752 protein-coding genes, 6 tRNA genes, 1 other RNA gene, 19 pseudogenes and 1 riboswitch (2 of these 779 running past the window's edge) are annotated in these 922,746 nt (G+C 66.4%); of the genes and pseudogenes, 450 read left to right on the forward strand and 328 right to left on the reverse strand.

Annotated elements, in window-relative coordinates:
- The 3 genes in view from CCUG20998_RS03610 to CCUG20998_RS03620 are tightly spaced (at most 58 nt apart) and all read right to left on the reverse strand, a layout consistent with a single transcriptional unit that may run on beyond the window.
- A protein-coding gene (locus tag CCUG20998_RS03610) for an NAD(P)/FAD-dependent oxidoreductase (RefSeq protein ID WP_020731732.1) crosses the window boundary here: on the reverse strand, positions 1–1,089 show its 5' portion. Its footprint begins 228 nt before the window's first position; the window shows 1,089 of its 1,317 coding nt (coding positions 1–1,089); the start codon lies at positions 1,087–1,089; the stop codon falls past the left edge of the window.
- Positions 1,090–1,147: 58 nt separating this feature from the next.
- Positions 1,148–4,045 carry an MMPL/RND family transporter gene (locus CCUG20998_RS03615; RefSeq protein ID WP_020731733.1) on the reverse strand — a complete coding sequence of 966 codons (2,898 nt, stop codon included), beginning with the start codon at positions 4,043–4,045 and terminating at the stop codon, positions 1,148–1,150.
- Positions 4,042–4,461, reverse strand: a complete 420-nt coding sequence (locus CCUG20998_RS03620; RefSeq protein WP_012392718.1) for an MmpS family transport accessory protein — start codon at positions 4,459–4,461, stop codon at positions 4,042–4,044. Before CCUG20998_RS03620 ends, CCUG20998_RS03615 begins: the two co-directional genes overlap by 4 nt.
- Positions 4,462–4,827: 366 nt before the next feature.
- Here CCUG20998_RS03620 and CCUG20998_RS03625 point away from each other — a divergent pair, with 366 nt between their 5' ends.
- The 3 genes from CCUG20998_RS03625 (at position 4,828) to CCUG20998_RS03635 (ending at position 9,218) form a co-directional block, all read left to right on the forward strand.
- Positions 4,828–5,514, forward strand: a complete 687-nt coding sequence (locus tag CCUG20998_RS03625) for a TetR/AcrR family transcriptional regulator (protein ID WP_020731734.1) — start codon at positions 4,828–4,830, stop codon at positions 5,512–5,514.
- A 258-nt stretch (positions 5,515–5,772) separates the two neighbouring features.
- The gene (locus CCUG20998_RS03630; protein ID WP_012392720.1) at positions 5,773–6,219 is read left to right on the forward strand and encodes an MmpS family transport accessory protein; all 447 of its coding nucleotides are present in this window, start codon (positions 5,773–5,775) and stop codon (positions 6,217–6,219) included.
- Between the two features lie 95 nt (positions 6,220–6,314).
- Positions 6,315–9,218, forward strand: a complete 2,904-nt coding sequence (locus CCUG20998_RS03635) for an MMPL/RND family transporter (protein WP_103654013.1) — start codon at positions 6,315–6,317, stop codon at positions 9,216–9,218.
- A gap of 31 nt (positions 9,219–9,249) precedes the next feature.
- On the opposite strand, the gene CCUG20998_RS03640 is transcribed toward CCUG20998_RS03635, so the two are convergent.
- The 4 genes from CCUG20998_RS03640 to CCUG20998_RS03655 form a co-directional block, all read right to left on the reverse strand.
- A complete protein-coding gene (locus CCUG20998_RS03640; protein WP_020731736.1) occupies positions 9,250–9,597 on the reverse strand; it encodes a hypothetical protein in 348 nt (115 codons plus the stop codon).
- A gap of 275 nt (positions 9,598–9,872) precedes the next feature.
- Positions 9,873–10,322 carry a DUF5078 domain-containing protein gene (locus CCUG20998_RS03645; RefSeq protein WP_036457021.1) on the reverse strand — a complete coding sequence of 150 codons (450 nt, stop codon included), beginning with the start codon at positions 10,320–10,322 and terminating at the stop codon, positions 9,873–9,875.
- A 66-nt stretch (positions 10,323–10,388) separates the two neighbouring features.
- Positions 10,389–11,303, reverse strand: a complete 915-nt coding sequence (locus tag CCUG20998_RS03650; RefSeq protein WP_020731738.1) for a crotonase/enoyl-CoA hydratase family protein — start codon at positions 11,301–11,303, stop codon at positions 10,389–10,391.
- A gap of 91 nt (positions 11,304–11,394) precedes the next feature.
- Entirely contained in the window at positions 11,395–13,491 is a 2,097-nt protein-coding gene (locus CCUG20998_RS03655; RefSeq protein ID WP_036457023.1) for a prolyl oligopeptidase family serine peptidase, read from the reverse strand.
- Between the two features lie 65 nt (positions 13,492–13,556).
- On the opposite strand from CCUG20998_RS03655, the gene exaC reads away from it, so the two are divergent.
- Genes exaC through CCUG20998_RS03675 form a run of 4 tightly spaced genes read left to right on the forward strand, consistent with a single transcriptional unit; the run spans position 13,557 to position 16,483 of the window.
- Entirely contained in the window at positions 13,557–15,080 is a 1,524-nt protein-coding gene (gene exaC, locus CCUG20998_RS03660; RefSeq protein ID WP_012392725.1) for an acetaldehyde dehydrogenase ExaC, read from the forward strand.
- Positions 15,080–15,580 (forward strand): DUF779 domain-containing protein, encoded by a 501-nt coding sequence (locus tag CCUG20998_RS03665; protein ID WP_020731740.1) that lies wholly within the window; start codon positions 15,080–15,082, stop codon positions 15,578–15,580. The genes exaC and CCUG20998_RS03665 overlap by 1 nt, the downstream gene beginning before the upstream one ends.
- A 20-nt stretch (positions 15,581–15,600) precedes the next feature.
- Positions 15,601–15,879, forward strand: coding sequence for a putative holin (locus CCUG20998_RS03670; RefSeq protein WP_172607093.1), 279 nt, complete (start codon positions 15,601–15,603; stop codon positions 15,877–15,879).
- Complete coding sequence (locus CCUG20998_RS03675; RefSeq protein WP_103654011.1) at positions 15,872–16,483, forward strand: hypothetical protein; 612 nt, start codon at positions 15,872–15,874, stop codon at positions 16,481–16,483. Before CCUG20998_RS03670 ends, CCUG20998_RS03675 begins: the two co-directional genes overlap by 8 nt.
- A 57-nt stretch (positions 16,484–16,540) precedes the next feature.
- Here the strand turns inward: CCUG20998_RS03675 and CCUG20998_RS03680 are convergent, their stop codons facing one another.
- A complete protein-coding gene (locus tag CCUG20998_RS03680; protein ID WP_240642841.1) occupies positions 16,541–17,725 on the reverse strand; it encodes an aminotransferase class I/II-fold pyridoxal phosphate-dependent enzyme in 1,185 nt (394 codons plus the stop codon).
- Between the two features lie 447 nt (positions 17,726–18,172).
- Here CCUG20998_RS03680 and lpdA point away from each other — a divergent pair, with 447 nt between their 5' ends.
- Positions 18,173–19,567, forward strand: coding sequence for a dihydrolipoyl dehydrogenase (gene lpdA, locus CCUG20998_RS03685; protein ID WP_015354438.1), 1,395 nt, complete (start codon positions 18,173–18,175; stop codon positions 19,565–19,567).
- A gap of 2 nt (positions 19,568–19,569) precedes the next feature.
- Entirely contained in the window at positions 19,570–19,845 is a 276-nt protein-coding gene (locus CCUG20998_RS03690) for a hypothetical protein (RefSeq protein ID WP_020731745.1), read from the forward strand.
- 273 nt (positions 19,846–20,118) lie between these two features.
- Here CCUG20998_RS03690 and CCUG20998_RS03700 read toward each other — a convergent pair whose 3' ends face one another.
- From CCUG20998_RS03700 to ramB, 3 genes are all read right to left on the reverse strand, one after another.
- Positions 20,119–21,357, reverse strand: coding sequence for a PPE family protein (locus tag CCUG20998_RS03700; RefSeq protein WP_038578801.1), 1,239 nt, complete (start codon positions 21,355–21,357; stop codon positions 20,119–20,121).
- A 229-nt stretch (positions 21,358–21,586) separates the two neighbouring features.
- Positions 21,587–22,153 carry a carboxymuconolactone decarboxylase family protein gene (locus tag CCUG20998_RS03705; protein ID WP_012392733.1) on the reverse strand — a complete coding sequence of 189 codons (567 nt, stop codon included), beginning with the start codon at positions 22,151–22,153 and terminating at the stop codon, positions 21,587–21,589.
- Positions 22,150–23,574, reverse strand: a complete 1,425-nt coding sequence (ramB, locus tag CCUG20998_RS03710) for an acetate metabolism transcriptional regulator RamB (RefSeq protein ID WP_012392734.1) — start codon at positions 23,572–23,574, stop codon at positions 22,150–22,152. Before ramB ends, CCUG20998_RS03705 begins: the two co-directional genes overlap by 4 nt.
- Positions 23,575–23,748: 174 nt before the next feature.
- Between ramB and CCUG20998_RS03715 the strand changes: the two genes are divergently transcribed.
- The 4 genes from CCUG20998_RS03715 to CCUG20998_RS03730 all read left to right on the forward strand — a co-directional run bounded on the left by CCUG20998_RS03715 (position 23,749) and on the right by CCUG20998_RS03730 (position 28,163).
- Complete coding sequence (locus CCUG20998_RS03715; RefSeq protein WP_015354445.1) at positions 23,749–24,543, forward strand: acyl-[acyl-carrier-protein] thioesterase; 795 nt, start codon at positions 23,749–23,751, stop codon at positions 24,541–24,543.
- Positions 24,544–24,850: 307 nt separating this feature from the next.
- On the forward strand, positions 24,851–26,137 hold the full coding sequence (aceA, locus tag CCUG20998_RS03720; protein ID WP_012392736.1) for an isocitrate lyase: 1,287 nt from the start codon (positions 24,851–24,853) through the stop codon (positions 26,135–26,137).
- Between the two features lie 163 nt (positions 26,138–26,300).
- Positions 26,301–27,167 carry a 3-hydroxybutyryl-CoA dehydrogenase gene (locus tag CCUG20998_RS03725; protein ID WP_020731747.1) on the forward strand — a complete coding sequence of 289 codons (867 nt, stop codon included), beginning with the start codon at positions 26,301–26,303 and terminating at the stop codon, positions 27,165–27,167.
- Between the two features lie 135 nt (positions 27,168–27,302).
- Complete coding sequence (locus tag CCUG20998_RS03730) at positions 27,303–28,163, forward strand: cyclopropane mycolic acid synthase family methyltransferase (RefSeq protein ID WP_012392738.1); 861 nt, start codon at positions 27,303–27,305, stop codon at positions 28,161–28,163.
- A gap of 231 nt (positions 28,164–28,394) precedes the next feature.
- Here CCUG20998_RS03730 and pcaA read toward each other — a convergent pair whose 3' ends face one another.
- On the reverse strand, positions 28,395–29,258 hold the full coding sequence (gene pcaA, locus CCUG20998_RS03735) for a cyclopropane mycolic acid synthase PcaA (RefSeq protein ID WP_020731748.1): 864 nt from the start codon (positions 29,256–29,258) through the stop codon (positions 28,395–28,397).
- Between the two features lie 156 nt (positions 29,259–29,414).
- Positions 29,415–30,119 (reverse strand): TetR/AcrR family transcriptional regulator, encoded by a 705-nt coding sequence (locus CCUG20998_RS03740; protein WP_012392740.1) that lies wholly within the window; start codon positions 30,117–30,119, stop codon positions 29,415–29,417.
- Between the two features lie 137 nt (positions 30,120–30,256).
- Here CCUG20998_RS03740 and CCUG20998_RS03745 point away from each other — a divergent pair, with 137 nt between their 5' ends.
- The 6 genes from CCUG20998_RS03745 (at position 30,257) to deoC (ending at position 34,664) form a co-directional block, all read left to right on the forward strand.
- A complete protein-coding gene (locus tag CCUG20998_RS03745; RefSeq protein WP_020731749.1) occupies positions 30,257–31,594 on the forward strand; it encodes a DUF445 domain-containing protein in 1,338 nt (445 codons plus the stop codon).
- An 85-nt stretch (positions 31,595–31,679) separates the two neighbouring features.
- On the forward strand, positions 31,680–32,096 hold the full coding sequence (gene hbhR, locus CCUG20998_RS03750; protein WP_012392742.1) for a transcriptional regulator HbhR: 417 nt from the start codon (positions 31,680–31,682) through the stop codon (positions 32,094–32,096).
- Positions 32,097–32,451: 355 nt separating this feature from the next.
- Positions 32,452–33,057 carry a heparin-binding hemagglutinin HbhA gene (gene hbhA, locus CCUG20998_RS03755; protein WP_012392743.1) on the forward strand — a complete coding sequence of 202 codons (606 nt, stop codon included), beginning with the start codon at positions 32,452–32,454 and terminating at the stop codon, positions 33,055–33,057.
- 152 nt (positions 33,058–33,209) lie between these two features.
- The gene (locus tag CCUG20998_RS03760; RefSeq protein WP_012392744.1) at positions 33,210–33,497 is read left to right on the forward strand and encodes a DUF2516 family protein; all 288 of its coding nucleotides are present in this window, start codon (positions 33,210–33,212) and stop codon (positions 33,495–33,497) included.
- Positions 33,498–33,501: 4 nt separating this feature from the next.
- Positions 33,502–33,984, forward strand: coding sequence for a DUF2599 domain-containing protein (locus tag CCUG20998_RS03765; RefSeq protein WP_038578806.1), 483 nt, complete (start codon positions 33,502–33,504; stop codon positions 33,982–33,984).
- A complete protein-coding gene (gene deoC / locus CCUG20998_RS03770) occupies positions 33,984–34,664 on the forward strand; it encodes a deoxyribose-phosphate aldolase (RefSeq protein ID WP_103654009.1) in 681 nt (226 codons plus the stop codon). Before CCUG20998_RS03765 ends, deoC begins: the two co-directional genes overlap by 1 nt.
- An 18-nt stretch (positions 34,665–34,682) precedes the next feature.
- Here deoC and CCUG20998_RS03775 read toward each other — a convergent pair whose 3' ends face one another.
- From CCUG20998_RS03775 to CCUG20998_RS03790, 4 genes are all read right to left on the reverse strand, one after another.
- Complete coding sequence (locus tag CCUG20998_RS03775; protein ID WP_012392746.1) at positions 34,683–35,729, reverse strand: LmeA family phospholipid-binding protein; 1,047 nt, start codon at positions 35,727–35,729, stop codon at positions 34,683–34,685.
- Entirely contained in the window at positions 35,726–36,568 is an 843-nt protein-coding gene (locus CCUG20998_RS03780; RefSeq protein WP_020731754.1) for a carbon-nitrogen hydrolase family protein, read from the reverse strand. The genes CCUG20998_RS03775 and CCUG20998_RS03780 overlap by 4 nt, the downstream gene beginning before the upstream one ends.
- 30 nt (positions 36,569–36,598) lie before the next feature.
- Positions 36,599–42,742 (reverse strand): PE family protein, encoded by a 6,144-nt coding sequence (locus CCUG20998_RS03785; RefSeq protein WP_116269159.1) that lies wholly within the window; start codon positions 42,740–42,742, stop codon positions 36,599–36,601.
- Positions 42,743–43,157: 415 nt separating this feature from the next.
- A complete protein-coding gene (locus CCUG20998_RS03790; RefSeq protein ID WP_020731759.1) occupies positions 43,158–43,682 on the reverse strand; it encodes a DUF2505 domain-containing protein in 525 nt (174 codons plus the stop codon).
- A gap of 26 nt (positions 43,683–43,708) precedes the next feature.
- Here CCUG20998_RS03790 and CCUG20998_RS03795 point away from each other — a divergent pair, with 26 nt between their 5' ends.
- The gene (locus tag CCUG20998_RS03795; protein WP_012392749.1) at positions 43,709–44,809 is read left to right on the forward strand and encodes a UDP-N-acetylmuramate dehydrogenase; all 1,101 of its coding nucleotides are present in this window, start codon (positions 43,709–43,711) and stop codon (positions 44,807–44,809) included.
- 152 nt (positions 44,810–44,961) lie between these two features.
- The gene (locus CCUG20998_RS03800; RefSeq protein ID WP_231389843.1) at positions 44,962–46,233 is read left to right on the forward strand and encodes a L,D-transpeptidase; all 1,272 of its coding nucleotides are present in this window, start codon (positions 44,962–44,964) and stop codon (positions 46,231–46,233) included.
- Here CCUG20998_RS03800 and CCUG20998_RS03805 read toward each other — a convergent pair.
- Positions 46,217–46,969, reverse strand: coding sequence for an SDR family NAD(P)-dependent oxidoreductase (locus CCUG20998_RS03805; RefSeq protein ID WP_012392751.1), 753 nt, complete (start codon positions 46,967–46,969; stop codon positions 46,217–46,219). The genes CCUG20998_RS03800 and CCUG20998_RS03805 overlap by 17 nt on opposite strands.
- A 176-nt stretch (positions 46,970–47,145) precedes the next feature.
- Between CCUG20998_RS03805 and CCUG20998_RS03810 the strand changes: the two genes are divergently transcribed.
- The 6 genes from CCUG20998_RS03810 to regX all read left to right on the forward strand — a co-directional run bounded on the left by CCUG20998_RS03810 (position 47,146) and on the right by regX (position 53,377).
- Positions 47,146–48,447, forward strand: a complete 1,302-nt coding sequence (locus CCUG20998_RS03810) for an ROK family transcriptional regulator (RefSeq protein WP_015354462.1) — start codon at positions 47,146–47,148, stop codon at positions 48,445–48,447.
- A gap of 20 nt (positions 48,448–48,467) precedes the next feature.
- Entirely contained in the window at positions 48,468–49,859 is a 1,392-nt protein-coding gene (gene mshA, locus CCUG20998_RS03815; protein WP_373145915.1) for a D-inositol-3-phosphate glycosyltransferase, read from the forward strand.
- Positions 49,856–50,407, forward strand: a complete 552-nt coding sequence (locus CCUG20998_RS03820) for a type III secretion system chaperone family protein (protein ID WP_012392754.1) — start codon at positions 49,856–49,858, stop codon at positions 50,405–50,407. Before mshA ends, CCUG20998_RS03820 begins: the two co-directional genes overlap by 4 nt.
- A gap of 13 nt (positions 50,408–50,420) precedes the next feature.
- Positions 50,421–51,176, forward strand: a complete 756-nt coding sequence (locus CCUG20998_RS03825; protein WP_103654077.1) for a phosphoglyceromutase — start codon at positions 50,421–50,423, stop codon at positions 51,174–51,176.
- Between the two features lie 135 nt (positions 51,177–51,311).
- A complete protein-coding gene (locus CCUG20998_RS03830; RefSeq protein WP_012392756.1) occupies positions 51,312–52,538 on the forward strand; it encodes a sensor histidine kinase in 1,227 nt (408 codons plus the stop codon).
- 155 nt (positions 52,539–52,693) lie between these two features.
- Complete coding sequence (regX, locus tag CCUG20998_RS03835) at positions 52,694–53,377, forward strand: two-component sensory transduction protein RegX (RefSeq protein WP_011742113.1); 684 nt, start codon at positions 52,694–52,696, stop codon at positions 53,375–53,377.
- Here regX and CCUG20998_RS03840 read toward each other — a convergent pair.
- The 3 genes from CCUG20998_RS03840 to CCUG20998_RS03850 are packed head-to-tail and all read right to left on the reverse strand — an operon-like array spanning position 53,340 to position 56,607.
- Positions 53,340–55,253, reverse strand: coding sequence for a GMC family oxidoreductase N-terminal domain-containing protein (locus CCUG20998_RS03840; protein ID WP_103654078.1), 1,914 nt, complete (start codon positions 55,251–55,253; stop codon positions 53,340–53,342). The genes regX and CCUG20998_RS03840 overlap by 38 nt on opposite strands.
- Positions 55,250–55,591, reverse strand: a complete 342-nt coding sequence (locus CCUG20998_RS03845; RefSeq protein WP_011742115.1) for a hypothetical protein — start codon at positions 55,589–55,591, stop codon at positions 55,250–55,252. Before CCUG20998_RS03845 ends, CCUG20998_RS03840 begins: the two co-directional genes overlap by 4 nt.
- A 32-nt stretch (positions 55,592–55,623) precedes the next feature.
- Complete coding sequence (locus CCUG20998_RS03850; RefSeq protein WP_020731767.1) at positions 55,624–56,607, reverse strand: hypothetical protein; 984 nt, start codon at positions 56,605–56,607, stop codon at positions 55,624–55,626.
- A gap of 87 nt (positions 56,608–56,694) precedes the next feature.
- On the opposite strand from CCUG20998_RS03850, the gene CCUG20998_RS03855 reads away from it, so the two are divergent.
- Positions 56,695–57,432: a FadR/GntR family transcriptional regulator gene (locus CCUG20998_RS03855; RefSeq protein WP_020731768.1), complete on the forward strand. Its 738-nt coding sequence runs from the start codon at positions 56,695–56,697 to the stop codon at positions 57,430–57,432.
- Between the two features lie 12 nt (positions 57,433–57,444).
- On the opposite strand, the gene CCUG20998_RS03860 is transcribed toward CCUG20998_RS03855, so the two are convergent.
- Entirely contained in the window at positions 57,445–58,239 is a 795-nt protein-coding gene (locus CCUG20998_RS03860; protein ID WP_036457027.1) for a DUF3109 family protein, read from the reverse strand.
- A 139-nt stretch (positions 58,240–58,378) separates the two neighbouring features.
- On the opposite strand from CCUG20998_RS03860, the gene CCUG20998_RS03865 reads away from it, so the two are divergent.
- The 9 genes from CCUG20998_RS03865 (at position 58,379) to CCUG20998_RS03905 (ending at position 66,016) form a co-directional block, all read left to right on the forward strand.
- A complete protein-coding gene (locus CCUG20998_RS03865; protein ID WP_020731770.1) occupies positions 58,379–59,413 on the forward strand; it encodes a Ppx/GppA family phosphatase in 1,035 nt (344 codons plus the stop codon).
- Positions 59,410–60,480: a hypothetical protein gene (locus CCUG20998_RS03870; protein ID WP_020731771.1), complete on the forward strand. Its 1,071-nt coding sequence runs from the start codon at positions 59,410–59,412 to the stop codon at positions 60,478–60,480. The genes CCUG20998_RS03865 and CCUG20998_RS03870 overlap by 4 nt, the downstream gene beginning before the upstream one ends.
- Positions 60,481–60,496: 16 nt before the next feature.
- Positions 60,497–61,339 carry a sugar phosphate isomerase/epimerase family protein gene (locus tag CCUG20998_RS03875; RefSeq protein ID WP_020731772.1) on the forward strand — a complete coding sequence of 281 codons (843 nt, stop codon included), beginning with the start codon at positions 60,497–60,499 and terminating at the stop codon, positions 61,337–61,339.
- Position 61,340: 1 nt separating this feature from the next.
- Positions 61,341–62,186, forward strand: a complete 846-nt coding sequence (locus CCUG20998_RS03880) for a thioesterase family protein (protein ID WP_020731773.1) — start codon at positions 61,341–61,343, stop codon at positions 62,184–62,186.
- 36 nt (positions 62,187–62,222) lie between these two features.
- Positions 62,223–63,095, forward strand: coding sequence for a pyrroline-5-carboxylate reductase (gene proC / locus CCUG20998_RS03885; RefSeq protein WP_172607095.1), 873 nt, complete (start codon positions 62,223–62,225; stop codon positions 63,093–63,095).
- Positions 63,096–63,236: 141 nt separating this feature from the next.
- Positions 63,237–63,491, forward strand: coding sequence for a helix-turn-helix domain-containing protein (locus CCUG20998_RS03890; protein ID WP_036457029.1), 255 nt, complete (start codon positions 63,237–63,239; stop codon positions 63,489–63,491).
- Between the two features lie 138 nt (positions 63,492–63,629).
- Positions 63,630–63,731: a 30S ribosomal protein bS22 gene (locus tag CCUG20998_RS03895; protein ID WP_003402602.1), complete on the forward strand. Its 102-nt coding sequence runs from the start codon at positions 63,630–63,632 to the stop codon at positions 63,729–63,731.
- Positions 63,732–63,809: 78 nt separating this feature from the next.
- Positions 63,810–64,943, forward strand: a complete 1,134-nt coding sequence (locus tag CCUG20998_RS03900) for an SDR family oxidoreductase (RefSeq protein ID WP_020731775.1) — start codon at positions 63,810–63,812, stop codon at positions 64,941–64,943.
- Entirely contained in the window at positions 64,925–66,016 is a 1,092-nt protein-coding gene (locus CCUG20998_RS03905; RefSeq protein WP_085979790.1) for a lysophospholipid acyltransferase family protein, read from the forward strand. The genes CCUG20998_RS03900 and CCUG20998_RS03905 overlap by 19 nt, the downstream gene beginning before the upstream one ends.
- Before the next feature lie 53 nt (positions 66,017–66,069).
- On the opposite strand, the gene cmaA2 is transcribed toward CCUG20998_RS03905, so the two are convergent.
- From cmaA2 to CCUG20998_RS03920, 3 genes are read right to left on the reverse strand one after another with little or no spacing between them, the layout of a single operon-like run.
- On the reverse strand, positions 66,070–66,981 hold the full coding sequence (gene cmaA2 / locus CCUG20998_RS03910; RefSeq protein ID WP_038578812.1) for a cyclopropane mycolic acid synthase CmaA2: 912 nt from the start codon (positions 66,979–66,981) through the stop codon (positions 66,070–66,072).
- 22 nt (positions 66,982–67,003) lie between these two features.
- Positions 67,004–67,504 carry an FAS1-like dehydratase domain-containing protein gene (locus tag CCUG20998_RS03915; RefSeq protein ID WP_020731777.1) on the reverse strand — a complete coding sequence of 167 codons (501 nt, stop codon included), beginning with the start codon at positions 67,502–67,504 and terminating at the stop codon, positions 67,004–67,006.
- Between the two features lie 44 nt (positions 67,505–67,548).
- On the reverse strand, positions 67,549–68,460 hold the full coding sequence (locus CCUG20998_RS03920; RefSeq protein ID WP_038578814.1) for an HAD family hydrolase: 912 nt from the start codon (positions 68,458–68,460) through the stop codon (positions 67,549–67,551).
- 188 nt (positions 68,461–68,648) lie between these two features.
- On the opposite strand from CCUG20998_RS03920, the gene CCUG20998_RS03925 reads away from it, so the two are divergent.
- Genes CCUG20998_RS03925 through CCUG20998_RS03935 form a run of 3 tightly spaced genes read left to right on the forward strand, consistent with a single transcriptional unit; the run spans position 68,649 to position 72,406 of the window.
- The gene (locus CCUG20998_RS03925; protein WP_011742129.1) at positions 68,649–69,251 is read left to right on the forward strand and encodes a (2Fe-2S)-binding protein; all 603 of its coding nucleotides are present in this window, start codon (positions 68,649–68,651) and stop codon (positions 69,249–69,251) included.
- Positions 69,252–69,254: 3 nt separating this feature from the next.
- Complete coding sequence (locus CCUG20998_RS03930) at positions 69,255–70,232, forward strand: FAD binding domain-containing protein (RefSeq protein WP_020731780.1); 978 nt, start codon at positions 69,255–69,257, stop codon at positions 70,230–70,232.
- On the forward strand, positions 70,229–72,406 hold the full coding sequence (locus CCUG20998_RS03935) for a xanthine dehydrogenase family protein molybdopterin-binding subunit (RefSeq protein WP_020731781.1): 2,178 nt from the start codon (positions 70,229–70,231) through the stop codon (positions 72,404–72,406). Before CCUG20998_RS03930 ends, CCUG20998_RS03935 begins: the two co-directional genes overlap by 4 nt.
- A 39-nt stretch (positions 72,407–72,445) precedes the next feature.
- Here CCUG20998_RS03935 and CCUG20998_RS03940 read toward each other — a convergent pair whose 3' ends face one another.
- Both CCUG20998_RS03940 and CCUG20998_RS03945 read right to left on the reverse strand, forming a co-directional pair.
- Positions 72,446–74,191, reverse strand: a complete 1,746-nt coding sequence (locus CCUG20998_RS03940; RefSeq protein ID WP_116269091.1) for a PE family protein — start codon at positions 74,189–74,191, stop codon at positions 72,446–72,448.
- Positions 74,192–74,692: 501 nt separating this feature from the next.
- On the reverse strand, positions 74,693–75,487 hold the full coding sequence (locus CCUG20998_RS03945) for a hypothetical protein (RefSeq protein WP_036457033.1): 795 nt from the start codon (positions 75,485–75,487) through the stop codon (positions 74,693–74,695).
- 661 nt (positions 75,488–76,148) lie between these two features.
- Between CCUG20998_RS03945 and CCUG20998_RS03950 the strand changes: the two genes are divergently transcribed.
- From CCUG20998_RS03950 to CCUG20998_RS03990, 9 genes are all read left to right on the forward strand, one after another.
- Entirely contained in the window at positions 76,149–76,592 is a 444-nt protein-coding gene (locus CCUG20998_RS03950; protein ID WP_231389823.1) for an MmpS family transport accessory protein, read from the forward strand.
- A complete protein-coding gene (locus CCUG20998_RS03955; RefSeq protein ID WP_020731785.1) occupies positions 76,589–79,582 on the forward strand; it encodes an MMPL/RND family transporter in 2,994 nt (997 codons plus the stop codon). Before CCUG20998_RS03950 ends, CCUG20998_RS03955 begins: the two co-directional genes overlap by 4 nt.
- Positions 79,583–79,587: 5 nt before the next feature.
- Positions 79,588–79,857, forward strand: a complete 270-nt coding sequence (locus tag CCUG20998_RS03960; RefSeq protein ID WP_011742143.1) for a glutaredoxin family protein — start codon at positions 79,588–79,590, stop codon at positions 79,855–79,857.
- A gap of 110 nt (positions 79,858–79,967) precedes the next feature.
- The gene (locus tag CCUG20998_RS03965; protein WP_103654161.1) at positions 79,968–81,389 is read left to right on the forward strand and encodes a glutamyl-tRNA reductase; all 1,422 of its coding nucleotides are present in this window, start codon (positions 79,968–79,970) and stop codon (positions 81,387–81,389) included.
- Positions 81,390–81,402: 13 nt separating this feature from the next.
- On the forward strand, positions 81,403–82,347 hold the full coding sequence (gene hemC, locus CCUG20998_RS03970) for a hydroxymethylbilane synthase (RefSeq protein ID WP_020731786.1): 945 nt from the start codon (positions 81,403–81,405) through the stop codon (positions 82,345–82,347).
- A gap of 24 nt (positions 82,348–82,371) precedes the next feature.
- Positions 82,372–84,045 (forward strand): bifunctional uroporphyrinogen-III C-methyltransferase/uroporphyrinogen-III synthase, encoded by a 1,674-nt coding sequence (locus CCUG20998_RS03975; protein ID WP_099052688.1) that lies wholly within the window; start codon positions 82,372–82,374, stop codon positions 84,043–84,045.
- Positions 84,046–84,084: 39 nt separating this feature from the next.
- Entirely contained in the window at positions 84,085–85,068 is a 984-nt protein-coding gene (hemB, locus tag CCUG20998_RS03980) for a porphobilinogen synthase (RefSeq protein WP_020731788.1), read from the forward strand.
- Between the two features lie 11 nt (positions 85,069–85,079).
- Positions 85,080–85,616 (forward strand): hypothetical protein, encoded by a 537-nt coding sequence (locus CCUG20998_RS03985; protein ID WP_011742148.1) that lies wholly within the window; start codon positions 85,080–85,082, stop codon positions 85,614–85,616.
- Positions 85,613–85,897, forward strand: a complete 285-nt coding sequence (locus tag CCUG20998_RS03990) for a hypothetical protein (RefSeq protein ID WP_011742149.1) — start codon at positions 85,613–85,615, stop codon at positions 85,895–85,897. Before CCUG20998_RS03985 ends, CCUG20998_RS03990 begins: the two co-directional genes overlap by 4 nt.
- A gap of 155 nt (positions 85,898–86,052) precedes the next feature.
- On the opposite strand, the pseudogene CCUG20998_RS28290 reads toward CCUG20998_RS03990, so the two are convergent.
- Together CCUG20998_RS28290 and CCUG20998_RS04005 are read right to left on the reverse strand one after the other, a co-directional pair.
- Positions 86,053–86,326 (reverse strand): annotated as a pseudogene (locus tag CCUG20998_RS28290) (IS1634 family transposase); the annotation flags it as partial.
- 3 nt (positions 86,327–86,329) lie between these two features.
- Entirely contained in the window at positions 86,330–106,120 is a 19,791-nt protein-coding gene (locus CCUG20998_RS04005; protein WP_116269092.1) for a non-ribosomal peptide synthase/polyketide synthase, read from the reverse strand.
- Positions 106,121–106,991: 871 nt separating this feature from the next.
- Between CCUG20998_RS04005 and CCUG20998_RS28075 the strand changes: the two genes are divergently transcribed.
- On the forward strand, positions 106,992–107,204 hold the full coding sequence (locus CCUG20998_RS28075; RefSeq protein WP_231389847.1) for an MmpS family transport accessory protein: 213 nt from the start codon (positions 106,992–106,994) through the stop codon (positions 107,202–107,204).
- Positions 107,205–107,373: 169 nt separating this feature from the next.
- On the opposite strand, the gene CCUG20998_RS04015 is transcribed toward CCUG20998_RS28075, so the two are convergent.
- Positions 107,374–108,786 carry a cytochrome P450 gene (locus tag CCUG20998_RS04015; RefSeq protein WP_081651145.1) on the reverse strand — a complete coding sequence of 471 codons (1,413 nt, stop codon included), beginning with the start codon at positions 108,784–108,786 and terminating at the stop codon, positions 107,374–107,376.
- Positions 108,787–109,830: 1,044 nt separating this feature from the next.
- Positions 109,831–110,280 (reverse strand): STAS domain-containing protein, encoded by a 450-nt coding sequence (locus tag CCUG20998_RS04030; protein ID WP_020731792.1) that lies wholly within the window; start codon positions 110,278–110,280, stop codon positions 109,831–109,833.
- A 321-nt stretch (positions 110,281–110,601) separates the two neighbouring features.
- On the opposite strand from CCUG20998_RS04030, the gene CCUG20998_RS04035 reads away from it, so the two are divergent.
- Positions 110,602–111,822 (forward strand): acyltransferase family protein, encoded by a 1,221-nt coding sequence (locus CCUG20998_RS04035; RefSeq protein WP_172607100.1) that lies wholly within the window; start codon positions 110,602–110,604, stop codon positions 111,820–111,822.
- A 132-nt stretch (positions 111,823–111,954) separates the two neighbouring features.
- Positions 111,955–112,659 carry an Rv0518 family GDSL lipase gene (locus CCUG20998_RS04040; protein ID WP_369797338.1) on the forward strand — a complete coding sequence of 235 codons (705 nt, stop codon included), beginning with the start codon at positions 111,955–111,957 and terminating at the stop codon, positions 112,657–112,659.
- A gap of 297 nt (positions 112,660–112,956) precedes the next feature.
- On the opposite strand, the gene CCUG20998_RS04045 is transcribed toward CCUG20998_RS04040, so the two are convergent.
- Both CCUG20998_RS04045 and CCUG20998_RS04050 read right to left on the reverse strand, forming a co-directional pair.
- Positions 112,957–115,119 (reverse strand): acyltransferase family protein, encoded by a 2,163-nt coding sequence (locus CCUG20998_RS04045; RefSeq protein ID WP_038578825.1) that lies wholly within the window; start codon positions 115,117–115,119, stop codon positions 112,957–112,959.
- A gap of 51 nt (positions 115,120–115,170) precedes the next feature.
- Positions 115,171–116,043: an alpha/beta hydrolase gene (locus tag CCUG20998_RS04050; RefSeq protein ID WP_020727513.1), complete on the reverse strand. Its 873-nt coding sequence runs from the start codon at positions 116,041–116,043 to the stop codon at positions 115,171–115,173.
- 224 nt (positions 116,044–116,267) lie between these two features.
- Between CCUG20998_RS04050 and CCUG20998_RS04055 the strand changes: the two genes are divergently transcribed.
- From CCUG20998_RS04055 to CCUG20998_RS04070, 4 genes are all read left to right on the forward strand, one after another.
- Positions 116,268–117,131, forward strand: coding sequence for a universal stress protein (locus CCUG20998_RS04055; RefSeq protein ID WP_020731796.1), 864 nt, complete (start codon positions 116,268–116,270; stop codon positions 117,129–117,131).
- Between the two features lie 121 nt (positions 117,132–117,252).
- Positions 117,253–119,970, forward strand: coding sequence for a cation-transporting P-type ATPase (locus CCUG20998_RS04060; protein WP_036457248.1), 2,718 nt, complete (start codon positions 117,253–117,255; stop codon positions 119,968–119,970).
- Between the two features lie 271 nt (positions 119,971–120,241).
- Positions 120,242–121,930, forward strand: coding sequence for a glycine/sarcosine N-methyltransferase (locus CCUG20998_RS29415; protein ID WP_036457250.1), 1,689 nt, complete (start codon positions 120,242–120,244; stop codon positions 121,928–121,930).
- 170 nt (positions 121,931–122,100) lie between these two features.
- A complete protein-coding gene (locus CCUG20998_RS04070) occupies positions 122,101–123,426 on the forward strand; it encodes an amino acid permease (RefSeq protein ID WP_020731800.1) in 1,326 nt (441 codons plus the stop codon).
- A 6-nt stretch (positions 123,427–123,432) separates the two neighbouring features.
- Here the strand turns inward: CCUG20998_RS04070 and CCUG20998_RS04075 are convergent, their stop codons facing one another.
- Positions 123,433–124,365, reverse strand: coding sequence for a ketopantoate reductase family protein (locus tag CCUG20998_RS04075; protein ID WP_020731801.1), 933 nt, complete (start codon positions 124,363–124,365; stop codon positions 123,433–123,435).
- Between the two features lie 15 nt (positions 124,366–124,380).
- Positions 124,381–125,538, reverse strand: coding sequence for an enolase C-terminal domain-like protein (locus tag CCUG20998_RS04080; RefSeq protein WP_036457252.1), 1,158 nt, complete (start codon positions 125,536–125,538; stop codon positions 124,381–124,383).
- 212 nt (positions 125,539–125,750) lie between these two features.
- On the opposite strand from CCUG20998_RS04080, the gene CCUG20998_RS04085 reads away from it, so the two are divergent.
- Entirely contained in the window at positions 125,751–126,098 is a 348-nt protein-coding gene (locus tag CCUG20998_RS04085; protein WP_012392796.1) for a DUF427 domain-containing protein, read from the forward strand.
- On the opposite strand, the gene CCUG20998_RS04090 is transcribed toward CCUG20998_RS04085, so the two are convergent.
- Both CCUG20998_RS04090 and CCUG20998_RS04095 read right to left on the reverse strand, forming a co-directional pair.
- Positions 126,095–126,394 carry a glutaredoxin family protein gene (locus CCUG20998_RS04090; protein ID WP_011738913.1) on the reverse strand — a complete coding sequence of 100 codons (300 nt, stop codon included), beginning with the start codon at positions 126,392–126,394 and terminating at the stop codon, positions 126,095–126,097. The genes CCUG20998_RS04085 and CCUG20998_RS04090 overlap by 4 nt on opposite strands.
- A gap of 102 nt (positions 126,395–126,496) precedes the next feature.
- The gene (locus CCUG20998_RS04095) at positions 126,497–127,840 is read right to left on the reverse strand and encodes an HNH endonuclease signature motif containing protein (protein ID WP_020731804.1); all 1,344 of its coding nucleotides are present in this window, start codon (positions 127,838–127,840) and stop codon (positions 126,497–126,499) included.
- A gap of 171 nt (positions 127,841–128,011) precedes the next feature.
- Here CCUG20998_RS04095 and CCUG20998_RS04100 point away from each other — a divergent pair, with 171 nt between their 5' ends.
- The 8 genes from CCUG20998_RS04100 to CCUG20998_RS04135 all read left to right on the forward strand — a co-directional run bounded on the left by CCUG20998_RS04100 (position 128,012) and on the right by CCUG20998_RS04135 (position 136,781).
- Positions 128,012–129,349, forward strand: a complete 1,338-nt coding sequence (locus CCUG20998_RS04100; protein WP_036457255.1) for an APC family permease — start codon at positions 128,012–128,014, stop codon at positions 129,347–129,349.
- Positions 129,350–129,422: 73 nt separating this feature from the next.
- Positions 129,423–130,754 (forward strand): glutamate-1-semialdehyde 2,1-aminomutase, encoded by a 1,332-nt coding sequence (hemL, locus tag CCUG20998_RS04105; protein ID WP_020731806.1) that lies wholly within the window; start codon positions 129,423–129,425, stop codon positions 130,752–130,754.
- Complete coding sequence (locus CCUG20998_RS04110) at positions 130,754–131,362, forward strand: histidine phosphatase family protein (protein WP_020731807.1); 609 nt, start codon at positions 130,754–130,756, stop codon at positions 131,360–131,362. The genes hemL and CCUG20998_RS04110 overlap by 1 nt, the downstream gene beginning before the upstream one ends.
- Before the next feature lie 2 nt (positions 131,363–131,364).
- Positions 131,365–131,976: a TlpA disulfide reductase family protein gene (locus CCUG20998_RS04115; RefSeq protein ID WP_012392801.1), complete on the forward strand. Its 612-nt coding sequence runs from the start codon at positions 131,365–131,367 to the stop codon at positions 131,974–131,976.
- Positions 131,973–132,764 (forward strand): cytochrome c biogenesis CcdA family protein, encoded by a 792-nt coding sequence (locus tag CCUG20998_RS04120; protein ID WP_020731808.1) that lies wholly within the window; start codon positions 131,973–131,975, stop codon positions 132,762–132,764. Before CCUG20998_RS04115 ends, CCUG20998_RS04120 begins: the two co-directional genes overlap by 4 nt.
- A 101-nt stretch (positions 132,765–132,865) precedes the next feature.
- The gene (locus CCUG20998_RS04125; protein WP_036457449.1) at positions 132,866–134,440 is read left to right on the forward strand and encodes a cytochrome c biogenesis protein ResB; all 1,575 of its coding nucleotides are present in this window, start codon (positions 132,866–132,868) and stop codon (positions 134,438–134,440) included.
- Positions 134,437–135,423 carry a c-type cytochrome biogenesis protein CcsB gene (gene ccsB, locus CCUG20998_RS04130; protein ID WP_020731810.1) on the forward strand — a complete coding sequence of 329 codons (987 nt, stop codon included), beginning with the start codon at positions 134,437–134,439 and terminating at the stop codon, positions 135,421–135,423. The genes CCUG20998_RS04125 and ccsB overlap by 4 nt, the downstream gene beginning before the upstream one ends.
- A gap of 41 nt (positions 135,424–135,464) precedes the next feature.
- On the forward strand, positions 135,465–136,781 hold the full coding sequence (locus CCUG20998_RS04135; protein ID WP_038578835.1) for a MinD/ParA family ATP-binding protein: 1,317 nt from the start codon (positions 135,465–135,467) through the stop codon (positions 136,779–136,781).
- A gap of 5 nt (positions 136,782–136,786) precedes the next feature.
- On the opposite strand, the gene CCUG20998_RS04140 is transcribed toward CCUG20998_RS04135, so the two are convergent.
- Complete coding sequence (locus tag CCUG20998_RS04140; RefSeq protein WP_011738920.1) at positions 136,787–136,939, reverse strand: hypothetical protein; 153 nt, start codon at positions 136,937–136,939, stop codon at positions 136,787–136,789.
- A 46-nt stretch (positions 136,940–136,985) separates the two neighbouring features.
- Here CCUG20998_RS04140 and CCUG20998_RS04145 point away from each other — a divergent pair, with 46 nt between their 5' ends.
- Positions 136,986–137,354 carry a DUF4229 domain-containing protein gene (locus CCUG20998_RS04145; protein WP_020731812.1) on the forward strand — a complete coding sequence of 123 codons (369 nt, stop codon included), beginning with the start codon at positions 136,986–136,988 and terminating at the stop codon, positions 137,352–137,354.
- Between the two features lie 7 nt (positions 137,355–137,361).
- Here the strand turns inward: CCUG20998_RS04145 and CCUG20998_RS04150 are convergent, their stop codons facing one another.
- Together CCUG20998_RS04150 and CCUG20998_RS04155 are read right to left on the reverse strand one after the other, a co-directional pair.
- Positions 137,362–138,369, reverse strand: a complete 1,008-nt coding sequence (locus CCUG20998_RS04150; protein ID WP_012392807.1) for a beta-ketoacyl-ACP synthase III — start codon at positions 138,367–138,369, stop codon at positions 137,362–137,364.
- Positions 138,370–138,467: 98 nt separating this feature from the next.
- Positions 138,468–139,340, reverse strand: a complete 873-nt coding sequence (locus CCUG20998_RS04155; protein ID WP_020731813.1) for a 1,4-dihydroxy-2-naphthoate polyprenyltransferase — start codon at positions 139,338–139,340, stop codon at positions 138,468–138,470.
- Between the two features lie 61 nt (positions 139,341–139,401).
- Here CCUG20998_RS04155 and CCUG20998_RS04160 point away from each other — a divergent pair, with 61 nt between their 5' ends.
- Both CCUG20998_RS04160 and CCUG20998_RS04165 read left to right on the forward strand, forming a co-directional pair.
- On the forward strand, positions 139,402–140,178 hold the full coding sequence (locus CCUG20998_RS04160) for an S-methyl-5'-thioadenosine phosphorylase (protein WP_231389848.1): 777 nt from the start codon (positions 139,402–139,404) through the stop codon (positions 140,176–140,178).
- The gene (locus CCUG20998_RS04165; protein ID WP_012392810.1) at positions 140,175–141,215 is read left to right on the forward strand and encodes an NAD-dependent epimerase/dehydratase family protein; all 1,041 of its coding nucleotides are present in this window, start codon (positions 140,175–140,177) and stop codon (positions 141,213–141,215) included. Before CCUG20998_RS04160 ends, CCUG20998_RS04165 begins: the two co-directional genes overlap by 4 nt.
- A 7-nt stretch (positions 141,216–141,222) precedes the next feature.
- Here CCUG20998_RS04165 and CCUG20998_RS04170 read toward each other — a convergent pair whose 3' ends face one another.
- On the reverse strand, positions 141,223–142,890 hold the full coding sequence (locus CCUG20998_RS04170; RefSeq protein ID WP_020731815.1) for a DUF7937 domain-containing protein: 1,668 nt from the start codon (positions 142,888–142,890) through the stop codon (positions 141,223–141,225).
- Positions 142,891–143,201: 311 nt separating this feature from the next.
- On the opposite strand from CCUG20998_RS04170, the gene CCUG20998_RS04175 reads away from it, so the two are divergent.
- From CCUG20998_RS04175 to CCUG20998_RS04185, 3 genes are read left to right on the forward strand one after another with little or no spacing between them, the layout of a single operon-like run.
- Entirely contained in the window at positions 143,202–145,124 is a 1,923-nt protein-coding gene (locus CCUG20998_RS04175) for a DUF7159 family protein (protein WP_116269093.1), read from the forward strand.
- A 29-nt stretch (positions 145,125–145,153) separates the two neighbouring features.
- Positions 145,154–145,810, forward strand: a complete 657-nt coding sequence (locus CCUG20998_RS04180) for a glycosyltransferase family 2 protein (RefSeq protein ID WP_036457257.1) — start codon at positions 145,154–145,156, stop codon at positions 145,808–145,810.
- Positions 145,807–146,469, forward strand: coding sequence for a TIGR04282 family arsenosugar biosynthesis glycosyltransferase (locus CCUG20998_RS04185; RefSeq protein WP_020731818.1), 663 nt, complete (start codon positions 145,807–145,809; stop codon positions 146,467–146,469). Before CCUG20998_RS04180 ends, CCUG20998_RS04185 begins: the two co-directional genes overlap by 4 nt.
- Before the next feature lie 31 nt (positions 146,470–146,500).
- Here CCUG20998_RS04185 and CCUG20998_RS04190 read toward each other — a convergent pair whose 3' ends face one another.
- The 11 genes from CCUG20998_RS04190 to fadD8 all read right to left on the reverse strand — a co-directional run bounded on the left by CCUG20998_RS04190 (position 146,501) and on the right by fadD8 (position 156,341).
- Positions 146,501–147,853 carry an integral membrane protein gene (locus CCUG20998_RS04190; protein WP_020731819.1) on the reverse strand — a complete coding sequence of 451 codons (1,353 nt, stop codon included), beginning with the start codon at positions 147,851–147,853 and terminating at the stop codon, positions 146,501–146,503.
- 11 nt (positions 147,854–147,864) lie between these two features.
- Positions 147,865–148,950 (reverse strand): o-succinylbenzoate--CoA ligase, encoded by a 1,086-nt coding sequence (gene menE / locus CCUG20998_RS04195; RefSeq protein ID WP_231389866.1) that lies wholly within the window; start codon positions 148,948–148,950, stop codon positions 147,865–147,867.
- A gap of 68 nt (positions 148,951–149,018) precedes the next feature.
- Positions 149,019–149,315: a DUF3349 domain-containing protein gene (locus tag CCUG20998_RS04200; RefSeq protein ID WP_011738932.1), complete on the reverse strand. Its 297-nt coding sequence runs from the start codon at positions 149,313–149,315 to the stop codon at positions 149,019–149,021.
- Between the two features lie 61 nt (positions 149,316–149,376).
- Positions 149,377–149,661 carry a hypothetical protein gene (locus CCUG20998_RS04205; protein ID WP_020731821.1) on the reverse strand — a complete coding sequence of 95 codons (285 nt, stop codon included), beginning with the start codon at positions 149,659–149,661 and terminating at the stop codon, positions 149,377–149,379.
- On the reverse strand, positions 149,658–150,932 hold the full coding sequence (locus CCUG20998_RS04210; protein WP_020731822.1) for an inorganic phosphate transporter: 1,275 nt from the start codon (positions 150,930–150,932) through the stop codon (positions 149,658–149,660). Before CCUG20998_RS04210 ends, CCUG20998_RS04205 begins: the two co-directional genes overlap by 4 nt.
- Positions 150,933–151,029: 97 nt before the next feature.
- Positions 151,030–151,437, reverse strand: a complete 408-nt coding sequence (locus CCUG20998_RS04215; RefSeq protein WP_020731823.1) for a VOC family protein — start codon at positions 151,435–151,437, stop codon at positions 151,030–151,032.
- A gap of 13 nt (positions 151,438–151,450) precedes the next feature.
- Positions 151,451–152,080 carry a maleylpyruvate isomerase family mycothiol-dependent enzyme gene (locus tag CCUG20998_RS04220; protein ID WP_020731824.1) on the reverse strand — a complete coding sequence of 210 codons (630 nt, stop codon included), beginning with the start codon at positions 152,078–152,080 and terminating at the stop codon, positions 151,451–151,453.
- Positions 152,081–152,098: 18 nt separating this feature from the next.
- Entirely contained in the window at positions 152,099–152,986 is an 888-nt protein-coding gene (locus CCUG20998_RS04225; protein ID WP_020731825.1) for an SDR family oxidoreductase, read from the reverse strand.
- Positions 152,987–153,029: 43 nt separating this feature from the next.
- Positions 153,030–153,932: a 1,4-dihydroxy-2-naphthoyl-CoA synthase gene (locus tag CCUG20998_RS04230; protein WP_036457260.1), complete on the reverse strand. Its 903-nt coding sequence runs from the start codon at positions 153,930–153,932 to the stop codon at positions 153,030–153,032.
- Positions 153,929–154,630, reverse strand: coding sequence for a hypothetical protein (locus CCUG20998_RS04235; RefSeq protein ID WP_012392820.1), 702 nt, complete (start codon positions 154,628–154,630; stop codon positions 153,929–153,931). Before CCUG20998_RS04235 ends, CCUG20998_RS04230 begins: the two co-directional genes overlap by 4 nt.
- Positions 154,631–154,739: 109 nt before the next feature.
- On the reverse strand, positions 154,740–156,341 hold the full coding sequence (gene fadD8, locus CCUG20998_RS04240; RefSeq protein ID WP_020731827.1) for a fatty-acid--CoA ligase FadD8: 1,602 nt from the start codon (positions 156,339–156,341) through the stop codon (positions 154,740–154,742).
- A gap of 88 nt (positions 156,342–156,429) precedes the next feature.
- Here fadD8 and CCUG20998_RS04245 point away from each other — a divergent pair, with 88 nt between their 5' ends.
- The 6 genes from CCUG20998_RS04245 to CCUG20998_RS04270 all read left to right on the forward strand — a co-directional run bounded on the left by CCUG20998_RS04245 (position 156,430) and on the right by CCUG20998_RS04270 (position 163,253).
- Positions 156,430–158,034 carry an amidohydrolase gene (locus tag CCUG20998_RS04245; protein ID WP_020731828.1) on the forward strand — a complete coding sequence of 535 codons (1,605 nt, stop codon included), beginning with the start codon at positions 156,430–156,432 and terminating at the stop codon, positions 158,032–158,034.
- On the forward strand, positions 158,031–159,014 hold the full coding sequence (locus tag CCUG20998_RS04250) for an o-succinylbenzoate synthase (RefSeq protein ID WP_020731829.1): 984 nt from the start codon (positions 158,031–158,033) through the stop codon (positions 159,012–159,014). Before CCUG20998_RS04245 ends, CCUG20998_RS04250 begins: the two co-directional genes overlap by 4 nt.
- A complete protein-coding gene (locus tag CCUG20998_RS04255; protein ID WP_020731830.1) occupies positions 159,007–159,795 on the forward strand; it encodes an alpha/beta fold hydrolase in 789 nt (262 codons plus the stop codon). The genes CCUG20998_RS04250 and CCUG20998_RS04255 overlap by 8 nt, the downstream gene beginning before the upstream one ends.
- A gap of 63 nt (positions 159,796–159,858) precedes the next feature.
- A complete protein-coding gene (gene menD / locus CCUG20998_RS04260) occupies positions 159,859–161,505 on the forward strand; it encodes a 2-succinyl-5-enolpyruvyl-6-hydroxy-3-cyclohexene-1-carboxylic-acid synthase (RefSeq protein ID WP_020731831.1) in 1,647 nt (548 codons plus the stop codon).
- A complete protein-coding gene (locus CCUG20998_RS04265) occupies positions 161,502–162,026 on the forward strand; it encodes a DUF3592 domain-containing protein (protein WP_012392826.1) in 525 nt (174 codons plus the stop codon). The genes menD and CCUG20998_RS04265 overlap by 4 nt, the downstream gene beginning before the upstream one ends.
- 75 nt (positions 162,027–162,101) lie before the next feature.
- Positions 162,102–163,253, forward strand: coding sequence for a glycosyltransferase family 4 protein (locus tag CCUG20998_RS04270; RefSeq protein WP_020731832.1), 1,152 nt, complete (start codon positions 162,102–162,104; stop codon positions 163,251–163,253).
- Here the strand turns inward: CCUG20998_RS04270 and CCUG20998_RS04275 are convergent.
- Positions 163,250–163,729: a MarR family winged helix-turn-helix transcriptional regulator gene (locus CCUG20998_RS04275; protein ID WP_020731833.1), complete on the reverse strand. Its 480-nt coding sequence runs from the start codon at positions 163,727–163,729 to the stop codon at positions 163,250–163,252. The two genes, CCUG20998_RS04270 and CCUG20998_RS04275, sit on opposite strands and share 4 nt — an antisense overlap.
- A gap of 142 nt (positions 163,730–163,871) precedes the next feature.
- Between CCUG20998_RS04275 and CCUG20998_RS04280 the strand changes: the two genes are divergently transcribed.
- From CCUG20998_RS04280 to CCUG20998_RS04290, 3 genes are read left to right on the forward strand one after another with little or no spacing between them, the layout of a single operon-like run.
- Positions 163,872–165,047 (forward strand): sulfotransferase, encoded by a 1,176-nt coding sequence (locus CCUG20998_RS04280; protein ID WP_036457451.1) that lies wholly within the window; start codon positions 163,872–163,874, stop codon positions 165,045–165,047.
- A complete protein-coding gene (locus CCUG20998_RS04285; RefSeq protein ID WP_020731835.1) occupies positions 165,037–166,344 on the forward strand; it encodes a hypothetical protein in 1,308 nt (435 codons plus the stop codon). Before CCUG20998_RS04280 ends, CCUG20998_RS04285 begins: the two co-directional genes overlap by 11 nt.
- Before the next feature lie 28 nt (positions 166,345–166,372).
- Positions 166,373–167,068 (forward strand): demethylmenaquinone methyltransferase, encoded by a 696-nt coding sequence (locus CCUG20998_RS04290; protein WP_012392831.1) that lies wholly within the window; start codon positions 166,373–166,375, stop codon positions 167,066–167,068.
- A gap of 18 nt (positions 167,069–167,086) precedes the next feature.
- Here the strand turns inward: CCUG20998_RS04290 and CCUG20998_RS04295 are convergent, their stop codons facing one another.
- Genes CCUG20998_RS04295 through menJ form a run of 3 tightly spaced genes read right to left on the reverse strand, consistent with a single transcriptional unit; the run spans position 167,087 to position 169,436 of the window.
- Complete coding sequence (locus CCUG20998_RS04295; protein WP_020731836.1) at positions 167,087–167,422, reverse strand: DUF732 domain-containing protein; 336 nt, start codon at positions 167,420–167,422, stop codon at positions 167,087–167,089.
- A gap of 32 nt (positions 167,423–167,454) precedes the next feature.
- Complete coding sequence (locus tag CCUG20998_RS04300) at positions 167,455–168,144, reverse strand: class I SAM-dependent methyltransferase (RefSeq protein ID WP_020731837.1); 690 nt, start codon at positions 168,142–168,144, stop codon at positions 167,455–167,457.
- Between the two features lie 53 nt (positions 168,145–168,197).
- Positions 168,198–169,436, reverse strand: coding sequence for a menaquinone reductase (gene menJ / locus CCUG20998_RS04305; protein WP_020731838.1), 1,239 nt, complete (start codon positions 169,434–169,436; stop codon positions 168,198–168,200).
- A gap of 21 nt (positions 169,437–169,457) precedes the next feature.
- Between menJ and grcC1 the strand changes: the two genes are divergently transcribed.
- Entirely contained in the window at positions 169,458–170,465 is a 1,008-nt protein-coding gene (grcC1, locus tag CCUG20998_RS04310; RefSeq protein ID WP_011738953.1) for a nonaprenyl/(2E,6E)-farnesyl/geranylgeranyl diphosphat synthase, read from the forward strand.
- A gap of 90 nt (positions 170,466–170,555) precedes the next feature.
- A complete protein-coding gene (htpX, locus tag CCUG20998_RS04315) occupies positions 170,556–171,416 on the forward strand; it encodes a zinc metalloprotease HtpX (protein WP_012392834.1) in 861 nt (286 codons plus the stop codon).
- A 21-nt stretch (positions 171,417–171,437) separates the two neighbouring features.
- On the opposite strand, the gene CCUG20998_RS04320 is transcribed toward htpX, so the two are convergent.
- Positions 171,438–173,039 (reverse strand): SulP family inorganic anion transporter, encoded by a 1,602-nt coding sequence (locus CCUG20998_RS04320; RefSeq protein ID WP_099052617.1) that lies wholly within the window; start codon positions 173,037–173,039, stop codon positions 171,438–171,440.
- 391 nt (positions 173,040–173,430) lie between these two features.
- On the opposite strand from CCUG20998_RS04320, the gene CCUG20998_RS04325 reads away from it, so the two are divergent.
- A complete protein-coding gene (locus tag CCUG20998_RS04325; protein WP_258036758.1) occupies positions 173,431–174,603 on the forward strand; it encodes a trypsin-like peptidase domain-containing protein in 1,173 nt (390 codons plus the stop codon).
- A 28-nt stretch (positions 174,604–174,631) separates the two neighbouring features.
- Here the strand turns inward: CCUG20998_RS04325 and CCUG20998_RS04330 are convergent, their stop codons facing one another.
- Entirely contained in the window at positions 174,632–176,140 is a 1,509-nt protein-coding gene (locus CCUG20998_RS04330) for a flavin-containing monooxygenase (RefSeq protein WP_103653935.1), read from the reverse strand.
- A gap of 205 nt (positions 176,141–176,345) precedes the next feature.
- Here CCUG20998_RS04330 and CCUG20998_RS27770 point away from each other — a divergent pair, with 205 nt between their 5' ends.
- Positions 176,346–176,507 (forward strand): hypothetical protein, encoded by a 162-nt coding sequence (locus tag CCUG20998_RS27770; protein ID WP_020731843.1) that lies wholly within the window; start codon positions 176,346–176,348, stop codon positions 176,505–176,507.
- Positions 176,508–176,590: 83 nt separating this feature from the next.
- On the opposite strand, the gene CCUG20998_RS04335 is transcribed toward CCUG20998_RS27770, so the two are convergent.
- From CCUG20998_RS04335 to CCUG20998_RS04345, 3 genes are all read right to left on the reverse strand, one after another.
- On the reverse strand, positions 176,591–179,875 hold the full coding sequence (locus CCUG20998_RS04335; protein WP_103653933.1) for a type 2 lanthipeptide synthetase LanM family protein: 3,285 nt from the start codon (positions 179,873–179,875) through the stop codon (positions 176,591–176,593).
- A gap of 148 nt (positions 179,876–180,023) precedes the next feature.
- Positions 180,024–180,560, reverse strand: coding sequence for a GNAT family N-acetyltransferase (locus CCUG20998_RS04340; protein WP_015354533.1), 537 nt, complete (start codon positions 180,558–180,560; stop codon positions 180,024–180,026).
- A 100-nt stretch (positions 180,561–180,660) separates the two neighbouring features.
- Positions 180,661–181,152, reverse strand: coding sequence for a YajQ family cyclic di-GMP-binding protein (locus tag CCUG20998_RS04345; RefSeq protein WP_020731845.1), 492 nt, complete (start codon positions 181,150–181,152; stop codon positions 180,661–180,663).
- A gap of 66 nt (positions 181,153–181,218) precedes the next feature.
- Here CCUG20998_RS04345 and CCUG20998_RS04350 point away from each other — a divergent pair.
- A tRNA-Tyr gene (locus CCUG20998_RS04350) sits at positions 181,219–181,304 on the forward strand.
- Positions 181,305–181,344: 40 nt separating this feature from the next.
- Here the strand turns inward: CCUG20998_RS04350 and CCUG20998_RS04355 are convergent.
- The 6 genes from CCUG20998_RS04355 to CCUG20998_RS04380 all read right to left on the reverse strand — a co-directional run bounded on the left by CCUG20998_RS04355 (position 181,345) and on the right by CCUG20998_RS04380 (position 189,698).
- Positions 181,345–183,732 carry an ABC transporter permease gene (locus tag CCUG20998_RS04355; protein WP_036457264.1) on the reverse strand — a complete coding sequence of 796 codons (2,388 nt, stop codon included), beginning with the start codon at positions 183,730–183,732 and terminating at the stop codon, positions 181,345–181,347.
- Positions 183,726–184,460, reverse strand: coding sequence for an ABC transporter ATP-binding protein (locus tag CCUG20998_RS04360; protein ID WP_020731847.1), 735 nt, complete (start codon positions 184,458–184,460; stop codon positions 183,726–183,728). Before CCUG20998_RS04360 ends, CCUG20998_RS04355 begins: the two co-directional genes overlap by 7 nt.
- On the reverse strand, positions 184,457–185,062 hold the full coding sequence (locus tag CCUG20998_RS04365) for a TetR/AcrR family transcriptional regulator (protein ID WP_020731848.1): 606 nt from the start codon (positions 185,060–185,062) through the stop codon (positions 184,457–184,459). The genes CCUG20998_RS04360 and CCUG20998_RS04365 overlap by 4 nt, the downstream gene beginning before the upstream one ends.
- A gap of 122 nt (positions 185,063–185,184) precedes the next feature.
- The gene (locus CCUG20998_RS04370) at positions 185,185–185,997 is read right to left on the reverse strand and encodes a mycofactocin-coupled SDR family oxidoreductase (protein ID WP_020731850.1); all 813 of its coding nucleotides are present in this window, start codon (positions 185,995–185,997) and stop codon (positions 185,185–185,187) included.
- Between the two features lie 121 nt (positions 185,998–186,118).
- On the reverse strand, positions 186,119–187,339 hold the full coding sequence (locus tag CCUG20998_RS04375; RefSeq protein WP_020731851.1) for a cation:proton antiporter: 1,221 nt from the start codon (positions 187,337–187,339) through the stop codon (positions 186,119–186,121).
- Positions 187,340–187,496: 157 nt separating this feature from the next.
- Complete coding sequence (locus tag CCUG20998_RS04380; RefSeq protein ID WP_103653932.1) at positions 187,497–189,698, reverse strand: PPE family protein; 2,202 nt, start codon at positions 189,696–189,698, stop codon at positions 187,497–187,499.
- Positions 189,699–190,066: 368 nt separating this feature from the next.
- On the opposite strand from CCUG20998_RS04380, the gene CCUG20998_RS04385 reads away from it, so the two are divergent.
- The gene (locus CCUG20998_RS04385) at positions 190,067–190,264 is read left to right on the forward strand and encodes a hypothetical protein (RefSeq protein ID WP_038578849.1); all 198 of its coding nucleotides are present in this window, start codon (positions 190,067–190,069) and stop codon (positions 190,262–190,264) included.
- 16 nt (positions 190,265–190,280) lie between these two features.
- Here CCUG20998_RS04385 and CCUG20998_RS04390 read toward each other — a convergent pair.
- Positions 190,281–190,742 (reverse strand): annotated as a pseudogene (locus CCUG20998_RS04390) (cytochrome P450); the annotation flags it as partial.
- On the opposite strand from CCUG20998_RS04390, the pseudogene CCUG20998_RS04395 reads away from it, so the two are divergent.
- Positions 190,683–191,250, forward strand: a pseudogene (locus CCUG20998_RS04395) (TetR/AcrR family transcriptional regulator). The pseudogenes CCUG20998_RS04390 and CCUG20998_RS04395 sit on opposite strands and share 60 nt — an antisense overlap.
- Positions 191,251–191,320: 70 nt before the next feature.
- On the opposite strand, the gene CCUG20998_RS04400 reads toward CCUG20998_RS04395, so the two are convergent.
- Positions 191,321–192,301 (reverse strand): AfsR/SARP family transcriptional regulator, encoded by a 981-nt coding sequence (locus CCUG20998_RS04400; protein WP_406682450.1) that lies wholly within the window; start codon positions 192,299–192,301, stop codon positions 191,321–191,323.
- A gap of 1,171 nt (positions 192,302–193,472) precedes the next feature.
- Between CCUG20998_RS04400 and CCUG20998_RS04405 the strand changes: the two genes are divergently transcribed.
- The 7 genes from CCUG20998_RS04405 (at position 193,473) to CCUG20998_RS04435 (ending at position 205,158) form a co-directional block, all read left to right on the forward strand.
- Positions 193,473–197,138 (forward strand): PPE family protein, encoded by a 3,666-nt coding sequence (locus CCUG20998_RS04405; protein ID WP_068873849.1) that lies wholly within the window; start codon positions 193,473–193,475, stop codon positions 197,136–197,138.
- 213 nt (positions 197,139–197,351) lie between these two features.
- Positions 197,352–197,531: a hypothetical protein gene (locus CCUG20998_RS04410; protein ID WP_020731860.1), complete on the forward strand. Its 180-nt coding sequence runs from the start codon at positions 197,352–197,354 to the stop codon at positions 197,529–197,531.
- Between the two features lie 103 nt (positions 197,532–197,634).
- Positions 197,635–198,657 carry a methyltransferase gene (locus CCUG20998_RS04415; RefSeq protein WP_020731861.1) on the forward strand — a complete coding sequence of 341 codons (1,023 nt, stop codon included), beginning with the start codon at positions 197,635–197,637 and terminating at the stop codon, positions 198,655–198,657.
- 47 nt (positions 198,658–198,704) lie between these two features.
- Positions 198,705–199,529 (forward strand): adenylate/guanylate cyclase domain-containing protein, encoded by an 825-nt coding sequence (locus CCUG20998_RS04420; RefSeq protein WP_020731862.1) that lies wholly within the window; start codon positions 198,705–198,707, stop codon positions 199,527–199,529.
- A 124-nt stretch (positions 199,530–199,653) separates the two neighbouring features.
- Positions 199,654–201,996 (forward strand): arylsulfatase, encoded by a 2,343-nt coding sequence (locus CCUG20998_RS04425; protein ID WP_036457269.1) that lies wholly within the window; start codon positions 199,654–199,656, stop codon positions 201,994–201,996.
- A complete protein-coding gene (locus tag CCUG20998_RS04430) occupies positions 201,959–203,566 on the forward strand; it encodes an amidase (protein WP_258035678.1) in 1,608 nt (535 codons plus the stop codon). Before CCUG20998_RS04425 ends, CCUG20998_RS04430 begins: the two co-directional genes overlap by 38 nt.
- Positions 203,567–203,766: 200 nt before the next feature.
- Entirely contained in the window at positions 203,767–205,158 is a 1,392-nt protein-coding gene (locus tag CCUG20998_RS04435) for a cytochrome P450 (protein WP_036457272.1), read from the forward strand.
- Here the strand turns inward: CCUG20998_RS04435 and CCUG20998_RS04440 are convergent.
- Complete coding sequence (locus CCUG20998_RS04440; RefSeq protein WP_103653929.1) at positions 205,143–206,312, reverse strand: FAD-binding domain; 1,170 nt, start codon at positions 206,310–206,312, stop codon at positions 205,143–205,145. The two genes, CCUG20998_RS04435 and CCUG20998_RS04440, sit on opposite strands and share 16 nt — an antisense overlap.
- Positions 206,313–206,382: 70 nt before the next feature.
- On the opposite strand from CCUG20998_RS04440, the gene galT reads away from it, so the two are divergent.
- Genes galT through CCUG20998_RS04455 form a run of 3 tightly spaced genes read left to right on the forward strand, consistent with a single transcriptional unit; the run spans position 206,383 to position 209,701 of the window.
- Positions 206,383–207,501, forward strand: a complete 1,119-nt coding sequence (gene galT, locus CCUG20998_RS04445; RefSeq protein WP_036457274.1) for a galactose-1-phosphate uridylyltransferase — start codon at positions 206,383–206,385, stop codon at positions 207,499–207,501.
- On the forward strand, positions 207,498–208,598 hold the full coding sequence (locus tag CCUG20998_RS04450) for a galactokinase (RefSeq protein ID WP_020731868.1): 1,101 nt from the start codon (positions 207,498–207,500) through the stop codon (positions 208,596–208,598). Before galT ends, CCUG20998_RS04450 begins: the two co-directional genes overlap by 4 nt.
- A complete protein-coding gene (locus CCUG20998_RS04455) occupies positions 208,595–209,701 on the forward strand; it encodes a TIGR03086 family metal-binding protein (RefSeq protein ID WP_231389851.1) in 1,107 nt (368 codons plus the stop codon). The genes CCUG20998_RS04450 and CCUG20998_RS04455 overlap by 4 nt, the downstream gene beginning before the upstream one ends.
- On the opposite strand, the gene CCUG20998_RS04460 is transcribed toward CCUG20998_RS04455, so the two are convergent.
- Positions 209,698–213,975, reverse strand: a complete 4,278-nt coding sequence (locus CCUG20998_RS04460) for a PE family protein (RefSeq protein WP_038578853.1) — start codon at positions 213,973–213,975, stop codon at positions 209,698–209,700. The two genes, CCUG20998_RS04455 and CCUG20998_RS04460, sit on opposite strands and share 4 nt — an antisense overlap.
- A 299-nt stretch (positions 213,976–214,274) precedes the next feature.
- Between CCUG20998_RS04460 and CCUG20998_RS04465 the strand changes: the two genes are divergently transcribed.
- A complete protein-coding gene (locus tag CCUG20998_RS04465; protein WP_012392864.1) occupies positions 214,275–215,078 on the forward strand; it encodes a sigma 54 modulation/S30EA ribosomal C-terminal domain-containing protein in 804 nt (267 codons plus the stop codon).
- A gap of 43 nt (positions 215,079–215,121) precedes the next feature.
- Here CCUG20998_RS04465 and CCUG20998_RS04470 read toward each other — a convergent pair whose 3' ends face one another.
- Complete coding sequence (locus CCUG20998_RS04470) at positions 215,122–217,338, reverse strand: FUSC family protein (protein ID WP_050674480.1); 2,217 nt, start codon at positions 217,336–217,338, stop codon at positions 215,122–215,124.
- A gap of 168 nt (positions 217,339–217,506) precedes the next feature.
- Between CCUG20998_RS04470 and CCUG20998_RS04475 the strand changes: the two genes are divergently transcribed.
- The gene (locus tag CCUG20998_RS04475; protein ID WP_038581353.1) at positions 217,507–218,277 is read left to right on the forward strand and encodes a Mut7-C RNAse domain-containing protein; all 771 of its coding nucleotides are present in this window, start codon (positions 217,507–217,509) and stop codon (positions 218,275–218,277) included.
- Here CCUG20998_RS04475 and CCUG20998_RS04480 read toward each other — a convergent pair.
- The 4 genes from CCUG20998_RS04480 to lpqN form a co-directional block, all read right to left on the reverse strand.
- A complete protein-coding gene (locus CCUG20998_RS04480) occupies positions 218,252–219,772 on the reverse strand; it encodes an alpha/beta fold hydrolase (RefSeq protein ID WP_020731873.1) in 1,521 nt (506 codons plus the stop codon). The two genes, CCUG20998_RS04475 and CCUG20998_RS04480, sit on opposite strands and share 26 nt — an antisense overlap.
- 61 nt (positions 219,773–219,833) lie before the next feature.
- Positions 219,834–220,319 carry a hypothetical protein gene (locus tag CCUG20998_RS04485; RefSeq protein ID WP_020731874.1) on the reverse strand — a complete coding sequence of 162 codons (486 nt, stop codon included), beginning with the start codon at positions 220,317–220,319 and terminating at the stop codon, positions 219,834–219,836.
- A 113-nt stretch (positions 220,320–220,432) separates the two neighbouring features.
- Positions 220,433–221,728, reverse strand: coding sequence for a haloacid dehalogenase-like hydrolase (locus tag CCUG20998_RS04490; protein ID WP_103654018.1), 1,296 nt, complete (start codon positions 221,726–221,728; stop codon positions 220,433–220,435).
- Between the two features lie 203 nt (positions 221,729–221,931).
- Positions 221,932–222,612, reverse strand: a complete 681-nt coding sequence (gene lpqN, locus CCUG20998_RS04495) for an envelope biogenesis lipoprotein LpqN (protein WP_020731876.1) — start codon at positions 222,610–222,612, stop codon at positions 221,932–221,934.
- Between the two features lie 250 nt (positions 222,613–222,862).
- Between lpqN and CCUG20998_RS04500 the strand changes: the two genes are divergently transcribed.
- Positions 222,863–225,502 carry a GH92 family glycosyl hydrolase gene (locus CCUG20998_RS04500; RefSeq protein WP_038578866.1) on the forward strand — a complete coding sequence of 880 codons (2,640 nt, stop codon included), beginning with the start codon at positions 222,863–222,865 and terminating at the stop codon, positions 225,500–225,502.
- 22 nt (positions 225,503–225,524) lie between these two features.
- On the opposite strand, the gene CCUG20998_RS04505 is transcribed toward CCUG20998_RS04500, so the two are convergent.
- Together CCUG20998_RS04505 and CCUG20998_RS04510 are read right to left on the reverse strand one after the other, a co-directional pair.
- Entirely contained in the window at positions 225,525–227,900 is a 2,376-nt protein-coding gene (locus CCUG20998_RS04505; protein ID WP_020731879.1) for a lysylphosphatidylglycerol synthase transmembrane domain-containing protein, read from the reverse strand.
- Positions 227,901–228,397: 497 nt separating this feature from the next.
- Positions 228,398–229,660, reverse strand: a complete 1,263-nt coding sequence (locus tag CCUG20998_RS04510; RefSeq protein ID WP_020731881.1) for a metal-dependent hydrolase family protein — start codon at positions 229,658–229,660, stop codon at positions 228,398–228,400.
- Between the two features lie 131 nt (positions 229,661–229,791).
- On the opposite strand from CCUG20998_RS04510, the gene CCUG20998_RS04515 reads away from it, so the two are divergent.
- Positions 229,792–230,733 carry a class I SAM-dependent methyltransferase gene (locus tag CCUG20998_RS04515; protein ID WP_020731882.1) on the forward strand — a complete coding sequence of 314 codons (942 nt, stop codon included), beginning with the start codon at positions 229,792–229,794 and terminating at the stop codon, positions 230,731–230,733.
- Between the two features lie 20 nt (positions 230,734–230,753).
- On the opposite strand, the gene recD is transcribed toward CCUG20998_RS04515, so the two are convergent.
- The 3 genes from recD to recC are packed head-to-tail and all read right to left on the reverse strand — an operon-like array spanning position 230,754 to position 239,145.
- Entirely contained in the window at positions 230,754–232,517 is a 1,764-nt protein-coding gene (gene recD, locus CCUG20998_RS04520; protein WP_020731883.1) for an exodeoxyribonuclease V subunit alpha, read from the reverse strand.
- Positions 232,514–235,846 (reverse strand): exodeoxyribonuclease V subunit beta, encoded by a 3,333-nt coding sequence (gene recB, locus CCUG20998_RS04525; RefSeq protein WP_103654017.1) that lies wholly within the window; start codon positions 235,844–235,846, stop codon positions 232,514–232,516. The genes recD and recB overlap by 4 nt, the downstream gene beginning before the upstream one ends.
- Positions 235,846–239,145, reverse strand: coding sequence for an exodeoxyribonuclease V subunit gamma (gene recC, locus CCUG20998_RS04530; RefSeq protein ID WP_103654016.1), 3,300 nt, complete (start codon positions 239,143–239,145; stop codon positions 235,846–235,848). Before recC ends, recB begins: the two co-directional genes overlap by 1 nt.
- Before the next feature lie 50 nt (positions 239,146–239,195).
- On the opposite strand from recC, the gene CCUG20998_RS04535 reads away from it, so the two are divergent.
- From CCUG20998_RS04535 to CCUG20998_RS04545, 3 genes are all read left to right on the forward strand, one after another.
- The gene (locus CCUG20998_RS04535) at positions 239,196–239,711 is read left to right on the forward strand and encodes a nitroreductase family protein (protein ID WP_036457277.1); all 516 of its coding nucleotides are present in this window, start codon (positions 239,196–239,198) and stop codon (positions 239,709–239,711) included.
- 84 nt (positions 239,712–239,795) lie between these two features.
- Positions 239,796–240,260 (forward strand): cyanase, encoded by a 465-nt coding sequence (gene cynS / locus CCUG20998_RS04540; protein ID WP_020727456.1) that lies wholly within the window; start codon positions 239,796–239,798, stop codon positions 240,258–240,260.
- Between the two features lie 22 nt (positions 240,261–240,282).
- Entirely contained in the window at positions 240,283–241,287 is a 1,005-nt protein-coding gene (locus CCUG20998_RS04545) for a patatin-like phospholipase family protein (protein WP_020731887.1), read from the forward strand.
- 28 nt (positions 241,288–241,315) lie between these two features.
- Here the strand turns inward: CCUG20998_RS04545 and CCUG20998_RS04550 are convergent, their stop codons facing one another.
- The 3 genes from CCUG20998_RS04550 to CCUG20998_RS04560 all read right to left on the reverse strand — a co-directional run bounded on the left by CCUG20998_RS04550 (position 241,316) and on the right by CCUG20998_RS04560 (position 243,824).
- The gene (locus tag CCUG20998_RS04550; protein ID WP_020731888.1) at positions 241,316–242,011 is read right to left on the reverse strand and encodes a crotonase/enoyl-CoA hydratase family protein; all 696 of its coding nucleotides are present in this window, start codon (positions 242,009–242,011) and stop codon (positions 241,316–241,318) included.
- Between the two features lie 81 nt (positions 242,012–242,092).
- A complete protein-coding gene (locus CCUG20998_RS04555) occupies positions 242,093–242,947 on the reverse strand; it encodes a hypothetical protein (protein ID WP_036457280.1) in 855 nt (284 codons plus the stop codon).
- Between the two features lie 160 nt (positions 242,948–243,107).
- Positions 243,108–243,824 carry an MBL fold metallo-hydrolase gene (locus tag CCUG20998_RS04560; protein WP_038578876.1) on the reverse strand — a complete coding sequence of 239 codons (717 nt, stop codon included), beginning with the start codon at positions 243,822–243,824 and terminating at the stop codon, positions 243,108–243,110.
- A gap of 110 nt (positions 243,825–243,934) precedes the next feature.
- Here CCUG20998_RS04560 and CCUG20998_RS04565 point away from each other — a divergent pair, with 110 nt between their 5' ends.
- The 12 genes from CCUG20998_RS04565 (at position 243,935) to rplA (ending at position 249,030) form a co-directional block, all read left to right on the forward strand.
- Entirely contained in the window at positions 243,935–244,144 is a 210-nt protein-coding gene (locus CCUG20998_RS04565; RefSeq protein WP_012392884.1) for a type II toxin-antitoxin system VapB family antitoxin, read from the forward strand.
- A 141-nt stretch (positions 244,145–244,285) separates the two neighbouring features.
- Positions 244,286–244,358: transfer RNA gene (locus CCUG20998_RS04570), tRNA-Thr, on the forward strand.
- Positions 244,359–244,410: 52 nt separating this feature from the next.
- Positions 244,411–244,484: transfer RNA gene (locus CCUG20998_RS04575), tRNA-Met, on the forward strand.
- Positions 244,485–244,531: 47 nt separating this feature from the next.
- On the forward strand, positions 244,532–244,699 hold the full coding sequence (rpmG, locus tag CCUG20998_RS04580) for a 50S ribosomal protein L33 (RefSeq protein WP_011738995.1): 168 nt from the start codon (positions 244,532–244,534) through the stop codon (positions 244,697–244,699).
- A 50-nt stretch (positions 244,700–244,749) separates the two neighbouring features.
- A complete protein-coding gene (gene hadA / locus CCUG20998_RS04585; protein ID WP_038578879.1) occupies positions 244,750–245,229 on the forward strand; it encodes a (3R)-hydroxyacyl-ACP dehydratase subunit HadA in 480 nt (159 codons plus the stop codon).
- Positions 245,216–245,644, forward strand: coding sequence for a (3R)-hydroxyacyl-ACP dehydratase subunit HadB (hadB, locus tag CCUG20998_RS04590; RefSeq protein ID WP_020731892.1), 429 nt, complete (start codon positions 245,216–245,218; stop codon positions 245,642–245,644). Before hadA ends, hadB begins: the two co-directional genes overlap by 14 nt.
- An 11-nt stretch (positions 245,645–245,655) precedes the next feature.
- On the forward strand, positions 245,656–246,156 hold the full coding sequence (gene hadC / locus CCUG20998_RS04595) for a (3R)-hydroxyacyl-ACP dehydratase subunit HadC (RefSeq protein ID WP_020731893.1): 501 nt from the start codon (positions 245,656–245,658) through the stop codon (positions 246,154–246,156).
- A 147-nt stretch (positions 246,157–246,303) separates the two neighbouring features.
- Positions 246,304–246,376: transfer RNA gene (locus CCUG20998_RS04600), tRNA-Trp, on the forward strand.
- Positions 246,377–246,526: 150 nt separating this feature from the next.
- Positions 246,527–247,015: a preprotein translocase subunit SecE gene (gene secE / locus CCUG20998_RS04605; protein WP_020731894.1), complete on the forward strand. Its 489-nt coding sequence runs from the start codon at positions 246,527–246,529 to the stop codon at positions 247,013–247,015.
- Positions 247,016–247,046: 31 nt separating this feature from the next.
- Complete coding sequence (gene nusG / locus CCUG20998_RS04610) at positions 247,047–247,760, forward strand: transcription termination/antitermination protein NusG (RefSeq protein WP_012392887.1); 714 nt, start codon at positions 247,047–247,049, stop codon at positions 247,758–247,760.
- A gap of 46 nt (positions 247,761–247,806) precedes the next feature.
- Positions 247,807–248,235, forward strand: coding sequence for a 50S ribosomal protein L11 (gene rplK, locus CCUG20998_RS04615; protein WP_020731895.1), 429 nt, complete (start codon positions 247,807–247,809; stop codon positions 248,233–248,235).
- Positions 248,236–248,322: 87 nt separating this feature from the next.
- Complete coding sequence (gene rplA / locus CCUG20998_RS04620; RefSeq protein ID WP_020731896.1) at positions 248,323–249,030, forward strand: 50S ribosomal protein L1; 708 nt, start codon at positions 248,323–248,325, stop codon at positions 249,028–249,030.
- A gap of 85 nt (positions 249,031–249,115) precedes the next feature.
- Here the strand turns inward: rplA and CCUG20998_RS04625 are convergent, their stop codons facing one another.
- From CCUG20998_RS04625 to CCUG20998_RS04670, 10 genes are all read right to left on the reverse strand, one after another.
- Entirely contained in the window at positions 249,116–250,342 is a 1,227-nt protein-coding gene (locus tag CCUG20998_RS04625; protein ID WP_020731897.1) for an RNA polymerase sigma factor, read from the reverse strand.
- A gap of 15 nt (positions 250,343–250,357) precedes the next feature.
- Complete coding sequence (locus CCUG20998_RS04630) at positions 250,358–251,056, reverse strand: YciI family protein (RefSeq protein ID WP_020731898.1); 699 nt, start codon at positions 251,054–251,056, stop codon at positions 250,358–250,360.
- A gap of 104 nt (positions 251,057–251,160) precedes the next feature.
- Positions 251,161–252,060: a hydroxymycolate synthase MmaA4 gene (gene mmaA4 / locus CCUG20998_RS04635; protein ID WP_020731899.1), complete on the reverse strand. Its 900-nt coding sequence runs from the start codon at positions 252,058–252,060 to the stop codon at positions 251,161–251,163.
- A gap of 143 nt (positions 252,061–252,203) precedes the next feature.
- Entirely contained in the window at positions 252,204–253,085 is an 882-nt protein-coding gene (gene mmaA3, locus CCUG20998_RS04640; protein ID WP_038578887.1) for a methoxy mycolic acid synthase MmaA3, read from the reverse strand.
- 132 nt (positions 253,086–253,217) lie between these two features.
- Complete coding sequence (mmaA2, locus tag CCUG20998_RS04645; protein WP_020731901.1) at positions 253,218–254,084, reverse strand: cyclopropane mycolic acid synthase MmaA2; 867 nt, start codon at positions 254,082–254,084, stop codon at positions 253,218–253,220.
- Positions 254,085–254,233: 149 nt separating this feature from the next.
- A complete protein-coding gene (gene mmaA1, locus CCUG20998_RS04650; RefSeq protein ID WP_020731902.1) occupies positions 254,234–255,094 on the reverse strand; it encodes a mycolic acid methyltransferase MmaA1 in 861 nt (286 codons plus the stop codon).
- A 96-nt stretch (positions 255,095–255,190) separates the two neighbouring features.
- Positions 255,191–256,039 (reverse strand): alpha/beta fold hydrolase, encoded by an 849-nt coding sequence (locus CCUG20998_RS04655; protein WP_099052690.1) that lies wholly within the window; start codon positions 256,037–256,039, stop codon positions 255,191–255,193.
- A gap of 105 nt (positions 256,040–256,144) precedes the next feature.
- Positions 256,145–257,530: an ABC1 kinase family protein gene (locus CCUG20998_RS04660; RefSeq protein ID WP_020731904.1), complete on the reverse strand. Its 1,386-nt coding sequence runs from the start codon at positions 257,528–257,530 to the stop codon at positions 256,145–256,147.
- A 119-nt stretch (positions 257,531–257,649) separates the two neighbouring features.
- Positions 257,650–258,579, reverse strand: coding sequence for an alpha/beta fold hydrolase (locus CCUG20998_RS04665; RefSeq protein ID WP_038578889.1), 930 nt, complete (start codon positions 258,577–258,579; stop codon positions 257,650–257,652).
- 50 nt (positions 258,580–258,629) lie between these two features.
- Positions 258,630–260,039 carry an amidase gene (locus tag CCUG20998_RS04670; protein WP_020731906.1) on the reverse strand — a complete coding sequence of 470 codons (1,410 nt, stop codon included), beginning with the start codon at positions 260,037–260,039 and terminating at the stop codon, positions 258,630–258,632.
- Positions 260,040–260,167: 128 nt separating this feature from the next.
- Here CCUG20998_RS04670 and CCUG20998_RS04675 point away from each other — a divergent pair, with 128 nt between their 5' ends.
- From CCUG20998_RS04675 to CCUG20998_RS04685, 3 genes are read left to right on the forward strand one after another with little or no spacing between them, the layout of a single operon-like run.
- On the forward strand, positions 260,168–264,361 hold the full coding sequence (locus CCUG20998_RS04675; RefSeq protein ID WP_103654015.1) for a glycoside hydrolase family 38 N-terminal domain-containing protein: 4,194 nt from the start codon (positions 260,168–260,170) through the stop codon (positions 264,359–264,361).
- Entirely contained in the window at positions 264,358–264,975 is a 618-nt protein-coding gene (locus CCUG20998_RS04680) for a DUF7158 domain-containing protein (protein ID WP_020731908.1), read from the forward strand. The genes CCUG20998_RS04675 and CCUG20998_RS04680 overlap by 4 nt, the downstream gene beginning before the upstream one ends.
- A 6-nt stretch (positions 264,976–264,981) precedes the next feature.
- On the forward strand, positions 264,982–265,890 hold the full coding sequence (locus tag CCUG20998_RS04685) for an ROK family protein (protein ID WP_020731909.1): 909 nt from the start codon (positions 264,982–264,984) through the stop codon (positions 265,888–265,890).
- A gap of 24 nt (positions 265,891–265,914) precedes the next feature.
- Here CCUG20998_RS04685 and CCUG20998_RS04690 read toward each other — a convergent pair whose 3' ends face one another.
- A complete protein-coding gene (locus CCUG20998_RS04690) occupies positions 265,915–266,886 on the reverse strand; it encodes an IS481 family transposase (RefSeq protein ID WP_116269094.1) in 972 nt (323 codons plus the stop codon).
- A 522-nt stretch (positions 266,887–267,408) separates the two neighbouring features.
- Here CCUG20998_RS04690 and CCUG20998_RS04695 point away from each other — a divergent pair.
- From CCUG20998_RS04695 to rplL, 3 genes are all read left to right on the forward strand, one after another.
- The gene (locus CCUG20998_RS04695) at positions 267,409–270,552 is read left to right on the forward strand and encodes a PE family protein (RefSeq protein ID WP_036457285.1); all 3,144 of its coding nucleotides are present in this window, start codon (positions 267,409–267,411) and stop codon (positions 270,550–270,552) included.
- Positions 270,553–270,926: 374 nt separating this feature from the next.
- Complete coding sequence (gene rplJ / locus CCUG20998_RS04700) at positions 270,927–271,547, forward strand: 50S ribosomal protein L10 (RefSeq protein WP_011739013.1); 621 nt, start codon at positions 270,927–270,929, stop codon at positions 271,545–271,547.
- A gap of 77 nt (positions 271,548–271,624) precedes the next feature.
- Positions 271,625–272,017 carry a 50S ribosomal protein L7/L12 gene (gene rplL / locus CCUG20998_RS04705; protein ID WP_020731915.1) on the forward strand — a complete coding sequence of 131 codons (393 nt, stop codon included), beginning with the start codon at positions 271,625–271,627 and terminating at the stop codon, positions 272,015–272,017.
- Positions 272,018–272,080: 63 nt separating this feature from the next.
- Here the strand turns inward: rplL and CCUG20998_RS04710 are convergent, their stop codons facing one another.
- Positions 272,081–272,821, reverse strand: a complete 741-nt coding sequence (locus CCUG20998_RS04710) for a TetR/AcrR family transcriptional regulator (RefSeq protein ID WP_020731916.1) — start codon at positions 272,819–272,821, stop codon at positions 272,081–272,083.
- Between the two features lie 77 nt (positions 272,822–272,898).
- Between CCUG20998_RS04710 and CCUG20998_RS04715 the strand changes: the two genes are divergently transcribed.
- The 5 genes and pseudogenes from CCUG20998_RS04715 to CCUG20998_RS29225 all read left to right on the forward strand — a co-directional run.
- Positions 272,899–274,392, forward strand: coding sequence for a carotenoid oxygenase family protein (locus CCUG20998_RS04715; protein ID WP_373145024.1), 1,494 nt, complete (start codon positions 272,899–272,901; stop codon positions 274,390–274,392).
- 178 nt (positions 274,393–274,570) lie between these two features.
- Positions 274,571–275,557, forward strand: coding sequence for an ABC transporter ATP-binding protein (locus CCUG20998_RS04720; protein ID WP_012392905.1), 987 nt, complete (start codon positions 274,571–274,573; stop codon positions 275,555–275,557).
- A 610-nt stretch (positions 275,558–276,167) separates the two neighbouring features.
- Positions 276,168–279,680 carry a DNA-directed RNA polymerase subunit beta gene (gene rpoB / locus CCUG20998_RS04725; protein ID WP_373144993.1) on the forward strand — a complete coding sequence of 1,171 codons (3,513 nt, stop codon included), beginning with the start codon at positions 276,168–276,170 and terminating at the stop codon, positions 279,678–279,680.
- 52 nt (positions 279,681–279,732) lie between these two features.
- Positions 279,733–283,683, forward strand: coding sequence for a DNA-directed RNA polymerase subunit beta' (locus CCUG20998_RS04730; protein ID WP_012392907.1), 3,951 nt, complete (start codon positions 279,733–279,735; stop codon positions 283,681–283,683).
- 747 nt (positions 283,684–284,430) lie between these two features.
- Positions 284,431–284,515, forward strand: a pseudogene (locus CCUG20998_RS29225) (PE family protein); the annotation flags it as partial.
- Between the two features lie 50 nt (positions 284,516–284,565).
- On the opposite strand, the gene CCUG20998_RS04740 reads toward CCUG20998_RS29225, so the two are convergent.
- Positions 284,566–286,479 carry a neutral ceramidase gene (locus CCUG20998_RS04740; RefSeq protein ID WP_036457460.1) on the reverse strand — a complete coding sequence of 638 codons (1,914 nt, stop codon included), beginning with the start codon at positions 286,477–286,479 and terminating at the stop codon, positions 284,566–284,568.
- Between the two features lie 198 nt (positions 286,480–286,677).
- On the opposite strand from CCUG20998_RS04740, the gene CCUG20998_RS04745 reads away from it, so the two are divergent.
- The 7 genes from CCUG20998_RS04745 (at position 286,678) to CCUG20998_RS04775 (ending at position 293,448) form a co-directional block, all read left to right on the forward strand.
- Positions 286,678–287,544, forward strand: coding sequence for an alpha/beta fold hydrolase (locus CCUG20998_RS04745; protein WP_020731921.1), 867 nt, complete (start codon positions 286,678–286,680; stop codon positions 287,542–287,544).
- An 80-nt stretch (positions 287,545–287,624) separates the two neighbouring features.
- On the forward strand, positions 287,625–288,383 hold the full coding sequence (locus tag CCUG20998_RS04750; RefSeq protein ID WP_020731922.1) for a deoxyribonuclease IV: 759 nt from the start codon (positions 287,625–287,627) through the stop codon (positions 288,381–288,383).
- A gap of 64 nt (positions 288,384–288,447) precedes the next feature.
- On the forward strand, positions 288,448–289,296 hold the full coding sequence (locus CCUG20998_RS04755; RefSeq protein WP_038578898.1) for an extracellular catalytic domain type 1 short-chain-length polyhydroxyalkanoate depolymerase: 849 nt from the start codon (positions 288,448–288,450) through the stop codon (positions 289,294–289,296).
- Between the two features lie 61 nt (positions 289,297–289,357).
- Positions 289,358–290,986, forward strand: coding sequence for an acyl-CoA dehydrogenase family protein (locus CCUG20998_RS04760; protein WP_020731924.1), 1,629 nt, complete (start codon positions 289,358–289,360; stop codon positions 290,984–290,986).
- Positions 290,987–290,994: 8 nt separating this feature from the next.
- Positions 290,995–291,933, forward strand: coding sequence for a crotonase/enoyl-CoA hydratase family protein (locus CCUG20998_RS04765; RefSeq protein WP_012392914.1), 939 nt, complete (start codon positions 290,995–290,997; stop codon positions 291,931–291,933).
- A gap of 13 nt (positions 291,934–291,946) precedes the next feature.
- The gene (locus CCUG20998_RS04770) at positions 291,947–292,678 is read left to right on the forward strand and encodes a PaaX family transcriptional regulator C-terminal domain-containing protein (protein WP_020731926.1); all 732 of its coding nucleotides are present in this window, start codon (positions 291,947–291,949) and stop codon (positions 292,676–292,678) included.
- Positions 292,675–293,448 (forward strand): crotonase/enoyl-CoA hydratase family protein, encoded by a 774-nt coding sequence (locus CCUG20998_RS04775; RefSeq protein WP_020731927.1) that lies wholly within the window; start codon positions 292,675–292,677, stop codon positions 293,446–293,448. Before CCUG20998_RS04770 ends, CCUG20998_RS04775 begins: the two co-directional genes overlap by 4 nt.
- A gap of 55 nt (positions 293,449–293,503) precedes the next feature.
- On the opposite strand, the gene CCUG20998_RS04780 is transcribed toward CCUG20998_RS04775, so the two are convergent.
- Together CCUG20998_RS04780 and CCUG20998_RS04785 are read right to left on the reverse strand one after the other, a co-directional pair.
- Positions 293,504–296,398, reverse strand: a complete 2,895-nt coding sequence (locus CCUG20998_RS04780; RefSeq protein WP_103653753.1) for an MMPL/RND family transporter — start codon at positions 296,396–296,398, stop codon at positions 293,504–293,506.
- On the reverse strand, positions 296,395–296,823 hold the full coding sequence (locus CCUG20998_RS04785) for an MmpS family transport accessory protein (protein ID WP_011739028.1): 429 nt from the start codon (positions 296,821–296,823) through the stop codon (positions 296,395–296,397). The genes CCUG20998_RS04780 and CCUG20998_RS04785 overlap by 4 nt, the downstream gene beginning before the upstream one ends.
- Positions 296,824–297,006: 183 nt before the next feature.
- On the opposite strand from CCUG20998_RS04785, the gene CCUG20998_RS04790 reads away from it, so the two are divergent.
- Positions 297,007–297,507 (forward strand): GbsR/MarR family transcriptional regulator, encoded by a 501-nt coding sequence (locus CCUG20998_RS04790; RefSeq protein ID WP_020731928.1) that lies wholly within the window; start codon positions 297,007–297,009, stop codon positions 297,505–297,507.
- Positions 297,508–297,556: 49 nt separating this feature from the next.
- Here CCUG20998_RS04790 and CCUG20998_RS04795 read toward each other — a convergent pair whose 3' ends face one another.
- Positions 297,557–298,033, reverse strand: coding sequence for a DUF3060 domain-containing protein (locus tag CCUG20998_RS04795; RefSeq protein WP_012392919.1), 477 nt, complete (start codon positions 298,031–298,033; stop codon positions 297,557–297,559).
- A 49-nt stretch (positions 298,034–298,082) separates the two neighbouring features.
- Positions 298,083–298,460 carry a DUF3060 domain-containing protein gene (locus tag CCUG20998_RS04800; RefSeq protein ID WP_020731929.1) on the reverse strand — a complete coding sequence of 126 codons (378 nt, stop codon included), beginning with the start codon at positions 298,458–298,460 and terminating at the stop codon, positions 298,083–298,085.
- A 262-nt stretch (positions 298,461–298,722) separates the two neighbouring features.
- Here CCUG20998_RS04800 and CCUG20998_RS04805 point away from each other — a divergent pair, with 262 nt between their 5' ends.
- The 8 genes from CCUG20998_RS04805 to CCUG20998_RS04840 all read left to right on the forward strand — a co-directional run bounded on the left by CCUG20998_RS04805 (position 298,723) and on the right by CCUG20998_RS04840 (position 307,342).
- Positions 298,723–299,370 (forward strand): TetR/AcrR family transcriptional regulator, encoded by a 648-nt coding sequence (locus tag CCUG20998_RS04805; RefSeq protein WP_011739032.1) that lies wholly within the window; start codon positions 298,723–298,725, stop codon positions 299,368–299,370.
- A gap of 375 nt (positions 299,371–299,745) precedes the next feature.
- On the forward strand, positions 299,746–300,120 hold the full coding sequence (gene rpsL, locus CCUG20998_RS04810) for a 30S ribosomal protein S12 (protein WP_003879423.1): 375 nt from the start codon (positions 299,746–299,748) through the stop codon (positions 300,118–300,120).
- On the forward strand, positions 300,120–300,590 hold the full coding sequence (gene rpsG / locus CCUG20998_RS04815; protein WP_012392921.1) for a 30S ribosomal protein S7: 471 nt from the start codon (positions 300,120–300,122) through the stop codon (positions 300,588–300,590). The genes rpsL and rpsG overlap by 1 nt, the downstream gene beginning before the upstream one ends.
- Before the next feature lie 80 nt (positions 300,591–300,670).
- Positions 300,671–302,776, forward strand: coding sequence for an elongation factor G (gene fusA, locus CCUG20998_RS04820; protein ID WP_012392922.1), 2,106 nt, complete (start codon positions 300,671–300,673; stop codon positions 302,774–302,776).
- 186 nt (positions 302,777–302,962) lie between these two features.
- Positions 302,963–304,153: an elongation factor Tu gene (gene tuf / locus CCUG20998_RS04825; RefSeq protein WP_011739036.1), complete on the forward strand. Its 1,191-nt coding sequence runs from the start codon at positions 302,963–302,965 to the stop codon at positions 304,151–304,153.
- Positions 304,154–304,323: 170 nt separating this feature from the next.
- A complete protein-coding gene (locus CCUG20998_RS04830; protein WP_020731930.1) occupies positions 304,324–305,133 on the forward strand; it encodes an SHOCT domain-containing protein in 810 nt (269 codons plus the stop codon).
- Between the two features lie 133 nt (positions 305,134–305,266).
- Positions 305,267–306,094 carry a mycofactocin-coupled SDR family oxidoreductase gene (locus tag CCUG20998_RS04835; RefSeq protein WP_036457462.1) on the forward strand — a complete coding sequence of 276 codons (828 nt, stop codon included), beginning with the start codon at positions 305,267–305,269 and terminating at the stop codon, positions 306,092–306,094.
- A 9-nt stretch (positions 306,095–306,103) separates the two neighbouring features.
- The gene (locus tag CCUG20998_RS04840) at positions 306,104–307,342 is read left to right on the forward strand and encodes an NAD(P)/FAD-dependent oxidoreductase (RefSeq protein WP_373144997.1); all 1,239 of its coding nucleotides are present in this window, start codon (positions 306,104–306,106) and stop codon (positions 307,340–307,342) included.
- A gap of 98 nt (positions 307,343–307,440) precedes the next feature.
- Here the strand turns inward: CCUG20998_RS04840 and CCUG20998_RS04845 are convergent, their stop codons facing one another.
- A complete protein-coding gene (locus CCUG20998_RS04845) occupies positions 307,441–308,502 on the reverse strand; it encodes a DUF2332 domain-containing protein (RefSeq protein WP_020731933.1) in 1,062 nt (353 codons plus the stop codon).
- On the reverse strand, positions 308,502–309,095 hold the full coding sequence (gene mftR, locus CCUG20998_RS04850) for a mycofactocin system transcriptional regulator (RefSeq protein WP_020731934.1): 594 nt from the start codon (positions 309,093–309,095) through the stop codon (positions 308,502–308,504). Before mftR ends, CCUG20998_RS04845 begins: the two co-directional genes overlap by 1 nt.
- Before the next feature lie 121 nt (positions 309,096–309,216).
- On the opposite strand from mftR, the gene mftA reads away from it, so the two are divergent.
- The 7 genes from mftA (at position 309,217) to mftG (ending at position 315,731) form a co-directional block, all read left to right on the forward strand.
- Positions 309,217–309,309, forward strand: a complete 93-nt coding sequence (gene mftA / locus CCUG20998_RS04855; RefSeq protein WP_068873850.1) for a mycofactocin precursor MftA — start codon at positions 309,217–309,219, stop codon at positions 309,307–309,309.
- Complete coding sequence (gene mftB, locus CCUG20998_RS04860) at positions 309,294–309,623, forward strand: mycofactocin biosynthesis chaperone MftB (RefSeq protein WP_197565176.1); 330 nt, start codon at positions 309,294–309,296, stop codon at positions 309,621–309,623. Before mftA ends, mftB begins: the two co-directional genes overlap by 16 nt.
- Positions 309,620–310,795: a mycofactocin radical SAM maturase gene (gene mftC / locus CCUG20998_RS04865; protein ID WP_038578905.1), complete on the forward strand. Its 1,176-nt coding sequence runs from the start codon at positions 309,620–309,622 to the stop codon at positions 310,793–310,795. The genes mftB and mftC overlap by 4 nt, the downstream gene beginning before the upstream one ends.
- A 2-nt stretch (positions 310,796–310,797) precedes the next feature.
- A complete protein-coding gene (mftD, locus tag CCUG20998_RS04870) occupies positions 310,798–311,970 on the forward strand; it encodes a pre-mycofactocin synthase MftD (protein WP_012392929.1) in 1,173 nt (390 codons plus the stop codon).
- 154 nt (positions 311,971–312,124) lie between these two features.
- Positions 312,125–312,877, forward strand: coding sequence for a mycofactocin biosynthesis peptidyl-dipeptidase MftE (gene mftE / locus CCUG20998_RS04875; protein ID WP_020731936.1), 753 nt, complete (start codon positions 312,125–312,127; stop codon positions 312,875–312,877).
- Positions 312,874–314,286 (forward strand): mycofactocin biosynthesis glycosyltransferase MftF, encoded by a 1,413-nt coding sequence (gene mftF / locus CCUG20998_RS04880; RefSeq protein ID WP_036457292.1) that lies wholly within the window; start codon positions 312,874–312,876, stop codon positions 314,284–314,286. Before mftE ends, mftF begins: the two co-directional genes overlap by 4 nt.
- An 8-nt stretch (positions 314,287–314,294) precedes the next feature.
- Positions 314,295–315,731: a mycofactocin dehydrogenase MftG gene (gene mftG / locus CCUG20998_RS04885; RefSeq protein WP_020731938.1), complete on the forward strand. Its 1,437-nt coding sequence runs from the start codon at positions 314,295–314,297 to the stop codon at positions 315,729–315,731.
- Here mftG and CCUG20998_RS04890 read toward each other — a convergent pair.
- On the reverse strand, positions 315,721–316,356 hold the full coding sequence (locus tag CCUG20998_RS04890; protein WP_020731939.1) for a TetR/AcrR family transcriptional regulator: 636 nt from the start codon (positions 316,354–316,356) through the stop codon (positions 315,721–315,723). The genes mftG and CCUG20998_RS04890 overlap by 11 nt on opposite strands.
- A gap of 134 nt (positions 316,357–316,490) precedes the next feature.
- Positions 316,491–318,470: a PPE family protein gene (locus CCUG20998_RS04895; protein ID WP_038581367.1), complete on the reverse strand. Its 1,980-nt coding sequence runs from the start codon at positions 318,468–318,470 to the stop codon at positions 316,491–316,493.
- 743 nt (positions 318,471–319,213) lie between these two features.
- On the opposite strand from CCUG20998_RS04895, the gene CCUG20998_RS04900 reads away from it, so the two are divergent.
- The 14 genes from CCUG20998_RS04900 to rpsQ all read left to right on the forward strand — a co-directional run bounded on the left by CCUG20998_RS04900 (position 319,214) and on the right by rpsQ (position 331,060).
- Positions 319,214–323,104 carry a PPE family protein gene (locus CCUG20998_RS04900; RefSeq protein ID WP_116269095.1) on the forward strand — a complete coding sequence of 1,297 codons (3,891 nt, stop codon included), beginning with the start codon at positions 319,214–319,216 and terminating at the stop codon, positions 323,102–323,104.
- A 608-nt stretch (positions 323,105–323,712) separates the two neighbouring features.
- On the forward strand, positions 323,713–324,990 hold the full coding sequence (locus tag CCUG20998_RS04905; RefSeq protein WP_068873864.1) for a lipase family protein: 1,278 nt from the start codon (positions 323,713–323,715) through the stop codon (positions 324,988–324,990).
- A complete protein-coding gene (locus CCUG20998_RS04910) occupies positions 324,977–325,243 on the forward strand; it encodes a hypothetical protein (RefSeq protein ID WP_020731943.1) in 267 nt (88 codons plus the stop codon). Before CCUG20998_RS04905 ends, CCUG20998_RS04910 begins: the two co-directional genes overlap by 14 nt.
- A gap of 290 nt (positions 325,244–325,533) precedes the next feature.
- Positions 325,534–325,839: a 30S ribosomal protein S10 gene (gene rpsJ, locus CCUG20998_RS04915; RefSeq protein WP_003403578.1), complete on the forward strand. Its 306-nt coding sequence runs from the start codon at positions 325,534–325,536 to the stop codon at positions 325,837–325,839.
- A 14-nt stretch (positions 325,840–325,853) separates the two neighbouring features.
- A complete protein-coding gene (gene rplC, locus CCUG20998_RS04920; protein ID WP_012392938.1) occupies positions 325,854–326,507 on the forward strand; it encodes a 50S ribosomal protein L3 in 654 nt (217 codons plus the stop codon).
- Positions 326,507–327,181 (forward strand): 50S ribosomal protein L4, encoded by a 675-nt coding sequence (gene rplD, locus CCUG20998_RS04925; protein WP_012392939.1) that lies wholly within the window; start codon positions 326,507–326,509, stop codon positions 327,179–327,181. The genes rplC and rplD overlap by 1 nt, the downstream gene beginning before the upstream one ends.
- Positions 327,181–327,483 (forward strand): 50S ribosomal protein L23, encoded by a 303-nt coding sequence (rplW, locus tag CCUG20998_RS04930; protein ID WP_012392940.1) that lies wholly within the window; start codon positions 327,181–327,183, stop codon positions 327,481–327,483. The genes rplD and rplW overlap by 1 nt, the downstream gene beginning before the upstream one ends.
- Before the next feature lie 29 nt (positions 327,484–327,512).
- Positions 327,513–328,355 (forward strand): 50S ribosomal protein L2, encoded by an 843-nt coding sequence (gene rplB / locus CCUG20998_RS04935; RefSeq protein ID WP_103653751.1) that lies wholly within the window; start codon positions 327,513–327,515, stop codon positions 328,353–328,355.
- A gap of 21 nt (positions 328,356–328,376) precedes the next feature.
- Complete coding sequence (gene rpsS, locus CCUG20998_RS04940; protein ID WP_011739061.1) at positions 328,377–328,658, forward strand: 30S ribosomal protein S19; 282 nt, start codon at positions 328,377–328,379, stop codon at positions 328,656–328,658.
- Positions 328,655–329,212 carry a 50S ribosomal protein L22 gene (gene rplV / locus CCUG20998_RS04945; RefSeq protein ID WP_020731945.1) on the forward strand — a complete coding sequence of 186 codons (558 nt, stop codon included), beginning with the start codon at positions 328,655–328,657 and terminating at the stop codon, positions 329,210–329,212. Before rpsS ends, rplV begins: the two co-directional genes overlap by 4 nt.
- On the forward strand, positions 329,212–330,039 hold the full coding sequence (rpsC, locus tag CCUG20998_RS04950; protein ID WP_011739063.1) for a 30S ribosomal protein S3: 828 nt from the start codon (positions 329,212–329,214) through the stop codon (positions 330,037–330,039). The genes rplV and rpsC overlap by 1 nt, the downstream gene beginning before the upstream one ends.
- Before the next feature lie 3 nt (positions 330,040–330,042).
- Positions 330,043–330,459 carry a 50S ribosomal protein L16 gene (gene rplP, locus CCUG20998_RS04955; protein WP_011739064.1) on the forward strand — a complete coding sequence of 139 codons (417 nt, stop codon included), beginning with the start codon at positions 330,043–330,045 and terminating at the stop codon, positions 330,457–330,459.
- A complete protein-coding gene (rpmC, locus tag CCUG20998_RS04960) occupies positions 330,459–330,701 on the forward strand; it encodes a 50S ribosomal protein L29 (protein WP_011739065.1) in 243 nt (80 codons plus the stop codon). Before rplP ends, rpmC begins: the two co-directional genes overlap by 1 nt.
- Complete coding sequence (rpsQ, locus tag CCUG20998_RS04965; protein WP_373145001.1) at positions 330,698–331,060, forward strand: 30S ribosomal protein S17; 363 nt, start codon at positions 330,698–330,700, stop codon at positions 331,058–331,060. Before rpmC ends, rpsQ begins: the two co-directional genes overlap by 4 nt.
- A 70-nt stretch (positions 331,061–331,130) precedes the next feature.
- Here rpsQ and CCUG20998_RS04970 read toward each other — a convergent pair whose 3' ends face one another.
- The gene (locus tag CCUG20998_RS04970) at positions 331,131–331,709 is read right to left on the reverse strand and encodes a TetR/AcrR family transcriptional regulator (protein ID WP_036457300.1); all 579 of its coding nucleotides are present in this window, start codon (positions 331,707–331,709) and stop codon (positions 331,131–331,133) included.
- Between the two features lie 102 nt (positions 331,710–331,811).
- On the opposite strand from CCUG20998_RS04970, the gene CCUG20998_RS04975 reads away from it, so the two are divergent.
- The 15 genes from CCUG20998_RS04975 to rplO all read left to right on the forward strand — a co-directional run bounded on the left by CCUG20998_RS04975 (position 331,812) and on the right by rplO (position 342,717).
- Positions 331,812–333,143 (forward strand): oxygenase MpaB family protein, encoded by a 1,332-nt coding sequence (locus tag CCUG20998_RS04975; RefSeq protein WP_020731948.1) that lies wholly within the window; start codon positions 331,812–331,814, stop codon positions 333,141–333,143.
- A gap of 103 nt (positions 333,144–333,246) precedes the next feature.
- Positions 333,247–335,604 carry an arylsulfatase gene (locus CCUG20998_RS04980; protein WP_020731949.1) on the forward strand — a complete coding sequence of 786 codons (2,358 nt, stop codon included), beginning with the start codon at positions 333,247–333,249 and terminating at the stop codon, positions 335,602–335,604.
- Positions 335,585–336,262, forward strand: a complete 678-nt coding sequence (locus CCUG20998_RS28310; protein ID WP_231389852.1) for a hypothetical protein — start codon at positions 335,585–335,587, stop codon at positions 336,260–336,262. Before CCUG20998_RS04980 ends, CCUG20998_RS28310 begins: the two co-directional genes overlap by 20 nt.
- A gap of 4 nt (positions 336,263–336,266) precedes the next feature.
- Positions 336,267–337,148 carry a formylglycine-generating enzyme family protein gene (locus CCUG20998_RS04990; protein ID WP_020731952.1) on the forward strand — a complete coding sequence of 294 codons (882 nt, stop codon included), beginning with the start codon at positions 336,267–336,269 and terminating at the stop codon, positions 337,146–337,148.
- A gap of 129 nt (positions 337,149–337,277) precedes the next feature.
- Positions 337,278–338,216: a DUF4436 domain-containing protein gene (locus CCUG20998_RS04995; RefSeq protein ID WP_020731953.1), complete on the forward strand. Its 939-nt coding sequence runs from the start codon at positions 337,278–337,280 to the stop codon at positions 338,214–338,216.
- A 250-nt stretch (positions 338,217–338,466) separates the two neighbouring features.
- The gene (gene rplN / locus CCUG20998_RS05000; protein WP_012392948.1) at positions 338,467–338,835 is read left to right on the forward strand and encodes a 50S ribosomal protein L14; all 369 of its coding nucleotides are present in this window, start codon (positions 338,467–338,469) and stop codon (positions 338,833–338,835) included.
- Positions 338,836–339,159 (forward strand): 50S ribosomal protein L24, encoded by a 324-nt coding sequence (rplX, locus tag CCUG20998_RS05005; RefSeq protein WP_011739070.1) that lies wholly within the window; start codon positions 338,836–338,838, stop codon positions 339,157–339,159.
- A complete protein-coding gene (gene rplE / locus CCUG20998_RS05010) occupies positions 339,156–339,728 on the forward strand; it encodes a 50S ribosomal protein L5 (RefSeq protein WP_012392949.1) in 573 nt (190 codons plus the stop codon). The genes rplX and rplE overlap by 4 nt, the downstream gene beginning before the upstream one ends.
- Before the next feature lie 4 nt (positions 339,729–339,732).
- Positions 339,733–339,918 (forward strand): type Z 30S ribosomal protein S14, encoded by a 186-nt coding sequence (locus CCUG20998_RS05015; RefSeq protein ID WP_011739072.1) that lies wholly within the window; start codon positions 339,733–339,735, stop codon positions 339,916–339,918.
- A gap of 76 nt (positions 339,919–339,994) precedes the next feature.
- Positions 339,995–340,393 (forward strand): 30S ribosomal protein S8, encoded by a 399-nt coding sequence (rpsH, locus tag CCUG20998_RS05020; RefSeq protein ID WP_011739073.1) that lies wholly within the window; start codon positions 339,995–339,997, stop codon positions 340,391–340,393.
- 10 nt (positions 340,394–340,403) lie between these two features.
- The gene (gene rplF, locus CCUG20998_RS05025) at positions 340,404–340,943 is read left to right on the forward strand and encodes a 50S ribosomal protein L6 (protein ID WP_011739074.1); all 540 of its coding nucleotides are present in this window, start codon (positions 340,404–340,406) and stop codon (positions 340,941–340,943) included.
- A 41-nt stretch (positions 340,944–340,984) separates the two neighbouring features.
- The gene (gene rplR / locus CCUG20998_RS05030) at positions 340,985–341,353 is read left to right on the forward strand and encodes a 50S ribosomal protein L18 (protein WP_020788552.1); all 369 of its coding nucleotides are present in this window, start codon (positions 340,985–340,987) and stop codon (positions 341,351–341,353) included.
- 37 nt (positions 341,354–341,390) lie between these two features.
- Entirely contained in the window at positions 341,391–342,065 is a 675-nt protein-coding gene (gene rpsE, locus CCUG20998_RS05035) for a 30S ribosomal protein S5 (protein WP_012392951.1), read from the forward strand.
- Complete coding sequence (gene rpmD / locus CCUG20998_RS05040; RefSeq protein WP_011739077.1) at positions 342,062–342,280, forward strand: 50S ribosomal protein L30; 219 nt, start codon at positions 342,062–342,064, stop codon at positions 342,278–342,280. Before rpsE ends, rpmD begins: the two co-directional genes overlap by 4 nt.
- Positions 342,277–342,717 carry a 50S ribosomal protein L15 gene (gene rplO / locus CCUG20998_RS05045; RefSeq protein WP_020727412.1) on the forward strand — a complete coding sequence of 147 codons (441 nt, stop codon included), beginning with the start codon at positions 342,277–342,279 and terminating at the stop codon, positions 342,715–342,717. The genes rpmD and rplO overlap by 4 nt, the downstream gene beginning before the upstream one ends.
- Positions 342,718–342,784: 67 nt before the next feature.
- Here rplO and CCUG20998_RS05050 read toward each other — a convergent pair whose 3' ends face one another.
- Positions 342,785–343,711 carry an LLM class flavin-dependent oxidoreductase gene (locus CCUG20998_RS05050; protein ID WP_103653750.1) on the reverse strand — a complete coding sequence of 309 codons (927 nt, stop codon included), beginning with the start codon at positions 343,709–343,711 and terminating at the stop codon, positions 342,785–342,787.
- 87 nt (positions 343,712–343,798) lie between these two features.
- On the opposite strand from CCUG20998_RS05050, the gene sppA reads away from it, so the two are divergent.
- Entirely contained in the window at positions 343,799–345,601 is a 1,803-nt protein-coding gene (sppA, locus tag CCUG20998_RS05055) for a signal peptide peptidase SppA (RefSeq protein WP_020731954.1), read from the forward strand.
- Here sppA and CCUG20998_RS05060 read toward each other — a convergent pair.
- The 3 genes from CCUG20998_RS05060 to CCUG20998_RS05070 are packed head-to-tail and all read right to left on the reverse strand — an operon-like array spanning position 345,598 to position 348,405.
- A complete protein-coding gene (locus CCUG20998_RS05060; protein ID WP_020731955.1) occupies positions 345,598–346,512 on the reverse strand; it encodes a class I SAM-dependent methyltransferase in 915 nt (304 codons plus the stop codon). The two genes, sppA and CCUG20998_RS05060, sit on opposite strands and share 4 nt — an antisense overlap.
- Before the next feature lie 19 nt (positions 346,513–346,531).
- Positions 346,532–347,434, reverse strand: a complete 903-nt coding sequence (locus tag CCUG20998_RS05065) for a class I SAM-dependent methyltransferase (RefSeq protein WP_036457301.1) — start codon at positions 347,432–347,434, stop codon at positions 346,532–346,534.
- Positions 347,431–348,405, reverse strand: coding sequence for a class I SAM-dependent methyltransferase (locus CCUG20998_RS05070; RefSeq protein WP_020731957.1), 975 nt, complete (start codon positions 348,403–348,405; stop codon positions 347,431–347,433). The genes CCUG20998_RS05065 and CCUG20998_RS05070 overlap by 4 nt, the downstream gene beginning before the upstream one ends.
- Before the next feature lie 228 nt (positions 348,406–348,633).
- Between CCUG20998_RS05070 and CCUG20998_RS05075 the strand changes: the two genes are divergently transcribed.
- Positions 348,634–349,407, forward strand: coding sequence for an SDR family NAD(P)-dependent oxidoreductase (locus CCUG20998_RS05075; RefSeq protein ID WP_020727406.1), 774 nt, complete (start codon positions 348,634–348,636; stop codon positions 349,405–349,407).
- Positions 349,404–350,636: a zinc-dependent alcohol dehydrogenase gene (locus tag CCUG20998_RS05080; protein WP_036457303.1), complete on the forward strand. Its 1,233-nt coding sequence runs from the start codon at positions 349,404–349,406 to the stop codon at positions 350,634–350,636. The genes CCUG20998_RS05075 and CCUG20998_RS05080 overlap by 4 nt, the downstream gene beginning before the upstream one ends.
- Before the next feature lie 8 nt (positions 350,637–350,644).
- Here CCUG20998_RS05080 and CCUG20998_RS05085 read toward each other — a convergent pair whose 3' ends face one another.
- The gene (locus CCUG20998_RS05085) at positions 350,645–351,325 is read right to left on the reverse strand and encodes a class I SAM-dependent methyltransferase (RefSeq protein ID WP_020731959.1); all 681 of its coding nucleotides are present in this window, start codon (positions 351,323–351,325) and stop codon (positions 350,645–350,647) included.
- Between the two features lie 73 nt (positions 351,326–351,398).
- Here CCUG20998_RS05085 and CCUG20998_RS05090 point away from each other — a divergent pair, with 73 nt between their 5' ends.
- The gene (locus tag CCUG20998_RS05090; RefSeq protein ID WP_020731960.1) at positions 351,399–352,259 is read left to right on the forward strand and encodes an AraC family transcriptional regulator; all 861 of its coding nucleotides are present in this window, start codon (positions 351,399–351,401) and stop codon (positions 352,257–352,259) included.
- Between the two features lie 23 nt (positions 352,260–352,282).
- On the opposite strand, the gene CCUG20998_RS05095 is transcribed toward CCUG20998_RS05090, so the two are convergent.
- A complete protein-coding gene (locus CCUG20998_RS05095; protein ID WP_011739087.1) occupies positions 352,283–352,939 on the reverse strand; it encodes an L-fuculose-phosphate aldolase in 657 nt (218 codons plus the stop codon).
- Positions 352,936–353,925, reverse strand: a complete 990-nt coding sequence (locus CCUG20998_RS05100) for an NAD(P)-dependent oxidoreductase (protein WP_036457305.1) — start codon at positions 353,923–353,925, stop codon at positions 352,936–352,938. The genes CCUG20998_RS05095 and CCUG20998_RS05100 overlap by 4 nt, the downstream gene beginning before the upstream one ends.
- A 30-nt stretch (positions 353,926–353,955) precedes the next feature.
- Here CCUG20998_RS05100 and CCUG20998_RS05105 point away from each other — a divergent pair, with 30 nt between their 5' ends.
- Both CCUG20998_RS05105 and CCUG20998_RS05110 read left to right on the forward strand, forming a co-directional pair.
- Complete coding sequence (locus CCUG20998_RS05105; protein WP_020731962.1) at positions 353,956–355,314, forward strand: xylulokinase; 1,359 nt, start codon at positions 353,956–353,958, stop codon at positions 355,312–355,314.
- 147 nt (positions 355,315–355,461) lie between these two features.
- Positions 355,462–356,127 carry a GNAT family N-acetyltransferase gene (locus CCUG20998_RS05110; protein WP_012392962.1) on the forward strand — a complete coding sequence of 222 codons (666 nt, stop codon included), beginning with the start codon at positions 355,462–355,464 and terminating at the stop codon, positions 356,125–356,127.
- A gap of 55 nt (positions 356,128–356,182) precedes the next feature.
- Here the strand turns inward: CCUG20998_RS05110 and CCUG20998_RS05115 are convergent, their stop codons facing one another.
- On the reverse strand, positions 356,183–357,091 hold the full coding sequence (locus CCUG20998_RS05115; RefSeq protein ID WP_103653749.1) for a class I SAM-dependent methyltransferase: 909 nt from the start codon (positions 357,089–357,091) through the stop codon (positions 356,183–356,185).
- Positions 357,092–357,107: 16 nt separating this feature from the next.
- On the reverse strand, positions 357,108–358,058 hold the full coding sequence (locus CCUG20998_RS05120) for an SAM-dependent methyltransferase (protein ID WP_020731965.1): 951 nt from the start codon (positions 358,056–358,058) through the stop codon (positions 357,108–357,110).
- A 266-nt stretch (positions 358,059–358,324) separates the two neighbouring features.
- Here CCUG20998_RS05120 and secY point away from each other — a divergent pair, with 266 nt between their 5' ends.
- From secY to CCUG20998_RS05155, 7 genes are all read left to right on the forward strand, one after another.
- Positions 358,325–359,650: a preprotein translocase subunit SecY gene (gene secY, locus CCUG20998_RS05125; protein WP_011739091.1), complete on the forward strand. Its 1,326-nt coding sequence runs from the start codon at positions 358,325–358,327 to the stop codon at positions 359,648–359,650.
- The gene (locus tag CCUG20998_RS05130; RefSeq protein ID WP_011739092.1) at positions 359,647–360,192 is read left to right on the forward strand and encodes an adenylate kinase; all 546 of its coding nucleotides are present in this window, start codon (positions 359,647–359,649) and stop codon (positions 360,190–360,192) included. Before secY ends, CCUG20998_RS05130 begins: the two co-directional genes overlap by 4 nt.
- A 2-nt stretch (positions 360,193–360,194) precedes the next feature.
- On the forward strand, positions 360,195–360,995 hold the full coding sequence (gene map / locus CCUG20998_RS05135; protein ID WP_020731966.1) for a type I methionyl aminopeptidase: 801 nt from the start codon (positions 360,195–360,197) through the stop codon (positions 360,993–360,995).
- A 52-nt stretch (positions 360,996–361,047) separates the two neighbouring features.
- Positions 361,048–361,581, forward strand: a complete 534-nt coding sequence (locus CCUG20998_RS05140) for a sigma-70 family RNA polymerase sigma factor (protein ID WP_012392967.1) — start codon at positions 361,048–361,050, stop codon at positions 361,579–361,581.
- 78 nt (positions 361,582–361,659) lie between these two features.
- Positions 361,660–362,406 carry an anti-sigma factor family protein gene (locus tag CCUG20998_RS05145; protein WP_012392968.1) on the forward strand — a complete coding sequence of 249 codons (747 nt, stop codon included), beginning with the start codon at positions 361,660–361,662 and terminating at the stop codon, positions 362,404–362,406.
- 86 nt (positions 362,407–362,492) lie between these two features.
- Positions 362,493–362,993 (forward strand): MarR family transcriptional regulator, encoded by a 501-nt coding sequence (locus CCUG20998_RS05150; protein ID WP_020731968.1) that lies wholly within the window; start codon positions 362,493–362,495, stop codon positions 362,991–362,993.
- Between the two features lie 23 nt (positions 362,994–363,016).
- Complete coding sequence (locus tag CCUG20998_RS05155) at positions 363,017–363,565, forward strand: TIGR03086 family metal-binding protein (protein WP_103653748.1); 549 nt, start codon at positions 363,017–363,019, stop codon at positions 363,563–363,565.
- Between the two features lie 12 nt (positions 363,566–363,577).
- Here the strand turns inward: CCUG20998_RS05155 and mmsB are convergent, their stop codons facing one another.
- From mmsB to CCUG20998_RS05195, 8 genes are all read right to left on the reverse strand, one after another.
- Positions 363,578–364,462, reverse strand: a complete 885-nt coding sequence (gene mmsB / locus CCUG20998_RS05160; protein ID WP_020731970.1) for a 3-hydroxyisobutyrate dehydrogenase — start codon at positions 364,460–364,462, stop codon at positions 363,578–363,580.
- 12 nt (positions 364,463–364,474) lie between these two features.
- Positions 364,475–365,647 (reverse strand): acyl-CoA dehydrogenase family protein, encoded by a 1,173-nt coding sequence (locus CCUG20998_RS05165; protein WP_020731971.1) that lies wholly within the window; start codon positions 365,645–365,647, stop codon positions 364,475–364,477.
- 5 nt (positions 365,648–365,652) lie between these two features.
- Positions 365,653–367,173, reverse strand: coding sequence for a CoA-acylating methylmalonate-semialdehyde dehydrogenase (locus CCUG20998_RS05170; protein ID WP_012392972.1), 1,521 nt, complete (start codon positions 367,171–367,173; stop codon positions 365,653–365,655).
- A 179-nt stretch (positions 367,174–367,352) separates the two neighbouring features.
- On the reverse strand, positions 367,353–368,915 hold the full coding sequence (locus CCUG20998_RS05175; RefSeq protein ID WP_020731973.1) for an MFS transporter: 1,563 nt from the start codon (positions 368,913–368,915) through the stop codon (positions 367,353–367,355).
- Positions 368,916–369,089: 174 nt separating this feature from the next.
- Complete coding sequence (gene rfbC / locus CCUG20998_RS05180; RefSeq protein ID WP_012392974.1) at positions 369,090–369,695, reverse strand: dTDP-4-dehydrorhamnose 3,5-epimerase; 606 nt, start codon at positions 369,693–369,695, stop codon at positions 369,090–369,092.
- Between the two features lies 1 nt (position 369,696).
- Entirely contained in the window at positions 369,697–370,692 is a 996-nt protein-coding gene (rfbB, locus tag CCUG20998_RS05185) for a dTDP-glucose 4,6-dehydratase (RefSeq protein WP_020731974.1), read from the reverse strand.
- Positions 370,693–370,701: 9 nt separating this feature from the next.
- Entirely contained in the window at positions 370,702–371,562 is an 861-nt protein-coding gene (locus CCUG20998_RS05190) for an LLM class F420-dependent oxidoreductase (RefSeq protein WP_012392975.1), read from the reverse strand.
- Between the two features lie 26 nt (positions 371,563–371,588).
- Positions 371,589–372,485, reverse strand: a complete 897-nt coding sequence (locus CCUG20998_RS05195) for an LLM class F420-dependent oxidoreductase (RefSeq protein ID WP_020731975.1) — start codon at positions 372,483–372,485, stop codon at positions 371,589–371,591.
- A gap of 247 nt (positions 372,486–372,732) precedes the next feature.
- Between CCUG20998_RS05195 and infA the strand changes: the two genes are divergently transcribed.
- The 8 genes from infA to truA all read left to right on the forward strand — a co-directional run bounded on the left by infA (position 372,733) and on the right by truA (position 377,313).
- Positions 372,733–372,954, forward strand: coding sequence for a translation initiation factor IF-1 (infA, locus tag CCUG20998_RS05200; RefSeq protein WP_003418601.1), 222 nt, complete (start codon positions 372,733–372,735; stop codon positions 372,952–372,954).
- 33 nt (positions 372,955–372,987) lie between these two features.
- On the forward strand, positions 372,988–373,101 hold the full coding sequence (gene rpmJ, locus CCUG20998_RS05205; protein ID WP_003879483.1) for a 50S ribosomal protein L36: 114 nt from the start codon (positions 372,988–372,990) through the stop codon (positions 373,099–373,101).
- Positions 373,102–373,291: 190 nt separating this feature from the next.
- Entirely contained in the window at positions 373,292–373,666 is a 375-nt protein-coding gene (gene rpsM, locus CCUG20998_RS05210; RefSeq protein WP_011739106.1) for a 30S ribosomal protein S13, read from the forward strand.
- Positions 373,667–373,669: 3 nt separating this feature from the next.
- Positions 373,670–374,086: a 30S ribosomal protein S11 gene (gene rpsK / locus CCUG20998_RS05215; RefSeq protein ID WP_011739107.1), complete on the forward strand. Its 417-nt coding sequence runs from the start codon at positions 373,670–373,672 to the stop codon at positions 374,084–374,086.
- Positions 374,087–374,104: 18 nt separating this feature from the next.
- Complete coding sequence (gene rpsD / locus CCUG20998_RS05220; RefSeq protein ID WP_012392977.1) at positions 374,105–374,710, forward strand: 30S ribosomal protein S4; 606 nt, start codon at positions 374,105–374,107, stop codon at positions 374,708–374,710.
- An 85-nt stretch (positions 374,711–374,795) separates the two neighbouring features.
- A complete protein-coding gene (locus tag CCUG20998_RS05225) occupies positions 374,796–375,839 on the forward strand; it encodes a DNA-directed RNA polymerase subunit alpha (protein ID WP_011739109.1) in 1,044 nt (347 codons plus the stop codon).
- 60 nt (positions 375,840–375,899) lie between these two features.
- Positions 375,900–376,469, forward strand: a complete 570-nt coding sequence (rplQ, locus tag CCUG20998_RS05230; RefSeq protein ID WP_020731976.1) for a 50S ribosomal protein L17 — start codon at positions 375,900–375,902, stop codon at positions 376,467–376,469.
- Entirely contained in the window at positions 376,396–377,313 is a 918-nt protein-coding gene (gene truA / locus CCUG20998_RS05235; protein ID WP_373145025.1) for a tRNA pseudouridine(38-40) synthase TruA, read from the forward strand. The genes rplQ and truA overlap by 74 nt, the downstream gene beginning before the upstream one ends.
- 15 nt (positions 377,314–377,328) lie before the next feature.
- Here the strand turns inward: truA and CCUG20998_RS05240 are convergent, their stop codons facing one another.
- The 6 genes from CCUG20998_RS05240 to CCUG20998_RS28880 form a co-directional block, all read right to left on the reverse strand.
- Positions 377,329–378,804: an amino acid permease gene (locus tag CCUG20998_RS05240; protein WP_036457313.1), complete on the reverse strand. Its 1,476-nt coding sequence runs from the start codon at positions 378,802–378,804 to the stop codon at positions 377,329–377,331.
- A 270-nt stretch (positions 378,805–379,074) separates the two neighbouring features.
- Positions 379,075–380,217, reverse strand: coding sequence for a PPE family protein (locus CCUG20998_RS05245; RefSeq protein WP_020731979.1), 1,143 nt, complete (start codon positions 380,215–380,217; stop codon positions 379,075–379,077).
- 65 nt (positions 380,218–380,282) lie between these two features.
- Complete coding sequence (locus tag CCUG20998_RS05250; RefSeq protein WP_181005682.1) at positions 380,283–381,380, reverse strand: PPE family protein; 1,098 nt, start codon at positions 381,378–381,380, stop codon at positions 380,283–380,285.
- A 221-nt stretch (positions 381,381–381,601) separates the two neighbouring features.
- Entirely contained in the window at positions 381,602–383,260 is a 1,659-nt protein-coding gene (locus tag CCUG20998_RS05255) for a purine-cytosine permease family protein (RefSeq protein WP_103653747.1), read from the reverse strand.
- Between the two features lie 212 nt (positions 383,261–383,472).
- Positions 383,473–383,628 carry a hypothetical protein gene (locus tag CCUG20998_RS27615; protein WP_153234274.1) on the reverse strand — a complete coding sequence of 52 codons (156 nt, stop codon included), beginning with the start codon at positions 383,626–383,628 and terminating at the stop codon, positions 383,473–383,475.
- A gap of 316 nt (positions 383,629–383,944) precedes the next feature.
- Positions 383,945–384,067, reverse strand: coding sequence for a hypothetical protein (locus CCUG20998_RS28880; protein ID WP_258035676.1), 123 nt, complete (start codon positions 384,065–384,067; stop codon positions 383,945–383,947).
- Between CCUG20998_RS28880 and CCUG20998_RS29230 the strand changes: the two are divergent.
- Positions 384,062–384,202 (forward strand): annotated as a pseudogene (locus tag CCUG20998_RS29230) (3-deoxy-7-phosphoheptulonate synthase); the annotation flags it as partial. The gene CCUG20998_RS28880 and the pseudogene CCUG20998_RS29230 sit on opposite strands and share 6 nt — an antisense overlap.
- A 36-nt stretch (positions 384,203–384,238) precedes the next feature.
- Here CCUG20998_RS29230 and CCUG20998_RS05270 read toward each other — a convergent pair.
- The gene (locus CCUG20998_RS05270; protein ID WP_038578922.1) at positions 384,239–384,934 is read right to left on the reverse strand and encodes a cutinase family protein; all 696 of its coding nucleotides are present in this window, start codon (positions 384,932–384,934) and stop codon (positions 384,239–384,241) included.
- A 31-nt stretch (positions 384,935–384,965) separates the two neighbouring features.
- Entirely contained in the window at positions 384,966–385,769 is an 804-nt protein-coding gene (locus tag CCUG20998_RS05275; RefSeq protein WP_012392985.1) for a cutinase family protein, read from the reverse strand.
- 113 nt (positions 385,770–385,882) lie between these two features.
- On the opposite strand from CCUG20998_RS05275, the gene eccB reads away from it, so the two are divergent.
- A complete protein-coding gene (gene eccB / locus CCUG20998_RS05280; protein ID WP_038578924.1) occupies positions 385,883–387,391 on the forward strand; it encodes a type VII secretion protein EccB in 1,509 nt (502 codons plus the stop codon).
- Here the strand turns inward: eccB and mycP4 are convergent.
- Positions 387,281–388,654, reverse strand: a complete 1,374-nt coding sequence (gene mycP4, locus CCUG20998_RS05285) for a type VII secretion system ESX-4 serine protease mycosin MycP4 (protein WP_081651136.1) — start codon at positions 388,652–388,654, stop codon at positions 387,281–387,283. The two genes, eccB and mycP4, sit on opposite strands and share 111 nt — an antisense overlap.
- Positions 388,651–390,033 (reverse strand): type VII secretion integral membrane protein EccD, encoded by a 1,383-nt coding sequence (gene eccD / locus CCUG20998_RS05290; RefSeq protein ID WP_050674484.1) that lies wholly within the window; start codon positions 390,031–390,033, stop codon positions 388,651–388,653. The genes mycP4 and eccD overlap by 4 nt, the downstream gene beginning before the upstream one ends.
- A gap of 114 nt (positions 390,034–390,147) precedes the next feature.
- Between eccD and CCUG20998_RS05295 the strand changes: the two genes are divergently transcribed.
- The 9 genes from CCUG20998_RS05295 (at position 390,148) to CCUG20998_RS05335 (ending at position 400,238) form a co-directional block, all read left to right on the forward strand.
- Complete coding sequence (locus CCUG20998_RS05295; protein ID WP_038578926.1) at positions 390,148–393,828, forward strand: type VII secretion protein EccC; 3,681 nt, start codon at positions 390,148–390,150, stop codon at positions 393,826–393,828.
- Positions 393,825–395,069, forward strand: a complete 1,245-nt coding sequence (locus CCUG20998_RS05300; RefSeq protein WP_020731987.1) for a type VII secretion-associated protein — start codon at positions 393,825–393,827, stop codon at positions 395,067–395,069. Before CCUG20998_RS05295 ends, CCUG20998_RS05300 begins: the two co-directional genes overlap by 4 nt.
- Positions 395,070–395,131: 62 nt before the next feature.
- Positions 395,132–395,485, forward strand: a complete 354-nt coding sequence (locus CCUG20998_RS05305; protein WP_050674485.1) for a WXG100 family type VII secretion target — start codon at positions 395,132–395,134, stop codon at positions 395,483–395,485.
- Positions 395,486–395,500: 15 nt separating this feature from the next.
- Positions 395,501–395,797, forward strand: coding sequence for a WXG100 family type VII secretion target (locus CCUG20998_RS05310; protein WP_020731989.1), 297 nt, complete (start codon positions 395,501–395,503; stop codon positions 395,795–395,797).
- A 238-nt stretch (positions 395,798–396,035) separates the two neighbouring features.
- Positions 396,036–396,479, forward strand: a complete 444-nt coding sequence (gene rplM / locus CCUG20998_RS05315; protein ID WP_020731990.1) for a 50S ribosomal protein L13 — start codon at positions 396,036–396,038, stop codon at positions 396,477–396,479.
- On the forward strand, positions 396,476–396,934 hold the full coding sequence (gene rpsI / locus CCUG20998_RS05320) for a 30S ribosomal protein S9 (RefSeq protein ID WP_020731991.1): 459 nt from the start codon (positions 396,476–396,478) through the stop codon (positions 396,932–396,934). The genes rplM and rpsI overlap by 4 nt, the downstream gene beginning before the upstream one ends.
- Before the next feature lie 150 nt (positions 396,935–397,084).
- Positions 397,085–398,422 (forward strand): phosphoglucosamine mutase, encoded by a 1,338-nt coding sequence (glmM, locus tag CCUG20998_RS05325; protein WP_012392995.1) that lies wholly within the window; start codon positions 397,085–397,087, stop codon positions 398,420–398,422.
- A gap of 104 nt (positions 398,423–398,526) precedes the next feature.
- On the forward strand, positions 398,527–398,838 hold the full coding sequence (locus CCUG20998_RS05330; protein ID WP_011739126.1) for a type VII secretion target: 312 nt from the start codon (positions 398,527–398,529) through the stop codon (positions 398,836–398,838).
- 2 nt (positions 398,839–398,840) lie between these two features.
- Positions 398,841–400,238, forward strand: coding sequence for a hypothetical protein (locus CCUG20998_RS05335; RefSeq protein ID WP_020731992.1), 1,398 nt, complete (start codon positions 398,841–398,843; stop codon positions 400,236–400,238).
- Between the two features lie 26 nt (positions 400,239–400,264).
- Here the strand turns inward: CCUG20998_RS05335 and CCUG20998_RS05340 are convergent, their stop codons facing one another.
- Genes CCUG20998_RS05340 through CCUG20998_RS05350 form a run of 3 tightly spaced genes read right to left on the reverse strand, consistent with a single transcriptional unit; the run spans position 400,265 to position 402,643 of the window.
- Positions 400,265–401,308 (reverse strand): LLM class F420-dependent oxidoreductase, encoded by a 1,044-nt coding sequence (locus CCUG20998_RS05340; RefSeq protein ID WP_036457468.1) that lies wholly within the window; start codon positions 401,306–401,308, stop codon positions 400,265–400,267.
- Positions 401,309–401,323: 15 nt separating this feature from the next.
- Positions 401,324–402,163, reverse strand: a complete 840-nt coding sequence (locus tag CCUG20998_RS05345) for a dienelactone hydrolase family protein (RefSeq protein WP_020731994.1) — start codon at positions 402,161–402,163, stop codon at positions 401,324–401,326.
- A 9-nt stretch (positions 402,164–402,172) separates the two neighbouring features.
- Complete coding sequence (locus CCUG20998_RS05350; protein WP_038578929.1) at positions 402,173–402,643, reverse strand: DUF2510 domain-containing protein; 471 nt, start codon at positions 402,641–402,643, stop codon at positions 402,173–402,175.
- A gap of 112 nt (positions 402,644–402,755) precedes the next feature.
- On the opposite strand from CCUG20998_RS05350, the gene glmS reads away from it, so the two are divergent.
- From glmS to CCUG20998_RS05420, 14 genes are all read left to right on the forward strand, one after another.
- On the forward strand, positions 402,756–404,633 hold the full coding sequence (glmS, locus tag CCUG20998_RS05355) for a glutamine--fructose-6-phosphate transaminase (isomerizing) (protein ID WP_103653746.1): 1,878 nt from the start codon (positions 402,756–402,758) through the stop codon (positions 404,631–404,633).
- A 64-nt stretch (positions 404,634–404,697) separates the two neighbouring features.
- Positions 404,698–405,540: a DUF4436 domain-containing protein gene (locus tag CCUG20998_RS05360; RefSeq protein WP_020731997.1), complete on the forward strand. Its 843-nt coding sequence runs from the start codon at positions 404,698–404,700 to the stop codon at positions 405,538–405,540.
- A gap of 51 nt (positions 405,541–405,591) precedes the next feature.
- On the forward strand, positions 405,592–406,305 hold the full coding sequence (locus CCUG20998_RS05365) for a rhomboid-like protein (protein ID WP_012393003.1): 714 nt from the start codon (positions 405,592–405,594) through the stop codon (positions 406,303–406,305).
- Between the two features lie 30 nt (positions 406,306–406,335).
- Positions 406,336–407,757, forward strand: a complete 1,422-nt coding sequence (locus CCUG20998_RS05370) for a bifunctional ADP-dependent NAD(P)H-hydrate dehydratase/NAD(P)H-hydrate epimerase (protein WP_036457469.1) — start codon at positions 406,336–406,338, stop codon at positions 407,755–407,757.
- A 36-nt stretch (positions 407,758–407,793) separates the two neighbouring features.
- Positions 407,794–409,179, forward strand: coding sequence for a glutamate decarboxylase (gad, locus tag CCUG20998_RS05375; protein ID WP_020732000.1), 1,386 nt, complete (start codon positions 407,794–407,796; stop codon positions 409,177–409,179).
- 85 nt (positions 409,180–409,264) lie between these two features.
- On the forward strand, positions 409,265–410,431 hold the full coding sequence (gene alr / locus CCUG20998_RS05380; RefSeq protein WP_020732001.1) for an alanine racemase: 1,167 nt from the start codon (positions 409,265–409,267) through the stop codon (positions 410,429–410,431).
- Positions 410,421–411,542, forward strand: coding sequence for an alpha/beta fold hydrolase (locus CCUG20998_RS05385; RefSeq protein ID WP_012393007.1), 1,122 nt, complete (start codon positions 410,421–410,423; stop codon positions 411,540–411,542). Before alr ends, CCUG20998_RS05385 begins: the two co-directional genes overlap by 11 nt.
- Positions 411,535–412,005 carry a tRNA (adenosine(37)-N6)-threonylcarbamoyltransferase complex ATPase subunit type 1 TsaE gene (tsaE, locus tag CCUG20998_RS05390; protein ID WP_020732002.1) on the forward strand — a complete coding sequence of 157 codons (471 nt, stop codon included), beginning with the start codon at positions 411,535–411,537 and terminating at the stop codon, positions 412,003–412,005. Before CCUG20998_RS05385 ends, tsaE begins: the two co-directional genes overlap by 8 nt.
- Positions 412,002–412,628 (forward strand): tRNA (adenosine(37)-N6)-threonylcarbamoyltransferase complex dimerization subunit type 1 TsaB, encoded by a 627-nt coding sequence (gene tsaB, locus CCUG20998_RS05395; RefSeq protein WP_036457470.1) that lies wholly within the window; start codon positions 412,002–412,004, stop codon positions 412,626–412,628. Before tsaE ends, tsaB begins: the two co-directional genes overlap by 4 nt.
- Entirely contained in the window at positions 412,625–413,101 is a 477-nt protein-coding gene (gene rimI / locus CCUG20998_RS05400) for a ribosomal protein S18-alanine N-acetyltransferase (RefSeq protein WP_011739138.1), read from the forward strand. The genes tsaB and rimI overlap by 4 nt, the downstream gene beginning before the upstream one ends.
- Positions 413,102–414,133, forward strand: coding sequence for a tRNA (adenosine(37)-N6)-threonylcarbamoyltransferase complex transferase subunit TsaD (tsaD, locus tag CCUG20998_RS05405; RefSeq protein WP_103653745.1), 1,032 nt, complete (start codon positions 413,102–413,104; stop codon positions 414,131–414,133).
- A 313-nt stretch (positions 414,134–414,446) separates the two neighbouring features.
- Complete coding sequence (gene groES, locus CCUG20998_RS05410; protein ID WP_011739140.1) at positions 414,447–414,749, forward strand: co-chaperone GroES; 303 nt, start codon at positions 414,447–414,449, stop codon at positions 414,747–414,749.
- 92 nt (positions 414,750–414,841) lie between these two features.
- Entirely contained in the window at positions 414,842–416,461 is a 1,620-nt protein-coding gene (gene groL / locus CCUG20998_RS05415) for a chaperonin GroEL (RefSeq protein ID WP_012393010.1), read from the forward strand.
- Between the two features lie 250 nt (positions 416,462–416,711).
- Positions 416,712–417,932, forward strand: a complete 1,221-nt coding sequence (locus CCUG20998_RS05420; protein ID WP_036457325.1) for an Rv1453 family transcriptional regulator — start codon at positions 416,712–416,714, stop codon at positions 417,930–417,932.
- Between the two features lie 36 nt (positions 417,933–417,968).
- On the opposite strand, the gene CCUG20998_RS05425 is transcribed toward CCUG20998_RS05420, so the two are convergent.
- Both CCUG20998_RS05425 and CCUG20998_RS05430 read right to left on the reverse strand, forming a co-directional pair.
- A complete protein-coding gene (locus tag CCUG20998_RS05425) occupies positions 417,969–418,406 on the reverse strand; it encodes a hypothetical protein (RefSeq protein ID WP_050674670.1) in 438 nt (145 codons plus the stop codon).
- A gap of 275 nt (positions 418,407–418,681) precedes the next feature.
- Complete coding sequence (locus CCUG20998_RS05430) at positions 418,682–420,397, reverse strand: PPE family protein (RefSeq protein WP_020727367.1); 1,716 nt, start codon at positions 420,395–420,397, stop codon at positions 418,682–418,684.
- A 391-nt stretch (positions 420,398–420,788) separates the two neighbouring features.
- Between CCUG20998_RS05430 and CCUG20998_RS27775 the strand changes: the two genes are divergently transcribed.
- A complete protein-coding gene (locus CCUG20998_RS27775; protein ID WP_020732009.1) occupies positions 420,789–420,965 on the forward strand; it encodes a hypothetical protein in 177 nt (58 codons plus the stop codon).
- Here the strand turns inward: CCUG20998_RS27775 and CCUG20998_RS05435 are convergent.
- The gene (locus tag CCUG20998_RS05435) at positions 420,946–422,640 is read right to left on the reverse strand and encodes a PPE family protein (protein ID WP_020732010.1); all 1,695 of its coding nucleotides are present in this window, start codon (positions 422,638–422,640) and stop codon (positions 420,946–420,948) included. The genes CCUG20998_RS27775 and CCUG20998_RS05435 overlap by 20 nt on opposite strands.
- Positions 422,641–422,972: 332 nt before the next feature.
- On the opposite strand from CCUG20998_RS05435, the gene CCUG20998_RS05440 reads away from it, so the two are divergent.
- Positions 422,973–424,628 (forward strand): amidohydrolase, encoded by a 1,656-nt coding sequence (locus CCUG20998_RS05440; protein ID WP_020732011.1) that lies wholly within the window; start codon positions 422,973–422,975, stop codon positions 424,626–424,628.
- A gap of 45 nt (positions 424,629–424,673) precedes the next feature.
- On the opposite strand, the gene whiB3 is transcribed toward CCUG20998_RS05440, so the two are convergent.
- Positions 424,674–424,982 carry a redox-responsive transcriptional regulator WhiB3 gene (gene whiB3 / locus CCUG20998_RS05445; protein ID WP_012393017.1) on the reverse strand — a complete coding sequence of 103 codons (309 nt, stop codon included), beginning with the start codon at positions 424,980–424,982 and terminating at the stop codon, positions 424,674–424,676.
- Positions 424,983–425,532: 550 nt separating this feature from the next.
- Here whiB3 and CCUG20998_RS05450 point away from each other — a divergent pair.
- The 3 genes from CCUG20998_RS05450 (at position 425,533) to CCUG20998_RS05460 (ending at position 428,101) form a co-directional block, all read left to right on the forward strand.
- Complete coding sequence (locus CCUG20998_RS05450) at positions 425,533–426,393, forward strand: hypothetical protein (protein WP_020732012.1); 861 nt, start codon at positions 425,533–425,535, stop codon at positions 426,391–426,393.
- A 93-nt stretch (positions 426,394–426,486) separates the two neighbouring features.
- Positions 426,487–427,062, forward strand: coding sequence for an ECF RNA polymerase sigma factor SigD (sigD, locus tag CCUG20998_RS05455; RefSeq protein ID WP_015354741.1), 576 nt, complete (start codon positions 426,487–426,489; stop codon positions 427,060–427,062).
- Positions 427,055–428,101 carry an anti-sigma-D factor RsdA gene (locus tag CCUG20998_RS05460; protein ID WP_172607107.1) on the forward strand — a complete coding sequence of 349 codons (1,047 nt, stop codon included), beginning with the start codon at positions 427,055–427,057 and terminating at the stop codon, positions 428,099–428,101. The genes sigD and CCUG20998_RS05460 overlap by 8 nt, the downstream gene beginning before the upstream one ends.
- Before the next feature lie 60 nt (positions 428,102–428,161).
- On the opposite strand, the gene CCUG20998_RS05465 is transcribed toward CCUG20998_RS05460, so the two are convergent.
- Positions 428,162–428,575 carry a DUF5319 domain-containing protein gene (locus CCUG20998_RS05465; protein ID WP_012393020.1) on the reverse strand — a complete coding sequence of 138 codons (414 nt, stop codon included), beginning with the start codon at positions 428,573–428,575 and terminating at the stop codon, positions 428,162–428,164.
- Between the two features lie 163 nt (positions 428,576–428,738).
- Here CCUG20998_RS05465 and guaB point away from each other — a divergent pair, with 163 nt between their 5' ends.
- The 4 genes from guaB (at position 428,739) to CCUG20998_RS05485 (ending at position 435,350) form a co-directional block, all read left to right on the forward strand.
- On the forward strand, positions 428,739–430,337 hold the full coding sequence (guaB, locus tag CCUG20998_RS05470) for an IMP dehydrogenase (RefSeq protein WP_036457474.1): 1,599 nt from the start codon (positions 428,739–428,741) through the stop codon (positions 430,335–430,337).
- A 9-nt stretch (positions 430,338–430,346) separates the two neighbouring features.
- Complete coding sequence (locus tag CCUG20998_RS05475) at positions 430,347–431,474, forward strand: GuaB3 family IMP dehydrogenase-related protein (RefSeq protein WP_012393022.1); 1,128 nt, start codon at positions 430,347–430,349, stop codon at positions 431,472–431,474.
- A 215-nt stretch (positions 431,475–431,689) separates the two neighbouring features.
- The gene (locus CCUG20998_RS05480; protein WP_020732015.1) at positions 431,690–433,516 is read left to right on the forward strand and encodes a PPE family protein; all 1,827 of its coding nucleotides are present in this window, start codon (positions 431,690–431,692) and stop codon (positions 433,514–433,516) included.
- 88 nt (positions 433,517–433,604) lie between these two features.
- Positions 433,605–435,350 carry a GMC oxidoreductase gene (locus tag CCUG20998_RS05485; RefSeq protein WP_011739155.1) on the forward strand — a complete coding sequence of 582 codons (1,746 nt, stop codon included), beginning with the start codon at positions 433,605–433,607 and terminating at the stop codon, positions 435,348–435,350.
- Positions 435,351–435,371: 21 nt separating this feature from the next.
- On the opposite strand, the gene CCUG20998_RS05490 is transcribed toward CCUG20998_RS05485, so the two are convergent.
- Positions 435,372–436,268 carry a TauD/TfdA dioxygenase family protein gene (locus CCUG20998_RS05490; protein ID WP_020732016.1) on the reverse strand — a complete coding sequence of 299 codons (897 nt, stop codon included), beginning with the start codon at positions 436,266–436,268 and terminating at the stop codon, positions 435,372–435,374.
- Between the two features lie 60 nt (positions 436,269–436,328).
- On the opposite strand from CCUG20998_RS05490, the gene CCUG20998_RS05495 reads away from it, so the two are divergent.
- Entirely contained in the window at positions 436,329–436,904 is a 576-nt protein-coding gene (locus CCUG20998_RS05495) for a TetR/AcrR family transcriptional regulator (RefSeq protein WP_181005674.1), read from the forward strand.
- Here the strand turns inward: CCUG20998_RS05495 and CCUG20998_RS05500 are convergent.
- The 3 genes from CCUG20998_RS05500 to CCUG20998_RS05510 form a co-directional block, all read right to left on the reverse strand.
- Positions 436,890–439,274, reverse strand: coding sequence for a glycoside hydrolase family 65 protein (locus CCUG20998_RS05500; protein WP_020732018.1), 2,385 nt, complete (start codon positions 439,272–439,274; stop codon positions 436,890–436,892). The two genes, CCUG20998_RS05495 and CCUG20998_RS05500, sit on opposite strands and share 15 nt — an antisense overlap.
- Entirely contained in the window at positions 439,271–440,011 is a 741-nt protein-coding gene (locus tag CCUG20998_RS05505; RefSeq protein WP_020732019.1) for a beta-phosphoglucomutase family hydrolase, read from the reverse strand. Before CCUG20998_RS05505 ends, CCUG20998_RS05500 begins: the two co-directional genes overlap by 4 nt.
- A gap of 192 nt (positions 440,012–440,203) precedes the next feature.
- Positions 440,204–440,599, reverse strand: a complete 396-nt coding sequence (locus tag CCUG20998_RS05510) for a nuclear transport factor 2 family protein (RefSeq protein WP_103653744.1) — start codon at positions 440,597–440,599, stop codon at positions 440,204–440,206.
- Between the two features lie 50 nt (positions 440,600–440,649).
- On the opposite strand from CCUG20998_RS05510, the gene CCUG20998_RS05515 reads away from it, so the two are divergent.
- Positions 440,650–441,267 carry a TetR/AcrR family transcriptional regulator gene (locus tag CCUG20998_RS05515; RefSeq protein ID WP_020732021.1) on the forward strand — a complete coding sequence of 206 codons (618 nt, stop codon included), beginning with the start codon at positions 440,650–440,652 and terminating at the stop codon, positions 441,265–441,267.
- On the opposite strand, the gene CCUG20998_RS05520 is transcribed toward CCUG20998_RS05515, so the two are convergent.
- Positions 441,264–442,820 (reverse strand): DHA2 family efflux MFS transporter permease subunit, encoded by a 1,557-nt coding sequence (locus CCUG20998_RS05520; RefSeq protein WP_103653743.1) that lies wholly within the window; start codon positions 442,818–442,820, stop codon positions 441,264–441,266. The genes CCUG20998_RS05515 and CCUG20998_RS05520 overlap by 4 nt on opposite strands.
- Positions 442,821–442,898: 78 nt before the next feature.
- Between CCUG20998_RS05520 and CCUG20998_RS05525 the strand changes: the two genes are divergently transcribed.
- Positions 442,899–443,582, forward strand: coding sequence for a winged helix-turn-helix transcriptional regulator (locus tag CCUG20998_RS05525; protein WP_038578949.1), 684 nt, complete (start codon positions 442,899–442,901; stop codon positions 443,580–443,582).
- Positions 443,583–443,660: 78 nt separating this feature from the next.
- Positions 443,661–445,238, forward strand: coding sequence for a glutamine-hydrolyzing GMP synthase (guaA, locus tag CCUG20998_RS05530; RefSeq protein WP_020727355.1), 1,578 nt, complete (start codon positions 443,661–443,663; stop codon positions 445,236–445,238).
- A 55-nt stretch (positions 445,239–445,293) separates the two neighbouring features.
- Here the strand turns inward: guaA and CCUG20998_RS05535 are convergent, their stop codons facing one another.
- Complete coding sequence (locus CCUG20998_RS05535) at positions 445,294–445,899, reverse strand: hypothetical protein (protein ID WP_020727354.1); 606 nt, start codon at positions 445,897–445,899, stop codon at positions 445,294–445,296.
- A gap of 191 nt (positions 445,900–446,090) precedes the next feature.
- Between CCUG20998_RS05535 and CCUG20998_RS05540 the strand changes: the two genes are divergently transcribed.
- Complete coding sequence (locus tag CCUG20998_RS05540; RefSeq protein WP_020732025.1) at positions 446,091–446,750, forward strand: hypothetical protein; 660 nt, start codon at positions 446,091–446,093, stop codon at positions 446,748–446,750.
- A 48-nt stretch (positions 446,751–446,798) separates the two neighbouring features.
- Positions 446,799–448,328: a DNA polymerase Y family protein gene (locus CCUG20998_RS05545; RefSeq protein WP_020732026.1), complete on the forward strand. Its 1,530-nt coding sequence runs from the start codon at positions 446,799–446,801 to the stop codon at positions 448,326–448,328.
- Between the two features lie 35 nt (positions 448,329–448,363).
- Here the strand turns inward: CCUG20998_RS05545 and CCUG20998_RS05550 are convergent, their stop codons facing one another.
- The 3 genes from CCUG20998_RS05550 to CCUG20998_RS05560 are packed head-to-tail and all read right to left on the reverse strand — an operon-like array spanning position 448,364 to position 452,124.
- Entirely contained in the window at positions 448,364–449,314 is a 951-nt protein-coding gene (locus CCUG20998_RS05550; RefSeq protein ID WP_038578952.1) for a nucleoside hydrolase, read from the reverse strand.
- A 44-nt stretch (positions 449,315–449,358) separates the two neighbouring features.
- A complete protein-coding gene (locus tag CCUG20998_RS05555) occupies positions 449,359–451,371 on the reverse strand; it encodes an SDR family oxidoreductase (protein ID WP_020732028.1) in 2,013 nt (670 codons plus the stop codon).
- Positions 451,372–451,410: 39 nt separating this feature from the next.
- Positions 451,411–452,124 (reverse strand): histidine phosphatase family protein, encoded by a 714-nt coding sequence (locus CCUG20998_RS05560; protein ID WP_015354756.1) that lies wholly within the window; start codon positions 452,122–452,124, stop codon positions 451,411–451,413.
- A 94-nt stretch (positions 452,125–452,218) separates the two neighbouring features.
- Between CCUG20998_RS05560 and CCUG20998_RS05565 the strand changes: the two genes are divergently transcribed.
- Positions 452,219–453,091, forward strand: a complete 873-nt coding sequence (locus CCUG20998_RS05565) for a MaoC/PaaZ C-terminal domain-containing protein (RefSeq protein ID WP_036457478.1) — start codon at positions 452,219–452,221, stop codon at positions 453,089–453,091.
- 13 nt (positions 453,092–453,104) lie between these two features.
- On the opposite strand, the gene otsB is transcribed toward CCUG20998_RS05565, so the two are convergent.
- Both otsB and CCUG20998_RS05575 read right to left on the reverse strand, forming a co-directional pair.
- Positions 453,105–454,277, reverse strand: a complete 1,173-nt coding sequence (otsB, locus tag CCUG20998_RS05570; protein ID WP_038578955.1) for a trehalose-phosphatase — start codon at positions 454,275–454,277, stop codon at positions 453,105–453,107.
- 51 nt (positions 454,278–454,328) lie between these two features.
- Positions 454,329–455,660 (reverse strand): wax ester/triacylglycerol synthase domain-containing protein, encoded by a 1,332-nt coding sequence (locus tag CCUG20998_RS05575; protein ID WP_172607262.1) that lies wholly within the window; start codon positions 455,658–455,660, stop codon positions 454,329–454,331.
- Between the two features lie 200 nt (positions 455,661–455,860).
- Between CCUG20998_RS05575 and CCUG20998_RS05580 the strand changes: the two genes are divergently transcribed.
- The gene (locus CCUG20998_RS05580; RefSeq protein ID WP_036457479.1) at positions 455,861–459,163 is read left to right on the forward strand and encodes an error-prone DNA polymerase; all 3,303 of its coding nucleotides are present in this window, start codon (positions 455,861–455,863) and stop codon (positions 459,161–459,163) included.
- Positions 459,164–459,238: 75 nt separating this feature from the next.
- On the opposite strand, the gene CCUG20998_RS05585 is transcribed toward CCUG20998_RS05580, so the two are convergent.
- Complete coding sequence (locus CCUG20998_RS05585; protein WP_020732034.1) at positions 459,239–459,649, reverse strand: TIGR03667 family PPOX class F420-dependent oxidoreductase; 411 nt, start codon at positions 459,647–459,649, stop codon at positions 459,239–459,241.
- A 32-nt stretch (positions 459,650–459,681) separates the two neighbouring features.
- On the opposite strand from CCUG20998_RS05585, the gene CCUG20998_RS05590 reads away from it, so the two are divergent.
- Positions 459,682–460,326 carry a nitroreductase family protein gene (locus CCUG20998_RS05590; protein ID WP_020732035.1) on the forward strand — a complete coding sequence of 215 codons (645 nt, stop codon included), beginning with the start codon at positions 459,682–459,684 and terminating at the stop codon, positions 460,324–460,326.
- Positions 460,327–460,337: 11 nt separating this feature from the next.
- Here CCUG20998_RS05590 and CCUG20998_RS05595 read toward each other — a convergent pair whose 3' ends face one another.
- Together CCUG20998_RS05595 and CCUG20998_RS05600 are read right to left on the reverse strand one after the other, a co-directional pair.
- Positions 460,338–462,155 carry a PE family protein gene (locus tag CCUG20998_RS05595; protein ID WP_103653741.1) on the reverse strand — a complete coding sequence of 606 codons (1,818 nt, stop codon included), beginning with the start codon at positions 462,153–462,155 and terminating at the stop codon, positions 460,338–460,340.
- A gap of 180 nt (positions 462,156–462,335) precedes the next feature.
- Positions 462,336–462,800 carry a tRNA (cytidine(34)-2'-O)-methyltransferase gene (locus CCUG20998_RS05600; protein WP_012393046.1) on the reverse strand — a complete coding sequence of 155 codons (465 nt, stop codon included), beginning with the start codon at positions 462,798–462,800 and terminating at the stop codon, positions 462,336–462,338.
- A gap of 67 nt (positions 462,801–462,867) precedes the next feature.
- On the opposite strand from CCUG20998_RS05600, the gene CCUG20998_RS05605 reads away from it, so the two are divergent.
- From CCUG20998_RS05605 to CCUG20998_RS05645, 9 genes are all read left to right on the forward strand, one after another.
- On the forward strand, positions 462,868–463,473 hold the full coding sequence (locus CCUG20998_RS05605; protein ID WP_038578960.1) for a class I SAM-dependent methyltransferase: 606 nt from the start codon (positions 462,868–462,870) through the stop codon (positions 463,471–463,473).
- A 216-nt stretch (positions 463,474–463,689) separates the two neighbouring features.
- A complete protein-coding gene (locus tag CCUG20998_RS05610) occupies positions 463,690–466,425 on the forward strand; it encodes an ATP-binding protein (protein WP_172607108.1) in 2,736 nt (911 codons plus the stop codon).
- Positions 466,422–466,853 (forward strand): serine protease inhibitor, encoded by a 432-nt coding sequence (locus CCUG20998_RS05615; RefSeq protein WP_011740748.1) that lies wholly within the window; start codon positions 466,422–466,424, stop codon positions 466,851–466,853. The genes CCUG20998_RS05610 and CCUG20998_RS05615 overlap by 4 nt, the downstream gene beginning before the upstream one ends.
- Positions 466,829–467,215: a DUF742 domain-containing protein gene (locus CCUG20998_RS05620; protein ID WP_015354764.1), complete on the forward strand. Its 387-nt coding sequence runs from the start codon at positions 466,829–466,831 to the stop codon at positions 467,213–467,215. Before CCUG20998_RS05615 ends, CCUG20998_RS05620 begins: the two co-directional genes overlap by 25 nt.
- Positions 467,196–467,798 (forward strand): GTP-binding protein, encoded by a 603-nt coding sequence (locus CCUG20998_RS05625; protein WP_020732040.1) that lies wholly within the window; start codon positions 467,196–467,198, stop codon positions 467,796–467,798. The genes CCUG20998_RS05620 and CCUG20998_RS05625 overlap by 20 nt, the downstream gene beginning before the upstream one ends.
- Before the next feature lie 8 nt (positions 467,799–467,806).
- Positions 467,807–468,355, forward strand: coding sequence for a pentapeptide repeat-containing protein (locus tag CCUG20998_RS05630; protein ID WP_020727342.1), 549 nt, complete (start codon positions 467,807–467,809; stop codon positions 468,353–468,355).
- 688 nt (positions 468,356–469,043) lie between these two features.
- Positions 469,044–470,990 (forward strand): AMP-binding protein, encoded by a 1,947-nt coding sequence (locus tag CCUG20998_RS05635; protein WP_240642852.1) that lies wholly within the window; start codon positions 469,044–469,046, stop codon positions 470,988–470,990.
- A gap of 37 nt (positions 470,991–471,027) precedes the next feature.
- Positions 471,028–473,475 carry a bifunctional aminotransferase class I/II-fold pyridoxal phosphate-dependent enzyme/GNAT family N-acetyltransferase gene (locus CCUG20998_RS05640; protein WP_036457343.1) on the forward strand — a complete coding sequence of 816 codons (2,448 nt, stop codon included), beginning with the start codon at positions 471,028–471,030 and terminating at the stop codon, positions 473,473–473,475.
- 40 nt (positions 473,476–473,515) lie between these two features.
- Positions 473,516–474,781: a phytoene desaturase family protein gene (locus tag CCUG20998_RS05645; protein WP_103653739.1), complete on the forward strand. Its 1,266-nt coding sequence runs from the start codon at positions 473,516–473,518 to the stop codon at positions 474,779–474,781.
- 43 nt (positions 474,782–474,824) lie between these two features.
- On the opposite strand, the gene CCUG20998_RS05650 is transcribed toward CCUG20998_RS05645, so the two are convergent.
- The 4 genes from CCUG20998_RS05650 to CCUG20998_RS05665 form a co-directional block, all read right to left on the reverse strand.
- Positions 474,825–477,350: an ATP-binding cassette domain-containing protein gene (locus CCUG20998_RS05650; protein ID WP_103653738.1), complete on the reverse strand. Its 2,526-nt coding sequence runs from the start codon at positions 477,348–477,350 to the stop codon at positions 474,825–474,827.
- A gap of 24 nt (positions 477,351–477,374) precedes the next feature.
- Positions 477,375–479,996 carry an FHA domain-containing protein gene (locus CCUG20998_RS05655; protein WP_020732046.1) on the reverse strand — a complete coding sequence of 874 codons (2,622 nt, stop codon included), beginning with the start codon at positions 479,994–479,996 and terminating at the stop codon, positions 477,375–477,377.
- Positions 479,997–480,130: 134 nt separating this feature from the next.
- Positions 480,131–480,349, reverse strand: a complete 219-nt coding sequence (locus tag CCUG20998_RS05660) for a hypothetical protein (RefSeq protein ID WP_231389855.1) — start codon at positions 480,347–480,349, stop codon at positions 480,131–480,133.
- Between the two features lie 23 nt (positions 480,350–480,372).
- Positions 480,373–481,566 carry an NADH:flavin oxidoreductase gene (locus tag CCUG20998_RS05665; RefSeq protein ID WP_012393056.1) on the reverse strand — a complete coding sequence of 398 codons (1,194 nt, stop codon included), beginning with the start codon at positions 481,564–481,566 and terminating at the stop codon, positions 480,373–480,375.
- A 107-nt stretch (positions 481,567–481,673) separates the two neighbouring features.
- Here CCUG20998_RS05665 and CCUG20998_RS05670 point away from each other — a divergent pair, with 107 nt between their 5' ends.
- Both CCUG20998_RS05670 and CCUG20998_RS05675 read left to right on the forward strand, forming a co-directional pair.
- Positions 481,674–482,519 carry a bifunctional methylenetetrahydrofolate dehydrogenase/methenyltetrahydrofolate cyclohydrolase gene (locus tag CCUG20998_RS05670; RefSeq protein ID WP_012393057.1) on the forward strand — a complete coding sequence of 282 codons (846 nt, stop codon included), beginning with the start codon at positions 481,674–481,676 and terminating at the stop codon, positions 482,517–482,519.
- A complete protein-coding gene (locus tag CCUG20998_RS05675) occupies positions 482,516–482,809 on the forward strand; it encodes a DUF3017 domain-containing protein (RefSeq protein WP_011739583.1) in 294 nt (97 codons plus the stop codon). Before CCUG20998_RS05670 ends, CCUG20998_RS05675 begins: the two co-directional genes overlap by 4 nt.
- Before the next feature lie 3 nt (positions 482,810–482,812).
- Here CCUG20998_RS05675 and CCUG20998_RS05680 read toward each other — a convergent pair whose 3' ends face one another.
- Positions 482,813–483,229, reverse strand: a complete 417-nt coding sequence (locus tag CCUG20998_RS05680) for a DUF732 domain-containing protein (RefSeq protein WP_011739584.1) — start codon at positions 483,227–483,229, stop codon at positions 482,813–482,815.
- Positions 483,230–483,473: 244 nt separating this feature from the next.
- Between CCUG20998_RS05680 and CCUG20998_RS05685 the strand changes: the two genes are divergently transcribed.
- Both CCUG20998_RS05685 and CCUG20998_RS05690 read left to right on the forward strand, forming a co-directional pair.
- The gene (locus CCUG20998_RS05685) at positions 483,474–484,925 is read left to right on the forward strand and encodes an FAD-dependent oxidoreductase (RefSeq protein WP_103654073.1); all 1,452 of its coding nucleotides are present in this window, start codon (positions 483,474–483,476) and stop codon (positions 484,923–484,925) included.
- Between the two features lie 248 nt (positions 484,926–485,173).
- Positions 485,174–494,953, forward strand: coding sequence for a type I polyketide synthase (locus CCUG20998_RS05690; protein ID WP_038578971.1), 9,780 nt, complete (start codon positions 485,174–485,176; stop codon positions 494,951–494,953).
- 39 nt (positions 494,954–494,992) lie between these two features.
- Here the strand turns inward: CCUG20998_RS05690 and CCUG20998_RS05695 are convergent, their stop codons facing one another.
- From CCUG20998_RS05695 to CCUG20998_RS05715, 5 genes are all read right to left on the reverse strand, one after another.
- Positions 494,993–495,289: a hypothetical protein gene (locus CCUG20998_RS05695; protein WP_020732051.1), complete on the reverse strand. Its 297-nt coding sequence runs from the start codon at positions 495,287–495,289 to the stop codon at positions 494,993–494,995.
- A gap of 61 nt (positions 495,290–495,350) precedes the next feature.
- On the reverse strand, positions 495,351–495,698 hold the full coding sequence (locus tag CCUG20998_RS05700) for a heme-binding protein (RefSeq protein ID WP_036451467.1): 348 nt from the start codon (positions 495,696–495,698) through the stop codon (positions 495,351–495,353).
- Positions 495,699–495,837: 139 nt separating this feature from the next.
- Complete coding sequence (locus tag CCUG20998_RS05705) at positions 495,838–496,575, reverse strand: class I SAM-dependent methyltransferase (RefSeq protein ID WP_011739589.1); 738 nt, start codon at positions 496,573–496,575, stop codon at positions 495,838–495,840.
- Complete coding sequence (gene metX, locus CCUG20998_RS05710) at positions 496,569–497,708, reverse strand: homoserine O-acetyltransferase MetX (RefSeq protein ID WP_012393064.1); 1,140 nt, start codon at positions 497,706–497,708, stop codon at positions 496,569–496,571. The genes CCUG20998_RS05705 and metX overlap by 7 nt, the downstream gene beginning before the upstream one ends.
- Positions 497,709–497,719: 11 nt before the next feature.
- Positions 497,720–499,069, reverse strand: a complete 1,350-nt coding sequence (locus CCUG20998_RS05715; RefSeq protein WP_012393065.1) for a bifunctional o-acetylhomoserine/o-acetylserine sulfhydrylase — start codon at positions 499,067–499,069, stop codon at positions 497,720–497,722.
- Between the two features lie 40 nt (positions 499,070–499,109).
- A riboswitch (SAM riboswitch) is annotated at positions 499,110–499,229 on the reverse strand.
- Between the two features lie 154 nt (positions 499,230–499,383).
- Here CCUG20998_RS05715 and CCUG20998_RS05720 point away from each other — a divergent pair.
- The gene (locus tag CCUG20998_RS05720; protein WP_020732053.1) at positions 499,384–500,610 is read left to right on the forward strand and encodes an NADP-dependent isocitrate dehydrogenase; all 1,227 of its coding nucleotides are present in this window, start codon (positions 499,384–499,386) and stop codon (positions 500,608–500,610) included.
- Between the two features lie 10 nt (positions 500,611–500,620).
- On the opposite strand, the gene CCUG20998_RS05725 is transcribed toward CCUG20998_RS05720, so the two are convergent.
- Positions 500,621–501,418: an alpha/beta fold hydrolase gene (locus CCUG20998_RS05725; RefSeq protein WP_036451463.1), complete on the reverse strand. Its 798-nt coding sequence runs from the start codon at positions 501,416–501,418 to the stop codon at positions 500,621–500,623.
- Positions 501,419–501,578: 160 nt separating this feature from the next.
- Here CCUG20998_RS05725 and trpS point away from each other — a divergent pair, with 160 nt between their 5' ends.
- Both trpS and yhjD read left to right on the forward strand, forming a co-directional pair.
- A complete protein-coding gene (gene trpS, locus CCUG20998_RS05730) occupies positions 501,579–502,598 on the forward strand; it encodes a tryptophan--tRNA ligase (RefSeq protein ID WP_011739593.1) in 1,020 nt (339 codons plus the stop codon).
- Between the two features lie 4 nt (positions 502,599–502,602).
- Positions 502,603–503,631, forward strand: a complete 1,029-nt coding sequence (gene yhjD, locus CCUG20998_RS05735; RefSeq protein ID WP_036457347.1) for an inner membrane protein YhjD — start codon at positions 502,603–502,605, stop codon at positions 503,629–503,631.
- Here the strand turns inward: yhjD and nagA are convergent.
- From nagA to dacB1, 3 genes are all read right to left on the reverse strand, one after another.
- A complete protein-coding gene (gene nagA, locus CCUG20998_RS05740; protein WP_103654074.1) occupies positions 503,628–504,794 on the reverse strand; it encodes an N-acetylglucosamine-6-phosphate deacetylase in 1,167 nt (388 codons plus the stop codon). The two genes, yhjD and nagA, sit on opposite strands and share 4 nt — an antisense overlap.
- Entirely contained in the window at positions 504,791–506,140 is a 1,350-nt protein-coding gene (locus CCUG20998_RS05745) for a sugar porter family MFS transporter (protein ID WP_020732056.1), read from the reverse strand. The genes nagA and CCUG20998_RS05745 overlap by 4 nt, the downstream gene beginning before the upstream one ends.
- Before the next feature lie 201 nt (positions 506,141–506,341).
- Positions 506,342–507,589, reverse strand: coding sequence for a D-alanyl-D-alanine carboxypeptidase DacB1 (dacB1, locus tag CCUG20998_RS05750; RefSeq protein WP_012393072.1), 1,248 nt, complete (start codon positions 507,587–507,589; stop codon positions 506,342–506,344).
- A 121-nt stretch (positions 507,590–507,710) separates the two neighbouring features.
- Between dacB1 and CCUG20998_RS05755 the strand changes: the two genes are divergently transcribed.
- On the forward strand, positions 507,711–508,349 hold the full coding sequence (locus CCUG20998_RS05755) for a helix-turn-helix domain-containing protein (protein ID WP_172607109.1): 639 nt from the start codon (positions 507,711–507,713) through the stop codon (positions 508,347–508,349).
- On the forward strand, positions 508,339–510,657 hold the full coding sequence (locus CCUG20998_RS05760) for a VIT domain-containing protein (RefSeq protein WP_103654075.1): 2,319 nt from the start codon (positions 508,339–508,341) through the stop codon (positions 510,655–510,657). Before CCUG20998_RS05755 ends, CCUG20998_RS05760 begins: the two co-directional genes overlap by 11 nt.
- 20 nt (positions 510,658–510,677) lie before the next feature.
- Here the strand turns inward: CCUG20998_RS05760 and CCUG20998_RS05765 are convergent, their stop codons facing one another.
- Positions 510,678–513,323 carry a PE family protein gene (locus CCUG20998_RS05765; protein ID WP_116269160.1) on the reverse strand — a complete coding sequence of 882 codons (2,646 nt, stop codon included), beginning with the start codon at positions 513,321–513,323 and terminating at the stop codon, positions 510,678–510,680.
- A gap of 347 nt (positions 513,324–513,670) precedes the next feature.
- Here CCUG20998_RS05765 and CCUG20998_RS05770 point away from each other — a divergent pair, with 347 nt between their 5' ends.
- Positions 513,671–514,600: a sigma-70 family RNA polymerase sigma factor gene (locus tag CCUG20998_RS05770; RefSeq protein ID WP_036457487.1), complete on the forward strand. Its 930-nt coding sequence runs from the start codon at positions 513,671–513,673 to the stop codon at positions 514,598–514,600.
- 52 nt (positions 514,601–514,652) lie between these two features.
- Here CCUG20998_RS05770 and CCUG20998_RS05775 read toward each other — a convergent pair.
- A pseudogene (locus CCUG20998_RS05775) lies at positions 514,653–515,285 on the reverse strand (carboxymuconolactone decarboxylase family protein); the annotation flags it as partial.
- A 69-nt stretch (positions 515,286–515,354) separates the two neighbouring features.
- On the opposite strand from CCUG20998_RS05775, the gene CCUG20998_RS05780 reads away from it, so the two are divergent.
- Both CCUG20998_RS05780 and CCUG20998_RS05785 read left to right on the forward strand, forming a co-directional pair.
- A complete protein-coding gene (locus CCUG20998_RS05780) occupies positions 515,355–515,798 on the forward strand; it encodes a condensation domain-containing protein (RefSeq protein WP_015354785.1) in 444 nt (147 codons plus the stop codon).
- A gap of 213 nt (positions 515,799–516,011) precedes the next feature.
- Positions 516,012–520,844, forward strand: coding sequence for a PE family protein (locus CCUG20998_RS05785; protein WP_116269096.1), 4,833 nt, complete (start codon positions 516,012–516,014; stop codon positions 520,842–520,844).
- A gap of 11 nt (positions 520,845–520,855) precedes the next feature.
- Here the strand turns inward: CCUG20998_RS05785 and CCUG20998_RS05790 are convergent, their stop codons facing one another.
- Genes CCUG20998_RS05790 through sdhC form a run of 4 tightly spaced genes read right to left on the reverse strand, consistent with a single transcriptional unit; the run spans position 520,856 to position 524,337 of the window.
- Positions 520,856–521,668 (reverse strand): succinate dehydrogenase iron-sulfur subunit, encoded by an 813-nt coding sequence (locus CCUG20998_RS05790; protein ID WP_012393080.1) that lies wholly within the window; start codon positions 521,666–521,668, stop codon positions 520,856–520,858.
- The gene (gene sdhA, locus CCUG20998_RS05795) at positions 521,668–523,422 is read right to left on the reverse strand and encodes a succinate dehydrogenase flavoprotein subunit (RefSeq protein WP_020732066.1); all 1,755 of its coding nucleotides are present in this window, start codon (positions 523,420–523,422) and stop codon (positions 521,668–521,670) included. Before sdhA ends, CCUG20998_RS05790 begins: the two co-directional genes overlap by 1 nt.
- A gap of 28 nt (positions 523,423–523,450) precedes the next feature.
- Positions 523,451–523,918, reverse strand: a complete 468-nt coding sequence (locus tag CCUG20998_RS05800) for a succinate dehydrogenase hydrophobic membrane anchor subunit (RefSeq protein ID WP_012393082.1) — start codon at positions 523,916–523,918, stop codon at positions 523,451–523,453.
- The gene (gene sdhC, locus CCUG20998_RS05805) at positions 523,915–524,337 is read right to left on the reverse strand and encodes a succinate dehydrogenase, cytochrome b556 subunit (protein WP_084472624.1); all 423 of its coding nucleotides are present in this window, start codon (positions 524,335–524,337) and stop codon (positions 523,915–523,917) included. Before sdhC ends, CCUG20998_RS05800 begins: the two co-directional genes overlap by 4 nt.
- A 219-nt stretch (positions 524,338–524,556) precedes the next feature.
- Between sdhC and CCUG20998_RS05810 the strand changes: the two genes are divergently transcribed.
- The 3 genes from CCUG20998_RS05810 to CCUG20998_RS05820 are packed head-to-tail and all read left to right on the forward strand — an operon-like array spanning position 524,557 to position 527,338.
- Entirely contained in the window at positions 524,557–524,955 is a 399-nt protein-coding gene (locus CCUG20998_RS05810; RefSeq protein WP_012393084.1) for a cytidine deaminase, read from the forward strand.
- Positions 524,952–526,253, forward strand: coding sequence for a thymidine phosphorylase (locus tag CCUG20998_RS05815; protein ID WP_020732068.1), 1,302 nt, complete (start codon positions 524,952–524,954; stop codon positions 526,251–526,253). Before CCUG20998_RS05810 ends, CCUG20998_RS05815 begins: the two co-directional genes overlap by 4 nt.
- A complete protein-coding gene (locus CCUG20998_RS05820) occupies positions 526,250–527,338 on the forward strand; it encodes an adenosine deaminase (RefSeq protein ID WP_012393086.1) in 1,089 nt (362 codons plus the stop codon). Before CCUG20998_RS05815 ends, CCUG20998_RS05820 begins: the two co-directional genes overlap by 4 nt.
- Before the next feature lie 1,058 nt (positions 527,339–528,396).
- Here the strand turns inward: CCUG20998_RS05820 and CCUG20998_RS29420 are convergent.
- The 4 pseudogenes from CCUG20998_RS29420 to CCUG20998_RS29435 all read right to left on the reverse strand — a co-directional run.
- Positions 528,397–528,597: pseudogene (locus tag CCUG20998_RS29420) on the reverse strand (PGRS repeat-containing protein); the annotation flags it as partial.
- A gap of 1,089 nt (positions 528,598–529,686) precedes the next feature.
- Positions 529,687–530,187 (reverse strand): annotated as a pseudogene (locus CCUG20998_RS29425) (PE family protein); the annotation flags it as partial.
- 1,289 nt (positions 530,188–531,476) lie between these two features.
- Positions 531,477–531,746, reverse strand: a pseudogene (locus tag CCUG20998_RS29430) (PGRS repeat-containing protein); the annotation flags it as partial.
- A gap of 1,001 nt (positions 531,747–532,747) precedes the next feature.
- Positions 532,748–533,347, reverse strand: a pseudogene (locus tag CCUG20998_RS29435) (PE family protein); the annotation flags it as partial.
- A gap of 149 nt (positions 533,348–533,496) precedes the next feature.
- On the opposite strand from CCUG20998_RS29435, the gene CCUG20998_RS05835 reads away from it, so the two are divergent.
- Genes CCUG20998_RS05835 through puuE form a run of 3 tightly spaced genes read left to right on the forward strand, consistent with a single transcriptional unit; the run spans position 533,497 to position 536,647 of the window.
- Positions 533,497–534,780 (forward strand): DUF6986 family protein, encoded by a 1,284-nt coding sequence (locus tag CCUG20998_RS05835; RefSeq protein ID WP_020732071.1) that lies wholly within the window; start codon positions 533,497–533,499, stop codon positions 534,778–534,780.
- Positions 534,777–535,736, forward strand: a complete 960-nt coding sequence (gene alc / locus CCUG20998_RS05840; protein ID WP_011740617.1) for an allantoicase — start codon at positions 534,777–534,779, stop codon at positions 535,734–535,736. The genes CCUG20998_RS05835 and alc overlap by 4 nt, the downstream gene beginning before the upstream one ends.
- Positions 535,737–535,753: 17 nt before the next feature.
- Positions 535,754–536,647, forward strand: a complete 894-nt coding sequence (gene puuE / locus CCUG20998_RS05845; protein WP_020732072.1) for an allantoinase PuuE — start codon at positions 535,754–535,756, stop codon at positions 536,645–536,647.
- On the opposite strand, the gene CCUG20998_RS05850 is transcribed toward puuE, so the two are convergent.
- Together CCUG20998_RS05850 and CCUG20998_RS05855 are read right to left on the reverse strand one after the other, a co-directional pair.
- Positions 536,623–538,149: an NCS1 family nucleobase:cation symporter-1 gene (locus CCUG20998_RS05850; RefSeq protein ID WP_036457354.1), complete on the reverse strand. Its 1,527-nt coding sequence runs from the start codon at positions 538,147–538,149 to the stop codon at positions 536,623–536,625. The genes puuE and CCUG20998_RS05850 overlap by 25 nt on opposite strands.
- A gap of 108 nt (positions 538,150–538,257) precedes the next feature.
- Positions 538,258–539,712 carry an HNH endonuclease signature motif containing protein gene (locus CCUG20998_RS05855; RefSeq protein WP_103653922.1) on the reverse strand — a complete coding sequence of 485 codons (1,455 nt, stop codon included), beginning with the start codon at positions 539,710–539,712 and terminating at the stop codon, positions 538,258–538,260.
- Positions 539,713–539,826: 114 nt separating this feature from the next.
- Here CCUG20998_RS05855 and CCUG20998_RS05860 point away from each other — a divergent pair, with 114 nt between their 5' ends.
- Positions 539,827–540,723 (forward strand): alpha/beta fold hydrolase, encoded by an 897-nt coding sequence (locus tag CCUG20998_RS05860; protein WP_012393093.1) that lies wholly within the window; start codon positions 539,827–539,829, stop codon positions 540,721–540,723.
- A gap of 18 nt (positions 540,724–540,741) precedes the next feature.
- Here CCUG20998_RS05860 and satS read toward each other — a convergent pair whose 3' ends face one another.
- Both satS and CCUG20998_RS05870 read right to left on the reverse strand, forming a co-directional pair.
- On the reverse strand, positions 540,742–542,067 hold the full coding sequence (gene satS, locus CCUG20998_RS05865; RefSeq protein WP_103653923.1) for a protein export chaperone SatS: 1,326 nt from the start codon (positions 542,065–542,067) through the stop codon (positions 540,742–540,744).
- A 48-nt stretch (positions 542,068–542,115) separates the two neighbouring features.
- Positions 542,116–543,003 (reverse strand): alkaline phosphatase family protein, encoded by an 888-nt coding sequence (locus CCUG20998_RS05870; RefSeq protein WP_103653924.1) that lies wholly within the window; start codon positions 543,001–543,003, stop codon positions 542,116–542,118.
- Positions 543,004–543,116: 113 nt separating this feature from the next.
- Between CCUG20998_RS05870 and upp the strand changes: the two genes are divergently transcribed.
- Positions 543,117–543,740, forward strand: coding sequence for a uracil phosphoribosyltransferase (gene upp, locus CCUG20998_RS05875; protein WP_012393096.1), 624 nt, complete (start codon positions 543,117–543,119; stop codon positions 543,738–543,740).
- Between the two features lies 1 nt (position 543,741).
- Here the strand turns inward: upp and CCUG20998_RS05880 are convergent, their stop codons facing one another.
- Both CCUG20998_RS05880 and CCUG20998_RS05885 read right to left on the reverse strand, forming a co-directional pair.
- Positions 543,742–545,322: a phospho-sugar mutase gene (locus CCUG20998_RS05880; protein WP_103653925.1), complete on the reverse strand. Its 1,581-nt coding sequence runs from the start codon at positions 545,320–545,322 to the stop codon at positions 543,742–543,744.
- Positions 545,312–546,133, reverse strand: a complete 822-nt coding sequence (locus CCUG20998_RS05885; protein WP_015354802.1) for a purine-nucleoside phosphorylase — start codon at positions 546,131–546,133, stop codon at positions 545,312–545,314. Before CCUG20998_RS05885 ends, CCUG20998_RS05880 begins: the two co-directional genes overlap by 11 nt.
- A gap of 82 nt (positions 546,134–546,215) precedes the next feature.
- Between CCUG20998_RS05885 and CCUG20998_RS05890 the strand changes: the two genes are divergently transcribed.
- The 3 genes from CCUG20998_RS05890 (at position 546,216) to CCUG20998_RS05900 (ending at position 549,562) form a co-directional block, all read left to right on the forward strand.
- On the forward strand, positions 546,216–547,397 hold the full coding sequence (locus CCUG20998_RS05890) for a M20 family metallopeptidase (protein WP_012393099.1): 1,182 nt from the start codon (positions 546,216–546,218) through the stop codon (positions 547,395–547,397).
- Complete coding sequence (locus tag CCUG20998_RS05895; protein ID WP_038578994.1) at positions 547,394–548,563, forward strand: amidohydrolase; 1,170 nt, start codon at positions 547,394–547,396, stop codon at positions 548,561–548,563. Before CCUG20998_RS05890 ends, CCUG20998_RS05895 begins: the two co-directional genes overlap by 4 nt.
- 111 nt (positions 548,564–548,674) lie before the next feature.
- Positions 548,675–549,562: a hypothetical protein gene (locus tag CCUG20998_RS05900; protein WP_036457491.1), complete on the forward strand. Its 888-nt coding sequence runs from the start codon at positions 548,675–548,677 to the stop codon at positions 549,560–549,562.
- 91 nt (positions 549,563–549,653) lie between these two features.
- Here the strand turns inward: CCUG20998_RS05900 and CCUG20998_RS05905 are convergent, their stop codons facing one another.
- Positions 549,654–550,133 (reverse strand): gamma-glutamylcyclotransferase family protein, encoded by a 480-nt coding sequence (locus CCUG20998_RS05905; protein WP_011740604.1) that lies wholly within the window; start codon positions 550,131–550,133, stop codon positions 549,654–549,656.
- 141 nt (positions 550,134–550,274) lie between these two features.
- On the opposite strand from CCUG20998_RS05905, the gene CCUG20998_RS05910 reads away from it, so the two are divergent.
- Entirely contained in the window at positions 550,275–551,687 is a 1,413-nt protein-coding gene (locus CCUG20998_RS05910; RefSeq protein WP_020732082.1) for an NAD(P)H-quinone dehydrogenase, read from the forward strand.
- Positions 551,688–551,771: 84 nt separating this feature from the next.
- Positions 551,772–553,529, forward strand: a complete 1,758-nt coding sequence (locus CCUG20998_RS05915; protein ID WP_012393103.1) for a glycerol-3-phosphate dehydrogenase/oxidase — start codon at positions 551,772–551,774, stop codon at positions 553,527–553,529.
- A 13-nt stretch (positions 553,530–553,542) separates the two neighbouring features.
- Here CCUG20998_RS05915 and CCUG20998_RS05920 read toward each other — a convergent pair whose 3' ends face one another.
- Positions 553,543–553,725: a hypothetical protein gene (locus CCUG20998_RS05920; RefSeq protein WP_020732083.1), complete on the reverse strand. Its 183-nt coding sequence runs from the start codon at positions 553,723–553,725 to the stop codon at positions 553,543–553,545.
- Positions 553,726–553,936: 211 nt separating this feature from the next.
- Between CCUG20998_RS05920 and CCUG20998_RS05925 the strand changes: the two genes are divergently transcribed.
- Complete coding sequence (locus CCUG20998_RS05925; protein WP_038578997.1) at positions 553,937–555,481, forward strand: FMN-binding glutamate synthase family protein; 1,545 nt, start codon at positions 553,937–553,939, stop codon at positions 555,479–555,481.
- 7 nt (positions 555,482–555,488) lie between these two features.
- On the opposite strand, the gene CCUG20998_RS05930 is transcribed toward CCUG20998_RS05925, so the two are convergent.
- A complete protein-coding gene (locus CCUG20998_RS05930) occupies positions 555,489–556,127 on the reverse strand; it encodes a DUF5994 family protein (protein WP_020732085.1) in 639 nt (212 codons plus the stop codon).
- 132 nt (positions 556,128–556,259) lie between these two features.
- Positions 556,260–560,723 (reverse strand): cation-translocating P-type ATPase, encoded by a 4,464-nt coding sequence (locus CCUG20998_RS05935; protein ID WP_038578999.1) that lies wholly within the window; start codon positions 560,721–560,723, stop codon positions 556,260–556,262.
- A gap of 319 nt (positions 560,724–561,042) precedes the next feature.
- On the opposite strand from CCUG20998_RS05935, the gene phoU reads away from it, so the two are divergent.
- From phoU to CCUG20998_RS05955, 4 genes are all read left to right on the forward strand, one after another.
- Positions 561,043–561,708, forward strand: coding sequence for a phosphate signaling complex protein PhoU (gene phoU, locus CCUG20998_RS05940; protein WP_012393107.1), 666 nt, complete (start codon positions 561,043–561,045; stop codon positions 561,706–561,708).
- A 41-nt stretch (positions 561,709–561,749) separates the two neighbouring features.
- A complete protein-coding gene (locus tag CCUG20998_RS05945; protein ID WP_020732087.1) occupies positions 561,750–562,748 on the forward strand; it encodes a magnesium transporter CorA family protein in 999 nt (332 codons plus the stop codon).
- Between the two features lie 203 nt (positions 562,749–562,951).
- Positions 562,952–563,818 carry a pseudouridine synthase gene (locus tag CCUG20998_RS05950; RefSeq protein WP_015354812.1) on the forward strand — a complete coding sequence of 289 codons (867 nt, stop codon included), beginning with the start codon at positions 562,952–562,954 and terminating at the stop codon, positions 563,816–563,818.
- 21 nt (positions 563,819–563,839) lie between these two features.
- Positions 563,840–566,743 carry an arylsulfatase gene (locus CCUG20998_RS05955; protein ID WP_038579001.1) on the forward strand — a complete coding sequence of 968 codons (2,904 nt, stop codon included), beginning with the start codon at positions 563,840–563,842 and terminating at the stop codon, positions 566,741–566,743.
- A 21-nt stretch (positions 566,744–566,764) separates the two neighbouring features.
- On the opposite strand, the gene CCUG20998_RS05960 is transcribed toward CCUG20998_RS05955, so the two are convergent.
- On the reverse strand, positions 566,765–567,085 hold the full coding sequence (locus tag CCUG20998_RS05960) for a DUF732 domain-containing protein (RefSeq protein WP_012393111.1): 321 nt from the start codon (positions 567,083–567,085) through the stop codon (positions 566,765–566,767).
- 260 nt (positions 567,086–567,345) lie between these two features.
- On the opposite strand from CCUG20998_RS05960, the gene pstS reads away from it, so the two are divergent.
- The 3 genes from pstS (at position 567,346) to CCUG20998_RS05975 (ending at position 570,644) form a co-directional block, all read left to right on the forward strand.
- Entirely contained in the window at positions 567,346–568,464 is a 1,119-nt protein-coding gene (gene pstS / locus CCUG20998_RS05965; protein ID WP_038581400.1) for a phosphate ABC transporter substrate-binding protein PstS, read from the forward strand.
- 79 nt (positions 568,465–568,543) lie between these two features.
- A complete protein-coding gene (locus CCUG20998_RS05970) occupies positions 568,544–569,674 on the forward strand; it encodes a PPE family protein (RefSeq protein WP_020732091.1) in 1,131 nt (376 codons plus the stop codon).
- Positions 569,675–569,726: 52 nt separating this feature from the next.
- Positions 569,727–570,644 carry a CE1 family esterase gene (locus CCUG20998_RS05975; RefSeq protein WP_020732092.1) on the forward strand — a complete coding sequence of 306 codons (918 nt, stop codon included), beginning with the start codon at positions 569,727–569,729 and terminating at the stop codon, positions 570,642–570,644.
- A gap of 14 nt (positions 570,645–570,658) precedes the next feature.
- Here CCUG20998_RS05975 and nei2 read toward each other — a convergent pair whose 3' ends face one another.
- The 5 genes from nei2 to hglS form a co-directional block, all read right to left on the reverse strand.
- A complete protein-coding gene (gene nei2, locus CCUG20998_RS05980; RefSeq protein ID WP_020732093.1) occupies positions 570,659–571,423 on the reverse strand; it encodes an endonuclease VIII Nei2 in 765 nt (254 codons plus the stop codon).
- Positions 571,424–571,426: 3 nt separating this feature from the next.
- Positions 571,427–576,046 carry an ATP-dependent helicase gene (locus CCUG20998_RS05985; protein WP_020732094.1) on the reverse strand — a complete coding sequence of 1,540 codons (4,620 nt, stop codon included), beginning with the start codon at positions 576,044–576,046 and terminating at the stop codon, positions 571,427–571,429.
- A gap of 32 nt (positions 576,047–576,078) precedes the next feature.
- Entirely contained in the window at positions 576,079–576,753 is a 675-nt protein-coding gene (locus tag CCUG20998_RS05990) for a TetR/AcrR family transcriptional regulator (RefSeq protein ID WP_036457364.1), read from the reverse strand.
- Between the two features lie 48 nt (positions 576,754–576,801).
- Positions 576,802–578,316: an L-piperidine-6-carboxylate dehydrogenase gene (gene amaB / locus CCUG20998_RS05995; RefSeq protein WP_020732096.1), complete on the reverse strand. Its 1,515-nt coding sequence runs from the start codon at positions 578,314–578,316 to the stop codon at positions 576,802–576,804.
- Positions 578,317–578,393: 77 nt separating this feature from the next.
- Positions 578,394–579,665 carry a 2-oxoadipate dioxygenase/decarboxylase gene (gene hglS, locus CCUG20998_RS06000; RefSeq protein ID WP_020732097.1) on the reverse strand — a complete coding sequence of 424 codons (1,272 nt, stop codon included), beginning with the start codon at positions 579,663–579,665 and terminating at the stop codon, positions 578,394–578,396.
- Between the two features lie 33 nt (positions 579,666–579,698).
- On the opposite strand from hglS, the gene CCUG20998_RS06005 reads away from it, so the two are divergent.
- From CCUG20998_RS06005 to CCUG20998_RS06035, 6 genes are all read left to right on the forward strand, one after another.
- The gene (locus tag CCUG20998_RS06005; RefSeq protein ID WP_020732098.1) at positions 579,699–580,151 is read left to right on the forward strand and encodes an Lrp/AsnC family transcriptional regulator; all 453 of its coding nucleotides are present in this window, start codon (positions 579,699–579,701) and stop codon (positions 580,149–580,151) included.
- 53 nt (positions 580,152–580,204) lie between these two features.
- The gene (gene lat, locus CCUG20998_RS06010; RefSeq protein WP_036457366.1) at positions 580,205–581,545 is read left to right on the forward strand and encodes an L-lysine 6-transaminase; all 1,341 of its coding nucleotides are present in this window, start codon (positions 580,205–580,207) and stop codon (positions 581,543–581,545) included.
- Between the two features lie 79 nt (positions 581,546–581,624).
- Positions 581,625–582,011: a hypothetical protein gene (locus CCUG20998_RS06015; protein WP_036457367.1), complete on the forward strand. Its 387-nt coding sequence runs from the start codon at positions 581,625–581,627 to the stop codon at positions 582,009–582,011.
- 111 nt (positions 582,012–582,122) lie between these two features.
- Entirely contained in the window at positions 582,123–582,434 is a 312-nt protein-coding gene (gene usfY, locus CCUG20998_RS06020; protein ID WP_012393121.1) for a protein UsfY, read from the forward strand.
- Between the two features lie 493 nt (positions 582,435–582,927).
- Complete coding sequence (locus CCUG20998_RS06030) at positions 582,928–583,365, forward strand: anti-sigma factor RsbW (protein WP_015354822.1); 438 nt, start codon at positions 582,928–582,930, stop codon at positions 583,363–583,365.
- Positions 583,362–584,150, forward strand: a complete 789-nt coding sequence (locus CCUG20998_RS06035; protein ID WP_020732104.1) for an RNA polymerase sigma factor SigF — start codon at positions 583,362–583,364, stop codon at positions 584,148–584,150. Before CCUG20998_RS06030 ends, CCUG20998_RS06035 begins: the two co-directional genes overlap by 4 nt.
- Before the next feature lie 61 nt (positions 584,151–584,211).
- Here CCUG20998_RS06035 and CCUG20998_RS06040 read toward each other — a convergent pair whose 3' ends face one another.
- The gene (locus tag CCUG20998_RS06040; RefSeq protein WP_012393123.1) at positions 584,212–584,781 is read right to left on the reverse strand and encodes a TetR/AcrR family transcriptional regulator; all 570 of its coding nucleotides are present in this window, start codon (positions 584,779–584,781) and stop codon (positions 584,212–584,214) included.
- Between the two features lie 625 nt (positions 584,782–585,406).
- On the opposite strand from CCUG20998_RS06040, the gene CCUG20998_RS06045 reads away from it, so the two are divergent.
- Positions 585,407–594,880, forward strand: a complete 9,474-nt coding sequence (locus CCUG20998_RS06045) for a non-ribosomal peptide synthetase (protein WP_020732105.1) — start codon at positions 585,407–585,409, stop codon at positions 594,878–594,880.
- A gap of 21 nt (positions 594,881–594,901) precedes the next feature.
- Here CCUG20998_RS06045 and CCUG20998_RS06050 read toward each other — a convergent pair whose 3' ends face one another.
- The 6 genes from CCUG20998_RS06050 to CCUG20998_RS06075 form a co-directional block, all read right to left on the reverse strand.
- Complete coding sequence (locus CCUG20998_RS06050) at positions 594,902–596,695, reverse strand: acetyl/propionyl/methylcrotonyl-CoA carboxylase subunit alpha (protein WP_020727295.1); 1,794 nt, start codon at positions 596,693–596,695, stop codon at positions 594,902–594,904.
- Between the two features lie 110 nt (positions 596,696–596,805).
- Positions 596,806–597,225 carry a SufE family protein gene (locus CCUG20998_RS06055; RefSeq protein ID WP_020727294.1) on the reverse strand — a complete coding sequence of 140 codons (420 nt, stop codon included), beginning with the start codon at positions 597,223–597,225 and terminating at the stop codon, positions 596,806–596,808.
- A complete protein-coding gene (locus tag CCUG20998_RS06060; RefSeq protein WP_020732108.1) occupies positions 597,222–598,127 on the reverse strand; it encodes a sulfurtransferase in 906 nt (301 codons plus the stop codon). The genes CCUG20998_RS06055 and CCUG20998_RS06060 overlap by 4 nt, the downstream gene beginning before the upstream one ends.
- A 39-nt stretch (positions 598,128–598,166) precedes the next feature.
- Positions 598,167–598,817, reverse strand: coding sequence for a Maf family protein (locus tag CCUG20998_RS06065; protein ID WP_020732109.1), 651 nt, complete (start codon positions 598,815–598,817; stop codon positions 598,167–598,169).
- Positions 598,814–599,125, reverse strand: coding sequence for an acyl-CoA carboxylase subunit epsilon (locus tag CCUG20998_RS06070; RefSeq protein ID WP_020732110.1), 312 nt, complete (start codon positions 599,123–599,125; stop codon positions 598,814–598,816). The genes CCUG20998_RS06065 and CCUG20998_RS06070 overlap by 4 nt, the downstream gene beginning before the upstream one ends.
- The gene (locus tag CCUG20998_RS06075; protein ID WP_012393130.1) at positions 599,122–600,762 is read right to left on the reverse strand and encodes an acyl-CoA carboxylase subunit beta; all 1,641 of its coding nucleotides are present in this window, start codon (positions 600,760–600,762) and stop codon (positions 599,122–599,124) included. Before CCUG20998_RS06075 ends, CCUG20998_RS06070 begins: the two co-directional genes overlap by 4 nt.
- Before the next feature lie 150 nt (positions 600,763–600,912).
- On the opposite strand from CCUG20998_RS06075, the gene CCUG20998_RS06080 reads away from it, so the two are divergent.
- Both CCUG20998_RS06080 and CCUG20998_RS06085 read left to right on the forward strand, forming a co-directional pair.
- On the forward strand, positions 600,913–601,743 hold the full coding sequence (locus CCUG20998_RS06080) for a biotin--[acetyl-CoA-carboxylase] ligase (RefSeq protein ID WP_020732111.1): 831 nt from the start codon (positions 600,913–600,915) through the stop codon (positions 601,741–601,743).
- Between the two features lie 62 nt (positions 601,744–601,805).
- The gene (locus CCUG20998_RS06085; protein WP_012393132.1) at positions 601,806–602,324 is read left to right on the forward strand and encodes a PH domain-containing protein; all 519 of its coding nucleotides are present in this window, start codon (positions 601,806–601,808) and stop codon (positions 602,322–602,324) included.
- On the opposite strand, the gene CCUG20998_RS06090 is transcribed toward CCUG20998_RS06085, so the two are convergent.
- Entirely contained in the window at positions 602,279–602,962 is a 684-nt protein-coding gene (locus CCUG20998_RS06090; protein WP_020732112.1) for a GtrA family protein, read from the reverse strand. The genes CCUG20998_RS06085 and CCUG20998_RS06090 overlap by 46 nt on opposite strands.
- A gap of 99 nt (positions 602,963–603,061) precedes the next feature.
- On the opposite strand from CCUG20998_RS06090, the gene CCUG20998_RS06095 reads away from it, so the two are divergent.
- From CCUG20998_RS06095 to CCUG20998_RS06115, 5 genes and pseudogenes are all read left to right on the forward strand, one after another.
- Complete coding sequence (locus CCUG20998_RS06095; protein WP_050674673.1) at positions 603,062–604,276, forward strand: 5-(carboxyamino)imidazole ribonucleotide synthase; 1,215 nt, start codon at positions 603,062–603,064, stop codon at positions 604,274–604,276.
- Positions 604,269–604,784, forward strand: coding sequence for a 5-(carboxyamino)imidazole ribonucleotide mutase (gene purE, locus CCUG20998_RS06100; protein WP_020732114.1), 516 nt, complete (start codon positions 604,269–604,271; stop codon positions 604,782–604,784). The genes CCUG20998_RS06095 and purE overlap by 8 nt, the downstream gene beginning before the upstream one ends.
- A 24-nt stretch (positions 604,785–604,808) precedes the next feature.
- On the forward strand, positions 604,809–605,978 hold the full coding sequence (locus CCUG20998_RS06105; RefSeq protein ID WP_020732115.1) for an acyl-CoA dehydrogenase: 1,170 nt from the start codon (positions 604,809–604,811) through the stop codon (positions 605,976–605,978).
- Positions 605,979–606,062: 84 nt separating this feature from the next.
- Positions 606,063–606,215: pseudogene (locus tag CCUG20998_RS06110) on the forward strand (histidine kinase dimerization/phospho-acceptor domain-containing protein); the annotation flags it as partial.
- A gap of 5 nt (positions 606,216–606,220) precedes the next feature.
- Positions 606,221–606,603, forward strand: a pseudogene (locus tag CCUG20998_RS06115) (response regulator).
- Positions 606,604–606,616: 13 nt separating this feature from the next.
- Here the strand turns inward: CCUG20998_RS06115 and CCUG20998_RS06120 are convergent.
- The 3 genes from CCUG20998_RS06120 to CCUG20998_RS06130 form a co-directional block, all read right to left on the reverse strand.
- Positions 606,617–608,863: a SulP family inorganic anion transporter gene (locus CCUG20998_RS06120; protein ID WP_020732118.1), complete on the reverse strand. Its 2,247-nt coding sequence runs from the start codon at positions 608,861–608,863 to the stop codon at positions 606,617–606,619.
- A 277-nt stretch (positions 608,864–609,140) separates the two neighbouring features.
- Positions 609,141–610,328 carry a CoA transferase gene (locus CCUG20998_RS06125; protein WP_020732119.1) on the reverse strand — a complete coding sequence of 396 codons (1,188 nt, stop codon included), beginning with the start codon at positions 610,326–610,328 and terminating at the stop codon, positions 609,141–609,143.
- A 176-nt stretch (positions 610,329–610,504) separates the two neighbouring features.
- Positions 610,505–611,149, reverse strand: a complete 645-nt coding sequence (locus CCUG20998_RS06130; protein ID WP_020732120.1) for a TetR/AcrR family transcriptional regulator — start codon at positions 611,147–611,149, stop codon at positions 610,505–610,507.
- Positions 611,150–611,233: 84 nt separating this feature from the next.
- Between CCUG20998_RS06130 and CCUG20998_RS06135 the strand changes: the two genes are divergently transcribed.
- Positions 611,234–612,940: a CocE/NonD family hydrolase gene (locus CCUG20998_RS06135; RefSeq protein WP_036457373.1), complete on the forward strand. Its 1,707-nt coding sequence runs from the start codon at positions 611,234–611,236 to the stop codon at positions 612,938–612,940.
- A gap of 78 nt (positions 612,941–613,018) precedes the next feature.
- On the forward strand, positions 613,019–613,720 hold the full coding sequence (locus tag CCUG20998_RS06140) for a cation diffusion facilitator family transporter (RefSeq protein WP_020732122.1): 702 nt from the start codon (positions 613,019–613,021) through the stop codon (positions 613,718–613,720).
- Positions 613,721–613,763: 43 nt separating this feature from the next.
- Here the strand turns inward: CCUG20998_RS06140 and ctpC are convergent, their stop codons facing one another.
- The 4 genes from ctpC to CCUG20998_RS06160 all read right to left on the reverse strand — a co-directional run bounded on the left by ctpC (position 613,764) and on the right by CCUG20998_RS06160 (position 618,533).
- A complete protein-coding gene (gene ctpC, locus CCUG20998_RS06145; RefSeq protein WP_020732123.1) occupies positions 613,764–615,962 on the reverse strand; it encodes a manganese-exporting P-type ATPase CtpC in 2,199 nt (732 codons plus the stop codon).
- A 9-nt stretch (positions 615,963–615,971) separates the two neighbouring features.
- Complete coding sequence (locus CCUG20998_RS06150) at positions 615,972–616,250, reverse strand: DUF1490 family protein (protein WP_011740561.1); 279 nt, start codon at positions 616,248–616,250, stop codon at positions 615,972–615,974.
- Positions 616,251–616,365: 115 nt separating this feature from the next.
- The gene (locus CCUG20998_RS06155) at positions 616,366–617,088 is read right to left on the reverse strand and encodes a TIGR03089 family protein (RefSeq protein WP_020732125.1); all 723 of its coding nucleotides are present in this window, start codon (positions 617,086–617,088) and stop codon (positions 616,366–616,368) included.
- On the reverse strand, positions 617,076–618,533 hold the full coding sequence (locus CCUG20998_RS06160; RefSeq protein ID WP_012393146.1) for an LCP family protein: 1,458 nt from the start codon (positions 618,531–618,533) through the stop codon (positions 617,076–617,078). The genes CCUG20998_RS06155 and CCUG20998_RS06160 overlap by 13 nt, the downstream gene beginning before the upstream one ends.
- Positions 618,534–618,600: 67 nt before the next feature.
- On the opposite strand from CCUG20998_RS06160, the gene rfbD reads away from it, so the two are divergent.
- Genes rfbD through manB form a run of 3 tightly spaced genes read left to right on the forward strand, consistent with a single transcriptional unit; the run spans position 618,601 to position 621,482 of the window.
- A complete protein-coding gene (rfbD, locus tag CCUG20998_RS06165) occupies positions 618,601–619,527 on the forward strand; it encodes a dTDP-4-dehydrorhamnose reductase (RefSeq protein ID WP_036457376.1) in 927 nt (308 codons plus the stop codon).
- Positions 619,520–620,404, forward strand: coding sequence for a glycosyltransferase family 2 protein (locus CCUG20998_RS06170; RefSeq protein ID WP_012393148.1), 885 nt, complete (start codon positions 619,520–619,522; stop codon positions 620,402–620,404). The genes rfbD and CCUG20998_RS06170 overlap by 8 nt, the downstream gene beginning before the upstream one ends.
- Before the next feature lies 1 nt (position 620,405).
- A complete protein-coding gene (manB, locus tag CCUG20998_RS06175; protein ID WP_011740556.1) occupies positions 620,406–621,482 on the forward strand; it encodes a mannose-1-phosphate guanylyltransferase in 1,077 nt (358 codons plus the stop codon).
- 28 nt (positions 621,483–621,510) lie between these two features.
- Here manB and CCUG20998_RS06180 read toward each other — a convergent pair whose 3' ends face one another.
- From CCUG20998_RS06180 to cofD, 4 genes are read right to left on the reverse strand one after another with little or no spacing between them, the layout of a single operon-like run.
- Entirely contained in the window at positions 621,511–622,059 is a 549-nt protein-coding gene (locus CCUG20998_RS06180; RefSeq protein WP_020732128.1) for an NUDIX hydrolase, read from the reverse strand.
- On the reverse strand, positions 622,056–623,642 hold the full coding sequence (locus CCUG20998_RS06185; protein WP_020732129.1) for an Eco57I restriction-modification methylase domain-containing protein: 1,587 nt from the start codon (positions 623,640–623,642) through the stop codon (positions 622,056–622,058). Before CCUG20998_RS06185 ends, CCUG20998_RS06180 begins: the two co-directional genes overlap by 4 nt.
- Before the next feature lie 28 nt (positions 623,643–623,670).
- Positions 623,671–625,035 (reverse strand): coenzyme F420-0:L-glutamate ligase, encoded by a 1,365-nt coding sequence (locus CCUG20998_RS06190; RefSeq protein WP_020732130.1) that lies wholly within the window; start codon positions 625,033–625,035, stop codon positions 623,671–623,673.
- Positions 625,032–626,021, reverse strand: a complete 990-nt coding sequence (cofD, locus tag CCUG20998_RS06195) for a 2-phospho-L-lactate transferase (protein ID WP_020732131.1) — start codon at positions 626,019–626,021, stop codon at positions 625,032–625,034. Before cofD ends, CCUG20998_RS06190 begins: the two co-directional genes overlap by 4 nt.
- A 419-nt stretch (positions 626,022–626,440) precedes the next feature.
- Between cofD and CCUG20998_RS06205 the strand changes: the two genes are divergently transcribed.
- Positions 626,441–626,797, forward strand: coding sequence for a WhiB family transcriptional regulator (locus CCUG20998_RS06205; RefSeq protein ID WP_020732132.1), 357 nt, complete (start codon positions 626,441–626,443; stop codon positions 626,795–626,797).
- A gap of 65 nt (positions 626,798–626,862) precedes the next feature.
- Here the strand turns inward: CCUG20998_RS06205 and CCUG20998_RS06210 are convergent, their stop codons facing one another.
- The gene (locus CCUG20998_RS06210; protein ID WP_020727278.1) at positions 626,863–627,285 is read right to left on the reverse strand and encodes a metallopeptidase family protein; all 423 of its coding nucleotides are present in this window, start codon (positions 627,283–627,285) and stop codon (positions 626,863–626,865) included.
- Positions 627,286–627,458: 173 nt separating this feature from the next.
- Between CCUG20998_RS06210 and CCUG20998_RS06215 the strand changes: the two genes are divergently transcribed.
- The 4 genes from CCUG20998_RS06215 to manA all read left to right on the forward strand — a co-directional run bounded on the left by CCUG20998_RS06215 (position 627,459) and on the right by manA (position 631,792).
- Positions 627,459–627,905: a DUF3499 domain-containing protein gene (locus CCUG20998_RS06215; RefSeq protein ID WP_181005660.1), complete on the forward strand. Its 447-nt coding sequence runs from the start codon at positions 627,459–627,461 to the stop codon at positions 627,903–627,905.
- A 146-nt stretch (positions 627,906–628,051) separates the two neighbouring features.
- Complete coding sequence (locus CCUG20998_RS06220) at positions 628,052–629,452, forward strand: phosphomannomutase/phosphoglucomutase (protein WP_020732135.1); 1,401 nt, start codon at positions 628,052–628,054, stop codon at positions 629,450–629,452.
- Positions 629,449–630,558, forward strand: a complete 1,110-nt coding sequence (locus tag CCUG20998_RS06225) for a hypothetical protein (RefSeq protein WP_020732136.1) — start codon at positions 629,449–629,451, stop codon at positions 630,556–630,558. The genes CCUG20998_RS06220 and CCUG20998_RS06225 overlap by 4 nt, the downstream gene beginning before the upstream one ends.
- 7 nt (positions 630,559–630,565) lie before the next feature.
- Positions 630,566–631,792: a mannose-6-phosphate isomerase, class I gene (gene manA / locus CCUG20998_RS06230; protein ID WP_012393157.1), complete on the forward strand. Its 1,227-nt coding sequence runs from the start codon at positions 630,566–630,568 to the stop codon at positions 631,790–631,792.
- Here manA and CCUG20998_RS06235 read toward each other — a convergent pair.
- Both CCUG20998_RS06235 and CCUG20998_RS06240 read right to left on the reverse strand, forming a co-directional pair.
- Positions 631,770–633,152, reverse strand: coding sequence for an FAD-dependent oxidoreductase (locus CCUG20998_RS06235; protein WP_099052692.1), 1,383 nt, complete (start codon positions 633,150–633,152; stop codon positions 631,770–631,772). The two genes, manA and CCUG20998_RS06235, sit on opposite strands and share 23 nt — an antisense overlap.
- A 66-nt stretch (positions 633,153–633,218) precedes the next feature.
- A complete protein-coding gene (locus CCUG20998_RS06240) occupies positions 633,219–634,613 on the reverse strand; it encodes an FAD-dependent oxidoreductase (protein ID WP_036457381.1) in 1,395 nt (464 codons plus the stop codon).
- A gap of 56 nt (positions 634,614–634,669) precedes the next feature.
- Here CCUG20998_RS06240 and CCUG20998_RS06245 point away from each other — a divergent pair, with 56 nt between their 5' ends.
- The 20 genes from CCUG20998_RS06245 to CCUG20998_RS06340 all read left to right on the forward strand — a co-directional run bounded on the left by CCUG20998_RS06245 (position 634,670) and on the right by CCUG20998_RS06340 (position 661,211).
- Positions 634,670–636,154 (forward strand): APC family permease, encoded by a 1,485-nt coding sequence (locus CCUG20998_RS06245; RefSeq protein ID WP_036457382.1) that lies wholly within the window; start codon positions 634,670–634,672, stop codon positions 636,152–636,154.
- A 110-nt stretch (positions 636,155–636,264) separates the two neighbouring features.
- Complete coding sequence (locus CCUG20998_RS06250; protein ID WP_012393161.1) at positions 636,265–637,515, forward strand: alkane 1-monooxygenase; 1,251 nt, start codon at positions 636,265–636,267, stop codon at positions 637,513–637,515.
- A complete protein-coding gene (locus CCUG20998_RS06255) occupies positions 637,515–637,685 on the forward strand; it encodes a rubredoxin (RefSeq protein ID WP_011740542.1) in 171 nt (56 codons plus the stop codon). Before CCUG20998_RS06250 ends, CCUG20998_RS06255 begins: the two co-directional genes overlap by 1 nt.
- Entirely contained in the window at positions 637,686–637,868 is a 183-nt protein-coding gene (locus CCUG20998_RS06260; RefSeq protein ID WP_011740541.1) for a rubredoxin, read from the forward strand.
- A gap of 41 nt (positions 637,869–637,909) precedes the next feature.
- The gene (gene alkX, locus CCUG20998_RS06265) at positions 637,910–638,515 is read left to right on the forward strand and encodes a TetR family transcriptional regulator AlkX (protein ID WP_020732140.1); all 606 of its coding nucleotides are present in this window, start codon (positions 637,910–637,912) and stop codon (positions 638,513–638,515) included.
- A 104-nt stretch (positions 638,516–638,619) separates the two neighbouring features.
- Positions 638,620–640,098, forward strand: a complete 1,479-nt coding sequence (gene ahcY / locus CCUG20998_RS06270) for an adenosylhomocysteinase (protein WP_012393163.1) — start codon at positions 638,620–638,622, stop codon at positions 640,096–640,098.
- A 540-nt stretch (positions 640,099–640,638) separates the two neighbouring features.
- On the forward strand, positions 640,639–642,327 hold the full coding sequence (locus CCUG20998_RS06275; protein WP_036457497.1) for a PecA family PE domain-processing aspartic protease: 1,689 nt from the start codon (positions 640,639–640,641) through the stop codon (positions 642,325–642,327).
- Between the two features lie 400 nt (positions 642,328–642,727).
- On the forward strand, positions 642,728–644,812 hold the full coding sequence (locus CCUG20998_RS06280; protein ID WP_020732144.1) for a PPE family protein: 2,085 nt from the start codon (positions 642,728–642,730) through the stop codon (positions 644,810–644,812).
- 63 nt (positions 644,813–644,875) lie between these two features.
- Positions 644,876–645,529: a dTMP kinase gene (locus CCUG20998_RS06285; RefSeq protein WP_012393166.1), complete on the forward strand. Its 654-nt coding sequence runs from the start codon at positions 644,876–644,878 to the stop codon at positions 645,527–645,529.
- A 70-nt stretch (positions 645,530–645,599) separates the two neighbouring features.
- The gene (gene mtrA / locus CCUG20998_RS06290; RefSeq protein WP_015354856.1) at positions 645,600–646,286 is read left to right on the forward strand and encodes a two-component system response regulator MtrA; all 687 of its coding nucleotides are present in this window, start codon (positions 645,600–645,602) and stop codon (positions 646,284–646,286) included.
- 49 nt (positions 646,287–646,335) lie between these two features.
- Positions 646,336–648,015, forward strand: coding sequence for an MtrAB system histidine kinase MtrB (gene mtrB / locus CCUG20998_RS06295; protein ID WP_012393168.1), 1,680 nt, complete (start codon positions 646,336–646,338; stop codon positions 648,013–648,015).
- A 17-nt stretch (positions 648,016–648,032) separates the two neighbouring features.
- A complete protein-coding gene (gene lpqB / locus CCUG20998_RS06300) occupies positions 648,033–649,793 on the forward strand; it encodes an MtrAB system accessory lipoprotein LpqB (RefSeq protein WP_036451453.1) in 1,761 nt (586 codons plus the stop codon).
- 60 nt (positions 649,794–649,853) lie between these two features.
- On the forward strand, positions 649,854–650,684 hold the full coding sequence (locus tag CCUG20998_RS06305; protein WP_012393170.1) for a hypothetical protein: 831 nt from the start codon (positions 649,854–649,856) through the stop codon (positions 650,682–650,684).
- A 42-nt stretch (positions 650,685–650,726) separates the two neighbouring features.
- A complete protein-coding gene (locus CCUG20998_RS06310) occupies positions 650,727–651,362 on the forward strand; it encodes a ComF family protein (RefSeq protein ID WP_020732147.1) in 636 nt (211 codons plus the stop codon).
- Between the two features lie 341 nt (positions 651,363–651,703).
- Positions 651,704–652,393 carry a ribosome hibernation-promoting factor, HPF/YfiA family gene (hpf, locus tag CCUG20998_RS06315; RefSeq protein WP_011740530.1) on the forward strand — a complete coding sequence of 230 codons (690 nt, stop codon included), beginning with the start codon at positions 651,704–651,706 and terminating at the stop codon, positions 652,391–652,393.
- 96 nt (positions 652,394–652,489) lie between these two features.
- Entirely contained in the window at positions 652,490–655,342 is a 2,853-nt protein-coding gene (gene secA / locus CCUG20998_RS06320; RefSeq protein WP_020732148.1) for a preprotein translocase subunit SecA, read from the forward strand.
- A gap of 84 nt (positions 655,343–655,426) precedes the next feature.
- Positions 655,427–658,657 carry an MFS transporter gene (locus tag CCUG20998_RS06325; protein ID WP_050674491.1) on the forward strand — a complete coding sequence of 1,077 codons (3,231 nt, stop codon included), beginning with the start codon at positions 655,427–655,429 and terminating at the stop codon, positions 658,655–658,657.
- Positions 658,658–658,713: 56 nt separating this feature from the next.
- Positions 658,714–659,469: a methanethiol S-methyltransferase gene (mddA, locus tag CCUG20998_RS06330; RefSeq protein ID WP_020732150.1), complete on the forward strand. Its 756-nt coding sequence runs from the start codon at positions 658,714–658,716 to the stop codon at positions 659,467–659,469.
- Between the two features lie 109 nt (positions 659,470–659,578).
- A complete protein-coding gene (locus tag CCUG20998_RS06335; RefSeq protein WP_012393175.1) occupies positions 659,579–660,061 on the forward strand; it encodes a cation:proton antiporter regulatory subunit in 483 nt (160 codons plus the stop codon).
- A gap of 4 nt (positions 660,062–660,065) precedes the next feature.
- Positions 660,066–661,211, forward strand: a complete 1,146-nt coding sequence (locus tag CCUG20998_RS06340; protein ID WP_012393176.1) for a cation:proton antiporter — start codon at positions 660,066–660,068, stop codon at positions 661,209–661,211.
- Between the two features lie 17 nt (positions 661,212–661,228).
- Here CCUG20998_RS06340 and CCUG20998_RS06345 read toward each other — a convergent pair whose 3' ends face one another.
- A complete protein-coding gene (locus CCUG20998_RS06345; protein ID WP_020732151.1) occupies positions 661,229–661,768 on the reverse strand; it encodes an Rv3235 family protein in 540 nt (179 codons plus the stop codon).
- A 206-nt stretch (positions 661,769–661,974) separates the two neighbouring features.
- Here CCUG20998_RS06345 and CCUG20998_RS28080 point away from each other — a divergent pair, with 206 nt between their 5' ends.
- From CCUG20998_RS28080 to CCUG20998_RS06375, 6 genes are all read left to right on the forward strand, one after another.
- Positions 661,975–663,393: a WS/DGAT/MGAT family O-acyltransferase gene (locus CCUG20998_RS28080; protein WP_012393178.1), complete on the forward strand. Its 1,419-nt coding sequence runs from the start codon at positions 661,975–661,977 to the stop codon at positions 663,391–663,393.
- Between the two features lie 42 nt (positions 663,394–663,435).
- Positions 663,436–664,308 (forward strand): polyphosphate kinase 2, encoded by an 873-nt coding sequence (gene ppk2, locus CCUG20998_RS06355; RefSeq protein ID WP_011740525.1) that lies wholly within the window; start codon positions 663,436–663,438, stop codon positions 664,306–664,308.
- A 65-nt stretch (positions 664,309–664,373) separates the two neighbouring features.
- Entirely contained in the window at positions 664,374–664,874 is a 501-nt protein-coding gene (locus CCUG20998_RS06360; RefSeq protein WP_012393180.1) for a DUF6912 family protein, read from the forward strand.
- A gap of 141 nt (positions 664,875–665,015) precedes the next feature.
- Entirely contained in the window at positions 665,016–666,170 is a 1,155-nt protein-coding gene (locus tag CCUG20998_RS06365; RefSeq protein ID WP_020732152.1) for a ferredoxin reductase, read from the forward strand.
- An 88-nt stretch (positions 666,171–666,258) separates the two neighbouring features.
- Positions 666,259–667,545, forward strand: a complete 1,287-nt coding sequence (locus CCUG20998_RS06370; RefSeq protein WP_020732153.1) for a fatty acid desaturase family protein — start codon at positions 666,259–666,261, stop codon at positions 667,543–667,545.
- Between the two features lie 229 nt (positions 667,546–667,774).
- On the forward strand, positions 667,775–669,061 hold the full coding sequence (locus tag CCUG20998_RS06375; protein ID WP_020732154.1) for a fatty acid desaturase family protein: 1,287 nt from the start codon (positions 667,775–667,777) through the stop codon (positions 669,059–669,061).
- A 37-nt stretch (positions 669,062–669,098) separates the two neighbouring features.
- Here the strand turns inward: CCUG20998_RS06375 and CCUG20998_RS06380 are convergent, their stop codons facing one another.
- Positions 669,099–670,280: a thiolase family protein gene (locus CCUG20998_RS06380; RefSeq protein ID WP_020732155.1), complete on the reverse strand. Its 1,182-nt coding sequence runs from the start codon at positions 670,278–670,280 to the stop codon at positions 669,099–669,101.
- 88 nt (positions 670,281–670,368) lie between these two features.
- On the opposite strand from CCUG20998_RS06380, the gene CCUG20998_RS06385 reads away from it, so the two are divergent.
- Entirely contained in the window at positions 670,369–670,842 is a 474-nt protein-coding gene (locus CCUG20998_RS06385) for a winged helix-turn-helix transcriptional regulator (RefSeq protein WP_020732156.1), read from the forward strand.
- On the opposite strand, the gene rsgA is transcribed toward CCUG20998_RS06385, so the two are convergent.
- Positions 670,829–671,821, reverse strand: a complete 993-nt coding sequence (rsgA, locus tag CCUG20998_RS06390; protein WP_012393186.1) for a ribosome small subunit-dependent GTPase A — start codon at positions 671,819–671,821, stop codon at positions 670,829–670,831. The two genes, CCUG20998_RS06385 and rsgA, sit on opposite strands and share 14 nt — an antisense overlap.
- Positions 671,818–673,104 (reverse strand): 3-phosphoshikimate 1-carboxyvinyltransferase, encoded by a 1,287-nt coding sequence (gene aroA / locus CCUG20998_RS06395; RefSeq protein ID WP_103653982.1) that lies wholly within the window; start codon positions 673,102–673,104, stop codon positions 671,818–671,820. The genes rsgA and aroA overlap by 4 nt, the downstream gene beginning before the upstream one ends.
- A gap of 63 nt (positions 673,105–673,167) precedes the next feature.
- Here aroA and CCUG20998_RS06400 point away from each other — a divergent pair, with 63 nt between their 5' ends.
- The 3 genes from CCUG20998_RS06400 (at position 673,168) to CCUG20998_RS06410 (ending at position 676,268) form a co-directional block, all read left to right on the forward strand.
- Complete coding sequence (locus CCUG20998_RS06400; protein WP_036457384.1) at positions 673,168–673,941, forward strand: SOS response-associated peptidase; 774 nt, start codon at positions 673,168–673,170, stop codon at positions 673,939–673,941.
- Positions 673,942–674,038: 97 nt separating this feature from the next.
- A complete protein-coding gene (locus tag CCUG20998_RS06405; protein ID WP_020732159.1) occupies positions 674,039–674,923 on the forward strand; it encodes a 3-hydroxyacyl-CoA dehydrogenase family protein in 885 nt (294 codons plus the stop codon).
- A 64-nt stretch (positions 674,924–674,987) separates the two neighbouring features.
- Complete coding sequence (locus CCUG20998_RS06410) at positions 674,988–676,268, forward strand: PucR family transcriptional regulator (protein WP_020732160.1); 1,281 nt, start codon at positions 674,988–674,990, stop codon at positions 676,266–676,268.
- 20 nt (positions 676,269–676,288) lie between these two features.
- On the opposite strand, the gene CCUG20998_RS27790 is transcribed toward CCUG20998_RS06410, so the two are convergent.
- The gene (locus CCUG20998_RS27790) at positions 676,289–676,465 is read right to left on the reverse strand and encodes a hypothetical protein (RefSeq protein ID WP_015354875.1); all 177 of its coding nucleotides are present in this window, start codon (positions 676,463–676,465) and stop codon (positions 676,289–676,291) included.
- Between the two features lie 614 nt (positions 676,466–677,079).
- Here CCUG20998_RS27790 and CCUG20998_RS06415 point away from each other — a divergent pair.
- The 8 genes from CCUG20998_RS06415 to CCUG20998_RS06450 all read left to right on the forward strand — a co-directional run bounded on the left by CCUG20998_RS06415 (position 677,080) and on the right by CCUG20998_RS06450 (position 688,047).
- On the forward strand, positions 677,080–679,809 hold the full coding sequence (locus tag CCUG20998_RS06415) for a helix-turn-helix transcriptional regulator (RefSeq protein WP_036457386.1): 2,730 nt from the start codon (positions 677,080–677,082) through the stop codon (positions 679,807–679,809).
- A 997-nt stretch (positions 679,810–680,806) separates the two neighbouring features.
- Entirely contained in the window at positions 680,807–681,895 is a 1,089-nt protein-coding gene (locus CCUG20998_RS06420; RefSeq protein WP_231389858.1) for an EspA/EspE family type VII secretion system effector, read from the forward strand.
- A gap of 75 nt (positions 681,896–681,970) precedes the next feature.
- Positions 681,971–682,285, forward strand: coding sequence for an ESX-1 secretion-associated protein (locus CCUG20998_RS06425; RefSeq protein ID WP_012393193.1), 315 nt, complete (start codon positions 681,971–681,973; stop codon positions 682,283–682,285).
- 81 nt (positions 682,286–682,366) lie between these two features.
- The gene (locus tag CCUG20998_RS06430) at positions 682,367–682,981 is read left to right on the forward strand and encodes a hypothetical protein (protein WP_020732163.1); all 615 of its coding nucleotides are present in this window, start codon (positions 682,367–682,369) and stop codon (positions 682,979–682,981) included.
- A 222-nt stretch (positions 682,982–683,203) separates the two neighbouring features.
- On the forward strand, positions 683,204–683,800 hold the full coding sequence (locus tag CCUG20998_RS06435; RefSeq protein WP_020732164.1) for a hypothetical protein: 597 nt from the start codon (positions 683,204–683,206) through the stop codon (positions 683,798–683,800).
- 78 nt (positions 683,801–683,878) lie between these two features.
- Positions 683,879–685,399 carry an EspB family ESX-1 secretion system-associated protein gene (gene espB, locus CCUG20998_RS06440; RefSeq protein WP_103653980.1) on the forward strand — a complete coding sequence of 507 codons (1,521 nt, stop codon included), beginning with the start codon at positions 683,879–683,881 and terminating at the stop codon, positions 685,397–685,399.
- Positions 685,396–685,743, forward strand: coding sequence for a YbaB/EbfC family nucleoid-associated protein (locus CCUG20998_RS06445; RefSeq protein WP_011740506.1), 348 nt, complete (start codon positions 685,396–685,398; stop codon positions 685,741–685,743). The genes espB and CCUG20998_RS06445 overlap by 4 nt, the downstream gene beginning before the upstream one ends.
- Before the next feature lie 171 nt (positions 685,744–685,914).
- Complete coding sequence (locus CCUG20998_RS06450; protein ID WP_103653981.1) at positions 685,915–688,047, forward strand: hypothetical protein; 2,133 nt, start codon at positions 685,915–685,917, stop codon at positions 688,045–688,047.
- A 25-nt stretch (positions 688,048–688,072) separates the two neighbouring features.
- On the opposite strand, the gene CCUG20998_RS06455 is transcribed toward CCUG20998_RS06450, so the two are convergent.
- Together CCUG20998_RS06455 and CCUG20998_RS06460 are read right to left on the reverse strand one after the other, a co-directional pair.
- On the reverse strand, positions 688,073–688,528 hold the full coding sequence (locus CCUG20998_RS06455; protein ID WP_020732168.1) for a YbaK/EbsC family protein: 456 nt from the start codon (positions 688,526–688,528) through the stop codon (positions 688,073–688,075).
- A gap of 11 nt (positions 688,529–688,539) precedes the next feature.
- A complete protein-coding gene (locus CCUG20998_RS06460) occupies positions 688,540–689,388 on the reverse strand; it encodes an SDR family oxidoreductase (RefSeq protein WP_020732169.1) in 849 nt (282 codons plus the stop codon).
- 316 nt (positions 689,389–689,704) lie between these two features.
- On the opposite strand from CCUG20998_RS06460, the gene CCUG20998_RS06465 reads away from it, so the two are divergent.
- Both CCUG20998_RS06465 and rsrA read left to right on the forward strand, forming a co-directional pair.
- The gene (locus CCUG20998_RS06465) at positions 689,705–690,355 is read left to right on the forward strand and encodes a sigma-70 family RNA polymerase sigma factor (protein WP_161965336.1); all 651 of its coding nucleotides are present in this window, start codon (positions 689,705–689,707) and stop codon (positions 690,353–690,355) included.
- Positions 690,352–690,657: a mycothiol system anti-sigma-R factor gene (gene rsrA / locus CCUG20998_RS06470; RefSeq protein ID WP_020732171.1), complete on the forward strand. Its 306-nt coding sequence runs from the start codon at positions 690,352–690,354 to the stop codon at positions 690,655–690,657. The genes CCUG20998_RS06465 and rsrA overlap by 4 nt, the downstream gene beginning before the upstream one ends.
- A gap of 96 nt (positions 690,658–690,753) precedes the next feature.
- Here the strand turns inward: rsrA and CCUG20998_RS29240 are convergent, their stop codons facing one another.
- Positions 690,754–690,828, reverse strand: coding sequence for a 50S ribosomal protein bL37 (locus CCUG20998_RS29240; protein WP_011728008.1), 75 nt, complete (start codon positions 690,826–690,828; stop codon positions 690,754–690,756).
- A gap of 190 nt (positions 690,829–691,018) precedes the next feature.
- Between CCUG20998_RS29240 and CCUG20998_RS06480 the strand changes: the two genes are divergently transcribed.
- Together CCUG20998_RS06480 and CCUG20998_RS06485 are read left to right on the forward strand one after the other, a co-directional pair.
- On the forward strand, positions 691,019–691,234 hold the full coding sequence (locus CCUG20998_RS06480) for a biotin/lipoyl-binding carrier protein (protein WP_012393203.1): 216 nt from the start codon (positions 691,019–691,021) through the stop codon (positions 691,232–691,234).
- A gap of 49 nt (positions 691,235–691,283) precedes the next feature.
- Positions 691,284–692,783, forward strand: coding sequence for a sensor histidine kinase (locus CCUG20998_RS06485; RefSeq protein ID WP_020732172.1), 1,500 nt, complete (start codon positions 691,284–691,286; stop codon positions 692,781–692,783).
- A 62-nt stretch (positions 692,784–692,845) separates the two neighbouring features.
- On the opposite strand, the gene whiB1 is transcribed toward CCUG20998_RS06485, so the two are convergent.
- Positions 692,846–693,100 carry a transcriptional regulator WhiB1 gene (gene whiB1, locus CCUG20998_RS06490; protein WP_012393205.1) on the reverse strand — a complete coding sequence of 85 codons (255 nt, stop codon included), beginning with the start codon at positions 693,098–693,100 and terminating at the stop codon, positions 692,846–692,848.
- 283 nt (positions 693,101–693,383) lie between these two features.
- Positions 693,384–694,349, reverse strand: coding sequence for a diacylglycerol/lipid kinase family protein (locus CCUG20998_RS06495; protein WP_020727247.1), 966 nt, complete (start codon positions 694,347–694,349; stop codon positions 693,384–693,386).
- Positions 694,350–694,473: 124 nt separating this feature from the next.
- Between CCUG20998_RS06495 and CCUG20998_RS06500 the strand changes: the two genes are divergently transcribed.
- A complete protein-coding gene (locus CCUG20998_RS06500; protein WP_012393207.1) occupies positions 694,474–694,905 on the forward strand; it encodes a hypothetical protein in 432 nt (143 codons plus the stop codon).
- On the opposite strand, the gene CCUG20998_RS06505 is transcribed toward CCUG20998_RS06500, so the two are convergent.
- From CCUG20998_RS06505 to CCUG20998_RS06515, 3 genes are read right to left on the reverse strand one after another with little or no spacing between them, the layout of a single operon-like run.
- A complete protein-coding gene (locus tag CCUG20998_RS06505) occupies positions 694,857–695,339 on the reverse strand; it encodes a GNAT family N-acetyltransferase (RefSeq protein WP_012393208.1) in 483 nt (160 codons plus the stop codon). The two genes, CCUG20998_RS06500 and CCUG20998_RS06505, sit on opposite strands and share 49 nt — an antisense overlap.
- A complete protein-coding gene (locus tag CCUG20998_RS06510) occupies positions 695,336–696,436 on the reverse strand; it encodes an isochorismate synthase (RefSeq protein WP_099052622.1) in 1,101 nt (366 codons plus the stop codon). Before CCUG20998_RS06510 ends, CCUG20998_RS06505 begins: the two co-directional genes overlap by 4 nt.
- Positions 696,433–697,032 (reverse strand): acid phosphatase, encoded by a 600-nt coding sequence (locus tag CCUG20998_RS06515; RefSeq protein ID WP_020732174.1) that lies wholly within the window; start codon positions 697,030–697,032, stop codon positions 696,433–696,435. Before CCUG20998_RS06515 ends, CCUG20998_RS06510 begins: the two co-directional genes overlap by 4 nt.
- A 76-nt stretch (positions 697,033–697,108) precedes the next feature.
- Between CCUG20998_RS06515 and CCUG20998_RS06520 the strand changes: the two genes are divergently transcribed.
- Complete coding sequence (locus CCUG20998_RS06520; RefSeq protein WP_020732175.1) at positions 697,109–697,909, forward strand: ParA family protein; 801 nt, start codon at positions 697,109–697,111, stop codon at positions 697,907–697,909.
- Positions 697,910–697,931: 22 nt separating this feature from the next.
- Here the strand turns inward: CCUG20998_RS06520 and CCUG20998_RS06525 are convergent, their stop codons facing one another.
- On the reverse strand, positions 697,932–699,146 hold the full coding sequence (locus tag CCUG20998_RS06525) for an Rv3212 family protein (RefSeq protein ID WP_020732176.1): 1,215 nt from the start codon (positions 699,144–699,146) through the stop codon (positions 697,932–697,934).
- Between the two features lie 14 nt (positions 699,147–699,160).
- Positions 699,161–700,714: a DEAD/DEAH box helicase gene (locus CCUG20998_RS06530; protein WP_020732177.1), complete on the reverse strand. Its 1,554-nt coding sequence runs from the start codon at positions 700,712–700,714 to the stop codon at positions 699,161–699,163.
- Between the two features lie 262 nt (positions 700,715–700,976).
- On the opposite strand from CCUG20998_RS06530, the gene CCUG20998_RS06535 reads away from it, so the two are divergent.
- Positions 700,977–701,672: a ferritin-like fold-containing protein gene (locus CCUG20998_RS06535; RefSeq protein WP_020732178.1), complete on the forward strand. Its 696-nt coding sequence runs from the start codon at positions 700,977–700,979 to the stop codon at positions 701,670–701,672.
- 12 nt (positions 701,673–701,684) lie between these two features.
- Here the strand turns inward: CCUG20998_RS06535 and CCUG20998_RS06540 are convergent, their stop codons facing one another.
- Positions 701,685–702,671: an MmpS family transport accessory protein gene (locus CCUG20998_RS06540; protein ID WP_036457392.1), complete on the reverse strand. Its 987-nt coding sequence runs from the start codon at positions 702,669–702,671 to the stop codon at positions 701,685–701,687.
- Positions 702,672–702,685: 14 nt separating this feature from the next.
- Here CCUG20998_RS06540 and CCUG20998_RS06545 point away from each other — a divergent pair, with 14 nt between their 5' ends.
- The gene (locus tag CCUG20998_RS06545) at positions 702,686–702,931 is read left to right on the forward strand and encodes a DUF3107 domain-containing protein (protein ID WP_020732180.1); all 246 of its coding nucleotides are present in this window, start codon (positions 702,686–702,688) and stop codon (positions 702,929–702,931) included.
- Here CCUG20998_RS06545 and CCUG20998_RS06550 read toward each other — a convergent pair.
- A complete protein-coding gene (locus CCUG20998_RS06550) occupies positions 702,928–703,611 on the reverse strand; it encodes an HTH-type transcriptional activator FasR (RefSeq protein ID WP_020732181.1) in 684 nt (227 codons plus the stop codon). The two genes, CCUG20998_RS06545 and CCUG20998_RS06550, sit on opposite strands and share 4 nt — an antisense overlap.
- A 185-nt stretch (positions 703,612–703,796) precedes the next feature.
- Between CCUG20998_RS06550 and CCUG20998_RS06555 the strand changes: the two genes are divergently transcribed.
- The 3 genes from CCUG20998_RS06555 (at position 703,797) to CCUG20998_RS06565 (ending at position 707,096) form a co-directional block, all read left to right on the forward strand.
- Positions 703,797–704,822, forward strand: coding sequence for a DUF3152 domain-containing protein (locus CCUG20998_RS06555; RefSeq protein WP_020732182.1), 1,026 nt, complete (start codon positions 703,797–703,799; stop codon positions 704,820–704,822).
- A 172-nt stretch (positions 704,823–704,994) separates the two neighbouring features.
- Entirely contained in the window at positions 704,995–706,176 is a 1,182-nt protein-coding gene (moeZ, locus tag CCUG20998_RS06560; RefSeq protein WP_036457396.1) for an adenylyltransferase/sulfurtransferase MoeZ, read from the forward strand.
- A gap of 65 nt (positions 706,177–706,241) precedes the next feature.
- Complete coding sequence (locus tag CCUG20998_RS06565; RefSeq protein WP_012393219.1) at positions 706,242–707,096, forward strand: TIGR02569 family protein; 855 nt, start codon at positions 706,242–706,244, stop codon at positions 707,094–707,096.
- On the opposite strand, the gene CCUG20998_RS06570 is transcribed toward CCUG20998_RS06565, so the two are convergent.
- From CCUG20998_RS06570 to CCUG20998_RS06580, 3 genes are all read right to left on the reverse strand, one after another.
- Positions 707,093–707,401 (reverse strand): MGMT family protein, encoded by a 309-nt coding sequence (locus CCUG20998_RS06570; protein WP_020727239.1) that lies wholly within the window; start codon positions 707,399–707,401, stop codon positions 707,093–707,095. The two genes, CCUG20998_RS06565 and CCUG20998_RS06570, sit on opposite strands and share 4 nt — an antisense overlap.
- A gap of 2 nt (positions 707,402–707,403) precedes the next feature.
- A complete protein-coding gene (locus CCUG20998_RS06575) occupies positions 707,404–708,189 on the reverse strand; it encodes an alpha/beta fold hydrolase (protein ID WP_020732185.1) in 786 nt (261 codons plus the stop codon).
- 64 nt (positions 708,190–708,253) lie between these two features.
- The gene (locus CCUG20998_RS06580; protein ID WP_020732186.1) at positions 708,254–708,487 is read right to left on the reverse strand and encodes a hypothetical protein; all 234 of its coding nucleotides are present in this window, start codon (positions 708,485–708,487) and stop codon (positions 708,254–708,256) included.
- Between the two features lie 169 nt (positions 708,488–708,656).
- On the opposite strand from CCUG20998_RS06580, the gene CCUG20998_RS06585 reads away from it, so the two are divergent.
- The 5 genes from CCUG20998_RS06585 (at position 708,657) to nudC (ending at position 718,515) form a co-directional block, all read left to right on the forward strand.
- Positions 708,657–709,499, forward strand: coding sequence for a DUF6159 family protein (locus tag CCUG20998_RS06585; protein ID WP_020732187.1), 843 nt, complete (start codon positions 708,657–708,659; stop codon positions 709,497–709,499).
- Positions 709,500–709,644: 145 nt separating this feature from the next.
- Complete coding sequence (locus tag CCUG20998_RS06590; RefSeq protein WP_020732188.1) at positions 709,645–712,806, forward strand: PD-(D/E)XK nuclease family protein; 3,162 nt, start codon at positions 709,645–709,647, stop codon at positions 712,804–712,806.
- Positions 712,803–716,111 (forward strand): ATP-dependent helicase, encoded by a 3,309-nt coding sequence (locus tag CCUG20998_RS06595; protein WP_036457498.1) that lies wholly within the window; start codon positions 712,803–712,805, stop codon positions 716,109–716,111. The genes CCUG20998_RS06590 and CCUG20998_RS06595 overlap by 4 nt, the downstream gene beginning before the upstream one ends.
- 61 nt (positions 716,112–716,172) lie before the next feature.
- Positions 716,173–717,243 (forward strand): potassium channel family protein, encoded by a 1,071-nt coding sequence (locus tag CCUG20998_RS06600; RefSeq protein WP_036457398.1) that lies wholly within the window; start codon positions 716,173–716,175, stop codon positions 717,241–717,243.
- A 333-nt stretch (positions 717,244–717,576) separates the two neighbouring features.
- A complete protein-coding gene (nudC, locus tag CCUG20998_RS06610) occupies positions 717,577–718,515 on the forward strand; it encodes an NAD(+) diphosphatase (protein WP_172607115.1) in 939 nt (312 codons plus the stop codon).
- A gap of 3 nt (positions 718,516–718,518) precedes the next feature.
- On the opposite strand, the gene CCUG20998_RS06615 is transcribed toward nudC, so the two are convergent.
- Both CCUG20998_RS06615 and mrx1 read right to left on the reverse strand, forming a co-directional pair.
- The gene (locus CCUG20998_RS06615) at positions 718,519–719,211 is read right to left on the reverse strand and encodes a sensor domain-containing protein (protein ID WP_036457401.1); all 693 of its coding nucleotides are present in this window, start codon (positions 719,209–719,211) and stop codon (positions 718,519–718,521) included.
- Positions 719,212–719,428: 217 nt separating this feature from the next.
- Positions 719,429–719,683 (reverse strand): mycoredoxin Mrx1, encoded by a 255-nt coding sequence (gene mrx1, locus CCUG20998_RS06620; RefSeq protein ID WP_012393229.1) that lies wholly within the window; start codon positions 719,681–719,683, stop codon positions 719,429–719,431.
- Between the two features lie 155 nt (positions 719,684–719,838).
- Here mrx1 and CCUG20998_RS06625 point away from each other — a divergent pair, with 155 nt between their 5' ends.
- Together CCUG20998_RS06625 and CCUG20998_RS06630 are read left to right on the forward strand one after the other, a co-directional pair.
- Positions 719,839–721,938: an ATP-dependent DNA helicase UvrD2 gene (locus CCUG20998_RS06625; protein ID WP_172607116.1), complete on the forward strand. Its 2,100-nt coding sequence runs from the start codon at positions 719,839–719,841 to the stop codon at positions 721,936–721,938.
- A gap of 431 nt (positions 721,939–722,369) precedes the next feature.
- Entirely contained in the window at positions 722,370–722,633 is a 264-nt protein-coding gene (locus CCUG20998_RS06630; RefSeq protein ID WP_036451446.1) for a WhiB family transcriptional regulator, read from the forward strand.
- Positions 722,634–722,735: 102 nt separating this feature from the next.
- Here CCUG20998_RS06630 and CCUG20998_RS06635 read toward each other — a convergent pair whose 3' ends face one another.
- Complete coding sequence (locus CCUG20998_RS06635; protein WP_012393232.1) at positions 722,736–724,079, reverse strand: macrolide-binding ATPase MABP-1; 1,344 nt, start codon at positions 724,077–724,079, stop codon at positions 722,736–722,738.
- Between the two features lie 191 nt (positions 724,080–724,270).
- Here CCUG20998_RS06635 and CCUG20998_RS06640 point away from each other — a divergent pair, with 191 nt between their 5' ends.
- On the forward strand, positions 724,271–724,444 hold the full coding sequence (locus CCUG20998_RS06640; protein WP_012393233.1) for a hypothetical protein: 174 nt from the start codon (positions 724,271–724,273) through the stop codon (positions 724,442–724,444).
- A gap of 19 nt (positions 724,445–724,463) precedes the next feature.
- Here CCUG20998_RS06640 and CCUG20998_RS06645 read toward each other — a convergent pair whose 3' ends face one another.
- Positions 724,464–725,303: a TOMM precursor leader peptide-binding protein gene (locus CCUG20998_RS06645; protein WP_020732195.1), complete on the reverse strand. Its 840-nt coding sequence runs from the start codon at positions 725,301–725,303 to the stop codon at positions 724,464–724,466.
- 38 nt (positions 725,304–725,341) lie between these two features.
- Positions 725,342–726,742: a zinc-dependent metalloprotease gene (locus CCUG20998_RS06650; RefSeq protein ID WP_020732196.1), complete on the reverse strand. Its 1,401-nt coding sequence runs from the start codon at positions 726,740–726,742 to the stop codon at positions 725,342–725,344.
- Between the two features lie 96 nt (positions 726,743–726,838).
- On the opposite strand from CCUG20998_RS06650, the gene CCUG20998_RS06655 reads away from it, so the two are divergent.
- Positions 726,839–727,861, forward strand: a complete 1,023-nt coding sequence (locus CCUG20998_RS06655; protein WP_036457405.1) for a YlbL family protein — start codon at positions 726,839–726,841, stop codon at positions 727,859–727,861.
- A gap of 121 nt (positions 727,862–727,982) precedes the next feature.
- Positions 727,983–730,970, forward strand: a complete 2,988-nt coding sequence (locus CCUG20998_RS06660; protein ID WP_020732198.1) for a UPF0182 family protein — start codon at positions 727,983–727,985, stop codon at positions 730,968–730,970.
- A gap of 117 nt (positions 730,971–731,087) precedes the next feature.
- Here CCUG20998_RS06660 and CCUG20998_RS06665 read toward each other — a convergent pair whose 3' ends face one another.
- Positions 731,088–732,101, reverse strand: coding sequence for a TIGR03617 family F420-dependent LLM class oxidoreductase (locus CCUG20998_RS06665; RefSeq protein ID WP_020732199.1), 1,014 nt, complete (start codon positions 732,099–732,101; stop codon positions 731,088–731,090).
- Positions 732,102–732,329: 228 nt separating this feature from the next.
- Here CCUG20998_RS06665 and CCUG20998_RS06670 point away from each other — a divergent pair.
- The 5 genes from CCUG20998_RS06670 to CCUG20998_RS06690 all read left to right on the forward strand — a co-directional run bounded on the left by CCUG20998_RS06670 (position 732,330) and on the right by CCUG20998_RS06690 (position 737,170).
- A tRNA-Met gene (locus tag CCUG20998_RS06670) sits at positions 732,330–732,406 on the forward strand.
- Positions 732,407–732,698: 292 nt separating this feature from the next.
- Positions 732,699–733,073 (forward strand): FKBP-type peptidyl-prolyl cis-trans isomerase, encoded by a 375-nt coding sequence (locus CCUG20998_RS06675; RefSeq protein WP_012393240.1) that lies wholly within the window; start codon positions 732,699–732,701, stop codon positions 733,071–733,073.
- A gap of 296 nt (positions 733,074–733,369) precedes the next feature.
- Positions 733,370–735,673, forward strand: coding sequence for an arylsulfatase (locus tag CCUG20998_RS06680; RefSeq protein ID WP_020732201.1), 2,304 nt, complete (start codon positions 733,370–733,372; stop codon positions 735,671–735,673).
- Between the two features lie 112 nt (positions 735,674–735,785).
- Positions 735,786–736,241, forward strand: a complete 456-nt coding sequence (locus CCUG20998_RS06685; RefSeq protein ID WP_020732202.1) for a nuclear transport factor 2 family protein — start codon at positions 735,786–735,788, stop codon at positions 736,239–736,241.
- Complete coding sequence (locus CCUG20998_RS06690) at positions 736,238–737,170, forward strand: TIGR03619 family F420-dependent LLM class oxidoreductase (protein WP_020732203.1); 933 nt, start codon at positions 736,238–736,240, stop codon at positions 737,168–737,170. The genes CCUG20998_RS06685 and CCUG20998_RS06690 overlap by 4 nt, the downstream gene beginning before the upstream one ends.
- Positions 737,171–737,220: 50 nt before the next feature.
- On the opposite strand, the gene CCUG20998_RS06695 is transcribed toward CCUG20998_RS06690, so the two are convergent.
- Positions 737,221–738,651, reverse strand: a complete 1,431-nt coding sequence (locus tag CCUG20998_RS06695) for a short-chain fatty acyl-CoA regulator family protein (RefSeq protein WP_099052623.1) — start codon at positions 738,649–738,651, stop codon at positions 737,221–737,223.
- Positions 738,652–738,761: 110 nt separating this feature from the next.
- On the opposite strand from CCUG20998_RS06695, the gene prpD reads away from it, so the two are divergent.
- The 8 genes from prpD (at position 738,762) to CCUG20998_RS06740 (ending at position 745,267) form a co-directional block, all read left to right on the forward strand.
- The gene (gene prpD / locus CCUG20998_RS06700) at positions 738,762–740,267 is read left to right on the forward strand and encodes a 2-methylcitrate dehydratase PrpD (protein ID WP_036457411.1); all 1,506 of its coding nucleotides are present in this window, start codon (positions 738,762–738,764) and stop codon (positions 740,265–740,267) included.
- A complete protein-coding gene (prpB, locus tag CCUG20998_RS06705; protein WP_020732206.1) occupies positions 740,267–741,184 on the forward strand; it encodes a methylisocitrate lyase in 918 nt (305 codons plus the stop codon). Before prpD ends, prpB begins: the two co-directional genes overlap by 1 nt.
- Complete coding sequence (locus CCUG20998_RS06710; RefSeq protein WP_020732207.1) at positions 741,181–742,326, forward strand: bifunctional 2-methylcitrate synthase/citrate synthase; 1,146 nt, start codon at positions 741,181–741,183, stop codon at positions 742,324–742,326. The genes prpB and CCUG20998_RS06710 overlap by 4 nt, the downstream gene beginning before the upstream one ends.
- A 406-nt stretch (positions 742,327–742,732) precedes the next feature.
- On the forward strand, positions 742,733–743,200 hold the full coding sequence (locus CCUG20998_RS06715) for a DUF5994 family protein (RefSeq protein WP_240642843.1): 468 nt from the start codon (positions 742,733–742,735) through the stop codon (positions 743,198–743,200).
- A gap of 129 nt (positions 743,201–743,329) precedes the next feature.
- A complete protein-coding gene (locus tag CCUG20998_RS06720) occupies positions 743,330–743,563 on the forward strand; it encodes a hypothetical protein (RefSeq protein ID WP_020732209.1) in 234 nt (77 codons plus the stop codon).
- 70 nt (positions 743,564–743,633) lie between these two features.
- Positions 743,634–744,368, forward strand: coding sequence for a DUF2652 domain-containing protein (locus CCUG20998_RS06725; protein WP_020732210.1), 735 nt, complete (start codon positions 743,634–743,636; stop codon positions 744,366–744,368).
- 48 nt (positions 744,369–744,416) lie between these two features.
- Positions 744,417–744,794 (forward strand): nuclear transport factor 2 family protein, encoded by a 378-nt coding sequence (locus CCUG20998_RS06730; protein ID WP_012393251.1) that lies wholly within the window; start codon positions 744,417–744,419, stop codon positions 744,792–744,794.
- A 68-nt stretch (positions 744,795–744,862) separates the two neighbouring features.
- On the forward strand, positions 744,863–745,267 hold the full coding sequence (locus CCUG20998_RS06740) for a nuclear transport factor 2 family protein (protein ID WP_020732211.1): 405 nt from the start codon (positions 744,863–744,865) through the stop codon (positions 745,265–745,267).
- Between the two features lie 10 nt (positions 745,268–745,277).
- On the opposite strand, the gene CCUG20998_RS06745 is transcribed toward CCUG20998_RS06740, so the two are convergent.
- Positions 745,278–746,669: a flavin monoamine oxidase family protein gene (locus CCUG20998_RS06745; RefSeq protein ID WP_020732212.1), complete on the reverse strand. Its 1,392-nt coding sequence runs from the start codon at positions 746,667–746,669 to the stop codon at positions 745,278–745,280.
- A 160-nt stretch (positions 746,670–746,829) separates the two neighbouring features.
- On the opposite strand from CCUG20998_RS06745, the gene CCUG20998_RS06750 reads away from it, so the two are divergent.
- Complete coding sequence (locus CCUG20998_RS06750) at positions 746,830–747,810, forward strand: alpha/beta fold hydrolase (protein ID WP_020732213.1); 981 nt, start codon at positions 746,830–746,832, stop codon at positions 747,808–747,810.
- Here the strand turns inward: CCUG20998_RS06750 and CCUG20998_RS06755 are convergent.
- The gene (locus CCUG20998_RS06755) at positions 747,805–749,151 is read right to left on the reverse strand and encodes a flavin monoamine oxidase family protein (protein WP_020732214.1); all 1,347 of its coding nucleotides are present in this window, start codon (positions 749,149–749,151) and stop codon (positions 747,805–747,807) included. The genes CCUG20998_RS06750 and CCUG20998_RS06755 overlap by 6 nt on opposite strands.
- Before the next feature lie 103 nt (positions 749,152–749,254).
- On the opposite strand from CCUG20998_RS06755, the gene CCUG20998_RS06760 reads away from it, so the two are divergent.
- A complete protein-coding gene (locus CCUG20998_RS06760; protein ID WP_020732215.1) occupies positions 749,255–750,253 on the forward strand; it encodes a TIGR03617 family F420-dependent LLM class oxidoreductase in 999 nt (332 codons plus the stop codon).
- A 62-nt stretch (positions 750,254–750,315) separates the two neighbouring features.
- Here CCUG20998_RS06760 and CCUG20998_RS06765 read toward each other — a convergent pair whose 3' ends face one another.
- The 3 genes from CCUG20998_RS06765 to CCUG20998_RS06775 form a co-directional block, all read right to left on the reverse strand.
- Entirely contained in the window at positions 750,316–752,910 is a 2,595-nt protein-coding gene (locus CCUG20998_RS06765) for a PE family protein (protein WP_038579065.1), read from the reverse strand.
- Positions 752,911–753,063: 153 nt separating this feature from the next.
- Entirely contained in the window at positions 753,064–754,188 is a 1,125-nt protein-coding gene (locus CCUG20998_RS06770) for an Rv3169 family protein (protein WP_020732217.1), read from the reverse strand.
- On the reverse strand, positions 754,188–755,267 hold the full coding sequence (locus CCUG20998_RS06775; RefSeq protein ID WP_373145738.1) for a phosphotransferase family protein: 1,080 nt from the start codon (positions 755,265–755,267) through the stop codon (positions 754,188–754,190). The genes CCUG20998_RS06770 and CCUG20998_RS06775 overlap by 1 nt, the downstream gene beginning before the upstream one ends.
- A 101-nt stretch (positions 755,268–755,368) precedes the next feature.
- On the opposite strand from CCUG20998_RS06775, the gene CCUG20998_RS06780 reads away from it, so the two are divergent.
- The 9 genes from CCUG20998_RS06780 (at position 755,369) to CCUG20998_RS06820 (ending at position 766,041) form a co-directional block, all read left to right on the forward strand.
- Positions 755,369–755,971, forward strand: a complete 603-nt coding sequence (locus CCUG20998_RS06780) for a TetR/AcrR family transcriptional regulator (protein ID WP_012393258.1) — start codon at positions 755,369–755,371, stop codon at positions 755,969–755,971.
- Positions 755,968–756,834: an SDR family NAD(P)-dependent oxidoreductase gene (locus tag CCUG20998_RS06785; protein WP_020727197.1), complete on the forward strand. Its 867-nt coding sequence runs from the start codon at positions 755,968–755,970 to the stop codon at positions 756,832–756,834. The genes CCUG20998_RS06780 and CCUG20998_RS06785 overlap by 4 nt, the downstream gene beginning before the upstream one ends.
- Positions 756,835–756,950: 116 nt before the next feature.
- The gene (locus CCUG20998_RS06790) at positions 756,951–757,931 is read left to right on the forward strand and encodes a DUF4129 domain-containing protein (RefSeq protein ID WP_020732219.1); all 981 of its coding nucleotides are present in this window, start codon (positions 756,951–756,953) and stop codon (positions 757,929–757,931) included.
- Positions 757,928–758,410 (forward strand): hypothetical protein, encoded by a 483-nt coding sequence (locus CCUG20998_RS06795; RefSeq protein WP_036457415.1) that lies wholly within the window; start codon positions 757,928–757,930, stop codon positions 758,408–758,410. Before CCUG20998_RS06790 ends, CCUG20998_RS06795 begins: the two co-directional genes overlap by 4 nt.
- Before the next feature lie 48 nt (positions 758,411–758,458).
- On the forward strand, positions 758,459–759,427 hold the full coding sequence (locus CCUG20998_RS06800) for an AAA family ATPase (RefSeq protein ID WP_020732221.1): 969 nt from the start codon (positions 758,459–758,461) through the stop codon (positions 759,425–759,427).
- Positions 759,428–759,440: 13 nt separating this feature from the next.
- Positions 759,441–760,718, forward strand: a complete 1,278-nt coding sequence (locus tag CCUG20998_RS06805) for a DUF58 domain-containing protein (protein WP_020732222.1) — start codon at positions 759,441–759,443, stop codon at positions 760,716–760,718.
- A 1-nt stretch (position 760,719) separates the two neighbouring features.
- On the forward strand, positions 760,720–761,169 hold the full coding sequence (locus tag CCUG20998_RS06810) for a hypothetical protein (RefSeq protein ID WP_020732223.1): 450 nt from the start codon (positions 760,720–760,722) through the stop codon (positions 761,167–761,169).
- A gap of 220 nt (positions 761,170–761,389) precedes the next feature.
- Positions 761,390–763,288, forward strand: a complete 1,899-nt coding sequence (locus CCUG20998_RS06815) for a PPE family protein (RefSeq protein ID WP_038579071.1) — start codon at positions 761,390–761,392, stop codon at positions 763,286–763,288.
- A gap of 872 nt (positions 763,289–764,160) precedes the next feature.
- Positions 764,161–766,041 (forward strand): PPE family protein, encoded by a 1,881-nt coding sequence (locus CCUG20998_RS06820; RefSeq protein ID WP_036457418.1) that lies wholly within the window; start codon positions 764,161–764,163, stop codon positions 766,039–766,041.
- 58 nt (positions 766,042–766,099) lie between these two features.
- On the opposite strand, the gene nuoN is transcribed toward CCUG20998_RS06820, so the two are convergent.
- The 14 genes and pseudogenes from nuoN to CCUG20998_RS06890 form a co-directional block, all read right to left on the reverse strand.
- The gene (gene nuoN / locus CCUG20998_RS06825; RefSeq protein ID WP_020732226.1) at positions 766,100–767,686 is read right to left on the reverse strand and encodes an NADH-quinone oxidoreductase subunit NuoN; all 1,587 of its coding nucleotides are present in this window, start codon (positions 767,684–767,686) and stop codon (positions 766,100–766,102) included.
- Positions 767,683–769,269 (reverse strand): NADH-quinone oxidoreductase subunit M, encoded by a 1,587-nt coding sequence (locus tag CCUG20998_RS06830; protein ID WP_020732227.1) that lies wholly within the window; start codon positions 769,267–769,269, stop codon positions 767,683–767,685. The genes nuoN and CCUG20998_RS06830 overlap by 4 nt, the downstream gene beginning before the upstream one ends.
- Positions 769,266–771,168, reverse strand: a pseudogene (gene nuoL, locus CCUG20998_RS06835) (NADH-quinone oxidoreductase subunit L). Before nuoL ends, CCUG20998_RS06830 begins: the two are co-directional and overlap by 4 nt.
- 10 nt (positions 771,169–771,178) lie before the next feature.
- On the reverse strand, positions 771,179–771,478 hold the full coding sequence (gene nuoK / locus CCUG20998_RS06840; RefSeq protein ID WP_020732228.1) for an NADH-quinone oxidoreductase subunit NuoK: 300 nt from the start codon (positions 771,476–771,478) through the stop codon (positions 771,179–771,181).
- On the reverse strand, positions 771,475–772,251 hold the full coding sequence (locus CCUG20998_RS06845) for an NADH-quinone oxidoreductase subunit J (RefSeq protein ID WP_099052696.1): 777 nt from the start codon (positions 772,249–772,251) through the stop codon (positions 771,475–771,477). Before CCUG20998_RS06845 ends, nuoK begins: the two co-directional genes overlap by 4 nt.
- 8 nt (positions 772,252–772,259) lie before the next feature.
- A pseudogene (gene nuoI / locus CCUG20998_RS06850) lies at positions 772,260–772,823 on the reverse strand (NADH-quinone oxidoreductase subunit NuoI); the annotation flags it as partial.
- Complete coding sequence (gene nuoH, locus CCUG20998_RS06855) at positions 772,798–774,072, reverse strand: NADH-quinone oxidoreductase subunit NuoH (RefSeq protein ID WP_036457420.1); 1,275 nt, start codon at positions 774,070–774,072, stop codon at positions 772,798–772,800. The gene nuoH and the pseudogene nuoI, both read right to left, overlap by 26 nt.
- 49 nt (positions 774,073–774,121) lie before the next feature.
- The gene (locus tag CCUG20998_RS06860; RefSeq protein ID WP_020727189.1) at positions 774,122–776,539 is read right to left on the reverse strand and encodes an NADH-quinone oxidoreductase subunit G; all 2,418 of its coding nucleotides are present in this window, start codon (positions 776,537–776,539) and stop codon (positions 774,122–774,124) included.
- The gene (gene nuoF / locus CCUG20998_RS06865) at positions 776,536–777,882 is read right to left on the reverse strand and encodes an NADH-quinone oxidoreductase subunit NuoF (RefSeq protein WP_020732231.1); all 1,347 of its coding nucleotides are present in this window, start codon (positions 777,880–777,882) and stop codon (positions 776,536–776,538) included. The genes CCUG20998_RS06860 and nuoF overlap by 4 nt, the downstream gene beginning before the upstream one ends.
- Positions 777,882–778,568 carry an NADH-quinone oxidoreductase subunit NuoE gene (gene nuoE, locus CCUG20998_RS06870; RefSeq protein ID WP_231389869.1) on the reverse strand — a complete coding sequence of 229 codons (687 nt, stop codon included), beginning with the start codon at positions 778,566–778,568 and terminating at the stop codon, positions 777,882–777,884. Before nuoE ends, nuoF begins: the two co-directional genes overlap by 1 nt.
- Before the next feature lie 65 nt (positions 778,569–778,633).
- The gene (gene nuoD, locus CCUG20998_RS06875; protein WP_012393324.1) at positions 778,634–779,932 is read right to left on the reverse strand and encodes an NADH dehydrogenase (quinone) subunit D; all 1,299 of its coding nucleotides are present in this window, start codon (positions 779,930–779,932) and stop codon (positions 778,634–778,636) included.
- Between the two features lie 19 nt (positions 779,933–779,951).
- Positions 779,952–780,668 (reverse strand): NADH-quinone oxidoreductase subunit C, encoded by a 717-nt coding sequence (locus CCUG20998_RS06880; RefSeq protein WP_012393325.1) that lies wholly within the window; start codon positions 780,666–780,668, stop codon positions 779,952–779,954.
- Complete coding sequence (locus tag CCUG20998_RS06885; RefSeq protein ID WP_011740423.1) at positions 780,665–781,219, reverse strand: NuoB/complex I 20 kDa subunit family protein; 555 nt, start codon at positions 781,217–781,219, stop codon at positions 780,665–780,667. The genes CCUG20998_RS06880 and CCUG20998_RS06885 overlap by 4 nt, the downstream gene beginning before the upstream one ends.
- Before the next feature lie 8 nt (positions 781,220–781,227).
- On the reverse strand, positions 781,228–781,611 hold the full coding sequence (locus tag CCUG20998_RS06890) for an NADH-quinone oxidoreductase subunit A (protein WP_011740422.1): 384 nt from the start codon (positions 781,609–781,611) through the stop codon (positions 781,228–781,230).
- Between the two features lie 419 nt (positions 781,612–782,030).
- Between CCUG20998_RS06890 and CCUG20998_RS06895 the strand changes: the two genes are divergently transcribed.
- Both CCUG20998_RS06895 and CCUG20998_RS06900 read left to right on the forward strand, forming a co-directional pair.
- A complete protein-coding gene (locus tag CCUG20998_RS06895) occupies positions 782,031–783,383 on the forward strand; it encodes a PPE family protein (protein ID WP_020732234.1) in 1,353 nt (450 codons plus the stop codon).
- A 199-nt stretch (positions 783,384–783,582) separates the two neighbouring features.
- Positions 783,583–785,152 (forward strand): annotated as a pseudogene (locus CCUG20998_RS06900) (phospholipase C).
- 36 nt (positions 785,153–785,188) lie between these two features.
- Here the strand turns inward: CCUG20998_RS06900 and CCUG20998_RS06905 are convergent.
- From CCUG20998_RS06905 to CCUG20998_RS06955, 11 genes are all read right to left on the reverse strand, one after another.
- Positions 785,189–785,590, reverse strand: a complete 402-nt coding sequence (locus CCUG20998_RS06905; protein WP_011740418.1) for an Rv3143 family two-component system response regulator — start codon at positions 785,588–785,590, stop codon at positions 785,189–785,191.
- A 74-nt stretch (positions 785,591–785,664) separates the two neighbouring features.
- On the reverse strand, positions 785,665–786,204 hold the full coding sequence (locus tag CCUG20998_RS06910) for a YceI family protein (RefSeq protein WP_012393330.1): 540 nt from the start codon (positions 786,202–786,204) through the stop codon (positions 785,665–785,667).
- Positions 786,205–786,239: 35 nt separating this feature from the next.
- Positions 786,240–786,650 (reverse strand): nuclear transport factor 2 family protein, encoded by a 411-nt coding sequence (locus CCUG20998_RS06915; RefSeq protein WP_012393331.1) that lies wholly within the window; start codon positions 786,648–786,650, stop codon positions 786,240–786,242.
- Between the two features lie 11 nt (positions 786,651–786,661).
- Entirely contained in the window at positions 786,662–787,003 is a 342-nt protein-coding gene (locus CCUG20998_RS06920; protein ID WP_020732237.1) for a DUF6285 domain-containing protein, read from the reverse strand.
- Positions 787,003–787,965, reverse strand: a complete 963-nt coding sequence (locus tag CCUG20998_RS06925) for a phosphotransferase family protein (RefSeq protein ID WP_020732238.1) — start codon at positions 787,963–787,965, stop codon at positions 787,003–787,005. The genes CCUG20998_RS06920 and CCUG20998_RS06925 overlap by 1 nt, the downstream gene beginning before the upstream one ends.
- On the reverse strand, positions 787,962–789,200 hold the full coding sequence (locus CCUG20998_RS06930) for an acyl-CoA dehydrogenase family protein (RefSeq protein ID WP_020732239.1): 1,239 nt from the start codon (positions 789,198–789,200) through the stop codon (positions 787,962–787,964). Before CCUG20998_RS06930 ends, CCUG20998_RS06925 begins: the two co-directional genes overlap by 4 nt.
- A gap of 24 nt (positions 789,201–789,224) precedes the next feature.
- Positions 789,225–789,866, reverse strand: coding sequence for a TetR/AcrR family transcriptional regulator (locus CCUG20998_RS06935; protein WP_012393335.1), 642 nt, complete (start codon positions 789,864–789,866; stop codon positions 789,225–789,227).
- Entirely contained in the window at positions 789,866–790,762 is an 897-nt protein-coding gene (locus CCUG20998_RS06940) for a hydroxymethylglutaryl-CoA lyase (protein ID WP_020732240.1), read from the reverse strand. Before CCUG20998_RS06940 ends, CCUG20998_RS06935 begins: the two co-directional genes overlap by 1 nt.
- The gene (locus CCUG20998_RS06945; RefSeq protein ID WP_020732241.1) at positions 790,759–791,964 is read right to left on the reverse strand and encodes a CaiB/BaiF CoA transferase family protein; all 1,206 of its coding nucleotides are present in this window, start codon (positions 791,962–791,964) and stop codon (positions 790,759–790,761) included. The genes CCUG20998_RS06940 and CCUG20998_RS06945 overlap by 4 nt, the downstream gene beginning before the upstream one ends.
- Complete coding sequence (locus CCUG20998_RS06950) at positions 791,961–793,151, reverse strand: alpha/beta hydrolase (protein WP_012393338.1); 1,191 nt, start codon at positions 793,149–793,151, stop codon at positions 791,961–791,963. Before CCUG20998_RS06950 ends, CCUG20998_RS06945 begins: the two co-directional genes overlap by 4 nt.
- A gap of 2 nt (positions 793,152–793,153) precedes the next feature.
- Positions 793,154–794,257, reverse strand: coding sequence for a homogentisate 1,2-dioxygenase (locus CCUG20998_RS06955; protein WP_020732242.1), 1,104 nt, complete (start codon positions 794,255–794,257; stop codon positions 793,154–793,156).
- A gap of 315 nt (positions 794,258–794,572) precedes the next feature.
- On the opposite strand from CCUG20998_RS06955, the gene CCUG20998_RS06960 reads away from it, so the two are divergent.
- The gene (locus tag CCUG20998_RS06960; protein ID WP_020732244.1) at positions 794,573–796,555 is read left to right on the forward strand and encodes a PPE family protein; all 1,983 of its coding nucleotides are present in this window, start codon (positions 794,573–794,575) and stop codon (positions 796,553–796,555) included.
- A 17-nt stretch (positions 796,556–796,572) separates the two neighbouring features.
- On the opposite strand, the gene CCUG20998_RS06965 is transcribed toward CCUG20998_RS06960, so the two are convergent.
- The 6 genes and pseudogenes from CCUG20998_RS06965 to CCUG20998_RS06990 all read right to left on the reverse strand — a co-directional run bounded on the left by CCUG20998_RS06965 (position 796,573) and on the right by CCUG20998_RS06990 (position 803,169).
- Positions 796,573–797,544 carry an NADPH:quinone oxidoreductase family protein gene (locus tag CCUG20998_RS06965; RefSeq protein WP_020732245.1) on the reverse strand — a complete coding sequence of 324 codons (972 nt, stop codon included), beginning with the start codon at positions 797,542–797,544 and terminating at the stop codon, positions 796,573–796,575.
- Positions 797,545–797,586: 42 nt separating this feature from the next.
- Positions 797,587–798,585 carry an acrylyl-CoA reductase family protein gene (locus CCUG20998_RS06970; protein WP_020732246.1) on the reverse strand — a complete coding sequence of 333 codons (999 nt, stop codon included), beginning with the start codon at positions 798,583–798,585 and terminating at the stop codon, positions 797,587–797,589.
- Between the two features lie 68 nt (positions 798,586–798,653).
- Positions 798,654–799,689, reverse strand: a pseudogene (locus CCUG20998_RS06975) (amidohydrolase family protein).
- Positions 799,659–800,699: a VOC family protein gene (locus CCUG20998_RS06980; RefSeq protein ID WP_020732248.1), complete on the reverse strand. Its 1,041-nt coding sequence runs from the start codon at positions 800,697–800,699 to the stop codon at positions 799,659–799,661. Before CCUG20998_RS06980 ends, CCUG20998_RS06975 begins: the two are co-directional and overlap by 31 nt.
- Complete coding sequence (locus tag CCUG20998_RS06985; RefSeq protein WP_020732249.1) at positions 800,696–801,559, reverse strand: alpha/beta fold hydrolase; 864 nt, start codon at positions 801,557–801,559, stop codon at positions 800,696–800,698. Before CCUG20998_RS06985 ends, CCUG20998_RS06980 begins: the two co-directional genes overlap by 4 nt.
- On the reverse strand, positions 801,556–803,169 hold the full coding sequence (locus CCUG20998_RS06990) for a bifunctional 3-(3-hydroxy-phenyl)propionate/3-hydroxycinnamic acid hydroxylase (RefSeq protein ID WP_020732250.1): 1,614 nt from the start codon (positions 803,167–803,169) through the stop codon (positions 801,556–801,558). Before CCUG20998_RS06990 ends, CCUG20998_RS06985 begins: the two co-directional genes overlap by 4 nt.
- A 107-nt stretch (positions 803,170–803,276) precedes the next feature.
- On the opposite strand from CCUG20998_RS06990, the gene CCUG20998_RS06995 reads away from it, so the two are divergent.
- The 5 genes from CCUG20998_RS06995 to CCUG20998_RS07015 are packed head-to-tail and all read left to right on the forward strand — an operon-like array spanning position 803,277 to position 807,014.
- Positions 803,277–803,945 (forward strand): TetR/AcrR family transcriptional regulator, encoded by a 669-nt coding sequence (locus CCUG20998_RS06995; RefSeq protein ID WP_036457503.1) that lies wholly within the window; start codon positions 803,277–803,279, stop codon positions 803,943–803,945.
- Positions 803,942–804,952 (forward strand): acetaldehyde dehydrogenase (acetylating), encoded by a 1,011-nt coding sequence (locus CCUG20998_RS07000; RefSeq protein WP_020732252.1) that lies wholly within the window; start codon positions 803,942–803,944, stop codon positions 804,950–804,952. Before CCUG20998_RS06995 ends, CCUG20998_RS07000 begins: the two co-directional genes overlap by 4 nt.
- A complete protein-coding gene (dmpG, locus tag CCUG20998_RS07005) occupies positions 804,949–805,983 on the forward strand; it encodes a 4-hydroxy-2-oxovalerate aldolase (protein ID WP_020732253.1) in 1,035 nt (344 codons plus the stop codon). Before CCUG20998_RS07000 ends, dmpG begins: the two co-directional genes overlap by 4 nt.
- Positions 805,984–806,031: 48 nt before the next feature.
- On the forward strand, positions 806,032–806,808 hold the full coding sequence (gene budA, locus CCUG20998_RS07010) for an acetolactate decarboxylase (protein WP_020732254.1): 777 nt from the start codon (positions 806,032–806,034) through the stop codon (positions 806,806–806,808).
- Positions 806,809–806,810: 2 nt separating this feature from the next.
- Complete coding sequence (locus CCUG20998_RS07015) at positions 806,811–807,014, forward strand: thiamine pyrophosphate-binding protein (protein WP_020732255.1); 204 nt, start codon at positions 806,811–806,813, stop codon at positions 807,012–807,014.
- Between the two features lie 1,692 nt (positions 807,015–808,706).
- Here the strand turns inward: CCUG20998_RS07015 and CCUG20998_RS27630 are convergent.
- Entirely contained in the window at positions 808,707–808,883 is a 177-nt protein-coding gene (locus CCUG20998_RS27630; protein WP_020732257.1) for a hypothetical protein, read from the reverse strand.
- Between the two features lie 461 nt (positions 808,884–809,344).
- Between CCUG20998_RS27630 and CCUG20998_RS07025 the strand changes: the two genes are divergently transcribed.
- From CCUG20998_RS07025 to CCUG20998_RS28895, 9 genes and pseudogenes are all read left to right on the forward strand, one after another.
- The gene (locus CCUG20998_RS07025; RefSeq protein ID WP_020732258.1) at positions 809,345–809,653 is read left to right on the forward strand and encodes a PE family protein; all 309 of its coding nucleotides are present in this window, start codon (positions 809,345–809,347) and stop codon (positions 809,651–809,653) included.
- Positions 809,650–809,799, forward strand: a pseudogene (locus tag CCUG20998_RS07030) (PPE domain-containing protein); the annotation flags it as partial. The gene CCUG20998_RS07025 and the pseudogene CCUG20998_RS07030, both read left to right, overlap by 4 nt.
- 516 nt (positions 809,800–810,315) lie before the next feature.
- Positions 810,316–811,491: a PPE family protein gene (locus CCUG20998_RS07040; RefSeq protein WP_081651142.1), complete on the forward strand. Its 1,176-nt coding sequence runs from the start codon at positions 810,316–810,318 to the stop codon at positions 811,489–811,491.
- A gap of 1,649 nt (positions 811,492–813,140) precedes the next feature.
- Complete coding sequence (locus CCUG20998_RS07055) at positions 813,141–813,428, forward strand: FeoA family protein (RefSeq protein ID WP_231389860.1); 288 nt, start codon at positions 813,141–813,143, stop codon at positions 813,426–813,428.
- Positions 813,429–813,481: 53 nt separating this feature from the next.
- Positions 813,482–815,368 carry a ferrous iron transporter B gene (gene feoB / locus CCUG20998_RS07060; RefSeq protein WP_103653760.1) on the forward strand — a complete coding sequence of 629 codons (1,887 nt, stop codon included), beginning with the start codon at positions 813,482–813,484 and terminating at the stop codon, positions 815,366–815,368.
- Positions 815,369–815,374: 6 nt separating this feature from the next.
- Positions 815,375–815,920: a NifU family protein gene (locus tag CCUG20998_RS07065; RefSeq protein ID WP_020732264.1), complete on the forward strand. Its 546-nt coding sequence runs from the start codon at positions 815,375–815,377 to the stop codon at positions 815,918–815,920.
- A 755-nt stretch (positions 815,921–816,675) separates the two neighbouring features.
- On the forward strand, positions 816,676–818,268 hold the full coding sequence (locus CCUG20998_RS07070) for a condensation domain-containing protein (RefSeq protein ID WP_020732265.1): 1,593 nt from the start codon (positions 816,676–816,678) through the stop codon (positions 818,266–818,268).
- Positions 818,269–819,249: 981 nt separating this feature from the next.
- Positions 819,250–819,333, forward strand: a pseudogene (locus CCUG20998_RS28335) (hypothetical protein); the annotation flags it as partial.
- A 76-nt stretch (positions 819,334–819,409) separates the two neighbouring features.
- A complete protein-coding gene (locus CCUG20998_RS28895) occupies positions 819,410–819,538 on the forward strand; it encodes an Acetolactate synthase, catabolic (RefSeq protein ID WP_020732266.1) in 129 nt (42 codons plus the stop codon).
- A gap of 9 nt (positions 819,539–819,547) precedes the next feature.
- Here CCUG20998_RS28895 and CCUG20998_RS07080 read toward each other — a convergent pair whose 3' ends face one another.
- The 3 genes from CCUG20998_RS07080 to hisN form a co-directional block, all read right to left on the reverse strand.
- Positions 819,548–820,753, reverse strand: a complete 1,206-nt coding sequence (locus CCUG20998_RS07080) for an acyl-CoA dehydrogenase family protein (RefSeq protein ID WP_012393352.1) — start codon at positions 820,751–820,753, stop codon at positions 819,548–819,550.
- A gap of 54 nt (positions 820,754–820,807) precedes the next feature.
- On the reverse strand, positions 820,808–822,205 hold the full coding sequence (locus CCUG20998_RS07085) for an acyl-CoA dehydrogenase family protein (RefSeq protein ID WP_020732267.1): 1,398 nt from the start codon (positions 822,203–822,205) through the stop codon (positions 820,808–820,810).
- Between the two features lie 81 nt (positions 822,206–822,286).
- The gene (hisN, locus tag CCUG20998_RS07090; RefSeq protein WP_020732268.1) at positions 822,287–823,075 is read right to left on the reverse strand and encodes a histidinol-phosphatase; all 789 of its coding nucleotides are present in this window, start codon (positions 823,073–823,075) and stop codon (positions 822,287–822,289) included.
- 23 nt (positions 823,076–823,098) lie between these two features.
- Between hisN and CCUG20998_RS07095 the strand changes: the two genes are divergently transcribed.
- Positions 823,099–823,434, forward strand: a complete 336-nt coding sequence (locus CCUG20998_RS07095) for a hypothetical protein (protein WP_036457430.1) — start codon at positions 823,099–823,101, stop codon at positions 823,432–823,434.
- Positions 823,435–823,452: 18 nt separating this feature from the next.
- Here the strand turns inward: CCUG20998_RS07095 and CCUG20998_RS07100 are convergent, their stop codons facing one another.
- Together CCUG20998_RS07100 and CCUG20998_RS07105 are read right to left on the reverse strand one after the other, a co-directional pair.
- A complete protein-coding gene (locus tag CCUG20998_RS07100; RefSeq protein ID WP_012393355.1) occupies positions 823,453–824,601 on the reverse strand; it encodes a PPE family protein in 1,149 nt (382 codons plus the stop codon).
- Between the two features lie 540 nt (positions 824,602–825,141).
- The gene (locus CCUG20998_RS07105) at positions 825,142–826,287 is read right to left on the reverse strand and encodes a PPE family protein (RefSeq protein ID WP_020732270.1); all 1,146 of its coding nucleotides are present in this window, start codon (positions 826,285–826,287) and stop codon (positions 825,142–825,144) included.
- Between the two features lie 937 nt (positions 826,288–827,224).
- Here CCUG20998_RS07105 and CCUG20998_RS07110 point away from each other — a divergent pair.
- Genes CCUG20998_RS07110 through CCUG20998_RS07120 form a run of 3 tightly spaced genes read left to right on the forward strand, consistent with a single transcriptional unit; the run spans position 827,225 to position 830,462 of the window.
- Positions 827,225–828,019, forward strand: a complete 795-nt coding sequence (locus tag CCUG20998_RS07110) for a universal stress protein (RefSeq protein ID WP_020732271.1) — start codon at positions 827,225–827,227, stop codon at positions 828,017–828,019.
- Positions 828,020–828,042: 23 nt separating this feature from the next.
- Positions 828,043–828,693 carry a hypoxia response regulator transcription factor DosR/DevR gene (gene dosR / locus CCUG20998_RS07115; protein WP_011740390.1) on the forward strand — a complete coding sequence of 217 codons (651 nt, stop codon included), beginning with the start codon at positions 828,043–828,045 and terminating at the stop codon, positions 828,691–828,693.
- A gap of 11 nt (positions 828,694–828,704) precedes the next feature.
- Positions 828,705–830,462 (forward strand): GAF domain-containing sensor histidine kinase, encoded by a 1,758-nt coding sequence (locus tag CCUG20998_RS07120; protein ID WP_020732272.1) that lies wholly within the window; start codon positions 828,705–828,707, stop codon positions 830,460–830,462.
- Here CCUG20998_RS07120 and CCUG20998_RS07125 read toward each other — a convergent pair.
- Complete coding sequence (locus CCUG20998_RS07125; protein WP_020732273.1) at positions 830,442–831,440, reverse strand: Acg family FMN-binding oxidoreductase; 999 nt, start codon at positions 831,438–831,440, stop codon at positions 830,442–830,444. The two genes, CCUG20998_RS07120 and CCUG20998_RS07125, sit on opposite strands and share 21 nt — an antisense overlap.
- Positions 831,441–831,631: 191 nt before the next feature.
- On the opposite strand from CCUG20998_RS07125, the gene CCUG20998_RS07130 reads away from it, so the two are divergent.
- Both CCUG20998_RS07130 and CCUG20998_RS07135 read left to right on the forward strand, forming a co-directional pair.
- Positions 831,632–833,020 carry a WS/DGAT/MGAT family O-acyltransferase gene (locus CCUG20998_RS07130; protein ID WP_020732274.1) on the forward strand — a complete coding sequence of 463 codons (1,389 nt, stop codon included), beginning with the start codon at positions 831,632–831,634 and terminating at the stop codon, positions 833,018–833,020.
- A 2-nt stretch (positions 833,021–833,022) separates the two neighbouring features.
- Positions 833,023–833,439: a group III truncated hemoglobin gene (locus CCUG20998_RS07135; RefSeq protein ID WP_015354972.1), complete on the forward strand. Its 417-nt coding sequence runs from the start codon at positions 833,023–833,025 to the stop codon at positions 833,437–833,439.
- Between the two features lie 79 nt (positions 833,440–833,518).
- Here CCUG20998_RS07135 and CCUG20998_RS07140 read toward each other — a convergent pair whose 3' ends face one another.
- Together CCUG20998_RS07140 and CCUG20998_RS07145 are read right to left on the reverse strand one after the other, a co-directional pair.
- Complete coding sequence (locus tag CCUG20998_RS07140) at positions 833,519–833,947, reverse strand: pyridoxamine 5'-phosphate oxidase family protein (RefSeq protein WP_020732275.1); 429 nt, start codon at positions 833,945–833,947, stop codon at positions 833,519–833,521.
- A gap of 4 nt (positions 833,948–833,951) precedes the next feature.
- A complete protein-coding gene (locus tag CCUG20998_RS07145; protein ID WP_020732276.1) occupies positions 833,952–834,947 on the reverse strand; it encodes an Acg family FMN-binding oxidoreductase in 996 nt (331 codons plus the stop codon).
- A gap of 151 nt (positions 834,948–835,098) precedes the next feature.
- Here CCUG20998_RS07145 and CCUG20998_RS07150 point away from each other — a divergent pair.
- The 3 genes and pseudogenes from CCUG20998_RS07150 (at position 835,099) to CCUG20998_RS07155 (ending at position 838,306) form a co-directional block, all read left to right on the forward strand.
- Positions 835,099–836,471, forward strand: a pseudogene (locus CCUG20998_RS07150) (HNH endonuclease signature motif containing protein).
- Positions 836,472–836,499: 28 nt separating this feature from the next.
- Positions 836,500–836,703, forward strand: coding sequence for a hypothetical protein (locus tag CCUG20998_RS28085; RefSeq protein WP_012393364.1), 204 nt, complete (start codon positions 836,500–836,502; stop codon positions 836,701–836,703).
- Positions 836,704–836,713: 10 nt separating this feature from the next.
- The gene (locus CCUG20998_RS07155) at positions 836,714–838,306 is read left to right on the forward strand and encodes an FAD-binding oxidoreductase (RefSeq protein WP_020732279.1); all 1,593 of its coding nucleotides are present in this window, start codon (positions 836,714–836,716) and stop codon (positions 838,304–838,306) included.
- On the opposite strand, the gene CCUG20998_RS07160 is transcribed toward CCUG20998_RS07155, so the two are convergent.
- Entirely contained in the window at positions 838,307–839,677 is a 1,371-nt protein-coding gene (locus tag CCUG20998_RS07160) for an FAD-dependent oxidoreductase (RefSeq protein WP_020732280.1), read from the reverse strand.
- 133 nt (positions 839,678–839,810) lie between these two features.
- Between CCUG20998_RS07160 and prfB the strand changes: the two genes are divergently transcribed.
- The 6 genes from prfB to smpB are packed head-to-tail and all read left to right on the forward strand — an operon-like array spanning position 839,811 to position 844,542.
- A complete protein-coding gene (gene prfB / locus CCUG20998_RS07165) occupies positions 839,811–840,926 on the forward strand; it encodes a peptide chain release factor 2 (RefSeq protein WP_020732281.1) in 1,116 nt (371 codons plus the stop codon).
- On the forward strand, positions 840,916–841,902 hold the full coding sequence (locus CCUG20998_RS07170) for a mechanosensitive ion channel family protein (RefSeq protein ID WP_012393368.1): 987 nt from the start codon (positions 840,916–840,918) through the stop codon (positions 841,900–841,902). Before prfB ends, CCUG20998_RS07170 begins: the two co-directional genes overlap by 11 nt.
- A 2-nt stretch (positions 841,903–841,904) precedes the next feature.
- Positions 841,905–842,405, forward strand: a complete 501-nt coding sequence (locus CCUG20998_RS07175) for an Rv3103c family proline-rich protein (RefSeq protein WP_081651143.1) — start codon at positions 841,905–841,907, stop codon at positions 842,403–842,405.
- 44 nt (positions 842,406–842,449) lie between these two features.
- Positions 842,450–843,139 (forward strand): cell division ATP-binding protein FtsE, encoded by a 690-nt coding sequence (ftsE, locus tag CCUG20998_RS07180; protein ID WP_011740377.1) that lies wholly within the window; start codon positions 842,450–842,452, stop codon positions 843,137–843,139.
- A complete protein-coding gene (gene ftsX, locus CCUG20998_RS07185) occupies positions 843,140–844,033 on the forward strand; it encodes a permease-like cell division protein FtsX (protein WP_012393370.1) in 894 nt (297 codons plus the stop codon). It abuts the gene before it with no gap.
- A 2-nt stretch (positions 844,034–844,035) separates the two neighbouring features.
- A complete protein-coding gene (gene smpB / locus CCUG20998_RS07190; protein ID WP_012393371.1) occupies positions 844,036–844,542 on the forward strand; it encodes an SsrA-binding protein SmpB in 507 nt (168 codons plus the stop codon).
- A gap of 33 nt (positions 844,543–844,575) precedes the next feature.
- Here the strand turns inward: smpB and CCUG20998_RS07195 are convergent, their stop codons facing one another.
- Together CCUG20998_RS07195 and CCUG20998_RS07200 are read right to left on the reverse strand one after the other, a co-directional pair.
- Positions 844,576–845,445 (reverse strand): hypothetical protein, encoded by an 870-nt coding sequence (locus CCUG20998_RS07195; protein WP_036457506.1) that lies wholly within the window; start codon positions 845,443–845,445, stop codon positions 844,576–844,578.
- Positions 845,442–847,781: a putative alpha/beta hydrolase gene (locus CCUG20998_RS07200; protein WP_036457507.1), complete on the reverse strand. Its 2,340-nt coding sequence runs from the start codon at positions 847,779–847,781 to the stop codon at positions 845,442–845,444. Before CCUG20998_RS07200 ends, CCUG20998_RS07195 begins: the two co-directional genes overlap by 4 nt.
- Before the next feature lie 344 nt (positions 847,782–848,125).
- Between CCUG20998_RS07200 and CCUG20998_RS07205 the strand changes: the two genes are divergently transcribed.
- The 4 genes from CCUG20998_RS07205 to ssrA all read left to right on the forward strand — a co-directional run bounded on the left by CCUG20998_RS07205 (position 848,126) and on the right by ssrA (position 851,705).
- On the forward strand, positions 848,126–849,361 hold the full coding sequence (locus CCUG20998_RS07205) for an ATP-binding protein (protein ID WP_036457434.1): 1,236 nt from the start codon (positions 848,126–848,128) through the stop codon (positions 849,359–849,361).
- Positions 849,361–850,389, forward strand: coding sequence for a tetratricopeptide repeat protein (locus tag CCUG20998_RS07210; RefSeq protein ID WP_038579099.1), 1,029 nt, complete (start codon positions 849,361–849,363; stop codon positions 850,387–850,389). Before CCUG20998_RS07205 ends, CCUG20998_RS07210 begins: the two co-directional genes overlap by 1 nt.
- Before the next feature lie 24 nt (positions 850,390–850,413).
- Positions 850,414–851,259 (forward strand): maleylpyruvate isomerase family mycothiol-dependent enzyme, encoded by an 846-nt coding sequence (locus tag CCUG20998_RS07215; protein ID WP_020732288.1) that lies wholly within the window; start codon positions 850,414–850,416, stop codon positions 851,257–851,259.
- Between the two features lie 78 nt (positions 851,260–851,337).
- Positions 851,338–851,705: a transfer-messenger RNA gene (gene ssrA, locus CCUG20998_RS07220) on the forward strand.
- A gap of 154 nt (positions 851,706–851,859) precedes the next feature.
- Here the strand turns inward: ssrA and CCUG20998_RS07230 are convergent.
- Both CCUG20998_RS07230 and CCUG20998_RS27800 read right to left on the reverse strand, forming a co-directional pair.
- On the reverse strand, positions 851,860–853,335 hold the full coding sequence (locus tag CCUG20998_RS07230; protein ID WP_036457509.1) for a PecA family PE domain-processing aspartic protease: 1,476 nt from the start codon (positions 853,333–853,335) through the stop codon (positions 851,860–851,862).
- A gap of 289 nt (positions 853,336–853,624) precedes the next feature.
- A complete protein-coding gene (locus tag CCUG20998_RS27800) occupies positions 853,625–853,777 on the reverse strand; it encodes a hypothetical protein (RefSeq protein WP_020732290.1) in 153 nt (50 codons plus the stop codon).
- Between the two features lie 261 nt (positions 853,778–854,038).
- On the opposite strand from CCUG20998_RS27800, the gene CCUG20998_RS07235 reads away from it, so the two are divergent.
- Complete coding sequence (locus CCUG20998_RS07235) at positions 854,039–854,305, forward strand: hypothetical protein (protein WP_166436237.1); 267 nt, start codon at positions 854,039–854,041, stop codon at positions 854,303–854,305.
- 39 nt (positions 854,306–854,344) lie between these two features.
- On the opposite strand, the gene CCUG20998_RS07240 is transcribed toward CCUG20998_RS07235, so the two are convergent.
- Positions 854,345–854,581 (reverse strand): hypothetical protein, encoded by a 237-nt coding sequence (locus CCUG20998_RS07240; protein ID WP_020732292.1) that lies wholly within the window; start codon positions 854,579–854,581, stop codon positions 854,345–854,347.
- 277 nt (positions 854,582–854,858) lie between these two features.
- Between CCUG20998_RS07240 and CCUG20998_RS07245 the strand changes: the two genes are divergently transcribed.
- Positions 854,859–855,557, forward strand: coding sequence for an MspA family porin (locus CCUG20998_RS07245; protein ID WP_172607267.1), 699 nt, complete (start codon positions 854,859–854,861; stop codon positions 855,555–855,557).
- Between the two features lie 23 nt (positions 855,558–855,580).
- Here the strand turns inward: CCUG20998_RS07245 and CCUG20998_RS07250 are convergent, their stop codons facing one another.
- From CCUG20998_RS07250 to CCUG20998_RS07260, 3 genes are all read right to left on the reverse strand, one after another.
- Entirely contained in the window at positions 855,581–856,447 is an 867-nt protein-coding gene (locus CCUG20998_RS07250; RefSeq protein WP_020732294.1) for a VOC family protein, read from the reverse strand.
- Positions 856,448–856,513: 66 nt separating this feature from the next.
- Entirely contained in the window at positions 856,514–857,200 is a 687-nt protein-coding gene (locus tag CCUG20998_RS07255) for a hypothetical protein (RefSeq protein WP_020732295.1), read from the reverse strand.
- Positions 857,201–857,242: 42 nt separating this feature from the next.
- Entirely contained in the window at positions 857,243–857,860 is a 618-nt protein-coding gene (locus tag CCUG20998_RS07260) for a PadR family transcriptional regulator (RefSeq protein WP_036457441.1), read from the reverse strand.
- 74 nt (positions 857,861–857,934) lie between these two features.
- On the opposite strand from CCUG20998_RS07260, the gene CCUG20998_RS07265 reads away from it, so the two are divergent.
- A complete protein-coding gene (locus tag CCUG20998_RS07265) occupies positions 857,935–858,756 on the forward strand; it encodes a maleylpyruvate isomerase N-terminal domain-containing protein (RefSeq protein WP_020732297.1) in 822 nt (273 codons plus the stop codon).
- Between the two features lie 46 nt (positions 858,757–858,802).
- On the opposite strand, the gene CCUG20998_RS28340 is transcribed toward CCUG20998_RS07265, so the two are convergent.
- Positions 858,803–859,042 (reverse strand): hypothetical protein, encoded by a 240-nt coding sequence (locus CCUG20998_RS28340; RefSeq protein WP_231389861.1) that lies wholly within the window; start codon positions 859,040–859,042, stop codon positions 858,803–858,805.
- 447 nt (positions 859,043–859,489) lie between these two features.
- On the opposite strand from CCUG20998_RS28340, the gene lipY reads away from it, so the two are divergent.
- The 3 genes from lipY (at position 859,490) to CCUG20998_RS07285 (ending at position 862,661) form a co-directional block, all read left to right on the forward strand.
- Positions 859,490–861,115, forward strand: a complete 1,626-nt coding sequence (lipY, locus tag CCUG20998_RS07275; protein WP_020732298.1) for a triacylglycerol lipase LipY — start codon at positions 859,490–859,492, stop codon at positions 861,113–861,115.
- Positions 861,116–861,182: 67 nt separating this feature from the next.
- Positions 861,183–862,145 (forward strand): glutaminase A, encoded by a 963-nt coding sequence (gene glsA, locus CCUG20998_RS07280; RefSeq protein ID WP_011741248.1) that lies wholly within the window; start codon positions 861,183–861,185, stop codon positions 862,143–862,145.
- Between the two features lie 93 nt (positions 862,146–862,238).
- Positions 862,239–862,661, forward strand: a complete 423-nt coding sequence (locus tag CCUG20998_RS07285) for a pyridoxamine 5'-phosphate oxidase family protein (RefSeq protein WP_036457511.1) — start codon at positions 862,239–862,241, stop codon at positions 862,659–862,661.
- Positions 862,662–862,665: 4 nt separating this feature from the next.
- On the opposite strand, the gene CCUG20998_RS07290 is transcribed toward CCUG20998_RS07285, so the two are convergent.
- Positions 862,666–864,705 carry a PPE family protein gene (locus tag CCUG20998_RS07290; protein WP_020732301.1) on the reverse strand — a complete coding sequence of 680 codons (2,040 nt, stop codon included), beginning with the start codon at positions 864,703–864,705 and terminating at the stop codon, positions 862,666–862,668.
- A 328-nt stretch (positions 864,706–865,033) separates the two neighbouring features.
- A complete protein-coding gene (locus tag CCUG20998_RS07295; RefSeq protein WP_036457443.1) occupies positions 865,034–865,897 on the reverse strand; it encodes a phytanoyl-CoA dioxygenase family protein in 864 nt (287 codons plus the stop codon).
- Between the two features lie 140 nt (positions 865,898–866,037).
- Between CCUG20998_RS07295 and CCUG20998_RS07300 the strand changes: the two genes are divergently transcribed.
- Both CCUG20998_RS07300 and CCUG20998_RS07305 read left to right on the forward strand, forming a co-directional pair.
- Entirely contained in the window at positions 866,038–866,352 is a 315-nt protein-coding gene (locus tag CCUG20998_RS07300) for a hypothetical protein (RefSeq protein WP_012393388.1), read from the forward strand.
- Positions 866,353–866,558: 206 nt separating this feature from the next.
- Positions 866,559–867,047, forward strand: coding sequence for an LppP/LprE family lipoprotein (locus CCUG20998_RS07305; protein WP_015354998.1), 489 nt, complete (start codon positions 866,559–866,561; stop codon positions 867,045–867,047).
- Positions 867,048–867,060: 13 nt separating this feature from the next.
- Here CCUG20998_RS07305 and CCUG20998_RS07310 read toward each other — a convergent pair whose 3' ends face one another.
- Complete coding sequence (locus CCUG20998_RS07310) at positions 867,061–868,197, reverse strand: cellulase family glycosylhydrolase (protein ID WP_020727121.1); 1,137 nt, start codon at positions 868,195–868,197, stop codon at positions 867,061–867,063.
- A gap of 260 nt (positions 868,198–868,457) precedes the next feature.
- Complete coding sequence (locus CCUG20998_RS07315; protein ID WP_012393391.1) at positions 868,458–868,934, reverse strand: winged helix-turn-helix transcriptional regulator; 477 nt, start codon at positions 868,932–868,934, stop codon at positions 868,458–868,460.
- Between the two features lie 79 nt (positions 868,935–869,013).
- On the opposite strand from CCUG20998_RS07315, the gene CCUG20998_RS07320 reads away from it, so the two are divergent.
- From CCUG20998_RS07320 to CCUG20998_RS07330, 3 genes are read left to right on the forward strand one after another with little or no spacing between them, the layout of a single operon-like run.
- A complete protein-coding gene (locus tag CCUG20998_RS07320) occupies positions 869,014–870,174 on the forward strand; it encodes an acyl-CoA dehydrogenase family protein (protein ID WP_020732303.1) in 1,161 nt (386 codons plus the stop codon).
- Entirely contained in the window at positions 870,171–871,145 is a 975-nt protein-coding gene (locus CCUG20998_RS07325; RefSeq protein WP_020732304.1) for an LLM class F420-dependent oxidoreductase, read from the forward strand. The genes CCUG20998_RS07320 and CCUG20998_RS07325 overlap by 4 nt, the downstream gene beginning before the upstream one ends.
- Positions 871,142–872,149: an NADP-dependent oxidoreductase gene (locus tag CCUG20998_RS07330; protein ID WP_020732305.1), complete on the forward strand. Its 1,008-nt coding sequence runs from the start codon at positions 871,142–871,144 to the stop codon at positions 872,147–872,149. Before CCUG20998_RS07325 ends, CCUG20998_RS07330 begins: the two co-directional genes overlap by 4 nt.
- Positions 872,150–872,170: 21 nt before the next feature.
- Here the strand turns inward: CCUG20998_RS07330 and CCUG20998_RS07335 are convergent, their stop codons facing one another.
- The 8 genes from CCUG20998_RS07335 to miaB all read right to left on the reverse strand — a co-directional run bounded on the left by CCUG20998_RS07335 (position 872,171) and on the right by miaB (position 880,969).
- Positions 872,171–873,646 carry a glutamate-cysteine ligase family protein gene (locus CCUG20998_RS07335; RefSeq protein WP_020732306.1) on the reverse strand — a complete coding sequence of 492 codons (1,476 nt, stop codon included), beginning with the start codon at positions 873,644–873,646 and terminating at the stop codon, positions 872,171–872,173.
- Between the two features lie 65 nt (positions 873,647–873,711).
- On the reverse strand, positions 873,712–874,692 hold the full coding sequence (locus tag CCUG20998_RS07340; protein WP_020732307.1) for a nucleoside triphosphate pyrophosphohydrolase: 981 nt from the start codon (positions 874,690–874,692) through the stop codon (positions 873,712–873,714).
- Positions 874,693–874,778: 86 nt separating this feature from the next.
- Positions 874,779–875,723, reverse strand: a complete 945-nt coding sequence (miaA, locus tag CCUG20998_RS07345; protein WP_020732308.1) for a tRNA (adenosine(37)-N6)-dimethylallyltransferase MiaA — start codon at positions 875,721–875,723, stop codon at positions 874,779–874,781.
- A gap of 168 nt (positions 875,724–875,891) precedes the next feature.
- Positions 875,892–876,659: an LOG family protein gene (locus tag CCUG20998_RS07350; RefSeq protein ID WP_020732309.1), complete on the reverse strand. Its 768-nt coding sequence runs from the start codon at positions 876,657–876,659 to the stop codon at positions 875,892–875,894.
- Positions 876,656–877,117, reverse strand: a complete 462-nt coding sequence (locus tag CCUG20998_RS07355) for a nuclear transport factor 2 family protein (protein ID WP_012393399.1) — start codon at positions 877,115–877,117, stop codon at positions 876,656–876,658. The genes CCUG20998_RS07350 and CCUG20998_RS07355 overlap by 4 nt, the downstream gene beginning before the upstream one ends.
- Positions 877,114–878,349: a cytochrome P450 gene (locus tag CCUG20998_RS07360; RefSeq protein WP_231389863.1), complete on the reverse strand. Its 1,236-nt coding sequence runs from the start codon at positions 878,347–878,349 to the stop codon at positions 877,114–877,116. The genes CCUG20998_RS07355 and CCUG20998_RS07360 overlap by 4 nt, the downstream gene beginning before the upstream one ends.
- A 70-nt stretch (positions 878,350–878,419) precedes the next feature.
- The gene (locus CCUG20998_RS07365) at positions 878,420–879,268 is read right to left on the reverse strand and encodes a methyltransferase domain-containing protein (protein WP_231389864.1); all 849 of its coding nucleotides are present in this window, start codon (positions 879,266–879,268) and stop codon (positions 878,420–878,422) included.
- A gap of 216 nt (positions 879,269–879,484) precedes the next feature.
- A complete protein-coding gene (gene miaB / locus CCUG20998_RS07370; RefSeq protein ID WP_020732312.1) occupies positions 879,485–880,969 on the reverse strand; it encodes a tRNA (N6-isopentenyl adenosine(37)-C2)-methylthiotransferase MiaB in 1,485 nt (494 codons plus the stop codon).
- 909 nt (positions 880,970–881,878) lie between these two features.
- On the opposite strand from miaB, the gene CCUG20998_RS07375 reads away from it, so the two are divergent.
- Positions 881,879–882,796, forward strand: a complete 918-nt coding sequence (locus CCUG20998_RS07375; RefSeq protein ID WP_020732313.1) for a DUF808 domain-containing protein — start codon at positions 881,879–881,881, stop codon at positions 882,794–882,796.
- Between the two features lie 16 nt (positions 882,797–882,812).
- Here CCUG20998_RS07375 and CCUG20998_RS07380 read toward each other — a convergent pair whose 3' ends face one another.
- From CCUG20998_RS07380 to CCUG20998_RS07405, 6 genes are all read right to left on the reverse strand, one after another.
- Positions 882,813–883,616, reverse strand: coding sequence for an SDR family NAD(P)-dependent oxidoreductase (locus CCUG20998_RS07380; protein WP_020727108.1), 804 nt, complete (start codon positions 883,614–883,616; stop codon positions 882,813–882,815).
- A 32-nt stretch (positions 883,617–883,648) separates the two neighbouring features.
- Complete coding sequence (locus tag CCUG20998_RS07385) at positions 883,649–884,416, reverse strand: TetR/AcrR family transcriptional regulator (RefSeq protein WP_036457445.1); 768 nt, start codon at positions 884,414–884,416, stop codon at positions 883,649–883,651.
- Positions 884,417–884,469: 53 nt separating this feature from the next.
- Entirely contained in the window at positions 884,470–885,105 is a 636-nt protein-coding gene (locus CCUG20998_RS07390) for a DUF732 domain-containing protein (RefSeq protein WP_020732315.1), read from the reverse strand.
- Between the two features lie 59 nt (positions 885,106–885,164).
- Complete coding sequence (locus CCUG20998_RS07395; RefSeq protein WP_020732316.1) at positions 885,165–886,856, reverse strand: patatin-like phospholipase family protein; 1,692 nt, start codon at positions 886,854–886,856, stop codon at positions 885,165–885,167.
- 36 nt (positions 886,857–886,892) lie between these two features.
- Complete coding sequence (locus CCUG20998_RS07400) at positions 886,893–887,783, reverse strand: Rv3090 family protease (protein ID WP_020732317.1); 891 nt, start codon at positions 887,781–887,783, stop codon at positions 886,893–886,895.
- 160 nt (positions 887,784–887,943) lie between these two features.
- The gene (locus tag CCUG20998_RS07405) at positions 887,944–889,407 is read right to left on the reverse strand and encodes a protein adenylyltransferase SelO (protein WP_020732318.1); all 1,464 of its coding nucleotides are present in this window, start codon (positions 889,405–889,407) and stop codon (positions 887,944–887,946) included.
- A gap of 79 nt (positions 889,408–889,486) precedes the next feature.
- On the opposite strand from CCUG20998_RS07405, the gene CCUG20998_RS07410 reads away from it, so the two are divergent.
- The 3 genes from CCUG20998_RS07410 (at position 889,487) to CCUG20998_RS07420 (ending at position 891,318) form a co-directional block, all read left to right on the forward strand.
- On the forward strand, positions 889,487–889,885 hold the full coding sequence (locus CCUG20998_RS07410; protein WP_020732319.1) for a DUF4267 domain-containing protein: 399 nt from the start codon (positions 889,487–889,489) through the stop codon (positions 889,883–889,885).
- Positions 889,886–889,893: 8 nt separating this feature from the next.
- The gene (locus tag CCUG20998_RS07415) at positions 889,894–890,721 is read left to right on the forward strand and encodes an LLM class F420-dependent oxidoreductase (protein ID WP_012393411.1); all 828 of its coding nucleotides are present in this window, start codon (positions 889,894–889,896) and stop codon (positions 890,719–890,721) included.
- 210 nt (positions 890,722–890,931) lie between these two features.
- Positions 890,932–891,318 carry a DUF2750 domain-containing protein gene (locus tag CCUG20998_RS07420; RefSeq protein ID WP_036457446.1) on the forward strand — a complete coding sequence of 129 codons (387 nt, stop codon included), beginning with the start codon at positions 890,932–890,934 and terminating at the stop codon, positions 891,316–891,318.
- 21 nt (positions 891,319–891,339) lie between these two features.
- Here CCUG20998_RS07420 and CCUG20998_RS07425 read toward each other — a convergent pair whose 3' ends face one another.
- The 5 genes from CCUG20998_RS07425 to CCUG20998_RS07445 form a co-directional block, all read right to left on the reverse strand.
- The gene (locus tag CCUG20998_RS07425; protein ID WP_020732321.1) at positions 891,340–893,151 is read right to left on the reverse strand and encodes a sulfatase-like hydrolase/transferase; all 1,812 of its coding nucleotides are present in this window, start codon (positions 893,149–893,151) and stop codon (positions 891,340–891,342) included.
- Positions 893,144–893,593, reverse strand: a complete 450-nt coding sequence (locus CCUG20998_RS07430) for an SRPBCC family protein (protein WP_020727104.1) — start codon at positions 893,591–893,593, stop codon at positions 893,144–893,146. Before CCUG20998_RS07430 ends, CCUG20998_RS07425 begins: the two co-directional genes overlap by 8 nt.
- 113 nt (positions 893,594–893,706) lie before the next feature.
- Positions 893,707–895,380: an amidohydrolase gene (locus tag CCUG20998_RS07435; RefSeq protein WP_020732322.1), complete on the reverse strand. Its 1,674-nt coding sequence runs from the start codon at positions 895,378–895,380 to the stop codon at positions 893,707–893,709.
- 63 nt (positions 895,381–895,443) lie between these two features.
- Complete coding sequence (locus CCUG20998_RS07440; protein WP_020732323.1) at positions 895,444–896,868, reverse strand: phytoene desaturase family protein; 1,425 nt, start codon at positions 896,866–896,868, stop codon at positions 895,444–895,446.
- Positions 896,865–898,682, reverse strand: a complete 1,818-nt coding sequence (locus CCUG20998_RS07445) for a DUF3556 domain-containing protein (RefSeq protein WP_036457512.1) — start codon at positions 898,680–898,682, stop codon at positions 896,865–896,867. Before CCUG20998_RS07445 ends, CCUG20998_RS07440 begins: the two co-directional genes overlap by 4 nt.
- 191 nt (positions 898,683–898,873) lie before the next feature.
- Between CCUG20998_RS07445 and CCUG20998_RS07450 the strand changes: the two genes are divergently transcribed.
- Together CCUG20998_RS07450 and CCUG20998_RS07455 are read left to right on the forward strand one after the other, a co-directional pair.
- Positions 898,874–900,151 (forward strand): PucR family transcriptional regulator, encoded by a 1,278-nt coding sequence (locus CCUG20998_RS07450; RefSeq protein WP_020732325.1) that lies wholly within the window; start codon positions 898,874–898,876, stop codon positions 900,149–900,151.
- A gap of 108 nt (positions 900,152–900,259) precedes the next feature.
- On the forward strand, positions 900,260–901,177 hold the full coding sequence (locus tag CCUG20998_RS07455) for an HpcH/HpaI aldolase/citrate lyase family protein (protein ID WP_020732326.1): 918 nt from the start codon (positions 900,260–900,262) through the stop codon (positions 901,175–901,177).
- A gap of 21 nt (positions 901,178–901,198) precedes the next feature.
- Here the strand turns inward: CCUG20998_RS07455 and CCUG20998_RS07460 are convergent, their stop codons facing one another.
- Complete coding sequence (locus tag CCUG20998_RS07460) at positions 901,199–902,473, reverse strand: HNH endonuclease (protein ID WP_020732327.1); 1,275 nt, start codon at positions 902,471–902,473, stop codon at positions 901,199–901,201.
- 57 nt (positions 902,474–902,530) lie between these two features.
- Between CCUG20998_RS07460 and CCUG20998_RS07465 the strand changes: the two genes are divergently transcribed.
- From CCUG20998_RS07465 to CCUG20998_RS07475, 3 genes are read left to right on the forward strand one after another with little or no spacing between them, the layout of a single operon-like run.
- Positions 902,531–902,887 (forward strand): DUF488 domain-containing protein, encoded by a 357-nt coding sequence (locus tag CCUG20998_RS07465; protein ID WP_020732328.1) that lies wholly within the window; start codon positions 902,531–902,533, stop codon positions 902,885–902,887.
- 41 nt (positions 902,888–902,928) lie between these two features.
- On the forward strand, positions 902,929–903,807 hold the full coding sequence (locus CCUG20998_RS07470; protein ID WP_020732329.1) for an LLM class F420-dependent oxidoreductase: 879 nt from the start codon (positions 902,929–902,931) through the stop codon (positions 903,805–903,807).
- Positions 903,808–903,820: 13 nt separating this feature from the next.
- Positions 903,821–904,444, forward strand: a complete 624-nt coding sequence (locus tag CCUG20998_RS07475) for a GNAT family N-acetyltransferase (RefSeq protein ID WP_012393422.1) — start codon at positions 903,821–903,823, stop codon at positions 904,442–904,444.
- A 10-nt stretch (positions 904,445–904,454) separates the two neighbouring features.
- Here CCUG20998_RS07475 and CCUG20998_RS07480 read toward each other — a convergent pair whose 3' ends face one another.
- Genes CCUG20998_RS07480 through crcB (CCUG20998_RS07490) form a run of 3 tightly spaced genes read right to left on the reverse strand, consistent with a single transcriptional unit; the run spans position 904,455 to position 906,327 of the window.
- On the reverse strand, positions 904,455–905,561 hold the full coding sequence (locus CCUG20998_RS07480; protein ID WP_020732330.1) for a DUF190 domain-containing protein: 1,107 nt from the start codon (positions 905,559–905,561) through the stop codon (positions 904,455–904,457).
- The gene (crcB, locus tag CCUG20998_RS07485; protein ID WP_012393424.1) at positions 905,558–905,932 is read right to left on the reverse strand and encodes a fluoride efflux transporter CrcB; all 375 of its coding nucleotides are present in this window, start codon (positions 905,930–905,932) and stop codon (positions 905,558–905,560) included. Before crcB (CCUG20998_RS07485) ends, CCUG20998_RS07480 begins: the two co-directional genes overlap by 4 nt.
- On the reverse strand, positions 905,932–906,327 hold the full coding sequence (gene crcB, locus CCUG20998_RS07490; protein WP_012393425.1) for a fluoride efflux transporter CrcB: 396 nt from the start codon (positions 906,325–906,327) through the stop codon (positions 905,932–905,934). The genes crcB (CCUG20998_RS07485) and crcB (CCUG20998_RS07490) overlap by 1 nt, the downstream gene beginning before the upstream one ends.
- 127 nt (positions 906,328–906,454) lie before the next feature.
- Between crcB (CCUG20998_RS07490) and pgm the strand changes: the two genes are divergently transcribed.
- Both pgm and CCUG20998_RS07500 read left to right on the forward strand, forming a co-directional pair.
- Entirely contained in the window at positions 906,455–908,086 is a 1,632-nt protein-coding gene (gene pgm, locus CCUG20998_RS07495) for a phosphoglucomutase (alpha-D-glucose-1,6-bisphosphate-dependent) (RefSeq protein WP_020732332.1), read from the forward strand.
- A 65-nt stretch (positions 908,087–908,151) separates the two neighbouring features.
- A tRNA-Ala gene (locus CCUG20998_RS07500) sits at positions 908,152–908,224 on the forward strand.
- A gap of 356 nt (positions 908,225–908,580) precedes the next feature.
- On the opposite strand, the gene CCUG20998_RS28345 is transcribed toward CCUG20998_RS07500, so the two are convergent.
- Both CCUG20998_RS28345 and CCUG20998_RS07510 read right to left on the reverse strand, forming a co-directional pair.
- Positions 908,581–908,733, reverse strand: coding sequence for a hypothetical protein (locus tag CCUG20998_RS28345; RefSeq protein ID WP_020732333.1), 153 nt, complete (start codon positions 908,731–908,733; stop codon positions 908,581–908,583).
- Positions 908,734–908,842: 109 nt separating this feature from the next.
- Positions 908,843–922,746, reverse strand: partial view of a PE family protein gene (locus tag CCUG20998_RS07510; RefSeq protein ID WP_153068542.1) — the 3' portion only. 217 nt of this gene lie beyond the right edge of the window; only the last 13,904 of its 14,121 coding nucleotides appear in the window; its start codon lies beyond the right edge, outside the window; the stop codon is at positions 908,843–908,845.

Here is a 922,746-nt window from a genome sequence, read left to right on the forward strand (position 1 = left end):
GGGATCCACCCGGTCGTGGCCACCGAGGGTGACCACGAAACGGCGGTTGCCGCCGATGCGCATCAACCTGCTGACGTCGTAGCTGACCACCACATGGTCCTGTCCGGGGGCCACCAGGTAGTTCCACGATGCCCGGGCTCGGTGGTGCCGTGGCAGCACCGATTCGTCGGTGTGCAGCAGGGCGCGATTGGTCGAGTAGGGGATTGCCCCCAAGACGTTGCGCTCCCAGGTCGTCGGATCATCGAGCAACAGCAGGGCTTGATCGGGGTGGACGGCGACGACAGCGGCATCGAAACAGCGGGGCGCGTCGCCACCGGCCCGTATCACGACCCCGTCGGCCGTCCGGCGCAGCGAATGCACCGCGGCGCCGGTGCGAACCTCGTCCAGACTCGAGGCGATGGCGCGCACATAGTTGACGCTGCCACCGGTGACAGTGCGCCACGTCGGTGATCCGAAAACCGACAGCATGCCGTGATGCTCGAGAAAGACGAACAGATACCGGGCCGGGTAGCGCAGCGCATCGCCGGCGGCGCACGACCACACGGCGGCCACCAACGGCGTGATGAAGTAGTCGACGAAGAACGACGAGAAGCGGTGCCGTTTGAGAAACGCCTCCAGCGTCTCCGGATTGTCCCCAGCGCTGCCGGCTGTGTCCTCGCGCAGCAATCTGGAGGCGGCCCGGTGGAAGCGCAGGATCTCGGCCAGCATCACCAGGTAGCGCGGCCGCAGTGCTGCCGAGCAGGCAAACAGGCCGCGTGGTCCCAGCGCTCCGGCATATTCGAGCCCGATGTCGTCGGCGCGCACCGACATCGACATCTCTGACTCTTGGGTGGCTACGTCGAGCTCGGCGAACAATCGGCACAGCGTCGGGTAGGTCCGGTCGTTATGGACCAGAAACGCCGAATCGACGCCCACGAACGTGCCGTCGCCGGCGTCTAGGCAGTGCGTATGGGCGTGTCCTCCGAGTCGGGTGTCCGCCTCGTAGAGGGTGACCCGGTCACGTCCGGACAGCAGGTAGGCGGCGGTCAGTCCGGCGACGCCGCTGCCGATGACGGCTATCGAACGCTGGGTGAGAGTTTTCTGCTGCACATGAGGTATTCGGAGCCGCCGGCCGCTTGGTTGGCCGCTCCGGAAATGCGCAACATCGTTAGCGTTCGCCGCTCATGGCCAAGGCCCGGTCGGGCTCGGGGTCTGCCGTCGGCGACGACGGGGTTCGAGCGGGTCGGGTGCGCACCCTCATCGGCCACCAGAACCAGCGGCCCAGCAATGCCGCGATGGACGGGGTCATGAAGGCCCGAACGATCAAGGTGTCGAACAGCAGGCCCAGGCCGATGGTGGTGCCGACCTGGCCGATCACCCGCAGATCGCTGACGGCCATGGACGCCATGGTGAACGCAAACACCAGGCCCGCGTTCGTCACGACCTTGCCGGTACCGCCCATCGCGCGAATGATGCCCGTCTTCAACCCGGCCGGTATCTCCTCTTTGAACCGGGACACCAGCAGCAGGTTGTAGTCGGACCCCACCGCCAACAACACGATGACCGACATCGCGAGCACCATGTAATGCAAATCGATGTTGAGGATGTGCTGCCACAACAGCACCGACATGCCGAATGAGGCGCCCAGTGAAAGCGCCACGGTACCGACGATGACCGCGGCCGCGACGAAGGCACGGGTGAGGATCAACATGATGATGAAGATCAGGCACAGCGACGATATCCCCGCGATCAACAGGTCCCAGTCGGCGCCTTCGGAGATGTCCTTGAAGACCGATGCCGTGCCGGCCACATAGATCTTGGCGTCCTCCAAGGGGGTCCCCTTGAGTGATTCCTCGGCCGCGGTTCGAATTTGGTCGATGCTCGCGATTCCCTGGGCTGATTGGGGATCTCCGCGGTGCAAGATGATGAAGCGGGCGGCATGCCCGTCGGGGGACAGGAACGATTTCATCGCGCGCTTGAAGTCTTCGTTCTTGAAGACCTCGGGCGGAAGGTAGAACGAATCGTCGTTCTTGGCGGCGTCGAAAGCCTTGCCCATGGCGTTGGCGTTTTCGCTCATCTCGCTCATCTGGTCATAGAGACCAGACATGGTGCTGTGCATGGTGAGCATCATCAGGCGCATGCTCTCCATGGTTTCGATCATCGGCGGGAACGTCTCGATCATCTGGGGCATCAGCCGATCGAGCTCTTTGATGTCGACGACCAGGTTGTCCAGCTTTTCGTCGATCTGATCGATTCCGTCGAGCGCGTCGAATATCGACCGGAACGACGAACAGATGGGAATGTCGTAGCAGTGCTTTTCCCAGTAGAAGTAGCTGCGGATCGGACGGAAAAAGTCATCGAAATTAGCGATATGGTCGCGCAAATCTTTGGTTATCTGCTGCATCTCGATCGTGTCGCCGACCATCTTGTGGGTGTTGTTGGCCAGCTGTGTCATGAGGCCGTACATGCGTCGCATCAACGCGATGGTCTTGGCCATTTCCTCGGCCTGCGTGAGCATGTCGTTCATGCGGTCGCGCTGGTACTTCAGCGTCTGGATCTGCCCGGCATTTTGCATGCTGATCTGAAACGGTATCGACGTGTGGTCCATTGCCGTTCCGTCGGGCCGGGTTATCGCTTGCACCCGGGATATTCCTGGGACGTGGAAAATTCCCTTGGCGAGTCTGTCGAGGACGAGAAAGTCCGCGGGATTCCGCATGTCATGATCTGACTGGATCATGAGGATGTCGGGCTTCATCCGGGCCTGGGAGAAATGCCGTTCCGCGGCCGTGAACCCTTGATTGGCCGGGATGAAGTTGGGCAGATAGTCACGGTCGTTGTAGTTGGTGCGGTAGCCGGGCAACGCGAGCAGACCCACCAGGGCGACGGCCAGCGTTGCGGCCAGAACCGGCAGCGGCCAGCGCACCACCACGGTGCCGACGCGTCGCCAGCCCCGAACCTTGATCAGGCGCTTGGGGTCGAACAGTCCGAAGCGGCTGCCCACGGTCAGCACGGCCGGACCCAGGGTCAACGCCACCATCACCGCGACGAGCATCCCCACCGCGCAGGGGATGCCCAAGGTTTCGAAGTAGGGCATCCGGGCGAATTTGAGGCAGAAGGTCGCGCCGGCGATCGTCAGTCCAGAACCCAGGATGACGTGGGCGGTGCCTCGATACATCGTGTAGAAGGCCGTCTCTTTGTCTTCGCCGGCCTGACGCGCTTCCTGGTAGCGCCCGAAGATGAAGATTCCGTAGTCCGTGCCGGCCGCAATCGCCAGCGAGGTGAGCAGGCTTACCGCGAAGGTGGATAGCCCGATGGCCCCGCTGTGCCCGAGCAGCGCGACCACCCCACGCGCGGCGGTTAATTCGACTCCCACCGTGAGCAGCAGCACGACAACGGTGATCACCGATCGGTAGACCAGCAGCAACATGATGAAGATCACCGCCACCGTCGTCACGGTGATCTTGATCATGGACCTGTCGCCGCTGCTATGCATGTCCGAAACCAGCGCTGCCGCACCGGTGACATAAGTCGTGACCCCGGGGGGTGCGGGGGTTTCCTTGACGATCTTGCGCACCGCTTCGACGGACTCATTGGCCAGCGGCTCGCCCTGATTGCCGGCGAGATTGAGCTGTACGTAGGCGGCCTTGCCGTCGTTACTCTGCGCTCCTGCCGCCGTGAGGGGATCGCCCCAGAAGTCCTGGACGCTCTGCACGTGTCGGGGATCGGCCCTCAGTTTGCGGATCAGAACGTCGTAGTACTTGTGCGCGTCATCGCCGAGAGCGTCCTTGCCCTCCAGGACGATCATCGCCTGACTGTCGGAGTTGCCTTCGTTGAAGGCGGCGCCGATGCGCTTCATCGCTTCGTAGGAGGGCGCGTCTTTTGGGCTCAGTGACACCGAACGCTCTTGGCCGACTACTTCCAGCGATGGGATGAATACGCTGAGCGCAACGCAGACCGCGACCCAGGCGAGAATGATGGGCACCGCGAACGCGTGAATCATTCGCGCCAGAAACGGCTTTTCGGTGTGAGTGCGGGTGTCCGGGTCGTTCGCGTATTTGACGGTCACGCTGATTTCACCAGGCAATAGGTGTAAGCATTGACCTCGTTGGACACCCGCTCGGCCTTGACCTTGCCGTCTACCGTGATTCGGCAGCCAATGCTGTTGGTATTTCCTTGTGCGACAAGGTTACCCATCACGGCCGCCAAATTCGTGGTGAAATGCAACGTCCAGGGCAACACCGCACCCTCTACCTGCTGCGGGTCGGAATTGACATCAAAATAGCTGATATCGGCGACCGTGCCCGGAGGGCCAAAGACTTCGTAGGTGATCTCTTTGGGGTTGAAAGGCTTGTTGTCGAGATTGCTGTCGGAATACGATTCGCGTTTTTCCGAGGCAAAGAAGCCGCGGATTCGGTGCACGGAAAATCCCCCGACGATGATCACCGCCACGATCACCAGCACGATCCACGTTCGCGACAGCACCTTGAAAATCTCAAGTCCCCTTTACCGGTTGGCGAAGCTACGGGGCGCACGATACCCGTATGTTCAACGCCGTTCGACCATGTTCAATCTTTGGATCGCGGTGAGGGGTGGGAGTGCCCGCAGGTAGATCCAGTAGATATGGTGGCTGTCGCAACCTCGGCGGATCTATCGGCCGATTTACGGGTTGTCACCCCGTCTCACCTCGGGCTGGCTGCATCGCGCTGAGACGCGCAACCAAGCCTAGCCTAAGTAAACCATGGCGATGGGCGGAATTGTCGACCCCTTCCGTCATCTTGGGGATGTAACGCATATCACGTGCGTAAAGGTACGGTACCCGGTCGGCATTACCCTCGCAAATCACGCAGTGTGCGTTATCCTCTGGCGGTGGCGCAACTAACCTTCCGGCGCGCGCGCACCGAGGAGAACAAGCGCCAGCGTGCGGCCGCTTTGGTGGAGGCCGCGCGCTCGTTGGCATCCGAGACCGGTGTTGCGTCGGTCACGCTGACTGCGGTTGCCAGCCGCGCCGGAATCCACTACTCGGCGGTGCGTCGCTATTTCACTTCGCATAAAGAGGTATTGCTGCACCTTGCTGCCGAGGGGTGGCAGCGGTGGTCGAACACGGTCTGTGGGGAGCTGAGCCAGCCCGGTCCCATGACCGAATCGCGGGTGGCCGCGGCGTTGGCTGACGGCCTGGTCGCGGACCCGTTGTTCTGTGACCTGCTGGCCAACCTTCACCTGCACCTCGAGCACGAAGTGGAGGTGGACAGGGTTGTGGAGGTCAAGCGCACCAGCACCGCCGCCGTGATTGCGCTTGCTGATGCGATCGAGAACGCACTGCCCGCGCTTGGGCGTGCGGGGGCGTTCGACGTTCTGCTGGCGGCCTACTCGCTGGGGGCCACGCTTTGGCAGATCGCGAATCCGCCGCAGCGGCTCACCGACGTCTATGCCGAGGAGCCCGACGTGCTTCCGCCGGAGTGGAATCTTGACTTCGCGGCCGCTCTCACTCGTTTGCTGACCGCCACCTGTTGCGGCTTGACCGCCAAATCGTCGTAAGTCACCGGAGAATGGGCCATTTGAGCGGGCATCGGTTCCGGCGCCATCCGTGGAGCGGAAATTCTGCGGCCTACCCCATGGTGTGTTTAAGATGCTTAGCGCAACAAACAAATGGATGGGATGGCTAAGTAAGTCAGCTTTTGTTCCAACACCGTTGGAGTTGCGGCGTGGACACCGTTGTCCAACCTGACGCCTGCGCGCCACGGCTGCAGTACTTGATTGGAACGGACCTGCCCCCTGCTAGCGGAAGGTGATTGGGTGCCCAATATCTCGGTTCTCAACGCGCTGAAGCGAACGTGGATCGCGCTGGTCATCCTGGCCGTAGTCGTGATCGCGGCGTTCAGCGTCAATCGGCTTCGCAGCTACTTCGGTGTCCATGACGACCGTCCCCTCACCAGCGGCGTCTCCGATGACATCAAGCCGTTCAACCCCAAGCACGTGGTCTATGAAGTCTTTGGTCCGCCGGGGACCGTCGCCAACATCAACTATCTGGACATTGAAGCCCAGCCTCAGCGGGTCAGCGGCGTGACGTTGCCCTGGACGCTGGCGGTGACGACCACGCTCCCGTCGGTCAGCGTCAATGTCGTCGCTCAGGGCGACACCGACCAGATCGGGTGCCGGATCATCGTGAACGGCGAAGTCAAGGACGAAAGGTCCGAGAACGAAGTGAACGCCCAGACCTTCTGCCTGGTGAAATCGGCATGAGCGACGACCAGGCGGTAAGCGAACGTGCGGCCTCGAACGGGGCCTCGAACGGGGCCGGAGCCGAGAACGGGAACGGGAACCGGAGCCGCCCCTCGATGGCCCGGCTGATCCACCGGATGGCGGTGCCCATCGTTGTGTTCTGGGTGGGACTGGTCGCCGTCCTCGTGATGTTCGTTCCATCGCTCGAGGAAGTCGGCAAGCAACACACAGTTTCGCTGAGCCCAAGTGACGCAGAGTCGATGATCGCGATGAAGCGTGTCGGCAAGGTGTTCAACGAATTCGACACCGACAGCGCGATCATGATTGTGCTGGAGGGCGATCACCCACTGGGTGATGAGGCACACCATTACTACGACGAGCTGGTCCGCAAACTCAAGGCGGACAAAGACCATGTGCAGCACGTCCAGGACTTCTGGGGTGACCCGCTGACGGCGGCGGGATCACAGAGCCCGGACGGCAAGGCGGCTTACGTCCAGGCATACCTCGTTGGCAATCAAGGGGAAGCCAAGGCCAATGAGTCCGTCGACGCGGTACGCGAGCTGGTCAACGACACCCCGGCCCCGCCGGGGGTCAAGGCGTATGTCACCGGCCCGGCCGCGCTCATCGCCGATCAATCCACGGCGGGCGATGCGAGTATCCAGCGGGTCACCTTCATCACCATTGGGGTGATCTTTGTGATGCTGCTTTCTGTCTACCGATCATTGATCACCGTGATCTCGGTTCTCGTGATGGTCGGGATCGAGCTGATGGCGGCACGCGGAGTGGTCGCCTTCCTAGCGGATAACAACGTCATCGGTCTGTCGACCTTCGCGGTTAATCTCCTGGTGCTGATGGCCATCGCCGCCGGAACCGACTACGCGATCTTCGTCCTGGGCCGATATCAAGAGGCGCGCGGCGAGGGGGAGAGTCGAGAGAAGGCTTTCTACACGATGTTTCACGGGACGGCGCACGTTGTCCTGGGCTCGGGCCTCACTATCGCGGGTGCAATGTATTGCCTGAGCTTCACCCGCCTTCCCTACTTCCAGACGCTGGGCGCTCCTTGTGCGGTCGGAATGTTGGTTGCGGTGCTGGCCGCGCTCACCCTGGGGCCAGCGGTCTTGGTAGTCGGGAGTTTCTTCAAACTCTTCGACCCGAAACGCAAGATGCGAACCCGGGGATGGCGGCGGGTGGGAACGGCAATCGTCCGCTGGCCCGGGCCGATTCTGGCGGTTTCCATCGCGATCGCCCTGATCGGGTTGCTGGCCCTGCCCGGATACCGGACCAACTACGACAGCAAGAAGTATCTACCGGCCTCGACCCCGACGAACGTCGGCTATACGGCAGCCGACCGACATTTCTCGCAGGCCAGAATGAACCCCGAATTGTTGATGGTCGAGACCGACCATGACATGCGGAATCCGGCCGACATGCTGGTAATCGACCGCATTGCCAAAGGGGTGTTCCATCTGCCCGGAGTCGCCCGGGTACAGGCGGTAACCAGGCCCCTCGGGAAGCCCATCGAGCATTCGTCGATTCCGTTTCAGATCAGCATGCAAAACACCGTCCAGGTGGAAAACATGCAGTACATGAAACAGCGGATGGCAGACATGTTGATCCAGGCCGCCGCCATGCAGGATTCCATCGACACCCTGGACCGCATGTACGACATCATGGGCAAGATGGTCGAAACCACCCACGATATGGATGGTCTGACCCATGACATGGTCGAGATCACCGACGAGTTACGGGACCACATCGCCGATTTCGATGACTTTTGGCGTCCCATTCGCAGCTACTTCTACTGGGAGAAGCACTGCTACGACGTTCCCATCTGCTGGTCGCTGCGGTCCATATTCGATGCCCTTGACGGCGTTGACAAGATCACCGAGAAACTGGCCGCGCTCTCCCGTGACATGGATCGGCTCGATATCTTGATGCCGCAGATGCGGGCTCAGATCCCCTTCCAGATCGCGTCGATGAAAACCATGAAGACGATGATGCTGACCATGCACAGCTCGATGTCCTCGCTGTATGACCAGATGGACGAGATGTCCAAGAATTCCACCGCGATGGGGAAGGCTTTCGACGCCGCCAGGAATGACGATTCGTTCTACATTCCGCCGGAGGTGTTCGACAATGCCGATTTCAAGCGTGGTCTGAAAATGTTCCTGTCACCCGACGGGCACGCGGTCCGCTTCATCATCTCGCACGAAGGTGACCCCGCCAGTACCGAGGGCATCTCGCACGTCAAGCCGATCATGGACGAGGCCAAACAGGCCATCAAGGGCACCCCACTCGAGGGCGCCAAGATCTATCTGGCGGGTACCGCCTCGGTCTACAAGGACATGCGGGACGGGTCGCGGTGGGACCTGCTGATCGCGGGAGTTGCTGCGGTCAGTCTGATCCTGATCATCATGCTGATCATTACCCGAAGCCTGGTCGCCGCGGTGGTCATTGTGGGCACCGTATTGCTGTCGCTGGGTGCCTCGTTCGGGCTTTCCGTCCTGGTATGGCAGGACATCTTCGGCGTCGAACTGCACTGGATGGTGTTGGCGATGTCGGTGATTCTGTTGTTGGCGGTGGGTTCGGACTACAACTTGTTGCTGGTTTCGCGCTTGAAGGAGGAAATCGGTGCCGGATTGAAGACCGGCATCATCCGCGCGATAGCCGGCACCGGTGGGGTGGTGACCACTGCCGGTCTGGTGTTTGCCGCCACCATGGCTTCGTTCATTTTCAGCGATTTGCGGGTAATCGGGCAGGTGGGTACCACCATCGGGCTGGGGCTGTTGTTCGACACGCTGATTGTGCGTTCGTTCATGACCCCATCCATCGCGGCGCTGATGGGCCGCTGGTTCTGGTGGCCGCAACAAGTCCGCACTCGACCCGCCAGTCAGTTGCTCCGTCCATACGGACCGCGCCCGTTGGTGCGGGCGTTGCTGCTTCCCCGCAACGGTGATTCCGCCGACGGACCTGAAGACACCAATACCGAGCGGTTGGCGGTGAGTTCGCCGCATTACTGACGCGGTCGGTGACAACCGCCGTCGGCCCGGGCTAGACCCCGGGCTGGTCGTTGACCCCGCACCGGCGCACGTCGCGGATGATGTCGCCGGGGTCGGACAGCGGGGCCCCGCAGGTCAGGCAGTATGCGCCCGACGAGCGGCCCAGACGGTTCACTCGCACCAGCGCTGCGGCCCGGGCGCGCCCGAGGCAGTCGCCGCACAGGATGTCTATGACGTTCCCGAACGGATCAAGATTGGGCCGGTTGCAGTGGTCCAATGCGTGGGTGTGGACGACATGCGTCGCGCGATTTGTGCAACCCGCGTCGGACTGGCAGGTCAGCGTCTGCCAGTCGAGCGCGACCAGAACGCCGGGGACCTCATTGCCGGTTGCCTGACTCATGCGAATACCTCCGACTTTCCGGACTGCATTCGCTACTTGACAAGGTCAGGGAACAATCGGCTGGCCGGAGTACCGCGCGGCCATGTCGGCAATGATCTGCATCCCGGGGGGCTCGGCTCGGTAGAGATACCGTCCGAATTTGGCTACGGATGCCAGTATGGCCACCGCGTGAGCGCACTAGCTGTCCGCCGAACGGCCAATGCAAGGCTGAATCACCCATCCCCCAAACAGCGGACGAAAACCCCGGCGAACCGACCCGGACGGGAGGGTGTTGGTTATGCCCAGTTCCACACCGACATGTCGCCCGCGGGGTACTGGTTGCAGACCTCGGTCGACTTGGCGACAACACCCTTGTTGTTGAAGAAGATCTTCATGTGGTTGCGCCAGCCCCACCACAGCGGATCGATGGAGTCATAGAAGTGCTCGGAATAGTCCCGGCGATCCGCGGGGCTCAGCGAGAAGAACCAGTGCGCCTTGTCTTGGGTTGCCTGCTGAAACTCCGGGTGGTTGTTGTAGTCGATCATGTACCGCTGGTAGTACACCGGGCTGGTGTCCCTGGTGGCCGCGAGCACCTGCTCGGCGTCGCAGCTGGTCGCGATTATCCGGCGAGGTATCGGGAAGTCGTCTGTTGAGTCGGCTGCGGCGGTCTTCGGAAACACCGCCGCAGCGATCCCGATAGCGAGGAAAACGGCGCCTGCTCGCAGGCTAGTACTCAGCCGAGACATAGTTGCAACGTTAGCACTTCCAGTGCTGGGGCGTAGGGGCCAAGGTCACATTCGTAGTCCATCTCACTATCGGTCGCGATCAGGGACTATCACGTGATTGGGGTTGGGCCGCAGCTCCGGTGGGGCCTGGCTGTAATCACCGAACGGTCCATCTCGACGCTCGACCGCGGCCCGCACTCCCTGGCTTTCGGCGGTTTTGATGAAGTCCAACGCGTCCGGCGTATTGCGCATCAGGCCGTCGAGAATGCCGCCCAGGGTCTGGGTGGATGCCAGCCCCATATTTTCGTAGGCCTGATTGACGATCAGTTTCTGCGCCTGTAGCTGGGACAACGGAATCTGCGCCAGCTCGGCGGCGACCTCGGCGACCCGGGCTTCGAGCCGTTCGAACGGCACCGCCTCGTTGATCAGCTCGATCTGCGCGGCCTGGACGCCGGACAGCGGCCGACCGGTCAAGGAATGCCATTTGGCCTTGGCAAAGCTCAACCGGTAGAGCCACATCCCGGACAGGTACGCGCCCCACATTCGGCTGTACGGGGTTCCGATCACGGCGTCATCGCTGGCAATGACGATGTCGGCGCACAACGCGTAGTCGCTGGCTCCCCCGACACACCAGCCGTGGATCTGCGCGATCACCGGTTTCGACGCCCGCCAGATGGCCATGAATTTCTGTGTCGGGGCGGTCTCGCGGGCGGTGACCATGGCGAAGTCTTTGCCCGGATCCCATTGCCCGTCGGTCATCATGGTTTCGCCCCAATGCTGGAAACCCCCGCCAAAGTCGTAACCCCCCGAGAAGGCGCGGCCGGCACCTCGTAACACGATGACTTTGATGCCCTGGTCCCGTTCGGCCAGCCCCACGGCTGCCTCGATCTCATCGGGCATGGGCGGAACGATCGTGTTGAGGTGCTCCGGGCGATTGAGCGTGATGGTCGCCACCGGGCCCGCTGTCGAGTACAGCAGCGTCTGGAACTCAGGAGTTGGCATAGCCGAAGCGAAGCCGCTGCAGGGCGCCAGTGTCAAGCATCGACATGCCGTGTCAACTGGCGCCGTGCCGGCGCAGTGGCCAAGTGGGAAACTATTTCCGGCTGCCCAGCATTCGCCACAGGAACGAGTAGCTCAGCGCCGATTTGAACGCGAGTTGCTCGTTGTCGGCCGCACCCCCGTGCCCGCCCTCGATGTTCTCGTAGTACCAGACCCGGTGCCCGCTGGCCTGCAGCGCGGCGGTCATTTTGCGGGCGTGGCCGGGATGCACCCGGTCGTCTCGGGTGGATGTGGTGATCAAGATCGGGGGATAGGTCCGGTCCGCTGAGATGTTTTGGTAGGGGGAGTATTCGGAGATGAACGCCCAGTCGTCGGGGTTGTCGGGGTCGCCGTATTCGGCGACCCACGAGGCGCCCGCCAACAGCAAGTGGTAGCGCTTCATGTCCAGTAGCGGCACGTTGCAGACCAGCGCGCCAAACTTGTCCGGGTACTTGGTCACCATGATGCCCATCAGCAGTCCGCCGTTGCTGCCGCCCTGCGCGCCGAGCTGGTCGACCGTGGTGATGCCGCGCCGCACGAGGTCGTCGGCTACGGCCACGAAGTCTTCGGCGACCTTGTGCCGGCCCTCACGCATCGCCTGGGTGTGCCAGCCGGGCCCGTATTCACCGCCGCCGCGGATATTGGCCAGGACGTAGGTGCCGCCGCGGGCCAGCCATAGCCGGCCCATCACGCCGCTGTAGCCCGGGGTATTGGATGTCTCGAAGCCCCCGTAGCCGTAGAGCAAAGTCGGGCCGGGTCCATCGGAGCCGGTGGGGCGCACCAGGAAGTACGGGATCGACGTTCCGTCTTCGGATGTCGCGAAATGCTGCGATACCGCGATGTTTTGAGCATCGAAGAATGTGGGTGCGGACTTGATCTGCTCCAACTGCGTCGTCGCGGAACCGGCGGTGCCGCGCAGCAACCGCGACGGTGCATCGAATCCGCTGGAGTCCAGGAAGAACTCGTCGCCGGTGTCGTCGGCGGCGACGATCACGGTGTTGGTCGATGCGGGGATGCCGGCGATGGGTTCGCGGCGCCAACTTCCCGGCGTGACGATTTCGACCTGGCTGGCCACATCGGCGAGTGAAACCATCAACAGTCGGTCCCGAACCCAGGCGTAGTGGTACAGGCAGGTGTGTTCGTCGGGCTCGAACACGACGTGCAAATCCCTTGTACCGCCGAGGAAATCATCGTAGTTCGCGGCAAGCAGCGAGCCGGCGTGGTAGGTCTTGGCGGCGTCGTCCGCGCCGGCTTTGGGGGACCAGTCGGTGCGTAGCTCGATCAGCAGCCACTCGCGGTGAACCGACATGCTGCTGGCATCGGTCGGCATGTCGAGGGGGATCAGTTTTGTCCCCCGCAATTCGTAGCGTTGTCTGTTCCAGAAGTCCAGGGACCGCGATACGAAAGTGCGTTCAAAACCGGGTGTGCGATCGGTGGAACCGCCCGCGCTGACATCGGTGCGTGCGCCCTGGAAAATCATTTCCGCGTCGCTCAGTGGTGTGCCTCGCCGCCACCGCTTCACGATGCGTGGGTATCCGGATTCGGTCATCGAGTCGGGGCCGAAGTCGGTACCCACCAGGATGGTGTCCGGATCGTCCCAGCCGACTTGCGACTTGGCCTCGGGCAGCTCGAATCCGTCGGCGACGAATTCGCGCGTCACCATGTCGAATTCGCGCACGACGACGGCATCCGAACCACCGGGGGACAGGCTGATCAGTGCGCGGGTGAACTCGGGTTCGATCACGTCGGCGCCGGCCCACACCCATTTCTTGTTGTCCGTGCGCCCTAGTTCGTCCACGTCGATGAGCACGTCCCACTCCGGTGCGTCGGTGCGGTAGCTCTCCAGCGTGGTTCGCCGCCACAGCCCGCGGGGGTTGTTCGCGTCGCGCCAGAAGTCGTAGAGGTAGTCCCCGCGCCGACGCACGTATGGGATCCGGGCGTCGGTGTCGAGCACCTCGAGTGCCTCGGTGCGCATCCGCTCGAATTCGTCCTCGGACTCACCGCCGCAGAACTGCGCCTTGGTCGGTTCGTTGCGTGCGCGAACCCAATCCAGTGCCTCTTCGCCGGTGACGTCTTCGAGCCACAGATACGGATCGGTGGTGGTGTCTGCCGCGTCGGGAGCTTGGGGAGCCTCAGGAGCCTTGGGAGCCATGGAAGCCATTGTGGCCCCGGCGGTAGTGTGAGCTGTATTACATGAACTAACGAGGAGCCGATCAGATGACCGTGTTTGCACGTCCGGGTTCGGCCGGGGCGCTGATGTCGTTTGAGTCCCGGTACGGAAATTTCATCGGGGGTGAGTGGGTCGCCCCGGCGCGGGGCCGTTACTTCGAAGACCTGACCCCGGTGACCGGCCAGCCATTTTGCGAGATACCTCGCTCTGATGAGGCCGATGTCGAGATGGCGCTCGACGCCGCACATGCGGCGGCCCCGGCCTGGGGCAAGATGGCCCCGGCCGAGCGAGCCGCGATCCTGAACAAGATCGCCGACCGGATCGATGAAAACAGGGCCGCGCTGGCGGTGGCCGAAGTCTGGGACAACGGCAAACCGGTCCGAGAGGCAATAGCCGCTGACATCCCGCTGGCGGCGGATCACTTCCGCTACTTCGCAGCGGCGATCCGGGCCCAGGAAGGTTCGCTGTCGCAGATCGATCAGGACACGGTCGCCTACCACTTTCACGAGCCGCTCGGGGTGGTGGGGCAGATCATTCCGTGGAACTTCCCGATCCTGATGGGTGCTTGGAAGCTGGCGCCGGCGCTGGCGGCCGGTAACGCGGTGGTGCTCAAGCCCGCGGAGCAGACGCCCGCGTCGGTGTTGTACCTGATGTCGCTGATCGGTGACCTGTTGCCGCCCGGGGTGGTCAACGTCGTCAATGGTTTCGGCGCCGAAGCGGGCAAGCCGCTGGCGTCCAGCAACCGAATTGCCAAGGTCGCGTTCACCGGAGAGACCACCACCGGGCGCCTGATCATGCAGTACGCCTCACAAAACCTGATCCCGGTAACTCTGGAACTCGGCGGCAAGAGCCCCAACATCTTCTTTTCTGATGTGATGGCCAAGCCCGACGACTTCCAGGACAAGGCGCTGGAGGGTTTCACGATGTTCGCCCTCAACCAGGGCGAGGTGTGTACCTGTCCGTCGCGCAGCCTGATCCAGGCCGACATCTATGACGAGTTCCTGGAACTGGCGGCGATCCGGACCAAGGCGGTTCGGCAGGGCGATCCCTTGAACATCGAGACGATGCTGGGGTCACAGGCCTCCAACGACCAGCTGGAAAAGGTGTTGTCCTACATCGAAATCGGCAAGGAAGAGGGTGCCAAGGTCATTACCGGCGGCGAGCGCGCCGAACTCGGCGGTGACCTGTCCGGCGGCTTTTACATGCAGCCGACGATCTTCAGCGGCACCAACAAGATGCGGATCTTCCAGGAGGAGATATTCGGTCCGGTGGTGGCGGTCACGCCGTTCACCGATTACGACGACGCGATGGGTATCGCCAACGACACCCTCTACGGTTTGGGTGCGGGGGTGTGGAGCCGCGACGGCAACACGGCCTACCGGGCCGGCCGGGACATCCAGGCGGGCCGGGTGTGGGTCAACTGCTATCACGTCTACCCGGCGCACTCGGCGTTCGGTGGCTACAAGCAGTCCGGCATTGGCCGGGAAGGCCATCAGATGATGCTGGGCCACTATCAGCAGACCAAGAACCTGTTGGTGTCCTACTCGGATAAGGCTTTGGGGTTGTTCTGATGCCGGAGCCGTCGGCGCCGTCGGGGGTGGTGATCACCGCGGGCGCCGCTGAATTGCTCACCCGATTGCAGGACCGGCACGGTCCGGTGATGTTCCATCAGTCGGGCGGCTGCTGCGACGGGTCCTCGCCGATGTGTTACCCGAGCGGCGACTTCCTCGTCGGTGATCGCGACGTATTGCTCGGGACGCTTGATATCGGCAAGCAGACCGGGGCAGAAGGCGTCGCGGTGTGGATCTCCGGTCCGCAATATCAGGCGTGGAAGCACACTCAACTGGTCATCGATGTGGTGCCGGGCCGTGGTGGCGGGTTCAGCCTGGAAGCGCCGGAGGGTATGCGGTTCCTCAGCCGCGGCCGAGTCTTCACCGACGAGGAGCAGGCGCTGCTGGAAGAGACGCCGGTGATAACCGGTGCCGCCTATGAGCGTGGTGAGCGTCCGGCGGTGCCAGGTGAGGTGGTGGCCGACAACGCGCCGGGAGCGTGCCCGGCCAGTCGGCCCTAGCCGCAGTAAGGTCGTAAGGCGTGATACCCCTTCCACGTGCGTGGCTGCTGACAAGCGCCATGCTGGTCGGTGGCGCGGTCGGGCAATTGGCCGGGGTGGGATCCAGCATTCTGGTTCACACCCGGGTCCGGCCGGACCTCGTTATTGCGCTGGTGGTTGGGATTCCCAGTCTGATTGGCATGTTGGTGATCTTGTTCTCGGGGCGCCGCTGGGTGACGGTGTTGGGCGCGTTCATCCTCGCGTTGGCTCCGGGTTGGTTGGGTGTGCTCGTTGCGATTCAGGTGGCCTCTCATGGCTAAAGACGATCTCGATTCGAACCCGGGAACCGAGCCGTTCGTGCCGGAGTTCGATACCGGTGAACGCTCGGTGCCGTTCGTGCCGGATTTCGATACGGACTCCAAGCCGTTTGCCGGTTTGGCCGCCGCGGTGGTGACGGAGCCGAAGAAGTCGTCGGTCGAGCTGGTGGACCTGTCCGAGGCGTCGGCGCCGCTGACAACTCTGGATAGGCACTCTCTGGATGGGGATTCGCAGGCCGATGGCACCGCTACCCCGGCGCCATCGGTTACCGTGCCGAGTCGGTACGTCTACCTGAAGTGGTGGAAGTTCGTGCTGGTCGTGCTGGGCGTGTGGTTCGGCGCGGCCCAGGTCGGGCTCAGCCTGTTCTACTGGTGGTTTCACACCATTGACAAGACGCTGCCAGTCTTCGTGGTGCTGGTCTACCTGGTGCTGTGCGCGGTGGCCAGCTTGCTGCTGTCAATGGTTCAGGGCAGGCCGCTGATCACGGCGTTGTCGCTCGCGTTGATGTCGGCACCGTTTGCCTCGGTCGCGGCCGCGGCGCCGCTGTATGGCTCCTACTTCTGCGAGCATGCGAGTCGCTGCCTGGTCGGCGTCATTCCCTATTAGGCCACGGGCTGCTGAAGCGCCGCGCCTGCGCCTTCCGGAATATCGGGGGCTTGTCGGTCATGGTCTGTTTATCGTTTCCCGGACCAGCCCGGCGGTCGCAACCAAATCGGACACCGAATGGTTCACATTGATGAAGAACCGAAGGCGGGTCGCATCCTTGGATACCGCGGGATACGTGATCGGAAATACTCGTATGCCATTGCGCATAAGTTCGTCATAAAATGCATAGACGCGGTTGAAATCGGCGATCACGGGAACAATGGGGGTGGTCTGGTTGGGCGTGTCCTGTCCTAAGGCGCGCCGAAAAGACTCGCTTTTCATCTGTAGTTCCGAAACTAGTTCCGGTCGATCTCTGAGTAGCTCTACCGCGCGCAGTGCGGCCGCGGCGAGCGGGCCGGGTAGTCCGGTGCTGAACACGAATCCAGGGCAATTGTATTTAAGGTACATAATTAAGTCGGCCGACCCGGCGATGTATCCTCCGCAGCTGCCGAAAGTCTTGCTCAGCGTGCCCATCTGAATATCGACTACTTGGGGTGGCAGCCCGAAGGTTTCGGTGATGCCGCGGCCGGTCTTTCCGACCGTGCCGATGGCGTGTGCCTCGTCAACGAACAGCAGAAACCCGTACTTCTCTTTCAGCTCCGCGATCTCGGCGAGCGGTGGCAGGTCGCCGTCCATGCTGTAAAGGCCCTCGATGCATACCGCCACTCGTCCGGGATGGTCCTTGTGCTGCTCGAGTAGGGATGCGAGGGCGCCGACATCGTTGTGCGGGAAGTGCAGCGACCTGGCCCGTGCCAGCTTCACGCCGACGGCGATGCTGTTGTGGACCCAGTGGTCGCAGATGATCACATCTTCCTCGGAGAGCAGGAAGCCGAGGGTGGAGACGTTCGTGTTGTATCCGCTGACGAAGGCGAGCGCTTTCTCCTGTCCCAGCAATTCGGCCAGGGCATTTTCCAGGGCGCTGTGAATGTCGAACTCGCCGGCGACAAGTCGGGAAGCGCCCGCGGAGCAGCCATATCTTTGCACCGCCGCGGTAGCGCCCTCTTTAACGCGGGGATCCGCGCACAGTCCTAAATAGTCATAGCAGGCAAAATTGAGGACCGGTCCGTTGCTTCCCTCATATTTTGCGATGTTGCCGTGTGACAGGCTTTGAAAATACGGGTATTCGTCGGTAATGTCGTCGATGCGCTCCGGCAACTCCCTGAGCTCGTAGTAGTTTCGCGATTTCCATGTTGACACTGGCATTGTGATTCCTTGGGTCGCTCGGCTTGGGGCGGGGGTTGCGGAATATTTCTGGATCGAGGCGCAGTTCATCGGCGGCGGTTGCCGAATTCTGGAAACCAGCAGGCGGGCCGACGCGTGTATGTTAGCGAGACTAAAATTTTCGGTGCGGGTAATGGCGTGGTTGAGCTTAAGTGGAATTGTCCACATCGATATACGTTTCCGCAAGATCCGACCTTGTGAATGTGCAAATTAGAATTAGTTTCGATTATTAGAAATCATTCGCGTCGCGGGATCTGACTTCACTCCGGACGCGCGCAATGGCGGGCAGCTGATTGGGTGATGGGGCCGGTGTCACCGGCCCGCGCCCGGCCTCACCCGATGCCGCTGCGGTACGGGCGGGCCGACCGGGCCGCGGTGTTGACCCGGTAGGTCGGTCCAACGCCGTACCCGGCCGTTAGGGTGGGTGCCGTGACCCACTATGACGTCGTCGTCCTCGGAGCCGGTCCAGGCGGATACGTGGCGGCCATCCGTGCCGCACAACTTGGCCTGAACACCGCAATCGTCGAACCGAAGTACTGGGGCGGAGTCTGCCTCAACGTTGGCTGCATCCCGTCCAAGGCGCTGCTGCGCAACGCCGAACTTGCGCACATCTTCACCAAGGACGCCAAGGCTTTTGGCATCAGCGGCGAGGCCACCTTCGATTATGGTGTGGCGTTCGACCGCAGCCGGAAAGTGGCCGAGGGCCGCGTAGCCGGTGTGCACTTCCTGATGAAGAAGAACAAGATCACCGAGATCCACGGCTACGGGAAATTCACCGACGCCAACACGCTCTCGGTGGATCTCAATGACGGCGGTACCGAGAAGGTGACGTTCGACAACGCCATCATCGCCACCGGCAGTAGTACCCGGCTGGTGCCCGGCACCTCGCTGTCGACCAACGTGGTGACCTACGAAGAACAGATCCTGACCCGCGAATTGCCCAAGTCGATCATCATCGCCGGAGCCGGTGCCATTGGCATGGAGTTCGGTTACGTGCTGAAGAACTACGGCGTTGACGTCACCATCGTGGAGTTCCTGCCGCGCGCACTGCCCAACGAGGACGCCGAGGTGTCCAAGGAGATCGAGAGACAATTCAAGAAGCTGGGCGTCAAGATCCGGACCGGAACCAAGGTCGAGTCCATCTCCGACGATGGCTCTGCGGTCACGGTGGTCGTCAGCAAGGACGGCAAGTCCGAGGAACTCAAGGCCGACAAGGTATTGCAGGCCATTGGGTTCGCCCCGAATGTCGAGGGCTACGGGCTGGACAAGGCCGGCGTCGCGTTGACCGACCGCAAGGCCATCGGTATCGGCGAGTACATGCAGACCAGCGTCGGGCACATCTATGCGATCGGTGATGTCACCGGGCAGCTGATGCTGGCGCACGTGGCTGAGGCCATGGGGGTCGTGGCGGCCGAGACCATCGCCGGCGCTGAGACCCTGTCCCTGGGCGACTACCGCATGCTGCCGCGCGCCACGTTCTGCCAGCCGCAGGTAGCCAGCTTCGGGCTCACCGAACAGCAGGCGCGTGATGAGGGCTACGACGTCAAGGTTGCCAAGTTCCCATTCACGGCCAACGGAAAAGCCCATGGTCTGGGCGACCCCAGTGGCTTCGTCAAACTGGTGGCCGACGGCAAGCACGGCGAGCTGTTGGGCGGGCACCTGGTCGGACACGACGTGTCGGAGCTGTTGCCGGAGCTGACCTTGGCGCAGAAGTGGGACCTCACGGCAACAGAGTTGGCGCGCAACGTGCACACTCACCCGACGATGTCCGAGGCGCTGCAGGAGTGCTTCCACGGCTTGGCCGGGCACATGATCAACTTCTGAGCATGATTCGCACCGAAGCGGTGTTGGGCGGGGCCGGCGGTGTGACCGCCGGCTACCTGCTGTGGCTGGTGGCCATATCGATCGGTGATGATCTCACGACGGTAGGTCAGTGGAGCCTGGTCATATTGCTGCTGTCGGGTCTGCTCGCGGTTGGTGCGGCGCTGGTGGGTTTGCTGATGCGCTGGCGTAGCAGGTACGGCTGGTCGGCGTTCGTGTTCGGCCTGCCCGTGCTGCCGGTGGTGCTGACCCTGGCCGTGCTGGCCGACATCTACTTCTGAGGCTTTCAGCTGTTGGTGCTGGTCAAGAGTGGGTTGTCGAGCCCATTTGGCGATCCACGTGGACAGGACCCGCGCGGCGGGTTGGGGTGTGCGCGTATTGAGCCATGCCACCGCCGCGCCGCTGCGGCCTTCGTGCCGCCCCAGCGGCCGCTGATCACCGTCCAGGTAGACCAGCCCGGAGTCCGGCGGGCCGATCCGCACCCACTGGACCGGTAGCTATCCTCGCCGCGATGGGGTTGAACTACCGGTCCGGGGCGTCGGAATCCAGATTATTTATGTGGGTAATGCCCTACCGCTGGTCGCTTCGGTCAAGCCGTGTTCCCAGGCGGCCGGCAACATCGGCATTCGTGAACCATGGCCGGACTCGCCATTGCCCAGAATCGTCAGCCCCGCGGGCGATTGAACGGGTCGGTTGACAGCGGTACCGGCAAAGCCCATTGCATTTTGCTCGGAAGCCACTTCCGGAACCTTGCCGATGGTCGGGCCAGGCGTTGTAGTTGACGCCAGCCCGGCGTCGGGCATGCCACCTGGCTGCCAATTATCTTCCGCTTCCGCAAGCTCGGTACCTGCGGTTTCTTGGCGTTGGTCGACGGACTCCGTCTCCAAACGTGTCTGGTCAGCAAGGTACTGGCCGATGCCGACCGGCAAGGCGATCGGCAACGTCGTCGCAAGCGCAATCGGTATTCCGATCAGCGAGGTGACGAGCGCAACTGGCAACAGGGCCGCCAAAAGCGGAGGCGTCACGATAATTATCGCGATAGCGATGTAAAACGCGAAGACGACCACAGAAAACGCGAGGGCAATAAGAATCGGGATGAGTAAAATTGCAAAAATTATTGTGTACGCGATGATTGCGAAAACCAAGAAGAATGTTATCGCAATGAGGTTGATCAATATCGCAAGAATGATTTCGATAATATCCAACGGTTGTGCCAGTAGGGGGGCCGCGACGTTGGTGGCTGTGCCGATCTGGGTGTTGAGTATGGGCGGGGCTGGTGTGGTGTGGGGCATCGAGGCCAGCGTCGTGCCCGAGACGACTTGATAGGCGCTCATGGTGGTGGCCGCTTGGACCCACATCCGCGCGTAGTCGACTTCGTTGAGCGTGATGGGGATGGTGTTGAGCCCAAAGAAATTGGTCGCGACCAGCGCCGTGTGGGTGGTGTGGTTGGCGGCCAGCTCCGCCAGTGTCGGCATCGCAGCCAGCGCGCTGGTGTAGGCCCCGGCCGCCACCTCGTGCTCGGCCGCAGTCGCCGCGTAGTCGGCGCTGGTGGTGGTCAACCACGCCAAGTACGGCGCGTGCGCGTCGACATAGCTCTGCGCGCTGGTCCCCTGCCATGCTGCGGCCTGTACCCCGCCCAGCAAGGTGGTGAGTTCTTCTGCCGCCGAGGTGTGTTCGGCGCAAAGTGCCGTCCATGCCGTCGCGGCCTCGTGCAGGGGCCCGGGGCCCGGTCCCGCGCTGAGCAACGCCGAATGTACCTCCGGCGGCGAAGCCATCCAGACGGATGCTGTCACAGTATTCCTCCCGAAATTTGATCCGCCACTGAACATCTCCACGACCAACGCAAGATCAAGCGACGCCTACAGGCAACGGCGTAGTGCGAGAACGGGTCTCCCTCGCGCCGCAGCGTCAGCACTGTCGTGGGGTGCTGAAATTTACCAGGGCGTAGATGAGACCGGTAACCGAGTCCCGTGGGCACGCAGGTCCCATCTCGTGGCGCCTGCTGCCGCTGTGCGCGACGGCCTAGCGGGGGTTGTCCAGCGGTACGCCAAGCGCGGTGATTGTCGCCGCCAACGCATCGTATTGGGTTGCCAGCAGGCAGAACTCGATCAACCGGCGGCGGTTGAGGTGAATCTCGAGCTGCTCCCAGGTGGCGGGTGTGACCGATCGGTTTTTGATCAGTTCATCGGTGGCAGTGAGCAGCGCCTGTTGCCGGGAGCTGAGGACCCTTCGGGGGCCGTCTCCCTGTGGAGCGTCAGGCCACGCGAAGATCGTGGCCTGCGCCTGGGCGTCCAGCCCGGCGGCGCGCGCCATCCGGCGGTGATGCTGCAGCTCGTACTCGCAGGACCGCAGGTGCGCTACCCGCAGGATCACCAACTCGGTATCGATCCTCGGTAGCCGTCCGTGCAGCAGACGCCCCGAGTAGATCGCCCAGGTCCAGAACAGGTACTGCCGGTAGCCCAGCGCGGTGAACAAGTGCATTTCCGGCGCCCGGACCGAACGGGCGGCCAGCTTGGCCAGCGCCCAGTTGACGGGCCCGAGCTGGCGGATGCCGCCCGACGGGATGCGTGCCACCTGGTCCCCAGTCATGGCTGCTTCACCAGGTAGGGGGACACGGTGCTGCGATGCTCGTCGAGATCGAGTGCGCGCCCGAGGGCGGGGAATGCCCGTTGGGGACAGTTGTCGCGTTCGCAGACTCTGCAACCGGCGCCGATCGGCGTGGCCGCGATATTCGGATCGCCGGACAAATCGAGTCCTTCCGAGTAGACGAGCCGGTGCGCGTGGCGAAGTTCGCAACCCAACCCGATCGCGAACGTTTTACCCGGCTGACCATACCGGGCTGCACGACGCTCGACGGTCCGGGCCACCCACATGTAGTTACGGCCATCGGGCATCTGCGCGATCTGCACCAGGATCTTGCCCGGGTTGGCGAAGGTCTCATAGACGTTCCACAGCGGGCAGGTTCCGCCGCTGGAAGAGAAGTGAAAACCCGTGGCGGACTGCCGTTTTGACATGTTGCCGGCACGGTCGACCCGGATGAACGAAAACGGGACGCCGCGCATCGACGGTCGCTGCAGCGTCGAGAGCCGGTGCGCGATGGTTTCATAGCTCACCGAGTAGAACGCCGACAGCCGCTCGACGTCGTAGCGGAAATTCTCGGCGACGTCATGAAACTGGCGGTAGGGCAGTACCGCGGCCGCGGCGAAGTAGTTGGCCAGTCCGAGGCGCGCCAGCGTGCGTGACTCATCACTGGTGAACTTGCCGTCGGTCACCATGGCATCGATCAGATCGCCGAACTCGAGATAGGCGAGCTCGGCGGCCATCTTGAACACCTGCTGGCCCGAGGCGAGGTGATTGCTGATTTCCAGCGTCTTGGTCGCGGGGTCGAAGCGATGCAGCACCGTGTCACCCAGATCGATCCGTCTGGTGATTCGCACGCCGTGCACCTCGGTGAGGCGGCGCGTCAGCTCGCTGCGCAGATCGCCATGGTGCAACCGCATCTGGATTGTCAGGTCCTCGGCCGCGGCGTCGAGCTCGTGCAGATAGTTCTGGCGTTGGTAGAAGTAGTCGCGCACCTCTTCGTGGGGCATGGTGATCGACCCGGTACCGCTGCCGTCGGAGTAGCGCTCCTCGGTAGCGGCGGCCAGCTGTGCGGTGGTGATTCGGTAGCGGCGGTGCAGGTTGACCATTGCGCGGGCCAGGCTGGGATGCGCGCTGACCATTTCGGCGACTTCGGTCGGGTCGACGCTGATGTCCAGATCCCGGTCCATCGTCACCTCGCGTAGCTCGGCGACCAGCCGAGTGTCGTCTTGCGAGGAGAAGAAGGTGGCGTCGACTCCGAATACCTCAGTAATGCGCAGCAGCACCGCCACCGTCAGTGGGCGAACGTCGTGCTCGATCTGGTTGAGGTAGCTCGGCGAGATTTCCAGTAGCTGGGCGAGCGCGGCCTGGCTGAAGCCCCGCTCGTTACGGAGCTGGCGGACCCGCGAGCCGACGAACGTCTTGGACACGCAAGCGAGCCTAGTGAGACAGGTCGGGTCATGTGAAGGCCTGGTTAGCAGAGTTGGCACGCCGACGGGGATAGGTAGTCGATTGGTGTTTCCGGTGCGTCGTTGGCATGATTCGCAACGAGACTCCCAGGGATTAGCTGGGGTTCACGCTAGGAGGAAACGGGGAGTTAAGCCGTGAGCCTGGACAAAGAAATGATGCCGGTGCCGGACGGTCACCCCTCGGTGTTCGATCGTGAGTGGCCGCTGCGCGTCGGCGATATCAACCGCACCGGAAGGTTGCGGTTGGACGCGGCATGCCGGCACATCCAGGACATCGGTCAAGACCAGCTGCGGGAGATGGGTTTCGAGGAAACCCATCCACTCTGGATCGTTCGGCGCACCATGGTCGACCTGATCCGCCCCATCGAATTCCAGGACATGCTGCGGTGTCGGCGTTGGTGTTCGGGAACCTCCAACCGGTGGTGTGAGATGCGCGTTCGCATCGATGGTCGCAAAGGCGGGCTGATCGAGTCGGAGGCGTTCTGGATCCACGTTAATAAGGAAACCGAGATGCCGGCGCGCATCGCCGACGACTTCCTGGCGAGTCTGCACAAGACCACCGCCGTGGAGCGGCTTCGCTGGAAGGGCTACCTCAAGCCCGGTAGCCGCGACGATGCAACCGAGATACACGAGTTCCCGGTCCGGGTCACCGACATCGACCTGTTCGACCACATGAACAACTCCGTGTACTGGAGCGTGATCGAGGACTACCTGGCCTGCCACAGCGAGTTGCTGCAGGCGCCGCTGCGCGTCACCATCGAGCACGAGGCGCCGGTCGCGCTGGGCGACAAGCTCGAGATCATTTCGCACGTTCACCCGGCCGGCTCCACCGATAAGTTCGGCCCGGGTCTGACCGACCGCACTGTTACAACTCTCACATATGCGGTTGGCGACGAGACGAAAGCCGTCGCCGGACTCTTCTCGCTTTAACCGGACAAGCGTACGGGTAAATCCCCCTTGACCTGCGAATTTTAGTTACCGGCGGGTAGCTTCTGTAACGGTTCAGTAATCTCCCGGCTTCGCAAGCTTTGCAAAATGGCTGGAAGTCGTAGCCGAAATTTGCAAGTGAAATGGGTGGACCAGGGGGAATGGGCTATGTCATGGTCGTGTTAGCACACGAGTGAAGTTGAGTCCACGGAGAACTTTCTAGACGTCTTCTAGAAGCTCTCTAGGCCGCCGCCCGGCGGTGGTGGTCTCAGAAATTCAGCAATGTAGTGACCGTAAAAGGAGCCGTCCAATGTCTGTCGTTGGCACCCCGAAGAGCGCTGAGCAGATCCAGCACGACTGGGACCACAACCCCCGGTGGAAGGGCATCACCCGCACCTACACCCCGCAAGACGTCGTCGCCCTGCAGGGCCACGTCGTCGAGGAGCACACCCTGGCCCGTCGCGGCTCCGAGGTGCTCTGGGAGCAGCTGCATGACATGGACTTCGTCAACGCGCTGGGCGCGCTGACCGGCAACATGGCCGTCCAGCAGGTGCGTGCCGGCCTGAAGGCCATCTACCTGTCGGGCTGGCAGGTCGCCGGTGACGCCAACCTTTCCGGCCACACCTACCCGGACCAGAGCCTGTACCCCGCCAACTCGGTGCCGCAGGTCGTCCGTCGTATCAACAACGCGCTGCTGCGCGCTGACGAGATCGCCAAGGTCGAGAACGACCGCTCGGTCGACAACTGGCTGGTGCCGATCGTCGCCGACGGTGAGGCCGGTTTCGGTGGTGCGCTCAACGTCTACGAGCTGCAGAAGGCCATGATCGCCGCCGGTGTCGCCGGTTCGCACTGGGAGGACCAGCTGGCCTCGGAGAAGAAGTGTGGCCACCTGGGCGGCAAGGTGCTGATCCCCACCCAGCAGCACATCCGGACCCTGACCTCGGCCCGTTTGGCTGCCGACGTTGCCGATGTCCCGACCGTGGTCATCGCCCGGACCGACGCCGAAGCGGCCACCCTGATCACCTCCGACGTTGACGAGCGGGACCGCCCGTTCATCACCGGCGAGCGCACCAAGGAAGGCTTCTACCGGATCAAGAACGGTCTGGAGCCCTGCATCGCCCGCGCCAAGGCCTACGCGCCCTTCTCCGACCTGATCTGGATGGAGACCGGCACCCCGGACCTGAAGCTGGCCAAGCAGTTCGCCGAGGGCGTCAAGGCGGAGTTCCCCGACCAGATGCTCGCCTACAACTGCTCGCCGTCCTTCAACTGGAAGAAGCACCTCGACGACGAGACCATCGCCAAGTTCCAGAAGGAGCTGGGTGCGATGGGCTTCAAGTTCCAGTTCATCACCCTGGCCGGCTTCCACGCCCTGAACTACTCGATGTTCGATCTGGCCTACGGCTACGCCCGCAACCAGATGTCGGCCTACGTCGAGCTGCAGGAGCGGGAGTTCGCCGCCGAGGAGCGCGGCTACACCGCAACCAAGCACCAGCGTGAGGTGGGTGCCGGTTACTTCGACCGCATCGCCACCACGGTGGACCCGACCTCGTCGACCACCGCGCTTGCCGGTTCGACCGAAGAGGGCCAGTTCCACTGAGCTGACTGATTGCCGAGCAGACGCAGACTCGCACTTCTGCAGCGCAGTTGATGTGAGTTTGTGTCTGCTCGCCAGGGAAGTTGACAGCGTAGGCCCCGCCCAGCCAACCTGGGCGGGGCCTATTGCAATGCGTCACAAAATCGATTCGCGGGAGAGAAAATAGATGGGCAGCGATGCAGCAATCCAGCGAGTAGGGGTTGTCGGTGCCGGACAGATGGGATCCGGCATTGCGGAGGTCTCGGTGCGTGCCGGCGTCGAAGTCACGGTGTTCGAGACCACCGAGGCGTTGATCACCGCGGGCCGCAACCGCATCGTCAAGTCGCTGGAGCGTGGCGTCAGCTCAGGCAAGGTCACCGAGCGTGAGCGTGACCGCGCCCTGAGCCGGCTGACGTTCACCACCGACCTGAATGACCTGGCCGACCGGCAGCTGGTGATCGAGGCCATCATCGAGGACGAGGCCGTCAAGACGAAGGTCTTTGCCGACCTCGACCGCGTGGTCACCGATCCTGACGCGGTGCTGGCGTCGAACACGTCGAGCATCCCGATCATGAAGGTTGCCGCGGCCACCAAGAATCCGCGGCGAGTGCTGGGGCTGCACTTCTTTAATCCGGTACCGGTGCTTCCGCTGGTCGAGTTGGTCAGCACGCTGGTCACCGACGACGCCGCCGTGGCTCGCACCGAGGAGTTTGCTAGCGCGGTGCTCGGGAAACAGGTGGTGCGCTGTTCGGATCGCTCCGGCTTTGTGGTGAACGCACTCCTGGTGCCGTATCTGTTGTCGGCGATCCGCATGGTGGAGGCCGGATTCGCTACCGTCGAAGACGTCGACAAAGCGGTTGTTGCCGGGCTGTCTCATCCAATGGGCCCGCTGCGGCTTTCCGATCTTGTCGGCTTGGATACCCTGAAGTTGATTGCCGACAAGATGTTTGAAGAATTCAAGGAACCGCATTATGGTCCGCCGCCACTGTTGTTACGCATGGTAGAGGCGGGTCAGTTGGGTAAGAAGTCGGGCCAAGGCTTTTATACCTACTGAAATTTTCAGCTGCCTCACATGCGGCTCACGTGAAGGTCACAGCCCTGAGGTGGCGTCGTTGCAGTCGTGTGACAGGCGTTTTGAACATCGGGTAGTATTTGCCCTGGATCGACAGATGAGAGGTAGTTTTCCGGAATGACCGAGCTGAGGCCGTTTTACGAAGAATCGCAATCAATCTACGACGTTTCGGATGAGTTCTTCGCGCTATTTCTAGACCCGACGATGGCGTACACCTGTGCGTACTTCGAGCGGGACGACATGACGCTGGAGGAGGCGTCCAACGCAAAGTTTGACTTGGCGCTGGGCAAGCTGAACCTCGAGCCCGGGATGACTTTGCTCGACATCGGCTGCGGCTGGGGCGGCGCGCTGCAGCGGGCGGTAGAGAAGTATGACGTCAACGTCATCGGTATCACGCTGAGTCGCAATCAATTCGAGTACAGCAAGGCCAAGATGGCCAAGATCCCCACCGAGCGCACCGTCGAGGTGCGGCTGCAGGGATGGGAAGAATTTGAGGACAAGGTCGACCGCATCGTCACCATCGGCGCTTTCGAAGCGTTCAAGATGGAGCGCTACGCGGCCTTCTTCGAGCGCTCGTACGACATTCTCCCCGACGACGGCCGGATGCTGCTGCACACGATTCTCACCTATACGCAGAAACAGTTTCATGAGATGGGCGTCAAGGTGACGATGAGCGACGTCCGATTCATGCGATTCATCGGCCAAGAGATATTTCCCGGCGGACAGTTGCCGGCGCAGGAAGATATTTTCAATTTTGCGCAGGCGGCCGGATTTTCCGTTGAAAGAGCGCAATTGCTGCAGCAGCATTACGCGCGGACGCTAAACATCTGGGCGGCGAATCTGGAGGCCAGGAAGGAAGAGGCCATCGCCATGCAGTCCCAGGAGATCTACGACAAGTACATGCACTACCTGACGGGGTGCGAGAACTTCTTCCGCAAGGGCATCAGCAACGTGGGGCAGTTCACCTTGGTCAAGTAGGTCACCCAGACCTGGAAGTACGCGGTACGCCCGGCGGATGATTCCGTCGGGCGTTTCTGCGTCAATTGGGGGGTGTCAGACGGGTCAAGCTGGGGCGGCGGGGCCGCGGCGCGATACACCAAGACACTCGCAAGCGCTCATGTGGCCGGCGCACGGCCCGTTCCCGAAAACGCCAACACCAAGCCGCCGATCGCGTCCCGCGGAACGCGACCGGGCGGCTAGCCGGTGTGGCTACTTCTCCAAAGTGAACTGATCGATGTCCGTGTAGCCCTGGCGGAACAGCTTCGCGCAACCCGTGAGGTACTTCATGTAGCGGTCGTAGACCTTCTGCGACTGGATGGCGATGGCCTCTTCCTTCTTGGCTTCCAGCGCGGCGGCCCAGATTTCCAGCGTCCGTGCGTAGTGCAGTTGCAGCGACTGCACCCGAGTCACCTTGAAGCCCGCCGCGGTCGCGTGCTCTTCGACCGTCGGGATTGTTGGCAGCCAGCCGCCGGGGAAGATCTCGGCGAGGATGAATTGTGAGAAGTGCACGATTTCGTGGGTCAGCGTCAGCCCCTTCGCCCGGGCCTCCTTGAAGGTGGGGCGGGCGATGGTGTGCAGCAACATGATTCCGTCGGCCGGCAGCGCTTGGTAGGCCATCTTGAAAAAGTGCGCGTAGCGCAGGCGGCCGAAGTGTTCGAAGGCGCCGATCGAGACGATGCGGTCGACGGGCTCGTCGAACTTCTCCCACCCTTCCAGCAGCACCCGACGGCTGCGGGAGGTGTCGATCTGGTCGAACATCTGCTGAACGTGGGCGGCCTGGTTCTCCGACAACGTCAGGCCGACAACATTGACGTCGTACTTCTCAATGGCACGCCGCATCGTGGCGCCCCAGCCGCAGCCGATGTCCAGCAAAGTCATCCCGGGCTCGAGGTTCAGTTTGCCCAGCGCCAGATCGATCTTGGCGACCTGCGCCTGCTCGAGGGTCATGTCGTCACGCTCGAAATATGCGCAGCTATAGGTCTGGCTCGGGTCGAGAAATAGCCGGAAGAAGTCGTCAGACAAATCGTAATGGGCTTGCACATTGCCAAAATGCGGCGTGAGCTGGACGGACATAGTGATGGAGCCTTTCTGTTCCACAGGGCTTAGCTCAGCGCACCCTGGCGTGCCCCCCGGTTGCCCCCATGAATGGTAGCTGCTTTACAGCGGTGCAGAACCCACGCCGGTATCCGGCGGATATCGCGGGTGCCTGGTAGGAGGCTAGGCAGTTGCCTAGTCGTCCACCCGTGGGGGCACGATCGGCGACGGGTGCGGCTGGTCACGGAACTTCTCCAGAGAGCCGCCGGCCTCCACGATGCCGCACAGTGCGCTCCAGCTCAGCATTGTCAGGTAGTCGATGAGTTCGTCGCTGGTCATCCGCGGGTCCGACATCCAGGAGTGGGTAGCCAGCTGCACACCGCCGACGATCAGGTATGCCCACGGTTCCACGCCGCCGGTGTCCATCCCGGCCTCGGCCATGCGCCGGCGCAGCATCACCGCGAGCATGCGGGCGATGATGCGCTCCGAGTCGGCGATGACTTTGCTCTTGCTGGCCGAGCTGTTGGCCATCACGAACCGATACGGTTCCGGTTCGGCGGCGACGGTTTCGACATAGACCCGGATGATCTCGCGGGCCAGGTCGAAGCCGTCCAGGTTGGAGGACAGCGCTGCCGCCATGTTGGGGATCAAGGTGGTTTGCGCAAAGCGCATCATCACCGCGGTCGTCAGATCGTTCTTGTCGACGAAGTAGCGGTAGAGGACCGTCTTGGAGACCCCGATCTCGGCCGCGATCTCATCCATGCTCAGGAAGCGGCCGTGTCGGCGGATCGCGACGATCGTGCCGTCGACAAGCTCGTTGCGCCGCTCCACCTTGTGTTGGTGCCAGCGCCGCTTGCGACCATCTGTTTTCCCCGTCATAGCCGGGATACGCTCTACCACTTTCTGCTGGTTTCCACTTACTAGACGCCCTTGATACTACGGCTTGTGCAGTTACATATGGCGCATCGGCGGTGCGTGCGCGAGGCCCCACAACAGTGCAGTCACACTAACCCGTGGCAGTTATAGCGGATGATGGTGTGGTGGCACACAGAGCCGAGCCTTCGAGTTCGCCGCCGGCATCGATACACCGGATGTCTTTTGCTGAGTCGTTCGCCGGCGCCGATCCGCAGGCAGATGCGGTCCGGCGGGTGGGCCTGCGGCGGATGAAACTGGTGGCGCTGGGGTTCCTCGTCGGCGCCAGCATCGTGTTCCTGGCATGTCGGTGGGTGCAGGCTCAAGGTGGGGCGCCGCTGTGGGTCGGGTACCTCGGTGCCGCCGCGGAGGCTGGCATGGTCGGTGCGCTGGCCGACTGGTTCGCCGTGACCGCGCTCTTCAAGCATCCACTGGGGATCCCGATCCCGCACACTGCGATCATCAAACGCAAGAAAGACCAGCTGGGCGAGGGGCTGGGCACGTTTGTCCGGGAGAACTTCCTGTCGGCCCCGGTGGTGGAAACCAAGTTGCGCGATGCGCAGGTCCCCAGCCGGCTGGGGAAATGGCTCGCGGATTCCGGGCATGCCCAACGGGTGGCGGCCGAGGCCGCCACGGTGCTGCGGGTGCTGGTGGAGCTACTGCGCGACGATGATGTCCAGCACGTGATCGACCGGATGATCGTGCGTCGTATCGCCGAGCCGCAGTGGGGTCCGCCGGTGGGGCGGGTGCTGCAGACCGTCCTGGCCGAGAACCGGCAGGAAGCCCTGATCCAGCTGCTGGCCGACCGTGCCTTTCAGTGGTCACTGAACGCGGGGGTGATCATTCAGCGGGTGGTCGAGCGCGACTCGCCAACTTGGTCGCCGCGATTCGTTGACCACATGGTTGGCGACCGCATCCACCGCGAGTTGATGGATTTCACCGACAAAGTTCGGCGCAACCCCGATCACGAACTGCGCCGTTCGGCGACCCGCTTCCTGTTCGAGTTCGCTGACGATCTCCAGCACGATCCGAGCACCATTGCGCGCGCCGACACCATCAAAGACCAGTTGATGGCCCGCGACGAGGTCGCCAATGCCGCGGCGACCGCATGGAAAACCATCAAGCGGCTGGTGCTCGAGGGCGTTGACGACCCGTCCAGCGTCTTGCGCAGCCGGATCGCCGAAACGGTGGTCCGAATCGGCGAATCACTGCGCGACGACGGCGAGCTGCGCGACAAGGTGGACGACTGGATGGTGCGGGCGGCGCAGCACTTGGTCTCGCAGTATGGGGTCGAGATCACGGCAATCATCACCGAGACGATCGAGCGTTGGGACGCCGAGGAAGCCAGTCGGCGCATCGAACTACATGTCGGCCGTGACCTGCAGTTTATTCGGATCAACGGCACGGTTGTGGGGGCGCTGGCCGGTTTGGTGATCTTCGCTATCGCGCACTTGCTGTTCTGAGGGTGCTAACAAGCGCTTGCAAAAGCAAGCACCTCTCCGTACCCTTGGGTGCGTAAACGACTACCACTAGCGAAGGAGTGCACCGATGCCGGGGGAGGAAAAGCTGGGCGCCAAGGTGTCTGCGGTGTCCTCTAAGGCCTCCGATATTGGCAGCTTCATCAGGACGCAACGCGAGAATGCGCACGTCTCGATGCGGCAGCTTGCGGAGCGCTCCGGTGTCAGCAATCCTTACCTGAGCCAAGTCGAGCGTGGGCTGCGCAAGCCGTCCGCTGATGTCTTGGCCCAGATTGCGAAGGCGCTGCGGGTATCCGCCGAGGTCCTTTATGTGCGTGCCGGGATTCTCGAACCGAGCGAGACCAGCCAGGTGCGTGACGTCATCATCACCGACACGGCCATCACCGAGCGTCAAAAGCAAATTCTGTTGGATATCTATGCGTCGTTTACCCAGCAGAACGAAGCCGTCCGTGAGGAGTGTTCGAGCCCATCTGAAATTGACGATTGATTAAAGTGGTCGGCCGCCAGATGTGAGATTGGCGACGTCTAGAGCGCCGGCCGTCGGGTAACTCAATAGGGATAGACGTTGCGAATGCGCCGTTGAGTACGCGTCTGCGGGTTTGTGTGACCGGCAATCGCGAACCGCGGGAACGGGTTCTGACCAGCGAAAAATCAGGCCTGTATTGGCAACTGGAAACTGGACCGTCCACCGATCCGACGACTCAGGAGGTTCCCCGCAATCCGCGCGTTACGGCAATCCGTGGGTCTTGACTATTCCCCCTGAGGAGCCGACGCTTGCCCCAACTTCCATTTCAAGTCTCGATAGCGCCAATAACGACAAACAATCCATGAAAGGAAACAACATGGCTGAAAACACGAACATCGAGGACCTGCGGGCGCCGCTGCTTGCCGCGCTCGGTGCCGCCGACCTGGCTCTGGCCACCGTCAACGACCTGATCGCCAACCTGCGTGACCGCGCCGAAGAGACCCGCACCGACACCCGTAGCCGGGTCGAGGAGAGCCGCGCTCGCCTGACCAAGCTGCAGGAGGACCTGCCGGAGCAGTTCACCGAACTGCGTGAGCGTTTCACCTCCGACGAGCTCCGCAAGGCCGCCGAGGGTTACCTGGAGGCCGCCACCGGCCGGTACAACGACTTGGTTCAGCGCGGCGAGGCCGCCCTGGAGCGGTTGCGTAGCCAGCCGGCCTTCGAGGACGCGTCGGCTCGCGCCGAGGGGTACGTGGACCAGGCTGTGGAGCTGACCCAGGAGGCGCTGGGCACCGTCGCGACGCAGACCCGCGCCGTCGGTGAGCGCGCCGCCAAGCTGGTCGGCATCGAGCTGCCGAAGAAGGAAGAACTCGAGGCTCCCGCCAAGAAGGCTCCCGCCAAGAAGGCTCCGGCCGCCAAGAAGGCTCCGGCCAAGAAGGCTCCGGCCAAGAAGGCTCCGGCCAAGAAGGTCACCCAGAAGTGATTCGGCCCGAGCTCAGCTCGGACCGATAACATTCACGATTCGACTCCGAGTCGCCCAGTCGGGCGGCTCGGAGTCGGCGTTTTTGGACCGCGAGTCGCCGGTAAGGCGGCTCGGAGTCGACGTTTTGGCCAATGCCCGCATAGTCTTTAGGGGTGAGCCAACTCGTAGGTACCGTCCTGTTGGTCCTGCAGATCGCCGTCCTGGTAACGGCCGTGTACGCGTTTGTGCATGCAGCGCTGCAGCGGCCTGACGCCTATACCGCCGCTGACAAGCTGACCAAGCCGGTGTGGTTGGTGATTCTCGGCGCGGCTGTGGCACTGACTTCCATCCTGGGCTTCGTCTTCGGCGTGCTCGGGATGGCGATAGCCGCGTGTGCGGCCGGGGTCTATCTGGTCGACGTGCGGCCCAAGCTGCTCGAGATTCAGGGCAAATCCCGCTAGCCGGATGAAAGTCCTGTTGGCCGCGCCAGTCGCGGTGCTTATCGCCTTGCTGAGCGCGCCTGATGCTGCGGCCGACGCTGGTGCCGGAGATGTCGGCGCCGCGCGACCAGTTCCTTCGCCGCCGTTCGTGGATCACGCCGAATGGGCGCAGTGGGGGTCATTGCGCGGCCTGCGCGTGTTCCCGACGTCCGCCGGGCGCGCGGCCGCCAGCCAGTTCGGCATGACCGCCGCGGCCGCGGCGGAGGCGTGGGCGGAGGTACTGGCGTTGGCTCCGGAGGCCGACACCCCCGGCATGCTTGCACAGTTCGTCTGTCACTGGGATTTCGCCGAGGTCGCAGCACCCGGCAAGAGCAGCTGGAATCTCGAGCCGTGGCGCCCGGTGGTCGACGACGCCGAGATGATTGCCTCAGGCTGCAATCCGGGCGGCCCTGAAGAGGCCGAACTTTCACGGGCGGTTGTGTCGTCTGCAGACGGGGGTCAGTCTTGATGCCGGGCCAACCAACCCGAGACCAGGTGGCGGCGTTGGTGGATCACACCCTGCTCAAGCCCGAGGCTACTGCCGCCGATGTGGTGGCCCTGGTGGCAGAAGCCGCCGACCTCGGCGTTTACGCGGTATGCGTTTCGCCGTCGATGGTGCCCACCGCGGTGTCGGCCGGCGGCGTGCGGGTAGCCACGGTGGCGGGTTTCCCGTCGGGCAAGCATGCCTCGGCGATCAAGGCGCATGAGGCGGCGCTTGCCGTTGCCTGCGGTGCCGTTGAGGTCGACATGGTCATTGATGTCGGTGCCGCGCTGGCCGGGCACCTCGACGCGGTGCGGTCCGACATCGAGGCGGTGCGTTGCGCGACCTCCGGGGCGGTGCTGAAGGTGATCGTTGAGTCGGCGGCGCTATTGGGTCTTTCCGACGAGTCCACGCTGGTCGGCGTGTGCCGGGCCGCCGAGGACGCCGGAGCGGACTTCGTCAAGACGTCTTCCGGCTTTCATCCCGCAGGCGGCGCCTCGACGCGAGCCGTCGAAGTGATGGCCAGCGTCGTCGGCGGACGACTCGGGGTCAAGGCCAGCGGCGGCATCCGGACCGCCGCCGACGCGGTCGCGATGCTCAGTGCCGGCGCAACCAGGCTGGGCCTGTCCGGCACCCGGGCGGTCCTCGAGGGGCTCGGCCAGAACTGATCTGCGGTTACACCGCGCTCAGAGGTTGGCGAAACAGGGATTCTGGCTGCCGGTCGGGATGGTGGCGTTGCGAGTGGAGAAGTGGCTGACCACACCGGTCGTGGTGACTTGAACGCTGTCCGCGTGGATCCCCAGCGGATAGTTCCTGGTCAAGTCTGCGGTGAAGTCGTTCAGTGTCGACTGCACCGCTTCCTTCGGCAGTGAGAAGCCCAGCGTATTGAAGCTCACGATCTGCAGCTCCAACCCCTTGCCGGACACCACCGGCCTGGCGATGATGTCGTTGAGCATGCCCTTGAGTTCGATGGTGCCGTCGGCGGGGTGGGTCACCACGCTGTTGGTGACGAACTCGCCGAGTATCGGGATCGCGTTCTGCACCGATTCCTTGATGCCATCCGATGTCCAGGAAATGGTGGCATCCAGTGCTCCGAGCGTCCCCGCGGAGTTCGGCGTGCTCTTGAGATGGACATCTTGAATGCTGATTCGCAGTTTCATGCCCTTGGCGTCACGCACCTGGTTGCCCGCGGTTTCGACCGTGATGTTGGTGAAGTGGCGAGTTGCCAACTGCCACAACAACAAGGGTGCCACGCCGAACGACGCGGTGGCCTTGTCTTTGACCTCGCATGCCACCGCGGCGGCAACCTTGCCGTTGGCGACATGGCGAGCGTAGAGCTCGCTGGCGATCACGCCGGCGAGGACCAGCGAGAACACGATGATCAGGATCAAAAAGATGGATAGTGGGTCCCGACGTGAGCGTCGTTTGCGCGTTCCCGCCAGCGGCTCTTCCTCTGGCGTGGCAACCGAAGTCGTCTTACTTGCGCTCGAGGCGGGTGGAGAAGTGGATTCCGGCCGCCGTGAATCGGCGTTGCTGGCGGCGATGGGCTCCGTCTGCTGCGGGCCGATGCCGGCCATCGTCGGCGGCTCTTGCTGGGGGTTAGCGGGCTCGCCCGAACGGAATGGCCCGCCAGACGGGTCAACCGGGGACGGGGGCCGGCCAAGGGGGCCTTGATTGCTGGGACGCGACCAAGTCGACGGGCCCTCGTTGGGTGGGCCTTGCGGGTTCGTCACCTACGCGATTGTGCCTTATCAGTCTGAGTGAAGCGCGATTGGTTGCGCAGCACTCCTATGTTGTCGCGTGCCGCACCTACCTTGGCGAGGTCGATGTCGGCGACAACGAGTTGCGGGTCCGACCCCGCTGACGCCACCACTTCACCCAGCGGGGAGACGACCAGGCTGCCGCCCACTCCTCGCGGTGCACCGGAGCCTCCGCCCGGATCCGACGAGGTGTCTCCCGGGTCGGCCTGACCCGCCGCGGCCACATAACTGGCCGAATCCAGGGCCCTGGCGCGGGCCAGTAGCGTCCACTGGTCGAGTTTGCCAGGGCCTGAGCCCCAGGAGGCGCTGACCACGATCAGTTCGGCGCCGCGCCGAGCCAGCTCGGTGTAGAGGGCCGGAAAGCGGATGTCGTAGCAAACTGTCAAACCGACCTGGACGTCGTCGACCGTGATCACTACCGGCTCGTGTCCGGGCGCGACGGTACGCGACTCGGCAAAGCCGAAGGCGTCGTAGAGGTGGATCTTGTGGTAGTGGTCATCTGGCTGATTCGGCGTGCCCGGACCCGCTGCGAGCAGTGTGTTTGATACCCGTCCGGCATCGGCGGGGGCAAACATCCCCGCCACCACCGTTATTCCGGTCTGGGCGGCGATCCGGCGCACCCCGTTGGCCCAGGGGCCGTCCAGGGGCTGTGCGACGGGTCCCAACGGGACGCCGAACCGGCACATGGTCGCTTCGGGGAACACCACCAGCCTGGCGCCGGCATCCGCCGCCCGCTCGGCATAGTCACGCACCAGCTCAAGGTTTGCTGTTGGGTCAGTGCCACTGAGAATCTGTGCCAGCGCGATTCGCATAGCAGCCAGCTTAGGGCCCCCGGAAGCGGGTCAGAGGCCGCCAGGGTGGCCGCCCGTGCCGCCGGAGCTGCCTCTATTGCCTACTGGCGCCTTACTGGAGCCGCCGCTGCCGCCCGCAACCTGTTGGCCGTTCAAGGTGCTGGCGCCGCCTTTGCCGCCGGTGCCGCCGCTGCGGCCGACGCCGCCGCCGGTGTCACCGCCGTCGCCGCCCTTGCCGCCGTCGCCGCCGTATCCGCCGTATCCGGCGTTACCAAGGCCGCCGGTGCCGCCGTTGCCCCCCATACCGCCAACACCGCTGTAGCCGGTGCTGGAACCGCCGTCGCCGCCGCGACCAGCATTGCCTCCCGTGGCGCCGTTACCGCCGTTGCCGCCGTTGCCCCCCCTACCGGCAACGCTTTCGAATTCGGTGGTGCCACCGCCTTTGCCGCCGTTGCCCCCCACGCCACCAGTGGAGGTGCCGTTACCGCCGCCGCCGCCGGTGCCGCCGTCGCCGCCAGTGGCTCGGAAACCGTCAGCTGCGCCGCCGGCGCCGCCGCGGCCCCCGGTGCCTCCGGTGGTGCCAGAGCCGCCAGCGCCGCCGCCGCCGCCGCTGCCGCCGGTGGCTTGGAAACCGCCACCTGAGCCGCCGGTGCCGCCGGCACCCCCAGCGCCGGCGATCACCCCGTTGCCGCCCTTGCCGCCATTGCCGCCGTCGCCGCCGTGGATGGCGCCGTTCGCGCCGCCGTTGCCGCCGCGCCCGCCTGCGCCACCGGTGTTGCCGTTGCCGCCGTTGCCGCCGTTGCCGCCGTTGCCGCCGTTGCCGCCGTTGGGGTTGACAGTGTTAAAGGTCCCGATGCCGTTGCCGCCGTTGCCGCCGTCGCCACCATCACCTCTGATCGCGCCGTCGCCGCCGTTGCCGCCGTTGCCGCCGTTGCCGCCGTCGCGATTCGTGAAGAAGCCGTTAACGCCGTTGCCGCCGTTGCCGGCGTTGCCGCCGCTGCCGCCGTTGCCTCTGACTATGCCGTTGCCGCCGTTGCCGCCGTTGCCGCCGTTGCCGCCGTCGCCGCCGTTGTTGAAACCGTTACCACCGGCGCCGCCGCGCCCGCCGGCGCCACCGGTGGCACCGGTACCACCGTCGCCGCCGCTGCCGCCGCTGCCGCCAGCGATATTTGACCCGTTGCCGTGCCCGCCATCGCCGCCGTTGCCGCCGTTGCCCCCCAAGCCGGTGGCCAAGGTGCCGTTGCCGGCGTTGCCGCCCTTGCCGCCGTTGCCACCGCTGCCGCCGTTGACGCCGTTGTCGCCGTTGCCGCCGTTGCCGCCGTTGCCGCCGGTGAGACCTTCTCCGCCCTTACCGCCGGCACCACCGTTCATGCCAGCACCTATGCCGTTGCCGCCGTTGCCGCCGTCGCCGCCGTCGCCTCGGATGGTGCCGCCGCCGCCGAAGCCGCCGTTGCCGCCGTTACCGCCGGTGCCACCACTGCCGCCGTTGCCGCCCTTACCCCCGGTGCCGCCGGTAGCGCCGTAGCCGCCCAAGCCGCCACCGCCGCCGTTGCCGCTGTTACCGCCGGTGGAGCTGTTGCCGGGGCCGCCGTTGCCGCCGTTGCCGCCGTTGCCGCCGTTGCCGGTGACAATGTTGCTGGCGGCGGTGACGCCGCCGTTGCCGCCGGCGCCGCCGGCGCCTCCCAAGCCACCGTTGCGGCCGTTTCCGCCGTTTCCGCCGGCCCCGCCAGCGCCGCCGGTGACGTCGCCGGTGCCGCCGGATCCACCATCCCCGCCGCGCGCGCCAGCGGGGACGACCTGGGCGCCGTGGCCGCCGTTCCCGCCTCGGCCACCGTTCCCGCCGATGGTGCCCTTGCCGCCGTCCCCGCCGTGGCCGCCAGCGGTGGATCCGATGGCGGCGCCGCCGTCGGCGCCCCTGCCGCCGTTGCCGCCGTTGCCGCCGTTGCCTCTGGCTCCGTCCAGACCTCCGACAGCTTTGGTGGTGGCGTCGCCGCCGGTGCCGCCGGTGCCGCCGGTACCGCCGGTGCCGCCTGAGCCGCCGTTGCCGCCGTCACCACCATCGCCTGGCGAGACCCTGGGACGTCCAATGGCGGCTGCTTGGCCGTCGGCGCCGTTGCCGCCGTTGCCGGCTTTGCCTCCTTGGCCGCCGTCGCCTCCTTGGCCGCCGGTGCCGTTGTGGTATCCGGTTGCGTGCGCTTTTCCGCCGTTGCCGCCATCGCCCCCGGCGCCCCCGGCGCCGCCGTCGCCGCCGCGGCCGCCCCCTAAGCCGGTTGCGGCGGCCTGTGATGTGCCGGTAGCCCCCGCACCGCCGGTGCCGCCGGCCCCGCCGCTTCCGCCGTTTCCGGCGTTTCCGTTGAGGTAGCCACCGTCGCCGCCGTTGCCGCCGGCGCCGCCGTGGCCGCCAACGGCGCCGGGGGAGCCCGCGGTGGTTGCTGCGGTTCCGTTGCCGCCGGTCCCGCCGTTGCCGCCGTCGCCGCCGTTGCCGAAGGCACCGCCGTCGCCGCCGTGCCCGCCGGCACCGCCGTCAAAGCCGGCCGGGTGGGCGGTGGTGCCGGCGCTGCCGCTGCCGCCGTCGCCGCCGTCGCCGCCGTTGCCGCTGATGGGGCTGTAGCCGCCGAGGCCGCTGAGTCCGATGGTCTCGCCGATTCCGCCTTTACCGCCGGCCCCGCCGACCCCGGGGTCACCGCCGTTGCTGCCATCGCCGCCGTTGCCGCCGATGGTGGCGGCGCCGTTGCCGCCGCGGCCGCCATCGCCGGCTAGCCCGCCGGCCCCACCGTTGCCGCCGACCCCTCCGGCGCCGTGGGTGCCGTCGGTGTAGCCGGCCGCTTGCGCTTTGCCGGCCACTCCGCCGTGCCCGCCGTCGCCGCCGTCGCCGCCGTGTCCGCCGTGTCCGCCGTCGCCGCCTCGGCCGCCGTTGGGGCTGGTGGTGGTGCCGTTGTCGCCGGCGCCGCCGTTGGCGCCGGACCCACCGTCACCCCCGCTGCCGCCGTTACCGCCGTCACCACCGTCGCCGCCGTCGCCGGCCAGGGCCCCACCGTTGCCGCCGTACCCGCCGGCGCCGCCGGCGTTGCCGGCGCTGCCGTCGGTGCCCGAGCCCCCTGGGGTGATCGCGGTCAGCCCGCGTGTTCCGTTGACACCGTCACCGCCGTCGCCGCCGTCGCCGCCGTTGCCGTAGGCCCCGCCGTTACCTCCGGTCCCGCCGGCCCCGCCGGCGATATCGACCGCACCCCGCCCGCCGTTTCCGCCGCTTCCGCCGTCCCCGCCGCTGGTGGGGCTGTGCCCGCCAAGGCCGGTGAGTCCGGTAATCGAACCGCTACCGCCGGTGCCGCCGACCCCACCGGCACCGGTGTTACCGCCGGCCCCGCCGTCGCCGCCGGCCCCACCGAACCCGACCGCACCGTCTCCACCGCGGCCTCCGTCACCGGCGAACCCACCAGCCCCACCGACCCCGCCGTTGCCGCCGGCGCCGCGGGTTCCGTCGGCGTAGCCGGCCGCTTGTGCCTGTCCACCGGCCCCGCCGTTACCGCCGTCGCCGCCGGCCCCACCGGCCGCGCCGGATCCGCCGTCCCCGCCACGGCCACCGTTGGGGTTCGCGGCGGTGCCATGATCCCCGGCCCCACCGTTCGCGCCGGACCCACCGAAACCACCGGTACCGCCGGCCCCGCCGTCCCCGCCGTCCCCACCGGCGCCGGCTTGGGTGCCCCCGGCCCCGCCGGCGCCGCCCGCGCCACCGCCGCCGCCGGCGAATCCCTGCGTGCCGGAAGCGCCCGCGGTGGTGGCGTCGACCCCATTGCGTCCGTCGCCGCCGGCTCCGCCGGCCCCGCCGTCCCCGCCGTCGCCGTAGGTCCCGCCGGCCCCGCCATCCCCGCCGGCCCCGCCACGGCCACCCTCAAAACCCACACCGCTGGTGCCCGAACCGCCCGCGCCGCCGGCCCCGCCGTCCCCGCCGTCGCCGTAGAACCCGCCCTTGCCGCCGTTACCGCCGGCCCCGCCGGCCGCGTCGCCCCGCGCGATCCCGTCACCACCGGCCCCACCGGCGCCGCCATTGCCATACTTGCCGCCGTTACCGCCGGCCCCGCCACGCCCGCCGGTAGCGGGACTGTCACCGCCGTCGCCACCGGCGCCGCCGTCACCGCCGCTGGTCGGGCTATGCCCGGACAAGCCGGTAAGGCCGGTGCTCGAGCCGGCGCCGCCGGACCCGCCGGCCCCACCGGTCCCGGTGTCACCGCCATGGCCGCCGTCCCCGCCGGCCCCGCCGCCGGTCGTGTATGCGTCACCACCCGCGCCGCCAGCCCCGGCCAGCCCGCCGGCCCCGCCGGCGCCGCCAGATCCGCCGGCGCCGCGAACGCCGTCGCTGTAGCCGGCCGCCAATGCCTGACCACCGGTCCCACCGCTACCACCACTACCGCCGGCCCCACCGCCGGCACCGGACCCACCGTCACCCCCGCGGCCACCATCAAGGTGGGCGATGGTGCCCCGGTCTCCGGCCGCGCCGGCCGCACCCGAGCCGCCGGCCCCACCGTCGCCGCCGGTGCCACCGGCTCCGCCGTCGCCCCCGTGGCCGGCCAGGGCACCGCCCAGGCCGCCGGTCCCGCCATCACCACCGGCGCCACCGTCGTGGCCGGCGGTGCCCGAGTCGCCCGCAGTGATCGCGGTCAAGCCCCGCGATCCGGCGATCCCGTTGCCGCCAGCCCCGCCCGCACCACCATTGCCGTAGAGACCGCCGTTGCCGCCAGCCCCGCCGGTTCCGCCCAGCACCGCGCTGTCCGCCCCGCGGCCTCCGCTACCGCCATTACCGCTCAGTGGGCGGGCACCTTCGCTGCCATGAGCGCCCGCGATCGAGCCGGCCCCGCCGGCGCCGCCAGCACCACCCACACCGGTGGTGCCGCCATCACCGCCGGCACCACCGGTACCGCTGCCACCACCGGCAAACGTGCCCGTGGCCCCGGCACCACCATCACCGGCCAGCCCACCGGCCCCACCGGCACCGCCGGCCCCGCCGGCACCCTGGCCGCCGAACAAACTGATCAACCCGCCCGCACCCCCGGCGCCGCCGGTCCCCCCGGCCCCGCCGGTACCGCCATCACCGCCATCTCCGCCGTCACTGCCCAACACCAGCCCGTCCGCGCCGCCACCACCGGCACCGCCGACACCCCCGACACCGCCAGCACCCCCGTCGCCGCCGGCACCGGCCAGCCAGCCGCCCCGCCCCCCAACGCCCCCATCACCGGCACGGCCGCCATCACCACCGGTCTGGCCCGCACCCCCGGTGCTACCGCCATCACCGGCACCACCGCCACCCCCGGCCCCACCGTGGCCGATCAGCCCCGCCGCACCACCAGCCCCGCCGGTACCGCCGACACCACCACCGCCGACCTCACCACCCACCCCACCGGCACCACCAGCCCCGCCGCCGCCATAAACCAACCCGCCCTGCCCACCACCACCACCAGCACCGCCATCTAGACCCATGCCCTGCCCACCAGCACCGCCGGCCCCGCCCGCACCCCACAACCACGCCCGACCCGCCCCACCACCAACACCACCACTAACCGCACCCACCCCACCGGCACCACCATCCCCGCCGGCACCCCACAACCAGCCACCATTGCCGCCCACCCCACCCGCACCGCCAGCCCCCGAGCCGCCGCTGAGCCCGCCCGCACCACCGGCCCCGCCTCGCCCGATCAACCCCGCCGAACCACCCGCCCCACCGTTTTGACCCACCCCGCCCGAACCCCCATTACCCCCGTTGCCCCACAACAAGCCCCCCGCCCCACCGGCTTGACCGGTCCCGGCCGCCCCATCAGCGCCATCACCGATCAACGGCCGCCCCCACAACGCCACCGCCGGCCCGTTCACCGCCCCCCACACGCCCTGCTCAATCACCCCTAGCGGCGACAACGTCCCCACCGCGGCCGCCTCAGCCCCCGCATACGCCCCCGCCCCGGCCCCCAACGCCCGCGCGAACCGTTGCTCAAACTCCGCCCACTGCCCACACACCGCCTGATACTCGCGACCAAACCCCCCAAACAACGCCGCAATCGCCACCGACACCTCATCACCGGCAGCCGCCGTCACCGACGTCGTCGCCCCCGCCGCCGCCGCATTAGCCGCACCCACCACCGACCCAATCCCGGCCACATCGGTTGCCGCGGCCGCCACCCACTCCGGAACCACACTCACAAACGACACAACACCCACCGCCCATCCGCCCAAAGGCAAAGACCCGACCCGCACCCAACCGGTCCAAACACGCTATAACCGCAGGTCAGCGATGCATCCGTAGAAAAATCAGATCGTCGAAAGTTGAGTAGCACCGCTCCCGCACGCCGCCCACCAGCGTCTTAGCCACCCCAACCCGAACTGCACAAACAACCACCGGCAACCACCAAACCCGTCTCAACACCGAGATGGACGGACACGCCCTGCAGTTGGGACTACCCGGAGCTCAGGGACGGTGGCGCTCGCATCATCGCCGGCTGAGGTGACCAATTCCGGTCGATGTATGTTGCGGCGAAGGCGTTGAGAGCCGGCTTGCGGGCGCACCTCCCGGCGATCGGAACCGGGATCGGTGGCGGCACGTGTTAGCGCGCCTAGTTGGGGCTACTTAGGCGTTGTCCGCGATCCACTCGGTAGTGAACTTCTGTTCTACGGTCACCAGCTGGCTCAGCTCGGTGCCGATCATCCGTTCCAGCTTGCCGCCGACCAAAGGGATGCGTACCTGGACGGTGAGTTGCAGCGACAGTCGGGAGCCGCCCGACTTGGGGTTGGGCGTAAGGACTCCGGTGCCCCACAGATTCACCGGTGCATCCACGATCGACCCTGCGATGGACGCCGTTGCGGTTCCATCGTTGACCGGCCCCCAGGTTTCCTCACGCCGGATGCACAGATCTCCGCGGTGCAACTGGGTGACCAGGCCCGGCAAGTTGTGGCTGAAGACGGTCTGCAAGGTGACTACTTCGATGGTCCCGTCGTGTCCGGGCTTGCCGTCCACCCGCATCGACTCCAGGGTTGCGACGTCCACTGGAGTTTCTGCCAGCCGGGCCCGCCAGTATTGCTCCTCGTAGAAAGCCTGGAGGACTTCGGTGACGCTGCCTTCGTAGTTGGCTGACACGTCGAATGAACGCGGCATAGCTGGCCAGGCTACCGTTACGGGCCATGAAACGGCGCGATGTCGGTTCGCTATTCGCCGGTGCGCGCGTCGCCGAGTCGGTGCCGCTGGCGCCATTGACCACGTTGCGGGTGGGGCCGGTCGCGCGGACGCTGGTCACCTGCGACACCACCGATCAGGTGGTTGGCGTGCTCCGGGAGCTCGATGACCGTGCCCGAAACGGAGACTGCGGGCCGGTGTTGGTGTTCGCGGGCGGCTCCAATGTGGTGATCGGCGACGCCCTTGCCGACCTGACCGTGGTGCGGGTGGCCAACGACCGGGTCACCATCGACGGAAACCTGGTGCGCGCGGAGGCCGGCGCGGTGTGGGACGAAGTGGTGGTCGCGGCGATCGAACGCGGTCTGGGCGGTCTGGAATGCCTGTCGGGCATTCCCGGATCGGCCGGGGCGACGCCGGTACAAAACGTTGGCGCCTACGGCGTGGAGGTGTCCGACGTCATCACCCGGGTCCGGCTATTGGACCGCAGCACCGGCGAGGTGAGCTGGGTGCCCGCCGCCGACCTGTCTTTCGGCTACCGAACCAGCGTGCTCAAGCAAGCCGACGGGCTGGCGCTGCCGGCGGTGGTCCTAGAGGTGGAGTTCGCGCTGGATGCCTCGGGCCGCAGCGCCCCTCTGCGCTACGGCGAGCTGACGGCTGCGCTGGGCATGAATAGCGGCGAGCGTGGCGAGCCGCGGGCGGTCCGCGATGCGGTGCTGGCGCTGCGGGCGAGAAAGGGCATGGTGCTCGACGCCGCGGACCATGACACCTGGAGCGTGGGGTCGTTTTTCACCAATCCCGTGGTCGCGCCCGAGATCTACGAACGGCTGGCGGCCCAGACCGGGGAGTCGGTCCCGCACTACCCGGCGCCGGACGGCGTCAAGCTGGCTGCCGGCTGGCTGCTGGAGCGGGCCGGGTTCGGCAAGGGTTATCCCGGCGACCCGCACGCCCGATGCCGACTGTCCAGCAAGCACGCACTGGCTTTGACCAATCGCGGTGGCGCGACGGCAGCGGACGTTATGGTATTGGCCAGGACAGTGCGTGACGGAGTTCGTGATGTGTTTGGTATCACACTGAAACCGGAGCCCGTTCTGGTTGGTTGCGCGTTGTAGCTGCTACTTTTGGCCCGGAGCCCGTCTGGAGCATCGTGTTGCGACGGGTACGGGGCCGCTTGAGGACCGTTTGCGCGCTATTGCGCCCGGTATCTTGGAATCCCGTGAACACATCCAGCGCACCCAAGAGTCAGGCGCCGATCAATAGGCGCATGGCTTTGATGGCCCTTGGGGCCGGTGTGTTGGCGCCAAATGTTTTGGCCGCCTGTTCGGGCAAGGTCGCCAAGCAGGCCGAGCAGAAGGCGCCCGAGGCGCCGCGGCTGATCTTTCGGCCGACCGATGCCGCTGGCGACGTGCTGCCGATCGATCCGGTCAGTGTCGAGGTCGGCAACGGCTGGTTCCAGCGGGTCGTGCTGAAGAATCCGTCCGGCAAGGTCATCGCCGGTGCCTACAACCAGGAACGCACCGTCTACACGGTCACCGAACCACTGGGCTACGACACCACCTACACCTGGAGTGGTGCGGCTGTCGGCCACGACGGCAAGGCGATTCCGGTGGGGGGCAAGTTCACCACCGTGACGCCGGACAAGCAGATCGACGGGGGCTTCCAGTTAGCCGACGGGCAAACTGTCGGGATCGCGGCGCCGGTCATCATTCAATTCGATGCACCGATCACCGATAAGGCGACCGTGGAACGCGCGCTCCACGTCACCGCCAACCCGCCGGTGGAGGGGAGTTGGGCCTGGTTGCCCGATGAGGCCAAGGGCGCCCGGGTGCACTGGCGCCCGCGCGAGTACTACCCCGCGGGCACCACGGTCAGCGTCGACGCCAAGCTCTATGGGCTGCCGTTCGGCGACGGCGCCTACGGTGCCCAAGACATGACGTTGAACTTTCAGATCGGGCGCCGCCAGATCGTGAAGGCCGAGGTCCCCTCCCACCGCATTCAGGTCGTCACCGATGAGGGAGTCATCATGGACTTCCCGTGCAGCTACGGCGAGGCCGACCTGGCGCGCAACGTCACCCGAAACGGTGTCCATGTGGTGACCGAGAAGTACTCGGACTTCTACATGTCCAACCCGGCCGCCGGATACAGCAACGTGCACGAGCGCTGGGCGGTGCGGATCTCCAACAACGGTGAGTTCATCCACGCCAACCCGCAAAGCGCGGGCGCGCAAGGCAACAGCAACGTCACCAACGGTTGCATCAATCTGTCGACGTCCAACGCTGAGGAGTACTTCCACTCGGCGATATACGGCGACCCGGTTGAGGTCACCGGCAGCACGATCGAGCTGTCCTACTCAGACGGCGACATCTGGGACTGGGCGGTGGACTGGGACACCTGGTTGTCGATGTCCGCGCTGCCGGCTCCGTCGGCGCGTACGCCTGGTACGCAGATCCCGATCACGGCGCCGGCCACCCCGTCGACTGCCCCCAGCCTGTCGGGTACACCGACCACACCGAGCACTACTACACCTGGTGGTTAGCCCGTCGGGTCGCTGAGGCCTGGTCACGCGGCCGGATGATGATCTGATCCAGGTTGACGTGCGGGGGGCGTGAGGCCACGAACCCGATCACTTCGGCGATGTCGGCGGCCACCAGCGGAGTCATCCCGGAGTAGACCGCGTCCGCGCGTTGCTCGTCGCCGTCGAACCGGACCAACGAGAACTCCGTTTCGACCGCGCCGGGTGCAATCTCGGTGAGTCGCACCGGCAGGCCCAGGAGTTCGCCCCGCAGGGTGCGGTGTAGCGCGCCCTGGGCGTGTTTGGCGGCGGTGTATCCGGCGCCGCCGTCGTAGATCTCCAGCGCCGCAATGGAGGTGACGGTCACGATCAGCCCGTCGCCGGAGGCGATCAGCTTGGGTAGCAGCGCGCGGGTTACCCGCAACGTGCCCAGCACATTCGTCTCCCACATCCAGCGCCAATGCTCGAGATCGGCGTCGGCCACCGGTTCCAGCCCTTTGGCGCCACCGGCGTTGTTGACCAGGACGTCAACGCGGCTCAGTCCGTCCGCCAAGGCCGCCACTGCCGCACCGTCAGTGACATCCGCCACAATTGGGGTGCCCCCGATCTGATCGGTCAGCGCAGTTATCCGGTCCGCGCGACGAGCCACCGCGACCACGTGAAACCCTTGCGCGGCAAGAGTTCTGGCGGTTGCTTCGCCGATCCCGGAACTGGCGCCGGTGACCACTGCGACTCGGTTTCCAGCGTCAGTAGTTGTCATCGGGCACACTCTAGTAAACGTGCTAAATTCGCGGTGTGTACCACAGTGCCATGTTCAGCAGCACCGCCCCGCGTCGCTTCGCGGGCGCCTGTTGTTGCCGCTGACTTTGCCGCGCCTGACTCAGCTCAGCATGTGCGGCCAGGGACCCGGCCAGTTGACTCAGAACAAGGACGCCTGTGCACTCGACTACCCTCACCGCCCATCATTCTGGTCATAACGGCCAGCCACGTTCCTACCGTCAGGTGGTGGCCCCGTCATTGCACCTCGCGGATTCCGCGGCGGCCTCCGTGTTTCGGGCCGTGCGATTGCGCGGACCGGTTGGCCGCGACGTCATCGCCACCACCACCTCGCTGAGCATCGCGACGGTGAACCGCCAGGTCATCGCGCTACTCGATGCGGGCCTGCTGCGGGAGCGCGCCGACTTGGCGGTTTCGGGGGCCATCGGGCGTCCGCGAGTGCCGGTCGAGGTGAACCACGAGCCGTTCGTGACGCTGGGTCTGCACATCGGTGCGCGTACCACCAGCATCGTGGCCACCGACCTGTTGGGGCGCACCCTCGACACCGTCGAAACCGCGACACCGCGCAGTTCGGCCAGCAGTGCGCTGGCGTCCCTGGCCGACAGTGCGGGCCGGTATCTGCGGCGCTGGCATCGTCGTCGTGCCCTGTGGGTGGGGGTCGCGATCGGTGGCACGGTGGATGACGCCAGCGGCCACGTCGACCACCAACGACTCGGCTGGCGGCAGGCACCGGTGGGGCCCGCGCTGGCAGACGCCTTGGGGCTTCCGGTCTCGGTGGCATCCCACGTCGACGCGATGGCCGGAGCCGAACTTCTGCTCGGTACCCGGCGCCTCGCGGGGGGGTCATCGACCAGCCTGTATGTCTACGCTCGCGAAACCGTGGGTTATGCGCTGGTGATCGACGGGCGGGTGCACTGTCCGGCCAGCGGCCCGGGCACGATCGCGGGTTTGCCGGCCCACTCCGAACTGCTCGGCGGTACCGGCCAGCTCGAGTCGACGGTGAGCGACGAGGCGGTGCTGGCCGCTGCCCGCCGTCTGCGCATCATCGCGGCCACCCCGCAGGCCCGTACGAACGGCTCGGTCACCGCGATGACCGACTTGCTGCGCGTGGCGCGGGCGGGAAATCAACAGGCCAGGGAGCTGCTCGCGGAGCGGGCTCGAGTGCTCGGCGAGACGGTTGCGTTGCTGCGCGACGTGCTCAACCCCGATGAACTCGTGGTGGGTGGCCAGGCATTCACCGAGTACCCGGAGGGGATGCGCCAGGTGGAAGAGGCGTTCACCGCTCGATCGGTGCTGGCCCCGCGCGACATCCGCGTCACGTCATTCGGAAACCGGGTGCAGGAAGCGGGAGCGGGCATTGTGTCCCTAGGCGGGCTGTATGCCGATCCGCGCGGGGCGATGCGTCGTTCTGGGGCACTGAACACCCGGCTGCGGCAGGCCGAACCCGAAGCCTCGGCGTAGGAGGGCCTGACGTGCGCCCCATGCGTGCGGGGGCCGGTTCCGCGGGCGAGTCCTGTAAAGATGATGGTGTGCGGCCCGATGATGTCTCCCGGCTAACCGCCGACGCCGTCGTGCGCAGGATTGCCCTGCTGGCTGTGCACACCTCGCCGCTGGCGCAGCCGGGCACCGGTGACGCCGGGGGCATGAACGTCTACGTGCTGCAAAGCGCGCTACACCTGGCCAAGCGGGGGATCGAGGTCGAGATTTTCACCCGGGCCACCGCTTCGGCGGACCCGCCGGTCGTGCGGGTGGCGCCCGGTGTGCTGGTGCGCAATGTGGTGGCGGGACCATTCGAGGGTCTGGACAAATACGACCTGCCCACCCAGTTGTGTGCGTTCGCGGCCGGGGTGCTGCGCGCGGAAGCCGCCCACGAACCCGGGCACTACGACATCGTGCACTCGCACTATTGGCTGTCCGGCCAGGTCGGCTGGCTGGCCCGCGACCGCTGGGCGGTCCCTTTGGTGCATACCGCCCATACGCTGGCGGCGGTGAAGAACGCGGCGCTGGCCAACGGTGATGCACCGGAGCCGCCGCTGCGCACCGTTGGCGAGCAGCAGGTGGTCGACGAGGCTGATCGGCTCATCGTCAACACCGACGATGAGGCCAAGCAATTGATCTCGATTCACCGTGCGGATCCGGCCCGGATCGACGTCGTGCATCCCGGTGTCGACCTGGAGGTGTTCCGCCCCGGCGACCGTCAGCAGGCGCGAACCGCGCTGGGGCTACGGCCCGAGGAGAAGGTGGTGGCCTTCGTCGGGCGGATCCAGCCGCTGAAGGCGCCCGACATCGTGCTGCGTGCTGTGGCCAAACTGCCCGGGGTGCGGATCATCGTTGCCGGGGGCCCCTCGGGCAGTGGACTGGCATCCCCGGACGGTTTGGCTCAACTCGCCGACGAACTCGGCATCGCCGAGCGGGTGACATTCCTGCCGCCGCAGTCCCGCACGGATTTGGCTCGCGTGTTCCACGCGGTTGATCTGGTCGCGATACCGAGCTATTCCGAGTCGTTTGGCCTGGTCGCTGTGGAGGCCCAGGCGTGCGGAACGCCGGTGGTGGCGGCCGCGGTCGGCGGGTTGCCGGTGGCGGTTCGTGACGGGGTCAGCGGGACTCTGGTCTCCGGACATGACGTCGACCAATGGGCGGCGGCGATCGACGGGCTGCTGCGAAGCAATGCCGGCGCGCAGGGCGCGCTGATGAGTCGGGCTGCGGCCGAGCATGCGGCCACGTTCTCTTGGGAGAACACCACAGACGCGCTGCTGGCCAGTTACCGCCGCGCGATCGGCGACTTCACCGCCGGGCGCCGCCGCAAGGTTCGCGACCCGGTGGCGGCTCGCAAACCGCGTCGCTGGACGGCTCGGCGCGGAGTCGGCGCGTGACCCCCACCACGCCGCAGAGCCAGTCCGTGCAAGCGGTGATCGAGGACACGCTTAAGGTCAACGAGCTGAGCTACACCCGACATCAGGGCGCCCACGGCGGGCTGGCCGGCCTGATCGTCGAACTGCCGGGGGAACGCAAGCTCAAGACCAACACCATCCTGAGCATCGGTGAGCACTCGGTACGCGTGGAGGCTTTCGTCTGTCGAAAGCCGGACGAAAACCATGAAGGTGTCTACCGGTTCTTACTCAAACGCAACCGCCGCCTTTACGGGGTGGCATACACGCTGGACAACGTCGGCGATATCTACCTGGTTGGGCGCATGTCCTTGGCCTCCGTCGACGCCGACGAGATCGACCGAGTGCTCGGGCAGGTGCTCGAGGCGGTGGACTCGGATTTCAACACGTTGCTGGAGTTGGGTTTTCGGTCTTCGATTCAAAAAGAATGGGAATGGCGGATTTCCCGGGGCGAGTCGTTGAAGAACCTGGAGGCGTTCGCGCATCTGATCGACGACGAGGATGACCGAGAGGACCGGGCTCCGGCGACGTGAGAGACTTGCCGGCATGGGAGACACCGGGACGTTGGTGCTGCTTCGCCATGGCGAAAGCGACTGGAACGCTCGCAACCTGTTTACCGGCTGGGTCGACGTCGGCCTGACCGAGAAGGGCCGGGCCGAGGCGGTACGAAGCGGCGAATTGCTGGCCGAACAGGATCTGCTGCCCGATGTGCTCTACACCTCGCTGTTGCGGCGCGCGATCACCACTGCGCATCTGGCGCTGGACAGCGCCGACCGGGTGTGGATTCCGGTGCGCCGCAGCTGGCGGCTCAACGAACGTCACTACGGGGCGCTACAGGGGCTGGACAAGGCAGAGACCAAGGCCCGCTACGGCGAAGAGCAGTTCATGGCCTGGCGGCGCAGCTATGACACTCCACCGCCACTAATCGAGAAGGGCAGTGAGTTCAGCCAGGACGCTGACCCCCGCTACGCCAACATCGACGGCGGGCCGCTGACCGAATGCCTGGCTGACGTGGTGGCCCGGTTTCTGCCCTACTTCACCGACGTCATCGTCGGTGACCTGCGGGCCGGCAAGACGGTGTTGATCGTCGCGCACGGCAACTCGCTGCGCGCGTTGGTCAAGCATCTGGACCATATGTCCGATGAGGACATCGTCGGACTCAACATCCCGACGGGCATTCCGCTGCGCTACGACCTGGACGAATGGCTGCAACCGTTGGTGCCCGGGGGTACCTATCTGGACCCGGAGGCGGCCGCCGCGGGGGCTGCCGCGGTGGCGAGTCAAGGCGCGGCAAAAGCCTGATTTCTGGCGCCGATAGGGCCAGTCGCTAAACAATGCGTGAACGGCAGCAGAACACATGCGGCCGAGGATGTGACTTGTCCTGATTTGGCCGCGCAGCGCTAGGGCTGCGTTCACCAGATTTGTAGGATTTTGTTTGTGACTGTGTTCTCGGCACTGTTGCTGGCCGGGGTCTTGTCCGCGCTGGCGCTGGCCGCAGGTGTCGCGGTCGGGGCCCGGCTGTCACAGCGGCTGGTGCGGCGCCGCCAACAAGCGTCCACCGAGTGGACTGGCATCACCGTCGCGCAGATGCTGCAACGCATCGTCGCGCTGATGCCGATGGGTGTCGCGGTGGTCGATAGCCATCGGGACGTCGTCTACCTCAACGACCGGGCCAAAGAGCTGGGCCTGGTGCGGGACCGGCAGCTCGACGACCAGGCGTGGGAGGCCGCACAGCAGGCGTTGCGGGGCAGCGACGTCGAGTTCGATCTGTCACCTGGAAAGCGTCCGGGCGGCCGGTCCGGACTATCGGTGCACGGGCAAGCCCGGTTGCTCAGCGAGGAAGACCGGCGCTTCACCGTGGTCTTCGCTTACGACCAGTCTGACTATGCCCGCATGGAGGCAACCAGACGTGATTTCGTGGCCAACGTCAGCCACGAACTCAAGACCCCGGTCGGTGCGATGGCCCTGCTCGCCGAGGCCCTGCTGGCATCTGCCGATGACTCCGACACGGTTCGGCGGTTCGCCGAGAAGGTGCTGATCGAAGCCAATCGGCTGGGCGACATGGTCGCGGAATTGATCGAACTATCGCGCCTGCAGGGGGCCGAGCGGTTACACAACGTCACCGACGTTGACGTCGACACCATTGTCTCGGAGGCGATTTCTCGCCACAAGGTGGCCGCCGACAACGCCGAGATCGAGGTGCGCACCGATTCGTCTTCCGGGCTGCATGTACTGGGGGACCAGACCCTGCTGGTGACCGCGTTGGCCAATCTGGTCTCCAACGCAATCGCCTACTCGTCACCGGGCTCACCGGTGTCGATCAGCCGCCGTAAGCGCGGCGACAACGTCGAGATCGCCGTCACCGACCGGGGTATCGGGATCGCGCTGGAAGACCAGGAGCGAGTCTTCGAGCGGTTCTTCCGGGGCGACAAGGCTCGTTCGCGGGCTACTGGTGGGAGCGGACTGGGGCTAGCCATCGTCAAGCACGTCGCCGCCAACCACAACGGCAGCATCGGCGTGTGGAGCAAGCCGGGAACGGGGTCCACGTTCACCCTGTCCATCCCTGCCAGTTCGGCGCCCGACGACAGCGATCAACCTGACCAGCCGCGGGCCCGCGACGCGCGGCCCAATCGGTCACAACGAGAGGAAGAGCTAAGTCGATGACCCGCGCTAATGACCATGCAGAGCGAAGCGATGAAGAGGAGTGGCGCCGATGACCCGCGCTTACGACGATGCAGAGCGAAGCGATGAAGAGGAGTGGCGCCGATGACCCGCGCTTACGACGATGCAGAGCGAAGCGATGAAGAGGAGTGGCGCCGATGACTAGCGTGCTGATCGTTGAGGACGAGGAGTCATTGGCCGATCCGCTTGCGTTTCTGCTGCGCAAGGAGGGCTTTGAAGCCACCGTGGTCACCGATGGCCCGGCCGCGCTGGCGGAGTTCGATCGCTCGGGTGCTGACATCGTGCTGCTCGACTTGATGCTGCCGGGCATGTCGGGCACCGACGTGTGCAAGCAGTTGCGTGCCCGCTCCAGCGTGCCGGTCATCATGGTGACCGCCCGCGACAGCGAGATCGACAAGGTGGTTGGGCTCGAGTTGGGCGCCGACGACTATGTGACCAAGCCGTATTCGGCGCGCGAACTGATCGCCCGAATCCGGGCGGTGCTGCGCCGGGGCGGCGACGACGATTCCGAAGTCAGCGACGGCGTACTGGAGTCCGGACCGGTGCGCATGGACGTCGAGCGCCATGTGGTGTCGGTGAACGGTGACGCGATCACATTGCCGCTCAAGGAATTTGATCTCCTGGAATACCTGATGCGCAATAGTGGGCGGGTGCTGACCCGCGGCCAGCTGATCGACCGGGTCTGGGGCGCGGACTACGTTGGCGACACCAAGACGCTCGATGTCCACGTCAAGCGCTTGCGCTCCAAGATCGAAGCGGACCCGGCCAATCCGGTGCATCTGGTCACGGTGCGGGGCCTGGGCTACAAGCTGGAGGGCTGATATAGATCGAGCCCGAGCGGTCGGCGACCACCTCGTCGGCGACCGCCAGCGCCAGCGCCATGATCGATATCTGCGGGTTCACCTCCGGGCAGCTGGGCAGGATCGACGCGTCGGCGACCCATACTCCGTGGACCCCGCGCAGCCGGCCGGTTGCGTCGACGGGGCAGATTTGCGCGTCGGCGCCGGCGGCGGCGGTTCCGGTCGGGTGGAAGGCGGCCAGGTGCAGATTTCTCGGGTCGCTGCGCTGCAGCGCATCCTGAAGTGCTGCCGGTGATGTCACCGTGGGGGCACCGGGCAGTCCGGTGAGCACCTCGACCGCACCCGCGGCAAAGAGCAGCCGGCCGATGGCTTGTACCGCCACCCGTAGTTTGGCGATGTCGTCCGGGGCCACTTGATAGTGCACAACGGTTTCGCCGCGTACCGACCGCACCGAACCGGCACCACGATCGGCGACCATCGCACCGAAAGTCGCGACCTGAGGCGCCCGATCCAGCCAGTCGAGCAGCTCGGTGCCGTAGCCGGGAAAAACCATCGAACCCATCCCCGGTGGTGTGGCGGTCGCTTCGATCAGGACGCCGTCTGACTCGTGGAACTCGTGGACCGCCGCGCTCTGCAGGACGCCGCGCCAAGCGTAGACATCGTCGTCGAAGCGGCCGGCCAGCATGGTGGCCGGATGCAGCGCGAGGTTGCGGCCGAGTCGAGGGTGGCTGCCAAGGCCGCTGCGTCGCAACAGCGTCGGTGTTTCGGTGGCCCCGGCGGCGATGATGACGATGTCGGCGAGCACGTCGATCGCGGTGCCGTCCGGGCGGCGGGCGCGCACGCCGCGGGCCCGTCCCCCCTGATGCAGCACCCGCTGTACCCGCGCGTCGGAGATGATCCGGGCGCCGGCCGCGCAGGCCTGGGGAAGTGCGTTGAGATGCACGCCGAACTTGGCGTTGCTGGGGCAACCGATCGCGCATTGGCAACAGCCGGCGCATCCCGGAGCATTGCGGGGGATAGGTGCGGCCTGCCAGCCCAGCGATGCGGCGGCATCCAGTAGCAGGTTTCCGTTGCGGCCCATGATGTCGCGCGGCGCGGGTGCGACCTGCAAGGCGTGTTCCACGTCGTCGAGGCGGCCGGCCAGTCGGTCCGGATCGGCCAGATCGAGCCCGAACTCATCGCGCCAGCGTTGTTGCACGGCCAACGGCGGCCGGAAACAGGTGCCCGAGTTGACTACGGTGGTGCCACCGACCGCTCGGCCCATCGGCAGTATTACGGCCGGACGTCCCAGCGCGATGGTGGCCCCGCCGCCGCGATACAGGCCGGCGTAGCGGTCTATCGGGTGGGTGGTGCGGAACTCCCGCACCGTCCAGCGGCGGCCCTCCTCCAGCACGACGGTGCGCAAGCCGGCACGGGCCAGGGTGCGGGCCGTCATGGCGCCACCGGCGCCGGACCCGACGATCACCACGTCGGCGGTGACCACCGAAGGGCTATCCGGGGAAGCGGTGATGTCCAGCGCCGCATCGGAACGCGCGGCGTCGTGTGCCTGGGCGCGGGCAAGCAAGTCCGGTGCGTAGGTGTCGGCACCGTTGGCCAGCAGCGCGACCGCTTTGAGCCCTTCCAGCGCGGCGCTGGTGTCGGGATTGATCGCCGCGACTCGGCGCAACACCTGTTCGCGTTGGGCGGGTTCAAGCCGGGCCAGGGATCGGCCGGTGGTCAGGTAGCTCGCGGCCGCCAGCGACACCAGCCCGGCGCGCACGGCCAGCCGTGAGGTGGTCGGCAGCTGCGACAGGTACCGGTCGACGCGCTCGGCGAATTCGGCCGACGTCGGGCCACCGCGTTCCTCGGGCAACAACGCGGCGCCGAACGAGGCCAGTGCGGCCTGGGTGCGGCTCATATCCGGGTTGCCAGCCGGCTACCGAGCCGTCGGCCGAGCTTGATGAAGAACGGATACGTCGCGAAGATGCCTCCGGCCGCCGCGTGCAGCGGCCACTGTGCCTGGTCGGTATCCACGTTGAACACCCCGCTGTTCCACATGAAGTCGCGGCCGTTGCGGGCGCGGAACGGCCGCCACAGCAAGCCCAGCCCGGGCACGTTGTTGTACAGACCGAACGAACCCGCGAAGAAGACCCCGAGGGCGGCGGCTTCGGCGAGGTCGCGGCGGTCTTCGTCGAGGTGGCGCTCGATGAGCACTCCGCAGGCGAACAACAGCGGTGGGTCCAGCAGAAAACTCATCGGTACGTCCTTTCATTCATGTTCATCGGCGTTCATCGACGTTCATTGACGGCCGGCGCCTTGGCATCGCGGGTATCGCGCAGGCCGACTTCGGCGTGCCCGGTTCCCAACACCGACCAGCTGCGTTCGATGACCCGGTTGCCGCCCCGGGTGCGGCTGATTTCGACGTGGACGTCGGCCCGTTCGGTGTTGGTGCACACCGCTTTTCCCCCATCGGGATCGGTGTATTGCAGGCTCACGCACCTCTCGGCCGGTTGGTCGACCCGGATCAGCACGTCACGGCCATCGATGCGGCCCTCCAGCTGCCAATGTGCAATGCCGAGGGTGGTGCGCATCCGCAGGGACGGCAACGGGCTTGCGGGCCAATCTTTTCCATCGATGCGGAAGCGGACGAACGCCAACGGTGCGAGCCGGCGCAGTCCGGGTTTGTGCGACACCGCGGTGACGACCTCCAGCACGTCACCGTGACCGAGGTCGGCGTGGATCCATCCCCAGCGTTTGGCGTTGCCGTGCCCGTAGATGTGGGCGACCCCGCCGCGCCAGCCGCCGATCGGGTGGCTGGTATCGCCCACCGTCAGCGAGCCGCTGAATTCAGCGGTGGGGGCGAGCACCACCTGGGCGCCCGGCAACAACTCGCGCTCCCATGCGACCCGCGGGAACGTCCACAGCGGCGCGGCGGCGTCCTTCCATGACAAGTCCCAACTCAGTGAACCCGCTCGGCCGGTGAGCGATTCGTGAGCCGCCCGCGCGCCTGCCGCCTCGAACCAGGCGGCTCCCGTCGCCGGCCCGACCGGCGCGGGGCCGAAACGTCCGGTGCGGGGCGGGCCGTCCGGCGGGAACCACGTTGCCCATCCGTGCGCGTAGGGCGCGTCACCGGTGGTGGGTGCCACGGTTTCGTAGTGGACCCATAGTCCGGCCTGGGTTGAGGGATCCGACAGGGTCGCATACCAGACTTCCAGGCGCCCTGGTTTGCCCTGCCAGCGCGGGGCTACCGCCGATCGCATTTCCTCGTCCACCCGCTTCACCTCCGGTGTTGCCATGCGGCGCGACACGCTCTTGGTTGTGGTTGTGCCGTCGGTCCATCCACTATATTGGTTGAGCCAATGAACCAGTCAAGTATTTTGCAGCCGCCGGATCGTCAACGGGTCGACGAGCAGATCGCCACCTCGATCGCCGACGCGATCCTCGACGGCGTTTTTCCGCCTGGCTCCGCGCTGCCGCCCGAGCGGGAGCTGGCCGAGCGGCTCGGCGTCAACCGGACGTCGCTGCGCCAGGGTTTGGCCAGGTTGCAGCAGATGGGCCTGATCGAAACCCGGCAGGGGAGTGGCAACGTAGTGCGCGACCCGCAGAGCCTTACCCATCCCGCGGTGGTCGAGGCGCTGGTGCGCAAGCTCGGTCCCGACTTCCTGGTCGAAGTGCTTGAAATTCGGGCGGCTCTGGGGCCGCTGATCGGCCGCCTGGCTGCCGAACGGAACAGCTCTGCGGACGCTGAGGCGCTACGCGCTGCGCTGGCGGCGGTGGCCGACGCCGACACTGCGCCGGCGCGCCAGGCCGCCGATCTCGCCTATTTTCGGGTACTCATCCACGGCACCCGCAACCGCGCTTTGGGATTGCTGTATCGCTGGGTCGAGCAGGCCTTCGGTGGCCGCGAGCACGAGCTGACCGGCGCCTATGAGGATGCGGACCCGGTGATCGCCGATCTGGCGGCCATCAATGACGCTGTGCTGGCGGGTGACCCTGAGACGGCCGCCGCGGCGGTTGAGGGATACCTGAACGCGAGCGCATTGCGCATGATCATGTGCTACCGCGGCGCCTATGCCGGCGAGGAGCCCGGGCGGTAGCGTCGCGCGCCGTTACTCGGCCGCCCGCGTCGCCGGATGTACGGCGACCAGACCCAGCTGGCTTCGGCGTTTGCACACGGCGGCCAGTTCGGCGTACGCCTTGGCGCCGAGCAATTCGGTGAGCTCATCGGCCAGGCTCTCCCACACCTGCTTGCTTCCGACATGGGCGGCCGGATCGCCGGTGCAATACCAGTGCAGGTCGGCGCCGCCGGAGCCCCAGCCGCGTCGGTCGTATTCGGTGAGTGTGGTTTTGAGGATTTCGGAGCCGTCTGGCCGGGTCACCCATTCCTGGCTGCGCCGGATCGGCAATTGCCAGCAGACATCGGGTTTCATGGTCAGCGGAGCAACACCGAGTTTGAGGGCTTTGCTGTGCAGCGCACAGCCGGTGCCGCCGGCAAATCCGGGACGGTTCAAGAAGATGCAGGCGTCCTTGTGCTTGCGGGTGCGGTACTGAGGCTGGTCATCGTGCTCATCGAGCTCCAGGTAGCCCTTGCGGCCCAGGCCTTTGTCCCGATATTGCCAATCGTCGTCGGTCAGCTTCTTGACCGCGTCATCCAACCGGGCGCGGTCGTCATCGTCGGACAGGAATGCGCCGTGTGAACAACATCCGTCGTGCGGCCGGCCGGCCACGGTGCCCTGGCAGGCCGGGGTGCCGAAGACACAGCTCCAGTGCGACAGCAACCAGGTCAGGTCGGCCGCGATCAGATGCTCGGGATTGTCGGGGTCGTAGAATTCCACCCACTCGCGGGGGAAATCGAGTTTGACCTCTTGTCCCGGCTGCACCGTCTTCAGGCACGAGTTTGCCACGGTTACAACGTTAGTCCACAGTCATGCTTCGCGGCGCTGCTGCGGTTGCGCGCGCGTCGGCGAGCTTGCCGGCCGGTATTGCCGGGCAACTCAGCGGGTCGCACGGCGGGCCGCATTGCCGCACGACTAGGTTGATTTCGTGCGATTGGGCGTGCTCGACGTGGGCAGCAACACGGTCCACCTACTGGTGGTTGATGCTCACCGTGGTGGCCATCCGACCCCGATGAGTTCGACGAAGGCGACTTTGCGGCTGGCCGAGGCCACCGATAGCTCGGGCAACATCACCAAGCGTGGCGCCGACAAGCTGGTGTCCACGATCGACGAGTTCGCCAAGATCGCCGCCAGCTCGGGCTGCGCGGAGCTGATGGCCTTCGCGACATCGGCGGTCCGAGAGGCGGAGAACTCCGATGACGTGTTGTCGCGGGTGCGCAACGAAACCGATGTCGAATTGCAGGTTCTCAGCGGTGTCGACGAGTCGCGACTGACCTTCCTGGCGGTGCGCCGCTGGTTCGGCTGGAGCGCGGGGCGCATCATCAACCTCGACATCGGCGGCGGCTCGCTGGAGTTGTCCAGCGGCGTGGACGAAGAGCCCGAGGTGGCGCTGTCGCTCCCGCTAGGCGCGGGACGGTTGACGCGGGAATGGCTGCCCGACGATCCGCCCGGCCGGCGCCGGGTGGCGATGCTTCGGGATTGGCTGGATGCTGAGTTATCGGATGCCGGCGTGACGATGCTGGACGCGGGCATCCCGGACCTCGCGGTGGCTACGTCCAAGACATTTCGCTCGCTGGCGCGACTCACCGGCGCAGCGCCGTCGGCCGCCGGACCACGGGTGAAGAGGACCCTGACGGCCAATGGCCTCAGACAACTCATATCTTTCATCTCTAGGATGACCACCGCTGACCGTGCAGAACTGGAAGGAGTCAGCGCCGAGCGGGCGCCGCAAATCGTGGCGGGGGCTCTGGTGGCGGAGGCAAGCATGCGAGCGCTCTCGATAGAAGCGTTGGATATCTGCCCGTGGGCGCTACGAGAAGGTGTTATTTTGCGCCGACTCGACAGTGAAGCCGATGGGACCGCCTTCATGGAAACTTCGCCGGTGTTGACTTCGGTGCGCGATGCTAGAGGTCAGGTAGTAGATCGGAACGCTGCAGGCCGATCGAGAGGCAACAAACCATGACTGGACCACACTCCGAGACGGAGGACACCAAGCAGATCTCGGTGGCCGAACTGCTGGCCCGCAATGGCAACGTCGGTGCCCCGGCGGTCACCCGGCGCCGCCGCCGCCGCCGCGGTGACACCGACTCGATCACGGTCGCCGAGCTCACTGGTGAAATTCCGATCATCCGGGACGATCATCACGATGAGCGAAGCGCGCCCAGTGCGCCCGCCGAAACCACCGAGACTGTCGCACCGACAAGCCAAGCCACGCCCGGCAACGGCCGAGTCGAGGTCGACGAGCCTGCACCCGCATCGCGCGTGCAGCCCGAATCGGTCGTAGCACCGGCCGAAGCCGCCGAGCCCCCGCCGGCCGCCGAGGAATCGGCGGCCGGCCAGGCCGGCAGGGGGGCGTATTGGTCGGAGCCCGAGCCGCGCTGGCCGAAATCGGAGCCGATCACCCGGACCACGGCGGGTCCTGAGCGCAGTGAGTACCCCAGACCCCTGCGCCACACCGGGGATGGCGATGCCGCGGGGCAAGGGCCCGGGGCTGAGGACATGAGCCCCGACCCGGTGGGCCATTACGGCGATACATCGGTGGATGTCTCCGACTCCGAAGCGGAAGCCGAGGTCGAGGATTCCGCCTACGTGCGTTCTTTTCTGCAGGCGTCGGAGGGGATCTCCGATCAGGCTCTCTATGGCGGGCAGTCCCTGGCCGATGAGGTGGCGCGGCGGCGCGGGGAGTCGTTCCCGTCGACGTTCGACGAGGAAGAGGAAGAGGCCGAAGCCGACGAGGAACAGGGCGCGCGCCCGTTGTCGGGCAAGCTCGCGGCTCTGTGGCGCGGCACGCTGGTAGTGCTGCAGTCGATCTTGGCCGTGGTGTTCGGTGCGGGTCTGTTCATCGCGTTTGACCAGCTGTGGCGCTGGAACAGCATCGTCGCGCTGGTGCTCTCGGTACTGGTCATCCTCGGCCTGGTGGTCGGGGTTCGGGTGGTTCGCAAGACGGAGGACATCGGAAGCACATTGATAGCGGTTGCCGTGGGTGCGTTGATCACCCTGGGTCCGTTGGCCTTGTTGCAATCGGGCTAGGCGGCCCCCACTCACAGTGCGCCCAGCAATCAAAGTCGGTCTGTCGACGGCCTCGGTGTACCCCTTGCGGGCCGAGGCCGCGTTCGAGTATGCCGCCAGGCTCGGTTACGACGGCGTGGAGCTGATGGTCTGGAGCGAGTCGATCAGCCAGGACATCGATGCCGTCCGAAAGCTGTCCCGGCGCTACCGCGTTCCGGTGCTGTCCGTGCATGCCCCGTGTCTGCTGATTTCGCAGCGGGTGTGGGGGGCCAACCCGATCGTGAAGCTGGACCGCAGCGTTCGGGCTGCCGAAGAGCTGGGCGCGCAGACCGTCGTCGTGCATCCGCCCTTCCGCTGGCAACGGCGCTACGCCGAGGGATTCAGCGACCAGGTTGCGGCCTTGGAAGCGTCCAGCGACGTGGTGGTGGCCGTCGAGAACATGTTTCCGTTCCGGGCGGACCGGTTCTTCGGGGCCGGCCAGTCACGAGAACGGATGCGCAAGCGCGGTGGTGGCCCGGGTGCGGCGATTTCGGCGTTCGCGCCGTCCTATGACCCGCTGGACGGCGATCACGCGCATTACACGCTGGACCTCTCGCACACCTCGACAGCCGGAACCGACGCGCTGAGCATGGCCCGGCGGATGGGCCCGGGTCTGATGCATCTGCACCTGTGCGACGGCAGCGGGCTGCCCGCCGACGAGCACCTGGTTCCCGGCCGCGGAACGGAGCCCACCGCCGAGGTATGCCAGATGCTGGCCGGTGGGGGCTTCGCCGGGCAGGTGGTCTTGGAGGTATCCACCTCCTCAGCCCGTTCGGCGGCGGAGCGCGAAGCGATGCTGTCGGAGTCCTTGCAGTTTGCCCGTACCCACCTGATGCGGTGATATGAACGCGTTATTCACGACGGCGATGGCGCTGCGCGAGGTCGAAGCACCCGCGGGCGGCCAATGCCGGATATTCGACGGTGAGCTCGACGAGCACTGGACCATCGGCCCCAAGGTGCATGGCGGCGTGATGCTGGCCTTGTGCGCCAAGGCGGCGCGCGCCGCCCATGGCGGTGACGCACTGCAACCGGTCGCGGTGTCGACCAACTTCCTGTGGGCCCCCGATCCGGGGCCGATGCGACTGGTGACATCGATCCGCAAGCGTGGCCGCCGGATCAGCGTGGTCGACGTGGAGCTCATGCAGGGCGAGCGCACCGCGGTGCACGCCGTCGTCACGCTGGGTGAACCCGAGCATTACGAGTCCGGCCCGGCCACACCGCTGCTATCGGCCAACCCGGTGCTGGAAATGATGGCCCCCGAACCGCCAGACGATGCCACACCGATCGGCCCCGGTCATGCGCTGGCCGGTCTGGCCCACCTGGGTGCCGGCTGCGATGTGCGGCCCCTGGCGTCGACGCTGCAGACCCCGGCGAGCGGGTGGGGCGGACGGGCGCCGACCTTTCAGATGTGGGCCCGGCCACGTGGCGTCGCCCCGGACGCACTGTTCGCCCTCATGTGCGGCGATCTGTCGGTCCCGGTCACCTTTGCCGTCGGACGCACCGGTTGGGCGCCCACCGTCCAGCTGACCGCCATCCTGCGCGCCCTGCCCACCGATGGGTGGCTGCGGATCGTCGCCACCTGCGTTGAGATCGGGCAGGGCTGGTTCGACGAGGACCACATCGTCGTCGATCAGGCGGGCCGCATCGTGGTGCAGACGCGCCAGCTGGCGATGGTGCCTGCCCGGTAGCGGCGCCACTGCGGACCGTCTGCGATGCTGTCGGGCATGCCAAGAATCGCGATCATCGGCGGCGGCAGCATCGGTGAAGCATTGTTGTCCGGACTGTTGCGGGCCGGGCGGCAAGTCAAAGATCTGGTGGTGGCTGAGCGGGTACCAGAGCGCGCCAAATACCTGGCCAGTACCTATTCGGTATTGGTGACCTCGGCCAAGGATGCGGCGGAGAGCGCGTCGCTGGTCGTCGTCGCGGTCAAGCCCGGCGACGTCGACTCGGTGATGGGCGACCTGAGCGCGGTGGTGGCCGCGGCCGAAAGCTACAGCGGCGAGCAGGTGTTCGTCACCGTCGCGGCAGGGGTCACCACCTCATATTTCGAATCCAAGTTGCCCGCGGGCACCCCGGTGGTTCGAGCGATGCCAAACGCGGCCGCACTGGTGAGTGCGGGGGTTACCGCGCTGGCCAAAGGCCGCTTCGTCACGCCCGAACAGCTCGAGGAAGTCTCAGCCCTGTTCGATTCGGTCGGCGTCGTGCTCACCGTTCCCGAGCAGCAACTCGACGCTGTGACCGCGTTGTCGGGGTCCGGGCCGGCATATTTCCTGCTGATGGTCGAGGCCTTGGTGGACGCGGGTGTGGCGGCGGGCTTGAGTCGGCAGGTGGCAACCGACCTGACGGCCCAGACGATGGCCGGTTCGGCGGCGATGCTGCTGGAGCGGATGGATCAAGACCGACGCGGCGCTGCCGAGCCGTTGGGTTTGCGGGTGGACACCTCGCCGGCGCAGCTGCGGGCGTCGGTCACCTCACCCGGCGGGACGACCGCCGCTGCGCTGCGCGAACTCGAGCGCGAAGGGTTCCGGGGGGCCGTCGATGCCGCCGTGCAGGCCGCCAAAAGCCGCTCTGAGCAGCTAAGAATTACATCGGAATAATTCAAAAAATTTGAACTGATTGTCCCCCACCAGTACCAGTAACCCCACTAGTCCCGCTATTCTCCTCTTTGTATGCACGCGTGGGTGCCAGCGGAGGGGAAGCCGCTGGGATTGCGTGTGCCTGACACGATTGGGTTAGCGATGACGTCTACGAACGGGCCATCGGCGCGCGATTCTGCTGGTAAATCGGTACGTGATAGTTCAGGCGAAGGCCAGCAGGCCGGCAGCCAGTTCCTCACGGTGGCCGAGGTGGCTTCGCTCATGCGGGTGTCCAAAATGACCGTCTACCGGCTTGTGCACAACGGAGAGTTGCCAGCGGTTCGGGTCGGGCGGTCATTTCGGGTGCACGCCAAGGCCGTCCACGACATGCTGCAGACCTCGTATTTCGCCGGTTAGCCGAATACCGGCCGCACGCCACCAGGCTTGGCTTCGGTTGGTCAGGTGGCGCCGGTTTGGTGTTGGGTACGGCGGGCTGGGTAAAGTGACCGGGTCATTTGTTGAAGCAAGCCGGTCACAGGTCAGATAGCGGAGTTCATGGGTTCAGTAATCAAGAAGCGGCGCAAGCGCATGTCCAAGAAGAAGCACCGCAAGCTGCTGCGCCGCACCCGGGTGCAGCGCAGAAAACTTGGCAAGTAGGCCCCGACTGGTTCGGGTTGGCGGCTGCTGTCACCAGGCTGTAACGCCCATGCCTCCAGCCGCGGCTAGGCTGTCGGGGTGAATTCGTCGAACGGTCAAGGGGGCGGCGCCGGAGGAATCGGTGGCGGCGGTGACAGCGTCCACCATCCCAAGGTGGTGCTGGTTACCGGCGCCTGCCGATTTCTCGGCGGCTACTTGACCGCGCGACTCGCGCAAAACCCGTTGATCAGTTCGGTCATCGCGGTGGATGCGATCGCGCCGAGCAAGGACATGCTGCGGCGCATGGGCCGAGCGGAGTTTGTGCGTGCCGACATCCGTAATCCCTTCATCGCGAAGGTGATTCGCAACGGCGATGTCGACACGGTGGTGCACGCTGCGGCGGCGTCCTACGCTCCGCGCTCCGGTGGTAGCGCGGCGTTGAAGGAACTCAACGTGATGGGCGCCATGCAGCTGTTCGCGGCGTGTCAGAAGGCACCGTCGGTGCGTCGGGTTGTGCTCAAGTCGACTTCCGAGGTGTACGGGTCCAGCCCGCACGATCCGGTGGTATTCACCGAGGACAGCAGTAGCCGTCGTCCATTTCGCGAGGGCTTTGCCAAGGACAGCCTCGACATCGAGGGTTATGCGCGCGGCCTGGGCCGGCGTCGCCCCGACATCGGAGTGACGATCCTGCGGTTGGCCAACATGATCGGCCCGGCGATGGACACCACGCTGTCGCGGTATCTGGCCGGGCCAGGGGTGCCCACCATGTTTGGCCGCGACGCGAGGTTGCAGCTGCTGCATGAGCAGGACGCCTTGGGCGCGTTGGAACGCGCGGCTCTGGCGGGCAAGGGCGGGACCTACAACATCGGTGCCGACGGCATCATCATGCTGTCCCAGGCTATCCGTCGGGCCGGCCGAATCCCGCTGCCGGTTCCGGGCTTTGGGGTGTGGGCTCTCGATTCGCTGCGACGAGCTAATCGTTACACCGAAATCAACCGCGAGCAGTTCGCGTACTTGAGTTATGGCCGCGTGATGGACACCACCAGGATGCGTTCCGAACTCGGCTACCAGCCCAAGTGGTCGACGGCGGAGGCCTTTGACGACTACGTTCGCGGCCGCGGCTTGACTCCCATAATCGACCCGCATCGGGTACGCTCCTGGGAGGGTCGCGCCATAGCGGTAGCGCAGCGCTGGGGTAGCCGAAATCCAATTCCATGGGGTGGGGTCAGGTAGATATCGTGGCGGGTAATACCAGAGCGAATGTCATTCCCCTGCACGCCAATCGGGGTCGTGTGGCGGCGCGTCGTCGCGCCGATCAACGGGCAGACGCGTCTCGTCAACATCCCTCATTGCTGTCCGATCCGGGCGGCCGCGCATCGGCCGAGCAGATCGCCGCTGTCGTCCGCGAAATCGACGAACACCGGCGTGTCGCGGGTGGGAGTTCGACTGCCGAACCGCCGCTGAACGAGCTTGCGCAGCGCGTCGCCGCGGTCGCGGGTTTTCTCCGTCAGCGCCTGATCGGTGACTACAGCGTTGATGAATTCGGTTTCGACCCACACTTCAACGACGCGATCGTTCGGCCTTTGCTGAGGTTCTTTTTCAAGTCTTGGTTCCGGGTTGAAGTCAGCGGTGTGGAGAACATCCCCAGCGAAGGCGCCGCACTGTTGGTGGCCAACCACGCAGGGGTGCTGCCGTTCGACGGGTTGATGCTGTCGGTGGCGGTGCACGATGAGCATCCGGCGCAGCGGGATCTGCGGTTGCTGGCCGCCGACATGGTGTTCGATCTGCCAGTGGTCGGTGAAGCCGCCCGTAAAGCGGGGCACACGATGGCCTGCACGACCGACGCGCACCGCCTGCTGGCCTCCGGCGAACTGACTGCCGTTTTTCCCGAGGGTTACAAGGGACTGGGCAAGCATTTCTCTGATCGCTACCGGTTGCAGAGGTTCGGCCGCGGCGGCTTCGTATCGGCAGCGTTGCGAACCAAGGCGCCGATTGTTCCGTGTTCGATCATCGGCTCCGAAGAGATCTACCCGATGCTCACCGACGTCAAGTTGCTGGCGCGGCTGTTCGGCTTGCCGTACTTCCCGGTCACCCCGTTGTTCCCGTTGGCGGGTCCGGCCGGGCTGGTGCCGCTGCCGTCGAAGTGGCGCATCGCATTCGGCGAACCGATCTACACCGCCGACTACGGGTCCGGTGACGCCGAGGATCCGATGGTCACCTTCGAGTTGACCGACCAGGTCCGTGAGACGATCCAGCAAACGTTGTACCGGTTGCTGGCCGGGCGGCGCAACGTCTTCTTCGGCTGACCTCGCGCGGCCACGTCACCGATGCTGCACCGCTACCTTGGTGGGCGGGCCAGCTACTTGACCATCGTGAACTGGCAAACGTCGGTGTAGTGGTCGCGGAACAGGTCCGAGCAGCCCGTCAGGTAGCGCATATAGATGTCGTAGATCTCTTGGCCCTGCAGTTCAATGGCCTTTTCCTGGTTGGCCTGCAGCGCCTGGGCCCAAGAGTTCAGTGTCGGAACGTAATTCGACCCAATCCGGTGATACCGCTCAACCTTGAAACCCGCCCTCGACGAATACTCATCGATCTGCGGAATCTGGGGTAGCCGCCCGCCGGGGAAGATCTCGGTCAGGATGAACTTGATGAAGCGCATCAGGCTCATCGGCGCCGTCAAACCAAGTTCCTTGGCTTCCTTGGCGTCGGGCACGATGATCGTGTGCAGCAGCATCCTGCCGTCATCGGGCAGCACGTTGTAGCACATCTTGAAGAAGCGGTCATACCGCTCCCAGCTAGCGTCACCGGCGCCGTCGGCAAAGTGTTCGAAGGCACCCAGCGACACGATGCGGTCGACCGGTTCGTCGAATTGTTCCCAGCCCTGCAGCCGCACCTCTTTGCGCCGAGGGCTGTCCATGTCAGCGAACTTGCGCTCGTCGTGGGCAAGTTGATTCTCACTGAGCGTCAAGCCGATGACGTTGACGTCGTACTCCTCGATCGCGTGGCGCATGGTCGAGCCCCAGCCGCAGCCGATGTCGAGCAGCGTCATGCCGGGCTCGAGGTTGAGCTTGTCCAGTGAAAGTTTGCGCTTGGCGTACTGAGCCTGTTCCAGCGTCATGTCGGGACGCTCGAAGTAGGCACAGCTGTAGGTCATCGATGAATCGAGGAAAAGCTTGAAGAACTCGTTTGAGCGGTCGTAGTGCGATTGGACCGCCTCGACGGGTGGCGAGAGCTGGTCCGGAAGAGAAGGTTGGTCGCCCCTTTTCCCCATCAACCGGACCCTACTGGCCCTCCTAGATGGATGCAATCGCCGCCACAGCGGCATCCGCTTCGGCCTCGTGATGGGCCGCTTCGCCCAACATCGTGACCACACTCGTCACCACCGGCTTGCCCTCGTCGTCGGTGACCTCGCTGCGGATTTCGGCTATCACCGTCCCGTGAGACTCCAGGACAGAGTCGAGATAGGTGTGGAAGTACAGCTTGTCGCCGGTCACGATGGGCCGGTAGAAGCGGAACTTCTGGTCCCGATGGAAGACCCGGGCGATGTTGATCGGAATATCGAATTTATTGAAGATCTCCAGCTGCACCCGACGCCCTGCAATTGCCAGGAAGGTCAACGGGGCGACCAGCTCGGGGTAACCCAACTCGGCTGCGGCTGCCTCATCGGAGTGCGATGGGTGCTCGTCTTGGATCGCGGTTGCGAATTCCCGGATCTTCTCGCGGCCGACCACGAAGTAGTCCGGTGCCTGGTAGTGCTTGCCGATGAGTCCTGCGGCTTCTGGGGGGACTGTCATGCCCTTTGCTCTCTGCTCGAATATATGCTCAGCGGCGCAGCCTATCAGCGTGATTGCCGTCGAGACGCCAGAGCTGCCAACGCGCCGCCCGCCGCGCCCAGCGCAAGGGCCGAAGGCACCCCAATCCGGGCGGCTTTACGAGCGGTGCGGAAGTCCCGGATTTCCCATCCTCGTTCGCGGGCCAAGCTACGTAACCGGGCGTCGGGGTTGATGGCGACTGCGGTGCCCACCAGCGACAGCATTGGCACGTCGTTGTAGCTATCCGAATATGCGGTGCAGCGTTTGAGGTTCAGACCCTCCCGGATCGCCAGCGAGCGCACCGCATGAGCCTTGCCGGTGCCGTGCAGGATCTCACCGACCAGCCGTCCGGTGAACACCCCGTCGACGGACTCCGCAACGGTGCCCAGTGCGCCGGTCAGCCCCAGCCGGCGGGCGATGGTCGCGGCGAGCTCGTAGGGCGTGGCCGTGATCAGCCACACCTGCTGGCCGGCATCAAGATGCATCTGCGCAAGCTCACGGGTGCCAGGCCAGATCTTGTCCGCGATGATCTCGTCATAGATCTCCTCGCCGAGGTTCAGCAGTTCCTCGACCGAGCGGCCTTCGATGAAGGCGAGTGCTTTGCGGCGGCCGGCGGCGACGTCTTCGCTGTTTTCGGTGCCGAGCAGCTGGAACTTGGCCTGGGCATAGACGAAGCCCAGCACGTCGCGGTAGGTGAAGTAGTGTCGGGCGGCCAGGCCCCGGCCGAAGTGCACCGCAGACGAGCCCTGCACCAGGGTGTTGTCCACGTCGAAGAATGCGGCGGCGGTCAGATCGACCGGCGGCTGCGGGTCAGCGGCCGAGCCTTCGGTGGGGATCGGCATATCCGCTAGCGCTCGGGTGGCGCTGGCATTCTCGGCCAGCGACTCCAGGTCAAAATGACTGCCGCCGCTCGAGCTGCCCAGGTCAGAGGAAGCCATCAGAAACCTCCCGGAATCGCGGTACCGGCCGATGACTTGCTGCGGCCGATCTCAACCCTATCCGGCAACGGTTGGCAACCGTCCGAGCTACCTGGGGGACAGCTAACGCTGGCCGGTAAACAGTGCGGCGGATAGCCGAGATTTCGATCTGGCGATGCGCACCGATCTACCCGTTCTAGAGTAAATCCGTGGATGACGGACTCGGGTTACGAGTCAACCGCCGGACGTTCGTGGGTACCTCCGTTGCGGTGGGGGGCGCCGTCGCGGCTGTCACGGCCATCCCCGGATCCGAACGCGTCCACCAGGGCGATGGCCACACCGCTGTGGTGCGCCTTCAGATCAATGGTGAGCATCGGGAGATCGCCGTCGATAACCGCACCAGCTTGCTGGACATGCTGCGGGAGCGAGCGGGGCTGCCGGGAACGAAGAAGGGCTGCGATCAGGGCGCATGCGGGTCGTGCACGGTGCTGGTTGACGGTCGCCGCATCAACTCCTGCCTGGCTCTGGCGGTCATGCACGACGGCGCACAGATCACCACGATCGAGGGGCTAACCGGTTCGGCCGGCCCGGACGGCCGGCTGCATCCGCTGCAGCAAGCCTTCATCGATGAGGACGCGTTGCAGTGCGGGTACTGCACCCCCGGGCAGATCATGTCCGGCGTCGCGTGTATCGCCGAAGGTCACGCGGGTTCACCCGCGGAAATACGCGAGTGGATGAGTGGCAATCTCTGTCGGTGCGGTGCCTACCCGAACATCGTCAAAGCCGTCGCATCGGTGGCTCGAGACGACTAATCCGTGTTTCCGTTTCGCTACAGCAAGGCCTCCGACGAGCAGTCCGCGTTGCGGGCAGCCGCGGCCGGTGGCCGCTACATAGCCGGCGGTACCACTCTGGTCGACCTGATGCGTGAGACGGTCGAACGTCCCGATTCGTTGGTGGATATCAATGCGCTGCCCTACCAGTCGATCGACGTGGCGCCCGGAGTGATCCGTGTTGGATCCCTGGTGCGAATGTCGGATCTGGCGGCTCATCCCGTTGTCCGGCAACAAGTTCCGATGGTCAGCCAAGCCTTGGAGCTCAGCGCTTCGGCGCAGTTGCGCAATATGGCATCGATCGGCGGCAATCTGTTGCAGCGCCCGAGGTGCCTGTATTTCCGCGACGTCTCGGCCGCATGTAACCGACGTGGTCCCGATGCCGGCTGTGCGGCCATCGAGGGCCGCAACCGAACGCACGCAATCTTCGGCACCAACCAACACTGTTGCGCAACCCATCCCTCCGACCTCGCGGTGGCATTGGTGGCACTAGACGCCGTTGTGCTGACTCGCCAGATCGCTGGACATCGGAGGTTTGGGCTCGCGGAGTTATATCGCCAACCGGGTGACTCTCCGCACCGGGAACACAACCTGCACCCGGGTGAGCTGCTGGTCGCCATCGAGATTCCGGTCGGGCCCCAGCTGCACCGGTCCGGATATCTCAAGGTACGCGACCGTGAGTCGTACCAGTTCGCACTGGTGTCTGCAGCCGTGGCACTCGACATCGCCGCCGGCACCATACGCACCGCGAGGGTAGCCGCCGGCGGGGTGGGCACCGTGCCGTGGCGCCTGCCGGCGGTCGAAGCCGCGCTTCGGGGCCGCCCACCGGATGCGGATCTGTTCCGCCGCGCCGCCGCGCTCTCGGCCATTGGGGCAAAACCCTTGAGCGAGAACCGCTTCAAGGTAGAGCTGCTCAAGCGTGTCGTCGAAAAGCAGCTGGCGGTCGTGGCGGAAATGCCATGACCCACGCCTTCTCCGCCGCCGGAGGCATCAGTGGCCAGCCGATCAACCGGGTGGACGGCCCGCTGAAGGTGACCGGAAAAGCCCGCTACGCGGCCGACCACCCGATTCCCGGGTTGGTGTATGCGGCGTTGGTCTGCAGCACGGTGGCGCGCGGTGCCGTCGACCACATCGCCACCGGAGCTGCCCTGCGCCAGCCTGGCGTGCTTGCGGTGCTCACCGATTTCACCGGGGTGCGTCTGCCCTTCAACACCGGCCAGGTCTTCTTCTTTGGACAGCCGATCGCCGTGGTGGTCGCCACCACCCATGAGGCTGCGGCGCACGCGGTATCGCTGGTCGACGTCAGCTACTCAACGTGGCCGCAGCTAACCGACATCGATGCGCCGCAGGCAGTCAGCTATCCAGGCCGACTCATCGCCGACTACGTTCGCGGCACCCCCGATCAGGTGATGGTCCGCGCTGCGGTGATCAGCGACCTCAATTTCAGCATCGCCCGCAACAACCACAACGCGGTGGAATTGCCCGCCACCATCGCCAAATGGGATGGCGACCGGCTCACACTCTGGGACAAGGTCCAACACATCAACGGAGCGCGGCGGTCCTATGCCCTGGCATTCGGGATGTCCGAAGAGCGGGTGCGGCTGATCTCGCCATTTGTTGGTGGCGCGTTCGGTAGCGCCGGCCGCATGTGGCCGCATCAACTGCTGACCGCGTTCGCCGCGCGCCGAATGCAGCTGCCGGTCAAGCTGGTGCTGACGCGAAAACAGATGTACAGCTCGGTCGGTTTCCGGCCCACCAGCCGCCAACGCATGGCGATCGGCGCAGACCACTCCGGGCGCCTGATGGCGATGATCCACGAAGGGCGCACGGAAACCGCGCAGTACGGCATCTATGAAGACGGAATCGTACGCAGCCCGCAGCTGATGTACCAGGTCCCCAACATGAGTTCGACATACCGCGTGGTGCCACTCGATATCAACCTGCCGTGGTTCATGCGGGGACCCGGTGCGGTCACCGGAACGTATGCGCTCGAGTCCACCATGGACGATCTCGCGCACCGCCTGGGCATCGACCCCATCGAGTTGCGCTTGCGCAACGAACCTCGAATCGACCAGATCAACGGCTTGCCCTTTTCCACCAGGCGGCTGGTCGATTGCATCAAGCAGGGCTCCACCGACTTCGGCTGGCACCGCCGAAACAGCACCCCCGGAGCCAACCGCGACGGCGATTCCTTTGTCGGTATCGGGATGGCGACCGCGGCGTATTTCACCTATCGCAGTAAGTGCGCGGCAATCGCAAGGATCTCGGCGGACGGCACTGCCGAGGTGTGCAGCGCCGCCAGCGACATGGGACCGGGGACCTACACCTCGATGACCCAGATTGCCGCGGATGCGCTGGGCCTGCCGTTGCAGCGGGTGCGATTCTCGCTTGGCGACAGCCGCTTCCCGCCGGCGCCGGCGCACTCGGCCTCGCGGACTACGGCAAGCGTGGGCTCGGCTGTGTTCACTGTCGCAAATATGCTGCGCGACAAGTTCATTCGTGCGGCCGTGACTGACCCGCAATCGCCGCTGGCAGGCCTGCGCCCGGAAGACGTGCTGGTAACCAACGGCCACATGTTTTCCACGGTCGCCACGGACGGGCCGGCGCGGGGCGAGTCGTATCAGGATCTGCTGCGCAGGCGTGGCTGGCCAGCCCTGGAATCCGAACAGACGTGGACACCCGATGATGCCGACAAGCGATACTCCACCTACGCCTACGGAGCCGTATTCGCCGAAGTCGCCATCGATGCGTTGCTGCCCACGGTGCGGATCCGCCGCATCTACGCCTGCTACGACGCGGGCCGGGTGATCAATCCCAAACTCGCGCACAGCCAGGCAATCGGAGGCATGATCGGCGGAATAGGCATGGCTCTGTTGGAAGGGACCGAGTTGGATTACCGAGACGGTCGCGTCGTTAACGCGAACATCTCGGATTACCTGGTCCCGGTCAACGCCGACGTTGCGGCGCTGGACGCAAGTTTTCTGCCCGCACAGGACAGCATCGCCGACCCGATCGGGGTGAAGGGACTCGGCGAGTTGGTGATCATCGCGGTGCCCGCGGCGATCGCCAATGCGGTATTCAATGCCACCGGAAAACGGGTCACCGACTTGCCGATCAGGGTCGAGCAGCTGCTCTGATCCGGGCGGGCGAGCCCGCGCGCGATTGGTTACCGAGCGCTACCCGTGCGCGCCGGGCGCACCGAACAGCAGCCCGCCGGAGCCGCCGGCGCCGCCGGTGCCACCGGACCCGCCGGTCCCGCCGTCGCCAATCACCTGGGCATCACCACCGTCGCCGCCACCGCCGCTGGCGCCGGAGTGCCTGCCACTACCACCGGTGCCACCGGTGCCGCCGTGCCCGCCGTTGCCGTATAGCCACCCGCCGGTCCCGCCGCTGCCGCCATCGCCGCCGGCCCCACCGCTGCCTATGGGGCGACCGTGACCATTCCCGCCGGTCCCGCCGCCGCCGCCAGCGCCGCCGTGGCCGATCAGCAGGCCGCCGTTCGCGCCGGCGCCGCCGGCCCCGCCTGCCCCGCCGTCCCCGCCAGCGCTGGCGGCCCCACCGGAGCTGTCGCCACCTTCACCGCCTGCGCCGCCGTCGCCGCCTGCGCCGCCGTTGCCCAACAGCCACCCGCTGGCCCCGCCAACGGCGCCCTGGCCGCCTCGTCCGCCGGCACCGGCGAATCCGTCTGCTGCGCCGCCGTCACCGCCGTCGCCGCCGTCGCCGCCCGCCCCGCCGTCACCCAACAGCCACCCGCCGGTCCCGCCGACAGCGCCCGCGCCGCCGTCGCCGCCCCCGCTCCCGAACGCGCCGCCGAGGTGGCCGCCGCCACCTTGCCCGCCGTCGCCGCCGGTCCCGCTGTCGCCCACGAGCCACCCTCCGGACCCGCCGACGGCGCCGGTGCCCCCGGCGCCACCAGCACCGAGGGAGCCGTCAAACCCGCGGTCACCGTCGCCGCCCTGTCCGCCGGCTCCTCCGGCCCCGCCGTTGCCGAGCAGCCCGGTAGCACCGCCGCTGCCGCCGCTACCGCCGACTCCGCCGTCCACGCCGCCCTCGGAGCTACCAACGACCCCGCCGGCCCCGCCGATACCGCCGGCTCCACCGTTGCCGTAGAGCCAGCCACCGTGCCCGCCGGCGCCGGCGGGCCCTCCTGCCCCAGCGGTCGAGGCGAAGTTTTCCCCTCCGCCCTGCCCGCCGTTGCCGCCGGCGCCGCCTTGGCCAAATAGCCCAGTGCCACCGCCGAGACCACCGGTACCCCCGTGACCGCTGGGAGCGCCGATGGTGCCGCTGCCACCGACGCCGCCGATTCCGCCGGAGCCGCCGGAGCCGTATAGCCAGCCTCCGGTTCCGCCGGCCCCGCCATCGCCTCCGACCGCGCCGGAACCGGTGGTCGGGCTGTAGCCGGTTCCGCCGGCGCCGCCGTTGCCGATGAGTCCGGCCGCCCCGCCGTTGCCACCGTCGGGGTTCGCCGCGGTGCCGGTTCCGGCGGCGCCGCCGTTGCCCAAGAGCAGTCCACCGTCGCCGCCGTCCTGTCCAGGGGCACCGGCGGCGCCGTCACCGATCAGGGGGCGGCCCAACAGGGCTTGGGTGGGGGAGTTGAGCACGCCGAGCAGTTGTTCTTCGATGCCCTGTAGCGGGTTGGTGTTGGCAGCCTCGGCGGCCGCATAGGAGCTCCCACTGGCGGTCAACGCCTGCACGAACCGTTGGTGCGCCCCGGCCATCTGGGCGCTCAGGGCTTGATAGTCCAGGGCGTGGCCGGAAAACACCGCCGCCAGTGCGGCTGAGACGTCGTCCGCGCCGGCGGCCGGCACGCCGGTGATCGTGGCGGCGGCGGCCCGGTTGGCGATCTGCAGCGTCGAGCCGAGATCCGCCAAGTCCGTAGCTGCGCCCGCCAGCAATTCCGGGGCCGCGATCAGATATGACATCGTTTCCTTCGGGCCCGTCAATATCGGATGGGCACTGTATCGCTGATTAATAGTGGTAGATGGCAATAACCTATCGGTGCTGGTCGCGAATTTTCGGCGTTCGGCCGATTCCACTAGCCGCGTGACCGTAGGTGGCGGGTCGGCCGGTCTGGACACCGGGGAGTGTCCTGGCGCCCGTCGGCGTCGTCACCGATATGGCTGTGCCGGTAGAGGCTCACGCAAAATGCGCGATGCGAAGATCGCTTTCCCTGATATGTCTCGATTCCGTATGTCCGAGACGATCATGCCAAGACGCGAAAGCGTGATTCCAGAACTTCGGTGCCGAAAAAACTTCGGGACCTGCCATTCAGTGGAAGAGGTCGGCCGACGGGAAACTGCTTTTTGGTCCGGCATATTTTTGCGGCACCGATATGAGTCCGATGGGCTCCGTCGCTCGCTCGCTCGCTGGCGGGTGGCCGTTCTATCATGCACTTTCGTATCGCCGATAGAAATAGATCGGCATCAATTTTCTGATGACTGAGGCGAATAAAAAGACCCGATGAGATCGAGCGCATCGATTTCGGTCAACAGCAGGCTCAGGATTGCGGATCGGGCATGGTCGATGTCGCGATTCTGCCCCCACGTGGCGCGTGTCTCCACCGCCATCATGAATGCTTCGCGAGCGATGTCAGGGATGTCTCGCGGCAGCCGGGTGAGGTCCGCGGCATGGGTGAAGCAACTCCCGGGGTAGGGGCTGACGCATTGCTTGAGCATCTTCAGAAGCGTCTTCACGGCGAGCTTGTTGGTTTCGGGCTCGTCGTCCGCAAAGCATGCCCGCCGCCAGTTATGCATCTCCGCGAGCAGCAGTACAGCGCGTTCCTGTCGAAGTTGTTCGACGACGGTTTGCATCGGCGCGGCGGCAGCAAACGGTGCCGGGTTGATATGGAACTCTCCGCATTGAGCGACTTCGTACGTCATCGCCAGTGGTCGACCGCCGATTTTTGATGACCGGTCGAATTCTGTGCGCCACACGAGGTCAAACCCAATTCCGATGGCGGTGCGCTCGGTGAGGTCTTTGACGATGCGGTTGAGTTCCCCCAGCGTCTCCCCGCGTGGCGCATCGTCTCGGGCGATGCACACGATATTCAGGTCGCTCCATCCGGGTATTACATCGTCTTTAGCCAGTGAGCCACAGATGGCAATGGAGTCCAGAAAACCGAGGCTAATTGCCGCCGCCAAGAAATCGTCGGCCGCCGCGCGGTAGCATGACTTTGGCGCCCACCTGGTGATTACTCGATGGTCGGTCGATACACGCATCGATGTTGTGCCTTTCGCCCAATTGAGTTGCGACCGATGACCGCGGATTTTTTAGGGTTGGCCGAGCGGCCTGTCGCAGACGCTGAACAGTGTGCTCTACAAGCGTTGAATCGTCAACCTTGCCCCCGAATCATTGCGCTCCCTAATTCATCCGGCGGTGACATCCGATGGCTAATTCACGGACCGCTGAAATACGCGTGGAACGCGTTGTGGGGCAGTGCGGGCCATCGATAGCGGCTGGGGCTGCTGCGAATCCGATGCCGCTTCCGGCGCAGTGCTTGGAGCGACGGTTGATGGCCCCGTCGAGGCATTTTGGGGCCTAGCGCGAAGCGCCGATGGCTGGGGAAGTGCCGCCTGGACGTGACGGCCGCCGCAAGCCGGGCCGGCAGACAGCGGTTGCCATCGGGCAAGCCGTTGGGTTGCACCTAAATCCCGCGCGCGAGGTGCCGCGTGCGGAAATCCGAAATGCTTCAGCAGGTCGCCATTAGCGTCTACGCTAGTTAGCGCAACGAGATATCTGATAGCGACGCATATGGAGAATATTGGGCGGTACAGGCCCGCGTGATGGGCGGTCTCAGCCGAGCCCCTTTTTAAGGGTCCAGCCGCGGCCGGTGTTTTTGGTCGCGCGGGCGATTTTGTGACCCGGTGGCGGAACACGAGGGTGAGGATGATTCCGGTTACCAGCGTTGTGAGACGAATGTGGCTGCTGCTTGCTGTCATGGGCGTGGCCCTTGTCGCCGGGCTTGGTATTTACCGGCTCCATCGCGTTTTCGGTGTTCATGAGCAACCCGTTGTCCAGGCGGCAGCGGATACCGATGTTCCGCAGTTCAATCCGAAGTACGTCACCTACGAGGTCTACGGCCCCGCCCCGAGCGCACGGATCGCTTACCTGGACCCCGACGCCCACGTGCGCCAACTGTCAGACGTGCCCCTGCCGTGGTCGCAAACCGTCTCGACCTCGCTGCCCGCGGTCAGCGTGAACCTCTTGGCGCAGAGCAATGCCGAAGAACTCAGCTGCCGAATTCTGGTCAACGGAGCCGTCAAGGACCAGCGATCGGTGAGCAGACCCAAAGCCCTCACCTTCTGCCAGGTGACATCCGCATGAGCGACGGGCACACCGCACCGGCGTCAAAGCCTCCGTTTGTGCCACGGACAATCCGCCGGTTTGCGGTGCTGGTGCTGTTGTTGTGGCTGGCCTACACCGCCATCGTCAACCTCGCCGTTCCGCAGTTGGAGGTGGTGGGGAAGGCGCATTCGGTATCGATGAGTCCCAGCGACGCCGAGTCCATTCAGGCGATCAGACATGTCGGTCAGGTGTTTGGTGAGTTTGACTCCGACAATGCGGTCACGATCGTGCTGGAAAGCGACCAGAAACTCGGCGACGAGGCGCACCATTTTTATAGCGAGCTGATGAAGAGGCTCAAGGCCGATCCCCGCCACGTCGCGCACATCCAAGATTTTTGGGGCGACCCGTTGACGGCGGCCGGATCGCAAAGCGCGGACGACAAAGCGGCCTATGTCGTGGTGTACATCGTCGGCAAGAACGAGACGGAGGCCTACGCCTCGGTCCATGCGGTGCGCCATATCGTGGACAACACTCCGGCGCCACCGGGCCTCAAGGCCTATGTGACCGGGCCGTCGGCCCTCAATGCAGATCAGGCCGAGGCTGGGGACAAAAGTATCGCCAAAGTGACCGCGATCACCAGCGTGGTGATCGCGGTGATGCTGCTTTTTATCTACCGTTCCGTGGTCACCGCATTTCTCGTGCTGATCATGGTGGGAATTGACCTCGGTGCAATTCGCGGAACCATCGCTTTTCTCGCCAACCACAACATTTTCAATCTCTCCACCTTTGCGACCAATCTGCTGGTGCTCCTGGCCATCGCGGCCAGCACCGACTACGCGATATTCATGCTCGGGCGCTATCACGAAGCGCGCTATGCCGGCGAGGACCGAGAAACCGCCTTCTACACGATGTTCCACGGGACCGCGCACGTGATCCTGGGCTCCGGTTTGACCATTGCCGGCGCGATGTACTGCCTCAGCTTCGCCCGGCTCCCATATTTTCAAACGCTCGCCGCGCCATGCGCTATCGGCATGCTCGTCGCCGTCTTTGCGGCGCTCACGCTGGGACCCGCCGTGCTGGCGGTCGGTAGCGCCTTCAAGCTTTTCGACCCCAAACGCCGCGTCAACACGCGGCGCTGGCGCCGGGTCGGAACCGCGATTGTGCGCTGGCCTGGACCGGTTCTGGCGGCAACCTGCCTGGTCGCCTCTATCGGCCTGCTTGCCCTGCCCAGTTACAAGACAACGTATGACCTGCGCAAATTCATGCCATCAAGCATGCCGTCCAATGTCGGGGATGCGGCCGCCGGCCGGCACTTTTCACGGGCTCGGCTGAACCCCGAGGTGCTGATGGTCGAAACCAATCACGACATGCGTAATCCGGTCGACATGCTGGTGTTGGACAAAGTTGCCAAGAACATCTACCACAGTCCAGGAATCGAACAAGTCAAATCGATCACCCGGCCATTGGGTACGACCATCAAGCACACTTCGATACCGTTCATCATCAGCATGCAGGGCGTTTCCAGCACCGAGAACATGCAGTTCATGAAAGCGCGAATGGATGACATGTTGATCCAGGTGCAGGCGATGAACGTCACCATCGACACCATGCACACCATGTATCAGCTCATGGGCGAGGTTATCGACAACACCGTCGACATGGATCATCTCACGCATGACATGTCGAATATCACCGACGGTTTACGGGATCGCCTAGCGAATTTCGAAGATTTCTTCCGTCCTATTCGCAGCTACTTCTACTGGGAAAAGCATTGCTTCGATGTCCCGTTGTGCTGGTCGATAAGGCAGATATTCGACATGTTCGACAGCGTCGATCAGCTGAGTGAAAAGCTGGAATATCTGGTCAAAGACATGGACATGCTGATCACGCTGCTACCCAAGATGCGTGCGCAGATTCCGCCGATGATCAACACCATGACGATCATGCGCGACATGCTGCTCGTCTGGCACGGCACACTGCAGTCGTTCTACGAGCAACAGGACTCGGGCAGCAAGGATCCCGGCGCAATGGGGCGGGTGTTCGACGCGGCCCAAATCGATGATTCGTTCTATCTGCCGGAGTCGGCTTTCAAGAATCCGGATTTCCAACGTGGTCTGAAGATGTTCCTGTCCAAGGACGGCAAGGCGGCGCGGTTCATCATCGCGCTCGACGGCGACCCCGCGACGTCAGCGGGCATCTCGCGCGTCGCGTCGATCAAGCAGGAGGCGCGCGAGGCGATCAAGGGCACCCCGTTGCAGGGTGCGGCGATCTATTTGGGCGGCACCGCGGCGACGTTCAAGGACATCAGCGAGGGCGCGACCTTCGATTTGCTGATTGCCGGCGTGGCCGCGATCAGCTTGATCGTGATCATCATGATGCTGATCACCCGAAGCGTGGTGGCCGCCGCGGTGATCGTCGGGACCGTGCTGCTTTCCATGGGGTCTTCGTTCGGCCTATCCGTGCTGGTCTGGGAGGACATCCTCGGCATTGAGCTGTACTGGATGGTGCTGGCGATGTCGGTGATCCTGCTCCTGGCGGTGGGATCGGACTACAACCTGCTGCTGATCTCCCGGCTCAAAGAGGAGATCGGCGCCGGCCTCAATACCGGGATCATTCGTGCCATGGCCGGTACCGGAGGCGTGGTGACAGCCGCCGGAATGGTGTTTGCTGTGACGATGTCGCTGTTCGTGTTCAGTGACTTGCGGATCATCGGGCAGATCGGCACCACCATCGGATTGGGCCTGCTGTTCGACACGCTGATCGTGCGCTCGTTCATGACGCCGTCCATCGCGGCGTTGCTGGGCCGTTGGTTCTGGTGGCCGCAACGAGTTCGCCCGCGCCCGGCCAGCCAAATGCTGCGGCCGTCGGGACCCCGCAGTCTGGTTCGTGCGCTCTTGCTGTCGCCGGAGAACAAGTCGCCAGAGGGCCATCGCCTTCCCGAACCTGGTGCCCCGGGCACGCCGAACAGCAGCGATGTCACCGTCGCCGGACGTGCGCCAATTCAGCCGTCAGGTGAGCTGCCACACTGATGCCCATGACACAGCCAACACATCGCCGGCAGGTGGAGCTATTGACCCGCGATGGTTGCGCGATCTGCTTGCGAGTGCACGCGCAGTTGGCCGAGTTGGCCGGTGAGCTCGACTTTGACCTGGTCAGCACCGATGTCGACGTCGCCGCGTCGGCCGGCAACGCACAATTGCGGGCCGAGTTCGGCGACCGGCTGCCGGTGATTCTGCTGGATGGGCGCGAGCACAGCTACTGGGAAGTCGACGAACCCCGGCTGCGGGCTGACCTGGCCAGCTGAGGAGCCCATACCCGTCTAGTCGATTATTTGGTAGCCCAACTACCAAGCGTCTACCGTAGAGAGCAGTTCACTTTCTCGAGACGCAAGGGAGCGGGCCAGGTGATGCTGCCGTGAGCATCTTGCTCTTCGGGGTTTCGCACCGTAGTGCGCCGGTCTCCGTCCTGGAACAACTCAGCATCGACGAGTCCGAGCAAGTCAAAATCGTCGACCGGGTGCTGCAGTCGCCGCTGGTCACCGAGGCCATGGTGCTGTCGACGTGCAACCGCGTCGAGGTATACGCCGTTGTCGAGGCGTTCCACGGCGGTTTGTCGGCGATTGGACAGGTGCTCTCCGATCACTCCGGTATGTCGATGGGGGAGCTGACCAAACACGCTTACGTGCGCTATAGCGAGGCGGCCGTCGAGCACCTGTTCGCGGTGGCCAGCGGACTGGATTCGGCGGTGGTCGGCGAGCAGCAGGTGCTCGGCCAGGTGCGCCGTTCGTACTCCGCCGCCGAGGCCAACCGCACCGTCGGCCGGGTGCTGCACGAGCTGGCCCAGCGCGCGCTGTCGGTGGGCAAACGGGTGCACTCGGAGACCTCGATCGACGCCGCGGGTGCCTCGGTGGTGTCGGTCGCGCTGGGCATCGCCGAACGCAAGCTGGGCGGTTTGGGCGCCAAGACCGCCGTGGTCATCGGAGCGGGGTCGATGGGGGCGCTCTCCAGCGCACATCTGACCCGGGCCGGCATCGGCAAAGTCCACGTGCTGAACCGTTCGCTGGCCCGTGCACAGCGGCTGGCCGGCAAGATCAGGCAGTCGGGCGTGCTCGCCGAAGCCCGGACACTGGACCGGCTGGCCGAAGTGCTGACCGACGCAGATGTGGTGGTCAGTTGCACCGGGGCGGTGGCTCCGGTGGTTTCCCTGGCCGACGTGCACCACGCGCTGGCCACCGCACGCCGCGACGAGACGACCCGGCCCCTGGTCATCTGTGATCTGGGGATGCCCCGCGATGTCGACCCGGCCGTGGCCGGGCTGCCCGGTGTCTGGCTGATCGACGTGGAGCGGGTGCAACGCGAACCGTCGGCCCATGCCGCTTCCGCCGACGTTGCTGCGGCCCGCCACATTGTCGCGGCCGAAGTCGCCGGCTATCTGGCGGGGCAGCGGATGGCCGAAGTCACTCCGACCGTTACGGCGCTGCGCCAGCGTGCCGCGGACGTGGTCGAGGCGGAATTGTTGCGCCTGGACAACCGGCTGCCGGGGCTGGACAGCGCCGAACGCGACGAGGTGGCCCGCACGGTGCGACGGGTGGTCGACAAGCTGCTGCACGCGCCGACGGTGCGGATCAAACAACTGGCCAGTGCCCCTGGTGGCGACAGCTATGCCGAGGCATTGCGCGAGCTGTTCCAACTGGACCAGACCGCCGTCGACGCCGTAGCGACCGCCGGCGAATTGCCCTTCTTTTCAAGCGGATTGGATGCCGGAGCCGGCCCGCAGGGCGCTGATGGCCCGTCGGCCGGCCCGACCCCGTCTGCCCCCAACCCTTCCGCCGAGTAGCTGATTGGCGCACGTGATCCGGATAGGCACCCGGGGCAGCCTGCTGGCCACCACCCAGGCTGCGACCGTTAGAGACGCTCTCATCGCCAATGGCCATGCCGCCGAGCTGGTCACCATAAGCACGCTCGGCGATCGATCCTCGGCGCCGATCGAAACTCTCGGTGTGGGGGTTTTCACCACCGCGCTGCGCGAGGCTATCGAGGACGGCCGCGTCGACGCCGCTGTGCACTCGCACAAAGATTTGCCAACCGCCCAGGACCCCAGGTTCACCATTGCGGCCATTCCGCCACGACAGGACCCCCGCGACGCAGTTGTCGCCCGCGACGGGCTGGTGCTCGGGGAATTGCCGGTCGGTTCGCTGGTGGGAACCTCGTCGCCGCGGCGGGCCGCGCAGCTTAGAGCATTGGGTCTCGGTTTGGAAATCCGCCCCCTAAGAGGCAACCTAGATACCAGGTTGAACAGGGTAAGTAATGGTGATCTTGACGCCATCGTGGTGGCTCGGGCCGGGCTGGCCCGGCTGGGCCGTCTCGACGACGTCACCGAGACGCTGGAGCCGGTACAGATGTTGCCAGCGCCTGCTCAAGGTGCGCTCGCGATCGAATGTCGAGCCGGCGATAGTCGGCTGACAACAGTGTTGGCGGAGTTGGACGACGCCGACACGCGGGCAGCGGTCACCGCCGAGCGAGCCCTGCTCGCCGAACTGGAGGCTGGTTGCTCCGCGCCGGTGGGTGCGATCGCTGAGGTGGTCGAGTCCATCGACGAGGAGGGACGGGTTTTCGAAGAGCTGTCGCTACGCGGCTGCGTGGCGGCACTGGACGGATCCGACGTGATCCGCGCGTCCGGAATCGGCACTTCCGGTCGGGCACGGGAGCTTGGGCTCGCCGTTGCCGCGGAGCTGTTCGAGCTGGGCGCTCGAGAGCTGATGTGGGGAGAGGGCAATTCCCCGCAAGGAAGTTGAGTGAGTGACTTGGGAGCGACAATGATGACGCGAGGGCGCAAGCCGAGGCCGGGCCGCATTACTTATGTGGGCTCTGGCCCAGGTGACCCGGGTCTGTTGACCACACGGGCCGCCGCGGTACTGGCGAACGCCGCCCTGGTGTTCACGGACCCCGATGTGCCTGAATCGGTGCTGGCACTGATCGGTAACGATCTGCCGCCCGTCTCCGGGCCGGCGCCCGCGACTGCAGTGGCCGACAATGCTGACGCTGCGACCGGCGGCCCCGCGGAGGGTGAGTCCGACCAGGCGGTCTCGGCGGTGGTCTCTAGTGGTCCGGACATCCGCCCGGCGCTGGGTGATCCCACCGAAGTTGCCAAAACGCTGACCGCCGAAGCCCGTTCGGGCGCCGACGTGGTGCGTTTGGTGGCCGGTGACCCGATGTCGGTGGACGCGGTGATCGCCGAGGTCAACGCCATTACCCGCAGCCACCTGCAGATCGAGATCCTGCCCGGTCTGGCGGCAACCAGCGCGGTCCCGACCTATGCGGGACTGCCCCTGGGCTCCGCGCACACGGTTGCCGACGTGCGTGGCGACGTGGACTGGGAGGCGCTGGCCGCCGCACCGGGTCCGCTGATCCTGCAGGCCACCGCGTCACATCTGGCTGACGCGGCCCGCACGCTGGTTGAGCACGAGCTGGCGGACACAACGCCGTGCGTGGTGACCGCGCACGGAACCACCTGCCAACAGCGCTCGGTGGAAACCACCCTGCAGGGGCTGACCGATCCGGCCATCCTGGGCGGAACCGACCCTGCCGGCCCGCTGACCGGGCCGCTGGTGGTGACCATCGGCAAGACCGTGAGCAATCGCGCCAAGCTGAACTGGTGGGAGAGCCGGGCACTGTACGGCTGGACCGTGTTGGTACCCCGAACCAAAGACCAGGCCGGCGAAATGAGCGAGCGGCTGACGTCCTACGGTGCCCTGCCGGTCGAGGTGCCGACGATCGCCGTCGAACCGCCGCGCAGCCCGGCGCAGATGGAACGCGCGGTTAAAGGCCTCGTCGACGGCCGGTTCCAATGGGTCGTGTTCACCTCCACCAACGCCGTGCGCGCGGTGTGGGAGAAGTTCGGCGAGTTCGGCCTGGACGCCCGGGCGTTCTCCGGAGTGAAGATCGCCTGTGTGGGCGAGTCGACTGCCGATCGGGTTCGCGCTTTCGGGATCAGCCCGGAGCTGGTCCCGGCCGGGGAACAGTCCTCGCTGGGCCTGCTGGACGAATTCCCGCCCTACGACAGCATTTTCGATCCGGTCAACCGGGTGTTGCTGCCGCGCGCTGACATCGCCACCGAGACGCTGGCCGAGGGGCTGCGCGAGCGTGGCTGGGAGATCGAGGACGTGACGGCCTACCGCACGGTGCGGGCCGCTCCGCCGCCGGCGGCCACCCGCGAGATGATCAAGACGGGCGGTTTCGACGCGGTCTGCTTCACCTCGAGTTCTACGGTGCGCAATCTGGTCGGTATCGCCGGTAAGCCGCACGCGCGGACCATCATCGCCTGCATCGGACCCAAGACCGCCGAAACGGCCGCCGAGTTCGGGCTCCGGGTGGATGTCCAACCCGAGACCGCCGCGGTGGGCCCGCTGGTGGACGCGCTGGCCGAGCACGCCGCCCGGCTGCGCGCCGAAGGAGCCCTGCCCCCGCCTCGCAAGAAGAGTCGCCGGCGCTAGTGGTGCACGCGGAGGGATGCTAGTGGCGGGCCGCCACTGATGGGCGCCTACCCGCGGCAGCGGCCGCGCCGGCTCCGCTCGACCGCGGCGATGCGCCGCTTGGTAGCGCAAACCTCCTTGGAGCCAAGGCATTTGGTGCTGCCGATGTTCGTCGCCGACGGTATCGAAGAACCGCGCCCGATCGCGTCGATGCCGGGGGTGATGCAACACACCCGCGATTCGCTGCGCAGCGCCGCCGCGGACGCCGTTTCCGCCGGAGTGGGCGGCCTGATGTTGTTCGGGGTGCCCCGTGACACGTCGAAGGACCCAGTCGGCTCGGCCGGTACCGATCCTGACGGCATTCTCAACGCGGCCCTGCGCGACTTGGCCAAGGATCTCGGGGACGCGACGGTGCTGATGGCCGACACCTGCCTGGACGAGTTCACCGACCACGGGCACTGCGGGGTGCTCGATGACCGGGGCCGTGTCGACAACGACGCGACCGTGGCCCGCTACGTCGAATTGGCGGTCGCGCAGGCGCAGGCCGGCGCCCATGTGGTGGGACCGAGCGGGATGATGGACGGCCAGGTGGGTGCGATCCGCGACGGGCTGGACGAGGCCGGCTACGCCGACGTGGTGATTTTGGCCTACGCGGCCAAGTTCGCCTCGGCGTTCTATGGCCCCTTCCGAGAAGCGGTGAGCTGCAGCCTGTCCGGGGATCGGCGCACCTACCAGCAGGAACCGGGCAACATGCGGGAGGCGCTGCGCGAGGTCGAGCTGGATCTGGACGAAGGTGCCGACATCGTGATGATCAAACCCGCTTTGGGGTATCTGGACGTCGTCGCCGCGGCCGCAGACATTTCCCCGGTGCCGGTGGCCGCCTATCAGGTCTCGGGGGAGTACGCGATGATTTGTGCGGCGGCGGCCAACAGCTGGATCGACCAGCGGGCCGCGGCCCTGGAGTCGCTGACCAGCATCCGGCGTGCCGGGGCCGATATCGTGCTCACCTATTGGGCCGCCGATGCAGCGAGTTGGCTGTCGTGACGGAGGCTCACATGACATCAGCGGGGGAACCCAAGACGTTGTTCTACGAATCCGGCGCCTCTTGGTATTGGCTGCTGGCCGGCCCGTTCTCGGCGCTGTCGTTGATCTTGATCGAGAAGTCCACCGGCGCCGGCATCCAGTTGATCACCCCAGTGATCTTCCTGGTCCTGGTGTCGGTATTCGTCGGCATTCAGGTGAAGGCGGCGCGAATCCACACCTCGGTGGAGCTGACCGAAGAATCCCTACGTCAGGGCACCGAGACCATCCTGGTGTCCGAAATCGTGAGGGTGTTCCCCGAACCCGAGAACTCCGTCGCATCTGGAAAGTCGCTGGCCAAGTGGCAGTCGGCGCGGGCGCTTGGTGAGTTGGTCGGGGTACCACGCGGCCGGGTCGGCATCGGCATCAAGCTCACCGGCGGACGCACCGCGCAGGCCTGGGCGCGTCGGCATCGCCATCTGCGTGCGGCGCTGACTCCATTGGTGCAGGAACGAGTCGGGCCTACCCAGGTCGACCGCGACGCTGGCGACGACGCCGAGACGGCACTGTGAACCCCCGCAACCGGGCCGTGATTGAGCTGGCTCTGGCCCTCGTCGCGGTGTGGGCCACCGCGGCGAGCTGGCTACAGACCACCTCAACGGTGGCGGTCGCTCCCGTTACCGCAGGTCAACCCGTCACGACGTCGGTGATCTATCACCCGCAGCAATTGGTGCTGACCCTGGCCCTGGCGACCCTGGCGGGGGTGCTCGCGGTCGTGGGAGTCTGCCGGTTGCGGCGGGCGCGACAATCGCCCAGTGCGCCTGCCGACAACAGCTCGGATCTCGCGCGCTAAGCGGTTTTTCGGACCAGCGACAACATCAGCTGACGGTGAATGCTGTTGGCCTGAGCCAGGTCGCGCAGCGCCTCGTGCACCGAGCTCCGAGTTGGCTCAATTGGAGGACGGGTCGGCAGCAGTGAGGGTGTGGTCGCCGGCCTTGATCTTGACCGTGCAGGTCCCCACCCGCCACGACGGACGCTGGCCGTAGTCAAGGTTTGCCGCCACCGGCGTTGGGCCTAGATCGGCATCCGCCGCTTGACGGTGGCATAGGAGATCGGCCGGACCCCGATCTCGGTGAGCACTCGTTCGGTGTCGATCATGGTGCTGGGCCCAATGATCCGCGCCATCACGAAACACGTTGTCGCTATAGATGGTTGAGCCGAACCCTAGGATCCGGTAAGACGCGCACAGGCCGTTTCGCAGATGTCTTCTTGGGTCACTTGTGTGTCACTGGAGGAAGTTTTTGAGGTGGTTGGTGTAGGTGGGGGTGTGGTTGGGGTGGAGGAGTTGGTGGTGTGTGCTGTTGGTTGAGTGGGTTGTGGTGGGGCCGGTGAGGTGTGGTTGCCAGGCGTGGAGGAGGTATGCGGCTTTGGTGTGGGTGCTTTCGTAGGTGGGGTGGTTGGGGGGTGGGGTGTGTTCGGCGGCGATGAGCAGGGTGGGGCCGCTGTAGGTGTGGGGTTGGTGGTGTTGGTAGAGGGTGATGTTGTTGTTGTGGTTGGTGGTGAGGTGGTGTAGCTGGTCGTCGGGGATGGTGGTGGCGTGGTGGCCGAGCAGTGTTTGCAGGGTTTGGCGGTCGTTTCGGGGGGTGATTGTTGGGTCGGTGTTGGTGTCGAGGGTGGGTAGTGAGTCGAGCAGGATGAGTCGGGTGTCGGTGTGGCCGCGGTGGTGTAGTTCGATGGCGATTTGGTGGGCGAGGACGCCGCCGAAGGACCAGCCGAGGAGGTAGTAGGGGCCGGTGGGGTGGGTGTTTTGGATGCGGGTGGCGTAGTTGCGGGCCATGGCTTGGAGGGTGTGGGGTGGGGTTTCGTCGGCGTTGAGGGTTTGGTTGATGCCGATGAGGGGGTTGGTGAGGTGGTTGGCGAGGGTTTGGTAGGGCCAGCTGATGCCGCTGGTGGCGTGGATGCAGAACAGGGGTGTGCCGGTGCCGGTGCGCAGGGTTTGGATGGGGGGGATGGTGGCGGGTTGGGCTTGGGTGTCGATTCGGTGGGCGAGGGTGGTGATGGTGGGGGTGTCGAAGATGTCGGCGACGCGGAGGTCGGTGTGCAGGGTGGTGTTGGCGGCGGCGATCAAACGCATCGCCGACAGGGAATCTCCGCCGAGTTCAAAAAAGGAGTCGGCGGCGCTGATGCGGTCGATGCCGAGGATTTGGGTGTAGAGGCTGGCCAGGACTTCTTCGACCGGGCCTTGCGGGGCGAGATAAGTCTGCGCGGTGGTGGTGTAGTCGGGGGTGGGCAGGGCGCGGCGGTCGAGTTTGCCGTTGACCGTTAGTGGTAGTTCGTCGATCAGCATGAAGGCGGCCGGAACCATATAGGGCGGCAACACCTGGCTCAAGGAGGCGCGGATGTCGGTGGTGTCGAGCCTGGTCCCGCTGGTGGTGGTGTAGTAGGCGACCAGGCGGGGTTGGCCGGGGGTGTCTTCGCGGGCGATGACGACCGCCTGCTCCACCCCGTCGAGTGTGGTGAGGGCGGTGGTGACTTCGCCGCATTCGATGCGGTATCCGCGGATTTTGACTTGTTCGTCGGCGCGGCCCAGGTACTGCAGTTGCCCATCAGGTGCCCAACAGACGAGGTCGCCGGTGCGATACATCCGCGACCCGGCCGCCCCGAACGGGCATGCCACAAACCGGGTCGCACTCAACGCGCCGCGGCGCCAGTAGCCGACACCGACGCCGGCGCCGGCGACATACAACTCACCCACGGTCCCGGGGGGGACTGGGCGCAGCCAGCTGTCGAGGACGAACACCCCGGCCCCGGGCACGGGTGCGCCGATGGGCACCACTGTGTTCGCGGGGTGTAGGGGGTTGCTGATCGTGGTGCACATGGTGGTTTCGGTGGGGCCGTAGGCGTTGAGCAGGGTGTGCTCGGTGGCCCAGTGGTGGGCGAGGTCGATCGGGCAGGACTCTCCCACGGTGATGACGGTGGTTGCCTCTAGCCCGTGATCGGGGAGTTGGGCTAATGCTGAGGGGGTGTGGGTGAGCACACTGACGTGTTCGTCGATGAGCAGGGCGTGGAAGTCCTCGGGTGAGGTGACGATGTGTTCGGGTACGACCACGACCCGTCCGCCGCTGAGGAGGGCGCCGAGGATTTCCCAGACGGAGACGTCGAAGGCGTAGGAGTGCCATTGCGACCAGACCGCGTCGGTGGGGATGTCGAGATCGAGTTGGGTGGTCAGGGTGGTGGCGTTGTGGTGGGTGATGGCTACGCCTTTGGGGGTTCCGGTGGTGCCGGAGGTGTAGATCAGGTACGCCAGGTTGTGGGGGTTGGGTGGGGGTAGTGGGGTGGTGGGGTGGTCGTCGAGGGTGAGGGTGTCGAGGGTGATCACCGGAACACCACTGCTGGTGCCGGTGGTGGTGGGGAGGTGGGTGGTCAGTTCGGTGGTGGTCAGTACTGCGGTGGGGGTGGTGTCGGTGAGCATGAACGCGATACGCGTTGGGGGGTGGTGGGGGTCGATGGGTAGGTAGGCGGCGCCGGTTTTGAGGATGGCCAGGATGGTGAGGATGGCGTGGTCGCTGCGCGGTAGCAGCAGCGCGATGACCGCACCCGGCCCGGCGCTGTAGTTCAGGAGGTGGTGGGCGAGTTGGGTGCTGGCGGTATCGAGGTCGTGGTAGGTCCAGGTGTGGTCCTCGAAGGTGAGGGCCGGGGCGTGGGGGTGGGTGGCGACCACGCTGGCGAAGGCGGCGGGAATCGAGATCGCCGTGGTGGCCGGTGGGTTGGTGAGGGTGGGGTGGTTGCCCCAGGTGCGTAGTTGGGTGTGTTCGGTGTCGGTGAGCAGGTCGAGGTGGTGCAGGGGTTGGTCGGGGTGGGTGGTGAAGGCGTGCAGGGTGTGGTGCAGGCGGGTGGCCAGGGTGTTGATGGTGGTGGGGTCATAGACGTCGGTGCGGTATTCGATGGTGCCGGTCAGGGTCGGTGCTGTGTCGGGGGTGGTGGGGTGTTCGGTCAGGGAGATGACCAGGTCCATGCGGGCGGTGTGGGTGCTGACGGGGTAGGGGCTGATCCGGGCCTCACCCAGGGCCAGAGGGGTGTCGTGTTGGGTCCAGGGGTGGTTTTGGAAGGCGAGCATGACCTGGATGAGGGGGTGGTGGGTGCGGGAGCGGGTGGGCTGGAGGTGTTCGACCAATAGTTCGAAGGGCACGTGTTGGTGTTCGAACGCGGTCAGGCTGTCCTCGCGGATGTGGGCGAGTAGGTCGGTGGGGGTGTCTGCGGGGTGGGTGTGGGTGCGTAGCACCAGGGTGTTGACGAAGAACCCGATCAGCTCATCGAGGTGGGGGTGGGTGCGTGCGGCGATCGGGACGCCGATGGCGATGTCGTTGGTGTCGGCGAGGGTGGCTAGGACCACGGTCAGGGCGGCGTGGATGACCATGAAGACCGAGACGTGGTGGGTGTGGGCCAGGGTGTGGATTGCGGTGGTTAGTTCGGGGGGCCAGCTGAATTGGTGGCTGGCGCCGCGGTAGTCGGCGATCGGGGGGTAGGGGCGGTCGGTGGGCAGGGGCAGGTGTTCGGGGAGTCCGGCCAGGGTGTGGCGCCAGTAGGCCAGGTCGGTGGCCAGCAGGCTGGTGGGGTCGTGGGGGTCGCCGAGGAGTTGGTGGTGCCACAGGGTGTAGTCGGCGTAGTGCACCGGCAACGGCACCCAGGCCGGTGGGTGTCCGGCGGTGCGGGCGGTGTAGGCGGTGTTCAGGTCGCGGGCGAGCGGGCCCAGCGACCAGCCGTCGGCGGCGATGTGGTGGATCAGCAGTACCAGCACGTGCTGGTGGTCGGCGGTGTGCAAGACGGTGGCGCGGATCGGGATCTCGGCGGCTAGATCGAAGTGGTAGTTGGTGGCTTCGTCGATGGCGGTGTGCAGGTGTTGGGGTGTCCACCCGCGGGCATCCACGACTTGCCAGCTCATGTCGGCTTGGTTGGGGGTGAGGATGTCTTGGTAGCCGGTGCCGTCGATGCTGGGAAAGCGGGTGCGCAGGGTTTCGTGGCGGGTGATCAGATCGGTGAGTGCGGCTCGGAGTGCTTCGGTGTCCAGGGGGCCGTGCAGGTGCAGGACGACCGGGATGTTGTAGACCGCCGAGGGGCCTTGAAGCTGCTCAAGAAACCACAATCGGGACTGGGCAAACGACAACGGCACCAACGCCGGGCGGGGGCCGGCGATCAATGGCAGCTGAGTGACGGTGTCGGCCCCGACACGGTGTGCTAGCCCGGTGATGGTGGGGGCCTCGAACACATCAACAACGCGCAGACCGGTGTGCAGGGTGGTGTTGGCGGCGGCGATCAAACGCATCGCCGACAACGAATCCCCACCGAGCTCGAAGAACGAGTCGGCGGCGCTGACCCGGTCACCACCGCCGAGGATTTGGGCGTAGAGGCTGGCCAGGGTTTCTTCCACCGGCCCCTGCGGCGCAACATAAGCCTGCGCGCTGGTGGTGTAGTCGGGGGCGGGCAAAGCGCGGCGGTCGAGTTTGCCGTTGACCGTCAACGGCAACGCGTCCATCATCACGAACGCGGCCGGAACCATATACGCCGGCAGGACTTCACTTAACCGGTCACGCAGCCACGCCGTATCGATCCCACCGTTACCGGCGCTGGTGTAGTAGGCGACCAGGCGGGTTTGGCCGGTGTCGGTGTGGGCGATCACCACCGCCTGCTCCACCCCATCGAGTGCGGCCAAGGCGGCGGTGACTTCGCCGCATTCGATGCGGTAGCCACGGATTTTGACTTGCTCATCAGCGCGGCCCAGATACTGCAGTTGCCCATCAGGGCCCCAACACACCAGATCACCGGTGCGATACATCCGCGACCCCGCCGCCCCGAACGGGCATGCCACAAACCGGGCCGCACTCAACCCGCCCCGGCGCCAATAGCCGACACCCACCCCGGCACCGGCGACATACAACTCACCCACGGTCCCCGGCGGCACCGGACGCAACCACCCATCGAGCACAAACACCCCCGCACCACCCACCGGCGCCCCGATCGGCACCACCGGGTCACCGGCCTGAAGGGGGCTGCTGATGGTGGCGGTGATGGTGGTTTCGGTGGGTCCGTAGGAGTTGAGCATGACGCGGCCCGGCGCCCAGCGTTGGGCCAGGTCGATTGGGCAGGGTTCGGCACCGACTAGCAGTGTGTGCACACCTGTTAACCCGTGCGGCGGCAACATCGTCAGTAAGGGAGCCGTGAGATACACGATATTGACCCCGGCATCGTCGAGCCACTGGCCGAGTTCGTGGAGGGACTCCATCACGTGTTCAGGGATGACGACCAGGCGGCCGCCGCCGAGTAGGGCGGCGAAGATTTCCCAGACGGAGACGTCGAAGGCGTAGGAGTGGCATTGCGACCAGCTCTGCTGGGACGGTATCGACCTGTAAATGCCCTGTTGGTGCAAAGAAGCGAGGAAAGCGGTGGCGTTGTGGTGGGTGATGGCCACGCCTTTGGGGGTTCCGGTGGTGCCGGAGGTGTAGATCAGATACGCCAGGTCGTGGGGGCTGGGTGGGAGCAGTGGGGCGGTGGGGTAGTCATCGAGGTTGGTGAGGGTGTCGAGGGTGATCACCGGAACACCACTGCTGGTGGGGAGGTGGGTGGTCAGTTCGGTGGTGGTCAACACGGCGGCGGGGGTGGTGTCGGTGAGCATGAACGCGATACGGGCGTGGGGGTGGTGGGGGTCGATGGGGAGGTAGGCGGCGCCGGTTTTGAGGATGGCCAGGATGGTGAGGATGGCGTGGTCGCTGCGCGGTAGCAGCAGCGCGATGACTGCACCCGCTCGAGCCCCGTGGGTGGTGGTGAGGTGGTGGGCGAGTTGGGTGCTGGCGGTATCGAGTTGTTGGTAGGTCCAGGTGTGGTCTTCGAAGGTGAGGGCCGGGGCGTGGGGGTGGGTGGCGACCACGCTGGCGAAGGCGGCGGGAATCGAGATCGCCGTGGTGGTGGGAGCGGTGAGGGTGGGGTGGTTGCCCCAGGTGCGTAGTTGGGTGTGTTCGGTGGGGGTGAGGAGGTCGAGGTGGTGCAGGGGTTGGTCGGGGTGGGTGGTGAAGGCGTGCAGGGTGTGGTGCAGGCGGGTGGCCAGGGTGTTGATGGTGGTGGGGTCATAGACGTCGGTGCGGTATTCGATGGTGCCGGTCAGGGTCGGTGCTGTGTCGGGGGTGGTGGGGTGTTCGGTCAGGGAGATGACCAGGTCCATGCGGGCGGTGTGGGTGCTGACGGGGTAGGGGCTGATCCGGGCTTCACCCAGGGCCAGAGGGGTGTCGTGTTGGGTCCAGGGGTGGTTTTGGAAGGCGAGCATGACCTGGATGAGGGGGTGGTGGGTGCGGGAGCGGGTGGGGTGGAGGTGTTCGACCAGCAGTTCGAAGGGCACGTGTTGGTGTTGGTAGGCGGTCAGGCTGTCCTCGCGGATGTGGGCGAGTAGGTCGGTGGGGGTGTCTGCGGGGTGGGTGTGGGTGCGTAGCACCAGGGTGTTGACGAAGAACCCGATCAGCTCATCGAGGTGGGGGTGGGTGCGTGCGGCGATCGGGACGCCGATGGCGATGTCGTTGGTGTCGGCGAGGGTGGCTAGGACCACGGTCAGGGCGGCGTGGATGACCATGAAGACCGAGACGTGGTGGGTGTGGGCCAGGGTGTGGATTGCGGTGGTTAGTTCGGGGGGCCAGCTGAATTGGTGGCTGGCGCCGCGGTAGTCGGCGATCGGGGGGTAGGGGCGGTCGGTGGGCAGGGGCAGGTGTTCGGGGAGTCCGGCCAGGGTGTGGCGCCAGTAGGCCAGGTCGGTGGCCAGCAGGCTGGTGGGGTCGTGGGGGTCGCCGAGGAGTTGGTGGTGCCACAGGGTGTAGTCGGCGTAGTGCACCGGCAACGGCACCCAGGCCGGTGGGTGTCCGGCGGTGCGGGCGGTGTAGGCGGTGTTCAGGTCGCGGGCGAGCGGGCCCAGCGACCAGCCGTCGGCGGCGATGTGGTGGATCAGCAGTACCAGCACGTGCTGGTGGTCGGCGGTGTGCAAGACGGTGGCGCGGATCGGGATCTCGGCGGCTAGATCGAAGTGGTAGTTGGTGGCTTCGTCGATGGCGGTGTGCAGGTGTTGGGGTGTCCACCCGCGGGCATCCACGACTTGCCAGCTCATGTCGGCTTGGTTGGGGGTGAGGATGTCTTGGTAGCCGATCCCCTCGCTCGTGGTGCTGAAGCGGGTGCGCAGGGTTTCGTGGCGGGTGATCAGATCGGTGAGTGCGGCTCGGAGTGCTTCGGTGTCCAGGGGGCCGTGCAGGTGCAGGACGACCGGGATGTTGTAGACCGCCGAGGGGCCTTGAAGCTGCTCAAGAAACCACAATCGGGACTGGGCAAACGACAACGGCACCAACGCCGGGCGGGGGCCGGCGATCAATGGCAGCTGAGCGACCGGGTCCGCCCCGACACGTTGTGCTAGCCCGGTGATGGTGGGGGCCTCGAACACATCAACAACGCGCAGACCGGTGTGCAGGGTGGTGTTGGCGGCGGCGATCAAACGCATCGCCGACAGGGAATCTCCGCCGAGGTCGAAGAAGGAGTCGGCGGCGCTGACCCGGTCACTACCGAGGATTTGGGCGTAGAGGCTGGCCAGGGTTTCTTCCACCGGGCCTTGCGGGGCGAGATAAGCCTGCGCGCTGGTGGTGTAGTCGGGGGTGGGCAGGGCGCGGCGGTCGAGTTTGCCGTTGACCGTTAGTGGTAGTTCGTCGATCACCATGAAGGCGGCCGGAACCATATACGCCGGCAGGACTTCACTTAACCGGTCACGCAGCCACGCCGTATCGATCCCACCGTTACCGGCGCTGGTGTAGTAGGCGACCAGGCGGGTTTGGCCGGTGTCGGTGTGGGCGATCACCACCGCCTGCTGCACCCCATCGAGTGCGGCCAGGGCGGCGGTGACTTCGCCGCATTCGATGCGGTAGCCACGGATTTTGACTTGCTCATCAGCGCGGCCCAGATACTGCAGTTGCCCATCAGGGCCCCAACACACCAGGTCACCGGTGCGATACATCCGCGACCCGGCCGCCCCGAACGGGCATGCCACAAACCGGGCCGCACTCAACCCGCCCCGGCGCCAATAGCCGACACCCACCCCGGCACCGGCGACATACAACTCACCCACGGTCCCCGGCGGCACCGGACGCAACCAGCCATCGAGCACAAACACCCCGGCCCCGGGCACGGGTGCGCCGATGGGCACCACAGTGGCGCCGGCGTGCAGCGGGGGTGCGGCGGTGAGGTAGATGGTGGCTTCGGTGGGGCCGTAGGCGTTGATCAGGGTTCGCCCCGGGGCCCACTGATCGACCAGCTCTGCTGGGCAGGCCTCACCGATCAAGATGACAGCGCTGACTTCGTCGAGGCCTTGGGGGCTCAGCGCCCCCAACCCCGAAGGGGTGTGGTTGAGCACACTGACGTGTTCGTCGGTGAGTAGTTGGTGCAGGTCTGGGGGGCTATGCACGACCTGTTCGGGCACCACGACCAGCCGCCCACCATGGAGCAGGGCCCCGAAGACTTCCAGGACTGCGACATCGAAGCTGTAGGAGTGCCATTGCGACCAGACACCGTCTACAGCGATGTCCAGCTGCAGGTCGGTGAGCAGGGTGGTGACGTTGTGGTGGGTGATGGCCACACCTTTGGGGGTTCCGGTGGTGCCGGAGGTGTAGATCAGATACGCCAGGTCGTGGGGGTTGGGTGCGGGTAGTGGGGTGGTGGGGTAGTTATCGAGGTTGGTGAGGGTGTCGAGGGTGATCACCGGAACACCACTGCTGGTGGGGAGGTGGGTGGTCAGTTCGGTGGTGGTCAACACGGCGGCGGGGGTGGTGTCGGTGAGCATGAACGCGATACGGGCGTGGGGGTGGTGGGGGTCGATGGGGAGGTAGGCGGCGCCGGTTTTGAGGATGGCCAGGATGGTGAGGATGGCGTGGTCGCTGCGCGGTAGCAGCAGCGCGATGACTGCACCCGCTCGAGCCCCGTGGGTGGTGGTGAGGTGGTGGGCGAGTTGGGTGCTGGCGGTATCGAGTTGTTGGTAGGTCCAGGTGTGGTCTTCGAAGGTGAGGGCCGGGGCGTGGGGGTGGGTGGCGACCACGCTGGCGAAGGCGGCGGGAATCGAGATCGCCGTGGTGGTGGGAGCGGTGAGGGTGGGGTGGTTGCCCCAGGTGCGTAGTTGGGTGTGTTCGGTGGGGGTGAGGAGGTCGAGGTGGTGCAGGGGTTGGTCGGGGTGGGTGGTGAAGGCGTGCAGGGTGTGGTGCAGGCGGGTGGCCAGGGTGTTGATGGTGGTGGGGTCATAGACGTCGGTGCGGTATTCGATGGTGCCGGTCAGGGTCGGTGCTGTGTCGGGGGTGGTGGGGTGTTCGGTCAGGGAGATGACCAGGTCCATGCGGGCGGTGTGGGTGCTGACGGGGTAGGGGCTGATCCGGGCTTCACCCAGGGCCAGAGGGGTGTCGTGTTGGGTCCAGGGGTGGTTTTGGAAGGCGAGCATGACCTGGATGAGGGGGTGGTGGGTGCGGGAGCGGGTGGGGTGGAGGTGTTCGACCAGCAGTTCGAAGGGCACGTGTTGGTGTTGGTAGGCGGTCAGGCTGTCCTCGCGGATGTGGGCGAGTAGGTCGGTGGGGGTGTCTGCGGGGTGGGTGTGGGTGCGTAGCACCAGGGTGTTGACGAAGAACCCGATCAGCTCATCGAGGTGGGGGTGGGTGCGTGCGGCGATCGGGACGCCGATGGCGATGTCGTTGGTGTCGGCGAGGGTGGCTAGGACCACGGTCAGGGCGGCGTGGATGACCATGAAGACCGAGACGTGGTGGGTGTGGGCCAGGGTGTGGATTGCGGTGGTTAGTTCGGGGGGCCAGCTGAATTGGTGGCTGGCGCCGCGGTAGTCGGCGATCGGGGGGTAGGGGCGGTCGGTGGGCAGGGGCAGGTGTTCGGGGAGTCCGGCCAGGGTGTGGCGCCAGTAGGCCAGGTCGGTGGCCAGCAGGCTGGTGGGGTCGTGGGGGTCGCCGAGGAGTTGGTGGTGCCACAGGGTGTAGTCGGCGTAGTGCACCGGCAACGGCACCCAGGCCGGTGGGTGTCCGGCGGTGCGGGCGGTGTAGGCGGTGTTCAGGTCGCGGGCGAGCGGGCCCAGCGACCAGCCGTCGGCGGCGATGTGGTGGATCAGCAGTACCAGCACGTGCTGGTGGTCGGCGGTGTGCAAGACGGTGGCGCGGATCGGGATCTCGGCGGCTAGATCGAAGTGGTAGTTGGTGGCTTCGTCGATGGCGGTGTGCAGGTGTTGGGGTGTCCACCCGCGGGCATCCACGACTTGCCAGCTCATGTCGGCTTGGTTGGGGGTGAGGATGTCTTGGTAGCCGATCCCCTCGCTCGTGGTGCTGAAGCGGGTGCGCAGGGTTTCGTGGCGGGTGATCAGATCGGTGAGTGCGGCTCGGAGTGCTTCGGTGTCCAGGGGGCCGTGCAGGTGCAGGACGACCGGGATGTTGTAGACCGCCGAGGGGCCTTGAAGCTGCTCAAGAAACCACAATCGGGACTGGGCAAACGACAACGGCACCAACGCCGGGCGGGGGCCGGCGATCAATGGCAGCTGAGCGACCGGGTCCGCCCCGACACGTTGTGCTAGCCCGGTGATGGTGGGGGCCTCGAACACATCAACAACGCGCAGACCGGTGTGCAGGGTGGTGTTGGCGGCGGCGATCAAACGCATCGCTGAGAGCGAATCCCCACCGAGTTCGAAGAACGAGTCGGCGGCGCTGACCCGGTCACTACCGCCGAGGATCTGGGCATAGAGGCTGGCCAGCACTTCTTCCACCGGCCCCTGCGGGGCGACATAAGCCTGCGCGCTGGTGGTGGTGTAGTCGGGGGTGGGCAGGGCGCGGCGGTCGAGTTTGCCGTTGACCGTTAGTGGTAGTTCGTCGATCACCATGAACGCGGCCGGAACCATATACGGCGGCAGGACTTCACTTAACCGGTCACGCAGCCACGCCGTATCGATCCCACCGCCACCGGTGGTGGTGGTGTAGTAGCCGACTAGGCGGGTTTGGCCGGGGGTGTCGTCGCGGGCGATGACGACTGCCTGCTCCACCTCGTCGAGTGTGGTGAGGGCGGTGGTGACTTCGCCGCATTCGATGCGGTATCCGCGGATTTTGACTTGTTCGTCGGCGCGGCCCAGGTACTGCAGTTGCCCATCAGGTGCCCAACAGACGAGGTCGCCGGTGCGATACATCCGCGACCCGGCTGCCCCGTACGGGCATGCGACAAACCGGGTGGCGCTCAACGCGCCGCGGCGCCAGTAGCCGACACCGACGCCGGCGCCGGCGACATACAACTCACCCACGGTCCCGGGGGGGACTGGGCGCAGCCAGCTGTCGAGGACGAACACCCCGGCCCCGGGCACGGGTGCGCCGATGGGCACCACTGTGTTCGCGGGGTGTAGGGGGTTGCTGATCGTGGTGCACATGGTGGTTTCGGTGGGGCCGTAGGCGTTGAGCAGGGTGTGCCCGGTGGCCCAGTGGTGGGCGAGGTCGATCGGGCAGGACTCTCCCACGGTGATGACGGTGGTTGCCTCTAACCCGTGATCGGGGAGTTGGGCTAATGCTGAGGGGGTGTGGGTGAGCACACTGACGTGTTCGTCGATGAGCAGGGCGTGGAAGTCCTCGGGTGAGGTGACGATGTGTTCGGGTACGACCACGACCCGTCCGCCGCTGAGGAGGGCGCCGAGGATTTCCCAGACGGAGACGTCGAAGGCGTAGGAGTGCCATTGCGACCAGACCGCGTCGGTGGGGATGTCGAGATCGAGTTGGGTGGTCAGGGTGGTGGCGTTGTGGTGGGTGATGGCTACGCCTTTGGGGGTTCCGGTGGTGCCGGAGGTGTAGATCAGGTACGCCAGGTTGTGGGGGTTGGGTGGGGGTAGTGGGGTGGTGGGGTGGTCGTCGAGGGTGAGGGTGTCGAGGGTGAGGGTGGTGATGGCTGGGGTGTGGGGGAGGTGTTGGGCGAGTTCGGTGGTGGTCAGTACTGCGGTGGGGGTGGTGTCGGTGAGCATGAACGCGATACGGGCGTGGGGGTGGTGGGGGTCGATGGGGAGGTAGGCGGCGCCGGTTTTGAGGATGGCCAGGATGGTGAGGATGGCGTGGTCGCTGCGTGGTAGCAGCAGCGCGACGACCGCACCCGGCCCGGCCCCGTAGTCGAGTAGGTGGTGGGCGAGTTGGGTGCTGGCGGTATCGAGTTGTTGGTAGGTCCAGGTGTGGTCCTCGAAGGTGAGGGCCGGGGCGTGGGGGTGGGTGGCGACCACGCTGGTGAAGGCGGCGGGAATCGAGATCGCCGTGGTGGTGGGAGCGGTGAGGGTGGGGTGGTTGCCCCAGGTGTGTAGTTGGGTGTGTTCGGTGGGGGTGAGGAGGTCGAGGTGGTGCAGGGGTTGGTCGGGGTGGGTGGTGAAGGCGTGCAGGGTGTGGTGCAGGCGGGTGGCCAGGGTGTTGATGGTGGTGGGGTCATAGACGTCGGTGCGGTATTCGATGGTGCCGGTCAGGGTCGGTGCTGTGTCGGGGGTGGTGGGGTGTTCGGTCAGGGAGATGACCAGGTCCATGCGGGCGGTGTGGGTGCTGACGGGGTAGGGGCTGATCCGGGCCTCACCCAGGGCCAGAGGGGTGTCGTGTTGGGTCCAGGGGTGGTTTTGGAAGGCGAGCATGACCTGGATGAGGGGGTGGTGGGTGCGGGAGCGGGTGGGCTGGAGGTGTTCGACCAATAGTTCGAAGGGCACGTGTTGGTGTTGGTAGGCGGTCAGGCTGTCCTCGCGGATGTGGGCGAGTAGGTCGGTGGGGGTGTCTGCGGGGTGGGTGTGGGTGCGTAGCACCAGGGTGTTGACGAAGAACCCGATCAGCTCATCGAGGTGGGGGTGGGTGCGTGCGGCGATCGGGACGCCGATGGCGATGTCGTTGGTGTCGGCGAGGGTGGCTAGGACCACGGTCAGGGCGGCGTGGATGACCATGAAGACCGAGACGTGGTGGGTGTGGGCCAGGGTGTGGATTGCGGTGGTTAGTTCGGGGGGCCAGCTGAATTGGTGGCTGGCGCCGCGGTAGTCGGCGATCGGGGGGTAGGGGCGGTCGGTGGGCAGGGGCAGGTGTTCGGGGAGTCCGGCCAGGGTGTGGCGCCAGTAGGCCAGGTCGGTGGCCAGCAGGCTGGTGGGGTCGTGGGGGTCGCCGAGGAGTTGGTGGTGCCACAGGGTGTAGTCGGCGTAGTGCACCGGCAGCGGCACCCAGGTCGGCGGGTGCCCACACAGGCGGGCGGTGTAGGCGGTGTCGAGGTCGCGGGCGAGCGGGCCCAGCGACCAGCCGTCGGCGGCGATGTGGTGGATCAGCAGTACCAGCACGTGCTGGTCGGGCCCGGTGTGCAAGACGGTGGCGCGGATCGGGATCTCGGCGGCTAGATCGAAGTGGTAGTTGGTGGCTTCGTCGATGGCGGTGTGCAGGTGTTGGGGTGTCCACCCGCGGGCATCCACGACCTGCCAGAAGATTTCGGCTTGGTCGGGGGTGAGGATGTCTTGGTAGCCGGTGCCGTCGATGCTGGGAAAGCGGGTGCGCAGGGTTTCGTGGCGGGTGATCAGATCGTCGAGTGCGGCTCGGAGTGCCTCGGTGTCCAGGGGGCCGTGCAGGTGCAGGACGACCGGGATGTTGTAGACCGCCGAGGGGCCTTGAAGCTGCTCAAGAAACCACAATCGGGACTGGGCAAACGACAACGGCACCAACGCCGGGCGGGGGCCGGCGATCAATGGCAGCTGAGCGACGGTGTCGGCCCCGACACGGCGTGCTAGCCCGGTGATGGTGGGGGCCTCGAACACATCAGCAACGCGCAGACCGGTGTGCAGGGTGGTGTTGGCGGCGGCGATCAAACGCATCGCCGACAACGAATCCCCGCCGAGGTCGAAGAAGGAGTCGGCGGCGCTGACCCGGTCACCACCGCCGAGGATTTGGGCGTAGAGGCTGGCCAGGGTTTCTTCCACCGGCCCCTGCGGCGCAACATAAGCCTGCGCGCTGGTGGTGTAGTCGGGGGCGGGCAGGGCACGGCGGTCGAGTTTGCCGTTGACTGTTAGTGGTAGTTCGTCGATCTCGATGAACGCGGCCGGAACCATATACGCCGGCAACACCTGGCTCAAGGAGGCGCGGATGTCGGTGGTGTCGAGCCTGGTCCCGCTGGTGGTGGTGTAGTAGGCCACCAGGCGGGTTTGGCCGGGGGTGTCTTCGCGGGCGATGACGACTGCCTGCTGCACCCCATCGAGGGCGGTGAGGGCGGCGGTGACTTCGCCGCATTCGATGCGGTAGCCACGGATTTTGACTTGTTCATCAGCGCGGCCCAGGTACTGCAGTTGCCCATCAGGGCCCCAACACACCAGGTCACCGGTGCGATACATCCGCGACCCCGCCGCCCCGAACGGGCATGCCACAAACCGGGCCGCACTCAACCCACCCCGGCGCCAATACCCCACACCCACCCCGGCACCGGCGACATACAACTCACCCACGGTCCCGGGCGGGACCGGGCGCAGCGAACTGTCGAGGACGAATACCCCGGCCCCGGGCACGGGGGCGCCGATCGGCACCACCGGGGTCCCCGCCACCAGCGGGGCGGTGATGGTGGCTGCCACGGTGGTTTCGGTGGGGCCGTAGGCGTTGAGCATGATCCGCCCTGGTGCCCAGCGATCTAGTAGGTCAGCAGGACAGGGCTCACCTCCGGTGAGGAGGGTGGTGTTTTCCAGTCCTTCTGGTGGCAGGTTCTGGAGTGCGGCGGGGGTTTGACTGAGAACACTGACCTGCTCGGTGACGAGCAGGGCGTGGAAGTCCTCGGGTGAGGTGACGATGTGTTCGGGTACGACCACGACCCGCCCGCCGCCGAGCAGGGCGCCGAAGATTTCCCAGACGGAGTAGTCGAAGGCGTAGGAGTGGCATTGCGACCAGCTGTGCTGGGGGGCCCCCGACCCGTAGATGCCCCGCTGATGCAGGGAGCTGATCCAACTGGCGATGTTGTGGTGGGTGATGGCCACGCCTTTGGGGGTTCCGGTGGTGCCGGAGGTGTAGATCAGATACGCCAGGTCGTGGGGGTCGGGTGGGGGCAGCGCTGTGGTGGGGTGGTCATCGACGGTGAGGGTGTCGAGGGTGATCACCGGAACACGACTGCTGGTGGGGAGGTGTTGGGTGAGTTCGGTGGTGGTGATGATCGCGGTGGGGGTGGTGTCGGTGAGCATGAACGCGATGCGGGCGTGGGGGTGGTGGGGGTCGATGGGTAGGTAGGCGGCGCCGGTTTTGAGGATGGCCAGGATGGTGAGGATGGCGTGGTCGCTGCGCGGTAGCAACAGGGCGATGATGGTGCCGGGGCCGGCGCTGTAGTTCAGGAGGTGGTGGGCGAGTTGGGTGCTGGCCGTATCGAGTTGTTGGTAGGTCCAGGTGTGGTCTTCGAAGGTGAGGGCCGGGGCGTGGGGGTGGGTGGCGACCACGTTGGCGAAGGCGGCGGGAATCGAGATCGCCGCCGTGGTGGTGGGAGCGGTGAGGGTGGGGTGGTTGCCCCAGGTGTGTAGGTGGGTGTGTTCGGTGTCGGTGAGGAGGTCGAGGTGGTGCAGGGGTTGGTCGGGGTGGGTGGTGAAGGCGTGCAGGGTGTGGTGCAGGCGGGTGGCCAGGGTGTTGATGGTGGTGGGGTTATAGACGTCGGTGCGGTATTCGATGGTGCCGGTCAGGGTCGGTGCTGTGTTGGGGGTGGTGGGGTGTTCGGTCAGGGAGATGACCAGGTCCATGCGGGCGGTGTGGGTGCTGACGGGGTAGGGGCTGATCCGGGCTTCACCCAGGGCCAGAGGGGTGTCGTGTTGGGTCCAGGGGTGGTTTTGGAAGGCGAGCATGACCTGGATGAGGGGGTGGTGGGTGCGGGAGCGGGTGGGCTGGAGGTGTTCGACCAGGAGTTCGAAGGGGACGTGTTGGTGTTGGTAGGCGGTCAGGCTGTCCTCGCGGATGTGGGCGAGTAGGTCGGTGGGGGTGTCTGCGGGGTGGGTGTGGGTGCGCAGGACCAGGGTGTTGACGAAGAACCCGATCAGTTCGTCGAGGTGGGGGTGGGTGCGTGCGGCGATCGGGATGCCGATGGCGATGTCGTTGGTGTCGGCGAGGGTGGCTAGGACCACGGTCAGGGCGGCGTGGATGACCATGAAGACCGAGACGTGGTGGGTGTGGGCCAGGGTGTGGATTGCGGTGGTTAGTTCGGGGGGCCAGCTGAATTGGTGGCTGGCGCCGCGGTAGTCGGCGATCGGGGGGTAGGGGCGGTCGGTGGGCAGGGGCAGGTGTTCGGGGAGTCCGGCCAGGGTGTGGCGCCAGTAGGCCAGGTCGGTGGCCAGCAGGCTGGTGGGGTCGTGGGGGTCGCCGAGGAGTTGGTGGTGCCACAGGGTGTAGTCGGCGTAGTGCACCGGCAATGGCACCCAGGTCGGTGGGTGTCCGGCGGTGCGGGCGGTGTAGGCGGTGTCGAGGTCGCGGGCGAGCGGGCCCAGCGACCAGCCGTCGGCGGCGATGTGGTGGATCAGCAGTACCAGCACGTGCTGGTGGTCGGCGGTGTGCAAGACGGTGGCGCGGATCGGGATCTCGGCGGCTAGGTCGAAGTGGTAGTTGGTGGCTTCGTCGATGGCGGTGTGCAGGTGTTGGGGTGTCCACCCGCGGGCATCGACCACTTGCCAGCTCATGTCGGCTTGGTTGGGGGTGAGGATGTCTTGGTAGCCGGTGCCGTCGATGCTGGGAAAGCGGGTGCGCAGGGTTTCGTGGCGGGTGATCAGATCGGTGAGTGCGGCTCGGAGTGCTTCGGTGTCCAGGGGGCCGTGCAGGTGCAGGACGACCGGGATGTTGTAGACCGCCGAGGGGCCTTGAAGCTGTTCAAGAAACCACAGCCGGGACTGGGCAAACGACAACGGCACCCGAGGCGGGCGGGGGCCGGCGATCAATGGCAGCTGAGCGACCGGGTCGGCCCCGACACGGCGTGCTAGCCCGGTGATGGTGGGGGCCTCGAACACATCAGCAACCCGCAGACCGGCGTGCAGGGTGGTGTTGGCGGCGGCGATCAAACGCATCGCCGACAGGGAATCTCCGCCGAGGTCGAAGAAGGAGTCGGCGGCGCTGACCCGGTCACCACCGCCGAGGATTTGGGCGTAGAGGCTGGCCAGGGTTTCTTCCACCGGGCCTTGCGGGGCGAGATAAGCCTGCGCGCTGGTGGTGTAGTCGGGGGTGGGCAGGGCGCGGCGGTCGAGTTTGCCGTTGACCGTTAGTGGTAGTTCGTCGATCACCATGAAGGCGGCCGGAACCATATACGCCGGCAGGACTTCACTTAACCGGTCACGCAGCCACGCCGTATCGATCCCAGCGTTACCGGCGCTGGTGTAGTAGGCGACCAGGCGGGTTTGGCCGGTGTCGGTGTGGGCGATCACGACCGCCTGCTGCACCCCATCGAGTGCGGCCAGGGCGGCGGTGACTTCGCCGCATTCGATGCGGTAGCCACGGATTTTGACTTGTTCATCGGCGCGGCCCAGATACTGCAGTTGCCCATCAGGGGCCCAACACACCAGGTCACCGGTGCGATACATCCGCGACCCGGCCGCCCCGAACGGGCACGCGACAAACCGGGTCGCACTCAACCCGCCCCGGCGCCAATAGCCGACGCCGACCCCGGCACCGGCGACATACAACTCACCCACGGTCCCCGGCGGCACCGGACGCAACCAGCCATCGAGCACAAACACCCCGGCCCCGGGCACGGGTGCGCCGATGGGCACCACAGTGGCGCCGGCGTGCAGCGGGGGTGCGGCGGTGAGGTAGATGGTGGCTTCGGTGGGGCCGTAGGCGTTGATCAGAGTTCGCCCCGGGGCCCACTGATCGACCAGCTCTGCTGGGCAGGCCTCACCGATCAAGATGACAGCGCTGACTTCGTCGAGGCCTTGGGGGCTCAGCGCCCCCAACCCCGAAGGGGTGTGGTTGAGCACACTGACGTGTTCGTCGATGAGTAGTTGGTGCAGGTCTGGGGGGCTATGCACGACCTGTTCGGGCACCACGACCAGCCGCCCACCATGGAGCAGGGCCCCGAAGACTTCCAGGACTGCGACATCGAAGCTGTAGGAGTGCCATTGCGACCAGACACCGTCTACAGCGATGTCCAGCTGCAGGTCGGTGAGCAGGGTGGTGACGTTGTGGTGGGTGATGGCCACACCTTTGGGGGTTCCGGTGGTGCCGGAGGTGTAGATCAGGTACGCCAGGTTGTGGGGGTTGGGTGCGGGTAGTGGGGTGGTGGGGTAGTTATCGAGGTTGGTGAGGGTGTCGAGGGTGATCACCGGAACACCACTGCTGGTGGGGAGGTGGGTGGTCAGTTCGGTGGTGGTCAACACGGCGGCGGGGGTGGTGTCGGTGAGCATGAACGCGATACGGGCGTGGGGGTGGTGGGGGTCGATGGGGAGGTAGGCGGCCCCGGTTTTGAGGACGGCCAGGATGGCGAGGATGGCGTGGTCGCTGCGCGGTAGCAGCAGCGCGATGACTGCACCCGCTCGAGCCCCGTGGGTGGTGGTGAGGTGGTGGGCGAGTTGGGTGCTGGCGGTATCGAGTTGTTGGTAGGTCCAGGTGTGGTCTTCGAAGGTGAGGGCCGGGGCGTGGGGGTGGGTGGCGACCACGCTGGTGAAGGCGGCCGGAATCGACACCGCGGGTGCGGTCACGGGAGCGGTGAGGGTGGGGTGGTTGCCCCAGGTGCGCAGTTGGGTGTGTTCGGTGTCGGTGAGTAGATCGATTGCGGAGACCGACCGGTCGGTATCGTCGATCATCGCCGTCAAGATTTGTTCTAGGCGTTGTGCCAAGACTTCGGTAGTCGCAAAGTCTGACGCGGGGTCACCGGTTCCTTGGGTACTCACCAGTAGTTCGTGACCGTTGTTTTGGAAGTAGATTCCGAAACCGGCGACACCGCCGAAGGCAATACAGATGGCTGTTGCCGGGGCTTGCCCGAACGGGTGGGTCGCGGTGCTGGGGATGAAATTGACTGCCAGGCCGGCGTTGGCTTGCGCGCGCATGCGCCTGTGGTCTTGGTTTTGCAGGGTTTCTACGGGGAATCGCTGATGTTGCACCGCTTTTTCGATCCGGGCATGGGTGTGTCTGCAGAACTGGGCGATGCTGGATCCCGGTGTGGAGGTCAACGTTAACGGGACAGTGCCCACCATCAACCCGGTGAAGGTCATTGACTCAGGTTCGACACGGCGGCTCACCGGGAAATCGATGACAACCTCAGAGTGGTGATCGCACCACTTTCCGACCAGCAGCGCGCACGCCGCGGTTAATATCGCCGATCGGCGCACTCCTAGCGCCCGGCAAAGTTTCTGCACCCCGGTGACGATCGCGGGATTCAGCTGCACCGGCGCGGAAACGCCGTCGCTTTCGGTGTTGTCATCTAGGGGGTTGATGAAGCGGTAATCAACATCTTTTGCGGGCAAATGATCCGCCCAATAGTTGTGATCGCTGTCGTAGTCGGGCGAGCTCTCGTAGGTGGTCTCGAGGGCGATGAGGTCCTGCAAGGAACCGACAAAGCTCGGAGGAACCGGAGCATCAGCGACCAGGGCTGAGTAGATCATAGCGATCCGGTTGCAGTGAACCATCAAGCCGAATCCGTCACTGACGAGATGATGGAAACAGGAATAGAAATAGAATTGGTCGGTACTGACCTGGTATAGAGCGTATCTGTGCAAGCGTTCGTCGAGTGCCATGGGCTGATTTCGGCTCAGTAATGCACGCCGGTAGGCCTCTTGGACAGGGTCGTCATATGAGCGGAGATCATAAAACGGCATTTCAACGTCATCGCCGGGGTCAATGTGCTGAAGAACTTCGCCGTCTTTTTCGAAGAAAACAGCTCTGAGTGAATCGCTTTCCTGCAACGCTTGCTGTATGGCCGTTTCGAGAATGTGCGGAATTATCGGGCCATCGATCACGACAAAATTTGCGATGTTCCATCGCGGCCCAGTGCCGTTGATCTGCAGGTCAAGCCAGATGCCCAGCTGGCCGCGGGTTAAAGGCAATCCGCCCTGCCGTGGCCCCACTGATGAACCTCCGATATTACCTATAGCAAGCGGGAAATGACACCCATGCAAGCTGGAAAGCTATGCGTCCAGACTTTCCGCAACCAGCCTCACCGGCAATAGCAGGCAAAGATCTCATCGACCTTTGCCTGGGCGGCCGGGGCCGCCCTGGCTTTCGAGCATCTGCGGAAAACGTCTGTGGACGACCCAGAGCATATGTCGCGATTCTGTAGGGGTCGACTCGAATTCAAAATGTGAACAAAAATTGTCGCGGCCGGGGTTGAAACTGTTTAATATAAGACATGAATGTCTCATTGATGGGCGCGCATGGCCGCCCATCGGGCGGGGAAGCCAGTCTCGGGGTTAGGCGGGTTGTCTATACCCGGTGGTTGCGTTGCTCCGTCTGCCGGCTCCGGTGTGATGTCAAAGGGCGCCCTGAACAGCAAATTTATGCTGAAATTCCGTGCCTGGGTGCACCCGTCGCACGGTTTGGGTTGCGTCACCACTGGTTGTGGTCACGCGGAGAGGTGCCCACCGGGGATGGGTTGAATGGGCTTTCCAAACTCGGGGATTTTCCGCTGCTCTGTGGTCCACAGAGCCTCCGGTCCGTGCCCCGAAGATGTGCCTCTGATAGTTCGGCGGGCAGCGCAACTACGGGCGGAACTGAGATTGGTTTTGAAAAAATACTAGGTTGCATACAATTTGTTGCCAGGGCGCATAGGTGTAGTTAGCCTCTGGCATGCTTCGTATGATCGAGGCAATCTGATCAATGACAGTCTGCTTATCCCTAGGCATAATATAGTTTCGGTGTTGGGGCGGCGGTAGATCCCCATTATCGCTGTCTTGGTGATTGTCAGTTCGGCACTGGTGGTAGCGCGGATGCAACCCGAAAATGGTGACCTATGAGGTGTTTGATTCTGGAACCTATGCGGATATTGACCACCTCGACCCGGAAGTCATACCGCGTGACCTCAACAAAATGGAATTGCCGTGGCCTATCACTGTCAGGTTGACAGCAGCATCGGTCGCCCCGATATTGGTAGCCCAGGGTGATGGTTCGACGATACGTGGTCGTATTAGCGTTGATGGCGAGGTTAAGGGGTGAACGTACTTCGAACGGTGTGAATGCGCAGACCTTTTGTCCGGTGGAGGGGCTAGGCCAAAATCGCAGGAGAAGCCGGGTAGGCCAGCAGATGCACGCTGCCTACGACGCGAAGCGCGGCAAAAATCAGTCCCCAGACACCGCAGCGAGTCGATCCACGATCCTGGCAAAATCACGATGCTGAAGAATCAGACAACGTCGTCGTACACACCTCTTGGCTTGGCCTGCGTTGGTTTACCCGGGCACGGATAGGTCCGGCAGGGACGATGGGTAGTGGAATGGCAACGGGGAAATCCTCATCGAGTGAGTGGATTTCAGCCTCGCGGATGATCGTGGCTAGCGCTAGGCTCGCTTCGAGCATGGCGAAATGATCCCCGAGGCAGGAACGCCCGCCGCCTCCGAATGGCAGATACTGCCAGCGGTCGCGGCCTTTGGATTTCTTCGGAGCGAACCGATCGGGATCGAACGCTAGCGGATCGTCCCAGAGTGCGGGGTCGCGGTGCATGGCGTACACACCGACAAGACAGTAGGTGCCAGCTTGCACGCGATACCCATCGACCTCGATATCTTGCATGGCTCTTCGCGCCACCGTGGGGCCCGGCGGGCACAGCCGCATAGCTTCTTGCAGCACTTGGATCGTGTATCCGAGGCGAGGGACATCGGCAGGCGTTAACGGACGATCGCCCAGCTCAGCGGCCTCAGCGGCGACTCGATCCTGTAGCTGGGAATGTCGCCCTAGCGCCCACAGTGCGTAGGTCAGCACCGTCGAGGTGGTGTCTTCGCCGAGGATCATGAAATAGACCATCTCGTCACAGATCTGCTGGTCAGACAAGGACTCTCCGGTGTTGGGGTCAGTCGCATCAATCAGGGCCCTAATCAGCGGCGCTTCTCGACTCGGATCAGCCCGGCACGCCGCCAGCATGTCGGCCGCGATCTTGTACATAGCGTCGTAGGCGCCCCGAGCCCTTCGTCGCGCTGGGGTCGGTAGCCAGTGCGGCGCGCGCACAGGTCGTGCGGAACGATCAGCCGCCCATTTCGCCGCCAATGTCACGCCAGTGGTTATCACGTCAGCCTTGTCCTGTAGGTCCAGCCCAAAAACCGAGTGCCCCACCACGCGAAGAACCAGCGCGTGAGAAGCCGCGTTCAGATCGACCTCCGCGCCGTCAGGCCATCCCAGGAGTATGTGATTGGCTGCCTCGGACATGTGTCCAGCAAATCCGGCGACGCGCTGCTTGGTGAATATCGGCTGCAGTGTGCGCCTTCGTGGAAGCCAGGTGTCGTGCGGGAGGTTCAGCATGCTCTCGCCGATGGCGCGACGCAGATCCTTCAGGAGTGGCAGCGTTCCTCGGTCCGACAACGCACCTGAGCGCCCCAAGACGTCGCGAGCCCCTTGGGGTGAAGTGACCATGACCATTGGTGGTACGAGCCGTTTGGGGCCCAACCAGATACGAGTCACCGACCCACCCGCGTCACGCAGGGCCTCACTGCCAACATGAAGCGTCTTGAGCGCCTTCAGCTGTTGCCAGTAAGGCAGTGGGTTTCTCGGCGCCAAGGGCAAAGAACGGACATCGGGCGAAACAGCCACCAAGACAACCCTTTCAACCAAATATCTCGTCGGACGTTGAGTTCGATCAAAGGCACTGAACTCCATTTGGCCAGCCCGAAGCCTTTCGGTCGCTGTACTGCCGACAGGGCGAGAGGCTGCTGAGATTTCGACACCAATCAAAGAGCTTTGGCCTCAATGGATTCTCAATGAATCTGGATGACCCAGCATGGTCGCGTTGGTTTCTTCCCCGACCGTCCCTGCCGGGCCGCGATATCGACGATCTGCTCACGTCAGGCTGCGCCGTACATGCGTTCGTGTTCGGAGATCGCTGTTGATCGGAACGGGCGGGAGGTTTCGTCGGGAGGCTGTGGTGGTTGCCGTTGGTGGGTAGCGTGAGGTTGCGCGGTCTGCGATAGTGCGTATAGCTCAGCGGGATTCGCGTTGCCCGTGCTGCACGGTGCTGGTCGGTGGGGCGATGTTGCTGATGGCCGGGAGTGTCGGGTCTTGCGAATAGTTCTGCTAGACAACCTGATCCGTAACTTAGCATCGCAATTTGCTGTTGTGACAGGTCCCTAGCGGCGTCGCGAGGGCCAGATGCAACGATGCGGTGTAGCTGTTGCCCCGAGTTGGCTCACTTTAGTGCGCCTCGTCAGCGCGGATTTTGGTCTTGACCGTGCGGGTTCCAACCCGGCACGACGGACACCGGGCTCGTCGCAGACAGGCCGTTCCACGGATGCGTCATCTGCGAGGACGTGATCGGCAGCGGCTCGGAATCCGCCGGCGAGGCGCCGTATTAGTGCGCAAGCCTCGGCTAAACCATTCCCAAAGTTCAAGGCGCCACAGCTAGCGCGAACCGCCAATCGTGAGCCAAATCAAGGACAGGCCACCTCAACGGTGGCCGGCGCGCCCGTTACCGCAGGTCAATCCGTCACGGCGTCGGTGATCTATCACCCACAGCAAATGGGTGCTGACCCTGACCCTGGCGACCTTTACGGGGGTGCTCGCGGTCGTGGGAGTCTGCCGGTTGCGGCGGGCGCGACAATCGCCCAGCGCGCCTGCCGACAACAGCTCGGATCTCGCGCGCTAAGCGGTTTTGCGGACCAGCGACAACATCAGCTGACGGCGACTGCTGTTGGCCTCAGCCAGGTTGCGCAGCGCCTCGTGCACCGAATGTGCGACCGGAAACATCGTTGCCATGTCCTCACCCAGTAGCTCAACCACGGCCGGGCCTGCGACCAAGGTCCATTCCGTTCCCGCGGCGTGGCACTCCTCATCGATGGCGGCCAGCAGCGAGATCCCGGCCGGAGAAAAGTGACTGACGTCGCCGACATCGAGTACCACCGGGTTCGTCCCGTGGATGAAGTGCTGGATGCGCTTGGTGACCTGATCGACATTGACGGCATCGATCTCGCCCCGGATGGTCACGATGGTGGCCAGGTGGCGGCAGTGCGCGCGGACCACCGCGCCGCTGCACTCGAAGGTGCCATCTTTCTGTCGATCGGCGAAGCTCGACGCGGTGATCGCGATACCCATCAGCGGCCCCCATTCCCGTTGGCGTTGCGTAGCTCGGACCCGACCAAATTCTGTCTCCCAACGCTGCACGTCAAAACTAAGGAGACCAACAGTTGCGTCTAACTCTTTGCTAAAGATGTGAGGCCGGCGACCCGCCGCGCGCTTCCCAACCGGTGCACAGGCTTCGTGCGGCATTTCGGGCGAGCGGAGCTGCTAGGCTGCCGATTGCCCGTCGGGGGGCTCGTGAGGTGGCTGGATCCCCGGGTCAGCCGCACTAGCAGGCGAACCAGACAGCGGATTTCTAGATGGAAAGAGCGCGGAAAGACCATCGTGCGCAGCCCAATGCTTCAGGGTGAGATCAAAGCCCTGACGGGACTCCGCATCGTCGCCGCGGTGTGGGTGGTGCTGTTTCACTTCCGCCCCATGCTGGCCGATGCATCGCCGGATTTTCGGGAGAACCTCGCTCCGGTGCTCAACTGCGGCGCACAGGGCGTCGACCTGTTCTTCATCCTCAGTGGGTTCGTGCTGACCTGGAACTATCTCGATCGCATGGGCCATTCGTGGTCGACGCGGGCGACCCTGCACTTTCTGTGGCTGCGGCTGGCCAGGGTGTGGCCGGTGTACCTGGTCACCATGCACCTTGCCGCGCTGATGGTGATCATGACCCTGCACGTGGGGCATGTGCCGCTGCCCGAGGTCGGTCAGCTCACCGCGGTCAGCTACATACGCCAGGTGCTGATGGTGCAATTGTGGTTTCAGCCCTTCTTCGACGACTCCAGCTGGGATGGGCCGGCCTGGTCGATCAGCGCGGAATGGCTGGCCTACCTGCTGTTCGGCGCACTAGTTCTGGTCATCTTCCGGATGACGCATGCCACCCGGGCGCGCAACCTGATGTGGTTGGCGTTCGCGGCGTCGTTGCCCCCGGTGATCCTGTTGCTGGCCAGCGGCCAGTTCTACACGCCCTGGAGCTGGTTGCCCCGAATTGTCACCCAATTCGTTGCGGGTGCGCTGGCCGCCGCCGCCGTGCGCCGATTGCGGCTGACCGACCGGGCCCGGCGGGCCTCCGGCTACCTGTCGGTCCTGCTGATCGCTGCCATCGTGGGCATCCTCTACCTGGTTGACGCGCACCCGATAAGCGGAGTCGTGGACAGCGGCGGGGTGGTCGACGTGCTGTTTGTGCCGTTGATAGTCACCCTCGCGGTCGGCGTGGGTAGTCTGCCGAGGTTGCTGTCGACTCGGGTCATGGTTTACGGCGGTGAGATCTCGTTCTGCTTGTACATGGTTCACGAGCTGGTGCACACGGCATGGGGTTGGGCGGTGCTGCAATTCGAGCTCACGCCGCAGGACAATCCGTGGAAATGGAATGTCATCGGCCTGCTCGTGATCGCCGTGGCGGCCTCGGTACTGCTGTACCACTTCATCGAAGAGCCGGCCCGGCGCTGGATGCGTAGGATGGTCGATGTCAGAGCCGTGACGGCCAGAATCGAGCCCAGCGAGCCGGTGAACGGTAAGCGCAATCAGGCCGATGGTGCGCTGGAAGGGTTTTCGGCTCGCGCGGTTTGAACAGTGGCGCGCTTGGCCGTGATTCATCGGGCGTGACACGTGGGATGCGTCATTTGCGAGGTAGCGACGGGTTCCCCGTATGATTTGATTTGCGTGCGGCACACAATGATTCGGTCTGTGGTGGAGGTGGTGGTGAGTCGTCTGGTCATGGTCGTGATCGGTCTCACCCTGCTCGTCGGTGTGGTCGTTGGATTTCCGCTGCGCCCGCTGCACCCGGCGCGGGCGCGGGCATACGACGCCCTGACCGTGGACTATCGGCTCAGCCATATCGCGGTGATCGGTGATTCCTACACCACCGGCACCGATGAGGGCGGCCGGGGACCGAATGCGTGGACTTCTCTTGCCTGGCGGGAGCTGGCCCAGCGAGGCATGCGGATCAACGCCGACGTCGCCGCGGAGGGCAGGGCCGGTTACGGCATGCCCGGCGACCACGGCAGTGTGTTCGAGGATCTGACCGCCGGTGCGGTCAAACCCGACGATGCACTGGTCGTGTTCTTCGGCTCGCGCAACGACCAAGGGGTGGACCTAGGGCTGCTCGGCGACCGGGCGCGCAATGCATTCGACCTGGCGCACCGCGTCGCGCCCTCGGCGCGGCTACTGGTGATCGGACCGCCATGGCCGACCCCTGACGTACCCATTCCGGTGTTGCAGATTCGCGACGTCGTCCGCGCGGCCGCCGGGTTCGCACAAGCCGAGTTCGTCGATCCGATCGCCGAAGGCTGGTTCTTTGACCGCCCCGACCTGATCGGCGCGGACGGTGTGCACCCCAACGACGCCGGACATGCATATTTGGCGGATAAGATTGCGCCGCTGATCGGCGCGCGGCTGGCCGGTTAATTCCAGGTAACTTGATTAGCTCCAAACGCGAAGTTGCGCTGGGTGTTTAGCGAGCATGCGGCTGACTTCTCAGTCTTCGGCGTGCCGTTCGTAGTCCCAACGCTCAAGGCGCGCTTGCAATTGCATGAGGCCGAGTCCCGCGAGCGGCGTGACGACCGTGGCGAATACCAACAGCATCGGACTCATATCTGAACCTCCAAAGCTCTTTTATTCCTAGCACGTTCGGCGCCCCCGCGTGGTTCATTCGCCAGAAAACTCGCCGAGGAATTTGGCCGTGATGACCGGCAATCGCCCGGGTCAGCCCGCGGCTAGGGCACGATCGGCGAGCGCGCCGATGACGGGTGCCAGCAACTGCGCGTATTCGGTCGTCAGGTGATTGTCGTCGCGGAACACCAGGGTGTTTCCGATGATCGTGGGGCAGCGATCCAGGGTGCAGAACAGGTCGGTCAGGTCCGCGTAGTGGCCCCCGCCGGCTTCGGTGGCAGTCTGTTCGGCGGCGACGCCGCCGGCGTTGGTAGCAGCGGAGCGCGACGGTGCGCATGCGCCGGCGTCGTCGAGATGGGCGGAAAGGCAGGTGGGCACCGACGACTGCGGATCCGCGACGGGCCCCAGGACCAGGACGCTCGAACCATTGCGACGCAGCTGCGCCACGGTCCGGTTCAAGGTGTCGATCCATGCGGGGTCATACGAGGCGAAGCTGAAGTCCGGTTGATAGCGCCGGCTCATGCTCAGCACCACCAACCGTGGCCGTTCGCTCTGTAGCCGCCCCATGATCTCGCCGCGCCACTGTTCACACTCGGTGTACTCGCGGCCCAGATACGGGCTGAGGATTGGTAGATCCTGCATCGGGCAGGTCACTTTGGCCAGCGTTTCAAGGCGCCAGTGGCGCTGTTCGGCAACCAATTGCAGCGCCGGGTCCCACATCGCGGCGTGCGAGTCGCCGACCAGGGTCACCGTTGTCGGCGAGCCGGTGTCGGCCGTTGCGCACTCGCTTTGACCGAGGTCGCGCCAGGAGCGCAGGCACCCGTTGACGAACACCGCCGCCTTGTCGCCGGGCGCGGCGGCCAGCGGTGGATTCAGATTGGACGGGACCGCGCCCAGGCCGGCGGAGGCCGCGACCGCCGCGCGCACCGCGGCGAACGCCTGCTGGACCGCCGCCTCCTGTGGGCTGAGTGCTTGCGGGGGTAGCGCGGCCGGGGGCAGCGCAATGATCTTGGCTTCCGGGGCCGCGGTTCCATGGCCGACCGGTACCGGTATGGCGGTGAGCAGCAGCGCGCACGCGCACGCCGCGGCCGCGGTGGCCGCCGCCGCCAGTGTCAGGCTGGCTCGGACCGATCGCAATGCCGCGGTGAACCGGCCTGGATTCTCGACCAGATACATCGTGATCACCGCCAGGCCGGCGGAGACGGTCGTAGCGGCCAGCCGGGCCGGCAGGCCCGCGGGGTCGCCGAGCAGCGGCGGCAGGAGCAGCAGCACCGGCCAGTGCCAGAGGTACCACGAGTAGGACACCCGGCCGATGGCGCGCATGACGGGCCGGCACAGCACCCGGCCGACCCCCATGGCACCGGTGACGCAGCCACTGCCGATCACCAGTGCGGTGCCCAGTACCGGCAGCAGCGCCGCCGTGCCGGGATACGGGGTGTTCGGGCCCAGTTGGGTGCAGGTGAGTAGCAGCAGCGCCAAACCGCCCCATCCGACGATGGTCGCCGGGACCAACGGAAGCCGGCGCCACTGCTGCATTGTGAGGGCAACCAGGCCACCGACGGCCAGCTCCCAGGCCCGGGTCGGCAGCGAGAAGAACGCCCATGGCGGCGAGGTGCGGGTCCAGATTGCCGCGGCTGCCAGCGATGCCGCCGTCACCAGCACCAGGACCACCGCGTACGGGGTGGCGCCGCGGTTGTTCTTCCCGATACGTCGTAGCAACCACGCGGTTGCGATGATCAGCGCCGGCCAGACCAGATAGAACTGTTCCTCCACCCCGAGCGACCAGTAGTGCTGGAACGGCGACGGCGGCAGATCGGAGGCCATGTAGTCGGTGCCTTGCACGGCGAACCGGTAGTTGCCGACGTAGAGGGCGCTGGCGATGCCGTCCACGAAGACCCGCCGTGCTTGTAGCGGCGGCAGCACAATGGCTGAGACGATCGCCGTGGCGACGCCCACGGTTGCCGCGGCCGGCAGCAGCCGGCGAGCGCGCGCACCATAGAAGCGGCCCAGCGCGACCGTATTCGTGGTGGTCACTTCGCGCCAAAGCAGCCCGGTGATCAGGAAACCGGAGATGACGAAGAACACGTCCACGCCGATATAGCCGCCGGAGATCCCCGGAATACCCGCGTGGTACAGGACAACCGCCACCACCGCGATCGCGCGCAGGCCCTCGATGTCGGGGCGAAACGCGATTCGCGGACCGGGCCGCTGCGCTGCGCGGAGCTGGCTGGCGGACCGATCCTGCCGGATTGTCATCAACGTCGTCTTGTCATCAATTTGGTCGGTTCGTGGGGGCCGCACGCATGGCTAGGACGCCATCCAGGCGAGTTCACCGGGAAGGTGCTCGCGCCAGTACTCCGCGTCATGCCCGCCGGGGGAGAAACTGCCCGCCGGTGGATTCTTCAGCTGGTTCACGAATTGGCGGGTGGCGAAGTAAAAGCGGTCGCTGGTGCCGCAATCCACGCGCAGTGGAATCTGGTTGAGCGCCGGCAGACCCACCACGCGGTGCGCCATCCAATCGTCGTAGCTGTCGAAGGCTCCCGGTGCGCTGCCGGTGAAGGAGCTGAACAGGGCCGGGCTTATCGCACAGATCCCCGCGGTCCGTGCCGGGCCCAGCCGGGCCCCCAGCAGCAGCGCCCCGTATCCGCCCATCGACCAGCCCAGAAAACCTACCCGGGAGGTGTCCATCCCCATCGCGGCCAACATCGGCAACAGCTCCTCGAGCACCATCGCGCCGGAGTCCCCGCCGGAGGCCCTGCGGTGCCAGTAGGAGGTCTTGCCGCCGTCCACGCCCACCACGGCGAAGGGCGGCTTGCCGGACTTCACCAGCTGTGCGAGGCCTTCTTCGACACCGAGGTCGAGCATCATGCCTGCGTTGCCGTCCTTGCCGTGCAGGGCAATAACCGGACGCAGCAAGCCGGTCTGGCCGGGCGGAAGGGCGATCACCCAATTCGTCTTGATGCCGCCGCGAGCAGCCGAGATGAACGAGCCGGACAACCTGGTCGGCAGGCTGCTCCCGGCCGCCGGGGGCTCAAACGGAGCGGGTGCCTGCGGTGGGGCCGCCTTGGGTTCGAGGGGATTCAGCCATGCGCTCAGCGCCCACATCCCGGCGGCTCCTGCGCTGGTGCCGGCTCCCATGCGCAGCACCGCGCGGCGGGTCAGGTCAGCCACGAGCGCCATGATGCCGTGCCGACACCGGGTTTCCGGCCGAGGCACGCCGGACAACCGGGCAACGTAATTGTCGCGTGACATCCCGGCGTGCCCGGTGAGCGCGGCTAACCCACAGCGAGCCGTTGTGTAGCGATGTTGCCGAAAAGTGCGGCGCGTAGATTCCGTTGTGGAGCAATGCGATGTGACCAGAGATGGCGGGCCTTGTTGCCCGGGACCTATCCAGGAGGTGCACCGTGCCGGTGAACGCGGTTGTGGGATACGACGGCTCGCCGGGGGCGAGCACGGCGATAGAAGCCGGTGCGTTGTTGTTCCCAGGAGCGCGCGGATGGATCACCTATCTCTGGGTTCCGCCGTTCGCCAGCGAAAAGGTGCGCCGGCGTCTGCGGCCCATGGCCAGCAACACCAACGAGTTGGTCGAGATGGTGGAGCGCGAGGGGGAGCTCGAGGCCCGGCGAGTGGTCGCGATGGGCGCGACCCTGGCCCGTGCCGCCGGATGGGATGCCGAGCCGGTGCTCAAGCGCACTTGGGGGCCCGAAGGACTGCGCATGGCCGAGGAGGCCGACGAAGTTCAGGCTGACCTGGTACTCGTCGGCACCCGGGGGCTCGGCGGGACGCAAGCGGTACTGGGCAGCGTGGCTGACATGGTGCTGCACCGCTGCCCGCGACCGGTGGTCGTGGTGCCGAATCCGATGCTGGCTGCCGAATACGACGCCCTGCCGAAGGGGCCGATGGTGGTGGGATGGGACGGCTCGGCCGGCTCGGAAACGGCGTTGGCGGCGGCCAGACGCCTGTGCCCGGACCGGGAGGTGGTGTTGGTGTTCGTCGGCGACGGTAGTGCGCCTCTGCCCGCGGCGGGCGTGGGAGAGCTTCGGCAGCTGAGTGTCGAACGTGGTCGGGGTTTCCACGCTCGAGCCGTCTCCGAAGCGCTCGTAGCGGCCGGCCAGGACAACGGCGCGGCCCTGCTGGTGGTCGGCTCGCGGGGACATTCCGGCGCGCGCGAGACGTTGCTCGGCAGCGTCGCAATGGGCACCGTGCACCACTCCCATCGGCCGGTCCTGGTGGTGCCGAGCGGGTGGCAGGTTCCCGCGGACTCCTGAGCGCGGCCGGGGCGCTTGGACCTAGGTCCGCGCGGTGGGTGACTTCCGGCTCTGACCCGCACGGGTTTGATCAGGCAGGGTGGGAGCCATGACGTGTCGGTTTCCTGGCGAGGTGAGGTGATTGTCGGTATCGGTGACCGCCACCGCGGCCCATCACGGTCTGCCGGCCCACGAAGTGGTGCTGTTGCTGGAGACCGATCCGCACCTCGGATTGTCCGATGACGAGGCGGCCGAGCGACTGCAGCGATTCGGGCCCAACGCCCTGCCGCTGGCCAAACGTGGTGGCTTGCTGCTGCGCATTCTGCGGCAGTTTCACCACCCGCTGATCTATGTGCTGCTGGTTGCCGGGGCGATCACCGCGGGCTTGCAGGAGTACATCGACTCCTCCGTGATCTTCGGGGTGGTCGTCCTCAACGCAATCGTGGGTTTCATTCAGGAGTCCAGGGCCGAGTCGGCGCTGGAGGGGCTGCGGTCCATGGTGCGCACCCAGGCCACGGTGATTCGGGACGGCCACGAGCACACCGTGGCTTCCGAAGATCTCGTTCCCGGAGATTTGGTGCTGCTCGAGAGCGGCGACAAGGTGCCGGCCGATCTGCGACTGGTGCGAGCAACGGAACTGCACCTCAACGAGTCGGCGCTGACCGGGGAGTCGGCGGCGGTCCATAAATCCGTGGCCGTACTGCCGGAGGCAACTCCGGTAGCGGACCGACTCAACATGGTCTATTCGGGCACCTTGGTTACCGCGGGCCGGGGCGCGGGCATTGCGGTCGCGACCGGCGCCGAGACGGAACTGGGCGAAATTCATCGCCTCGTCGGGGCCGCGGAAACGCTCATGACGCCGCTGACCGCCAAACTCGCCTGGTTCAGCAAGGTCCTGACCATCGCCATCCTGGGTCTGGCGGCGGTCACCTTCGCCGTTGGGCTGCTTCGGCAGCAGGACGCCGTCGAGACCTTTACCGCCGCGATCGCGCTGGCGGTCGGTGCGATTCCCGAAGGTCTGCCGGCCGCGGTGACGATCACCTTGGCGATTGGGGTGGCCCGCATGGCCAGGCGCCGCGCCGTCGTCCGGCGCCTGCCGACGGTGGAGACGCTGGGCAGCACCACGGTGATCTGTACCGACAAGACCGGAACGCTGACCGAAAACCAGATGACCGTTCAGGTGATCTGGACCCCCGACGACGTCGTTGAGGTGACCGGTACCGGCTACGCACCCGACGGCATTCTGCAGGACTGCGATGGCGCACCGATGTCGATGGACGCGAACGCGGCGTTGCGCTGGTCCCTGATCGCCGGGGCGAGCTGCAACGATGCCGCGCTCACCCATGACGACGCGCGCTGGGACATCGTCGGCGATCCCACTGAGGGGGCGATGCTCGTCGTTGCGTCAAAGGCCGGGCTCGACCTCGGGCGGCTCGCGTCCGGAATGCCACGAGAGGCGGCCATCCCGTTCAGCTCCGAGCGCCAGTACATGGCCACGTTGCATCGCGACGGTGCCGATCGTGTGGTGCTGGCCAAGGGCGCGGTGGAGCGAGTGCTCGAGCTGTGCAGCTCGCAGATGGGTGCCGACGGCGCATTGCGCCCGCTGGAGCCTGGCGCGGTCGTGGACGCTGCCGAAATGCTCACCGCCCGAGGTTTGCGGGTCCTGGCCACCGCGGTGCGAGTTGGCGGCAGTCCCCTGGAGCTCAACGAAGACACGCTGCCGGGCGACCTGGCGTTCACCGGGTTGCACGCGATGCTCGATCCGCCCCGGGGGGCCGCGCGGCGTGCGGTGGCGGCCTGTCACACCGCCGGCATCGACGTGAAGATGATCACCGGTGATCACGCCGGCACCGCCACGGCGATCGCGGCGCAGGTGGGGTTGCTCGACGATGGCGGACCCGGCCCGGGTGCCGTTCTTACCGGCCCTGACCTCGCCGCGCTGGACGCCGAAGACTATTCCGACGCCGTGGACCAGGCCATCCTGTTCGCCCGGGTCTCGCCCGAGCAGAAGCTGAGACTGGTCCAGGCCCTACAGGCCAGAGGGCACGTGGTCGCGATGACCGGCGACGGCGTCAACGATGCGCCGGCGCTGCGGCAGGCCAGCGTTGGTGTCGCGATGGGCCGAAGCGGCACCGAGGTCGCCAAGGACGCGGCTGACATGGTGCTGACGGATGACGACTTCGCCACCATCGAAGCTGCGGTCGAAGAGGGACGCGGGGTATTCGACAATCTGACGAAGTTCATCACCTGGACACTGCCCACCAACATCGGTGAAGGGTTGGTGATCCTGGCCGCCATCGCATTCGGCACCGCCCTGCCGATCTTGCCGACTCAGATCTTGTGGATCAATATGACCACCGCGATCGCGCTCGGACTGATGCTGGCATTCGAGCCCAAAGAGGCGGCCATCATGTCCCGTCCGCCGCGCGACCCGGACCAGCCGTTGTTGACGCGCACGCTGGTGGGGCGCATTCTGCTGGTCTCCACGCTGCTCGTGGCCTCAGCCTGGTGGCTGTTCGAATGGGAGGTCGGCAAGGGCGCCAGTGTCGAAGCGGCCCGAACCGCGGCGCTGAACCTCTTTGTTGTCGTTGAGGCGTTCTACCTCTTCAGTTGTCGGTCGCTGACCCGCTCGGCCTGGCGGATCGGCTTCTGGTCCAACCGCTGGATCATTTTTGGGGTCGCTGCTCAAGCGATCGCCCAACTTGCCATCACCTACCTTCCCGCGATGAACGCGGTCTTTGCGACGGCGCCGATCGGCGCCCCGGTATGGCTGCGCATCTTCGGCGTCGCCACCGTGGTCAGCTTGGTTGTGGCCGCCGACAAGTTGGTGCGCAGGATAGCCCCAGCACGTCGCAGGTAATTCTGACCTACGTGCACTGTTGCTCACGGATATCACTAGACTCAACGGTGCGGTGCGGGAGCGATGGGCTGGTGCGGTTTTTGGTCCGCTTCCCAGAAGTGGCACATAGGTGCTGTCGGGATGGCGTCGTTTTCGCTCGGCGGAATGCATCGCAGGATTGAACTCGCCCCCGGGCCCGTGGGTGGGTATCGAGGCATTCCATGGCCACAAGTACACCGCGCGCGATCGGGTCGCGGTATTTGCGTGCGGGCTAGCGGAGAAGAAAGGCTAGATGACTAGTTTATCTATCCATCAAGAAAACGCTGAACTGCAATTGAACGATCAAATCTACGGCGACGATCCGTTGTCCGACCGTGAAACGGGACTTTATCGCGCTGAATACGTGATGAGTTTTGTGGAGAAATGGGACGAGCTGATCGACTGGGATGCTCGCTCCGAGTCCGAGGGGCGGTTCTTTGTCGACGTGCTGCGCGCCCGTGACAAGCAGAACATTCTCGACGTCGCGACGGGCACCGGGTTTCACTCGGTGCGTCTCACCGAGGCGGGATTCAATGTGACCAGTGCCGACGGTTCGGCGGCGATGCTGGCCAAGGCATTTGAGAATGGTCGCAAGCGGGGCCTCATCCTGCGAACCGTGCAAGCCGATTGGCGGGAGCTGAACCGCGACATCCAGGGCAAGTACGACGCCATCATTTGTCTTGGCAACTCGTTCACTCACCTGCACGACGAGCACGATCGTCGTCGGGCCCTGGCCGAATTTTATGCGGCATTACGCCATGATGGAATTCTCATCCTCGACCAGCGAAATTATGATGAGATACTCGATCACGGGTTCAAGTCAAAGCACAAATATTACTACTGTGGTGATCAGGTGACGGCGGAGCCGGAATATGTCGATGAGGGCCTCGCTCGTTTCAAGTACGATTTCCCGGACGGCTCGGAATACACGCTGAACATGTTTCCGCTGCGGAAGTCCTATGTTCGTCGCCTGATGCGCGAAGCGGGCTTTACGACGGTGCGCACCTACGGGGATTTCCAGGAATCCTACGAGGAGACCGAACCCGATTTCTTCATCCATGTCGCGGAGAAGTCGTTGGCCAGTGAGGCGCTGGCCGAGCCCGATATCGATGCGGCGTTGACCGGCACCCGGGCCGAACCCGAGGCCTACTACGACAGCGATGACGCCAACGCCTTCTACTCGATGATCTGGGGCGGCGAGGACATTCACGTCGGCTGCTACGAGGACACCCGCGATATCGGGGCGGCCGCGAGAGAGACCGTGGACCGCATGGTGCGCCAGTTGACCCGGTTCGACGGCGATACCCGGGTCTTGGACCTGGGTGCCGGCTACGGCGGCTGCGCCCGGCACCTCGCCAGCGACTACGGCAGTTCGGTGACCTGTCTGAACATCTCCGAAGCGCAGAACGAGACGAACCGTGAGCGCAACCGCAATGCGGGCCTGGACGCCAAGATCCGGGTGGTGCACGGCAGCTTTGAAGCGATTCCCGAGCCCGACGGCAGCTACGACGTCGTCTGGTCGCAGGACGCCATCTTGCATGCCGCCGACCGCCGAAAGGTGATCGAGGAGGCGTTCCGGGTGCTCAAAGCCGGTGGCGAGTTGATCTTCACCGATCCGATGCAGGCCGACGAGGTGCCCGACGGTGTGCTGACGCCGGTGTATGACCGGCTGAACCTGGCCGACCTCGGCTCGATGCGTTTTTATCGCGAAACCGCGCTGGCGGTGGGTTTCGAAGTGGTTGATCAGATCGACCTGGTGCACAACCTGGGGGTCCACTACCAGCGGGTGCTCGAGGAACTCGAGACCCGCCGTCGTGAACTCGATGAGCATTCGTCCACCGAGTACCTGGACAAGATGCGGGTCGGCCTGCGGAACTGGGTGGACTCCGCGCGTGAGGGGCACCTGGCCTGGGGCATCCAGCACTTCCGCAAGCCCGACTGACGTACCCGAGCCACCCCGGCAACTCGGTCGCACACCGATTTGCCGGGGTGGCCCGTTTCGTGAGTCAATCGGTCGATGCGCGGGCTGGACCGCCCCGACCTCCTGGAAGGCAGCCGTCAATAGATAACCGATTAGGACTGCGGCAAGGGTTAACGCAGCGTCAGCTCAACATGATTGCGATCGGCGGTGTCATCGGGGCCGGCCTTTTCGTCGGGTCCGGTGTGGTCATCCGCGCTACCGGTCCCGCCGCCTTCCTGACCTACGCGCTGTGCGGTCTGCTGATCCTTCTGGTGATGCGGATGCTCGCCGAGATGGCCGCCGCCAATCCGTCCACCGGGTCGTTCGCCGACTTTGCTGCCGACGCCCTCGGCGGCTGGGCCGGGTTCTCGGTCGGCTGGCTGTACTGGTACTTCTGGGTGATCGTGGTCGGCTTCGAGGCCGTCGCCGGAGCAAAAGTCCTGATGTACTGGATTCATGCGCCGTTGTGGCTGCTCTCGTTGTGTCTGATGATCATGATGACGGCGACGAACCTGTTCTCGGTGTCGTCCTTCGGTGAGTTCGAGTTCTGGTTTGCGGGCATCAAGGTGGCGGTCATCGTGGTGTTCCTGGCCCTCGGCGCCGCGTTCGCCTTTGGTTTGCTGCCGGGTCATCATATGGATTTCGGCAACCTCACCTCACACGGCGGACTTTTCCCCAAGGGCGTGGAGCCGGTCTTCGCCACCGTTGTGATCGCGATCTTCTCCATGACCGGAACCGAAATCATCACCATCGCGGCCGCCGAAACGCCTGACCCGGAATATGCGGTGCAGCGAGCGATGAGCACGGTGATGGCCCGCATTGCGGTGTTTTTCGTCGGGTCGGTCTTTCTGCTCGTCGTGATTCTGCCGTGGGACACGATCGACCCCGGCGCCTCGCCCTATGTTGCGGCCTTCCAGCGCATGGGGATTCCCGGCGCGGACCAGATCATGAACGCGGTGGTGGTCACCGCGGTGCTGTCCTGTCTGAACTCGGGCCTCTACACCGCGTCGCGAATGATGTTCGTGCTTGCCGGGCGACGGGAGGCGCCCGCCTCGCTGGTGAAAGTCAGCCGTCGGGGGGTGCCCTACGTGGCCATCCTGGCCTCGTCGGCGGTGGGCTTTTTGTGCGTGATCATGGCCTGGGTCGCGCCCACCACGGTATTCATCTTCCTGCTCAATTCGTCTGGTGCGGTTCTGCTTTTCGTCTACCTGCTGATCGCTTTCTCCCAGATCGTCTTGCGCGGCCGAACCCCACCGGAGAAGCTGCGGGTGCGGATGTGGTTTTTCCCCTGGCTGCCGATTCTCACGGTGGTCGGCATCGTCGTTGTGCTCGTCCGCATGGCTTTCGACGACGCCGCGCACAGCCAGTTCTGGCTCAGCATGTTGTCCTGGGTTGCCGTGCTCGGGATCTACGGGGTAACCAGGCTGATCAACCGCAACAGCCGGATGCGGCCCCGGGGCCAAACCAGCGAAGTGTGACAACCCCTAATCCGAATTCACTGCGCTCCATTGCCGTTCGATCGACTTGACCAACGCGGTCAGTGTCGTGTTCACCGGTGTCGGCACCCCGACCCGGGCGCCGTGGCGACCGACCGCGCCGTTGATCACGTCTATCTCGCTGGCCCGGCGCGCCTCGTGGTCGAGCAGCGCCGACGGTTTTGCGTTGGGCATTGCGGCGCCGAAGGCGCGCGCGTGTGCGACGGGGTCGGTGACGGCAACCGCGATCCCTGATGCCCGCGCCACTGCCCACGCTTCCCTTGCCGCCGCACGGCTGACCGGGCCCATCTCCGCGTCATCGAGCACCTGGCCCACGGTCATCCCGGTCAATGCGCATGGCGCGCTGTAGGCGGCATTGCAGATCAGCTTTTCCCACTGCATCGCGGCGATATCGGTGACGGCCGCGGCGTCGAAGCCCGCCTCGGTCCAGGCGTGGGCAATGCGCTCGACGGTCTCGTGCGGCAGCGACGAATAGGCGCCGAAGCGCATCGCTTTCATCGCGTTATGGTGCACGTGCCCGGGCGCGAGCCGGGCCGCGCCGAATCCGCTTGCGATCCCAACCGCGACCCGCCGCTCGCCGACGATGTCGGCGACCGTCTCGGCCGAACCGAGACCGTTTTGAATGGTCAACACTGGTGTGTCGGCGCCAAGCATGCACAGCGCTTGCCGTGCGCCCGTCGCCACGTCCGCGGCCTTGACGGCAAGCACCACCAGGTCCATCACCTCGGTGGGCGCAGTAGTGGCTGCTCGCAGCGACACCAGCTGGTCAGTGCCGGGGCCGCTGACTCGCAGACCGGTTCGGGTGATCTGGTCGACGTTGGGTTGGTGACGGTCGATCACCGCGACGTCGTTGCCCGCTCCGGCGAGTCTGGCGGCGTAGATGGAACCCATTGCACCGCAGCCGATTATCGCAATCTTCAACGCACTCTCCCGGGGCTACCTCGTCAGTTCGCTGATCAGCTCGCCAAGGCCGGGTTTGCGTTCGAGCCCGAACCCCGGCGCATCCGTGGGCACGATCTGCCCGTCGCGCAACACGCAGCCATCGCAATAGCCGCCGAAGGGCTGGAACACCCCCGGATAGGACTCGCATCCGCCCAATCCGAGGCCCGCGGCGATGTGCAGGTTAATCATGTGTCCGCCGTGCGGGTATGCGCAGCGGCGGTCGAACCCGTGCGCCTCGATCAACTCGAGCATCCGCACGTACTCGCCCAACCCGTAGCTCAGGCCGGCGTCCATCTGAAAGATGTCACGGCCCGCGCGCATGCCGCCATAGCGGACCAGATTGGTTACGTCGGGTACCGAGAACAGGTTTTCGCCGGTGGCAACGGTGCCCGCGTAGCAGCCGATCACCGCACGGTTCAGCTCGAAATCCAATGGGTCACCGGGCTCTTCGTACCAGCGCAGTCCGTAAGGGGCCAACGTCGCGGCCCAGCGCGTCGCGGCGGCCCGGTCGAACCTGCCGTTCGCGTCCACCGCCACCCGATCTGCGCCCACGACGTCGATGACCGCCTCGATGCGCGCCAGGTCGTCGCGCTGCGCCACGCCGCCAATCTTCATCTTGACCGCGTCATAGCCCAGATCCAGATAGCGGCGCATCTCATCGCGCAGGGCGTCCAGGCCGCCGCCCGGGTAGTAGTAGCCGCCGGCGGCATACACCGAGACCAGCGGGGCCGGATCCCGTCCGAAGTGGCGCGCGATGGTCGCGTATGCGGGCTCGTCATTGAGCTTGGCGGCCAGATCCCAGCACGCCAGTTCCACGGCGGCGGCCGCGCCGGCCCGGTCCCCATGTCCGCCGGGCTTCTCGTCGCAAAGCGCATGCCGCAGCACAGCGGCCGGGTCGAGGTGTCCGCGCTGGTCCAGCAGTGCATCTTCGGGCGCCGCGAGCACGCGGGGGATCATTCGGTCGCGCAGGATCCCGCTTTGGGCGAATCGCCCAATCGAGTTGAAAGCCACCCCCGTCAACGGTTTTCCGTGCCGGATCACGTCGCTGACCACGGCGACGAGCGAGACCGTGTGCTGGCTGAAGTTGACGACCGCGTTGGCGGGTCCACCGAGTAACCGGACCGGCCGCTCCAGGATCGCGACGATCCTCATCACCCGGGTCTCAAGGAGTCCGGGTCAGTAGCACGGCGCTCTCATTTGCCCTGGGTCGAATCGCGCGAGGCGTTCGGGGAATTGCATGTCACCATCCAACTCGTTGCGCAGGGCTGATCTCAAGGTCATGGGCATTACTCGCGGCAATTCGCCCACTGCGCACGCGAACGGGTGGACTATCGATCAGACAGAAGTGTCGAGGAGGTGGGCCAATGATCCGCGCCGTGTGGAACGGAACCGTGCTGGCAGAAACGCCCCGGACGGCAAGGGTGGAGGGCAATCACTATTTCCCGCCCGAATCGGTGCATCGGGAGTACTTGCGGGAAAGCTCGACCACTTCGCTGTGCCCCTGGAAGGGCGTGGCCCACTACTACACCGTCGTGGTCGACGGCCGTACGAATCCCGACGCCGCCTGGTTCTATCCGCGTCCCAGCCCGCTGGCTCGTCGCATCAAGAATCATGTCGCGTTCTGGAACGGCGTGGATGTCGAAGGTGAACCCGAGGGTGAGGCGACCGGCCTGGTGTCTCGGGTGGCCGGCTGGCTTGGCGGCAAGCGTTAGCGTCGGGAAAACCAGCCCCTGCTGGTGTTGCGTTGTTCCAGGAGTTCCGGTGCCTGGGTGCGCACCGCGTCGATGACTTGGCCGGCCGTCGGGTTGACCATCGCCACGTCGCCGACCACCACGGTCGGCACCGTCTCGTTGCCGTCTGCGACTGAGCGAACCGCCGCGGCCGCATCTGGATCCGTCCAGATGTTGATCTCTCGGGTCGGTAGCCCGCGCCGGCGGAGCCCGCGGCGCAGGCGCCAACAGAACGGACAGCCAGGCCGCCAATAAACCACCACTTCGTGCTCGCTCATAACCTCACGTCCTCGCCCAATGGACCACTGATGGCCAGCGTGATACCCATACTGCACGCAGGCAACGGCCGCGCCGGCCAATCCCAGAAGTGATCGCGGCCGTCAATCCGGTGCCGCCCGGTCGTCCAAGAGGCGTTCGGGATGGTGGTAGTCGTTGGTGCGGGCGCCGCGACGAAGTTGGGGTGGCGGGAGCCATGCGGTGCGGCTGTTGGGGAGCTTTGTTGTCTGCCAGCTCTTTCCGGCAAGCCTGTGGTGCGGCGTGCAGGCGAAGGTGAGGTTGTCGACGTCGGTCGGGCCCCCGGCGGCCCAGTCGGTGAGGTGGTGGACTTCGCACCAGTAGCCCGGTGCGTCGCAGCCGGGGTGGGTGCAGCCGCGCTCGGCGGCGTAGAGGACCACGCGCTGGTCGGGCGAGGCGACGCGCCGGGTGCGCCCCAGATAGAGGGGCCGGTTGGAGTGCTCGTCGAAAACGGCCAGATAGTGGTAGGCGTGCCGGGCCATGCGGATGACATCGCGCATGGGTAGCAGGGTCCCTCCGCCGGTGACGGCGCGGCCGGTGGCCGCGGTGAGTTCTTGCAGGGTGGTGGAGACGATGACGGTCACCGGCAGCCCGTTGTGAGTGCCCAGGGCCGGGTCACCGAGTTGGCCGCGCACCAGCGCGTTGAGGGCGTCGTGTTGGCGTTGGGCGGGGCGGCGGGCGTCGGTGGTGGTGGCGTCTTCGGTGGGTTCGCCAGTGATACAGGGGTTTTGGTTGTCGGGGTTGCACATGCCGGGAGCGGCGAAGCGCGCCAGCCAGGCGTCGAGGTTGGCGCGCAGTTCCGGGGTGGCGATCAGTTTCCCGATGCTCATGCCGTCGCGGCGTTGGGCGCACCAGGTGAAGCCACGCTGACGTGCCCGGTCGGCATCGGAGAACCTGCCGTCCGGGTTGATCAGCAGGGCGCAGCGGTGTGCCGCCTTTTCCAGTTGGTCGGGACGCAGTTGCAGGGCCTGGTGGGCCAGCAGCTTCTCGGCGCCCGCAACGATTTGCGGCGCGGTGTCCTGCGGTAGATCGCGCACGAAGGTCGCAATGACGTGCAGGTGCTGGCCATCGAGCTGACCGTCGCGCCAGGCCCGCGCGGTGGCGGGCAGTTTCGGGGGCAGCACCTGCCCGGTCAGGGTGGTCCGGGCAGACAGTTGTTGAGCATCACGCAGCCGGCCACGGGCGTCAGCGGGGGTGATGCGTAGCCAGTCGGCGACGACCTTGGTCACCGGCCCACCGATGGCGGCGGGATCCTCGGTGTACAGGCCGGCGATCACGTCGTGGCTGATCACCGCCTGCAGCCGTCGAGCGGTTTCCAGCCGCGCCAGCATGCGCAGCCGCTCGACAGGCTGCAGACCCTCGAGGTTGGCTTCGCCGATCGCCGCCACGGCGGCATCGAGGGCGTCCAGAAGTCCGGCAATCGAACACATATTCGAATGCTAGATCGTCCGCACTGGTAGCCACCACGCCAAAGCGGCCGGTTGTGGATGAACGTCCGGGTGTGGATAGATTCAGTCGCCCGGATGAGATCGCGATTAGCCTGGCTTGGTGCAGGTGGGCCGTGTGAGTCGGATCGACGAGGCGCACACGGCGGCGTGGGGATGGCGGTGACCACCGGGGCTCGCTCCGAGCTGCAGAAGGCGCTGGGGCAGCGGTCGGCCGTGCTGTTCGGTCTCGCGTATATGACGCCGATCATCGTGCTGGGCATCTTCGGGGTGATCGCCGAACGATCGAAGGGCGCCAGCGCCGGGTCCTACCTGCTGGCCACCGTCGCGATGCTGTTCACCGCGCAGAGCTACGGGGTGATGGCACGGCACTTTCCGGTCGCCGGCTCGGCCTACACCTACGTGCGCAAGGTGCTGGACGCCCGGGTGGGCTTCATGGTCGGCTGGGCGGTCCTGTTGGACTACCTGTTTTTGCCGTTGGTGATCTGGCTGATCGGCGGCTCCTATTTGCAAGACCGGTTTCCCGCCGTGCCGTTTTGGACATGGATCGTGGGCTTTGCCGCCCTGACCACCGTGCTTAACCTCATCGGGCTCAAAGTCGCCGACCGGGCGAACTTCATCCTGATGACGTTTCAACTGCTGATCCTGGCCTTCTTCGTGGCGCTGACGATTGGGTATCTGGTTGGTGACTCGCGGTCACTGCTTTCACTGACCCCGTTCACCGGCAACGGAGGGTTTACGGCGATCACCGCGGGAGCGGCGGTGGCCGCCTACTCATTTCTGGGTTTCGACGCTGTCAGCACGCTGACCGAGGAGACCCACGATGCCGAGCGCACCATCCCGCGGGCCATTGTGCTGATCGCGCTGATCGGCGGGGCCATCTTCGTCACCGTCGCCTACGTTGTCAGCCTGGTGGCCCCGGGCAGTTCGTTTCCCGATGCCGATTCGCTTTCCGAGGGTGTCGCCAGGACCATCGGCGGCAATCTGTTCGCGGCGGTCTTCCTGGCCGCCTTGATCATCGGCCAATTCACCTCCGGGCTTGCCGCGCAGGCGGCGGTCTCGCGCCTGCTCTATGCGATGGGTCGCGACGGCGTCCTGCCCAGGCGGGTGTTCGGCGTGGTCTCCGCGAAGTTTCACACCCCGATGTTCAACATCGTGCTGACTGGCGCGGTGGGCATGGCCGCGATCCTGCTCAGCGTCGCAACGTCGACGTCATTCATCAACTTTGGTGCGTTCACGGCCTTCACGCTGGTCAACGTGTCGGTGGTGGTGTACTTCGTGCGGGAGCGCGGGGCCGGGTTGCCCCGATGGCGCTATCTGGTGCTCCCGGTGATCGGCGCCGCCGTCGATATCTACCTGCTTGCCCACCTGGCATCCGACGCGTTGATCGTCGGATTGTCCTGGGCCGCCATCGGCTTTCTCTATCTGCTGTGGCTCACCCGCGGCTTGACCAGGCAGCCACCGGACCTGGCGGGCGCGGCCGAGCGCGGGTAGCGAGCTTACGAGGCAGCGGCAAGTCTTACACCCTGTAGTTGAACCGGTCGGCGAGGCTGGGACACTGGTTGCCATGGGCAGCACTGACCAGGCGGTCACCAGCGTGCGCAGGTCGGCGCAGCTGTTTACCGACGCGTGCGCGGTTATCCCGGGTGGGGTGAACTCCCCGGTGCGGGCGTTTACCGCCGTCGGCGGCACCCCGCGGTTCATCACCGAAGCGCACGGCTGTTGGCTTACCGACGCGGATGGGAATCGCTACGCAGACCTGGTGTGCTCGTGGGGCCCGATGATTCTCGGTCATGCGCACCCCGCCGTGGTCGAGGCGGTTTCCCGGGCCGCCACCAACGGATTGTCGTTCGGGGCGCCGACGCCCACTGAGACCGAGCTGGCCGCCGAAATGATCGGGCGGGTGGCACCGGTCGAGCGGCTGCGCCTGGTCAACTCCGGTACCGAGGCCACCATGAGCGCCGTGCGGCTGGCGCGTGGGTTCACCGGCAGGTCCAAGATCATCAAGTTCTCCGGCTGCTACCACGGGCACGTGGACGCGCTGCTGGCCGACGCGGGTTCGGGCGTGGCCACCCTGGGCCTGCCGTCGTCGCCGGGGGTCACCGGCGCCGCGGCGGCCGACACCATCGTGTTGCCCTACAACGACATCGAGGCCGTGCGGCAGACGTTCGCACAGCACGGGGAACAGATCGCCGCGGTGATCACCGAGGCCAGCCCGGGCAACATGGGGGTGGTCCCACCCGGGCGCGGCTATAACGCGGCGTTGCGTGCGGTCACCGCCGAACACGGTGCGCTGCTGATCGTCGACGAGGTGATGACCGGATTCCGGGTCAGCCGCAGCGGTTGGTATGGAATCGATTCGGTCGACGCCGACCTGTTCACCTTCGGCAAGGTGATGAGCGGCGGGCTGCCCGCGGCCGCATTCGGCGGACGGGCCGAGGTCATGGAGCGCTTGGCGCCATTGGGGCCCGTTTACCAAGCCGGCACCTTGTCGGGCAATCCGGTGGCGATGGCGGCCGGACTGGCGACCCTGCGCGCGGCCGATGACGGTGTCTATGCCGCACTGGATACCAACGCCGATCGGCTGGCCCGGCTGCTGGCCGGGGCGTTGACAGATGCCGGTGTGGCGCATCAGATTCCGCGCGCGGGCAACATGCTCAGCGTGTTCTTCAGCGAGACGCCGGTCACCGATTTCGCCTCCGCGCGCAATAGTCAGACGTGGCGTTTCGCTCCGTTCTTTCATGCCCTGCTGGATGCGGGCGTCTACCCGCCGTGCAGTGCATTCGAGGCGTGGTTCGTCTCGGCCGCCCTTGATGACACCGCGTTCGAGCGGATCGCTGACGCGTTGCCCGCCGCAGCGCGGGCGGCCGCCAACGCCACCCCGGAGAGCAGACCCTGATGGCTGAACAGACTCGAGTCCACGTCGTGCGCCATGGTGAGGTGCACAACCCCACCGGGGTTCTCTACGGTCGGCTGCCTGGGTACCGCCTGTCCGAGACCGGCGCGGCGCAGGCGGCCGCGGTGGCCGAATACCTGGCTGAACGCGATGTTGTCGCCGTTGTCGCATCTCCACTGCAGCGTGCGCAGGAGACCGCCGCGCCGATAGCCGCCGCGCACGAACTGGCGATCGACACCGATCCCGACCTGATCGAATCGGCGAACTTTTTCGAGGGCCGCCGTGTCGGCCCCGGGGACGGCGCCTGGCGTGACCCACGGGTGTGGTGGCAGCTGCGCAACCCGTTCACCCCGTCCTGGGGCGAGCCCTACCTCGAGATCGCGCAGCGGATGGCGACCGCGGTGGACAAGGTGCGCGCTCGTGCCGCCGGGCACGAGGCGGTCTGCGTCAGCCACCAGCTGCCGGTCTGGACGCTGCGGTTGCATCTGACCGGTAGGCGGCTGTGGCATGACCCGAGGCGCCGAGACTGTTCGCTGGCATCGGTGACCTCCCTGGTTTATGACGGTGACCGGCTGGTCGACGTGGTGTACTCCGAGCCGGCAGGCGCTTGACGATGCGCCGGCTGGTGATTGCCGCGGCGGTGCTGGCGGCACTGCTGACCGGTTGTTCCGGCCGGGACGCGGTGGTGCAGGGCGGCACATTCGAATTCGTTTCCCCCGGCGGCAAGACCGACATCTTCTACGACCCGCCGGCCAGTCGAGGCCACCCCGGGCCGCTGTCGGGGCCGGACCTGATCGACCCGGATCGCACGCTCTCCCTCGACGATTTCGCCGGTCGGGTCGTGGTGGTCAACGTGTGGGGCCAATGGTGTGGGCCGTGCCGGGCCGAGATCACCCAGCTGCAGCAGGTCTATGACGCCACCCGGGCCGCCGGGGTGTCATTCCTGGGCATCGACGTGCGCGACAACAGCCGGGCCGCGGCCCAAGACTTCGTCCGCGACCGTCATGTGACGTTCCCGTCGATCTACGATCCGGCCATGCGCACGCTTATCGCCTTCGGCGGCAAGTACCCCACCACCGTCATCCCGTCCACCTTGGTGCTGGACCGCCAGCACCGGGTCGCGGCGGTCTTCCTGCGTGAACTGCTGGCCGAGGATCTGCAGCCGGTGGTGCAACGGTTGGCCCAAGAACCGGCGGCGGGTTCGACGCCGCCCGGACCGCAATGACCGGGTTCGCTGAGGTTGCCGCCGCGGGCCCGCTGCTGGTGGCCCTCGGGTTGTGTGTGCTGGCCGGACTGGTTTCGTTCGCTTCCCCGTGCGTGGTGCCGCTGGTGCCGGGCTACCTGTCGTATCTGGCCGCGGTGGTCGGTGTGGATGGGTCCGGCGATGGTCGGGCCGCCGGCGTCGGGGTCAAGGCGCCCGCCGGGGTCCGGTGGCGGGTGGCCGGCTCGGCCTTGCTGTTCGTGGCCGGGTTCACCACCGTTTTCGTGCTGGGCACCGTTGCGGTGTTGGGCATGACCACCACCCTGATCAGCAACCAGCTGGTGCTGCAGCGGACCGGTGGCGTGCTGACCATCATCATGGGACTGGTGTTCGTGGGACTGATCCCCGCGCTGCAGCGCCAGGCGCGGTTCAGTCCGCGTCAGGTGACGACGGTGGCGGGAGCGCCGCTGCTCGGCGCGGTGTTCGCGCTGGGGTGGACGCCTTGTCTGGGGCCGACGCTGACCGGGGTGATCACGGTTGCTTCCGCGACCGACGGCGCCAGCGTGGCCCGCGGAATCGTGCTGGTGATCGCCTACTGCCTGGGGTTGGGCATTCCGTTTGTGCTGCTGGCGTGGGGTTCGGCGGGGGCGGTTGCGGGCCTGGGCTGGCTGCGCCGCCACACCAGGGCCATCCAGATCTTCGGCGGCGTGTTGTTGATCGCCGTCGGCCTGGCGCTGGTCACCGGGGTGTGGAACGACGTGGTCTCCTGGCTGCGCGACGCCTTCGTGTCCGACGTGAGGTTGCCGATTTGAGCGCGCGAGCAGACGCAGAATCACCCAAAACGGCACGTTTTGGTGCGATTCTGCGTCTGCTCGGCCAGAAGGCACGCAACACCTGGCGGTCCCTGACCTCGATGGGCACCGCGCTGGTGCTGTTGTTCCTGCTCGCATTGGGCGCGATACCCGGGGCGCTGGTGCCGCAGCGCAGCCTCAACGCCGGCAAGGTCGACGACTACCTCAAAGCCCATCCGCTGATCGGCCCGTGGTTGAACAAGCTGCAGGCCTTCGACGTGTTCTCCAGCTTCTGGTTCACCGCCATCTACGTGTTGCTGTTCGTCTCCCTGGTCGGCTGTCTGACCCCGCGGATGATTGAGCACGCGCGTAGCCTGCGAGCCACCCCGGTGGCCGCACCGCGCAACCTGGCGCGGCTGCCCAAACACGCCGGCTCCCAGGTCGCGGGGGAGCCCGAGCCGCTGGCCGCCACCATCGTCGGCCGGTTACGGGGCTGGCGCACCGCCATCCGCCGCTCCGGCACCACCGTCGAGGTGTCCGCCGAAAAGGGTTACCTGCGCGAATTCGGCAACCTGGTCTTCCACTTCTCCCTGCTGGGTCTGCTGGTCGCCGTCGCCGTCGGCAAGCTGTTCGGCTACGAGGGCAACGTGATCGTGATCGCCGACGGCGGACCGGGCTTCTGCTCGGCATCCCCGGCCGCCTTCGACTCGTTCCGCGCCGGCAATACCGTCGACGGCACGTCGCTGCACCCGATCTGCATCAGGGTCAACGATTTCGCGGCCCACTACCTGGCTTCCGGGCAAGCCACCTCGTTCGCCGCGGACATCGCCTATCAAACCGGCAATGACCTGAGCGCAAACACCTGGCGGCCCTACCGGCTGGCGGTCAACCACCCGCTGCGGGCCGGCGGTGACCGGGTGTACCTGCAGGGCCACGGCTACGCCCCCACCTTCACGGTGACGTTCCCGGACGGACAGACCCGCACGTCGACCGTGCAATGGCGGCCCGACAACCCGCAGACGCTGCTCTCCTCGGGGGTGGCGCGCATCGACCCACCGGCGGGCAGCTATCCCACCGCCGCCGAGCGTCGGCAGCACGAAATCGCCATCCAGGGTCTGCTTGCCCCGACCGAACAGCTCGATGGGACGTTGTTGTCGTCACGATTCCCGGCGCTGAATGCCCCCGCGGTGGCCATCGACGTCTACCGCGGCGACACCGGGCTGGACACCGGACGGCCACAGTCGCTGTTCAGCCTCGATCCCCGGCTCATCGAGCAGGGCAGGCTGGTGAAGGAAAAACGAGTCAACCTGCGCGTCGGCCAGCAGGTCCGCATCGATGCGGGTCCGGCCGCGGGCACCATCGTCCGCTTCGACGGCGCGGTGCCGTTCGTCAACCTGCAGGTATCCCATGACCCCGGTCAAACCTGGGTGCTGGTTTTCGCCATCACGATGATGGCCGGCCTGGTGGTGTCGCTGCTGGTTCGCCGCCGCCGGGTGTGGGCTCGACTTACGCCGGAAAACGACGCGCCAGGTACGGTGAACGTCGAGCTGGGCGGCCTGGCGCGCACCGATAACTCCGGATGGGGTGACGAGTTCGAGCGGCTGACCGAGAGATTGTTGGCCGGGCTCGGCGAGCCCGGCACGCCCGATTCGGCCGCAGCGGCCGCCATAAGGAGCTCCCAGGTGGACGTCACATGAACACCGCGAACATCAACATCGACCTGGCCAGGTATTCGGACTGGGCATTCACCTCAGCGGTGGTCGCGCTGGTGGTCGCGCTGCTGCTGCTCGCCTTCGAACTGGCCTACGTCCGCGGCCGCAAAGTCGACGAACGAGAACTGGTGCTGGCCGGATCGGTTGCCAGCGACGCCACGACGCCCGGAATCGTGCTGGACGGCCCACGGCGGCCGTTGGACGAGCGCGTCGGGCGGGCCGGACTGGCCGTGGTCTACCTGGGCATCGGGCTGTTGCTGGCCTGCATCGTGTTGCGCGGCCTGGCCACCATGCGGGTGCCCTGGGGCAACATGTACGAGTTCATCAACTTGACCTGCATGTCCGGGCTGATCGCCGGCGCGGTCGTGTTGCGCCGTCCGCAATACCGATCACTGTGGGTCTTTCTGCTGCTGCCGGTGCTCATCCTGCTCACGGTGTCCGGGCGCTGGCTCTATACGAATGCCGCCCCGGTGATGCCCGCGCTGCAGTCCTACTGGCTGCCGATCCACGTGTCGGTGGTCAGCCTGGGCTCCGGGGTTTTCCTGGTCGCCGGGATCTCCAGCATCCTGTTTTTGCTGCGCACCTCGCGACTCGGCGCACCGGACAGTCAACCCGCCGAGAGCGCGTTGGCCCGCCTGGTGCAACGACTCCCCGACGCCCAGACCCTGGACCGGATCGCCTACCGAACCACGATCTTCGCTTTCCCAGTGTTCGGGTTCGGGGTGATCTTCGGTGCCATCTGGGCCGAACAAGCCTGGGGCCGGTACTGGGGCTGGGACCCCAAGGAGACGGTGTCGTTCGTCGCCTGGGTGGTGTACGCGGCCTACCTGCACGCCAGGTCGACGGCCGGCTGGCGGGATCGCAAAGCGGCCTGGATCAATGTCGCCGGATTTGTCGCGATGGTCTTCAACCTGTTCTTCGTTAACCTGGTGACGGTCGGCCTGCATTCCTACGCGGGCGTGGGCTAGACGTTCGAGCCCAACCGACCCGCGACGGCAAGCAAGGGGGAGTGGACGTGTCAGACCATCCGAGCGCGGGCGTGGGGGCGTCCAATGCCTACCAGGGCGAAGGCGGCAAGGACCATCCGACCATTCAGCTGCCGCCGGTGCCGCACCAGCCGCCTCAGCTGGGTGAACCGCCGGTTGCGGGCGGCAGCGACGCCCCGACCAGAGCCTTCGCCGGATTTCGCACTGAGCGCCGGTCGGTCGCACGCGCGGAGGGCGCAGAGGCCCCCGACGTCGCGCAGTGGGAATCCGGACCGGATACCGGACCGGTCGCCGGTCTCCCGCGGGTGGACCCGACCGCGTACGGCGCCTACTACAACGGTCCGCCCGAGCCCCCCGCCGAGCCCCAATACCGTCCCGAATCGGTGCCGCAAACCCCGTATCCGGAGTTGTCCACCAGCATGCTGCTGCGGCCGGTCAAGTCTCCGCCGACCGAAGGCTGGCGCCGGCTGGTCTATGTGCTCTCTGGTCAGTTGATCAACCTGGGGGAGAGCCCGCGGGCCACCCGCTACAACAACCTGGTTGCCCAGATCAACCGGCCCATGCGCGGCTGCTACCGAATTGCGCTGGTTTCGCTCAAGGGTGGTGTCGGCAAGACCACCATCACCGCGACGTTGGGTTCCACCTTCGCCTCGGTTCGCGGTGACCGTGTGGTGGCGGTGGACGCCAACCCCGACCGCGGCACGCTGAGCCAGAAAGTACCGCTGGAGACCCCGGCCACGGTGCGCCATCTGATCCGGGACGCCGAAGGCATCGAGCGCTATAGCGACGTGCGTGGCTACACATCGCAGGCCAAGAACGGGTTCGAGGTCCTCGCGTCGGACACCGATCCGGCCGCATCCGAAGCGTTCAGCGCCGACGACTACACCCGCACCCTGGACATTTTGGAACGGTTCTACGGCTTGGTGCTCACCGACTGCGGCACGGGACTGCTGCACTCGGCGATGTCGGCGATATTGGCCAAGTCCGACATCTTGATCGTGGTGAGCTCGGGTTCCATCGATGGGGCTCGGAGCGCCTCGGCGACGTTGGACTGGCTCGAGGCGCACGGCTACGAGGAGTTGGTGCGCAACTCGATTGCGGTGATCAACGCCGTTCGGCCCCGTTCGAGCAAGGTCGACATGCAAAAGGTGATCGATCATTTCGCGCGGCGTTGCCGTGCGGTGCGGCTGGTGCCGTTCGACCCGCATCTCGAGGAGGGCGCCGAAATCGTCCTGGACCGGATGAAGCGGGAGACCCGTGAGGCCCTCGCCGAACTGGCGGCGGTGGTTGCCGAGGGATTCGGTCCGGAACAGCGACGATCCAGCCCGAGCTTCGGCTGACCGGGCTACTGCCCCCCTTGCCCCAGCTTTCGCAGGAACTCCGGATCGTCGTCGGGCCCGATGACGCGCGTCTTCGGTCGGCTCGCCTGCGACCGTGCCGCACGCCAGCCGATGTAGATCAACGTCCCCAATACCAGGACGACGAGCAGGTAAAGCACTCGACACCTCCTTTGAGCGAATATACCCGCGCCGTAGGCTCGGGCTGTGTCAGAAGCACCCGATGGCGGCAATAGCACTGGCCGTCCGCAGACCTTGACCACCCGCGGTGTCGTCGACGTAGCGGTCTACGCCGTCGCGCGGTTGCTGCTGGCGGTGGTGGTCAGCGCGACCATCTATGGGGTGGCCCGACTGGCCGGGGTGGGCCAATTTCCGCTCGTGGTGGCGGCATTATTCGGTCTGATCATCGCGATGCCGTTGGGCATCTGGGTGTTCGCTCCGCTGCGCCGGCGCGCCACCGCCGCGCTCGCGACGGCCGGTGCCCGCCGGCGCGCCGAGCGAGAGAAGTTGCGTGCCCGACTGCGTGGTGAGGCGGCGCCGGACGAGGGCGCGGGCTCCGAAACCGGCGCAGGCTAAGTCGCCCCTAGCTGTTGGGCATGCGCACCACTTGCGCCGCATAGCTCAACCCGGCGCCGTAGCCGATCAGCAGCGCCAGATCGCCCGGCTTGGCCGCACCGGTGGCCAGTAACTCGGCCATTGCCAACGGTATGGAAGCCGCCGAGGTATTTCCGGTGTGCTCGATGTCATTGGCGATAACCGCATCCGGGCGCAGCTGCAGGTTCTTGGTCAGCAGCTCGTTGATGCGGCTGTTGGCCTGGTGCGGGATGAACACGTCGATCTCGTCGGGCTTGACCCCGGCCGCGTCCATCGCCTGTTGTCCGACCTTGCCCATCTCGAACGCTGCCCAGCGAAAAACGGCGGTGCCCTCCATGCGCAGGAACGGGCGCGGACCGGCCGGGTTCTCGGCGTGGCTGATCCAGTCGATGTCCTGCCGGATGGCCGCGGCCTGTTCGCCGTCACTACCCCACACCGTGGGACCAATCCCCTGAATCGGGCTGTGGCCCACCAGCACTGAGGCGGCGCCGTCGGCGAAGATGAAGCAGTTGCTCCGGTCGGTCATGTCCACCGTGGGGGACAGTTTCTCGGTGCCGATCACCAGTATTGTGGCGGCGCTGCCGCCCCGGATCATGTCGGCCGCAATGCCGAGCGCATGCCCGAAGCCCGAACAGCCCGCCGAGATGTCGAATGCGGGAACGTTCTGGCAGCCCAACGCTGCCGCGACGATCGGGGCGCAGGCGGGTGTCTGCAGAAAGTGCGTGCTGGTAGCGACGATCACACCGTCGATGTCAGACCCGGTGAGCGCGGCTTTGGCAATCGCCTCCCGGCTCGCCTCAATGGCCATCGAAGCCGCCGACTCCTCGGGAGCGGCGAACCGGCGCGTTTTGATTCCGGTACGGGAGTAGATCCATTCGTCGGAAGAGTCGATGTTCTCGCAAATTTCGTCGTTGGTGACCACACGCGTGGGCCGGTAGGCCCCCACACTGAGCAATCCGACGCTGCTAATCCCACTGGTGGTGGCGATCTCCGTCATACCCGTCCTCGGTTGGTGTTATGCACAGTGTGCTCCCATGGCGGCGACTCGCCCAAAACGCCCGTCGTCGGCGCGCAGTCGAAGCCGCTGCAGCACGGTCACGCGGCCAACGCTAGCGCCGCCGACATCGCGATCGCCCACACCATCATCGCCAGCCCGGTATCGCGAAGCACCGGGATCAGCGCGGCGCCGCCGCGGCCCGCTCGCACCGGGGCCGCGGCACGCAGGGCCAGCGGTGTCGCCAGCAGGCCCACGGCGCACCACGGTGTCGCCAACATCAGCGCCAGGGTCAGCACCGCGGCGGTGACCAGCAGCGCCTGATACAGCACGCGGGTACGCGCGTCGCCCAGCCGCACGGCCAGGGTGATCTTGTGCGACTGCGCATCGGTGGGAATGTCGCGCAGGTTGTTGGCGACCAGTACCGCTGACGACAGCGCGCCCGTGGCCACCGCCAGCGCCAACCCCACCCAATTAACCCGCAGCGCTTGCGTGTACTGGGTGCCCAGCACGGCTACCAGGCCGAAAAACACGAACACCGCGACCTCGCCGAGGCCCGAATAGCCGTAGGGCCTGGAGCCGCCGGTGTACAGCCAGGCTCCGGCGATACAGCCGGCGCCGACCGCAATCAGCCACGGTGCGCTGGCCACCGCCAGGGCCAGCCCGGCGGCCGCGCCGATCATCAGGCTCACAATGGCCGCGATCAGCACCGAGCGCGGGGTCGCCAGTCGCGAGCCGACCAACCGCATCGGCCCGGTCCGGTCGTCGTCGGTGCCGCGAATGCCGTCGGAGTAGTCGTTGGCGTAGTTGACGCCAACGGTCAATGCGACCGCGACAACCAGTGCCAACAGGGCTTTCCACCACACGGCGGCGTGCAGCCAGGCTGCGGCGCCGGTGCCGGCGACCACCGGAGCCACGGCGTTGGGCAGGGTACGGGGACGCGCACCGGAGATCCACTGCGCAATATTGGCCACCATGGCATCCTGCCGCGGCCCGCGCTGACGATCGCATGGGGGCATGCACAACAATGAGCCGATGCTCGCAGTGATCGGCGGTAGCGGCTTCTATAGCTTCTTTGAGTCCGATATACGAACCGTCAATCCAGACACCCCGTACGGCCGGCCCAGCGCCCCGATCACGATCGGCGCGGTGGGGGAGCACGAAGTCGCGTTTCTGCCCCGCCACGGAGCAAGCCACCAGTACTCGGCGCACACCGTGCCGTACCGGGCCAACATGTGGGCGCTGCGAGCGCTCGGTGCGCGGCGAGTGTTCGCCCCATGCGCCGTCGGCAGCCTGAACCCTCGGCTCGGGCCGGGCACGGTCGTCGTGCCTGACCAGCTGGTCGATCGAACCCGCGGGCGGGCCGACACGTACTTCGACTCCGGCGGTGTGCATGCCGCCTTCGCCGATCCCTACTGCCCGACGCTGCGCAGCGCGGTCACCGACCTGCCCGACGTGGTCGACGGCGCCACCATGGTGGTGATCCAGGGCCCCCGGTTTTCCACCCGCGCGGAAAGCCGATGGTTTGCCGGCGCCGGGTTCAGCCTGGTCAATATGACCGGCTACCCGGAGGCGGTGCTCGCCCGTGAACTTGAACTGTGCTACGCGGCAGTCGCTTTGGTGACTGACGTGGATGCTGGCGTTGCGGTCGGTGAGGGTGTCAAGGCCGCCGACGTTTTCGCCGAATTCGGGGAGAACATCGAGATGCTCAAAAAGCTGGTCCGTGCCGGGATCGGGCGGGTGGCCGCCGAACGCGCGTGCACGCACTGTCTGATGCACGCCGGTGTCACGCTGCCGTTCGAGTTGCCATGAAGGTGCTGCTGACCGGCGCGGCCGGTTTCATCGGATCCCGGGTCGGCGCCGCACTCAGTGCCGCGGGCCACGAGGTTGTCGGCGTCGACGTATTGTTGCCCGCCGCCCACGGACCGAATCCGGTGCTACCGCCCGGGTGCCATCGGGTCGATGTCCGGGATGCCGATGCGATGGCGCCCCTGCTGGCCGGTGTGGACCTGGTGTGTCATCAGGCGGCGATGGTGGGCGCGGGGGTCGATGCGGCCGACGCGCCCGCATACGGTGGCCACAACGACCTGGCCACCACGGTATTGCTGGCACAGATGTTCGCCGCCGGCGTACGTCGTCTTGTCCTCGCATCCTCGATGGTGGTGTACGGACAGGGACGTTACGACTGTCCCGAGCACGGCCGGATCGACCCGTTGCCACGGCGGCACAGCGATCTTGATGCCGGCGTGTTTGAGCACCGCTGCCCACTGTGTGCGGAGCCGGTCAGGTGGCGGCTGGTGGGTGAGGAGGCCGAGCTGCGGCCGCGCAGCCTCTATGCGGCCAGCAAGACGGCACAAGAGCACTACGCGCTGGCGTGGTCGGAGTCGACCGGGGGTTCGGTGGTGGCGCTGCGCTATCACAACGTCTACGGCCCCGGGATGCCGCGCGACACCCCCTATTCGGGGGTGGCGGCGATATTTCGTTCGTCACTGGAAAAGGGCGAACCGCCGAAGGTCTTCGAGGACGGCGGTCAGATGCGTGACTTCGTGCACGTCGACGATATCGCCGCCGCGAACCTGGCCGCGGCGCAGCTGGGTGAGGTGGATCGACACGGCTTTGTGGCGGCGAACGTCTGTTCCGGGCGCCCCATCTCGATCCTGCAGGTGGCCAGCGCGCTGTGCCAGGCGCGCGGCGACGCACTGTCGCCGGTCATCACCGGGCAGTACCGCAGCGGCGACGTGCGACACATCGTGGCCGATCCGTCGCGAGCCGCCGAGGTGCTGGGTTTCCGTGCCGCCGTGGAGCCACTCGAGGGTTTGCGCGGCTTCGCTTTCGCGCCGCTTCGTTAGCGGCGGTCTAGGACGGGTCGTCGGGTCGCCGGTAGATCTTTGGCGGCAAGGGGCCGGTGGATTCCCCGGAGCGGAAGATCCGCGGCGCCCGACCCGGCCCGGACAAAACGGTGGTGGGCGCGTCGTCGTGGGCATCGAGCTCGGCCGGGCTGCGAAATTGGGTTGTCTGGGCCTCCGATGGGACGGCGGCCCCGCCGAGGGCCGGCCCGGGTTGGCCGGTACCGCGCTGGCGCCGCCGCGGGCGCCCCGGTTGTTTGGTCTGCGTTGCTGAGCGTCGCCCGCTGATGATGACCGCGACGACGATGCCCAGCGCCAGGCCGCACAGGGTCACGTCGAAGGTGCTGGTGATCTGCTGGGCGAGATTGTTTCCGTAGACCGGGTTGGGCCGCGCGTCCGGTGACGCCGCGAACCGGGGGGCGAGCACTACGCCCACGATGACGCGAGAAACGGTCAGGGTGAGCAGAAATCCGCATAGCGACGAGATCAGCCGGGCCGGTAGCGCCTGATTGACCAGGTTGATCCGAAGCCAGAACGCCAGCACCGCGGTAACCAGATCGAACGCGGCCAACGTCATGGTGTCGTATCGCGAGTAGGGGAAGTTCAACATCACCGCGGTGCTCAGATCGGTGAGCCTCATCACCACCGACCCCAGGCACCATACGGCGATGAGCAGCAGCCCGTTTCGGGCCGCTGCCCGCCAAATGTCCCTACCGATCGGATGAGTGTGGGAGCGCACCAGCGCCATTGGCGCAAAAATCGCTGCGCCCGCCGCCCAGACCAGGTAGCCCTCGTATCCGACCCCGGCCGTCGACGTGTTCTGCGCGATGCCGTGAAATGCGTCGATCTCGCGGCCGACGGGAAGGACCCACACGATGATTCCCGCGATCATGGCCGATGCGCCGAGCGCGATGGTGGGCAGCTGGTATTCCCTGGTGCCCTTGAGCAGCCACCGGGATGCGACGAGGACCGCGACGAGCGCGACCACTCCGTAGACCAGCGCCGTGTCGATCACCGCGATGTTCTGCCTGCCGAAGCCCGATGCCGAGTTCGTCGGTTGCAGCGCGTACCGCACCCGCCAGGCCAGGTTGAAGCCGGAGCTGAGCGCCGCACCGAACATCGATGCGTAGCCCAGGATTCGGGCGGTGAACAGCCAGTTGTCGTAGTTCTCGTTGTCGCCGGGCTGGCCGGTGCTCACCGGCTGTGCGCACAGCATCGCGCCGGCGATTCCCAGCCAGCCGCCCGGCCCGACACCGCCGGGCACGTTGACGGTGCCACCGGATCGGATCGTCTGGAAGATGTCGTAGACGACGAACGCCAACAGCAGCAGCAGATAGGGGATGTTGAGCCCGAGACGCAGCCGGTTGGTCGCGGTGGGAGCAAATCGGGTGCCAGACAGCCGCCAGGGCCCCACATAGGGCACCGCGATGGCGATCAGGGACAGCAGCGTGACCGCCAGCAGCACCGCCAGCACGTAGTTGCTGCTGCCCGGGATGCGAAAGCCGAAGTAGAGGTTCCACGGGAAGAACACCGCCAGTACCAGCAGTGCTCCACCGGTCAGGTCCCGGACCATGTTTCGCCGGTACGCCAGGTCGGGTGTCAACTGTCCGGACTGCCCTTGTTGCGGTTGCGCACCCGCAATGGGGCCGGTAGGCGTGTCGTCGCTGCCCAGACTCACGGTGTCCCCCAGGGATCGAGGTAGGTTACGTATTGCTCCGGCTTGGTCCGGCGGTGGGGGAACCCCCTGACGGACCCGCTGCGTTGTTCGATTGCGAACATATTCTCCATTCGGACGACGCGGCAGTGGCTGAGATCGAGTGATCCGCGGACGGGTTCCGTGGTGAGCGTTCCCGAACCGTTCGGGAATCCGGTTACGCTGCGCTCAGGGGCAACCTTGTCGCTCGAATGACGAATACAGCCGACGGTATCGCAGTGTAATGATGCCGGACATTGCTGGTTGCGGGGTGGCCAGCCGAAGGAGAACCGCAAATGGACGTCGTGTTGGGGGTTGCGATCGCAGGTCCGATCGCACGCTTGGCGCTCGTCGGGGCGGCCGCCGAAGGCAGTGCCGTGATCGACCAATCCTCGGTAGATCTGGCCGAAGGCCCTGTCGCGGTGCTGACCGAAACCATAGTCGGCACGAACCAGTTGCTGGCCGACGAGGGACACCACCTGGTCGCCACTCGGTTGTGCTGGTCGGATCAGGACAGGGCTGAGGACCTGCGCCGGGCGCTCGACGATTCCGGCGTCCTCGATGTCGCCGTACTGTCGGAGTCCGAGGCCGTCACCGCGCTGCTCGGCCCGGCGCACGCCGGCTCCGCCGTGTTGCTGGTCGGCGAGGAGACCGCCAGCCTGTCGGTGCTGGGGGGAGGGGACGCGCCGCCGACGATGCTGGCCGCCGCGCCGGTTGAAGGCGACGCGACATCCACTTTCGACACGCTGATGGCCCACCTCGATGACCAGGGCGGTGCGCCCGGTGAGGTGCTGCTGGTGGGCTCCTCAGAACACACCACGGTGATTGCCGACCAGTTTCGTGACGCCTCGACCATGCGTGTGGAGGTTCCCGAGGACCCGACGTTCGCGCTAGCCCGCGGCGCGGCGATGGCTGCCGCCGGGGCCGGTTCGACGATGGCTCAGCAGGTCTTGGGCGGCGATGCCGGCGAAGCAACCACCTATCTGCCCCCGGAGCTGGCCGCGACGGCGTCGGGCCAGGACGAGGACGAACAGCTGGCCTATTCGCAAGCCGGCGAGAACGAGTTGCTGCCGGTCACGGGCGCGGATGAGTACGGCGACTATGGCCCCGACGATGACGAATTCGCCGATGACTACGACAACGAAGCGCCCGCGGGTACGCGGCTCAGTTCACGGTCTTTGCTGATCAGCAACGCTGTGGTGGCGTTCGCTGTGATCGGGTTCGCGTCGCTGGCGGTTGCGGTGGCGGTCGCGATCCGGCCGACCGCGGCGTCAGAGCCGGTCGAGGGGCATCAAAACGCGCAGCCGGGTAAGTTCATGCCGCTGTTGCCGACTCAACAGCAGGCGCCGGTCCCGCCGCCACCGCCAGACGCGCCCACCGCCGGGTTCCAGGGCGGCACGATTCCGACCGTGCAGGGCGTAGTTCCCAGGCAGGCGACACCGACCGTGCCGGCGCCGGTTGCGCCGGCCCCGGCGCCGGCCCCGGGTGTGGTGCCCGCTCCGATCCCGCTGCCGATCCCGATCATCATTCCGCCCTGGCCGAATTGGTCGCCGGGGATGCCTACCCCGTCGACCGTGACGGTGACTCCAACCACGCCGACTACCACCGCGCCGTCGACGGTGACCCCGACCACCCCGACTACTACCGCGCCGTCGACGGTGACCCCGACCACGCCGACTACCACCGCGCCGTCGACGGTCACCCCGACCACGCCGACTACCACCGCGCCGTCGACGGTGATCACCCCGACGACGACCGCGCCGATCACGCCGACAACGATCGCCCCGACGACGGTTAACCCGACGACCGTCGCCCCGACGACACAGCAGACCGTGGTCCCGCAGCCGACCCAGGAGACGGTCGCCCCGCAGCCGACGCAGCAGACCGTCGCCCCGCAGCCGACCATCGCGCCGCAGCCCACGCAGCAGGCTCCCGAGCCGCCGTCCGGGGGCAGCAGTGGTGGCTCCTCCGGTGGGGGCTCGTCTTCTGGTGGTGGTTCGTCTTCTGGTGGTGGTTCGTCTTCTGGTGGTGGTTCGTCTTCTGGTGGTGGTTCGTCTTCTGGTGGTGGTTCGTCTTCTGGTGGTGGTTCGTCTTCTGGTGGTGGTTCGTCTTCTGGTGGTGGTTCGTCTTCTGGTGGTGGTTCGTCTTCTGGTGGTGGTTCGTCTTCTGGTGGTGGTTCGTCTTCTGGTGGTGGTTCGTCCTCTGGTGAGGGCTCCTAGCGGCGCTGCTCAACCCCTAAGGTCGGTGCATGCCAGGCGAAACGGTGACAGTGGTCTTGCCCTGTCTCAACGAGGCAGAGTCGCTACCCGGGGTGCTGGCCGCCATTCCGGCTTCCTACCGGGCGCTGGTGGTCGACAACAACAGCACCGACGACACCGCGGCGGTGGCTGCCCGGCATGGCGCGGAGGTGGTTGCCGAGTCGCAGCCCGGCTACGGCGCGGCCGTGCACGCGGGTGTGGTGGCGGCGAAGACCCCGATTGTGGCGGTGATCGACGCGGACGGCTCGATGGATCCCGCCGACCTTCCCCGGTTGGTCGCCGAACTCGACCGGGGCGCGGACCTGGTGACCGGTCGCCGGCGTCCGGTACCCGGCCTGCACTGGCCGTGGGTCGCCCGCATCGGCACGGTGGTGATGAGCTGGCGGCTGCGTACCCGCCACGGTCTGCCGGTGCATGACATCGCGCCCATGCGGGTGGCGCGCCGGGATGCCTTGCTCGCCCTGGGGGTGGTCGACCGGCGGTCGGGCTATCCGTTGGAGCTGCTGGTGCGCGCCGCCGCGGCGGGCTGGCGCGTGGTGGAGTTCGACGTCTCCTACGGTCCCCGGACCGGCGGGAAGTCCAAGGTCAGCGGTTCGTTGCGGGGCAGCATGATCGCGATCCTGGACTTCTGGAAGGTCATCTCGTGAGCCACGCACCGGTGACTCTGCTGGTGGTCGCCAAGGCTCCGGAGCCCGGCCTCGCAAAGACCCGCCTCGCCGCGACGGTCGGTGATCAGATCGCCGCCGACATCGCCGCGGCGGCGCTGCTGGACACGCTGGATGCGGTGGCCGCGACGCCAGCGGCCAGCCGCGTGGTGGCGCTGACCGGCGATTTGGCGAACGCGGCCCGCGGCGCCGAGATTCGCCAACGGCTCGAATCGTTCACCGTGATCGGTCAGCGCGGTGACGACTTCGCCGACCGCCTCGCCAACGCGCACGCCGATGCGGCCGACGGATACCCGGTGCTGCAGGTGGGCATGGACACCCCGCAGATCAGCGCCGCCCTGCTCGCCGAGTGCGCCCGCCGGTTGCTCGAGACTTCAGCGGTACTCGGGTTTGCCGTCGACGGTGGCTGGTGGGTGCTGGGGGTGCACACCCCGGCCGCGGCCGAATGCTTGCGCGGTGTGCCCATGTCCCAGCCCAACACCGGTGAGCTCACGCTGAAGGCCCTGCGTGAGGGCGGCATTGACGTGGCTACCGTGCAGCCACTGGCTGACGTCGACGTCGTTGCCGACGTCGCGGTGGTGCGCGGCGCCTGCGGTCCGGACAGCCGTTTCGCACGCGTCACCCGCCTGGCCGGAATCTGAGCTCGCCCACGAATCGATCGGCGAGCGATCCCTACCAGTTGGTGAAGATGATGCTGTTTACCGCCAACGCCCCGGCCGCGTTGACCGCCAGCCACAGCCGATCCGACCGGGGCCTGAGCAACGCCGGGGCGGTGGTCAGCCAAACGGTGAACGGCAGCCAGATTCGCTCGGTCTCGGCCTTGCTGAGCATGCTCAAATCGGCAACGAGGATGGCGGCCACCATGCCCAGCAGCAGCAGGTGCAAACCGGAGCGGCGGCGGATCGCGGCGGCATCGACCACCCGGCTGATCCCGGCGACGCTGCCCAATCCGATCGCGCAGACCACGCACGCGAGATTGGCCCAGGACCAATACTGAAACGGTCGGTCGTGGGCGATGCCCTGCCAGTAGCGGTGCTGCACCAGCGTGTACCCGTCGAACCACCAGAACCCCGCGACGGCGAAGGCCAGCACCACCCCCAACGCCGCCAACACGGCCGGCCACAACGCCTTCAGGGCGGTGCGCCAGTGGTTCGCGGACGCCAGCACCGCCAAGGCGGGCAGTCCCATCAGCGCCAGGCCATAGCTGAGGAAGATGGCCCAGCCCAGCACCAGACCCGCTCCGGCGGCCCACAGCGCCCTGAACCGGGATCCGCCGTGCACCGCAATGGCCAGCAGCGTGATACCCCAGGCCGTGACCCCGGCGAAGTATCCGTCGGCCGAGACCGCGATCCAGATCGCCGTCGGCGCGATCGCCACAAACGGTGCGGCCCGGCGCGCGACGTGCGCGCCGGCCAATGCGCCCACGGCGATCACCATCGCCGCCGCCGCGCTGGAGCCGACCAGCAGGCACAGAAATCCGGCCCAGGCGCCGCCGCCCAGACCGATCCGATCCAGCCAGACGAACGTCAATAGCGCGCCCGGCGGATGTCCGGAAACATGGGTGGTCCAGGAGTTCGGCTGGTAGTCAACAATCCGGCTGGCGAACGTGCGCAGCATGACGGGGATGTCGGTGACGCCGCCGACCTCCGAGAGGTACTCGTCCTTGGTGGTCAGCCGGCCGGCGAAACCGCGCTCAAACCCGTCGATCATGGCCAGCGAAAAAGCCCATCCGCACGCGGTCGCCCAGGTGGCCAGCGGTAGCACCCGCCAGGAGAGCTTTCGTGCCACCCGCGGACCCCAAACCAGGACGGCCAGCGCCAGCAGGATCGCGGCAATGGTGCCCCAACTGGCGTGGATGTCCCAGTAACCGAAGATCGGTGCCGCGCCGGCTCGCGACGCGAAGCGCTCCAGGCCGATGTCACGGCGTGGTTTGACGCCCAAGTCCAACCGCGGCAGCACGAACGCGGCGGCAACCAGGACGACACCCACGGTGACGGCTGCTGTTTCCCGGCGGGCGATCCTCACGATCGCTCAGCCTATTGGTCGGTTGCGGCGGCGAATCGACGCACCAACGCCCGTCGATCGATCTTGCCGATGCCGCGCCGCGGCAGCTCGTCGACGACGTGCAGTTCTCGGGGTGCGGCGGTGATGGCCAGCGTGCCGGCGACGTGTGCCCGAAGTTGATCCAGCGTCGGGGTGGGGCAGTGGGCGCGGACCACGATCGCCGCGGCGACCCGCTGACCCAGCCGGTCATCGTCGAGTCCGAACACCGCGCAGTCGCTCACCGCGGCGTGGGTGGCCAGCGCGGATTCCACCAGCTGCGGCAGCACGGTGAGCCCGCCCGTGCTGATCGCGTCGTCGGCGCGGCCCAGCACGCTGAGCACGCCCGAATCATCGAGCGCCCCGAGGTCGTCGGTACGAAACCAGCCGGGCTCGGCGAACGGGTCGGGTTGTACCGGGTTGCGGTACCCCTTGGCCAGCGTTGCGCCGCCGATCATGATGCGGCCGTCCGCGGCCACGCGCAGTTGCACGCCGTCGAGGGCAACACCGTCGTACACGCAGCCTCCGCAGGTTTCGCTCATCCCGTAGGTGCGAACGATCCGGATGCCGGCGGCGGCAGCGGCGTCGAGCACCGGACGCGGAGCCGGTCCACCCCCGATCAGCACCGCGTCCAGTTCGGCCAGGGCGGCGGTGGCGGCGGGGTCGCCCAGCACCTTGGCCAGCTGAGCGGCGACCAGCGAGGTGTATCGCCGGCCGGAACCCAACTTGTCGACAGCACGAGGGAGTTCGGTGATGTCGAACCCGGCGGACACATCGAGTTCGACCGGGACGGTACCGGTGAGCGCGCTGCGCACCAGGACCTGCAGGCCGGCGATGTGAATCGCGGGCACGGCCAGTAGCCAGTTGCCGGCTCCGCCCAGGCGGTGATGGGTCGCCGACGCGCTGGCGATCAACGCGGCCGCGGTCAGCAGCGCCCCCTTGGGCGCCCCGGTGGTTCCCGACGTCGTGACGACCAGCGCCACATCGTCATCGATCTGGTCGCCGACCCGCAACGCGCTCACCACCGCGGGGTCAGGTCTTGCCCCCACCGCGACCGTTGCCGGAGCCCGGCCGGCAAGAATCCGCTCCAGGGCGGGCAACAGCACCGGGACCGCGCTGCCGTCGGGGACGGTCAGCGCCCGCAGGATGGTTATGCGCGGTCCTCGCGGGCGTCGTCCAATGGCCAGCCCGTGGCGGCCAGCCGGGCCCGGACTCGCTCGATGTCCTCCGGAGATGGCAAATCGTCGGTGATCTGGGTGATGGCCACCCCGATGTCGATCTGGTCGAACTCACCGCGTCGCATCAGTTCGGTGGCGACGGTTGTGACGTCCTCGTTGGACAGCCGCCGGCAAAGCAGTGCAAGTAACGCAAAGGAGTCGGTCGGTGGAACTCCGTCGGGATAGCCCGCACGCAGCCACGACACGATCGAGGTAAGAAATCGATTCACGCCGCCAGAACTTTCCCGTTGAGTCAGTGGACAAACACTGTGTCAAGGCCCCCCCTTGACGTTACTTGGTTTTCGCCCCCAGGATGTGCCAACCGATGTGATGTGCGATGAAGTCACGGGCGATGTAGAGCACACCGATGACCACCACCGCCAGGATGATCGCAAAGATCACCCAACCGAGAGCGGTCAACACGGTGCGCCGCAGCGGGGTATGTGTGCCGGTGATCTGGCCGCTGTCGGCCTGCAGCCGTACCCCGACGGCAAACAGTGCGGGCAGCCCGGCCCCGGCCAGCACGCTGAAAATCAGGATCTTGCTGGTGGCCTCGTAGTTGAACCAGTGATTCATGAGGGGTTACCAGCCGTGAGCGCGTCGTCAGTGCCGTACTTCGGCGTGTGACCGTTGGAGTGGGGACTCGGCGGTGGTGGTGGCGGCGGTCGCTTTCGATCCGGCGGCGATGGCGCGGTCGGTCCCGGTGCCCCGTCCAGCCCGGCAGTGAGGCTGCCTTCCCACTCCGCGTTCACGTTGGTGTGGTCGACCCGCGCCTTGCGCGAGCGGAGCCAGATGGTGGCGGCGACCAGACACAGCAGGGCGAAACCGATGATGGCGCCGGGGTACCCGCCGATCATGTGGACCAGCCAGTAGGTGATCGCTCCGACCAGGCCGGCCAGCGGAAGTGTGATCACCCACGCTGCCACCATCCGGGTGGCCACGCCCCAGCGGACCTCGGCGCCGGGCTTGCCGACGCCACTGCCCAGCACCGAGCCGGTGGCGACCTGGGTGGTCGACAGTGCGTAGCCGAAGTGCGCCGACAACAGGATGACCGCGGCCGATGATGCCTCGGCGGCCATGCCCTGGGGCGGCTTGATTTCGACCAGACCCTTGCCCAGCGTCCGGATGATGCGCCAGCCACCGAGGTAAGTGCCGCCGGCCATCGCCAAGGCGCAGGACACAATCACCCACAACGGAGGCATGGTGGCAGAGGTGCTGACCGCGCCGTAGGACATCAGGGCCAGGAAAATCACGCCCATCGTCTTCTGTGCGTCGTTGGTGCCGTGCGCCAGGGAGACCAGCGACGCGGAGCCGATCTGACCGCGACGGAACCCGCGCTCGGTGTCCTTCTCCGAGACGGCCGCGGTGATCCGGTAAACCAGCCAGGTGCCGATCGCCCCGACCAGGGTGGCCAGCAGCGCGGCCACCACCGCGGGCACGATGACCTTGGACACCACCCCGCTCCAGATGACGCCGCGGCCGCCGACGGCGGCGATCGTCGCTCCGACGATGCCCCCGATCAACGCGTGCGACGAGCTCGAGGGGATGCCCAGCAGCCAGGTCAGCAGGTTCCACACGATGCCACCGACCAGTCCGGCGAATACCAACTCCAAGGTCACCAGGTTTGCATCGATCAGACCTTTGGCGATGGTCGCCGCGACAGCGGTGGACAAAAAGGCGCCTAGCAGGTTCAACGCGGCCGAAAGTATGACGGCTGTTCTGGGCGCCAGGGCGCCGCTGGCGATGGAGGTCGCCATGGCGTTGCCGGTGTCGTGAAAGCCGTTGGTGAAGTCGAATGCCAAAGCCGTGATAACGACGATGATCAAGAGGAACAAATCGATGTTCACAGTGCCTGATTCTGCGGGTCGGGGTAATCCATTGTCGAACGGGGAAATGTGTGAAACCCAGGTGGGCTGCGACTCGTCGCCAGATGTTACCTAGCAGTTAACCTTGCGTTCGTTGTCGTTCACTTCGGGTGTCCCTGCGCAACGGGTGGTTGCCGGGCACCTCCACAAAAATCAGCGTGATTCCATCCGGATCTGTGACGTGCATCTCATGCAGACCCCAGGGTTCGCGACGCGCCTCACGGGCGATCGGCACCTGGCGGCTCTCCAACTCGGCCTGGGTTGCCGCGATGTCACGGACCTGCAGCCACAACGCACCGGGAAATGGTCCCAGACCGTGCTCCGGCTCGCCGTACCCGGCCAGCTCGAGTAGCGACTGCCCGGCGAAAAAGACTGTTCCGGAGGGGTATTCGCGTGCGATCGCCAGACCGATCTGATCGCGGTAGAAGGTTAGTGAGGCCTGATAATCCACCGGCCGGAGCAGTATCCGGCTGGCCAGAATCTCCATGCTGTCGTGTCTATCACGTTCCGGAGCACCTGCTGCGCAGGAGTTGGGCTCCCGGGCCGGTGAGATCGACGCAGCCCGCGGCCCGCCCGGTCATGGCGAGCAGCAGCGACAACAGTGGTCCCTCGACGCGCTCGCCCTGGCCGTGTCGCCAATCGTCATCGGTGGCGCATAGCTGGAGTCCTGAAATTCGCTTCTTGGCGCCGCTGAGCAGGTTGGAGCCCCGGTAGAAGTCGATGGTCTGGCGAAGCGCCCCCGGCGAGTACGTATGCGGGATGCCCAGCGGCTGCCGGATGTCGGCGCCATGCAACACGATCTCGCCCAGCCACGACACCTTGGGGCCCGGTGGCGCCGACGTCGCGTGCTGCAGGCCGCGGAATTCGTCGAGGGTGGCGGCCGGATCGGGGCCTAGGTGTTTGGCCAGTTGCCCGTTGGTGAACCTGTCGAAGCTGAACCCGGCGGCCGCCATCCCGAGAAAGAACCGGGCCGGATTCAGCGATGCGGTGGCGCATAGGTGCGCCACCACGTCGCGCACCCTCCACCCGGCGCACAGCGACGGGGTTTCCCATCGATCTGCCGGCAGTGTGGCCAGGTCGTCGGCGAGTGCGCCGCGCTCGGCCGCGATCGTGGTCCAGATGTCAGCCATGGCGAACTCCCGGTTCAGTCAGCGATCGTTGAGCTGGTCGTCACGCTGTTGCATAAGTGTATTGACCCACCGGGGGCCCAGGGTGTTCAGCGCCTTGGCCATCAGGGCGATCCTGGGCGCGATCCGCACCGGACGGGTGCGCGCGGCGGTGATCATCCACTCCGCGGCCTCCTGTGGGGTCAGTGCGGGCATCCCGGAGTAGGCCTTGGTCGGCGCGATCATCGGTGTGGCCACCAGCGGGTAGTAGAGCGTGGTGGAATGGACGCCGCCGCGGCCCCACTCCGTTTCGATCGTCCGGCTGACCGCCGACAGTGCGGCCTTGGATGCGTTGTATACCGAGAACAGTGGCGAGGCCTCCGACAGCACGCCCCAGGTCGTGACGTTGATGATGTGCCCGTCGCCGCGTTCGAGCATCCCCGGTGCCAGCCCGCGGATCAGCCGCAGCGGGCCGTAATAGTTGAGCACCATGGTCCGCTCCACGTCGTGCCAGCGCTGCAGCGATTCGGCCAGCGGCCGGCGGATGGAGCGGCCGGCGTTGTTGATCAGGATGTCGACCCCGCCAAGACGGTTGTCGATGTCGGCGACCAATGCGTCGACGGCGTCGAGGTCGGAGATGTCGCAGGGCGCCGACCTGGCCACCCCACCCGAGGCGGTGATGCGGTCGGCCACCGCGTCCAGCAAGTCCTTGCGGCGGGCGACGGCGATCACGGTGGCGCCCTGGCGGGCGAACTGCTCGGCGGCGGCTTCGCCGATACCCGAGGAGGCGCCGGTGATCATGACGCGCTTGCCGTCGAGGGCAACCGGTTTGATCGGTGGCCGGTTGACCAGCAGTTGTGGTGCGATCGGCGGCCGCATGCCGGCCAGCGTGATCTGCTCGGTCAACCGGCGCAACGGGCTCTTGCTCACGGGTGGGGAGTCTAGGACGAAGACCTATGCGCCGCGGCGGGCACTAGAAATACCGCGGAAAGCCGCTCCAATCCGGTGCGCGCTTTTCCAGGAAGGCGTCGCGGCCCTCCACGGCCTCGTCGGTCATGTAGGCCAGCCGGGTGGCCTCCCCGGCGAACAGCTGCTGACCCACCAGCCCATCATCGAGCAGGTTGAACGCGTACTTGAGCATTCGTTGCGCCTGCGGCGACTTCGCGTTGATGTCCGCCGCCCATTGCACCCCCACCCGCTCCAGCTCGGCATGGTCGACGACCTCGTTCACCGCGCCCATGTGATGCATCTGCTCCGCCGTGTACGGCCGGCCCAGAAAGAAGATCTCCCGGGCGAATTTCTGGCCGACCTGGCGGGCCAGATACGCGCTGCCGTAGCCGCCGTCGAAGCTGCCCACGTCGGCGTCGGTCTGCTTGAAACGGGCATGCTGGCGGCTGGCCAGGGTGAGGTCGCAGACCACGTGCAGGCTGTGCCCGCCGCCGGCCGCCCAGCCGTTGACCAGACAGATAACGACCTTGGGCATGAACCTGATCAGCCGTTGCACCTCGAGGATGTGCAGCCGGCCCGCCCGCGCGATGTCAACGGTGTCTGCGGTGTCTCCGCTTGCGTACTGATAGCCACTGCGTCCCCGGATGCGTTGGTCCCCACCGGAGCAGAAGGCCCAGCCACCGTCCTTGGGGGACGGCCCGTTGCCGGTCAACAGCACCACGCCGACGTCGGGAGACATTCGCGCGTGGTCCAGTACGCGATATAGCTCGTCGACGGTGTGCGGCCGGAACGCGTTGCGCACTTCGGGACGATTGAACGCCACCCGGACGGTGGCGTCTTGGACGTGGCGGTGATAGGTGATGTCGGTCAGCTCGTCGAAACCGTCGACGAGTCTCCACACGCCAGTATCAAAGGGGTTGTCGCTCAAGGCTCTTGCACTCCATCCTGGTCGATCGTGAGGTTGCCGCAGCTGATCGTCTGTGCCGACGTGACTATTGAGTCTCTAGCGGAGTCGGCCGTCAGCGTGTCCGAGGGCCCGATGGTGGCCAGCGTCCCGTCCAGATCGACCTCGGTGCGCCGCACCGTCCATCGCCCGGTGTTGTCCGGGTCCGGCAGTGCCTGCAGTCCGACCAGCCGGCGACCGTCGCCCATGTTGCTGCAGCCGACACCGGTGCCGTGGCCGCGCAGATTCTGCAGATCGAAAAGGAAGGGGTGGCCCCGGCTGTCGACGGCGGCTTGTAGCCGGCAGGCGGCGTACACATACAGGTGCGCGGCCCGGCCGTCGCTGACGATCACCTGGTGACTGCCGTTTTCCTGCGCATCGATGGCTAACGCGCGCAGGGGGATCGGGCTGGCCGAGGCGATGTGGACATCGGTGCTGGCGCCGCCGGCGGTGGTGATGCCAACGATTCGGATGGTGTCTCCGGTTCCGCTTTGAAAATCCCCGACCCACAACGTATCCGGCCGACCGTCGCCGTCCAGGTCACCGACCCGCCGTTCGTTCACGTCGGCCGGGGCGGGGGTGCCGCCCGGCGGGCATCCCGGTGCGGCCACCGCCCGCGGTGCGGACAACCCGATCGGGCTGGCCGCCAGCAGCATCGCCGCCAGCAGTAACGCGCGACCCATCGGCCTACACCGGCACCGTCAGTGCCACGGCGTCGACCACCACGGCGGCTTGATTCGCTCGCTCATGCAAGCCACAGTAGCCAGACCCGAATCGGCCCGAACCGGCCATTCAGCCCACAGCGCGGCCGGCGCCCTCCCAGAACCGTGCCCGGACGGCCTTCTTGTCCGGCTTGCCCAGCCCGGTCAATGGCAACGAGTCGACGACCACCACCTGCTTGGGCGATTGCACCGAGCCCTTGCGCTGCTTGACCGCGGCCTGGATCTCGGCGGTCATGGTCTCGATCGCGGCGTCATCGCGGGCCGCGTCGGCACGCAACACCACCACCGCGGTGACGGCCTCGCCCCACTTCTCATCCGGTGCCCCGACCACGCACACCTGCGCGACCGCCGAGTGCTCGGCCACGACGTCTTCGACCTCACGGGGAAACACATTGAAGCCGCCGGTGACGATCATGTCCTTGACCCGGTCGACGATGAAATAGAAGCCGTCCTCGTCTTCGCGGGCCATGTCGCCGGTGTGCAGCCAGCCGTCTCGGAAAGTCTGCGCGGTGTCGTCCGGTTTGTTCCAGTAACCGCCGGCCAGTAGCGGCCCGCTGACACAGATCTCACCCGGCTCACCCTGCGGTACCGGCTGGCCGTCCTCACCCAGCAATGCCACCCGGGCGAACAGCGTCGGGCGTCCACAGGAGGTCAGCCGCTTCTCGTCGTGATCGGCCTTGGGCAGGTAGGTGATCACCATTGGCGCCTCGGATTGCCCGTAGTACTGCGCAAAGATGGGGCCGAACCGGTCGATCGCCTCGGCCAGCCGCACCGGGTTGATGGCAGAAGCGCCGTAGTAGACGGTCTCCAGCGAGGACAGATCGCGGGTGTGTGAATCCGGGTGGTCCATCAACGCGTACAGCATCGACGGCACCAGCATGGTTGCGGTGATGCGCTGTTCTTCGATGACCCTCAACACTTCACCCGGGTCGAACTTGGCGAGCACGATCATCTCGCCGCCCTTGACCAGGGTGGGGGTGAAAAAAGCGGCCCCGGCATGCGACAGCGGTGTGCACATCAGGAACCGCGGGTGCTCGGGCCATTCCCATTCGGCGAGCTGGATCGAGGTCATGGCGGTGATGTTGCCGGCAGTGCCAATCACTCCCTTGGGCTTGCCGGTGGTGCCGCCGGTGTAGGTCAGGCCGCCGATGTGGTTCGGCGGCAGGTCGGCGACGACCAGCGGCTTCGGCTGGTATTTGGCCGCTTCCGCGGACAGGTCGACCGCTCGGTCCTCGAGGGCTTCGGGTACCGGTCCGATGGTCAGGACCTGCTTGAGCGAGTCCACCTTTTCCAGCAGTCCCAGCGCCCGCTCGACGAACATCGGGTTGGGGTCGATGATCAGCGCGCTGGCCCCCGCGTCGGAGAGCACGTAGGCGTGATCGTCGAGCGAACCCAGCGGATGCAGCGCGGTACGGCGATAGCCGCGAGCCTGGCTGGCGCCGAGGATCATCAGCACCTCGGGGCGGTTGAGTGACAACAGGCCGACGGTGACCCCGGTGCCGGCGCCCAGTGCCTCGAACGCCTGGATGTACTGGCTGATCCGCTCGGCCAGCTGGCCACCGGTGAGCGTGGTGTCGCCCAGGAACAGCACCGGCCGGTTCTTGTGCCGCTTGAGCGCGCCCACCAGCAGGTGGCCGTTGTGAGTTGGATTGCGCAACAGATCGTCACTCATATGGCCAGACTAGAACGTGTTGCAATTCTGCTCAGCTGCGCCCTCGGGCCTGACCTTTTCCGGGCCCGAATCACTAGGATCGCTGTTCATGGCCGATGCAGATGTCGTCATTACCGGAACCGTGCTCACCGTCGACGACACCAGGCCCACCGCCGAGGCGATCGCCGTCACCGACGGCAGGATCGTCGCCGTCGGGGACCGATCCGAGGTCGCGGGCCTGATCGGGGAGGGCACCCGCACCATCGACTTGGGTTCGGGTTGTCTCATGCCGGGGTTTGTCGAGGCACACGGCCATCCGCTGATGGAAGCGATTGTGCTCTCGGGCCGGATCGTCGATATCCGGCCGGTCACCGTCCGCGACTCCGAACGCGTGGTGGCCGAGATCTGCCGCGAAGCCGGCGAGCGCGGGTCGGCTGGTGCCTACCTGATCGGCTGGGATCCGTTGCTGCAGCCGGGGCTGCCGGAACCGACGCTGGCCTGGCTCGACGACATCGCGCCGAACGGGCCGCTGGTGATCATCCACAACTCGGCTCACAAGGCCTACTTCAATACGCACGCCGCCTGGCTCAACGGCCTGACTCGCGACACCCCCGATCCCAAGGGAGCGAAATACGGCCGCGACGCCAACGGCGAACTCGACGGCACCGCCGAGGAAACCGGTGCGGTGCTGCCGCTGCTGGCCGGTGTGACCGATCCCAGCAACTATCCGGCGATGCTGCGCGCCGAGTGCGCCCGGCTCAACCGGGCCGGGCTGACCACGTGTTCGGAGATGGCGTTCGATCCGGGGTTTCGGCCGCTGGTCGAGCAGCTCCGCGATGAGTTGACGGTCCGGCTGCGCACATACGAGATTTCCAACGCGCAGCTGTCCACCGAGGCCTCGCCGGGAGACGGCGACGACATGCTCCGGCAAGTGGGTATCAAGATCTGGGTGGATGGCTCGCCCTGGATCGGCAACATCGATCTGAGCTTTCCCTACCTGGACACCGCCGCCACCCGCACCATCGGTGTGACACCTGGTTCCTGCGGATGCGCCAACTACACCCGCGAACAGCTGGCCGAAATCGTGGGTGCCTACTTTCCCCTCGGTTGGCCGATCGCCTGCCACGTGCAGGGCGACGCCGGGGTCGACACCATTCTGGATGTCTATGAAGAGGCGCTGCGGAGCAACCCGCGTCCGGACCACCGATTGCGGCTAGAGCATGTCGGTGCCATCCGGCCCGAACAACTTCGCCGGGCCGCCGACCTCGGTGTCACCTGCAGCATTTTCGTCGACCAGATCCACTACTGGGGTGACGTCATCGTCGATGGGCTGTTCGGCCCCGAACGGGGGTCGCGGTGGATGCCCGCGGGTTCCGCGGTGGCCACCGGCATGCGCATCTCCTTGCACAACGACCCGCCGGTGACACCCGAGGAGCCGCTGCGCAACATCAGCGTGGCCGCCACCCGGGTCGCACCCAGCGGCAGGGTGCTGGCTCCCGAGGAGCGTTTGACGGTGGAGCAGGCGATCCGGGCGCAGACCATCGATGCCGCCTGGCAGATGTTCGCCGACGACATCATCGGCTCGCTGGAAGTCGGCAAGTACGCGGACATGGTGGTGCTCTCGGCGGATCCGCGGACGGTGCCGCCGGAGGAGATCGCCGACTTGGAGGTGCGGGCCACCTTCCTGGCGGGCCGCCAGGTCTATCGGAAGTGATACCCGGGCTGGCCACCCTGCCGGATCTACTGGACCGACTGCACGTCGTGGCACTACCGATGCGGGTTCGTTTTCGCGGCATCACCACCCGGGAAGTGGCATTGATCGAGGGGCCCTCGGGGTGGGGTGAATTCGGGGCGTTCCTCGAATATCGGCCCCCGGAAGCGGCCGCGTGGCTGGCATCGGCCATCGACGCCGCCTACGGCCAGCCGCCACCGGTGCGACGCGGGCGCATCCCCATCAACGCGACGGTGCCGGCGGTGGCCCCCGCCCAAGTCCCCGAGCTTTTGGCCCGGTTCCCCGGCGCCCGCACCGCCAAGGTGAAGGTCGCCGAGCCCGGACAGACGCTCGCCAGCGATGTCGAGCGGGTCAATGCCGTGCGCGCTCTGGTCCCGACCGTTCGGGTGGACGCCAACGGTGGCTGGAGCGTCGACCAAGCGGTGCAGGCCGCCGTTGCCCTGACGGCCGACGGCCCGCTCGAGTACCTCGAACAACCCTGCGCCACCGTCGGTGAACTCGCCGAGCTGCGCCGGCGCATCGAAGTGCCCATCGCCGCCGATGAGGCCATCCGCAAGGCCGAGGACCCGCTGGCGGTGGTGCGCGCGGGGGCTGCTGATGTCGCGGTGCTCAAGGTCGCCCCACTGGGCGGGGCCTGGGCGCTGCTGGACATCGCGGCGCAAATCGACATCCCGGTGGTGATCTCCAGCGCGCTGGACTCGGCCGTCGGAATAGCCGCCGGGTTGAGCGCCGCCGCGGCCCTACCGCAACTGCAGCACGCCTGCGGATTGGGCACGGGCGGGCTTTTCGTCGAGGACGTGGCCGAGCCCGCCATCCCGGTCGACGGCACACTGGCCCCGCAGCGGGTGGCGCCGGACCCGGCCCGGCTGCGGGCGTTGGGCGCCGGGCCGGATCGGCGGCAGTGGTGGATCGACCGGATCAAGGCCTGCTACCCGCTGCTGTACCGTCGATCGGGTGATTAACCTCGCTTACGACGACAAAGGGACCGGTGAGCCGGTCCTTTTTATCGCCGGTCGCGGCGGTGCCGGACGCACCTGGCAGCCCCACCAAGTTCCGGCGTTCCTGGCGGCGGGATACCGATGCATCACCTTCGACAACCGTGGCATCGGTGCTACCGAGAACGCCGAGGGCTTTACCACGCAGACGATGGTCAACGACACCGCAGCGTTGATCGAATCCCTGGGCATCGGCCCGGTGCGCATCGTCGCGGTGTCGATGGGCTCATTCATCGCCCAGGAGCTGATGGTGCTGCGTCCCGAGCTGGTCAACTCCGCCGTATTGATGGCCACCCGCGGCCGCCTGGACCGTGCCCGCAAGTTCTTCCACGACGCCGAGGCGGAGTTGTACGACTCCGGTGCCAGGATGCCGTCGACCTACGATGTGAAAGATCGCCTGCTGGAGAACTTTTCCCGCAAGACGCTCAATGACGATGCGGCCGTTGGCGACTGGCTCGCGATGTTCTCCATGTGGCCGATCAAGCAGACCCCGGGCCTGCGCTGCCAACTCGACGCCGCGCCGCTGACCAACCGGTTGCCCGCCTACCGCAACATCGCCGCGCCGGTGCTGGTAATCGGCTTTTCCGACGACATCGTCACCCCGCCGTACCTGGGGCGCGAGGTCGCCGACAGCCTGCCGAACGGTCGCTATCTGCAGATACCCGACGCCGGGCATCTCGGGTTCTTCGAACGCCCCGAAGCCGTCAACACGGCCGCGCTGAAATTCTTTGCCGGCACCAGGGGCTGAGCGCCGCGGTAGCCGGTGCGGCTCGATACCCGGCGCAGCGTTCGGCTGTGACACCCTGTACTGGTGAACCCTTCGACGACACAGGCCCGCGTCGTCGTTGACGAGTTGATCCGCGGTGGGGTTCGCGATGTGGTGCTGTGCCCCGGCTCGCGCAACGCGCCGCTGGCCTTCGCGTTGCAGGACGCCGATCGGTCCGGTCGCATTCGGCTGCACGTTCGCATCGACGAACGCACCGCCGGCTTCTTGGCCATCGGGCTGGCCGTCGGGGCGGGTGCGCCGGCGTGTGTGGCGATGACCTCCGGTACCGCGGTGGCCAATCTCGGCCCGGCGGTGGTGGAGGCCAATTACGCCCGGGTGCCGCTCATCGTGCTCTCGGCGAACCGGCCCTACGAACTGCTGGGCACCGGGGCCAACCAGACCATGGAGCAACTGGGCTACTTCGGCACTCAAGTGCGTGCCACGATCAGCCTGGGTCTGGCCGAGGATGCGCACGAACGCCTGGACTCCCTCAACGCGTCGTGGCGATCGGCCACGTGCCGGGTGCTGGCGGCCGCCATGGGTTCGCGTACCGCCAACGCCGGCCCGGTGCACTTTGACATTCCGTTGCGGGAACCGCTGGTGCCCGACCCGCAACCCCACGGTGCGGTGACTCCGCCGGGACGCCCGGAGGGCCGGCCGTGGACCTACACCCCACCGGTCACCTTCGACCAACCGCTGGAAATCGACCTGTCCGCCGACACCGTCGTCATCGCCGGGCACGGCGCCGGTGTGCACCCCAACCTGGTGGCGCTACCCACCATCGCCGAGCCGACAGCACCGGCTGCGCCGTCCGGTGGCAACCCTCTACACCCGTTGGCACTGCCGCTGCTGCGGCCCCGGCAGGTGATCATGCTGGGGCGCCCGACGCTGCACCGGCCGGTATCGGCCTTGCTGGCCGATCCCGAAGTGCCGGTCTTTGCGTTGACGACCGGGCCCCGCTGGCCGGACGTGTCGGGAAACTCGCAGGCCACCGGAACCCGGGCGATCGTCAGCGGCACCCCGAACCCGTCGTGGCTGGACCGCTGCGCGCAGATGAACCGCCACGCGGTTGCGGCGGTACGCGAGCAGCTTGCCGCACACCCGCTGACCACCGGCCTGCACGTCGCGGCGGCCGTTGCCGGCGCGCTTCGCCCCGGCGACCAGCTGGTGCTGGGCGCGTCCAACCCGGTGCGCGATGCGGCCCTGGTCGGCCTGGACACTGCGGGCCTGCGGGTGCGATCCAATCGAGGGGTCGCCGGTATCGACGGCACGGTGTCCACGGCCATCGGGGCTGCGCTGGGCTACGAACGTGATCAGCACGGGCGCACCGTCGCGCTGATCGGTGACTTGACGTTCGTCCACGACAGCTCCGGCTTGTTGATCGGCCCTACCGAACCGACACCGCGGCAGCTGACGATCGTGGTGTCCAACGACAATGGCGGCGGCATTTTTGAGCTGCTCGAGCAGGGGGATCCGCGGTTCTCCGATGTCTCCTCGCGCATCTTCGGCACCCCCCACGACGTCGACGTGGGCGCACTGTGCCGGGCCTACCACGTGGAGAACAGGCAGATCGAGGTGGACCAGTTGCCGGCCGCGCTGGACGAGCCGGGTAGCGGCCTGCGGGTGCTCGAGGTCAAGGCGGACCGCTCCTCGCTGCGGCAACTGCACGCCGCCATCAAGGCCGCGCTATGACCTCGCCCAAGAAGTTGCTGCGCATCCTGATCCACGGCACCACCGAAGAGATGCCGGACACGCCGGCCAGGACAGTGGTGCGCTGGATCCGGATCTCGGTGTTGATCCTCACCGGGTTGGTCACGCTGCAGTCGATATTGCTGGTGGCCGGCGCGTGGCGCAATGACCTGGCCATCGATCGCAACATGGGGGTCGCACAGGCCGAGGTGCTCAGCGCCGGGCCACGGCGCTCAACCATCGAATTCGTCACCCCCGACCGCGTGACCTACCGGCCCGAATTGGGTGTGCTGTACCCGTCTGAGCTGGCCACCGGCATGCGGATCTACGTCGAGTACAACAAGAGGGATCCCAATCTGGTGCGCGTGCAGCACCGCAACGCCGGGCTGGCGATCATCCCCGCCGGCTCCATCGCGGTGGTGGCCTGGTTGGTGGCGACTGTTGCGCTCGTCGGTCTGGCCCTCCTGGATAGGCGGCTGGACAAACGGCCGGACCAGCGGGCGGACACGATGTCCACGCCATAGGGCGTGCCGGCAGATTTCGCGCCCCGTATGCCCGGCGGCAACCTTGCCGACAGTCGACGCTGACACGGTGGTGGCGTGCGCGTTGCGATCGTCGCCGAGTCGTTCTTGCCTAACGTCAATGGTGTCAGCAACTCGGTGGTTCGGGTACTCGAGCATCTGCGCCGGACCGGCCACGAAGCCTTGGTCATCGCGCCCGACAATCCTCCCGCTGAGCCCCGGGCCGACCGGCTGCATGACGGCGTCCGAGTGCACCGGACGCCGGCGCGGATGTTCCCGAAAGTGACCACCCTGCCGCTGGGGGTGCCAACCCCGCGAATCCTGCGGGTCTTGCGGGGATTCGAACCTGACGTGGTGCACCTGGCCTCACCGGCGCTGCTCGGCTACGGTGCGCTGCGGGCGGCGCGACGTCTTGGCGTGCCCACGGTGGCGGTGTACCAAACCGATGTGCCGGGCTTCGCGGCCAGCTACGGCATCGCGGCAACCTCACGGGCGGCCTGGGCCTGGTTTCGCCACCTGCATGGCCTTGCCGACCGCACCCTGGCGCCGTCCACTCCGACCATGCAAACCCTGCTCGACCAGGGCTTCCCGCGGGTGCACCGATGGGCGCGGGGCGTCGATCTGATCAGGTTCGCGCCGTCGGCGCGAGACGAGTCGCTGCGCCGGCGATGGTCGCCGGACGGGCGGCCGATCGTCGGATTCGTGGGTCGGCTGGCGCCCGAGAAGCATGCCGAACGGCTCGCTGGGCTGGCGGCATCGGGCGCGGTCACGCTTGTGATCGTCGGCGACGGAGTCGACCGGCGCAAACTCGAATCGGCTATGCCCACAGCGGTTTTCACCGGCGCACTGTACGGTGACGAGCTCGCTGCGGCGTACGCCAGCATGGACGTCTTTGTGCACGCCGGTGAACACGAGACGTTCTGTCAGGTCGTGCAGGAAGCGCTGGCGTCGGGGCTGCCGGTGATCGCCCCCGACGCCGGCGGACCCCGCGACCTGGTTACCCCACAACGGACCGGCCTGCTGCTTCCCGTCGACGAGTTCGAGACGCAGTTGCCGGCCGCGGTCGCGCACTTGGTCCACGAACGCCAGCGCTATTCGCAGGCGGCCCGGCGCAGCGTGTTGGGCCGCAGCTGGTCGGTGATCTGTGACGAGTTGCTCGACCACTATGCGGAGGTGCTCGCACCGACCGGGCGGGCCCAAGACTGGTTGTGGCGAAGGCGGCGCGCCTAGCGCGTTGCGGTATCGACGATCGGCGTCTTCTTGATGTCGGTGAGGAACTTCGACAGGAGTCGGTTGAACTCGTGGAGTTCGGCCGCCGACCAGCCCGAGAGCGCTCGCGCCAAGTGATCCCTTCGCACCTCGTGCAGTGCCCCCGCGGCACGCCGGCCCTGCGGCGTCGCCTCGATCACCGACACCCGCCCGTCGTTGGGATCGGTGTGCCGGGTGACCAGCCCGGCCTCGACCAGGGCTCGCACCCGGCGGGTGGCCATCCCGGCATCCATGTGCGCCAACCTGGCCAGTCGACTCAACGGCAATGGGCCCTCGTCGATCAGGACGCGAAGCAGAACATAGGAAGGCTGCGACAGCTCGGTGTTGGCCGCCGATGCCTGACCGGCGAACGCCGATCGACTGATGCTGAGCCGGACGATTTGGGCGAGGGTGGCGCTGATGGCGGCAACCGCCGTCAGCTTGCGTGCAGACGCCACATTCGCCCCGGTCCGCACCCGCCGGTATTGAAGACCCGCATGAAGGCGACAGTATCGGCAACTACTTGACATAGTCAATAAAGTATAGATAGCTGGACCGCGACATCCGGTCACCGAAATTGGCTTGCGCGCAGGAGTGTTCATGCTGGCAACGGGTTTCTACTTCGACTGGCCCAACTACCGCACGATGCTGCGGCTGCTGCGCCGCGACCCGCCCGGCGCGGCGCGTTGGCGGCGCTTCTTCGGGTTCGCGGTCGCGGTGCCGGCCATCGCCGCGATCCACGCGGTGTGCTTCGCGCTCGATCCCATCCTGTTCGGGTCATTGCGCCGCACCCAGGTGGTGGCACCGGTGTTCTGTATCGGGCACGCCCGCAGCGGCACCACCTATCTGCATCGGCTGATGGCCAACGACCCCCAGTTCAGCTACGCCATGATGTACGAGCTGTTCTTTCCGTCGCTGTTGGAGAAACGCATGCTGCGGCTGCTTTTTCGGGTCGATGCCGCGGTATTCGGAAAGCGTCTGCGGCACCGGCTCGACGAGATCGAAAAGCGTCGCTTCGCCCCGACCGACGACATGCACAAGACCGGGTTCTTCGTTCCGGAAGAGGACGACGCGTTTTTGACTTGGTCACTGTGCTCAGGGTTCTGGATCCTGATGTTCCCGTTCATGGGCGAACTCGATTTCTACCATGTCGATCGCTGGCCGCAACGCAAGCGGCGACGGGCGATGGCCTTCTACAAGGGGTGCGTCCGGCGCCAGATCGCGGTCAATGGTGGCGGTACGCACTTGAGTAAGAACCCCACCTTCTGCGGTCGGGTCGAAGCGCTGATCGAGACCTTTCCGGACGCCAGGTTTATTGTGCCCCTGCGTAATCCGGATGAGACGATTCCGAGCCTGCTGAAGTTGTTGCAGACCGAGTGGGGCCTGCGCGGCCGCGATCAGCGCTTGGTCGAGAACTCGCTGCGGGTGCTGGCCGAGCAATCGTTGGATTCCTACCAGCATCCGCTCGACGTCTTGGCCCGACATCGCGAGGTTCGTTCGGTCCTGGTGGATTACCGCGAACTGGTCGCCCAACCCGAGGTCACCATGCGCCGGATCTACCGGCAGTTGGAACTCGACTTGGGGCCGGCGGCCGCCGAGGCGTTCGCGGCGGCCGCCTCGGGCAGCGGGCACGAATCAACCCACCGCTACAGCCTGGAGGAATTCGGACTGGACTCCCGCGAGATTCACACCCGGCTGGCCGACTTGTTCGATGAATACCACTGGGACACAGAGGCAGCGGCAAGAACAGAAGGAACAGACGCGCATGTCCGCTGAAACAAGCCAAGCGAGCCTGCACGCGGCCTGGACCGACATGATCGACGCGCTGACTCGGGCGCGCGATGCCGTGGACTCCGCCGAATTGCATGCTCCTCCGGTCACCGCCGCCGGCCTCGCGGACGGATACGGATACCTGCTGGGATTTGTTTTCAGTGGCATCGAACGCGCCTTCGGCGAGAATCCCGACTTCCCGTATTTTCGGCGTGCCATCCAACCGCTGGACAAGGCGACCATCGACAACGCCGACGCCCTATACCTGTCGGCGCCGATTGACGGCGCGCAGAGTTATCGGGTAACCGGCCGGTTCGTCGGCCCAAAGCCTCCGCAATACCTCATCTTTGAGGCACACACCGACTATGCCGGAGACACCGGCGGCCTTGCCGAGCTCATGCCGGGCGGACGGGTGGTAACCGGGGTGCTGGACACCGCCGATCTCGCCGTCGGCGAGGATGGCCGATTCGAGATCCTGCTGGGCCCGCGCCGGCCCGGCGAGCACACCGGCAACTTCATTGCCACCCGCACCCCAGACGGGACCGCCACCGCGCGTTTTCTGATCGCCCGCATACTGTTTCACGACTGGGAACACGAGATGTCGCCCGATCTGCACATCGTCCAGATCGGCAAGCAGGGAGCCCAGCCCGAGCCGGCCGATCCCGCCGTCGTGGCCCAGAGCATGCGTCGCCTCGGCACGATCGTCGAGAACCAGATGCGGTTCTGGAACGAGTTTTACGACGTGGTCCTCGAGGCGCACGGTGACAAGAACGGCGATGGGTTCACGCTGATGCCCCGTAACTCACTCAATGAGCCTGCGCTGGCCAACCTTGCCATGGGTGGCGGCCAGAGCACCAACGTCTACTGCGGCGGGGTCTATGACCTGCGCGCCGACGAAGCGCTGCTGGTCGAGGTCGTCGTTCCGGTACCGCCGGCCTACATGGGATTTCATCTGTCCAACCTGTGGGGCGAATCCCTGGATTACGCCAACCACGCGTGCAGTCTCAACGGATTTCAGTCCGAACCCGATGCCGACGCGAGGATCCGCTACGTCATCGCCGACACCGACCCCGGCGTGCCCAACTGGCTCGACACCGCCGGGCGCCTGGGCGGATTCCTGACCCTGCGGTGGACGTACTGCGACCCGCCGTCCGAATTGCCCAAGGCCAGCGCCGTAAAGGTGCCCCTGGCCAGCGTGCGTCAGCACCTGCCCGCGGACACCCGCACCGTGTCCGTCGAGGAAAGGCGCCGGCAGATCAGCGTCCGCCAGGAGCACGTCCAGCGCCGATACCGCCAGTATTGACGCGACGCTGTCGGGTAGCGTCTCCGAGGTGAGTCGCGCGGCCCTGGACAAAGACCCCCGAGACGTCGCGTCGATGTTCGACGGCGTCGCTCGTCGTTACGACCTGACCAACACCGTGCTGTCGCTGGGGCAGGACCGATATTGGCGGCGGGCCACCCGATCGGCGTTGCGCATCGGTCCGGGTGACAAGGTGCTGGATCTGGCCGCGGGGACTGCGGTATCCACGGTGGAGCTGGCGAAGTCCGGGGCCTGGTGCGTGGCGGCTGACTTCTCGGTTGGGATGCTCGCCGCGGGCCATGAACGCAAGGTGTGCAAGGTTGCCGGTGATGCCACCCGGCTGCCGTTTGCCGACGATGTCTTCGACGCGGTGACCATCAGCTTCGGGCTGCGCAACGTGGTCGATTTCTCCGCCGCACTGCGCGAGATGGCGCGCGTGACCCGGCCCGGGGGACGGCTGGTGGTGTGTGAATTCTCCACGCCCGTCAGTGCGTTGTTCGCCACGGTCTACAAGGAGTATCTGATGCGGGCGCTGCCGCGGGTGGCGCGCGCGGTGTCCAGCAATCCCGAGGCCTACGTATACCTGGCCGAGTCGATCCGGGCGTGGCCGGACCAGGCGGCGTTGGCCCAGCAGATGTCGCGGGCCGGCTGGTCGGCGGTGCGCTGGCGCAACCTCACCGGCGGAATCGTGGCATTGCACGCCGGGTACAAGCCCCAGCCGGTCTAAACGACCCGGCCAAAAGACCTAAGCGCCGACCCGCTGCAGGACCCCGACATGCGCGGGGCAGTAGTGGTCGATCGCCGCGCCCAGGAACTGAAACGCCTGGCCCTGGGTGGTGCCACGGGGCAGGTTGCGCTGCAGGAAAGTCGCCGACTTGTACGCGTCGCCGTCAACGCCCCGGTCCATTCGCTCGCAGCTGATCTTGGCCAGCCAGGCGTTGTAGTCCTGCGGGCCGTAAATCCCGAAGCCGTGCAGCGTGTTGTTGAAAGGGGCGTCGTAGTCGTCGGCCTGCGCCGGCGCCGCCAGTCCGACGGCAGCTACCGCAGTCGCGGCGATTGTGGCCAGCCTTCTACCCTTCATTAGCTGGACTATACACCGCATGGGGTGTGCCATCAGCCCAAATGGGCTGAGAGCAACCACGCACCGACGGACTTGCGGCCCTCGGGTTCGTCGCGAGCGTCGAAGGCGGGCATCCCGGATACTTCCGCCGGGAGATTGGCGTGAATGCGGGCCGGCCGGATCTCGTCGATCACCCAGTGCTTGGACACCGCGTCACGCAACTCTGCTTCGGTGACGCCATTGATCGGGCCGTCGCCGGAAAGCGCGGCCTTGTCGAAGACCAGCACAAAGTAGGACGCGCCCGGGGCGGCCGCCCGTACGATCGAACGCTGGTAACCCTCGCGGAGTTCGACCGGCATGGAGTGAAACAGCGTGCTGTCCATGATGGTGTTGAACCGCCCCGCCGACTCCGGCGGATAGCTGGCGAAATCGGTGATGTCGGCCACCGCGAAGCTGGCGTTGGTCAGGCCGCGGCGCGCGGCCTCGCGCCCGGCCAGCTCGACGGCGGTGGGGGACATGTCCAAGCCGACCACCGGGTGGCCCCGTCCTGCCAGCGCCAATGCGAGGGCGGCCTCCCCGCAACCCGCGTCGAGCACCTCGCCATGGACCTTGCCCTGCTCGATCAGGGTGGCGAGTTCCGGCTGGGGTTCGCCCAGGCTCCACGGGGGCCTGATGCCCGCGCCGAACTCTGCGGATTCGCCGCGATAGGCGGTTTCGAATTGCAAATCCAATGATTCAGTCATGCCTCTTGTATATCAACGTGCCTGATATATGTCAATGAAATTGATATAGGGCCTCAGTGGAACGGCGGGCGACGATCGATCAGCCGCGACGCCCGTCCGCCGCCGCGCCACAGCCGTGCCACCCAATCGCTGTCCTCCTCGGTGACCAGGTTGGCCATCACCCGCACGGCGACCTTCATCAGTGCCGTCGAGCGCATCGCCACCGGTCCGGTGGTGGGCAGGAACCGTTGGTAGGTCAGCAGCAGCGCCAGCCTGCGTGCGACTGAGAACCCACGACCGTAGTGCGCCTGCAGTAGCGACGGCCACAGCTGCGACAGGTCGGGGGAATCCAGGAGTTCGGCGGCAAGCCGCCCGGTCTCGAGGCCGTAGTCGATGCCCTCCCCGTTGAGTGGGTTGACGCACGCTGCGGCGTCACCGATGAGTACCCAGTTCGGCCCGGCCACCCCCGACACCGCGCCGCCCATGGGCAGCAACGCCGAGGCGACCGCACGGGGCTGGCCGGTAAAGCCCCATTCGTCCCGGCGCAGGTCGGTGTAGTACGACATCAGCGGTCGTAACGCCAGGTCCGCCGGCCGTTTGGTGGTCGACAGCGCTCCCACCCCGATGTTCACCTCGCTGTTGCCCAGCGGGAAGATCCAGCCGTAGCCGGGCAGCACCGCTCCGTCTGGCGAGCGCAGTTCCAGATGGGAGGTCAGCCACGGATCCTCGCTGCGGGCAGTGGTCAGGTATCCCCGTGCGGCGACGCCGTAGACGGTCTCCTGATGCCAGCGGCGGCCCAGCTTGCGCCCCAGGGACGACCGTGCGCCGTCGGCGACGATCAATTGTCGGCAGGCCACCTCGGTCCGATCGGCCAGCGTCAGCGATACCACTCGCCTTGACGAGTCATGATGGGCCGCGACGGCTTTTGTGCCGAGCAGCATGCGGGCCCCGGACTCCTCGGCGACCTTGCGGATCCGATCGTCGAGTTCGAGCCGGGCCACCGCGCTGCTGTACGCCGGAAAAGACGGGCCAGGCCAGCCGATTTCCACCTCGCCGCCGAATCCGCTCATGCGCAGACCCCGGTGCTGAATACGGCCGGCCAGCCATTCGCCGAGGCCCAGCTGCTGTAGCTCGGCGATCGCGCGCGGGGTCAGCCCGTCGCCGCAGGCCTTGTCGCGGGGGAAACCGGCGGAGTCGATGACAAGTACATCCCGGCCCGCTCGGGCGGCCCAGGCGGCCGCCGCCGACCCGGCCGGTCCGGCGCCCACGACCACCAGGTCGGCGCCAAGGGCTCTGGGAACTCTGGTTTCCACGCTCCCCAGTATGTTGGTCGGATGAGAACCTCGGCGACGGTGGTGGCGGGCGTTGACGTCGGCGATGCTGAATTCGCCACGACGGTGCGAGATGGTGTCGCCAGCATCGAGCGGCTGATGGACGCTGAGTTGCGCGGTGCCGACGAGGTGATGACCGATTCGCTGCTACACCTGTTCCTGGCCGGTGGTAAGCGGTTCCGTCCACTGTTTACCGTCTTGTCGGCCCAGGTCGGGCCGAACCCGGGTGCCGACGAAGTCGTGATCGCCGGAGCCGTCATCGAGATGATTCATCTCGCGACGCTCTACCACGACGACGTGATGGACGAGGCGCAAGTACGTCGCGGAGCGCCCAGCGCCAATGCGCGCTGGGGCAACAACGTCGCCATCCTGGCCGGTGACTATCTGCTGGCGACGGCGTCGCGGTTGGTGTCGCGGCTGGGGCCGGATGCCGTGCGGATCGTTGCCGACACGTTCGCCCAGCTGGTGACCGGTCAGATGCGTGAGACCCGGGGTGCGCCCGAGGGCGTGGACATGATCGAGCAATACCTGAAGGTGGTTCACGAAAAGACCGGCTGCCTGATCGGTGCCGCCGGCCGGTTCGGTGGCATGTTTTCTGGCGCCGACGGCGAACAAGTGGAGCGACTGAACCGTCTCGGCGGCATCGTCGGCACCGCGTTCCAGATCGCCGACGACATCATCGACATCGACAGCGATACCGAACAGTCGGGGAAGCTACCGGGCACCGACCTGCGTGAGGGGGTGCGCACGCTGCCCATGCTCTACGCCCTGCGCCAGACCGGCTCCGACGGCGCCCGGCTGCGCACATTGCTGGCGGGCCCGATCCGCGACGATGCCGAGGTGTTCGAGGCTCTCGCGCTGTTGCGGGCGTCGCCGGGTATGGACCAGGCCAAAGAGGTCCTGGGGCAATATGCCGCTCGGGCACGTCACGAGTTGGATCTGCTGCCCGACGTCCCGGGCCGCCAGGCGCTGGCCGCGTTGGTCGACTACACGGTCAACCGGCACGGGTAGAGGGCGGCGTTTCGGAACCCCGAGGGCCGTTTCGGGCGTTAAATCAGCTGTAATAACCAAATTGCCGTGTTCGTGGGAGGACACACACCTATGACCTGGCATCCGCATGCCAACAGGCTGAAGACTTTCCTGCTGCTGGTCGGCATGTCCGCCATGATCGTGTTCTTTGGTGCGCTGTTCGGCAGGACGGCCCTGATCCTGGCGGTGCTGTTCGCCGTCGGGATGAACGTCTATGTCTACTTCAACAGCGACAAGCTGGCCCTGCGGGCCATGCATGCGCAGCCGGTTTCGGAGCTGCAGGCTCCGGCGATGTACCGGATAGTGCGTGAGCTGGCCACCAGCGCCCACCAGCCGATGCCGCGGCTATACATCAGTGACACCGCCGCACCCAACGCCTTCGCCACCGGCCGCAACCCGCGCAACGCCGCGGTGTGCTGCACCACGGGCATCCTGGCGCTGCTCAACGAGCGGGAATTGCGTGCCGTGCTGGGCCACGAGCTGTCACACGTCTACAACCGCGACATCCTGATTTCCTGTATCGCCGGAGCGCTCGCGTCGGTGATCACCGCGCTGGCCAACATGGCCATGTGGGCCGGCATGTTCGGTGGTAACCGAGACGGCCAGAACCCGTTCGCCCTGCTGCTGGTTTCGTTGCTGGGCCCGATCGCGGCGACGGTGGTGCGGATGGCGGTGTCGCGTTCGCGCGAATATCAGGCCGACGAATCGGGTGCGGTCTTGACCGGTGACCCGTTGGCGTTGGCGTCGGCACTGCGCAAGATCTCCGGTGGCGTGCAACTGGCTCCATTGCCGCCCGAGCCGCAGCTGGCCAGCCAGGCGCACTTGATGATCGCCAATCCGTTCCGTGCCGGGGAGCGGATCGGATCGCTGTTCTCGACGCACCCGCCGATCGAGGACCGGATCCGGCGTTTGGAGCAAATGGCCCGCGGATAGTGGTCTTCGGCCGGACGGCCGTCAGGCGGCGGCTTCGGACTTTTCGTCGTGGACCAACTGCGTGCCATCGTTAGCGAAATGACCCCTGCGCAGGGCGCCATCGATGCGAACCTTCCCGCCGGTGGCGTGATGGCGCCGCTGCCAGTCGGTGATCGCCTGGTGCGCGGCGTGGTCGAGGTAGTTGACCGCGATATGAAGAGTGACCGTCGCGCTGTCAGGCACCGAGGCCAGCACCCGGGTCAGTCGGGGTAAGGACAGGAAGGTGCAGGCGCCCTCGACGACCACCCGCCATTCGCCGTCGATTTGGTGCGCTTCGACCTTGGCGCGCAGCACTCGCCATCCCGTCATCGCGATGGCCAGGGCCAGCCCGATCATCACGCCGTGCAGCAGATTCAGGAAGACCACTGCGACAATCGTCACCAGGTAGATGGCGAAGTCGCCGGTCTTGACCGCGGTTTCGATGTGTGCGGGCTGCAGTAGCTGAATACCGATGACGATCAGCAGCCCCGCGAGCGCAGCGCTGGGGATTCGTTCGATCAAACCCGCAAAGGGGAGTGCGAACAGCAGGATCCAGAACCCATGCAAGATTGTCGACGCCCGAGTTTTGGCACCCGCCTTGATGTTTGCCGCGCTGCGGACGATGACACCGGCGATGGGGAGGCCGCCGATTGCCCCCGACACGACGTTGGATGCGCCCTGACCGATCAATTCACGGTTGAGTTCGGTGGTTGGGCCGCTGTGCATTCTGTCGGTTGCCACCGCTGTCAACAGGCTCTGGACGCTGGTGATGAGCGTGACGGTGATGATGCCGATCACGATGGCGCCCCAGTTTCCGTGTGGAATTGCGGGCAGCTGCAGTGCATCCACGACCGAGCCCTCGAGAGTGATGCGGGACACATGGAACGGAAACACCACCGAGACAACGGTTACCACCACGATGGCGACCAGCGGGCCGGGAACGGGAGCCACCTTGGCCGGAGCCCAGCGCCAAGCGACCATGATCGCGATGACCAGCAGCCCCAGGATCACTCCGGGCCGGTGCGCGCCGACAATCTGTGCGGGCAGCTCGACCACGTTGGCCCAGGCCGTGCTATGTGATTCGCCACCGAGCAACACGTGCGTCTGTTGCAGCGCGATGGTGATCCCGATACCGGCCAGCATGGCGTGCACCACCACTGGCGAGATCGCAAGGGCGGCTCGCGCGACGCGGCTGAATCCCAGTGCGATCTGCATCAGCCCGGCGACCGCCGTGATGAAACAAGTGATTCCCCATCCGAATTCGGCGATGAGGTCGGCGACCACGACTGTAAGGCCGGCGGCGGGCCCGCTGACCTGCAGCGGAGATCCCCCCAGTGCGCCACCGATGATCCCGCCCACCACGGCCGCGATCAACCCGGCGAGCACCGGAGCATCCGAGGCAATGGCGATGCCCAACGACAACGGCAGTGCTACCAGGAAAACAACCAGCGAGGCTGGCAAGTCGTGCCTGATGACTGATCGCACCCGGTCGGGGCGCGATATCTGCGATACCCGCGACAACCGCGATGTTGTTTGGGGTTCCGGGGTGCCCGGGTGCTGGGCGTGATCAAGACCTTGTTTATCGAGCTGTTCGATGTGTGGCATCGGCCGATCCCCTCGTTGGGCCTTAGCGGGGGATGTTGCGATATCCCGCCCCACGTGCTGTAACGGACTCGTAACGTGTTCGCGCACTAGCAAATACGAATGGCCGAACTCCGCCGAACTTCATTGTGTCAGTCTGCTATGCGTCCGATCATCCGAGGCTATTGAGCGGGCCAAGCGACGGCAACCTGGTTCGCCCGCTGCATAGCGAATGCAAATGTTCAGCGTGACCGGGCGCCAAGTCCAAGTGTGATGCGAACCAGACCGGCCGGCGATGGTCCGGCGAATCCTTCGCTAAGCGGGAGTCTCAGTGCCTGCATTCTCGACCAAGTCGTCCATCGCCCGGCGAGCGCGGTGTCCGGTATGGACGCCACCGTGGATGTGAACCGGCTGGCTGGCGACCGCCGGGCACTGCGTTGATCCGCAAAGTGCCAGGGACCTGATTTTCGAGCACGCGGCGAGCGACTACGTGAGGCAGTTCCCGGACTCGCCCGAGGCGCTGAATCCGGTTGGCGCGGTGCAGTGGCTTCGCAAGAACGCCAGGGTCGAGGGTGAAACCGCCGAGCAGGGGCCAGAAGTCAGCATCACGGTGTTGTACGGAAGCGGGGCAAAGGTGGCCGCGACGATGAACGCCGACGTCGTGGACTTCCGGCCGATCGACAAGGGTGACGTTGCGCTGCTGCGGGTGGACCGGCGCAACATGCCCTCCTCGGAGCTGACCACCGACGCCGACGTCAGCATCGGCACCCGGATTCTGGCGGTGGGATATCCGAAGAGCACCCAGGACATCACCGATCCCTCGCTTGACCCCACCTACAAGAGCGGCACGGTCAGCAAGAAATCACTTCGCCAGACCATTCCCGAATACGAGATCGATGCGCCGATCTCGGACGGCATGAGCGGCGGGCCGACCATCGAACTCAACGGCAAGGTGATCGGGCTGAACAGCTTCCGCCCGGCCAGCGAATCGCAGCCGTTCAACTTTGTCGCGCCGGTGGCCGGGCTGGCCGCATTGCTGGCCGCCAAGGGGGTCGTCCCCACCCTGGGCCCGGCCGATCTGTCCTATCGAAAGGGGCTCGACCTGTACTACTCGGGCCACTACACCGCGGCGATCAAAGAATTCGACACGGCGTTGTCGCTGTCACCGGATTTTCCCGGGTTGGTCGACCTGCGCACCAGCGCTGTCAACCTGCGTCAGCAGTACGGCGACGTTTCGGTGCTACGTGGCTCGAATCTGATGTGGTACATCGGCCTCGTCGTGGTGCTGGCGGTCGGCGGTGGCGTGACTTTCACGGTGTTGAGAAGTCGCCGGCAGCGCTCGGCGGTCTCTCCGGTGCCCGACTTTCAGCCGATCCCGGATGGGTGGTCACCGGTTGGCGGCGGTACCGAAGTCGCCGGTGAGCACGCGGCCGATGCCGGGGCTCCCGCCGAGCATCTGACGGCCGGTGAACCCCACTTCTGTGCGAACTGCGGGGCGCAGCATCATCACACCGAAAAGTTCTGCCCCAACTGCGGTGAGCCGATCGTCATTGACGCATCCGCGCACGGAAAGCACGAGAAGCCCTGACGCCGCCGCGACTATCGGCTACCGGCGTTCAGCCCGCCAGGGGCGCGCGGTCGGCGGCGCGGCCGAACACCATGGCCTCGTCGATGCGGTCGAACCGGTAGTCGATGGCGTCGGCGAAATAGTTTTGCCGCACGTTCCAGGGCCGCTTGGTCCCCGATTTGGGCAGCGCGTGCAGCGACCGCAACACATAGCCGGCCTGAATGTCCCAGGACGGTTTTTCCGGCATCGCCTCCTTGCCGCGGTCCGGGTAGGCGTGCGTATAGCCGTTGGCGGCCATGTGCGCCAGCAACTTCGCCGTGGCCCGCGCGGTCATGTCGGCGCGCAGCGTCCACGATGCGTTGGTGTAGCCCACACACCAGAACAGGTTGGGCACCCCTTCGAGCATGTGCGCTTTGTAGACGAACCGGTCACAGGGGTTGATCTCGGTGGCGTCCAGACTGATCTGCACCCCGCCAAGTGCCTGCAACTGCAGGCCGGTGGCGGTGACGATGATGTCGGCATCAAGATGTCGGCCGGACTCGAGTGCGATGCCGGTGGCGTCGAAATGGTCGATGTGGTCGGTGACCACTTCGGCGCGCCCGCCGGCCACGGCGTTGTACAGATCGGCATCGGGGATCAGGCACAGGCGCTGATCCCACGGGTTGTAGTTCGGCTTGAAGTGGGTGTCGACGTCATAGCCGGCGGGCAGGTTCTTGATCGCAATGCGCCGCAGCAGCCATTTGATGAAGCCCGGAAGCTTGCGGGCCAAGAACCAGAGCACCGCTTCCAGCAAGGCGTTGTATGTTCGGATCGTCAAATGAGAGGCCTTGCGGGGTAATACTTTACGCGCGATGGCAGCGAATTTGCTGTACCTGGAAGACGAGATGAGGTAGGTCGGTGAGCGCTGCAGCATGGTCACCTTGGCGGCCTGCTCCGCCATTGACGGGATCAGCGTGACCGCGGTAGCGCCGCTGCCGATCACCACGACCTTCTTGCCGGTGTAATCTAGGTCGGCCGGCCAGTGCTGTGGGTGCACCACGGTGCCGGTGAACCCCTCGATGCCGGGGAAATCGGGCGTGTAGCCCTGGTCGTAGTTGTAGTAGCCGCTGGCGAAGAACACGAACCGGCTGCGGCATTGCCTCTGCACGCCGTCCTGCTCGAAGCTGACCGTCCAGCTGTCGGTACCCGAATCCCAGTCGGCCGCCCGGACATAGCTGTTGAACTGGATATGGCCGTCGATGCCGTACTTGTGAGCGGTGTTGGCCAGGTACTCCCGGATGTGCTCGCCGTCGGCCACGCCCTCCCTGCGGGTCCATGGTTCGAACGGAAAGCTCAACGTGAAGATGCTGCTGTCGGAGCGCACGCCCGGATAGCGAAACAGGTCCCAGGTGCCGCCGATTCGCTCACGGCGTTCCAGGATGGTGTAGGTCAGTCCGGGGTTGCTCTCGAGCAGCCGGTAGGCCGCTCCGAGGCCGGAGATGCCGGCGCCGACGATGACGACGTCGAGCAAGCTCCGCTCGACCGGAGTGCGTTGGGCTTCTTGGGGGGTCACGCTCATCGTGGACCTCGCTTGTTTCTGGGATGCGTCATCAGAGTAGACACCCACCGGTTGGTCGAGCCAGGGCAGTTCGGCACTAGTGCTGCGGCGGTTGTTGGACGGTGAAACCGGCGCCGAGCGTGGCATCCGGCCAGGGCGCCGCGGTTTGACGCATTGCGCAACCAGACTTGACAGAAACGTTTAGATCGGGAAACAATGCGAAACCATGATGACCACTCTTGCCATGGAACTGCCGGCCGTTGACAACATCCTTGACTGCCGCTTCACCGACGACATGATCGAGGCCGCCGCGGGAATGAACGGCCTGGGACCTTGTGTGGATCAAGCTTTGACCGCTCCCTGCCTGGGTTTTGAACGCCTCTCCTGAGCTGTCGGGCGCCTTGGCTGCGATCGCCTGAATATTGTTGAGGGCCTTGATGAATGGCCCGTCGCAATGCTGGTTGCCGGTGTCTATTCCCAGAGCAGCACATTGGGCAGGGACGCGTCGATGCGACGTAGGGCGGTATAGCCTATGCCGGCGATTCCGCGGAACAGTCCCGGGTTGAATGCTTGGTCGCCGCTGTTCCATCGATAGTCGCCGCGTTGGGTCGCCGCGGACACGATGTCGCTCAGGTATCGTGCCGCAAGACCCCGAAGATCGCGTTGGTCCAAGGTCGTCGCGGCTTCACTGAGTAATTCGACGCTGCCTAGAGCGCCACAACAGAGCGTGTCCAATTGTTGCTCAGCCCAGCTTTGGCGGACCGAAGTCACGGCGTTGGCGATATCGGCCGACAGCGGCTGCGCCCAGCCGAGTCGTGCCAAGCCGATGCGCCCCAGGCCGATTCCGGGTGCGCCGTGGCACCACTGCGAGGGCCAGCCTTTCCTTCCGCCCACATCCAGTGCGGGCCAGCTGCCGCGCTGTGGGTCGTAGCTGGCGTTTTCAAATGCCAGGCACTCCGCTGCGTATCGGGCGAACTCCTCGTGACCGGTCGTTGTGGCCAATGACGCCAGGGCGTACGCGTAGCCCGCTGCACCGTGCGCCATGCCGTTCAGATCGCAAGAGCCGGGTACCTGTCGCTGCCAGGTGCGCCTTCCTTGTGAGCCGACGCGGGGTTGGCGCAACAGGTGCTCGCCACACCTGATCGCACGCGCGAGCACGTCCCCGGATCCGGTGTCTCGATAGACTCGGAGCAGCCCAAGGATCGCGCCGGCGCTACCCCCGACGACGTCGAGTTGCCGGTCGGTCTCGATCAGATCGTCGGTGATCAGCAGCGCCGCCGTGTGCGCATGGGCGAGCAATTCGTCGTCCTCGAGGCACTCCGCCATGACCGCCAATGCGTAGGCGATCGACCCCAAACCGGAGCCGCCGCTGATCCCCAGCGAGCGGGCCACACGTGGCGCGTTGCGGCCGGTCAGTTCGGTGCGCACGTGAGCGACCCCGGCCCGGGCCAGCTCGGCTGACCGCTCGCAGCCCGAGCTAGCCGCGTGTGCGGCCAAGAAGAGACCGATGCCGGACACGCCGTTGTACAGGCCGGCGCCCAGGCAGACGAGCTGGGCAGCCTCCGAATCGCCGGACCAGTCCAACCCGATCCAGGCTGCGCCCGCATCTCGGCGAATCGCATGAAGCGCCAGTTCCCCGGCGATTCTGTCGGCCTCGGCGGAAAGGCCATCTTCGGCCGGTGGCCCGGCGCCACGGTCGGGCCCGGACGGCTGGTGTTCTGGTCCCGCCGTGCCCGGTGACCGCGCTTGTCCCGCATAGGTTTCCGTATTGTGCCGGATGACCGTGACTTGCCAGTCGATCTGTCGATCGTCGAGGTTGTGAATCCGCGCAGACGCGCGTTCCAGGCCTGACACCCCCTCGGAGGGGAACGAGACTCCAGCAAAATCATGCGCTTCGATGCCGTCGCTGGCCATCACAAAATAGGGGACGTTCAACGACAACAGTGCCGATCTCTCCGCCTGTAGGAGCGGCCAATGTGGATCGCTGTCTTGGTTCCAATCAGCCAGTCTGGCAACGAAGTCCGCTTGCGCCGACCAGACAACACCATCATGCATGGTGCGATGATCGGTGAGCTGCTGCAGCAACATGGTGTAGAACGTGGTCGGACGCGGCACCTTGCGCACCGGCAAGCCGGCAAACTCCTGGAACAAACCGCCGGCCCCGGCATCGGCGCGTTGTCGAACCAGGAAATTGGCGTAGGCCACGAAACCGGCAATGAAGGCGTCGACGTAGTCGCTGAACTTGGCGTAGTGCCCGTTGACGTGGGGTAAGTTCGGCATGCTCGTGGCGGGCTGTGCCGATTTGTTCGGCCGCATCGCGTCAGTGTTGACGTGATCCCATCGGATCGTCGGCGTGGTGTTGTTATTCGCGATCAACCCACCGACCGCGGAACGCCCGTTGGCGCCGGAGCGCCGATAGGACGGGATCAAGCCCACCGCCATCACCGAATCGGCGATGAGGTTGCATGCGGCATGGTGGGCGCGGCTTTCCCGGTCACGGTCGTCGGGGTCCTTCGTGCTCGCCTGCAGGATCGTCTCGATGTCCAGCGGCATCGGGTAGTCGCCGTGTGCGATGAAGTTTTCGTGGTGCATGTCGGTGGCGGCCAGGCAGTGCAGCAGTGCCAGCCATGCTCCGGCGCGCCGGAAGTACAACTCGAGGCCTTCTTCGTCTGGGCACGATGCATGCTCGATGAACTCGCACCAGCCGTAGCCTTCGCGTCCGATCGTGCGGACCGCACGCAACGCCAGCGGGGGAGCGGCCCGGTTGAGCCTGCCGACCAGGGCGTGCAGGGCGCCATCCACCCGCAAGTCCTTCGGCTTGTAGACCACCCGCGCGCCGTTCTCGAACACGACGATCCGTACCGAGCGGCCGCCATTGTGGGGATCGGAGAGCCCGCCGTCGATTCCGGCCACCTCGGTTTCGGGGGCGCCCGCGAGCAGGTCAGCGCGGATGGACGGCAGATCGGCGGCCAGGCGTTCGATCAGCTCGCGCGTGGTGTCAATCCATTGGCGGGTGATCGTGGCGATCAGCCGCCACAGCACCGGTTTGACTTCCAGCAGCCGGGCAAGGCCCGCTGCTTTCATCTCGGCGACAAACCGCTGATAGAGCGCGACTCCCGAGTCCGGTCTGGGCTGCGCGTGAGCATCGTCTGGGGTCGCGAGCTCGCGCACCGAGTCAAAGAGCGCATAGAGCGCCGGCGCGCACAGGTCGGACAGTTGTTGCAACAACGATCGCCGAATGCCTGCGCGTGCAGAATCGCTCAGTTGGGCCGTGGCGGCGGCGTCCGTGGTCGACCAGAGTCGGGCCTGCGCCTCGTCGACTAGCGGCAACAGCAGGGTGTCGAATTGGCAGGGGGTCGTGGACTCGTGCGAACCGGTTGTGGTGGCTTGGCCGGGGGAGTCGCACAACGACGCGCGGGACCACATTGCGTCATCCACCCACGCCGGCAGCGGCAAGGACCGAGTGTGCCGGGCATTGGCGAAACGCGCCAGCACGCTTGCGAAGTCCCAACCGTCGCGAGCCAATCGCGACTCGAACTGCGCCCAGTCACCGCTTGTGCTGGAACGACACCAAGCGGCGAGGCGGCGCGCGGCGGCATCGGTGTCTGCCTTCCGGCCGGGCAGCGTCTCGAAACGCGTAGACAACAGTTCATCGATCGTCGCGGCATGGACAACCAGCCACTCGCGCAGCGCATGGCGATCATGTCGCGCGGCTACCGAGCCGTCGACCCACTCATCCCCGACACCGTCACCCATCACCCATCTGTCCAACCATCGGACCCGCGCCTCGCATTCGCAGTACCCAAGCTACGACTTCGCTGCCCGTGGTAATGCCGAATCGCGCAACCTGTTGCGGGCGAGCCGTTTTCGCGGGGTGGCTAAGGGTTGAGATGCGGTGATGAAGCTATCTGAGCGTCCTTGCGAACCGAAAGGCGTCCTGCGGCTCCGCGCCGAGGTTGGGGAACACGCAGTAACGCTCTAGCCGGTCCTGCATGGACAAACCGTTGCGCTCCAGCGCTCGTGCCGCTCCGATGTTGTCAACGTGGCATGCGGCCCACACGCGATGCACGCTCGGATCCCGCTGTGCCTGTTCGATGAGCAAGTCCAGCGCCTCGGACGTGACATGTTGCCCCCACCAGCGGCGGCCGAGGGAGATGCCCAGCTGAACCTCGGGGCCCTCCGGCCGGATCCAGGTGCAGAACCCGACCGGATCGCCGGTGCTGCGCCAGTTGATGATCCAACCGCGATTGTTGTCGTCCATGCACAGCTCGGTGATGAAGTGCCTGGTCTGCTCGACGTCGGAATGCGTGTTGCACGAAAGGTAGCGCATCACTTCGTCATCCGAGGTGACCTCGAAGAACACGACATCGGCGTCGGTGGGCCGCAAGGGGCGCAGGATCAGCCGCGGGCCGGTGAGGATTTCATCGTCGGCAGTCGCCATAGGGGCCCCCTAATGCGGACCTTCATAGCCTACGTGGCCAGCCAGTCAGCACTTCTACGACCCGGACGACCATGACCGCTTCGGGCGCCCGCAGGGAGTTCTATCGGTAGTTGACGAACTGCAGCGCAACGTCCAGGTCGGCCTGCTTGAGCATGGCGATGACGGTCTGTAGGTCGTCGCGCTTCTTGCTGGTGACGCGAATCTCCTCGCCCTGGATCTGGGTCTTGACGCCCTTGGGGCCCTCGTCGCGGACGAGCTTGGTGATCTTCTTGGCGTCGTCACCGCTGATGCCCTGCTTGATGGCGCCGGTGACCTTGTAGGTCTTGCCGGATGCCTGGGGCTCGCCGGCGTCAAAGGCCTTCATCGAGATGTCGCGGCGGATGAGCTTTTCCTTGAAGACGTCCACCGCGGCCTTGACCCGCTCCTCGGTGGACGAGGTCAGCTCCACGGCTTCGTCGCCCTTCCACGCGATCTTGGTGTCGGTGCCGCGGAAGTCGAATCGCGTGGCCAGCTCCTTGGCGGCCTGGTTGAGCGCGTTGTCGACTTCCTGGTGGTCGACCTTGCTGACGATGTCGAACGATGAGTCGGCCATGCGATAAGTCCCTTCTTTGGAGAGCCGTTTGTGCTCTGTCTACCCGGTCGTTGTACCCTGCTATGCGGCAGGTTGCCCGAGCGGCCAATGGGAGCGGACTGTAAATCCGTCGGCTTACGCCTACACAGGTTCGAATCCTGTACCTGCCACCAACTTGAGCACTGCGCGCGTGCCCGCTGACCCCGGTGGATGTTATTGGGCCCGTTCGCGCACCACGCGCGCGATGTCGACATCGCGCACCATCCGCATGGCGGGTAGCTGCGAAATCGCGGCGGCGGCGAGCACGGCGACCGCCGCCAGCGCCAACGTCGACCACCCGAGGGCCAGCTGCATGTTGAACAGATCACTGTTGAAGGACTGCAGGAACAGCCACGCCGCCCCCGCGCCCGCGGCCAGCCCGAAGGGAAGTGCTGCCGCGGTGGCAAGCAGGTTCTCCAGGGTCAGCGTCGCGGTGAGCCGCGGTGTTGACACGCCGGCCGCGCGTAGGGTGGCCAACTCCGTGGTGCGTTCGGCCATGTTCACCGTCATCGTTACGTAGATCACCACGAAGGCCAGTGCCCCGCCCAGCGCCAGCATGACCCCGACGAACGCCCAGAACAACCCGAGGTAGCGGTTGACCGTGTTCTCGAGTGCGTGGGTGTCGGTGTAGGCGAGCACACCGGGCAGCGACGTGATGTCCGCGCGCAACCCGGCGCGGTCGACATCGGCGCCGAAGCGCAACAGGTACCCGTTGACCTCGCTGCCGGTGATCGCGGCAACCGTCGAGTTGGTGGCATAGAGCACCGTTCCCAGCGGTTCGTCGACCAGGCCGGCCAACTTGGCATGCTGTGGCGATCCCCCCGCGGGGATGACGATCAGATCGGAGCCGACCCGCACGTCGAGTTTGTCGGCCAGTGCTGCCCCGGCCAGCACATCGTTTTCGGACAGGGCCAACGTGCGCCCGTCGGTGCCCCGGAATCCGTGCATGGAGCTGTGTGGCACGAAACCGGTCAGCGTCGTCGCATAGGTGCGGCCGCCGGCGCGTACGGTCACCGCGACGGTGGTGCTGGGCTCGACCGCCGACACCCCGGGTAGGGCCGCCAATTGGCTCGCCAAGCCGCCGGGGTCCGCCGCGCTGGGCGCAACGAGCACCGAAGCGTCCTGCCGCTGCACCTCACCGAACTGGACGTCGAGCATGGCGCGCATGCTGGTCATCATCCCGACCGAGGCCAACACCAGGATCAACGCCAGCACCCCGCCCACCATGGTCGCGACGGTGCGCCCGCGGCTGCGGGTCAACGACCGCACGGCGAGTTGGATCACCGCGGGCAGCCGCCACCGCGCGGTCAGCCGGGTGAGTGGCCCCATCGCGGTGGCGAGCACTCGTTGGCCGCGCATGGCGTCAGCCGGCGCGGTGCGCGCCGCGGTGATGGCCGGCACCAGCACGGCGACCAGGCCGGTTGCCAGGCCGAGGGCGAAGCCCAGGACCGCGGTGGACACGTGGTGTCGGACCACCGTGTCGGGGACCCCGATGGCCGCGGTGTACAGGCCGGTGACCAGCGAGGTGACGCCCGCACCGAGAACGACGCCGAGCAGCGCGCCCATGGTGGCCACCGCGACGCCGTATCCCAGGTAGTGCCGGATGACCGTGGCCGGCCGGGCCCCCATGGCCAGCATCGCGCCCATGATGCGCCGCTCGGCCTGCACGACCCTGGTGACGACGACGTACTCGGCGATGGCGGCGGCGGTCAGGAAGAGCACCGGGAATCCCACCGCGAGTTCGGAGAAGCCATTGAGGTCTTCGTGCAGCGCCGCGTTGGAAGGTTGCTCGTGACGGGTCTGCACGTCCAAGGCGCCGCGGGACAGCAGTAGCCCGGCCACCCGGTCCCGATCGGCCGTGGTCGCGCCGGCGGCCATCTGGACCAGGGTCTGATTGGGCCCTGGCTGCCCGGTGAGCTGTGCGGCGAGCCGCGGTGGCGCGAACAGTACGGCGAAGGAATGTGGGTCGGGCAGGATGTCTTGACGACTACGCGCCGGCCACAAGTACTCGGGCGAGCGGGCCACCCCGGTGATCTCGACGGTGCGCCAACCGGAGCCGTTGTAGACATCGACGCGATCGCCCGGGCTCAGGTGAAATGACTCGGCTGCGTGTTTTTCGATCGCGACCTGTGCGGGGGCGCCGGGATCGGGCGCGCGTCCGTCGACGATCTCCACGTCGTCGACCCCGTGGCCGCCGCCGGTCAACCCGACCACCCGACCGATCAGCTTGGTGCCGTCGATGTTCACCGGTCGGTCCCGCACCACGCGGGTCGCGACGTTCTCGACGCCGGCGAGCTCCCGCGCGGTGGAGGCCAGCTGGGTGGGGTCGTCTCCGTAGGCGGTGAGGTCGGCGAAATGCAGCCGGTCATAGGTGCGGTTATAGGACGCCGTGAGGTTGCGGAACGAGTCATAACTGGCGATGAAGAGCAGCACCCCGAGCATCACGATGACCGCGATGGCCACCGATTGAGCGGGGCGCCGCCGCAGATCACGGACGGTCTTGCGGAGCAGGGTCCAGTTCGGCCGGGCGCGGGGCGGTTCGGTTGGCACCTCAGTCACCACCGCACGCTGCTTGCCTCGGCCGGTGCTGAGTTGCGACGCTGCTCGACGATCGCTCCGTCGCGCATCTCAATGATGCGGTCAGCGACATCGGCGGCCGCCCGGTTGTGGGTCACCATGATGACGCCTAGACCCGACCGGTTGGTCTGCTGCAGCAGTTCGAGCACGCGTCGGCCGGTGGCCACGTCGAGAGCCCCCATCGGCTCGTCGGCCAGCAGCAGGTCCGGGTCGGTGATCAGCGCACGCGCGATGGCCACCCGCTGTTGCTGGCCGCCGGAGAGCTGGCCGGGAAAACTGCCGGCCCGATCGGCCAGCCCGACCGCATCCAGCAATTCGGTCGCGCGGCGCCGATCACCTCGGCCGGTCAGCTCGACGATCACTTCGACGTTTTCCTTGGCGGTCAGCGTCGGGATCAGATTGAAGAACTGGAAGATGAACCCCACGTGGTCGCGGCGGAACTTGCTCAGTGCGCGCGGCCGGCACCCCGAAATATCTTGTCCAGCAACGCTAATGGAACCACTGTTGGCCTCCTCGATGCCGCCGATGACGTTGAGCAGGGTGGTCTTGCCCGACCCGCTTTCCCCGACTATCGCCACCAGTTCACCGGGTTCGATGTCCAGGTCGATGCCGCGCAGCGCGTGTACCGACGCTGCTGCGGTTCCGAAGGTCTTGTCGACGCCGTGCAGAGAAACCCCACCGCGCGGTGAGGTAGGCGCTTGCGCTCGTGTCATGGTGGCGTCCTCTCGTCGGTCTGGGCCGTCGGCAGTCCCGCCAGCCGGCGCAACGCCGGCCGGATGGCCAGGGTGCGCAATCGCGGGTCGATCACCCGATGCAGCACCAATCCGTCGATGGCCGCGAACATCAATGCCGCGGTCGCCTCGGGATCGATGGCGCCGCCCTGATCTGCGAGCCACTGACGCAGTGCGGATCGGTAGTCGCCGAGGATCTCCGCCAAGCCCATTCGCAGCCGCTCGTATCGTGTTGCTGCCAAGAGCATTTCGCCAAACACCAGGATCGCCGGGTTTTGGTTTCGATCATCGACGTCGTAGGACGAGACCGCGTCGATCAATCGGTCTATTCCCTGCGACGGTGAATCGCCGGCCAGTCCGTCCAGCACCTGAGCGGCTTCCTCGCGCGCTGCCTGCAGTGCCGCATCGATCAGCAGGTCGTTCACCGATGCGAAGTGATAGTGCACCAACCCCGGCGGAAGTCCGGCCCGTTCGGCCACCATCCGGGTGGTGGCCGCCCCCCAGCCTCGCTCGGCGATCACCGCTACCGCGGCGGCCATCAGCGCGGCCCGGGTTTGTGCACCTCGCTCGGCCGATGTTGGCATGCGACTACCTAAATTTGGACGATCACATTGGGCGTTTGACCAAATTGTACGCCGCGCGGAAGCGGGTCGCGAGGGTCAAAGTGGCTTGAACGTCGTTCGGCGCCGCTTCGGGCGCCGCCGAGTCAATGCATGCGAGCGCTGCCGCCGAGCCCGACTTCCAGCACGCTGCCGGTGATGACACCCGGGTCGGTGACCAGATAGACCACCCCGCGGCTGACGTCCTCCGGTTGCAGCCACGGTTGCGGGATGGGGTTGGCCTTCATCATGCGCCGCACCAGCTCGTCGGGAACTTCCTGATCATCTCCGATCCCGGCGGGCTGCACCATCGGTGTCTGCGTCGTGGTCGGACAGATGACGTTGGCCGTGATGCCTTCCTTGGCGACCTCGAGGGCGACGGACTTGATCAGGCCGATGATCCCCCACTTGGTGGCGTTGTAGGCCGCCAACTCCGGGATGCCCATTCGGCCGCCCATCGACGATGTCGCCACGATCCTGCCGAAGCGTTGTTGGCGCATCACCGGAATGGCCGCGCGCAGGGTGTGGAACACGCCGGTCAGGTTGGTGTCCATCAGCTGCTGCCAAACCTGGTCACTTACCTCTTCGAGGCGCCCGGTGCTGACGATGCCGGCATTGGCCAGCACGATATCGAGGCTGCCCAGCTCGCGCACCGTCCGCTCAACCGCGGTGTTCACCTGGGCCGGGTCGCGCACGTCGACCACCATCGGTAGGCAACGCCGGCCCAGCTGGCCGACGAGTTCGGCGGTGGCGAGCAGGTCTTCCTCGCTACCCAGCGGGTAGGTCAGCTCCGCCATCGGGCCCGGCGCGTCGGCGAGGGCGATATCGGCCCCCTGGCCCGCCAGTGCCAGCGCGTGTGCGCGGCCCTGCCCGCGGGCTCCGCCGGTGATCAAGGCGACACGTCCGTCCAAGGCACCCATAGCGGGTTAGGTTAGCAGCCTGGCGGGCCGGCGACGGCGGCCCACGCCGACCAGTTGTGGCTGCGAAATATGCTGTGGGGGAGTCGATTTAGTGTCGCTGCGGCCGACATTTCCGGCGGGATCAGACTTCTGCGGTTGCCTCTTCGTCGGCATCGGCGGGCTCGCGGCAGCCCGGCAGGTCGTCGGGAGGTTCGACCTGCAGCACCTTGGCTATCGGTACGTCGGTTGACGAATGCAGCACGATCGAGAGCGCAATGGTGACGGCGACGATATCGAACACCAGCTCCTTGCTGGCCAATCCCGACTGCAATGCCAGCAGGCCGTAGACCACCGAGGCAAAACCCTTTGGTCCGAACCATGCGGCAGTCAACCGCTCCTGACGGCTGAGCTGGGTCCGCACCAGCGACAGCAACATCGCGGCCGGCCGGATCACCGCGATCACGACCACGGCCAACAGCCAATCGCGCCAACCGAGCCCGGACAACCGATCGGGGGTGATCAACGCGCCGAACACGATCAGCGCGGCGAACTTGGTGACTTCGGAGAGAAGATCACCGAACGGTTGAAACTGCTCGGCCGCGACATGGTCCAAGGTGGCCAGCGTGGAGCCGGCGGCAAAGGCGGCCAGGTATGGGTTGGCGTGGGTGAGGTGACAAGCCGAGTACACCACCACCGCGATCGCCAACGGGCCCAACGGCTGCAGGTGCGTTTCGGCCGTCAGGATCTTTGCCCGCCACGCGAACGCCACGGCCGCGGCCACGCCGACCCCGAGCGCCAGCCCGAGAACGAGCTCCACCCCGACCCACAGCACGTCGGAGCCGGCGCCCTGGGCGGTGGCCAGGAAGATCATCACGAACGGCAGCGCCAATCCGTCATTGAGGCCGGACTCGACATTGAGCAGTCGGCGCAACCGTTCCGGGATGTCCGAGCGCCCGACGATGGCCGCCGCAAAGACCGGATCGGTGGGGGACAGGATGGCGCCGACCAGGAATGCGGTCGGCCAATTCAGGCCGGTGAGGAAGTGGGCCGGCACCGCGATCCCGATCATGGTCAACGGCATCCCGACGCCCAGGGCGCGCCCGGACAGCGTCCAGGTCTCACGCAATTCGCGGACATTGGCCCGCTGGCCGTCGGTGAACAGGACGGTAAACAGCGCCACGTCTGCGAGCGCGACGACGATCGGGTCGTTTGGGCCGATGTTGTCCAACCCGAGAATCCCGGGGCCCAGCAGGGCGCCGGCGACCAGGAACAGCAGCGCGCTGGACAGCACCGTCCGGGCGGCGACCCCCGACAGGGACACGCTGATGAGCAGTACCACGCCGAACGCCAGGACAAGGCTCACAGTTACTCCGCTTCAGTCGTCGGTAGCCGGCTGTGGCTGCTGCGCGAAAACGCAGCCGCTAACAGCTTCCTTGATCACCCGAGTGTCAGCCACTCCGGTCAGCGGGCGTGAGCGCGGGCAAGGCGACCCAGGGTGAGTTTGTGAGTAGCGCCGCCGTTCACGCCTGGTTGAAGAACCCCGATTGCCCGCTGCCGGCGTTGAATCCACCCGAACTCGAGGTGCCGGAGTTTCCGAAGCCCGAGTTGCCCAAGCCCTTGACCTGGCCCGAGTTGCCCGAGTTGTCCCAGCCGCTGTCGTAGGCACCCGAGTTGAAGAATCCGATGTTTTCCAGGCCGGAATTCAACAAGCCGGCGTTGTGGGTGCCGGTGTTGAAGATGCCCGCGCTCAAGGAGCCGCCGCCGTAGTTGAAATAGCCGGTGCTCCCGCCGCCGGTGTTGGAGTTGCCGAAGCCCGCGTTGTATGCGCCGCTACCTGAATTGGCGGCGCCGGAGTTGTGGCCGCCGCTTGACGAGTTGCCGAAGCCCGAATTGTCATCGCTGGAATTGAAGAATCCGGAGTTGCCGGTGCCGGAGTTGAAGAAGCCCGAGTTGCCGCTGTAGGTGCCGATGCCCCCGAAGCCGGTGTTGACGTTGCCGGCATTCCACAAACCGGTATTGGTGTTGCCCGAATTGAACAAACCGGTATTCGTGAAGCCGGAGTTGAAGAAGCCCGTGTTGCCGGCCTGCCCGGGTGCCCCCGGGAAGATGGGACTGACGCCGTTACCGCCGGAGTTGAAGGCGCCCGTGTTGTCGATTCCCGCGTTGGACAGGCCCAGGTTTCCCGACCCGGCATTGAACATGCCGACGTTGTGCTGGCCCGCGTTGAAAATGCCGATGTCATGGGAATGCTTGGTGTTGCCGCCAGAGTTGAATGCGCCGAGGTCAGCGACGCCCGAGTTCCCCAAACCGACGTTGTTCATGCCCGCGTTGAGGGACCCGGTGCTGGCGGTGCCCGCGTTCCACAGGCCGGTGTTGGTGCCGCCGGTATTGCCGATCCCGGTGTTGACGCTGCCGGAGTTCACCATGCCCCAGTTGGTGCTGCCCGTGTTCGCCACCCCCCAGTTGTGACTGCCCGAGTTGAAGAATCCGGAGTTGTCACTGCCCGAGTTGAACAGGCCGCTGTTTCCGCTACCCGAGTTCCACCCGCCGAAGCCGATTTGATCGGCGCCGGTAAGCCCGATTCCGATGTTTCCGTTGCCGGTGTTGGCCAACCCGATGTTGCCGTCGCCGGTATTGCCGAAGCCGAGGTTGAAGCTGCCGGAGTTGCCAAAGCCGAAGTTCCAGCCGGCGCCGTTGGCATTGAGTCCGCCGATACCGATCTGGTTGTCGCCGGTGAGCCCGATGCCGATGTTGTTGTTGCCGAGGTTGCCGATGCCCACGTTGTTGTTGCCGACGTTTCCAAGTCCGACGTTGTGATTGCCGACATTTGCGCCGCCCACGTTGTACGTCGACTGGGTGCCGTCGAGCACGGCGTTGGCCAGATCGCCGTTGCCGAAGCCGATGTTGCCCAGGCCGATGTTGCCCAGGCCGATGTTCCCGATGCCGATGTTGCCGGTGCCCACGTTGTGGTATGAGGCGCCGGGATATTGCAGACCGGCGGTGTCCAGCGCGGCGCTTCCGTTGCCGGCGCCGATGTTGAAGGAGCCGTAGTTGCCCAAGCCCACGTTGCCGTTGCCGCCGCCCGCGGAGCTCGGACCGTTGTTGCCGCCGCCCAAGTTGTCGTTACCGGTGTTGCCGCTGCCAATGTTTCCGGTGCCGATGTTTCCGATGCCCAAGTTGAAGCCGGACAGACCCGGCAGACTTTGCAGCGCCTGCTGCCATGACGTCAGTTGTGCGGCTGCCGCCGACACCCCGCCGTGATAGCCCGACATCGCGGTCACGTCTTGGGCCCACATCTGCTCATAGTCGGCCTCGACGGCCGCAATCGCCGGCGCGTTGAGCCCCAACAGGTTCGAGGTCACCAGCGAGACCAGCCGGGTCCGGTTGATCGCCACCAGCGCCGGGTGCACCGTGGCTGCCCGCGCCGCTTCAAATGCACTGGCCGCTACCTTGGCTTGGGCCGCCGCCGTGGTGGCGCGGGCCGCGGCTAAGCCCAACCAGCCCGCATACGGTGCCGCCGCGCTTGCCATGGCCTGCGACGCCGCGCCCTGCCACGCCCCCTCGGCCAGGCTCGAGGTCACCGATCCAAACGAGGCCACTGCCGAACCCAGCTCGCCGGCCAACGCATCCCAGGCCGCCGCGGCGGCCAGCAGCGGTCCGGACCCAGCACCCGAATACATCCGCGCGGAATTGATTTCTGGTGCCAACACCGAAAAAATCATCGCCGAGCGCCCTTCCTAGCTGCATGTTTCGAGCCGGGGCACGATCTGAGCCCATGTGCCGACGGGAAAACTGAATGTACAGCGGCGGCCCGGCGCGCATCTGGCTTCTGACGCAACGTTTTGAGACCGATCGACAGCCGGTAACCCGGCGCGGGCGCGCTACCCGTCCCGGTGCGCCGGCCAGGGTTGACCGCGCGCGCACCGGCCACCCCGAATCGTGTTGTTGGCTAAGGGGAGAAGCCACCCCTTGCCGGAGCCGAACTCGAACTCGTTAAATGAACGCGTGGCACTGGTACGGACGCCGGTGGGGGCCGCCGATGACCGTGGTTGTGGTGCTGGACGACCTGGCTGGGTGAGAGGAGATTGTCTTGGCGACCTTGCGCCGCTACATCGTTATTCAGTTGATGGTGTTCGTGCTCGGCATCGTCGGCCCGATCTTTTTGATCGTGTTCTTTGCCTCACCGTCTGATCCGAGCGCCAAATGGGGATTTTGGATCGGGCTTTTCATCACCTACGCCGACGTGATGATCGCGTTGGCGCTCACCGCCGCGGGCGAAGACAAGTAGCTGCCGATCGCGTTGCTCACGAAACCAGGACGCGTAGTCGCTCCCAGCCGCGCACGGTTGAGGTCGGTGCGAGTTGCAGGCTGTCGTAGTCGATGTCCCACTGCGGCCAGCGGTTGAGCAGTTCGTCGAGTGCGACGCGGCCCTCCAGCCGGGCCAGGTTGGCGCCCAGGCAACAGTGCACGCCCTTGCCGAAGGTGAGGTGGGAGATGTTGTCGCGCCGGATGTCGAACGTATCGGGGTCGTGGTAGCGCCGGGGGTCGCGGTTGGCGGCTCCGAACAACATCAGGATGGCGCTACCGGCGGGGACCGTAGTGTCGTAACAGTGGTAGTCGCGCAACGTGAAGCGCCCGACATGGGGTCCCGTCGGCTCGAAGCGCAGCGTCTCGTCGACGGTGCGGGTGAGCAGTGACCGGTCCTGGTGGACTTGCCGGCGCTGGTCGGGGTGCTCGGCGAGCACTCTTGCCAGCCAGCCGATGACTACGACGCGGTTCAGCTACGCGAGGTCGCTCGTCGTGCCCGCACCTCGCTGGCAACCATCTACCAGCGCTACGCGAACCGGGACGAGTTGATCCTGGCCGCCCTCGAATTCTGGATGGACGAGCACCACTACGCCGGTCTGGCAGAGCAGACCCCCGCCCCGGGGAGTCTTTGTACGCCGGCATGATGCGGGTGCTCCGGACGATTTTCCAACCCTGGGAGCCCATCCCGACATCGTGAAGGCCTACTTTCGGGCCAGGGCCGCACCCGGAGGGCAGCGGCTGGTCCATCGCGGCTTGGACATGGTTGTTCCGGCGGCCATGGAAGTGCTCGCCGGGGTCGACGAGAATTTCATCCACGACTTGGACACCGTCATCTCCAGCCTGGTCTATGGGCTGCTGGGGCGCTTCACCGCCGGCGAAATAGCGATCACCGAGATCCTGCCCAGCATCGATCGCACCGTCTTCTGGCTGATCCGCGGATACGAGGCCTCCCGCCGCGCTGGCTAGGGCAGGCAAACCCGAGGATCATCGCGTGCCTCATCGTCGGCTTGTTCGGCGCGGTCGAGCCGCCATCTGGTCACAGCTTCTGCAGGGCGGCGATCGTTCGGTGAGCGTGCAGCTGCGCGGCTTCGGTGACATTGGGTGGCTCTTGGCGCAGGATCTGCTCTTGCAGCGCGCGGATGGTCGGGCCCGGAGCGATGCCGAGATCCTCGGCCAGCGACCTGGTCAGTTGACGGCAGGCGTTGAGCGCGTCGAATTGGCGTTCGGCGACGTAGTAGGCCGTGATCAGCGGCACCCACAACGGCTCGTGATAAGGATGTTCGGTTGCCAGCTCCTCGAGTTCGTTGATGGCCGAGTACGGTCGTCCGCAGGCTATCTCCGTTGCGGCATAGGCGATCTGAGTCAACAGCTTGTCTTCTTCGAGCCTGGTCGCGAACTCATCGAAGAAGGTGAATTCGGGAAGATCCTCGAGGATGGGGCCACGCCACTGTGCCAGGGCCGCTGAAAAGTGGTCGCTGGCCTGCTCAAAGCGGCCGAGGGTAGCGGCTCGAAATCCATTGGACCGCTCGACGGTGAAACGTCCCAGATCGCAGTCGTTATCGGCCGCGGACAGTCGATAACCGGGCGGCGCACTACTCAAGACGGCGCGTGCGTCTATGCAAAGACAAGTATCGATCAAACGGCGCAGGTTCGATACGTAGGTGTGCAAAGTGGCGCGGGCTCGCTCGGGTGGGCGCTTCTCCCACGCTGCGTCGATCAATCTATCGACCCCGACGGTGCGATTGCGATGAATCACCAGCATTGCTAGAACGGCACGCTGTTTCGGTGTGCCCAACGGCATAACGATATCGGCGGAATACAGCTCGAGAGGTCCCAGAATGCCGAATTGCAGACAGCCCTCCGGCATCGTATTCCCCCCATCATTGGCGTTCTCGGAACAGCGGTGTTTCCCGCGGCGGGCAGAGTTAGACGGCTCAGGGCTTTCATTTGCCTGCTGCCGTGCGTGAATAACTGAGCTTCGGTCCCTGGTAGTTAGCATGCCGGTGTCCTCCGTCACTATTCCCCGTTTTCGCACCCTCGCTCAGGGCTTGCTGCTAGTGACCAGCTAAAGCGGATCGTCAGTGAACCACAGCCCCGAAGTCTTCTCAACTTCAACCCCAACAAGTGATCAGAAGTGAATGCTCTCATCATCGAGAGTCCTGAATATTCCTTTATTTTGAACTTCGATCAACGAAAATATTCGCTCCGTGTCAAGCCTGCTTGTTGTCAACCACGCCCTGTTCACGGAATCGGTTCCAGCCTCTGGCGATGGCCAGTGTAGGCGCCCATTCGCACCGGGCGGGGGCTAGCGGCGTTACTAGAGACGCCCGGGTTTCATAGCGGACGAACGTGTCTCAACCAGCTACATACGAGGTAGATGGCATGGCTGGGCTGTTATTGGCGCGGCGGTCGTGGATCGATCCCGGCATGTCCAATCTTTTGACAAACGGCTCCACTAATGGCCACGTTGGCATCGCGTCGTATGGCCAGCTGACCTACGGCCGGTTGATTCGAGAGCGAGTGCTATCAGCGCTTTGTATTCGTGCTGGATATCGATTGCTCATGGTCCTGGCCCCGGACGCATTGCTTTTCCTCGCGCCCCCGTTTCCCGCGGAGCGCGACGATCTGGGCCCACGATGTACCTATTGGCGCCGGCCTGATCCCAGGTCTGGCAAATGGCTAAGCGGCAATTTCCGAGCTTCAAATGTTCCGCGAGCGGACAATGTCGACGGCCTCGACCAATTGGTTGGTCAGCGGTCGAGTTCGTTTAGCAGCGAAGCCATCAACCGCGTAGCTCACAGGAGCGCGCATTGCACGCCTCGGGACGATCGTCGGCTACCAGTAGCAACTCGCGCCGCAATCGGTTCGATTGAGGGTTCGTTGAGAATCCGTTGAGGGCTGGTCAGTTTAATCAACCGAACGTCGCATACTCCGACAACGGAACGGACCAATTCAGTGAGCCGCACTGCTTCTGCCCGGGTTGAGTCGGATGGCAACGCGGGAATTGGCGGCCCGGGTGCGGAGATGGTCTCCGGCAGCCAGACGTTGCCGCGGCCACAGCGACTGCTTGATGGACACCGCTATGAAGACTCGCGCATGCGGTTCTTGTTCAACGGGATACACGGCTGGCTGACCAGCGATTGTGCTGAGTTGCGTTTGATACCCGATACCCGGGAAAGGTTGGGACGATGAATTTTTCGGTGTTGCCACCAGAGATCAACTCGGCGCGGATATTCGCTGGTGCGGGATCAAGCCCAATGCTGGATGCCGCGGCGGCATGGCAGGGGCTGGCCAAAGAACTAGCTTCTGCTGCAGACTCTTTCGGCTCGGTGACGTCTGCATTGGTCGATGGCTCTTGGCAGGGGGCGTCGGCCGCGGCGATGACCGCGGTCGCGGCTCCCTACGCTGGCTGGCTTGGCGCCGTGGCGGCGCAGGCGCAACAGGCGGCGGCGCAGGCCGGGGCCTTCGTGTCCGAGTTCGAGGCGGTCCAGTCTGCGATGGTGCGACCCGCGTTGGTGGCGGCGAATCGTTCTGATCTCGTGTCGCTGGCGCTGTCCAACTTGTTTGGCCAGAACGCTCCGGCGATTGCGGCTACCGAGTCCGCGTATGAGGAAATGTGGGCACTGGATGTGGCGGTGATGGCCGCCTATCATTCCGGCGCGTCGACGGTCGTCTCGGCGTTGACACCGTTCACCGCGCCACTGGCGAATGTGGCGGGCGTGCCTGCCCAAGCCGCGGCCGCGCTGATGAACTCGGCAGCCCCGATGGCTGCCGCCCCCGCGGCAACCGCTCAGCTGATAGGGGTCAACCTGGGACTGGCCAACGTTGGCAGTGGAAATGTTGGTAATGCCAACAACGGGCTGGGCAATATCGGTAGCGGAAACCTAGGCAACGGTAATTTCGGATCCGGAAATCTTGGCAGCTCAAACTTCGGCTGGGCCAATCTAGGCAGCAACAACATCGGAGTTGCGAATGCCGGCGGCGGTAACCAGGGCTTCGGGAACAACGGTAACGTCAACACTGGCTTCGGCAATACCGGCATCGGAAACTTCGGGTTAGCCAATACCGGCAACAACAACATTGGCATCGCTTTGGCCGGTGACAATCAGATCGGCATCGGAGGCCTGAACTCCGGAGTCGGGAACTTCGGCTTGTTCAACTCGGGCACCGGAAACGTCGGGTTCTTCAACTCCGGTAACGGGAACTTTGGCATCGGAAACACCGGAGACTTCAATACCGGAGTTTGGAACTCCGGTTCGGGGAACACCGGCTTCTTCAATCCCGGCATGTTCAACACGGGTGTTCTTGATGTCGGCAACGCCAACACAGGGTATCTGAACACCGGCAGCTACAACATGGGGAGCTTCAACCCGGGGGCGTCCAACACCGGTGCCTTCAACATCGGTGACGGAAATACCGGTTGGTTCAACAACGGCGATCTCAACACCGGTGCTCTGAACTTCGGCGACATGAACAACGGGCTGCTCAACACCGGTGATCTCAATAACGGCTTCTTCTACCGCGGTGTTGGACAAGGCAGCCTGCACTTCGCGATCACCACGCCCGATCTGACTCTGCCGCCTCTCGAGCTGGCCGGAATATCTATTCCGGCGTTCAGCCTGCCCCCCATCACCCTGCCCTCGATGTCGATTCCTGCCATATCCACACCGAGCAACATCACGGTGGGTGGGTTTGATCTGCCGGGTATTACGTTGCCGGGGTTGAATATTCCGGCGGTGACGACTCCTGCGGATATTGTGGTGGGTGGGTTTGATCTGCCGGGTATTACGTTGCCGGGGTTGGACATTCCGGCGGTGACGACTCCTGCGGATATTGTGGTGGGTGGGTTTGATCTGCCGGGTATTACGTTGCCGGGGTTGGACATTCCGGCGGTGACGACTCCTGCGGATATTGTGGTGGGTGGGTTTGATCTGCCGGGTATTACGTTGCCGGGGTTGGACATTCCGGCGGTGACGACTCCTGCGGATATTGTGGTGGGTGGGTTTGATCTGCCGGGTATTACGTTGCCGGGGTTGGACATTCCGGCGGTGACGACTCCTGCGGATATTGTGGTGGGTGGGTTTGATCTGCCGGGCATTACGTTGCCGGGGTTGGACATTCCGGCGGTGACGACTCCTGCGGATATTGTGGTGGGTGGGTTTGATCTGCCGGGTATTACGTTGCCGGGGTTGGACATTCCGGCGGTAACGACTCCACCCAACATCACCCTTGGCGGCTTCGGTCTGCCTGAGTTCACGATTCCGTCTCTGACCATCCCGTCGCAGGCGCTCAGCAACATTGCGGTGGGCGGTTTCGATCTGCCTCAGATAACTACTCCTCCCATCAGCGTGCCGCCGGTAGCACTGCCTGAGATCTCCATCCCGCCGATCACCACACCCCGCGTAACCGTGAGTGGGTTCACTGGCCCTTCCATTTCCGCGCCCGGGTGGTTTCTGCCCACCATTATCACGCCGACAATCTCTCCCATTCCGCCATTTAATGGGAATCCGGTCGATCTGCTATTAGTGCACGACGTGTTTACAAACAGTGTCGTCACCAAACTCCAGCTACCGACGTTCATTCCGCGCATCGTCTTTGGCGCCTACCCCGGATTGCCGGGAGGTGAGAATGGAGTTATCGGAGAGTTGTCCATTCCTGGCGTAACCTTCGGTAGCTTCACATTGCCTTACTTCACGATCGATGACCCCAACGGTGGAAATTGGACAATCCCCTCCATCGGTCTTTCCGGCTTCACGATTCCCTCGACCACCTTCGATCCGATCAACGTCGCCGCCTTCCTGCTTCCGGACATCACGACACCCGAGATCACCACCACGGCGATCACCATTCCATCGATCGGGGTGGACGAGTTCACGTTGCCGCAGATTTCGACTCCGCCGTTCAGTACGGATCCGTTCACGATTGATCCGATTGGGTTGGGTGGGTTCACGTTGCCGCAGATTTCGACTCCGCCGTTCAGTACGGATCCGTTCACGATTGATCCGATTGGGTTGGGTGGGTTCACGTTGCCGCAGATTTCGACTCCGCCGTTCAGTACGGATCCGTTCACGATTGATCCGATTGGGTTGGGTGGGTTCACGTTGCCGCAGATTTCGACTCCGCCGTTCAGTACGGATCCGTTCACGATTGATCCGATTGGGTTGGGTGGGTTCACGTTGCCGCAGATTTCGACTCCGCCGTTCAGTACGGATCCGTTCACGATTGATCCGATTGGGTTGGGTGGGTTCACGTTGCCGCAGATTTCGACTCCGCCGTTCAGTACGGATCCGTTCACGATTGATCCGATTGGGTTGGGTGGGTTCACGTTGCCGCAGATTTCGACTCCGCCGTTCAGTACGGATCCGTTCACGATTGATCCAATCGCGGTTGCCGGGTTCACCCTGCCGCAAATCAACATCCCGGCATTCACCACGAACGAGTTCACCATTGCGCCAATCGGAATCGGTGGGTTCACGACGCCCCCGATCACCATCCCCAGCATCCACCTGCCCAGCACCACTCTTGCCGAATTCGCCATCCCGGGTGGGCCGGGCTACCTCAACACAAGCGCCACACCTTCGTCGGGCTTCTTCAACACCGGCGCCGGCGGGAACTCGGGTTACGCCAACAACGGCTCGGGTTTGTCGGGTTGGTTCAACACCAACCCGGCGGGGCTGCTGGGCGGCTCGGGCTACCAGAACTACGGTGGCCTGTCCTCGGGCTTCTACAACCTGGGCAGCGGCGTGTCGGGGATCGCCAACACAGGCGTCCTGCCCTTCTCCGTCACCAGCCTCGTGTCGGGCATTTCCAACATCGGCAACAATCTCTCGGGCTTCTTCCGGGGCATCTGGTAATGGCTGGTTGCATCGGCACTGAGGTCAGTGGCGTGGGATTGCACCCAACCGGATGTGCTCAGGGTGGCGGCGACTCGGGCCCGCGTTGCGTTGTTGAGCGTGTGGTGCGCCATAGTCCTTCGCGAAAAAGACATGGGGAACAGCGTTGGCGGCATCAAGCCTTGGGTATCAAGGCCGTTCAGTTGGGTTCCAACGATCGGGGAGAAAACAACGATGATTGGTATCAGCAAGAACCGCCGGCCGGTGGCGCGCGGGTTGGTGGTGCTGGCCGCGGTGTTCGGGGCATTCGGGCTCGCCGGCTGCACGGTTGACACCTGGCAAGACAACGCGGCGCCAGCTCACGGTGTGGCTCCGCAAGCGCCGGCGGCCGCCGTTGACTGCGCCGCTGGATAGTCCGTTCCCGACCGTTCGGCGCAGACCGGCCCGGCACGGCTCGGTGACGGCCATAGACTGCTTGCTTGATGAGGTTGATGGACTGGGCTCGGCGGGGCGCGTAATGGATCAGTCGAGCCCCGATCGGATCATGGCAATCGGCGCCGGATACGGCCCGTCGAAAGTGCTACTCACCGCGGTCGGACTTGGGTTGTTCACCGAATTGGGCGACCGGGCGATGACGGCGCAGGCCATTGCCGAACTTCTCGGGCTGGTGCCGCGGCCGGCGACGGACTTCCTCGATGCCTTGGTATCGCTGGACCTGCTGGCGCGCGACGGCGACGGACCAGACGCTCACTACCGCAACACGGCGGAGACCGCGCGATACCTGGATGAAGCCAGCCCCGAGTACCAGGGCGGTCTGCTCAAGATTTGGGACCAACGCAACTATCGGTTCTGGGCGGACCTCACCGACGCGCTGCAGACGGGCAAGCCGCAGAACGAGATCAAGCAGACGGGCCGGCCGTTCTTCGAGACGGTCTATGCCGATCCGCGACGTCTCGAGGTCTTCCTGGGTGCCATGGATTCCGCATCGCGGCGCAACTGCGAGCTGCTGGTGAAACGCTTTCCGTTCCAGCGCTATGGCAGCCTCTGCGATGTCGGCGGCGCCAACGGGCTGCTGTCAAGGACGGCCGCCGCCGCCCATCCCCACCTGCAATGCATCAGCTTTGATCTGCCCGCGGTAACCGAGATCACGCGGCGCAAGCTCAGTGAGCAGGGACTCGGTGACCGGGTGCGTGCGGTGTCCGGCGACTTCTTTGCCGATCCGCTGCCGAGCGCCGATGTCATCACGATGGGCCAGATCCTGCATGACTGGAACCTCGACGGCAAGCAACGGTTGATCGCGAAAGCCTACGAGGCCCTGCCCGAGGGCGGGGCGTTCATCGCGATCGAGACGCTGATCGACGACGCCCGCCGGAAAAACACCGCAGGGCTGATGATGTCGCTGAATATGCTGATCGAGTTCGGTGACGCATTCGACTACACGGGCGCCGACTTCCGAAAATGGTGCAGTGCAGCCGGATTCCGTTCCTTCGAGGTGATCGCACTGGCCGCCGGCTCGAGCGCCGCCGTTGCCTACAAGTAGATGTCCGATGGCTGCGTCGGCGGGGCCAGTGGTGTAAGAATCGACTGATGGCGCGCGGACGCACCCCACCGCGCCCGGACGGGGCGCAGGCCAACGCGGAGGAATGGGAGCGTTTCTTCGAGTACTTTGGCCACGCCGCGGTGCGTCGGGGAATTCGACTCATCTCCAGCCTTCCCGCGGCCCCGCGGTGCGAAGCCTGCGGCAATCCGTTCGCGGGATTCGGCGGCTGGCTGATGCGTCGCGTGGGCAAGAGCCCATCGCGAAAAAACCCGCGCTGGTGCCAACTCTGTTTTGAGAAGGCGCCCGGCGGTGGGGTCACGCTGCCGATCGGGGTTCTATTCGCCGACGTCCGCGGCTCCACCGCGCTGGCGGAGACCGTGCCGCCGGAAGAAATGGTCGCCGCCCTCAATCGCTTCTACTCGAAACTGACGCAGGTGATTGTTCGGCACGGGATTGTCGACAAGCTCATCGGTGACGAAGTCATGGGTCTTTACTTTGCACCGCTCACCCGGGACGGCCGCTACGTCAATTCCATGGTGAGTGACGCCCGCGCCATCCTGCGGGCGCAGGGCTACGGCACTGCCGAGGGACCGCAGTTGAAGGTCGGCATCGGTCTGGACGTCGGCCCGGCATACGTCGGCATCGTGGGTGAGGGCGAGATCCGCGACTTCACCGCGATCGGGGATGTCGTCAATACGGCGGCGCGACTACAGGCCGTGGCCGGGGGCGGGGAGATCGTGATGTCTGAGCGGGTGGCTGGTCTTGCGGGCGTGCAGGACGGCGAGGTCGTCACGCTGACCCTCAAGGGCAAGGCGGAACCCGTTGTGGCGCGCCGGATTACGGTCGACGGCGCGGCCCCTCCGGCGCCGTGATACAGCCATCGGGCGTTGTCGTGCGGCGCGGCCGCCCGAAGCCACTGTCGTCAACTTGGCCTCCGAAAGTCCCAACCGACCTAAGCTGCTGTTGACGCGATTTCTGGACGGGTGGTGACGCGAAGTGGCGCAGTGGTCTGGGCGAGTGGCGACCGATATCCGCGATTCCGAGCCGGACTGGGGGCCGTTCTTGCAGCCGGCCGCACCCGCCGGCGCTCCCAACGTGCTGATGATCGTCTGGGATGACGTCGGCTACGGCGCGCTGGAACCGTTCGGCGGGCCGATCGAAACCCCGGCGATGCGCCGAATCGCCGACAGCGGCGTGCGCTACTCCAACTTCCACACCACCGCGTTGTGCTCGCCGACGCGCTCGAGCCTGCTCAACGGGCGCAATGCGACATCGAACAACATGGCCTGCATCACCGAGGCCTCGGCGGGGTTCCCAGGATTCTCGGGTCGGGTTCCGTTCGAGAACGGGATGATCTCGGAGGTGCTCAACGCGCGCGGCTGGAATACCTACGCGGTGGGCAAGTGGCATCTGACGCCCAGCGACGAGAGCGATGCGTCGTCATGGAAGGGCCGGTGGCCGCTGGGACGCGGATTCGAGCGCTTCTACGGATTCCTGGGTGGTGAGACCAACCAGTGGTATCCGGACCTGGTCTATGACAACCACACCGTCGAACCGCCGGCGACGCCGGAGCAGGGGTATCACCTGTCGGCCGATCTGGCGGACAAGGCGATCCGGTTCGTCCGCGACGCCAAGGCCGTTGCCCCCCAGAAGCCGTGGTTCATGTACTTCTGTCCGGGCTGCGGCCACGCGCCCCACCACGTGTTCAAGGACTGGGCAGATCGCTACCGCGGCCGGTTCGACGAAGGCTACGAGGCGATTCGGGTGGGGATCCTGGCCAACCAGAAGCGAATGGGATTGCTGCCCCAGGACCTCGAACTGTCGCCGATCAACCCACACGGTGAACCCGATGTCACCGGTCCAGACGGCCGGGCCTGGCCCGCACTCGATTTCGTGCGGCCGTGGGACTCACTGACCGACGACGAACGACGGCTGTTCGCGCGAATGGCCGAAGTGTATGCGGGCTTCGTGTCCTACACCGACGAGCAGATCGGCAGGCTCCTGGACTACCTGGCCGAATCCGGGCAGTTGGACAACACCATCATCGTGGTCGTCTCCGACAACGGTGCCAGCGGTGAGGGCGGGCCCAACGGTTCGTTCAACGAGAACAAGTTCTTCAACAACGTGCCCGACACCATCGAGGCGAATCTGCCCCGGATCGACGACCTGGGTGGTCCGTCCGCCTATAACCACTACAACACCGGGTGGGCGTGGGCGTTCGACACACCGTTTCCGTACTGGAAGCGGTTCGCCGGCTACGAGGGCGGGGTGGCCGATCCGCTCATTGTCTCGTGGCCGGCCGGCATCGCCGCGCGCGGCGAGGTTCGCGACCAATACGTGCACGCCGTCGACATCGTGCCGACGCTTTATGAACTGCTTGACGTCGACCCGCCCGCGGTTCTCAACGGCTGGACCCAAAGTCAGATCGAGGGCCACAGCTTCGCCGCTTCGATCAGCGATCCGCAGCTGCCCGGCCGGGCCACCCAGTTCTACTCCATGCTGGGCATGCGGGCGCTGTATCACCAGGGCTGGCTGGCCACCACCCTGCACCCGCCGCTGTCGGGCTGGAGCAATTTCGACAAGGACCGCTGGGAGCTCTACGACCTGCGTACCGACCGCACCCAATTGCACGACCTGGCCGACGAAAGGCTGGCGCTGCTCGAAGAACTCAAGGGGCTGTGGTTCTACTACGCGGGTGTGTACAAGGGTCTGCCGCTCGATGACCGCACCGCGCTCGAGATCATGGCCTCACCGCGGCCGGAGCCCGGCGAGCCGCGGTCCCACTACGTCTACTACCCGGACTCCGCCGACGTTCCCGAGGCGGTCGCGGTGAATGTCCGGCGCCGCTCCTTCACCATCGCCGCCGCCGTCACCATCGACACCCCGGAGGCCGAGGGCGTGCTGTTCGCGCACGGCGGGGTGGCCGGCGGGCACAGCCTATTCCTCAAAGACGGTCGGCTGCACTATGTCTACAACTGGCTCGGCGAGCGAATCCAGACCATCAGCGCACTCGATCCCGTTTCCACCGGGACGCATGTGCTCACCGCCGAGTTCCGCAAGACCGCCGACGACCCGGACACGTTCAGCGCCCTCGGCACGCTGACGCTCTACATCGATACCGAAGCCGTGGGCGAGGCCCAAATAACCACCCAGCCGGGCACGTTTTCGCTGACCGGAGATGGACTGTGCGTCGGGCGCGACAGCGGCTCGGCGGTCGCTGATTACCCGGCACCATTCCCGTTCGTCGGCGGCACCATTGATCGGGTCATTGTCGATGTCAGCGGTGATCACTACGTCGACCATGAGAAGCAAGTCCTCGCCTATATCGCCCGCGACTGACGCGGCAGCGGGCCGATCGGAACGATCTGGACTCGCCGCCGGGCGTCACCGCTTCCGGAGGGATCGCATGGAGTTGCCCGAGTTCACCATCGCCGAAACCCAGACTGCCTTCGAGCGGGGGGAGTGGACCGCCGCCGGTCTCACCGACTGCTACTCGAGACGGATCCGCGAGATCGACCAATCCGGTCCGATGCTGCGGTCGATCATCGAGGTCAACCCCGACGCCCTCGCGATCGCCGAGTCGCTCGACGCCGAGCGAAGCGGCGGACGGATTCGTGGGGCGTTGCATGGTGTCCCCGTCGTCATCAAGGACAGCATCGACACCGGTGACAAGATGGCCACAACGGCCGGTTCGCTGGCCCTAGAGGGCAACATCGCAACTCGAGATGCATTTGTGGTCAAGCAATTACGCGATGCTGGCGCAGTGATCCTCGGAAAAGCGAACATGAGCGAGTGGGGATATATGCGCTCCACGCGGCCGTGCAGTGGCTGGAGCAGTCGCGGCGGACAGGTGCGAAACCCCTACGTGCTGGACCGAAGTCCGCTGGGCTCCAGCTCGGGTTCGGCGGTCGCGGTGGCGGCCAACCTGTGTGTGGCCGCCCTCGGCGCAGAGGTCGACGGTTCCATCGTGCGGCCGGCATCGAGCAACTCGATCGTCGGTCTGAAGCCAACGGTGGGCCTGCTAAGCCGTTCCGGAGTCATCGGTGTGGCATCGCCACAGGACATGGTGGGCCCGATGGCGCGCACCGTCACCGACGTTGCGACGCTGTTGACGGTGATGACGGGTGTCGATGACAGTGACCCGACAACGCGAGCGGGCGGCGCGCACACGGCAACCGACTATCGCCGATTTCTTGACCCGGCAGCCCTGCAGGGCGCCCGACTCGGTGTGGCCCGGGAGCGCTTCGGTGCGCACGAGGCGACGGATGCACTGATCGAGGGTGCGCTCGCTCAGCTGGCGGCGCTGGGCGCCGAGATCGTCGATCCGATCCAGGCCAGTTCGTTGCCCTTCTTTGGCGATCTCGAACTCGAACTGTTCCGCTATGGGCTCAAGGCGAGTTTGAATGGCTATCTCGGCGCCCATCCGCGCGCCGCGGTCGGCAGCCTCGACGAACTCATCGCGTTCAACAGAGCCCACGCCGGCCAGGTGATGCCGTACTTCGGGCAGGAGTTTCTCGAGCAGGCGCAAGCCAAGGGCGATCTCACCGACCCGCAGTACCTGCGGGTGCGCGCCGAACTGCGACGTCTCGCAGGTGCCGACGGCATCGACAAGGCGCTGCGCGAGCACCGGCTGGATGCGATCGTCGCACCCACCGAGGGTTCACCGGCGTTTGCCATCGACCCGGTCGTCGGTGACAACATCCTGCCCGGTGGTTGCTCGACGCCACCGGCGGTCGCCGGCTACCCCCACATCTGCGTTCCTGCCGGTTATTTCTGTGGTCTGCCGGTCGGCCTGTCGTTGTTCGCCGGCGCATTCCAGGAACCCAAACTCATCGGGTATGCCTACGCCTTCGAACAGGCCACCGGGGTTCGGCGGCCGCCTCGGTTTGTGCCGACGCTGTCAACCTAAGTCACCCTAAATCGCCGAGAGCTGATATAGATCGGGACTGTCTTTCAAGATCATTCACCGAATCTGGAAATTGAACAGCGTGAAATATGTTGGTGTAATTTATATTTGGATCGGGTAGCGAGTAGTTGCCGCTAGCACAACAATTTTGCTCTCTGTGAAACCCGATCTTTGTTCTCGACAACGCCCGTAAAATCACCGCCATGACGAAAACCGCCACCCTGCCACCCGGACCTCGTCTTCCCCGCGCGGTGCAGGCTGCGCTCATGTTGCGGCACGCCCCGAGATTCCTCACCGCCTGCAAACGTCGCTACGGCAGCGTTTTCACGCTGCGTGTGGCGGGGCTGGGCACCATGGTCAATGTGACCGATCCGGCGGTGATCAAGAAGGTGTTCGCCGGAGACCCGCGCGTCTTTCATGCCGGCGAAGCCAACACGATGCTGGCCGGACTGCTCGGAGAGAGTTCGTTGTTGGTAGTCGACGACGATGTGCACCGCGACCGGCGTCGCATGATGCTGCCGCCCTTCCAACGTGAAGCCGTTGCGCACCAGGCTCAGCTGATGTCCGAGATCGCAGCGGATAACATCGCCGGGTGGCCGGTGGGCCGGACCTTTGCGGTCGCTCCCAAGATGGCTGAAATCACCCTCGAGGTGATCCTGCGCACCGTGATCGGTGCCACCGACCCGGACCGGCTGGCCGCCCTGCGCAAGGTCATGCCGCGGCTACTCAACGTGGGGCCGTGGGAAACGCTGGCGCTTGCCAAGCCGGACCTGTTGAGTCGCCGTGCCTGGCGCCGGTTGCGCCGCGCTATCGACGAGGCCAACGAGCTGCTTTACGCCGAGATTGCCGAGCGGCGCGCCGACCCGAATCTCGCCGAACGCACCGACGTGCTGGCCACGCTGGTCCGGGCCGTCGACGGGGACACCGCCAAACCGTCGGGCCGGATGACCGACGAGGAACTGCGCGACCAACTGATGACCCTGCTGGTAGCCGGGCACGACACCACGGCCACCGGCTTGGCCTGGGCGCTGGAGCGGCTGACCCGCCACCCGGCGATACTGGCCAAGGCGGTGCGGGCGGCCGAGGCCAGCGCGGCGGGTGATCCATCCGGCGACGAGTATCTCGACGCCCTGGCAAAAGAGACGCTGCGCATCCGCCCGGTGGTGTTCGACGTGGGCCGCATCCTGACCGAACCCACCGAGTTGGCCGGCTATCAACTGCCGGCCGGAACCATGGTGGTGGCCGGTATCGGTCTGGTGCATGCCAATGCCGAGGTGTATCCGGACCCGGACCGGTTCGACCCCGATCGGATGATCGACGCGACCCTGACCCCGACCACGTGGCTGCCGTTCGGCGGCGGAAATCGACGCTGCCTCGGGGCGACCTTCGCCATGGTCGAGATGCGGGTCGTGCTGCGCGAGATTCTGCGCCGGGTTGACTTGGCCACCACCACAGCACCCGACGAGCGCTACAAGCTCAAACACGTCATCTTGGTGCCGCACCGGGACGCGCGCATCCGTGTCCGCGCGATCACCGCGGTTTCACCGGCGGTGCCGGAGGCGCCGGGCTGCCCGGTCGCTCACGCCAAGTCGTAGTCGGGCAGTTCGAAGTCGTCGCGCACGCTGCCGGCGAAAAGCGTTGCCAGCGGGCCGATGTTCATCGTGCGCATCGCAATGTTGCGGAACCACAAACCAAATCGGGTGCGGGTGGCGAAAAACCCGATGAATCTGGCCGCTCCGGCCTGCTTGTCCGCGATGAAGGGGCGCAACTGCGCCTCGTAGGCATCGAAAGCGCGGCGGTGGTCGCCGCCGGCGCGCTCGAGTTCCCCGGCCAGCACATACGCCTCGGTCATGGCCAGACCGGTGCCCTCGCCGCCGAGCAGTGAGATGCACCCGGCCGCGTCTCCGATCAGCAGCACCCGATCGCGTGACCAGCGGTCCATCTTGATCTGGCTCACCACATCGAAGTAGAGGTCATCAACGTTATCCAGTGCGGCCAATATTTCATTACACTCCCAGCCGGCATCACCGAATTGGTTGCGCAACTGCTCTTTTGGCGTGAGGTCGGCGCCGTCGTGCTCATCGCGAAAGATGAACAGAAACATGGTGCGCGCGCCGCGCAGCGAAACGCGCCCCACTTGCTTTCCGGGAATGTTGTAGAGGACGTACGTCAGCTCGTCGCGCGGCCAGTAATCGTCAACCACGCAGGCCGCGACCTTGCAGCCAAGGTAGTGCTCATAGTCGTGCTCCGGTCCGAAAACCAGACGGCGCACGTTGGAGTGCAATCCGTCGGCGCCGATGAGTAGATCGAAATCGCGCGGCGCATTTTTCTCGAAGGTGAGATGGACGCCGTCGCTGTGCTGGTCGATGGCGGTGATGGAGTCGCCGAAAATCGTTCCGACCTTGTCCTCGACCGTGGCATAGATCGCGGCGGCCAGGTCACCGCGGGGCAGGCTGGTGAAATCCTCGCCGATCATCCGGCGAAAGACGTCCACGTTCAGGTCGGCCTTGACTTCGCCGCGGGAGCCGACCGAACGCAATCGCTCAATCTGGTATCCCGCGGCGCGCACCGGGTCCTCGATGCCCATTCGCTTGGCCGCCTGATAGCCAACGCCCCAAAAGTCGATCATGTAGCCGCCGGTACGGAATTTCGGTGCCCGCTCGATCAATGTCGGGGTGTGGCCGGTTCGATGCAGCCAGTGGGCAAGTGCCGCTCCCGCTACGCCGGCGCCGCTGATCGCTACTTTCACACTGCAATTGTGCCCCGAGGCATGATTTTGTGTGCGGCGGGGATCACACCGCACGCCAGCAACGGCGGGGATGGCCGCTGCCCTCGCCTCGGTTCGGTTAGTGTTCGATATCGTGACGGCGCCGACCCGGGCGAAGCTGGCCGATGGCCGTGAGGTGCTCTTTTTCGCGTTGCCCGGGAACGTTCCGGCGCCGGTGGCCGACCGCCGCCCGCTGCCGCCACGGCATCCGCATCAATCGGAGCTGCGGTTCGACCGATCAACGGGGCAGTGGGTGATCGTCGCGGCCCTGCGTCAGGACCGCACCTACAAACCGCCGCCGGATCAGTGTCCGCTGTGTCCGAGCCCGACCGGGCTGACCAGCGAGGTGCCGGCGCGCGACTATGACGTCGTGGTCTTCGAGAACCGATTTCCGAGCCTGTCGGGCAGTGGTGGGCCGCCACCGGTTGGCGACGGCTTTGTGTCGGCGCCGGGCGATGGCCGCTGCGAGGTGATCTGCTTCTCCAGCGACCACGGCGGCTCGTTCGCCGATCTGCCGGCTGCGCATGCCCGCCTGGTCATCGAGGCGTGGCGGCATCGCACCGGCGACCTCATCGGTCAGCCGGGTATCGAGCAGGTGTTCTGCTTCGAGAACCGTGGTGAGGAAATCGGCGTGACCCTCACCCATCCGCACGGTCAGATCTACGGCTACCCGTTCCTCACCCCCCGCACCTCGGTCATGCTCGAGCAAGCCGGCCGGCATCGAATGCGGCACGGCTGCAATCTGTTCGAAGATCTGCTGGCACGCGAGGTTGCCGACGGTAGCCGCATCGTCGCCCGCGGTGACCGGTTCACCGCGTTCGTGCCGTTCGCCGCGCGCTGGCCGGTCGAGGTGCACATCTACCCGAATAGGTTCGTGCGCAACCTTGTTGATCTCGATGCCGCTGAGTGCAACGAGTTCACCGAGATCTATCTCGACGTGTTGCGCCGGTTCGATCGGATGTATTCGGGCCCGCTGCCCTACATTTCCGCGCTGCATCAATACCGCGACACCGAAGCCCAGCGCGAGGGCTATTTTCATGTGGAGCTGATGTCTATCCGTCGCAGCGCGACGGCGCTGAAATACCTCGCCGCCTCCGAGTCGGCGATGGGCGCGTTCATCAGTGACGTGACACCGGAAACGGTGGCCGAGCGGCTGCGGGAACTCGGGTGACCATCCGCTACGCCGCACCGGGGCGGATCAATCTGATCGGGGAGCACACCGACTACAACCTGGGCTGGGCGCTGCCGATCGCGCTGCCGCAGCGCGCGGTGGCGACGTTTGTGCCCGACCACGGCGATGCGCTCACCGCCAGCAGCGACCTGATGGACGGCGCGGTGTGGATTCCGCTGGACACCGTGCCCGGTGGGGTGAGCGGCTGGGCCGGATACGTGGCCGGGGTGATCTGGGCGCTGCGCTGCGCGGGTCATCCGGTGCCCGGTGGCGCGATGTCGATCAGCAGCGACGTCGAGATCGGCTCGGGGCTCTCATCCTCGGCCGCGCTCGAGTGTGCGGTGCTGGGGGCGATCACGTCGGCGGCCGGTGTCGAGATCGACCGGATCGAGCAGGCCCGGCTCGCGCAGCGGGCCGAAAACGAATACGTCGGGGCCCCAACGGGTTTACTCGACCAACTGGCTGCGCTTTTCGGGGCGCCGGCGACCGCGCTGCTGATCGACTTCCGGGAACTGAGCGTGCGTGCGGTCCAGTTTGATCCGGATGCCCACGGGGTTGCCCTACTGCTCATCGATTCCCGGGCCCGGCATCGGCACGCCGGCGGCGAATACGCGGCACGGCGCGCCTCGTGTGAGCGGGCGGCCAAGGCGCTGCACGCGCCGTCCTTGCGCGACGTCGCGGAGCTCTCGTCGCTGACCGCGATCGGCGACCCCATCGATGCTCGTCGCGCCCGCCACGTGCTGACCGAAAACCGGCGCGTGCATGAATTCGTTGCCGCGCTGCGTGATTGCGACTTCACCGCCGCCGGCCGCATCTTCACCGCCTCGCACGCGTCGATGCGCGACGACTTCGAAATCACCACCGAACACATCGACCTGATCGCCGATGCCGCGGTCCGCGCGGGTGCCCTGGGCGCCCGAATGACCGGCGGGGGGTTCGGCGGCTGCGTGATCGCCTTGGTGGCCGAAGCCGGGGTGGAAGCCGTCATCGCAGCGGTGCACCGCGAGGTGCGTGATGCCGGCTACCCACCGCCGGCGATCTCTCGAGCCCATGCCGCGGCGGGAGCCGGCCCGCTGCGCGGCAACGCGCGGAGTTGATCTCGCCAGAGAGCCTAGACTCGGGCTATGAGCCAGCCCCGCCTGCTCGACCGGCGGAAACCGTCTCAGGAGAGCGCGCCATGCCGTTGGAAAATGCAGTCGTTCTGCCGGTGGATCCAGCCCAGAGCTTCGCGCTGTTCGCCCGACCCGAAGGCCTGCGGCGCTGGATGGCCATCACGGCTCGGATAGAGCCTTACGACGCGGGTGTGTATCGCTGGACGGTGACTCCGGGACACACCGCGGTGGGAGCCGTTGTCGAAGCGGACCCGGGTCAGCGGCTGGTCTTGTCCTGGGGCTGGGAAGGCCACAGCGATCCAGCGCCGGGGGAGTCGACGGTGACCGTCACGCTGTCGCCGGTCCCCGACGGCACCGAGATCCGGTTGGTCCACGAGGGGCTGACTGAGCAACAGGCCGCTCGTCACGCCGAGGGCTGGAGCCACTATCTGGATCGGCTGGTCGCCGCCGCCCGGCAGGGGGACGCCGGCCCCGATGAGTGGGCGGCGGTTCCCGATCCGCTTGACGAATTATCTTGCGCTGAAGCGACATTGGCAGTGGTTCAGCACGTGCTGCGTGCGCTCGAGCCCGCCGACCTGGCGCGCCAAACGCCATGCAGCCAATACGATGTCGTGCAGCTTGCCGACCACCTGATGCGTTCTCTGACGATCATCGGCAGCGCTGCCGGTGCACAGCTGCCACCGCGCGATCTGGATGCGCCCCTGGAAACCCAAGTGGCGGATGCGGGGCAGGCCGTGCTGGAAGCGTGGCGGCGACGGGGCGTGGACGGCACCGTCGAACTGAACGCGAACCAAGTTCCTGCGGCGGTGCCAGTCGGCATTCTTTGTCTGGAATTGCTGGTTCATGCTTGGGATTTCGCGTTTGCAACCGATCGGCGGGTGGTGGTCTCCGACGCGGTGACCGAGTATGTGCTCACGGTCGCCAGCAAGGTGATCACCCCGGCAGCACGTAATTCCGCGGGCTTCGCCGCGCCGGTGGCGGTCGGCGCCTTTGCCCCGGTGCTTGATCGACTGATCGCTTTCACCGGCCGCCGGCCGGTGCACCCAACGGGCTTGACCAGCCCGATGCGGGCAGACCCGGGGAGCTAGAAGCTGCCGCCAGAGCCGCCGGTCCCACCCTGGCCGCCGGCTCCTCCGTTGCCGTCAACCACGGGGGGCCCCGACTGGCCGGGGTCGCCGGATTGGCCGTGGATGGCCAACGGGCCCAGGTGCGCGGTTCCGCCGGTGCCACCGGTTCCGCCTTTGCCGCCCGCGCCGCCGAACGAGAAGCCGATGGGGGCGTTGGAACCCTTGCCGCCGGCGCCGCCGGCGCCGCCGTCTCCGGCCGTCTCGAGGCCGTCGCCACCCTGGCCCCCGTTTCCGCCGGCTCCACCATCACTGCCGTCGAACCCGGTCCCGCCGACGCCGCCGGTCCCGCCGCCACCGCCGGCGCTGGTGCTGCTGGAGCCGCCGTTGCCGCCGGTGCCGCCGTTGCCGCCGGGGCCGAAGGCCGAGCCCAAGCCCCCATTCCCACCGAATCCGCCCGATCCGGCGCGGCCGGTTGCACCCGCCGCGCCAGTGCTACCCGGGATCGAACCGGTGCCGGGAGCGCCGCCCGCACCACCGGCTCCGCCGTCGCCGCCGGTGCCACCGCTACCACCGGTGCCGCCGGTCCCGGCCAGGCTGCTGAACAGCGTGCCGTCTGCGCCGCTGCCTCCGGAACCGCCGAAGCCGCCATTTCCGCCGGTGCCCCCGGCTCCGCCATTTCCGCCGGCGCCCTGGGCGCCATCGTGGCCCGTCGGCGAGATCGCTTTGCCGCCCGCCCCGCCATTTCCGCCGCCGCCCCCGGCGCCGCCGGTGCCGCCGGTGCCGCCGGTGCCGCCGGCGCCGCCGTGACCATCCCCGCCATTGTCGAATGTGCCGCTGGCGCCGGTGCCGCCGGTGTTACCGAACTGCCCGGTACCTCCAGTGCCACCGGACCCGCCCTTGCCGCCGGCGCCGCCGTTGCCCGAAATGCTGCCCCCGCTGCCGCCGGCGCCGCCCTCGGCTCCGTTGCCGCCGATTCCGGGTCCGCCGCTGGCGTTGCCGTTGCCGCCGCCCCCGCCGTTGCCGCCGGTTCCGCCGCCCCCGCCGTTGCCGATCATCCCCGCGTCGCCGCCGATGCCGCCGGTGCCGCCCATGGCGCCGTCGCGGCCGGCGCCGCCGTTACCGCCGGTGCCGCCGTTACCGCCGGTGCCGCCATCGCCGACCTGCCCGGCCGTGCCGCCGTTGCCGCCGCCCCCGCCGGCGCCGCCGGTGGCGCTGCTGGCCTTGCCGGTGCCGCCGGCGCCGCCGTTGCCGCCGTCACCGCCGGTTCCGCCCCCACCCTCCTGCAGCCCGGCGTCGCCTCCGATACCGCCGGCGCCGCCGTTGCCGCCGCCTCCGCCGCTGCCCTGCGGGCTGGAGCCGCCCGAACCGCCGTTGCCGCCGTTGCCGCCGGATCCGCCGTCGCCCGTCAGCCAAGCCTTACCGCCGGCCCCGCCGGCCCCGCCCGCTCCGCCGTCGTTGGTTCCGATCAGGGCGTTGCCGCCGTTGCCGCCCTGGCCGCCATTGCCGCCGTTTGCGACGACGTTGCCGGTGGCACCGTGTGCGCCCATGGTCAGCCCGGCGCCACCATCCCCGCCGGAACCGCCGACTCCCGCGTCGCCACCATCGCCGCCGTTGCCGCCGGCCTGGCCGCCGAGGCCCGAAATGCTGCCGTTCGCGCCGTTGGCACCACTGCCGCCGTCACCGCCCGCACCGCCGCCTCCGCCGTTACCGCCCGCGCCGCCGCCGCCTTGGTTGCCGGTGGTGCTGCCCGCTCCGCCGTCGCCGCCAGCGCCGCCCTGCCCGCCGCTCCCGCCTGCTCCGCCGTTGCCGCCGTCCTGACCGTCCACGCCGGTGCCGACGGTGGCGCCGTCGGCACCGGTAGCGCCGCTGCCGCCGTTGCCCGCGTTGCCGCCGGCCCCACCGTCTCCGCCGGCCCCACCCGCGCCTTGGGTCCCCGCCTTGCCGGTGAAGGTGGACCCGCCGGCCCCGCCCGCCCCGCCCTGCCCACCGGTTCCTCCGGTCCCGCCGTTGCCGCCGTCTTGACCGTTGGCACCCGCGGTGGCGCCGGTGCCGCCGGTAGCGCCGTTGCCGCCGTCACCGCCGGTGCCCCCGACCCCACCGGTGCCGCCGTTGCCGCCGTCACCGGCAAAAAAGCCGCCGGAGCCGCCAGCGCCACCGTTGCCGCCGGTGCCACCGGGATCGCCGCCGGTGCCCGACGAGCCGGGGAAGCTGTTGGTCAGGCCCCCTAGGCCGGTCCCGCCGGCCCCGCCCGTCCCGCCGTTGCCGCCGTTGCCGACCAGACCACCATTGCCACCACGACCGCCATTACCGCCGGTTTGGCCGAAACCGGTGGCATCAGCGCCGTCGCCACCCTTTCCGCCGTTGCCGCCGCTGTGGGGGGTGGCGCCGTCGGAGCCGGTGGCCCCGTGGCTGCCGCCGCCGCTGTCGCCGCCGGCCCCACCGGTCCCGCCGATGCCGGGGGTACCGCCGTCGCCGCCATTGCCGCCGGCGCCGTTGTTGACGCCGCTGACTCCCTTGGCACCGTTGCCCCCGTTACCCGCGGAGCCGCCCGCCCCGCCGTTGCCCCCGGCCCCACCCGTACCGTGGCCGCCGTCGTGACCCGTGGCCGCCAGCGCCAGACCGGCGGCCCCGCCGTTGCCGCCGGCTCCACCCGTGCCGCCCTTGCCCCCATTACCGCCGGGCGAGCCGTCGGCGCCTGAGAAAGCCCCGTCAAAACCGTTGGTGCCGCTGCCGCCGGTCGCCCCGGCACCACCGTGTCCGCCCGCGCCACCATCACCGCCGTTACCGGCCTGGATGCCACCGTTTCCGCCGGCTCCGCCGGCCCCACCGTTGCCGCCGTTGCCGCCGGGATTGCTGGAAAATGCGGGTGCCCCCAGGAAGCCATTACCGCCGGCCCCACCGTTGCCGCCGGTGCCGACTCGGCCCCCGTTGCCGCCGGCGCCGCCCGCGCCACCGGACTGGCCCGATCCGATGGCGTCCGCGCCGGCCCCGCCGTTGCCGCCGTTGCCGCCGCTGGTGGGACTGTTGCCGGTGGCGCCGTCTGCGGCGCGCGCTCCGCCGGCACCGGTGCCGCCGGCTCCGCCGGCCCCGCCGACGCCCGGATTGCCCCCGTTGCCGCCGGAACTCCCGTCACCCCCGCTGACGCCGGTGGCGCCGTCGCCGCCGTCACCGGCAGCCCCACCCGCGCCGCCGGTTCCGCCCGTCCCACCGCCGCCGTGCGCACCCGCGAGGCCGAGCCAGCCGCTCTTGCCCCCGCCGCCGCCATCCCCGCCGGCCCCACCGGCCCCACCGTTGCCGCCAGCCCCGCCGGCCTGGCCGGTCGTGGTCGGGTTGGCGGCGTCGGCACCGGTAGCGCCGGCGCCGCCGACCCCACCCAATCCGCCGAGGCCGCCGGCCCCGCCAGCCCCGCCATTACCGATCAACAGCCCGCCGGCGCCGCCGGCTCCGCCATCACCGCCGGTGCCGCCGGCTCCGCCATCGGTGCCGGAAACACCCGCGCTGCTGGCCGTGGTTCCCGCGGTGCCGGCCATTCCGTGGCCGCCGGCGCCGCCGGCCCCGCCGATGCCGAAGAGCCGGGCGGCCCCGCCGCTACCGCCCGCCCCGCCCAGCGCACCGGCTCCACCCTGCCCACCGATTCCACCATTTCCGTAAAGCCATCCGCCGGCGCCGCCCTGCCCGCCGATGCCACCGGTTGCGCCCGCGGCGGCCCAACCGCCTGCCCCGCCGGTTCCGCCGGTCCCGAGCAGCCACGCCGAGCCGCCGGCGCCGCCGGCAGCACCGAGGCCGCCGGTTCCTCCGCTGCCGCCGGAGCCAATGAGTCCGGCGGCCCCGCCGGTGCCGCCGGACTGGCCGGGCGCTCCAGATCCGCCGGCGCCGCCATTGCCCCACAAGAGCCCGCCCGCCTGTCCGGTCTGTCCGGTGCCGGGTGCGCCATCGGCGCCGTTGCCGATCAGTGGGCGACCAAACAGCGCCTGCGTCGGCGCGTTGATCAGCCCCAGCAGGTTCTGCTCGACGTTGGCCACTTCGGTGGCCGCATACCGACTCGCCGCCCGCGACAGCGCCTGCACAAACCCGTCATGAAACGTCGCCGCCTGCGCGCCAATGGCTTGATACGCCAGGGCGTGGGTGCCGAACAGCGAGGCGATGGCCGCCGACACCTCATCAGCGGCCGCGGGCAGCACGTTGGTGGTCGAGGCGGCTGCCGCGGTGCTGACCGCATCGATCGCCGTACCGATCTTCGCTAGATCCGCGGCGGCCGCCGTCAACATCTGCGGCTCCACGACCGTGAACGACATGTGACCCTCCGAGAGATCCTGGTAACCCGCTTATCGGCTTAGGTTCGATGCCAGTCAATGCCAGCAAGGCGTATTGCAGTCAGATGCGACGCTGCAGCCGAATGCATCCCGGTCGCGATGTTTCTGCTCGAAGAGTCCCACTCACAGGTAGGCGGCGAAAGGGCAAATTGCACAGTGCTCGGACGTGCGGTGGATGGGCCGATCGTCAAGGCCCGGACTTGCCGGGGGTGACTTTCCGTCCCTGGCGCGAGGACCTTTGGCCCTGCCCCGCATCCAGATTCGCCGCGTAGGAATGAGTCATGCGGCACAAAGCAGATTTGCCACCCGTTATCGATGTCGAGGTGAGCGCCCGCGGCGACTTGCCCGGTGCGGCCGAATACGCGCGCACCAAGATCGGCCAACTCGGCCGCTTGGCGCACCGGCCTGTGCTTTCTGCCCGCGTTCGAATCTCCCAGCATCCCGATCCGGCGGTGTCGCGACCCGTGGTCGCGCAGGCCAATTTCAACGTCGACGGGCGGTTGGTCCGCGCCCAGGTTCATGGCGCTACCGCGCAGGAGGCGATCGATCGGCTCGATGCGCGACTGCGGCGCCGGCTGGAGCGGGTGGCCGAGCACTGGGAGGCCCGACGCGGCCAGCAGCCCGACGCCGGTCGCGCCGAATGGCGGCACGAATCCGAGCCCCGGCAACGCGACACCTACTTTCCGCGTCCGCCCGAGGAACGCGAGGTCATCCGCCGCAAGTCGTTCACGATGGCGCCGTGCACGGTCGATGACGCCGCCACCGAAATGGGTTTGCTCGACTACGATTTCCACCTTTTCACCGAGCAGGGCACGGGCATGGCCGGCGTCCTCTACCGCGGCGGTCCGACCGGCTATCGGTTGGCGCTGGTTGCACCCGCTACTGCCGATCAGCTCAGCCCGTTCGAGCTGCCGCTGTCCATCAGCCCGCATCCGGCGCCAATTCTGACCGAGGCGGAGGCGGCCGAGCGACTCGGCGTCCTTGGTCTACCGTTTCTGTTCTTCATCGATGCCGCCCAGGGCCGCGCCGGGGTGCTGTACCACCGCTATGACGGGCACTACGGGTTGATTACGCCGGCCGGCTAGCCCGCGGAATTGCGGACCGACTCGGCAGCCGCGCCGGCGCGATTCACCCTGGCTGATCGTGCGCCATCAGGTCTGCGTCGGCGCCGAAATGGACGGCCGCGTTGACGACAGCACCTTCGATCCGGCGCAGCGAGTTCACCGCGGCCAGCAGGTGACGCGGATTGGTCCCGGGGGCGGCCCGATTGATCGCGTCGGCGTGCTGCCTGACCACCGCCTCGGCCGCATCGAGGGAGTCGGCGGCGGGCGTGATGGCCACGTCCTGGGTCCCGTCGAGGGCAGTGACCAGCGCGTCGATGTTGCGCCGGATCTGGGCCGCCGCGGTCGTGATGGCATCGGAAAGTCCGTGGGGACATCCCGGATCCAGGTATTGCTCGCTTCGGCGGGCCAGAATCCGTGCGTAGCGGTCACAGATGGTGAGCAACCGCACCGAGTGCTGGATGCTTCTTCGGCCGGCGAATCCGGCGACACCAGCGAGCATCGGTTTGGCCGTGACCCGGAACTGCTGCAGGTCTCGATCGAGTTCACGCGCCCGCTCGGTGGGGCTGTCGGTCACGTCGTCGTCGAACATGGTCGCGATGGAGATCTCGATCAATTCGGACAGCGTTGTCAAGAAGGCCCGGGTATCGCGGCGTACCACCGTCCCAATGGTGGTCGGCAGCACCAGGATTGCGACGGCAACGCCAATAACGGCGCCGATCGCGGTCTCCTCGATCCGCAGCATCAGCACACCGAAGGTGAACTTGCCGAGCAGCCCGTACAGCAGCGCCAGCATCGTGGTGATCCAGAACGTCATCAGGCTGTAGGTGACCTGCATGAAATAGACGGCGAAGAACAGGCACGCGAAGATCATGACGACCGAGAAGACTCTGTCGCCGGCGACCACCGTGGCGACCAGCACGCCGCAGGGCACGCCGAGCACGGTGCCCAGTAACCGCTGCCAACCCTTGGTGAGGGTTTCGCCCCACGAATTGGTGCCGGCAAAGACCACGAATGCCGCAATCACCGCCCAATACCAGTGCAGCGGCGAAACCAACTCACCGGTGACGATCGCCAGTGACGCCGCGATGCTGACCTGGATGGCTTGTCGTGTGGTGGGCGCCAGCCCGGCTTCGCCGGGCCCACCATCTGCCGCAGTGTCCTCGGGTACCGGCTGCACCACGTCGTTGTTGTCCGGATCGGGCGGGGCCGCGGTGGCATCACCGATGAGCTCGCGGACCTCCGTGGTCGCCGTCGCCGCGGCGACGATGGCCAGGCCGAGGCGGCGCACGGCGCCCTGGCTCGGGTCGTCGGTCGGGGCCGGAGGGGGCTGACCGTCCAGGAGCCGCTGAGCCCGGCTGGCGGCCTGGTGCAGGCCCTCGGTTCGCGGCCCCCGGATGGCCCACGCGAGTTGGGTAAGCGTGTCAGCCAGCTCGATACGGGTGGCGGCCGGAATCTCCTCGGCGATGGCCATGGCACGGTGGCCCGCGATGGCGACCCATTCGACGGAGAGTTCGGCGTCGAACAGCCACGGTGCGAGTTGCTCTGCGCTGATCCCCGGCCACAGCGTGGCGGGATGGGTCTTGTCCTCGATCTGGCTCTGCACCAGCAAAGCGGTCTCGTTGAGCCGGGCAATCCGGGCCCGCATGCGGCGGCGGCGCCGCTCATCGAGCCGACCCGCTCGCACGGTGTCGGCGGCGGTGTCCACCACGATCGCCATCCGCGCTCGCAGCGAGCGAATCGTGGCGCGCAGCACACTTTCTGGGCGGTCGGGCAGCACATAGGTGCTCATCACAAACGTGCACAGGGTGCCAACCAGCACGGCGCCGATCATCCAGGGCAACTGGGCCACCCCGGCCCGCAGATACAGGCTGAAGAAGTAGGCCATGAATGCGACCATGCCCAGCGCCCGTCCACGCGGCCCGAAGCGGCGGACATAGACCGCGGCGAACACGATCACCACGAACGCCACCTCGGCGGCGATCAGGTGCGGCGCGAGCAGCGCGGCCACGCTGATCGACAGCGCCGCGGGTACCGGCAGCAGCGCCATGGTGATCTGCTGTTGTCGGGAGTCGGGATCGTCGACGGAACGGGCCGCGATCATGGTGATGACGACACCGATCAGAGCGACGGTCAACGGCTGCCCGGTCGCCATCGTCAGCAGGTACAACACCAGCAGCGAACAGCCCAGCGCCGCGGTGGTCCGAGTGGCCATCCGTAGCCGCAGCAGTCCGGGGTCGGAACCAATTGCCCAGCTCTGTGCCCGCTGCAAACGTGCCGCCATCGACTCCGGTATCCGGGTGTCAACGGCCGGCCGGTCCTGCACGTCATCTCGACGGGACACCCCGAACCATCCTTCTTGTGATCTAGTCGCTGCTCACGACGTTACGGAAAGCATGCCGCGGATCGGGTGGACGGGCTCGCCGGGCGTCCCGCGCGGTACATATGAATGATGGACGGCTATCTGGACGTCCGGGCCTACGCCGAACTCGGCGACTTCCTGGAGCCCCAGGCACGCGGCGCGACCGTGCGCCGGCCGTTCCGCAGCCATCAGACGGTCAAGGATGTGCTGGAGGCGATGGGCATCCCGCACACCGAGATCGATCTCATCCTGGTGAACGGAGAACCCGCAGAGTTCGGCCACCGGCCGGCGGCCGGCGACCGGATCGCCGTGTACCCGATGTTCGAGGCGCTCGACATCGGGCTGACCAGCAGGCTGCGGCCGGTGCCGCTGCGTCATCCACGGTTTGTGGTCGACGTCAATCTCGGTCGGCTCGCCCGGCTGATGCGACTACTCGGACTCGATGTTTGGTGGTCCAGCGTGGCCGATGACCCGGCGCTGGTCGACATCAGCCTGGCCGAGCAGCGGATCCTGCTCACCCGCGACCGCGGGCTGCTGAAGCGTCGTGCGGTCACCCATGGCCTGTTCGTGCACTCCCAGCAACCCCAGGAACAGCTGCTCGAAGTGATACGGCGACTGGACCTGCGGCAGCGGTTGGCGCCCCTGTCGCGCTGCGTGCGGTGCAACGGCCGCTTGATCCCGGTTGCCAAGGAAGAGGTCATCGATCGCCTGGAGCCGCTGACTCGCCAGCACTACGACGATTTCAGCCGTTGCTCGGACTGCGGACGGATCTATTGGGCCGGCTCCCATCATGCCCGGCTGGCCGGGCTGGTGCAGGCAATCCTGGGCCAGCTGGCTAGCGGGCCGGCTCGGGCAGACTGAAGGTGGGCATCGTCATTTTCCAGACACAGGATTTGTCGATGTCGCGGCTCGGATCGTCGACGAATGCCGTCACGATCGACTGGGCGCACGCCGAATTCGGCAGGACACCATGGCCCACCCCGGGAAACCGCACCAGCTGCGAGTTGCCCAGCCCGGGGGTGATCTCCTCGGCCCACTGTGGCGCGGTGCTGGAGTCGAACGTGCCCGACAGGATGAGGGTGGGCACCCCGCTGGACACCGACAGACGATCGGCAGTGTCGGATCTACCCAACCCCCAGGCGGCGCACTCGCGGAAGATCCAACTGCCGGTCGGGGTGATGCGCAGCACCGAATCGGGCAGGCCGGGGATCGCTGTTCGTGCCCGCGACAGCGCCTGCTCCGGCGTGGTCCAGTTGGCCATCTCCTGGCAGTAGGTGCCCAGCGCCAGACCGGCGCCCAGCAGGCCGCGGTGCTCGGGTGGCGGGACAGTCTCGGCAATCCCGGCGGCGGCCAGCCTGCCCTCACCCCTGGCCAGCGCGAATATCATCCGCGGAATGTCGGTCACCTTGGCTGGGTCGGCGCTCCAGCCGAGCACCAGGGGCACCACCTTGAACCCATCGATAGTGACCTGCACCGGGTCGCCGTTGGCATCAGAGGTACTGACCTTCAAGGGTTTCCGGCTCAGCGTGCTGACCACGTTGACGAACACCGTTGCCAGATCCGGATAGGCTTGCGCGCACCCGGGTTGGTCATTGCACGCTCCAATGATCGCGGCCAGGCCGCTTGCGGGGGCTTGCCACCAGCGGTCGATCAGGTTGAACGACGTCGGGACCACCGAGTCCAACACCATCGACCGGATGCCTTCGCGGTGGGTACGCAGCAGCTGCTGCGCCAGGTCGCTGCCGTATGAGACCCCGTAGACGTTCCACTTCTCGATGCCCAGTTGCTTGCGTAGCGCAGCGATGTCCGCCGCGTTCTCCCGTGAGCTGTAGGACGCCAGATGAAAGCCCTCAGCCACCAGCCTGTTTCGGCATGCGGTGACGGCCGCCGCGTCCAGATCCGCGGTAGCCGGGGCCTCGAAGTCCAAATCGAGGGCCCGCACCGCGAAGTCATCCATTTCCGGACAGCTCAGGTGTGGATCGCTGTGTAGGGTGCCGCGCTGGTTGACGAAGATGACGTCGCGGTCGGCGTTCAAACCGCCGGCGACAACCCGGGGTGCGCTCAGTGTTGCCGCGCCCCCGGGTCCACCCGCGAGGTAGACGATGGGGTCGGCCTTGGGCTTGTCGCTGACCGCTTTTACCCGTGCCACCAGGAGTCGGATGGTGCGACTCTGCGGATCGAGGCGATTTTCCGGGACGGTGAGATAACCGCAGCTGTAGTTGGCTCCCAGCTCCGCCTGGGGCACGCCGGGAAAATTCGGCTCCGGACATGGCGCCGCGTCGTAGTGAGTCGTTTGGCGCCCACCGCCACACGCGACCAGGCTCACCGCTATCACCACACACAACAGCCAGGCCATGGTCCCGCGTAGAACATGGGAAGCGTTATTTCGCAATGTATTTCGCACGATTTCTGAAGTGTCACCCGGCCGGAGTCAACTTGATCGCGGCAAACTGCAGCCGGTCGACGGCCTCGGTGAACTCGTCGAGCGTGGGGATCCGCCGGTCGCGAAACTTCAAACCCATCATCCGCTGCGCGCGGCGCGGGCCGTAAGACCGGGCACATCGCAGACACAGGTCGGCGACCACGTCCGGGTCCCGGATGAGGTCGCCGCGCATGGCTGTCGTCTTCCCGTTGTGCACTACCTGGGCGGTGGCACCACCGCTGAAGTTGTACTTCCATGCGGCGCCGGTCAGGGCGTACAGCACGTTGTCGATGACATGGGCGCTCAACGGAAGTGAGAAGTGCCGTCCCGACTTGCGGCCGGTGAAGTCGAGCACCATCAGCTGGTTGCCCAGTGAGCCGGCGAGCGGTGTGCGCAAGAGAAAACCGAGCACCGGGTTGATGGCACGAAGTAGTGCTGACGGTGGATGCCCCACCTCCACCGGATACGACTGCTCTGTCATGCAAACACCGTAGGACAACACGATGGTGTGCGGCAGTGCCGCCGCGAGTACAGCTCCGTTCGGCGATCACGCCGGCCCCGCCCAGCAGCGTCGCAGTGGCAGGCACCCAGCGATCAGAAGATCGAGTCGACCTGGTCCGCGATGGGGTTGCCGGCGGCGTCGCGGACCGGTCCCTTCGACCCGTCGGAGTTGACGAACGCCTGCCCACACGGATACGGCGGGTGCTGGGGGAGCGGGTCCATGAACATCGGGTTGACGGCCCACTTGCCGCCTTTGGTGTACAGGCCGTCGTAGGCCCGGCACATGAGCTCGGCTTTGTTGCGGTTGATGGCCAGTGACACCGCGGTCGCGTCGCCCACGAACGTGGCGTCGCTGTTCGAGTCACCCGCAGCAAGCACCTGGCGACGGTCCTGCGGGAGTTGGTCGAAGGCTTGCGGGCCGTCAACGCCGAAGATGACTTGATTGGCCCAACAACGCTTGCCGTCGGCAAACGGCATCACCGAATCCTCGCCGTCGCGAACCCCGCCGCAGCCGAGGAGATGAGCGGTCAGTTTCCCGGATTGGTCGGCAACGCTGCGGACACCCACGACGTGCTGGTCATCGATGCCCACTTCGCCCGCCCACACCTTGATGACCGGTTCGGGAGATGCCGACACCACCCAGGCGTCGATGCCATGGGCCTGCAGAGTCGCGATGAGGTCTTTGATCTGGGGATAGACGCGAATGTAACCGTCGACATCTTCAGTGCCCACCTTCTGGGTGGCGCCGACATCGGCGGCGAGATTCTGTTGCTTTGCCGCGGCGGCGAATTGGGCGAGTTCCTCGGCGCTGTAGCCGGCCGACAGCGCGTTGCCCCAGGCGTAGGAACCCTCCAGGCGACGCGCGTCACTGCCGGCAAAAGCGGGCCGTCCCGTCGTCGTTTGGCCCCCAAGAAGCGACAGGATCTCGTCCGCGCACAACGCATTGCTGCTGGTCGGAAGCGGCTCGCCGGCGGGCACATCCTTGCCGCAAGCCGCACTCAGCGCGTCGGCGGCCGCATCGGTCAGGTAGCGCCCCGTGTTGCGCCAATCCTGGTTGGCGGGCTGCAGCACCAAATCGTGCGTCAGCATGTAGTAATTGGTCGCATAACCGATGTCGTTCTTGACGACGGTGTTGTCCCAGTCGAAGATCGCGACCTTGTGTGCAGCGCCGTCGGCGGTGCCGGTGCACTTGCTGTTGGCATTGATGGCGGATTGCAGAAACTCGCGTACGCCGTCATGCCATTCAAGAGACGCGTCGAGCTCACGACAGCCGGACCCGTATTCGCCGGATGCTGGGCTGGTGGGTCGATCGGTCGAGCAACCGCTGACGCCGCCAAGCAGAGTCGCCACTGCCAACAGCGCAACGATGAGTCGGGTCGGTGGTATCAATGGGCGCCCTTCGTCATGTCAACGAACACCGGCCAGCGGCTTGATCGGAAGCTGAGTCGCTTGTCCGACCTGACGATTGTGACTGATTGCGGGTCGGGCTGCCCCGCAAGGCGACGGCGCCACGCCGGCCTGGCGGACGGGATCGGAAAAACGCACCGCGGAGTGCGTGCAGCTCCGCGGTGCGTTTTGGTTGGCGCGCCCGGCTAGGGGGTGATCTTGGTCTGGTCGTCGATCACGCCGGTGGCATCCATCAACACGTCTTGCTCGCTGTCGAGGGCATCGGCGTCGAGCTGAAGCACGAACAGGCCGTCCTGGCTGGGGATCACCACCGTCTTCTGCGCGACCGCCCGCTGCTTGCCGTTCTTGGTGTAGGAACCGCCGAGCTGCCATGCCTGGAAGCCGCTGAGTGTGGAGGCACTGCCGTTGTTGCTGCCCTCGTACCCGGGCAGGTTTTTCAGCTCGCCCGGGGCGAATTCGAGAATCTTGGCGGCCTCGACGTTGCCGGTGAGTTTGGACAAGATCGCCACGATGGTGGGCGGGTCGCTGGGATCAGCGGGTTGGGTGTAGGCGATGCCACCGTAGGGTGCGCCCGAGCCTTCGGGTAGCAGTTGCCAGCCGTCGGGCACCGGCAGATCGATGTTCGGGGATCCGGGGTCGCCGTGGTGCACGGGGGTTTCCTGGATGTCGTTGTCCCGGATGTAGTCAGCGATCGTGTAGTTGGCTTGGGCGCCCGGTGTTGGGCTGGTCGCCGACGTCGTGGTGGACGTCGACGTGGACGTGGACGTCGATGTGGAGGTCTTGGTGTCACTCGTCGTGCCAGACCCGCAGGCAACCAGCGTCAGGCTTAGCGCCGCAGTTGCCAGCACCGCGGTGAGGTCCTTCATGTCTTGCATCTCCTGAATTTTGGGGCCCCGGTATCTGCTCCGGCGACATCCGGACCGACATTAGCCCAACCGGTGCGCAGCGTTGCGGCAATGCCCCAACTACCGGTGCTAACGGTGTCGAGCCGGCGGATGCCGGCGGTTGCCCTGGCCCCGATCGCCGAAAATGTGATGGCGCGCATTGTCCTGTCATCGGCCTGGATTAATGCCGAAATCCCCACGGGAAGGCTCGGCGTGCAGTAATGAGACACGTATGCGGTCACCGAGGTTGCTGCGGGGCCTTGCCGCGCTCCTCGCGGTGCTGGGCCTGTTGCTGCCGTTGATTGCGGCCGCGCCGCCGCGTGCCTACGACGGCGAACCGTCGTTGGTGGCTAACCCCGTCGACTACGTCGACACGCTGGTCGGCACCGGGACCGGGGGCGAGATCGTCGGGGAGATCAACAATTTCCCCGGCGCAGCGGTGCCGTTCGGCATGGTGCAGTACTCGCCGGACACCACCGACAACTATGCCGGCTACGACTACCAGAATCCCCGTTCCACCGGGTTCAGCATGACGCACGCCTCGGTGGGCTGCGCTGCCTTCGGCGACATTTCGGTGTTGCCCACCACCACCGCGATCAGTGCGCAACCTTGGCGCGGGGCCGAGCGGATTGCCCACGACGACAGCGAAGTGGGGGTCCCCGGCTATTACTCGGTGCACTTTCCGGCCACCGGGGTGACCGCGGAGCTCACTGCCACCACCCGCACCGGCTTCGGCCGGTTCAGCTACCCGCGCGATGGCCGGCCGGCCTTGCTGCGGGTGCAGTCCGGGGCGTCGCTGGCGGGCAACTCGCGCTCGACAATCCAGCTCGGGGCGGACAACACCACGATCACCGGTTGGGCGACCAGCGGCGGATTCTGCGGCAAGAACAACACCTACACCGTGTACTTCGCGATGAAGTTCAACCAGCCGTTCATCTCCTACGGCGCGTGGGACGGCTACGCGGTCTACGCCGGGGTCCGCGGCGCGCATTCCCGGCGCAGCGGGGCTTATGTGGAGTTTCCGTCCGGCGCCGCACTCGAGGTGCAAACCGCGATCTCCTACGTGGGCATCGACGGCGCACGAGCGAACCTCGCGGCCGAGGGGGCGGCGAGTTTCGACGACGTTCGCACCGCCGCCGCGAGGGAGTGGAACGCGGCGTTGTTGCGCATCGCGGTGGCCGGCCGTGACCCCGACGAGCTGGTGACCTTCTACAGCTGCCTCTACCGTTCACTGTTGCACCCCAACACCTTCAACGATGCCGACGGTCGATACCTCGGGTTTGACGGTGCCATTCACACGGTGCCCCAGGGACATACCCAATATGCCAATTTCTCCGACTGGGACACCTATCGCAGCCTGGCCGCTCTGCAAGGGCTGCTCTTCCCCAGCCAGGCCAGCGACATGGCCCAGTCACTGGTCAACGACGCAGAGCAGAGCGGTGCGTTTCCGCGCTGGCCCCTTGCGAATTCGTCGACGGGCATGATGACCGGGGACAATGCGGTGCCGCTGATCGTAAATCTCTATACCTTCGGCGCCAAGGACTTCGACGTTCACACCGCGCTGCGTTACATGGTGAACGCGGCGACGCGGGGCGGCGTCGGCCTCAACGGTTATGTCGAGCGGCCGGGAATCACCACCTACCAAGAGTTGGGTTTCGGGCCGCAGGTGAGCGAATTCGCTACCGGCGGGCGCATCGCGGGCGCATCGATCACCCTGGAATGGGCCATCGACGACTTCACCATCTCCCGATTCGCGCAGGCGTTGGGCGACGACAAGACCGCCGCCGAATTCCAGCACCGGTCGCAGTACTGGCAGAACCTGTTCAACCCCAGCACCGGTTTCATCTCGCCACGGGATCGGATGGGATTCTTCCCCGACGGCCCGGGATTCACCGAGATCCCGGAGGGGTTTGGTCAAGACGGATTCGACGAGGGCAACGCCGAGCAATATCTGTGGATGGTGCCACAAAACATCGCCGGCCTGGTGACAGCGCTGGGCGGCCGTGCGGCGGCGGAAAACCGGCTGGATCGCTTCACCAAGAAGCTCAACGTGGGTCCAAACCAGCCCTACCTGTGGGCCGGCAATGAGCCGGGTTTCGGGGTGCCGTGGATCTACAACTACCTGGGAGCGCCGTGGAAGACGCAGCGGACGGTCAACCGAGTGCGCGGCCTGTTCGCGGCCACGCCCGACGGCGCGCCCGGCAACGACGATCTGGGCGCGCTGTCCAGCTGGTATGTCTGGGCGGCACTCGGTCTGTATCCGATCACGGCGGGGACGCCGATCCTGACGGTGAATACCCCCTTGTTCGACCGGGCCGTAATCAGCCTCCCCGCAGACAAATTCATCCAGCTTTCCGCGCCCGGCGCGTCCGCGCCCAGCCACATGAGGTACATCAATGGGCTGCGCATCAACGGTGCGGCCACTGACCAGACCTATCTTCCGGAGTCGATCATCACGACAGGCGGCGACGTCGCCTTTGAGCTTGCCGCCGTTCCCAACAAGCAGTGGGGTAGCGGACCGTCATCGGCGCCACCGTCGTTCGGCGCGGGCGGCTCGGCGGTGACGGTCAATGTCCCGCGGCCCATCATCAGGATTGCGCCCGGAACGACGCGAACCGTCAGGGTCGACCTACAACGGATGATCACCGGCATCGACGAGTTCACCATCACCGGAGAGTCCTCGACCGGCGGGATCACGGTGGTACCCACCTCTGGACGATTCGCCGAGAATGGATCGGCCACGACCCGGGTCGGAATCACGGTGGACAAGTCGGTCGACAACGAGTACTACCTGACGTATCTGACCACCACCGCCGGTGCAACCAGCCGGACATCGACCGTGCTGGTTGTGGTCCTCGGCTATGACGAGTGACCCGCGCGCGCCGCGGCCAGCGCTAGATCATTTCGCTCTTGGTCAGCCACCGCATTATCGGCCAGCCCAGAAACACCGGTAGCCAGCAGGTGAGCACGCGGTACAGCAGTACCGAGGGAACGCCGATCGCCGCGGGCACCCCGAACGCGGCCAGCCCACCGATCAGTGCCGCCTCGACGGCGCCGACACCGCCGGGTGTCGGCGCGGCCGAGGCCAGCGTCCCGCCGACCATCGTCACCACCGTGACGGTGACAAATGTGGTTCCGCCGCCGAAGGCTTCGATGCTGGCCCATAGCGCCAGCGCGGCGCCGAGAGTCGTTCCCGCGCAACCCAGCAGGATGATGGCCAATCGCTTGGGCTCCCGGCCCAGCACAATCAGGTCGCTGGTGACCTCTTTGAGCTTGGGACGCACTTCCGTCGACAGCCAGCGCCGCAAGTTGGGTACGAACAAGAACGTTCCGATGATGCCCAGCGCCACACCCGCGATCAGGTACACCACGGTGCCGGTGGGCACGAAATGCGATAGATCGGTTGAGGTTCCCGCGACGGTGCTGAACAGGATCAGCAACGCCAGGTGAACAATCACCTGGACCGACTGCTGCAGCGCTACGGCTGCGGTGGCCCGTAACGCGCTCAGACCGCTCTTCTGCAGGAACCGGGTGCTCAGTGCGAGGCCACCGACGCCGGCCGGGGTGGTTGTTGCCGCAAAGGTATTGGCCACCTGCACGATCGATAGCCTCCAGAAGCTGACCTGCCCGTCGGCGCAGGTCCACAATGCCGCCGCAGCGCCGACATAGGTCAGTGCCGACACCGCCAACCCGAGCAGTGCCCACGTCCAGTTGGCGGTTCTGAGCTGGGAGAAAAAGGTCGGCACGGTGCTGATGAACGGATACGCGACGTACACCAGCGCGCCGATCAGCACCAGTTGGATGAACTGGCTGCGACTGAACCGGGTGATCGTCTGGCTCTCGATCTGATCGGCACCGGTCTGGCGCTTGACCTCGGTGCGGGCGCCGGCGATGACGGTCTTGGCGTTGGCCACAGATTCGCGGATGCGCTTGGGCACGGCGGATTTGGTGAGCCGGCGCGAGGCCATCAGGATGGTGTCTTTGCCGAATGCTTCGATCGCGGCGTTCACCGCGGGCTGCGCGCCGTACAGTGCCGAGGTGGTCACCAGGAGTTGGGCGATATCCGATTGGAGTTGGGCGTCGGTGGCCCCATATTCGGCGTTGCCGAACCCCCCGAACAGGACCTTGTCCTCATCGACTGTGATCTCGTGGCAGCGCAAGTCCCCGTGCGAGATCTGGTAGTCGTTGAGCGTTCGCAACGATTCCCACACCCGGCCAACCGGTGTCTGGGCGGTGCATTCATCCAGCGGTGTCCCGCGTACCGGGTTGTGCGCGTACAGCGTCCATTCGCGGTCGAGCGCGGCCAGCGCGATGGTCGAGGTATTGGCGACGCCCGCTTCCCCGATCGCGATGGCCATCAGGGCGCGGTGCTCGACCGCGCGGCGCATGGAGGCCTGCAGCGGTGCGGTTTCGGAGCCGCGCAGTCGCAGCTTCCACCAAAGTTGCCGCAGTGCGCCGCCGCTGCGCTGATGCGGGCCGTACAACTCGATAGCCGCCCGGCATTCGGGGTCGGGGGAGGTGGCCGCCAGCACTAGTGGACCGGCGCCGCCCGGCCGCACCACCGTGAGCATCGATACCGCGAATCCACGCTTGGCCATGGCACGGACCGCACCTTCCAAGGGCACCTCGAGAGCGGGCGTGCCAACGACTAGGACCACCAGCGCGCCGACGAACCACCCCACGGCCAGTCCCAGCAACGAACGGGCCGGCACGATGGCGCTGATGACCAGGTGGATCGGCACGAAGGCCAACAACAATCCCCACCACCAATGTCGCCAGCGGGCGGGCAGCCAGGGGCCTGACACGGTGAGTACCGCCGCGACCATCGCTATCCACCGCGGGTCATCCAGAAACTGGGCCGGCAGGGTGGTGAGCTTCTCGGACAGGTCGAAATGCCACCGGGGGGCCGAAATTCGGTTGCTGCTGATCGACAACGGCAGAACGGCCATGATTGCCGCGGCCGCGTAGGCGCCGAGCAGTTTCCATTGTCGGCTCACGATCAGCCCGATCAGAATCACGAATGGCAACGCCAGAATCGCCGCACCGTAAGCCAGGTAAACCAGATCGGATTGGGTGGGGGTAAGAACGCCGACAATTTCGGAGATCGATTTCTCCAACGCCACCCACCGCGGGCGGGTGATCACCGAACTCGTCACCACGACCACGAGGAAGACCACCGCTACGACCAGCCAGATGATGTCGTTGGTGCGTCTGGTTATCGGAGGCAGCAAGCTACCGGAAACGGTGATCTCGCGTCCGTCAACTCGCATATGCCCAACGGTCCGGTGGACCGATTCCCCTCTCCACGGCTCGCCGACAACTTACCTGTGGGAACAGGATTACAGGTGGGCCTAGGCAATCCAAACCGCCGCACGCGAATCGCCACCCGCGATGTTCATGGACCTTCCTTGTCGCTGCGTCAGAACCGTTGCGGATGAAAAATGGCGTTGGTGCGGGCCCGGCCCCGCACAACCGCGTCGAGGTGTGCCGCAGGAATCCATTCGGTGGTGGGGTTCTTGAGCTTTCGGTTCGCCCACACTCGGCCCAGTCGCTCACCTGGTGCACTTCGGTGAGGTGACCGGCAGGTCCAGCCGGCGAACGAGTAACCACGATGCTTGGCGTGCAGCACAATTCGATGCCAGCGCGAGGCGATGTGGCGGGTGTGGTATGGGCCGGGTCAACGTCTGGCGGTGAAGATCCGCGTGACTGGGCACCTGATGCTTGGGAAATGACCTAACGGACACCGTTTTCCGGTGCCGTTGCTGGACTAACTCGCCGCACCCTTGACCACCCGGCCGTTCTTGATGATGGTGGTGAACGTCTCGTCGGGTCGGGCGATCAGCGAGATGTCGGCAATCGGATCCCCGTCGACCAGGATCAGGTCGGCCAGCGCGCCTTCGGTAACCACGCCTAGCCGCCCCGGGTACGGGTTGCGCGGCCCCGACATCGCCAGCAACTCGGCGTTGCGGATCGTCGCCTGCTGCAGCACCTCGGCGGGCGTGAACCAGCGGGTGAGCTTTGCCAGCTGAGCACCCTGGCGGCTGGCGAGCTTGGCGTCGAACAACGTGTCGGTACCGAACGCGATCTTGACGCCGTGCTTGATCGCCAGCTGATATGCGGTGTCGGTGCCCGCGACCATCTGCTTGAACTTGGGCACGCTCGGGGGAGGCACCGCCACCGCGTCCTCGTCATCCAGGAACGGTTGCAGGCACCACCAGATGTCCTTTTCGGCGAGCAGCGCGGCGGTCGGTTCATCGATCAGTTGACCGTGTTCGACGCAGCGGACACCGGCGGCGATCGCGGCCCGGATGGCGCGAGGGGTGTAGGCGTGCACGGTGACGTAGGTGCCCCAGTTTTCGGCGGCCTCCACCGCCGCGCGCATTTCGGCCTCGGTGAACTGGGCAACATCGAGCGGGTCGTATGCGGAGGTGACGCCACCGCCGGCCATCAGCTTCAGTTGTGACGCGCCGCGGCGCAGCATCTCCCGCGCCCCGCGCAATACCTCGGCCTCGCCGTCGGCGATCACCGCCGCGCCGATGATCTCGGTGTAGCTCAGGTGGCCGCACACCCCACGCGGCACCTCGTTGGGCAGCCGGAAATCCCCGTGCCCGCCCGACTGGGAAATGAAGCCGCCCGCCGGGTAGATCCGCGGGCCCGGAATCGAGCCCTCGTCGATCGCCTGCTTGACGCCGAACACCGGACCACCGAGGTCGCGGACGGTGGTGAAGCCGCGCAACAGTGTCTCGCGGGCACTGACCACGGCCCTGGCGACCACGTAGCCGAACTCGCTGACCTGGGCCAGCGCTGCCGGGATGGTGGTGAACATCGCATGCCAGTGCGCATCGATCAGCCCGGGTAACAGTGTCTTGCCGGTGCCGTCGATGGCTGGGTCGGACAATGCCGCGGCGCCCGCCGGTGCGATGCTGGCGATCACGGGGCCGCGGACGGTCACGTCGACCGGCCCGGTGATCCGGCCGTCGACGCTGTCGAAGACCTTGACGTTTGAGATATGCAGCTCGTTTGGTTCCATCCGGGCTCCTCGTCGAGTGTGCTTGTAGGTTACGTGTATCCCCGCAGCTGAACCGCCGGCGGCTCGCGTCCGTGCCCGTGCTGCTGACGTATGTTCGCCAGGGAGGCGTTGATCGACGGGAGGAGCCGGGCATGGCGCGGACCGAGGACGACAGCTGGGAAATCACCGAGAGCGTCGGGGCGACGGCGCTGGGTGTGGCTTCGGCGCGGGCGGCCGAGACTCGAAGCCAGCATCCGTTGATCAGCGATCCATTCGCACAGGTATTCCTCGACGCGGTCGGCGACGGCGTGTGGAACTGGCACTCGGCGCCGCAACTGCCGGCCGAACTGCTCGAAATCGAACCGGATCTGCCGCTGCAGATGGAGGCGATGGTCAGCTACATGGCCTCGCGGACGGCGTTTTTCGACGAGTTCTTCCTGGACGCGACGCGCGCGGGGATCGGTCAGGCGGTGATCCTGGCGGCCGGACTGGACTCGCGCGCCTGGCGGCTGCCCTGGCCAGCCGGCACGACGGTGTTCGAACTCGACCAGCCCAGGGTGCTGGAGTTCAAGGCTGCGACGTTGGCCGAGCACGGGGCCGAACCCGCCTGCGGCCGGGTCGCGGTCGCGGTAGACCTTCGTCAGGACTGGCCGACCGTGCTGCGCCAGGCCGGTTTTGACCCTTCGATGCCCAGCGTCTGGTCCGCCGAAGGGCTGATGCCGTACTTGCCCGCGGTGGCCCAGGACCTGCTGTTCGAGCGGGTTCAGGGACTGACCGTGCGCGCAAGCCGCATCGCCGTCGAGGCGCTGGGGCCGAAGTTCCTCGACCCGCAGGTTCGGGCCAACCGAAGTGCCCGGATGGAGCGGATCCGGGCGGTGATGGCGCGCGTGGAGCCGCAGCGGGAGATCCCCCGCACCGACGAACTGTGGTACTTCGAGGAACGCGAAGACGTCGGCGACTGGTTCCGGCGTCACGACTGGGACGTTACGGTGACGCCGTCGGGCGAGCTGATGGCCGGTTACGGCCGCGCGGCCGCAGCTCAGGTCGAGGACCGGGTGCCCACGAACCTGTTCGTCGCCGCGCAGCGCAAGTAGTCGCGACTAGGCGGGCGCCGTCACGGCTGCAATCGGGAACGCAACCCGGTCGCCCGGATCGCCCGGCGCGCGATCGCGGCCCGTACGTCGCATTCCGGCCCGACGATGCGCACCTTGCGGGCGGCCCGGGTTACCGCCGTGTAGAACAGTTCGCGGGTCAGTAACCGGGAATCCGCCGGCGGCAGCAGCACGGTCACGTCGTCGGCTTGACTGCCCTGGCTCTTGTGGATCGTCATGGCATGCATGGTTTCCACATCAGATAGTCGGCTGGTCGCGAACTTCAGCGGCTCCTGCGCGCCGGCGATGACGACCCGCAGCGCGCCCGGAGTCGCGGCGCGGTTCGTGCCATCCAGGACGGCCACCCCGGTGTCGCCGTTGTACACGCCGAGCCCATAGTCGTTGGCGGTCACCAACACCGGCCGTCCGGCATACCAGCTCGACCAGATCGGCTCGCCCGTTGCTTCGGTGAGCCATCTCTGCACCTGGTGGTTCCAGTGCGCGATTCCATACGGTCCACGCCGGTGTGCGCACAACAGCCGTTGCTCGTCGAGTGTTGCCAGCGCGGCCGCGGTATCACCGAGCGCGCCGGCGTGTCGAAGCTCGAGGGCGTGTGGCAGCAGCACATTGCGCAGCTGCGGGGTCGGGTCGGCGGCGTTGATCCACTCGATGTGGTCGTCGCCCGCCCGCAAGATCTCGACAACCCGGTCGGCGTCGCCGCCGCGGATGGCCGCCGCCAACTGGCCGATCGACTCGCCGAACCGATGCAGTCTGCGCAGTGCCGCGACGTGGGTGTCGTGGCGCGCGCCCAGTCCGTCCACCAGGTCGGCCAACACCGCGCCCGCCTCCACCGACGCCAGTTGGTCGGGATCGCCGACAAGAAGCAGCCGCGTCTGCGGACGCACCGCTTCGAGCAGGCGAGCCATCATGGTCAGCGATACCATCGACGTCTCATCGATGACGATCACGTCATGCGGCAGCCGATTGCCGCGATGATGGCGAAACCGTGATGAGGTGTCGGGCCGGCTGCCCAGCAGCCGGTGCAATGTGGTCGCCTGTAGCCCACGAACCCGTTGCTGATCTACGGCATCGAGTTTGTCGATCTGCGACTGCACCGCCTCGTGCAGTCTGGCCGCGGCCTTGCCGGTCGGTGCGGCCAGTGCAATGCGCAGTCGCGCCTTGCCGGCGAGCTGTGCCTGCTCGGCGAACAGGGCCAACAGCCGCGCCACCGTGGTGGTTTTACCGGTCCCCGGTCCACCGGTCAGCACCGTCAAGCCCTGCGCCAGCGCAATCTTCGCGGCCGCGCGCTGCTCTTCGTAGCCGGGTGGAAACAGCCGGTTGACCTCGATAGCCGGGCTCGATGCGCTGGCCCGGGCGGCCAGCAGGGCCGCGATGTCGTCGGCGACCTGCTGTTCTTCGCGCCAGTACCGGTCCAGATAGACCAGATTGTCCTCGTGCAGGCGCAGCACCGTCGGTGACCCGACCAGCGGGCTGGCCCGAACCGCGGCCAGCCATTCGCCGGCCGCCGGCCAGGGGAGTTCGGCGATCCCGACTTGTGCCTCGATGGTGGACAGGTCGACACACACCGAACCGCCCCGCAGCGCGCGCACCACGAACGCGATGGCCAGCAACACCACCGGGTCGGACTCGCCAGACATGGCCGCAAGGCGTTGCGCGACATGGACATCGGCCGCATCGATGACACCGGCTTCATTGAACGTCCGCAGCGGTCCGGACGCGCTCGCGGCCTGCCGCCAGTCCGCCGGGTCGACAACCTCGATGGTCATGCGAGGGCCCTGCCCGCATCAAGCAGATCGGACAACGCCGCCACCAGAGCGGCCGGAGGCGACCAGCTGAACACCCCGGCGGGGTGTCCGTCCAGCATGGGAGTGTCGGGACCACACATCCCGCGGACGAACAGGTACAGCACGCCGCCCAGGTGTCGGGCCGGATCGTATCCTGGCTGGCGCCAGCGCAGAAAACGGTGCAGCACAACGGTGTACAGCAACGCCTGCAACGGATAGTCGGAGTGCAGCATCGCCTCGATCAGCCGGGGACGGTGGTAGTCGGCGGCGGTCAACGGGCGGTCGGGGTCACCCAGCCAGTTGGTCTTGTAGTCGACGACCAGATACCGCTGGCCCGGCCCGTCGGGAATCCGTAACACCGCGTCGACCGAACCGCTGAGATACCCGCGCAGCGACTGACCGCCAAGCGCGCCCCCGCTCAACCGATCGGCATATGGCGCCAGCGGGTCGGATGCGTCCAGGTGCGCCCGCAACAGCGCCCCGACGTCGGCCAGCCGGAGATCGGGTGCGTGGCCCCCGGCATCAGCCTCATCGCCTCCGGCCAACGGAAACTCGAAGTCCATCTCCCGCAATCGGTCCGGTAGCCCGATTTGGCGCAGCGTCAATCCGCCGGCCAGCGGGCCCAGCGGGGTGTCGTGCATCGGGACCATCGCCGCGGCAAGCTGGGCTGCGGGCACCTGCACCGGCCACCACGCGGATTGCACCCGGATCTGGGATTCCAGCTCGGCGGCGAGATCGATGGCGAAGGGATCGCTGGTCTCCAGCACGGCGTGCACCAGTGAGCCGAACTTCGCGCCGGATGGGAGATCCGCCATGGGAGAAGGCTGCTCGGTCCCGGACATCACCACCTCGGTCAACGGAACCTCGGCGACTTCATCATCGCGTTCGGTCACCTCCGGCTCACTGCTGACGCCGGTCGCCTCGGCCATCCTGATCAATCCCGAATACGACGTGCGCCGCCACCTGATGTCGATGCCGCGGTCAAACCGGCGGGTGGCCAGCTCGGACGGCGCCGGCTGGCCGGCAATCGCCGGTGCCGGGGCGATGACGGACTCTTCCACCGTCGGCCCTCCGGCGGCCTGCCATTGCTGAAACCGGTCCCAGGCATCCTCGTCGGTGATCTTGGCAGGGGTGGCGCGGTCAGGTACCACCGAGTCGCCGGGACGCCGGCCCCGCAGCAGCCGTGACAGCCCGCCGTTGGGTTCGTCATAGGCCGGTGACCACCAAGCCACCACTTGCGACTGGGCCCGCGTCATCGCAACGTAGGTCAATCGGCTGTCGTCGTTGGCAGCCTCTTTGGCGCCCAGCCTCTCGACCGTGCCGAAATCGGGGGAGTCCTTGCCGCCGATATGCAGGCAGCGCGTGCCCCGGTCGTGAAACAGCACCAGTTCGCGTTCCTGAATGTTGCGGTTGAAGGCGAATGGCAGGTACACCACCGGATACTGCAGACCCTTGCTCACCCACACCGTCATGATCTGGACGGCCGCGGCGTCGCTATCGATCCGGCGGTTGCGTTCGGTAGCGCCACCGCGATCCTCGCGCTGGCCGCGCAGCCAGTCTCGCAGCGCCGGAAGGGTATAGCGCTCCCGGTGGGAGACCTCCTGCAGCAGCTGCGTCACGTGGGCCAGGTCGGTCATGTGCCGCTGGCCCTCCTGCCACGACAGCACGCGGTCGCTCATACCGCCCAACTGCGCGGCCTCGAAGATGGCGGCCACCCCCCGCTCGCGGGCGTAGTCCGCCCACTCCCGCAGGGTCTCTGCGACGCGATCGGTGAGCGCATCGCCGCCACGGGCAAGATCGTTGGCGGTCTTGCCGAAAAACATCGTCGCGGCGGCGGCGCGCACGATCCCGGGGCGATGCGGCTGGTCGAACGCCTCCAGCAGCGCTAGCCAGTCGTCGGCGGCTTCGGAGCTGAACACATCGGTGTCGCCGGTGTAGACCGCGTGAATCCCGGCGTCGGTGAGCGCGCGATGGCAGGCCCGCGCGTCCTTGTGCTTCTCGACAATCACGGCGATGTCATTGGCCTGCAGTGCTCTGCCGGCAAATGTCGCCCCGGAGGCCAGCAACGCACCGATGTCGGAGGCGAGATCACGGCCGATGTGATCGCGCAGAATGTCGATGGGCAGGTTCTGGATTCCCCTGCGGCCCAACGTGGCCCGGCGTACCACCCGCAGCCGCAGGGCGTCGTTGTGCGGCGCGCCCGTGAGCCGGTGCCCCTGGTGGTGGGCCTTGACATCGCGCACCACGATTGCGGGATCGCCGAGTTCAGCGCCGCGCAACACCACCTGCAACCGATCGACCAGCGCGCTGTCGCTGCGCCAGTTGGTGGCCAGCGTCCGCTTGTCCCCGGCGGTTTGCGCCGCGTGCAGGTAGGTGACGATGTCGCCACCGCGGAATGCGTAGATGGCCTGCTTGGGGTCGCCGATGAGAATCAGTGTGCAGCGCCCACTGAACGCGCTGTCGATCACCTGCCACTGCACCGCGTCGGTGTCCTGGAACTCATCGACCATGACCACCGGCCAGCGCTGCTGCATTCGCGCCCGGGCCGCAGAGTCCTCGCTAGCGAGGGCATCGGCCAGCCGCAGCAGCAGGTCGTCGTAGCCGAGGATGCCCCGACGCCGCTTGCGGGTTTCCAGCTCTTCGAGAACGTGATGGGCGAAACCGACACAGACCGCGGCCCGGGATCCGGGCGGCGCATCCAGCGGCCGCAGCTGGGTGGACGGGTTGGCGACCACCGCCCTGGCGATCCGCAGTGCGTCGCGGTAGGTCAGCGGGGGGTCATCGCGGTCACGGCCGAAGTGCACCAGGTAGAGATCGTCGACAATCTCGGTGACCAGCTCGTCGAGGTCTTCGACCAGCGTCACACCCGCGTCGGTGTCACCCGCGACGCCCAAAGACTTGAGCACCAGCTGGCAGAACTGGTGTGTGGTGGCAATGGTTGCCGCATCGAATCCGGCCAGCGCGTCGCGCAGGCGCTGCTGACGCGCGTCGCGCTCGGCGGCGCTGCCGTCGAGCAGGTGAGCCAGCAGTTGGTTGTCGCCGGCGGGGTCCGCGTCATCGGAGCCGTTGCGGGAGTCGTGGAAAACCCGCACCGCATCGACCATTTGGCATCGGACCCGCTCACGAAGTTCCTGACTGGCCGCCCGCCCGAAGGTGATGAGCAGCATCTCGTCGAGCCGGGCCCGTCCCTCCGCGACGTAGCGGGTCACCAGCGCGGCCAACGCGAATGTCTTGCCCGTGCCGGCGCTGGCCTCGAGCACCGTGGTGGAATTCTCGGCGGGCAGTGGGCCGAGCAGATCGAAGGGGCGCATCAGCCGGGGTCCCGCTCGGCGCGCAGCATCGGCAGCCAGAGCCGCGCGGCGAAGGCCCCGAGCCGGTTGTCTTCACCGTTGGGGCAGGCTGCACGCTCGGATTCGGCACGCACCGGTTGCATCAGATCGGTCAGTCTCGCGTTCCTTCCCCAGGTCCGAACGTGAGCCGGTGCCTGGTCCTCAGCCGGGTAGCGGTCGCTGGACTTCCACCGAAATGACGCCTCCCGCACCGGATCGTCGCCGCAGTGCCGGGCGGCCGCCCAGGCATAGGATGTCTTGATCGGCAACGGAATTGGCTCACGGCGTCCAGCGTCATAGATCGCCACCAAATCTCGAAGCAGCTCCACCGGCTGTTCGCGGGGGCGCCCCAGCCCCGCCTGGCGGGGCACGGTACCCCGTTTCTGCCGGCCGATGCAGACGGCCGACCAGTCGTGGGCCCCAGCGTGAGCGAACAACGCCAACAACGGTATCCAGGATTCGAGTAGATGTTTGCCGTCGAGCTTGGAATAGGTCACCGACACCAGACGATCGCCGAACACTTGCGCCACCGTGCCGGTCAACCTTCGCGAACCCAGGTCGATGTCAACGTCATATGCCGCCGCGTCGGCTCGGCGGTGCCGTAGCGCCGCGGCGGCCAGCAAGGCCGCTTGGTCACGGATTTCGGTCACTTTGCGCCAGCCGAGCTGGCCGGGCGGCAACGTGCCGCGCCGCCATTCCGCCTGTCGGGCCTCATCCGGTGCCATGCCGCTGAGGATGTCGGCCAGCATCCGATCGCCGACCGTCCATTCCTCGAGCGCGTTGATGTCGACCGGCATGGCGTCTTCGACACCGTCGACATCCCACGGCAGCGTGTAATCGAGGGCCCGGAAGAAACCCTTCACCGGGTCCTTGAAGAAGGCGACCAGGTCGGCGAGCGCCACGTCATCGGCGGGTGGGGGGGCCAAGGGTGCGCCGATGAACCTCGGCTGCTGTGCGCGTTCGCCGGCGGCCGCCCGCGCCGCCCGCAGCACGGTCGGATCGAAGCTGAACGGCACGCCGGGCATCAGCGCCCCGCGCGTCACGTTGCGAACGTCGAACGGCTGCAACGGGTGCTCGACCACGACGCGGCCGCGGACCTGCTCTGTTGTGGTCATGTCCAGGGTGTCGAGTAGCTCGGCCAGCGGTACCGCCGGTGGCTTGCGCTGACCCGAATACTCATTGGCGCCGGTATAGGTGATGACCAGGTTCTCGGTGGCCGCACCGATCGCGTCGAGCAGCAATTGGCGATCCTCCGAACGGATGTCACGCTCGCCGGTCATCGGGCTGCGGGCCAGCACGTCGTCGCCGTCGACGACACCTTGGCGTGGAAACACGCCGTCGTCGAGGCCGACCAGGCAGACCACCCGGTGGGGGACCGAGCGCATCGGAACCATGGTGCAGACGGTCAGGGTGCCGGTGCGGAAGTTGGCGCGGGTGGGCCGTCCGGCGAGGTGTCGTTGCAGCAGCGCGCGGATGTCGGGCAGCCGCAACATCGTCTCGACCCACCGTCCGGCCGTGCGCGATACCTCGGCGAACTCGCGTTGCATCTGATCGGACTGCCAGGCGTCGCCCTCGTCGACGCGGGTCAGCAGGGCGATGCCGTTGGTCAACGCGGCCAGCCACTCCCGCAGCGGTCGGGTACCGGTGAGCGAATCGACCACCTGTCGCAGCCGGTCGATGTATTCGGCGAATCGACCGGCCAATTCCACCCGGTTGCTGCCGACATCGTCGAGCGGCAGCGTCGCGTCGATCCAGGCGTGCGACGCTTCCGACATGGCGACGCCGGCCAGCACCCGGTCGATGCCGAAACGCCAAGTGTTGTGCACGAAGTCGACCCCGTAGGGCTTGCGGTGCTCCTGGTCGAAACCCCACCGGATATTCGACTGCCGGACCCATCTGGTGATGTCCTCGAGGTGGTCGTCGGCGAAGCCGAACCGGGCCCGCACCGGGGCGGCCTGGGCGAGGTTGAGCACCTCGCTGGCGGTGACCCTGCTACCGGCCAGCATCAGCAGCTGCGACGCCACGCCGAGCAGCGGATTGGTTTGCAGCAGTGAGCGGTCGGCGAGCCGTACCCGAAGCCGATGCGCGGGGTGCACGCCGTGCATCACGTCACCGAGCCCGAAATCCGCGACGATCAACGGCGCATACGTTTCGATGTCGGGGCACATCACCAGGATGTCGCGAGGTTCCAGCGTCGGGTCATCGGCGAGCAGGCCGAGCAGGACCTCACGCAGCACGTCGATCTGACGGGCGGGCCCGTGGCAGCTGTGCACCTGGATGGACCGATCGCCGGCGACCAACGTTCGGTTTCCCGGCCGGACCTGGTTGGCGGCCAAGTCGGACTGCAGCCAGCCGAGCAGGGTATCCGGTCGGGTAGTGGCGCCGAGTGCCTCGTCGGTCGCTGGATCGGCGGGGAGGCCGCGTTGCAGCTCGCGCAGGTCCCGCCCGAGGGTCGCCAGCAGCGGATGGACGACGCGGCGATGGCTGGCGTCGGCGCGCCGCGGCACCACACCGTGCAGGTCGGCCAGCGAGCGCCACAAGGCCGCACTGGGGTGGGGCAGCCACAGGTGCAGTTCGTGATGGGTGGCCAGCGCGCCCAGCAGCTCGATGTCGGTGACCGCCATCCGGGTGTGACCGAATAGCGACAGCCGCGGCGGCAGGCCGGCCGGTCGGGCACGCAGCGCGGTGAGGGTCTTTTCGTGGCGGAGGCGTGGGGGATCGGCGCCCACGACCGCGACCAGCGCGCACCACAGTTCGGCCTGCCAGCTCAGATCGGGATGCAGGTCGCCCCGCCCGCCATCGAGCCAATCGGACAGCACCCGGGGACGCTGCCGGGCGTAGGAGGCGAACAGTCCGGCCAGGCGGCGCGCCACCGAATACCGGCGTCCCCGACGTAACTCGGCCTCAGGCCCGACGTCGAAGTGGCCCAGATGTCTTGCCAGCGTCGCGCACCAGGGTTCTTCCAGTGAGCCGTCGATGACTTCCAGCAGGGGCCAGGTCATCGCTTCCGGTGACCAGGGATCGTCGGTGGCGGTGCCGGTGATCTCGGCGATCAACGATCGCGGATTACGGAAGGACACACCCGCACACACCCCGTCGCCGCCGCCGGGCGCATGTCCCAACAGGTGCGAGAGACGCTGACTGAGCCAGCGTTCCACGCCGCGTGCCGGAACCAATACCAACTCTTCGGCGAACGGATCCGCCAGCGGTTGAGCCAGGAGCGCGCCGAGGCCATCGGCAAGTAGATCGGTGCGCTCGGCGCGGTGGAGGTGAAGGGGCATCGGCCGCCACGATAGACCGGCCCGACCACGGCGATGGCAGCATGGGTTGCATGCAAGCCTGGGATGCGATCTGCGCGCGGCGCAATGTGCGTCAGTACCTGCCGGAGCCGGTGTCAGAGGATGACCTGAACCGGATCGCCGAGGCCGGGTGGCGGGCCCCATCGGCCAAGAACCGCCAACCGTGGGACTTTGTCATCGTCACCGAACGGTCTGCGCTGCAGGAACTCTCGACGGTCTGGATGGGCGCCGGCCATATTGCCGCGGCCGCGGCCGCGATCGCCCTGGTGATTCCGGTCCCGCCGGATGAGCGCAGGAAGGTGATAGACCAGTACGACGTCGGTCAGGCGACGATGGCGATGATGATCGCGGCCACCGACTTGGGGATCGGCACCGGTCATTCCTCGGTGGGCGACCAGGACAAGGCGCGCGCGATCCTCGGTGTCCCCGATGACCACCTGGTCGCCTACCTGCTTGGCGTCGGATATCCCGCTGACCGCCCGCTCGTTCCTATCCGTAAGCCGAATCGGCGGACCTTCGCCGAGGTCGTGCACTACGGACGCTGGTGATCCACCCGGGCGGGCCGGCGGCGGCGGTCCTGCCGGTAGCACCTGAGGCAGGCGGCGTCGTCGCCGACCGGCATGCTGGGGGCCATGAACAGAAACCAGATCACCGAAGAGATCGTCGTCGCCCGGTTGGTGCGCGGGTTGACGTGGCAACAACTTGCCGATGCCATCGACCGGCCGGTGCTGTGGACCACCTCGGCATTGCTCGGCCAGCACCCCATTCCCGTCGAGCTGGGCAAGGTTCTGGTCGAGATGCTGGGCCTGGACGAGTCCGTGGTTGCGGTGCTCGCGGCGCCGCCCATGCGTGGCGGGCTGCCCGACGCGGTTCCGACCGACCCCACCATCTACCGCTTGTACGAGGCGCTTCAGGTCTATGGCGGTGCCATCAAGGAGCTGATCCACGAGCAGTTCGGCGACGGCATCATGAGCGCGATCAACTTCAGCGTTGACATGCACAAGAAATCCCATCCGACCGGGGACCGGGTGGTGTTGACCCTGGACGGAAAGTTCCTTCCCTACCAGTGGGTTTCGGCAGAAGACAACCGCGGGTAACGGTGCTGCGGGCGGTCAGTCGATGAAGCACGGTTCCAAGCCCGTGGACCTGGTCTTGTCCGGGGGCGGCGTCAAGTTCATGGGTCTGGTCGGAGCGATCGCCCGGCTCATGGACGACGGCTATCAGACCTATCGGGTGTCGGGCGTCTCGGCCGGATCGGTGGTGGCGGTGATCGCGGCCGCCGGGACGCAGGGTAACCAGCTCTCCAGCGACCAGATCCGCGAACTCGCATTGTCGGTGCCGCTGAGCAAATGGCGTGACGCGGCACCGGTTCCGATCCTGGGTTCCGCGTGGGGGTTGGTGCGAGATTCGGCAATGTACCGCGGCGACGCCGCATATGACTGGATCCGCGGCGAACTCGAGAACCTCGGTGTGACGACATTTGGTGATCTAGCCCTCGATGACGACGAGCTGCCGGCCGAAGAGCGCTACCGGGTGGCCATCACGGTGGCGGATGTGACCAGGGCGCAGCTGGTGCGGCTGCCGTGGGACTATCGCCGGGTCTACGGGGTGGACCCGGACGAACAGTCGGTGGCATCGGCAGTTCGCGCATCGATGGCGATTCCGTTCATCTATCCACCGGTCGCGCTGACCAGTAGCGATGGGCTGCGCTCCACCCTCGTCGACGGCGGTGTGCTGTCGAACTTTCCGGTCGACTCACTGGACCGCACCGACACCAAGCCGCCGCGCTGGCCCACCTTCGGGATCACGGTGATACCCAAACTGGCGGAGGGCATCGAACAGGCGTTTCCCGCATTGCGGCCGTTGCGATTCCTGCAGCAGTCGGCACTGCTGGAAAGCCTGTTCACCACCATGCTGGTCGGTCACGATCAAGCCCATCTCAGCCAGCCGTGGGTCAGCGCCCGCACGATCGCGGTGGCATCGACCGACGTCGGCGTGCTCGATTTCGGTATCGGCAGAGCCCGCCTGGACGAGCTATACCAGCGGGGCTATGCGGCGGCGGAGGCGTTTCTGTCGACCTGGGACTGGGCCGACTACCTGCACCGGTTCCGGCGGTTTGGCTAACCGGCGCGGTGGCCGGCGACGGAGACTTCTACAGTCCGAACTCTGCTTCGATCCCGTCGATGCCGGCGCGGATGGCCTTGAGTGCCTCAGCGCGGGCCCGCAACTTGGTGGCGTTGTGGGCCTGCTGATTGAGCCCGGCGAATTCGCGCGCGGCTTCTTCAGCGCGGCTGAGCACCACCTCGGGAAGCGAGATCTCATCGATGAATCCGCCAGCCAGCGCGGTTTCGCCGAAGAAGGTCTTGGCTAGCCCGGCGGCTTGCTGGTATGCCGACGGGGTCAGCCGCAGCTTCAACACCTCCATCGCCGCGTAGGGGATCGTCATACCGATCGCGACCTCGTTGGCCTGGATGTTGTAGGCGTGGGCGGCCACCCGGTGGTCGCCGGAGCACAACAGGAATGCGCCCATCGCGATCGCGTGGCCGGTGCAGGCGATCACCACCGGCTTGGGGTAGGACAACAGCCGGTAGGACAGCTCGAATCCGCCGCGGAGCATGTCGATCGCGGGCTTGGCCTCGCCCGAAGTCAGCACCTTGAGGTCGAAGCCGCCGCTGAACACTCGATGGTTGCCCGCGATCACCAGCGCCCCGACGTTGTCGCGGTCGGCGGCGTCAATCGCTTCGTTGAGTGCCTGCTGCATGGTCGGGCCCAGCACGTTGACTTTGCCGTCATCCATTCGGATGACGCCGATGGCGTCGTCGTGGGTGTAGGTGACCGGCCCGCTCATGGTTACTCCTTCGATACGGCAGCCCGTCGATTGAATCAGATCACCATGGCGGCGTGCCGCGCGACCGGATGTTGTGGACCGTCAGACCTGTTGGTTGCGGTGTTTGCCCAGCTCGTTTTCGACATCGCCCCAGCGCAGGCTGACGTCGGTGGGCTGGTCGACCTGCCGGGTGCGCCACCGGTCCTGGGTTTCCGCCACGGCGCGATTGATCCGCTCGATCTCGCTGCGGAAGACGTCGGGGCGCGTCTCCTTGCTCGCGTAGTGGAAATAGGTCAGCACGCTGCGCAGCAGCTCCAGCTTCTGCTTCTCCCGCTTTGCCAGATCGTGGGTCGTCATCAGCTCGATCCGCTGGACGGGCGGCAGCGCCTCCCAGTCGAGCACCACCTGCGTTTGCAGTTGGCGTCGCGGCCGGTGCCAGAATCGCCACCCGCGCGGCTGGTCGGGACGGTCGTAGTAGGTCACCGTCCCCTCGAAGCGGGATTCAACCCCCTGACCGATTTCGGCGCGGTCCAGCGCGGAGTCCCACACCATCCGCCATTCCTGACCGGGTGCCAGCGTCGGCAACTCGCGGGGCAGCTGCAGTTCCACGACATCGGCGTAGCCGTCGGACGCATTCTCGTATTCGGCCACTGTGGGAGGACGGGGGAAGGAGAACTGAACGTTGTAGGCGGCGGTGCGGCCGAAGTTCCTGACCACCAGCTCGATCACATGCCAGTCCGTGATGTGCGGCTCCATCAGCATCGATACGTAGGGTCTGGCCTGCTCGGAGGTCAGCTGCTGGTTGCGCTGGATCTGGCGATACATCACGATCAGCGCCACGGCGACAACCGCCAGCGCTGCCCAGGCGGCAATGGCCAACCAGGTGCTGGACTCGACGTTGCCTAACCCGGCTTTCCCAGCCATCACTTGCCAGCTATTACTTTGCCCCCACCCCATGGACTGCACCTTTCGCTTGTACCACCACAGCGATTACGCGGCGAACTCCAACTGACCTGATCGTAGACGGCCGTCCCACGCATTGTCGTGGGTGTAATCGGCGGCGACGTGAGCGATGGCCGCCTCGCGGGTGCCCGGCAACCGGACGCCAGCGGGCCCGTCAGCCACCCATCAGCATGCGCCACTGGGCCAGATCGGCGGCGCGGTAGACGAAATTGGAACGCTTGACCTCCGACAGCGACGCGCTCGGTTCCGCCGAATACCAATGCCCGGGGAACACCGTCGGATCGCCCGGAAGCGCGGCAAGCTGTTGCAGGCTGCGGAATATCTCATCGGAGTCGCCGCCCGGAAAATCGGTCCGTCCACAGCCTTCCAGGAATAGCGTGTCGCCGGCCACCAACCGTCCGTCGAGCAGGAAACACTGACTGCCCGGGGTGTGGCCCGGCGTGTGCAGGAGCTCAATTTCGATATCGCCGACGCTGACCTTGTCGCGGTGCTCGTGGGTGGTCAGGTCGCTCATCGGGATGCCGGTGACGCGCGAAACCCACAACGCTTCATGGGTGTTCACGTGCACCGGCACGCTAACCCGCTCCAGCAGCTCGGCCAGGCCCTTGAGCTCGAAACCCATCATCGAGCCGCCGACGTGGTCGGGATGATGGTGGGTCACCAAAACCCCGGATAAATGCATGTCATCGGCTTCCAGCGCGTTGACGAGATCTCCGGCGGCGTAGGCGGGGTCGACCACCACGCAGTCCCCGGTCTCGTGGTCGCCGATCAGGTAGGCGAAGTTGCGCATTTGCGCGGCGATCATGTCGTTGACGGCGAAGTCGCGGCCGGAAAGCAGCTGCCGGAAGTACAACCGATCCGAATCTGACACGCCTTCAGCCTAGATCCGCGCGGTTACAGGTCCAATTCCGGCGGGGCCCTTTGGCTTCTCTGGGTTCTACTGGTCGCTCCTCATCACATCCCGGTGGGTATTGTTGGCCCATGCTGAAGAAGGTCGAGATCGAGATTGACGACGATCTGGTCCAAGAAGCGATCCGTCGCTACCGTCTGGCGGGTCCGCGAGAGGTCGTCCACCTCGCACTACGAACCCTTCTCGCCGAGGCCGGCGAGAACGGTGGTGGCGACGACGAGTACGACGAGTTCAGCGATCTCAGCGTCTGGGATCCGCACAAAGGCGGCCGTAGCGGCTGATCCCAGTGGTGCGCGACCCTCCGGCGATGATGGGAAGATCGGTGGGCGACGCACGCGATCTTGCTCGTGGTTTGGTTAGGCCACGGGGCAGGTTGTACCCTCTTTTTTGCCCGTGGCACGACCGGTCGCCTCGGGTGCACGGCCCCCTTAGCTCAGTCGGTAGAGCGTTTCCATGGTAAGGAAAAGGTCAACGGTTCGATTCCGTTAGGGGGCTCGGCGGACGCCGAGCAGGCGGGCGGCCCCGACCCAAGTCGGGTTGGGTCAGAGGCGATGTAGCTCAGTCGGTTAGAGCGAACGACTCATAATCGTTAGGTCGCCGGTTCGAGTCCGGCCATCGCTACAACACAACAACGAGATTTTTGACAGAGATTTGAGAGAGAAACCGCCATGGCTTCAAGTACCGATGTCCGGCCGAAGATCACCTTGGCATGCGAGGTGTGCAAGCACCGCAACTACATCACCAAGAAGAACCGTCGTAACGACCCGGACCGGCTGGAACTGAAGAAGTTCTGCCGTAACTGCGGTTCGCACCAGGCGCACCGCGAAACGCGTTAACCGGCCGTGCTGGACGAGTCGTTTGCGGTGATTAGGTAGGTTTTAGAGCCGTGGCCTTGACCGAAGACATCGTCGGGATGCATTTCCGGTATCCCGACCATTATGTGGTGGAGCGGGAAAAGATCCGCGAGTATGCCGAGGCTGTCCTGAACGACGACGCGTCGTTCTTTGAGGAAGGGGCGGCCGCGGACCTCGGATATAAGGGTTTGTTGGCTCCGTTGACGTTCATCAGCGTGTTTGGGTACAAGGCGCAGTCGGAGTTTTTCAAGTATGCGAACATCGAGGTCAGCGACCAGCAGATCGTCCAGGTCGACCAAGTGTTGAAGTTCGCCAAGCCAATCGTCGCCGGCGCCAAGCTCTACTGCGACGTATACGTGGATTCGATGCGGCGGGCGCATGGCACTGAGATCATCGTGACCAAGAACATCATCACCAACGAAGCCGGTGACGTCGTACAAGAGACCTACACGACCCTCGCGGGCCGTGCCGGCGAGGATGGGGAAGAAGGATTTTCTGATGCCACTGCGTGAGTTCAACTCGGTCAAGGTCGGAGACCAGCTTCCGGAGAAGACCTATCCGCTCACCCGTCAGGATCTGGTGAACTATGCCGGTGTTTCGGGCGACCTGAACCCGATCCACTGGGACGACGAGATCGCCAAGGTAGTGGGCTTGGACACCGCGATCGCCCACGGCATGCTGACGATGGGTATCGGCGGCGGCTATGTCACGTCCTGGGTCGGGGACCCGGGCGCGGTGACCGAATACAACGTGCGTTTCACGGCCGTGGCGCCCGTACCCAACGACGGCAAGGGTGCCGAGCTGGTCTTCAGCGGCCGGGTCAAGTCGGTGGATCCGGAAACCAAGTCGGTGACGATTGCCCTGACGGCAATGGCTAATGGCAAGAAAATCTTCGGTCGGGCCATCGCGTCGGCGAAGCTGGCGTAGGCAGGCAGTTCATGGCTCTGAAGACTGACATCCGCGGGATGACTTGGCAATATCCGGACTACTTCGAGGTGGGCCGCGAGCAAGTTCGCCAATTCGCGTTATCGATCAAGTGCGATGATCCGGCCAGTTTCGATGAGGCCGCGGCAGCCGAACTGGGCTACCGGGGCATCGTTGCACCGATAACCTTCGTGTCGATCTTTGCCAAACTTGTCCAGAACGATTTCTTCAGGAATGTCGACGTGGGTATGGAGACGATGCAGATCGTCCAGGTCGACCAGAAGTTCATCTTCGTCAAACCGGTGTGTGCGGGCGACAAGCTCTTTGCCCGCATGGACGTGCATTCGGTGGACGAGCGTTTTGGCGCCGACATCGTCGTCACCAAGAACACGTGTATCAACCACGACGGTGAGCTGGTTCTGGAGGCATACACCACGCTGATGGGGCACGAGGGTGACAACTCCGTCCAGCTCAAATGGGACAAAGAATCCGGGCAGGTCATCAGAACCGCGTAATTAGTATCTGACTCCTGTGCCGATGTACACTTGGACCTCGGGGTTTTCCCAACATCAGCGCGCTGTCCGTCGGTTCGCGATCGCCGACCGGAGGGCGCGCGTGTCATGTAAGCCCCGAGCACAAGCTGGTTGGCCCGCCAACCGCGAAGGGGCGTAGCTCAACTGGCAGAGCAGCGGTCTCCAAAACCGCAGGTTGCAGGTTCAAGTCCTGTCGCCCCTGCTGAAGGCAAGACGTCCGACGACGATGCAGGTCCCGATGGCCTGAGTAGGAGACGGACCATAGGTAACGTGCCATGCTGGACACTGGGAGGGTCCCCCACGGTGCCGGCGGGACGGCCGGCGGGACAGTTAGCGAACAAAGGAGCACGCGGTGAGCGACGAGGGCGACGCTGCCAACGACGCCACGAGTGACGGCGGCGCAACTGAGGACGACCGCGCCAGCGGTGGCCGGACTGCGCTGGTAACCAAATCGGCGGTGCGGCCCCAACGCCCGACCGGCAAGCGGTCCAGGCAGCGCGCGACGGCAGCCGAAGACGCCGACGACGAGCAGTCATCGACCGAGGCCCAGGCGTCCGAGGAAGGTGCCAAAAAGGACGCCAAAAAGGAAACGTCGAAGGCTGCCAAGGCCAAGAAGCCGAAGACGGCCAGCAAGCCGGCGGCGCGGGCCGCTAGCCCGTTCGTATTCGTCTACAACTACCTGAAGCAGGTTGTAGCCGAGATGCGGAAGGTGATCTGGCCCAACCGCAAGCAGATGCTCACCTACACGTCAGTGGTGCTGGTGTTTCTGGCCTTCATGGTGGCGCTGGTCGGCAGCGCCGATTTGGGCTTGAGCAAGCTCATGCTGTTGGTGTTCGGCTGAGACTTCGAAGTGATAGAGAGGACTGAAGACCGTGACTACCTTCGACGGTGACACGTCCGCGGGTGAGGCGGTCGACCTGCAAGAGCCCGGTATCCCTGCGGACGTAGAGGTCCCGGCTGAAGAGGTCGACCCGGCCGTTGCGCTCAAAGCGGAGCTGCGCAGTAAGCCCGGCGAGTGGTACGTCGTGCACTCCTACGCGGGCTACGAGAACAAGGTCAAAGCCAACCTCGAAACCCGTGTGCAGAACCTTGACGTCGGCGACTACATCTTCCAGGTGGAAGTGCCCACCGAAGAGGTGACCGAGATCAAGAACGGCCAGCGCAAGCAGGTCAACCGCAAGGTGCTGCCCGGCTACATCCTGGTGCGCATGGACCTGACCGATGATTCCTGGGCCGCGGTACGCAACACGCCCGGAGTCACCGGGTTCGTCGGTGCGACCTCGCGTCCGTCGGCGCTCACCCTTGACGACGTGGTGAAGTTCCTCTTGCCGCGGGGTGCCGCGAAGAAGACCGCCAAGGCCGCCAGCACCGCCGCCGTCGCCGAAGCGGGCGGCTTGGAACGCCCGGTGCTCGAGGTCGACTACGAAGTCGGCGAATCGGTCACCGTCATGGACGGACCGTTTGCCACCCTGCCGGCGACAATCAACGAGGTCAACGCGGAGCAGCAGAAGCTCAAGGTGCTGGTCTCCATCTTCGGCCGGGAAACACCGGTGGAATTGACCTTTAACCAGGTCTCCAAGATCTAACTGGGCAAACCAGGTCTTTAATCAGGGAAGGAACAATCGAGACGTCATGGCCCCGAAGAAGAAAGTCGCCGGTCTGATCAAGCTGCAGATCGTAGCTGGGCAGGCCAACCCGGCACCGCCAGTCGGCCCCGCGTTGGGCCAGCACGGCGTCAACATCATGGAGTTCTGCAAGGCGTACAACGCCGCGACGGAAAGCCAGCGTGGCAACGTTATTCCGGTGGAGATCACGGTCTATGAGGACCGTAGCTTCACGTTCGCGCTGAAGACGCCGCCGGCCGCCAAGCTGCTGCTCAAGGCCGCGGGCGTGGCCAAGGGCTCCGCGGAGCCGCACAAGACCAAGGTCGCCAAGGTCACCTGGGATCAGGTTCGCGAAATCGCCGAGACCAAGAAGACGGACCTCAACGCCAACGACATCGACGCCGCTGCCAAGATCATCGCCGGCACCGCCCGGTCGATGGGCATCACCGTCGAATAGGTTTGCAGCACCGACAAATCAAGACCCGTGGGAGGGCCAGCTTCGGCCTGCTTGATAACCACGACCCAACATCGGATTGGATAACACATGAGCAAGAACAGCAAGGCATACCGCGCCGCGGCCGAGAAGGTGGACCGCAGCAACCTCTACACCCCCCTGCAGGCCGCCAAGCTGGCCAAGGAGACCTCATCGACCAAGCAGGATGCGACCGTCGAGGTGGCCATCCGGCTTGGTGTCGACCCGCGTAAGGCCGACCAGATGGTGCGTGGCACCGTCAACCTGCCGCACGGCACCGGTAAGACGGCCCGTGTCGCGGTGTTCGCGGTGGGTGAGAAGGCTGACGCTGCCGTCGCCGCTGGAGCCGACGTCGTCGGCAGCGACGACCTGATCGAGAAGATCCAGGGCGGCTTCCTGGACTTCGACGCCGCGATCGCGACGCCTGACCAGATGGCGAAAGTTGGGCGCATTGCCCGCGTGCTGGGCCCGCGCGGTCTGATGCCCAACCCCAAGACCGGCACCGTCACTCCCGACGTCGCCAAGGCCGTCGCCGACATCAAGGGCGGCAAGATCAACTTCCGGGTGGACAAGCAGGCCAACCTGCACTTCGTCATTGGCAAGGCGTCCTTCGAAGAGAACAAGCTGGCGGAGAACTACGGCGCCGCTATCGATGAGGTGCTGCGGCTCAAGCCGTCGGCGTCCAAGGGCCGCTACCTGAAGAAGATCACCGTGTCGACGACCACGGGTCCGGGCATCCCGGTCGACCCGTCGGTCACCCGGAACTTCACCGAGGCCTAACCCCTCGCGCCTCCTCGCGAGCAGACACAAAATCGCACCCAAATCGCCGAGGCGATGCGATTATGTGTCTGCTCGGCGGGTAGGTCTACCCCTGACATTCGGCGATGCGCCGTTGCAGGAACCCGCGGCTCGGTTCGGAGCCGTTGGAGTCCAGCGCAACTCGATACCACCGGAGCGCCTCGGCGCCTCGTCCGGCGCGTCGCAACAGGTCGGCCCGCGCCGACGCAACCAGGTTCGAGTGGCTCAGCCGCGGGTCGTGGGCAACTTCTTCCAGCGCGGCCAGGCCGGCGTCGGGACCATCGCGGAAACCCACCGCCAGCGCGCGGTTGGCTAGCACCACCGGCGAGTCCGTCAGCTGCAACAGCCGGTCATATGCCGCGCAGATGGTGGTCCAGTCGGTGTGCTCCCAGGACGGCGCGGTCGCATGCAATGCGGCGATCACCGCTTGCGGTAGATAGGGTCCCCTGGATCCGCTGGCCCGCCGCAGCCGGTCCAGTCCACGGGCGATGCGGCCGTGATCCCATCGGGACCGGTCTTGCTCGTCGAGGGGCACCAGGGCCCCGGCCTCGTCCACCCGCGTCGCCCGTCGTGAATCATGCAGTAACACCAGCGCCGCCAGGGCATGCGTCTCCGGCTCCTGCGGCATCAGCGCGCACAGCTCTTGCGTCAGCCGGACCCCCTCATCGCAGAGCTCGTCGCGAATCGCCGACGGGCCTGCCGTCGCCCAATACCCCTCGGTGAACACCGAGTAGATGCAGCCCAGTACGTGAGGTGTGCGTTCGGGCAACAGTTCCGCGGGCGGCACCCGCAGCGGGATGTTGGCATGGCGGATCTTGTTCTTGGCGCGGGTGATGCGCTGACCGATGGCCGCATCGGTCTGCAATAGTGCCCGGGCGATCTCGGTGACGGTCAACCCGGACACCAACCGCAGCGTCAGTGCCAGTTGCGATTGGCGGTCCAGTGCCGGGTGCGCGCAGGTGAACATCATGCGCAGCTCATCGTCGCGAACCGGATGTGGGTCGCTGTGTTCGGTTCGCGCCCGGATAGCACCGATGTCGTTCACGACGTAGGCCAATTCTTTCGCGGGACGAGCGGATTCGCGTCGGAGCCGGTCTCGCGCGCGGTTGCGCGCCACCGTGACCAGCCAGCCGCCGGGACTGTCGGGTACGCCGTCCCGGGGCCAGGCGCGCAGCGCCTCGGCACAGGCTTCCTGGACGGCGTCCTCAGCGATGGTGAGGTCGCCGGACCACCGCGCCAGCGCGGCGACGGCAGATCCCCACTCCCGGCGGAAGACGCCGTCCAGGTTGGCCATTCGTGACGTCTGAGGCTAGAGGCCCGAAACGCCGGCCAGTTCTCGCACCAGCACGGTCGAGGCGGGGATCATCGAGGCCAACTTGACGGCCTCGTCCCGGTCGGCGGCGCTGAGCACGTAGTAGCCATTGGCGACCTCGGCACCTTCGACATACGGGCCGTCGGTGATGAGAACCTGGCCATCGCGCACCCGCACCGTGGTCGCGGTGGACGGCGGATGCAGGCCGGCGCCGGCCTTGATGTGCTCGCTGGCCGCCGCGCCGAACTGCTGGTGCTGTGCGGCCATTGCCTCCCACTCCGGGGTGCCGGGCGCGACCGCTCGCTCGGGCGGCTCGAGCAACAGCGCAATCCAATTGCTGCCCTGCAGTGGCTGTGTGGGCAGACCCGGCCCGGCCATCGGCCACACCTCAACCGCACCGTACTTGGCGGCCGGGATAGCACGGGCCAGTTCGAGTACCTCATCGAGGTTCTCGGCTTCGAATACGTAGTATCCGCCCGCGACCTCGGCGCCTTCGGCGAACGGGCCGTCGGTAATGACCGGCGCATTCGGGCCCCCGGTGATCTGCGCGGCATCAGCGGCGGGCAGTAGTGCGTCGCCGCCGCGGATCGCCGAGGCGGCCTGGGCATGGAACGCTTCGTAGGCCGCCATCTCGGCCGCCCCCTCGCTGGGCGTGCGGTCGCGCTCCTTGCTGATCAACAAGGCGAAGTAGTGCATTTGCGGTCACCTCCGGATAGCGAGCGAAACCCGTTGTCTCACTCTCTACCCTTTTGACGAACAAGGTGGCGGCAATCCGACACCCGCGCCCGGGTACGCAGAAATTAGGCGCTAACCGCACCCGGTTTGAGGTAGGTCACCAGGCTGCAGTCCAGCATCTCGTCGGTGAAGTAGTGTTCGCAGCCGCGCAGATACTTGATGTAGCGGTTGTAAACCTCTTCGGAGGTGACCTCGATGGCCCTTTCCTTGTTGGCCTCGAGGTTGTCGCCCCAGATCCGCAGCGTCTTGATGTAGTGGGGGCGCAGCGAAAGCGGCTCGGGGACGATGAAACCGGCCTTCTCGCCGTGTTCGACCATCATCCCCGTCGACGGCAACCGACCGCCCGGAAAGATCTCGGTCACGATGAACTTGATGAAGCGCGCCGTCTCGAAGGTCAGCTTCTTGCCGCGGGCGGCCATCTCGAAGGGGTGGTAGCTGACGCTGCTCTGGACGGTCATCCGGCCGTCCTCGGGCATGATGTCGAAGCATCGTTTGAAGAAGTCGTCGTAGTTCTCGTGGCCGAAGTGCTCGAAGGCCTCGATCGAGACGATACGGTCGACTGGCTCGTTGAAGTCTTCCCAGCCGTGCAGCCGCACCTGCCGTGAGCGGTTGGTGTCGATCTCGCCCAGCACACTCTCGCAGCGGGCGTGCTGATTCTTGGACAGCGTCAGGCCGATCACGTTGACATCGAACCGCTCGACCGCGCGCTTCATGGTGGTGCCCCAGCCGCAGCCGATGTCCAGCAGGGTCATGCCCGGCTTGAGGTCCAGCTTGTCAAGGTTGAGGTCGATCTTGGCGTACTGGGCTTCTTCGAGGGTGAGCTCCGGCGGCTCGAAGTAGGCGCAGCTGTAGATCCGGGTGGGGTCCTGGAACAGGGCGAAGAAATCATCGGAGACGTCGTAGTGCGCCTGGATGTCTTCCGAGCGCGTCCGCGTCTTCGTTGGTGTCGGCGGATTTTCAGCCATTGTCGTCCTGTTCTCCTGATGTTTCGCAGCTCCGACGCACCCGCGAAGCCTCGCCCTGACTATGCGCCCGTACGGGATTCTCGCATTAACTGGCGGCGCGGAAGGTTAGCCCGCGCCCGTACCCCTTACTGTGGCAGGAAAGTCTACTTGGCCAGAGTGAACTGGTTGCAGTCGATGTAGCCGATCCGGAATGCGCGGGCGCAGCCGGTCAGGTACTTCATGTACCTCTCGTAGACCTCTTCTGACTGGATCTTGATCGCTTCGTCCCTGCGCGCCTCCAAGGCCTCGGACCAGAAGTCCAGTGTCTTGGCGAAGTCGAGTTGCAGCGACTGCCGGCGGGTCACCTTGAATCCCACCTTGTCCGCGTGTTCCTCGACGGTCTCGATCATCGGCAACCGTCCACCCGGGAAGATGTCGGTCACGATGAACCGGATGAACTTGGCCATCTCCATGGTCAACGGGATGCCGCGCTCCATGACCTGCTTGGGGTGCAACCCGGTGATCGCGTGCAGCAGCATCACACCGTCGGCGGGCAGGGCCTGGTAGCTGAACTTGAAGAAGTCGTCGTAGCGGTGGAAGCCGAAGTGCTCCAACGCTTCGATGGTGACGATGCGGTCAACCGGCTCATCGAATTCCGCCCAGTCGCGCAGCAGGACCCGGTGGGAGCGATTGGTGTCGACCTCGTCGAGTACCTGCTGGCAGTACGCGTGCTGGTTCTTGGACAGGGTCAGCCCGACGACGTTGACGTCGTACTTCTCGACGGCCCGCTTGAGCACCGAACCCCAGCCGCAACCGATGTCGAGCAACGTCATCCCGGGCTTCAGTCCCAGCTTGTCCAGCGTCAGATCGATCTTGGCGATCTGTGCTTCCTGCAAGGTCATGCCCTCGCGCGGGAAGTAGGCGCAGCTGTAGGTCCTGGTGGGGTCCACGAACAGCGCAAAAAACTCGTTGGACAGGTCGTAATGAGCCTGAACATCGTCGAGATTGGACCGCTTACGCGAAGCGGCTACTGCTTTACCAGACATTTGTCCTCCCGATCGGGACCGACACCCTCACGAGGTGGCCATTCCCCGGCACCCTACACGCGGCGACGCGTTTCCTATGCATCTGACGGCGTTCCCGCTGGTCCGCGTCGATCCGAATCGGACCGCGACGATTCACGACTTCTCCAGGGTGAACTGGTTGACGTCGATGTAACCGACGCGGAAGCCGTCGGCGCAGCCGGTCAGGTATTTCATGTAGCGCTCATAGACTTCTTCGGACTGAACCTCGATGGCCTCGTCCCGGTGGGCTTGCAGGGCTTGGGCCCACAGATCCAGGGTCCTGGCGTAGTGCGGCTGCAGCGACTGGCGGCGGGTCAGCGTGAAGCCCGCCTTCGACGAGTGGTCGGCCACCTTCTCGATCGACGGCAACCGCCCGCCCGGGAAGATCTCGGTCACGATGAACTTGATGAACCGGGCTATCTCGAACGTCAATGGCATGCCGCGGTCGGTGGCTTGCTGGAAGGTCAGCCCCGTGATCGTGTGCAGCAGCATCACCCCGTCGCTGGGCAGGATGTTGTGGGCCAGGGTGAAGAAGTCGTCGTAGCGGTCGTGACCGAAGTGTTCGAACGCGCCGATCGAGACGATGCGGTCGACGGGCTCGTCGAACTGCTCCCAGCCCTCCAGTAGCACCCGCCGGGTGCGTGCGGTGTCCAGCTGGTCGAACGATTTCTGCACGTGGGCGGCCTGGTTCTTGGACAGGGTCAGGCCGACGACGTTGACGTCGTATTTCTCGATCGCGCGGCGCATGGTGGCGCCCCAGCCGCAGCCGACGTCCAGCAGTGTCATGCCGGGCTCCAAACCCAGCTTGCCCAGCGCCAGGTCGATCTTGGCGATCTGCGCCTCTTCCAGCGTCATGTCGTCGCGCTCGAAGTAGGCGCAGCTGTAGGTCTGGGTGGGGTCCAGAAAAAGCCGGAAGAAATCGTCGGATAGGTCGTAATGCGCCTGTACGTCATCGAAATGCGGCTTTAGCTCTTTGGCCATGACCCTGATGCCTTTCCGGGGCGAAACCGACCCTGCGGTGCGCGCATTGGCACCGGAAACGTCCCCCTAACGTTCTGGGGGGCATGTTATCCGATTCGGGGGTGGACACACGAAACCGCGAACCAGTGTGCTAAGCGCCTCCTTCGCCGCTATTTCGTCAGGGTGAACTGGCCCACGTTGACGAGGCCGCGACGGAATCGCTCGGCGCATCCGGTGAGGTAGTGCATGAAGTTGTCATAGACCTGTTCGGACTGCACGGCGATGGCCCGATCGCGGGCGGCGGCCAGGTTGGCGGCCCAGATGTCCAGAGTGTGCGCATAGTGCTGCTGCATGAGTTGGATCTGTTCGACGGCGAAACCGGCGGCCTGGGCATTGTCGACGATGTCGGATTCGGACGGCACCTCGCCGCCCGGGAAGATCGACTCCCGGAGGAACTTGAGGAACCGCAGATCGCTCATGGTCAGGGCTATGCCCTGTTCGTGTAGCCACCTGCGGTCGTAGGTGAACAGGCTGTGCAACAGCAGGCTGCCGCCGGCGGGGAGGATGTCGTAGGAGCGCTGGAAAAATGCGCCATAGCGTTCTTTTCGGAAGGCATCGAACGCCTCGAATGAGACGATCCGGTCCACCTTCTCGTCGAACTCTTCCCAGCCCTGCAGCCGCGCCTCGGCCCGCCGGTGCGTGCCGAGCGCGGCCAGCCGGTCCTGGCTGCGCTGGCAGTGGTTGCGGCTGAGGGTAAGACCGATGACGTTGACGTCATATTTCTCGACCGCCCGGACCAGCGCACCGCCCCAGCCGCAGCCGACGTCGAGCAGGGTCATCCCGGGCTCGAGGTGCAGCTTGTCCAACGCCAAATCGAGTTTCGCCAATTGAGCTTCTTCGAGGGTCATGTCGTCGCGCTCGAAGTAGGCGCAGGTATATACCCAGGTGGGGTCCAAGAACAGGCCGAAGAATTCGTCTGAAATGTCGTATGTCGCTTGGGAGTCTTCAAAATACGGTTTCAGTTCGGCCATTTGGCGCAACCTCCTGCGCCAACGGTACCGCTCGGCGGCAATCACCGAAACCGGTCGCGAGAAAGCCCTATCAGATACCGGGCGCCCTATTACGGGCTATTTGGCCTGCTCGAAGTTGCTCGTGAGGACGCCGATCACCTGGTCCCACAGTTGCCGTGGCAGGTCATGGCCCATCCCGTCGAATTCCACCATCCGGGCGCCGTTGATGGCTTTGGCGACCGCCCGCCCGCCGAAGGGGCGCATCAGCTTGTCGGCGCGTCCGTGGATCACCACGGTGGGTGCCACGGTCCGGCGGTTGTAGCCCAACAGGCTGCCACTGCCCAGGACCGCGCTGAACTGTCGGGGGATGCCCCACGGGTAGTAGCTGCGGTCGTAGTTCTCCGCGGCGTCAGCGCGAATCCACTCCTCGGTCGGTTGGTAACCCGGACTGCCGGTGATCCTGGTGACCCGCACGACGTTGTCGATGATCACGTCGCGCGGCGAGCCCGGGGGCGGGCCCTTGAGCACCGCGAGCAAGGCCCGGGGTGCCGGCGGCGGCAGAAACGGGCGATTGTTGCTGGAGAAGATGACCGCCAGCGAGTTGGTCCGCTCGGCAAATCGCGCGGCGAAGATCTGGGCGATCATGCCACCCATCGAGGCCCCGACAATGTGGGCCCGCTCGATGTCGAGGTGGTCCAGCAGCGCCGCCGCATCGTCGGCCATGTCTTCCAGCGTGTACGGCGTTTGGCTGCGCCGGCCCAGCCAGGACCGGATCAACTGCGGCATCAGGGGTTGCCTGGCGCCGGGCTGCTCCATCTTGGTGGACAGGCCGACATCGCGGTTGTCGTAGCGGATGACACGCAGGCCCTGGTCGACCAGCTTCTGGCAAAACCCGGTGCGCCACAGCAACAGCTGGGCGCCGAGGCCCATGATCAGCAGGACGGGCGGTGCGTTGATGTCGCCCATGTCCTCGTAGTACAGCTTCAGATCACCGGCGGGCCGCCGCTCGGACGTGGCCCCCGATCCGACCCCTGATTGGGCATAGCCGGTGCGGATCTGCATCGCGATTCGCTACGCCTCGACGTCGCTGGCATCGCCGCTGGCGTCGCTGGAGCCGCCCTGATGCTCGCGGCTCACCTCGACCATGAAATTGGCGAAGTAACCGGTCAGCTGCGGATCGGACATCATCTGCCACTTCGGAGCCAGCAGCTTCATGTACCGCTCGACGTAGAGGAACTGCTTGCCGATCAGCACCAGCTCGCGAGGCAGCTTGACGTCGTAGGCGTCGGCCAGCACCGAGAGCTGACGACCGATGTCGGCGTAGGACATGTCTCCCAGCGACTGCATCGTCAGCGGCGTGGCGAATTTCTCCAGATCCTTGGCGGCCTGCGCCTCGGGCTTCATCGTCCCGACGGCGCCCATCAGCACCACGATCTTGCCGGCCGCGGCGTGGTCCTTCTTCACCAGCAGCGCGTACACCAGCTCACGCAGCAGCCATCGGGTGCGCGGATCGATGCGGCCCATGATGCCGAAATCGAAGAAGACGATGCGGCCTTCCTCGTCCACGTAGAGGTTGCCCGCGTGCAGGTCGCCGTGGAACAGGCCGTGTCGCAGCCCGCCCTCGAACACGCTGAACAGCAGCGCTTTGACCAACTCGGTGCCGTCGAAGCCGGCCTTGCGGATGGCGGCGACATTGTCGATGCGGATGCCGTGCACCCGCTCCATCGTCAGTACCCGTTCGCTGGTGAAGTTCCAGTGCACCTGTGGCACCCGGATGTTGCGGCCCAGCGGGGACGCGTGCAGGTGTGCGACCCAGGCATCCATCGACTGCGCCTCGAGACGAAAATCCAGCTCCTCGGCGAGGTTGTCGGAGAAGTCGGCGACAACATCCTGAGCCGAGAGCCGACGGCCCAATTTCGCCAGTTCGACGGCCTGAGCAAAGCGCTGCAGGATTTGCAGATCGGCGGCCACCCGGCGGCGGATGCCCGGGCGCTGGATCTTGACCACCACCTCCTCGCCGGTCTTGAGCGTCGCGTAGTGGACCTGCGCGATGGAGGCCGACGCGAAGGGCTCTTCTTCGAAAGCGGCGAACAGTTCGGCCGGTTCGGCGCCGAGCTCCTCGACGAACAGCTTGTGCACCTGGTCGGTATCGGCCGGCGGCACCCGGTCCAGCAGTCCGCGGAATTCCCGCGACAGTGACTCCCCGAACGCTCCCGGGCTGGACGCGATGATCTGACCGAACTTGACGTAGGTCGGGCCCAGGTCGGCGAACGTCTGCGGGATCTCCTTGATGATCTTCTGCTGCCAGGACGAGGCGGATCCCTTCCCCGGCAGCTTCGTGACGAAGCGAGCCGCGGTGCGGGTGACCTGCCAACCAGTGACGGCTACCCGGGCCGCTTCGACCGGCAACGGCACCCGGTCCAGCTTGGCCACCTCACGGTGTTTGGTAGTAGTCATTTGAGCAGTGTGCCAAATCGACAGTGTCAAGTCACAATTGTTGTGAGTCCATTCACGCGTTGGGTAATGCTCACCGAGCGTGCCTCCATTGCGAAAATCCGGCCGGAATTTCGCAATCATTACACGTGCGGCGGCACGGCTCGCGAGAAGTTTTCGGTAAGGGTTTCCAATATTGGGCGCCATACCGGATGGGGGAGATCATGGCCCATTCCGTCGACCACGACGAAGCGTGCGTCCGGGATCGCCGCGGCGACCGCCCGCCCGTTGCGCAGCCGCACCATCGGGTCTGCCGAACCATGCAGCACCACCGTCGGTGCAGTGATCGCCTTGCTGTACCCGAGCAGGCTGCCGGTGCCCAGCACGGCATCAAACTGGCGCAGCATGCCTGGCGGGTAGTCGCAGCGGTTGGCGAGTAGCCGCACGCGCTGGCGCAGGTCGCTTTGAGGCGGCAAAAAGTTGGGCCCGTTGAACACGGCGACGTTGCGCACCTCGAAAGCCAGCTTCTCTTCGGCAGACGCGTTCGGGCCCGGCTGGCCGAACGCCAGCTTGATGACCCGCCACGCCGGTGGCGCCGAGAACGCCTTTCCGGTGGTCGACATGATGATTCCCAACGACGCCACTCGCTGAGGCTGATCGGCGGCCAGGATCTGGGCGATCATGCCGCCCAGTGACGCCCCCACCACGTGTGCCCGGGCGATGGACAAGTGGTCCAGCAGGGCCGCAACGTCCTCGGTCATGTCGAGCAGGGTGTAGGGAACCGGGCTGGGCCGGCCCAGCAGGTAGCGCCCTATCCGCCGGTAGACCGAGCCCGGTGCGCGCATCCCGCGCATCTTGGCCGACAGGCCGGTGTCGCGATGATCGAATCGGATGACGCGGTAACCGGCCGCGACGAGGCGGGCGCAGAATTCGTCCGGCCACATCGGCAGCTGGGCGCCCAAACCCATGATGAGCAGCACCGGCTGACCGCTCGGGTCGCCCAGTTCTTCGTAGAACAGTTCGACGTCGCCGGTAGTCGTCTCGCGGCGCGCAACGCCGCTGCTGGTGCGCACGCCTCATTTCTACCCACCGCCGCGACGCCCGCGTCGCGGCGGCACGAGGCTCATTGCACGGGTGGGCGGCGAAGATGCCAGTCGGTGGCGCTTTGAAAGGCTCGCCCGGCCCGGATCAGCAGCGGTTCATCGAAGTGTCGAGCCACGAATTGGAAACCGATCGGTCCGCCGTGGGAATCGAAGCCGCCGGGCAGGGTGATCGTCGGGCTGCCGGAGAAGTTGAACGGTCCGGTGAAGCGCAGCAAGTCCGGCAGAGTCTCGGGATTGAACAACAGCTCCCTGAACCGATCGAGGGTCAGGTTCGCCAGCGGCAAGACGGGCGCGACGAGCAAGTCGACATCCTCGAACAGCGTCGCCAGTCTCCCGGCGAACAGGTTTCGCTCGCGCTGGATGCGGGCGATCTCCATGCCGGACACCGCGTGACCGGCGTCCAGGAGCTGGCTTGCGAATGGGCCGTACTCCGCGGATCGGGACGGATAGGTCCGTTCGTGCACGACGGCGATTTGGGCTCCCACATAGGCCCCCCACCCGGCCGCCAGCGCCGCGGTCGACGGCAGCGACACCTCGCGAATGTCCGCGCCGAGGTCCGCCAGCACGCGCAGCGCGGTGCGGAGGACCCGCGCCACATCGGGCTCGACCCCGCCGAGCGCGTACTCCGGATCGAACCCGATCCGCACGGTGCGAACCTCGGGTGAACCCGTCACGTACTCGGGCACCCCAACTCTGGCGGCGGTTGGATCCTGCGGGTCGGCACCGGCGATCGCCCGCAACACATGGCCGGTGTCCTCGGCGTTTCGCGCCATCGGTCCGATGGTGTCCAGTGACGGCGCCATCGCGAACACACCGTGGACGCTGACGCGTCCCCAGGTCGGCTTGAGGCCGGTGGCTCCGGTCATCGTGCACGGATTGCGAATCGACCCGCCGGTGTCGCTGCCGAGGCTGGCCGTGCACAACCCGGTGACGGTGGCCACGGCCGAGCCGCTGGACGACGCTCCGGCCCAGCGCTCGGCGCTCCACGGGTTCACCACCGCCGGGAAATCCGGGTGGTACTCGGCGCCGGCGGCCTCGCACAAATGCAGCTTCCCCAGCAGCACCGCTCCGGCCCGCCGCAAACGGGAAACCACCGTTGCGTCGTAGCTGGGTCTGAAATCCCGATGGATCGCCATGCCCGCGGTGGTTGGGATCCCCTGGGTAAAACAGAGATCCTTCACGGCAATCGGAACACCATGCAGCCGGCCGCGGTGGTTGCCGCGTGCGATCTGTTCCTCGGCTTGTCTCGCCTCATCGAGTGCGCTGTCGGCCAGCACCGTCATATATGGGTGCAGCACGGGATTGAGCCGGTCGATGCGTTGCAGGTGCGCTCTGGTGACCTCCACCGGAGAGAGCGCCCGAGTCGCGAAGGCGTGCGAAAGCTCAGAGATCGTTGCGTAGCACGGATCGATGTCGCTCACATCCGCCACGGTTGATCAACGTAGCGAACACGGGCAGCATTCGACGGCCGACATGCTGTGCCAAAGGGCCGCTCAAGGGCCGCCAAAGGGTTGCCAAATAGCTTTGTCGAGTCGCCACGGCGCCGTAGGGTGCGGTCATGCAGGTGGTTTCGGCGGAATCGACCGAACTTTTCGTGGGCCCGCCGGATGCCCCACTGCAGCTGGTCCGCGTCACGATCGCCGAGTGCACCGAGCCGACATCAATCCGTGTCGACGGTGCCGGCCTGAGCGGACAGGCCCTCGCCGCGGTGGGGGCCGAAATCCTCGAGGTGTCGGTTGTGCTCGAGGACCCCGTCGTGGGACAACGGCGGGATGCGCGGGTCTGGGCGGATCCCGCCGGCGCAGCCTGCACATTCACGTTCACCGTGGCCGAGCCGGGCTGGACGATGTTCATGGTCAGCCACTTCCACTACGACCCGGTGTGGTGGAACACCCAGGGGGCCTACACCAGCCAGTGGCACGAAGAACCTCCCGGGCGCGCCCGTCAGACCAATGGGTTCGAGCTGGTGCACGCCCATCTCGAGATGGCGCGCCGCGATCCCGACTACAAGTTCGTGCTGGCCGAAGTCGACTACCTCAAGCCCTACTGGGACACCCATCCGCAGGACCGCGCCGACCTGCGCCGGTTTCTGGCGCAGGGCCGGGTGGAAGTGATGGGCGGAACCTATAACGAACCCAACACAAATCTCACCAGCCCAGAGACGACCATTCGTAATTTGGTGCACGGCATCGGTTTTCAGCGTGACGTGCTGGGCGCCGACCCGGCCACCGCGTGGCAGCTCGACGTGTTCGGCCACGACCCACAGTTCCCGGGGATGGCCGCCGACGCCGGCTTGACGTCGAGCTCGTGGGCGCGTGGACCGCACCACCAATGGGGTCCCGCGCAGGGCGGCCGGGGCGAGGGTGTCGAGCGGATGCAGTTTTGCAGCGAGTTCGAGTGGATTTCGCCATCGGGTCGGGGCCTGCTCACCCACTACATGCCGGCGCATTATTCGGCGGGCTGGTGGATGGACTCGTCGAGCTCGCTGGGTGAGGCGACGGCGGCCACCTATGCGCTTTTCGACGAGCTGAAAAGGGTCGCCTTGACCCGTAACGTGCTGCTGCCGGTCGGAACCGACTACACCCCGCCGAACAAGTGGGTTAGCGAGATCCACCGCGACTGGGCCGCCCGCTACACCTGGCCGCGATTTGTCTGCGGCCTGCCGAGGGAGTTTTTTGCCGCGGTGCGTGCCGAACTGGCCGACCGTGGTGCGGTCGCGTCGCCGCAGACGCGCGACATGAACCCGATCTATACGGGCAAAGACGTGTCCTACATCGACACCAAACAAGCCAACCGGGCCGCCGAGAACGCGGTCCTGCAGGCCGAGCGCTTCGCCGTGTTTGCCGGGGTCCTCTGCGGTGCCCCGTATCCGCAGGCGGCGTTGGCCAAAGCGTGGGTGCAACTGGCCTACGGGGCACATCACGACGCCATCACCGGCTCCGAGTCCGACCAGGTCTATCTGGATCTAGTCACCGGATGGCGCGACGCGTGGGAGATCGGCCGCACCGTCCGGGACAACTCGCTGCAGCTGCTCTCGCGCGCGGTGGCGGGTCCGGGGGAGGCGGTCGTGGTGTGGAACCCGTTGACCCGGCGGCGCACCGACATCGTCACGATTGAGCTGCAGCGGCCGTTGGGCGCCGGCGTGGCGGTGCGCGGACCCGACGGTGCACACACCCCGGCGCACGTCGGTGCCCACGGGCGGACCGTCAGCTGGCTGGCCAGCGATGTCCCTTCGCTGGGTTGGAAGACCTACCAGTTGATCCCGACCGACGCGGCTACAGGCTGGGAACCGGTAACCGGGACCGAGATCGCCAACGAGCACTACCGCCTGCGCGTGGATCCCGAACGCGGTGGCGGCGTGGAATCGCTGGTGCGGGACCACCGCCAGCTCATCGCGGACGGGCGGGTGGGCAACGAGCTTGCGGTTTACCAGGAATATCCATCGCACCCGACGCAGGGTGAGGGCCCGTGGCATCTGCTGCCCAACGGGCCGGTGGTGTGCTCGTCGGAATCGGCCGCCGAAGTGCGCGGCTACCGCTGCCCGCTTGGGCAGCGGCTGGTGGTGCGAGGCCGGATCGGCACGCTACTGCGTTATACCCAGACCCTGACCTTGTGGCGGGGCGTGGCGCGGGTGGACTGCCGCACCACCATCGATGACTTCGGCGGCAACGACCAGCTGGTGCGCTTGCGGTGGCCCTGCCCGGTGCCGGGTGCGATGGCGGTCAGCGAGGTGGGCGATGCCGTCGTCGGGCGAGGTTTCGCGCTGCTGCACCCGGCCGGTGAATCGGGAGCTCGGTCGGTGGACACGGCCCAACACCTGTGGACATTGGACAACCCGGCCTACGGCTGGTTCGGATTGTCCTCGGCGGTGCGGGTCCGCGCCGGCAGCGACGCGGTGCGCGCGGTATCGGTCGCCGAGGTGGTGTCCCCCTCGGAGGCGACATCGGGCCCGCTGGCGCGCGAGCTGATGGTCGCGCTGGTGCGCGCCGGTGTGACGGCCACCTGCAGTGGCGCCGACAAACCGCGCTACGGAAACCTCGACGTGGACTCCAATTTGCCCGACGTCCGGATCGCGCTGGGCGGGCCCGCGCGCAACGTGTTCACCAAGGCCGTGCTGGCGGACGCGGATCCGGGCTACACGGCCGAATTGGAGCGCCAGTTGGCCAGCGGCGGGCGGGCCCGGGTGTGGGTGCCGGCCGCGACCTCGTTGGCGTCGGTCTGGGTGCCCGGGGCGGACCTGCGCGCGCCGCGCGCGCTGCCGGTGCTGGTGATCGACGGTCGCGACGACACGGATCTCGCCGCGGCGATCGCCGCGCTGGTCGACGATCTGGCCGACGCCGAGATCTCCGTCCGGCAGCAGGCGCCGGCAGACATGGAACCGTTCGAGGCCCGCACGATCGCGTTGTTCAACCGCGGAATGCCCAGCTTTGCCGTCGACGCCGAGGGCACCCTGCATACCGCGCTGATGCGGTCCTGCACCGGCTGGCCGTCCGGGGTCTGGATCGACGAGCCCCGCCGCACCGCGCCCGACGGCTCCAACTTCCAGCTGCAACACTGGACCCACGATTTCGACTACGCCCTGGTCTGCGCCGACGGCGATTGGCGGCGCGCCGACATCCCGGCCCGCAGCGCTGAGTTCTCCCAACCATTGCTGGCCGTGACTGCGCGCCACCGCGCGGGCAAGCTGGCGCAGGTCGGATCGCTGCTAGAGATCGAGCCGGCCGGCTCGGTGCAGCTGGGCGCGCTCAAGGCGGCGGGTAACCCGCTGACCGCCGGCAGTGCCCGGTCCGTCGACCCCGCCGCGGTGACGCTGCGTCTGGTGGAAACCAACGGGGCGGCGGCGCCGGTGACGCTGCGCTGCGAATTGGGCGAGCTGAGCGAGCTTCGGATGGCTGACCTGCTCGAGCATCCGCAGCGAGCTACCCCGGGGGTCAATCTGCATGGCTTTCATGTCGCCACCACGCTGGCCCGGCTCGAGATGCCCGCGGTGCTGTCGTGTTCTGACGCGCTTGCGCCGCAGCACGAGGCGGCCCAACCGCTCTACGCGCGGTATTGGCTGCACAATCGGGGCCCCGCACCACTGGGCGGGCTACCCGCCGTCGCCTACCTGCACCCCGAGCAGGTGACGGCCGAGCCGGGAAGCCAGGTGACGTTGCGTTTGACCACCGCCAGCGACTGCACCGATTCCTCGCTGCGTGGCCTGGTCGAGCTGCGGTTTCCCGACGGCTGGTCGGTCGCACCCCACCGGTTGCCGTTCGACTTGGGCGCCGGTGAGTATGTGGAGACCAACGTCATGGTGAGGATTCCGGCCACCGCCGGACCCGGGCTGTATCCGGTGCGCGCCCAGTTGAGCATTACCGAGCCGGAAGTCCCGGCGGCGTGGCGGCAGATGGTCGAGGATGTCTGTGTGGTGGCCGTCGGGACCGATCTCAGCCAGCTCGTCTATCTCGCCGAGGAACCTGTCGACCTGGAGCTGGCCGCCGGAAGTTCGGCCCGGCTTTCGGTGACCGTCGGCAGCCGCGCCCAAACCGACCTGACGCTCGAGGCGCACCTCATCAGCCCCTGGGGTACCTGGGAGTGGATGGCCCCGGCCGCGGCCGGGGCCGTGCTGCCTGCTTGCGGCAGCGCCGAACTCGTCTTCGATGTGGCCCCGCCGGGCTGGCTGGCCCCGGGACAGTGGTGGGCGCTGGTGCGGGTCGGCTGCGCCGGCCGACTGGTCTACTCCCCAGCGGTACGGGTGACGGTGACATGACCGGTTCCCTGGTCGCGACCGTCGCGGGCGCACCCATTGCCGTCGGTGAGGTCGACGTGCGCGAAGCGCGGCTGCGCAACGGCCCGCGGGCGGCCGCGCTGCCGGTCAGCGGCACCAGCGAGGGGCGGCAGCTGCGGCGCTGGCTGGCGCAATTGATCGCGACCGAGCGGGTGCTTGCCGACGAAGCCACAGCGCGCGGCATCACCGGGCATCCGGCGCCGTCGGAGGCCGAACTGCTGCCCGATGTCACCGCGCGCTTGGAGATCGGCAGTGTGGCCGCTGCGGTGCTTGCCGATCCGCGGGTGCGGGCGCTGTTCGCCGAGGTCACGGCGGACGTCCGGGTCGGTGACGACGAGGTGGCCGCCTACCACGCCCGCAACCCGCTGCGGTTTGCGGCTCCGGTGCCGGGGCGGCACGGCTGGCATGTCCCGCCGGTGGCCGCCCCGCCGTTGGAGCGGGTGCGCGACGCGATCACCGAGCACCTGTTGGGGGCAGCGCGCCGACGCGCGTTCCGGGTGTGGCTGGACGGGCGCCGTGCCGCGCTGGTCCAACTGGCCCCGGGTTATGAGCATCCCGGCGATCCGCGCCAACCCGACAACACCCACCGGCACTGAGCGCTCATGTTGACCCTCTGTCTGGACATCGGCGGCACCAAGGTCGCCGTCGGGCTGGCCGACGCCGACGGCGCGCTGGTGCACACCGCCCAAGTGCCGACCCCGGCGCGCTGCGCGGCCGAGCAGGTCTGGGCCGCGGTCGCCGAGGCGATCGCCGAGGCATTGCGGGTGGCCGACGACACGGTGGCTGCGGTGGGCATCGCCTCGGCCGGGCCGGTCGACCTGGATAGCGGGACGGTCAGCCCGATCAATATCGGCTCCTGGCGCGGCTTCCCCCTGCGAGACCGGGTTGCGGCCATGGTGCCCGATGTGCCGGTGCGGCTGGGCGGCGATGGGGTCTGCATGGCGCTCGGCGAGCACTGGCTGGGTGCGGGACGGGGCGCACGGTTCCTGTTGGGCATGGTGGTGTCCACCGGTGTCGGCGGGGGGCTGGTGCTGGGCGGTGTCCCGTATCCGGGCCGCACCGGCAACGCGGGACACGTGGGGCATGTCGTGGTCGATCAGGATGGCCTGCGGTGTTCCTGCGGTGGCCGTGGCTGTGTCGAGACGATCGCCGCTGGCCCGTCGATGGTTCGATGGGCTCTGGCCAACGGTTGGTCGGCGCGGCCCGAAGCGGGAGCCAGGGAATTGGCGGCCGCGGCCGCCGCCGGAGATGCCGTGGCGCTGGCGGCCTTTCGCCGGGGCACCCGTGGCCTGGCCGCCATGATCGCCTCGGTGGGCGCGGTGTGCGACCTCGACCGGGTTGTCATCGGGGGAGGGGTCGCCAGAGCCGGGCGCCTGTTGTTCGACCCGCTGCGCGCGGCATTGGCCGACTACCTTGGGCTGGACTTCTTGGCCGGCCTGCGCGTTGTGCCCGCCGAGCTAGGCGGACAGGCCGGTCTGGTCGGTGCCGCCCGCCTTGCCGGGCTCGGCTAGCTGTTGTGACCTGACACGTTGTTGTCAGACAGCGAGTCGGCTGATTGGTGGTCGTCCGCCGAGGGCGGAGTGGCCTCGGCGAGTGTTGTAGCGGCGAAGGAATTGGTCAAGGCCGCGGCTACGTAGGGTGTTGTTGGTCCAGGGGCGGGCGTTGACCCATTCGTTGATCAAGGTCCGGTTGAAACGTTCTGCTTTGCCGTTGGTCCAGGGACAGCCGGGCTTACTGAATCGGCGTTTAAGCTGCCAGGCCGAACAAACCCAGCCCCAGTCGGTGCCGTGTCGGTAGACCAACGCGTTGTCGGTCAGTAGCCGACGCACACGCACACTGTGGGCGGCGAACCAGGCCAGTGCCCGGTGAAGAAACCCAGCGCACGTCGGGTCCTTCTCGTCGGGGAGCACTTCGCTGTAGGCCAGCCGAGTGTAGTCATCGATGGCGGTGTGCACGTAGTCGTAGCCGATCTTGGTCTTCTTGTGCCGGTGGGCAACTGAGACCGCGGCGTCGCGGCCGTGCAGGCGCCATCCACCGCCTGGGGGGATGGCGCCAAGCTTCTTGACGTCGACATGAACCCCGGCTCCCGGGGTGGGGTATTCGTAGCGGTTGGGGCTGCGCCGCGATGAGCGCACCACCTCGCCGGTGATCGGGTCGATTGCACTCAGATGTGGCACCTGGTGGCGTGCCAGGATCCGTCCGACTGTCGAGGGATTCAGTTCGAGTTCGGCGGCGAGCACAACAGCGCCGCGCTTACGGCGTTGGCGGGTGGCGAGTACCTTCTGTTCGACCCGATGGCTCGTACGGTTGGGCATCCGGATCGGCCGCGACGAGCGGTCGGCCAGCGCGGCATCACCGCCCTCGGCATACCGGCGCAGCCACTTGTACACCGTTGCCCGCGAAATCCCCAGTTGCTCAGCCACATGCGCGGCCGGCCACCCGGCGGCGACGCGCTCAACGATCAACTGACGAGCGAACACATTGGTACGGGCGTTAGCGTGAGACACAAGGACCTCCTACGGGTGAATGCCAGACACATCCACTCCGTCAGGAGGTCCTCCCACTTTCAAGCAGGCACGCCGTTAACAACCTCCCAGGTCACGACAGCTAGCCGGCTGCAGCGAACGACGTCCGCATCCCGGCCGGCCCCTTGCACAGACGCGTTGGGGTCCCCGATGTTACGGGGGTTTCTCGTACTCGTGTCGTGCTGATTTCACGCCGGTGTCGCGCAATCCCGACGGCGGTTTTTCTTGGCCGACGAGCCGGCAATTAGTGGCCCCTGGCTAGACGCGGTTCCCGCGCTCGAGCTCATTGATGCGTCTTGGCGGTGAGACGCAACCCCGGGCTTTGGCCGTCGTTGTTGCCGGTTGAGTTGCCGCGGTGAGACGCGTGCCGGCCGGGCGCTGCGCCGGGCATTGTTCAGTTTTTGACGGTGCCGTCGATTCGAGTGGTACGCCGTTGACCTGTGTGTATAGCGTGTTGGCAGTCGCTTGGGGCGGCATCTTGGCTGGGCTGATGGGGGTGGGGTCATGTCGTTTGTGAGTGTTTCGCCGGAGCTGGTGACTGATGGTGCGGCGGCCTTGACGCAGATTGGGTCATCGATCGATGAGGCCAACGCGGCGGCTGGTGCGACGACGGCCGTGCTGCCTCCCGGGGTCGATGAGGTCTCCGTGGCGCTGGCGTCATTGTTCGTCGCTCATGGGCGCGAGTACGAGTCGCTCAGCGCTCAGGTGGCGCTGTTTCACCGGCGGTTTGTGCAGATGCTGGCCGCCGCCTCGGGGGGCTATGCGGAAGCTGAAGCTGCCAACATTTCGGCGGTAGCCGGTTTGGAGACCGTCGAGCAGTGCGTCTTGGACGTGATCAATGCGCCCACTCAAGCGTTGTTCGGGTGGTCGTTGATCGGCAACGGCACCGACGGCGCACCCGGTAGCGGGCAGGCGGGCGGCAACGGGGGGTTGTTGTGGGGCGACGGTGGTAACGGTGGCTCGGGCGGAGTAGGTCAGGTCGGCGGGGCCGGCGGGTCCGCGGGTCTACTCGGCCATGGCGGTGCCGGCGGCGCCGGCGGAGTCAGTGGAGTCTCGGCCGTGGGTGCGACCGGCGGTGCGGGCGGCAACGGCGGATGGCTGTACGGCAATGGAGGCGCCGGCGGCCTTGGCGGCCAAGGCGTGCTCACCGGGGGCAATGGCGGGGTTGGTGGGGCCGCGAGATTCTTCGGTGCTGGCGGGACCGGCGGAGCTGGCGGGTTGGGACTGGGCGACACCGGCGGAATCGGCGGAATCGGCGGAAACGCCGGAGCGCTGTTCGGCCCCGGTGGTGCCGGTGGCGCCGGTGGCCCCGGCGGCGCGAACGGTACCAACGGTGGTGATGGTGGTGCCGGGGGAGCCGCGGGGTTGTACGGCCTCGGTGGCGCCGGTGGTGCCGGCGGCGATGGTGGTGCTGGCATTTCCGGCGGGGCTGGTGACGCCGGTGGCGCGGGCGGCCACGCGGGCAACGGTGGTGCCGGTGGTCGCGGTGGCTGGTTGGTCGGCAACGGGGGCGTCGGGGGGCTCGGCGGTGTCGGGGGCACCGGCGGTGCGGGTGGCGCCGGCGGGGACGGGGTTGTCCTGGGCAGCGCCGGCGGAACTGGCGGCGACGGTGGTGCCGGCGGGACCGGCGGAGTTGGCGGGACCGGCGGCGAGGGCGGCTTTCTGGGTCAGCGGGGTGCTGGCGGTGCCGGCGGGGCCGGCGGTGCCGGTGGATTGGCTGGCGACGGTGGCCGAGGCGCGGCGGGCACATTTGCCGGCGGTACCGGTATCGGAGGCGCAGGGGGCGACGGCGGCAACGCGGGTGTCGGCGGGGTCGGGGGAGCCGGTGGGGCCGGCTCCGTGACGGGTGCCCACGGCGCGGAGGGGGCGCGTCCGATCAGTGGTAATGGCGGCGCAGGGGGTCGCGGCGCCGACGCGATAGCGGCTGGCAAATCGGGTGGGGCCGGCGGGGCTGGTGGTAACGGCGGGCTGTTCGGCCACGGCGGAGACGGTGGTGACGGCGGTGTGGGCAAGGCCGGTGAAGCGGGGGCCTCAGGTTTGCTCCCCGGTGAGGCTGGCTTCGCGGGCGAGGCCGGCGGTGCCGGCGGGAATGGTGGTGCCGGCGGTAGCGGTGGCGCCCTCGCCGGCGATGGCGGCGACGGCGGCGCGGGTGGTGCCGGCGGTATCGGCGGGAATGGTGGTGCCGGCACCACCGGCCTGGCCGGGCACATCGGCATAGACATGAACGGCGGTGCCGGCGGGGTTGGCGGTGCCGGCGGCAACGGTGGGGCCGGCGGCAACGGTGGCGACGCAGGTCATGCGCAGGCGGGCGGCTACTCCGATGGCCTCCAGGGCGCCGGTAATGACGGAGGCCACGGCGGGAGCGGGGGCGTGGCCGGTGATGGCGGCCGTGGTGCCGATGCCGCGGCGGGCTCGGGGTTGGCTGGCGGCGATGGCGGGCGAGGTGGCGATCCGGGTGCTGGGGGCGAGGGCGGCGCCGCTGGGGGCGGCTCTGTTGCAGGTACCGCCGGCCTTGACGGGATTGGCCCGACCAGTGGCGGCAACGGGGGCAACGGCGGTCACGGCGGCAGCGGCGCCGTCGGCGTCGAAGGCGGGGCCGGTAGTGCTGGCGGCGCCGGCGGCCGGGGCGGCGACGGCGGTGCCTACGGCAACGGAGGAGTCGGCGGTAACGGCGGTGCGGGCGGGGCAGGTAGTCCGGGCGCCCATGGCGGAACCGCGGGTGAAGACGGGTTCAATGCCGGTGATGGCGGGCACGGTGGTGCTGGCGGAGCCGGCGGCGGCGGTGGTGAAAAGGGCGGCACCGGCGGTGCTGGCGGGTTAGGCGGCGTCGGCGGTCAGGGCGGCACCGGCGGTGACGGTGCCGCCGGGTTGTCGGGGAAGGCTGGTACCGGCACGGACGGCGAATCGGGCGGCAGAGGCGGCCACGCGGGTAACGGTGGCACCGGCGGTGACGGCGGTGCGGGCGGCGCGTCCCGCGTACCCGGATTCCTCGACGGCGCTGACGGCGCCGGCGGCTCGGGGGGCGCGGGTGGCAACGGCGGCAATGGCGCTAACGGTGGTCACGGCGGTTCTGGTCCATCGCCCATGGGGTTCGAGAACGGGCACAACGGGGGCAACGGGGGCACCGGCGGCTACGGCGCGGCGGGCGGTCTCGGTGGCGACGGCGGAATCGGTGGTGACGGCTCCACCCACGCCGCCCCGGGCGACGACGGACTCATGGGCAATGGCGGCCATGGCGGTAATGGTGGCGCCGGTGGGCCAGACAATCCCGACGGCGGCGGCCATCCCGGCGACGGTGGCTACGGCGGCAACGGCGGATCCGGTTTCAACGCCGGCAACGGCGGCAACGGTGGCCGAGGCGGCAGCGCCCACGCCTCGCTGGTCGGCAAGGCCGGCAACGGCGGCTTCGGCGGCACCGGTGGTAACAGTTTTGGCGGGGTGTCGGGTAACGGCGGTAACGGCGGCGACGGCGGCCACGCCCTGCATGGGCAGCCGGGTGGCCACGGCGGTCAAGGCGGTCACGGTGGTGTGGCACATACTGACGGTTCGGACTATCCCGGCTGGCCCGGCCTGCCCGGCGATGTGGGTTACCAGGACGGCACCGGCGGTGGAGGAGGCACCGGCGGGGCCGGCGGCCACGCCCCATAGATCCGCGTTGCTCAAGTGGCTGGAGTAGCTGAAGTGGCTTGGGTGACCTCGCGTGGCGGTTCGGGCCCAACTTCCCGTGCGGCGCTGCGGGTGGCATACTCGCCCGTTTTGGCTGATCGGGCGGGCCGCGCTATTGTGGTGTCCGATCCACCGAAGACCGTCGGTCACCGAGAAATCGGTTGAAGGTCCGGGAGTAATCCCGGCGGCCCACGCAGGAGGACGAGGCAAGTATCGCCGGCCCGTGTGCTGGCGCGCATTCACGCCCCGGCCGCATCCTGCGCCGGGGCGTTCGACGTTTTGCGGCGATCACAGACGACACGTCGCACCAGCTAATACCGGAAACTTCCACCGGACTTCGACTTCAGGAGGCATGCATGGCCAGGGCTGACAAGGCCACTGCCGTTGCGGACATCGCAGAGCACTTCAAGGCGTCGACCGCAACTGTCATTACCGAATACCGTGGTTTGACGGTCTCCAACCTGGCCGAATTGCGCCGGTCGTTGGGCGAGTCGGCCACCTACGCCGTAGCCAAGAACACCCTCATCAAGCGCGCAGCTTCGGAGGCCGGTGTCGAAGGCCTCGACGAGCTGTTCGCGGGCCCCACCGCGATCGCGTTCGTCAAGGGCGAGCCGGTCGACGCGGCCAAGGCCCTCAAGACCTTCGCCAAGGAACACAAGGCGCTGGTCATCAAGGGCGGCTACATGGACGGTCACGCGTTGACCGTCGCCGAAGTTGAGCGGATCGCCGATCTGGAGACCCGCGAGGTGTTGCTGGCCAAGCTGGCCGGCGCGATGAAGGGCAACCTCGCCAAGGCTGCCGGGCTGTTCAATGCGCCGGCCTCGCAGTTCGCCCGGTTGGCGGCGGCGCTGCAGGAGAAGAAGGCAGCGGAGCCCGGCTCGGCGCCGGCCGCAGCTACCGAGACTCCTGAAGCCGCGGGGGCCGCTGAAGCCTCCGAAGCCCCCGAGGCGACTGACACGGCGACCGACGCCGAATAGCCACCTGTATCGAGAAACCACCAAATAACCCAAGAAACCCCAAGAAACCCCCAAGAAACTAGGAAGGGACCCAAACCATGTCAAAGCTCTCGACCGACGAGCTGCTCGACGCTTTCAAGGAAATGACCCTGCTGGAGCTCTCCGACTTCGTGAAGAAGTTCGAGGACACCTTCGAGGTCACCGCGGCCGCCCCGGTCGCCGTCGCGGCCGCTGGTGCCGTCCCGGCCGGCGGTGCCGCTGAGGCCGCCGAGGAGCAGTCCGAATTCGACGTCATCCTCGAGGCCGCCGGTGACAAGAAGATCGGCGTCATCAAGGTGGTCCGTGAGATCGTCTCCGGCCTGGGCCTCAAGGAAGCCAAGGACCTGGTCGACGGCGCACCCAAGCCGCTGCTGGAGAAGGTCGCCAAGGAGGCCGCCGAGGAAGCCAAGGCCAAGCTCGAGGCCGCAGGCGCCAGCGTCACCGTCAAGTAGGTCTGCACGCAGAACCCACGCAAACCCCCGGAGCCGTTCCTGGTTTCCGGGGGTTTGCTGTATTCAGCCCGCGCCGGTCGCCAGGCGCTGCGACCGCGTTGCCAGCTCGGGCGAATCTCCCAAGGCGACAAGCAAGTTCGTTGTCATCGACGCGAGTACCGGCTCGATGGCCGCTCCCTCATCGCCGAAGAAGCCGGCTAGTTCGAGCATCACGAACCCATGGATCAGTGCCCAGAACTGGGCAGCGGTCGCGACGATCTCCGCGTCGGGAACGTCCGTGGCCAGACCATCGGTTGCCGACGCCCGACTGCGGTCGGCCCCGCCGTTCACGGTGATTCGCCCGGCCAGCATCGACCGCCGGACACCCCGCACCACGTGCGCAAAGCTGGGATGGCGCTGCTCGATCTGCGAGATCGTCAGGGTCAGGACGTTTTGTGTGGGCGCGTTGATGCCGTGCGCGCTGGTGCTGCCGAACATCAGCCGATACATGTGCGGGCGCTCGATGGCGTACCGGCGATAGGCGGCGCCGGTGGCCACCAGATCGGCCACTGGGTCATCGGATGGTGGCACCGCAAGCGCGGTGTCGAACTGTCGCAAACCCTCCTCGGCGACTTCGGCGATCAGTTCGGGCATTCCGCCGAAATGCGTATAGACCGCCATTGTGGAGGTACCCGCGGCCCCCGCCACCTTGCGGGTTTGCAGTGCATCGGGTCCGTGCGCGTCGAGCAGCGCGACGGCGGCACGCAGCATCTCGTCGCGAACGCCGCTGCGTTGGGTCGGTGACGTTGTTTCCCCAATCATCATTGCCATCTTCTCATTGGGAGCGTACGGTCTCAATAACAGCGAAATAACAATGTTATAGGAGCTCAGACGTGACGACCATGCGCAGCGCCCAACCCCGGAATCCCTATCTCGAGGGCTTTCTGGCCCCCGTGCGCGCCGAAGTGACCGCAACCGACCTGGAGGTCACCGGGCGCATCCCCGACCACCTCGACGGGCGCTATCTGCGCAATGGGCCCAACCCGGTGGCGGAGGTCAACCCCGCCACCTACCACTGGTTCACCGGCGACGGGATGGTGCACGGGGTCGCGCTGCGCGACGGGCGGGCCAGTTGGTACCGCAACCGTTGGGTGCGCAGCATGCCGGTATGTGCTGCGCTGGGGGAGTCGCCGCCCGCCAGGCTTGACCCCCGGGCGGGCATGCTGGGGCTGGGGGCCAACACCAACGTGCTCAGTCACGCTGGGCGCACCCTCGCCCTGGTGGAGGGGGGCGTCGCAAACTATGAGCTCACCGACGACCTCGACACCGTGGGCACCTGCGACTTCGACGGCACCCTGCCCGGCGGTTACACCGCCCATCCGCACCGTGACCCCCAGACCGGCGAGCTGCACGCGGTGTCCTACTCGTTTACCCGCGGGCACACGGTGCAGTACTCGGTGATCGACACCCAGGGGCGGGCGCGTCGCACCGTTGACATCGAGGTCACCGGGTCGCCGATGATGCACGACTTCTCGCTGACCGATAAGTACGTCGTGATCTACGACCTGCCGGTCACCTTCGACTCGGCGCAGGTGATGCCGGTGAAAATGCCCAGCTGGCTCGGGGTGCCGGCCCGGCTGGTGATGGCCTCGTTGATCGGAAATGTCCGGGTGCCCAGCCCGATCGCGGCAATGATGAACCGCAATCCCAAGCCGTCCAACCGGCTGCCCTACGCATGGAACCCCGCCTACCCGGCCCGGATCGGGGTCATGCCCCGGGAGGGTGGTAACCGGGATGTCAGATGGTTTGATATCGAGCCCTGCTACGTCTACCACCCGCTCAACGCGTATTCGGAGCACCGCGATGGGGCCGAGGTGTTGATACTCGACGTGGTCCGCTACCGGCGGATGTTCGACCGTGACCGTCGTGGCCCCGGAGATACCACTCCCTCGCTGGATCGCTGGGTGATCAACTTGACCACCGGCGCGGTCAGCACCGAGTGCCGTGACGACCGGTCCCAGGAGTTTCCCCGGATCAATGAGACGTTGTTGGGCAAGCGGCACCGGTTTGGCTACACCCTGGGCGTGGACGGCGGTTACCTCACGGGTGGCACGTCGGACATGTCGACCTCGCTGTACAAGCAGGACTATGCGACCGGGTCCAGCCAAGTCGCCCCGCTCGATCCGGACCTGCTGCTTGGTGAGATGGCCTTCGTGCCGAGCCCGACGGCCGCCGCCGAGGATGACGGGGTCCTGATGGGATACGGCTATCACCGTGGCTCCGACGAGGGTCAGCTGGTGCTGCTGGACGCCCAGACGCTGGAGCTGGCGGCGTGCGTGCATCTTCCGCAGCGGGTGCCGCTAGGCTTCCATGGCAATTGGTCGGCCTCGACATGACCGGCGCCCAATGACGGGCGCGTAACGGGCGTGTGACCGGTGCTTGCGGGTGGCTGGCGTGGCCTGCGGGAGATTTGTTATCTATCCAACCCTGATATCCCGCCCATGACGTGCGCTACAGTGACTCAAGCCACATCAACGGGGCAGGTCACGGGCATCGGCATTGGAAGGATTTCCCATGGGCGTCGCTATCGAGGTCAACGGACTGACAAAGTCCTTCGGATCCTCGAGGATTTGGGAAGACGTCACGCTGACGATCCCGGCCGGGGAGGTCAGCGTGTTGCTTGGTCCCTCCGGTACTGGCAAGTCGGTGTTCCTGAAGTCCCTGATCGGTCTGCTGCGCCCAGAGCGCGGCTCGATCCTCATCGATGGCACCGACATCATCGAATGTTCGGCCAAGGAGCTCTACGAGATCCGGACGTTGTTCGGTGTGCTGTTCCAGGACGGTGCGCTGTTCGGGTCGATGAACCTCTATGACAACACCGCCTTCCCGCTGCGTGAGCACACCAAGAAGAAGGAAAGCGAAATCCGTGACATCGTCATGGAGAAGCTGGCCATGGTCGGTCTCACCGGTGATGAGAAGAAGTTCCCCGGTGAGATCTCCGGTGGTATGCGCAAGCGCGCCGGCCTGGCCAGGGCGCTGGTTCTCGACCCGCAGATCATTCTCTGCGACGAGCCCGACTCGGGTCTGGACCCCGTCCGTACCGCCTATCTGAGCCAGTTGATCATGGACATCAACGCCCAGATCGATGCCACCATCCTGATCGTGACGCACAACATCAACATCGCGCGCACCGTGCCGGACAACATGGGCATGTTGTTCCGTAAGCACCTGGTCATGTTCGGCCCCCGCGAGGTGCTGCTCACCAGCGATGAGCCCGTGGTTCGGCAGTTCCTCAACGGCCGCCGCATCGGCCCGATCGGCATGTCCGAGGAAAAGGACGAGGCCACCATGGCCGAAGAGCAGGCCATGATCGACGCCGGACAGCACGCCGGCGGCACCGAGGACATCGAGGGTGTGCCACCGCAGATCCAAGCGACTCCGGGCATGCCGGAACGTAAGGCCGTCGCCCGCCGCCAGGCGCGGGTTCGCGAGATGCTGCACACGCTGCCCAAGGACGCCCAGGCGGCAATCCTCGAGGACCTCGAGGGCACCCACCGCTGACCGCCGTCCAGGGTCTAGCGCGTCGCGCGGCCGCGGGCGGCAAATCCGAATTGCGTTTCCGGGGAACCTACATCGGGGTTTGGGTGGGCCAAATCGTCGGTATCCGGGGCGGCGCAAGCCCGTGTTGGCAGACGCTGCCCGACGTGTCGTCCGGCGCATGTGGGCTGAACCGGTTCAGCGAGTCGACGTTGCCGAAATTCCGGATAACTCGGCGTAACTTGCGGCCCGTCCCCCTTGACGGCGGGGCGCAAACGGGTCAATCTGTTGGTCAGCATGTGTCCTATGTGTCCGAGGGAAGTCGAGATCGCCAGCCAGCGCCGATGCCCGCGGATAGGTAATTGTCATGGGCATTTGAGGAATGCGCCGTCCTGCGCTATTGTTGGACGTTGCGCTGGCTACTTCCTGCCCACCTCACCCGCCACTTGACGCTGTGGTCCTAGCCTGAGCCGCTTGCGGCTCAGCCGTTCGGTTGCGTGCGTGAGATCCGGGTAGTTCGTTCGCCGGCCAAAACCGACACAATTATCTGCGGCGAACAGGCTTGGTGGGCACCGGCTCGCACCGGACTCTTCTTGGTCCTCGTTAGTCGCACGAGGTGCTGGAAGGACGCATCTTGGCTGATTTCCGCCAGACAGACGCTAGTCTCCATCAGGGTCGCCCGCAAAGTTCTTCAAACAGCTCCGTACCGGGGGCGCCCAACCGGGTTTCGTTTGCCAAGCTTCGCGAACCGCTTGAAGTGCCCGGGTTGCTGGACGTTCAGACCGATTCGTTCGAGTGGCTGATCGGCTCGCAGCGCTGGCGCGAATCGGCTGCCCAGCGCGGTGACGCCACCCCGGTAGGTGGGCTTGAAGAGGTGCTCTACGAGCTCTCGCCGATCGAGGACTTCTCCGGATCGATGTCGCTGTCGTTCTCCGACCCCCGCTTCGACGAAGTCAAGGCGCCGGTCGATGAGTGCAAAGACAAGGACATGACGTACGCGGCCCCGCTGTTCGTCACGGCCGAGTTCATCAACAACAACACCGGTGAGATCAAGAGCCAGACGGTGTTCATGGGTGACTTCCCGATGATGACCGAGAAGGGCACCTTCATCATCAACGGGACCGAGCGTGTGGTGGTCAGCCAGCTCGTCCGGTCGCCGGGTGTCTACTTCGACGAGACCATCGACAAGTCCACCGACAAGCTGCTGCACAGCGTCAAGGTGATTCCCAGCCGTGGTGCTTGGCTGGAATTCGACGTCGACAAGCGCGACACCGTGGGCGTGCGTATCGACCGCAAGCGTCGCCAGCCGGTTACCGTGCTGCTCAAGGCCCTGGGTTGGTCCAACGAGCAGATCCACGAGCGGTTCGGTTTCTCCGAGATCATGATGGGGACGCTGGAGAAGGACAACACCGCCGGCACCGATGAGGCGCTGCTGGACATCTACCGCAAGCTGCGTCCGGGCGAGCCGCCGACCAAGGAGTCCGCGCAGACCCTGCTGGAGAACCTGTTCTTCAAGGAGAAGCGCTACGACCTGGCCCGGGTGGGCCGGTACAAGGTCAACAAGAAGCTCGGCCTGAACGCCGGCCAGCCCATCACCAGCTCGACGCTGACCGAGGAAGACGTCGTCGCCACCATCGAATACCTGGTCCGCTTGCACGAGGGCCAGACCGCGATGACCGCTCCGGGCGGTGTCGAGGTGCCGGTCGAGACCGACGACATCGACCACTTCGGCAACCGCCGGTTGCGCACGGTGGGTGAGCTGATCCAGAACCAGATCCGGGTCGGCATGTCGCGGATGGAGCGGGTGGTCCGGGAGCGGATGACCACCCAGGACGTCGAGGCGATCACGCCGCAGACGCTGATCAACATCCGTCCGGTCGTTGCGGCGATCAAGGAGTTCTTCGGAACCAGCCAGCTGTCGCAGTTCATGGACCAGAACAACCCGCTCTCCGGTCTCACCCACAAGCGCCGCCTCTCGGCGCTGGGGCCGGGCGGTCTGTCCCGTGAGCGCGCCGGTCTGGAAGTTCGTGACGTGCACCCGTCGCACTACGGCCGGATGTGCCCGATCGAGACGCCGGAAGGGCCGAACATCGGTCTGATCGGTTCACTGTCGGTGTACGCCCGGGTCAACCCGTTCGGGTTCATCGAGACGCCCTACCGCAAGGTGGTCGACGGGGTCGTTTCCGACGAGATCCACTACCTGACCGCCGACGAGGAGGACCGCCACGTCGTGGCGCAGGCCAATTCGCCGATCGACGCGCAGGGCCGTTTCGTCGAGCCGCGCGTCCTGGTCCGTCGGAAGGCGGGCGAGGTCGAGTACGTGCCCTCGTCAGAGGTGGACTACATGGACGTGTCGCCGCGCCAGATGGTGTCGGTGGCCACCGCGATGATTCCGTTCCTCGAGCACGATGACGCCAACCGCGCCCTGATGGGTGCCAACATGCAGCGCCAGGCGGTCCCGCTGGTGCGCAGCGAGGCACCGCTGGTCGGTACCGGTATGGAGTTGCGCGCGGCGATCGACGCCGGCGACGTCGTCGTTGCCGACAAGGCCGGGGTGATCGAGGAGGTGTCCGCCGACTACATCACCGTGATGGCCGACGACGGCACCCGGCACACCTACCGGATGCGCAAGTTCGCCCGCTCCAACCACGGCACCTGCGCCAACCAGAGCCCCATCGTGGACGCTGGTGAGCGCGTCGAGGCCGGCCAGGTGATCGCGGACGGTCCGTGTACTCAAAACGGTGAGATGGCGCTGGGTAAGAACCTGCTGGTGGCGATCATGCCGTGGGAGGGACACAACTACGAGGACGCCATCATCCTGTCCAACCGCCTGGTCGAAGAGGACGTGCTGACCTCGATCCACATCGAGGAACACGAGATCGACGCGCGCGACACCAAGCTGGGCGCCGAGGAGATCACCCGGGACATCCCGAACGTCTCCGATGAGGTGCTCGCCGACCTGGACGAGCGCGGTATCGTGCGCATCGGTGCCGAGGTCCGCGACGGCGACATCCTGGTCGGCAAGGTCACCCCCAAGGGTGAGACCGAGCTGACCCCGGAGGAGCGGCTGCTGCGGGCGATCTTCGGTGAGAAGGCCCGCGAGGTCCGCGACACCTCGCTGAAGGTGCCGCACGGTGAGTCCGGCAAGGTGATCGGCATTCGGGTGTTCTCCCGCGAGGACGACGACGAGCTGCCGGCCGGTGTCAACGAACTGGTCCGCGTCTACGTGGCCCAGAAGCGCAAGATCTCCGACGGTGACAAGCTGGCCGGTCGTCACGGCAACAAGGGCGTCATCGGCAAGATCCTGCCCGCCGAGGACATGCCGTTCCTGCCGGATGGCACGCCGGTCGACATCATCCTGAACACCCACGGTGTGCCGCGACGGATGAACATCGGTCAGATTCTGGAAACCCACCTTGGTTGGGTCGCCAAGTCCGGCTGGAACATCGACGTCGCCAACGGAGTGCCGGAGTGGGCGGGCAAGCTGCCCGAAAACCTGCTCTCGGCTCAACCGGACAGCATCGTGTCCACCCCGGTGTTCGACGGCGCGCAGGAGGCCGAGCTCCAAGGCCTGCTGTCGGCCACGCTGCCCAACCGTGACGGAGAGGTGCTCGTCGACGCTGACGGCAAGGCCAAGCTGTTCGATGGCCGCAGCGGCGAGCCGTTCCCGTACCCGGTGACGGTTGGCTACATGTACATCATGAAGCTGCACCACTTGGTGGACGACAAGATCCACGCCCGTTCCACCGGCCCGTACTCGATGATCACCCAGCAGCCGTTGGGTGGTAAGGCGCAGTTCGGTGGCCAGCGGTTCGGTGAGATGGAGTGTTGGGCCATGCAGGCCTACGGCGCGGCGTACACGCTGCAGGAGCTGTTGACCATCAAATCCGACGACACCGTCGGACGCGTCAAGGTCTACGAGGCGATCGTCAAGGGCGAGAACATCCCCGAGCCGGGTATTCCCGAGTCGTTCAAGGTGCTGCTCAAGGAGCTGCAATCGCTGTGCCTCAACGTCGAGGTGCTCTCGTCCGATGGTGCAGCGATCGAGCTGCGCGAAGGTGAGGACGAAGACCTCGAACGGGCTGCGGCCAACCTCGGAATCAACCTGTCTCGCAACGAATCTGCGTCTGTCGAAGATCTCGCTTGATCTTTTGGAACCAGCTAGTAGTTACTAAACCCGCAAGGGGAAAGGGAGTTACGTGCTAGACGTCAACTTCTTCGATGAGCTCCGGATCGGCCTGGCTACCGCGGAGGACATCCGTCAGTGGTCCTACGGCGAGGTCAAGAAGCCGGAGACCATCAACTACCGGACCTTGAAGCCCGAGAAGGACGGCCTGTTCTGCGAGAAGATCTTCGGACCGACTCGCGACTGGGAGTGCTACTGCGGCAAGTACAAGCGCGTTCGCTTCAAGGGCATCATCTGTGAGCGCTGTGGCGTCGAGGTGACTCGGGCCAAGGTGCGTCGTGAGCGGATGGGCCACATCGAGTTGGCCGCGCCTGTCACCCACATCTGGTACTTCAAGGGCGTCCCGTCGCGGTTGGGGTACCTGTTGGACCTGGCGCCGAAGGATCTCGAGAAGATCATCTACTTCGCCGCATACGTGATCACCTCGGTCGACAACGAAATGCGCCACAACGAGCTGTCCACGCTCGAGGCCGAAATGATGGTGGAGCGCAAGGCCGTCGAGGACCAGCGCGATGCCGATCTGGAAGCCCGTGCCCAGAAGCTGGAGGCCGACCTGGCCGAGCTCGAGGCCGAGGGCGCGAAAGCCGACGCGCGGCGCAAGGTCCGTGACAGCGGTGAGCGCGAGATGCGTCAGCTGCGCGACCGGGCCCAGCGTGAGCTGGACCGGCTCGAGGACATCTGGAGCACCTTCACCAAGCTGGCCCCCAAGCAGCTGATCGTCGACGAGAACCTCTACCGGGAACTGCAGGACCGCTACGGCGAGTACTTCACCGGTGCCATGGGCGCGGAGTCGATCCAGAAGCTGATCGAGACCTTCGACATCGACGCCGAAGCCGAGATCCTGCGGGACGTCATTCGCAATGGCAAGGGGCAGAAGAAGCTTCGTGCCCTCAAGCGCCTGAAGGTGGTCGCCGCCTTCCAGCAATCGGGCAACTCTCCGATGGGAATGGTGCTCGATGCGGTGCCGGTGATTCCGCCGGAGCTGCGCCCGATGGTGCAGCTCGACGGTGGCCGCTTCGCCACCAGCGACCTCAACGACCTGTACCGCCGCGTGATCAACCGCAACAACCGTCTCAAGAGGCTGATCGACCTCGGCGCACCCGAGATCATCGTCAACAACGAGAAGCGGATGCTGCAGGAGTCGGTGGACGCGCTGTTCGACAACGGCCGTCGCGGCCGGCCGGTTACCGGTCCGGGTAACCGCCCGCTCAAGTCGCTGTCCGATCTGCTCAAGGGCAAGCAGGGCCGGTTCCGTCAGAACCTGCTCGGTAAGCGTGTTGACTACTCGGGCCGTTCGGTGATCGTGGTCGGTCCCCAGCTCAAGCTGCACCAGTGTGGTCTGCCCAAGCTGATGGCGCTGGAACTGTTCAAGCCGTTCGTGATGAAGCGACTGGTCGACCTCAACCACGCGCAGAACATCAAGAGCGCCAAGCGGATGGTGGAGCGCCAGCGTCCGCAGGTGTGGGACGTGCTCGAGGAAGTCATTGCAGAGCACCCGGTGCTGCTCAACCGCGCGCCCACCCTGCACCGCCTCGGCATCCAGGCCTTCGAACCGATGCTGGTGGAAGGCAAGGCCATTCAGCTGCACCCGTTGGTGTGTGAGGCGTTCAACGCCGACTTCGACGGTGACCAGATGGCCGTGCACCTGCCGCTGAGCGCCGAGGCTCAGGCCGAGGCGCGCATTCTGATGCTGTCGAGTAACAACATCCTGTCGCCGGCCTCGGGTCGCCCGCTGGCCATGCCGCGACTGGACATGGTGACCGGGTTGTACTACCTGACCACCGAGGTCGAGGGTGACAAGGGTGCCTACCAGCCCGCTGGGCAGGACAGCCCGGAGACGGGTGTGTACTCGTCACCGGCGGAAGCCATCATGGCGGCCGACCGGGGCGTGCTCTCGGTCCGCGCCAAGATCAAGGTGCGGCTGACGCAACTGCGTCCCCCGGCCGAGATCGAGGACGCGCTGTTCGGCCACAACGGCTGGCAGCCGGGCGATGCGTGGACGGCCGAGACCACCTTGGGTCGTGTGTTGTTCAACGAGCTGCTGCCGCTGGGCTACGCCTTCGTGAACAAGCAGATGCACAAGAAGGTGCAGGCCGCGATCATCAACGACCTGGCCGAGCGCTACCCGATGATCGTGGTCGCGCAGACCGTCGACAAGCTCAAGGACTCCGGTTTCTACTGGGCGACCCGCAGTGGTGTCACGGTCTCGATGGCCGACGTGCTGGTGCCGCCGCGCAAGAAGGAGATCCTCGACTCCTACGAGGAGCGGGCGGAGAAGGTCGAGAAGCAGTTCCAGCGTGGTGCTCTGAACCATGACGAGCGCAACGAGGCACTGGTGGAGATCTGGAAGGAAGCCACCGACGAGGTCGGCCAGGCGCTGCGCGAGCACTACCCGGCCGACAACCCGATCATCACGATCGTCGACTCGGGCGCCACGGGTAACTTCACCCAGACTCGAACGCTGGCCGGCATGAAGGGTCTGGTGACCAACCCCAAGGGTGAGTTCATCCCACGCCCGATCAAATCCTCGTTCCGTGAGGGCCTGACCGTGTTGGAGTACTTCATCAACACCCACGGTGCCCGAAAGGGCTTGGCGGACACCGCACTGCGTACCGCCGACTCCGGCTACCTGACCCGTCGTCTGGTGGACGTCAGCCAGGATGTGATCGTGCGCGAGCACGACTGCCAGACTGAGCGCGGCATCATGGTCGAGCTGGCCGAGCGTCAGGGCGACGGCACGCTGATCCGCGACCCGTACATCGAGACCTCGGCGTACGCGCGGACCCTGGGCGCCGACGCTGTCGATGAGGCCGGCAATGTCGTTGTGGCGCGTGGTGAGGACTTGGGCGACCCGGAGATCGAGGCCTGCCTGGCGGCGGGTATCACCCAGGTCAAGGTTCGCTCGGTGTTGACCTGCACCACGGGCACCGGTGTGTGCGCGACCTGCTACGGACGTTCGATGGCGACCGGCAAGCTGGTCGACATCGGTGAGGCAGTCGGCATCGTCGCCGCCCAATCCATCGGTGAACCCGGCACGCAGCTGACGATGCGTACCTTCCACCAGGGTGGTGTGGGTGAGGACATCACCGGCGGTCTGCCGCGTGTCCAGGAGCTCTTCGAGGCTCGGGTTCCGCGTGGTAAGGCGCCTATCGCCGATGTCACCGGTCGGGTCCGGCTCGAGGACGGTGAGCGCTTCTACAAGATCACCATCGTCCCCGACGATGGCGGCGAGGAAGTCGTCTACGACAAGCTGTCCAAGCGGCAGCGGCTGCGGGTGTTCAAGCACGAGGACGGCTCGGAGCGGGTGCTTTCCGACGGCGACCACGTCGAGGTGGGCCAGCAGCTGATGGAAGGCTCTGCCGACCCGCACGAGGTGCTGCGTGTGCAGGGCCCGCGTGAGGTGCAGATCCACTTGGTCCGCGAGGTCCAGGAGGTCTACCGGGCCCAGGGTGTGTCGATCCACGACAAGCACATCGAGGTGATCGTGCGCCAGATGCTGCGCCGGGTCACCATCATCGACTCGGGCGCGACGGAGTTCCTGCCCGGCTCGCTGATCGACCGTGCGGAGTTCGAGGCGGAGAACCGCCGGGTGGTGGCCGAAAGCGGCGAGCCCGCGGCCGGTCGTCCGGTGCTGATGGGTATCACCAAGGCATCGCTGGCCACCGACTCGTGGCTGTCGGCGGCGTCGTTCCAGGAGACCACGCGAGTGCTGACCGATGCGGCGATCAACTGCCGCAGCGACAAGCTCAACGGTCTGAAGGAGAACGTGATCATCGGAAAGCTGATCCCGGCTGGTACCGGTATCAACCGCTACCGCAACATCGCGGTGCAGCCGACCGAAGAGGCACGTGCCGCGGCGTACACGATCCCGTCCTACGAGGACCAGTACTACAGCCCGGACTTCGGCCAGGCCACCGGTGCTGCGGTTCCGTTGGACGACTACGGCTACAGCGACTACCGGTAGCTAGACGTCAGGGAAGGCGACCCGAGGCCCTAGGCCTCGGGTCGCCTTGCTTATGTCGGTTGCCGAGGGCGGATGAGTACTCGCCTCGGTAACACCACCGTCGCAGTGGCACCCTTTGCCGCGCTCGGCTCAGAGCCGACGGCGCACCGCTGTGGACGTTGCGGCCGTGCCCGTCCGAGGCCTGCAGCGATGTGAGATGGGCAGAGCCGTCTCATCTGCCCCGGGGCGCCATCTCCAGGTACGCGGCCCTACAGTTCCTCATGTATTGATCGAAATGCATTCCACCACAACCCATTTCGGTGGTTCGGGCCCCCTCGGATCGACCTGGGGGCCAAGGTGGCGCCGCCTGGTGTGCAAGTCCGGCCACCGTCGCGCCCCTGCCCGCAGCCTAGCGACGATCGTTTTCGGGGCCGCGGACAATGGCGCGTTTCGGCCTCTGGAATTTCGCGCGACGGTGATATGAGTGGAAGTCATAACGTGCCATTCAATTGCCTTCCAAGCAGCGGTTTTTGGGCGCAATAATGGCGGAGAATGCAACTTGAAAGCGAATTTTCTTGCCTGCTAACGATAATACGCAAATAGGGCTTCGGGGGCTCCGGACGTCAATGCGTATCGATTGGCGCGAATAGTCGCCGAATGACCTGCAGGGGGGAAACATCGGTGTCTTACGTCGTGGCGGTTCCGGAGATATTGGCCGACGCAGACGCCGAGGCCGCCAATTACTCGATCCTGCGGACTGCGCGCGACGAAGCGCTGGATGTGATCAACGCACCCACCCAGGCGTTGCTGGGGCCGTCCGTTGATCGGCAACGGCACCGACGGGGCGCCGGGACAGCGGGTACCGGTGGCTGGCCTTGCCGCGGCCACCTCAGCGGTGACTAACTACCCGACGGTGAATTCGCGCGTCGTTGCGGTGAACGGTGTCAGCGCGCCGACCCCGTTGCGCGCGGCTCCGTGGTGGAGGATGCGGTATTGCCCGGGGGCGGTGTCGCAGGGGATCTCCCAGCGAATGCTGACCCGTGAGCCGGCTCGCCCTTGCCGTTCCCAGTGGAAGCTGGTCGACCAGTCGCCATCGTCGGCGACTCGCGCCCAGTCCTGGCCCTCGCGGCGCTGCACCTCAAGGTAGGTGTCGCCGCGGCGCAGATCATTGGAGGGCAGCGCGCTGACGAATGCGGCTTGCACCGCCTCGCCGGGGCGGTAGCTGGCGGCGGGTTCGGCGATGACGGCTCCGAACGAACCGGTATCGGCGGGGGCGGTACGTCCCCAGCTCAGTGGCCGGGCAAGCCGCGGACGGGGACCGGGCGCGATCGGCCGACCGTCTCGCATCGCCTCGGCAAGGCCGGCCACGATCTGCATGAAGGCGGGCAGTTCCCATCGGCCAAAGAGCGTGCTGCCGCCCTCATAGCGCTGCTCCAGGTACTCCTCGGGCGTGGTCAGGTAATGGATGTAGGCATTGCAGTAGCCGACGCACAGGACGTCGGCCAGCTCGGCGCCGACGATCGAGGCCACGGTGCGCCGTAGCCGCAGCCCCGCGACCACGGTCGGCTCGCCCGGGATGCCGATGAGATAGAGCCGCCCGATGCGCACCAACTGCACAGGCGCAATTTCCTGGACGAACGGATGTACCCGGTTCGGCAGGCCCGCGGGTACCACGATGCCTTTGGGGGCCTGCGTCGCGCCGAGGGCCCCGGCGAATCGGTACATGGCGCCGGACAGCTTGTCCCAGAACAGGTTTTGGCCCTGGTGAAAGCCCTGGAAGCCCTTGCCTTCTTCGGTTCCGGCCATGCCACCGGCGCCGACTGTCGGGGACCCGGTGCGATGCTCCTGACCATCCGGGGTGAATTCGCCGCGCACCCGTACCGAGCTGAGATCGACATAGGTCAACCGGGCATCGATGCCGCTGCCGATGGATGCGGTGGCGCCCAATTGGGTGGAGGCATCCTCGAACTGGCGCAACCCAATCTGGCGGGTGTTCTCCAGAGCGCATTGCGGTGCGGCGCCGGGCGGCAGCGGCCCGTCGACGTTCGGGCTCATGTCGCCGGGGTTGGTCTGCGCGAAAGCGGCGATGAAATCGGGCTGCCCGGCGAGGTAATCGGCGCCGCCGACGGTGCGTTCCCAGTGGTAGGCCGCGAAGCCCTTGTTGTCGCCGGAGATCATGCGGTTGCGGTTGGTCATGCTGGTGCCGTGGGTGGCGAAGAAATGGATGGCGCCCACGGTGTGCTCGCCCCGATCGATACGCACGAGCGTGGTTTGGGGGTCGATGCGGTTGGGGAAGAAAGCCTTGTCGGCCTCCGGATTGCGGTCGAACGCCGATGGGGACCGGTTGATGCTCGCGCTGTGCAACTCGCCATGCGACAGCATCACCTCGGCGGGGGCCACGTCGTCATGGGCGTGGGCCACCGACTCGACGATTCCGTCGACGATCGCGGCAAAGGTCGCCGGCCGGAAACCGTTCGTCGTCAAGTTGTACATCAGGTATCCGCAGTACCCGCCGGGCCCGGCGTGCGTGTGCGTCGTGGTGATCAGGGTGTTCTGCTCGGTGTAGGTGTCGCCATAGGACTCCGCCAAGCGGCGCAACACTTCGTCATTCACGTTTTGCATGGGCATCGGCAGCTCGGCCACCACCAACAGCAATCGTGGGTTCTCGTCTTGGGAATCATCGCGGAAGACAAACGCCCGTGACCGGAGCCGAAGATGAATGCCGGCGGTGCGCTGGTCGGACTTGCCGTATCCGAGCATGCCGCAATCGGCCGCCTCACCGGTGATGTCAGCGATGCCGCGTCCGACTGAAAGCATTGCCAAATCCTCATCCTCCACGACGCCGGCGAATTCACGGGCACTGGCAAAGTGCGGCCCGCGGGCATCCTATCCCCACCACAAACGCCCCCCGCGCCGAGCGTGTGCCGGTGCTGGCTGGCCGCAGACCCCGTGACCAGGCGTTGGCAGTAGGCCTAGCGTCATGGGAAACGCCGGGTGCGATTCTGGGAAGGACCGATGGAATCTCTCACGCTGGCCGATGGCCGGACACTGACGTATCTGACCTACGGCGATCCCGGCGGTCTGCCCGTCATCTTCAGCCATGGTTTCGCGGATTCGGCGGTGATCCGAAACCCCGACGATGATCTGACCGCATCCCTGGGTGTGTGGATGATTGCCGCCGACCAGCCCGGTGTCGGAGGATCCACGCCCCGGCCCGGCCGCAGGATGGTGGATTGGGGGGCGGACATGGAGCAACTCGCCGATCACCTGGGTCTTGGCGCCTTTGCCGTCGCCGGCCACTCGGGCGGCAGCCCGCACGCGCTTTCGATCGCGGTGCGGCTGCCAGATCGAGTCACCCACGGCGTCCTGGCTTCACCGGTCGGGTCGTTGGACCAGGACGGTTTCGCCAAGCTGCTGGCCATGCGGGACCTCAGATACGTTGTCAGGCTTCGCCGCCTGCGGCGCCTGCTGAAGTGGATCTACCACGCCGAAAGCAGGAAGGCCCAGCGCGACATCGGCGGCTACCTGGACAATATGGCCCATAAGGATGCCTCGGACGCGCCGACGTTGCTGTGCGACCCGGCGCAGCGGGCAATGTTTGAGGCCAACTTCATCGCCGGGACGCAGCAGGGTGGCGAAGGGCTCTACGAGATGACGCTGGCCCTGTGGGATTGGGGCTTCGAGCTCGAGGATGTGCGTGCGCATTTCGACGTCTTCTACGGAGACGCGGACGACATCATCTCGCCGGGCATGCCAAGACGCGTCGCCGAACGGCTGCCCGACGCCACCGCGGGCATTTGGCCTGGAGCCGGCCACTACGGCTTTGTCGACCGCACCCGCTGGTCGGAGTATCTGGACGCGCTTACCGATCGGGCACGGTAAGACCGCCATGGCAACTTGGGCCGTCGCCCACGGCGATGTCATCGAGTTGGGCGACCGCAGTGCCTAGCTAGACTGACGTCGTGCTTATCGGTTCGCATGTCAGTCCGCAGGATCCGTTGGCCGCGGCTCAGGCCGAGGGCGCTGACGTCGTTCAGATATTCCTGGGCAATCCGCAGAGCTGGAAAGCGCCCAAACCCCGTGAAGACGCTGCACAACTCAAGGCCGCCGCGCTGCCGATCTACGTGCACGCGCCCTACCTGATCAACCTGGCATCGGCGAACAACAAGGTGCGCATCCCTTCGCGCAAGATCCTGCAGCAGACCTGTGATGCGGCCGCGGACATCGGCGCGGCGGCGGTGATCGTGCACGGCGGCCACGTCGCCGACGACAACGACCTCGACGAGGGTTTCCAGCGCTGGCGCAAGGCGCTTGACCAGCTGCAGACCGATGTTCCGGTGTATCTGGAGAACACGGCCGGCGGGGAGCACGCCATGGCGCGTCATTTCGACACCATCGCCCGGCTCTGGGACGTCATCGGCGACACCGGCATCGGATTCTGCCTGGACACCTGTCACGCGTGGGCGGCCGGTGAACAGCTGGTTCATGGTGTGGACCGGATCAAGGCCGTCACCGGCCGGATAGACCTGGTGCACTGCAACGACTCCAGGGATGCCGCGGGATCGGGTCGGGACCGCCACGCCAATCTGGGCGCCGGGCAAATCGATCCGGAACTGCTCGTGGCGGCGGTACGCGCCGCGGATGCCCCAATCATCTGCGAAACCGCCGAAGAAGGCCGCAAGGATGACATCGCGTTCCTGCGGGAAAAACTCAACAGCTGATTTTCAGCAATTTTTTCGGCTTCGTTGGCGCGTAACCACGGCTAATGGCGCCTACGGTTAATCTGTGCGCCGCCATTTGTTCACGTTACTGGCCGTTCTGGTGGCGCTGGCCGGCTGTGGGCACCGGGGAGCACCGCCGCCCGCCGGCTTTGCCGAGGGCACCAGTTTCCACACGATCAATGTTGGCGGTGTCGATCGCACCTATCGGCTCTACCAGCCCGAAGGATTGCCCGCGGGTGCTGCGCTGGTGGTGATGCTGCACGGCGGGTTCGGTAATGCTCGCCAGGCCGAACGCTCCTATGACTGGGATGAGTTGGCCGACTCGGAGAAGTTCGTGGTCGTCTATCCGGATGGACTCAACAGGGCCTGGAACGTCAACGGCGGAGGCTGCTGCGGCCGGTCCGCGCGCGACGGCGTGGACGACGTCGCATTCATCAGTGCGGCGGTGGCCGACGTCGCCCACAACGTCGGCATCGACGCGAACCGGGTCTATGCCGCGGGGATGAGCAACGGCGCCATGATGGCCTACACGATGGCCTGTAACACCGGCATTTTCGCGGCGATCGGCCCGGTCTCGGGGACGCAGCTAGACCCGTGCCGGTCTCCACATCCGGTGTCGGTGATGCACATCCACGGCACCGGAGATCCGCTGGTTCGCTACGCGGGGGGCGCCGGGGCCGGCGCCGCCTCCCATATCGCGGGTCCGCCGGTGCCGGACCTGAATGCGTTCTGGCGCGACGTGGATCGGTGTGACGCGCCGGTCGCCACGGTCAGCGGTCTGGTTGCCACCTCCGTCGCAAGCTGTGCGAACAACCGCAGTGTGGTGCTGGTCAGCATCGATGATGGCGGCCATCAGTGGCCGCTGGCGGCCACCGAGATGCTGTGGGAGTTCTTCGCCCTGCATCCCCGGTAGCCGGATCATCACCAGCATTACACCTCTTGTGCGGTTGTTGGAAAAATGTAACATTGATCGCATGTCAGATACCCATGTCGTCACCAACCAGGTTCCGCTGCTGGAGAACCACAACCCCGCGACGTCGCCGATGCTGGTCGAAGCGCTGATCCGGGAGGGCGGACAGTGGGGCCTGGAAGAGGTGAGTGAACTCGGTGCGATCTCGGGAAGCGCCCAAGCGCAGCGCTGGGGCGAGCTGGCCGACCGCAACCGGCCGATCCTGCATACCCACGATCGAGTCGGTCATCGCATCGACGAGGTGGAGTTCGATCCGGCGTACCACGAGCTGATGCGCACCGCGATCGGCCGCGGCTTGCACGCTGCGCCGTGGGCCGATGATCGGCCGGGTGCCCACGTGGTGCGGGCCGCCAAAACCTCGGTGTGGACCGTCGAGCCGGGCCACATCTGTCCCATCTCGATGACCTATGCGGTGGTGCCCGCGCTGCGCTACAACCCGGAGCTGGCGGCGGTGTACGAACCCCTGCTGACCAGTCGTGAATACGACCCGGAACTGCGGCTGGCCAGCACCAAGCCCGGCATCACCGCCGGTATGTCGATGACCGAGAAACAGGGCGGCTCCGACGTGCGCGCCGGCACCACCCAGGCAACCCCGAACTCCGACGGCACCTACCGGCTCACCGGGCACAAGTGGTTCACCTCGGCCCCGATGTGTGACATCTTCCTGGTGCTCGCGCAGGCTCCAGGCGGACTGTCCTGTTTCATGCTGCCGCGCATCCTGCCCGACGGCACCCGCAACCGGATGTTCCTGCAGCGGCTCAAGGACAAGCTCGGTAACCATGCCAACGCCTCCAGCGAGGTCGAATACGACGGCGCTACCGCGTGGCTGGTCGGGGAGGAGGGGCGCGGAGTCCCGACCATCATCGAGATGGTCAACCTCACCCGGCTGGACTGCACCCTGGGCAGCGCCACCAGCATGCGTTCCGGTCTGACCCGGGCGATGCATCACGCCCAGCACCGCAAGGCCTTTGGCGCCTACCTGATCGATCAGCCGCTGATGCGCAATGTGCTGGCTGACTTGGCGGTGGAGGCCGAGGCCGCGACGACCGTGGCCATGCGCATGGCCGGTGCCACCGACAAGGCGGTGCGCGGTGACCAGACCGAGGCGCTGTTCCGCCGCATCGGATTGGCGGCCAGCAAGTACTGGGTATGCAAGCGCTCCACGCCGCACGCCGCCGAAGCGCTGGAATGTCTGGGCGGCAACGGCTATGTGGAAGACTCCGGCATGCCGCGGCTGTACCGCGAAGCGCCTCTGATGGGGATTTGGGAAGGGTCGGGCAACGTCAGTGCGCTGGACACGTTGCGTGCCATGGCAACCAAGCCCGAATGCGTCGAGGTGCTCTTCGATGAACTGGCGCACAGCGCGGGCCAGGATGCCCGCCAGGACAACCACGTCGAGGGGCTGCGGCGCCAACTGGGTGACCTGGAAACCATTGGCTACCGGGCCCGCAAGATTGCCGAGGACGTCTGCCTGGCGTTGCAGGGATCGCTGCTGATCCGGCACGGGCATCCGGCGGTGACCGAGGCGTTCCTGGCCACCCGGATCGGCGGTCAGTGGGGTGGGGCATTCGGGACCATGCCCACCGGCCTGGATCTCGCGCCCATCCTCGAACGTGCCCTGGTGAAGGGCTGAGCCCCGAGATGACACATGCCATCAGGCCGGTCGACTTCGACAACCTGAAAACGATGACCTACGAGGTCACCGACCGGGTTGCCCGGATCACCTTCAATCGGCCCGAGAAGGGCAATGCGATCGTCGCGGACACCCCGTTGGAGCTCTCGGCGCTGGTGGAGCGCGCCGATCTTGACCCGGCGGTGCACGTCATTCTGGTGTCCGGCCGGGGCGAGGGATTCTGCGCGGGATTTGACCTGTCGGCCTATGCCGAGGGGTCGTCCTCATCCGGCGCCGAGGGCGGCTATCGCGGAACGGTGCTCGACGGCAAGGCCCAGGCCGTCAACCACTTACCCAATCAGCCCTGGGACCCGATGATCGACTATCAGATGATGAGCCGGTTCGTGCGCGGGTTCTCCAGCCTGATGCATGCCGACAAGCCGACCGTGGTGAAGATCCACGGTTACTGCGTTGCGGGCGGCACCGACATTGCGTTGCACGCCGATCAGGTGATCGCCGCCGCCGACGCGAAAATCGGCTACCCGCCGACGCGGGTATGGGGTGTTCCCGCGGCGGGCCTATGGGCACACCGGCTCGGTGACCAACGCGCCAAACGGCTGTTGTTCACCGGCGACTGCATTACCGGTGCGCAGGCCGCCGAGTGGGGCCTCGCGGTCGAGGCCCCCGACCCCAAGGACCTGGATGAGCGCACGGAGCGCCTGGTCGAGCGGATCGCCGCGCTGCCGGTCAATCAGCTGATCATGATCAAGCTGGCGCTCAACTCGGCACTGCTGCAGCAAGGGGTGGTCAACAGCCGGATGCTCAGCACGGTGTTCGACGGCGTGGCTCGGCACACCCCCGAGGGGCACGCCTTTGTCGCCGACGCGGTCGAGCATGGCTTCCGGGATGCGGTGAAGCATCGAGACGAGCCGTTCGGAGACTACGGCCGCCGGGCGTCCTCGGTTTGAGAAGGGTGCCACCGTGGCGGCGATGACAGCGCGATCAGTGGTGCTCAGCGTTTTGCTCGGTGCCCATCCCGCTTGGGCCAGTGCCAGCGAATTGATCAGGCTCACCGCCGATTTCGGTATCAAGGAGACGGCTCTGCGGGTCGCCCTGACCCGCATGGTCAGCGGCGGCGACCTGATCCGCTCGGCCGATGGCTATCGCCTCTCGGATCGGTTGCTGGCGCGCCAAGCGCGGCAGGACGAGGCCATGCGCCCGCGGGTGCGGCCCTGGCAGGGGAACTGGCACCTGGTGATTGTGACCAGTGTCGGCACGGATGCGAGAACCCGTGCTGCGCTGCGAACAACCATGCACGACAAGCGTTTCGCAGAACTGCGCGAAGGGGTATGGCTGCGTCCCGACAATCTCGACCTGGAACTGGCCGCCGACGTCGCCGAGCGGGTGCGGGTGCTCACGGCGCGTGACGACGCACCGGCCGAGTTGGCCGGGCAACTGTGGGACCTGACCGAATGGGCCGGGGTAGGTGACCGACTGCTCGGCGAGATGGCCGAAATGGCAGAGGCAGCAGACATTCCGGGACAGTTCGCCCTGGCCGCGGCGATGGTGCGCCACCTGCTTTCGGATCCGATGTTGCCCGAGGAACTGCTGCCCGCGAAGTGGCCGGGGGCTCAGCTTCGTAGCGCCTACCACGACTTCGCCACTGAACTGGCGAAACGCCGCGGCACAACCCAACTCCTGGAGGCGAAGTGAGTGATCTAGTACAGGTCGAGCGCAACGGTCCGGTAACCACCGTGATCATCAACCGGCCGCACGCGCGCAACGCGGTCAACGGTCCGACGGCTGCCGCGCTCTACTCGGCATTCGCCGAATTCGACCGGGATGAATCCGCTTCGGTGGCCGTCCTGTGCGGAAATGGCGGAACCTTCTGCGCGGGAGCGGATTTGAAGGCTTTCGGCACCGCGGAGGCCAACGCCGTGCACCGGACGGGTCCGGGCCCGATGGGCCCGTCGCGAATGGTGCTGTCCAAGCCGGTGATCGCCGCGGTCAGTGGCTACGCGGTGGCCGGGGGACTGGAGCTGGCGTTGTGGTGCGATCTGCGGGTGGCCGAACAGGACGCGGTATTCGGCGTGTTCTGTCGGCGGTGGGGCGTGCCGCTCATCGACGGCGGCACGGTGCGGCTGCCGCGACTGATCGGCCACAGCCGGGCGATGGACATGATCCTTACCGGTCGTGCGGTGCAGGCCGACGAGGCGCTGGCAATCGGGTTGGCGAATCGGGTCGTACCCAACGGACAAGCCCGGCAAGCGGCCGAGGAGTTGGCGGTTCAGCTGGCGGCGCTGCCGCAACAATGCCTGCGATCGGATCGCCTCTCAGCGCTTCAGCAATGGGGCTTGCCCGAATCCGCGGCTCTCGATCTGGAATTCGCCAGCATTTCCCGAGTGGCCGCCGAGGCCTTGGAGGGGGCCGGGCGCTTCGCCGCGGGTGCCGGTCGCCATGGCGCCCAGGAGAGCCACGACTGAGCGCAACCGTTGAGCCGCCGGGGGTGCGCCGCAACGGGTTGCGTGCTGGTTGAACTCAGACGGAGGTTGTGGCCGGTGTCGGTGCCGGCGTGGGCCACGGCTGCGGAGCTGGCCGTTGGCGGACAACCTGGGGCCACCAGAACCACTTGCCCAGCAGGGCCGCAATCGACGGTGTCATAAACGATCTGACGATCAGCGTGTCGAACAGCAGGCCCATGCCGATAGTGGTGCCGACCTGAGCCATCACGGTCAGTTCACTGACCGCAAACGACATCATGGTGAAGGCGAACACCAGCCCGGCCGCGGTCACCACCGACCCGCTGCCGCCCATCGCACGGATGATGCCGGTGTTGATTCCGGCGTGGATCTCCTCCTTGAGCCGGGCAACCAGCAGCAGGTTGTAGTCCGCGCCGACGGCCAGCAGGATAATGACCGCCATCGCCAGCACCAACCAATGTAGTTCGATGCCGAGGATGTGTTGCCAGATCAGCACCGACAGCCCGAACGAGGCGCCCAGCGACAAGACCACCGTGCCGACGATCACCGCGGCCGCAACGACGCTGCGGGTGATGATCAGCATGATGATGAAGATCAGGCAGAGCGCGGAGATGCCGGCGATCATCAAGTCGAAGGTATTGCCGTCGGACAGGTCCTTGAACATCGCCGCCGTACCGCCGAGGTAGATCGTGGATCCCTCCAGCGGCGTGCCCTTGATGGCTTCCTTGGCGGCGGTCTTGATCTTGTCGATGTGGTTGATGCCCGCCTGGCTCATCGGGTCGCCCTCATGGCTGATGATGAACCGCACGGCGTGCCCGTCCGGGGACAGGAACTGTTCCAGCCCCCGTTTGAAGTCGGGGTTGTTGAAAACCTCGGGAGGCAGATAAAAGGAGTCGTCGTTGCGCGACGAGTCGAAGGCCTCGCCCATCGCGGACGAATCCTCCTGCATCGCGGCCATCTGATCCTGCAGCCCTTGCTGGGTGGAGTGCATGCTCAGCATCTGGGCCTTCATGCTTTTCATGGTCTGGATCATCTCGGGCATCATCGCCGTCATCTGGGGCATGAGCGTGTCCAGGCGTTCCATCAGCGGCAGCAGATTGTTGATGTCTTCGGTCATCAGGTCGACGCCATCGAGGGTGTCGAACACAGACCGCAGCGACCAGCAAACCGGGATGTCGAAGCAGTGCTTCTCCCAGTAGAAGTAGCTGCGGATCGGGCGGAAGAAATCGTCGAAGTCCGCGATGTGGTTACGCAACTCCTCGACGTCGACCACCATCCCCTTCATCTGGATGACCATCTGGTGGGTGACATCGGCCATCTGCTGGGTGAGATCGTGCATCCGCTCCATCTGGTCGATGTTGGTCTGAATGTCGTTGACCTGCTGCAGCATGCTGGTGGTCAGGTCTTGGTTGTACTTCTCGGTCAGCTTTTGACTGGTGCCCTGCATGCTGATCAAAAACGGGATCGAGGTGTGCTCGATCGGCTTGCCGTCCGGCCGCGTGATGGCCTGCACGCGGGATATCCCCTCGACGCCGAAGATGGCCTTGGCGATCTTGTTGATCACCAGGAAGTCAGACGAATTACGCATGTCATGGTCGCTTTCGACCATCAGGACTTCGGGGTTCATCCGGGCCTGGGAGAAATGGCGTTCCGCGGCCGAATAGCCTTCGTTGGCGGGTAGGTCGGCGGGTAGGTAGTTGCGGTCGTTGTAGTTGGTCTTGTATCCGGGCAGGGTCAGCAGTCCGACCAGCGCCAGGGCCACCGCGCCGATCAGGATGGGGCCGGGCCAGCGCACGATGGCGGCCCCGATCTTGCGCCAGCCCCGGACCCGGGCCATTCGCTTGGGCTCGAGCAGCTTGCCGAAGCTGCTCATTACAGCGATCAGCGCCGGACCCAGGGTCAGCGCGGTGGCGACGACGATGACCATGCCGATCGCCAGTGGGACACCGAGGGTCTGGAAGTACGGAAGTCGGGTGAAGCTCAAGCAGAAGGTGGCACCGGCGATCGTCAGACCTGAGCCCAGCACGACATGGGCCGTGCCGCCGAACATGGTGTAGTAGGCCGATTCTCGGTCCTGACCGAGCCCGCGCGCTTCCTGATATCGGCCTATCAGGAAGATGGCGTAGTCGGTGGCGGCCGCGATCGCCAACACCACGAGCAGGTTGGTCGCGAAGGTCGAGAGCCCAATGATCCGGTGGTAACCAAGGAATGCCACGCCCCCACGGGTGGCGAGCAACCCGAGGACCACCATGGTCAGCATGATCGCCGCCGTGATGATCGACCGGTAGACCAGCAGCAGCATCACGATGATCACCGTGAACGTGACCATCTCGATCAACTGCAGGCTGCGGTCGCCGGCCAGCTGCTGATCGGCGACCAGCGCGGCCGAACCGGTGACATACACCTTGACGCCGGGTGGCGCCTGCAGGCTGTCGACGATTGTCTTCACCGCTTCCACCGACTCGTTGGCCAGGGATTCGCCCTGGTTGCCGGCCAGCTTCACCTGCACATAGGCGGCCTTGCCGTCGCCGCTCTGTGCACCTGTCGCGGTCAGCGGATCGCCCCAGAAGTCCTGCACCGACTGGACGTGCTTGGTGTCGGCGCGAAGCTTGGTGATCATCTTGTCGTAGAACTTGTGGGCGGCGGCGCCGAGCGGCTCCTGGCCTTCCAACACGATCATCGCCGCGCTGTCGGAGTCGCCCTCGCGGAACACTTTGCCGATGTGTTTCATCGAGATCATCGACGGTGCGGCGTCGGGGCTCATCGACACCGCCTGCATCTGCCCGACTACTTCCAGTTGCGGTACAACGCTATTGAGGACGGCGATGAGCAACACCCAGCCAAGGATGAGCGGCACCGCGAAGGTGCGGATCATCCTCGGGATGAACGGTCGGGGCGGGTGTTCGGCCGGTGGGACCACGTCGGTCGGCGTGTCGGTCGTGGTCGCGGTCATGCGGACTTCACAAAGCAGTAGGTCAGGGCGTCCACGCCGGTTGCGGTCCGCTCGTCCTTCACCACGTCATCGACGATGATCCGGCAGCTGATCGAACTGCCATTGCCTTGGGCCAGGATGTTGGGGGCGGCCGACGGTGCCGTGGTCTGTAAGGTGAGCGACCACGGCAGCGAGGCGCCGTCGATGCGCTGCGGCTTCGCGTCCAGATCCAGGTAGTTGATGTTGGCGTAGCTACCGGAGCCCGAGATCTCGTACTTCACCACCTTGGGGTCGTACGGTTCGGGGTCGTTGGCGAAGACCTTCGGCGTCACCAAGATGCCATCGGCCCCAAAGAAGGTCCGGATTCGCTGGACCGTGAAACCGGCGATCGCGACCACAACCAAAATGAGCAGCGGTATCCACGCACGCTTGAGAATGCCAATCATCGTCTTCCCCGAGGAATCTTGCAGATGGGCTTGCCGACCCGAAGCGGTCCGCTTCGATCGCCTTGCCCGGTGGTGAAGCCTGGAGCGCTCATCGGTGGCTTCCCCTCCTGCGCATGAAGTTGTTGTAGACCTATCGGGCAGTCTAGATGAAATCTACTAAGGTTTCAGAGTACAGTGAAACTTGTGAGCGTCAACGAGGGTGTCGATCGTGCCGGCACCGAGGCTGACATTATGGAATTCGTCGAGCAGATGGGCGGATATTTCGAGTCCAGCGGTCTGACTCGGTTGGCGGGCCGATTGCTGGGCTGGCTATTGGTGTGTGATCCCGAGCGCCAATCCTCAGAGGAACTGGCGACGGCGTTGGCGGCCAGTAGCGGGGGGATCAGCACCACTGCCCGGATGCTGATCCAATTCGGGTTCATCGAGCGACTCGCGGTCGCCGGGGATCGGCGCACCTTTTATCGGTTGCGGCCCAACGCCTTCGCGGCAGGCGAGCGTGAGCGTCTGCGAACCATGGCCGACCTGCAGAACCTGGCGGACACCGGCCTCAAGGCACTGGGTGGTGCCCCGCCGGAGCGAAGCCGACGCCTGCATGAAATGCGGGACCTGTTGGCGTACATGGAGAAAGTCCTCGCCGGTGCACTGGGGCGTTACGGCCAGTGCGGCGAAGAGGGGGAGGCCTGAGCGCCAACTTCGGCCCTGCTCGGGCCGCTCGTCGCGCGGTGGGCCCGCGTCAGCCCTTCTCGATGTTGTTGCCCGACCCGATGTTGTCGACTTTGGGTTCGCCCGCCTTGTAGGTGATCGTGTTGTCGATGCCCAAGACGGTGAGTCGCTGATCGATCTTGTCGAAGGTGATCTTGTTGTTGGTCCCGCCGATGGTCACCGTCGCGCAGGTGCCGGTCACGGTCAGGTTGTTCTCCGAGCCGGCGACATTCAACGACTTGCCGTCGGCGCAGTCGAGGGTGGCCGTGGTCCCGATCGATCCGTAGTTGAGCATGTTGCCGATTTCGATCGACGCGGTCGTAGTCGGGCCGCCGGAGGTGGTCGGCGCCGCGGTTGGGCCGCTCGTCGGCGTGGCTGACCCGGAGGTGCTGGAGGGCCCGGGGGGACTGGCGGTCTCACTGCAGCCGGCCAGCCCGAGAACTGTTGGGACGGCGATCGCCGTCAGCGCGATCGCAGCCAGTCGGGGCATCGGTAGGTGGGCGCGCATGGGCTCCTCAATTCCTAGGCGGGGGAGGGGACGATTACTTGGTGTGGCCTCAGGGGCCTACTCGCTGAAGCCGGTTTACCATGCCCAGCTCACGGCCACGATCCCAGATGAACGGATCGCCGTTGTGGAAGAACACCGTTTCGTCCCAGCCGTAGGCGGTGATGTCGTTGACCACGGTGTCGGCCACGATCGTGTTGGACGAACCCATAACCGTGACCGCCCAACAGGTTCCCTTCGCGGTGATGATGTTCCCCGTGCCGTTGACGAACAACGTGGAGTCGTTGCAGTCCAGCGTGCGCACGATGCCTTCCCCCGTGACATGGGTGTCACCGTTTTTGGCATTCGCGACCGGCGGCGGGGCAGTTGACAGGACAGCCACGGCGAGCGCGCTGGTCGCCAGCGATCCGGCGGCGGTTGTCCATTTCACTGCGGGCCCCCTTCGTCGGGCGCGTCTTCGCACTTGATTGAGCCGTGTACTCAGCCTAGGTGTACCGGCCGGCACGGCGACAGCCCTTCAACGGATTTTGCACCGGCTTCAATCGGTGCGGCCTCGGCTTTGCCCGGGCGACCTCCGACACCGCCTCATCGGGCCGGTCGTTGTGGGTCCGGTCAACTAGAGTCATTAGTTCAACTGCAGTTCGCCGCGCAGCGGCGGCGACCAGCTCCAGTGCAATTGAAGGGCGATAGTCATGGCAGCTTCGGCGGAAGGGCCGTCTGCGGCTGGGCGCCCGCGGGCCGCGAAATCTACGTCGCGCCCCGCCAAGCTGAGCCGCGATGCCATTGTCGACGGTGCCCTGACCTTCCTGGATCGAGAGGGCTGGGATTCGCTGACCATCAATGCGCTCGCGACTCAGCTGGGGACCAAGGGGCCATCGCTGTACAACCACGTGGTCAGCCTCGAGGACCTGCGTGGTGCGGTGCGGGTCCGGGTGATCGACGACATCATCATGATGCTGAACAGGGTCGGCGAGGGGCGTTCGCGCGATGACGCGGTGCTGGTCATGGCCGGTGCATATCGCAGCTATGCCCACCACCACCCCGGTCGGTACTCGGCATTCACCCGGATGCCTCCGGGCGGCGAAGACCCTGAGTACGCCGCCGCGACCAGGGCCGCCGCCGCGCCGGTGATCGCCGTGTTGTCCTCATATGGCCTCGAAGGCGAACAGGCTTTCCACGCTGCGCTGGAGTTCTGGTCGGCACTGCACGGGTTCGTGCTGCTCGAAATGACCGGTTTGATGGAAGAGATCGACACCGACGCGGTCTTCTCCGACATGGTGCTGCGCCTGGCGGCGGGGATGGAAAAGCGCATCTCGCATACCGGCGCGGAGTCGCTCTGACGTCGCCCGATGATCTTGGGTGCCGGCCCGCGGCTCGACTGTCTCGCGGGTGGGGTGGGGCCGGGTCGAGGGCGCTTGATTGGCTGTTCTATGGTCAGTTCAGCCGCCGCTTTGACCTGCCTAACCGCAGGCGGGTATTGTGGTTGCTCGTGCCTGGCGGCCTACAGCGCCTGACGTGAGGGCGTGGATGCCGGGCCAATTCGCATGTCCATGTTTTTGGCGGCCAAGCGGATTGAGTTCGGGGCCATCGTATGCGACACACCCGGCCGCGGGGTGCAGCTGCGGGGCATAACTGCAGTACAGGAACTTCAAAATAGCGCGGGCAGTGTTACGGGGCCCGCAGCAAACGTGAACAGCGAGAAAGAAAGCCGGTAGATGCCAACCATTCAGCAGCTGGTCCGCAAGGGTCGTCGGGACAAGATCGGCAAGGTCAAGACCGCGGCTCTGAAGGGCAGCCCGCAGCGCCGTGGCGTATGCACTCGCGTGTACACCACCACCCCGAAGAAGCCGAACTCGGCGCTTCGGAAGGTTGCCCGTGTGAAGCTGACGAGTCAGGTTGAGGTCACGGCCTACATCCCGGGCGAGGGCCACAACCTGCAGGAGCACTCGATGGTGCTCGTTCGTGGTGGCCGGGTGAAGGACCTTCCCGGTGTGCGTTACAAGATCATCCGCGGTTCGCTGGACACCCAGGGAGTCAAGAACCGCAAGCAGGCTCGCAGTCGCTACGGCGCCAAGAAGGAGAAGAGCTAATGCCGCGCAAAGGGCCCGCGCCCAAGCGTCCGCTGGTCAACGACCCCGTCTACGGGTCCCAGCTGGTCACGCAACTGGTGAACAAAGTCCTGTTGCAGGGGAAGAAATCGCTCGCTGAGCGCATTGTTTATGGTGCGCTCGAGCAGGCGCGCGACAAGACCGGCACCGATCCGGTCATCACCCTCAAGCGGGCTCTCGACAACGTCAAGCCCGCGCTGGAAGTTCGTAGCCGCCGCGTCGGTGGTGCGACCTACCAGGTGCCCGTCGAGGTGCGGCCGGACCGGTCGACCACGCTGGCGCTGCGCTGGCTGGTCGGCTACTCGCGGCAACGCCGGGAGAAGACCATGATCGAGCGCCTGGCGAACGAGATCCTGGATGCCAGCAATGGCCTGGGTGCCTCCGTCAAGCGGCGTGAGGACACGCACAAGATGGCCGAGGCGAACCGCGCCTTTGCGCACTACCGCTGGTAAGAGTCCTGGGGCGAGCTGTCGGAGCAAACCCGGCGGCAACTGATAGCTAACTAAGCAACCGAAAGAGTGGGAAGACTTCTGTGGCACAGAAGGACGTGCTGACCGACCTGACCAAGGTCCGCAACATCGGCATCATGGCGCACATCGACGCTGGCAAGACCACGACGACCGAGCGCATCCTCTACTACACCGGTATCAGCTACAAGATCGGTGAGGTGCACGACGGCGCCGCCACCATGGACTGGATGGAACAGGAGCAGGAACGCGGGATCACCATCACCTCCGCGGCCACCACCTGTTTCTGGAACGACAACCAGATCAACATCATCGACACCCCGGGCCACGTCGACTTCACCGTTGAGGTGGAGCGCAGCCTGCGTGTGCTCGATGGTGCCGTGGCCGTGTTCGACGGCAAGGAAGGTGTCGAGCCGCAGTCAGAGCAGGTGTGGCGCCAGGCCGACAAGTACGACGTCCCGCGCATCTGCTTCGTCAACAAGATGGACAAGATCGGCGCCGACTTCTACTTCTCCGTGCGCACCATGGAGGAGCGGCTGGGCGCCAACGTCATCCCGATCCAGCTGCCGGTCGGTTCCGAGGGCGACTTCGAAGGCGTCGTGGACCTGGTCGAGATGAAGGCCAAGGTGTGGAGCGCCGACGCCAAGCTCGGCGAGAAGTACGACGTCGTGGACATCCCCGCGGACTTGCAGGAGAAGGCCGACGAGTACCGCACCAAGCTGCTGGAGGCCGTCGCCGAAACCGACGAAGCGCTGCTGGAGAAGTACCTCGGTGGCGAAGAGCTCACCGAAGCCGAGATCAAGGGCGCGATCCGCAAGCTGACCATCACCTCGGAGGCCTATCCGGTGTTGTGTGGCAGCGCGTTCAAGAACAAGGGTGTGCAGCCTATGCTGGACGCCGTCATCGACTACCTGCCCTCCCCGCTGGACGTGCCGGCCGCGATCGGCCACGTGCCGGGCAAAGAGGACGAGGAGGTCGTGCGCAAGCCCTCGACCGACGAGCCATTCTCGGCGCTGGCATTCAAGGTCGCCACGCACCCCTTCTTCGGCAAGCTCACCTACGTCCGGGTGTACTCGGGCAAGGTTGACTCTGGCAGCCAGGTCATCAACTCCACCAAGGGCAAGAAGGAACGTCTGGGCAAGCTCTTCCAGATGCACTCCAACAAGGAGAACCCGGTGGAGACCGCGTCGGCGGGTCACATCTACGCGGTGATCGGCCTCAAAGACACCACCACCGGTGACACGCTGAGCGATCCGAACAACCAGATCGTGCTCGAGTCGATGACCTTCCCCGATCCCGTTATCGAGGTCGCCATCGAGCCCAAGACCAAGAGCGACCAGGAGAAGCTGAGCCTGTCGATCCAGAAGCTCGCCGAGGAGGACCCCACCTTCAAGGTGCACCTGGATCAAGAGACCGGCCAAACCGTCATCGGCGGTATGGGCGAGTTGCACCTGGATATCCTGGTGGACCGCATGCGCCGGGAATTCAAGGTCGAGGCCAACGTCGGCAAGCCGCAGGTCGCCTACAAGGAGACCATCAAGCGGCTGGTGGAAAAGGTCGAGTTCACCCACAAGAAGCAGACGGGTGGCTCCGGTCAGTTCGCCAAGGTGCTGATCAGCATCGAGCCGTTCACCGGCGAAGACGGTGCAACTTACGAATTCGAGAGCAAGGTCACCGGTGGTCGTATCCCGCGGGAGTACATTCCGTCGGTCGACGCCGGTGCGCAGGATGCGATGCAGTACGGCGTCCTGGCCGGTTACCCGCTGGTGAACCTGAAGGTCACCCTGCTTGACGGTGCCTTCCACGAGGTCGACTCCTCGGAAATGGCATTCAAGATCGCTGGTTCACAGGTGCTCAAGAAGGCCGCGGCAGCGGCGCACCCGGTGATCCTGGAACCGATCATGGCCGTCGAGGTCACCACGCCCGAGGACTACATGGGCGATGTGATCGGCGACCTGAACTCCCGCCGTGGTCAGATTCAGGCCATGGAGGAGCGGAGTGGTGCTCGCGTCGTCAAGGCGCACGTGCCGCTGTCGGAGATGTTCGGCTATGTCGGCGACCTGCGGTCCAAGACTCAAGGCCGGGCGAACTACTCCATGGTGTTCGACTCGTACGCCGAAGTTCCGGCGAACGTTTCGAAGGAGATCATCGCGAAGGCGACGGGCGAGTGAGCCACGAGCACGGAGCCCAGCAGTAGGTAAAGGCCGGCAAGTCGGGAGCCTGACGGTATGAGTTGGGAACCCGAGCAAGGCACCAGGGTGGCAGGGAGTAACCTGACTCGGTTACTCCGCGGCATAAGTGAAAACATCAACAACACACTGCTTTTTTAAGCACCAACAGTCCAGGAGGACACAGAAGTGGCGAAGGCGAAGTTCCAGCGGACCAAGCCCCACGTCAACATCGGGACCATCGGTCACGTTGACCACGGCAAGACCACGCTGACCGCGGCTATCACCAAGGTGTTGCACGACAAGTACCCGGAGCTGAACGAGTCGCGCGCGTTCGATCAGATCGACAACGCGCCCGAAGAGCGTCAGCGTGGTATCACCATCAACATCTCCCACGTGGAGTACCAGACAGAGAAGCGGCACTACGCCCACGTCGATGCTCCGGGTCACGCCGACTACATCAAGAACATGATCACCGGTGCGGCTCAGATGGACGGCGCGATTCTGGTGGTTGCGGCCACCGACGGTCCGATGCCGCAGACCCGCGAGCACGTGCTGCTCGCTCGCCAGGTGGGTGTGCCCTACATCCTGGTCGCGCTCAACAAGTCTGACGCGGTCGACGATGAAGAGCTGCTCGAGCTGGTCGAGATGGAGGTCCGCGAGTTGCTGGCCGCGCAGGAGTTCGACGAGGACGCACCGGTGGTGCGGGTATCGGCGCTCAAGGCGCTCGAGGGCGACCCGAAGTGGGTCGAGTCCGTCGAGCAGCTGATGGACGCGGTGGACGAGTCGATCCCGGACCCGGTCCGCGAGACCGACCGCCCGTTCCTGATGCCCGTCGAGGACGTCTTCACCATCACCGGCCGCGGCACCGTGGTTACCGGTCGTGTGGAGCGCGGCATCATCAACGTGAACGAGGAAGTCGAGATCGTCGGCATCCGTCCGACCAGCACCAAGACCACGGTCACCGGTGTGGAGATGTTCCGCAAGCTGCTGGACCAGGGCCAGGCCGGTGACAACGTCGGTCTGCTGCTGCGTGGTATCAAGCGTGAGGACGTCGAGCGCGGTCAGGTGGTCGTCAAGCCCGGCACCACCACCCCGCACACCGAGTTCGAGGGCCAGGTCTACATCCTGTCCAAGGACGAGGGCGGTCGGCACACGCCGTTCTTCAACAACTACCGTCCGCAGTTCTACTTCCGCACCACCGACGTGACCGGTGTGGTGACGCTGCCGGAGGGCACCGAAATGGTGATGCCCGGTGACAACACCAACATCTCGGTGAAGCTGATCCAGCCCGTCGCCATGGACGACGGTCTGCGCTTCGCGATCCGTGAAGGTGGCCGCACCGTCGGCGCCGGCCGGGTCGTCAAGATCATCAAGTAGATCCAACCGGATCCAGCACCAGTCAACACCAGGCCCGGATAGCCGAGATCGGCTATCCGGGCCTGGTGTTTGTCTGCCCGCCGCCGAATTGCCTGCACCAGAACCGGTCTTCGCCCAGTTCAAAGGGCGCTAATCTGGCATCAATTTCCCGGCGACCCGAGGAGAACAAGATGCTGGCGCGCTACCTGAAGATGCAGTTGCTGGTGCTGCTTTGCGGCGGTCTGGTCGGGCCGATTTTCCTGATCGTCTACTTTGCCCTCGGCGTGGGCAGCCTGTTGTCGTGGATGTTGTATGTGGGCCTGCTCATCACCGTGGCCGATGTGTTGATTGCGCTGGCGCTGACCAATTTCGGCGCGAAATCGGCTGCCAAGTCCGCTGAGCTCGAGCAGAGCGGAGTGTTGGCGCTGGCCCAGATCACCGGCCTGACCGAGACCGGCACCCGGATCAACGACCGCCCCCTGGTGAAGGTCCACCTGCATATCTCGGGTCCTGGGATCGCGGCGTTCGACAGCGAAGACCGGGTCATTGCCAGCGTGACCCGCCTCGGCAACCTCACCGCGCGCAAACTCGTCGTGCTGGTCAACCCCGCCACCCGGGAATACCTGATCGACTGGGAGCGCAGTGCGCTGGTCAACGGCCTGGTCCCGGCACAGTTCACCGTCGCAGAAGACAACAGGACATACGACCTCAGCGGACAGGCCGGTCCGTTGATGGAGATTCTGCAGATCCTCAAGGCCAACGGGATTCCGCTGAACCGGATGGTGGACATCCGATCGAATCCGGTCCTGCGCCAACAGATCCAAGCGGTGGTACGCCGTGCGGCCCAGCAGCAGATGCCCGCGGGTGCGGCCCAGCCGAGTGCGGCCCCACAAGCCTCCATCGCCGAGCGCCTCCAAGAGCTGGAATCGCTGCATGCCAGTGGGGCGCTGAACGCGCAGGAGTACGCCAGCAGGCGTGCCCAGATCATCTCCGAGATCTGAGCCGAATCCTGGCGCCCCGCCAGGCGGGTCGGGCCGGTGGCGTGCCGGGCGCCACGACATGCCAACGCCGGCGGGCGCGTTAGAACACGTTTCAGTTTCGCTGCTAGCCTGACACTCGGCGAGAGGGGTGTACGTGGCTGCACAGACTGGATCACTGGATGGACGGGTGGCCTTTGTCACCGGGGCAGCGCGTGCGCAGGGGCGATCGCATGCGGTGCGGTTGGCGCGCGAGGGTGCCGACATCATCGCCATGGACATCTGCGGACCGGTATCCGAGAGCATCACCTACGCACCGGCCACCGCGGCAGACCTCAGCGAGACGATCCGCGCGGTGGAGAGCGAAGGTCGCAAGGTACTGGCGCGCCAGGCAGATGTCCGCGACAGTGCGGCGTTGCAGCAACTGGTCGCCGATGGGGTCGAGGAATTCGGTCGGCTTGACGTGGTGGTAGCCAATGCCGGGGTGTTGGGCTGGGGCCGGCTCTGGGAACTCACCGATGAGCAGTGGGACACCGTGATCGGCGTCAACCTCAGCGGCACCTGGCGAACGCTGCGCGCGGCGGTGCCCGCGATGATCGAGGCTGGCAATGGCGGGTCGATCATCGTGGTCAGCTCGTCGGCAGGTTTGAAGGCCACACCGGGCAACGGTCACTATGCGGCGAGCAAGCACGGGCTCGTGGCGCTGACGAACACCCTGGCCATCGAACTCGGCGAGTACGACATCCGGGTCAACTCCATTCATCCGTACTCGGTCGAGACGCCGATGATCGAGCCGGACGTGATGATGCAGGTATTCGGCGAGCATCCCCGCTTTTTGCATAGCTTCCCGCCAATGCCATTGCAGTACAAAGGTTTAATGACCTCCGAGGAGGTCTCCGATGTCGTGGTCTGGCTGGCCGGCGACGGCTCTGGCACGCTGAGCGGGGCACAGATCCCCGTTGACAAGGGCGCCTTGAAGTACTGACACGCCATCGTGTATGAACACCACGTGACCAGTAGTGAAGGTGTGACCCAGGATCCCGGCGCCACGGAGGCCAACGGGATTGTGATCATCGGCGGCGGGCTGGCGGCCGCCCGCACCGCCGAGCAGCTGCGTCGGGCCGGCTATGAGGGTCAGCTCACGATCGTCAGCGACGAGGTGCACCTGCCCTATGACCGACCGCCGCTGTCCAAAGAGGTGCTGCGCAGCGAGGTCGACGACGTGTCGCTCAAGCCACGCGAGTGGTACGACGAGAAGGGCATCACCCTGCGGCTGGGCTCGGCGGCAACCGGTTTGGACACCGCCGCGCAAACCGTGACGCTGGCCGATGGGACGGTGCTCGGCTACGACGAGCTGGTTATCGCAACCGGCTTGGTGCCCCGGCGAATTCCGACCTTCCCCGAACTCGAGGGCATTCGGGTGCTGCGCTCGTTTGACGAATGTATGGCGCTGCGCAGCCACGCATCGGCCGCCAAGCGCGCGGTCGTGATTGGTGCCGGTTTCATCGGGTGTGAGGTGGCGGCCAGTCTGCGCGGCCTCGGGGTGGAGGTGGTCCTGGTCGAACCACAGCCAACGCCGCTGGCGGCGGTGCTCGGCGAGCAGATCGGCGAGCTGGTGGCGCGGCTGCATCGCAGCGAGGGCGTCGATGTTCGCACCGGGATTGGGGTGGCCGAGGTCCGCGGCGACGGCCATGTCGACACCGTGGTGCTGGCCGACGGCACGCAACTCGACGCCGATCTGGTGGTTGTCGGCATCGGTTCGCACCCGGCGACCGGGTGGCTCGACGGTAGCGGCATCGCGGTCGATAACGGCGTGGTCTGTGACGCCGCCGGACGTACCAGCGTGCCCAACGTGTGGGCGCTCGGTGATGTTGCATCCTGGCGGGATCAAATGGGACACCAAGTCCGCGTGGAACATTGGAGCAATGTCGCCGATCAGGCACGGGTAGTGGTGCCGGCGATGTTGGGGCGCGAATTGTCCTCGAACGTGGTGGTGCCCTACTTCTGGAGTGACCAGTACGACGTCAAGATCCAATGCCTTGGTGAGCCGCATTCGACCGATGTGGTGCACCTGGTCGAGGACGACGGACGAAAGTTCCTCGCCTACTACGAGCGCGATGGTGTGCTCGTCGGCGTGGTCGGTGGCGGGGTGCCGGGCAAGGTCATGAAGGTACGTGCCAAGATCGCCGCCGCTGCGCCCATCTCCGAGATGCTGGACGAATCGCAGGGCTAGACATCTGCGCGGATACCGGCGCCTGGTGCTGGCCCGGGCGGCCCGCTTGTGCAGTGGCCGACGCCAACCGAAACTTGGGCGATGGCGCGCCGAGAAAGCTACTGCCAGTTCACCGGTGGCCCGTGCGGATGACATTGGCCTAGAACCCGGGCCTCGCCGGACGGCCAGCTGGCCAGACGCACCAGGAACTTGAGCCGCCCGCCCTCGTCGCGTGCGGGCTCGAGGGTGAGGTGGGCGAAGGGCGAGCGGGGGCCGGCCTGTGCGCCCAGCTCCGCGACCCGGTCGCGGATCGCGGCACGCTCCTGGGCGGCCAGGTATTGCCAGGTGATCGAATGCCACAACACCGTCAGTGTTTCGTCTTGGAGCGTCAGCCCGGCGACGCCGTCGGCGGCGGTCTTGCGTTCGAGCTGTGCCGGGACGTCCCGCGCGACCGCGATCGCGCCGCGCAGCCGCTTCATCCGGGCGTGCTGGTCGGGCCAGACATAGCTCAACACGATCATTTCGCCGTCGGTGCCGCAGATATCGATGGGTGCGATGTCGTAGCCGTGACGTTCGACGATCTGTAGTGCCAGCGCCGGCGGCAACTCACCGCGCCAAGCATCTTCGATAGTCACCGGGGAGTCGATCGGGCCCCACGTCATTCCGGCGTAGCGGTAGTGGTAACGGTCAGCCCGCAGGTTCAGTCCTGCGCTGGCCCCAAACTCGAAAAGTCTTACCGGAAGGTTGAATTCGTGGCGAATGTGCAGTAGGCCACCGATCAGTGCGGCAGACCGGCCGACTTCGTTGGTCTGTGGGGGCTGGTCAAGAGCGTCGCGCAAGGTTTCGGTGTGGTTGGCCGCGACGAGTTCGATTTCGGGCCAGGCGCTCTTGGCGTTCCAGGTGCCGTCAGTGCTGGGATACCAGCGGCGCAACGTGGGTGCCCGGCCGTCGAGCACCATTCGGTGCAGGCCGCCGAGCAGTCGCAGCGGCGTGGCATACCGCGACGGGTCGTCCTCGTGGCCGCCCAGGATGGGCGCGAATACGCCGCCCGCTTCGACATCGGCGGCGACCAACTCAAACAACTCGCCATACATCGGCGATCCGGATCGGGCGCAGAACCGGCCCTGTGACCGCAGGGTGTGCAGCAGATGCTGGATACCCCCACTCTTTGCCTCCTGCATCAGTCCAGCTTCTCCACGCCGGCGCCAACGACGTCGAAGGCGTTCCCGAGTGCTTCCGGTAACGAGACGGATTCGTCGCTGAGCCAGTGTTCGTAGGCGCTCAACGCGACGCCGAGCATCGTCCAGGCAACCGTCTGGGGCACCAGGTCGGTGGGTTTGGCACTGAGTCGTCGGGCCACGAAACCGGCGATCACCGCACGCCAGCCGGCATACATCGTCATCGAATACGCCTGCAGCTCAGCGGTTTGCAGAATGATGCGCATACGCTGGCGATGCCGAATGGTCTCGGATTCGTCGTAGGTGTTGAATGCCAACAGCGCCTCCCGCAGCGCCTTGCCCAACCGAACGTGCCCGTCGATGCGCTCGAGCAGATCCTGCAGCTGGGCAAGGTGGGTGTCGAAGTCGCCCCAGGGGATCGCGTTCTTCGAGGCGTAGTAGCGGAACAGGGTGCGTCGGGCGATGCCGGCGGCTTGGGCAACGTCGTCGACGCTGACCTCGGCGAAGGTGCGGGCGGCGAACAAGTCGATGGCAACGTCGGCGATGTGGCGCTTGGTCGTCGAGGGGCGCCGACCGGCCCGCGACTCATGCGCCATCGGTTCCACCCTTCCATTTAGGCACTCGATGCCATATTCTGGCATCGCTGACGCTGACCGTGACTAGCGCCACCGCTCATTGTCACCTCATTGTTAACGCCCATGACGAAAGGCAACTCACATGGACCGCGAAACTGAAACCGAGACTGCCGAGCTGGTCACCGAGTCGCTGGTCGAAGAGGTGTCCATCGACGGCATGTGCGGGGTCTACTGACCGTGCCCGCGCCGGCGCACGCGGCCGCCGGGGCCGGGTCTTTCGACCCTGATCGGGGCTGGCGGCTGCACCCGCAAGTGGCGGTGCGGCCGGAGCCGTTTGGAGCGCTGCTTTATCACTTCGGCACCCGCAAGCTGTCATTTCTGAAAAATCGCACCATCTTGGCGGTCGTTCGGTCCCTGGCCGACCATCCCGATGTCCGCTCGGCCTGCCGCGCCGCGGGGGTTGATGACTCCGAACACGCTCCCTACTTGCACGCGTTGTCGGTTCTGGCCGGCTCTCACATGCTGGTTCCCCAGGAGGCTGATCAATGACGACCGCCGTACCGCGGCTGATCGAGCAGTTCGAGCATGGGCTCGACGCGCCGATTTGTCTGACGTGGGAACTGACCTACGCCTGCAATCTGGCCTGCGTGCATTGTCTTTCGTCCTCAGGCAAGAGGGATCCGGGTGAGTTGTCCACCCGGCAATGCCAGGACATCATCAACGAGTTGGAACGCATGCAGGTGTTCTACGTGAACATCGGTGGTGGCGAACCCACGGTGCGTCCGGACTTTTGGGAGCTGGTGGACTACGCCACCGCGCACCACGTCGGAGTGAAGTTCTCTACCAACGGGGTTCGGATCAACCCGGAGGTCGCCGCGCGGCTAGCTGCCAGCGACTACGTCGATGTCCAGATCTCGCTCGACGGCGCGACCGCCGAAGTCAATGACGCGGTCCGGGGTGCCGGATCGTTCGCCATGGCGGTGCGCGCGCTCGAGAACCTGGCGGCCGCGGGTTTCGCCGACGCGAAGATCTCCGTGGTGGTGACCCGGCACAACGTCGGCCAACTCGATGATTTCGCCGCGCTGGCGGACCGCTACGGTGCCACGCTGCGGATCACCCGGCTACGGCCGTCGGGGCGCGGTGCGGACGTCTGGGAGGAATTGCACCCCACCGCGGCCCAGCAGGTCGCGCTCTACGACTGGTTGGTCGCCAAGGGCGAACGGGTACTGACCGGTGATTCGTTCTTTCACCTGGCGCCCCTGGGGTCCTCGGGTGCGCTGGCCGGTCTGAACATGTGTGGAGCCGGGCGGGTGGTGTGCCTGATCGATCCGGTGGGTGACGTATACGCCTGCCCGTTCGCCATCCACGACCGCTTCCTAGCTGGAAACGTCTTGACCGACGGCGGTTTTGACCAGGTCTGGAAGAACGCGCCGTTGTTCCGGCAGCTGCGGGAGCCGCAGTCGGCGGGCGCCTGCGGCAGTTGTGGGCACTACGACAGCTGCCGCGGCGGTTGCATGGCGGCCAAGTTCTTCACCGGTCTTCCGCTCGATGGGCCCGACCCCGAGTGCGTCCAGGGGTACGGTGCGCCGGCACTGGCGCAGGAGCGGCATGCGCCGCGTCCGCGGGTGGATCACTCGCGGGGCAGCCGAGTGAGCGCGCCGGTGCCCCTGACGCTGACGACGCGTCCGCCCGCGCGCCTGTGCAACGAAAGTCCCGTGTAGTCATGGCCGATGAATGGTTTGAAACGGTCGCCATCGCCCAGCAGAGGGCGAAACGGCGTCTCCCGAAATCTGTTTACTCATCCCTGATTTCGGCCAGCGAAAAGGGAATAACGGTGGCCGACAATGTGGCGGCGTTTAGCGAACTCGGCTTCGCACCGCATGTCATCGGCGCAGCTGAAAAGCGCGATATGTCGACCACCGTTATGGGACAGGATATTTCGATGCCTGTTCTCATCTCGCCCACCGGCGTTCAAGCGGTGCATCCCGACGGTGAGGTGGCCGTTGCCCGCGCAGCGGCCGCACGTGGCACGGCGATGGGCCTGTCGTCGTTTGCCAGCAAGACGATCGAAGATGTCATCGCCGCCAACCCCAAAATCTTCTTTCAGATCTACTGGCTCGGTGGGCGCGACGCGATTGCCGAGCGTGTCGAGCGGGCCCGTCAGGCCGGAGCGGTGGGCCTGATCGTCACCACGGACTGGACGTTCTCCCACGGGCGTGACTGGGGCAGCCCCAAGATCCCCGAACAGATGAACCTGCGGACCATCCTGCGCCTGTCGCCGGAGGCGATTGTTCGCCCCAGGTGGCTGTGGAAGTTCGGTAAGACATTGCGGCCACCGGATCTGCGGGTGCCAAATCAGGGGCGGCGCGGCGAACCCGGTCCCGCGTTTTTCGCCGCGTACGGAGAATGGATGGGCACTCCGCCGCCGACCTGGGATGACATTGCCTGGTTGCGTGAGCTATGGGGTGGACCTTTCATGCTCAAGGGTGTCATGCGGGTCGACGACGCCAAACGGGCTGTTGACGCTGGAGTTTCGGCGATTTCGGTGTCCAACCACGGTGGAAACAACCTCGATGGGACGCCGGCGTCGATTCGGGCCCTGCCCGCGGTGGCGGCAGCGGTCGGCGACCAGGTCGAGGTGCTGCTGGATGGCGGCATCCGGCGGGGGAGCGACGTGGTCAAGGCGGTGGCGCTGGGTGCCCGGGCGGTGCTGGTTGGCCGCGCCTATCTGTGGGGACTGGCCGCCAACGGTCAGGCCGGCGTCGAGAACGTCCTGGACATTCTGCGCGGCGGCATCGACTCGGCGCTGATGGGTCTGGGCCATAGTTCGATCCATGACCTGCGGTCAGATGACATTCTGATCCCCGCCGATTTCGTCCGGCGCCTGGGCGGGTAGGAGTCCGGGCCTGTCTTACCACAAAGTTGAGCGGCCGTATCAAGAATCTGTGAGGTCGGGCGCTGCCGCCGGTCCGGCGAGTTGAGTTCGGGCCGGTCAGGCGTCGACCCGAAGAAAAAAATCCGTAGAAAAGGTAACAATCGGTGCACGCCAGGTGAATTCGTCCTACCATCGGCGAGTGCCCGTACTCGGCGAATTGGGGACTTCGACGTCGAGCCAGCTACCAAGCACCTCGCCGTCAATATTGATCCCGCTGGGGTCAACTGAACAGCACGGACCGCACCTGCCGCTGGATACCGACACCCGGATCGCGACCGCGGTCGCCCGGGCGGTTGCCACGCGCATGCACGGCCGCCTGACGCAGTGTCAACCCGGTTGGCTGTTGGCGCCCCCGATCGCATACGGTGCCAGCGGTGAGCATCAGAGTTTTGCCGGAACGATCTCGATCGGCACCGAGGCTCTGAGGGTGCTGCTGCTCGAGTACGGGAGGTCGGCCGCCTGCTGGGCTGATCGGCTGGTTTTCGTCAACGGGCACGGTGGCAATCTCGAGGCCTTGCGTGGTGCGGTTCGGCAGCTGCGCGCCGAAGGTCGCGACGCCGGATGGTCTGCCTGCGGCTCGGCGGGCGGTGACGCTCATGCCGGCCATACTGAAACATCAGTGTTGCTGCATATTTCACCGGAGGTGGTGCTGACCGACCGGCTGAGTGCGGGGAACGCGGCGCCGCTGGCCGAATTGCTGCCGTCGTTGCGCCGCGGTGGCGTCGCGGCGGTCAGCCCGATAGGTGTGCTGGGCGATCCGACCACGGCGACCGCAGTAGAGGGAAGGCGAATCTTCGCAGAGATGGTCGATGATTGCGTGTCTCGAATTGCCCGGTGGACCCCCGGGCCCGACGGGATGCTGACATGACGCAACCCCGACTACCTGACGGGTTCGCGGTTCAGGTTGACCGTCGCGTGCGGGTGCTCGGCGGCGGATCGGCCCTGCTCGGTGGGTCGCCGACCCGATTGCTACGTCTGGCGCCTGCCGCCCAGGACATGCTCTGTGACGGTCGTCTGAAGGTTCGCGACGACATCAGCGCCGAGCTGGCCCGCACGCTGTTGGACGCGACGGTAGCGCATCCCCGGCCGGCGAGCGGGCCATCGCATCGCGATGTCACTGTCGTGATACCGGTGCGAGACAATGCATCCGGGGTGCGCCGGCTGGTTGCCTCACTGCGTGGCCTGCGCGTGATCGTGGTGGATGACGGGTCGTCGAGCCCGGTCGAGCTGGAGGACTTCGCGGGGGCGCACTGCGATATCGAAGTGCTGCACCACCGGCGCAGCAAGGGGCCGGCCGCCGCTCGCAACACCGGGTTGGCAGCCTGCACGACCGAGTTCGTGGCATTTCTGGATTCCGACGTGGCGCCACGCCGCGGCTGGCTCGAGGCCCTGCTCGGGCACTTCTGCGATCCCACCGTGGCGTTGGTCGCGCCTCGCATTGTGGGCCTGGCGCCGAGCGAGAACCTGGTGGCCCGCTATGAGGCCGTGCGTTCGTCGCTGGACCTTGGTCAGCGGGAAGCGCCGATATTGCCACACAGCCCGGTGTCCTACGTTCCCAGCGCCGCGATCATCTGCCGTTGCTCCGCCATCCGTCAGGTCGGCGGGTTCGACGAAACCCTGCACTCCGGTGAGGACGTCGATCTGTGCTGGCGCCTTATCGAGTCCGGTGCCCGGCTGCGCTACGAGCCGATTGCCCTGGTTGGTCATGAGCATCGGACCCAATTGCGTGCCTGGATCGCGCGCAAGGCGTTCTACGGCGGTTCGGCGGCGCCGCTGTCGGTGCGCCACCCCGACAAGACCGCGCCGTTGGTGATTTCCGGCTGGGCCTTGACCGCCTGGGTGCTGATGTCGCTGGGTACCCGAGCAACGCAGCTGGCCTCGCTGATCATCGCGGTGTTGACGGGCCGGCGGATTGCCACGGCACTGCGTAGTGCCCAAACTTCATCGTGGGATGTGGTGGTGGTCGCGGCGCGCGGATTATGGTCGGCCGCACTGCAGTTGGCGTCGGCCATTTGCCGGCATTACTGGCCGGTGACATTGATCGCAGTCATTGTGTCCCGGCACTGTAGGCGGATCGTGCTGGTGGCTGCGGTCATCGACGGTGTGGTCGACTGGCTGCGCCGCAGAGAGGACCCCGATGGCGACTCCGAACCGATTGGGTTGCTGACCTACCTACTGCTCAAGCGCATTGATGACCTCGCCTACGGGCTCGGCCTGTGGTACGGGGTGATGCGTGAACGCAACGTGGGCGCGCTCAAGCCGCAGATCCGACGGTAACGGCGGCCTTGACCGCGGCGCTGCGCCACAGTGATGTCCTGATCGTCGGCGCCGGAAGCGCCGGATCGGTCCTGGCCGCGCGTCTTTCCGCCGATCCGAGTTGCGCGGTGACGTTGGTCGAGGCGGGGCCCGGCCTTGCTGATCCACGGTTGCTGGCTCAAACTGCCAACGGGCTGCAGCTACCGATCAGTGCTGACAGTCCGTTGGTTCAGCGCTATCAGAGCCAGCTCACGGATGATCCAGTTCGTCGAATTCCGATCCTGCGCGGGGCGACACTTGGCGGCTCAGGGGCGGTCAACGGCGGGTACTTCTGCCGCGGGCTGGCGCGGGATTTCGATGGTGCCGCGATACCGGGCTGGTCATGGTCGCAGGTGCTCCCACACTTCCGGGCGATCGAGACCGACTTGGACTTCGACACGCCCGTGCATGGCCGCACGGGTCCCATTCCGGTGCGCCGGACCCGCGATCAGACCGGAGTCACGCAGCGATTCGTCACGGCCGCTCAGCGTGCCGGGTTCGGCTGGATCGCCGATCTCAACGATGTTGGTCCGGATATCGCCGCGGGCGTGGGCGCGGTCCCGCTGAACATCGTTGACGGGGTACGGACCGGGTCGGGGGCCGCATATCTGCTGCCGGCGCTGGGCCGCCCCAACCTGACCCTGCTGGAAGAAACCCGGGCCCAGCAAGTGCGCTTTTCCGCCGCGACCGCGGTGGGCGTCGATGCCGTCGGTCCGAGGGGGCCGATGACTCTGTGGGCGGATCGAATTGTGCTTTGTGCCGGAGCAATTGGATCCGCACACCTGCTGATGCTCTCGGGTATCGGCGACCACGCGATGCTGCGGGCCGCCGGGGTCCCGGTGGTGCAGGCGTTGCCCGTCGGGATGAATTGCAGCGACCATCCTGAATGGGCGTTGCCGACCACATGGACCGTCGCCGCCGGACGGCCGGTGTTGGAGGCGGTACTCAATACCGCCGACGGCATCGAAATTAGGCCATACACAACAGGATTCGCAGCAATGGCGGGCGCAGCTGCTAAGGGGCATCGGGACTGGCCGCACCTCGGAGTGGCGCTGATGCGACCGCGGTCTCGCGCCCGGGTCACCTTGGCATCGCCCGACCCTTCAGTGCCTCCCCGGATCGGACACCACTACGACAGTGAGCCGGCCGATGTCGCGGCTCTGCAGCGGGGGACCGAGTTGGCGCGCGAGTTAGCGGGGTCGGCAGTGGCGGGGGAGCCGGGATGGGCGACATCGCAGCATCTGTGCGGTAGTGCACCGATGGGTGTCGATGCCGACCCGACGGCCGTCGTCGATCCCGAGTGCCGGGTGCGTGGTATCGAAAACCTTTGGGTGGTTGACGGATCCATCCTGCCGCTGATTCCCAGCCGTGGTCCGCACGCAACAATCGTGATGCTGGGTCACCGGGCGGCGGAATTCATCGGGTAACCCGCGAGTTGATCATCGGCCGCATCGGCTCGCTACCGAGCCGGCGGCGCTCCGGGGCGTGGTGATTGTTGGTGTTCGGCTGACCGGAGTGGCTCACGCCGTGCAGCAGGAGTTCGGTAATCATGGGCGCAAAGTCGCGCGGGGCCGCCCGTCCGGTGTTTATCGACCAGCCCGCGCCGGAGACCAGGCTGTAGAACGCTTCGGTCAGCCACCCGGCCGCCAGGTCGGGCCGGAACTCGCCCTGGCGCTGACCGCGGAGGAACAGCTCCTTGATCTCGCTGTCGATTTCCAGCCAGCCCTGCTTGAGCTCATTGGTGTCGGAATCCTGGCTGTAGGCGTAGAGCAACGTCAGGTACCCGGATACCGATTCGCATGCCGCCACCAGCCTCCGCAGCGCCTCGGTAGCCGATCCCTCTTGCCAGCGAGCGCTTTTCAGCGCTTCGCGCATCTGGCCGAACGCGAGCTGCTCTAGCGCATCGATCAGCGCGGCGCGGCCGGCGAAGTAGCGATGCAATGTCGCACGGCTGACGCCGATTGCCGCGGCGATCTCGTCTTGGGTTGCGTTAGGCCTCCGGCCGAGGAACTCTGCGGCGGCTCGAAGAAGGCGTTCGTGATCCAGTGCCATGAGACGATAGTACATCATCTGAGACAAAATTGTCTCAGCGAATGCAATTTTGTCTCAATCTGCTGGGTTCGTGCGGGTGGCGGGCTCCGGGCGCTGGGTGGGCGGCGTGGTCCCCGATCTGCGTCCGTAACTGATCAGCCGATGGGCGTGGTGATCGCATGTGCGATTGCCTGGCCCGCGTTTACCAGGACGAAGGCTTGCAGGAGGCCGGCCACGGTAATCAGGGCTACGTCCGCCGCCAGGGGGTATCCGACGGCGGTGACGAAACCCATCGGGTCGCCGTTGGCGACTTGTTGGATGCCGTCGAGGAAGAGGTTGATGTTATAGGACGGCACGCTGGTGATGGCGGCATTGGCGATGTCGGCAGTGGGCAGCAGGGCTGCGTAGCTGGCGGCACCCACCTCGGTGATGGTGTTGGCAACTTGGCTATTCGCCGCCTGTAGGTCGTCGATGATGGTGTTGATCGAGACCATCGGCGCGGCGGGTCCGGTGGTGGGAGCGGCCTGCGGATTGCCCACCGGTGAACTGGACCCGTTGGTGATCTGCGGTAGATCCAGATGGCTGATGTCGTAGCCGAAGTCGTGAATTCCTTGCTGGGTGCCGGCGGCGAGTGCGTCGGCGATCGTCAGCGGGCTCACCTCGGGCCAGAGCCCGAAGGGGGTAGCGACGTTGGGCGGTGAGGTCGAGTATCCGTAGGCGGGGTCGCCGTAGCCCAGATTGACGATGACCTCGAGGTTGGGCTGGACCAGGTCGGCGAGCGGGTCTCCGAGTACGGACAGTGCTCGTAGTGGTTCGAGCAGCGGGAGGTCTTCGGTGCGGATCATGTAGTAGTCGGTCATGGTCGGGCCCACCGTGTTGGTCAGGTGCACGGCCGCATCGATCTGGGCGGGAGTTAGGAATAAGTAGTCGGTGTGCACGTAGTAGGCACCCGCCAGCGCGTTGAGGGTGGATACCAGGTTGAGCGGGTAGCGCGGGAAGTCGGCGACGCCGTCGTACTCGAGGGTGTAGATCCTGGTCGGGTAGAGATTGTCCGGTGTGGCGCCGCTGGCGGTGATCCCCAGACTCGGCAGCGATAGTCCCGGGAACCGGGTGGCTACTCCGCCGTCGGGATTGTTGGGGTCACCCACCAGCGTGAACGAGAGCTGATCTGGCGTGGGCGGGTTGATCGATGCGGCGAGCTTGGTCATCGTCAGCGACGAGATGGTGGCGCTCTGGGAGTAGCCGAACACAGTGACGTTGTTGCCGGCGGTGATCTGCTCGCGGATCGCGCTCTCTAGGATGACCACCCCCCGGGCCACCGAGGTGTCAAACGTCAGGTTCTTGACCCCGGTCACCGGGTAGAGGCCTTCGGGGGTGAACAACGCCTGCGCGACCGCGCCCCCAACACTGCGGCCGATATAGAGGGAGTTGGCGAGTTGCACGTAGCGCCGCGAGGGCATCGGAATGCCACTGCCGCCCATCACTTCCGCAATCGTTTGTGCGGCAGCAACATTCGTGCCGATGGACCTGGTGTTCGCGCCGGTTGCGCTGAGGCCGGAGGCCCGGGGAAGCCCGGCGCCGGCACTGCCGCCCACAGCGCCTCCGATCGTGCCCAATTGCTGGCTCCAGGGTGCCAACTGAGCGGCCACCGCCGCGGCGCCGCCGTAATAGCCGGCCATGGCCGAGACGTCCTGGGCCCACATCTGCTCGTACCAGGATTCGGCGGCCGCGATCGCCGGTGCGTTCTGGCCGAACAGGTTGGTCATCACCAGCGACGCCAGCTGTGCACGATTGGCCGCGACCGCGACCGGATGCACCGTGGCCGCCAGGGCGGCTTCGAATTCGGCCGCCGCTGCGCGCGCGGCGGCTGCCGCCCCTGCGGCATGTAGGGCCGAGGTGCGCAACCAGCCGACATAGTGGCCGGCCGCCACCGTCATGGCCGCCGACGCCGGACCCTGCCACACCCCGGCTGCTAACCCCGACGTGACCGACCCGAAGGAGCCCGCCGCACCGGATAGCTCGGCAGACAGCCCGTCCCAGGCCGTCGCGGCGGCCAGCATTGGCGCCGATCCCGCGCCACCAAACAACCGAGCCGAATTGATCTCCGGGGGCAACACCGAAAAACTCGCCAACATCAGCACGGCCCTTCCTTGGTCCAGCGGTCAGCACCCCATAGCCCGCCAACCGGCTCAAAACGCAACTCTCATCCGATGCGTCTGAGAAACAACGCATCGGATGAGAGTGCGAACGACCTCGAGTTAGCCCGCAGCTACCCCGCGTTGATCAGGTCCGCGGAACTCGCGGCGCCCTGTATCGTCGGATCCTGGATGCCTGGATCCCCTGAGCTGCTGCAACTTGACAACGCCGCAGCGGCGAGCGTGGCGGCTACCACGGCGCCCAGCGCGCGGAGTGTGAACAGTCGCCTATTTCGCGTAACGTCCATCAGTCATTCCTCCTTTTGTCGGTGCGGCGAATTGGTGTACACCTGCCGGAAAGCTAACTCCGAAACAATGCGACTCGGCGCCGTTATTTAAGATTCCAGCCGCAATTGGAGACCTCGATGTCACGTTTGCAACACCGGCGTCTCGCAATTGACGGGGCTGGTTCATAACGCGCCCTATCAGCTGAAACGCTTGCGGCCCAACGTGAGCTGCCGCTATATTTCGATCTGCAGTCGGGGGAATGAATTTTTGGTACACCAAATTTAGTGGCGGTCCCCGCGCCAGGATCGAATCACGCTTTCAAGCGGGAATTCATGCAGCGAAAGCGTGATGAAGACGACCATTGTCATTTCTCTGCTGCTTCGGAAGTCGACTCGATAAGCAACGCGGTACTCGGCGCGAGTGCTGGCCCGCGGCCAGACCGGGAGGGTTGGGCGATGAACTTTTCAGTGTTGCCGCCGGAGGTCAACTCCGCGCTGATATTCACGGGGCCCGGAGCGGAGCCGATGCGCACGGCTGCGACGGCCTGGGGCGGGATGGCCGTGGAACTGGAGTCCGCGGCAGACTCTTTCGCTTCGGTGACCTCGGGGCTGGTCGGTGGCGCGTGGCAGGGAGCATCGTCGGTAGCGATGGGGACCGCTGCGGCTTCCTACCTCGGGTGGCTGAACGCGGCGGCGGCCCATGCCGAACAGGCCGCCGCCCAGGCTGAGGCGTTGGTGGCCGAGTTCGCCGCTGCGCAGTCAGCGATGGTGCAGCCCTTCCTGCTCGCGGCTAACCGTTCCAGCCTGGTGTCGCTGGTGCTGTCGAACCTGTTCGGCCAAAACGCGCCGGCGATCGCGGCCGTCGAAGCCGAGTATGAGCAGATGTGGGCACTGGATGTGTCAACGATGGCGACCTACCATGCCGGTGCTTCGGCGGCGGCAGCATCGCTGACACCGCTGGCACAGCCTCTGCAGAATCTGTCGGACCTGCCGGGCAGGGTGATCGCGGCATTCGGAAATGGTGCGCCCGCAACCACGGTCACCGCTGCGGTCACGGCGCTGCGGCTACCGGCGGACGCCAGCACTGTCAACTTCGGGCTCGCCAATATCGGTAGCGGCAACGTCGGTAACGCTAACAACGGCATCGGCAACCTCGGCAGCGGCAACCTCGGCAACTTCAATCTCGGATCCGGAAATCTCGGCAGCTCCAATGCCGGCTGGGCGAACTTGGGTAGCAACAACATTGGTGGCGCAAACAGTGGCGGCAATAACCTGGGCTGGGGGAACCTGGGCGCTCTCAACACTGGGTTTGCCAACGCGGGTTCCGGCAACTTTGGCTTTGCCAATACCGGAAACAACAACATCGGCATCGGGCTGACCGGCGACAATCAGGTTGGTATCGGCGGGTTGAACTCCGGCGTCGGCAACTTCGGCCTGTTCAACTCGGGCACCGGAAACGTCGGCCTGTTCAATTCAGGTACCGGGAACTTCGGCATCGGAAACTCTGGTGCCTACGGCACGGGACTCTTCAACTCCGGGCAGGCCAACACGGGCTTGCTCAATGCGGGATCGTTCAACACCGGCCTGCTTGACGTCGGCAACGCGAACACCGGCAGTCTCAACACCGGCAGCTTCAACATGGGTTCCTTCAACCCTGGCCCATCGAACACGGGTGCCCTCAACACGGGCACCGCCAACACGGGCTGGTTCAACACGGGCAGCCTCAACACCGGCGCATTCAACATCGGCGACATGAACAACGGCCTGTTCAACACGGGCGAGATGAACAACGGCATCTTCTATCGTGGCGTTGGCCAGGGCAATTTCTACTTCTCCATCACTACGCCCGACTTGACCTTGCCGCCTCTTGAAATCCCCGGAATTACCATCCCCAATCTGAGCCTGCCGCCGATTACTTTGCCCGCGTTGACGATTCCGGCGGCGACTACGCCGGCGAATGTTGTGGTGGGTGGGTTTGATTTGCCGGGGGTGACGTTGCCGGCGTTGACGATTCCGGCGGCGACTACGCCGGCGAATGTTGTGGTGGGTGGGTTTGATTTGCCGGGGGTGACGTTGCCGGCGTTGACGATTCCGGCGGCGACTACGCCGGCGAATGTTGTGGTGGGTGGGTTTGATTTGCCGGGGGTGACGTTGCCGGCGTTGACGATTCCGGCGGCGACTACGCCGGCGAATGTTGTGGTGGGTGGGTTTGATTTGCCGGGGGTGACGTTGCCGGCGTTGACGATTCCTGCGGCGACTACGCCGGCGAATGTTGTGGTGGGTGGGTTTGATTTGCCGGGGGTGACGTTGCCGGCGTTGACGATTCCGGCGGCGACTACGCCGGCGAATGTTGTGGTGGGTGGGTTTGATTTGCCGGGGGTGACGTTGCCGGCGTTGACGATTCCGGCGGCGACTACGCCGGCGAATGTTGTGGTGGGTGGGTTTGATTTGCCGGGGGTGACGTTGCCGGCGTTGACGATTCCGGCGGCGACTACGCCGGCGGACATTGTGGTGGGTGGGTTCGATCTGCCGGAGTTGGGTATTCCGTCGTTGACGATTCCGCCTTTGACGTTGGCGGAGGGTACGACGGTGGGTGCGTTTAGTCTGCCGGAGTTGGGTATTCCGTCGTTGACGATTCCGCCTTTGACGTTGGCGGAGGGTACGACGGTGGGTGCGTTTAGTCTGCCGCAGCTGGGTATTCCGTCGTTGACGATACCGTCCTTGACGATACCCGCTGGCACCACGGTCGGCGGCTTTGACCTACCTGCCCTACAGACGCGATCGATCACCGTCGGTGGAATAGACGCGGGCGGATTTAGGACTCCCGCCATCAGCACCGTGTCCAGCACCGGCTACCTGGAGTTGCCGACGGTGACAATTCCTGGAATCAGGGTCAACAACTTTGTTGCCTTCCTTCCCAACAACATAGAATTCCTGCAAACGGGCCAACCCGGAGTGATCCCCCAAATCGGAGGCCTCGAGCACCAGGCATACATCTCTACGGGTGACATCGTCATCCAAGGGTTCAATATCAGCGGCATCGGCTTCTCGCTTCCCCAGATCGACGTTGGAGCCTTCACCTTGCCCGAGTTGACCATCCCGCCCATCGGCATTCCGCCCACGATCGTGGGCGCGTTTACCTTGCCGGAGATTACGACCCCGGTGATCACGACTCCGCCGTTGGTGGTTGATCCGGTTGCGGTGGCTGGGTTTACGTTGCCGGAGATTACGACGCCGGAGTTCACGACTCCGCCGTTGGTGGTTGATCCGGTTGCGGTGGCTGGGTTTACGTTGCCGGAGATTACGACGCCGGAGTTCACGACTCCGCCGTTGGTGGTTGATCCGGTTTCGGTGGCGGGGTTTACGTTGCCGCAGATCAGTACTCCGGAGTTCACGACGGCGCCGTTGGTGGTTGATCCGGTTTCGGTGGCGGGGTTTACGTTGCCGCAGATCAGTACTCCGGAGTTCACGACGGCGCCGTTGGTGGTTGATCCGGTTTCGGTGGCGGGGTTTACGTTGCCGCAGATCAGTACTCCGGAGTTCACGACGGCGCCGTTGGTGGTTGATCCGGTTTCGGTGGCGGGGTTTACGTTGCCGCAGATCAGTACTCCGGAGTTCACGACGGCGCCGTTGGTGGTTGATCCGGTTTCGGTGGCGGGGTTTACGTTGCCGCAGATCAGTACTCCGGAGTTCACGACGGCGCCGTTGGTGGTTGATCCGGTTTCGGTGGCGGGGTTTACGTTGCCGCAGATCAGTACTCCGGAGTTCACGACGGCGCCGTTTACGATTGATCCGGTTTCGGTGGCGGGGTTCACGTTGCCGCAGATCAGTACTCCGGAGTTCACGACGGCGCCGTTCACGATTGATCCGGTTTCGGTGGCGGGGTTCACGTTGCCCCAGATCAGTACCCCGCAGTTCACCACGGCGCCAATAACCATCCCGCCGATCGGCTTGGGGTCGTTCACCACACCGCCACTCACCATCCCAAGCATCCATCTGCCCGGCACCACCATCGGGGAGTTCGCATTCCCAGCGGGGCCCGGCTACCTGAACTCGAGCGCTACCCCCTCATCGGGCTTCTTCAATTCCGGTGCCGGTGGCAACTCGGGTCTGGGCAACAACGGATCCGGGCTTTCCGGCTGGTTCAACACCAACCCCGTCGGGTTACTGGGGGGCTCGGGGTACCAGAACTACGGGGGACTTTCCTCCGGATTCTCAAATCTGGGCAGCGGGGTGTCGGGCTTCGCCAACACCGGTGTCCGGCCGTTCTCGTTGACGGGCCTGATCTCCGGCTTCGCGAACATCGGGAGCAACCTTTCGGGCTTCTTCGGGAGCAACCTGCCGTGAAACACGGCCGGGTGGTGAATGCCCGGCACCCGCCTCTCCGAGGCGATGGTTTTGATATCGAATGAGGGGGCCGGACTGGGGTAGAAATGAAAGCGGTAATCGACAGACCGCAGATAGCCCCGCGTCGGGGTTTGATATGGGACTGGCGGCGCAATCGGTGCGGCTATTTTGTGGTCGTCGGCGGTAATCTCCGGACGGCGAAAACAGCGGTTCTGAGTGCATTGAATGACGGTCCCTGCGCTGATCCGGGACTGGACAAGCGGGGGTGTGACGGCGGTCGGCCAGCCTGCGTGGGTAGTGCTGAAAGTACGTCTGGACAGCGGAATATGGGCGTTCTGTCGGCGCTGCAGTGCTCCTTGCGGTGACCGGAGACGCCGTTGTCGCATCGGCTGCCGACGGGCGAGCCGGTCCTGTCCGATTCGTCTGAATTACCTGGTCGCGATCGATCGTTGATGCATTTTTCTCATGTGAGCGCCGTCCGTATGTCTTTTGTTGCTCACAAAATTGATCGGCCAAATATGATAATTGAGAAGCGCGATTTATTTGTTCGTGGTAGGCGTGCTGCGAGGGGTCGCCTTCAATCGCGGCTGCATGTCGTGGTGGTGGCCATGTTGTACTGCGCGACAATCACCGTTGTTGCGCCGGACTCGGCGCGCGCCGACGGCGGCTTCGAATCCGAAGGCGATCAAAGCCAATACGACCAGTTCTACACTCCGCCAGACCCGCTGCCGCCCGGCGAGCCGGGCGACTTGATCCGCACCGAGCCATCGCGACTGGTGCTGGAACCATCCGGTCAGCTGGGCGCGATCATGGCAACCGGAACTCGCATCATGTACCGCAGCACCGACACCCGGGGAAACCCGATCGCAGTCACCGGCACGTATTTCGAGCCCGATAATCCCTGGTCGGGAAGCGGGCCGCGGCCGCTGCTCAGCTACGCGCCAGGCACCGTCGGGCAGGGGGATCAGTGCGCGCTGTCGCGGGTCTTCAACCAAGGCATCCACTGGTCGCCGTGGCTGGACCTGATGGTCAACTACGAAGAGACGTTCGTCGCGACCATGGTGGCCCGCGGGTTTGCCATCGTGATGACCGACTACGAGGGGCTGGGAACTCCCGGAACGCATACCTATGTCAATCGGCTGGCCGAGGGGCACGCGGTGCTCGACGCCGCGCGCGCCGCGCAGCGACTGCCGGGAACATCGTTGGACCCACATGGCCCCGTTGCCTTCTGGGGGTATTCGCAAGGCGGTGGGGCCGCGGCCTCGGCGGCCGAACTCGTGTCGAGCTACGCGCCCGAACTCGATGTGGTGGGCACGTATGCGGGTGCTCCGCCCGCCGATCTCGTCGAGATGCTGCCCTATATGGATGGCAACGTACTGGTAGGCGCCGCCGGCTACCTGATCAACGGATTCATCTACGCCTACCCGGAACTGGCGGATGCGATTCACGAACGGATGACCCCGCGCGGGGAGGACCTGCTCGCCAAAACGCGTCACCAGTGCGTCCAGGAGACGTCGTTCAAGTTCATGTTCCGCCATCTTCGGGGCTACTTCACCAAGGACTTGGACCAACTGGTCCGTGAGGAGCCGTTCAAGACGCTGTTCGAAGCCCAGCGACTCGGACGGCACCAGCCATCGGCGCCGGTCCTCATCGTCAACAACCGCTACGACCCGCTGGTGCCCTGGACCCAAGCCAACCAGCTCGGGCGCGATTGGTGTGCGCAGGGTGCGCAGGTCGAGTTCTGGACCAACGAGGAGCCGCCGTTTCTCAACAAGGCCTCGGTCAACCATGCGCTGACTTTCTGGGTGGACGGCGAGCGTGCCCTACAGTGGGTCGCCGACCGATTCAACGGCCTTCCCGCCGCGCCCAACTGTGGCCAGTTCTGAGCAGACGGCTACGGCGGCCGCGCCGGCCCTGGGCAACGGGCGGGTGGCGTTGGGCAGGCGGGGCCCGACCGGTGCGGGGCGTTGCACCGCGCTGCCGTTGGTGAGCGCACCTGGTCGGTCGTCTTGGCAAGATCAATGGTCATTCGGTCCGGTCCGGGCGCTGGCCAAACGGCCGCCCGAGGAGGGTCGCGCTGCGCCGATGATCCAGTTCGTCGGTGACGTCACCTGGGATTTGGCCGAACCGCTGATCTGAGGCATACTGTTCAGGTTGTCTTGAGCCGGGTTCACGCCTGGCCGGGCATCCGACCGGCGTCCACACGGGCGCGTCCGGTCCCATCCTTGGAGTGCGACCAAATTTTGGCGCCTACAAGGCTGCGTGCGGGTGACACGCCCGACCGCGGGGGCCGGTGTACCACGACAGGTAAACAGCGGCGCAGTATCCAGCGCGCGCAGTTCGACCCGGCAGAGACCGGGCCGATCGGCGGGCTGGGGGCACCAGGTCCGAACACGGGCCTCAAGTTTTTAGAGTGAGGTAGGAGAAGCGTGGCGGGACAGAAGATCCGCATCAGGCTCAAGGCCTACGACCACGAGGCTATTGACGCTTCGGCGCGCAAGATCGTCGAGACGGTGGTCCGTACCGGCGCCAGCGTGGTTGGTCCGGTGCCGTTGCCGACCGAGAAGAACGTGTACTGCGTCATTCGCTCACCGCACAAGTACAAGGACTCGCGGGAGCACTTCGAGATGCGTACGCACAAGCGGTTGATCGACATCATCGATCCGACGCCGAAGACGGTTGACGCACTCATGCGCATCGACCTTCCGGCCAGTGTCGACGTCAACATCCAGTAGGAGGTTCTGAGAGCATGGCACGAAAGGGCATTCTCGGTACCAAGCTGGGCATGACGCAGGTCTTCGACGAGAACAACAAAGTCGTACCTGTGACGGTGGTCAAGGCGGGGCCGAACGTTGTAACGCGTATCCGCACACCGGAGCGCGACGGGTACAGCGCAGTGCAGCTGGCCTACGGCGAAATCAGTCCGCGCAAGGTCAACAAGCCGGTCACCGGCCAGTACACCGCCGCGGGCGTCAACCCCCGGCGTCACCTGGCTGAGCTGCGGCTCGACGATGCCGAGGCGGTCACCGAGTACGAAGTCGGCCAGGAGCTGACGGCGGAGATCTTCGCCGACGGCAGCTACGTCGATGTCACCGGTACCTCCAAGGGCAAGGGCTTCGCCGGCACCATGAAGCGTCACGGCTTCAGCGGCCAGGGCGCCAGCCACGGTGCCCAGGCGGTGCACCGCCGGCCGGGTTCCATCGGTGGCTGTGCCACTCCCGCGCGCGTCTTCAAGGGCACGCGGATGGCCGGCCGGATGGGTAACGACCGGGTGACCGTGCAGAACCTGTTGGTGCACAAGGTCGATGCCGAGCAAGGTGTGTTGTTGATCAAGGGCGCGGTTCCCGGCCGCACCGGTGGGCTCGTAATGGTCCGCAGCGCGATCAAACGAGGTGAGAAGTAATGGCTGCGCAAAACCAAAGCGCCCAGAAAGACTTGGAAATTCAGGTCAAGACGCCGGACGGCAAGGTCGACGGTTCCGTCGCACTGCCGGCCGAGCTGTTCGATGTTCCGGCGAACATCGCCCTGATGCACCAGGTGGTTACCGCTCAGCGTGCAGCGGCCCGTCAGGGTACGCACTCGACCAAGACACGCGGCGACGTCAGTGGCGGTGGCCGTAAGCCATACCGGCAGAAGGGCACCGGCCGCGCCCGTCAAGGTTCGACGCGGGCCCCGCAGTTCACCGGCGGTGGTGTGGTGCACGGTCCGAAACCGCGCGACTACAGCCAGCGCACCCCCAAGAAGATGATCGCGGCCGCGTTGCGCGGGGCGTTGTCGGACCGGGCGCGCAACGGGCGTATCCACGCCGTCACCGAGTTGGTCGCAGGCCAGACTCCGTCCACCAAGAGCGCCAAGACATTCCTGGCCACCATCACCGACCGCAAGCAGGTGCTGGTGGTCATCGGACGCGATGACCAGACCGGCGTCAAGAGCGTGCGCAACCTGCCCGGTGTGCACATTCTGTCCCCGGACCAGCTCAACACCTACGACGTGCTGCGCGCCGACGACGTGGTCTTCAGTGTTGAGGCGCTCAACGCCTATATCGCCGCCAACACGTCCGAGGAGGTTTCGGCCTAATGGCGACCATCGTTGACCCGCGCGACATCATTCTGGCGCCGGTGATTTCGGAGAAGTCCTACGCGCTGCTCGATGACAACGTGTACACATTCGTGGTGCACCCCGATTCGAACAAGACCCAGATCAAGATCGCTATCGAGAAGATCTTTGCGGTCAAGGTCGCATCGGTGAACACCGCCAACCGGCAGGGTAAGCGCAAGCGCACCCGGACTGGGTACGGCAAGCGCAAGAGCACCAAGCGCGCCATCGTCACCCTGGCGCCGGGCAGCAAGCCGATCGATCTGTTCGGAGCGCCGGCATAGCCGGGCGCGAGACAAGGACCTGATTAGACATGGCAATTCGCAAGTACAAGCCCACGACCCCGGGTCGGCGCGGCGCGAGCGTGTCGGACTTCGCCGAAATCACTCGCTCGACTCCGGAGAAGTCGCTGGTTCGCCCGCTGCACGGTCGTGGCGGGCGTAACGCACACGGCCGCATCACCACTCGCCACAAGGGTGGTGGCCACAAGCGTGCCTACCGGGTGATCGACTTCCGTCGTAATGACAAGGACGGGGTCAACGCCAAGGTTGCGCACATCGAGTACGACCCCAACCGCACCGCCCGCATCGCGCTGCTTCATTTTCTTGACGGCGAGAAGCGCTACATCATTGCGCCCAACGGTCTTTCCCAGGGCGACGTCGTCGAGTCGGGTGCCAACGCCGACATCAAGCCCGGCAACAACCTGCCGCTACGCAACATCCCGGCCGGCACCTTGGTGCACGCCGTGGAGTTGCGGCCCGGCGGTGGCGCCAAGCTTGCCCGCTCGGCGGGATCGAGCATCCAGTTGCTCGGTAAGGAAGCCAGCTACGCCTCGCTGCGTATGCCCAGCGGCGAGATCCGTCGGGTCGACGTTCGGTGCCGCGCCACGGTCGGTGAGGTGGGCAACGCCGAGCAGGCAAACATCAACTGGGGTAAGGCCGGTCGTATGCGGTGGAAGGGCAAGCGCCCGTCCGTCCGTGGTGTGGTGATGAACCCGGTCGACCACCCGCACGGCGGTGGTGAGGGTAAGACCTCCGGTGGCCGTCACCCGGTGAGCCCGTGGGGCAAGCCAGAAGGCCGTACCCGCAACCCGAACAAAGCGAGCAACAAGCTCATCGTCCGACGCCGGCGCACCGGCAAGAAGCACGGGCGCTAGGAAGTCGAGGAGTAGCGAACTATGCCACGCAGCCTGAAGAAGGGCCCGTTCGTCGACGACCACCTGCTGAAGAAGGTCGACGTGCAGAACGAGAAGAACACCAAGCAGGTCATCAAGACCTGGTCGCGGCGTTCGACCATCATCCCGGACTTCATCGGCCACACCTTCGCGGTGCACGATGGCCGCAAGCATGTCCCGGTGTTCGTCACCGAGTCGATGGTCGGTCACAAGCTCGGTGAATTTGCCCCCACGCGCACGTTCAAGGGACATATCAAGGACGACCGAAAGAGCAAGCGGCGATGACAACAACCACTGAATTCCCGTCGGCGACCGCCAAGGCGCGGTTCGTGCGGGTGTCGCCGAGAAAGGCGCGCCGGGTAATTGACCTGGTGCGTGGCAGGTCGGTTTCAGACGCGCTCGACATCCTGCGTTGGGCGCCGCAGGCCGCCAGCGAGCCGGTCGCCAAGGTGATCGCCAGTGCGGCCGCCAACGCGCAGAACAACAACGGCTTGGACCCGGCGACCTTGGTCGTGGCCACGGTCTACGCCGACGAGGGCCCGACCGCCAAGCGCATCCGCCCGCGGGCGCAGGGACGCGCGTTCCGGATCCGCAAGCGGACCAGCCACATCACCGTGGTGGTGGAGAGCCGGCCGAGCAAGGACCAGCGGTCTTCGAAGTCGTCGCGGGCTCGCCGCGCCGAGGGCAGCAAGGCCGCCGCAACGGCGCCCGCGAAGAAGTCCTCGGCCAGCAAGGCGCCGGCGAAGAAGGCCGCCACCAAGGCACCGGCGACAAAGGCGGCCACCAAAGCCGAGTCCAAGACTTCTGAGACTTCTGAAGCGAAGGGAGGCTCAGACTAGTGGGCCAGAAGATCAACCCGCACGGCTTCCGCTTGGGCATCACCACCGACTGGAAGTCGCGTTGGTATGCCGACAAGCAGTACGCCGACTACGTCAAGGAAGACGTCGCCATCCGTCGGCTGCTGTCCAGCGGCCTGGAGCGCGCCGGAATCGCCGACGTGGAGATCGAGCGCACCCGTGACCGGGTCCGGGTCGACATCCACACCGCGCGTCCGGGCATCGTCATTGGCCGCCGTGGCACCGAGGCCGACCGCATCCGTGCGGATCTGGAGAAGCTGACCGGCAAGCAGGTTCAGCTCAACATCCTCGAAGTCAAAAACCCTGAGTCGCAAGCGCAACTGGTGGCCCAAGGGGTCGCTGAGCAGCTGAGCAACCGGGTGGCGTTCCGCCGGGCGATGCGTAAAGCCATCCAGTCCGCGATGCGTCAGCCCAACGTCAAGGGCATCCGGGTGCAGTGCTCGGGTCGTCTTGGTGGCGCGGAGATGAGCCGGTCGGAGTTCTACCGCGAGGGCCGGGTTCCGCTGCACACGCTGCGCGCGGACATCGACTACGGCCTGTATGAGGCCAAGACCACCTTCGGCCGGATCGGTGTGAAGGTGTGGATCTACAAGGGCGACATCGTCGGCGGCAAGCGCGAATTGGCCGCCGCCGTTCCCGCGGGCGCCGACCGTCCGCGCCGCGAGCGGCCGGCGGGCAGCCGTCCGCGCCGCAGCGGTGCTTCCGGCACCACGGCCACCGGCACCGAAGCCGGACGCGCCGTGGGTAGCGAAGAGCCCGCCGCCGCAGAAAGCGCTACCACCCCCGAAGCGCAGAGCACGGAGAGCTAAATCATGTTGATTCCCCGTAAGGTTAAGCACCGCAAGCAACACCACCCCCGCCAGCGTGGCATCGCCAGCGGCGGGACGTCGGTGAACTTCGGCGACTATGGGATCCAGGCCCTCGAGCACGCCTACGTCACCAACCGGCAGATCGAGTCCGCTCGTATCGCCATCAACCGGCACATCAAGCGTGGCGGCAAGGTGTGGATCAACATCTTCCCGGACCGTCCCCTGACCAAGAAGCCGGCCGAAACCCGGATGGGTTCGGGTAAGGGCTCCCCGGAGTGGTGGGTGGCCAACGTCAAGCCGGGCCGGGTGCTGTTCGAACTCAGCTACCCCAACGAAGCGATCGCACGAGCGGCGCTGACCCGCGCGATCCACAAGCTGCCGATCAAGGCACGCATCATCACCCGAGAGGAGCAGTTCTGATGGCAGTGGGAATTTCCCCTGGCGAACTGCGCGAGCTCACCGAAGAAGAGCTGACCGAGCGTCTGCGCGAATCCAAGGAAGAGCTGTTCAACCTGCGTTTCCAGATGGCGACCGGACAGCTCAACAACAACCGCCGGCTGCGCACGGTGCGTCAGGAAATCGCACGCGTCTACACCGTGTTGCGCGAACGAGAATTGGGTCTGGCGGCTGGACCCGGCGAACCCGATGGTAAGGAATCGTGATGGCAGAGGCGAAGACTGGCGCTAAGGCCACCAAGTCCGCAGCGGCGGGCGCGGTCGATGGCGCTTCCAAGGAAAAGGGTCCCAAGCACACGCCGAGCACTCCTAAGCCGCGCGGTCGTCGCAAGACGCGCATCGGCTACGTCGTGAGCGACAAGATGCAGAAGACCATCGTGGTCGAGCTCGAAGACCGCGTGCGTCACCCGCTCTACGGCAAGATCATTCGCACCACCAAGAAGGTCAAGGTGCACGACGAGCACAGCGCCGCCGGCATCGGCGACCGCGTTTCCCTGATGGAGACGCGTCCGCTGTCGGCCACCAAGCGCTGGCGGCTCGTCGAAATTCTCGAGAAGGCCAAGTAAAGATCGGGCGACAGCCCAGCTTTCGAAGCAGCCGGTCCGGTGGCAAGCGCCACCTGGCCGGCTGCTTCGTCTAGCGGCTTGGGCCGATGAGATTGGCGCGCAGGCCGTGCACGAAGGCGCGCAGTCGCTCCGGCGTCGCGGTCTGCGGTTCACTGAGGCGCAACTGCAGTAGTTCGCGCCCGGTGGCGTACAGGACCCGGGCGGTGTACTCGGGATCATCTAGCTGCGGATTGAGTCGCTGCAGTTCCCCTTGTAGGAACTCACGCACGATCGTCTGAGACTGGGCGAGCCGGGTATGCAGTTGCGGGGGAGCGCCCTGCGGCGGGAACAAGAACAGCCGCCAGGTTGCCGTGTGGGCGTCCACAGCCGCTAGCACACCGTCAAACGCACGCACCAAGGTTTGGTTCTCTTCGCTGGGCTCGCCCAGGTCGCTGATCGCTTCGGCGAACTGTTCGCCTGCCCGGCCGGCTTCACGGTCGATGAGGGCGACGAACAGGCCCGCCGGGCCGCCGAACTGCTGGTAGATCAGCGATCGATTGATCCCGGCCTCCCGCGCGATGCGGATCGGCGTTGCGGCGTGGAAACCGTCGGCGTCGATGATGGCATGGGTCACGTCGAGGATCTGCTCGCGCCGCCCTTGCGCGGTCATTCGCCGCTTCGCCGTGCTCGAGTCGGCCTCGGTCACACTTGACAGCCTAACTAACACCTTGTGAGTATTACTCACAAGGTGTTAGTTAGCCAGGAGGTCGTGATGGTCGCCCACTACCCCGAACTCGCGCGGCGGGTGCGCAGCCAACGCGAATTGCAGCCCGACCTCTACGGCGGCTTCGACTTCGACCATCAGCCGGAACGGCTGGCCACCGAGCCCGACGTCGACTCCGCCCTGCCGACCTGGGTCGCTGATCGCGCACCGATCCTGGAAGACGACCGCGTCCTGGAGCTGATCAGCACTGCCACCATGCTCGGAGACGTCGTCGCCGATCCCTACGCGGCACTGATGTCCACACGCGCCGTCACGCAACTGATCGACATGCTCAAGACGGCCTGCCGGAAGGGAATCGAGGCGGTGCCCGACGCGCCCGCCGAGTTGGCGTCGTTCATCGCCGCCATGGAGGTCACCCCGGACTGGATCGACTTCGAGCTGGTACGCGAGGGTGCCCGGGTCGAGCGCATCCCCGCCGCGCTGCTGGCCCCCTTCATTACGAGGGGGGCCTTCATCGCGACCTTCACCAACACCTACGCCGCGCTGCCGATGGCACTGACCGGTGCGCTCTCCGGCAAGCGGGCAGCCCGGCGGGTCAACGAGACAGCCAGTTTTTTCGCCGTCACCACCCTGCCCGGTGCGCTGGACCGTTACGGTCCAGGTTTCGAAGCCGCCGCCATGGTCCGGCTGATGCACTCGATGGTCCGCTACAACGCCCTGAAGAAGTCCGACAAGTGGGGCCGAAAATGGGACGCAGCCATCTACGGCATGCCGGTGCCGCAGGTCGACCAGATGCCGGCCGGCATGATCGGCCAGTACCTGCTGGCTCGCAAGGCGCGACAGCAGGGCCGGACCGAGTTCACCGCCGAGGAACGCGCCGTCGTCGAATTCGCCAGGTATCGCTGCTTTCTACTCGGTCTGCCGGAGGAACTGCTGCCCGCCGAGCCTGCCGACATCATCCACGTCATGCACGCGCGGGCGGCTCTGTTGCGCCACGGATTCGACGACGTCTGCCGCGAACTCGTCAGCGGCACGATGGCGGCCTACCTGCGCCCCAACACCACGCTGTTCGACCGTTGCGCCGACGCGGTCGAGAAGAGCTTCAGCAAGCTCACGTTCGTCCGCACCTTCTGCGGCAATGACCGCGACCTCGCCGCGGCCATGGGCGTCACACTCGGGCCCGAAGACCTCTTGCGCGTCGCTTTGACCGCGCCCTTCATCATCGGGCGCTTCACAGCAGTGAGCCACGCCAGCCGCATCCCGGTGCTTCGAGACATCACCGACGCGTACGTCATCGGGCTTCTCAAGCTCCGGCTGGCGACCTACGGCAGGCCTGAGTTCACAACCGATGCAGCGCATTACACTCCTGTCCTGCACTGACGGTGGTGGTGGCCCCCACTGAAATCCTTAGCTGATTGCTATCCGGCGCGTGTAATGTCCACGGACGTTCGGGTGGTCCACTACGGCGAAGAGGCTGGGGCAGATGACGGGGTCGAATGGTTTTCAGGGCAAGATCGAGTTGGATATCCGCGACTCGGAAGCGGATTGGGGTCCGTACGCGGCGCCCACAGCGCCCGAGAATGCGCCCAACATCTTGTACCTGGTCTGGGATGACACCGGAATTGCCACCTGGGACTGCTTCGGCGGGCTGGTGCAGATGCCGACCATGTCACGAATCGCCGAACGCGGCGTGCGACTGACCCAGTTCCACACCACCGCGCTGTGCTCGCCGACGCGGGCGTCGCTGCTGACCGGGCGCAACGCGACCACCGTGGGGATGGCGACCATCGAGGAGTTCACCGACGGGTTCCCCAACTGCAGTGGCCGCATCCCCGCCGATACGGCGCTGCTGTCTGAGGTACTGGCCGAACGTGGTTACAACACCTACTGCGTCGGGAAGTGGCATCTGACGCCGATGGAAGAGTCCAGCATGGCGGCGACGCGACGGCATTGGCCGGTCTCGCGCGGCTTCGAGCGGTTTTACGGGTTCATGGGTGGGGAGACCGACCAGTGGTACCCCGACCTGGTGTACGACAACCATCCGGTCAACCCGCCTGCAACCCCCGAGGATGGCTACCACCTGTCGAAGGACCTTGCCGACAAGACGATTCAGTTCATTCGTGACGCCAAGGTGGTAGCGCCTGACAAGCCCTGGTTCAGCTACGTGTGCCCGGGTGCCGGGCACGCGCCCCATCACGTCTTCAAAGAATGGGCCGACAAGTACGCCGGCAAGTTCGACATGGGCTATGAGCGCTACCGCGAGATCGTGCTGGAAAACCAGAAGGCGATGGGCATTGTGCCGCCCGACACCGAGTTGTCGCCGATCAACCCCTATCTCGACGTCAAAGGCCCCTCGGGCGAGTCGTGGCCGATGCAGGACACGGTGCGGCCCTGGGGCTCGCTGAACGAGGAAGAGAAAAAGCTGTTCAGCCGGATGGCCGAGGTGTTCGCCGGTTTCCTGAGCTATACCGACGCGCAGATCGGGCGGATCCTGGACTATCTCGAGGAATCCGGCGAGCTGGACAACACGATCATCGTGGTGATCTCCGACAATGGCGCCAGCGGCGAGGGCGGTCCCAACGGATCGGTGAACGAAGGCAAGTTCTTCAACGGCTACATCGATACCGTCGAAGAGAGCATGAAACTGTTTGACCACCTCGGCGGGCCCCAGACCTACAATCACTATCCGATCGGTTGGGCGATGGCTTTCAACACGCCCTACAAGCTGTTCAAGCGCTACGCCTCGCATGAGGGCGGTATCGCCGACACGGCAATCATTTCCTGGCCCGACGGAATCGCGGCGCACGGTGAAGTTCGGGACCACTACATCAACGTCTGCGATGTCACGCCGACCGTCTACGACCTGTTGGACATGACGCCGCCGGAGGTCGTCAAGGGCATCGCGCAAAAGCCGCTGGATGGTGTGAGTTTCAAAGCGGCCCTTACCGATCCCGCCGCCGATACCGGCAAGAAGACCCAGTTCTACGCCATGCTGGGAACCCGCGGCATCTGGCATGAGGGCTGGTTCGCCAACACCGTGCACGCTGCGGCCCCGGCGGGATGGTCGCATTTCGACGCCGACCGCTGGGAACTGTTCCACATCGCCCAAGACCGCAGCCAGTGCCATGATCTGGCTGCCGAGCACCCCGACAAGCTGGAGGAACTCAAGGCACTGTGGTTCTCCGAGGCCGCCAAGTACAACGGGCTGCCGCTGGGTGATCTGAACATCATGGAGACGATGATGCGGTCGCGACCGTATCTGGTCGGCGAACGCACGAGCTACATCTACTACCCCGGCTGTGCTGAGGTCGGCATCGGTGCCGGGGCCGAGATTCGCGGCCGCTCGTTCGCCTTGGTGGCCGAGGTCACCGTCGATACCACCGGCGCCGAGGGCGTGCTGTTCAAGCAGGGTGGGGCGCACGGCGGTCACGTGTTGTTCATCGCCGACGGTCGCCTGCACTACGTCTACAACTTCCTCGGTGAACGCCAGCAGTTGCTGTCCTCGGTGGGGCCGATTCCGCTGGGCCATCACTTGTTCGGGGTGCGCTATGCGCGGACGGGCACGGTGCCCAACAGCCATACGCCGCTGGGCGACCTTACGATGTACTTCGACCACAACGAGGTGGGCTCGCTTGCAGATGTGACGACCCACCCCGGAACGTTTGGACTTGCTGGTGCGGGCATCACCGTCGGCCGCAACGGCGGTTCTGCAGTGTCGAGTCGCTACAAGGCGCCCTTTGCCTTCACGGGCGGAAGCATCGCCCGAGTGACCATTGACCTATCCGGACGACCATATGAAGACGTGGAAAAAGAACTTGCACTTGCCTTTTCAAGGGACTGACCGGCTGGCCCGATCGTTGTCCGCGGCTCTGGGTGTGGTGAGCCTGGTGTGCCTGTCCGGCGTCTTGTCCGCCTGCGCGGAGCGCGGCGGGTCGGGTTCACCCGGCTTGCATCCCGACCCCGCTAGACCAGTACCGGGAGTCGTAGCGACCCAGCCGGAACAAATACCGCCCCACACAATCGGCTGCGCTCCGTCGCTGACCGGGGAGGGCCGGGCCACCACGGCCGCGGCGGCGGACCAGGACGCCCCCAGAGTCACACTCAGCGTGCCCGACGGCTGGACCGCGCGCGGTGGAAGCGGTGACACGGCGCTGAGCCTGACCGGCCCCGATGGGATGGCGGCGACGGTGACCATCACCGCAACCGACGCGCTGCCAGAGCGTGCCTTCCAGGAGTACACCGCACATCTGGGAGGTTCGATGCGCCGGCTCAACTTCGCCGTCGCGGGGGCACCCTTCTGCGGGTACAGCAGCGAGTTGCTGACCGGCACTCTGCAGGGTCCGTCGGGCGCAATCCAGTTCGCTGACCGCATCACCCACATCTGGACCAACACCAAGATGTACCTGGTGGCCGTGCATCTGGAGGGCCCGGCCGGGGTGGCTGGCTTCACTGCGGCGAAATCCGCATTGATGCAAAACTTTGCCGTCCTCATACCCTGAAGTTGTGCTGACCGAATTGGTCGACCTGCCGGGCGGATCGTTTCGCATGGGGTCGACGAGCTTTTACCCGGAGGAAGCGCCGATCCATAGCGTGTCCGTGCACGCATTCGCGATCGAGCGCTACCCGGTGACCAACGCCCAGTTCGCAGAATTCGTGGCGGCGACGGGCTATGTGACGGTTGCAGAGCAGCCCCTTGACCCCGCGTTGTATCCGGGGGTAAATCCGGATGACCTACGTCCGGGTGCGATGGTGTTTCGTCCCACCGCGGGACCGGTCGACCTACGTGACTGGCGTCAGTGGTGGGATTGGGCGCCCGGCGCGAGCTGGCGTCATCCGTGGGGGCCGGACAGCGACGTCGACGACCGGGCCGATCACCCGGTGGTGCAGGTGGCCTATCCGGACGCCGCGGCCTACGCGCGGTGGGCGGGGCGTCGGCTACCGACCGAGGCCGAGTGGGAGTACGCGGCCCGCGGTGCCACCACCACCACCTACGCATGGGGCGACGAAGAGAAACCCGCCGGACAACTGATGGCCAACACCTGGCAGGGCAAGTTCCCCTATCGCAACGACGGAGCGCTCGGCTGGTTCGGAACCTCGCCGGTGGGAACCTTTCCGGCCAATGGGTTCGGCCTGTTCGACATGATCGGCAATGTCTGGGAGTGGACCACAACCCCGTTTTCGGCGCATCACCGCATCGATCAGCCGCCCAAGGCGTGCTGCGCGCCGACCGGGCCCGCCGATCCGACCATCAGCCAGACCCTCAAGGGTGGTTCGCACCTGTGCGCGCCCGAGTATTGCCACCGCTACCGGCCGGCGGCCCGTTCGCCGCAGTCCCAGGACACCGCGACCACCCATATCGGATTCCGCTGCGTGGCGGATCGCTAGCCGGCAACCGGACCGGTCGCGAACTGATTTGGAAACGCCGCCGCAAGGCACCTCGGTTGCTACGATCTGTCACCGTGTCTCGTGACGGGGGCTCGGCTGCATCAGTGCCATCTCCGGCGGTAACCGCGGATGGCAGATAACAACGCTGCGCCGGGTGCGGCCGCCGCCCCGGATCCACCGGCGAATGCCCGGCCCGAACCCAAGCACATGTCGCGGCGCAAGCACCTCGTGCTCGACACCACAATCATTGTGGGCGTCATCGTCGTCTACATATTTTCGCTGGTCGGTTACCACTGGCTGGCCAGCACGCCGGGGCCGCTGCCCAAACCCGACGTCGGCACCACCGACGACACGGTGGTCCTGGTCCGCTTCGAGGCGCTGCATACCGTTGCAAATCGCCTCGATGTGAAAGTTCTGGTGATGCCCGACGATTCGATGATCGACCATCGGCTCAACGTGCTCACCGTGGACACCTCGGTGCGCTTCTACCCGGAAAATGAACTGGGCGACCTGCAGTACCCGGTGGGCAAGTCACCCGCCCAGGTAGCCACCACCATCGAAGCGCACGGCGACCCCGGTAACTGGCCATTCGACCGGTACACCACCGACACCATCCAAGCCGATGTCCTGGTGGGAACCGGTGAGAACCGTCAGTACAAGGCCACCCGGGTGGAAGTGACCGGATCGCTGGAGGGCTGGGACATCAGCGTCGAGCGGGTAGGGGACGCCAGTCAGACCTCCGACCGCCCCGACAACGTCATCGTGACCTTCCAGCGGGCCAAGGGGCCGCTGGTCTTCGACCTGGGCATCTGCCTGGTCCTGATCACCCTGCCGACGTTGGCCTTGTTCGTCGCGATCCAGATGATCACCCGCCGGAGAAAGTTTCAGCCACCGTTCGGCACCTGGTATGCGGCGATGCTGTTCGCCGTGGTGCCGTTGCGCAACATCCTTCCGGGTTCTCCGCCCGCGGGTGCGTGGATCGACCAAGCCATCGTCATCTGGGTGCTAATTGCGCTGGCCACGGCCATGGTGGTGTACGTTGTCGCCTGGTATCGCGTGTCTGAATGAGCCGCTGCAAAGCCGGCCACAGTGCAAATTTGGCTCTGAGCAGCTCGTCCCCTAGACTCTAGGGGTTGCCTTGGGCAGACCTCGGCCGGTGCGTACAAGTCCCAAAGCTTGTCGGCTGGCCCCGCGTGCCCTTCGGTAACGAAAGACCGCGCATGTCAGGTTTGTGGTGGGCCTTGTCCGTTGAGGCTCGCTTAGGCCCATTTGGGCTGCATTCCTGCTGTGCACACGTCCACCCGAGTCAGGAGATCTAGTGATTCAGCAGGAATCGCGGCTGAAGGTCGCCGACAACACCGGCGCCAAGGAGATCTTGTGCATCCGCGTGCTCGGCGGATCGTCGCGACGCTACGCCGGGATTGGTGACATCATCGTCGCCACCGTCAAAGACGCCATCCCGGGCGGCAACGTCAAGCGCGGCGATGTCGTCAAAGCCGTTGTGGTGCGCACCGTCAAGGAGCGCCGGCGTCCCGACGGCAGCTACATCAAGTTCGACGAGAATGCCGCCGTCATCATCAAGCCGGACAACGACCCGCGCGGTACCCGCATCTTCGGCCCGGTGGGTCGCGAGCTGCGCGAGAAGCGGTTCATGAAGATCATTTCGCTCGCCCCGGAGGTGTTGTAGATGAAGGTCCACAAGGGCGACACCGTGCTGGTTGTTTCCGGCAAAGACAAAGGCGCCAAGGGCAAAGTCCTGCAGGCCTACCCGGAACGCAACCGGGTGTTGGTCGAGGGTGTCAACCGAATCAAGAAGCACACCGCGATTTCGACCAACCAGCGTGGTGCAAAGTCGGGCGGGATCGTTACCCAGGAAGCGCCGATCCACGTGTCCAACGTGATGGTCGTCGACTCCGATGGCAAGCCCACCCGGATCGGCTACCGGGTCGACGAGGAGACCGGCAAGCGGGTCCGTATCTCCAAGCGCAATGGCAAGGACATTCAGGCATGAGCACTACTGATAGCGCAGTGAAGATTCCGCCGCGGCTCAAGGAGCGCTACCGCAGCGAGATCCGCGATGTGCTGCACAAGCAGTTCGGCTACGGCAACGTCATGCAGATCCCGACCGTCACCAAGGTCGTGGTGAACATGGGAGTCGGCGAGGCCGCGCGGGACGCCAAGCTGATCAACGGCGCGGTGAGCGACCTGGCACTGATCACCGGTCAGCGCCCGGAGATCCGCAAGGCCCGCAAGTCCATTGCGCAGTTCAAACTGCGTGAGGGCATGCCCGTGGGCGTGCGGGCGACGCTGCGTGGCGACCGGATGTGGGAGTTCCTCGACCGGCTCACCTCGATCGCGTTGCCGCGTATTCGTGACTTCCGCGGTTTGTCGCCCAAGCAATTCGACGGTGTCGGCAACTACACCTTCGGGCTGGCTGAGCAGTCGGTGTTCCACGAGATCGATGTGGACAAGATCGACCGTGTCCGCGGTATGGACATCAACGTTGTCACCTCGGCGACAACCGACGAGGAAGGACGAGCGCTGTTGCGGGCCCTCGGCTTTCCGTTCAAGGAGAACTGAGCAGATGGCGAAGAAGGCACTGGTCAACAAGGCCGCACGCAAGCCCAAGTTCGCGGTGCGCGGCTACACACGATGCAGCAAGTGCGGCCGCCCCCGTGCGGTGTTTCGCAAGTTCGGACTATGCAGGATCTGCCTGCGCGAGATGGCTCACGCAGGTGAGCTGCCCGGCGTGCAGAAGAGCAGCTGGTAAAAAGACCAACCCCCAGATACAGGTGCGCGGTAGGCCCTGACCGGGAACCGCCGCGAGGAAGGGTACAGACGCTGTCATGACCATGACGGACCCGATCGCAGACTTCTTGACTCGTCTGCGTAACGCCAATTCGGCGTACCACGACGAGGTGAGTTTGCCGCACTCCAAGATCAAGGCCAACATCGCCCAGATCCTCAAGAACGAGGGCTACATCAGCGACTTCCATACCGAAGACGCGCGAGTTGGCAAATCGTTGATCGTTCAACTCAAGTACGGGCCGAGCCGGGAACGCAGCATCGCCGGTTTGCGGCGGGTGTCCAAGCCCGGGCTGCGGGTCTACGCCAAGTCCACCAACCTGCCGCGGGTACTCGGCGGCCTGGGTGTGGCGATCATTTCGACCTCCTCAGGCTTGCTGACCGACCGCCAGGCAGCCAGACAGGGCGTGGGCGGCGAAGTCCTCGCGTACGTGTGGTGAGGGAGTAACCATGTCGCGTATTGGTAAGCAGCCGGTTCCGGTTCCCACCGGAGTCGACGTAATGATCGAGGGACAGAAGGTCTCGGTGAAGGGGCCCAAGGGCGCCCTGGACCTGACGGTCGCCGAGCCGATCACGGTGTCGCGCAACGATGATGGCGCGATCGTGATCTCCCGCCCCAACGACGAGCGGCGCAACCGTTCGTTGCACGGGTTGTCACGCACCCTGGTCTCCAACCTGGTGACCGGCGTGACTGAGGGATACACCACCAAAATGGAGATCCACGGCGTGGGTTACCGCGTGCAGCTCAAGGGCGCCAACCTGGAGTTCGCACTCGGATACAGCCACCCCGTTGTGATCGAGGCGCCCGAAGGCATCACCTTCGCCGTCCAGGCGCCGACGAAATTCACGGTCTCTGGGATCGACAAGCAGAAGGTCGGCCAGATCTCGGCGAACATCCGCCGGTTGCGCCGTCCCGACCCGTACAAGGGCAAGGGCGTGCGTTACGAAGGCGAGCAGATCCGCCGCAAGGTCGGAAAGACAGGTAAGTAGTCATGGCGCAAACACAGGCTGACACCGCCGCGCGGAAGCCGGTGGGGCAGAGCGTATCCGCTACCCGCCGGGTTTCCCGGCTGCGCAGGCACGCACGGCTGCGCAAGAGGATCGCCGGCACCCAACAACGTCCGCGCCTGGTGGTGCACCGGTCCGCTCGGCACATCCACGTGCAGTTGGTGAACGACGCCAACGGCACCACCGTGGCCGCCGCCTCATCGATCGAAACCGATGTGCGTGGCCTGGATGGAGACAAGAAAGCCCGCAGTGTTCGGGTGGGCCAGTTGATCGCCGAGCGCGCCAAGGCCGCCGGTATCGACACCGTGGTATTCGACCGCGGCGGGTACACCTACGGCGGACGGATCGCGGCGCTGGCCGATGCCGCGCGCGAGAATGGATTGAAGTTCTGATGACTGGGAACCTGAACAACACTGGAAGGACCGCATAATGGCGGAGCAGTCGGCCGGTGGGCAAGGCGCCCCTGAAGGCCGCGACAGCCGCGACTCACGCGAAGGCCGCGGCCGGCGCGACGGTGGCCGCGGTGGCCGCGACAGCGACAAGAGCAACTACTTGGAGCGTGTGGTTGCGATCAACCGCGTCTCCAAGGTGGTCAAGGGTGGTCGGCGATTCAGCTTCACCGCCCTGGTCATCGTCGGTGACGGCAACGGGATGGTCGGTGTCGGCTACGGCAAGGCCAAAGAGGTCCCGGCCGCGATCGCCAAGGGCGTCGAGGAGGCTCGCAAGGGCTTCTTCCGGGTGCCGTTGATCGGCGGCACCATCACCCATCCGGTGCAGGGCGAGGCGGCCGCCGGTGTGGTGCTGCTGCGTCCGGCCAGCCCGGGTACCGGTGTGATCGCCGGTGGCGCTGCGCGCGCCGTGCTGGAATGCGCCGGCGTGCACGACATCCTGGCCAAGTCGTTGGGTAGCGACAACGCGATCAACGTGGTGCACGCCACCGTTGCCGCGCTGAAGATGCTGCAGCGTCCCGAGGAGGTGGCGGCCCGACGCGGACTGCCCATCGAGGACGTTGCCCCGGCCGGAATGCTCAAGGCGCGCCGCGAAAGCGAAGCGCTGGCCGCCGCTGCAGTACGCGAGGCCCAAACTTCGGGGGCACAACCATGAGTGAAGCAACCAATCAGCTCAAGATCACCCAGGTGCGCAGCACCATCGGGGCGCGCTGGAAGCAGCGCGAGAGCCTGCGCACCCTGGGCTTGCGCCGGATCCGCCACACGGTGGTCCGCGACGACAACGCGCAGACCCGCGGGCTGATCGCGGTGGTGCGCCACCTCGTCGAGGTGGAGCCCGCCCAGAATGGCACCGGAGGTAAGGCACAGTGACCATCAAGCTGCACGATCTGCGCCCGGCGCCCGGATCGAAAACCCCGCGGACTCGCGTGGGTCGCGGTGAGGGCTCCAAGGGTAAGACCGCGGGCCGCGGTACCAAGGGCACCAAGGCGCGCAAACAGGTTCCGACGACGTTCGAGGGTGGGCAGATGCCCATCCACATGCGGCTGCCTAAACTCAAGGGTTTCCGTAACCGGTTCCGCACCGAGTACGAGATCGTCAATGTCGGCGACATCGCTCGGCTGTTCCCCGAGGGCGGCACCATCGGTGTCGACGAGCTGGTCGCCAAGGGAGCGGTTCGCAAGAACTCGCTGGTGAAGGTGCTCGGGGACGGCAAGCTGACCGTCAAGGTCGATGTCACCGCGCACAAGTTCAGCGGTAGCGCCCGGGAGCAGATCACCGCCGCCGGCGGATCCGTCACCGAACTGTAGTACCGCGAGCAGACGCTCAATCGCACAACGCCACGGCGATTTGTGCGATTTCGCGTCTGCTCGCGAGCTAGCGCAGCCGCGGAATGACCTCCGCGGCGAGGCGCTCCATCTGCTCGTGGTTCTGCCCAACATCGGGGCCCACGGGATTGAGCAACAGCGTTTGCGCCCCCGCGGCGATCACCTCAGCCAGACCGCGGGTGACGTCGTCGGGAGTGCCCGCCACCGCCACCGCATCCAGGCCGCCCATCTTTCCGTAGATACTGCGCAAACCCGCCAGCACGCGCTCGCGGGCCCGCTCGGGGTCGTCGTCCACCATCAGATAGACCCGTTTGCCGATGGTGAAGCCGGCGGGATCGCGGCCTTGTTCGGCCAGTTCGTGACGCAGTGTGGTCACCGCCGTGGCGAAGTCGGCCGTCGTCGAGGAGCCCGCGCCCAGGAACGCGTCACCGTGCCGGACCGCCCTGGCCAGGGCCTTGGGCGCGCGCCCGCCGAACCAGATCGGGGGGTGCGGGCGTTGCACCGGCTTGGGCTGGATGGGCAGGTCATCGACATCGCGGAAGCGGCCATGGAACCTCACCCGTGGCTCATCGGACCAGGCCGCCTTCATCAACTGCAGGCCCTCGGTGAAATAGCTGACATGGGTGGCGCGGTCCACCCCGAAAGCCGCGAACTTGCGCGAACCGCCGCCGGCCGCGACGCCGAGGTCGAGGCGGCCGTCGCTGAGACGGTCCACGGCGGTCACCGACGAGGCCAATTGCAGCGGATCGTGCAGGGACGTCACCAACACGGCGACCCCCAGCCGAAGCCGATTGGTGCAGGCAGCGCAGTATGCCAGTAGCTCTAGCGGTGCCAGCAGCGGCGAACTGCCGATGATCTGCTCGAGTACCCACCCGCCCTCGAACCCGAGTTCCTCGGCGCGAGCGAGATAGGCGCGCAGTCCTGCGGCGTCAAAGCCGTCGGTGTCGAGTTGGGGGATCGCTATCGAAAACCTCACCTCGCCACCGTACGACGCGCCCAGGGGCCCGGTACCCGGGCCGATGGGCCACGATGCCGGGGCCTGGCCATCGGTACGCTACAAAATATGTTCGCCTTTCTGCCCTTCCTGCCCAGCTTGTCGAGTGTGGGGGACGACGTGCGCGCACTGGCCGAACGCGTCGACACCGCCCGTCACCACGGGGTACCCAACGGCTGCATCCTGGAATTCAACCTGCGCACCATGCCGGCGGAGAGCAACGGTTTCGACCCGCTTTTGATCATCTCCGGGGGCGGGCGGCCGATGGCGCTGCGCGATGCTGTTGCGGCGCTGCACCGCGGTGCCGAGGACCCTCGGGTCGCTGGCCTGATTGCCCGGGTGCAGCTTCCACCGGCGCCGATCGGGGCGGTTCAGGAACTTCGCGAGGCGATCGCGGCGTTTAGCGCCGTGAAACCGTCGGTGGCCTGGGCCGAAACGTATCCGGGTACGTTGTCCTACTACCTGGCGACGGCGTTTCGGGAGATCTGGATGCAGCCCTCCGGGGAGGCCGGGCTGATCGGCTTTGCCAGCAACGCGATGTTCCTGCGCGATGCGCTCGACAAGGTGGGCATCGAAGCCCAGTTCGTGGCGCGAGGCGAATACAAGTCGGCGGCAGACCTTTTCACTGAAGACGGTTACACCGACGCCAACCGTGAAGCCGTCACAAGGATGCTGGAAAGCCTGCAGGACCAGGTGTGGCAGGCGGTCGCCCAATCGCGCCAGATCGACGCGGGTGTACTTGATGAACTCGCCGACAAGGCTCCGCTGCTGCGGGATGAGGCGCTGTCCTCCGGTCTGATCGATCGGATCGGATTCCGCGACGAGGCCTATGCCAGGATCGCGGAATTGGCTGGCGTGGAGGGTGTTTCGCCGGAATCGATCGACACCGCAGACAAACTGCCGCGAATGCATCTGGCGCGCTATGCCGGCACCGCTAGGCCGCGTCTGGCGCCGCCCGTGCCGTCGATCCCGGGGCGCCGGGGCAAGCCCACGATCGCCGTTGTCAGCGTCGAGGGGCCGATCGTCAACGGCCGGGGTGGCCCACAGGGGTTGCCGTTGGGTCCGTCCAGCGCCGGTGGCGACACTATCGCATCGGCATTGCGTGAGGTGGCGGCCGACGAGGAGGTGTCGGCGATTGTGTTGCGGGTGGACAGTCCCGGCGGCTCGGTCACCGCGTCGGAGACCATCTGGCGTGAGGTGCAGCGGGCCCGCGACCGGGGCAAGCCGGTGGTGGCCTCGATGGGCTCGATCGCGGCCTCCGGCGGCTACTACGTATCGATGGGTGCGGATGCAATCGTCGCGAATCCGGGCACGATCACCGGTTCAATCGGAGTGATCACCGGGAAGCTGGTGGTCCGTGATCTGAAGGATCGGCTGGGTGTTGGGTCAGAGACGTTGCGCACCAACGCCAATGCTGACGCCTGGTCGATAGACGCACCATTTACCGACGAGCAGCGCGCCCGACGTGAGGCCGAGGCAGACATGTTCTACACCGATTTTGTGGAACGCGTAGCCCGGGGCCGCAACCTTCGCACCGAAGACGTGGATGCGGTTGCCCGAGGGCGAGTTTGGACCGGTGCCGATGCCCTGGAGCGGGGCTTGATCGACGAGCTCGGCGGCTTTCGCACCGCGGTCCGGCGCGCCAAGGTGCTGGCCGGCCTGGATGAGGACACCGAGGTCCGCCTGGTCGGCTATCCGGGCTCGTCGCTGCTGGATCTGCTGTGGCCGCGCGGGTCGTCTCGGCCGGTGGCGGCTTCGGTGCCCGAAGCCGTGGGCGCGCTGGTTGTCCGCTCGGTGGCCGGCGCCGTCGGGCAGGTCGAGCAGACGTTGACCGGGGCCAACGTGTTGTGGCTGGGGCGGTCGCGGTTCTAGCCGGTCAGGGCGGCGCTGATGAAGATGATTTCGCCGAGCGGGTCGTCGTCGGAGGGGTCGGGAACGGCCATGCCGTTGCGCTCGAAAAGCTCGCTTCGGGCCACGCCCTCGGCGTCCCAGCCCTTGGCGCGCAGATAGTCGACGACGTGATTGCGCGCGCCGGTGTAGACCAGCGACGACATGTCGATGTCCAAACCATGGTCGCGAAACGGACCTGACATCTGCCGCGCCCGGTCGACATCGAAATCCACAATGCCGGGCACGAATTCGGTAGCCACGGTGCTGCCCGGCGCGCTGAGCGCGGTGATGTTGTCGAACAACCGGTCTTGGGCCTCGGGCGGCAAGTAGATCAGCAGGCCTTCGGCCAGCCATGCCGTGGGTGCCGTGGTGTCCAGGCCGGCCGCCCGCAGCGCCGCCGGCCAGTCCCCACGCAGATCGATGGGGATTGCGCGCCGGGTTGCCCTGGGTTCGGCGCCGAGGTCGGCCAGAACATTGGTCTTGAATTCGATCACCTGAGGTTGATCGAGTTCGTAGACCACGGTGTCGGCCGGCCACGGCAACCGGTATGCGCGGGCATCCAGCCCCGACGCGAGGATCACCGCCTGCCGGATCCCGCTCTTGATGGCGTCGCCGAAGTAGCCGTCGAAGTACTTGGTGCGTACCGCCATTCCGTCCACCATCGCCTGGGCCTTTGCCGACGTAACATTCTGCAGGACACTCAGATCGAACTCGCCGTCCATCATCTTGATGAAAAAGTCGACACCGACGGCGCGCACCAGCGGTTCGGCGAACGGATCGTCGATCAAACCACGGGGATCCCTCGATGCCATCGCCCGGCCCGCGGCGACCATGGTGGCGGTGGCGCCGACGCTGGAGGCCAGATCCCATTTGTCATCGTGCGTGCGTGCCATGTCGGTCCTATCTGAGGTTCTACTTGCGGATCCCGGTGACGTAGCTCATCCCGCCGAACAGCGCCATCATTTCATCGTCGGGCGGCTCAAACCCATTGTGTGCGTGCATCTCTTCAAACGTTCGGGCCCGCACCCGCCATCCGTGGTCGGCGAGGTAGTCGATGACGGTGTTGCGGTCGCCATGGTAAATCAGCTCGGCCATGTCCAGATCCAGCCCCATCCGGCGCCAGCGTTCGGAAAGCCGCTGTGCGCGCGGCCCGGAGAAGCCGTTGGGGTCGGGGAAGTGCTCGGTGGCGACCTGGCTTCCCGGCGTGCTGAGCTCGGCGATGTTGTCGAACAGCCGATCCTGGGCCTCGGGCGGCAGATAGACCAGCAGGCCCTCGGCGATCCATGCGGTCGGTTGCCCGGCGTCGAAACCGCGCTGCCGCAGCGCGCTCGGCCAATCCTCGCGCAGGTCGATACCGATCGGCCGATGGTCGGGGCAGGGGAGTGCGCCGAACTCGGCCAGCGTGCGCGTCTTGAACTCGATCACTTGCGGTTGGTCAATTTCGTAGACCGTCATGCCCGATGGCCAGTTCAATCGGTAAGCCCTGGTGTCCAGACCTGACGCCAGGATCACCGCCTGGCGGATACCGCCCGCACAGGCAGCAGTGAAGAAGTCATCGAAATACCTGGTGCGCACCGCGATCTGTTCGTTTAGCGACCGGGGGCTTGACGGCGGATCGTCGACCGCGGTGTCACCATCGATCATGCGAACCAACGGCTGCAGCCCCACCGCACGGACGAGCGGCTCGGCGAGCCGGTCGTCGAGCAGCGCATCGGGTCCCCGGGAGGCCCGTGCCCGCGAAGCCGCGACCATCGTCGCCGTCGCTCCCACGCTGGACGCCGGATCCCAGCTGTCCGCGTCCGTCCGCCAGTTCATGGCGCCGGGTCCGGCCGGGGCGTCGTGTAGAGGGTGCCACTGACGTAGAGCATGTCTACCGAGGGGCCGTCGTCGTCGACCGCCGCCGGTGCAAGTCCGTTTGCCGCGCGCAGTTCAGGCAACGGGGTGCTGGTCAAGAGCCAACCGCGGTCTGAGAGGTAGGGCACCGCCTCGTTGCGGTCGCCGAAATAGACGAGTCCGACCATGTCGACGTCGAAACCATGAGCGCGCCAGCGCGCGGAGACCTCTTGCATGCGCTCTTTGAGCTGTTCCTCCTCGCCCGGATCCACACTGCTCAGGCATTCGGCGGCCAGCCGGCTGCCGGGGGCGCTGAGTTCGGTGACGGTGTCGAGCAGCCGGTCCTGGGCCTCCGGCGGGAGGTATCCCAGTAGACCTTCGGCGCTCCATGCGGTCGGCTGGTTCGGGTCGAAACCGGCGGCGCGCAACGCCGCGGGCCAGTCTTCCCGCAAATCGACGGCCACCACTCGGCGGTCTGCGGTGGGGGCGGCCCCCAGATCGGCCAGGGTGCGGGATTTGAAATCGATCACCTGCGGCAGATCAATCTCGTAGACCACGGTCTGGGGCGGCCATGGCAACCGGTATGCGCGGGCATCCAGTCCCGAGGCGAGGATGACGACCTGCTCGAGGCCCGCCCGCGTCGCATCCAGGAAGAAGTCGTCGAAAAACCTGGTGCGTACCGCCATGTTGTCGGCAACGTCGCCGATGGGGCCAAGCGGGCGTTGGGGATCGTCATCGAGGTCGGCAACGTTGAATTCGCCGGTCGCCAGCCGGGTCAAGAGGTCCACTCCGACGGCTCGCACCAATGGTTCGGCGTAGGGATCGTTGATCAGCGGGTTCTCGGCACGGGTAGCCATCGCGCGGGCGGCGGCCACCATGGTCGCGGTCACCCCGACACTTGATGCCAAATCCCAGCTGTCGCCGTCATACCTGGTGGAACCGGTGGAGGTCATATGGTGCCCCGTTCGCAGCTAGTGGTTCAGCCCCGTCAATATTTAGATAGTTTAACAAGCTTTCGGGCGGTCGGCGTTGGCGCTGGACCGGGCAAAGATCCGGTGGCTGGCACCGCGCGGTCCTGCCATGACACCGGTCAACCAGGTGCCGCGATCGGATCCACTTTCCTGCCTAAACCGTCCCCGGGCTGCGTTCGCACGCGGCAACCTGGAGGCATGTCGTACACGATGGCCGGCCGGCGGGTATTGATCACGGGTGCATCGTCCGGGGTCGGCGCGGCCCTGGCCAGAATGCTGGCCGCCCGCGGCACGACGGTCGGGTTGATCGCCCGTCGGCGCGACCGGCTCGAGGAGGTCCTGGCCGATTGCCGCAAGACCTCGCCGCAATCGGTGATGTGGGTGGCCGATCTCTGCGACACCGCCGGGGCCGCCCGGCTGGCTCTGCAAGCCTGGCAGGCGATGGGCGGCATCGACGTGCTGATCAACAACGCCGCGATCCCGAAACGTCGGGAAGTGAGCGCGTTGCGGCCGACCGAGGTGGAGCAGGTCATGGGGGTCAACTTCTTTGCCCCGATGCGGATGACCCTGGCTTTGTTGCCGCGGATGTTGGCGCGCGGATCGGGCACCATCGTCAACGTGTCCAGCGTCGGCGGTCGCCTCGGCATCATTCATGAATCTGCCTATTGCGCAAGTAAGTTCGCGCTGTGCGGCTGGAGTGAGTCGATCGCGGTCGACCTGGCGGGAAGCGGTGTCTCGGTAAAACTGATCCAGCCTGGTCCCGTCGACACCGAAATCTGGGACCGGCCCGACAATGAGGATCCGCTCTACCGCGGGCCCAAGGTCCCGGCCGACTTGGTGGCCGAGGGCATCATCGCGGCCATCGGCAGTGACCGCTTCGAGCACTACCTGCCCGAGATGATGGCCTTGAAGGACATCGTGGATGCCAAGAATGCCGACCTCGATACGTTTCTCACCGCCGCGGCGGCCATGACCTGGCAATGAAAGCCCTGGTTTACGGCGTAGCCCCCGAGCCATTCGAGGTCGATGAGCCGGCGAACCCGTTGGCGTGCAACCTGGCCCGCACCCCGACGGCGCTGCGCGAGCTGGCCGATCCGCGGCCGCTGCGACCGGATTGGGTGATCACCCGGCCGCGGCTGACGGGCATCTGCGGGTCTGACTCCAAGCAGATCCTGCTCGACTTCGGCGAGCAGGACGCCGACAACGCCTTGGCCGCCTTCTGCTCGTTCCCGCAAGTCATGGGACACGAGGTGGTCGCCGACGTGGTGGAGCTGGGGCCCGAGGCGGGTGGGCTCGAAGTCGGTCAGCGGGTGGTGCTCAACCCGTGGCTGTCGTGCCGGCCACGGGGGATCGAACCACCGTGCCCGGCCTGCCAAAGCGGTGACTACAGCCTGTGCTGGAGCTTCACCGACGGTGGCATCCAGCCGGGCATCCATACCGGGGTGTCGGCGGACGTAACCGGCGGATACGCCGAACTGATGCCCGCCCACGACAGCATGCTGTTTCCGGTTCCAGGGCCAATTAGCGACGAGGCGGCGGTGTTCGCCGATCCGTTCTCGGTGTCCCTGCATGCGATCACCCGCCATCCGCCGCCGCGATCCGGCCGGGTGCTGGTCTACGGCGCGGGATCACTCGGGTTGTGCGCGATCGCGATCCTGCGGGCGCTCTACCCGGACGTGGCGGTGGCCGCGGTGGCACGGTTTGCCGCCCAGGGCGAGCTGGCCGGCCGCTTTGGCGCCGCCAAAGTCGTGGCTCACGAACCGCGGCTGGCGATCATCGAGGAGTTGGTCGCCTGGGGCGGTGGCCGGCTACGGCAGGCTCTGCTGGGCTTGCCGATGGCGCACCCCGGGGCCGTCGACGTCGTGTACGACACGGTGGGCAAGCCAGAGACGTTCGAGGTAGGAGTGCGGGTCCTCAACTCGCGCGGGACCCTGGTCAAGGCCGGCGTTCACGCGCCGGGGCGGTGGGAGTGGAGTCCGCTGTATTTCAAGGAGATCAGCTGGGTCGGTTCCAACGCGTTCGGCGTCGAGGAGGTCGAGGGGGTGCGCAAGCATGCCATCGCCCACTATTTCGACCTGGTCGCCGACGACCGGCTGGACTTGCGGAGCATGCTCACCCATACCTTCGCGCTACCGCAATGGCGCGACGCCTTCCTGGCGATTGCGAACCAAGGCGAAAGCGGAGCGGTGAAGGTGGCCTTCGATCAACGTTGACCGAGGCCTCAGGCGCACGGGCGGGTGGCGCGGTAGTAGACGAGCCGGCCGAGCAGCGGGTGGCGTTGGGCGCCGACCTCGGCGACGTCGAACCCGGCGGTATCCAGCAGGCGTCGAATCCCATCGCCCAGGTTGCCCGCGACATGGAGGTTGTGCCTGATGAAGCGCGACGCCAGGCCGTCATGGGCGGACATGTCGCCGCCGACATCGACCAGATGCAGCCGGCCACCGGGCCGCAGCACCCGAAATGCTTCCGCCGCCGCAGCGGATTTAGCGTCTTCATCCAGATGGTGCAGCATCATCGAGGACAGCACCCGGTCGAACTCGCCGTCGGCATAGGGCAGCCGCTGAGCGTAGCCCTGGTCGAAACGAACTCCCTCGACATTGCCCGTCTTGCGTTGCGCGCGCTGCAGCGCGCGCGGGTCGGGATCGGATCCGATCACCTCGGCCCGGGGTTGAGCGCGCTTGGCTTTGATGGCGAGGTTCCCAGTGCCGCAGCCGATTTCCAGGATGCGACCGCAGTCGGCGAGTTCGGCCTGGGTGATCAGCGTCCGATGGATCTTGTTCATGCCCAGCAGGCGGGACAGCAGGTCATACGCGGGAAGCAGCGCATCATGGCCGGCCGCGGGCAGGTAGTCGCGGGATTCGCCGCTGTGGTGGAGACCGAAACGTGGATGATGATTGGTCATACATCCAATTGTGTAGGCCTGATAGGAAACAATATTTGGCAATCTTTGTTGAAACTTGGACTATCTTTGGCGCATGGCCCGGGCCGCACGGCTGATCCAGCACCGCAGTGGGGTACCCATCTATGGATATCGCACCGACCCGGATATTCCACGGGTGTCGGTGCTGCGGCCCGGGCCTGAGGATCTGGGCGACCGCGCTCGTCACATCCACGACTTCCCTGCGCTGTGGTACGTACCCGCAGCCGGGCTGGTGTACATCGCCGCTGCCGGTCAGGTGCTCGAGCCCACGCAATTCGGGTCCCTCGAGGGTGGGGCTGCGATGTTTTTCGATCCTGCCGCCCTCGGCGGGGACGGAGGGTCGCCCTGGCCGTCGTGGCGGACGCATCCGTTGTTGTTCCCGTTTCTGCACGGACACTCGGGCGGGATCCTGAAGCTGGAGGTGCCCGCGGCCCGACGATCGACGTGGAATGGTGCGATCGCGGCGATCGAAGCGGAGTTGACCACGCGTCAGCAGGGCTACGGCCAGGCTGTTGCGGCGCACCTCACGCTGCTGCTCATCGAACTCGCCCGCCTCGCCCGCGACGTGGTCGGGGACTTGCGCCGCAGCGGCGAACCGCTACTGGCCGAGGTGTTCGAGGTGATCGACCGGCGCCACGCCGAGCCGTTGTCGCTGCGCGACGTGGCGGCCGAGGTCGGCATGACGCCAGGACACCTGACCACGATCGTGCGTCGCCGCACCGGACGCACCGTGCAGGAATGGATTATCGAGCGCCGCATGGCCCAGGCGCGCGAGCTATTGGTCGCCACGGACCTTGCGGTTGGCGAGGTTGCCAGACGGGTGGGGATCTCCGATCCCGGCTATTTCAGCAGACTGTTCAGCAGAGCGCATGGCACCTCACCGCGGCAGTGGCGGGTGCTGGCGCCCCGGCACTGATCCCGCCGGCGCCCCACGGCGGGCTACATCGGATTGGCGCGCAGATACGCGTACACGCCGGCGAAGTTACGGTTCACGTCTTCGGGAATGGGCACCGGGCCGCCGAGAGCTCTGGCGCCCCAGACGATTTGGGCGGTGCGCTCAACCAGTGCCGTGACGTGCAGCACCTTGTCGGGGCGGGGCCCGACGGCCACCAGTCCGTGGTTGGCGATCAACGCGGCGGCGCGGCCCTGCAACGCCGCAACCGCGTTGCGGCCGACCTCGGGTGTTCCGGATGCGGCGTATTCGGCGCAGCGAACGTCTCCGCCGCAGTAGACCGCGAATTCGTCGATGCAGGCCGGAATCGGTTGGTGCGCGATGGCGAACATGGTCGCCCATACCGGGTGGCTGTGGATGACGCTGCCGATGTCGTCGAACGCCTGGTAACACGCCAGGTGCAGGTGCATCTCGGTTGAGGGCGCGCGCCCGGCTTTGGCATGCAGCACCGTGCCGTCGGCGTCGACCTGCACCAGGTCGTCCAGCGTCATGTCCGCATAGTCGACCGAGGAGGGCGTTATCACCAGGTTGCCGTCCGCGCACCGCGCGGATATGTTGCCGGCCGTTCCTTCCACCAGGCCGCGGCGCAGCATGTCCTTGGCCGCCGCCAGCACCGCGACCTGGGCGTTGTCAACGAATTTCACCGGGCCAGCACCTCCGGGTTGAGGATATGGGTGGGTCTGGTTCCGGACAGCAATGCTTGCAGACCGTCGGCGACCATCTGCGCCTGTCGCGCCTCGGTGTTCCAGGTGGCCCCGCCGATATGGGGAGTCAGCACGACATTGGGCATGCTGGCCAGTGGGTGATCGGTCGGCAGCCATTCGCCGACGAAATGGTCCAGGCCGGCGGCGGCGACCTTGCCGGCGCGCAGCGCCTGCACCAGTGCGTCGGTGTCGTGCAATTGGGCCCGCGCCGTATTGAGGAAGACGGCGCCGTCGCGCATCGATGCGAATTGTTGCGCGCCGATCATGCCGACGGTGTCGTCGGTGACCGGCGCATGCAGGGAGACGATGTCGGACTCGGCCAGCAGCTCCTCCAGACCGTGTCGCGCGTCCGCGCAGTACGGATCGTGCGCGATGACCCGCAGGCCCAGGCCGGTCAGCCGCCACGCGGTGGCACGGCCTACCGCCCCCAGGCCCACCAGCCCGGCGGTGCGCCCGGCGATTTCCCAGCCGCGGAATCGCTGGTAGGGGATGGTTCCGTCACGAAAGATATTGCCGGATCTGACGTCTGCGTCCGCGGTCAGCAGGTGGCGGGTGCTGGCCAGCAGCAGTGCCACCGTCATCTCGGCGACCGCATCGGCGTTGCGGGCCGGCGTGTTGAGCACCGGGATGCCGGCCGCGGTGGCCCCGGCGATGTCGACGTTGTTGGGATCCCCGCGGGTGGAGAAGATGGCGCGCAAACCCAGCTGCAACACCGCTCCGCTGACCGAATCAGCTTCCACCACAACAATGTCGACAGACTCGCTGGTGATCCGCTCGGCCAGTTGCTCGGCGCTGTAGATGCGCAGCGGGCCCCCTTCGAGCTCGCTTATCCATGGGTCATAGACGACGTCCACCAGTTGCCGGAGTTTGTCCAAGCCGGAACCGCGAAGCGGGGCCGTCACCAGTGCGCGCGGTCGAGACCTCACGGGTGTCCATGCTGGCGTACCGTGGCGCCCGTGTCACGTGAAGACGCCACAATCGGCATCGACATCGGCACCACCGCGGTCAAAGCGGTGGTTGCCGACGCCGATGGCAACGTGACCGCTCGGCTGCGGATTCCACACCAGTTGCGGGTTGGTGCGCCCGACCAACTCGAGCACGACGCCGACCAGGCGTGGCGGCGGGGCCCGCTGACGGCGCTGGAGCGGCTGGCCGGGCCCGACATACGGGCGGTGGCCGTGTCGGCGATGGTGCCGTCGATGACCGCGGTCGATTCCGGCGGCGTCCCCATCACGCCCGGACTGCTCTACGGCGACAGCAGGGGCTGGGTACCCGGGGCAGCCAACCAGCGCGCCCAACCGCTGCCGTCGGTGGGCGAAGCCGCGCAGTTTCTGCGTTGGACCGCCGCACAAGCACCGGAGGCGGCGGGATACTGGCCCGCGGCGGCGGTGGCCAACTACGCGATGTCGGGCGAACCGGTGATCGACTTCGCCACCGCGATTACCAGCCTTCCCCTGTTCGACGGGACGGGCTGGAATCCCCAGGCGTGTGCGGACTGTGGTGCCAGCGCCGATCGGATGCCGCGGGTCGAGACGTTCGGCACCGCGGTCGGCCAGGTACACGGCACCGATGCGGTGCTGGGGGCCGGCGGCATCGATGCGGTGTGCGAGCAGATCGTGGCCGGAGCCGACCACCACGGCGATGTACTGGTGCTCTGCGGCACCACCCTGATCGTGTGGACGACCATCTCCGGGTCCCGTCAGGTGCCGGGCCTGTGGACCATTCCCCACACCGCCCCCGGGAAAAGTCAGATCGGCGGCGCCAGCAACGCCGGGGGCCTGTTCTTGAGTTGGGTCGACCGCGTTATCGGCCCCGCCGATCGCGACGGCGAGCAGGACCGGGTCGATCCGCGGCGGGTGCCGATCTGGTTGCCCTACATACGTGGTGAGCGCACACCGTTCCACGATCCCGATCGGCGGGCGAGTCTCGAGGGGCTCGACCTCACGCAAGGCGCCGCGGCAGTGCGGCGGGCGGCCTACGAGGCGTCGGGCTTCGTCGTCCGGCATCTGGTCGAGCTCAGTGGAGCGCCGGTGTTGCGCATCGTGGCATCCGGTGGCGGTACGTGTGTGCAGCCCTGGATGCAGGCCATCGCCGATGTCACCGGGCGGCCGGTACACGTCTCGGCCGTGGCCGAGGGGGCCGCGCTGGGGGCGGCCTTCCTCGCGCGGATGGCGGCCGGTCTGGAATCGTCAATCGCCGACGCCGATCGCTGGGCCCGCACCGATCGCATCGTGGAACCGCGCCCCGACTGGGTGGGCCCCACCAAGGACCGCTATCGCCGATTTCTCGAGCTCAGTGGATCACCACTGGCCTGAGTCGGCCCGCTAAAGCCAGTGCCCGCCAAGGTGGTTGGTGACGGTGCGGGGGTGGCCCCGGGGTCGGGGCGAGTCGCGCCGCGGGTGGGCCAGCCGGATGGGTATGCGGGTAGCGCAATTCCCACGGCGTCGTTCTACGCTTATGCCATGACAGACCACGACCACACCGCAGCCCGTCGCGAAATCGCAGATGCCCTGCTCGCCGCACTCGAACGTCGGCATGAGGTTGCCGACGCCATCGTGGAAGCCGAGAACAAGGCCGCTGCGGTCGAGGCGATTGTGACACTGCTGGGTACGTCCCACCTGGCCGCCGAGGCGGTGATGAGCATGTCCTTCGAGCAACTCACCCAGGACGCGCGCAAGAAGATCATCGCCGAGCTCGACGACCTCAACAAGCAACTGAGCTTCACGTTGACCGAACGTCCGGCCAGTTCCGGTGAGAGCTTGGAGCTGCGCCCCTTCTCCGCCGCCGAGGACCGCGACATCTTTGCCGCGCGGACCGAGGAAATGGGCGCGGCGGGCGACGGATCCGGGGGGCCGGCCGGCACTGTCGACGATGAGATCAAGGCGGCGTTGGCTCGCGTCGATGATGAAGAAGCTGCCTGGTTTGTCGCCATCGATGCCGGGGAGAAGGTCGGCATGGTGTTCGGCGAGCTGGTCCACGGTGAGGTCGACGTCCGCATCTGGATCCACCCCGAGCACCGCAAGAAGGGCTACGGCACCGCGGCGCTGCGCAAGTCGCGGTCCGAGATGGCATGGGCATTTCCGGCGGTGCCGATGGTCGTGCGCGCACCCGCTGCCAACCCGGCCTGATCCGGGGCGGGCCCACGGCACCCGGCGGGGTGCGGGGGAGCGCCGGCAGTGCGGTCTAGCCGGCCTCCCCGAACGTGGCGGTGACGGCGACGATGCTGCGCAGTTGCGACGTATCGGCGTCCGGGAAAACGCGGCCGTAGTCGGTAAACAGGTCCTGGCGGGGCCGCGCGGCCACGTGCCAGCCGTGTTCGGTCAGGTAGTCGACGACGTTGCTGCGCTCGCCCTCGTAGAACAGTCCCGACAGGTCGATGTCGCATCCCAATCTGACCCAGCGCTGGTTGAACTGCTGGGCGCGTTCGGCCATGGTTGAGCCAGGGTCGGGATGGTATTCGGTGGCCAGCCGGCTCCCGGGGGCACTCAGCCCGGAGATGGCATCGAACAGCCGGTCCTGTGCGTCGGGCGGCAGGTACATCAGCAATCCCTCGGCGCTCCATGCGGTGGGTTGCGTCGTGTCGAATCCGTTGTGGCGCAAGGCTGCCGGCCAGTCGTCGCGCAAATCGACCCGGACGGTTCGCCGCGTTGCGGTGGGGACGGCGCCCAACGCCGACATGGTGGTGTCTTTGGACTCGATGACATCGGGCTGATCGACTTCGTAGACCACGCTGCCGCTGGGCCAGGGCAAGCGGTAGGCGCGCGCGTCCAGTCCGGCGGCCAGAATCACCGACTGGCGCACCCCGCGGCGGGCCGCATCGAGGAAGAAGTCGTCGAAGAACCGGGTGCGTACGGCGATCGAATCGGCCACCAGCTGGCGATCGCGCTGGGCCTGTTCGTCGTGGTCGATCTCGCCCTCGGCCAGGCGGGTGAAGAAGTCCAGGCCGACTGCCCGCACCAACGGTGCCGCGAACGGGTCGTCGATGATGGGATTGGCCTCGGCGCTGGCCAGCGCGCGGGCGGCCGCGACCATGGTGGCGGTGGCCCCGACGCTGGATGCCAGATCCCAGCTGTCTTGATCGGTGCGTGTCATGTGCGTAGTCCCTCCCTTACGGCGCAGGTGTGGCGTCTTTTACCGCGCTGAGGTACAGCACCTCGCCGAACGGCGCGTCATCGCCGTTGAGCGGCTGTAAACCGTGTTGAGTGAACAGCTCGGAGTTACTGGCGCTGGTGACCTGCCAGCCCTGGGCCGCCAGATAGGTCCCCGCGTCGGTGCGGTCGTCGAAATACACCAGAGCCGCCATGTCGAGATCGAAACCATGCCGATTCCATCGCTCGTTCTGGCGCTGCATCCGTCGCCGCAGTTCTTCCTGTTTGACGTCGTTGACGTCCGGGAGGCCCTCGGTGGCAAACCGGCTGCCCGCAGCGCTTTGGGCGGCGATCTGATCGAGCAGTCGGTCCTGCGCCTCGGCGGGTAGGTAACCCAGCAGGCCCTCGGCGATCCACGCGGTGCGCTCGGTGGGGTCGAACCCGGCCTGGCGCAGGGCCGCCGGCCAGTCCTCACGGAGGTCGACCGCCACCGCGCGCCGATCTGCCGTCGGCTGGGCCCCCAACTCGGACAGGGTCGCGATCTTGAAGTCGATCACCTGTGGCTGATCGACTTCGAACAACGTGGTGCCCGCCGGCCAGGGCAGCCGGTACGCGCGCGAGTCCAGGCCGGAAGCCAAGATGACGGCCTGACGAATGCCCGACGCGGTGGCGTCGAGAAAAAAGTCGTCGAAGAACCGGGTGCGGATCGCCATCGCGGCGCCGAAGTGGCGCATGCCGATTGCCGTTTCCTCGTCGAGTTCGGCGGCATCCAACTCGCCGGTGGCCATCCGGGTGAAGAAGTCGACACCGACCGCGCGCACCAGCGGCTCGGCGAAGCGGTCGGTGGCTACCGCACCGGCCCCCTCGGGGTCCCTGGCTGCCACCGCCCGTGCCGCCGCGACCATGGTGGCCGTCAGCCCGACGCTCGAGGCCAGATCCCAGGTGTCACCGTCGAAACGTGCGCTGCTCATCTTCGTCTGCACCGCCCCTCGCTTGATACTTAGCCAATGTAATTACCATTCGAGACTGTACGCTTCATTGTGCGGTTCTGCGCCGCCGCGGCCACCCTGGAAAGACCTGCCCGCACCAGCTGTTAGTCTCGTACACGGTTTGACGCGCGACGCCGTACGTCCTGGCCTGCGGGTGTGGGCGCGTAAACGCACGATTTAGCAAATGCCGGCCAGACCAAGCCCGGTTGGCATTACGGGACCAAGAGTTCGGCCGCGCAGGAGGAAGAGTGCTTTCGGCTTTCATCTCATCGCTGCGTACAGTCGACTTGAGACGGAAGATCCTTTTCACGCTGGGCATCGTCGTTCTGTACCGCCTCGGTGCAGCGCTTCCGTCGCCCGGCGTTGATTTCCCCAACGTCCAGCAGTGCATCAAGGAAGCCAGCAGTGGCGAAGCCGGACAGATCTACTCGCTGATCAATCTGTTCTCCGGCGGCGCGCTGCTCAAGCTCACCGTGTTCGCGGTCGGGGTGATGCCCTACATCACCGCCAGCATTATCGTGCAGCTGCTGACGGTCGTCATTCCCCGGTTCGAAGAGCTGCGCAAAGAAGGCCAGTCGGGCCAGGCGAAGATGACGCAGTACACGCGTTATCTGGCGATCGCGCTGGCGGTCTTGCAGGCGACCAGCATCGTGGCGCTGGCTGCCAACGGAGGCTTGCTGCAGGGCTGCTCGCTCGAGATCATCGCCGACCAGAGCATCTTCACCCTCGTGGTCATCGTGATGGTGATGACCGCCGGCGCCGCGCTGGTGATGTGGATGGGTGAGCTGATCACCGAACGTGGCATCGGCAACGGCATGTCGCTGTTGATCTTCGTCGGCATCGCGGCCCGCATCCCCGCCGAGGGAAACCAGATCATGGAGAGCCGTGGCGGGGTCATCTTCGCTGCGGTCTGCGCGGCCACGCTGATCATCATCGTCGGGGTGGTCTTCGTCGAACAGGGTCAGCGCCGGATCCCGGTTCAATACGCCAAGCGCATGGTGGGCCGCCGGATGTACGGCGGAACGTCGACCTACCTGCCGCTCAAGGTCAACCAGGCCGGCGTCATCCCGGTGATCTTCGCCTCGTCATTGATCTACATCCCGCATCTGATCACCCAGCTGGTCCGCAGCGGCAGCGGCGGTGTCGGACACAGCTGGTGGGACAAGTTTGTCGGTACCTACCTGTCGGACCCGAGCAACCTCGGTTACATCGCGATCTACTTCGGGCTGATCATCTTTTTCACGTACTTCTACGTGTCGATTACCTTCAATCCCGACGAGCGTGCCGACGAGATGAAGAAGTTCGGCGGCTTCATCCCCGGTATTCGCCCGGGGCGCCCGACCGCCGACTATCTGCGCTATGTGCTGAGCCGGATCACCTTGCCGGGGTCGATTTACCTTGGTGTGATCGCGGTTCTGCCCAACTTATTCCTCCAGATCGGTAACAGCGGGGGAGTCCAGAACCTACCCTTCGGGGGTACCGCGGTCCTGATCATGATCGGTGTCGGTTTGGATACGGTCAAACAAATCGAGAGTCAGCTCATGCAGCGCAACTACGAAGGGTTCCTCAAGTGAGAGTCGTTTTACTGGGGCCGCCTGGGGCGGGCAAGGGTACGCAGGCTCAGAAGCTGGCCGAGAAGCTTGGGATTCCGCAAATCTCCACCGGCGAGCTGTTCCGGAAAAACATCCAGGACGGCACCAAACTCGGCGTCGAGGCCAAACGGTATCTGGACGCCGGTGACCTGGTGCCCTCCGACCTGACCAACCAGCTCGTCGACGATCGGCTGGATCAGCCGGACACGGCTGCCGGTTTCATCCTGGACGGGTACCCCCGCTCGGTCGAGCAGGCCAAGGCCCTGCACGAAATGCTGCGGCGCCGCGACACCGACATCGACGCGGTGCTCGAGTTCCGGGTATCGCAGGACGAGTTGTTGCAGCGGCTGAAGGGCCGTGGCCGCGCTGATGACACCGACGAGGTCATCCTCAACCGGATGAAGGTCTACCGCGACGAGACCGCGCCGCTGCTGGAGTTCTACGACACCGAGGTGAAAACCGTCGACGCCATCGGCACCCTGGATGAGGTTTTCGCTCGCGCCCTGCAAGCACTGGGGAAGTAGTCATGCGGGCCCTGGCCCGGCTGCGGGGTCGCAGAGTGGTGCCACAGCGCACCGCCGGTGAGTTGGATGCAATGGCTGCGGCGGGCGCCGTCGTGGCTGCCGCGCACCAGGCCGTCCGCTCGGCCGCGGTGGCCGGTGTATCTACCCTGCAGCTGGACGAGATTGCGGAATCGGTGATCCGGGAGGCTGGCGCCACGCCCTCATTCCTGGGTTATCACGGCTATCCGGCCTCGATCTGCGCTTCGGTCAACGATCGCGTGGTGCACGGCATCCCGTCGGCGACCGAGATCCTCGGGCCGGGCGACCTGGTATCGATCGACTGCGGCGCGGTGCTGGACGGTTGGCACGGCGACGCGGCGATAACCTTTGGGATCGGCACGCTCATTCCCGTCGACGAAGCGCTATCGGAGGCGACCAGGGAGTCGCTGGAGGCCGGAATTGCGGCGATGGTGATCGGCAACCGGTTGACCGACGTCGCGCATGCCATCGAGACGGAAACCCGCGCCGCCGAGGCCCGTTACCAGCGTTCCTTCGGAATCGTCGACGGATACGGCGGTCATGGCATCGGCCGTGAGATGCACATGGATCCGTTTCTGCCTAACGAGGGCGCCCCGGGGCGGGGGCCGACGTTGGTCGCCGGTTCGGTGCTGGCCATCGAACCCATGTTGACTCTGGGCACCCGCAAGACGGTGGTGCTCGATGACCAATGGACGGTCATCACCGCCGACGGGTCACGTGCTGCACACTGGGAACACACGGTGGCGGTCACCGAGAACGGGCCACGCATCCTGACCCTCGGCTAGCCGGCTGAACCAAACACCTACTCGGCTCGTGTCAGAAGCGGGAGGTGATCGAGTGGCTCGCGTTGCTGGCGGTGGAGCGGCTGAAGCCGCCTTGATGCAGGCGCTCTACGACGAGCATGCGGCGGTGTTGTGGCGCTACGCAATGCGCCTGACCAGCGATGCCAGCTATGCCGACGACATCGTCCAGGAGACGCTATTGCGCGCCTGGCAGCATCCGGAAGTCATCGACGAGCGCGGGAGGTCTGCACGCGCATGGCTGTTTACGGTGGCCCGCAACATGATCATCGATGACCGGCGCAGCGCGCGGTACCGCTACGTTGTCAGCTCCACCGACGCGGACGGTGCGCCGGAGCAATCCACGCCCGACGAAGTGGGTGCCGCGCTGGACCGGCTGCTGATCGCCGACGCGCTGGCACAGCTCTCCGGCGAGCATCGCGCGGTCATCGAGCGGTCCTACTACCGCGGCTGGACCACCGCACAGATCGCGAAGGACCTGGAGATCGCCGAAGGAACGGTGAAGTCGCGCCTACACTATGCCGTGCGGGCATTGCGGCTCACTCTGCAGGAACTTGGAGTTACACGATGACGGCCGTGCTCATAGCGGGGTTTTTCGGGGGATCCATGCGCACAGCTGTTGGCTTGGAATGCTTGAGGGTGACCGGAAATGGATGACATCAGGACGCCAGTCACAGGACTGGGCGCGCCCACCGAGGGGGAGCACCCCTACTTGATGTGGGACGCCGCCTACGTGCTGGGGTCGCTATCGGCGGCCGACCGCCGCGAATTCGAGGCGCACCTGGCCGGCTGCGCGTCGTGCCGCGCGGCCGTGGCCGAACTCTGTGGTGTGCCGGCGCTGCTGTCGCAGCTGGGCGCCGACGAGGTGGCGGCTATCGGTGAGCCCGGTGTGGCGGCGGGGACCACATCGGGCTCACCGCAGATGTCGTCGCAGCTGCTGCCGACGTTGCTGGCGACGGTGCGGTGGCGCCGCCGCCGTACCCGGTTGGCGATCTGGGTGGCATCATCTGCGGCCGCGGTGTTTTTGGGGATCGGTGTGCTGGTTGGTGTGGTAGGCCATTCTGCTTCTGCGCCGGTTCAAACCGCGTCCGCCCAGCCGATGGCTCAGGTCGGGACGCACCTGCTGGAGTCGACGGTTTCGGTCGACGGGATGCACTGGGGGACGTTCATCAATCTGCGATGCGTCTGCCTGGCGCCGCCGGATGCCCACCATGACACGCTGGCCATGGTCGTGGTCGGACGTGACGGCAGCCAAACCCGGCTGGCGACCTGGGTCGCCGAGCCGGGGCACACCGCCACCCCCGCCGGCAGCATCTCGATGCCGGTCGACCAGATCGCGGCCGTGCAGGTGGTCTCCGCCGATAGCGGCGAGGTTCTGCTGCAGCGTTCGCTCTGAGGCCGGCGACCCGCGCCCGACGGCGGTGCTCGCGCCAATATCGCAAGCGATAACCGGACCCGGGGGATTGTGCGGTAAGAAAGGGTGTGGCCCCGGACAACAAACGTGACCCGATCGCCGCGGCGCGGGCCAACTGGGAAGCCGGCGGTTGGGGTGACGTGGCGCAGGGCATGGTTGCGGTGACGTCGGTCATGCGCGCGCATCAGATTCTGCTGGCCCGAGTCGAGGCCGCGCTGCGCCCCTATGACCTGAGTTTCTCCCGCTACGAACTGCTCCGGCTATTGGCGTTCAGCCGCACCGGCGCATTGCCGATCACCAAGGCCTCCGACCGGTTGCAGGTCCACGTCACCAGCGTTACTCACGCGATCCGCCGGCTGGAATCCGATGGGCTGGTGCGGCGGGTTCCCCATCCCACCGACGGCCGGACCACCCTGGTGCAGATCACCGATCTGGGGCGCTCCACCGTCGAGGATGCGACCGTCACGCTCAATGAGCACGTGTTCGCCAACATCGGGATGTCCACCGGGGAGTCGGAGGCACTGGTGTCGTCGATCGAAACGTTGCGGCGCAGTGCCGGCGATTTCTGAGAAGAACACAGAGAGGCAGGACGATGGATCCACTAACTGCTCACCAGCGTGCCCAGGACGCGTTCGAGAGTGTCCTTGCCAATGTCAGCGCGGATCAGCTTGGGGCCGCGACGCCGTGCTCGGAATGGACGGTCAGCGATCTGATCGAGCACGTGATCGGCGGCAACGAGCATGTCGGGATATGGTCGGGCGGCGCCGATAGGCCCGCCGCCCGGCCCGACGACATGGTCGCGGCGCACCGGGCCACCGCCGCCGCCGCCCAACAGGTCTTCGCCGCACCAAACGGGATGGCGACGGTGTTCAAGCTGCCGTTCGGTGAGATCCCCGGACAGGTCTTCATCGGGATGCGCACCAGCGATGTGCTGACCCATGCCTGGGACCTGGCGGTGGCAACCGGTCAGGCCAGCGATCTTGATCCCGACTTGGCCACCCAGCAGCTCGCCGCGGTGCGCGCGTTCGTCGGACCCCAGTTCCGTGGGCCGGGCAAGCCCTTTGGGGAGGAGCAGCCCTGCTCGGCGGAGCTGTCACCGGCCGATCAGCTGGCGGCATTCCTGGGCCGAAAGGTGCAGTGACGCCGCGGTGAACTAGCTGCCGCGCAGCATCTCGATCACCGCGCTGAAGTCCTGGTCGGCGTGGTCGGCGGCGAACTTGGCGTAGATCTCGGCGGCGTGGCTGCCCAGCGGTGCCGCCGAACCGGTCGAGGTCACCGCGTCCATGGCCAGACCGAGGTCCTTGTTCATCAGCGCGGTGGCAAATCCCGGCTTGAAGTCGTTGTTGGCCGGCGATGTCGGCACCGGGCCGGGGACTGGGCAGTTGGTGTGCACGGCCCAGCAATTTCCGGTCGCGCCGGTGATGACGTCGAACAGCGACTGCGCATCCAGCCCGAGGTTCTCGGCCAGGACGAACGCCTCACCGATGGCGATCTGCTGCACTGCCAGCACCATGTTGTTGCATACCTTGGCGGCCTGTCCCGCGCCGGCCGCGCCGCAGTGAATGATCTTGCCCGCCATCGGCTCCAGGACCGGCTGCGCCTGCGCCAGCGCGCTCTGGTCGCCACCGACCATGAACGCCAGTGTTCCGGCCACCGCGCCTTTGACCCCACCGGAGACCGGTGCATCGAGTTGAGCCATGCCGTGCGATTCGGCCAGGGCGTGTACCTCGCGCGCATCGTTGACCGAAATCGTTGAGCTGTCGATGAACAGCGCACCCGATCGGGCCGCGGGCAGCACCTCGGCGTAGCAGCGCTTGACCACCGCGCCATTGGGCAGCATGGTGATGATCACGTCGGCCCCGGCCACCGCCTCGGCGGCGCTGTCAAACATCGTCGCGCCCTTGGCGGCCGCGGCGGATGCGGCCGCGGGCACCGGGTCGAACCCGCGTACGGTGTGGCCGGCGCCGATGAGATTTGCCGACATCGGCGCACCCATGTGGCCGAGCCCCAAGAACGCGATCTGGCAGGACTTGGTCATGAGGCCCCTTTCCTATGCGCTAGCGCGAAACCGTGCGGCCTCGGCCCGGCCGACGACCACCCGCATGATCTCGTTGGTCCCCTCCAGGATCCGGTGCACGCGCAGATCACGGACGATCTTCTCCAGACCGTACTCGCGCAAGTAGCCGTAGCCGCCGTGCAGTTGCAGAGCCTTGTCGGCGACGTCGAAGCAGGTGTCGGTGACAAAACGCTTCGCCATCGCGCACAGCTCGACCTTGTCCGCGTCGTCCTCGTCGAGTGCGTTTGCCGCCCGCCACAACAGCATTCGCGACGCCTCCAGGCCGGTGGCCATATCGGCCAGGGTGAACCGGACGGTGGGCTCGTCGAGCAGGCTGGAGCCGAACGCCTGGCGCTCGCGCACGTAGGCACCCGCCTTGGCGAAGGCGGACTGGGCGCCACCGAGCGAACACGCCGCGATGTTGAGCCGGCCACCGTTGAGGCCGTTCATCGCGATGCCGAATCCGGCGCCCGTTCCGTCAACGCCGCCCAGCATCGCGTCGGCGGGTACCCGAACTCCTTCGAGCACCACCTGCGCGGTGGGCTGTGCGTGCCAGCCCATCTTCTCTTCGAGCGCCCCGAAACTCAGCCCCGGCGTGCCCTTTTCGACAATGAACGCCGAGATGCCGCGCGGCCCCTCGGCTCCGGTGCGCGCCATCACCACGTAGACGTCCGAGGCGCCCGCACCGGAGATGAACTGCTTGACGCCGTCGAGCACATAGTCCGACCCCGGGTCCGAACCCTGCCGCACCGCCCGGGCGCTCAACGCGCTGGCGTCGGAGCCGGCACCCGGCTCGGTCAGGCAGTAGCTGGCGATGGCGTCCATCGTGGCCAGCCGCGGAATCCAGTCCTTGCGTTGCTCGTCGGTGCCGAAGCTGTCGATCATCCAGGCGCACATGTTGTGGATGGACAGAAACGCGGCGGTGACCGGGTCGGCGATGGCCAGCTGTTCGAAGATGCGCACCCCGTCGAGCCGGCGCAGCCCGCTACCGCCCACGTCTTCTCGGCAGTAGATCGCCGCCATTCCCAGTTCGGCGGCTTCGCGCAGCACGTCGACCGGGAAGTGCTTGGTGGCATCCCATTCCAGCGCGTAGGGGGCCAGCCGCTTATCGGCGAAGGCGGCGGCGGTCTGGGTGATCACCCGCTCGTCGTCGTTGAGGGTAAACATGGCGGCTACTTCATCGTGGGGATGACGAACTCGGCGCCATCTTTGATGCCCGACGGCCACCGGGAGGTGACGGTCTTGACCTTGGTGTAGAACTGGATCGACGTCGGGCCGTGTTGGTTGAGGTCGCCGAATCCGGAACGCTTCCAACCGCCGAAGGTGTGGTAGGCGACCGGAACCGGGATCGGGACGTTGACCCCGACCATGCCCACCTGCACCCGGGACACGAAGTCGCGCGCGGTGTCGCCGTCGCGGGTGAAGACCGCCACGCCGTTGCCGTACTCGTGCTCGGAGGGCAACCGCAGCGCCTCTTCGTAGTCGTGGGCGCGGACCATGCACAGCACCGGTCCGAAGATCTCGTCGGTGTAGATGGACATGTCGGTGGTGACGTGGTCGAACAGGGTCGGCCCGATGAAGTAGCCGCCTTCCAGGTTCGCGTCGCCGAAGGCCAGATCGTCACTGGCCCGCTCGCGGCCGTCGACGACCAATTCGGCGCCGGAGGCGACGCCCTGGCCGATGTAGTCGCGCACCCGCGTGAGTGCGGCTTCGGTGACCAATGGGCCGTAGTCGGCTTTCGGGTCCAGGCTGTGTCCGACTCGCAGGTTGTTGATGCGTTCAACCAGCTTGGCGCGCAGCCGATCCGCGGTTTGCTCGCCCACCGGCACCGCGACGCTGATCGCCATGCAGCGTTCGCCCGCACTGCCGTATCCGGCGCCGATCAGCGCGTCGACGGCTTGGTCGAGGTCGGCGTCGGGCATCACGATCATGTGGTTCTTGGCGCCGCCGAAGCACTGCGAACGCTTGCCGGTGGCCGCCGCCCCAGAGTAGATGTACTGGGCAATGTCGGAGCTGCCGACGAAGCCGACCGCCTTGATCTCGGGGTGATTGAGGATGGCGTCGACGGCCTCCTTGTCGCCGTGGACGACCTGGAAGACGCCGGGGGGTAGGCCGGCCTCGACGAACAGTTCGGCCAGTCGCAACGGAACCGACGGGTCGCGCTCACTGGGCTTGAGCACAAAGGCGTTTCCGCATGCCAGGGCGGGGCCGGCCTTCCACAGCGGGATCATCGCGGGGAAGTTGAACGGGGTGATGCCGGCGACCACGCCGAGCGGCTGCCGCAGCGAGTAGACGTCAATGCCCGGGCCGGCGCCCTCCGTGTACTCGCCCTTGAGCAGGTGGGGGATGCCGAGACAGAACTCGATCACCTCGATGCCCCGCTGGATGTCACCGCGGGCGTCGGGCACTGTCTTGCCGTGCTCGCGTGATAGCAGCTCGGCCAACTCGTCGGTGTTCTGGTTGACCAACTCGATGAAGCGCATCAACACCCGCGCCCGCCGCTGAGGATTCCAGGCGGCCCAACCTATTTGCGCTTCGGCGGCGCCTGCGACCGCGGCGTCGATGTCGGCCTGCGCGGCCATCGGTACCGTCGCCTGGACCTGGCCGGTATTGGGGTCGAGGACATCGGCGGTGCGGGTGGATTGCCCGGGGGTGCGGCGTCCATCGATGAAATGCGGAATTTGTGTGGTCATAGCGTGTTCCATAACGGTCGTGTGCGGCGGGGAGACCCGATACTTGGACATCCTAGTAAATATCGTCGGTGGTACGCAACGGACTCTTGACGAACATGGCCCCAATCATCGTGGCAAGCGTGCCGATGCTGGTCCCGAAGGTGTGGTGCCGACGCGGTAGCGGGCCGGTCGGCCCGGCGCTATGCGCTCGGATCGGGGGCATCTTGGCCGGCCGGTTCGGGCAAGGTCTTGGTCGAGAGCAGGGCGCCGGCGGCCACGGCGGCTACGGCGAGGATCGCTATCGCGACCACGATGGTGGTGTGAAAGCCGGCCAGAAAAGCGGTGTGCGCCTCAATACGGATCTGGGACGCCAGCGCCGGCGCGGTGGTCGCGTCGGCGAGATCATTGGCGGTTCGGATGGACTCCTGAGCGGTTGCCAACTGCGAGTCGGTCAGCCCCGAAATTGGGTCGAAAGCTGCGGTATAGGTGGCCGTGAGGACGGAGCCCAGCACCGCAATGCCCAGCCCACCCCCGAGGTCGTAGGCGACTTCTTCGACACCGGCGGCTTGGCCGACGTAATCCTCGGAGACCGCGGAGATGATCGCGTCGTTTGCCGAAACCAGCACCACATCGAGGGCGAACCCGACCACCGCCAGCGAACCCACGAACACCAGAAGCTGCCCATTGTGGCCCAGGGTCAGCAGCGGGAGCAGTGCGCTTGCGGTAAGGCCGAGGCCGGCGCCGATCGCGACACGGGTGCCGCAGCGACCCACGATCAGATGCGCGGACAGAGAACCGACGACCGTCGCGGCCGCCATCGGCGTGAGCAGGAGCGCGGCCTTGATCGGCGTGAAGCCGAGAAAATTCTGCAGATACTGCGCGAATACCAGGTCTAGGCCGACGATGGAAAACACCGCCAGTAGCACGGCCAGGACCGCAATGGTAAACGGCGCTCGGGTGAACAAGTGCACGTTGAGCAGCGGTTCGATCCCGCGGCGCTGCCTGCTGATCTGGCGGCGGATGAACCACCACAACCCGACGCCGGCGATGACGACGTAACCAACTGCCGCAGGATCGATCCCGTGGTGAGTCGCCTGCTTGATCGCCAGCACCGACGTGAGCACTGCGACGATCGACAGGCTGACGCTGAGACCGTCCAACACCAGCCGGGCCTGCGAGCGTGACTCCGGGACAAGCCGCCACACCAGCAGCAGAACCAGCAGCGCGAGGGGGACGTTGATCAGGAATATCGCGCCCCACCAGAAGTACTCGACCAGCAACCCGCCCATCAACGGGCCGATCGCCGCCCCCACCGCCGACACCGCAGACCAGATCCCCACCGCGCGCATCCGTTCGGCGCGGTCCGGGAACGCGACCCGCAACAGCGATACCGTGGCGGGAAGGATCATCGCCGCGCCCACTGCCATCACCGAACGGGCCAGGATCAGCATCAACGGTGTAGCCGCGAAGGCCGCCGGAATCGAGACCAGCCCGAAGATCACCAGACCAGTCATCAGCAGGCGCTTGCGGCCAAACCGGTCTGAAGCGGCTCCCGCCATCAGCATCAATGAAGCCATGATCAGCGGGTAGATGTCGACGATCCACAGGAATTCGGTGGGTGAGGGACTCAGCTCCTCGGCGATTCTTGGTGCGGCGACGTGCAGCACGGTGACATCCACCACAACCAAGAACAGGGCGGCGCACACGGTGAACAGCACCGCACCGGGACGCCCGACTACCGGCCTGCCCTCAGTCTCATTCACCTGCGGGCTCGCCGTCATCGACGCCGTCCCAGGCGATCTGTGTGGTTGGCATGCCTGGAAGGCTAGCGATAGCCACCCGGGCATTCGGCGCGGCCATGCTGTCGGTACCGCCGGCCACGGCGACAATTGGGCTCGGGCGGGGCGGTTCGCACGCGGAGGCTGGCCGGGGGTTGGCTAGGTACCCCGCAGGCCGTCGATGAACCTCTGGGTCTCTTCCCAGGTGGGCAGGACCCCCGAAGCGCGCACTTCATCGAGGCTGCCGGCCGCCGCATCGCGTTCAGACAGGCTGGGAGGGGCGCCGTCGACCAGGGGCCAGTCGATCGCCAGTTCGGGGTCGGTCGCGCAGATCGTGTGCTCGCGCTGCGGGTTGTACTCGGCCGAACACATGTACATCACCGTTGATTTGTCTTGCAGCGCAAGGAAACCGTGCGCAAGTCCTTCGGAGATGTAAATCGATCGGTGGCGATCGTCGAGCAGTACCGAGTCCCACTGGCCGAATGTCGGTGAACCCAAACGGATGTCAACGACGACATCGAACACCGCGCCGGATACGCAGGTGACGTACTTGGCCTGGCTGGGGGGCAGCTCGGCGAAGTGCAGACCCCGCAGCACGCCGGCTGACGACACCGAGCAGTTGGCTTGGCGGACGTCGAAGCGATGACCGCAGAAGGCGGTGAACCCGCTGTCGGTGAGCCATTCGAAAAACATGCCGCGGGAATCACCGTGGATGGTCGGGGTGATCTCCCACGCGCCTGGAACCTTGAGTTCGCGTGCCTGCATGTCACTGACCGCGTTCTTGGTAGCGGGCTTCTGCGGCGTCTTTCAATGGACGCCACCATGATTCGTTGGCCCGGTACCAGTCGATGGTGGTGCGCAAGCCTTCCTCGAAGTCGGTGTGCTTGGGCGCCCACGCCAACTCGTTGTAGAGCAAAGATGGGTCGATGGCATAGCGCAGATCGTGGCCGACGCGGTCGACGACGTGATCGAAGTCGTCGGGGTCGCGATCCATCATCCGCAGCAGCGTGCGCAGCACGCTCAGGTTGTCGCGCTCGCCTTCGGAGCTGATCAGATAGGTCTTGCCGATCTGCCCCTTCTCCAGGATCCGCCGCACCGCGTTGTTGTGGTCGTCGACGTGGATCCAGTCCCGGACATTGGCGCCGGTGCCATACAGCTTGGGGCGCCGCCCGGTCAGCACGTTGGTGATCTGCCGAGGAATGAACTTCTCGATGTGCTGATACGGGCCGTAGTTGTTGGAGCAGTTGGAGATGGTGGCCGCCACGCCATAGGACCGAACCCAGGCCCGGACCAACATGTCCGCGCCGGCCTTGGTTGCCGAATACGGACTAGACGGGTTGTACGGGGTCGCCTCGGTGAATCGCGCGGGGTCGTGCAGTTCGAGGTCCCCGTACACCTCGTCGGTGGAGATGTGGTGCAGCCGTACGCCGTGCCGCCGCACCGCCTCCAGGATGGTGAAGGTCCCGAGCACGTTGGTGTGCACGAATGGTTCCGGGTTGTCCAGCGCATTGTCGACGTGGGATTCGGCGGCGAAATGCACCACCGCGTCGGACTCGGCCACCAGCTGGGAAACCAGCTCGGCATCGGTGATGTCGCCCTCGACCAGCCTGATGGCGTCTTCGAGATCGGCCAACGATTCGCGCCGGCCGGCATAGGTCAGGGCGTCGAGCACGGTCACCGCGTCGTCGGGGTACTCGCGCACGCTGCTGTGCACAAAGTTCGCGCCGATGAAGCCCGCTCCACCGGTGACTAGCAGTCGCATGGTCAAACCCTAACGGGTGAGCCCGAGCGCCCCTGACAGTTCGGTCAGCGCCGCCATCGGCTTGTCCTCCCGGGACGGGCGCAGCACCTGAATCGCCACATGGTCGGCGCCGGCTTCGAGGTGTTCGCCGAGCCGCCGGGCGATCTGATCAGGGGTGCCGTAGGCCACCAGGGCGTCGATCAATCTGTCGCTACCGGGCTTGCGCACGTCGTCTTCGGTGAAGCCCAGCTTCAGCCAGTTGTTCACGTAGTTGCTCAGTCCCAGGTAGAAATCGATGAACTTGCGGCCCACCGCGCGGGCTTGCGCCGCGTCGGTGGTGAGCACGACTTTGTGTTCGGGCGCCAGGAACACGGTGTTGCCGACCAACTGGCGGGCGGTGCCGGTGTGCTCGGGCGTGGTCAAATACGGGTGGGCGCCGGCGCTACGCTGCGCGGCCAGGCGCAACATTCTGGGGCCCAGCGCCGCCAATACCCGCCTGCTGTCCGGCACCATCGCCTTGTCCAGGTCGTCGAGATAGGCCACCAGCGCGTCATAGGGTTTCTGATACTCCTGGGTGTGCTCGGGATGGCCTACCCCGACACCCAGCAGAAACCGGCCCGGGTGGGCGCTCTCGATCCGCTGATACGATGCCGCCACCTCATCGGCCGGCGCCGACCAGATATTGACGATCCCGGTCGCCAGCTGCAGTGATGTGGTCTGCTCCAAGGCGGGCTCGACCCAAGCCAGATCGGCGTCCGGTGATGCGCCGATCCAGGCCGCGCCGTAGCCGAGTGATTCGATCTGCCCGGCGAGTTCGGGGGTGATGGAGCGGCTACCCAGCCATACGCCGAACCGGCCCAGCTCGGGTTTGAGTGAAACTGCGTTGGTCATCTGGTTCCCCCGTGCCTGCTTGAAGCTCAGGCGCCGGTCAGCCCGAGCGGCCCGGCCAACTCGGCGAGCGCTGGTACCAGGTTCTCACTTTTGGTCAGGACTTGTACGGGGACGTGGTCGGCGCCGGCTTGCAGGTGTTCGTTGAGGCGCGCCGCGATGGCCGCGGGAGTGCCGTAGGCGACCACGGCGTCAACCAGGCGGTCACTGCCCGGGCGGGCGATGTCGCGCTCGCTGAAGCCCAGCCGCTTCCAGCTGTTCAGGTAGTTCGCCAGGTTGAGATAGATGTCGAGGGCCTTGCGCCCGACCGCACGCGCCCGTTGCGCGTCGGTGGTCAGCACCACTTTGTGTTCGGGAGCCAGAAACGCCGACGGGCCGATGAGTTCGCGGGCCGCGGCGGTGTGCTCCGGTGTGGTCAGGTAGGGGTGCGCGCCGGCGCTGCGTCGCGCCGCGAGCCGCAGCACCCGCGGGCCCAGCGCCGCCACCACCCGTCGGTTGGCCGGCACCCCGTAGTCGTCGAGCCTGTTGAGGTACTCGATGAGGGCGTCCACCGCGTTGCCGGTGCTGTGGTACTCGGTGATCGCTTCCGGGTGGCCCACGCCGATTCCCAGCAGGAAACGGCCGGGGTAGGCGGCCTCGATGCGATGAAACGACTCGGCTACCGGCTTGGCGGGTGCCGACCAGATGTTGACGATGCCGGTGGCTACCTGCAGCGTGGTGGTGGCCGCCAGGATCGGTTCCACCCAGGCCAGTTCCGCCGGCGGTGACCCGCCGACCCAGACCGCTCCGTAGCCCAGCGCTTCGATGTCTCTGGCCTGGGCCGGGGTGACACCGCGGCCGAAGGATCCGAACCGGCCGAGGTTGGGCTTACCGGCGGCTGGACTCGCGGAAGATCTGGCGTCAGAGTCGGTCTCAGGGTCGGGCATGGTAGGTCCAACCGGCTGGGTCGGGGCGGCTATTCCGGCCCGGCTTTGTGGCGTTTTGCGCCGAGCGCGGCAGTGCGGGTATCGTGGGACGACGGTGCGACGTCTCGTGCCGACTCCTGGCGTGCCCAGTCCCGAAATTTCTCGGATCGTTTCGCGGAATTTCCACCACCGGCTCACGTTTTGCGGTCAGGACGGGTGCTGCGCCAAACCAGGTGCACGAACAAGAAGTGAGGATCGCCGGAAAGTAATGGCCAAGAAGGACGGTGCCATAGAGGTCGAGGGTCGCGTGGTCGAGCCCCTGCCTAATGCCATGTTTCGCATTGAGCTGGAGAACGGCCACAAGGTGCTCGCCCACATCAGCGGCAAGATGCGGCAGCACTACATCCGTATCCTGCCCGAGGATCGCGTGGTGGTGGAGTTGTCTCCCTACGACCTGTCCAGGGGCCGCATCGTGTACCGGTACAAATAGCCAAACCACCCAGAGAACAGGACCGAGACTGCCGTGAAGGTGAACCCGAGCGTCAAGCCGATCTGTGACAAGTGCAGGGTGATCCGTCGGCATGGGCGGGTCATGGTGATCTGCTCCGATCCGCGCCACAAGCAGCGGCAGGGGTAGACCAGGGCTAGCAGCAGCTAGCTAGCGCGAAGCGCAGACAACTGAATGCAGACCTCCCAGCACCAATGAGCGGCTGGCATCAATAGTGATGGGCCAGCTCATCCGCGCCCGGACGGAGGCCGGGCCCCGCAAACCTTGCGGGAACGGACTGGGATAAGACCTCCGCTGAGAAAAAGAGGAAACGCCACCTATGGCTCGACTAGTCGGCGTCGATCTACCGCGCGACAAGCGGATGGAGATCGCCCTGACCTACATCTACGGCGTCGGCCGTACCCGGTCGAACGAGATCTTGGCAGCTACGGGCATTGACCGTAACCTGCGCACTCGCGATCTCACTGACGACCAGCTGACGCACCTGCGTGACTACATCGAAGCGAACTTGAAGATCGAGGGTGACCTGCGCCGCGAGGTGCAGGCCGACATTCGTCGCAAGATCGAGATCGGCTGCTACCAGGGCCTGCGGCACCGCCGTGGTTTGCCGGTACGTGGCCAGCGCACCAAGACCAACGCGCGGACCCGCAAGGGCCCCAAGCGCACCATCGCAGGCAAGAAGAAGGCCAGGTAACCGATGCCACCGAAGAAAGCCAGCGGCACGGGCCCCAAGAAGGGCCAGAAGACCCGCCGCCGGGAAAAGAAGAACGTCCCGCACGGTGCCGCGCACATCAAGAGCACGTTCAACAACACGATCGTGACGATCACCGACCCGCAGGGCAACGTCATCGCCTGGGCGTCGTCGGGTCACGTCGGCTTCAAGGGATCCCGCAAGTCGACACCGTTCGCAGCGCAGCTGGCCGCCGAGAACGCCGCGCGCAAGGCCCAGGAGCACGGTGTCCGCAAGGTCGACGTGTTCGTGAAGGGGCCGGGTTCGGGCCGCGAGACCGCGATCCGGTCGCTGCAGGCCGCTGGCCTGGAGGTCGGTGCGATCTCCGATGTCACCCCGCAGCCGCACAACGGTGTCCGCCCGCCCAAGCGTCGGCGCGTCTAGGTCTAGGAGGACATACCAATGGCTCGTTACACCGGACCCGTCACCCGCAAGTCGCGCCGGCTGGGCACCGACCTCGTTGGTGGCGACCAGTCATTCGAAAAGCGTCCCTACCCGCCCGGCCAGCACGGCCGCGCCCGGATCAAGGACAGTGAATACCGCCAGCAGTTGCAGGAAAAGCAGAAGGCCCGCTTCACCTACGGCGTGATGGAAAAGCAGTTCCGCCGCTACTACGAAGAGGCCGTTCGCCACTCCGGCAAGACCGGTGAGGAACTGCTGAAGATCCTGGAGAGCCGGCTCGACAACGTCGTATACCGGGCCGGGTTGGCACGTACCCGCCGGATGGCTCGTCAGCTGGTCAGCCACGGGCACTTCAGCGTCAACGGCGTGCACGTCAATGTGCCCAGCTACCGGGTTTCGCAGTACGACATCATCGATGTGCGGGACAACTCGCTCAACACGGTGCCGTTCCAGATTGCGCGCGAAACGGCGGGTGACCGTCCGATCCCGAGCTGGTTGCAGGTCGTGGGGGAGCGTCAGCGCATCCTGATCCACCAGCTGCCCGAGCGGGCACAGATCGAGGTCCCGCTCACCGAGCAGCTGATCGTCGAGTACTACTCGAAGTAAGCCCCGTCTTCCGTCGCTGCGGCCGCAGCGACGGATCACCTAACGGCATCAAATAGCGGGTGCCGAGAAGGAGAACAAGAACACCATGCTGATCTCTCAGCGGCCGACTCTGTCCGAGGAAGTCCTCACCGACAGCCGGTCCCAGTTCGTCATCGAACCGCTGGAACCCGGATTCGGCTACACCCTTGGCAACTCGCTGCGTCGCACGCTGCTGTCCTCGATTCCCGGGGCAGCCGTCACCAGCATCCGCATCGACGGCGTGCTGCACGAGTTCACGACGGTGCCCGGAGTCAAGGAAGATGTCACCGACATCATCCTGAACCTCAAGGCCCTGGTCGTTTCTTCGGAGGAAGACGAGCCGGTCACCATGTACCTGCGCAAGCAGGGGCCGGGTGAGGTCACCGCGGGCGACATCGTGCCGCCGGCCGGTGTCACGGTGCACAACCCCAACATGCGCATCGCCACCCTCAACGACAAGGGCAAGCTGGAGGTCGAGCTCGTCGTCGAGCGCGGCCGCGGTTACGTCCCGGCAGTGCAGAACCGGGCTTCGGGCGCCGAAATCGGCCGCATCCCGGTCGATTCCATCTACTCGCCGGTGCTCAAGGTCACCTACAAGGTGGACGCGACTCGTGTCGAGCAGCGCACCGACTTCGACAAGCTGATCCTCGATGTCGAGACCAAGAATTCGATCACCCCGCGCGACGCGCTGGCATCTGCGGGCAAGACGCTCGTCGAATTGTTCGGTCTGGCACGTGAACTCAACGTCGAGGCCGAAGGTATCGAGATTGGGCCGTCGCCGGCCGAGGCCGACCACATCGCCTCGTTCGCACTGCCGATCGACGACCTGGATCTGACCGTGCGCTCGTACAACTGCCTCAAGCGCGAGGGCGTGCACACCGTCGGCGAACTGGTGTCGCGCACCGAGTCGGATTTGCTCGACATCCGCAACTTCGGTCAGAAGTCGATCGATGAGGTCAAGGTCAAGCTGCACCAGCTGGGCCTGTCGCTCAAGGACAGCCCGCCGAGCTTCGACCCGTCTGAGGTCGCAGGCTACGACGTGGCCACCGGTACCTGGTCGACCGAGGGCGCCTACGACGACCAGGACTACGCCGAAACCGAACAGCTCTAACCAAGATCCGTCCCGGTCCTACCTGATACGGGGACCGGCCCCGAATAGGAGATAGCCGCAATGCCCAAGCCCACCAAAGGCCCTCGCCTCGGCGGGTCGTCCTCGCACCAGAAGGCGCTACTGGCCAACCTGGCCACCTCGCTGTTCGAGCACGGCCGAATCAAGACCACCGAGCCCAAGGCGCGGGCGTTGCGGCCGTACGCGGAGAAGCTGATCACCCACGCGAAGAAGGGTGCACTGCACAATCGGCGCGAGGTGCTCAAGAAGATCCGCGACAAGGACGTGGTGCACACCCTGTTCGCTGAGATCGGGCCGTTCTTTGCCGATCGTGAGGGCGGCTACACCCGCATCATCAAGGTCGAACCGCGCAAGGGCGACAACGCCCCGATGGCGGTGATCGAGTTGGTGCGGGAGAAGACGGTGACGTCTGAGGCCGACCGGGCACGACGGGTGAAAGCCTCCCAGGCCGCGTCGCAGGACGTGCCTTCGGAGCCGCAGGCAGCCGAGGAGCCGGCGGCCGAGGAGGCGGTGGCCGCTACCGAAGCCGAGGCAGCGCCTGCCGACGCCGAGGCCACCGACGCCGAGGCCGGCTCCGCTGACACCGACGCTGACGAGGCACCGCAGAATTAGTGACGCAGTTCGTCTGCGCTTCGACATTGCCTACGACGGTACGGATTTCGCAGGCTGGGCGACGCAGACGGGGCAGCGTACGGTCGCTGGCGTCCTTGATGAGGCGCTGACGACGGTCTTGCGCACACCGGTGCGCCTGTGTGCCGCCGGGCGTACCGATGCGGGGGTGCACGCCACCGGCCAGGTGGCCCACGCCGATGTTCCAGTCGACGCGTTGCCGAACGCCTATTCGCGTTCGGCGCGCGCGGGCGATCCGGAATTCCTGCCGTTGGTGCGACGTTTGGCCCGCTTCTTGCCGGCTGATCTGCGCGTCCTCGATATCGCGCGTGCGCCAACGGCTTTCGATGCCCGATTTTCGGCACTTCGCCGCCATTATGTCTACCGCTTGTCGACGGCCCCCTACGGTGTCGAGCCGCAGCAGGCTCGCTATGTGACCGTATGGCCGCGGGAGCTGGACATCGATGCGATGACGGTGGCATCCCGAGAGCTATTGGGACTGCACAATTTTGCCGCGTTCTGCCGCCGTCGCGAGGGGGCTACCACCATCCGTGACCTGCAACGGTTGGACTGGTCGCGCAACGGGCACCTGGTCACCGCGCAGGTCAGCGCCGACGCGTTCTGCTGGTCGATGGTGCGCTCATTGGTGGGCGCGCTGCTGGCCGTGGGCGAACACCGGCGTACGCCAGATTGGTGTCGCGAGTTGCTCACCGCTACCGCGCGTTCCAGTGACTTCGCGGCCGCACCGGCGCACGGTCTGGTCCTGGCCAAGGTGGACTATCCACCCGATGACCAGCTCGCATCGCGGGTCTTGATTACCCGCGATCTGCGCTCGCGTACCGACTGACTTATTACGTATCGACTAGGTCCGGGCTGAGGCATCGGGCGGGAGTACCCCCGCGGTGGTGCCGTTCATTTCGGCCTGGAACCGGTGGTATTGCTCGAGGTGGCCGGGGCGGCGCCGGACGAGCGCCCAGCCGATCCCGAGGATCACGAACCACAGCGGGAACCACACCAATGCGGTCGCGGTTTCGGTTTCGGTGGTGAGCGTCCAGATCACGAATACGAAGAAGCCGAGTATGGCCCAGCACATCACCACGCCACCGGGCATCTTGTAAGCCGAATCGGCGTGGCGTTGTGCGTGTCGGCGCCGATAGACGAGGTAGCTGATCACGATCATCGTCCAGACGAACATGAACAGCAGCGACGAGATGGTGGTGATCAGGGTGAAGGCACCGATCACCGAACCGCCGGCGTAGAGCAGCGGGATGGCGGACAACAACAGCGCCGCGGTGAGGATTAGGGCCGGTGCCGGCACTCCGCGGCGATTGAGTCGACCGAAGATTCCCGGCGCGCTGCCCTCGTCGGCCAGGCCATAGAGCATGCGGCCGGTGGAGAACACGCCGGAGTTCGCCGAGGACGCGGCCGAGGTGATGACGACAAAGTTGACGACGGATGCGGCCGCGGCGAGTCCGGCCAAGGCGAACATGGTCACGAACGGCGACTCGCCACTGGCGAACCGTCGCCACGGGACGACGGAGAGGATCGCCAGCAGGGCCCCGATATAAAAGATCGCCACCCGCAGCGGGACGGCGTTGATCGCACGGGGGAGCGTGCGGCTGGGATCGGCGGCTTCCGCCGCGGCCGCACCCACCAGTTCCACTCCGATATAGGCGAAAAAGGCGATCTGAAACCCGCTCGCCAAACCGACGAACCCGGTTGGGAAGAACCCGCCGTCGTTCCAGAGATTCGCCAGGGCCGCCCGGTCGCCGTCGGGCGAGGTGAAGCCGGTGATGACCAAGATCGCGCCCACGGTGATGAGGCAGAGGATCGCCGCAACCTTGATCAGGGCGAACCAAAATTCCGTCTCGCCGAATTTACTGACACCGAACATGTTGATCGAGAGCATGACGGCGATAGTGACCAGTGCCGGCGCCCAGGTGGGTACGTCCGGCCACCAGAACTTGCTATAGCCGGTGATGGCAACGAGATCGGCGATGCCCGCGACGATCCAGGCGAACCAGTACGACCAGCCCATGAAGTAGCCGGCCGCGGGACCCAGAAGGTCGGCGGCACAGTCGACGAACGACTTGTAGTTCAAGTTCGACAACAGCAGCTCGCCCATCGCGCGCAGCACGAAGAAGACGAAAAACCCAATGACCGCGTAGACGACTATCACCGCCGGGCCGGCCAGCGAGATGGTGCGGCCGGATCCCATGAACAGGCCGGTGCCGATCGCCCCGCCAATGGCGATCAACTGAATGTGTCGGTTGGAAAGACCCCGATGAAGATGCGGCGTTGATTCGGTGGGTTGGCAGGTAGCAACATCTTCAGGCATCAATGAGCGTCCTCATCAGATCGGGGCGGAGCGGTCGAGTTTATAGGTACGAGCCCCGTTGCGGTGCTGCACTGAGGCGTTATCCCCCGAATGGTGGACACGGCATCAGCCGACTGCGGGACGTCGAGGCGTGCTGGATGGGTGGGCGAGGGTCGGATCGGCGGCGGCGGCCGGAATCCGCGGGTGCTTAGTGACGTGGAATGGCCGGGGCAACCACCCAGACCCGGCGCTCGGGTGGCGGCTGCCCCATGCCTGAGATGTGTGCTCAACTCAGCCCGCCGACGGTGGGTGAGGCATGACGGTGAGACGTACCCCGTAGCGGGGACCCGCACCCGCCGAACCTTTGCCTGGACCGGGCATCGGCACTCCGCCGACGATGTTGCCGCCCGCCTCCACGCTTTCCGGTTCGATCACGTCGCTGATGAACTTCGATGCGGTGGTGGGGCTTGTCGCCGGGGTGGCCCCTTCCCAGGTGTGGGGTACCGACAGCTTGCCGACCGTGCTGGCCTGAGCCAGACTCGCCGAAACCGGCCCAGCGCCGACCGAATTGGCCGCACCCGTGGTGGCGACGGTGGCCGCCGGTGCGGCGGCCGCGGGGCCAATCGCCCCCGCCGTCTTGGCCGTTGCCGCGAAGAAACTGGTAATGCCGGCGCCGAAGAACGGCAGGCCGAGGGTGTCGTAGAAGAAATTCGCGAACGGCGCGTACCACTCCAAGAACCGCTCGATGGGGCCGGCCGTCGACGATGCGGCCGAGGCCAACGGCGACGTAAGGGCTTGCAGCACACCCGGTACCTCCGAGATCAGCCGTGACAACGTGCTTTGTGCGGTACCGGCGGTGGTGGCGGCGGCCCGGGCGAGGGTGCCGGCTTGGGTGGCCGCCGCGGTCGGGTTGGTGGTTTGTGGCGGCGACACAAACGGTGTCACGGACGTGGCGGTTGCGCAGCTGGCGGCATAGGCGTACATGGTCGCGGCATCCTGGGACCACATCTCGCCGTATTGGGCTTCCGCAGCGGCTATCGCGGCGCTGTTTTGGCCCACCACGTTGGTTGAGATCAACCCGGTGAGCTCGGCGCGATTGGCGGCGATCTGTGGCGGCGGCACCGTTGCGGCGAAGGCGGCTTCGTACGCGCTGGCCGCTATGCGAGCCTTGCTTGCCGACTGCTCGGTCGCGGCGGCGGTGGCGCGCAGCCACGCGACATAGGGCCAGATGGAGTTGGCCATCGCTTCCGACGAAGGCCCGACCCAACCCTGGCTTTGCAGCCCGGAGATCACGGTCTCGTAGTCGTTGGCGGTAGCGCTCAACTCGGCGGCCAGGCCGCTCCACGCCGAGGCCACCGTCAACAAGGGTGACGAGCCGGGGCCGGAGTACATGCGAGCGGAGTTGATCTCTGGCGGCAGTATCCCAAAGTCCATTGCTATCAACTCCCTACCTGTGTGGCTGCCTGTGCCATCTGCTCTTCTCCTCGAAGCTTGGGTGCCTATCCGGCTTCCGGTGGGCGCAACATCACCGTCAGGCGGATGCCGTATCGGCGCCGAGCGAAGGTCGTTGCTCGGCTGTTGTCGCGCAGATTGGGAAGCAGGGCGTTGGGTGCTTGGGGGCGCCCGGCCGCGACGTCGATGCCAGAGATCGCGGCGCCCCCGGCGGTGGGTGCCGGTGCGGCGGTGGTCCAACTTGGCGGTACCGACATCGGTCCGATGGTGTCCGCCCGCGCGAATACGGCCCAAACCGGCGTGGCGGCAACGGGTGCTGCCAGTTGTGCGGCCACGGCGGTCGATGCCGCGGCCGCGGACGGCGCCGCCGCAGCATCTGGCAAGAGTTGTTGGGCAAACAGGGTGCCCAACTGGAAGATTCCCGCGCCGAAATAGGCCAGGCCCCAGGTGTTGACCAAGGTGTTCCACTCCGCGGTCGAGAGGATGGGCAGCCAATGCCCGGCCGCGGCTAGCGACGACGAGACTTGGGTAAGCGCCTGGATGGCCGACGAGGAGGTCGCCGACGCCGCGGTTTGGCTGGTCGCGGCGGCCTGTCCGGCCAATCCCGCCGGGTCGGTCGTGCGTGGTGGCCCGGGGAAGGCGGGTAGTGCCAGAAACGACGTCGAGGTGCTGGCGTAGCAGTACATCGCGGTGGCGTCTTGCGCCCAGAACTCGGCGTACTCGGCTTCGGTGGCCGCGATCGACGGCGTGTTCTGCCCGAAGAAATTGGTTGCGATCAGCCCCAGCAACCGGACTCGGTTGACTGCAATCGCCGGCGGGGGCACGGTCATCGCGAAGGCCGCCTCATAGGCCGCCGCGGCGGCCCTGGCCTGCATGGCGGTCTGTTCGGCGCGCGTGGCCATCGTGGTCAACCAGGAGACGTACGGCGTGACCGCGGTAAGCATGGCCGCGGCGGCGGGCCCCGACCACGGCAAGCTCGTCAATTGGGTGATCACGCAGCTGTATCCGCATGCGGTGGCGCCCAACTCGGTGGCCAGCGCATCCCAGGCTCCCGCCGCGGCCAGCACTGGTCCAGATCCCGGACCGGCGTAGATGCGCCCGGAGTTGATCTCCGGCGACAGTGAGCCGAAATCAGAGAGGAGCACGGGGACGGACACGTAGCCGCCGGCGTCGACCGGCGAGGTGTCAACGACCACGAGATCCTCCTCAACAGCGGTGAGTGCAGCCTCCTGCGACATCGCCGTCGTCGGATCAACGGGAACTATTGATCACCCGCAAGCAACAAGGCCCCGATTATATGACCAATAGAAACAATCGCCAAAGGCAAAGGTTCGGCACGATTTACTTGTGGCTCCACATCGTCGGGTTAGGGATGGGCTGACAAGACGTGTTCGGCCTGTTTGTCGGTGGACAGGCACAGCGAACAAACGTGAGCATCGTGGGTCTGGCAGGCCGCCATATCGGGTCGCTCGAAGTTCTGCCGGCAGACATGGCAATTCAGGTGCTCGGCGGACGGGTTGCCGTGCTCGTCGTACATGGGCAGCTCGATGCCGTCGTGGGTGCGTCGCAGGTAGTACTTGCCCTTGGTGGCAATGGCCAGAATTGGTGGCATCACCACGGCGACGCTGATCGCCACCAACGGCGAGTACGGGCGCAGCGTCTCACCCAGGCCGCCGAAGAACGCGACGATCGAAAGGCCCGCTGCCAACAGCATCGACCCGAAGCCAACCGGGTTGATGGCATACAACATGCCGCGACGGAACTCCGGTGTCTTCGGCGACAGGCCGAGCAGGAACTTGTTGAAGACGATGTCTGAGGCCACCGTCACCACCCAGGCCATGCCGCAGTTGGCGTAGAAGCCGAGGATTGTGTTGAGGAAGTCAAACATGTTGGCTTCCATCAGGATCAGGGCAATCGTGAGATTCACGCCGAGGAACATCACTCGCCCGGGGTAGTGCTTGGTGACGCGGGTGAATGAATTCGTCCAGGCCAGCGAACCCGAATACGCGTTCGTCACGTTGATCTTGACCTGGCTGAGCACCACCAAGATCACCGCCAATGTCAGCGCCAGCCAACCCGGCATGAAGTTGCGGTAGATCTGCATGAATTGGTGGACCGGCTGATTGGCGAAATCGGCCGCACCGGCGACGTTGGAGAGCAGATAGACCGCCAGGAACAGGCCGATGATCTGTTTGGCTGCGCCGAAGATGACCCAGCCGGGCCCGGCCAGCAGCATCCAGGCCCACCACCGACGTGAGTTCTTGGGCGTCCGTGGCGGCATGAACCGCAAATAGTCGATCTGCTCCGCGATTTGAGCGATCAGCGCCAGGCATACGCCCGCCGCCATCAGTGCGGAGCCGATGCTGGCCGTGGCGCGACCGTCCTTGCCGGCGTAGGCGAAGAACTGCGCGACCGACTCGGGATGGCTGATCAAGAGGTAGCCGAACGGGGCCACCATCAGGATAAGCCACAGCGGCGTGGTCCAAAGTTGCAGCTGTGAAAGAACTTTCATGCCATATATCACCAGCGGAAAGATCAGCAACGTCGAGAAGGCATACCCCAGCCACAACGGGATGTGCAGACCCAGGTTCAGGCCCTGGGCCATGATCGAACCTTCAAGTGCAAAGAAGATGAAGGTGAACGTGGCAAAGATGACGTTGGTCACCACCGACCCGTAGTAGCCGAAACCGCTGCCACGGGTGATCAGATCCAAATCGATGTTGTAGCGGGCCGCGTAGTACGCCAGTGGCAATCCGGTGGTGAAGACCACCGCGGCGAAGATGGCTATGCCCCAGAGGGCATTGGTGGTTCCCCACGTGATCCCGATATTGGCGCCGATCGCGAAGTCGGCCAGGTAGGCGATACCGCCCAAGGCGGAGATCCCGACGACCGCCGACGACCACCGGCGGTAGCTGCGCGGCGCAAACCGCAGCGTGTAGTCCTCGAGGGTTTCCTTGGCCGCCGTGACTTCAGCGAGATCCACAGGGGCTGAGGGTGATACCTGCGATACGTCGGTATCCTGCATCGATCCTCCTGGGCGCAATCGCCGGACAATGGCGCATCAGAATCGCCACGGCGCGCATCGCGCACTTGCCTTCGTGTACAGCGGCAAAGAGAACCTTCGTTGGCGCGTTCGGTACGCCTCGTTGAGGTTCAGCGTGATCGTAACCCTGGTCGCAGGGGTCTGCCACCGGAAGCGTTCCGGTACAGGCAAGCCCAAGGGCTTGCCCAGTCGCCTCACAAGCGCGCCGAATCGGCTAGCCGCTTACGCAGTAACCGGAGAAGTCCGCCGGCGATGTTCGCGAGGTCCAGAGGGACGCAGGTCACCAGCGCTTCGCCCTCGGCTAAGCGCGGGTTGAGGGTCAGATAGAACTGCACATCTGGGTCGTGCATGAACCGACTCATGCGCGAGGCCGCCACGGGGGTGGCCGCCGAGCGCACAACCCACGGGTTCTCGCCGACTGCGACGTACCCCCTGCGCGCGCTGAATGTGCGCGCAAGCTCCTGTATCTGGACCGGCGTCGGGTACTTGCGGTTGGGGTAAGCCCTGGGAAATGTCGAAGGAGCCATGAGGTATGCCGCGGGCGACGAGCTACGGGTGCAGTAGAGCTGGAGCTACTCGACCGGTTGTGGCGGCTGGTGCCGTGCCTGAACTTCATTCACCTCGACGAAAACGGGTGAGGCACCTGCCACTTCTCCGCGCTCATTTTCATGTGAGGAACCTCGTCGTCCACGCCGCGACCGCGACCATCCCGGTACTTGCCAACGCCACCGCGACCCAGATCGGCGCGGTGCGATGGGCATGTTGTCGCGCCCAGGAATATTCGTTCATGGACATTCCGGCGAATTGCCTGCCCACGTCGAAATCACGGGCGAGAACGCCACAGCCAGGTGCTACGAGACGGCCTGCGACCCAACGTTGAACACCCAGCAATCGCTAGAGCTGGCCTTCCTCGTTGCCGAAATGCCACACCCAGGCGGACGCGGCCAATTGCGGGCTGATTCAGATCCGGCCCGCGACGAAACTGGCGGCTTTGTTGGTCAGGCCCGGAACGTAGCCGGTGTGGGCCTTCCACTGGTCGCCGTCCGAGCAGATCGGGTCGCCGGTGTTGCACAGGTTGAGGATCTTGCCGCCGAAATGCGGGCTCAGCGCCGTCATCAAGCCACCCGCTCGGCCCGATGGATTCCCGAACAGGGTGACCGCGGCCACGTGCTGGGCGGCTTGGGCCGGCAGCGGCTGGGTGAAGCCAAGGCCGGGAAGGGGGGCGGCGGTAACGATGTCGATGACCGCGGCGCCCTGGGAATAACCACCGAGCACCAGTTTGGTGTTGGGGCATTCATTCGTCATCTGCTGGACGTGGTCGCTGGCGTCGTTGGCGCCGTCCGCGGCCGCCAGGAAGTCCTTGTTGGCGGGGTAGTTCACCGCGTACGCGCCGATGCTCTGGTCGGTCTTCTGCCGTAGCGAGGCAACCATGGCGTTGCCTACCCGGCCGAGACCGGGTGGTTCGCCGGTGCCCCTGGCGAAAACCACCTGGACATCGGGGCAGGCCGCGGCTGCTTTAGGCACCAATGGAAACGCGAGCAATACCGCGCACGCCGCAATCGTGGTGGCCACCAACCCGGCACAGCCCCGTGCGAGTCGTGTTCGGCCGCGACCCGAGCGCGCCCACTTCTGTGCGTCCAGGGGAAATAGCCACATGGCGCAATTTTACGGGCTTGCTGACAGTGGGTCAGTGAGCGCCGACGAGGGTGCCTGTCGCCCCGACTGGGGTTCCGGGCGATGCCGTAGCGGGTCCGGGGGCCTGCGGAGCGGGGCCGGGCGCCCGCGGCACGGGCCCAGGCAACTGGACCACCGGTGCCATCGACGACGCGGCCAGCTTGGCCGCAACGAAACTCGCCGCTTGGGTGGTGTAGGTGGGGACGTAGCCGTCGGTGTGCCCGTTCCAATCGTTGCCGGGGCCGGAGTGACAGATCGGGTCGCTGGGGTTGCACAGGTCGATGGACTTGGAACCCAGCAACGAACTCTGGGTGGTCAATGATCCGCCGGAGCGGTTGGCCACGTTGCCGAACACCGCGACCGCCGCGATGTTGTCCGCGTACTGGGCGGGCAGCTCGTTGCCAAAGCTGATGCCGGCCAACGGGACTCCGGCCACGATGTCGATCACGTCGGCGCCCTGTGAATAGCCGCCCAGCACGATCTTGGTGTTGGGGCAGGAGGAGGCCATCGATTTGACGTGTGAAATCACGTCATTGGCTCCGTCGCCGCCGTGCAGCTGCAAACGGCTGGCGGGGTAGTTCACCGCGTACACACCGATGTTCTTGCCGGTCTGCTGGCGCAACGAGTCCACGAAGGCCTCACCCACCCGGCCGATGCCGGGTGGCTCGCTGGTTCCGCGTGCGAACACGACTTCGGCGTCGGGGCAGTCCGCTGCGGACGCCGACGGGATGGCGGTTCCAGTGATGCTGGGGGCGGCCAGCAGGCCGGTCGCGGTGACCAGAGCGCCGGCCAGCACGGCCAATGGGTGCTTGTTCACGCCGAAATTTTACCCGCAATCGGACTTCGTAAAACCTCGAACGAATCGGGCCCCGGCCCGGGCCTGTGGATGAACCGCAAAGAATGTCGCGTTCACCTGCCTAGCGTGGCGGTGTGGATGCGGGGGATTTTCGGGGCTGGCCGCCTGGCCGGCCGACGACGTGGCTGCAGGTCAGCGCCTACCGCTTTCTGGTCCGGCGCCTCGAGTGCGCGTTGCTGCGCGGGGGTCTGGACCCGGCCGACGGGCGCCCGCGGGCATCCGCGGTGGCATTGGCGGCGGGCTGCGTGCTTTCGGTCGTCGTCCTCGTGGGCTGTGTGATCAGCGCTTTGCTGCGGCCGCAGGCCGGGCTGGGCGATGCCCAGATCGTGGTGGGCCGCGAATCCGGCGCGCTGTATGTGCGCGTGGGCGATACCTGGCATCCGGTGCTCAACCTGGCCTCGGCCCGTTTGATCGCCGGGACCGACGCCAACCCAAAACCGGTGCGCGAGGCGGAGGTGATCCGCGCCAAACGTGGCCCGCTGCTGGGCATCCCGGGGGCACCTCAGTTCGTTGGCCAGTCGCTGCCGGTGCAGGAGTCGGCGTGGACGATCTGCGATACCGACCGTGGTGCGGCGACCACCCTGTTGGTGGGGCGTCCGGCCCAGCAGTCGGTTCGTCGCCTTGTCGCCGAGCAGACCATTCTGGTGGCGACCGAGTCGGGTTCGCCGGCGTATCTGCTCTACGACGGGCATCGGGCCGTGGTCGATCTGGCCGATCCCGCGGTTCGGCGGGCGCTGCGGCTGGAAGGCCGGACCCCCTACCGCGTCTCGCGGTCGTTGCTGAGCGCTGTGCCGGAAGTTCCGCCGATCAGCGCGTTGCGGATCGGCCACGCGGGCGAACCGGCGCTGGCCGGGAAACTCGGTTTCTCGGTCGGCACTGTGCTGAGTATCACAGCGGGTGGTGGCGCTGCGTACTACGTGGTGTTGGCGCAGGGCGTGCAGCGGATCGGTCAGGTCGCCGCTGACTTGCTGCGTTTCAGCGACTCGCAGGGGGCCGCCAACGCGATCGCGGTGGCCCCCGACGTGATCCGGGCCGCGCCCATCGTGGAGACGTTGCCGGTCGCCGGGTATCCCGACACGATGTCCGAACCGTTGGACGCCGGCGCCACCACGTTGTGCCTGAGTTGGGTGAGCGGGCACGCAAGTCGCCCCGACGTCGCGTTTCTGGCCGGCGACGGTCTGCCCGTGCCCGCTGGGGCGAGGGCGCTGCCCCTAGTCCAGGCCGACGGGCGCGGCCCCGCGCTGGACGCCGTCTACCTGCCGCCGGGCCGCAGCGCCTACGTGACATCGCGCGGGCTCTCCGGGGCGGGTCCCCCCCTGGGCCGGCGCTACCTCGTCACCGATGCCGGAGTGCGGTATCTGATTCGCGACGAGGACACGGCGCGTCACCTAGGGCTGTTGACTCCGACGGCGGCGCCGTGGCCGATGCTGGCGACATTGCCGGAGGGGCCGGAACTGAGCGGGGCGAACGCGTCAGTCGCCTACGACGTCGTCGCGGCGGATCCGCCGGTGCCGGCTCCCGGACCGGCCACCGAATGCCCGGGAGGCCAATGCCGCCAGCAACCCCACCAAGCAGATCGCTGATCCGCTCAATGCGGTAATCCGGGCCCGGCGATCCGGACGGGCGGGCGGCGTGGTGACCGGCGCGGCTGGGGTCGGCGAACCGGGCTGGGCCGGAGTCGGCTGCACGGCGGGGTCGCTGCTCACCGCCGCCAGCACATCGACGGTGCCGTTGCCGACGAAGGGATCCCAGCCATGGGGCGGATGATGGGCGGTCGAGATGATCCGCGCCATGACTTGGCGCGCGGTCAACGCTGGAAACCGAGCGCGAATCAGCGCGGCCAGTCCGCTGACCACGGGAGCGGCGTAGCTGGTGCCCGACAGCGGTCGGAAGCCACCGTGGTCGTCAAGACCGTTCACGGTTCCGTCGCCGACGGGGTTGAGCGAGGTCACGTTCTCGCCGCCGGCGGCGACGTCGACCCAGGGTGAGGCCAGGGTGAACGCCGAGGGCTCCCCGTTGGCATTGACCGAACCGACGGTCAGCACGTAGTCGTCGTACCAGGCGGGGCTGACGACGACGGTCGCGGTATCCCGGGATGTCTCGGGGCGCTGGGATGGGCACTGGGCGGCACCGCCGGTGTTTCCGGCCGCGGCCACGATGACGGCATTCTTCACATCGACGGCGTACGCCAAAGCCGCGCCGAGGGCTCGGTCATCGGGTGGGCTCTCGGCCGCAACACAGGCAATCGTCGAAATGTTGATGACCGATGCGCCCAGATCGGCGGCCGTGCGAACGGCTCGGGCCAAGGTGTCGACGTCGCCGACTCCGGTGCTGGAGCGGTTGCCGACGGGGGAGAACTTGGCGCTGGACTGGCGGATACCGATCACCGTGGCATCGGGAGCCACACCGCTGAACTGGTCTGTCGCGGAGTCAGGTGCGGCGGCGATGATGCCGGCAACGATGGTGCCGTGCGCATCGCAATCCTGGGTGCCGTCTCCGGTGAAGACATAGTCACCTCCCGCCACCAGGTGTGCCAGCCGTCGGTGGTGTGCCACCCCGGTGTCGATCACGGCCACCCGCTGACCGGATCCGCGAGTAAGCCGCCACGCTTCGGGTAAGTCGAGGCCGGCGAGTTGGGCGGCGGCCTCGGGTCGCTCGGGTGCCCAGGTAGCCGCCGCACACACCTCGCGCTGCCGGGTGCGGCTTGGCGGGCCTGGCGGCGCGGGTTGCGGCAACCACTTTTCGTCCACCGGGGGTGGTGTCACCGCGTGCACCGCCGGCATGGCGCACCAGCACGGTGCGGCTAGTGCACACGTCGCCAGCAGGTGTCCGAATCGCGAGGTCATGTCCACGTCAGTCCCAGGCCACCAACGGCGCTGAAGACACCGCAGGTCCAGCAGGCCAGCGGCAGCAGGCTGGCCGATGCGCTGAACTCCAGCGCATCGATGAGTCGACAAGCGATGGGCGAAGGCGGCCGGGTGGGCGCGATGAACCCCAGATGCAGCGCCAGGGCGGTCAATGCCGCGGTCAGGGTGGCGACCCACGGTCCGTGCTGGGCGAGGCCGGGGGCCGCGACAGCGAATGCGGCTGTGCCCGCGACATATCCGGCGATCAAAAACATCAACCGGGACCTCCCGTCGACCTGCGCGCGCGCACGTAGCAGCAACACCGCGCCGGTGACCGCGGTGAGTCCGATGGCGCGCTGACTGCCAAGCACGGCGACGACGGCGCCCAGGGCCGCAGCCGATGAGAATCCGCCATGCAGGCCGTTCAACCAGTGATCGGCCCGGGCGGCCCTGGTCGCCAACAGATCCGGGGCCGCCAACTCGGGTGCTTCCTCGGACCCGGGCGCTGCGGGAAGCTTTGGGGACAAACCTGCCACGACCATCGACACGCGGGCCGACACTTCCAGCGCAACCAGGGCGGCCAACGTGGTCAATGAGCCGACGACATACAACGCGGCGCCAGTGATCACACCGCATAGCGCGGCCGCGGCGATGACGATCGCGCAGCACATGACGGCGGTGAAGGTGACTCCACCACAACCGGTCAGCCGGATCGCCAGCGCCGCGGCGACCGACGCTCCCATCGCGGCGAGCATCAGATTCGGCACACCCAGCGGACCTGGAACCGCCAGCAGTGCGCCGACCGCCACGAACGTCGTGGCGATGACGTTCAGCGTGAACACCGCCGTGGGCTCCCGGCCGGTCCGTCGCGTCATGCCGGCGACGAGCAAGGCCAGGACGCCGGACGTGATCGCCACGACCGCGGTTGCCGCGCCGTGGCGGTCGGTGTTGCCCAGCGCGTCGCGAACCAGCTGCACGGCGCCGACCCCGCCAACCCCACCCGCGGTCAGCGCGCCGGTGAGTTCCTTGGCGCGCCGCGACGGCGGCCGGGTGCTACCGCGAAGCGTTGCCAGTACCGCCTCAGCGTCGTCGTCATGCGGCCCGGGTGCCGGCTCGGCGCTGCAGCGGTTCAACGCCAAGACGGTGCCGTCTCGAATACCACTTTGCGCCAAAGACTTTGACGGCGGGAGCGCCCCCGCGCCCAGCGGACACAACTGATAGCGCGTGGGCGCCGCGCCGATATCGCGGCCGCCCAGGCTCTCGACGATGGCGGGGATCAACTCGGCGACGGGTAGCGCCGCCGGTAGCGAAAGATCGACGACGGCAGTCCCGGAATGCACGGCGACACGGCACAATCCCGGTTCGGATCCAGACAACATCGGGCCCCCTGACAGGTGGATCACTGGCACGCTAGTTCGCCTCCGGCGCCGTCGTATCCGGTTGTGCACAGGCGACTTGCCGGCGCTCGGGCCGCTGCTTAGCGTCGTCGCACTGTGACCGAGGACCTCGTGGTTGCCGCACCACCGGAGCTGGCCCAGACAACGTCGACTGGTCCGCTGCTGCGCCTGGTGCCCTTGGCCATGTCGATCGCCACCTTGATTGCCGTGGCAGCGACCTATGTCTCGGGTGCCCCGAGCGCGCGCAACCCAACGATGTTGATCCTCCCGGCGACGATGTCGCTGTCGCTGATGGTGATGGCGGTCAGCGCACGCGGTCGGCGCCGGGGTGCCGGGCTCGACCAAGACCGGGTGGGATATCTGCAATATCTGAGCGAGCTTCGGCAACGGGTCACCGAAATCGCGGCAGCCCAGCGAATATCGTCGAACCGAACCCATCCCGAACCCGACACCGTGTGGACGTTGATTGGCGGCTCCCGGATGTGGGAGCGCCGGCCCGCCAATGCCGATTTCTGCCGAATCCGCATTGGCCTTGGAACCCAGCCGCTGGCCACTCGCCTGGTGGCCGCGCCGCTGCCACCCCCACACCGATCGGATCCGGTCACCGTCAGCGCGCTGCGCCGCTTCCTCGAGGCCCACGCGCGGGTTACCGATGTCCCGATCGCCATCGCGCTACACGGCGCCGGTGTGGTCACCATCGGCGGCGACCCGGCGCGGGTACGGGCGCTGCTTCGGGCGATGGTGTGCCAAATGGCTGTGTTGCACGGTCCAGATCAGCTGCTGGTCGCCGCGGTGGTCAGCGACCGCAACCGGCCGGGGTGGGAGTGGCTGAAATGGTTGCCGCACAACCAGCATCCGAGTCACCACGACGAGGCGGGGACCGAAAGAATGGTGTACCCCAACATCACGCAAGCCAGCGCCGCCTTCGATGCCGTGGCGCTGCCGGTCATGGTGATCGTCGACACCGACGAACACGGCAAGCAGTTGCCGGCCGGTGTCACCGTCCTCGAGGTGGGGCGCGGACACGATGGCACGCAGGTGGTGGTCAAGCGGGCCGGAGAAGCGACGACGTTGACGCGGCCCGACGAGTTGGATCAGGCCAGCGCATTGGTATGTGCCCGCCTATTGGCGCCGCACCGTTGCGGTGACCGCGCCGGCGGTCACCCCGGCGACTGGGCGAAGATGCTGGGCGTCGGCGAAATCGCCACCTATCACCCGGTAAACCACTGGCACAAGCGGAATCAACGCGAACGGCTTTGCGTGCCGATCGGCGCGACCGCGGACGGATCACCCGTGCTGCTGGACATCAAGGAGCCCGCGGCGCGGGGGATGGGGCCACATGGGCTCTGCATCGGGGCCACCGGATCGGGAAAGTCCGAGCTGTTGCGCACCGTCGCGCTGGGCATGATGGTGCGCAACTCGCCAGAGGTACTGAATCTTCTGCTGATCGACTTCAAGGGCGGCGCTACATTTCTCGACCTGGAAAAGGCGCCGCACGTGGCCGCCGTCATCACCAATCTCGCCGACCAAGCGCCGCTGGTCGCGAGGATGGGGGAGGCGCTGGCCGGCGAGATGAACCGGCGCCAACACCTGTTGCGGACGGCCGGAAATTTCGTCAGCGTCGCGGCCTACGAGGACGCCCGCCGCCGTGGCGCCGGCCTGGCCGCGCTGCCGACGCTTTTCATCATCGTCGACGAGTTCGCCGAACTGCTCAGTCAGCATCCCGATTTCGCCGAGGTCTTCGTCGCCATCGGCCGGCTGGGCCGATCACTGGGCATGCACCTGTTACTGGCCAGCCAGCGGCTCGAGGAGGGGCGATTGCGTGGACTCGAAGCCCACCTGTCCTATCGCGTGTGCCTCAAGACCCTGTCCGCCATCGAGTCACGGACCGCCCTGGGAACGCTGGACGCCTTTGAGCTGCCCAATACCCCCGGCTCGGGCCTGTTGTCTTCTCCCACCGCAGAGCTGACCCGGTTCGAAACGGCGTTTGTATCGGGACCGGTTCCGGCGGGCCCGCCCGATGCCGATTCTGTGGTGCTACCTGCCGCGGTGCGGCCGTTCACCTCCGAAGCCACCGGAGAAGTCAGGACCGGCGGCGCTGACGGCGCGGATACCGCAACCGGGCCAACCGTCCTGCAGACCGTGCTGGACCGGATCGCTGGCCACGGGCCGCGCGCGCATCAGGTCTGGCTGCCACCATTGGACCGGGCGCCCGCGCTGGCGTCGCTGTTGAGCGACGGTGTGGCAGAGCGCGCTGAACTGGCCGTGCCGATCGGGGTGGTGGACCGGCCGTTCGATCAGTCCCGCACACCCCTGACCATCGACCTCACCGCGGCCGCGGGCAATGTCGCGGTCGTGGGCGCGCCGCAGTCGGGAAAGTCCACCACGCTGAGCACGCTGATAACCGCGTTGGCGGCCACCCACGACCCGGACCTGGTGCAGTTCTACTGTCTGGACTTCGGCGGCGGCGCCCTGGCCGCGGTCCGCGACCTGCCCCACGTCGGTGCGGTCGCCGGCCGGGGTGAACCGGACCTGATCCGGGGCATCGTCGCCGAACTCGAGTCTTGCCTGCGGACCCGCGAGTCGCTCTTTGGTGAGCAGGGCATCGACTCGATCGCCGCGTATCGTCGGCTCCGGGCCGATTCAGGCGCCCAGCGGCTCGCCGACCTGTTTGTGGTGATCGATGGTTGGGCCACGCTGTGCCATGAGTTCGAAGAGCTGCAGGAACCGATCACTGCGCTGGCGGGGCAAGGACTTTCCTACGGCCTGCACGTGGTGGTCTCCGCGACGCGCTGGGCTCACCTCAGGGGGTCACTGAAGGATCAGCTGGGCACCCGGATCGAGCTGCGCCTGGGGGATCCCGCTGATTCCGAGGTGGATCGCCGAGGCGCGCGCCAGGTACCCCGGGACCGGCCGGGCCGCGGCCTCTGCGACGACGGGATGCACATGATGATCGCGTTGCCGAATGTCGCCGAAGTCGTTGTGAGTCAACAACATGCCGGTTCGGGGGCGCCTGCGGTCCCGCTGTTGCCGCAGCGGGTTGAGCATCGCGACGTGGTCGAGGCCGCGGGTGCGGCCCTATCCGGCCGGATCCTCCTGGGTCTGCAGCAGCGCCGGCTACAACCGGTCGCGGTCGATTTCGAACACCACGCCCATCTGCTGATACTCGGTGACAATGCGTGCGGAAAATCCAGCGCGTTGCGCACCCTGTGCCGCGAGATCACCCGGACCAAGACCGCTGCGCAGGCACGGCTTTTCCTGGTGGACTTCCGGCGGGAACTGCTCGGTCTCAGCGAGTCCGAGTACCTGGGCGGCCATGCGATAGCTGCGGGGGGATTGGGTGCATTCCTGCCGGGGTTGGTCGAATTGCTGCGGGCCCGGATGCCGGCCCCGGACCTGAGCCAGGCTCGGTTGCGCGACCGGTCGTGGTGGTCTGGGCCGGAGATCTACCTGATGGTCGACGACTACGACCTGGTATGCACATCGGCCGGCAATCCACTGCTGGCGCTGCTCGAATACCTGCCTTACGCAACCGATCTCGGATTGCATCTGATCGTGGCCAGGCGCAGCGGGGGAGCCACACGGGCCCTGTTCGAGCCGCTGCTCGCCGCGCTGCGAGATTTCGGCTGTATGGCGCTGATGATGAGCGGACGTTGCGATGAGGGACCATTGTTCGGCTCCGGTCGGCCGATGCCCTTGCCGCCCGGCCGCGCCGTCCTGGTCACCCGGGCCGGTGACGAGCGGCTGGTCCAAGTGGCCTGGACTGAGCCCGGATGAACGCGCACCGCGCCATGATCGAGGCGGGCCCGCAGGCAATCCGCCGACTGTGTTGTGGCAGCGAGACTGTCGCTGACATCGAGGTGTGCGCGGCCGCGCTGGCTGCCATCGACGACCCGGTGGCGTTGGTGGGTGACCGGCCGGTCCAGGTGTGGTCCCTTTGGTCGACCACCCTGCGTCGCCTGGCCGAAGGCCATCGCGCCGGCATGATCGTTGTGCATCCGTCGTGGTGGTCGGCGGCGCGCGTCGCCGTGGTTACCCGCGCCGCCCGGGCCGCGGGCGACGAAGCCGATGACACAGACGTTGACCGCGCAGCCCAGGTCTGGCTGCGACCGCGGTCCTGGCTGTTGCGGCGGGCCACAGCCCAGGCCACCGTCGTGGTCGAGATCGCCGATCGGTTGGTTGCGGTCGTCGGCGAGCATCGAACCGCGGTGCCGCGTCGCGCCGAGCCCGAACGCACCGCCGAAGAGGTCGCCGCCGCCGTTGACGCCATGACGCAGGGCGTCCGGACAGCGGTGGTCATCGACGCGCCGGGCGCGGTTGCCGGGGCATCCGAGCTTGGGGCATCGATCTGCGCCGCCCTGGTCGGTGGCCACCGCGTCGCGCAGGTCAACGATCCGCGACTGATCGGATTGGCGAGGTCGGCGACCACGGAGCCGGTGTTGGGGTCCGCGGCAGCACCGCCGCACCGGAGCATCACGAGATTGGCGGGCCCGGCGGTGGCCGGCATCGGCGCGACCGTTGTGGCCGTCCTCATGGTGGCGGGTCTTGCCCGGCCGGACCGGCGCGCGGTGCCCGCGGTTGCGGCAACGCCGACGACGGTTTTGGTGGAGGGCCACGTCGCGGTCGCGATTCCCACGGGCTGGCCGACGCAGCGTGTGATTGGGGGACCCGGGTCAGCGCGGGTGCAGATCACCTCGCCGGCAGATCCCGAGGTAGCCCTGCACGTGACCCAATCGCCGGTGCCGGGGGAGACGCTTGCGGGCACCGCGGAGCGGCTGAGACGGGCGATCGACGCCGAACCCGCCGGTGTGTTCGTCGACTTCGATCCCTCCGGTGTCAGCGCCGGCCGGCCTGCGGTGACCTACCGGGAGGTGCGTGCCGGGCACGAGGTGCGATGGTCGGTGGTGCTGGACACGGCGGTACGGATCAGCATTGGATGCCAAAGCCGAACCGGCGCGGCCGAGGCCATTCGCGAGGTGTGCGAACGGGCCGTGCGATCCGCGCACGCGGTCCACTGATCCGGGCACGGTGGGCGGCATCCGGGTGGAACCAAATCGGCCTGCCGCCGGTCTTAAGGGGTATGAGTAGTCCGGCAGGTGCCAATCCGTTCACTACGTCTAATACGTCGAACACGTTGAGTGCCGACTTCGACCTGATGCGCACGGTCGCCGCCACCACCGACGCCCGCAACGAAGAAATCCGGGCGCTGCTGCAGGCGTTCATCGGCCGCATGAACGATGTGCCCGCCTCAGTGTGGGGTGGGGTGGCGGCGGCGCGATTCAAACACGCGATGGATCGATGGGGTGCGGAGTCGACACGGCTTTACCACGCCCTGCACACGATCGCTGAAACCATTCGGCACAACGAGGCCCTGCTGCGTGAGGCCGGCCACAACCACGCACACCACATCGGCGCCGCCGGCGCGGACCTGTGATCGGAGGGATTCGCCGTGGAACCTGTCCTGTCGTACAACTTTGACGCAATCGAGCACACGGTTCGCCAAGAGATTCACATCACTTCGATGCGTTTCAACGCCGCACTCGAGCAGCTGCGGTCACAGATCGCACCGCTGCAGCAGCTGTGGTCCCGAGAGGCGGCGGCCGCGTATCAAACCGAGCAGTTCAAATGGCATCAAGCGGCCGCTGCGCTCAACCAGATCCTGGTCGAGCTGGGTAACGCCGTCCGCGACGGCGCCGACGAGGTCGCCGGCGCCGACCGCCGGGCAGCCGGCGGCTGGGCCCGCTAGCCGCGCCATCTGACCCCGCGGCACCCGACAGACCCTGTGTGGTCCCCACGGAGGAGAGCCGTGGGGACCACACAGTCATTTTGACCTGCGGGGATGCCCGTCGGTAAGCTGCTCGGTTGGCGTGCGGGTACGCCGGGGCCTCGGGTCAATGTCGGTCGCCGAGACAGCCCCTCCGTGAACGCCTGACCGGCACCCGGGTCACACCGGGATCCACCCGAGAGAAGAGAAGGTAAGCGCTGTGCCTACATACGCGCCCAAGGCGGGTGACACCACGAGGTCGTGGTACGTCATCGACGCCACGGACGTGGTGCTTGGCCGCCTTGCCGTCGCAGCAGCCAACCTGCTGCGTGGCAAGCACAAGCCGACGTTCGCGCCCAATGTCGACGGCGGTGACTTCGTCATCGTCATCAATGCCGACAAAGTCGCCATCAGCAACGAGAAGCTGCGTAACAAGATGGCCTACAGGCACTCGGGGTATCCCGGCGGTCTGCGCAAACGTTCGATCGGCGAGCTGATGGAAAAGCACCCCGACCGCGTCGTGGAAAAGGCGATCGTCGGCATGCTGCCCAAGAACAAGCTCAGTCGGCAGATTCAGAGCAAGCTTCGCGTCTATGCCGGTCCGGAGCACCCACACACCGCGCAGCAGCCGGTTCCGTTCGAGATCAAGCAGGTGGCGCAATGACCGAAACCACCCCAGAAGTGGAAGTCGCTGTCGAAGCTGAAGTGACTTACAGCGAATCGTTCGTGTTTGAGCGGCCCATCCAGACCGTCGGGCGTCGCAAGGAAGCCGTGGTGCGGGTGCGCCTGGTGCCCGGAAGCGGCAAGTTCGACCTCAACGGGCGCAGCCTCGAGGACTACTTCCCGAACAAGGTCCACCAGCAGCTCATCAAGGCTCCGCTGGTCACCGTCGACCGGCTGGAGAGCTACGACATCTTTGCGCTGCTGCACGGCGGCGGCCCCTCGGGCCAGGCCGGCGCGCTGCGGCTGGGCATCGCCCGGGCATTGATCGTGGCAAACCCGGAGGACCGGCCCGCCCTGAAGAAGGCTGGCTTCCTCACCCGTGACCCGCGTGCTACCGAGCGGAAGAAGTACGGCCTGAAGAAGGCCCGCAAGGCGCCTCAGTACAGCAAGCGCTGATCAACGATCACTTTCTGGCCGCGACCGTGCAACGTTGTGCGTTGTTTTCGGTGCGCCTTCGGCGTGTCGTCGCGCCAACGCGCACGGTTGCGGGCAGAAAGGTAAGCGCACGTTAGGCGCGAGAACGTCAACTGTGAGAGGTTTGTCCGCATGGGTCGACTATTCGGCACCGACGGAGTGCGCGGGGTCGCGAATCGCGAATTGACCGCCGAGTTGGCCCTGGCTCTTGGCGCCGCTACCGCGCAGCACCTGGCCAGTTCGACCGGACCGGGCAGGCGAGTCGCCGTGGTTGGCCGCGATCCGCGAGCCAGTGGCGAAATGCTCGAGGCCGCCGTCATCGCGGGCTTGACCAGTCAAGGTGTCGACGCCCTGCGCGTCGGGGTGCTTCCCACTCCCGCCGTGGCCTACCTGACCGGTGCCTATGACGCCGATTTCGGGGTGATGATCTCGGCGTCGCACAACCCGATGCCCGACAACGGCATCAAGATCTTCGGTCCGGGCGGACACAAACTCGACGACGCTACCGAGGACCGGATCGAAAGCCTGGTTGCGGCCGGACCCGGGTTGCGACCGGTTGGCTCGGAGATCGGCCGCGTGATCGACGCCGAAGACGCCGCTGACCGCTATCTGCGGCATGTGAGCAAGGCCTGCACCACGCGACTCGATGGGTTGACCGTTGTGGTCGATTGCGCCCACGGCGCCGCCTCGGAAGTGGGGCCGCGCGCCTATCGGGCCGCCGGAGCCCGGGTCATCGAGATCAACGCCGACCCCAACGGGTTGAACATCAACGACGACTGCGGATCGACCCACCTGGAGGCGATTCGCGCGGCGGTGCTTGCCCACGGCGCCGACCTGGGTGTGGCCCACGACGGAGACGCCGACCGCTGCCTGGCCGTCGACGCCAACGGTGACCTCGTTGACGGGGACGCCATCATGGTGGTCCTTGCTTTGGCGATGCAGGAGGCGGGCGAATTGGCCTCCGACACGTTGGTGACCACGGTGATGAGCAACCTCGGTCTGCACCTGGCCATGCGCGAGGCCGGCGTGAACGTGCGCACCACCGGCGTCGGGGACCGCTATGTGCTCGAGGAATTGCGCGCCGGGGACTACAGCCTCGGTGGTGAGCAGTCCGGCCACATCGTGATGCCGGGACTCGGTTCGACCGGCGACGGCATCGTCACCGGATTGCGTTTGATGACGCGCATGGTGGCGACCGGCGCCTCGCTGGCCGCTCTGGCATCGCGGATGCAAACGTTGCCGCAGGTGCTGATCAACGTCCAGGTCACCGACAAGGCGGCCGCGGCCGCGGCACCTTCGGTTCAGGCGGCGGTAGACCGGGCCGAAACCGAGCTGGGTGACACCGGCCGCATCTTGCTTCGGCCCTCTGGAACCGAGCCGCTGATCCGGGTGATGGTCGAGGCGGCCGACGAGGAAGCCGCGCATCGGTTGGCCACCAGCGTCGCCGACGCGGTCAGTGCCGCGGGCTAGCCACCAGGCATCTGAATTTCGTTGCTCGCTGCCGTCACCGCCATCGAGGTGACCAATCCCGGCTCAGCGGGAACCTCGACGCCCCGACCGGCGTCTGACTATCCATGAGACCCGAACTCGCGAGAAACTCACGCATCGATGTTGCGGCGGTGCAGGTGGTGGCCGAGCGACTGTGCGCCGCGGCGGAGCTGATCGATAACGCCATCGCCGACCATTGGGCAAGGCTCACTTTTGATGGGGCCGCGGCAGGCCGGGACTACCCTTCGCACGGTGATGCACTGCGCGCCGGATTGGAGCGCTTGGGTGCGCAGCTATCCCAATGGTCCAGCGCCACAGTCGATATAGCGGTCGCCATGCGCGCCGCCGCGAACCACTACGTTGATGCCGATCGTGGCGCCGCGGCACGGATCGCCTGATCGTGACCGACGGGCTAGCGGTGGCACAGCGCCTCGACGAAGGGCGGCCCGCCGTGGACCACACGCGGCGGTACCTACGCGCCTGCCAACAGCTCGGCTACCAAGATCCCGTTCTGGCCAAGGGCTTTGATCCGATCGGCGACCGCTACGACAGCGAAGACGGCCTCGATCTCTACCTGCTCGACGGTGACTGCGCGCGATTGCGCGCCGCCGGCGCCACGGTCGCTGAGGCGCTTGGGATGCAGCGCGGCCAGGTCGGCGCGCTGGCGATGGCCTGGGCGGGGCCTGGAGCCGACGCCGCGGTCAACTTTCTGCAACGCCATGTTGAGGCGGGGCAGCGCATTGTTGCCGAAGTTCGGGCGGCGGCTTTGGGCTGCGAATCGTTGCGCGAGGACCTGTGGCGTCTGGTCGACATGAAGGTGGAAAGCGTGATCGCCATCGACGACCGCACACTGGCGCGGCGGCCGGCGTGGTTGGCCGCCTGCGCTGAGGTCGGTGCCGGGGCAGCGCCCGGCAGTGCGGCCGCGGAGCTGGTTCGCCATCAGATAAATCCCTATCTGGACAACGATATTCGTGACGACTGGCTGGGCGCGATGCGCGCAGCGACGGCCGGCATCGGCGCGGCCTACACCACGTTGGCCGATCGACTGACCTCGTCGGTGCCGGTGTCTTTCGACCACCCAGACGACCTCGGATCCGGACCCCAATCGCCGCCGGTCCCATCGGCGCTGGCGGCGATCGCACCCGCGGCCGCCACCTCCGCGCCTGCGCCGGATCCGGAACCGGCCTTCGCCGCGTCGCCGGCGGTGCCGGCTGGCATCGCGCCGGCGCCGGGAGCTGGCCTCGAACTACCCACAGATGCCGGCGATTTCGGCGCGCTCGGTGATTTCGGCGGCCCCGGCGGCTTGGGTGCCGCCGGAACCGGCGGGCTCGGTGGGCTCGCGGGGCTTGCCGGGCGCATTGTCGACGCGCTGGCAGAACTACTCGGTACGGCGGCGGTACCGATCGCCGATCCGCTCGGGTCGGTGGACCCGGCGGATGGGGGAGATCGGTCCGGTGCGGACGCGGTCGACGACGTCGGCGATGAGAACCCTAGCGAGCCGCGAAAGCCCGACGCGGCAACCGAAACCGGCGCGAGTGACGAGAAGTCCGATAACGGCGAGGCACCGGAAGCCGCCGACGGTTCACCGCCGGGGGCGCTGGCGGGCGATGGCGCCGAGCGGTCCGCGATGCCGATTGGCGAACAAGCCAGGACGCCGGTGCCCGAGGGGGCCGCCACGCCGGTCGCCCAGCCGCCGCGAGTTCCCGAGGCGCCGCCGCACGGCGGTTCGGCGCCGGCCGGCGAGGCGTCGAGTCCCTGCGAGATAGCCGCAGACGAGCTGCCCAAGGCCGGGCCGTAACAACTCGAGACAGCTCGCAGACCAACTCAGGCGCGACGCAGCCCCAGCAGCTGCTCGACGTGGCGCACGTATTCGCGGCGATCGGTGCTCAACGGGCTCACCAGCATGGTCGTCACACCCGCTTCGGCGAAGGCGGCCAGCCGTTCGGCGACGAACCCGCGTGGGCCGATCAGCGAGATTCCCCGCGCCAGCTCGTCCGGCACCGCGGCTATGGCCTCGTGCTTGCGCCCAGCCAGGTACAGCTCCTGGATTCGGTCTGCGACATCGCCGTACCCGTAACGAGTGGCCAGGTTGTGGTAAAAATTGCGGCCCTTGGCGCCCATGCCGCCCAGGTACAGGGCAAGTTGAGGCTTCACCCGGGCCAGTCGCTGCTCGACGTCGTCCCCGATCGCCAACGAGGCGTGCACCGTGACATCCAACGGGCCCAGCGCGGGATCGCGTTTCGCGGTGCCGGACGCCAGCGCCTCGCTCCAGGCCGACGCGGCCTTCTCCGGATAAAAAAAGACCGGCTGCCAGCCCTCGGCGATCTCGGCGGTCAGCTCGACGTTGCGGGGGCCCAGCGCCGCAATGGATATCGGAATGCGTTCTCGTAGTGGGTGATTGATGAGTTTGAGGGCCTTGCCCAAACCCGTGCCGCGATTAGCGGGCAACGGGATCTGGTAGTGGGCGCCCGCATAACGCAGCGTCTCCCGCCGCCAGACGTGCCGGCAGATTTCCACCACCTCGCGGGTGCGGCCGATGGGCGCATCGAATTCGACGCCGTGGAATCCCTCGATCACCTGCGGTCCGGACGTACCGATTCCGAGATTGAACCGGCCGCCGGACACATGATCGAGGCCCGCAGCCGTCATCGCCAACAGCGAGGGTGTGCGGATATAGATGGGCAGCACCCCGGAGGCCAGCTGAACGCGGGTTGTTTTGGCCGCCAGATAGCCGAGTTGGCTGACGGCGTCGAAGGCATATGCCTCTGCCACCACGGCGACGTCGATTCCGGATTTCTCGAGTTCCACGACGCGGTCGAGGCCCTCATGGAAGCCGTCCGAGTAGTCCAGGGCGATACCGATTCGCATCATGGGCCGCGCTCGTCACTTCAGTAGCGCGACAAGCTTCTCTTCGGGCGTAACCGGCGGGGCGTGCGGATCCACCGGGTCGGTCTTGGGCAGGTGCACGTCCGGATCGGCGAAGTCGCGATAGGTCTTGTCGCCACCGAGGGTGTGCAGCAGGTAGCCGGTCACCAGCGCCCTGACCGAACGCTGGGTTTTGCGGTCGGAGCCGGCCAGCCCCACCACTTTGGTCAATCGCCGACCCTCGATCAGACCGCCCGGATTGGCCTTGCTGACAATGCGCAGCGTGGCGGCGTCCCAGGCGCGCGACAGCTCGAGTGCGTTGGAATTGAGCGTCTTGGGATCCTCGGGTGCGCTCAGGATCAAACCCTTCGCCTTCAGGCCCGCGGCCGGCTGCTGCGCCGGGGGCGCGGTGACGGTCGGGAAGATCGCGACCACCCCGGCGGGCTTGGTCGGCATGCCGGCCGCCGCGAAGACCGCGGCCGAGCCGCCGAAACCGTGGCCCACCAGCCCGAGCTTGGCGGGGTGCACGCTGATATCGCCGGGCCCAAGGCGCACTCCGGCCACGATGTCGAGGGCAACGCCCATGTCAAAGGCCAGGTTGAGCACCGACGGCGCCACGCCGCGTTGCGTGTCGGGCGCCCCGGCGACGATGCCCCAGGACGCCAGGTGCTCGAGCAGCCCCGAATAGCGGGCTACGCCGGTGAGCCAGTTATGCCCGAAGGCGACCGCCGGCAGGTTCATACCGGCTTCAGGGGTGTACACCACCCCGGGCAGTCCGGCAAAGGCCAGGTCACCGCGCAAAACGCGGTGTGGGCCTCGGCGGCTGAGGGCGGCAACGAGGTTGCGGATGCGGGCCACCCGTCGACGTTAGCGGTGGCGCGGGGGATGGGTCCAGTTCGTCCACGTTGTGCCGTCCCAATAGCGCTGTCCGGCCCCATGAGGATCGGGATACCAGCCCGCCGGCATCGATACCGGCGTCGATACCGGCGTCGATGCGGGCCGCGAGGCAGGCATGGGCGCCGCCGGTGCCGGGCCACCCGAATTGACCGCGTTGCGCAGCTGGCGCATCGCGTTGGCATTGGAAATCAAGGCGATCCAGTTGAACAGCAGCAGCGACAGCAGGCTCCACCAACCGGCGAGCAGGTTGTAGGTCTGGGCCGAACGGTAGGCCGCCTCACACTCCGGCAGCGTCCCGTAGACCGAATAACTGCGCTGCTGCCAGAAGATCAGGGCGCCGGTGTGCTTGATCAGCTTGAGGTAGTACCGATCCGCCTGGACAGGGGGTTGGTAAGGGTGGGACAAATCGGGCCTTTCGCGCCGTAGGGCCATTTCGACCATACCGCCGGATTGATCCGGGGCTCGCGAGCTGCCCCCGGTCAGTCGCTGGTCAGCTAGCGGTCAGCGTTATGCGGACGTCCGGATGGGGGTGGCTGCACTACCCTGGTCTGCTATGTGCGGAATTGTCGGCTACGTAGGCCAGCGTCCTGCCTGCGAAGTCGTCCTGGATGCGCTGCGCCGGATGGAGTACCGAGGCTACGACTCCTCGGGGATCGCATTGGTCGACGGCAGCGGCAAGCTCACCGTGCGTCGCCGCGCCGGCCGGCTCGCCAATCTCGAGACGGCGGTGGCCGAAATGCCGGCGGAGTCGCTGACCGGTACCACCGGCCTGGGGCATACCCGGTGGGCCACCCACGGGCGCCCCACCGACCGTAATGCCCACCCCCATCGTGATGCCGCCGGAAAAATCGCGGTCGTCCACAACGGCATCATCGAGAACTTCGCCGTCCTGCGCCAGGAGCTGGAATCCGCCGGCGTGGAGTTCGCCAGCGACACCGACACCGAAGTTGCGGTGCACCTGGTCGCGCAGGCGTTTCACTACGGCGAGACGGCCGGCGACTTCCCGGCCTCGGTGTTGTCGGTGCTGCGGCGGCTGGAGGGCCACTTCACCTTGGTTTTCGCCAACGCCGATGACCCCGGCACCATCGTGGCGGCCCGCCGCTCCACACCACTGGTGCTCGGCATCGGTGACGGCGAGATGTTCGTCGGCTCCGACGTCGCCGCGTTCATCACGCACACTCGGCACGCCGTTGAGCTGGGACAGGACCAGGCGGTGGTGATCACCGCCGATGGCTACCGGATCAGCGACTTCGATGGCAACGACGACCTGCTTGCCGGTACCGACTACCGGGAGTTTCACATCGATTGGGACCTCGCGGCCGCCGAAAAGGGCGGCTACGAGTACTTCATGCTCAAAGAGATCGCCGAGCAGCCGACCGCGGTCGCCGAGACTCTGCTCGGCCACTTCGTGGGCAACCGCATCGTCCTCGACGAACAGCGGCTATCGGACCAGGAGCTGCGGGAGATCGACAAGGTCTTCGTGGTCGCCTGCGGCACCGCCTATCACTCGGGTCTACTCGCCAAGTACGCGATCGAGCATTGGACCCGCCTACCTGTCGAGGTGGAGCTCGCCAGCGAGTTCCGCTACCGAGACCCGGTGTTGGACCGCAGCACCCTGGTGGTGGCCATCTCGCAGTCCGGTGAAACCGCGGACACCCTCGAGGCCGTCCGCCACGCCAAGGAGCAGAAGGCCAAGGTGTTGGCGATCTGCAACACCAACGGTTCGCAGATCCCGCGCGAATGCGACGCGGTGCTCTACACCCGCGCCGGCCCGGAGATCGGGGTGGCCTCCACCAAGACCTTCCTGGCCCAGGTGACCGCTAACTATCTGCTGGGCTTGGCGCTGGCCCAGGCGCGCGGCACCAAATATCCCGACGAGGTCGAGCGGGAGTACCGCGAGCTGGAAGCGATGCCCGATCTGGTGGCCCGGGTCATTTCGGCGATCAAGCCGGTGGCCGACCTGGCTTACCGGTTCGCGCAGTCCTCGACCGTGTTGTTCCTGGGGCGCCACGTCGGCTACCCGGTGGCCCTGGAGGGCGCGCTCAAGCTCAAAGAACTGGCGTACATGCACGCCGAGGGCTTCGCCGCCGGTGAGCTCAAGCATGGTCCGATCGCGCTGGTCGAAGACGAGCTGCCGGTCATCGTCATCATGCCCTCGCCCAAAGGCTCGGCCACACTGCACGCCAAGTTGTTGTCGAACATTCGTGAGATCCAGACCCGCGGCGCGGTCACCATCGTGATCGCCGAAGAGGGCGACGACACCGTGCGTCCTTTCGCTGATCACCTGATCGAGATTCCGGCGGTGTCGACCCTGTTGCAGCCGCTGTTGTCGACGATCCCACTGCAGGTGTTCGCCGCGGCCGTCGCACAGGCACGCGGGTACGACGTCGACAAGCCGCGAAATCTAGCCAAGTCGGTCACGGTCGAATAGTCCGGAGCAGGCAATGAGGGGGACCCTTGTCGGCGGTTGAGCGCGGTAGGTCAGGACCTGGCCGATGAAGCTGGGATTTGTCGGGCTGGTGCTTTTCGTCGTGGCCTATGTCGGCTCGACACTGCTTTACGGCAACGCCGGCAAGGGGCCGCACGACCTGACCCAAGGCCGTCCGACCGCCGATGGGACCACGGTCACCATCAGCCTGGAAGAGGTTCAGTCGAGCAACACCGTGCTGTCGGCCAATCTCGCCGTCACGCCGGGGCCGGGGCTGCTGGATCCGCGAACCGAGGGTCTGTCCGACGACCTCAGCGTCGTGGTCACCTCCTCGGTGACGCCGACCAAGCGCACCTGGTCCAAGGGCATGCTGCCCGGTGTCTTCCCCGTTCCGCTGGCCATCACCGGCAACGTGGCGGACTGGCCCTTCGATCACTACCGTTCCGGGCCGATCACGGTCGAGCTGTTCAGCGGTGCGGCGAAGGTGCCCCAGCGGGCGAAGGTGAGATTCGTCGATAGCCTCGCCGGCTGGCAGATCGACATTCCGACCGCAGGAGACGGCACCGGGGTTACGCCCTACCGGTTGACGTTGCAGCGATCACCGAGCACCGCCGCGTTTGCCCTGCTCATCATCGGTGTCCTGGTCACGATCGCCGGGCTGGCTCTCTTTGTTGCGGTGCAGACCGCACGTGATCGACGACCATTCCAGCCGCCCATGACCACGTGGTACGCGGCGATGCTGTTTGCGGTGGTGCCGCTGCGCAATGCGCTGCCCAACGCGCCTCCCTTCGGGGCCTGGATCGATGTCCGGGTCGTGGTCTGGGTGATAGTCGTGTTGGTCATTTCGATGGCGATCTACATTTCCTGCTGGTGGCGGCACTTGAAACCCGCCTCCGACAAGCCGGCCTGAGACCACTGCCGATGTCGCATGGGCAACGGCGGGCGTGTAAGAGTTGACGCCGTGGCGAGCGCATCGGTATCCGCACGAGTGCGAAGCATGGCGCTCGCGGTGTGGCATTTCGTCAGCAGCGCGCCCCTGACCTATACCTGGCTGGTCGTCTTGGCGATCACCACGATCATTCAAAACAGCCTGGCCGGACGCCAGCTGCACTCGGTGATCCTGCATCGGTCCACCAACATCAGCCACCTGGGGCGCGATCCGCTGGAAGTCCTGTTCTCCAGTCTGCTGTGGATCGACGGCCGGAATCTGGAACCGTATCTGGTGCTGTTCACGCTGTTCCTGGCGCCGGCCGAGCATTGGCTTGGCCACTTGCGCTGGCTGACGGTGGGATTGACTTCCCACATCGGCGCCACCTATATCAGCGAAGGCCTGCTCTACTACGCGATCCAGACGCGTGAGGCCGCCGAACGGCTGGTGTATTCGCGTGACATCGGGGTCAGCTACTTCTTGGTCGGGGTGATGGCGGTGCTCACCTATCACATCGTCAAACCGTGGCGATGGGGATACCTGGCGGTGTTGCTCGTCATCTTCGGCTTTCCGCTGCTCACCATGGACAAGACCGAACTCGACTTCACCGCCATCGGCCATTTCACCGCGATACTGATCGGTTTGGCCTTCTATCCGATGGCCCGCGAACGCGGGAGCCCGACGTGGGGTCCCGCGAAAATCAGAGAAGTTCTGCGAAAACTCCGTTCCCGTGAGGCACCGGCCTGAGCCCGTCCCAAACATGCAATGCTGGCAGTGATGCGGCATTACTACTCTGTAGACGCGATCCGCGACGCCGAAGCGCCGCTGTTGGCCAGCTTGCCCGACGGGGTGCTGATGAGCCGGGCGGCCTTTGGCCTGGCCACCGAAATCGGGCGTGAACTGACCCGCCGTAGCGGCGGAATTTTCGGTCGCCGGGTGTGCGCGGTGGTCGGATCGGGCGACAACGGTGGTGACGCGCTATGGGCGGCGACCTTCCTGCGCCGCCGCGGCGCCGCGGCGGACGCGGTACTGCTCAATCCGCAACACACCCATCCCAAGGCGCTGGCGGCATTCACCAAGGCTGGTGGCCGCGTTGTACAAAACGTCTCGGCGGCAACCGATCTCGTTATCGATGGGGTGGTGGGCATCTCCGGCTCCGGGCCGCTGCGGCCCGCGGCGGCCGAGGTGTTCGCCGCGGTGGACGCCGCCGGCCTCCCGGTGGTGGCCGTGGACATCCCCAGCGGCATCGACGTGGCGACCGGGGCGATCACCGGCCCCGCGGTGCGCGCCGCGCTGACGGTTACCTTCGGCGGACTCAAACCCGTCCACGCGCTGGCCGATTGCGGTCGTGTCGTGCTGATCGACATCGGACTGGACCTGTCCGACACCGAGGTGCTGGGGTTGCAGGCCGCCGACGTGGCCGCGCACTGGCCGGTGCCCGGCCCTCGCGATGACAAGTACACCCAGGGCGTGACCGGTGTGCTGGCGGGTTCTTCGACGTATCCGGGTGCGGCGGTGTTGTGTAGTGGCGCCGCGGTGGCAGCCACCTCGGGCATGGTCCGCTACGCCGGCAGCGCGGCGGGCGAGGTGCTCGCGCGCTGGCCGGAGGTCATCGCCTCGCCCACCCCCTCCACGACCGGACGGGTACAGGCCTGGGTGGTAGGGCCGGGCCTGGGCACCGATGAACCCGGGGCGGCCGCACTATGGTTCGCGCTGGAAACCAATCTCCCGGTGATCGTGGATGCCGATGGGCTGACGATGCTGGCGGCGCATCCCGAATTGGTGGTCAATCGCAGCGCCCCGACGGTGCTGACGCCGCACGCCGGTGAATTCGCTCGGTTGGCGGGCTCGGGGCCGGGGGAGGACCGGGTCGGCGCAACCCGAAAGCTGGCCGATGCGTTCGGCGCCACCGTGCTGCTCAAGGGCAATGTCACCGTCATCGCCGATCCCGGCGGCCGGGTGTACCTGAGTCCGGCCGGGCAGTCCTGGGCGGCCACCGCCGGATCGGGTGATGTGCTGTCCGGAATGATCGGGGCCCTGCTGGCGGCGGGGCTGGCACCGGCCGAGGCCGCCGCGGCCGCGGCGTTCGTCCACGCCCGTGCCGCCGAGCTATCGGCCCTCGATCCGGGGCCCGATGGCGCACCGACGTCCGCGTCGCGAATTCTCCACCACATCCGGGCCGCCCTGGCGGCTCTGTGAAGTCAGTAGCTCGACTCGGCAATGAAAGGATCCACCGTGTCCCGTAGCCACCCGTCGGTACCCGCACATTCGATCGCTCCGGCCTACACCGGCCGGCTGTTCACCGCTCCGGTACCGGCGTTGCGGCTGCCCGAGGAGTCGATGGATCCCGAAGCCGCCTACCGGTTCATCCACGACGAGCTGATGCTCGACGGTAGCTCGCGGCTGAACCTGGCCACCTTCGTCACCACCTGGATGGATCCCGAGGCCGGCAAGCTGATGGCCGAGACGTTCGACAAGAACATGATCGACAAAGACGAATACCCGGCGACCGCGGCGATCGAGACCCGCTGCGTGTCGATGGTCGCCGACCTCTTTCACGCCGAGGGACTGCGCGACGACGACCCGTCCAGCGCCACCGGGGTGTCCACCATCGGCTCCAGCGAGGCGGTGATGCTCGGCGGCCTGGCCATGAAGTGGCGGTGGCGGCAGAAGATCGGCAAGGACTGGAAAGGCCGCACACCGAATCTGGTGATGGGCTCCAACGTCCAGGTGGTGTGGGAGAAGTTCTGTCGCTACTTCGACGTCGAGCCGCGCTACCTGCCGATGGAGAAGGGGCGCTACGTCATCACCCCCGAACAGGTCGTCGACGCCGTCGACGAGGACACCATCGGTGTGGTCGCGATCCTGGGCACCACCTACACCGGCGAGCTGGAACCGGTTGACGAGATCTGCGCGGCGCTGGACAGATTGGCGGCCGGCGGCGGCGTTGATGTGCCCGTGCACGTGGACGCCGCCAGCGGGGGCTTCGTGGTGCCGTTCCTGCATCCAGACCTCAAGTGGGACTTCCGGCTGCCGCGGGTGGTCTCGATCAATGTCAGCGGTCACAAATACGGGCTGACCTATCCCGGCGTCGGATTCGTCGTGTGGCGCAGCCCCGAACACCTGCCGGAGGATCTGGTTTTCCGGGTCAACTACCTGGGCGGGGATATGCCCACATTCACACTCAACTTCTCCCGGCCCGGCAACCAAGTCGTCGGCCAGTACTACAACTTCCTGCGGCTGGGCCGGGAGGGCTACATCAAGGTCATGCAGGCCCTGTCGGAGACCGCGCGCTGGCTCTCCGCGCAGCTGCGTGAGGTAGATCACTGCGAGCTGATAGCGGACGGTTCGGCGATCCCGGTGGTCGCCTTCCGGCTGGCCGGCGACCGCGGCTACACCGAGTTCGACCTCTCCCACGAGCTGCGAACCTTCGGGTGGCAGGTGCCCGCCTACACCATGCCGGACAACGCCACCGACGTATCGGTGCTGCGCATCGTGGTGCGCGAAGGTCTGTCCGCCGACATGGCGCGCGCCCTGCACGATGATGCCGTCACCTCACTGCGCACGCTGGACAAGGTCAAGCCGGGCGGCAACTACGACGGACAGCACTTCGCGCACTAAGCGCGGAGGTCGGTCGCCGGCCCAGCCGCCGGGGTGAACGCGGACTGGGCGAGCACCTTCACGCGGCTCTGGGACAATCGAGTCGATGACTACCACCCCGATATCTCTGACGCCCGGGGTCCTCGCCGAGGCGGTGGTGGACCTGGGTGCTATCGCCCACAACGTGCGGCTGCTGCGCGAACGTGCCGGCAGCGCACAAGTCATGGCGGTCGTCAAGGCCGACGGCTATGGTCACGGCGCGACCGCGGTCGCCCGCACCGCGCTGGCAGCCGGTGCGGTCGAACTCGGAGTCGCGTCGGTGGACGAGGCGCTGACGTTGCGCGCGGACGGCATCACCGCCCCGGTGCTGGCCTGGTTGCACGCACCCGGCATGGATTTCGGGCCCGCGCTGGCCGCCGACGTCCAGATCGCCATTTCTTCGATCCGCCAACTCGACGAAGTGCTCGATGCCGCGCGCCGGACCGGAACGACGGCGACCGTCACGGTCAAGATCGACACCGGCCTCAACCGCAACGGCGTGGCGCCGGCGCTCTACCCGGAGATGGTCACCAGGCTGCGCCAGGCCGTCGCCGAAGACGCGATTCGGCTACGCGGGCTGATGACGCACATGGTGCACGCGGACGCACCGGAAAAACCGATCAACGACATCCAGTCCCAGCGGTTCAAGCAGATGCTCGACCACGCCCGCGACCAGGGAGTGCGATTCGAGGTGGCGCACCTGTCGAACTCCTCGGCAACCATGGCTCGTCCCGATCTGACGCTGGATCTGGTGCGGCCCGGCATCGCGGTGTACGGGCTGAGCCCGGTGCCCAGGTTGGGCGACATGGGACTGGTTCCGGCGATGACCGTGAAATGCGCAGTCGCGCTGGTGAAATCGGTGGACGCGGGCGAAGGCGTGTCGTACGGACACACCTGGATTGCGCCCCACGACACGAATGTGGCGCTGTTGCCGATCGGCTACGCCGACGGGGTTTTCCGGTCGCTGGGCGGGCGCCTGGAGGTCTTGATCAACGGCAAACGCCGGCCGGGCGTCGGCCGGGTCTGCATGGACCAGTTCCTCGTCGATCTGGGTCCCGGACCGCTCGATGTGGCCGAAGGTGACGAGGCGATTCTGTTCGGGCCGGGTACCCGCGGTGAACCCACCGCGCAGGACTGGGCCGATCTGGTCGGCACCATCCACTACGAGGTGGTCACCAGCCCGCGCGGGCGCATCACCAGGGTCTACCGCGAGGCCGAAACCGTTGAGCGCTGAGGAAACTCGCCGGCGCCAGCGAGCCTGGCTTGCCGGAGGTGCCGGGCTGACCGCGGTCGCCACCATCGTCGGCGCCTCGGCCCGGCGCTCGTTGGCCGAACGCGGCTCGGTCTGCGACGACCCCTACGCGGGTGAGGATTTCGAGCGGCTGGACAGCGATCGCGCCCGGGTGGTGACCACACCGGACGGCGTGCCGCTGGCCGTGCGCGAGGCGGGGCCGGTGGACGCCCCGCTGACCATGGTGTTCGCCCACGGCTTCTGCCTGCGCATGGGTGCCTTCCACTTTCAGCGCATGCGGCTCGGCGAACAATGGGGCTCGCGGGTGCGGATGGTCTTCTATGACCAGCGCGGGCACGGCCAGTCCGGCGAAGCCGATCCGCAGACCTACACACTGACCCAACTCGGACAAGACCTGGAAACGGTGCTGCAAGCGACCGCACCGCGCGGGCCGATAGTGCTGGTCGGGCATTCGATGGGTGGCATGACGGTGTTGTCGCACGCCCGTCAGTTCCCGCAGCGTTACGGCCGGCGGATTGTGGGTGCCGCCGTCATCTCTTCGGCGGCCGAAGGGGTGACCCGCTCGCCGTTGGGCGAGTTCCTGAAAAACCCGGCGCTCGAGGCGGTCCGGTTCACCGCCCGGTCCGCGCCGAAACTGATGCACCGCGGCCGCACCGCGTCCCGGTCACTGATCGGCCCGATCCTGCGGGCCGCGTCCTACAGTGACCTGGAGGTGAGCCGCAGCCTGGATGCGTTCTCGCAGCAGATGATGAACGACACGCCCATCGCCACCCTGGTGGGTTTCCTGCACGCGCTGGAAGTGCACGACGAAACCGCCGGGCTGTGGACGCTGCTGCGGATCCCGACCTTGATTGCCTGTGGTGATCACGACCTGATGACCCCCGACGAATACTCTCGAAAGATGGCGGCCTCGTTGCCACAATCCGAACTGGTCATCGTGGGCGGGGCCAGTCATCTGGCCCTGTTGGACAAGCCCGACGCCATCAACGAAGGGCTGGTCCGGCTCGTCGACCGCGCCCTTCCGGGCAAGTTGACGCTGCGGTACCGCCGGGTCGGCGAGCGGTTGCGGGATCGGTGGCGCCGCCATGGCTGAGCAGCACGATTCGGGCACGGCAATGCTGGAACGCGTGGCGGACACCGTGGCGCTGGGAACCCGGCTGGGCGAGCAGCTGCGCGCCGGTGACGTGGTGGTGCTCTCGGGCCCATTGGGTGCTGGAAAAACGGTGTTGGCCAAGGGCATTGCCGCGGCGATGGACGTCGATGGCCCGGTCACCTCGCCGACCTACGTGTTGGCGCGGGTGCATCCGGCGCGTGGGCCGGGCCGCCCGGCGATGATTCACGTTGATGTCTATCGGCTGTTGGATCACGGGAGCGCCGACCTGCTCGGTGAGCTCGATTCGCTGGATCTGGACACCGATCTGACGGACTCGGTCGTGGTGGTGGAGTGGGGGGAGGGCCTGGCCGAGCGACTCTCCGAACGCCATCTCGACATTCGGCTGGAGCGGGTCAGTCACTCCGACGTGCGGATCGCGACCTGGGCGTGGGCCGGCCGATGACCATCATTCTCGCTTTGGATACTTCTACCCCCGCGGTGACCGCGGGGGTAGTGCAGCTGACGGGGTCCGAGTGCGTCGCGTTGGCCGAGCGGGTCACCGTCGACGCCCGGGCGCACGCCGAACGGCTGACCCCCAACGTGCTGGCGGCGCTGGCCGGTGCGGCGCTGACGATGGCCGACCTGAATGCGGTGGTCGTGGGCTGCGGTCCCGGCCCATTCACCGGGCTGCGGGCCGGAATGGCTACCGGCGCCGCCTACGGGCATGCGCTGGACATCCCGGTGTATGGGGTGTGCAGCCTCGACGCCATCGGTGGACTCACCACCGGTGACACGCTGGTGGTCACCGACGCCCGTCGCCGCGAGGTCTACTGGGCGCGCTACCGCGATGGAGTGCGCACTCACGGCCCGGCGGTCAACGCCCCGGGCGACGTCGATCCCGGCACCGCGCACGCGGTAGCGGGATCACCGGAGCACGCCGGGTTGTTCGACCTGCCCCGGTGCGAGCCCAGCTACCCCACCGTGGCGGGCCTGGCCGCCGCGGTGAACTGGGCGCAGGGCCCGGCGCCCCTGGTGCCGTTGTATTTGCGCCGGCCCGATGCCAAGCCGCTGGCGGCGCGCCCATGACCGCCGATCTCGGGCCCGTCACCATCGGCGCGCTGACCCGCGCCGATGCCCGGCGCTGCGCCGAGCTGGAGGCGCAACTTTTCGATGGTGACGACCCGTGGCCGGAGGTGGCCTTCGAGCGCGAGCTGGCCAGCGGGCGCAATCACTACGTGGGCGCCCGGTGCGCGGACAACCTGGTCGGCTATGCCGGTGTCTCGCGGCTGGGCCGTGTTGCGCCCTTCGAATACGAGATACACACCATCGGCGTCGACCCGGCCTATCAGGGGCGGGGCATCGGCCGTCGGCTGCTTGACGAACTGTTGGCCTTCGCCGACGGCGGCGTGGTTTTCCTCGAGGTCCGCACCGACAATGAGCCGGCGATAGCGCTGTATCGCAGCGTTGGTTTCGAGCAGGTCGGACTGCGCCGGCGCTACTACCGGGTCAGCGGTGCCGACGCATACACGATGCGCAGGGATCCAGGGGGTGCGCGGTAGATGCCGGGGAAAGTCATCTTGGCCATCGAGACCTCCTGCGATGAGACCGGCGTCGGTATCACGCGGCTGGAGGCCGACGGCACCTTGACCTTGTTGGCCGACGAGGTGGCCTCCAGCGTCGATGAGCATGTGCGGTTCGGCGGCGTGGTCCCCGAGATCGCCTCGCGGGCGCATCTGGAAGCCCTGGGCCCGGCGATGCGCCGTGCGCTCACGACGGCAGGCATCGCGCGGCCCGACGTCGTCGCCACCACCATCGGGCCGGGGCTGGCGGGTGCGCTGCTGGTGGGGGCGGCCGCGGCCAAGGCGTATGCGGCCGCCTGGGGAGTGCCGTTCTACGCCGTCAACCATCTGGGCGGACACCTGGCCGCCGACGTGTGCGAACACGGACCGCTGCCCGAGTGTGTGGCGTTGTTGGTCTCCGGCGGGCACACCCACTTGCTGCACGTGCGTTCGTTGGGCGAACCGATAGTCGAGCTGGGCGCCACCGTCGACGACGCCGCGGGCGAGGCCTACGACAAGGTGGCGCGGCTGCTGGGGCTGGGCTATCCGGGCGGCAAGGTGCTCGACGACCTGGCGCGCTCCGGCGACCCCGACGCCATCGTGTTTCCGCGGGGCATGACCGGGCCGTCCGACGATCCATGCGCGTTCAGCTTCTCCGGTCTCAAGACCGCCGTGGCGCGCTACGTGGAGGCCCATCCAGATTTTCGGCCGGCCGATGTCGCGGCCGGTTTCCAGGAAGCCGTGGCCGACGTGCTGACTCGTAAGGCGGTGCGCGCGGCCACCGGCCTGGGGGTATCGACCCTGCTGATCGCCGGGGGTGTGGCGGCCAACTCGCGATTGCGCGAGTTGGCAACCCAACGTTGTAGCGAGGCCGGCCTGACGCTGCGTATCCCCAGGCCGCGGCTGTGCACCGACAACGGCGCCATGATCGCCGCGTTCGCCGCGCATTTGGTGGCCGCGAAGGCGGCTCCCTCGCCGCTGGATGTGCCCAGCGACCCCGGCTTGCCGGTGGTCAAGGGCCAGGTCGGCTGATCCCGGTGCGGCCGCGGCGGCGGTGCGGAATACGCCGTGGGCGAACCGACACGCGAGAAGCACCGGGGCGCCCTTGAGTGCTAGCACTCTCATGTATAGAGTGCTAGGTGGCAGTCGGACGACCCCTGCGCCGGCACCCGCGACGACGACGCGAGGGCACGGACGGATGCCGAATCACCTGATAATTCGGACGGTTCGGGGCGCGCCCCGGACCGGCCGAAAACTCCGGTCCGGGCGAATAGTCCCGGATCCGAATCAAGATAATCCGGGGCGACAGCACCGGATCCGATCGAATTAGTGGAGGGCTCCAATCGTGGCGAAGGTGAACATCAAGCCACTCGAGGACAAGATTCTCGTGCAGGCCAACGAGGCCGAGACCACGACCGCGTCCGGTCTGGTCATTCCTGACACCGCCAAGGAGAAGCCCCAGGAGGGCACCGTCGTCGCAGTCGGCCCCGGCCGCTGGGACGAGGACGGCGAGAAGCGGATCCCGCTGGACGTGGCAGAGGGTGACACCGTCATCTACAGCAAGTACGGCGGCACCGAGATCAAGTACGGCGGCGAGGAGTACCTGATCCTGTCGGCGCGCGACGTGCTGGCTGTCGTTTCCAAGTAACCCCGTGTACCGCCCCGGCGATCCCCGTGTTCAAGCGCGGGTGATTTCCGGGGCGGCATGCGTTAGCGGACTAGCTGGGCATAAGGAGCCTGATGAGCAAGCTGATTGAGTACGACGAAACTGCGCGCCGCGCCATGGAGGCGGGCGTGGACAAGCTCGCCGACACGGTACGGGTGACGCTGGGCCCGCGTGGTCGGCATGTGGTGCTGGCCAAGTCGTTCGGTGGCCCCACCGTCACCAACGACGGCGTCACCGTGGCCCGTGACATCGACCTGGAAGACCCGTTCGAGAACCTGGGCGCTCAGCTGGTGAAGTCGGTGGCCACCAAGACCAACGATGTCGCCGGCGACGGCACCACCACCGCGACGGTGCTGGCCCAGGCGCTGGTCAAGACCGGCCTGCGGTTGGTCGCCGCCGGAATCAACCCGATCGCGCTGGGTTCGGGAATCGGCAAGGCCGCCGACGCGGTGTCGGAGGCCCTGCTTGCCTCGGCCACGCCGGTGTCGGGCAAGGACGCCATCGCGCAGGTCGCCACGGTCTCCTCGCGCGACCAGCTGATCGGTGATCTGGTCGGCGAGGCGATGAGCAAGGTCGGCCACGACGGTGTGGTTAGTGTCGAAGAATCCTCGACGCTGGGCACCGAGCTGGAGTTCACCGAGGGTGTCGGTTTCGACAAGGGATACCTCTCGGCCTACTTCGTCACCGACTTCGACGCTCAGCAGGCCGTTCTCGAAGACCCGCTGATCCTGCTGCACCAGGACAAGATCAGCTCGCTGCCCGACCTGCTGCCGTTGCTGGAGAAGGTCGCCGAATCGGGCAAGCCGTTGATGATCATCGCCGAGGACATCGAGGGCGAGGCGTTGGCGACCCTGGTCGTGAACTCCATTCGCAAGACGCTGAAGGCGATCGCGGTCAAGTCGCCCTACTTCGGCGACCGGCGCAAGGCCTTCCTGCAGGACCTGGCCGCGGTGACCGGCGCTGAGGTGGTCAACCCCGACGCCGGCCTGGTGCTGCGGGAGGTGGGGCTGGAGGTGATGGGCTCGGCGCGGCGCGTCGTGGTCAGCAAGGACGACACCATCATCGTCGACGGCGGCGGTGCCCCGGAAGCGGTCGAGGCGCGGGTGAATCTGCTGCGCTCCGAGATCGACAGAAGTGACTCCGAGTGGGACCGCGAGAAGCTGGGCGAGCGGCTGGCCAAGCTGGCCGGCGGCGTGGCCGTCATCAAGGTTGGTGCCGCCACCGAGACCGAGCTCAAGAAGCGCAAGGAAAGCGTCGAGGACGCGGTCGCGGCGGCCAAGGCTGCCGTCGAGGAGGGCATCGTGGCCGGGGGCGGGTCCGCCCTGATCCAGGCTCGCAACGCGCTCAAGGACTTGCGTGCGTCGTTGTCGGGCGATGAGGCGGTCGGCGTGGACGTGTTCTCCGAGGCACTGGCCGCGCCGCTGTACTGGATTGCCACCAACGCCGGTCTGGACGGTTCGGTCGTGGTCAACAAGGTCAGCGAGCTTCCGGCCGGACACGGTCTGAACGCGGCCACCCTGACCTACGGCGACTTGGCTGCCGACGGCATCGTCGACCCGGTCAAGGTGACCCGCTCGGCAGTGCTCAACGCGTCATCGGTGGCACGTATGGTGCTGACCACCGAGACGGCGATTGTCGACAAGCCGGCCGAGCCAGAAGACGATGGCCACGGCCATCACGGCCACGCGCACTAGCCGCAGGCATCCGAAACACCCCCGGTCCTTCGCGGCCGGGGGTGTTTTCGTGTCTGAGGCTGAAGGGGCGCTCACGTGAGATTGCCTCGGGCACGCGAGACTTAATCCCTTGCGAGCATCTACGGCGTGTTGTCGCGGAGGTTTAAGTGTCGCGGGCTGGCTGAACCGCGGCTAACCGGCCATGCACAAAACAGTCAAATCTAGGTGCTCGATGGTGCAGGAGTGTGCGCCCGCGGGCTACCGTGAGTGAGTGCTGTGGCAAGGTCCGTCCCCGCGGGTGGGTGAGCTGATCCGGCAGGGGGCGAAAGCCGTACTGGACGGTTCTCAGCAATGGTTGGACGAGTACGACCGGGTGACCATGGCGGCCAACCCCGCCATTGCCGATGATCCCGTCCTGGCCGAGGCGACCCGCCGCAGCATCCGCTCCAGCCTGATTCACTGGGCCGCGGCCAACGTGAGCAACCCCGGTGCTCCGGTCGCGCCCAATCTCGGCCCCGAGCCGCTAAGCATTGCCCGCGACATGGTGCGCCGCGGCCTGGACCCGTTCACGTTTCGGATCGCGCAAACGGTGGGCTGGCGGTTGTGGATGGGCGTCGCCTTTGGGTTAACCAGCGATCCCGACGAACTGCGCGAGCTGTTCGAGGTGACCTACCGGTCGATCAGCGAGTTCGTCGAGGCCACCTCTGCCGGCATCGCCGCCCAGATGCAGCGCGAACGCGACGAACTGGCTCGCGGCACACACGCCGAACGACGCGAAGTCACCGCTTTGATCCTCGACGGTGCGCCGATCAGCCGCCAGCGCGCCGAGGTTCGATTGGGATACGCGCTCAACCGCACACATACCGCCGCCGTCATCTGGAGTGACGAGCCCGATGGCGACCTGAATCGGCTCGACCGGGTCGTCGACGCCTTCGGCCGTGCCGCCGGGTTCGCGCGGCCGCTGACCGTGATCGCCGGCGCGGCCACCCGTTGGGTGTGGGTGGCCAATGCGGCCAACACCACCCTTGACGTCGAGCAGGTTGAGCAGGCGGTCCGAGACGTTCCCGGAGCGCGAATCGCCATCGGCGCCGCCGCGACGGGAATCGAGGGCTTCCGGCGCAGCCATCTGGAGGCGCTAACCACCCAGCGGATGGTGGCCGGGCTGAATTCTCGCCAGCGAGTCGCGTTGTTTGCCGATATCCAGTTGATCGCCTTGATTGCACAAAACCCCGAAGCCACAAATGATTTCATCAAGAACACGCTCGGGGATTTCGAGTCGGCCGGTGCTGAGCTGCACAAGACGGTGCTGACCTTCGTCAATGAGCAGTGCAGCATCGGGCGCACCACCAAGGTGCTCTACACGCATCGCAACACCCTGCTGCGCCGACTCGACCGCGCTCAGCAACTGTTGCCTCGGCCTTTGGACCACAGCAGCGTGCATGTTGCCGTCGCCCTCGAAGCGCTGCAGTGGCGCGGCAATCCGCCCGCCTAGGCGATTCTGGTTTCGGGGGAGGGGGAGCCGGGACGACTAGCGTCGTCCCATCCCACCCATTCCGTCCATTCCGCCGATCCCGCCCATCCCGGCGTGCCCGCCGGCGGCGGTGGGTCCTGCGATTCCGCCGGGCCACCCCGGGGTTCCGGGCGCGCCAACTTGGGGCCCATACGGTCCATACGGTTCGCCGGGGGCGGGAGGTCCACCAGGTCCTCCGGGGCCACCCCATCCACCGGGTCCGTACACGCCGCCCGGGGTGCCTGGCGGCGGCGGCCCATTTTGGGCAGGCGCCGTGGTTGCGGGCACCGGGCTGATCACGCATTGTTGCGCCACGTTGTCCCAGGTCCACCCCGACATGCAGTTGTGGTCATCGGCCCGGCTGATCGCCGGTGCGCCGAGTCCGATCACCGGCGCCGCAGCGAATGCGAACGCGCATGCGGCGATCGCGGCGCCGCGTCGTTGAAAGTTCCTCATCGGGGTTCTCTTTCTGTCGCTATCTGGTCCGACCGGGTTCCGTCGCCCGGTGAAGTGCTTGATGCTCTCCATGATCAACGGCCCAGCGCCGCCTACCAAGGTGCAAAAACGACCAAATTGCGGGTATGGGTGGTGCAGAAGTGTGCGCGGCGGTGCACGGTGATGTCGGCTGATGTCGGCGGCTGCCGCCGGGTTATGCGCGTGCGTTGACGGCCGCCTGCCGCGATCTCGTCGAACCGAGGCGGGTGCGGGCTCTTAGCTACCCGGAACCGGGATCAGGACTTGATGGCCAGCTTGCTGAGGCTGAACAGGCCCGAGTTGGCGGTGCCCCAGTTGAAGAAGCCAGAGTTGAAGCCACTGACCTGACCCAGCGCGAAGGGGCCGATGGCCTCCGAGTAGCCGGTGTTGAAGAAGCCCGAACTGACGCCAACCTCGAATGCCGTTCCGACCGCGGTGTTTCCAAAGCCCGAGACGCCGTGACCATAGCTGCTCTCGTCTGCCGCGTTTCCGAATCCTGAGACGCCGTAACCGGTGTTGAAGAATCCCGAGCTATCCGTTGCGGTGAGGCCGACCTCGCCGGCGTCGGTGGCGTTACCGATGCCGGTGTTGACATTGCCCGCGTTCAGGAATCCGGTGTTGATGTGGCCCGAGTTGCCGATGCCCGTGTTGACCTCGCCCGAGTTCAAGAAGCCCGTGTTGAGGTTGTTCCCGTTGAATCCGCCGGTATTGATTGAGCCCGCGTTGCCGAAGCCGGTGTTGAGCAAGCCGCTGTTGCCGAAGCCGGCGTTTCCGCTGCCCGCGTTCCCGAACCCGAGGTTGCCGGTGCCGGAGTTGCCGACGCCAAAGCTGTTGAGCTGGCCCGGGAACACCGAATTGGTGCCCGAGCTGAAGGCGCCGATGTTGCCGTCGCCGGAGTTGAAGAAGCCGATGTTGTTACTGCCCGAGTTACCAATTCCGATGTTGCCGCTACCCGTGTTCAGGCCGTCGAAGTGGAACTGGCCGGCCGCCGTGTCGTAATACGCGCCCCCGACACCGACCAAATTGTTGCCATTGAGTCCGAACCCGATGTTGCCAATACCGGTATTGCCGCCGCCGATATTGCCGTCTCCGGTGTTGCCGAGGCCGAAGTTGCCGTTGCCGGTATTACCGATACCGATGTTGTTCTCGCCCGGCGTCACGTGGAAGGTGAACAGGTTGGGATTGGAGAGGTCTGCGGGGCCGGCGTTGCCGAAGCCGAAGTTACCGGTCCCGTTATTGCCGAAGCCAAAGTTGAAGTTGCCGATGTTTCCGGCGCCGAGGTTGTTGTTGCCGTTGTTTCCGCCGCCGATGTTGTAGTTCCCCGACTGCGGGGGCACCAGTGCGCTGTTTCCCTCGCCGCTGTTGCCGACGCCGATGTTGCCGATCCCGGTGTTGCCGCTACCGAGGTTCGCATTGCCCTTGTTGCCCAGCCCCAGGTTCGGCAGGCTCTGCAGTATCTGCTGCAACCCGCTCGGCAGGCTTGCCGCCGCGGATGACGCCCCGCCGTGGTAGCCGACCATCGCGGCGACATCCTGGGCCCACATCTGCTCGTACTGGCCCTCGGCGGCCATGATTGCGGGCGCATTGAGCCCGAACAAGTTGGTTCGAATCAGCTGGACGAACACGTTGCGGTTGGCCAGCACCTCCAGCGGATGAATCATCGCGGCGCGCGCGACCTCAAACGCTCCGGCCACGGCCTTGGCCTGGGAGGCTGCCCCCGCGGCTTGGGTTGACGCCGCGCTCAAGAACTGCGCGTACGGGGTGGCCACGGCGTTCATCGCCGCCGAGGCCGCGCCCTGCCACGCGTCGCTGACTAAGCCCGAGGTCACCGATGAGAACGATGATGCCGCCGTGCCGAGCTCGGAGGCCAGGCCCTCCCAGGCCGCGGCCGCATCAAGCATCGGGGCCGATCCGGCACCGGAGAACATCAAGGATGAATTGATCTCCGGCGGCAACATTGCAAAGTTCGTCATGGTAGACCCCTACCTGTAGCGTTTGCTGCTCTGGAAGCGACTGTGTCGCCGTGCAATCGAGCAATTCGCCACGAATGCTACGACGTTGTCTTCTTCGATATTGGCCTTTTGGCCAGAATTCCGATCAAGGTTGATCGGTCGATCTGGCACGTCAATTATGTTGAGCGCGCGCCCACGGGCGAGCAAATGGCACCCCTTGATGCGACGCCCACCTGAGGCTTCGCGGGGCGCCGGCCGGGTCGGCCCGGCCTTCGAGCGCTTCCGCGGATTTCCGGGTAACCCCTCGCGCCACAACATGACTCGTCGAGAGAGGGTGCTCCAGCCGGTCGCCGGGCAAGGGTGCGCAACAAGGTGAGTTTGCGCGGCCGCGCCGGCGGGTTGTGCAGGGTGGGTGACGAAGTTCGTCCCGATACCGGCCAGGGTTGTCGTCCAAGTCGGCGCCGGAGATGCGCCTCCGTATGGGTCCCGCCGGCTAGACACCGCCAAGTTCGAAGATCTGCTCGCGGTGCAATGCGTGGGGTCGCAGTCCGGCGCCCGGGTCAATCCGATCATCGCGCCAGCTGACTGAGGCTGAATAAACCCGACACGGCGATGCCGGTGTTGAAAATGCCCGAGTTGAAGCCGCTGAGCACACCGCTGGCAAAGGGGCCTATGGGGTCGGTGAGACCGGTATTGAAAAAGCCCGAGCTGACTCCGGTATAGCTGGAGCCCCCCGCGGCAGTGTTGAAGAAGCCCGACATGTCGCCGCTGCGGAAACCGCCGGTGGCCGTGTTTCCGAAGCCCGAGATTCCGACCTCGCCGGTGTTGCCGAACCCTGAGGTAGCCAGGCCGCTATCGGTGGTGGCCCCGACGCCGGTGTTCACGTCGCCCGAATTCCAAAAGCCGGTGTTCTCGTGGCCGGAGTTCCCAAAGCCGGTGTTTGTCTTGCCCGAGTTCAAAAAGCCCGTGTTGAGGTTGTTCCCATTAAACGCGCCGGTATCAATCGAGCCGGCGTTCCCGACCCCGGTGTTCAGCAGGCCGGAGTTTCCGGCGCCGAAGTTTCCCGCGCCCGCGTTCCCGACGCCGAAGTTGCCGATGCCGGAGTTCCCGACGCCAAAGCTGTTGAGGTGACCCGGCAGAACGCTGTTGGTGCCCGAGCTGAAGGCGCCGATGTTGCCGTCGCCGGAGTTGAAGAAGCCGATGTTGTTGTTGCCCGAATTCCCGATGCCGATGTTGCCGCTGCCCGTGTTCAGGCCGTCGAAATGGAACTGGCCGGCGGCCGTGTCGTAGTAGGCACCGCCGACGCCGACCAAATTGCTGCCCAGCAGGCCGAGCCCGATGTTGTTATTGCCGTAGTTGCCGCCGCCAATGTTGCCGTCGCCGAGGTTGCCCAGGCCGAAGTTGTTGTTGCCGGTGTTGCCCATGCCGACGTTGTTGTTGCCCGGCGCCGGTTGCAGGGCGAACGGGTTTAGTCTCGACAGGTTGGCCGGGCCGCCGTTGCCGAAGCCGATGTTCCCGTCGCCCTTGTTGCCGAAGCCGAAGTTGAAGTTGCCGTAGTTTCCGGCGCCGAGGTTGTTGTTGCCGTTGTTTCCGCCGCCGATGTTGTAGTTGCCCGCGATTCCAGGTGTGATCGGGGTGTTTCCCACACCGCTGTTTCCGGTGCCGATGTTTGCGGTGCCGATGTTTCCGTTGCCGATGTTTGCGTTGCCGATGTTTCCGATACCCAGGTTGGGCAGGGTTTTCAGCAGCTGCTGCAGACCGCCGGGCAACGCGGCTGCCGCTGACGACACCCCGGCGTGGTAGCCGGCCATCGTGGCCACGTCCTGGGCCCACATCTGCTCGTAGTGGCCCTCGGTGGCCATGATGGCCGGTGCGTTGAGCCCCAGCCAATTTGACTGAACCAACTTGAGGAACGCGCTGCGGTTGGCCGCCACGGCCAACGGATGGACCATCGCCGCGCGCGCGTCCTCGAACACACCGGCCACCGCCTTGGCCTGGGTGGCCGCCGCGGCGGCTCGGGTCGAGGCCGCGCCCAACAATTTCGCATAGGAGCTGGCCGCGGCCGTCATCGCCGCGCTGGCTGCGCCTTGCCAGGCATCTCCGGCCAATCCGGAGGTCACCGACGAAAATGACGATGCCGCCACACCCAGCTCCGAGGCCATGCTGTCCCAGGCGGTCGCGGCGTTGAGCATCGGTGCCGAACCCGCACCGGTGAACATCCGCAAGGAATTGACCTCGGGTGGCAACATCGCAAAGCTCGTCATGGTCGGCCCCTGCCCGTATCGTTTGCTGCTCCGGCGGCGACCAGGCCGCCGTGGAATCGCAATCCGCCAGGAATGCTAGGACCGCCACCGCGATGTCAGCTCGGATTTTCGTCTTTGCGCCAGGCCGGACCCAGGTTGGCGGCCAGCTCTAATGAGAGTTGTGGGTGGACGGTTTCCCCGAGTGTCGGTGGCGTCTCGGGGCGAGGTTGTCTGCCAGGTAATGCCTTGTGTCACAACATGGTCGGCCTTGACCGCTGGACAGATGAAGTAACCGATGTTGCGCGTGTTGTTCAAGGCCGCAGTAGGATGACGGCAATCAAGAGGGGGTCTACGTGACCGGTGACGCCGATGCCATCTACACCAACGGTGACATCGTCACAGTTGACGATGAGCAGCCAACAGCCGAAGCGGTCGCGGTCAAGGATGGGCGCATCGTTGCGGTCGGGGCCCACGACGATGTGGTCCGCGAACATCTGGGGCCGCACACACGGCGCGTCGATCTTGCCGGAAATACCTTGCTACCGGGATTCATCGACCCGCACAGCCACTACATCAATGCACTGACGGTGGCCAACCAGGTCAACGTGTTCGCACCGCCAGCCGGCCCGGCGGCAGATGTCGAGGCGATTGTCGCGGAGCTCAAGAAGTTCCGGGACGCGCGCGACATTGCCGACGGCGAGATCATCATGGCCTACGGATATGACGAGACGGTCATGCCCGATGGGCGCACGCTGCATCGCGAAGACCTCGACGCGGTCTTCCCGAACAACCCGGTGCTGGTCGGGCACGTATCCCTGCACGGGGCCGTGCTCAACTCCGCGGCGATGCAAAAGTTTGGCATCTCGGCGGACACCGAAACGCCGCCGGGCGGGGTGATCGTGCGCAAGGAAGGTTCCACCGAACCCGACGGCCTGATCATGGAAACCGCGTTCCTGCCGATTTTCGCTTCGCTGCCCAAGCCCACGCCGGAGCAAGAGGTGCAATGGAGCATTGCCGGTCAACTGCTGTACGCGGCGGTCGGTATCACCACCGCGCACGAGGGATTGACCCACGCGGCCGACGTTGCCTTGCTGCGGCGGGCGGCCGCCGGTGGCGCCGACCTCATTGACGTCATCGCGTACCCGTTCATCCTCGAACTCGACGAGGTACTGCCGGAAAATCCGGCCGACACATTCGGGACGTACCACAACCGGCTCAAGCTCGGCGGCGTGAAAATCACTCTCGACGGCTCGCCGCAGGGCCGAACCGCGTTCTTCACCACCCCCTACCTGGCCGATGGGCCCGGCGGCGAAAAGAACTGGTCCGGCGAGCTGCCCTTCTCACAGGAGACCGTCAACGGGTGGTTCAAACGGGTTTACGACCTCGGTTTGCCGCTGAACATCCACGCCAACGGAGATGGGGCGATTGACGTCCTGCTGGCCGCGCATGAGTACGCGGCCGCCGATGACCCCACCAAAGACCGCCACACCACGGTGATTCATTCCCAGTTCGTGCGGCGGGATCAGCTCGCGAAGTATGTCGAGTACAACCTGATTCCCTCACTGTTCACCGAGCACGCGTTCTACTTCGGCGACACCCACGTGCGGCTGCGCGGCAAGGAGCAGGCCCATTTCCTCAGCCCGATGCGGGCCGCCATCGATATGGGGCTACGTCCGACCAACCACACCGACTTCAACGTCACGCCCCTGGACCAGATGTTCGTGTTGTGGACGGCGGTCAATCGCGTCTCGCGCGGTGGGGAAGTCATTGGGGCGGATCAGCGCGTAACAGCGCTCGAGGCGCTGAAGGCGATCACCATCAACGCCGCATATCAGTACTCCGAGGAGCAGTCCAAGGGTTCGATCACGGTGGGCAAGCTCGCCGATCTGGTGATCGTGGACAACAATCCACTGACCGTGGATCCGATGAAGTTAAAGGACATCGCGGTCCTCGAGACCATCAAAGAGGGGCGCACGATCTATCGCGAGCCCGTGACGCAGTCGTCGTAGGCCCAGGCCGCGATAGCGGGCCGACCCGGGGGAGAACCGGGACGATCAGGCAGTGCGGCGGATCCCCCGAGTGCGTCCGATGCCGCCCTTGAGCAGCAGGTCACGCTCGGACTCGGACAAACCGCCCCAAACGCCGTAGGGCTCACCCACATCGAGTGCGTGGGAGCGGCACTCTTCGATCACCGGGCAGCGCCGGCACATCTCTTTGGCGCGCTGTTCGCGTTGCATGCGGGCCCGGCCGCGCTCGCCGTCGGGGTGGAAGAACATCGATGAGTCGACACCGCGGCATAGGCCCTGCAACTGCCAGTTCCAGATGTCGGCGTTGGGCCCGGGTAGCTGCTCTGGCTGTGGCATTGCTGATTCCCTCTCTGCACGGCACACCCGAGGTTTTAGGTTCGCGACTCGCGAGTTGTGCACTGACTTTTCAGAGGCGTCAACGATGACTACCCGAACAAAGGTAAACGCTAGGGGCGTTGCCGAATTTCCGTCAATAGCCACCGTTGACCGTGAAATACCTGGGCGTTGGATGAGAATTAACTCCGCGTTCATCTGCCTCGCATTTGTGGAAGACAAAGCGTGCTAGGAAGACGACCTAGATATCCCGATTTCCCCAGGTCGCTGGCCTACTGTGAGCTACCTGTAATTATTCTGAAGATAGCTGTGAGTAATACTGCCGTAACATGGAAAGCACAAACTTTTTACCATTGGCGTCGAGTCGATGGTCGAATATCACAGTCTTGTTCGGCACTCGAGGCGTACCGCGTGCCGTTACCATATTCGCTCGAGCGCTTGTCATCCAGGTGAGTCGTGTTGCGCAGGTCACGGACGCCGCCGGTCGCCCCGGGTGCCGGCATTGTTGGGGCGCCAACACCTCCGATAACTTCAGGGATCAATGGGCGCATGTGTGGGGCCCGGCATCACCGAGAGCGACGACCGAAACTTCGCGGTTGTTGCGTCGGCGATCGAGTCAACGCTCGACGATGCCGCGTTCGGAAGTAGGCCAGACCGCTGGCCGCTGCCTGCGGCGATCACGCCGCGTCAGCTGTGGCTGCGTGCCGTCGCCGCCGGCGGCCAGGGCCGCTACGGCAGTGCGTATAGCGATCTGGCGCTGCTGCGGCGCCGGGTGCCGGCCGATCGCTGGTCCTCGCTGGCGCACAGCACGCACGCGTCATTTCTGCGCCAGCTGGGGTGGCACACGCGGGCGCGCCGTTGGGACGGTCGTGCCCTAGCGCTGGCCCGTGCCGATCCCGAGGCCGCAACCGATGCGCTGGTGGGCCTTGCTGCCGACGCGCTGGGTGTCGGCCGCTTCGCCGCATCGGCGGCGCTACTGAGTCGTGCCGACACCGTCGTCGCCGCCGCGCAATTGCCGCCCCAGGTGGCCCACCGGCTGGCGGTGCGCCGCTGCTGGGTCGGGGCGGAGCTGGCCATGTTCTCCGGCGACGGCCGTACCGCGGTGGGCCTTGCCGAGCGGGGGGTCGAGCTGGCCCGCGCCAGCGGCGGTGCGTCGGCCAGGCACCGGGTCAAAAGTGATGTGGTGCTGGCGGCGGCTTTATGCAGCGCCGGCGTCATCGACAAAGCGCGCGTGATCGGCGAGGCGGCCCTCGACGATGCCGGACGGCTGGGGCTGATCCCGCTGCGCTGGGCGCTGGCTTGCTTGCTGATCGATACCGAAAGCGTCACGCTTCCGGTAAGTCAGTTGCGCGAGATTCGCGATATCTGCGCAGATCAGGTGTGGCGCGCCGGTGGAACCTGGCGTCCCGCTTGAATTGCTGTTTGACCGTTATTGTCAATCCGTTAGCTAGCCCCGTTAGTTAGCCCGGGATGTGTCCGGTTCGTAACGTTGGAGATATCGCCGTCGATGACAATTGAAGGGGAACGTCTCGACGCTGTGGTTGCGGAGGCCGTGGCAGGAGACCGGAACGCGCTTCGGGAGGTGCTGGAGACCATTCGTCCGATCGTTGTGCGGTATTGCCGAGCTCGCGTCGGCACGGTCGAGCGCAGTGGCCTCTCAGCAGATGATGTGGCACAGGAGGTCTGTTTGGCCACCATTACGGCGTTGCCGCGCTATCGGGACCGAGGGCGCCCCTTCTTGGCCTTTCTATACGGCATCGCGGCACACAAGGTCGCCGACGCGCATCGCGCCGCCGGGCGCGATCTTGCCTACCCGGCCGAATCGGTTCCAGAGCGCCGATCCGCCGATGCCGGTCCCGAGCAACTCGCCATCGAGGCCGATTCGGTCACCCGGATGAACGAATTGCTCGAGATACTGCCGGCCAAACAGCGTGAAATTCTGATTTTGCGCGTGGTTGTCGGTCTGTCCGCCGAGGAAACCGCGGCCGCTGTGGGTAGCACCACCGGGGCGGTCCGGGTGGCCCAGCACCGCGCACTTCAACGACTCAAGGACGAAATCGTCGCGGCGGGTGATTATGCCTGAATCTGGATTTGCTCTCGGCGACCAGCCGGGGTTGGACGAGGTGGCTCGCACCGATCTGCTTCTCGATGCGCTCGCCGGCCGCGAACGGTTCAGCCTCAACGATCCCGACGATGACGCGCTGGCCGCCCTGATGGGCGAATGGCGCGACGACCTGCGCTGGCCGCCGGCCAGCGCGCTGGTGTCGCAGAATGAGGCCGTTGATGCGCTGATCCTGGGGCTTTCCGAACGCCGCCGGTCGCGCCGCGCCTGGGCAGCGATCGGCTCGGTTGCGGCGACATTGCTGGCATTGAGCGGGCTTGGCGCCGTGGTGGCCGACGCCCGTCCCGGCGACCTGCTCTATGGCCTGCACGCGATGCTGTTCAACGAGCCGCGGGTCACTGAAGACCAGATCATGTTGTCCGCCAAGGCCGATCTCGCCAAGGCCGAGCAGATGATCGCGCAGGGGCAATGGGACCAAGCCGAGAGCCAGCTGGCCGAGGTCAGCAGCACCCTGCAGACCGTCAACGACGGCAGCCGCCGACAGTACCTGCTAAACGAGCTGAATCAGCTCAACACCAAGGTCGAAAAGCGCGATCCGAATGCGACTCTGCCAGCTGGCGGGCCGCCACAGTCCGGGCCCACCGGGGTGCTCGCACCGCAGGTTCCTCCGGGCAACTCGCTGATACCCCTGGCTCCGGAAACGGTGTCGCCCGTGCCGCCGAACGAATCGGGCGCGCCGGAATCGGCACCGGCGCCCAGTGCGTCGCCAACCACGACGGGGGCCAAGCCGTCGGCATCGGTACCGCCCGCGGGCGCGACCGCGACCAGTCCAGCACCCACGTCGGTCCCAACGCCGCCCGTTTCGGCGGTTGTCCCAGGCGAGACGCCCGCCGACACGTCTGTGGTGGCGCCAGGCTCGCCGGCAACCGCCAGCGCTGCGGCACCTGGGCCGGCTAAGTCGGCAGCACCCGGCGACGCGACCAACCCGGGAAGTCCGGTGGTTCAAACGTCCGGACAGCCAGAACCGGCGGAACCCGCACCAGCAGGCCCAGTTTCCTGACGGGCTGGCGGGGGCGCTCAGTAGCGGATACGGCTCGCTTCCAGCCGTTGCAACACTCGCTCAGTGGCGGTGGTGGAACCCGTCCGCGTCGGATGTCGCTTCGTTGAGCGAGGCATCGGCGTAACCGCGGCAGTAATCCCAGGTGACGTAAGCATCCGGCTCGGGGTCGTAGGCCGGCTCGTGTGGGCGGACGGTGCCGTCGATCAACAACTGCAGCAGGTTCGCGCGCAGCATGTCCCAGTCGTGATAGTGATCCTGTTGACACTCGTCGCAGCACACCACGAGTCCGCGGATTCCCTTGTGGGCCAACAACGCCTCGTAAACCGCGAGATCGGCCAAATCGGCCTCCACCGCCATCCGCTCTTGCTGATCCAGCGGCTGGCCGGGTTCTACGGCTTCCAGGGCTGCCGACGGATCGCAGGGGTCGTCGGCAAAGGGATCGGGCGGCAAACCCGGCGGGAGGTGGTCGCGCACCCCCCTAGCCTACGCAGGCAGGCAGCCATCGCGCCAGAAATTGCGTGGGCGCGCCTTGCGGTCTGTTTCGGACTCGCGCCACACCCCAAGCTGCGGCTCGGTCACAGTCTGGGAGCCGATAGGATGGGTCTTTCACTCCACCATGCGTATGGAGGCCCCACCGATGTCCCGTGGCATGTCCCACTTGGAAGACAGCTCCGACCTGGTCGACAGCCCCTACATGCGCGATGCCCGTGTTGGGGACCTGTCCGGCGACTCGGTGTCCACCGGCGGCGACGATCCGCACAAGGTGGCGATGCTCGGGCTGACTTTCGACGACGTCTTGCTACTGCCGGCCGCCTCGGACGTGGTGCCCAGCACCGCTGACACGTCCAGTCAGCTCACCAAGAAGATCCGGCTCAAGGTGCCGCTGGTCAGCTCGGCGATGGACACCGTCACCGAGTCCCGGATGGCGATCGCGATGGCCCGGGCCGGCGGCATGGGGGTGCTGCACCGCAACCTGCCGGTGGCCGAGCAGGCCAGCCAGGTCGAGACGGTCAAGCGCTCGGAGGCGGGGATGGTCACCGATCCGGTGACCTGCCGGCCGGACAACACCCTGGCCCAGGTAGACGCGTTGTGTGCCCGGTTCCGCATTTCTGGCCTGCCGGTGGTCGACGACGCGGGTGCGCTGGTGGGCATCATCACCAACCGGGACATGCGCTTCGAGGTCGACCAGTCCAAGCAAGTCGCCGAGGTGATGACCAAGGCCCCGCTGATCACCGCGCAGGAGGGGGTCAGTGCGTCGGCGGCCCTGGGCCTGTTGCGCCGGCATAAAATCGAGAAACTGCCGGTCGTCGACGGAAGCGGCCGGTTGACCGGGCTGATCACGGTCAAAGACTTCGTCAAGACCGAGCAACATCCGCTGGCCACCAAGGACAGCGACGGCCGGCTGCTGGTGGGCGCGGCCGTCGGTGTCGGGGGCGACGCCTGGGTCCGCGCCATGATGCTGGTGGACGCCGGGGTCGACGTGCTGATCGTTGACACCGCGCACGCCCACAACAGGCTGGTGCTCGACATGGTCAGCAAACTCAAACTCGAAGTCGGTGAGCGGGTCGAAGTGGTCGGCGGCAATGTGGCCACCAGGTCGGCGGCCGCGGCCCTGGTCGACGCCGGCGCCGACGCGGTCAAGGTTGGCGTGGGCCCGGGGTCGATCTGCACCACCCGGGTGGTGGCCGGTGTCGGCGCCCCGCAAATCACCGCGATCCTGGAAGCGGTCGCGGTGTGCCGGCGGGCGGGCATCCCGGTGATCGCCGACGGTGGGCTTCAGTACTCCGGTGACATCGCCAAGGCGCTGGCCGCCGGTGCATCGACGGCCATGCTGGGGTCACTGCTGGCCGGTACCGCCGAGGCGCCCGGTGAACTGATTTTCGTCAACGGCAAGCAATACAAGAGCTATCGCGGCATGGGTTCCCTCGGTGCCATGCAGGGCCGGGGCGGGGCGAAGTCCTACTCCAAGGACCGCTACTTCGCCGACGATGCCTTGAGCGAGGACAAGTTGGTACCCGAGGGAATCGAGGGCCGGGTGCCGTTCCGCGGCCCGCTGGCCTCGGTGATCCACCAGTTGACCGGCGGTTTGCGCGCCGCGATGGGCTACACGGGCTCGCCCACCATCGAGGTGCTGCAACAGGCGCAGTTTGTCCGCATCACGCCCGCTGGCCTCAAAGAGAGCCATCCGCACGACGTCGCCATGACCGTCGAAGCGCCCAACTACTACGCACGCTGACGGCAGATGATGGTTGAAATCGGCATGGGCCGCACTGCCCGTCGCACCTATGAACTCAGCGAGATCAGCATCGTCCCGTCGCGCCGGACGCGCTCGTCCAAGGACGTCTCCACGGCCTGGCAGCTCGACGCATACCGGTTCGAAATTCCGGTGGTGGCCCACCCGACCGACGCCCTGGTGTCCCCGGAGTTCGCCATCGAGCTCGGCCGCCTGGGCGGGCTGGCGGTGCTCAACGGGGAAGGTCTGATCGGTCGGCATGCCGACGTCGCGGCCAAGATCACCCAGCTCGTCGAGGCCGCCAGCAAGGAACCCGAGCCGACGGCGGCGATCCGGCTGCTGCAGGAGCTGCACGCGGCACCGCTGGACCCCGGACTGCTGGGTGCGGCGGTGGCACGGATTCGCGAAGCCGGTGTGACCACCGCGGTGCGGGTCAGCCCGCAGAACGCTCAGGCGCTCACGCCGGTGCTGGTGCAGGCCGGTATCGACCTGCTGGTCATCCAGGGCACCATCGTCTCGGCCGAGCATGTTTCCAGCGATGGCGAACCGCTGAACCTGAAGACCTTCATTTCCGAGCTCGACATCCCGGTGGTCGCCGGTGGCGTCCTGGACCACCGCACGGCCCTGCACCTGATGCGCACCGGGGCCGCCGGGGTCATCGTCGGGTATGGGTCCACCGAGGGGATGACCAGCAGCGACGAGGTGCTCGGTATCAGTGTGCCGATGGCCACCGCGATCGCCGACGCCGCCGCCGCACGGCGCGAATACCTCGATGAGACCGGCGGCCGCTACGTGCACGTGCTCGCCGATGGCGACATCCACACCTCCGGCGAGCTGGCCAAGGCAATCGCCTGTGGCGCCGATGCGGTGGTGCTGGGTACGCCGCTGGCGGAGTCCGCCGAGGCGCTCGGCGAGGGCTGGTTCTGGCCGGCCGCCGCCGCGCACCCGTCATTGCCGCGCGGGGCATTGCTGCAGATCGCAATGGGCGAGCGGCCGTCGCTGGAGCGGGTCCTCAATGGGCCGTCCGACGACCCGTTCGGCACCCTCAACCTGGTCGGCGGGTTGCGTCGATCGATGGCCAAGGCCGGTTACTGCGATCTCAAAGAGTTCCAGAAGGTCGGTTTGGCAGTCGGCGGCTGACGCCACCCACACCGGCTGGAGCGCCCGGACGCACTCGCCGATCGGTCTCGTCGCCGACGGTCCGCGCAAACCGCCAACATTGGGTTGGTATCCGAGTATGGTCCGCAGTTAGCGCAATGGGCTGCGGCTAGCAAACAAGCCCGTGCGTCGGGTACCGGTGGTGCCCAGCGAACGGGTCGGGCTCGACGGCTCGGTTCCGGGAAGGGACTGCTGAAATGAACTTTCCGATGTTGCCCCCCGAGATCAATTCGGCGCGGATGTTTGCTGGTGCCGGGTCGGGGCCGATGTTGAGCGCGGCCATGGCCTGGGATGGGCTGGCGGTCGAGTTGGGATCGGCCGCCGAATCGTTTGGCTCGGTGACGTCGGGGTTGGTGGGTTCGTCGTGGCAAGGGGCGGCGGCAGCGGCGATGTCGGCCGCCGCCGCGCCCTATGTGAGCTGGCTCAATGCTGCGGCGGTGCGGGCTGGCGCGGCAGCGCTTCAGGCCAAAGAGGTGGTCGGCGCGTTTGAGGCCGCGCGGGCGGCCATGATCCACCCGTCGGCGGTTGCGGCGAATCGAAATGCGCTGGTGCAGCTGGTGCTGACGAACTTGTTCGGGCAGAACGCCCCGGCGATCGCGGCGGCCGAGGGCAGCTATGAGCAGATGTGGGCCGCCGACGTCGCCGCGATGCTGGGTTATCACGGCGGGGCATCCGCCGCGGCGTCGGGATTGGCGTCGTGGCAGCAGGCGCTGCAGGGGCTGGCCGGCCCGGCCGCGTCGGTCATCCCGGGCTTGAGCATTGGCAACACCGGCGTGGGAAACCTGAGCATCGGCAACATCGGCGACTTCAACCTGGGCGGTGGAAACACCGGCAACCTCAATCTGGGCGGCGGAAACACCGGAAATGCCAACCTGGGTAGCGGGAACAACGGCTTCTTCAACCTGGGTAGCGGTAACACCGGCAACACCAATTTCGGCAACGGTAACCGCGGGAATCTGAACTGGGGCAGCGGAAATCTAGGCAACGCAAACGTGGGCTTCGGAAACTTTCTCGGCCAGGGAAACTTCGGCTTCGGAAACCGCGTCGGCGATGCCAACCTGGGCAGCGGCAACCTTGGCAACGCCAACTTCGGCAACGGAAATCTTGGTGACACCAACCTGGGTAGCGGGAACAACGGCTTTTCCAACGTGGGCTTTGGCAACCTCGGCAGCAACAATCTGGGCTTCGGGAACAACGGCGACAACAACATCGGCTTCGGCCTGACCGGAAACAACCAGGTGGGCATCAACCTCGCCGGACTCAACGGCGGCATCGGAAACATCGGTTTGGGCAACTCCGGTGACAACAACGTGGGGTTCTTCAACTCGGGCAGCAACAACGTGGGTTTCTTCAACTCCGGGGATGGGAACTTCGGTTTCGCGAACGCGGGTGACACCAACACGGGCTTTTGGAATGCCGGCCGGGTCAACACCGGCTTCGGTAACGGGGGCAACTTCAACCTCGGGTTTGGTAATGGGGGTGCCGCCAACGTCGGCGTCGGCAACGGCGGTGGCGGCAACCTGGGCTTCGGCAACTCGGGCACCGAGAACACCGGCAGCTTCAACTCCGGCGGCGACAATGGCCCCAACGGCGGAAACACCGGCAGCTTCAATTCCGGCTACGTGAACACCGGCTTTTTCAACTCCGGCTCCACCAATACGGGTCTGTTCAACGCGGGCAGCGTGAACACGGGCATCGGCAGTCCCGATACCCAACCGGGTTCGATCTCGGGTTTCGGTAACACCGGCGCGGGCGTCTCGGGCTTCAATAACTCGGGGGACGCCACCTCGGGCTTTATGAACGTCGCCACAACCTTCGGCTTTACCTCGGGAATCAACAACGTGGGCGACTACCAGGTGGGCCTGTTCAACACGGGCTTTGGCAACGCGGGAATCGCCAACTCGGGCAACACCACCTTCGGCATCGCCAACTCGGGTGCGTTGAGTTCGGGCATCTCGAACTCGGGCACCAACAGCTCGGGCGGTTTCAACACCGGCGATGACCAGTCGGGTTTCTTCAACTAGGCGCGGCCGCACCGGCGTGCGAATAGCGTGTAGTGAAGTATCGGGTGCCCCGTAGCGGATCGAATGTAAAGAAGGTCATACTGCAGCCATGAAGCCGGATTACGACGTCTTGATTATCGGTTCGGGTTTCGGGGGCAGTGTGAGTGCGCTGCGCCTGACGGAGAAAGGCTACCGGGTCGGCGTGCTGGAGGCCGGCCGGCGCTTCAGTGATGCCGAATTCGCCAAGACATCCTGGGATCTGCGCAAATTCCTGTGGGCGCCCAAGCTGGGTTGCTACGGCATCCAGCGCATCCACCCGCTGAAAAACGTGATGATCCTGGCCGGCGCGGGGGTGGGCGGCGGATCGCTGAACTATGCCAACACGCTCTACGTTCCGCCGGACCCATTCTTCAACGACCAGCAGTGGAAACACATCACCGACTGGCGCGACGAGCTGATGCCGCACTACCAGCAGGCGCAGCGGATGCTGGGCGTGGTGAAAAACCCGACGTTCACCGACGCGGACCGCATCGTCAAGGAAGTCGCCGACGAGATGGGATTCGGTGACACCTGGGTGCCCACCCCGGTCGGGGTGTTCTTCGGTCCCGACGGCACCAAGACGCCGGGCAAGACGGTGCCCGACCCCTACTTCGGCGGTGCCGGCCCCGCGCGAACCGGCTGCACCGAATGCGGCGAGTGCATGACCGGCTGTCGCCATGGCGCCAAGAACACCCTGGTGAAGAACTACCTTGGTCTGGCGGAATCGGCTGGTGCCGAGGTGATTCCGATGACCACGGTGAAGGGCTTCGAGCAGCGGCCGGACGGGCTGTGGGAGGTTCGGACGGTTCGCACCGGCAGTTGGGCACGACGGGACCGGCGTACCTTCACCGCCTCGTACCTGATCTTGGCCGCCGGCACCTGGGGGACCCAGCATCTGCTGTTCAAGATGCGCGACAAGGGCAAGTTGCCCAGGCTTTCCAAGCGGCTGGGCGTACTGACCCGAACCAACTCCGAATCCATCGTCGGCGCCGCGACGTTGAAGGTGAATCCGGACCTGGACCTGACCCACGGGGTGGCGATCACGTCGTCGATTCACCCGACGCCGGATACCCACGTCGAGCCGGTCCGCTATGGCAAGGGCTCCAACGCGATGGGGTTGTTGCAGACGCTGATGACCGACGGTTCCGGTCCCAGCGGCACCGACGTGGCGCGTTGGCGCCAGCTGCTCGACCAGGCCGGGGAGAGTCCGCGCAGGATGTTCCGGCTGATCAACCCCCGGCAGTGGAGCGAGCGCACGGTAATCGCGCTGGTCATGCAGCACCTGGACAACTCGATCACGACGTTCACCAAGCGCGGCAAGTTGGGCATCCGCTGGTATTCCAGCAAGCAGGGGCACGGCGAACCGAACCCGACCTGGATCCCGGTCGGCAACCAGGTGACCCGCCGCATTGCCGAGAAGATCGACGGGGTGGCCGGCGGTACCTGGGGTGAGTTGTTCAACATCCCGCTGACCGCGCACTTCCTGGGTGGTGCGGTGATCGGCGACAACCCCGACAGCGGGGTCATCGACCCGTATCACCGCGTCTACGGCTACCCGACGATGTTCGTGGTCGACGGTGCCGCGATCTCGGCGAACCTTGGTGTCAACCCCTCGCTGTCCATCACCGCACAAGCCGAGCGTGCCGCCTCGCTCTGGCCCAACAAGGGCCAAAACGATGAGCGGCCGCTGCAGGGCGACGGCTACAGTCGGCTGTCCCCGGTTCAGCCGGAACACCCGGTGGTGCCCGCCGACGCGCCCGGCGCGCTGCGCTGGCTGCCCATCGATCCGGTCAGCCGGGTCAGCAGCGCGGGCTGACGCCGGGCGGCGCGCAGGCGGCTAGCCGGCCAGCGCCAGCGGTGCTCCGCTGATCACTCGGCTGCGCTGCCCGTGCACGTCGACCGGAACGTCGCCCATCAGCGTCACCCGGTGCAACAGCCGATGCTGGTCGTCGTAGTCGTCGATGGCCCGATGCTGGGTTGCCCGGTTATCCCAGATGGCCACGTCACCTGATTCCCAATTCCAGCGGATGGTGTTCTCTGGCGAGGTGATTCGCCGTTGCAGCAGTTCGAACAGCGCGCTCGATTCCTGGCTGTCCAGACCGACGAAACCGCGGACGAAGTCGCCGGCCAACAGCGTGCGTTCGCCCGTTTCGGGGTGCACCCGCACCACCGGATGTTCGGTGCGGAAATCGGGTTTCTGGAATGCCTGCCGGAACGCCTGTTGGGTGTCGGTCAATGCCTGGACCGCCTCGTTGGCCACGTAGTCGTAGCGGTTGGTGTGCAGTGCCCACAGGTTCTCCACGAGGCACTTGAGCGGTTCGGGTAGTTCGGCGTAGGCCGTCGCGGTGTTCGCCCACAGGGTCGACCCGCCGTAGTTGGGCAGAGTGACCGCGCGCAGGATCGAGGCCGCCGGATAGTTCGCGGCGAAGGTGACGTCGGTGTGCCAGCGGTTGGCCTTGCCCCACTCGGAGTTGATCGGCGTGATGATCGGCGCATCGGGCAGCGCGGCTGCCGCGGCCGGGTGGCCGATCGGAGTGCCCAACAACCCGGCGAACTGGAGTTGTTGCTGGTCATCGAGGTGGTGTTGGTTGCGGAAGAAGATCACCTTGTGCTCGAGCAGTGCCGCGCGGATCTGGTCGACGGCGGCCGCGTCGAGATCGGCTCCGAGGCTGACCCCATCGACTTGGGCGCCTATCCGGCTGCCGAGCTTCTTGACTGTTACCGGGTCTGTCATTGCTGTTCCTTAAGCAAACGTAGGGTGTAGTCAATTGACTACATCGGCTAGTGTAGTCGTGTGACTACAGGTTCGGCAATCCGTTCTCGAAAGACCCCCACCGGACGGGAAGAGGTGGCCGCGGCGGTGCTGGAAGCCGCCGCGGACCTGTTCGCCGAGCGGGGCCCGGCGGCGACGTCCATCCGCGATATCGCGGCCCGATCGAAGGTCAACCACGGGTTGGTGTTTCGCCACTTCGGCGCAAAAGAACAACTGGTCGGGGCCGTGCTTGACTACCTGGGCACCCACCTGACGGAGCTGTTGCGTGCGGGGACACCCGCCGATGGCCTCGAGCGGGCGCTGGATCGGCAGATGCGAGTGTGGGCGCGCACCCTGCTCGACGGATATCCGGCCGAGCAGCTGCAGACGCGCTTTCCCAATGTCGCCGAGCTACTCGACCAGGTGCGTGTCCATCACGGCGACGACACCACCGCGCGGCTGGCGGTCGCCAATGCCATCGCGCTGCGCCTGGGCTGGCGCCTGTTCGAACCCATGCTGCGCTCGGCGACCGGTCTGGACGAACTGGCCGACGCCGATCTGCGGCAGGCGGTGACCGATGAGGTCGCGCGCATCATCGAACCGTCAGGTCGCGGTTGAAGCCCACAACTTGGCGGCCATGTTGCGCCGGTGTACCGGCTCGCGACCTGGTGGCTGGGATGGTGGTGGCAATAGCGGTTTGTGCTTGTGCACCGCAATGGTGGTCGGCTTGGCCGAGCTGAGCCCGAGATCCTTGTCGGCATGGCGGATGGTCAGTTCCGCGCCCGGGCCGTCCCGCAGGGTGAAGGTGACGTTGGCGTGGGTGGCGTCGACGGTCAGCCGGTATCCGCGCCAACGCAGCCGGAACCGCAATCGCGAAATGCCGTCGGGCAGCTGCGGATCGATGGACAGGATGCCCTCGTCGTCGCGCAGCCGGCCGAAACCGCCGACCAGCGCGGTCCAGGCCCCGGCCAGCGACGCCATGTGCAGGCCGTCGCGGGTGTTGCGATGCAGATCGCGCAGGTCGATCAGCGCCGCCTCGTAGGCGTAGTCGTGGGCCAACTCCAGATGCCCGACTTCTGCGCACATCACCGCCTGGGTGCACGCCGACAGCGACGAGTCGCGCACCATGCGACGCTCGTAGTAGTCGACATTGCGGGCCTTCTGCTCCGCCGTAAACGCGTGGCTCTGCCACTGCATCGCCAGCACCAGATCGGCTTGCTTGATCACCTGGGTGGGGTAGAGGCGCACATAGGCCTCGTGCAGTAGCAGCGGGTAGGTCGTATTGGTTTCGAAGTCCCACTCGGCCAGGGTGGTGAACCCCTCGCACTGCTGGTGTACGCCCAGTTCTTCGTCGTAGGGGATGTTCACCGCGTCGGCCGCATCCCGCCAGGCCGCCGTCTCTTCGGTGGTGACACCCATGTCCTGGGCGGCCTCGGGGTGGCGCAGACAGGCGTCGGCCGCGGTGATCAGGTTGTGGGCCGCCATCAGATTCGTGAAGACGTTGTCCCGAACGATCGCTGTGTACTCGTCGGGTCCGGTGACCCCGTCCAGGTGCCAGATACCGTGGCGGTCGTGGTGGCCGAGCGAGATCCACAGCCGGGCGGTCTCGATCAAAACCGCTAGGCCACAATCCTTTTCCAGCGAATGATCGCCGGTGACGGTGCGGTACCGCTCGAATGCCATGGCGATGTCGGCGTTGATGTGCCAGGCGGCCGTTCCGGCCGGCCAGTAGGCCGAGCATTCCTCCCCGCGGATGGTGCGCCAGGGAAAGCTCGCTCCGTCCAGACCGAGTTCGGCCGCGCGCTCCTTGGCGAGGTCCAATGTCGAGGCCCGCCACCGCAATGCGTCGGCCACCGCGTGTGGTGCCGTATAGGTCAACACGGGCAGCACGAAGCCTTCCGAGTCCCAGAAAGCGTGGCCGTCATAGCCGGTTCCGGTCAGCCCCTTGCTCGGGATCGCCCGGCGCTCGGCGCGGGCGCTGGCCTGTAACAGGTGGAAAAGCCCGAACCGTACCGCTTGCTGGCACTCCGGGTCGCCCTCCACCTCGACGTCCGCGCTGTCCCAGAACTCGTCGAGGTAGGAGCGCTGCGTGTCGATCAGTCCCTGCCAACCGCTGTAGCGGGCACCGTGCAGTGCCCCGGCGACCTGGTCGCGCAGCGCGGGGCGCGAACGCAAACTTGACCAGCCATACGCCAGGTACTTGACGATGCGCAGTTTCTGTCCGGGCCGCAGCCCGCAGATCACCGTGGTGCGGGCCAGGTCGGGACGTGCGTCGGTGGTGATCTCGACCCGCCCGGGCACCTCGACCTCGTGGTCCATCGCGGCGGCCATCATCAGGGCGCTGCTGTGGGTGCGGTGCATCAGAAGCGCTCCGCACTCGGTGTTCTCGTGGTCGACGGCCTGCAGCGGGTGCTCCAGGATTGCCGACACGCGCGGGTCATCCGAGGTTTCCGGCTGGTCCTCGTTGGTGACCAGTTCGGACTGCACGGTTATCCGGGCGAAGTCGTCGACGGCCTCCACGATGTACTCGATGGCCGCGACGCTGCGATGCGACAGCGATACCAGCCGGGTCGATACGACCTTGACCTGCTTGTCCGCCGGCGAGCGCCAGTGGGTGCGGCGGGTCAGTGTCCCGGCGCGCAGATCGAGAATGCGCTCATGGGAGAGCAATTCGCCATAGCGCACGTCGAAGGGTTCGTCGTCGACCAGCAGTCGCAGGATCTTGCCGTTGGTGACGTCGACGACGGTCTGGCCGGCCTCCGGGTAGCCGTACCCGGCTTCGGCATAGGGCAGCGGGCGGATCTCGAAAAACGAGTTGAGGTAGGTGCCCGGCAGGCCGTAGGGCTCACCCTCGTCGAGGTTGCCGCGCAAGCCGATATGCCCGTTGGACAGGGCGAAGATCGACTCGGACTGGGCCAGCAGATTCAAGTCCAGCCGCGTCTCGCGAACCTGCCACGGTTCGACGGGAAAGGCTTCTTCGCTGATCATGACTGCAGCAGTTCGGCGAGATCGGTTATTACGACGTCGGCGCCGTTGCGCCGCAAATCTTGCGCCTGGCCCACTCGGTCAACACCCACCACGTAGCCGAAGTTACCGGCCCGACCGGCCTGCACGCCCGAAATTGCGTCCTCAAACACTGCGGCCGCATCCGGGGCGGTGTCGAGCAGCTGCGCTCCCCGCAGGTAGGAGTCGGGAGCCGGCTTGCCCGCGATGTGTTCCTCGCGCAACCTCACGCCGTCCACCCGCTGTTGGATGAACCGGTCCAGGCCGGTGATTTCGAGCACGTCGCGGGTATTGGCGCTCGACGACACCACGGCGATGCTCAGGCCCGCGGCCGAGACTGCCTCGAGATAGCGCCGGGAACCCTCGAACACATCCACGCCGTCTTTCTTCAGCACCTTTTGGAACATGTCGTTTTTGCGGTTGCCCAGGCCGTACACCGTTTCGAGGTCGCCGGGATCATCGGGACTGCCGTCGGGAAGCTGGATTCCCCGGCTGCTCAGAAAGGAGCGCACCCCGTCTTCTCGCTTCTTGCCGTCCACATACTGCCGGTAGTCGGCGGCCGGGTCGAAGGGGACGAACTGCTCGCCCGTGCGCTCGGCACGCTCGGAGAGGTATGCGTCGAACATGGCTTTCCAGGCCTTGGTATGGACGCTGGCGGTGTCGGTGAGCACACCATCCAGGTCAAACAGACAGGCACGGACCTTCTCTGGGAGACCCAGCACGGGGGACCTCGCTTCCGGGTTGTTCGGGCGCTACCAGTTCACCATGCCCGCTCGGGTACCGCGCAGGGTTACTGCCCACCGGTGTACCAAACGCGGCCGCTACGTGCAGGTGCGTCGCGTCGGCTTCGGACGCTCGTGCAGGTTATTGGTGCACCGATCCGGAAAAGCCCGGAGATACGTTGTCTGGTGGGGTCAGGCGGCGAGGATGGCCAGGCGCTGCAATGGCGTGCGATCGAAGTAGACGTCATTTCGGCTCAGCCGATCGCCGTGCGTCAAAGCCAGATCCATGCCGTCGATCTCGACCTCGGTATCGCGGCCGATGAACCGGAAGCTGGCCCGCCAGAGCACCGCGGCGCCGTCCTCGTGGCGCAGGGGATAGGCCTCTCGCAAGGTCCAGTGCATCTGCCAGCGGTCGAAAAGCTTCGTCAAGTAGTGGCGCAGGGCCGCAGACCCCTCCACGAAGCCGCGGGTGTTCGGGTCGCGATAGCGAACGTCGGCGGTGTAGCAGCCGACGACGCGGTCCACTTCCCGGGTGTTCCAGGCTTGCAAGAGCCGCTCGGCCAGCTCGATGGCCTGTTCTCGGTGCATGGGCACTCCTAGAGTAATTCTCTAGTTTTCCAGAGTGTTACTCTGGCAGCATGGCCGGCACCCGGACAACCGCCCGTGCCGGCGGTGATCGGCGCGCGGCGATCACCGAGGCCGCGCTGAATCGGTTTCTCAGCCAAGGCATCGACGCCACCGCACTGCGGCAGATCCAGCGCGATGCCGGTGTCAGCAATGGCAGTTTTTTCCACCATTTCCCGAGCAAGGAAGTGCTGGCGGCGGCCGTCTACGTCGACTGCGTAACGCGTTACCAGCAGGCGTTGCTCAAGGATCTGGCGCGCTACCCGGATGCGGAGTCGGCGGTGCGCGGGATTGTCGGCATGCACCTGAGCTGGTGCACCGAGCACCCGGAGATGGCGCGATTTCTCATCACGATGACCGAGCCCGCCGTGCACCGCGCGGCCGCCGGCGAGCTGAGGTTGCACAACGAGCGCTTCGCGACCGCCGTGCAGACGTGGTGGCGCCCGCACGCTCACTACGGGGCGCTACGCCCCCTGAGCCCGGCGCACAGCCAGGCGCTCTGGCTGGGACCGGCCCAGGAGTTGGTGCGGGCCTGGTTGCTCGGCAACCTCGCCGACCCCCCGAATACCGCTGACGCGGCGATCCTTGCCGACGCGGCGTGGTTGTGCCTGCGGGCCGGCCCGGCCGGTTAGGCCTGCGCGAGTGCCGGCTCGGTCTGTGCTGGTGTCGGTTGCCCGGCCCGGGCCGGCAGTAGCCAGCCGACAACGATCGCCGCTGCCAGTGCGATGCCGGCGCAGACCAGGGTTGCGACCTGCAGGCCGTCCAGGAACGCATGATTGACGGCGTCGCGTACCCCGGCGGCCGGTCCGGCCGGCAACTGGTCGATCACCTTGTGCGCCACCGCCATCGAACCTTTCATGGCCGAACGCACGTCGGACGGGAGGGTGGCCAAGGCCGACGCCGAGCCGAGCTGGCCGGAGTAGACGGATGCGAAGACGCTGCCCGCGATGGCGACGCCGAGGGTGCCGCCGAGTTCGCGGGTGGTGTCGTTGACCGCCGAGCCGACTCCGGCCCTGTCGGCCGGCAACGATCCCATGATCGCCTCGGTGGCCGGCGCGGTGGTGAGGCCCAGGCCGCCGCCCAGCAGCAGCATCTGCAGTGCGATCTGGGTATACGGGGTTGTCGCGTCGGCCGTGGACGCCCACGCCAGCCCGGCGGCGAACACCGCCAAGCCGGCGGCGACCACGGCGGTGGTGCCCACCCGTTCCACCAGGCGGGGTCCCAGGATGGCGGCCAGTGCAATCGAGAGGGCGACCGGTAGCAACCGCACCCCGGTCTGCAATGCCGTGTAGTCCTTGATGAATTGGAAGTACTGAGTGATGACGAAGATGAACCCGAACAGCGTCAAAAAGCCCGCGGTCACCGCCAGGCTGCCACCGGAGAACCGGCGGTTGGCGAACACCGATACGTCCAACATCGGATGGCTGCTGCGCCGCTCCCACAGCGCGAATCCCACCAGAACGATTGCCGCCGCGATGAAGCCGCCGCTGGCGCGGGTGCTGGTCCATCCCCAGTTGGGCGCTTCGATGATGGTGTAGACCAGCGCCGTGATGCCGACCGCGGACAGCATCAGGCCGGGAACGTCGACGCGGGGTGCCGCCGGGTCGCGGGAGGTCGGTACGAACAGGATGGCGCCGGCCATGGCTGCGACCGCAATCGGAACGTTCACCAAAAAGATCGAGCCCCAGGAGAAGTGTTCGAGCAGCCAGCCGCCGGTGATCGGTCCGACGGCGACCCCGACGCCCACCATGGCCGTCCACAGCCCGATCGCCTTGGCGCGCGGAACCGGGTCGGTGAAGATGTTGGTGATCAATCCCAGCGTGGTCGGAAAGATGACCGCGGCTCCGACGCCCATGGCGGCGCGCGCCGCAATCAACGTATCCGCCGAATTCACCTGTGCGGCAAGGGCGGAAGTGAGCGCGAACAAGATGAGGCCGGCGCTGAGCCAGCCTCGCCTGCCGTAGCGGTCGCTAAGGCTGCCGGCCGACAGCAGCAGTCCCGACATGACCAGGGTGTACGCGTCGACGATCCACTGCAGTTGTGCGGTATCTGCCCCCAGTTGGCGCGACAGCGTGGGCAGGGCGACGTTGACGATGGTGGCGTCCACGCTGATCACGAAGACGGATAGGCAGATAACGGCAAGCGCGAGGATCGGGTGATCCCGGAAGACGGGCTGAATACGCATGGACAAGACGCTAAAGCTGATAAACAAATAAATCAAGCAGAAACTTGAATAAAGTGTCTACGGTGGTAGGGTGACGCAGTGTCTGCCCGCAACTACAACCAGAACTGCCCCATCGCCCGCGGGCTCGACATCCTCGGGGAGCGGTGGACCTTGCTGATCCTGCGCGAGTTGGTCGGCGGGCCCCGCCGCTACGGCGACCTGCGCGCCGAGTTGGCCGGCATTGCCACCAACTTGCTGGCGCAGCGACTCGCCGAGCTCCAAGAGCGCGGGCTCGTCGACCGAACCGAATTGCCCCCGCCGATCGGGCGGACCGTCTACACCCTCAGCGACGGCGGCTGGCGGCGGGTGTTGCCGGTCTTGCAGACCCTCGCGTGGTTCGGCCTGGACCTCATTGATCCGATCGACGACTCGAGCGTGGTTTCGCCGTTGAACGGCTTCCTCGCCGGAATCCTGCTGGGCTTCGACCCGGCCCGCGCCCCGGGGTTGGCTGCGACCTACCGTGCCGAGATCGACGGGCGCCGTTTCGAGTTCGCGGTGGAGCGCGGTCGCCTCGGGCCCGCCCGCGGGGCCCCGACGGTGACGATCACCGCCGCTGCGCTAGACCTTGTCACGGCCCGTTTGGGGGCGGACGAAGCCACCCGAAAAGCGGCCCTGGGGCGGATCGACTTCGATGGCGACCCCGGCGCCATCGACGCGCTGTGCACCGCGTTTTCGTTGTCGGGGAATTCGCCGCGAGCCAGGGGCGCCGACAGCCGGTCCTAGTGTCGGGAATCGGTGCCGGCGGGTGAGGCAGCACCGGTCGGCGAACCCGCTGGTGCTCAGCCTCTAGACTGATTGCCCGTGGCAGAACCCGTTGACCTCGATGTGGCTGGACCGGTGGGCCGGCCGGTGTTGGTGGTGGATTTCGGTGCGCAGTATGCGCAATTGATCGCCCGCCGGGTCCGGGAAGCGCGGGTGTTCTCGGAGGTGATCCCGCACACCACCTCGATCGAGGAGATCAAGGCCCGTGACCCGCTGGCGCTGGTGCTTTCCGGGGGGCCGGCCAGCGTGTATGCGCCGGGCGCTCCGCAGCTTGATCCGGCGCTGTTCGACCTGGGTCTGCCAGTGTTCGGTATCTGCTATGGCTTCCAGGTGATGGCACAGGCGCTCGGCGGAACGGTCGCTCATACCGGGACCAGCGAGTACGGCCGGACGGAGCTGAAAGTCCTTGGCGGCGACTTGCATTCAGACTTGCCCGACATCCAGCCGGTCTGGATGAGCCACGGTGACGCGGTCACCGCGGCCCCGGACGGATTCGAGGTCGTGGCCAGCAGCGCCGGTGCCGCGGTGGCCGCCTTCGAGAACCGGGAGCGACGCCTGGCCGGGGTGCAATATCACCCGGAGGTGATGCACACCCCGCACGGGCAACAGATCCTCGGCCGGTTTCTGCATGACTTCGCCGGGATCGGCGCCCGGTGGACCCCCGCCAATATCGCCAATGCGCTGATCGAGCAGGTACGCACGCAGATCGGCGATGGCCACGCCATCTGCGGACTGTCCGGTGGGGTGGATTCCGCGGTGGCCGCGGCGCTGGTGCAACGCGCCATCGGTGACCGGTTGACCTGTGTCTTCGTCGATCACGGGTTGTTGCGTGCCGGCGAGCGTGCGCAGGTGGAGCGCGACTTCGTGGCCGCGACCAAGGCCAATCTGGTCACCGTCGACGTGGCCGACACTTTCCTGGCGGCCCTGTCGGGTGTGACCGACCCCGAGGGCAAGCGCAAGATCATCGGTCGCCAGTTCATCCGGGCGTTCGAGGGCGCGGTGCGCGATGTGCTGGATGGCCGCGACATCGAGTTTCTGGTGCAGGGCACGCTGTATCCGGACGTGGTGGAATCCGGCGGAGGCAGCGGCACCGCCAACATCAAGAGCCACCACAATGTCGGCGGTCTGCCCGACGATCTGAAGTTCACCCTGGTCGAGCCGTTGCGGCTGCTGTTCAAGGACGAGGTGCGCGCGGTCGGGCGGGAGTTGGGTCTGCCGGAGGAGATCGTTGCGCGCCAACCTTTTCCGGGGCCGGGCCTGGGCATCCGGATCGTCGGGGAGGTCACCGGGCAGCGGCTGGACACGCTGCGTCGCGCCGACTCGATCGCACGCGAGGAGTTGACCGCGGCGGGCCTGGACAACCAGATCTGGCAGTGTCCGGTGGTGCTGCTGGCCGATGTCCGCTCGGTCGGAGTGCAGGGCGACAACCGCACCTACGGGCATCCGATCGTGCTGCGGCCGGTGTCCAGCGAGGACGCCATGACCGCTGACTGGACCCGGGTGCCCTTCGAGGTGCTCGAGCGCATCTCGACCCGCATCACCAACGAGGTGCCCGAGGTCAACCGCGTGGTGCTGGATGTCACCAGCAAGCCGCCGGGCACCATCGAGTGGGAATAAGAGTGCCGCGACACTTAACCGGTTGCGAAGACGCGCCGGCGCGAGTCGCGGTGGTTTAAGTCTCGACGAGTTCGCGCCTGCCGTAGGTGATGGTCGCGGCGCGCCAGCAGCCCCCGGCCTCGTTGACGAGCCGACGTGCGATATCCACATCATCGTTGCCGGCGACCAGGATCAGGGTGTGGTCGTCAGTGCTGATCGATCCGCCCAGCAGTCGGTCCCGGGCAACCGCATCTGCCATCAGCGCCTGGCCCAAGCGCGGGGCATCGATGTCCGGCACGTCAATGGTGAAGGCATTCGCCGCGGGCGCACCTTGCGGTAGGTATTCGAAGGTCAGCACAGATCCCTGGTCGAATTGGTTGCGCAGCGCCTCGGCGACGTTGTGCAACGTGGGTGCATCGACAACGCACACGTGGAATTCGCGCGAGCGCTCGTAGGTGTTCTGGTGCAGCTCGTCTGACCACAGCACCCCATTGACCAGTCTCGATCCCGTCATCGCCGCACCGTTTTGCGCGATCGTGGCGGCAGCTTGCATCTCGAACAGCTGCAACTGGTCGTGCGATTGGCTGGAGTCGGGATCGGTGCTGACGGCGGTGTTGTTGGTGGCGAATATCTCCGCCGGCCGGCATGCTGGTTCCTCGCCTCTGGCGGGGGCCGGCGCCACCCAGGAAGACGAGCCGCCGCACGCCACCAGGAGCGCCGCCAGCGCTGAGAGGGTTTTTCGGGACCGCACAATGCAGCGTCTCATGGGCGTTTGAGGGCTGTCTTGACGGGGTTCGTGGCCGCGGTGTTTACTCGACCCTATCGAACATACTTTCGAAAATGCTCGGTTGGAAAGTCGGTAGGAGGCCTGTCATGACCACGGCTTTGGCCTCCGATCGGCGGCACGAAAACCGTGCTGAACAGCTGGAATCGCTGCGTCGGCAGATCGCCGTGTTGTCCGGGAAGCCGGCTGGGAAAGCCGTCGAGCCTTCCGCTGACCCGCTGGCGATTCCGGCTGGGGTGGCTGGGGTGGCCCTGCCCCGGGGCACGGTAGCGGTGCTGTCCGGGGCCCGGTCACTGCTGCTGAACATGGTGGCCGCGGTGACGGCGGCCGGTGGCAACGCCGCCATTGTCGGCCAGCCGGATATCGGACTGCTCGCCGCCGTGGAGATGGGGGCGGATCTGAGCCGGCTCGCGGTCATCCCGGATCCCGGAACGGATCCGGTGGAGGTGGCGGCGGTGCTCATCGATGGCATGGACCTGGTGGTGCTCGGCCTTGATGGCCAGCGGGTGTCACGGACACGGGCGCGGGCGGTGGTGGCCCGGGCCCGTCATAGAGGTTGCACCCTGCTAGTCACCGACGGTGACTGGGAGGGGGCGCCGACGCGGTTGGAGGCCCGGGTTTGCGGCTATGAGATCACGGTGGGTAACCGGGGCGCGCCGACACCGGGATTCGGGCGCATCAGCGCCGTGCGGTTACAGGTCAGCGGGATATGTGCGGGACGATCGATCGGCCGGGTGCGAACGGGGTGAGTTCGGGTGAATTCAGGGCGCCCTTCCCGAGTGTTGGCGATCTGGTGCATGGACTGGCCCGCCGTCGCGGCCGCGGCGGCCGCGGATCAGCCCGTGACGGCGCCGGTCGCGGTTACTTTGGCAAACCGGGTGATTGCCTGCTCGTCGACAGCACGTGCGGTCGGAGTGCGGCGCGGGCTGCGGCGCCGGGAGGCGGCGGCCCGTTGCCCGCAACTGCACATCGTGACCGCCGACGCCGACCGTGATGCTCGCTTCTTCGAAGGGGTGGTCGCGGCGGTAGACGATCTGGTGCCCCGCGCCGAGGTGCTGCGTCCCGGGCTCCTGGTGCTGCCGGTGCGAGGAGCGGCGCGATTCTTCGGTTCTGAGCAGCAGGCGGCCGAGCGGTTGATCGACGCGGTGGCCGCCGCCGGCGCCGAGTGCCAGGTCGGGATTGCCGATCGGTTGTCCACCGCGGTCTTCGCCGCGCGGGCCGGGCGTGTGGTGGAACCGGGACACGATGCACGGTTTCTGTCGGCCCTTTCGGTCCGTCAGCTCGCCGCCGAGCCGAGCCTGTCCGGACCCGGGCGTGACGAACTGACGGATTTGTTGTGGCGGATGGGGATTCGTACCGTCGGACAATTTGCCGCGCTCTCCCGCACCGACGTCGCTTCCCGGTTCGGCGCTGACGCGGTGGCCGCACACCGGTTCGCCCGCGGCGAGCCCGAACGCCTTCCCTCCGGGTGCGAACCACCGCCGGAACTCGGGGCGGTGCTGCGCTGCGATCCGCCGATCGATCGGGTCGACGCCGCGGCATTCGCCGGCCGGGCGCTGGCCAGTGAGCTGCACCAGGCGTTGCTGGCCGCCGGAGTGGGGTGCACCCGGCTGGCCATTCACGCCGTCACCGACAGCGGTGAAGAGCGCACCCGGGTGTGGCGGTGTGCCGAGCCGTTGACCGAGGAGGCCACCGCGGACCGGGTGCGCTGGCAGCTGGACGGATGGCTGAGCAGTCGCAACGCCAGGGACCGGCCCACCGCGCCAGTGACACAGTTGCGTCTGCAGGCGCTCGAAGTGGTGTCCGCTGAAGCGCTGCAGTTGCCGTTGTGGGGTGGTTTGGGCGAAGAGGACAGGCTTCGGGCCCGTCGCGCGCTGGTACGGGTGCAAGGCCTGCTCGGTCCGGAGGCGGTTCAGGTGCCGGTGCTGTCCGGCGGTCGCGGGCCGACCGAGCGCATCACGTTGACCGCGCTGGGCGATGAGCCGGTGCCGCAGGCCGATCCGGGGCAGCCCTGGTCAGGGCAGTTACCCGCGCCCTCGCCGGCGGTATTGCTCGACGACCCGGTGGAATTGCTTGATGTCCAAGGAAATCCGGTACGGGTAACCAGCCGGGGGATGTTCTCCACCACCCCCGCGAGACTGGTCGTCGGCGGCCGTGATGACCGGCTGCACTGGTGGGCCGGACCTTGGCCAGTCGACGAACGGTGGTGGGACCCCGATCTCGGTAAAGGCCGCACCGCCCGCGCCCAGGTGCTGCTGGGGGACGAGCGCGCGCTACTGCTGTGCTATCGGCAACGGCGGTGGTACCTAGAAGGGAGTTACGAGTGACACCGCAGACCACACACCGGCGTCGCGCAGTCAGTTCACGCTCGGCGTGCGAACGCTGCGACTCGTTGGATGAACCTCTCGAAGAACACGGCCGGGTCGACGCTGACCCCGATCCGCGCGTTGGGAGGGTGCTTCCCCGACCGGTCGGCAACCGTCATGCCGCGCGTCGGAATATCCGCCAACACCACGTCCACCGTCGCCACCTGGATCGTCACCAGCTGCGGGTCGAGTGCAATCGCGGCCGCCAGCGGATCGTGCAGATACGCCAGATACCCAAATCCGCGGTCTCGGTGGGACTCGAAGTAGAACCGCACCGCGTCCTGGATCACCCGGGTCAACGCGGACGGGCCGGCGGCGCAGGTCAGCCTGGCGAGGATGTCCGGTGTCATCGCAACCTTGCGGGTCAGGTTCAAGCTGCACACGATTGGAAGTTGTTGTTGCCCTGTCCAGGCCGCGAACACCTCGCTGGCGGCCTCTGGGTCCACCCTGATGTTCCAGTCGGCCCCGACATCGTTGCCGTCCGCGTCGAACATCCCGCCCATGATCACCAGCCGGCTCAGCATCGCCGGCAATGCGGGTTCGGCGCGCAGCGCTCGCGCCAGGTTGGTCAGCGGTCCGGTGACCAGTCCGGTCAGTTTTCCGCGATAGGTGTGTGCCATTCGCACCCAAGCCGCCGCGGCGTCATAGTTGGCCAGCTCCCGGTTGGTCGGGGGTAGCTCGGCATACCCTAAACCTTTGGGGCCGTGCGTGTTTGCCCGATGCGGCCACTGCCCGGTTAGTGGTTGGTCGGCGCCTCTTGCCACCGGTATGTCACCGGCCCGGCACAGTTCGAGCACACCGAGGTTGTTCGTGCACACTTGATCGACCGAGGTGTTTCCGCCCGTCGATGCGATGCCCACCAGATCGGCGTCGGTGCTGGCCAACAGATATATCAACGCCAGCGCGTCGTCGATGCCGGTGTCGGCGTCGACGAACACGGGGTTCACCGCGGCAACGATACGCCGCGGCCGGGCCGGAATCGGGAGTCCGCTTACCAGTGCACGCCGGGTGCCAACCGAACGAGCCGTTTGACGGGTCTGGGGATCCGCATGCCCGTCACGGCTAGGGCCGGCCGCTTGGGGCGGCGCACCGGCCGGTGCTCCTGGGCGTCATCGAGCGGCGAGAAGCCTTGTGCCGCAGCAGAATCCGGGTAACCCAGATAGAGCTGATGCAGAATCCGCCGGGACAGCTTCGGTGCGACGTAGTTGCCGACTTCGGCGAGCGTGCCCAGCGGGGTATCGATTCGCGCCGGCTTCTCGACGAGTCCGCGCACCACCATGGCGGCCGCGTGCTCGGCGCTGATCGCGGGCGTCGGGTTGAGCCGTCGCGACGGCACGATCATCGGGGTGGCTACCAGCGGCATGTGGATGTTGGTGAAGGTGACGTGGTCGGACAGCGTCTCGGAGGCGACCACGTCGGCGAACGCGTCCAGCGCCGCCTTGCTGGGCAGATACGAGCTGTACTTGGGGTTGCGAGCCTGCACCCCGGCGCTGGAAACGTTGACGACATGCCCGAAACGTCGTTCGCGCCAGTGTGGCAACAGCGCCAGCACCATCCGGACCGCGCCGAAATAGTTGACGGCCATCACCCGTTCGTAGTCGTGCAAGCGGTCGGTGGAGTTGACCACCGAGCGGCGAATCGACCGGCCGGCGTTGTTGACCAGGTAGTCGACATGTCCGAAGCGGCCCAGGATGTCTTTGACGGTGTGTTCGACGGAGGTGGAGTCGGTGATGTCGCAGGTGAAAGCGTAGGCCTGGCCGCCGCCCGCGCGGATCTCGGCGACCAGTTGGTCGAGCGCGTCGGCGTTGCGGGCCAACGCGAATACGCATCCGCCCCGTTGCGCGACCGCGAGCGCCGAAGCTCGCCCGATGCCGCTGGATGCCCCGGTGATGATGACGTGCCGGCCCACCAGCGGGCCCCTCGGATCGTCGCGGAGGGCACGGTCGGGGTCAAGGTGTTGGGCCCAATAGCGCCACAACTTGGGGGCGTAGCCGGCGAAGTCGGGCAGTCGCACACCGCTGCCGCGCAACGCTTTCTGCGTTTCGTCGCTGATGAAGGTGGGCTTGAGGTCCAAGACGTCGAAGATTTCGGAGGGAATCCCCAGCTGGGTGGCCGCCATGTTGCGCAGCACCTTCGCGCGGCCCCGTGCCTTGAGCACCGGGGTGACCACCGAGCCGGGGAGTGCCCCCCGCGCCGGGGGCAGTCCGGCCTCCTTGGCCACGGCTTGGTAGATGCCGCGCAATCCCACCGATTGTGGTGCGGTCAGATGGAAGGTCCGCCCGTTCGGGAATGCCATGTTGTCCTCGCGGATCAGGGCGACGAGCGCATCCACCACGTAGTCGACCGGGACGATGTTGGTGCGTCCGGTGTCGGGCAACAGGATCGGGGTCAGTGACGGCAGCGCGGCCAGCCGGGCCAGTACGCCGAAGAAGTAGTACGGGCCGTCGATCTTGTCCATCTCGCCGGTGCGTGAGTCGCCGACCACGACCGCCGGGCGGTAGATGCGGTACCGCAGCCCGGTGCTGGAGCGCACCAGCAATTCGGCCTCGAACTTGGTCCGGTGGTACGGACTGGGCAGCTGCTGGCCGACGTCGAAGTCGGCCTCGGTGTACTCGCCGGCGAAGTCGCCGGCCACGGCGATCGACGACACGTGGTGCAATGTCGCGTCCAGTCGCCGGGTCAGCTCGATCACGGCGCGGGTTCCATCGACGTTGGCGGCCCGCTGTTGATTCTCCCCGGCGGTGATGTCATAGACCGCCGCGCAGTGCACGACATGGTCGATCTGCCCCAGTTCGGCGCTGATCTGCTCGGTCACCGGCAGCTCAGGTAACTCGCCGACCAAGGGTTTGACCCGATCGCCCCAGTCAGTGGCGAGGCGTTCGAAACGACTCAGCGATTGGCGCCGTACCAGGACCCACACCCGTGCATCGGCGTCGCTCTGTAGCAGACGGGACACGACGCGGCGCCCAATAAACCCGGTACCGCCGGTAACGACATACCGCATGCAGTCATGGTGGCGGCCGCGGCCGCACCCGTCAACCGGTCAGCCGAAGTTACGGATGCCGTCCCAGTCCACCAGCTTCCAGCCGGTCGCCGGATTGCCGCTGATCACCACGCGGCCGATGTTCGGTAGGGGATGGGTGTTGAGCAGGTTGGTCTTGGGGTTTTTCACGTTCATCAGCGTCCACACCATGATCGCCGTGCCTTGGGAGAACACGACCGGCTTGTTGTGGCCGCCGTCGTAGATCTTGCGGATGGCGCCGGTGAATCGGCTGTTGAAATCGCTGCCCGAGGTTGACCCGGGGATGCTGGCTTCGACGTTGCCGTCGATCCAGCTGACCGGCGCCACCATGTAGGTGCGGTCGGCCATCGAATCGGGTTTGCCGTTGTACCAGCCGGCATCGATGGACTGCAGGCCCGGAACGATCTCGGCTTGCTTGCTCAACTCCCTGGCCAGAGGAGCGGCGGTCTGCTGGGCGGCTTCCATCGGCGATGTGTAGATGCTGTCGAATTCGCTGCGCCCAAACTGATGGGTCAGCTGCTGCGCTTGATCTTTACCGTCGGAGCTCAGTCCGGTTCCAGGCAACTCGGTAGCGATGATCCCCTCGGCGTCGGCCTGCGATTGTGCATTGCGAATGAAGGTCAGCGTGATGCTGCGGGCCTGGGGGCTTCCGCCGCCGCAGGCGCCGAGCAGCATTGCCGTGGCGAGTAGAGCTAGGACTTTGGAGGTATTCCAGATCATGCTGCGCTTGGCCATGGCGATAGCCTGCCCTGCCGACCGCACCGGTGGGAAGGGTTTGCGATGGTTGACTGCAGAAAGGCTCGAATTTCCCAATCGAGAGGAGACCCGCATGGCGATCGATCCGGGTGCCGTTGGCGCAACGACCGAGCCGATGTCGTTCGAGTGGAAAGACCGGGAGACGCTGCTCTACGCACTGGGCGTCGGCGCGGGTATCGACGACTTGTCGTTCACCACTGAGAACAGCCACGACATCGCGCAGCAGGTGCTGCCAACCTACGCGGTGATCTGTTGCCCGGCATTCGGGGCGGCGGGCAAGATCGGCACGTTCAACCACGCCATGCTCTTGCACGGCTCCCAGGGCATCCGCCTACATGCGCCCCTGCCCACCGCGGGAAAGCTGTCGGTGGTCTCCGAGGTTGCCGACGTCCAGGACAAGGGCGAGGGCAAGAACGCGGTCATCATGCTGCGCGGCCGTGGCACCGATCCAGAAACCGGAACCCTGATCGCCGAGACGTTCACCACGCTGGTCATTCGCCAGGCGGGCGGGTTCGGGGGAGTGCCGGGTGAGCGTCCGGCCGCACCGGAAATTCCCGATCGCGAGCCTGATGCCCGGGTTGTCCTGCCGACCCGGGAGGACCAGGCACTGATCTACCGGCTCTCCGGCGATCGCAATCCGCTGCACAGTGACCCCTGGTTCGCCAAGGAATTGGCTGGGTTCCCCAAGCCGATTCTGCACGGGCTGTGCACCTACGGCGTGGCGGGGCGGGCGCTGGTGGCCGAGCTGGGCGGCGGGGTGGCCGCCAACATCACCTCGATCGACGCGCGGTTCACCAAGCCGGTGTTTCCCGGCGAGACGCTGACCACGCTGATCTGGCGCACCGAGCCGGGCAAGGCGGTGTATCGCACCGTGGTGGCCGGCACCGATGGGTCCGACGCCCGGGTGGTGCTCGATGACGGTGCGGTGGAATACGTGCAGGGCTGAGTCGTCAGCCGTTTCACCCAAGCGTCGACAGCTGGCTCGCCAGCCGTCCGGTGAATTCGGCAACCCGAGCCGGACTCTCGAGCGCGAACAGTGCGGCGGTGGCGCGATCGCCATCTTCGTTGTGCCGCACCATGATCGCAACACCGTTGGGGCCTACCGCGTCGAACGCGTCCTCGTCGGTGATGTCGTCACCGAGATAGATCGGCACCAGGGGAGCGGCCCGCTGATCAGGCAGGTGATCGATTACCCAGCGCAGCGTCTTGCCCTTGTCCCAGTCGATGTCCGGGCGCAGTTCGATCACCTCGCGGCCGGTCGTCACCCGCAGCCCGTCGCGCTGGCCCGCGGCACGCACCACCGCGGCGATCTCGCCCACCCGGTCGCGGGCGGCATTGCGGTAGTGGGTGGCCACGCCGAACCGCTTGTGCTCCACCATCACCCCGGGGATGGAACCGAGCCGGTCGCGAAGCTGGGCGGCCGCCTGTTCGAGCACCGGTATCGCCGCCGCGGCGGCCTCGTTCTGGTGATGCGTTCCGTCCGGCGCGGTCAGCTCGAACCCATGACTGCCCGCATACCAGATTCCGGGCAGTCCCACGCGTTGGGATACGTCGGCGAGGTCGCGGCCACTGAGTATCGCTACCGGACACTGCGCGGCCAACTGTTGCAGTGCCGCCACGGCGCCGGCCGTCGGCGTGGCCGCATCCGGATCGTCGACGATCTCGGACAACGTGCCATCGAAATCGAAGAAGACCGCGGGCCGCGGCACGGTCAGGCCGTCGGGTCGTCCGAGTGCCTGCAATGCGTCGGGAAGCTCGGACATGTGCCGGTCGCCGGCGCGCACCCGCACCTCGTCCAGATCGGCGAGGACGGTGTCGGCGCCGTGGTCAGGTAGCGCGTCGCGGTGCCCGGCCTGGTCCACCCCGATCACCAGCGCGAATCCGCTGTCGCGGGCGGCGGCTACGTTCGCCGCGTCTGTGGTGATGACCACGCAGCGGCCGGGCCGCGCGCCGACGCGGTCGGCCGATTCGGTCAGGGCCTGGATCGCGGCGTCGTGCCCGCCACCGCCGGAGGCAAAGGTGGCGGTGCCGACGCGGGCTTGCTGAAGTTGCCGGACCAGTGCTTGTGTTGAGTCCAATGCGGTGTCGAACAGGACGGCATCATGGCGGCGCGGGTCGATGGTGACCGACATGATCCCACCTTCTCATGGTGGGCAATGCCGTCTCTTACGGGTCGCTTCGGGTCAGCGTCGCACCCGGGCCGGCGACACCAACGTCCGCCTCGCCACCCCGCCGGGCCGGCTGCGGTGCCTGCGCTTGCGGCGGTCTTTGCCGAACAGCAGAACGGAGTCCTGGCTGAGCGCCACCAGCTGCGCCATCCCTCGTTCGATACCGGCGGCAAGCTGTCGCAGGTCGGTCGCGGCCTGGTAGTCGGCGGTGATGCCGAATACCAGCTCGTCGTCGTAGCAGAGCACGGCAACTCCGGTGCTCAGCTGCGGAGCAGTCGGCGGGATCGGCAGCACCTGCTCCATCGGTTGTCCCATCAGCTGGAGCCGGTGGCGCGGCGCTGGCGCATCGGTTGCCAGCGTCACGACACTTCGCTGGGGGAGACGTACCAAGGTCTGAATAGCTTTGGTGCACAATGCAAGAGGCGTGTAATCGGCAAGACTGGCGGATTTCGTGCGGACCGCGGCCGGGGCCGGGTTCAGCTGGCTGTGCACGGTGCGCAGTCGGGTGATCGGGTCATTCTGGTCGACCGGCAGGTAAGGCAGCAGGGCCGAGATCTGGTTGGCGGGTTTCTCCAGCGTGCGCAGTGAGTCGGCGCGGGGCTGTTCACCGCGGTGCAGCAGCATCGTCCGAAAGCCCTCGCTGATGGCTGCCAGCGCAACATCGTTGGCGGTTACCCCGAACTTGCGGCACACCCGGTCCACGTCGGCGAGCGGAAAGCGAACCGCGGTGTAGTGGCGCATGGTGATCGGCGAATCGGCCGACGACAACCACATCGTGGGCCAGCTGACGGCACGCGCGGCCGCCTTGACGATGTTTGTGGCAAGGGAGTCCGGCCAGCTGCGCGCGCCCGCATCTGAATCCGGAACCGGTTTAACGGCAACATGATTTGCGCCGGTGTGGTCGGCGTCGTCGCAGAGTCTGGTCAGGATCTGGACCGCCGAAATACCGTCGGCCATGCTGTGGTGGAGCTTGAGCAGGATCGCCCACCGATTGTGCTCGATGCCCTCGATTACCCAGCATTCCCAGAGCGGACGGTCCAAGTCGAGGGGGCGTTCCAGGGCGTGTGCGATGGCCCGAAACAGTTCCGCTTCGTCGCCCGGCCCGGGCAGCGCCGCCCGTTGGATGTGCGCGTCAAAATCGAATTCGGGTTGGTCGATCCACTGCGTCCGCAGCACCTGCGCGTGCCGGGGGATTGACCTAAGCCGCTGTGCCAGAGTCGTTTTGAGAAGTTCGAAGTCGGGAACGGCGCCGTTGATCACGGCGACTGCGCCGATTGCCAGGCTTGCGTCCCAGTCCGGTTCTTGGGCCCTGCGCAGGCCAGCGTCCAGTGTCGTCAATTGTGCTATCACAAGTCCCCACCCGTCAGTTTGTGAATCAGTACCAGTATTTGTCCCGATGCGTTGGGCGCGATAGGCCTGCCAGGTTAAGAACGTGTTTTTCAGTTAAAGATGTGTTTAACAGCGGTGATATGCCTCACTTTTGTGCTGAGCGATCGCTCGCTCCGACCCCCCTCGGTATTCGAACATACTTTCGATAAGCTGTGGGTGTGGGCTGGGGCAATGGCCCGCCGAGTTGGGCGGAAATGGAGCGGGTGCTGGATGGCAAGCCGCGTCATGCCGGCGTGCCGGATGCGGCCGGCCCCACGGCCGAGGCCGGGTGGGACGGTCCGTTGTCGCGCAAGCGCGAGACGTATGCGCCCAAGCCGGACGCCAACCGGGTCGACTCGTCCATCGCATACGCCGAGTTGCATGCGCATTCGGCGTACAGCTTTCTCGATGGCGCCAGCACGCCGGAAGAGTTGGTCGAGGAAGCCGCCCGCCTGGATCTGCGCGCCCTGGCGCTGACCGATCACAACGGCCTGTACGGGGCGGTGCGGTTCGCCGAAGCGGCCAGCGGGCTCGGCGTGCGCACCGTGTTCGGTGCCGAGCTGTCGCTGGGGCCGGAGGCCCGCACCGAGCAGCCGGATCCGCCCGGACCGCATCTACTGGTGCTGGCCCGAGGTCCGGAAGGCTATCGGCGGCTGTCACGGCAACTGGCCGCGGCGCATCTGGCCGGCGGTGAGAAGGGCAAGCCACGCTACGACTTCGACTCGCTGACCGAGGCCGCGGGCGGGCACTGGCACATCCTGACCGGATGCCGGAAAGGTCATGTGCGCCAAGCGCTTCGTCAAGGTGGGCCGGATGCGGCGGAGCGGGCGCTGGCCGATCTGGTGGACCGGTTCACGGCCGGCCGGGTCAGCGTCGAGCTAACCCACCACGGTCACCCGCTCGACGACGAGAACAACGCGATGCTGGCCGGGCTGGCGCCCCGCTTTGGTGTTGGCGTCGTTGCCACGACCGGGGCGCATTTCGCCCATCCGGCGCGCAGCCGGCTGGCCATGGCGATGGGGGCCATCCGGGCCCGCCAGTCCCTGGACTCCGCGGCCGGGTGGCTGGCGCCGCTGGGCGGGTCGCATCTGCGCTCCGGCGCGGAAATGGCCCGGCTGTTCGCGCAGCGGCCCGACGTGGTGACCGCCGCCGCCGAACTCGGCGAGCAGTGCGCGTTCGGGCTGGCGCTCATCGCGCCGCGGCTGCCGCCGTTCGATGTGCCCGGCGGGCACACCGAGGACAGTTGGTTGCGGTCGTTGGTCATGTCGGGTGCCCGCGAGCGCTACGGTTCGACCGAGCGGTCGCCGCGGGCCAGGAAAGCTTACGCCCAGATCGAGCATGAGCTGAAAGTCATTGCACAACTGAGCTTCCCGGGTTATTTCCTGGTAGTACACGACATCACCCAGTTTTGCCGACGTAACGACATTCTGTGCCAGGGCAGGGGATCGGCGGCCAACTCCGCGGTCTGTTATGCCCTCGGTGTCACCGCTGTGGATCCGATAGCCAACGAGCTCCTGTTCGAACGCTTCTTGTCACCCGAGCGCGACGGACCGCCCGACATCGATATCGACATCGAGTCGGATCAGCGGGAAAAGGTCATTCAGTACGTCTACAACAAATATGGCCGGGACTATGCCGCTCAAGTCGCCAACGTCATCACCTACCGGGGGCGCAGCGCGGTGCGCGATATGGCTCGCGCGCTGGGCTTCTCGCAGGGCCAGCAGGATGCCTGGAGTAAACAGATCGGCCACTGGAACGCGACGCCCGACGATGTCGAGGGCATTCCCGAGCAGGTGATCGATCTGGCAGCCCAGATTCGGAATCTGCCACGGCATATGGGTATTCATTCCGGTGGCATGGTGATCTGCGACCGCCCGATCGCCGACGTGTGCCCGGTGGAATGGGCGCGCATGGCCGATCGCAGTGTTTTGCAGTGGGATAAAGACGACTGCGCGGCAATCGGGTTGGTGAAGTTCGACCTGCTCGGGCTGGGCATGCTCTCGGCTCTGCATTACGCGAGAGACCTGGTGGCCGAGCACAAAGGCATCGAAGTGGATCTGGCCCGGCTGGACCTTTCCGAACCGGCGGTGTACGAGATGCTGGCCCGCGCCGACTCCGTCGGTGTGTTCCAGGTGGAGTCACGGGCTCAGATGGCCACGTTGCCCAGACTCAAGCCCCGAGTGTTCTATGACCTGGTGGTAGAGGTCGCGCTGATCCGGCCCGGGCCCATTCAGGGCGGGTCGGTACACCCCTACATCCGGCGGCGCAACGGTATCGACCCGGTCGTCTACGAGCACCCGTCCATGGAATCGGCGTTGCGTAAGACGCTGGGAGTGCCGCTTTTCCAAGAACAGCTGATGCAGTTGGCCGTCGATTGCGCGGGCTTCTCCGCCGCCGAGGCCGACCAGCTGCGGCGCGCCATCGGATCCAAGCGCTCGACCGAGCGCATGCGCCGACTGCGCGGCCGGTTCTACGACGGTATGCGCGCGCTGCATGGCGCCCCGGACGAGGTGATCGATCGGATCTACGAAAAGCTGGAGGCGTTCGCGAATTTCGGTTTCCCCGAAAGCCATGCACTGTCCTTCGCGTCGCTGGTGTTCTATTCGTCGTGGTTCAAGTTGCACCACCCCGCGGCGTTCTGCGCCGCGTTACTGCGGGCTCAGCCGATGGGCTTCTATTCACCACAGTCGCTGGTGGCCGACGCCCGCCGGCACGGTGTATTGGTGCACGGGCCCGATGTCAATGCGAGCCTGGCGCACGCCACTCTGGAGAATGCCGGAATGCAGGTCCGCCTCGGTCTGGGAGCCGTCCGCCATATCGGAGATGACCTCGCCGAAAGTCTGGTCGCGGAACGAAACGACAACGGGCCGTTCGCTTCCCTGCTGAATCTGACATCGCGAGTGCAGCTCAGCGTGCCGCAGACCGAAGCGCTGGCGACGGCTGGAGCGCTGGGCTGTTTCGGGATGTCGCGGCGGGAGGCGCTGTGGGCGGCCGGGGCCGCGGCCACCCAACGGCCGGACCGGTTGCCCGGGGTGGGCTCGTCATCGCACATCCCGACGCTGCCGGGAATGAGTGAGCTGGAGCTGGCCGCCTCCGACGTGTGGGCCACCGGCATCTCCCCGGACAGCTACCCGACCCAGTTTCTGCGAGCAGACCTGGACGCCTTGGGGGTGTTGGCCGCAGCTGCGCTGCTCTCGGTGCCCGACGGGGAGCGGGTGCTGATCGCCGGCGCGGTGACCCATCGACAGCGACCCGCGACGGCCCAGGGGGTGACGTTCATCAACCTGGAAGACGAGACCGGGATGGTCAATGTGCTCTGTACGCCGGGGGTGTGGGTGCGACATCGCAAACTGGCGAATACGGCGCCCGCACTGCTCATCCGTGGTCAGGTGCAAAACGCCAGTGGCGCAGTCACCGTCGTGGCGGAGCGGATGGGGCGCATCAGCCTGGCGGTCGGCTCGCGTTCCCGTGACTTCCGCTAGTGCGCCCGAACGTGCGCAGAATGCCCGCCAAAGCGGCGTGTCGTTGTGCAGACCCGCACCTTGGCGAGTCGAACCTCAGCCCGTCGGCGTCGTCCACACTCGGGTCGGGGTGATCTTGAGTCGGGTGCTGTAGGAAGCCATCGCTTCGGTCAGACCGAACTTCGCGGCATCGTCGCGGTACTTGGCCCAGTACGGCTCGTCTTCGCGGCAGTCGACATCGGTGGCTGCCAAGTCAGCCGTCCCGCCGACCACGATGATGCCCCCGCCGTTGCCGTCGGAATCGAGATTCAGGCTGACGTGGGGGCGCTGCAGGATATGGGCGACCTTGGCCGCCTTGGGCATCGAGTACACCGTGAGGTCGGCTCCGTCGAAGTAGAACCAGATCAGTCGCGGCACTGGCTGTCCAGATTTGGCGACGGTGGTCAGCCACCCGTAGTGGTCGGAGGCCAGCCTGTCAGAAACCTCTTGAGTCAGTTCGATACCCATGAAGCTGAATATAGGGGGGTAATCTCCGCGACATGACCCTCAACCTGTCCGTCGACGAAGTCCTGACCACGACCCGTTCGGTCCGCAAGCGACTCGATTTCGACAAGCCGGTGGCGCGCGAAGTGTTGATGGAATGCCTCGATCTGGCGCTGCAGGCGCCCACCGGTTCCAACTCGCAGGGTTGGCAGTGGGTGTTTGTCGAAGATGCGGACAAGAAGAAGGCGATCGCCGACGTCTACCTGGCCCGGGCCCGCAGCTACCTGAGCATGCCGGCACCCGAGTACGCCGAGGGTGACACTCGGGGTGAGCGGATGGGCAAGGTCAGGGATTCCGCGACCTACCTCGCCGAGCACATGCATGAGGCGCCGGTCCTGATGATCCCGTGCATCCAGGGCCGGGAAGACAAATCGCCGTTGGGCGGAGTGTCCTTCTGGGCCTCGCTGTTTCCGGCGGTCTGGAGCTTTTGTCTGGCGCTACGGTCCCGCGGATTGGGCTCATGCTGGACAACACTGCATCTGCTGGCCGACGGTGAGCGGCAGGTAGCCGACGTCCTTGGCATCCCCTACGACGACTACAGCCAGGGCGGGCTGTTCCCGATCGCCTACACCAAAGGCACCGACTTCCGCCCGGCCAAGCGGCTGCCCGCCGACCGCCTGACGCACTGGAACAGCTGGTAGTCGGCGCCGCGTCAGCCCGGGTTGCCGTCGGTGCCGCGGGCGCCGTCGAAGGCGGCGCCACCGAGGCCGTTGGCGCCGAGCTTGCCATCAGACCCCTGACCACCACCGGTGCCCGGATCGCCGCCCGCGCCGAAGGCGCCATGCAGACCGCCGTCACCGCCGGTACCGCCGTCACCGGCGGTTCCGGTGACGCCCTGTGCGCCGCGCAGTAGCCCGCCGCGGCCACCGCTGGCTCCCTGGCCGCCGTTGCCGCCGTCGCCACCCATGCCGCCATGACCGGCATCGCCGCCCGCCCCGCCGTCGCCACCGAATGCCGCTATCGCGCTCGTGGCGTTGCCGCCATGGGCGCCGGCGACGCCGGAACCCCCCGCGCCACCGGTGCCGCCCATGCCGCCGACACCGCCCTGTCCGCCAGCACCGCCGTCGCCGATCAGCCATCCGCCGTCGCCGCCGACGCCGCCGGCGCCACCGGCACCGCCGGCTCCGCCATGCCCACCGGTGCCGCCGGCACCGCCATCACCGCCGGTGCCGCCGTGGGCCCCGTACAAGGTGGAGGCCGCGCTGTCGTTGTTGGAGCCGGTAAAGCCGGCGGCTCCGCCGTCGCCACCGATGGCACCGTTACCGCCGGCGCCACCGGCACCGCCGGCGCCACCGGCACCACCGTTGCCGATCAGCCAGCCGCCGCGTCCTCCCGCGCCACCAGAACTGCCCCCGCTGCCGGCTAGGCCGTCCGTACCGGTGCCGCCGGTGCCGCCGTTGCCTCCGTTGCCCCCGATGGCGACACCGTTGTAGGAGGCGGCGACGCCGGCGACACCACCGGTGCCACCGTCGGCACCGCCCTGGCCGCCTTGCGCGCCGTTGCCGCCGTCACTGGCGGTCGCGGTAAGGCTGGTGACGGGTTGGGAGGCGGAGCCGCCGGCCCCGCCATTTCCACCGGTGACACCGGCTCCGCCGGCAGCGCCGTCGGTGCCCGGGGTCGCGGAGACGGTGTTGGTGGCGGCGTCGTAGATGTTGCTGTCGCCGTCGGCGCCGTTGAGGGCCGTGTCATGGGTGGGGGTGGGGTTGACGCCGCTGTTGCCGGCTAGGCCGCTGCCGCCGTGTCCGCCGGCGCCGCCGTTGCCCCATAGTCCGGCGGTGCCGCCGGCGCCGCCGTTGCCTCCGGTGCCGCCGGCGACCAGGGCGTTGCCTCCGGCGCCGCCGGCACCGCCGCTTCCGTAGAGCCAGCCGCCGTTGCCGCCGGTTCCCCCGGCCGCGCCGGCACCGCCGTTGCCGCCGGTTCCCCCGGCCGCGCCGGCACCGCCGTTGCCGCCGGCCCCGCCGTTGCCGATCAGTCCGGCGTTGCCGCCGTTGCCGCCGGCGGCTCCGGCGGTGGCGCCGTTGTTGAAGCCGGCACCGCCGTTGCCGTAGAGCAGGCCGCCGGCGCCGCCGTTGGGGTTGGTGGCGGTGCCGGCGGCGCCGTCACCGATCAGGGGGCGGCCGAGCAAGGTTTGGGTGGGCGCGTTGATCAGGCCCAGGGCGTTTTGTTCCACGGTCTGCAGGGGTGAGGCGTTGGTTGCCTCGGCGCCGGTGTAGGCGCTCGCGCCGGCGGTGAGCGCTTGGGCGAATTGTTCGTGAAAGGCCATCAGCTGGTTGGCGAGCCGTTGATAGGCCTGGCCGTGGCCGGAGAACAGGGATGCCACCGCCGTCGATATCTCGTCGGTGCCGGCGGCCAGCAGGTTGGTGGTGGGAACCGTTGCGGCCGCATTTGCCGCGCTCAGCGCCTGGCCGATGTTTGCTACGTCAGCCGCCGCAGCCGATACCGCCTCGGGGAATACCGCCATTGACGACATTGCTGTCCTTTCGGGACGTCACATCCGGAGCCGGAAATTTCCAGCACGGTAAGGCGGTTGGGGGCACCCGATTCCCCTTACGGGATTTCTGCAGCTGATTGGCAGAAAACTCACAGGTCGGCGGATGGCGGAGCGTCGAAGTCCGGCCGGTTGCAGCCCGGTCTGCCTCGTGACGTGCCGCTAGAGCGCCCCCGGGTAGCCGTGCTGCCGCCACGCCTCATACACCGCGACGGCCGCGGCGTTGGCCAAATTCAGCGAGCGCCGGCCCGCCAGCATGGGGATACGCACCTGTTGGGTGATATGCGCGTCGGCCAGCGTCGCCGCGTCCAGGCCGGTGGGCTCGGGCCCGAACATCAGCACATCGCCGGGCCGGAAGTCGACGTCGGAGAACGTGACGCTGGCCCCGGCGGTGAAGGCGAACACCCGCGCCGGTAGCAGTGCGTCCCACGCCTGCGTGAGGGAGCCGTGGACAGTGACTGAGGCCAAGTCGTGATAGTCGAGCCCGGCTCGCCGGAGTTTGGGCTCGGACAGATCGAAGCCCAGCGGTTCTACCAAATGCAGCTCACAGCCGGTCGCGGCCGCGGTCCGGATGGCGTTGCCCGTGTTGGGGGCGATGCGAGGCGAGTAGAACAGCAGCTTGAACACAACACGCCATCCTTCCGCTAAGCCGGCCGCCCACGCCCGGCGCTCGTACCCGGGCGATAATGCTCGCATGGTCGAGCAGAGCATCTGGATGCAGAAGGTTGCTGCCGATCCCGGACATTCGCGCTGGTATATCGAGCGGTTCCGGGCCATGGCCCGCGCGGGCGAAGACCTGGTCGGCGAGGCACGCCTGGTGGACTCGATTGCGCCGCGCGGTGCCCACATCCTCGATGCGGGCTGCGGCCCCGGCCGGTTGGGTCGTCATCTGGCCGCGGCCGGTCACCGGGTGGTCGGCGTGGACGTCGATCCGGCGCTCATCGAAGCGGCCGAGCAGGATTATCCCGGCCCGCAGTGGCTCGTGGGCGACCTCGCCGAGCTTGACTTGCCCGCGCGCGGCATTGCCGAGCCGTTCGACGTAATCGTCTCCGCCGGCAACGTGATGACATTCCTGGCCCCGAGCACCCGGGCTCGAGTGCTCGGCCGGCTACGTGCGCACCTGCGCAGCGACGGCCGAGCGGTGATCGGCTTCGGCGCGGGCCGCGACTACGCGTTCGCCGACTTCCTCGACGACGCGCAAGCCGCCGGGTTGGTGCCCGATCTGCTGCTATCCACCTGGGATCTGCGACCGTTCACCGATGACTGCGACTTCCTGGTCGCGCTGCTTCGCCCGGCCTAGGCTCCGGCGGCCCGCGGGCCTGTTGCGGCCGAGGTTATCTGCTCGGTAACAATTATGGAGACCACGGCTCTGGGCTGTCATACTCGTCGAATTGCCAGGCGTTGCTTGGCGCCCAGCTGTTCGGGCGGGCGAAATTTAGCGGGAAGTTTGCATGGTTCTCTGGTTTGTTCGAGCAGGACACATCGGGGCTGCGGCCGGTAGCACGGCCGTAATCCCATGACAATGTTTGCCCGCCCGACCACACCGGTCGAGGCGGCCCCCGGCGCACCCGTTGCCAGCGGCGCCGAATCTGCTCCACCCAAACGCCCGCCCGCCTGGTCGTTGGGCAACTGGCCGGTGGGGTGGAAGGTCGTCGCCATCGCGGTGGTGCCGCTGCTGCTGGCGATGGTGTTGGGTGGATTGCGGATCCATGGCGGGATGGCCAACTCCAGCGGTCTGCGGCTGGCGGATGCTCGTGCCGACGTCATACCGGCCATCACCAAGTACATGTCGGCACTCGATGTCGCGTTGCTGGCCAGTTCCACCGGACGCGATGTCGAGGGACCCAAGAAGAACTTTGCGGCCCGGAAAAACGAGCTACAGACCAGGTTGGCGAACACCAACGTGCTCAGCGACGTTCGCTCGGGGGTCAACTCCGTGCTGAACGGCGGGCAGGCGCTGCTGGACCAGACGCTGGCCAACACCATCAGTTTGCGCGATCGCGTCACGGCCTATGTGCCGCTGCTGCTGACGGCAGAGGACGCCATCAACGCCTCGGTACGCGTCGACAACGAGCAGATCCGGGCCGAAGTTCAGGGTTTGAGCAGGGCCGTCGGCGCCCGCGGGCAGATGACCCTGCAAGAAATCCTGGTGACTCGCGGCGCTGAAGCTCCCGAGGCGCAGTTGCGCAACTCGATGATCACCCTCGCCGGCACCGAACCTTCGACGCTGTTCGGAATGACCGAGGTGCTCGGCGTCGGTTCACCGGACGCCAAGACCCTGCACCAGCAGATGGTGACCCGGATGGCGATCATCTCGGATCCGGACAGCGTGCTGGCGGGTAACCCCCAGCTGCTGCAGTCGATCCAGATCACCCGCGGGATCGCCGAGCAGGTCATCAACGACGCCACCGAGTCGGTCACCAAGGCGGTGCAGGCCAGGGCCAGCGCTCGGCGTGACGCCGCGATTCGCGACACCGTGTTGGTGTTGGGCGCCATCCTGGTCGCGGTGGTCGTGGTGCTCCTGGTGGCGCGTGCGTTGGTCCGGCCGCTGCGCCAGCTGCGCGACGGTGCGTTGAAGGTCGCTCACACCGACCTCGAGGGTGAGATCGCGAAGGTGCGGGAGGGCGCCGAGCCGATTCCGGAGCCACTGCCGGTCTACACCACCGAGGAGATCGGTCAGGTCGCGCACGCGGTCGATGAGCTGCACGCCCAGGTCCTGGTGCTGGCGGGGGACGAGGCGCGACTGCGATCGCTGGTCAACGACATGTTCGAGACCATGTCGCGGCGCAGCCGGTCCCTGGTGGATCAGCAGTTGGCGCTCATCGACGGGCTGGAGCGCAACGAGGAGGATCCCGACCGCCTCGACACCCTGTTCCGGCTGGATCACCTGGCTGCTCGGCTGCGTCGCAACAGTGCGAACCTGCTGGTGCTGGCGGGTGCGCAGATTTCGCGTGACCACCGTGAGCCGGTGCCGCTGTTGACAGTGATCAGCGCCGCCGTCTCCGAGGTCGAGGACTACCGGCGCGTCGAAACCGGGGGGGTGGCCGACTGCACGGTGATCGGTGCCGCGGCGGGTGCCGTGATTCATCTTCTCGCCGAGTTGATCGACAACGCGCTGAACTATTCGCCGCCGACCGCGCCGGTTCGAGTATCGGCGGTGCGTGGCAGTGAGGGAGGGGTCCTGCTGCGGATCGCGGACTCCGGGCTGGGCATGACCGAGTCGGATCGGCGCATGGCCAACATGCGACTGCACTCCGGTGGCGAGGTGACTCCCGCCAACGCTCGACACATGGGCCTTTTTGTGGTGGGCCGGTTGGCCGCGCGGCACGGGATTCGGGTGGGGTTGCGCGGCCCGTCAACCGGGGAGGCCGGCGGCGGCACCACTGCCGAGGTCTACCTGCCGCGGACCGTCTTGGTGGACGGCCAGCGGCCGGGACCCGCGGCCGGTCAGCCGCCGCAGCGGAGCGCGTTTGTGGTCAGACCTCCGAGTTCGGAGCCTGCCCCCGCGCCGGATGCCGCCGGGTCCGCGCCCACCGGCGACAGCACCGCCGTCCCACCGCTTCCCCCGGTCAGTTTGCTGCCGCGGCGCAATCCCGGATCTAGTGGCATTGCCGACGTCCCCGGCCAGCAGCCCGAACAACAGCAGCCGCCACGGCGCCGCCGTGAGCTGAAGACACCCTGGTGGGAAACCGCGCAACCCGTGGGGCGACCGGAACAAGCGGCGCCGCAACAATCCGACACCGCCGCATTTTTTGCCAGGCGATCGCCGGCCGCCGGCGCGGGGCCCGGTGAACCGGCACCTTCGGTCAAACCCGGGCCGCCGTCGGCACCGGCCGACCCCGTCCGCGACGACTCGATCTACCAAAAAATGTTGTCCGAGATGACCAGTGATCCGCATGAGCTGGCCAATAGCGCCGACCTGGATTGGCGGTCGGTATGGGACCGCGGCTGGTCGGCGGCCGCCGAGGCCCAGGAAACACCGGTGCAGTCCCGGACGGATCACGGCCTGCCGGTGCGTACCCCGGGTGCTCGGCTGGTGCCGGGTGCCGCCGACTCCGACGAGCCCAATCAGGACGAGGCGGATCGGCCGCCGGCGTCCGACCGCGGACTACCACCCGATCAGCCCGCCCAGCACACGGCCGCCATGCGTGACCCCAATGCGGTTCGGGCATCCATGAGCAGTCATTTCGGCGGTGTGCACACCGGACGGGCACATGCCCATAGAGCCAGTCAGGAACCGGATCAACAATGAACACCCGTTTGTCGGACAGCCCGCTGGACTGGCTGGTGTCCAAGTTCGCCCGTGAGGTTCCCGGGGTGGCCCACGCCTTGTTGGTGTCGGTCGACGGTCTTCCGGTCGCCGCCAGCGAGTACTTGCCGCGCGAGCGCGCCGACCAGCTGGCCGCGGTGGCCTCCGGGCTGTCCAGCCTGGCCAGCGGCGCCGCCCAGCTGTTCGAGGGCGGACAGGTGCTGCAATCGGTGGTCGAGATGCAGAACGGCTTTCTGTTGCTGATGCGCGTCGGTGACGGCTCGCATCTGGCGGCGCTGGCGGTGACCGGATGCGACATCGGCCAGATCGGATACGAAATGGCGCTGCTGGCCGAGCGGGTCGGCAGCGTCGTGCAGTCCTCCCGCCGCGCGAGGCCCGCGCCGCAATGGACAGACGCGACCCGCCGCTAGCCGCGCCGGAAGCCGCGCGGGAGGCCAGCCTGGTCCGCCCGTACGCGCTGACGGCCGGCCGTACCGGAACCGACATCGACCTTCCGTTGGAAGCGCCGGTGCAGACATCGCGCGCGGGTCTGGCGCGCCGGTGGCAACCCAGCGACGTGCGGGGCAGGATTGTCCAGTTGTGCCTCACCAGTCCTTCGGTGGCGGAAATCTCCGCCCGTCTGGATCTGCCAGTGGGTGTCGCGCGAGTCTTGGTGGGTGATTTGGTCACCTCCGATTACCTTCGGGTGCATGCGACCTTGACCGAGCGTTCGACCCGCGATGAGCGCCACGAACTCATAGGAAGGACCCTGCGTGGCCTTAAAGCACTCTGAGGCGCACTCTGCGGCGCGCGGCACCGCATCGACGAAGATCGTCGTTGCGGGCGGATTCGGGTCCGGCAAGACCACGTTCGTCGGCGCGGTTTCGGAGATCATGCCTCTGCGCACCGAGGCGATGGTTACCGATGCGTCGGTCGGTGTCGACATGCTCGAGGCCACCCCGGACAAACGGACCACGACAGTCGCCATGGACTTCGGCCGCATCACCCTGGGCGAGGACCTGGTGCTCTACCTGTTCGGGACCCCGGGCCAGCGCCGGTTCTGGTTCATGTGGGACGACCTGGTACGCGGCGCTATCGGCGCGATTGTCCTGGTCGACTGTCGGCGGCTGCAGGACAGCTTCGCCGCAGTGGACTTCTTCGAGCACCGCAACCTGCCATTCCTGATTGCGATCAACGAATTCGACGGTGCGCAAAAGTATCCCATTGCCGAGGTGCGCAAAGCGCTGATGTTGCGGGCCGAGGTACCGGTGATCACCGTCGACGCCCGCGACCGCAGGTCAGCCACCGACGCGCTGATCGCGCTGAGCGAATACGCATTGGCCAGCCTGACAGCAGCAGGCGGCCAGCGTCCTTGAAACCGCAAGTGGAGCATTGGGTCGACTGCGAATTCACCGGCCGGGACTTTCGCGACGAGGATCTGAGCCGGCTGCGCACCGAACGAGTTGTGTTCAGCGAATGCAACTTCGGCGGAGTCAATCTGACCGAATCCGAACACCGAGGGTCGGCGTTTCGCAACTGCAGCTTTGAGCGCACCACGCTGTGGCACAGCACATTTGCCCAATGCAGCATGCTGGGCTCGGTGTTCGTCAGCTGCCGGATGCGGCCGCTGGTTCTCGACGAGGTCGACTTCACCCTGGCGGTGCTCGGCGGTAACGACCTGCGGGGCGTCGACTTGAGTGGCTGCCGGTTGCGCGAGGCCAGCCTGGTCGAGACCGACTTGCGCAAGAGTGTGCTGCGCGGCGCCGACCTACGTGGGGCACGCACCAACGGCACCAAGCTCGACGACGCGGATCTGCGCGGTGCGAACCTAGACCCGTCGTTGTGGCGAAGCGCCTCGTTGGCGGGTGCGCGTATCGACGTGCCGCAAGCGTTGTCCTTCGCCTTGGCGCACGGCCTTCGCCTGGACTCGTGACCTCACCGGACGGCCCGGGGCCGTCCTTGGGCCGAGCGCACGAAACGCCAATGGGTGCGAGTCGCCACTGCCGGACACCGGTTCATCTCAATTTTGAGACGTGCTCCGGCCGCCCGGATGTGAAACATGTTTGTCCGCAACGAAAGTCTGACCGTTACGAGGACCCGGAGACCGCGGCGCGACGTGCGGGATCCTCAAGTTCTTTCACATCGCTTGACGATGTCAATCCTGGTGCGGTTAACTCCATACGCATGGGGATCGGGGTTGCTGCAGGTTTGTTCGGGAGCTGCTGGAATGCATTCTCCCGTAGTGTCTTTGAGCTCTACCGCCGGGCGTTGGCGTGGGCGATTCACGATGGCGGTTTCGCCCCGGTGTGGATACGCGGCCCCGCGCACCACTGATCCGAATCGCGGCACCCGCAATTCGACTCAACGGGGCGTGCTGATGTGTTGCCCGCCCTAAGGGTACTGGCCGCCCGCCCGGCCTAGCCGGAAACGCCGCCAGATATATCGCCGAAATCGGTTGTCGCCCAGGCGCGATGGGCTCCGTCACGGTGGTGCGGAAATCGCGTGATCTCGATCGTAGAGCCGCTCGAAGGTAGTGCTGGCGGCGCCAAACTCTAACCGCAGAGAAATGAGCAGATATGTCGAGGCCGACAGCCAAAGATCGGACGGCCGCCGAGGCCGTCATGTGCGCCATACAGGCCAACCCGGCCACCGACGCGGTGCGCTTTTTGCCCCGAGGTGAGGGGCCCGGCACGGTGATCAGCTACGAAGGGCTGCACGCGCGCGCCGCCCATCTGGCGGCGGTGCTGCAGGCGCGGGGGGCGCAAGGCGAGCGGGTGATCCTGGCCAGTCGCGACAACATCGAGATGACAGTGGGGCTGGTCGCCTGCCTGTACAGCGGCGCGGTAGCGGTGCCGGTGCCGGTTCCGAATATGAACAAGTTGGGGCCGGCATTGCTGCGACTGCAGGCCATTGCGCGAGATGCGCAGGCGCGCGTCTTCTTGACTGACCTGCCGTCGGTGGACTCTCAATCAAACGTGCGCACCCTGCCCGACGGGCTTTCGGGGCTGACCTGGCTGAACACCGACGACGCCAGCGCCGACCGGGCCGACTGGCAACCCCCGCGGTATGCGCCCGAGAGCGCGGCGCTGCTGCAGTACACCTCTGGCTCGACCGGACAGCCCAAAGGGGTGATGCTCACCCAGGCCAACTTGCTGTCCAATGCCCATCAGATCGAGCGGCGTTGGGAACAAGACCAAAATGAGTTGCTTGTCTCCTGGCTCCCTCAGTATCACGACTTTGGGTTGATCTTCATGGCGCTACAAGCGCTCTATCTGGGGGCCACGGTGGTTTCGATGCCCCCGTCCGCCTTTGTGCAGGATCCGCTGCGTTGGCTTCGCTGCCTCACCCAGTACCGCGGTACCAACAGCGGCGCGCCCAACTTCGCCTTCGATCTCTGCGTGGAGCAAAGCACGCCAGCTCAGCGCGAGGGGCTGGACCTGCGTAGCGTCAAGGCATTGAACTGCGGCGCTGAGCCGGTGCGGGCGGAAACGATGCGCCGCTTCCTGGCCGCGTTTGCCCCGTTCGGGCTGCGGCCGGACGCCCTTCGGCCCGGTTACGGTCTGGCCGAAGCCACGTTGTTCGTGACCGGCTGGCGCGGGCCCACAGTCAAGACATTGACGCTGGACCAGCGCCAGCTCAACGAGGGCCGGGTCGTGGAATGTGACATTTCCGCAACGCCTTTGGCGGAGGTTGTCTGCTGCGGTCCGGCAGGTCCAGAAGTAGAGCTGGCCATTGTCTCGACGCAGACACAACAGCCATGCGCTGCCGACGAAGTGGGCGAGATCTGGGTGCGTGGACCCAATATCAGCCGGGGCTACTTCAACGGTGCCGGCGCAAGCCAAGACTGCTTCGGCAACGTCGCGGGCCATGGAAAGTACTTGCGTACGGGCGACCTGGGTTTTGTGCAAGATGGCGACCTGTACGTGACGGGTCGGCTGAAGGACCTGGTGATCGTGCGCGGAGTCAACCACTACCCGCAAGACATCGAATTCTCGGTCGAGCAATCCCACCCCGCCATCCGGTCCGGATACTGCGCCGCCTTCACGCTGGAGGTCGATGGTGAAGAGCGACTGGGCGTCGCCGCGGAAATCGCGGCAGACGATCCAGCGCAAGACACCCTGGAAAGTGCGATGGACTCGATTCTTCAGGCCATCACCAGCCACCACGAGGTGGTGCCCTACCGGCTGGTTCTCTTGGCCCGCGGCGCCATTCCCAAGACCTCCAGTGGCAAGATCCAGCGGCAACTGTGCAAACAGCTGCTGTTGACCGATCAGCTGCCGATTCTCGGCGACCGTGTCAGTACCGCGACGATATCGTCGACGCCGCAGCAACCTGATGGTGGCGCGCGATCGCCAAAGTATCGCGCGATGGAGCAGTACCTCCTCGAGCTGTTGAATCTGAGCCCCGAAGAACTGGAGAGCGGCAACAATCTAGCCGCCTATGGTTTTGATTCCATCGATGGCGCAGCTTTGGCTAAGAAAATCAAGGCCGACTGGGACATTGAAGTCCCGATGGAAATATTGCCGCTCCTGACCATCAGAGATCTCGTGGATACGCTCGCCAACTAATCAATTAGAAATCACGCATCTTCTCCAGGAGGAATCGATGGCGCAGATCCGCCACCAAGATCCCTACGATGTTGTCGATGAAATACTCACGGATGCGAAAAATCGCGGTGTCATGTACTTTGTCACCGACACCGACGTTCCCATCGAGAGGCATCTCGAAATTGGTGGACGCAAATTCCTGAACTTTGGCACCTGCAGCTATATGAGCCTGGGGCAGGATCCGAGGCTAAAGGAGGCGGGGTTCGCCTTCTTGGATCGCTATGGCCTGCAGTTCTCGGTATCACGCGGCTATTTGTCCGCGGGTATCAATGAGGTTCTAGAGCACGAGCTGAGCAAAATCTATGACGACAAACCCGTCCTGGTCTATTCTTCCACCTCCGCCTGCCATATCTCTATTCTGCCGACGCTTCTTACCGCCAACGACGCGATAATCCTCGATCAAAGCGTCCACTTCAGTGTGCAGCACGCGGCGAATATTGCGCGAGCTAAAGGCGTTCCGGTCGAGATGATTCGGCATAGCAATCTCGACATGCTCGAGGACAAGCTCAAGGAATTTGGCAACAAGCGCCGCCAAATCTGGTACCTGATCGACGGCGTCTATTCCATGTACGGTGATGTCGCGCCCATGCTGAAACTTCATGAATTGATGCAAGAGTACGAACAGCTGCATCTCTACATCGATGATGCGCACGGGATGAGTTGGTATGGCACCCATGGGTCCGGACGTGTTTATGGTGACTTCGGCATGCACCCGCGCACCATCCTTGTCTCCACTCTGGCCAAGGGTTTCGGCTGTACCGGGGGATTTGCGGTCTTCCCCAATGCCGAGGCGCAACGTAAGGTACGGATGTTCGGGGGTCCGTTCAGCTACTCACACCCGTTGTCACCACCGGTGACCGGGGCCGCGATCGCCTGTGCCCGCATTCATCTCAGCGGCGAAATCTACGATATGCAGCGGGCGTTGGCGGACAATATCAGCCGCTGCAGTGCGCTGCTCCAGGAATACGACCTTCCGATTCTCTCCGATACGCACACGCCGATAAATTTTGTCTGTCTCGGTACCCCGAAGCTGGGCATTAATGTGGTCAAGCGGATGCTCGATGATGGCTACTACTGCAACCTCAGCACATTTCCCGTGGTTCCGGTCAAGAACACCGGACTGAGATTCACCATCCAGCGGCAGCTGGAGCCCGATGACATTGAGCAGTTTGTTGCGGCGGTCGCACGGAATTTTCGGGCCGGTTTGAAGGACGAGTGCGTGAGCGAAGCGGACGTTCGGAGACAATTCGGTCTGGAGCCGCCGACGCACAAGATCAATGGGGCATCCCACCCCCATTCGACGCGCCAAACTACGCATCGACTGGACCATGCCACGAGCATCCGAGAAATTGATGCTGACGAATGGAATAGCCTGCTCGGCAGTGCGGGCATTTTTGACGCCGCCGGTTGCCTGGCATTGGAGCAGGCGTTTGGTGGCCGAACACGGCCAGAAGAACGCTGGGACTTTGACTACTTTATTGTGCGGGACGGTTCGGGGCGGCCGTTATTGGCGACGTTCTTTACCACCTCGGTGTATAAGGATGATATTTTCGCCCAGCCTTCGATCTCGGCCCAGATCGAGGAGAAGCGGAAACAGGATCCGATGTATCTCACCAGCCGGACGATGGGCATGGGGTGCTTGCTCTCCGAGGGGCAGCATCTCTACGTGGATCGCAGTCGCGAGGATTGGCCGGAGGTAATCCGATTTCTGCTCGGTCACGTGCTTGTGCGGCAGCGGGAACGCAACGCTACGGCACTACTGCTACGCGACTTCGACGCTGCCGACGACGATATCCGTCGAGTGCTTACCGACGAAGGCTTCGTGAAGATTGATATGCCCCTGAGTAACGCCATCGAAAACATGCGATGGGAGACCCGCGACGAGTTTCTGCAGGCGCTGCCGAGCACGCGCAGAAGACGGCACATGCGGCAGGAGTTCATTCCGTACGAGCACATGTACGAAGTGGAGACGAAATCCGAGTTGTCGCCCGAGGAGCAGGAGTGGGCATACCGCCTGTATCTGAACGTGGCGAAGCGCAACTTGAGCATCAACATATTCCAATATCCGTCGGACATCTTGAAATCGCTGGTGGCGCAAGAAAATTGGGAATTCGTAGTGCTACGTTTGAAGGCGGACTACGATGACCGGGCGGAACGTCTTCCAGTAGCTGTTTCGTGGAATTACCGCGGCAAGCTGGGCTATCACTGGGTAATTGTGGGAATCGACTACGAATACAATCGCAAATTCGGCGTTTACCGCCAGGCCATGTACCAGGCGGTGCGGCGCGCCAGATTGCTCGGATACGAGCACGTCAGCTTGGGACTGTCGTCCGACGAAGAGAAAAAGAAGGTCGGGGCGGATCAGACGGAAAAGGTGGCCTACCATCAAACCCGGGACACGTTTGCCATGGATGTAATGGCGGCGATGGCCGCGGTTACTCAGTAATATCGTGCCAAGATCCGGATGCCCCCCTCAATTCGACGCCGTGGTGATTGGTAGTGGCATTTCTGGTCTGACCGCAGCCATCAACTTGCAGCGCAATGGCATTCGCACTCTCGTCGTCGAGCGTCGGGAAGTTCCCGGCGGGCTGTGCGGGACGTTCACCCTGGACGGATATGAGTTCGTCACCGGTTGCAACGACTTCGGTGGCGGATTGGTCCGTCACCTCGAGGAGCTGGGCGTCGGCACGGAGTTTCGCACGCCCGCGGCGCGATTCCATCTCGGCGAGCAGCGCATTGAAATGCCGCCAACCCTGCCAACCCTGGCAACGGTGGCCCGGCGCCTGCCCGCGCTTTTCTCGGCATTCCGAACCGTACGCAAGGACCCGGGCCAAACGCTTGGCCAACTGATCGACGGCGCAGTTCAAGACCGGCTTCTGATGGCGGCCGCTGCTATCCCCGCGTATGCGCTGCTGCGTTCCCCCGACGACCTGACGGTCGAGCAGGTGGGCCAGGCCTACTCCAAAGAACTCGGCTACCGCTACCAGAAGAGCTATACCCCGGTCGGCGGACCGGCCGCGATGATCGCGGCCATGGTCCAACGCTTCGAGGCGCTCGGAGGCGAGCTGTGGCTTGGTTGCCACAGCACGCAAGTCGAGCGCGTCGGGGCGCAAAAGCGCGTTCATACCTCGGACGCCTTGGTCTCTGCGCGAGTCGTCCTATCCAGTGCCGGGCGGTGGAGCGAGTTCCCGAAAACCACCAAGGCCGGGATGGAGTTCGCGCTGCTGCTTTTTGCGGTTCGCAAAGGCTTTACCTATCCCCGGGGTTATCACACCATCGCCTGGCTGCAGCAGGACATCGGCGAAGAACTCCGCAAACTCGATGCCGGGCAACCTAGTTCGCGGCCAAGCTTTCACATCTTTCGATCCGATCTGCCGCAACCGCGCGACCACTACACGATCAACGCCTTCATTCCACTACCACGGGGTGAGGGTGATCCATCCGCGCAGCGACGCCAGGACTTGTCCGCCCATGCCGTGGCAACGATCGACAAAGATCTGCCCGGATTCAAGGACGCGCTGATCTATCAGCGGTTCCTGAGCCCAGGCGAGTACGCGAGCCGGCTCGGCCTGCGCAGCGCGCCGAGCCCCTTTGTCCCGCCCACCGGCTTTGCCGGCCTGCCCAGCTACGACGCGGCGCGCGACACCTATTTCATCGGTACCTCAGTCGGTCCCGCCGGCGAACACGCCGGCGCGGCGTGCCTGTCCGGAAAGATGGCGGCGGATCTGGCCATCAAGCAGTTGCGCCGATGAGGATCTGCGTCGGATGGGCTGATGCACTAGGCGACTGTGCTGCTCACCGCTTGAGCCGGATGCGCGACCACACCACCGCCGAGTAGACCACCGACAGCGCGGCAAGCATCGCCATATCGAACAGCCATGCCGTCGTCGAGTGCGTCCAGTGGCTGTCCTCGGGGCTCATCGAGCCGGGCACCAGTTCTCGCAGATTAACCGTGGCCGCCGACGCGGCGTAGCCCCAGCGGGCGGGTGTCAGCCACGACAGCTGGTCAAGAAAGATCCGATCGGTCACCGGCACGACGCCGCCGGCGAGGACCAACTGGAGCATTAGCGACACCACCAGCAGCGGCATGATCTGCTCATTCGAGCGCGCGATCGAGGACAGCAGCAGTCCGAGAATCGCAGATGCCATGCAGGTCGCCGCGACGGCGGTGAACAGCTCGAAACTCGGATTGCCGAGCAGTACCGCAGGTTGCGTCGGTGCGCCTTTGCCCAGCAACACGATGCCGGTCGCGATCGCCGCCTGGGCGACGGCAAACGCACAGAACACCGACACCTTGGCGCTGAGGTAGGCCCACGTCGACAAACCCACGGCCTGCTCGCGACGGAAGATGGCGCGCTCACCGATCAGGTCGCGAATGGTCAGCGCGGTCCCCATGAAGACCGCGGCAATGCTGAGCAGATTCAGAATTTGGGCGGCTTCGTCGGGTGTCTGACTGGTCGCGTCAGCAATGCTGAACCCGGTGTCACCCGGAACCGTCAGCGACAGCGTCCCCAGAATGAACGGCAGGATCGCCAGGAAGGTGAAGTAGGCGCGGTCGGCGATCACCAGCCGAACCTGTCGGCGGGTGATGGTGGAGAACTGGCGCGGCACGCTGGTGTGGGCGGGCGCGCCGAGGTCGGTGGGCGTCTGCGGCTGCGCGGGTGCTGCGGCGCGCTGCTGGGCCAGGAAGCGGCGATTGGCCTCGTCCGGATCGGCGCCCACCTTGGCGAAGATGTGGGCCCAGTTGGTGGTGCCCATGGTTGGGCCGATCTGATCGGGCGGACCGAGAAACGCCGTCTTGCCCCCGGGCGCCATCAACAGCACCTGATCGCAGATATCGAGATAGGTCAGCGAGTGGGTTACCACCAGCACCACCCGCCCGGCGTCGGCCAGTTGCCGCAGCATCATCATGACTTGCAGGTCCAGTGCCGGGTCCAGGCCGGAGGTCGGCTCGTCGAGGATCAGTAGCGATGGTCCGGTGAGCAGCTCGAGCGCCACCGACGCGCGCTTGCGCTGTCCGCCGGACAGCTTGTCGACTCGGGTGTCGGCGTGCTGGGTCAGCCCCAGTTCGTCGAGCACGCCGGTGACGACCTGGGCGCGGTCCTGTTTGCTGGTGTCGGGTGGCAACCGAAGCTCGGCGGCATATCCGAGGGCCTGGTTGACCGTGAGCTTTCGGTGCACGACGTCGTCCTGGGGGACCATCCCGATCCGGCTGCGTAAGGACGCGTAGTCGGCGTGGATGTTGTGGCCCTCGAAGGTGACCGTGCCCGAGCTGGGGCTGGTGTAGCCGGCGATGAGCCGCGACAGGGTGGTCTTGCCGGCCCCGGAGCCGCCGATCACGGCGGTCAAGGTACCGGGTCGGGCGGTCAACGAAATGTTGTCGAGCAGCCCGTTGCCGTTGATGCTGAAGTTGACCGCGTTGACTTCGAGTCCGCCGGCGCGGGTGGCCACTTGGGTATGGCGCGCCAGGGTGCCCCCGGTGAAGGCGAGGTCGACGTTCCCGATGGTGACGATGTCGCCGTCGCTGAGGATCGCTGACCCGACGCGGATTCCGTTCACGAAGGTGCCGTTGATGCTGTGCGCGTCGCGGATCTCGGTGCCGATCCGGGTCGGTGTCAAAAACGCGTGATGGCGCGACGCCAGCACGTCGGAGACGACGATGTCGTTGCTGGCAGCGCGGCCGATCGAGATGGTGTCGGCAAGCGCGGGCGCAAGGCCCGAGTCGGCGCCCAGGACGTCGACCGTTCGGTCCGGGTAGTGCGAGGCGGTGGTGTGCGCACCTGGCCGGGCGGGCGGCGGGAGCAGCGGTATGGCGCTGGTGAGCTGGGCGCTGGCGACCGGGTCGGGTGGACGGTCGGGCGGCGGGGACGGCCAGCTGGGACGGCTGGGATAGCTGGGCGGCCCCGGCCGGTACCCAGGCCCCGAGGGGGGTGGGCCGCCCGACGGCGGCCGGTCGGCCGGGTCGACTCCGGGCATGGTCTCCGGCGGCGGCAGTAGCCCGATCACCCCCTGGTGATGTCCCACCTCGAACGTGATGCGCGGCCCGTCGGGTCGGCCCAGGTTGATGGCCAGCCCGTCGCGGATGTCGATCAGCGGGACTCGACGCCCGTCCACATATATTCCGCTTTGCGAGTTGTTGTCGATTGCGACCCAGCTGCCCTGCTCGAAGCGCAGCAGCAGGTGCGCGCGGTCGATGAGCGGATGCGCGACGCGCAGGTCGGCGCGCAGATCACTTCCGACGATCACGTCGGGGCCGGCAGCAAAGCTGCGCTGCGACGGGCCCGACCGGACCGTCAGCACCGGCCGCTGAGCTCGCGTCATCACTTCACCCTAGTTGTGCGGGGGTCAGCGCCGCTTGAGCCGAATCTTCCACCACACGATGGCGGTATAGGCGATCGACAACACCGCGAGCATGGCCATGTCGAACAGCCATGCGCTGGCCTTGTGGTCCCAGTGCTGGTCCTTCGGGTCGGTCGGGCCCGGCACCAGCCGGTGGGTGTCGATCGTCGACGCGGACGCCGCAAAACCCCACCGGGCCGGCGTGAGCCAGGACAACTGGTCGAGCAGGAAGCGGTTGGTCACCCAGATCATGCCGCCGGAGAACACCAGCTGAGACATGATCGACACCACCAGCATCGGCATGATCTGGTCCTGGGATTGAGCCAGCGACGACAGTGCCATACCGAGCAGCGCCGAAGCGACGCAGGTGGCGGCGACGGTGACGAACAGCTCGAATCTGACATCACCCAGCAGCACCGCGTCCGACAGTGGTTTGCCCCAGCCGACCACCGAAATCGTGGTGGCGATCGCCGCCTGAGTGACCGCAAAGGCGCAGAAGACCACGATCTTGGCGCCCATGTAGGCCGCCGTCGACAAGCCGACAGCCTGCTCTCGTCGGAAGATGGGACGCTCTCCGATGAGGTCACGGATGGTCAGCGCGGTACCCATGAACACCGCGCCGACATTGAGCATCACCAGAATCTGGTCGGGCTGGGCGGGATTGTTGCCCATCGGGTCCGACATGCCGTACCCGGTCTTGCCGCGCACGGTGAGGGTCAGTGTGCCGATCAGGAAGGGCAACAGCGCCAAGAACACCGTGTAACCCCGGTCGGAGATCACCAGCCGAATCTGGCGACGGGCCACCGTGGAGAACTGGTGCAGCACGTCGGTGTGCACCGGTTCGCCCAAGTCGACCGCCGGGCTGGCCTCGGACGGAAAGGCCGGCTGCTCCTGCTTCTGTTCCAGAAAACGGCGGTTGGCTTCGTCGGGGTCGGCGCCCACGTTGGTGAAGATGTCGGCCCAGTTGGCGGTGCCCATGGCCTGGCTGATTTCGCTGGGCGGGCCCAGAAAGGCCGTCTTGCCCCCCGGTGCCACCAGCAGAAGCTGGTCGCACACGTCGAGGTAGGCAACCGAGTGCGTCACGATGAGTACCACCCGACCGGCATCGGCCAACTGGCGCAGCATCAACATCACCTGCCGGTCCAGTGCGGGGTCCAAGCCGGTGGTCGGCTCGTCGAGAATCAGCAGTGACGGTCCAGTGAGCAGTTCCAGTGCCACCGACGCACGCTTGCGCTGGCCGCCGGAGAGTTTGTCGACGCGGGTTTCGGCGTGCTTGGTCAGTTCGAGCTCTTCGAGAACCTGGGCGACCACCTGGGCGCGGTCCTCTTTGCTGGTGTCGGGGGGAAGCCGTAGTTCGGCCGCGTAGCCGAGTGCCTGGCTGACGGTCAGCTGGCGATGCACCACATCGTCTTGCGGAACCATTCCGATCCGGCTGCGCATGGACGCGTATTCGGCATGGATGTTGTGGCCTTCGAAAGTCACCGTGCCCGAGCTGGGACTGGTATACCCGGCGATCAGCCGCGACAGCGTGGTCTTGCCGGCCCCGGACCCACCGATGATGGCGGTCAGCGTGCCGGGGCGCGCGGTCAGCGAGATGTGGTCGAGCAGCTGTTTTCCGCCGTCGACGGTGAAACAGACCGATTTGACCTCCAGGCCGCCGCTGCGGGTGGCCGCCTCGGTGCGGCGGATCAGGGTGCCGCCGGTGAACACCAGGTCGACGTTGCCGATGGTGACGACGTCGCCGTCGCTCAAGACCGCCGAACCCACCCGGACCCCGTTGACGAAGGTGCCGTTGACGCTGTGCGCGTCACGGATCTCGGTGCCCAACGGTGTCAGGGTCAGGAATGCGTGATGTCGCGACGCCAGAACGTCCGGGATGACGATGTCGTTATCGGTGGCCCGGCCAATGGTGACCGAGCCGGCCGGCCGCTCGGCGCCTCCGGACCTGGGCAGCAGCGCATGGAACATCTTGGTCGCGAGGTTGGCCACCTCGGGAGGCTTGGTGGCCTGCTGCGGCGGTTGCGGTCCGGGACGCGGTGGTGGCGGGGGGAAGTTCGACGGTGGTGGGGGTGCCGGGCTGGCGGGATACCCGGTGGGGCGCCACGGGGCCGAACTGCTCGGGTACATGGGCTGGCCCGTTCTGGCCGGACCGGGCGGTGCAGCCCCGGGGTGAAACCGCGCGGTCGGCGGCGCCTCGTGGCTGGTATGGCTTCCGGTCGATGTCGGCCCAAGCGCAACGGGGTGCTGACCGGAGGGGCGGACCATCGAAGGGGTGACCCGCATCGACTCGGTCTGGGGTGGGCGTCCCGCCATCCCCACGTGCCGCCCCACCTCGAAGCTCAGGAGCGGACCGTCGGGGTTTCCGATGTTCAGGCTCTGGCCGTCATAGATCTCGACCATGGGTACGCGACGGCCGTTGACGAACGTCCCGTTCAACGAATTGTTGTCGATCGCCAGCCATCGGCCCTGATCGAAACGCAGGAGGAGATGAGCACGCGAGATCAGCGGATGGGTGATCCGCATATCGGCGCGCAGGTCTCGTCCGACCACCACGTCGTGGCCCGCTGCGAAGGTGCGTTCTGATCCGTCGCAGCGAACGGTCAGTGCCGGCGGCGCAGGCTGAGGCATCGCATCAACTTTAGCCAAGCTCCCTTGTTACCCTGCTCCGCCGCGCTCACCGGCAACACCAGCATCCGCGCCGCAACGGGCCTGATCTGGGTTGTCGCCGGCCGACCGAGCCTTCCGGCGCCTGGCCGCTTTGCTCACCGCAACCCTCGACGGGCAGCGGTGGACAGGGCGGCTTGTTGTTCGGCAGCGGCGGTGGCACACCCATGCCGGGCAGTCTCATTGGCGGCACCGGCGGCGCCAGTGCCGGCAATCCGCCGGGAAGCCCCGGGGAAGATGGGAATGCGGGCATTGTCGGTGCCGGTGGGCTGTTGATCGGCGGGCAGGGCGAGCAGCGCCGATTTCCTTGCCGGCACCCGACACGGATCGGGTCATCGGCTCAGTCCGGCGCCCCGGTGACCACACAGCGGGTGCGGCTGTAGATGGTCGGCATGCACTGGTTGCAGTGCGTGCAAGCCGAATGCACCCGGTTGCCTTCGGCGGCGATCCGGTTGATCAGATCCGGCTCGGCCAGCAGGGCACGTGCCATCGCGACGAACTCGAATCCCTCCGCCATGGCCAGATCCATGGTCTCGCGGTTGGTGATGCCGCCCAGCAAGATCAACGGCATCGACAACTCAGAGCGAAACAGCCGCGCATCCCGCAGCAGATAGGCGTCCCGATAGGGGTACTCGCGCAGGAACTTCTTGCCCATCATGCGCACCCCCCAGCGCATCGGGGGTTTGAAAGCGGCGGCGAACTCCTTGACCGGCGCATCGCCGCGGAACAGGTACATGGGGTTGACCAGCGAACTGCCCGCGGTCAGCTCGATCGCGTCCAGCCCACCGTCTTCTTCGAGCCATTTGGCGGTTCTCAGCGACTCCTCGGTGCTGATACCGCCGCGAACCCCGTCGGCCATGTTGAGCTTGGCGGTCACCGCGACATGGCTGATCCCGTCCTTGTCCAGGGCGCCGCGGACGGCCCGCACCAATCCACGCGCGACCTTGGCCCGGTTCTCCAGCGAACCACCGAACTCGTCCGCACGTCGGTTGATCAGCGGAGAAAGAAAGGAACTGGCCAGGTAGTTATGGCCCAAATGGATTTCCACGGCGTCGAAACCCGCCTCGACCGCCAACCGGGCGGCGTTGGCGTGCGCGGCCAGCACGTCGTCGATGTCATCGCGGGTCGCCCTCTTGGCAAACCGCATCGCGATCGGATTGAAGAATCGCACCGGGGCCAGGGCGGTCGCCTTGTTGGAACGGGCGTCGGCCACCGGGCCGGCGTGCCCGATCTGGGCGCTCACCGCCGCGCCCTCGGCGTGGATCGCCTCGGTGAGTCGGCGCAGCCCCGGCACCGCTTCCCGGCGCATCCAGATCTGTTCCCCGCTGGTGCGCCCGCCGGGGGAGACCGCGCAATAGGCGACGGTGGTCATGGCGATCCCGCCCGCGGCGGGTTGGCGGTGATATTCGATCAGATCGTCGGTCACCAGCGCATTGGGTGTCCGGGCCTCGAAGGTCGCGGCTTTGATGACGCGATTGCGCAGCGTCAGCGGGCCGAGCTGGGCGGGGCTGAGCACGTCCGGCGTGGGGGACATAAGGGCGAGCGTAATGGCGATCGCAAGCGCCGCACCCGGGTTTGCCGGCCGGGTGGCGCGGGGTCAGCCTGACCGGGCCCCGATGCGCTCATGCCAGACTGTCTGGCGTGGGCGCAATAACGCTGGATGGCAAGGCCACCCGCGACGAGATCTTCGTCGACCTCAAACAGCGGGTCTCGGAACTGAACGCATCGGGCCGCACACCCGGGCTGGCCACCATCTTGGTCGGTGAGGACCCGGGGTCACAGGCCTATGTGCGCGGCAAACACTCCGACTGCGCCAAGGTGGGCATCACATCGATCCGCCGCGACCTGCCGGCCGACATCTCGACCGCCACGCTCAACGAGACGATCGACGAACTCAACGCCAACCCGGACTGCACGGGCTACATCGTGCAGTTGCCGCTGCCGAAGCATCTGGACGAGAACGCCGCACTGGAGCGCATCGACCCGGGCAAGGACGCGGACGGCCTGCACCCCACTAACCTGGGCCGGCTGGTGCTCAACACACCGGCCCCGCTGCCCTGCACCCCGCGCGGCATCGTGCACCTGCTGCGCCGCTACGACGTCCCGATTGCGGGGGCACATGTGGTGGTGATCGGCCGGGGCGTGACGGTCGGGCGCCCCTTGGGGCTGCTGCTCACCCGCCGCTCGGAGAACGCCACGGTCACCCTGTGCCATACCGGAACCCGCGATTTGCCCACACTGACCAGGCAGGCCGACATCATCGTCGCCGCGGTCGGGGTGCCCCACATGTTGACCGCCGACATGGTGCGCCCCGGTGCCGCGGTCGTCGACGTGGGCGTGAGCCGAGTCGACGGCAAACTGACCGGTGATGTGCATCCCGACGTATGGGAGGTCGCCGGCCACGTCTCGCCCAATCCCGGCGGCGTCGGACCGTTGACCCGGGCGTTTCTGTTGACCAACGTCGTAGAGCTGGCCGAACAGCGATGACCGTGCGGGATTTCGCCGGGCGCGCGCTGCGCGCTCAATGGCCAATCCTGCTGGTCGGGCTGATCTTCGCGGTGGCGTTCGCGCTGGCCGGGGCAAACTTCTGGCGCCGAGGTTCGTTGTTGATCGGAATCGGTGTGGGTGTGGCCGCCGCGCTGCGGTTGGTGTTGTCCGACGACCGGGCCGGCCTGCTGACGGTGCGCAGCAAAGCGACCGACTTCATCACCATGACCTCGGTCGGCGCCGCGATGGTCTACATCGCGTCCACGATCGATCCGCTTGGTACCGGCTGAGCCCTAGAACCCGGGTACGCCCGGTACGCCGGGTATGGCCGGCACCCCCGGAATGCCCTGCAGGGGGAGATTGCCGCTGGTCACATTGGCCATCACCGACGGGCAGTACATGGAAATCGCGATACTGGTGAAGGTAGCCGCCATCTCCGGAGACATGCCGCTACCGCCGGCGACGACCTTCGACGCCGCCGAATTGAAGGATCCACCCGGCTCGGACAGGACCGGGCACACACTTCGGCCCAATGCCTCCGCACCTCCCGCGTCGCCGTAGTTGACCCCGGCCGCGTTCAACGCGTTGATGAACGCGTCGTCGACGGAGTCGGCCTCAGCCGGCGCCGCGAGCGCGGCAGAAGCGGTCAGCAAGCCCGCGGCCCCCGCCAGCAGCCGAACGGTCAATGGTTGGTAGCGCCATGCCCTCATGCTTGCTCCCATCGGATTTGGAGCGCACCAGGGCCATCCGGGCACACTCAAGCAACCTCAGGAACCTTGCTCGCTCGTTGTCACATTTCGAACACGATGCCGTAAAAGTTTGCGCTCTATGTGTATTGGATCTCGGCCGGTATCCCAGCCGTCCGGTAGGTGATGGTGTTGAAACGACACGATCCCGTCACGGCGTGACGCAACACGTGATACGGCAGTGCGGTTGGCCGCGCGGTGTATAACAATGCGGCCCATGATTTCTCGCCAGACGTTTCTTCGCGGCGCCGCCGCAGCGACGGCGGCCGGGTTGGGTTCGGCCCTATTCGGATCCGCACGTGCTGTGGCCGAACCGGTCAGTGGTTGGAGCGCTCTGGCGTCCTCCATCGGGGGCCGGGTGCTGCTGCCGAGCAACGGCGCCTCATTTACTTCCGGCAAGCAGGTTTTCAACTCGCTCTACAACAACTCGAACCCGGCGGCGGTGGTGACAGTCACGTCGCAGGCCGACGTGGAGAAGGCGGTCGCGTTCGCGGCCGCCAACAAGCTCAAGATCGCCCCGCGCGGCGGCGGACACTCCTACATTGGCGCGTCGACCGCCGTCGGTGCGATGGTGATCGACCTGCGTGGGCTGCCGGGCGGAGTGAATTTCGATGCCGGCAGCGGAACCGTCACGGTGCCCGCCGGGGTGAATCTGACCGACGTGCACCAGGTGCTGGCCGGCGCCGGCCGGGCAATTCCGACCGGCAGCTGCCCGACCGTGGGTGTGGGCGGCTTGGCGCTCGGCGGCGGAATGGGCGCCGACTCCCGCCACGCCGGCCTTACCTGCGATGCGCTGCGATCGGCCACCGTCGTGTTGCCCAGCGGAGAAACGGTGACCGCCTCCGCGGAGGATCATCCCGATTTGTTCTGGGCGGTGCGCGGTGGTGGGGGAGGGAACTTCGGGGTTACCACGGCGATGACGTTCGAGACGTTCCCGGTCGCCGACTCCGATGTGGTGCGCGTCGACTTCACTCCATCGTCGGCGGCGCAGGTGCTGGCCGGCTGGCAGACCTGGCTGGCAGCGGCCGACCGCGACACCTGGGGCCTGGTCGACATGTCGGTAAGTGCCGCACAGGCCAATTGCCATGTGCTGGCGACATGTCCGGCGGGTGCGGGGCGGGGAGTGGCCGACGCGATCAAGTCCGCTGTCGGTGCGCAGCCCACCGGCATCGAGACCAAGACGTTCAACCACATGGAATTGGTGAAGTACCTGGCCGGCGGCAGCTCCGCGAGTTCACCGCGTGGCTTCGTGGCCGGATCCGATGTCATCGGCACCGTGAATTCCGCTGCAGCACAAGCAATTGTCGCGGCGGTGGGGAAATGGCCGCCGGCGTCGGGGCGGGCGTCGGCGCTGGTCGACACGCTTACCGGAGCGGTGGGTGACATCGACCCGACCGCTACCGCCTTCCCATGGCGGCGTCAGTCGGCGGTCGTGCAGTGGTATGTCGAGACGCCCAGCAGTGGGCAAACGGCCGCTGCCACCAAATGGATCAACTCCGCACACCAAGCGGTGCAACAGTTCTCGGTCGGCGGCTACGTCAACTATCTGGAAGCCAACACCGCGCCCTCGCGATACTTCGGGTCGAATCTGTCTCGGTTGACCCAAATCCGCCAGCGATACGACCCCAGCCGGTTGATGTACTCCGGACTCAACTTCTGACGGCTACCCCCCTCGGGATCGGGCCGCTCGGGGGGGAGCAGACGGGGTTGGTGACCCAGTAGCCGCCGGTGGGGGGACGGGTTTCACCGGCGAAGCCGTAGAGGTTGGCTGGGTGCGGTTTGCCGGTCGTGGCCGTACGCCCGGTCTGCGGTGCGCGCCGCGCCCGGTGCGCGGGCGGCTTTCGCTGGGCCGATTTGGTTCTCCGAACGGTCTATCCACCCGTCGGATCATCCCCTAACGTCTTAGCTGTGCTCGACCACTCGATTTCCGCAGTGTTGCGGGAACGTGCCAGTCTGCGGCCCAGCGAGACCGCATTCACCTTCATCGATTACGAACGGGACTGGGCGGGGATTGCGGAAACTCTGACGTGGTCACAACTGCATCGGCGGACGTGCAACGTCGCGCGGGAGCTCAAAGCCTGCGGGGCGACCGGGGACCGCGCCGTGGTGCTGGCGCCGCAGGGACTTGACTACATCGTTGCGTTTCTCGGCGCACTGCAGGCCGGTCAGATCGCGGTTCCGCTGTCGGCTCCGCTGGGCGGCGCCAGCGACGAGCGCGTTGGTTCGGTGCTGCGCGACGCGTTGCCCTCGGCCATTCTCACGACGTCCCCGATCGCCGGCGACGTCGCCGAGTGCATCACGTTGACGCCGGGGGAGCGCGCGCCCTCAGTCATCGAGGTTGACCTGCTGGACCCCGACTCCGGGCAAGGACCCGCCGCCGAGTCCGACAGCGGGTCAGACATTGCGTATCTGCAGTACACCTCCGGGTCGACCCGGACGCCGGCGGGCGTCGTGGTCTCGCACAGAAACCTTCTGGCCAATGTCGAACAGGGCATGTCCGCCTATTTCGGCGACCACGGGCGCGCTGCCCCGCCCGACACGACCGTGGTGTCGTGGCTGCCGTTTTTTCACGACATGGGCTTGATGTTCGGAATCATCATGCCGCTGCTGGAGGGATTCCACAGCGTGCTCACCAGCCCGATATCGTTCTTGCAGCGCCCGGCCCGGTGGATGCAGTTGCTGGCCAGCAACTGTCAGGTGTTTTCGGCAGCACCGAACATCGCTTTCGAATTGGCGGCACGAAAGACATCAGACGACGACCTGGCCGGGCTTGACCTCGGCGGCGTGCGCAACATTCTCAGTGGTGCCGAGCGGGTACAACCCGCGACGCTGGCACGCTTCGCGCAGCGGTTCGCCCGCTTCCACCTTCATCCCAGGGCACTACGGCCGTCATACGGGCTCGCGGAAGCCACCGTGTTCGTGGCAACCCGCGAATGGGGCCAACCGCCGGTGACCGTTTACTTCGACTCCGACGAACTGACCGCCGGCCACGCGAAGCGGTGCACAACCGGGACCGGTACGGCGCTGATCAGTTACGGCGCAGCGCAATCGCCGACGGTACGCATCGTCGACCCGCAGACCGCCACCGAGTGTCCGGCCGGCGTGGCCGGAGAGATCTGGGTGCACGGCGACAACGTCGCGGCCGGCTACTGGCACCGGCCCCAAGAGACCGAACGCACCTTCGGTGCAGCGCTTGTCGGCCCGTCGCCGGGCACACCACCGGGACCTTGGCTGAGAACCGGAGATTTGGGCGCCTTCTCCGAAGGAGAGCTGTTCATCATCGGCCGCATCAAGGATCTGCTGATCATCTACGGGCGCAACCACTCACCCGACGACATCGAGGCGACGATCCAGGAGGTCACTCGGGGCCGCTGCGTGGCGATAGCGGTTCCCGATGACGGCGGCGTCGAGAAGCTGGTTGTCATTGTCGAATTCAAGACGCGGGAGACGTCGCACGAGGCCACGATGCACCGAATGGGCGTCGTCCGCCGTGACGTCATCGCCGCGATATCGAAGACACACGGTCTCAATGTGGCGGATCTCGTTCTGGTGCCGCCCGGTTCGATTCCCCTGACCACAAGCGGCAAGGTCAGACGACGGGAGTGCCTGCAGCGGTATCTGCACGACGAGTTCACCCGCTTGGACGGGCAGCTCCGCGAGCCCGGGCCGCGGGTGGCCGATGCCGCGGCTGCGGATGCGGACGCCGGGGCCGACTCAGGGTTGGTGCAACGGCTGCGGCTGCTGCGCCACCAGCAACATGACCTGCTGGTGGGGGTGGTGTGCGCGCAGGCGGCGACGGTGTTGGACTATCCCAGCCCCAACGACATCGACCCCGAGTGGGCGTTCCAGGACCTGGGATTCGATTCGGTGAAGGCCACCGAATTGCTTGACCGTCTGCAAACGGTCACCGAGCTGACATTGCCGCCAACCCTGGCTTTCGACTACCCCACGCCGGCCGCCTTGGCCACCCACCTGGGCCAGCTGTTGAGCGGATCGGTTGCGGTGGCCGCGCCGGTGCAGCCTCGGGTGAGCACCGATGAGCCGGTGGCCGTGGTGGGAATGGCGTGTCGGTTCCCGGGCGGCGTGGATTCGGCTGCGGCGCTATGGGATCTGGTTGCCGGCGGCACCGAGGCGGTGGGGGAGTTTCCGGCGGACCGGGGCTGGAACCTGGCGGAGTTGTTTGATCCCGATCCGGATGCGGTGGGCAAGACCTACGCCCGCGCTGGATCGTTTGTGGCCGACGTCGCCGGATTTGACGCCGAGTTCTTCGGTATCTCGGCGCGGGAAGCCCAAACCATGGATCCCCAGCAGCGGTTGCTGCTGGAAGTGTGTTGGGAAGCGTTGGAAACCGCCCAGATTGATCCGGCCGCGTTGCTGCGCTCGAAGACGGGGGTGTTCGTCGGAGCGTGGTCACAGCAATACGGCGGCGGGTCCGAAGGCGCGGATGGATACGGCTTGACCGGTCTGTCCACCAGCGTGGCGTCCGGTCGTGTCGCCTATGCGCTGGGTTTGCAGGGGCCTGCCATCACCATCGACACGGCGTGCTCTTCGTCTCTGGTGGCCGCGCATTTGGCGTGTCAGTCCTTGCACACCGGAGAGTCGGCTCTTGCCCTCGCCGGGGGCGTCACCGTGATGACCACGCCGGCGGTGTTTACCGAGTTCGCCAGGCAGCGCGGGCTGGCCGCAGATGGGCGCTGCAAAGCGTTTTCCGCCGCCGCCGATGGCACCGGCTGGGGCGAAGGGGCCGCGGTGCTGGTGCTGGAACGGCTCAGCGATGCAAATCGCAACGGCCACCCGGTGTTGGCGGTCATCGCCGGATCGGCGATCAACCAAGATGGCGCCTCAAACGGTTTGACCGCCCCCAGCGGGCCCGCTCAACAACGGGTCATCACCCAGGCCGTCGCCAACGCGGGTGTCGGGCTCGATGAGGTTGATGCCGTGGAGGCCCACGGCACCGGCACCACGCTGGGCGACCCGATCGAGGCCGGAGCCTTGATCGCCACTTACGGCGCCGCACATCACCCAGAGCATCCACTGTGGCTGGGATCGATCAAATCGAACATCGGCCACACCCAAGCCGCAGCTGGTGTCGCCGGACTGATCAAAATGATCGCGGCCCTCAACCACGACAGTCTGCCGCCGACCCTCAACGTTGATCGCCCCAGCCCGCACGTCGACTGGTCGGCCGGTACCGTCCGCGTCCTCACCGAGCCGGTGCCCTGGCCGGTCACCGATCATCCCCGTACCGCGGCGGTGTCCTCGTTTGGAATCAGCGGCACCAACGCACATCTGATCCTGCAACAGGCCCCCACCCCGTCGAGCGGATCGCCTGAGCCGGCCGGTCGGCCCCAGCACGGTGCCGAACTCGGGCTGCCCATGTGGCCCGTTTCGGCGCGAACCCCGGCAGGGTTGGCTGCCCAAGCCGAACGGCTGCACCAACACCTGCTCTGCCATCGGGACCTCGATCTCGCCGACGTGGGCTACAGCCTGGGCTGCACCCGCACCCACCACCCGCACCGGGCTGTCGTGACGGTGCCGGCCGCGAGCCCCGATCCCCGGGCCGAGCTGTTGGCGGCACTGCAGGCGCTGGCCGCCGGCGACCCGCACCCTCAACTCGTCCAGCACCACCTACGGTCGGCATCGGCGGGAAAGACCGTATTCGTCTTCCCCGGCCAGGGCGGCCAATACCCGGGCATGGCCGCCGAGCTATACCGCCGTCACCAGGTGTTCTCCCGTGCGCTTGACGAGTGTGACCAGGCCTTGTTCGGCTGGACGGGCTGGTCGGTAGGTGCCGTGGTGCGCGGTGAGCCCAGCGCCATGGCGCTGGAGCGGGTCGATGTGGTCCAACCGGTGTTGTTCGCGGTCATGGTGTCTTTGGCCCGCACCCTGATCAGCTACGGGATCGAACCGGACGCGGTGATCGGACATTCCCAGGGCGAGATTGCCGCGGCCTATGTCGCCGGGGTGTTCACCCTCGAGCAGGCCGCCAAAATCGTGGCACTGCGCAGTGCCGCCCTCGCGGATCTGTCCGGGACCGGGGGGATGGCGTCGGTGTTGCTCGGCGCTGACGAAGTGGCTGCGCGGCTGCAGCCCTACGGTGACGCGCTGACAGTCGCTGCGGTCAACGGCCCCACCCACACCATCATCAGCGGTGATCCCCCCGCGATTGAGGCGTTCGTCGCCGCCGGTGAGGTCGATGGCATCCAGATCCGTTCCATCACCGTCGATTACGCCTCACACTGCGGACAGGTCGAGCCGGCGCGCGAGCGGCTACTCGGCGAGTTGGCCGGGTTGACCCCGGCGCCGGGACGGATTGCCTTGTATTCCACCGTGCATGGCGTGACGTCGGACCAGCCGTTGGACACCACCACGATGACCGCCGACTACTGGTACGCCAACCTGCGACAACCGGTCCGGTTCTACGACAGCATCAAAGTTCTGCTGGCCGCTGCCGAGCAGGTGTTTGTGGAAATATCCCCGCACCCGGTGCTGGCCCCGGCCATCACCGACACCTTGGCCGCCAGCAACGGACGACGCCCCGGCTCGGTGGTGATTCCCACCCTGCATCGCGAGCGACCCGACCTGGACGCCCTGACTACGACGCTGGCGCGGTTGCAGGTTCATGGTCGTAGCCCGGCCTGGCCGGTGGTGTATCCGCACGCCCGCCCGGTGCCGCTGCCGACGTATCCGTTCCAGCACCATCGGTATTGGCTCACAACGGGACCGGGCAATGACGCCGCTGGTCTTGGTCTGGATCGCGTCGGGCATCCATTGTTGGGGGCGATCACCGCGTTGGCGGACCGAGACGAGGTGATCGCCACTGGCCGGTTGGCTCTTGGTGTGCAGGGCTGGCTTGGCGCTCACCGGGTGGGCGATGTGGTGGTGCTGCCGGGCACCTCCTTCGTCGACATGGCGTTGGCGGTCGGGGATTACGTGGGGTGCCCGGCCGTTGCCGAACTGGTGTTGCACGCCCCCCTGGTGCTTGCCGAAGACACGCCGACCGATATCCAGATCGGCGTGGCCGGCGCCGATGGGGGTGCACGACGCGCGTTCAACGTCCATGCCCGCACCGGTACCGGCCACCGCGGCGAGACGGGGTGGGTGTTACATGCCAGCGGAATCCTCGCCGCCGAACCAGCCGCTGCCGGCCAACCTCCCATGGCGGCCTTGCCGGTGACGGAATTCGATGTCGCGGACTTCTACGAGCGGCTGGCCGACCGCGGTCTGCACTATGGCCCTCCGTTCTGCTCGGTACTCGGGATCGGCCACGAGCCGGCCGACCCCGACCACATCTACGCCGAGGTGGCCCTGCCCGCCGGAACCGACATCACCGGCTACGGAATCCACCCGGCTCTGCTGGACGCCGCGCTGCACCCGATGGCCGCCGCCCTGGGCGCCGGGGCGGACTCGGAGTCGGCGGCGGTCCGGCTTCCGTTCGTCTTGAGCGGGGTCACCCTGCATGCGACCGCGGCCACCCGGCTGCAGGTGTGGCTGACCTGCAGCAGTGTCGACACCTTCACCCTGTACGCCAGCGATCCCGCCGGCGCGCCGGTGATCAGCATCGACACGATTGTTGTGCGGGCCCTACCCGACCTGGCGACTCTCACCCCACCCACGACGGCGACGTCATCCGGGCGGGGCTTGTGGGAGCTGGCCTGGCCACCGCTGTCCTCGGCCGGCGCGCCCGGTGCCGCCGCCGTGGCCGAGCCGCCGGCGTGGGTGGTGGTTGCCGAAGATCCCGATGCCGTCTCGGCTGGTCTGCGCAACGGCGTCAGGCGCCCCGATTTGGATGCCGTGCGGCCATGCCCCCCGGTGGTGATTTGGTCCTTGTCCCCGCCGGATCTTCGCGGCGATGACGATGCCGTCGTGTCGAGCATGCATTCGCTGACCCGACACGCGTTGGCCGCGGTTACGGCCTGGTTGGCCCGCCCCGACACGGCCGAGACGGTGCTGGTGGTTCTGACCTGTCGCGCGGTGGCGATCAACGCCTACGAGCGGGCGCCGAATCCGGCTCAGGCAGCGGTGTGGGCGCTGCTGCACAGCGCCCAAAGCGAGCACCCGGGCCGGATCCGGTTGGTCGACACCGACCACGCCGCCAGCAGTACCGACACGCTGCTACAACTGCTGGGCAGCTGCACGGGTACGGGCGGTGAACCCCAGCTGGCTCTGCGCGCCGGTGTCGCTCACATGCCCCGGCTGGCCCCGGCCTGGGCGTTGACCCCACCCCCCACCCCGCACTGGCGGCTAATCACTACCGGTAGCGGGGATTTGGCCGACCTGACCCTGGCCCCCACCCCCGCACCAGCAGAACTGGGGCCCGGCCAGATCCGAGTGCAGATCCGCGCTGCGGGCTTGAACTCCGATGATGTGGCGGTCGCGTCAGCCGCGACCAGCCACCGCGACGCTGGTGGTGAGGGCCGACAAGACCACCAAGGGCTTGGCGTGGAAGCCGCCGGGATCGTCATCGACACCGCCGGCGATGTCGACGACTTCGCGCCGGGGGATGCGGTGATGGGGATCTTCCCCAATAACGCATTCGCCCCCACCGCGGCCACCGATCACCGCGCTGTGGTGGCGATCCCGCCGGGCTGGTCCAGCCCCCAAGCGGCCTCGGTCCCGGTCGCGTTTGTGACCGCATACAGCGCTCTGATCGATATCGCGGCGCTCCGCGCCGGACAGCGGGTGCTCATCCACTCCGGCGCCGGTGCGGTTGGCCGGGCCGCGATCCGCATTGCGCAGCACCTGGGTGCCGAGGTGTTCGCGACCGCCGATCCCGCCGAGCAGCACATCCTGCGCGGGTTGGGCATTCCCGAGGATCACATCGCTTCTTCCCGTACCCGGGACTTCGGCGACACCTTGGCCGCTGCCACCGGCGGGCGCGGGATGGACGTGGTCCTCAACGATCTGCGCGGCGATCTTGTCGATGCGTCGCTGCGGCTACTGGCCGCGCCCGGGTGCTTTGTCGAGATCGCCAGACGCGACATCCGGGAAGCCACCGACGTCGCACAAACCCATCCCGGCCTGAGATACGTCGTCTACGACATCAGCACGGCCACGCCCGAACAGCTGCAACGCACCTGGGCCGCGGTGGGCGAGCTGATCAATGCCGAGGTCATCGAGCCCCCGCCCGTGACGGCCTACGGGCTGCTGCGCGCTCGCCAAGCGTTTCGGGATATCAGCGAGGCCCGGCCTACCGGGAAAATCGTGCTCATCGCCCCGGCGGCACTCGACCCGGCGGGCACCGTGTTGATCACCGGGGGCACCGGCATGCTCGGCGGCCTGTTCGCCGAACACCTGCTCACTCACTACGGTGTGCGCCGGCTGCTGTTGACGTCCCGACGCGGCCCCAGCGGCGTCGGGGCGGCCGAGCTTGCTGAGCGCCTGAATGGGTTGGGTGCCCAGGTCACCATCAGCGCCTGCGACTGTGCCGACCCCGCCCAGTTGGCGGCCCTGATCGACTCGATTCCCACCGCGCACCCGCTGACCGCGGTCATCCATGCTGCCGGAGTGCTCGACGACGCGGTGACGAGCCAACTCACCGCACAGCAGCTCGACACCGTGCTGGCCGCCAAAGCCGATAGCGCCTGGCACCTACACCAGCTAACCGCCAACACCGAGCTGGCCGCGTTCGTGTTGTTCTCCTCTGCCGCCGGGGCCCTGGGGGCCCCGGGACAGGCCAACTACGCCGCGGCCAACGCCGTCCTGGACGCCCTGGCCCGCGAGCGCGGGCCGGGAGCCACCAGTCTGGCCTGGGGGTATTGGCAGCCCTCCTCGGGGATGACCGGCCACCTCGATGCCCGCGATCAAGCCCGCCTGACCCGCAGCGGCATGGTCCCGATCACCACCAGCGCGGGTCTGGCTCTCTTCGACGCTGCCCTTGGCGTGCAGCACCCCAATCTGATCCCGGCCCCGCTGAGCACCCGAGCGCTGGCGGCCCTGGCCCGCGAGAGCAGCCTGCCCCCGGTCTTCTCGGCGCTGATCAGCACCCGGCCCCAAGCCGCCATGGCCGACTCACGGGCGCTCGGCGCCCGGCTGGCGGGACTGACCCCCGAGCAACAACACGCCATGCTGACCAAACTGGTCCTCACCGCCACCGCGGCGGTGCTGGCACACCCGGACCCGGCCGCCATGGACCCGGACCAGCCGTTCAAAGACCTCGGTATCGACTCGCTCAGCGCGCTGGAACTGCGCGGAGCCCTGTCGGCCCAATCCGGCGTGGACCTGCCGGCCACTCTCATCTTCGACCACCCCAGCCCGGCCAGCGTTGCCGTCCACCTGGCCGACCTGCTCAGCGTCGCCGCGGTGCCCGCGGCCGCGGCGGCTCAGGTCGGCAAGCGTGCCGCCGAGCCGGCCGACGATAGGCTCGCCTACCTGGATCAAGCGGCATTCCTCGGGCTGCGGGCGGGCTACGGCTCGCTGATCCAGATGATTTGGATCTACGACCGGGCCGTCGATGTCGAGGGGTTGCGGCGTTTCCACCGCAATCTCGGATGCGGGTTGTTGGGACGCCGGATCGAGCGGTCTCCGTTGCCGTTCGCACGTGATCGCTGGGTCTCGGCTCCGGTGTCGCAGCAGATCGACTTCGCCACAACGCCACGACGGCGCGCTGACGTGGGCGCATGGGCCGATGAGCGGGCGCGCCTGCCCATCGATCCGGAGTGGGGGCCGGGCTGGCATCTTGGCGTCGTTGGACTCGATGACGGCGGCACCGCGGTGAGCCTGGTGGCTTCGCACACGATCGCCGACGCGATCGCTTTCGGCCAGGCGGTGGTCAATGCGGCCGAGGGCAGGACCCAGGATCTGGGTTATCCGGCTGCGGGCTCGCGCATCCTCAGGCGGGCGCTGCGCGAGGATCTCCGGCAAACCGTCAATGAGCTGCCCAAGATCGCGCACGCGTTCGGCGGTGTGGTTCGTCGGCTTCGCCGCGATCGCCAGGAACTGCAATCCTCGATCAAAGCGGCCCCGCCGCCGCCGCGGATGGCCGGCGGCGACCATTCCGTCGAGGTGCCTGCCGTGACCGCCTACATCGATCTGGCGGACTGGGATGCGTGCGCCAAAAGGCTTGGTGCGAAGAGCAACTCGCTTGTGGGAGGGGTTGCCTGCAGACTTGCGGCGAGGGTTGGGCGGGTTCAGGGCGACGGAACGGTCACCCTGCGCATTGTGGTGTCGCTTCGCACCCAAGACGACACCCGTGGCAACGCACTGACGGCCGTTGACGTCGCGGTCGACCCGGCACACGCGGCGACAGACCTCAGGGAGATGCACGCCAAGATCACCCGGGCAATCCTGGAAGGGATGGAGGATCTCGACAACGAGTTCTTGGCGCCGCTGCCACTGGCGGCGATAACCCCGAGGTGGGTGGCCAGGAGGCTGGTTGGGATGGCAGCGGGTGGCCCCACTCTCCCCGTCACTTGCTCCAATGTCGGTGACGTGCCTCCGGCCGCCAACCGGCCCGACGGCACCGATGCCGACTTCGCCTACATCAGACTGGTCGAGCCCGATATCGCCAAAAGCGTGCTGGAGGGCACCGGTGGACGAATGCTGCTGGCTTCGGGGCGGGGCCGCGGCAAGATGTGCATCGGAATCTCTGCGTATCTTGTCGGTCACTCCAACACCAAAGATGAACTGCGCGAGGTCGTTTCACGTACCTTCGCCGAATTCGGTCTGAATGCGCAGATCGACTGCTAGCGGGCGGGACCATTGCGCGGCTTGGGAACTCCGCTGACGCTAGCGCCCACGCCCCGGCAGACCGACATGCCCCGGGTTCACCTTGACGTTGGGCAGGTTGATGTTCGGCACGCTGACGTTGGGCACGACTTGTTCGACCGAGTTGAGGTTTGGCACCTTGGCGTCGACGTCCACCGACACGCCCGGGATGCCGAGGTCATCGAGGGGCAGTTCATGGATCGGGGCCGAGCTCGGTTGGATGTGCGGTGAGCTGGTGGGAAAGGCGGCCAGGGTCACCGCCACGCCAGCGGCGGCGGCCGCGAGGATGGTGCAGAGATGGATGCGCCCGAGTTGCATGGCGGTTTCCTTCCGACGGGGCCGGGCTGGGGCGCCGGCTCGCGACGACGGGCGACTCGGCTTACTGGCACCGGTCCTTGAAGTCGACCACGGGCTGACGGATGCCGTCCAGGTCGGCTTTCACGTTCGGGTTGGCATTGAGGTAATTCTGCACGTTCTCACGCATTGCATCGCGTTCCTGCCCCCTGAGCCCGGTGAAGAATTCGTTGACATCGGGATGGGTGAACAGATAGGTCGAGGTCGCGGCGGCAACGCCGGCGGAGATGCCGGCCAGGTCGGCGGTCGTGCAGTTGGGTGGGGGATCGGCGACGGCGATCGCCGCGCTGCCCAGCAGCATTGCGGCGCCCAGCGCCCCGGTTGCGATCCCAACCGCGATCGTGCGGTATCCGGTGGGGGCTGCGAGCGACATGGCTGCCTCCTCGGGTTTGTCGACCACTGCGACCAAGTTCATCGCGCAGACCAGCTGCCTGACGAGGGCCGAAAGTCCCATGCTGGTCGCGAGGCCGGCCGGAGGAGGCGGCCGGGATATTCGTGTCGGTGCTGCCTGGCTAGGCGGCCAGGGTCGCGCTCACGCACACCGTGACGTACGGCAATGCCAGACCGGCCGAGTTGGCCAGCGCCGGATGCGTGGCCAACAGCTCACGCACCTGATCGAGGGTCTTGGTGCGGACCTCGGCCGGTGAGGTGATGCAGTAGCTGCGCGATGCGACCAAGTCGATCAACGCTTGCGGGGTCAGGTAATTGGTCCACTCCACGTGATGGCGCGCCACACCCGTGAACGGTTCGGGCAGCGTGACCTTGTCGCGCACCGGGTCGCTGTCGCGCCCGATGATCCGGCCCAACTCGCGTACCCAACCGAGCCGCTCGTCGCGGGTGTTCCACACCAGTCCCAGCCGGCCGCCGGGCCGCAGCACCCGGGCCACCTCGGGGATCGCCCGCGCCGGATCCACCCAATGCCAGGCCTGGGCGACCAGAACGGCATCAACGCTGTTGTCTTCCAACGGTATCTCTTCGGCGGTACCCAGCAGCGCCAGCGTTCTCGGCAGCGACGCGCGCAGCACCTCGAGCATCTCGGGAATGGGGTCTACGGCGACCACATCGAGACCGCGTTCGACCAGGCGGGTCGTCAACTTGCCGGTCCCCGCACCAAGATCGAGAACATCGCGCGCCCCTGCCGGCAGCAGCCAGTCGATCGCTTCGGGTGGATAAGACGGGCGGCCCCGCTCGTATGCGGCCGCCGCCGAACCGAACGACAGCGATGGGTCCTGGGCGGACCCGCTCACCATGGACGCGAGCTTCGGTCTTCGGCCAATCGCAGTGTCTTGTGGATCAATTCACCGACGGCCTCGGACTCCACCAGAAACCCGTCGTGGCCACGGATGGAATCGACGACCTCCAGCCCGGCGCATCCGGGCAACAGATCGGCCAGCTCCTGCTGCAACCGCAGTGGGTAGAGGCGATCGGAGGTGATGCCACCGACGACCACCGGGACCGGGCACCCCCGCAGCGCAGCATGTATCCCGTCCCTGCCGCGGCCGACATCGTGTCTGTTGAGAGCCTCGGTCAGGATCACATAGCTACCGGCATCGAAGCGGGCCAGCAGCTTGTCGCCCTGATGTTCCAGGTAGCTCTGGATCGCGTAGCGCCCGCCGTCCGCGGGATCCTCGCCGCCCTGACCGTCGTTGGCGAAGCGGCTGTCGAGTTCGATCTCGCCACGGTAGGTCAGGTGTGCGAAACGGCGGGCGACCTTCAGCCCGGCTTCGGGCTTGCAGCCGGTCTCGTGATAGTCGCCGTTTCGCCAATTCGGGTCAGCCTTGATGGCTGCGATTTGCGTTGTCTGAGTGCCGATCTGGTCAGCGGTGGCGCGCGCACCCACCGCCAGCAGCAGCGCCGAGCGCACCCGATCGGGATGGCCGACAATCCACTCCAGCGCGCGGGCGCCGCCCATGGATCCGCCGACCACGGCGGCAACCTGGGTGATGCCCAGCGCCGCCAGGGCGGCCATGTCGGCTTCCACCTGGTCGCGCACCGAGATCAAGGGAAATCTCGAGCCCCAGGGTTTTCCGTCCCGGGCTAGTGAGCTGGGGCCGGTGGAGCCGCGGCAACCACCCAGCACGTTGGTGGCTACCGCGCACCAACGGTTGGTGTCGATCGGCGCGCCCGGGCCGACCATCCCGTCCCACCAGCCCGGGGTGGAATGCCCGGGGCCGGCGGGGCCGGTGACGTGCGAATCACCGGTGAGCGCGTGCAACACCATCACCACGTTGTCGCGGGTGGGGGACAACTCGCCCCAGCGCTGCAACGCGATGCAGACGTTGTCGATGACCGCACCGCTCTCCAGGCGCAGTGACCCGATATCGACCAGGCGCACTTCGCCTTCGGCGGGCAGTGTTTGGGTGGGCACGTCGGAGATCGTCACGTCGGTGCTCCTCAGATGGCTGCTACTGCCTGTGAATCGCCGCTGAACTTGCGTGCCGCGGCGAACCCGAGCTCCAGGTCGGCCAGGATGTCTTCTATACCCTCGATGCCCACTGCTAAACGCACCAGTCCCGGACTGACGCCGGTGGACAGCTGCTCGGCCGGGCTCAGCTGGGCGTGGGTGGTCGATGCCGGATGGATCACCAGCGAGCGCACATCGCCGATGTTGGCGACGTGGCTGTGCAGTTTGAGCGCATTCACGAATGCTTTACCGGCCTCGACGCCGCCGGCCAACTCGAACGACAGCACGGCCCCGGTTCCCTTGGGGGACAGCTTCTTTGCCCGCTCATGCCACGGCGAACCGGGTAGTCCGGCGTAGTTGACCGTGACAACATCCTCGCGGTCGGCCAGGAACTCTGCGACGCGCTGCGCGTTGGAAACGTGCCGTTCGATCCGCAGGCTCAGGGTTTCCAGGCCCTGGGCCACCAGGAAGGCGTTGAACGGCGAGGCCGCCGACCCCAAGTCGCGCAGCAGCTGGACGCGAGCCTTGAGGGCATAGGCCGGCGCGCCCAACTCGGCAAACACCACGCCGTGGTAGCTGGGGTCCGGTGTGGTGAATTCGGGAAAACGGCCCTGCGTCCAGTCGAATGTGCCGCCATCGACGATCACACCCGCGATCGCGGCGCCGTGCCCGCCCAGGTACTTGGTGGCCGAGTGCACGACGATGTCGGCGCCCTGCGTGAACGGCCGAATCAGGTACGGCGTGGCGATGGTGTTGTCGACGATCAGCGGTATCCCGTTGCGGTGGGCGACTTCAGCAACCCCGGGGGTGTCCAGCAGGTCGATCTGCGGGTTGGAGATGGTCTCACCAAAAAACGCCTTGGTGTTGGGCCGCACCGCCGCCTGCCACGAGTCCAGGTTGTCGGGGTCGTCGACGAAGCTGACCTCGATCCCCAGCTTTGCTAGCGAGTAATGGAACAGGTTGTAGGTGCCGCCGTAGAGGCGGGGGCTGGACACGATGTGATCGCCCGCGCCGGCCAGGTTGAGGATGGCGAAGGTTTCCGCGGCCTGACCGGAGGACAGGAACAGCGCGGCGACCCCACCTTCGAGCGCGGCGATGCGCTGCTCAACCACATCGGTAGTGGGGTTGCCCAGCCGCGTGTAGATGTTGCCGGGAACCTCCAGGCCGAACAAAGCGGCAGCGTGCGCCGTGTTTTCGAAGGTGTACGAGGTGGTTTGGTAGATCGGCAGCGCCCGCGCGTTGGTGGCGGAATCGGGCTGCTGGCCGGCGTGGATCTGCTTGGTTTCAAATGACCAATGCGCGGTCGGATCTGCGTCAGTGCTGGTGTTTTCGGCGCTCATGAGGCTACTTTCCCTGTCTGCTCAGGGGCCCGTCATGGCGGACCCGCGCTTGCCGTGTAGCCGACTGTGGCTACTCAACCTGGTCATCACCCGGGGCACCCCACCGCGGTTGGAGGGTTGCCGGCCAGCAAGCCGGGGCTTGACGCTGGCGCTCATGACCGATCTGAAGCCTACCGTATCGCGGCTTGCTCGTGCCAACTCTCTGGGCGGGCGGCATCGCCGTCGCATGCCCCGAGCCTGCGAACCGCCCTTGTAATCTGGGCTGATGAGCAACCGCTCGCCCAAACTCACAGCGCGGGAGGATTTGGGCTCAGATGTCTGGTGAACCCAAGATCACGGTCAGCGGCCCGGTCGTGGAACTCGACGGCGACGAGATGACTCGCGTTATCTGGAAGCTCATCAAAGACCGGCTGATTCTCCCGCATCTGGACGTGAAGCTGCTCTACTACGACTTGGGTATCGAGCACCGGGACCGCACCGACGACCAGGTGACCATCGACGCGGCGTATGCGATCAAGAAGCACGGTGTGGGCGTCAAGTGCGCGACCATCACCCCCGACGAGGCCAGGGTCCGGGAATTCAACCTCAAGAAGATGTGGCTGTCGCCGAACGGGACGATCCGAAACATATTGGGGGGCACGATTTTCCGTGAGCCCATCGTGATCTCCAACGTTCCGCGGCTGGTTCCGGGCTGGACCAAGCCAATCGTCATCGGCCGCCACGCGTTCGGCGACCAATACCGCGCGACGAACTTCAAAGTCGACCGGCCGGGCACCGTGACGCTGACGTTCACACCCGCTGACGGCAGCGAGCCGATCGTGCACGAAATGGTGTCCATCCCAGAGGACGGCGGGGTGGTGATGGGCATGTACAACTTCAGAAAATCCATTCAGGACTTCGCTCGGGCGTCTTTTTCCTATGGCCTAAACGCCAAATGGCCGGTGTACTTGTCCACCAAGAACACCATCCTGAAGGCCTATGACGGCATGTTCAAAGACGAATTCCAGCGAATCTACGAAGAGGAGTTCAAGGAGCGGTTCGATGCCGAAGGCCTGACCTACGAGCATCGCTTGATCGACGACATGGTCGCTGCCTGCCTCAAATGGGAGGGCGGCTACGTCTGGGCCTGTAAGAACTACGACGGCGACGTCCAGTCAGACACGGTGGCGCAGGGCTACGGATCGCTGGGACTGATGACGTCGGTGCTGATGACGGCCGACGGGAAGACGGTGGAGGCCGAGGCCGCCCACGGCACCGTCACGCGCCACTACCGCCAGTACCAGGCCGGCCAGCCGACCTCCACCAATCCGATCGCCTCGATCTTCGCCTGGACGCGTGGCCTGGCGCACCGCGGCAAACTGGACAACACCCCCGAGGTCGTTCAATTCGCGCAGACGCTGGAAGACGTCGTCATCAAGACCGTGGAGAGCGGAAAGATGACCAAGGATCTGGCGATCCTGATCGGTCCCCAGCAGGCCTGGCTCAACAGCGAGGAGTTCCTCGAAGCGATCGCCGAGAATTTGGCGAAGAAGCTGGGCTGACCCGCAACGGCTAGCTGGCCGGCGGTTCGGCGGAGCGCAGGTGCGGGCAGCACTCTTCGATGAAGCCGCTGATCAGCGCGGTGACGCGGGCCGGCGCCTCGAACATCGGGACGTGTCCCACATTGTCGAGCACGGTGACCCGGTGGTCGTCGGGTAGATGGGTGGTGAAATGGCGGCTGTACCGGGGAGCGGGAATGATGCGGTCCTTCCCGCAGATCACCAGATGCGCCGGGACGGCATTTTCGGCGAGCTCGCGCAGACCGTGCAGCAGTAGCGCCTTGACCAGCAGCTGAAGGTAGGCGGGGCAGTGCGCGACGTCATCGATGCAGCCGAGCAGTTCGGCGTCGCTGACGCCGTCGGGCGACGCGCTGATCGCGTAGGTCGCCAACCGGCGGCTAAACGGCAGGCGCATCACCCGCGGCCCGAGCAGCCAAGCCAGCGCCAACAGCGGGATGCCCATGACGAACTTGATGATCACCTCGAACTTGGCCGGGCTCCACCGCGTCCAGCCACCGGCGGGTGCGATGCCGGTGACACTGCGCGCACGTCCCCGGCGCTCGAGTTCGAATGCGACCCAGCCGCCCAGTGAATTGCCGACGATGTGGGCGCTGTCCCAGCCCAATTCGTCCATCTGACGCTCGACGTGATCGGCCAGCACCGCCGACGACAGGAACCAGGTACCGGCCCGCGGCCCGCCGTTGTGGCTGGCCATGGTCGGGGCAAACACCTCGTAGCGGCCGGTGTCGGCCAATCTCTGGGCCACTTGCTCCCACACCGCCTGGGACAGCAGGAAGGGGTGCAGCAGCAGCACCGGTTCTCCTGAGCCCAAGTGGATTGGCGCACGGGTCGGCGCCGAGGGTGAAGGGCCAAGCAGACGTCTCATATCACCGACAGTACAAGGTGGTACCGGCGGTATCGCAAGTGTCTGCGAATCGCCGAAATTTGCGCATGAAAGGATCGGGGACACCATGAGCACCCCGACCGGATCCCGCCGGATTTTCTCCGGCGTGCAGCCAACTTCTGACTCACTTCACCTCGGCAATGCGCTGGGCGCCGTCACCCAGTGGGTTGCGCTGCAGGACGACCACGACGCGTTCTTCTGCGTCGTCGACCTGCATGCGATCACCCTCCCGCAGGATCCCGAGGCGCTGCGGCGCCGCACGCTGGTCACCGCCGCGCAATACCTGGCGCTGGGTATCGATCCCGCTCGCGCCACCATCTTTGTGCAAAGCCACGTACCGGCCCACAGCCAGCTGGCCTGGGTGCTGGGCTGCTTCACCGGTTTCGGACAGGCGTCTCGGATGACGCAGTTCAAAGACAAGTCGACGCGCCAGGGCGCCGATTCCGCGACGGTCGGCCTGTTCACCTACCCGGTGCTGCAGGCCGCTGATGTGCTGGCCTACGACGCGGAGCTGGTGCCGGTGGGGGAGGACCAACGTCAGCACCTGGAACTGGCGCGCGACATCGCGCAGCGGTTCAACGGGCGCTTCCCGGACACCTTCGTGGTACCCGACGTCCTCATCCCCAAGATCACCGCTAAGATCTACGACCTGCAGGATCCGACGTCGAAGATGAGCAAGTCGGCCAGCACCGACGCCGGGTTGATCAGCCTGCTCGACGCGCCGGCGGTGTCGGCCAAGAAGATTCGCTCGGCGGTGACCGACAGCGAACGCGAAATCCGCTACGACCCCGAGGCCAAACCCGGCGTTTCGAACCTGCTGAGCATTCAGTCCGCGGTCAGCGGCGTCAGTATCGACACCCTGGTGGACGGCTACGCGGGACGGGGCTACGGCGATCTGAAAAAGGACACCGCCGAGGCCGTCGTCGCCTACGTCAGCCCGATCAAAGCCCGCGTCGACGAACTCACTGCCGATCTCAGCGAACTCGAGACGGTGCTCGCAGCAGGAGCCGAACGGGCCCACGACATCGCGAGCAAGACCGTGCAGCGTGTCTACGATCGGTTGGGTTTTCTTCCGCAACGGGGGTAAGTGTTTGACCACGACGACTGAGCCGGCCAAACCAGGAACTTTGGATAGGCTGCGAGCCCGGTATGGGTGGTTCGACCACGCGATGCGCGCCGCCAAGCGATTCAATGAGCAGCGCGGCGGCTTCTTCGCCGGAGGTCTGACCTACTACACGATTTTCGCGTTGTTTCCTTTGCTGATGGTCGGTTTCGCCATATTCGGCTTCGTGCTGGCCAGCCATCCCGACCTGCTCGAGACGATTGACGGCAAGATCCGGGAGTCGGTCTCAGGGGCCTTGAGTCAACAGCTGGTCGGGCTGATGAATTCGGCGATCGATGCGCGGGCATCCGTCGGCCTGATCGGCCTGGCCACCGCGTCATGGGCGGGCTTGACCTGGATGTCGCACCTGCGGGTGGCACTCAGTGAGATGTGGGCTCATCCGGTCCATCGGGTGGGCTACGTGCGCACCAAGCTCTCCGATCTGACCGCGATGATCGGCACATTCCTGGTGACCATGCTGACCATCGCGCTCACCGCACTGGGCCACCTCAGGCCGATGGCTACGGTGCTGAGCTGGTTTGGGATACCTGAGCTCCCGATCTTCAACCTGGTCTTCCGGCTGATGTCGATACTGATATCGGTGCTGGTGGCTTGGTTGATGTTCACCTGGATGATCGCCCGGCTGCCGCGGCAGCCGGGCCGTCTGGGTACCTCGATGCAGGCCGGTCTGATGGCCGCCATCGGATTCGAACTGTTCAAACAGGTGGCGTCGATCTACCTGCGAACGGTGCTGCGCAGCCCGGCCGGCGCCGCATTCGGGCCGGTGTTGGGGTTGATGGTGTTTGCCAATGTCACCGCCTATCTGGTGCTCTTTGCCACCGCGTGGGCGGCCACCAAAGATCCACATTCCGAACATATTGAGCCACCCGGCCCCGCGATCATCAGCCCGCGCATACAGGTCGAGGAAGGCCTGGGGGTGCGGCAGACGGTGGCCGCGCTGATCGCGGGCGCCGTTGGAGCGCTGACGATATCGCGGCTGTTCCGCCGGCGCCGCTAGTCGTCGACGGCCTGCCACTCGCCGTTGGCCATCACCGCGGCCACGCGCAGATCGCGATCGAGCACAACGAGATTGGCGTCAAAGCCGGCCCGCAGGCTGCCCCGTCGCGCCAGCCCGACGGCACGCGCCGGGGTCGCCGAGGTCATCTGCACCGCGGCGGCCAGCGCCCCGGCATCGAGTGCGGCCCCCGCCCCAGCCCGAAATGCGGCGCGAAAGAGCCGGTCCATGGTGGCCGTGCTGCCCGCGATCGTCGATGTGCCACGCACCCGCGCCACGTTCGACTCGACCTCAATCGGCACCGATCCCAGACGATATGTGCCATCGCCACATCCGGCCGCGGCTATCGCGTCGGTGACCAATGCGACCCGGTCGGGGCCGACGGCCTCGATCACGGCCGCCACCACGGCGGGATGGACGTGTACCCCGTCGGCGATCAATTCGAGCGTCACCGCCGGGTCCTTCAGCAATGCCAGGGCGGGCCCGGGCTCGCGGTGGCCCAGGGGCGCCATCGCGTTGAACAGGTGAGTGGCGACGGTGGCACCGTGGCCGATGGCCTGGCAGGTCTGCTCGTAGGTCGCATCGGTGTGCCCGAGGGCCACCACCACATCGGCGGCCAAGAAGCGCCTTATCGTGTCGGCGGATCCGGGCAATTCCGGGGCCAGCGTCACCATGCGGATGGTGCCGTTGGCGGCCGCCAGCAGCGCATCGATTTCGGCGGGGTCCGGTGCACGCACTTGGGTGTGGTCGTGTGCGCCGCACCGTGCGGGGCTCAGCCAAGGGCCCTCCAGATGAATGCCTGCGATGGTGCCCGAGCGGCCTGAGCTGATGGCTTCGGCCAGCCTGGCTACCGCCGAAAGCAGTTGCGCGGGTGCGGCGGTGACCAGACTGGCCAGCATGGTCGTGGTGCCGTGGCGCAGGTGAAACTCGCTGGCTTGAAAAAAGGCCCGGCCAACGGCGTCGACGTCGGCGAACGACGCGCCCGCTCCGCCGTGCACGTGGATGTCGACGAACCCCGGCACCACGATCGAATCCGGGAAATCGAAGTCGGCCAAAGGCACTGTGCCGGTGCCGCAATCCGCGATTTTGTGGCCCGCCGTCTGTATCCAGCCGGGTCGGCAAAGTTCTCCGTCGATGACCACAGACCCGGCACAGATGAGGGTCACGGAGCTTCCGTCAGCTTCTCCGGCCAGCGTCCGCCGTTCTCCCAGAAGTGCCGAATCTCCTCGAGCTGGCGGCCCTTGGTTTCCGGGGCGTAGCGGTAGACGACGCCGAAGGCCACCAGCGCGAGCACCCCGAATACGGCGAACGCTCCCGAACCGCCGAGCGAATGCAACATGGTGAGGAAGACGGCGGCAACGATCGCATTCGCGATGAGGTTGGCGGTCAGCATGGTGCTCGACCCGATGGAACGTAGCCGGGTGGGGAAGCTTTCGCTGGCGTATACCCAGCCCAGGGAGCCAAAGCCCATCGTGTAGCCGATGATGAACAGCACTATGGCGGCGAACCCCAGCACCGCTCCGCCCAGTCCGCGGGCGAACACGGCCATCAGCGCGACGTCGGCAACGATCATGATGGCGATGCCCGACAACAGGATTGGCCGACGGCCCACGCGGTCCACCAGCAGCAGGGAGGTGATCACGGCCGCCACACCGGCGATCTGAACCAGCGCCGGCAATCCCAGGAGGGCGAAATCGCCAGTGAAGCCCATGGCTTCGAAGATCCGCGGACTGTAGTAGATGATGGCGTTGATCCCGGTGATCTGGATCAAGAAGCCCAGCGTGATCACAAAGATGGTGGCCCGCAGAAAGGGCGGTCGCAGCATTTCGGACACGCCGCCGCTACCTTCACTCAACGCGGTGCCGATCTCGGCCAGTTCTTCCTCCACATCGGCGGCGGGGTCCACCCGCAGCAGCGCCGCGCGGGCCTCCTGGATGCGGCCCTTCATCACATACCACCGGGGCGTATCGGGCATGCGGATCAACAAGGGCAGCAACAGCATTGCGGGGACGGTGGCCAGTCCCAGCATCCAGCGCCAGCTGTGCGTACCGGCCAGCAGGTACCCGGTGAGATAGCCGACGATGAGTCCGCTGACGGTGGTGAGTTGGTAGACCGTGAGCAGCGATCCGCGCACCGCGGCCGGAGCGGATTCCGCGACATAGACCGGCACCACGACAATCGAGACGCCGACGGCCAGACCCAGCAAGAAGCGCGCCGCCAACAGCATCGGTAGCGACACCGACAGCGAGCCCAGCACCGCGAACATCGTGTAGGCGACGAGCAGCATCACCACCGACTTTTTGCGCCCGATCGCATTGGCCAGTACGCCGGCGCCCAGCGCTCCCACGATCTGACCGATCACCACCATCGTGGTCAGCAGCTCCTGCTGGTGGGTGCTCAGGCCGAATTCTTCGGTGATGAACAGCTGCGCGCCGGCGATGATGGATAGGTCGTATCCGTAGATGAGCCCGACGCTGGCCGCGGTCAGCGCGACCAGGATGCCCCGTTGCACGTCCGTGCTCAGCCGGCTGTGGCCTGGACCGTGGGCGGCTCAGCAACGCTGCCCGGATCGGTGAAAGCAAAGCCGAATTGGCGGCGGCCGGTGCGGATTGCTTCGCCATCCCGGCTTGAGCCGGCATCCTCGCAAAGGGCAGTCATCCCGATACCGTGACACAGCAGCCGGGGCTAATCAACAACCCGTCGGCCGTGAATTTCAGTGCTGCGGCCGGTTGTTCAGCGAGCGCGCGACCAGCATCAAACCGAACACGATGATGGCACCGATCACCGCGACACCGACTCGCACCGGCAGGGCGTCGGCCGATGACACCAGCCCGGCGGCCTGAGCGTCGGCGAGGCGGCGCGCTTCGGGAGTTTCCTTGGGGGCCACCAGGCTGGGATCGGGTTCGATCAGCGAACCGATCTGGGTGCCCTGGGCGGTGCTGAACCCGTAGTCCAGCAGGTGCGCGGCCTGTTCCCAGGGGGCGATCGGCTGGCGAGTTCCGTGTAGCAGCACCGCGAACAGGCGCCGGCCGTTGTGGTTTGCCGCACCGACGAAGGTCTGGCCGGCGTCATCGGTGTAGCCGGTCTTGCCGCCCAGCGCGCCCGGGTAGTTGTACAGCAGGTGGTTGTCGTTCTCCAGCTCGTAGCCGGGATGTTCGCCATGGCCGGGGAAGTCAAAGGTGCGGGTCGCGACGATGTCGGCGAAGATCGGGTTCTGCCAGGCGTAGCGGTAGAACAGGCCGATGTCATAGGCCGAGGTGCTCATGCCGGGCCCGTCCAGGCCTGATGGGGTGGCGACGCGGGTGTCGCGGCCACCCAGCTTGGCGGCCAGCATGTTGATCTTTTCCAGCGCCGTCTGCATGCCGCCGAGTTGGATGGCCAGCGCGTGTGCGGCGTCGTTGCCCGAATGCATCAGCAGACCGTGCAGCAACTGGTTGACGGTGTACATGCCGCCGGCGTTGACGCCGACCTTGGTGCCTTCGGCCGCCGAGTCGTCGTTGGTTCCGGGCACGGCCTTGTTCTGGTTCAGCTCCTTGATGGAGACCATCGCGACCAGGACCTTGATGATGCTGGCCGGGCGGTGCCGGGCGTGCGGATCGCGGGCGGCGATGATGGCGCCGCTATCCAAATCTCCCACCAGCCAGGCTTCGGCGGAGACATCGCCGGGTACCGGCGGGGTGTCCGGCGCCGCAATGATCCCGCAGCCTCCCAGCGCGTTGCCGCCGACCGGCGCCGAGGGCACCGCCAGCGGCAGGGGAGGTTCGCCGGCCTGGGGGACCTCCGACGAGTCCACCGCGGGCGGGGTGGTGACCCGATACGGGCACTCCTGGGCTCCGCTGTTCGCTTCGGCATTGGGCTCGGCCGACGCCGACGGCAGGGCGGCGGGCATGCCGACCACAGCCGGCCCGGCCGCCATGAAAACGGCTGCGGCCAGGCACGATGCGGCGCGTAATAGGTACATCGTTGTGCAGGTTAGGCGATCGCCGCCTCGATCCGGGGGAGCCGCGCTGTTACAGGTGTGGCGGAAGTTATAAATAGTTATTTGACAGTGTCAGAAAACGGTATGACACTGTCAAATAACTATGGAATCGCTACTGACTCTCTCCGAATTCGCCGCGGCGGCTGGCTTGGCCGTGCAGGCATCTGGCGCCGTGCCCGACAATCGCCAGGCCAAGCCGATACCGGCGCAACGGATGATCCGCTACTACACCGCACGCGGGTTGCTGCCCCGTCCCGGAACCCGTGGACGCGCGCTCACCTATGGCCGGACGCATCTGTTGCGGCTGGTGGCCATCAAACGGCTGCAGGGCCAGGGCCTGTCGCTCGGGGAGATCGCCGAGCGGCTGGAGGCGCTGTCACCGGCGGAGCTGGAATCGCTGGCGGCGATCCCGCCCAGCGCGATGCCGCCCGGCCTGTGCGACCCGGAGACAACCACCGAGTCCAGCCGCGCCGCCGGCCGATTCTGGCGAGAGGTCCCCGAACCCATCGCCACCCAAGCCGTCGCCGACGGGTCGGCCGAGCATCCGAGCGTCACCGATCTGCGGGCCATCCGGCTCTCCGACACCGTCACATTGCTGATCGACGGCCATGCGTACTCGTTGCCCGAGTTGGACAGTCTGCGTCGCGCGGCCGCTCCGCTGCTGGATCTGCTCACCGCCACCACCAACGGCGCCGACGGTGCCACCAACGACGCCCAGGAAAGGATTCGCCATGAGCGTTGAGTTACTGCCACTGATCACCTCCGAACCCGCAGCGCCCGCAGCTACGGGTGCACCCACCTGCGGTGAGCTCAGCGCGGCCGATGGCCGCCGGCTGCCACTACAGGCGGTGAGTGTGCAGACCGCCGTGGTCGGTATGACCGCGACGTCAACCGTGCGCCAGCGCTTCGTGAACACCGGCGACACCGCGATCGAGGCCACCTATGTGTTCCCGCTGCCGGCGCGCGCGGGTGTCACCGACTTTGTCGCCGACCTGGCGGGACGGCGCGTGGTCGGCGTCCTCGAGGAACGCGGTCAGGCGCGCGAAGACTACGAGCAGGCGCTGGCCGCCGGGCAGCGCGCGGCGATCGTGGAAGAGGACCGCCCGGATGTCTTTTCGGTGCGGGTCGGCAATCTCGGGCCGGGCGAGCAGGCCACCATCGAGATGTGCCTGACCGGCCCGCTGGCCTTCGAGGACGGCGAGGCCACCTACCGATTCCCGCTTGTGGTCGCGCCGCGCTACACCACCGGCCACCCGGTGGGCGGGGACCAGACCGGTTCCGGGGTGGCCCGCGATACCGATGCCGTACCGGACGCATCACGGGTGACGCCGCCGCTGCTCACCGACGCCGACGAGCGTCCCGATCTGCAGATCTCCCTATCGGTGGACGGTGCCGGCCTGCCCGTCTCGGACCTGCGGGCCTCGCTGCCGACCGCCGTGCTGGCGCCCGCGGCCGACGGCCTGGCCCGGCTGCGCGTCGAGTCGGGCGCGCGGGCCGACCGCGATTTCGTGCTGCGTTTCCGCCTGGACCAGGGCCAGCTGTCGTCGTCGGCGCTGCTGGTTGCGGACGCGGCCGGTGCCGATGCTGCCGATGCCGAAGAAGGCACCTGGTCGCTGACCCTGGTGCCGCCGGCCGAACCGTCCAGCGCGCCGCGCGATGTGGTGGTGGTGCTGGATCGCTCCGGATCGATGGGCGGCTGGAAGATGGTCGCCGCCCGGCGCGCGGCCGGGCGCATCGTCGACATGCTCGATGCCGGTGACCGGTTTTGTGTGCTGGCCTTCGACGACCGGATCGAAACGCCGCCGGCGATGCCGGATGGGCTGGTGCCAGCCAGTGACCGCAACCGGTTCGCCGCGTCCTCGTGGCTGGGTTCGTTGCGCAGCCGCGGCGGCACCGTCATGGCGCACCCCCTTACCAAAGCCGTCGAGATGCTCGCCGACTCCGGCGAAGACCGGCAGGCCAGCGTGGTCTTGGTGACCGATGGCCAGATCAGCGGGGAAGACCACCTGTTGCGGTCGCTGGCGCCCGTGGTGGGGCGAACCCGGATCTACTGCGTGGGTGTCGACCGTGCCGTCAACGCCGGCTTCCTGGAGCGGCTGGCGGGATTGGGCAGCGGTCGAGCCGAGCTGGTCGAGTCCGAAGACCGCCTGGACGAGGTGATGGCCCGACTGGCTCGCACCATCGGGCGCCCGGCGCTGACCTCGATCAGGGTGCGCGCCGAAGGATTCGAGGCCATCGAGGACACCGTCACCCCAGACCGGGTTCCCGACGCCTTCGCCGGCGTGCCGTGCGTGATCTCCGGGCGCTATCGCGGGCCCGCCGCCGACGCCGCGCTGCACGTGGAAGCCGACGGGGCCACCGGTCGCTACACCGCGACGGTGCCCGCGGGGCCGGTGACGGATGCCCGTGCGGTACAGACGATCTGGGCTCGCTCGGTGGTCCGCGATCTGGAGGACGCCTACGCCTGCGGTCGCGGCACCGACGAGCTGGAACAGCGGCTGGTCGCGCACTCCATCCGGTTCGGGGTGTTGTCGCGGTTCACCGCGTTCGTGGCCATCGACCCCGAACGGACCGAGGCCGGGCCGATCGCCGAGGTCATGCAGCCCGTCGAGCTGCCGTCTGGGTGGGCGCCGGTCACTGGCGGCTTCGTCGGGGCGGCCGCCGCCGTTGCCCGCGGCGGTGCCGCCGGCCCGCCGATGGTCTTGCCGGCCGCCGCCCCGATGCCCACCGCGGAGTCTGCTCCGGTGCCCTCGCTGCGGGATCTGCTGCGGCGGGTGGAGATGGGCATCGGTAGCGACGGCGCCGAACTCGACCCGGAACTCGACGACGTTTGGTCGGCGTTGACCGTCCATCGCGACGGGGCAACCGATCCGGTGTTGGCTTCGGCGCTCACGGTGCTCTGTGATGCCCTCAACCGCTACCTGTGCACCGCCACGAAGGAAAACGCCGAGCAGGTGAAGACCGCCCTCGAGGCGGTCACGCAGGTTGTCGATGCGCGCCATCCCAAACATCGGGGCCGACTGGTGAGCAAGCTGCGGTTCTGGGAGTAGATGCGGCAGTGGCGGGGTTGCTAGCCCAGCCCGGCGTTTCCATTGGCGCCCAGCAGGATGCCGCCGGTGCCGCCGGTGCCGGGGTCGCCGGTGGGTGTGCCGTCGGTGTCGGTGCCGGCGTTACCGCCGTTGCCTCCGTCACCGATCAGGCCTGCGTCGCCGCCGTCGCCGCCCTCGCCACCGGTGCCTGTGCCGCCGCCGGCATTGGCTTGGCCGCCCTGGCCGCCGGATCCGCCGACGCCCAACAGTTCTCCACCGCTGCCGCCGGCCCCGCCATCCCCCCCGCTGCCGTTGCGGGAGATTCCGCCGGTGCCCCCGGCACCGCCGTTGCCTAGCCAGCCGGCGTCACCACCATGTCCACCGGCACCGGCGGGGCCGCTGACGCTAAACGCGCCAGCGCCGCCGGCCCCGCCGCTGGACCACAGCAGCCCGGCGTGACCCCCCTGGCCCCCGTCCCCGCTCGCGGCGACGGCGAACCCGCCGGGCCCGCCGATCCCGCCGCTACCGAACAAGAATCCGGCATTCCCGCCGGCCCCGCCCGTCCCGCCGGTGGATGTGACGTCGAAAGCACCAGATCCACCGGTGCCACCGGCTCCGCCGGCCCCACCGAGCAATCCGGCGTCCCCGCCGGCGCCGCCAATCCCCCCGCCAGCGACAACGGCAGGTGTGGAAGGACTTACGCCGAGTCCGCCGGCGCCACCGTGGCCTCCACCGGCGCCGACCAGCCCGGACAACAGCCCGCCTGCCCCGCCGTTCCCGCCGGCCCCCCCGAACCCGGGATTGCCCAAGCCTGCCCCGCCGGCGCCGCCGTTCCCGCCGGCCCCGAACAGCCCGCCGTTGCCCGCGTCCCCGCCGTTGCCGCCCGTAGCTCCGGTGAAGGTGGTGGCGCCGCCGGTGCCGCCGGTACCGCCGTCTCCGGATAGCCAGCCGCCGGCTCCGCCGGCTCCGCCGGCTCCGCCATTACCGGTGGTGGATCGCGCACCGGCCCCGCCGGTGCCGCCGGTGCCCCATAGTCCGGCGGCGCCGCCCGAGCCGCCGGCCCCGTCCGAGCCTGCCACGGCGGAGCCGCCCGCTCCGCCGTCGCCGAGCAGCCAGCCGCCGGGGGTGCCGTCGGCGCCGCTGCCGGCGGGTGCGGGGGTGCCGTTGCCGATTAGTGGCCGTCCGGTCAGGTCCTGGATGGGGGAGTTGATCGCCACCAGCGCCTGCTGCTGGGCGACATGGATGGGTGAGGTGCTGGTGGGGGCGTTGTATCCGTCCAGCCCCAATAGCAGCCCGCCGATGCCTCCGGCGCCGGTAGTGCCGGTGGTGGGGCCGGTTCCTCCGATGCCGCCGTTGCCGCCATTGCCGACCACCACGGCATTGCCACCGGTGCCACCGGCACCTCCGTCAGTGGGGCCGTGCCCGCCCGCGCCGCCGGCACCGCCATTGCCGAGCAGTGTCCCGCCGGTGCCGCCGCCACCACCGTCACCGCCACTCCCGATGTTGGCGGCTCCCCCGGTACCCCTGGCGCCGCCGTTGCCCAGCCAGCCCGCACCACCCCCCGCACCACCCTCGCCCCCGGTGTCGCCGAAGCCGCCGGTACCGCCGGCGCCTCCGTTGGAGAACAACAGTCCCGCATCCCCACCGGACCCACCCGCACCACCGGCACCGCCGTACCCGCCGGTGCCGCCGGTGCCGCCGCTGCCGAATGCCCACCCGCCATCACCACCGGCGCCTCCCGCGCCCCCGGCGCCACCGCCGAAGGTGTCCCCACCGTCGCCGCCGGCGCCCCCCGGCCCGCCGAGCAACCCGGCATGGCCGCCGACTCCACCAGCGCCACCATCAAACGCTCCGTACCCACCGGTACCGCCATGGCCGCCACCGGCACCGACGACACCGGACAGCACCCCGCCGGCCCCGCCGGTTCCTCCCACCCCGCCAGTCCCGCCGTTGGAAAATCCGCCAGCGCCGCCGGCTCCGCCACCGCCCAACAGTCCGCCGGCGCCACCGGCTCCGCCGGACCCGCCATCCCCGGCGCCCGAGAACCCGCCGGCACCGCCGGCTCCGCCGGCTCCGCCGGTGCCCATCAGCCAGCCTCCGGCCCCACCGGCACCCCCGTTTCCGCCGTCCCCGTTGACGGTTCGGCCGCCGGCTCCGCCAGCGCCGCCGGTACCCCATAGCCCGGCCGCCCCGCCGTTGCCTCCGGCCATGCCGGGTGCTCCCGAGCCGCCGGCTCCGCCGTCACCGAGCAGCCAGCCGCCCGCGGCGCCATTAGCCCCGGTGCCCGGGGCGCCGTTGGCGCCGTTGCCGATCAATGGGCGTCCGGTCAACGACAACACGGGTGCGTTGATCGCCGCGAGCAGATCCCCAGACACCACCTGGGCTGGATTGGCCAACACCGCCGCCGCGGCGGCCTCGGCGCTGGAATAAGAGCCCGCCCCGGCGGCCAGGGCCTGGGCGAACCGCTGTCCAAGCGACTGAGCCTGCGCGCTGGCGGCCTGGTAGGCCTGCGCGTGGGTGGAAAACACCGCCGCGATCGCTTGGGATACCTCATCTTGGGCTGCGGCCAGGACCTGCACGGTCGGGGCGGCCGCGGCCGCGGTGGCCTCACCCAGCGCCGAGCCGATCCCGGCTACCTCGCTGGCGGCCGAGCCCACCACTTCAGGTATTGCGATCACAAACGACATTCCCGAAACCTCCGACAGGGTCAGCGCCACCGAGCAAACGGCCGGTCACCGGTGACATTTTCGTTAATTAGCACCCTAGAGCGGACCGTGTCGCCGATCGTGGCTATCGCCAAAGTCATTGTCTTGGTCCTTTTTTCGTCAGGACCACGGTGCAGAACTTCGTCCTCGGCGAGGCGGCTCGCGCCTACCGGAATGTCCCTCCGCGGGGCAGCAGGTTCCGGCTATTGCGCGGCTGGCAAACAGGACGAAGCTCAGTGCTGGCCTCGACTCGGCGTTGAAACCCGCGCCGAGTCGCCCGGCGGTTGCGGTGCCCAGTGCCGGGGTTCTGGGAGCGTTACGCTCGGGTGATGGCTGTGCTTGGGGCGCAGGCGGCGTCGACATTCGAGTCGCTGCGACCGCATCTCATGTCGGTCGCCTATCGGCTGACTGGAACCGTCGCCGACGCCGAGGACATCGTGCAGGAAGCCTGGTTGCGCTGGGACGCGGCACCGGGCCGCGACGACGTGGCCGACCTGCGTGCTTGGCTGACCACCGTGGTCAGCCGGCTTGGCCTAGACAAGTTGCGTTCGGCGGCCCGCCGGCGCGAGACCTACACCGGGCATTGGCTGCCCGAACCGGTGGTCACCGGGCTCGGGGACGCGGGGGGCGCTGATCCGCTGTCGGCGGTGGTCGCCGCCGAGGATGCCCGCTTTGCGGTCATGGTGGTGTTGGAGCGGCTCAGCCCGGATCAGCGGGTCGCGTTCGTGTTGCACGACGGGTTCGCCATGCCGTTCGCCGAGGTGGCCGGGGTGATCGGGGCCAGTGAGGCCGCCGCGCGCCAACTGGCATCGCGGGCGCGCAAGGCCGTGGCAGCGGCGCCCCCGCCTCGGCCCGACCCCACCCACAACGAGGTGGTTGGTCGGCTCATGGCGGCCATGGCTTCCGGTGACCTGCATTCGGTGGTGTCGCTGCTGCATCCGGACGTGACCTTCACCGGTGACGCAAATGGCCGCGCCCCCACCGCGGCTCGGGTGATCTGCGGCGCGGACAAGGTGGCCCGGTTCATGCTCGGCCTGGCTCGGCGCTACGGCCCAGCGTTCTACACGGCGTATCAGTTGGCCTTGGTCAACGGCGAATTGGGCTCCTACACACTGGGCACGGCCGGCGACGGCGGACATTGGGCGATGTTGCCGCGCATCACCGCGATGACGGTGCGCGACGGAAAGGTATGCGCCCTTTGGGATATCGCCAACCCGGACAAGTTCAGCGGTTCACCCCTGCGCGACCTCGTCGGCTAGTCGCGGCGGCGGCAGCCCCGGCGCACCGGGTGCCGCCGGCGTCTGACTGCGCTTACCTCCCGAGCTGCGGCTCAGCGGTGGCCCATGGCACACGGCAGGCGTCACCGGAATTGAAGCCCTGCTCGGTGATGCCCAGCGCGGCGTTCATCCGCGCCCGCATGTTCTCCAAGCCGATCTGATAGGTCAGCTCGACCACTCCGGCGTCACCGAAGCGGCTCCGCAGCTCGGCCACCTGCTCGTCGGTGACGGTGTGCGGGTCGGTGGTTATCGCCTCGGCATAGGCGATAGCGGCGCGCTCATCGTCGCTGAACAGCGGTGACGTCGCGTACTCGTCGATGTCCTCGAGCCGGTGCACGTCCAGGCCGTCGAGGCGCTGCAGCATCGATCCGAAGTCAACACACCATGAGCAGCCGATTTGGCGCGCGGTCCAGAACACGGCCAGTTCTCGCACGCCGGCCGGCAGCGTCCGCGACGCTCGCTCGACCATGGTTTCGTGCACGGCATTGGCAACCAGCAGACGCCGGTGCTGCGCCACCACGCTGAATGGCTCGGGAACTTCGCCGAGGCGCCGTTTGGCTATCCGATAAAGGGCGCCGACCAGCAGGCCGGCTCGCTTTGGGGGCAAGGGTTCGATACGGGTTTTCTGTGTCATGCCCCTCAGACGAGACGGGCCGCCCGAATGTGACAGGCCGGCGCGGCGGCGCTCCAGGAATCTGCCAAGAATTCATCGAGGACTGTGCCGGAGCCTCGGGTCATGTCGTACTCGTATTTCGCGGAGCTTCCCCGGCTCGAGGACATCGAGCCCAGCGCACACACCAACGTGTTGGTCGCACACTCGCGGGTGGATCAGTCGCGCATACGAGCCGCGGTCGACACGGTCTTCGACGCTCATCCCGCCCTAGGCACCATGTTCGAACCCCGGGTGGATACCTGGACGTCTCGGCCCGGCGGCGGCTGGGGTTGGGCGGTGGAACCCCCCGGCGCGGCGGTGGCAGAGGTGGTCGCCCGGCATCGGTCCAGCTTCGACATGTGCACCGGCCGGTTGTTCGCCGCGTCGCTACTTCCCGGGGCACCCGAGCGGTTGGTGCTCACCGCCAGCCAACTGTGCATCGACGGCCCGGGGTGGCAGTCGGTGGTCGACGAGTTGGTGCGCGAGTGTGACGGGGACGTCCTAAGGTCTGAAACGTCGAACGCATGAGGTAACCAGCGCCGTGCGTTGGTGCTTGCCGGAAAGGCTCCGACATCCCGGGGCCAGTTGCGTCATTCGCCCGTTGGCCTCGCCATCCATAGCATTCTAGAATAAAATTCTAAAATGTACTGCGGGCGGGGCCGCTGGCGTCTACTCTACTGATTAATCAACAAAGTGACCGGATAGCTCCGGTGAGTAGCTAAGACGTCCTGGAGGTACCGAATGGGGTATGTGGTTGCCGCGCCGGAAATTTTGTCCGTCGCCGCGTCTGATCTGGCAAACATCGGGTCGACGCTTCAGGCGGCCAACGCGGCCGCGACAACCCCGACCGTTTCGGTGCTGTCGGCGGCCGCCGACGAGGTATCGGAAGCCATTGCGGAGCTGTTTGGTACCTACGCCCGCGACTATCAGGCCATCAGCGCACAGGCGGCTGGGTTTCACGCCGAGTTTGTTCAGGCCGTGAACGCGGCCGCCGAGTGGTATTCGGCCACCGAGGTCGCCAACGCGTCGCCACTGCAGACCCTGCTGGGAGCGGTCAACGCGCAAACCGAGGCCATGATCGGGCGCCCATTGATCGGCAATGGTGCCGACGGGACAGCGGCCAGCCCGAACGGCCAGGCCGGCGGGCTGCTCTATGGCAACGGTGGCAACGGCTACAGCCAAACCGAGGGTGGGCTAGCCGGTGGTAGGGGTGGTGGCGCGGGACTGATCGGCAACGGCGGTGCCGGCGGCGCCGGTGGCGCGAGTGCGGCCGGCCCGGGCGGCGCGGGCGGTGCCGGCGGCTCCGGCGGGTGGCTCTACGGCTCCGGAGGGTCCGGCGGGTGGGGCGGGAACAGCGCCACCGGTATTGGCGGAAACGCCGGGGCCGGTGGAAACGCCGGACTGTTCGGCAACGGCGGATTGGGCGGAAACGGCGGGAACTGGCTCAGCGGAGCGGCCGGTGCAGGTGGTGCTGGCGGTAACGGTGGCTGGCTGATCGGCAATGGTGGTGCCGGCGGCGCCAACGGGGGCGACGGGGGCAACGCGGCAGGACTGTACGGCAGTGGCGGCCAGGGTGGGGATTCCGATGTCGCTGGAGTCGCTGGGGGGCGCGGTGGCAACGGTGGTTGGTTGATCGGCCAGGGCGGTGCCGGCGGTGTTGGTGGTGTTGACGGTGACGGTGGCGGCGGGGGCAACGGCGGGTTGATGCTTGGCCTCGGTGGTGCGGGCGGTGCTGGTGGTGTTGGCGGTGACGGCGGTTTTGGTGGTAGCGGCGGGCTGATGTTCGGCCTCGGTGGTGCGGGCGGTGCTGGTGGTGTTGGCGGTGACGGCGGTGCCGGTGGTACCGCCGCTTTGCTGTTCGGTTGGGGCGGGGACGGGGGTGCTGGCGGGGCCGGGGTAGCGGGGGCGGCCGGTGCGGTGGTCGGTGACCCCGGTGCTGCGGGCTCGAGTGGTCTCAGCGGGGGTGACGGCGGTGTCGGTGCTGCCGGCGCTGCCGGGGGCAGCGGGGGCAATGGGGGTAGCGGGGGTAACGGCGGATGGCTGCTCGGCGTGGGCGGTGCCGGTGGCGTCGGTGGCCTCGGCGGTGCCGGCGGCGCAGGTGCGGCCGGTGGAGTCGGTGGTGTCGGTGGCGATGCGATCACGCCGGGCGGTGCCGGCGGAACCGGCGGTGTCGGTGGCGCCGGTGGTGCGGGCGGTGACGGTGGTGCCGGCGGTGCCGGTGGTCGTGGCGGGGCGCGCGGACTGTTCGGGCTGCACGGCAGTGCCGGTGCCGGCGGTATCGGTGGTGACGGCGCCCTGGGCGGGGCTGCTGGTGATGGGGGCGCCGGCGGCAACGGCGCTGCGGGACCGACGGGCGGTGACGGTGGTGCCGGCGGTGCCGGTGGTGATCCCGGAGCGGGCGGCAAGGGTGGCATTGGCGGTGACAGCGCCAACGGCACCCATGCCGCCAGTGGTGCCACCGCCGGTGATGACGGCACCGGGGCCCGCGGCGTCAGCGGTAATGGTGGGGCTGGCGGTCGGGGTGCCGACGCGACCGTGGCCGGCGGTGCCGGCGGCGCTGGTGGGGCCGGCGGCGACGGCGGGCGCATTGGGTCTGGCGGTGCCGGCGGTGCCGGTGGTGACGGCATGGCGGGAACTTCGGGTGCGGATGCCACCGTCGCCGGTGCGACCGGTGGTGCCGGCGGGGCCGGCGGCGGCGGTGGTGCCGGCGGGGACGGCGGCAGTGGCGGCACGCATGCCGGCAACGGCGGAGATGGTGGCATCGGCGGCAAGGGCGGGGCCGGCGGTCTTGGCGGGCACGGCGCCACCGGTGGTGCCGGTAAGCAGGCCGGTGCCAATGGAGACGATGGTGGCGATGGTGGCGTCGGCGGTGCTGGTGGTTCCGGCGGTGCCGGTGGGGCTGGCGGCGGTGCGGTAGCGGCTGGCTATGTCTCCGGCGGTCATGGCGCGGGCGGCGTTGGCGGGGACGGAGCGCTGGGCGGGGCCGCCGGTGACGGTGGTGCCGGGGCCGCCGGTAGTGCGGCGGTCAACGATGGCGCCGGTGGCGCTGGTGGCGCCGGTGGTGATCCCGGCGCGGGCGGCAAGGGGGGCATTGGCGGTGACAGCGGCAACGGCACCCATGCCGCTAGCGGTGCCACCGCCGGTGACGACGGCACCGGGGCCCGCGGCATCAGCGGTAATGGCGGGGCTGGAGGTCGAGGTGCCGACGCGACCGTGGCCGGTGGTGCCGGCGGCGCTGGTGGGGCCGGCGGCGATGGCGGGCGCATTGGGTCTGGCGGTGCCGGCGGCGCCGGTGGTGACGGTATGGCGGGAACTTCGGGTGCGGATGCCGCCGTTGCCGGTGGCTCCGGCGGCGATGGCAGTGCTGGCGGCAGCGGTGGTGCCGGCGGGGACGGCGGCAAGGGCGGCGCCGGTGCCGGCAACGGCGGCGATGGTGGCGTCGGCGGCAACGGAGCGGCCGGTGGCAACGGCGGGGACGGCGCTGACGGCAAGTTGATGTCGGTCCACAACGGCGCGGGCGGTAACGGTGGAGACAGCGGCGCTGGTGGCGCCGGCGGCAAGGGCGGCAACGGCGGCACCGCGGCGGCGGGCACCCAGGGTCATGGCGGCAACGGTGGGAACGGTGGGCTGGCCGGGATTGCTGGTGACGGCGGAGACGGTGCCACCGGTACCTATGACTCGAGGCTGATCGGCGGGGGAGACGGATCCGGAGGGGGGACATATGGTGTCGACCCCACGGGCGGCGCCGGCGGCTCCGGCGGTGACTCCGGATATAACGGGGCCGGCGGCGCGGGCGGAACCGGTTCCGGCATCAGTTTCAGCGGCTCGACCACGCTTACTGTGGGCAGTGGCAACGGCGGTAACGGTGGAGCGGGCGCTGATTCCGGATGGTCGGCCAGTTCCCCCAACGGCGGTGACGGCGGGGTAGGTGGCGATGGCGGGCGGCTCGGCAACGGCGGCACCGGTGGGGCCGGTGGAGCCGGGAGGGTCGGTGCCGAGGGCAGCGGCGGGCTCGCCGCGGGCGATAACGGCGGCGCTGGTCAGGCCGGCGGGACCGGCGGTTCCGGTGGCGCCGGCGGCAAGGGCGGTTCCGAGTTCGGCAACGGCGGTAACGGCGGGGCGGGCGGGGCCGGCGGCGACGGCGGTGTTGGCGGCACTGGCGCCGGGGGGGCGGTCGGCAACGCGCTGTCGAACGATATCGGCGGCGGCACTGGCGGTGACGGCGGGACCGGCGGGGCTGGTGGGTCTGGCGGAGCTGGCGGGAAAGGGGGCACCGCGGCAGCAGGTAATGCCGGCGAACAAGGCCACGGCGGGGCGGGAGGTGACGGCGGGACCGGTGGCATCGCCGGCAACGGGGGCGACGGCGCCAATGCCGTCAACCCGGGCCAAGCCGGCGGGGCCGGTGGTAATGGCGGCGATCCCGGTGCCGGTGGTGCTCTCGGCAGGGGAGGCGCGGGCTCCGTGGAAGGCGCGTCCGGCGTCTCAGGCGCCGCCGCCGATCACGGCGGCAACGGCGGCAACGGCGGCAACGGCGCAACCGCCACTAGCGCTGGGGCCGCCGGTGGCGCGGGCGGCGCTGGTGGCAACGGCGGCCTGGTTGGCGACGGCGGCGACGGTGGAAACGGAGGTAATGGCGCCAGCGGCGTGGCCGGCGCTGCGGGCGCGGATGGCTCTGTCGGTCGCCCAACGGACGGCGAAGACGGCGGCACCGGCGGGATCGGCGGGGCCGGTGGCAACGGTGGTAAGGGCGGAAGCCTCGCGGGTGATGGGGGCGCGGGCGGTACCGGCGGTAGCGGCGGCACGGGCGGGGTCGGCGGTCGGGGTACCGATGGCGTGGAAACCGGCTCCACCGGTCTATTCGGAACGAAAGGTGGTGCCGGTGGCACCGGCGGCGTGGGCGGGGCCGGCGGGGCCGCGGGTGCGGCACCGGCCGGCAACGCGGGCAGCTTGGGCGCCGGCGGGGTCGGCGGAACCGGCGGCCAGGGCGGCGACGGCGGCAACGGCGGGAACGGCGCCAACGGACAAACGGGTGGCTACATCCACGGCGCTAGTGGCGGTAGCGGCGGCGCCTCCGGTGCCGGAGGCGCCGGGGGGAGTGGCGGCGCCGACAGTAACGGAACCACAAGTGCAAGCGGTGGTACCGGTGCGGCGGGTACCTGGGGCAACGGTGGCAACGGTGGAAACGGCGCCGACGGCGCCGGCGGCGAGGCCGGCGGGCAGGGGGGTCGTGGCGGTGACAGCTTGTACGGGACAGCGGGCGACGGCGGCGACGGCGGCCGGGGCGGCGACGCCTATGCCGGCCACAACGCCGGAAATGGCGGAAACGGCGGGGTCGGCGGGGCCAGCAACGTCCACTCGGGCGATGGCGGTAGGGGCGGTGCCGGCGGCACCGGCCTACCAGGGGTCCCGCCCCCATTTGGGAGTGGCGACTACCTGGCCGGTAGCGGCGGGAACGGTGGTAATGCTGGTGCGCTGGGGGTCATTCCGGGTGCGCAAGGCGAGTACGGCGGCGCTGCCAATGGCATCAATGGCGGCAGCGGCGGTGCCGGTGGCTTCGGAATTTCCCTGTCCTGAGACGGACCGCCTCAGCGGGAGAACAGCAGCGCCCGCTTGACTTCCTGGATCGCCTTGGTCACCTCGATGCCGCGCGGGCAGGCCTCGGTGCAGTTGAACGTGGTGCGGCAGCGCCACACGCCGTCGACCTCGTTGAGGATGTCGAGTCGCTCGGCGGCCGCCTCGTCACGGCTGTCGAAAATGAAGCGGTGCGCGTTGACGATCGCCGCCGGGCCGAAGTAGCTGCCCTCGTTCCAAAACACCGGGCAGCTGGTGGTGCAGCACGCGCACAGGATGCACTTGGTGGTGTCGTCGTAGCGGGCGCGGTCGGTGGGGCTCTGAATGCGCTCGCGGGTGGGCGGGTTGCCGCTGGTGATCAGGTAGGGCTTCACCGCGCGATACGCGTCGAAGAACGGCTCCATGTCGACCACCAGGTCTTTTTCCACCGGCAGCCCACGGATCGGTTCGACGGTGAGGGTGAGCTGTTTGCCCGGTTTCTTGGGCAGCAGGTCACGCATCAGCACCTTGCAGGCCAGCCGGTTCACGCCGTTGATCCGCATGGCGTCGGAGCCACACACTCCGTGTGCGCAGGAACGTCGGAAGGTCAGGGTGCCGTCCAGGTAGCCCTTGATGTAGATGAGCAGGTTCAGCAGCCGGTCACTGGGCAGGCACGGCACCCGGAAGCTCTGCCAGCCGCCGGTCGATGCGAAGGCCTCGGGGTCATCCGGGTTGAACCGCGCGATCTTCACCGTCACCATCACCGCACCGTCCGGAACCGGCGGCAACGGTGGGGCCAGCGAGTCGGTGACGTCGTCGGAGGAGGCCCTCTCAGTGTCCAAAGACATCAGTACTTCCGTTCCTTGGGTTCGTAGCGGGTCTGCACGACGGGTTTGAAGTCCAGCCGGATGTCGCTGAGCAGGTCGGTGCCTTCTTTGTAGGCCATGGTGTGGCGCATGTAGTTGACGTCATCGCGGTTGGGGTAGTCCTCGCGGGCGTGCCCGCCGCGGGACTCCTTGCGGTTCAATGCGCCGACCACGGTGACTTCGGCCAGCTCCAGCAAAAAGCCCAGTTCGATGGCTTCCAGTAGATCGCTGTTGAACCGCTTCCCCTTGTCGTGCACGGTGATGCGGGAATACCGCTCCTTGAGCGCGTGGATGTCGGTGAGTGCCTGTTTGAGGGTTTCCTCGGTGCGGAACACCGCGGCATTGTTGTCCATGGTCTGCTGCAGGGCACCGCGGATGTCGGCGACGCGCTCGTTGCCGTGCTCGGACAGGATGTCGGCTACCCAGCCGACCACCATCGAGGCCGGCTCGGCCGGCATGTCCACAAAGTCGTGCCCGCGCGCGTAGCGAGCCGCGGCGATACCGGCCCGGCGGCCGAACACATTGATGTCCAGCAGCGAGTTGGTGCCCAGCCGGTTGGCGCCGTGCACCGAGACGCAGGCGCACTCACCCGCGGCGAACAGGCCGGGAACGACGTGAGTGTTGTCCCGCAGTACCTGTCCGGTGACGGTGGTGGGGATGCCGCCCATCACGTAGTGGCAGGTCGGATAGACCGGGACCAGCTCGTGCACCGGGTCCACCCCCAGATAGGTGCGGGCGAACTCGGTGATGTCGGGCAGCTTGGCCTCCAGCACGTCCTCGCCCAGGTGGCGGACGTCGATGTAGACGTAGTCCTTGTGCGGACCGGCGCCGCGGCCCTCCAGCACTTCCAGCACCATCGAGCGGGCGACGATGTCGCGGGGCGCCAGGTCGACGATGGTGGGGGCGTAGCGCTCCATGAAGCGCTCGCCTTCGCCGTTGAGCAGCCGGCCGCCCTCGCCTCGTACCGCCTCGGAGATCAGGATGCCCAGGCCGGCCAGGCCGGTCGGGTGGAACTGATGGAACTCCATGTCCTCCAACGGGAGTCCCTTGCGGAAGACGATGCCGATGCCATCACCGGTCAGCGTGTGCGCGTTGGAGGTGGTCTTGTACATCCGGCCCGAACCGCCGGTCGCCAGGACGATGGCCTTGGCGTGGAAGATGTGAATGTCGCCGGTCGCCAGCTCGTAGGCGATGACTCCGGTGGCGACCGGACCGCTCGGGGTCTCGGTGAGCGCGAGATCGAGCGCATAGAACTCGTTGAAGAACTCCACGTCGTGCTTGACGCAGTTTTGGTACAGCGTCTGCAGGATCATGTGCCCGGTGCGGTCGGCGGCGTAGCAGGCCCGGCGCACCGGAGCCTTACCGTGGTCGCGCGTGTGCCCGCCGAAGCGGCGCTGGTCGATGCGGCCCTCGGGGGTGCGGTTGAACGGCATCCCCATCTTTTCCAGGTCGAGCACCGCGTCGATGGCCTCTTTGCACATGATCTCGACGGCGTCCTGGTCAGCGAGGTAGTCGCCGCCCTTGACGGTGTCGAACGTGTGCCATTCCCAGTTGTCGTCTTCGACGTTGGCCAGCGCGGCGCACATGCCGCCCTGGGCCGCGCCGGTGTGACTGCGGGTCGGATACAGCTTGGTCAGCACCGCGGTGCGGACCCGCGGACCCGCTTCTACCGCCGCACGCATGCCGGCACCGCCCGCGCCGACGATCACCACGTCGTATCGGTGTTGCTGGATCAAGGCTTGCCTTTCCGGACTTTCTGGACTTTCAGGAGATGTTCGCGTCGAACGTCAACAGCACGTAGCTGCCTAGGGCCAGCGTGAACACGATCGACACCACCAGCAGCGAATTCAGCCAGAATCGGGTGGAATCCTTGCGGCTGTAGTCGTCGATGATGACTCGCAGCCCGTTGCCGCCGTGCAACTGTGCCAGCCACAGCAGCAGCAGGTCCCAGGTCTGCCAGAACGGGGACGACCAGCGCTGCGCCACGTAGTTGAAGTCGATTCGGTAGACCCCGTTTTCCCACATCAGCCCGATGAACAAGTGCCCCAGCGCCAGGAACACCAGCACCACGCCGGAGAATCGCATGAACAGCCAGGCGTATTTCTCGAAGTTGGGCATGCCGGCGCGGCGGCGCGGCGAACGTGGATTGTCCAGGCTGGCGGGCCGGTCGTGGCTGCGCTGCAACACCGGAGCGTGCTCGCCCCGGCCGAGCTGGTGGTCTGGGGCGCTCATAGGAAGTGCTCCGCCATGTGAATGCCCAGCACCACCGCCGATGGCACCAGGATCAGCAGCCAGGCCACGCCGACGACCGCCAACATCAGCCGCTGATAGCGCGGCCCCTCTGACCAGAAGTCGATCAAGATGATCCGGATCCCGTTCAGTGCGTGGTAGGAGACCGCGATCACCAGCCCGAATTCCATCAGGCCGACGATCGGTGTCTTGTAAGTGTCGATTACCGAGTTGTAAGCCTGTGGGCTCACCCGCACCAGGGCGGTGTCCAGAACGTGGACAAACAAGAAAAAGAAAATGGCGGCGCCGGTGATGCGGTGCAGCACCCACGACCACATGGCGGGATCGCCCCGATACAGGGTGCGTGGCGGTCGCCTTTTACGGGAAGATCCCGGCGCCTTTTTCGCGGCGGCCGGATCCACGCTTGTCGCCGTTGTGCTCACCTTTTGCTGACCCCTTCCAAGCCCTTCAAGCACCCCTAAAAGCCCCTCAAAACCACGGTCGAACAGCTCTTGTCGGGCAATCGAGCTTATCTTGACCGCGATGCGCGCGATACCGCACTCGGCGATCCAGATCATGTTTCGGCTATCGGGAGTTAGGGTGACTTACCTGAAACAGGCCATCGTCGAGCGGGGTTGGGAATGCCCGATATTGATTGGAAACAATTGCGCGACAAAGCAACCCAGGTTGCGGCCGGGGCTTATGCACCCTATTCGCGGTTCCCGGTCGGTGCCGCCGCGCTGGTCGACGACGGCAGGGTCGTTACCGGGTGCAATGTGGAAAATGTCTCATACGGGCTTGCCCTGTGCGCGGAATGCGGTGTGGTGTGCGCCCTGCATGCCACGGGTGGGGGTCGGCTGGTCGCGCTGGCGTGTGTCGACGGCCGCGGCGCACCGCTGATGCCGTGCGGCCGGTGTCGCCAGCTGTTGTTCGAGCACGGCGGCCCGGAGCTGCTCGTCGACCATCTCGCCGGGCCTCGCCGGCTCGGTGATCTGCTGCCCGAACCTTTCCACGCCGACCTCACCGGGGAACCAACTTGACCGACTTCGAGTTCGATGCACCGACGGTGATCCGCATCAAGCGTGACGGCGGTCGGCTGTCCGATGCCGCTATCGACTGGGTGATCGACGCCTACACCGAGGGTCGGGTCGCGCCCGAACAGATGTCGGCGCTGCTGATGGCGATTGTCTTGCAGGGCATGGACCGAGGTGAGACCGCCCGGTGGACATCGGCGATGCTGGCGTCGGGCCCGCGGTTGGACTTCTCCGATCTGCGTGCGGGCGGTGCGCCGTTGGTGACCGTGGACAAGCACTCCACCGGCGGGGTGGGGGACAAGATCACGCTGCCGCTGGTGCCTGTCGTCGTCGCCTGTGGGGGCACTGTCCCGCAGGCGTCGGGTCGCGGGCTCGGCCACACCGGCGGCACCCTGGACAAACTGGAATCCATCAGTGGATTCACCGCGACGCTGTCCAACCAGCAGGTGCGTGAACAGCTTTGCGATGTCGGTGCCGCGATCTTCGCCGCTGGTGAGCTGGCGCCCGCCGATGCCAAGCTGTACGCCCTGCGCGACATCACCGGCACCGTGGAATCGCTGCCGTTGATTGCCAGCTCGATCATGAGCAAGAAGCTGGCCGAGGGGGCGGGCGCGCTGGTGCTGGACGTGAAGGTCGGCTCGGGAGCGTTTCTGAAATCCGAAACCCAATCACGTGAATTGGCACACACCATGGTCGAGCTGGGCGCGGCACACGGGGTGCCCACCCGAGCGCTGCTGACCGACATGAACTGTCCGTTGGGCTCGACCGTCGGCAATGCGCTCGAGGTGGCCGAGGCGCTGGAGGTGCTCGACGGCGGTGGGCCACCCGACGTGGTGGAACTGACGGTGCGGTTGGCAGCCGAGATGCTCGACCTGGTTGGGATCGATGGCCGCGACCCGGCCGAGACGCTGCGCGACGGCTCCGCGATGGACCGGTTTCGCCGGCTGATCGCGGCCCAGGGGGGAGAGTTGGCCAAACCGTTGCCGATTGGTGCGCATTCGGAAACCGTCCGGGCCGGCCGCGGCGGCACAATGGGCGACATCGATGCGATGGCGGTGGGGTTGGCGGCATGGCGGCTCGGCGCGGGCAGGTCCCGCCCCGGTGCACGGGTCCAGCACGGCGCTGGCATTCGGATCCATCGGCGACCGGGGGAGCCGGTGGCGGCCGGTGAGCCCTTGTTCACGCTCTATACCGACACCCCCGAGCGGTTCGACGCCGCGGTAGCCGAGCTGGCCGCCGGCTTCAGCGTCGCTGACAGCGAGCCGGCCACTCGGCCTCTCATCATTGATCGGATCAGCCGATGACAGACATGCCGACGCTAGACGCAATCCGGCAGGCGCCCAAGGCCCTGCTGCATGACCACCTCGACGGCGGGTTACGTCCGGAAACCGTGCTCGACATAGCCGGCCAAGTCGGGTACGACGGCTTGCCCTCCACCGATGCCGGGGAGCTGGCGAGTTGGTTTCGCACCCAGTCGCACAGCGGCTCGCTGGAGCGCTACCTGGAGCCGTTCTCGCACACCGTCGCGGTGATGCAGACGCCCGAAGCGCTGTATCGGGTCGCCTACGAGTGCGTGGAAGATCTGGCCGCCGACGCGGTGGTCTATGCCGAGATCCGTTTTGCGCCAGAACTACACATCAATCAGGGATTGACCTTCGACGAGATCGTCGACGCGGTGTTGGCGGGCTTTGCCGCCGGCGAACGGGCCTGCGCCGGTGCCGGGTGTCCCATCAAGGTGCGCCTGCTGGTCACCGCGATGCGACACGCGGCCATGTCGCGCGAGATTGCCGAGCTGGCGATCCGGTTCCGCGACAAAGGGGTAGTGGGCTTCGACATCGCCGGCGCGGAAGCCGGCTACCCGCCGTCGAGGCACTTGGACGCATTCGAGTACATGCGGGACAACAACGCGCGCTTCACGATTCATGCTGGTGAGGCGTTCGGTCTGCCATCCATCCACGAGGCGATCGCGTTTTGCGGAGCGGACCGGTTGGGTCATGGGGTGCGGATCGTCGACGACATCGAGGTGGGTCCCGACGGCGATGTGAAGTTGGGCCGGCTGGCGGCAATCCTGCGGGACAAGCGGATTCCGTTGGAGCTGTGCCCCAGCTCCAACGTCCAGACCGGAGCGGTGGCCAGCATCGCCGAGCACCCCTTTGACCTGTTGGCCCGCAGCCGATTCCGGGTCACCGTCAACACCGATAACCGGTTGATGAGCGACACGTCGATGAGCCAGGAGATGTACCGCCTGGTGGAGACGTTCGGCTACGGGTGGAGCGATATCCAACGCTTCACGATCAATGCCATGAAGTCGGCGTTCATTGCTTTTGACGAGCGCCTGGAGATCATCGACGAGGTGATCAAGCCGCGGTTCGCGGTGCTGATCGGCTAGCCGGGCGGCTACCCGCCGGAATTGCCGAACACCAGTCCGCCGGACCCGCCGGCACCGCCGACTCCGTCCTGTCCGTCGTTTCCGGCCGGGATGTCGGGCGGACTGTCGGGCCCGCCGGCCCCGCCGGTCCCCGCCGCTCCGCCGGAGCCGCCGGAGCCGATGACCTGTGCGGCTCCGCCGTTGCCGCCGTTTCCGCCGTTTCCGCCGGTGCTACCCGGGTAAAAGCTGGCCGTTCCGGCTCCGCCCGCGCCGCCGCTGCCGCCGGAGCCGTAGAGCCATCCGGCCGTGCCGCCGGTGCCGCCGGCTCCGCCAGTGCCTCCGAGCAGACCGTCGACCCCATCCAGGGTACCCGCTACTCCACCTTGTCCGCCGGCCCCGCCGTTGCCGATCAACCATCCGGCGGCGCCGCCGGTGCCGCCGCTGCCGCCGCCGCCGGCGAACACTACGGTGCTGGGCCCCCCTACTCCGCCGTTTCCGCCGCTTCCGCCGTCGCCGAACAGCCTTGCGGCCCCGCCGCCACCGCCGCTACCACCGGTCCCGCTTGCGGAATCCCCCAACCCGCCGACACCACCGGTCCCGCCGGCGCCTCCGCTGCCGGCCAGCCAGCCGCCGTAGCCGCCCTGGCCACCGTGACCGGCGTCGCCACCGGCGGGGGCGTTGCCATTGCCGCCGGTTCCGCCGGTCCCACCCGCCCCGCCGGCTCCGAACAATCCGGCGGCACCGCCATTGCCTCCCGCCCCGCCGCCGCCGGCGATGTAGTTTGACGCCACGCTGGCGCCGCCTTGCCCGCCGGCCCCGGCGTCGCCGGACAGCCAGCCGCCGCCTCCGCCGTTGCCACCGGTGCCGCCATTTCCGGCATGGATTCCAGTCCCGCCACCAGCTTCTCCGCCGGTGCCGCCTTGGCCGCCGATGCCCCCGCGGCCCCACCAGCCGGCGGCTCCGCCGGCTCCGCCGTTGCCGCCGTTGCCGCCGTTGACACCGGGCAAGCCGGCGACGGCGTCTCCGCCGGTTCCGCCGGTTCCGCCGTTGCCGAACAGCCAGCCACCGGCGCCGCCGTTGCCGCCGGCCGCACCGGAGCCGCCGGTGCCACCGGCGCCGCCGTTGCCGATCAACCCGGCTGCACCTCCGGCCCCTCCGGCTTGCCCGGCGGCGCCGGAGCCGCCGTTGCCGCCGTTGCCGTAGAGCCAGCCGCCGTCGCCGCCGGCTTGCCCGGTGCCCGGTGCCCCGTCGGCGCCGTCGCCGATTAGTGGGCGGCCAAAGATGTCGGGGATCCCGTTGCCCGAGTACAGTCGTCCGCCCACGCCGCTGGCGCCGGCGCTTCCGGTCACCCCCGCGGCCCCGGTTCCGCCGACCCCGCCCTCCCCGCCGCCACCGCCGGCACCGATCAGCTGTGCCGCCCCGCCGTTGCCGCCGTTGCCGCCGTTGCCGCTGTAGCCCGAGACTTGGTTGGTATTGCCGGCGCCGCCGGCGCCGCCGGCGCCACCATTGCCGATCAGCCCGCCGATGCCGCCGGTGCCGCCATTACCGCCGCTGCCGCCAAAGTCTCCCGTCCCGATCCCGGCGCCGCCGGCCCCGCCGCTGCCGCCGGCGCCGCCGTTGCCGTAGAGCCACCCGCCGGCGCCACCGGTCCCGCCGGCCCCGCCGTCGCCGGTAAACGTCTGGCTTGCCCCGCCGGCCCCGCCGGCGCCACCGGCGGCGCCGTCGCCGAACAATCCGGCGGCACCACCGCTGCCACCCGCGCCGCCGTTGCCGGGAAAGACGGGGCTGGTACTGTCCAGGACCCCGCCGGCCCCGCCGGCCCCGCCGGCCCCGGCGTTACCACTGAGCCACCCGGCGCGCCCGCCATCGCCACCGGCGCCGCCGTCGCTCGCGCCGACTAATCCCGCCGGTCCGCCGTCGCCGCCTTGTCCGCCGGCTCCGCCGTCGCCGAAGAGCCCGGCGGCGCCCCCGGCCCCACCGACCCCGCCGGCACCGGCAACCAGGCCATGGTCGGCGGCGTTGCCGTCTCCGCCGACTCCACCGTTGCCGCCGGCCCCGGCGTTGCCGGCGAACCATCCGCCGTTGCCGCCGCTGCCGCCGTTGCCACCGACCCCGCCCGTTTGCCCGTAGGCGATATCGGCCGGGTCACCGCCGGCGGCCCCGCCCTCGCCGCCCGCGCCGCCGGCTCCGCCAGTGCCCCACCAGCCGGCCGCGCCACCGTTGCCGCCGTTGCCACCGTTGCTGCCGTTGAAGCTCACCAGCCCCGGCGCGCCGGCACCGCCGGCACCACCGGCGCCGCCGTTGCCGTAGAGCCAGCCCCCGGTCCCGCCGGCACCGCCGGAGCCACCGGCGCCGCCGATCCCGCCGGCACCGCCGTTGCCGATCAACCCGGCCGCCCCGCCGGCCCCGCCGGCCACTCCGGGGTTGGTGCCCGCGGCGCCGTTACCGCCGTTGCCGTAGAGCAGTCCACCGGCTCCGCCGGCCTGCCCGGGTGCGGTTCCGTCGGCGCCGTCGCCGATCAGCGGGCGCCCCAACAGTGCTTGGGTGGGGGCGTTGACGACATTGAGCAGGTCTTGCAATGGCGTGGCGGCGGCGGCCTCGGCGCTGGAGTACAGGCCGCCACCCGCGGTCAGGGCCGCCACGAATTGATCGTGAAACGCTGTCATCCGGGCGCCGAGGCTCTGATAGTCCAGGGCGTGGCCGGAAAACAGCGAGGCGATGGCTTCGGAGACCTCATCGGTCCCGGCGGCCAGCAGCTCCGCGGTGGGGGCCGCGACCGCGGTATTGGCCGTGTTGATCGCCGAGCCGATATTCGCCAAATCCGACGCCGCGGCCGTCACCATCTCCGGAGCCACCAACACAAACGCCATCGCTGCCCTCCAAGCCAGAAATAAATCAGTAAAATCGGCAGGCGTTTACGGTAAAGGCTGAATGCGTTGCCTATCGGTCTTTTTGTCGAATTTCATATGTCGCATCGGATTAGCGCAGGATTAATTTGAATCCATTTGTGGCGAAATGAAATTGGTCGGGTGGCGATTGCGCGGATTGCCAGGTCCTAACGCTCCGGTTTGTTGCGGCGCGAAGAAGCATTGCGCCCTTGGCTCCCAACATGATTGGTGCAGATCGGGTGGCGAGGTGCCTATCCGCCGGAATCGCCGAACACCAGTCCGCCGGACCCGCCGGCGCCGCCGGCTCCGTCCTGTCCGTCGGTTCCGGCCGGGATGTTGTTGGGCGGATCGTCGGGCCCGCCGGCCCCGCCGGTGCCGGCCGTTCCGCCGGAGCCGCCGGTGCCGATGACCTGTGCGGCCCCGCCGTTGCCGCCGTTGCCGCCGTTGCCGCCGGACAGACCCGGATAGACGCTGGCCGTTCCGGCTCCGCCCGCGCCGCCACTGCCGCCGGCGCCGTAGAGCCATCCGGCCGCTCCACCGGCCCCGCCGGCTCCGCCAGTGCCTCCGAAGAGACCGGTTACCGGATCCGCGGTGCCGGCCAATCCACCTTGTCCACCGGACCCGCCGTTGCCGATCAGCCATCCGGCGGCGCCGCCGGTGCCGCCGCTGCCGCCGCTGCCGGCGAATTGAAAGTCGCTTGCTCCACCAACTCCGCCGGCGCCGCCGGTTCCACCGGTCCCGAATAGTCTTGCGGCTCCGCCGCTACCCCCGGTTCCGCCGGCTCCGGCGTAGATATCACCCGAACCGCCGGTGCCGCCGGTGCCGCCGGCGCCTCCGCTGCCGCCCAGCCAGCCGCCGTAGCCGCCCTGGCCGCCGTGGCCGCCGTTGCTGCCGACGGCGATGCCCGCCCCGGCGGTTCCGCCGGTCCCGCCGGCTCCGCCGGCGCCGAACAGTCCGGCGGTCCCGCCATTGCCGCCGGCGCCCCCGCTGCCGCCAGTGCTACCGCCTACCAAGGGGTCGTTCGCCGCTCCGCCGGTGCCGCCTTGTCCGCCGGCGCCGGCGTCGCCGAACAGCCAGCCGCCGGCCCCGCCATCGCCACCGTTACCTCCATTACCGCCAAGCAGTCCGTTCGTTGAGGGTGCCGTGTTGGCGAAGCCGCCGGCCGCCCCGCCGGTGCCGCCTTGGCCGCCGATGCCTCCGTGGCCCCACCAGCCGGCGGCTCCGCCGGCGCCGCCGTTGCCGCCGTTGCCGCCGTTGAGACCCGGCAGGCCGGCGACGGCGTCTCCGCCGGTGCCGCCGGTGCCGCCGTTGCCGAACAGCCAGCCACCGGCGCCGCCGTTGCCGCCGGCCGCACCGGAGCCGCCGGTGCCACCGGCGCCGCCGTTGCCGATCAACCCGGCTGCACCTCCGGCCCCTCCGGCTTGCCCGGCGGCGCCGGAGCCGCCGTTGCCGCCGTTGCCGTAGAGCCAGCCGCCGTCGCCGCCGGCTTGCCCGGTGCCCGGTGCCCCGTCGGCGCCGTCGCCGATTAGTGGGCGGCCAAAGATGTCGGGGATCCCGTTGCTCGAGTACAACCGTCCGCCCACGCCGCTGGCGCCGGCGCTTCCGGTTACCCCCGCGGCGGCCCCGGTTCCGCCGGCCCCGCCGATCCCGGCCACTCCGCCGCCGCCGCCGGCACCGATCAGCTGCGCCGCCCCGCCGTTGCCGCCGTTGCCGCCGTTGCCGCCGCTGTAGCCCGAGGGTCCGGTGGCGCTGCCGGCGCCGCCGGCGCCACCGGCGCCGCCATTGCCGATCAGCCCACTGATGCCGCCGGTGCCGCCATTGCCGCCGTTGCTGCCCAAGCCTCCCGTCCCGATCCCGGCGCCGCCGACCCCGCCGGCACCGCCGGCGCCTCCGTTGCCGTAGAGCCACCCGCCGGCGCCACCGGCTCCGCCGGCACCCCCGCGCCGGTAAACGTCTGGCTTGCCCCGCCGGCCCCGCCGGCGCCACCGGCGGCGCCGTTGCCGAACAATCCGGCGGCACCACCATTGCCGCCCGCCCCGCCATTGCCGGCGAAGTTGCCAATGCCGTTTGTGTTGCCGCCGGCCCCGCCGGCCCCGCCGGCCCCGGCGTTACCACTGAGCCACCCGGAGCGCCCGCCATCGCCACCGGCGCCGCCATGGCTCGCGGCAAGCGCGTCCGACACTGCGCCGTCGCCGCCTTGTCCGCCGGCTCCGCCGTCGCCGAAGAGCCCGGCGGCGCCCCCGGTCCCACCGACCCCGCCGGCGCCGCCAACCAGGCCACTGTCGGCGGCGTTGCCGTCTCCGCCGACTCCACCGTTGCCACCGGCACCGGCGTTGCCGGCGAACCATCCGCCGTTGCCGCCGCTGCCGCCGTTGCCACCGACCCCGCCCGTTTGCCCGTAGGCGATGCCGGCCGGGTCGCCACCGGCGGCCCCGCCCTCGCCGCCCGCGCCGCCGGCCCCGCCAGTGCCCCACCAGCCGGCCGCGCCGCCGTTGCCGCCGTTGCCGCCGTTGTTGCCGTTGAAGCTCACCAGCCCCGGCGCGCCGGCCCCACCGTTGCCACCGGCGCCGCCGTTGCCGTAGAGCCAGCCGCCGGTCCCGCCGGCACCGCCGGAGCCACCGGCGCCGCCGATCCCGCCGGCACCGCCGTTGCCGATCAACCCGGCCGCCCCGCCGGCCCCGCCGGCCACTCCGGGGTTGGTGCCCGCGGCGCCGTTGCCGCCGTTGCCGTAGAGCAGTCCACCGGCGCCGCCGGCCTGCCCTGGCGCGGTTCCGTCGGCGCCGTCGCCGATCAGCGGGCGCCCCAACAGTGCTTGGGTGGGGGCGTTGACGACATTGAGCAGGTCTTGCAATGGCGTGGCGGCGGCGGCCTCGGCGCTGGAGTACAGGCCGCCACCCGCGGTCAGGGCCGCCACGAATTGATCGTGAAACGCTGTCATCCGGGCGCCGAGGCTCTGGTAGTCCAGGGCGTGGCCGGAAAACAGCGAGGCGATGGCTTCGGAGACCTCATCGGTCCCGGCGGCCAGCAGCTCCGCGGTGGGGGCCGCGACCGCGGTATTGGCCGTGTTGATCGCCGAGCCGATATTCGCCAAATCCGACGCCGCGGCCGTCATCATCTCCGGAGCCACCAACACAAACGCCATCGCTGCCCTCCAAGCCAGATTCCCCATCAACAAGATCGACAGCGCATGGTGGCATCCGGGCGTTTCGATTGTGATTCATATGATTTGCTAAAGTCCCGTCCAATTCATGGACGCCCCGTCGTGCTTGCCCGCCATTGGCTGTCAGCCGGGTGCAGGGCATCTGTGATGATGGGCGGGTGGCAGCAGCGACCGAAAACCCCAAATCGGGGTCTGGACCCGTCGACTCGCCGGCTCTCGCACACATCGATGCGGTATTGGCGCAGGTTGACCAGGAGTTGGCGGCTCGCTACCCGGGCGACGGCCCCGGCGTGCAACCGGTGCACACCGTGTACGTCAGCGCCGCCGAAGCTACCTCCCAGACGCCTTCCCAGTGGGGTGCCGCCGCCGCCGCGTTGCTGCAGCGCCATGTCGACCTATTGAGCGAACTTGGCGACGATGCGGCACTTGGGTTGGTCCAGCGGCGTCTGGCCGTCGGCCCCATCGAGGACCTACGGCTGGACTTCGAGGACGGGTACGGGATACGCGGTGACGACGTGGAGGACGACGACGCCGTGCGCGCCGGACAGACGTTGCGGTCGGTGGGACTGCCTGTCTGCGGCGTCCGGATCAAGGGCTTGACCAGCTCCGAGTGGCGTCGGGCGCTACGCACACTGGAGCTGGTGCTCGACGGTGCGGGTGGCGTTCCGGACGGTTTCGTCTTCACCGTGCCCAAGCTTCGCGCCGGGGACCAGGTCGGCGCGGCAGTGCAGTTGTGTGAGGCCCTGGAAACAGCGCACGGCTTGCCGGCGGGCGCTCTGAAGTTCGAATTGCAGATCGAGAGCCCGCAGGCAGTCATCGGCCCGGACGGCGCCGCTACCCTCGCACGAGCGATCCACATGTCGCAGCGCCGCTGCACCGGCCTGCACTACGGCACCTACGACTACAGTGCCGCGTGCGGGATCGCACCTCAGCACCAGGCGCTCGATCACCCGGTGGCCGACCACGCCAAGGCGGTGATGCTGGCCGCGGCCGCGCAGACCGGTGTCCGGGTCTCCGACGGATCCACCAACGTGGTGCCCGAGGGAACTGAAGAGCAAGTGGTGCAGGCGTTTCGGAGTCACTACCGGTTGGTCACCCGGTCGCTGGAACGCGGTTATTACCAGGGATGGGACATGCATCCCGGCCACCTGGTCACCCGATGGCTTGCCACCTTCACCTTTTTCCGGGCGGCGCTGGGCGTTGCCGCCCCGCGGCTGCAGGCTTATCTCGAGCGCGCCGGTGGTGGTGTCATCGACGAGCCGGCCACCGCGGAGGCACTGGCGGCGGTCGTGCTGCGTGGCCTTGATTGTGGAGCCTTCAGTGCCGACCAGGTGCGCGACGCCGCACCTGGCGCCACTGAGTCAGTGCTGCGAGCCCTAAAAGTGCGAATACCGCAGGAGTACAACCCTTCATGACAGATACCCCGGACTTCACCTGGCTGCCCGATCTGGCGCTGCGACCGCTTGGCGGCGCGGTGATTTGGGCCAACGATGAGTCGTTCGCCGAAAAAGAGAACCTGATCAATCCGGGCCCCGCAAGCTATCGCCCGGCTTCCTTTGGGCACAAGGGCCAGGTCTATGACGGATGGGAGACCCGCCGTCGCCGTGAGCCTGGTCACGACCAGGCGATCGTGCGACTCGGTGTCCCGGGTGTGATCCGCGGTGTGGTGGTCGACACCGCGTGGTTCAAGGGCAACTACCCGCCCGAAGTCTCGATCGAGGCGTTAGCGGTCGACGGTTATCCGCCGGCCGAGCAGCTGGCCAGCGACGGTGGCTGGGAAACGATCGTGGCCCGTGCCAAGGTGGTCGGTGACGCCGACAATCCCTTTGTGGTCAGCTCCGAAAAGCGTTGGACCCATGTGCGGCTCAGCATCTATCCGGACGGCGGCGTGGCGCGGTTGCGGGTACATGGAGAGGGACGTCCCGACCGTCGGTTCCTCGGTGCCGGCCCGCTGGATCTGGCCGCGCTGGAAAATGGCGGGCTGGTGCTGGACTGCTCGAACCGCTTCTACAGCTCGCCGCAGCACGTCATCTTCCCGGGCCTGGCGCGAGTCATGGGTGACGGTTGGGAGACTGCCCGGCGTCGTGACGATGGCAACGACTGGGTGCTGATCAAGCTGGCCGGCCCCGGCGTGGTGCGGCTGGTCGAAATCGACACGTCGTATTTTGTCGGGAATAGTCCGGGCGCGGCGGCGGTGGTTGGTCGGCAGCCCACTGGCGAATGGATCGAGCTGCTACCGCGCACCAACCTCTTGCCCGACACCCGGCACCGGTTTCTGGTCAGCACCAAAGATGTTGTGGATCAGGCTCGTTTGGAGATCTATCCGGATGGCGGGCTATCGCGGCTGCGGCTGTTCGGGGACCTGGCGTGACCGGGTATCCGCGGGATATGACCGGGTATGGTCGCACGCCGCCCGATCCCCAGTGGCCCGGCGGTGCGCTGATCGCGGTGCAATTCGTGCTGAACTACGAAGAGGGGGCCGAAAGCAGCGTCCTCGACGGCGACTCGGGGTCAGAGACCTTCTTGTCCGAGATCGTGCCCGCACAGTCATTTCCGAACCGGCACATGAGCATGGAGTCGCTCTACGAATACGGATCTCGGGCGGGCGTGTGGCGGGTGCTGCGGGTCTGCGAGCAATCCGGCGTGCCGCTGACCATTTTCGCCGTCGCCCAGGCGATGCAGCGAAACCCAGAGGTGGCAAAGGTTTTTCGTGAGCTCGGTCATGAAATTGCTTGCCATGGGCTGCGTTGGAAGTCCTACCAAGAGATCGACCGGGACACCGAGCGGGCCCACCTGTCCGAGGCGGTGCGAATCCACCATGAGCTCACCGGGTCCTCGCCGCGCGGTTGGTACGGCGGTCGCGACTCACCGCACACCCGCGAGCTGGTGGTCGAACACGGTGGTTTCCTTTATGACTCCGATTCGTATGCCGACGACCTGCCGTACTGGGTGCGGGTCGGCGCCAGCGATCACCTGGTCGTGCCGTACACCCTGGATACCAACGACATGCGATTCGCCTCACCGGCGGGGTTCTCCAACGGCGATGAGTTCTTCGCCCATCTGCGCGACGCGTTCGATGTGCTGTATGCCGAGGGGCGTGCGGGCAGCCCGAAGATGCTATCCGTCGGTTTGCATTGCAGGCTGGTCGGCCGCCCGGCCAGAACGGCTGCCCTGCAGCGCTTCCTTGACCATGTGCGGTCCCACGATCGGGTGTGGCTGGCCCGGCGCGTCGAGATCGCCGAGCACTGGCGCGCGGTTCATCCGGCGCCAACCGGGCGATAGGGCGGCGCAATGGCGAGCCGGCCGCGGGTAGCCAACAGGTAGTAGACGACTAACGCGACACCGCAGCCGATGAACCAGCTGTACTCCGCGGCGGTGTACATGCCGTAGACATCGCTGGCCAACACCGGGACCATGGCAATCGCCGCTGACACGGCCGTGGCGATGACCGCGGCCGGGTTGTATCCCTTGCGGTACCAGTAGGTTCCGTCGTGCGAGAGGCTGAACAGGTCGTCGACGACGACGTGTTGCTTGCGCACCAGGTAGTAGTCGGCGATCAGCACGCCGAACAGTGGGCCGATGAAGGCGCCAAGGGTCTCGAGCGTGTAGTGGATGACATCAGGGTGGTTGTACAGATTCCACGGCGTGATCAGCGCCGACCCCACCGCCGCGATCATCCCGCCGGTTCGCCAGCTGATCCGCTGCGGGTTGACGTTGGAGAAGTCGAACGCAGGGGAGATGAAGTTGGCGACGATATTGATGCCGATGGTCGCGATGGTGAATGTCGAAGCGCCCAGAATGATCGCGAAGGTGGAGTCGATGCGTGCCACCGTCTGCACCGGATCGGTGATCAGTTCGCCGAACACCGGAACGGTGAGCGAGGCCGTGACCACCACCAGAAGCGAGAACAGCAGGAAGTTGAGCGGCAGCCCCAGGAAATTTCCCTTGCGTACCGCGCCGAACGAGCGTCCGTAGCGGGAGAAGTCGCCGAAATTGAGCATCGGGCCGGAGAAGTAGGACACCACCAGCGCGATGGCCCCCAACATCACCGGTATCGCATCCCATCCGGAGTACCTCACGTCGCCGAGATTCAAATCGATGGCTGCCCAACCGGCCTTGCTGATGAGATATCCGGACAGCGCGAACATCACGACGTATACCGCAGGACCGCAGAAGTCGATGAACTTGCGAATGGCCTCCATGCCGCGCCAGAACACGCATGCCTGCAGAACCCACAGAATCAAGTAGCTGGCCCAGCCCAGTGCCGGCAACCCCAGGAACCCGTAGTCTTCGACGACGGCGTAGCGGGCCAGGCCGGGAAACAGCTTGATCATGACCACATCGAGTGCGGCCGAAGCAAGGTATGTCTGGATTCCGTACCAAGCCACCGCGATCAGCCCGCGGATGATTGCCGGGATGTTCGCGCCGAGAACGCCGAATGCGGTCCGGCAGATCACCGGATACGGCACGCCGGTTGCCTGACTGGGCCGCGCCACCAGGTTGCACAGGAAGTAGACGATGGTGATCGCGATGATCAGTGAGACCAACACCTGCCAGCTGGCCAGTCCCAGCGCGAACAGGCTCCCCGCCGTCACGTAGCCCCCGACGCTGTGCACGTCTGACATCCAGAAAGCGAAGATGTTGTAGGTGCCCCACGTCTGCTCGCGCAGCGGCGCCAGGTCGTCGTTGGTCAGCCGAGGGTGATAATCGGGCTTGATGTTGGCGGGTCCGGCTCCATGGCTCGGCGAATGCACTGGACTGTGCGGTGCGGTGGTGTCGATCATGGCTCTTCCGTCGGGCGTCGATGAACCCATGACACTATTTCCAAGGTATTGCCGTCACATTTCGCGCGGGCTATGTGCCTATTGCGCGTGAGGCGGATGGGTCCAGCGTTAGAAGGGTGGCGGTTCCTCGTCATCGGATGCCGATGCGTCGCGCGGCCCGAAATAGCACTCTTCCCAACGCCGTCGCCGGGCTTCGCGGCTAGTCATGTTGTGGTTGCGTTCGGCCGCAATGCGTGCGGCGGAGCTTTGGGCGCGAGTCCGGGCGCGTTTGGGCATCATCGCGTCGCGGTTTCCGCAGTGATCCTGTGGCCTCCGAGCGGGGGGCGGCAGCTCCGGGCTGGGCGCGAATAGTCCCGGGAGAAGCCATGCGCTGCCCGGCGTGGTGACGTAGGTCTGCCCATCGGGCAACGACCAGATGACAGTTGCATCCGGTAGCTGCTTGTCGTGCCAGCCCCAAAATGTCTTGAGCAGATGATGTTTGCGGCAGAGGCATTTCAGGTTCGACGGATGCGTCGCTCCGCCGTCGCTGTACGGGATTGTGTGATCGACATCGCACTGGGTTGCGGGGCGATCGCAGCCGGGTGCCCGGCAGGTCAGGTCGCGGGCGCGAACAAAGTCCATCAAGGCCAGGGACGGTACATATCCGGTTTCGGCCAGTTTCGGCGTCGGCATCGGTTGGAGCTTGGCTGATTTGGCCAGTTCGCGCACGATCTCGGCGGGGATGATCCCGTCGCCCGGAAGAACTCCCGGCGCCTCGCCGGCCCCGTCCACCGTGTCGCGGCCGGCGACAACGTGAATCACCACTCGGCTGGGTTGTTGCGGAGCGCCCGCGGCCGGGCAGTCCGTCCTGCCGCAGCCGCATATCAGCCGGTCCTGACCGACGGCCAACGTGCCCAGTGCGTCCGCACGCCGCTGTACGACGGTACGCGGATCATCGGCACAGACTGTCTTGGCGAGTTCGTCGAGGCGACGCGCTAGCGCCTCGGCCGTCGCCGCGAAGACCTGGCCGTTGACCAACGCCATCCCGGGCTCGAGCGGGGCGCAGTCCACATACCGGTCGGCGGCATCGCGTCGCGAGCGGCGTACGGCGTCGCGATCGAATTTTGCAACCACGCGATCGACCTCTGTCGCGAGCTTCCAACTGGTCATCGATGGCCAGCGGGGCGCCTTGATGGCCAGTCGAGCGTCCACGGCCGCCAGGGCGTCAGGGTCGGTGATCAGATCGGTGCGAAACACAATCGTGCGGAACAGCCGAAAGTCGATGCCGCCGGCCCGGAACTCCGCACCCAACTGCGGTAGCCGCTCACGCATCGCCCGCGCATAGCGCAGGTTGCTGTGCCCCATTGCCACGCTGGTGTTTAGCGCTGCGGCGACCTCAGCCGCTACCGCGTCGCGGGTGTCGGCCACCCAATCCTCGCGGTTGCCGTGCTGGGACAGCCGCAACCGAAACAGATCGCCGATGGCCGCCAGGCGTTCCGCGGCAGCCCGGGCCTCGGCCCGCGCGGCGGCGGTGATCCGAGTCAGGGTTGCGGAACTGTCAGTGTCGAACACATGTTCGATCATATGCTGGTCCACCGACACCGTGGGGCGCAGCACCTGAGCACGCACATCGCGGCCTACCATCGCTCGTGTGCTGCGCAACCGGGTCACCGCCCCCGCCTGGGCGGCGCGCGCCTGATGCAGACCTTGCCGGAAGACATTCGCGCCGACGAGGCCAACGTGGTCACCTTGCCCGATGGGCGCGAACTTGCCTGCCTCGAATGGGGCGACCCCACCGGATACCCGACGTTCTACTTTCACGGCACACCAAGCTCGCGGCTGGAAGGAGCCTTCGCCGACGGCGCCGCGCGGCGTGCCCGGTTTCGGCTCATCGCCGTCGACCGGCCCGGCTACGGGCGATCGACGTTCCAAGAGGGCCGCACATTGCGGGACTGGCCGGCAGACGTCTGCGCTTTGGCCGACGCGCTGGGGTTGGACAAGTTCGGCGTGGTGGGTCATTCGGGGGCGGGACCGCACCTGTTCGCCTGCGGTGCCCGGATTGCCCCCTCGCGTCTGGCGTTCATCGGCGCACTCGGCCCCTGGGGGCCGCTGGCGACGCCGGAAATCATGGGTAGCCTCAATTTGGCGGACCGGTCCTACGCCCGTCTGGCCCAACATGGGCCGCGGTTGTTTCACGCCCTGTTCGCCCCGCTCGGTTGGTGTGCAAAGTACGCACCCGGACTGTTCACCAAGCTGATAACCGCTTCGGTACCCGCGGTCGACAAGCACCGGATGCGTGACAAACGCTTCGTCCAACACTTCCAGGCGGTGCAGCTCGAGGCGTTTCGGCAAGGCAGCCGGGGCGCCGCCTACGAAGCGTTTCTCGAGTATCGGCCGTGGGAGTTCGACCCCAGTGAGGTGGACGTGCCCACCCATATCTGGCTGGGCACCCACGACAGCTTCGTGCCGCGCGAGATGGGGGAGTACCTCGAGCGGGTGATCCCCAACGTCGAGTTGCATTGGGCCGCCGGCAAGGGCCATTTCAACGTCGAGGACTGGGATGCGATTTTCGCTGCCTGCGCCGCCGACATCTGAGCTCGCCGGCTGGCGGCGCTATTCGCGCCTTAGCCGCGACTCCACGAACCGCTCCAACTGTTCCCACTCGCGCACCGCTTTCGCATACGGAGCCGCCGGCTTGCTGCCCGAATCGGGGTCCAACACGTAGGCCACCAACTTGCCCAGCGGCTTGGCCGGGTTGAGCGCCTTGTCGACGGTGCCTTCCTCGGAGTAGTCGCCGATGTCGCGGAGCAATTCGACGGCCAGGTCGAGCTGGTCATGATCCACCGCCTCGGGCCCGTCGGCGAAATCGTCGGCCAGCCCGGTCAACACGTAGATGTTTTCGTCGGTCACATCCACCGCCAGTGAGCCGTCCGTGGCGGCGGTGCGGATGTCGTCGTAGGTGGCCAAATCCGACAGATCGTGATCATGCTCGTCGGCAAGATAGCGCGCGAGCGCCCGCTCGGAGCTGAAGACGCTGATCCGGCCGTTGCGGCCCAGGAAGATCGGGCGATCGTCCAGGTAGCAACGAAGCGTGTAGAGGTTGCCCGCGCCGGTCATGATCCGGATCGGGTCAATCCCCACCTTCAGCCAGAAATCCTCGTCGCCGCCCAGCACGACGGTGTCGCCGGCGGCGCGGTCTTCTTCGACGGAGTCTTCCTCGGCTTCGTCGGCTTCGTCGGCTTCGTCCTCGGCGGCCTCGTCCTCGTCGTCCTCATCCGCGGAGTCAGCGCTGGCCTCGTCGTCCTCGCCGGCTGCGCCCTCGTCCTCTTCGGGCTCCTCGGGCTCCTCTTCCAATTCCTCGGCGGCCTTGGCGGATAGCTTCTCGTCAACCTCAGGGGTACTGACGACTTCTTCGATCGCCTTGAGCACGTCGTCCCAGCTGCGAGCGATGATCTCGGCGATCGCGTTCCAGCGTTTCTGGCCGGCTTTACCGGAGAAGTAATCGATGCCGCCCGACACGGTGCCCAGCGTCGGATTGCCGTTGAAGAACTTCGAAACCGCCGTCAGCTCGCAGACCGATCCGATCGACGACACGATCGCCAGGGTTGCGGCCATCGCGTTCACCGATTCCTCGGTCGGCTTTTCGGCCACCAGCTCCTCGACGATGACCAGATCGAACTTCTTGTCGTCGGCCGGATCGAAGTTGTGGGCGTGAGCCTCCGTCAGGTCCTGCCACCCCGGGTGATCAACCAGGTCGTTGTCGGTGTCGGTGCGTACGAATGCGACCAGGTCCGCGACGCTGTCGAAGACGTAGAGGTCCTCGTCCTTGCCCAGGAACGCCTCCCACTCGTCCCCGGAGTCACGCCAGCGCGGTGCCCACAGCGTGTAGTGGTCACCATCGGACAGGCTCAGGCGAATGGGCACGAGGTCAGCAGCCATGCGGCACAGAATAGCGACGGCCCGCCGGCGGGCCCGGCCCGGTAGTGGTTAGCCGCCCCAGATATCAGCGATGACCGGGGCGTTCGCCGCGAAACCAGTCTTGGGCAAGCCGTACATCTGCTCCAGCGTGGAAAGCACGTTGTAGTGGCTGATGGTCTGGTTGTAGGTGCCCGGCCGTACGTGTGCGCCGTAGAACACCGTGGGAATCTGGTTGCGGCTGCCGCCGTCGTCCTCATCCCACGTCACGATCAGCAGGCTGTTGTTGGATCGGGCCCAGTTGGCGTACGGCGACAGTTGACGGTTCAACCACTCGTCAGCTGCCGCGATGGTGCCGTCGTGCATGTTGTTATCCCCGTTGGGGATGACGAAGGACACCGTGGGCAGCCTGGCGTAGTCCGCCGGCGTCGGAAACGCGGAGAAGGGCATCGACAGCGTGGCCGGAACATTGCTGAAGTTCACCCATGGCGCATGCTTGCGCCCGTACTTTCCGGCGCTGCAGACCGTCGAACCGACTTCGGGCAGGCTCTCGGCGAAACCGACGAACGTGTGGCCCGCGGCGAGCAACTCCGAAGCCAGGTTGGGCGTGCTGCCCGCATTGACCGGACACGTGTTCTTCTTCAAGCCGAAGGTGGTGCCGGCGAACAAGGCTAGGTAGTTGGGTTCGCTGGGGTGCGTTTCGGCGAAAGACTGCGACATCATCGCGCCATTGGCTGCCAGCGCATTGATGAACGGGGCCGCCTTGTTGCCAATGATGTTGGCCTGCGAATGGTTCTCCTCCACCACGACCACCACGTGTGAGAACGCCGGCAACGCAGTGGCGGTCAGGCCGATACGCGGGGGAACGTCGCTACCGTGGGCCGGTAGGGATACCGCCACCGCGCCGAGCACCGCCAGGGCTCGAAATGTACTGGTAAAACGCTGTTTCAGGCCACACACGCCCGGAGTATATGGGCGGCTCGGCCTCGGTGCCGCGAGGAGGGGGAGCGTGTCAGCGGCTTGAATCCGATTGTTATATAGGGTCACCCATATTGTTATATAGGGTCACCCATGTGGAAGTCCACGTCATTGATCACCCGCTGGCGGCGGCCCGCCTGACCGCCCTGCGTGACGAACGCACCGGAAACGCTGCCTTCCGCAAGGCCTTGCGTGAGCTGACACTGGTACTGGTCTATGAGGCGACCCGCGCAGCGCCCACCGAATCCGTCGCTATCCGTACACCGCTTGCGGCCACGACAGGCCTACGGCTGGCCAACCCCCCGCTTCTGGTTCCGGTGCTGCGCGCCGGACTGGGCATGGTCGACGAAGCGCATGCGGCGCTGCCGGAGGCGCGGGTCGGCTTTGTCGGTATCGCCCGCAATGAGCAGACCCACCAGCCCGTCCCATATCTCGAATCGCTGCCCGACGACTTGTCCGGGCTACCCGTAATGGTGCTGGACCCGATGCTGGCCACCGGCGGATCGATGACCTTTACCGTCGACTTGTTGTTGTCCCGCGGTGCGACGGACATCACGGTGCTGTGCGTGGTGGCGGCGCCGCAAGGCGTCGCGGCGCTCGAAAAGGCAGCACCGAACGCGCGGCTGTTCACGGTAGCCATCGATGACGGGCTCAACGAGGAGGCGTATATCGTGCCCGGGCTCGGCGATGCGGGCGACCGCCAATTCGGTCCGCGCTGAACTACCAACCGCTGACCGTGGAAGCCAGCTCACGGCGCAGCTCCTGGGCCCGTTGACGGGTGGCCGCCAAGTCGCCGGCTACTTCGCACCGGACTTCGATGTAGCACTTCAGTTTCGGTTCGGTGCCCGACGGCCGCACGACCACTCGCACCGAGGCGCGGTCGTCCCCGCCGGCGAAGATCAGCGCATCGGTGATGTCGGTCACGGTTGCGGTGAAACCGGCGAGCCGATCCGGCGGGGATTCACGCAGCCGACGCATCAGTGCCGCGGCCTGGTCGGCATCGGCAACCCGGCGCGCTACCGCGCCAACCTCGTGGACTCCGTACCGGTGGGCGAGGTCGTCGAGGACATCGGGAACCGATCGGCCCTGCCGCTCGAGGCTGGCCACCAGATCGCACGTCAAGACGGCGGCGCTGATGCCGTCTTTGTCCCGCACGGCGGTGGGGTCCACACAGTGCCCGATCGCCTCCTCGTAGGCGTACACCAGGGTGCCGGGCCGGTCGGCATCGGCGCGGGCCAGCCATTTGAAGCCGGTGAGGGTCTGCACGTGGACCACGCCGTAGTCCGCGGCGATAGCGGCCAGCATCCGCGACGAGACCAGCGTGCTGGCCACGATCCAGTCGCCAGGCGGTTGCTTCGAGAGGATGTAATCGCCCAGCAGCCAACCGGTTTCATCGCCCGATAGCATTCGCCAGCCGGAGGACGTCGGTATCGCGACCGCGCATCGGTCGGCGTCGGGGTCCAGCGCGATTGCCACGTCCGCCCGCACGCCGGCGGCCAGCTCCAACAGCGCATCGGTCGCGCCCGGCTCCTCCGGGTTCGGGAATGCGACGGTGGGAAAGTCCGGATCGGGCTCGAACTGTGTCGCGACGGTATGCACGTCGGTGAAGCCGGCCCGACGCAGCGTCTCCACGGCAACCGTGCCGCCCACCCCGTGCATCGGGGTCAGGGCGACTCGCACCGAACCGGCGCAACGGCGGATCCCGGCCGCACGCGCGATGTAGTGCTCAACCAGATCGGTGCGAGCGGGTGTGACGGCTTTGCGGGCGATCTGGTCGGCCGGCGGAGCGGCGGCCATCGCGGCCTCGATCTTGCGGTCGGTGGGGGAGATGATCTGGATTCCGCCATCGAGGTAGACCTTGTAGCCATTATCGGTGGCCGGGTTGTGTGACGCCGTGATCTGGATGCCGGCCACCGCGCCGCTGTGACGTACGGCGAACGCGACTATCGGTGTGGGTAGCGGCTCGGGCAGCAGCACCACCTGGAATCCTTCGGCGGCAAGTACTTCGGCTGTCGCAGTGGCGAAAGACGCCGAGCCGTGACGAGCATCACGTCCGACGATCACTGTCGCGGGCCCCGCCGGGGTCTGCTCGGCGAGCACCCGTGCCACCGCCCAGGTGGCGCGCAACACCACCGCGAGGTTCATCGCGTCCGGCCCGCCGCGCACCGGTCCGCGCAGCCCGGCAGTGCCGAAGGCCAGCGGCCGGGCGAACCGTGCGGCAAGTTCTTGGGCGTCACAGGCCGCCAGCTCGGCGGCGGTCACCGGGTCAGGATCGTGCGCGATCCACTCCTCAGGCGTCACTGTTGCGCAACCCGGCGATGACGGTGGCTAGCAGTGAGCCGATCCGCGCCGCCGACGCGGCGCCCGCCGCAAGCACCTCGGCGTGGCTCAGCGGCTCACCGGTGATCCCGGCGGCCAGGTTGGTCACCAGCGAAACACCGAGCACCTCGGCCCCCGCCGCGCGGGCGGCAATGGTCTCGTGCACCGTCGACATGCCGACCAGGTCGGCGCCCAACACCCGCAGCATGCGGATCTCGGCGGGTGTCTCGTAATGCGGCCCCGGCAGGCCGGCGTACACGCCTTCGGCCAACTCGGGGTCGGCTTGCCGGGCGACCGCGCGCAGCCGCGCCGAGTAGGCGTCGGTCAGATCCACGAACTGCGCCCCGACCAGTGGCGATCGCGCGGTCAGGTTCAGGTGGTCGCTGATCAACACCGGCTGGCCGACCTGCATGTCCGGTCGCAACCCGCCGGCCGCGTTGGTCAGTACCACGGTCCGCGCGCCCGCCGCGCACGCCGTTCGCACCGGGTGCACCACATGGCGCAGGTCATGCCCCTCGTAGGCGTGAATGCGGCCCGCCAGTACCAGCACCCGGTGATCGCCGACGGGCACCGACAGCAGCTCGCCCGCGTGCCCGGCCGCGCTCGGCGGGGTGAACCCGGGAACTTCGGTCTGCGCCAGCACGGCGGTCGGGGATCCCAGCGCGGCGATGGCCGCCGACCATCCGGATCCGAGAACTACCGCGACGTCATGCTCAGCGATCCCGGTGCGCTCGCCGATGACCTGGGCCGCGCGGCGTGCGAGTTCGTCGGGATCGGGCTGGGGGCCAGTCACACTGGGGAGCCTAGCGAGTGTGGCCGGGCGTTGAGATGGCTGTTGTGCGGGGCCGGGCGCGCGTCGATGAGATACTGCCAGAATGCCCGCACTCGTCTTGGACACCGTCGAAGAGTTGGTGCGACGGCGTGCCGGTGATCTGGTCGAGCTCTCCCACGCGATCCACGCCGAGCCGGAGTTGGCCTTCGCCGAGCACCGCAGCTGTGCCAAGACACAGGCGCTGGTGGCCGAACGTGGCTTCGAGATCACCCGGGCCGCCGCGGGGCTGGACACCGCATTTCGGGCCGATTTCGGCGATGGACCGCTGGTGGTGGGAATTTGCGCCGAATATGACGCGCTGCCCGAAATCGGGCACGCCTGCGGGCACAACATCATTGCGGCATCGGCGGTGGGGACCGCGCTGGCCCTGGCCGAAGTCGCCGACGATCTCGGTCTGACGGTCGCATTGCTGGGCACGCCGGCCGAGGAGTCCGGCGGTGGCAAGGCACTGATGTTGGACGCCGGGGTATTCGACGACATCACGCTGGCCCTGATGGTGCATCCGGGGCCCACGGACATCGCCGGCGCTCGATCCCTGGCGTTGTCCGAGGTCACCGTGCGTTACCGGGGTAAGGAGTCGCACGCCGCCGTGGCGCCGCACCTGGGGGTCAATGCTGCCGACGCCCTAACCATTGCGCAGGTGGCAATCGGATTGCTGCGGCAGCAACTGGCGCCGGGGCAGATGACCCATGGAATCGTTATCGACGGAGGTCAGGCGGTCAACGTAATTCCCGGGCACGCAATGATGCAGTACGCGATGCGCGCGGTCGAGTCGGAATCGCTGCGCGACTTGGAGGGCAGGATGTTTGCTTGCTTTGCGGCGGGGGCGCTGGCCGCCGGATGTGAATACGACATCGATGCGGCCGCACCCGCATATGCGGAATTGAAACCCGACCACTGGCTGGTCGAGGTGTGTCGAGAAGAGATGCTTCGGCTTGGGCGCACCCCGGTGCCGGCCAGCGTCGAGGAGGGGCTGCCGCTGGGCAGCACCGACATGGGCAACGTGACACAGGTGCTGCCGGGCATCCATCCGGTGATCGGTGTCGACGCCGGCGGGGCCACGGTGCACCAGCGCGCCTTCGCGGCCGCCGCGGCCGGTCACAGCGCTGACCAAGCGGTCGTCGACGGCGCAATCATGCTGGCGCGCACCGCGGTCGCGCTGGCCGAGAATCCGGACCAGCGGGACCGAGTGCTGGCCGCCCAGCAGCGCAGGGCGGCGTCATGAGCCTTGTCGACACCGCCGAATCCTGGCTGGCCGCGCACTATGACGAGCTGGTCGGCTGGCGCCGGCACATCCATCGCTATCCGGAGCTGGGCCGCCAGGAGTTCGCCACCACCCAGTTTGTCGCCGAACGGCTTGCCGACGCCGGGCTCAACCCCAAGATATTGCCCGGCGGGACGGGACTGACCTGCGATTTCGGTCCCGAGCATCAGCCCAGGATCGCGCTGCGTGCCGACATGGACGCGCTGCCGATGGCCGAGCGCACCGGTGCGCCCTACGCCTCGACGATGCCCAACATCGCCCACGCCTGCGGGCACGACGGCCACACCGCGATTCTGCTGGGTACCGCGCTGGCGTTGGCGACGGTGCCGGAGCTGCCGGTCGGGGTGCGTCTGATATTCCAGGCCGCCGAGGAGCTGATGCCCGGCGGCGCCATCGACGCGATCGCGGCCGGAGCACTGACCGGGGTGTCACGGATCTTTGCCCTGCACTGCGATCCCCGGCTCGAGGTGGGCAGGGTTGCGGTGCGGCAGGGGCCTATCACCTCGGCGGCCGACCATATCGAGATCACGCTGTATTCACCCGGTGGGCACACGTCGCGGCCACACCTGACCGCCGACCTGGTCTACGGGCTGGGCACGCTGATCACCGGGCTGCCCGGCGTGCTGTCGCGGCGCGTCGACCCCCGTAACAGCACCGTCCTGGTCTGGGGGGCGGTCAACGCGGGCGTGGCCGCCAACGCCATTCCGCAAACCGGTGTGTTGGCCGGCACCGTTCGCACCGCCAGCCGGCAGACCTGGATCGATCTGGAAGAGATCATCCGTGAGTCCATCACTGCGCTGCTGTCGCCACTGGCAATCGAGCACACGCTGCAATACCGGCGCGGCGTTCCACCGGTGGTCAACGAGGAAGTCTCGACCCACATCCTCACCCACGCCATCGAATCCGTCAGCCCGGATGCGCTGGCCGATACTCGCCAGTCAGGCGGCGGCGAGGATTTCTCCTGGTACCTAGAAGAGGTCCCGGGTGCGATGGGGCGTCTGGGAGTTTGGTCCGGCGACGGGCCGCAGCTGGACTTACATCAGCCGACGTTTGACCTCGATGAGCGGGCACTGGGGATCGGCGTGCGCGTGATGGTCAACATCATCGAGCAGGCCGCGGCGTTCTAACCGCTCGCGAGCGTGCGTGTCTGGACAACGACACGCCGGTATTGCCGGCATTATGCGCACGCTCGTCGTGGTGAATTGTGGGCCCGTCAGGTGCGCCTCGACGATGGCCCCATGCACGCAGAGCTCGCCCGGTTGCTCGACGCCCAAGGCGGGGTGGCGACGTCCGCCCAGGTACTGACGTTCCTGACCCGGCGCGGGCTGGAAGCCGACCTGAAAAGCGGGGTACTGAGCAGAGTTTGGCATGGCATTTATGGCCGCGGTGTGTTGACCAGTGGGCTGCGGCTGCGCGGAGTGGACCTGGCAGTCGGCGCACCGGTCGCCGCATGCCTGGGGACCGCCGCTGCGGCCTACGGCTTTGACACCGAGCAAACCGGGGATCTGCATGTGCTGAATCCCGAGGGGCGGCAATTGCGATCCACCGACGGCCTGACCGTGCACCGGCGCGCCGGTGCACCGTTGACTCGCCTCGCGGGGCGAGAACTCACGACGCCCGCGTGGACGGCGATGGAGGTCGCCCGGGGGCTGCGTCGGCCGCGAGCGTTGGCGACACTGGACGCCGCCCTGCGCAGCGGGACATGCGACCGTGACGACCTCGACCGAGCGGTCTGTCTGCAATCCGGCCGGCGCGGCGTCGTGGCCGTGCGCGAGTTGCTCGCATTGGCGAGTCCGCTGGCGGAGTCGCCGATGGAGAGCGAGACCCGGCTGGTGATGATCGAAGGCGGACTACCCGCGCCAGTGCTGCAATACGAGCTGGTCGGCTCCGACGGCCGGCGCTGGCGACTGGATTTCGCGTGGCCGGGTCTGCGGGTCGCGGCAGAGTACGACGGCGTCGACTGGCATAGCGGGCCGCAAGCATTCCTGCGGGATCGACGGCGCAGTGCGGCGCTGCTGGAGTTGGGGTGGGTGATAGTGCCCATCGTGGCCGACGATGTCAGGCATCGGCCGGCCGAACTTGTCCAGCGGCTGGCCAGGGCGCTGGCCCGGGCTCAGGCCGCCTGATGGGCTCGCGAGGGTGCCCAAATTGCCGGCCGCAACGGCGTGTCGGCGTGCAGACACGCACCCTCGCGGCAGAGGTTGACGCAACCCCCGGCTAGGTTCCGGTCCCCGGGCCGATGTTGCGGGCCGGCCGGGTACGCAAATCGTGCACATAATCGCTTGGTGCGCCCGCGATCTCGGCGGCATCGGCCATCACGCCCAGGTAGCGCGCCGACGGCAGACCGCCCTCCCAGGCGTCGAGCACGTACAGCCAGGCCAGGACGGGATCGGTGGTGGTGTCCGAGGACAATCGCTCCACCCGGCAGCGGATCTTCTGGTGGATGCCGAACTCCGAGCCCTCCCAGTGGTCGAGGTTCTTCTCGTCGGCCGGTGTCATGTCGTAGAGCACCACGAACACCTTGGAGTCGGGATCCTCGACGACGGTGGCCAGGGCTCCTTCCCAGCCGATGTCCTCGCCGCCGAAGGTCAGCCGCCACCCGGGCAACCAGCCGGTTCCGGCCATCGGGGAGTGGGGTGCACGCATGAGCATCTGATCGGGATGCATGTTCGATCCGTACGCGGCGTAGAGCGGCACGCAGAAATCTTAAACGTCACGTAAACGGATGCGGCTCATCCCTGGGTGTGATGCTTGGCTCTTCATGCTCAGGCGCGCCCGGTCGGGCTCTCACGGCGGCACGCGAGGCAGTTCTGAGCCCCTCAAGCTAGGTTATTGCGTGTGGTGACCCGCATCGTGATCCTCGGTGGAGGCCCAGCCGGTTACGAAGCCGCGCTGGTGGCCGCCACCTCACACCCCGAATCAGCCCAAGTCACAGTGATCGACTCCGACGGTATCGGTGGTGCCGCCGTTCTGGACGACTGTGTGCCGTCCAAGACGTTCATCGCGTCCACCGGCCTGCGCACCGAGCTGCGAAGAGCGCCTCACCTGGGCTTCCTCATCGACTTCGACGAGGCGAAAATCTCGTTGCCCAAGATCCACGCCCGGGTCAAGGAGCTGGCCGCGGCGCAGTCGGCGGACATCACCGCCCAGCTGCTCAGCGTGGGCGTGCACGTGATCGCCGGTAAGGGCGAGCTGCTCGACCCCGCACCCGGCCTGCGCCACCGCGTCAAGGCGACGGCCGCCGACGGCACCACCAGCGAGCACGACGCCGACGTCGTGTTGATCGCCACCGGAGCGAGCCCGCGGATCCTGCCGTCGGCGCGACCGGACGGCGAGCGCATCCTGACCTGGCGGCAGCTCTACGACCTGGACGCGTTGCCCCAGCACCTGATCGTGGTGGGCTCGGGGGTGACGGGCGCGGAGTTCGTCGACGCCTACACCGAACTGGGTGTGCGGGTCACGGTGGTGGCCAGCCAGGATCACGTGTTGCCCTACGAGGACGCCGACGCCGCACTGGTCTTGGAGGAGTCGTTCGCCGAACGCGGCGTCCGACTGTTCAAGAACGCCCGCGCCCAGTCCGTCACCCGCACCGACAACGGGGTTCTGGTGACCATGACCGACGGCCGCACCGTCGAGGGCAGCCACGCGCTGATGACGATCGGGTCGATCCCCAACACCAGCGGCCTCGGCCTGGAACGCGTGGGTATCGAACTCGGACCGGGAAACTATCTGAACGTGGACCGGGTGTCACGCACGTCGGTGCCCGGCATTTACGCCGCGGGCGACTGCACCGGCCTGTTGCCGCTGGCCTCGGTCGCCGCGATGCAGGGTCGCATTGCGATGTACCACGCGCTGGGGGAGGGCGTGAGCCCGATCCGGTTGCGCACGGTTGCGGCGACGGTGTTCACCAGGCCCGAGATCGCTGCCGTCGGCGTGCCGCAGTCGGCGATCGACAACGGTTCGGTGCTTGCCCGCACCATCATGTTGCCGTTGCGGACCAACGCCCGGGCCAAGATGTCTGAGGTGCGGCACGGTTTCGTCAAGGTCTTCTGCCGGCGGTCCACCGGTGTGGTCATCGGCGGCGTGGTGGTGGCGCCGATCGCTTCCGAGCTGATCCTGCCGATCGCGGTGGCGGTGCAGAACCGGATCACGGTCAACGAGCTGGCCCAGACACTGGCCGTTTACCCGTCGTTATCGGGTTCGATCACCGAGGCCGCTCGCCGCCTGATGGCCCACGATGATCTGGACTGAAGCCCAACTACTGCGACGCCGCACCAATTAGCCTTGTGGTGCACCTAGCGCCTACTGACAAGAAACCGACAGGAGTTCATTGTCGTGAGCAATCCGACCGACGCATCGCAGCGTGACCAGACCGGGCCCGCCGGTTCGCTGGGGCCCGAGCAGCGCGCGTTGGCTTGGGAGCGGCTCGGTGCCGAGCAGTTCGATGTGGTGGTTATCGGCGGCGGGGTAGTGGGCTCCGGGTGTGCGCTGGACGCCGCTACCCGCGGGCTGAAGGTGGCCCTGATCGAAGCCCGCGATCTGGCCTCTGGCACGTCGAGCCGTTCGTCGAAGATGTTCCACGGTGGACTGCGCTACCTCGAACAACTGGAATTCGGCCTGGTGCGCGAAGCTCTTTTCGAGCGCGAGCTGTCGCTGACCACGTTGGCGCCGCATCTGGTCAAGCCCCTGCCGTTTCTGTTCCCGCTCACCAAGCGTGGCTGGGAACGTCCCTATATTGCCGCCGGGATCTTCCTCTACGACCGCCTCGGCGGCGCAAAATCGGTTCCCGCGCAGAAGCATTTGACCCGTGCCGGCGCGTTGCGGCTGAGCCCGGGCCTCAAACGCAGCTCCCTGATCGGCGGTATCCGCTACTACGACACCGTCGTCGACGATGCCCGGCACACCATGACGGTCGCTCGTACCGCGTCGCACTACGGGGCGGTCGTCCGTTGTTCCACCCAGGTGGTAGCGCTGCTGCGCGAGGGCGACCGGGTGGTCGGGGTGCGGGTGCGCGATTCCGAGGATGGCTCGATCACCGAGGTCCGCGGGCACGTGGTGGTCAATGCCACCGGGGTCTGGACCGACGAGATTCAGGCGCTGTCCAAGCAACGCGGGCGATTCCAGGTTCGAGCGTCCAAGGGTGTGCACGTGGTGGTGCCCCGGGACCGCATCGTCAGCGACGTCGCGATGATCCTGCGCACCGAGAAGTCGGTCATGTTCATCATTCCGTGGGGAAGCCACTGGATCATCGGGACTACCGACACCGACTGGAACCTGGACCTGGCCCACCCCGCGGCCACCAAGGCCGACATCGACTACATCCTGGGCACGGTCAACGCGGTGCTGGCCACGCCCCTGACGCATGCCGACATCGACGGCGTATACGCCGGTCTGCGACCACTGCTGGCCGGGGAGAGCGACGACACGTCCAAGCTGTCGCGCGAGCACGCTGTGGCGGTACCGGCGGCGGGGCTGGTGGCCATCGCCGGCGGCAAATACACCACCTACCGGGTGATGGCGGCCGACGCGATCGACGCCGCCGTGCAGTTCGTTCCGGCCCGGGTGGCGCCGTCGATCACCGAGAAGGTCAGCCTGCTGGGCGCCGACGGCTACTTTGCTCTGGTCAACCAGGTGGAACACGTCGGCGAGATGGTCGGTCTGCACCCCTACCGAGTGCGTCACCTATTGGACCGCTACGGATCGCTGATCAACGAGGTGCTGGAACTGGCGGCCGACGATCCGGACCTGCTGACGCCCATCAAGGAGGCTCCTGGCTACCTCAAGGTGGAGGCCCTTTACGCCGTCACCGCCGAGGGCGCGCTGCATCTGGAAGACATCCTGGCCCGCCGCATGCGGGTCTCCATCGAGTACCCGCACCGTGGTGTCGACTGCGCCCGTGAGGTGGCCGACGTGGTCGCACCGGTGCTCGGGTGGACCGTTGAGGACATCGAGCGGGAAGTCGCGAACTACAAGGCGCGGGTGGAAGCGGAGGTCCTGTCGCAGGCCCAGCCTGACGACGTATCGGCGGACATGTTGCGGGCCAGCGCACCCGAGGCGCGTGCCGAGATCCTCGAGCCGGTGCCGCTGAATTGAAACTTGCTGGACCTCAACACCGCTCGGCGCCGCGAGCCATGAGCATCGGGTCGTCCTCACCGCTGGCGGCCGGGGTCAGCTTGCTGGCGACCGCCGCCAACGCCGAGCGCACCGCCTCGCGAGACCGCGCTGTCAGAACGGCCGCGGCTCGCACACCGTCGGGCCGCATGTTGATGTGATCGGGCAACGACACCATTGGCCTCCTTTGTGGGAAGAGGACACCTGCGGCCCGGGATTTAAGGCCAGCGGCCCCGGTTCGCCGTCGAACCACCACCCGGCCGCTGTTAGAACACGCTATTCATCGGTGACGTCAAAACCGACATTTACGCGTCAAATCCACGTGAACAAATTTTTCCTGGGGATCAGCAAGGGGCAAACATGGTGATGACCACGAACCCGGGTTCGGCATGAAGCCGCGATCGGTGGCGGCGGTGCTCGGCGGCGGTATGGCTGGGGTAGCGGGCTGGGATCTCTGGCAGCGCCGGCACGCCATCCTGCGCAACTTCCCGATCATCGGCCATCTGCGCTTTCTGCTCGAAGCCGTCGGACCGGAGTTGCGCCAGTACATCGTCACCGACAACAACGAAGAGCGGCCCTTCAGCCGTGACCAACGGCGCTGGGTGTACACGTCGTCGAAATTGACCAACCGATACTTCGGATTCGGCACCGACAACGACCTGGAGCGGGCCCACAACTACCCCATCATCAAGCACGCGGCATTTCCGGTATCGGCCCCGGACGGCGAGCCCGCTCATCCCGATCCCGCCGTCGCGCTGCCGGCGGCAAAGGTGCTTGGTGGCGCCCGCGGGCGTGCCAAAGCCTTCCGGCCCTCGTCTTTGGTCAACATTTCCGGGATGAGCTACGGCGCGCTCGGTGGCGCGGCCATCAGCGCGCTGAATCAGGGCGCGGCGATCGCGGGCGCCCTGCACACCACCGGTGAGGGCGCGGTGTCGCCCTATCACCTCAACGGTGGCGACCTGGTATGGCAGATCGGCACCGGATACTTCGGCTGCCGCAACGACGACGGGACGTTCAGCCTGTCGCGGCTGATCGATCGGGTGGCCGCCACGCCCTCGATACGCGCGATCGAAATCAAGCTGAGCCAAGGCGCCAAACCGGGCCTGGGCGGCATGCTGCCGGGCGCCAAAGTCACCGCGGATATCGCTGCCATCAGGGGGATTCCGGTCGGAGTGGACTGCAAGAGCCCCGCCGGACACTCCGCGTTCGCTGACGTCGACGGGATGCTCGAGCTGGTGGAGACCATCGCCGATGCGACGGGTCTGCCCGTCGGCATCAAGTCCGCCGTCGGCGAAGGGTTGTTTTGGCCCCAGCTTGCGGGACGGATGGCACGCACCGGTCGCGGTGTCGACTTCGTGACCGTCGACGGCGGAGAGGGCGGCACCGGTGCGGCCCCGCTGGTCTTCAGCGACCATGTCGCCCTGCCCTTCAAATGGGCCTTCCCCAGGGTGTTTCGCGCCTTCGCCGAAGAGGACCTGCACCACGACGTGGTGTTCATCGGCTCCGCCAAGCTCGGTATCCCCGAGAACGCGCTGCTGGCCCTGGCGATGGGCGCCGACATGATCAACGTCGGCCGGACCGCCATGTTCGCCATCGGTTGCATCCAGGCTCAGCGCTGCCACACCGGCCGATGCCCGTCCGGCGTGGCCACCCAGTCGGCGTGGTTGCAGCACGGTCTGGACCCGGCCCTCAAAGCGGTGCGCTGTGCCAACTATCTGGCCACGCTGCGCTTCGAGTTGCTGTCTTTGGCCCGGGCCTGCGGCTACGTGCACCCCGCCCTCGTCCCGTTGCAGGCGATCGAGCTTCTCGACGTGGACCTGCAGACCGTGCAGGTCGACGACTTGTTCGGCTACCAGCCGGGTTGGGGCATACCCAGCCCCGCTGACGTGGCGGCGATCACGGCTCTGATGACCAAGGCGAGCCCACCCCGATAGGGACGGTTCAGCGGCTGTTCGCCGGCTCGGGTGAGCGTTCGAGCAGCGGCGAGTGCGTCGCACCACGGGATTCGATCATGCGATTGCGCACGATGTGCTCGACCAGGATCGGAACGAACGTTTGCACCGGCGCATCGACGAACTGTGCTGCGGCCTCTTCACACCACCGCTTGATCTGGGCGGTCCGCTGATCGTCATCGAGCCCCTCGTGGCGGGCCAGCTTGTCGGCGACGTCGGCGACGTTGCGCTCCACCAGGGAGCGGCCCGCGGGCGGGCTGCCGGCATCGGTATCGACCCGCACCTCATCGAGGGTCCGCTGCGCACTCTGGTCGCTGGCATCCGGTGAGATCACCCGCAGCGTCAGATGGTGACCGTCTTGGCCGATCAGGATGAGACTGGCCGGGTCGTCGCTGCTGAAGCCCAGCAATTCGACAGTGTGACCGGCGATCTCGGCCACCGTCGGGGTCTGTTCCCACCCGTTGCGGTGGTAGCCGACCATCACGATCGGTCCCAGGCGTTCGGTAATCGAGGCAACCAGGCCCGGCAGCTCGTCCACCAACTGCCTCGACCGCGGCCACCACGCGCCATCGACATGTTCCAAAGCAGGCCGAAATGATCTCAGCTGCAAGCGAGTTTCGCGCTCCATCCCAACCACCCGTCGGTTGACTGTGCGGGTTGTCAGCCAACCCGTCGGACCCCGAATCAAAAACTACGGGCGTAGGGAACGCGCCGCGACTCGAAAGCTCGACGTCGTGGTAGCGGCTGAACGAACATTTGGTTACGTGGGCGCCCCGGCTTCGCGTTCCTGCACCGTCGCCTGCCCATCGGCGGTGACGCTGATCAGGCGCTGAGCTTGTTGCGACAGCCGCATGAGCAGTTCGGGTGCGATGACCGACGCCGAACCCGCCACCGCGGCGGCCAGCAGCGCCTGACCCCAGGCCAACGGGCCCACCGGGGTGCAACCGAACAGGTGACTGAGGCCCGGGGTGGTCACCACCACCGCGAGCACCCCGAAGGACCCGACCGTGGTCAGCACCACCAGCGGGCCGTGCGAGTCGGCCACGGTCTGCGTGAGTTGCGTGCCGACCAAACCGATCAGCGCGACCGTCGCCGCCCGGCGCCGGGTGCCGGTCGCGCTGGCCATCAGCCACGCCAGCATGGCGCCGGTCGTGGTGGAGGCGCCGCGTATCCCGATCGCTCGCCACATGGCCGCCTCGTCGCGCTCCACTTCGACGTTGCTCGTTTGGGGACTGACGGCCAACGCCGCCGCCGGCAGCGCATCGGTAAGCATGTTGACCAGCAGCATCTGCCGCGCATTGAACACCGAGCGGCCGGTCAGCAGCGTGGTGATCAGCGCGAACGACACCTCGCCAAGGTTGCCGCCCAACAGCACCGAGACCGCCGAATGCACGCGCCGCCACAGCTGTTGGCCTTCGTCGAGAGCCTCCAGCAGCGCGTCGATCCGTCCGTCCAACAGCACCACATCGGCCGCCGTCCGGGCCGCATCGCTGCCGCGGGCGGCCATCCCGATACCCACGCTGGCCGCCCGGATCGCGGCGGCGTCGTTGACCCCGTCGCCGACCATCGCGGTGACCAGCCCGGCGCGCTCGAGAGCCTGCACCACCTCCACCTTGTGTTCGGGCGACATCCGGGCAAAGACCAGCCGTGATGCGACCACCGTGGCCCGCTGGTCGGCCGACAGCGCTTCCCATTCGGCGCCGGTGATCACCTCGGAGTCGGTGACGTCCAGTCCGAGCTCCTGGGCGGTTGCGGTGGCGGTGGCGGGGTGGTCGCCGGTGATCAGGCGGACCCCGATATCGCGGTCGGCGAGCCCATTGAGCACGGACTGGGCCGTCGGCCGGGGAGTGTCGGCCAGGCCCAGCAGGCCGACCGGCGTGAGTTCGGACTGGCACAGGGATTCCAGCAGATCGGGATCGGCGGCGGCCGCGGTGGCTTGCTCGGGGCGCAGCTGACGCTCGGCCACCGCCAGCACCCGCAGGCCACCGGTGGCCATCTCGTCGATCTGCTTGGTGAAGGGGTCCGCGGCGGCCTCGGGGGCCCGCTGTAGCGCCGCCGAGAGCACCTCCGGCGAGCCCTTGATGGTCAGTCGGGTCCCGGCCAGGGCGGCGGCAAACGGGCGGCCCGACTGGAACGGCAGGAACGCGTCACGGGAGAGCCGCGGTTGCGGCTGGGAGCCGTCGCCGCGAACCTCGGGGTCGTCGGCGGCCTGGAATATCGCGTCGTCGGTGGCATGCTCAACCCGGTGGGTGTGCCTGGAGTAGGTGGTGCTCAGCGCGGCATCCAGCACCTGCCCCGGGGTGAAACCCGGCGCCGGGCGCACCGTTTTGACCTTCAGCCGGTTCTCGCTCAGCGTTCCGGTCTTGTCGAAGCACACCACGTTCAACCGGGCGAGCGCTTCGATCGAGTGGGCATTGCGGATCAGCACGGATTCGCCGGTGAGCCGGCGCGCCGCAGCGAGCTGGGCCAGCGTCACCACCAGCGTCAAGCCTTCCGGCACTGCCGCGACGACCAGGGTGACCGCACTGGCCACCGCCTCTCGCAGCGGAGTGCCGCGCGACATGCTGAGCAGCCCGACCAGGCCCCCGCTGGCGACGCTGAACGGCAACGCGCGCCGAGTGATTCGGCTCAACTGCCGCTGCAGGCCGATCTCCCGGGACTTGCGCGGGGCCATCGCCAGCGCCCGGCGCATCTCCGAACGCGAACCGACTGCGGTGACCACGGCCACCGCCGTGCCCGCCACCATCGTGGTGCCGGCATAGAGCATGCAGGCCCGCTCGGCCAGCGGGGCGCCCGGCGTGGGCTCGGTCTGCTTGGAGACCGGCAGCGACTCGCCGGTCAACGTCGACTCATCGACCTCGACACTGGATGCGTGCAACAGCCGGGCGTCGGCGGGCACCACCTCGTCGGCGTGGACTTCGATGATGTCGCCCGGACGCAGCCGCTTGGCCGGAACCTTCTCGCGACGCTGCTCGTCGAGCGGGCCAAGCCGTCGCCGCGCGGGTGGATCCTGCACTGCCAGTAGGCGATTCAGGATGCGCTCGGCGTGCAGTTGCTGCTCGGCCGACAGCGCGGCATTGAGCAACAGCACACTGCTGACCAGGAAGGCATCCAGCGGAGAACCCAGCAATGCGCTGGCGGCGGCGCCGGTGGCCAGCATCGGGGTGATCGGATCGGACAGATCGTCGCGCATCTCGGCGGTGAAATCACGAACCAGGCGCAACGATGCTGCGGTGCCGCGATGCACCATGCGAATCGGCGGCAACTTCTCCCATCGGTTCTCCGGGTCACGACGGTCTTCTTCGGCGGGACGCGGCAGCAGCCGCCGCACCTCCGCGATGGGCAGGCTGTGCCAGTCGTGGCCGGCTTCGGGCTCCGGCACCGTATCGTGAAAAACCTTGGTGCCCGAGCGGAATCCCAGATACAGGCTGACCGCCATGCCGACATTGACCGACGCCGAACCGCGCCCCGGCACACTGGGAATCAGCATCAGCGCGCCGATCGCCGAAGCCGACGCCGACAGGCGGATGGCGCTGTCGGTGGCGGTGCGCGCCGCCGGCAGCGCGTGCAGCACCCGCCAGGCGCCGGTCAGATCCGAAACCAGGACATCGGCGCCCCACGGTGGCGGATGGCGCGCCCGGAGCACCCCGATGGTGACGTCGGACCGGTGCTCGGCCTGCAGCGCCGAGGTGGTCAACAGCGCCACCGTGGCCCCACCGGCCTTCAGCTCGGCAAGCGCGGCCGCCATCGCATCGTCGATCGACTCGGCCGAGGGATAAAGGTGGTCGAATCCTTGTGTCAGAGAACGTAATCCGTCATCCTCCAGGGAAAAGACCCGAGGGCGCGCGCGGCGTGCTTCGGTGATCACCGCGGCCGCGTATGGGTCGCGAACGGGGCTGATCAGGGCCCGGCCGGTCCGCCCGGCTCCCGGGATGTCAGCCAGGTGGTGCCATCCGGGGGCCAGCCGTTGGTCGTCGAGGGCGGCCGCGACCGCCTCCCAGGCCTTGCCGCGCGCCGAATTCTGTACTCCTAAGACGCGGCTGACCGTCAATTCGTCGGTGTAGAGGGCGCGCGGATCGATCATGATCGCGTCGACCCGGTCGAGTGCCCGCAGGGCGCGGGGGCGCAGCACCAGCGCGTCGTGCTGGGAGGTCAGGCCGTTGCTCAATGCGCAGCCGAACGCTTCGCGCACGGTGCGCAACGGCTTTGGGACCGCGGCCAGGGCGGCGGCGCCGGCCGAGTCCGGGTTACGTGACAACAGCCCGACCACGGCGGCGGCGCCGAGACCGGTCAAACCGATCCGGTTGGCGTAGCGTTCCGCGGGTCCATCGGGCGAACTCGAGATGCGCTTTGGTGTTGCCGCGGTAGCGTCCGGGGTGGCGTAGCTGCCCAGGCGCGGCTCGTGCCGAAACCAGGTGGACCGGCCGTTCCACGCCTCGGCGGCGAGCATCGCCCGGGTGGCGGCTTCGGCGGCGGCGGCCGTCGGCGACAGCGTCAATGCGGCCGTGGTGGCATTGACGACGCCGAACAAGACGTCGGTGCCCTCCGGCCCGAGCCGCTTTTCCAGTTCACGCCGTAGCCGGGGCAGGTGGTCGATCAGCGTCGGGGGTACCGCGACCAAGTCGGGCAGTCGGGGCAGCCGCAGCAGGCTGCCGGTCAGCGAAAGGCCAAGGCCCATGGTGGCGGCCCCGGCCGCGATCATGCGGCCCATCAGCACCACGTCGTCGCCCGGCAGGCCGGTCGGCTGCTGCCCGGTTGTCCGCGTCCGATGGCGCCCCTCGGCAGCGGCGACGATCCGGCACAGTTGCGCCGTCGAGGGCCCCTCGGCATCGGCATCCAACGTGATCACCAGCCGTGCCAGGGTGCGATTGAGGAATGCGGTGTGCACGCCCGGTGTCTGGCGCACGGCCGCCAGTACGTCGCCGGCGATGGCCGCGGCGTCGTCGCCGCTCAAGCCGCGCACCTCGATCCAGCGCCGCCGACCATTGGTGCTGCAGCGCCGTGCCGGTGGGCCGCCCATCGCCTCGACCGCCACACCCGCCGCCGCCCGGGCCAAGGCCGGCACATCGGGGGTGGCGCGGGCCAAGGACTTTCCGATGCTGGCCGCAACGTTGCCGCCCAGCAGGGCCGTGCCGCCGGCGGTGGCCGCCAGCAGGGCTCCCGCCCGTAGCGGCGCCGTCACCAGGCCGAAACCGGGCAGATACCGCGTGATCGAGTTGTTCACGTTACCTAGCACCGATTCCCGATTGGTCTGTCAAGAACTTCCGAGCGGTCTAGCAGCCTCCCCGGTCGCACCACACTCGAATGCGTTAGCGCCGCTGCTCTCACTGGGAACACTAGTCGGGCGCGGCGACATGCGCAGGAGCCATTCAGGCCCGGATCCGCGGGTCTTTCGTCACTAGCGCAAGTCGCGCGACGGTGACCGCGTGGGTTGAAAAATTTGGCTCGCAATCTCATGTCTGCGGGCGCCGCCTGGTCCATGATGGCCCTGTCGACTCCGCGGTGGCACTACCCGGAAATTCACGCCTAGAGAGGTTCTACCCATGCGGACCGCCTACCACGAGCAGCTCGCCGATCTGGCCGCGCGACTAGGAGAGATGTGTGGCATGGCCGGGTTGGCGATGAAGCGCGCGACCCAAGCCCTGTTGGAGGCCGATGCGGTGGCCGCCGACCAGGTGATCGCCGACCACGAGCAGATCGTGGCGATGCGCGCGAAAATCGAAAAAGACGCGTTGGCGTTGCTGGCGTTGCAGCAGCCGGTGGCCAGCGAGTTGCGGTCGGTCTTCAGCGCCGCGCAGATCATCGCCGATACCGAGCGGATGGGTGCGCTAGCGGTACACATCGCCAAGATCGCCCAGGTGGAGTATCCCAAGCAGGTGCTTCCCGAGGAAGTCCGCGGCTGCTTCGCCGAGATGGCCAAGGTGGCAATCGCGTTGGGGGACAGCGCAAAACAGGTGCTGCTGACCCGTGACCCGAAGAAGGCCGCGTTGCTGCACGACCAAGATGATGCGATGGACGATCTGCATCGGCGCCTGCTCGGTGTGCTGATTGATCAGGAATGGAAATACGGGGTCGCCACGGGTGTGGAAACCGCACTGCTGGCCCGTTTCTACGAGCGCTTCGCCGACCATGCGGTGGAGGTCGGGCGCCGCGTCATCTTCATGGTCACCGGGGTACTGCCTTCCGAGGACGAGATATCCACGTATTAGGTCGGCGCGCCGCATCTGCTCTGGGCTGACAAGATGACCTCGTGCAGGTAGCGCCGAGTGTCCGGGGCCGCGTGTGGCGGTCTGGGCAGCTCCAGGATGAGTTCGATTTCGACAAGATCGCTGAGTACCTCAGCGAGGAGAACACCCTGGTCTGGGCCGATTTGTGCAATCCGGACCATGACACGTTGAGCGACCTGGCCGAAAAACTCCGCCTGAACCACTGGGCCGTTGAAGACGCGGTGGCGGCGGCGGAGCGGGTCAAGTCGACCGCCTATGTGACCCACACCTTCTTCACCGTCTATGACGCCGGTGTGGTCGGCCGCCTGGGCGAAGACACTGCGCCGATGTTGTCGATGCGCCGGATTTCGGCGTTCGTGCTCGGTCAGGGGTTGATCACCGTGCGGCTGACGCCGGATTTCGACATCACCGAAGTCACCCGGCGCTGGGATGAGATCGGCGGGCAACAGTACGGCGTGGGTGCATTGGTGCACGGCTTGCTTGACGTGGTGGTCGACAGTCACTTCGCGGCGGTGGAAGCCCTCGATGACTGCATCGAGGCGATCGAAGATGAATTGTTCGAAAACAACTCGCCAAGGGGGAGCTTTCAGCGCCGAACCTTTCAGATCCGCAGAGACCTGGTCAACCTGCGGCGCATCGCGCTACCGATGCGCGAAGTGGTCAACTCCCTGCAGCATCACCGCCTGCACGTTGAGGCCGCCCGGGAACTCGACCCGCTCTACGCCGATCTGTATGACCACGTGCTTCGGGTTTCGGAGTGGACAGAGTCGTTACGCGACATGATCTCAACCATTTTCGAAACCAACCTCTCGCTGCAAGACGCCCGGCTCAACGCCGTCATGAAGAAGCTGACCGGGTGGGCGGCCATCATCGCGGTGCCAACCGCGATCACGGGCTTCTACGGCCAGAACGTTCCCTACCCGGGCTTCGGGACGCTAGCGGGTTTCCTCGCCAGTACCAGCGTGATCGTGGTCCTGATGGCGTTGCTCTACGTGATGTTCCGCCGTCGCGACTGGCTCTGATCCCGAATCACATGCGGGACATGGTGTTTTGCGTTCAAGGGCGCGCCCAGCACCAGTCCGTTCGGCATTTGGGTGAATGAACCCAAGGAGTCCGCAGCGCCGACCCGGACGCGACGGCGCAAACTTTGCCGTTAGGGCCCCTATGCTCGGCTGGGTCGGTAGTCTCCCACCGGCGACGTCGCCACCCGGCTAGGAGGACCGCTGTGAAGCCCGCACCGCTGCGCGTCCGCGACGCCTTGGGGCCGGCGCGGGTACGACTGCACGGTGGGCCGGTGCTGGCCGAGCTGAGCGAACGGTTCGGCGCGGCCGCCCGCGCAAAGGTGCTGGCCGGCGAGGTGGTCGACGCGGCAGGCGCCATCGTCGATACCGCGACGGTGGCGGAGCCCGGATCGCATGTGTACCTCTACCGTGATCTTCCCGAAGAAGTGCCGGTGCCCTTCGAGATGCCGGTGCTCCACCAGGACGAGGACATCGTGGTCGCCGACAAGCCGCACTTTCTGGCGACCATGCCGCGGGGTCGCCACGTTGCGCAAACCGCGCTGGTGCGGTTGCGCTGCGAGCTCGGGTTGCCCGAGCTGAGTCCGGCGCACCGGCTCGATCGGCTGACGGCCGGGGTGTTGCTGTTCACCACCCGGCGCGAGTTGCGCGGGCGATATCAGACGCTGTTTGCCCGGGGTGCGGTACGCAAGACCTACCTGGCCCGGGCCGCGGTCGATGCTGACCTGGCATTCCCGCGGGTGATCCGCAGCCGCATCGTCAAGCGGCGGGGCCACTTGCAGGCGGTCTGCGAGCCCGGTGAGCCCAATGCGGAAACGCTGGTAGAGCTGATCTCACCCGAAGGCCTATACCGGTTGACCCCGCGGACCGGGCGCACTCACCAGCTGCGGGTGCACATGGCCTCGCTTGGCCTGCCGATCTTCGGGGATCCCCTGTACCCCAACGTGATACCCGAGTCGCCACACGACCTTAGCGACTTCAGCTCGCCGCTGAGCCTGCTGGCTCAGCGCATCGAGTTCGAGGATCCGCTGTCCGGCTCGCGCCGCGAGTTCGTCAGTCCCCGAGAAATATGAGCCAACCACCGGGAGTGCCTCATGAGTGAAGAAAACACACTGGTCATCGTCGCCGGGTACCAGGATCTGGATGCGGCTCAACACGATTTCGAGAATCTGACCGGTCGGGCCAACGCCAAGACTCTGCCGCTGCAAGGCGCGGTGCTGGTCGGCAAGGACAACGAGGGCAATCCCGTCCTGATCGATACCGGCAACCGTCTCGGCCGCCGTGGTGCCGCCTGGGGGGCCGGCGCGGGGCTGGCGGTCGGCCTCTTCTCGCCGGCACTGCTGGCGTCGACGGCGGTGGGTGCGGCGGCCGGCGCGCTGGCGGGCACCTTCATCCAGCACCGGGTCAAGAGCGGCCTGGCCGACAAGATCGGGCAGGCGCTGTCGGCGGGCAGCGCGGTGGTCATCGCCGTGACGCCGGCGCAGGGCCGGTTGCCGGTGGAACAGACGTTGTCGGGCTCACCGATGAAATCGGTTGCCGAATTGAGCCGGTCGACGATGCGGAGCCTGGGTGCGGCGCTGCAGGAGGCGATGGGCAAGTTCAATCCGGACCGCACCAAACTGCCGATCCCGCAGCGCAGCTTCGGTGGCACCATCGGCCGCACCATGGCGGAGTCGGTCGGCGACTGGACGATCGTCGCGGGCGCCAACGCCCCCGACGATGCACCCAACGTGCTCATCGTGCTCATCGACGACGCCGGATTCGGGGGACCGGATACCTTCGGAGGCGGCATCAGAACTCCGACGCTGTCGCGGGTGGCGAACAATGGTCTGGCCTACAACCGCTTTCATCTCACCGCGATCTGCTCGCCGACTCGTGCCGCGCTACTGACCGGCCGCAACCATCACCGGGTCGGCTTTGGATCGGTGTGCGAGTTGCCCGGCCCCTACCCCGGCTATTCGACGGTCAAGCCGCGCAGCTGCGCCGCGCTACCGCGCATCCTGCGCGATAACGGTTATGTGACCGGCGCTTTCGGTAAATGGCATCTGACCCCGGACAACGTTCAGGGTGCGGCGGGTCCATTCGACAACTGGCCGCTGGGTTGGGGGTTTGACCATTTCTGGGGATTCCCGTCGGGTGCGGCCGGCCAGTATGACCCGATCATCACCCAGGACAACTCCGTGCTGGGCATACCGCAGGGGGACGACGGGAAGCCCTATTTCTTCCCCGACGACCTCACCGACAAGGCCATCGAGTGGCTGCACACCGTACGGGCGCAGAACGCGACCAAGCCGTGGCTGTTGTACTACTCGACCGGCGCCACACATGCACCGCACCACGTGTTCAAGGAGTGGGCCGACAAATACCAGGGCCAGTTCGACGAGGGCTGGGATGTGTATCGGCAAAAGACATTCGAGCGCCAGAAGGAGCTCGGGATCATTCCGCCCGACGCCGAACTGACCGAGCGTCCCGACCTGTTCCCGGCCTGGGACAGCTTGTCGGAGGCGCAACAGAAGCTCTTCGCAAGACAGATGGAAGTGTTCGCCGGGTTCTCCGAGAACGCGGACTGGAACGTGGGCAGGCTGCTCGACGCGATCGACGGTCTCGGTGAATCGGACAACACGCTGGTCTTCTACATCTGGGGCGACAACGGCGCCAGTATGGAAGGCACCAACACCGGATCGTTCAACGAGATGACGTTCCTCAACGGCCTGGATCTCGATGCCGAGCGGCAGCTGGAGCTCATCGAACAATACGGTGGCATCGAGGCGCTCGGCGACGAGTTCACCGCACCGCATTTCGCCAGCGCGTGGGCGCACGCCAACAACACGCCGTTCCAGTGGGGCAAGCAGATGGCCAGCCACCTCGGCGGCACCCGGGACCCGATGGTGGTCTGCTGGCCCAGCCGGATCCCGCGCGAAGGCGGTATTCGAAGCCAGTTCACCCACTGCATCGATATCGCGCCAACTGTGTTGCAGGCCATCGGCTTACCGGAGCCCACCAGTGTCGATGGCTTCGAGCAGGAACCGATGGACGGCACCAGTTTCGTGCACACCTTCGATGACGCGCAGGCCGAAGAACGTCATACCGTGCAGTACTTCGAAAACTTCGGCAGCCGCTCCATCTACCAGGACGGCTGGTGGGCGTGTGCCCGGCTGGACAAGGCGCCGTGGGATCTGTCTCCGCAGACCATGGCGCGCTTTTCGCCCGGCAACTACGACCCGGAGAAGGATGTCTGGGAGCTCTACTACCTGCCCGACGACTTCTCTCAGGCCAGAAATGTGGCGGCCGAGCATCCGGACAAACTGGCCGAGCTACGTGAGCTGTGGTGGCAGGAAGCCGAACGCAATCGGGTGCTGCCGCTGCTGGGAGGGCTCGCGGTGATGTACGGCGAGCTACCGCCGCTGCCCACCACCACCCGGTTCGCCTTCCAGGGCGGGGTGCAGAACATCCAGCGTGGCATGGTGCCGCGCGTCTTCGGGCGCTCCTACGCGATCGAAGCACGGCTGCACATCCCCGATGGCGGTGCCGAAGGGGTGATCGTGGCCAACGCCGACTTCATGGGTGGGTTCGCGTTGTGGGTAGACGAACAGCGGCGGTTGCACCACACCTATTCGTTCCTGGGCATCGAGACCTACCGGCAGGTGTCCACCGAACCCGTGCCCACCGGCGATGTCACGGTCCGGATGCTGTTCGAATCCGAAGCGCCCGTGATCGGCTCCGGTGGCCGGGTGACGTTGTGGGCCAACGACCGTCTGATCGGAGAGGGCGAGTTGCCGCAAACCGTGACGCTGGCCTTCACGTCCTATGCCGGGCTGGATGTCGGTCGCGACAACGGTCTGGTCGTCGACCGGGACTACGAGGACAAGGCGCCGTATGCGTTCAGCGGCACGGTAAAAGAGGTCGTCTTCGACCTCAAACCCGTCCATCCTGACGCGGAGAAGGCGTTGCATGAGCATGCCTCGATCCAAGCCGTGGGTCAGGGTGCTGCCGGCTAGCCCGAGACGCTCGCCCGACGCTTAGGCCTGGGAGTGATGCCTGGGGCAGTACGCGGCAATGCTCACGCCGACGAAGTAGCCGGCACGGTAGCCGTCCAGGCTGCTGCTGGCCGCCACGTCACCAGCGACATCGGACTTCTGCCTGCCGGAATCGAGCGCATTGCACACCTGGTGACCGGCCATGATCGCGGCTTGTGGCGATGCGAAGTTGATGCCGTGGGACCTCACGGCGTTCAAGAAGGCGTCATCCACCGCGTCGGCGTGCGCGGTCGCGGTGGCCAACTCCGTGAGCCCGACCAGCGCGACCACCAAGACCAGGGCACGCGTTCTGCTGCTCCTCATTGCTGGAACCTCCCCGCCGAGAAGAGCCCTTCGGCCCTCGGCCGCCATACCCGCAACAGGTTGTAGTTGGCCATCCAGGCGCGGTGATGTCGGCCGTCTTTCGGGAGCGTGTACCGGTCGCAAACTGTGGCTGAATTTGCGAATGCGGCCCCGTTGCGGCTTCGCCGGAGCCGATCTTTGCATCGGAGATCTTGTTACGATGCGTCTGGCTGGCCGCGACCATGCCGACGGCGATCATTTCATCGTTGCAAGGAATTGAAGTGAGATTCAATCGATTTGGCGCCGCGGTGAGTGTATTGGCCCTCGGCGCATCGATACTTTCGGGATGTTCGGGTGACAACAACGTCGCCGGCAAAAGCGCGGCGCCGGGAACCACTTCGGCGCAAGTGACCTGCGGCGGCAAGCGGACTCTGACGGCCAGTGGTTCCACCGCCCAGGAAAACGCCATGATCCGGTTTGTCCGTTCCTTCGAGCAAGCCTGCCCCGGTCAGTCGTTGAACTACACGGCCAACGGCTCAAGTGCGGGGATTAGCGAATTCATCCGCGACCAGACCGATTTCGGGGGCTCGGATTCGCCGCTGAACAGCGACGAGCACACCCAGGCCGAGCAACGCTGCGGCTCGCCCGTCTGGAATCTGCCACTGGTGTTCGGCCCGATTGCCATCGCCTACCGGGTCAACGGTCTGACATCGCTGAACCTGGACGGCCCCACCGCGGCCAGGATCTTCAACGGCAGCATCACCAACTGGCACGATCCCGCGATCGAAGCACTCAATCCGGGCGCCGACCTGCCCACCGAACCCATTCGCGTCGTCTTCCGCAGCGACGGGTCCGGCACCACGGACAACTTCCAGCGATACCTCGATAGCGCTTCCAACGGTGGGTGGGGCAAGCGTGCCGGCAAGCATTTCAACGGCGGCGTGGGGGAGGGCGCCAAGGGCAACGCCGGCGCCGCCGCCGTCGTCAGCAGCACCGAAGGGGCGATCACCTACGTGGAATGGTCGTTCGCTCGAGAGCAGCATCTCGACATGGCCAAGATCATCACCTCGGCCGGGCCCGCTCCGGTAGCGATCAGCGAAGAGTCGGTGGGAAAGACGATTTCGGCTGCCTGGTTTGTCGGGGAGGACAACGATCTGGCTTTCGATACCCTCTCGTTCTACCGGCCAAACCAACCGGGCGCTTACCCGATCGTGCTGGCGACCTATGAGATCGTGTGCTCGAAGTACCCCGATGCGCAGGTCGCAATGGCTGTCAAAGCGTTTCTGCAGAGTTCGGTCGGTGCCGGCCAGAATGCCCTTGCGGGCACCGGATACGTGCCGATTCCCGACGAATTCAAGTCGCGATTGTCGCGCGCCGTCAGTGCCATCGCCGGACGGTGACGCGCAATGTTCCAAGGCATTTCCCGCCGTCGTCAACGCGATGTTCCGGAAAATTTTCTCGCGTAGTCAAGGTGATGTCATGGACTTCATCGCGATGCCCCCGGAGATGACCTCGGCGTTGATCCACTCGGGGCCCGGTCCCGAATCACTGATCGAGGCCGCCGATGCGTGGCAGCGGCTGGGCGCCGATTTGGAGGAATCCGTACGCGCTCACGATCCGGTGTTGTCCGCGTTGACCGATGTCTGGCGCGGCCCGTCCTCGGCGGCGATGGTTGGGGCCATCAGCCCGTATCTCACCTGGCTGCGCGCCACCGCCCAACAGTGCCAGCAACTGGCGGCATCGGCGCAGGTAGCCGCGGCCGCATTTGGCTCCACGCTGGCGACCGTGGTGCACCCCTCGGAGGTCAGGGCCAACCGGATTGCGCTGGCGCAGTTGTTGGCCACCAACCGACTGGGCCGAAACCTTGCGGCCATCGCCGAGACCGAAGCCCAGTACGAGGGCATGTGGGTGAACAACTCTGCGGCCATGTATCGCTACGAGGCGGCCTCGGTACAAGCTGTCGCATTACCGCAGTTCTCTTCGCCGCTGTCGACGCCCGATCTGACCGGCCCGGCCACTCGAGCCAACGTGGCCGCGGCGGCCGCGGCTCCCGTTGCGGCCGCCTCCCCGCTTGATGTATTGCAGTCGCTGACCTCCATCGATCCCAACAGCGGCTGGTTTGGATTGGCCAACACCTATGCCAATCAATTTGTGTCGTCCGGCTTTCCGGTCAACCTGCTCAGCTACCTGGCGCAGAACACCTCGGCGCAGGCGTTGACGTCGGTGGCCCCCGACATCGCCGAGGGGCTCTCGGAAGGTGAGTCGGCGCTGGGGGAGTCGGCGGCCACCCTGTCCAGCGCGGTGGAAGGTGTCGGCGCCGCGGCGGCGCCGACGGCCGCGTTGGGGGTCGGCATGCCGATAGGCAACCTCACCGCACCACCCGCTGCGGCCGGGCTGTTGCCAGCCGCCCAGACGCCGGTGCAACTCGCGTCGGTGGCATCACCGCTCGGGGCCGCGGAGTCCGGGTTTCCGATGCTGCCACCGCTGATGCCACCGCCGATCGCGGCGGGCAGCGGTTGGCGCAAGCGCAAGCAGCAGAAGTACGAAGACCTCGAATACGGCCTGGAACTCAAGGGGACGTTCATGCCCCGACCGCCATCGGCGGGCTGAACGGCGGGGAGGCCGTCAAGCACGTTGGGGCAGCGGTCGGTAACTTTGCGTCATGCTCGGGGTGCGCTGGCTATCACTGCTGGTTCTGTCGCTATGCCTGGTGGGGTGCGGTGAACAACAAACCTCGGTGCCCCGCGCGCGAAACGAGGCCGGAATGTTTGCGTTCGGCGGTCTCAAGCGGACCTACATCCTGCACGTGCCGCCCGGTCCGCCGACTGGGCTGGTACTCAATCTGCACGGTGGCGGCTCCAGCGGCGCCGGACAGCAACGCCTCACCGACTTCGACTCTGCGGCCGACGCGAACAACTTGCTGGTGGTGTATCCCAACGGCTACGACAAGAGCTGGGCCGACGGGCGGGGGGCCGCACCGGCCGACCGGCGCCACCTCGATGACATCGGCTTTCTGGTAGCCCTAGTGGGCAAGGTGCAGAAGGACTTTGGGGTGCCGGCCGGGCACGTCTTCGCCACCGGGATGTCCAACGGGGGATTCATGTCCAACCGCCTGGCGTGTGACCGCGCGGACGTATTCGCGGCGATCGCTCCGATCGCCGGCACGCTGGGCGTGGGTGTGCCGTGCAATCCGTCCCGCCCGGTGTCGGTGTTGGCGGCGCACGGTACCGCAGATCGGGTGGTGCCCTTCAAGGGAGGCAAGGTGCGCGGGCGCGGCGGGCTCAGCCGCGCCATCTCGGCCGCGAGCATGATCGAGCGCTGGCGGGCAGTCGATGAGTGCCAAGGCAAACCAGCGGTAGCAGAGTTGCCCGAAGCCGGGGATTCAACGGTGGTGCTGCGCTTCGATTCCACCGCGTGCGCCCCCGGCACGGAAGTGATCTTCTACCAGATCGGCAACGGCGGGCACACCTGGCCGGGCAGCAGGCAGTACCTGCCCAAGCCGGTCATCGGGGCCACCACCCGCGCATTCGACGGGTCGGAGGCGATTGTCCAATTCTTCGTGACCCACGCCCGCGAGTAGCTGGGATCGCCGGCTCAGCGTTGGCAGGCCGGGCACCAGTACCGCACCCGCTCGCCGGAGCCGTCAGGCCCTTGGCGCTCGATGCCGGTCGCGCAGCGCCGGCATGGCTGACCGGCCCTGCCGTAGACCCACAACTGCCGACCGGCGCGGGTGTCGCCGGTGGTGGTGCGGTTCCAGCGCAGCCGGTTGGCCCACAGCATTTCTCGAGCGCGGGTAACCAGGCGCAGCGGCTTGGCAACGTCGCTGACCGGCGCGGTTGGCAGGTGTCCGCTGACGAAGCACAGCTCGTTGCAGTAAACGTTGCCGATCCCGGCCAGCACCCGTTGATCGAGCAGTGCCTCGGCGATGCAACGATGCGGGGCGGCGGCCAGGTTGGCGGCCGCGATGTGTGGATCCCAGTCCTCACCCAGCAGATCGGGCCCCAGATGCGCGACGACGGCGCCCTCGTTGTCGCGCTCCAGCAGCTCCAGCACGCCCAGGTCAACGCCCACTGCCCGGATATCGTTGGCTTCCAGGATGATTCGTGCGCGGTGGTCTACCCGCGCCGGCCGGTCGCCGACTCGCCAGCTGCCGTCCATCTTCAGATGGGAGTGAATGCTGACCAGAGCGGTCCGGATGAACAGATGCTTGCCGCGGCTTTGCACCTCCTCCACCACTTGCCCGGTCAGGTCCACGGTCGCGAACCGCGGCACCCGAATATCGCAGCGGGTCAGCGTTTTTCCGGCCAGGTATTGACGCAGCGTGGCTGCGGTGTGCCAGACGGTGTCACCCTCGGGCATGGCTCACCGAAGCCGCAGACCGCGAGGCGTGCGTAGGAAGCCGGCATCGGCCAGGGCGGTGACCGCCAGGCTCGCCTGGCCTGCCCCGGCCTGTAGCACCGGCACTCCGTTGATTCGCTCGACCAATAGTGACCCGACCCGCCGGGTGGCGACCAGCTCAGCCAGCGCGATGGCTGCCGCAGCGTTGGCCTCGGGGTCGTCGGTGAAGGTCAGCAGCGTTCGCCCGCCTCGTTCGAGGAACCAGGCCAGGGCGCCATCCACCAGCACGACCAGTGCCCCGGCCTTGCGGCCTGGGCGGGCCCCGACGTTGGAACCGTCGTCGTCCGAAGTGGGCCACGGCAGCGCGGCGCCATAGGGGTTGGCCGGGTCGGCGGCGGCCAGCAGCACGGCCTGATACTGCGGACGCCGACTGTCGGTGAAAGCGCCCGGATCGTCGAGGTAGCTGCGCAATCTGTCGACGGTGGCCGCGACGGCGAATTGCGCACCACCGAGCGACTCGATGAAGTAACCCCGTTGGCATCGCCCGGCATCCTCGAACGCGCTCAACACCTTGTAGAGGGTCGCGAATCCGCCCGGAACACCTTCGGAGGCCACCGCACCCTTGGTCAGCACACCGTGCCGGTTCAGCAGCAGCTCGGCTTGGTAGTGGGCCCGCATCGTCGAGTCCGGCTCGGCGGGGGGCAGCAGCGACCAGCGGCCGGCCACGGTCGGGTCGACGGAACGGGGCTGGGCATGGGCGACGCGGTATCGGCTCAGCCGGGGTGGACGGTGTCCGCGATGCGCGGGGGCGGAGCGTTTTCGGCTCCCCAGGCCGCCGCCACCGAGCAATGCCCGCACCGGCGCGAACGTGTCGCCGCAGACCCGGCCGGCCCAGATCAGTTCCCATAGGGCGGCCTTGATCGCCGCCTCATCCGGTCTGTCGCCGATGAGCTGGCGGAAGAAGTAGGCACCTCCGCCGGCCAGCGTGTCCAGGATCGCCCGGTGGGTTTCGCTGAACTCGATCTCGGCGGGTGCGGCCAGTGTCAACGGAGCCGAATCGGCAAGGTGCAGCGTCACCCAACCGTCACTGCCCGAAATGGATCCGGCGCCCGCCCAGGTGACTTCGCCGGTGGCAAGCAGCTCGTCGAGCATCGCCGGGGAATAGTCGCGCACCCGCGGGGCCAGTACCAGCGGTTCCAGCGCGGACGCGGGGATCCGCACGCCGGCGAGCTGATCGATCACCGATGCCAGCCGGTCAATACCGCCGTGGCCCGAGTCGGCGCCGCCCACCTGGTGCCACTCCGGCAGGAATCGCCCGTAGGCAGCGGTACTGACCGGCTCAACCTGGGCCCGCAGCGCGGCCAACGAACGGCGCCGCAAGATGCGCAACACCTCGGCATCGCACCACTGCTCGGACCCCGCGCCGCCAAAGACCCCGGTGGCGACGAAATCGCCGCGCACCAAGCGCCCATCACCGGCGAGCCGGCCCAGCACATCCGCGGTCACCCGCAGTCCCAAGCCGAACCTGCCCGCGGCCTCGGCGGTGGTGAACGGCGGGTGGGTGCGTGCGTAGCGGCCCAGCAGCTCCGCCAACGGGTCGGCCACCGCCTCGGTAAAGGCGGCCGGTAAGCCCACCGGAACCGCCGCGCCGACGCCGTCGCGCAGTCGGCCGATGTCCTCGACAGCCACCCACCAACTGCGGCCCGCGTAGGACACTTCTAGCGCGCGCCGCGCGGCACGCAGGCCCTCTAGCCAGCCGCCGATGTCGGTGCCGCCGGTCGCCTCGGCCCGCGCCTCAACCTCGTCCTCGGTTAGTGGCCCCAGCAGCCGCAGCAGATCCGCCACCCCTTCCGCGTCGCGGGCGGCCCGATCGGCGGACAGGTGCTGCAATTGGCGGCCGGTCGCGGCGATCACCTCGGGGTCCAGCAGCTCGCGCAACTCGACGCGGCCGAGCAACTCGGCCAGCAGCGTGCTGTCCAGTGACAGCGCCGCGGCGCGGCGCTCGGCCAGCGGCACATCGCCCTCGTACATGAACGCGCCGACGTAGCCGAACAGCAGCGACGCCGCGAACGGGGAGGGCTTGGTGGTCTCGGTCTCGGCCACCCGAACCCGGCGCTGGGCGATGTCGGTCATCAGGGTGGTCAGCGTCGGAACGTCATAGACATCCTGCAGACACTCGCGCACCGTTTCCAGCACCATCGGGAAGTCGGGGTACTTGCGCGCCACATCCAGCAACTGCGCGGCGCGCTGGCGCTGGTGCCACAACGGTGACCGCCGGCCGGGATGGCGGCGGGGGAGCAGCAGCGCCCGGGCCGCCGACTCCCGGAATCGGGAGGCGAACAACGCCGAAGCGCCCACTTCGGCGGTCACGATCGCGTCGATCTCGTCGGCGTCGAAAAGGAACAGCTCGGCGCCCGGGGGCGTTTCGGTGCCGGTGTCGGAAATGCTGTCGGGCAATCGAACAACGATGCCGTCATCGGAGGCCGTTGGCTTCTCGTCGAGGCCGTAGCGATCACGCAGTCGCCGGCCGACTGCCAGCGCTAGTGGGCCGTGCACCCGCAGGCCGTAGGGCGAGTGCAGGACTACCCGCCAGTCGCCGAGCTCGTCGCGGAAGCGCTCGACCAGCAGCGTGGTGTCGGTGGGTACCACCCGGGTCGCGGTCTTCTGGTCGTCGAGCAGTCCCCACAGGTTGTCCGTCGCGAAAACGTCGAAACCCAACCCCGCACAGCGCTTGTCAAACTCCTCGCGGTCCAGCCGGGCCAACTCGCCGGTGAGCGCGCCCAGCGCGGCGCCCAGTTCGGCGGGGCGGCCGACGTCGTCACCGCGCCAGAAGGGCAGCCGAGCGGGCTCGCCTGGAGCGGGTATCACCAGCACCCGGTCATGGGTGATCTCGGTGATTCTCCAGCTGGTGGCACCCAGCGAGATCACGTCACCTGGCCGGGACTCGTAGACCATCTCCTCGTCGAGTTCGCCTACCCGCGAGGGCTTTTCCGATTCGCTGGCCAGGTAGACGGTGAACAAGCCGCGGTCGGGGATGGCGCCGCCGGAGGTGACGGCCAGGCGCTGCGCCCCGGGGCGTGCGGTCAGCGTTCCGGTTCCGCGGTCGTAGACCAGTCGTGGGCGCAACTCGGCGAATTCGGTGGACGGATACTTGCCCGACAGCAGATCCAGCGTGGCCTCGAAGACGCTGCGCGGCAGCGTGGCGAAGGAAGCGCTGCGGCGCACGGTGTCGAACCATTGATCGGCGTCGAGCGGCTCCAGGGCGGCGGCGGCGACCGTGTGCTGGGCCAGGATGTCCAGCGGGTTGGCCGGCACCCGCATGGTCTCGATCTGGCCGGTGCGCATGCGCTGCACGCTGATCGCGCAGCCGAGCAGGTCGGTGCGGTGCTTGGGGAACAGCACCCCGCGGGAAACCTCGCCGACCTGGTGGCCAGCCCGCCCGATGCGTTGCAGGCCGCTGGCCACCGACGGCGGTGCTTCCACCTGAATCACCAGATCGACGGCCCCCATGTCGATCCCGAGTTCCAGGCTCGAGGTTGCCACCACCGCCTTGAGCGCTCCGCGTTTGAGGTCCTCCTCGACCTGGGCGCGCTGTTCCTTGCTGACCGAACCGTGGTGGGCCCGGGCCAGCAGAGTGGGAGCGCCGAAGGTCTGCCCACTGGCCATGATCTGGGCCGGGGCGCCGCCGGCAACCTGCGTGTTGGCCTCCGACGGGAGCGTCACGCCGGACCGCTCCGCGTGAATCTCGTTGAGCCGTGCGGTAAGCCGTTCGGCTAGTCGCCGCGAATTGGCAAACACGATGGTCGAGTTGTGCGACTCGATGAGGTCGACCAACCGAGCCTCCACATCGGGCCAGATGGTGTTGTTCGCCAAGTTGGCCATGTCAGCCACCGGAACCTGCACCGTGAGGTCGAAGGTCTTGGCCGAATGCGGGGCGACGATGGTGGTCGGCACCGATCCGGACAGGAACCGGGCGAGTTCCTCGGGCGGTCGTACGGTCGCCGAAAGCCCGATGCGCTGCGCGGGGGGCCCGGCGCGGCGATCGGGGGCCAGTTGGTCGAGTCGCTCCAGGGATAGCGCCAGGTGCGCTCCACGCTTGGTGGCCGCGATCGCGTGGATCTCGTCGACGATGACGGTCTGCACCCCGGCCAACGTCTCGCGTGCGGCCGAGGTCAACATCAGAAACAGGGACTCCGGGGTGGTGATCAGCACGTCGGGCGGTCGCGTGATGAGTTGCCGGCGCACCGCCGACGGTGTGTCACCCGAGCGGACCCCGACGCTGATCTGCGGTGGGGGCAGACCCCGGCGTTCGGCAAGCCGGGTGAGCCCGGCCAGCGGCGTGCGCAGGTTGCGCTCCACATCGACCGCCAGGGCCTTCAGCGGCGACACGTAGAGCACCCGGGTGCCGGCCGTGCGGTCGGGGCAACAGGCCAGGCTGTCCAGGGCCCACAGGAACGCGGCGAGCGTCTTACCCGAGCCGGTCGGGGCTATCACCAACGTGTTGTCGCCGGCCGCGATGGCGGCCCAGGCGCTGGCCTGTGCCGGGGTGGGCGCGGCGAAGGTGTTGGTGAACCATTCGCGAGTGATCGCGCTGAACCGCCCCAAGGCTTCGGGGCCCAGGGGTTCGGGGCGCGCGGTGCTCACCTAGCCATGGTGCCAACGGGCACCGACAAAAACTATTGCGGCGTGTGTCGGGCGGTCGCCATCGCCTCGGCGAGCTCGCCGGGAATCTCGGGCACCCGCGCGATCGAGTCCAGCAGCGTGTGCGCACAGGCATCGGCGAGGCGGTCGGCGTCGGTGCTGGGGTCCATGATCCGCTGACGGCAGATTTCGAAGGTGAACGCCAACCAGCCGTAGATGATCACCCGCAGGTCACGCTCGACATGCTGGGCCAGCGCGGTGCTGCCCGGAATGCCGCTCACGACTTGGCCGATTCGGGTCATGATGTGTTCCATCTGGCGGTTCTTGGCCTCGTCATCGATGCCCAGCAGAACCGGATCGGAGCGTCCCAGGCCCACGTAGGCGGCCCAGGCGGCCTCCGGGTTCTGTTGGTGGTAGGCCATGTAGGCCAGCACGCCGAGGCGGATCTCCTCGAACATCGTCATTCCGACGGGGGACTCGATGCTGGTGGCCTCGTAGAGCCGATCCGCCTCGTCCTTGACGACCGCCGCGAAGAACGTCCGCTTGTCCGGGAAGTAGTGATACATCAGCGCACGCGAAACCCCGGCGCGCTCCGCAATCTCATCGATGCGGACCTCGTCGTAAGGTCGCTTCCCGAAAACTTCCGCCCCCAGGGCGAGCAGTTCAGCGCGTCGATCCTCGGGGGATAACCGCCTTCTGGCTGTCGCCATGGGGAAGATACTACTCACGCGGCCAACGTCCTCCGCTAGCGCGCAGGCTCACCCAAACTGCACGCCCTGGGCCAGCGGCAGCTCGGTGGAGTAGTTGATGGTGTTGGTGGCGCGGCGCATATACGCCTTCCAAGCATCCGAACCGGACTCGCGACCGCCGCCGGTCTGCTTCTCGCCGCCGAACGCGCCGCCGATCTCCGCGCCCGATGTCCCGATGTTGACGTTGGCGATCCCGCAGTCGGATGCGGCCAGGAAGCGCTCGGCCTCACGCAGGTCGTTGGTGAAGATCGCCGACGAGAGTCCTTGCGGTACAGCATTGTTGAGCGCGATCGCGTCATCTAGATCGTCGTAGGTGAGGACGTAGAGGATGGGGGCGAAGGTTTCGGTCGCCACAATGGCGGTCTGTGCCGGCATCCGGACCACCGCCGGTGCGACGTAATAGCCGCCCGCGGGGCCGTCCCGGCGCGGGTTGGGGTCGATCACCTCGCCGCCCTCGGCGCGCGCCTGGTCCAGCGCGCCCAGCATGTCGCGGTAGGCGGTCTCATGGATCAGCGGGCCGATCAGGGTCGCCGGATCGCACGGATCGCCGACCGGCAGCGTGCGGCAGGCGGCGACGACGCGCGCCACCACATCGTCGGCCACGGAGCTGTGCACGATCAGGCGGCGCAGGCTGGTGCAGCGCTGCCCGGCGGTACCGGCGGCGGCGAACACGATGCCCCGCACCGCCAGGTCCAGGTCGGCCGATGGCGTCACAATGACCGCGTTGTTGCCGCCCAGTTCCAGCAGTACCCGGCCGAATCGCCGGGCGACCCGGGGCCCCACCTGCTGGCCCATGCGCACCGAACCCGTCGCGGACAGCAACGCGATGCGCGGGTCATCGACGAGTTGTTCACCCAGCTCGGCCCCACCCAGCACCACAGCGCCCACCGACGGCGGCGCGCCGACGTCGGCAGCGGCCCGGGTCAGCAGTGTCTGGCAGGCCAGCGCCGTCAATGGCGCCAGCTCCGAGGGCTTCCACAGCACGGTGTCGCCGCACACCAGCGCCACCGCGGTGTTCCATGCCCAAACCGCAACCGGGAAGTTGAACGCGGTGATCACGCCGACCACACCGAGTGGATGCCAGGTCTCCATGAGCCGGTGCCCGGGGCGCTCGGAGGCGATGGTGAGGCCGTAGAGCTGGCGGGACAGGCCGACCGCGAACTCGCAGATATCGATCATTTCCTGCACTTCGCCCAGCGCCTCGGAGCCGGTCTTGCCGACTTCGATCGTCACCAGCTCGGCCAGGTCGTGCTTGTGTGCGCTGATCAACTCACCGAGGCGGGCCACCAATGCGCCGCGCACCGGCGCCGGCGTGCTTCGCCATTGGGTGAACGCGGCGTGCGCGTCGGCGATGCTGCGCTCGGTCTGTTCGGCAGTGGTGGCCGTCAGGGTGAACAGCGTCTCGCAGGTGATAGGCGTGCTCGACGGCATCCCGTGTCCGCCCGGCTCATCGAGGCTGGCGGTCACGCCGACCGCCTCGAGCGCCTTGCGTACCCGGTCACGTAGCTCATCTGAGTGGGTCATTGGCCCCGCTCGCTCCTTTTCGCTGTTTGTCGCTGTCTGTGGCTGCTTGTCGCCGATTGTCGCTGCGCCGTGCACCGTCATCGCGCCCGCTCGGTGGCGAGTGCATCGTAGAGCGAGTACGGGTCGTAGATGTCGCGGTCGATGGCCCCCGCCAACCACCCCACGTGGTAATCGGGGTCGCTGTCAGCGGCGCCGGTCGCCTGCCCGGTGCGGGTATCGCCGTCCAGGTTGGAGCGGAAGATGCCGGCCGCCGAGGCGGGCAGGAAGTCCTCATAGACGATAGGCGCCGACGGATCACCGGCGCGGTAATAGGCCAGACCCTGCGCCGCCAGCTCGGCATCGGTCGCCGGAAAGTGGTCGCTCCAGATCGTGGCTGGGTCGCCGGTTCCGGCGAGCCGTGCCATCGCGGCGTCGTAGCGCTCCCGTCCGCGTGGCGTCAGCGCGACGCCGCGCGCCTCGACCTCGCCGAACCGCACCCGCAGGCTGCCCTCGGTGACGGTGCCATCGGCACCGCGGAACAGTCGTGGCTCGGCCAATGCGCGAAACGACGTCTGGCGCAACAGCACCGCGGGTCCGTCGGTGCGCGGCGGACCCTGGATCGCCTCGATCATGGTGATGCCGCGCCCGGTCATCCTCGCGTAGAGGTCGTCGATGTCGAGCACGCGTGGCGTGAGGTGGTTGATGTGGGTCGAGCCGACGCCCGCGATGTCGGCCGCCACCGCCGACACCCGCGAGAGCTCGTCGTACCACGCCTTGTCGATCGGCTCGCGCGAGAGCGCGAACGCCGCCACGGCTTTGGCGACGAAGTCCGGTGCCTGCGCGGCGTCGCAGCCGCCTTCGGCGGCGATCACGCGGGCCTGGGCCAGCAGCGCGGGGTCGAACAGTTGCCGGCGGCCCAGAAATGTCAGCACCCGCGCGCGCAGCCCGGAATCGAAGAACCGGCTGTCGCCGGTGGCCAGCATCGAGGTGAACACCCGAAAGGGGTTGTTCGCCAATTCCTCGGCGTCGATTGGGCGGAATGCGGTGGATACCACGGGAATCGGCGACCGGGCCGAGCGCAGGTCGTAGAAGCCCACCGCGAACATGCCGAACGCGGCGAACAGGTCGGCGACGGCGGCAAGTTCGGCGGGGCTGCCCACCCGGATGGCGCCGTGGCGCTCGGCGGTGACCCGCTGCAGTGATCCCAGCCGTTCGGCGCCGGGGTGCGCTGCCACATAGTCACGGTTCACCTCTGCGGTGACGTCCACCAGCGTGCTGTAGGCGGGGACTTCGCCGGCATACATGGCTGACAGTCCCGCGGCGAAGCGGGCCCGCAGCTCCCAGGTAACCAGCTTGTTCGTCGAACTCATGGTGCGCCCTGGCTGCTGCGATAGTCTGCGCCCATGGGTGAGACGCTCGACGACATCGACCGGATCCTGGTGCGCCAGCTGGTCTCCGACGGGCGTGCGACCCTTGCGGAGCTGGCGGCCAGTGCCGGTCTTTCGGTCTCGGCGGTCCAATCGCGGGTGCGCAGACTGGAGGCACGCGGTGTGGTGACCGGGTACTCGGCGCGCGTCGACCCCGAGGCGGTGGGGCACTTTCTATCGGCGTTCGTGGCGATTACTCCTCTTGATCCTTCCCAACCCGATGATGCGCCCGCCCGTCTGGAACACATCCATGAGGTTGAGTCGTGTCATTCGGTGGCCGGCGAAGAGAGCTATGTCCTGCTGGTGCGGGTTGTCTCCGCGCGGGCGCTGGAGGACCTGCTGCAGCGGATCCGGGCAACCGCTAACGTGCGCACGCGAAGCACCATCATTTTGAATACTTTTTACAGTGATCGGCAGTTCATACCATAATCTTTCCGGCCCAAGGGTAATGTTTTCGTAAATAGCACGCTAGCATGGTCGGTATGACTGCCGCCGTGAGATCCACCGTGCCTGCATGCCAGCAAATAGAAGCAGATGACGTCCAGGAGGTGCTGGGGCGCAGCATGCTGGTCGATGGTTTCGACCTGGTGCTCGATCTGTCCCAATCCGCCGGCTCGTATCTGGTCGACGCCCGAACCGGTCGGCGCTACCTGGACATGTTCACTTTCTTCGCCTCGTCGGCATTGGGGATGAACCACCCGGGATTGGCCGAGGACGAGCAGTTCCGCGCCGAACTACTTGAGGCGGCGCTGAACAAGCCCAGCAACGCCGACGTCTACTCGGTGCCGATGGCGCGCTTCGTCCAGACTTTCGTGCGGGTGCTGGGCGACCCGGCGCTGCCGCACCTGTTCTTCGTCGACGGTGGCGCGTTGGCGGTCGAAAACGCGCTGAAGGTGGCTTTTGACTGGAAGAGCCGGCACAACCAGGCACTCGGCATCGATGCGGGGCTGGGCACCAAGGTGCTGCACCTACGTGGGGCGTTTCACGGCCGCAGCGGCTACACGTTGTCGCTGACCAACACCAAGCCGGTCAATGTCGCTCGCTTCCCGACGTTCGACTGGCCGCGCATCGATGCTCCATACATTCGGCCGGATGCCGACATGGATACCGTGGAGGCGGAGTCCTTGGCTCAGGCCCGCGCCGCGTTCGAGGCGCACCCCCACGACATCGCCTGCTTTATCGCCGAACCCATTCAAGGTGAAGGTGGTGACCGGCATTTCCGGCCCGAGTTCTTCGCGGCGATGCGACGGCTCTGCGACGAACACGATGCGCTGCTGATCTTCGACGAGGTCCAGACGGGTTGCGCAATGACCGGAACTCCCTGGGCTTACCAGCAGTTCGGGGTGAAACCCGATGTCGTGGCGTTCGGCAAGAAGACCCAGGTGTGCGGGGTGATGGCCGGCGGCCGGGTCGACGAGATCGTCGACAACGTGTTTGCCGTCTCGTCGCGGCTCAACTCGACCTGGGGCGGCAATCTCACCGACATGGTGCGCGCTCGCCGCATTCTGGAAGTGATCGAGGCCGAAGGATTGGTCGATAACGCGGCCGAGCAGGGCCGCTACCTGCGTGCCCAATTCGATGAGCTGGCCAAGGACTTGCCGGCGGTGGTTCTGCATCCCCGTGGGTGTGGCCTGATGTGCGCTTTCGACCTGCCGACCACCGCCGATCGCGACGAATTGATTCAGCGCCTGTGGCAGCGGGCGGTCATTGCGTTGCCGGCCGGTAAGGTCAGTGTGCGATTTCGTCCCGCGCTGACCGTCGGTCGCGACGAAATCGATCTGGCCATAGCGGCCGTGCGTAGCGCATTATCGGCGATGACCTGAGCCGCGCGCCGTTTATCCCAGCTCCCGGCGGGGTATTCGGTTTGCTGTGTATCCACAGAACGCAGGATTGGGGTTCAGGATGCAAAGGGTGCATGAGCGATCAGATGGTGATCGCCTCGGGCAGGATGACGAAGAGGTCCGAGCTGCTATCCGCTTTGCGGCCCTGGCGGCCAGCGCCGGCGTCGGCTTCCTCATCATGGCGGCGTTATGGGTCAGTACGTGCGGCGGACGCGCGGGAGTCGACACCGCGGCGTGTGGCCTGCCCGAGCGCACCTTGCTCGCGCTCGGGGCGCCGGCGATCCTGTTCGCCAGCGGGATATGGGCCTTCGTGCGCACCTATCGCGTGTGGCGTGACGGGGGCACCTGGTGGGGGTGGCACGGCGCCGGCTGGTTTTTGCTGACGCTGATGGTGGTGGCTCTTTCCCTGGGCGTTCCGTCAATTGCGGGTCCAGTACTGGCGCTTTGACAAAGAATTTGCCGAATTTGCCCTGATCACTCCACATCCTGTGCCCGGAGTTCTACCGTTGAAGGTAATGCCTGGTAATGGCATTAATCGCGGGATAGCAGAGGAGGAGCCATGGGGGACACCTATCGTGACCCCGTCGACCACTTGCGGACGACGCGGCCACTCGCAGGCGAGTCGCTGATCGACGTGCTGCACTGGCCTGGGTACCTCTTGGTCGTGGCGGGCGTAATCGGCGGCGTCGGGTCGCTGGCGGCCTTCGGTACCGGGCATCACTCCGAGGGCATGGCTTCCGGCGTGGTCGCGCTCACTGTCGCCGTGGTCGGTTTGATCTGGCTGGCGTTCGAGCATCGACGGGTTCGCAGGATTGCCGATCGCTGGTACAGCGAACACCCCGAAGTCCGTCGACAGCGGCTGGCCAGCTAGACGCCATTGGTGAGCACCCCGCCGTCGCTTGGCGGCTGCGACGAGTCCGCCCCCGCCGCATCGGTGCTTGTTGGTGCGTGTTGGTGTTTGTCGCGGCTGCGGGGTGGGGCCATCTCGGCGGTACCCGGTACGCGAAGAATCACGCAATCGAAAATCGATTCGCGGTTTTACCGGCGGTAGCGACTGGGTATCAGGTCTAAACCATGATGAGTACCGGCATTGTTGCGTCCGCGTTGTCACCCCATCATGGGGGACAAAATCGCCAAAGCACCGACCTAGATTTCCACTGCGACCACGATCACGACGACCGACGTCATCCCGGCAAACATCGCGATTTGCTCGAGCCGGCGCGTCCGGACTGTGTCGGTCCCGCCCGCCTCGCCGGTAGCTGGTTGAATACCCGGTGGCGATCATGACCAACCGGCTGCAACGCTGGGCCCAAAGCGGGACTCAAAGCGAGAGTACTGTCGGTGCAAAATTGCCGGGAGGCCAGATGACCGATGCGGATCCGCGCATCAACAAGCGCGAACGCGGCCACCGTGCCGTCGAACTCAACGTTGCTGCGCGCTTGGAGAACCTGTCGATGCTGCGCACCCTGGTTGGTGCCATCGGCACGTTTGAAGACTTGGATTTCGACGCTGTGGCAGACCTGCGGCTGGCGGTCGACGAGGTGTGTACTCGGCTGATCCGTTCGGCCACACCGGACGCCACGCTGACCCTGGTGGTGGACCCGCGCGACGACGAACTTGTGGTCCAGGCCTCTGCCGCGTGCGGTACGCACGACGTGGTGGCGCCGGGAAGTTTCAGCTGGCATGTGCTGACATCGCTGGCCGACGATGTTCAGACATTTCACGATGGTCGCCCACCTGAGGCAGCCGGCAGCGTGTTCGGCATCATGTTGACGGCTCGAAGGGTGGCCTCCGGCAGGTGACCTCCCGAACTGCCGGCGGTTCCTCTTCACGACCCAACGAATACGCCGATGTCCCGGAGATGTTTCGTGAGTTGGCCACCTTCGATGCCGACTCACCGAATTTCCAGCGCCACCGCGACACGATCGTCGAGCGCTGCTTGCCGTTGGCCGATCACATCGCCCGGCGGTTCGAGGGACGTGGCGAACCACGCGATGACCTGGTTCAGGTCGCGAGGGTCGGGCTGGTCAACGCGGTGGTCCGCTTCGATGTCGAGACGGGTTCGGATTTCGTCTCGTTCGCGGTGCCCACCATCATGGGCGAGGTCCGGCGGCATTTCCGCGACAACAGTTGGTCGGTCAAGGTTCCGCGGCGGCTGAAGGAACTGCATCTGCGGTTGGGCGCGGCCACCGCCGACCTGTCGCAGCGGCTGGGCAGGGCGCCCACCGCGACCGAACTCGCCGCCGAGCTCGAGATGGACCGAGCCGAGGTAGTCGAGGGCTTGGTAGCGGGCAGCTCCTACAACACCTTGTCCATTGACAGCGGTAGCGGTAGCGAGGACGACGACGCCCGCGCCATCGCGGACACGTTGGGTGACATGGACGCCGGTTTGGATCGGATCGAAGATCGCGAGTCGCTTCGTCCCTTGCTCGAGGCGCTGCCCGAGCGGGAGCGAACGGTGCTGGTGCTGAGGTTTTTCGACTCGATGACACAAACGCAGATCGCCGAACGGGTGGGCATCTCACAGATGCACGTCTCGCGGCTGCTGGCCAAATCCCTGGCGCGGCTGCGCGATCAGCTCGAGTAAGCGCGACCGCGCGTCCCGTTCGCGGCCGGTTTTCGCGTGCCCTAGTGTCCGTTGACCGATGTCACGTCTCGAACAGCATGAGCGCGACCCGCTCCGCAGTTGCGATCGGATCCGTGCATTCGCCCGGGTCCGACGGCAGCACGCCGTTGAGCCACAGCATCGAGAAGCCATGGATGAGCGACCACGCCGCGAGCTCGGCGCCGTGGCGATCCGCCACGGCCTTTGGATCTTGGAGCAGTGAGGCGCCCCGGGCGAGCTCCATCGAGGCGGCCGCATGCGCGGCGGCCAGATCGCTATCGGTGCGGTCGATCAGGGACCAGTCGAACATCACCGCGTAGTGGCCCGGATGCCCGATCGCAAAGCGGACGTAGGCGCGGGCGCCGTCGAGGAAGTTTCCGCGGGCCTCACGCAGTGCCTCCGCAAGCAACATGAAGCCTTGCGCCGCTAGTGCGGTGAACAATCCGCGCCGGTCGGTGAAGTGGTGGCCATAGGCATTGTGCGACACGCCAGCGCGGCGGGCCAGCTCACGCACCGACACGGCGCCAACTCCGCGCTCGGCGACCAGGGTGGCCGCTTCGGTCAGGATCGCGTCGCGCAGACCGCCATGGTGATACTGCGAGCGTTCACTCATTCGAGCATCGTACGAGTTGGCCTTGAGCCGCCACGCGTTAGCTCATGGTAAGCCAACGGGGCGGGTCCGGCCCTTCGATCGACGGGTAGGCCAACCCGTGGCGGGAGATTCGGCCCAGCTTATCGACGTTGGCGTGCCGCAGTTCCGCAGCGTCGGGACGCCGTTCGGCTACCGATACCGGTGGCTCATCAAAGTTTGCTGGCTAACGCCTGATTGTCGCGGTCTCGCGTGCTGATCGTGACTCTTGCCGGAAGATTCGCTGTGTTACGGACGTCACAGGCTAACTACGTTTGCCGATCGGCGACGTTGCGTCGAATCCTCTATTGAATGCCGGCGCCGCGAGCAAAAAGCTATGACCTGCTAGTGATTGATCGTTCCGGCTCTGTGTCGCGGCAGCCCGCCGTCTGTCGCCTCGTCAATCGGAACATTCAGCTAACTTCACACTGAGGCGCGTGGTCAATGACAAGTTGTCAATGTCAATATTTTACGTTGACATTGACAACATAGCCATGTACCTAAAGGGGCGTGGCCGCATCGCGCGGTCTGTAGTCCCCCGGGCAGGGAATGCGCGCCGCCCTTGTGTCGCGCGGCAGGTAGCCGTGGCGAATGAGCTGAGGAGTTTCATATGACGGCTGGTACCCCGACGGTCTCGCAATGCCCTGGTGAGGACGACGGGGACCAGGCAGCCCAGTGGGTAGCGGCTTCGGCATCGTTGACCCTTGATCGGTCGTTGCATGAACTCGCCGACGCGGGACACTTCGGACACATCAGTGCCGGAGCCGACGGATCCGCGGTCGATCTCGCCGAGCTCAGTGCGATCGTGGAGCGCGTCGGTGGCATCGATGTCGGCCATGCGGCCCTGCTCGCGGTACATCACGGTGCGATGCAGACCGTCTTGCTGCATGGCAGCAGCCAAGCCCGTCAGCGATTCATCGATCCGATGCGCACCGCCCGGCTGCTGGGTTCCCTGGCGATCACCGAGCCCAGCGTGTCCGGTTCCAACCTGCGTGAACTGGTCAGCACAGCGATCCCCGACGGCTCCGACTGGGTGATCAGCGCCGCGAAATCCTGCATTACCGGTGCGGGATGCACCGGCGTGTTCGTGACTCTGGTGCCGTTCGCCGTCGACGGTGGCACCGCGTTGACCGCGGTGGCGATCCCGGCTGACAGTCCGGGGGTCAGCGTGCTGCCCCCTGAGAGAACCTTCGGATTGCGGTCCGTTCCGGTGTCGGGCATCCGCTTCGATGGGGTGCGGGTAGCGCCCTGGCAGATCCTCGGCGGGATTGGCGATGGGCTCGAGGTGATCGACGAGGGCCTGCGGATCGGCCGCGCTAGCGCCGGCGCGATTGGCCTGGGCGTGATGAAGCGATGCGCGCAGTTGATCTACCGCTTCGCGTCACAACGGGAGGTGAGCACCGGCCTGCTCATCACCGACCCGGTCGTCCAGCGCCGCACGGCGCGCATCGCCGCAGAGATCGAATCGATCGGGGCCCTGCTCGGCGTCGTCGCGACCGAGCCCGATACCCCGCAAGAGATCTTCCTGACGCTCAAGGTCGCCGCCTCCGAGTTCGCCTATCACGCCACCGACAACGCGATGCAGACGCTGGGATGGCGCGGCTACGTGGAGCGCAACCGGGTCGCCGCATTGATGCGAGACGTCCGGTTCCTGCGGATCGGGGAGGGGCCTTCGGAAGCCCTGCTGACCGAACTGGGCGCTCGCTTGGCCGCGCGATCGGACACCGTCTATGACTGGATGGCCAGCCGCGGCTCAGGCCGCGATGCGGCAAACCGGCTGCGGGAAATCGTGGACGAACTCGCTGCCGATACCTCGGTCAACAATTTTCACGACCTGGGCCGGCTTGGGGGCTGGGCGATCCTTGCGGCGGTGGCACCGCAAGGGTCGGCGGCGCAGGCGCTCATCGAGCGGGGTTGGCGTTTCGAACGGACCAAGGTGGGCGGGCGAAACGAGCACGCCAGCGGCTACGAACAGGCGCTACCTGCCTACGCCGATGCGGTCGGCACGCTTGATGAATTTCTCGCCGGCGACGCCGAGGTTGACCCGACCCTGCATCCGCTTCGCCGGCGGGAGGCTGAACCGATCGTCGGTCCCCGGCGGCCGGGCGGGGATCACAGCATTCACGAACTCGTTGCCGCCCAGATCGAGCGCACCCCCCAGGCCATCGCCATTGAAGACGTGGGCGGGGCCACGGTCACCTATGCCGAGCTGGGCGAGCGGGTCGACGCGTTCGCCGAACACCTAGCCGCGGCGGGGGTCCGACCCGGTGATGCCATCGGCGTCTTCCTCGGGCGCAGCGTTCACCTGGCCGTAGCGGCGCTGGCGATCGCGCGATCCGGGGCGGTGGTGGTGGTGCTGAACCCAACCCATCCGAGCGCGCGGGTCGCGGACATGATCACCGATGCCGGTGTCAGTCGCGTTGTCGTCGACGATCAGACCCGGCCATTGGTTCCGGTCAACGCACCCGAGCTGATCGCGGCCGACCGCGCCGGCGCAGCGGTCGCGTCGATGCCGCCGCCCCAGCTCGATCCTGCTGAGCCGGCCTACCTCAACTTCACATCGGGTTCTACCGGCCGCCCCAAAGCGGTGACCAGTTCACACCGTGCATTCTGCAATCAGCTGCTGTGGCGGCGCGACGAATTCGGTCTTGGCGGCGATGATGCGTTGCTGCAGACGGCCGCACCCACATTCGACATCTTCATGTGGGAGATCTTCGGCCCGTTGGTGGCCGGTGCCCGGCTGGTGTTCAACCCGGGGGAGTGGGATCCGCACTCGATCGTCCAACGCGTCAGGCAGTCGAGCATCACGATGCTGCAGATCGTTCCCTCACAGCTGGATGTGCTGCTCGAGGAGCCCGATCTTGGCCAGTGCATGACCTTGCGCTACGTGTTCTGCGGTGGTGAACCGTTGTCGCTGGCGCTGTGCCGGCGGTTTGCCGCCGTGTTGCCCCACGCCGAGCTGGTGAATCTGTACGGACCGACCGAGACGACCATCGATGCGACCTTCTGGCGTGTCGAAGTCGCCGACGAGGCATCCTGGGCGCCTATCGGACGTCCGATCGCCAACGTGTGCCTCTACGTTGTCGATCCGGAGGGCGCGCTGGCCGCCCCGGGGGGCGAAGGCGAGCTGTGGATCGGCGGTGCCGGCGTCACGATGGGCTACCTCGGCTCCCCGGCCATCACCGCGCAGCGTTTCCGCCGCGACGTCCGCTGCGCGCATCCCGGTGCCCGGGTCTATCGCACCGGTGATCGGGTACGCCAAAGACCCGACGGGACGCTGGAGTTCCTCGGTCGGATGGACCGGCAGCTCAAGGTGCATGGCGTGCGGATAGAACCGGCAGAGATCGAGCGAACCCTGTGTGAGCACCCGGGTGTGCAGCATGCGGTGGTCACCGTCAAAGAGCGCGCGCCCGGCGACAAGGCCCTGGCCGCCTACCTCATTTCCGACGCCCCGAACATCGAGCTGGATCTGGAGGCCGTGCTCAAGACCTGCCGCACCAAGTTGCCCGCCACGATGGTTCCGGCCGCGGTGATGGTGCTGGACTCGCTTCCCCGCACCTCGACCGGCAAGGTGGATATGGCCGCGCTACCAGCCGTTTCCTTTGCCGGTGCTGCCGATGCTGCCGATGCTGACGCCGATGTGCGCGATGTGCCGCAGCGACTGATCGGACTGGCCAGAATCTGGGAGGAGATCCTCGGCCGGCCCGTCCTCGATCCCGATGCGGACTTCTTCCGCATCGGTGGGCATTCCCTTGCTGCGTTGCGGGTGATCATGCGGGTGCGTGAACGGATGGGCGTGGTCCTGCAGATGCGCGACTTCGTTTCGGCCGGGACCCTGACCGGCCTGCAAGACCTCATCGAGCACAAACTGCGACAGGTCGCCACCGCCGCCGAGGTCGAGATGCTTGAACCGGCGCCCGTGGACCGGCAGGCGCCCCTGCCGCTGGCACCCATGCAGGCCAATCTGTGGTACCTGCAGCAGCTGGCACCGACGATGTCGGCCTACAACATCGTCGAGGCCGTGCACATTCGTGGCCGGGTGGACACTCGACGCTTGGAAGCCGCGTTCGCCGCGGTGATCGAGCGGCACGAGGCGCTGCGGACGATCTTCCCCTATCAGCAGGGGCAGCCGGTCCAGATTGTGCTGGCACCCGGGGGCGCCGCGCCGATAGAACATGCCGATCTTTGCGGCGGCGGCCAAGACGACGGTGATGCCCGCGCCCACGAGCTCATCGCCGAACTGGGGGCGCGCCCATTCGACCTGCAAAAGGATCTACCCATCCGAGTGCTGCTCATCGCGCTCGGCGCCGATGACCACTACCTGGCCTGGAGCGTGCACCACATCGCCGCCGACGGGTGGTCGGCCGCCGGACTGCTCAACGCCGAGCTGAGCAAGGCCTACGCGGCGCTGGGTAGGGCAGCGCGGCTGCCCCAGCTAAGCCTGCAACCAATCGACTACCACCACTGGGTGGCCGGGCAAATCACCTCCGGCGACCGCGCGGCGCTCGAGGGCTATTGGAGTGAGCATCTGCGCGATGCGCCGCCGGCGACCGATCTGCCCAGGGATTTCCCGCGTCCGCTGCGGGGTAGCTTCCGCGGGGCGCGAGTGCCGATCGTGATTGACGACGACGACCGGGCGGCGGTGCGAGCACTGGCTCGCGAGCATGGCGCGACCCCGTACAGCGTGCTGGTCGCGGCCTTCATGGCGTGGATCGCCAGCCGTGGCCGCCAGCGCGACATCGTGATCGGCGGCGTGACCGCCGGGCGTGAGCATTCCGGCATCGAGAACGTGATCGGCAACTTCGCCAGCACCCTGCCGTTGCGCTGCCGGCTGCGCGACAACCCCACGTTCGCCGACCTGGTCGTCCGCGCCCGCGATGAGGTCCAAGCCATGGTCGACCACAGTGCTTTGGCATTCCCCGACATCGTCAATGTGGTCCGCGCGGAGCGCGCGGGTACCCGCAACCCGATCTTCCAGGCCGTGGTCACGTTGTTCGACGGCGATATCGCCCCGGTGCGCATCGAGGGTGCCGAGGTCAGTCACGTGGCGGTCGACCCGGGGTCGGCAAAATTCGACTTGGTGGCGTCGTTTGCCGACGACGGGAAAACGCTGGGCGGTTTCCTGGAATACGACCGCGAGCTGTTCAAAGCGGCCACGGCCGAACGGCTGGCGGCCGAGTTGGTCGCGACCATCGGTTCGCTCACCCGAACACCCGAATGCCGCATCGAGGACTACGCCGTGGGCGGTGGGGCCTTCGTTGCGGTCACCCCAGCCCCGCTGACCCATGCCCAGCTGCGGATCTGGCTGCTCGACCGGAGGAACGCGGGCGGCCCGGAACTGTGTGCGCAGCGGTATTTCGACCTGCGCGGCAACGTTGACGTCGAGCGGTTGCACGACGCCCTGGAGCTCCTTGCACAGCGCCACCCCGTGCTGCGGACCAGATTCCCCGAACGCGCGACCGGGCCGGTCCAGGTAATCGGGGATGCCGAGCCGGTGCAAGTCCGCGATCTGCGCGGCCATGACCCAAGCGATCGGGAATCGCTACTGCGAGAGCTGGTCTGTGCGGATGCCGCCAGACCGATCGACATCACCACCGACTCTCCGCTGCGTGCGCTCATTCTTCGGCTGGCCGACGACCGGGTGGTGCTCGGACTCAACTACCACCAAATCGTTGCCGATGATTGGGCCGGGGCGACGATCTTGGCCGAACTGTCCCGGCTCTATGGCGCCCTGGGCGACGGGCCGCTCGATGATGAACCCCCCGCCGCGCCGACCATGGGGCAGCTGGCCCTGGCCGAGTCCGCCCAACCCCGCCATCGGCTGGCGGAAACCGACCTGCCGTTCTGGGACGAGATGCTCTCCGGCCTCCCGGGTCGCCTGGAGCTTCCCACTGATTTGCCGGCGCCGTCGGTGGCGTCGTTTTCCGGGGCCAGGTTCGAATCGCCGCTGCCCGATGATGTGCTCGAGCGGCTGGACCGGTTCGCGGCGCAGATCCAGGTGCAGCGGTCCACGGTGGTGCTGGCGATGTGGCAGTACCTGCTGCACCGCTACACCCAGCAAGACGCGCTGCTGGTTGGGCTGCCGTTCCCGGCCCGCCCCGCCGGGGTGCCCGAGGCCGCGATCGGATATTTCGCAAACCTCCTGCCGGTGCGCGCGGATTTCTCGCCGGCGCTCACCTTGCGGTCGCTGACGACCGCCACGGCCGAGCGGCTGGCCGCGACGACGGCCCACGCCGACGTGCCCTTCGAAGAGCTGCGGGAGCGGTTCGCGGCGCGGGACAAGGCGTCGTCGTTGATCGAGGCGGCGTTCGTTCCGGAGGTCCCCGGCTCCTATCGGCCGACGCTGGACGGGCTCGACGTCACCCCGGTGCCACACGACCCCGGCCGTTCGCTGTTCTGGCTTTCGCTGTCCTTGCAGTCCGACGGGACCGCATTGCAGCTGGTGTTCGAATACCGCGATGCGCTGTGGGACGCACCGAGCATCGCGCGGATGGCCGCTCATCTGGTGACGCTGCTGGCCGCGGGTCTCACCCAACCCGATGCGACGTTGGCCGAGTTCTCCATGCTCACCCAGGGCGAGACCGACCAGTTGCGGGCTCTGGATGTACGCCGCGAGATTCGGCCCGCACACTCTGCGCTGCACCGATGGTTCGAGGACCGGGCACGAGTTGATCCGGACGCCGAAGCCGTCCGGTTCCTGGGGCGTGGGCTGACCTATGCCCAGCTAGACGCCGAGTCGAACCGGCTGGCCAGGTTCCTGATCGCCGGTGGCGTGCGTCCCGGCGACAAGGTCGCGATGCTGCTCGAACGCACCCCGCTGATACCCATTGCGGTACTGGCCATCATCAAGACCGGCGCCGCCTATGTGCCGCTGGACCCCAGCTGGCCACCGCAACGAGCCGAACTCGTGCTGTGCGACTGCGCCCCGTCGGCAATCCTCACCGAGACCGCGCTTCAACACGTGGTGGCCGACCATGACGCGCCGATTCTGCAGCTGGATGCGCTGGACTTCTCCGACCAGCCCGGGACCGGGGTCGACATCGAGGTGAACGGCGACGACGTCGCCTATGTCATCTACACTTCGGGCTCGACCGGCCGCCCCAAGGGTGTCGAGGTTACCCACGCCAATGTGATGCGGCTGTTCAGCGCGACCGAGGGCCTCTTCGAGTTCACCAGCGCGGACCGTTGGACGATGTTCCACTCCATCGCCTTCGACTTCTCGGTTTGGGAGCTGTGGGGACCGCTTCTGTACGGCGGATGCGTGGTGATGGTGCCCTATCTGGAGACCCGGACCCCGCGCGCGTTTCGCGAATTGCTGTCACGCGAGCGGATCACCGTACTCAACCAGACCCCGTCCGCGTTTCGACTGCTGCGCGACGCTGACGCCGAGGCCGACACACCGCTGTATCTGCGCTACGTGATCTTTGGCGGCGAAAGGCTGACGTCCTCTGACCTGATCCCCTGGATCGAGGCACACGGCGATTCCCATCCCGACCTGATCAACATGTACGGCATCACCGAGACGACGGTGCATGTGACGTTTCGTCGATTGCGCCGCGAGGATGTGCTGGGCGGGCGGGGTTCGCGGATCGGACGCCCGATACCCGACCTCGAGTGCCTGCTCACCGACGCTGCCGGCAACCTGGTCCCGCTCGGTGTGCGCGGCGAGATCTGCGTGGCCGGTCCCGGGCTGGCAAAGGGCTACCTGGGGCAGCCGGAACTGACCGGTCAACGCTTTGTCCCACACCCGTTTCGCCCTCGGGAGCGGCTGTACCGCAGCGGCGACGTCGGACGGCGACTGCCGTCGGGGGAGATCGAGTACTTCGGCCGCCTCGATCACCAAGTCCAATTGCACGGTTTTCGGATCGAGCTCGGAGAGGTCGAAAACGCCGTCTCGGGGCTGGAAGAGGTGGTGGCCTGTCATGCGATGGTGCGCCACGACGACGCCAAACCCCGGTTGGTGGCCTACGTGGTGACCTCGACCGGCGAGCAACTGCCGATCAGTTCCAGCCGGCAGAAGTTGGCCGCCCGCCTTCCCGGCTACATGCTCCCGTCAGCGATCGTCACCGTCGAATCCCTGCCGCTGACCGCGAACGGCAAGATCGATCAGCGGGCGTTGCCGGCACCGATGGCGGCGGCCGGGGCGCCCGGCGCAACGCCGAGTGAGACCACCGACTCCACCCGGAATCTCGCCGCCTCGACGGTTGACCAGATCCGGCAGGTGTTCGCCGAGGTCCTGGGACTTCCCTCGGTCGGTGCTGACGACAACTTCTTCGATATCGGCGGCGACTCGATGCACGCGGTGCAGCTCTCGGCGAAGGCCAGAGCGTTGGGGCTGGCGGTGGAGGTCCAAGATCTCTTCCAGTGCCAGACGCCCGAGCAACTCGCGGCCGGCCTGATCCGCACCGGTTCGGCCGGTGCCGCCGGTGCGGCGCTGCAATCGCAGCCGCGAACGCCGATGGTCGAGGGGCCGCAACCCAGCGATCTGCCGCCCGGTGTGGCGGATGCCTACCCCCTGGCCGCCCTACAGGCCGGGATGCTGCTGCACAGCCGAGTCGATGGGCCGTGCATCTATCACGACGTGTTCAGCTATCTGGTAGACGCCCCGTGGGACGAGATCGCGTTCCGCGCCGCCGTCGACGTGGTCACCGCCCGGCACCCGATCCTGCGGACGACCTTTGATCTGTCCGGCTATTCGCGACCGCTACAGGTGGTGCATGAAGAGGTTTGCACCCCACTGACGGTCGTCGACCTGTCAGGGCGCAGCGCCGCCGAACAGGAGGCCACCGTGGCGGCCTGGATGGAAGCCGAATCGAGTGCGGCCATGCAGTGGCAAACCCAGACTCCGTTCGGGGTGGTGATCCACGTGCGCGATGGCGAACGCTTCGAACTGGGGCTGACGGTCCACCATGCGCTTCTCGATGGGTGGAGCGTGGCCGAACTTCAGCGTGACCTGCTCGTCAACTACGACGCATTGCGGACCACCGGCGCGCCCCCGGCCCGACCGCGGCTGCAGAACCATTTTCGGGAATTTGTCATGCTCGAGAGCGAAGCCGAGGCCAGCCCGTCGAGGGCCTTTTGGCTCGATCGGCTACAAGGCTTCCAGACGCTGCGCTTTGCGGGCGACCGCCTGCAGCACGTCCGCCCCAAGTTCCGGTGGATCGAGCTGCCCGAGCGCATCGAGGCGGGCCTGGTGCGGATGGCTCGCAGTCGACACGTACCGCTGAAAAGCACGCTGCTGGCCGCCCACCTGGCGGTCAACGGCCGTCTCGGCGCCACCGACGACGTCCTCAGCGGGGTTGTCGTCAACGGCAGGCCCGAAACCGACGACTCGGCCAGCGCCCTGGGGATGTTCTTGAACACGGTCCCGTTGCGGATCAAGATGACGGCACCGGACTACGCCGGGCTGGTCGACCAGGCGTTCGCCGCCGAGCGCGACCTGCTGCCACATCGTCGGGTGCCGTTGCGGGCAATTCAGCGTGACATCGGCATCGGCGGATTGTTCGAGACGGCGTTTAACTTCGTCAGCTTCGACAAGGCCGGTGCCAGTGAGCGCACACCGGTTTCCGCGGGTGCCAGGGATTCGAGAACCTTGCGGCGCAAGATGATCGCCCACACCAATCTGCCGTTGGTCACCATATTCGCCCGCGAGTACGGTGCCCTCGGCATCGGCATCGAATACGATCCGCGGCTGGTTTCCGACGAACAGTTCGACGCGGTTGTCGCCGCCTATCTGGATGCCATCGAAGCCATCGCCGATGGTGGATCAGCTCGACTTCCGGTGTTTCGGCACGAGACGGAGTTGAACTTCCTTCGCCCGACGGGTCTGGTGGCGCCACACGTGGCGGCCAACCCCCAGGAAGTCACCCGCAGGCAGCTGGAGCGGATCTGGGAGCGGGTTCTGGGCCGCCCCGTGGTCGGTACGGATTCGGTGCGCGATTGCGGCGGCGACTCCATCGACGCTTTGGTCATCGGTGAGCACATCGCCACCGAATTCAAGTGCGATCCGCCCCTTGCCGAACTCCTCGACGGTGCCACCTTGCAGTCGCTGGCGTCGACGCTGACGCCGGCGGGCACCGGGTGAAATCTGTGGCCGGGGGCGGCCCTACTTGATCTCGGCGAGCACCGTTCCCTGGGTGATGGCCGCGCCGGCCTCGACCGCAAGCCCGGTGATGACACCGTCTTTGTGAGCGGTGACCGGGTTCTCCATCTTCATCGCCTCGAGGACCACGACGAGCTCGCCGACGACGACCTCCTGCCCTTCTTCGACCGCCACCTTCACCACGGTGCCCTGCATCGGCGCGGTCACGGCGTCGCCGGAGGCGGCGGCACCGGTGTGGGCACCGCGCTTGCGCGGCTTGGGCTTGCGCCGGATGACACCCGCATCGGCGCCGGACCCGTTGGACATCGCCAGATCGGCGGGCAGCGAGACCTCGACCCGGCGACCATCGATTTCGACGACCACGGTTTGGCGTGGGCGGAAGTCTTCGTCGTCGAGCGGTTCACCGGCGGTGAACGGTTCGATCGTGTTGTTCCATTCCGTCTCGATCCAGCGCGTGTGCACCGAGAAACCGTGCTCGTCGCCGATGAATGCCGGGTCGGAGACCACCGCACGGTGGAACGGGATGACGGTGGCCAGGCCCTCGACCTGGAACTCGGCCAGAGCGCGTCGAGCTCGCTCCAGCGCCTCGGTGCGGTTGGCGCCGTACACGATCAGCTTGGCCAGCATCGAGTCGAATTGGCCGCCGATCACCGAGCCGGTCTCCACACCGGAGTCCATCCGCACGCCAGGACCGGCCGGCGGGTGGAACTTGGTGACCGGACCGGGAGCCGGCAGGAAGCCGCGGCCGGCGTCCTCGCCGTTGATCCGGAACTCGATTGCGTGTCCCCGCGGGGTGGGGTCTTCGGTCAGGTCCAGCTTCTCGCCGTTAGCGATGCGGAACTGCTCGCGGACCAGGTCGATCCCAGCGGTCTCCTCGGTGACCGGGTGTTCGACCTGAAGACGGGTGTTGACCTCCAGGAAGGAGATCAGGCCGTCCTGGCCGACCAGGTACTCGACCGTGCCGGCGCCGTAGTAGTGGGCCTCTTTGCAGATCCGCTTGGCCGACTCGTGGATCTCCTTGCGCTGGGCGTCGGAGAGGAACGGCGCCGGAGCCTCTTCGACCAGCTTCTGGTAGCGGCGCTGCAGCGAGCAGTCGCGGGTACCCGCGACCACGACGTTGCCATGCTGGTCGGCGATCACCTGCGCCTCAACGTGGCGCGGCTTGTCCAGGTAGCGCTCGACAAAGCACTCGCCGCGGCCGAATGCCGCGGTGGCCTCGCGCACCGCCGACTCGTAGAGCTCGGGAATCTCTTCCATGGTGCGGGCGACCTTCATGCCGCGCCCGCCGCCACCGAAGGCCGCCTTGATGGCGATCGGCAGCCCATACTCCTGGGCGAAGGCGACCACTTCTTCGGCGTTCTTGACCGGGTCGGGAGTGCCGGGTACCAGGGGCGCCTTGGCGCGGGCGGCGATGTGGCGGGCGGTGACTTTGTCGCCGAGGTCGCGGATGGACTGCGGGCTGGGACCGATCCAGATCAGGCCGGCGTCGATCACGGCCTGGGCGAAGTCGGCGTTCTCCGACAGGAAGCCGTAGCCGGGGTGGATCGCGTTGGCGCCGGACTTCGCGGCCGCGTCGAGGAGCTTCTCAAAGTCCAGGTAGGACTCGGCGGAAGTCTGGCCGCCCAGGGCGAACGCCTCGTCAGCCAGGCTGACGTGCGGGGCCTCGGCGTCGGGTTCGGCGTAGACCGCCACGCTGGCCAGGCCCGCGTCCCGGGCCGCCCGGATCACTCGGACTGCGATCTCGCCGCGATTGGCCACGAGAACCTTGGAGATCCTGGAGCTGGCGTGACTGGCCACTGCGCCTCCTGTAGGGCTGGAAGTCTCTTCGTCTTTAAGAGAATTTCTTACAAGTCTTGTCCGGGGAAGTTTAAGCGGCGCGCCGGAAGCTCGGTCACGCGGTTCCCCTTTCACACGGTCTCGCGCAGCCGCCGCTTGATTCGGGCGAGCATCGCCGACATCCCGCGCAGCCGTAACGGGCTGATCAGATCCGCCAGGCCCAGTTCGCTGTAGAAGTCCTCAGGCACGGCCAAGATCTCGGATGCGGGTTGCTGGTCGAGGCCGGCGGCCAGGATCGCGGCAAAGCCACGGGTGGTCGGCGCCTGCGCCGGGGCACTGAAGTACAGCCGCACCCGGTCTGGGTCTTGCGCGTCGACATGCAGGAACAGCGGGGACTGGCACTCGGGCACGGGCTCCATGGCGGCCTCGGCGAGATCGGACGGCAGCGGCGGTAGCTCGTTGGCGAATTCCAACAGCAAGGCGAGCTTGTCCTGGCCCTGGACTTCGCCAAAGTCGGACACCACCTCCGCCAGCGGAGCGGGCATGCTCATCGCCGCGACGCAAGTCCATCGGCGGATCCGGGGCTCTCGCCCCCGACGATCGGCACCCGCACGGTATTGCCCCACTCGGTCCAGGATCCGTCGTAGTTACGCACCCCGGGCTTGCCCAACAGATGGGTGAGCACGAACCAGGTGTGGCTGGAGCGCTCGCCGATGCGGCAGTACACGATGGTCTTGTCATCGGGGTCCAGGAAGCCGTAAAGCTCGTCGAGCTCGGTGCGGCTGCGGAACCGCCCACTCTCGTCGACCGCCTTGGCCCACGGGATGGACTGCGCCGTGGGGATGTGGCCGCCCCGCAACACGCCTTCCTCCGGGTAGTCGGGCATATGCGTGCGCTTGCCGGTGTACTCGTCGGGGGAGCGCACGTCGATCAGCGGCTGAGTGCCCAATGTGGTCAGCACGTCGTCCTTGTAGGCCCGGATGGGGGCGTCGTTTCGCTCCACGATCGGATAACCCGCGGAGGTCTTGGCGGGCACGCTCAGCGAGGTGTCCCGGCCCTCTGCGATCCACAGGTCGCGGCCCCCGTTGAGCAAGCGCACGTCGGGGTGGCCGAACAGGGTGAACACCCACAGGGCGTAGGCCGCCCACCAGTTGCTCTTGTCGCCGTAGATCACCACGGTGTCATCGCGGCTGATGCCCTTGCGGTCCATCAACTCGGCAAATTGCGCACCGTTGATGTAGTCGCGCACGCGCGGATCGTTGAGGTCGGTATGCCAGTCGATCTTGACGGCGCCCGGGATGTGGCCGATGTCGTAGAGCAGGACATCTTCGTCGGATTCCACGATTGCCAGGCCGGGAACGCCCATGTGGGCGGACAGCCAGTCGGCGGTCACCAGGCGTTCGGGGTGGGCGTAGGCCGACAGGGTGGGATTTGGGTCTGGGGGCAACGGCACGGTGTCAGCCTACCCATCGCACTATCAGGTCAAGCAGCATCAGGGGAGCGGATTCGATGCCCAAAGTGCGGCTATGGATATACCGGCGCGGCTGATCAGGTCCCGCGTCAGCGGCAGCCCAATTCCCACCACGGCGGACGGATCGCCCTCGACGCCGGTGATGAACCAGCCGCCCAAGCCGTCCAGGGTGAACCCGCCGGCCACCTTCAACGACTCCCCGGTGGCCAGATAGGCCTCCAGGTCGTCGTCCGAGGGGGCCGCGAAGTGGACCGTGGTGGTCGAGGTCTCGTCGTCGCGGTGCGTGACGCGTTGCTCGGTCAACCGGACGACGCTGTGCCCGGTGTACAGGTGCCCGCAGCGACCGGCCATCGAGCGCCACAATTGCCGGGCGTCGTCGACGGTCTCGGGCTTTCCGCACAGCCGGCCGTCGATGTAGAGCATCGAGTCGCAGCCGATGACAAGGCAGTCCGCGGCGACGGAAGCCCGCTGGGCGATCAGGGTGGTCGCTACCTGTTCGGCCTTTGCGCGCGCCAGCACACGCACCACATCCGCCGGTGTTGCGGCCGGACCCAGCCCGGCCATGATGGCGTCCTCGTCGACTCCGGAGACCACCACCAGCGGATCAACGCCAGCCTGCTGAAGCACCTTGAGCCGACCCGATGAGGCCGAGCCCAGTACCAGTCGGGTCATCGCCGCATGTGCGTCATTTCCTGCAACGTGATGCGCTGCCAACTGAAGACGGGGTAGCGCAATCTGTCTACCGGCAACCCCCACCGGGATGGCTCGGGCGCTGCGGCCGGGGCTGCGCTGCGCAGGCTGCCCAGCACCGCGACCAGCGCCGCGAGCTCCTGTTCGGTCGGCGCTCCCTTGAGCACGTGGATGTGCGGTTCCAGCGGGTCATGCGCCGGCGCGGTCACCGTACCCTCGCCGCCCTCGCCGCCCTCGCTGGCCTCGGGCTTCTGCTCGATCGGCTGGTTGCCGTTGTTCACGTCGCTCACAGGGGGATGTTCCCATGCTTCTTGGGGGGCTGCTGGGCGATCTTGCGTTCCAGCAGACGCAACGCGGTTCCGATGTACCCGCGGGTGTACGACGGCGGGATCACCGCGTCGACGTACCCGCGTTCGGCGGCGATGTAGGGATTGACCAGGGTGTCCTCGTACTCCTGCTGCAGCTGCAGCCGCAGCGCGTCGACATCCTTGCCGGCCTCGGCCGCTTCCTTGAGCTGCTGGCGATACACGAAGCCGACCGCCCCGGACGCGCCCATCACCGCGATCTGCGCTGTCGGCCAGGCCAGGTTGACGTCGCAGCCCATGTCTTTGGAACCCATCACGCAGTACGCGCCGCCGTAGGCCTTGCGGGTGATGACGGTGACCTTCGGGACGGTGGCCTCGCCGTAGGCGTAGAGCAGCTTGGCGCCGCGGCGGATGATGCCGTTGTACTCCTGGCCGGTTCCGGGCAGGAAGCCCGGAACGTCCACCAGCATCACGATCGGGATGTTGAAGCAGTCGCAGGTCCGCACGAAGCGGGCCGCTTTCTCGGAGGCATCGATGTCCAGGCAGCCGGCGAAGTGGGTCGGCTGGTTGGCGACGATGCCCACCGGCCGGCCCTCGATGCGCCCGAACCCGACCACGATGTTCTGCGCATAGCCGGCCTGGATCTCGAGGAACTCGTCCTCATCGAGGATCCGGGTGATGACCTCATGCATGTCGTAGGGCTGGTTGGGCGAGTCCGGGATCAGCGTGTCCAGCTCCAGGTCCTCGTCGGTGAGGTTCTCCTCGATGGGCCCCTCGGGGGCGGGAGCGGGGTAGCGCGGTGCGTCGGTGGCGTTGTTGGGCGGCAGATAGCTCAGCAGCTCGCGCACATATTCGAAGGCGTCCTGCTCGCCGGACGCGACATAGTGGGCGGTACCCGACTTGACCATGTGGGTGTGGGCACCGCCGAGCTCCTCCATGGTGACGTCCTCGCCGGTGACGGTCTTGATGACGTCGGGTCCGGTGATGAACATCTGACTGGTCTGGTCGACCATGACCACGAAGTCGGTCAGTGCCGGGGAGTAGACGTGCCCGCCCGCGGCGGCTCCCATGATCAGCGAGATCTGCGGGATGACGCCCGAGGCCAGGATGTTGTTGCGGAAGATCCGGCTGTACAGGCCCAGGGAGACGACACCTTCCTGGATGCGCGCGCCGGCGCCGTCATTGATGCCGATCAACGGTCGTCCGGTCTTGACCGCCAATTCCTGAACCTTGACGATCTTCTCGCCGTACACCTCACCCAGGCTGCCGCCGAACACGGTGGCGTCCTGGCTGAAGATGCACACGTCGCGGCCGTCGATGGTGCCGTAGCCGGTGACCACACCGTCGCCGACCGGGCGGTTGCTCTCCAGGCCGAAGTTGGTGCTGCGGTGCTTTGCCAGCGCGTCCAGCTCCACGAACGAGTCCTCGTCGAGCAGCGCATAGATCCGTTCGCGTGCGGTCAGCTTGCCTTTGGCGTGCACCTTCTCGATGGCGCCCTCGCCGACCGGATGCAGCGACTCGGCGCGGCGCTTGTGTAGCTCTGCGAGCTTGCCCGCGGTGGTGTGGATATCGATGGTGTGCTCGGCAGCGGGCTCAGCAGTGTGGTCGGTAACGCTGGTCATGGGAGTTGATGGTATCGGCCGCACCCGCATCGGTTGGTCCGGGCGTACCTGAGCACCCGACGGTCGCGCGGGGATTGCCGATGTGCGCCGCGGCGAACCGTCCGACAGTTGATCTCCCACGGCCGGCCCGGCGTTCTCTAGGCTTGTGCCGTGACGGACCGCGATCAGCTCAGGTTGCCGTTGGACGCCAGCAAGTTGCGTAGTGAGGCGATCGACTCGGGATGGCGCCAGCTCGACGTCGTCGATGAGACCGGCTCCACCAACGCCGATCTGCTGGCCCGGGCCGCTGCCGGGGCCGATATCGAAGGGGCGGTGCTGATCGCCGAACACCAGACGGCCGGACGGGGGCGGCTGGGGCGCGGCTGGTCGGCCACGGCGCGAGCGCAGATCACCATGTCGGTCGGGGTGCGGGTGGACGGCGTCCCCACCGCCACCTGGGGCTGGCTGTCGCTGGCCACCGGGTTGGCCGTGGTGGACACGGTGACCCCGTTGCTTGACGGCACCGCGGCGCAAGCGGGTTTGAAGTGGCCCAACGATGTGCTGGCCGGTCCGCCCGGATCGTTGGGCAAACTGGCGGGCATTCTCGCCGAGGTGGCGATGCCCTACGCGGTGATCGGCATCGGGCTCAATGTCACCCAGGCGCCCGACGAAATTGCCGGGCCCACAGCGACCTCGCTGCTGGACCTCGGGGTGCCGGCACCGGATCGCAACGAACTGGCTGCCCGGCTGTTGCGCGAGCTTGCGGCGCGGATCGATGAGTTCAGACGCGCCCACTCGCGGCTATCGGCCGACTACCGGGCCCGCAGTCTGACCATCGGCTCGCGCGTGCGTGCGCAACTTCCCGGCGGGCGCGAGATCGTCGGGATCGCCCGCGACATTGATGAGCAGGGGCGATTGCGCCTGCAGACTACGCCCGACGAGGCGGGCAAGTCCGGTGAGACGGTCGTGGTGGCCGCGGGTGACGTGGTGCATCTGCGCTAGTGCGGCGCGGCCATCCGTCCAACTTCAGCAAACAGCAGCCAACGGGGGATAAGGTCGCCACCATGGGCTATCCGGACAATGCCATGGCCGCAGGCGAGCAGGTCGTCCTGCATCGTCACCCGCACTGGACCCGGCTGGTCTGGCCGGTCGTGGTGTTGATCCTGATCACCGGGCTGGCCGCGCTGGGCTCGGGGTTCGTCAACTCGACGCAATGGCAGCAGCTGGCCAAGAACATCATCCATGGCGTCATCTGGGGGATCTGGTTGGTGATTGTCGGCTGGCTCACACTATGGCCGTTCCTGAGCTGGCTGACCACACATTTCGTGGTCACCAACCGCCGGGTGATGTATCGCCAGGGCGTGCTGACCCGCAGCGGGATCGACATCCCGTTGGCCCGGATCAACAGCGTGGAATTCCGGGACCGGATATTCGAGCGAATGCTTCGCACCGGGACGCTGATTATCGAATCGGCGTCACAGGATCCGTTGGAGTTCTACAACATTCCGCGCCTGCGAGAAGTGCACGCGCTGCTCTATCACGAGGTTTTCGACACCCTGGGCTCCGAGGAAGCCCCCAGCTGAGCGGCCGATCGCGCATCTGAGCGGTTGGCCCTGGCGGACTTGTTGCGCCAGGAACGCAACAGGGTGACGTTGCCGCCCTCGATCTCGTCTTCGAAGACTTCGGCGATGCCGCCCGCGGTCAGCGCCGACTCCAGCGCCTTGTCCGGGTTGCGTGCGAACGCGTCGGGGAACACCCAGCGGCGGAACGCCCAGAAGCGGAACGCCATCTGCAGCAGATTTCCGATGATGTAGGCCGAGACAAAGTCGGCCAGGTTCTCCACGGTCAGCGACACCATCGGCACCCGCAACTGCAAGACGTAGCTGGAGAACCACAGCGGGGCCATGCTCAGCAGCACACCCACGCCGCTGAACGCGAAGAACAGCAGCGCCTCGTGGTGGCGCTCCCGGCCGCCACGGTCGCGGAAGCTCCATTCCCGGTTGAGCACATAGGACGCGATGACCGCGACGATTCCGGCGATCACCTTGGCCGTCACCGGCTTGGGCTCCAGAATCGTCAACTTCAGCGTGTAGAAAATTGCCGAGTCGATGATAAAAGTAGTGCCGCCGACGATGGCAAATTTGATCAGTTCATGATGACGCTGCGCAAAGGGCTGAACCACCCTGGGAAGGCGCGCGATTGTGGCATCGGCAAAGGACACAACAAGTCAGTGTACGGATTGACACGAAATAGACGCAAAATGATACATAACGATTTGGTGTTGCAGCCGCCAAACACGCCGGTCATGGGCCATGACACCATGATGGCCGTGCCAAGTTCTCGCACCCCCCAGGTTGCCATGGTCGGTGGTGGCCAGCTCGCCCGGATGACCCATCAGGCCGCCATCGCCCTGGGTCAGAACCTGCGTGTGCTGGTTAACTCCGCCGATGACCCGGCGGCGCAGGTGACACCCAATGTGGTGATCGGATCGCACACCGATTTGGACGACCTGCGCCGCATCGCGGCCGGAGCCGACGTGGTGACCTTCGACCACGAGCACGTTCCCGCCGAGCTGCTGGACAAGCTGGTGGCCGAGGGAGTCGTGCTGGCGCCGCCGCCACAGGCTTTGGTGCACGCGCAGGACAAGCTGGTGATGCGCCGGCGGCTGCAGGCACTCGACGTCCCGGTGCCGCGCTACCTGGGCATCCACCAGCTCGACGAGCTCGGTGAGCTGGACGCGTTTGCCCGCGAGCTGGACGCGCCGCTGGTGGTCAAGGCGGTCCGGGGCGGCTACGACGGCCGCGGTGTGCAGATGGCGCGCGATCTGGCCGATGCCCGCGACATCGCCAGCGGCTACCTGGCCGGGGGTGTTCCGGTGCTGGTGGAGGAGCGGGTCCAGTTGCGTCGAGAGCTCTCGGCGCTGGTGGCGCGCTCGCCGTTCGGCCAGGGGGCGGCGTGGCCGGTGGTCGAGACGGTGCAGCAGGACGGCATCTGCGTCGCGGTGATCGCGCCCGCGCCGGCGCTGTCCGCGCAAGCTGGCGCCGATGCGCAACAGCTGGCGCTGCGGTTGGCCGCCGAACTGGGTGTGGTCGGGGTGCTCGCCGTGGAGCTCTTCGAGACCACCGACGGCGCTTTGGTGGTCAACGAGCTTGCGATGCGGCCGCACAACTCCGGGCACTGGACCATGGACGGATCGCGTACCAGCCAGTTCGAGCAGCACTTACGCGCGGTGTTGGACTACCCGCTCGGCGATACCGAGGCGATCGCGCCGGTGACCGTGATGACCAACGTGTTGGGGGCGGCCGCGCAACCGGCGATGAGCCTGGACGAGCGGCTGCACCACCTGTTCGCCCGGATGCCCGATGCCCGGGTGCACCTCTACGGCAAGGACGAGCGTCCCGGCCGCAAGGTGGGACATATCAATTTCCTCGGTTTCGACCCGGCGGCCGTTGCCGGGCTGCGAGAGCGGGCCGAGCTGGCGGCACACTGGTTGTCACACGGACAGTGGACGGACGGATGGGATCCCCATGGCTGAACAGCCCCGGGTCGCGGTGATCATGGGCAGCGACAGTGACTGGTCGGTAATGGCTGACGCCGCCAAGGCGCTGGCCGAATTCGACATCGCGATGGAGGTGCGCGTGGTCTCGGCGCATCGCACCCCGCAGGTGATGTTCGACTACGCGCGCGAGGCGGCCGGTCGTGGCATCGAGGTGATCATCGCCGGCGCCGGCGGAGCCGCGCACCTACCCGGAATGGTGGCCTCGGCCACCCCGCTGCCGGTGATCGGGGTGCCGGTGCCGCTGGCCCGCCTCGACGGACTGGACTCGCTGTTGTCGATCGTTCAGATGCCGGCTGGGGTGCCGGTGGCTACCGTGTCCATCGGAGGCGCCCGCAATGCCGGCCTGCTGGCCGTGCGGATGCTGGGATCATCCGATCCGGCGCTGCGCGCGCGGATCGCCGCTTTCCAAGACCAGCTGGCGCAGACCGTGCAGGCCAAGGATGCGGAACTTCAGAAACTTGCGGGTAAGTTAACCCGCGACTAGAAGCCGACTAGGAGGGCTCGCAAGATGGCTGGTTGGGCCGGAAACCCGTCTTTTGATTTGTTCCAGCTTCCGGAGGAACACCAGGAGTTGCGGGCGGCGATACGCGCGCTGGCGGAAAAGGAGATCGCGCCGCACGCCGCGGACGTGGATGAGAATTCCCGGTTTCCGCAGGAGGCCCTTGATGCGCTCAACGCTTCCGGGTTCAATGCGGTGCACGTCCCCGAGGAGTACGGCGGCCAGGGGGCCGACTCGGTGGCAGCCTGCATCGTCATCGAGGAGGTCGCTCGCGTCGACGCCTCAGCCTCGTTGATCCCGGCGGTCAACAAGTTGGGCACCATGGGCCTGATCCTGCGCGGTTCCGACGATCTGAAGAAGCAGGTGTTGCCGTCGCTCGCCGACGGCGCCGCGATGGCCTCCTACGCGCTCAGTGAGCGCGAGGCCGGTTCGGACGCCGGAGCGATGCGCACCCGGGCCAAGGCCGACGGTGACGACTGGATTCTCAACGGCACCAAGTGCTGGATCACCAACGGCGGCAAGTCCTCCTGGTACACGGTGATGGCCGTGACCGACCCCGAAAAAGGTGCCAACGGCATATCGGCGTTCATGGTGCACAAGGACGACGAAGGCTTCGTCGTGGGCCCCAAGGAGCGCAAGCTGGGGATCAAGGGCTCACCGACCACGGAGTTGTACTTCGAGAACTGTCGGGTTCCCGGCGACCGGATGATCGGGGACCCCGGCACCGGCTTCAAGACCGCCCTGGCGACGCTGGACCACACCCGCCCGACCATCGGTGCCCAAGCGGTGGGCATCGCTCAGGGCGCCCTTGATGCCGCAATCGCCTACACCAAGGACCGCAAGCAGTTTGGGAAGTCGATCAGCGATTTTCAGGCGGTGCAGTTCATGCTCGCCGATATGGCGATGAAGGTGGAGTCCGCGCGGTTGATGGTTTACTCCGCCGCCGCGCGCGCCGAGCGTGGCGAATCCAACCTCGGATTCATCTCCGCGGCGTCGAAGTGCCTGGCCTCCGACGTGGCCATGGAGGTCACCACCGACGCGGTGCAGCTGTTCGGTGGTGCCGGATACACGGTTGATTTCCCGGTCGAGCGGATGATGCGCGACGCCAAGATCACCCAGATCTACGAGGGCACCAACCAGATTCAGCGCGTCGTGATGTCGCGGGCATTGCTGCGCTGAGGTACCGAACCGCAGATTCGCTTCATCGCATCCGATCCGCCAGTACAGTCAAAGTCACGGCACCGCCAAACAATCGGGTGGGCACCGCTGCGCAAAGTCGCCGCGTTCTGCCAGTTGCTGGAGCGGCGTCATGCGGATCAGCTCGACGAACGCGGCATCGAATACATCGGCTTCGCGGTCGACGGGGCCAAACGCATGCAGTTCCTGATCAACGACCTGCTCAGTTTCTCCCGGGTCGACCCATCGACATCCTGCTCGTCGAAGACGATCCCGGGGACGAACTCATCACCCGGGAGGCGTTCGAGCACAACGAGGAGGGGCTGGATTACCTCTATCAGCGGGGCAAGTACCAGCGGCGCGCCGGCCTGATCTGATCCTGCTCGACTTGAACCTACCGAAGTATGACGGTCGGCAGTTGCTGGAGAAGATCATGTCCGACTCCGAGCTTTGTCGTATCCAGGTGGTGGTGCTGACCACGTCCTCGGCCGAGGAGGACATTCTGCGCAGCTACAATCTTCATGCGAACGCCTATGTCACCAAGCCGGTCGATCTTGACCAATTCATGACCGCCGTCCGGCAGATCGATGAGTTCTTTCTTCAGGTGGTTAGGCTTCCGCAAAGCTGAGTAGCGGCGCGGCTCAACGTTTTCCGGCGGGCTGGTTGGACGCCACGATCCCGTGTTGATCGACCTCGTGTACGTGGACGGTCGAGAAATCGAAGAACATGCCGACGATCTGTATCGCACCGGAGGCTATCGCGGGAGCCAAGACCTGGTTGTGCGCAAGCCTTTCCAGCTGAATCGCCACATTGACCACAGCTAGCTGGTCGAGTTCGCCGAACCCGATGGACGCCGCGCTCGCCCGTGCCGGATGACCGTCTCGGAACGCGGCCAAACTATCGTGTGCGTGTTCAAGCCAGTGGTTCATCGGGCGGTCGACGTCACTTGCGCCGTTGTCCAACAACGACTGCATTGCCCGGCATGCCGAGTGTCCGCATACGACAACCGAACTCACACCAAATTGGTTGACCGCGAAGTCCAGGGCGGCATCCACCGAGCGTTCGGTTGGATCGATCGGTACCAGGTTGCCGACGTTGCGGACGATATACAGGTCGCCCGGTTTGCTGGCCGTGATGACGTCGGGCAGGATCCGGGAATCGGCACAGGTGAGAAAGACCGTGTCGGGGTTGGCCGGATCCATCAGCTCCCGCACATGGTGGTGCAGCGATCCCACACCGTTGCGGTGGTACTCGTCAACGCCATCGAGGATTGAGGCGTCGGTATCCTGCTGATTGTCGCGGCGGGAAGTCCATGGTTCTCGTAGCGCCCTAGACATGAAGTGGCGTTTCGGCGGACTGCTGTGTGCGCTGATCATGTTCGCGGGTGAGGTCTCGATAATGGTTACCGTCCCGCCCGCCGCTTCGTGGGAAATCTTCCAGTCGGAGATGGTTTCGGACACCGAGTGATCGATGTAGTCCGCGTTCAGGGTCAACGTCACATCCGATCCATCCGGCAGGGTGGAGAGCACCTTGGTCAGGCGCGGTAGCAGCAAGAAGCTCAGCGTGCCGTCGATATCCACCCGCCAATGCTTAGCTTGTCCACCTACCGGCCTGGCTTCGATAGGTGCGCGCATGACCCGGATCAACAAGAAGGCGATCGCAACACCGAGTCCAATGACCACGCCCTCGAGCAGGTTGAGGAATATGACGCCCAGGATGGTGATGACATAGATCACAAAGTTGCCGGTCCGCCACGCAATCTGGATGTGTGCCAGCTGGATGAGCTGGGTGCCGACCACAATCAGGAGCCCGGCGAGCGCCGCCTTGGGGATCAGTTCCACCAGGCCGGTGAACAGCGAGGCGAACAGCAAGATCCAGACCCCGTGCAGCACCGCTGAGGTGCGGGTGCGGGCTCCGGCCGCCACATTGGCCGAACTGCGCACGATGACGCCGGTGACGGGAAGCCCGCCGAGCAGTCCGGAGAGCACGTTGGCGCTGCCCTGGCCGAGCATTTCCCTGTTGAAGTTGGTCCGCGGGCCTTGGTGCAACTTGTCCACACCGACCGCACACAGCAGCGATTCGACGCTGGCGATCAGGGCGATGGTCAGGATGCCGACGGCGATGCTGCTGATGTCGTTGCTCCAGGGCTGGCCATCGGGGGTCAGCGCGGGCAGCCGGGGCAGCGAGATGGCCTCGAAGAAGTTGCCCGAAAGGTTGATGCGCTCCACATCTAGATTCACCATCAGCGACAGTGCGGTGGCTCCGGCGATGGCCACCAGGGGGCCCGGAACCATCCGCACCATGGCGGGCAGCCGTGACCACATCAACAATATTGCGATCATGGTTCCGCCGACGATCACTTCGTGTAGCTCGTGATGGAGGATGCCGTTGGGCAACGCCGTGATGTTGCGCCACGCCGAGCTGTGCGATGAGCCGCCCATCAGGACATGGATCTGTTGCAGCACGATGGTCACGCCGATGCCGGCCAGCATGGCGTGCACCACCACCGGTGCAATGGCCAGCGCGGCGCGTGCCATCCGGCTCAGCCCGAAAATGATCTGCAGGACGCCCGCGCCGAGGGTCATCAGGCACAACATCTGCCAACCGACCTGTTCGATCAATCCGGCGACCACCACGGTGAGGCCGGCGGCCGGGCCGCTCACCTGAACCGACGACCCGCCGAGCAGTCCGGCGACAATGCCACCCACCACCGCGGCGATCAAACCGGCCATCAACGGAGCCCCGGAGGCAATGGCGATCCCCAGTGACAGGGGCAGCGCTACCAGGAAGACGACGATCGAAGCGGGGAAGTCATGGCGCAAGTTGGCCAGGATCCACTGGGATCGAGATTCGGGTGCCCCGGCGGAGTTCTTGACTGCGGTGCTCATTTGTTGACTCCTCAAAGCCGGTCAAAGAGGCCATCCCGGGCTGGCCGGCAATCGAGACCTGACACCCCTTCGACACCGGCTTGAATGTGATCTGTCAAATCAAGTGTCCGCCGAGCGTCGTAGGTGCGTGTGAGGCAGTTCATATTTGTGCGCAGCAAATCTATGAGTCTGCAGGTTTTATATCCAAAATCCTCCACGCTTCACCGGCCCATGCGGCAAACCCCGGCACTGATTCATTGACAACTCACAAGAAAGTTTCCGGTGCTGACCGCGAAACTTAGGATTCGCCCAGAAGTGTTTTGTTGTGCTCGCCGGTGGCCGGCGGGGGATCGGCGAGCACCGCGCTGAAGCTCGAGTAGCGCGCGGGCGTCCGGATCACCGTGACGGCGTCATCGCCACTGCCGACCTCCAATGCCAGCTCGTTCTCGGCGAACAACGGCGTCGTGACGACCTGTTTCCAGGTGTAGGCCAGGCAGGCCATCAAACCGCCTTCGTGTAGCAGTTCGACCCACTGCGCGGCGGTCTTGGCGGCCAGGGCCGATTCCAGTTCTTCGGTCAATTCCGCGCAGTTGATCGCCCGCGCGCGTTGGTCGATGAAGCGCTCGTCGTCGAGGAGATCGGGCCGGCCGATGATCTCGCACAGCCGCTGCCAGTGCTTGGGCACGTAGGCGCTGATGAGCAGGTAGCCGTCGGCGGCGCGGAAGGCATCCGATGGCTGGGTCGCAAAGGCAACCCGCTTGCGGCGCGCGCCTGTGGGTGTCTGCTCGGGCTTGGTGGGCGCGTCCGAACTGGGGCGATTGAGGTGCATGGTGAGCTGGTTGGCCTGCAGCCCGACCGCGACGTCGTACATCGCCACCCGGACGGTGTCGGCCACCCCGTGCCGCTCGCGGTTGAGCAGCGCGGCCAGGACCGCCTGGGCTAGCACGTGCCCGCTGGCATTATCGACCAACTGAAACGGGATGATCTGTGGCTTGCCGTCGGGGGTGGGCATTCCGGTGGTCATTCCCGCCTCGGCGGCGACCATCAGATCGACGCCCGGTCGAGTGCCGTGCGGGCCGTTGCCACCGAATGCCGACAACCGGGCATAGATCAGTTTGGGGTTGCGGGCGCGCAGGGCCTCAGGGCCAAGGCCCATTCGCTCCATGACGCCGGGCCGAAACCCCTCCAGCACCACGTCGGCGGTGTCGGCGAGCCGCAGGATCTGCCGGCGAGCCGTGTCGGTGGACAGATCCACCGACACCGACTTCTTGCCCCTGTTGTTCGGCAGGAAATAGGTCGCTAGCGGCGGGCGGTGCGGCAGCACGGCGGTGATGTGCCGCGCCGCCTCACCGCCGGGGGCCTCAACCTTGATCACCTCGGCGCCCAGGTCGGCCAGGACCTGTCCGGCCAGCGGCCCGGCAACGTTCTGGGTGAAATCGAGCACCCGAAACCCATCGAGTGGTTTGGCGGGGTTGCCCTCGGGCATCGGCAAATCCTTCCCTGCTGCGCGTGTCACCAGGCGACCGGCTCGGCGCGCTCGGTGGGACGAGTCGCGACATCGTGACGTTCGCCCCGAAAACTCGAGCTGTCAAGTGGGATATCAAGATCGGCCACTGCTCAGCCCGGTTGACGAGCCGCCGGGGCGGCGCAGCGCACCGTGGCTCAATCGCTGCTGTCCGGATTGCGCAGGACGGCGTTTTGCAGGGTGGTGGTGAGCCAGGCTTCAAAGCGCTGCAAGCTGAACCCGCCGTGGGTAACCATGATCTCGTGGCTAGCTGGACTGGTGAGGGCCCAGGCGGTATCCACCGCGTCTTGGCGGGGCAATCGCAGGGCATCGTCGGGGATGGCCACCAGCAGTGCCCGCATCGTTTCCCGGCGCAGCATCTGGATCTGATGCCACTCCGCTGCGATGGCGCTGTCGACGCCGGATCCGTCGCGGTAGGCGCGCCACGCTATTGCCGAGCGCCGTGCCGCATCGCAGACCAATGCGGAAACCTGGGCCAGGGTCCCGGCGGGGCTATCGGGTTGAAGTTGGGCGGCAAAGTGCTGTCCCGACGGCGCGGCGTCGGGGGCGAGGGTGCTCTCGAGATAGCCGCGGAGCAGCGCGCGTTTGCTGCCCCAGGCGAGGTAGAGCGTTTGCACGGTCACCCCGGCTCCCTCGGCGATCCGGCTGACCGTCGAGGCGACGTATCCGACACGAGCGAATTCTTCGGCGGCGGCCGCGAGCAACAGGTGACGGGTCTGCGCGCGCGACGCGGCCCCCGCTTCGCGTACCCGGGTCGTGTTTCGCTGCCGCTTTCTTTCCATCGAAGTCAGCATACTTCAGCGTGCTAGATTGTAACTCAATCAGGATTGAGTGCCACTCAAGTTTGAACGTGAACAGGAGTTATCGTGCCGACGCGAAATCCAATCTACGACCGTCCATGGCGGCGGGCCGGGGTTGTCCGCTACGCGGCGGCTCGGGTACGGGCAATCCTGCGGCCGCCGGTGAGGGTGTCGGCGGCGCCGCCGGACCTGGTGGTGGACCGCGACGTTTCCGTTCGGATGCGCGATGGTGTGGTGCTCCGGGTCAACGTCTACCGTCCCCCCGGTTCGGGCCCGTTTCCCGTCATCCTGGCGGCTCATCCGTACGGCAAGGACCGGCTGCCCAAGCGCAGATGGTGGGGCTGGGGCATCAATCCGCAGTTCAGGATCCTGCGCCAGCCCGGCCAGGTGGAGATCTCGAGCGAGACCAGCTGGGAGGCGCCCGATCCGGTCTGGTGGCTGGCCCATGGCTATGCCGTCGTCAACGCCGACATCCGCGGCGCCGGGACATCCGATGGCGCCGGGGCGTTGATGTCCGACCAAGAAGCCGAGGACGTCTACGACCTGATCGAGTGGGCCGGCGCCGCGCCCTGGTCCAGTGGCAGCGTCGGCATGGCGGGCGTGTCCTACCTGGCGATGGCACAGTTCAAGGCCGCCGCGTTAGGACCGCCGAGCCTCAAGGCGATTTGCCCCTGGGAGGGGTTCACCGATGCGTACCGGGACATGTTCAACCCCGGGGGAGTGGCGGAAAAGGGCTTCTCGCGAGTCTGGCAGACCGGCACCAAGCATGTGATGCGGGTGACCGAGGACATCGGCGCGCAGCGCCGGGTGCACCCGCTGCGTGATCAGTGGTGGCAGTCCCTGGTGCCCGACCTCGGCCGGATCGAGGTCCCGATGCTGGTCTGCGCCAGCTTTTCGGATAACAACCTGCATGGGCGCGGTTCTTTCCGGGCATTCGAAAAGGTCGGTGCCGAAGACAAGTTCGCCTACACCCACCGGGGCGGCAAGTGGACGACCTTCTACAGCCCCGAGGCCCGCCAGGCCCAGCTCGCCTTCTTCGACCTCTATCTCAAACACCTTGATGTGCCCAAACCGCCCCGGGTTCGGCTCGAGGTGCGCGAGCGGGGCGACGTCATCGCGGAGACTCGCGCCGAGCGGCAATGGCCACTGGAAAACACCGACTGGCGCGACCTCTACCTGGCCGACGACGGTGTGTTGGACCATGAGCCCCCGGCGGCCGAGGGATCGGTCAGCTTCCACACTCGCAGGCGCGCAGCGGCATTCACCCTTCCCGTGGTGGCAGATCTCGAGCTCACCGGTCCGATGAGTTTGGCGCTGTGGGTGTCAGTCGAGGGTGCCGACGATGTCGCGTTGTTTGCCGGCGTTGAGAAATGGGTTGGCAACAAATGGGTTTCGTTTGAAGGGTCCTACGGTTACGGTCGGGACCGGATCACCACCGGGTGGCAACGCGTATCGCTGCGAGAACTCGATGTCGAGCAGTCGACGCCATACGAGCCGGTGCACACTTTCGCACACTCCCAGCCGCTGTCGCCGGGTGAGGTTGTTCCCGTCGAACTCGCATTGGGCCCATCAGCAACCGCCTTTCGCCACGGCGATCGCATCCGGCTGGTCATCGCCGGTCGCCAGCTTGCCCCGCGCAATCCGCTCTACGGAAGTTTTCCCGCCCTGTACGCGCCCAGCCCGCCGGCGCGCTGCACCCTGCACTGGGGAGCGGACCGGCCGGCACGGTTACGGGTCCCGGTGATCGGCTCCGGCGACAACGCCCCAGCCTGAGAATTACTACCGCCCAGCTCAACCGCGCCGCGCGCCAACCTGTCCGAGGGTCACAGAAACTTGACCTACCATCGCCTGATGAACTCTTCCGGTTCGGTCGGCAAGGTAGGTGACTTGGCCGGCGACGCCTGCTGCGATGTGTCCACGGCACCGGCGCATACCGGGCACTCCGGCGATGCGGCCTGGCAGCAGGGCGTTCGATGGGCGCGCCGGCTGGCCTGGATCAGCTTGGCCGTATTGGTCACCGAGGGTGCTGTCGGGGTGTGGGAGGGCGTTGCCGTCGGGTCCGTCGCATTGACCGGATGGGCCCTCGGTGGCGCATCCGAAGGGCTGGCCAGCGCAATGGTGTTGTGGCGGTTCACCGGTTCACGCACGTTGTCGGAGACCGCCGAGCGCCGCGCCCAACGTGGTGTCGCCGTGTCTTTCTGGTTGGTTGCCCCGCTGGTTGCCGCGGAATCCATTCGCCACCTCACCGACAAGCACGAGGTTGGCACCTCGGTGATCGGAATCGGGTTGACGGCCTTCGCTTTGGTCGTCATGCCCATCCTCGGCCGGGCCAATCACAAGCTGGGTGTGCTCTTGCAGTCCGGGGCCACCGAAGGTGAAGGCACCCAGAACTATCTGTGCGCGGGCCAAGCCGCCGGGGTGTTGCTTGGGCTTGCGATCACCGCGGCCTGGCCCGGCGGCTGGTGGATCGACCCGGGGATCGGGCTCGTCATCGCCGGCATAGCCGTCTGGCAGGGTGTCAGAGCCTGGCGCGGCCAGGACTGCGGCTGCTGAGTAAGGCCTCGCCGATCCGAGGCCTTACCCGAGCATCGAGGCCTCACTCCAGGCGGTACCGGATCAGCCGGGAGCTGTTGGCTACCACCGCCACTGAGGACGCGTTGTGCAGGATCGCGGCCAGCACCGGTGAGAGCGCTCCGCCCGCACCGATCAGCAGTCCGGCGGCATTGACGGCGATCGACATACCGTAGTTCTGTCGGATCACGTCGACTGCCCGCCCACCGAGATCGCGGACGTCGAGCAGCCGATGCAGATCGTCGTTGGCCAGCGCCACATCGGCGGTCTCCACGGCGACGTCGGTTCCGGCCAGGCCCATCGCGATTCCGATATCGGCGGCGGCCAGTGCCGGGGCATCGTTGATGCCGTCACCGACCATGCCGACCACGTAGCCCTCGTCCTGTAGGTCCCGCACCACTTCGAGCTTGTCCTCGGGCATCACCTCGGCGCGCCATTCGTCGATCCCCAGCTCTTCGGCGACGACTTTGGCGATGTCGGGGTGATCCCCGGTGAGCATGACGATCCGGCGAACTCCGTTGTCCCGCAACTTGGTCAGCACCTCGGCGGCCTCGGGCCGCACTTCGTCGCGCAGGCTGATCAGCCCGACCAGCGTGCCGTCCACGGCGAGCAGCAGCGGTGTTTCGGCCTGTTGCCGCAGCTTGCCGACCCATTCCGATGCCTTCTTGGATACCTTGACCTGCTCCGACTCGAGCAGCGATGGGCTGCCGAGCAGCAGGGTCCGGCCGTCGGCCCAGGTTCGCATGCCCAGCCCCACCAGGACCTCGCACTCCTCGTGCGGCGGGATGCTGATGCGGCGTTCCTCGGTCGAACGGATCACCGCCTCGGCCAGTGGGTGACGGGAGTGGATTTCCGAGCTGGCGGCGTAGGCCAGAACCTGCTCGGGCTCCCAATCCTTGTGCATCGCAATAATGTTGGTGACCACCGGACGTCCCACGGTGAGGGTTCCGGTCTTGTCGAACACGATTGCGTCGACCCGGCCGGCCTGTTCGAGGTGCGATCCGCCCTTGATCAGGATGCCGCGCCGGGCGCCGTTGCCGATGGCGGCGCTGATCGCGGTCGGGGTGGACAGGCCTACCGCGCATGGGCACGCGATCAACAGCATCGTCATCGCGCGCCGGACATCCCCGGTGACCAACAAGGTGATGGCCGAGACGATGAACGAGGTGGGCACGAAGCGGCGAGAGAAGTTCTCGCCCACCGTTTGAATCGGTGCCCGGTCGTTCTGGGCTTCTTCGACCCTGGTGATGATCCGCCCGATCGTGGTCTGGCTGCCGACCGCCTGCGCACGCACCACCAGGCGCCCGCGTACCACGACGGATCCGGCGTGCACGGTCGCGCCGGCCACGACGCTGACCGGCAGGTTTTCCCCGGTGATCGCCGACTGGTTGACGATGGCCTCACCGTCGACCACTTCACCGTCGACCGGGATGGCAACGTGATCGTGCACGACGACCTCGTCGCCGATCTGCACACTGTCGATCGGTACCTGGACCTCGGTTCCTGCCTCGGGGCCGTCGGTCAGCCGGATCCAGGCGGTGTCCTGGTTGCCGCGCAGTAGCTCCGAGATGGCGCGCCGGGTCCGGCGCAGGGTTAGATCCTGCAGGTACTCACCGATATTGAGCAGCCACAGCACGGTGAGCGCGACGACGTTTTCCCGCAGGATGAGGCTGGCGATCGTGGCCGCCGAGACCAGCGCGTCGGTGCCGGCCTTGCCGGAGCGCAAGGAGCGCAGGGCGCCGCGCAGGAAGGGATAGCCGGTGAAGATGGTGACGCCGCTGGCCACCATCCTCCCGCTCGGCCCCAGCAGTGGTGGGCGCGCGAACACATACCGGCGAACGCCCAGCAGCGCCAGTGCCGCTCCACCGATCACCATGCGCAGCACATCGGTGTTGCGGATCTCGGTCGAGTGGGGTGCGCGCGCCGGGATCAGTTCGGCGGCAACGTGCTTGGCGCCGCCGATCGCTTCCAGTACCGCGGCGCGATCACAACGTCGCGGTGAGTACCACACCACGACCGACCCGGTGCGCGGGTAGGCGTGGACGACCCGTACCCCGTCCTGCTTGGCGACGGCCTCTTCGACGGCTACCGCGCGCCGGGAATTGCCGCGTACCCAGTCCGCCCGGACACGCATGCGTCCGGCCGCGTCGGAAAGTACGACCAGGTCGGTGGTGTCGTCACCGTCCGCACCTGCTGGGACCTCTTTAACGATCGCTAGGGTCATGTCGCCGGATCAGTGGTCGTGGTCGTGCGCGCCGACGGCGGGGGTGGGCGCCTCTTCACCAATGCGTTCGCGGGCCTCGGACATCACGTCGGAAATCTTGAGCCGGGCCGACTCCGCGGCCTCTTCGGCCTTGCGGGTTCCGCGCAAGCTCAGCTCCGCTGCCGACACCGCGGTCTGGCGCAGTGGTGCCTTCTTCGCGGCCTTGCGGACCACGTCATAGGCCGCCGCCCCGACCACACCGTGGACCACGAGTGTGCCTAGCTTCGCGAACAATCCGTACGCCACCATTACCTGAACCTACCTTCCGTCGTGTTCTCGCCTTGGGCCCTCGACGCTAACATCTAAATATCGCGATATCAACATGTATTGGGCGTGCCGAGTGCGGCGCTGATCACGCGCCGGATCACAAGACGCGCGACACCTTTTCCATCTCGATCCGGCGCTGCATGGCCGCCGGATCGGGGTTGGCTACCTGCACCAACGACGCGCCCACGGACAGAATTGCCAACAGGTGATCCACCAACTCACCGGGGCTGGTCCAGGTACCGGTGGACAGCACCCGGTCGGCCGCCGTCAGGTGCCGCGCCGTCGCCGACTCGGCGCACTCGCGCAGCACTTGCTCGACCGATCGGCCGGCCAGCGCCGGTCCGGGCCGCCGTTCGGGACTGATCTGGTCGCCGTGCACCCGCACCGAGGTCGCGTAGTCGGTGACGCCCACCGGTAGGTCGGGAGCGGGGCGGCCGAACGGGTCCAGTGACAGCACCGCCACCTCGCCGGCCGCGTCCTGCACGGCACTGTCGGCTTCATCGAGGCGCCCCGCGGTGCACAGCGCGACGTCGGCCGCACCGTCGAGCACCACTTCGGCCCCGATCCACCACACCCCGAACAGCACCGCAGCGGTCTGCCAATGGGCCGGCAGCAGAATCGCGACCCGGCTTTGCGGCCCGGCGGCCAGTTCGTCGCGCAGCAGGTTGGCGGTCTTGGCGGCCCAGTTGGCCAGTGTCACCGCCGACAGTTCGATGCGCTCGCCGGTGGCATCGTCGTAATAGGTGATTCGGGGGCCGACGGGATCGGCCCGCAGCATCGGGTCGAGGATCGCCGCGCTGAGCGTGCTCAGTTGATGCACTCCGGCTGATCTGATCCGGCGGTCAGGATCGGCGACGGCGGGGGAGCGGTGTCGGAGTACCCGGGGTTGGAGGCATGCGCGGGAGCCATCGCGCCGCCCAGTCCGGAGCCCGGGCCGCTGTAGTCGTTGGACAGCACCACCCGAACGGATCCGCTCGGTATCGACGTGTCGGCGACCACCGGTAGGCCGCCCAATTCCTTGGCGACCTGCTGTGCTCCCAGATCGTCGGTGGTGGCGGCGCGAACCTGGCTGAGCTTGACATGGCCGGCCTCGTTGTTGCCGACCGAACCGGTGGTAAACCCTTTTGCGCTCAACACATCTGACACCGCCGCCGCCAGTCCGTTGATGTCGGTGTCGTTGACCACGTCGGCGGTGGTCTTGGCGGGCGCGTACGCGAGTTCCGCGGTCTTGCCTTCGTTCTGCTCGTTGAGCAGGCTGCCGACCCAGTCGGCAACCTGGTGCGGGTCGACGCGGACCACGCTTTGCATGCCGTCGTCGCTCCAGCCGGACCCGTCGAGCACCGGGATGGTGGCGAAGGCGACGTTGCCGCCGGTCAGCTGTTGTAGCTGTTGGACGAAGTCAATGATGTTCCAGCCGGAAGACAGCACCACCGAGCGCTGCACGGCTTGTTCCAGGCGCCGCACCGTCGTCGGGCTGGACAGTGTCTTGCCGGAGATGACCCGGTGGGCCAGTGAGGCCATCACCGCTTGCTGACGCACCACCCGGTCCAGGTCGCCTCGGGGCAGCTCGTGGCGCTGACGCACGAAGGCCAGTGCCTGCGGGCCGGTGAGTTTCTGTCGCCCGGCCGGAAAATCCGCTCCCGAAAGCGGTTCGTAGACGGGCCCGTTGAGGCAGACATCGACGCCACCGAGCGCATCGGTGATCAACGCGAAACCCAGCAGGCCGATCTCGGCGTAGTGATCGACGGTGACACCGGTGAGGTCGGCAACGGTCTTGATCAGCGCCTCGCGACCGGCCTCGGTACCCGCGGCCGCGGCTTCCGCCGCCGAGGCGCCGGCCTGGACCAGGCCGGCCCGCTTGGTCTCCCTGGTCTGGCCGTAGACGCCGTTGATCTTGGTCTTGCCCAGGCCGGGGGCCTGGACATAGGAATCGCGCGGGATCGATATCGCGGTGGCCGACCTCCCGTTGTTGGGGATCCGGACCAGGATGATCGTGTCGGTGTTGGTGGCTTCCTCGTCGCCGGCCCGCAGGGTCGCCAATTCCTCGGGCGTCAGCGGATTGCCGTGGGCATCGGTACGGCTGTCGAGGCCGACCAACAGAATGTCGATCGCTCCGTCGTCGGCGCCGTGTCCCAGCGAGGGTGCGGACATGTGGAAGATGCCGCCTTCGAAGGACCGGACGTTGGTCCACGCCAAACCGGTGCCCAGGACGACCACGACGGCCAATGCGGTAGCGACCGCACGAACCACACGTTGCACAGGCATCACTGTAGGTTACTTGTGTAACAGCCGCTTTCCTGTTAGCCCGCTCCGGCGTGCCAGACTCGAACGCATGGTTGGCAGGTCAGAGAGGCTGGTTATCACCGGCGCAGCGGGGCAGCTCGGCGGTGTTTTGGCTGCCCAGGCGGTGCGTGCGGGCCGTGATGTGTTGGCAAAAACGTCATCGGAATGGGACATCACCGACGCCGCGGCCACCGGGGAGATCATCGGAACCGGTGATGTCGTGATCAACTGCGCTGCCTACACCGACGTCGACAGCGCGGAAAGTGACGAGGCTCGCGCCTACGCCGTCAACGCCACCGGCCCGGAAAATCTCGCCAAGGCCTGTGCGCGCGCCGGTGCGGCGTTGATTCACGTCTCCACCGACTACGTATTCGATGGTGATCACGCTGATCTGCCCGACGGGGCGCAGCCGCAACCCTACGAGCCCGGCGACAAAACGGCGCCACAGGGCGTGTACGCGCGCAGCAAGTTGGCCGGTGAGCAGGCGGTGCTGGCGGCCCTGCCCGATGCCGTCGTGGTGCGGTCGGCCTGGGTCTATACCGGCGGGACGGGCAGTGATTTCGTCGCCATCATGCGCCGACTGGCCGCTGGAGAGGGTCCGGTGGATGTGGTGGACGACCAAACCGGGTCACCGACCTATGTGGCCGACTTGGCGGCCGCGCTGCTGGAAGTGGCCGATGCCGGCGTGCGCGGGCGCCTGCTGCACGCCGCCAACGGGGGCGCGGTCTCGCGGTTCGGGTTGGCCCGCGCGGTGTTCGAGGAATGCGGCACCGATCCGCAGCGGGTGCGCCCGGTCAGCACCGCACAGTTCCCCCGGCCGGCGGTGCGGCCGGGCTACTCCGCGCTGGGCGGGCGGCAGTGGGCCGCAGCAGGCCTGACTCCGCTGCGTCCGTGGCGCAGTGCCCTGGTCGCCGCGTTGGCCGCGGCTTCGGACCGGGCGTTGGCCGGTCGACCGGTACCCTCGACGAGTGACTGACGTCCTGCCGGTCGTGGCGGTGACCTACTCGCCGGGCCCCCACTTGGAGCGCTTCTTGGCGTCTTTGTCGCTGGCCACCGACCGTCCGGTAAGTGTGCTGCTGGCCGACAACGGCTCCACCGACGGAACACCTCAGGCGGCCGTCGAGCGCTACCCCAACGTGCGGATCTTCCACACCGGGGCCAACCTCGGGTACGGCACCGCGGTGAACCGGGCCGTCGCCCAACTCACCGAACAACCGGAGCCAGACGACTGGCTGATCGTGGCCAACCCGGACGTGCAGTGGGGGCCGGGCAGCATCGACGCGCTGCTCGAGGCCGTCGAGCGCTGGCCCCAGGCCGGGGCGTTGGGCCCGCTGATCCGCGATCCCGATGGATCGGTGTACCCGTCGGCGCGCCATCTGCCCAGCCTGGTCCGCGGCGGTATGCACGCGGTGCTCGGGCCGGTATGGCCCCGCAATCCCTGGACCAAGGCCTATCGCCAGGAACACCTCGAGCCCAGCGAACGGCCGGTGGGCTGGCTATCGGGTTCGTGCCTATTGGTGCGCCGCTCCGCGTTCCGCCAGATCGGCGGTTTCGACGAGCGCTACTTCATGTATATGGAAGACGTGGACCTCGGCGACCGGCTGGGCCAGGCTGGCTGGCTCAGCGTCTATGTGCCGTCGGCGGAAGTGCTGCACCACAAAGGCCACTCCACCGGACGCGATCCGGCGAATCACCTGGCGGCACACCACCGAAGCACCTACATTTTCCTGGCGGATCGCCATGCCGGCTGGTGGCGGGCCCCATTGCGCTGGACTTTGCGAGGATCGCTGGCGGTACGCTCCCGTCTGATGGTGCGCAGTTCGCGCCGAAAGCTGGTAGAAGGGCGGCACTGACTTGGCAACCAACGGCGTCGACGCGGTGGTCCTGGTTGGTGGTAAGGGCACCAGGCTGCGCCCGCTCACCCTGTCCGCACCCAAGCCCATGCTGCCCACGGCTGGGCTGCCGTTTCTCACCCACCTGCTCTCGCGCATCGCCGCGGCGGGGATCGAACACGTGGTGTTGAGCACGTCGTATCAGGCCGGGGTGTTCGAGGCCGAGTTCGGCGACGGATCCAAGCTGGGCCTGCAGATCGACTACGTCACCGAAGACAAGCCGTTGGGGACCGGTGGCGGCATCGTCAACGTCGCCGGAAAGCTGCACCACGACACCGTGATGGTGTTCAACGGCGATGTGCTCTCCGGTGCGGATTTGGGCCAGCTGCTCGACTATCACCACCAGAATCAGGCCGACGTCACCCTGCACCTGGTGCGGGTGGGCGACCCCCGGGCATTCGGCTGCGTGCCCACCGAGGACGGCCGGGTCACGGCGTTCTTGGAAAAGACGCAGGATCCGCCCACCGACCAGATCAACGCCGGCTGCTATGTCTTCAAGCGCGAGATCATCGACCGGATTCCCCGGGGCCGTGAGGTATCGGTGGAACGCGAGGTGTTCCCCTCGTTGCTGTCCGACCCCGACATCAAGATCTACGGCTACGTCGATGCCACCTACTGGCGGGACATGGGCACGCCGGAGGACTTCGTGCGCGGCTCGGCGGATCTGGTGCGCGGGATCGCGCCTTCCCCGGCGCTACAGGGCCAGCGTGGCGAACAACTGGTACACGACGGCGCGGCGATTGCTCCCGGCGCGGTGCTGATCGGCGGCACCGTGGTGGGCCGAGGCGCCGAGATCGGACCCGGTGTCCGGCTGGACGGCGCCGTCATCTTCGATGGCGTCAAAGTCGAGGCGGGCAGTGTGATCGAACGATCGATCATCGGCTTCGGCGCGCGCATCGGCCCGCGTGCGCTGGTCCGCGACGGCGTGATCGGCGATGGCGCCGACATCGGCGCGCGCTGCGAGTTGCTGCGCGGCGCCCGCGTCTGGCCGGGCGTCTCCATTCCCGACGGCGGCATCCGCTACTCGTCGGACGTGTGATCGCCGGCCGCCCAGGCTGCGGTCGGTGTCAGGCCCTCTCCGCCGCGCGGTCGACCAGGTACCGCAGCGCGTGATCGGTGCCTGGCGGCAACGCATCCGGCGGCCACCACTGCAGATCGTCGGATTCCTCGCTTACCGTTATTTGCGCCCCGGCCGGCGCACGCGCCACGAACTGCAGGTCGAGATGACGTGTCGGCACTCCCAGTGAGCAGGTCACCGGGTGGACATGCACGGCCACCAATTCGGGGTCGATGAGCAGGTCGTCGATGCCGGATTCTTCGGTCGCTTCCCGCAATGCCGCGGCGACGATGTCATCGTCGTCCTCGCAGTGCCCGCCCAGCTGCACCCAACGGCCCAGCCGCGGATGCAGGGTGAGCAGCACGTGGCCACGCTCGTCGAGCACCAGCGTCGACGCGGTGATATGACCGGCTTCGCACTCGCGCAGACACGCATCGGCGCGGGCGTGCAGGAAGGCCAGCACGGCATGACGTAGCGAGTCCTGGGCCGGGTCCGGGGCCCGCCACTGCGACAGCATCGCGATCGCGGACTCTCGAACACCGACGGGGGCAACCTTCATCGTGATCCCCGTTTGATCCGGCGATCACGCAGCGTCATCCAGGCCGAGCGGCATCGCGCCACGGCGTCTGGACCCATGTCCAGTTCGCCGATCAGCACATGTCGGTCCACCAGGTCCAGCGCCTTGTCGATCTCATCGGCCTTGAGCAGCAGGTCCAGATCGGTGGCCAGCTCGGCACCGGCATGGGTAGGCGGGGGAATCGGAAGTAGCTCGGCCTCACGGGGTTCCAGTTCCAAGATGCCTCCTCCGTAGCTGCGGCCCATGATCTCGGCGAAGGCGAATGTCACGCTGTTGTGGAACGCCACGGCCAGGGCCGTCGGGTCGACCCGGGGCCCTGCCGTCTTGATCCGGACTCGATGCACCGTGTCGGTGCTGGTTGCCGCCGCGGAATTGACGCTCAGACGCGGCGTCCGATGGATTTGGCGCAGCATGAACAAATCTGGGACCCACAGCGACGGTGTGCTCCACCACGGCTTGCGGATCGAGCACTTGTAGCCCAGGTGGACACCAGCCGCCTCGCCGGCGTCGATGTGCGCGATCAGCGCTGGGTCGGCCGGATCGGCGGGAGCGTCGAGCAACCAGGTCCGATGATCGGCGGCGATATCGCTTGCCCGGCAGTTCGGGTCGTAGACCAGACCACGCAACTGCGCGCTGCGGGAAACCAGCGGCACGCAATGTGCCGCCAGCCCCAATTGGTGGGCCACGGTGTCGGTGAAAGTGAAGAAGCTGTTGCGGCCCGTCACGATGCCCACATTCACATCGGCCACCGCGCCCAGCCGGATCAGCGCATCGCATTGTTTGAGCGCCCGCATTGTCTGAATTTGACGGGGGTCAAGAAAGTATTTTGTCCACTTCTCATTTTCGTGCAGCAGCGCGGCCGCGGGCTCGACGTCAAGATCAGCGGTCGCAAGCGCGTCGGCGTCGCCGAGGTTGACCGTGCGGATCTGCGCGGCGTCACTGCCTACGACACCACAGAACAAAACAACTTCCTGCAAGACTCCATCGAATACCAACCGGTCGAAGGTCACCAAGGTGATTTCCCGGAACCGGTCCAGCAAGAATTCGCGTAATTGACCGGCGTAGCCGACCTGAAGCAGTTCGGCGGGTAGCACCAGACCCACTCGTCCGCCGTCGCGCACCACGATGGTGCTCGCCACAACGAACGGTACCCATGCGTTGGTCAATCTGGTGGGGTTCAGTCCGACCTGTCGCATGAGTTCCAAAGCCGGGTCTCGTTGGTCGGCCGGCCAGTTTCCGAACCTGATGTAGGGCGGGTTGCCGGCCACCCCGTCCCAGCGGCCGGTCGCTGACTCGTCCAGCCAGGTGAACAGGTTCGTATTGTCGACGGGCGCGAACCGTCGAGCCTTGGCCGCTTCGTCCGCGATGAGCTCCACACCCCGGGCGCTGCCACTGGCCGCGGCCAGCTCGGCCAGGATCCGGCCGTCGCCGCACGATGGCTCCAGGATCTTCGCCCCGGCCCGGCCGACCCAGCGCGCCAGAAATCGGGCTACCGGCGCCGGGGTGTAGTAGCCGCCGCGGACCTTGTCAGCAGACGCGGCGGTCTTGCCCGCGAACGTCTTCATTGCGCCAAGTATCGTCGCAGTCGTCGGCTCACTTGCGGATCAGCAGGTCCCGGGGGTGCACCGGGTCGCGTAACTCGGCCGGCTGCTGCGCGTAGCCGATCGCGATGGCGCCCAATGGCTCCCAGTCGGCGGGCAGCTGCAACTGTGCGCGCACCAGGTCGGCGGCAAAGATCGTGGAGCCGATCCAGCAACTGCCCAGCCCGCGCACCGCCAAAGCCACCAGCAGGGCCTGCACGGCCGCTCCCACCGCGACGGTGAACATAGTGTGCTCGGCTTGGGTGCGGGCCCCGTCGGGGTAGGTGTGCGCGCCGTCGGGGACCAGCATCGGAATCACGACCTCGGGCGCATCGTAGAGAATCTGACCGCGCGCGACTCGGCGTTCGATCGAATCAGCCGACCTGCCGTCGCCGGCGAGGTCGTGGCGCCACTTGTCTTTCATGGCGTCGAGCAACGCAATTCGGGTGGCATGGGATTGCAGCCAGACGAACCGCACCGGGCGGGTGTGGTGTGGCGCCGGAGCGGTGAGCGCTTCTGCGACGGCGGCCTCCAGCAGCTGCGGGGGGACCGGCTCGTCAGCGAACTGCCGGATCGACCGGCGCATCAGTTGGGCTTGTTGGTGGCCCAGCTCGATGGCTTCGGCGGTGCCCAGCCAGAACAAGTCTTCCTCGCCCGGACGTACCAGATTCCGGGCGGTTGAGCCGTCGTCGCGCACCGGCAGCCCGCGCACCACGGCCACTGGCATCGCGGTCAGTTTGCCCTTGACCAGATCCGCCGCGGCGGCGATTTCGTCGGCGACCGCGATCTCGGTGACGATCAACTCGTTGCCATGCCGGTCGGTGGCGCCCGAATAGTTGTGCAGTACCGAGACGCCGGCGGCGCCGACCGCGGCGTCGATCTGGCCGTTGCGCCAGGCGCGGCCCATGGTGTCGGTAATGACCACGGCGACGGTGACACCGAGCCGCTCCCGCAGGCCGGTACGCAGAGCCGCCGCACTGGCGTCGGGATCGACTGGCAGCAATGCCAATTCAGATCGATCCACGTTGGAGCCGTCCACGCCGGCGGCAGCCTGGACCAGTCCGAGCCGGCTCTCGGTGATCAGGGTGCGGCCCTTGCGCGCGAGTACCCGCACCGCTTCGTCGTCGACCAACTTGCGGCGCAGCTGATCTCGGGCTTCTTCATCGGCAGGTGCGGTCACCAACCGGCCCTCGCACTTGGACACCACTTTGCTGGTGACCACGACTACGTCGCCGTCGCGCAACCACGGTGCGGCCGTGGCGATGGCCGTGCTGAGCTCATCACCGGGGCGGAATTCGGGCAGGTCCTCGACCGGCAAGATCTCGATAGCCGATGCCGTGCCGTGTTCGCCCGTCGGCGGTAGCGCAGGACCGCTCACACCGTCACGCCTGCAAGCTCGAGACCGGCCCGCACCATCTGTGCCGTCGCTTCCGGGTCACTCATCAGCAGCGGTATCGATCGCACCGTGACTGAGTCGATTTCGGCCTGATCGCCCTCGGCGACCAGCCAGTAGTCGAGTACACCGGTGGCGGCGCGGGCGCCGTAGTGCCGGCCGACCGCCTCCGCGGTGGTGTCCACACCGATCACCGAAAGGCAGGCATCGGCCATGCCGCGCACCGGCTTTCCGGCGATGATGGGGGAGTAGCCGATGATCGGGGCGCGGGTGGCCCGCAGCGCGGCGCGGATGCCGGGAACCGCAAGGATGGCCCCGATGCTGACCACCGGGTTCGACGGCGCCAGCATGACGACATCTGCGTCGGCAATCGCTGCCGCGACTTCTGTTGTGGCGCTAGCTGTTTCGGTGCCGATGAAGGCAAAGCTGTGCGTTGGCAGTTCAGCGCGATAGCGCACCCACCATTCCTGGAAATGGATCGCGCGCTGCGCCTGGTCGGCCGGATCGGTGACCACAACGTGTGTCTCGCAACGATCGTTGCTCACCGGTAGCAACGTCGCGCCCGGTTGCCAGCGATCGCACAGTGCCGTGGTGATCTGTGCCAGCGGGTAGCCGGCCCGCAGCATCTGGGTGCGCACCAAATGGGTTGCCAGGTCTCGATCACCCAGCTGGAACCAGTCGGGCTGGACGCCGTAACGTGCGAGTTCCTCTTTGGCATGCCAGGTTTCGTCTCGATGGCCCCAGCCGCGCTGGGGGTCCACGCCGCCGCCGAGGGTGTACATGCAGGTGTCCAGGTCTGGGCAGATGCGCAGCCCGTGGATCCAGGCGTCATCGCCGATGTTGACCACTGCGGTCAGTTCGTGGCGCGCGTTGTCGTCGGGTGTGGCAAACTGGCCCAGGCCGAGCAGACGCTGCGCCCCGAGTAGGAAGCGGGCGCCGCCCACTCCGCCGACGAGAACGGTGAGCTTCACAACGCAGGACAGTACCTGTTGGCTAAGGCAGGGTCGGGCGGGGTCAGGCACGCGGGGTTAGTCGGGCGGGTAGTCTGTCGCCGCACATCGTGACCGACCCGTGACCGAGCCAGGAAGGACTTTCGGCAAGTACTGTGACGAGTTCCATTCGACACGCCGGGACCGCAACTGAAACAGAAACGCCGAATTTTCATCACGAGATGATATGGAAATGCGCCGTAGTGCTTGACCAGGCTGCCCAACCCGTGTCTAATCACATCAGTGTCATTTCCCGGTTGGCCGGCCGGTTTCGGTGTCGCAGACCGAGATTCGATCACTAGTTCGAATTGGGTTGGCTGTACATCAAAACAGTGGGAAACCATTCATTATCTATTAGGTGAGGAGGCGGAGGCATGCCCTATGAGCACCTTCGGGGCGTAATGGGAGGCACACCGCACACCACGGCCGGTTCGGTGACGGTGTCGCCGATGGAAATTGCCCGGCCGCATTTGAGTTTGGTTCCCGATGCGTCTGCCGCATTCGAGCCTGAACCGCTGCCGGAGCCGGTAGACCCGCCCGCCGACCAGTGGCAGGACCGCGCCCTTTGCGCGCAAACCGATCCCGAGGCTTTCTTCCCGGAGAAGGGTGGCTCCACCCGGGAGGCCAAGAAGATTTGTCTGGGCTGCGAGGTGCGGCACGAGTGCCTGGAGTACGCACTGGCCCACGACGAACGCTTCGGCATCTGGGGCGGCCTGTCCGAGCGCGAACGCCGCCGCCTCAAGCGCGGCATCGTCTGATCAGAGCTGAGTCGGATGGGGTCCAGACCTGATCCACTGCGGATGCGACTGGGCCAACCGTCGATCTAGTCGTCGCCGATGGTCGGATCGATGACCGAGGGTTCAACGTCCAAATGAATGGCCACCTGGGCCACCAAGATCTCATGCAGTAGTTCGCCAAGCTCGATGGTGTCTTTAGCCCGTCGCTCTATTGGCTTGCGGAACAAGACAATTCGCGCCCGCGTGGAGTTGCCGCGGACGTCCACTCCTGCCGGAATCAGCCGGGCAAGCGCAATGGGGCCGTCGGCGATCACTTCGGGCGGCCACTGCACACTGTGCGGATCCTTGGCCGCGATGCGGGGGATCTCGTCGACCGCGATGTCCAGTTCGGACAACCGATCTTGCCAACGACGCTCGATGGGTTCGTATGCCTCCAGCACCGCCATGTCGAAGCGCTCGGCGCGGCTGCGCCAGCCGGGCACCGTGGGCGGCAGCAGCGGGCCGCGCAAATCGCGACCCCGGCGTCTGGCTCGGCGCGACGCGGGCCTGCCGCTGGGCCGACCGCTTCGCTCGAAGCCGCGGTAATCGCTCACGCGCCGATGGTAACGGTTGGACATCGTGGCTAGAGCGGATGCGCGTGTCCGCCCCTTCGGCGGCGTTTCCGCACGATAGCCTTTGCCTCGTGAACGTACCCCGTCGCTGCTGCCGGCCCGGGTGTCCGCACTATGCAGTGGCCACGTTGACGTTCGTCTACTCGGACTCGACTGCGGTAATAGGTCCGCTCGCTACCGCGCGGGAACCACACTCCTGGGACTTGTGTGTTGGTCACGCTGGCCGAATTACCGCCCCGCGCGGGTGGGAGCTCGTGCGCCATGCGGGCCCACTGCCTACCCACCCGGATGAGGATGACCTGGTCGCGCTCGCCGACGCCGTGCGCGAACAGGGCCCAACCGCGGATGCATCCTGCGCGGGTGCAACAGGTGCGGCACACAACGGATTCTCTGACCAGGTGATGCGTCATGCCGGAGCGCATGCCACCGCGCCGAGCGGTGGCGTGCTGGCTTCACCCGAACATCGCTCCGGCCGGCGCCGTGGACACCTGAGGGTGTTGCCCGACCCCTCCGATTAGTTCTGGGCCCGACTTCGGCCCAGCCCCGGTCGGTCGCTGTCGGCGGCCCCGGCAACTCGACACCGTTCGGGTCCCCGGCTGATTCGGCGGGCCGATAGGCTGGCGGCCAAGAGTCCAACCAATCTAGGTCGTCAGGAGCCCCCGCCATGTCTTGGCCCGCCGCGGTTATCAATCGTGTCATCAAGGCTTATGACGTCCGAGGGCTGGTAGGCGAAGAGATCACCGAAGCCCTGTGCGCCGATATCGGCGCCGCGTTCGCGCGGTTGATGCGCGGCGAGGGGGCGCGGCAGGTGGTGATTGGCTACGACATGCGCGACAGCTCGCCGGCGCTGGCCGCGGCCTTCGCCAGTGGGGTGGTCGCGCAAGGCCTCGACGTGGTGCGCATCGGTCTGGCATCCACCGACCAGCTGTATTTCGCCGCCGGGCAGCTCGATTGTCCGGGCGCGATGTTCACTGCCAGCCACAACCCGGCGGCCTACAACGGCATCAAGCTGTGCCGGGCCGGCGCCAAGCCGGTCGGTGCGGACACCGGGCTCAACGCCATTCGCGAGGACCTGGTCAATCCGGTGGCGATCGCCGTGGCCGAGACCGCCGGAACAATCGCCGACAAGGATGTGCTCGGGGACTACGGGGTGTTTCTGCGCTCGCTGGTCAACACCGCGGATCTGCGACCGCTGCGGGTGGCCGTGGACGCCGGTAACGGGATGGCCGGGCACACCGCGCCGGCCGTGCTCGGTGCGATCGATTCGGTCACGCTGTTGCCGTTGTATTTTGAGCTCGACGGCACCTTCCCCAACCATGAAGCCAACCCGCTGGACCCGGCGAATCTGCTGGACCTGCAGAAGTTCGTGGTGGCAACCGGTGCCGACATCGGGCTGGCCTTCGACGGGGATGCCGACCGCTGCTTCGTGGTGGACGAGCGTGGGGAGCCGGTCTCGCCGTCGACGGTGACCAGCCTGGTGGCGGCGCGCGAGCTCAGTCGGGAGATCGGCGCCACCGTGATCCACAACGTGATCACCTCGCGCGCGGTGCCCGAGCTGGTCGTCGAGCGCGGCGGCACGCCGCTGCGTTCGCGGGTCGGCCACTCCTATATCAAGGCCCTGATGGCCGACACCGGCGCGATATTCGGCGGGGAGCATTCGGCGCACTACTACTTCCGCGACTTCTGGGGCGCCGACTCGGGAATGCTGGCCGCGCTGTACGTGCTGGCGGCCCTCGGTGAGCAGAGCCGACCATTGTCGGAGTTGACCGCCGACTATCAGCGCTATGCATCCTCGGGCGAGATCAATTTCACCGTGGCTGACGCGCCGGCGTGTGTCGAGGGCGTCTTGAAGTCATTTGGTAGCAGGATTGTATCCATCGACCACCTGGATGGGGTGACGGTGGATTTGGGTGACGACAGCTGGTTCAACCTGCGCAGCTCTAACACCGAGCCGCTGCTGCGGCTCAATGTGGAAGCCCGCAGCGCCGAGGATGTCGACGCGGTGGTCCAACAGGTCAGCGCGGAAATCGTTGCCCAGTCACCCCGGGGAGAGGCGGGACCGTGAAGGCCACCCAGGCGATCGATCTGGAAGATGCCGATGGCCTGATTGCTGCTGATCGAGACGGCCTGTTGCGGGCCGCATCGACGGCCGGCGCGCAGGTGCGCGCCATCGCTGCCGCGTCCGACGAAGGCGAACTGGACTCACTGAACATCGATGACCGACCACGTACGGTTATCTGGGTGGCCGGCCGGGGCACCGCCCAGGCCGCCGGGGACGTGCTCGCCGCAACGCTGGGGGCGACGGTTGGTGCGCCGATCACGATCGCCACTGAGGCGCCGCCGTGGGTGGGCCCGCTCGACGTGATGGTCGTCGCCGGCGACGACCCCGGAGATCCCGCGCTGGTGGGGGCGGCCGCGATGGGAGTGCGTCGAGGTGCGCGGGTTGTGGTCGCGGCCCCCAACGAGGGGCCACTGCGCGATTGCGCGGCGGGTCGGGCCGCGGTGCTGGCACCGCGGTTGTCGGTCCCCGACGAATTCGGGCTGTGCCGCTACCTGGCCGCGGGGCTGGCCGTGCTGCGCACCGTGGATCCCAAGCTGCGCATCGACCTGGCGGCGCTGGCCGACGACCTGGACGCCGAGACGTTGTGCAACAGCGCCGGTCGCGAGGTATTCACCAACCCGGCCAAGGCACTTGCCGCGCGCATCTCCGGTCGCCGGATTGTGCTGGCCGCCGATGGTGCCGCGACATTGGCCCTGGCCCGCCACGGCAGTTCCGTGCTGCTGAGGATCGCGCACCAGGTCACCGCTGCCACCTGGCTGGCCGACGCGGTTGTCGCGCTGCGTGCCGGGGCGGCTTCCGGGTACGACGCCGGTGTGGACGCGTTGTTCCACGACGAGGAGATAGACGGCCCGCGGTCGGAGCAGATGCGAGTGCTGGCACTGACGCTGGCCGCCGAGCGCACAGTGGTCGGCGCGCGGGTCGCCGGGATCGACAACATCGACCTGATTGCGGCCGAGGATGCGGCACAGGTTCCAGGGGGACCAGGCGGGCCCGCCGGCTCGGACCGTGCGCCGGCTCCGACCGCCGCACCCCGTGCCGAACAACAACTGGCAGTATTGGCCGTTCGCCTGGAGATGGCTGCGGTGTATTTGCGACTCGTGCGGGGATAGGTAGAAGGTGGAACTACTACGCGGAGCGTTACGGACATACGCGTGGGGATCGCGCACCGCCATCGCCGAGTTCACCGGTCGGCCGGTACCCGCCGCTCATCCTGAGGCCGAACTCTGGTTCGGCGCGCACCCCGGCGACCCGGCCTGGCTGGAGACCGATGGCGGCGAGAGCTCGCTGCTCGAGACGCTGTCCGCAGATCCGGAGGGACAGCTTGGGCCCGGCGCACGAGCCCGGTTCGGTGACGTGCTCCCGTTTCTGGTCAAGGTGCTGGCCGCCGACGAACCGCTGTCGCTGCAGGCCCACCCGAGTGCCGAGCAAGCCGTCGAGGGATATCTGCGTGAGGAACGAATGGGCATCCCGGTGTCCTCACCCGTGCGCAACTACCGCGACACCAGCCACAAGCCGGAACTGCTGGTGGCGTTGCAGCCCTTTGAGGCGTTGGCCGGATTCCGTCAGGCGGCCCGTACCCGCGAACTCCTGCAGGCGCTGGCGGTGTCGGATCTCGACCCGTTTATCGACTTGCTCTTTGACCAGTCCGACGCCGATGGCCTGCGTGCCCTGTTCACCACTTGGATCACCGCTCCCCAGCCCGACATCGACGTGCTGGTGCCGGCCGTGCTCGACGGCGCCATCCACTACGTCAGCTCCGGTGCGACAGAATTCGTTGCCGAAGCCAAGACGGTGCTCGAACTCGGTGAGCGTTATCCCGGTGACGCCGGAGTGCTGGCGGCGTTGCTGCTCAACCGCATCAGCCTGGCCCCCGGGGAGGCCATCTTCTTGCCGGCCGGCAATCTGCATGCGTACCTTCGCGGTTTTGCGCTTGAGGTAATGGCCAACTCCGACAACGTATTACGCGGCGGACTGACTCCGAAGCACGTGGATGTCCCCGAACTGCTGCGGGTGCTCGACTTCGCTCCGACTGCCGCTTCCGACCTGCGGCCGCCGGTTCGCCGGGAAGGCCCGGAACTGGTGTATGAAACCCCGACCGACGAGTTCGCGGTCGCGCTGCTGGTGCTCGACGGCGACTACCTCGGCCATGAGATCGACGCATCCTCGAGCCACGAGGGACCGCAGATCTTGTTGTGCACCGAGGGTTCCACGGTGGTGCATGGGAAGTCTCAGTCGCTGACGCTCGAACACGGTAATGCCGCTTGGGTGGCGGCTGACGACGGCCCGATCCGGTTGCTTGCCCAGGAGCCCACCAAGCTGTTCAGGGCGACCGTGGGGCTGTGAGGGTTCGGCCGCGGCTGCTGGCCGATTGCCGCCGTTCGCGCAACCACAGTCCTACATTGTGGGCGATGGTGCGACCGATCAGCCGCGGTGGCGGGACGATGTAGAGGCTGTCCAGCAATGAGAACCTGCGCAGAAACCATTCGGCGAGAACGGGATCGGTTTCGGCGGCCCCGAGGAACTGATCGAACAGGGCCCCGGCCGGCCGCCACCAGGCCGGTGGCGACTGCGTGAGGCCATGGTGGAAGCTGATGTCGCCGATAGCGTTCATCGTCCACACCGGGTAGGTCGTTTTGGCGGTGGCCCGATTCAGTTGGGTGGCCAGGTCACCGTGCGGGGATTGCAGCGCACGGCGCAGATGACCGGCTTGTAGCGATGTCATCGTCATGCCCTGCCCGAAGGTGGGATTGAAACTGGCCACCGCGTCACCGAACGGCACTATCCCGGCCGGGAAGCGGTCCAGGTTGTCGTAGCGGCGCCACTTGCTGGCGGGGAAGGCGTGAAACATCGGGGCCCCGATGGGTTCGGACTGTGCCAGCGCGGCGTTGAATCGGGCCGGGAGCAGCCGCTCGGCGAGCGCGCGCATCTCGCCGAAGGTCGGCGGTGGCTTGGCGCCGGCGACTCCGAAGGTGGTCATGACCCAGGTGCCGTCCTCGTAGCACAGCATCCCAAGCCCAAGCGAGCGGTCATGTGCGACACCGGCTACCACCACTTTTTCCTGGATCAGGCCGTCGGGGATGCGTAGCTGTTGACTCGCGTAGTTGATGCCGATGTCCATGCTTTGTTCGGCGGGGCGCTGATACCCCCACTTGCTCAACCAAACCGGTAGGCGGGTACCCCGGCCTGCCGCGTCGACCACGAGGTCGGCGGCCAGAAACTGTGGCTCAGCACCATCGTCGTCGGGGGGTGCGACCAGCACCCCGCACACTGTCTGGGTCGTCGGTTCGAAACGGGGCTCGATGACAAGCCCCCGCACGATTTCGACGTTGTCGAGTTCGAGCACTCGCCGGCGCAGCTGCCACTCCAGATGTGGCCGACTGGGTACGTAGGCGGTGAATTCTTTGCGCAGGGTGTGACCCGTGCCCAGGGCGTGGCCCGCGGCGGCGAAGTAGATGCAGTCCGGCCGGTTCTCCAACATGGGCACGCCCGCGGCCACCATGTCGGTCAGCAGGCCGGGGAACAGGTTCTCGAATTCGTTTGCCCCACGGGCCATCAACATGTGCAGGTGGCGGTCCTGCGGAACGGTCGCACGACCGTGTGGCGCGCTGGGTAACTCGTCGCGCTCGATGAGAGTCACTCGGTGGAAAAAATCCGAGAGCACCCGTGCCGCGCAGAGCCCCGCGATGCTTGCCCCGATGACCAGCGCATGGTTATTCGAAGTGCTCAAGGTCCCCCTCATCTGCGCAGGGTACCCATTGCCATGCCGTAACTACCGTGATGTGGCCGATGGTTTCGGCCGGCGCTGCCGAAGCCACATCCGCGCGTTGTGTGCGACGGCGCGGCCGATGATCAGTGGCGACGGCACCATGTAGAGACTGTCGAGCAGCGAGATCCGGCGCAAGAACCATTCGGCGAGAACGGGATCGGTTTCGGCGGCACCGAGGAATTGGTCGTAGAGCCCCCCGACCGGCCGGTACCACCGCGGCATCCGCCCCTCGGCGTGTTGGAAGCAAAGGTCGGTGAGTGCGTTCATCGTCCACACCGGTCGGATGGTCTTGGCGGTCGCCCGGTTGAATTCGTTCGCCGGTTCGGCGGGGTGGGATTGCAGGGCCCGGCGCAGATGACCGGCTTGCAGCGACGCCATGGTCATGCCCTGCCCGAAGGTGGGGTTGAAGCTGGCCACCGCATCCCCCAACGCCACGATTCCGGCCGGGAAGCGGCTCAGCTTGTCGTAGCGGCGCCACCTGCTGGCCGGAAATGCGTGAAACACCGGTTCGCCGATGGGTCCGGCCGCCGCCAGCGCGGCAACGAATCTGCTGGGGAGCAGCCGGTAGGCGAGTTCGCGCATCTCGCCGAACGTCGAGGGCGGCTTGACCTTGGCCACCCCGAAGGTCGTCAAGATCCAGCTGCCGTCCTCGTTGCACAACATGCCCAACCCCAGTGATTGTCCTGGTCCGACACCGGTGACCACGATCTTTTCCCGCATCAGGCCGTCCGGGATACGGAGCCGCTGGCTGGCGTAGTTGATGCCGATGTCCACGGTTTCCTCCGGTGGGCGCTGATATCCCCATTGGGTCAACCACACCGGCAACCGGGTGCCGCGTCCGGCCGCGTCGATTACCAGGCCGCTGGCGATCAGTTCTGGACCGCCGTCGTGGTCATCGAGCAGCAGTCCGGTAACCCGCTGGCGTACCGGATCGAAGTGCGGCTCACGAACCTTGCGCTGCCGGATTTCGACGTTGCCGAGGGCAAGCACCCGTCGTCGCAGCTGCCATTCCAGGTGCGGCCGGCTCGGCAGATAGGCGGTGTATTGCTTGCGCAGCTTTGCGCCGGTGCCCAGGACATGGCCCGCGGCACCGAGATGGATGCAATCCGGACGGTTGTCGAGGATGGGCACCCCCGCGGCCACCAGGTCGGTCAGCAGTCCCGGAAACAGGGTGTCCAACTCCGCCGCGCCGCGGGCCATCAGCAGGTGTAGGTGCTGGTCCTGAGGAACCGTGCCGCGCCCGGATGGCGTGCTCGGTAAGTCGTCGCGTTCGCAGACAATGACCTTGGAATAGAAATCGGATAGCACCCGCGCGGCGCACAAACCACCGATACTGGCGCCGATTACGGTCGCGTGTTCGGCGGGATTTACGGCGCGCTTCTCTACGCTCGCGCCCATCCCGGAAGCGTACCCAGTACTGTGCGTTCACATCCGTTGATGAGAGGGACAAATTGATGGCCGGTCGTTTGCGCACGAAGTCGGTAGAACAGTCAATCGCCGACACCGACGAGCCGGAGACACGGCTGCGCAAGGACCTCACCTGGCGTGATTTGGTGGTCTTTGGTGTCTCGGTGGTGATCGGGGCGGGTATTTTCACGGTTACGGCGTCGACCGCGGGTGACATCACCGGCCCGGCCATCTGGATATCGTTTCTGATCGCCGCGGGCACCTGCGCGCTGGCGGCCCTGTGCTATGCCGAATTCGCCTCGACGCTGCCGGTGGCGGGGAGCGCTTATACGTTCTCCTACGCCACTTTCGGTGAGTTTTTGGCGTGGGTGATCGGCTGGAACCTGGTGCTGGAATTGGCCATCGGCGCGGCGGTGGTCGCCAAGGGCTGGTCCAGCTACCTCGGCACCGTATTCGGATTCTCCGGTGGCACCGCCGATTTCGGATCGATACGCCTCGACTGGGGTGCGTTGCTGATCGTTTCCATCGTGTCGCTGCTGGTTGCCTACGGCACCAAATTGTCCTCGAGGTTTTCCGCCGTGGTCACCACCATCAAGGTGGCGGTCGTGATCTTGGTCGTGGTGGTCGGGGCGTTCTACGTCAAGGCCGCCAACTATTCGCCGTTCATTCCTGAACCCGAAGCCGGGCCACAGGGCAGAGGCGCCGATCAGTCTTTGCTGTCACTGCTTACCGGTGCTCCGGGCAGTCATTACGGCTGGTATGGCGTGTTGGCCGGGGCCTCGATCGTCTTCTTCGCGTTCATCGGTTTCGACATCGTGGCCACCATGGCAGAGGAGACCAAACATCCCCAACGCGATGTCCCGCGGGGAATTCTGGTGTCGCTCGGTGTTGTCACCCTGCTGTACGTGGCCGTTTCGATCGTATTGTCCGGAATGGTCTCCTATACCCAGCTACGCACGGTCTCCGGCGGCGGACACGCGAACTTGGCCACGGCATTCAAGGCCAACGGTGTGTATTGGGCCAGCGGCATCATCTCGGTGGGTGCGCTGGCCGGATTGACCACCGTGGTGATGGTGCTGATGTTGGGGCAGTGCCGGGTGTTGTTCGCGATGGCGCGCGACGGACTGCTGCCGCGCCAGTTGGCCAAGACCGGGGCACGCGGCACCCCGGTTCGGATCACCGTGCTGGTGGCGGTGGTGGTGGGTGCGACGGCATCGGTGTTCCCGATCACCAAGCTTGAAGAGATGGTCAACGTCGGCACGCTGTTTGCGTTCGTCCTCGTTTCGGCCGGCGTGATCGTATTGCGCAAGAAACGGCCTGACCTGGAGCGTGGGTTCCGCGCGCCCTGGGTGCCAGTGCTGCCCATCGCCTCGCTCTGCGCGTGCCTTTGGTTGATGCTGAACCTGACGGCCCTGACATGGATCCGATTCGGCGTCTGGTTGTTGGTGGGCACCGTGATCTACGTCGGGTACGGGCGCAAGCACTCGATGGTGGGTCGTCGGCAGCTGGCCGAAGCCGCGATGGACAAATAATAATCGTTTGATAATTAACTGGACAAAATAGGCAGCTGTGTCTAGACAGCTGACGAATAGGTGCGTATTGTCCAAACCTACGTGGTGTGACTCACGAGGAGGTTTGGCATATGACCACACAGTTCAGGTCCGACGTACCTGATGCGCCGGAAACCGAATGGCGAGACAAGAAGCGCTATCTCTGGCTCATGGGGCTCATCGCCCCCACCGCGCTGTTCGTGGTCTTGCCGATCGTCTGGGGGCTGAATCACTTTGGCTGGCACCTCGCCGCCCAGGTGCCCCTGTGGGTGGGCCCCATGCTCGTCTACATCCTGCTGCCGCTGCTCGACCTGGGGTTCGGGCCCGACGGGCAGAACCCGCCGGACGAGGTGATGGAGCGGCTGGAAAACGACAAGTACTACCGCTACTGCACCTACATCTACATCCCGTTCCAGTACCTCAGCGTGGTGCTGGGGGCCTACCTGTTCACCGCCTCGGACCTCGGCTGGCTTGGTTTTGACGGCGGCTTGAACTGGTTGGGGAAGATCGGTGTGGCGTTGTCGGTCGGGGTTCTCGGCGGCGTCGGCATCAACACCGCCCACGAGATGGGGCACAAGAAGGATTCGCTGGAACGCTGGCTGTCCAAGATCACCCTGGCGCAGACCGGCTACGGCCACTTCTACATCGAGCACAACCGGGGCCACCACGTGCGCGTCTCCACACCGGAAGACCCGGCATCGGCGCGCTTCGGGGAGACCTTCTGGGAATTTCTGCCCCGCACCGTTTTCGGCAGCCTCCGTTCGGCGATCGGGCTGGAGGCACAACGGCTGCGCCGGCAGGGGCGCAGCCCCTGGAACCCCAAGACCTATCCGTCCAACGACGTGCTCAACGCCTGGGCGATGTCAGTGCTGCTGTGGGGCGTGCTGATCGCGGTCTTCGGGCTGGGGCTGATTCCCTTCGTGATCATCCAGGCGGTGTTCGGCTTCTGCCTGCTGGAAGCGGTCAACTACCTCGAGCACTACGGGCTGCTGCGGCAGCCGACCTCCAACGGCCGTTATGAGCGTTGCGCGCCGGTGCACAGCTGGAACTCCGACCACATCGTCACCAACCTGTTCCTCTACCACCTGCAGCGACACAGCGACCACCACGCCAACCCCACCCGTCGGTACCAAACGCTGCGCAGCATGGACGGCGCTCCCAACCTGCCCAGCGGGTACGCGTCGATGATCTCGCTCACCTACTTCCCGCCGCTGTGGCGCAAAGTGATGGACCACCGTGTGCTCGAGCACTACGGCGGTGACATCACCAAGGTCAACCTGCACCCCCGGGTGCGGGACAAGATGCTGGCCCGCTACGGGGCTTCGCACCAAGGCATCGGGTGATGACCGCCTACCGGTGTCCCGTCTGCGATTACACCTATGACGAGGGCAAAGGCGATCCGCGGGAAGGGTTTCCGGCCGGCACCCGGTGGGACCAGATTCCCGACGACTGGTGCTGTCCGGACTGCTCAGTGCGCGAGAAAGTTGATTTCGAAAGGATGGGAGGCAAGTAAGTGAGTGACTACAAGTTGTATCAGTGCGTCCAATGCGGCTTCGAGTACGACGAAGCGTTGGGCTGGCCGGAAGACGGTATCGCACCCGGCACCAGATGGGACGACATCCCGGAGGACTGGAGTTGCCCCGACTGCGGTGCGGCAAAGGCGGACTTCGTGATGGTGGAGGTGGCTCGACCGTGATCGACACCAACTCCTTCGCCAAAAGAGATATCGTCGGCCCTGTGAAGCGCGTTCCCTACGCCGAAGCCTCCCGCGTCCTGCTGCGTGATTCGGTCCTGGATGCCATGCGTGATCTGCTGTTGACCCGCGACTGGTCGGCGATCACCTTGTCCGACGTTGCCCGGTCCGCGGGCATCAGCCGCCAGACCATCTACAACGAGTTCGGCTCGCGGCAAGGCCTTGCCCAGGGCTACGCATTGCGTCTGGCCGACCGCCTGGTCGACAAGGTGCATGCCGCCCTGGACGCCAACGTCGGCAACATCTACGAGGCGTTCCTGCAGGGCTTTCGGTCATTCTTCGGTGAGTCGGCGGCCGACCCGCTGGTGATCTCGCTGCTGACCGGGGTGGCCAAGCCCGACCTGCTACAGCTCATCACCACCGACAGCGCGCCGATCATCACGCGTGCCTCGGCTCGACTGGCGACGGCCTTCACCCAGACCTGGGTGGCGACCAGCGACGACGACGCCAATGTGCTGGCGCGGGCGATCGTACGTCTGTCGTTGAGTTATGTGTCGATGCCGCCGGAGGCCGACCACAATGTGGCGGCGGATCTGGCTAGGCTGATGACCCCGTTCGCCGAGCGTCATGGTGTGATTAACGTCCCCTGACCTGCGCGGCTTGGGGGCCGAGGGATACAGTGGCGCGAGAGCATTTATAGCCAAAGTAGTCTGCTCAGTTTTTCATAGGTCCCCTAAGTAAGGATGTAACCCGTATGACGACTACCGAAACTTCGCTATCTGCCGACACGAAGAACGGCATCGATTTCAAGATTGCCGATTTGTCGCTAGCGGATTTCGGGCGCAAAGAACTGCGGATCGCTGAGCACGAGATGCCCGGCCTGATGTCGCTGCGCCGCGAGTACGCCGAGGTGCAACCTCTCAAAGGTGCCCGTATCTCGGGTTCGCTGCACATGACCGTCCAGACCGCGGTGTTGATTGAAACCCTCACCGCGCTAGGCGCCGAAGTTCGTTGGGCGTCATGCAACATCTTCTCGACCCAAGACCATGCGGCGGCCGCCGTTGTCGTCGGCCCGCATGGCACCCCCGAGGAGCCCAAGGGCGTCCCGGTGTTCGCCTGGAAGGGCGAATCGCTTGAAGAGTACTGGTGGTGCGCCGAGCAGATGCTGACGTGGCCCGACTCGGACAAGCCGGCGAACATGATCCTCGACGACGGTGGCGATGCCACCATGCTGGTGCTGCGCGGGATGCAGTACGAGAAGGCCGGTGTGGTGCCTCCGGCCGAGGAAGACGACTCGGCCGAGTGGAAGGTCTTCCTGGGCCTGCTGCGCAGCCGCTTCGAGACCGACAAGGGCAAGTGGACCAAGATCGCGGAGTCGGTCAAGGGCGTCACCGAGGAGACCACCACCGGCGTGCTGCGGCTTTACCAATTCGCCGCGGCCGGGGATCTGGCCTTCCCGGCGATCAACGTCAACGACTCGGTCACCAAGTCCAAGTTCGACAACAAGTACGGCACCCGGCACTCGTTGATCGACGGCATCAACCGCGGCACCGATGCGCTGATCGGTGGCAAGAAGGTGTTGATCTGTGGTTACGGTGACGTCGGCAAGGGTTGTGCGGAGGCGATGAAGGGCCAGGGTGCCCGCGTCTCGGTCACCGAGATCGACCCGATCAACGCGTTGCAGGCCATGATGGAGGGCTTCGACGTGGTTACCGTCGAGGACGCCATCGGCGACGCCGACATCGTCGTCACATCGACCGGTAACAAAGACATCATCATGCTCGAGCACATCAAGGCGATGAAGGATCATTCGATCCTGGGCAACATCGGCCACTTCGACAACGAGATCGACATGGCCGGCCTGGAGCGTTCCGGAGCCACGCGCACCAACATCAAGCCGCAGGTCGATCTGTGGACCTTCGGCGACACCGGTCGCTCGATCATCGTGCTGTCCGAGGGCCGTCTGCTGAACCTGGGCAACGCCACCGGGCACCCCTCCTTCGTGATGAGCAACAGCTTCGCCAACCAGACGATCGCCCAGATCGAGCTGTGGACCAAGAACGACGAATACGACAACGAGGTCTACCGGCTGCCCAAGCACCTCGACGAGAAGGTGGCGCGCATCCACGTCGAAGCCCTTGGCGGTCGCCTGACCAAGCTCACCAAGGACCAGGCCGAATACCTCGGCGTGGACGTCGAAGGCCCCTACAAGCCCGACCACTACCGCTACTGACACTCAACGGAAGCCACGCTGGTAGCTGCACCGCTGCCCGCGTGGCTTCCGCTTTTGGCGGGTACGGCAAGTGCCCGCTGCAATCGCGCTGTTGTGGCTTCGACCGTTAGGCGGTCGTGAGCGGACGCGCGACCCAAGTGTCGGTAGCGGCGATCGCCATGACGGCCACCGCGGGACTGCCCGTTCCCCCGAAGCCCCCATAGGCGGCCGCTGATCCGAGTGGCGACATTATCGAAGACCGCAACCCCAGACACCCGAGTGCATGAGTTGGGGTGTGGTGGGACCGGGGTGCGGGTGATGGTTGGGGTGTTTGTGGGTCTGTCTCGGTGTTGAGACGGGTTTGGTGGTTGCCGGTGGTTGTTTGTGCAGATCGGGTTGGGGTGGCTAAGACGCTGGTGGGCGGCGTGCGGGAGCGGTGCTACTCAACTTTTGACGATCTGATTTTTCTACGGATGCATCGCTGACCTGCGGTTATAGCGTGTTTGGACCGGTTGGGTGCGGGTCGGGTCTTTGCCTTTGGGTGGATGGGCGGTGGGTGTTGTGTCGTTTGTGAGTGTGGTTCCGGAGTGGGTGGCGGCCGCGGCAACGGATGTGGCCGGGATTGGGTCGGTGGTGGGTGCGGCTAATGCGGCGGCGGCGGGGGCGACGACGTCGGTGACGGCGGCTGCCGGTGATGAGGTGTCGGTGGCGATTGCGGCGTTGTTTGGGGGGTTTGGTCGCGAGTATCAGGCGGTGTGTGGGCAGTGGGCGGAGTTTGAGCAGCGGTTCGCGCGGGCGTTGGGGGCCGGGGCGGGGGCGTATGCGGAGGCTGAGGCGGCCGCGGTCGGCTATGTCCGGGACTATCAGGCGATCAGCGCGCAGGTGGATGCCGCGCCGCTGCAGGCCGTCGAGCAAGACCTGTTGGGCGTGATCAATGCGCCGACTCGAGCCCTCTTGGGGCGCCCGCTGATCGGCAATGGAACAAGTGGGACGGCCGCCGATCCCAACGGCGGGGCGGGCGGGCTGCTGATCGGCGACGGTGGAACTGGTTATTCGCAGACGACGGCAGGGGTCGCCGGTGGGGCCGGCGGCGCGGCGGGGCTGATCGGCAACGGGGGCGACGGTGGTGCCGGCGGTGCTGGCGCAAATGGCGGGGCCGGCGGTCGCGGCGGCTGGCTGATCGGTGACGGCGGGCGCGGTGGGCAGGCGGGAGCCGCAGCAAGCGGGCCCGCTACCGTCGGCGGGCCGGGAGGCAGGGCGGTCCTGATCGGCAATGGCGGCGATGGGGGTGCCGGCGGCACCAACGCGGCCGGTGGGGCAGGAGGCCTCGGCGGCTGGTTGTTTGGGCAGAACGGGGCCGCTGGTGTTGGTTCACCGGTGAACGTCACCGTCCCGTTGGACGTCGCCGAAGGTTACGGTCTGACTTCGCCGAACGTCAACGTCTCGGTGAACGGGGGACCGAGCGTGCCCGTGCTGGTTGACACCGGATCCAGGGGCCTCGTCATCCCGTTCTGGGCGGTCGGGTTCCAGAACCTGGGCTGGCCCACCGGCATTGGCATCGCTAGCTACGCCTCGGGTCTGGACTTCGTCACCATCAGGTTCAACACGACGGTGGATTTCGGCAACGGCGCCGTTAGCGCGCCGACGCCGGTTGAGGTCGCCGTCCTGCCCTTCCCGACTACTCTGAACAGCCTACTGATCATTGCGCTGAGCCCAGTCCTACAACCCGTTTTCGGCGTGGGCATGTTCGGTTTGGCACATGGCACGCTGGGCGTTGGGCCCAACGCCGGGGGCCCGGGGATCAGCAGTCCTACTACGGCGTTGCCGGGCCAACTCGACGAGGGCGTGCTCGTCAACGCGCCCCAGGGTGAGCTGCAGTTCGGCCCCAATTCACTACCCTCGGGCATCTCGGTTCCGGGTGCGCCGATTACCCCGCTGCTGGTACAGGTCAATGGCGGTCCGCTGCAACCCATTACCGCGGTCATCGACTCCGGTGGTGTGGACGGGACTATTCCGTCATCGGTGCTCGGAACCGGTCAGGTCTCTGGAACCGTGCCAGCCGGGACAACCATTTCGGTGTATACCAGTGACGGCTCCACACTGCTGTACTCGTACACGACGACGGCGACCAACGGCCCAACGGTGACCTCGGGAACCTCGATGAATACCGGATATCTCCCCTTCGGGCAGCAGGCGATATACATCTCGAACAGCCCCAGCGGCGTCGGGACCACCATCTTTCACAACTGACACGCAGGTTGCCGAGCGCCCACCCGATTTCCGCTGATGTCGACCGGGCGGACTGTCGCGATCGTGTCGTGTGCATGCCCAACCCGAAGTGGCCACCGGCGTCGCCGGTGCGCCGCCTTGGCAATCGGTAGCGTTCGCACCTTGTGCGTATTTCAACGCACCATGAATTATCAAGAACTCCGGTTAATTTCACCAAATAGAGTGTTGGCGACATTTCATCGCGTTATGAAATAATCGAAGCGACAATTTATTTCGCTTCTAGCAGGTCGTTGAATATCTCATCCAACTATGAATTATCAAGTGGCTCAAAGTTATTCCCGATAATCGACATCTATGTAGACTCCGTCGCAATAACTGGGCGGGCGGTCGCCGATGGTTGCGGCCGGAAGGGGATGTTGTGATGAATTTTTCGGTCATGCCACCTGAGATCAATTCGGTGTTGATGTTCGCCGGTGCGGGCTCCGAGCCGATGCTGCTGGCGGCTCGAGGGTGGAGCGAGTTGTCCGCGGAACTGCAGTCGGCGGCGGCCGGCTTTGCTTCGCTGACCTCGGGGCTCACGGGTCAGTTCTGGCAGGGCGCGGCGGCGCAGGCGATGACGGGTGTGGCGCAGGCGTACGCGGCGCATCTATCCGCGACGGCCGCACAAGCTGGGCAGGTGTCGGCGCAAGCCAATGGTGTTGCCGCGGTGTTCGATGCGGCGCGGGCTGCGATCGTGCATCCGTTGCAGGTGGCGGCCAACCGCACCCAGCTGGTGTCGTTGGTGGTATCGAATCTGTTCGGTCAGAACGCACCGGCGATTGCCGCGGTCGAGGCCAACTACGAGGAGATGTGGGCCCAGGACGTGTCCGCGATGTCTGGCTACTACACCGGCGCCTCGGCGGCGGTCGCGCAGTTGACCCCCTGGGAGCTGACGTCGGAGGGCATCGTCATACCGTTGCCCGACCATATTGGCGTCCTCAACTTCACCCCGGGCAACATCGGCTCCCTCAACCTGGGTATCGGTAACGTCGGCGACCTCAACCTGGGCAGCGGCAACACGGGCGCGGGCAATCTGGGTCTGGGCAACTTCGGCGAGCTCAACCTGGGCAGCGGGAACGGCAACTCGGGTAACGGAGACTCGACGACCCCGCTTTCGGCCAGCTTCAACCTGGGCAGCGGAAACCTCGGTGACGCCAACCTGGGTAGCGGCAATCTGGGCATGCTCAACCTGGGCAGTGGGAACAAGGGCGACACAAACTTCGGCTTCGGCAACATCGGCGACCTGAACCTGGGCAGCGGGAACATCGGCAGCCACAACTTCGGCTCCGGGAACAGCGGCAGCGCCAACTTGGGCAGCGGAAACACCGGCAACTCCAACTTCGGTTTGGGCAACACCGGCAGCACCAACCTCGGCAGCGGGAACACGGGATCGGCAAACTTCGGCAGCGGCAACCTCGGTGACGCCAACGTCGGCTGGGGGAACCTGGGTAGCCATAACCTCGGCTTCGGAAACAACGGCAGCAACAACATTGGTATCGGGCTGACCGGCGACAACCAGATCGGCATCAACTTCGGTGCGCTCAACAGTGGCCACGGAAATATCGGCCTGTTCAACTCCGGCAACGACAATGTCGGTTTCTTCAACTCCGGCGACAAGAACATCGGCATCGCGAACTCGGGCTTGGGAGTTGGGCCGCTGAGCACGGAATTTTTCACCTCGGGGGAGTTCAATTCGGGTGTCGGGAGCTCGGGGACACTCAACACCGGCTGGGGAAACTCGGGTTCCACCAACACCGGCTACTTCAACGCGGGTCACACCAACACGGGCCTGTTCAACTCCGGTGACACCAGCACCGGTCTGTTCAACTCCGGTGACACCAACACCGGCCTGTTCAACTCCGGTGACACCAACACCGGCTTCTTCAACGCCGGCACCGCCAACTTCGGTAGCTTCAACGGCGGCAGCACCAACACCGGCGACTGGAACTCGGGCAGCATCAATACGGGCTACGCAAACTCCGGTGGTACGAATACCGGCATCCTCAATGCGGGCAACCTCAATACCGGCGCGTTCAGTCCCTTTGATCAGCCGGTGGTGAACTCGGGCTTCTCCAATGATTTCGATGGCCCCTTCGGTAAAGGGGGCGTCAACCAATCGGGCGCCTTTAACCAGGGCGTCGGTAACTCGGGCTTCGATTCCGGCGACAACATAAAGGGCGGCACCGTGAGCTCTTCGGGCTTCGAGAACCACGGAAACTTCGGATCCGGTTTCCTGAATGCCGGTTCGTTTAGTTCGGGCTTTCGCAACACCGGCCCCGAGGGCATCAACCCCGGCTTCATGTCGGGCTTCGTCAACAGTTCCGGGACGTTCATCTCCGGCTTCTTCAATGCGGGCACCTTCACCCCGGGGTTGTTGGAGACCTTCAATTCGGGGTTCGGGAACCTGGGTAACCAGGTATCAGGCTTGTTCAACGCCCAGAACGTCAAGTCAGGGCCGATTCACTGACCGTGCGGATGGGCACCGACATGCTCCGCAGAAGTGCCGCACGGCGCGCAATAGGCTGATGCCGTGCTGATCGCGATCGAAGGCGTTGACGGCGCGGGCAAGCGAACTTTGTCCGAGGGTCTGCGCAAGGAGTTCGAAGCCGCCGGAAGATCGGTGGCCACGCTAGCCTTCCCGCGCTACGGAAACTCGGTCACGGCCGATATCGCGGCCGAGGCGCTACACGGCGAGCACGGCGATCTCGCGTCCTCGGTGTTCGCGATGGCGACGCTGTTCGCGCTGGACCGCGCCGCCGCGGTCGACGAGATCCACGGCTTGTGTCTGGCCTACGAGGTGGTGATTCTGGACCGCTACGTGGCGTCCAACGCCGCCTACAGTGCGGCGCGCCTGCATCAGGACTCGGCGGGGGAAGCTGTGGCCTGGGTGGGGCGGATGGAGTATGAGCGGTTCGGGCTGCCCGAACCGGACTGGCAGGTACTGCTCGCGGTGCCCGTCGAGCTGGCCGGCGAGAGGTCGCGTGGGCGGGCCCGCAGCGACCCGGGCCGGCCCCGCGACAGCTACGAACGCGACGATGGGCTGCAGCAGCGCACCGGCTCGGTGTACGCCGAGCTGGCCGCCGCGGGCTGGGGTGGTCGGTGGCTGGTTGTCGACGCGGACGTCGATCCGGGGGCTCTGGCGGCGACATTGATGTCGCCGACGGCCCCAGAGGGGGGAAATTGAGGGGTATTTGCCCTAATCAAGCGCGAAACGCCCGTGTGGTGCGCCAGTTTTGTCCCAATCTGGTGCCACCATGGACACCATGAGGCAAAGGATTCTGGTTGTCGACGACGACGCTTCGTTGGCGGAGATGCTCACCATTGTGTTGCGTGGGGAGGGTTTCGATACCGCGGTCATCGGCGACGGTACTCAGGCCCTGACTGCGGTGCGCGAGTTGCGCCCGGACTTGGTGCTGTTGGATTTGATGTTGCCCGGGATGAACGGGATCGACGTGTGCCGGGTGCTGCGCGCCGATTCCGGGGTGCCGATCGTGATGCTGACCGCTAAGACCGACACCGTCGATGTGGTTCTCGGCCTGGAGTCTGGCGCTGACGACTACATCATGAAGCCGTTCAAGCCCAAGGAGCTGGTGGCCCGGGTGCGGGCGCGGCTGCGCCGCAACGACGACGAGCCCGCCGAGATGCTGTCCATCGCCGACGTCGACATCGACGTGCCGGCGCACAAGGTCACCCGCAACGGCGAGCAGATCTCGCTCACGCCGCTGGAGTTCGACCTGCTCGTTGCGTTGGCACGCAAACCGCGCCAGGTGTTTACTCGTGATGTGCTGCTCGAACAGGTGTGGGGGTACCGGCACCCGGCGGATACCCGCCTGGTGAACGTGCATGTCCAGCGTCTGCGGGCCAAGGTTGAGAAAGACCCTGAGAACCCGACCGTGGTATTGACCGTTCGAGGAGTGGGTTACAAGGCCGGACCTCCGTGATCTGCACCGGCGACGATGCAGAGCGCGGCGATGCTGAGGATCGGTGCCAGTGATCTGGGGCTCGCGACGGCGCATGCGGGGTCGCTGGGGGCGTTCCGGTCCGATGACGCGCGGGTTGAGCGCGTTGAGCCGAGCCGTTGGCGTTGCGTGGCGTCGGTCGCTGCAACTGCGCGTGGTGGCGCTGACGCTGGGGCTTTCGCTGGCTGTCGTCATGGCGCTGGGCTTCGTGCTGACCAGTCAGGTCACCAACCGCGTGCTCGATATCAAGGTCAAAGCCGCCATCGACCAGATCGAGCGGGCCCGTAACACCGTCAGCGGAATAGTCAACGGCGAGGAGACCCGCTCGCTGGACAGCAGTCTTCAGCTTGCCCGCAACACTTTGACCTCGAAGACCGATCCGGCCTCGGGTGCCGGTCAGGCCGGTGCGTTTGATGCGGTGCTGATGGTGCCGGGTGACGGTCCGCGCGCTGCCTCCGCGGCCGGCCCTGTCGACCAGGTGCCCAGCGCATTGCGCGGCTTCGTCAAGGCGGGGCAGGCCGCATATCAGTACGCCACCGTGCATACCGATGGCTTCTCCGGGCCGGCGCTCATCGTCGGCACCCCGACGTCGTCGCGGGTGGCCAACCTCGAGCTGTACCTGATCTTTCCGCTGGCCAATGAGCAGGCCACGATCACGCTGGTGCGCGGCACGATGGCCACCGGCAGCCTGGTACTGCTGGTCCTGCTGGCCGGTATCGCGTTGCTGGTCTCGCGCCAAGTCGTGGTCCCGGTCCGGTCCGCATCGCGGATTGCCGAGCGCTTCGCCGAGGGACACCTGTCCGAACGGATGCCGGTGCGCGGTGAGGATGACATGGCGCGGTTGGCGCTGTCGTTCAACGACATGGCCGAAAGCCTGTCTCGTCAGATCACCCAGCTTGAGGAGTTCGGCAACCTGCAGCGTCGGTTCACCTCCGATGTCAGTCATGAGCTGCGCACCCCGCTGACCACGGTCCGGATGGCCGCCGACCTGATCTATGACCACAGCGCCGACCTGGATCCGACGCTGCGGCGCTCCACCGAGTTGATGGTCAACGAACTGGACCGGTTCGAGTCCTTGCTCAACGACCTCCTCGAGATCTCGCGCCATGACGCCGGTGTGGCCGAGCTGTCGGTTGAGGCGGTCGACTTGCGCACCACCGTCAACAGCGCGCTGGGCAACGTGGGTCACCTGGCCGAGGAGGCCGGCATCGAGTTGTTGGTGGAGATGCCGGACAGCGAGGTGATCGCCGAGGTCGATGCGCGCCGGGTGGAACGGATACTGCGCAATCTGATTGCCAACGCCATCGATCACGCCGAGCACAAGCCGGTGCGGATCCGGATGGGCGCCGACGAAGATACCGTCGCGGTCACCGTCCGCGACTACGGCGTGGGACTGCGGCCCGGCGAGGAGAAGTTGGTGTTCAGCCGCTTCTGGCGGGCGGATCCGTCCCGAGTGCGCCGGTCCGGTGGCACCGGGCTGGGTCTGGCCATCAGCGTCGAGGACGCGCGGCTGCACCAGGGCCGGCTGGAAGCCTGGGGCGAACCCGGCCAGGGTGCCTGCTTCCGGCTGACCTTGCCGCTGGTTCGGGGCCACAAGGTCACGACCAGCCCGCTGCCCATGAAGCCGATCCCGCAACCGGCGGCGCAACCGAATGCGCTGGAGCACACCGACCGCCTGCGCCCACGTGAGCACGCGGAGTGGAGCGGCTGATGCGGGAGTTTCCGACGATGGTTCGGTCGGTATTTGCCCTGGTGTTCGCGGCTGTGCTGCTCGGTGGCTGCGCGAGCGTGCCGAGTTCATCAGCTCCACAAGCCATCGGCACCGTCGAGCGTCCGGCGCCGTCGAATCTGCCCAAGCCGATCCCGGGCATGGATCCCGACGTGCTGCTGCGGGAATTCCTCAAAGCCACGGCCGATCCGGCCAACCGGCATCTGGCGGCGCGGCAGTTCCTCACCCAGTCGGCCTCCAACGCGTGGGACGATGCCGGTAGCGCCCTGCTGATCGACCACGTGGTCTTCGTGGAAACCCGTGGTGCCGAACGGGTTTCGGCGACCATGCGGGCAGACATCCTGGGCTCACTGTCCGATATGGGAGTCTTCGAGACCGCCGAAGGCGAGTTGCCCGACCCAGGACCGATCGAGTTGGTCAAGACCTCCGGCGGCTGGCGCATCGATCGGCTGCCCAACGGAGTCTTCCTGGACTGGCAGCAATTCCAATCGACCTACAAGCGCAACACGCTGTATTTCGCGGACCCGACCGGCAAGACAGTGGTTCCCGACCCGCGCTATGTTGCCGTGTCCGACCATGACCAGCTGGCCACCGAGCTGGTGTCCAAGCTGCTGGCCGGCCCACGTCCGGAGATGGCGCATTCGGTGCGCAACCTGCTGGCGCCGCCGTTGCGGCTGCGCGGTCCGGTGACGCGAGCCGATGGCGGCAAGAGTGGCATCGGCAAGGGATACGGTGGCGCGCGCATCGACCTGGAGAAGCTGTCCACCACCGATCCGCACAGCCGGCAATTGCTGGCCGCGCAGATCATTTGGACGTTGGCCCGAGCGGACATCCGAGGGCCCTATGTGATCAACGCCGACGGTGCCCCGCTGGATGACCGGTTCGCCGAAGGGTGGACCACCTCCGATGTCGCCGCCACCGACCCGGGGGTAGCCGACGGTGCCGGGGCGGGACTGCACGCCCTGGTGGGGGGGTCACTCGTGGCGCTGGACGGACAGCGGATCACCACCGTCGGGGGAGCCTTCGGTCGGATGGGGGACCAGACGGGTGCGGCGTTGTCACGCACCGGTCGCCTGGCGGCCTCGGTGGTGACGCTGCGGCGCGGCGCCCCCGACGTGGCCGCCTCACTGTGGATCGGTGAGCTCGGCGCCGAGGCGGTGCAAGCCGCCGACGGCCACAATCTGTCGCGGCCCAGCTGGTCGCTCGACGACGCGGTCTGGGTGGTGGTTGACACCAACAATGTGCTGCGCGCGATCCAAGAACCCGCGTCCGGACAGCCGGCCCGGATTCCCGTCGACTCCACCGCGGTGTCCAGTCGCTTCCCCGGGGCGATCACCGATCTGCAGCTCTCCCGGGACGGCACCCGCGCGGCGATGGTGATTGACGGGCGGGTGATTCTGTCCAGCGTCGAGCAGACCCAGGCCGGCCAGTTCGCCCTGACCTACCCGCGGCGGCTGGGTTTTGGGCTTGGTACTTCGGTGGTCTCGTTGTCCTGGCGAACCGGCGATGACATCGTGGTGACCCGTAACGACGTCGGCCATCCGGTGTCGTATGTGAACCTGGACGGAGTGAATTCCGATGCGCCGGCGCGCGGTCTGCAGATTCCGCTGTTCGCCATCGCGGCCAACCCCTCGACGGTGTACGTCGCCGGACCGCAAGGGGTGATGATGTACTCGGCCTCATCCGCCGAAGGCCAACAGAGCTGGGCGGAAGTGCCCGGCCTGATGGTGGCCGGGGCGGCGCCGGTGTTGCCGGGATAACCGCTGGGCTGCGCCGGGCCGGGCGGGCCAACTACCCTCGCAGTGAGGAGTCGCTTTCCGATGTCGCCCAAAGTTCCTTTCCTGCGTTGGGATGATCCGTTCCGCGCGCTGGAAATGCTGGGCTCGCTATGGTCATCAACCGGTTTGCAGTCGGTGAGCGCGGGAGCCGCCCAGGCCGTCGCCATGCCATACCGGACGCTGTTCATGACGCTGCAGCAACTGCTTGTCGGCAAGGAAGTCACCGTGCGCATGGGCGACCAGGACGTGGTGCTCACCGTCACCGAGTTGGACTCCGCGCTGGACCCGCAGGGCCTTGCCGTCGGGCAGCTCGGCGAGGTCCGGGTGGCCGCCCGGGATGTCAGCTGGGATGAGCAGCGGCTGCAGAGCGCAGTCGCGGTCCTGCGCAACGTGCACATCCGCCCGGGGGTACCACCGATGGTGGTGGCGGCACCGGTCGAGTTGTCCTCGGTGCTGCCGGCGGCGATCTTCGACGAGGTGCTGCAGCAGGTGGCTCCGCAGCTGCGTAGCGAGCTGTCCGAGGATGGGACCGCCCGACTGCGCTGGTCGCGCCGGCCCGAGTGGGGCGGACTGGAGGTGGACGCCGACGTGGTGGGGACGACGCTGTGGCTGCGACCCCGCGCCGTGATGACCGGACGCCGACGCTGGTCTTTGCCGGCCCGGATGCCCGCCTACCAGGTACCGCTGCCGCCACTGCCGCACGGATTGCTGATCACCCACGTCAACCTCGGACTTGATGCACTGCAGCTGTCTGCGCTGCTGCCCGAGTGGCGCATGGAGTTGCCGCTGCGGCACCTAGAGGACCTGATCACCCGGCTGAGCCAGGGAGCGCTCAGCTTCAGTTGGCCCTCCCTGTTGCGCGGCTCGGACTGAACGTCGGCCTCGGATGTCACCCCGAGCGGCGACACTTCTTTCGTGCTCGACCTCGTCTTGCCGCTGGAATGCGGCGGCTGCGGAGTCCCATCGACGCGGTGGTGCGCTGCCTGCGCCACCGAGCTCGCGGTGGCCGCCACCCACCCGCATGTGGTCAGCCCCCGAGCCGACCCGCAGGTGCCGGTGTTCGCGTTGGGTCGCTACGCGGGTGCGCGGCGCCACGCGATCCTGGCCCTGAAGGAACGCGGTCGCGGCGACCTCGTGGCGCCGTTGGCCCGGGCGCTTGCCGTCGGTGTCCATCGGCTGCTGTGCTGGGGCATCGTCGGCACCCCGCTGACGCTGGTGCCCGCACCGACCAGGCGTGCCGCGGCGCGGCGCCGGGGCGGGGACCCCATCACCCGGATCGCGGACGCGGCGGTGGCGGCTCACCCCGACATCGCCGTAGTCCAGGCGCTGCGGATGAGAGCACTGGCTCGCGACTCGGTGGGCCTGGGCAGCTCGGCCCGGGAACGCAACGCCGCGGGCCGCGTGCTGATGCTGAAGGGACGGCAACTGGGCACCGAAATCGTCGTCGTCGACGACGTCGTGACGACCGGGGCGACGGTGCGGGAGTCGGTTCGGGTGCTGCGGGCCGCCGGGGTTCGGGTGGCCGCCGTGCTGACCATCGCGGCGGCGTGATGGGGCGAATCGAAAGCCGTGAATGTCAACGCATCCGCGCAACCCGATGAATCTGCCAAGAGACGGTGAAGAACACACAACACGTGTGCCAATTAGGTGGCACGGTAGGGCAAACACCAGCTAACGTCGAGAGCAGATTTCAGACTCAATGAGAAGACTCACGGTCGATTCTCCTAGGTTCCAGCAATACCCGCGGTAGGAGGTGAGCTACTCGACATCTTGCTCCGGCGGGCAGCCTGCGGCGGTGCTTGCTCCAAACCGCTCCAACCCCCGTCGGCGCGTATCAGAAAGCCGGGCACGCAGGGCGCGTGCGACGTGAAAAGAGAAACGAGTTGTCACGAATGACAAGGCTAACTGTGGATTCCGACCAGGTTCTGGACCAGGCGCCGGCACAATCCGGTCAACCGGAGGAACCGCAAGCGACCGCCGAGATCGTCTTCAAAGGCCGCAACGTCGAGATTCCCGACCACTTCCGTACCTACGTTTCGCAGAAACTCTCCCGCTTGGAGCGGTTCGACCGAACCATCTACCTGTTCGACGTCGAACTCGACCACGAACGCAACCGTCGCCAGCGCAAGTCTTGTCAGCGGGTGGAGATCACCGCGCGCGGCCGGGGGCCGGTTGTGCGCGGCGAGGCCTGCGCCGACAGCTTCTACGCCGCCCTGGAATCTGCGGTGGTCAAGGTTGAGAGCCGGCTGCGGCGCACCAAGGACCGGCGCAAGGTTCACTACGGCGACAAGACCCCGGTTTCGGTAGCCGAGGCGACCGCGACGGTGACAGCGCCCGAAATGGCTTTCGCTGCGGAGCCGGCCGAGCCGCACGAACACGATGGGGCGGTGTTGGACCACCAGCCCGGGCGGGTCGTGCGCACCAAGGAACACCCGGCCAAGCCGATGTCGGTCGATGATGCGCTCTACGAGATGGAACTCGTCGGACACGACTTCTTCTTGTTCTTCGACCAGGAGACCGAGCGGCCAACCGTGGTGTACCGCCGGCATGGCTATGACTACGGGTTGATCCGATTGTCGTGACCGGGCTCGACTGACGATCACCGGTCATTACCGCCTCGTCACCTACGATGGGAGTCGCCTAACCGAAGAAGACTCCTACCCACAAGGGACATTGCTGTGCTGTCGAAGTTGCTGCGCGTTGGCGAAGGTCGCATGATCAAGCGCCTCAAAAAGGTCGCTGACTATGTCGAATCACTGTCCGGAGACGTCGAGAAGCTCACCGACGCCGAACTGAGGGCCAAGACCGACGAATTCAAGAAGCGGCACGCCGAAGGCGAGAGCCTCGACGAGTTGCTGCCTGAAGCCTTCGCGGTGGCTCGCGAAGCCGCATGGCGAGTGCTCGATCAGCGCCCGTTCGAGGTCCAGGTGATGGGTGCGGCCGCGTTGCACCTGGGCAACGTCGCCGAGATGAAGACCGGTGAGGGCAAGACCCTGACCTCGGTGTTGCCGGCCTACCTCAACGGCATCGGCGGCAAGGGCGTGCACATCGTCACCGTCAACGACTATCTGGCCAAACGCGACAGCGAGTGGATGGGCCGGGTGCACCGCTTCCTGGGGCTGGACGTGGGCGTGATCCTGGCCCAGATGACGCCGGAGGAACGTCGTGTCGCCTACAACGCCGACATCACCTATGGGACCAACAACGAGTTCGGCTTCGACTATCTGCGCGACAACATGGCCCACACGCTCGACGACTGCGTCCAGCGCGGGCACAACTTCGCGATTGTCGACGAGGTCGACTCCATCCTGATCGACGAGGCCCGCACCCCACTGATCATCTCCGGTCCCGCCGACGGCAGCTCGAACTGGTACACCGAATTCGCCCGGCTCGCACCGCTGATGGAAAAAGACACCCATTACGAGGTCGACCTGCGTAAACGCACCGTCGGGGTGCATGAGCTCGGGGTGGAGTTCGTCGAAGACCAGCTCGGCATCGACAACCTCTACGAGGCCGCCAACTCGCCGTTGGTCAGCTACCTCAACAACGCCCTGAAGGCGAAGGAGCTGTTCAACCGCGACAAGGACTACATCGTCCGCAACGGTGAAGTGCTCATCGTCGACGAGTTCACCGGCCGGGTGTTGATCGGCCGGCGCTACAACGAAGGCATGCACCAGGCGATCGAGGCCAAGGAGCACGTCGAGATCAAGGCCGAGAACCAGACGCTGGCGACCATCACGCTGCAGAACTACTTCCGCCTCTACAGCAAGCTTGCCGGCATGACCGGTACCGCCCAGACCGAAGCGGCCGAGCTGCACGAGATCTACAAGCTGGGTGTGGTCCCCATCCCGACCAACAGGCCGATGGTCCGCGAAGACCAGTCGGACCTCATCTACAAGACCGAGGAAGCCAAGTACATCGCGGTGGTCGACGATGTCGCCGAGCGCTACGAAAAGGGCCAACCGGTGCTGATCGGCACCACCAGCGTGGAGCGCTCGGAGTACCTGTCCCGGCAATTCACCAAACGGCGCATCCCGCACAACGTGCTCAACGCCAAGTACCACGAGCAGGAGGCCGGCATCATCGCCGAGGCGGGCCGGCGCGGAGCGATCACGGTCGCCACCAACATGGCCGGCCGCGGTACCGACATCGTGCTGGGCGGAAACGTCGACTTTCTGACCGACAAGCGGCTGCGCGACAACGGTCTGGATCCGGTGGAGACCCCCGATGAGTACGAGCAGGCCTGGCACCAAGAACTGCCCAAGGTCAAGGAGGAGGCCGGCGACGAGGCCACCGAGGTGATCGAGGCCGGCGGCCTGTACGTGCTGGGCACCGAACGTCACGAGTCGCGGCGCATCGACAACCAGCTGCGCGGCCGTTCCGGCCGCCAGGGTGACCCCGGGGAGTCGCGCTTCTACTTGTCGTTGGGCGACGAGCTCATGCGCCGGTTCAACGGCGCCGCGCTGGAGTCGCTGCTGACCCGGCTGAACCTGCCCGACGATGTCCCGATCGAAGCCAAGATGGTCACCCGGGCCATCAAGAGCGCCCAGACCCAGGTCGAGCAGCAGAACTTCGAGGTGCGCAAGAACGTCCTCAAGTACGACGAGGTGATGAACCAGCAGCGCAAGGTCATCTACGCCGAGCGCCGCCGCATTCTCGAGGGCGAGAATTTGCAGCAGCAGGCCAAGGACATGCTCACCGACGTCATCACTGCCTACGTTGACGGTGCGACCGTCGAAGGCTACGCCGAGGACTGGGACCTCGACGCGCTGTGGACGGCGCTGAAGACGCTGTACCCGGTGGGCATCAAGACCGACACGTTGATGCGGCGCGACCAAGACTCCGATCGCGACGACCTGACTCGTGATGAACTGCTCGAAGCCCTGCTGCAAGACGCGGACCAGGCCTATGCGACACGAGAAGCCGAGCTCGAGGAGCTGGCCGGCGAGGGCGCGATGCGCCAGCTGGAACGCAACGTGTTGCTCAATGTCATCGACCGCAAGTGGCGTGAGCACCTCTACGAGATGGACTACCTCAAGGAGGGCATCGGCCTGCGCGCGATGGCGCAGCGCGATCCGCTGGTCGAGTACCAGCGCGAAGGCTACGACATGTTCATGGCCATGCTCGACGGCATGAAAGAGGAATCGGTCGGATTCCTGTTCAACGTCAGCGTCGAGGCGGTCCCGGCCCCGCAGGTTGAGGTCGCTCCCGTCGCCGAGCCCGAAGACCTGGCCGAATTTGCCACCGCGGCCGCGGCCGCGGCCCAGGAGGGGGGCGCTGGCCCCAAGACTGCGGCGGCGCGCGAAGAAGCGCCGAGTAGGTTGCGCGCCAAGGGGATTGAGGACGAGTCGCCCGCTCTGACATATTCCGGACCGTCCGAGGACGGCTCGGCGCAGGTGCAGCGCAATGGTGGTGGCGCGGCCAAGACCCCGGCGGGAGTACCCGCGGGTGGCAGCCGGCGTGAGCGACGTGAGGCCGCGCGCCGGCAGGGCCGCGGCGCCAAGCCGCCGAAGTCGGTCAAAAAGCGCTGATGTGCTAGCTACCCGCGGCATTGGTGATCGGCTACAGTAGGCACCCTCACCAGCTGCGCAGTGTCGCCAACAGGAGCTTGCACGATGAGCGGTGTGTCGATTTCTTCGTTCGAGAAGGTCACCTCCCGTCACAGCAAACGCCCCGGTGCGACGCCCGCGCGGACCCATCTGGCCGGTCATGCGCGCAAGGGGTTCGCCAATCTGACCCACCGCCGGCAGCCCTCGTCGGCGGCGGTTCTGCTGGTGGCCGCATTTGGCGCCTTCCTAGCCTTCCTGGACTCGACGATCGTGAACATCGCGTTCCCCGATATCCAGAAATCGTTCCCCTCCTATGACCTCGGCGGCCTGTCCTGGATCCTCAACGCCTACAACATCGTCTTCGCCGCTTTCCTGGTCGCTGCGGGCCGGATGGCCGATTTGCTGGGCCGCAGAAGAACATTCACGTTCGGAGTGGTGATATTCACCATCGCCTCCGGGCTGTGCGCGGTGGCCGGCAGTGTCGAGTGGTTGGTGGCCTTCCGGGTGCTGCAGGGCATCGGGGCGGCGGTGCTGGTCCCGGCATCCCTGGCCCTGGTCGTCGAGGGTTTCGAGCCGGCGCGCCGAGCACACGCGGTGGGTCTGTGGGGCGCGGCCGCGGCCATCGCGTCCGGTTTGGGCCCGCCCATCGGCGGCATGCTGGTCGACTGGGCAAGCTGGCGATGGGTGTTCCTGGTCAACATTCCCCTGGGCGTCGTCGCGGTGCTGGCAACCAGTCGGGCGCTGGTCGAAAGCCGCGCCGCGGGGCGCCGGCGCAAACCCGACCTGCGTGGTGCGACGCTGCTGGCCGGGGCGCTGGGGCTGCTTACCCTGGCACTGGTCAAGGGCCCGGATTGGGGCTGGGTGAGCGTGCCCACCCTGGCCGTGTTCGCGGCCAGCGCGATCACCCTGGTCGGCTTCGTGCTGAGTTCGATGGCCGCGCCGGTGCCGCTGGTCGAGCCGGCGTATCTGCGCAGCCGGCCGTTCGTGGTGGGCAACCTGCTCACGCTGGTCGCCGCGGCCGGCTTCTACTGCTACGTACTGACCCACGTGCTGTATCTGAACTACGTGTGGGGCTACTCGCTGCTGAAGGCGGGGTTCGCGATCGCGCCGGCCGCGCTTGTCGCGGCGGTGGTAGCCGCGCTGCTCGGCCGGGTAGCCGACCGCCACGGGCACCGGGTCATCGTCACCCTCGGTGCTCTCGTCTGGGCCGGGAGCCTGTTCTGGTACCTGCAGCGGGTCGGTGCCGAACCGGATTTTCTGCGCAGGTGGTTGCCGGGCCAACTGCTGCAAGGTATCGGTGTCGGTGCGACGTTGCCGGTGCTCAGCAGCGCCGCCCTCACCGGGGTGGCTAAGGGCGGCAGCTATGCCACCACATCGGCGGTGGTCAGCACGACGCGTCAGCTCGGCGCGGTGATCGGCGTGGCGGCCCTGGTGATCCTGATCGGCAAGCCCGAGCATGGCGCCGCCGCAGACGCGCTGCGGCGGGGATGGGCGATGGCCGCGATCTGCTTTGTCGTAGTGGCGATCGCCGCGGTGTTGTTGGGCCGTACCAAGAGCAAGCCCGGTCAGGAGCTCGAACCCGAGCCGGCGGCCGCGCCGCGCGCGGCGCCCACCACGACGGAGTCGGTGGCGGCACTGATCGCAAACCGGGCCACCGATGAGGCGGACCTGCTGGGAAATCTGCCGCTGTTCGCCGGGCTGGATGCGGCCGCCCTCGCCGAACTCGCCGATCGAGTCGAAGAAGTTGAACTGCAGGCGGGTTCGTATCTGTTTCTTGCCGGCGACGCTTCCGACTCGCTCTACGTGATCCGCAGGGGCCGCGTGCAGGTGCTACACGGTGACATTGTGATCAAGGAGCTGGGCCGCGGCGAGGTCCTCGGGGAGCTTGGGCTGCTGATCGACGCGCCCCGCTCCGCATCGGTGCGGGCGTTGCGTGACTCCAGGCTGGTTCGGCTCACCAAGGCCCAGTTCGATCAGATCGCCGACCGTGGCGTGCTGGCGGCGCTGGTCAGGGTGCTGGCCACCCGGCTGCGTGAGGCGCCACCGCCCGCCGTTCACACCACCTCGCCCGGGGTGGTGGTGTCGGTCGTCGGGGTAGGGGCCGACGCCCCCGTGCAGTCGGTCGCGGCTGGACTGCTGACGGCCTTGTCGAAGCAGCTGCGGGTGGTGGATCCCGGCCGGGTCGACATCGACGGTCTGGACCGCGCCGAGCGTGGTGCCGACAAGGTGCTCCTGCACGCTGGCGCCCAGGATGCGGACTGGCGCGACTTCTGCCTGCGGGTCGCGGATCGGATCGTGCTGGTGACCGGGGATCCGGACCCAGGCGCGGCCGCACTGCCGGCACGAGCCCAGGGTGCGGACCTCGTCCTGGCCGGGCCGACCGCCAGCCGCGAACAACGGCGCAGCTGGGAGCAGCTGATCACGCCGCGATCGGTGCACGCGGTGCACTACCGGCGCGTGGTTCAGGACCTGCGGCCACTTGCCGCGCGCCTGGCCGGGCGATCGATCGGGCTGGTCCTCGGCGGCGGCGGTGCGCGGGGCTTTGCCCACCTCGGAATACTCGAAGAGCTGGAGCAGGCCGGGGTCGCGATCGACCGCTTCGCTGGTACCAGCATGGGGGCGGTCATCGCGTCGCTGGGAGCCAGCGGCTTGGACGCCGCCACCGCGGACGCGTACGCCTACGAGTATTTCATTCGGAACAATCCGCTGCGCGACTACGCGGTACCGATCAAGGGGCTGGTTCGTGGCCGGCGGACCCTGACGCTGCTCGAAGCTGCGTTCGGAGATCGGCTGGTGGAAGAGCTTCCGAAGGAATTCCGTTGTGTCAGCGTGGATCTGATTGCTCGGCAACCCGTCGTGCACCGCCGGGGCAGGCTCGTTGATGTCGTTGGATGTTCGCTGCGGTTGCCTGGAATCTATCCGCCGCAGGTCTACCAGGGTCGGTTGCATGTGGATGGTGGCGTGTTGGACAACCTGCCCGTGTCCACCCTGGCAACGTCGGACGGCCCGTTGATCGCGGTGAGTCTGGCCTCAGGCGAGGTGCCTGGCGCCCCGCTGCAGCCCGACGGCCCGCCCCGGGTGCCCGGAATCGGCGACACCTTGATCCGCACCATGACGATCGGCAGCCAGCGCGGGGCCGATGTCGCGTTGGGCCTCGCGCAGGTCGTGATCCGTCCCGACACTTCCGCCGTTGGGCTGCTGGAATTCCACCAGATCGACGCCGCTCGCGAAGCGGGACGCGCTGCCGCCCGAGAGTCGATGCCGCAGATCATGGCGCTGCTGAATCAGCAGCGTTAGGCGGCGACACCGGAAATTGTGGGTGCAATTGCTGCTGCGGGGAGCACAATCGAGTAATGAAGCGTTATCTGATCATCGGGTATGGAGCGGCGGGCTACCTGTTGTTCTTGATTGCCACTTTGTACGCTATCGGCTTCGTCGGTGCAATTGTGGTGCCGCGCAACATCGATCACGGAATCGACGGGCCCATATGGTTGGCGGTGCTGGTCAACGTGGCGCTGCTGGGCCTGTTCGGTATTCAGCACAGCGTTATGGCGCGACCGGGTTTCAAACGTTGGTGGACGCGATTTGTGCCGAAGACGGTTGAGCGCAGCACCTACGTATTGCTGGCAAGCGCGATACTACTGCTGCTGTTCTGGCAGTGGCGCACGATGCCGGTCGTCATCTGGGACGTGCAGTATCCGCCCGCCCGGGTGGTGCTGTGGGGGCTGTTCGGGCTGGGGTGGGTGGTCGTGTTTGCCTCGTCGTTCATGGTCAGCCATTTCGACCTGCTCGGTCTGCGTCAGGTGTATCTGGCCTGGCGTGAAAAGCCCTATACCGAAATAAAGTTTCGCGTCAATTTCTTCTATCGGGTGGTGCGCCATCCGCTCATGCTGGGCTTTATCATCGCGTTCTGGGCAACGCCCACAATGACGGCGGGACATTTGCTGTTTGCCATTGTTACGACGGCCTACGTATTGGTCGCCGTGCCCCTGGAAGAGCGCGACTTGGTGGCCGCGCTGGGGGATCAGTACCGCGATTACCAGCGCTCGGTACCGATGTTGCTGCCGGTACCGCACCGCGGCTCGGGTAAAACGGTTGGTCAGCACTGATTTTCGGCCACCCGGCCGGTGCCGCGCGGGCGGCCCGAAGCCCGGCCGCCGGCTATGAGTTTGGTCGTTGCCACTATGATCTTGACGGCATTTCGTTAAGTATTGGGGTATGGATGTCAAGGAGGTGCTGCTGCCTGGCGTCGGTCTCCGCTACGAGTTCACTAGCCAGAAAGGCGAGCGGATCGGCATTATTGCCCGGCGCACCGGCGATTTCGAGGTCGTCGTATACGCCGCCAACGACCCGGATGCGGCGCGGCCGGTCTTCTGCCTGACCGATGAAGAGGCTGATGCGTTGGCTCAGATCCTGGGTGCACCACGGATCGCCGAGCGGTTCACCGAGCTGACCCGTGAGGTGCCCGGGCTCGAGGCGGGCCACATCATCATCGCGCCACAGAGCCCGTTCGTTGACCGGCCGCTCGGGGAGACCCATGCCCGCACCCGCACCGGCGCGTCGATCGTGGCAATCGTGCGTGGCCAAGAGGTGGTCGCATCGCCGAACCCGGCGGAGCTGTTGCGCGAGCGCGACGTTCTTATCGTGATCGGTACCGAAGAGGGCATTGCCGGAGTCGAGCAGATCGTCGACAAGGGCTGAATCGGTGGAGGTTTCGAGGGCGCTGCTTTTTGAGGTCGGCGCACTCCTGACAACGCTTGCCCTGCTTGGTGCCATCGCGCGCAGATTCGCGTTGTCCCCGATCCCGGTTTATCTGCTGGCCGGCCTCTCGTTGGGCAAGGGCGGCGTCCTGCCGGTGGCCGCCGCCGACGATTTCGTCGCCACCGGCGCGCCCATCGGCATTGTGCTGCTGCTGCTGACGTTGGGTCTCGAGTTCTCCGCGACCGAATTTGCCAGCAGTCTGCGCCACCACATGCCCTCGGCCATGGTCGATATCGTCCTCAATGCCACGCCAGGGGCGGTGGCCGGCTGGCTGCTGGGGTTGGACGGTGTCGCGATCCTCGCGCTGGCCGGGGTCACCTACATCTCGTCGTCGGGCGTGGTGGCGCGGCTGCTGGAAGACCTGCGCCGGCTCGGTAACCGCGAAACACCGGCGGTGTTGTCGGTGCTGGTGCTCGAAGACTTCGCCATGGCCGGCTATCTGCCCTTGTTCACGGTGCTGGCCCTGCACGGCGATTGGCTCCATGCGCTCGGTGGAACGTTGGCCGCGATCGCAGCCCTGCTCGGGGCCTTCGCGGCGTCCTTCTACTGGGGCCATCACTTCGGCCGGCTGTTCGCGCACCCCGATTCGGAGCAGTTGTTGCTGCGGGTATTGGGCATCACCCTGATGGTTGCGGCGCTGGCCGAGACGTTGCATGCCTCGGCGGCGGTGGGCGCATTCCTGGTGGGCCTGACCCTCACCGGCGAGACCGCTGAGCGGGCCCGCAGGGTGCTGGGGCCGCTGCGCGATCTGTTCGCGGCGATCTTCTTCCTGGGCATCGGCCTGTCGGTCGCCCCCAAAGAGTTGATTCCGGCGCTCCCGGTGGCCATGGTGCTGGCCGTCGTCACCGCGGCAACCAAGGTGCTCACCGGAATGTTCGCCGCTCGACGCGACGGAGTGGCCCGCCGCGGACAGTTGCGTGCGGGTACCGCGCTGATCGCCAGAGGCGAGTTCTCACTGATCATCATCGGACTGGTCGGCGCGTCGATCCCTGCCGTAGCGGCGTTGGCGACCGCGTATGTCTTCATCATGGCGGTCGCCGGACCGGTGCTGGCCCGCTATACCGGCGGGCCGGTGGCAACCACCGCCTGACCGGTCTCGGGTGGCACTCAACCGATATGCAGGGCGACGACCACCCAGCGCGGTGTGCCCAACGCGGCGACCCGCTCCACCCGGCAGGCGATCGCGTGAATCCGGTCTGCGCGGCTGTAGGTTCCAAAAACCTCGGCCGCGGTGTCACGGCCATCGCACCCGACGGGCTGAAGCCCGAGCCGGCGCAGCGCGGCGGTGCCGTTGCGCCCGGCCATCGATTGACTGGCCGACAGCACCGAATCGACCAGGCCGGGCGTCAGCAGCGACCGAAGCTGCCCCGCCGGACGGCGGCGGTCGATGACCTCCAGAACGCGGCGCAGCGCCGCGTCGGTGAACGCGGCCGCCTGGCGCATCGGCGCGGACATGGCATCGGTCGCTGTGGCGGCGGGCTGTTCGCCGCGGGCGGGACCGCCGGTGCGGGCCAGGCGTGGCCGCGCCGGTGCGTGCGACGAGGGCCGGCGCCGCCCGACGGTGCGGCTCGCAGGTTCGTATTCGACTACCGGGATGACGGCGAAGGCCGCCCGACGGGGCGCGGCGGCATCAGGACCAATACTCAAGTGGCACTCTCCAACTCGTAATGGCGCAAACCAACAACCGACCCAAAGATTGGGTGCGAGTGCCCGCTGGAGAGTGGCAGACAAACTGCGGGCCATCATCGCACAAATGACGGCGGCGCGTACCCGCGCCCGCAGGTGGCCACACCAGCGGTTACGGTGACCCACATCGGTTGAGGCAACCAGTCGACAAGGAGGACAGGGCCGTAATGGTGACCCGGCTGTCCAACACCGATGCGTCTTTCTATCGGTTGGAGAACACCGCTACCCCGATGTACGTCGGGTCGCTGATGATCCTGCGCCGTCCGCGTGCCGGGTTGAGCTATGAGGCGCTGCTGGCCACGGTCGAGCAGCGGTTGGCTCAGATCCCGCGCTACCGGCAGAAGGTCCGTGAGGTGCGGATCGGCATGGCCCGGCCGGTGTGGATCGACGATCCGGACTTCGACATCACCTATCACGTCAGGCGGTCGGCACTGCCGTCGCCGGGCAGTGACGAGCAACTGCACGAGTTGATTGCGCGGCTGGCCGCGCGGCCCTTGGACAAGTCGCGCCCGCTGTGGGAGATGTATCTCATCGAGGGGCTGGAAAAAGGTCGCGTCGCCCTCTACACCAAGACGCACCAGGCCTTGATCAATGGGGTGACAGCGCTGTCACTCGGACACGTCATCGCTGACCGGACCCAGCGCCCACCGCCGTTCCCGGAAGACATCTGGATTCCTGAGCGCGACCCGGGCAACACCAGGTTGGTGATGGGGGCCATCGGCGATTGGGTGGTGGGACCCGGCGCGCAGTTGCAGGCGGTCGGATCGGCGATCGCCGGGTTGGCGACCAATCAGAGTCAGCTCGTCAACGCCGGCCGCCGGATCCTCGATGTCGCGCGTAACGTCGCGCGCGGCACCGCCCCCAGCAGTCCGCTAAATGCGCCCGTTTCGCGGAATCGAAGGTTGACGGTTGCCAGCGGACGCCTGGAGGACTACCGGACGGTGCGGGCCCGCTACGACTGCGACGTCCACGACGTGGTGCTGGCCGTGATAGCCGGCGCCCTGGGCAACTGGCTGATGTCGCGCGGTGAGACGGTTTCCCAGACGGCAACGGTGCGTGCGATGGCGCCGCTGTCGGTCTATGTGGAGGACCAACTCGACTCGTCCGGGCCCGGTCAGCAGATCAGCCAGGTGACGCCGTTCCTGATCGACCTGCCGGTGGGGGAGCGCAATGCCGTGGTGCGGCTGTCGCAAGTCGCTCACGCCACCGAATCGAACCCGACGGCGGCCAGCCTGGTCGATGCCCGCACCATCGTCACGCTGTCCGGCTTTGCGCCGCCCACCCTGCACGCGATGGGTATCCGGGTCGCCACCAGTTTTCCCAGCTTTTCCAAGCGGACGTTCAACTTGTTGATCACCAATGCCCCCGGAGCCCAGTCGCAGATGTATGTGGCCGGCGCCAAGTTGTTGGAGGCCTACGCGGTGCCGCCGCTACTGCACAATCAGGCCCTGGCCATCAGCGTGACCTCCTACAACGGCATGCTCTACTTCGGCATCAACGCCGACCGCGACGCGATGAGCGACGTCGAGCTGCTGCCGGCGCTGCTGGCTCAATCACTCGAGGAGCTGCTGGAAGCTTCTCGGTAGTCGCCGGGGCAAAGGTGCTGCTTAGAGATAGCATTCGTTGATGTGAGCACCGCGACGAATGACGGCGCGCCGGCGAAGGCGAAGAAAAAGAAGAAGAAGTCAGCCGGGGCCGGCAGACACAAGATTTCCAAAGGCGTCTACGAAGCCGAATTATTCCGGCTACAAACCGAATTCGTGAGGCTGCAGGAGTGGGTCCGGCACGCGGGCGCGCGTGTGGTGGTCATCTTCGAAGGTCGAGATGCCGCCGGCAAGGGTGGCGCGATCAAACGGATCACCGAGTACCTCAGCCCACGACACGCCTACGTTGCCGCGTTGCCGGTGCCCAACGATCGGGAACGCGGGCAGTGGTACTACCAGCGCTATATCGCCCATCTGCCCGCGAAAGGGGAAATCGTTTTCTTCGATCGGTCCTGGTACAACCGCGCCGGTATCGAGAAGGTGATGGGATTCTGTACGCCCCAAGAACATGCGCTGTTCCTGCGGCAGACGCCGATCTTCGAACAGATGCTCATCGATGATGGGATCTTGCTGCGCAAGTACTGGTTCTCGGTCTCCGATGAGGAACAGTTGCACCGGTTCAAGGCGCGCCAGACCGACCCGGTCCGGCAGTGGAAACTCAGCCCCATGGACCTGGAATCGGTCTATCGGTGGGAGGACTATTCGCGTGCCAAGGACGAGATGATGGTCCACACCGATACCCCGGTGAGCCCGTGGTACGTCGTCGAATCCGATATCAAGAAGCATGCGCGGCTGAACATGATGGCGCATCTGTTGTCGACGATCGACTACCGCCCGGTGGAGATGCCCAAGGTCAATCTGCCCGACCAGCCGATCGTCACCGGTAACTACAAGCGCCCACCACGCGAATTGTCCAAGTATGTCGAGGACTACGCGTCGACGTTGATCGGGCGCTGAATGACGATCCCAAATGCGGTGGGCCGGTGCTGGTGCAGACAGCCGTGCCAACAGGTGGTCGGCCGATGATCCAGGTTTATGTGCCCGCGACGCTGGCCATGTTGCAGCAACTGGTGGCTGATGGCTCGTTGTGGCCGGTCAATGGCACGGTGTTCGCGGTGACTCCGACGTTGCGTGAGGCCTACGCGCAAGGCGACGACGATGAGCTGGCCGAAGTGGCACTTCAAGAGGCCGCGCTGGCGTCGCTGCGGCTGCTGGCAAACGATGAGGACGAGAAGCTGCCGCCGCGGCGGGCGGTGCTTACCGCGGAGGTGGACGACGCCATCTACCGACCGGATCTCGACGATGCCGTCGTCCGGCTGAGTGCTCCGATTGCCATGGATCAGGTGGTCGCCGCCTACGTCGACAACGTTGCCGCCGAACCGGCCGTCAGCGCGGCCATCGCCGTCATAGATGCCGCCGACCTCGGTGACGAGGACGCCGACTTAGTCGTCGGCGACGCGCAGGATCACGACCTGGCGTGGTACGCGAACCAGGAATTGCCGTTCCTGCTCGACCTGCTGTAAACCCGGCGGATGTGACGTAATCAGCACAGCCGGGGTCTAGCTACGCAACCGTAACCTACGCTACCGTAGCTTCATCGCAAGGGCGTGCTGCCGCCCAAACCCGGGCGGCTACCGACTCCACGCCGCGAGCAGGAGCTTTTTATGGTCAAGAAAAACGCGGCACTAAGCGCCCAGATCATCGATACCAAGCGGCCGACCATCGTCGGTGCGGACAGGCACCCGGGCTGGCACGCGCTGCGCAAGATCGCCTCACGTATCACCACACCGCTGTTGCCCGATGACTATCTTCAGCTGGCCAACCCATTGTGGTCGGCACGCGAATTGCGCGGCCGCATTCTCGAGGTTCGCCGGGAGACCGAGGATTCCGCCACGCTGGTCATCAAACCCGGCTGGGGCTTTAGCTTCGACTATCAGCCGGGCCAGTACATCGGGATCGGGCTGCTGGTGGATGGGCGTTGGCGGTGGCGATCGTATTCACTGACGTCGAGCCCGGTTGGCGCGAAGTCCGGGCCGGGGTCGGCGCGAACGGTGACGATCACTGTCAAGGCGATGCCCGAAGGCTTCCTGTCCACGCATTTGGTGGCCGGTGTCGCGCCGGGGACCATCGTGCGACTGGTCGCACCCCAGGGCAATTTCGTTTTGCCCGACCCCGCCCCGCCGTCGATTCTGTTTCTCACCGCCGGGTCGGGGATCACGCCGGTGATGTCGATGCTGCGAACGCTGCTGCGCCGCAACCAGATCACTGACATCACCCACCTGCATTCGGTGCCTACCGATGCGGACGTGATGTTTGGTGATGAGCTTGCCGGGGTGGCCGCCCAGCACCGGGGCTACCGGCTTTCGGTGCGCGCGACGCGCTCCCAGGGCCGTCTCGATCTTTCCCGGATCGGCGAGCAGGTGCCGGATTGGCGTGAGCGACAGACCTGGGCGTGTGGGCCCGAGAGCATGCTCAACCAGGCGGAAAAGGTGTGGTCCGCGGCCGGGATCGGCGACCGACTGCACTTGGAGCGGTTCGCGGTGTCCAAGGCGGCCCCCGCGGGCGCCGGTGGGACGGTCACGTTCGCCCGCAGTGGGCGCAGTGTCGACGTCGACGCGGCGACCTCGGTGATGGATGCCGGCGAGCGCGCCGGTGTGCAAATGCCGTTCGGTTGCCGGATGGGTATCTGCCAGTCGTGTGTGGTCGATCTGGTGCAGGGGCACGTCCGTGACCTGCGCACGGGCCAGGAGCACGATCCCGGGAGCCGGGTGCAGACCTGTGTCACGGCAGCGTCCGGCGACTGTGTGATCGACGTCTGAAGCTACCCACTAGTAACTTACGCATTCGTAGGTTACGATTGCGTAGGTTCGTAGCCGATTTGGGACCGTACGACGCAGGGAGAAGATGATGGCGATTACCGACGTCGACGTATTCGCGCATCTGACGGACGCCGATATCGAGAATCTGGCGATTGAACTCGATGCCATACGACAAGACATTGAAGACTCTCGCGGTGAGCGCGACGCCCGCTACATTCGCCGCACCATCGCGGCGCAGCGCGCGTTGGAGGTCAGTGGCCGGCTGATGCTGGCCGCCAGCTCGCGCCGTTCGGCGTGGTGGGCGGGGGTATTGACCCTCGGGGTGGCCAAGATCGTCGAGAACATGGAGATTGGCCACAATGTCATGCACGGCCAATGGGACTGGATGAACGATCCGGAGATTCACTCCTCGTCGTGGGAGTGGGACATCACCGGCGCGTCCAAGCATTGGCGCTACACCCACAACTTCGTGCACCACAAGTTCACCAACATCTTGGGCATGGACGACGATGTCGGCTACGGCATGCTTCGCGTCACCCGCGATCAGCGCTGGAAGCGCTACAACATTTTCAACCTGGTGTGGAACACCCTGCTGGCGCTCGGCTTCGAATGGGGAGTCGCGTTGCAGCACTTGGAGATCGGCAAGATCCTCAGGGGGCGGCTGGACCGCGACACCGCCAAGACCCGGGTGCGCGAGTTTTCCCGCAAGGCCGCTCGCCAGGTGTTCAAGGACTACGTGGCGTTCCCGGCGTTGACGTCGGTGTCGCCCGGCGCGACATACCGGTCCACCCTGACCGCCAACGTCACGGCCAACGTGATCCGCAACGTGTGGACCAACGCGGTCATTTTCTGTGGGCACTTCCCGGATGGCGCAGAGAAATTCACCAAGACTGACATGGTGGGCGAGACCAAGGGGCAGTGGTACCTGCGGCAGATGCTGGGTAGCGCCAACTTCGAAGCCGGGCCCGCGCTGCGGTTCATGAGTGGCAACCTGTGTCATCAAATCGAGCACCACCTCTATCCAGATTTGCCGAGCAACCGGCTGGCCGAGGTTTCGGTGCGGGTGCGCGAGATCTGCGACAAGTACGACTTGCCCTACACCACAGGCTCGTTCCTGGTGCAGTACGGCAAGACTTGGCGGACCCTGGCCAAGCTGTCGCTGCCGAACAAGTACCTGCGTGACAACGCCGACAATGCTCCGGAGACCCGCAGTGAGCGGATGTTCGCGGACCTGGAGCCGGGCTTCGCGGGAGCCGATCCGCGGACCGGCCGGCGCCGTGGCCTCAAGAGTGCGATTGCCGCCGTGCGGGGCCGTCGGCGCGGCAAGCGTGTCCCGGAGGTAAGGGACAGTGGCACAAACGATCTGGCGGCCTAGCTGATAGCATCCCGCTGCGGGGGGCAGCCAGTTCGTTGCTGACGCGAGAGTGGTGTCGCGGCGGGGATGGCCACCGCGGCCATGCCGCAAAGCGGTCGGTAACCGGGCCCCGCGCCCGGATCGCATCAGGTGCTCGCGGGCGAGACATGATCCAGTTACCCGTAGGTAACCTACGGGGTCGAAGATTAGCATTGTCGTGGCTGATGGCTACGGGGCAGGAAGGTGAGAGGTGGCGATAACCGACGTCGACGTGTTCGCGCATCTGACGGACGGCGATATCGAAAACCTGAGCACTGAACTCGATGACATCCGCCGCGACATTGAAGAATCGCGCGGTGAACGCGATGCCCGCTACATCTACCGAACCATCGCCGCACAGCGGGCGCTGGAGGTCGGTGGCCGGTTGGTGCTGGCGGCCAGCTCGCGTCGCTCGGCGTGGTGGGTAGGTGCGGTGACGCTCAGCGTGGCCAAGATCATCGAGAACATGGAGATCGGTCACAACGTCATGCATGGCCAATGGGATTGGATGAATGATCCCGAGGTGCACTCCTCGACGTGGGAGTGGGACATGGCCTCGACGTCGAAGCACTGGCGGTATACCCACAACGTGGTGCACCACAAGTACACCAACATTCTCGACATGGATCACGATGTCGGCTACGGCATGCTGCGGGTGACCCGGGACCAAGGGTGGCGGCGGCGAGACGCCTTCAACCTGGCCATCAATACCCTGCTTGCGATCGGGTTCGAATGGGGAATCGCGTTGCGGCACTTGGAGGCTCGCGACCTCTTCAAAGATGGACCAGAGCGCGAAGCTGCCAAATTCAGGCTACGGGAGTTCTCAGGTAAGGCCGGTCGTCAGGCGGTCAAAGACTATGTGGCCTTCCCGGCGTTGACGTCGGTGTCGCCTGCCGCAACGTACCGGTCTACCTTGACCGCCAACGCGTTTGCCAATGTGATCCGCAACGTCTGGTCCAACGCCGTTATTTTCTGTGGGCATTTCCCGGATGGCGCAGAGAAATTCACCAAGACTGATTTGGTAGACGAGACCCAGGGCCAGTGGTACCTGCGGCAGATGTTGGGAAGCGCCAATTTCAATGCTGGACCGGCGATGCGCTTCATGAGCGGCAGCCTCAGTCATCAAATCGAGCACCACCTCTATCCGGACTTGCCGAGCAATCGGCTGGCCGAGGTTTCGGTGCGGGTGCGCGAGATCTGCGATAAGTACGACTTGCCTTACACCACAGGCTCATTCCCGCTGCAGTACGCCAAGACATGGCGCACGCTCGCCAAGCTCTCGCTGCCGAACAAGTACCTGCGCGACAACGCCGACGACGCTCCGGAGACCCGCAGCGAGCGCATGTTCGCCGGTCTGGAGCCGGGCTTCGCGGGAACCGATCCGATGACCGGCCGTCGTCGCGGCCTCAAGGCTGCGATAACCGCCGTACGTGGCTGGCGGCGCGCCAAGCCCGGCAAGGCCAAGAAGGCCGGCGGCACCGACGGTCTGGCGGCCTAGCCTCGGCGGTGGCGGCGGCCCTCGGCGCGCGCTGCGGCTACCCCAGTCGCTCGATGATGGTCGCGTTGGCCATGCCGCCGCCCTCGCACATGGTCTGCAGGCCGTAGCGGCCACCGTGCTGCTCCAAAGTGTTGACCAGCGTGGTCATGATGCGCGCACCGCTGGCGCCCAACGGGTGGCCGATGGCGATTGCGCCGCCGTTGACATTGGTCTTGGCCAGATCCGCCCCGGTGTCCTTCGCCCAGGCCAGCACGACCGGGGCGAAGGCCTCGTTGACCTCGAACAGGTCGATGTCGCGCAGGGCCAACCCGGCGCGGCGTAGCGCCCTTTCGGTGGCCGCGATGACCCCGGTCAGCATGTAGAGCGGATCCGAACCCACCACCGTGGTGGTGTGAATGCGCGCCAACGGGCGCAGGCCCAGCTTCCGGGCGACGTCGCTGCTGGTGATCATGACCGCGGCGCTGCCGTCGGACAACGGTGACGAGTTACCCGGGGTGATCGACCAGTTGATCTGCGGGAAGCGCTCTTTGATCGCAGCGTTGTGGAACGCCGGCCGCAGTGCGGCGAGCGTATCGACGGTGGTGCCGGGGCGGATGATCTCGTCGTGGGTGAGCCCGGCGATCGGGATCAGCTCGTTGTCGAAGAGTCCGTCCTTGGTGGCGCGGGCGGCCTTGTCATGGCTGGCCGCGGAGAACTCGTCGAGTTGGGTGCGCGACAAGCCCCACCGTGCCGCAATCAGCTCGGCGCTGATGCCCTGGGGCACCAGCCCGTCGGGGTAGCGGTTGTTCATGTCCGCGCCGAACGGGTTGCTTCCGGGCAGCACCGAGGTGCCCATCGGGACGCGGCTCATCGATTCAACGCCACCGGCGATCACCAGATCGTAAGCGCCGGCCAGCACGCCCTGGGCGGCAAAGCTGATGGCCTGCTGGCTGCTGCCGCATTGCCGGTCGATGGTGACCCCGGGAACCGATTCCGGGAATCCGGCACCCAGCAGCGCACTGCGCGCGATGTTGACCGCCTGATCGCCGACCTGGGTCACCGCGCCGGCAATCACATCGTCGACCTGTACCGGGTCGACGCCGGTTCGTGCCGCCAGTTGGCGCAGGCTGTGCGCCAGCAGGTCGGCGGGTAGGACCTGGTGCAGTGCGCCGTTGGCCTTGCCCTTGCCGATGGGGGTGCGGACCGCGCCGACGATGACGGCGTCGCGACTCTGGGACATGGCTCCTCCTTGAGCTAAGTATTGATAACTATACTCAGCTATAACAGCTGGGTATACTCAACGCAACCTGGAGCGGAGGGTGATCTTCGTGACAATGCTTGAGGGCCCACTGGCCGACCGTGATGGCTGGTCGGCGGTGGGCGAGTGTCCGATTGAGAAGACCATGGCCGTCGTCGGTACCAAATCCGCGATGCTGATCATGCGGGAGGCCTACTACGGCACTACCCGTTTTGATGACTTCGCCCGCCGGGTGGGTATCACCAAGGCCGCGACCTCGGCGCGGCTGGCCGAATTGGTCAGCCTCAAACTGCTGGCGCGGCGGCCGTATCGCGAGCCGGGGCAGCGCAGCCGCGATGAGTATGTGCTCACCGAGGCCGGGCTTGATTTCATGCCGGTGGTCTTTTCCCTGTTTCAGTGGGGCAAGCGCCACCTGCCCGGCGGCGATCGCCTGCAACTGACCCACCTGGGCTGTGGGGCGCCGGCGCAGGTTGAAATTCGATGTGCCAAAGGGCACTTGGTGCCCGCCGACGAACTCGGTATGCGGTTGGTCAGGTCTCCCTGAGGGCGGTCAGCAGCCGGCGGGCCGCTGCCACGCGGCGCACCGCGGTTCCGGACAAACTGTCCAGTACGCATTCGGGATCGGCCGGCGGCCCCATGTGCCCGCAGCCGCGCGGGCAATCGCCGATCGCCTCGGCCAGGTCGGTAAAGGCCAGCAGCACGTCGTCTGGCTGGATGTGGGCCAAGCCGAACGAGCGGATTCCGGGAGTGTCGATCACCCACCCGCCGCCCTGCCCGTCCGTCTCGAGAGGCAGCGCGACCGACTGCGTCGACGTGTGCCGGCCCCTGCCGATCTCGGTGACCTCGCCGACGGCCCGATCGGCCTCGGGGACCAGGCGATTCACCAGAGTCGACTTGCCGACGCCGGAATGCCCGAGCAGTACGGTCGTCTTGCCGTCGAGCAGGTCGGCCACCGCGAGGAGCGGATCGTCGCGGCCCGCCGCAACCACCTGAAGGTCCAGTTCGAGGAACTGCTCGGCGAAAGGTTCGGGCGGGGCCAGGTCGGTCTTGGTCAGGCAGAGTATGGGGGTCAGCCCGCCCGTGTAGGCGGCGATCAAGGCCCGGTCCACCAATCCGCTGCGCGGTGGCGGGTCGGCCAGCGCCACCACCATCAACAACTGATCCGCGTTGGCGACCACGACCCGTTCGGTGGGGTCGGTGTCATCGGCGGTGCGACGCAGCACCGTTCGGCGTGGCCCCCTGCGCACGATGCGGGCCAGGGTGTCGGGGCGTCCGGACAGATCCCCGACCAGGTCGACGTCGTCGCCGACCACGATCGGGGTGCGTCCGAGCTCGCGGGCCCGCATCGCGGTGACCCGACGCAGCGGGTCCCCGCCGAGCACGCATCCCCAGCGGCCGCGGTCAACGGCGACCACCATGGCGGCTTCGGCGTCAGCGTGTTCCGGACGGGTCTTGGTTCGCGGACGTGAGCCGCGACCCGAACGGATCTTGACGTCGGATTCGTCGTAGTCGCCTGGCCTCAACCGCTGGACCCCTCGACCATCTCGGTCCACAGCTGTGGGAACTCCGGCAACGTCTTGCTGGTGGCCCCAATGTCGTCCACCTCGACCCCGGCCACCCGGAGCCCGACGATCGCGCCGGCCATCGCCATCCGATGATCGGCATAGGCGCGCCAGCTGCCCGGACGCAGCGGCGTAGCGGTGATCACCAGACCGTCGGAGGTTTGTTCGCAGTTGCCGCCGAGGCGGTTGATCTCGGTGCTCAAGGCGGCCAGCCGATCGGTCTCGTGGCCGCGCAGATGAGCGATGCCGGCCAGCCGGGACACCGATCCGGGGCTGGCCAGCGCCGCCAGCGCCGCCACCGATGGGGTGAGTTCGCCGACATCGCGCAGGTCGACGTCGAATCCGCGGTAGGTCTGCGGACCCTGCACCTGAAGGCATGAATCAATATGTCGGACAGTGGAATTCAGTGTCTGCAGAATGTCGAGAATGTTCTTGGCGGGTTGCACGCTGTCCGCCGGCCAGCCGGTGATGGTCACCGCCCCGCCGGTGACCACGGCCGCCGCCAGAAATGCGACCGCATTGGTCAGATCCGGCTCGACGTCCCAATGCCGAGGCCTGAGGGCGCCGGGCCTGACCAGCCAGCGGTTGGGTATCGAGTCGTCGACATCGACGCCGGCTTGGCGCAGCATCTGCACCGTCATCGCGATGTGCGGTGCGGACGGCAGCTCCGAACCGGTGTGTTGCACCGTTAGGCCGTCGGTGAACGACGCCCCGGACAGCAGTAGGCCGGAGACGAACTGGGACGACGCGGACGCATCGATGGCCACCGTGCCGCCCGCGACCGACCCGGTGCCTTGAACCCGGAACGGAAGGCCGGCACCATCGACGGGCACACCCAGGCCGCGCAGCGCATCCAGCAGCGGTGCGATGGGGCGGGCCCGGGCCTGCTCATCCCCGTCGAAGGTGATCGGGGCGGCGCTCAGCGCCGCCAGCGGGGGAACGAACCGCAACACCGTGCCGGCCAGGCCGCAGTCGACCCGGGCCTCGGGGCCGGGCCGGATGCGGCCACTGACCGTCAGCTCGGAACCAGTCCCGTCGACCCGCAAGCCCAACGTCTGCAACGCCTCGATCATCAGATCGGTATCGCGGCTGCGCAGCGCGCCGGTGATGGTCGAGGAGCCTTGGCCCTGTGCCGCCGCCAGCGCCGCAAGCACCAGCGTCCGGTTGGTCTGCGACTTCGAGCCCGGGACGGTCACGGTCGCGTGCACGGGTGTCGGTGCGAATGGGGCTGGCCATGGCTCGATGCTGCTCACCGCTTCATCCTGCCGTGTCGGCGGGTGTCGTGGATACCAGGCACCATGGGAGTCATGTGTGGACGGTTTGCGGTCACCACCGATCCGGCGTTGCTGGCCGAGAAGATCAACGCCATCGACGAAGCCAGCGGCGCGGCCTCCGATGGCTTCGCCCCCAACTACAACGTGGCCCCAACCGACATGATCGCCACCGTCGTGACCCGCCACAGCGAGCCCGATGACGAGCCGACTCGCCGCGTCCGGATGATGCGCTGGGGATTTGTGCCGTCGTGGGCCAAACCGGGGCCTCAGGGCGCACCGGAGGGCAAGGGGCCGCTGCTGATCAACGCCCGCGCGGAGACGGTCGCCACGTCGCCGGCGTTTCGTGGCGCTGCGCAGCACAAGCGTTGTCTGGTGCCGATGGACGGCTGGTACGAATGGCGGGCCAACCCCGACGTTCTCATCGGCGCAGGGAGCAAGAAGGTTGCCAAGACGCCCTTCTTCATCCATCGCGCTGACGGCGACATGGTGTGCATGGCCGGGCTGTGGTCGGTGTGGAAGCCGAACAACGCGGCCGCCCCGTTGTTGAGCGCCACGATCATCACCACCGATGCCGCGGGCGAACTGGCCGGGATCCACGACCGGATGCCGCTGATGCTGTCCGAAGGCGACTGGGACGCCTGGCTCAACCCGGATGCACCGCTGGACCCGGCGCTGTTGTCCCATCCGCCCGATGTGCGCGACATGGCGTTTCGTGAGGTGTCCACGCTGGTCAACAGCGTGCGCAATAACGGGCCGGAGCTGCTGGAGCCGGCCGAGCCGCAGCCCGAACAGATCACGCTGCTCTAGCGTGCTGGCACGGGCTGTCTCGGCAAGACAACAAGCTGTCGATCTTTGTGCTTTCGCGACACTGCCCGAGCACCCCGCGCGGACCTAGCATGCGGGTGTGACTGGCGCATACACGTACACCTTTGCAGACATCCGTAACCGCCCGGTGGCGGTGATCGGCGCGGGCACTCTGGGGCGCCGTATCGCGTTGATGTTCGCCAGCCGTGGCGGGACCGTGCGAATCTATGCGCGCCGCGCCGAACAGCGGGCCCAGGCAGCGCAGTATGTCGCAGACAATCTGCCGAAGCTGCTGCAGGACAGAGGTTTCGGTGAAGTCGGTAGTGTCACGGCCACGGATTGCCTGGCGACCGCACTAGAGGGTGCATGGCTGGCGGTCGAGTCCGTTCCCGAGAAGCTGGAGATCAAGACTGCGCTGTGGGGCCAGATCGATCAGGCGGCTCCGCCGGACACCATCTTCGCGACCAACTCGTCGTCCTTCCCGTCCCGGCTGATGGCCGACAACGTGCGCGACAAGACCCGGTTGTGCAACACGCATTTCTACATGCCGCCTCAGTTCAATGCGCTGGACCTGATGTCCGACGGCGAGACCGATCGCGGTCTCCTGGACACCTTGTTGGCCGTTCTGCCCGAATTCGGCGTGCATCCTTTCGAGGCGCGTCGGGAGTGCACCGGCTTCATCTTCAATCGGGTCTGGGCCGCCATCAAACGTGAGTCGCTGGCCGTGGTCGCCGAGGGAGTGGCCCGCCCAGAGGACGTCGACGGGATGTTCAAGGTCAATTGGCGGGTACCGGCCGGGCCGTTCCAGCTGATGGACCAGGTCGGTCTGGACGTCGTGCTCGACATCGAAAACCACTATGCCGACGAGTTTCCGTACCTGCCGACAAACGTGCGGGATTTGCTGCGGTCCTACGTGGACGCGGGCAGGCTCGGTGTCAAGAACGGCGAAGGCTTCTACACCTACCCGAATTCCTCGGATAGGTAGCTGCGCGAATCCGGGACCGTCTTGCTGGCACCGAAACGTGACGGCAAGGGCTAACGTCGAGGACGTGGAGAATCCGCACCTCGATGGTGAGGTCGGGGTGAGCCGTTACGTCGCCGCTGTCGCCGTGCGACTGCACGACCGGTTGGGCGAGGTGGCTTCCCACATTCGGCGCTCGTTGGAGCGCACCATTCCCGAACTCGGTGGCGACCTTCGCATCGAGGAATTGCTGGGCACCAGCATCGAGGCCAACGTGGACACGATGCTGCATGCGCTGCGCTACGACATCGCCGTCGAGCGAGTCGAGGCGCCCACCACGGCATTGGAGTACGCGCGCCGACTGGCGCAGCATGGCGTGCCGGTCAACGCGTTGGTGCGGGCGTATCGGCTGGGCCAGCGCCTGATGAACGAGCTGATCTTCGACGAGTTGCGGGCCACCGACATCCCGGAGTCGATGCGGGTGCCGGTTATCGAAGCGATCAGTGTCGCGATGTTCGAGTACATCGATTGGATGTCGCAGCAGGTCGTCGTCGTTTACGAGGACGAGCGCGAACGCTGGCTGGAAAACCAGAACAGTCTTCGTGGCGTGCGGGTGCGCGAGATCCTGGCCGCAGACAAGGAGATCGACGCCGACGCGGCGATCACTTCGGTGCGCCATCCGCTGCGATGGCACCATCTCGCCCTTGTCATGTGGTATCCCGACCAAGGCTCGGAAGTCGACGAACTGCCCAGGCTGCAACGCTTCCTGCGGGAACTGGGCGAAGCCGCCGGAGTCGACGCCAGCCCGTTGTTCGTGGCCGCCGACCCGAGCTGCGGATGGGGGTGGCTGCCGTACCGGGCGGCGCCGGAGCGCGCCGTGGCGGCGGTCGCTGACTTCGTACGGTCTCACCCGGATTCACCGAACGTGGCGATCGGAACACCGGCCAGCGGGGTGGACGGCTTTCGCCGATCGCACCGGGAGGCGGCCGAAGCTCGCAGCGTTGGGATCCTGTGCGATCGCCGCCCACCGCTGATGATCAGCGCCGGTGAACCCGGGTTGTCGGTGGTGGCGCGTTTTGGTGGCGACCTGGCCGGCACCCGAGAGTGGGTGGCCCAAGTCCTGGGCGAGCTGGCGCGCGACGGAGATAGCGACGCGCGGCTGCGCGATACCCTGCGCGTCTACCTGGCGTGCGGGTCGAGCTACAAGCTCGCCGCGCAGCGGCTCAACATGCATTTCAACACGGTGAAGTATCGCGTCGGCCGCGCCGTCGCCCGGCGTGGCCGGGCGATCGGTAGCGACCGCCTTGATGTCGAACTCGCGCTGCTGGTGTGTCACTGGTACGGCGGCTCGGTCTTGCAGTCGAAATAGGCCAGGACGGCCGGGCCGCGCTATCCGGCCTCGGGAACGGCCAGCCCCTGAGACCGGGTGCGACGCAGGTACCGGGCTGCCCGCGAGCCCGGGTCGGTGACGGTGTGCACCAGCGTGATCAAAGCCGGCACGATCAGCGGGAACAAGACAAGAGCAAGCATTCCGGCGATGGTCAGGTACGGCAGGATGACGGTCATGATCTACTCACATTTCTCCGCACCACCGATCTAGGACGCAGTGGGGCGGAATTAGTTTGTGGCTGTGGCTTATTCGAATGCGCACCGTTGCGCTCGGTACGTAAGTTAATTGCAGTCCGAGCGCGCTGCGATGTCGTCAAGCGACCAACTTTGGGTCCAGACTTGTTGTCTGGAGACGAACCCAAACCCATCGGCGGCACCACCATGGTCAGCGCGCCCGGCCAATCCTGAAAAGGGCCCGTGCCCGCCCTGAGCGCCAACCTCGTCGCATCAATAGATCGCCATCCGGAGCGTATTACCTTGCGCTGTAATGACTTACAATCGATCTTTGCCGAATTCGGTGCCGGTCCGGGTGATCGGGTAGCGGCCCTACCCGGTGATCGAACGCGACGCAGAGTTTGCGGACCTGCCTGCGAACTCTCCGGCGGCCGCTTTCGGCCATCCGCCCCGGCCGCAGTCCTGTCCAGGACCGACGGAAGCTGCCAGTCCTGGGCGGTCACGCGGGACGCTCCACCTGGCCCGATGCGCGCGCTTGCTGGCAGGTAACTGTCAGTTCACTGGCAAGTCGCTGCCGTACTCGCGGATCATCGGTCTTTGGTTGCTGAAATGAATTTGTGGACTTGGGTGGTTGTCGTCTTATCGAAAGGGTCGATGAACTAGCCGCGCTGGAGTCGTTTGTTAACGGTGGGACCGCTGACGGTTGCCTGGCGTTGCGAGGCGACTCCGGTGTCGGCAAGTCCATGCTGGTCCAAGCATTGTCGGAGCGGGCTGCGGTACCGGGCAGGCGGGTGCTGCGGTGCAGCGGGGTAGAAGCCGAGGCGACCTTCGTGCTGGCCGGGCTGAGCCAGCTCGTTTACCCGCTGCGGGAGTTCATCGCCCAACTGGGCGCCGATGATCAGCGCACCTTGGCGGCGGTGCTGGGTGCGGTACCCGACCGGGTGCCGACAGTTACCGCGCTGACCTTTGCCTTGCTCAACCTGTTGGCGTTGGCGAGTGAGGTGACGCCGCTGCTGGTGGTTATCGATGACGCACATTGGTTCGACGACGTCAGCGCACGGGTGATCGCGATGGCCGGACGGCGGCTCGACGGTGCGGCGGTGCGGTTTCTGGCTGCGTGCCGTGATGAGGTCCCTAATGCGTTGGCGGACGGGGGATGGCCGCAGATGGTGCTGGCTCCGCTCGGCCCGGAGCAGGCCGAGCGGTTTCTGGATCAACTCGCCGTCGACCTGCCGCACTACGCGCGCGTTGGGGTGCTCGAGCAGGCCGCCGGAAATCCGTTGGCGCTGGCCGAGCTGTCGCGGTGCGCGTTGGAGAACACCTGGGCGCCTGACGCGCCGTTGCCGCTGACTCAGCGACTGGTGGCCATCTTCGGTGATCGGCTGAAAAAACTCGACGAGTCGGTCAAGGCGCAACTGCTGCGCGGCGCACTGGATGGGGCCGCGACGGGTGGCGTGGCATCGGCGCCGCCGCGAACGCGGTATGTGATGCAGGGAGTCGACGCCGCCATCGAACACGGCGTGCTGGTGGTCGACCGCGGTGAGCTGGTCTTCCGGCATCCATTGGTCCGTGCGGCGGTGATCCAGACCTCAACCGCCGGGCAGCGGCGCCATGCCTACGCCCAGTTGGCCGACCTGTATCCCGATGACGTGGTGCGCCGGGCCGCCTATCTCGCTCATGCCACCGTCGATCCCGATCCGGCGGTTGTCAATACCCTCGCCGCGGCGGCCGAGCTGACGATCCGGCGCGGCGATGCCTGTCAGGCGATCGAGTTGCTGCGGCGCGCGGGTGAATTGAGCGACCGACCACGGCGTCGCGAACAGTTGCTGGCCAGCGCGGCCTTTGTTGCGTTGCAGGCGGCGCAACTCGACGAGGCCGAGCGACTTCTGGCCGATGCGGGTTTGGGTGGCGGCGCGTCGGCAAGTGCGCTATTGATCTCGTCTTTCATTTCGCTATACCGCTATGGAGATGTCACCGCGACACATCGTCGCCTGGTTGAGCGGCTGCAATCGGCCGATGACCTCGACGGCGAAACCCTGACCCGGATGGTCAACCTGTTGCTCGCGGTCAGCATGTTTGCCGCGGACCCCGCGCTGTGGCAGATCACCGATGGCCTGGTCGGCTCGCTAGCCGACCGGCTGGGCGAGCTGAGCGTCATCTACCGCGACGCCTGGGCCGATGCGGCCCGCCGCGGCCGCACCGTGACGCAGCGGCTGAAGGAGCAACTGGATCGGTTGGCGGAGCTGGAGCCATGGGATGTGATGCGCGTTGCCCTGGCCGGCTATTACGTGGACCTGATCGACGACTTTCGTTCGGTACTGGTTCCGCTGGCTGACCGCGAAATCGAGGGCGGCGCGGCCACCATTGCGCTTGCGACGCTCGCGTTGGTCACGGCCTATCAGCTGGCCAGTGGTCAGTGGGCCGAGGCGGTCGATACCAGTCAGCGCGGCGTGGCGTTGTGTAGTCAGCACCACTACGAGCTGTTTGGCTATCAGCTCAGAGGTTATTTGGGTGTCATATCGGCCTGCCGCGGCGATGTGGTGCGGGCCCGTGAGCTCGCCGCCCAAGTGCGGGTATGGGCCGAGCCGCGGCGGGTCGGCTTCCTCACCGGGGCCGTCGCGCAGATCGCGATCCTGTGCAGCTTTGCCGAAGGCGACTACGAATCGGCCTACCTGCAGGCCACCGCGATCACGGCGCCGGGGGAGTTCCCGCCGTTCGCGTTGCACGCCACCCGCACCCTGTTCGATCTCGTCGAGGCCGCGGTTCATACGGATCGACTCAACGAGGCGCGCCGGCACGTTCGGGCGGCGAAGCGCCTGCAATTCGCCGACGCCCCGCCGCGACTGGCCATCGCAACCGGCGCTGCGGAGGCCTTGTGTGCTTCGGACGAGCGGGCTCCAGCGTTGTTCGAGAAGGTACTTGGCCATCCGGCGGTCGCTTCATTTCCATTCGAGCACGCCCGTATTCGGCTGGCGTACGGAATGCGCCTCCGCCGGCTGCGCCGCTATCGCAACGCCCGCGTTGTGCTTCGTGCAGCCGCGGAGATCTTTGCCGGTCTGGGCGCCGAACCGTGGACCCAGCGGGCGCGCAATGAACTGCGTGCCGCGGGTACCGCGGTACGCCACTCGGCCGCGGTGGGTCCCGCTCCGCTCACCGCGCAGGAACGTCTGGTGGCCGAATTGGCCGCCAAAGGCCTGTCGAACAAGGAGATAGCCGCACGGCTATGCCTGTCGCCGCGCACCGTCGGTGCACATCTGTATCGGTTGTTCCCCAAATTGGGGGTCACAAACCGGGCCGGATTGCATGACGCCCTCGACGCCATCCATGCGGCACCCGATCAAATCTGATTGATTCCATCCGCTGGCCAGCGCAACCACCGACGTCTCCAAGCGGCCCGAACGCGGTGCGGTTGCCGACCATGACGGGCCGCACTTGTGGCAAAACGCCTGACAAACGAGTAGATCGGTGCAAAGCTGCGTCTATCGCAACGCACCGTTGGTGCGCAGCCGTATCGGCTGATTCCGATTACCTCACGCAATTGAGTCATCTGACCGATGCTGCCCGGTTCGCCAGGTGCAACCCTTGGCATGTCACCGCCATGAAGCGGGACTAGGGCAAGGAGCAGCGAATGCCGTGTACGTGGACACCGGTGGTGTTCATCCATGGGCTTTGGCCAGCCGTGTCCGCGTCCCGGCGAGGTTGCCCCGATGATGCCTGGCGCCCTCGCGTTGTTGCCGCACCGCGCGGTGCTCGGACACTGGAATATCAATCCCAGCAGTGATGTCCGCGCCGAATCCCAACCGGTCGCCCGGTATTCACCCATGCCGCAGCCAGCTGCGCCCAGTGGCATGCGGTCGGGGGAGCCTGCCGACGTCTGGTGCGACAACGTACGTTGCCCGGACACCTCGCACTGGATTTGCCGTCTCGAGCCACGTTCGGTTCGTGTGTGAACCGTTCCTGGCGAGGGCAATTGGATCACCAGCCGCGTCGGCCGGCGGGCCGCGCGTGTGGCGGCGCGTGCGAAGCCAATTCAGTTCGCCGCGTTGCCTCACGACGATGTGATGGAAGTGGGTCGCCCCGCGGGGGCACCCGTACGGCGCCGAATCGCCAAGAACGAACAGTAAGGACGTCTCTATGCCTGCAGGACTAATCGCCGCTGCGGTTAGGACCATCGTCAACCTCGGCAGTTTTGGTCAACAATTCGTCGGAGTTAATGATCCAAAGTTCACTAACCCTGAATATCTCGCGGCGAGTGCGACCGGCATGGCCTCGGACGGGCTGACCGCTGTTTTCGGACAAACTTGGGTGCCGCAGGCGCTGGCGAAGCGCGTAGGTCACTCTCAGTTGACCAGTCTTGCCAGTTCAAAAGCGGCGCAAGGGGCCAGTGCCATCCTCTGGACGATCAACATCGTCGAAGTGCTGGAGACGTTGATGGGGTTCGGGCCGCCAGCCGAAGGAGATGAACTCCTGGTCGGCTCGACGCAGTTCGCCAAGGCTCAGGCACAGTTGGGGTCGGCCCTTCCGGATAACAGTTGGCAGGGCTCGGCATCCTATGCCTATGCCAGCCAGAACACGGCACTGCAGAATCGCGGACAAGCGCTCGCCGAGCTCGACGTCAAGTTCGCAGCCCTGGTAAAAGATCAGGCCGAATGGGTGACCCATGGGCGCCTGGGGATTGCGATCCTCAAGAACCTACTTCTGGCGGCTTTCGCGGTCGAGATGGCCTTGATGTTTGCGGTACCGGCCGGCCCAGCCATGGCCCGGTCTTTCGGATTCACGGTGAGTGGGCTTGGCATCGCCATCGCCATGGGCCTGCTTTCCACCGTGCTCGCCTATTCGGTTGAGAACTCCAAGAAGGCGGACGTTTTGACCGCCAATTACCAAGATTTGGCTCCGGATCCGTACCAAGGAGCGGACCCGGGTATGCCGGTGGCGGCCAATATGCCCGCGTCGGCCGAGTCGACGATCTCGAGCTTTGCGGCGTCGGGCACGGCGTTCACAGCTGAGGCGGCCGGGTCGCTCGGCCGCGCCGGCGGCGCCGCGGACGAATCCGCGTTCTACAGCGCTGCCGCCGATGAGGCTGTGCCGCTCGAGGATGCGCCGTCGGCGACGTCGGCGTTCACCATGCCCACCCTGGCCCAACTGATGGCGATTTCGGGGCAAGGCGCAAAGTTCTCGGGGCATGTCTCTCAGCACGCGAACCTGGCCAACCAGGCGATGGGACAGGTCCAGCAGGTCGCATCGATGGCCCAACAGGGCAAGGGGACTGCTCCCGCCGAGGACACCGCGCAGGCCGAGGCCACCACTGTTGAAGATGTCGAGGGCGCCGGGGCGGACTCGGCCGGCGCAGCCGCCGGGCGTGCACCGATCGAAGCGGCCGCTGCTGACACCCCACCGGCGCAGCAGCCGATCTTTGCGCAGCAGGTCGTGTGACGCTCGCCGTCGAGTCGAAGCCACTGCAGGCCGATGCGATAGCGCACAGAAGCGATATGACGAGGAGATAGATCCATGGCGAACTTGGTTGTCACACCGCAATACCTACAGACACTGGCCGCCACACAGACCCAAGCGGCGGCCACGGCAGCATCTGCGGGTGCCGCGTCCACGAATCTCAAGAATGAGGTCTGGGTGTCTCACGGTGTGATCAGTGGAGCCTCCAACACCTCATTTGCCAATGCCGAGGCTGCCCGCCGCGCGGCGGCCAACAGCATGAACACGACTTCTAGCAAGCTCGCCGCCAAGCTACGCACCGCCAGCAGCGCATACCAGGGAGTCGACGAGCAGGCCGGCGAAAGCCTCGACAAACAGATCATTGAGCGCTGATCGGGTCGGAACCCGCTGGTGGGCATGGCTACCGCGCCGGGGTCGACCATTAGCGCTTCAGATGCAGAAAGAAGGGACACCATGTCGCTCTACCACGACCACGATGATCTCGACGCCCTGGATTTCTTTGTCGCCGAGGAGGTTTCCGAAGACGGCGCGGAGTCGGATGCCCTGGATGGCTTTGCCGCCGATGACCCGACACACCCAGTACCGGACATCGATGCGATGGATCAGTTCATGCCTGGCGAGGTCGAAGACGAAGACACCGAGCCCGACACCGCCCCATTGCAGATCGAAGAGCCCCACGGTGCCGCCGAGACGGCGGGTGCCGAGGAAGGCGTCGACTCGAATGGCGCCCCGCTGTTCACGGTCGTCAACCCCCCTGGGACGGTGTCGGTGTCGGCGCTGATGGACGGCCGGATCCATCGAGTCACTCTGTCGGCAAAGGTGACCAGCATGAGTGAAGCCGAGCTCGCCGAGGAGGTACTGGTCATCGCGGCCCTGGCTCGACAAAACGGGTTGGCGGCCCAGCACAGCTACATGTTGGGAAGCTATTCCGAGTGGGAACCCGTGGCGGAGATGGGCACTGACGAGCGCGAGGTATTGCGTGACTTCATGGAGAACACCATGGGTTTGATGTCCGAAGAACAGGCCACCGCAAAACAAGCAGAGGTTTTCTCCACCCGATACCGATAGCTGAGGGACTGCTGCAGATTTCGACGCCTCGGCCGCGTAGCGGATGCAACCCGAGCCGACGATCGCGAGATTCGTAACTCTGACCGGATCGACGGTGATCCCAGGGCCTCAACGCCTGCGCTAGGTGCGGATTCAGGCGTTTTGTGGCCCACCCCACGAAGACAGGCGCGGCGGCCGCGGGCCGCTTTAGCTCAAATAGCAACACGTGTAAGGGGATTGGACATGACTAAGGAGCTGGTCATCGATTCTTCCCGCCTGAAGATTGCTGGAAGCGATTTGGCGGAGCTGACTTTGCCGACGCCCCCGCCGCCGATCGTTGCGACCGGACTGGATTCCGCGTCGGCAGCCATCAACGCAATCTTGCCGATTATCGAGTCGCCGGTGGCCGACTCGTTGCCCGTCGTCAACTCCGCCCTGACGAAGACGGGGTCCAATTTCGTCGCCGCCGCCGCGATCTATGCGGAAGCTGACCAGTCGCTCGGAGAACAATTGGGCCAGGTCCAATTCCGCTCCGCCGCAACGACGTCCGAGTATGCTGTTCGCGGCAACGCCTTGATGGCGGGCAGTGCAGCCCTCGGATATGGCTTGGCAGCTGAACCCGAGATACCGATCGCATCGAGGTTCACCTTGCCCACCATGGCCCAGATGGGTTCGCTGCCGGGGCAGGCCGCGACGCTATCGGGACACGCTTCTCAGTACGCGAACCTGGTCAACCAGACCATGGGGCAGCTGCAGGGGGTTGCGTCGATGGCCCAGCAGGGCCCGGGGACTGCGCCAGAACCCGCCGAAGACGGACCCGTTCTGCAGCTCGAACACTGAATTCATTGTCTATCAGCGTCTATCAGCCACTGACGGTGAATTTCACGATTTTCAATAGCCCCTAGGAGGAGGATTCGCGTGACGCTAGCACAGGTGCTCGCCGTGGAAGGCGAGGAGCTCTTGGCCAGAGCGGCCCGGCTGGAGGCTCCGATACCCGGGCTGCCGACGGAAGATCCCCAGCCCCCGTGCGACTTTGCACCGGCTAAGGAAGCTGCCGCAGAGCTTGCGCGCTCCGCCGGTGAAATGCGCAAGTATCTGGGCTATTTCGACACGGAGCGGGCGCGGCTGGCGCAGTCGTTGAGGAACGCGGCCAAGGCCTACGAGGAAGTCGACGAGCACGCTGCGGCCGACCTCGACACGGGCAGCGCCTCGGTGTCGGCGGCGACCCCCGGCCCCGCAGGTGCGGAGCCGGAAACAGAGGCATTCGACGACGCCGGGGTCTCCACAATGGCAGCTGATCACCGCCTTGACGGCTACGCAGATCTCAAGGTCAGGGCATTGACCATCGAGTGGGCCGACAACGGCAATTCATTCGAAAACTTCGCGAGGACGTGGCTGGACTATCGGCTGAAGTTGCTGGAGGCCACCGACCGCTTCGGACCCTTTCAGCGTTGGGACGGTGAAGCGGCAGCGGCCGTCGAGGACCATTTTGACAGGCAGATCGCGTGGCTGCGGCAGATGGCGGACTTGTGTAGCACCATGGCGAGCCAGGCCCAAACGGTTGCGGCCGCGCAACGCCAGCTTCATGCCAGCCATATCCAGTTCCAGGGAAAGACGGTTCGCTTCGCAGATCTGAGAGACCTCGACGACCTGTACTGCAGCGTCCCCAAGGCTGATGTCACGAATATGCGGAACCAGATCCTTGCGATCTATGCGGTGCTGCAGCAAACATCGGATGAGGAGCTGGCGGAATACGAACGGGCGGCGAATTTTCCATTGCCGCCCGTGCATCCAACCAAGCCTCCCAAAGCCAATGAGGTCAAAATCGATCCGCCCACGCAGGCCAAGCCGCCCGAGCAGATCGTGGTGCCGCCCGGGCCCGATCCGGTGCCCGCCCCGGCTGATGACTGGCCAGTGGACGAGGCCCTGCCCAACCCCACCGACATGCCCGTCGTACCGTTCGCCGGCAGCCCCCAGCTGCCGGGCAACACCCTGGCCGACTCCTTTGCCGGTCGCGGCGGCGGGACGGGTCTTTCGGCGGGGGCGCCGAAACTCAAACCGGCCTCATTCGGAGGAGCTGGCGCTGCGTCGATGCGGCCTCCCATAGGACCGGACTCCATCTCATCGCAGCTCGGTGGCCGCGATCTGTTGGGGGCTGGCGCCGCGCCGGGGGCCGCGATGGGGTCGGGCGGTGCGGGCATGGCGCCCATGGGAGCCCCCGGCGCCGGACAGGCCCCGGGGCAGACCGGTAAGGGCAAGCGCGCGGAGCCGGGGGACGAGTTGCTCTACACCGAAGAGCGGCCGTGGACCGAGGGCCTCATCGGCAAACGCCCACGTAAATCCGCCGCCGAGGTCGCCGGCCCGGACGCGAGTGCCGCCCCCGATAGCAAAGCCGGGCCCGACAGCGTGGCCGGCTCCAACAGTAAGGACTCCAAATGAGCACCCAGATGCACCCGCAGGTGGCCGAGGCATTGCGCCAGGCGCAGCAGTTCCAGTCCGCGTTTGAAGACCAGATGCACCGGACCAACAGCGGATCCTTCGCCGGAACCGACGAAGCCAAGACCGTCGACGTGACCCTGAACGGACGCCAGTGGCTCACCGACCTGCATATCGAAGAAGGTCTGCTACGGCTGGGTGCTGAAGCCGTCGAGCAGCGAATCAACGAGGCGCTCCAAGATGCCGATGCCGTCGCGTCCGCGGGCATCGAGGCCCGCCAGCAGCAGTTCCTCGAGTCGCTTGCCGGAATTTCCAGTGAGCTCCAGAAGGGGCTGGGCATCACGTAACGAGCAACGTCTGTTCGGGTGTCGGCGTGTGTCATCCGGCAAATCGCTGATTTGCCGCAAGGTCCACCCAAGAGTCGATCACCGGGTCAGGGCTGACGATGCCAGCGACCGCGGCGAAGTTGCCGGCAGGTACGGATTGATATGTCGTGTCGAATATTGCGGGGAATAACGATGAGCATGCTAAGGCCGACGGGTGGGTATTTCGACCAGCTATTGGAGCCGGGCGGATGGCCAGAGGTCGATGAGGACGCCTTTTATGAACGGGCGCAGGAATTTACGCAGGTTTTGCGGCAAGTCACCGAAGTGCTGGAGAGTTGCCAACAGCGTCGGACTCAAGTTTTCGACGACGGTGTCTGGTCGGGTGGTGCCGCCGATGCCGCCAACGGCGAACTCGGCACCAATATCGGTCATCTGATGACCCTGCAGAACGACCTTGCCACCGCGATTACGTGGCACAAATATGTTGCCGGTTTGGTTGTGCAAGCCAAGTTGGCCATTGATACAAACGCGGAGGTCGCACACCAACAGATCCTCGTTCTGCAGAACGAACCCGGCCTCACCGCCGCCGAGCGAGCCATTGCGATCGAAAGCTTGGTCGTCGCTACGCACGGGGCCAATGTCGCCGTGGTCGCCGACACCACTGAGCAGATTTTCGCGAGCAGGACGTGGACCCCCCCGCGTAATGCGCTGGAAGACTTGCTCAACCAACGGACGCCGCCATCGGCCGCACCCCCGCAGCGCCGTGACGTTCAGACCGGGCAGCCGATCGAGCAAGAACCCGCGCCGCCGGCGCCTGCACAACCGGTGCCGGTCACCCCGGTGATAGTTCCGGAGGCCGAGCAGTCAACACCCGGTGCCGCCGAGCCGGGGTGGATCCCGCCCGCGCCGGCGGCAATGTCGCCGGTGGGCCAGCCGATGATGCCTTCGTCGCCGGCGCATCCTGTTCCCGGATCCGTTGCCGGGCCCGCGTCGCCGGCACCGGCTGCCGCCGATGGCGGGGCACAGGGCCCGGTGTTGAGGGCCGCGGCGGCCCGGTCCGCGCCAGGTGCCGGCGGGCGTGGCAACCCGATGGCGCCGGCACCGTCGCAGCCTTCGGGGCCCCTGCGTGAGCAGGACAAGGCCACCGAGCACGCTTCGGCGGGGCCGGCCGGTGCCGCCGCGGGTCCGCGAGCCGGAGCGGCCGCACCCGTGGGGCAGAAGCCTTCGAGTGCGCCCATCAGACCGGCGGCGGCGACCACCCGGGCCGCCGCAAAGACCGGTCCGACCATCGGCCTGGATGCCACCGAACGCGCCGCCGCGGTCAATGCCGGGGCGGTGATGGAGCCGCTCATCCCGGTGTCGGCGGCGCGTGCCGAACGCGACGCCATCGCCGAGGCGTCCACCGCTGACGCGGCCCGTCGCAATGGGGCCGATCCGCTGCAACTGGCGCGCCGCATTGCCGCGGCGTTGAATGCACCGGGCGGTGGCGGGCAGGGCGATCTCGGATTTTTCTGGGTGACCGCGGTGACCACCGACGCCACGATCGTGGTGGCCAACAGCTACGGGCTGGCCTACATTCCCGATGGGGTGCAGTTGCCCGAGCCGGTGCAGATGGCCAGTGCGGATGACGCCATTCCCGCCACCGAGCGGGCCTGCTGGGCCACTCGACCAGTGCGGGCCGTGCAGCGCTGGGCGGCATGTCAGGGCAAGACACTGCGAGCGGTAATCGCCACCGAGCAACAGTTCGCCGATTCCGACCCGGGCGTGGCCAGAATTGTCCTGGACCCAGAAGACATCCCGGCCAGCGGAAAGATGACCGGCCGGTCCCGGCTGCAGGTGGTCAATCCCGAAGCCGCGCAATGGCTGGCGGACACCAGCGATGCCGGTTTGACCGATCTGCTGCCGCCGGCGTCGGCGGCTGACCCCGCGCACGCGGATGGACGCGCTACTCGCGCCACCTCGGAGACAATGAATTCCGAGGCGGCGGCCGCTACGGCGGAAAGACTGGCGGCCACCTTCAACCTGCGGTTGCCCGACCTGGGGTCCTCAATTCAGCTAGCTGCCGCACCGCCGGGTGATCGCCGCCCGATGCTGTGGCTTGAAGTGATGAAGCCGATGGCCAGCAACGCCGTCGACCGCGAGGCGGCGCATCTGCGGGCGTTTCTGACCTTTGCCGAACACGCGCAACGGTTCGCCCTCGACCAGGCGCATTCCCTCGCCGAACCGGCCGATTCGCGGGCCGCCATCGCCGACTGGCTGTACTGGAAACACCTCAGCGGGCTGCTGCACGCCGCCCTGAACCCGAAGCTCGCGGCCTGCGGATGACGGACGGCATCGCGCGGTTCCTGCGCTAGGCCCGGATGTCGGCGGTGAGCGCGTCGGTCAATCTGACCAGATCCGCCGGAGGGACCGCGACGTCCCAATGCCGCTTCCCGGCGCTGCACAGCACCCGGTCCCACGTGAGGGCCGAGCTGTCTACCACCGTCCGAAGTTTCCTACGTTGACCAAACGGCGAGATGCCGCCGACCACGTATCCGGTTGTCCGTTCGGCGTCGGCGGGCTCGGCCATGCTGGCCTTGGCCGCCCCCAACGCCGAGGCAGCGGCCTTCAACGACAAGCGCGACGGCACCGGCACGACCGCGACCGCCAACTCGCCGGGTAGCGCGATGATCAGAGTCTTGAACACCTGCTCGGGCGCGATATCTGCGCGGTCCGAGAGGTCCGTGACAGCTTCGAAGTGCAAGAGTTCGTGTGTCACACCGGCTTTGATGAGCGCGGCGACCCCCGGTGTTGCGCCCATGGCCACGCTGGTGCGCCTCAGGGCTGCGTGTACCCCGGCGGGTTGACCTCTTCCACCCACAGGTCCACGCCCAGCTTGGCCCCGGGCACGCAGTTGTAGATCGAAAGGTCGCTCACTCCCGACTCGAGCAGCACGTCCTCGCACAGCGCCGAGTTGCCGGTGTACTCGCGGGAGTTCTTGTTGAGGATGACGTAGGCCGCATCGGCATAGACATCGGGTTTGCGGGCCCGTCCCATCGCCTCGTCGCCGCCGAGCAGGTTCTGCACCGCGGCGGTTGCCACCAGGGTGCGGGGCCACAGCGTGTTCGAGGCGATGCCCTCGTCGCGCATCTCCTCGGCGATTCCCAACGCGCACAGCGTCATACCGAACTTGGCCATCATGTATGCGGTCGGCTTCAGCCACTTCTTGTCCAGCTGCACCGGCGGAGAAAGCGTCAAGATGTGCGGGTTTTCCCGGCCCTTCATGTGCGGGATGCACGCCTGCGACACCGCATAGGTGCCGCGCACCTGGATGCCGTTCATCAGGTCGAACCGCTTCATCGGCACTTCGGTGATGGACCCGAGGTTGATGGCGGAGGCATTGTTGACGCAGATGTCGATGCCGCCGAACTGTTCCACCGTCTTGGCAACGGCGGCGCTGACGGAGTCCGGGTCGCGGACGTCCCCGACGATCGGCAGTGCCTGACCGCCGGCTTCCTCGAGCTCTTTGGCTGCCGTGTATACGGTGCCCGGAAGCTTCGGGTGGGGTTCGGCGGTCTTGGCGATCAGTGCGATGTTCGCACCGTCTTGTGCGGCCCGCTTGGCGATCGCCAGGCCGATACCGCGGCTGGCGCCGGAGATGAACATGGTCTTGCCGTTAAGGGACATGGCGTCACACTAATGCCCCCCTGGATCAGCGAGGATTGCGGGATCGCGGATCGGTCGGGAAATAGCGGGCGAGAAAATGCCGTTGATTGATTGCGGTCTCATCAACCGTGGGCGTTGGTGGGATGAGGGAGCCGAAGGAAAGGGCGGACTGACGCGGACATTGTCAGTCGTGGCCTTTAGATTGGGAGGAGGGAGCTTGGTGTCGACCTCGACGAGCCTGCTGGGCGAGGAGCGGTTGGGGCGCTTCCTTGCGAGTCCGGCGTCGGTAGCGACGCTGTCCGGTGGCACCTCGACCGAAGGGACCGTGTTTATCAAGATGGCCGACATCGATGGTGTGACCCCGGCTGAGGCGCCCGACCCGGAGCCGCCTGAGGAGACTGACGAGCAGCTGACTGCGCGCTTCGAGCGCGACGCGATTCCCCTGTTGGACCAGCTGTACGGCGGCGCGCTGCGGATGACGCGCAATCCGGCCGATGCCGAGGATCTGCTGCAGGAGACCATGGTCAAGGCCTACGCGGGTTTTCGTTCTTTCCGGGAGGGCACCAATCTCAAGGCGTGGCTGTACCGGATTCTGACCAATACCTACATCAACAGCTATCGCAAGAAGCAGCGACAGCCCGCGGAATATCCCACCGACGAGATCACCGATTGGCAGCTGGCATCCAACGCCGAGCATTCCTCGACCGGGCTGCGTTCGGCCGAGGTCGAGGCCCTCGAGGCGTTGCCGGACACTGAGATAAAAGAGGCGCTGCAGGCATTGCCGGAAGAATTCCGGATGGCGGTCTACTACGCCGACGTGGAGGGTTTTCCCTACAAGGAGATCGCCGAGATCATGGACACGCCGATCGGGACTGTGATGTCGCGGCTACACCGGGGCAGACGGCAGCTGCGCACCCTGTTGGCGGATGTGGCCAAGGAACGTGGCTTCGTCCGCGGTGAGCAGGCCCACCAGGAGGTGTCTTCATGAGCGATGTTCCCGGCTCACCCGACTCGTTGCCGGACAATGAGGATTCGCACGGCTACTTTGGCTGTGCGGAGGTGATCGCCGAGGTGTGGACCTTGCTTGATGGCGAGTGCACCCCGGAAACGCGCCAGAAGCTGCGGGAGCACCTCGAGGCATGCCCCGGATGCCTGAAGCATTACGGGCTCGAGGAGCGGATCAAGCTACTGATTGCCACCAAGTGTCAGGGCGAGAAGGCCCCGGAGGGGCTGCGGGAGCGGGTACGCCTACAGATCAGCCGCACCACCATCATCCGGGGCGGCGAGTAACGAGCGATCGACAAAACCGCCCGCTCAGCGGGCTGGCCGCGGGGCGGGTAGCCTTCGGCTTGCTTGGCTGGGCGGGCGGGCGGTTATGCCGCTGAGCTAGGCGTTTGGCCGCTTGCCGTGGTTGGCCTTGCTGTGCTTGCGGTCGCGCTTCTTACGGCCACGCTTGGCCATGATGAACCTCCGTAGTTGATCGATGCAGAGCGGCCAGGTTCCGCCCGGGTTGTCGCAAGTGTCTCACGCGGGAGTCAGTGCCACCGCACTAGCCCGCGCGCCGCGACCCCGGGTGGCCTTATGGTTCGATATACATGAGCCGATAGACCAGCAGCCGGCATGTGCAATGGCCGAACCGAGTGGGGTGAAGATGTCCGAGGATGTTCGCGCCGAGATCGTGGCCAGCGTGCTCGAAGTCGTTGTCAGTGAAGGTGACCAGATCGGCAAAGGCGACATAGTCGTGCTGCTGGAGTCGATGAAGATGGAGATCCCGGTCCTGGCTGAAATCGGCGGCACCGTGAGCAAAGTGAGTGTGGCCGTGGGTGACGTTATCCAGGCCGGCGACCTCATCGCGGTGATCAGTTAGCCCTTGAACCCAAAAACCCCGCGTCCGGGAGCGACTCTGGAGCCTGTTGATGTCCACTCTCGGTAATTTGCTGGCCGAAAACACGATGCTGCCCGGCAACGCGGTGGACCACCTCCATGCGGTGGTGGGGGAGTGGCAACTGCTCGCCGACTTGTCCTTTGCCGACTACCTGATGTGGGTTGCCCGAGACGATGGCGCCCTGGTCTGTGTGGCGCAATGCCGGCCCAACACCGCGCCGACGGTTCTGCAGACCGACGCGGTGGGCAGCGTTGTCGAAGCCGATCGGCTGCCGCTGGTCGCCGAGACGTTCGCCTCCGGTAGCGCCCGGCGTGACAGCGATGCCGACCAACAACACTTGGGCCAGCTGCCTGGGCCGAGCATCGAGGCCTCCCCGGTGCGCTACGGCGATCATGTGGTCGCGGTGTTGACGCAGCATCAAACCGCGGTCGCCGCCGAACGCGCGTCCGGACACTTGGAGAGCGCCTACCGCGACTGCGCCACCGACCTGCTGCAGATGTTGGCCGAGGGCACCTTCCCCGATGTCGGTGACGTCGCCATGTCGCGTTCGACGCCGCGGGCCGGTGACGGCTTCATCCGCCTCGATGTCGACGGTGTCGCCATCTACGCCAGCCCCAACGCGTTGTCGGCCTACCACCGGATGGGTTTGACCACCGAGTTGGAGGGCCACGAGCTGATCGAAGTGACCCGGCCGCTGATTTCGGATCCGTTTGAGGCCGAAGAAGTGGCTGAGCATGTCCGAGATCTGCTGGTCGGTGGCAGAAGTATGCGGATGGAGGTCGACGCCGGAGGCGCGACGGTACTGCTGCGTACTTTGCCCTTGGTGGTGGGCGGTGTCAGCGCCGGAGCCGCCATTCTCATTCGTGACGTCACCGAGGTGAAGCGCCGGGACCGGGCCCTGATCTCCAAGGACGCGACAATCCGCGAAATTCACCACAGGGTGAAAAACAACCTGCAGACCGTTGCTGCGTTACTGCGGTTGCAGGCCCGACGCACCACCAATGCCGAGGGGCGAGAGGCGCTGATCGAGTCGGTGCGCCGGGTTTCGTCGATCGCGTTGGTGCACGACGCGCTGTCGATGTCCGTCGATGAGCAGGTCAACCTCGATGAGGTCATCGACCGGATCTTGCCGATCATGAACGATGTGGCGTCAGTGGATAGGCCGATCCGGATCAACCGCGTCGGTGACCTCGGCGTGCTGGACTCCGATCGCGCGACCGCCCTGATCATGGTGATCACCGAGTTGGTTCAGAACGCGATCGAGCATGCATTTGATCCCGCGGCTCAGGGGGCGGTGACCATTCGGGCCGAGCGCTCGGCGCGCTGGCTCGATGTTGTGGTGCACGACGATGGACGTGGCCTTCCCTCCGGTTTCAGCTTGGAGAAGTCCGACAGCCTGGGCCTGCAGATTGTGCGCACCCTGGTGTCAGCGGAGCTGGATGGCTCGCTGGGGATGCGAGAAGCGCCCGGGCGAGGTACCGACGTGGTGCTTCGAGTGCCAATCGGTCGCCGGGGCCGGCTGCTGGCCTAATGCAGCGCGCAACAATACGGCCCCGACGCGTTGTCGGGGCCGTACAGCTGCGTACCGAGTTGTCAGACTCCGCTGCGGGCCTTGGTCCGTGCGTTGCGGCGCTTTAGGGCGCGTCGCTCGTCTTCGCTCATACCGCCCCAGACGCCCGAGTCCTGGCCCGTGTTCAGGGCCCAGCTGAGGCAATCGGTGGTCACAGGGCACCGATTACAGACCAGTTTCGCGTCAGCGATCTGCGCGATTGCCGGACCGCTGTTCCCAACCGGGAAGAACAGCTCCGGATCTTCGTCACGGCAGACCGCCTTGTGGCGCCAATCCATTAGTCACTACTCCTCACTAAGTGCGCAGCAATGCGCACAGCCGATTTTTCCTTGGCGGTTAACGATGTGCACAAGAAAAGGTTTCTGTAGCCCTACATGTCTTCGCATGCAACCTTTTGATCGTTTCACAGGCTTCGCAGATGTCAATAGTGTTACGTGAGCGCGTGGGCTATCTCACTTTGGTGATCTCTTACCAAAGCCCTTATACAGTTGTACTACACTGCCTCGTCGGTTGAGGGCAGATTGGCTGTCGCGACCTTGTCACGACTTGGTTTTTCCCAGCTCAGCAGGGATTTTTGGGGGGAGGGGCGACCACCGCCACCGCTTCCGGAACGGCCCTGAACGTCATGGTTTGGCGCACCCCAAGGTAGTCCCCGTCGAACTGACAGGCCACCGGCGCGGCTGTGCTGGTAACACGCAGGCTTGGGACGTCGTCGTCGCGGACGAGGCGTTTGCTGTCGAACTTCGGTCGTTTGGCCAACATCTGCCGCAGCAGCCGCAGCGTCGGGATCGTCTTCATGTTCCTCATGGCAAATACTCCGAGGCCCGTTTCGAAGGTGCAGCCCGGATTGGTCCACACCGGCCGGTTGCCCACGAAGGTCCATGGACTGGCGTTGGACACGAAGACAAAGCTCACCTCCGTGACCGGTTCACGGCCCGGAATCTCCAGCTTGAGTGCGGGTTCGCGGCCGGCGTTGGACAGCATGGCGGGCACCGTCGCGCGGACATAGCGCCAGGGGGTGACTTTCCTGCCGCCGTCGCGCTCGGCTTCTACCGCGGCGACCACCTCGGCGTCCACGCCCATGCCGGTGTTGAAGGCGGCCCAGCGCTCGCCGCAGTCGATCAGTCCGATTCGACGCCACTGCGGGCGGCGGCGGTAGTCATCGAGCAGCTGAAGCAGCTGGTTGGTGGCGGCAACGGGGCCGTGCGAGATCCCGAGCGACCTGGCCAGGACGTTTGCCGAGCCGCCGGGAATGACCGCGATGGCCGGCAGCGGGCCGGTCGGGGTTGAGCCGGGGCGGCCCAGGACTCCGTTGATCACTCCGCTTACCGTGCCGTCGCCGCCGTGCACAACCACCAGGTCCACTCCGGCGGCGGCGGCCGCTTCGCCCAGCTCGGTGGCGTGGCCACGATGTTTGGTGTGTTCGATGTCGAGATCCAGGCGGCCCTTGAGCGCGTTGACCACCAGTTCGCGATCCGCCGGTGTGATGGAGGTGGCGGTTGGGTTGACGATCAACACGGCGCGCATGAGGCATGAGCCTAGGCCGTGTAAACCTGCTGCGTCGGTGTCGTCTGTTTCGGGTTAGCCGCGCCATCGGGCGCCCCGGCGCCGTGAGTGCGCCTCGGCGTGGCCCCACGATTACGCTGAGGCTGTGACTGTGCCAGCCCCGACCCCCATCCGCGGCGCTGGAGTGGTCGTGGCGGTGCAGGGGGCCGCAGGGCTGATCGTGGCGGCGGTGTTGGCAGTGCGCGGGCTCGCAGGGGCCGATCAGCGCCTGGTCAACGGCCTGGGCACCGCGGTGTGGTTTGTCCTCATCGGTGCCGCGGTGCTGGCCGCTGGATGTGCTCTGGTGGCCGGTAGGCGCTGGGGTCGGGGGCTGGCCGTGGTCACCCAGCTACTGCTGCTGCCGGTTGCCTGGTATCTGACCGCTGATTCGCACCAGCCGGTGTTCGGCATTCCGCTGGGGGCCGTGGCACTGACCGTGTTGCTGCTGCTGTTCAGCCCCCCATCGCTGCGCTGGGCCGGCGCCGGGGATCAGCGGGGTCCGGCCAGTGCCACCAAATCCGGGCCAGACAGCCGGTAGGTGGTCCATTCGTTCTGCGGCTGCCCGCCGACGGCGTCGTAGACCGCAATGGCATTGGAGTTCCAGTTCAGCACCGCCCAGGACAGCCGCGTGTAACCGTTGTCCAGGCATTCGGCGGCCAGCGTCGCCAGCAGCCTTCGGGCCAGCCCACGCCGGCGGAATTGCGGCCGCACGTAAAGGTCTTCCAAGTAGATCCCGGCGGCGCCGTCCCAGGTGGAGAAGTTCAGAAACCACAGCGCCATCGCCGCGATCTGACCGTCGATCTCGACGATGTGTCCCCGCACCGTCGGCAGAGCTCCGAAAAGTGCTGTGGATATCTGCTTTTCGCTGACCGTGCATTGGTCGGCGGCGCGCTCGAACTCGGCGAGCTCGCGGATCATGGCGGTAATTTCAGCGGTGTCTTCCGGCTTGGCCCGGCGGATGTTCTCGGTCATTGTTTGACTCCTAGAGCGGTCAATATTGTGGCGAATTTCGTTGTGGTCTCGTCGACTTCGTCATCGGGATTGGATTCGGCGACAATGCCGCCGCCGGCGTGCGCCAGCGCGGTGCGCCGGTCGGCTGACAGCTGTGCGCAGCGAATGGACACCACCCAGTAGCCGTCACCGCCCGCGTCGCACCAGCCGACTGTTCCCGCGTAGAAACCGCGGTCGCCCTCCAGTGCGGCGATGAGCTCGCTGGCGGCGTTCGTCGGCACACCGCCCACCGCGGGGGTGGGGTGCAGTGCCAATGCCAGATCGATTGCCGTAGTTGCGGTATCGCGCAGTTTACCAATGACTGGAGTGCACAGATGCCAGACCGCGGCGGTACCGGTCAGTTCGGGCTCCGGTGCGATTTTCAGCTCGTCGCAGAGCGGCTCCAGCGCCTCGCGCATGGTGTCGATCACCAGTTGATGCTCGTGTCGGTTCTTGGCCGAACCGGCCAGCGCCGTCGCGTTGGCGGCGTCGATCTCCGGATCCGCGGAGCGTGGAGCGGAGCCGGCGAAGGGTTGGCAGGTGACCTGATCGCCGAATCGGGCGACCAGCAGCTCGGGGCTGGCGCCCACCAGGGCCGCTCCGGTGTAGCAATCTCCAGCCGCGGTCAGGTCGACCAGATAGCTGTAGGACGTGGGGTCGGCCGCCATCAGCCTGCGCAGGACGACTCGAGCGTCCAGAGCGGTCTCCGCGGTCAACTGCAGGGCCCGCGCCAGCACCACCTTGTGCAGCAAGCCCTGCGGTGCGGCCAGCTGATCTCGCGCGCGGGTGATCCGAGCGCGGTGTTCGGCAAGTGGCGGCACCGCGGCGCTGATGCGCACCCTGGGCGGCGCTTCGGTGGGCCAGTCGGGCAGCCCCGTCTCGCGTCGCACCGACGTCGGCACCATCAGCGCCGCGGGTCGGCTTACGTCGAAAGGAAACGCGCCCAACAACATTGGTGCTGATCCGGAGCGCAGTGCGGCCTGGGCCGCCGCAATTTCGGAGTAACTGGTACGCACCCCTTCGGCAATCAGATTTCCCCGGGGCCCGCACAGTGCGAACGGCGGTTCGCTGGCTCTCAACTGTCCGAAAACCCTTTCAATCCGAGCGCGCTCAGCTGACGCACCCCGTGCTCGAATCCGCAAATGGCGATGGAAGCGGTGGGCATGTAGAACCGGCTGCCTTCGACCAATGCCAATTCGACCCAACGCGTTATCACTGACCGGGAGAAGTGGCTGTGGCTGGCGAACACCACATCACGTGAAGTCATGTGTTCTAGCGCAAGTGCGATGGCCCGGTCGGCGCGCTCAGTGACCTGCTGCACGGATTCCCCGCCGGGGCATCCGTGCGTCCAGACCAGCCAATTCGGCTCGAATTCGCGGATCTGCGGCGTGGTCAGGCCTTCGTAGGAACCGTAATCCCACTCGGCGACCAGTTCGGAGACCGTATCGACGGTCAGCCCGGCCAACTCGGCGGTGGCCAGGGTTCGCTTGCGGGGACTGCTGATCACCAGCGGATTGTCGAGTTCGAGCTCGTTGAGCGCCCGCCCAGCCAGCTCCGCTTGCGCGCGGCCGGTTTCGGTCAGCTCGATGTCGGTTCGACCCGTGTGCTTGCCCGATTTCGACCATTCGGTGTCGCCGTGGCGGAGCAGCAGGAGTCGGTGGTTGTGCACGCCCATGCCGAACGATTGTGCCGGACGACATGCCGGACCCGTCGCCCCAGTCAGACTGCCGAGCGCATGCCAGGATGACACTGTGACAGAGATCCGGGTACTGGCGGTGGCCAACCAGAAGGGCGGGGTGGCCAAGACGACGACGGTGGCCTCGCTCGGTGCGGCAATGGTGGATAAGGGGCAGCGGGTGCTGCTGGTCGATTTGGATCCGCAGGGGTGCCTGACCTTCTCGCTGGGCCACGACCCCGACAAACTGACGGTGTCGGTGCATGAGGTGTTGCTCGGGGAAGTCGAGCCGAGCGCCGCATTGGTGACGACGATGGAGGGAATGACGCTGCTGCCGGCCAACATCGACTTGGCCGGTGCCGAGGCGATGTTGTTGATGCGGGCCGGTCGTGAGTATGCGCTCAAACGGGCGCTGGCCAAATTGTCGGACGAGTTCGACGTCGTCATCATCGACTGCCCGCCGTCGCTGGGTGTGCTCACGCTCAACGGGTTGACGGCCGCCGACGAGGTCATCGTCCCGCTGCAATGCGAGACGCTGGCGCACCGCGGCGTGGGGCAGTTCCTGCGCACGGTCGCCGACGTGCAGCAGATCACCAATCCAGACCTACGGTTGCTGGGCGCCTTGCCGACGCTGTACGACCCGCGTACCACCCACACCCGCGACGTGCTGCTTGACGTCGCCGATCGGTACAGCCTGGCGGTGCTGGCGCCACCGATCCCACGCACCGTGCGATTCGCCGAAGCCACCGCGTCGGGTTCGTCGGTGCTGGCCGGACGCAAGAACAAGGGCGCGCTGGCCTATCGCGAGCTGGCGCAGGCACTGCTCAAACATTGGAAGACCGGCAAGCCCCTGCCCACCTTCTCGGTCGAGCCCTAGCCGCGCCCGGGCACACCGGCGGTCAGCCAAGTGCCACCACGGCGTCGCCGCGCTGCTCGATCACCGTGGAACCCACCACGACCGGGACCACCGCCGAGGTGTTCGGCTGCCGGTCCACCGGGATGTAGCGGACGCTGGCGCCGCTGACCGGGTTGTAGACCCCCACGGCGCCGGTGACCGGTACCAGCAGCTGGCCCGCCATCATCACGCCCGGGCCCAGGGGCGCGGCCGTGTCACCGGCGGCGATGGTGTAGCGCTGGGTCAATTTTCCGGTGTCGAAGACCAGCAACGCATCGCCGGTCCACCAGGTCACCAGGTTGCCGGTCTGGGACACCACGGCCGCCGGTGACGGCGGACCGGGCAGCAAGGTGCTTGCCGTGGTAGTGCCGGTTTCATCGATCACCTCGACGTGGGGTTGAGGCGACGGGAGGTACACCGCGGTGTTGTTCTGCGAGACGATCAGCACCCGTGCGCCCGACCCGGCGCGAATCCCGGGTTCGGGCACGATCCGTTGCTCGGGTTCGTCTTCTTCCTTGCCCGGGCGCAGCAGCACCAGCCGCAGGTCCGCCTGGTCCTGGCAGGCTTCGAGCACGGAGACCGCCGAAGAGCTCGCCGCGGCGGACTCCAGCGTGCATCCGGAGTGCAGGCCCCGGTTCGCCGGTTTCACCCGGGCGTCGGTCTCGCCGTAGGACAGCATCCGAACCATGTCGGACCGCCACAGTTCCAGGCGGGTGCTGCCGGCCGATAGCACCGTGGTGCCATCGGAGGACAGGCGCACCTGTGGGTCCGCGTAGCTGCTGCGGGCGGGTCCGCGACGACCGGTCGATCCGTCGATGGTGCTCACCTGGCCGCAACCACGATCATCGCGGTACACCGCGACGGCATAGCGATACACCCAGCTCACGCCGCACAGGTCGGTGTCGCGCGAGTAGCTCCACAGCGTCTCACCGGTGGTCGGGTTCCGCCCTTCCACCAGGCGTCCCGCGCCGGTGGCCACCGTCCCGCCCGCCACCACCGGGACGCGGGTGGCCGGGCTGTCCGCCGTCCAGAGCTGCTTGAGCGTGCCCGGCACCTCCCGGGCGGGGCTGGGGTTGGGCGCCGGAACGGCGGCCGGCCGGCTTACGGTCGCCCGCGCATCACTGGTCCACCAGATCAGCAACGTGACGAGTGCGATGACCACCACGATCGCTGCGGCGGCCAGGATGTCACCCCTGGTGCGCCGTTCCGGCTTCACCATGCGTGGGTGCAGGTTCAGTTAGCCGATGCGGCAGCGTTGTCTTGGACGCCGGCAGGCTTGCGACGGCGGCGACGGCGCCGGGTGGCCCCGGCGTTGCCTGATGGAGAGCTCGCACCGGAACCCGACCCCGTCTCGGTGGCCGTCTCGCCACTGGCCACCGGCGTGGTGGCGGGGTGTCCGGTGACCGGCTTGCCGCCGCGGGTGCGCCGCCGGCGCGCAGAGTCCGAGCGCGTGCGCCCCGACTTCTCGCTCTGCTGGCCGTCTTGTTTCTCCGCGGCGCGGGGCTTGGACCCGGACTTGCTCGGCGGGCCCACGGTGCTAGCGACGTCGGTCGGGATCGACAGCTCGGTGTAGAGATGTGGCGAGCTGGAGTACGTCTCGGCCGGGTCCGGTGAGCCCAGGCCCAATGCCTTGTCGATCATCGTCCAGCGGGGCAGTTCGTCCCAATCCACCAGCGTGACGGCGACGCCGGTGCGGCCGGCCCGGCCCGTGCGCCCGATGCGGTGGACGTACATCTTCTCGTCCTCGGGGCACTGGTAGTTGATGACGTGGGTGACGTCGTCGATATCGATACCGCGCGCCGCGACATCGGTGGCCACCAGCACGTTGACGGTGCCGCTGCGGAAGGACTTGAGGGCCTTCTCGCGGGCCACCTGTCCGAGGTCACCGTGGACGGCGCCGACCGCAAAACCTCGCTCGTTCAGCTCGTCGGCAACCTTCTGCGCGGTGCGCTTGGTACGGGTGAAGATCATTGTCGCGCCCCGCTCCCGGGCCTGCAGTATCCGGGTGACCAGCTCGATCTTGTCCAGGGCGTGGGCGCGGTAGACGAACTGCTCGGTGGTGTCGTGCACGGCCAGGGAGTGTGGCGCCTCGGCCCGGATGTGGGTGGGCTGGATCATGAAGGTCCGCGCCAGCGTGATGATCGGGTCTGGCATGGTCGCCGAGAACAGCATCGACTGCCGGTCCCCGGGAATCTGGCGCAGGATGCGCTCGATATCGGGTAGGAAGCCCAAGTCGAGCATCTCGTCCGCTTCGTCGAGGACCAGCACGGACAATCCGCCCAGCTGTAGATGGCCCTGCTGGCTCAGGTCGAGCAGCCGGCCGGGGGTGCCGACCACGACGTCAGCGCCGGCCCGTAGGGCCTCGATCTGCGGCTCGTAGGCGCGTCCGCCATAGATCGAGACCACCGACAGCGGGCGCTGGTCGCCGGTCTCGGTGGTGGCGGTGAGGTACTTGGCGGCCACCGCCAGGTCCTCGGTGACCTGCAAGCACAGCTCGCGAGTGGGGACCACGACCAAGGCGCGGGGGGCGCCGGTCAGCGGTCGCACGCCGGTTCCGGAGCTGACCCGCTGCAGCAGCGGCACGCCGAACGCGAAGGTCTTGCCCATGCCCGTACGGGCCTGGCCAATCAGATCGTCTCCGGCCAGTGCCAGCGGCAGGGTGAGTTCTTGGATGGCGAAAGGACACTCGATGTCCCGTTCGCCCAGTGCGCGTACTATTTCGTCGCGAACTCCAAGCTCAGCAAATGTTTTTGGGGTTGTTTCGGTTGTGCTTTTCAGCGCAGTCATACGGGAGTAAAGAGCCTTTCGGTGACAGTATCGGTATTTATTGGTCGGTCATCTCAATCGCGGTTCATCGCGCGCACGAGTTTCCGACTCCGATACGTCGCCGAGTCGCCGGCCCACTGCTCGTCTGGGCGGGGCCAGCTACGTGCACGCACATTGCACTGGTAGCGGCAGCACAAACATACGGCCGCTACCTAACCTTCATCATAGCTGGTCGGCTCACGGCCACCGGCTTTCCGTCGTTCTCGCCGACTAGAGTGTTGCCATGACTTCGCCCTCATCCGCCGATCAGGTGGCCGATTCGACCGGGCCACAGCTATCGGCGGATCACCCCGGCGTCAACGAGTTGTTCGCATTGCTGGCCTATGGCGAGGTGGCCGCCTTCTACCGGCTGACCGACGAGGCGCGGATGGCCCCGGACCTGCGGGGACGTATTTCGATGGCGAGCATTGCGTCGGCTGAGATGGGGCATTACGAGCTGTTGCGGGACGCGCTGGAACGGCGCGGTGTCGATGTGGTGCCGGCCATGTCCAAGTACGTCTCGCCGCTGGAGAATTACCACCGGCTGACCACGCCGAGTACGTGGCTGGAAGCCTTGGTGAAGACCTATGTGGGTGACGCACTGGCCGCCGATCTCTACCTGCAGATCGCGGGTGGGCTGCCCGATGAAGTTGCGGACGTGGTCCGGGCGGCGTTGGCCGAGACCGGCCACTCTCAGTTCGTTGTCGCCGAGGTGCGTGCCGCGGTGACAACCAGCGGGAAACAGCGCAGTCGGCTGGCGCTGTGGTCGCGTCGTCTGTTGGGCGAGGCCATCACGCAGGCCCAGTTCCTGCTGGCCGACCACGACGAGCTGGTCGACCTGGTGGTCGCCGGCACCGGTGGTCTCAGCCAGCTCGGCACGTTCTTCGAACGTCTGCAGCAGACGCACGACAAGCGGATGAGTGAGCTCGGCCTCGGCTGACTGCCCTCGGCGCTAGCGGGTGCACGTCGCGATGATCGACGTGTTGGTGGACGCCACCACCAGCTGTCCCTGCGCGTTGACAATCGCGCAGTTCAAACGGCCGTAGATGCTGGTCGCGACCACCGACTCGGTCTGCACGCCCGGGTTCAAGACCACCATCTTGGTCCAGGGCAGGGCCACATTGAACTCGGTGACGGGGAAGCCGCGTGCGTCGGTGTAGACGATGTTCACCATGTCCAGGAGCTGCTTGGTTCCGGTCACCCGATAGATGACGGTGCGCGGATTCAGCGCGGCCGAGGGGGGTTCGACGGGTAGCGGCTGCATGCCCGGCAGCGGTGCCACGGCGGTGGGCGGCCACGTCGGCGCTGCGCCCGGTGGTGTCACCGTTGTGAAGGTTTCCGGGGGGAGTTGGGACGCGGAGGTGCCGGGGCCTGGCCTGGTGCTGGTGCTGGTGCTGGGATAGGGGGCCGTCCGCGGTGGCGCTGAGGGCGCAGTGGTGCGCGGTGTCGTAGAGATGACTGTCCGCGGCGTCGGAACGCCAACCTTGCCCTTGGTGGTCGCGCTGTCGCCACTATTGATCACGAGCGCGGTCGTGATGGCGCCCAGGGCCACCACGACGCCCAGGACCGCGGCGACGGGGCGCCACCGGCGATCCGCCGGCCAGGCGAGGTCCGCATAGCTGTCTGGGTATTCGTCTTGGTCGTCTTGGCTGTCTTGGTAGCCGTAGTCGCTGTAGCCGCCATAGCTCTCATCGTCCGGGTAGTCCTCGACGTCCCGGACGGTGTCGTACTGGGTGTGAGCTGAGTTGCTGATGGGGCCGATGGTATCTGCGCGACGGTGCCGCTTCAGGGCTGCGATGGCGTGTCGGGCCAGGTTAGACCCAATTGTGATGAACCAATCTGCTAGCCGTGACCTGCTGGTACGGGCCGACAGGCCGATGTGCGGCGCCTCGAACGCGTCCACTAGCCTGCTGCTGATACGTCTGCGACGCAGTACCAACGGAAGGGGCCCCCGTGGAGGTCAAGATCGGAATCACGGACAGTCCGCGCGAGCTGGTGTTCGCCAGCGCGCAGACGCCCGGTGAGGTCGAAGAACTCGTCAGTGCAGCGCTGCGTGATGACTCGGGCCTGTTGAGCTTGGACGACGAGCGGGGTCGTCGGTTCTTGGTCGCCGCCGCCAAGATCGCTTATGTCGAGATCGGAGTCGCCGACGCCCGCCGGGTCGGCTTCGGGGTCGGCGCGGAAGCCGCGCGCAGCTAAGACCGAGCCAGCGGCACGTGCGACAGTCCGCCCCAGGCGAACTGCACGGTGCCTTCGATGGCATCCGACTTGGAGATCGGCCTGTCGGAGTCCAGCCAGTATCGGGCACAGTCGACGCTCATGCTGACCAGGGCTACCGCGATCATCCGCGCTCGGTGCGGGTCCAGCCCGGAATCGGCGCTGATCAGGGCGAACACCGCGTCGATGCAGGATTCGGTGGCAACCCGCACTTGCGCGGCGACCTCGGGTTCGGTGACGTAGTCGTTTTCGAAGATCAGTCGGTAACCCTGGCTGTCGTGCTCGATGAAGTCGAAGAACGCCTGAACCGCGGCATAAAGCCGTCCCCGGTTGTCGGTGGTCGTGCGCAGAGCTTGCTGTACCCCGGCCACCAGCTTGTCCACGTGCCGATTCAGTACCGCCAGATAGAGTTCGAGCTTGCTCGAAAAGTGTTGGTAAAGAACAGGTTTACTGACGCCCGCCCGTTCGGCGATCTCGTCCATGCCGGCCGCGTGGTAGCCGCGGTCGACGAAAACGTCGCTGGCGACGACGAGCAGCTGGCCGCGTCGCTCGTCGCGGGGCAGTCGGTTACCGCGCGCTTTGGGGGTCGCGCCCTCAGTCGACCGCACGCGGTCGGCTGATCTGACGGCGCGGTGCTGCGCCGCCTTGGCGAGATCGCTCATCGGTCCTCATCTGCTTGTCGGCCACTTGCCAACCCCGCGGCCGCACTGTTTGTCGCAACGACATTACTACCCGCGCCGCCGGGTCGATCCTTACTGGACGCTATCGGTGCCGGTGGATAGTAGTCGGACGGTCCATTCGGGCGTGCCAGGGGTCTACTCGGCGACGGCTGTGCCATCCTGGGAAAATGACGCATCCGCGCCCGTCGCGCAGCTCCGGTCAGGTACCTGTGCTGCGTGATGAGTGGCGAGAGCCGCTGCGGGCCCAACGTGACCCCCTCGGCCAGGCGGCCGGGCGAGCCCGCGTCGATCGGGACCGGCCGCGCCAGTGGCGCAAACAAAGCTGGCTGGGGCGTTTTGTGTCGACCTACGGGTGGCGGGCCTATGCCTTACCGGTTCTGATGGTGCTCACCGTGGTCGTCGGCTATCAGACGGTCACCGGGACCACGTCGCCGAAGCCGGCGGCGGCCGAGGCGGTTCATGACACGCCCGACATTGGTTCGGTCGGCACTTCGATCATCGACACGCCGCCACGTGGTCTGGCCGCATTCGACGCGAATCTGCCCGCCGGAACGCTGCCGGCCGGCGGTCCCTACACCCAGGCGGGGGACAAGACTTGGCGGGTGGTCCCGGGTACGACACCGCAGGTGGGGCAGGGCACCGGCAAGGTGTTCAGGTACACCGTCGAAGTCGAGAACGGCCTGGACCCGACGATGTACGGCGGCGACGATGCGTTCGCCCAGATGATTGACCAGACGCTGGCCAATCCCAAGGGGTGGACGCACGATCCGCAATTTGCGTTCATGCGGATTGATTCCGGAAAGCCCGACTTCCGCATTTCGCTGGTGTCCCCGGTCACCGTGCGTGAAGGATGTGGCTACGAATTTCCGTTGGAAACGTCCTGCTACAACCCGTCCTACGGCCCGGACCGGCAGGCCAGGGTCTTCATCAACGAAGCCCGCTGGGTGCGTGGCGCCGTACCGTTCGAGGGCGATATCGGTTCCTACCGGCAGTACGTGATCAATCACGAGGTCGGTCACGCCATCGGGTACCTGCGGCACGAGGCGTGCGAGAAGCCTGGCGGCCTGGCCCCGGTGATGATGCAGCAGACCTTCTCGACGTCGGATGACGAGGCCGCGCCGTTCGATCCCGAATTCGTCAAGGCAGATGGCAAGACCTGTCATTTCAATCCCTGGCCCTACCCAATCGCCTGAGAGCGGCGGGGGCGTCACCGTCCTTCGGCGCCGATCCGCGTGCCGAAATTGCGCCGACGGTTTGGCTGTTGAACACTGTTGCGCATCGTTGCCGCCCACCCGGGTACCTGCTGTGATTGGTTGGGCAACGTGTATCGGCGTTGAACCGCCATGATTGCCGAGGAGATGTTCGGTGTCCACGACAGCATTGCCGCCCCTGGTTGCGCCCGCCGCAACGCTGAGCCGCGAAGAGGTGGCCCGCTACAGTCGCCACCTGATCATCCCCGATCTGGGCGTTGACGGGCAGAAGCGACTCAAGAACGCGCGGGTCCTGGTGATCGGTGCCGGAGGGCTGGGTTCGCCCACATTGTTGTACCTGGCTGCCGCGGGTGTGGGCACCATCGGCATCGTCGACTTCGACGTCGTCGACGAGTCGAACCTGCAGCGCCAGATCATTCACGGCGTCGCCGACGTCGGGCGCTCCAAAGCCCAGTCGGCGCGTGACTCGATCGTCGCGATCAACCCCCTGATCGAGGTCCGGTTGCACGAGTTCCGGCTGGAAGCCGACAACGCGGTCGACCTGTTTGGCCACTACGACCTGATCATCGATGGCACCGACAACTTCGCCACCCGCTATCTGGTCAACGATGCCGCGGTACTGGCCGGAAAACCCTATGTGTGGGGTTCCATCTACCGGTTTGAGGGCCAGGTATCGGTGTTCTGGGAGGACGCCCCGGGCGGGCTGGGGCTCAATTACCGAGACCTCTACCCCGAACCGCCGCCGCCGGGAATGGTGCCTTCCTGTGCCGAAGGCGGGGTGCTGGGCATCATCTGCGCCTCCATCGCGTCGGTGATGGGCACTGAGGCGGTGAAGCTGATCACCGGGATCGGAGAGACACTGCTGGGCCGGCTGATGATCTATGACGCGTTGGAGATGACCTACCGCACGATCAGGATTCGCAAGGATCCGGCGACGCCGAAGATCACCGCGCTGATCGACTACGAGCAGTTCTGTGGCGTGGTCTCCGACGACGTCGCCAGGGCCGCCAGCGACTCCACCATCACCCCGCAAGAACTGCGCGCGATGATCGACTCCGGCAAGAAGCTGGCCCTGATCGACGTGCGCGAGCAAGTGGAGTGGGACATCGTGCACATCGACGGAGCTCAGCTGATCCCCAAGTCGTTGATCAGCACCGGTGAGGGCCTGGCGAAGCTGCCCCAAGACCGCACCACGGTGCTGTACTGCAAAACCGGCGTGCGGTCGGCCGAGGCGTTGGCCGCGTTGAAGAAGGCCGGTTTCGCCGATGCGGTCCACCTGCAGGGCGGGATCGTGGCCTGGGCCAATCAGATGCAGCCCGACATGGTGATGTACTAAGCCGGATGTCTTCTAAGCCGGATACAGGCCCAGCGCCCCGCGGGGCCTCCACTAGGCTGACTGCCGTGAGTGTCGAGCCACCGCCCGAGCACGTGTTGGCGGCATTTGGTTTGACCGGTGTGGAGCCCGCCTCTTTGGGCGCCAGCTGGGAAGGCGGCTGGCGGTGCGGTGAAGTCGTGTTGTCGATGGTGGCAGAGAATGCCCGGGCGGCCTGGTCGGCCCGGGTACGCGAGACCCTCTTCGTCGACGGCGTGCGCCTGGCCCGACCGGTCCGTTCCACCGACGGGCGGTACGTGGTTTCCGGCTGGCGGGCAGATACATTCGTGGCCGGAACACCGGAGCCGCGCCACGATGAGGTCGTTTCGGCGGCGGTGCGACTGCACGAGGCCACCAGCAAGCTGGAACGGCCGCGGTTTTTGACCCAGGGGCCCGCCACGCCGTGGGCGGAGGTCGACGTTTTCATCGTCGCCGACCGCGCCGCGTGGGAGGAGCGACCCCTGCAATCGATCCCGCCCGGGGCCCGCCCGACCCAGATGACCGAGGACGCAGAGCAGTCGATCGAACTCGTCAATCACCTCGCGACGCTTCGCAAACCGACGCGCAGCCCCAATCAGGTGGTGCATGGGGACCTCTACGGCACCGTGCTGTTCGCCGGAACGGCTCCGCCGGGGATCACCGACATCACACCGTATTGGCGGCCCGCGTCCTGGGCCGCCGGAGTGGTTGTCATCGACGCGCTGGCCTGGGGCGATGCCGACGACGGACTCATCGAACGGTGGGGTGCTCTGCCGGAATGGCCGCAAATGCTATTGCGTGCCTTGATGTTCCGTCTGGCTGTGCATGCGCTGCATCCCCGCTCTACCAGTGAGGCATTTCCGGGTCTGGCCCGCACCGCTGGGCTGATCCGGATGTTGCTCTAGCAACCGGGCGGGAATTCGTAGCGCACCTGATCCAGCGCGATCTTGCCGTCCACGCTGAGCACCCCTTCGGCGCGCAGCAGCTCGAGTTGGCGGCTGGTCAGGTGTCGGGCCGGACGCCCGGAGGCAGTGATCACCCGGTGCCACGGCAGATCGACCGAGTCGGTACGCATGATCCAGCCGACGATGCGGGGGCTGGAAAGCCCGGCGGCAGAGGCGATATCACCATAGGTGGCTACCCTGCCCGACGGAATCGCTGCGACCAGCCGGCGGACCCGCTCGACCTGCTCGTCGGTGACGGGGGCCATGGTCAGGGTGTTTTCAGCTGTTCGCGGATCAGTGTGGCGACTTCAGTGGGCTTGGCCTGGGGAACCATGTGTCCGCACTCGAATTCCCGCAGGGCGAAGTCGGCTCCCAGCCGTTCCCGCAGGGCCGCGATGAGTTCGTCGCTGACGTACTGCGGATCGGCACGCACCGCCCGCACCAGCGTGGTCGCGATTCCCGGGGGAGGCAGCGCGGCGTCGCGGGCGAGCTCACTCCAGTAGCACACCATGGCGGGCAGGCTGATTCGCCAGCTGTACCGCCCGTTCGGCAGGGTGATGAGGTGCTCGTCGAGTTCGGCGTCGAGCACCGCGGGATCCACGTCCGCCCACGCGCCGTATGCCCGCTCCATTCGCGCCTCGGCCGGGTCGGTGTAGTCGGGGAAGGCCACCATGGCGTCGACCACCTCGCGCACCCGTGAACCATCCAAACCGATCGCGGGATCAAGCAGGATCAGCGCTGCGACCAGGTCCGGATGTGCCGCGGCCAGTTGCAGAGCCACCGCCGCGCCAAAGGAGTGCCCAACCACCACTACCGGCCCGTCGGCTTGATCCTTGAGCAATGCGGCCAATGCCGAAACGTTGGCATCGATGCTCCATGGCGCGGCCCACGACGATCTGCCGTGGCCCAGCAAATCCGGTGCGGCGATGCTGACTTCGGGCAAGTAGCCGGCCAGGTATTCCCAGGACTGGCCATGCTCGGTGACGCCATGGATGGTCAGCACCCGCACGGGTCCCTCGGGGCCATAGCGGTGCACGTGCAGGTCGGTGCTCACGTGTCGATGGTGCCAGGTCGCGCCCGAGTCGCCCCTCGAGGGAGGTGCGCGGCAAAAACACCGATCAGCGGTCAGCGCCCAAGTCGTCGTCGGAGGTCGCGACGATGTAGGCCTGATCGATCACATCGGCTTCGTTGGCATCGCGGTCCCCGGCGTCGCTCAGGTACTCGGTGTCCAACCCCGGCTCTTCGTCGAAACCGGCCGGAATGCTCTGTTCGGCGGCATCACCTTCAGGCACGGGATCGGGTGTACCTACTACGTCCGCATTGTTGTCGGCATTGTTGTCGGCATTGTTCATGATCGATACTCCTGCCGTAGACATCCGGCATCAAGCCAGCTTAATCGGCCTGACCTGATGCCCGTCGCCGTTGCTGTTGCCGCGGGCTACGATAGCCGTTCACAGTGCGCGCCAGCGAACTTTTCACATCTGACGGCGCGGAGCGGGCCGAAATCCACCGGGAGCAGCAATGGACAGCATCAAGCGCGGCTGGGCGCTGACCGGGCAGAGCTGGCGAATCCTCAAAGGCGACCTGTCGCTGATGCTGTTCCCACTTCTTTCCACGCTTTTCGCGTTCCTGGCCGTGGTCGCCATCTGGGCGCCGACGCTGATCCTGCGGGGAGTGTTTGACGGCCAATACATCGACGAGCATGACCCGGTCTTCTACATCGCCGGCTTGGCAACGGCGTACGTGTCCACTTTCATCGCCATCTTCTTCAACGTGGCACTGGCCGCTTGCGCGGTGCGTTCCATGCGCGGTGAGGACACCAAGGTCAGCGATGGGGTCAGGGCCGCCATGCACCGCATCGGCCCGATCCTGGGCTGGACTCTGGTGGCCACCACGGTTGGGCTGATCCTGCGGGCCCTTGAAGAACGGATGCCGCTGTTGGGCAAGATCGCGGTCTGGCTGACCGGAGCCGCTTGGGCCATCGCAACGTTTTTCGTGATCCCAGTCGTGGCGCTCGAGGGCAGCGGGCCGATCGAATCCCTGAAACGTTCGGCGACCGTCGTCAAGGCGCGGTGGGGTGAAAGCGCAACCGGGGCCGCCACCATCACGGTGATCATCTGGCTGGTCAGCATCATGATCGTGCTCACCGGCGTGGGGGGTGCCATCGCGCTGCTTGCGCTCAATCAGCCGGTGCTGGCCGCCGCGGTGGTGGCGATCGCGGTCGCCTGCATCATTGTCGTCTCGCTGATCTCGAGTGCGCTGGGCCAGATCTTCCGCGTTGCGGTTTACCAGTACGCCGTTACCGGCCAGGCGCCGAGCGGGTTCGACGCGGGGCTGCTGCAGGCGGCGTTCGAGCGGCGCTAGCCGAGCCCGGCCGAGCCGGCTTGGCCGCACCGCGGTCAGCTTTGCACCTGAAACCCCCTAAGCACTAGCGAATTTGGTCCGATCCGGCGCCTTGGCCGCCATCAGCCGGGCCAACCTTGTCAGACCCCTGTGATTGCATGCCGCTATGTCACTGAGCTGGGGTGCCGAGGCGCGGGAGCTGCTGACGCCGGGGTCACGGGGACTGGTGCGGCTCCTGGGCGGCCCCGGCACCGGGAAGAGCGCCTTGCTGGTACAGGCGGCAATCGCTCATATCACCGCGGGTGCCGATCCGGAATCGGTTCTGCTGCTTACCGGTTCCGGCCGGATGGGGATGCGGGCGCGCAGCTCGTTGACCACGGCGCTACTGCGCTCACACACCACCGGGACCGGCCGCGCCGCGGTCCGTGAGCCGTTGGTGCGTAGCGTGCACAGTTACGCCTACGCGGTGCTGCGGCGGGCGGCCGAACGCACCGGCGATGCGCCGCCGCGGCTGCTGACCAGCGCCGAACAGGACGCCATCATTCGGGAACTGCTTGCCGGGGACCTCGAAGACGGAGCGAGCGCCAGGTCGGCCTGGCCGCGACACCTGCTGCCCGCCCTGACGACCGCGGGATTCGCGACCGAACTCCGAAACTTCCTGGCACGCTGCGCCGAACGCGGGGTAGACCCAATGGAGTTGGAGCGGCTGGGCCGTCGCAGCGGACGCCCCGAATGGGCCGCCGCCGGCCGATTCGCCCGACAGTACGAGCAGGTGATGTTGTTGCGCGCGGCGGTCGGGACGGCGACGCCACAAGCCACCGCACCGGCATTGGGTGCCGCCGAACTGGTCGGGAGCGCACTGGAGGCCTTCGCCAGCGATCCCGAATTGCTGGCCGCCGAACGTGCGCGGCTGCGGTTCTTGCTGGTTGACGACGCTCAGCAACTCGATCCGCAGGCGGCAAGGCTGGTTCAGGGGCTGGCGGCCGGTGCCGAGTTCGCCTTGATCGCTGGCGACCCCAACCAGGCGGTGTTCGGTTTTCGCGGCGGTGAGCCCGCCGGATTGCTGGGCGGCCCGCTGGACGGCGGTCCGGCGGTGACCTTGACGACGTCGCATCGCTGTGCCCCCGCCGTGGCGCGCGCCGTCAGCGGCATCGCCCGTCGGCTGCCGGGCGGCAGTGCCGGTCGCCACATCGATGGCACCGGAACCGAGGACGGGTCGGTCACCGTGCGCCTGGCCGCCACGGCGCATGCGGAGGCGGCGGCGATCGCCGATGCGCTGCGACGGGCACATCTGGTCGACGGAGTTCCGTGGTCGCAGATGGCGGTGATCGTCAGGTCGGTACCCCGGGTCGCCGCCCGGCTGCCGCGGGCGCTCGCCGCCGCGGGTGTTCCGGTGTCGATACCTCCAATCGGGGGATCACTGGCCGAGGAACCCGCGGTAGGCGCGCTGCTCACGGTTCTGGCTGCGACCGCCGAAGGGCTCAACGCCGATCAGGCGCTGGCACTGATCACCGGACCCATCGGCCGCGTGGACCCCGTCACGCTGCGGCAGCTGCGCCGCACCCTGCGGCGCACCGTCGCCGGTCGTTCGCCAGAGGATTTCGGGGACTTGCTGGTCGCGACGTTGTCCGAGGATGGGCGCTCTGCTGTCGCGTCGGCGGGGTCAAACCCACAGTTTGGGCCGCTACGGCGGGTGCGTGCCGTACTGGCCGCGGCAACGCGATGCCACCGTGCGGGCCAAGACCCGCGCTACATCCTGTGGGCCGCATGGCATCGGTCGGGTCTGCAGAATCGCTGGCTCGCAGCCATCGATCGCGGCGGCCCGGCCGGTGTCCAGGCGACCCGCAACCTCGAAGCGGTAACGGCCTTGTTCGACATCACCGACCAGTACGTCGCGCGCACGTCGGGCGCATCACTGAGCGGACTCCTCGAGCACGTTGCCGCCCTGCAGTTGCCTCGCGTCAGCGAGGAGCCGGCAGCACAGAACGAGCAGGTCCGGGTGCTCAGCGCGCACGCGGCGCTCGGTCACGAATGGGACCTGGTGGTCATCGCCGGATTGCAGGACGGCTTGTGGCCCAACACGATTCCACGCGGGGGAGTGCTGGCCACGCAGCGCCTGCTTGATGAACTCGACGGCGTCAGCGGCAATGCCTCGGCGCGGGCACCGCTACTGGCCGAGGAACGCCGGCTGTTGCTGGCGGCAATGGGCCGGGCCCGGCGTCAACTGCTGGTGACTGCCGTCGACGGCGACACGAGCGGAGGTAGCCAGCAAGCCGCACTTCCGTCGGAATTCTTCTTCGAGATCGCGCAGTGGGCCAACGGGGACAGCCAAGCCGTCGCACCACCGCCGGTTTCGGCGCCGCGCGTGCTGTCGGCCGCGGCGGTGGTGGGCAGATTGCGCGGCGTGGTCTGCGCGCCGGACGGCGCGGTTGACGACGCTGCCCGGCAATGTGCGGCAACCCAATTGGCTCGGTTGGCCAAGGCCGGCGTGGCGGGGGCCGATCCCGCGGGATGGCACGGGCTGATCCCGGTGAGCACGACTGCTGCGCTCTACAGCGCCGGCGATGTTGTCACGCTGACGCCCTCCACCCTGCAGACCCTCAACGACTGTCCGCTGCGTTGGCTGGCCGAACGTCATGGTGGGACCAACCCGCGCGACCTGCGAGCCACCATCGGTTCGGTGCTGCATGCGCTGATCGCCGAGCCGGGCGCAAGTGAAGAGCAACTGCTGGCCGAGCTGGCCCGGGTGTGGAAGCTCCTGCCGTTCGAGGCGGATTGGTTTTCGAGCAACGAGCTTGCCCGGCACCGAGCGATGATCCAGGCGTTTGTCGAGTGGCGGGGTCAGACGCGCAGTGAACTTACCGAAGTCGGAGTCGAGATCGACATCGATGGAGTCCTGGACGCGGCCCGCGACGACGGCGGCGCAATCCGTCTGCGGGGACGGGTCGATCGGCTCGAGCGCGACGGTGCGGGGCGATTGGTGATCGTCGACATCAAGACCGCAAAGACACCAGTCAGCAAGGACGACGCACAGCAAAATGCCCAGCTGGCCATGTATCAGCTTGCGGTGGCCGAGGGGATGGTGGAGGCCGGTGCCGAGCCCGGTGGTGCGCGACTGGTCTATCCGGGCAAGAGCGCGGCCGCCGGTGCCGCCCAACGGGATCAGGATCCACTGACGCCGGCCGCTCGTGACCAGTGGCGCAATCTGGTCCGTCAGGCTGCCGAGGCAGCGGCCGGGCCGCGCTTCATCGCTCGGCGCAACGATGGCTGCTCGCACTGCCCGATCCGGCCGTCGTGTCCGGCCCACACCGACCGGTCGCCGCGATGAACCCGCGCTACAGCCCGGATGAGATAGCAAGTGCGCTAGGAATTTTCCCGCCCACCGACGAGCAGGCCGCCGTTATCGCCGCCCCTCCGGGTCCGTTGGTTGTCATCGCGGGCGCGGGAGCGGGCAAGACCGAGACGATGGCCGCCCGGGTGGTTTGGCTGGTCGCCAACGGCTACGCCGAACCAGGCCAGGTGTTGGGCTTGACGTTCACCCGCAAGGCTGCCGGCCAATTGCTGCGCCGCGTCCGGTCGCGGCTGGCCCGATTGGCAGGTACCACCGTGGGTGTCGCCGTCGGCGAAGCCGCGGGTGCGCCCACGGTCAGCACTTATCACGCATTTGCCGGCTCACTGCTGCGTGACCACGGCTTGTTGCTGCCCATCGAGCCCGACACCCGGTTGCTCAGCGAGACAGAGCTGTGGCAGCTGGCGTTCGAGGTCGTCAACGGATATCGCGGAGAGCTGTGCACCCAGAAGACCCCGGCGGCGGTCACCGCCACGGTGCTGCGGCTGTGGGGCCAGCTCGCCGAGCACCTGGTTGACACCCGGCAGCTTCGCGATACCCACATCGAGCTGGAACGACTCGTGCACGCCCTGCCGGCGGGCCCAAACCAGCGCGATAGCGGCCCGAATCAGTGGCTGTTGCGGATGCTGGCCACCCAGACCGAGCGGGCCGAGCTGGTGCCCTTGCTCGACGCGTTGCATGAGCGGATGCGCGCCGCCAAGGTGATGGACTTCGGAATGCAGATGGCCGCCGCCGCACGGCTGGCAGCGACGTGCCCGCAGGTCGGCGAGGAGCTGCGCAGCCGGTACCGCGTCGTGTTGCTCGACGAGTACCAGGACACCGGACACTCCCAGCGCATCGCGCTGTCGGCACTGTTTGGTGGCGGCGTCGATGACGGGTTGGCGTTGACGGCAGTCGGTGATCCGATTCAGTCGATCTACGGCTGGCGTGGTGCCTCGGCGACGAACTTGCCCCGGTTCAGCACGGATTTCGCGCTGTCCGACGGTGCCCCGGCACCGGTTCTGGAGCTGCGGACCAGCTGGCGCAACCCGCCGCGCGCACTGCACCTGGCAAACGCGATCTCGGCGGAGGCCCGCCGGCGGTCGGTGGCCGTACATGCACTGCGTTCGCGCCCGGATGCGCCGGCCGGGACGGTTCGTTGTGCGCTACTTGCCGATGTGCAGGCCGAACGGGACTGGATCGCAGACCAATTGCAGGGTCACTATCAGCGCGCGGCGGCCGACGGGGTGAGCCCGCCGACGGCAGCGGTGCTGGTGCGCCGCAACGCCGACGCCGCACCCATCGCCGATGCACTGGTTGCGCGGGGAATCCCGGTTGAGGTTGTCGGGCTGGCCGGCCTGTTGTCCATTCCGGAGGTGGCCGACCTGGTAGCGATGCTGCGACTGGTGGGTGACCCGACGGCCGGGGCCGCGGCGATGCGAGTGTTGACCGGTCCGCGCTGGCGGTTGGGCGGCAGCGACGTCGCCGCACTTTGGCGACGGGCGGTCGCGTTGGTGGGCGGTCCTCAGGTGGGCGCATCGGCCTCTCCCGGCGCCGTCGCGGCGGCGGCGGCGGGTCCGGACACCGATACGGCGTGTCTGGCCGATGCCATCTGCGACCCGGGCCCCGCCGACTGGTACTCGCCGGCGGGCTACGAGCGCATCGGTGCGCTGGCAGCGGAATTGAACGCCCTGCGTGGGCATCTTGGTCATTGGCTGCCGGATCTTGTCGCCGAGGTACGACGCGTGCTTGGGCTGGATTGCGATGTCCGTGCCGCGGCGACGGCTTCGGGGGCATGGGCCGGTGCCGAGCACCTCGATGCGTTTGCCGACGTGGTCGCCGACTACGCCGAGCGGGCCGCCACCTCGGCTGGTAGCGCCCTGTCCACCAAGGCATCGGTGGACGGTCTGCTCGCCTATCTCGATGTCGCGGCGGAGGTAGAGAACGGGTTACCGCCGGCCCAGTTGACGGTGGCACGGGACCGAGTTCAAGTGCTCACCGTGCATGCCGCGAAGGGCCTGGAATGGCAGGTGGTGGCGGTGGCACATCTATCGGCAGGTGTTTTCCCGTCGACCGCGTCGCGAAGCAGTTGGCTCACCGATCCGGGCGAGTTGCCGCCGCTGCTTCGGGGGGACCGGGCGTCGGCGGGAGCGCTGGGCATCCCGGTGCTGGATACCTCGGCGGTGACCAACCGAAAGCAGCTGTCGGACACCATTTCCGCGCATCGGGAACAGCTGGATCAGCGGCGCGTCGATGAGGAGCGCCGGTTGCTCTACGTCGGCGTTACCCGGGCCGAGGACACCGTGCTGGTATCGGGTCACCACTGGGGGGCCACCGGGCTGAAGCCGCGCGGACCATCGGACTTCTTGTGCGAACTCAAGGACATCATCGAGCGGTCGGCCGCGGCCGGCGATCCCTGCGGGACGGTGGATCAGTGGGATCCGGCACCGGCCGCTGGTGAACGGAACCCGCTGCTGGACGACGTCGTCGAAGCGGTTTGGCCAACTGATCCGTTGGCCACGCGACGCGGCGATGTCGAGCGTGGGGCCAGCTTGGTCGCGGAGGCGATCTCTGCCGATGCCGGTGTCGAGGCCCCCGCTGGCGGTGCCGTGGTCGCCGATATCGAGGGCTGGACCGCCGACGTCGATGCGCTGTTGGCCGAGCGGGCGCGTGCCGTGGGGCCGCCGACGCGAGCGTTGCCGAACCAGTTGTCGGTGAGCGGGCTCGTCGAGCTGGCCCGCGACCCGGTGGGGGCCAGGCAACGGTTGGTGCACCGCTTACCGACCCGGCCGGATCCGCATGCCCAGCTGGGCAATGCCTTTCACACATGGGTACAGCAGTTCTACGGCGCGGAGCTGCTGTTCGACTTGGGGGATCTCCCGGGTGCTGCCGACTCCGATGTGGGCCAAGTCGAGGATCTGGCGCCGTTGCAGGAGGCTTTCGCCGGATCGCATTGGGCGGCGCGCACGCCGATCGCCGTCGAGGTGCCATTCGAAATGCCGGTCGGCGACACCGTGGTGCGGGGCCGCATCGACGCGGTATTCGAAGACCCCGATGGCGGCGCAACCGTCGTCGACTGGAAGACCGGTGAGCCGCCGCGTGGGCCCGAAGCCATGCGGCAAGCCGCTGTGCAGCTGGCTGTGTACCGGATGGCGTGGGCCGCCCTGCGCGGATGCCCCGAATCGTCGGTGCGTACCGCCTTTCACTATGTGCGCACCGGAGTCACCGTCATCCCCGATGAGCTGCCCGATGGGATGGCGTTGGCTGAGCTGCTCGCCGACTCCGATCCGCCTTGCAGTTGCTAATCGTGGTTTCATGTTTCTCGTGCCTGTGTCGTGCATTGGGGTTAGCCGATGACGGATTTCCGTGGCGAAAGGTAGTTGGCGGCGGCTGAGGCGTCTCGACGAGAGACTGACCGCTCAGCCCAGTTACGCGCTTGTCGGCGTGCTGCGTATTCCTCAAGGGCAGGCCAGTCCTGCTCGCATCATTACGCGCAGGGTGACGATCGCCCTGGCGGCGCTGCTGGCGGGTGCCATCACGGTCTATCTGGATCGCGATGGGTATCACGATTCGCAGGGTGATGAACTGTCCTTCTTGGACTGCCTGTACTACTCGGCGGTGACCCTGTCGACCACCGGGTATGGCGACATCACACCGATTTCCGAACTGGCGCGCGCGGCGAACGTCCTGATCATCACACCGCTGAGAATTGCGTTTCTGATCTTGCTGGTCGGGACGACGCTCGAGGTTGTCACCGAAACGTCGCGTCAGGCACTGAAGATCCAGCGTTGGAGGAGCAGAGTGCGTAACCACACCGTGGTCATCGGCTATGGCACCAAGGGCAAGACGGCAATCAGCGCAATGCTCGGCGACGAGGCCGTTCCCGGTGAGATCGTCGTTGTCGACACCGACCGGGGCGCCCTCGACCGCGCCGCCGCGGCCGGGTTGGTCACCGTGCACGGTGACGCCACCAAATCCGATGTGCTGCGGTTGGCCGGTGCCCAGCACGCGGCCTCGATCATCGTGGCCGCCAGTCGCGATGACACCGCGGCGCTGGTCACGTTGACGGCTCGCGAGATTTCGCCCAAGTCGCAGATCGTGGCATCCATCCGAGAAGCCGAGAACCAGCACCTACTCGAGCAGTCGGGAGCCGACTCGGTGGTGGTTTCTTCCGAAACCGCCGGCCGGCTGCTGGGGCTGGCCACCACCACACCCAGTGTCGTCCAGATGATCGAAGATCTGCTCACCCCGGATGCCGGGCTGGCCATCGCCGAACGCGAGGTCGAACAAAGCGAGGTCGGTGGGTCTCCGCGTCATTTGCGCGACATCGTGCTCGGTGTCGTTCGTGGCGGCCAGTTGCTGCGCATCGGCGCCCCCGAAGTGGACGCCATTGAGGCCAACGACCGCCTGCTCTACATCCGCAACACGGGGCACTAGTGGCGATCGCAAGCGCGGCGCAGCCGGGGGCAGCGGGTCGCCACCAAGGTGGCGGCGTGGCGATCGCAAGCGCGGCGCAGCCGGGGGCAGCGGGTCGCCACCAAGGTGGCGGCGTGGCGATCGCAAGCGCGGCGCAGCCGGGGGCAGCGGGTCGCCACCAAGTTGGTGGCGTGGCGATCGCAAGCGCGGCGCAGCCGGGGGCAGCGGGTCGCCACCAAGTTGGTGGCGTGGCGATCGCAAGCGCGGCGCAGCCGGGGGCAGCGGGTCGCCACCAAGGTGGCGGCGTGGCGATCGCAAGCTCGGCGCAGACAAGCTCGCCGGGTCGCCAGGGGGGTGGGAGCTAGCGTGGACTTCCAGCTGCGCGAGGTTCCGTTGCTGTCCCGCATCGGCGCAGACCGGGCCGACCACTTGCGAACCGACGTCGAAGCGGCGGCCGCGGGGTGGGCCGATGCGGCGCTGATGAGGGTGGATTCCCGTAATCGGGTATTGGTGGCCGACGGCCGGGTGGTGCTCAGCCCGGCCGCCGATTTCGCCGAGAAGCCGCCGCCGGAGGCGGTGTTTTTGGGCTGTCTCGAGGGCGGTCGCCATGTCTGGGCAGTCCGAGCCGCGCTGGAAGCTCCCGAGGATCCTGGAGCTCAGTCCGAGGTGGCCGACCTGCGCAGACTCGGCGGCATCATCGATGACACCAGCAGCCAGCTGGTGTCATCCGCCATGGCCTTATTGAACTGGCACGACGGTTCGCGGTTCAGCCCAGTCGACGGCAGTCCGACCAAACCGGCCAGGGCCGGCTGGTCACGGGTGAACTCCCTGACCGGCCACGAGGAGTTCCCGCGGATCGATCCCGCGGTGATCTGCCTGGTGCACGATGGCGGCGACCGGGTGGTGCTGGCCCGCCAGGCAATCTGGCCGCACCGGATGTTCTCGCTGCTGGCCGGGTTTGTGGAGGCCGGCGAATCTTTCGAAGTCTGTGTCGCCCGGGAGATTCGTGAGGAAATCGGTCTGACGGTGCGCGATGTGCGTTATCTGGGCAGCCAGCCCTGGCCCTTACCGCGCTCGCTGATGGTGGGTTTCCATGCGGTGGGTGACCCAGATGAAGACTTTTCCTTTAATGACGGCGAGATCGCCGAGGCGGCCTGGTTCACCCGCGATGAGGTGCGCGCCGCCCTTGCGGTCGGTGATTGGACGAGTGCGTCGGACTCAAAATTGCTGCTGCCGGGATCGATTTCGATCGCCCGGGTGATCATTGAATCTTGGGCGGCAGCGCGCGACTGAGCGCTATGTGACTCGATCACTAATGGCTTCGAGCACCGCATTCGCGATCCGCTCGGCGGGTTCGATGCCCAATACGCCAACGGATATTAGAACCGAATTCTTGGCCCGATACAGGTGGCTCCACCCTTCGTCGGTGATCCTCAGCGTGGTGGGATCCGACTTGTCCACGTCGAATTCGTAATTGGGGTCGTGCATTGCCACACACGTCGTCAGGGACGTTTCGAGCTGATCGAGTGCATTGCGAGCCGCGTGCTCGTCCGGGTAGATGGCTACCGCCTGACTGACCGAGTCAATCAAGGCCTTTCCGCCGGGATCGATGTCGTCGGTGACCCCGCTGTAGCCCGCGCTACGAAATTCCAGCCATCCGCTGGCAAAGGTGAGGTCACTGGTTCCGGCCGCCCGGCAGGGTCCCGGCGCGCTCAGGTCACCCGGCGGTGGATGGCGCAAGTCTGCGTGCGCGTGTGCGGTCAGTTCTTCGTAGTTAGCAATGCGACGCACTTCCTCGACGCTGATGATCAATGCGTCGGCGCCGCTGGGGGGTACAGAAGTGGTGGTGCTGGGCTTGGCTGTGGTGCTCTGATGCGAGCAGGCTGAAATCGCCAACACCGCAATGCAGACGATGAAAGCCGACCTGTTGCGACGGTTGAACGCGGCACGAAAGACCGTCTGCCACTTGCGCCAGCCTGCGAAACGCATCGCTGTCGTTCGGGTTGAGCCGTCTGGCCTCATCGTTGATAGCCGTTTTCTGCGGACTGCTGTCCGCGGTCGGAGTTGGCGTTGCTGTACCGGCGAGTCACCGGTACTCGACGACATAATGGCCATCGTACGGGCGGCTGCATTCTTTGTCGGGCACCCATGCATTGGGCGACAAGCTGTGTCGGAAACGCGCCGTGAGTGCGCGGTCCCCAATTAGCTAGCCGCCAATGTCGGCCATTTTTTTCTTGACCTCCCGGGCGCTGGGGTTGGTCAGCGTCGAGCCGTCTGCGAACTTCACTGTCGGAACGGTCCGGTTGCCCCCGTTGACCGAGCCTACGAAATCCCCTGCGGCAGGTTCGCGTTCAATGTCGATCTCATCGTAGGCGATTCCTTCGGCTTTTAGGGCCGTCTTGAGCCGAAGACAATAACCACACCATGAAGTTGTGTAGATGGTGAGCGCAGCATTGGTCATGGGACGTAAACGTAGCCCGGTGATCGGGGGGTGCGCGCGGCAGGGCTGATCAGCGGCGGACGGCTTAGGGTAGAGGCGTCCGGCAGGGTGCCGGCCGCGCCTGGCGGCGTGGCGGGGCCCCCGGATTGTCAGCCCGCACTGTCAAGATGGAGACCATGCCGACGCTCGCACAGCCACTGACCGCCGGGCTGGACGACGAGCAACGCGAAGCCGTGCTCGCGCCCCGCGGACCCGTCTGCGTGCTCGCCGGGGCCGGAACCGGCAAGACGCGCACCATCACGCATCGGATTGCTCAGTTGGTCGCGAGCGGCCATGTCGCCGCCGGCCAGGTACTCGCGGTGACATTCACGCAGCGGGCGGCGGGGGAGATGCGCGCCCGGTTGCGAGGGCTGGATGCCGCGGCACAGACAAGCTCCGGTGTCGGTGCCGTCCAGGCGCTGACGTTTCACGCGGCCGCGCACCGCCAGCTGCGATACTTCTGGCCGCGCGTCGTCGGCGATATCGGCTGGCAGCTATTGGACAGCAAGTTTGCCGTCGTTGCCCGCGCGGCCGGCCGTGCCAGGCTCAACGCCAGCAGTGATAACGTGCGCGACCTGGCCGGCGAGATCGAGTGGGCCAAGGCATCGCTGATCACCCCCGAGCAATACCCGGCGGCGGTGGCCGCCGCATCCCGAGATACTCCGTTGGACGCCGCGCAGATCGCGGCCGTCTACGCCGAATACGAGTCACTCAAGGTGCGCGATGAGAGCCTCACCCTGCTCGATTTCGACGATCTGCTGCTGCATACCGCGGCCGCCATCGAAAACGACGCTGCGGTGGCCCAGGAATTCCGGGACCGGTACCGCTGCTTTGTCGTCGACGAATACCAGGATGTCACTCCGCTGCAGCAACGAGTCCTGTTGGCCTGGTTGGGAGATCGCGACGACCTGACAGTCGTCGGTGATGCCAACCAGACCATCTATTCGTTTACCGGGGCATCGCCTCGATTCCTGCTCGACTTTTCCCGCCGATTTCCCGACGCCACCCTGGTGCGTCTGGAGCGCGACTACCGGTCCACTCCGCAGGTGGTCTCGTTGGCCAACCGGGTGATCGCGGCGGCCCGCGGCCGGGTTGCCGGTAGCCGGCTGCAGCTGACCGGCCAGCGCGCGCCCGGCCCGGCTCCGTCGTTTGATGAATATCCCGACGAGGTCGCCGAAGCCACCGCGGTGGCGGCGTCGATCGCCCGACTGATCCAATCCGGAACTCCCGCATGCGAGATCGCCATCCTCTACCGCGTCAATGCGCAGTCCGAGGTCTACGAAGAAGCCTTGACCGAGGCCGGTATCGCCTACCAGGTGCGTGGCGGCGAGGGATTCTTCAACCGCCAAGAGGTCAAGCAGGCGATGGTGGCCCTGCAGCGTGCGGCGGAGCGCGATGTCGAGGCAGCGTTGCCCGACGTGGTCCGCACGGTCCTGGAACCCCTAGGGCTGACCGCCGAAGAACCCGCCGGGACCCGGGCCCGGGAGCGCTGGGAGGCGCTGAGCGCATTGGCGCAACTGGTCGACGACGAGGTGGCGCAGCGACCGCACCTGCAGCTTGCCGGATTGCTCGCCGAGCTTCGAGCGCGCGCCGACGCACGCCATCCACCGGTGGTGCAGGGCGTCACCCTCGCCTCACTGCACGCGGCCAAGGGTCTGGAGTGGGACGCGGTGTTCCTCGTTGGCTTGGCCGACGGCACGCTGCCGATCTCGCACGCGTTGGCGCATGGCCCCGAGAGCGAACAAGTCGAAGAGGAACGCCGGCTGCTTTATGTCGGAGTCACCAGGGCCCGAGTGCATTTGGCGCTGACCTGGGCGCTGGCCCGGTCCCCGGGCGGGCGTCAGGGTCGCAAGCCGTCGCGCTTTCTCAACGGCATTGCGCCGCAGACGCGTGCCGATCCGGGGCCGGCCAAGAACCGGCGCAACCGCGGCCCAGTGCGCTGCCGGATCTGCAACAAGGAGCTGACCACGCCGGCCGCCGTGATGCTGCGCCGGTGCGAAACGTGTGCCGGCGACGTCAATGAGGAATTGCTGCTGCAGCTCAAGTCCTGGCGGCTCAACACCGCCAAGGAACAGAACGTGCCCGCCTACGTCGTCTTCACCGACAACACGCTCATCGCGATCGCCGAGCTGCTTCCCGCCGATGATGCATCCCTGATCGCGATACCAGGCATTGGCGCCCGAAAGCTGGAGCAGTACGGGGCCGATGTGCTCGAGCTGGTGCGCCAAGCACGGTAAGCGGCAAAACCGCTGGTCAAAAAATCGGTTGTGATGTTCGGCCGCGACGGTTTAACCTCTAACAGGCTTATAGGTGCCGGCACTGAACGCTGGCATGGCGGCGAGCAACACGAAAGGAGGCGGCCACGATGATGAACATGAATACGTTCGGTGTAGGCGTGGCTGCCGCCGTGTGGTACCCGGCCGCCCGTCATGCCACCCGCACCGCCATCCCGGCGGCAGCGGGTAAGCACCGCGTCGCCGCCGCGACTGACTCGTCCGTGGATCGGAGCCCAACGTAGGCACTACGTAAGCCCGATTTTCGCCCAAGTGGCCACGGACCTCAGTCACCAGGATCCGTGGCCAATTTTTTTTTTGGGTCAACAGCCCGCCGCCTGGTCCGGATCACTTCGAACGAAAGCCCCTAGACCAGGAAGCAGGTGAGCATGGACATGTCGGCACTGACCGTCCCTAGACAGACGCTGCCGGTGTTGCCCTGTCATGTCGGTAATCCGGACTTGTGGTTCGCCGAGACCCCGGCCGATCTCGAGCAGGCCAAGGAACTCTGCGCGAGCTGCCCGATTCGCCCCCAGTGCTTGGCCGCTGCGCTTGAACGCGCCGAGCCGTGGGGAGTATGGGGTGGCGAGATCTTCGAGCGTGGCTCGATAGTGAACCGCAAGCGCCCGCGCGGGCGTCCGCCCAAGGTTGCCGCCTAGCAACCGCCCGAATCGCCGGGGCGCGGCCATCGCACCGATTCTCGATGGCCGCACCCTGGCGATCCTTACGCGGAACCCGGATCCCGCGGCCCGGGCGCCCGCTCAGACCGCGGCGGTATCGGGCTCGGCAAAACCGGGGATCAGCTCTTCGGACAGCGCCTTGATCGGCACATGCGCATCCAGCTGGCACAAAATGGCGGCCACCGACGCGATGACACGCATCGGAATGGCCAGCTTGGGCGGCAGATCCATTTGCCGAGCCGCTTTGATCTGCGCGACCGAGCGGTCAATCTGGCTCACGGTCATCCGCTGCAGCCACCTACGCGTGTAGTGGAAGACCTCGACCTGGATGGGTTCGACGTACTGGCGCAGCATCTCGTCGATCTCTCGCACCGAGACCTGTTGACCCCGCTGGATGAGCCCGGCTTTCTCCATCGTCGGCAACAGCAGGTCATAGTTCTTGTCACGAGCCAACCGAATGGTCATCCCGAGCTCGATGGGGTAGCCGCCGGGCATGGGCGCCACCGCGCCGAAGTCGATGACTCCCATCCGACCGTCGGGCAGCAGCATGAAGTTTCCCGGGTGCGCATCGCCGTGCAGCATCTCCAGCCGCCGCGGCGCGTCGAAGGTGAGCTCGAGCAGCAGCGTGCCCATGAGGTCGCGCTCCTGCTGGGTCCCGTTGCGGATGATCTGCGACATCGGCACGCCGTCGATCCACTCCTGGATCACCACCTTTGGCGCACTGGCCACGATGTGCGGTACCAGGAAGCGTGGGTGACCCGCGTAGGCCTTGGCGAAGGCACGCTGGTTATCGGCTTCGAGCCGGTAGTCGAGCTCCATTTCGGTCCGCTCGATCAGCTCGTCGACGACGCCCTGCACGTCGGCACCCGGCGAGAGTTGCTTGAAGACACCGACCATTCGCTGCATCGTCTTCAGATCGGCCTTCAACGCCTCATCGGCGCCGGGGTATTGGATCTTGACCGCCACTTCCCGGCCATCCGACCAGATCGCCTTGTGCACCTGGCCGATGCTCGCCGAAGCGACCGGGGTGTCGTCGAACGAGCCGAACCGGTCGCGCCATTTAGTGCCCAGCTGCGCGTCCAGCACTCGGTGCACCTTGGCCGCCGGCAACGGTGGTGCGTCTTTTTGTAGCTTGGTCAGTGCCTCGCGGTACGGTTCGCCAAATTGCTCGGGAATGGCCGCTTCCATCACGGACAACGCCTGTCCGACTTTCATCGCTCCGCCCTTGAGCTCACCCAAGACCGTGAAGAGCTGGTTGGCCGCCTTCTCCATCAGCTCGGCGTTGACCTCGTCTTTTGACTTGCCGGCCAGTCGCTTGCCGACCCCTAGCGCTGCCCTGCCAGCAAAGCCGACCGGAATGCTGGCCAGCTTTGCGTTGCGCGCGGCCCGGCCGCGTTTGATGTCCGACACACCCCCATCATCCATTATGGACCTGTGCGCAGGGTATTGATCTGGCTACAACTGATTTCAATTGATTCAATCGCAATTGGTGCCGCCGTCCCAGCGCTGACGTTGCGTCGAGACCGGCGCGATCAGCAGCGCATATGTAATCTCTTGCAGGTCGCAATGGTGTGACTCATCGAAACCCACGTCCGGAGGGTGGACCCCGAGAAGCCATGTCAGCAAAACAGACGCAGCACGAGGCCGCAGATGCCCTGTTCAGGGCGATCATCGAAACGTTGGACAAGCACCGCAAAGATTGCACCTTGACCGAGGGCGTACTGGACGACTTGGCCAGGGCGTATGCGGCGATCTCCACCAACGTTCCCGAGCAGGGGCGCCTGGGCTAGCAGGCCCGCGGGGCCGGAGTCAGCACGAGCACAACGGGTGCCTGGCCCAATACCGCGCCACGACGGAGCCCGCCTCGAGGTCGAATTCCAGCGTGGCATTGAGCGCCGACGGCGGATCGGACGGGTTTTCCTGATCTCGGACCGCGGCGATCACACCGTTGACTTGGCGCAGCGCCAGCGCCGCTGTTGCCAGCACGGTGGCCCGATCGGCCACCCCCACGGTGTCACGAAGCTGCGCTGCGATGGCCGGCCAGGCCGGGTCGCGGTCGCTGCGATGTAAGTCGGCGCACCGCAGGCAGCTGGTCACACCGGGAATCACCAACGGTCCGACCAGCCCGGTGCCGTCGCGAACCCGAACCGGCAGGTGCGCGATGCCCTCCCTTTGCAGGTCGCGTACCAGGCGCGGCTCGGCCACCAGGTTGTCGGACAACACCACCAGATCCACGGCGCTGCGGGTGACCGCCGCGTGTGGCTGACTGCTTTGGCCGATTCGTGCCCCCGAGCAACGCAGCGCCTGCACCAGCAGGTCGGACAACGGCCCGCGGCCGTGGATCCGGATTGACGCCGTTCGGCCGGTCCGATCCCGGTGCCGGCGGGTCGCGACGCCGGCGCCGACCAGTTGGCTGACCAGGTTGGCCACGTCACCGGGCACCCATCCGCGGCCGGTGGCGTGGCGTTGCAGTTCGGTGATCGGTATCGGTGATCGCATGGACCGCAGCAGTTCGGCGACCGCCGTCGTCGTCAGCCCCTCTGGCGGGCGGATCAGCACGGCCCGTTGCGGATCCCAGCCCACCTGCACCGCACCGTCGGGACGCAGCAGCACCGGCATCGCCGGATCCAGCGAGTACAAGGCGGGCATGACCCGAGACTGTGCCAGGCCGGCCGGGCAGACCCCGCTCAGTTATCCACAGGACCGGAGCCCGGGTCCTCCCGGTTGCGCATGTCGCGGTCGAGCTCGGCTTTCAGGTCGGAAAGTGCCTCGTCGATACCGGAGGTGTCGCCCCCGATGGTCCGATCGATGAATGCCGCCGGGTCATCGAGGTCCTCGATGGAGGGCAGCAGGTCGGGGTGCTGCCAGACCGCGTCGCGCGCGTCGATACCGGCGCCCTGAGTCAGCCGGTCCCATAGGGCCGCGGCCTCGCGCAGTTTGCGGGGCCGAAGTTCCAAACCGACCAGTGTCGTGAAGGTCTGCTCGGCGGGCCCGCCACTGGCCCGGCGGCGACGAAGTGTCTCGCTGAGCGCGGCGGTGCCCGGAATCCGGTCACCGAGTGCATCGGTCACCACGGTCTGGACCCAGCCTTCGATCAAGGCCAGCAGTGTTTCCAGACGCTCGAGCGCCTGGGTCTGCGCCGGGGTTGCCTGCGGCTCGAACACCCCTTGGCTCAACAACTGCTCCATGGCCGCCGGATCGCCCAGCGTGGCCGGGTTGAAGTCGCGGGCCAACTCCTCGATGCCGCTCATGTCGATCTTCATGCCCGCCGCGTAGGCCTCGACCGCGCCCAGCAACTGGCTGGACAGCCAGGGAACATGGCTGAACAGACGATGATGCGCCGCCTCCCGGGCGGCCAGGAAGGTCATGATCTCGCTGCGCGGCTGTTCGAGGCCGGAGGCAAACGATTCGACGGCCTCGGGAAGGATCGCCGCCACGCCCTTGGGGCCCAACGGCAGACCGATGTCGGTGGAGGTCAGCACCTCACGGGACAACCGGCCCAACGCCTGGCCCAGCTGCGAACCGAACGCCATGCCGCCCATCTGCGACATCATCGACAGCAGCGGTCCGGCCATGCTCTTGGCTTCCTCCGGCAGCGAGGATGCCCACACCGACGAGATCTGCTGGGCCATGGGATCGCACAGCCGCTTCCAGACGTCCATGGTGTTGTCGACCCAGTCGGTGGGGCTCCAGCCCACCGCCTTGGCGGTACCGGCGGGCAGCGAGGTCGCCCCGTTGAGCCAGGTCTCAGCCAGGTGTACCGCATCGGAGATAGCAGAGTTGGTCGCGTCGGGGATGGGCGCGATGAAGCCGATCGAGCTGGCGGCGACTTGCCGGGCCAGCTGGTAGTTGACCGGGCCCGAGCTCTGGCCCGAGGTCATGGCGCTGCCGACGCCGCCGAACATTTCGCCCAGGCGGGTGAAGATCTGGCCCAGATCGGCCATGCCAAAATCCCCGCCGATGCCGAAGGCGCCCAGCGGGTTGGCGTCCGACCCAGACTCGGGATCGTTGTTACCGGGCTTGTCGCGCCCAGATCGATCGTCGCGGGGGTCGTCTCCGGAGGAGAAGCCGAAAGGCAGGTCAGCCATAACCCCAACGGTACCTACCAGGGGAACAGAAAGCGCGAGGCACCGTCATGCTTGTAGCTGAACCGGCACCTGCTAAGTCCGTCTAGTGTATGCGGCGTGAACAGGCGGATATTGACGTTGATGGTGGCGCTGGTACCGATTGTGGTGTTCGGGGTGCTGCTAGCGGTGGTGACGGTGCCGTTTGTGTCACTGGGCCCCGGCCCCACCTTCGACACCCTCGGCGAGGTCGACGGCAAGCAGGTTGTCCAGATCGAAGGTACCCAAACGCACCCGACAACGGGTCACCTCAATATGACGACCGTGTCGCAACGCGATGGGCTGAGCCTGGGTGAGGCCCTAACCCTGTGGTTGTCCGGGCAAGAGCAGCTGGTGCCGCGCGACCTGGTGTATCCGCCGGGTAAGTCGCGCGAAGAGGTCGACAACGCCAACAGTGCGGATTTCAAGAACTCCGAGGAAAGCGCCGAGTACGCGGCCCTGGAGTACCTGAAGTACCCCGACGCGGTGACGGTGGCCACCGTGAGCGAGCCCGGTCCGTCCGCGGGCAAGTTGAAGGCCGGCGATGCCATCGACGCGGTCAACGGCACCGCGGTGGCCAATGTCGAGCAGTTCACCTCGATCTTGAAGGAGACCAAGCCCGGCGATGTCGTGGTGATCGATTTCCGCCGGAAGAACGAGGCGCCGGGCGTCGCGCAGATCACGCTGGGCACCAACAAGGATCGCGACTACGGCTTCATGGGCGTCGCGGTGCTCGATGCGCCGTGGGCGCCGTTCGTGGTCGATTTCCACCTCGCCAACGTGGGCGGCCCCTCGGCCGGGTTGATGTTCAGTCTGGCCGTGGTGGACAAACTGACCACCGGCGACCTGGTCGGTTCAACCTTCGTGGCCGGCACCGGAACGATCACCGCCGACGGCAAGGTAGGCCCCATCGGCGGCATCACCCACAAGATGGCGGCCGCCCGGGCCGCTGGTGCCTCGGTATTCCTGGTGCCGGCCAAAAACTGCTACGAGGCGGCCTCTGATACGCCCAGCGGCCTGCGGTTGGTGAAGGTCGAAACGCTGGGCCAAGCGGTGGACGCGTTGCACGCCATGACCGCGGGGACTGCGACGCCGAGTTGCTAGCACCCGGGGGTGCGTAGAGTTGTGACCGTCTAGACAAATCTCTAGCAGCCGGTCGGGAAACGTCTCGTGGAACGACGGCCTTCAAAACGGCGCCAGCCAAACCGAGCAGGGAGCGTAGCTAGTGGGGATGCGGCCCACCGCAAGGATGCCGAAGCTGACTCGGCGCAGCCGGGTTTTGATCTTGATCGCTTTGGGTGTGATCGCGCTGTTGTTGGCGGGTCCGCGTCTGATCGACACCTACGTCGACTGGCTGTGGTTCGGCGAGCTTGGCTATCGCTCGGTGTTCACCACCGTGCTGGTCACCCGATTCCTGGTCTTTCTGGTGGCCGGAGTGCTGGTCGGAGGCATTGTCTTCGCCGGGCTGGCGCTGGCCTACCGCACCCGCCCGGTTTTCGTGCCGAACACCGACAACGATCCGGTGGCGCGCTATCGCACCGTCGTACTGGCTCGGCTGCGGCTGTTCGGGATCGGGATACCGGCGGCGATCGGCCTGTTGGCCGGGATTGTCGCCCAGAGCTACTGGGTTCGGATCCAGCTGTTCTTGCATGGCGGTGACTTCGGGATCACCGACCCGCAGTTCGGCAAAGACCTCGGCTTCTACGCCTTCGAGTTGCCCTTCTACCGGCTGCTGCTCAGCTACTTGTTTGTCGCGATCTTCCTGGCGTTTGTGGCCAACGTGGTGTCGCACTACCTGTTCGGCGGCATCCGGTTGACCGGCCGCAGCGGCGCCCTGAGCCGCTCGGCGCGCATTCAGTTGGTCAGCCTGGTCGGGGTGCTGGTGCTGCTCAAAGCGGTCGCCTACTGGTTGGACCGCTATGAGCTGCTGTCGCACACCCGCGGCGGCAAACCGTTCACCGGTGCCGGATACACCGACATCAATGCCGTGTTGCCGGCGAAGCTGATTCTGATGGCCATCGCCGTCATCTGCGCGGCGGCGGTGTTCTCGGCGATCGTGCTGCGCGACTTGCGGATCCCCGCCATCGGTTTGGTGCTGTTGCTGCTCTCGTCGCTGATCGTCGGCGCCGCCTGGCCGATGATCGTCGAGCAGATCAGCGTCAAACCCAATGCGGCGCAGAAGGAAAGCGAATACATCAGCCGAAGTATCACGGCAACGCGGCAAGCCTATGGGCTGACGTCGAATGTGGTGACGTATCGCAACTACACCGGCGACGGCGAAGCGACCGCACAGCAGGTCGCCGCCGACCGCGCCACCACCTCCAACATCCGGCTGCTCGACCCGACGATCGTCAGCCCGGCGTTCACCCAGTTCCAGCAGGGCAAGAACTTCTACTATTTCCCCGACCAGTTGTCGATCGACCGCTACTTCGACCGCAACAACAACCTGCGTGACTACGTGGTCGCGGCGCGCGAACTCAACCCGGACCGGCTGATCGACAACCAGCGGGACTGGATCAACCGGCACACCGTGTACACCCACGGCAACGGATTCATCGCCTCGCCGGCCAACACCGTTCGGGGCATCGCCAACGACCCGAACCAAAACGGCGGTTACCCCGAGTTCCTGGTTAACGTCGTGGGCGCCAACGGCACCGTCGTGTCCGACGGTCCGGCGCCGCTGGATCAGCCGCGGATCTACTACGGGCCGGTCATCTCCAACACCCCCGCCGACTACGCGATCGTGGGCAAGACCGGTGCCGACCGGGAATACGACTACGAGACCAGTGCGGACACCAAGAACTACACCTACACCGGAAGTGGGGGAGTGTCGGTCGGCAGCTGGATCTCCCGCACCGTGTTCGCGGCCAAGTTCGCCGAGCGTAACTTCCTGTTCTCCAACGTGATCGGCTCCAACAGCAAGATCCTGTTCAACCGTGATCCCGCGCAGCGGGTGGAGGCGGTGGCGCCGTGGCTGACCACCGACAGCGCGGTCTACCCGGCGATCGTCAACAAGCGGATGGTGTGGATCCTCGACGGCTACACCACCTTGGACAACTACCCGTACTCGCAGCTGACCTCGCTGTCGTCGGCGACCGCGGACTCCAACGAGGTCGCCTTTAACCGGCTGCTCCCGGACAAGCAGGTCTCCTACATCCGCAACTCGGTGAAGGCCACCGTCGACGCCTACGACGGCACCGTCACGCTGTACCAGCAGGACGAGCAGGATCCGGTGCTCAAAGCCTGGATGCAGGTCTTCCCCGGGACGGTCAAGCCCAAGGGTGACATCAGCCCCGAGCTCGCCGCGCACCTGCGCTACCCCGAAGACCTGTTCAAGGTGCAGCGCATGCTGCTGGCCAAGTACCACGTCAATGACCCGGTGACCTTCTTCTCCACCTCGGATTTCTGGGACGTGCCGCTGGACCCGAACCCGACCGCCAGCAGCTATCAGCCGCCGTACTACATCGTCGCGAAAAACATTGCGAAGAATGACAATTCGGCGTCATATCAGCTGATCAGCGCGATGAACAGGTTCAAGCGCGACTATCTGGCCGCCTACATCAGCGCCAGCTCGGATCCCGCGACGTACGGAAAGATCACCGTATTGACCATCCCGGGGCAGGTGAACGGTCCCAAACTGGCCAATAACGCGATCACCACCGACCCGGCGGTGTCCCAGGACCTGGGTGTGATCGGGCGAGATAACCAGAACCGCATCCGCTGGGGCAACTTGCTGACCCTCCCGGTGGGCCAGGGCGGGCTGCTCTACGTGGAACCGGTGTATGCATCCCCGGGTGCCAGCGACGCGGCCTCGTCGTACCCGCGCCTGATCCGGGTGGCGATGATGTACAACGACAAGATCGGCTACGGCCCCACCGTGCGCGATGCGCTCAACGGGCTGTTCGGGCCGGGTGCGGGTGATGCCGCCACCGGAATCCAGCCCACCGAGGGCGGAGCACCCGCCAATCTGCCGCCCAACAACGCGCCCTCGCCAGAGGCGTCACCGGGAACACCGCCATCACCGCCCACAGCGGTGCCGCCGGCTCCCGAGGCGTCGGTGACGCTGTCACCGGCCAAGGCCGCGGCCATGAAGGAGATTCAGTCGGCCATCGGCGCGGCGCGTGATGCGCAGAAGAAGGGCGACTTCGCCGCCTACGGGGCAGCGCTGCAACGGTTGGACGACGCCATCACGAAGTTCAACAACACCCAGTAGGGGCGAGCTGGGGCTTGCCCTTGTCGCCGCGAGCGTGCGTGTCTGTGCACTGACACGCCGCTTGGGCCGGCATTTTGCGCACGCTCGTGCTGGCCGTGGCCGACGTGGTGGTTGTCGTTACCCATGCATGCGGCGGGCCACTTCGCCGTAGCGCTCGAATCGCCCAGGGTCGCCCAGGGCGTTGTACATCACCAGGCGGGTGGCGATGCCCCCGTATTTGTCGATCAGCGCATCGGCCAGCCCATCCCAGCTGGAGTCGGTGGCAAAGGCATCGATGTGCTCATCGGAGATCTGGGCCATCATGGCGGGGAAATCCCCGGCTTTCTGCTTTTCCCGAATCCGCGCGGTGGTCCCCTCGAACCCGGCCTCGTCCCAGATGAACGCGTAATTGGGCGTGCTTCCGTAGAAGGCCATGCTGGCGCGCACCGACTCGCGTTCGATCGCACGCTCCTCGTCACTGTCGCCGACGATGGTCATCACCGGCACGATGACGGCGATGTCCGCCGGTGAGCGCCCGGCTTTCGCGGCGCCCTTGGCGACGTTGGGCACGACATGGCGGGTGAGGTAGCCAAGCTCGCCGAGCGGGTGGATGTGTACCCCGTCGGCCACCTCGCCCGCCATCCGCAGCATCCATGGATTCACCGCTGCGATATCGACTTTGGGGTCGGGGGCATCGATGGGGCCCGCGCTCCATTGGGGGGTGATGAAGTCGAGATCGTAGAAGTCGCCATGGTGGTCCAGCGTCCCCGTGCGGAAGGCGGAGAAACACGCCTTGACGGCGAGCACGTAGTCGCGCAGGCGCGGGCCGGGGCGTTCGAAGGCCATGCCGTAGCGCCGCACCACGTGGGTGCGTACCTGGGTGCCCAGACCGAGCCGGAACTTTCCGCCCGTCGCCTCCTGCAGCTCCCAGGCCGTGGCCGCGGTGACGAACGGACTGCGGGGAAAGGCCACCGCCACACCGGTGGACAGCTCCAGGCCGGGCGCGGCCTGTGAGGCGATAGCGGCGTTGAGATAGGCCGTGCGGCCGGTTTCGGTGAACAGCAGACCGGAGAACCCCGCGGCCTGGGTGCGACGGGCCAGATCGCCGATCTGAGCCAATGGTTGCGGGATCGTCATCACATCGATGTGCACGCCGTCACAGTATGCCCGCGAAGCCGTCGCTGGCGATGGCGCCGCGGGCGGTAGCGCCCAAGACGCCCAGTTGAGCGTCGCCGTCGGGCCGTCTTGCTGCGGGCCGGATTGTTTGTTCGGTGCTGGGCGCCGACGGCGCCGCGTTTCCAGGCGTTTTCGGGCCGCGCGGGCCGCTGAGCGTGCGATTTGGAGAGCCCCGTACGTGTTCGGTAACCTTGCATTCACCAACGCGGGGTGGAGCAGCTCGGTAGCTCGCTGGGCTCATAACCCAGAGGTCGCAGGTTCGAATCCTGTCCCCGCTACCAGGTGAAATGGCTCCCGGAGGACTCTCCGGGAGCCATTTTCATGCCCGATGGGAACACTTTTGGGAACATTAGGGTCGCTAACGGGTTGTGCGATTCCGGTTCATGCTTGACGTTTGGGTTCCGGTTGCTGTTTGACGGTTTGGGGACGCGGTTTCGGTAGGTGTGCAGCCGATGCGTTTGATCAGCTTGTTTGCATATTGAGCGAGTGCAACCGCGCGTCTCCCGCGCCAGAGCAACTCGCGACGGCACCCGCCGGCAAGTCCACCGGCGACCATCTGCCAGTGTGGTGGGCATGACTGCAAAGAAGCCTGAGATCGACTTTCCCGGCGGGGAGCCGCCCACCGACCTGGTCATCACCGACGTCGTGGAGGGTGACGGTGCGGAGGCCACCTCCGGCAAGACGGTGGTCGTGCACTACGTCGGGGTGGCCCACTCCACCGGCGAGGAGTTCGACGCTTCCTACAACCGCGGTGACCCGTTGATGTTCAAACTCGGCGTCGGCCAGGTCATCCAGGGTTGGGACCAAGGCGTGCAGGGCATGAAGGTCGGCGGCCGCCGACAGCTGCATATCCCCGCCCACCTCGCTTACGGCGACCGTGGCGCCGGAGGCGTCATCAAGCCCGGCGAGTCGCTGATCTTCGTGGTGGACCTGCTCGATGTCAGATAGCAAATGAGACCAGGCGAACATTCGAAAGCCCCTGGCCGCTAGCCCAGCGGCCGCAGGTTCGAATTCGGTCCTCGCTACCAGCGAAGATGGCCCTCGGAGGAGACTCCGGGGGCCATCTTCATGCGTTCTGCGAGCGTGACCCCGGTGCATTCGCGCCGGCGAGCGCGCCTGACCCCGCAGCGGCGCGGCCGCTACCTACAATTGCCCAAGCCCGCCGACGGCATGTCCAAGAGCGCCAGCGGGCGTGAGTGGCGCGTAGGTCATCAGCTCGATCGACGGTGAAGTGGAGGGCCGCGATGGCGCATGACGCGACGGCGCATGACCCGGGCGAAAACCTGGACCGAACCCGACTGCCGCTGCCGGATACACCTACCGGCGGCTATTCCGGCAAGACGGTCGCCGAGTCGAAGATGGCGACCATCACCCCCATCCGGCCCCCGCAGGGGGCGCCGAACGTGGTGATCGTGCTGCTCGACGACGTCGGCTTCGGCGCCACCGCAACATTTGGTGGGCCGGTTGAAACCCCGGCCGGTGACGCGTTGGCCCAGGAAGGGCTGCGGTACAACCGTTTCCACACCACGGCGCTGTGTTCGCCCACCCGGGCCGCGTTGCTGACCGGTCGCAACCACCACGTCGTCAACACCGGAACCATCACCGAGTTTGCCACCGGCTACGACGGCTACAACTGCATCATCCCGAAATCGGCGGCGACCGTAGCCGAGACGTTGCGACAGAACGGCTACAGCACAGCGGCTTTCGGTAAATGGCACAACACTCCGGTATGGGAAGTCAGCGCGGCCGGACCGTTCGATCGGTGGCCCACGGGCATGGGCTTCGAAGAGTTCTACGGGTTCATGGGGGGTGAAGCCCACCAGTACAACCCGGGTCTGTATCACGGCACCACGCCGATCGAACGGCCCGAAGACGCCGAGGACTATCACCTGAGCACCGATCTCGCCGATCGCATGATCGAGTGGGTCCACCGGCAGCAGGTCATGGCGCCGGACCGGCCATTCTTTGTCTACTGGGCGCCCGGCGCGACCCACGCGCCCCACCATGTGGCGCCGGAGTGGAGCGATCCGTTCCGGGGCCGCTTCGACCAGGGCTGGGACGTGCTGCGCGAGGAGATCTTCGCCCGGCAGAAGCGGTTGGGGGTGATTCCCGCCGATGCCGAGCTGACCGAGCGCCACGAGTCGCTTCCCGCGTGGGACTCGCTGCCCGAGCAGCGCCAGCGCATCGCATCGCGACTGATGGAGGTATATGCCGGGTTTCTGGCCCACACCGACCATGAGGTCGGGCGAATCATGGACGCCCTCAAAGAGATTGACGTATGGGACAACACGCTGTTCATCTACATCATCGGTGACAACGGCGCCGCCCCCGGGGGCGGGCTCGGTGGCGTCTTCAACGAAATGGTCACCCTCAACGGCCTCCAGGAGGACGTCGATGTGGTGCTGTCGAAGATGGACGAGATCGGCGGGCCGAGGGCCAGCAACGAGTATCCGGTCGGATTCGCCTGGGCCATGTGCACGCCGTTTCAGTTCACCAAGCAGTTCGCCAGCCATTTCGGCGGCACCCGCAACCCGATGATCGTGAGCTGGCCCGCGCGGATCACCGACCGCGGCGGGCTCCGTTCGCAGTTTCACCACGTCGTGGACATCGCACCCACCATCTTGGAGGCCGCGGGCATCCCCGCGCCCGAGATCGTCAACGGGGTGGCGCAAAAGCCCCACGACGGGATCAGCCTGATGTACACGTTCGACGACGCGGAAGCCGCCGATCGTCGCCGCACTCAATACTTCGAGATCGGCGGTCTGCGCGGGATCTACCACGAGGACTGGATGGCCTGCACCTACCACGGTCGCATCCTGTGGCGACCGGGGGCGCTGCCCGCGTTCTCCGACGATCGCTGGGAGCTCTATGACCTGTCGCGCGACTACAGCCAGGCCGTGGACCTTTCGGCGCAGTTCCCCGACAAGCTCGACCAACTCAAGGCGCTGTTTGACGCCGAAGGCGTGAAGAACAACGTCTTTCCGCTCGATGACCGGGGCCGCCTCGCCCGCGCGCTGGAGCCCCGGCCCACGATCTTGGGATCGCGGACCTCGATCTCATTCCGCCAGGGCGTCACCCGCATCCCCGAAGACATCATCCGCAGCGCCTTCAATCGGTCGTATTCGATCACCGCGGTCATCGACACCCCCGGCGGCAGCGCGGTCGAAGGGGTGCTGCTGGCGGCCGGGGGATACTTCGCCGGCTTGTCGCTGTATGTGCAGCACGGGATCCCCAAGTTCACCTACAACTATTTCGGGTCGACCTACACCACCGTCGCGGCCACCGAGGCCCTGCCCGCCGGCAAAGCCACCGTGGCGATGGAATTCGACTACGACGGCGGCGGTCTGGGCAAGGGGGGACTGGTCAGACTGCTGCTCAACGGACGTGACGTCGGGCAATCTCGCATCGAACGGACCGTGCCGCTGGGCTTCAGCGCCGACGAGGGCGTCGACATCGGCATGGACTGCGGGACCCCGGCCGCGGACACCTACGAAGGCACCTTCGTGTTCAACGCCACGATCGAGCAGGTGACCATCCAGTTGCGCTGATCCGCCGCCCGATGCGGCCACGCCGGCGCGACTGTTGCCGAGTCCGCCCCGGCCCGCAGGCCTGGGCGGTATTGTCGACGGCGTCCCTTTCCCGGTTGGCTTTGGCATGCAGATGGATATCTCGACGGCAATTCCCAGTCCCGAGCTCGAAGCGCTGTCCCGCCGATACGCGGCAGCGGTCGATCACCGAGACAGTGCTGCCCTCATCGAGGTGTTCACCCCCGATGCGACGATGCGAATCCACCGCCCCGGACGTGAACCCGCACTGCTCACCGGTCACAGCGAGCTAGCGGGGATCATCACCATCGTGGCACGCTTCCCGCGCACCGTACACCTGGTGGCGCAAAGCCTCTACGTCATCGAAGGGCAGACGGCCAGCGGCGAAGTCTATTGCACCGCGAACCATTTCAGTGAGAAGCAGGGTGCCTGGCGTAACCACGTGATGTACATCCGCTACCTGGACCGGTATCTGCTCGGCGGCGACGGGGCGTGGCGGATCTCGCACCGCACCGTCGCCATCGATGCCACCGAGGACCGTCCCGTGTCGATCACCGAAGGCGGGGCATGACTTCGGTGCAGCTGTCGATGGGGATCCCCTCATTTTCGGCCGAGGCGCCACCGAGCTGGGAACACCTGACCGACTGGGCGCAACTTCTCGAGGGCTGTGGGTTTGATCGAGTGCTGGTTTCCGAGCACATCGCGTTCGGCACGCACATGGACGCCTACGCAAATCCCGCGACGGGGGGAACCGCCGGTGGCCGCCAGCCCACCGGCCCGGACGGCCACTGGTTGGAGCCGTTGACCACGCTGACTTATCTTGCCGCTCGCACCGAACGAATCCGGTTGGGCACCAACATCCTGCTCGCCGCGCTGCGGCCCGCGGCGGTGCTGGCGAAAACCCTGGCCACCATGGATGTGCTGTCAGGTGGGCGCATCGACATCGGTGTGGGCGTGGGCTGGCAGCGCGAGGAATACGAGGCCGCCGGTGTCGACTTCGACCGCCGCGGGGCGGTTCTGGATCAGACCCTGGAAGTGTGTCAGCGCTTGTGGCGGGAGAACGAGGTCAGCTTTGAGTCTGCGGGGCTGAATTTCGAGCGGATCCATCAGATGCCCAAGCCCGCGCAGCCGGGGGGAGTGCCGATCTGGGTGAGTGGGACGGTCAACCGGGCCGTCGCCCGCCGGCTGGCGCGCTTCGGAGCGGGCTGGATTCCCTGGGGTCCCGACGCGCGCGATGTCGCCGCGGGAATCGCGCGGATGCGCGCGGCGGTGGCACATGCCGGTGGCGACCCGAACGGTTTCGGCGTAGCGGGCGCGCTGCGGGTCAAAGCTGATGCGGATGGCCGACCCGACCTGGCCGACGTGGCCGAGCGGGCAAAAACGCTGCGGGACGCGGGCGTCACCGAGCTGAGGATGACCCACTGGCCACTCGCGCCGGAAAACCGCGAACGCGACATCAACGCCGTCGTCGAAGCGGTGCGCGCCGCCACCGGCGGCTGAGGCCACTTGCGCCGGGGCCCAACGTTCGTCGCCTCAGCCGAGAGGGCACCCTAGCGCTCTGTGCTGATCGCCGGCGGATAAGGCAGATCGGTGCTGGTGTGCGGATCCACCCGCACCGGGCGGCCCAGGTAGGGGAAAGCGCGTTGCGGGCAGGAGGGGCGATCGCAGATCTTGCAGCCCGCGCCGATGGCGGCGATCGCCTCGGTGTCGGTCAGGTCGACCCCGACGGAGTAGATCAGCTTGTCGGCGTGGGCCAGGTCGCATCCCAGGCCGATGGCAAAGCTCTTCCCGGGGCCGAGGTAGCGGCTGGGCTCGGCGGTGGTGGTTCGGGCGATCCAGAAATAGGTCCGCTCATCGGGCATCTGGGCCACCTGGGTCAGGAACTGACCGGGCCGGGCGAACGCTTGGTGAATCACCCACAGCGGACAGTTCCCGCCGACTCGGGAGAAGTGAAATGCCGTGGCGGATTGGCGTTTGGAGATGTTTCCGGCACTGTCGGTGCGGACGAAGATGAACGGGACCCCGCGGGCGTTGGGGCGCTGCAGGGTGGACAGCCGGTGACAGATGGTCTCGAAGCCGACCTCGAATCGGCGTGCCAGTTGATCGATGTCATAGCGCGTGCTTGCGGCCGCGTCCAGAAACGGCCGGTAGGGCAGCAGCAACGCTCCGGCGAAGTAGTTGGCCAGACCGATGCGGGCCACCCCCCGCGCCTCATCGCTGAGCTGATCGTCACCGGCGATGATGCCGGTGATCAGGTCGGCCTGGGTCAGCAGCGCGATCTGCGTGGCCAGCTGAAAGGCGCGCTGGCCGGAATGCAGCCAGCGAGCCAGGTAAAGCGTCTTGGACTCTGGCTGAAACATGCGCTTGGAGTTGGGGTTTAGCGACTGCCCATCGTCGAGCACCACGGTGACGCCGAGGTTGTCGCCGAGCAGCCGCGCCAATTGCGCGTCAAGCCCCCCGAGGTGCAGCCCGTGGCGGCCGAACATCTCCTCCGCGGCGATGTCCAACTCGCCGATGTAGTTCTTTCGGTCATAGAAAAAGTCGCGGACTTCTTCGAACGGCATCGGCTGCCCGGACACCGCCGAAACGTCGGCGGTGGCGCGACTGTGCAGCGCTTCGAGCTCGGCGGTGGCGTCGTAGAGCCGTCGATGCAGGTTGACCAGCGTCTGTCCCACCGCTGGCATCCGGGCCACCAGTTCCTCGATCTGCGCCGGGGTGGCGGGCCCCTCGGCGAAGACCTCACGCAAGTCCGAGACCAGCCGTGCATCGGAGTCCGGCGCGAAATAGTGGGTCGGCAAGTCGAAACGTTCGGCAAGAGCGAGCAGCACCGAGACCGTGATCGGGCGCTGGTCGTTTTCCAGCTGATTGACGTAGCTGGTTGACAGGCCCAGCGCGCGTGCCAGCGCCACCTGGGTCAGCCCGTGGTCCTCGCGGAGTCGCCTCAGCCGCGCCCCGGCGAAGGTCTTTGGCACGTGTGACACCCTACGCGCACCGCCTTTCACAAGATTTGCAAAATCGCGCCGGTGAGGACACAAAATTACGCCCTTATAGGGCATTTACCCCGAATGTGTGGCTGCGTACTGTGCGGTTTATGCGGATGCATGACGTTCGAACCAGGCGCAGCGCCGAAGACTTCCCATGCCGTGAACACCTGGCGTACCAGATCGCCGAGGTGGCGGCGGACCCGGTCGCGGTGCCCGCCGAAACCGAGGCGATGGTGATCAACCGGATCATCGACAACGCTGCGGTGTCGGCAGCCTCGCTCACCCGCCGCCCGGTGGCCGTGGCCCGGGCGCAGGCACGAGCGTATCCGCGGTCAGACAGGGGCGCAAAGGTTTTCGGTATCACTGGGAACCATGCGCCGGAGTGGGCGGCCTGGGCCAACGGAGTCGCGGTGCGCGAGTTGGATTTTCATGACACCTTTCTGGCTGCCGAATACTCCCACCCGGGCGACAACATCGCACCCTTGGTCGCCGTCGCCCAGCACCTCGGCCTGGATGGCACCGACCTGATCCGAGGCATCGCCACCGGCTACGAGATCCAGATGGCCCTGGTCCGCGGAATCTGCTTGCACGAGCACAAGATCGACCACGTGGCACACCTGGGCCCCTCGGTGGCGGCCGGGCTGGGCACCATGCTCGGGCTGGACCCCGACACCATCTACTCCGCGGTCGGCCAGGCCCTGCACCTGACGACGTCCACCCGGCAGTCGCGCAAGGGATTGATCTCCAGCTGGAAGGCGTTCGCACCCGCCTGGGCGGGCAAGGTCGCCATCGAAGCGGTTGACCGCGCCATGCGCGGGGAAGGGGCGCCGGCACCGATCTGGGAGGGCGAGGACGGCGTGATCGCCTGGCTACTGTCGGGCCCCGAGCACACCTACCACGTCGCACTGCCCGACCGCGGTGAACCAAAGCGGGCCATTCTGGACAGCTACACCAAAGAGCATTCGGCCGAATATCAGAGCCAGGCCCTCATCGATCTGGCCCGGCGGATGCGCGGGCGCATCGGTGACTCAGACCAGATCGAGACCATCGTGCTGCACACCAGCCATCACACGCACGTGGTGATAGGCACCGGCTCCAACGACCCGCAAAAGTTCGACCCGGATGCCTCTCGGGAAACCCTCGACCACTCGGTGATGTACATCTTTGCGGTCGCCTTGCAGGACGGCAGCTGGCATCATGTGCGCTCCTACGCGCCGCAGCGGGCGCACCGACCCGACACGGTGGCGCTGTGGCACAAGATCTCCACGGTCGAAGATCCGGAGTGGACCCGGCGCTACCACAGCGCCGATCCGGCGGAAAAGGCATTCGGTGCGCGCGCGGAAATCACCCTCAACACTGGCCAGGTGATCGTCGACGAGCTGGCCGTCGCGGACGCTCATCCGCTGGGGGCCCGTCCTTTTGAGCGCAAGCAGTACGTGGCCAAGTTCCTCGGCCTGTCCGACGGGGTGATCGGTGAAACCGAGCAGCGTCGGTTCCTCTCGACGGCCGAGGGCCTGTCGAGCCTGCCGGCGGGCTCGCTGGGTGGGCTCAACCCGATCGCCGATGCGGGGGTGCTGGACCGGTCCCCGACGATTCCGCCCGGGATCTTGTGATGAAAACGGTGTTGGGCACCGCGGTGTCGGCGACCGAGAAGCGCACCGGGTTTCGCGCTGCGTTGGAAAGTGGCCGGCTGCTGCGATTCCCGGGAGCCTTTTCGCCGCTCGTGGCCCGATTGGTCGCCGAGATCGGCTTCGACGGGGTGTACGTATCCGGTGCTGCGCTCTCGGCCGACCTGGGGTTGCCCGACATCGGCTTGACCACCCTGACCGAGGTCAGCGCGCGGGGAGCGCAGATCGCGGCCGCCAGCGAGCTGCCCACTTTCATCGATGCCGACACCGGTTTCGGTGAACCGATGAGCGCGGCCCGCACGGTGGCCGTGCTCGAAGATGCCGGGCTGGCCGGCTGCCACCTGGAAGATCAAGTTAACCCCAAGCGGTGTGGGCACCTCGACGGCAAGGCGGTGGTGCCCGTCGGCGTGATGGTCAGTCGGCTGCGAGCCGCGGTATCGGCGCGGCGCGACCCCAATTTCATCGTCTGCGCACGCACCGACGCCGCGGCGGTCGAAGGGTCCTCCGCTGCGATCGATCGGGCCAAGGCCTACGCCGACGCGGGCGCCGACCTGATCTTCACCGAGGCGCTGCGCACCCCCGCGGAGTTCGAACAGTTTCGCGCTGCGGTGAATACACCGTTGCTGGCCAACATGACCGAGTTCGGAAAGTCTGGGCTGCTGAGCACCGATCAGCTCCGCGAGATCGGCTACAACGTCGTGATCTATCCGGTGACCACCCTGCGACTAGCCATGTACGCCGTCGAGGTCGGTCTTCGCGAAATCGCCGATGCGGGAACTCAATCCGGACTTCTGAACCGCATGCAGCAGCGCAGCCGGCTCTACGAGCTACTGCGATACGCCGACTACCAGCAGTTCGACTCCAGCATCTACAACTTCGTCCGCCAAGGAGATCGGCCATGAGCACCCTCGACGACACACCGCGAATCTGTAAGGGCCTGGCCGGCGTCGTGGTCGACAACACCGCCATCTCCAAGGTTGTTGCCGAGACCAACTCGCTCACCTATCGCGGATATCCGGTTGAGGACCTCGCTGAGCAATGCAGCTTCGAGCAGGTGGCCTACTTGCTGTGGCACGGCGAGCTTCCCGACGACCAGCAGCTGGCATTGTTCATGCAGCGCGAGCGCGCCGCCCGCCGGTTGAACCGGTCCATGTTGTCGCTGTTGGCGAAACTGCCCGATACCTGCCATCCGATGGACGTGGTGCGGACATTGATCAGCTACCTGGGGGCCGAAGACCCCGACGAGGACGACAGCAGCCCGAGGTCCAACTACGCCAAGTCGCTGCGGATGTTTGCGGTACTGCCCACCATCGTTGCGGCCGATATGCGGCGTCGGCGCGGGTTGTCGCCCATCGCGCCGCACAGCCACATGAGTTACGCGCAGAATTTCTTGCACATGTGTTTCGGCGATGTCCCCGCGAGTGCGGTTGTGGATGCCTTCGAGCAATCCCTGGTGCTCTACGCCGAACACAGCTTCAACGCTTCCACGTTCGCCGCCCGGGTCGTCACCTCCACCCGATCCGACATCTACAGCGCGGTAGCGGCGGCGATCGGTGCGCTCAAGGGGACGCTGCACGGCGGGGCAAACGAAGCGGTGATGCGCGACATGCTCGAGATCGGTTCGGCGGACCAGGCATCGGAATGGTTGCGGCGCAAGCTGGCCCGCAAGGAAAAGGTGATGGGCTTTGGCCATCGGGTGTATCGCAACGGCGATTCCCGGGTCCCGACCATGAAGCGGGCCCTCGAGCGGGTGGCTGGCGTGCGTGATGGCCAGCGGTGGCTGGACATCTACCAGGTCTTGGAGCGGGACATGCTCGCCGTCACGGGAATCATGCCGAATCTGGACTTTCCCACCGGTCCCGCCTACCACTTGATGGGATTCGATATCGGCTCCTTTACCCCGATCTTCGTGATGAGCCGTATTACCGGGTGGACCGCACACATCATCGAGCAGACCGCGTCCAACGCGTTGATCCGTCCGCTCAGCGAATATGTGGGTCCGGCCCAACGCACGCTGAAATTCGCCCGACAGAGACGTTGCTAGGCGGTTCGGCCGAATGCGGGTGACCGTTGCGGCGCCGTACCACGTCAATGCCGGTACCGGCGCTGTCGCAGCTGGCGACGGTGTAACGTCAATCATGAATCCAGTAGCCAGGGCTGACTGGGATGCTTGTGCATTACTAAAGCGCCAGTCTGGGCTTGGTTTTGTTTGTCGATCCTCACATGCGTGTGCCGGGTCTACCCGAAGCGAAGGGACCGCGGATGGATCGCCAATTGTCTTGGCTGGACAAACGGGAGGCGGTACCCGTTCCTTGGTCGCCAATCTTGCCGCGGCAAATTGGGCGCCAAGGTTTTGACCGCACAAAGTGTGCTGTCGCAGGCGCGACGTTGTTGACGCCATGAGCACAACTGCGGCAGCTCGGCGCTTGGCCAGCCCGGTGCGGGTCGCCGTGGCGATCGATCTGGGTGCGCTCCTTGACGGGGCATGGTGGCCACGTACAGCCTCGATATCGCGCGAATTGCCCGAGCTGGTCGACGCCCTGTCCGCACGCCTGGGCAAGATCATCGAGATAAGTGTCAACTGGTCTTCGCTGGACGGCTCACCGGATCTCGACGCGCTGAACCCGCTCAAGAGCGGTGAACCCGGTCGGCCCGCCGGACGCCAGCGGCTGATGAAGATCACTGGTAGTCGGGCCTCGGCAAACCTGCTGGTCGTACCGTGCAGAACCTCGGTTGGCCTGGCGAAGATGATCCTGCGCACGGCCGCGCGGCTGCCCATCATGCCCATCGAACGCGACACCCAGGAATTCCGGACCAGCGACGACGTGGTGCGAGCCGCGCGTGCACAGAGCGCCTTGGGTGGGCAACATCCGCCCGATTGCGAACCTGACCCCGCTGCTCCAGCGATTCCCGATTGATCAATCCGCCCGAACCCCGGGGCGTCGGCGAGCTTACGTGCGGGTACCACAAACTCCGGTCCGCCCAATCCGAGCGACCGTATCGGCAACGCGTCACCTTTGGCGCGCAGTGAGAAAAGGATGGGTGCTATGGCCATGCAGGACAGGTGTGATGCACCACAGGTTCATCCATCCGAGATTCGGATCGGAGACACCATCGGCACCATGGACGACGAACAACTTCCGTTCCTGGTCAAGCTGATCAGCGAGCCGCAGCGAAGTCCGCAGCGGTGGACATTTTTTGGCAGCGACGACCGAGGTCTGCAGCACGTGAGCACCTGTAGCGAGAACCAATTGGTTCGCCGATATGGCAAGGCGTCGTGACGGAGCCGTTATCACCCGATTGCCAGTGCCCCTACCTCGACCGGGATTGAGTCACTAAACTCCGGAGTTCATGGCCATTCGTCGCGCTGTGCTCGCCATCGCCGACATCGGCGGATACACCAACTACATGAATTGGAACCGGATGCACCTGGCCCACGCGCAGTGGGCGGTGGCCGAACTGCTCGAGGCGGTCATCGACGCCGGCAAAGGTCTCAAGCTTGCCAAGCTGGAGGGGGACGCGGCATTCTTCTGGGCCCCCGGCGGAGACGCGAAAGTCGTTGTTTGTGAACGTATCGCGGCCATGCGGCAAGCATTTATGGAACGACGGGAACGGATCAAGAAGGACATCTCCTGCGACTGCAAGAGCTGCGCACAGCTCGATGATCTGTCGCTGAAGTTCGTCGCGCATGAGGGCGAGGTTGCCGAGCAAAAGGTCAAGCGCCGACTTGAATTGGCCGGTGTCGACGTCATCCTGGTGCACCGGATGCTGAAAAACTCGGTGCCGGTGTCGGAGTATGTGCTGATGACCGAGTCCGTTGCGGAATGCCTTGATGAGTCGGTACGCGGCCTCTCGATGCCGCTGACCCACGATTTCGAAGGCATTGGTCAAACGCCGACGTACTACATCGATCTGGCCACCGCCGAGGTGCGCCCCGTGGTGCCCGAACGCGGTTTCGTGAGCCGGTTTTCGGAGATGTTCAAGTTCGAGCTGAAGTCGCTGCCATTCATCCTGGGCGCCAAGCAGGCGTGCGCGGGCTTCCGCAACCTCGATCGCGGCCGAGTCGAGGGACTGCCGGCGGCCTGACGTGGCGCCGCGGTCGTAAGCCCACCCGAGCCTGGCTAGGATCACGGGGTGTCGATTGCGCTGCTTCGTGAGATGTTCGAGAAGATGGTCGTTGCCAAGAACGCCGAGTTGATCGGGCATTACTACGACCCCGATTTCGTGATGTATTCCGACGGGCTGCGCCAGGAATTCGCCGAGTTCAGCGAGGGACACCGCAAGATCTATGCGAGCGCCATCAGCTACGCGATCGAATACGACGAGGACGCGTGGGTGCAAGCCCCCGACCGGGTCGCCGGACGCGTGTGGATCACCACATCGCGGCCCGGGGAAAAGCCGACGCGAATCGAAGTCATACTCATCGCAGCATACCGAGACGGCCGCATCCACCGAATCTGGGAGACAACATGGCCGAGTTGGCGCAACGTGGCCGCGCTCGAAGACTACTGATCGGCTCATCCGGTAGCACCGCGACGACCTGATGCGCGCGCCAGCGACCACCGATCGGGCGGTGGGGGATGAGGCCTGAACCTGCGGCGGTCGCCCGGGACTTCATTGCGGCGTTCTCGGCGGCGGACTTTGGCGCGATGCGAGGTCTGCTCGCCGCCGACCTGATTGCGCACATCACCAACGCCGATGGCGGTGCGGACGTAGTCAACGGACGCGAAGACTATCTGCGCCGTATCGCGGCAATGGATCTGGATGCGGCGCAGTTCCGGGTCGAGTTGACCCAGCCGCCCCAGCCCGTCGATACCGATCGTGTCTTGGTCATGGTCGAGGTCCGTGCCCGTAAGGGCGACAGTGACCAGCTCCAAGACCTGCACAACTACGCGGCCCACTTGTTGCGGGTCGTGCGCGGACAGATCGCAGAACTCCACATGGTCGACGCGAAACCCGCTGAAAGCGCCAGGTTTTGGGTCTAGCGTGGCGTCGTCACTGCAGCTGGCGCATCAACTCGGCGGCCGCGGATCGGCCGCTGATCAGCGCTCCGTGTACGGTGGCGGGATTGTCGACCCCCACGGCCTCACCGGCCAGGTAGAGCCGATCGCTGATCGGTTCCTGCAGCTGGCGGCGATCGTCGAGACCGGATCCCGGTGCGTGAAAGGAATACGAGCCGAGGGCAAGGGGATCGGTGCTCCAACCCGACGATCGGACCTCGGCGGGGGCGATGTCGTTGCCGAACAGCTGCCGGGCGATCGGTAGCGCGCCAGACATCAACTCACTGGGGGAGCAGGACTCCACGTGCCGGCCACGACGGCCGGCGTTGAAGGCCAGCACAATCGGGCCCGCGGCGGCCGGCAGGGTAAGCCACTGTGACCACATGCTGCCCGGGGGGCCGAGGAACTGGTAGAAGGCGTTGTCCGCATCCCAGGTGCGTCTGTCGAACCGGAAGTAGCTCTTGGACAGGACGCCAAATCCCAACGCGGCTATGGCGCGACGGTGGTCATCGGGCAGGGGAGGATCAAAGGTGATGGCGCCGGATTTCAGGACGCCCAGTGGGGCGGTGACTATTGCCGCGGGCCCCTGGAATGTTCGGTCCGCCGCCCGCACCAACACCGAGTCATCCTTGTGCACAATGGAATCGACCTTCGTGCCGAAGACGATCGGCAGCCCGTCGGCGAGGCGCCGCGGCAATGCGTCGTAGCCGCTGGTGATGACGACCTGTGGCCCGCTCGAATACGTGCCCTGGTCGTAAGTCGTCGCGGAGAGCTGATCCGCGTCGGCGGCGTACTCGTCTTCGATCACGGTGTTGACGTAGTAGGCCAACTCGGCGCGCTCCCGGTCGGACAGGTCGTCCCGGGCGTCCTGATCGTCCAGCGCCGCGGCCAGACTCCCGTCGTCGACATTGCGGCGAGCCTGGGCCACCATCCGCCGCCAGGTGTCGTCGTCGTAGCTGATCGGCGCGAGGCGTGGGTCAACCGCCAGCTTGGCCGGGGTGTCATAGTCGGTTGGCGCAAGCCGTGCCTCGACTTGGCCGGCCAGCTCGAGGAGCGGATTGTCGGTCGTGCCGTGGATCCAGGAGGCGCCCATTTCCAGCGGCACGCCCCAGTCTCGGACGGTATTGACCCGGCCGCCGACCCGATCGCGGGCCTCGATCAGCCGCACCGGCCATCCGGCATCGGCAAGTGCACGCGCGGCGCCCAGACCGGCCATCCCGGCGCCGATGACCAGAATCGACCGCGTATCCGTTTTATCCGCCGGCGTTGCGGGGGCGCTCGGCCGGGCCGCGCGATCCGACGCGCATCCGGCGCCCAACCCGGCAGCGGCGCCGCAGCTCAGGCCCGCTGTCGCCGCCAGGAATTTCCTGCGGGGTACCCGGGACACGTCGTCAGCGTCTCACACTTCACCCGATCGCGGCCGGTCCGCGGCCCGGGGGTCGTTATCGGACCGTGTTCGGGGATTGTGACCGGCGGCACATTGCGCTCATGTAAACTTGCGCCCATCCAGAAGGCGGCAACGGGGCCGCGTTGAAGGGGGAGCGGCGATGAGTGCTCGGAAGGCCACCGACGGCAAGGCGCATACCAAGGCGCCCGCTGCATTGCCGGACGTCCTACCCCCGAGTCGCAGCCTGACCGTCCGCGCGGCGGACGGCACCGCACTGCACACCCAGGTCTTCGGGCCGGCCGATGGCTACCCGATCGTGTTGACGCATGGTTTCGTCTGCTCCATCCGGGCCTGGGCCTACCAGATCGCCGACCTGGCGACCGACTACCGGGTGATTGCTTTCGACCATCGCGGTCACGGGCGCAGCGGCATCCCGCGGCGCGGCGGCTACACCCTCGAACACCTTGCCTCCGACCTGGATTCGGTATTGGATGCGACGTTGGCCCCGCACGAGCGGGCGCTGATCGCCGGACATTCGATGGGCGGCATCGCCATCTCCGCTTGGTCCGAGCGCTACCGGCACAAGGTGCATCGGCGTGCCGACGCCGTCGCATTGATCAACACCGCCACCGGCGACTTGCTGCGCAAGATCAGAATGCTGTCGGTGCCGCGGGAATTGTCGGTGGCTCGAGACTTTGCGGGCCGGGGCCTGATCAACGCGTTCGGCGGGTTTCCGCTCCCGAGCGCAGTCCGGATTCCCACCCAGTACTTGATCGCGATGATGGCGGTCGGGGCCGACGCCCATCCAACCGCGGCACGACTGCTCTACGAACTGTTCGCGCAGACGTCAGCGGCGGGCCGCGGCGGCTGCGCGCGGATGCTGGTCGGCGAGGTCGGATCGCGCCACATCAGTCTGGACGGTTTGACGGTGCCGACGCTGGTGATCGGCAGCGAGCGTGATCGGCTCACGCCGATCAGCCAGGCCCGCAAGATCGCAAGCACTGCGCCCAACGTCTTCGATTTGGTCGAATTGCCGGGCGGGCATTGCTCGATGCTGGAACAGCACCACGAGGTGAACCGGCACTTGCGGGCACTCGTCGATTCGGTCGGCGGCCGCTCCCGGGCCCGCATCAGCTCATAGCAGGGCGGCGACCTCCGCGGCAGCGCGTTGGCCCGACCTGACCGCCCCGTCGAAGTAGCCGGTCCATTCGTCTGCGGTCTCGGTACCGGCCCAGTGAATCGGCCCGACCGGTTTTCGCAATAACTGGCCGTATCTGGTCCACGACCCTGGCGGCACCGCGGCGGTGGGTCCTCCTGGCGCGAATTGTTCTGTGCCCCAGCAGTAATCGACGTAGTCGAGGGGCTCGAGCGCGTCATCTCCGAACAGCGAGGCGAAACAGCGCAGCGTCCGGTCGCGACGCCGGTCGGCAGACAGCGAGTCGAATTCACGGGCATCGACGAAGCCCATCAGAATGCCGGGACCGTCGTCGTGCGGACTGGCATCGAAGGTGATGAAAACGGGGCCCATGTCTGACAACGACTGCCCGGTGAAACCGTTGACGCGCCAAAACGGCGTCGAATACGCCGCGTAGGCCTTGCTCAACCGGCCCTGCGGCCAGTTGTCGGCGAGTTCCTGGTACCCGGTGGGCAGCGGGGGATTGAACTCGATGGCGGCGCGATGCGCGGGCGGAATCGCGACAATGACGAAGCCCGCCTCGGCCTGGCCTTGATCGGAGGTGACGGTCACACCGGCACCGTGTCGGTCGATGCGACGAACGGGTGCGTCCAGCACGACATGGGTGCCCAGTTCGGCCGCGGCCAGTTCGGCGATCTGCTGGGTGCCGCCGGGGATGAGCTCCTGCTGGGCCCCGTTTTCCACATCGAGCAACCGGTCCAGCCCGCCGGCGGCCCGCACGTAGCGGGCCGCGTGCAGCATGGACACGTCGTCGGGCTCGCACCCCCAGGTCACCCGGGCCATGATCGCCATCAGGTCGTGCGAGGACGCAGAAGCGCGAACCGATCTCAACCATTGCCGCAGCGAGACACCGTCGAGGTCGGCGGCCCGGTTCGCAGCCCAGGGAGCCGATATCGGGATGCTGCGGGCGAGCCTCTCGAATTGCCAGCGTAGCCGCGCGATGTCGAGCAGCCCCGTCAGCGAAAGTCTGGGAATGGTGCCGCTGTAGGGGCGGACCCCGCCGCGCCAGCGGATCACGTTCTTGCCGTCGTGGAAGGTCGGAACGGTGGGAACACCCAACTCGGCGGCCAGCGCCAGGACCGCGTCCTGGGTGGGGCCAACGAACGAGCCGCCCATATCCGCCGGCAATCCGGCGATGGAGCCGGTGAAAGAGCGGCCGCCAACGCGATCGCGACCTTCTAGTACCAGCACATCATGACCTTGACGCGCCAGGTCGCGGGCTGCGGCCAGACCGGCAAAGCCGGCGCCCACTATCACCACGTCGACAATCCACGATGGGTTTGTCACGCCCTCCAGTGAACAGCATCTCAGCCAATCCGTACGCTAAATTTCGATTGCCCGAAATTCCGGCGGGCGGCGGCGCTGCCCACATTGTCGACAGGCAGGTGCGTTGAGGGTCTTCACCGCGTTGTACGGATTAGCCGATGCGGCCGAGCGGGCCCGGGAGCTGCGGGACGCAGGTGCGACTGGCGTGGCCACCTTTGAGGGCCCACACGACGTATTCGCTCCACTGACCCTCGCCGCCACGGTAGGCGGCCTGGATCTGATGACCAACGTGGCGATCGCTTTTCCGCGCAATCCGATACACCTGGCCCATCAGGCCTATGACCACCAGCTGCTCAGCGGCGGCCGATTCATCCTGGGCCTTGGCACCCAGGTGCGCGCCCAGATCGAGAATCGGTTCGGCGCCGCGTTCGACCACCCGGTCGCCCGGATGACCGAGCTGATCGCTGCCTTGCGGGCAATCTTTGCTGCCTGGAATTGCGGTGACCGCTTGAACTTTCGCGGACAGTTCTACCGGCACACGCTGATGACACCGACTTTCAACCCCGGCCCAATTCCCTTTGGCCCGCCCCCGATATACGTCGGTGCGCTCGGGCCCAGGCTGACCCGGGCCGTCGCCCAGCATGCCGACGGTCTGCTGGTAATGCCGTTTGGCTCCAAGCGTTTTCTGCATGCCAACACAATGCCGGCGGTGCACGAGGGGTTGCGCGCCGGCGGGCGTCAGGCCGACGAATTCACGATTATTCCGGAGATCATCGTGTCGGCCGGCGACACCGAGGCCGACCGGGAACAGGCCGCCGCGGGCACCCGACGGCTGCTGGCCTTCTACGGGTCTACCCCCGCCTACCGGCCGGTGCTGGCGGCGCACGGCTGGGAAGACCTGCAGCCCGAACTCAACGCGCTGTCCAAGCGGGGGCGCTGGCAGGAAATGGGCGCGCTGATCGACGACACCATGATGCACACCTTGGCGGCCTGCGGCACACCCGCCGACGTTGCGGCGCACATCCGCGATCGGGTGGATGGGATCTCTGACACCGTGTGCCTGTATCAGGCCGCACCCATTGGGCTTTGCACGCTCGCTGCGATCATCGACGAGCTGCGCTGAACCAATTGGGTTGTCTGTCAAGCGCTTCGGGGCCCTGATGGATTCGGGGGCGGGCGCATCGGCTAGGGCAGGCCGTCGCTTCCGTCTTGGCCGAGCAGCAGCCCACCGGAGCCGCCGGCGCCGCGAGTGCCGGTGCTGGTGCCCACGCCGCCGTTGCCGCCGTTGCCGCCGGTGCCGATCAGCACGGCGTTGCCGCCCATGCCACCGGCCCCGCCGCTATCGCCGACGCTCAACGATTCTGCGCCGGAACCGCCGGCCCCGCCGGTACCCAGCAGTATTCCGCCGGTGCCGCCGGCCCCGCCGGAGCCGCCGGTTCCGGCGATACCGAGCCCGCCGAACCCGCCGGCCCCGCCGCAGCCCAGCAAGCCGGCATTGCCGCCGGCACCGCCGGAGCCGCCGCCGTTGGCGACACCGAATCCGCCGAAGCCACCGGCCCCGGCGCTGGAGAACAACAACCCGGCATTCCCGCCGGCCCCGCCGGCACCGCCAGTGTTGCTGCCGAACCCGCCGTCGCCGCCGATCCCGCCGCTGCCGAACAGCAACCCGGCGCTGCCGCCGGCCCCACCGACACCGCCGTCGGCGACGGCGCCCGCCCCGCCCGTTCCGCCGGATCCACCCGGGCCGCTGAGCAGCCCGGAATTGCCGCCGGCCCCGCCGGCGCCACCAGCACCGGTAAGGCCGTAACCGCCGGCCCCACCGTCACCGCCGCCGGCTCCGACCAGCCCGCCCAGCAGCCCGCCGGCTCCGCCAACACCACCGGCCGCGCCGTCCAACGCGCCGAAGCCGCCAGTCCCGCCGATCCCTCCGCCGCCCCACAGCCCGCCGGCGCCGCCGGCCCCGCCGACGCCGCCATCCGCGGTCGATGAGTAGCCGCCGGAACCGCCGGCCCCGCCGGTGCCGGTCAGCCATCCGCCGGCGCCGCCAGCCCCGCCGGCGCCGCCGGTAAGACCACCGCCGATCCCGGCGGAGCCGTTCCCGCCGGACCCGCCGGTGCCCCACATGCCGGCCGCACCGCCGGCCCCGCCATCGGCACCGGTGCTCATCGCGCCGGACCCGCCGGCCCCGCCGTCACCGAACACCCATCCGCCCGCGGTCCCGGCGGCGCCGCTGCCCGCGGCCCCGGGGGTGCCGTTGCCGATCAGCGGGCGCCCGGTGAGGGTCTGGACGGGCGCGTTGACCGCGCCCAGTGCCTGCTGTTGGAAGGTATGCAGTGGCGAGGTGCTGGTTGGCGCGTTGAATCCGTCCAGCCCCAGCAACAGCCCGCTGGTCCCGCCGACCCCCGTCGCGCCGGCCGCCGGGCCGGTCCCGCCGACACCGGCATTGCCGCCGTTGCCGATGAGCACCCCAGTGCCCCCCGCACCACCGTCCCCGCCGGTGGTGGCGCCCTCGCCGCCGGCCCCGCCGGCCCCACCGCCGCCGATCGCCAGGCCGGCCCTGCCGCCGGCCCCGCCGGCACCACCGGCGGCGGCAGCGCCGTACCCGCCGGTCCCGCCGACCCCGCCGTTGGAGTACAGCAGCCCGCCGTTGCCGCCGGCCCCGCCCGCGCCGCCGTCGGAGGAGCCGTACCCGCCGGCACCGCCGACGCCGCCGGCCGAGAACAGCAACCCGGCGTTGCCACCGGCCCCGCCGACCCCGCCGGCGCCGGCAACTCCGCTGCCACCGGCCCCACCGGCCCCGCCCGTGCCGAACAGCGTGCCGGCGTTGCCGCCGGCCCCACCATTGCCCCCGTCCCCGCCGGTACCGACTCCGCCCGTGCCGCCGGCCCCACCCGGGCCACCGAACAGTCCGGCGTTGCCGCCCGCCCCGCCATCGCCCCCGGTCCCACCGGCACCGAACCCGCCGGTCCCGCCATGGCCGCCGCCGGCACCGACCAGCCCGGCCAGCAGCCCGCCGGCGCCACCGGCCCCACCGGTCCCGCCGACCCCGCCGGGGCCGTACCCGCCGGCACCCCCGAGGCCCCCGGCACCCAACAGTCCGCCGGCCCCGCCGGCCCCACCGGCGCCGCCGGTGAAGCCGAACAAGCCGGGCCCGCCGGCCCCGCCGGCCCCGGCGTTACCCGACAACCATCCGCCGGCTCCGCCGACCCCGCCGGCACCTCCGTCGCCCAACGGCGAGCTCCCGCCGGCCCCGCCGGCGCCTCCCGAGCCCAAGAGTCCCGCCGCCCCGCCAGCCCCGCCGACCCCGCCGGTCGGGTTGGCGACGGTGCCCGGTGTGCCCGAGCCGCCGATCCCGCCGTCACCGAGCAACCAGCCGCCATCGCCACCGTTGGCTCCGGTCCCCGGGGCCCCGTTGGCGCCGTTGCCGATCAGCGGGCGCCCCGTGGCCGCCAGCAACGGCGCGTTGACGATGGTCAACAGCTGCTGCAGCGGGCCGGTGTTGGCCGCTTCCGCGGCGGAATAGCCGCTGGCGCTGGCGCTCAGGGCCGCCACGAACTGGTCGGAAAAGACCCCCACCTGGGTACTGAGCTGCTGATAGGCCAGGCCATGGCCGGAAAACTGCGCCGCGATCGCCGCCGACACCTCGTCTTGGGCCGCGGCCACGACCGTTGTTATCCGGGTAGCGGCGGCCGCATTGGCCGCATTAAGGGTCGAATTCAGGCCTGCCAGATCGTTTGCGGCGGCCTGCACCATGCCGGGCACCACGTCAACAAGCGTCATGTCACACCTCCGCTGGGTCGTTACACCCGGGCTGCGGCTCGGATCTCCATCGATACGCTCGGCAAACTGGATCCTACTGCGGATGCGGTGTGAAATACCAGGTTCTTGGCGCTCTGATCGCGTACGCCGGGCGTCGAGCAACGCGCGGTGCGGTCAGGGCGCAACCGTGAGCCAGTCGGAGAATCCCGACGGGTCGTGGCGTCCCAGCGCCCCGTGCTCGTAGAGGCCCCAGCCTTCCACCGGATCCGTGTCGCCGTCACGGCATACCGCGCGGCCCACGTGGTCGATGACGCCGAAGCCGGACCGCGCGATGATCGCCGGATCGGTCATGCCGTAGGTCAGCCGCTCGACGAACTTCTCGCCCTTCCACATGCCGTGCAGCCAGTCCGAATCGCCGCCGTAGCCACCGCCGACATGAATCGGAACCGCCAGCTTGGATTCCACATCGAAGTGCACCGGCGTGCCATCGGGTCTGGTGGCGTCGATGGTTGCCCCGGTCGGGATGCGGGTGCCCGAGCGGTAGTGAATCTTTACCCGCGGCCAGCCCAGCTGTTCGACGCGGCCATCACGCCAGATCCGGGTGCAGTCATTGAGCGAGCGGAATCCGCTGGGCTCCTCTTGAATGATCAGCACGATCGCGAAGTCGTCGAACGCCATGGGGACATACAGCCACCACATGCCCTCAAACGGCGGGTCAGCGGGTCGCCCAGCCGGCTCGGGCTCGCCGACCGGCCGGATGCCCCACGATCGGTCCCGACTACCGATCCAGGTCGCCGGGTCGACGTCGATCTGCTGCCCCTCGACCTGGATTTGGCCGCTCCAGGTGCCCAGCTGGGCGAAGCGCTGCGCATCCAGGGTCACCCGGTTGCCGGACCGCAGCAGATGCGGCTGCTCCGCAACGACGTCGAACAACCCCTCCCAGGTGAGATCGGCTGACACGCCTTCGGTTTCGTCCAGCACCAGGCGCAGCTTGCGCAGCGGCTCTATCACGTCGATCCGGTAGCCGTTGACATGCTGGTGCAGCCGGTCCTGATCGATCGCGTCCGAAAGGTGCACCGCGGTTTGGGTATCCCCGCGCCTGATCAGCAGGAACGCGTCCTTGACGCCGAGGTTGGGGTAGTAGCCGATACCGCTGATCACAAAGATGTTTCCGGTGCGGTCATGGGCGTTGAAGTAGGAGCGGTCGTAGAAATTGCGGTCGGAGGAGCCGGGCCAGGCGATCGGTTGGGGAAGTTGATGTACCGGGTACTCGTCGAGGGGGCCAAGTGGTTGCGGCATCAGCGCTCATCTCCGATCAGACGTTTCATCAATCCAGCGTGGTAGAAAAGTGATTCGACATCGTCGGGCTTTTCCACTTCACCGAAATGCACCCGACGCGCCCCGGTGCGCATGAAGACGCAGGCCCACATGACTCCGGAATAGACGTAAAACCAGTGCAGGTCACCAAGTTGGGTACCGGTGAGTCGCTGGTAGGTGCGGCGTACGTCGTCCTCGCGCATCACCGTGGGTAGCCCGGGCAACGTCGCCAATCCGGCAAGTTCTTCAAAAACCATGTGCGCAAATATCATCCACGCGACATCGAGTTCGCGGGGTCCCAACGTGACCATCTCCCAGTCCAGTACCGCCACGGGCCGAAAGTCGCGGTACAAGACGTTGCCCACCCGGGCGTCGCCCCAAAGCAGCACCGGTTCGCGTGCGGCCACCTCGCTGGGCCAGTGCTCTTGCAGCCACTGGAAGGTCCGCTCTATCAGCGCGGATTTGCCGATGCCAGGTACCGCGAAGTCGTACCACGAGCGCACCCAGTCGAAATGCCTGCGCAGCGCGGTGTCACCGGACGGACCGTCGGACAGGAAGCCAAATGTGTCTTGCGGGTTCGGTATTGAATGCAGCATGGCCAACAGTCCGACGGTGGCGTCCTGTAGCTCACGCTGCCGTTCGGCCGGCGCATCGGCGAACCAGTTGTTGCCGAACGTGTAGGGCATCACGTCGGGCGGTACCAGGCCCTCGACGTAGTCCATCAGAAAAAACGGCGTCCCCAGCACTTCTCCGGTGGGTTCCATCCAGCGCACTCGGGGCACCGGGACGTCGCTGAGTTCACCCACCAGCTTGATGACTTCGAATTGGTGGTCGAGTCGATAGCTGGGGAACACGGGCACGTCGCCGGCGGCCGGCGCCACCCGGGCCACCAGCTTCTGCTGCACCGGCCGGTGATCCTCGTGCCAACGTGCGGTCAAGATGATCGTTTCCGAAGACATCCCCGTCGAGTCGACACCGCTTTCCACGGTCACCTCGGGTGCCGCGTTGCCGGGCAGCACGCCCGCCAGCCACCGTGCCATCACTGCCGGCAAAGTCGTCATGTCGCGGCTGGAGCGCTGTAGGTGGGCTACATCTTCGACCGGCGTTTCATTGGCCACAGCTGCTTCCTTCAAGAGGCAATTACGATACGGTAGGTAGCGTTATGAAAGCAGACCCCTCTTCCCTTGACAAGGCCCCCGGCGCCGGGCGGCCGCGGGATCCCCGCATCGACTTTGCCATTTTGAGCGCGACCATGGAACTGCTTGTGCAAATCGGCTATTCCAACCTCAGCCTGGCTGCTGTCGCGGAGCGGGCGGGCACCACCAAGTCTGCGTTGTACCGGCGGTGGTCGAGCAAGGCCGAGCTGGTCCATGAGGCCGCGTTTCCGGTGACGCCCAGCGCGCTGTCGGCTCCGGCCGGCGACTTCGCCGGGGATATCAGGATGATGGTCGCGGCGACGCGCGATGTCTTCACCACCCCGGTGGTTCGAGCCGCATTGCCGGGGCTGGTCGCCGACATGACCGCGGACGCCGACCTCAACGCCCGGGTGCTGTCGCGTTTCACCGAGTTGTTCGCCACGGTGCGTATCCGGCTGCAGGAGGCCGTCGACCGTGGCGAGGCGCATCCCGACGTGGATCCGAACCGGATGATCGAATTGATCGGGGGAGCCACGATGCTGCGGGTGCTGCTGTACCCGGACCAGATGCTCGACGAGGCGTGGGTGGATCAGACCACCGCGATACTCGTGCATGGTGTGACCCGGTGACGGGTGCGCTCGCCGGGCGGGCGGCCATCGTCACCGGCGCCAGCCGTGGGCTGGGGCGCGCCATTGCGCTTGCCTTGGCCGCCGAAGGGGCCGCCGTTGTCGTGGCCGGGCGTACCGAGCAGGTGTGGGACAGCCGCTTGCCCGGAACCATCGGTGACACCGTCGCCCAGATCGAGGCGGCAGGGGGACGTGCGGTGGCGGTGCGCGCCGATCTGACCGACCGCGACGACGTCGCGGCGCTGGTGACGGCGGCGCGGGACAGCCTGGGCCCCATCACAATTCTGGTGAACAACGCCGCGTTCACCGCCCCCGGACGGCCACCGGTGCCCGGTGCGGCACCGCGCGCCAAATCCAGCAGAGCCGCGGTCGGCAAGCCGGGCTGGCCCGGATTCGTCAGCGTCCCGTTGGCGGCGTACCGCCGGCACTTCGAGACTTCGGTTTTTGCCGCATACGAGTTGATGCAACTGAGCTGCCCCGACATGATCGCGGCCGGGGCCGGCTCGATCATCAACATCACTTCGGTGGCATCCCGGCTACCCGGCGACGGGCCCTATCCCGACCGCAGCGGCGGCGTCCTGCCCGGATACGGCGGCTCCAAAGCCGCGCTCGAACACCTGACCCAATGTGCGGCTTTCGATCTCGCCGACCACCACATCGCGGTGAACGCGCTGGCGCCTTCGAAGCCGATTCCGACCCCGGGGCTGTCCTATTACGCACGCGAATTCGATGACACCGCTTCGGCGGAGGAATTCGCGCGAGCGGCCGTGGTGCTGGCGTCGGTGGATGCCGACCTGGTCACCGGGCGCACCATCGGCCATCACGAAGTCCTCGACGGTAGCTTTCGGGCGTTCGGGCGCGACTAGCGCCCAGGGCGCCGAGGCGGCCAGCGATAGTGTGCGTGTTCCTGGCGGCGCGGACTCCTGACGTGCAACTATGAACAAAGACCATGCCGCAGATGGCGGCAGGCAGGTGTGTGCCGATGCCCGGAATTGACAAGCCGACGGGACGCGTTGTTGCGCTGATCGTGTTGCTGATTCTGGTTGCCGCTGCCCTGCGCGGCTATCTCCCGGACGACGATGGCACCTCGCACACCGAACCGGCCACCAGCCGTCCGGCGCTGGTATTCGTCATAGCGGTCTTGAGCGGCAGTGTCGCCTTGATGGCATTCGCCATCATTGCGCGGCTGCGGGATCCGCGCGCAGTGGTGCCCAGCGCGGGGGACCTCGCCCAAATGCTTGGCGGCGGACACCGACGAACCAGTTGGCGGGTGTTGCTGATCGGACTAGCGGTGATTGCCGCCTATCTACTGCTCACGCTGCTGCTGTCGCGCCTGTTTACCCCGGACGAAGTCGTGCAGTCGGCGCCCGTTTCCGATCCCGGCGTGCCGGCGCCGACCGGCGACGGTGCGCCCAGGCCGCAACACCCACAACAGCCTTCCGACGACAACATCAATACCCTCGAAATTCTGCTCGCAGCAACAGCCCCGTTGCTCATGACCATCCTGGCTGCGGTGGCGGTTCTGTGGCGGCGCCGATGGCGTGCCGAGACCTCCAATACCCACACCGACGTTGCCGGCGAATCCCCGGACCCGCCGCAACGTTCGCAGCTGCTGGTGCGGGCGGCCAAAGTCGGACTGGCCGAGATGGCCGACCTCGAGCGCGATCCACGCGAGGCGATCATCGCCTGCTATGCGGCCATGGAACGCGAACTGGCCAATGTCCCCGCGGCCGCGCCGCAGGACTTCGACACCCCAACCGAGGTGTTGGCGCGCGCAGTGCAACATCATGCGCTGCAGGCCGATAACGCCGTACAGCTGGTGAACCTGTTCGCTGAAGCGCGGTTCAGCACGCATGTCATGAACGAGGGCCACCGCGAGCTGGCGGTGCGCGTTCTGCGGCTAGTGCTCGACGAACTCGCGGCGCCCGTGGGTGCCTCGACCGGCCGAGGCGATGAAATGTGAAAAGGCTTATTGTGCTGGGCGTTTTGCTCATTGTCGCGGTGGAGTTGCTGACGCTGGCCGTGCGTGACCACCGACTGGTCCTGGCGGCATCGGGGGTGGCCGTCGCCCTGGTGCTGCTCAACATTCGTCGAGTGGTAGGGCACGCAATGGCGCCGCCGGCCGAGACGGACCCCGATGACGTGGGCGACGGACTGCGTCGCTGGCTGTCGGGTACCGAGACCACGATCCGTAGGTCGGAATCCACCCGGGCGGACTGGGACCGGCATTTGCGTCCGATGCTGGCGCGACGATACGAAATCGCGACCGGGCAGCGGCAAGCCAAAGATCCGGCGGCATTTCACGCCACCGGGCGCATGCTGTTCGGGGAGGACCTGTGGGAGTGGGTCAATCCGAACAATGTCGCGCGCACCGGGGATCGCCAGCCCGGTCCCGGCCGTGCGACCCTCGAAGCGATACTGCAGCGGTTGGAGCAGGTGTGACAGGCCCTTGGCATCGGGAGTTGAAGCGGGAGCGGATGTGAGCCGAACATGACCATGCCGGCCGCGCTGACGACCGCTGCCTGCGAGGCGGTGATCGACGAGATCGAACGCGTCGTGGTCGGCAAACGCGCGGCACTGACCCTGATACTCACCGCGGTACTGGCTCGGGGCCACGTTCTCATCGAAGACCTCCCCGGCCTGGGTAAGACGTTGATCGCGCGCTCGTTTGCCGCCGCGTTGGGGCTGGAGTTCAAACGGGTGCAGTTCACTCCCGATCTGCTGCCGGCAGACCTGCTCGGCTCCACCATCTACGACATGCAATCGGGTCGCTTCGAGTTTCGGGCGGGGCCGATCTTCACCAACCTGCTGATGGCCGACGAGATCAATCGCACGCCGCCCAAGACCCAGGCAGCGCTGCTGGAGGCGATGGCCGAAGGACAGGTCAGTATCGACGGCCAAACGCACAAGTTGCCCATGCCGTTCATCGTGTTGGCCACGGACAACCCGATCGAGTACGAGGGCACCTATCCACTGCCGGAGGCGCAGCTGGACCGGTTCGCCATCCGGCTCGAACTGCGCTACCTCTCCGAACAGGATGAGACGGCGATGCTGCGGCGCCGGCTCGAACGCGGGTCAGCCGAGGCGACGGTGAACCAGGTGGTGGACCTGCACGACCTGTTGGCCATGCGGGAATCGGTCGAGCAGGTGACCGTTCACGACGATGTCTTGCACTACGTGGTGTCGCTGGCCACCGCGACCCGCAACCATCCGCAGGTCGCCGTCGGTGCCAGCCCTCGGGCCGAACTCGACCTGGTCCAGCTCTCCCGTGCCCGGGCGCTGCTACTCGGGCGCGACTATGTGATCCCCGAAGACGTCAAAGCGCTTGCTACCGCGTCAATCGCGCACCGGATCACCTTGCGTCCGGAGATGTGGGTGCGCAAGATCCAGGGAGCCGATGTCATCGCAGAACTGTTGCGGCGCTTGCCCGTTCCGCGCACCAATGCGGGAAGCCGATGAGCGACGGCGCGATGTGATCCAAACTCGTGATGTCGAGTTGCGCTGGCGTGCTTCGCCACTGACGCTGTCCGTCGCCACGTGCGCCGGAGTGGCCCTGGCCGCCGCCGTCATTGCCGGCCGGTGGCAACTGATCGCGTTCGCGGCGCCACTGCTCGGCGTGCTGTGCTCGATCTACTGGCAGCGGCCGGTCCCGACCGTTCATGTGCACGCCGAGCCCGATCTGCAGCGTTGCTTTGAAGACGAGCGGGTGAGCGTGAAGGTTTGGGCAACAGTGGATTCGGCGGCCGGGGAGGGGAGCGAGGCGGTCCTGGTCACCGTCCGGGCGCCGGCCGGCATGCAGCTCGACATCGACGAGTCGAGTTCACGCCAGGCAAAAAGCGTTGAGGTGGTGACACAGCGGTGGGGCCGCTATCCCATCGAGGCGCGCGTCGATGTCGTCGCGCGCGGCGGGCTGTTGATGGGCGATGGGACGGTCGAGGCCGCCCAGGTGGTCGTCTTTCCGCTCACACCGCCGCAGCCGACGGCCATTCCACAGACCGAGCTGCTCGACCGGTTGGGTGCCCACCTCACCCGGTACATCGGCCCAGGCGTCGAATACGCCGACATTCGCCCCTACGTTCCGGGGGACCAGCTGCGGGCGGTGAACTGGGCGGTCAGCGCGCGGCGCGGACGTTTGCATGTGACGCAGCGGTTGACCGACCGTGCCGCCGACGTCATCGTGCTGATCGACACTTACCGGCAGCCGCCGGGCCCGGCCAGCGAAGCCACCGAGCGAGTAGCGCGCGGGGCGGCTCAGGTGGTTCAGACCGCCCTGCGCAATGGTGATCGGGCCGGGATCATCGCGCTGGGCGGCAATCGCCCGCGGTGGATGGGAGCCGACATCGGCCAACGCCAGTTCTATCGGGTGCTCGACACCGTGCTCGGTAGCGGCGACCGGTTCGAGAAGACGACCGGGACACTCGCTCCGCGTGCCGCCGTTCCGGCCGGGGCCATTGTCATCGCGTTCTCCACGTTGCTGGACACCGAATTCGCGCTGGCGCTGATCGACTTGCGTAAGCGGGGCCATGTCGTGGTTGCCGTGGACGTACTCGACAGCGCTCCTTTCGAGGGGGAGCAGGACCCGCTCGTGGTCCGGATGTGGGCGCTGCAGCGTGCCGGGATGTATCGGGACATGGCAACGGTGGGCGTCGACGTACTCGACTGGCCGGGAAACCGCGCACTCGAGCAGTCGATGGCGGCGTTGCCCGATCGCCGCCGTCGGATCCGCGGACGGCTGCGGGGGAGCGCCTGACATGGGATCGGTGGCCGGAACCGGCAGTCGAGTCCTTTGCCCGGTATTCGGGCTGCTGATGGTGGGCGCCGCCGGTGCCGGAGCTCACGGGCCGGTAATCGTCGCTCTGGCCGGAGCCGTCATTGCCTTGGTAGCGGGAATCTTGGTGCGTGCGGCGGCAACGGTTGCGGTATTGCTGACGGTGCTGGCGCTGGTGTTGTCGGCGCCGTCGCAATTGCTTGCCGCACTGTGTGGCCTTTGCGCCGTGGCCTACCTGGTGAGCCGGCACGCGGCCGGGGCTCCCGCCGGCGTCGCGATGGCTACCTGGCCGACTATCGTTGCCGCCCTTGGATTTGCGTTCGCAGGCCTGGCGGCCACCGCATTTCCGCTGCAGGTGCCGTGGTTGCCATTGGCGGCGCCGTTGGCGGTGCTGGCAATCTATGTATTGGCCACCCGTCCGTTTCTGCACTGAACGTTTTTGCGGCGCCGGCGAGGATGGCGGGCCGGCGCGGACCGGCGTATTTCCGGCACGTAAAAGAAATTTCGCGAAACCCCGGATATCGGACTCCGATTTTCCTAGAGTCCTGTTCTACAGGCTGGGTCCAGGGGCCGACCGTCTGAGCAGGGCCAGATATGGACGTGTCCGGGTGCGGGGCCGCGGTCTGTAGCGACTTCGAGAAAGGGATGGGCTGATGAGCTTTGCGGTGTTGCCTCCGGAGATCAATTCATTGCGAATCTTCGCTGGCGCGGGGTCCGCGCCGATGTTGGAGGCAGCGGTGGCCTGGGATGGGCTGTCGGCAGAGTTGGGGACGGCGGCGGAGTCGTTCGCATCGGTGACCTCGGGATTGACGGGTCAGGCGTGGCAGGGCGCGGCGGCGAAGGCGATGGCGGCGGTCGCGGCGCCCTACTCGAGTTGGTTGAGTGCGGCAGCGGCCCGGGCGGCGGGGGCGGCCGGGCAGGCCAAGATGGTGGCGTCTGCGTTTGAGGCGGCGCGGTCGGCGATGGTGCATCCGCTGGCGGTGGCGGCCAATCGCAACGTGTTTGTGCAGTTGGTGATGTCGAATCTGTTCGGTCAGAACGCGCCGGCGATCGCGGCGACCGAAGGCACGTATGAGGAGATGTGGGCCGCGGACGTGGCCGCGATGGTCGGGTATCACGGTGGCGCCTCGGCTGCCGCGGCGGGGCTGCCGTCGTGGCAGCAGGCGTTGTCGGGGTTGCCCGGCATAGGTCAAGCGGCGGCGGCGCCCGCGGCAGCGTTGTTCAACTTGCCTACCGTCAACACTGGCCTGGGCAACTCGGGCCAGTGGAATCTCGGCGGCGGAAACAACGGCTCGTTCAACCTGGGCAGCGGAAACTTCGGAAATCTGAACCTGGGCGGCGGCAACATCGGCAACCTCAACCTCGGTGGTGGGAACTTTGGTTTCGCCAACCTGGGCAATGGCAACATCGGCAATACCAACTTCGGTAGCGGCAACAACGGCAACCTCAACTTCGGCGGCGGAAACTTGGGGAACGGAAACTTCGGTCTCGGCAACCTTGGGAGCGGAAACTTCGGCAACGCCAACGGCATGGACCCCGTGTCGTTCAGCACCGGGAACAACATCGGTGACGCAAACCTCGGTGCCTTCAACCTCGGCAGCGCCAACATCGGTTTGTCCAACATCGGGTTGGCGAATATCGGAAATAACAACTTCGGATTCGGCAACGTGGGTAACAACAACATCGGTTTCGGTCTCACCGGAGATAACCAGGTCGGCATCGGTTCGTTGAACGCGGGCACCGGGAATTTCGGTTTCGGCAACTCCGGTGACAACAACATCGGATTCTTCAACTCCGGCAGCGGCAACGTCGGGGTGTTCAACTCCGGGGACGGCAACACCGGTTTTGGCAACTCCGGCGGCGTGAACTCCGGCTTCTGGAATTCAGGCGGGCTCAACACCGGTTTCGGTAACGCGGGCGCCAACAACCTCGGTTTCAGCAACGCGGGCTCCAGCAATGTGGGTGATAGCAATGCCGGTGGTTCAAACATGGGCTCCGGTAACGCCGGCTACAGCAACACCGGTTTCTTCAATTCCGGGGGCTCAGCCACGTTCATCGGTGGGAACACGGGATTCTTCAACTCGGGTGACCTCAACACTGGCGGCGGCAACGCCGGCAGCGTCAACACCGGCTTCCTCAACTCGGGTGACTTCAACACCACCGTGGGCAGCGCCGACACCCCAGCCGGTGCCACCCAGTCAGGCTTCGGGAATACCGGCGACAACGTGTCCGGCTTCAACAACACCAACGATGCGACGTTCGGCGGCGGCGTATCCGGCTTCCAGAACATGAACACGGGCTTCTTCAGCGTCGGCTCGGGCTTCGGGAACACAGGTGAGTATCAGGTCGGCTTCAACAATGCCGGGACCGGATTCAACACCGGAGTCGGGAATACCGGCTCGTTCAACACGGGCTTCAATGTGACGGGTTCGGGTAGTTCGGGCTTCGGGCACTCCGGCGACGGCAGCTCCGGTCTTGCCAACTCGGGTGATAGCTCATCAGGAGCGTTCAACGAAACCGACAACACGGCGGGCTTCTTCGGGCAGTCCTAGGGGCTCCCGTATCGGAAGATCCGTCCGGCGGCTCCGCGCCAGCCATTGGTCACGCCTGGTGGCGCCCAGCAATCTGCGCTGCCTAGTCGGTTGCTCATGAGGCGCGTGCCCGTGCACACGGTCGAAGCGGGCGCTGTTCACGTCGCCCACCGTCAACGCCGGCTGGGCAAACACTGGCGAATGGAACTTCGGCGGCGAAAGCATCGGCCCTTGAATTTTATTGGTTCACTGAACACCGGCGGCAGAAATATGGGTTCGGCAACCCTGGGAACAGCAATATTGGAGTTTCAACTCCGGAGACCAAATGTGGGCTTTTCCAATCCGGGAGATGGCCACCCAGTTTGCCGCAACGGTGGCGCGGAGAATGCGGGCCATGACAATTCCGGCGATTACAACGCGGGTTCTAAAAGCGCAGGAAACCGCAATGTCGGGGATTTCCACTCAGCTAGCGTGGGTCTCGGGAAGCCCGCACTGGTGAAGCTGCAGTACCCATGCCCATGCCCATGCCCATGCCCATGCCCATGTCGCTTGGTGCCGCGGTGAGGGTGGCGGGGCGGTTTGGTAGGAGCCGGTGCACCGACGGCCACCGCCACAACGTCGGGCCGGCCATGCGGGCTGGGATATTTCGGGGGCCGTGCCAATGCGCGCGAGAAATTGAAATGGCATTCTGGAATTGTGTGCACGATCGGCAGCCGGATTCCAGCGATTTCTCGTGCAATTGCCCAGAAACCGACGGAATTTGACAGAACCGCTGGCAAAGCGGCAAGTTTTGCCTACAGTCTATTGCTACTGGTCGAGCGGAGCGCATGGCCACGCGTCATGGCAAACCGCCGCGGACTGACGCTTGGTGTGGTTCACGGAAGGACTGAGTGATGAGCTTCTTGCTGCTGCCGCCGGAGATCAATTCGGTGCGGATGTTTGCCGGTGCTGGGGCTGCGCCGATGCTGGATGCCGCGGTGGCCTGGGGTGGGCTGGCTGAGGAATTGGGGACCGCGGCGCGGTCGTTTGAGTCGGTGACTTCGGGGCTGGCGGGTCAGGTCTGGCAGGGTGCGGCGGCCGCGGCGATGGCGGCTGCGGCGGCGCCCTATACGGGTTGGTTGAGCGCGGCGGCGGCGCGTGCGGTGGGGGCTTCGGCCCAGGCCAGGGCGGTTGCCGAGGTTTTTGAGGCGGCGCGCTCGGCGATGGTGCATCCGGTGGCGGTGTCGGCCAATCGCAATGTGTTTGTGCAGTTGGTGATGTCGAATCTGTTTGGGCAGAATGCGCCGGCGATCGCTGCGACCGAAGGCGCCTATGAGCAGATGTGGGCCGCGGATGTGGCGGCGATGGTGGGCTATCACGGTGGGGCGTCGGCGGCAGCGGCAGCATTGCCGTCCTGGGAGGCGGGGCTACAGCAATGGATCTCGGGCCTACCGGGGGTAGGTCAGCTACAGGCCGCCGCATCGGCAATTCCCGCTTTCAACCTGGGGCTGGGCAATATTGGCGACTTCAACCTGGGCAACGGCAACACCGGGGATAACAACCTGGGCAGCGGCAACATCGGCAACCTCAACCTCGGGAGCGGAAACACCGGCGGCTCCAACGTCGGCAGTGGCAACTACGGCGACGGAAACCTGGGCAGCGGCAACTACGGCAATTCGAATCTGGGTAGCGGAAACGGGGTGCTCTCATCGGTCGGCAGTGACAGTAATGTCGGCAGTGGCAACCTCGGCAGTCACAACTTCGGCAACGGTAATACCGGCAGCAGTAACATCGGCAGCGGAAATATCGGCGACACCAACCGCGGCTTTGCCAACCTTGGCAGCAACAACTTTGGCTTCGCCAATCTCGGAGATGGCAACGTGGGGTTTGCCAACACCGGTAACAACAACATTGGCTTTGGGCTCACCGGCGACAACCAGATGGGCATTGGCGCGTTGAACACCGGACTCGCCAACACGGGTTTTGGCAACTCGGGAAGCAACAACATCGGGTTCTTCAACTCTGGTGATCACAACGTGGGCTTCTTCAACTCGGGCAACGGTAACTACGGCTTCTTGAACTCCGGTGATACCAACACGGGATTCGAAAATTCCGGCAGCGTCAATACGGGCGTTCAGAACGCTGGTGCCGCCAACTTCGGCGCCTGGAACGCGGGAGGCGGCAATTTCGGTTTCGGCAACGGTGGCGGCGGCAACTTCGGCTTCGGAAACTCGGGCCTGTCGAACACCGGCAGCTTCAACGCTGGCGACGTCAACACCGGTGACTTCAACTCGGGCAGCACCAACACCGGATGGGGGAATTCGGGGGACATCAATACCGGTCTGCTCAATTCGGGCAACCTGAACACGTCCATCGCGAGTTCCGCCACCCAGGCTGGCCCGAACTCGGGCTTCGGCAATACCGGTACCGGACTCTCCGGCTTCAACAACTCCGGTGTCGATACCTCCGGTATCCAAAACGCCCAGTACGAAACCACCAAGACGCTTCCGCCGCCGGCGCCGCCGTTCCCCATTCATTTCAACCAGGGGACATCGGGCTTTTTCAACATGGGCCCCGGCACCGCGGGCATCGGTAACTCCGGGGGCGGCCTCAACAGGGGGCTGTTCAACAACGGCTTTCTGAACATCGGTATCGCAAACTCCGGTGACAACGGTTTTGTGTACGTGGCGCCGTTATTCACCATTTCGTTCACCTCGGGCGTCTTCAGCTCAGGAGCCTTCACTTCGGGCTTCTTCAACACCATGGACAACCAGTCGGGGTTTTTCCACCTCTAGCCCGCTGGTAGGGGCGGTTACCCCCGTGAGTCGCCAGCCGGGTCACCCCACAGCTGGTTCAGTGCAGCAAGTGGGCGGCCTGGTTGGCGAGGTCGAGCACCGGTTGCGGCAGGATCCCCAGCAGCACAGTGACCGCCGCACAAACCGCGATCGCCGCCTTGCTCAAGATGCCGGGCGCCACCACTTGCGGTGTGTCGCTGGACTCTTCGGTGAAGAACATCAACACGATCACCCGGACGTAGAAATAGGCGGCCACTCCGCTGGAGATGACACCGATGACCACCAACGGCGCCGCACCGCCCTCGGCGGCGGCCTTGAACACGGAGAACTTGCTGATGAACCCGCTCGTCAGCGGGATGCCGGCGAACGCCAGCAGGAACATCGACAGCATCACGCCCACAATCGGGGAGCGCTGACCCAGCCCGGCCCAATGGGACAGGTTGGCGTCCTCGACCCCTTTCGCGTCGCGGACCAAGCCGACGATGGCGAATGCGCCCACCGTGCTGAAGCTGTAGGCAACCAGGTAGAACAGCGTCGCCGACAGACCCGCCGAGTTGTCGGCGATCACGCCGGTCAGGATGAAGCCGACGTGTGCGACCGACGAATAGGCAAGCATCCGTTTGACGTTGGTCTGGTTCACCGCGGTGATGGTGCCAACCGCCATGGTCAATATCGAAATCGCCCACAGCACCGGCCGCCACTGATCGTGCAGCGGAGGCAGCGCCACGTAGACCACCCGAAGTAGGGCGCCGAAAGCCGCAACCTTGGTGGCCGCCGCCATGAACCCGGTGATCGGCGTGGGTGCGCCTTGGTACACATCGGGAATCCACGAGTGGAAGGGGACAGCGCCAACCTTGAACAGCAGACCGACCGACAGCAGACCGACGCCCACCAACGCCATGGACATATCGCTGCGTGCCGCCAGCGAATCCCGGATACCGGTCAGCGTCAGCGAGCCGGTAGCGCCGTAGAGCAACGCGACACCATAGAGAAAGAAGGCCGAAGAGAACGCGCCCAGCAGGAAGTACTTCAGCGCCGATTCCTGCGACAGCAACCGGCGGTGTCGCGCTAGTCCGCACATCAGATACAGCGGCAGGGAGAGCACTTCGAGCGCGACAAACATGGTCAACAGGTCGTTGGCCGCGGGAAATACCATCATGCCGCCGACGGAAAGCGTGAGCAGCGGGAAGATTTCGGTTTGCGCTGCCCCCGCACGTTGCGCCTCGCGTTCGGCGTCGCTGCCGGGCACGGCCGAAGCCTGCGGCGTGAAGGAGTCGAGTCCGCCGCTGCCCGCGGCGACCGCCGTCTTGGTCTGGGCGGCCACCCGGTGGGCACTGCGTTCAGCGATGAAGATGACCGCCATCACCGCCACCAGCAACACCGTGCCCTGTAAGAACAGCGTTGGTCGATCCACTGCCATCGACCCGAGCACGGCGCGGCGGCCAGTCACCGGAATCGACCGGGCCACCACAATGAGCGCGATGAATGCGGCCACCAACCCGCTCAGGGCCAGCGTCACCTGCGCGCCGTATCGCAGCCGGCGCGGCAGGAACGCCTCGGCCAGCACGCCGACGACGGCGATGCCGAAAACGATGAGCATCGGACACAGCAGGAAGTATTCGATGCTTGGGCTGGGCAAGATCATTCGTGTGGTCCTTCGGCTGTCCGGGGGGCGCCCACACCCGAAACCGGGTGTGGCACCTTGGGCGCGGGATCGTGCTGGCCGATGGTGCTCATGGTGTGCTCGACCGCCGGGTTGATGACATCGAGCACGGGTTTGGGATAGACCCCGAGGATCAGCAACATCGCGATCAGCGGCGCGACCACGATCATTTCGCGTGGCACCAGGTCACCGATGCGCTCGTTGCCCTTGGCCAGCGGTCCGGTCATCACGCGTTGGTACAGCCACAGCATGTAGATGGCGGAAAGCACCAGCGCGGTGACGCCAAAGGCCGCGGCCAGCCAGTAGCGGTTGAAAGTGCCAAGCAGCACCAGAAATTCACTGATGAATGGGGCCAAGCCGGGCAAGGACAGGGTGGCCATGGCCGAAACCAGGAAGGTGCCGGCCAGCACCGGAGCCACCTTCTGCACACCGCCGTAGTCGGCGATCGCCCGGCTGCCGTGGCGCGAGATCAGGAAGCCGGCGATCAGGAAGACCGCGGCCGTCGACAGTCCGTGGTTGAGCATGTACAGCGTCGAACCGCTCTGGCCCTGGGTGGTCATCACGAAGATCCCCGCGATGATGAACCCGAAGTGCGAGATCGACGTGTAGGCGATCAGTCGCATGATGTCGGTCTGACCGATCGCCACGACTGCGCCGTAGATCACGCCGATGATGGCCAGCGTCACGATCAACGGACGGAAATAGGTTGAGGCGTCCGGGAACAGCTGCAGGCAATAGCGCAGCATGCCGAACGTGCCGACCTTGTCCATCACCGCCATCATCAGCACCGCGGTCGCCGGCGTGGACTCCACCGCCGCATCGGGCAACCAGCGGTGGAAGGGCCACAGCGGGGCCTTGATGGCGAACGCAAACATGAATCCGAGGAACAAGGCTTTGAAGACCGCCGGATGTTCGCCGTAATGTCCGCCCTGCACGCCGGCCACGATGTCGCGGAAGTCGAAAGTTCCAGACCCGTTTTGGGCGGTCACCACATAGAGCCCGATAACCGCTGCCAGCATGATCAGCCCGCCGAACAGGTTGTACAGCAGGAACTTTACCGCGGCCGCGGAGCGCGCGCGGCCCTGCCCGAAACCCCCGATGAGGAAGTACATCGGAATGAGCATGGCCTCGAAGAACACGTAGAACAGCAAGACGTCCAGCGCGACCACCGAGATCAGCACCATCGACTCGATGGCCAGCGTCAACGCGACGTAGGCGTGCACACCCCTGGTGCGTTCGCCGCCGTCATTCCAGCCGGCAATCTGCAGCAGCGGGATCAGCACCGTGGTCAGCAGCACCAGCACCACCGCGATGCCATCCACCCCGAGCGTGTAGCTGGCGCCGAACGCCGGGATCCAGGAACGGTTTTCGACGAACTGGTAGTGCTCGCCGCTCGGCTTGAACCCGGTAGCGACGACAACCGACACCGCCAGCGTCACGACGCTGGCGATCAGGCCGGTCCACTTGGCGAGCTGGCGCAGCCCCGGGGGCAGCAAGATGATGAGCACCGAAGCGGCCAGCGGGACCAGCCACAGCAGCGTCAGCCACGGTACGTGTGAGTTCACCACAGCTGCACCGCCAAGAGCACCGCGGCCACCAGGACCGCACCGGCCAGCATCGACAACGCGTAGTTGCGGGCGAAGCCGGTTTGCATTCGTCGTAACCGATTCGACGTCATGCTCACCAATCCGGCCAAAGCGTTGACCGAGCCGTCCACACCCGCGTTGTCGACCTCGACCACCGCGTCGGTCAGTTGCGCGCCAGGGCGCATGAACACCTCCTCGTTGAAGGCATCGGCATACATGTCGGCGCGCGCGGCCGTCGTCAGCACCGAAACCCGGACGGGGGCCACCCGGGGGATGGCAGCGGTGCCGTACATCCGGTAGGCGACCGCGATACCGACGGCGACGACACCGAGCGCCACCGTGGTGCTGACCCAGGTCGGGAGCGCATGGGTGGCTTCCTCATGGGCTCCGACGACGGGCTCGAGCCAACGCTGCAGCGTGCCGCCCATCGCCAGCAGACCACCGGAGAAGACGGAGCCGAAGGCCAGCAGGATCATCGGCCAGGTCATCAGGGCCGGAGCCTCGTGCGGGTGGGCTCCCGGCGCCCACCGCTTCTCACCGAAGAAGGTCATCAGCATCACCCGGGTCATGTAGAACGCGGTGACCCCTGCTCCCAGCAGGGCCGCACCGCCGAGCACATAGCCGCGGGTGTCGCCGGCGCCCAGCGCTGCCTCGATGATCGCGTCCTTGGAGAAGAAGCCCGCGAAGGGTGGCACACCGATGATCGCCAGGTAGCCCAGCCCGAAGGTGACGAAGGTGACGGGCAGGGCGGCGCGCAGCCCCCCGTACCGGCGCATGTCCTGTTCCTCATGCATCGCGTGGATGACCGATCCGGATCCCAGGAACAGTCCGGCCTTGAAGAAACCGTGGGTGAGCAGGTGCATGATCGCGAACGCGTAACCGGCCGGGCCCAGGCCGGCGGCCAGCACCATGTAGCCGATCTGGCTCATCGTCGAGGCGGCCAGCGCGCGTTTGATGTCGTCCTTGGCGCACCCGATGACCGCCCCCAGCAGCAGCGTGACGGTGCCCACCACGACCACGGCCAGCTGTGCGTCCGGCGCCAGGTTGTAGAGCGGGTTGGACCGCACGATCAGGTACACCCCGGCGGTCACCATGGTGGCGGCGTGGATCAGGGCGGACACCGGGGTGGGGCCCTCCATCGCGTCGCCCAACCAGGCCTGCAGCGGCACCTGGGCGGACTTGGCGCACGCCCCCAGCAGCAGCAGCAAACCCATCGCGGTCAGCGCTCCCCGGCTGGCGGCCGGCGCACCGGCAAAGACCCCGGCGTAGGACCAGCGTGCCGAAGGTGCTGAACATGACGAACATGCCCAAAGCCAGCCCGGCGTCGCCAACCCGGTTCATCACGAACGCCTTCTTGGCCGCCGTGGCGGCCGACGGCTTGTGATACCAGAAGCCGATCAGCAGGTAGGACGCCAGGCCCACGCCTTCCCACCCGACGTAGAGCAACACGTAGTTGTCGGCGACCACCAGCAGCAGCATCGAGGCCAAGAACAAATTGAGGTAGCCGAAGAACCTACGGCGATCGGGGTCTTCGGCCATGTAGGCGACCGAGTAGATGTGGATCAGCGATCCGACTCCGGTGATCAGCAGCACGAAGCAAATGGACAGCTGATCGATTTGCAGTCCGAAGTCCACCTGCAGCTGGCTCACCGGCATCCAGGTGAAGACCGTTTGGTGGATGAGCCGATCGTCGGCGGAGCGCCCCACGAGGTCGGCGAGCATGGTCGCGCCAACGCCGAATGAGGCAAGGGCCGCCGCACAACCCAACCAGTGTCCCCACGCGTCGGTCCGCCTACCGCCGAACAGCAAGATCGCGGCACCCGCCAGCGGCAGCGCCACCAGCAGCCAGGTGTGTTGAGTCCCCAGAAAGTTCGTCACTGTGGCGCTATCAGCCTTTGAGTAGGTTCGCGTCGTCGACCGACGCCGATTTGCGGGTACGGAAAATCGTCATGATGATGGCCAGACCGACGACGACTTCGCAGGCTGCGACCACCATCGTGAAGAACGCGACCATTTGTCCGTCCAGATGCCCGTGCATTCGCGCGAACGTGACAAACGCGAGGTTGACGGCGTTGAGCATTAGCTCGACACACATGAACATGACTATCGCATTGCGGCGCAACAACACCCCGGAGGCGCCAATGGTGAACAGTAGCGCCGAAAGATACAGATAGTTGGCGGGATTCATGACGCACCACCTGTGATGGCCTCGGGCGAAGGCGTCTGGAGTCCATCCGCCCCGCGGGTCTGCAGGATCCCCGGGACCGACAACTCGGAGTAGGAGCCGTCGGGCAGCAGCGCGGCGACATCGACCGCATTGTGGCGTGCGTAGACGCCGGGGTTCGGCAGCGGCGTGGGGTGACCGCCGGGGCGGAAGCGCTCCTGGGAGAGTTCGCGTTGGGACTTGCGGCGCTCGAAGCGCTCCCGGTGGGCTAGCACCATCGCGCCGATGGCCGCGGTGATCAGCAGTGCGCTGGTCAACTCGAAGGCCCACAGATAGCGCGAGAAGATCAGCGCCGCCAAGCCCTCGACGTTGCCGTTGGCGTTGGCGGCCGTCAACCCCGCGAAGCCTCCGGCCGCCACATTGCCGATAGCGGCGATCAACAGGACGCCGAATCCGACCCCGATCACCACCGCGGCGACCCGCTGCCCGCGCAGCGTCTCTTTGAGCGACTCCGCGGAGTCCACACCGATGAGCATTAGCACGAACAAGAACAGCATCATCACCGCGCCGGTGTAGACGACGACCTGGACCACCCCCAGGAACAGCGCGTCCTGGATCATGTAGAACACGGCCAGAATGATCATCGTCATCGCCAAGAACATCGCCGAGTACACGGCATTGACGGCCATCACCACCCCGAGCGCGCCGACCAGCGCCAGCGCACCCAGGATCCAGAAGGTCACCGCCTCACCGGTCGAGGTAACGGTGATGGTGTCCGCGGCCAGACTGGAAGCCAGGGTCGAAGTCACCGCGACTCTCCGGTTTTCTGTGTTTCGCGCAAGCCTTCGGCGGTCACGTTGCCCAGGTAGTAGTCCTTGTCGGTGGCGCCGGCAGCCCTGGGATGCGGCGGCGCGGTCATCTCGGGCTGCAGCGGGGCCAGCAGCCGGTCCTTCTCATAGATCAGGTCGGCACGGTTGTCGTCGGCCAACTCGTAGTCATTGGTCATGGTCAGCGCCCGGGTCGGACAAGCCTCGATGCACAGACCGCAACCGATGCAGCGCAGGTAGTTGATCTGGTACACCCGGCCGTAGCGTTCACCCGGGGAAAACCGTTGCTCGTCGGTGTTGTCGGCGCCCTCGACGTAGATCGCGTCAGCCGGGCAGGCCCAAGCGCACAACTCGCAACCGATGCATTTCTCCAGGCCGTCGGGGTAGCGGTTGAGCTGATGGCGGCCGTGATACCGGGGCGCTACCGGACCCGGCTTCTCCGGATACTCCTCGGTGACCGTCTTTTTGAACATTGACCCGAAGGTCACGCCGAATCCGGCAATGGAGTCCAAGAATTTAGCCACGGGCGTTCTCCTTGCTCGCACCAACTGGCTGAGCCAGCGGCTTCATGGGCAGCGGCGGCGTCGGGAACAGCGGTTCCATGGCGCCTTGCTCGTCGGGGCTGGCGGCGGGCTGCTTGCCGCGCCGCCGGGCCTTTGTCACGGCGTTGGGCGTGCTGAACGGTTTTCGTAGCGACATCACCAGGATTGCTGCCACGACGATGCTGCTGACCACCAGCGCCGGTGTCCAGTATTGGTAGCCCTGGTTGCGCAGGGACCGGATCACCGCCGCGATCAGCACCCACACCAGCGAGACGGGAATCAGCAGCTTCCAGCCCAGCGCCATGAACTGGTCGTAGCGCAGCCGAGGGAGCGTGGCGCGCAGCCAGAAGTACATGAACAAAAATCCCCACACCTTGGCGGTGAACCACAGCACCGGCCACCAGCCCGCGTTGGCTCCGTGCCACATGTTCAACGGCCATGGCGCGTGCCAGCCGCCCAGGAACAACGTGGCCGCCAGCGCCGAAACCGTGGTCATGTTGACGTACTCGGCGAGCATGAACATCGCGAACTTCAGCGACGAGTACTCGGTGTGGAAACCGGCCACCAGCTCACCCTCGGCCTCGGGCAGGTCGAAGGGGGCCCGGTTGGTCTCACCCACCATCGAGATGAGGTAGATCACGAACGACGGCAGCAGCAGGAAGACGTACCAGACGCGATCCTGCGCGGCGATGATCTGCGAGGTCGACATGCTGCCGGCATAGAGGAACACGCCCGCGAACGACAGCCCCATGGCCACCTCATAGGAGATGACCTGTGCGGTCGAACGCACCCCACCCAGCAGCGGGTAGGTGGATCCGGATGCCCAGCCGCCGAGCACGATGCCGTACACCCCGATCGCTGACAGGCCCAGGATGAACAGCACCGCCACCGGCAGATCGGTCAACTGCAGCGGCGTGCGATGCCCGAACACCGACACCACCGGACCGAACGGGATGAATGCGAACGCGGTGAACGCGGGAATCACCGAGATGATCGGGGCGACAAAATAAACGAATCGATCGATGCCGCCGGGGGTGATGCTCTCTTTGAGCGCCAGCTTGATTCCGTCGGCCAGGCTTTGCAGCGAGCCCTTGGGCCCCACCCGGTTTGGGCCGGGGCGCAATTGCATCCGGCCCAGCAACTTGCGTTCGGCCAGGATCGCCACCAGCACCGTCAGCATGAGAAAAACGAAGATGGCGATCGCCTTGGCGACGACCAGCCACCAGACGTCATGTCCGAAATCGGTCATCGGCGCCACTCCTGTTCATCGCTTCGCTCTGCATCGTCGCCGGCGCGGGTCATGAGCCGGCGCCGATTCGTACGACGCTGCCGATCCCCGCGCCCAGCTGGCGATACACCGCCGAACCAGGCGAGTTGAGGGGCAGCCACACCACCCGTTCGGGCATGTCAGTGATGTTCAGCGGCAAGGTGATCGAGCCGCGTGACGAGCTGACGGTCACCGCGTCGCCGTCGGCGGCGCCGATCTCGGCGGCAGTTTCTGCCGCCAGACGCACCACCGGTGGCCGTGCGGTGCCGGACAGATGGGGCTCGCCGTCCTGCAACCGCCCCGCGTCGAGCAGCATCCGCCAGCCCGTCAGGATGGCCTCACCCGCCGCGGGTTGGGCCGCACCGGCGGCAGTGACATGGGGGCTGGCGGCGTGCTTGCCATCCCAGTTGCCCAGCGCCGCGAGCTCTTCGCGCGCCGACTCGACCGACGACATCCCTAGATAGACGCCCATCTCATCGGCCAGCGCGTCGAGGACCCGGTGATCTGACTGGCCGGCTTGCTGGGTGCTGCCCCGCAGCGACGGTTCGAATTCGCGGTAGCGGCCCTCCCAGTTGACGAACGCTCCGGACTTCTGCGTGGTCGGCGCGACCGGGAACACCACGTCGGCCCGCTCGGTGACGGGGCTGTGCCGCAGTTCTAGGCTGACCACGAACCCGGCGGCGTCCAGCGCGGCCAGCACCGCGTCAGGGTCCGCGAAGTCGTCGGGCTCCAAGCCTCCCACCAGGAGGGCGTCCAGGTCCCCGTCGGTGGCGGCGGCCAGGATGCCGGCCGCGTCACGTCCAGGGGCGGTCGGCAAGTCGGAAACGTGCCACGCCGCACGAACCTGCGAGCGGGCGGTGTCATCGGCCAGCGGACGGCCGCCGGGCAGCAGCGTGGGCAGCGCGCCGGCCTCCAGTGCGCCACGTTCCCCGGCCCGCCGTGGTACCCAGGCCAGCCGGGCGCCGGTGCTGTCGGCCAACCGTGCCGCGGCGGACAATCCACCGGGCACCGTGGCCATGCGCTCGCCGACCATGATGACCGCGCCCGGCGTCGCCAGCAGGTCACCTAGCTCGCCGGTGGCCAGGGCGTCCAGCGCCGCGGGCTCGGCGCCGGGAGCGGTCTTGATCAGCCGGCCCGACATCTTCTGCAGGCCGCGGGTGGCGAACGGGGCGAGAGCGTAAACGGGAAGACCGTTTTTGCGCGCCGCCTTACGCAGTCGCAAGAACACGATCGGCGACTCGTCTTCCGGCTCGAACCCGACCAGCAGCACCACCGGCGCGGATTCCAGGTCGGCGTAGCTGACGGTTACCGGCCGTCCCGCGATACGTGCGGCCAGGAAGTCGGCCTCCTCGGCCGAGTGCGGCCGGGCCCGGAAGTCGATGTCATTGCTATCCAGGGTGATTCGCGCGAACTTGGCGTAGGCGTAGGCGTCCTCCCAGGTGGCCCGGCCGCCGACCAGCACACCGGTGCGGCCGCGGGCTTCCTGCAGGCCCCGGGCCGCTGCCACGATGGCGTGCGACCACGATGCCGGGACCAGGTTGCCGTCGGTATCGCGGATCAGGGGAGTGGTGATGACGTCCGGCTGGGTCGCGTAGGTGAACGCCCAGCGGCCCTTGTCACAGTTCCACTCTTCGTTGACTTCAGGGTCATCACCGGCGAGCCGGCGCAGCACTTTGCCGCGGCGATGGTCGGTGCGTTGCGCACACCCCGATGCGCAGTGCTCGCAGACGCTGGGGCTCGAGACCAGATCGAATGGGCGCGCCCGGAACCGGTAGGCGGTCCCGGTCAGCGCACCCACCGGGCAGATCTGCACGGTGTTGCCCGAGAAGTAGGAGTCGAACGGTTCGTCGGCATAGATGCCGACTTGCTGCAGGGCGCCGCGCTCCTGCATGTCGATGAACGGGTCCCCGGCAATCTGGTTGGAGAACCGGGTGCACCGGGCGCACAGGATGCAGCGTTCGCGGTCCAGCAACACTTGCGCGGAGATGTTGATCGGCTTGGCGAAGGTGCGCTTGACGTCGGTGAACCGCGACTCGGGCTGCCCGTTGGACATGGCCTGGTTCTGCAGCGGGCATTCACCACCCTTGTCGCACATCGGGCAGTCCAAGGGGTGGTTGATCAGCAGCAATTCCATCACACCGTGCTGCGCCTTGTCGGCGGCCTCGGACGTGAGCTGGGTGCGAACCACCATGTCGTCGGTGGCCACGGTGGTGCACGACGCCAACGGCTTGCGCTGCCCCTCCACCTCGACCAGACATTGCCGACACGCGCCGACCGGCTCGAGCAGCGGGTGATCACAGAACCGTGGGATCTGTATACCCATGAGCTCGGCGGCCCGAATAACCAAAGTCCCTTTGGGAACGCTGATTTCGGCACCGTCGATAGTCAGCGTCACCAGCTCCGGCTGGCTCACCCCGTCGCCGGTCTTGGTATTGGCCGCACTTGTCATTGTGGCCCAGTCCCTTTCGCGGTGTTCCGGCCTGCTGTGAGCATGGAGTCCCGGGGATCGAAGGGGCAACTGCCCTGTTCGACGTGGGCGATGTACTCGTCTTGGAAGTGCTTGATCGAGGACATCACCGGGCTGGCAGCTCCGTCACCCAGGGCGCAGAACGACTTTCCCAAAATGGAATCCGAGATGTCGAGCAACTTGTCGATATCCTCGCGGGTGCCCTTGCCCGTTTCGAGGCGCGCGTAGATCTTGTCCAGCCAGAACGTGCCTTCTCGGCACGGGGTGCATTTGCCGCATGATTCGTGCTTGTAGAACTCGGTCCAGCGCCGCACCGCACGGACCACACAGGTGGTCTCGTCGAAGATCTCCAGCGCTTTGGTGCCCAGCATGGACCCCACGCCGCCGACGCCCTCGTAGTCCAGCGGCACATCGAGGTGCTCGTCGGTGAGCAATGGGGTCGACGATCCGCCCGGCGTCCAGAACTTCAGTTGGTGCCCGGCCCGTATCCCGCCGGCGTAGTCGAGCAATTCGCGCAGGGTAATCCCCAGTGGGGCCTCGTACTGGCCGGGCCGGGTGACGTGGCCGGACAGCGAATACAGGGTGAAGCCGGGCGACTTCTCGCTGCCCATCGAGCGGAACCAGTCGACTCCGTTGAGGATGATGGACGGGACGCTGGCGATCGTTTCGACGTTGTTGATCACCGTCGGGCAGCCGTAGAGCCCGGCAACCGCGGGGAAGGGGGGCCGCAGGCGTGGCTGACCGCGCCGGCCCTCGAGCGAATCCAGCAGCGCGGTCTCCTCGCCGCAGATGTAGGCGCCCGCGCCGGCGTGGACCACCAGTTCCAGATCGAATCCGGAGCCATTGATGTTGCGGCCCAACAATCCCGCGGCGTATGCCTCGGTCACCGCGTTCTGCAGGCGGCGCAACACCGGCAGCACCTCGCCGCGCACGTAGATGAACGCGTGGCTGGCCCGGATCGCGTAGGCGGCGATGATGACGCCCTCGACGAGCACGTGCGGTGTGGCCAGCATCAGCGGAATGTCTTTGCACGTGCCGGGTTCGGACTCGTCGGCGTTGACCACCAAATAGTGGGGCTTGGCCGCGGGACCGGCATCGCCCTGCGGAATGAACGACCACTTGGTGCCGGTGGAGAAGCCGGCGCCGCCGCGTCCGCGCAGACCCGAATCCTTCACCGTTCCGATCACCGCGTCGGGCCCCATGGCCAGGGCCTTCTCCAGCGCCCGGTACCCGTCGTGACGACGGTAGGTGGCCAGCGTCCACGACTCGGGGTCGTCCCAGTAACGACTGATGACCGGCGTCAAAGGTGTTGCCTGGGAAGTCATCACTGCCCTCCAGGTGCCGGCGGTGCCTGCATGTCGTTGTCTTGCGCCACCCGCAGTCCGGCCAATGTCGCGGCACCCGCACCGCCCTGGCCCTGGTCGGGTCGGGTGTCGGGCAAGCCGGCCAGAATGCGCGATGTCTGGCGGAAGCCGCACAGTGGAGCGCCCCGGGTAGGCGCGATCGGTTCGCCCGAGCGCAGCGAGTCAACGAGTTCGCGCGCCGATTCCGGTGTCTGGTTGTCAAAGAATTCCCAGTTGACCATCACCACTGGCGCGTAGTCGCACGCCGCGTTGCATTCGATGTGTTGCAAGGTGACCGAGCCATCGGAGGTGGTCTCGTCGTTGCCGACGCCGAGGTGGTCTTTGAGGGTCTCAAAGATTGCGTCGCCGCCCATCACCGCGCACAGGGTGTTGGTGCAGACGCCGACCAGGTATTCGCCGGTCGGCCCACGGCGATACATGGTGTAGAAGCTGGCCACCGCCGAAACCTCGGCTCCGGTCAGGCCCAACTGATTTGCGCAGAACTGCAGGCCCGCGGGGGTCAGGTAGGAGTCCTCGCCCTGCACCAGGTGCAGCAACGGCAGCAGCGCGGAGCGCTGGTCGGGATAGCGGCCGATGATCTCCTTGGCTTCGATCTCCAGCCGTGCCAGCGCATCCGGCGGGTAGGACTGCGGGGCACCCTCAACCATGAATTGGTTGGGCTCCTCGGGCGGCGGTCCGAGCCGGACGAATACCGGCTGACTCTGTGGCGCGTTCACCGATCCACCCCTCCCATCACGGGATCGATGCTGGCGACCGCGGTAATCAAGTCGGCAACCATCCCGCCTTCGGACATTGCTGCAACCGCTTGCAGGTTGGTGAACGAGGGGTCGCGGTAGTGCACGCGGTATGGGCGGGTGCCGCCATCGCTGACCATGTGCACGCCGAGCTCGCCGCGCGGTGATTCCACAGCCACGTACACCTGACCGGCCGGCACCCGGATCCCTTCGGTGACCAGCTTGAAGTGGTGGATCAGGGCTTCCATCGAACTACCCATGATCTTGGCGATGTGTTCGGGTGAGTTGCCCATGCCGTCGGGCCCCACCTTCAAGTCGGCCGGCCACGCCAGTTTGCGGTCCTCGATCATGGTCGGCCCGGGTCGCAGCCTGTCCAGACACTGCTCGACGATCTTGATCGATTCCCACATCTCTTTGACACGAATCATGTAGCGGCCGTAGGCATCGCAACCGTCAGCGGTGATCACGTCGAACTCGTAGTTCTCATAGCCGCAATAGGGCTCGCTCTTGCGCAGATCGTGGGGCAGCCCCGTGGATCGCAGGATCGGGCCGGTGATGCCCAGGGCCATGCATCCGGCCAGATCCAGGTAGCCGACGTCCTGGGTGCGCGCCTTCCAGATAGCGTTTTCGTTGAGCAGATCCCCCATCTCGCGCAGCGGCTGGCGAAGATCCGCAATGGCTTTGGCGATCTCGGTAGGCCCATCCGGTGGCAGGTCCTGTGCCACACCGCCGGGCCGGATGTAGGCGCTGTTCATCCGCAGGCCGGTGATCGACTCGAACAGGCTGAGAATGATCTCGCGGGCCCGGAAACCGACGAACATCGGTGTCATGGCACCCAATTCCATGCCGCCGGTGGCCAAAGCGACCAAGTGCGAGGAGATCCGGTTGAGCTCCATCATCATCACCCGGATGACGTTGACCCGCTCGGGAATCTCGTCGGTGATGCCCAGGAGTTTCTCGACACCCAGACAGTAGGCGGTCTCGTTGAAGAACGGCGACAGGTAGTCCATCCGGGTCACGAAGGTGACGCCCTGAGTCCAGTACCGGTATTCGAGGTTCTTCTCGATTCCGGTGTGCAGGTAGCCGATTCCGCACCGGGCCTCGGTGACGGTTTCACCCTCGATCTCGAGGATCAGCCGAAGCACCCCATGGGTGGAAGGGTGCTGGGGCCCCATGTTGACGACGATGCGTTCCCCGGGGTCGGCGCCGCGGGCGGCCTCGACGATCTCGTTCCAGTCCTGTCCGCCCGCGACCAGCACGGTTTCGGTGTCGGTCATTTCTCTTCTTGTTTCGTCATCAGTTGTAACCCCTTCGCTCGTCGGGCGGGGGTATCTGCGCGCCCTTGTATTCGACCGGGATGCCGCCGAGTGGATAGTCCTTGCGCTGTGGGTGCCCCTGCCAGTCATCAGGCATCTCGATTCGCGTCAGCGAGGGATGCCCGTCGAAGATGATGCCGAAGAAGTCGTATGTCTCGCGCTCATGCCAATCGTTGGTCGGGTAGACGGCGTATAGCGACGGGATATGCGGATCGCTGTCGGGGGCAGACACTTCCAGCCGCAGGCGACGGTTGTGGGTGATCGATTGCAGCGGGTAAACCGCGTGTAGTTCGCGGCCGGTCTCATGCGGGTAGTGCACCCCGTTGACTCCCAGGCACAGCTCAAAGCGCAATTCCGGCTCGTCGCGGAGGGACTGTGCGACTCGCAGTAGGGCCTCGCGGCGAACGTGCAGGGTCAACTCGTTGCGATAGACCACGACTTTCTCTATGGCATCCTCGAATTCGACGCCGTCGCGGTTCAGCGCCTCGGCCAGGCGATCGGCGATCTCGTCGAAGTAGAAGCCGTACGGGCGGGGGCTACTGCCCGGCAGCACGATCTCGCGCACCAATCGCCCGTATCCGGAGGTGTCGCCGGTGCCTTTGACGCCGAACATGCCGCGACGCACGTCGACCACTTCTTCATTGGAGGAGCCGGTTTGGCCCGCTGCGTCTGATGGGTTCTGGTCTGGCGAGCTCATCGCAGCAATCCACGCATCTCGATAGTGGGCCTGGCCAACATCGCCGCCTCTTCGGCTTCGGCGATGGCGCGTTCCCGGTTGACGCCAAGCGGCATTTCCTGAATCTTCTCGTGCAGCTTGAGGATTGCGTGCAACAGCATTTCCGGACGGGGTGGACAGCCGGGCAGGTAGATGTCGACCGGAACAACGTGGTCCACGCCTTGCACGATCGCGTAGTTGTTGAACATCCCGCCCGACGATGCGCACACGCCCATGGCCAGAACCCATTTCGGCTCGGCCATCTGGTCGTAGATCTGGCGCAGCACCGGCGCCATCTTCTGGCTGACCCGCCCCGCCACAATCATCAGGTCCGCTTGGCGTGGCGTCGCCGAAAACCGCTCCATCCCAAACCGGGCGATGTCGAACCTCGGCCCCGCGGTTGCCATCATCTCGATTGCGCAGCATGCCAGCCCGAACGTCGCCGGCCACAGTGAGTTCTTGCGGACATAGCCCGCTACCTTCTCGACTGTCGACAACAGGATTCCGCCGGGTAGTTGTTCTTCCAGTCCCACGACCTACCTCAATCCCACGTCAGGCCCCCGCGGCGCCACACGTATGCGTACGCCACGAACACCGTGAGCATGAATATCGCCATCTCAACTAGAGCAAACGTCCCCAGTGCATCGAAGCTGACCGCCCATGGATAGAGGAACACGATTTCGATGTCGAAGACGATAAACAACATTGCGGTCAGGTAATACTTCACCGGGAACCGCTGCCCGCTCGCCGTTTCGCGGCCGCTGGCCCCGGCTTGCGCCTCGGTGGGTTCGATTCCGCATTCGTAGGCGGCAAGTTTCGACCGGTTGAAGCGGGTCGGTCCGACCAGGCTTGCGATCACAACCGAGACCACGGCGAAGCCGGCGGCGAGCGTCGCCAGTACCAGGATGGGTATGTAAGCGTTCAAGTCGCTCCATGATCCGTCGTACGGGCCGCCAGCACGGCGGCCGGGCGGCTGACTGGGCTGCTGTGACGGACCGGGCGTGTGGACCGTCACAGTGACCTTCAACATAGTCGCGCTTCGGCGGGGCTACATGCCGGGGGGTCAACCTGGTGGACATCCCCAGGATGCGCGCCCGCGTCGCGCCTGGCTTGCTGGTCACGGTGATGAGCGGCCAGGGTCAGCGCGGGGTCGCGTCATCGGCGATTGCCGCCGATTGACGTAGCTGGTTGCCGTCGAGTGCCGGTGCGGATTCCTATGAAAGTCAGGTAAACCGTCGGATAACTGGCACCACTTGTTGCTAATGTTTGCTGCTGGCGGGTTGTCGCTGGGGAGTTCGCGAAAGGCAGTGCAATACTGCCCCGCGATCTGGGAGGATTGATGCCGTGAGTTTCTTTGTGCTGCCACCGGAGATCAATTCTCTGCGAATGTTTATTGGTGCTGGCACAGCGCCGATGCTGGAGGCGGCCGCGGCCTGGCAGGGGCTTGCCGAGGAGCTGAGCACCGCGGCGCAATCGTTTGCTTCGGTGACCGCCGGGTTGGCGGGTCAGGCCTGGCAGGGTTCGGCGGCGATGGCGATGGCCTCGGCGGCGGCGCCGTACGCGGGCTGGTTGGCCGCGGCCGCGGCGCAATCGGCTGGAGCGGCGGGCAACGCCCGGGCCGTGGCAAGCATGTTCGAGGCGGCGCAGGCCGCAACGGTGCTTCCGACATCGATATCGGCCAACCGCAATGCATTCGTGCAGCTGGTGATGTCGAATCTGTTCGGTCAGAACGCACCGGCGATAGCGGCTGCCGAGTCCATCTACGAAGAGATGTGGGCCGCCGACGTTGCGGCGATGTCCGGGTACTACTCCGGGGTGTCGGCGGTGGCGGCGCAAGTGGTGCCGTGGCAATCCGTGCTGAAGGGCTTGCCGGGGCTTGCCTCCGGCCTGGCGGGCGGCGCCGGTGCCGGTAGTGGTTTTGCCGGCGGGTCCGGCATGGTGGGCGGCGCCGCGGGGAGCCCTGGGAGCCAAGGTGGCGCGGGTGCGGGCAGCGACACCGCCGGCGCCAATGCTGGTGGTGACGCCAGCTCCAGCGTTGTTGCTGGTGGCGGTGCCGGAGGTGCCGGTTTGGTTGGTGCGGGCGGTTACGCCAGTGGTGGGGGCGGCGCAGATTCCGGTGCCATGGTGGCCCCGGGCGGTGCGGCCAATGGCACCGTCGATGGGGCGAGTAGCGGTGTCGGCGGCGGCGGTGGCGGGATGGCCGCCAGTGCCGGCGCGGCGACTCCCGGGATGGGAGCCATGGCCATGCCGATCGCTGGCATGGCTGCCGCCCGCGCCGCGATGGCGGCCAGTGGTGGTCAATCCGGGCCGGTGAATGCCGGCCCGCCGGTCCGAGAGACCGCCCCCGCGGCTCCAGAACCCGAAGCAGCGGCTCCGGCGCCAGAGGAAGTCGAAGCGCCGGTACCGCAAATGGCGGTCTTGCCGACGGCGGATCCCGGCATTGCCGCGGCGGCCGCACCGGGATCAAAGCCTCAGGCAGCGCGGGCCACCGGTACTACCGGAATTCCCGCGTCGCCGCTGCGTTATTCGCCGGCCGGAACGGAATCGAAGCGGTCGGCGCCAACGCAGGATCAACAAGATGGTGCCGAACAGACAGCTGCCGAGGACACCGTGGTGCCGTTGCGGCCGGAGGCGGTGGCCGGGGAATTGCGCTCTCGCGTGCAGGAACCGTCCGGCATTCAAATGCGGGGTGGCTGAACAACCGGCGCCCAAGCGCGCTCACCCGCGAAAGCCCGTCCTCCGGGCTTTGCGCAAACTTTAACTGTCGGCCGGGTAGCTACTCGGTAAACAAATTCGTGCACTGCGACACGTGACTATGTCGCTGCGGCGCTTTATGCCCGCGTTCCCCTAACTTGACGTGAAATACGTGGGAGGGGAGATGAACAAACTCAGCGGTATGTCGCGTCGCAAGTTTTTGGCCAAAGCAGCTGCTGGCGGCACTGGAGCGCTAATGTCCTTCGCTGGACCGGTGATAGAAAAGGCTTACGGAGCCGGGCCCTGCTCCGGTCACTTGAGCGACATAGAACACTTTGTGTTTTTCCTGATGGAAAACCGGTCCTTCGATCATTATTTCGGCACACTTTCGGCCACCGACGGTTTCGACAGCGGCTCACCACTTTTCCAGCAGAAAGGCTGGAACCCGCAGACCCAGACAATTGACCCCGCGGGCATCACGATGCCCTACCGCTTCGACACCACGCGGGGACCGTTCGTCGACGGCGAATGCCTCAGCGACCCCGATCATTCCTGGGAAGCGATGCACAAGTCCTGGAACGGCGGGGCCAACGACAACTGGTTGCCGGCGCAGGTCGGCCACAGTCCGGTGCCCAACGGCGGCAACGTCCCGGTGACGATGGGCTATCTCACCCGCAAAGACATCCCGATCCACTACCTGCTCGCGGACACGTTCACGGTGTGCGATCGGTACTTTTCCTCGGTGCTCGGTCCCACCCTGCCCAACCGGCTGTACTGGTTGAGCGCCAGCCTCGGTGCCGACGGCACCCAGGGGCGGCCCGCAGCTGACCAGCCCTCCGACCGACCCGATCGGCCGGTTCAGTTGGACCACGATGCCGGAGAATCTCAGCGCCGCGGGCATCAGCTGGAAGCTGTATCGAAACAAGACCCTGGGGCCGGTCCTCAACCAGTACTTCAACTACACCTACGACGACATAGTGATGTTCTTCAAGCAAGCGCAGGACCCGCGCTCAGAGTTGGCTCGCTTCGGAATGGCCCCCACCTACCCCTTCGAATTCATGGCCGACGTCAAGGCCAATAGGCTGCCGCTGGTTTCCTGGGTGGTCCCCAACACCCCTCAATCCGAACACCCCGCCTTCCCGCCGGCCGTCGGAGCCGTCGCCATCGTGAACCTGCTCAGGATCTTGCTATCCAATCCGGCGGTATGGGAGAAGACGGCGCTGATCGTCGGTTACGACGAAAATGGCGGCTTTTTCGATCACGTCGTTCCGCCTACCGCGCCGGAGGGAACTCCCGGCGAATACCTCACCGTGCCGGACATCAATTCGGTCTCGGGGGCCGGTGGCATACGCGGGCCGATCGGCTTGGGCTATCGCGTCCCAGGCATTGTCATCTCGCCGTTTAGCCGCGGCGGCTTGATGGTCCACGACGTGTTCGACCACACCTCGCAGCTGAAGTTGATCAGCAAGCGGTTTTCGGTACCGGTCCCCAATCTCACCCCCTGGCGCGACAGCACGGTGGGCGACATGACCTCGGCATTCAACTTCGCCGTCCCGCCCAACCCGTCGCGGCCCAGCCTGAGTCATCCGGGATTGGCCGCCCTGCCCAAGCTGCCGCAGTGCATTCCCAACGTGTGGTTGGGCACGGTGGGGGTGAACCCGAATCCCTACACCGGCTCCCCGCAGGGAATTCCCTATCGGGTGCCGTTCCCACAGTCCCTGCCGTCGCAGGAAACCACCCCCGCCCGCGGGATCCCCAGCGGGCCTTGCTGACCGGCCGGCCACACCGGGCCGGACCAAGCGCTTGGGCTACAGCGCGGGCGCGCGGAGCAGACCCAGCACCGTTCGGCCCAGCACAATCGGGTCGATGGGGTGAGGCACCGCGGCCTCGGCCCGCGACCAGCTGGCCAGCCAGGCGTCGTCGGGGCGGCCGGTGAGCACCACCAGCGGCGGGCAGTTATCCAGTTCGTCCTTGAGCTGCTTGGCGATTCCCATGCCCCCGGTGGGTGTCGCCTCACCATCGAGAATGGCCAGGTCGATGCCGCCTTCGTCCATTCGCCGCAAAACCATGGGGCCCGTCGCCACCTCGACGTAGGTCAGCGCGGGCAAGTCCGGATGTAGCCGTTTGCCCAGCGCCCGCACTACCTGTTCGCGGGTCTGGACATTGTCGCTGTAGACGAGGATCCGCAGGTCTTCGCTGGAGTCGGCCACGGTGCAGATGCTACTGGTCTCCGGTTGCCCGGCGCCGGGTGGCACCACGGCAAGTGCGCTGGACCCGCGTTGAATCAGACGACCCGCGCCGGGGCGAAGACCAACACCGCCGACACGGTCGCCGTCCTGGCCATCACCCCGAACTTGTTCCAGTCCAGGCCAAACTGCGCGCGATCGATTTCGGCCTCGCCGCAGATCCGCACCGAGCCGTCGCCGAACTCGGTGATTGTCACCGGCAGCGGTACCGGGTCGCCGACGCCTTTGATGGTGAAGTTCGCCCGCAGGTCGGCCCCGCGGCCCTTGGTCGGCTGCAGTCCGGTGACCACCACGCGGATCTGCGGGAAACGCTCGACATCGAAGAAGTCAGCTGAGCGCAGATGCTTGTCCCGGCTGCCGATGCCGGTGCGCACCGAGGCCGTTTCGATCTCCAGATGACCGGAGACCGCGCCGTGGTCGGCCAACTCGCCGTAGCCGCCGAAGTTGGTGAATTCGCCCTTGACGGTCAGCAGACCCCACATGTTCTTGATCTTGAAGGTGATGGTCGAGCGATCGGCGACGAGATGCCATGGGCCTTGGGCGTCGGGATCGCTCAGCAGAGCTTCCAGGGTCGTCATCATCGCTCCTCACGGTTGTCGAGCTCGTCGGCGCCCTAGTCGAGCAGGGGCGCGAGTTCGGAGGGGTCGAAGTATTCGTCGATACGGTTGATCACACCATCTCTGTCCAGCTTGATCACGATGCAGACCCGCATCGCGATCACCTGGCCGGCTCGGCCGGTCGCGTGCAACGTGTGTTGTTGGACGAAGCCGCTGGCTGATTCGTCGCTGAACACCCGACGGTCCAGGATTTCATAGCGGCGCTCGGTGGTCGCCGAGAGGAACCAATCGATCACCCGCAGCGCGCGGGCCTTGTCGTTGTCCCGGCGCGCGCCGACCCGCCAGACCGCAATGTCGGGGCTCCACATCCGGTCGACTTCGGCCCGGTCGCCGTTCTCGATCGCGGTGAACAATCGGTCGGCTACCTCAGTGATCGCCTCGGTGCTGGATAGGGGCGGTGGGGGCATGCGCCGGGCTCCTATTCGCTGTCGTATCCGGGGTGGGCAACTGCCAATCGATGTCGCACCAGTGTGCGCAGGCACCCGATGACCACCTCGGCGCGACCGTCGAGTTCGCCGGCCCGGATGGCCGCGGCCAGAGCGGCCTCGTCGGCGAAGCCCAACTCGCCCAGCGCGGTCCGCACCTCGGCGTCACCGGGGCCGAGCAGCTCTCGCTCGACGATGCGCAGGGCATTGGCGGCCACCCTGGCATGAAAGTTGACCTGGCCGTCGGTCGCCGCCCGGACATCGCCCTCCAGGAACTCGGCGACGGCGGCCACGAGCTCGGCCGCGGTTGGACGCCCGTAGTCGCCGGTGCGCATCAGGGCACCTCCAATAGGTCCAGCAGATCCCATTCGTTCTCGCATACCCGTCGGCCGATCGTCGCCAACTCCACCGAGCGGGCCTGCCCGCTCAAGTGGCGCCATGCCTGGTATTGGCAGATCACACCCCAACGCAGCGTGGCCAACACCAGCCACCAGTGAAAAGCGCCTCGGTCGACGGCGGTGCCGCCGGCCCGCTCGTAGGCCCGCAGGAAGTCCTCGATGCTGCCCAGCCCGCCGGCGCCGTAGCTGGCCGGAGCCCCGAACCGCCAGGCCCGCACGCAGAACCAGGCCAGGTCCTCGTATCCCGCACCGACGTGCACCAGCTCCCAATCCAGCACGGCGGCAAGCCCGGATCCCTCGACGATCAGATTCCCCATCCGGTAGTCGCCGTGCACCAGAACCGGTGCCGACTCGGCCGGCCGATGGGCATCGAGCCAGCGGAACGCCCATTCGAAGGTGGCGGTGGACTCACCCATCGCGTCGAGCCGTTCACGCCAGTGCGCCACCGGGTCTTCGTGGACAAGGCCGGCGTCGCCGGCGTCGGCGCGGTGAATCGCGGCCAGCGCCTGCGCGCATTCACCCAGTAGCCGCTGCCGGCCCGCGTCGTCGAGCTGGCGTTGGATGCGCCGGACGATGGTTTCGCCGCCGACCTCGTCGCAGATCAGGAACGGATTGCCCAGTGCCGCGGGGGAGTCGTCGGCGACCAGCACGTGGGGGACCGGTGCACCGGCGGCCGCGGCGGCGGCCTGAACGCGGGCTTCGAGCTCCATGCCGGCGTGCACATCGTCGGGCGGCCCGGTGCGCAGGATCAGCGATCGGCGTCGGTGGCCGGTAACGGCGTCGAATGCCCAGGTGGTCCTGCTGGCTCCGCCGGTCAGTGCGCGCAGCTTGTCGATGGCCACCTCGGTGCCCAGCATCGGGCGCAACACGGTGGCCAGGCGGTCGGCCAACTCGGTCACTTCTGGCCAAACTTGAACAGCCGCTGCGCGACCCGGCGAATCTGAATTTCCTCGGCGCCCTCGGTGATCCGGTATCGGCGGTGGTGGCGATAGATGTGCTCGAATGGTTCGTGCCGGCTGTAGCCGACGCCGCCGAACACCTGCATGGCCCGGTCGGCGGCCTCGCACACCAGTCGGTTTGCGCGGTAGTTGGCCATCGAGACCTTGTCGGACACCTCCATATGGTGATTTCGGTCCAGATGCCAGGCCGCGTAGTACACCAGCAGCCGCACCATCTGCGCCTCGGTCTGCAGTTCGACAAGCGGCCACTGGATGGCCTGGTTCACCGACAGCGGCTTGCCGAACGCGCGGCGTTCGCCGGCGTAGCCGATGGCCCGGTCGATACAGTATTGGGCCGCGCCCAGGCTGCTGGCCGCCTGGCGAATCCTGTTCTCGTGCAGAAAAGTCTGGCCCACCTCGAGGCCCCGATCGACCTCGCCCAGCACCGCGTCATCGGGGACGCGCACGTTGGTGAGCTCGACCTCGCCGTGATCGGTGGGCATGTTCAGCGTCCACCAGTAGTACGGGACGTTGAATCCCGCGGTGTCGGTTGGGACCAGGAACGCGGTGATGCCCCGGGCCTGCCCCGGCTCACCCGAGGTTCGGGCGAACACCAGGTCGTGGGTCGCGCGATGCACACCGGTGTTGAACCGCTTGGCGCCGTTGATGATCCAGCCGTCACCGGCGTGCTCGGCCCGGGTCTGCATCCAGGTGGCATCCGACCCGTGCAGCGGCTCGGTCAGCCCGAACGCCATCGACCGCTCGCCGGTGATGAGCACCTCGGTCCATTCGCTTTTTTGAGCGTCGGTGCCAAAGCGATCCATCATGATGACCTGCGGGAAGTTGCCGACGATGGAGGACTCGTTTTGCAGGTCGTTGTGCAGGCCAAGGCCTTTGTGCGCCAGATGTTCGCGGATGACGGCCATGTCCAGGTTGGTCCCGTCGCGACCGCCGAACCGGGCCGGCAGCCCGTAGCGCAGCCAGCCCGCCTGGTCGGCGCGCCTGCGCATCTCGGCTAGCAGTTCTTCCCATTCCCGGCGCGGGACACCATCGTTGTCCCAGTCGGTGCGGGCGTGCTCGCGACGATGGTCAAAGTATTGAATGTGTTCGTGTTCCAGCGGTTTGATCTCGGCCTCGATGAACTCGTCCATCTGGGCGAGTAGGCTCTGAAGATGTTCTGGCAGAGTGAATTCCACGTTGAATCTCCTCCTGTCGTGCCGCTAGAAACCGTATAGGGTCTTCTTCCAGATCCGCGACAGCGTGGTGATGGCGTCCTCGTCGGTGATGGTGACACCCAGGCCGCCGGGTCCCGAGGATCCCGAGGTGCCGACCAGGACCGAGGTGAAGTTCTCGAACAACAACGCGATGGCCACCGCGGTGTGGTCCGGGTTGAGTTCGGTTCCGTAGCCCTGATCCTGCGCGTGCCGTACCGAGGCGGCGATGATGTCCATGCCGAAGCGCCGGAATTGGTTCTGCACCGCGGCAAAGCGCTGCTGGGTGGCGGCCAGTTGGTCGACGGCGATCATGATGCCGATGTTCTGTTTGAAGATGTTCCAGTAGCCGGTCACCACCGCGGTGAAGAACGTGTCATCGTCGGGAGAGTCCGGCAGTTGCAGGCTGACCCCGGAGGGAGTCACCACATCGTGTAAGAACGACTGCGCCAGGGCGGCCAGTAGGTCTTCCTTGTCGGTGAAGTATCGGTAGAACACCGCTGAGGACTTGCCCGCGGCGGAGGTGATGTCGGCCAGCGTGGTTCCGTGGAATCCTCGCTCGGCGAACAGCTTGCGCGCGGCCTGCTCGATGGCCTGCCGGGTCTGGCGGCCTTTGGAGCTGAGTTCTCGTGACTCTTGCCGGGCGGGCATCAGCTGCGAATCCGGTCTCCTGCGCGCAAGAGTGCGCCTGGCAGGTCATGGCCAACAACCGCCTTGGCCACCTCGGCCGCGGCGATGGCGGCGGCCAAGTCGACGTCGACGGCAAAGCCGCTGTCGGCCAGCAGGTACACCAAGTCCTCGGTGGCGATGTTTCCGGTGGCTCCGGGTGCAAAGGGGCAACCGCCGAGCCCGCCGACCGAGGCGTCCAGCCGGGTGACACCGGAGCACACCGCCGCATAGGCACTGGCCAGCCCGGAGCCGCGGGTGTTGTGGAAGTGCGCGCCCAGCGGCATGTCGCCGAGCACCGGCCCCAGCTGCGCGATGAGCGCACTGACCCGGCCGGGCGTGGCGGTGCCGATGGTGTCGGCGATCGAGAACCGGTCCACCCCTTGGTCAACAGCGGTGGCCGCGATGTCGAGAACTTGCTGTGGCGCGACGGCCCCGTCGAACGGACAGTCCCAAGCGGTGGCCACGATCACCTCGACGGTGACCTCGCCGTCGCGGCCGATGGCGAGGATCTCGCTGATCTGATCGGTCGCGTCGGCGGTGCTCCGTCCGACATTGGCCATGCTGAACGAATTGCTGGCCGCCACCACGTATTCGATCGCGTGCAAGCCCGCGGCAATCGCCCGCCTGGCCCCGTTGGGACTGGCTACCAGCGCGGAGAACTCGATGTCGGGGTAGCTGTGCAGCTCCGCGGCGAGTTCGGCGGCGTCGGCCATCGACGGCACTTTCGACGGCGACACGAACGCCGTCGCCTCGACTTCACGGACTCCGGTTGCGGCCACCGCTGCCAGCAGCTCCAGCTTGGCGGACAACGGCACCGGCTTCTCGATCTGCAATCCGTCGCGTAGCGCTACCTCGCGAATGGTGACGTGGGCGGTCATAGCACCTCCTCGGCGCGCAGCTGCTCGAGCTCTGCGCTGCTCTTGCCCAGCAAGCCGATGTAGACGTCGTCATTGTGTTGTCCCGGCCGCGCCGGCCCGGCGCTACGCACCTGGCCGGGGGATTCGGACAGCGCCGGCACAATCCCGGGGCCCAGCACGTTACGCCCGATTCGTTCGTCGTAGTGCTCGACCAGCATGCCGCGGGCGCGTAGTTGCCGATCCTTGACCACTTCGGCGACGGTATTGATCGGCCCGGCGATCACCCCCGCGGCCGAAAGCGTTTCGATGATCTCATCGGGTTGGCGCTGCGCGGCCCACGCGCCGATGATCTTGTCCAGTTCGTCCTGGTTGCGGCCGCGGGCGCGGTGGGTGGCGAAGCGGTCATCGGTGGCCAACTCCGGACATCCCATCGCCTGGCATAGCCGCGCGAACACGGTGTCCTGGTTCGCCGCGATCACCACCCACGATTCGTCGGCACTGCGATAGATATTGGACGGCGCGATACCTTCCAGCCTGGTACCGGACGGCCCACGCACCACCCCGCCCACGTCGTAGTCCGAAATGGTGGACTCCTGCAGAGCCAAACAGGATTCGGTCAGCGCGACATCGACCACCTGGCCGGTCCCGGTGACACTGCGGCGATACAGGGCGGCCAGCGCACCCTGGGCGCCGAACATCCCGGCCAGGCTGTCGCCCAGGGACAGGGCCAGCCGGGGCGGGGGTCCGCCGGGGAAGCCGTTGAGATGGCGCAACCCGCTGGCCGCCTCGGCCACCGACGCGTAACCGGCCTTGTGGGCATCCGGGCCGGTCTGTCCGTAACCCGATACCCGCACCAGGATGATGCCGGGGTTGCGTTCGCGCAGTACGTCGTAGCCCAGGTCCCACTTCTCCAGCGTGCCCGGCCGGAAGTTCTCCACCACGATGTCGGACTTGTCGACCAGCTCCAGGAACAGCTCCCGGCCCTGCGGCCGGCGCAGGTCGAGCGTGATGGCCCGTTTGTTGCGGGCATGCACCGTCCAGAACACGTGGTGTCCGTCGACTTCGGCCTGGCCCCAGGTCCGCAGCGGGTCGGGGGCGCCGGGTGGTTCCACCTTGATGACGTCGGCACCCATGTCGCCGAGGAGCCGGCCGGCGAAGGGGCCGGCGATCAGGGTGCCCAGTTCGAGCACCCGGACACCGCCCAGTGCGCCGGGTGCGGTCATGGCCTGCTCGCAAAGTCGTGTCGCAGCAGCCAGTCGGTGACAATGTCGACGGCCTGACCTAGCTTGTCGCGCTGGTCGGGGCCCGCGTAATAGTGAGTAGCACCAGGGATTTCGTACATCTCCTTGTCGGCATGCCCGATGGCCTCGAAGAGTCGTCGGGTGTGGCTGGGCGTGCAAGCGTCATCGGCCAGATTACCGATGACCAGTGCCGGGACGGCAAGATCCCGGCCGCACACCACGCCGTCGCCCCGCGCATCGTCGTAGCTCCATTGCGACAACCAGCTGCGCAGCGTGCAGAAGCGCGCAAGCCCGACCGGGCTCATGTTCACCACCTGCGGATCACCCAGATAACAGGTGCCGGGCGTGCGCTCGTTGGGGTCGACGCTGGGATCGAGCCAGCGCGGGTCGGCCATGGTGCCGTGCACCACGAAGCAGAACTCCGCAACATCGGAGTCGGGTCGCCCGCTGGCCTCGAGTTCGGCCAGCTTGTCTTTCACCCAGGCGGTGATGCGCCGGTTGCGGTCGATCTGGGCCTGCCGGTAGCGGGTGAGAAACTGCGCGCTGTAGGGCGGTTGGTTGGGGTTGTTCGGGTCGTAGAGATCCAGGTCGGGATCGCGTTTGCTCGGATCGGATTCGTCGATGATCGAGGCGTCCAGCCATTCGGTGAGCGTGCCGTGGCGGCTGATGTGCGCGGCGAGCAACATGATGGCGTCGGCGGCGGGCAGGTCCAGTTGGGTCAGGTCGGGGCCGTCGCCGGAGGGGCTGGCCGTCAGTGTCGGCCGCTGGGCCTGCTGCTGGTAGAGCACCGACAGCGAGCCGCCGCCGCTCCATCCGGCCAGTACCACCTTGGAGTAGCCCAGCCGCTTCTTCGCGTCCTTGATGCATTCGCCGAGATCTTCGACCACCTTCTCCATCAGCAGCGCCGAGTCGGTGCCGCGGAACCGGCTGTTGCAGTAGATGACGTGGTGGCCGGCGCGGGCCAGTGCGTTGATCATCGGCAGATATGCGCCGCCGCCGATCGGGTGCATGAACACCAGCACGGTCTCCGACGGTTTGTCCTTCGGCTTGAGCAGATAGCTCTCCAGGACGGTGATCTCGGCGAGTCCGCCATAAACATCGCGGACCCCGGAATTGTTCTGGAAGGCAACGAGATAGGGGATTCGATCGTATTCGTGTCGGGTCGCCATGGTCAGTGTTGCCCCAGGTCGTGGGCCAGCACCGCGGGCGAGGGTGTCAGGCGCCGGCGGGTGTCGACGGCGATGACCTGCCAGTCGACGCGGGAATATTCGGCGAACTTGCGCCGGGCCCGTTCCCGGGCACGTTCGGGTGCGCCGTGATGAACCCCTTGCGGTGCATGGGAAATCAGCCCCGGCGGCATCGGGATGCCGTAGAGCGAGCCGCCATGGAAAAACGCGATCTCGTCATAGTCGACGTTGCGGTGATACCAGGGTGTGCGCTCGGTCCCCGGAACTCCTTCGGCGGGTTTGGGCAGGAAGTTCATCACGCATACGCCGGTGGCCTGCATGAACAGGTGCACCGTCGGGGGCAGGTGCACACTGTCGGAGGTGATCACGTTGTAGTCGGCGATGTTGAAGGTGAAGGCGAAGTTGTCGCCCCGCCAGCCTTCGACGTCAATCGGATTATGTTGGTAGAAAAGCGTTGTCGGGCCACCCTCATGTACCAGCCGGACTTGGTATTCGTCGCGCGCCGCCAACCCCGGCGGGTTCTCGACGGGGGCCGGTTCGGGGATCACGGCTTGGGATGGGTCGAAGGGGAAGTGCCGGCCGAGCGCGCCCGGGGCGGGGACGCGGAACTCGTCGGTGGCCTCCACCATGAGCAGCGTCGTCTCGGTGTCCGGCAGCTGGCGCCAGGTGGTCGCCTTCGGGATATACACCCAGTCGCCGGTGCGGTAACGCAACGGCCCGAACTCGGTTTCCAGCAGCCCGGCGCCGTCGTGCACGAAGCACAGCAGGTCGCCGTCGACATGGCGGTTGTAGAACGGCATCACTTGGTGGCGGCGACTGAGCAGGATGCGGCAGTCGGCGTTGCTGAACATCAGCAGCGGGCCGCCGTTGGCGTCGGTGGCATCGCTGGGCTCGAGCTGGTCGGCCAGCACGTCGACGGGGCGCAACGGTCCCACCGCGCGGTAGGCGGTGGGGTCATGGCGACGGTAGAGGTTCGCGGTGCGGCCGGTGAACCCGCCGCGGCCGAGCTCGTCGTCCTTGAGCCCGTCGAGGTCGGCGTGCAGGCGCCGCGGTGTCCTGCCTTTGCGCAGGTGAACGAACGATTCCATGGGTGCTCCGGGACTCGTCGGATACAAAACTAAAAGTGACATTACTTTCTCTTTTGGTGGTGAACAAGGGCCCTGCGCGCAGCTTCGCGCGAGTTGGGGGCCGGCCTCGGCAACGCCGCACCATCAGGGCGCCGGTCGATCGGCTGAAAACGTTCAATTTCGAAATGCCTGCGCATTTCGATGTCCGTGCGACCGCAATTGCGCCGGCGACATTGGGCTGAAACGTGAACGTCATTCGGCCGCCTGGGCTAACGTTCGCGCCATACGCTTGCGTATTGCTGGTCCTGCTCGATCCGGATGAACGAGGTGGGTTAGGTGAATTTCGCCGTGCTATCGCCGGAGGCAAATTCGGCTCGAATCCTTTCCGGTCCGGGGCCGGGACCGTTGTTGGCTGCGGCGGCAGCTTGGGATGGGATCGGCCAAGAGCTGGCCGCGGCGGCAAGCGCGTTTTCTTCGCTGACCTCCGACCTGGCCGGGGCGGCGTGGCAGGGCCCGTCGGCGGCGGCGATGGCCAGCGTCGCGACGTCGTATGTCCGGTGGCTGGGATCCGCGGCGTCCGGCGCGGTGCAGACTGCGCGTCAAGCCGCGACGTCGGCTGCGGTGTTCGAGGCAGCGCGCACGGCCACGGTTCCGCTGGAGCTGGTGGCGGCGAACCGATCTGCGTTGATGTCGATGGTGGCCGCCAACGTGTTTGGGCTGAATGCACCGGCAATCGCGGCGATCGAGGCGCAGTACGAGCAGATGTGGGCTCAAAATGTGGGTGCGATGTTCGGCTACCACGTCGGAGTCTCGGAGGCGCTCTCTGGGCTCGCGCCGTGGCAGGAGGTGCTGTCGGGTGTGTCGGGTCGAGTGGCGAGCGCGCTGGAAGGGACCTCCGCGGCCGCCGTGGCGGCGCTTGGCCCCACCGCGCTGACCGCGGCGGGAAGCGCGCTACCGGCCGCCGCGACCGACGTCACTTTGGTGATTGGCGGCAGCGGCTTCCCGATTCCATCACAGAGCTATGTGGACAATGTGGTGAACAATTTCGTTACCCCCAATTTCCCGAGTTTCACGGTGAGCAACGCGATCTCCCTGTTTACCCCCGCTGAGTCGTATTGGATTACCGGCATCAAGACCATGACCGAGGACGCGTCGTGGGCCGAGGGTCTCACCATCCTCGATACCGCGATCAAAGCGCAGCTCGCCGCCGGCAACAACGTTGTCGTCCAGGGCTACTCGCAGGGCGCCGGGATCGCGTCGCTGGAGATGTCCAACCTCAAAGCGGCGGGGGTGCCGACCGGGTCGGTGAGTTTCTCGCTGATCGGTAACGCCATGAACCCCAACGGGGGGCTATATGAGCGTTTCGCCGGCCTGGTTTCACCAAGTCTGGGCAAAACATTCTGGGGCGCAACGCCCGACAATTACTACACGACGGACGTCTACACGCTCGAATACGACGGCTTCGCGGACTTCCCCCGGTACCCGCTCAACTTCGTGTCCGACCTGAACGCCATTATGGGCATTTACTACGTGCACACCCAATATCCGACTCTCACCGCCGCGCAAGTTGCAACCGCATTCACCTTGCCGACGGAGGGGGCAACGATGACCACCTACCACATGATTCCGACCGAGAACCTGCCGCTGCTGGAACCGCTACGTGGGGTTCCGTTTATCGGGAATACCCTGGCAGATCTGGTGCAACCGGACCTGAAGGTGCTGGTCAACCTGGGCTATGGCGACCCCAACTATGGCTATTCGACCGGACCGGCCAATGTGCCGACGCCGTTTGGTTTGTTCCCGGATGTCGCCCCAGCCACGGTGTTCGACGCATTGGTCGCCGGCACCCAGCAGGGCATCAGCGATGCGGCGGCCGATATCGGTGCGTGGCAGTTGCCGTCGTTGCCCGACATTTCGCTCTCGGGCATCTCCAACGCTCTTGGCTCGGATCCATGGTCGGCGCTGAGCAACGCGACCTTGCCCACGCTTTCGGTATCGACGATCGAGAACGCCATCAAGGGCGTCCAGACCGCGACTACCGATATCGCCAATACCATCTCATTCGATGCCACCACGGCGTACGCAACCTTGCTGCCAACCGCGGATGTGGTGAACGCGATGGTTACGACGCTTCCGGCTTACAACCTCAAGCTATTCCTGGACGGAATTCTGCAGGTCCTCGATGGTGATCCTGCCGGATTGATCTATGCACTCGGGGCGCCAATCGCCGCCGACACCGCGCTGGTGACACTGCTGGCCGGCTTCAACCTCTACGCCTACTTGTACGCGTTCAACAAGATCTTGCCGGGGGTCCTCTGAGTCGCTCGCGATGACACTCAGCCCCGTACCCGCAGCACCACTTTGCCGCGGGCGGTGCGATTCTCCAGCGACGCCACCGCCGCGCCGGCCTGCTCGAGCGGATAGACCGCCGGCTCGGGAGGGGGTAACGCGCCCGAACTCAGCAGACTCTCGAGGGCGGCCCACTGCTCGGCCAGCGCGCCGGGGTGGGTTCCGGCCCAGGCGCCCCAACCGACGCCGACCACATCAATGTTGTTCAGTAGCAGCCGATTTACCTTTACCGTCGGTATCTCCCCACCGGTGAAGCCGATCACCAGCAACCGCCCGGCCGGAGCCAGTGAGCGAAGCGAATCGGTAAACCGGTCACCGCCGACCGGGTCGACAACCACGTCGACGCCGCGGCCGTTGGTGAGTTCTTTGACCGTGTCCTTGAACCCGTCGGCGAGCACCACGTCGGTGGCACCGGCGGCCGTCGCGATTGCGGACTTCTCCTCACTGCTGACCACCGCGATGGTGCGAGACGCGCCCAGCACCGGGGCCAGCCGCAGCGCCGAGGTGCCGATGCCGCCGGCCGCGCCGTGCACCAGGACCGTCTCGCCGCGCTGTAGGCGGCCCCGGACGGCCAGGGCGAAGTACACCGTCAGATCGTTGAACAGCAAGCCCGCTCCGGCTTCGAAGCTGACGTTGTCGGGTAGCCGGAACACCCGGTCGGGCGCGAGCACCGCGACCTCGGCCATGCCGCCGGAAAGCATGGTCAAGCCGACGACCCGGTCGCCGGTGCACACGTGGCAGTCCGGTGGGGCGCTCCGAACCACGCCGGCGATCTCGGCCCCGAGCACGAAGGGAAGCTGCGGTCGGTATTGATAGAGGCCGCGAGTGAGCAACGCATCGGGGAATGCCACCCCGGCGGCATGCACGTCGACGACCACCCCGTCGCCGGTTGGTTCGTCGACCTCGGCCACCTCGACCGCGTCCGGACCATCGAGCCGAGTCACCCGTATCGCGCGCATGCCACCTCCGTTGTCAGCTTCGACCCCCAATGAGGCCCCAATCTAGAACGCGCCGGCCACCCGCACCACAGCCCGGCCGGTGAATTCGCCCGCGCGCAGTTGATCGAGCACACCGACCACGTCTTTGATGTCGATATCGGTGGTGAGATCGTCCAGACGGCGCGGCCGTAACGAATCGCCGAGAAGTGACCACAGCTGCCGGCGCGGGCCGATGGGCATCAACACCGAGTCCATACCGAGCAGCGCGATGCCGCGCAGGATGAACGGCATGACCGTGGTGTGCAGCGCCGCCCCGCCGGTGAGGCCGCTGGCGGCCACCGCGCCTCCGTAGTCGATGGTGCTCAGAACGTCGGCCAGCGTTGCGCCGCCCACGCAGTCCACCGCCGCGGCCCAGCGGGCCTTGGCCAACGGTCGCGGTTTGGCATCGGGATCGGCCGGCAGCCGGCCGATGACCTCGGCGGCCCCCAACGATTTCAGTAGCTCGGCGGCCTGAGGTTTGCCGGTGGAGGCCACCACCTGGTAGCCGGCGGCCGCCAGCAGGTCGACGCTGATCGAGCCGACCCCGCCCGAGGCGCCGGTGACGACGACCGGCCCGGCGTCGGGCGCCACGCCCCAGTTGATCAGCGCCTGAACACTCATCGCCGCGGTGAAACCGGCGGTGCCGATGGCCGCGCCCGCACGTGGACTCAATGTGCCCAGTGCCACCACCTGATCTGCGGGCAGCCGAACGTATTCGGCGTAGCCACCGTGGCGGCCGGTGCCGATTTCATAGCCGTGCGCCAGCACCAGGTCGCCAACGCTGAACTCGGGCGAGTGGGATTCGACGACTTCTCCGGTCAGGTCGATGCCCGGAACTACGGGGTACTTACGCACCACACCGCCCCCGGGCGTCAACGCCAGCGCGTCCTTGAAGTTGACACTCGAGAAATGCACCCGGATCGTCACGTCGCCAGGGGGCAGATCGTTAGGTGTCAGCGTCCGGATCGACGCGGTGATCCGATCCCCGTCCTGATGTGCGACCAGCGCATGAAACGTGTCCATAGCGCCCTACGCTAACCTCACCGGGCGCCGGTGCGAACGCGCGGTGGCGACACGTCCGGCGTGCGGAACTAGCCGCCCGAATTCATCAGCCGCGCAACGCCACGCATCGCAGTGCGGCTCAGCGTGTGCCGGATCCGTTGGGCGGCCGATGGTTGCGGGGGCGGCGCCGCGACGCCGAACCGGGGGGAACAAACTCAGCGCGTTACCGCGGTCTATTGCGCCGCGGGCAGCGGCGTCGAGTGCGGGGTAGGTTTCCAGACCGGTGGCGAAGAGCTTTCCCGCCGCCGTGGGCGCGAACGGCCAGTCCGATCCAAACGTGATGTGCCCCGGCTTGGCGAAGGCAATCAGCGTCGGCAGCGCCGCCGCGCTCGACGATAGGGCAGTGTCGAAATAGAAGCTGGAGAACTCCTCTAGTACATCGGCGGGGCTGCGGCCGGTGTCGGCGGTGATCGCCAACGCCAGGCGATGACTGGCATAGGGGACAAACCCGCCGGCATGGCTGAGCACGAACTTGATATCCGGATACCGCTGACGGATGCCATTGCGCACCAACAGATGGGCCGCCCGGGTGGTGTCGAGCAAGAAGTCGCCGGCCCATGGGGCAACTCCGGGAACCTCCGGGCCGGGCAGTTCGGCGGGATGGACGAACACCACCGCGGCGCGCGAATTCAACGCGGTGAACAGGTCGTCCTGGCCGTCTTCGCCGAGATAGACGCCAGCGTGGTTGGCTAGCAGCACGACACCGTCAGCCTTCAGATCATCAAGTGCACGAACGGTTTCGGCCACGCTCTGGTCGAGATGGGGCATCGGTACGGTAGCGAAGAACCCGAACTGCGCCGGCCGGCCGGCGACGACATCGGCCGCGTAGTCGTTGATGTCGCGCGCTAGCGCCGCGGCATCGCTGGCCTGGGGTAGGAAGGCGGTTGCGGGTGCGGATACCGACAAGATCGCCGCACCGACGGTGAGTTCGGCCATTGCCTGCAGCGACCCCGCTGGACTCCAGTCCGGCAGCGCTCGCCCGCCCGCACCATCGATGCCCGCATTGCGCAGCGCGCGACGATAGTCGGGCGGAATCATGTGGTGGTGAGTATCGATTCGCCACATCGCGAACTCCTTGCCGGGCCGCAGAGCGGCGCCACGTTGTCCTCGCGCCGCAGCAACGAACGCCCCGCCGTCTTGAATTGGGCCAACTTGTCGATGATGTGCTGTCCCTCTGGAGTATGGCCCCAAATGCTGATTCCCTGGTAAGTCGTCGGCTCCCAGGTGGATTCGTCGACCACGATGGGGTTCCAGCCGAGTTCCCATTCGAATCCTGACGGTGTCACCGCGTAGTAGGACAGTTCCCGGTCGTTGGTGTGCTGTCCGACGCTGAGCGCCAGCCCAAACCCAAGTTCCCTGATGCGCTGATAGGACGCGGTGAGATCGTCGAGGTCGGCGGCCTGCACGTTGACGTGTTGCACTCGGGTGCGGATCGGGTTGATCGGCAGGCGGTTTGCTGCGGCGATGGCTACCGAGTGATGTCGCTGGTTGACCCGCAGGAATCGGATCTTGAACTTGATGCCGCTGATCGTCTCATCGATGAAGTCGCTCAGTCGCGCGTCGAACACGGTGTCAAAGTAGCCGCGGACTTGGTCTGGCCTCTTCGACGTGATGGCCACGTGTCCGATGCCGCCGGCGCCGGTGACGAAGCCGCCTCGCGCGCCAATGTTCAATGGCGCTGGGCATGGGCGCGGCTCGGCGTAGATCTCCTGGGTCAGGCCGTTGGGCCCGGGGAATCGCGCGAGCCGCGCCACCCCGCGCAGTGCGGCTTGTTCGGCCGAACCTTCGATGATCGGGACGCCTTGGCGCCGAACCCGATTGATGATTTCCTCGAATGTGTTGTGGTCGTCGAGTTGCCAGCCCAGGGCCGTGACGTCCTCCGCCGGTCCGTGCTGTAGCAAGAAGCGGCATTCGTTGCCGTCGAGGCGAAACCGCATGGTATCGGCGAGTGAGTCGTCGACGTGCAGGCCGATCGCGTCTCGGCCGAACCGGCGCCAATCGGAGAACCGGTTGGTCTCGATGACGATGTAGCCGAGCTGCACGTTGCCGAACACCGAGCGTCCCGCGGTGCTCATGATGCGAAAGCCGATCTTTGCGAGAGGAATTCGGCAACCAGCTGATTGAACAGTTCGGCGCGCTCCCACTGCATCCAGTGACCGGTGCGCGAGGTCATGACCAACTCGGCGTTGGGCATCAGGTTCAGCAGCATCGGACCGCCGGCCGGGCGGTTGATCTTGTCGTCGCGGCCCCATAACACCAGGGTTGGCGTGGGTAACTGCCGGAGTCTGCGGTCGCGGGTGAGGTCCATGCGCCACAGGGTGCGAAGCCCGTTCGGGCGCCGTAGCGGCGGGTCGGCGATCACGGCCGGGTCGATGGAGGCCTGGTAACGCAGGTCGATCAACTCGTCGGGCACCGAATCTCCCTCGTATACCAGGTAATTGCGGATCAGGTGCGCCAATTTGGCCCGGCTCGGCCCGTCGCCGGCGTAGTAGGACAGCAGGGTCTTGAGTCCCGCCGTGGGCGCGCTGCGCGTGGTGCCGATCCCACCGGGTCCCATCAGCACCAGCCGGTCGACCCGGTGCGGGCTGTCGAGGGCCAACCGCAGTGCGGCGGCACCGCCGTAGGAATTGCCGACCAGATGTGCCGACGGGATCCTCAGTTCGTCGAGCAGCCCGCGGATTGCGCTGGCCAGATAGCCGAACGGGTCGGACTGATCCACGCCTTTGCCGGAGCGGCCGTAGCCGGGCATATCCGGAATGATCAGCCGGAACCGCTGCGCGAGTTGGTCGATGTTGCGCGCGTAGTTGGAAAGGCCGGTTGCGCCGGGACCTCCGCCGTGTAGTAGCACCACGGTGGGCCCGCCGCCGGCCTCGGCGAAGAAGATCGGCTTTCCATCGACGGTGACGGTGCGTTCGGCCAGCGTCGTGGTGGTCATGCCAGTGCCCCGATCTTCATGGAGGTGGGGAGGGTGTTGCCGAAGTGGCCGGCCGGAGGTGTTGGCAGTGGACTCCCGGATTCGGCCGCGGCATAGATGAATCCGTCCGGGCGTAACACCACGGCGCTCGCGTGCTTGCGTGCCAGCCAGCGCAACAGCGTGCCACCGGAATCGCGAATGCCGTCCGGGCGCGCACCCGATTCGGGCGTGCCCAATCGCACCGCGGGCACACCGCGTTGGGTCCAGGCCTGGCTACCCGTTGGGGCGTCTCCGGTATGCAGCAGCACCCACTGACTGCCGAGAATGTCGTCTAGGCGCGCGGTCGCACCATTGCCATCGATGACCCATGGCTGCGGAATCTGCCAGCCGACCGCGCGATGTCCGCTGGCCAGGAAGCCTTCCTGATACCGGGCGGGTGGGATCCACATGGCCCGCTGCAGCCGGGCCATCGCCGACGGGAACCGGGTCAGGGCGCGCCCCAGGCCATTTCGAACGGCGGCAACTGCCTGGCGGCGCTCGGTGATGAGGCGTCCGGTGAAGACCGCGCGCCGGGTGACCTCGGTGACGTGCGGCTTGCGCTCGTCCTGGTAGGAGTCCAGCAGCGAGTCCGGTGCGTTTCCGTTCAACACGGCGGCAAGCTTCCAGCACAAGTTGGCCGCGTCCCGCACCCCTGCGGACATGCCCTGGCCGATCCACGGCGGCATGGCGTGGGCGGCGTCGCCGGCCAGGAAGACGCGTCCGATGCGCCAGCGGTCGGCGACGCGGACGTGGTGGCAATAGATCACCGCGCGCAGGATCTCGACCTCGTTCTCGGTGATGCCTTGTGCGTTGAGGACTCGCCAGATCGCTTCCTCGCGGACTAGCTTCTGATCGGCCTCATCGGCACTGGCCGGATACTCCCAGCGGTGATGGCCAAGTGGGGTCGGGCAGTCGACGGTGGGGCGGGCCGGGTCACAGTGGAATCGCAAGCGGTCGTGTGCATCCCAGGCGCGCCGCACCTTGGTGTCGATGACCACCCATCGTTCGGCGTAGGTGCGGCCGGTGTAGCCGACGCCGAGCTGACCCCGGGTGGGTGAGGAGCCGCCGTCGGCCGCGATGACGTAGCGGGCGCGCAGCCGCTTGAATGTATCGGTACGCAGGTCGGCCAGCAGCAGTTCGGCCGCCGCGTCGTTGTTCAGCACCCGCAGGCATTCGTGCTCGACCAGCACCTCGACATTGGCGAACCGGGCCACGCCCGCGCGCAGTACCTGGTCGACCGCGGGCTGATACAGGAACTGCTGGGGTGGATGGCCACTGCCGCGCGGCTTGATCTTCATCTCGATGAAGGGCACGCCGTGGGCGTCGACAAACGCGATTGGCCGGTCCGGCAGCATGTCGGACTGCAGGCGCTCGGCCAGGCCGACGGACTGCCAGATGCGCATCACCTCTTCGTCGGTGGAGATGGCCCGGGCCCTCCCATAGATGTCCGGATCACGTTCTATGACTACCACTTTCATGCCAAGCTGACCCAATAGGTTGGCCGCGGTGGCGCCGGTCGGTCCGTAGCCGATGATCGCCACGTCGTAGGTCGCTGCCTCAGACGTCGCTTCGGTCATTGCCGCTGTTGTCATTGCCGTCTCACATCCGCCTGGGCTCCGCCGGAGCTTGTACTGTAGTGATCGCTACGGTAGTGTAGTGATCACTACAGAGTCAAGGGGTGATCGACGAAGGAGGCTTCATGGCCAAGGAAACCGAATCCCGGCCCCTCAAGCGCGCACCGCGCCGGGGCCGCGCCGACGGGGAACTGTCCCGGGCCCGGATTCTGGACGCGGCCAGCGAGATTGCGGCCGAGCGCGGTTATGAAGGCACCAGTATTGCGTTGGTGAGCGCGAAATGCGGGCTGCCGGCCAGTTCCATCTACTGGCACTTCAAGGACAAGGACGATCTGATCGCTGCCGTGATCGAGCGTAGCTTCGGTGCCTGGCTGGCGGCGTGGCAGCTTCCCGAGGGGCAAAGCGGAGACGAAACCATCCAGGGAACTGAGCAATTCGTGGGCCTGGCAACACAGACCGCCAAGGCCTTGTTGGATTCACCGGACTTCATCCGGCTGGGCCTGATGCTGGCGCTGGAGCGTCGGCCGGCCGAGCCGCGGGCCCGAACCATGTTCCTGGAAGTCCGTGCCCAGGCGTTCGGGCAGCTCATCGGAAACTTCGGCAGGTTCATGCCGGGGTTGACCGAAGCGCAGATCTACCAGCTCGCGACCTACGCAATGGCGGGTGCCGACGGCTTGTTCATCGCCAAGGAAATCGACGGCGACGCGGTCAATCTCATCGAGATGTTCGAGTTGCACGGCCGCGCGCTCTACGACATGGCCCGCCGGTTCATCGAAGACGGGGCAACACGATGAGCCTGGGCGCCGCCGACGTCGGTGCTGGCGCGGGTCCGCCCGGCCAGCATCCGGGCGCAGTGGACAACTGGCCGGTGGCGATCATCGGCTCCGGTGTTGTCGGCACCGATCTGATGAGCAGGATCGGCAATGGCGACCGACGGCTGCGGGTGAGCGCGATGGTTGGCACCAACCCGCACTGTGACGGCCTGGCCCGGGCGGCCGCCGCAGGGATCTCGACCAGCCCAGGTGGGGTTGACGGGCTGCTGAGGATGCCCGAATTTGCGAACATCCGCCTGGTTTTCGACACGACCAACCCCGGCGCACACCAGCGCAATTGGGCGCGGCTGGCCGATACCGGCGTACGGATGCTCGACCTCACCGCGTCCGCGATCGGCCCATGCTGCGTGCCGTCAGTCAATCTCGATGCCCAACTCGACGCGCCGCACCTGAGCATGGCGACCTGCAGCGCACAGGCGGCGGTGCCCATCGTCGCCGCGGTGCGCCGGCATTCAGTGGTGCGCTACGCCGAAGTGGTTTCTGCCATCGCCTCGCGGGCACTGGGGCCGGGTGAGCGGGTGAACCTCGATGAATTCGCCGAACTGACCACGACCGCGGTCCAAGAGCTGGGCGGCGCGTGCCGGGCCAAGACGCTCACGATCGTCAACCCCGCCGATCCACCGATGCCGATGCGCACCACCGTCTTCTGCCTGGTTGACCAAGCTGACGAGGTGGCTCGGGTCGAGGCGGATGTACTGGCCATGGTCGACAGAGTCCAAGCCTTGCTGCCCGGCTATCGGCTCAAGCATCGCGTGCAATTCGAGCGGTTGGGCAGCGGCAACACGCTCTACATTCCGGGGACGGGGAAGTTCGGTGGCACTCGGGTCACCGTTCTGCTCGAGATCACCGCCGCCGGGGGCTACCTGCCAGCCTGTGCCGGAAACGTCGCCATCGTGACGTCGGCGGCCAAGGCCACCGCCGAGGCGATCGTCGAACGCCACGCCCAAACGGTAAAGGCGGAACTATGATTCGCGATCTGTACATCAGCGACGTCACCTTGCGCGACGGCATGCACGCGGTGCGTCACCAGTACAGCATCGCCCAAGCCGTGGCGATTGCCAGGGCGCTCGACGATGCGGGGGTCGACTCCATCGAGGTCGCCCACGGTGACGGCCTGGGCGGGTCGAGCTGTTGTTACGGCTTTGGCGCGCACACCGACCTGGAATGGATCGAAGCTGTCGCCGGCGCTGTCGATCGCGCCAGGGTGGCGACATTGCTGCTGCCCGGGATTGGCAGCGTCGCCAACCTCGAGGACGCGCGCCGCGCCGGCGCGAGCGTGGTGCGGGTGGGTACCCACTGCACCGAAGCCGATCTGGCCGCTCGCTACCTCGGGGCCGCCCGTGACCTCGGTATGGACGCGGTCGGATTCTTGATGATGAGCCACCTGACCACCCCGAAACGGTTGGCCGAACAGGCCAAACTGCTGGAGGGCTACGGGGCGTCCTGCGTGTACGTCGTCGACTCCGGAGGTGCGCTGACCGGTGCCGCCGTTGCGCAGCGATTTGACGCGCTGCGCCAGAATCTGGATCCGGCAACGGAATTGGGAATCCATGCGCACCACAATCTGTCGCTGGGCGTGGCGAACTCGGTGGTGGCCGTCGAGCATGGTGCGCGCCGCATCGACGCCTCGCTGGCGGGCATGGGTGCCGGGGCGGGAAACGCGCCCCTGGAAGTGCTCATCGCCGTGGTGAACCGGCTGGGCTGGACGCACGGATGCGAGCTGAACGCCCTGGAAGACGCCGCCGACGACCTGGTCCGGCCGCTGCAGGATCGGCCGGTGCGCATCGACCGCGAGACGCTGACGCTGGGCTACGCCGGGGTGTATTCGAGCTTCCTGCGGCACGCCGAAATCACCGCCGGGCGTTACGGGGTGGACGCGCGCAGTCTGCTCGAGGAGGCCGGTCGCCGCGGCCTGATCGGCGGCCAAGAGGACTTGCTCGTCGATATCGCTCTGGATCTGGTCGGGCCGGCCGAGCCGTTGGCCCACGGTGCGCCATGATGGGTTAGGGGAGCCGCTGCCTGCTCGTCTGGAAGGAGACCCGAAAACATGCCGGCCTTTGACAGCGAGCTTGGCGCCTTGCGCCGTTGGGCCCAGGCGATCCTGAACCGGCGTCGCGACGGTGAGATCTACCAGACATCGACCATGGGAGCGTTGCTCAACGGGGTTTATGAGGGTGATGTCACCATCGGTGAGCTATTGCGCCACGGTGACTTCGGTCTGGGCACTTTCAACCGGCTGGACGGGGAGATGCTGGTCCTCGACGGCGTCTGCTACCAGCTCCGCAGCGACGGCAGCGCCACCGTAGCCGATCTGGACGAACGCACGCCGTTTGCCGCGGTGACCTGGTTTCGCCCCGACCGTACGATCGACGTTTCGGCTCCATGTGATCGCGCCGACCTGAAGTCGTTCATCGACGCGGCCCTGGAGAGCGCGAATCTGATGGTGGCCGTGCGGGTTAGCGGCCAGTTCAGCTCCATCCGCACCCGCACCGTCAGCGAGCAGCGGCCACCTTTTCGCCCCTTCACCGAAGCCACCCAAGACCAGCGGGAGGTGACGTTCACCGACGTCAGTGGCACGCTGGCGGGATTCCGGATGCCGGACTACGAACAAGGCATTTCGGTGGCCGGTTACCATTCCCACTTCATCGACAGCGAGCGTCGCCGCGGCGGGCATACCCTCGACTATCGGCTGATGGCCGGGACCGTGGAAATCGGCATCCGATCCGAACTGCATCTGAGCTTGCAGCACACCCCGGCGTTCCTCAACGCCGAACTCGACCAGGACGATCTGGATGGCCAGATCCGGCGGACGGAGGGCGATTGAGCATGAGCGACGGCGGCGTGCGCTCGGCGCAACGGGTGGTCGAGACATTGAGCGCCTACGGGGTTCGATACCTCTTCGGCGTGCCCGGGGCCAAGATCGACTCGGTATTCGATGCGTTGCGCGACAGCGAACTCGAGGTGGTCACTCAAACGCCGTCTGGCCAGAGTCGTCTTCAGCCGACTCCGGGCCGACCAAAGCCGCGTTAGGGGAGACGCACAGGACCACTCGAGCCAAGCAACATAGGCGCCGCTGACCACCGGTCAACGATGGTCCGGTCAGCGTCGCACCGCCGCATCTCGCGCTGTTGGCGGGCGCTCAGCCCCGAGTTGAACAGTCAGCCAGATCCCTGGGAGTTACGGCCACGCAATAGCCAAGCACGCGATGACCAGCAGAATGCGCGGAACAGTGGACCTCGGCGAAGAGCCCCCGTTACCGTTAACGGGCACTGACCTCAGTCGCGTTGTTGCTGTTAGCAATCCGAATTGGAGAGCCCGACTATTTGGTTTCGATCGCCAAGCAAGTGAATCGCCCGCCTCCGCCGCCAATCAACATCACAGATTCCCCTGGCCTCAGCTCACTAGTCTCGACCAGGTGAGCCAAACCAAGAATCTGGTCGCAAGCCCCGACATGCTCAATCTTTCGCAATTGTGACCAGCATGTCCTCTCAAAAGTCATGCCGATGGCACAGATAAATGGTTCCTCGGGCGAAAGGCGATAAAAACCGTATTGACGCCGGAGAGGACCAACCCTGCGACCCCTCACGGCGCCGCCACGGCATGCTCGCTACCCGGCTCACTCACCCGATTGTGGTCTGCGCTGATGCTGGATCCGCCGCGGTGATTGCCACCACCAAGCCTTTTGGAACCACTTGCAACGTCACGACTGACCCTCCTTTCGTCGGTTGTATTCGACCTCCCACAAGGAACACTCGCGAAACCGGCTGGAGCAGTGGAGTAACCGAGTCGATCCTCCCGGAGGGTACGTGCACCATATTCCCACCGGGTATGGGGTACTTCCATGGCAGGTTCGCGGGGGTGAGCGAGATCGCCGGACTTCCTAGGTCCTGGCCGGCTGGTTCTGGCGGCGCGTGGTGGCACGCGGCGCCAGTTCGGATGCTTGCCGGGACGTTGCCGCATCTCTGCGGGACACCTGAACTACCCTGGAGCGCATCATATTTCGAACTAGCGGAAGCATCTACTTCGCGCGCCGGAGCACCCCACGGGGCGGTGGCGTTGAATACTTCCCACCCGCAGTCGCCGCAACCCGACGACAAATCCTCGCCAGCCTTGGAATCAAGATGCGTCGATAGGGCAGGTGGCCTGACTCAGGACGACGGCAGTCGGCCCGGAAGGCACCCGGCGAGGCGGGCTTCGATGTCCTCACGAAGGCCGTGGAACAAGCGCCGCGCCGGGAGGGGGGTCTTGGACATCCGAAATGTCAACTCCTTGTACAAGAGGCAGTGATACTTCACGATGACCCCGGCGCCAGTCGCTGCGGCGCCGTCGAGGTTGTGACGGGTGGAAGTCGCTCGCCAGCTTCGACTGAAACATCCAGATCGTGCCGAGCAGCACTGGTGTTGCGACGGTGTCGTAGCTGCGGGGCCCGACAACGGTGCGCACGGTCGCCCAGTTCTTCTACTCCGGGTAGTGCTGTCGTGCTTGCTGCCCGGACGCGGCCGGGTAAAGGTGATCTGCCGAAGGCGCGCACCAGGCCAACGGGTAGTGATTAATGAGCCCATTCCCATTCTCGCTGTTTACCAGCAGGATTGGGAATAGCAGCACCGCTGCGATGTCGTCGAGCCCAGCGAGCGCCCATCTGTGGGGCCTAGCTGCGCACGCTTCGGTTCGCGCTCCACCCGATGGCATTGTCGTCTCCGACCCTGGGTGGAGGCATTCTCACTAGCGATCCCACGGCTGATCCTTCGTGCGCTCGATGACCGGGGGGCGATCGATGGCGGCAGCCGATCTGCGAACCAGCAGTGCCGGGGTGTCGTTATCGATCACCAACTCGCCGGAGCGGTATAGCGCCGCTCCGAACTCGTCGAGTATCGGCGCCAGCCGCTTGCTCGCGAGCATGCGCAACGTCGCCCAGCAGAAGATTTTGGGTCACCATGAGTTTTGCGCCCATTTGCCCGGATCCAGTGCCGCCGCATAACGGCCGTGGGCCCCTGTGTTGCTCCCCAAAGCCTACGTGCGCGGTCACGTTGCCAGCTGTTCTTTGTTGAGGCTCTTGGCTCTACTGCCGTTGTCGAGCGGTCTCGAGCGCCGCTCGACTAGCGTTGCTGCAGCGCGACATTCACTCATCGCTGACCCCATCGTGTGGCCTACTGCGCAACAAAAGACTCGCGACTTCGCCAAGCCGTTACGTGGACAGTCCTACGTTAGGCGGCGAAGGGCCCTGTGCGGGAACCTCCGATTACCTCCTGGCGGATGTACCCGTGCGGGGTATTGGTATATAGTGCTGACCACCTATCAGGAGTCCTTGTCCTGGTCTGCTCTCTAAGGTCGAATCATCGCCCATCGAAAGGGGTTTCAACGTGACGCTTCGGGTGAGTCCAGAGGCGCTAATGACCGCGGCCGCGCAGGTGGAGGCGTTGAGCGCTCGGTTGGCGGCGGCTCATGCCGCCGCGGCGCCGTTGATCACGGATGTTATTCTGCCAGCAGCGGATCCGGTGTCGCTGAGCAATGCTTTGGGGCTAAGTGCCCATAGTGTGCAGTACGTCGGTGTCGCCCTCGAGGGTGCCGAGGAGTTGGCTCGCTCCGGTGTTGGAGTTGGTGTGGCTGGGGACGGTTACGCCGCCGGTGATGCTGCGGCGGCGTTGGTCTACGGTGGGGGCGTGGCATGACCGGCCCGGTCTGGATGGAAGCCCCGCCGGAGGTCCATGCAACGTTGCTTTCCAGCGGGCCGGGTGCTGGCCCACTGCTTGCGTCAGCGGCGAGTTGGTCATCGCTGAGTGCGGAGTATGCGGCGGTGGCCGAGGAACTGACTTCCTAGGTGGCGACAATAGAAGCCGTGGCCTGGCAGGGCCCGAGCGCGGAGGTTTGCGCCACAAGGGTCGGCATGGCAGCCAACGCACTGACATAGGCCGCCGCCCGTATAACGGTATCTCGCAATGATTAACTGCAACCCGGGCACGGCAGTTGTCCGTTCAGACCATTAACGTCAGGGGGACTGCGCGGGATATTCCGTCGGCTGGTGCGCCGCCGACGGCGTTCCCACCAGCGGGACCACCGATTCATCGCTCGTATTCATTTCACCCTCGGGGAAATGCGATGAACGGGAAGTCTGCGCGGTCAATGCCCCCGACGCTTCGCGCAACGCCATACCCGCCATACCCGCTAAACACGAGCGAGTAGACCCGTCGGTCACCTGAATGGAAGTCGAACACCCCCGCAAACCCGGCGCCGGTCACTGCACCCGGACTGATCACGTCCGGCGTCGACTCATCTGCAAGCACCGGTGCCACAGCCGTCACCGGGTCCATTCACGAGGCATGGAGCATTGTTCATGAGCTTTATGATGTTGCCGCCAGAGATCAACTCGACCCGCATGTACACCGGTCCGGGCTCCGCCTCGCTCAGGGCCGCCGCAGCAAGCTGGAACAGCATATCGGTTGAATTGCATTCCGCCGCCGAGTCTTACCGGGCCATGATCGCAGACCTGACCAGCTTCCAATGGCTGGGTCCGTCTTCGGCCGCAATGATCGCGTCGATGCTGCCCTATGTCGAATGGCTGGAGGCCACTGCCGTCCAGGCAGGACACTCGGCGATGCAGGCCTCGGCCGCGGCCGCCGCCTACGAGCAGGCGTTCGCGATGACGGTGCCGCCGCCGGCCATCGTAGCCAACCGCACCGAACTCGCGGGACTGATCGCCACGAACTTCTTCGGCCAAAACACCGCGGCAATCGCGGCCAACGAAGCCGAATACGCCGAGATGTGGGCCACCGACGCCACCGCGATGACCAGCTACTCCACCACCTCGGCCACCGCAAGAGCGTTGACCCCCTTCACTTCCCCGCACCAGAGCACCAACCCCGCCGGCCTGGGCGCTCAAAGCGCCGCAGTGGCCAACTCCACCGCCAATGCAGCCGCCGACGGCGGCAACTGGCTGGGGAATCTGATCATTACCATCGGTGAAGCGTTCGCCCCGTTCGCGCCCGAGGTTACCGTAGCCCTGGTAGCGGTCGGGGAGGCGATCAACGCGCTCCCCTTCCCATCCTTCTTCGCCGACGACTTCACGATCCTCGACGGTATCCTTGCGTTCTACGCGACTATCGGTTCGATACAAAACATCGAATCGATGAGCAGCGGAATCATCGGTACCGAAGACACGTTGGGCCTAGTCCCGCACGCCGCCGCGGCCGCCGCCGACGCCCCCAACGCACTCGCCGCACTCGGTGGTGAGCCGGCGATGGGCGCCGAACTGGGCCCGATCGCAGCAGAGCTGAGCAGTGGCAACAGAATTGGCCAAATGTCGGTCCCGCCCAGCTGGAGCGAACCGAAGGTCACCACCATCAAAGCGCTGCAGGCCACCCCACTGACCACCCTGCCCACCGACGAGGTTCCCGCATCCGGCATCCCCGGAATGCCCGGAATGGCAATGACCGGAGCAGGCCGCGGTGGCGTCGCACCCCGATACGGAGTGCGACTGACCGTGATGCCCCGCCCATTCTCCGGCGGATAACCAAATTGCTTTGGCGACAAAATTTTCGAGGCTATCGAGGCTTTCGAGGTTTTCGAGCGATCTCCTGTATCGGTTCGTCGTGGGGCGACACGACAAATGAGAAACACAGGTCTGCCGTGTCGGAAACGCTGCACGCAGGTTTCGAGCACTCGCCGGCGCTACGGCAATGGTCTGGTCGCTGCGCGGCTCCGTTGCTGCCCGGCGATCCCGTGCTCTGCCGGTCAGCTGCGATCGGGTGAGGGAGGCCACCGCGGATCGTAGCGATGCAGCGACGCGTCGCTCGGTAATGAACGCCTCCAACGGTGAGCGCTGCGAGCGGCCGGTGCTCGAAGCAGCGATCGAGCGGTGCTTGCGGATGATTGGAATGCTGGTTGGAGAGCAGCCGGTTCACAGCGGTATACATGTTGGGCGCCCGGGCGGCGAAAGCACGTCGGCTACATGAACGGTGTAGTCGCCCAACCAAGCCAGTGGATCCTCGCACCTCGGCGCCTCGCAAACGGGTATCTGGACGGTAGCTCTCGCTCCTGGGGTCGCGGCCCGCGGCCATGAGTGGATTGACGCCCGTGGTTTGTGAATCTGTCCGCTCCCATGACTGAAGAGCAGTCGGGCAACTGTGCGGATGCGGGCGCCGCACCAAAGTTGCCGTATCGCTAGGTGCTGCGTAGCGGGATTGGCCAGAGCGCTGGAATGATCTTGCCTATCTGACTATGACTATGACTATGCCAGGGTGCTAGGGGCGAAGCGTCGCTACGATTTTCTGGTCACACTGTTGGTCGCTTACGCATCCGGCGACGACGACACCGTCAAGGAGATCCTGGGCCGGCAACTGGAAATCGCCATCCTCTCAGGAGGGCACGGGCCCAGCGGAGATAGCCCGGCTCCAAGCGCGAGGACGATGCGATTGCCGCCAACCATACTGATTGTCAAGAACACATCCGATGGGATTTGCGACTCTCCGGTGAACGGGGTTGGTCAGGATTGTCTGTATGCCAATGGCTGTTGATGGCGGCCATGGTGGTAGGGCTGCTGATAGCCGGTCTGTTTGCTTCCGATGCAGACGTGCTGGCCGTGAAACCCCTTGGTTGCGTGGACGCGAAGCTGTCAGGGCCGAGCTTTACGTCTATAACGCCGGTCGTCATACCGGGTTGTGGATGTGGGTGGGTAGGCGACGAGCAGGTGCACGTGTTCGGTTGGCCGTGGAACTCGATCAACCCGGTACCGAGGTCGGCGCAGACCTCGCCCACGGCCCGGCAGCTTGTCCACTCGGTGCTGTCGGGCTATCTAATCCGTCTGGTCGAAACGCTGGACACCACAGCGGCATTGCGGCTGGATCCTGCAACGCGCCCGCGCAATCGGAGCTGAACGGGTTGCATTGAGAGCGGCTGAGCTGGGCCGGGAGGGTAAGTCCCTCATTTCCAGCGAAAGGACAGCTCGACTTTCCAGCGAAGAGCGGCCCTATGGAGATTGGTACTCGACGTCGCCCTCCGGGCGGCCCGCTGGGCTGCATACCGTTGCCGTCGGCAGTAGTTTGGTTAGGCATAGATAAGTCCTAGCTGAGGGCAGCTTGGCCAGTTGGACTGGCGGTGGTGGGCTAGTTGCACAGAAGCCACACCGAGGCGCCCTCAGGAGCACCCCGAGGAGTGACACACGTGATAGTCGACGAGACAGCTGATTCGCGGCCAGCGGTGGATGAGGCGGAGCTTCGGCTTGTGCTCGCGGATTTGCCGGCTGGTGGTAGTGCTGAAATCGTCGGGCTTGATGCTGCTGCGCCCGTCGATGTGCAGACGCGGCTACAGCATCTAGGTTTTCGTCCTGGAACCCGGGTGAAAATGGTTCGTGCCGCTCCTCTAACAGACCCCGCCACGTATCGGTTGTTGGGTGCTGAGATTTGCTTGCGGCGCCGTGAGGCCGCCTATATCCAGATCGGGCGCTGGTAGTGACGGGGTCGTGCCATCACAGTGGAATCAGTGCCGAGGCGCCCCCACCGCAAGTGCGAATCGCGTTGGTGGGCAGCCCGAATGCGGGCAAGACGTCAGTGTTCAATCACCTCACCGGGATGCGCGCCCGCACCGGCAACTACCCGGGAGTCACCGTGGCTCGCAGCGTGGGTACGGGCCAGTACAGATGTGACCACGAAGTGACGAAGTTCACCATCGAGGATTTGCCGGGGTGCTACAGCTTGACCCCGATCAGCCCGGATGAGCGGGTCGCGGCCGATCTACTGCGCGGCGAGTTGCCCGGCATCGCCGCTCCTGATGCCTTGGCAGTGGTGGTCGATGTCACCGTGCTACAGCGCTCATTGCTGTTGCTAGCTCAGGCTCTTGCTTTGGATCTCCCCACAATGGTGATCCTGACAATGACCGACGAGCTAGCCGCGCGGGGCGGCCGCTTGGATATCCACCGATTCGCCACCGCGCTGGGTGTGCCGGTAGTCGGGGTTGTCGGTAGCCGGGGAAAGGGATTCGGCCCACTGCGCGGGCTCTTGGCAACCCCAGAGACGTGGCAGCGTGTTCCCTTCGCGCCGTCCCTTGAGGACGGCCAGTTCCGCAGCTGGGTTGCGTCGATTCTTCAAGCCGGTGGGTACCGGCCTCCGGTTCCTGATGGCCGTAGCGCGCGCATCGATCGCGTGCTGCTGCACCCGGTGTGGGGATCGTTGGCGTTCCTGACTGCGATGTTTGCGTTGTTCCAGGTGGTGTTCAGTGCGGCCCCGCCGCTACAGGATCAGATCACTCGGTTCTTTGAGTGGCTGGGCCCGCTGGCCGCTGACACGATCCCGAATTCCACGTTGGCCGGATTGGTCGGTGTGGGAGTCATCGGCGGGGTCGGGACCGTGCTGGCGTTTATCCCGCAGATCGTGTTGATGTTCCTGCTGATCGCGCTGCTGGAAAACGTCGGCTATATGGCCCGCGCGGCGTTCCTGGTGGACCGCATTATGGCTGTCGCCGGGCTTGAGGGCCGCGCGTTCGTGGCCATGTTGTCGTCGCTGGCTTGCGCAGTACCAGGCATCATGGCCACCCGCACGCTGCCCTCCGCGCGCGACCGGATCGCCACGGCACTGGCGGCGCCACTGATGACATGCTCGGCCCGGTTGCCGGTCTACATCCTGCTGATTGGCCTTCTAGTCGACCCGGATGCGCGATGGGGACCGCTATCGGTCCAAGGCGTGGCAATGTTCGGGCTCTACCTACTTGGCGGAATTAGCGCGATGATCGCCGCCTGGGTCTTTAAGACCGCGGTTCTCGGCGGTGACCTGCTGCCGTTCTACATGGAGATGCCACCGTACCGGTTTCCGTCCGTGAAATCGGTCCTGTTGCTCATGTGGGACTCATCAAAGGCGTTTCTGCGCAAGGCGGGAACGATCATCCTGCTCACGGCGGTCGTGCTGTGGTTTTTGCTCAACCTACCGCCTCGCAGCGCGCAGGTGGCCGGTATGAGCGACGCGGCGGCAGGCGCGTTGGTGGTCAACAATTCCTTTGCCGCGCAATTGGGCCGCGTTGTCCAGCCGCTGTTTGAACCGCTGGGCTTTGACTGGCGCCTTTGCGTGGCGTTGGTTGGTGCCATGGCTGCTCGCGAGGTGTTTGTGGCGACGTTGGGCCAGATTTTCGCCGCCACCGACCCCGAGGCCCCGGCCGCGGCAATGCAGTCTGCGGTGTTCACTTCCGGCCCACATCAGGGCGACCTGTTGTTTACCGCGCCTACTGTGGCGGCGCTGTTGGTGTTCTTCGCCTATGCGCTGTCCTGTATGTCCACCGTGGCGACGATTCGCCGCGAAACCAATTCATGGAAGTGGCCTCTCGTCGCGTGGGGATACATGTTCACCCTGGCATGGGTAGGCGCCTTTATCGCCCGCCAGGTAACCATATGGCTGGCTGGCTGACGGGACATGTCCATTCCGCTGCTGCACCCTGAAACCGCCGAGGGCGATCCTCGTTTGCTGAAATGGTCGATAGGAAACCGCACTCTGCCGGCGGTGCCGCCGCAGCTACTAGCGCTCGTCGAGGAGGGCGTGCTGGCACGGGTGGAGACTGCCCCCGGACAAGTGCTGACCTGGCTCGGCGCCAACCGATCTTGGAGCACCGAAGGCCCCCGAGTCCGATCGCTGCTCTTCGCTGCGTTGAGCGCACCGCATCAGGAAGCCTTGACCAGCTCCGCCGCATTGTTGAGCCAGATCCAGGCCCTACTCCAGCAGGAGGTAGCACCTGTCGCGGATGCCCACGGCGGCATGGTGACTGCGCGCTCGGTACAAGACGGGGTTCTAACCGTGGACTTCGGCGGCGCCTGCCAAGGGTGTGCGGCGAGCGGGAACACACTCAGCCACCTGGTCTCACGCACGGTGCGAACCCGCTACCCGCAGATAACCGAAGTACGAGCCGCAACATCGCAACGCAAGTGGATCCCGTTGTCGCTCCGCCGCCCCACAACTATTTGATCGCGTCAATATTCACGTGGCCAGCCCATTGGCCCCACTCTCCTGGCGCTACTCCCGCAAGCCGCCTAGCGAACACAAACGTTGCCATACCCCGGCACTGTGTCAAGGTGGATGCCTGGCCAAAACCTCTGGCCGGGACCTGGCTTACGGCATGGAGTGCTTGAGGGGTGGGGTAGCTGTAGCGGGCGCCGTGTCCAAAGAATTGACAAGCCAGCATCTCCGAAAACCCAGGCGCGCGGCAGTTTCCGGACATACCGGGTTCAATTGGTGTAGTTCGACTCGGCTTGAATATATGTCGCTGGAGGTCCGATCTCGGGCGCACCCCTGATAGGGTACCGGGGTATAGCAGGCTGTTTGTTCGCTAAGCGGCTTGTGGGCGGAACTTGGGACTAGTTGCTGGCCAGACTGTTTGGTGGCGGACTTGGTGACGTCATGGTCTGCCGATGGCCGCGTCGGGGCGTTGTCATCCGAGCGTCGGCTCGCATGATGTCGCTACGGTTACCCGGCCGGGGAGCGGCGCTCAGCCTATCGATGTGAGGAAGCGCGCATGGGGTGAGGCGATCTTCGTTCTGGCCAGAGCTCAAGGCGCAGTTGACCATATCCGCAGGAACAGGACGGCGATCTACATCGGACCGGACCGATCCTGCCTGAACAAGCCCGGCGGGGGGGATTGGCCCGCGTCCCCGTGAAGTCGCTAAGACGGCAGAGGAGTGCGGCGGTTCCAGGGTGAACGATGTCGAGAGAGGATGCGAAGGATGATCAGAGACACCGCCTATTGGCACCGGCGGCGCGGGCTGAACTTGGAGCAATTCGGCAGCAACTTCTTTGGTACGTCGCAACAGCTAGCACAGAATCAACCGTGGCTCGACCAGTTCGGCGAGATCGACACGCCGCCGATCGTGTCGTGGATGTACGAGTACGGGAGGTTCCGCCGGTTCACCCAGTCCGTCTGGATCACATTGCCGCCCAACATCGTTGCAGGTGAATTGGAGGCTGTTCTGCAGGCGGTGCTGGACCGCCACGACATACTGCGCACCAATCTTGAGGTGGTCGACGGCGGCTACCGGCTATCCACCAGGCCGCCCGGCGTGGTCCGTGCCGCAGACATCCTCGCCCGGAAGTGCGGACCGGCTCACGGCGTAGCGGCCACAGATGTCTGCGCGGTGATCGATAGGATCGACCCGCTCGGTGGTGCGATGGTCCAGGCCCTTTGGTACGACGTCCCTCGGCCCGCAGTCGGCCGCTTGCTGCTCGTAGTGCCCCATCGGATGATCGACGTGGTGTCCTGGTATGTGCTAGCTGCCACTATGGCCGAAGCCTGGGCGCAGCTGGGCAACCCGGAAAAGGCGGCTCTGCCCGGCGAATACACCACATATCGAGAGTGGTCACGGTTGCTGACGGCCCGCAGCCATACCTACGAGGTCGCTGCCCAACGCGACTACTGGTTGGCGCAGCTAGCTGGGCCGGACCCTGCGCTGGGATGCCGAAAGCTCGATCCAGAAGGCGACACGTGGGCGTCACTACGCACGACAGAGATTGTCACCAAGGCGGACACCACTCGCTTCGTCCTCGACGAGGTGGCATCCGGAACCGATATTGACGTGCGGGACTTCCTGCTGACGGCGTTGACCATGACGCTTCTTTCCTGGCGGCGCCGGCGTGGCGACGCACCCGCTCGAAATGACAAGGGCGTCTTGCTGAACCTCGAGAGCCACGGGCGCGATGACGCGCTCTTCGAGGGGTGTGGTCCAGGTGGAGCCGGAATTGATACTTCGCTCACGGTTGGTTGGTTCACCCAGATCTTCCCTGTTCGCCTTGGAGTCGGGCGAACGGTGGATGTGGACACTGCTCGGAGAGACCCCGGGGCGGCCCGGGGCCTGCTGCGAGCGGTCTCCAAGCAGATCGACGCGGTCCCGAACAATGGACTGGACTATGCGCTGTTGCGCCACCATCGTCGCGACCCAGACCTGCTCGCTGCCTGTCAACCGCAGGTGGCCTTCAACTACATCGGTCGGCTCGACCTCAAGACGCAAACACGGGGGCGAGATGACGTTGACCAATGGCCTTCGAGTGGGCGAGATCAGTCCTATGTGTCACCGTGGAGTCTGGGTACCGGCAGTGCGCTCAACGCAAGCTCGCCAGCGGCGCCTGAATCGGACCTACCGCTGCGCCATGTGTTCGACGTGAGCGCATTGGTGCAGGGCAGCGCAGCGGGTCCGCAGATTGTGACCTACTGGCGCTGGAGCGACCGGCTGACCACCGATGAAGAGGCTCTGGAGCTGGCTGTGCTCTGGCATGACGCGATCACAACGCTGTCGGACGCTATGGCCAGGGATCCGCGGCACTAATGGTTGGCCTGCATGGGGGGCATGCGGTGCCAATCGGGACCCGCAGCGGCTGCAGTGGTTGGGTGTGTTGCTTCAACCTATTGGGGACTTGTGGCGCAAGCTGTGGGGGCGCGCGGTCGCTGGGCGGACCCTCAGGTAGTGAGAACGATAGTTGGTCGAGCAACGGGGGGCGGGGGCCTGGGGTGTCACGGTAGGTGAGGCGAGTGAGAGGCGGACTCGATGCGCCGTAGGCGCGCAGTTGCGCTTGTATGAATAGTGTTGATAGTCAGTGGCATAGATCAGACGGGGCGTAGCCCGGTTGCGCAGTCGAACAGCTATGCCAGGCAGGGATCCTCGGGCGGGGCCAGCGACTGGAAGAGGGCGGCCGCCTGCCCGGAACGAGACGAGGTCGAGGGCGGGGCAAATGAAATGCACTGCAATGCAGCATTATTAAACTGCGACTCATGGCGAAGTCATGCCAACACCAGGTACACCGCAACGTTTGCAGTACCACGACAATAGACTGACCGTGATGGCCGCGGTCCATCCAGGCCAATCCGGTGACCCGAAAACCGTTGTATAAAAAGATTGTTCATTGCCGAACCCAGGCTCCGCCAAGTGCCGAACCCGACTTTGCCCGCCGCGGGCGGGCTCCTCCCGCCCGTGATGACACTGGACCGAAAGAGCTGCGCACGGATGACGAAGATCGGTGCACCGCGATTCCGCGAACACGTGTGGTTTCCCCTGATCTTTGCGCCCCTCCGTTGCTAGCGGCGCACATCAGGGGCGGACAGTTGCCGGATGGGCACTTTCGCAAACAGCTCGTAAGGGATACTGGGCCCACGGGAAACGCCGCCATGCCGTACACATAGATACCTCGGCCAGTGGGTTGTCGCCGATGTAGGCCTTGGGCCAGAGCCTCCGCCGGTTCCAGCCGGCCGCGAATCCCTCAACGGCTTCCTGTTCAGCGCGCAGGAGCTAGAGACCGCAACCCGGCTGGGGCTGGATCTCACCCACGTCATCATGCGCGACAACAGCTACGACATGGTTGGTTTCCAGGAAGTGCTCAAATACGGCCGCACATCGGGTATCGAGCTAGCCGACTACGACGTGGTCCGCTACGCCAAAGCCTTTGGAGCCAAGGGGAATCCGGATCCACAGCATGGACCAGTTCGCCGAAGTGTTCCGGATGTCGCTGACCGAACCCGGCGTCACGCTCATCGATGTGCCCGTCGACTACAGCCGCAACATCGAACTGTTTGCCGACCTGCATGACGGGGTGCTCGACTGAATCCCCGGGCTACTTGAGCTCGGCGGACGACATGCCCAGCAGTCGACGAGCGACAACCAGCTGCTGGATCTGTTGGGTGCCCTCGAAGATGTCCAGGATCTTGGAGTCGCGGCCCCACTTCTCCAACAGCAGCTGCTCGGAATAGCCAGTGGTGCCGGCCAGCTCGACCACCTTGAGGGTGACGTCACTGGCCATCCGGCCAGCCTTGGCCTTACTGATCGAGGCTTCCTTGGAGTTGGGGATCTTGTTGTCCGCCTGCCATGCCGCGCGCAGCGAAAGCAGGTAGCTGGCTTCCCAATCGGCTTCCATCCGCAGGAACTCGGCCGCGGCGGCACTCTGGGTGTACGCGGGCCGGTCGTAGTCGATGTCGATGCCGGCATCGGTGAGGATCTTGCGGATCTCCTCCAAGGCGGCGCGGCCAATGCCGACAGCCATGGCGGCCACGATCGGGCGAGTGTTGTCAAAGGTTTCCATGACCCCGGAGAAACCCTTGCCCACTTCGATTTCCGGCTTGCCCAACAGGTTGTCTTTGGGGATGCGCGCGTTGTCAAAGCGGATTACGGCGGTGTCGGAACCCTTGATGCCGAGTTTGTGCTCGAGCCGTTCGACGATGACGCCGGGATGTTCGCGTGGCACGATGAACGACTTGATCGCCGCCCGGCCCTTCGACTTGTCCAGGGTGGCCCAGACCACGATGTGAGTGGCGCGCGATCCCGCGGTGACAAAGATCTTCTCGCCGTTGATCACGTACTCGTCGCCGTCGAGGGTGGCCGTGGTCGACACGGCGGCCGAGTCGGAGCCGAAGGCCGGCTCGGTGATGGCCATCGCCGCCCACACCTTGCCGAGGCGCTCCAGTTGCTCGTCGGTGGCCACCGCCGAGATCGCGGCATTGCCCAGGCCCTGGTAGGGAATCGAGAGCATCATCGCGACGTCGGCCCAGCTGGCTTCCATGGTCTGCACCAGGGCCGCCATGTTGGCGCCGTTGTGGTTCTCGTCCTTGCTGTCTTCGGAGCCGCGCAGCGCGTCGGCTCCGGCGAAGTTGTAGGACTCCGAGGCTCCCTCAAACAACGTGATGAGGGTGTCCAGCTCGACCGGGTACGCGTGTTCCTTGAGGTCGTACTTGCGCGCGATCGGCCGAATCAGCTCCGCCGTGCCCTGGTGGGTCTTGGTGATGATCGCTTGTAGCTTGCGCGGGATTTCTAAATTGATTGCCATGATTGATCTTTCGCTTGAAAGGCCGGAAAGTATTGGTTGACGACTGGTTGCGGACTAGATGACGACTACGCCCTCGGCGACGCCGATGGCCCGCAGGTCGCGGTACCAGCGCTCGACCGGGTGCTCCTTGGTGTAGCCGTGCCCGCCCAGCAGCTGCACGCCGTCCAGGCCGATCTGCATGCCCTTGTCGGAACCGAGCCGCTTGGCCAGTGCGGCCTCGCGGGCGAACGGCAGACCCTGCTCGGCCCGTGACGCGCCGCGCCAGGTGATCAACCGCAGACCGTCGAGCTCGATGGCGATGTTGGCGCACATGAACGCAACGGCTTGACGACGCGCGATCGGCTCGCCGAAGGCTTCGCGCTCCTTGACGTAGGGGATGACGTAGTCGAGCACCGCGTGCGAGGTGCCGACGGCCAGCGCGGCCCAGCCCAGCCTGGCCAGGGCGATGGCCTCCGAGTAGTCGGCGTCGGTGGCCTGATCCTCACCCAGCCGGGCGCTCAGCGGTACCGAAACCTTGGAGAGTTCGATCTGGCCCAAGGCGGCGGCGCGGATGCCCATGCTCGGGTCCGCCTTGACGGTCAGTCCGGCGGCCGAGGACTCCACGATGAACAGTGCCGGCTTGCCGTCGAGCTGGGCGGCGACGATGAACAATTCGGCGTCGGCCGCAGCGGGGACCAAGGACTTCACGCCGTCGAGTCGGTAGCCGGACGGGGTGCGCACCGCGGTGGTCTTCAGCCGGGTGGGATCGAACAGCGGTTGCGGCTCGGCGATGGTCACGCAGGCCTGCGGGACATTCTCGCCGGCGAACTCGCTGAGGTAGGTGGCCTGCTGGTCGGCGCTGCCCCAGTGGGTCAGTGCCGATGCCACGCCGCCGGGCGCCAGGATCGGCAGCGCTAGCCCCATGTCGCCGTAGGCCAGGGCCTCGGCCACCAATGCGTTGGTCACCGTGGAGCGCTGCTCGGCGATCCCGTCGAAGTCCTCGGGAATGTTGATCGCGGTGATGCCCAGTTCGGCGGCCTTGGCGATGAGATCGGCGGGATAGCTGATGGCTTCGTCGGCATCGTGAGCGGCCGGACGCAGGATCTCAGCGGCGAACTCCTGCACCGTCTCGACGATCATCTTCTGGTCGTCGTCGGGCGTGAGGTCGAAGTAGTCCTTGCCGCTGGACTTGAGCCGGACCGGGCCGCCGCCGCGCAGGTTCTGTACCCGCTGGAATTGACGGTTCGCCTTGCCGGAGGTGGAGAACATGGTCTTCACCCCGTAGCGCAGGCCCCGGTTCAGCGGATCGCGCAGGTTGTACTTGTCCAGAAATTCCTGGCCGATGATCGGGGTAAGGAATGCCAGTGCCACGTCGATTCCGGTTCGTTTGTGGGGTTGCATCCCCAGCGAGGTTTGGCGGTCGTCGCGTGAGCGAGAGCGCTTGGCGGAAGGGGCGGGAAGTGTTTCGGTCATGTCAGCAAGCCTCTGTCGTTGGGGCAGTGCGATAACCGTATCTTACTCCTGAGTAAGATAGATAGAGGCCTGTTAGTTAATTCACACCCGGTTGCTGCGAAGCCGGTTGAGGACCTGTTCGTGCAGCAGGCCGTTGGTCGCCACGGCGCTGCCGCCGTGCGGGCCGGGGGTGCCGTCCAGGCTGGTGAATTGCCCGCCGGCTTCACGCACCAAAATGTCCAGCGGGGCCAGATCCCACACCGACACCTCCGGTTCGGCGGCGATGTCGATGGCCCCTTCGGCGAGCAGGCAGTAAGAGAAGAAGTCGCCGTAGGCGCGCACCCGCCATACCGCATCGGTCAGGTCGACGAATTGTCCGCGCAATCCGAGTTGGGCCCACCCGGACAGGCTGGAGAAGGAGAGACTGGCCGAATTCAGTTCTGCCACAGAAGAAACCGCTATCCGGCGCGGCGGTCCACCCTGGACCGCGGTGAACGCGCCCTGACCCCGTCCGGCCCACCATCGTCGCTGCAATGCGGGGGCGCTGACCACCCCGATGGATGGGACGCCGTCTTCGAGCAACGCGATCAGGCTGGCCCACACCGGCACCCCGCGGACGAAGTTCTTGGTGCCGTCTATCGGGTCGATGATCCACTGGCGTCCGCGCAGGGTCGTGGTACCGCCGTATTCCTCGCCCAAGACGCTGTCGCCGGGGCGCTCACGTTGCAGCGCCGCACGTATTTCAGTCTCGACCGCCCGGTCTGCGTCGGTGACCGGGGTCAGGTCCGGTTTGGTGTCCACCCGCAGGTCGAGCGCCTGGAATCGGGCGCGCGTCACTGCGTCGGCACGGTCGGCGAGTGCCAGCGCAAGGTGCAGATCCTGCTCACTCATGCCAGCAGTCCTACCATGGCAGCGTGGGATGGGAATTCGGCGTGTTGCTCATATTGGTCGCGGTGCTCTTGGCGTTTCTTGCCCCGCGGTTCATTCCTCGTGGTCCCCGCGGTGCCCTGGCCAGCGGCACCTTGTTGGTCACCGGAGTCAGCCCGCGGCCAGACGACGCCGTCGGCGAGCAGTACGTGACCATCACCGGCGTCATCAACGGGCCAACCGTCAACGAATACACGGTGTATGGGCGGATGGCCGTTGACGTAGATCAGTGGCCGTCCACCGGGCAGGTGCTGCCGGTCGTGTATTCCCCCAAGAACCCCGACAATTGGAACTTCGCGCTCGAAGAACCGCCCGAGGACTAGCGGGCTTGGCACGCGATCTCACCCGGCCGCCGGGGGGTGTGCCATCACGGTGAGCCGGACGCCGTAGCGGGGCAGCACGCCCGAGGCCCGCGTTGCGGGCGGCGCGACCATGCCCGGAAAGCCCGGTGAACCCGCGGCGGCAGCCTCCTCGGTCCCCGGGATGGTGGTCAGCCCGGACGGCGACAGCGCCGAGACCATCCGCGCCGACGGCGCGGACCAGCTGGGCGGAACCGACAATTGGCCGATCGAGCCCGACCGTCCGACGCTGGCGGCCACCGCACTGCCCAGCCCGCCGCCGGACGCGGCGCTGGCGGGAGCGGTTGACGAAATCAGCGAGCCGAGCCCAAAATCGCTGGGCGTTACCTCGGCGGGATTTTCTGATGAGCCGATCAAGCCCAAGTTGTTCTCGGCGCCGATGACCCCGGCGCAGAACGACTCGATGTCCTGCGTGACGCCGACCGTCGCATAGGCGCTGAAGACGCCGTCGAGGATCGTGAAGTCATCGGGGAGGATGCTCGGTATCGCCTGTATTGCCCCCAGCGACTGAGTCAGCGACGAAACCAGTTGGGTAATCGGATCTGTGGCAGCGGCGGTGGCATTGGCTTGGGTGACCGCGGTGCTTTGCGCGGCAAGCCCAGCCGGGCTGGTTGCCTGGTTCGGAGAAGAGAACGGCGTCAGCATGCCCGCTGCCGCCGAGGTGGTGGCATAGCCGTACATCGCCGCGGCGTCCTGGGCCCACATCTCCGCGTACTGCGCCTCGTTGGCCGCGATCGCCGAGGTGTTCTGTCCGAAGAAGTTCGTCGCGATCAGCACCAGCAGCTGCGCGCGGTTGGCCGCGACCAGGGGTGGCGGCACGGTCATGGCGTATGCCTGCTCGAAGGCCAACGCTGCCGTCCTGGCCTGGATTGCGGCCTGCTGCGTCTGCTCGGCCGTCCGATACAGCCAGCCGACATAGGGGGCGGCGCTGGCCGCCATCGATTCCGATGCCGGGCCACGCCAACTCAAGTCGGTCAGACCCGTCAGGATCGACCCACACGTTTCGGCCGTGGTACCCAGCTCGGCTGCCAGCGCATCCCAGCTGGCCGCGGCCGCCAGCAGGGAGCCCGAACCAGGGCCGGTGTACATGCGGGCGGAGTTTACTTCCGGCGGTAATAGCGAGAAATCCATTGGTACACAGCTCCTTAGTTGATGTGAGTGTTGAACCCTTCGCGATCGGCGGCGGCGTCGTCGGCGGCCGTTGTGGTGGGCGGGGGTTACTCAAATATCTAGAATTTCCGCATTTGCGGTGGGGGATTGACGCAAAATGTGCGAATCACGTGAAATGCCACCCGCGGTGGGTTGGCGCGCCCACGGCAGTGGGCGTCGTGATGGGCGTAACCAGGCGCAATCAGGCGCCAGTCGCCGCCAGGGGCAGGTGACGTCCGCCAATCGTTGGCGGGCCTCGTGCGCGTGGCATGCGGGCGACCTTCGGTTCAGGCTTGCCCTAAAAGTCGCAAAGGTGCGGGTGACGGCGCATACCGTTTGAGTAAATTCCTGGTAATAGTCCAGTGAATTCCGCGCCGCTGCCGGCGATAGACAAAAGTCCGGCGATCCAGCCAGCCGTTCAACAATCGTCGAAAGGCGGAATTGCTTTCTGCTACTGGCCGTCTCACCAGCCGGAGTGGCTCAGCGTAATCCGGCTATTCGGGTTCGAGTGCCCGCGGGGTGTCAGCCGGCCGCGGGCGGGCGTGCCATGACCGTGAGCCGGACCCCGTATCGGGGTATGACGCTGGTGGCTCGCTTTCCAGTTCCCACCGGCATACCCGGCATGCCCGGTGCGCCCTGCTCGGCCACCTCGGTGCCCGGGATCGTGGTCAATCCGCTGACCGACAACGCCGAGGCGGGGCCCGACGAAGGGGCGGCCCAAGACGGGGGCACCGACAACTGACCGATGGAACCCGCCCGGCTCATACTGACGGTCACCGCATTGGTCGCGCCCCCGACGGCGCTGCGCTCGGCGGAGGAGAACATCGCGCCGAGTCCGAGGGCACCAGGAGTCACTTCGGCGGGGTTCTCCGAAGCGGCGCCGAGTAGACCCAGATTGTTCTCGGCGCCGATGATTCCGGCGCAGAACGATTCGACATCCTGGGTGACGCCGACCGTCGCATACATCGCGAAGATGCCGTCGAGAATGCTGAAGTCGTCGGGCAGGATGTTTGGCCAGTTGCTCAATGACGGCAGCGCGTCGGGCACCAGCGAGGTCAACTGCGACCACACGGACTGGGCGCTGGCCGGGGCGTTGCCGGCGGCTTGGCTGACCGCGGCGCTTTGGGCGGCCAACCCGGCGGGGTTGGTGTCCTGCCCGGGAGCGGAGAACGGCACCAACGCGGTAGCCATGGCCGAGGTGGCGGCATAGTCGTACATTGCTCCGGCGTCCTGGGCCCACATCTCGGCATACTCTGACTCGGTAGCCTCGATCGCTGCGGTGTTCTGCCCGAAGAAGTTTGAAGCGACCAGCGCTACCAGCAGGGCGCGATTTGCCGCGACAACGATCGGCGGAACCGTCATCGCATAGGCCTGTTCGTAGGCCGCGGCCGCCGCGGCGGCCTGGTTGGCGGTTTCGCTGGCCAGCGCGCCGGTTATCTCGAGCCAGTCGATAAACGGACCGGTCGCGGCCAGCATTGCCGCAGAGGCGGGGCCCCACCAGTACATACCGCTGAGGGTTGAGATCACCGAGCGGTAGCCCTCGGCCGCCGATGCCAACTCGATCGCGACCATGTCCCAGCTTGCCGCGGCGGCCAGTAGCGACGCAGAACCGGGGCCGCTGTACATCCGCGCTGAGTTAACTTCGGGCGGCAAGAATGCGTAGTTCATTGCTCCACAGCCCCTTTGACTGGTTGTGGCCGTATGTGGCGGTATGTGTGCGTGGGTTGTACGTGCGTTGGACGTGGGTGGGCGTTCCGAGCCGACACTGGCTCTCGGGAGGGTCACAAGCGCTAAGCAACTGCCGGGGTGCGAAACGCTGAATTCGCGTCCGAGTGGGAGCTGGCTAGCGTCGCGCCGAGCTTACAACCGGCCGGCGGTCGCGCCAGTGCGCGGCAATTTGCGGGACAGGCGCCGCTTGCACCTGAAATTGCACTGTGGGATAGCTGTATAGCGGCTATTAAAGGGCGCTATTGGGCATTCGCTGCGTTGGCCCTGAGTCGTTTGTTGACTTTTGGTCACGTTGAATCTAAACGATGATGCGACGTTTGCCGGCCGGCTTGTCTCCGGCGCATGGTTCCGGTTTGCCGTGCCGGCTAGCTGGGGCTCAGGGCTGTTTGCTGCCCGATGCCGCGCGCTTGGCCGAGTCGGGCCGCATCGACGAACGGGGAGGCGGAAAGCCCAGCTCCAATGGGCCGGGCGGGCCCAGCGGATGTCGAACTCGCAGCGGGCACGCGCCGCCCCCGGGCGTGCCCCGCCATCGCGGTTGGGCCGGTGTTGGGAACTGACCCATTGCCAACCTACCGGGCCGTGATGCATGCTTGTGCACCGGGAGTCGCCAGGCGATGTTTATTACCGCGTGATTGCACCGTCATTACGTTCCGCCAGTTGGCGATGAACGTAATTCTCGGGTGCCTGTGGAGCGCTCATGCGTGGATGAGACACGGGAACCCCCAATTCGTCTGTTGTCGCTTTAGTAGCTGTGTTCTCACTACGGCCGGATTCGTAGGGACCAATGGCACTGGAATCGGGACCAACGCCTCTGGGAACTCTGGCTCGCCGCCGATAACGTATTGACTAGCCGAGCGGCCCAGTAGAGGAGGCCACGATGAGCAACCAGGCAGCCCCGGCAATCGTCGTCGGTATCGATGGATCGCGGGCGTCCACCCATGCGGCTGTGTGGGCAGTCGATGAGGCGGTCAGCCGCGATATCCCCGTGCGCTTGGTGTACATCATCGATCCCGCGCAGGCTCCTGCCGGTGATCGAGATGGCCGGCAAAGCGCCGCGCGCGCGGCGCTGTTCGACGTTCAGCGCGCCGTCGAGGCAACCGGACAACCGGTCAAGATCGAAACCGAGATTCTGTGGGGACGGCCGCTTACCAAGCTGCTGGAGGAGTCTCGCACGGCGGTAATGGTCTGTGTCGGGTCGATCGGACTCAACCACGCACGCCGGGGGGAGGGCTCGGTGGCGGGAACTCTGGCCGGTTCGGCGTTGTGCCCGGTGGCCGTCATTCAGTCACCCGCGGGTGCTGCGGGGGCGCCCAAGGTCGGCGAAGTCGTCGCGGAAGTGGACAACGGCTCGGTGCTGCGGCATGCATTCGAGGAGGCCAGGCTGCGCAATGTCCCATTACGGGCCATCTCCTCACGCGTTGCCACAGGTCACCGGAACGAGGACGGAAACCGTTTGGCGACAGCGCAACTGACCCGGCGGCTGACCCGATGGACACGGCTATACCCCGATGTTCGGGTGGAGTCGGCGATCATCGCCGGACATGCCTGCCGCTACATGGCTGCCAATGCCAAGCCGGACGAACTGTACGTCACGGATTCGCACGCAGCCCAGGTGTGCAGCGTGTACGGCGCTGGATGCTCGGTCCTGACGGTCCGTAGCGGCAACCTGTAGGCAGCAGAGCGGGGAGTGGTCCGTTGGTAACGGTCTTCTTGGTCGACGATCATGAGGTGGTGCGGCGCGGCCTGATTGACCTGCTCGACGCCGATCCCCAACTTGACGTTGTCGGTGAGGCGGGTTCGGTATCGGAGGCGATGGCCAGGATTCCCGCGGCCAATCCCGACGTCGCGGTGCTCGACGTCAGGTTGCCCGACGGAGACGGCATCGAACTGTGCCGGGACCTGTTGTCTCGCATGCCGAATCTGCGCTGTCTGATCCTCACGTCCTACACGTCCGATGAGGCGATGCTGGATGCCATCCTGGCGGGAGCCAGCGGATATGTTGTCAAGGACATCAAGGGGATGGAATTGGCTCGAGCCATCAAGGAGGTCGGTGCGGGGCGCTCGCTGTTGGACAACCGTGCCGCGGCCGCACTGATGTCCCGATTGCGCGGCGTTGTCGAGAGGCCGGACCCGCTGTCCGGCCTTACCGATCAGGAGCGGACGTTGCTGGGGTTGCTCAGCGAGGGGCTCACCAACAAGCAGATCGCCGACCGGATGTTCCTGGCCGAGAAGACGGTGAAGAACTACGTTTCGCGGCTGCTGGCCAAACTGGGGATGGAGCGCCGGACGCAGGCCGCGGTGTTCGCCGCGGAGTTGAAGCGCGCGCGCTCGGCAGGCCATCGATAGGCGGCGCGGCCATGACCGACGAACCACATCCGCAGGATGCGGGTCCATCCCTGGGCGTGCCCTCAGGTGACGGTCTACGTCCGTTGCGCCTCACGCTGTCTCAGCTGCGGCTGCGTGAGCTGCTGGTCGAGGTGCAGGAACGGGTCGAGCAGATCGTCGAGGGCCGCGACCGTCTCGACGGACTGGTGGAGGCCATGCTGGTGGTCACGTCGGGCCTGGAGTTGGACGCCACCTTGCGCACGATCGTTCACTCGGCCACCAATCTTGTCGACGCTCGATATTGCGCCCTGGAGGTGCACGATCGGGATAAGCGCGTGTTGCAGTTCGTCTATGAGGGCATCGACGAGGACACGGTTGCCCGTATCGGGCACCTGCCCGAGGGCCTGGGCGTCATCGGTCTTCTCATCGATGAGCCCAAACCCTTACGGCTGGAAGATATTTCCCAGCACCCTGCCTCGATCGGCTTTCCGTCGCATCACCCGCCGATGCGGACCTTCCTCGGGGTTCCGGTTCGGGTGCGCGACGTGTCGCTGGGCACTCTGTACCTGACCGACAAGACCAACGGGCAACCGTTCAGCGACGACGACGAATTGCTGGTACAGGCACTGGCGGCGGCGGCCGGTATCGCAATCGCCAACGCGCGCCTCTACGAACAGGCCAAAGCGCGACAGGCGTGGATCGGGGCCACCCGTGACATCGCCACCGAACTGTTGTCCGGCACCGAACCGGCGAGTGTGTTTCGGCTCGTCGCCGAGGAGGCGCTCAAGCTCACGTCGGCCGACGCCGCGCTGGTGGCCGTTCCCGTCGACGAGGACGTGCCCGCTTCCGAGGTGGCACAGCTACTGGTGATTGAAACGGTTGGCAATGCGGTGGCTGCGGCCGAGGGGTGCACCATCGCGGTAGCGGGTACCGCCCTGGCAGAGGTCTTGCCCGACAGCGCTCCACGGCAAGTCGACAAGATCGCTGTCGAGGGTGTGGACGAACTGGGCGACACGGGTCCGGCGCTGGTCTTGCCGCTGCGCGCCACCGATGCCGTGGCAGGTGTCGTGGTGCTGCTGCATCCCAGCAGTCCGGAGTCGGTCACCGAAGAGCAGCTCGAGATGATGGCCGCCTTTGCCGACCAGGCCGCGCTGGCCCTGCAGCTGGCCACCTCGCAGCGTCGAATGCGCGAACTTGACGTGATGACCGAGCGCGATCGCATCGCACGCGATCTCCACGATCACGTGATCCAGCGGTTGTTCGCCATCGGTCTGGCGTTGCAGGGCAGTGTGCCGCGAACGCGTGAACCCAAAGTTCAGCAACGGCTTTCAGAAGTGATCGATGACCTGCAGGGGGTGATCCAGGAAATCAGAACGACCATCTTCGACCTGCATGGGTCATCGCAGGGCGTCACTCGGTTACGGCAGCGAATCGATGCCGCCGTCGCTGCGTTCGGCAGCTCGGGATTGCGCACCACCGTCCAATTCATCGGGCCGCTGTCGGTGGTTGACAACGTGCTCGCCGACCACGCCGAGGCGGTGGTCAGGGAAGCGGTCAGCAACGCGGTCCGGCACGCGCAGGCCACCACCCTGACCGTTCGGGTCAAGGTCGACGACGACTTGTGCATTGAGGTCAGTGACAACGGGCGCGGGATGCCCAAGTCGTACACCAGTAGCGGGCTGACGAATCTGCGGCGGCGCGCCCAGGAGGCTGGCGGCCAGTTCACCATCGAAAGCCCGGCCGCTGGCGGCGGAACGTTGTTGCGCTGGTCAGCCCCGCTCATCCAATAGTTGTTCGGGCCATTCGACCACCCGGGAAAGGTTGCGACGCGGCGTTGCCGGCAGCGGATCGGCATTGATCGGTGCCCAACCAACACGCAGCAGCATTTGCGGATGGGCACTGCCACCGAATACATCCTTGCGAATCGCTTGGCGGGTCTTGTGGACCTCCAGCGGTTCGGTGATGGGACAGGAGGCCAACCCCATCGCCGTCGCGGTCAACAGGACAGCGCTGGTCGCCTCGCCCGCGCGAAGTCTTGATGCCCGGTCATCTTCCTCGGTGCCCAGCGCCAGGATCACGGCGCTGTCGGCGGCCGGTGAGACCCCCGACGGCTGGGCCAGCCCAGGCCCAGCGAAAAGGCGTCCGGGAATCGGGGCGTCCTGATCCGACGGGGGCGTATTGCGGGCCGGAACTCCGGCTACCGCGCCGTATCGTCCACTCCACGTGGTGAGTTCGCGCATGTACTCGTCATTGGTGGCGTGGTCCCAGACCGCCTGCGCCACAACTTCGCGCATCTTGTCCAGCGCTGCGACCTGGCGCAGCGCCACGTCGCAGCGGGCTACCCGGGCCGCCATCTGGGCGATGTCGCCGGCGGCCACTGGCCAGGAACTGTAGGCCCGCCGGTCCGTTCGCCGCCGCGGGATGGCCGCCGCAAGCGCGATGTCGCCCTGATCCGGTGGCTTCGCCTGCAGCTCGAGGCTCGCCAGATGACGGGAGTTGTCCGGGTCGGGAATGCGGGTCACCGTGGCTTGCCAGCCCATCGACGCCAGGGCGACGACACAGTGATGCAGTGCGACGCCGCAGCTGATGATCAGGTCGCGGCCGTCCGGGTCGGTGCTGTGCAGCTGCATATCCGGCTCGGAGAAGAGCTCCAAACTTCTCGAGGTGACCTGCCAGCGCCACGGCTGCGTGTTGTGAATGGACGGTGCGCGGGTGGCCAGCGTGAGGACCGTTCGCAGGGTGCCCACGTCTGGGAATTGGGCGTTCATCGCTGCCTTTCCGGTCAGACAAGCCGTCCCATCGCTGTCATACGTCAAGGATCGGTGTGCGATCTCTGATCGTGGCAGAGGATGAAGCCACCGGCAACGAGGGACCTTTGGCCCTGCTCCGAGCCGTGGCCGCACCGGAATAGTGGTACTGCGGGTTGCAGATAAACCGCGGGAGGTTGGGAAAAGCGCTCATGAACCATCTGACGACGCTCGATAGCGGGTTCCTCAAGGCCGAAGATGCGGACCCGCGGGTGAGTCTGGCGATCGGTGGCCTGGCTGTCATCGAGGGGCCGGCACCCGAGCAGCATGACCTGGTGTCGGTGTTCTCCGAGCGGATCCGCGCTTGTCCGCGGTTTGCCCAACGACTGCGTCGGTACCCGTTCGACCTCGGCGCACCACAGTGGGTGGATGACCCCGACTTCGACATCGCCCGGCACGTGCGGCGCGTGGCGCTGCCCCATCCCGGCGATGATGGTGCGCTGTACCGGCTGGTTGCCGACGTGATGGCGCGGCGCCTGGACCGCGATCGGCCGCTGTGGGAACTCTGGGCTATCGAGGGCCTCGCCGGAGAGCGGTGGGCGATGCTGACAAAGGTGCACCACTGCATGGCCGACGGGATCGCGGCAACCCACATACTTACCGGGCTATGCGACCGCGATGGTGGCGGCGCGGCCGACGGTTCGGCCCGCTGCCGCGCCGAGCAGCGGCTGAAAGCGGCCGCCGCCCGCCCCCGCAGCGGGCTAAGTGGGCTGTGGAATGCGCCCGCCGCGATCGCTTCAGGGGTGGTCCGCCTGGCCCAAGGGGCGGGCGAACTTGTCACCGGCCTGCTGACCCCGGCGGCGTCGGCGCTGACCGGGCCGCTCAGCGACCTGCGCCGGTTCAGCGGGGCTCGGGTGCCGATGGCCGACCTCGAACTGGTTTGTGAGACATTCGACGTCACCATCAACGACGTCGCGCTGGCTGCCATTACCGAGAGCTACCGCAACGTGCTGCTGGCGCGGGGCCAGCAACCGCAGCAGGGTTCGTTGCGAACACTGGTGCCGGTTTCGGTGCGGGCCGACAACGCCTTCGACAAGACCGACAATCGGGTCTCGGCGATGCTGCCGAACTTGCCCGTGGACGAGGAGGATCCGGTTCAGCGGTTGCGCAAGGTGCATGCCCGGTTGGGGCAAACCAAGGCCAGCGGCCAGCCCCAAGCCGGAAACCTGTTCCTATCTCTGGCCCATCGCATCCCGTTCGCACTGACCGCCTGGACCGTTGGCGTCTTGATGCGGCTACCGCAACGCGGAGTCGCAACGGTGGCGACGAATGTGCCCGGTCCACGCGAACCACTGCAGATCATGGGTCGGCCAGTGGCCGCGGTATTCCCGGTGCCGCCGCTGGCGATGCACCTGCGCACCGGCGTCGCGATGCTCAGCTACGCCAACGACCTGTACTTCGGCATACTCACCGACTACAACGCGGTCGCAGACGCGGATCAGCTGGCGCGGGGGATCGAAGCCGCGGTGGCCCGGCTGGTGGCGATCAGCAAGCGGCGCAAGGCCCGTCGCGCTCGCGGACCGTTGTCACTGGTGGTGTGAGGATGGGCGATTCTGCTAGCGACCTGGCAAACCGCACCGATGTCGCGGCACTGTTGCGCCGGTTCTACGGTCGAGCCTTGGACGACGAGGTGTTGGCGGAGCCGTTTACCGAACTGCGGTCGAGCGGGCTGGACTCGCACCTTCCGGTCATGTGCGACTTCTGGGAGACGGTGTTGTTCCGTGCCGGTCGCTATCGTGGTAGCGCGCTGACAGCCCACCGGGATCTACACCGGCAGACCCCGCTGCGCGCCCGCCATTTCGTCCGCTGGCTGACCATTTGGAATGACACCGTCGATGCGATGTATCGCGGGCCGGTGGCCGAGCATGCGAAAGTTCAGGCCGCCAGGATCGCCTGGGCGATGCATCGCCGGCTCAACGGAGTGGATGCCCTCGAACTCGACGCACTCGTCGGCCGCTGAGGTAACGCCCCGAGCGTCACGCCAGAGTGACGCTCCATGCCGAACGCCACGCTGGCGTGACGCTCGGCGCAGAAGGGGATCAGGCGAAGGTGTCGTTGCGGTCTGGCTCCGGGCCGAACTTGAAGTGCCGTCCGGTGATTCCGGTCGGGATCACCCGCACGTAGTGCAACTTCAAGGTCGGGATCCACGGTGACAGTTTGGCGCGCTCTGCTCGTTGCACCTCCGCGTCGGTTCTCAGTACCTGAGCGCGACCCTTGACGATCACACTCCAGCCTTCGGTATCGCTGTGATCGTCAGCTTCAAAGGCGACCGGGCTACTCGTCACGGCGAGAAACAGTTTGGTGCCCTCGGCGGTGCGGAACAGCACGGTGCGATCCTGCACCACGTAGTTGACCGGGAAGATCTCCGGCTCGCCGGCGATGCTGGTGACCAACCGCCCCAGCGCCGCGCTGCTCAGCAGCTTCCAGCTTTGATCGTCAGACAGAAACGTGACTGGTCGGTCGGGCATCGTTTCAACCTTTCTCGGGCTTCTGGCGAACTTCAAAAATACTGTCTAGTCCTCGCCGCGGCGTCGGAGCGGGAATTTCTTCGATCAGCGGAGTGATCCCAGCGCGGATCACGACTTGCGGTTGACCGCGTCGGCCGATCAGGTCGGCGACGATGTCGCGACTTTCGTTCGACTCGATCAGATGCGTCAAGGTGCACGTTGCCATTCCGGCCATGGTGCATTCGAGCAGAGCGCTGGACAACACCTCACCGCACCGCAATACGTCGGCCCGAGTGTCGCCGAGGGTGGATAGAACAAGGATTTTCGACCAGTCCGAGGTGATTTCGGGCCGGCGGTCCTGGTGACTGCGAACCGGAAAATCGCGGCTCAGGTCTACCCGCTGGCGCTCGGTGTCGGAAGCGAGCGCCAGCGGTGGCACGCCATCGGTCAGCACGAACGGTGAAGTCCACCAATCCAGTTCGGCATGATAGGACAAGTCATCGCGCCGCAGCGCCGCGCTGAGGTGCGACGCTTGCACCAGTTGTGGCCGTTGTTCGTCGGTGAGCACGTCGAGCATCGCGATGTCGTTGTCGATGGTGTTCCTCAGCACCCCTTCAAACAGGTCCCAGTAGCGAGGACGGTCAAACGCAAGTCGATCGGTGCGCCGTTGCAGGATCGACTCGGCCCGTTTGAGTTCGGTCTCGGTGACTTCCTCGATGGGGCTGAAGTCGACCGCGGCCAGATGGTTGGGGTCATCGGGGGTGGGGAAGCGGGTGATGCTGGGTTGCCAGCCCGCCGCCGTCATGGCTACGCCCAGATGGTCGAGCACCGCCCCGCAGCTGATGAGGGTTTCCCGGCCGGAATGGTCTGTGGCGGGAACGGTTCGGCCGCGATCGGCGAACAGGTGAACAGCCACGACCTCGGAACCGGAATCGCGGTCGGCCACCCACCGCCACGGTTGGCTGTTGTGTACGGATGGCGCCCGGCAGGCCAGCAGCACTGCGGTTTTGAGCACCTCCATGTCCACACCCTCGAGGCTACGGACGGCCTGAAGCGGCTGGCTAGGGTCATTCGTCATTCAGCGCAAATACCTTGTGCCACTGTGCGTTCAGGGTGGGGTTGCTGCTCGTTCGGGCTCTGATTCTGTCGGTGGCCGCTCGTATCATTCGAACATGAGTTCGATTAGTCGGGAAGAGGTTGTTGCGGCTTTCGACGCGCTCGATGCGGTGATGACGCGGCTGCAGGACTTGTGTTTTGACGGGTTGACGACGCCGGAGCGGTTGGCGTTGTTGCAGCGTTGTGAGGTTGCGCGGCGTCGGTTGCCCAGCATCGAGCATCCGCTGATCAATCAGCTGGTGGAGCAGGCCGGTGAGCAGGAGTTGGGTGGGAAACTGGCGGCGGTGTTGGCCGGTCGGTTACGGGTCAGTCGCGGGAAGCCAGTCGGCGGCTGGGGGAGGCCGCTGATCTGGGTCCGCGCCGGGCGTTGACGGGCGAACAGCTGGCGCCGTTATTGAGTGCGACCGCGGCCGCGGTGCGTCAGGGGCGTATCGGTGCGGGTCATGTGCGGGTGATCCGGGAGTTCTGTGGCCAGGTGCCCGCCGAGGTGGACCTAGAGACCCGCGAGCGCGCCGAATCGCATCTGGCGCGGTTGGCGGGGCAGTTCCGCCCCGATCAGTTGGCCAAATTGGCGCAGCGGTTGATGGATTGTGTGAATCCCGATGGTCGCTATAGCGATGAGGATCGGGCCCGGCGACGCGGCTTGACGCTGGGGCGGCAGGGACGCGACGGGATGTCGCGGATCAGCGGCTGGCTGACCCCGGAAGCGCGGGCGGGGTTGGATGCGGTGCTGGCCAAGCTGGCGGCCCCGGGGATGTGCAACCCCGATGACGAGAGTCCGGTGGTGCAAGCCCCGGCCGGTGCGGACGCCGTGAGTCGTGATCGGCGTTCGGTTGGGCAGCGTCACCATGATGGGCTCAACGCTGCGGTGCGGGCGTTGTTGGCCTCAGGAGACTTGGGCCAGCACAACGGGTTACCGGCCTCCATCATCGTGACGACCACCCTTGGTGAGCTGCAAAGGGCCTGCGGTCGGGGGCTGACCGGGGGCGGCACCGTGTTGCCGATATCGGATGTGATCCGGTTGGCCCGTCACGCGCATCACTATCTGGCGGTGTTTGATCGGGGCAAGGCGGTGGGGCTGTATCACGCCAAACGGCTGGCCACTGCGGGGCAGCGCCTGGTGTTGTATGCCAAAGACCGTGGTTGCACCCGTCCGGGCTGTGATGTGCCGGGCTATCAATGCGAGGTGCATCATGTCGCCGCGTGGGCCACCAGCGGGCGCACCGACATCGATCAACTCACTCTGGCCTGCGGGCCTGACCACAAACTGCTCGAGCAGGGCTGGCGCACTCGCAAGAACGCCCACGGTGATACCGAATGGCTGCCACCGCCGCACTTCGACCATGGACAGCCAAGAACCAACACCTACCACCACCCCGAAAAACTGCTCCGCGACAGCGCAGACGACGAAGGCGAAGAGGGGGGTTGATTACGCCGTTGTCTGGCATGCTGAACCCATGGCAGGCAAGGAAATCGATCGGGTCCGCGCGACGAGCGCGCTGGCGGTGATCAAGCAGCACCCCGCGATGGTGCTGTTCGTGTTGTCGCCGGCGCTGGCGCTGTTGGCTGTCATCTGGTGGCTGGCTGGTGCCGGTTGGGCAATCGCCGCGGCCCTGGTGGTGTTGGTCGTCGGTGTTGCCGTCGTGGTCCGCAAACGCTGATCGCGCCACGATGCGGTCATGGTGGGGTTGGGGCAACGTCGAGGATGCTCTGACCGAGGCGGAGACGCACGCGTTGGTATCGCGCGTATCGGCGTTGCTTCCCGGCCATGACCTTTCCGATCATCAGCCGCCGGACCCGGCCGCGCTCGCGCTGCCCGCGGCCCGGGTCAGTCCGCCGGAATCGCTGGCGGGTATCTGCTCGTCCGATCCGATAGACCGTGCGGGTCATGCGCGCGGCAAGGCTTTTCGTGACGTCACCCGCAACCTGCTGGGCCACCTCGACCATGTTCCCGACCTGATCGCGCGGCCGCGCAGCGAACGCGACGTTGTCGATGTGCTGGATTGGTGTACCCGAGAACAGATTCCGGCGATCCCATACGGTGGTGGCAGCTCGGTGGTCGGCGGTGTCGAGCCGCGCTTCGACCAGCCCGCGGTCACGGTGGACATCGGTGCGCTGGGTGCGGTGCTCGAGATCGACAAGGTGAGTCGGGCGGCACGGATCCAGGCGGGCGCGCTGGGGCCCTCGATCGAAGATCAGCTCCGCCCGCACGGTCTCACGTTGCGCCATTTCCCGCAGTCCTTCGGATTCTCCAGCCTGGGCGGCTGGCTTGCCACTCGCGCGGGCGGGCACTTCGCGACGCTCTACACCCACATCGACGACTTGACCGAATCCATGCGGGTGGTCAGTCCGGCGGGAGTCGGCGAGTCGCGGCGGCTGCCGGGCTCGGGTGCGGGGCCCTCTCCGGACCGGATGTTCCTCGGTTCCGAGGGCACCCTGGGCATCATCACCGAGGCGTGGATGCGGTTGCAGGACCGCCCGCGATGGCAGCTCACCGCATCGGTGGAGTTCGACGATTGGGCGGGGGCGGTCACCGCGACCCGCGCCATCGCGCAAGCGGGCCTCTATCCGGCGAACTGCCGGCTGCTGGATCCTGCCGAGGCGTTCCTCAACACCGGTACCGCGGTCAGCGGCGGCCTGCTGGTGCTGGCTTTTGAATCGGCCGATCATCCCATCGACCCGTGGCTGGACCGGGCGGTGGAGATAGCCGCCGGCTACGGCGGCACCGTGACCGCACGGCGTGGACGCGAAACCCGCCAAGCCGCCGCGGCGCAGATTGGCTCTGACGTCTCTCAGGCATGGCGTTCGGCGTTCCTGCGGATGCCCTACCAGCGCGACGCTCTGGCCCGGCGCAGTGTGATCGCGGAAACCTTCGAAACCGCATGCACCTGGGACGGATTCGACACCCTGCACGCCGCCATCACCGACGCGGCCGGCGCGGCGATCGAGCGGGTCTGTGGCGTCGGGTTGGTGACCTGCCGCTTCACCCACGTCTATCCGGATGGTCCGGCCCCCTATTACGGCGTCTACGCGGCGGGGCGCTGGGGATCCCTGGATGCGCAATGGGACGAGATCAAGGCGGCCGTTTCGGAAGCGATCAGCACGACCGGCGGCACCATCACCCACCACCACGCCGTCGGCCGCGATCACCGGCCCTGGTATGACCGGCAGCGCCCCGATCCCTTTATGGCGGCGTTGCGCGCGGCCAAGACCGCACTGGACCCGGCCGGGATTCTCAACCCCGGGGTGCTTCTCGACCGTTGATCAGGCGTGCCCGATGCGCAGCATCTCGGTCACGTTCGGCAGTTTCACGCGCGGACGTCCGAGGGCCTCGCCGGCGGCCCGTTCGAAGTGGTCAATGGATTTCCAGTGCTCGGCGGTGACCAGCTCCGGCTGGCGTGAACTCAGCCAGTCGGCAAGGTCGGCGGTGTGGCTGCTGGGGAACGTGTTGAGCTCGGCGGCCGTCAGGTCGGCCATCAAGGTGTCGACGGTGTCCTGGGAATCTTTCTTGTTGGTCCCGATCACCCCGGTCGGTCCGCGCTTGATCCAGCCCACGACGTACTCGTTGCTGCTGCCTTGCACCCGGCCGGCGGTGTTGGGGATGATCCCGCGTTTCTGGTCAAACGGCAGCCCGGGAGTGGGGACCCCGCGGTAGCCAACCGATCGCACGACCAGCTGAACCGGCAGTTCCTCTCGCTCTCCGGTGTCCTTGGCCGACACCCACCCGTCCTCATCGGTAACGAGTTCGTTGTGACCGAGCACGATCTGCTCCACCCGGTCGGTGCCTTTGATTTCGACCGGCGAAGTCATGAACTTGAACACGATTCGGCGGTGGCCCGGACGTGGTGCGCGCTCGGTATAGCCGCGCAACACCTTGATGTTCTGCTTGATCCCCTTGCCGGCCGCCTCCGCATCCGCGTCGCTGATGCCCTCCAGCTGAGCCGGGTCAACCACCACGTCGACCCCTTCGAGCTCACCGAGCTCGCGCAACTCCAGAGTCGTGAATGCGGCCTGCAGCGGCCCGCGCCGACCGATGATCACCACTTCCTCGACCCCGCGCGGGCGCAGTGAGTCCAGTGCGTGGTCGGCGATGTCGGTGAGCGCCAACACTTCGGGATCGGTGACCAGGATCCTGGCTACGTCGATCGCGACGTTGCCGTTGCCGATGACGACGGCGCGACGGCCCGACAGATCCGGTGTCGAGTGTTCGAAGTTCGGATGCGCGTTGTACCAGCCGACGAAATCGACGGCGGCCACGCTGCCGGGCAGGTTCTCCCCGGGGATGTTGAGCGGCTTGTCGGATTGGGCCCCGATGGCGTAGATGACGGCGTCATAGCGTTCGGTCAGCTCGGCGGTGGTGACGTGTTCGCCCACCACCACGTTGCCGAAAAATCGGACGCGAGGGTCTTCGGCGGTCTTCTCGAACTGTTTGCTGATCGACTTGATCTTGGGGTGGTCGGGGGCGACGCCGGAACGCACCAGTCCCCACGGGGTCGGCAGCATCTCGAGTATGTCGACGGCCACCTCGATCTCGTCGGAGGAGTCGGCTGCCTTCAGCAGTGACGCTGCGGCGAAGAACCCCGATGGCCCGGAACCGACGACGGCGACGTGGTACGGACGTTGGTTTTGCGGCATGGTTCTGCCCTCTGTTCGTGCCCGGCTGCGCGCAGGGGGTACATGGGCTGACAGCGTCGCAGTCGCGCGGTGCACATGATCGTCTCCTGATGCTAGACGCTGATGCCAGCGACTACCGGTAGCCTTGTCGGCTGTGGAACCCGACCGTCAAGCCGAGATCGCTGCCCTTGACTCCGCCCTGACCACGGTGGAGCGGGTGCTCGACGTCGAAGGTCTGCGCAGTCGCATCGAGAAGCTCGAGCACGAGGCGTCCGACCCGAAGCTCTGGGACGACCAAACCCGAGCCCAGCGTGTGACCAGTGAGTTGTCTCACACCCAGGGGGAGTTGCGGCGGGTCGAGGAGCTGCGAAGGCGTCTCGAGGACCTGCCGGTGCTCTACGAGCTCGCCGCCGAGGAAGAGGGTGCCGCGGCCGGAGAAGCGCTGGCCGAGGCGGACGCCGAATTCAAGGCGTTGCGTGCCGACATCGAGGCCACCGAGGTGCGCACGCTGCTTTCCGGCGAGTACGACGAGCGTGAGGCGCTGCTCACCATTCGCTCTGGCGCAGGGGGAGTCGACGCCGCGGACTGGGCCGAAATGTTGATGCGGATGTATGTCCGGTGGGCCGAGCAGCACAAGTACCCCGTTGAGGTATTCGACACCTCCTACGCCGAGGAAGCCGGGATCAAAAGCGCCACGTTCGCCGTGCACGCGCCGTTTGCCTACGGCACGCTGTCGGTCGAGCAGGGCACCCACCGGCTGGTGCGGATCAGCCCGTTCGACAATCAGAGCCGCAGACAGACGTCGTTCGCCGAGGTCGAAGTGCTGCCGGTGGTGGAGACCACCGATCACATCGACATCCCCGAAGGCGATGTGCGGGTCGATGTCTACCGGTCCAGCGGGCCGGGCGGGCAGTCGGTGAACACCACCGACTCGGCGGTTCGACTGACCCACATCCCGACCGGCATCGTGGTCACCTGCCAGAACGAGAAGTCGCAGCTGCAGAACAAGGTGGCGGCGATGCGGGTCCTTCAGGCAAAGTTGTTGGAGCGCAAGCGTATAGAAGAACGCGCTGAGCTCGACGCATTGAAAGGCGACGGCGGTAGCTCGTGGGGCAACCAAATGCGCTCCTACGTGCTGCACCCCTACCAGATGGTCAAGGATCTGCGAACCGAGTACGAGGTTGGTAATCCGGCGACCGTGCTAGATGGAGACATTGACGGATTCCTGGAAGCGGGGATCCGGTGGCGCAACCGAAAAGATGACGACTAACACCACAGCTTTTGCCCTGGCAACATTCTCGCCGGCCCAGTATTGGCACGACTTCTGGCGCGGGCAAATCGGCGAATGGATCATCACCCGCGGTCTGCGCATCGTCATGGTGCTGATCGCGGCGGTACTGGCCGCGCGCTTCGTGACCTGGGTTGCCAAGCGAGTGACTCAGCGCCTCGACCTGGGGTTCACCGAAAGCGACGCGCTCGTGCGATCGGAGGTCTCCAAGCACCGCCAGGCGGTGGCGTCGGTGATCTCCTGGGTCTCGATCGTCCTGATTTACGTCATCGTCCTGTACGAGATCGTCGACATTCTGCCGTTTCCGGTCGGGTCGTTGGTAGGGCCGGCCGCGGTGCTGGGCGCGGCGCTGGGCTTCGGCGCCCAGCGCCTGGTCCAGGACCTGCTCGCGGGGTTCTTCATCATCGTCGAGAAGCAATACGGGTTCGGTGACCTGGTGGAGCTCAGCATGGTCGGGTCGCCGGAGAATGCGGCCGGCACGGTGGAGGAGGTCACGCTGCGTGTGACCAAGCTGCGATCCAGCGACGGTGAGGTGTACACCGTTCCCAACGGCAACATCGTCAAGTCGATCAACCTGTCCAAGGACTGGGCGCGCGCGGTCATCGACATCCCGGTCCCGACCGGCGCCGACCTCAACCGCGTCAACGAGGTCTTGCACCGGGAATGCCAACATGCGCGCGAAGACGCCATCCTCGGCGACCTGTTGCTGGATGAGCCCACGGTAATGGGCGTGGAGAAACTCGAAATGGACACCGTCACGCTGCGGCTGGTGGCGCGCACGCTGCCCGGAAAGCAGTTCGCGGCGGGCCGGCAGTTGCGGGTGTTGGTGATCCGCGCGCTCACCGGCGCCGGGATCATCACCCCGGCCGACGCCCAGGCCGCGGTGGGGGTCATGGCTCACCCGGCCACCGTCAGTGGGGCAGCGGACGCACCTGCGGGAGCGGAGCAGCAGCGGTAGCGATGAAAATCACATTTGTTCCGACCCGCTTGCGGCGCAACGGTCAGTCGAACGGCAACCGCAAGCGCGGTACGCCCCGTCAGTTGTTCGGCGGCCGGATCCGTCTGTCAACGGTGGTACTGATGGTGGCTTTCCTGGCGGTGTGGTGGCTCTATGACACCTACAACCCGCAGCACTCGGCTGGAAAGACCACACCCCCCAGCCAGGTGGTACCGCCCGGCTTTGTGCCCGATCCGAACTACACCTGGGTGCCGCGCACCAGGGTGCAGCCACCGACCACGGCCACCCGGCCCACGCCCACCACCACATCGCCGACGCCGACTCCGACGCCGACCACGTCAACTCCGGTTCCCGGCCCCTCGGCGCCGCCGTGTCTGCTGCCGCCGCCGTTCTGTCCCGCCACCACGACCCCGCCAACACCGGTTCCGTCACCGTCACAGACCCCTGAGCCGGAGCCGGGGCCGGTATCGTCGGGGCCGACTCCGACACCACCGGCCAGCTAATTTTCGCCTGTAGGCGAAGCGCACCGCTACACTGGCGTGCCGTGATGATCACCCTGGACCATGTCAGCAAGCAGTACAAATCGTCGGCGCGCCCGGCGTTGGATGACATCAATGTCAAGATCGACAAGGGTGAGTTCGTCTTCCTGATCGGTCCGTCGGGTTCGGGCAAGTCGACGTTCATGCGGTTGTTGCTGGCGGCGGAGACGCCGACATCCGGAGATGTACGGGTGTCGAAGTTCCACGTCAACAAGCTGCGTGGTCGCAATGTGCCCAAACTGCGGCAGGTGATCGGTTGCGTTTTCCAGGACTTCCGGTTGCTGCAGCAAAAGACGGTGTACGAAAACGTCGCGTTCGCCCTAGAGGTGATCGGCAAGCGTGCGGACGCGATCAATCGGGTGGTGCCCGATGTGCTCGAGACGGTCGGCTTGTCGGGCAAAGCCAACCGCCTGCCGCACGAGCTGTCCGGCGGCGAGCAACAGCGGGTCGCGATCGCCCGCGCCTTTGTCAACCGGCCGCTGGTGCTGCTGGCCGACGAGCCCACCGGCAACCTGGACCCAGATACCAGTAAGGACATCATGGATTTGTTGGAGCGAATCAACCGCACCGGGACGACGGTGCTGATGGCAACGCACGACCACCACATCGTTGACTCGATGCGGCAGCGGGTGGTCGAGTTGTCGCTGGGCAGGCTGGTTCGTGATGAACAGCGCGGTGTCTACGGGATGGATCGCTAAGTGCGCTTCGGCTTCCTGCTCAACGAGGTCCTGACCGGACTTCGTCGCAATGTCACCATGACGGTCGCCATGATCTTGACGACCGCCATCTCGATCGGCCTGTTCGGCGGTGGTCTGCTGGTGGTCCGCCTGGCGGAGAACTCGCGTGCCATCTATCTGGACCGCGTCGAAACCCAGGTGTTCCTCACCGACGACGTATCGGCCAACGATCCCAACTGCGATTCCGACCCGTGCAAGGCGTTGCGCGAGAAGATCGAAAAGCGCAAAGACGTCAAAGCGGTGCGATTCCTCAACCGCGCGCAGGCCTACGACGATGCCATCCGCAAGTTTCCGCAGTACAAGGACGTTGCGGGCAAGGATTCATTCCCGGCATCGTTCATCGTGAAGCTGGAGAACCCGGAGCAGCACAAGGACTTCGACTCCGCCATGCAGGGCCAGCCCGGGGTGCTCTCGGTGCTCAACCAGAAGGATCTGATCGACCGGTTGTTCGCGGTGCTGGATGGCTTGAGTAACGCCGCGTTTGCCGTGGCATTGGTCCAGGCCGTCGGTGCGATCTTGCTGATCGCCAACATGGTCCAAGTCGCCGCGTATACGCGGCGCACCGAAATCGGCATCATGCGATTGGTGGGGGCCAGCCGCTGGTATACCCAGCTGCCGTTCCTGATGGAGGCGATGCTGGCCGCGACGCTCGGGGTCGTCATCGCCATCGGCGGCCTGATATTCGTGCGGGCGATGTTCCTGGAAAACGCGTTGAACCAGTTCTACCAGGCCAATTTGATCGCCCGTATCGACTATGCCGACATCTTCTTCATCTCCCCGGCCCTATTGGCGCTGGGCGTTGCGATGGCCGGGGCCACGGCGTACGTGACGTTACGGCTATACGTGCGGCGGTAGCGATGGCAGCGCAGTCGAAGCAGGCGAAACCGTCCGGCAAGCAGGGTGGCAAGAAGATCATCGCCACCAATCGCAAGGCTCGGCACAACTACTCGATCATCGAGGTGTTCGAGGCCGGCGTCGCACTGCAGGGGACCGAGGTGAAGAGCCTGCGGGAGGGGCACGCGTCGCTGGTCGACGCCTTCGCCACCGTCGACGACGGCGAAGTCTGGCTGCGCAACCTGCACATCCCGGAGTACCTGCACGGCACCTGGACCAACCACGAACCGCGGCGCAACCGCAAGCTGCTGTTGCATCGCCGCCAGATCGACACCCTGTTCGGCAAGATTCGCGAAGGCAATTTCGCGCTGGTTCCGCTGTCGATGTATTTCCTCGACGGCAAGGTCAAGGTCGAACTCGCGTTGGCGCGCGGTAAGCACGCCCACGACAAGCGTCAGGACCTGGCCCGGCGTGATGCCCAGCGTGAGGTGATTCGCGAACTGGGTCGCCGGGCCAAGGGCATGGGCTGACTGGCGGTGCGACCGTAGGCGTCGCGTTTGGGCTCACGCCGGGTTTGCGATTGGCCAGCCGGGGTAGGGGTGCTGCGTCGGGAAATCGGAGCGCGGGTGGACTCCATCGGCTAGAAACACGCGCCGCTGGGGTGGGTCGGGTGCTTTGGTGACGCACGCGTTGGTGTCGGCTTGCCTGGTTGGCCATTGCGGTGGGGCAAGCCGCAGGGTGTCGGTCGGTCCGTGGATGGCGTAGCCGACGATCCGCCAGCCGTCGAACACATCTGTTGTCGGTGCGGGGGCCGGCCCCCGCTGAGGCGGCAACGGCGGGCTTGTGTCGGGTGCGGGGGCGGTCATTGCGACCCATTGCGCGAAAATGCCGCCGTCGGGATTGTGAGTGCCCAGAGGGTTGGTCGGATCGTTGCTGTACCGGCCATCTCCGATGTCGTAAGCGGTCCCGTAGTCCCATCCGCAGACCACCGCGGTGACCTGGCGGCCGGAGGTGTCGATACGCAGGATGTGGGAGCGGCCCGTACCTACGGCTGGATAGGGGAGCGGACTGCTGTCGGGGCGTGGCTCAGGCCAGAGGTCTTGGGTGATGGGGGGTGGGTTCAGCGAATAGTCGGGCTCGGCTGGGTCGTTGGGTGCGACCGCGTGTTTGAACCCGGGGTAGACATAGTCGATGTCGCCCATCTGACTGGCAAGTGAGCGCGACTCCAGGTACGCGCGGATGACTACCGCAGGTCCGGTCACAAGGTCGATTCCCGGTTCCGCGCTCCACACTTCTCGTTCTTGTGCCAGCAGTCCGGTCCAGGGGACCTTTGATAGCGGCGGCGCGGGTTCCGAGTGACTGCAGCCGATGGCTGCCATCATGACAACGGGTAGCGCGGCCAGCGCCCTGGATACGCGACGTGTTGCGCTCATTTTTTCCATGGTTGTGGGTTGTGCACAACATTGTTGTAGTAGGTCGAAATATCGGAGTCGATCCGTGTCACCGTGTCGTTGCCGAGTGTCTGGCTTAGCGCGCTTGAAAGCACGCTGTCGTAGGCTTGCGGAGTATTCCTCTTGCGCCAATCCTCGTTCATCTCGGCATAGGTGGCAATTCGCATCGGGCCGTCAGGATGCTGCGGATCGACTGGGCGATATAGCTCCGGTTCCAATCCAGACAGCGGTTGGCCGGACGCCAGAAATCCGTCGAGCACCAGCCGCGGTGGGGTGGTGTGGGGCATGTCCGGAATCGACGTCGTGGTCGGCGCGGGACCGACGATGTCGTGCTCTATGGCCGAGCCGATGAGATTTGTTCCGCTGCCTACGATTCCCGCTCCGGGGATCGGCAGAGTACCGACGCCGAAGGTGCCGCCCTTGAGCAGACTTTCGTAAGCTGATTTCTTCAGGTTGTATGCGGCCGTCAGATCGGCGTTGGAAGCGTTGTAGGTGCCGACGTCGATGAGCCCCTTCAATCTGGCCGCGTACTTGAGATCTTCGTCGTGATTGATCAGGTCGGGAACCTGGTTGGCCGCGGATTGAGCGAAATGCTTTTCAGCCTGGATGATATTGCGGTCGGCCGCGCCATTGAAATAATCCGAAGCCGACTTATCGGTACTCAGCACCGAGAAGATCCCTTTCGCTGCCGGCCAGGATTCGTTTTCTTGGTTCTCGGCCGAATCTGGGGTGGTAAAAAACTGGGAAAATTCATTGTGCTCGCCTGCGATGTTGGGTATGTATGGCGCCAGACCGTGTGCGAAAGATTGGACCAGCTCGGGATTTGCTTCGCCCAGCGTGGTGGTGCTGAATCCGTTCGGCAAGTTCAGTAAGTCACCGGGGTGTTGGCCCAAGTAGCTTGCGTATGCATGTGCGGTTTTACCCGCGAGCTCGGCTTCAGGCCCCCCAGGGTTTTGCGTCCAGCTGAACAATGAGCCGATGCCCTTGCCGCCGTCGTCCCACCGATTGTGGGTCACATCGAACAAGAACTGATCGTGGCCACTGCTGGTGAGCAGGTCGGTCACCCTCACGTGATCGCGCCCGGCCACTCGGAACACATCGTCGAGGATGTTCCGCTGGGCGCCATGGAGCAAACTATGGTCCACGATTTGCCCGTGCGGCATTTCTTCGTGGAGTTCTCGCGTGCCCCAGTCAAGCATGGCCTTGTCCAGCTCCGTGCCGTGCTGCAGCCTTGGGCTGCCATCACCGGCGACCTTGGCGATCTCCGCGATGTCGTTGGCCGAATTCGAGTGCGAGGGTTCGTTGAATGTGAGTGCGTTCTGCAAACTTTGCGGCAGTTGATCAAATCCGCCCTGCATCGTTTCCGAACCCTCTTGGGCTCCTACTTTGGTATCGGTCTTGGGGAAATTGAGGTTCGGGTTGCTCATCAACTGCCACGAGTCGCCGATGATGGCTCGCTCGACTCCCAGGCGTTGTTCGGCGGTCTTGAGCGCATCGACAGACATGCCATGCTCTTGAGCTTGTAGTTGGCTCAACACCGATGCCTGCTCCGCGTTTAGTGGCGTCTTTCCGGCCAGCTGATCCGGGGTGATGGAACCCAGCACCCCGCTGACGCGAGCGGCCGCTCCCAGGTCACCGGCAAGCGCGTCATGTACGTCTCGCTCGGCCTGGCGGGGCGTCTCTGCCTCATGGCCGTCGGCCCCCCGAACCCGAGCCGGGTCGTATCCATCGGTGGCGAGGTTGGTCTGTCCTTTTTGCAGAATGTCTGAGTAGCAGTTTCGGATTGAGTGCAGTCGTCTCAGGGCGTCCTCTGTGTCGCGGATTGCATCGTCTTCACACGCCGTGATGATGGCGTCGAGTGCGTTTCTATCCGCCGCGCTGAGGTGGGGGTCCTTTTCCATCTCCATCGCCTGCGCGATCAGGTCATCAAGGTCCTGCAACTGAATTTCGAGGGTGGCGATTCTTCCGGCAGCGCCTTTTTGCGCCTCAGCCAGCGCTGCGGCGACCTCCTCCAGATGGGCTCCGATCTGGGGCAACTGCTCGGATTGAGCGCCCAGCGCCTGGGCTGTGCGCTGCACCTCGGCGGAATCGTTGATGGGGTTCTCGCCGTTCTGGTGATTCCAGGCCGCTTCAAAGCGTCGGCGGGCTTGCTCAAACGTAATGTTCGACTCGGCAGTGCTGCGTCCCGCAGCATGAAACGCGGTTGCCAAGTCGGAAATCTGAGCTGGGCGACCAGCCTGGAGGCTTTGGTTGATCGCCCAGGGATCACCTCCGGCATAGGCGACTAGCGCCGGGACGCTTATGTACCTAAGCTGCATTGCCCCACCTCGAGCGTGGTTGTCCACGCGCTGGGATTGGTTCGTGCCCTCGAATGGAACAAACCCGAATTGATCAGCATCGTCGTCCCTTCTCGGCCCGGGGACACAGGATACTGTCGCGAGCCGGGTGGTCAATTCGCTTGGCGATGGCCGGTCGGTGCGGCGCTACGGGCGCATTTCGCTCCGGCCGGGTCGACCTGACACCATCGGCCCAAGAGACAACCCCAATAGACAACACAGAGACCTGGATCTCGTTGTCGGTCGCTATCGAGGTGGGCGAACATGGACAAGGCATGGGCTGACTGGCGCGCACGCGCAAGCTGCGGTACGTACGGGAGATAGCGGTGACTGAAGACCCTGTGATTCGGGAGTTGTCCGCGGCGGTGGAGCGCAGCCCCGAGGTTGTCGAACTTCGGCTGCATCTGGCCGCGCTGTTGGCTGACAGGGGACGCCACGCGGAGGCGCTGGGGCATTGCAGTGCGGTACTTGCCAAGGATGCCGCCAATGCCGAGGCGCTGAGTCTGTTGCAGCGTTGCAGCGCGGCGTTGGCAGCGCCTGCCGAGGTGGTGCCGGCGCAACAGCAACAGCACGCTCCCGACACTGCCGGCTTTGACTGGTCCAAGGCGGAAAAACAGGTCGCCGACATCATCGAGCCCGCATTCGTGGAGGCGCCCCCGGACGTGGTCGGCGAGGGCGACTTCGACGTGGTGCAGCGCAGCCAGGTCCGGTTGGCCGATATCGCCGGTATGGCCGATGCCAAACAGCAACTGGAGCTTTCGCTGCTTGGGCCGCTACGCAACCCCGAGCTGATGAAGGCGTACAAGGTCTCCGCACGCGGTGGCCTGTTGTTATACGGCCCGCCCGGTTGTGGGAAAAGCTATCTGGCCAAGGCGGTTTCGGGGGAGCTGGGTGCCAGCTTCTACCAGGTGGGAATCGCAGATGTGCTGCATCGCTGGTTCGGGGATAGTGAGCGCAGCATCCGCGCGGTCTTCGACAATGCCCGCCGCAACGCTCCGTGCGTGCTGTTCTTCGACGAAGTGGACGCGTTGGGGCATCGGCGTTCCGCGCTCAGCGGCAGCGCGGGGTTGCGCACGGTGGTCAACTCCATTCTCGAAGAACTCGACTCGGCGGCGTCCTCCAACGATGGCGTCTATGTGCTCGGAGCGACCAATGCGCCCTGGGACGTCGACCCGGCGCTGCGTCGGCCCGGCCGTTTCGATCGGATGATCTTTGTCGGGTTGCCCGACGCCGAAGCCAGGGCGGGGATCGTCCGCGTTCATCTGCGGGATCGGCCGGTCGCGGGGATCGACCCCCGGGCGATCGCCAACCGCACCGAAGGGTTTTCCGGCGCAGACCTGGCGCACATCTGTGACAGCGCAACCCAGATAGCGATGGCCGAATCGATGCGTGCCGGACAGGTTCGTCCGGTGACGATGGCAGACATCGACGCGGCCGCCGCACAGATCCGCCCCAGCACTGGACCCTGGTTCGAGACCGCGCGCAATGTCGTCGAATTCGCCAACAACGACGGAACCTACGACGACCTGGCAAAGTATCTGCGCCGTAGAAAGATTCGGTGATGCCAGGCCCCGCCGCCGATCAGCGCGACGAAGCCATCCACATCGCCAGCATCCACTGCGACACTGGGAATTACGAACGCGCCCGAGAGGTCTTGCGCAGTTCGTTGGCGCAAAATCCCAATGACCCGAACCTGTTGGCGCATCTGTCTCGGGCTGAATACCTGCTGGGCAACTACGACAATGCCGCGTGGAGCGCATACAGCGCATTGGCGGCCGCGCCCGAATCGGAATTCGCCATGCGGCTCTACGCGGTATCCCTCGATCAGCTGGGGCGCAGCTGGGACGCCCTGTGCATGGCGTGGCGGGCGGTGCTGGCTCATCCCAATGAGCCCCTGGCGCATCGGACTTACGCGAGCTTGTTACAGAAGGCCTGGCAATTGTCCAACGCGCTCTATGCCATCGACCAAGCGTTACGGCTCGATCCCGGCAATGTTGACGCACACATTCTGCGCGGCTCGATCTTGCACGACCTGCGCCGAATCGAGGAATCCACCGAGGCCTATCGAGCCGCGTTGGCGCTGGACCCAGGCAACGCCGAGGCGCTCAACAACCTGGCGATCAACCGGCTTCGTCGGCGCAAATTTGCGCACGCGCTGCGCGGGTTTCTCGATGCGGCAGGCACCGACCCGACCATCGGTGCGGTGGCCCGCCGGAACATCGGTGTGGTCCTGGAGCGGGTGTTTCGCGGGGTGACCGTCGTTGCCGGGGTGCTCGCGTTCTTCGCCGCCATGGTGCTGAAGCTGAACGCCAAGGCGCAGTCGACGGCGGGGCTGCGGGTGGTCACCGGAATTCTCACCGGGGTGCTGATCGTCGGGTTCATCTGGATGCTGCGCTCGGCGCCCCGTCGGGTACTGGCTTCGGCGTTGCGCGAACAGCGCCTGACCTATCTCCGGGTGCTGCACGCGCTACTGGCGGTGCTGGTCGGGGCGATTGCCACCATCTTGGCCTGGCCCGCCGGCATCATCCCGGTGTGCGGCCTGCTGATATTGAGCGGGCTGCTGTTGTTCTGGGTCGGCCTCAGCTACTGAAGCTGACCGGCCTAGTATCCGACCATGGCCTCCCGACCCCTTACCGAACTCGATAAATCCGACGTATTGGCTGGGCTGTTCGCCGTGTGGGACTCCATCGACGCGCTGCTGGACGGGCTGCCCGAGGCCGACTGGCAGGCCAAGAGCCCGCTGCCGGGTTGGGATGTCAAGGCCGTCGTGGCGCACCTGATCGGGACCGAGTCTTTCCTGATGGGCGTCGCCGCGCCCGAGCCCGACGTCGACGTTTCCGCGCTGGGGCACGTGCGCAACCCCATCGGGGTGATGAACGAGTTCTGGGTGCGCCACCTGTGCGGGGAGTCCGGCGCCAGCCTGCTGGAACGTTTCCGCAACGTGACCGAGAAACGGCGCAAGGCTCTCACCGACCTTTCCAACGAAGAATGGAATGCCGCGACCACCACGCCGGCCGGACCCGACAGCTACGGGCGGTTCATGCGGATCCGTGCCTTCGACTGCTGGATGCACGAGCAGGACATCCGCCACGCGCTGCAGCAGGAATCGTCCGACGAGCAGCTTGCGGGGCCGGCTTCGCGCCTGTCCCTCGACGAGATCTCGACCTCGATGGGGTTTGTGGTCGGCAAGCTGGCCAAAGCTCCCGAGGGCTCACGCGTCCTATTCGAGCTGACCGGACCGCTGACCCGCGAGATCCGCGTCAACGTCGAGGGTCGTGCGCAGGTTGTCGACGACTTTGGGGGACAAGAACCGACCGCGACGATCCGGATGGACGGCCTGCAGTTCACTCGGCTTGCCGGTGGTCGCCCGAAGAGTCCGGCGCGCAGCCAGGACATCGAATTCGGCGGCGACAAGGACCTGGCCGCCCACATCGTCGAGCGTCTCAACTTCGTGATCTGATCGGGAACATAATTCGGTTGCCGCTGGTTTTTCAGGGCGTACCATGGGTTGTCCTGCCGAAGATCGGCAGGGATGCGAGGGGCTGAACGGTTTCGACTTCGCGCATCGAATCAAGGGAAGCGTGCCGGTGCAGGCAAGAGACCACCGTAAGCGTCGATGCAACTAGATAAGCGCCGATTCACATCAGCGCGACTACGCTCTCGCTGCCTAAGCGACGGCTAGTCTGTCGGACCGGGAACGCCCTCGCCCCGGACCCCGGCATCAGCTAGAGGGATCAACCGATGAGTTCGGTCGCGGGGCTCATCGGGACATCAACAGCGACTGGGATCGTCATCCTGGCTAGTTCGCGTGACCAGGAGATCCGAGCAGAGACATAGCGGACTGCGCACGGAGAAGCCTTGAGGGAATGCCGTAGGACCCGGGTTCGATTCCCGGCAGCTCCACAACTGAATGGCGGGTCGTACGCCACAACTATCGCGTACGAACCATGCCTGATTCGCTAATCGGTTGCCGGTCACGGCTGTGGCTGGACCCGCAGGGTAGTTGGTGTCGACGCCACCCGCGCATTCTCGTGGCAACTGAACCTGCGCAAGCACTCGGTCACGGCGGTGGGTAGTTGAATACCACCGTCCCAACACCGCTCGGACTGTTCGAGATGTACACCGGGCCCAATGCGAAGGGCAGAAGCCCGGTATTCATTGGAATGTTTCCGGTGACTACTGGGCTGTCGGTGCCGGTCGTGGTGTAGGAGTACAGCAGCGTTTGATTGTCGTTCGTGGAGATGGAGATAACCGTTCCCGGAGGGACGACTCCGGATGTCTGTCCGGTCCCGAGAATGATCCCGGGAATCGTCCCGTGGTTTCCGCCGGAATCAACAATCGAGGTGACCGGATAGTAGGTGCCGAGTGGGTCATAACCGCCGAACTGGACATCCAGGGTGGTGATCGGTACTCCGCTCACCGAGGTTATGGGTGTGCCTGTGTTGGGCCCGAACTGCATGTATCCCTGAGGAATGTTAATCAGTTCGCCCTCATTGAGTTGACCCGGCAGCGCCGTGGTCACGACGTTGCCGTGCCCTCCTGTGGCGGCGTTGATATTCGGTCCGATGCCCAGTACGCCGTGCCCCGTCGGGCCGAAGCCGTTCCCCATCGCAATCAGGGTCAGGCCTTGCAGAGATGTCGGGAACGGGAGGATGCCGACCTGAACGCTGGTCGGGGCAGTCACAGCCCCACTGCCGAAGTCCACTGTTGTGTTGAAATCGGCGTAGAGGATGTTGACCCCGTTGCCGTACCGAATCACATCGAATCCGGTGGGCAGTCCGAGGTTTTGTAATCCGATGTCCCAGATGGGGACGACAAGACCAGCAGATCCGGTGTCAAGCAGCACAGGCACACTGGGCCCGCCGTTTATGGAGACATTTACCGCCGGAAAGTTGTTGTCGAGGTATAGCGGGACAGATGCGTTGACCGGTGACCCGGTGCCAGCGGGCCCGTTGTTGCCGTATAGCCAGCCGCCGAGGCCTCCTGGTCCGCCCGCCGCGTTGGATCCTCCGGCACCCCCGGATCCGCCGTTGCCGATGAGTCCGGCGGTGCCTCCGGTGCCGCCGGTGAGGCCAGGAGTGGTTTGCGAGTAGCCGTTGCCGCCGTTGCCGATGAGCAGGCCGCCGGCGCCGCCATTGGGGTTGGCCGCGGTGCCGTCGGCGCCGTTGCCGATAAGCGGGCGCCCGAGCAGGAATTCAGTGGGTGCATTGATGGCTCCCAGCACGTCGCGTCCGACCGTCTGCAACAGCGACGCGCTCTGTGCCTCAGCGGAGGCATATGCGCCGGACGCCGAGTTCAGCGCTTGCACGAACTGCTGGTTAAAAGCGCCGAAATACCCACTCAGGGAATGATATTCGCGCGCGTGCCCCGCAAATAGCGCTGCAATTGCCGTTGATACTTCGTCGGCGGCAGCGGTTGCGAGAACGGTGGTTGGGCCGGCAGCGGCCCCATTGGCCGCTGCAAGAGTCGAACCGATGCTTTGTAGATCCTGCGCTGCCGATACCAACCACGGTGGGGCCACGCTCAGTTGCGCCACGCCGACCCCCGTCCTGTCATGGTTGTCCACGTCCCCGGCTGTCTCGTCGAGGTATCCCCAGTGATTCCGAGACAGTCGGCGCTTTTCGTCGTTTCCGAGTGCCCCAATTTCAATGCGGTGTGTCCGGGCAAAGGTGGTGTTGTGCGGCGTAGACGACGGCCGGCATTGGGATCCGGCGCGATTGCGCACCGCGCACACACGCAGGTGTTGGCCATGCCGCACCTCCCAGGTGGGGGTGATGCTACGCCGACGGCATCTTCTTTGGCGGACGGTTTGATCGGCGCGCGCCTCAACCGTGGTGCGGTGGTGCCTCGTTGCGCAGCCATTCGTCGTTTGACGCCCGCCGGATCAGATCCTCATCGCCGAACCTGTCCAGGTCCTCGGGTGTGACGCGCGCCCGAGGAGGTTTTGCCGGGGCCGGCGGCGGGGTTTCGGAGTCCATGACAGTGATTGTCTCTGATTTGAACGTCGGGTTGGGATTCGCGGTCGCTGCACCCCGGACAGCTAAGGCGAACAATCCCGCTGTTTGGGATCGGTAGCAGATCCGCGCCGCTACTTTTCGCGTGACGACGCCGGACAATGGCGTCAGGGGATTTGAGCGAAAGAGGTTCCATGATGTGCGGATCTTCGAGTTCCAGCAAGCCCACGACGGCCCTGGTGGGTGCGGTGTCGCGGCTGAGACCCACTAGTCGTGGGCTCGGCCATGACTGTGTTCGTCTATCTCGGCCTGGGGCTTGCCGGTCTGGTGCTGGGCGCGGGGACGGCCCAGGCCGATTCGAGATGTGACCCGATCTGTCACGGCACTTGGTGCCCAGGCGAACCGGTGCCGTGGGCGGTGCAGGAGCTGGCCCAAACCTGGGACATGAACGTCTGCCATGACTTTCACCAGGTATCCGGTGGGGTGTACGCGGAGGGGCCACTCCCGCCGGACGCGGTGCGGTGCCCGCCCATTTCGTTCTTGTGCCCCTGATCGGGGCGTGGTCGACGCGTTGAACGCCGACAGTGAAGCCTAGAAGCCCATTTTCTGGCATCTCACATTGTGATTCTGACAGACCATTCCGATCCGGCCCTGGCCTTCCAGGGCGCCCTCCGGATGGCTCTGATGCAACGCGCGTGGATCCTGGGCGGGTGGCTGGGTGAGGATGAGCAAATCGTCGATTATCGGGGGAGTCGCATCTTCTGGGTCCGCGTTGGCGATCGCGCTGCTACCCACCAGAGCCGTCAGCGCAATCAGGATTGCCGACACTGCGTGAGCGATTCTCCGAAGGGGCATTGATCAACCTCTCTGCCGCCTGCCACGAATTTCTGGCTAAGTTTGAAGTTTAGTCGCCAAGCGCAGCCATAAGCGATCCGGCAAACGAAGTAAGTACACGAATTGCACAACCACCGGCCACAAACCGACCGGGTCGTGTCCAGAGTGACGTGTCTGCGTCGCGAACCAGCTACAAACGGGAAACAACTCTGATTTCTTCAACCAGCAAAGCCGTAGGGCTAATCGGGCGGTGCCTAGCGTATCGGCTGTGATGCCGATTTCCGCGGTGATTCGTCGTGCCGTGGTTCTCGCTGTGTGCCTCGTCGCATCGATTTCCGCGCCGTCGGCAGGTGCGGAGCCGGACGCCCAACCCCCGCCCGGTGCCGTGCCACCGGATGACGGGGCGGTGCCGCCTGGCACACCCGCCAAGATCACCACCCCTGACGGCTGGGTCCTGGCCCTCGGCGCGAAAGACGAGAAACACGTTCCGGTGGCGCCGATGACCACCGCGATCTCGTCTCGGGAGTACCTCTCCAGCGGGATCTTCGGCGCTTCGCTAACCGGGCCGGAAACCCCGCGGGGCATCCTCGAGGTCGGCTACGAGATCGGCTGCGGCATCGACATGAGCACCTCCAACGGCTTCGTCATGGCCAATAGCGGCGGTGTCGCCCCCTCGATCGGCGCCGAACTACCCCTGGGGCCCGGCCAGCCGCCGATTCTCATTCCGCTGATAACCGGGCAATACAACAACGTGGTCAGTGTGGGGCTCAAGCCCGGGTTCGTCGTCGTGGTGCCAGTGGTCAGAAAAGAGTTCAAGGGGGCAAATCCCTGGATCATGATCAGCGCCTTCCATCTCAAGATCGATGGGTGCGTTGGTCAATCGTTCGTCCGCTCGTACGCGACCCTGACCCGGATTACCGATGAATCCGACGTGGTGCTGTCCTACGTCGGCTCCACCAAGGCTGTCTGATTGCGCTGTCCTCGGAGCCCCTGCTACGCCGGTGCGGCGGGCTCGATCAGAAGTGTCGGCACGCCGCACGTACCGTCCTTCACGCTGACCACGCGGGTGCCCGGCTTGCGTCCGACCCGAACCTCGGAGACGTCGAACCCGGCTTCGGCGAGGCGCCTGCGCGCGGCATCGGCGTCGGGGACGCGCCAGGACAGCCCCCACACCTGATCGGTTCGGGCTGGAAGCCGCGCGTCGCTCAGTGACTGCGCGATCTCGACGGTGACTCCGCCCACGCGCAGGAACACCAGCCGCATGCCCCAGTCGGCAAAGCTGCGGTCCAGCGCGAGGCGCAGGCCGAGCCGGTCGCGGTAGAGCGTGATTGCGGCATCGGCGTCGGACGTCTTGACCACGACGTGATCGATCCCGGTGACCACCGCCTCCGGGGACCCGACTAGTGCGGCCTCGGCAAGGCGATCCGGCGACTCGTGCTCGATCGCGATCATCAACACGGCCCGGGTGCGGGTCTCCGGTAACAGCGCGCTACGCCAGCGCCGCACCTGTCCGGTTTCGGAGTCGCGGCCGAGGCCGGGGGACACCGGCGAGGGCTCGAGCCCGTTTGCGGCGAGCCGCGCATGCGCCGTGTCGAGATCAGCCGTCGCGAATGCGAGCCCGATCGGGCCCTCGCCGCGTTCATCGAGCTGTGCGGTGACCCGCTGCCCGAACGGCCCATCGCCGCGCGGCGTGATCAGCTCGAGGTAGGTGTTGTCGAGCCGGAACAGCGCATTCGCCGTGCCCCAGCCGGGATGATCTCCGCGCCACGAGGGGCTGCGGGACAACAGCGTGGCGTAGCGCCGCGTGGCGTCGTCGAGGTCGCGCACGGCGAGGATGACATGGTCGAGCGCGTCGAACACATGCCCAGCATGCCTGATCGCCCTGGGGGCGCGATCCGCCGGGTTGGCCCGGCGGGGTAGGGCCCGCTAACCCCCGCTCTCGCGGGCCTTGATCGCGTCTTGGGATATATAGACGTCGAATTCGCCGGGTGCGGCGATGACAGCGTTGCCGTAGGCCGAGCGCACGAATGGCTTGGTCCACCACTTGCCGCCGCGCATTTCGGCGAAGAAGTTCCCGTCACCGCCGTTGAGGAAGATCTGGTGCTGTGTCGGTGAAACACCGTCCAGGCGTTCACCAAACAGGCGGGTCACCTTGTAACCGGAATGCATGCCCAAGATATTGACCCAATGGTGAAGCTCGACGATGTCGGCTTGCAGCACCCACATGTCACCTTCGAGCTGATAGGTGTGGCGGCTATATGCCTTGCCGGCATCGTCGTAGAGGGTGAGATCCACGTTGAGTTCATGCGCGGAGTTGCTGACCTGCGTCGCCACCACGTGGGCAGCCTTGACTTCGCCGGTCAACCCCAAATACGTCTGTACCAGCGTGGCAAACCAGAGCATCAGTAGCGAAACAACCAGCAGTGAAACGCCGGTGACCGCTCGCCCGGGCCGGAATCGCAGTCGGCGCCCCCGCGTCGGCGCTCCCGAGCTGTCGCCGGAATGCACCTTCGGACGTCGCCCGACCACCGCTGACAGCAACATCACCACAGCGGCGACGGCGATACCCGCCAGCACAATCTGCGCCAGGCCGAACTGGTGGGGGAAGTTCATATCCGTAGTTGTACCCGCTGAGCCTCAATGCGAAGCCACGGCCTAGGGGTGTTCGCTGATCGCCCGCACCAGTCGTTGGCGACCGCTGGGGGTGAGCCCGATGTCTCGAGTGCCTTGCCAGGTCTCGATATCGGCCAGAGTCTCTTCGCACCAACGCAGTAGCAGATTGTTGAAGTCAGAGTAGAAGGACACGAGGCGTTCGTTGAGGTGCAGTCGCTGCGGGAACGGTCCTCCCGTCGCGAGCAGCTCCGCCACCAGCGGTAGACCTTCGGCGCGTAGCGTGCGCGCTTGCCGTGCTGTCGCTTCGACCGCGGCGCGCAGATCGTCCATGTTTCCTTGGTCGGCGAGCATGACCCGAAGCAGTCCCTCGATTTCGAGCGTCGGCGGTGCCGGCTCCGTGCCGAGCCAGGCCTGTAGCGCGGCGCGGCCAGCGGGAGTGATCGTGTAGCGGGTGCGCCGCCGCCGCCCGCCCTCCACGTGCGCTTCGGCATGTCCGCGTTCGACCAGACGCTTGAGCTCCGCGTACAGGTGCCGCTCCGACCGGGGCCAAAACCAGTGCAGACTCCGCTTCGACTGGGCTACCAGCTCGTATGCCGTCCAGGGTTGTACGCCCAGCAATCCGAGGACTGCGAAAGAACTGGCAGTTGGTTGAGGCGTCATGCTATTGACAGTACCGCATGCTGCAGTAAATAATACTGCACTATGCAGTAACGCCCTCCCGCAAGGAGATCGTGATGAACGCAGCCGAGTGCATCGCCCTTGTCGACACCTCCCGAGATGAGTTACGAGATCGAATTTCGCTGGCACACCAGCGATTTGATCGCCTCATTCGCACCGCGGACCCGCTGGCCCGACCGCCGGGCCACGATTGGACCGTGCAGCAGATCGCGGCCCATGTGCTGACACTGGCGCACCGCTATCACCAGATCGCGCGGGGGCGTGACTATCGGCACGCGGGCAGCGCAAGCGCCGTCGCCGCACTCAATCAGTCCGAGCTGGAGGCGGCGCTGGCCCCGGTGTCCGAGCTCGCCGATCAGCTTCAGGCACTGCTTCCGGAGATCGACGCCTTCTTCGACGCGAACAGCGACGACCGGCTGACCATCCCGTTTCATGGCTGCGGCTTCATGTCGACCAACACCGCGCAGACCAACTTGCTGGGTGAATTCCTTCTGCACGGCCAGGATGTCGCGCAAGCGGTAAAGCTGCCCTGGGACCTACCCGAACGCGACATGGCGCTGATACTGCGGGGGGCAAGGGAGATGGTGCCCATCTACCTACGCCCTGGGGTGGGCGCCAACGTCGACATTTGTGTGGCCTTCCAGGTCCCCGCGGCGCGCCCGTATCTCATCCATATTCACGACGGAACCGCCGAGATGCGCGAACGCCGGCCTGAGGACCGCCCCGACGCGGTGTTGCAGGCACCCGCGTCGACCATGACTCAGCTGCTCTATCAACGCATCGGGCAGTTCGCCGCCGTCCGCCGCGGTCTATGGCTGACCGGTGGCCGGCGGCCCTGGGTGGCCCTCAAACTCATGACGTACTTCGAACGGGCCTGACCCGCCCCGCGCACCATCAATGGTCCGCGGCGCAGGTCAGGGGACATCAGGAACATTTACCAGACAGATCATTTGCCAGCCCATATACGGCATTTGTCTGCTCTTCCATGTAATCGAAGCTGCCCCAAGTGCCCGCCTCTGGCCAAGCCAGGCTGGTCGAGCCGTCATTCAAATAGTAGAGCCCTTCGACCGATTTCTGCAGATTGTTTGAAGCACGGTCGAGCCTGCCGACAAGAGGTTCTAAACCGGGGACGTTGTGGTCGGCATTGAGATCCTGAAGGCGCAAAATGCCTTAACGTATTGTGCTTAATTGTATTGTGGCATCCCGCCGCTGCCATCCGCCGGATAAGTACGGCGAACTGATTATCCTGCGTGCCTCGTTGATTCCGGGCGGCACTTGGTTGTCGAGAATATTGCGAATTTGATCGGGCACTGCACAAGGAACTCCTGCGGCGCGATATTTCTGGCGCGGTTCTAACGGGTTGCAGTTACCCTGTAAATGCCTTTTACTAATTTTTTGAGTCAGATTTGCCTTGTCCGAATTTAGTTGAATTCTCGCCGGTTAGAGCGTATTCGATATGAGCACACCGCAGCGTGTTCCGCGCCGGCCGGTAGCCCCCCCGTGTCCCCTCGCGCCTGCGCATTAGAGCCCTCTCGAAGGCGCCGAAGATGTACGTTGCTGCAAAGGGGCCGCTGAAGTGCTGATCGAGGGGGACCGCTAGTGAGTTTCTGGATGTGGCCGCCCGAGGTGAATTCGGTGCTGCTGCTTGATGGGCCGGGGCCGGGGCCGATGCTGGAAGCGGCCGCCGCCTGGGACGGGATCGGTACCGAGCTGAGCTCCGCGGCCTCCGCATTTGGCTCGGTGACCTCAGAGCTGGCTGGCCAGGCCTGGCAAGGCCCGGCATCGGCGTCGATGCGGGCCGCGGCGGTCCGATACGTGGAATGGCTGGGGGGCACCGCCGCTCAAGCCGAGCAGTCGGCAACCCAAGCCCGGGCGGCGGCCGTCGCATATGAGGCGGCACTGGCAACCATCGTGGACCCCGGATTGATCGTGGCCAACCGCGGGCAGCTGCTGTCGCTGGTGTTCTCGAACCTGTTCGGCCAGAATGCGCCGGCGATCGCGGCCGCTGAGGCCGCGTATGAACAGATGTGGGCTCAGGATGTCGCGGCGATGGGTGGCTACTACTCCAGCGCGTCGGCGACGGTCGCGGCGCTGGGGCCGTGGGCCCAAGCGCTGGAGAATCTGCCAGGCGAATTCGCCCGAGCCCTGGACAACGGTCTTGTCCTGGTCGAGCAGCAGATCGAACAGGCCGCCACAACATTGGCCACCGAATTCACCCAGGTGTCCAACACGCTGTTCACCACGATCTTTGGGGCGCCGGCCGATCCTCCCTTCGCGGCATCGCAGACCGGGACATTTACCGGCACCCCGTCGCTGATAACCAGATTTGAAAATACTGCGCTGTTGCCGCTAAAGCCACTGCTGAGTGTGTCCGGGCTCGACAGTCAAATTGCGGTTCCCGGCAACCCGCTGCTGGCGTTGGTTGCCAGCGACATCCCGCCGCTGTCGTGGTTTATCGGCAATTCCCCGCCGCCGCTGTTGAACTTGCTACTGGGCGAAACGGTGCAGTACAGCACATATGGCGGGATGAGCGTCGTGCAGATCACGCCGGCTCAACCAACCGGGGACTACGTGGTCGCCATTCACGGTGGCGCATTTATCTTTCCGCCCTCTTTTCTGCACTGGATCAATTATTCGGTGATGGCCCACCAGACCGGCGCGACCGTTCAGGTGCCGATCTACCCGTTGCTACAAGAAGGGGGTACGGCCGGCACCGTGGTACCGGCGATGGCCGGCCTCATCTCAAACCAGATCATGCAACATGGTGCCGCCAACGTCAGCGTGATCGGCGACTCCGCGGGCGGCAACCTGGCGCTGAGCGCGGTCGAATACATGGCGAGCCAGGGGAGCCAAGTGCCGTCGTCGATGGTTTTGCTGTCGCCATGGCTGGACCTTGGGATGACCAATCCAAATATTGCTTTCGTCCAGGACCCGCTGCTCCCGTTCGGGCCCGCACAACAGATCGGCAAGGCGTGGGCGGGCAATCTTGCCGTGACCGACCCGATGGTGAGTCCGCTATACGGGTCGCTGAGCGGACTTCCGCCCACCTACGTCTACGCGGGCTCGCAGGAGATCCTCGCCCCGGACGTGCTCGTCCTGCAGCAAGAAGCCGCAGCCATCGGAGCCCCGTTCAACTTCGTGTTGGCCCATGGCCAGATTCACGACTGGGTGTTGCTGACGCTGGACGGTCCGAGATACCTCGCGCAGATCAACCAGGAACTCGGCATCGCGGCCTGAGTGCGGGATGCGCCGTCGACTGCTGCCGCTGCCGCTGATGCCGGCGCCATCGAACAGAATTGAACCCATGGCTCCCACTTCGGTGTCGAACGCCCGGATCGAGAAGGCAGTCCTCGACGCACACGAGAAGCAGAAGAACAAGCACGGCGGCAAGAACGCCGACTACATTCCGATTCTGGCGCAGGTGCCCTCAACCCTATTCGGAGTGTCCGTCGCTACCGTCGACGGACAGGTCTTCACCGCGGGTGATGCGGGGTACGAGTTTGCGCTTGAATCGATCTCGAAGATCTTCACTCTTGCGCTGGTGATCGAACAACGCGGTCCCCGAGAGCTGCGCCTCAAGGTTGGCGCGGACCCAACCGGTGAGGCGTTCAACTCGGTGCTGGCGCTCGAGCTGCACAACGACAAACCGATGTCGCCGCTTGTCAATGCCGGCGCGATATCGACGACCAGCCTGGTGGACGCCGTTGGTCCCGAGGACCGCTGGCGCCAGATCGTCGGGGCGCAAAGCGATTTCGCGGGACGTCAGATCTCGATCAGCGAGGAGATCAACGCCTCCGAGCAGGCCACCAACTTTCACAATCGCGCCATCGCCTGGCTTCTGCGCGGCAGCGGATACATCTACTGCGACCCGATGGAAGCCTGCGACATCTACACCCGCCAGTGCTCAACGTTGGTCACGACGGCGGACCTGGCTGTGATGGGGGCGACGCTGGCCAACGGCGGGACGAATCCGATCACCGGCAAGCGGGTGATCGCACGCAAGAATGTTCCGCATGTGCTCGCCGAGATGACGATGGAAGGTGTCTACACCCGCTCGGGCGACTGGGCCTATACGGTCGGGTTGCCCGCCAAGAGCGGCGTAGGCGGCGGGCTGGTCGCCGTCGCGCCGGGGCAGCTGGCGATAGCGGCCTTCTCGCCGCCGCTGGACAAGGTGGGCAACAGCGTTCGCGCCCAAGCCGCGGTGGCCCAGATCGCCGACACCCTGCAACTCGGGCTGTTCAACGTTCCCGGCGAGGAAGACGAATAGGGGACTCGGCTCGGCCGCCCAAACCGCGGGCAGTGCCGAGATGGGGACCTTCGGCCGTGGCGGTGACCGGTGCGTGCCGACGAGAATCGCGTGATGGCCCAACGTGAGCTCGAAGAACTCTCCGACGCCGAATGCTTTGAGCTGCTCGCTACCGGGCGGGTCGGCCGACTGGTGTGCCAAGACGACCTCGGACCGCTCGCCGTTCCCGTCAACTACGCGATGGCCGGACACGACATCGTCGTCCGAGTTGAGGGCGGCGCGAAACAAGCGGCGATGGCCCAACCGATGCTGGCTTTCGAGGTCGACCATGTCGACGAGGGCCAGCAGTCGGCATGGAGTGTCCTGGTGCGCGGTCCCGGGGCTGAGGTCGACATGGAACAGATTCCGGCGCTACTGCGAGAGATGGATGGCCACTTCCCCAAGCCGTGGGCGCTCGGCATCCACAACGTCTGGCTTCGGATTGTGCCCACAACCATCACCGGGCGGCGGCTCGGCGGGCAGCGTCGGTCGTGGTGACCTGCTACAGCAACGGGACGAACGACAGCAGGGAAAGCAGCAGTATCAGGGGGACGCCGGAATTGGCGGTGCCGGAATTGAGGACACCGGAGTTCAACGAACCGATGTTCAGCACACCCGAGTTGTAGCCGCCCAAGGTGAAGAAGCCCGCGTTGCTGCCATCGCTGCCCGCGTTGACGAAGCCGGTGTTGTAGCCGCCGTTACCGACGTTGAAGAATCCCGTGTTGTTTCCGCCGTTGCCAAGGTTCAACACGCCGGTGTTGCCGCCACCGGCGCCCGAGTTGAAGAAGCCCGCGTTGCTCCCGCCGGCCCCCAAGTTGAAGAAGCCCGAGTTGTAGCCGCCGCTGCCCACGTTGAAGAAGCCCGAGTTATGGCCGCCGTTGCCCACGTTGAAGAGGCCCGAGCTAGTTGACCCGGCGTTGAAGAAGCCCGAGTTCGCGACGGTTTGGGTGATCGCACTGCCCAAGCCGGTGTTGAGATCACCCGAGTTCCACATGCCGGTGTTGATATCGCCCGCATTCCAGAAACCGGTGTTGTAGCCGCCCGCGTTGAAGGCGCCCGTATTGTGCGCGCCCGAGTTGAAGCTGCCCACGTTGAACCCGCCCAAGACGAAGTTGCCCGCGTTGAAGCTACCCAGGTTGCTGGTGCTCGAGTTGAAGCTGCCCGCATTGAAGCTGCCCGAGTTTCCCACGCCGAAATTGTTGATTCCCGAGTTGCCGAATCCCACGTTGAACCCCGAGCCCGCGTTGAGGCCCGAGTTCCCGATGCCAGTATTGAGCGCGCCGGAATTCCCGATGCCAGTGTCGATGAAGCCCGAGTTGCCAAAGCCGGTATCGATGGCACCCGAGTTTCCGATGCCCCAGTTCCCGACCCCGGAGTTGAAGAAACCAACATTGCCGGTGCCGGAGTTGCCGAAGCCGAGATTGCCGCTGCCGGAATTCAGCCCCCCAAACCCCATCTGATTGTTGCCGGTAAGGCCGATGCCGATGTTTCCCGAACCGGTGTTGCCGAAGCCGACGTTGTTGTTGCCGGTGTTCCCGAAGCCCATGTTGTCGCTGCCGCGGTTTGCTAGGCCCACATTGTTGTCGCCCTGATTTCCCCAACCCTGGTTTTGGTTGCCGATGTTGCCGCTGCCGGTATTGCCGCTGCCCAGGTTCCCATTGCCGACGTTGTCGTTGCCCGCGGTTCCCCCCAGCCCCGCGTTTCCGAAGCCCACGTTGTTATCGCCGTGATTTCCGCTGCCCTGGTTGTAGTTGCCGGCGTTGCCGCTGCCCCAGTTGGAGTTTCCGAGATTCCCGCTGCCGACGTTGCTGTCACCGCGGTTGCCGCTACCGAGATTGCCGTTGCCGGTGTTGCCGCTACCCAGGTTGGTGTTGCCGGTGTTGCCGCTGCCCAGGTTTTGGGTGCCGACGTCGCCACTGCCCACGTTGCTATCGGTGTTGCCGATGCCCAGGTTGGGCCAACCATTTGCGGCCGCAGCGGCGGTGGCTGAGCTAGCCAGTTGCCCCGGCAGGCCGGGCAGGCTTTGCAGCCACTGCTGCCACGGTGCCAACTGCGCGGCCGCCGCCGACGCGCCGCCGTGATAACCCACCATCGCGGCTACGTCGGCGGCCCACATCGCCTCGTATTCGGCCTCGGTGGTCGCGATTGCCGGCGTGTTCAGCCCCAACAGATTCGACCGCACCAGCGACACCAGCTGGGCGCGGTTGGCCGCCACCAGCATCGGAGGCACCGTGGCCGCTCGGACCGCCTCGAACGCTGCTGCCACCACCTTGGCCTGCGCGGACACATCACCGGCGCGGGCGGCCGCTAGACCCAGCCAGCCCGCATAGGGAGCGGCCGCGGCGGCCATCGCCGCCGCCGCGGGGCCCTGCCACGACCCGCCCGTCAGCCCCGACGTCACCGACGAAAACGCGGCCGCCGCCGTGCTCAACTCGTCGGCCAACCCGTCCCAGGCGGCTGCGGCCGCCAGCATTGGCCCGGACCCCGTGCCAGCGAATATCCGTAGCGAATTGATCTCTGGCGGCAACACCGAAAAGTTCATCACTGTCGTCCTCGTACCAGTGCCTTCTCAGCGTCGGGGGCAATTGCTCGTTGTCACCGTGGCGCTATTTGAAAGCGTAATTTTAATGACTGACTTGGCGGCATGTTGCCGCCTTTGAAGAGAAAAGCTCGACCGCATCGTCGACGCGGTGGCGTCGGCCGGGCTCGGATGCCGGCGGTTTGCGCGACGCCCGTGACCAGTGTTTCGCGTCAGGGTGGGGACGTGTTCATTTGCGGTCCTTCGCGGTAGTCAGGCCGAAGACGGTTCGGATGATTCGCGAAATATTTGCATTCGCTCGCGGCTACCAATCCCAACCACGCATCCAAACCTAGGAATCAGGCCCGGATTCCAACAGTCGCAATGGGTGCAGGCCATCAACCGCGCCAACGAACGGGGGATGGATGCTGTAGCCGAGCATCCGGCGAATGTCGTCGGAGACCGCTCGGGCAATTTCGCGCGATATTGACAGGGTGTAGGCCTCCATCGGGCGCAGCCACGGTTCGCAGTACTGGGCGGTGACGGCCAGACGCTCGCTGGTGCTGGTATTGGCGCCACCACCATGCCAGAGGGTACCGACGAAGAAGACGCACGAGCCGGCAGGCATCACGACGGGCAGCACCTGATCGTCCGGGCCCGGCGGACGTCTGCCCCAACGATGGCTGCCGGGGATGACCACCGTGGCGCCATTGTCGGCGGTGAAGTCGTCGATCGCCCAGATCGTCGCAGCCGCCAAGGGTGCCCTGGGCCGCGGAATCGGGTAGAACCCGTCGTCATGGTGGGGTAGCTGCGCGTCTTCTCCGGGCAGAATGTTGATCGCCTGCAATGCCGAAAGCAGGTAGTTGGGCATCAATATCCGATCGAGCACCGCCAGCACCCGTGGATGATCGGCAAGCCGGTCGCACACTCGCGTCCTGCTCAACACGCTGTAGATGCGTTGGGTGCGCCGGCCCTCAAATGAGTTACGTCCGGTGTGCTCGAGCCAGGGTCGCACGACCTCTCGGATCAGCCGGCACTGCTCGGCACTGAGCAGGTTCTCCCAGATGACGAAGCCGTCGCGGTCGAGGGCCGCCATGTCGGCCTCGATGGTCGCGCTGTCGACCGAGCTTCCGCCGCTTGGCGTCCATTTGTAGCGGTGCGCCAGATCGCCCTTGAGGTCTTCCAAGCTTGTGACGGCTTCGTCATCAATGCTCATTGGCACTCGTCCTTTTCCCGCTGGCACCAACGGCGGCCAGCCCTGCGCGGCGACGGCTCGCACCACCACAGTAAGCCGACGATGGCCGGAAATGGGTAAGACCAGGCGGCGGCTGACGGCTCGATCGGTACCCTGGCGCCATGAAGACGTTGCTGTCAGCCCTGTCGCTGGTGATCGCGCTGGCTGGTCCAGCCGCACTTCCGGGCATTATCGCCACGGCCCAGGCCGAACCGGTCATGTTCGAGCCCGACTGGCCCAATCACCAGGAGCAAGCCGAACAAACGATATGCCTGGCTCTGGCGCAAGGCTGGCCACGCACCCAGATTGTCGACGTCGCCGAACACGCAAACGACATCGACCAGACGGGACTGAGCGTGCCTGAGGCCGCCCGGCTGGCCGACACGTGGATCGACGAGGCGCACAACACCCTTTGCCCAACACTTGCCCTGGATTGACCGTTCGGCGGCGCCGCACCTTCTTACTGGCCAGCTATCAGCTGCATACCAACTTCGACTCAGATCTGCGACATTCCCGCGTCCCGCCCTTGTCGGCCCGTGCAATCGCCTGTGTACTCGGTGAGGTCAGGGCTCATCGAATGCCCGGAGATCGGCCGCGATGAGGTCTGCGACAACGCATTCCGGGGAGAGGAGGCAGTGCTTCCATGCGAATAGTTGGTTGGGCAGCGACGGTCGCTGTCCTGGCCGCCTTGAATCCGCTGGCGCCACCGGCACAAGCGGAACCGACCTGTGGGGTCAACCTCAATGCCCCAGAGATCCAGGCAGCGATCAAGTCATTGCCAACCCTGCCGCAGAGCTACCCGTGGGACACCAATCCGCGCAGCTTCGATCCGAGTAGCAACTACAACCCGTGTTCCACACTGTCGGCGGTCATCATCAGCGTTGAAGGCGCGACGGGCAGCTCACCGGACCTCGTTCTGCTTTTTCACAACGGCACCTCCGCCGGTATTGCCACCACAAAGGCGTATTCGTTTACGACGCTGAATGCGGCGAAGACAACCGATGACACGGTGGCCCTCGACTACAAAGACGGCAGAGACGTCTGCACGGCGTGCCCCGGACCGATCACGACGGTGAGGTACGAGTGGAAGGGCGACCACGTCGCGATGTTGGACCCGGCGCCGGCTTGGTGACCCACGCCTGTCGTCAGTCCTGGGTTCGGGCGCCGGTCAGCGACTGGATGGTCTGTATTTCGCTCTCCCGGTAGGGCCGTCCGTCGGGTTGCAGAAGATCGCTGAACCATACCTTCGGGGGCTTGGTGTACGGATGATCCCAGGAATCCCACGGTAGGTAGGTCTGAGTCTTACCGGCGACCAAACCCCAATTGAAGGCGCCGACGTTGCGACGCTTGGCGATTGGTAGCACCCCCTCGACACTGCTGCCCTGGGAGCGCGCCAGGTACTCGGTGCAGATGATCGGCCGCCCCAGCGGCGCAAGTTCGTCGATACGGGCCTCAAAGCCGGCCGGTGCCGCGTAGCTGTGAAATGTGATGACGTCGGCATTGTCGAGCTGGATGCTGGCGATGGTGGAGCGCTTGCCCGGATCCGACCAATTTCCCTGCCAGACACCGCTTGTCAAGGGCTGGCTGGGATCGACCTCGCGCGCCCACTGGAACACCTGGGGGAGTAGCTCCGCGACCCGCTCCAGCTTGTCCTTTCTCTCCACCTTTCGGTACACCTTCGCCGGATTGTCGGGCTCATTCCACAAGTCCCAGCCCAATACGCGGTTGTCGTTGCGGAACTGGTTCAACACTCCAGTCACGTAGCCGTGCAGAACGGCCTGGTAGCTGGGGTCGCCGAGGTGTTCGGCGCCGGGGCTTTGCACCCAACCCGAGTTGTGCACGCCGGGCCTTGGCGCACGCTGCTGACCCAGCTTGGGGAACGGGTCCCAACAGGAGTCGAACAAGACGAAAAGAGGTTTGATGCCGTGGCGTGCCGCGATGGCGACGAATTGTGCCAGCCGAGTCTGAAAGCCCCTTTGATCCGAGGCCCACAGCTGATCGTGCAGGAAGACTCGCATGCTGTTGAACCCGATCAACCGGGCCAAGCCCAGCTCTCTGTCGATGCGCCGCGGATCGTAGGTGGCGGGCTGAAACATCTCGAGCTGATTGATGGCGTTGGCGGTGATGTAGTTGGCGCCGACGATCCAGCCTTGGGTCTGGTACCAGGTGTTGGCGCGCTCAGCCGACCACCGGCCTGCCACAGCGGTGGCGCGGGGGGTCTGGGCCAGCGCGGCGCCGGCCGCCAGCAGCAGCGGCAGTTTGAGAGCCGTTCGACGTTGCACCAAGTGACGATAATTTCGCGGGCGATCTGTCCGGTCTTGCGCGCTGACGTGTCTAGGCATGCTTATCGATTCGCAACAACCTGGGATTGCAAATTGTTATCTCCTGAACACCATCCAGGCTACCCGGCCGGCGGGGTGAAGTCTCGGCGCAACGCCGTGGATTGTCTTGTGCCACACCGGCCGAGCGCACTGTGTAGGATGGCGTGAGCGTCTTGTCGAAGACGTCTCGGGAGACTCTGTGGTGCCGCGCGTCTGCGCGCTCAGTTTGGCGCGGCTACCGCGTCGCCGAAGCCGGGCCCGGCTTCGGGTGTGACATTGCGTGCGGTGATCTCCTCGCCGCAGTGGGCGCAGATCAGGCGCGGCTCGACGAACTGGCCGCAATGGTGACGCAACACAATCGGTGGGCCGTCGGGGTTCGGCAAGTGCTTGTCTCCCCACTGCATGAGGACGACGATCGCGGCGAACAGTTCGTGGCCGGTGTCGGTCAGCCGGTACTCGTGGCGCTCCGGATCCTGGGAGTAAGGCACCCGGTCCAGCAGGCCCGCATTGACGAGCATCCGCAGCCGCGATGACAGGGTGGGGCGCGGAATGTTGAGGTTGCGGGCGAGCTGGCCGAAGCGCTGCACGCCGAAGAACGCCTCGCGCAGGATCAATAGGGTCCAGCGCTCGCCGACCAGCTCGAGGGCACGGCCAACCGACTCCCCTTCGAAGCGGTGGGACAGATCGGCGGCGCCCATAGTTCAACAACTGTACCCGGTTCAATTTCTGAACCATGGTGGTAACTTGACGGAACCGCCGTCATTACCAGGAGTCCTGATGAATCAGCCGGACCTGAGCGCCGCACCACTGCGCAGAGCAGATAGCGAGATGGAGAACCTCGCCGAGAAGATCGCCCTGACGGCGCGGGAGATGTCGGCGGAGATCGACCGCGATCGCAGACTGCCCGACGAATTGGTGGCGCGGCTTGGCGAGGCAGGATTGCTGCGCGCCACGATGCCGCGCGAGGTACAGGCGGCGGAGCTGGCCCCCGGACCGGCGCTGCGGTGTGCCGAGGCGGTGGCGCGCGGCGATGCTTCAGCGGGATGGTGCGTGTCGATCGCGATCACCAGCGCGTTGTTGGTCGCCTATCTGCCGGCGTCCAGTCGCGACGAAATGTTTGGTGCCGGGCGAAGTGTCGCCGCGGGTGTGTGGGCGCCGCGCGGTAAGGCGAAGTCTGTCGACGGCGGTGTTGTGGTGTCCGGGCGCTGGCCGTTCTGCAGTGGGATCAACCACGCGGACGTGATGTTCGCCGGTTGCTTCGTGGAGGGTCAGCCGGTGCCATCGGTGGTGGCGCTACCCAAAGACGATCTGCGCGCCTTGGACACCTGGCACACCCTGGGGTTGCGCGGTACCGGCAGTCACGATTGCGTTGCCGAGGAGGTCTTCGTCCCCGCCGATCGGGTGTTCTCGGTGTTCGACGGTCCCACCATTGACAGGCCGCTGTATCGCTTCCCGGTGTTCGGCTTCTTTGCGCTGTCGATCGGGGCGGCGGCGCTGGGCAACGCGCGCGCCGCGATTGACGACCTGGTCGAGTTGGCCGGCGACAAGAAAGGGCTGGGGGCCAAGCGCACCTTGGCCGAACGGCCGGCCACCCAAACGGCGGTCGCGACGGCCGAGGCGGCGCTCGGTGCGGCGCGCGCACTGTTTTACGAGGCGATCGACTCGGCCTGGCAAGCTAGCCACAATCCCGACCCGGTGCCGGTGGCGCTGCGCAACCGGCTACGGCTGGCGGCCACCCACGCGGCGCGGACCTCTGCCGACGTCGTGCGCATCATGTATGACCTGGCGGGGAGCAGCGCGATCTACGATGGCTCACCACTGCAACGCCGGTTTCGCGACGCGTTTACCGCTACCGCCCATTTCCAGGTCAACGAGGCATCCCGCGAACTGCCGGGGCGCGTCTTGCTCGGCCAGCACTGCGATACCTCGATGCTGTGACCGATTTAGAAGTCGCCCTACCGTTTTGGCTGGACCGGCCCGACGACGAGGCGATGGAGGTGGCGCTGGCGGCGTCGAACGCCGGTTTCGACGTGCTGTGGGTTGGGGAAATGGCCACCTACGACGCGTTTGCCCTTGCCACCGCGATAGGGCTGGGTGCACCCGGAATGGGCTTGAAGATCGGACCGCTGGCCGTCGCCGTTCGCGGCCCGGTGGGGCTGGCGCTGGGCGTCAGTTCGGTCGCCTCTCTCACCGGTAGCCGGGTCGATATCGCCCTGGGCGCCTCCAGCCCGGCGATAGTGGCCGGTTGGCATGATCGGCCCTGGGCACGCCACGTGCCGGTGATGCGGGAAACCATTGAATGCCTGCGGTCGATACTGGGTGGGGCGCGCGTCGACTACCACGGGCGCCATGTCGCCAGCCACGGCTTCCGACTGCGCAACCCGCAGCCGGAGGCTCGAATTGCGTTGGGGGCCTTCGGCCCTGGCATGATTCGCCTGGCGGCAAGGCACGCCGATGAGGTGGTGCTCAACCTCGCATCGCCGGCTCGGGTGGCAGAGGTTCGTCACGCCATCGACTCCGCGGCCGCCGCGGCGGGTCGCGCCGCACCGCGGCTGACGGTATGGGTGCCCGTTGCCGTTGATCCCGGTGCCGCCGCGCACGCTCAGCTGGCGGCGCAGCTGGCGGTCTATCTCGGCCCGCCTGGCTACGGCGAAATGTTCAGTGCACTGGGCTTTGACCGCCTCGTCGGCGCCGCGCGCGCCGGGGCGAGCCGTCGAGAGTTGGCTGCCGCCATCCCCGTCGAACTGCTCGAGCAGGTGGGGGCATTGGGCACCGCCGAGCGAGTCGCGGCCCGGCTGCGGGACTATGAAGAGGCTGGCGCGGACTGCCTGGCGCTGGTGCCCTGCACTGCCGAAGATCCGGCGGGCCGGGCAACGCTGAACGCACTGTCGAGGAAGGGTGAATCGTGACGCTGGTCAATACCGTGTGCCGGCTGGCCGCGCGCCCGATCGGCTTGCCCAAGCCATCGGACTGGGAGGTCGCCGAAGAACCCGTTGGCGGTCCGGCCGATGGGGAGTTTTTGGTGCGCGTTGAATATCTGTCGGTCGATCCGGCGATGCGGACGTGGATGAACGCGGGGCGGTCCTACGTGGCACCGGTGCAGATCGGCGAGGTGATGCGCGCGGGCGGCATCGGGCGCGTGATCGATTCTCGCCACCCGGATTTCGCGGCCGGCGACGAGGTGTACGGAATGTTCGGGGTGCAGCGTTACGCGCATTCCGACGGTAGCGGTGTGACGCGCGTGGACACCACCCTCGCGCCGGCCCCGGTGCATCTGGGCGCCCTGGGCATCAGCGGTATAACGGCCTACTTCGGGCTCCTCGACGTCGGTCGCCCGCAACCCGGTCAGACCGTCGTCGTCTCCGGAGCCGCCGGTTCGGTGGGCAGCATCGTCGGACAGGTAGCCCGGATTGTGGGCTGCCGGGCGATCGGCATCGCCGGCGGTGAGCAGAAATGTCGTTGGCTGGTAGATGAGCTTGGCTTCGACGCCGCCATCGACTACCAAGCCGGGGATCTGCGCCTTCAGCTGAAGATGCATGCCCCTAACGGCATTGACGTCTTTTTCGACAACGTCGGGGGAGAGGTGCTCGAGGCGGGGTTGTCACGTCTGGCCCGCGGAGCGCGTGTCGTAATTTGCGGAGCCATCTCCCAGTACAACGCCGCCGGGGAGCTGCACGGGCCGGCCAACTACATGCAGTTGCTGGTCGCACGCGCCTCGATGACCGGGTTCGTGGTCTTCGACTACGCGGATCGATATGGCGAAGCCGTTGGGCAGCTAGCGAATTGGCTGGCTAGCGGTGAGCTGCGCGCCCGCGAGCAGGTGGTTGCGGGCGACGTCGGCGACTTTCCTGAGGCGCTGTTGGCGCTGTTTCGGGGTGAGAACACCGGCAAACTCGTGCTCGCGCTGCGCTAGCGATCCGGACGGATCGGACCGTCACGATAGCGGCCATTCATGGACTGGGGCCCCGCTGCGCGCGTGCTCGACGTATCGCCGGGTCATCTCGTGCAGCGCCGAGATGCGTTCCAGTCCGCGTTCTTCGAGGCGGCGCACCGTCTCCGTCTGCCAGGCCGCGCCGGTGCGGCCGCTGCGAACCCGCGCTTCGATGACACCGAGGTACCGGTCGCGGTCGTGGGCGTCCACGCCCCACGCGTCGAGTCCGGTCGCGGCGGCGGGCAACAGGACATCTCGGGTGAGCTGCGCTGCGGGCTGGTCGGTGCCCTGCCAACTCAATTGCGCCGCCAGCCCGTCGCGTGCCGCGCGGTGCAGGTCTCGCTCGGCCACCGCGAAGGGGATCTGTTCCCACGGAGTGCGGTCACTGTCTGCGATTGCGCGCACCAGCCCGTAGTAGAAGGCGGCATTGGCGACCATGTCGACGGCGGTGGGCCCGCTGGGCAGCACCCGGTTCTCGATTCGCAGCTGCGGGCTGCCGCCCTGGACGTCGTAAACGGGGCGGTTCCACTGCCACACCGTGCCGTTGTGCAGCCGAAGCTCATGGAGCACCGGAGCTCGCCCTGCCTCGAGGGCAGCGTCGGGATCTTCTGCCTCCAGGGTTGGGAACAGCGGCGGGTACTCGCGCACCAGGTGGTCGAAGAGGTCCACGGGGTCGCTGATCCACCCCTCCCCGAGCCGGACGCGCGCCGGTGCGCTGGCCTTGACCTCGCTGGGGCGGCGGGAGTCGAGTAGCTGCTCCACCAGCGTGATTCGGGTCTCCTGCCAGGCGTGCCGGCCGAGCAGGAAGGGGGAATTGGCGGCCACCGCGACCTGCGCTCCGGCGATCAGTTGGGCCGCGTTGAAGTAGGCCGCAAATCGGTCCCGGTGCGCCCGCAAGTGCAGCTGCAGGCTGGTTGCGGAGGCTTCGGGCGCGACCGAGTCGGTGGTGAATTCGACCGGCTCGGGTGCGTCGCTGATGTGCACTCGGAACGGCCGGTGTCGAGCGGTGCGGATGCGGCGGCTCAGCAGCTCGTAGCGCGGGTTGGTGGAGAGCCGTTCGGCGGTCATGTGGTCGGCGCTCAGGGTGGGAAGCATGCCAACCGCGATCAGGCGGGTGCCCAGGCTTTCGATCCGCGCGCCGGACCCGTCGAGCACGTCGGCAAGAAGTTGTTCGCTGTCCCGGAGCACGTGGCCCGTTAGCGGGTGGGGCGGCAGGTTCAACTCGACATTGAACTGGCCAAGCTCGTGCTGCATATCGGTTCGGTCCAAGGCCTGTAGAACCGCGTCGTTGACCAGTCGCGGCCGGCCCAGCGGGTCCACCAGGTCGAGTTCCACCTCCATGCCGATGGTGTCTTCGTGGCCGGCAAACCAGCCGGCCTCGACCATTTGCCGCAACACCGTGACTGAACGCGTGAGCCGGCGCCGGACGTCATCTCCGTGCCCGAGAACCAACGCGGACGCGTCGATGCGATCACCCACGGGCCTACCTTCCCTCCCGCACACCCGGCCATCAGTTGCTTCTGCCGGTATACCTAATTCGCAAACTAGGCGTCATCGCGGGGTTTGGCGACTCGGACCCCGGATTGGGTGTGGGCGCCCACGGAAGGCCAGCACATACGCCACTCCCGCTCGCTGATCCCGCCGAGCGCCGTGCGGTCGGGTTCTTCGGTGGCATCGGGCGCGCGGCGCCTCGCGGCGATCGTGTCCTCGGCACGGCGCACCGAGTCCATGAACTCCAGGACCGCCGCCCGCAGCTCGCCTTCCGCATCGATGTCAGGTGACACCAAGACGGAGGTGAGCCTCGCCGGGACCAGGTCCATCGGCAGGCCAGCCCTGACTGCGCGTTCGATCACCTTCTGGGCCAGAGCCAACGCGGGCTGACCATGAAACAGATCGTGCATCACCGAGCCCGCCTGTTTGTCTGCCTTTTTGCCCTTCTCCCACTGCGCCACCTGCTCCTGGAATGAGGGCGAATTGCCCGCCAGCACTCCGCGGCGCCGGTTGCCCAGCTTGCGTATCAGGGTGTCGGCCACGTCATCGATGGTGAAGGGTCGTCGCGGCGCGTCCTGCGCGATCCGAGCCTGGAAAAGTACCTGCAGGAGCAAGGCGCCGAGTTCTTCGCGTAGCTGGTCGGCATCTGCGCTACGCAACGCATCCAGCAGCGCATAGGTTTGGCTCAGCAAATAGCGGCTAACCGAGACGTGGGTCTGCGCGGCTTCCCACGACCCCGCTGTGCGTAGTTCGTCCATTGCCGCAACGGCATCGATCAGGCGCTCACCGCACTGTGGGTGCGGTATGGAGATCAGCCGGTCACCGGCGGCCAAACGTGCCGTAATCGCAGGATGTGTGGGATCGGAGGACAACAACACGGTGGCGTTGCCTCCGGCGCGCACGGGGCGCGCCGCGGGCAGCAGCCGAGTCAACGCGGCCGGTACTTCCTCGGTGTACTGCACCTGCTGCCGCAGCACCTTGAGGGCTTCCATTGGTACCAGCAAATGATGTGGGTCAATCAGTACGACAGTCATCACACAGCCGGCTTCACGTTCGACGGTGACATGGCAGCCGTTGCGGCCACTGCAGTTGGCGCTGATTCAACCCGCGTCGGGGAGCCTCATGATGCCCGCCGCCAGGCGCCCAACACCGCTTCGATGATGGCCGTGCGGTGGGCCGCGGTGGACACCGTGGCATCGAGCCAACGCACCCTGCGGTCTCGCCGAAACCACGACCGCTGCCGTCGGACATAGCGTCGAGTGGCCAGACAGGTTTGTTGGCGCGCACGATCCAGGGCTTGAGTGTCTGCGCCGGCCTTGAGCGCCTCCATGACTTGGGCGTACCCCAACGCGCGTGCAGCGGTGACCCCCCTGGCCAGGCCGCAGGGGAGTAGCGAGATCACCTCTTCGATCAGACCTCGATCGAACATGGCTTTGGTTCGTGCCGCTAGCCGTTCATCAAGAACCTTTGTCTCGCAATCTAATCCGATGATCGCGCTATCCCAGCGAGGGCTGCCGATACGTGGAGCGGAGGCGGTATACGGGCGACCGGTGATTTCGACCACTTCCAGCGCACGCACCGTACGGCGGGCGTCGTTGAGCGGGATGACTGCGGCCGCGGCAGGGTCGCGGCGGACCAGCTCGGCATGCAACCTGGCCGGCCCGACCTGAGCGAGACGTCGCTCCCAGCGGGCTCGGATCGCTGGGTCTTTCGCCGGAAAGGCCCAGTCATCGAGCAGCGACTGGACGTAGAGCATCGAGCCCCCGACCAGCAGCGGCAGCGCTCCGCGTGAGGCGATCGCTTCGATGTCAGCGGCAGCCGAACGCTGGTAGCCCGCGACAGTGGCGGTTTCGGTGACGTCGAGCACGTCGAGTTGGTGATGCGGTATGCCGCGGCGCTGGGCCAGCGGCACCTTGCCGGTGCCGATATCCATGCCGCGGTAGAGCTGGTACGCGTCGGCGTTCACGATCTCCACGGCGATCTTGCCGCTGAGTCGGTCCGCAATCTCGATCGCTAAGTCTGACTTGCCGGTTCCCGTTGGTCCGATGATCGTTAGTGGTCTCATATCCTCTGCCTGCTATCTCGCCTCAACAGCGCCTGTCGGAGGGTCAGCAGTGGGGCGAATCGATGTCGGCATGCGTGCCATCCTGTGCTCCCCTGCGGTGGTCCTGCTTGCTAGCGGTGACACCACAAGGGTTGCGTTCGGCGGCCGCGCTGGGATCAGTCAAATGGCCTAATAATGCGCATGGGTCCGCTCTGAGACGCTGGCCTCCCCAGACGACGCGAACGCCGACCGAGTTGATGGGCAGAGGTTGCTGAATGCGCTTTCGACGTCGGTCGTGACGATGAGCCGATCGATCGCGGCGGTGCGCACGAAGCCTTGCTGCCGCAGTTCTTCGAGCCAGTCGAGCAGTCCGCGGTAGTGTCCGGCGGGGTCCAGCAGGACTACGGGCTTGTGATGTATGCCGAGGCTGGCCGCGGTCCAGCATTCGAGCAGCTCTTCGAGGGTGCCCAGACCGCCGGGCAGCGTCAGGAACCCGTCAGCGCGTTCGCCCATGAGGTGTTTGCGTTGGGTGAGTGTGTCGGTGACGATCAGCTCATCGGCACCGAGGTCAGCAAGTTCGGATTGCAGGAGAATTCTCGGGATTACGCCTGTGGTGTGGGCTCCGGCGGTTCTGGCCGCGCGGGCCACCGCGCCCATCATGGCGATGGTGCCGCCTCCAGAGATCAATCGCCATCCGCGTCTACCGATTTCGGTGCCCACGGCGGCGGCCAGGCTCAGGTCGGCGGGGTTGTCGCCGCCGGAAGCGCAGTAGACGCAAATCGTCGGACGGCCATCGGTCCGAGCGCGCCAGGCAGGTCTGGGCCCAGCCGCAACGAATCCCGCCTCCTCGAGCAATCCGGTCACCCGCGCGGATTCGTCGGCGTCCAGCAGGGAGCCGCCGCTGTGCAGGTCGTAGATTCGGCTGGCCGTGCGTTGTGCCGGCAGGTCTCGAGTCACAGACCGTCCTCCAGTACCTTCCTCGAACTGATCAGAAGTTGTCCGCTGACGCGGGTCAACTTGTCGTGGATCACGCAACTTTGGGCGATCGCCGGCTTGGTACCGGGCCGAGTGTTGATTTCGATCAGATAGGCAGATGCCTCGATCACGCCGGCACTACGCGACGCCAAGTCGATCATCGACAACCAGTGCCGTCGTTGAATCGCATCCCCAGCTCTGCTGTCCCACTTCAGCAGGGCTTTCTCGATTGCTGCGCGTGTCGACACCGGGCCGGCACCGGGGATGTGCTCGAACGTGGCGTCCTTGGTGAACGTCTTTGCGTGGGAGCCGATGTCGCGGAGGTCCAGTAGCCTCATCTGCCGTGCGTAAAACTGCTGCACCTCCGCGTACAGGCAGCTGTGCAGCGCCTTGCCCCGCGGCCAGGAGAACAAGCGCAAGCGGTTCGCTGACGGGATCACGCCGCCGTCACTGCCTTCAGGTGCAACAGCGCGGGCAACACGATGTTGGTGTGGCGGTGCAGTTGGGTCCTCTCGGTCAATGTCAGCCGTGGTAGCCGACGCATCAGAGTTCCCACTGCGATCTGGCATTCGAGGCGGGCCAAGCGTGCCCCAAGGCAGTAATGAATTCCAGCGCCGAACATGACCGCTGCGCCTCGGGCACGGGTGATGTCGAATCGGTCCGGCTCCTCGAACACCTTCGGATCCCGGTTGGCTGCGCCTACGAAGGCGATCACCGGTTGCCCCGCACGAATGTGCGCGCCGCCGAGTGTGACGTCTTCGATGGGCTTGCGTGCCGCCGTGGACTGAACCGAGCCGTTGAAACGCAAACTCTCGTTGACCGCAGCTGCCATCAGCTCCGGATGCGCCCGCAGCAATGCCAGCTGGTCAGGGCGCGTCCACAGATCCGCGATCATGTTGCCGATCTGCGCAACCGTCGTCCCGTGTGCGGCGAACATGAGCTGCACACAAAGGGCCAGTAGTTCTTCGTGCGTCAGCTGACCGGCCTCGCGGGCCGCGATCAGGGCGCTGATCAGCCCCGGTCGTAACCGATCGTGGCTGGCCGCGGCGGTCTCGAAGAACCACAACATGTTCGCGGCGGCATCGTCGGCTCTCGCTATGGCCGCAGGTTCCTTGCGCAGATCGAACCCATCGCCAAACCGAGAGACCCACACCGGAAGGTCCGGATGCAACTCGTCGGCGGTCAAGCCCAGCATCGCTGCTATCAATATCATTGACAGAGGAACGGCATAGTTGTCGATCACGTCGAACGCAGTCGCCTCCTCGAGCCCGTCGATCAGCCGATCCGCGGCCTTGGCCGCGATCATCCGGTAGGACTCGATTGCCGAAGGTGTGAACGTGGGCGCCACGATGGAACGCAGACGCCCATGATGGGGCGGATCCAGTGACAGCAACAGCCGACCCGACAATTCGGCGAAACCGCGGGGCGCGCCAAACACTCGCCCGGATGCCAGAGGATCGGCCGGAACCAATTTGCGGCGAAACCGAGGGTCCCTCAGCATCGCAACGACATGATCGTGTCGAAACAGGTACCAGCATCCGTTGTCGCCGGGTTTGAACGGTTGTCCCCAATGCACCGGATCCGCCTGACGATAGGTCGCGTACACCGCGTACGGATCGTCGCGCAGCTGCTGATCGTGTGGGTCGAAACGGGCCAACATGGTGTCTGTCACATGCCGTAGGGCGGGGCCGGTTGCCTACGCGATGGCGTTGATCCCAGCCGGGATGGACAGTCGTGATCGGTCACGGTTCGCCTGGCGTCTTGAACGAAAACAACTCGTATGTCATCAGCCGCTGCGCAAATGCCGAATGCATCAACTCTTCGGTGCCGGTCAGGTGCGCCGACTCCAGCCGTGTCTTCCAGTATGGGACGGTGAGTCCGGTCAAATCCACCCGCCGACAAGTGATCAACCCGGCCTCGTCTGCCGCTCGCCGGTAGTCGGCCGGCTCGTGAATGTTCGTGCAGTATTGGTCATCGACGCGCTGCTTGACGCTTTCGGCGGCCCGACCCCGGCCCGCGCACCACGCGATCACTACGATTTGCCCACCCGCGAGCAGCACTCGGCCAAACGTGGTGAACATCAACCCCAGATCATCGACGTGCTCAGTGCTTTCGCACGCCCACACGGCTTGATAGCGGTGTCGGATCTGGCCGGAACCCAAGCGGCGGTCAACCTCGAGCATGTCGCCGACCCTGAACCTGACCTGGTCTTCCACGCCGCGCACCAGGGCCGTTGCGGCGGCGAACCGCGCCTGCTCAGGCGACACTGTCACGCCTTCCACGGCACACCCGAACCGCTGGTGAATCATGATCGCGCCGCCCCCGGCCCCACAGCCGGCATCTAGCACGGTGCCATCCGAAGGCGGTTTACCGAGGAACTTCAGGCCAAAGCTGACCAGCTCGGCCTCGGAGCGGTGCAACCAGTCCAGCCGATCCTTCTCCTGCATCGGCGCCGGACCGTCCGGCAGGTCGATGCCGTTGTGATTGAAAAACAATCCATCACGCGACGCGAGCATTGCGTTGAGCCCATCGCAATCGCGGGTCTTCCGGTCGTAGAGCGCGGCAATGGACGTCCGCCGCGCTTCACTCAAGCCGGTTACGATCTCACCAGTACTCAAGTCGATCACCCTCCCTCACTTGAAAACACCAATCGCCCAATGCTGTTGACTGCAAGAGGAATTCGATGCGGCACTGACCTTGAACAGTCGCCGTCCGTGGTTGTCCACCGCTGCGGCCGCACGGGTATCGGGGGAGAAAACGGCGTAGGTGCGGTAAAGGCGAGGCGTTTCATCGGTGGGCCCCCGCCGCTAACGGCACGCGGTGTCGGGATGTCCAGCGGAACTGGGGGTTTGGGCTTGGGCAACCGTGATTCGGGGTAATCCCAGCCCGACTCCACGCGTTGTCGGGGTCTGGCCGCGTTCGCTGGCATCACCTGCGGGGGTCCTACGATGCTGCAGCAGCGGCCCGTCTGCGATCAGATGGTGCGGCGCGGCATCGGTGATTTCGACATCCACCAAGTCACCCGGCCGGACCGAACCGTCGGCGCTGTCCGGACGGAAGTGGACGAGTCGGCCGTCTCGGGCCCGCCCGCTGATTCGCGCCGTGGTGGCGTTTTTGCGGCCCTCTCCTGCGACGACCAGCAGCTCCTGCCGGGTCCCGACCAGGGATCGGTTGCCCTCCAAAGAGATTCGCTCTTGCAGCGCCACCAGCCGCTCGAAGCGCTGCTGGACGACGTTCTTGGGAATCTGGTCGGGCATGTCCGCCGCGGGTGTGCCCGGCCGAGGCGAGTATTGGAAGGTGAATGCGCTTGTGAACCGCGCTTTTTGCACCACGTCGAGGGTCTGCTCGAAGTCATGTTCGGTTTCGCCGGGAAAGCCGACGATGATGTCGGTGGTGATGGCCGCGTCCGGTATCGCGGCACGGACCTTGTCGATGATCCCCAGGTAGCGATCGCGCCGGTAGGAGCGGCGCATGGCCTTGAGGATCTGGTCCGAACCCGATTGCAGCGGCATGTGTAGATGCGGGCACACAGCCGGAGTTTCGGCCATCGCCAGGATCACGTCGTCGGTGAATTCGGCCGGGTGCGGTGAGGTGAACCGGATGCGCTCTAGACCCTCGATCCGGCCGCAAGCGCGTAACAGCTGCGCAAACGCACCTCGATCCCTAGGCAGTGGTGCCTCGCCCGTCGAAGGGTCTGGGTCTGCGAAATTGACGCCGTAGGAGTTGACGTTTTGGCCGAGCAGGGTTACTTCCAGCACGCCCTGCTCTACCAGGGCCTGCACCTCGGCGAGGATGTCGCCGGGGCGGCGGTCGGCTTCCTTGCCGCGTAGCGACGGGACGATGCAGAAGGTGCAGCTGTTGTTGCAGCCCACCGAGATCGACACCCACGCGGCATAGGCTGAATCCCGTGCCGCGGGCAGCGCCGAAGGGAATGTCCGCAGTGATTCGAGAATCTCGACTTGCGCGTCTTGGTTGTGCCGAGAGCGTTCCAAGAGCACCGGCAGTGAGCCGATGTTGTGTGTGCCGAAGACGACGTCAACCCACGGTGCCCGGTCGAGCACGATGTGGCGGTCTTTTTGTGCCAGGCATCCGCCGACCGCGATTTGCATGCCGGGCCGACTCGCCTTGATCGGAGCCAGGTGCGCTAGCGAGCCGTAGAGCTTGTTGTCGGCGTTTTCACGCACCGCGCAGGTGTTGAATACCACCAGATCTGCAGGCGCGCCCGGGTCGGCTTTGATGTACCCGGCGTCTTCAAGCAAACCCGCCATGCGCTCGGAGTCGTGAGCGTTCATCAAGCAGCCGAGAGTGCGGACTTCATACGTGCGGGCGGTTGCGTTGCCCGCGGTATCATTCCTGGTCGCAGGCGGCCGCTCAGTCACAATGTGGTCTTGAGTCACAATTCCTCCGGCAATTTTTCGACTGGAGGGGCGACATTTCCATCGCACGCCCAAAAGGATCGGAACAAGGCATAGCCGAAATTGGACTAATCGAATTCCCCAGGAAAGGGGAATTCGACAAGCCACGGCGAGATATAGCCCGTGCAAAACTTTCCGAGCCTCCTTTTGAGGGAGGTGCGAGCTTTGCTGAGTCCGGGCCCCCTTTTGAGGGGGGTGCGGGGTTCCCGGGCCTCCTTTTGAGGGGGGTGCGGGTTTTGCTGAGTCCGGGCCCCCTTTTGAGGGGGGTGCGGGGTTCCCGGGCCTCCTTTTGAGGGGGGTGCGGGTTTTGCTGAGTCCGGGCCCCCTTTTGAGGGGGGTGCGGGGTTCCCGGGCCTCCTTTTGAGGGGGGTGCGGGTTTTGCTGAGTCCGGGCCCCCTTTTGAGGGGGGTGCGGGGTTCCCGGGCCTCCTTTTGAGGGGGGTGCGGGTTTTGCTGAGTCCGGGCCCCCTTTTGAGGGGGGTGCGGGTTTTGCTGAGTCCGGGACTCCTTTTAAGGGAGCTGCGGATCCACTTCGATTTGAATCTCTGAGAAGTGGTGCTGGTAAGTACTGTAAACCCCATCACCTATGCCGCACAAGTCCCGTGTGGCGATTCCTCGAAAAATTTCCCGGTAAGCAGATAAAAGCCCCGCGAGAGGCATGGTAGGTGCGGCGTTGGGCCATTTCGCGCCGCACTTTGGGGCCGCACTCGCCGGTCAGAGGGGTCGATTGCCCGCACCGACGACTTCGGCAACAAGCGGTAACCTCGGTCGCCATGGGGGAGAGCCGATGAGCGCAGGCCTGTTCGGGCTGCTCGATGACGTCGCTGCCCTGGCGCGGCTGGCCGCGGCCTCGGTGGACGACGTCGGTTCGGCCGCGGCTCGCGCGACCGCCAAGGCGGCAGGCGTAGTGGTCGATGACACCGCGGTAACGCCACAATTCGTTCACGGCATCACCGCCGAGCGCGAACTGCCGATCATCAAACGCATTGCGCTCGGCTCGCTGCGCAACAAGTTGGTGTTCATCCTTCCCAGCGCGATGCTGCTTAGCCAGTTCGTCCCGTGGCTGTTGAGTCCAATCCTGATGCTCGGCGCCACATACCTGTGTTACGAAGGCGCGGAGAAGCTGTGGAGTGCGCTGCGCGGCAACGGTTCCCAGGCCAGGAGGCCGAAAGACGAACAGCAAGTGGTGACCGGGGCGATCCGGACCGACGTCATCCTCTCCGCCGAGATCATGGTGATCGCGCTCAGCGAAGTGGCCGACTTGGCTTTTCTGCCAAGGCTTGTCGTCCTCATCGTCGTTGCGCTGGTGATCACTGGCGCGGTGTATGGGGTGGTGGCGGCGATCGTCAAGATGGACGATGTTGGGCTGCGGCTGGCCGAGACGTCGTCTCGGGTCGGGCAGCGGCTCGGTCGCGCCCTGGTCGCTGGGATGCCCAGGTTGTTGTCCATGATCGCGGCGGTCGGAACGGTTGCGATGCTGTGGGTGGGTGGCCACATCCTGTTGGTGGGCAGCGATCAGATCGGTTGGCACACCCCATACGGCTTGGTGCATCATCTCGATGAACAAGTGCGCCACGCGGTCGGGTCCCTAGGTACCGTCGTGGCCTGGCTGGTCAATACCGGCGTGTCGGCGGCGCTCGGACTGATTGTCGGGGCAGTAGCGGTCACGCTCGTGCACCTGCTGCCGTTTCGTTGGGCGGGTTAGGCGCCGGCGTGCGCCGTCAAATGAAGTCCGAGCCGCCGTCGGCATTCACCGTCGCGCCGGTCACATAGCCGTTGCGCCGCGACACCAGGTAGGCGGTGATGGAAGCGACCTCCTCGGGAAGCCCGGCGCGGCCCAGATCGCACGGCTGGTGAAAGTATTTGTCAATCCAGGCCATGACGTCGTACGGGTTGGTGGCATCGAGTCCGTCGGCGGCCAGCAGGTCTTTGAGCTGTTCGGTAAAGCTGGCCGTGACGATGGTTCCCGGGCACACGCAGTTCACCAGGATGCCGTCCTTGGCCAGGCTCTTCGACAGGTTCTTGGTCACGCTGGATAGGGCCGCCTTCGAGGCCGTGTAGGCGACCAGGCGTGGGTTCTGTCGCTGAATCGAGTGCGCGGACAGCGTCACAACGCGGGCCCAGTCCGCGGCGCGCAGCAAGGGCAACGCGGCGCGAATCGCCCGGACCCCCGACATCGTGCCCAGCGTGAACGCGGCATCCCAAGCGGCGTCGTCGAGTTCCTCGAAGTACCCGTCGCCCGGTCCGATCGTGTGCACCAGGCAATTGAGTTGCCCCCAGCGTTCGGAGACGGCGGCGAAGGCGCTGGTGATCGATGCGGCGTCGGCCATGTCCGCGCTGATCGCCACCGCGTCGGGAGCGCCGGCCTGACTTAGCCTTTCCACGGCGCTGTCCAGTGCCCGCTTGCCACGGGCGATCACCGCCACGCTGGCTCCTTCGGCGGCCAGGGTTTCGGCGATGGCCAGGCCCATGCCTTTGCTGCCTCCGGTGACGACGGCCTTGGAACCGCTGAAGCCCAGGTCCATCGCATCTCCTCTGCGGGCGGGCGCCTCACATGTCAGTCTGGCGCGGCGATCTGCGCAATAGTGTCCGGCGCAACGCCCAGTCCGCGCAGGCAAAATCGCACCGTGCTCTCGCGAACCTCGTTGCGTCGGCAATCCCCGGAGGCCCACTGCTGTTCCGTGTTGGCCCACATCACGCCCTGAATGGAGCGCGCCTCGCTGTGCGGGTCGACGTCGTGGAACACTTCCTGGGCCACGCCGAGGTGAAGCTGCTCGATGAGCGGCTCAAGCGTTTCGGCGTATGCGGGTTCGACCAGCTCGGGGGCGTTGAGCAGATGTGATTGAGCATCCATGGACAGGTGACGCAGGTCCGCCTTGACCGCGTCGTCGAAAGCCAAGTCGAGGCGGCCGTCGATCCAGGCAGCCACTCCTTCGATCGGGTTTGTCGCTTTGGCCATGAGCGTTCTGAGCCGCACCGCTTCGACCCGGGCGACCTCGAGGAACACCGCGGCTACCAGTTGGTCTTTCGACTCGAAATGCCGGTAGAACGCCCGGGTGCTGAGTTGGGCCCGGTCCAGGACGGTCGCGACGCTAAGTCCACGAACCCCATGTTCGCGAACCGACATCGACGCGGCGACCAGGATGGCACGCCGAATGCCAGGATCCGGAGCAAGCTTGTGCCGGCGCCGCGTAAGCCGGCTACTCAGGTCCGCCTGGCGGCGGGTGCCCGGGTTGTTCGGATGCGTCATAGATCCGTAGGTACCCACCAGGCGCTTCCGGGACACCCGCAGCCGACATTTCATCGTCGCTGCAATGTCGGACATGTGTTAGCTACCTGCGCGGCAGTGCATTGTGGGTGAGGGGGATGAGCCGCCTTTTACGGGCAATATGTGCGCATCGAGATGTCGACGTAGTCGCCAGCGTGGTTGCTGAGGGCCGGATTGCTCGAACGAAATGCCGCGACGATCTCGTCCACAGTGAGCCCACGACGGAAGTTCTCGCACACCAACTTGCCGTTGTAGATCGCTGCGTTGGGATTGGCGAAGGAGATACCCCGGTCGTTGAGCGCTGCGATGTAGGCGCTGTCCTGCTCAGGAGTTGAGGCGATCGTCGTCGTGGTGGTTGGGGCGGACGTCGGCGTTGGCGCAATCTGGGTGACCGACCGCGGCTTCGAGGCCTTGCCCGGCGAGCTCTCCGTGGACAGGGCCCAGCCACCGATCACGATCACCGCCGCAAACCCGAGACCGAGCAACAGTAGGGCCGCGGCCCTGGCCAAGGTGGTGCGCCAGGACTGGACGAGCGACGCCGGTTCAGCAGCAAGCTCCTCGCCGCGACCATCGGGGATGTCCGGGACATCGGGGAGGTCTGGGCCGGGGTCGCGGACGTCGCTGACGTCCTGTTCGCGCGACCAGGCCGTCTCGACCGTGTCGGTGGGTGCGGGACTGGGGACGGCTGCCGTCTTGTCGCCGTCGAGTGCGGCGGTCTTGTCGGAAGCCGGGACCGGCTCGGCCATGAGGGCCATGGTAGCCATCGACTCCGTCACCCGATGCGGGCCAACGGCGGGCGCCCGCTTTATGTGAGGTGACGGTCACGCCACCTGGCGAATCGGCCCGTCGGTGCGTGTATCGCCGCCATCACCGAGCTCATCGATGAAGCCACCGAACTCGCGTGCTCGGCGGGCTCGGCGACCGGCGGTCCATCACCCTCCCACCACGTCGGCCGCAATAGTGCCGTCGTCACCGGAATCGCGTCCTCGACGCTGCTGCGGCCCCACTCGTAGGCACGGTCGATGGCGCCGGCCGAGGGGGCCAGGTTGATCGGTGACAGCGTCGGCTGGAACCTGACCAGGTGGTCGGCATAAGGCAAATTGCGCACCATCTGCAGCTGGATCGCCTGGGTAATCGGGGCCAGCCACATGTGCCGGGAGTCCCACTGCGGATGGAAGCAATCAAAGGCCAGGTAGCACGCGTTGCGGGTGCCGAGCTTTCCGTCACGCACCCGCTTCCACGCCAATTCGACCGGCACGTTGCTGGCCGCGCCGCCGTCGACGATCGCCGCGATGTCTTGGTCGGCGCAGAGGGCATCGAGCATGTCGAGCATGCGGTCATCACTGGTTTCGTGGTGCAGCACGCCGGGAACGGCAGACGAAAACGACGCCGCGTCGACGACGTCGAAGTCGCGATCGGGGTCATCGCCGCTGACCACGATCGGTTTGACCACCCGCAAGTCGATGAAGGCGGAAACCTGCCACATCCGGGCTGCGACCAGCGGGCCGATGCCGATGGGCTGGAAGGGCAGTGAGCGCAGTTGCAGCGCCGCCAGTTCCGGACGGCGAAACCGGGATGGCAGTGCGGAATACGGTTGCTTTCGCACGCCGGAGACCACGACATCGAACGGAATCGTCAGATCTGACATGCGGAGCCGGACGTTGTCCTCACGGCTGAGCAGCGATAGCGCGAATTGGTCGAAGCGCAGGGCGAACATCCCGGCCAAGCCGTGGCGGCGGCGCAACCGCTCGGGGCCCAGAATGGCGCGATAAGACACCGTCTTGGCCCACTCCACGTAGTCGTCGATCGGCACCGGCAGACAACGCGCCACCAGACTGCCGATGATCGACCCGAACGACGACCCGATCATGTAGTCAGGCGTTTGGCCGGCCTCCAGGAGGCGCTGGATGCCGCCGATGTAGACGAACCCCGCGCCGCCCCCGCCGCCGAGGATGGTGACGAGCTTCTTGTAGCCGACCTCGGAGTCCAGTTCGGCCGCAGAGAAGTCGCTGCCGTGGCGTTCGATCAGCACTCGCCGTTGGTCGTCTTGGTCGGCGGACAAACCGTCGAGCGCGGTGCGTGCGGCCTTGAGCGCGGTAATCGGATCTGGCTCTTCGCGCAGCGGTCCATACAGGATGTCGCTGACCCGGGACCGCCACGGAGCGACTTCGGCGCCCACCGAGATGTCACCACGTCCGCGGCTGCCGCCCGGACCCGCGGCTCCCGGTTCGAAGTCGGCGAGTCTGGCGAAGTTGAGGATGTAGCGCAGCTTGCGCAGCTCCTCGTCGCTCAACACGCCCGGGTTGGCCAGGTGCTGCCGGATCAGCCTGCTTTCCATCTTTTGCAGCAGCTGGGCCGGCTCGGCCGACGGGAGATCGACGGTGTCGAGGGAATCATCGATGTCCTGAGTCTCGGCATCGATCTTGTCGACCAGGTCCAGTGCGGCGTGACGGCGAGCAAAACGGCTGCCTATCAACTCGGCGAACGGAATGTGCATCAGATCAACCCTCTCATGGCGATCATGTGCGCATGGCTACCGTCCGGGGGGCACCGAGACGGTCGGCAGAGCCGAGCTGCCCGGCCAGCAGCCCAGCGGGCTGATGCCCTTGTTGATCGCGGCCGTAATGCAGTTCTGCACCACAACGTTGGGGTCGTTGCTGATTGAGCGGGACAAGATCTCGTTGGCCTTGGCCTGAGCCTCGGCGGTGCGTTGCGCCTCCACGGCGATCGAGGTCTGCGCGCGCTGCTGGTTGAGCTGGTTGATCTTGTCCTCGGTGCCCTGGTCGTACTGGATGGTCGGAACGTTGACGTCGAAGATGTCGACTTGGCCGCCCACGTCCTGGCGCATGATGTCGGCGGCTCGCTTGGCCAGGTTGGGCAGTGGGGACACGTCCAGGTTTTGCGGGTCCAGTGGGTTGAATGCGGCGAACACCTCGTTGAGGGCAACCGACAGATTCCGCTCGATGAGGTTGACCCGCACGTTGTCGAAGGTTTTGTACTGCTGGAAGAGTTCGGGTGCGGCCGACTGCTTGAGCTGCCAGCGGATACTGACGTCGGCCAGGGCCGTGGATTGGTTGCCCAGCCGCACGGTGATGCGCTGGTCGCTGTTGCCTTCCTTGACGTACTTGTCGATCTGCACCGCGCCGTCCATTTGGTGGGTCATCTGCCAGGGCCATTTGCCGTGGAAGCCGTTGTTCAGGCTCACCCCGTTGGGGCGGCCGAAGGTGGTGACGATCGCGATCTGCCGGGTCCCGACGATGGTGAAGCAGCCCATCAGGAAGAACAGGACCGCCGCCCCAAGGGCGCCGAGAGTCGCGATCTTGCCGCGTAGGCGCGCTTTGTCATTGCCGGCGAACTTCCACAGCAACGCCGCCACGGCGGCGCCGATCAAGCACATGGTCAACATCACGATCTCCCACGTCATCCCTACGCTCCTTCTCCCGCTCGGGTGATGCCGATCGGGCGCGGCATTGCTCAGTTGGGTTCAGCCAGGCCCAGCCAGGTGCGGCCGGGTACGTGCAGACTAGGCGTTGGCGCGACCTGGCCGGGTGCAACGCCCGAGAATGTGGCGTCCGCGGCGGGCTTCAGGTGCCGCAGTAGGTCCGGTAGGCGCCGAAATCCTCGGGCGCCGGGCCGGCGTAGCGCTCGAGCCCAGGCCTTTCGACATAGGGGTCCGTGACCGCATCCAAGAGCCGGCGGAACGGATCGAGGTTGCCGTCGGTCGCCGCGGCCAGAGCCTCCTCGACGAGATGGTTGCGGGGGATGTAGATCGGATTGACCCCGTCCATCAATTCGGCATCCGGCCCCAGGGGCTGCCAGCGTGACAGCCAGTCGTCGAATCCGCTTGGGGCGTCAAACATTGCGCGGGCCGCGTCGCCATCTCCACGGGCCGCTGCCGCCAGGTGCCGGAAGAACGAGGTGTAGTCGACCTGGCCCTGCCGCAGGAGCTGCAGCAGCTCGTCGGCCAGGGGCTTGACCACCTCGGCCTCGGTCACCGCCGGCAAGCCGAGTTTGGCTCGCATACCGGAGCACCAGACGGCGTCGTAGCGGGTGCGGAATACCCCGAAGGACTTCTCGGCGAGGGCGATGCCCTCCTGCATGTCGTCGGCGAGCAGCGGCAGCAGGGCCTCGGCAAAGCGGGCCAGGTTCCAGCCCGCGACGACGGGCTGGTTGGCGTAGGCGTAGCGGCCCCAGTGGTCGATCGAGCTGAACACCGTTTCGGGGTCGTAGGCCTCCATGAAGGCGCACGGCCCGTAGTCAATGGTTTCGCCCGAGATGGTCATGTTGTCAGTGTTCATCACCCCGTGCACGAACCCGATCAACATCCAGCGCGCCAGCAGTGCGGCCTGGACCGCGACCACCTCTTCGAACAGTGCGAGGTAGGGGCGCTCGGCATCCGCGGCGCCGGGGTAGTGGCGGGCGATGGCGTAGTCGGCGAGGCGCCGCAGCAACTCGACGTCGCCGGTAGCGGCCGCGTACTGGAAGCTGCCCACCCGCAGGTGGCTACGGGCGACCCGGACAAGCAAGGCGCCGGGCAGTGGTGTCTCGCGCTGAACCTGGCGCCCGGTACCCACGACGGCCAGGGACCGCGTTGTCGGGATGCCCAACGCGTGCATCGCCTCGCTGACGATGTATTCGCGCAACATCGGCCCAACCACGGCCAGGCCGTCGCCACCGCGGGCGAACGGGGTGCGCCCGGAGCCTTTGAGGTGAATGTCGTACAGGCGCCCATCGGTATCGGCGATCTCGCCGAGCAGCAGGGCGCGGCCGTCGCCCAACCGCGGGACGAACCCGCCGAACTGGTGCCCGGCGTAGGCCTGCGCCACCGGAACCGCTCCGCTGGGTAGCAGACTGCCGACCAGGAACCGGACTCCTTCGGAACTGCGCAACCACGTGGAGTCGAGTTTGAGCTCGCCCGCCAACGGTTCGTTGAGCACCAGCAGCCGCGCGTCTGGCGGCACCTCGGCCTGCCAGCGAACGGCCAGCTCCGGCAAGTCCCGCAAGAAGTGGCTTTGCAGAGCGATGGTCAGATCCGGTGCAGCGCTCATCTCACCAAGCCTACGGACGGGTCAGCCACTCGGGCGTGTCCATTCCCTGTCGGATGATTACCTCCTAGGCTTGCGTGCCATGTCGATCGATCGTGCCGCGCTGGTTGCGGGCAGTCTGCGTTGTGCCTCCGGTATCTCATTTCTCGTCGACCCGGTACGGGCGAACCGGCTTTGGGGTGCGGGTGCGCAGGAGTCGTCGCCGACGGCGCGGCTGCTGTTGCGGTCGATGGGCTATCGCGACGCCCTCATCGGAGGGCTGCTGGCGACAGCTGCGGTGCGCGGCAAGAACACCCGTGGCTGGTTCCTGGCTTCGGCTGGCGCGGACGCAGCCGACCTGCTCGGCGGGATCAGCGTGCATGACGAGCTGAAACGGCTACAGCAGATCGTCGCCCTCGGCGGCGCAGTCGTCGGTATCGGAGTGGGGCTCTGGGGTGCCGCGCGGCCGGCCACCGAAGCCAGTGCGCCCCAACTCGGGTAGGAGCAAGCATGCGTGTCGGAGTCCTGACGTTTGTCACCGATGAAGGCATCGGCCCTGCGGAGCTGGGCGCGGCACTCGAAGAGCGTGGGTTCGAGTCGCTGTTCCTCGCCGAGCACACTCACATCCCGGTGAACAATCAGAGCCCGTATCCGCCCGGCGGGCCAATTCCGCGCAAGTATTACCGCACGCTGGATCCGTTCGTGGCGTTGACGGCGGCGGCGGTGGCGACCGAGTCACTCGTCTTGGGCACCGGCATCGCGTTGATCCCCGAGCGGGATCCGATCGTGACGGCCAAAGAGGTGGCATCGCTGGACGTGGTGTCCGGCGGGCGGTTCTGCTTCGGTGTGGGTGTGGGGTGGCTGCGAGAAGAAGTCGCCAATCACGGTGTTGATCCGGCGGTGCGAGGACGGGTCACCGATGAACGGCTGGGCGCGATGATCGAGATCTGGACCCAGGACAACGCCGAATATCACGGGAAATATGTCGATTTCGACCCAATTTGCTGCTGGCCGAAGCCGGTGACCAAGCCCCATCCGCCGCTGTACATCGGGGGAGGGCCGGCAAGCTTTGGCCGCATCGCCCGCCTAGGTGCCGGATGGATCGCGATTAGCCCGTCACCGCAGCTGTTGGCCGGTCCACTCGAAGAACTGCGCTCGCTGGCCGGTGAGGACGTGGCGGTGACGGTGTGCCTGTCGGATGAGACGAAGGTCAGCGACCTCGAGGGTTACCTGCCGCTGGGGGTCGAACGAGTCCTGCTGGGATTGCCGACCGAGCCTCGCGACCAGACGTTGAGATATCTTGACCAGATGGAATCCGAACTGGTCCAGTTGGGATAAGACCGCAACCCAGTCAAGTGTGGGGGCCAGGCCTCTGTCTGCGCAAAGCGGTTGTGGTTATTCAGATTTCGCGCCGATGCCCGAATCTGTACGGGCTCTGTAGCCGTGATGCGCCGAAAATTATTGTAGTTTGCGTAATTTGGGTCATTCATGCTGAATTGTGCTTATATTGCTTGACTTTCGTCGGGATCGGCGAGCTAGGGTGGTGGCGTGAATCTCCACTTGAACGCGGACCTGCAAGCCCGCTACCACCGCTTCGTCGAAAGGGTGCGCACATCAGGCGAACTCTGGGTGCTGATTGGACCCGAGGCACGGGGAGCGTGGGTCGAATCGAACCACTACGTGACGGAGGACGACGAGCCCATCCCCGTGCATCTGGTCTATTCGGCTGCAGCCTATGCGCGCCAGCACGCCACAGGGGCGTGGGCGGCATACGAGCCGGCGGCGTTGGAGCTGGAGCAGTTCCTGGCCGGGCCGCTTCAGCACATGCACCAGAGCGGCGAGATGCTGGGCCCCGACTACAACGCCGATCTCGCGGGAGTCGAGATCGAGCCCATCGACCTGGCCCGTGCCCTGCTGGGGGAAGAGCAGCCGTAGCCCGCGCAGTGGAGCCGTTGGCTAGCTCCCGATTCGGCCCAGCAGCCGACGAATTGGGCCCTGCGACTCACCGGTCTCCGGTTGTCTATTGGCATAGGGCCACGGCTGGTTGCGCTCCGGCACCGACGAGGCCCGCTGCTGTTTGAGCTGCATCCGCAGATGCTGACGCAGCTCATGCAACTCGGGGTCGGTCCAACGATTGTCGGTCTCGACTGGATCGGCAGTCAGATCGTAGAGTTCCCACTGGTCGTCCACCGGGTCGGTGCGATAGGTCTCGCCGCCCACACCGTTGCTGGCCAGGTGACGTACCCCGGGCTCGGTCCAGGTCGCCGGGTCGTCAAAGGTGCGCACCAGCTTCCACAAGTGGCCGGCGCCGCCGGGGGCGTCGGAGTCCTCGACCCGCACGACAAGCCCTTCGAAGTTGGCGGCCACGTGCGCGGGCAGCTTGATGCGCAGCGGCGCTGGGGGATTGACCGTGCGGCCCAGCTGTCGGGACAGCAGCGATGCGCCGGTGTCGCCTTCGAGCACGTTGTCGCGTGTCATCAGGTAGATCGCTCGATCTTCGTCGGCGGGGGCCCCGTCGACCACCGCCATCAGATCCCGACCGGGCAGCGGGTGCACCTCGGTGAATGATTCGGCAAGGTTCGCGGCGACGGCGTCGGTGTCGATGCCGGCCGCGCTAAGCAGCGTCGGCACCAGGTCGACGTGCGATGTTGGGGCCGAAACGGTGCGTGCCGTGGTCGCCTCATCGCCGACTCGGGCGATGACGAACGGAACCCGGGTGGCCTCGTCGTAGAGGTTGAACCACTTCTGATGCAGCCCGCCATGAGCCCCGAGCAGATCACCGTGGTCGGATGTGCGGACCAGGACGGCGTTGTCGGATCCGCCCTCGGTCACCGCGCGGCGGACCCGGTCAATCGGCCCGTCGTTCTCGGCGTGCAAGCGGTAGTAGAGATCGCGGTAGCGCTGCGCGTTGCGGTGGTAGGTGCGCTTGATCGCCGGTGCCACGCCGTATCCGGTGTAGTACGCCTGCCGGAATGCGATCTGCGCGGCCGGCTTTGTTCTCAGGTCCTCGTTGGCGGTGGGTGGTGCCGGCACATGCGGGGGGTCTAGGTGCGACGGCTTCAACGGGCCGAATCGCGCCCAGGCCGGGAACAGCACCACGTCGTGCGGGTTGATGAAGCTGGCCACCAGCAAGAACGGACGCAGCGCCGCTTCGTCGCCGGCACGGCGGCGCGCATAGCGGTCCTCGAGCCATGCAACAACTCGGTCGGCGATCAGCGGGTCACGACGGAAACCGCTGTTCGCGTTGCCCGCGCCATGCGGCTCGGGGCCCACCCAGCCGGAAAAGCCGTACGGGCCGAGCGGGTCGGCATCGAGGTAGCGCTGTACGGCCGCCGGGTCGATCTCGCCGTCGTCGTCGTTGGTGGCCAGCGAGAGGCCGGTGTCGGGGTCTTCAAGATCGGCATGCGAGATGTGCCATTTGCCGTCGTAGTGGGTGTCATATCCCGCCGCGCGGAACCAGTTACCCAGAGTCGGTACCTCGCCCGCCCGCAGCCAGCGCAGCCGGGAGTCGTCGAACCGTTTGCCGATGCCATCGGTTTGCGTGACACCGTGCAGGTCGGGGTACTGGCCGGTGAAAATTGTCGGGCGACTCGGCACACAGGCCAGCGATCCGGTGTAGTGCCGGGCGAAACTCACCCCGTGTTCGTCGAACCAGCGACGGCCGGTAAGGGTGCGCTGCCGCCAACCCAGGACGTCGGCCGACTCGTAAGGGGGAACCGCGCGCTCCTCGTCGGTCATGATGATGACGATGTCGGGGCCCTCAGGCATGCGTTTTCTCCAATCGGCTCGCCAATCCGGCAAGCATCGCGTCGGACTGCTTGGCCAGCACGCGCAGCGCAACCCGCTCCGCCATCTGAGCCAGCCGGCTGGTCCCGACCTCTACCGTGCTCGTGAGTTCCACGATGGTGGCGTTACCGCTTCGGCGCAACCTCCAGTGGTTGGCGACCTTGCGGAGGCGGTTGGGTAGGCCCTCGATGTCATAGGCCAGCGAGGTGGGCGGGTCGAACGCGGTTATGCGTTCCACCAGGGTGTTGCGGCCCACCTGTACGCGGCGGGTGGTGCCCACCGGCTCCCCGTCGGGGCCCTCATTCAACACGCACGAATGGTCGATGCCGTCAGCCCACGTGCTCAGGGCGCCGAAGTCGGCGAGTACGTTCCAAATCGCCTGCGGCTCGGCCACTATGGTCCGGCTACGGCTGATATCTGCCACTCAGCCATCCAACACTATGCGGCAGGCTCGCGCGCCAAGTTGGTCTGTTCGCGACCTCGACGCGGGACGCGGCCACCGTTGCCCGGCCGGGTCGGCGATGCGGCGGCGCGGGGTCACGAGGGCAGCGATCGGACCTGCCCCTCGAACACCGTTCCCCAAATGGGGAGGTCTTTGAGTCCGTCGACGCCGACCTGGTAGGGGTCGTCTTCGAGGACGGTGAAGTCCGCGTACTTGCCGGCGCGGATCGATCCGAGGTCGTTTTCTTTGCGCATGATCCAGGCGGCGTCGATGGTGATGGCCCGCAGTGCGGCGTGCAGGCTGATCCGCTCCTGCGCGCAGTTGAGGTTGCCGTTGATCGTGATTCGTCGGGCCGCGACCCAGGCGAGGGTCAGTGGGGCCAGTGGCGCCATGGGGCAATCGGAGTGCAGGCCGAACGGGACGCCGAGGCGCTCGAGTGATCCCAGGCGCACCAGCTCGGCGCCGCGGTCGCTGCCGAGCCATTCCGAACTGTAGATATCGCTGAGTAGGTAGTGGTAGTAGGGATTGGCGGAGACCACCATGCCCAGCTCCCGCATCTGCAGGTTCTGTTCCTCGGTGGTGTAGCCGAAGTGTTCCAGGACGGTGCGGTGACCGATCCGGGGATGGATCCACTGCAGGTGGCGTACCAGGTCGATCAAGGCCTCGGCACTGAGGTCGCCGACGGTGTGGGCGTGCAGTTGGTAGCCCTCCCGCCAAAAGACCTCGGCCCAGGTCCGCGTGACTTGCAGCGGGGCCATCCACATCCCGGTGTGGCCGTCGAGGTAGCCGGGGTACCCGAACTGGGCCATTCCGCTGAAGATCGCGCCGTCCATCATGAGTTTGAAGTGGTGGTCAAACCCGACTCGTCCGGAGGTCATTTGCGCCCACTCCGCGACAGCGGCCACGGCCTCCTGCGGGCTGACACCGCGGGCCAGGAAGTCAGAGATCAACGGGGTGAGCACGATCCTGGACGGTGCGTCGATCTCCCGCGAGATCCTGTTGATCAGCCGGATCTCGTTTTCCGGATTGCCCATGCTGCCGACGCCCATGTCCAGACAGGTCGTGACGCCGGCTAGGTGGACCATGCGGAAGAAGTTGGCCATGCCTTCCCCATACCGGGCGGGTTCGAACAGGAGTTGCGGCAGGCGGCTGGCGCCGACCAGGGCCATTGCGCCGTTCTCCCAGAAGCGTCCGCGCTCCCAGTCCACCTCGGGAAGATCGGCGAACTGCTGCTCGCTGAGCCCCATCCAGTCGATCGCGCCGTCGTTGGCGATCAGTTCGTGGAACGACCGGTGCCACAGGATGACGGGCCGGGTTCCGAACATCGCGGTCAGCTCGGGGCGCCCGATCGACCCGTGCCAGAGCGGGTGGTAGCCCCAGGCCACGAACGGCACGCTCCAGTCCGGGTGGGCGTCGACCAGTTCCCGCAACCGCGTGCGGAACGCGTCCGGGGTCGTCGCGCCGGAAAAACGTCCGGTCGGCAGGTTCCAATCCTCGGGAGCGAGGAACGGAAACTGAGTAAGCACCGCAGGCAATGAAGGGTGCACGTGCGGGTCGATGAAGCCGGGAAGCACCACCTTGTCGGACAGCCGCTCGTCGACGACGTATTCGTGGCGATTCAGCCAGGGACGCATCGAGTCCAGCGAACCGACGGCGACAATCCGGCGGTCGGCCACCGCGACTGCGGAGGCCTCCGGTAGTGAGGGCGTCATCGTCAGCACCTTGCGGGCCGGGAAGACAGTGATCGGATGCGTGGGGCCCTCGGACATATGGCCAGCTTGCTCCACGGGCTCACCCCAGCGGTACAAATCAACGAAATCGGCGGCCGTCGGCTATTTCAGTTCCGCTAGAGCTAGTTTCGCCGCATTGGCGCCACACATGCCATGGGCGCCCGGCCCAGGCGGCGTCGCGGCCGAGCAGATGTAGGTGCCCGGCACCCCGGTTCGATAGGGCGACAATGTCACCCGCGGTCCAAAGGTCAGCTGGCGGACATCTTTGGCGCCCGTCATGATGTCGCCGCCGACGAAATTCGGGTTGTATCTGGACATCTCGGTGGTGCTGCGGACGGTCTGCCCGACGATGTGCTCCCGGAATCCCGGTGCGAAACGCTCGATCTGCGCGATGATCGCGGCGGTGGCGTCGCCGGTGTAGCCGTTGGGGACGTGTGCGTAGGTCCACAGCGGATGGATATTGCCGACCGAGCGCTCAGCATCGGCCAGGTACTGCTGACCGACCAGAACGAATGGTCGTTGTGGCATCCGTCCGGCATGGACCTCGCGTTCGGCGGCGGCGAGCTCGGCGTAGGAACCTCCCAGATGCACCGTTCCCGCCCGGCGGGCCTGCGGATTGGTCCATGGGACGGCGCCCTCGATGGCGAAGTCGACTTTGAATGCGCCTGGCCCGCGCCGAAATTTGTTGTAGGCGCGGGCAATCCGCCCGGGCATCCGGTCACCGAGGATGCCGGCGACGGCGTCCGGCGCGAGGTCGAACATGGTCACGTCCGCCGGTGGCAGCTGCGATGCCGTCTGTACCCGTACGCCCGTTTCGATCTTGCCGCCCAGCTCGTCCAACGCTGCCACCAGCGCGTTGGTGATTGATTGCGAACCGCCGGCCGCTACTGGCCAGCCGTGCCGGTGGCCTGCGGTGATGATGCCCAGGCCGATGGCTGAGGTCATCGGGTAGTGCAGCGGCCGAAACGCATGCGCGGCAACGCCTCCGAACAATGCCCGGCCCTGGTCGGTGCGAAACAGCCTGGCCAGCACCGCGGCGGGAAGCACCGTCGTTGCCCCGAACCGGGCCAAGGTGATTGGGTGCCCGGGAATGCTCAGCAGCGGACCCATGATGTCCTCGGCCAGCATGTCGAATCGTTGCGAAGTCCATTCGAACAGGGCCCGCCAGCGGCGACCATCGCCGCCCAGCCCGTCGGCCGTCTGGCCTACCGAACGGTGCAGCACGCCCGCGCTGCCGTCATCGAGCGGATGCACGCAGTCGATCTCGGGCAGCAGCCAGCTCAGGCCGTGGCGGTCCAGGTCCAGGCCGGCGAGGAACTCCGAGCCGATGGCCATCGGATGGATGGCCGAACAGTGGTCATGCACCAGGCCGGGCACGATGGCCTCGCTGCTGCGGGCACCGCCGCCCACCTCCTCGGCGGACTCGAGAACGGTGACCTGCAGTCCGGATTTGGCCAGGGTGATGGCGGCGGCGAGCCCATTGGGCCCGCCACCAACCACGATCGCGGTCTGCGATGCACCTTTCATGCCAGCGCCCCATGCTCGTGGTCCTGCCCGTCGCGGATCCGTTCCCGCCTGCCGCCGAGCGACCAGGTCACCTGCGTTGGGATCGGACCGTTAGGCAGCCACGGCTGCTCGGCCACCGCATCGGCAACCTTCCAGGTGCCGCGCTCGAGCACCCCCAGGGCCGCGTCGATGACCTTGTAGTGCTGCACCTTGCTGCCCCAGGCCTGCGACTCCACCCACACGACGATGAGTTCACCGGGCTCGAACGCGGCCTGTGTCTGCATCGCCGCGATCAGATCTTCGTTGTGCAGGTGACCGTCGCCGAAGTTGAACCCGATCAACGAGTTGCAGATGAACTCGCCTTCCCGCACGATGCGGGTGTCGATGTCGGGCAGGTTCTTCAACAGCACCGAGAACAGGCCGCGACCCTGGCTGTGCATGCTGCGCCAGGCGATCGAGTGCTGCATCGTGATCTCCGCCCACTGCGGCTCATAACCGAAGTCGATGAACTGGTCGAGCTGGTTCTTCGACGACCGGGTGACCTTGTTGAGTTTGTGCTCGGTGCCCGGAGCGAAGGCCCATACCGCCGAGGCCCAGTTGCCGGCGTATTGGCGCATGGACGGCAGGAACGAGACCTTGTCGGGCCGGAAGTTGCCCAGGATCGGGAAGAACAGCAGTGCGGCGACGATGGCGGCCAACAGCCATGGCGACGACATGGAGGTCACGCCGTAGCCCTGCCAGGCTGGGAAGCCCAGGAACAGAAAGATCGTGGCGTAGGCGAACAGCACGTTCCATTCCAGCGGCACCGCCAGCGGGAACGTCGAAATGATGAACAGGTGGAACGACACCATCAAGGCGGCGGCCGCCAGGGTCAGCCACTTGTTGGTGGAGAACAACAGCGTCAGCGGGGCGAGGATTTCTACCGTGGTGCCCGCGGCGTGGGCCATCACCTCGGCGAGCCGAGACGGGCGCAGGTCCCGCGGAAAATTGCGGTAGTGGGCCCGCTTGAGCCACCTGAACGCAATGGCCGGGCTGTTGCTCACCATCGGGGGGATGACGTTGGCGAAATGCTTGCCGAACTTGGATGCGCCGGCGCCCACCCATACGACGACGATCAGCAGCTTGAGCGCGATGATCATGTCCGCGAAGTTCGCGAATCCGAGCACCGCGAAGAAAAACATCGCCGGCAGATACTGCTCGCCGCGGGCGCCCAGGAAGATCGTCTTGTCACGCAGTCCCACCAGGACCAGCAGCACCATCGGTGCGATCAGCAGTGCGGGATTGACCAGGCCGGATGTGTTTCCGGGAAGCGCCGCCGACAGCGAGTCACTGGGCACGCCGGGCGAAAACAGCGCAACCGCCACACTGACCAGCAGGGCGACATAGAGCGCAACGTCCAACAGAGTGCGCCGGTCGCCCTCGGTGAACGGCACCCATTTCCATGGCCGCAGCCGGATGGTGCCGGGGCGGGCCCAGAAACGAATGCCGCCGGTCATCGGCTTGATCTTGCCGGCGAGGGGACCCCAGGAACCGGCGACGCCAATGGATTCCAGCAGCACCGTCCACAGGATGACCTTCTGGTACACAATCGGTTGGTTCCACCACGCGGCCACGTGCCAGAAGGCCGGCAGCCCTGAGGTCAACGTGGCAACGATGACCCCGCCGAGCGCGTAGCCGAAGATGAGCTTCAGGATGTAGATGGCATGCACCATCCGCGGCGACGGGAACCCGTATTCCACCCAGCTCTGGGCGAGGATGCGCCCCCGCTCCATCAGCGGTTTGCGCAGGAATGTGTCCGGATCAACGTCGGGAAAATGTGGTTTGAAGAATCCCATCGCAGTGGCTCCTTGATTCATTGAGACTTGCTTGGTCAGGTCGAAGGTGGATCGGGACACCGTACGAATCAGGTGATGTGGCCCACACCGTCTCGACCGGATGAAATTGCCTGTTCGCACTGTCCTGGGAGGACAAAAGCACCGCTAAGACCCGGTTCTGTCGGACCCGTCAAGACGTCTAGTGTCGGTTCATGGCGGAACGAAACCGCACCGACGACGCGGCGGTCGGCAAAATCGCGGTCGAGGTCGTGGACCGCCTTAGCGCCCAATTAGCCGAAGCGACCGCATCGATTCAAGGCACCCTGGAACGCGAAATCGTCGAGCTGCGCGGTGACGTGCAACTGCTGGACCTTCTCCACGCCAGCGTCGAGGGAAACGTGGCCGCGGTGCTCAACGCGATCCACTACGACATTCCGATCGAGCGCGTTGAGTCTCCGACGGCGGCGCTGGAGTACGCCAGGAGGTTGGCGCAGCGGGGGGTGCCGGTCAATGCGCTGGTGCGTGCCTACCGGCTTGGCCACAAAGAGATGCTGGAGCGAATCATCGATGGGGTCCAGGAAGCGGGCGCCGATCCCGCGCTGAGCCTTGATGTGTTCAACCGGATCTCCGAGGTCACCTTCAACTACATCGACTGGATCTCGCAACAGGTCGTGGCGGCCTACGAGGCCGAACGCGACCGGTGGCTGGAAAACCGCAGCCGAGTCCGCAATGTCCGGATCGCGGAGATTCTCGATGGCGGCGACATCGACACCGACGCGATGACCAAGTCGATTCGCTACCCGTTGCGAAAGGTGCATCTCGCGCTCGTCTTGTGGTTCCCCGATGGCGCGACCGACGGCAACGAGTTCGAGAGGCTGGAGCGGTTCTTAGACGAACTTGCCGAGCACCTGGGCACGGGCAATGCGTTGTTCGTGGCCGCGGATCGGATCACCGGGTGGGGGTGGATCCCGTTGCGGGCCAATGATGCTGGCCTGACCGAGCGGGTCCGTCGCTTCGTCGCGGGCCACACCGACGCGCCGCACGTCGCATTGGGCCAGGCATTGCCGGGCGTCGAAGGTTTCCGGCGGGCACACCGTCAGGCGCGAAACGCACACCGTGTTGGTGTCGCGGTGGGTGCATCCGCGCCGGCGGTCATGGCGGTCAGCGACGAGGGACTGTCCGCGGCCGCACTGATGGGTGCGGATCTGCCGGACGCCGGGGCCTGGGTGCGCGAGACCCTGGGCCCGTTGTCGACCGATTCGGACAACGATGCCGTGCTGCGTGAGACGCTTCGGGTCTTCCTGCGCGAAGGGGGTAGTTACAAGGCGGCGGCGGAGCGCCTGCACCTGCACTACAACTCGGTCAAGTACCGGGTTGCCCGGGCGGTCGAGCGTCGGGGCCGGCCGATCGACGACGAGCGGCTCGACGTCGAGATGGCGTTACTGGTCTGCCAGTGGTTCGGCGCGGTGGTGCTCGGCCCCGAGCGGTGAGGGTGCCGGCGCCGTGGGTACAGGTCGTTGGAGGCAATCGGTGGCGTTACCGCTACGGTTTAGGTAATACGCCCGACTAATAGAACGAAGATGGCGGCAGAACAAGCAATGTACGAACAGGTCAATAGCTACGTCGTGGATCCTGCCGACGTGGGTTCACGCATCGACCCAGTGCTGGCCCGGAGCTGGTTGCTGGTCAACGGCACGCATGCCGACCGATTCCAGGCTGCGTCGCATTCTCGCGCCGACATCGTCGTGCTCGACATCGAGGATGCGGTCGCCCCCAAAGACAAGGGCAGCGCTCGCGACAATGTGGTGCATTGGCTCGGTGACGGCAATGCCGACTGGGTTCGCATCAATGGCTTCGGCACCCCGTGGTGGGCCGACGACATAGCCATCCTGGCTGGCAGCTCGGTCGGTGGTGTCATGTTGGCGATGGTGGAATCGGTCGACCATGTCACCGAGACCGCCAGGAGGCTGCCCAACGTGCCGATCGTGGCATTGGTCGAGACGGCTCGCGGCCTGGAGCGCATCACCGAAATCGCGTCGGCCAAGGGCACCTTCCGGCTGGCTTTCGGCATCGGTGACTTCCGCCGGGATACCGGCTTTGGCGAAGACGCCACCACGCTGGCGTACGCGCGGTCACGATTTACCATCGCGGCCAAGGCGGCCGGCCTGCCGAGTGCAATCGACGGGCCGACCATCGGCTCCAACCCGCTCAAGCTCATCGAGGCCAGCGCGGTCTCGGTGGAGTTCGGGATGACGGGCAAGATCTGTTTGTCGCCGGAGCAGTGCGCGGTGGTGAATGAGGGGCTGTCCCCGTCGCAGGACGAGATCGGCTGGGCGAAAGAGTTTTTCGCCGAGTTCGAGCGCGATGGGGGAGAGATCCGAAACGGCTCCGACCTGCCGCGTATTGCCCGCGCAACCAAGATCCTGGATCTGGCGCGTGCCTACGGCATCGAGGCCTCTGACTTCGAGGACGAGCCGGTGCACTCACCCGCGCCAACCGACACCTATCACTACTAGTCACTACTAGGTTGTGACGAGCTAGGCGGCGTGCCGGGCGAGCGAAATGCCTACCCTGACCTCGAGTTCGCTGGCCGTGACGGTCTGCACCCGCGGCGGGGCGCCGGATCGGTAGCTTGTTCCCGTTGGCGTGGTGAATTCAGCTGTGTGCGTGTGGGTTTCGTGCATACTCGTCTCGACTCGCCAACCGTACGCCTCCTTGGCGTAGTTGCAGCGCTCGCACGATCCCAGGCCGTTGTCCGCTGTGGTGGGGCCGCCTTTGGCCCAAGGCCGCGCGTGATCGCGGTGTCGGATCGGGGCGTCGCAGTAGGGAGTGCGACACCGCTGATCCCGCAACTCGATGAAGGCGGCCAGGCCGCGGGGAAATAGCCGCGCTCGTGATTCCATCGCTACCAGCGCCCCGGCTCGGGGATGGGCGTAGAGCCTGCGCAGCGTCGCCCGCGAACGTCCGTCGGCGACAGCGTCGGCGACCATCGTACGGGCGACCGCCGCGGGGATTGGGCCATAGCCGCAGACATCCGCGGGTGCGCTATCGGCTCCCAGCAGTGATTCATCCGTCAGCACCAGGTTGACCGCGATCGGAGTCGGGACCGCCGCGTCGCGCCCGGTGACCCGCTCGACCAGGGTGTCCGCCATCACCTGCCCGCGGGAGCGCCCGTCACACCGGGTATCTGCCGCACGGCGCAGCGCCGCGTACACCGAAATGCCCTGGGCCACCGGCAATAGCGCGGTCAGATAGGTCATGGTGTCGGGAGCCGGGCGGATGGTGACCGTCCGTTCCCTCTCGGCCTTGGCCGCCCGGTCGACGACAGCATGTGGGTCCAGCCGGTAGGCGATCGCTTTGGCCGCCGCGGCGACCCGAGCATCACCCAACCCCTCAAGGCCGGACGGGTCGCCACACAATTCGGCATCCAATTCGCGCCGGTGCTCGATGTCCAGACAAGCGCTCTCGCGAACGATCAGGGTGGCCCGCCACTCCGACAGCAACCCGCATTCCAGCGCCGCCAGTGTGTGCGGCATTTCATGCACTAGTGCCTTGGCGAATCCCAGGTGGCGGCTGCCCCGGGCGGGCGAGTCTCGTCGCGCCAGCGCGATCTCATTGGCCAGACCACGTCCACGCTGGGCGGCTGGCACGCCGGCAGCTGATTCGGCAGCTCGGCGTGCCGTGTCCAAGGCGGCCGCCGCGCGAGCCTGGCCTGCTGCGGCTGCCGATTTGACCCTCTCCAGCTCAGCAATGCGCTCGACCAGCGCGGCTTGGTCGGCGGCGGGATCGACAGTCGCCAAGGATTCGAACATGTGTTCGATTCTAGCAGGTTCCACTGACTAGACGACAGCCCCCGATACGCTGGCTGGATGAGCCGCGAGGCCCGGATCCGGGTGGCTCGGATCTATGACGACGTCGAACCCGACGACGGCCAGCGCGTCCTGGTCGACCGCATCTGGCCGCGAGGCATTCGCAAGGACGACCCCAGGGTCGGCATCTGGTGCAAGGGCGTCGCCCCGTCTACCGAGTTGCGTCAGTGGTACCACCACCAACCTGAGCGATTCGAAGAGTTCGCGGCGCGCTATGAGGCGGAGCTTTCTGGCAGTGCGGCGCTGGCCGAACTGCACACGCTGGCCCAGGGCGGTGCGGTCACGCTGGTCACCGCTACCCGAGAGGTAGCTGGAAGTCACGTGGCCGTTCTGGCGAATCTGCTGAAAGCCCGCTGAGATTCGTCGCTCGGGGGTGCGCTGCGTGAGACGATCTCCGGGTGCAGCTGGGATTGCATGCGCTGGGAATCGGTGCCGGGGCCGACCGCTCGATGATCGACGCCGTGGCCTCCGCGGCCGATGATGCCGGGTTTGCCACATTGTGGGCCGGCGAGCATGTCGTGATGGTCGACCGGCACACATCGCGCTACCCGTACTCCGAGGACGGCGTCATAGCGATCCCGCCCCAGGCGGACTGGCTGGACCCGATGATTGCGCTGAGCTTCGCCGCCGCCGCCTCCTCCCGTATCACCGTGGCGACCGGGGTGCTGCTGCTGCCGGAGCACAACCCGGTAGTGGTGGCCAAGCAGGCGGCAAGTCTGGACAGGTTGAGCGGGGGACGGTTGACGCTTGGCGTGGGCGTCGGCTGGTCTCGCGAGGAGTTCGCGGCGCTGGGTGTCCCGTTTCAGGATCGTGCTGGTCGTACGGCCGAATACGTCGCCGCGATGCGCACCCTGTGGCGCGACGATCTCGCCTCGTTCACCGGGGAGTTCGTCCGGTTCGATTCGGTTCGGGTGAATCCCAAGCCCGTGCGCGACCGACGGGTCCCGGTCATGGTCGGGGGCAACAGCGATGCGGCGCTGCGCCGCGTCGCGGCCTGGGCGGATGGCTGGTACGGCTTCAACCTCGACGGCGTTGGCGCCGTCCGCGAGCGGGTTGGCAAGCTCGATCGGCTGTGTGCCGAGTCGGGCCGCAACCGTGATGAGCTGCGGTTGGCCGTCGCCCTGCGCTGCCCCCAGCCGTGCGACGTCGATGCGCTGGCCGAGCTGGGGGTCGATGAGTTAGTGCTGGTTGAGACGCCGCCCGAGGCCGCCGAGGCGGCGCAAAACTGGGTTTCGGCGCTGGCAGAAAGATGGCTGTCCACAGTGTGGGTTAGGTAGGCTCCCCGTTGACATGAGTGAAGCCGACACGCTGTTCCCGAGGGAACTGACCGACCTCGACGACGAGGTCCGCAGCGTTCCGCCGCCGCCGGCGCCGGAGGTCCCCAGCCCGTACGCGTTCCGGCTGGCTGATCCCGACGCCGACGCCGAGAAGATCGCTGACTGGATGCGCCGGCCGCACCTGCTCAGGGCCTGGGATGCCGCATGGCCGGCGTCGCGGTGGTACCGCTACCTGCAGGCGCAACTCGAGGGCGATTACTCGCGACCCTACATCGGCAGCTTAGACGGCCTGGACTATGGATACCTCGAATTATATAGGGCTGCAAAAGATCTCATATCAACGCTATATGAGTCTGACCCCTATGATCTGGGCATCCACGCCGCAACGGCTGAACCGAAGTTCGTTGGCCTGGGAAATGCCCAACTCTTGCTGCCGCACTTCGTGGCCAGCGTGCTCAATGCCGAACCGCAATGCCGCCGGATCATCTTTTCCCCGGACTATCGCAGCAGGGGCACCCGCCGATTCTGCGAGAACGGTGGCTGCACATTCCTGGGCGAACATGACCTGCCGGATCGTCGCGTGGCGCTCTACGTGCTACCGCGCACTCTCGACGACGTGCCCGGACTACGCAGCTGAAGGTTTCGCTTCAGTAGTCGTAGCGAGCCATCGGGGGTTCGCAGGTGCGCTGCGTCCAGTCCAACGACTCGCTGAACGACATTGCGGCAGGAATCATTTCGCTAGTCACCAGCCCGTGACGGGTGGTCAGGTCCTCGACAATCTCGAAGCTGCGCGCGATCGCCTCGGGTGTGTCGATGATGATCGTGGTTACCGGCACATCGCGGGTGATCCGAAACAGCTTGTCTCCGTGTGTTCTGCGGTCACCATGAAACCCCCAGATGCCGCGTAGGGCGGTCGCTCCGCGCGCCGCCCCGGACTGCATCAGTCGATGCACCAGGGCACGGTGGATGGGCACCCCCTCGTGGTGACTGGCTTCGGAGGTGTGCACCATCAGCTTCTGCCACAGGTGGCGTCCTTGGTCATCGGTCGGCGGCAGCTGTTGGGGGCGGGCGAACAATCTGCCGTCGTTCTTGCACAGCCGCACCCGTTCGATGGTCAACAGCGGGTTGGTCAGTACGGTGGCGAGTTTGGTGGCGGCGGCGGACACCTGCGCGGCCGTTCCGATGCCGATGATCATGAGCGGAACGTTGACATTGCGGCCAAAAAAGCGGGCCCGGAATCGTTCGCCATCTGCTGTGCCGTCCACACCAAGAAGTACCGTGGCCCCGGCAAATCCATGCTGCCGTAGCAACTCGCAGACGGCATAGGCGGCGGGGGATCCGCCAACCCGGACCTGGCGGCCGACATAGACGGTCAGCTTTGCGGCGTCCGCGGTTTGCTGCTCGATGTCATTCAATGCTTCGACGCCGTTGTGCCGGGTCACCAGTCGAGCGCGCTCGAGTGTCAACAGCGCCCGGCCGGTCATCGCCGTCACTTCGTCGACCAGCGAGCGGATCTTGGACTCGACATCGACGGCGACGACTGTCACCGGAGGGTCCTCGGACAGGCTCAGCGACTGATCGCTGCGCAGCTCGTGCTTGAGGCCGAAACCGTTGGTACCACGCAGCATTACGCTCGTGGCGATGCCACGGTTGCCGAACAGATCCAGCAGCGTATCGGCCAGGAACCGATTGGTACCCACAACGCGATGCCGCTCACCGAAGTACGCGGTCAACTTGAGGCTCTGCGCGCTCATAGCAGCTGCGCGATCCAGTGCCCCAACAACGCCGCCCCGAGGCCGGCGAGCACGCTGAGCCCAATATTGGCCAGCGCGACCCACATTTGCCGTTCCTCGCTCAGCCGTTGGGTTTCCAGCATCCAAGTGGAGAAGGTGGTGTAGGCGCCCACAAACGCGGTGCCCGCCAACAGGGCCGCGTCCCGGGACAGTGCCAGGCCGGCAAGGAATCCGAGTAGTGCTGCGCCGCTGACGTTTACGGCGAAGGTGCCAAACGGAAACGTCCTGGCCATTCTGCGCGCGATCGTGCGGTCCACCAGAAAGCGCAGCGTCGAACCGAGGCCCCCAATGACCATGACGCCCATCCAAACCACCACGGTTCCTGCGGTCATCAGCGCACCCGCACGCGGCGAACCGCGACTGTCGCCAGTTTGACCGCCAGCAGCCCGAAAGTAACGCTCACGAGCGTGTAGACGAGGGCCAGTGCCCAATGGCCGTACTCGATCATCTTCAGCGTCTCGACTTGCATCGTCGAGAAAGTGGTTAGGCCGCCACACAATCCGGTTCCCAACAGTGGGCGTCGGTAGCTAGACAACGGCAACCGCTCCAGCAGGCGGGTGGTGAAGTAACCCACCAAGAAGGCGCCCACGATGTTCACGGTGAAGGTGGGCCAGGGCCACTTGGCCGGGTCGGGGACCGCCAGAGTGCTCAATGCCGCGCGGGCCAGGGCGCCCAGGGCTCCGCCGGCGAAAATCGCGGCCAGTTCTCGGTAGTCGGGGCGTGCCACCAGTCGCTTCCCTCCCGCGGTACAAGTTCGTGTCCGTTAGCAGCCTAGGTGGGGACTTGCAAGTGGGTAAACCCTGGGGAATACCTGGGAAGTTCCCGAGTGGTAGGGGGAGGCAGAATTGGTACTCATGGTTGCCAACCCGCGGGCCGGACAGCCGGCCCAGCCCGAAGACCTGGTCGATCTGTCCCACCTGGTGACGGCCTATTACACCATTGAACCCGATCCGGACGACGTCGCCCAGCAGGTGGTGTTCGGCACTTCGGGTCATCGCGGCTCCGCGCTGAACGGAGCGTTCAACGAGGCCCACATTCTGGCCATAACCCAGGCCATCGTCGAGTACCGCGCCGCACGTGGCACCACCGGACCGCTGTTCATCGGCCGTGACACACATGGTCTTTCGGAACCGGCCTGGGTGTCGGCGCTGGAAGTGCTCGCCGGCAACAACGTGGTCACCATGATCGACTCGGCGGACCGCTACACACCGACGCCGGCGGTCAGCCACGCGATCTTGACCTACAACCGCGGCCGCACCGAGGCGCTGGCTGACGGCATTGTGGTCACGCCATCGCACAACCCGCCGCCGGACGGTGGCTTCAAATACAACCCCCCCAACGGGGGCCCGGCCGACACCGACGCCACCAACGCAATAGCCAAGCGCGCCAACGAAATTCTGCGAGACGGGGCAGGCGTGGCGCGGATGCCATTGGCCCGAGCGCTACGTTCCGCGCAGCGGCATGACTACCTGGGCAACTATGTGGACGACTTGCCCAACGTGGTCGATATCGCTGCCATCCGCGAGGCTGGGGTTCGCATCGGTGCCGATCCGCTGGGCGGGGCCAGTGTGGACTACTGGGGTGAAATCGCCAGTCGGCACGGTCTGGCGCTCAGCGTGGTCAACCCGCTGGTCGACGCGACCTGGCGGTTCATGACGCTCGATCACGACGGCAAGATCCGGATGGACTGCAGCTCACCGGATGCGATGGCCTCGCTGATCGCCAACCGGGACCACTACCAGATCGCGACCGGCAACGACGCCGACGCAGATCGACACGGCATCGTCACCCCTGATGAGGGGCTGCTGAACCCGAATCACTATCTGGCGGTGGCCATCGACTATCTGTACACGCACCGGCCGTCGTGGCCGGCAGGCATTGCCGTGGGCAAGACCGCCGTCAGTTCGTCGATCATCGACCGGGTCGTCGCAGGAATCGGCCGTGAGCTTGTGGAAGTGCCGGTCGGGTTCAAGTGGTTCGTCGACGGCCTGATCGGCGGCACCATCGGGTTCGGCGGCGAGGAGTCGGCGGGCGCCTCGTTCCTGCGGCGCGACGGATCAGTCTGGACCACCGACAAAGACGGCATCATCATGGCGCTGCTGGCCGCGGAGATCCTGGCCGTCACCGGCGCCACGCCTTCGCAGCGGTACCGTGCGCTGGCTGATCAATATGGCGCCCCCACGTATGCCCGGGTAGACGCGCCCGCAAATCGGGACCAGAAGGCCCGTCTGGCCAAGCTGTCGCCCGACCAGATCAGCGCCACCGAACTCGCTGGTGAGCCGATCACCGCCAAGCTGACCCAGGCGCCGGGAAACGGCGCACCGCTGGGTGGGCTCAAGGTGACCACCGCCAACGCGTGGTTCGCGGCGCGTCCGTCGGGCACCGAAGACGTCTACAAGATCTATGCAGAGTCCTTCAACGGGCCCGCGCATCTGGCCGAGGTACAGAAAACCGCGCGCGAAGTGGTGAATCAGGTGATCGGGTAGTCGTTGCGGCCAGCGACTTTGAACCCGTGATGCTAGTGGTGTAGCTTCGATGAGCACGACTTCGCGGGGCTATGGCGCAGCTGGTAGCGCACCACACTGGCAGTGTGGGGGTCAGGGGTTCGAGTCCCCTTAGCTCCACTCGATTTAACTGGGCATTTTGCGTATTTCCACGCTGGATTTGAGTGGTCAGGAGTGGGTTGACGACCGTGTTCGTCCGCACGCTGACAGCGGGCTCGAACACCGGCCGACTGGGTGGCCAAGGCCCTGCACTCGCAGGCCACTCGGGTACCCCGAGGCGTTGGAAGCGAAGGTCGAGTCGCTCCGCCGTTGCCAAACCGCGGGCGGAGTGTGCGACGGTTACCCGCCGAACCTCCTGTTGACCTTGGCCCTGGCCACGGCTTGGAGCGCGATGAGCCCGTTCGGACCGTCTTTGAAGCCCTTGTCCAGCCAGCAGCTTGCGGTGATGCGGGAGAGTGTTGCGCGTCGGCCAGCCCTTAGCTGATCACCGACACGGTGTCGTCACCCTTATTTGCGACATAGACGTCGCCGGCTTCGGCGCCGGTCGGGCTGACCGCCACCTCGATCGGGTTGGTACCGACGGAGATCGTGCCGATGACGGTGTTGGTGGTGGGGTCGATCACCGACACCGTGTCGCTGCCCCCTGTTGGTGACGTAGATGTCGCCGGCTTCGGGGCCGGTGGGGCTGACCGGCACCCCAAACGGTCCGTTGCCGACGGAGACGGTGGCGGTGACGCTCTAGCCCGCACCTCCGTCACCGCCGTCACCGCCGGTGCCCCCGGTGCCTCCAGGGCCGCCGGCCGCACCGGAGGAGCCACTGCCGGCGTTGCCGGCGTTACCCGTGCCTCCGGCGTTGCCGGCACCGACGACGCCGGTGCCTCCGGTGCCGCCGTCACCGCCGCTGCCTCCGGTGCCGCCGCTGCCTCCGGTGACCGCACCGGTGCCTCCGGTGCCGCCGGTGCCACCTTGACCGCCCTCGCCGCCGGTGCCGCCGGGGCCGGCGCTGCTGGATCCGCCGGTGCCGCCTGGGCCGCCTTGGCCGCCTTGGGCGCCGGCGCCGCCGTTGATGCCGCTGATGACTCCGTTGGCTCCGGTGCCGCCCTGGCCGCCTTGGCCGCCTTGGCCGCCTTGACCGCCGCTGTTACCACTGAAAGTGGAGACGCCGCCGGTGCCGCCCTTTCCGCCTTGACCGCCGAGGCCGGCCGTGCCCCCGGTGCCCGGTGTGCCGGGTCCGGCACCGGCCGTGCCGCCGGCTCCACCCTGGCCGCCATTGCCGCCGGTGCCGCCGGTGCCGGCGTTATCGGTACCGGTGTCGAACGCGCCAACACCGCCTTGGCCGCCAACACCGCCCTGGCCGCCATCGCCGCCGTCGCCGCTGGTGCCGTTGGTACCCGTACCGGCAGCGGCGCCGCCGTCACCGCCGGTGCCTCCAGCGGCGCCGACACCGCCGTCACCACCCACGGCGGCTAGTGCGGCTGCTCCGCCTGTGCCGCCGGACCCGCCGCCGCCGGCGTTGCCGCCGTCGCCTCCGCTGCCGTTTCCGCCGGCCCCAGCATCGCCGCCGGTGCCGCCGTTGCCGGCGGCGCCACCCGCGCCGCCCACACCGCCCGCACCGCTACCGGTGGACCGGGCTGCGCCGCCGTTACCACCGGCGCCGCCGCTACCACCGTCGCCCGCGTTACCGCCATCGCCGCCGCCAGCACCACCCGCGCCACCGTTGCCGCCATCACCAGCGGCCCCACCTGTACCGCCAATGCCACCGGGGCCATTGGAGGCATTGCCGCCTTGGCCCCTGCCGCCGGTGCCGCCGTTGCCCCCGTGGCCCCCGGCTCCGCCGTCGCCGCCGCCACTAGCGCCAATGCCGGCGCCGCCCGCACCGCCGTCACCACCCCTGCCTCCTACGCCGCCAGTTTGGCCGGCTTGGCCGTTGTTAGCGGTGGGAGCGCCGCCAAGCCCGCCCTTCCCGCCGTTTCCCCCCGCTCCGCCGTCTCCAGCGGCGCCGCTAGCCCCGCCGCCCGCGCCGCCCGCGCCGGCAGCACCACCGGCACCGCCGGTCCCGCCAGATCCACCGTCTCCGCCGACCTGTCCGGCCGAGCCCTGCCGCCCGTTGCCGCCGTTGCCGCCGCCGCCGCCGTCGCCACCGTTTCCGCCGTCGCCGCCGCCGATCCCACCGATTCCCGCGCCGCCGGTCCCGCCGGCCCCGCCGGCACCGCCGTCGCCGCCGTCGAGGCCTGGGGGGAGGGCGGCTCTGGTGCCACTGCTGCCGCCGCCGGCGTCGCCGCCGTCGCCGCCCGTCCCGCCGTTGCCGGAACTGCCGTCAGCGCCCGTGCCCGTGCCGCTGCCGCCGGCACCGGCTGCGCCTCCGGTGCCGCCGTCGCCGCCTGCGCCGCCGGTCCCGAGAGTCCCGTCGGGAAGCGCCGCGGCGACACCGCCGTTGCCGCCGGTGCCCCCAGTGCCCCCAGTGCCTCCGGTGCCCCCATCGCCGTTGCCGCCGGCGCCAGCCGCGCCGCCGGCGCCCCCGGCACCGGCCGTGCCGCCGATACCGCCAGCGCCCCCGTTGGTGGTAATGGTGCCGGTTCGGGGGTCGCCGAGGCCGCCGGTGCCGCCATCGCCACCGAGGCCGCCGGTCCCTCCGTGACCGCCACCGATCCCGCCTGTACCGCCGACGCCGCCATCACCGGCCGCACCGCCGGCCCCGCCGTCGCCGCCGAGCTCGCCGCCCTGACCGCCGGCGCCGCCACCGCCGCCGGTGCCACCTCCGCCGCCGGTGCCGCCGCCGGTAGCGCCGATGCCGGCCCCGCCGGTGCCGCCAGCGCCGCCGATGCCGCCCGTCCCGCCGTCGCCGCCGGGGTGGTCACTGTCCCACGGACCGAGTCCGCCGGTGCCGCCTTTGCCGCCGCTACCGCCATCCCCGCCGGTGCCGCCACCGTCGCCGCCGCCGCCGCCGCTACCGCCATCCCCGCCGCTACCGCCGGAGCCTGGGTCGCCGCCAGCAATGCCCGACGGGATGCCGCCTCCGGCTCCGCCGGCTCCGCCGTTGCCGGCAGCGCCGCCGTGGCCTCCGGTGCCGCCTCCGGTGCCGCCGTTGCCGGCCCCGCCAGCACCGCCTACGCCGCCGTCGCCGCCAGCGCCACCAGCACCAGCGTGCTGGCTCGGATCTTTGCCGCCGGTGCCGCCGGTACCGCCCGTGCCGCCGGCACCACCAGCCCCGCCGGTGCCGCCGGTACCCGTGGCGCCCGTGACCGATCCGGTGCCGCCTTGACCGGCCCCGCCACCTTCGCCGCCTTGACCGCCGGCGCCGCCGTCGCCGCCATCCACTCCCGTGTTGGCAGTGTTGTTAACGCCAACTCCGCCGGTACCGCCTTTACCTCCGGTTCCGCCGTCGCCGCCTTGGCCGCCGGCGCCTTGGATGCCGCCGGTGCCGGTGCCGGCTGCGCCGCCGGTGCCGCCTTGGCCGCCGGCACCACCTGATGCGCCCTGGTCGCCGATACCGCCGCCGGAAGTCCCGTTGGTGCCCTGGCCGCCGGCCCCGCCGGTGCCGCCAGTGCCGCCGGTGCCGCCGTCGCCGGAGTTGCCGTCGGCACCCGTGGTGGATCCGGTGCCGCCGGTGCCTGCGGCTCCGCCGATGCCACCGGTGCCGCCTTGGCCGCCGGCGCCGCCGGCTGCTCCTGGGGTGGTGCTGTTGTCGGTGCCGGCGCCGCCGGTTCCTCCGGTGCCTCCGGTTCCGCCGTTGCCGCCTTGGCCTCCGGCGCCTTGGATTCCACCGGTGCCGGTGCCGGCTGCGCCGCCCGTGCCGCCGGAGCCTCCGATGCCGCCGACCCCGCCTTGGCCGCCGGTGCCGGCGTCGGCAGCCCCCGCGGTGCCTTGGCCGCCTTGGCCGCCGCTGCCGCCGGTGCCGCCGACCCCGCCGTTGCCGGAGCTGCCATCAGAGCCCATGGTGGACCCGGCGCCGCCAGCACCCGCTGCACCACCGGTACCGCCGACACCGCCCGTACCGCCGATGCCGCCGGACAACAAAGGATCGGTGCTATCGGTACCGGCGCCTCCGGTGCCGCCTTGGCCTCCAGTGCCGCCGCTGCCGCCTTGGCCTCCGGCGCCCTGGATTCCGCCCGTGCCGGTTCCGGCCGCGCCGCCAGCCCCACCGATGCCCCCGGTGCCGCCAACGCCGCCTTGGCCTCCGGTGCCGGCGCCCGCCGTTCCGGTGGTGCCTTGGCCGCCTTCGCCGCCGCTGCCGCCGGTGCCGCCCGTGCCGCCGTCGCCGGAGGAGCCCGCGGCGCCCATGGTGGATCCGGTGCCGCCTTGACCGGCCGCGCCACCAGTACCGCCGACGCCGCCCTGGCCGCCGGCTTGTGCGGCTTGCGATGGGTCGGTGCTGTCGGTGCCGGTGCCTCCGGTGCCGCCTTGGCCTCCGGTTCCGCCGGTGCCGCCCTGGCCGCCGGCGCCTTGGATGCCGCCGGTGCCGGTTCCGGCTGCACCGCCCGTTCCGCCGGTTCCGCCTGCGCCGCCGGTGCCTCCGGTGGCGCCTTGGGCGCCGGCGCTGACCGTGGTGGTGTTGTCGGCGCCTGCGCCGCCGTGGCCGCCGAGTCCGCCGGTGCCGCCGTCGCCGGAGGAGCCCTCGGCGCCCATGGTGGATCCGGTGCCGCCGGTGCCTGCGGCTCCGCCGGTCCCGCCGGTGCCGCCTTTGCCGCCGGCTTGGCCGGCGAGGGTTGGGTCGGTGCTGTCGGTGCTGTCGGTGCCGGTGCCTCCGGTGCCTCCGGTTCCTCCGGTTCCGCCGGTGCCGCCTTGGCCGCCGGCGCCTTGGATGCCACCGGTGCCGGTTCCGGCTGCACCGCCCGTTCCGCCTTGGCCGCCTGCGCCGCCGGTGCCTCCGGTGGCGCCTTGGGCGCCGGCGCTGACCGTGGTGGTGTTGTCGGCGCCCGCGCCGCCGTGGCCGCCGAGTCCTCCGGTGCCGCCGTCGCCGGCGGTGCCCGCGGACCCGCTGGTGGAACCGGTGCCGCCTTGACCGGCTGCGCCACCAGTGCCGCCGGTGCCGCCTTTGCCGCCGGCTTGGCCGGCGAGGGTTGGGTCGGTGCTGTCGGTGCCGGTGCCTCCGGTGCCTCCGGTTCCTCCGGTTCCGCCGGTGCCGCCTTGGCCGCCGGCGCCTTGGATGCCACCGGTGCCGGTTCCGGCTGCGCCGCCGGTTCCGCCTTGGCCGCCTGCGCCGCCGGTGCCTCCGGTGGCGCCTTGGGCGCCGGTGCTGACCGTGGTGGTGTTGTCGGCGCCCGCGCCGCCGTGGCCGCCGAGTCCGCCGGTGCCGCCGTCACCGGAGGAGCCCTCGGCGCCCATGGTGGATCCGGTGCCGCCGCTACCGGCTGCGCCGCCGGTACCGCCGGTGCCGCCTTGGCCGCCGGCGCCGCCGGCTGCTCCTGGGGTGGTGCTGTTGTTGGTGCCGGTGCCTCCGGTTCCTCCGGATCCGCCGGCGCCCCCGGTGCCGCCTTGGCCGCCGGCGCCTTGGATGCCACCGGTGCCGGTTCCGGCTGCACCGCCCGTTCCGCCGGTTCCGCCTGCGCCGCCGGTGCCTCCGGTGGCGCCTTGGGCGCCGGCGCTGACCGTGGTGGTGTTGTCGGCGCCCGCGCCGCCGTCGCCGCCGAGTCCGCCGGTGCCGCCGTCACCGGAGGAGCCCTCGGCGCCCATGGTGGATCCGGTGCCGCCGCTACCGGCTGCGCCGCCGGTACCGCCGGTGCCGCCTTGGCCGCCGGCGCCGCCGGCTGCTCCTGGGGTGGTGCTGTTGTTGGTGCCGGTGCCTCCGGTTCCTCCGGATCCGCCGGCGCCCCCGGTGCCGCCTTGGCCACCGGCACCTTGGATGCCACCGGTGCCGGTTCCGGCTGCACCGCCCGTTCCGCCGGTTCCGCCTGCGCCGCCGGTGCCTCCGGTGGCGCCTTGGGCGCCGGCGCTGACCGTGGTGGTGTTGTCGGCGCCCGCGCCGCCGTCGCCGCCGAGTCCGCCGGTGCCGCCGTCGCCGGCGGTGCCCGCGGACCCGCTGGTGGAACCGGTGCCGCCTTGACCGGCTGCGCCACCAGTGCCGCCGGTGCCGCCTTTGCCGCCGGCTTGGCCGGCGAGGGTTGGGTCGGTGCTGTCGGTGCCGGTGCCTCCGGTGCCTCCGGTGCCTCCGGTTCCTCCGGTTCCGCCGGTGCCGCCTTGGCCGCCGGCGCCTTGGATGCCACCGGTGCCGGTTCCGGCTGCGCCGCCGGTTCCGCCTTGGCCGCCTGCGCCGCCGGTGCCTCCGGTGGCGCCTTGGGCGCCGGTGCTGACCGTGGTGGTGTTGTCGGCGCCTGCGCCGCCGTCGCCGCCGAGTCCGCCGCTGCCGCCGTCGCCGGCGGAGCCCTCGGCGCCGGTCACTGATCCGGTGCCGCCTTGACCGGCCGCTCCGCCGGTTCCTCCGGTGCCGCCTTGGCCGCCGGCTTGGCCGGCGAGGGTTGGGTCGGTGCTGTCGGTGCCGGTTCCTCCGGTGCCGCCTTGGCCTCCGGTTCCGCCGGTGCCGCCTTGGCCGCCGGCGCCTTGGATGCCGCCGGTGCCGGTTCCGGCTGCGCCGCCGGCTCCGCCTTGGCCGCCTGCGCCGCCGGTGCCTCCGGTGGCGCCTTGGGCGCCGGCGCTGACCGTGGTGGTGTTGTCGGCGCCCGTGCCGCCGTCGCCGCCGAGTCCGCCGGTGCCGCCGTCGCCGGCGGAGCCCTCGGCGCCCATGGTGGATCCGGTGCCGCCAGTGCCTGCGGCTCCGCCGGTCCCGCCGGTTCCGCCTTGGCCGCCGGCTTGGCCGGCGAGGGTTGGGTCGGTGCTGTCGGTGCCGGTGCCTCCGGTGCCTCCGGTTCCTCCGGTTCCGCCGGTGCCGCCTTGGCCGCCGGCGCCTTGGATACCACCGGTGCCGGTTCCGGCTGCGCCGCCGGTGCCACCTTGGCCGCCTGCGCCGCCTGATGCGCCCTGGCCGCCAGTGCCGCCGTCGACTGCGCCCATAGAACCGGTGCCACCAGCACCGCCGTCGCCGCCGAGTCCGCCGGTGCCGCCGTCGCCGGAGGAGCCGTCGGAGCCCATGGTGGATCCGGTGCCGCCGCTGCCTGCGGCTCCGCCGGTGCCGCCGGTGCCGCCTTGGCCGCCGGCTTGGCCGGCGAGGGTTGGGTCGGTGCTGTCGGTGCCGGTGCCGCCGATACCGCCCGTGCCTCCGGTTCCGCCGGTGCCGCCTTGGCCGCCGGCGCCTTGGATGCCGCCGGTGCCGGTTCCGGCTGTGCCGCCGGTGCCGCCGGTGCCGCCTGCGCCGCCTGATGCGCCTTGGCCGCCGGTGTCGCCCGGGTTCACGGCGGTGGTGCCTTGGCCGCCTTCGCCGCCGTCGCCGCCGAGTCCGCCGGTGCCGCCGTCACCGGAGGAGCCCTCGGCGCCCATGGTGGATCCGGTGCCGCCGCTACCGGCTGCGCCGCCGGTACCGCCGGTGCCGCCTTGGCCGCCGGCGCCGCCGGCTGCTCCTGGGGTGGTGCTGTTGTTGGTGCCGGTGCCTCCGGTTCCTCCGGATCCGCCGGCGCCCCCGGTGCCGCCTTGGCCACCGGCACCTTGGATGCCACCGGTGCCGGTTCCGGCTGCACCGCCCGTTCCGCCGGTTCCGCCTGCGCCGCCGGTGCCTCCGGTGGCGCCTTGGGCGCCGGCGCTGACCGTGGTGGTGTTGTCGGCGCCCGCGCCGCCGTCGCCGCCGAGTCCGCCGGTGCCGCCGTCGCCGGCGGTGCCCGCGGACCCGCTGGTGGAACCGGTGCCGCCTTGACCGGCTGCGCCACCAGTGCCGCCGGTGCCGCCTTTGCCGCCGGCTTGGCCGGCGAGGGTTGGGTCGGTGCTGTCGGTGCCGGTGCCTCCGGTGCCTCCGGTGCCTCCGGTTCCTCCGGTTCCGCCGGTGCCGCCTTGGCCGCCGGCGCCTTGGATGCCACCGGTGCCGGTTCCGGCTGCGCCGCCGGTTCCGCCTTGGCCGCCTGCGCCGCCGGTGCCTCCGGTGGCGCCTTGGGCGCCGGTGCTGACCGTGGTGGTGTTGTCGGCGCCTGCGCCGCCGTCGCCGCCGAGTCCGCCGCTGCCGCCGTCGCCGGCGGAGCCCTCGGCGCCGGTCACTGATCCGGTGCCGCCTTGACCGGCCGCTCCGCCGGTTCCTCCGGTGCCGCCTTGGCCGCCGGCTTGGCCGGCGAGGGTTGGGTCGGTGCTGTCGGTGCCGGTGCCGCCGATACCGCCCGTGCCTCCGGTTCCGCCGGTGCCGCCTTGGCCGCCGGCGCCTTGGATACCGCCGGTGCCGGTTCCGGCTGCGCCGCCGGCTCCGCCTTGGCCGCCTGCGCCGCCGGTGCCTCCGGTGGCGCCTTGGGCGCCGGCGCTGACCGTGGTGGTGTTGTCGGCGCCCGTGCCGCCGTCGCCGCCGAGTCCGCCGGTGCCGCCGTCGCCGGCGGAGCCCTCGGCGCCCATGGTGGATCCGGTGCCGCCAGTGCCTGCGGCTCCGCCGGTCCCGCCGGTGCCGCCTTGGCCGCCGGCTTGGCCGACGAGGGTTGGGTCGGTGCTGTCGGTGCCGGTGCCGCCGATACCGCCCGTGCCTCCGGTTCCGCCGGTGCCGCCTTGGCCGCCGGCGCCTTGGATACCACCGGTGCCGGTTCCGGCTGCGCCGCCGGTGCCACCTTGGCCGCCTGCGCCGCCTGATGCGCCCTGGCCGCCAGTGCCGCCGTCGACTGCGCCCATAGAACCGGTGCCACCAGCACCGCCGTCGCCGCCGAGTCCGCCGGTGCCGCCGTCGCCGGAGGAGCCGTCGGAGCCCATGGTGGATCCGGTGCCGCCGCTGCCTGCGGCTCCGCCGGTCCCGCCGGTGCCGCCTTGGCCGCCGGCGCCGCCGGCTGCTCCTGGCGTGGTGCTGTTGTCGGTGCCGGTGCCGCCGATACCGCCCGTGCCTCCGGTTCCGCCGGTGCCGCCCTGGCCGCCGGCGCCTTGGATGCCACCGGTGCCGGTTCCGGCTGCGCCGCCGGCTCCGCCGGTGCCGCCTGCGCCGCCTGATGCGCCCTGGCCGCCAGTGCCGCCGTCGACTGCGCCCATAGAACCGGTGCCACCAGCACCACCGTCGCCGCCGAGTCCTCCGGTGCCGCCGTCACCGGAGGAGCCCTCGGCGCCCATGGTGGATCCGGTGCCGCCGCTACCGGCTGCGCCGCCGGTCCCGCCGGTGCCGCCTTGGCCGCCGGCGCCGCCGGCTGCTCCTGGCGTGGTGCTGTTGTCGGTGCCGGTGCCTCCGGTGCCGCCTTGGCCTCCGGTTCCGCCGGTGCCGCCCTGGCCGCCGGCGCCTTGGATGCCACCGGTGCCGGTTCCGGCTGCACCGCCCGTTCCGCCGGTTCCGCCTGCGCCGCCGGTGCCTCCGGTGGCGCCTTGGGCGCCGGCGCTGACCGTGGTGGTGTTGTCGGCGCCCGCGCCGCCGTGGCCGCCGAGTCCGCCGGTGCCGCCGTCGCCGGAGGAGCCCTCGGCGCCCATGGTGGATCCGGTGCCGCCGCTGCCTGCTGCGCCGCCGGTACCGCCGGTGCCGCCTTGGCCGCCGGCGCCGCCGGCTGCTCCTGGGGTGGTGCTGTTGTTGGTGCCGGTGCCTCCGGTTCCTCCGGATCCGCCGGCGCCCCCGGTGCCGCCTTGGCCGCCGGCGCCTTGGATGCCACCGGTGCCGGTTCCGGCTGCGCCGCCGGTTCCGCCGGTTCCGCCTGCGCCGCCGGTGCCTCCGGTGGCGCCTTGGGCGCCGGTGCTGACCGTGGTGGTGTTGTCGGCTCCTGCGCCGCCGCCGCCGCCGAGTCCGCCGGTGCCGCCGTCGCCTGCGGAGCCGTCGGCGCCGGTCACTGATCCGGTGCCGCCTTGACCGGCGGCTCCGCCGGTCCCGCCGGTGCCGCCTTGGCCGCCGGCCTGGCCGGCGAGGGATGGGTCGGTGCTTTCGGCGCCGTCTCCGCCGGTGCCGCCTTGGCCTCCGGTTCCGCCGGTGCCGCCTTGGCCGCCGGCGCCTTGGGTACCACCGGTGCCGGTTCCGGCTGCGCCGCCGGTTCCGCCTTGGCCGCCTGCGCCGCCGGTGCCTCCGGTGGCGCCTTGGGCGCCGGCGCTGACCGTGGTGGTGTTGTCGGCGCCCGCGCCGCCGTCGCCGCCGAGTCCGCCGGTGCCGCCGTCACCGGAGGAGCCCTCGGCGCCCATGGTGGATCCGGTGCCGCCGCTACCGGCTGCGCCACCAGTGCCGCCGGTTCCGCCTTGGCCGCCGGCTTGGCCGGCGAGGGTTGGGTCGGTGCTGTCGGTGCCGGTTCCTCCGGTTCCTCCGGTGCCGCCGGTTCCGCCGGTGCCGCCTTGGCCGCCGGCGCCTTGGATGCCGCCGGTGCCAGTTCCGGCTGCGCCGCCCGTTCCGCCTTGGCCGCCGGCACCACCTGATGCGCCTTGGCCTCCGGTGCCGGCGCCCGCCGTTCCGGTGGTGCCTTGGCCGCCTGCGCCGCCGTCGCCGCCGAGTCCGCCGGTGCCGCCGTCGCCGGAGGAGCCCTCGGCGCCCATGGTGGATCCGGTGCCGCCGCTGCCTGCGGCTCCGCCGGTGCCGCCGACCCCGCCTTGGCCGCCGGCGCCGCCAACTGCTCCTGGCGTGGTGCTGTTGTCGGTGCCGTCGCCGCCGGTGCCGCCTTGGCCTCCGGTTCCGCCGGTGCCGCCTTGGCCGCCGGCGCCTTGGATACCACCGGTGCCGGTTCCGGCTGCGCCGCCGGTTCCACCGGTTCCGCCTGCGCCGCCTGATGCGCCTTGGCCGCCAGTGTCGCCCGGGTTCACGGCGGTGGTGCCTTGGCCGCCTTCGCCGCCGTCGCCGCCGAGTCCACCGGTGCCGCCGTCACCGGAGGAGCCCTCGGCACCGGTCACTGATCCGGTGCCGCCTTGACCGGCGGCCCCGCCGGTTCCTCCGGTGCCGCCTTGGCCGCCGGCGCCGCCGGCTGCTCCTGGGGTGGTGCTGTTGTCGGTGCCGTCTCCGCCGGTGCCGCCTTGGCCTCCGGTTCCGCCGGTTCCGCCTTGGCCGCCGGCGCCTTGGATACCACCGGTGCCGGTTCCGGCTGCGCCGCCGGTTCCGCCGGTTCCGCCTGCGCCGCCGGTGCCTCCGGTGGCGCCTTGGGCGCCGGCGCTGACCGTGGTGGTGTTGTCGGCGCCTGCGCCGCCGTGGCCGCCGAGTCCTCCGGTGCCGCCGTCACCGGAGGAGCCCTCGGCGCCGTTCACTGATCCGCTGCCGCCGGTGCCTGCGGCTCCGCCGGTTCCTCCGGTGCCGCCTTGGCCGCCGGCTTGCGCGATTTGCGACGGGCCGGCGCTGTCAGTGCCGGCGCCGCCGATACCGCCCGTGCCTCCGGTTCCGCCGGTGCCGCCCTGGCCGCCGGCGCCTTGGGTACCGCCGGTGCCGGTTCCGGCTGCACCGCCCGTTCCGCCGGTTCCGCCTGCGCCGCCGGTGCCTCCGGTGGCGCCTTGGGCGCCGGCGCCGACCGTGGTGGTGTTGTCGGCGCCCGCGCCGCCGTGGCCGCCGAGTCCGCCGGTGCCGCCGTCGCCGGCGGAGCCCGCGGCACCGGTCACTGATCCGGTGCCGCCGGTGCCTGCGGCTCCGCCGGTGCCTCCGGTGCCGCCTTGGCCGCCGGCTTGGCCGGCGAGGGTTGGGTCGGTGCTGTCGGCGCCGGTGCGGCCGGTGCCGCCTTGGCCTCCGGTTCCGCCGGTGCCGCCTTGGCCGCCGGCGCCTTGGATGCCGCCGGTGCCGGTTCCGGCTGCGCCGCCGGTTCCGCCAGTTCCGCCGGCGCCGCCTGATGCGCCCTGGCCGCCAGTGCCGCCGTCGACTGCGCCCATAGAACCGGTGCCACCAGCCCCGCCGTCGCCACCTAGCCCGCCGGTACCGCCGTCCCCGGATGACCCGTCGGCACCCGCAACGGATCCAGTGCCACCAGAGCCGGCAGCACCACCAGTACCGCCGGCCCCGCCCTGGCCGCCCGCTCCGCCTGCGACTCCGGCATTCGCACTGTTGTCGCTACCGGCTCCGCCTTGGCCGCCGGTGCCGCCGACGCCCCCGACACCGCCGGATCCACCGACTCCCGAGTCGGTGCCTCCGGATCCGCCGGTTCCTCCGGCTCCACCGGCGCCTCCGGTGCCGCCGATGTCTCCGTCGAGTCCGCTGCCGGCAGCTGCGTCGGCGCCGGTGGTTCCGGTGCCGCCAGCCCCGCCTGCGCCGCCGTCGCCGCCGGTACCGATGGACTGGCCGCTAGTGCCGCTGGCGCCGCTGGCGCCGCCGACCCCGCTTGTGGTGCCGGCCGCGCCGCCCTGACCCCCGGCACCCCCAGCGCCGATGTTTCCGCCAGATCCGCCGGCTCCGCCGGTCCCGCCGATCGTGGTGTTGGCGGCTCCGGCGCCGCCGTCGCCAGCTTGGGCGCCGCTGTTGCCGCCCGTCCCGCCGGCTCCGCCATCGCCGTTGTTGCCCGCCGCGCCGGCTCCGGTCCCGGCGTTACCGCCTGCCCCGCCGGTCCCGCCGTCACCGCCGGCGCCACTGTCCCCGCCGTCGTGGCCGCTCGCGCCGCTGCCGTCCAGTGCGTCTGCACCGGATCCGCCGGTTCCTCCGGTGCCGCCAGTCCCGCCGGTGCCGCCGTGTCCGCCGGATCCGTTGGTGCCGCCGAGGCCGCTGTTGCCGCCGGCGCCGCCGGTTCCTCCGGTGCCGCCGGCGTATCCGGTGCCGCCGGTGAGGCCGGTTCCTGCGGCGGCGTCGGTGCCTTGTCCGCCGGTTCCTCCGGTGCCGCCGTCACCGCCATCGCCGCCGATGCCGGCGTCGCCGTGGGTTCCTGTGGTGCCGCCGGTGCCGCCGAAGCCGCTGTTGCCGCCGGCTCCGCCTGCGCCGGCGTCGCCGCCGGTGCCGCCTTGGCCTCCGTCGCCGCCGATGCCGGTGGTGTTGTCCGCGCCGGATCCGCCGGTTCCGCCTGTGCCGCCAGTCCCGCCGGTTCCGCCGTGTCCGCCGGATCCGTTGGTGCCGCCGAGGCCGCTGTTGCCGCCGGCGCCGCCGGTTCCTCCGGCGCCGCCGGCGTATCCGGTGCCGCCGGTGAGGCCGGATCCTGCGGCGGCGTCGGTGCCTTCTCCGCCGGTTCCTCCGGTGCCGCCGTCACCGCCGTCTCCGCCGATGCCCGCATGACCCCTGGATCCGTTGTGGCTGAACAGGTTGCCGGCACCGCCGGCTCCGGCTTGGCCGCTGGCACCGCCGACCCCGCCGTCCCCGCCAGCACCGCCGATACCGGTAAGACTGTCTGCGCCCGTGCCGCCGCCGCCACCGGCGCCGCCAGCACCGGCGTGGCCCCCGGTCCCACCGCAGCCGAACAACAGCGCGGCTTGACCGCCGGCGCCGCCGTCGCCGCCAACACCGCCACCGCCACCAGTGGCGCCGTTGCCTCCGTCGCCGACACCGTTGCTGCCATTAGCACCAGCTCCGCCGGCCCCGCCGTCCCCGCCGGCACCGCCACCCATCAAGACGCCGCCGCGTCCGCCGGCCCCGCCGTGGCCACCCACGCCTCCGGTGGCGCCGACTGTGGTAGCAGCCCCGCCGGCCCCGCCGTCTCCGCCGGAGCCAGCTCGGCCCAACAGCCATCCGGGGTTGCCGCCGTCTCCGCCGGCACCCCCGGCGCCGCCGGCAGTGCCGACTCCGCCGGCGCCACCACCGCCGCCGTGCCCGAAGAGCAGCGCGGCCTGACCGCCCGCCCCGCCTGCACCGCCGCCGATGCCGCCGGTGCCGCCGTGTCCGCCGAAGCCCATCACCAGGCCGCCTGCGCCGCCCGCCCCACCCGTGCCGCCGCCGATGCCGCCGGTGCCGCCGTGCCCGCCGAAGCCCAACAGCCATCCACCGTTACCGCCCTCGCCGCCCGCGAAGCCGCCATCGCCGCCGGCGCCGCCGTGCCCGCCGAAGCCCAACAACCACCCGGCATTGCCACCATCGCCGCCCCCAAGGCCGCCGTCACCGCCGGCGCCGCACAACAGTCCGCCGTGGCCGCCGTCGCCACCGGCGAACCCACCGTTGTCGCCGCCAGCCCCACCAGCCCCACCGCGGCCCCACAGCGCCGCCCATCCGCCGGACCCGCCGGTCTGCCCAGTTGCACCGGCACCGCCAGCGCCGCCGTTGCCATACAGCAGCCCGCCGTGCCCGCCGGTGCCGCCGAAGCCGCCACCGGAGCCGCCGCTGCCGCCCATCCCACCTGCGCCGCCGTCGCCAAACAGCCACGCGCCTCCACCGCTACCCCCGCTACCGCCACCAGTGCCGCCCGCACCGCCGATACCACCGCGGCCAAGCAGCCACCCGCCGCTGCCGCCGTTGCCGCCGGTGCCGCCGCCTATTCCGCCGGAGCCGCCAGAGCCGCCGTTGCCCCATAGGCCCGCGGATCCGCCGGCCCCGCCGGCCTGCCCGGGCGCACCGGCCGCGCCGTTGCCGCCACTGCCGTAGAGCAGCCCACCGTCGCCGCCCGCACCACCGGGGGTTGTCGCATTGGCGCCGTTGCCGATCAACGGGCGCCCGAGCAGAGTCTGGACCGGCGCGTTGACCGCGTTCAGCAGATTCTGCTCAACGTTGGTCGCCTCAGCCCACACATACGAACTCGTCCCAGTGTTCAAAGCCGCAACGA

The organism is Mycobacterium marinum (assembly GCF_003391395.1).
Classification (GTDB): Bacteria; Actinomycetota; Actinomycetes; order Mycobacteriales; family Mycobacteriaceae; genus Mycobacterium; species Mycobacterium marinum.

What these genes read in the sequence shown, in the direction of transcription:
- CCUG20998_RS03635 (WP_103654013.1), top strand. Translation starts at nt 6,315, where the DNA reads ATGGCCCGGCTGATCCACCGGATGGCGGTGCCCATCGTTGTGTTCTGG.
- CCUG20998_RS03640 (WP_020731736.1), bottom strand. Translation starts at nt 9,597, where the DNA reads ATGAGTCAGGCAACCGGCAATGAGGTCCCCGGCGTTCTGGTCGCGCTC.
- CCUG20998_RS03645 (WP_036457021.1), bottom strand. Translation starts at nt 10,322, where the DNA reads ATGTCTCGGCTGAGTACTAGCCTGCGAGCAGGCGCCGTTTTCCTCGCT.
- CCUG20998_RS03650 (WP_020731738.1), bottom strand. Translation starts at nt 11,303, where the DNA reads ATGCCAACTCCTGAGTTCCAGACGCTGCTGTACTCGACAGCGGGCCCG.
- CCUG20998_RS03655 (WP_036457023.1), bottom strand. Translation starts at nt 13,491, where the DNA reads ATGGCTCCCAAGGCTCCTGAGGCTCCCCAAGCTCCCGACGCGGCAGAC.
- exaC (WP_012392725.1), top strand. Translation starts at nt 13,557, where the DNA reads ATGACCGTGTTTGCACGTCCGGGTTCGGCCGGGGCGCTGATGTCGTTT.
- CCUG20998_RS03665 (WP_020731740.1), top strand. Translation starts at nt 15,080, where the DNA reads ATGCCGGAGCCGTCGGCGCCGTCGGGGGTGGTGATCACCGCGGGCGCC.
- CCUG20998_RS03675 (WP_103654011.1), top strand. Translation starts at nt 15,872, where the DNA reads ATGGCTAAAGACGATCTCGATTCGAACCCGGGAACCGAGCCGTTCGTG.
- CCUG20998_RS03680 (WP_240642841.1), bottom strand. Translation starts at nt 17,725, where the DNA reads ATGCCAGTGTCAACATGGAAATCGCGAAACTACTACGAGCTCAGGGAG.
- CCUG20998_RS03690 (WP_020731745.1), top strand. Translation starts at nt 19,570, where the DNA reads ATGATTCGCACCGAAGCGGTGTTGGGCGGGGCCGGCGGTGTGACCGCC.
- CCUG20998_RS03705 (WP_012392733.1), bottom strand. Translation starts at nt 22,153, where the DNA reads ATGACTGGGGACCAGGTGGCACGCATCCCGTCGGGCGGCATCCGCCAG.
- aceA (WP_012392736.1), top strand. Translation starts at nt 24,851, where the DNA reads ATGTCTGTCGTTGGCACCCCGAAGAGCGCTGAGCAGATCCAGCACGAC.
- CCUG20998_RS03725 (WP_020731747.1), top strand. Translation starts at nt 26,301, where the DNA reads ATGGGCAGCGATGCAGCAATCCAGCGAGTAGGGGTTGTCGGTGCCGGA.
- CCUG20998_RS03730 (WP_012392738.1), top strand. Translation starts at nt 27,303, where the DNA reads ATGACCGAGCTGAGGCCGTTTTACGAAGAATCGCAATCAATCTACGAC.
- pcaA (WP_020731748.1), bottom strand. Translation starts at nt 29,258, where the DNA reads ATGTCCGTCCAGCTCACGCCGCATTTTGGCAATGTGCAAGCCCATTAC.
- hbhR (WP_012392742.1), top strand. Translation starts at nt 31,680, where the DNA reads ATGCCGGGGGAGGAAAAGCTGGGCGCCAAGGTGTCTGCGGTGTCCTCT.
- hbhA (WP_012392743.1), top strand. Translation starts at nt 32,452, where the DNA reads ATGGCTGAAAACACGAACATCGAGGACCTGCGGGCGCCGCTGCTTGCC.
- CCUG20998_RS03765 (WP_038578806.1), top strand. Translation starts at nt 33,502, where the DNA reads ATGAAAGTCCTGTTGGCCGCGCCAGTCGCGGTGCTTATCGCCTTGCTG.
- deoC (WP_103654009.1), top strand. Translation starts at nt 33,984, where the DNA reads ATGCCGGGCCAACCAACCCGAGACCAGGTGGCGGCGTTGGTGGATCAC.
- CCUG20998_RS03780 (WP_020731754.1), bottom strand. Translation starts at nt 36,568, where the DNA reads ATGCGAATCGCGCTGGCACAGATTCTCAGTGGCACTGACCCAACAGCA.
- CCUG20998_RS03790 (WP_020731759.1), bottom strand. Translation starts at nt 43,682, where the DNA reads ATGCCGCGTTCATTCGACGTGTCAGCCAACTACGAAGGCAGCGTCACC.
- CCUG20998_RS03795 (WP_012392749.1), top strand. Translation starts at nt 43,709, where the DNA reads ATGAAACGGCGCGATGTCGGTTCGCTATTCGCCGGTGCGCGCGTCGCC.
- CCUG20998_RS03800 (WP_231389843.1), top strand. Translation starts at nt 44,962, where the DNA reads ATGGCTTTGATGGCCCTTGGGGCCGGTGTGTTGGCGCCAAATGTTTTG.
- CCUG20998_RS03805 (WP_012392751.1), bottom strand. Translation starts at nt 46,969, where the DNA reads ATGACAACTACTGACGCTGGAAACCGAGTCGCAGTGGTCACCGGCGCC.
- mshA (WP_373145915.1), top strand. Translation starts at nt 48,468, where the DNA reads ATGCGTGCGGGGGCCGGTTCCGCGGGCGAGTCCTGTAAAGATGATGGT.
- CCUG20998_RS03825 (WP_103654077.1), top strand. Translation starts at nt 50,421, where the DNA reads ATGGGAGACACCGGGACGTTGGTGCTGCTTCGCCATGGCGAAAGCGAC.
- regX (WP_011742113.1), top strand. Translation starts at nt 52,694, where the DNA reads ATGACTAGCGTGCTGATCGTTGAGGACGAGGAGTCATTGGCCGATCCG.
- CCUG20998_RS03840 (WP_103654078.1), bottom strand. Translation starts at nt 55,253, where the DNA reads ATGAGCCGCACCCAGGCCGCACTGGCCTCGTTCGGCGCCGCGTTGTTG.
- CCUG20998_RS03845 (WP_011742115.1), bottom strand. Translation starts at nt 55,591, where the DNA reads ATGAGTTTTCTGCTGGACCCACCGCTGTTGTTCGCCTGCGGAGTGCTC.
- CCUG20998_RS03855 (WP_020731768.1), top strand. Translation starts at nt 56,695, where the DNA reads ATGAACCAGTCAAGTATTTTGCAGCCGCCGGATCGTCAACGGGTCGAC.
- CCUG20998_RS03870 (WP_020731771.1), top strand. Translation starts at nt 59,410, where the DNA reads ATGACTGGACCACACTCCGAGACGGAGGACACCAAGCAGATCTCGGTG.
- CCUG20998_RS03880 (WP_020731773.1), top strand. Translation starts at nt 61,341, where the DNA reads ATGAACGCGTTATTCACGACGGCGATGGCGCTGCGCGAGGTCGAAGCA.
- proC (WP_172607095.1), top strand. Translation starts at nt 62,223, where the DNA reads ATGCCAAGAATCGCGATCATCGGCGGCGGCAGCATCGGTGAAGCATTG.
- CCUG20998_RS03890 (WP_036457029.1), top strand. Translation starts at nt 63,237, where the DNA reads ATGACGTCTACGAACGGGCCATCGGCGCGCGATTCTGCTGGTAAATCG.
- CCUG20998_RS03895 (WP_003402602.1), top strand. Translation starts at nt 63,630, where the DNA reads ATGGGTTCAGTAATCAAGAAGCGGCGCAAGCGCATGTCCAAGAAGAAG.
- CCUG20998_RS03905 (WP_085979790.1), top strand. Translation starts at nt 64,925, where the DNA reads ATGGGGTGGGGTCAGGTAGATATCGTGGCGGGTAATACCAGAGCGAAT.
- cmaA2 (WP_038578812.1), bottom strand. Translation starts at nt 66,981, where the DNA reads ATGGGGAAAAGGGGCGACCAACCTTCTCTTCCGGACCAGCTCTCGCCA.
- CCUG20998_RS03915 (WP_020731777.1), bottom strand. Translation starts at nt 67,504, where the DNA reads ATGACAGTCCCCCCAGAAGCCGCAGGACTCATCGGCAAGCACTACCAG.
- CCUG20998_RS03920 (WP_038578814.1), bottom strand. Translation starts at nt 68,460, where the DNA reads ATGGCTTCCTCTGACCTGGGCAGCTCGAGCGGCGGCAGTCATTTTGAC.
- CCUG20998_RS03935 (WP_020731781.1), top strand. Translation starts at nt 70,229, where the DNA reads ATGACCCACGCCTTCTCCGCCGCCGGAGGCATCAGTGGCCAGCCGATC.
- CCUG20998_RS03940 (WP_116269091.1), bottom strand. Translation starts at nt 74,191, where the DNA reads ATGTCATATCTGATCGCGGCCCCGGAATTGCTGGCGGGCGCAGCTACG.
- CCUG20998_RS03945 (WP_036457033.1), bottom strand. Translation starts at nt 75,487, where the DNA reads ATGCGTGTATCGACCGACCATCGAGTAATCACCAGGTGGGCGCCAAAG.
- CCUG20998_RS03955 (WP_020731785.1), top strand. Translation starts at nt 76,589, where the DNA reads ATGAGCGACGGGCACACCGCACCGGCGTCAAAGCCTCCGTTTGTGCCA.
- CCUG20998_RS03960 (WP_011742143.1), top strand. Translation starts at nt 79,588, where the DNA reads ATGACACAGCCAACACATCGCCGGCAGGTGGAGCTATTGACCCGCGAT.
- CCUG20998_RS03975 (WP_099052688.1), top strand. Translation starts at nt 82,372, where the DNA reads ATGACGCGAGGGCGCAAGCCGAGGCCGGGCCGCATTACTTATGTGGGC.
- hemB (WP_020731788.1), top strand. Translation starts at nt 84,085, where the DNA reads ATGGGCGCCTACCCGCGGCAGCGGCCGCGCCGGCTCCGCTCGACCGCG.
- CCUG20998_RS03985 (WP_011742148.1), top strand. Translation starts at nt 85,080, where the DNA reads ATGACATCAGCGGGGGAACCCAAGACGTTGTTCTACGAATCCGGCGCC.
- CCUG20998_RS28075 (WP_231389847.1), top strand. Translation starts at nt 106,992, where the DNA reads ATGGTGACCTATGAGGTGTTTGATTCTGGAACCTATGCGGATATTGAC.
- CCUG20998_RS04030 (WP_020731792.1), bottom strand. Translation starts at nt 110,280, where the DNA reads ATGGGTATCGCGATCACCGCGTCGAGCTTCGCCGATCGACAGAAAGAT.
- CCUG20998_RS04035 (WP_172607100.1), top strand. Translation starts at nt 110,602, where the DNA reads ATGCTTCAGGGTGAGATCAAAGCCCTGACGGGACTCCGCATCGTCGCC.
- CCUG20998_RS04045 (WP_038578825.1), bottom strand. Translation starts at nt 115,119, where the DNA reads ATGACAATCCGGCAGGATCGGTCCGCCAGCCAGCTCCGCGCAGCGCAG.
- CCUG20998_RS04050 (WP_020727513.1), bottom strand. Translation starts at nt 116,043, where the DNA reads ATGGCGCTCGTGGCTGACCTGACCCGCCGCGCGGTGCTGCGCATGGGA.
- CCUG20998_RS29415 (WP_036457250.1), top strand. Translation starts at nt 120,242, where the DNA reads ATGACTAGTTTATCTATCCATCAAGAAAACGCTGAACTGCAATTGAAC.
- CCUG20998_RS04070 (WP_020731800.1), top strand. Translation starts at nt 122,101, where the DNA reads ATGATTGCGATCGGCGGTGTCATCGGGGCCGGCCTTTTCGTCGGGTCC.
- CCUG20998_RS04080 (WP_036457252.1), bottom strand. Translation starts at nt 125,538, where the DNA reads ATGAGGATCGTCGCGATCCTGGAGCGGCCGGTCCGGTTACTCGGTGGA.
- CCUG20998_RS04085 (WP_012392796.1), top strand. Translation starts at nt 125,751, where the DNA reads ATGATCCGCGCCGTGTGGAACGGAACCGTGCTGGCAGAAACGCCCCGG.
- CCUG20998_RS04090 (WP_011738913.1), bottom strand. Translation starts at nt 126,394, where the DNA reads ATGAGCGAGCACGAAGTGGTGGTTTATTGGCGGCCTGGCTGTCCGTTC.
- CCUG20998_RS04095 (WP_020731804.1), bottom strand. Translation starts at nt 127,840, where the DNA reads ATGTGTTCGATTGCCGGACTTCTGGACGCCCTCGATGCCGCCGTGGCG.
- CCUG20998_RS04100 (WP_036457255.1), top strand. Translation starts at nt 128,012, where the DNA reads ATGGCGGTGACCACCGGGGCTCGCTCCGAGCTGCAGAAGGCGCTGGGG.
- hemL (WP_020731806.1), top strand. Translation starts at nt 129,423, where the DNA reads ATGGGCAGCACTGACCAGGCGGTCACCAGCGTGCGCAGGTCGGCGCAG.
- CCUG20998_RS04110 (WP_020731807.1), top strand. Translation starts at nt 130,754, where the DNA reads ATGGCTGAACAGACTCGAGTCCACGTCGTGCGCCATGGTGAGGTGCAC.
- CCUG20998_RS04115 (WP_012392801.1), top strand. Translation starts at nt 131,365, where the DNA reads ATGCGCCGGCTGGTGATTGCCGCGGCGGTGCTGGCGGCACTGCTGACC.
- CCUG20998_RS04120 (WP_020731808.1), top strand. Translation starts at nt 131,973, where the DNA reads ATGACCGGGTTCGCTGAGGTTGCCGCCGCGGGCCCGCTGCTGGTGGCC.
- CCUG20998_RS04125 (WP_036457449.1), top strand. Translation starts at nt 132,866, where the DNA reads ATGGGCACCGCGCTGGTGCTGTTGTTCCTGCTCGCATTGGGCGCGATA.
- ccsB (WP_020731810.1), top strand. Translation starts at nt 134,437, where the DNA reads ATGAACACCGCGAACATCAACATCGACCTGGCCAGGTATTCGGACTGG.
- CCUG20998_RS04150 (WP_012392807.1), bottom strand. Translation starts at nt 138,369, where the DNA reads ATGACGGAGATCGCCACCACCAGTGGGATTAGCAGCGTCGGATTGCTC.
- CCUG20998_RS04160 (WP_231389848.1), top strand. Translation starts at nt 139,402, where the DNA reads ATGCTCGCAGTGATCGGCGGTAGCGGCTTCTATAGCTTCTTTGAGTCC.
- CCUG20998_RS04165 (WP_012392810.1), top strand. Translation starts at nt 140,175, where the DNA reads ATGAAGGTGCTGCTGACCGGCGCGGCCGGTTTCATCGGATCCCGGGTC.
- CCUG20998_RS04175 (WP_116269093.1), top strand. Translation starts at nt 143,202, where the DNA reads ATGGACGTCGTGTTGGGGGTTGCGATCGCAGGTCCGATCGCACGCTTG.
- CCUG20998_RS04180 (WP_036457257.1), top strand. Translation starts at nt 145,154, where the DNA reads ATGCCAGGCGAAACGGTGACAGTGGTCTTGCCCTGTCTCAACGAGGCA.
- CCUG20998_RS04205 (WP_020731821.1), bottom strand. Translation starts at nt 149,661, where the DNA reads ATGAATCACTGGTTCAACTACGAGGCCACCAGCAAGATCCTGATTTTC.
- CCUG20998_RS04215 (WP_020731823.1), bottom strand. Translation starts at nt 151,437, where the DNA reads ATGGAGATTCTGGCCAGCCGGATACTGCTCCGGCCGGTGGATTATCAG.
- CCUG20998_RS04220 (WP_020731824.1), bottom strand. Translation starts at nt 152,080, where the DNA reads ATGGCTGACATCTGGACCACGATCGCGGCCGAGCGCGGCGCACTCGCC.
- CCUG20998_RS04235 (WP_012392820.1), bottom strand. Translation starts at nt 154,630, where the DNA reads ATGGGTCGCGCGTTACTGCTGGCGGCGATGCTGCTGGCGGCCAGCCCG.
- fadD8 (WP_020731827.1), bottom strand. Translation starts at nt 156,341, where the DNA reads ATGAGTGACGATCTGTTGCGCAATCCAACTCACAACGGCCACCTGCTG.
- CCUG20998_RS04245 (WP_020731828.1), top strand. Translation starts at nt 156,430, where the DNA reads ATGGCCGATGCAGATGTCGTCATTACCGGAACCGTGCTCACCGTCGAC.
- CCUG20998_RS04265 (WP_012392826.1), top strand. Translation starts at nt 161,502, where the DNA reads ATGACCTCGCCCAAGAAGTTGCTGCGCATCCTGATCCACGGCACCACC.
- CCUG20998_RS04280 (WP_036457451.1), top strand. Translation starts at nt 163,872, where the DNA reads ATGCTGGCAACGGGTTTCTACTTCGACTGGCCCAACTACCGCACGATG.
- CCUG20998_RS04285 (WP_020731835.1), top strand. Translation starts at nt 165,037, where the DNA reads ATGTCCGCTGAAACAAGCCAAGCGAGCCTGCACGCGGCCTGGACCGAC.
- CCUG20998_RS04295 (WP_020731836.1), bottom strand. Translation starts at nt 167,422, where the DNA reads ATGAAGGGTAGAAGGCTGGCCACAATCGCCGCGACTGCGGTAGCTGCC.
- CCUG20998_RS04300 (WP_020731837.1), bottom strand. Translation starts at nt 168,144, where the DNA reads ATGACTGAATCATTGGATTTGCAATTCGAAACCGCCTATCGCGGCGAA.
- grcC1 (WP_011738953.1), top strand. Translation starts at nt 169,458, where the DNA reads ATGAGAACCTCGGCGACGGTGGTGGCGGGCGTTGACGTCGGCGATGCT.
- htpX (WP_012392834.1), top strand. Translation starts at nt 170,556, where the DNA reads ATGACCTGGCATCCGCATGCCAACAGGCTGAAGACTTTCCTGCTGCTG.
- CCUG20998_RS04320 (WP_099052617.1), bottom strand. Translation starts at nt 173,039, where the DNA reads ATGCCACACATCGAACAGCTCGATAAACAAGGTCTTGATCACGCCCAG.
- CCUG20998_RS04330 (WP_103653935.1), bottom strand. Translation starts at nt 176,140, where the DNA reads ATGAGCGTGACCCCCCAAGAAGCCCAACGCACTCCGGTCGAGCGGAGC.
- CCUG20998_RS27770 (WP_020731843.1), top strand. Translation starts at nt 176,346, where the DNA reads ATGATGACCACTCTTGCCATGGAACTGCCGGCCGTTGACAACATCCTT.
- CCUG20998_RS04335 (WP_103653933.1), bottom strand. Translation starts at nt 179,875, where the DNA reads ATGGGTGACGGTGTCGGGGATGAGTGGGTCGACGGCTCGGTAGCCGCG.
- CCUG20998_RS04340 (WP_015354533.1), bottom strand. Translation starts at nt 180,560, where the DNA reads ATGGCGACTGCCGACGATGAAATCCTCACCGGCCCGCGGCTGATCCTG.
- CCUG20998_RS04345 (WP_020731845.1), bottom strand. Translation starts at nt 181,152, where the DNA reads ATGGCCGACTCATCGTTCGACATCGTCAGCAAGGTCGACCACCAGGAA.
- CCUG20998_RS04360 (WP_020731847.1), bottom strand. Translation starts at nt 184,460, where the DNA reads ATGACACGAGCGCAAGCGCCTACCTCACCGCGCGGTGGGGTTTCTCTG.
- CCUG20998_RS04365 (WP_020731848.1), bottom strand. Translation starts at nt 185,062, where the DNA reads ATGCCAACATCGGCCGAGCGAGGTGCACAAACCCGGGCCGCGCTGATG.
- CCUG20998_RS04370 (WP_020731850.1), bottom strand. Translation starts at nt 185,997, where the DNA reads ATGGGTGCCTTGGACGGACGTGTCGCCTTGATCACCGGCGGAGCCCGC.
- CCUG20998_RS04380 (WP_103653932.1), bottom strand. Translation starts at nt 189,698, where the DNA reads ATGATTTTTTCGGTGTTGGCACCAGAAATCAATTCCGCGCGGATGTAT.
- CCUG20998_RS04405 (WP_068873849.1), top strand. Translation starts at nt 193,473, where the DNA reads ATGAATTTTTCGGTGTTGCCACCAGAGATCAACTCGGCGCGGATATTC.
- CCUG20998_RS04410 (WP_020731860.1), top strand. Translation starts at nt 197,352, where the DNA reads ATGATTGGTATCAGCAAGAACCGCCGGCCGGTGGCGCGCGGGTTGGTG.
- CCUG20998_RS04415 (WP_020731861.1), top strand. Translation starts at nt 197,635, where the DNA reads ATGGATCAGTCGAGCCCCGATCGGATCATGGCAATCGGCGCCGGATAC.
- CCUG20998_RS04420 (WP_020731862.1), top strand. Translation starts at nt 198,705, where the DNA reads ATGGCGCGCGGACGCACCCCACCGCGCCCGGACGGGGCGCAGGCCAAC.
- CCUG20998_RS04430 (WP_258035678.1), top strand. Translation starts at nt 201,959, where the DNA reads ATGAGAAGCAAGTCCTCGCCTATATCGCCCGCGACTGACGCGGCAGCG.
- CCUG20998_RS04435 (WP_036457272.1), top strand. Translation starts at nt 203,767, where the DNA reads ATGACGAAAACCGCCACCCTGCCACCCGGACCTCGTCTTCCCCGCGCG.
- galT (WP_036457274.1), top strand. Translation starts at nt 206,383, where the DNA reads ATGGCCGCTGCCCTCGCCTCGGTTCGGTTAGTGTTCGATATCGTGACG.
- CCUG20998_RS04460 (WP_038578853.1), bottom strand. Translation starts at nt 213,975, where the DNA reads ATGTCGTTCACGGTCGTGGAGCCGCAGATGTTGACGGCGGCCGCCGCG.
- CCUG20998_RS04465 (WP_012392864.1), top strand. Translation starts at nt 214,275, where the DNA reads ATGCGGCACAAAGCAGATTTGCCACCCGTTATCGATGTCGAGGTGAGC.
- CCUG20998_RS04470 (WP_050674480.1), bottom strand. Translation starts at nt 217,338, where the DNA reads ATGGCGGCACGTTTGCAGCGGGCACAGAGCTGGGCAATTGGTTCCGAC.
- CCUG20998_RS04475 (WP_038581353.1), top strand. Translation starts at nt 217,507, where the DNA reads ATGGACGGCTATCTGGACGTCCGGGCCTACGCCGAACTCGGCGACTTC.
- CCUG20998_RS04480 (WP_020731873.1), bottom strand. Translation starts at nt 219,772, where the DNA reads ATGGCCTGGCTGTTGTGTGTGGTGATAGCGGTGAGCCTGGTCGCGTGT.
- CCUG20998_RS04485 (WP_020731874.1), bottom strand. Translation starts at nt 220,319, where the DNA reads ATGACAGAGCAGTCGTATCCGGTGGAGGTGGGGCATCCACCGTCAGCA.
- lpqN (WP_020731876.1), bottom strand. Translation starts at nt 222,612, where the DNA reads ATGAAGGACCTCACCGCGGTGCTGGCAACTGCGGCGCTAAGCCTGACG.
- CCUG20998_RS04500 (WP_038578866.1), top strand. Translation starts at nt 222,863, where the DNA reads ATGCGGTCACCGAGGTTGCTGCGGGGCCTTGCCGCGCTCCTCGCGGTG.
- CCUG20998_RS04505 (WP_020731879.1), bottom strand. Translation starts at nt 227,900, where the DNA reads ATGCGAGTTGACGGACGCGAGATCACCGTTTCCGGTAGCTTGCTGCCT.
- CCUG20998_RS04510 (WP_020731881.1), bottom strand. Translation starts at nt 229,660, where the DNA reads ATGGAACCAAACGAGCTGCATATCTCAAACGTCAAGGTCTTCGACAGC.
- CCUG20998_RS04515 (WP_020731882.1), top strand. Translation starts at nt 229,792, where the DNA reads ATGGCGCGGACCGAGGACGACAGCTGGGAAATCACCGAGAGCGTCGGG.
- recD (WP_020731883.1), bottom strand. Translation starts at nt 232,517, where the DNA reads ATGACCATCGAGGTTGTCGACCCGGCGGACTGGCGGCAGGCCGCGAGC.
- recB (WP_103654017.1), bottom strand. Translation starts at nt 235,846, where the DNA reads ATGCGCCCCTTCGATCTGCTCGGCCCACTGCCCGCCGAGAATTCCACC.
- recC (WP_103654016.1), bottom strand. Translation starts at nt 239,145, where the DNA reads ATGCCCCTTCACCTCCACCGCGCCGAGCGCACCGATCTACTTGCCGAT.
- CCUG20998_RS04535 (WP_036457277.1), top strand. Translation starts at nt 239,196, where the DNA reads ATGCAAGCCTGGGATGCGATCTGCGCGCGGCGCAATGTGCGTCAGTAC.
- cynS (WP_020727456.1), top strand. Translation starts at nt 239,796, where the DNA reads ATGAACAGAAACCAGATCACCGAAGAGATCGTCGTCGCCCGGTTGGTG.
- CCUG20998_RS04545 (WP_020731887.1), top strand. Translation starts at nt 240,283, where the DNA reads ATGAAGCACGGTTCCAAGCCCGTGGACCTGGTCTTGTCCGGGGGCGGC.
- CCUG20998_RS04550 (WP_020731888.1), bottom strand. Translation starts at nt 242,011, where the DNA reads ATGAGCGGGCCGGTCACCTACACCCACGACGACGCCATCGGCGTCATC.
- CCUG20998_RS04555 (WP_036457280.1), bottom strand. Translation starts at nt 242,947, where the DNA reads ATGGGGTGGGGGCAAAGTAATAGCTGGCAAGTGATGGCTGGGAAAGCC.
- CCUG20998_RS04565 (WP_012392884.1), top strand. Translation starts at nt 243,935, where the DNA reads ATGCTGAAGAAGGTCGAGATCGAGATTGACGACGATCTGGTCCAAGAA.
- rpmG (WP_011738995.1), top strand. Translation starts at nt 244,532, where the DNA reads ATGGCTTCAAGTACCGATGTCCGGCCGAAGATCACCTTGGCATGCGAG.
- hadB (WP_020731892.1), top strand. Translation starts at nt 245,216, where the DNA reads ATGCCACTGCGTGAGTTCAACTCGGTCAAGGTCGGAGACCAGCTTCCG.
- hadC (WP_020731893.1), top strand. Translation starts at nt 245,656, where the DNA reads ATGGCTCTGAAGACTGACATCCGCGGGATGACTTGGCAATATCCGGAC.
- rplK (WP_020731895.1), top strand. Translation starts at nt 247,807, where the DNA reads ATGGCCCCGAAGAAGAAAGTCGCCGGTCTGATCAAGCTGCAGATCGTA.
- rplA (WP_020731896.1), top strand. Translation starts at nt 248,323, where the DNA reads ATGAGCAAGAACAGCAAGGCATACCGCGCCGCGGCCGAGAAGGTGGAC.
- CCUG20998_RS04625 (WP_020731897.1), bottom strand. Translation starts at nt 250,342, where the DNA reads ATGGCCAACCTGGACGGCGTCTTCCGCCGGGAGTGGGGATCTGCCGTC.
- CCUG20998_RS04630 (WP_020731898.1), bottom strand. Translation starts at nt 251,056, where the DNA reads ATGCACTACTTCGCCTTGTTGATCAGCAAGGAGCGCGACCGCACGCCC.
- mmaA4 (WP_020731899.1), bottom strand. Translation starts at nt 252,060, where the DNA reads ATGGCTGAAAATCCGCCGACACCAACGAAGACGCGGACGCGCTCGGAA.
- mmaA3 (WP_038578887.1), bottom strand. Translation starts at nt 253,085, where the DNA reads ATGTCTGGTAAAGCAGTAGCCGCTTCGCGTAAGCGGTCCAATCTCGAC.
- mmaA2 (WP_020731901.1), bottom strand. Translation starts at nt 254,084, where the DNA reads ATGGCCAAAGAGCTAAAGCCGCATTTCGATGACGTACAGGCGCATTAC.
- mmaA1 (WP_020731902.1), bottom strand. Translation starts at nt 255,094, where the DNA reads ATGGCCGAACTGAAACCGTATTTTGAAGACTCCCAAGCGACATACGAC.
- CCUG20998_RS04655 (WP_099052690.1), bottom strand. Translation starts at nt 256,039, where the DNA reads ATGGGCGACATCAACGCACCGCCCGTCCTGCTGATCATGGGCCTCGGC.
- CCUG20998_RS04660 (WP_020731904.1), bottom strand. Translation starts at nt 257,530, where the DNA reads ATGACTACTACCAAACACCGTGAGGTGGCCAAGCTGGACCGGGTGCCG.
- CCUG20998_RS04675 (WP_103654015.1), top strand. Translation starts at nt 260,168, where the DNA reads ATGCAGGTGGTTTCGGCGGAATCGACCGAACTTTTCGTGGGCCCGCCG.
- CCUG20998_RS04680 (WP_020731908.1), top strand. Translation starts at nt 264,358, where the DNA reads ATGACCGGTTCCCTGGTCGCGACCGTCGCGGGCGCACCCATTGCCGTC.
- CCUG20998_RS04685 (WP_020731909.1), top strand. Translation starts at nt 264,982, where the DNA reads ATGTTGACCCTCTGTCTGGACATCGGCGGCACCAAGGTCGCCGTCGGG.
- CCUG20998_RS04695 (WP_036457285.1), top strand. Translation starts at nt 267,409, where the DNA reads ATGTCGTTTGTGAGTGTTTCGCCGGAGCTGGTGACTGATGGTGCGGCG.
- rplJ (WP_011739013.1), top strand. Translation starts at nt 270,927, where the DNA reads ATGGCCAGGGCTGACAAGGCCACTGCCGTTGCGGACATCGCAGAGCAC.
- rplL (WP_020731915.1), top strand. Translation starts at nt 271,625, where the DNA reads ATGTCAAAGCTCTCGACCGACGAGCTGCTCGACGCTTTCAAGGAAATG.
- CCUG20998_RS04710 (WP_020731916.1), bottom strand. Translation starts at nt 272,821, where the DNA reads ATGATGATTGGGGAAACAACGTCACCGACCCAACGCAGCGGCGTTCGC.
- CCUG20998_RS04715 (WP_373145024.1), top strand. Translation starts at nt 272,899, where the DNA reads ATGCGCAGCGCCCAACCCCGGAATCCCTATCTCGAGGGCTTTCTGGCC.
- CCUG20998_RS04720 (WP_012392905.1), top strand. Translation starts at nt 274,571, where the DNA reads ATGGGCGTCGCTATCGAGGTCAACGGACTGACAAAGTCCTTCGGATCC.
- CCUG20998_RS04740 (WP_036457460.1), bottom strand. Translation starts at nt 286,479, where the DNA reads ATGCTTTCAGTCGGACGCGGCATCGCTGACATCACCGGTGAGGCGGCC.
- CCUG20998_RS04745 (WP_020731921.1), top strand. Translation starts at nt 286,678, where the DNA reads ATGGAATCTCTCACGCTGGCCGATGGCCGGACACTGACGTATCTGACC.
- CCUG20998_RS04760 (WP_020731924.1), top strand. Translation starts at nt 289,358, where the DNA reads ATGTCAGATACCCATGTCGTCACCAACCAGGTTCCGCTGCTGGAGAAC.
- CCUG20998_RS04765 (WP_012392914.1), top strand. Translation starts at nt 290,995, where the DNA reads ATGACACATGCCATCAGGCCGGTCGACTTCGACAACCTGAAAACGATG.
- CCUG20998_RS04780 (WP_103653753.1), bottom strand. Translation starts at nt 296,398, where the DNA reads ATGACCGCGACCACGACCGACACGCCGACCGACGTGGTCCCACCGGCC.
- CCUG20998_RS04785 (WP_011739028.1), bottom strand. Translation starts at nt 296,823, where the DNA reads ATGATTGGCATTCTCAAGCGTGCGTGGATACCGCTGCTCATTTTGGTT.
- CCUG20998_RS04795 (WP_012392919.1), bottom strand. Translation starts at nt 298,033, where the DNA reads ATGCGCGCCCACCTACCGATGCCCCGACTGGCTGCGATCGCGCTGACG.
- CCUG20998_RS04805 (WP_011739032.1), top strand. Translation starts at nt 298,723, where the DNA reads ATGGCAGCTTCGGCGGAAGGGCCGTCTGCGGCTGGGCGCCCGCGGGCC.
- rpsL (WP_003879423.1), top strand. Translation starts at nt 299,746, where the DNA reads ATGCCAACCATTCAGCAGCTGGTCCGCAAGGGTCGTCGGGACAAGATC.
- rpsG (WP_012392921.1), top strand. Translation starts at nt 300,120, where the DNA reads ATGCCGCGCAAAGGGCCCGCGCCCAAGCGTCCGCTGGTCAACGACCCC.
- CCUG20998_RS04830 (WP_020731930.1), top strand. Translation starts at nt 304,324, where the DNA reads ATGCTGGCGCGCTACCTGAAGATGCAGTTGCTGGTGCTGCTTTGCGGC.
- CCUG20998_RS04845 (WP_020731933.1), bottom strand. Translation starts at nt 308,502, where the DNA reads ATGCAGGAGGCAAAGAGTGGGGGTATCCAGCATCTGCTGCACACCCTG.
- mftR (WP_020731934.1), bottom strand. Translation starts at nt 309,095, where the DNA reads ATGGCGCATGAGTCGCGGGCCGGTCGGCGCCCCTCGACGACCAAGCGC.
- mftA (WP_068873850.1), top strand. Translation starts at nt 309,217, where the DNA reads ATGGACCGCGAAACTGAAACCGAGACTGCCGAGCTGGTCACCGAGTCG.
- mftC (WP_038578905.1), top strand. Translation starts at nt 309,620, where the DNA reads ATGACGACCGCCGTACCGCGGCTGATCGAGCAGTTCGAGCATGGGCTC.
- mftD (WP_012392929.1), top strand. Translation starts at nt 310,798, where the DNA reads ATGGCCGATGAATGGTTTGAAACGGTCGCCATCGCCCAGCAGAGGGCG.
- mftF (WP_036457292.1), top strand. Translation starts at nt 312,874, where the DNA reads ATGACGCAACCCCGACTACCTGACGGGTTCGCGGTTCAGGTTGACCGT.
- CCUG20998_RS04890 (WP_020731939.1), bottom strand. Translation starts at nt 316,356, where the DNA reads ATGGCACTGGATCACGAACGCCTTCTTCGAGCCGCCGCAGAGTTCCTC.
- CCUG20998_RS04895 (WP_038581367.1), bottom strand. Translation starts at nt 318,470, where the DNA reads ATGTTGGCGAGTTTTTCGGTGTTGCCCCCGGAGATCAATTCGGCTCGG.
- CCUG20998_RS04900 (WP_116269095.1), top strand. Translation starts at nt 319,214, where the DNA reads ATGAACTTTTCAGTGTTGCCGCCGGAGGTCAACTCCGCGCTGATATTC.
- CCUG20998_RS04905 (WP_068873864.1), top strand. Translation starts at nt 323,713, where the DNA reads ATGTTGTACTGCGCGACAATCACCGTTGTTGCGCCGGACTCGGCGCGC.
- rplC (WP_012392938.1), top strand. Translation starts at nt 325,854, where the DNA reads ATGGCACGAAAGGGCATTCTCGGTACCAAGCTGGGCATGACGCAGGTC.
- rplD (WP_012392939.1), top strand. Translation starts at nt 326,507, where the DNA reads ATGGCTGCGCAAAACCAAAGCGCCCAGAAAGACTTGGAAATTCAGGTC.
- rplW (WP_012392940.1), top strand. Translation starts at nt 327,181, where the DNA reads ATGGCGACCATCGTTGACCCGCGCGACATCATTCTGGCGCCGGTGATT.
- rplB (WP_103653751.1), top strand. Translation starts at nt 327,513, where the DNA reads ATGGCAATTCGCAAGTACAAGCCCACGACCCCGGGTCGGCGCGGCGCG.
- rpsS (WP_011739061.1), top strand. Translation starts at nt 328,377, where the DNA reads ATGCCACGCAGCCTGAAGAAGGGCCCGTTCGTCGACGACCACCTGCTG.
- rplV (WP_020731945.1), top strand. Translation starts at nt 328,655, where the DNA reads ATGACAACAACCACTGAATTCCCGTCGGCGACCGCCAAGGCGCGGTTC.
- rplP (WP_011739064.1), top strand. Translation starts at nt 330,043, where the DNA reads ATGTTGATTCCCCGTAAGGTTAAGCACCGCAAGCAACACCACCCCCGC.
- rpmC (WP_011739065.1), top strand. Translation starts at nt 330,459, where the DNA reads ATGGCAGTGGGAATTTCCCCTGGCGAACTGCGCGAGCTCACCGAAGAA.
- CCUG20998_RS04970 (WP_036457300.1), bottom strand. Translation starts at nt 331,709, where the DNA reads ATGACCGCGCAAGGGCGGCGCGAGCAGATCCTCGACGTGACCCATGCC.
- CCUG20998_RS04975 (WP_020731948.1), top strand. Translation starts at nt 331,812, where the DNA reads ATGGTCGCCCACTACCCCGAACTCGCGCGGCGGGTGCGCAGCCAACGC.
- CCUG20998_RS04980 (WP_020731949.1), top strand. Translation starts at nt 333,247, where the DNA reads ATGACGGGGTCGAATGGTTTTCAGGGCAAGATCGAGTTGGATATCCGC.
- CCUG20998_RS04995 (WP_020731953.1), top strand. Translation starts at nt 337,278, where the DNA reads ATGGCAGATAACAACGCTGCGCCGGGTGCGGCCGCCGCCCCGGATCCA.
- rplX (WP_011739070.1), top strand. Translation starts at nt 338,836, where the DNA reads ATGAAGGTCCACAAGGGCGACACCGTGCTGGTTGTTTCCGGCAAAGAC.
- rplE (WP_012392949.1), top strand. Translation starts at nt 339,156, where the DNA reads ATGAGCACTACTGATAGCGCAGTGAAGATTCCGCCGCGGCTCAAGGAG.
- CCUG20998_RS05015 (WP_011739072.1), top strand. Translation starts at nt 339,733, where the DNA reads ATGGCGAAGAAGGCACTGGTCAACAAGGCCGCACGCAAGCCCAAGTTC.
- rpsH (WP_011739073.1), top strand. Translation starts at nt 339,995, where the DNA reads ATGACCATGACGGACCCGATCGCAGACTTCTTGACTCGTCTGCGTAAC.
- rplF (WP_011739074.1), top strand. Translation starts at nt 340,404, where the DNA reads ATGTCGCGTATTGGTAAGCAGCCGGTTCCGGTTCCCACCGGAGTCGAC.
- rpsE (WP_012392951.1), top strand. Translation starts at nt 341,391, where the DNA reads ATGGCGGAGCAGTCGGCCGGTGGGCAAGGCGCCCCTGAAGGCCGCGAC.
- rpmD (WP_011739077.1), top strand. Translation starts at nt 342,062, where the DNA reads ATGAGTGAAGCAACCAATCAGCTCAAGATCACCCAGGTGCGCAGCACC.
- sppA (WP_020731954.1), top strand. Translation starts at nt 343,799, where the DNA reads ATGTTCGCCTTTCTGCCCTTCCTGCCCAGCTTGTCGAGTGTGGGGGAC.
- CCUG20998_RS05060 (WP_020731955.1), bottom strand. Translation starts at nt 346,512, where the DNA reads ATGGCACGCACGCACGATGACAAATGGGATCTGGCCTCCAGCGTCGGC.
- CCUG20998_RS05065 (WP_036457301.1), bottom strand. Translation starts at nt 347,434, where the DNA reads ATGAACTGGCGGACGGACGCGGACAGCTGGGATCCGGCGTCCAGCGTG.
- CCUG20998_RS05070 (WP_020731957.1), bottom strand. Translation starts at nt 348,405, where the DNA reads ATGACCTCCACCGGTTCCACCAGGTATGACGGCGACAGCTGGGATTTG.
- CCUG20998_RS05075 (WP_020727406.1), top strand. Translation starts at nt 348,634, where the DNA reads ATGGCCGGCCGGCGGGTATTGATCACGGGTGCATCGTCCGGGGTCGGC.
- CCUG20998_RS05080 (WP_036457303.1), top strand. Translation starts at nt 349,404, where the DNA reads ATGAAAGCCCTGGTTTACGGCGTAGCCCCCGAGCCATTCGAGGTCGAT.
- CCUG20998_RS05085 (WP_020731959.1), bottom strand. Translation starts at nt 351,325, where the DNA reads ATGACCAATCATCATCCACGTTTCGGTCTCCACCACAGCGGCGAATCC.
- CCUG20998_RS05090 (WP_020731960.1), top strand. Translation starts at nt 351,399, where the DNA reads ATGGCCCGGGCCGCACGGCTGATCCAGCACCGCAGTGGGGTACCCATC.
- CCUG20998_RS05110 (WP_012392962.1), top strand. Translation starts at nt 355,462, where the DNA reads ATGACAGACCACGACCACACCGCAGCCCGTCGCGAAATCGCAGATGCC.
- CCUG20998_RS05115 (WP_103653749.1), bottom strand. Translation starts at nt 357,091, where the DNA reads ATGACACGCACCGATCAAGACAGCTGGGATCTGGCATCCAGCGTCGGG.
- CCUG20998_RS05120 (WP_020731965.1), bottom strand. Translation starts at nt 358,058, where the DNA reads ATGAGCAGCGCACGTTTCGACGGTGACACCTGGGATCTGGCCTCGAGC.
- map (WP_020731966.1), top strand. Translation starts at nt 360,195, where the DNA reads ATGCGGGCCCTGGCCCGGCTGCGGGGTCGCAGAGTGGTGCCACAGCGC.
- CCUG20998_RS05145 (WP_012392968.1), top strand. Translation starts at nt 361,660, where the DNA reads ATGGATGACATCAGGACGCCAGTCACAGGACTGGGCGCGCCCACCGAG.
- CCUG20998_RS05155 (WP_103653748.1), top strand. Translation starts at nt 363,017, where the DNA reads ATGGATCCACTAACTGCTCACCAGCGTGCCCAGGACGCGTTCGAGAGT.
- mmsB (WP_020731970.1), bottom strand. Translation starts at nt 364,462, where the DNA reads ATGACCAAGTCCTGCCAGATCGCGTTCTTGGGGCTCGGCCACATGGGT.
- CCUG20998_RS05165 (WP_020731971.1), bottom strand. Translation starts at nt 365,647, where the DNA reads ATGTTTACCCTCAACGACGACGAGCGGGTGATCACCCAGACCGCCGCC.
- CCUG20998_RS05170 (WP_012392972.1), bottom strand. Translation starts at nt 367,173, where the DNA reads ATGACCACACAAATTCCGCATTTCATCGATGGACGCCGCACCCCCGGG.
- rfbC (WP_012392974.1), bottom strand. Translation starts at nt 369,695, where the DNA reads ATGCAGGCACGCGAACTCAAGGTTCCAGGCGCGTGGGAGATCACCCCG.
- rfbB (WP_020731974.1), bottom strand. Translation starts at nt 370,692, where the DNA reads ATGCGACTGCTAGTCACCGGTGGAGCGGGCTTCATCGGCGCGAACTTT.
- CCUG20998_RS05190 (WP_012392975.1), bottom strand. Translation starts at nt 371,562, where the DNA reads ATGACCAACGCAGTTTCACTCAAACCCGAGCTGGGCCGGTTCGGCGTA.
- CCUG20998_RS05195 (WP_020731975.1), bottom strand. Translation starts at nt 372,485, where the DNA reads ATGCCCGACCCTGAGACCGACTCTGACGCCAGATCTTCCGCGAGTCCA.
- infA (WP_003418601.1), top strand. Translation starts at nt 372,733, where the DNA reads ATGGCCAAGAAGGACGGTGCCATAGAGGTCGAGGGTCGCGTGGTCGAG.
- rpsM (WP_011739106.1), top strand. Translation starts at nt 373,292, where the DNA reads ATGGCTCGACTAGTCGGCGTCGATCTACCGCGCGACAAGCGGATGGAG.
- rpsK (WP_011739107.1), top strand. Translation starts at nt 373,670, where the DNA reads ATGCCACCGAAGAAAGCCAGCGGCACGGGCCCCAAGAAGGGCCAGAAG.
- rpsD (WP_012392977.1), top strand. Translation starts at nt 374,105, where the DNA reads ATGGCTCGTTACACCGGACCCGTCACCCGCAAGTCGCGCCGGCTGGGC.
- CCUG20998_RS05225 (WP_011739109.1), top strand. Translation starts at nt 374,796, where the DNA reads ATGCTGATCTCTCAGCGGCCGACTCTGTCCGAGGAAGTCCTCACCGAC.
- rplQ (WP_020731976.1), top strand. Translation starts at nt 375,900, where the DNA reads ATGCCCAAGCCCACCAAAGGCCCTCGCCTCGGCGGGTCGTCCTCGCAC.
- CCUG20998_RS05240 (WP_036457313.1), bottom strand. Translation starts at nt 378,804, where the DNA reads ATGCCTGAAGATGTTGCTACCTGCCAACCCACCGAATCAACGCCGCAT.
- CCUG20998_RS05245 (WP_020731979.1), bottom strand. Translation starts at nt 380,217, where the DNA reads ATGGACTTTGGGATACTGCCGCCAGAGATCAACTCCGCTCGCATGTAC.
- CCUG20998_RS05255 (WP_103653747.1), bottom strand. Translation starts at nt 383,260, where the DNA reads ATGCAGGATACCGACGTATCGCAGGTATCACCCTCAGCCCCTGTGGAT.
- CCUG20998_RS27615 (WP_153234274.1), bottom strand. Translation starts at nt 383,628, where the DNA reads ATGCACGACCCAGATGTGCAGTTCTATCTGACCCTCAACCCGCGCTTA.
- CCUG20998_RS28880 (WP_258035676.1), bottom strand. Translation starts at nt 384,067, where the DNA reads ATGAACGAATATTCCTGGGCGCGACAACATGCCCATCGCACCGCGCCG.
- CCUG20998_RS05270 (WP_038578922.1), bottom strand. Translation starts at nt 384,934, where the DNA reads ATGTGGCTATTTCCCCTGGACGCACAGAAGTGGGCGCGCTCGGGTCGC.
- mycP4 (WP_081651136.1), bottom strand. Translation starts at nt 388,654, where the DNA reads ATGACCTCGCGATTCGGACACCTGCTGGCGACGTGTGCACTAGCCGCA.
- eccD (WP_050674484.1), bottom strand. Translation starts at nt 390,033, where the DNA reads ATGTTGTCTGGATCCGAACCGGGATTGTGCCGTGTCGCCGTGCATTCC.
- CCUG20998_RS05300 (WP_020731987.1), top strand. Translation starts at nt 393,825, where the DNA reads ATGAACGCGCACCGCGCCATGATCGAGGCGGGCCCGCAGGCAATCCGC.
- CCUG20998_RS05305 (WP_050674485.1), top strand. Translation starts at nt 395,132, where the DNA reads ATGAGTAGTCCGGCAGGTGCCAATCCGTTCACTACGTCTAATACGTCG.
- rpsI (WP_020731991.1), top strand. Translation starts at nt 396,476, where the DNA reads ATGACCGAAACCACCCCAGAAGTGGAAGTCGCTGTCGAAGCTGAAGTG.
- glmM (WP_012392995.1), top strand. Translation starts at nt 397,085, where the DNA reads ATGGGTCGACTATTCGGCACCGACGGAGTGCGCGGGGTCGCGAATCGC.
- CCUG20998_RS05330 (WP_011739126.1), top strand. Translation starts at nt 398,527, where the DNA reads ATGAGACCCGAACTCGCGAGAAACTCACGCATCGATGTTGCGGCGGTG.
- CCUG20998_RS05340 (WP_036457468.1), bottom strand. Translation starts at nt 401,308, where the DNA reads ATGCGAATCGGTATCGCCCTGGACTACTCGGACGGCTTCCATGAGGGC.
- CCUG20998_RS05350 (WP_038578929.1), bottom strand. Translation starts at nt 402,643, where the DNA reads ATGGTCGAAATGGCCCTACGGCGCGAAAGGCCCGATTTGTCCCACCCT.
- glmS (WP_103653746.1), top strand. Translation starts at nt 402,756, where the DNA reads ATGTGCGGAATTGTCGGCTACGTAGGCCAGCGTCCTGCCTGCGAAGTC.
- CCUG20998_RS05360 (WP_020731997.1), top strand. Translation starts at nt 404,698, where the DNA reads ATGAAGCTGGGATTTGTCGGGCTGGTGCTTTTCGTCGTGGCCTATGTC.
- CCUG20998_RS05370 (WP_036457469.1), top strand. Translation starts at nt 406,336, where the DNA reads ATGCGGCATTACTACTCTGTAGACGCGATCCGCGACGCCGAAGCGCCG.
- alr (WP_020732001.1), top strand. Translation starts at nt 409,265, where the DNA reads ATGACTACCACCCCGATATCTCTGACGCCCGGGGTCCTCGCCGAGGCG.
- tsaE (WP_020732002.1), top strand. Translation starts at nt 411,535, where the DNA reads ATGGCTGAGCAGCACGATTCGGGCACGGCAATGCTGGAACGCGTGGCG.
- tsaB (WP_036457470.1), top strand. Translation starts at nt 412,002, where the DNA reads ATGACCATCATTCTCGCTTTGGATACTTCTACCCCCGCGGTGACCGCG.
- rimI (WP_011739138.1), top strand. Translation starts at nt 412,625, where the DNA reads ATGACCGCCGATCTCGGGCCCGTCACCATCGGCGCGCTGACCCGCGCC.
- tsaD (WP_103653745.1), top strand. Translation starts at nt 413,102, where the DNA reads ATGCCGGGGAAAGTCATCTTGGCCATCGAGACCTCCTGCGATGAGACC.
- groL (WP_012393010.1), top strand. Translation starts at nt 414,842, where the DNA reads ATGAGCAAGCTGATTGAGTACGACGAAACTGCGCGCCGCGCCATGGAG.
- CCUG20998_RS05425 (WP_050674670.1), bottom strand. Translation starts at nt 418,406, where the DNA reads ATGAGGAACTTTCAACGACGCGGCGCCGCGATCGCCGCATGCGCGTTC.
- CCUG20998_RS05430 (WP_020727367.1), bottom strand. Translation starts at nt 420,397, where the DNA reads ATGACGAACTTTGCAATGTTGCCGCCGGAGATCAATTCATCCTTGATG.
- CCUG20998_RS05435 (WP_020732010.1), bottom strand. Translation starts at nt 422,640, where the DNA reads ATGACGAGCTTTGCGATGTTGCCACCCGAGGTCAATTCCTTGCGGATG.
- whiB3 (WP_012393017.1), bottom strand. Translation starts at nt 424,982, where the DNA reads ATGCCACAGCCAGAGCAGCTACCCGGGCCCAACGCCGACATCTGGAAC.
- sigD (WP_015354741.1), top strand. Translation starts at nt 426,487, where the DNA reads ATGACAATTGAAGGGGAACGTCTCGACGCTGTGGTTGCGGAGGCCGTG.
- CCUG20998_RS05460 (WP_172607107.1), top strand. Translation starts at nt 427,055, where the DNA reads ATGCCTGAATCTGGATTTGCTCTCGGCGACCAGCCGGGGTTGGACGAG.
- guaB (WP_036457474.1), top strand. Translation starts at nt 428,739, where the DNA reads ATGTCCCGTGGCATGTCCCACTTGGAAGACAGCTCCGACCTGGTCGAC.
- CCUG20998_RS05475 (WP_012393022.1), top strand. Translation starts at nt 430,347, where the DNA reads ATGGTTGAAATCGGCATGGGCCGCACTGCCCGTCGCACCTATGAACTC.
- CCUG20998_RS05480 (WP_020732015.1), top strand. Translation starts at nt 431,690, where the DNA reads ATGAACTTTCCGATGTTGCCCCCCGAGATCAATTCGGCGCGGATGTTT.
- CCUG20998_RS05485 (WP_011739155.1), top strand. Translation starts at nt 433,605, where the DNA reads ATGAAGCCGGATTACGACGTCTTGATTATCGGTTCGGGTTTCGGGGGC.
- CCUG20998_RS05490 (WP_020732016.1), bottom strand. Translation starts at nt 436,268, where the DNA reads ATGACAGACCCGGTAACAGTCAAGAAGCTCGGCAGCCGGATAGGCGCC.
- CCUG20998_RS05500 (WP_020732018.1), bottom strand. Translation starts at nt 439,274, where the DNA reads ATGATCAGCGAAGAAGCCTTTCCCGTCGAACCGTGGCAGGTTCGCGAG.
- CCUG20998_RS05510 (WP_103653744.1), bottom strand. Translation starts at nt 440,599, where the DNA reads ATGCACCGAGAACAGGCCATCGAGCTGGCCGAGCGGCTCTTGCAAGCC.
- CCUG20998_RS05515 (WP_020732021.1), top strand. Translation starts at nt 440,650, where the DNA reads ATGGCCGGCACCCGGACAACCGCCCGTGCCGGCGGTGATCGGCGCGCG.
- CCUG20998_RS05520 (WP_103653743.1), bottom strand. Translation starts at nt 442,820, where the DNA reads ATGCGTATTCAGCCCGTCTTCCGGGATCACCCGATCCTCGCGCTTGCC.
- CCUG20998_RS05540 (WP_020732025.1), top strand. Translation starts at nt 446,091, where the DNA reads ATGACCACGGCTTTGGCCTCCGATCGGCGGCACGAAAACCGTGCTGAA.
- CCUG20998_RS05545 (WP_020732026.1), top strand. Translation starts at nt 446,799, where the DNA reads ATGGACTGGCCCGCCGTCGCGGCCGCGGCGGCCGCGGATCAGCCCGTG.
- CCUG20998_RS05555 (WP_020732028.1), bottom strand. Translation starts at nt 451,371, where the DNA reads ATGCGGTATGTCGTTACCGGCGGTACCGGGTTTATTGGGCGCCGCGTC.
- CCUG20998_RS05560 (WP_015354756.1), bottom strand. Translation starts at nt 452,124, where the DNA reads ATGGCCAAGCGCAGCATGATCTGGAATACCTCCAAAGTCCTAGCTCTA.
- CCUG20998_RS05565 (WP_036457478.1), top strand. Translation starts at nt 452,219, where the DNA reads ATGGCGATCGATCCGGGTGCCGTTGGCGCAACGACCGAGCCGATGTCG.
- otsB (WP_038578955.1), bottom strand. Translation starts at nt 454,277, where the DNA reads ATGTCGGTCACCATCGACCCGCGCCGCCATGATGCCGTCCTGTTCGAC.
- CCUG20998_RS05585 (WP_020732034.1), bottom strand. Translation starts at nt 459,649, where the DNA reads ATGGGTATCGAACTGACTCAAGAGGTTTCTGACAGGCTGGCCTCCGAC.
- CCUG20998_RS05590 (WP_020732035.1), top strand. Translation starts at nt 459,682, where the DNA reads ATGACCCTCAACCTGTCCGTCGACGAAGTCCTGACCACGACCCGTTCG.
- CCUG20998_RS05595 (WP_103653741.1), bottom strand. Translation starts at nt 462,155, where the DNA reads ATGTCGTCAATGGCGGTATTCCCCGAGGCGGTATCGGCTGCGGCGGCT.
- CCUG20998_RS05605 (WP_038578960.1), top strand. Translation starts at nt 462,868, where the DNA reads ATGGTCGAGCAGAGCATCTGGATGCAGAAGGTTGCTGCCGATCCCGGA.
- CCUG20998_RS05610 (WP_172607108.1), top strand. Translation starts at nt 463,690, where the DNA reads ATGACAATGTTTGCCCGCCCGACCACACCGGTCGAGGCGGCCCCCGGC.
- CCUG20998_RS05615 (WP_011740748.1), top strand. Translation starts at nt 466,422, where the DNA reads ATGAACACCCGTTTGTCGGACAGCCCGCTGGACTGGCTGGTGTCCAAG.
- CCUG20998_RS05620 (WP_015354764.1), top strand. Translation starts at nt 466,829, where the DNA reads ATGGACAGACGCGACCCGCCGCTAGCCGCGCCGGAAGCCGCGCGGGAG.
- CCUG20998_RS05635 (WP_240642852.1), top strand. Translation starts at nt 469,044, where the DNA reads ATGTGCGCCATACAGGCCAACCCGGCCACCGACGCGGTGCGCTTTTTG.
- CCUG20998_RS05640 (WP_036457343.1), top strand. Translation starts at nt 471,028, where the DNA reads ATGGCGCAGATCCGCCACCAAGATCCCTACGATGTTGTCGATGAAATA.
- CCUG20998_RS05650 (WP_103653738.1), bottom strand. Translation starts at nt 477,350, where the DNA reads ATGACGCGAGCTCAGCGGCCGGTGCTGACGGTCCGGTCGGGCCCGTCG.
- CCUG20998_RS05655 (WP_020732046.1), bottom strand. Translation starts at nt 479,996, where the DNA reads ATGCCTCAGCCTGCGCCGCCGGCACTGACCGTTCGCTGCGACGGATCA.
- CCUG20998_RS05665 (WP_012393056.1), bottom strand. Translation starts at nt 481,566, where the DNA reads ATGTCCCCCACGCCGGACGTGCTCAGCCCCGCCCAGCTCGGCCCGCTG.
- CCUG20998_RS05675 (WP_011739583.1), top strand. Translation starts at nt 482,516, where the DNA reads ATGACCGTGCGGGATTTCGCCGGGCGCGCGCTGCGCGCTCAATGGCCA.
- CCUG20998_RS05680 (WP_011739584.1), bottom strand. Translation starts at nt 483,229, where the DNA reads ATGAGGGCATGGCGCTACCAACCATTGACCGTTCGGCTGCTGGCGGGG.
- CCUG20998_RS05685 (WP_103654073.1), top strand. Translation starts at nt 483,474, where the DNA reads ATGCGGCCCATGATTTCTCGCCAGACGTTTCTTCGCGGCGCCGCCGCA.
- CCUG20998_RS05695 (WP_020732051.1), bottom strand. Translation starts at nt 495,289, where the DNA reads ATGCAACTCGGGCGCATCCATCTCTGCACCATCCTCGCGGCCGCCGCC.
- CCUG20998_RS05700 (WP_036451467.1), bottom strand. Translation starts at nt 495,698, where the DNA reads ATGTCGCTCGCAGCCCCCACCGGATACCGCACGATCGCGGTTGGGATC.
- CCUG20998_RS05705 (WP_011739589.1), bottom strand. Translation starts at nt 496,575, where the DNA reads ATGGTGAGCGGGTCCGCCCAGGACCCATCGCTGTCGTTCGGTTCGGCG.
- CCUG20998_RS05715 (WP_012393065.1), bottom strand. Translation starts at nt 499,069, where the DNA reads ATGAGCGCCGAAAACACCAGCACTGACGCAGATCCGACCGCGCATTGG.
- CCUG20998_RS05720 (WP_020732053.1), top strand. Translation starts at nt 499,384, where the DNA reads ATGTCTGGTGAACCCAAGATCACGGTCAGCGGCCCGGTCGTGGAACTC.
- trpS (WP_011739593.1), top strand. Translation starts at nt 501,579, where the DNA reads ATGAGCACCCCGACCGGATCCCGCCGGATTTTCTCCGGCGTGCAGCCA.
- dacB1 (WP_012393072.1), bottom strand. Translation starts at nt 507,589, where the DNA reads ATGTACCTATTACGCGCCGCATCGTGCCTGGCCGCAGCCGTTTTCATG.
- CCUG20998_RS05755 (WP_172607109.1), top strand. Translation starts at nt 507,711, where the DNA reads ATGGAATCGCTACTGACTCTCTCCGAATTCGCCGCGGCGGCTGGCTTG.
- CCUG20998_RS05760 (WP_103654075.1), top strand. Translation starts at nt 508,339, where the DNA reads ATGAGCGTTGAGTTACTGCCACTGATCACCTCCGAACCCGCAGCGCCC.
- CCUG20998_RS05765 (WP_116269160.1), bottom strand. Translation starts at nt 513,323, where the DNA reads ATGTCGTTTGTGATCGCAATACCTGAAGTGGTGGGCTCGGCCGCCAGC.
- CCUG20998_RS05770 (WP_036457487.1), top strand. Translation starts at nt 513,671, where the DNA reads ATGGCTGTGCTTGGGGCGCAGGCGGCGTCGACATTCGAGTCGCTGCGA.
- CCUG20998_RS05780 (WP_015354785.1), top strand. Translation starts at nt 515,355, where the DNA reads ATGTCGTACTCGTATTTCGCGGAGCTTCCCCGGCTCGAGGACATCGAG.
- CCUG20998_RS05785 (WP_116269096.1), top strand. Translation starts at nt 516,012, where the DNA reads ATGGGGTATGTGGTTGCCGCGCCGGAAATTTTGTCCGTCGCCGCGTCT.
- CCUG20998_RS05790 (WP_012393080.1), bottom strand. Translation starts at nt 521,668, where the DNA reads ATGTCTTTGGACACTGAGAGGGCCTCCTCCGACGACGTCACCGACTCG.
- CCUG20998_RS05800 (WP_012393082.1), bottom strand. Translation starts at nt 523,918, where the DNA reads ATGAGCGCCCCAGACCACCAGCTCGGCCGGGGCGAGCACGCTCCGGTG.
- CCUG20998_RS05810 (WP_012393084.1), top strand. Translation starts at nt 524,557, where the DNA reads ATGCCCGATATTGATTGGAAACAATTGCGCGACAAAGCAACCCAGGTT.
- CCUG20998_RS05820 (WP_012393086.1), top strand. Translation starts at nt 526,250, where the DNA reads ATGACAGACATGCCGACGCTAGACGCAATCCGGCAGGCGCCCAAGGCC.
- alc (WP_011740617.1), top strand. Translation starts at nt 534,777, where the DNA reads ATGACAGATACCCCGGACTTCACCTGGCTGCCCGATCTGGCGCTGCGA.
- puuE (WP_020732072.1), top strand. Translation starts at nt 535,754, where the DNA reads ATGACCGGGTATGGTCGCACGCCGCCCGATCCCCAGTGGCCCGGCGGT.
- CCUG20998_RS05850 (WP_036457354.1), bottom strand. Translation starts at nt 538,149, where the DNA reads ATGATCGACACCACCGCACCGCACAGTCCAGTGCATTCGCCGAGCCAT.
- CCUG20998_RS05855 (WP_103653922.1), bottom strand. Translation starts at nt 539,712, where the DNA reads ATGATCGAACATGTGTTCGACACTGACAGTTCCGCAACCCTGACTCGG.
- CCUG20998_RS05860 (WP_012393093.1), top strand. Translation starts at nt 539,827, where the DNA reads ATGCAGACCTTGCCGGAAGACATTCGCGCCGACGAGGCCAACGTGGTC.
- satS (WP_103653923.1), bottom strand. Translation starts at nt 542,067, where the DNA reads ATGGCTGCTGACCTCGTGCCCATTCGCCTGAGCCTGTCCGATGGTGAC.
- CCUG20998_RS05890 (WP_012393099.1), top strand. Translation starts at nt 546,216, where the DNA reads ATGCCCGCACTCGTCTTGGACACCGTCGAAGAGTTGGTGCGACGGCGT.
- CCUG20998_RS05895 (WP_038578994.1), top strand. Translation starts at nt 547,394, where the DNA reads ATGAGCCTTGTCGACACCGCCGAATCCTGGCTGGCCGCGCACTATGAC.
- CCUG20998_RS05900 (WP_036457491.1), top strand. Translation starts at nt 548,675, where the DNA reads ATGCACGCAGAGCTCGCCCGGTTGCTCGACGCCCAAGGCGGGGTGGCG.
- CCUG20998_RS05920 (WP_020732083.1), bottom strand. Translation starts at nt 553,725, where the DNA reads ATGGTGTCGTTGCCCGATCACATCAACATGCGGCCCGACGGTGTGCGA.
- CCUG20998_RS05925 (WP_038578997.1), top strand. Translation starts at nt 553,937, where the DNA reads ATGAAGCCGCGATCGGTGGCGGCGGTGCTCGGCGGCGGTATGGCTGGG.
- CCUG20998_RS05930 (WP_020732085.1), bottom strand. Translation starts at nt 556,127, where the DNA reads ATGGAGCGCGAAACTCGCTTGCAGCTGAGATCATTTCGGCCTGCTTTG.
- phoU (WP_012393107.1), top strand. Translation starts at nt 561,043, where the DNA reads ATGCGGACCGCCTACCACGAGCAGCTCGCCGATCTGGCCGCGCGACTA.
- CCUG20998_RS05955 (WP_038579001.1), top strand. Translation starts at nt 563,840, where the DNA reads ATGAGTGAAGAAAACACACTGGTCATCGTCGCCGGGTACCAGGATCTG.
- CCUG20998_RS05960 (WP_012393111.1), bottom strand. Translation starts at nt 567,085, where the DNA reads ATGAGGAGCAGCAGAACGCGTGCCCTGGTCTTGGTGGTCGCGCTGGTC.
- CCUG20998_RS05970 (WP_020732091.1), top strand. Translation starts at nt 568,544, where the DNA reads ATGGACTTCATCGCGATGCCCCCGGAGATGACCTCGGCGTTGATCCAC.
- CCUG20998_RS05975 (WP_020732092.1), top strand. Translation starts at nt 569,727, where the DNA reads ATGCTCGGGGTGCGCTGGCTATCACTGCTGGTTCTGTCGCTATGCCTG.
- nei2 (WP_020732093.1), bottom strand. Translation starts at nt 571,423, where the DNA reads ATGCCCGAGGGTGACACCGTCTGGCACACCGCAGCCACGCTGCGTCAA.
- CCUG20998_RS05990 (WP_036457364.1), bottom strand. Translation starts at nt 576,753, where the DNA reads ATGGCGACAGCCAGAAGGCGGTTATCCCCCGAGGATCGACGCGCTGAA.
- amaB (WP_020732096.1), bottom strand. Translation starts at nt 578,316, where the DNA reads ATGACCCACTCAGATGAGCTACGTGACCGGGTACGCAAGGCGCTCGAG.
- hglS (WP_020732097.1), bottom strand. Translation starts at nt 579,665, where the DNA reads ATGAGTTCGACGAACAAGCTGGTTACCTGGGAGCTGCGGGCCCGCTTC.
- CCUG20998_RS06005 (WP_020732098.1), top strand. Translation starts at nt 579,699, where the DNA reads ATGGGTGAGACGCTCGACGACATCGACCGGATCCTGGTGCGCCAGCTG.
- lat (WP_036457366.1), top strand. Translation starts at nt 580,205, where the DNA reads ATGACTGCCGCCGTGAGATCCACCGTGCCTGCATGCCAGCAAATAGAA.
- CCUG20998_RS06015 (WP_036457367.1), top strand. Translation starts at nt 581,625, where the DNA reads ATGCAAAGGGTGCATGAGCGATCAGATGGTGATCGCCTCGGGCAGGAT.
- usfY (WP_012393121.1), top strand. Translation starts at nt 582,123, where the DNA reads ATGGGGGACACCTATCGTGACCCCGTCGACCACTTGCGGACGACGCGG.
- CCUG20998_RS06030 (WP_015354822.1), top strand. Translation starts at nt 582,928, where the DNA reads ATGACCGATGCGGATCCGCGCATCAACAAGCGCGAACGCGGCCACCGT.
- CCUG20998_RS06040 (WP_012393123.1), bottom strand. Translation starts at nt 584,781, where the DNA reads ATGAGTGAACGCTCGCAGTATCACCATGGCGGTCTGCGCGACGCGATC.
- CCUG20998_RS06045 (WP_020732105.1), top strand. Translation starts at nt 585,407, where the DNA reads ATGACGGCTGGTACCCCGACGGTCTCGCAATGCCCTGGTGAGGACGAC.
- CCUG20998_RS06055 (WP_020727294.1), bottom strand. Translation starts at nt 597,225, where the DNA reads ATGAGCATGCCCGCTCCGCTGGCGGAGGTGGTGTCCGACTTTGGCGAA.
- CCUG20998_RS06065 (WP_020732109.1), bottom strand. Translation starts at nt 598,817, where the DNA reads ATGACCCGACTGGTACTGGGCTCGGCCTCATCGGGTCGGCTCAAGGTG.
- CCUG20998_RS06075 (WP_012393130.1), bottom strand. Translation starts at nt 600,762, where the DNA reads ATGACCAGCGTTACCGACCACACTGCTGAGCCCGCTGCCGAGCACACC.
- CCUG20998_RS06085 (WP_012393132.1), top strand. Translation starts at nt 601,806, where the DNA reads ATGGGCTATCCGGACAATGCCATGGCCGCAGGCGAGCAGGTCGTCCTG.
- CCUG20998_RS06095 (WP_050674673.1), top strand. Translation starts at nt 603,062, where the DNA reads ATGATGGCCGTGCCAAGTTCTCGCACCCCCCAGGTTGCCATGGTCGGT.
- purE (WP_020732114.1), top strand. Translation starts at nt 604,269, where the DNA reads ATGGCTGAACAGCCCCGGGTCGCGGTGATCATGGGCAGCGACAGTGAC.
- CCUG20998_RS06105 (WP_020732115.1), top strand. Translation starts at nt 604,809, where the DNA reads ATGGCTGGTTGGGCCGGAAACCCGTCTTTTGATTTGTTCCAGCTTCCG.
- CCUG20998_RS06120 (WP_020732118.1), bottom strand. Translation starts at nt 608,863, where the DNA reads ATGAGCACCGCAGTCAAGAACTCCGCCGGGGCACCCGAATCTCGATCC.
- CCUG20998_RS06125 (WP_020732119.1), bottom strand. Translation starts at nt 610,328, where the DNA reads ATGCCCGAGGGCAACCCCGCCAAACCACTCGATGGGTTTCGGGTGCTC.
- CCUG20998_RS06130 (WP_020732120.1), bottom strand. Translation starts at nt 611,149, where the DNA reads ATGGAAAGAAAGCGGCAGCGAAACACGACCCGGGTACGCGAAGCGGGG.
- CCUG20998_RS06140 (WP_020732122.1), top strand. Translation starts at nt 613,019, where the DNA reads ATGAACTCTTCCGGTTCGGTCGGCAAGGTAGGTGACTTGGCCGGCGAC.
- ctpC (WP_020732123.1), bottom strand. Translation starts at nt 615,962, where the DNA reads ATGACCCTAGCGATCGTTAAAGAGGTCCCAGCAGGTGCGGACGGTGAC.
- CCUG20998_RS06150 (WP_011740561.1), bottom strand. Translation starts at nt 616,250, where the DNA reads ATGGTGGCGTACGGATTGTTCGCGAAGCTAGGCACACTCGTGGTCCAC.
- CCUG20998_RS06160 (WP_012393146.1), bottom strand. Translation starts at nt 618,533, where the DNA reads ATGCCTGTGCAACGTGTGGTTCGTGCGGTCGCTACCGCATTGGCCGTC.
- rfbD (WP_036457376.1), top strand. Translation starts at nt 618,601, where the DNA reads ATGGTTGGCAGGTCAGAGAGGCTGGTTATCACCGGCGCAGCGGGGCAG.
- CCUG20998_RS06180 (WP_020732128.1), bottom strand. Translation starts at nt 622,059, where the DNA reads ATGAAGGTTGCCCCCGTCGGTGTTCGAGAGTCCGCGATCGCGATGCTG.
- CCUG20998_RS06185 (WP_020732129.1), bottom strand. Translation starts at nt 623,642, where the DNA reads ATGAAGACGTTCGCGGGCAAGACCGCCGCGTCTGCTGACAAGGTCCGC.
- CCUG20998_RS06205 (WP_020732132.1), top strand. Translation starts at nt 626,441, where the DNA reads ATGGGAGGCACACCGCACACCACGGCCGGTTCGGTGACGGTGTCGCCG.
- CCUG20998_RS06220 (WP_020732135.1), top strand. Translation starts at nt 628,052, where the DNA reads ATGTCTTGGCCCGCCGCGGTTATCAATCGTGTCATCAAGGCTTATGAC.
- CCUG20998_RS06240 (WP_036457381.1), bottom strand. Translation starts at nt 634,613, where the DNA reads ATGGGCGCGAGCGTAGAGAAGCGCGCCGTAAATCCCGCCGAACACGCG.
- CCUG20998_RS06245 (WP_036457382.1), top strand. Translation starts at nt 634,670, where the DNA reads ATGGCCGGTCGTTTGCGCACGAAGTCGGTAGAACAGTCAATCGCCGAC.
- CCUG20998_RS06250 (WP_012393161.1), top strand. Translation starts at nt 636,265, where the DNA reads ATGACCACACAGTTCAGGTCCGACGTACCTGATGCGCCGGAAACCGAA.
- CCUG20998_RS06255 (WP_011740542.1), top strand. Translation starts at nt 637,515, where the DNA reads ATGACCGCCTACCGGTGTCCCGTCTGCGATTACACCTATGACGAGGGC.
- ahcY (WP_012393163.1), top strand. Translation starts at nt 638,620, where the DNA reads ATGACGACTACCGAAACTTCGCTATCTGCCGACACGAAGAACGGCATC.
- CCUG20998_RS06280 (WP_020732144.1), top strand. Translation starts at nt 642,728, where the DNA reads ATGAATTTTTCGGTCATGCCACCTGAGATCAATTCGGTGTTGATGTTC.
- mtrA (WP_015354856.1), top strand. Translation starts at nt 645,600, where the DNA reads ATGGACACCATGAGGCAAAGGATTCTGGTTGTCGACGACGACGCTTCG.
- lpqB (WP_036451453.1), top strand. Translation starts at nt 648,033, where the DNA reads ATGGTTCGGTCGGTATTTGCCCTGGTGTTCGCGGCTGTGCTGCTCGGT.
- CCUG20998_RS06305 (WP_012393170.1), top strand. Translation starts at nt 649,854, where the DNA reads ATGTCGCCCAAAGTTCCTTTCCTGCGTTGGGATGATCCGTTCCGCGCG.
- hpf (WP_011740530.1), top strand. Translation starts at nt 651,704, where the DNA reads ATGACAAGGCTAACTGTGGATTCCGACCAGGTTCTGGACCAGGCGCCG.
- CCUG20998_RS06325 (WP_050674491.1), top strand. Translation starts at nt 655,427, where the DNA reads ATGAGCGGTGTGTCGATTTCTTCGTTCGAGAAGGTCACCTCCCGTCAC.
- mddA (WP_020732150.1), top strand. Translation starts at nt 658,714, where the DNA reads ATGAAGCGTTATCTGATCATCGGGTATGGAGCGGCGGGCTACCTGTTG.
- CCUG20998_RS06335 (WP_012393175.1), top strand. Translation starts at nt 659,579, where the DNA reads ATGGATGTCAAGGAGGTGCTGCTGCCTGGCGTCGGTCTCCGCTACGAG.
- CCUG20998_RS28080 (WP_012393178.1), top strand. Translation starts at nt 661,975, where the DNA reads ATGGTGACCCGGCTGTCCAACACCGATGCGTCTTTCTATCGGTTGGAG.
- CCUG20998_RS06360 (WP_012393180.1), top strand. Translation starts at nt 664,374, where the DNA reads ATGATCCAGGTTTATGTGCCCGCGACGCTGGCCATGTTGCAGCAACTG.
- CCUG20998_RS06365 (WP_020732152.1), top strand. Translation starts at nt 665,016, where the DNA reads ATGGTCAAGAAAAACGCGGCACTAAGCGCCCAGATCATCGATACCAAG.
- CCUG20998_RS06370 (WP_020732153.1), top strand. Translation starts at nt 666,259, where the DNA reads ATGGCGATTACCGACGTCGACGTATTCGCGCATCTGACGGACGCCGAT.
- CCUG20998_RS06380 (WP_020732155.1), bottom strand. Translation starts at nt 670,280, where the DNA reads ATGTCCCAGAGTCGCGACGCCGTCATCGTCGGCGCGGTCCGCACCCCC.
- CCUG20998_RS06400 (WP_036457384.1), top strand. Translation starts at nt 673,168, where the DNA reads ATGTGTGGACGGTTTGCGGTCACCACCGATCCGGCGTTGCTGGCCGAG.
- CCUG20998_RS27790 (WP_015354875.1), bottom strand. Translation starts at nt 676,465, where the DNA reads ATGACCGTCATCCTGCCGTACCTGACCATCGCCGGAATGCTTGCTCTT.
- CCUG20998_RS06425 (WP_012393193.1), top strand. Translation starts at nt 681,971, where the DNA reads ATGGCGAACTTGGTTGTCACACCGCAATACCTACAGACACTGGCCGCC.
- CCUG20998_RS06430 (WP_020732163.1), top strand. Translation starts at nt 682,367, where the DNA reads ATGTCGCTCTACCACGACCACGATGATCTCGACGCCCTGGATTTCTTT.
- CCUG20998_RS06435 (WP_020732164.1), top strand. Translation starts at nt 683,204, where the DNA reads ATGACTAAGGAGCTGGTCATCGATTCTTCCCGCCTGAAGATTGCTGGA.
- CCUG20998_RS06445 (WP_011740506.1), top strand. Translation starts at nt 685,396, where the DNA reads ATGAGCACCCAGATGCACCCGCAGGTGGCCGAGGCATTGCGCCAGGCG.
- CCUG20998_RS06450 (WP_103653981.1), top strand. Translation starts at nt 685,915, where the DNA reads ATGAGCATGCTAAGGCCGACGGGTGGGTATTTCGACCAGCTATTGGAG.
- CCUG20998_RS06460 (WP_020732169.1), bottom strand. Translation starts at nt 689,388, where the DNA reads ATGTCCCTTAACGGCAAGACCATGTTCATCTCCGGCGCCAGCCGCGGT.
- CCUG20998_RS06465 (WP_161965336.1), top strand. Translation starts at nt 689,705, where the DNA reads ATGGCCGACATCGATGGTGTGACCCCGGCTGAGGCGCCCGACCCGGAG.
- rsrA (WP_020732171.1), top strand. Translation starts at nt 690,352, where the DNA reads ATGAGCGATGTTCCCGGCTCACCCGACTCGTTGCCGGACAATGAGGAT.
- CCUG20998_RS06480 (WP_012393203.1), top strand. Translation starts at nt 691,019, where the DNA reads ATGTCCGAGGATGTTCGCGCCGAGATCGTGGCCAGCGTGCTCGAAGTC.
- CCUG20998_RS06485 (WP_020732172.1), top strand. Translation starts at nt 691,284, where the DNA reads ATGTCCACTCTCGGTAATTTGCTGGCCGAAAACACGATGCTGCCCGGC.
- whiB1 (WP_012393205.1), bottom strand. Translation starts at nt 693,100, where the DNA reads ATGGATTGGCGCCACAAGGCGGTCTGCCGTGACGAAGATCCGGAGCTG.
- CCUG20998_RS06495 (WP_020727247.1), bottom strand. Translation starts at nt 694,349, where the DNA reads ATGCGCGCCGTGTTGATCGTCAACCCAACCGCCACCTCCATCACACCG.
- CCUG20998_RS06505 (WP_012393208.1), bottom strand. Translation starts at nt 695,339, where the DNA reads ATGACCGAGAACATCCGCCGGGCCAAGCCGGAAGACACCGCTGAAATT.
- CCUG20998_RS06515 (WP_020732174.1), bottom strand. Translation starts at nt 697,032, where the DNA reads ATGGGCGTGCACAACCACCGACTCCTGCTGCTCCGCCACGGCGACACC.
- CCUG20998_RS06525 (WP_020732176.1), bottom strand. Translation starts at nt 699,146, where the DNA reads ATGGTGAAGCCGGAACGGCGCACCAGGGGTGACATCCTGGCCGCCGCA.
- CCUG20998_RS06530 (WP_020732177.1), bottom strand. Translation starts at nt 700,714, where the DNA reads ATGACTGCGCTGAAAAGCACAACCGAAACAACCCCAAAAACATTTGCT.
- CCUG20998_RS06535 (WP_020732178.1), top strand. Translation starts at nt 700,977, where the DNA reads ATGACTTCGCCCTCATCCGCCGATCAGGTGGCCGATTCGACCGGGCCA.
- CCUG20998_RS06550 (WP_020732181.1), bottom strand. Translation starts at nt 703,611, where the DNA reads ATGAGCGATCTCGCCAAGGCGGCGCAGCACCGCGCCGTCAGATCAGCC.
- CCUG20998_RS06555 (WP_020732182.1), top strand. Translation starts at nt 703,797, where the DNA reads ATGACGCATCCGCGCCCGTCGCGCAGCTCCGGTCAGGTACCTGTGCTG.
- CCUG20998_RS06570 (WP_020727239.1), bottom strand. Translation starts at nt 707,401, where the DNA reads ATGGCCCCCGTCACCGACGAGCAGGTCGAGCGGGTCCGCCGGCTGGTC.
- CCUG20998_RS06580 (WP_020732186.1), bottom strand. Translation starts at nt 708,487, where the DNA reads ATGAACAATGCCGACAACAATGCCGACAACAATGCGGACGTAGTAGGT.
- CCUG20998_RS06585 (WP_020732187.1), top strand. Translation starts at nt 708,657, where the DNA reads ATGGACAGCATCAAGCGCGGCTGGGCGCTGACCGGGCAGAGCTGGCGA.
- CCUG20998_RS06590 (WP_020732188.1), top strand. Translation starts at nt 709,645, where the DNA reads ATGTCACTGAGCTGGGGTGCCGAGGCGCGGGAGCTGCTGACGCCGGGG.
- CCUG20998_RS06595 (WP_036457498.1), top strand. Translation starts at nt 712,803, where the DNA reads ATGAACCCGCGCTACAGCCCGGATGAGATAGCAAGTGCGCTAGGAATT.
- CCUG20998_RS06615 (WP_036457401.1), bottom strand. Translation starts at nt 719,211, where the DNA reads ATGCGTTTCGCAGGCTGGCGCAAGTGGCAGACGGTCTTTCGTGCCGCG.
- mrx1 (WP_012393229.1), bottom strand. Translation starts at nt 719,683, where the DNA reads ATGACCAATGCTGCGCTCACCATCTACACAACTTCATGGTGTGGTTAT.
- CCUG20998_RS06625 (WP_172607116.1), top strand. Translation starts at nt 719,839, where the DNA reads ATGCCGACGCTCGCACAGCCACTGACCGCCGGGCTGGACGACGAGCAA.
- CCUG20998_RS06630 (WP_036451446.1), top strand. Translation starts at nt 722,370, where the DNA reads ATGTCGGCACTGACCGTCCCTAGACAGACGCTGCCGGTGTTGCCCTGT.
- CCUG20998_RS06635 (WP_012393232.1), bottom strand. Translation starts at nt 724,079, where the DNA reads ATGGATGATGGGGGTGTGTCGGACATCAAACGCGGCCGGGCCGCGCGC.
- CCUG20998_RS06640 (WP_012393233.1), top strand. Translation starts at nt 724,271, where the DNA reads ATGTCAGCAAAACAGACGCAGCACGAGGCCGCAGATGCCCTGTTCAGG.
- CCUG20998_RS06645 (WP_020732195.1), bottom strand. Translation starts at nt 725,303, where the DNA reads ATGCCCGCCTTGTACTCGCTGGATCCGGCGATGCCGGTGCTGCTGCGT.
- CCUG20998_RS06650 (WP_020732196.1), bottom strand. Translation starts at nt 726,742, where the DNA reads ATGGCTGACCTGCCTTTCGGCTTCTCCTCCGGAGACGACCCCCGCGAC.
- CCUG20998_RS06675 (WP_012393240.1), top strand. Translation starts at nt 732,699, where the DNA reads ATGACTGCAAAGAAGCCTGAGATCGACTTTCCCGGCGGGGAGCCGCCC.
- CCUG20998_RS06680 (WP_020732201.1), top strand. Translation starts at nt 733,370, where the DNA reads ATGGCGCATGACGCGACGGCGCATGACCCGGGCGAAAACCTGGACCGA.
- CCUG20998_RS06685 (WP_020732202.1), top strand. Translation starts at nt 735,786, where the DNA reads ATGGATATCTCGACGGCAATTCCCAGTCCCGAGCTCGAAGCGCTGTCC.
- CCUG20998_RS06690 (WP_020732203.1), top strand. Translation starts at nt 736,238, where the DNA reads ATGACTTCGGTGCAGCTGTCGATGGGGATCCCCTCATTTTCGGCCGAG.
- prpD (WP_036457411.1), top strand. Translation starts at nt 738,762, where the DNA reads ATGCGGATGCATGACGTTCGAACCAGGCGCAGCGCCGAAGACTTCCCA.
- prpB (WP_020732206.1), top strand. Translation starts at nt 740,267, where the DNA reads ATGAAAACGGTGTTGGGCACCGCGGTGTCGGCGACCGAGAAGCGCACC.
- CCUG20998_RS06710 (WP_020732207.1), top strand. Translation starts at nt 741,181, where the DNA reads ATGAGCACCCTCGACGACACACCGCGAATCTGTAAGGGCCTGGCCGGC.
- CCUG20998_RS06720 (WP_020732209.1), top strand. Translation starts at nt 743,330, where the DNA reads ATGGCCATGCAGGACAGGTGTGATGCACCACAGGTTCATCCATCCGAG.
- CCUG20998_RS06725 (WP_020732210.1), top strand. Translation starts at nt 743,634, where the DNA reads ATGGCCATTCGTCGCGCTGTGCTCGCCATCGCCGACATCGGCGGATAC.
- CCUG20998_RS06740 (WP_020732211.1), top strand. Translation starts at nt 744,863, where the DNA reads ATGAGGCCTGAACCTGCGGCGGTCGCCCGGGACTTCATTGCGGCGTTC.
- CCUG20998_RS06750 (WP_020732213.1), top strand. Translation starts at nt 746,830, where the DNA reads ATGAGTGCTCGGAAGGCCACCGACGGCAAGGCGCATACCAAGGCGCCC.
- CCUG20998_RS06765 (WP_038579065.1), bottom strand. Translation starts at nt 752,910, where the DNA reads ATGACGCTTGTTGACGTGGTGCCCGGCATGGTGCAGGCCGCCGCAAAC.
- CCUG20998_RS06770 (WP_020732217.1), bottom strand. Translation starts at nt 754,188, where the DNA reads ATGCCGCAACCACTTGGCCCCCTCGACGAGTACCCGGTACATCAACTT.
- CCUG20998_RS06775 (WP_373145738.1), bottom strand. Translation starts at nt 755,267, where the DNA reads ATGACGACTTTGCCGGCAGTGATGGCACGGTGGCTGGCGGGCGTGCTG.
- CCUG20998_RS06780 (WP_012393258.1), top strand. Translation starts at nt 755,369, where the DNA reads ATGAAAGCAGACCCCTCTTCCCTTGACAAGGCCCCCGGCGCCGGGCGG.
- CCUG20998_RS06790 (WP_020732219.1), top strand. Translation starts at nt 756,951, where the DNA reads ATGCCCGGAATTGACAAGCCGACGGGACGCGTTGTTGCGCTGATCGTG.
- CCUG20998_RS06800 (WP_020732221.1), top strand. Translation starts at nt 758,459, where the DNA reads ATGACCATGCCGGCCGCGCTGACGACCGCTGCCTGCGAGGCGGTGATC.
- CCUG20998_RS06810 (WP_020732223.1), top strand. Translation starts at nt 760,720, where the DNA reads ATGGGATCGGTGGCCGGAACCGGCAGTCGAGTCCTTTGCCCGGTATTC.
- CCUG20998_RS06815 (WP_038579071.1), top strand. Translation starts at nt 761,390, where the DNA reads ATGAGCTTTGCGGTGTTGCCTCCGGAGATCAATTCATTGCGAATCTTC.
- CCUG20998_RS06820 (WP_036457418.1), top strand. Translation starts at nt 764,161, where the DNA reads ATGAGCTTCTTGCTGCTGCCGCCGGAGATCAATTCGGTGCGGATGTTT.
- nuoN (WP_020732226.1), bottom strand. Translation starts at nt 767,686, where the DNA reads ATGATCTTGCCCAGCCCAAGCATCGAATACTTCCTGCTGTGTCCGATG.
- nuoK (WP_020732228.1), bottom strand. Translation starts at nt 771,478, where the DNA reads ATGAATCCCGCCAACTATCTGTATCTTTCGGCGCTACTGTTCACCATT.
- nuoH (WP_036457420.1), bottom strand. Translation starts at nt 774,072, where the DNA reads ATGACCGATTTCGGACATGACGTCTGGTGGCTGGTCGTCGCCAAGGCG.
- CCUG20998_RS06860 (WP_020727189.1), bottom strand. Translation starts at nt 776,539, where the DNA reads ATGACAAGTGCGGCCAATACCAAGACCGGCGACGGGGTGAGCCAGCCG.
- nuoF (WP_020732231.1), bottom strand. Translation starts at nt 777,882, where the DNA reads ATGACTTCCCAGGCAACACCTTTGACGCCGGTCATCAGTCGTTACTGG.
- nuoE (WP_231389869.1), bottom strand. Translation starts at nt 778,568, where the DNA reads ATGGTTGAGGGTGCCCCGCAGTCCTACCCGCCGGATGCGCTGGCACGG.
- nuoD (WP_012393324.1), bottom strand. Translation starts at nt 779,932, where the DNA reads ATGACCGACACCGAAACCGTGCTGGTCGCGGGCGGACAGGACTGGAAC.
- CCUG20998_RS06880 (WP_012393325.1), bottom strand. Translation starts at nt 780,668, where the DNA reads ATGAGCTCGCCAGACCAGAACCCATCAGACGCAGCGGGCCAAACCGGC.
- CCUG20998_RS06910 (WP_012393330.1), bottom strand. Translation starts at nt 786,204, where the DNA reads ATGACGACCCTGGAAGCTCTGCTGAGCGATCCCGACGCCCAAGGCCCA.
- CCUG20998_RS06915 (WP_012393331.1), bottom strand. Translation starts at nt 786,650, where the DNA reads ATGCCCCCACCGCCCCTATCCAGCACCGAGGCGATCACTGAGGTAGCC.
- CCUG20998_RS06920 (WP_020732237.1), bottom strand. Translation starts at nt 787,003, where the DNA reads ATGCGCACCGGCGACTACGGGCGTCCAACCGCGGCCGAGCTCGTGGCC.
- CCUG20998_RS06935 (WP_012393335.1), bottom strand. Translation starts at nt 789,866, where the DNA reads ATGCCCGCCCGGCAAGAGTCACGAGAACTCAGCTCCAAAGGCCGCCAG.
- CCUG20998_RS06940 (WP_020732240.1), bottom strand. Translation starts at nt 790,762, where the DNA reads ATGACCGCCCACGTCACCATTCGCGAGGTAGCGCTACGCGACGGATTG.
- CCUG20998_RS06945 (WP_020732241.1), bottom strand. Translation starts at nt 791,964, where the DNA reads ATGACCGCACCCGGCGCACTGGGCGGTGTCCGGGTGCTCGAACTGGGC.
- CCUG20998_RS06950 (WP_012393338.1), bottom strand. Translation starts at nt 793,151, where the DNA reads ATGGCGACCCGACACGAATACGATCGAATCCCCTATCTCGTTGCCTTC.
- CCUG20998_RS06955 (WP_020732242.1), bottom strand. Translation starts at nt 794,257, where the DNA reads ATGGAATCGTTCGTTCACCTGCGCAAAGGCAGGACACCGCGGCGCCTG.
- CCUG20998_RS06965 (WP_020732245.1), bottom strand. Translation starts at nt 797,544, where the DNA reads ATGCGCGCGATACGGGTGACTCGGCTCGATGGTCCGGACGCGGTCGAG.
- CCUG20998_RS06970 (WP_020732246.1), bottom strand. Translation starts at nt 798,585, where the DNA reads ATGGACACGTTTCATGCGCTGGTCGCACATCAGGACGGGGATCGGATC.
- CCUG20998_RS06980 (WP_020732248.1), bottom strand. Translation starts at nt 800,699, where the DNA reads ATGAGCACCGCGGGACGCTCGGTGTTCGGCAACGTGCAGCTCGGCTAC.
- CCUG20998_RS06985 (WP_020732249.1), bottom strand. Translation starts at nt 801,559, where the DNA reads ATGACCACCACGACGCTGGCCGAACGCACCGTCACCGTCGATGGAAAG.
- CCUG20998_RS06990 (WP_020732250.1), bottom strand. Translation starts at nt 803,169, where the DNA reads ATGACAACAGCGGCAATGACCGAAGCGACGTCTGAGGCAGCGACCTAC.
- CCUG20998_RS06995 (WP_036457503.1), top strand. Translation starts at nt 803,277, where the DNA reads ATGGCCAAGGAAACCGAATCCCGGCCCCTCAAGCGCGCACCGCGCCGG.
- CCUG20998_RS07000 (WP_020732252.1), top strand. Translation starts at nt 803,942, where the DNA reads ATGAGCCTGGGCGCCGCCGACGTCGGTGCTGGCGCGGGTCCGCCCGGC.
- dmpG (WP_020732253.1), top strand. Translation starts at nt 804,949, where the DNA reads ATGATTCGCGATCTGTACATCAGCGACGTCACCTTGCGCGACGGCATG.
- budA (WP_020732254.1), top strand. Translation starts at nt 806,032, where the DNA reads ATGCCGGCCTTTGACAGCGAGCTTGGCGCCTTGCGCCGTTGGGCCCAG.
- CCUG20998_RS07015 (WP_020732255.1), top strand. Translation starts at nt 806,811, where the DNA reads ATGAGCGACGGCGGCGTGCGCTCGGCGCAACGGGTGGTCGAGACATTG.
- CCUG20998_RS27630 (WP_020732257.1), bottom strand. Translation starts at nt 808,883, where the DNA reads ATGCTCGCGAGCAAGCGGCTGGCGCCGATACTCGACGAGTTCGGAGCG.
- CCUG20998_RS07040 (WP_081651142.1), top strand. Translation starts at nt 810,316, where the DNA reads ATGAGCTTTATGATGTTGCCGCCAGAGATCAACTCGACCCGCATGTAC.
- CCUG20998_RS07065 (WP_020732264.1), top strand. Translation starts at nt 815,375, where the DNA reads ATGTCCATTCCGCTGCTGCACCCTGAAACCGCCGAGGGCGATCCTCGT.
- CCUG20998_RS07070 (WP_020732265.1), top strand. Translation starts at nt 816,676, where the DNA reads ATGATCAGAGACACCGCCTATTGGCACCGGCGGCGCGGGCTGAACTTG.
- CCUG20998_RS28895 (WP_020732266.1), top strand. Translation starts at nt 819,410, where the DNA reads ATGGACCAGTTCGCCGAAGTGTTCCGGATGTCGCTGACCGAACCCGGC.
- CCUG20998_RS07080 (WP_012393352.1), bottom strand. Translation starts at nt 820,753, where the DNA reads ATGGCAATCAATTTAGAAATCCCGCGCAAGCTACAAGCGATCATCACC.
- CCUG20998_RS07085 (WP_020732267.1), bottom strand. Translation starts at nt 822,205, where the DNA reads ATGACCGAAACACTTCCCGCCCCTTCCGCCAAGCGCTCTCGCTCACGC.
- hisN (WP_020732268.1), bottom strand. Translation starts at nt 823,075, where the DNA reads ATGAGTGAGCAGGATCTGCACCTTGCGCTGGCACTCGCCGACCGTGCC.
- CCUG20998_RS07100 (WP_012393355.1), bottom strand. Translation starts at nt 824,601, where the DNA reads ATGGATTTCTCGCTATTACCGCCGGAAGTAAACTCCGCCCGCATGTAC.
- CCUG20998_RS07105 (WP_020732270.1), bottom strand. Translation starts at nt 826,287, where the DNA reads ATGAACTACGCATTCTTGCCGCCCGAAGTTAACTCAGCGCGGATGTAC.
- CCUG20998_RS07110 (WP_020732271.1), top strand. Translation starts at nt 827,225, where the DNA reads ATGAGCAACCAGGCAGCCCCGGCAATCGTCGTCGGTATCGATGGATCG.
- CCUG20998_RS07120 (WP_020732272.1), top strand. Translation starts at nt 828,705, where the DNA reads ATGACCGACGAACCACATCCGCAGGATGCGGGTCCATCCCTGGGCGTG.
- CCUG20998_RS07125 (WP_020732273.1), bottom strand. Translation starts at nt 831,440, where the DNA reads ATGAACGCCCAATTCCCAGACGTGGGCACCCTGCGAACGGTCCTCACG.
- CCUG20998_RS07130 (WP_020732274.1), top strand. Translation starts at nt 831,632, where the DNA reads ATGAACCATCTGACGACGCTCGATAGCGGGTTCCTCAAGGCCGAAGAT.
- CCUG20998_RS07135 (WP_015354972.1), top strand. Translation starts at nt 833,023, where the DNA reads ATGGGCGATTCTGCTAGCGACCTGGCAAACCGCACCGATGTCGCGGCA.
- CCUG20998_RS07140 (WP_020732275.1), bottom strand. Translation starts at nt 833,947, where the DNA reads ATGCCCGACCGACCAGTCACGTTTCTGTCTGACGATCAAAGCTGGAAG.
- CCUG20998_RS07145 (WP_020732276.1), bottom strand. Translation starts at nt 834,947, where the DNA reads ATGGAGGTGCTCAAAACCGCAGTGCTGCTGGCCTGCCGGGCGCCATCC.
- CCUG20998_RS28085 (WP_012393364.1), top strand. Translation starts at nt 836,500, where the DNA reads ATGGCAGGCAAGGAAATCGATCGGGTCCGCGCGACGAGCGCGCTGGCG.
- CCUG20998_RS07155 (WP_020732279.1), top strand. Translation starts at nt 836,714, where the DNA reads ATGCGGTCATGGTGGGGTTGGGGCAACGTCGAGGATGCTCTGACCGAG.
- CCUG20998_RS07160 (WP_020732280.1), bottom strand. Translation starts at nt 839,677, where the DNA reads ATGCCGCAAAACCAACGTCCGTACCACGTCGCCGTCGTCGGTTCCGGG.
- CCUG20998_RS07170 (WP_012393368.1), top strand. Translation starts at nt 840,916, where the DNA reads ATGACGACTAACACCACAGCTTTTGCCCTGGCAACATTCTCGCCGGCC.
- CCUG20998_RS07175 (WP_081651143.1), top strand. Translation starts at nt 841,905, where the DNA reads ATGAAAATCACATTTGTTCCGACCCGCTTGCGGCGCAACGGTCAGTCG.
- ftsE (WP_011740377.1), top strand. Translation starts at nt 842,450, where the DNA reads ATGATCACCCTGGACCATGTCAGCAAGCAGTACAAATCGTCGGCGCGC.
- smpB (WP_012393371.1), top strand. Translation starts at nt 844,036, where the DNA reads ATGGCAGCGCAGTCGAAGCAGGCGAAACCGTCCGGCAAGCAGGGTGGC.
- CCUG20998_RS07195 (WP_036457506.1), bottom strand. Translation starts at nt 845,445, where the DNA reads ATGAGCGCAACACGTCGCGTATCCAGGGCGCTGGCCGCGCTACCCGTT.
- CCUG20998_RS07200 (WP_036457507.1), bottom strand. Translation starts at nt 847,781, where the DNA reads ATGCAGCTTAGGTACATAAGCGTCCCGGCGCTAGTCGCCTATGCCGGA.
- CCUG20998_RS07210 (WP_038579099.1), top strand. Translation starts at nt 849,361, where the DNA reads ATGCCAGGCCCCGCCGCCGATCAGCGCGACGAAGCCATCCACATCGCC.
- CCUG20998_RS07215 (WP_020732288.1), top strand. Translation starts at nt 850,414, where the DNA reads ATGGCCTCCCGACCCCTTACCGAACTCGATAAATCCGACGTATTGGCT.
- CCUG20998_RS27800 (WP_020732290.1), bottom strand. Translation starts at nt 853,777, where the DNA reads ATGGACTCCGAAACCCCGCCGCCGGCCCCGGCAAAACCTCCTCGGGCG.
- CCUG20998_RS07235 (WP_166436237.1), top strand. Translation starts at nt 854,039, where the DNA reads ATGACTGTGTTCGTCTATCTCGGCCTGGGGCTTGCCGGTCTGGTGCTG.
- CCUG20998_RS07245 (WP_172607267.1), top strand. Translation starts at nt 854,859, where the DNA reads ATGCCGATTTCCGCGGTGATTCGTCGTGCCGTGGTTCTCGCTGTGTGC.
- CCUG20998_RS07255 (WP_020732295.1), bottom strand. Translation starts at nt 857,200, where the DNA reads ATGAACTTCCCCCACCAGTTCGGCCTGGCGCAGATTGTGCTGGCGGGT.
- CCUG20998_RS07260 (WP_036457441.1), bottom strand. Translation starts at nt 857,860, where the DNA reads ATGACGCCTCAACCAACTGCCAGTTCTTTCGCAGTCCTCGGATTGCTG.
- CCUG20998_RS07265 (WP_020732297.1), top strand. Translation starts at nt 857,935, where the DNA reads ATGAACGCAGCCGAGTGCATCGCCCTTGTCGACACCTCCCGAGATGAG.
- lipY (WP_020732298.1), top strand. Translation starts at nt 859,490, where the DNA reads ATGTGGCCGCCCGAGGTGAATTCGGTGCTGCTGCTTGATGGGCCGGGG.
- glsA (WP_011741248.1), top strand. Translation starts at nt 861,183, where the DNA reads ATGGCTCCCACTTCGGTGTCGAACGCCCGGATCGAGAAGGCAGTCCTC.
- CCUG20998_RS07285 (WP_036457511.1), top strand. Translation starts at nt 862,239, where the DNA reads ATGGCCCAACGTGAGCTCGAAGAACTCTCCGACGCCGAATGCTTTGAG.
- CCUG20998_RS07290 (WP_020732301.1), bottom strand. Translation starts at nt 864,705, where the DNA reads ATGAACTTTTCGGTGTTGCCGCCAGAGATCAATTCGCTACGGATATTC.
- CCUG20998_RS07295 (WP_036457443.1), bottom strand. Translation starts at nt 865,897, where the DNA reads ATGAGCATTGATGACGAAGCCGTCACAAGCTTGGAAGACCTCAAGGGC.
- CCUG20998_RS07300 (WP_012393388.1), top strand. Translation starts at nt 866,038, where the DNA reads ATGAAGACGTTGCTGTCAGCCCTGTCGCTGGTGATCGCGCTGGCTGGT.
- CCUG20998_RS07305 (WP_015354998.1), top strand. Translation starts at nt 866,559, where the DNA reads ATGCGAATAGTTGGTTGGGCAGCGACGGTCGCTGTCCTGGCCGCCTTG.
- CCUG20998_RS07315 (WP_012393391.1), bottom strand. Translation starts at nt 868,934, where the DNA reads ATGGGCGCCGCCGATCTGTCCCACCGCTTCGAAGGGGAGTCGGTTGGC.
- CCUG20998_RS07320 (WP_020732303.1), top strand. Translation starts at nt 869,014, where the DNA reads ATGAATCAGCCGGACCTGAGCGCCGCACCACTGCGCAGAGCAGATAGC.
- CCUG20998_RS07340 (WP_020732307.1), bottom strand. Translation starts at nt 874,692, where the DNA reads ATGACTGTCGTACTGATTGACCCACATCATTTGCTGGTACCAATGGAA.
- miaA (WP_020732308.1), bottom strand. Translation starts at nt 875,723, where the DNA reads ATGAGACCACTAACGATCATCGGACCAACGGGAACCGGCAAGTCAGAC.
- miaB (WP_020732312.1), bottom strand. Translation starts at nt 880,969, where the DNA reads ATGAACGCTCACGACTCCGAGCGCATGGCGGGTTTGCTTGAAGACGCC.
- CCUG20998_RS07375 (WP_020732313.1), top strand. Translation starts at nt 881,879, where the DNA reads ATGAGCGCAGGCCTGTTCGGGCTGCTCGATGACGTCGCTGCCCTGGCG.
- CCUG20998_RS07380 (WP_020727108.1), bottom strand. Translation starts at nt 883,616, where the DNA reads ATGGACCTGGGCTTCAGCGGTTCCAAGGCCGTCGTCACCGGAGGCAGC.
- CCUG20998_RS07385 (WP_036457445.1), bottom strand. Translation starts at nt 884,416, where the DNA reads ATGTCCGACATTGCAGCGACGATGAAATGTCGGCTGCGGGTGTCCCGG.
- CCUG20998_RS07390 (WP_020732315.1), bottom strand. Translation starts at nt 885,105, where the DNA reads ATGGCCGAGCCGGTCCCGGCTTCCGACAAGACCGCCGCACTCGACGGC.
- CCUG20998_RS07395 (WP_020732316.1), bottom strand. Translation starts at nt 886,856, where the DNA reads ATGCACATTCCGTTCGCCGAGTTGATAGGCAGCCGTTTTGCTCGCCGT.
- CCUG20998_RS07400 (WP_020732317.1), bottom strand. Translation starts at nt 887,783, where the DNA reads ATGACGTGGGAGATCGTGATGTTGACCATGTGCTTGATCGGCGCCGCC.
- CCUG20998_RS07405 (WP_020732318.1), bottom strand. Translation starts at nt 889,407, where the DNA reads ATGAGCGCTGCACCGGATCTGACCATCGCTCTGCAAAGCCACTTCTTG.
- CCUG20998_RS07410 (WP_020732319.1), top strand. Translation starts at nt 889,487, where the DNA reads ATGTCGATCGATCGTGCCGCGCTGGTTGCGGGCAGTCTGCGTTGTGCC.
- CCUG20998_RS07415 (WP_012393411.1), top strand. Translation starts at nt 889,894, where the DNA reads ATGCGTGTCGGAGTCCTGACGTTTGTCACCGATGAAGGCATCGGCCCT.
- CCUG20998_RS07425 (WP_020732321.1), bottom strand. Translation starts at nt 893,151, where the DNA reads ATGCCTGAGGGCCCCGACATCGTCATCATCATGACCGACGAGGAGCGC.
- CCUG20998_RS07435 (WP_020732322.1), bottom strand. Translation starts at nt 895,380, where the DNA reads ATGTCCGAGGGCCCCACGCATCCGATCACTGTCTTCCCGGCCCGCAAG.
- CCUG20998_RS07440 (WP_020732323.1), bottom strand. Translation starts at nt 896,868, where the DNA reads ATGAAAGGTGCATCGCAGACCGCGATCGTGGTTGGTGGCGGGCCCAAT.
- CCUG20998_RS07445 (WP_036457512.1), bottom strand. Translation starts at nt 898,682, where the DNA reads ATGGGATTCTTCAAACCACATTTTCCCGACGTTGATCCGGACACATTC.
- CCUG20998_RS07450 (WP_020732325.1), top strand. Translation starts at nt 898,874, where the DNA reads ATGGCGGAACGAAACCGCACCGACGACGCGGCGGTCGGCAAAATCGCG.
- CCUG20998_RS07455 (WP_020732326.1), top strand. Translation starts at nt 900,260, where the DNA reads ATGTACGAACAGGTCAATAGCTACGTCGTGGATCCTGCCGACGTGGGT.
- CCUG20998_RS07460 (WP_020732327.1), bottom strand. Translation starts at nt 902,473, where the DNA reads ATGTTCGAATCCTTGGCGACTGTCGATCCCGCCGCCGACCAAGCCGCG.
- CCUG20998_RS07465 (WP_020732328.1), top strand. Translation starts at nt 902,531, where the DNA reads ATGAGCCGCGAGGCCCGGATCCGGGTGGCTCGGATCTATGACGACGTC.
- CCUG20998_RS07475 (WP_012393422.1), top strand. Translation starts at nt 903,821, where the DNA reads ATGAGTGAAGCCGACACGCTGTTCCCGAGGGAACTGACCGACCTCGAC.
- CCUG20998_RS07480 (WP_020732330.1), bottom strand. Translation starts at nt 905,561, where the DNA reads ATGAGCGCGCAGAGCCTCAAGTTGACCGCGTACTTCGGTGAGCGGCAT.
- crcB (WP_012393424.1), bottom strand. Translation starts at nt 905,932, where the DNA reads ATGACCGCAGGAACCGTGGTGGTTTGGATGGGCGTCATGGTCATTGGG.
- pgm (WP_020732332.1), top strand. Translation starts at nt 906,455, where the DNA reads ATGGTTGCCAACCCGCGGGCCGGACAGCCGGCCCAGCCCGAAGACCTG.